This is a genomic window from Flavobacterium davisii, from assembly GCF_019565505.1.
Taxonomy (GTDB): domain Bacteria; phylum Bacteroidota; class Bacteroidia; order Flavobacteriales; family Flavobacteriaceae; genus Flavobacterium; species Flavobacterium davisii.
This window is the reverse complement of sequence record NZ_CP067378.1, coordinates 1,094,679-2,017,424: the sequence shown is the minus strand read 5'-3', so window position 1 is coordinate 2,017,424 and position 922,746 is coordinate 1,094,679. Positions and strand designations below refer to the sequence as shown.

At 31.7% G+C, this 922,746-nt stretch carries 773 protein-coding genes, 20 tRNA genes, 153 pseudogenes and 2 riboswitches (2 of these 948 running past the window's edge); of the genes and pseudogenes, 526 read left to right on the top strand and 420 right to left on the bottom strand.

Annotated elements, in window-relative coordinates; all coding sequences use genetic code 11:
* The 7 genes and pseudogenes from JJC05_RS09765 to JJC05_RS18260 form a co-directional block, all read right to left on the bottom strand.
* Positions 1 to 504 carry the start of an aminotransferase class I/II-fold pyridoxal phosphate-dependent enzyme gene (locus JJC05_RS09765; RefSeq protein WP_088391221.1) on the bottom strand. It extends 663 nt beyond the left edge of the window, so the window shows 504 of its 1,167 coding nt (coding positions 1-504); it begins with the start codon at positions 502 to 504; its stop codon lies beyond the left edge, outside the window.
* A 2-nt stretch (positions 505 to 506) separates the two neighbouring features.
* Positions 507 to 971: a hypothetical protein gene (locus tag JJC05_RS09760; protein ID WP_123901243.1), complete on the bottom strand. Its 465-nt coding sequence runs from the start codon at positions 969 to 971 to the stop codon at positions 507 to 509.
* Between the two features lie 138 nt (positions 972 to 1,109).
* Positions 1,110 to 1,391 (bottom strand): F0F1 ATP synthase subunit delta/epsilon, encoded by a 282-nt coding sequence (locus tag JJC05_RS09755; RefSeq protein ID WP_088391225.1) that lies wholly within the window; start codon positions 1,389 to 1,391, stop codon positions 1,110 to 1,112.
* Positions 1,392 to 1,437: 46 nt separating this feature from the next.
* Positions 1,438 to 2,948 (bottom strand): annotated as a pseudogene (gene atpD, locus JJC05_RS09750) (F0F1 ATP synthase subunit beta).
* 187 nt (positions 2,949 to 3,135) lie between these two features.
* Positions 3,136 to 4,740 carry an SGNH/GDSL hydrolase family protein gene (locus tag JJC05_RS09745; RefSeq protein ID WP_105195604.1) on the bottom strand — a complete coding sequence of 535 codons (1,605 nt, stop codon included), beginning with the start codon at positions 4,738 to 4,740 and terminating at the stop codon, positions 3,136 to 3,138.
* A gap of 22 nt (positions 4,741 to 4,762) precedes the next feature.
* Positions 4,763 to 6,025 (bottom strand): TonB-dependent receptor domain-containing protein, encoded by a 1,263-nt coding sequence (locus JJC05_RS18265; RefSeq protein ID WP_309597300.1) that lies wholly within the window; start codon positions 6,023 to 6,025, stop codon positions 4,763 to 4,765.
* A 33-nt stretch (positions 6,026 to 6,058) separates the two neighbouring features.
* Positions 6,059 to 7,450 (bottom strand): carboxypeptidase-like regulatory domain-containing protein, encoded by a 1,392-nt coding sequence (locus tag JJC05_RS18260; RefSeq protein ID WP_309597299.1) that lies wholly within the window; start codon positions 7,448 to 7,450, stop codon positions 6,059 to 6,061.
* Between the two features lie 430 nt (positions 7,451 to 7,880).
* Between JJC05_RS18260 and JJC05_RS18850 the strand changes: the two genes are divergently transcribed.
* The 3 genes from JJC05_RS18850 to JJC05_RS18845 are packed head-to-tail and all read left to right on the top strand — an operon-like array spanning position 7,881 to position 8,346.
* Positions 7,881 to 8,168 (top strand): regulatory protein RecX, encoded by a 288-nt coding sequence (locus JJC05_RS18850; RefSeq protein ID WP_374226285.1) that lies wholly within the window; start codon positions 7,881 to 7,883, stop codon positions 8,166 to 8,168.
* A complete protein-coding gene (locus tag JJC05_RS18255; protein ID WP_309597298.1) occupies positions 8,087 to 8,263 on the top strand; it encodes a hypothetical protein in 177 nt (58 codons plus the stop codon). The genes JJC05_RS18850 and JJC05_RS18255 overlap by 82 nt, the downstream gene beginning before the upstream one ends.
* A complete protein-coding gene (locus tag JJC05_RS18845; protein ID WP_374226359.1) occupies positions 8,260 to 8,346 on the top strand; it encodes a hypothetical protein in 87 nt (28 codons plus the stop codon). Before JJC05_RS18255 ends, JJC05_RS18845 begins: the two co-directional genes overlap by 4 nt.
* Here JJC05_RS18845 and JJC05_RS18250 read toward each other — a convergent pair.
* The 6 genes from JJC05_RS18250 to JJC05_RS09710 all read right to left on the bottom strand — a co-directional run bounded on the left by JJC05_RS18250 (position 8,332) and on the right by JJC05_RS09710 (position 12,307).
* Complete coding sequence (locus tag JJC05_RS18250) at positions 8,332 to 8,631, bottom strand: beta-ketoacyl-[acyl-carrier-protein] synthase family protein (RefSeq protein WP_309597297.1); 300 nt, start codon at positions 8,629 to 8,631, stop codon at positions 8,332 to 8,334. The two genes, JJC05_RS18845 and JJC05_RS18250, sit on opposite strands and share 15 nt — an antisense overlap.
* Positions 8,576 to 9,487 carry a beta-ketoacyl synthase N-terminal-like domain-containing protein gene (locus JJC05_RS09730; RefSeq protein WP_309597296.1) on the bottom strand — a complete coding sequence of 304 codons (912 nt, stop codon included), beginning with the start codon at positions 9,485 to 9,487 and terminating at the stop codon, positions 8,576 to 8,578. Before JJC05_RS09730 ends, JJC05_RS18250 begins: the two co-directional genes overlap by 56 nt.
* Positions 9,488 to 9,688: 201 nt before the next feature.
* A tRNA-Gly gene (locus JJC05_RS09725) sits at positions 9,689 to 9,764 on the bottom strand.
* Positions 9,765 to 10,484: 720 nt separating this feature from the next.
* Positions 10,485 to 11,054, bottom strand: a complete 570-nt coding sequence (locus JJC05_RS09720) for a PhnA domain-containing protein (protein ID WP_105195585.1) — start codon at positions 11,052 to 11,054, stop codon at positions 10,485 to 10,487.
* Positions 11,054 to 11,551: a DUF6646 family protein gene (locus tag JJC05_RS09715; RefSeq protein WP_164849089.1), complete on the bottom strand. Its 498-nt coding sequence runs from the start codon at positions 11,549 to 11,551 to the stop codon at positions 11,054 to 11,056. Before JJC05_RS09715 ends, JJC05_RS09720 begins: the two co-directional genes overlap by 1 nt.
* A gap of 33 nt (positions 11,552 to 11,584) precedes the next feature.
* Complete coding sequence (locus JJC05_RS09710) at positions 11,585 to 12,307, bottom strand: metallophosphoesterase family protein (protein WP_105195584.1); 723 nt, start codon at positions 12,305 to 12,307, stop codon at positions 11,585 to 11,587.
* A gap of 103 nt (positions 12,308 to 12,410) precedes the next feature.
* Here JJC05_RS09710 and JJC05_RS09705 point away from each other — a divergent pair, with 103 nt between their 5' ends.
* The 4 genes from JJC05_RS09705 (at position 12,411) to JJC05_RS09690 (ending at position 15,486) form a co-directional block, all read left to right on the top strand.
* Positions 12,411 to 12,614 carry a hypothetical protein gene (locus JJC05_RS09705; RefSeq protein WP_105195583.1) on the top strand — a complete coding sequence of 68 codons (204 nt, stop codon included), beginning with the start codon at positions 12,411 to 12,413 and terminating at the stop codon, positions 12,612 to 12,614.
* A 166-nt stretch (positions 12,615 to 12,780) separates the two neighbouring features.
* Positions 12,781 to 13,839: a tetratricopeptide repeat protein gene (locus tag JJC05_RS09700; protein ID WP_235877320.1), complete on the top strand. Its 1,059-nt coding sequence runs from the start codon at positions 12,781 to 12,783 to the stop codon at positions 13,837 to 13,839.
* Between the two features lie 227 nt (positions 13,840 to 14,066).
* A complete protein-coding gene (locus tag JJC05_RS09695; RefSeq protein WP_235877319.1) occupies positions 14,067 to 14,810 on the top strand; it encodes a sensor histidine kinase in 744 nt (247 codons plus the stop codon).
* Between the two features lie 22 nt (positions 14,811 to 14,832).
* Positions 14,833 to 15,486, top strand: a complete 654-nt coding sequence (locus JJC05_RS09690; RefSeq protein WP_088391236.1) for a response regulator — start codon at positions 14,833 to 14,835, stop codon at positions 15,484 to 15,486.
* Here the strand turns inward: JJC05_RS09690 and rnpA are convergent.
* The 8 genes and pseudogenes from rnpA to JJC05_RS09650 all read right to left on the bottom strand — a co-directional run bounded on the left by rnpA (position 15,479) and on the right by JJC05_RS09650 (position 22,857).
* Positions 15,479 to 15,873: pseudogene (rnpA, locus tag JJC05_RS09685) on the bottom strand (ribonuclease P protein component). The gene JJC05_RS09690 and the pseudogene rnpA overlap by 8 nt on opposite strands.
* Before the next feature lie 143 nt (positions 15,874 to 16,016).
* Positions 16,017 to 17,450 carry a LamG domain-containing protein gene (locus JJC05_RS09680; RefSeq protein ID WP_258929695.1) on the bottom strand — a complete coding sequence of 478 codons (1,434 nt, stop codon included), beginning with the start codon at positions 17,448 to 17,450 and terminating at the stop codon, positions 16,017 to 16,019.
* A gap of 367 nt (positions 17,451 to 17,817) precedes the next feature.
* Positions 17,818 to 18,873 carry a CUB domain-containing protein gene (locus tag JJC05_RS19135; RefSeq protein WP_508625130.1) on the bottom strand — a complete coding sequence of 352 codons (1,056 nt, stop codon included), beginning with the start codon at positions 18,871 to 18,873 and terminating at the stop codon, positions 17,818 to 17,820.
* Positions 18,864 to 20,567, bottom strand: coding sequence for a hypothetical protein (locus JJC05_RS09670; protein WP_235877317.1), 1,704 nt, complete (start codon positions 20,565 to 20,567; stop codon positions 18,864 to 18,866). Before JJC05_RS09670 ends, JJC05_RS19135 begins: the two co-directional genes overlap by 10 nt.
* Complete coding sequence (locus JJC05_RS09665) at positions 20,521 to 20,700, bottom strand: hypothetical protein (protein WP_235877316.1); 180 nt, start codon at positions 20,698 to 20,700, stop codon at positions 20,521 to 20,523. The genes JJC05_RS09670 and JJC05_RS09665 overlap by 47 nt, the downstream gene beginning before the upstream one ends.
* Complete coding sequence (locus JJC05_RS09660; protein ID WP_235877315.1) at positions 20,685 to 21,644, bottom strand: S8 family serine peptidase; 960 nt, start codon at positions 21,642 to 21,644, stop codon at positions 20,685 to 20,687. Before JJC05_RS09660 ends, JJC05_RS09665 begins: the two co-directional genes overlap by 16 nt.
* Before the next feature lie 58 nt (positions 21,645 to 21,702).
* Positions 21,703 to 22,362, bottom strand: a complete 660-nt coding sequence (locus tag JJC05_RS09655; protein WP_235877314.1) for a DUF8729 domain-containing protein — start codon at positions 22,360 to 22,362, stop codon at positions 21,703 to 21,705.
* Positions 22,363 to 22,521: 159 nt separating this feature from the next.
* Positions 22,522 to 22,857, bottom strand: a complete 336-nt coding sequence (locus JJC05_RS09650) for a heavy-metal-associated domain-containing protein (protein ID WP_088391244.1) — start codon at positions 22,855 to 22,857, stop codon at positions 22,522 to 22,524.
* A 94-nt stretch (positions 22,858 to 22,951) separates the two neighbouring features.
* Between JJC05_RS09650 and JJC05_RS09645 the strand changes: the two genes are divergently transcribed.
* Positions 22,952 to 23,818 (top strand): DMT family transporter, encoded by an 867-nt coding sequence (locus JJC05_RS09645; protein WP_105195579.1) that lies wholly within the window; start codon positions 22,952 to 22,954, stop codon positions 23,816 to 23,818.
* Between the two features lie 223 nt (positions 23,819 to 24,041).
* Here the strand turns inward: JJC05_RS09645 and JJC05_RS09640 are convergent, their stop codons facing one another.
* The 7 genes and pseudogenes from JJC05_RS09640 to trmB form a co-directional block, all read right to left on the bottom strand.
* Positions 24,042 to 25,100, bottom strand: a complete 1,059-nt coding sequence (locus tag JJC05_RS09640) for an NAD(P)/FAD-dependent oxidoreductase (protein ID WP_105195578.1) — start codon at positions 25,098 to 25,100, stop codon at positions 24,042 to 24,044.
* A gap of 104 nt (positions 25,101 to 25,204) precedes the next feature.
* On the bottom strand, positions 25,205 to 25,447 hold the full coding sequence (locus tag JJC05_RS09635) for a NifU family protein (RefSeq protein ID WP_088392588.1): 243 nt from the start codon (positions 25,445 to 25,447) through the stop codon (positions 25,205 to 25,207).
* Between the two features lie 52 nt (positions 25,448 to 25,499).
* Positions 25,500 to 26,626 (bottom strand): annotated as a pseudogene (locus JJC05_RS09630) (Mrp/NBP35 family ATP-binding protein).
* Positions 26,627 to 26,794: 168 nt separating this feature from the next.
* Entirely contained in the window at positions 26,795 to 27,136 is a 342-nt protein-coding gene (locus JJC05_RS09625) for an MGMT family protein (protein WP_088392592.1), read from the bottom strand.
* Positions 27,130 to 27,681 carry a lysine transporter LysE gene (locus JJC05_RS09620; RefSeq protein WP_235877313.1) on the bottom strand — a complete coding sequence of 184 codons (552 nt, stop codon included), beginning with the start codon at positions 27,679 to 27,681 and terminating at the stop codon, positions 27,130 to 27,132. The genes JJC05_RS09625 and JJC05_RS09620 overlap by 7 nt, the downstream gene beginning before the upstream one ends.
* A gap of 344 nt (positions 27,682 to 28,025) precedes the next feature.
* On the bottom strand, positions 28,026 to 28,757 hold the full coding sequence (locus JJC05_RS09615) for a hypothetical protein (RefSeq protein ID WP_105195576.1): 732 nt from the start codon (positions 28,755 to 28,757) through the stop codon (positions 28,026 to 28,028).
* Positions 28,758 to 28,977: 220 nt separating this feature from the next.
* Positions 28,978 to 29,652 (bottom strand): tRNA (guanosine(46)-N7)-methyltransferase TrmB, encoded by a 675-nt coding sequence (gene trmB, locus JJC05_RS09610; protein ID WP_088392598.1) that lies wholly within the window; start codon positions 29,650 to 29,652, stop codon positions 28,978 to 28,980.
* An 85-nt stretch (positions 29,653 to 29,737) separates the two neighbouring features.
* Between trmB and JJC05_RS09605 the strand changes: the two genes are divergently transcribed.
* Positions 29,738 to 30,805 carry a glycosyltransferase gene (locus JJC05_RS09605; RefSeq protein ID WP_235877312.1) on the top strand — a complete coding sequence of 356 codons (1,068 nt, stop codon included), beginning with the start codon at positions 29,738 to 29,740 and terminating at the stop codon, positions 30,803 to 30,805.
* A gap of 92 nt (positions 30,806 to 30,897) precedes the next feature.
* Here the strand turns inward: JJC05_RS09605 and JJC05_RS09600 are convergent, their stop codons facing one another.
* The 3 genes and pseudogenes from JJC05_RS09600 to JJC05_RS09590 all read right to left on the bottom strand — a co-directional run bounded on the left by JJC05_RS09600 (position 30,898) and on the right by JJC05_RS09590 (position 33,087).
* Entirely contained in the window at positions 30,898 to 31,215 is a 318-nt protein-coding gene (locus JJC05_RS09600; protein WP_088392602.1) for a toxin-antitoxin system YwqK family antitoxin, read from the bottom strand.
* A gap of 132 nt (positions 31,216 to 31,347) precedes the next feature.
* Positions 31,348 to 32,404 (bottom strand): annotated as a pseudogene (locus tag JJC05_RS09595) (sensor histidine kinase).
* Positions 32,404 to 33,087, bottom strand: coding sequence for a response regulator transcription factor (locus tag JJC05_RS09590; protein ID WP_235877311.1), 684 nt, complete (start codon positions 33,085 to 33,087; stop codon positions 32,404 to 32,406). Before JJC05_RS09590 ends, JJC05_RS09595 begins: the two are co-directional and overlap by 1 nt.
* Before the next feature lie 179 nt (positions 33,088 to 33,266).
* Here JJC05_RS09590 and JJC05_RS09585 point away from each other — a divergent pair, with 179 nt between their 5' ends.
* The 12 genes and pseudogenes from JJC05_RS09585 to JJC05_RS09525 all read left to right on the top strand — a co-directional run bounded on the left by JJC05_RS09585 (position 33,267) and on the right by JJC05_RS09525 (position 43,087).
* Positions 33,267 to 33,938, top strand: coding sequence for a carboxypeptidase-like regulatory domain-containing protein (locus JJC05_RS09585; protein ID WP_235877310.1), 672 nt, complete (start codon positions 33,267 to 33,269; stop codon positions 33,936 to 33,938).
* 416 nt (positions 33,939 to 34,354) lie between these two features.
* The gene (locus tag JJC05_RS09580; protein ID WP_235877309.1) at positions 34,355 to 35,602 is read left to right on the top strand and encodes a TonB-dependent receptor plug domain-containing protein; all 1,248 of its coding nucleotides are present in this window, start codon (positions 34,355 to 34,357) and stop codon (positions 35,600 to 35,602) included.
* Between the two features lie 122 nt (positions 35,603 to 35,724).
* The gene (locus tag JJC05_RS09575; RefSeq protein ID WP_235877308.1) at positions 35,725 to 35,943 is read left to right on the top strand and encodes a hypothetical protein; all 219 of its coding nucleotides are present in this window, start codon (positions 35,725 to 35,727) and stop codon (positions 35,941 to 35,943) included.
* Between the two features lie 36 nt (positions 35,944 to 35,979).
* A pseudogene (locus JJC05_RS09565) lies at positions 35,980 to 37,145 on the top strand (beta-helix domain-containing protein).
* A 94-nt stretch (positions 37,146 to 37,239) separates the two neighbouring features.
* The gene (locus JJC05_RS09560; RefSeq protein ID WP_088392613.1) at positions 37,240 to 37,581 is read left to right on the top strand and encodes a T9SS type A sorting domain-containing protein; all 342 of its coding nucleotides are present in this window, start codon (positions 37,240 to 37,242) and stop codon (positions 37,579 to 37,581) included.
* A gap of 367 nt (positions 37,582 to 37,948) precedes the next feature.
* Positions 37,949 to 38,413: a hypothetical protein gene (locus JJC05_RS09555; RefSeq protein WP_235877305.1), complete on the top strand. Its 465-nt coding sequence runs from the start codon at positions 37,949 to 37,951 to the stop codon at positions 38,411 to 38,413.
* 194 nt (positions 38,414 to 38,607) lie between these two features.
* Complete coding sequence (locus JJC05_RS09550; protein ID WP_235877304.1) at positions 38,608 to 38,913, top strand: T9SS type A sorting domain-containing protein; 306 nt, start codon at positions 38,608 to 38,610, stop codon at positions 38,911 to 38,913.
* A 93-nt stretch (positions 38,914 to 39,006) separates the two neighbouring features.
* Positions 39,007 to 39,849, top strand: a complete 843-nt coding sequence (locus tag JJC05_RS09545; protein ID WP_235877303.1) for a T9SS type A sorting domain-containing protein — start codon at positions 39,007 to 39,009, stop codon at positions 39,847 to 39,849.
* 402 nt (positions 39,850 to 40,251) lie between these two features.
* On the top strand, positions 40,252 to 40,635 hold the full coding sequence (locus JJC05_RS09540) for an IS110 family transposase (protein ID WP_235877302.1): 384 nt from the start codon (positions 40,252 to 40,254) through the stop codon (positions 40,633 to 40,635).
* A gap of 59 nt (positions 40,636 to 40,694) precedes the next feature.
* Positions 40,695 to 41,420, top strand: coding sequence for a transposase (locus tag JJC05_RS09535; protein WP_235877301.1), 726 nt, complete (start codon positions 40,695 to 40,697; stop codon positions 41,418 to 41,420).
* A gap of 17 nt (positions 41,421 to 41,437) precedes the next feature.
* A complete protein-coding gene (locus JJC05_RS09530) occupies positions 41,438 to 41,575 on the top strand; it encodes a hypothetical protein (RefSeq protein ID WP_235877300.1) in 138 nt (45 codons plus the stop codon).
* Positions 41,576 to 41,898: 323 nt separating this feature from the next.
* Positions 41,899 to 43,087: pseudogene (locus JJC05_RS09525) on the top strand (C1 family peptidase).
* 307 nt (positions 43,088 to 43,394) lie between these two features.
* Here JJC05_RS09525 and accC read toward each other — a convergent pair.
* From accC to pdxA, 6 genes and pseudogenes are all read right to left on the bottom strand, one after another.
* Positions 43,395 to 44,733: pseudogene (accC, locus tag JJC05_RS09520) on the bottom strand (acetyl-CoA carboxylase biotin carboxylase subunit).
* Positions 44,734 to 44,827: 94 nt separating this feature from the next.
* Positions 44,828 to 45,322: an acetyl-CoA carboxylase biotin carboxyl carrier protein gene (gene accB, locus JJC05_RS09515; protein WP_105195567.1), complete on the bottom strand. Its 495-nt coding sequence runs from the start codon at positions 45,320 to 45,322 to the stop codon at positions 44,828 to 44,830.
* A gap of 28 nt (positions 45,323 to 45,350) precedes the next feature.
* Positions 45,351 to 46,345, bottom strand: a pseudogene (locus tag JJC05_RS09510) (beta-ketoacyl-ACP synthase III).
* A 166-nt stretch (positions 46,346 to 46,511) separates the two neighbouring features.
* Positions 46,512 to 46,706, bottom strand: coding sequence for a 50S ribosomal protein L32 (gene rpmF, locus JJC05_RS09505; RefSeq protein ID WP_014165712.1), 195 nt, complete (start codon positions 46,704 to 46,706; stop codon positions 46,512 to 46,514).
* 9 nt (positions 46,707 to 46,715) lie between these two features.
* Positions 46,716 to 47,234 (bottom strand): YceD family protein, encoded by a 519-nt coding sequence (locus JJC05_RS09500; protein WP_088392536.1) that lies wholly within the window; start codon positions 47,232 to 47,234, stop codon positions 46,716 to 46,718.
* Between the two features lie 183 nt (positions 47,235 to 47,417).
* Positions 47,418 to 48,455 carry a 4-hydroxythreonine-4-phosphate dehydrogenase PdxA gene (pdxA, locus tag JJC05_RS09495; RefSeq protein ID WP_235877299.1) on the bottom strand — a complete coding sequence of 346 codons (1,038 nt, stop codon included), beginning with the start codon at positions 48,453 to 48,455 and terminating at the stop codon, positions 47,418 to 47,420.
* A gap of 54 nt (positions 48,456 to 48,509) precedes the next feature.
* Here pdxA and JJC05_RS09490 point away from each other — a divergent pair, with 54 nt between their 5' ends.
* Entirely contained in the window at positions 48,510 to 49,100 is a 591-nt protein-coding gene (locus JJC05_RS09490; protein WP_105195563.1) for a riboflavin synthase, read from the top strand.
* Positions 49,101 to 49,159: 59 nt separating this feature from the next.
* On the opposite strand, the pseudogene atpG reads toward JJC05_RS09490, so the two are convergent.
* The 31 genes and pseudogenes from atpG to JJC05_RS09345 all read right to left on the bottom strand — a co-directional run bounded on the left by atpG (position 49,160) and on the right by JJC05_RS09345 (position 83,612).
* Positions 49,160 to 50,019: pseudogene (gene atpG, locus JJC05_RS09485) on the bottom strand (ATP synthase F1 subunit gamma).
* A 74-nt stretch (positions 50,020 to 50,093) separates the two neighbouring features.
* Positions 50,094 to 51,671 (bottom strand): F0F1 ATP synthase subunit alpha, encoded by a 1,578-nt coding sequence (gene atpA, locus JJC05_RS09480; protein ID WP_105195561.1) that lies wholly within the window; start codon positions 51,669 to 51,671, stop codon positions 50,094 to 50,096.
* Positions 51,672 to 51,703: 32 nt separating this feature from the next.
* Entirely contained in the window at positions 51,704 to 52,237 is a 534-nt protein-coding gene (gene atpH, locus JJC05_RS09475) for an ATP synthase F1 subunit delta (protein WP_105195560.1), read from the bottom strand.
* A 10-nt stretch (positions 52,238 to 52,247) separates the two neighbouring features.
* Positions 52,248 to 52,747, bottom strand: a pseudogene (locus JJC05_RS09470) (F0F1 ATP synthase subunit B).
* A gap of 89 nt (positions 52,748 to 52,836) precedes the next feature.
* Positions 52,837 to 53,031: an ATP synthase F0 subunit C gene (locus JJC05_RS09465; protein WP_014165720.1), complete on the bottom strand. Its 195-nt coding sequence runs from the start codon at positions 53,029 to 53,031 to the stop codon at positions 52,837 to 52,839.
* Between the two features lie 61 nt (positions 53,032 to 53,092).
* Positions 53,093 to 54,296 (bottom strand): annotated as a pseudogene (gene atpB, locus JJC05_RS09460) (F0F1 ATP synthase subunit A).
* Positions 54,297 to 54,462: 166 nt separating this feature from the next.
* Positions 54,463 to 54,834, bottom strand: coding sequence for a hypothetical protein (locus JJC05_RS09455; protein WP_105195558.1), 372 nt, complete (start codon positions 54,832 to 54,834; stop codon positions 54,463 to 54,465).
* Complete coding sequence (locus JJC05_RS09450) at positions 54,834 to 55,064, bottom strand: AtpZ/AtpI family protein (RefSeq protein WP_235877298.1); 231 nt, start codon at positions 55,062 to 55,064, stop codon at positions 54,834 to 54,836. The genes JJC05_RS09455 and JJC05_RS09450 overlap by 1 nt, the downstream gene beginning before the upstream one ends.
* A complete protein-coding gene (locus tag JJC05_RS09445; protein ID WP_105195557.1) occupies positions 55,054 to 55,440 on the bottom strand; it encodes a bactofilin family protein in 387 nt (128 codons plus the stop codon). Before JJC05_RS09445 ends, JJC05_RS09450 begins: the two co-directional genes overlap by 11 nt.
* 3 nt (positions 55,441 to 55,443) lie before the next feature.
* Positions 55,444 to 56,028, bottom strand: a complete 585-nt coding sequence (locus JJC05_RS17205; RefSeq protein WP_258928401.1) for a hypothetical protein — start codon at positions 56,026 to 56,028, stop codon at positions 55,444 to 55,446.
* Positions 56,029 to 56,375: 347 nt separating this feature from the next.
* Entirely contained in the window at positions 56,376 to 57,746 is a 1,371-nt protein-coding gene (gene porW, locus JJC05_RS17200; RefSeq protein WP_445297839.1) for a type IX secretion system periplasmic lipoprotein PorW/SprE, read from the bottom strand.
* 5 nt (positions 57,747 to 57,751) lie between these two features.
* Entirely contained in the window at positions 57,752 to 58,051 is a 300-nt protein-coding gene (locus JJC05_RS17195) for a hypothetical protein (RefSeq protein WP_258928397.1), read from the bottom strand.
* Between the two features lie 204 nt (positions 58,052 to 58,255).
* Complete coding sequence (locus tag JJC05_RS09435; RefSeq protein WP_105195555.1) at positions 58,256 to 58,513, bottom strand: hypothetical protein; 258 nt, start codon at positions 58,511 to 58,513, stop codon at positions 58,256 to 58,258.
* Positions 58,514 to 58,677: 164 nt separating this feature from the next.
* On the bottom strand, positions 58,678 to 60,246 hold the full coding sequence (locus JJC05_RS09430) for a lipase family protein (protein WP_235877297.1): 1,569 nt from the start codon (positions 60,244 to 60,246) through the stop codon (positions 58,678 to 58,680).
* A 342-nt stretch (positions 60,247 to 60,588) separates the two neighbouring features.
* Positions 60,589 to 60,879 (bottom strand): annotated as a pseudogene (locus JJC05_RS18245) (thrombospondin type 3 repeat-containing protein); the annotation flags it as partial.
* A gap of 283 nt (positions 60,880 to 61,162) precedes the next feature.
* Positions 61,163 to 61,672: a hypothetical protein gene (locus JJC05_RS09420; RefSeq protein WP_127823328.1), complete on the bottom strand. Its 510-nt coding sequence runs from the start codon at positions 61,670 to 61,672 to the stop codon at positions 61,163 to 61,165.
* A 10-nt stretch (positions 61,673 to 61,682) separates the two neighbouring features.
* On the bottom strand, positions 61,683 to 62,171 hold the full coding sequence (locus JJC05_RS09415) for a polymorphic toxin type 43 domain-containing protein (protein ID WP_235877296.1): 489 nt from the start codon (positions 62,169 to 62,171) through the stop codon (positions 61,683 to 61,685).
* 38 nt (positions 62,172 to 62,209) lie between these two features.
* A complete protein-coding gene (locus JJC05_RS09410; RefSeq protein ID WP_235877295.1) occupies positions 62,210 to 64,849 on the bottom strand; it encodes an RHS repeat domain-containing protein in 2,640 nt (879 codons plus the stop codon).
* Positions 64,850 to 64,923: 74 nt separating this feature from the next.
* Entirely contained in the window at positions 64,924 to 68,076 is a 3,153-nt protein-coding gene (locus JJC05_RS09405; protein ID WP_235877294.1) for an RHS repeat domain-containing protein, read from the bottom strand.
* A complete protein-coding gene (locus JJC05_RS09400) occupies positions 68,060 to 68,974 on the bottom strand; it encodes a hypothetical protein (RefSeq protein ID WP_235877293.1) in 915 nt (304 codons plus the stop codon). Before JJC05_RS09400 ends, JJC05_RS09405 begins: the two co-directional genes overlap by 17 nt.
* Before the next feature lie 294 nt (positions 68,975 to 69,268).
* Complete coding sequence (locus JJC05_RS09395) at positions 69,269 to 70,099, bottom strand: hypothetical protein (protein ID WP_235877292.1); 831 nt, start codon at positions 70,097 to 70,099, stop codon at positions 69,269 to 69,271.
* A 41-nt stretch (positions 70,100 to 70,140) separates the two neighbouring features.
* Positions 70,141 to 73,335: a DUF6443 domain-containing protein gene (locus JJC05_RS09390; protein WP_235877291.1), complete on the bottom strand. Its 3,195-nt coding sequence runs from the start codon at positions 73,333 to 73,335 to the stop codon at positions 70,141 to 70,143.
* A gap of 6 nt (positions 73,336 to 73,341) precedes the next feature.
* Entirely contained in the window at positions 73,342 to 74,058 is a 717-nt protein-coding gene (locus JJC05_RS09385; protein WP_235877290.1) for a LolA3 family protein, read from the bottom strand.
* On the bottom strand, positions 74,055 to 75,617 hold the full coding sequence (locus JJC05_RS09380) for a hypothetical protein (protein ID WP_235877289.1): 1,563 nt from the start codon (positions 75,615 to 75,617) through the stop codon (positions 74,055 to 74,057). The genes JJC05_RS09385 and JJC05_RS09380 overlap by 4 nt, the downstream gene beginning before the upstream one ends.
* Before the next feature lie 29 nt (positions 75,618 to 75,646).
* A complete protein-coding gene (locus JJC05_RS09375) occupies positions 75,647 to 77,137 on the bottom strand; it encodes a hypothetical protein (RefSeq protein WP_235877288.1) in 1,491 nt (496 codons plus the stop codon).
* A 35-nt stretch (positions 77,138 to 77,172) separates the two neighbouring features.
* Positions 77,173 to 79,443 carry a hypothetical protein gene (locus JJC05_RS09370; RefSeq protein WP_235877287.1) on the bottom strand — a complete coding sequence of 757 codons (2,271 nt, stop codon included), beginning with the start codon at positions 79,441 to 79,443 and terminating at the stop codon, positions 77,173 to 77,175.
* A gap of 53 nt (positions 79,444 to 79,496) precedes the next feature.
* Positions 79,497 to 80,117, bottom strand: a complete 621-nt coding sequence (locus tag JJC05_RS09365) for a hypothetical protein (protein WP_235877286.1) — start codon at positions 80,115 to 80,117, stop codon at positions 79,497 to 79,499.
* Positions 80,117 to 82,525: a hypothetical protein gene (locus tag JJC05_RS09360; RefSeq protein WP_235877285.1), complete on the bottom strand. Its 2,409-nt coding sequence runs from the start codon at positions 82,523 to 82,525 to the stop codon at positions 80,117 to 80,119. Before JJC05_RS09360 ends, JJC05_RS09365 begins: the two co-directional genes overlap by 1 nt.
* A complete protein-coding gene (locus JJC05_RS09355) occupies positions 82,522 to 82,983 on the bottom strand; it encodes a hypothetical protein (RefSeq protein WP_258928386.1) in 462 nt (153 codons plus the stop codon). The genes JJC05_RS09360 and JJC05_RS09355 overlap by 4 nt, the downstream gene beginning before the upstream one ends.
* 123 nt (positions 82,984 to 83,106) lie before the next feature.
* Complete coding sequence (locus tag JJC05_RS09350) at positions 83,107 to 83,334, bottom strand: OmpH family outer membrane protein (RefSeq protein ID WP_235878858.1); 228 nt, start codon at positions 83,332 to 83,334, stop codon at positions 83,107 to 83,109.
* Positions 83,335 to 83,345: 11 nt separating this feature from the next.
* Positions 83,346 to 83,612, bottom strand: a complete 267-nt coding sequence (locus tag JJC05_RS09345) for a hypothetical protein (protein ID WP_235877284.1) — start codon at positions 83,610 to 83,612, stop codon at positions 83,346 to 83,348.
* A 139-nt stretch (positions 83,613 to 83,751) separates the two neighbouring features.
* On the opposite strand from JJC05_RS09345, the gene JJC05_RS09340 reads away from it, so the two are divergent.
* The 7 genes from JJC05_RS09340 to JJC05_RS09310 all read left to right on the top strand — a co-directional run bounded on the left by JJC05_RS09340 (position 83,752) and on the right by JJC05_RS09310 (position 90,709).
* A complete protein-coding gene (locus JJC05_RS09340) occupies positions 83,752 to 84,303 on the top strand; it encodes a toxin-antitoxin system YwqK family antitoxin (RefSeq protein ID WP_235877283.1) in 552 nt (183 codons plus the stop codon).
* Positions 84,304 to 84,389: 86 nt separating this feature from the next.
* The gene (locus tag JJC05_RS09335; RefSeq protein WP_235877282.1) at positions 84,390 to 85,604 is read left to right on the top strand and encodes a hypothetical protein; all 1,215 of its coding nucleotides are present in this window, start codon (positions 84,390 to 84,392) and stop codon (positions 85,602 to 85,604) included.
* Positions 85,579 to 85,920, top strand: coding sequence for a hypothetical protein (locus JJC05_RS09330; protein WP_105196261.1), 342 nt, complete (start codon positions 85,579 to 85,581; stop codon positions 85,918 to 85,920). The genes JJC05_RS09335 and JJC05_RS09330 overlap by 26 nt, the downstream gene beginning before the upstream one ends.
* Positions 85,907 to 86,404: a PulJ/GspJ family protein gene (locus JJC05_RS09325; RefSeq protein WP_235877281.1), complete on the top strand. Its 498-nt coding sequence runs from the start codon at positions 85,907 to 85,909 to the stop codon at positions 86,402 to 86,404. Before JJC05_RS09330 ends, JJC05_RS09325 begins: the two co-directional genes overlap by 14 nt.
* Complete coding sequence (locus JJC05_RS09320) at positions 86,394 to 87,515, top strand: type II secretion system F family protein (protein ID WP_235877280.1); 1,122 nt, start codon at positions 86,394 to 86,396, stop codon at positions 87,513 to 87,515. Before JJC05_RS09325 ends, JJC05_RS09320 begins: the two co-directional genes overlap by 11 nt.
* A 184-nt stretch (positions 87,516 to 87,699) precedes the next feature.
* A complete protein-coding gene (locus JJC05_RS09315; protein WP_164849094.1) occupies positions 87,700 to 89,322 on the top strand; it encodes a galactose-binding domain-containing protein in 1,623 nt (540 codons plus the stop codon).
* A 328-nt stretch (positions 89,323 to 89,650) separates the two neighbouring features.
* On the top strand, positions 89,651 to 90,709 hold the full coding sequence (locus tag JJC05_RS09310) for a ferredoxin--NADP reductase (RefSeq protein WP_235877279.1): 1,059 nt from the start codon (positions 89,651 to 89,653) through the stop codon (positions 90,707 to 90,709).
* 21 nt (positions 90,710 to 90,730) lie between these two features.
* Here JJC05_RS09310 and JJC05_RS09305 read toward each other — a convergent pair whose 3' ends face one another.
* Complete coding sequence (locus tag JJC05_RS09305; RefSeq protein ID WP_105196256.1) at positions 90,731 to 91,759, bottom strand: glycosyltransferase family 9 protein; 1,029 nt, start codon at positions 91,757 to 91,759, stop codon at positions 90,731 to 90,733.
* A 97-nt stretch (positions 91,760 to 91,856) separates the two neighbouring features.
* Complete coding sequence (locus JJC05_RS09300; protein WP_088391128.1) at positions 91,857 to 92,459, bottom strand: DUF4254 domain-containing protein; 603 nt, start codon at positions 92,457 to 92,459, stop codon at positions 91,857 to 91,859.
* A 30-nt stretch (positions 92,460 to 92,489) separates the two neighbouring features.
* Between JJC05_RS09300 and JJC05_RS17190 the strand changes: the two genes are divergently transcribed.
* The 3 genes from JJC05_RS17190 to upp are packed head-to-tail and all read left to right on the top strand — an operon-like array spanning position 92,490 to position 94,143.
* Positions 92,490 to 93,008, top strand: a complete 519-nt coding sequence (locus JJC05_RS17190) for a hypothetical protein (protein ID WP_258928381.1) — start codon at positions 92,490 to 92,492, stop codon at positions 93,006 to 93,008.
* Entirely contained in the window at positions 92,977 to 93,486 is a 510-nt protein-coding gene (locus JJC05_RS17185) for a glycosyltransferase (RefSeq protein ID WP_258928379.1), read from the top strand. Before JJC05_RS17190 ends, JJC05_RS17185 begins: the two co-directional genes overlap by 32 nt.
* 3 nt (positions 93,487 to 93,489) lie before the next feature.
* Positions 93,490 to 94,143, top strand: coding sequence for a uracil phosphoribosyltransferase (gene upp / locus JJC05_RS09290; protein ID WP_088391130.1), 654 nt, complete (start codon positions 93,490 to 93,492; stop codon positions 94,141 to 94,143).
* Here upp and JJC05_RS17180 read toward each other — a convergent pair.
* Positions 94,138 to 94,656, bottom strand: a complete 519-nt coding sequence (locus JJC05_RS17180; RefSeq protein ID WP_258928376.1) for a DUF6427 family protein — start codon at positions 94,654 to 94,656, stop codon at positions 94,138 to 94,140. The genes upp and JJC05_RS17180 overlap by 6 nt on opposite strands.
* Positions 94,657 to 95,116: 460 nt before the next feature.
* Between JJC05_RS17180 and JJC05_RS09280 the strand changes: the two genes are divergently transcribed.
* Entirely contained in the window at positions 95,117 to 95,347 is a 231-nt protein-coding gene (locus JJC05_RS09280) for a DUF6341 family protein (RefSeq protein ID WP_088391134.1), read from the top strand.
* A 150-nt stretch (positions 95,348 to 95,497) separates the two neighbouring features.
* Here JJC05_RS09280 and purD read toward each other — a convergent pair whose 3' ends face one another.
* Complete coding sequence (gene purD, locus JJC05_RS09275) at positions 95,498 to 96,784, bottom strand: phosphoribosylamine--glycine ligase (RefSeq protein WP_235877278.1); 1,287 nt, start codon at positions 96,782 to 96,784, stop codon at positions 95,498 to 95,500.
* 136 nt (positions 96,785 to 96,920) lie between these two features.
* On the opposite strand from purD, the pseudogene JJC05_RS09270 reads away from it, so the two are divergent.
* Positions 96,921 to 98,230: pseudogene (locus tag JJC05_RS09270) on the top strand (acyl-CoA synthetase family protein).
* On the opposite strand, the gene JJC05_RS09265 reads toward JJC05_RS09270, so the two are convergent.
* The 8 genes and pseudogenes from JJC05_RS09265 to JJC05_RS09230 form a co-directional block, all read right to left on the bottom strand.
* A complete protein-coding gene (locus JJC05_RS09265) occupies positions 98,227 to 98,979 on the bottom strand; it encodes a glycosyltransferase family 2 protein (RefSeq protein WP_105196254.1) in 753 nt (250 codons plus the stop codon). The pseudogene JJC05_RS09270 and the gene JJC05_RS09265 overlap by 4 nt on opposite strands.
* Complete coding sequence (locus tag JJC05_RS09260) at positions 98,980 to 100,311, bottom strand: exopolysaccharide biosynthesis polyprenyl glycosylphosphotransferase (RefSeq protein ID WP_105196253.1); 1,332 nt, start codon at positions 100,309 to 100,311, stop codon at positions 98,980 to 98,982.
* A gap of 3 nt (positions 100,312 to 100,314) precedes the next feature.
* A pseudogene (locus JJC05_RS09255) lies at positions 100,315 to 101,298 on the bottom strand (UDP-glucuronic acid decarboxylase family protein).
* Entirely contained in the window at positions 101,295 to 102,149 is an 855-nt protein-coding gene (rfbD, locus tag JJC05_RS09250) for a dTDP-4-dehydrorhamnose reductase (RefSeq protein WP_088391144.1), read from the bottom strand. Before rfbD ends, JJC05_RS09255 begins: the two are co-directional and overlap by 4 nt.
* Positions 102,143 to 102,694 carry a dTDP-4-dehydrorhamnose 3,5-epimerase gene (gene rfbC, locus JJC05_RS09245; RefSeq protein WP_105196251.1) on the bottom strand — a complete coding sequence of 184 codons (552 nt, stop codon included), beginning with the start codon at positions 102,692 to 102,694 and terminating at the stop codon, positions 102,143 to 102,145. The genes rfbD and rfbC overlap by 7 nt, the downstream gene beginning before the upstream one ends.
* 2 nt (positions 102,695 to 102,696) lie before the next feature.
* On the bottom strand, positions 102,697 to 104,985 hold the full coding sequence (locus JJC05_RS09240) for a polysaccharide lyase 8 family protein (RefSeq protein WP_235877277.1): 2,289 nt from the start codon (positions 104,983 to 104,985) through the stop codon (positions 102,697 to 102,699).
* 246 nt (positions 104,986 to 105,231) lie between these two features.
* A complete protein-coding gene (locus JJC05_RS09235; RefSeq protein WP_105196274.1) occupies positions 105,232 to 106,914 on the bottom strand; it encodes a DUF6909 family protein in 1,683 nt (560 codons plus the stop codon).
* A gap of 180 nt (positions 106,915 to 107,094) precedes the next feature.
* Positions 107,095 to 109,064: pseudogene (locus JJC05_RS09230) on the bottom strand (M13 family metallopeptidase); the annotation flags it as partial.
* Between the two features lie 241 nt (positions 109,065 to 109,305).
* Here JJC05_RS09230 and JJC05_RS09225 point away from each other — a divergent pair.
* The 21 genes and pseudogenes from JJC05_RS09225 to JJC05_RS09125 all read left to right on the top strand — a co-directional run bounded on the left by JJC05_RS09225 (position 109,306) and on the right by JJC05_RS09125 (position 122,219).
* Positions 109,306 to 109,976 (top strand): annotated as a pseudogene (locus JJC05_RS09225) (SCO family protein).
* 31 nt (positions 109,977 to 110,007) lie between these two features.
* On the top strand, positions 110,008 to 110,742 hold the full coding sequence (locus tag JJC05_RS09220; RefSeq protein WP_235877276.1) for a leucine-rich repeat domain-containing protein: 735 nt from the start codon (positions 110,008 to 110,010) through the stop codon (positions 110,740 to 110,742).
* Positions 110,739 to 110,948 (top strand): hypothetical protein, encoded by a 210-nt coding sequence (locus JJC05_RS09215; RefSeq protein WP_235877275.1) that lies wholly within the window; start codon positions 110,739 to 110,741, stop codon positions 110,946 to 110,948. Before JJC05_RS09220 ends, JJC05_RS09215 begins: the two co-directional genes overlap by 4 nt.
* Before the next feature lie 54 nt (positions 110,949 to 111,002).
* Positions 111,003 to 112,603 (top strand): annotated as a pseudogene (locus JJC05_RS09210) (fumarate hydratase).
* 75 nt (positions 112,604 to 112,678) lie between these two features.
* Positions 112,679 to 114,634 (top strand): M1 family aminopeptidase, encoded by a 1,956-nt coding sequence (locus JJC05_RS09205; protein ID WP_235877274.1) that lies wholly within the window; start codon positions 112,679 to 112,681, stop codon positions 114,632 to 114,634.
* Between the two features lie 75 nt (positions 114,635 to 114,709).
* On the top strand, positions 114,710 to 116,059 hold the full coding sequence (rseP, locus tag JJC05_RS09200; RefSeq protein WP_235877273.1) for an RIP metalloprotease RseP: 1,350 nt from the start codon (positions 114,710 to 114,712) through the stop codon (positions 116,057 to 116,059).
* Positions 116,060 to 116,131: 72 nt separating this feature from the next.
* Positions 116,132 to 116,205 (top strand) — tRNA-Asn (locus tag JJC05_RS09195).
* A gap of 32 nt (positions 116,206 to 116,237) precedes the next feature.
* A tRNA-Asn gene (locus JJC05_RS09190) sits at positions 116,238 to 116,311 on the top strand.
* Between the two features lie 68 nt (positions 116,312 to 116,379).
* A tRNA-Asn gene (locus tag JJC05_RS09185) sits at positions 116,380 to 116,453 on the top strand.
* A 102-nt stretch (positions 116,454 to 116,555) separates the two neighbouring features.
* Positions 116,556 to 116,756, top strand: a complete 201-nt coding sequence (locus tag JJC05_RS09180; RefSeq protein ID WP_105196232.1) for a hypothetical protein — start codon at positions 116,556 to 116,558, stop codon at positions 116,754 to 116,756.
* A 327-nt stretch (positions 116,757 to 117,083) separates the two neighbouring features.
* Positions 117,084 to 117,157, top strand: a tRNA-Asp gene (locus tag JJC05_RS09175).
* 171 nt (positions 117,158 to 117,328) lie between these two features.
* Complete coding sequence (locus tag JJC05_RS09170) at positions 117,329 to 118,525, top strand: site-specific integrase (protein WP_235877272.1); 1,197 nt, start codon at positions 117,329 to 117,331, stop codon at positions 118,523 to 118,525.
* 48 nt (positions 118,526 to 118,573) lie between these two features.
* A complete protein-coding gene (locus JJC05_RS09165; RefSeq protein ID WP_235877271.1) occupies positions 118,574 to 118,807 on the top strand; it encodes a hypothetical protein in 234 nt (77 codons plus the stop codon).
* Between the two features lie 93 nt (positions 118,808 to 118,900).
* On the top strand, positions 118,901 to 119,053 hold the full coding sequence (locus JJC05_RS09160) for a hypothetical protein (protein WP_235877270.1): 153 nt from the start codon (positions 118,901 to 118,903) through the stop codon (positions 119,051 to 119,053).
* A 14-nt stretch (positions 119,054 to 119,067) separates the two neighbouring features.
* On the top strand, positions 119,068 to 120,018 hold the full coding sequence (locus JJC05_RS09155) for a hypothetical protein (protein WP_235877269.1): 951 nt from the start codon (positions 119,068 to 119,070) through the stop codon (positions 120,016 to 120,018).
* Positions 119,966 to 120,163 (top strand): hypothetical protein, encoded by a 198-nt coding sequence (locus JJC05_RS09150; protein ID WP_235877268.1) that lies wholly within the window; start codon positions 119,966 to 119,968, stop codon positions 120,161 to 120,163. The genes JJC05_RS09155 and JJC05_RS09150 overlap by 53 nt, the downstream gene beginning before the upstream one ends.
* Entirely contained in the window at positions 120,111 to 120,545 is a 435-nt protein-coding gene (locus JJC05_RS09145; RefSeq protein ID WP_235877267.1) for a hypothetical protein, read from the top strand. The genes JJC05_RS09150 and JJC05_RS09145 overlap by 53 nt, the downstream gene beginning before the upstream one ends.
* A 93-nt stretch (positions 120,546 to 120,638) precedes the next feature.
* Positions 120,639 to 120,797, top strand: a complete 159-nt coding sequence (locus JJC05_RS09140; RefSeq protein ID WP_235877266.1) for a hypothetical protein — start codon at positions 120,639 to 120,641, stop codon at positions 120,795 to 120,797.
* Between the two features lie 9 nt (positions 120,798 to 120,806).
* On the top strand, positions 120,807 to 121,112 hold the full coding sequence (locus JJC05_RS09135; RefSeq protein WP_235877265.1) for a hypothetical protein: 306 nt from the start codon (positions 120,807 to 120,809) through the stop codon (positions 121,110 to 121,112).
* Positions 121,113 to 121,221: 109 nt separating this feature from the next.
* Positions 121,222 to 121,419 carry a hypothetical protein gene (locus JJC05_RS09130; protein ID WP_235877264.1) on the top strand — a complete coding sequence of 66 codons (198 nt, stop codon included), beginning with the start codon at positions 121,222 to 121,224 and terminating at the stop codon, positions 121,417 to 121,419.
* A 14-nt stretch (positions 121,420 to 121,433) separates the two neighbouring features.
* Complete coding sequence (locus JJC05_RS09125) at positions 121,434 to 122,219, top strand: hypothetical protein (RefSeq protein ID WP_235877263.1); 786 nt, start codon at positions 121,434 to 121,436, stop codon at positions 122,217 to 122,219.
* 610 nt (positions 122,220 to 122,829) lie between these two features.
* On the opposite strand, the gene JJC05_RS09120 is transcribed toward JJC05_RS09125, so the two are convergent.
* From JJC05_RS09120 to JJC05_RS09065, 13 genes are all read right to left on the bottom strand, one after another.
* Complete coding sequence (locus JJC05_RS09120) at positions 122,830 to 123,846, bottom strand: hypothetical protein (protein WP_235877262.1); 1,017 nt, start codon at positions 123,844 to 123,846, stop codon at positions 122,830 to 122,832.
* A complete protein-coding gene (locus JJC05_RS09115; protein ID WP_235877261.1) occupies positions 123,833 to 124,156 on the bottom strand; it encodes a helix-turn-helix domain-containing protein in 324 nt (107 codons plus the stop codon). The genes JJC05_RS09120 and JJC05_RS09115 overlap by 14 nt, the downstream gene beginning before the upstream one ends.
* Before the next feature lie 518 nt (positions 124,157 to 124,674).
* On the bottom strand, positions 124,675 to 125,640 hold the full coding sequence (locus JJC05_RS09110; protein WP_235877260.1) for a hypothetical protein: 966 nt from the start codon (positions 125,638 to 125,640) through the stop codon (positions 124,675 to 124,677).
* Positions 125,641 to 125,830: 190 nt separating this feature from the next.
* Complete coding sequence (locus JJC05_RS09105; RefSeq protein ID WP_235877259.1) at positions 125,831 to 126,034, bottom strand: hypothetical protein; 204 nt, start codon at positions 126,032 to 126,034, stop codon at positions 125,831 to 125,833.
* A 4-nt stretch (positions 126,035 to 126,038) separates the two neighbouring features.
* Positions 126,039 to 126,335 (bottom strand): helix-turn-helix domain-containing protein, encoded by a 297-nt coding sequence (locus JJC05_RS09100; RefSeq protein WP_235877258.1) that lies wholly within the window; start codon positions 126,333 to 126,335, stop codon positions 126,039 to 126,041.
* 203 nt (positions 126,336 to 126,538) lie between these two features.
* Complete coding sequence (locus tag JJC05_RS09095; RefSeq protein ID WP_235877257.1) at positions 126,539 to 126,739, bottom strand: hypothetical protein; 201 nt, start codon at positions 126,737 to 126,739, stop codon at positions 126,539 to 126,541.
* Between the two features lies 1 nt (position 126,740).
* Entirely contained in the window at positions 126,741 to 127,070 is a 330-nt protein-coding gene (locus JJC05_RS09090) for a hypothetical protein (RefSeq protein WP_235877256.1), read from the bottom strand.
* A 27-nt stretch (positions 127,071 to 127,097) separates the two neighbouring features.
* Positions 127,098 to 127,376 carry a hypothetical protein gene (locus tag JJC05_RS09085; RefSeq protein WP_235877255.1) on the bottom strand — a complete coding sequence of 93 codons (279 nt, stop codon included), beginning with the start codon at positions 127,374 to 127,376 and terminating at the stop codon, positions 127,098 to 127,100.
* A 143-nt stretch (positions 127,377 to 127,519) separates the two neighbouring features.
* The gene (locus JJC05_RS09080; protein ID WP_235877254.1) at positions 127,520 to 127,693 is read right to left on the bottom strand and encodes a hypothetical protein; all 174 of its coding nucleotides are present in this window, start codon (positions 127,691 to 127,693) and stop codon (positions 127,520 to 127,522) included.
* Positions 127,694 to 127,765: 72 nt separating this feature from the next.
* Complete coding sequence (locus JJC05_RS09075; RefSeq protein WP_258928359.1) at positions 127,766 to 128,287, bottom strand: DUF6046 domain-containing protein; 522 nt, start codon at positions 128,285 to 128,287, stop codon at positions 127,766 to 127,768.
* Positions 128,287 to 128,571, bottom strand: a complete 285-nt coding sequence (locus JJC05_RS09070; protein WP_235877253.1) for an antA/AntB antirepressor family protein — start codon at positions 128,569 to 128,571, stop codon at positions 128,287 to 128,289. Before JJC05_RS09070 ends, JJC05_RS09075 begins: the two co-directional genes overlap by 1 nt.
* Before the next feature lie 180 nt (positions 128,572 to 128,751).
* Positions 128,752 to 128,877, bottom strand: coding sequence for a hypothetical protein (locus JJC05_RS17175; protein ID WP_258928358.1), 126 nt, complete (start codon positions 128,875 to 128,877; stop codon positions 128,752 to 128,754).
* A gap of 171 nt (positions 128,878 to 129,048) precedes the next feature.
* Positions 129,049 to 129,702: a hypothetical protein gene (locus JJC05_RS09065; RefSeq protein WP_235877252.1), complete on the bottom strand. Its 654-nt coding sequence runs from the start codon at positions 129,700 to 129,702 to the stop codon at positions 129,049 to 129,051.
* Between the two features lie 598 nt (positions 129,703 to 130,300).
* On the opposite strand from JJC05_RS09065, the gene JJC05_RS09060 reads away from it, so the two are divergent.
* A complete protein-coding gene (locus JJC05_RS09060) occupies positions 130,301 to 130,789 on the top strand; it encodes a nuclear transport factor 2 family protein (RefSeq protein ID WP_105196231.1) in 489 nt (162 codons plus the stop codon).
* 12 nt (positions 130,790 to 130,801) lie between these two features.
* Here the strand turns inward: JJC05_RS09060 and JJC05_RS09055 are convergent.
* Positions 130,802 to 131,754, bottom strand: a pseudogene (locus tag JJC05_RS09055) (NAD-dependent epimerase/dehydratase family protein).
* 499 nt (positions 131,755 to 132,253) lie between these two features.
* On the opposite strand from JJC05_RS09055, the gene JJC05_RS17170 reads away from it, so the two are divergent.
* The 4 genes and pseudogenes from JJC05_RS17170 to mfd all read left to right on the top strand — a co-directional run bounded on the left by JJC05_RS17170 (position 132,254) and on the right by mfd (position 135,855).
* On the top strand, positions 132,254 to 132,499 hold the full coding sequence (locus tag JJC05_RS17170; protein WP_258928357.1) for a hypothetical protein: 246 nt from the start codon (positions 132,254 to 132,256) through the stop codon (positions 132,497 to 132,499).
* A 5-nt stretch (positions 132,500 to 132,504) separates the two neighbouring features.
* Entirely contained in the window at positions 132,505 to 133,026 is a 522-nt protein-coding gene (locus tag JJC05_RS18835; protein ID WP_374226284.1) for a hypothetical protein, read from the top strand.
* A pseudogene (locus JJC05_RS18830) lies at positions 132,938 to 133,914 on the top strand (CarD family transcriptional regulator); the annotation flags it as partial. The gene JJC05_RS18835 and the pseudogene JJC05_RS18830, both read left to right, overlap by 89 nt.
* Entirely contained in the window at positions 133,912 to 135,855 is a 1,944-nt protein-coding gene (gene mfd / locus JJC05_RS18825) for a transcription-repair coupling factor (RefSeq protein ID WP_374226358.1), read from the top strand. The pseudogene JJC05_RS18830 and the gene mfd, both read left to right, overlap by 3 nt.
* A 217-nt stretch (positions 135,856 to 136,072) precedes the next feature.
* Here mfd and JJC05_RS09040 read toward each other — a convergent pair.
* The 3 genes and pseudogenes from JJC05_RS09040 to JJC05_RS09030 form a co-directional block, all read right to left on the bottom strand.
* Positions 136,073 to 136,735 (bottom strand): annotated as a pseudogene (locus JJC05_RS09040) (aspartate kinase).
* A gap of 164 nt (positions 136,736 to 136,899) precedes the next feature.
* A complete protein-coding gene (locus JJC05_RS09035) occupies positions 136,900 to 137,259 on the bottom strand; it encodes a YraN family protein (RefSeq protein WP_088390640.1) in 360 nt (119 codons plus the stop codon).
* A gap of 64 nt (positions 137,260 to 137,323) precedes the next feature.
* A pseudogene (locus JJC05_RS09030) lies at positions 137,324 to 138,282 on the bottom strand (S66 peptidase family protein).
* A 299-nt stretch (positions 138,283 to 138,581) separates the two neighbouring features.
* On the opposite strand from JJC05_RS09030, the pseudogene metG reads away from it, so the two are divergent.
* The 13 genes and pseudogenes from metG to JJC05_RS17160 all read left to right on the top strand — a co-directional run bounded on the left by metG (position 138,582) and on the right by JJC05_RS17160 (position 151,977).
* A pseudogene (gene metG / locus JJC05_RS09025) lies at positions 138,582 to 140,656 on the top strand (methionine--tRNA ligase).
* A 476-nt stretch (positions 140,657 to 141,132) separates the two neighbouring features.
* Positions 141,133 to 141,642, top strand: coding sequence for a ferritin (locus tag JJC05_RS09020; protein ID WP_088390646.1), 510 nt, complete (start codon positions 141,133 to 141,135; stop codon positions 141,640 to 141,642).
* Positions 141,643 to 141,887: 245 nt separating this feature from the next.
* Positions 141,888 to 142,571: an HAD family hydrolase gene (locus tag JJC05_RS09015; protein WP_127823723.1), complete on the top strand. Its 684-nt coding sequence runs from the start codon at positions 141,888 to 141,890 to the stop codon at positions 142,569 to 142,571.
* Positions 142,572 to 143,167: 596 nt separating this feature from the next.
* Positions 143,168 to 143,581 carry a response regulator gene (locus JJC05_RS09010; protein WP_088390650.1) on the top strand — a complete coding sequence of 138 codons (414 nt, stop codon included), beginning with the start codon at positions 143,168 to 143,170 and terminating at the stop codon, positions 143,579 to 143,581.
* 9 nt (positions 143,582 to 143,590) lie between these two features.
* The gene (locus JJC05_RS09005; protein ID WP_088390652.1) at positions 143,591 to 144,133 is read left to right on the top strand and encodes a heme NO-binding domain-containing protein; all 543 of its coding nucleotides are present in this window, start codon (positions 143,591 to 143,593) and stop codon (positions 144,131 to 144,133) included.
* Between the two features lie 4 nt (positions 144,134 to 144,137).
* Positions 144,138 to 145,619: a PAS domain S-box protein gene (locus tag JJC05_RS09000; RefSeq protein ID WP_235877251.1), complete on the top strand. Its 1,482-nt coding sequence runs from the start codon at positions 144,138 to 144,140 to the stop codon at positions 145,617 to 145,619.
* A complete protein-coding gene (locus JJC05_RS08995) occupies positions 145,576 to 146,076 on the top strand; it encodes a sensor histidine kinase (protein ID WP_235877250.1) in 501 nt (166 codons plus the stop codon). Before JJC05_RS09000 ends, JJC05_RS08995 begins: the two co-directional genes overlap by 44 nt.
* Positions 146,073 to 147,206: an FIST signal transduction protein gene (locus JJC05_RS08990; RefSeq protein ID WP_235877249.1), complete on the top strand. Its 1,134-nt coding sequence runs from the start codon at positions 146,073 to 146,075 to the stop codon at positions 147,204 to 147,206. The genes JJC05_RS08995 and JJC05_RS08990 overlap by 4 nt, the downstream gene beginning before the upstream one ends.
* Before the next feature lie 139 nt (positions 147,207 to 147,345).
* Entirely contained in the window at positions 147,346 to 148,194 is an 849-nt protein-coding gene (locus JJC05_RS08985; RefSeq protein WP_309597294.1) for a sensor histidine kinase, read from the top strand.
* Between the two features lie 42 nt (positions 148,195 to 148,236).
* Positions 148,237 to 148,557: a histidine kinase gene (locus JJC05_RS08980; protein ID WP_105196221.1), complete on the top strand. Its 321-nt coding sequence runs from the start codon at positions 148,237 to 148,239 to the stop codon at positions 148,555 to 148,557.
* 3 nt (positions 148,558 to 148,560) lie between these two features.
* On the top strand, positions 148,561 to 149,280 hold the full coding sequence (locus JJC05_RS08975) for a LytR/AlgR family response regulator transcription factor (protein WP_105196220.1): 720 nt from the start codon (positions 148,561 to 148,563) through the stop codon (positions 149,278 to 149,280).
* A gap of 121 nt (positions 149,281 to 149,401) precedes the next feature.
* Positions 149,402 to 151,027 (top strand): DUF6923 family protein, encoded by a 1,626-nt coding sequence (locus JJC05_RS17165; RefSeq protein WP_258928355.1) that lies wholly within the window; start codon positions 149,402 to 149,404, stop codon positions 151,025 to 151,027.
* A 20-nt stretch (positions 151,028 to 151,047) separates the two neighbouring features.
* Entirely contained in the window at positions 151,048 to 151,977 is a 930-nt protein-coding gene (locus JJC05_RS17160; protein WP_258928354.1) for a T9SS type A sorting domain-containing protein, read from the top strand.
* 31 nt (positions 151,978 to 152,008) lie between these two features.
* Here JJC05_RS17160 and JJC05_RS08965 read toward each other — a convergent pair whose 3' ends face one another.
* Both JJC05_RS08965 and JJC05_RS17155 read right to left on the bottom strand, forming a co-directional pair.
* The gene (locus JJC05_RS08965; protein WP_258928353.1) at positions 152,009 to 153,373 is read right to left on the bottom strand and encodes a hypothetical protein; all 1,365 of its coding nucleotides are present in this window, start codon (positions 153,371 to 153,373) and stop codon (positions 152,009 to 152,011) included.
* A gap of 38 nt (positions 153,374 to 153,411) precedes the next feature.
* Positions 153,412 to 154,074: a tetratricopeptide repeat protein gene (locus JJC05_RS17155; protein ID WP_258928352.1), complete on the bottom strand. Its 663-nt coding sequence runs from the start codon at positions 154,072 to 154,074 to the stop codon at positions 153,412 to 153,414.
* 151 nt (positions 154,075 to 154,225) lie between these two features.
* On the opposite strand from JJC05_RS17155, the gene JJC05_RS08960 reads away from it, so the two are divergent.
* The 3 genes from JJC05_RS08960 (at position 154,226) to JJC05_RS08950 (ending at position 157,027) form a co-directional block, all read left to right on the top strand.
* Positions 154,226 to 154,528: a hypothetical protein gene (locus tag JJC05_RS08960; RefSeq protein ID WP_088390668.1), complete on the top strand. Its 303-nt coding sequence runs from the start codon at positions 154,226 to 154,228 to the stop codon at positions 154,526 to 154,528.
* On the top strand, positions 154,525 to 155,787 hold the full coding sequence (locus JJC05_RS08955) for an oligosaccharide flippase family protein (RefSeq protein ID WP_258928351.1): 1,263 nt from the start codon (positions 154,525 to 154,527) through the stop codon (positions 155,785 to 155,787). Before JJC05_RS08960 ends, JJC05_RS08955 begins: the two co-directional genes overlap by 4 nt.
* A 61-nt stretch (positions 155,788 to 155,848) precedes the next feature.
* Positions 155,849 to 157,027 carry a glycosyltransferase gene (locus JJC05_RS08950; RefSeq protein WP_235877248.1) on the top strand — a complete coding sequence of 393 codons (1,179 nt, stop codon included), beginning with the start codon at positions 155,849 to 155,851 and terminating at the stop codon, positions 157,025 to 157,027.
* Positions 157,028 to 157,429: 402 nt separating this feature from the next.
* Here JJC05_RS08950 and JJC05_RS17150 read toward each other — a convergent pair whose 3' ends face one another.
* From JJC05_RS17150 to JJC05_RS18240, 5 genes are read right to left on the bottom strand one after another with little or no spacing between them, the layout of a single operon-like run.
* On the bottom strand, positions 157,430 to 157,870 hold the full coding sequence (locus JJC05_RS17150; RefSeq protein WP_258929694.1) for a cellulase family glycosylhydrolase: 441 nt from the start codon (positions 157,868 to 157,870) through the stop codon (positions 157,430 to 157,432).
* Positions 157,867 to 158,901: a glycoside hydrolase 5 family protein gene (locus JJC05_RS08945; RefSeq protein WP_258928350.1), complete on the bottom strand. Its 1,035-nt coding sequence runs from the start codon at positions 158,899 to 158,901 to the stop codon at positions 157,867 to 157,869. The genes JJC05_RS17150 and JJC05_RS08945 overlap by 4 nt, the downstream gene beginning before the upstream one ends.
* Complete coding sequence (locus JJC05_RS08940; RefSeq protein ID WP_235877247.1) at positions 158,885 to 160,117, bottom strand: hypothetical protein; 1,233 nt, start codon at positions 160,115 to 160,117, stop codon at positions 158,885 to 158,887. The genes JJC05_RS08945 and JJC05_RS08940 overlap by 17 nt, the downstream gene beginning before the upstream one ends.
* A complete protein-coding gene (locus JJC05_RS08935; RefSeq protein WP_309597293.1) occupies positions 160,098 to 162,371 on the bottom strand; it encodes a putative glycosyltransferase family protein in 2,274 nt (757 codons plus the stop codon). Before JJC05_RS08935 ends, JJC05_RS08940 begins: the two co-directional genes overlap by 20 nt.
* Positions 162,368 to 163,186, bottom strand: a complete 819-nt coding sequence (locus JJC05_RS18240) for a putative glycosyltransferase family protein (RefSeq protein ID WP_309597292.1) — start codon at positions 163,184 to 163,186, stop codon at positions 162,368 to 162,370. Before JJC05_RS18240 ends, JJC05_RS08935 begins: the two co-directional genes overlap by 4 nt.
* A gap of 175 nt (positions 163,187 to 163,361) precedes the next feature.
* Here JJC05_RS18240 and JJC05_RS18820 point away from each other — a divergent pair.
* A pseudogene (locus tag JJC05_RS18820) lies at positions 163,362 to 164,562 on the top strand (glycosyltransferase).
* Between the two features lie 684 nt (positions 164,563 to 165,246).
* Here JJC05_RS18820 and JJC05_RS17145 read toward each other — a convergent pair.
* The 20 genes and pseudogenes from JJC05_RS17145 to JJC05_RS08835 form a co-directional block, all read right to left on the bottom strand.
* Entirely contained in the window at positions 165,247 to 165,858 is a 612-nt protein-coding gene (locus tag JJC05_RS17145; RefSeq protein ID WP_445297838.1) for a class I SAM-dependent rRNA methyltransferase, read from the bottom strand.
* 209 nt (positions 165,859 to 166,067) lie between these two features.
* Positions 166,068 to 166,412, bottom strand: a complete 345-nt coding sequence (locus JJC05_RS17140; RefSeq protein ID WP_258928348.1) for a class I SAM-dependent rRNA methyltransferase — start codon at positions 166,410 to 166,412, stop codon at positions 166,068 to 166,070.
* A 78-nt stretch (positions 166,413 to 166,490) separates the two neighbouring features.
* Positions 166,491 to 169,202 carry a M4 family metallopeptidase gene (locus JJC05_RS08920; protein WP_105196211.1) on the bottom strand — a complete coding sequence of 904 codons (2,712 nt, stop codon included), beginning with the start codon at positions 169,200 to 169,202 and terminating at the stop codon, positions 166,491 to 166,493.
* Positions 169,203 to 169,390: 188 nt separating this feature from the next.
* A pseudogene (locus tag JJC05_RS08915) lies at positions 169,391 to 170,046 on the bottom strand (CoA transferase subunit B).
* 33 nt (positions 170,047 to 170,079) lie between these two features.
* Positions 170,080 to 170,304, bottom strand: a pseudogene (locus JJC05_RS08910) (four helix bundle protein); the annotation flags it as partial.
* Between the two features lie 164 nt (positions 170,305 to 170,468).
* Positions 170,469 to 171,173 carry a CoA transferase subunit A gene (locus JJC05_RS08905; RefSeq protein WP_235877246.1) on the bottom strand — a complete coding sequence of 235 codons (705 nt, stop codon included), beginning with the start codon at positions 171,171 to 171,173 and terminating at the stop codon, positions 170,469 to 170,471.
* An 8-nt stretch (positions 171,174 to 171,181) separates the two neighbouring features.
* Positions 171,182 to 173,515, bottom strand: coding sequence for a penicillin-binding protein 1A (locus tag JJC05_RS08900; protein ID WP_105196210.1), 2,334 nt, complete (start codon positions 173,513 to 173,515; stop codon positions 171,182 to 171,184).
* A 2-nt stretch (positions 173,516 to 173,517) separates the two neighbouring features.
* Positions 173,518 to 174,021 (bottom strand): gliding motility lipoprotein GldH, encoded by a 504-nt coding sequence (locus JJC05_RS08895; RefSeq protein ID WP_088392471.1) that lies wholly within the window; start codon positions 174,019 to 174,021, stop codon positions 173,518 to 173,520.
* Positions 173,996 to 175,436: pseudogene (locus JJC05_RS08890) on the bottom strand (PSP1 domain-containing protein). The gene JJC05_RS08895 and the pseudogene JJC05_RS08890 overlap by 26 nt, the downstream one beginning before the upstream one ends.
* Before the next feature lie 172 nt (positions 175,437 to 175,608).
* Positions 175,609 to 175,839: a ferredoxin gene (locus JJC05_RS08885; protein WP_105196209.1), complete on the bottom strand. Its 231-nt coding sequence runs from the start codon at positions 175,837 to 175,839 to the stop codon at positions 175,609 to 175,611.
* A pseudogene (locus JJC05_RS08880) lies at positions 175,839 to 177,082 on the bottom strand (peptidase U32 family protein). The gene JJC05_RS08885 and the pseudogene JJC05_RS08880 overlap by 1 nt, the downstream one beginning before the upstream one ends.
* A 1-nt stretch (position 177,083) precedes the next feature.
* Complete coding sequence (gene trhO, locus JJC05_RS08875; protein ID WP_105196207.1) at positions 177,084 to 178,454, bottom strand: oxygen-dependent tRNA uridine(34) hydroxylase TrhO; 1,371 nt, start codon at positions 178,452 to 178,454, stop codon at positions 177,084 to 177,086.
* A 109-nt stretch (positions 178,455 to 178,563) separates the two neighbouring features.
* Positions 178,564 to 180,735 carry a peptidase domain-containing ABC transporter gene (locus JJC05_RS08870; RefSeq protein ID WP_235877245.1) on the bottom strand — a complete coding sequence of 724 codons (2,172 nt, stop codon included), beginning with the start codon at positions 180,733 to 180,735 and terminating at the stop codon, positions 178,564 to 178,566.
* Between the two features lie 106 nt (positions 180,736 to 180,841).
* The gene (locus tag JJC05_RS08865; RefSeq protein WP_258928339.1) at positions 180,842 to 181,978 is read right to left on the bottom strand and encodes an HlyD family secretion protein; all 1,137 of its coding nucleotides are present in this window, start codon (positions 181,976 to 181,978) and stop codon (positions 180,842 to 180,844) included.
* Positions 181,979 to 182,190: 212 nt separating this feature from the next.
* On the bottom strand, positions 182,191 to 182,340 hold the full coding sequence (locus JJC05_RS08860; RefSeq protein WP_235877244.1) for a hypothetical protein: 150 nt from the start codon (positions 182,338 to 182,340) through the stop codon (positions 182,191 to 182,193).
* Entirely contained in the window at positions 182,340 to 182,489 is a 150-nt protein-coding gene (locus JJC05_RS08855) for a class IIb bacteriocin, lactobin A/cerein 7B family (protein WP_235877243.1), read from the bottom strand. Before JJC05_RS08855 ends, JJC05_RS08860 begins: the two co-directional genes overlap by 1 nt.
* Before the next feature lie 173 nt (positions 182,490 to 182,662).
* Positions 182,663 to 182,815: a hypothetical protein gene (locus JJC05_RS08850; protein ID WP_165764900.1), complete on the bottom strand. Its 153-nt coding sequence runs from the start codon at positions 182,813 to 182,815 to the stop codon at positions 182,663 to 182,665.
* Positions 182,816 to 182,821: 6 nt separating this feature from the next.
* Positions 182,822 to 183,436 carry a CPBP family glutamic-type intramembrane protease gene (locus tag JJC05_RS08845; protein ID WP_235877242.1) on the bottom strand — a complete coding sequence of 205 codons (615 nt, stop codon included), beginning with the start codon at positions 183,434 to 183,436 and terminating at the stop codon, positions 182,822 to 182,824.
* Positions 183,437 to 183,451: 15 nt separating this feature from the next.
* Positions 183,452 to 183,637 carry a hypothetical protein gene (locus JJC05_RS08840; protein WP_088393833.1) on the bottom strand — a complete coding sequence of 62 codons (186 nt, stop codon included), beginning with the start codon at positions 183,635 to 183,637 and terminating at the stop codon, positions 183,452 to 183,454.
* A gap of 553 nt (positions 183,638 to 184,190) precedes the next feature.
* Positions 184,191 to 184,649, bottom strand: a complete 459-nt coding sequence (locus JJC05_RS08835) for a hypothetical protein (protein ID WP_235877241.1) — start codon at positions 184,647 to 184,649, stop codon at positions 184,191 to 184,193.
* 303 nt (positions 184,650 to 184,952) lie between these two features.
* Here JJC05_RS08835 and JJC05_RS08830 point away from each other — a divergent pair, with 303 nt between their 5' ends.
* From JJC05_RS08830 to JJC05_RS08815, 4 genes are all read left to right on the top strand, one after another.
* Positions 184,953 to 186,665 carry a helix-turn-helix domain-containing protein gene (locus tag JJC05_RS08830; RefSeq protein ID WP_235877240.1) on the top strand — a complete coding sequence of 571 codons (1,713 nt, stop codon included), beginning with the start codon at positions 184,953 to 184,955 and terminating at the stop codon, positions 186,663 to 186,665.
* A 105-nt stretch (positions 186,666 to 186,770) separates the two neighbouring features.
* Positions 186,771 to 186,953 carry a class I lanthipeptide gene (locus tag JJC05_RS08825; RefSeq protein WP_258928328.1) on the top strand — a complete coding sequence of 61 codons (183 nt, stop codon included), beginning with the start codon at positions 186,771 to 186,773 and terminating at the stop codon, positions 186,951 to 186,953.
* A 69-nt stretch (positions 186,954 to 187,022) separates the two neighbouring features.
* Positions 187,023 to 189,152 carry a prolyl oligopeptidase family serine peptidase gene (locus JJC05_RS08820; RefSeq protein WP_235877238.1) on the top strand — a complete coding sequence of 710 codons (2,130 nt, stop codon included), beginning with the start codon at positions 187,023 to 187,025 and terminating at the stop codon, positions 189,150 to 189,152.
* Between the two features lie 98 nt (positions 189,153 to 189,250).
* Positions 189,251 to 192,352 (top strand): lantibiotic dehydratase, encoded by a 3,102-nt coding sequence (locus tag JJC05_RS08815; RefSeq protein ID WP_235877237.1) that lies wholly within the window; start codon positions 189,251 to 189,253, stop codon positions 192,350 to 192,352.
* 339 nt (positions 192,353 to 192,691) lie between these two features.
* On the opposite strand, the gene dprA is transcribed toward JJC05_RS08815, so the two are convergent.
* On the bottom strand, positions 192,692 to 193,792 hold the full coding sequence (gene dprA, locus JJC05_RS08810; protein WP_105196834.1) for a DNA-processing protein DprA: 1,101 nt from the start codon (positions 193,790 to 193,792) through the stop codon (positions 192,692 to 192,694).
* 207 nt (positions 193,793 to 193,999) lie between these two features.
* Here dprA and JJC05_RS08805 point away from each other — a divergent pair, with 207 nt between their 5' ends.
* A complete protein-coding gene (locus JJC05_RS08805) occupies positions 194,000 to 194,959 on the top strand; it encodes an HU domain-containing protein (RefSeq protein WP_088393427.1) in 960 nt (319 codons plus the stop codon).
* Positions 194,960 to 195,174: 215 nt separating this feature from the next.
* The gene (locus JJC05_RS08800; RefSeq protein WP_105196835.1) at positions 195,175 to 195,687 is read left to right on the top strand and encodes an acyl-CoA thioesterase; all 513 of its coding nucleotides are present in this window, start codon (positions 195,175 to 195,177) and stop codon (positions 195,685 to 195,687) included.
* A 48-nt stretch (positions 195,688 to 195,735) separates the two neighbouring features.
* Here JJC05_RS08800 and JJC05_RS08795 read toward each other — a convergent pair whose 3' ends face one another.
* The 4 genes from JJC05_RS08795 to JJC05_RS08780 all read right to left on the bottom strand — a co-directional run bounded on the left by JJC05_RS08795 (position 195,736) and on the right by JJC05_RS08780 (position 199,810).
* On the bottom strand, positions 195,736 to 197,679 hold the full coding sequence (locus tag JJC05_RS08795; RefSeq protein WP_105196836.1) for a S9 family peptidase: 1,944 nt from the start codon (positions 197,677 to 197,679) through the stop codon (positions 195,736 to 195,738).
* Between the two features lie 49 nt (positions 197,680 to 197,728).
* A complete protein-coding gene (locus JJC05_RS08790) occupies positions 197,729 to 198,631 on the bottom strand; it encodes a DMT family transporter (RefSeq protein WP_105196837.1) in 903 nt (300 codons plus the stop codon).
* A 100-nt stretch (positions 198,632 to 198,731) separates the two neighbouring features.
* Positions 198,732 to 199,460: a Rossmann-fold NAD(P)-binding domain-containing protein gene (locus tag JJC05_RS08785; RefSeq protein ID WP_258928321.1), complete on the bottom strand. Its 729-nt coding sequence runs from the start codon at positions 199,458 to 199,460 to the stop codon at positions 198,732 to 198,734.
* Complete coding sequence (locus tag JJC05_RS08780; RefSeq protein WP_235877236.1) at positions 199,457 to 199,810, bottom strand: hypothetical protein; 354 nt, start codon at positions 199,808 to 199,810, stop codon at positions 199,457 to 199,459. The genes JJC05_RS08785 and JJC05_RS08780 overlap by 4 nt, the downstream gene beginning before the upstream one ends.
* Positions 199,811 to 200,253: 443 nt before the next feature.
* On the opposite strand from JJC05_RS08780, the gene JJC05_RS08775 reads away from it, so the two are divergent.
* The gene (locus tag JJC05_RS08775) at positions 200,254 to 200,586 is read left to right on the top strand and encodes a single-stranded DNA-binding protein (RefSeq protein ID WP_088393439.1); all 333 of its coding nucleotides are present in this window, start codon (positions 200,254 to 200,256) and stop codon (positions 200,584 to 200,586) included.
* Between the two features lie 147 nt (positions 200,587 to 200,733).
* Here the strand turns inward: JJC05_RS08775 and JJC05_RS08770 are convergent, their stop codons facing one another.
* On the bottom strand, positions 200,734 to 200,955 hold the full coding sequence (locus JJC05_RS08770; protein WP_235877235.1) for a hypothetical protein: 222 nt from the start codon (positions 200,953 to 200,955) through the stop codon (positions 200,734 to 200,736).
* Positions 200,956 to 200,969: 14 nt separating this feature from the next.
* Positions 200,970 to 201,593 (bottom strand): carboxypeptidase-like regulatory domain-containing protein, encoded by a 624-nt coding sequence (locus JJC05_RS08765; RefSeq protein WP_235877234.1) that lies wholly within the window; start codon positions 201,591 to 201,593, stop codon positions 200,970 to 200,972.
* A gap of 1,568 nt (positions 201,594 to 203,161) precedes the next feature.
* Here JJC05_RS08765 and JJC05_RS08760 point away from each other — a divergent pair.
* Positions 203,162 to 203,299, top strand: a complete 138-nt coding sequence (locus JJC05_RS08760; RefSeq protein ID WP_164849063.1) for a hypothetical protein — start codon at positions 203,162 to 203,164, stop codon at positions 203,297 to 203,299.
* A gap of 298 nt (positions 203,300 to 203,597) precedes the next feature.
* Here JJC05_RS08760 and JJC05_RS17135 read toward each other — a convergent pair whose 3' ends face one another.
* From JJC05_RS17135 to JJC05_RS18225, 6 genes and pseudogenes are all read right to left on the bottom strand, one after another.
* Complete coding sequence (locus tag JJC05_RS17135) at positions 203,598 to 204,629, bottom strand: hypothetical protein (protein ID WP_258928314.1); 1,032 nt, start codon at positions 204,627 to 204,629, stop codon at positions 203,598 to 203,600.
* Positions 204,533 to 205,908, bottom strand: a pseudogene (gene cas9 / locus JJC05_RS17130) (type II CRISPR RNA-guided endonuclease Cas9). Before cas9 (JJC05_RS17130) ends, JJC05_RS17135 begins: the two are co-directional and overlap by 97 nt.
* A complete protein-coding gene (locus JJC05_RS17125; protein ID WP_258928312.1) occupies positions 205,875 to 206,555 on the bottom strand; it encodes a hypothetical protein in 681 nt (226 codons plus the stop codon). Before JJC05_RS17125 ends, cas9 (JJC05_RS17130) begins: the two are co-directional and overlap by 34 nt.
* A gap of 17 nt (positions 206,556 to 206,572) precedes the next feature.
* Positions 206,573 to 207,976, bottom strand: a complete 1,404-nt coding sequence (gene cas9, locus JJC05_RS17120; RefSeq protein WP_258928310.1) for a type II CRISPR RNA-guided endonuclease Cas9 — start codon at positions 207,974 to 207,976, stop codon at positions 206,573 to 206,575.
* A gap of 167 nt (positions 207,977 to 208,143) precedes the next feature.
* Positions 208,144 to 209,625, bottom strand: a complete 1,482-nt coding sequence (locus JJC05_RS08750) for a GH3 family acyl-acid amido synthetase (RefSeq protein WP_105196841.1) — start codon at positions 209,623 to 209,625, stop codon at positions 208,144 to 208,146.
* Entirely contained in the window at positions 209,625 to 209,852 is a 228-nt protein-coding gene (locus tag JJC05_RS18225) for a hypothetical protein (RefSeq protein WP_309597290.1), read from the bottom strand. Before JJC05_RS18225 ends, JJC05_RS08750 begins: the two co-directional genes overlap by 1 nt.
* A gap of 404 nt (positions 209,853 to 210,256) precedes the next feature.
* Between JJC05_RS18225 and tatA the strand changes: the two genes are divergently transcribed.
* From tatA to JJC05_RS08725, 4 genes are all read left to right on the top strand, one after another.
* On the top strand, positions 210,257 to 210,433 hold the full coding sequence (gene tatA / locus JJC05_RS08740) for a twin-arginine translocase TatA/TatE family subunit (RefSeq protein WP_088393321.1): 177 nt from the start codon (positions 210,257 to 210,259) through the stop codon (positions 210,431 to 210,433).
* 1,649 nt (positions 210,434 to 212,082) lie between these two features.
* Positions 212,083 to 213,039, top strand: coding sequence for a CZB domain-containing protein (locus JJC05_RS08735; protein WP_105196843.1), 957 nt, complete (start codon positions 212,083 to 212,085; stop codon positions 213,037 to 213,039).
* Between the two features lie 3 nt (positions 213,040 to 213,042).
* Positions 213,043 to 213,927, top strand: coding sequence for an MATE family efflux transporter (locus tag JJC05_RS08730; protein WP_235877233.1), 885 nt, complete (start codon positions 213,043 to 213,045; stop codon positions 213,925 to 213,927).
* Positions 213,928 to 214,862: 935 nt separating this feature from the next.
* Complete coding sequence (locus JJC05_RS08725; RefSeq protein WP_235877232.1) at positions 214,863 to 217,313, top strand: T9SS type A sorting domain-containing protein; 2,451 nt, start codon at positions 214,863 to 214,865, stop codon at positions 217,311 to 217,313.
* 90 nt (positions 217,314 to 217,403) lie between these two features.
* Here the strand turns inward: JJC05_RS08725 and JJC05_RS08720 are convergent.
* Positions 217,404 to 219,529, bottom strand: a pseudogene (locus JJC05_RS08720) (Tex family protein).
* 136 nt (positions 219,530 to 219,665) lie between these two features.
* On the opposite strand from JJC05_RS08720, the gene JJC05_RS08715 reads away from it, so the two are divergent.
* Positions 219,666 to 221,021, top strand: coding sequence for a hypothetical protein (locus JJC05_RS08715; RefSeq protein WP_235877231.1), 1,356 nt, complete (start codon positions 219,666 to 219,668; stop codon positions 221,019 to 221,021).
* Positions 221,022 to 221,054: 33 nt separating this feature from the next.
* On the opposite strand, the gene JJC05_RS08710 is transcribed toward JJC05_RS08715, so the two are convergent.
* The 4 genes from JJC05_RS08710 to JJC05_RS08695 all read right to left on the bottom strand — a co-directional run bounded on the left by JJC05_RS08710 (position 221,055) and on the right by JJC05_RS08695 (position 224,116).
* Positions 221,055 to 221,513, bottom strand: coding sequence for a DUF4249 family protein (locus tag JJC05_RS08710; protein WP_258929692.1), 459 nt, complete (start codon positions 221,511 to 221,513; stop codon positions 221,055 to 221,057).
* 41 nt (positions 221,514 to 221,554) lie between these two features.
* Complete coding sequence (locus JJC05_RS08705) at positions 221,555 to 221,860, bottom strand: DUF4249 domain-containing protein (protein ID WP_235877230.1); 306 nt, start codon at positions 221,858 to 221,860, stop codon at positions 221,555 to 221,557.
* A 19-nt stretch (positions 221,861 to 221,879) separates the two neighbouring features.
* Complete coding sequence (locus JJC05_RS08700) at positions 221,880 to 223,322, bottom strand: TonB-dependent receptor (protein WP_235877229.1); 1,443 nt, start codon at positions 223,320 to 223,322, stop codon at positions 221,880 to 221,882.
* 197 nt (positions 223,323 to 223,519) lie between these two features.
* Entirely contained in the window at positions 223,520 to 224,116 is a 597-nt protein-coding gene (locus tag JJC05_RS08695; RefSeq protein ID WP_235877228.1) for a hypothetical protein, read from the bottom strand.
* A gap of 42 nt (positions 224,117 to 224,158) precedes the next feature.
* Here JJC05_RS08695 and JJC05_RS08690 point away from each other — a divergent pair, with 42 nt between their 5' ends.
* Positions 224,159 to 224,455: a DUF1294 domain-containing protein gene (locus JJC05_RS08690; RefSeq protein ID WP_258129685.1), complete on the top strand. Its 297-nt coding sequence runs from the start codon at positions 224,159 to 224,161 to the stop codon at positions 224,453 to 224,455.
* A gap of 40 nt (positions 224,456 to 224,495) precedes the next feature.
* Here JJC05_RS08690 and JJC05_RS19130 read toward each other — a convergent pair whose 3' ends face one another.
* The 3 genes and pseudogenes from JJC05_RS19130 to JJC05_RS08680 all read right to left on the bottom strand — a co-directional run bounded on the left by JJC05_RS19130 (position 224,496) and on the right by JJC05_RS08680 (position 226,804).
* A complete protein-coding gene (locus JJC05_RS19130; protein ID WP_508625129.1) occupies positions 224,496 to 224,699 on the bottom strand; it encodes a DUF4143 domain-containing protein in 204 nt (67 codons plus the stop codon).
* Positions 224,700 to 224,849: 150 nt separating this feature from the next.
* Positions 224,850 to 225,634: pseudogene (locus tag JJC05_RS17110) on the bottom strand (ATP-binding protein); the annotation flags it as partial.
* Between the two features lie 120 nt (positions 225,635 to 225,754).
* Positions 225,755 to 226,804 carry a hypothetical protein gene (locus JJC05_RS08680; RefSeq protein WP_127823394.1) on the bottom strand — a complete coding sequence of 350 codons (1,050 nt, stop codon included), beginning with the start codon at positions 226,802 to 226,804 and terminating at the stop codon, positions 225,755 to 225,757.
* A gap of 76 nt (positions 226,805 to 226,880) precedes the next feature.
* Here JJC05_RS08680 and JJC05_RS08675 point away from each other — a divergent pair, with 76 nt between their 5' ends.
* A complete protein-coding gene (locus tag JJC05_RS08675; protein ID WP_235877227.1) occupies positions 226,881 to 227,498 on the top strand; it encodes a trimeric intracellular cation channel family protein in 618 nt (205 codons plus the stop codon).
* A gap of 39 nt (positions 227,499 to 227,537) precedes the next feature.
* On the opposite strand, the pseudogene JJC05_RS08670 reads toward JJC05_RS08675, so the two are convergent.
* The 3 genes and pseudogenes from JJC05_RS08670 to rpiB form a co-directional block, all read right to left on the bottom strand.
* A pseudogene (locus tag JJC05_RS08670) lies at positions 227,538 to 230,981 on the bottom strand (pyruvate carboxylase).
* Between the two features lie 141 nt (positions 230,982 to 231,122).
* Positions 231,123 to 232,037, bottom strand: coding sequence for a cation diffusion facilitator family transporter (locus JJC05_RS08665; protein ID WP_235877226.1), 915 nt, complete (start codon positions 232,035 to 232,037; stop codon positions 231,123 to 231,125).
* A gap of 77 nt (positions 232,038 to 232,114) precedes the next feature.
* On the bottom strand, positions 232,115 to 232,546 hold the full coding sequence (gene rpiB, locus JJC05_RS08660) for a ribose 5-phosphate isomerase B (RefSeq protein WP_105195355.1): 432 nt from the start codon (positions 232,544 to 232,546) through the stop codon (positions 232,115 to 232,117).
* 842 nt (positions 232,547 to 233,388) lie between these two features.
* Between rpiB and rnr the strand changes: the two are divergent.
* Positions 233,389 to 235,567 (top strand): annotated as a pseudogene (gene rnr / locus JJC05_RS08655) (ribonuclease R).
* An 86-nt stretch (positions 235,568 to 235,653) separates the two neighbouring features.
* Here the strand turns inward: rnr and JJC05_RS08650 are convergent.
* Positions 235,654 to 235,875, bottom strand: a complete 222-nt coding sequence (locus tag JJC05_RS08650) for a hypothetical protein (RefSeq protein WP_235877225.1) — start codon at positions 235,873 to 235,875, stop codon at positions 235,654 to 235,656.
* Between the two features lie 36 nt (positions 235,876 to 235,911).
* Between JJC05_RS08650 and JJC05_RS08645 the strand changes: the two genes are divergently transcribed.
* From JJC05_RS08645 to JJC05_RS08630, 4 genes and pseudogenes are all read left to right on the top strand, one after another.
* Entirely contained in the window at positions 235,912 to 236,589 is a 678-nt protein-coding gene (locus tag JJC05_RS08645) for a head GIN domain-containing protein (protein ID WP_088392368.1), read from the top strand.
* Between the two features lie 113 nt (positions 236,590 to 236,702).
* A pseudogene (locus JJC05_RS08640) lies at positions 236,703 to 237,390 on the top strand (LysE family translocator).
* Positions 237,391 to 237,493: 103 nt separating this feature from the next.
* Complete coding sequence (locus JJC05_RS08635) at positions 237,494 to 238,159, top strand: GldM family protein (RefSeq protein WP_127823399.1); 666 nt, start codon at positions 237,494 to 237,496, stop codon at positions 238,157 to 238,159.
* Positions 238,160 to 238,305: 146 nt separating this feature from the next.
* Positions 238,306 to 238,390, top strand: a tRNA-Ser gene (locus JJC05_RS08630).
* 187 nt (positions 238,391 to 238,577) lie between these two features.
* Here the strand turns inward: JJC05_RS08630 and JJC05_RS08625 are convergent.
* Together JJC05_RS08625 and folB are read right to left on the bottom strand one after the other, a co-directional pair.
* Positions 238,578 to 238,648 (bottom strand) — tRNA-Cys (locus JJC05_RS08625).
* A 57-nt stretch (positions 238,649 to 238,705) separates the two neighbouring features.
* Complete coding sequence (gene folB, locus JJC05_RS08620; protein ID WP_088392362.1) at positions 238,706 to 239,062, bottom strand: dihydroneopterin aldolase; 357 nt, start codon at positions 239,060 to 239,062, stop codon at positions 238,706 to 238,708.
* Positions 239,063 to 239,179: 117 nt separating this feature from the next.
* Here folB and JJC05_RS08615 point away from each other — a divergent pair, with 117 nt between their 5' ends.
* Positions 239,180 to 240,868 (top strand): glutamine--tRNA ligase/YqeY domain fusion protein, encoded by a 1,689-nt coding sequence (locus JJC05_RS08615; protein WP_088392360.1) that lies wholly within the window; start codon positions 239,180 to 239,182, stop codon positions 240,866 to 240,868.
* Between the two features lie 266 nt (positions 240,869 to 241,134).
* Here JJC05_RS08615 and JJC05_RS08610 read toward each other — a convergent pair whose 3' ends face one another.
* The gene (locus JJC05_RS08610) at positions 241,135 to 242,121 is read right to left on the bottom strand and encodes an SPFH domain-containing protein (RefSeq protein ID WP_235877224.1); all 987 of its coding nucleotides are present in this window, start codon (positions 242,119 to 242,121) and stop codon (positions 241,135 to 241,137) included.
* Between the two features lie 282 nt (positions 242,122 to 242,403).
* Positions 242,404 to 243,905 (bottom strand): annotated as a pseudogene (gene gltX / locus JJC05_RS08605) (glutamate--tRNA ligase).
* A 171-nt stretch (positions 243,906 to 244,076) separates the two neighbouring features.
* On the opposite strand from gltX, the gene JJC05_RS18220 reads away from it, so the two are divergent.
* The 6 genes and pseudogenes from JJC05_RS18220 (at position 244,077) to JJC05_RS08585 (ending at position 250,779) form a co-directional block, all read left to right on the top strand.
* Positions 244,077 to 244,835 carry a hypothetical protein gene (locus tag JJC05_RS18220; RefSeq protein ID WP_309597289.1) on the top strand — a complete coding sequence of 253 codons (759 nt, stop codon included), beginning with the start codon at positions 244,077 to 244,079 and terminating at the stop codon, positions 244,833 to 244,835.
* Between the two features lie 59 nt (positions 244,836 to 244,894).
* Positions 244,895 to 245,818 carry a DUF4175 family protein gene (locus tag JJC05_RS18215; protein ID WP_309597288.1) on the top strand — a complete coding sequence of 308 codons (924 nt, stop codon included), beginning with the start codon at positions 244,895 to 244,897 and terminating at the stop codon, positions 245,816 to 245,818.
* An 80-nt stretch (positions 245,819 to 245,898) separates the two neighbouring features.
* Entirely contained in the window at positions 245,899 to 247,332 is a 1,434-nt protein-coding gene (locus JJC05_RS18210) for a hypothetical protein (RefSeq protein ID WP_309597287.1), read from the top strand.
* Positions 247,333 to 247,413: 81 nt separating this feature from the next.
* Positions 247,414 to 247,839: an rRNA maturation RNase YbeY gene (gene ybeY, locus JJC05_RS08595; protein ID WP_127823403.1), complete on the top strand. Its 426-nt coding sequence runs from the start codon at positions 247,414 to 247,416 to the stop codon at positions 247,837 to 247,839.
* Between the two features lie 125 nt (positions 247,840 to 247,964).
* Positions 247,965 to 249,837: pseudogene (gene mnmG, locus JJC05_RS08590) on the top strand (tRNA uridine-5-carboxymethylaminomethyl(34) synthesis enzyme MnmG).
* Between the two features lie 90 nt (positions 249,838 to 249,927).
* Positions 249,928 to 250,779, top strand: a complete 852-nt coding sequence (locus tag JJC05_RS08585) for a class I SAM-dependent methyltransferase (protein WP_127823405.1) — start codon at positions 249,928 to 249,930, stop codon at positions 250,777 to 250,779.
* Between the two features lie 451 nt (positions 250,780 to 251,230).
* On the opposite strand, the gene JJC05_RS08580 is transcribed toward JJC05_RS08585, so the two are convergent.
* The 3 genes from JJC05_RS08580 to JJC05_RS08570 form a co-directional block, all read right to left on the bottom strand.
* The gene (locus JJC05_RS08580) at positions 251,231 to 251,416 is read right to left on the bottom strand and encodes a hypothetical protein (RefSeq protein WP_235877223.1); all 186 of its coding nucleotides are present in this window, start codon (positions 251,414 to 251,416) and stop codon (positions 251,231 to 251,233) included.
* Positions 251,417 to 251,510: 94 nt separating this feature from the next.
* Positions 251,511 to 251,864: a hypothetical protein gene (locus tag JJC05_RS08575; RefSeq protein WP_235877222.1), complete on the bottom strand. Its 354-nt coding sequence runs from the start codon at positions 251,862 to 251,864 to the stop codon at positions 251,511 to 251,513.
* 24 nt (positions 251,865 to 251,888) lie between these two features.
* Positions 251,889 to 252,212 carry a hypothetical protein gene (locus JJC05_RS08570; RefSeq protein ID WP_235877221.1) on the bottom strand — a complete coding sequence of 108 codons (324 nt, stop codon included), beginning with the start codon at positions 252,210 to 252,212 and terminating at the stop codon, positions 251,889 to 251,891.
* Between the two features lie 1,064 nt (positions 252,213 to 253,276).
* Here JJC05_RS08570 and JJC05_RS08565 point away from each other — a divergent pair.
* Positions 253,277 to 253,858 (top strand): OmpH/Skp family outer membrane protein, encoded by a 582-nt coding sequence (locus tag JJC05_RS08565; RefSeq protein ID WP_164849109.1) that lies wholly within the window; start codon positions 253,277 to 253,279, stop codon positions 253,856 to 253,858.
* A gap of 49 nt (positions 253,859 to 253,907) precedes the next feature.
* On the opposite strand, the pseudogene JJC05_RS08560 reads toward JJC05_RS08565, so the two are convergent.
* Together JJC05_RS08560 and JJC05_RS08555 are read right to left on the bottom strand one after the other, a co-directional pair.
* A pseudogene (locus tag JJC05_RS08560) lies at positions 253,908 to 254,293 on the bottom strand (DoxX family protein).
* A gap of 4 nt (positions 254,294 to 254,297) precedes the next feature.
* The gene (locus JJC05_RS08555; RefSeq protein WP_105195124.1) at positions 254,298 to 255,446 is read right to left on the bottom strand and encodes a DNA polymerase III subunit; all 1,149 of its coding nucleotides are present in this window, start codon (positions 255,444 to 255,446) and stop codon (positions 254,298 to 254,300) included.
* Positions 255,447 to 256,028: 582 nt separating this feature from the next.
* Here JJC05_RS08555 and JJC05_RS18205 point away from each other — a divergent pair.
* The 29 genes and pseudogenes from JJC05_RS18205 to JJC05_RS08420 all read left to right on the top strand — a co-directional run bounded on the left by JJC05_RS18205 (position 256,029) and on the right by JJC05_RS08420 (position 284,382).
* Complete coding sequence (locus JJC05_RS18205; protein WP_309597286.1) at positions 256,029 to 256,265, top strand: hypothetical protein; 237 nt, start codon at positions 256,029 to 256,031, stop codon at positions 256,263 to 256,265.
* 2 nt (positions 256,266 to 256,267) lie between these two features.
* Positions 256,268 to 256,465, top strand: coding sequence for a hypothetical protein (locus JJC05_RS18200; RefSeq protein WP_309597285.1), 198 nt, complete (start codon positions 256,268 to 256,270; stop codon positions 256,463 to 256,465).
* Positions 256,466 to 256,535: 70 nt separating this feature from the next.
* Entirely contained in the window at positions 256,536 to 256,766 is a 231-nt protein-coding gene (locus JJC05_RS18195; RefSeq protein WP_309597284.1) for a hypothetical protein, read from the top strand.
* Complete coding sequence (locus tag JJC05_RS08545; RefSeq protein WP_508625128.1) at positions 256,721 to 257,818, top strand: beta-helix domain-containing protein; 1,098 nt, start codon at positions 256,721 to 256,723, stop codon at positions 257,816 to 257,818. The genes JJC05_RS18195 and JJC05_RS08545 overlap by 46 nt, the downstream gene beginning before the upstream one ends.
* A gap of 150 nt (positions 257,819 to 257,968) precedes the next feature.
* Positions 257,969 to 258,811: a hypothetical protein gene (locus JJC05_RS08540; RefSeq protein WP_235877220.1), complete on the top strand. Its 843-nt coding sequence runs from the start codon at positions 257,969 to 257,971 to the stop codon at positions 258,809 to 258,811.
* Positions 258,812 to 258,813: 2 nt separating this feature from the next.
* Positions 258,814 to 259,404, top strand: a complete 591-nt coding sequence (locus JJC05_RS18190) for a T9SS type B sorting domain-containing protein (protein ID WP_235878851.1) — start codon at positions 258,814 to 258,816, stop codon at positions 259,402 to 259,404.
* A 17-nt stretch (positions 259,405 to 259,421) separates the two neighbouring features.
* Complete coding sequence (locus tag JJC05_RS08530) at positions 259,422 to 260,462, top strand: PorP/SprF family type IX secretion system membrane protein (RefSeq protein WP_235877219.1); 1,041 nt, start codon at positions 259,422 to 259,424, stop codon at positions 260,460 to 260,462.
* A complete protein-coding gene (locus JJC05_RS08525; RefSeq protein WP_235877218.1) occupies positions 260,435 to 263,815 on the top strand; it encodes a hypothetical protein in 3,381 nt (1,126 codons plus the stop codon). Before JJC05_RS08530 ends, JJC05_RS08525 begins: the two co-directional genes overlap by 28 nt.
* 96 nt (positions 263,816 to 263,911) lie before the next feature.
* Positions 263,912 to 265,408, top strand: coding sequence for a hypothetical protein (locus tag JJC05_RS08520; protein WP_235877217.1), 1,497 nt, complete (start codon positions 263,912 to 263,914; stop codon positions 265,406 to 265,408).
* Between the two features lie 44 nt (positions 265,409 to 265,452).
* Positions 265,453 to 265,665 (top strand): hypothetical protein, encoded by a 213-nt coding sequence (locus JJC05_RS08515; protein WP_235877216.1) that lies wholly within the window; start codon positions 265,453 to 265,455, stop codon positions 265,663 to 265,665.
* A 176-nt stretch (positions 265,666 to 265,841) separates the two neighbouring features.
* Positions 265,842 to 266,258, top strand: coding sequence for a hypothetical protein (locus JJC05_RS08510; RefSeq protein WP_235877215.1), 417 nt, complete (start codon positions 265,842 to 265,844; stop codon positions 266,256 to 266,258).
* 261 nt (positions 266,259 to 266,519) lie between these two features.
* Positions 266,520 to 266,816 (top strand): SprB repeat-containing protein, encoded by a 297-nt coding sequence (locus JJC05_RS08505; RefSeq protein WP_235877214.1) that lies wholly within the window; start codon positions 266,520 to 266,522, stop codon positions 266,814 to 266,816.
* Positions 266,817 to 267,102: 286 nt separating this feature from the next.
* Positions 267,103 to 267,300, top strand: a complete 198-nt coding sequence (locus JJC05_RS08500; RefSeq protein WP_235877213.1) for a hypothetical protein — start codon at positions 267,103 to 267,105, stop codon at positions 267,298 to 267,300.
* Positions 267,297 to 267,734 (top strand): hypothetical protein, encoded by a 438-nt coding sequence (locus JJC05_RS08495; RefSeq protein WP_235877212.1) that lies wholly within the window; start codon positions 267,297 to 267,299, stop codon positions 267,732 to 267,734. Before JJC05_RS08500 ends, JJC05_RS08495 begins: the two co-directional genes overlap by 4 nt.
* A gap of 209 nt (positions 267,735 to 267,943) precedes the next feature.
* A complete protein-coding gene (locus tag JJC05_RS08490) occupies positions 267,944 to 268,384 on the top strand; it encodes a hypothetical protein (RefSeq protein WP_235877211.1) in 441 nt (146 codons plus the stop codon).
* A gap of 34 nt (positions 268,385 to 268,418) precedes the next feature.
* Positions 268,419 to 268,646: a SprB repeat-containing protein gene (locus JJC05_RS08485; protein WP_235877210.1), complete on the top strand. Its 228-nt coding sequence runs from the start codon at positions 268,419 to 268,421 to the stop codon at positions 268,644 to 268,646.
* Positions 268,606 to 268,878 (top strand): SprB repeat-containing protein, encoded by a 273-nt coding sequence (locus tag JJC05_RS08480; protein ID WP_235877209.1) that lies wholly within the window; start codon positions 268,606 to 268,608, stop codon positions 268,876 to 268,878. Before JJC05_RS08485 ends, JJC05_RS08480 begins: the two co-directional genes overlap by 41 nt.
* 50 nt (positions 268,879 to 268,928) lie before the next feature.
* Positions 268,929 to 269,048, top strand: a pseudogene (locus JJC05_RS18815) (hypothetical protein); the annotation flags it as partial.
* Positions 269,049 to 270,689 (top strand): SprB repeat-containing protein, encoded by a 1,641-nt coding sequence (locus JJC05_RS08470; protein WP_235877208.1) that lies wholly within the window; start codon positions 269,049 to 269,051, stop codon positions 270,687 to 270,689.
* Between the two features lie 83 nt (positions 270,690 to 270,772).
* Positions 270,773 to 270,922, top strand: a complete 150-nt coding sequence (locus JJC05_RS08465) for a hypothetical protein (RefSeq protein WP_235877207.1) — start codon at positions 270,773 to 270,775, stop codon at positions 270,920 to 270,922.
* A 47-nt stretch (positions 270,923 to 270,969) separates the two neighbouring features.
* On the top strand, positions 270,970 to 271,707 hold the full coding sequence (locus JJC05_RS08460) for a hypothetical protein (protein WP_235877206.1): 738 nt from the start codon (positions 270,970 to 270,972) through the stop codon (positions 271,705 to 271,707).
* Positions 271,708 to 271,729: 22 nt separating this feature from the next.
* Positions 271,730 to 272,788 (top strand): hypothetical protein, encoded by a 1,059-nt coding sequence (locus tag JJC05_RS08455; protein WP_235877205.1) that lies wholly within the window; start codon positions 271,730 to 271,732, stop codon positions 272,786 to 272,788.
* A 68-nt stretch (positions 272,789 to 272,856) separates the two neighbouring features.
* On the top strand, positions 272,857 to 275,889 hold the full coding sequence (locus JJC05_RS08450; protein ID WP_235877204.1) for a hypothetical protein: 3,033 nt from the start codon (positions 272,857 to 272,859) through the stop codon (positions 275,887 to 275,889).
* An 849-nt stretch (positions 275,890 to 276,738) separates the two neighbouring features.
* A complete protein-coding gene (locus tag JJC05_RS08445) occupies positions 276,739 to 278,103 on the top strand; it encodes a T9SS type B sorting domain-containing protein (RefSeq protein ID WP_235877203.1) in 1,365 nt (454 codons plus the stop codon).
* Between the two features lie 15 nt (positions 278,104 to 278,118).
* Positions 278,119 to 279,111 carry a PorP/SprF family type IX secretion system membrane protein gene (locus JJC05_RS08440; RefSeq protein ID WP_105195129.1) on the top strand — a complete coding sequence of 331 codons (993 nt, stop codon included), beginning with the start codon at positions 278,119 to 278,121 and terminating at the stop codon, positions 279,109 to 279,111.
* Between the two features lie 103 nt (positions 279,112 to 279,214).
* Positions 279,215 to 280,402: a phosphoglycerate kinase gene (locus tag JJC05_RS08435; RefSeq protein ID WP_088391053.1), complete on the top strand. Its 1,188-nt coding sequence runs from the start codon at positions 279,215 to 279,217 to the stop codon at positions 280,400 to 280,402.
* 107 nt (positions 280,403 to 280,509) lie between these two features.
* Positions 280,510 to 282,558 (top strand): LysM peptidoglycan-binding domain-containing protein, encoded by a 2,049-nt coding sequence (locus JJC05_RS08430; protein ID WP_105195130.1) that lies wholly within the window; start codon positions 280,510 to 280,512, stop codon positions 282,556 to 282,558.
* Positions 282,559 to 282,606: 48 nt separating this feature from the next.
* Entirely contained in the window at positions 282,607 to 283,068 is a 462-nt protein-coding gene (locus JJC05_RS08425; RefSeq protein ID WP_088391049.1) for a GNAT family N-acetyltransferase, read from the top strand.
* A gap of 616 nt (positions 283,069 to 283,684) precedes the next feature.
* Positions 283,685 to 284,382: pseudogene (locus JJC05_RS08420) on the top strand (zinc metallopeptidase).
* Between the two features lie 180 nt (positions 284,383 to 284,562).
* On the opposite strand, the gene JJC05_RS08415 reads toward JJC05_RS08420, so the two are convergent.
* The 6 genes from JJC05_RS08415 to JJC05_RS17095 form a co-directional block, all read right to left on the bottom strand.
* The gene (locus tag JJC05_RS08415; protein WP_088391045.1) at positions 284,563 to 285,033 is read right to left on the bottom strand and encodes an Lrp/AsnC family transcriptional regulator; all 471 of its coding nucleotides are present in this window, start codon (positions 285,031 to 285,033) and stop codon (positions 284,563 to 284,565) included.
* Between the two features lie 494 nt (positions 285,034 to 285,527).
* The gene (gene leuS / locus JJC05_RS08410) at positions 285,528 to 288,392 is read right to left on the bottom strand and encodes a leucine--tRNA ligase (protein ID WP_235877202.1); all 2,865 of its coding nucleotides are present in this window, start codon (positions 288,390 to 288,392) and stop codon (positions 285,528 to 285,530) included.
* Between the two features lie 57 nt (positions 288,393 to 288,449).
* Complete coding sequence (locus JJC05_RS08405) at positions 288,450 to 288,626, bottom strand: hypothetical protein (RefSeq protein WP_235877201.1); 177 nt, start codon at positions 288,624 to 288,626, stop codon at positions 288,450 to 288,452.
* Complete coding sequence (locus JJC05_RS08400; RefSeq protein WP_235877200.1) at positions 288,593 to 289,198, bottom strand: phosphatase PAP2 family protein; 606 nt, start codon at positions 289,196 to 289,198, stop codon at positions 288,593 to 288,595. The genes JJC05_RS08405 and JJC05_RS08400 overlap by 34 nt, the downstream gene beginning before the upstream one ends.
* Before the next feature lie 7 nt (positions 289,199 to 289,205).
* A complete protein-coding gene (locus tag JJC05_RS17100; protein ID WP_258928261.1) occupies positions 289,206 to 289,622 on the bottom strand; it encodes a phosphatase PAP2 family protein in 417 nt (138 codons plus the stop codon).
* Positions 289,591 to 290,139 carry a hypothetical protein gene (locus JJC05_RS17095; RefSeq protein WP_258928259.1) on the bottom strand — a complete coding sequence of 183 codons (549 nt, stop codon included), beginning with the start codon at positions 290,137 to 290,139 and terminating at the stop codon, positions 289,591 to 289,593. The genes JJC05_RS17100 and JJC05_RS17095 overlap by 32 nt, the downstream gene beginning before the upstream one ends.
* A gap of 188 nt (positions 290,140 to 290,327) precedes the next feature.
* Between JJC05_RS17095 and JJC05_RS08390 the strand changes: the two genes are divergently transcribed.
* From JJC05_RS08390 to truB, 4 genes and pseudogenes are all read left to right on the top strand, one after another.
* Entirely contained in the window at positions 290,328 to 291,203 is an 876-nt protein-coding gene (locus JJC05_RS08390; RefSeq protein WP_088391037.1) for a cell division protein FtsX, read from the top strand.
* Between the two features lie 78 nt (positions 291,204 to 291,281).
* On the top strand, positions 291,282 to 291,512 hold the full coding sequence (locus JJC05_RS08385; protein WP_088391035.1) for a DUF3098 domain-containing protein: 231 nt from the start codon (positions 291,282 to 291,284) through the stop codon (positions 291,510 to 291,512).
* A gap of 76 nt (positions 291,513 to 291,588) precedes the next feature.
* Positions 291,589 to 292,397: pseudogene (locus JJC05_RS08380) on the top strand (undecaprenyl-diphosphate phosphatase).
* Between the two features lie 7 nt (positions 292,398 to 292,404).
* Positions 292,405 to 293,109 (top strand): annotated as a pseudogene (truB, locus tag JJC05_RS08375) (tRNA pseudouridine(55) synthase TruB).
* 200 nt (positions 293,110 to 293,309) lie between these two features.
* Here truB and JJC05_RS08370 read toward each other — a convergent pair.
* Positions 293,310 to 293,936, bottom strand: a complete 627-nt coding sequence (locus JJC05_RS08370; protein ID WP_235877199.1) for a thioredoxin family protein — start codon at positions 293,934 to 293,936, stop codon at positions 293,310 to 293,312.
* Positions 293,937 to 294,083: 147 nt separating this feature from the next.
* Between JJC05_RS08370 and JJC05_RS08365 the strand changes: the two genes are divergently transcribed.
* From JJC05_RS08365 to JJC05_RS08305, 13 genes are all read left to right on the top strand, one after another.
* On the top strand, positions 294,084 to 294,641 hold the full coding sequence (locus tag JJC05_RS08365; RefSeq protein WP_088391027.1) for a DNA-3-methyladenine glycosylase I: 558 nt from the start codon (positions 294,084 to 294,086) through the stop codon (positions 294,639 to 294,641).
* Positions 294,642 to 295,123: 482 nt separating this feature from the next.
* Positions 295,124 to 295,218: riboswitch (TPP riboswitch) on the top strand.
* A gap of 109 nt (positions 295,219 to 295,327) precedes the next feature.
* Positions 295,328 to 295,480: a sulfur carrier protein ThiS gene (thiS, locus tag JJC05_RS08360; RefSeq protein WP_258928252.1), complete on the top strand. Its 153-nt coding sequence runs from the start codon at positions 295,328 to 295,330 to the stop codon at positions 295,478 to 295,480.
* A gap of 184 nt (positions 295,481 to 295,664) precedes the next feature.
* Positions 295,665 to 297,479: a phosphomethylpyrimidine synthase ThiC gene (thiC, locus tag JJC05_RS08355; RefSeq protein WP_127823413.1), complete on the top strand. Its 1,815-nt coding sequence runs from the start codon at positions 295,665 to 295,667 to the stop codon at positions 297,477 to 297,479.
* 248 nt (positions 297,480 to 297,727) lie between these two features.
* On the top strand, positions 297,728 to 298,300 hold the full coding sequence (locus JJC05_RS08350; RefSeq protein WP_235877198.1) for a thiamine phosphate synthase: 573 nt from the start codon (positions 297,728 to 297,730) through the stop codon (positions 298,298 to 298,300).
* Positions 298,267 to 299,019: a hydroxymethylpyrimidine/phosphomethylpyrimidine kinase gene (locus tag JJC05_RS08345; protein WP_235877197.1), complete on the top strand. Its 753-nt coding sequence runs from the start codon at positions 298,267 to 298,269 to the stop codon at positions 299,017 to 299,019. The genes JJC05_RS08350 and JJC05_RS08345 overlap by 34 nt, the downstream gene beginning before the upstream one ends.
* Positions 299,009 to 299,641: a thiamine phosphate synthase gene (thiE, locus tag JJC05_RS08340; protein WP_105195142.1), complete on the top strand. Its 633-nt coding sequence runs from the start codon at positions 299,009 to 299,011 to the stop codon at positions 299,639 to 299,641. The genes JJC05_RS08345 and thiE overlap by 11 nt, the downstream gene beginning before the upstream one ends.
* Positions 299,634 to 300,392 (top strand): thiazole synthase, encoded by a 759-nt coding sequence (locus JJC05_RS08335; protein WP_105195143.1) that lies wholly within the window; start codon positions 299,634 to 299,636, stop codon positions 300,390 to 300,392. The genes thiE and JJC05_RS08335 overlap by 8 nt, the downstream gene beginning before the upstream one ends.
* A gap of 10 nt (positions 300,393 to 300,402) precedes the next feature.
* The gene (thiH, locus tag JJC05_RS08330; RefSeq protein WP_088392400.1) at positions 300,403 to 301,518 is read left to right on the top strand and encodes a 2-iminoacetate synthase ThiH; all 1,116 of its coding nucleotides are present in this window, start codon (positions 300,403 to 300,405) and stop codon (positions 301,516 to 301,518) included.
* A 201-nt stretch (positions 301,519 to 301,719) separates the two neighbouring features.
* Positions 301,720 to 302,430 (top strand): HesA/MoeB/ThiF family protein, encoded by a 711-nt coding sequence (locus tag JJC05_RS08325; RefSeq protein WP_235878849.1) that lies wholly within the window; start codon positions 301,720 to 301,722, stop codon positions 302,428 to 302,430.
* 60 nt (positions 302,431 to 302,490) lie between these two features.
* On the top strand, positions 302,491 to 303,612 hold the full coding sequence (locus JJC05_RS08320; RefSeq protein WP_235877196.1) for a M48 family metallopeptidase: 1,122 nt from the start codon (positions 302,491 to 302,493) through the stop codon (positions 303,610 to 303,612).
* Between the two features lie 3 nt (positions 303,613 to 303,615).
* Complete coding sequence (locus tag JJC05_RS08315) at positions 303,616 to 304,278, top strand: TIGR00266 family protein (RefSeq protein ID WP_105195146.1); 663 nt, start codon at positions 303,616 to 303,618, stop codon at positions 304,276 to 304,278.
* A 148-nt stretch (positions 304,279 to 304,426) separates the two neighbouring features.
* Entirely contained in the window at positions 304,427 to 305,005 is a 579-nt protein-coding gene (locus tag JJC05_RS08310; RefSeq protein ID WP_258928244.1) for a TIGR00266 family protein, read from the top strand.
* Between the two features lie 5 nt (positions 305,006 to 305,010).
* A complete protein-coding gene (locus JJC05_RS08305; protein ID WP_235877194.1) occupies positions 305,011 to 305,694 on the top strand; it encodes a TIGR00266 family protein in 684 nt (227 codons plus the stop codon).
* A 46-nt stretch (positions 305,695 to 305,740) separates the two neighbouring features.
* Here the strand turns inward: JJC05_RS08305 and aat are convergent, their stop codons facing one another.
* From aat to JJC05_RS08290, 3 genes are all read right to left on the bottom strand, one after another.
* The gene (gene aat, locus JJC05_RS08300) at positions 305,741 to 306,379 is read right to left on the bottom strand and encodes a leucyl/phenylalanyl-tRNA--protein transferase (RefSeq protein WP_235877193.1); all 639 of its coding nucleotides are present in this window, start codon (positions 306,377 to 306,379) and stop codon (positions 305,741 to 305,743) included.
* Positions 306,380 to 306,501: 122 nt separating this feature from the next.
* Positions 306,502 to 306,891: a DUF3127 domain-containing protein gene (locus JJC05_RS08295; RefSeq protein WP_088392386.1), complete on the bottom strand. Its 390-nt coding sequence runs from the start codon at positions 306,889 to 306,891 to the stop codon at positions 306,502 to 306,504.
* 15 nt (positions 306,892 to 306,906) lie between these two features.
* Complete coding sequence (locus tag JJC05_RS08290) at positions 306,907 to 307,779, bottom strand: flavin reductase family protein (protein ID WP_088392384.1); 873 nt, start codon at positions 307,777 to 307,779, stop codon at positions 306,907 to 306,909.
* A gap of 95 nt (positions 307,780 to 307,874) precedes the next feature.
* Here JJC05_RS08290 and JJC05_RS18810 point away from each other — a divergent pair.
* From JJC05_RS18810 to JJC05_RS08210, 16 genes and pseudogenes are all read left to right on the top strand, one after another.
* Positions 307,875 to 309,025: pseudogene (locus JJC05_RS18810) on the top strand (ATP-binding protein).
* The gene (locus tag JJC05_RS08280; RefSeq protein WP_105195151.1) at positions 309,016 to 310,128 is read left to right on the top strand and encodes an NAD(P)/FAD-dependent oxidoreductase; all 1,113 of its coding nucleotides are present in this window, start codon (positions 309,016 to 309,018) and stop codon (positions 310,126 to 310,128) included. Before JJC05_RS18810 ends, JJC05_RS08280 begins: the two are co-directional and overlap by 10 nt.
* A complete protein-coding gene (mtgA, locus tag JJC05_RS08275) occupies positions 310,129 to 310,878 on the top strand; it encodes a monofunctional biosynthetic peptidoglycan transglycosylase (RefSeq protein ID WP_105195152.1) in 750 nt (249 codons plus the stop codon).
* A 115-nt stretch (positions 310,879 to 310,993) separates the two neighbouring features.
* Positions 310,994 to 312,631: a S41 family peptidase gene (locus tag JJC05_RS08270; RefSeq protein WP_235877192.1), complete on the top strand. Its 1,638-nt coding sequence runs from the start codon at positions 310,994 to 310,996 to the stop codon at positions 312,629 to 312,631.
* A gap of 1,610 nt (positions 312,632 to 314,241) precedes the next feature.
* Positions 314,242 to 314,628, top strand: coding sequence for a type VI secretion system tube protein TssD (gene tssD, locus JJC05_RS08265; protein WP_105195153.1), 387 nt, complete (start codon positions 314,242 to 314,244; stop codon positions 314,626 to 314,628).
* 382 nt (positions 314,629 to 315,010) lie between these two features.
* Complete coding sequence (locus JJC05_RS08260; RefSeq protein ID WP_235878769.1) at positions 315,011 to 315,493, top strand: hypothetical protein; 483 nt, start codon at positions 315,011 to 315,013, stop codon at positions 315,491 to 315,493.
* A complete protein-coding gene (locus JJC05_RS08255; RefSeq protein WP_235878768.1) occupies positions 315,484 to 315,693 on the top strand; it encodes a hypothetical protein in 210 nt (69 codons plus the stop codon). Before JJC05_RS08260 ends, JJC05_RS08255 begins: the two co-directional genes overlap by 10 nt.
* The gene (locus JJC05_RS08250) at positions 315,665 to 316,399 is read left to right on the top strand and encodes a hypothetical protein (RefSeq protein ID WP_235878767.1); all 735 of its coding nucleotides are present in this window, start codon (positions 315,665 to 315,667) and stop codon (positions 316,397 to 316,399) included. Before JJC05_RS08255 ends, JJC05_RS08250 begins: the two co-directional genes overlap by 29 nt.
* Positions 316,400 to 316,411: 12 nt before the next feature.
* The gene (tssD, locus tag JJC05_RS08245; RefSeq protein WP_088393305.1) at positions 316,412 to 316,798 is read left to right on the top strand and encodes a type VI secretion system tube protein TssD; all 387 of its coding nucleotides are present in this window, start codon (positions 316,412 to 316,414) and stop codon (positions 316,796 to 316,798) included.
* A 50-nt stretch (positions 316,799 to 316,848) separates the two neighbouring features.
* The gene (locus JJC05_RS08240; protein ID WP_105195156.1) at positions 316,849 to 318,954 is read left to right on the top strand and encodes a type VI secretion system Vgr family protein; all 2,106 of its coding nucleotides are present in this window, start codon (positions 316,849 to 316,851) and stop codon (positions 318,952 to 318,954) included.
* Between the two features lie 195 nt (positions 318,955 to 319,149).
* A complete protein-coding gene (locus JJC05_RS08235; protein WP_235878766.1) occupies positions 319,150 to 319,725 on the top strand; it encodes a hypothetical protein in 576 nt (191 codons plus the stop codon).
* A complete protein-coding gene (locus tag JJC05_RS08230) occupies positions 319,713 to 320,300 on the top strand; it encodes a hypothetical protein (RefSeq protein ID WP_235878764.1) in 588 nt (195 codons plus the stop codon). The genes JJC05_RS08235 and JJC05_RS08230 overlap by 13 nt, the downstream gene beginning before the upstream one ends.
* Positions 320,301 to 320,317: 17 nt before the next feature.
* Positions 320,318 to 321,028 carry a hypothetical protein gene (locus JJC05_RS08225; RefSeq protein ID WP_235878763.1) on the top strand — a complete coding sequence of 237 codons (711 nt, stop codon included), beginning with the start codon at positions 320,318 to 320,320 and terminating at the stop codon, positions 321,026 to 321,028.
* Positions 321,025 to 321,114: pseudogene (locus JJC05_RS17090) on the top strand (DUF6531 domain-containing protein); the annotation flags it as partial. The gene JJC05_RS08225 and the pseudogene JJC05_RS17090, both read left to right, overlap by 4 nt.
* A gap of 270 nt (positions 321,115 to 321,384) precedes the next feature.
* The gene (locus JJC05_RS08215) at positions 321,385 to 324,711 is read left to right on the top strand and encodes a DNA/RNA non-specific endonuclease (RefSeq protein ID WP_235878761.1); all 3,327 of its coding nucleotides are present in this window, start codon (positions 321,385 to 321,387) and stop codon (positions 324,709 to 324,711) included.
* 4 nt (positions 324,712 to 324,715) lie between these two features.
* On the top strand, positions 324,716 to 325,273 hold the full coding sequence (locus tag JJC05_RS08210) for an SMI1/KNR4 family protein (RefSeq protein ID WP_235878751.1): 558 nt from the start codon (positions 324,716 to 324,718) through the stop codon (positions 325,271 to 325,273).
* Between the two features lie 352 nt (positions 325,274 to 325,625).
* Here JJC05_RS08210 and JJC05_RS08205 read toward each other — a convergent pair whose 3' ends face one another.
* Positions 325,626 to 325,964, bottom strand: coding sequence for a helix-turn-helix domain-containing protein (locus JJC05_RS08205; protein WP_235878759.1), 339 nt, complete (start codon positions 325,962 to 325,964; stop codon positions 325,626 to 325,628).
* A gap of 153 nt (positions 325,965 to 326,117) precedes the next feature.
* On the opposite strand from JJC05_RS08205, the gene JJC05_RS08200 reads away from it, so the two are divergent.
* The 9 genes and pseudogenes from JJC05_RS08200 to JJC05_RS08165 all read left to right on the top strand — a co-directional run bounded on the left by JJC05_RS08200 (position 326,118) and on the right by JJC05_RS08165 (position 333,110).
* Complete coding sequence (locus JJC05_RS08200) at positions 326,118 to 327,050, top strand: CHC2 zinc finger domain-containing protein (protein ID WP_235878747.1); 933 nt, start codon at positions 326,118 to 326,120, stop codon at positions 327,048 to 327,050.
* Positions 326,981 to 327,142: pseudogene (locus tag JJC05_RS18805) on the top strand (toprim domain-containing protein); the annotation flags it as partial. The gene JJC05_RS08200 and the pseudogene JJC05_RS18805, both read left to right, overlap by 70 nt.
* 144 nt (positions 327,143 to 327,286) lie before the next feature.
* On the top strand, positions 327,287 to 328,513 hold the full coding sequence (locus tag JJC05_RS08195; protein ID WP_258929639.1) for an MTBMA_p00010-related P-loop-containing protein: 1,227 nt from the start codon (positions 327,287 to 327,289) through the stop codon (positions 328,511 to 328,513).
* A gap of 117 nt (positions 328,514 to 328,630) precedes the next feature.
* Entirely contained in the window at positions 328,631 to 329,038 is a 408-nt protein-coding gene (locus JJC05_RS08190) for a phage integrase N-terminal SAM-like domain-containing protein (RefSeq protein ID WP_235878745.1), read from the top strand.
* A 10-nt stretch (positions 329,039 to 329,048) separates the two neighbouring features.
* The gene (locus JJC05_RS08185) at positions 329,049 to 329,462 is read left to right on the top strand and encodes a tyrosine-type recombinase/integrase (RefSeq protein WP_235878755.1); all 414 of its coding nucleotides are present in this window, start codon (positions 329,049 to 329,051) and stop codon (positions 329,460 to 329,462) included.
* A 39-nt stretch (positions 329,463 to 329,501) separates the two neighbouring features.
* On the top strand, positions 329,502 to 329,744 hold the full coding sequence (locus JJC05_RS08180; RefSeq protein ID WP_107317467.1) for a hypothetical protein: 243 nt from the start codon (positions 329,502 to 329,504) through the stop codon (positions 329,742 to 329,744).
* Positions 329,745 to 329,799: 55 nt separating this feature from the next.
* Positions 329,800 to 330,600, top strand: coding sequence for a tyrosine-type recombinase/integrase (locus JJC05_RS08175; RefSeq protein WP_107317466.1), 801 nt, complete (start codon positions 329,800 to 329,802; stop codon positions 330,598 to 330,600).
* Between the two features lie 952 nt (positions 330,601 to 331,552).
* A complete protein-coding gene (locus JJC05_RS08170) occupies positions 331,553 to 332,548 on the top strand; it encodes an RHS repeat domain-containing protein (protein WP_235878753.1) in 996 nt (331 codons plus the stop codon).
* 4 nt (positions 332,549 to 332,552) lie between these two features.
* On the top strand, positions 332,553 to 333,110 hold the full coding sequence (locus tag JJC05_RS08165; protein ID WP_235878751.1) for an SMI1/KNR4 family protein: 558 nt from the start codon (positions 332,553 to 332,555) through the stop codon (positions 333,108 to 333,110).
* Between the two features lie 352 nt (positions 333,111 to 333,462).
* Here JJC05_RS08165 and JJC05_RS08160 read toward each other — a convergent pair whose 3' ends face one another.
* Positions 333,463 to 333,801, bottom strand: coding sequence for a helix-turn-helix domain-containing protein (locus JJC05_RS08160; protein ID WP_235878759.1), 339 nt, complete (start codon positions 333,799 to 333,801; stop codon positions 333,463 to 333,465).
* A gap of 153 nt (positions 333,802 to 333,954) precedes the next feature.
* Between JJC05_RS08160 and JJC05_RS08155 the strand changes: the two genes are divergently transcribed.
* The 9 genes and pseudogenes from JJC05_RS08155 (at position 333,955) to JJC05_RS08120 (ending at position 340,943) form a co-directional block, all read left to right on the top strand.
* Entirely contained in the window at positions 333,955 to 334,887 is a 933-nt protein-coding gene (locus JJC05_RS08155) for a CHC2 zinc finger domain-containing protein (RefSeq protein WP_235878747.1), read from the top strand.
* Positions 334,818 to 334,979, top strand: a pseudogene (locus tag JJC05_RS18800) (toprim domain-containing protein); the annotation flags it as partial. The gene JJC05_RS08155 and the pseudogene JJC05_RS18800, both read left to right, overlap by 70 nt.
* A gap of 144 nt (positions 334,980 to 335,123) precedes the next feature.
* Positions 335,124 to 336,140, top strand: coding sequence for an MTBMA_p00010-related P-loop-containing protein (locus JJC05_RS08150; protein ID WP_258929640.1), 1,017 nt, complete (start codon positions 335,124 to 335,126; stop codon positions 336,138 to 336,140).
* Between the two features lie 326 nt (positions 336,141 to 336,466).
* The gene (locus tag JJC05_RS08145; RefSeq protein ID WP_235878757.1) at positions 336,467 to 336,820 is read left to right on the top strand and encodes a phage integrase N-terminal SAM-like domain-containing protein; all 354 of its coding nucleotides are present in this window, start codon (positions 336,467 to 336,469) and stop codon (positions 336,818 to 336,820) included.
* On the top strand, positions 336,751 to 337,296 hold the full coding sequence (locus JJC05_RS08140; RefSeq protein WP_309597473.1) for a tyrosine-type recombinase/integrase: 546 nt from the start codon (positions 336,751 to 336,753) through the stop codon (positions 337,294 to 337,296). Before JJC05_RS08145 ends, JJC05_RS08140 begins: the two co-directional genes overlap by 70 nt.
* A 39-nt stretch (positions 337,297 to 337,335) precedes the next feature.
* Positions 337,336 to 337,578: a hypothetical protein gene (locus JJC05_RS08135; protein ID WP_107317467.1), complete on the top strand. Its 243-nt coding sequence runs from the start codon at positions 337,336 to 337,338 to the stop codon at positions 337,576 to 337,578.
* A 55-nt stretch (positions 337,579 to 337,633) separates the two neighbouring features.
* Positions 337,634 to 338,398 (top strand): tyrosine-type recombinase/integrase, encoded by a 765-nt coding sequence (locus JJC05_RS08130; protein WP_235878744.1) that lies wholly within the window; start codon positions 337,634 to 337,636, stop codon positions 338,396 to 338,398.
* A 987-nt stretch (positions 338,399 to 339,385) separates the two neighbouring features.
* The gene (locus JJC05_RS08125) at positions 339,386 to 340,381 is read left to right on the top strand and encodes an RHS repeat domain-containing protein (RefSeq protein WP_235878753.1); all 996 of its coding nucleotides are present in this window, start codon (positions 339,386 to 339,388) and stop codon (positions 340,379 to 340,381) included.
* Positions 340,382 to 340,385: 4 nt separating this feature from the next.
* The gene (locus JJC05_RS08120) at positions 340,386 to 340,943 is read left to right on the top strand and encodes an SMI1/KNR4 family protein (RefSeq protein ID WP_235878751.1); all 558 of its coding nucleotides are present in this window, start codon (positions 340,386 to 340,388) and stop codon (positions 340,941 to 340,943) included.
* Positions 340,944 to 341,295: 352 nt separating this feature from the next.
* On the opposite strand, the gene JJC05_RS08115 is transcribed toward JJC05_RS08120, so the two are convergent.
* Positions 341,296 to 341,634, bottom strand: coding sequence for a helix-turn-helix domain-containing protein (locus JJC05_RS08115; RefSeq protein ID WP_235878749.1), 339 nt, complete (start codon positions 341,632 to 341,634; stop codon positions 341,296 to 341,298).
* 153 nt (positions 341,635 to 341,787) lie between these two features.
* Here JJC05_RS08115 and JJC05_RS08110 point away from each other — a divergent pair, with 153 nt between their 5' ends.
* The 10 genes and pseudogenes from JJC05_RS08110 (at position 341,788) to JJC05_RS08070 (ending at position 349,521) form a co-directional block, all read left to right on the top strand.
* Positions 341,788 to 342,720 carry a CHC2 zinc finger domain-containing protein gene (locus tag JJC05_RS08110; RefSeq protein WP_235878747.1) on the top strand — a complete coding sequence of 311 codons (933 nt, stop codon included), beginning with the start codon at positions 341,788 to 341,790 and terminating at the stop codon, positions 342,718 to 342,720.
* A pseudogene (locus tag JJC05_RS18795) lies at positions 342,651 to 342,812 on the top strand (toprim domain-containing protein); the annotation flags it as partial. The gene JJC05_RS08110 and the pseudogene JJC05_RS18795, both read left to right, overlap by 70 nt.
* Before the next feature lie 144 nt (positions 342,813 to 342,956).
* Positions 342,957 to 344,183 (top strand): MTBMA_p00010-related P-loop-containing protein, encoded by a 1,227-nt coding sequence (locus JJC05_RS08105; protein ID WP_258929639.1) that lies wholly within the window; start codon positions 342,957 to 342,959, stop codon positions 344,181 to 344,183.
* A 117-nt stretch (positions 344,184 to 344,300) separates the two neighbouring features.
* Positions 344,301 to 344,708 (top strand): phage integrase N-terminal SAM-like domain-containing protein, encoded by a 408-nt coding sequence (locus tag JJC05_RS08100; RefSeq protein WP_235878745.1) that lies wholly within the window; start codon positions 344,301 to 344,303, stop codon positions 344,706 to 344,708.
* A gap of 10 nt (positions 344,709 to 344,718) precedes the next feature.
* Positions 344,719 to 345,132: a tyrosine-type recombinase/integrase gene (locus JJC05_RS08095; RefSeq protein ID WP_235878755.1), complete on the top strand. Its 414-nt coding sequence runs from the start codon at positions 344,719 to 344,721 to the stop codon at positions 345,130 to 345,132.
* A gap of 39 nt (positions 345,133 to 345,171) precedes the next feature.
* The gene (locus tag JJC05_RS08090) at positions 345,172 to 345,414 is read left to right on the top strand and encodes a hypothetical protein (protein WP_107317467.1); all 243 of its coding nucleotides are present in this window, start codon (positions 345,172 to 345,174) and stop codon (positions 345,412 to 345,414) included.
* Positions 345,415 to 345,469: 55 nt separating this feature from the next.
* A complete protein-coding gene (locus JJC05_RS08085; RefSeq protein ID WP_235878744.1) occupies positions 345,470 to 346,234 on the top strand; it encodes a tyrosine-type recombinase/integrase in 765 nt (254 codons plus the stop codon).
* A 988-nt stretch (positions 346,235 to 347,222) separates the two neighbouring features.
* Positions 347,223 to 348,173, top strand: a complete 951-nt coding sequence (locus tag JJC05_RS18175; RefSeq protein ID WP_309597456.1) for an HNH/ENDO VII family nuclease — start codon at positions 347,223 to 347,225, stop codon at positions 348,171 to 348,173.
* Between the two features lie 6 nt (positions 348,174 to 348,179).
* Positions 348,180 to 348,608 carry a hypothetical protein gene (locus JJC05_RS08075; RefSeq protein ID WP_127823432.1) on the top strand — a complete coding sequence of 143 codons (429 nt, stop codon included), beginning with the start codon at positions 348,180 to 348,182 and terminating at the stop codon, positions 348,606 to 348,608.
* A gap of 286 nt (positions 348,609 to 348,894) precedes the next feature.
* Positions 348,895 to 349,521 carry an RHS repeat domain-containing protein gene (locus JJC05_RS08070; RefSeq protein WP_309597455.1) on the top strand — a complete coding sequence of 209 codons (627 nt, stop codon included), beginning with the start codon at positions 348,895 to 348,897 and terminating at the stop codon, positions 349,519 to 349,521.
* Positions 349,522 to 349,582: 61 nt separating this feature from the next.
* Here the strand turns inward: JJC05_RS08070 and JJC05_RS08065 are convergent, their stop codons facing one another.
* Positions 349,583 to 350,893, bottom strand: a complete 1,311-nt coding sequence (locus tag JJC05_RS08065; protein ID WP_235878740.1) for a DDE-type integrase/transposase/recombinase — start codon at positions 350,891 to 350,893, stop codon at positions 349,583 to 349,585.
* A gap of 234 nt (positions 350,894 to 351,127) precedes the next feature.
* Here JJC05_RS08065 and JJC05_RS08060 point away from each other — a divergent pair, with 234 nt between their 5' ends.
* The 7 genes and pseudogenes from JJC05_RS08060 to JJC05_RS08035 all read left to right on the top strand — a co-directional run bounded on the left by JJC05_RS08060 (position 351,128) and on the right by JJC05_RS08035 (position 353,893).
* Entirely contained in the window at positions 351,128 to 351,874 is a 747-nt protein-coding gene (locus JJC05_RS08060; RefSeq protein WP_508625127.1) for an RHS repeat domain-containing protein, read from the top strand.
* Between the two features lie 4 nt (positions 351,875 to 351,878).
* Entirely contained in the window at positions 351,879 to 352,013 is a 135-nt protein-coding gene (locus tag JJC05_RS17075; protein WP_258929637.1) for a hypothetical protein, read from the top strand.
* 38 nt (positions 352,014 to 352,051) lie between these two features.
* Entirely contained in the window at positions 352,052 to 352,189 is a 138-nt protein-coding gene (locus JJC05_RS08055) for a hypothetical protein (protein WP_235878738.1), read from the top strand.
* Positions 352,182 to 352,769, top strand: coding sequence for a DUF6939 family protein (locus JJC05_RS08050; RefSeq protein WP_105195303.1), 588 nt, complete (start codon positions 352,182 to 352,184; stop codon positions 352,767 to 352,769). Before JJC05_RS08055 ends, JJC05_RS08050 begins: the two co-directional genes overlap by 8 nt.
* A 56-nt stretch (positions 352,770 to 352,825) precedes the next feature.
* Positions 352,826 to 353,011, top strand: a pseudogene (locus JJC05_RS08045) (RHS repeat-associated core domain-containing protein); the annotation flags it as partial.
* A gap of 3 nt (positions 353,012 to 353,014) precedes the next feature.
* Positions 353,015 to 353,416, top strand: coding sequence for a hypothetical protein (locus JJC05_RS08040; RefSeq protein WP_235878737.1), 402 nt, complete (start codon positions 353,015 to 353,017; stop codon positions 353,414 to 353,416).
* Between the two features lie 24 nt (positions 353,417 to 353,440).
* On the top strand, positions 353,441 to 353,893 hold the full coding sequence (locus tag JJC05_RS08035) for a hypothetical protein (RefSeq protein ID WP_235878735.1): 453 nt from the start codon (positions 353,441 to 353,443) through the stop codon (positions 353,891 to 353,893).
* Between the two features lie 108 nt (positions 353,894 to 354,001).
* On the opposite strand, the pseudogene lepA reads toward JJC05_RS08035, so the two are convergent.
* A pseudogene (gene lepA / locus JJC05_RS08030) lies at positions 354,002 to 355,797 on the bottom strand (translation elongation factor 4).
* Positions 355,798 to 356,073: 276 nt separating this feature from the next.
* Here lepA and dusB point away from each other — a divergent pair.
* Complete coding sequence (gene dusB, locus JJC05_RS08025) at positions 356,074 to 357,054, top strand: tRNA dihydrouridine synthase DusB (RefSeq protein ID WP_235878733.1); 981 nt, start codon at positions 356,074 to 356,076, stop codon at positions 357,052 to 357,054.
* A gap of 47 nt (positions 357,055 to 357,101) precedes the next feature.
* On the opposite strand, the pseudogene pckA reads toward dusB, so the two are convergent.
* Positions 357,102 to 358,726 (bottom strand): annotated as a pseudogene (pckA, locus tag JJC05_RS08020) (phosphoenolpyruvate carboxykinase (ATP)).
* 68 nt (positions 358,727 to 358,794) lie between these two features.
* Entirely contained in the window at positions 358,795 to 359,181 is a 387-nt protein-coding gene (locus JJC05_RS08015) for a DUF423 domain-containing protein (RefSeq protein ID WP_105195137.1), read from the bottom strand.
* A gap of 120 nt (positions 359,182 to 359,301) precedes the next feature.
* On the opposite strand from JJC05_RS08015, the gene JJC05_RS08010 reads away from it, so the two are divergent.
* Complete coding sequence (locus JJC05_RS08010; RefSeq protein WP_235878731.1) at positions 359,302 to 360,654, top strand: saccharopine dehydrogenase family protein; 1,353 nt, start codon at positions 359,302 to 359,304, stop codon at positions 360,652 to 360,654.
* A gap of 421 nt (positions 360,655 to 361,075) precedes the next feature.
* Here JJC05_RS08010 and JJC05_RS08005 read toward each other — a convergent pair whose 3' ends face one another.
* The 7 genes and pseudogenes from JJC05_RS08005 to uvrC all read right to left on the bottom strand — a co-directional run bounded on the left by JJC05_RS08005 (position 361,076) and on the right by uvrC (position 368,641).
* A complete protein-coding gene (locus JJC05_RS08005; RefSeq protein WP_235877300.1) occupies positions 361,076 to 361,213 on the bottom strand; it encodes a hypothetical protein in 138 nt (45 codons plus the stop codon).
* 17 nt (positions 361,214 to 361,230) lie between these two features.
* The gene (locus tag JJC05_RS08000) at positions 361,231 to 361,956 is read right to left on the bottom strand and encodes a transposase (RefSeq protein ID WP_235877301.1); all 726 of its coding nucleotides are present in this window, start codon (positions 361,954 to 361,956) and stop codon (positions 361,231 to 361,233) included.
* Between the two features lie 59 nt (positions 361,957 to 362,015).
* Entirely contained in the window at positions 362,016 to 362,399 is a 384-nt protein-coding gene (locus JJC05_RS07995; protein WP_235877302.1) for an IS110 family transposase, read from the bottom strand.
* Positions 362,400 to 363,055: 656 nt separating this feature from the next.
* A complete protein-coding gene (locus JJC05_RS07990; RefSeq protein ID WP_181142869.1) occupies positions 363,056 to 364,504 on the bottom strand; it encodes an amino acid permease in 1,449 nt (482 codons plus the stop codon).
* Positions 364,505 to 364,601: 97 nt separating this feature from the next.
* Positions 364,602 to 365,900 (bottom strand): hypothetical protein, encoded by a 1,299-nt coding sequence (locus JJC05_RS07985; protein ID WP_235878729.1) that lies wholly within the window; start codon positions 365,898 to 365,900, stop codon positions 364,602 to 364,604.
* The gene (locus tag JJC05_RS07980) at positions 365,828 to 366,847 is read right to left on the bottom strand and encodes a patatin-like phospholipase family protein (protein WP_235878727.1); all 1,020 of its coding nucleotides are present in this window, start codon (positions 366,845 to 366,847) and stop codon (positions 365,828 to 365,830) included. Before JJC05_RS07980 ends, JJC05_RS07985 begins: the two co-directional genes overlap by 73 nt.
* Positions 366,848 to 366,851: 4 nt before the next feature.
* Positions 366,852 to 368,641, bottom strand: a pseudogene (gene uvrC / locus JJC05_RS07975) (excinuclease ABC subunit UvrC).
* A 73-nt stretch (positions 368,642 to 368,714) separates the two neighbouring features.
* On the opposite strand from uvrC, the gene JJC05_RS07970 reads away from it, so the two are divergent.
* Entirely contained in the window at positions 368,715 to 369,284 is a 570-nt protein-coding gene (locus JJC05_RS07970; protein ID WP_088391828.1) for a 5-formyltetrahydrofolate cyclo-ligase, read from the top strand.
* Between the two features lie 131 nt (positions 369,285 to 369,415).
* On the opposite strand, the pseudogene JJC05_RS07965 reads toward JJC05_RS07970, so the two are convergent.
* Positions 369,416 to 370,022, bottom strand: a pseudogene (locus tag JJC05_RS07965) (superoxide dismutase).
* A gap of 176 nt (positions 370,023 to 370,198) precedes the next feature.
* On the opposite strand from JJC05_RS07965, the gene JJC05_RS07960 reads away from it, so the two are divergent.
* The 4 genes and pseudogenes from JJC05_RS07960 to JJC05_RS18790 all read left to right on the top strand — a co-directional run bounded on the left by JJC05_RS07960 (position 370,199) and on the right by JJC05_RS18790 (position 378,959).
* A complete protein-coding gene (locus JJC05_RS07960) occupies positions 370,199 to 373,360 on the top strand; it encodes a UvrD-helicase domain-containing protein (protein ID WP_105195211.1) in 3,162 nt (1,053 codons plus the stop codon).
* A 75-nt stretch (positions 373,361 to 373,435) separates the two neighbouring features.
* Positions 373,436 to 374,628: pseudogene (gene kbl, locus JJC05_RS07955) on the top strand (glycine C-acetyltransferase).
* A 105-nt stretch (positions 374,629 to 374,733) separates the two neighbouring features.
* Positions 374,734 to 376,140 (top strand): OmpA family protein, encoded by a 1,407-nt coding sequence (locus JJC05_RS07950; RefSeq protein ID WP_105195212.1) that lies wholly within the window; start codon positions 374,734 to 374,736, stop codon positions 376,138 to 376,140.
* 61 nt (positions 376,141 to 376,201) lie between these two features.
* Positions 376,202 to 378,959, top strand: a pseudogene (locus JJC05_RS18790) (PD-(D/E)XK nuclease family protein).
* Here JJC05_RS18790 and JJC05_RS07940 read toward each other — a convergent pair.
* The 4 genes and pseudogenes from JJC05_RS07940 to JJC05_RS07925 form a co-directional block, all read right to left on the bottom strand.
* A complete protein-coding gene (locus JJC05_RS07940) occupies positions 378,956 to 379,738 on the bottom strand; it encodes an alpha/beta fold hydrolase (protein ID WP_235878725.1) in 783 nt (260 codons plus the stop codon). The pseudogene JJC05_RS18790 and the gene JJC05_RS07940 overlap by 4 nt on opposite strands.
* A gap of 36 nt (positions 379,739 to 379,774) precedes the next feature.
* The gene (locus tag JJC05_RS07935) at positions 379,775 to 380,842 is read right to left on the bottom strand and encodes a DUF2891 domain-containing protein (protein WP_088391816.1); all 1,068 of its coding nucleotides are present in this window, start codon (positions 380,840 to 380,842) and stop codon (positions 379,775 to 379,777) included.
* 93 nt (positions 380,843 to 380,935) lie between these two features.
* A pseudogene (locus JJC05_RS07930) lies at positions 380,936 to 382,228 on the bottom strand (aminopeptidase P family protein).
* Positions 382,229 to 382,392: 164 nt separating this feature from the next.
* The gene (locus tag JJC05_RS07925) at positions 382,393 to 382,911 is read right to left on the bottom strand and encodes a Crp/Fnr family transcriptional regulator (protein ID WP_258929636.1); all 519 of its coding nucleotides are present in this window, start codon (positions 382,909 to 382,911) and stop codon (positions 382,393 to 382,395) included.
* Positions 382,912 to 382,959: 48 nt separating this feature from the next.
* Between JJC05_RS07925 and JJC05_RS17070 the strand changes: the two genes are divergently transcribed.
* From JJC05_RS17070 to JJC05_RS07850, 18 genes and pseudogenes are all read left to right on the top strand, one after another.
* Complete coding sequence (locus JJC05_RS17070) at positions 382,960 to 384,726, top strand: beta propeller repeat protein (RefSeq protein WP_258929635.1); 1,767 nt, start codon at positions 382,960 to 382,962, stop codon at positions 384,724 to 384,726.
* An 11-nt stretch (positions 384,727 to 384,737) separates the two neighbouring features.
* Positions 384,738 to 385,148, top strand: coding sequence for a WD40/YVTN/BNR-like repeat-containing protein (locus JJC05_RS18160; protein WP_309597472.1), 411 nt, complete (start codon positions 384,738 to 384,740; stop codon positions 385,146 to 385,148).
* Complete coding sequence (locus JJC05_RS17060) at positions 385,141 to 385,662, top strand: hypothetical protein (RefSeq protein WP_174647578.1); 522 nt, start codon at positions 385,141 to 385,143, stop codon at positions 385,660 to 385,662. Before JJC05_RS18160 ends, JJC05_RS17060 begins: the two co-directional genes overlap by 8 nt.
* Positions 385,663 to 385,815: 153 nt before the next feature.
* Entirely contained in the window at positions 385,816 to 386,646 is an 831-nt protein-coding gene (locus tag JJC05_RS07915; RefSeq protein ID WP_088393148.1) for a succinate dehydrogenase cytochrome b subunit, read from the top strand.
* Positions 386,647 to 386,666: 20 nt separating this feature from the next.
* Positions 386,667 to 388,676 (top strand): annotated as a pseudogene (locus JJC05_RS07910) (fumarate reductase/succinate dehydrogenase flavoprotein subunit).
* Positions 388,677 to 388,703: 27 nt separating this feature from the next.
* Positions 388,704 to 389,078, top strand: coding sequence for a four helix bundle protein (locus JJC05_RS07905; protein ID WP_105195218.1), 375 nt, complete (start codon positions 388,704 to 388,706; stop codon positions 389,076 to 389,078).
* 44 nt (positions 389,079 to 389,122) lie between these two features.
* Entirely contained in the window at positions 389,123 to 389,884 is a 762-nt protein-coding gene (locus JJC05_RS07900; RefSeq protein ID WP_127823448.1) for a succinate dehydrogenase/fumarate reductase iron-sulfur subunit, read from the top strand.
* An 88-nt stretch (positions 389,885 to 389,972) separates the two neighbouring features.
* The gene (locus tag JJC05_RS18785; RefSeq protein WP_374226349.1) at positions 389,973 to 390,179 is read left to right on the top strand and encodes a hypothetical protein; all 207 of its coding nucleotides are present in this window, start codon (positions 389,973 to 389,975) and stop codon (positions 390,177 to 390,179) included.
* Complete coding sequence (locus JJC05_RS18780; RefSeq protein ID WP_374226357.1) at positions 390,164 to 390,484, top strand: thioredoxin family protein; 321 nt, start codon at positions 390,164 to 390,166, stop codon at positions 390,482 to 390,484. The genes JJC05_RS18785 and JJC05_RS18780 overlap by 16 nt, the downstream gene beginning before the upstream one ends.
* A 28-nt stretch (positions 390,485 to 390,512) precedes the next feature.
* A complete protein-coding gene (locus JJC05_RS07890; RefSeq protein WP_088393161.1) occupies positions 390,513 to 391,226 on the top strand; it encodes a hypothetical protein in 714 nt (237 codons plus the stop codon).
* A gap of 21 nt (positions 391,227 to 391,247) precedes the next feature.
* The gene (locus JJC05_RS07885) at positions 391,248 to 391,952 is read left to right on the top strand and encodes a hypothetical protein (RefSeq protein ID WP_105195221.1); all 705 of its coding nucleotides are present in this window, start codon (positions 391,248 to 391,250) and stop codon (positions 391,950 to 391,952) included.
* Between the two features lie 46 nt (positions 391,953 to 391,998).
* Positions 391,999 to 393,126 carry a YfaP family protein gene (locus tag JJC05_RS07880; RefSeq protein WP_235878723.1) on the top strand — a complete coding sequence of 376 codons (1,128 nt, stop codon included), beginning with the start codon at positions 391,999 to 392,001 and terminating at the stop codon, positions 393,124 to 393,126.
* Entirely contained in the window at positions 393,089 to 394,240 is a 1,152-nt protein-coding gene (locus tag JJC05_RS07875) for a polysaccharide deacetylase family protein (protein WP_235878722.1), read from the top strand. The genes JJC05_RS07880 and JJC05_RS07875 overlap by 38 nt, the downstream gene beginning before the upstream one ends.
* Positions 394,241 to 394,249: 9 nt before the next feature.
* A complete protein-coding gene (locus tag JJC05_RS07870) occupies positions 394,250 to 395,017 on the top strand; it encodes an amidohydrolase (protein WP_235878720.1) in 768 nt (255 codons plus the stop codon).
* Positions 395,018 to 395,370: 353 nt separating this feature from the next.
* Positions 395,371 to 395,754 (top strand): IS110 family transposase, encoded by a 384-nt coding sequence (locus JJC05_RS07865; protein ID WP_235877351.1) that lies wholly within the window; start codon positions 395,371 to 395,373, stop codon positions 395,752 to 395,754.
* Between the two features lie 59 nt (positions 395,755 to 395,813).
* The gene (locus JJC05_RS07860) at positions 395,814 to 396,167 is read left to right on the top strand and encodes a hypothetical protein (protein WP_235878161.1); all 354 of its coding nucleotides are present in this window, start codon (positions 395,814 to 395,816) and stop codon (positions 396,165 to 396,167) included.
* Positions 396,148 to 396,540, top strand: a complete 393-nt coding sequence (locus JJC05_RS07855) for a transposase (RefSeq protein ID WP_235878159.1) — start codon at positions 396,148 to 396,150, stop codon at positions 396,538 to 396,540. Before JJC05_RS07860 ends, JJC05_RS07855 begins: the two co-directional genes overlap by 20 nt.
* Before the next feature lie 17 nt (positions 396,541 to 396,557).
* A complete protein-coding gene (locus JJC05_RS07850; RefSeq protein ID WP_235877300.1) occupies positions 396,558 to 396,695 on the top strand; it encodes a hypothetical protein in 138 nt (45 codons plus the stop codon).
* Between the two features lie 340 nt (positions 396,696 to 397,035).
* On the opposite strand, the gene JJC05_RS07845 is transcribed toward JJC05_RS07850, so the two are convergent.
* The gene (locus tag JJC05_RS07845) at positions 397,036 to 397,734 is read right to left on the bottom strand and encodes a S24 family peptidase (RefSeq protein ID WP_105195927.1); all 699 of its coding nucleotides are present in this window, start codon (positions 397,732 to 397,734) and stop codon (positions 397,036 to 397,038) included.
* Positions 397,735 to 398,065: 331 nt separating this feature from the next.
* On the opposite strand from JJC05_RS07845, the gene JJC05_RS07840 reads away from it, so the two are divergent.
* The 14 genes from JJC05_RS07840 (at position 398,066) to JJC05_RS07775 (ending at position 409,276) form a co-directional block, all read left to right on the top strand.
* Positions 398,066 to 399,103 carry a patatin-like phospholipase family protein gene (locus tag JJC05_RS07840; RefSeq protein ID WP_088394700.1) on the top strand — a complete coding sequence of 346 codons (1,038 nt, stop codon included), beginning with the start codon at positions 398,066 to 398,068 and terminating at the stop codon, positions 399,101 to 399,103.
* Positions 399,104 to 399,178: 75 nt separating this feature from the next.
* Entirely contained in the window at positions 399,179 to 399,922 is a 744-nt protein-coding gene (locus tag JJC05_RS07835) for a hypothetical protein (protein WP_235878719.1), read from the top strand.
* A gap of 92 nt (positions 399,923 to 400,014) precedes the next feature.
* Positions 400,015 to 400,911, top strand: coding sequence for a hypothetical protein (locus JJC05_RS07830; RefSeq protein ID WP_235878718.1), 897 nt, complete (start codon positions 400,015 to 400,017; stop codon positions 400,909 to 400,911).
* A 20-nt stretch (positions 400,912 to 400,931) separates the two neighbouring features.
* Positions 400,932 to 402,113 carry a hypothetical protein gene (locus JJC05_RS07825; protein ID WP_235878716.1) on the top strand — a complete coding sequence of 394 codons (1,182 nt, stop codon included), beginning with the start codon at positions 400,932 to 400,934 and terminating at the stop codon, positions 402,111 to 402,113.
* Positions 402,110 to 402,481, top strand: a complete 372-nt coding sequence (locus tag JJC05_RS07820) for a hypothetical protein (protein ID WP_235878714.1) — start codon at positions 402,110 to 402,112, stop codon at positions 402,479 to 402,481. The genes JJC05_RS07825 and JJC05_RS07820 overlap by 4 nt, the downstream gene beginning before the upstream one ends.
* Positions 402,478 to 402,798: a hypothetical protein gene (locus JJC05_RS07815; protein WP_235878713.1), complete on the top strand. Its 321-nt coding sequence runs from the start codon at positions 402,478 to 402,480 to the stop codon at positions 402,796 to 402,798. Before JJC05_RS07820 ends, JJC05_RS07815 begins: the two co-directional genes overlap by 4 nt.
* The gene (locus JJC05_RS07810; protein ID WP_235878712.1) at positions 402,798 to 405,404 is read left to right on the top strand and encodes a hypothetical protein; all 2,607 of its coding nucleotides are present in this window, start codon (positions 402,798 to 402,800) and stop codon (positions 405,402 to 405,404) included. Before JJC05_RS07815 ends, JJC05_RS07810 begins: the two co-directional genes overlap by 1 nt.
* A gap of 23 nt (positions 405,405 to 405,427) precedes the next feature.
* Complete coding sequence (locus JJC05_RS07805; protein WP_088394063.1) at positions 405,428 to 405,769, top strand: YrhB domain-containing protein; 342 nt, start codon at positions 405,428 to 405,430, stop codon at positions 405,767 to 405,769.
* A gap of 333 nt (positions 405,770 to 406,102) precedes the next feature.
* The gene (locus JJC05_RS07800; protein ID WP_127823457.1) at positions 406,103 to 406,540 is read left to right on the top strand and encodes a hypothetical protein; all 438 of its coding nucleotides are present in this window, start codon (positions 406,103 to 406,105) and stop codon (positions 406,538 to 406,540) included.
* Positions 406,540 to 406,983 (top strand): hypothetical protein, encoded by a 444-nt coding sequence (locus tag JJC05_RS07795; RefSeq protein ID WP_127823458.1) that lies wholly within the window; start codon positions 406,540 to 406,542, stop codon positions 406,981 to 406,983. The genes JJC05_RS07800 and JJC05_RS07795 overlap by 1 nt, the downstream gene beginning before the upstream one ends.
* A 152-nt stretch (positions 406,984 to 407,135) precedes the next feature.
* Positions 407,136 to 407,414 (top strand): hypothetical protein, encoded by a 279-nt coding sequence (locus tag JJC05_RS07790; protein WP_235878711.1) that lies wholly within the window; start codon positions 407,136 to 407,138, stop codon positions 407,412 to 407,414.
* A 183-nt stretch (positions 407,415 to 407,597) separates the two neighbouring features.
* A complete protein-coding gene (locus JJC05_RS07785) occupies positions 407,598 to 407,915 on the top strand; it encodes a hypothetical protein (RefSeq protein ID WP_235878710.1) in 318 nt (105 codons plus the stop codon).
* A gap of 22 nt (positions 407,916 to 407,937) precedes the next feature.
* Positions 407,938 to 408,273, top strand: a complete 336-nt coding sequence (locus JJC05_RS07780) for a YrhB domain-containing protein (protein WP_235878709.1) — start codon at positions 407,938 to 407,940, stop codon at positions 408,271 to 408,273.
* A 526-nt stretch (positions 408,274 to 408,799) separates the two neighbouring features.
* The gene (locus tag JJC05_RS07775) at positions 408,800 to 409,276 is read left to right on the top strand and encodes a M15 family metallopeptidase (protein WP_105195936.1); all 477 of its coding nucleotides are present in this window, start codon (positions 408,800 to 408,802) and stop codon (positions 409,274 to 409,276) included.
* Positions 409,277 to 409,616: 340 nt separating this feature from the next.
* Here JJC05_RS07775 and JJC05_RS17055 read toward each other — a convergent pair whose 3' ends face one another.
* The 3 genes from JJC05_RS17055 to JJC05_RS07765 all read right to left on the bottom strand — a co-directional run bounded on the left by JJC05_RS17055 (position 409,617) and on the right by JJC05_RS07765 (position 411,974).
* A complete protein-coding gene (locus tag JJC05_RS17055; RefSeq protein ID WP_258929632.1) occupies positions 409,617 to 409,796 on the bottom strand; it encodes a hypothetical protein in 180 nt (59 codons plus the stop codon).
* A gap of 369 nt (positions 409,797 to 410,165) precedes the next feature.
* On the bottom strand, positions 410,166 to 411,215 hold the full coding sequence (locus JJC05_RS17050; RefSeq protein WP_258929631.1) for an Ig-like domain-containing domain: 1,050 nt from the start codon (positions 411,213 to 411,215) through the stop codon (positions 410,166 to 410,168).
* A 75-nt stretch (positions 411,216 to 411,290) separates the two neighbouring features.
* On the bottom strand, positions 411,291 to 411,974 hold the full coding sequence (locus tag JJC05_RS07765) for a ComF family protein (protein ID WP_258130074.1): 684 nt from the start codon (positions 411,972 to 411,974) through the stop codon (positions 411,291 to 411,293).
* 68 nt (positions 411,975 to 412,042) lie between these two features.
* Here JJC05_RS07765 and JJC05_RS07760 point away from each other — a divergent pair, with 68 nt between their 5' ends.
* The 4 genes and pseudogenes from JJC05_RS07760 to JJC05_RS07750 all read left to right on the top strand — a co-directional run bounded on the left by JJC05_RS07760 (position 412,043) and on the right by JJC05_RS07750 (position 415,747).
* A complete protein-coding gene (locus JJC05_RS07760; RefSeq protein ID WP_235878708.1) occupies positions 412,043 to 412,345 on the top strand; it encodes a hypothetical protein in 303 nt (100 codons plus the stop codon).
* A gap of 426 nt (positions 412,346 to 412,771) precedes the next feature.
* Positions 412,772 to 414,314: pseudogene (locus JJC05_RS07755) on the top strand (glycine--tRNA ligase).
* Positions 414,315 to 414,635: 321 nt separating this feature from the next.
* Positions 414,636 to 415,013, top strand: a complete 378-nt coding sequence (locus tag JJC05_RS18775; protein ID WP_374226348.1) for an acyltransferase family protein — start codon at positions 414,636 to 414,638, stop codon at positions 415,011 to 415,013.
* A complete protein-coding gene (locus JJC05_RS07750; protein ID WP_258929629.1) occupies positions 414,974 to 415,747 on the top strand; it encodes an acyltransferase family protein in 774 nt (257 codons plus the stop codon). The genes JJC05_RS18775 and JJC05_RS07750 overlap by 40 nt, the downstream gene beginning before the upstream one ends.
* 251 nt (positions 415,748 to 415,998) lie before the next feature.
* Here the strand turns inward: JJC05_RS07750 and thiL are convergent, their stop codons facing one another.
* The 3 genes and pseudogenes from thiL to JJC05_RS07735 form a co-directional block, all read right to left on the bottom strand.
* Positions 415,999 to 417,045: a thiamine-phosphate kinase gene (thiL, locus tag JJC05_RS07745; RefSeq protein ID WP_088393642.1), complete on the bottom strand. Its 1,047-nt coding sequence runs from the start codon at positions 417,043 to 417,045 to the stop codon at positions 415,999 to 416,001.
* Positions 417,046 to 417,645: 600 nt separating this feature from the next.
* Positions 417,646 to 418,858: pseudogene (odhB, locus tag JJC05_RS07740) on the bottom strand (2-oxoglutarate dehydrogenase complex dihydrolipoyllysine-residue succinyltransferase).
* A gap of 57 nt (positions 418,859 to 418,915) precedes the next feature.
* The gene (locus JJC05_RS07735) at positions 418,916 to 421,675 is read right to left on the bottom strand and encodes a 2-oxoglutarate dehydrogenase E1 component (RefSeq protein ID WP_235878840.1); all 2,760 of its coding nucleotides are present in this window, start codon (positions 421,673 to 421,675) and stop codon (positions 418,916 to 418,918) included.
* Positions 421,676 to 421,844: 169 nt separating this feature from the next.
* Between JJC05_RS07735 and JJC05_RS07730 the strand changes: the two genes are divergently transcribed.
* The gene (locus JJC05_RS07730) at positions 421,845 to 422,333 is read left to right on the top strand and encodes a hypothetical protein (RefSeq protein ID WP_258929627.1); all 489 of its coding nucleotides are present in this window, start codon (positions 421,845 to 421,847) and stop codon (positions 422,331 to 422,333) included.
* Positions 422,334 to 423,014: 681 nt separating this feature from the next.
* Here JJC05_RS07730 and JJC05_RS07725 read toward each other — a convergent pair.
* Genes JJC05_RS07725 through JJC05_RS17045 form a run of 3 tightly spaced genes read right to left on the bottom strand, consistent with a single transcriptional unit; the run spans position 423,015 to position 425,148 of the window.
* Positions 423,015 to 423,911, bottom strand: a complete 897-nt coding sequence (locus JJC05_RS07725) for a DUF8428 domain-containing protein (RefSeq protein ID WP_235878707.1) — start codon at positions 423,909 to 423,911, stop codon at positions 423,015 to 423,017.
* Positions 423,908 to 424,987, bottom strand: a complete 1,080-nt coding sequence (locus JJC05_RS07720; protein ID WP_258929626.1) for an MFS transporter — start codon at positions 424,985 to 424,987, stop codon at positions 423,908 to 423,910. The genes JJC05_RS07725 and JJC05_RS07720 overlap by 4 nt, the downstream gene beginning before the upstream one ends.
* Positions 424,951 to 425,148 (bottom strand): hypothetical protein, encoded by a 198-nt coding sequence (locus JJC05_RS17045; RefSeq protein ID WP_258929625.1) that lies wholly within the window; start codon positions 425,146 to 425,148, stop codon positions 424,951 to 424,953. Before JJC05_RS17045 ends, JJC05_RS07720 begins: the two co-directional genes overlap by 37 nt.
* Before the next feature lie 308 nt (positions 425,149 to 425,456).
* On the opposite strand from JJC05_RS17045, the gene JJC05_RS07715 reads away from it, so the two are divergent.
* Positions 425,457 to 425,690: a DUF7800 domain-containing protein gene (locus tag JJC05_RS07715; protein ID WP_235878706.1), complete on the top strand. Its 234-nt coding sequence runs from the start codon at positions 425,457 to 425,459 to the stop codon at positions 425,688 to 425,690.
* 162 nt (positions 425,691 to 425,852) lie between these two features.
* A pseudogene (locus tag JJC05_RS07710) lies at positions 425,853 to 426,713 on the top strand (alkaline phosphatase D family protein); the annotation flags it as partial.
* Positions 426,714 to 426,717: 4 nt separating this feature from the next.
* Here the strand turns inward: JJC05_RS07710 and JJC05_RS07705 are convergent.
* Positions 426,718 to 427,074: a hypothetical protein gene (locus JJC05_RS07705; protein WP_235878704.1), complete on the bottom strand. Its 357-nt coding sequence runs from the start codon at positions 427,072 to 427,074 to the stop codon at positions 426,718 to 426,720.
* A gap of 221 nt (positions 427,075 to 427,295) precedes the next feature.
* Positions 427,296 to 428,270: a polyprenyl synthetase family protein gene (locus JJC05_RS07700; protein ID WP_105195945.1), complete on the bottom strand. Its 975-nt coding sequence runs from the start codon at positions 428,268 to 428,270 to the stop codon at positions 427,296 to 427,298.
* A gap of 188 nt (positions 428,271 to 428,458) precedes the next feature.
* Here JJC05_RS07700 and JJC05_RS07695 point away from each other — a divergent pair, with 188 nt between their 5' ends.
* The 7 genes from JJC05_RS07695 to JJC05_RS07665 all read left to right on the top strand — a co-directional run bounded on the left by JJC05_RS07695 (position 428,459) and on the right by JJC05_RS07665 (position 438,390).
* Positions 428,459 to 429,238, top strand: a complete 780-nt coding sequence (locus tag JJC05_RS07695) for an SDR family NAD(P)-dependent oxidoreductase (RefSeq protein WP_105195946.1) — start codon at positions 428,459 to 428,461, stop codon at positions 429,236 to 429,238.
* Between the two features lie 97 nt (positions 429,239 to 429,335).
* A complete protein-coding gene (locus JJC05_RS07690) occupies positions 429,336 to 429,932 on the top strand; it encodes a TetR/AcrR family transcriptional regulator (RefSeq protein ID WP_088392991.1) in 597 nt (198 codons plus the stop codon).
* Positions 429,933 to 429,998: 66 nt separating this feature from the next.
* Positions 429,999 to 431,255 carry a TolC family protein gene (locus JJC05_RS07685; RefSeq protein WP_258929624.1) on the top strand — a complete coding sequence of 419 codons (1,257 nt, stop codon included), beginning with the start codon at positions 429,999 to 430,001 and terminating at the stop codon, positions 431,253 to 431,255.
* 18 nt (positions 431,256 to 431,273) lie between these two features.
* The gene (locus JJC05_RS07680) at positions 431,274 to 432,413 is read left to right on the top strand and encodes an efflux RND transporter periplasmic adaptor subunit (protein WP_088392995.1); all 1,140 of its coding nucleotides are present in this window, start codon (positions 431,274 to 431,276) and stop codon (positions 432,411 to 432,413) included.
* Positions 432,414 to 432,510: 97 nt separating this feature from the next.
* Positions 432,511 to 435,972 (top strand): efflux RND transporter permease subunit, encoded by a 3,462-nt coding sequence (locus JJC05_RS07675; RefSeq protein WP_105195948.1) that lies wholly within the window; start codon positions 432,511 to 432,513, stop codon positions 435,970 to 435,972.
* A 405-nt stretch (positions 435,973 to 436,377) separates the two neighbouring features.
* Positions 436,378 to 437,592 carry a TCR/Tet family MFS transporter gene (locus tag JJC05_RS07670; protein ID WP_235878701.1) on the top strand — a complete coding sequence of 405 codons (1,215 nt, stop codon included), beginning with the start codon at positions 436,378 to 436,380 and terminating at the stop codon, positions 437,590 to 437,592.
* A gap of 27 nt (positions 437,593 to 437,619) precedes the next feature.
* Positions 437,620 to 438,390 (top strand): UDP-2,3-diacylglucosamine diphosphatase, encoded by a 771-nt coding sequence (locus JJC05_RS07665; protein WP_127823464.1) that lies wholly within the window; start codon positions 437,620 to 437,622, stop codon positions 438,388 to 438,390.
* A 225-nt stretch (positions 438,391 to 438,615) separates the two neighbouring features.
* Here the strand turns inward: JJC05_RS07665 and JJC05_RS07660 are convergent, their stop codons facing one another.
* Positions 438,616 to 439,611 carry a PI-PLC domain-containing protein gene (locus JJC05_RS07660; protein WP_235878699.1) on the bottom strand — a complete coding sequence of 332 codons (996 nt, stop codon included), beginning with the start codon at positions 439,609 to 439,611 and terminating at the stop codon, positions 438,616 to 438,618.
* 318 nt (positions 439,612 to 439,929) lie between these two features.
* On the opposite strand from JJC05_RS07660, the gene JJC05_RS07655 reads away from it, so the two are divergent.
* Positions 439,930 to 442,209: a TonB-dependent receptor gene (locus tag JJC05_RS07655; protein ID WP_235878697.1), complete on the top strand. Its 2,280-nt coding sequence runs from the start codon at positions 439,930 to 439,932 to the stop codon at positions 442,207 to 442,209.
* Between the two features lie 220 nt (positions 442,210 to 442,429).
* Here JJC05_RS07655 and JJC05_RS07650 read toward each other — a convergent pair.
* The 24 genes and pseudogenes from JJC05_RS07650 to hemA form a co-directional block, all read right to left on the bottom strand.
* Positions 442,430 to 443,395: pseudogene (locus JJC05_RS07650) on the bottom strand (2-hydroxyacid dehydrogenase).
* A gap of 30 nt (positions 443,396 to 443,425) precedes the next feature.
* Positions 443,426 to 444,777 (bottom strand): annotated as a pseudogene (mgtE, locus tag JJC05_RS07645) (magnesium transporter).
* The gene (rsmA, locus tag JJC05_RS07640; protein ID WP_088393893.1) at positions 444,767 to 445,546 is read right to left on the bottom strand and encodes a 16S rRNA (adenine(1518)-N(6)/adenine(1519)-N(6))-dimethyltransferase RsmA; all 780 of its coding nucleotides are present in this window, start codon (positions 445,544 to 445,546) and stop codon (positions 444,767 to 444,769) included. Before rsmA ends, mgtE begins: the two are co-directional and overlap by 11 nt.
* 371 nt (positions 445,547 to 445,917) lie before the next feature.
* Entirely contained in the window at positions 445,918 to 446,229 is a 312-nt protein-coding gene (locus JJC05_RS07635) for a DUF4286 family protein (protein ID WP_127823466.1), read from the bottom strand.
* 90 nt (positions 446,230 to 446,319) lie between these two features.
* The gene (locus tag JJC05_RS18155) at positions 446,320 to 446,769 is read right to left on the bottom strand and encodes a tetratricopeptide repeat protein (RefSeq protein ID WP_309597452.1); all 450 of its coding nucleotides are present in this window, start codon (positions 446,767 to 446,769) and stop codon (positions 446,320 to 446,322) included.
* Positions 446,735 to 446,971 (bottom strand): outer membrane protein assembly factor BamD, encoded by a 237-nt coding sequence (locus JJC05_RS18150; RefSeq protein ID WP_309597451.1) that lies wholly within the window; start codon positions 446,969 to 446,971, stop codon positions 446,735 to 446,737. Before JJC05_RS18150 ends, JJC05_RS18155 begins: the two co-directional genes overlap by 35 nt.
* A gap of 185 nt (positions 446,972 to 447,156) precedes the next feature.
* Positions 447,157 to 447,417: a hypothetical protein gene (locus tag JJC05_RS18145; RefSeq protein ID WP_309597450.1), complete on the bottom strand. Its 261-nt coding sequence runs from the start codon at positions 447,415 to 447,417 to the stop codon at positions 447,157 to 447,159.
* Positions 447,414 to 448,130 (bottom strand): tetratricopeptide repeat protein, encoded by a 717-nt coding sequence (locus tag JJC05_RS18140; RefSeq protein WP_309597449.1) that lies wholly within the window; start codon positions 448,128 to 448,130, stop codon positions 447,414 to 447,416. The genes JJC05_RS18145 and JJC05_RS18140 overlap by 4 nt, the downstream gene beginning before the upstream one ends.
* 105 nt (positions 448,131 to 448,235) lie before the next feature.
* Positions 448,236 to 449,506: pseudogene (gene serS / locus JJC05_RS07625) on the bottom strand (serine--tRNA ligase).
* A gap of 497 nt (positions 449,507 to 450,003) precedes the next feature.
* Positions 450,004 to 451,493: pseudogene (locus JJC05_RS07620) on the bottom strand (spore maturation protein).
* A gap of 55 nt (positions 451,494 to 451,548) precedes the next feature.
* Entirely contained in the window at positions 451,549 to 452,157 is a 609-nt protein-coding gene (locus JJC05_RS07615) for a hypothetical protein (protein ID WP_105195957.1), read from the bottom strand.
* Positions 452,158 to 452,174: 17 nt separating this feature from the next.
* A complete protein-coding gene (locus JJC05_RS07610) occupies positions 452,175 to 452,888 on the bottom strand; it encodes a 3'-5' exonuclease (protein ID WP_105195958.1) in 714 nt (237 codons plus the stop codon).
* Between the two features lie 65 nt (positions 452,889 to 452,953).
* Positions 452,954 to 453,424 carry a methylated-DNA--[protein]-cysteine S-methyltransferase gene (locus JJC05_RS07605; protein ID WP_088392319.1) on the bottom strand — a complete coding sequence of 157 codons (471 nt, stop codon included), beginning with the start codon at positions 453,422 to 453,424 and terminating at the stop codon, positions 452,954 to 452,956.
* Between the two features lie 165 nt (positions 453,425 to 453,589).
* Positions 453,590 to 453,961 (bottom strand): c-type cytochrome, encoded by a 372-nt coding sequence (locus tag JJC05_RS07600; RefSeq protein ID WP_088392344.1) that lies wholly within the window; start codon positions 453,959 to 453,961, stop codon positions 453,590 to 453,592.
* Between the two features lie 95 nt (positions 453,962 to 454,056).
* Positions 454,057 to 455,051: pseudogene (gene hemB / locus JJC05_RS07595) on the bottom strand (porphobilinogen synthase).
* A 16-nt stretch (positions 455,052 to 455,067) separates the two neighbouring features.
* Entirely contained in the window at positions 455,068 to 455,331 is a 264-nt protein-coding gene (locus JJC05_RS19125) for a DUF4421 family protein (protein ID WP_235878695.1), read from the bottom strand.
* Positions 455,328 to 456,101, bottom strand: a complete 774-nt coding sequence (locus JJC05_RS19120) for a DUF4421 family protein (protein WP_235878693.1) — start codon at positions 456,099 to 456,101, stop codon at positions 455,328 to 455,330. Before JJC05_RS19120 ends, JJC05_RS19125 begins: the two co-directional genes overlap by 4 nt.
* A 2-nt stretch (positions 456,102 to 456,103) precedes the next feature.
* On the bottom strand, positions 456,104 to 457,009 hold the full coding sequence (hemF, locus tag JJC05_RS07580) for an oxygen-dependent coproporphyrinogen oxidase (RefSeq protein WP_105195961.1): 906 nt from the start codon (positions 457,007 to 457,009) through the stop codon (positions 456,104 to 456,106).
* Positions 457,010 to 457,075: 66 nt separating this feature from the next.
* Positions 457,076 to 457,591 carry a DUF3575 domain-containing protein gene (locus JJC05_RS07575; RefSeq protein WP_309597471.1) on the bottom strand — a complete coding sequence of 172 codons (516 nt, stop codon included), beginning with the start codon at positions 457,589 to 457,591 and terminating at the stop codon, positions 457,076 to 457,078.
* Between the two features lie 352 nt (positions 457,592 to 457,943).
* Positions 457,944 to 459,005 carry a uroporphyrinogen decarboxylase gene (gene hemE / locus JJC05_RS07570; protein ID WP_105195963.1) on the bottom strand — a complete coding sequence of 354 codons (1,062 nt, stop codon included), beginning with the start codon at positions 459,003 to 459,005 and terminating at the stop codon, positions 457,944 to 457,946.
* A gap of 42 nt (positions 459,006 to 459,047) precedes the next feature.
* Entirely contained in the window at positions 459,048 to 459,338 is a 291-nt protein-coding gene (locus JJC05_RS18135; RefSeq protein WP_309597470.1) for a uroporphyrinogen-III synthase, read from the bottom strand.
* A gap of 41 nt (positions 459,339 to 459,379) precedes the next feature.
* Positions 459,380 to 459,745, bottom strand: a complete 366-nt coding sequence (locus tag JJC05_RS18130; RefSeq protein ID WP_309597448.1) for a uroporphyrinogen-III synthase — start codon at positions 459,743 to 459,745, stop codon at positions 459,380 to 459,382.
* Between the two features lie 87 nt (positions 459,746 to 459,832).
* The gene (gene hemC, locus JJC05_RS07560; protein ID WP_105195965.1) at positions 459,833 to 460,798 is read right to left on the bottom strand and encodes a hydroxymethylbilane synthase; all 966 of its coding nucleotides are present in this window, start codon (positions 460,796 to 460,798) and stop codon (positions 459,833 to 459,835) included.
* 31 nt (positions 460,799 to 460,829) lie between these two features.
* On the bottom strand, positions 460,830 to 462,140 hold the full coding sequence (gene hemA / locus JJC05_RS07555) for a glutamyl-tRNA reductase (protein WP_088392334.1): 1,311 nt from the start codon (positions 462,138 to 462,140) through the stop codon (positions 460,830 to 460,832).
* Between the two features lie 231 nt (positions 462,141 to 462,371).
* Here hemA and JJC05_RS07550 point away from each other — a divergent pair.
* The 5 genes and pseudogenes from JJC05_RS07550 (at position 462,372) to JJC05_RS18765 (ending at position 467,147) form a co-directional block, all read left to right on the top strand.
* Positions 462,372 to 463,237: pseudogene (locus tag JJC05_RS07550) on the top strand (helix-turn-helix transcriptional regulator).
* Positions 463,238 to 463,326: 89 nt separating this feature from the next.
* Positions 463,327 to 464,337: a ferrochelatase gene (gene hemH / locus JJC05_RS07545; protein WP_105195967.1), complete on the top strand. Its 1,011-nt coding sequence runs from the start codon at positions 463,327 to 463,329 to the stop codon at positions 464,335 to 464,337.
* Positions 464,337 to 464,885, top strand: coding sequence for a CopD family protein (locus JJC05_RS07540; RefSeq protein ID WP_235878834.1), 549 nt, complete (start codon positions 464,337 to 464,339; stop codon positions 464,883 to 464,885). Before hemH ends, JJC05_RS07540 begins: the two co-directional genes overlap by 1 nt.
* Positions 464,885 to 466,362, top strand: a pseudogene (locus tag JJC05_RS07535) (sensor histidine kinase). The gene JJC05_RS07540 and the pseudogene JJC05_RS07535 overlap by 1 nt, the downstream one beginning before the upstream one ends.
* Before the next feature lie 4 nt (positions 466,363 to 466,366).
* Positions 466,367 to 467,147 (top strand): annotated as a pseudogene (locus tag JJC05_RS18765) (enoyl-CoA hydratase/isomerase family protein).
* A gap of 424 nt (positions 467,148 to 467,571) precedes the next feature.
* Here the strand turns inward: JJC05_RS18765 and JJC05_RS07525 are convergent.
* The 14 genes and pseudogenes from JJC05_RS07525 to JJC05_RS07470 all read right to left on the bottom strand — a co-directional run bounded on the left by JJC05_RS07525 (position 467,572) and on the right by JJC05_RS07470 (position 478,214).
* A complete protein-coding gene (locus JJC05_RS07525) occupies positions 467,572 to 468,216 on the bottom strand; it encodes an HD domain-containing protein (RefSeq protein WP_105195969.1) in 645 nt (214 codons plus the stop codon).
* A 143-nt stretch (positions 468,217 to 468,359) separates the two neighbouring features.
* Positions 468,360 to 469,361 (bottom strand): acyl-ACP desaturase, encoded by a 1,002-nt coding sequence (locus tag JJC05_RS07520; RefSeq protein ID WP_088392809.1) that lies wholly within the window; start codon positions 469,359 to 469,361, stop codon positions 468,360 to 468,362.
* A gap of 13 nt (positions 469,362 to 469,374) precedes the next feature.
* A pseudogene (locus tag JJC05_RS07515) lies at positions 469,375 to 470,104 on the bottom strand (lysophospholipid acyltransferase family protein).
* A 94-nt stretch (positions 470,105 to 470,198) separates the two neighbouring features.
* Positions 470,199 to 470,609, bottom strand: a complete 411-nt coding sequence (locus JJC05_RS07510) for a BrxA/BrxB family bacilliredoxin (RefSeq protein WP_235878692.1) — start codon at positions 470,607 to 470,609, stop codon at positions 470,199 to 470,201.
* An 86-nt stretch (positions 470,610 to 470,695) separates the two neighbouring features.
* Complete coding sequence (locus JJC05_RS18125; protein WP_309597447.1) at positions 470,696 to 471,301, bottom strand: murein hydrolase activator EnvC family protein; 606 nt, start codon at positions 471,299 to 471,301, stop codon at positions 470,696 to 470,698.
* Between the two features lie 58 nt (positions 471,302 to 471,359).
* A complete protein-coding gene (locus JJC05_RS18120) occupies positions 471,360 to 471,734 on the bottom strand; it encodes a hypothetical protein (protein ID WP_309597446.1) in 375 nt (124 codons plus the stop codon).
* Positions 471,694 to 471,909, bottom strand: a complete 216-nt coding sequence (locus JJC05_RS18115) for a hypothetical protein (protein ID WP_309597445.1) — start codon at positions 471,907 to 471,909, stop codon at positions 471,694 to 471,696. The genes JJC05_RS18120 and JJC05_RS18115 overlap by 41 nt, the downstream gene beginning before the upstream one ends.
* A gap of 15 nt (positions 471,910 to 471,924) precedes the next feature.
* Positions 471,925 to 472,710 (bottom strand): lipoprotein insertase outer membrane protein LolB1, encoded by a 786-nt coding sequence (gene lolB1, locus JJC05_RS07500; RefSeq protein ID WP_105195971.1) that lies wholly within the window; start codon positions 472,708 to 472,710, stop codon positions 471,925 to 471,927.
* Positions 472,707 to 474,053 carry a tetratricopeptide repeat protein gene (locus JJC05_RS07495; RefSeq protein ID WP_105195972.1) on the bottom strand — a complete coding sequence of 449 codons (1,347 nt, stop codon included), beginning with the start codon at positions 474,051 to 474,053 and terminating at the stop codon, positions 472,707 to 472,709. The genes lolB1 and JJC05_RS07495 overlap by 4 nt, the downstream gene beginning before the upstream one ends.
* A gap of 199 nt (positions 474,054 to 474,252) precedes the next feature.
* Positions 474,253 to 475,263, bottom strand: coding sequence for a sugar phosphate nucleotidyltransferase (locus tag JJC05_RS07490; RefSeq protein ID WP_105195973.1), 1,011 nt, complete (start codon positions 475,261 to 475,263; stop codon positions 474,253 to 474,255).
* A 109-nt stretch (positions 475,264 to 475,372) separates the two neighbouring features.
* Positions 475,373 to 475,806, bottom strand: a pseudogene (dut, locus tag JJC05_RS07485) (dUTP diphosphatase).
* Positions 475,807 to 475,856: 50 nt separating this feature from the next.
* A pseudogene (locus JJC05_RS07480) lies at positions 475,857 to 477,298 on the bottom strand (lipopolysaccharide biosynthesis protein).
* Between the two features lie 32 nt (positions 477,299 to 477,330).
* Complete coding sequence (locus JJC05_RS07475) at positions 477,331 to 477,804, bottom strand: hypothetical protein (RefSeq protein ID WP_105195975.1); 474 nt, start codon at positions 477,802 to 477,804, stop codon at positions 477,331 to 477,333.
* 328 nt (positions 477,805 to 478,132) lie between these two features.
* Positions 478,133 to 478,214 (bottom strand) — tRNA-Leu (locus JJC05_RS07470).
* 188 nt (positions 478,215 to 478,402) lie between these two features.
* Here JJC05_RS07470 and JJC05_RS07465 point away from each other — a divergent pair.
* A pseudogene (locus tag JJC05_RS07465) lies at positions 478,403 to 479,791 on the top strand (dipeptidase).
* A gap of 599 nt (positions 479,792 to 480,390) precedes the next feature.
* Here the strand turns inward: JJC05_RS07465 and JJC05_RS17025 are convergent.
* Complete coding sequence (locus JJC05_RS17025) at positions 480,391 to 482,325, bottom strand: TonB-dependent receptor plug domain-containing protein (protein WP_309597469.1); 1,935 nt, start codon at positions 482,323 to 482,325, stop codon at positions 480,391 to 480,393.
* A gap of 11 nt (positions 482,326 to 482,336) precedes the next feature.
* Complete coding sequence (locus tag JJC05_RS17010) at positions 482,337 to 482,651, bottom strand: carboxypeptidase-like regulatory domain-containing protein (RefSeq protein ID WP_258929618.1); 315 nt, start codon at positions 482,649 to 482,651, stop codon at positions 482,337 to 482,339.
* A 93-nt stretch (positions 482,652 to 482,744) separates the two neighbouring features.
* Between JJC05_RS17010 and JJC05_RS07455 the strand changes: the two genes are divergently transcribed.
* From JJC05_RS07455 to JJC05_RS07445, 3 genes and pseudogenes are all read left to right on the top strand, one after another.
* Complete coding sequence (locus JJC05_RS07455; protein ID WP_105195977.1) at positions 482,745 to 483,398, top strand: metal-dependent transcriptional regulator; 654 nt, start codon at positions 482,745 to 482,747, stop codon at positions 483,396 to 483,398.
* Positions 483,399 to 483,400: 2 nt separating this feature from the next.
* A pseudogene (locus JJC05_RS07450) lies at positions 483,401 to 485,274 on the top strand (Nramp family divalent metal transporter).
* A gap of 15 nt (positions 485,275 to 485,289) precedes the next feature.
* Positions 485,290 to 485,685 (top strand): hypothetical protein, encoded by a 396-nt coding sequence (locus JJC05_RS07445; RefSeq protein ID WP_235878690.1) that lies wholly within the window; start codon positions 485,290 to 485,292, stop codon positions 485,683 to 485,685.
* Between the two features lie 334 nt (positions 485,686 to 486,019).
* Here JJC05_RS07445 and feoB read toward each other — a convergent pair.
* The 7 genes and pseudogenes from feoB to ruvC all read right to left on the bottom strand — a co-directional run bounded on the left by feoB (position 486,020) and on the right by ruvC (position 492,407).
* A pseudogene (gene feoB, locus JJC05_RS07440) lies at positions 486,020 to 488,114 on the bottom strand (ferrous iron transport protein B).
* Complete coding sequence (locus tag JJC05_RS07435; protein ID WP_088390714.1) at positions 488,114 to 488,350, bottom strand: FeoA family protein; 237 nt, start codon at positions 488,348 to 488,350, stop codon at positions 488,114 to 488,116. The pseudogene feoB and the gene JJC05_RS07435 overlap by 1 nt, the downstream one beginning before the upstream one ends.
* Positions 488,351 to 488,897: 547 nt before the next feature.
* A pseudogene (locus JJC05_RS07430) lies at positions 488,898 to 489,270 on the bottom strand (MmcQ/YjbR family DNA-binding protein).
* A gap of 10 nt (positions 489,271 to 489,280) precedes the next feature.
* Positions 489,281 to 489,685, bottom strand: a complete 405-nt coding sequence (locus tag JJC05_RS07425) for a GNAT family N-acetyltransferase (RefSeq protein ID WP_105195982.1) — start codon at positions 489,683 to 489,685, stop codon at positions 489,281 to 489,283.
* Between the two features lies 1 nt (position 489,686).
* Positions 489,687 to 490,479, bottom strand: a pseudogene (locus JJC05_RS07420) (cyclase family protein).
* A 153-nt stretch (positions 490,480 to 490,632) separates the two neighbouring features.
* Positions 490,633 to 491,789 (bottom strand): annotated as a pseudogene (gene hemW, locus JJC05_RS07415) (radical SAM family heme chaperone HemW).
* Between the two features lie 59 nt (positions 491,790 to 491,848).
* A pseudogene (gene ruvC / locus JJC05_RS07410) lies at positions 491,849 to 492,407 on the bottom strand (crossover junction endodeoxyribonuclease RuvC).
* A 54-nt stretch (positions 492,408 to 492,461) separates the two neighbouring features.
* Here ruvC and JJC05_RS07405 point away from each other — a divergent pair.
* From JJC05_RS07405 to JJC05_RS16995, 3 genes are read left to right on the top strand one after another with little or no spacing between them, the layout of a single operon-like run.
* On the top strand, positions 492,462 to 493,418 hold the full coding sequence (locus JJC05_RS07405; protein WP_105195985.1) for a lysylphosphatidylglycerol synthase transmembrane domain-containing protein: 957 nt from the start codon (positions 492,462 to 492,464) through the stop codon (positions 493,416 to 493,418).
* Positions 493,418 to 493,771 carry a glycosyltransferase gene (locus JJC05_RS17000; RefSeq protein WP_258929617.1) on the top strand — a complete coding sequence of 118 codons (354 nt, stop codon included), beginning with the start codon at positions 493,418 to 493,420 and terminating at the stop codon, positions 493,769 to 493,771. The genes JJC05_RS07405 and JJC05_RS17000 overlap by 1 nt, the downstream gene beginning before the upstream one ends.
* Positions 493,750 to 494,118, top strand: coding sequence for a glycosyltransferase (locus tag JJC05_RS16995; protein WP_309597468.1), 369 nt, complete (start codon positions 493,750 to 493,752; stop codon positions 494,116 to 494,118). The genes JJC05_RS17000 and JJC05_RS16995 overlap by 22 nt, the downstream gene beginning before the upstream one ends.
* Positions 494,119 to 494,529: 411 nt before the next feature.
* Here JJC05_RS16995 and JJC05_RS07395 read toward each other — a convergent pair whose 3' ends face one another.
* The gene (locus JJC05_RS07395) at positions 494,530 to 495,006 is read right to left on the bottom strand and encodes a hypothetical protein (protein ID WP_088390698.1); all 477 of its coding nucleotides are present in this window, start codon (positions 495,004 to 495,006) and stop codon (positions 494,530 to 494,532) included.
* 56 nt (positions 495,007 to 495,062) lie between these two features.
* Between JJC05_RS07395 and JJC05_RS07390 the strand changes: the two genes are divergently transcribed.
* The gene (locus JJC05_RS07390) at positions 495,063 to 495,560 is read left to right on the top strand and encodes a DUF456 domain-containing protein (RefSeq protein ID WP_105195986.1); all 498 of its coding nucleotides are present in this window, start codon (positions 495,063 to 495,065) and stop codon (positions 495,558 to 495,560) included.
* Between the two features lie 292 nt (positions 495,561 to 495,852).
* Here JJC05_RS07390 and JJC05_RS07385 read toward each other — a convergent pair whose 3' ends face one another.
* The 5 genes and pseudogenes from JJC05_RS07385 to trpS form a co-directional block, all read right to left on the bottom strand.
* Positions 495,853 to 498,600, bottom strand: a complete 2,748-nt coding sequence (locus JJC05_RS07385) for a TonB-dependent receptor (protein WP_105195987.1) — start codon at positions 498,598 to 498,600, stop codon at positions 495,853 to 495,855.
* Between the two features lie 173 nt (positions 498,601 to 498,773).
* Positions 498,774 to 500,412 (bottom strand): annotated as a pseudogene (gene pgi, locus JJC05_RS07380) (glucose-6-phosphate isomerase).
* Positions 500,413 to 500,481: 69 nt separating this feature from the next.
* Entirely contained in the window at positions 500,482 to 501,405 is a 924-nt protein-coding gene (locus JJC05_RS07375; protein ID WP_088390690.1) for a tryptophan 2,3-dioxygenase family protein, read from the bottom strand.
* 4 nt (positions 501,406 to 501,409) lie between these two features.
* The gene (locus JJC05_RS07370) at positions 501,410 to 502,192 is read right to left on the bottom strand and encodes a DUF3108 domain-containing protein (protein ID WP_445297835.1); all 783 of its coding nucleotides are present in this window, start codon (positions 502,190 to 502,192) and stop codon (positions 501,410 to 501,412) included.
* Between the two features lie 314 nt (positions 502,193 to 502,506).
* Positions 502,507 to 503,479: pseudogene (trpS, locus tag JJC05_RS07365) on the bottom strand (tryptophan--tRNA ligase).
* A gap of 71 nt (positions 503,480 to 503,550) precedes the next feature.
* Between trpS and JJC05_RS07360 the strand changes: the two are divergent.
* The 4 genes and pseudogenes from JJC05_RS07360 to JJC05_RS18110 all read left to right on the top strand — a co-directional run bounded on the left by JJC05_RS07360 (position 503,551) and on the right by JJC05_RS18110 (position 508,674).
* Positions 503,551 to 504,308: pseudogene (locus JJC05_RS07360) on the top strand (lysophospholipid acyltransferase family protein).
* Between the two features lie 571 nt (positions 504,309 to 504,879).
* Positions 504,880 to 505,017 carry a hypothetical protein gene (locus JJC05_RS07355; RefSeq protein ID WP_181142858.1) on the top strand — a complete coding sequence of 46 codons (138 nt, stop codon included), beginning with the start codon at positions 504,880 to 504,882 and terminating at the stop codon, positions 505,015 to 505,017.
* Positions 505,018 to 505,350: 333 nt separating this feature from the next.
* Complete coding sequence (locus JJC05_RS07350; protein WP_235878688.1) at positions 505,351 to 505,740, top strand: hypothetical protein; 390 nt, start codon at positions 505,351 to 505,353, stop codon at positions 505,738 to 505,740.
* Between the two features lie 45 nt (positions 505,741 to 505,785).
* Complete coding sequence (locus JJC05_RS18110) at positions 505,786 to 508,674, top strand: PA domain-containing protein (protein ID WP_235878686.1); 2,889 nt, start codon at positions 505,786 to 505,788, stop codon at positions 508,672 to 508,674.
* Positions 508,675 to 509,270: 596 nt separating this feature from the next.
* Here the strand turns inward: JJC05_RS18110 and JJC05_RS07340 are convergent.
* The 19 genes and pseudogenes from JJC05_RS07340 to JJC05_RS07250 all read right to left on the bottom strand — a co-directional run bounded on the left by JJC05_RS07340 (position 509,271) and on the right by JJC05_RS07250 (position 527,328).
* Complete coding sequence (locus JJC05_RS07340) at positions 509,271 to 510,260, bottom strand: hypothetical protein (RefSeq protein ID WP_235878684.1); 990 nt, start codon at positions 510,258 to 510,260, stop codon at positions 509,271 to 509,273.
* Positions 510,261 to 510,271: 11 nt separating this feature from the next.
* Positions 510,272 to 510,643, bottom strand: coding sequence for a hypothetical protein (locus tag JJC05_RS07335; RefSeq protein ID WP_235819722.1), 372 nt, complete (start codon positions 510,641 to 510,643; stop codon positions 510,272 to 510,274).
* A 180-nt stretch (positions 510,644 to 510,823) separates the two neighbouring features.
* Positions 510,824 to 511,816: a hypothetical protein gene (locus JJC05_RS07330; RefSeq protein ID WP_235878683.1), complete on the bottom strand. Its 993-nt coding sequence runs from the start codon at positions 511,814 to 511,816 to the stop codon at positions 510,824 to 510,826.
* 2 nt (positions 511,817 to 511,818) lie between these two features.
* Positions 511,819 to 513,087, bottom strand: a complete 1,269-nt coding sequence (locus tag JJC05_RS07325) for a hypothetical protein (RefSeq protein ID WP_235878681.1) — start codon at positions 513,085 to 513,087, stop codon at positions 511,819 to 511,821.
* 68 nt (positions 513,088 to 513,155) lie between these two features.
* Positions 513,156 to 513,575: pseudogene (locus JJC05_RS19115) on the bottom strand (OmpA family protein); the annotation flags it as partial.
* A gap of 227 nt (positions 513,576 to 513,802) precedes the next feature.
* Positions 513,803 to 514,453 carry a hypothetical protein gene (locus JJC05_RS07315; protein ID WP_235878677.1) on the bottom strand — a complete coding sequence of 217 codons (651 nt, stop codon included), beginning with the start codon at positions 514,451 to 514,453 and terminating at the stop codon, positions 513,803 to 513,805.
* A gap of 225 nt (positions 514,454 to 514,678) precedes the next feature.
* Positions 514,679 to 515,185: a DUF4280 domain-containing protein gene (locus JJC05_RS07310; RefSeq protein WP_235878675.1), complete on the bottom strand. Its 507-nt coding sequence runs from the start codon at positions 515,183 to 515,185 to the stop codon at positions 514,679 to 514,681.
* A 207-nt stretch (positions 515,186 to 515,392) separates the two neighbouring features.
* Positions 515,393 to 516,370, bottom strand: coding sequence for a LysM peptidoglycan-binding domain-containing protein (locus JJC05_RS07305; RefSeq protein WP_235878674.1), 978 nt, complete (start codon positions 516,368 to 516,370; stop codon positions 515,393 to 515,395).
* Between the two features lie 144 nt (positions 516,371 to 516,514).
* Entirely contained in the window at positions 516,515 to 517,288 is a 774-nt protein-coding gene (locus JJC05_RS07300) for a hypothetical protein (RefSeq protein ID WP_235878672.1), read from the bottom strand.
* 545 nt (positions 517,289 to 517,833) lie between these two features.
* The gene (locus JJC05_RS07295) at positions 517,834 to 518,205 is read right to left on the bottom strand and encodes a type VI secretion system baseplate subunit TssF (RefSeq protein ID WP_235878670.1); all 372 of its coding nucleotides are present in this window, start codon (positions 518,203 to 518,205) and stop codon (positions 517,834 to 517,836) included.
* 29 nt (positions 518,206 to 518,234) lie between these two features.
* Positions 518,235 to 518,666 carry a GPW/gp25 family protein gene (locus JJC05_RS07290; RefSeq protein ID WP_105195999.1) on the bottom strand — a complete coding sequence of 144 codons (432 nt, stop codon included), beginning with the start codon at positions 518,664 to 518,666 and terminating at the stop codon, positions 518,235 to 518,237.
* A gap of 2 nt (positions 518,667 to 518,668) precedes the next feature.
* Entirely contained in the window at positions 518,669 to 519,361 is a 693-nt protein-coding gene (locus JJC05_RS07285; protein WP_105196000.1) for a hypothetical protein, read from the bottom strand.
* On the bottom strand, positions 519,361 to 519,882 hold the full coding sequence (locus tag JJC05_RS07280; RefSeq protein ID WP_123901252.1) for a hypothetical protein: 522 nt from the start codon (positions 519,880 to 519,882) through the stop codon (positions 519,361 to 519,363). The genes JJC05_RS07285 and JJC05_RS07280 overlap by 1 nt, the downstream gene beginning before the upstream one ends.
* An 18-nt stretch (positions 519,883 to 519,900) precedes the next feature.
* The gene (gene tssO, locus JJC05_RS07275) at positions 519,901 to 520,416 is read right to left on the bottom strand and encodes a type VI secretion system TssO (RefSeq protein ID WP_235878669.1); all 516 of its coding nucleotides are present in this window, start codon (positions 520,414 to 520,416) and stop codon (positions 519,901 to 519,903) included.
* A 3-nt stretch (positions 520,417 to 520,419) separates the two neighbouring features.
* Positions 520,420 to 521,577, bottom strand: a complete 1,158-nt coding sequence (locus JJC05_RS07270) for a hypothetical protein (protein WP_088391499.1) — start codon at positions 521,575 to 521,577, stop codon at positions 520,420 to 520,422.
* A 332-nt stretch (positions 521,578 to 521,909) separates the two neighbouring features.
* Positions 521,910 to 523,274, bottom strand: a complete 1,365-nt coding sequence (locus JJC05_RS07265) for a DUF5458 family protein (protein WP_235878667.1) — start codon at positions 523,272 to 523,274, stop codon at positions 521,910 to 521,912.
* 11 nt (positions 523,275 to 523,285) lie between these two features.
* The gene (locus JJC05_RS07260; protein WP_088391473.1) at positions 523,286 to 523,735 is read right to left on the bottom strand and encodes a hypothetical protein; all 450 of its coding nucleotides are present in this window, start codon (positions 523,733 to 523,735) and stop codon (positions 523,286 to 523,288) included.
* Between the two features lie 13 nt (positions 523,736 to 523,748).
* Entirely contained in the window at positions 523,749 to 526,217 is a 2,469-nt protein-coding gene (locus JJC05_RS07255; RefSeq protein WP_235878665.1) for an AAA family ATPase, read from the bottom strand.
* Positions 526,218 to 526,257: 40 nt separating this feature from the next.
* Positions 526,258 to 527,328 (bottom strand): PKD domain-containing protein, encoded by a 1,071-nt coding sequence (locus JJC05_RS07250; RefSeq protein ID WP_105196009.1) that lies wholly within the window; start codon positions 527,326 to 527,328, stop codon positions 526,258 to 526,260.
* Positions 527,329 to 527,752: 424 nt separating this feature from the next.
* Here JJC05_RS07250 and JJC05_RS16980 point away from each other — a divergent pair, with 424 nt between their 5' ends.
* The 15 genes and pseudogenes from JJC05_RS16980 (at position 527,753) to JJC05_RS07180 (ending at position 538,254) form a co-directional block, all read left to right on the top strand.
* Entirely contained in the window at positions 527,753 to 528,055 is a 303-nt protein-coding gene (locus tag JJC05_RS16980) for an NlpC/P60 family protein (protein WP_258929609.1), read from the top strand.
* A 5-nt stretch (positions 528,056 to 528,060) separates the two neighbouring features.
* Positions 528,061 to 528,498, top strand: coding sequence for a hypothetical protein (locus JJC05_RS07240; protein ID WP_235878663.1), 438 nt, complete (start codon positions 528,061 to 528,063; stop codon positions 528,496 to 528,498).
* Positions 528,499 to 528,719: 221 nt separating this feature from the next.
* The gene (locus tag JJC05_RS07235; RefSeq protein WP_235878660.1) at positions 528,720 to 528,992 is read left to right on the top strand and encodes a hypothetical protein; all 273 of its coding nucleotides are present in this window, start codon (positions 528,720 to 528,722) and stop codon (positions 528,990 to 528,992) included.
* 3 nt (positions 528,993 to 528,995) lie between these two features.
* Positions 528,996 to 529,798, top strand: a pseudogene (locus JJC05_RS07230) (TssN family type VI secretion system protein); the annotation flags it as partial.
* Between the two features lie 18 nt (positions 529,799 to 529,816).
* Positions 529,817 to 529,999, top strand: a complete 183-nt coding sequence (locus tag JJC05_RS16975; protein WP_258929607.1) for a hypothetical protein — start codon at positions 529,817 to 529,819, stop codon at positions 529,997 to 529,999.
* A 4-nt stretch (positions 530,000 to 530,003) separates the two neighbouring features.
* Entirely contained in the window at positions 530,004 to 530,201 is a 198-nt protein-coding gene (locus JJC05_RS07225; protein WP_235878658.1) for a hypothetical protein, read from the top strand.
* A 67-nt stretch (positions 530,202 to 530,268) separates the two neighbouring features.
* Positions 530,269 to 530,991, top strand: a complete 723-nt coding sequence (locus JJC05_RS07220) for a hypothetical protein (protein WP_235878657.1) — start codon at positions 530,269 to 530,271, stop codon at positions 530,989 to 530,991.
* A 10-nt stretch (positions 530,992 to 531,001) separates the two neighbouring features.
* Complete coding sequence (locus JJC05_RS07215; protein WP_088391459.1) at positions 531,002 to 531,484, top strand: DUF4280 domain-containing protein; 483 nt, start codon at positions 531,002 to 531,004, stop codon at positions 531,482 to 531,484.
* Positions 531,485 to 531,495: 11 nt separating this feature from the next.
* Positions 531,496 to 531,834, top strand: a complete 339-nt coding sequence (locus JJC05_RS07210) for a hypothetical protein (RefSeq protein WP_235878655.1) — start codon at positions 531,496 to 531,498, stop codon at positions 531,832 to 531,834.
* Positions 531,791 to 533,131, top strand: a complete 1,341-nt coding sequence (locus JJC05_RS07205) for a phospholipase effector Tle1 domain-containing protein (protein WP_235878654.1) — start codon at positions 531,791 to 531,793, stop codon at positions 533,129 to 533,131. Before JJC05_RS07210 ends, JJC05_RS07205 begins: the two co-directional genes overlap by 44 nt.
* Positions 533,112 to 533,840: a hypothetical protein gene (locus JJC05_RS07200; RefSeq protein WP_235878652.1), complete on the top strand. Its 729-nt coding sequence runs from the start codon at positions 533,112 to 533,114 to the stop codon at positions 533,838 to 533,840. The genes JJC05_RS07205 and JJC05_RS07200 overlap by 20 nt, the downstream gene beginning before the upstream one ends.
* Positions 533,830 to 534,879: a DUF2931 family protein gene (locus JJC05_RS07195; RefSeq protein WP_235878650.1), complete on the top strand. Its 1,050-nt coding sequence runs from the start codon at positions 533,830 to 533,832 to the stop codon at positions 534,877 to 534,879. Before JJC05_RS07200 ends, JJC05_RS07195 begins: the two co-directional genes overlap by 11 nt.
* Positions 534,880 to 534,947: 68 nt before the next feature.
* Positions 534,948 to 535,994 carry a DUF2931 family protein gene (locus JJC05_RS07190; protein WP_235878649.1) on the top strand — a complete coding sequence of 349 codons (1,047 nt, stop codon included), beginning with the start codon at positions 534,948 to 534,950 and terminating at the stop codon, positions 535,992 to 535,994.
* Positions 535,995 to 536,062: 68 nt separating this feature from the next.
* A complete protein-coding gene (locus tag JJC05_RS07185; RefSeq protein ID WP_235878647.1) occupies positions 536,063 to 537,136 on the top strand; it encodes a DUF2931 family protein in 1,074 nt (357 codons plus the stop codon).
* 68 nt (positions 537,137 to 537,204) lie between these two features.
* Positions 537,205 to 538,254, top strand: coding sequence for a DUF2931 family protein (locus tag JJC05_RS07180; protein WP_235878645.1), 1,050 nt, complete (start codon positions 537,205 to 537,207; stop codon positions 538,252 to 538,254).
* A 497-nt stretch (positions 538,255 to 538,751) separates the two neighbouring features.
* On the opposite strand, the gene JJC05_RS07175 is transcribed toward JJC05_RS07180, so the two are convergent.
* The 7 genes and pseudogenes from JJC05_RS07175 to JJC05_RS07140 all read right to left on the bottom strand — a co-directional run bounded on the left by JJC05_RS07175 (position 538,752) and on the right by JJC05_RS07140 (position 543,612).
* Positions 538,752 to 539,300 (bottom strand): transposase, encoded by a 549-nt coding sequence (locus tag JJC05_RS07175; protein ID WP_235878643.1) that lies wholly within the window; start codon positions 539,298 to 539,300, stop codon positions 538,752 to 538,754.
* Positions 539,281 to 539,634 carry a hypothetical protein gene (locus tag JJC05_RS07170; protein WP_235878161.1) on the bottom strand — a complete coding sequence of 118 codons (354 nt, stop codon included), beginning with the start codon at positions 539,632 to 539,634 and terminating at the stop codon, positions 539,281 to 539,283. Before JJC05_RS07170 ends, JJC05_RS07175 begins: the two co-directional genes overlap by 20 nt.
* 59 nt (positions 539,635 to 539,693) lie before the next feature.
* Positions 539,694 to 540,077, bottom strand: a complete 384-nt coding sequence (locus tag JJC05_RS07165) for an IS110 family transposase (RefSeq protein WP_235877302.1) — start codon at positions 540,075 to 540,077, stop codon at positions 539,694 to 539,696.
* A gap of 952 nt (positions 540,078 to 541,029) precedes the next feature.
* Positions 541,030 to 541,659, bottom strand: a complete 630-nt coding sequence (locus JJC05_RS07160; protein WP_235878641.1) for a 4'-phosphopantetheinyl transferase family protein — start codon at positions 541,657 to 541,659, stop codon at positions 541,030 to 541,032.
* Between the two features lie 17 nt (positions 541,660 to 541,676).
* Positions 541,677 to 542,404: pseudogene (locus JJC05_RS16970) on the bottom strand (thioesterase II family protein).
* An 87-nt stretch (positions 542,405 to 542,491) separates the two neighbouring features.
* Entirely contained in the window at positions 542,492 to 543,343 is an 852-nt protein-coding gene (locus JJC05_RS07145) for a GNAT family N-acetyltransferase (protein ID WP_235878635.1), read from the bottom strand.
* A gap of 20 nt (positions 543,344 to 543,363) precedes the next feature.
* Entirely contained in the window at positions 543,364 to 543,612 is a 249-nt protein-coding gene (locus JJC05_RS07140; RefSeq protein WP_127823501.1) for an outer membrane beta-barrel protein, read from the bottom strand.
* A gap of 215 nt (positions 543,613 to 543,827) precedes the next feature.
* On the opposite strand from JJC05_RS07140, the pseudogene JJC05_RS07135 reads away from it, so the two are divergent.
* Both JJC05_RS07135 and JJC05_RS07130 read left to right on the top strand, forming a co-directional pair.
* A pseudogene (locus JJC05_RS07135) lies at positions 543,828 to 544,608 on the top strand (IS982 family transposase); the annotation flags it as partial.
* 93 nt (positions 544,609 to 544,701) lie between these two features.
* Positions 544,702 to 544,839 (top strand): annotated as a pseudogene (locus JJC05_RS07130) (transposase); the annotation flags it as partial.
* 110 nt (positions 544,840 to 544,949) lie between these two features.
* On the opposite strand, the gene JJC05_RS07125 reads toward JJC05_RS07130, so the two are convergent.
* Positions 544,950 to 545,029: transfer RNA gene (locus JJC05_RS07125), tRNA-Leu, on the bottom strand.
* Between the two features lie 191 nt (positions 545,030 to 545,220).
* Here JJC05_RS07125 and JJC05_RS07120 point away from each other — a divergent pair.
* From JJC05_RS07120 to JJC05_RS07100, 5 genes are all read left to right on the top strand, one after another.
* Positions 545,221 to 546,162 carry a ribose-phosphate pyrophosphokinase gene (locus JJC05_RS07120; protein ID WP_105195548.1) on the top strand — a complete coding sequence of 314 codons (942 nt, stop codon included), beginning with the start codon at positions 545,221 to 545,223 and terminating at the stop codon, positions 546,160 to 546,162.
* Between the two features lie 30 nt (positions 546,163 to 546,192).
* Positions 546,193 to 546,801: a 50S ribosomal protein L25/general stress protein Ctc gene (locus JJC05_RS07115; protein WP_088390075.1), complete on the top strand. Its 609-nt coding sequence runs from the start codon at positions 546,193 to 546,195 to the stop codon at positions 546,799 to 546,801.
* Positions 546,802 to 546,895: 94 nt separating this feature from the next.
* Positions 546,896 to 547,462, top strand: coding sequence for an aminoacyl-tRNA hydrolase (pth, locus tag JJC05_RS07110; protein ID WP_235878634.1), 567 nt, complete (start codon positions 546,896 to 546,898; stop codon positions 547,460 to 547,462).
* A 799-nt stretch (positions 547,463 to 548,261) separates the two neighbouring features.
* Positions 548,262 to 549,194, top strand: a complete 933-nt coding sequence (locus JJC05_RS07105; protein ID WP_235878633.1) for a hypothetical protein — start codon at positions 548,262 to 548,264, stop codon at positions 549,192 to 549,194.
* 34 nt (positions 549,195 to 549,228) lie between these two features.
* Positions 549,229 to 549,600: a hypothetical protein gene (locus tag JJC05_RS07100; protein WP_235878632.1), complete on the top strand. Its 372-nt coding sequence runs from the start codon at positions 549,229 to 549,231 to the stop codon at positions 549,598 to 549,600.
* Positions 549,601 to 550,089: 489 nt separating this feature from the next.
* Here the strand turns inward: JJC05_RS07100 and JJC05_RS19060 are convergent.
* Positions 550,090 to 550,380 (bottom strand): annotated as a pseudogene (locus JJC05_RS19060) (hypothetical protein); the annotation flags it as partial.
* 1,495 nt (positions 550,381 to 551,875) lie between these two features.
* Here JJC05_RS19060 and JJC05_RS07090 point away from each other — a divergent pair.
* The 9 genes from JJC05_RS07090 to JJC05_RS07065 all read left to right on the top strand — a co-directional run bounded on the left by JJC05_RS07090 (position 551,876) and on the right by JJC05_RS07065 (position 558,762).
* Positions 551,876 to 552,301: a type IV pilin protein gene (locus tag JJC05_RS07090; protein WP_258929602.1), complete on the top strand. Its 426-nt coding sequence runs from the start codon at positions 551,876 to 551,878 to the stop codon at positions 552,299 to 552,301.
* 491 nt (positions 552,302 to 552,792) lie between these two features.
* Positions 552,793 to 553,419, top strand: coding sequence for an ATPase, T2SS/T4P/T4SS family (locus tag JJC05_RS18105; protein ID WP_309597444.1), 627 nt, complete (start codon positions 552,793 to 552,795; stop codon positions 553,417 to 553,419).
* Positions 553,364 to 554,200 (top strand): GspE/PulE family protein, encoded by an 837-nt coding sequence (locus JJC05_RS18100; RefSeq protein WP_309597443.1) that lies wholly within the window; start codon positions 553,364 to 553,366, stop codon positions 554,198 to 554,200. The genes JJC05_RS18105 and JJC05_RS18100 overlap by 56 nt, the downstream gene beginning before the upstream one ends.
* A 2-nt stretch (positions 554,201 to 554,202) precedes the next feature.
* Positions 554,203 to 554,931 carry a hypothetical protein gene (locus JJC05_RS16960; RefSeq protein ID WP_258929601.1) on the top strand — a complete coding sequence of 243 codons (729 nt, stop codon included), beginning with the start codon at positions 554,203 to 554,205 and terminating at the stop codon, positions 554,929 to 554,931.
* Positions 554,932 to 554,938: 7 nt separating this feature from the next.
* Positions 554,939 to 555,940 (top strand): type II secretion system protein GspD, encoded by a 1,002-nt coding sequence (locus JJC05_RS16955; RefSeq protein ID WP_258929600.1) that lies wholly within the window; start codon positions 554,939 to 554,941, stop codon positions 555,938 to 555,940.
* A 20-nt stretch (positions 555,941 to 555,960) separates the two neighbouring features.
* Entirely contained in the window at positions 555,961 to 556,125 is a 165-nt protein-coding gene (locus tag JJC05_RS16950) for a secretin GspD/PilQ domain-containing protein (protein WP_258929599.1), read from the top strand.
* Positions 556,126 to 556,213: 88 nt separating this feature from the next.
* A complete protein-coding gene (locus JJC05_RS07075) occupies positions 556,214 to 557,299 on the top strand; it encodes a PilN family protein (RefSeq protein WP_235878631.1) in 1,086 nt (361 codons plus the stop codon).
* Complete coding sequence (locus JJC05_RS07070) at positions 557,292 to 557,813, top strand: hypothetical protein (protein WP_088390089.1); 522 nt, start codon at positions 557,292 to 557,294, stop codon at positions 557,811 to 557,813. The genes JJC05_RS07075 and JJC05_RS07070 overlap by 8 nt, the downstream gene beginning before the upstream one ends.
* Entirely contained in the window at positions 557,800 to 558,762 is a 963-nt protein-coding gene (locus JJC05_RS07065) for a fibronectin type III domain-containing protein (RefSeq protein WP_235878630.1), read from the top strand. Before JJC05_RS07070 ends, JJC05_RS07065 begins: the two co-directional genes overlap by 14 nt.
* Positions 558,763 to 560,054: 1,292 nt before the next feature.
* Here JJC05_RS07065 and JJC05_RS18095 read toward each other — a convergent pair.
* Together JJC05_RS18095 and JJC05_RS07055 are read right to left on the bottom strand one after the other, a co-directional pair.
* A complete protein-coding gene (locus tag JJC05_RS18095; RefSeq protein ID WP_309597442.1) occupies positions 560,055 to 560,429 on the bottom strand; it encodes a DUF3078 domain-containing protein in 375 nt (124 codons plus the stop codon).
* A gap of 66 nt (positions 560,430 to 560,495) precedes the next feature.
* Positions 560,496 to 560,569 (bottom strand) — tRNA-Ala (locus JJC05_RS07055).
* 59 nt (positions 560,570 to 560,628) lie between these two features.
* On the opposite strand from JJC05_RS07055, the gene JJC05_RS07050 reads away from it, so the two are divergent.
* Positions 560,629 to 560,964: a 2Fe-2S iron-sulfur cluster-binding family protein gene (locus JJC05_RS07050; RefSeq protein ID WP_088390097.1), complete on the top strand. Its 336-nt coding sequence runs from the start codon at positions 560,629 to 560,631 to the stop codon at positions 560,962 to 560,964.
* Positions 560,965 to 561,044: 80 nt separating this feature from the next.
* Here JJC05_RS07050 and JJC05_RS07045 read toward each other — a convergent pair whose 3' ends face one another.
* From JJC05_RS07045 to rbfA, 4 genes and pseudogenes are all read right to left on the bottom strand, one after another.
* The gene (locus JJC05_RS07045) at positions 561,045 to 561,815 is read right to left on the bottom strand and encodes a DUF3050 domain-containing protein (RefSeq protein ID WP_088390099.1); all 771 of its coding nucleotides are present in this window, start codon (positions 561,813 to 561,815) and stop codon (positions 561,045 to 561,047) included.
* Positions 561,816 to 561,895: 80 nt separating this feature from the next.
* Positions 561,896 to 563,075, bottom strand: a pseudogene (locus JJC05_RS07040) (acyl-CoA dehydrogenase family protein).
* 532 nt (positions 563,076 to 563,607) lie between these two features.
* The gene (locus tag JJC05_RS07035; protein WP_105195541.1) at positions 563,608 to 564,816 is read right to left on the bottom strand and encodes an ABC transporter permease; all 1,209 of its coding nucleotides are present in this window, start codon (positions 564,814 to 564,816) and stop codon (positions 563,608 to 563,610) included.
* 4 nt (positions 564,817 to 564,820) lie between these two features.
* Complete coding sequence (gene rbfA, locus JJC05_RS07030) at positions 564,821 to 565,213, bottom strand: 30S ribosome-binding factor RbfA (RefSeq protein WP_088390105.1); 393 nt, start codon at positions 565,211 to 565,213, stop codon at positions 564,821 to 564,823.
* Between the two features lie 84 nt (positions 565,214 to 565,297).
* Here rbfA and mce point away from each other — a divergent pair, with 84 nt between their 5' ends.
* The 11 genes and pseudogenes from mce (at position 565,298) to bioB (ending at position 577,115) form a co-directional block, all read left to right on the top strand.
* Positions 565,298 to 565,702, top strand: a complete 405-nt coding sequence (gene mce / locus JJC05_RS07025; RefSeq protein WP_088390107.1) for a methylmalonyl-CoA epimerase — start codon at positions 565,298 to 565,300, stop codon at positions 565,700 to 565,702.
* 85 nt (positions 565,703 to 565,787) lie between these two features.
* A tRNA-Ile gene (locus tag JJC05_RS07020) sits at positions 565,788 to 565,862 on the top strand.
* Positions 565,863 to 566,190: 328 nt separating this feature from the next.
* Positions 566,191 to 568,227 (top strand): DNA polymerase III subunit alpha, encoded by a 2,037-nt coding sequence (locus tag JJC05_RS16945; protein ID WP_258929595.1) that lies wholly within the window; start codon positions 566,191 to 566,193, stop codon positions 568,225 to 568,227.
* A complete protein-coding gene (locus JJC05_RS16940; protein ID WP_445297834.1) occupies positions 568,151 to 569,104 on the top strand; it encodes a DNA polymerase III subunit alpha in 954 nt (317 codons plus the stop codon). The genes JJC05_RS16945 and JJC05_RS16940 overlap by 77 nt, the downstream gene beginning before the upstream one ends.
* A pseudogene (locus JJC05_RS16930) lies at positions 569,101 to 569,250 on the top strand (hypothetical protein); the annotation flags it as partial. The gene JJC05_RS16940 and the pseudogene JJC05_RS16930, both read left to right, overlap by 4 nt.
* Positions 569,251 to 569,271: 21 nt before the next feature.
* On the top strand, positions 569,272 to 570,729 hold the full coding sequence (locus JJC05_RS16925; RefSeq protein ID WP_258929594.1) for a helix-hairpin-helix domain-containing protein: 1,458 nt from the start codon (positions 569,272 to 569,274) through the stop codon (positions 570,727 to 570,729).
* A gap of 47 nt (positions 570,730 to 570,776) precedes the next feature.
* On the top strand, positions 570,777 to 572,729 hold the full coding sequence (locus JJC05_RS07010) for a M43 family zinc metalloprotease (protein ID WP_235878629.1): 1,953 nt from the start codon (positions 570,777 to 570,779) through the stop codon (positions 572,727 to 572,729).
* Positions 572,730 to 572,788: 59 nt separating this feature from the next.
* Positions 572,789 to 573,709, top strand: a complete 921-nt coding sequence (locus tag JJC05_RS07005) for a bifunctional riboflavin kinase/FAD synthetase (protein WP_105195538.1) — start codon at positions 572,789 to 572,791, stop codon at positions 573,707 to 573,709.
* 247 nt (positions 573,710 to 573,956) lie between these two features.
* Positions 573,957 to 574,623: pseudogene (aqpZ, locus tag JJC05_RS07000) on the top strand (aquaporin Z).
* A gap of 323 nt (positions 574,624 to 574,946) precedes the next feature.
* The gene (locus JJC05_RS06995) at positions 574,947 to 575,927 is read left to right on the top strand and encodes a porin (protein WP_258129803.1); all 981 of its coding nucleotides are present in this window, start codon (positions 574,947 to 574,949) and stop codon (positions 575,925 to 575,927) included.
* Between the two features lie 105 nt (positions 575,928 to 576,032).
* Positions 576,033 to 577,115 carry a biotin synthase BioB gene (gene bioB, locus JJC05_RS06990; RefSeq protein WP_088390155.1) on the top strand — a complete coding sequence of 361 codons (1,083 nt, stop codon included), beginning with the start codon at positions 576,033 to 576,035 and terminating at the stop codon, positions 577,113 to 577,115.
* A gap of 9 nt (positions 577,116 to 577,124) precedes the next feature.
* On the opposite strand, the gene JJC05_RS19110 is transcribed toward bioB, so the two are convergent.
* The 4 genes and pseudogenes from JJC05_RS19110 to greA form a co-directional block, all read right to left on the bottom strand.
* The gene (locus tag JJC05_RS19110) at positions 577,125 to 577,343 is read right to left on the bottom strand and encodes an Fjoh_0651 family PID-CTERM protein (protein WP_105195536.1); all 219 of its coding nucleotides are present in this window, start codon (positions 577,341 to 577,343) and stop codon (positions 577,125 to 577,127) included.
* A 60-nt stretch (positions 577,344 to 577,403) separates the two neighbouring features.
* A complete protein-coding gene (recA, locus tag JJC05_RS06985; RefSeq protein ID WP_014166107.1) occupies positions 577,404 to 578,408 on the bottom strand; it encodes a recombinase RecA in 1,005 nt (334 codons plus the stop codon).
* A 25-nt stretch (positions 578,409 to 578,433) separates the two neighbouring features.
* Positions 578,434 to 578,822: pseudogene (locus tag JJC05_RS06980) on the bottom strand (HIT family protein).
* A gap of 11 nt (positions 578,823 to 578,833) precedes the next feature.
* Positions 578,834 to 579,310, bottom strand: a complete 477-nt coding sequence (gene greA, locus JJC05_RS06975) for a transcription elongation factor GreA (protein WP_088391296.1) — start codon at positions 579,308 to 579,310, stop codon at positions 578,834 to 578,836.
* Between the two features lie 155 nt (positions 579,311 to 579,465).
* Between greA and JJC05_RS06970 the strand changes: the two genes are divergently transcribed.
* The 3 genes and pseudogenes from JJC05_RS06970 (at position 579,466) to hppD (ending at position 582,511) form a co-directional block, all read left to right on the top strand.
* Positions 579,466 to 579,891 carry a Rieske (2Fe-2S) protein gene (locus tag JJC05_RS06970; protein WP_105195534.1) on the top strand — a complete coding sequence of 142 codons (426 nt, stop codon included), beginning with the start codon at positions 579,466 to 579,468 and terminating at the stop codon, positions 579,889 to 579,891.
* A gap of 192 nt (positions 579,892 to 580,083) precedes the next feature.
* A pseudogene (locus tag JJC05_RS06965) lies at positions 580,084 to 581,242 on the top strand (homogentisate 1,2-dioxygenase).
* Between the two features lie 105 nt (positions 581,243 to 581,347).
* Complete coding sequence (gene hppD / locus JJC05_RS06960; RefSeq protein ID WP_105195532.1) at positions 581,348 to 582,511, top strand: 4-hydroxyphenylpyruvate dioxygenase; 1,164 nt, start codon at positions 581,348 to 581,350, stop codon at positions 582,509 to 582,511.
* A 65-nt stretch (positions 582,512 to 582,576) separates the two neighbouring features.
* On the opposite strand, the gene JJC05_RS06955 is transcribed toward hppD, so the two are convergent.
* The 3 genes from JJC05_RS06955 to JJC05_RS06945 all read right to left on the bottom strand — a co-directional run bounded on the left by JJC05_RS06955 (position 582,577) and on the right by JJC05_RS06945 (position 584,421).
* Complete coding sequence (locus tag JJC05_RS06955; RefSeq protein WP_235878628.1) at positions 582,577 to 583,281, bottom strand: tRNA1(Val) (adenine(37)-N6)-methyltransferase; 705 nt, start codon at positions 583,279 to 583,281, stop codon at positions 582,577 to 582,579.
* A gap of 70 nt (positions 583,282 to 583,351) precedes the next feature.
* Positions 583,352 to 583,885 carry a ribosome maturation factor RimM gene (gene rimM / locus JJC05_RS06950; RefSeq protein ID WP_088391256.1) on the bottom strand — a complete coding sequence of 178 codons (534 nt, stop codon included), beginning with the start codon at positions 583,883 to 583,885 and terminating at the stop codon, positions 583,352 to 583,354.
* A gap of 17 nt (positions 583,886 to 583,902) precedes the next feature.
* Positions 583,903 to 584,421: a 30S ribosomal protein S16 gene (locus JJC05_RS06945; protein WP_105195530.1), complete on the bottom strand. Its 519-nt coding sequence runs from the start codon at positions 584,419 to 584,421 to the stop codon at positions 583,903 to 583,905.
* Between the two features lie 166 nt (positions 584,422 to 584,587).
* On the opposite strand from JJC05_RS06945, the gene JJC05_RS06940 reads away from it, so the two are divergent.
* The 11 genes and pseudogenes from JJC05_RS06940 to JJC05_RS06895 all read left to right on the top strand — a co-directional run bounded on the left by JJC05_RS06940 (position 584,588) and on the right by JJC05_RS06895 (position 592,329).
* Positions 584,588 to 585,274, top strand: a complete 687-nt coding sequence (locus JJC05_RS06940; RefSeq protein WP_235878626.1) for a DUF6252 domain-containing protein — start codon at positions 584,588 to 584,590, stop codon at positions 585,272 to 585,274.
* A gap of 242 nt (positions 585,275 to 585,516) precedes the next feature.
* Positions 585,517 to 585,729 carry a hypothetical protein gene (locus JJC05_RS16920; protein WP_258929591.1) on the top strand — a complete coding sequence of 71 codons (213 nt, stop codon included), beginning with the start codon at positions 585,517 to 585,519 and terminating at the stop codon, positions 585,727 to 585,729.
* A gap of 204 nt (positions 585,730 to 585,933) precedes the next feature.
* Entirely contained in the window at positions 585,934 to 586,464 is a 531-nt protein-coding gene (locus JJC05_RS16915) for a hypothetical protein (RefSeq protein WP_258929590.1), read from the top strand.
* Positions 586,465 to 586,621: 157 nt separating this feature from the next.
* The gene (trxA, locus tag JJC05_RS06930; protein ID WP_014166118.1) at positions 586,622 to 586,939 is read left to right on the top strand and encodes a thioredoxin; all 318 of its coding nucleotides are present in this window, start codon (positions 586,622 to 586,624) and stop codon (positions 586,937 to 586,939) included.
* 75 nt (positions 586,940 to 587,014) lie between these two features.
* Positions 587,015 to 587,941, top strand: a complete 927-nt coding sequence (locus JJC05_RS06925) for a DUF58 domain-containing protein (RefSeq protein WP_088391264.1) — start codon at positions 587,015 to 587,017, stop codon at positions 587,939 to 587,941.
* 86 nt (positions 587,942 to 588,027) lie between these two features.
* Positions 588,028 to 588,101, top strand: a tRNA-Asp gene (locus tag JJC05_RS06920).
* Positions 588,102 to 588,549: 448 nt separating this feature from the next.
* A pseudogene (aspS, locus tag JJC05_RS06915) lies at positions 588,550 to 590,306 on the top strand (aspartate--tRNA ligase).
* Positions 590,307 to 590,380: 74 nt separating this feature from the next.
* Complete coding sequence (locus JJC05_RS06910; RefSeq protein WP_105195527.1) at positions 590,381 to 590,923, top strand: hypothetical protein; 543 nt, start codon at positions 590,381 to 590,383, stop codon at positions 590,921 to 590,923.
* A 3-nt stretch (positions 590,924 to 590,926) separates the two neighbouring features.
* Positions 590,927 to 591,478 carry a Crp/Fnr family transcriptional regulator gene (locus JJC05_RS06905; RefSeq protein ID WP_105195526.1) on the top strand — a complete coding sequence of 184 codons (552 nt, stop codon included), beginning with the start codon at positions 590,927 to 590,929 and terminating at the stop codon, positions 591,476 to 591,478.
* Between the two features lie 34 nt (positions 591,479 to 591,512).
* Positions 591,513 to 592,055, top strand: a complete 543-nt coding sequence (locus JJC05_RS06900; protein ID WP_105195525.1) for a DinB family protein — start codon at positions 591,513 to 591,515, stop codon at positions 592,053 to 592,055.
* Positions 592,056 to 592,131: 76 nt separating this feature from the next.
* Positions 592,132 to 592,329 carry a cold-shock protein gene (locus JJC05_RS06895; protein ID WP_014166123.1) on the top strand — a complete coding sequence of 66 codons (198 nt, stop codon included), beginning with the start codon at positions 592,132 to 592,134 and terminating at the stop codon, positions 592,327 to 592,329.
* A gap of 478 nt (positions 592,330 to 592,807) precedes the next feature.
* Here the strand turns inward: JJC05_RS06895 and JJC05_RS06890 are convergent, their stop codons facing one another.
* Entirely contained in the window at positions 592,808 to 593,266 is a 459-nt protein-coding gene (locus JJC05_RS06890) for a nucleoside deaminase (protein ID WP_088390546.1), read from the bottom strand.
* A gap of 456 nt (positions 593,267 to 593,722) precedes the next feature.
* Here JJC05_RS06890 and JJC05_RS06885 point away from each other — a divergent pair.
* Positions 593,723 to 595,508 (top strand): annotated as a pseudogene (locus JJC05_RS06885) (1-deoxy-D-xylulose-5-phosphate synthase).
* Between the two features lie 105 nt (positions 595,509 to 595,613).
* Here the strand turns inward: JJC05_RS06885 and JJC05_RS06880 are convergent.
* From JJC05_RS06880 to JJC05_RS06855, 7 genes and pseudogenes are all read right to left on the bottom strand, one after another.
* Positions 595,614 to 597,614 (bottom strand): M36 family metallopeptidase, encoded by a 2,001-nt coding sequence (locus JJC05_RS06880; RefSeq protein WP_258929676.1) that lies wholly within the window; start codon positions 597,612 to 597,614, stop codon positions 595,614 to 595,616.
* On the bottom strand, positions 597,557 to 598,222 hold the full coding sequence (locus JJC05_RS16910; RefSeq protein WP_258929584.1) for a PepSY domain-containing protein: 666 nt from the start codon (positions 598,220 to 598,222) through the stop codon (positions 597,557 to 597,559). The genes JJC05_RS06880 and JJC05_RS16910 overlap by 58 nt, the downstream gene beginning before the upstream one ends.
* A 169-nt stretch (positions 598,223 to 598,391) precedes the next feature.
* Positions 598,392 to 599,732: a deoxyguanosinetriphosphate triphosphohydrolase gene (locus JJC05_RS06875; RefSeq protein WP_088390534.1), complete on the bottom strand. Its 1,341-nt coding sequence runs from the start codon at positions 599,730 to 599,732 to the stop codon at positions 598,392 to 598,394.
* A 434-nt stretch (positions 599,733 to 600,166) separates the two neighbouring features.
* Positions 600,167 to 600,457, bottom strand: a pseudogene (locus JJC05_RS06870) (GNAT family N-acetyltransferase); the annotation flags it as partial.
* A 304-nt stretch (positions 600,458 to 600,761) separates the two neighbouring features.
* Positions 600,762 to 603,172, bottom strand: a pseudogene (locus tag JJC05_RS06865) (ribonucleoside-diphosphate reductase subunit alpha).
* A 136-nt stretch (positions 603,173 to 603,308) separates the two neighbouring features.
* On the bottom strand, positions 603,309 to 604,286 hold the full coding sequence (locus JJC05_RS06860) for a ribonucleotide-diphosphate reductase subunit beta (protein ID WP_088390528.1): 978 nt from the start codon (positions 604,284 to 604,286) through the stop codon (positions 603,309 to 603,311).
* A gap of 419 nt (positions 604,287 to 604,705) precedes the next feature.
* Positions 604,706 to 605,272, bottom strand: a complete 567-nt coding sequence (locus JJC05_RS06855) for a DUF3109 family protein (protein WP_105195520.1) — start codon at positions 605,270 to 605,272, stop codon at positions 604,706 to 604,708.
* Positions 605,273 to 605,387: 115 nt separating this feature from the next.
* Between JJC05_RS06855 and JJC05_RS06850 the strand changes: the two genes are divergently transcribed.
* From JJC05_RS06850 to JJC05_RS06840, 3 genes are read left to right on the top strand one after another with little or no spacing between them, the layout of a single operon-like run.
* Positions 605,388 to 605,963, top strand: coding sequence for a MarC family protein (locus JJC05_RS06850; RefSeq protein WP_105195519.1), 576 nt, complete (start codon positions 605,388 to 605,390; stop codon positions 605,961 to 605,963).
* Positions 605,964 to 606,001: 38 nt separating this feature from the next.
* Entirely contained in the window at positions 606,002 to 606,205 is a 204-nt protein-coding gene (locus JJC05_RS06845; protein ID WP_105195518.1) for a hypothetical protein, read from the top strand.
* Positions 606,205 to 606,816, top strand: coding sequence for an FAD-dependent oxidoreductase (locus JJC05_RS06840; protein ID WP_235878625.1), 612 nt, complete (start codon positions 606,205 to 606,207; stop codon positions 606,814 to 606,816). The genes JJC05_RS06845 and JJC05_RS06840 overlap by 1 nt, the downstream gene beginning before the upstream one ends.
* Positions 606,817 to 606,855: 39 nt before the next feature.
* Here the strand turns inward: JJC05_RS06840 and JJC05_RS06835 are convergent, their stop codons facing one another.
* The 3 genes and pseudogenes from JJC05_RS06835 to JJC05_RS06825 form a co-directional block, all read right to left on the bottom strand.
* Positions 606,856 to 607,293 (bottom strand): deoxycytidylate deaminase, encoded by a 438-nt coding sequence (locus JJC05_RS06835; protein ID WP_088390518.1) that lies wholly within the window; start codon positions 607,291 to 607,293, stop codon positions 606,856 to 606,858.
* A 1-nt stretch (position 607,294) separates the two neighbouring features.
* A pseudogene (locus tag JJC05_RS06830) lies at positions 607,295 to 607,887 on the bottom strand (HupE/UreJ family protein).
* Between the two features lie 551 nt (positions 607,888 to 608,438).
* Positions 608,439 to 609,262: pseudogene (locus tag JJC05_RS06825) on the bottom strand (universal stress protein).
* Between the two features lie 174 nt (positions 609,263 to 609,436).
* Here JJC05_RS06825 and rimP point away from each other — a divergent pair.
* The 3 genes and pseudogenes from rimP (at position 609,437) to infB (ending at position 614,131) form a co-directional block, all read left to right on the top strand.
* Positions 609,437 to 609,902 (top strand): annotated as a pseudogene (gene rimP / locus JJC05_RS06820) (ribosome assembly cofactor RimP).
* Positions 609,903 to 609,921: 19 nt separating this feature from the next.
* Positions 609,922 to 611,165: pseudogene (gene nusA / locus JJC05_RS06815) on the top strand (transcription termination factor NusA).
* Between the two features lie 47 nt (positions 611,166 to 611,212).
* Entirely contained in the window at positions 611,213 to 614,131 is a 2,919-nt protein-coding gene (gene infB / locus JJC05_RS06810) for a translation initiation factor IF-2 (protein ID WP_235878624.1), read from the top strand.
* 190 nt (positions 614,132 to 614,321) lie between these two features.
* On the opposite strand, the gene JJC05_RS06805 is transcribed toward infB, so the two are convergent.
* Positions 614,322 to 615,731, bottom strand: a complete 1,410-nt coding sequence (locus JJC05_RS06805; RefSeq protein WP_127823517.1) for an APC family permease — start codon at positions 615,729 to 615,731, stop codon at positions 614,322 to 614,324.
* An 88-nt stretch (positions 615,732 to 615,819) separates the two neighbouring features.
* On the opposite strand from JJC05_RS06805, the pseudogene ruvB reads away from it, so the two are divergent.
* The 14 genes and pseudogenes from ruvB (at position 615,820) to JJC05_RS06740 (ending at position 633,538) form a co-directional block, all read left to right on the top strand.
* A pseudogene (gene ruvB / locus JJC05_RS06800) lies at positions 615,820 to 616,841 on the top strand (Holliday junction branch migration DNA helicase RuvB).
* A gap of 23 nt (positions 616,842 to 616,864) precedes the next feature.
* Positions 616,865 to 617,791, top strand: a complete 927-nt coding sequence (gene queG, locus JJC05_RS06795) for a tRNA epoxyqueuosine(34) reductase QueG (RefSeq protein WP_105195512.1) — start codon at positions 616,865 to 616,867, stop codon at positions 617,789 to 617,791.
* 101 nt (positions 617,792 to 617,892) lie between these two features.
* Positions 617,893 to 620,149 (top strand): annotated as a pseudogene (locus tag JJC05_RS06790) (NADP-dependent malic enzyme).
* 83 nt (positions 620,150 to 620,232) lie between these two features.
* Positions 620,233 to 620,814 (top strand): Holliday junction branch migration protein RuvA, encoded by a 582-nt coding sequence (ruvA, locus tag JJC05_RS06785; RefSeq protein WP_088390498.1) that lies wholly within the window; start codon positions 620,233 to 620,235, stop codon positions 620,812 to 620,814.
* 3 nt (positions 620,815 to 620,817) lie between these two features.
* A pseudogene (gene sov / locus JJC05_RS19055) lies at positions 620,818 to 627,999 on the top strand (T9SS outer membrane translocon Sov/SprA).
* Positions 628,000 to 628,067: 68 nt separating this feature from the next.
* Positions 628,068 to 628,448: a glycine cleavage system protein GcvH gene (gcvH, locus tag JJC05_RS06775; protein WP_088390494.1), complete on the top strand. Its 381-nt coding sequence runs from the start codon at positions 628,068 to 628,070 to the stop codon at positions 628,446 to 628,448.
* Entirely contained in the window at positions 628,438 to 628,800 is a 363-nt protein-coding gene (locus JJC05_RS06770; RefSeq protein ID WP_165764827.1) for a VanZ family protein, read from the top strand. Before gcvH ends, JJC05_RS06770 begins: the two co-directional genes overlap by 11 nt.
* Positions 628,801 to 628,862: 62 nt before the next feature.
* Positions 628,863 to 629,606, top strand: a complete 744-nt coding sequence (gene deoC / locus JJC05_RS06765) for a deoxyribose-phosphate aldolase (RefSeq protein WP_088390490.1) — start codon at positions 628,863 to 628,865, stop codon at positions 629,604 to 629,606.
* Positions 629,607 to 629,618: 12 nt separating this feature from the next.
* Complete coding sequence (locus JJC05_RS18075) at positions 629,619 to 630,671, top strand: hypothetical protein (RefSeq protein ID WP_309597438.1); 1,053 nt, start codon at positions 629,619 to 629,621, stop codon at positions 630,669 to 630,671.
* 50 nt (positions 630,672 to 630,721) lie between these two features.
* The gene (locus JJC05_RS18070) at positions 630,722 to 631,447 is read left to right on the top strand and encodes a hypothetical protein (RefSeq protein ID WP_309597437.1); all 726 of its coding nucleotides are present in this window, start codon (positions 630,722 to 630,724) and stop codon (positions 631,445 to 631,447) included.
* A gap of 766 nt (positions 631,448 to 632,213) precedes the next feature.
* A complete protein-coding gene (locus tag JJC05_RS06755) occupies positions 632,214 to 632,597 on the top strand; it encodes an IS110 family transposase (protein ID WP_235877351.1) in 384 nt (127 codons plus the stop codon).
* A gap of 59 nt (positions 632,598 to 632,656) precedes the next feature.
* Positions 632,657 to 633,010, top strand: a complete 354-nt coding sequence (locus JJC05_RS06750; RefSeq protein ID WP_235878161.1) for a hypothetical protein — start codon at positions 632,657 to 632,659, stop codon at positions 633,008 to 633,010.
* Entirely contained in the window at positions 632,991 to 633,383 is a 393-nt protein-coding gene (locus JJC05_RS06745; protein ID WP_235878159.1) for a transposase, read from the top strand. The genes JJC05_RS06750 and JJC05_RS06745 overlap by 20 nt, the downstream gene beginning before the upstream one ends.
* A gap of 17 nt (positions 633,384 to 633,400) precedes the next feature.
* Entirely contained in the window at positions 633,401 to 633,538 is a 138-nt protein-coding gene (locus tag JJC05_RS06740; protein WP_235877300.1) for a hypothetical protein, read from the top strand.
* 338 nt (positions 633,539 to 633,876) lie between these two features.
* On the opposite strand, the gene tsaB is transcribed toward JJC05_RS06740, so the two are convergent.
* From tsaB to JJC05_RS06725, 3 genes and pseudogenes are all read right to left on the bottom strand, one after another.
* Positions 633,877 to 634,539 (bottom strand): tRNA (adenosine(37)-N6)-threonylcarbamoyltransferase complex dimerization subunit type 1 TsaB, encoded by a 663-nt coding sequence (gene tsaB, locus JJC05_RS06735; protein WP_105195171.1) that lies wholly within the window; start codon positions 634,537 to 634,539, stop codon positions 633,877 to 633,879.
* 117 nt (positions 634,540 to 634,656) lie between these two features.
* Positions 634,657 to 635,967: pseudogene (locus JJC05_RS06730) on the bottom strand (efflux RND transporter periplasmic adaptor subunit).
* 90 nt (positions 635,968 to 636,057) lie between these two features.
* Positions 636,058 to 637,485 carry a TolC family protein gene (locus tag JJC05_RS06725; RefSeq protein ID WP_105195169.1) on the bottom strand — a complete coding sequence of 476 codons (1,428 nt, stop codon included), beginning with the start codon at positions 637,483 to 637,485 and terminating at the stop codon, positions 636,058 to 636,060.
* A gap of 109 nt (positions 637,486 to 637,594) precedes the next feature.
* On the opposite strand from JJC05_RS06725, the gene JJC05_RS06720 reads away from it, so the two are divergent.
* Positions 637,595 to 638,992: a DUF4403 family protein gene (locus tag JJC05_RS06720; protein WP_235878623.1), complete on the top strand. Its 1,398-nt coding sequence runs from the start codon at positions 637,595 to 637,597 to the stop codon at positions 638,990 to 638,992.
* A gap of 3 nt (positions 638,993 to 638,995) precedes the next feature.
* Here JJC05_RS06720 and JJC05_RS06715 read toward each other — a convergent pair whose 3' ends face one another.
* The 8 genes and pseudogenes from JJC05_RS06715 to cyoE all read right to left on the bottom strand — a co-directional run bounded on the left by JJC05_RS06715 (position 638,996) and on the right by cyoE (position 644,161).
* Positions 638,996 to 639,283, bottom strand: coding sequence for a CAMCR motif-containing small membrane protein (locus tag JJC05_RS06715; RefSeq protein ID WP_235878622.1), 288 nt, complete (start codon positions 639,281 to 639,283; stop codon positions 638,996 to 638,998).
* Positions 639,273 to 639,811, bottom strand: a pseudogene (locus JJC05_RS06710) (DUF420 domain-containing protein). The gene JJC05_RS06715 and the pseudogene JJC05_RS06710 overlap by 11 nt, the downstream one beginning before the upstream one ends.
* 26 nt (positions 639,812 to 639,837) lie before the next feature.
* Positions 639,838 to 640,520 (bottom strand): annotated as a pseudogene (locus tag JJC05_RS06705) (SCO family protein).
* Complete coding sequence (locus tag JJC05_RS06700) at positions 640,510 to 641,214, bottom strand: hypothetical protein (RefSeq protein ID WP_235878621.1); 705 nt, start codon at positions 641,212 to 641,214, stop codon at positions 640,510 to 640,512. Before JJC05_RS06700 ends, JJC05_RS06705 begins: the two are co-directional and overlap by 11 nt.
* A gap of 76 nt (positions 641,215 to 641,290) precedes the next feature.
* Entirely contained in the window at positions 641,291 to 641,641 is a 351-nt protein-coding gene (locus tag JJC05_RS06695) for a cytochrome C oxidase subunit IV family protein (protein ID WP_127823526.1), read from the bottom strand.
* A gap of 16 nt (positions 641,642 to 641,657) precedes the next feature.
* Positions 641,658 to 642,635: a cytochrome c oxidase subunit 3 gene (locus tag JJC05_RS06690; protein WP_105195172.1), complete on the bottom strand. Its 978-nt coding sequence runs from the start codon at positions 642,633 to 642,635 to the stop codon at positions 641,658 to 641,660.
* A 43-nt stretch (positions 642,636 to 642,678) separates the two neighbouring features.
* Positions 642,679 to 643,256: pseudogene (locus tag JJC05_RS06685) on the bottom strand (cytochrome c oxidase subunit 3).
* Positions 643,256 to 644,161, bottom strand: a pseudogene (gene cyoE, locus JJC05_RS06680) (heme o synthase). The pseudogenes JJC05_RS06685 and cyoE overlap by 1 nt, the downstream one beginning before the upstream one ends.
* Positions 644,162 to 644,372: 211 nt before the next feature.
* Here cyoE and JJC05_RS06675 point away from each other — a divergent pair.
* Positions 644,373 to 645,902, top strand: a complete 1,530-nt coding sequence (locus JJC05_RS06675; protein ID WP_235878620.1) for a CshA/CshB family fibrillar adhesin-related protein — start codon at positions 644,373 to 644,375, stop codon at positions 645,900 to 645,902.
* On the opposite strand, the gene JJC05_RS06670 is transcribed toward JJC05_RS06675, so the two are convergent.
* On the bottom strand, positions 645,859 to 646,095 hold the full coding sequence (locus tag JJC05_RS06670) for a hypothetical protein (RefSeq protein ID WP_235878619.1): 237 nt from the start codon (positions 646,093 to 646,095) through the stop codon (positions 645,859 to 645,861). The genes JJC05_RS06675 and JJC05_RS06670 overlap by 44 nt on opposite strands.
* Positions 646,096 to 646,150: 55 nt before the next feature.
* Between JJC05_RS06670 and JJC05_RS06665 the strand changes: the two genes are divergently transcribed.
* From JJC05_RS06665 to tssD (JJC05_RS06630), 8 genes are all read left to right on the top strand, one after another.
* Complete coding sequence (locus JJC05_RS06665; RefSeq protein ID WP_235878618.1) at positions 646,151 to 653,134, top strand: hypothetical protein; 6,984 nt, start codon at positions 646,151 to 646,153, stop codon at positions 653,132 to 653,134.
* A gap of 107 nt (positions 653,135 to 653,241) precedes the next feature.
* Complete coding sequence (locus JJC05_RS06660) at positions 653,242 to 653,883, top strand: hypothetical protein (RefSeq protein WP_235878617.1); 642 nt, start codon at positions 653,242 to 653,244, stop codon at positions 653,881 to 653,883.
* A gap of 169 nt (positions 653,884 to 654,052) precedes the next feature.
* Entirely contained in the window at positions 654,053 to 654,496 is a 444-nt protein-coding gene (locus JJC05_RS06655) for a hypothetical protein (RefSeq protein ID WP_235878616.1), read from the top strand.
* 169 nt (positions 654,497 to 654,665) lie between these two features.
* The gene (locus tag JJC05_RS06650; protein ID WP_235878616.1) at positions 654,666 to 655,109 is read left to right on the top strand and encodes a hypothetical protein; all 444 of its coding nucleotides are present in this window, start codon (positions 654,666 to 654,668) and stop codon (positions 655,107 to 655,109) included.
* 169 nt (positions 655,110 to 655,278) lie between these two features.
* Positions 655,279 to 655,416, top strand: a complete 138-nt coding sequence (locus tag JJC05_RS06645; protein WP_235878614.1) for a hypothetical protein — start codon at positions 655,279 to 655,281, stop codon at positions 655,414 to 655,416.
* A gap of 169 nt (positions 655,417 to 655,585) precedes the next feature.
* Entirely contained in the window at positions 655,586 to 656,641 is a 1,056-nt protein-coding gene (locus JJC05_RS06640; RefSeq protein WP_235878612.1) for a hypothetical protein, read from the top strand.
* 169 nt (positions 656,642 to 656,810) lie between these two features.
* Positions 656,811 to 657,446, top strand: coding sequence for a T9SS type B sorting domain-containing protein (locus tag JJC05_RS06635; RefSeq protein ID WP_235878611.1), 636 nt, complete (start codon positions 656,811 to 656,813; stop codon positions 657,444 to 657,446).
* A gap of 626 nt (positions 657,447 to 658,072) precedes the next feature.
* On the top strand, positions 658,073 to 658,459 hold the full coding sequence (gene tssD / locus JJC05_RS06630) for a type VI secretion system tube protein TssD (RefSeq protein WP_105195469.1): 387 nt from the start codon (positions 658,073 to 658,075) through the stop codon (positions 658,457 to 658,459).
* Between the two features lie 757 nt (positions 658,460 to 659,216).
* Here tssD (JJC05_RS06630) and JJC05_RS06625 read toward each other — a convergent pair.
* Both JJC05_RS06625 and JJC05_RS06620 read right to left on the bottom strand, forming a co-directional pair.
* A complete protein-coding gene (locus JJC05_RS06625; protein WP_105195776.1) occupies positions 659,217 to 659,966 on the bottom strand; it encodes a mechanosensitive ion channel family protein in 750 nt (249 codons plus the stop codon).
* Between the two features lie 614 nt (positions 659,967 to 660,580).
* Positions 660,581 to 661,474 carry a NifU family protein gene (locus JJC05_RS06620; RefSeq protein WP_088392085.1) on the bottom strand — a complete coding sequence of 298 codons (894 nt, stop codon included), beginning with the start codon at positions 661,472 to 661,474 and terminating at the stop codon, positions 660,581 to 660,583.
* A 190-nt stretch (positions 661,475 to 661,664) separates the two neighbouring features.
* Between JJC05_RS06620 and JJC05_RS06615 the strand changes: the two genes are divergently transcribed.
* On the top strand, positions 661,665 to 662,651 hold the full coding sequence (locus tag JJC05_RS06615) for a PorP/SprF family type IX secretion system membrane protein (RefSeq protein ID WP_235878609.1): 987 nt from the start codon (positions 661,665 to 661,667) through the stop codon (positions 662,649 to 662,651).
* A gap of 191 nt (positions 662,652 to 662,842) precedes the next feature.
* Positions 662,843 to 663,355: a gamma carbonic anhydrase family protein gene (locus JJC05_RS06610; protein WP_105195778.1), complete on the top strand. Its 513-nt coding sequence runs from the start codon at positions 662,843 to 662,845 to the stop codon at positions 663,353 to 663,355.
* 150 nt (positions 663,356 to 663,505) lie between these two features.
* Here the strand turns inward: JJC05_RS06610 and murI are convergent, their stop codons facing one another.
* The 9 genes and pseudogenes from murI to JJC05_RS06570 form a co-directional block, all read right to left on the bottom strand.
* Entirely contained in the window at positions 663,506 to 664,285 is a 780-nt protein-coding gene (murI, locus tag JJC05_RS06605; protein WP_105195779.1) for a glutamate racemase, read from the bottom strand.
* An 83-nt stretch (positions 664,286 to 664,368) separates the two neighbouring features.
* Positions 664,369 to 664,857, bottom strand: a complete 489-nt coding sequence (locus JJC05_RS06600) for an OmpH/Skp family outer membrane protein (RefSeq protein WP_235878829.1) — start codon at positions 664,855 to 664,857, stop codon at positions 664,369 to 664,371.
* 104 nt (positions 664,858 to 664,961) lie between these two features.
* Positions 664,962 to 665,447: a hypothetical protein gene (locus tag JJC05_RS18065; RefSeq protein WP_309597507.1), complete on the bottom strand. Its 486-nt coding sequence runs from the start codon at positions 665,445 to 665,447 to the stop codon at positions 664,962 to 664,964.
* A gap of 12 nt (positions 665,448 to 665,459) precedes the next feature.
* A pseudogene (locus JJC05_RS18060) lies at positions 665,460 to 665,815 on the bottom strand (OmpH/Skp family outer membrane protein); the annotation flags it as partial.
* A gap of 164 nt (positions 665,816 to 665,979) precedes the next feature.
* Positions 665,980 to 668,623, bottom strand: a pseudogene (bamA, locus tag JJC05_RS18745) (outer membrane protein assembly factor BamA).
* 22 nt (positions 668,624 to 668,645) lie between these two features.
* Positions 668,646 to 669,386, bottom strand: a pseudogene (gene uppS, locus JJC05_RS18040) (undecaprenyl pyrophosphate synthase).
* Positions 669,386 to 670,066, bottom strand: a complete 681-nt coding sequence (gene porG / locus JJC05_RS06580; RefSeq protein ID WP_127823530.1) for a type IX secretion system protein PorG — start codon at positions 670,064 to 670,066, stop codon at positions 669,386 to 669,388. The pseudogene uppS and the gene porG overlap by 1 nt, the downstream one beginning before the upstream one ends.
* A gap of 323 nt (positions 670,067 to 670,389) precedes the next feature.
* Entirely contained in the window at positions 670,390 to 671,274 is an 885-nt protein-coding gene (locus JJC05_RS06575; protein WP_088392103.1) for an NAD kinase, read from the bottom strand.
* 64 nt (positions 671,275 to 671,338) lie between these two features.
* Complete coding sequence (locus JJC05_RS06570) at positions 671,339 to 671,998, bottom strand: CBS domain-containing protein (RefSeq protein ID WP_105195784.1); 660 nt, start codon at positions 671,996 to 671,998, stop codon at positions 671,339 to 671,341.
* 124 nt (positions 671,999 to 672,122) lie between these two features.
* On the opposite strand from JJC05_RS06570, the gene JJC05_RS06565 reads away from it, so the two are divergent.
* From JJC05_RS06565 to clpX, 7 genes and pseudogenes are all read left to right on the top strand, one after another.
* Complete coding sequence (locus tag JJC05_RS06565) at positions 672,123 to 672,848, top strand: pyridoxine 5'-phosphate synthase (protein ID WP_105195785.1); 726 nt, start codon at positions 672,123 to 672,125, stop codon at positions 672,846 to 672,848.
* Between the two features lie 92 nt (positions 672,849 to 672,940).
* On the top strand, positions 672,941 to 673,543 hold the full coding sequence (locus JJC05_RS06560) for a GNAT family N-acetyltransferase (protein ID WP_088392109.1): 603 nt from the start codon (positions 672,941 to 672,943) through the stop codon (positions 673,541 to 673,543).
* Positions 673,544 to 673,556: 13 nt separating this feature from the next.
* Positions 673,557 to 674,362: pseudogene (locus JJC05_RS06555) on the top strand (alpha/beta fold hydrolase).
* A gap of 73 nt (positions 674,363 to 674,435) precedes the next feature.
* Positions 674,436 to 674,774 carry a phage holin family protein gene (locus JJC05_RS06550; RefSeq protein WP_105195786.1) on the top strand — a complete coding sequence of 113 codons (339 nt, stop codon included), beginning with the start codon at positions 674,436 to 674,438 and terminating at the stop codon, positions 674,772 to 674,774.
* A 95-nt stretch (positions 674,775 to 674,869) separates the two neighbouring features.
* Positions 674,870 to 676,198, top strand: a complete 1,329-nt coding sequence (gene tig / locus JJC05_RS06545) for a trigger factor (protein WP_088392115.1) — start codon at positions 674,870 to 674,872, stop codon at positions 676,196 to 676,198.
* 259 nt (positions 676,199 to 676,457) lie between these two features.
* Positions 676,458 to 677,113, top strand: a pseudogene (clpP, locus tag JJC05_RS06540) (ATP-dependent Clp endopeptidase proteolytic subunit ClpP).
* A 64-nt stretch (positions 677,114 to 677,177) separates the two neighbouring features.
* Positions 677,178 to 678,407, top strand: a complete 1,230-nt coding sequence (clpX, locus tag JJC05_RS06535; protein WP_235878608.1) for an ATP-dependent Clp protease ATP-binding subunit ClpX — start codon at positions 677,178 to 677,180, stop codon at positions 678,405 to 678,407.
* Between the two features lie 174 nt (positions 678,408 to 678,581).
* On the opposite strand, the gene JJC05_RS06530 is transcribed toward clpX, so the two are convergent.
* Complete coding sequence (locus JJC05_RS06530; RefSeq protein ID WP_105195788.1) at positions 678,582 to 680,093, bottom strand: GH3 auxin-responsive promoter family protein; 1,512 nt, start codon at positions 680,091 to 680,093, stop codon at positions 678,582 to 678,584.
* A 96-nt stretch (positions 680,094 to 680,189) separates the two neighbouring features.
* Between JJC05_RS06530 and JJC05_RS06525 the strand changes: the two genes are divergently transcribed.
* Complete coding sequence (locus tag JJC05_RS06525; RefSeq protein ID WP_127823534.1) at positions 680,190 to 680,984, top strand: DUF2797 domain-containing protein; 795 nt, start codon at positions 680,190 to 680,192, stop codon at positions 680,982 to 680,984.
* Positions 680,985 to 681,190: 206 nt separating this feature from the next.
* On the opposite strand, the gene JJC05_RS06520 is transcribed toward JJC05_RS06525, so the two are convergent.
* From JJC05_RS06520 to sppA, 3 genes and pseudogenes are all read right to left on the bottom strand, one after another.
* Positions 681,191 to 683,476 (bottom strand): AsmA family protein, encoded by a 2,286-nt coding sequence (locus tag JJC05_RS06520; protein ID WP_309597432.1) that lies wholly within the window; start codon positions 683,474 to 683,476, stop codon positions 681,191 to 681,193.
* Positions 683,467 to 683,790 (bottom strand): AsmA family protein, encoded by a 324-nt coding sequence (locus JJC05_RS18035; RefSeq protein WP_309597431.1) that lies wholly within the window; start codon positions 683,788 to 683,790, stop codon positions 683,467 to 683,469. Before JJC05_RS18035 ends, JJC05_RS06520 begins: the two co-directional genes overlap by 10 nt.
* 104 nt (positions 683,791 to 683,894) lie before the next feature.
* Positions 683,895 to 685,663: pseudogene (gene sppA / locus JJC05_RS06515) on the bottom strand (signal peptide peptidase SppA).
* Positions 685,664 to 685,783: 120 nt separating this feature from the next.
* Here sppA and folK point away from each other — a divergent pair.
* On the top strand, positions 685,784 to 686,920 hold the full coding sequence (folK, locus tag JJC05_RS06510; RefSeq protein WP_105195791.1) for a 2-amino-4-hydroxy-6-hydroxymethyldihydropteridine diphosphokinase: 1,137 nt from the start codon (positions 685,784 to 685,786) through the stop codon (positions 686,918 to 686,920).
* 138 nt (positions 686,921 to 687,058) lie between these two features.
* Here folK and JJC05_RS06505 read toward each other — a convergent pair whose 3' ends face one another.
* On the bottom strand, positions 687,059 to 687,589 hold the full coding sequence (locus JJC05_RS06505) for an RNA methyltransferase (protein WP_235878606.1): 531 nt from the start codon (positions 687,587 to 687,589) through the stop codon (positions 687,059 to 687,061).
* A gap of 858 nt (positions 687,590 to 688,447) precedes the next feature.
* Positions 688,448 to 688,966: a DUF1573 domain-containing protein gene (locus JJC05_RS06500; protein WP_088394039.1), complete on the bottom strand. Its 519-nt coding sequence runs from the start codon at positions 688,964 to 688,966 to the stop codon at positions 688,448 to 688,450.
* Between the two features lie 100 nt (positions 688,967 to 689,066).
* Here JJC05_RS06500 and mutS point away from each other — a divergent pair.
* The 6 genes and pseudogenes from mutS (at position 689,067) to JJC05_RS06470 (ending at position 692,394) form a co-directional block, all read left to right on the top strand.
* A pseudogene (gene mutS, locus JJC05_RS06495) lies at positions 689,067 to 691,687 on the top strand (DNA mismatch repair protein MutS).
* Between the two features lie 133 nt (positions 691,688 to 691,820).
* Positions 691,821 to 691,893: transfer RNA gene (locus tag JJC05_RS06490), tRNA-Gly, on the top strand.
* 19 nt (positions 691,894 to 691,912) lie between these two features.
* Positions 691,913 to 691,996, top strand: a tRNA-Leu gene (locus JJC05_RS06485).
* 81 nt (positions 691,997 to 692,077) lie between these two features.
* A tRNA-Leu gene (locus tag JJC05_RS06480) sits at positions 692,078 to 692,161 on the top strand.
* A 57-nt stretch (positions 692,162 to 692,218) separates the two neighbouring features.
* Positions 692,219 to 692,291 (top strand) — tRNA-Gly (locus JJC05_RS06475).
* A gap of 19 nt (positions 692,292 to 692,310) precedes the next feature.
* Positions 692,311 to 692,394 (top strand) — tRNA-Leu (locus tag JJC05_RS06470).
* A 538-nt stretch (positions 692,395 to 692,932) separates the two neighbouring features.
* On the opposite strand, the gene JJC05_RS06465 is transcribed toward JJC05_RS06470, so the two are convergent.
* The 11 genes and pseudogenes from JJC05_RS06465 to JJC05_RS16890 all read right to left on the bottom strand — a co-directional run bounded on the left by JJC05_RS06465 (position 692,933) and on the right by JJC05_RS16890 (position 704,009).
* A complete protein-coding gene (locus tag JJC05_RS06465; protein WP_235878604.1) occupies positions 692,933 to 695,143 on the bottom strand; it encodes an AsmA-like C-terminal region-containing protein in 2,211 nt (736 codons plus the stop codon).
* Positions 695,144 to 695,199: 56 nt separating this feature from the next.
* Positions 695,200 to 695,649 (bottom strand): AsmA family protein, encoded by a 450-nt coding sequence (locus JJC05_RS06460; protein WP_235878602.1) that lies wholly within the window; start codon positions 695,647 to 695,649, stop codon positions 695,200 to 695,202.
* Positions 695,650 to 695,685: 36 nt separating this feature from the next.
* A pseudogene (locus JJC05_RS06455) lies at positions 695,686 to 696,551 on the bottom strand (pseudouridine synthase).
* Positions 696,552 to 696,618: 67 nt separating this feature from the next.
* A pseudogene (locus JJC05_RS06450) lies at positions 696,619 to 697,514 on the bottom strand (geranylgeranylglycerol-phosphate geranylgeranyltransferase).
* Positions 697,515 to 697,598: 84 nt separating this feature from the next.
* Positions 697,599 to 698,510, bottom strand: coding sequence for a mevalonate kinase family protein (locus JJC05_RS06445; RefSeq protein ID WP_235878827.1), 912 nt, complete (start codon positions 698,508 to 698,510; stop codon positions 697,599 to 697,601).
* A 370-nt stretch (positions 698,511 to 698,880) separates the two neighbouring features.
* A pseudogene (locus JJC05_RS06440) lies at positions 698,881 to 699,959 on the bottom strand (diphosphomevalonate decarboxylase).
* A gap of 42 nt (positions 699,960 to 700,001) precedes the next feature.
* Positions 700,002 to 701,215 (bottom strand): annotated as a pseudogene (locus JJC05_RS06435) (BaiN/RdsA family NAD(P)/FAD-dependent oxidoreductase).
* Positions 701,212 to 701,373, bottom strand: coding sequence for a glycerophosphodiester phosphodiesterase (locus JJC05_RS06430; RefSeq protein WP_374226355.1), 162 nt, complete (start codon positions 701,371 to 701,373; stop codon positions 701,212 to 701,214). Before JJC05_RS06430 ends, JJC05_RS06435 begins: the two are co-directional and overlap by 4 nt.
* A gap of 11 nt (positions 701,374 to 701,384) precedes the next feature.
* Positions 701,385 to 701,873: a glycerophosphodiester phosphodiesterase gene (locus JJC05_RS06425; RefSeq protein WP_235878599.1), complete on the bottom strand. Its 489-nt coding sequence runs from the start codon at positions 701,871 to 701,873 to the stop codon at positions 701,385 to 701,387.
* Between the two features lie 30 nt (positions 701,874 to 701,903).
* Entirely contained in the window at positions 701,904 to 703,310 is a 1,407-nt protein-coding gene (locus JJC05_RS06420) for an alpha-amylase family glycosyl hydrolase (RefSeq protein ID WP_127823539.1), read from the bottom strand.
* A gap of 459 nt (positions 703,311 to 703,769) precedes the next feature.
* A complete protein-coding gene (locus tag JJC05_RS16890; protein ID WP_258929576.1) occupies positions 703,770 to 704,009 on the bottom strand; it encodes a hypothetical protein in 240 nt (79 codons plus the stop codon).
* Positions 704,010 to 704,158: 149 nt separating this feature from the next.
* On the opposite strand from JJC05_RS16890, the gene JJC05_RS06410 reads away from it, so the two are divergent.
* Together JJC05_RS06410 and JJC05_RS06405 are read left to right on the top strand one after the other, a co-directional pair.
* Positions 704,159 to 706,711: a beta propeller repeat protein gene (locus JJC05_RS06410; protein ID WP_235878597.1), complete on the top strand. Its 2,553-nt coding sequence runs from the start codon at positions 704,159 to 704,161 to the stop codon at positions 706,709 to 706,711.
* Positions 706,674 to 708,203, top strand: a complete 1,530-nt coding sequence (locus JJC05_RS06405; protein ID WP_235878595.1) for a LamG-like jellyroll fold domain-containing protein — start codon at positions 706,674 to 706,676, stop codon at positions 708,201 to 708,203. Before JJC05_RS06410 ends, JJC05_RS06405 begins: the two co-directional genes overlap by 38 nt.
* Before the next feature lie 155 nt (positions 708,204 to 708,358).
* On the opposite strand, the gene JJC05_RS18030 is transcribed toward JJC05_RS06405, so the two are convergent.
* From JJC05_RS18030 to JJC05_RS06385, 5 genes are all read right to left on the bottom strand, one after another.
* Entirely contained in the window at positions 708,359 to 709,840 is a 1,482-nt protein-coding gene (locus JJC05_RS18030; protein ID WP_309597430.1) for a hypothetical protein, read from the bottom strand.
* Between the two features lie 98 nt (positions 709,841 to 709,938).
* Positions 709,939 to 711,765, bottom strand: a complete 1,827-nt coding sequence (locus tag JJC05_RS18025; protein ID WP_309597429.1) for a DUF8818 domain-containing protein — start codon at positions 711,763 to 711,765, stop codon at positions 709,939 to 709,941.
* Between the two features lie 232 nt (positions 711,766 to 711,997).
* Positions 711,998 to 713,254, bottom strand: coding sequence for an aspartate kinase (locus JJC05_RS06395; RefSeq protein ID WP_105196320.1), 1,257 nt, complete (start codon positions 713,252 to 713,254; stop codon positions 711,998 to 712,000).
* 53 nt (positions 713,255 to 713,307) lie between these two features.
* Positions 713,308 to 713,790, bottom strand: coding sequence for a GNAT family N-acetyltransferase (locus JJC05_RS06390; protein ID WP_088391415.1), 483 nt, complete (start codon positions 713,788 to 713,790; stop codon positions 713,308 to 713,310).
* The gene (locus JJC05_RS06385; protein ID WP_088391417.1) at positions 713,790 to 714,614 is read right to left on the bottom strand and encodes a M48 family metalloprotease; all 825 of its coding nucleotides are present in this window, start codon (positions 714,612 to 714,614) and stop codon (positions 713,790 to 713,792) included. Before JJC05_RS06385 ends, JJC05_RS06390 begins: the two co-directional genes overlap by 1 nt.
* Before the next feature lie 275 nt (positions 714,615 to 714,889).
* On the opposite strand from JJC05_RS06385, the pseudogene fbp reads away from it, so the two are divergent.
* A pseudogene (gene fbp, locus JJC05_RS06380) lies at positions 714,890 to 715,897 on the top strand (class 1 fructose-bisphosphatase).
* Between the two features lie 384 nt (positions 715,898 to 716,281).
* Here the strand turns inward: fbp and JJC05_RS06375 are convergent.
* Both JJC05_RS06375 and JJC05_RS06370 read right to left on the bottom strand, forming a co-directional pair.
* Positions 716,282 to 716,354, bottom strand: a tRNA-Phe gene (locus JJC05_RS06375).
* 36 nt (positions 716,355 to 716,390) lie between these two features.
* Positions 716,391 to 716,463 (bottom strand) — tRNA-Phe (locus JJC05_RS06370).
* Between the two features lie 225 nt (positions 716,464 to 716,688).
* Here JJC05_RS06370 and JJC05_RS06365 point away from each other — a divergent pair.
* The 7 genes from JJC05_RS06365 to JJC05_RS16870 all read left to right on the top strand — a co-directional run bounded on the left by JJC05_RS06365 (position 716,689) and on the right by JJC05_RS16870 (position 721,554).
* Positions 716,689 to 717,321 carry a type III pantothenate kinase gene (locus tag JJC05_RS06365; protein ID WP_258929575.1) on the top strand — a complete coding sequence of 211 codons (633 nt, stop codon included), beginning with the start codon at positions 716,689 to 716,691 and terminating at the stop codon, positions 717,319 to 717,321.
* The gene (gene bamG, locus JJC05_RS06360; protein WP_235878593.1) at positions 717,306 to 718,529 is read left to right on the top strand and encodes a BamG family beta-barrel-assembly machinery protein; all 1,224 of its coding nucleotides are present in this window, start codon (positions 717,306 to 717,308) and stop codon (positions 718,527 to 718,529) included. Before JJC05_RS06365 ends, bamG begins: the two co-directional genes overlap by 16 nt.
* Positions 718,530 to 718,571: 42 nt before the next feature.
* Complete coding sequence (lptC, locus tag JJC05_RS06355; protein WP_235878590.1) at positions 718,572 to 719,075, top strand: LPS export ABC transporter periplasmic protein LptC; 504 nt, start codon at positions 718,572 to 718,574, stop codon at positions 719,073 to 719,075.
* A gap of 389 nt (positions 719,076 to 719,464) precedes the next feature.
* Entirely contained in the window at positions 719,465 to 720,391 is a 927-nt protein-coding gene (locus JJC05_RS16885) for a SurA N-terminal domain-containing protein (protein ID WP_258929574.1), read from the top strand.
* On the top strand, positions 720,382 to 720,651 hold the full coding sequence (locus tag JJC05_RS16880; RefSeq protein ID WP_258929573.1) for a peptidylprolyl isomerase: 270 nt from the start codon (positions 720,382 to 720,384) through the stop codon (positions 720,649 to 720,651). The genes JJC05_RS16885 and JJC05_RS16880 overlap by 10 nt, the downstream gene beginning before the upstream one ends.
* On the top strand, positions 720,644 to 721,009 hold the full coding sequence (locus JJC05_RS16875; RefSeq protein ID WP_258929572.1) for a peptidylprolyl isomerase: 366 nt from the start codon (positions 720,644 to 720,646) through the stop codon (positions 721,007 to 721,009). Before JJC05_RS16880 ends, JJC05_RS16875 begins: the two co-directional genes overlap by 8 nt.
* A gap of 17 nt (positions 721,010 to 721,026) precedes the next feature.
* Positions 721,027 to 721,554, top strand: coding sequence for a hypothetical protein (locus JJC05_RS16870; RefSeq protein WP_258929571.1), 528 nt, complete (start codon positions 721,027 to 721,029; stop codon positions 721,552 to 721,554).
* Positions 721,555 to 722,347: 793 nt separating this feature from the next.
* Here the strand turns inward: JJC05_RS16870 and JJC05_RS06345 are convergent.
* The 3 genes and pseudogenes from JJC05_RS06345 to JJC05_RS06335 form a co-directional block, all read right to left on the bottom strand.
* The gene (locus tag JJC05_RS06345; protein ID WP_235878589.1) at positions 722,348 to 722,650 is read right to left on the bottom strand and encodes a hypothetical protein; all 303 of its coding nucleotides are present in this window, start codon (positions 722,648 to 722,650) and stop codon (positions 722,348 to 722,350) included.
* Positions 722,651 to 723,658: 1,008 nt separating this feature from the next.
* Positions 723,659 to 723,796, bottom strand: coding sequence for a hypothetical protein (locus tag JJC05_RS06340; protein ID WP_164849063.1), 138 nt, complete (start codon positions 723,794 to 723,796; stop codon positions 723,659 to 723,661).
* 565 nt (positions 723,797 to 724,361) lie between these two features.
* A pseudogene (locus tag JJC05_RS06335) lies at positions 724,362 to 726,536 on the bottom strand (carboxy terminal-processing peptidase).
* Positions 726,537 to 726,668: 132 nt separating this feature from the next.
* On the opposite strand from JJC05_RS06335, the pseudogene surE reads away from it, so the two are divergent.
* The 4 genes and pseudogenes from surE (at position 726,669) to JJC05_RS06315 (ending at position 730,950) form a co-directional block, all read left to right on the top strand.
* Positions 726,669 to 727,441, top strand: a pseudogene (surE, locus tag JJC05_RS06330) (5'/3'-nucleotidase SurE).
* The gene (locus JJC05_RS06325) at positions 727,434 to 727,706 is read left to right on the top strand and encodes a hypothetical protein (protein ID WP_088392287.1); all 273 of its coding nucleotides are present in this window, start codon (positions 727,434 to 727,436) and stop codon (positions 727,704 to 727,706) included. Before surE ends, JJC05_RS06325 begins: the two are co-directional and overlap by 8 nt.
* Positions 727,707 to 728,824, top strand: a pseudogene (gene lpxB, locus JJC05_RS06320) (lipid-A-disaccharide synthase).
* Positions 728,825 to 728,910: 86 nt separating this feature from the next.
* A complete protein-coding gene (locus tag JJC05_RS06315) occupies positions 728,911 to 730,950 on the top strand; it encodes a ComEC/Rec2 family competence protein (RefSeq protein ID WP_258929570.1) in 2,040 nt (679 codons plus the stop codon).
* 3 nt (positions 730,951 to 730,953) lie between these two features.
* Here the strand turns inward: JJC05_RS06315 and JJC05_RS06310 are convergent, their stop codons facing one another.
* The 6 genes and pseudogenes from JJC05_RS06310 to JJC05_RS06285 all read right to left on the bottom strand — a co-directional run bounded on the left by JJC05_RS06310 (position 730,954) and on the right by JJC05_RS06285 (position 739,177).
* Entirely contained in the window at positions 730,954 to 731,460 is a 507-nt protein-coding gene (locus JJC05_RS06310; protein ID WP_105195702.1) for a thioredoxin family protein, read from the bottom strand.
* 202 nt (positions 731,461 to 731,662) lie between these two features.
* Positions 731,663 to 732,121 carry a thioredoxin family protein gene (locus JJC05_RS06305; RefSeq protein WP_105195701.1) on the bottom strand — a complete coding sequence of 153 codons (459 nt, stop codon included), beginning with the start codon at positions 732,119 to 732,121 and terminating at the stop codon, positions 731,663 to 731,665.
* Between the two features lie 50 nt (positions 732,122 to 732,171).
* Positions 732,172 to 733,653, bottom strand: a pseudogene (locus tag JJC05_RS18740) (peptide MFS transporter).
* Positions 733,654 to 733,669: 16 nt separating this feature from the next.
* On the bottom strand, positions 733,670 to 735,322 hold the full coding sequence (locus tag JJC05_RS06295) for a peptide MFS transporter (RefSeq protein WP_105195699.1): 1,653 nt from the start codon (positions 735,320 to 735,322) through the stop codon (positions 733,670 to 733,672).
* Between the two features lie 69 nt (positions 735,323 to 735,391).
* On the bottom strand, positions 735,392 to 736,924 hold the full coding sequence (locus JJC05_RS06290) for a peptide MFS transporter (RefSeq protein WP_105195698.1): 1,533 nt from the start codon (positions 736,922 to 736,924) through the stop codon (positions 735,392 to 735,394).
* Positions 736,925 to 737,006: 82 nt separating this feature from the next.
* Positions 737,007 to 739,177, bottom strand: a pseudogene (locus JJC05_RS06285) (S9 family peptidase).
* Between the two features lie 494 nt (positions 739,178 to 739,671).
* On the opposite strand from JJC05_RS06285, the gene JJC05_RS06280 reads away from it, so the two are divergent.
* Together JJC05_RS06280 and JJC05_RS06275 are read left to right on the top strand one after the other, a co-directional pair.
* The gene (locus JJC05_RS06280) at positions 739,672 to 740,988 is read left to right on the top strand and encodes a hydroxymethylglutaryl-CoA reductase, degradative (RefSeq protein WP_088392305.1); all 1,317 of its coding nucleotides are present in this window, start codon (positions 739,672 to 739,674) and stop codon (positions 740,986 to 740,988) included.
* 29 nt (positions 740,989 to 741,017) lie between these two features.
* The gene (locus JJC05_RS06275; protein WP_105195696.1) at positions 741,018 to 741,929 is read left to right on the top strand and encodes a GYDIA family GHMP kinase; all 912 of its coding nucleotides are present in this window, start codon (positions 741,018 to 741,020) and stop codon (positions 741,927 to 741,929) included.
* On the opposite strand, the gene JJC05_RS06270 is transcribed toward JJC05_RS06275, so the two are convergent.
* Both JJC05_RS06270 and JJC05_RS06265 read right to left on the bottom strand, forming a co-directional pair.
* The gene (locus JJC05_RS06270) at positions 741,924 to 742,085 is read right to left on the bottom strand and encodes a hypothetical protein (RefSeq protein WP_235878585.1); all 162 of its coding nucleotides are present in this window, start codon (positions 742,083 to 742,085) and stop codon (positions 741,924 to 741,926) included. The genes JJC05_RS06275 and JJC05_RS06270 overlap by 6 nt on opposite strands.
* A gap of 39 nt (positions 742,086 to 742,124) precedes the next feature.
* Entirely contained in the window at positions 742,125 to 742,475 is a 351-nt protein-coding gene (locus JJC05_RS06265; protein WP_235878583.1) for a hypothetical protein, read from the bottom strand.
* 143 nt (positions 742,476 to 742,618) lie between these two features.
* On the opposite strand from JJC05_RS06265, the gene JJC05_RS06260 reads away from it, so the two are divergent.
* On the top strand, positions 742,619 to 743,329 hold the full coding sequence (locus tag JJC05_RS06260; protein WP_235878825.1) for a DNA/RNA non-specific endonuclease: 711 nt from the start codon (positions 742,619 to 742,621) through the stop codon (positions 743,327 to 743,329).
* Positions 743,330 to 743,335: 6 nt separating this feature from the next.
* Here the strand turns inward: JJC05_RS06260 and rodA are convergent, their stop codons facing one another.
* The 8 genes and pseudogenes from rodA to purH form a co-directional block, all read right to left on the bottom strand.
* Positions 743,336 to 744,592 carry a rod shape-determining protein RodA gene (gene rodA / locus JJC05_RS06255; RefSeq protein ID WP_105195694.1) on the bottom strand — a complete coding sequence of 419 codons (1,257 nt, stop codon included), beginning with the start codon at positions 744,590 to 744,592 and terminating at the stop codon, positions 743,336 to 743,338.
* Positions 744,592 to 746,541: pseudogene (gene mrdA / locus JJC05_RS06250) on the bottom strand (penicillin-binding protein 2). Before mrdA ends, rodA begins: the two are co-directional and overlap by 1 nt.
* A 3-nt stretch (positions 746,542 to 746,544) precedes the next feature.
* Positions 746,545 to 747,051, bottom strand: a complete 507-nt coding sequence (locus JJC05_RS06245) for a rod shape-determining protein MreD (RefSeq protein ID WP_105195692.1) — start codon at positions 747,049 to 747,051, stop codon at positions 746,545 to 746,547.
* Positions 747,044 to 747,874: a rod shape-determining protein MreC gene (mreC, locus tag JJC05_RS06240; RefSeq protein WP_235878582.1), complete on the bottom strand. Its 831-nt coding sequence runs from the start codon at positions 747,872 to 747,874 to the stop codon at positions 747,044 to 747,046. Before mreC ends, JJC05_RS06245 begins: the two co-directional genes overlap by 8 nt.
* 64 nt (positions 747,875 to 747,938) lie before the next feature.
* A pseudogene (locus JJC05_RS06235) lies at positions 747,939 to 748,966 on the bottom strand (rod shape-determining protein).
* Between the two features lie 120 nt (positions 748,967 to 749,086).
* Positions 749,087 to 749,736: pseudogene (locus tag JJC05_RS06230) on the bottom strand (peroxiredoxin).
* Between the two features lie 76 nt (positions 749,737 to 749,812).
* Positions 749,813 to 750,688, bottom strand: a complete 876-nt coding sequence (locus JJC05_RS16850) for a hypothetical protein (RefSeq protein ID WP_235819745.1) — start codon at positions 750,686 to 750,688, stop codon at positions 749,813 to 749,815.
* A 355-nt stretch (positions 750,689 to 751,043) separates the two neighbouring features.
* Positions 751,044 to 752,576, bottom strand: coding sequence for a bifunctional phosphoribosylaminoimidazolecarboxamide formyltransferase/IMP cyclohydrolase (gene purH / locus JJC05_RS06220; protein ID WP_105195689.1), 1,533 nt, complete (start codon positions 752,574 to 752,576; stop codon positions 751,044 to 751,046).
* 110 nt (positions 752,577 to 752,686) lie between these two features.
* Between purH and JJC05_RS06215 the strand changes: the two genes are divergently transcribed.
* The gene (locus tag JJC05_RS06215; protein WP_181142845.1) at positions 752,687 to 753,943 is read left to right on the top strand and encodes an ABC transporter permease; all 1,257 of its coding nucleotides are present in this window, start codon (positions 752,687 to 752,689) and stop codon (positions 753,941 to 753,943) included.
* 176 nt (positions 753,944 to 754,119) lie between these two features.
* Here the strand turns inward: JJC05_RS06215 and accD are convergent, their stop codons facing one another.
* The 4 genes from accD to JJC05_RS16840 form a co-directional block, all read right to left on the bottom strand.
* Positions 754,120 to 754,974, bottom strand: coding sequence for an acetyl-CoA carboxylase, carboxyltransferase subunit beta (accD, locus tag JJC05_RS06210; protein WP_105195688.1), 855 nt, complete (start codon positions 754,972 to 754,974; stop codon positions 754,120 to 754,122).
* A 75-nt stretch (positions 754,975 to 755,049) separates the two neighbouring features.
* Complete coding sequence (gene fbaA / locus JJC05_RS06205; protein ID WP_235878579.1) at positions 755,050 to 756,117, bottom strand: class II fructose-bisphosphate aldolase; 1,068 nt, start codon at positions 756,115 to 756,117, stop codon at positions 755,050 to 755,052.
* Between the two features lie 41 nt (positions 756,118 to 756,158).
* Positions 756,159 to 758,234 carry a translocation and assembly module lipoprotein TamL gene (gene tamL, locus JJC05_RS19050; RefSeq protein WP_445297837.1) on the bottom strand — a complete coding sequence of 692 codons (2,076 nt, stop codon included), beginning with the start codon at positions 758,232 to 758,234 and terminating at the stop codon, positions 756,159 to 756,161.
* Between the two features lie 13 nt (positions 758,235 to 758,247).
* On the bottom strand, positions 758,248 to 758,658 hold the full coding sequence (locus tag JJC05_RS16840; protein ID WP_258929565.1) for a hypothetical protein: 411 nt from the start codon (positions 758,656 to 758,658) through the stop codon (positions 758,248 to 758,250).
* Positions 758,659 to 758,756: 98 nt separating this feature from the next.
* On the opposite strand from JJC05_RS16840, the gene JJC05_RS06195 reads away from it, so the two are divergent.
* Entirely contained in the window at positions 758,757 to 759,485 is a 729-nt protein-coding gene (locus JJC05_RS06195; RefSeq protein WP_105195685.1) for a TrmH family RNA methyltransferase, read from the top strand.
* Here the strand turns inward: JJC05_RS06195 and porT are convergent.
* The 18 genes and pseudogenes from porT to JJC05_RS06105 all read right to left on the bottom strand — a co-directional run bounded on the left by porT (position 759,482) and on the right by JJC05_RS06105 (position 775,842).
* Positions 759,482 to 760,186, bottom strand: a complete 705-nt coding sequence (gene porT, locus JJC05_RS06190) for a type IX secretion/gliding motility protein PorT/SprT (RefSeq protein WP_088392255.1) — start codon at positions 760,184 to 760,186, stop codon at positions 759,482 to 759,484. The two genes, JJC05_RS06195 and porT, sit on opposite strands and share 4 nt — an antisense overlap.
* Positions 760,187 to 760,189: 3 nt before the next feature.
* Positions 760,190 to 760,920 (bottom strand): annotated as a pseudogene (gene ubiE / locus JJC05_RS06185) (bifunctional demethylmenaquinone methyltransferase/2-methoxy-6-polyprenyl-1,4-benzoquinol methylase UbiE).
* Positions 760,921 to 761,505: 585 nt separating this feature from the next.
* Positions 761,506 to 761,628: pseudogene (locus JJC05_RS06180) on the bottom strand (IS982 family transposase); the annotation flags it as partial.
* A 280-nt stretch (positions 761,629 to 761,908) separates the two neighbouring features.
* Entirely contained in the window at positions 761,909 to 762,298 is a 390-nt protein-coding gene (locus tag JJC05_RS06175) for a hypothetical protein (protein ID WP_235878577.1), read from the bottom strand.
* Entirely contained in the window at positions 762,295 to 762,579 is a 285-nt protein-coding gene (locus tag JJC05_RS06170) for a hypothetical protein (RefSeq protein WP_235878576.1), read from the bottom strand. The genes JJC05_RS06175 and JJC05_RS06170 overlap by 4 nt, the downstream gene beginning before the upstream one ends.
* Positions 762,580 to 762,776: 197 nt before the next feature.
* Positions 762,777 to 763,337, bottom strand: a complete 561-nt coding sequence (locus tag JJC05_RS06165) for a hypothetical protein (protein ID WP_235878575.1) — start codon at positions 763,335 to 763,337, stop codon at positions 762,777 to 762,779.
* Positions 763,338 to 763,627: 290 nt separating this feature from the next.
* Positions 763,628 to 764,260, bottom strand: a complete 633-nt coding sequence (locus JJC05_RS06160; protein ID WP_235878574.1) for a hypothetical protein — start codon at positions 764,258 to 764,260, stop codon at positions 763,628 to 763,630.
* A 212-nt stretch (positions 764,261 to 764,472) separates the two neighbouring features.
* Entirely contained in the window at positions 764,473 to 765,111 is a 639-nt protein-coding gene (locus JJC05_RS06155; protein ID WP_235878573.1) for a hypothetical protein, read from the bottom strand.
* Between the two features lie 108 nt (positions 765,112 to 765,219).
* Positions 765,220 to 765,861: a hypothetical protein gene (locus tag JJC05_RS06150; protein WP_235878572.1), complete on the bottom strand. Its 642-nt coding sequence runs from the start codon at positions 765,859 to 765,861 to the stop codon at positions 765,220 to 765,222.
* A 2-nt stretch (positions 765,862 to 765,863) separates the two neighbouring features.
* Positions 765,864 to 766,370 (bottom strand): zinc metalloprotease, encoded by a 507-nt coding sequence (locus JJC05_RS06145; protein ID WP_235878571.1) that lies wholly within the window; start codon positions 766,368 to 766,370, stop codon positions 765,864 to 765,866.
* Positions 766,333 to 767,226 (bottom strand): hypothetical protein, encoded by an 894-nt coding sequence (locus tag JJC05_RS06140; protein ID WP_235878570.1) that lies wholly within the window; start codon positions 767,224 to 767,226, stop codon positions 766,333 to 766,335. Before JJC05_RS06140 ends, JJC05_RS06145 begins: the two co-directional genes overlap by 38 nt.
* 2 nt (positions 767,227 to 767,228) lie before the next feature.
* A complete protein-coding gene (locus JJC05_RS06135; RefSeq protein WP_235878569.1) occupies positions 767,229 to 769,151 on the bottom strand; it encodes a type VI secretion system Vgr family protein in 1,923 nt (640 codons plus the stop codon).
* 29 nt (positions 769,152 to 769,180) lie between these two features.
* Positions 769,181 to 769,570, bottom strand: coding sequence for a type VI secretion system tube protein TssD (gene tssD / locus JJC05_RS06130; RefSeq protein ID WP_088395034.1), 390 nt, complete (start codon positions 769,568 to 769,570; stop codon positions 769,181 to 769,183).
* A gap of 409 nt (positions 769,571 to 769,979) precedes the next feature.
* Positions 769,980 to 770,366 (bottom strand): type VI secretion system tube protein TssD, encoded by a 387-nt coding sequence (gene tssD / locus JJC05_RS06125; RefSeq protein ID WP_105195469.1) that lies wholly within the window; start codon positions 770,364 to 770,366, stop codon positions 769,980 to 769,982.
* 912 nt (positions 770,367 to 771,278) lie between these two features.
* Positions 771,279 to 771,809: an inorganic diphosphatase gene (locus tag JJC05_RS06120; protein ID WP_235878568.1), complete on the bottom strand. Its 531-nt coding sequence runs from the start codon at positions 771,807 to 771,809 to the stop codon at positions 771,279 to 771,281.
* 463 nt (positions 771,810 to 772,272) lie between these two features.
* Positions 772,273 to 774,165: a DUF5686 family protein gene (locus tag JJC05_RS06115; protein ID WP_258929669.1), complete on the bottom strand. Its 1,893-nt coding sequence runs from the start codon at positions 774,163 to 774,165 to the stop codon at positions 772,273 to 772,275.
* A 32-nt stretch (positions 774,166 to 774,197) separates the two neighbouring features.
* Positions 774,198 to 774,773: a carboxypeptidase-like regulatory domain-containing protein gene (locus JJC05_RS06110; protein ID WP_235878567.1), complete on the bottom strand. Its 576-nt coding sequence runs from the start codon at positions 774,771 to 774,773 to the stop codon at positions 774,198 to 774,200.
* An 88-nt stretch (positions 774,774 to 774,861) separates the two neighbouring features.
* On the bottom strand, positions 774,862 to 775,842 hold the full coding sequence (locus JJC05_RS06105; protein WP_105195625.1) for a pyruvate dehydrogenase complex E1 component subunit beta: 981 nt from the start codon (positions 775,840 to 775,842) through the stop codon (positions 774,862 to 774,864).
* Between the two features lie 181 nt (positions 775,843 to 776,023).
* Between JJC05_RS06105 and JJC05_RS06100 the strand changes: the two genes are divergently transcribed.
* From JJC05_RS06100 to JJC05_RS06075, 6 genes are all read left to right on the top strand, one after another.
* Positions 776,024 to 776,770 (top strand): electron transfer flavoprotein subunit beta/FixA family protein, encoded by a 747-nt coding sequence (locus tag JJC05_RS06100; RefSeq protein WP_235878565.1) that lies wholly within the window; start codon positions 776,024 to 776,026, stop codon positions 776,768 to 776,770.
* 69 nt (positions 776,771 to 776,839) lie between these two features.
* Positions 776,840 to 777,808, top strand: coding sequence for an electron transfer flavoprotein subunit alpha/FixB family protein (locus tag JJC05_RS06095; RefSeq protein WP_105195627.1), 969 nt, complete (start codon positions 776,840 to 776,842; stop codon positions 777,806 to 777,808).
* Between the two features lie 105 nt (positions 777,809 to 777,913).
* Positions 777,914 to 778,531, top strand: coding sequence for a bifunctional nuclease family protein (locus JJC05_RS06090; protein WP_235878563.1), 618 nt, complete (start codon positions 777,914 to 777,916; stop codon positions 778,529 to 778,531).
* 67 nt (positions 778,532 to 778,598) lie between these two features.
* Positions 778,599 to 779,423, top strand: a complete 825-nt coding sequence (locus JJC05_RS06085) for a thymidylate synthase (RefSeq protein WP_088391201.1) — start codon at positions 778,599 to 778,601, stop codon at positions 779,421 to 779,423.
* Between the two features lie 10 nt (positions 779,424 to 779,433).
* Positions 779,434 to 779,760, top strand: coding sequence for a 2TM domain-containing protein (locus JJC05_RS06080; protein WP_088391199.1), 327 nt, complete (start codon positions 779,434 to 779,436; stop codon positions 779,758 to 779,760).
* Positions 779,753 to 780,250 carry a dihydrofolate reductase gene (locus JJC05_RS06075; RefSeq protein ID WP_105195630.1) on the top strand — a complete coding sequence of 166 codons (498 nt, stop codon included), beginning with the start codon at positions 779,753 to 779,755 and terminating at the stop codon, positions 780,248 to 780,250. The genes JJC05_RS06080 and JJC05_RS06075 overlap by 8 nt, the downstream gene beginning before the upstream one ends.
* 327 nt (positions 780,251 to 780,577) lie before the next feature.
* Here JJC05_RS06075 and JJC05_RS06070 read toward each other — a convergent pair whose 3' ends face one another.
* The 3 genes from JJC05_RS06070 to metK all read right to left on the bottom strand — a co-directional run bounded on the left by JJC05_RS06070 (position 780,578) and on the right by metK (position 783,329).
* Positions 780,578 to 781,192: a deoxynucleoside kinase gene (locus JJC05_RS06070; protein ID WP_105195631.1), complete on the bottom strand. Its 615-nt coding sequence runs from the start codon at positions 781,190 to 781,192 to the stop codon at positions 780,578 to 780,580.
* Positions 781,192 to 781,983, bottom strand: coding sequence for a hypothetical protein (locus tag JJC05_RS06065; RefSeq protein ID WP_105195632.1), 792 nt, complete (start codon positions 781,981 to 781,983; stop codon positions 781,192 to 781,194). The genes JJC05_RS06070 and JJC05_RS06065 overlap by 1 nt, the downstream gene beginning before the upstream one ends.
* 71 nt (positions 781,984 to 782,054) lie before the next feature.
* Complete coding sequence (metK, locus tag JJC05_RS06060) at positions 782,055 to 783,329, bottom strand: methionine adenosyltransferase (protein ID WP_088391191.1); 1,275 nt, start codon at positions 783,327 to 783,329, stop codon at positions 782,055 to 782,057.
* A 542-nt stretch (positions 783,330 to 783,871) separates the two neighbouring features.
* Between metK and JJC05_RS06055 the strand changes: the two are divergent.
* The 26 genes and pseudogenes from JJC05_RS06055 (at position 783,872) to JJC05_RS05935 (ending at position 810,795) form a co-directional block, all read left to right on the top strand.
* A pseudogene (locus tag JJC05_RS06055) lies at positions 783,872 to 785,019 on the top strand (trans-sulfuration enzyme family protein).
* A gap of 23 nt (positions 785,020 to 785,042) precedes the next feature.
* A complete protein-coding gene (locus JJC05_RS06045) occupies positions 785,043 to 786,287 on the top strand; it encodes a PLP-dependent transferase (protein WP_235878557.1) in 1,245 nt (414 codons plus the stop codon).
* Between the two features lie 34 nt (positions 786,288 to 786,321).
* Entirely contained in the window at positions 786,322 to 786,531 is a 210-nt protein-coding gene (locus JJC05_RS06040) for a hypothetical protein (protein WP_235878556.1), read from the top strand.
* 292 nt (positions 786,532 to 786,823) lie between these two features.
* The gene (locus tag JJC05_RS06035; RefSeq protein ID WP_127823567.1) at positions 786,824 to 787,459 is read left to right on the top strand and encodes a hypothetical protein; all 636 of its coding nucleotides are present in this window, start codon (positions 786,824 to 786,826) and stop codon (positions 787,457 to 787,459) included.
* A gap of 27 nt (positions 787,460 to 787,486) precedes the next feature.
* Positions 787,487 to 787,804, top strand: a complete 318-nt coding sequence (locus JJC05_RS06030) for a hypothetical protein (RefSeq protein ID WP_235878555.1) — start codon at positions 787,487 to 787,489, stop codon at positions 787,802 to 787,804.
* Positions 787,805 to 787,864: 60 nt separating this feature from the next.
* A complete protein-coding gene (locus JJC05_RS06025; protein ID WP_105195368.1) occupies positions 787,865 to 789,307 on the top strand; it encodes a glycosyltransferase family 2 protein in 1,443 nt (480 codons plus the stop codon).
* A gap of 14 nt (positions 789,308 to 789,321) precedes the next feature.
* Complete coding sequence (locus JJC05_RS06020) at positions 789,322 to 789,567, top strand: tetratricopeptide repeat protein (RefSeq protein ID WP_235878553.1); 246 nt, start codon at positions 789,322 to 789,324, stop codon at positions 789,565 to 789,567.
* 8 nt (positions 789,568 to 789,575) lie between these two features.
* A complete protein-coding gene (locus tag JJC05_RS06015) occupies positions 789,576 to 792,086 on the top strand; it encodes a tetratricopeptide repeat protein (RefSeq protein ID WP_235878551.1) in 2,511 nt (836 codons plus the stop codon).
* A gap of 62 nt (positions 792,087 to 792,148) precedes the next feature.
* Entirely contained in the window at positions 792,149 to 794,260 is a 2,112-nt protein-coding gene (locus JJC05_RS06010; RefSeq protein WP_235878549.1) for a DUF4838 domain-containing protein, read from the top strand.
* Entirely contained in the window at positions 794,241 to 794,792 is a 552-nt protein-coding gene (locus JJC05_RS06005; RefSeq protein WP_105195371.1) for a DUF1573 domain-containing protein, read from the top strand. Before JJC05_RS06010 ends, JJC05_RS06005 begins: the two co-directional genes overlap by 20 nt.
* 577 nt (positions 794,793 to 795,369) lie before the next feature.
* Positions 795,370 to 796,064: pseudogene (locus tag JJC05_RS06000) on the top strand (phosphoadenylyl-sulfate reductase).
* 215 nt (positions 796,065 to 796,279) lie between these two features.
* Entirely contained in the window at positions 796,280 to 797,185 is a 906-nt protein-coding gene (gene cysD, locus JJC05_RS05995; RefSeq protein ID WP_105195373.1) for a sulfate adenylyltransferase subunit CysD, read from the top strand.
* A gap of 46 nt (positions 797,186 to 797,231) precedes the next feature.
* Positions 797,232 to 798,464, top strand: a complete 1,233-nt coding sequence (locus JJC05_RS05990) for a sulfate adenylyltransferase subunit 1 (protein WP_105195374.1) — start codon at positions 797,232 to 797,234, stop codon at positions 798,462 to 798,464.
* Between the two features lies 1 nt (position 798,465).
* Positions 798,466 to 799,161 (top strand): serine O-acetyltransferase, encoded by a 696-nt coding sequence (locus JJC05_RS05985; RefSeq protein WP_374226344.1) that lies wholly within the window; start codon positions 798,466 to 798,468, stop codon positions 799,159 to 799,161.
* A 231-nt stretch (positions 799,162 to 799,392) separates the two neighbouring features.
* On the top strand, positions 799,393 to 800,301 hold the full coding sequence (gene cysK, locus JJC05_RS05980; protein WP_235878545.1) for a cysteine synthase A: 909 nt from the start codon (positions 799,393 to 799,395) through the stop codon (positions 800,299 to 800,301).
* 112 nt (positions 800,302 to 800,413) lie between these two features.
* Positions 800,414 to 801,235, top strand: coding sequence for a uroporphyrinogen-III C-methyltransferase (cobA, locus tag JJC05_RS05975; protein WP_235878543.1), 822 nt, complete (start codon positions 800,414 to 800,416; stop codon positions 801,233 to 801,235).
* Positions 801,225 to 802,889, top strand: coding sequence for a diflavin oxidoreductase (locus JJC05_RS05970; protein WP_235878541.1), 1,665 nt, complete (start codon positions 801,225 to 801,227; stop codon positions 802,887 to 802,889). Before cobA ends, JJC05_RS05970 begins: the two co-directional genes overlap by 11 nt.
* A gap of 102 nt (positions 802,890 to 802,991) precedes the next feature.
* Complete coding sequence (locus JJC05_RS05965) at positions 802,992 to 804,635, top strand: NADPH-dependent assimilatory sulfite reductase hemoprotein subunit (protein ID WP_235878540.1); 1,644 nt, start codon at positions 802,992 to 802,994, stop codon at positions 804,633 to 804,635.
* On the top strand, positions 804,635 to 805,417 hold the full coding sequence (locus tag JJC05_RS05960; protein WP_235878539.1) for a DUF2490 domain-containing protein: 783 nt from the start codon (positions 804,635 to 804,637) through the stop codon (positions 805,415 to 805,417). Before JJC05_RS05965 ends, JJC05_RS05960 begins: the two co-directional genes overlap by 1 nt.
* Before the next feature lie 5 nt (positions 805,418 to 805,422).
* Complete coding sequence (locus tag JJC05_RS16835) at positions 805,423 to 806,016, top strand: precorrin-2 dehydrogenase/sirohydrochlorin ferrochelatase family protein (protein ID WP_258929558.1); 594 nt, start codon at positions 805,423 to 805,425, stop codon at positions 806,014 to 806,016.
* 91 nt (positions 806,017 to 806,107) lie between these two features.
* Positions 806,108 to 806,718 (top strand): annotated as a pseudogene (locus tag JJC05_RS18735) (sulfite exporter TauE/SafE family protein).
* Positions 806,709 to 806,900, top strand: a complete 192-nt coding sequence (locus JJC05_RS16820; protein ID WP_258929555.1) for a hypothetical protein — start codon at positions 806,709 to 806,711, stop codon at positions 806,898 to 806,900. Before JJC05_RS18735 ends, JJC05_RS16820 begins: the two are co-directional and overlap by 10 nt.
* Before the next feature lie 91 nt (positions 806,901 to 806,991).
* A complete protein-coding gene (locus JJC05_RS05950) occupies positions 806,992 to 807,318 on the top strand; it encodes a hypothetical protein (protein ID WP_235878538.1) in 327 nt (108 codons plus the stop codon).
* Positions 807,319 to 807,333: 15 nt separating this feature from the next.
* Positions 807,334 to 808,044, top strand: a complete 711-nt coding sequence (locus tag JJC05_RS05945; RefSeq protein WP_235878537.1) for a restriction endonuclease — start codon at positions 807,334 to 807,336, stop codon at positions 808,042 to 808,044.
* Between the two features lie 680 nt (positions 808,045 to 808,724).
* On the top strand, positions 808,725 to 809,717 hold the full coding sequence (locus tag JJC05_RS05940) for an alpha/beta fold hydrolase (RefSeq protein ID WP_235878536.1): 993 nt from the start codon (positions 808,725 to 808,727) through the stop codon (positions 809,715 to 809,717).
* Complete coding sequence (locus tag JJC05_RS05935; protein WP_235878535.1) at positions 809,698 to 810,795, top strand: homoserine dehydrogenase family protein; 1,098 nt, start codon at positions 809,698 to 809,700, stop codon at positions 810,793 to 810,795. The genes JJC05_RS05940 and JJC05_RS05935 overlap by 20 nt, the downstream gene beginning before the upstream one ends.
* 289 nt (positions 810,796 to 811,084) lie before the next feature.
* Here the strand turns inward: JJC05_RS05935 and JJC05_RS05930 are convergent, their stop codons facing one another.
* Entirely contained in the window at positions 811,085 to 811,603 is a 519-nt protein-coding gene (locus JJC05_RS05930; protein WP_235878534.1) for a hypothetical protein, read from the bottom strand.
* 245 nt (positions 811,604 to 811,848) lie between these two features.
* Positions 811,849 to 812,007, bottom strand: coding sequence for a hypothetical protein (locus JJC05_RS05925; RefSeq protein WP_165764823.1), 159 nt, complete (start codon positions 812,005 to 812,007; stop codon positions 811,849 to 811,851).
* 366 nt (positions 812,008 to 812,373) lie between these two features.
* Positions 812,374 to 812,492, top strand: a riboswitch (SAM riboswitch).
* A 241-nt stretch (positions 812,493 to 812,733) separates the two neighbouring features.
* Here JJC05_RS05925 and JJC05_RS19045 point away from each other — a divergent pair.
* From JJC05_RS19045 to metF, 6 genes and pseudogenes are all read left to right on the top strand, one after another.
* A pseudogene (locus JJC05_RS19045) lies at positions 812,734 to 813,649 on the top strand (homocysteine S-methyltransferase family protein); the annotation flags it as partial.
* Between the two features lie 168 nt (positions 813,650 to 813,817).
* Entirely contained in the window at positions 813,818 to 815,533 is a 1,716-nt protein-coding gene (locus JJC05_RS18725) for a dihydropteroate synthase (protein ID WP_258929668.1), read from the top strand.
* Entirely contained in the window at positions 815,527 to 816,291 is a 765-nt protein-coding gene (locus tag JJC05_RS18720) for a vitamin B12 dependent-methionine synthase activation domain-containing protein (protein ID WP_374226354.1), read from the top strand. Before JJC05_RS18725 ends, JJC05_RS18720 begins: the two co-directional genes overlap by 7 nt.
* Positions 816,240 to 816,602: an endonuclease domain-containing protein gene (locus tag JJC05_RS18715; RefSeq protein ID WP_235878533.1), complete on the top strand. Its 363-nt coding sequence runs from the start codon at positions 816,240 to 816,242 to the stop codon at positions 816,600 to 816,602. The genes JJC05_RS18720 and JJC05_RS18715 overlap by 52 nt, the downstream gene beginning before the upstream one ends.
* A gap of 79 nt (positions 816,603 to 816,681) precedes the next feature.
* Positions 816,682 to 817,319: pseudogene (locus JJC05_RS18710) on the top strand (vitamin B12 dependent-methionine synthase activation domain-containing protein); the annotation flags it as partial.
* Positions 817,320 to 817,373: 54 nt separating this feature from the next.
* A pseudogene (gene metF, locus JJC05_RS05900) lies at positions 817,374 to 818,330 on the top strand (methylenetetrahydrofolate reductase [NAD(P)H]).
* A 61-nt stretch (positions 818,331 to 818,391) separates the two neighbouring features.
* On the opposite strand, the gene JJC05_RS05895 reads toward metF, so the two are convergent.
* The 5 genes from JJC05_RS05895 to JJC05_RS05875 all read right to left on the bottom strand — a co-directional run bounded on the left by JJC05_RS05895 (position 818,392) and on the right by JJC05_RS05875 (position 823,194).
* A complete protein-coding gene (locus tag JJC05_RS05895) occupies positions 818,392 to 819,516 on the bottom strand; it encodes a Fic family protein (RefSeq protein ID WP_235878531.1) in 1,125 nt (374 codons plus the stop codon).
* 962 nt (positions 819,517 to 820,478) lie between these two features.
* Positions 820,479 to 820,772, bottom strand: coding sequence for a HepT-like ribonuclease domain-containing protein (locus JJC05_RS05890; RefSeq protein WP_309597464.1), 294 nt, complete (start codon positions 820,770 to 820,772; stop codon positions 820,479 to 820,481).
* 37 nt (positions 820,773 to 820,809) lie between these two features.
* Positions 820,810 to 821,109 carry a nucleotidyltransferase family protein gene (locus JJC05_RS05885; RefSeq protein WP_235878530.1) on the bottom strand — a complete coding sequence of 100 codons (300 nt, stop codon included), beginning with the start codon at positions 821,107 to 821,109 and terminating at the stop codon, positions 820,810 to 820,812.
* 41 nt (positions 821,110 to 821,150) lie between these two features.
* Entirely contained in the window at positions 821,151 to 822,044 is an 894-nt protein-coding gene (gene gldA / locus JJC05_RS05880; protein ID WP_235878529.1) for a gliding motility-associated ABC transporter ATP-binding subunit GldA, read from the bottom strand.
* A 289-nt stretch (positions 822,045 to 822,333) separates the two neighbouring features.
* Positions 822,334 to 823,194 carry a hypothetical protein gene (locus JJC05_RS05875; RefSeq protein ID WP_235878528.1) on the bottom strand — a complete coding sequence of 287 codons (861 nt, stop codon included), beginning with the start codon at positions 823,192 to 823,194 and terminating at the stop codon, positions 822,334 to 822,336.
* A 114-nt stretch (positions 823,195 to 823,308) separates the two neighbouring features.
* Here JJC05_RS05875 and JJC05_RS05870 point away from each other — a divergent pair, with 114 nt between their 5' ends.
* From JJC05_RS05870 to dnaG, 3 genes are all read left to right on the top strand, one after another.
* Positions 823,309 to 824,289: a polyprenyl synthetase family protein gene (locus JJC05_RS05870; protein WP_088390355.1), complete on the top strand. Its 981-nt coding sequence runs from the start codon at positions 823,309 to 823,311 to the stop codon at positions 824,287 to 824,289.
* A gap of 153 nt (positions 824,290 to 824,442) precedes the next feature.
* Positions 824,443 to 825,681 carry a beta-helix domain-containing protein gene (locus tag JJC05_RS05865; RefSeq protein ID WP_105195388.1) on the top strand — a complete coding sequence of 413 codons (1,239 nt, stop codon included), beginning with the start codon at positions 824,443 to 824,445 and terminating at the stop codon, positions 825,679 to 825,681.
* Positions 825,682 to 826,045: 364 nt separating this feature from the next.
* Complete coding sequence (gene dnaG / locus JJC05_RS05860; RefSeq protein WP_088390359.1) at positions 826,046 to 828,025, top strand: DNA primase; 1,980 nt, start codon at positions 826,046 to 826,048, stop codon at positions 828,023 to 828,025.
* Positions 828,026 to 828,222: 197 nt separating this feature from the next.
* Here dnaG and JJC05_RS05855 read toward each other — a convergent pair whose 3' ends face one another.
* The 3 genes from JJC05_RS05855 to nadE form a co-directional block, all read right to left on the bottom strand.
* Positions 828,223 to 829,164, bottom strand: coding sequence for an NHL repeat-containing protein (locus tag JJC05_RS05855; protein WP_088390361.1), 942 nt, complete (start codon positions 829,162 to 829,164; stop codon positions 828,223 to 828,225).
* A gap of 98 nt (positions 829,165 to 829,262) precedes the next feature.
* Positions 829,263 to 829,892 carry a response regulator transcription factor gene (locus tag JJC05_RS05850; protein WP_105195391.1) on the bottom strand — a complete coding sequence of 210 codons (630 nt, stop codon included), beginning with the start codon at positions 829,890 to 829,892 and terminating at the stop codon, positions 829,263 to 829,265.
* Between the two features lie 343 nt (positions 829,893 to 830,235).
* On the bottom strand, positions 830,236 to 831,042 hold the full coding sequence (gene nadE, locus JJC05_RS05845; RefSeq protein WP_088390365.1) for an NAD(+) synthase: 807 nt from the start codon (positions 831,040 to 831,042) through the stop codon (positions 830,236 to 830,238).
* A gap of 95 nt (positions 831,043 to 831,137) precedes the next feature.
* Here nadE and gldB point away from each other — a divergent pair, with 95 nt between their 5' ends.
* The 3 genes and pseudogenes from gldB to JJC05_RS05830 all read left to right on the top strand — a co-directional run bounded on the left by gldB (position 831,138) and on the right by JJC05_RS05830 (position 833,141).
* The gene (gene gldB, locus JJC05_RS05840) at positions 831,138 to 832,103 is read left to right on the top strand and encodes a gliding motility lipoprotein GldB (protein WP_235878527.1); all 966 of its coding nucleotides are present in this window, start codon (positions 831,138 to 831,140) and stop codon (positions 832,101 to 832,103) included.
* Between the two features lie 87 nt (positions 832,104 to 832,190).
* A pseudogene (gene gldC, locus JJC05_RS05835) lies at positions 832,191 to 832,525 on the top strand (gliding motility protein GldC).
* A gap of 1 nt (position 832,526) precedes the next feature.
* Positions 832,527 to 833,141, top strand: coding sequence for a hypothetical protein (locus JJC05_RS05830; RefSeq protein ID WP_105195393.1), 615 nt, complete (start codon positions 832,527 to 832,529; stop codon positions 833,139 to 833,141).
* A 160-nt stretch (positions 833,142 to 833,301) separates the two neighbouring features.
* Here JJC05_RS05830 and yihA read toward each other — a convergent pair.
* The 4 genes and pseudogenes from yihA to JJC05_RS05810 form a co-directional block, all read right to left on the bottom strand.
* Positions 833,302 to 833,926, bottom strand: a pseudogene (gene yihA / locus JJC05_RS05825) (ribosome biogenesis GTP-binding protein YihA/YsxC).
* A 149-nt stretch (positions 833,927 to 834,075) separates the two neighbouring features.
* Positions 834,076 to 834,843 carry an alpha/beta fold hydrolase gene (locus JJC05_RS05820; RefSeq protein ID WP_088390375.1) on the bottom strand — a complete coding sequence of 256 codons (768 nt, stop codon included), beginning with the start codon at positions 834,841 to 834,843 and terminating at the stop codon, positions 834,076 to 834,078.
* Between the two features lie 282 nt (positions 834,844 to 835,125).
* Positions 835,126 to 836,398, bottom strand: a pseudogene (locus JJC05_RS05815) (adenylosuccinate synthase).
* Between the two features lie 20 nt (positions 836,399 to 836,418).
* Positions 836,419 to 836,877, bottom strand: coding sequence for a Fur family transcriptional regulator (locus tag JJC05_RS05810; protein ID WP_105195396.1), 459 nt, complete (start codon positions 836,875 to 836,877; stop codon positions 836,419 to 836,421).
* Positions 836,878 to 837,606: 729 nt separating this feature from the next.
* Between JJC05_RS05810 and JJC05_RS05805 the strand changes: the two genes are divergently transcribed.
* The 15 genes and pseudogenes from JJC05_RS05805 to JJC05_RS05735 all read left to right on the top strand — a co-directional run bounded on the left by JJC05_RS05805 (position 837,607) and on the right by JJC05_RS05735 (position 854,292).
* On the top strand, positions 837,607 to 838,080 hold the full coding sequence (locus JJC05_RS05805) for a division/cell wall cluster transcriptional repressor MraZ (RefSeq protein WP_088390381.1): 474 nt from the start codon (positions 837,607 to 837,609) through the stop codon (positions 838,078 to 838,080).
* Positions 838,055 to 838,963: a 16S rRNA (cytosine(1402)-N(4))-methyltransferase RsmH gene (rsmH, locus tag JJC05_RS05800; RefSeq protein WP_181142838.1), complete on the top strand. Its 909-nt coding sequence runs from the start codon at positions 838,055 to 838,057 to the stop codon at positions 838,961 to 838,963. Before JJC05_RS05805 ends, rsmH begins: the two co-directional genes overlap by 26 nt.
* A gap of 32 nt (positions 838,964 to 838,995) precedes the next feature.
* A complete protein-coding gene (locus JJC05_RS05795; RefSeq protein WP_088390385.1) occupies positions 838,996 to 839,337 on the top strand; it encodes an FtsL-like putative cell division protein in 342 nt (113 codons plus the stop codon).
* Positions 839,328 to 841,328, top strand: coding sequence for a PASTA domain-containing penicillin-binding protein (locus JJC05_RS05790; protein ID WP_105195398.1), 2,001 nt, complete (start codon positions 839,328 to 839,330; stop codon positions 841,326 to 841,328). The genes JJC05_RS05795 and JJC05_RS05790 overlap by 10 nt, the downstream gene beginning before the upstream one ends.
* Before the next feature lie 49 nt (positions 841,329 to 841,377).
* Positions 841,378 to 842,838, top strand: coding sequence for a UDP-N-acetylmuramoyl-L-alanyl-D-glutamate--2,6-diaminopimelate ligase (locus JJC05_RS05785; RefSeq protein ID WP_088390389.1), 1,461 nt, complete (start codon positions 841,378 to 841,380; stop codon positions 842,836 to 842,838).
* A gap of 77 nt (positions 842,839 to 842,915) precedes the next feature.
* Positions 842,916 to 844,144: pseudogene (mraY, locus tag JJC05_RS05780) on the top strand (phospho-N-acetylmuramoyl-pentapeptide-transferase).
* A gap of 2 nt (positions 844,145 to 844,146) precedes the next feature.
* Positions 844,147 to 845,477 (top strand): annotated as a pseudogene (gene murD, locus JJC05_RS05775) (UDP-N-acetylmuramoyl-L-alanine--D-glutamate ligase).
* Between the two features lie 51 nt (positions 845,478 to 845,528).
* Positions 845,529 to 846,823 (top strand): annotated as a pseudogene (locus JJC05_RS05770) (FtsW/RodA/SpoVE family cell cycle protein).
* A gap of 2 nt (positions 846,824 to 846,825) precedes the next feature.
* Positions 846,826 to 847,919, top strand: a pseudogene (gene murG, locus JJC05_RS05765) (undecaprenyldiphospho-muramoylpentapeptide beta-N-acetylglucosaminyltransferase).
* Positions 847,920 to 847,982: 63 nt separating this feature from the next.
* Positions 847,983 to 849,321 (top strand): annotated as a pseudogene (murC, locus tag JJC05_RS05760) (UDP-N-acetylmuramate--L-alanine ligase).
* A pseudogene (locus tag JJC05_RS05755) lies at positions 849,314 to 850,035 on the top strand (cell division protein FtsQ/DivIB). Before murC ends, JJC05_RS05755 begins: the two co-directional pseudogenes overlap by 8 nt.
* Before the next feature lie 6 nt (positions 850,036 to 850,041).
* A pseudogene (gene ftsA / locus JJC05_RS05750) lies at positions 850,042 to 851,415 on the top strand (cell division protein FtsA).
* Positions 851,416 to 851,462: 47 nt separating this feature from the next.
* Positions 851,463 to 853,525, top strand: a pseudogene (gene ftsZ / locus JJC05_RS05745) (cell division protein FtsZ).
* Positions 853,526 to 853,681: 156 nt separating this feature from the next.
* Complete coding sequence (locus JJC05_RS05740) at positions 853,682 to 854,131, top strand: GatB/YqeY domain-containing protein (protein WP_105195405.1); 450 nt, start codon at positions 853,682 to 853,684, stop codon at positions 854,129 to 854,131.
* 88 nt (positions 854,132 to 854,219) lie between these two features.
* Positions 854,220 to 854,292 (top strand) — tRNA-Arg (locus JJC05_RS05735).
* 607 nt (positions 854,293 to 854,899) lie between these two features.
* Here the strand turns inward: JJC05_RS05735 and JJC05_RS05730 are convergent.
* The 4 genes and pseudogenes from JJC05_RS05730 to JJC05_RS05715 form a co-directional block, all read right to left on the bottom strand.
* Complete coding sequence (locus JJC05_RS05730; RefSeq protein WP_014164868.1) at positions 854,900 to 855,763, bottom strand: sigma-70 family RNA polymerase sigma factor; 864 nt, start codon at positions 855,761 to 855,763, stop codon at positions 854,900 to 854,902.
* Between the two features lie 126 nt (positions 855,764 to 855,889).
* Positions 855,890 to 858,059: pseudogene (locus JJC05_RS05725) on the bottom strand (polyribonucleotide nucleotidyltransferase).
* Between the two features lie 154 nt (positions 858,060 to 858,213).
* Positions 858,214 to 858,483 carry a 30S ribosomal protein S15 gene (rpsO, locus tag JJC05_RS05720; protein WP_088390053.1) on the bottom strand — a complete coding sequence of 90 codons (270 nt, stop codon included), beginning with the start codon at positions 858,481 to 858,483 and terminating at the stop codon, positions 858,214 to 858,216.
* A gap of 102 nt (positions 858,484 to 858,585) precedes the next feature.
* Positions 858,586 to 859,041: an XrtF-associated fRMsr-like GAF protein gene (locus JJC05_RS05715; protein ID WP_088390052.1), complete on the bottom strand. Its 456-nt coding sequence runs from the start codon at positions 859,039 to 859,041 to the stop codon at positions 858,586 to 858,588.
* A gap of 131 nt (positions 859,042 to 859,172) precedes the next feature.
* Here JJC05_RS05715 and xrtF point away from each other — a divergent pair, with 131 nt between their 5' ends.
* The 14 genes from xrtF to JJC05_RS05650 all read left to right on the top strand — a co-directional run bounded on the left by xrtF (position 859,173) and on the right by JJC05_RS05650 (position 869,875).
* A complete protein-coding gene (gene xrtF / locus JJC05_RS05710) occupies positions 859,173 to 859,664 on the top strand; it encodes an exosortase family protein XrtF (RefSeq protein ID WP_235878526.1) in 492 nt (163 codons plus the stop codon).
* Positions 859,639 to 860,091, top strand: coding sequence for an exosortase F system-associated membrane protein (locus JJC05_RS05705; protein ID WP_105195410.1), 453 nt, complete (start codon positions 859,639 to 859,641; stop codon positions 860,089 to 860,091). The genes xrtF and JJC05_RS05705 overlap by 26 nt, the downstream gene beginning before the upstream one ends.
* 45 nt (positions 860,092 to 860,136) lie before the next feature.
* Complete coding sequence (locus JJC05_RS05700) at positions 860,137 to 860,541, top strand: HYC_CC_PP family protein (RefSeq protein WP_235878525.1); 405 nt, start codon at positions 860,137 to 860,139, stop codon at positions 860,539 to 860,541.
* 65 nt (positions 860,542 to 860,606) lie between these two features.
* Positions 860,607 to 862,604 (top strand): TonB-dependent receptor plug domain-containing protein, encoded by a 1,998-nt coding sequence (locus tag JJC05_RS05695; protein WP_235878523.1) that lies wholly within the window; start codon positions 860,607 to 860,609, stop codon positions 862,602 to 862,604.
* A gap of 56 nt (positions 862,605 to 862,660) precedes the next feature.
* Entirely contained in the window at positions 862,661 to 862,999 is a 339-nt protein-coding gene (locus JJC05_RS05690; protein ID WP_105195413.1) for a heavy-metal-associated domain-containing protein, read from the top strand.
* 702 nt (positions 863,000 to 863,701) lie between these two features.
* A complete protein-coding gene (locus JJC05_RS05685; protein ID WP_105195414.1) occupies positions 863,702 to 864,580 on the top strand; it encodes a carbonic anhydrase family protein in 879 nt (292 codons plus the stop codon).
* Positions 864,581 to 865,096: 516 nt separating this feature from the next.
* Positions 865,097 to 865,345, top strand: coding sequence for a hypothetical protein (locus JJC05_RS05680; protein WP_235878522.1), 249 nt, complete (start codon positions 865,097 to 865,099; stop codon positions 865,343 to 865,345).
* 109 nt (positions 865,346 to 865,454) lie between these two features.
* Positions 865,455 to 867,065 carry a SulP family inorganic anion transporter gene (locus tag JJC05_RS05675; RefSeq protein WP_235878821.1) on the top strand — a complete coding sequence of 537 codons (1,611 nt, stop codon included), beginning with the start codon at positions 865,455 to 865,457 and terminating at the stop codon, positions 867,063 to 867,065.
* A 6-nt stretch (positions 867,066 to 867,071) separates the two neighbouring features.
* Positions 867,072 to 867,749, top strand: coding sequence for a carbonic anhydrase family protein (locus JJC05_RS05670; protein ID WP_127823602.1), 678 nt, complete (start codon positions 867,072 to 867,074; stop codon positions 867,747 to 867,749).
* Between the two features lie 2 nt (positions 867,750 to 867,751).
* On the top strand, positions 867,752 to 868,387 hold the full coding sequence (can, locus tag JJC05_RS05665) for a carbonate dehydratase (RefSeq protein WP_235878521.1): 636 nt from the start codon (positions 867,752 to 867,754) through the stop codon (positions 868,385 to 868,387).
* A 47-nt stretch (positions 868,388 to 868,434) separates the two neighbouring features.
* The gene (locus tag JJC05_RS16810; RefSeq protein ID WP_258929549.1) at positions 868,435 to 868,653 is read left to right on the top strand and encodes a hypothetical protein; all 219 of its coding nucleotides are present in this window, start codon (positions 868,435 to 868,437) and stop codon (positions 868,651 to 868,653) included.
* A 105-nt stretch (positions 868,654 to 868,758) separates the two neighbouring features.
* Positions 868,759 to 869,154, top strand: coding sequence for a DedA family protein (locus JJC05_RS16805; protein ID WP_258929548.1), 396 nt, complete (start codon positions 868,759 to 868,761; stop codon positions 869,152 to 869,154).
* Between the two features lie 106 nt (positions 869,155 to 869,260).
* A complete protein-coding gene (locus tag JJC05_RS05655; RefSeq protein ID WP_235878520.1) occupies positions 869,261 to 869,398 on the top strand; it encodes a hypothetical protein in 138 nt (45 codons plus the stop codon).
* Between the two features lie 9 nt (positions 869,399 to 869,407).
* The gene (locus JJC05_RS05650; protein WP_235878519.1) at positions 869,408 to 869,875 is read left to right on the top strand and encodes a hypothetical protein; all 468 of its coding nucleotides are present in this window, start codon (positions 869,408 to 869,410) and stop codon (positions 869,873 to 869,875) included.
* A 31-nt stretch (positions 869,876 to 869,906) separates the two neighbouring features.
* On the opposite strand, the gene JJC05_RS05645 is transcribed toward JJC05_RS05650, so the two are convergent.
* A complete protein-coding gene (locus tag JJC05_RS05645) occupies positions 869,907 to 870,494 on the bottom strand; it encodes a tetratricopeptide repeat protein (RefSeq protein ID WP_235878518.1) in 588 nt (195 codons plus the stop codon).
* Positions 870,495 to 870,845: 351 nt separating this feature from the next.
* On the opposite strand from JJC05_RS05645, the gene JJC05_RS05640 reads away from it, so the two are divergent.
* The 19 genes and pseudogenes from JJC05_RS05640 (at position 870,846) to JJC05_RS16755 (ending at position 887,211) form a co-directional block, all read left to right on the top strand.
* Positions 870,846 to 871,271, top strand: a complete 426-nt coding sequence (locus tag JJC05_RS05640; protein ID WP_235878517.1) for a hypothetical protein — start codon at positions 870,846 to 870,848, stop codon at positions 871,269 to 871,271.
* A 92-nt stretch (positions 871,272 to 871,363) separates the two neighbouring features.
* A complete protein-coding gene (locus JJC05_RS05635; protein WP_235878516.1) occupies positions 871,364 to 871,705 on the top strand; it encodes a hypothetical protein in 342 nt (113 codons plus the stop codon).
* A gap of 359 nt (positions 871,706 to 872,064) precedes the next feature.
* Complete coding sequence (locus JJC05_RS05630; RefSeq protein WP_105195272.1) at positions 872,065 to 872,469, top strand: hypothetical protein; 405 nt, start codon at positions 872,065 to 872,067, stop codon at positions 872,467 to 872,469.
* 62 nt (positions 872,470 to 872,531) lie between these two features.
* Positions 872,532 to 875,021, top strand: a complete 2,490-nt coding sequence (locus JJC05_RS05625; RefSeq protein ID WP_258929547.1) for a YbcC family protein — start codon at positions 872,532 to 872,534, stop codon at positions 875,019 to 875,021.
* A 14-nt stretch (positions 875,022 to 875,035) separates the two neighbouring features.
* A complete protein-coding gene (locus tag JJC05_RS16800) occupies positions 875,036 to 875,290 on the top strand; it encodes a hypothetical protein (RefSeq protein ID WP_258929546.1) in 255 nt (84 codons plus the stop codon).
* A gap of 32 nt (positions 875,291 to 875,322) precedes the next feature.
* Positions 875,323 to 875,424: a hypothetical protein gene (locus JJC05_RS18705; RefSeq protein ID WP_374226353.1), complete on the top strand. Its 102-nt coding sequence runs from the start codon at positions 875,323 to 875,325 to the stop codon at positions 875,422 to 875,424.
* 5 nt (positions 875,425 to 875,429) lie between these two features.
* Positions 875,430 to 876,797, top strand: a complete 1,368-nt coding sequence (locus tag JJC05_RS05620; RefSeq protein ID WP_258929544.1) for a proton-conducting transporter transmembrane domain-containing protein — start codon at positions 875,430 to 875,432, stop codon at positions 876,795 to 876,797.
* Positions 876,798 to 876,878: 81 nt separating this feature from the next.
* Positions 876,879 to 878,536 (top strand): annotated as a pseudogene (locus tag JJC05_RS18700) (SulP family inorganic anion transporter).
* A 30-nt stretch (positions 878,537 to 878,566) separates the two neighbouring features.
* Positions 878,567 to 879,013 carry a DUF2490 domain-containing protein gene (locus JJC05_RS16780; protein WP_258929540.1) on the top strand — a complete coding sequence of 149 codons (447 nt, stop codon included), beginning with the start codon at positions 878,567 to 878,569 and terminating at the stop codon, positions 879,011 to 879,013.
* A gap of 37 nt (positions 879,014 to 879,050) precedes the next feature.
* Positions 879,051 to 879,335 (top strand): DUF2490 domain-containing protein, encoded by a 285-nt coding sequence (locus tag JJC05_RS16775; protein ID WP_258929539.1) that lies wholly within the window; start codon positions 879,051 to 879,053, stop codon positions 879,333 to 879,335.
* A 77-nt stretch (positions 879,336 to 879,412) separates the two neighbouring features.
* Positions 879,413 to 880,237 carry a TolC family protein gene (locus JJC05_RS05605; RefSeq protein WP_235878819.1) on the top strand — a complete coding sequence of 275 codons (825 nt, stop codon included), beginning with the start codon at positions 879,413 to 879,415 and terminating at the stop codon, positions 880,235 to 880,237.
* Entirely contained in the window at positions 880,158 to 880,547 is a 390-nt protein-coding gene (locus tag JJC05_RS05600; RefSeq protein ID WP_235878515.1) for a TolC family protein, read from the top strand. Before JJC05_RS05605 ends, JJC05_RS05600 begins: the two co-directional genes overlap by 80 nt.
* 112 nt (positions 880,548 to 880,659) lie before the next feature.
* Positions 880,660 to 880,821: a hypothetical protein gene (locus tag JJC05_RS18010; protein ID WP_309597426.1), complete on the top strand. Its 162-nt coding sequence runs from the start codon at positions 880,660 to 880,662 to the stop codon at positions 880,819 to 880,821.
* On the top strand, positions 880,785 to 881,750 hold the full coding sequence (locus tag JJC05_RS05595) for an efflux RND transporter periplasmic adaptor subunit (protein ID WP_309597463.1): 966 nt from the start codon (positions 880,785 to 880,787) through the stop codon (positions 881,748 to 881,750). Before JJC05_RS18010 ends, JJC05_RS05595 begins: the two co-directional genes overlap by 37 nt.
* Positions 881,750 to 882,607 (top strand): carbohydrate porin, encoded by an 858-nt coding sequence (locus tag JJC05_RS16770; RefSeq protein ID WP_258929537.1) that lies wholly within the window; start codon positions 881,750 to 881,752, stop codon positions 882,605 to 882,607. The genes JJC05_RS05595 and JJC05_RS16770 overlap by 1 nt, the downstream gene beginning before the upstream one ends.
* Positions 882,577 to 883,032 carry a carbohydrate porin gene (locus tag JJC05_RS16765; protein WP_258929535.1) on the top strand — a complete coding sequence of 152 codons (456 nt, stop codon included), beginning with the start codon at positions 882,577 to 882,579 and terminating at the stop codon, positions 883,030 to 883,032. The genes JJC05_RS16770 and JJC05_RS16765 overlap by 31 nt, the downstream gene beginning before the upstream one ends.
* Positions 883,033 to 883,100: 68 nt before the next feature.
* Positions 883,101 to 886,198 (top strand): annotated as a pseudogene (locus JJC05_RS05585) (efflux RND transporter permease subunit).
* Positions 886,199 to 886,450: 252 nt separating this feature from the next.
* A complete protein-coding gene (locus JJC05_RS16760) occupies positions 886,451 to 886,837 on the top strand; it encodes a hypothetical protein (RefSeq protein ID WP_258929534.1) in 387 nt (128 codons plus the stop codon).
* Positions 886,838 to 886,908: 71 nt separating this feature from the next.
* Positions 886,909 to 887,211: a hypothetical protein gene (locus JJC05_RS16755; protein WP_258929533.1), complete on the top strand. Its 303-nt coding sequence runs from the start codon at positions 886,909 to 886,911 to the stop codon at positions 887,209 to 887,211.
* A 34-nt stretch (positions 887,212 to 887,245) separates the two neighbouring features.
* Here JJC05_RS16755 and JJC05_RS05575 read toward each other — a convergent pair.
* Positions 887,246 to 888,500, bottom strand: a pseudogene (locus tag JJC05_RS05575) (NAD(P)/FAD-dependent oxidoreductase).
* A 113-nt stretch (positions 888,501 to 888,613) separates the two neighbouring features.
* On the opposite strand from JJC05_RS05575, the gene flxA reads away from it, so the two are divergent.
* The 36 genes and pseudogenes from flxA to JJC05_RS05415 all read left to right on the top strand — a co-directional run bounded on the left by flxA (position 888,614) and on the right by JJC05_RS05415 (position 918,115).
* The gene (gene flxA, locus JJC05_RS05570) at positions 888,614 to 890,131 is read left to right on the top strand and encodes a flexirubin biosynthesis tyrosine ammonia-lyase FlxA (RefSeq protein ID WP_105195266.1); all 1,518 of its coding nucleotides are present in this window, start codon (positions 888,614 to 888,616) and stop codon (positions 890,129 to 890,131) included.
* Positions 890,132 to 890,243: 112 nt separating this feature from the next.
* Positions 890,244 to 890,974 (top strand): annotated as a pseudogene (flxB, locus tag JJC05_RS05565) (flexirubin biosynthesis SDR family reductase FlxB).
* Positions 890,975 to 890,991: 17 nt separating this feature from the next.
* Positions 890,992 to 892,215 (top strand): beta-ketoacyl-[acyl-carrier-protein] synthase family protein, encoded by a 1,224-nt coding sequence (locus JJC05_RS05560; RefSeq protein WP_127823611.1) that lies wholly within the window; start codon positions 890,992 to 890,994, stop codon positions 892,213 to 892,215.
* Between the two features lies 1 nt (position 892,216).
* Positions 892,217 to 892,465 carry an acyl carrier protein gene (locus JJC05_RS05555; RefSeq protein WP_088390026.1) on the top strand — a complete coding sequence of 83 codons (249 nt, stop codon included), beginning with the start codon at positions 892,217 to 892,219 and terminating at the stop codon, positions 892,463 to 892,465.
* Positions 892,466 to 892,471: 6 nt separating this feature from the next.
* Positions 892,472 to 893,350, top strand: coding sequence for a lysophospholipid acyltransferase family protein (locus JJC05_RS05550; protein ID WP_088390025.1), 879 nt, complete (start codon positions 892,472 to 892,474; stop codon positions 893,348 to 893,350).
* Positions 893,351 to 893,363: 13 nt separating this feature from the next.
* Positions 893,364 to 894,261, top strand: a pseudogene (locus JJC05_RS05545) (dialkylresorcinol condensing enzyme DarA).
* A gap of 4 nt (positions 894,262 to 894,265) precedes the next feature.
* Positions 894,266 to 895,399, top strand: a complete 1,134-nt coding sequence (gene darB / locus JJC05_RS05540) for a dialkylresorcinol biosynthesis protein DarB (RefSeq protein WP_235878514.1) — start codon at positions 894,266 to 894,268, stop codon at positions 895,397 to 895,399.
* Positions 895,399 to 895,845 carry a hotdog family protein gene (locus JJC05_RS05535; protein ID WP_105195261.1) on the top strand — a complete coding sequence of 149 codons (447 nt, stop codon included), beginning with the start codon at positions 895,399 to 895,401 and terminating at the stop codon, positions 895,843 to 895,845. Before darB ends, JJC05_RS05535 begins: the two co-directional genes overlap by 1 nt.
* Entirely contained in the window at positions 895,838 to 896,299 is a 462-nt protein-coding gene (locus JJC05_RS05530; protein WP_105195260.1) for a hotdog family protein, read from the top strand. The genes JJC05_RS05535 and JJC05_RS05530 overlap by 8 nt, the downstream gene beginning before the upstream one ends.
* A 3-nt stretch (positions 896,300 to 896,302) precedes the next feature.
* Positions 896,303 to 896,707 (top strand): flexirubin biosynthesis protein DarG, encoded by a 405-nt coding sequence (gene DarG, locus JJC05_RS05525; RefSeq protein WP_105195259.1) that lies wholly within the window; start codon positions 896,303 to 896,305, stop codon positions 896,705 to 896,707.
* The gene (gene darH / locus JJC05_RS05520) at positions 896,707 to 897,714 is read left to right on the top strand and encodes a BtrH-related acyltransferase DarH (RefSeq protein WP_235878512.1); all 1,008 of its coding nucleotides are present in this window, start codon (positions 896,707 to 896,709) and stop codon (positions 897,712 to 897,714) included. The genes DarG and darH overlap by 1 nt, the downstream gene beginning before the upstream one ends.
* On the top strand, positions 897,707 to 898,462 hold the full coding sequence (locus tag JJC05_RS05515) for an ABC transporter ATP-binding protein (protein ID WP_105195257.1): 756 nt from the start codon (positions 897,707 to 897,709) through the stop codon (positions 898,460 to 898,462). The genes darH and JJC05_RS05515 overlap by 8 nt, the downstream gene beginning before the upstream one ends.
* Before the next feature lie 7 nt (positions 898,463 to 898,469).
* A complete protein-coding gene (locus JJC05_RS05510) occupies positions 898,470 to 899,735 on the top strand; it encodes an ABC transporter permease (RefSeq protein WP_258929532.1) in 1,266 nt (421 codons plus the stop codon).
* The gene (locus tag JJC05_RS05505; RefSeq protein ID WP_105195255.1) at positions 899,710 to 900,159 is read left to right on the top strand and encodes an acyl-CoA thioesterase; all 450 of its coding nucleotides are present in this window, start codon (positions 899,710 to 899,712) and stop codon (positions 900,157 to 900,159) included. Before JJC05_RS05510 ends, JJC05_RS05505 begins: the two co-directional genes overlap by 26 nt.
* Position 900,160: 1 nt before the next feature.
* On the top strand, positions 900,161 to 901,276 hold the full coding sequence (locus JJC05_RS05500; protein WP_235878509.1) for a beta-ketoacyl synthase N-terminal-like domain-containing protein: 1,116 nt from the start codon (positions 900,161 to 900,163) through the stop codon (positions 901,274 to 901,276).
* A 2-nt stretch (positions 901,277 to 901,278) separates the two neighbouring features.
* The gene (locus tag JJC05_RS05495) at positions 901,279 to 901,893 is read left to right on the top strand and encodes a 3-oxoacyl-ACP synthase (RefSeq protein ID WP_127823618.1); all 615 of its coding nucleotides are present in this window, start codon (positions 901,279 to 901,281) and stop codon (positions 901,891 to 901,893) included.
* 3 nt (positions 901,894 to 901,896) lie between these two features.
* Positions 901,897 to 902,154, top strand: a complete 258-nt coding sequence (locus JJC05_RS05490) for a phosphopantetheine-binding protein (RefSeq protein ID WP_088390013.1) — start codon at positions 901,897 to 901,899, stop codon at positions 902,152 to 902,154.
* Positions 902,155 to 902,265: 111 nt separating this feature from the next.
* Entirely contained in the window at positions 902,266 to 903,459 is a 1,194-nt protein-coding gene (locus tag JJC05_RS05485; RefSeq protein WP_235878508.1) for a beta-ketoacyl-[acyl-carrier-protein] synthase family protein, read from the top strand.
* A gap of 8 nt (positions 903,460 to 903,467) precedes the next feature.
* A complete protein-coding gene (locus JJC05_RS18005) occupies positions 903,468 to 904,052 on the top strand; it encodes a beta-ketoacyl synthase chain length factor (protein WP_309597425.1) in 585 nt (194 codons plus the stop codon).
* Complete coding sequence (locus tag JJC05_RS18000; RefSeq protein WP_309597424.1) at positions 904,049 to 904,528, top strand: hypothetical protein; 480 nt, start codon at positions 904,049 to 904,051, stop codon at positions 904,526 to 904,528. Before JJC05_RS18005 ends, JJC05_RS18000 begins: the two co-directional genes overlap by 4 nt.
* On the top strand, positions 904,522 to 905,268 hold the full coding sequence (locus JJC05_RS05475) for a polysaccharide deacetylase family protein (RefSeq protein ID WP_235878507.1): 747 nt from the start codon (positions 904,522 to 904,524) through the stop codon (positions 905,266 to 905,268). The genes JJC05_RS18000 and JJC05_RS05475 overlap by 7 nt, the downstream gene beginning before the upstream one ends.
* Positions 905,255 to 905,905: a flexirubin biosynthesis/transport protein LolA2 gene (lolA2, locus tag JJC05_RS05470; RefSeq protein WP_508625125.1), complete on the top strand. Its 651-nt coding sequence runs from the start codon at positions 905,255 to 905,257 to the stop codon at positions 905,903 to 905,905. Before JJC05_RS05475 ends, lolA2 begins: the two co-directional genes overlap by 14 nt.
* Positions 905,895 to 906,503, top strand: coding sequence for a flexirubin biosynthesis protein LolB2 (gene lolB2 / locus JJC05_RS05465; protein ID WP_235878505.1), 609 nt, complete (start codon positions 905,895 to 905,897; stop codon positions 906,501 to 906,503). Before lolA2 ends, lolB2 begins: the two co-directional genes overlap by 11 nt.
* Before the next feature lie 5 nt (positions 906,504 to 906,508).
* On the top strand, positions 906,509 to 906,952 hold the full coding sequence (locus tag JJC05_RS05460; RefSeq protein ID WP_235878504.1) for an outer membrane beta-barrel protein: 444 nt from the start codon (positions 906,509 to 906,511) through the stop codon (positions 906,950 to 906,952).
* The gene (locus JJC05_RS05455; protein WP_235878503.1) at positions 906,945 to 907,190 is read left to right on the top strand and encodes a hypothetical protein; all 246 of its coding nucleotides are present in this window, start codon (positions 906,945 to 906,947) and stop codon (positions 907,188 to 907,190) included. Before JJC05_RS05460 ends, JJC05_RS05455 begins: the two co-directional genes overlap by 8 nt.
* A 3-nt stretch (positions 907,191 to 907,193) precedes the next feature.
* Positions 907,194 to 907,564, top strand: a pseudogene (locus tag JJC05_RS05450) (ApeI family dehydratase).
* A 76-nt stretch (positions 907,565 to 907,640) separates the two neighbouring features.
* The gene (locus tag JJC05_RS05445) at positions 907,641 to 908,123 is read left to right on the top strand and encodes a hypothetical protein (protein WP_105195247.1); all 483 of its coding nucleotides are present in this window, start codon (positions 907,641 to 907,643) and stop codon (positions 908,121 to 908,123) included.
* Between the two features lies 1 nt (position 908,124).
* Positions 908,125 to 909,307 (top strand): annotated as a pseudogene (locus JJC05_RS05440) (DUF2062 domain-containing protein).
* A gap of 79 nt (positions 909,308 to 909,386) precedes the next feature.
* Positions 909,387 to 909,896: a hypothetical protein gene (locus JJC05_RS16750; protein ID WP_258929530.1), complete on the top strand. Its 510-nt coding sequence runs from the start codon at positions 909,387 to 909,389 to the stop codon at positions 909,894 to 909,896.
* On the top strand, positions 909,860 to 910,279 hold the full coding sequence (locus tag JJC05_RS16745; RefSeq protein ID WP_258929528.1) for a hypothetical protein: 420 nt from the start codon (positions 909,860 to 909,862) through the stop codon (positions 910,277 to 910,279). The genes JJC05_RS16750 and JJC05_RS16745 overlap by 37 nt, the downstream gene beginning before the upstream one ends.
* Positions 910,162 to 911,919, top strand: coding sequence for an MMPL family transporter (locus tag JJC05_RS16740; protein WP_309597462.1), 1,758 nt, complete (start codon positions 910,162 to 910,164; stop codon positions 911,917 to 911,919). Before JJC05_RS16745 ends, JJC05_RS16740 begins: the two co-directional genes overlap by 118 nt.
* 2 nt (positions 911,920 to 911,921) lie before the next feature.
* Positions 911,922 to 912,977, top strand: coding sequence for a lysophospholipid acyltransferase family protein (locus JJC05_RS16735; RefSeq protein ID WP_258929526.1), 1,056 nt, complete (start codon positions 911,922 to 911,924; stop codon positions 912,975 to 912,977).
* Positions 912,978 to 914,500: pseudogene (locus tag JJC05_RS05430) on the top strand (phytoene desaturase family protein).
* Positions 914,493 to 915,950 carry a C45 family autoproteolytic acyltransferase/hydrolase gene (locus JJC05_RS05425; protein ID WP_309597423.1) on the top strand — a complete coding sequence of 486 codons (1,458 nt, stop codon included), beginning with the start codon at positions 914,493 to 914,495 and terminating at the stop codon, positions 915,948 to 915,950. Before JJC05_RS05430 ends, JJC05_RS05425 begins: the two are co-directional and overlap by 8 nt.
* Positions 915,951 to 916,136: 186 nt before the next feature.
* Positions 916,137 to 917,426 carry a flexirubin biosynthesis putative acyl-CoA ligase FlxY gene (gene flxY, locus JJC05_RS05420; RefSeq protein WP_235878502.1) on the top strand — a complete coding sequence of 430 codons (1,290 nt, stop codon included), beginning with the start codon at positions 916,137 to 916,139 and terminating at the stop codon, positions 917,424 to 917,426.
* 2 nt (positions 917,427 to 917,428) lie between these two features.
* Entirely contained in the window at positions 917,429 to 918,115 is a 687-nt protein-coding gene (locus JJC05_RS05415) for an SDR family NAD(P)-dependent oxidoreductase (RefSeq protein WP_258929525.1), read from the top strand.
* 451 nt (positions 918,116 to 918,566) lie between these two features.
* Here JJC05_RS05415 and JJC05_RS05410 read toward each other — a convergent pair whose 3' ends face one another.
* The 3 genes from JJC05_RS05410 to JJC05_RS05400 form a co-directional block, all read right to left on the bottom strand.
* Positions 918,567 to 918,881: a ribonuclease E inhibitor RraB gene (locus JJC05_RS05410; RefSeq protein ID WP_235878501.1), complete on the bottom strand. Its 315-nt coding sequence runs from the start codon at positions 918,879 to 918,881 to the stop codon at positions 918,567 to 918,569.
* Between the two features lie 217 nt (positions 918,882 to 919,098).
* Positions 919,099 to 920,877: an NACHT domain-containing protein gene (locus JJC05_RS05405; RefSeq protein WP_235878499.1), complete on the bottom strand. Its 1,779-nt coding sequence runs from the start codon at positions 920,875 to 920,877 to the stop codon at positions 919,099 to 919,101.
* A gap of 189 nt (positions 920,878 to 921,066) precedes the next feature.
* Positions 921,067 to 922,062 (bottom strand): DUF4365 domain-containing protein, encoded by a 996-nt coding sequence (locus JJC05_RS05400; RefSeq protein WP_235878498.1) that lies wholly within the window; start codon positions 922,060 to 922,062, stop codon positions 921,067 to 921,069.
* 390 nt (positions 922,063 to 922,452) lie between these two features.
* Between JJC05_RS05400 and JJC05_RS05395 the strand changes: the two genes are divergently transcribed.
* Positions 922,453 to 922,746, top strand: partial view of a hypothetical protein gene (locus JJC05_RS05395; protein ID WP_235878497.1) — the 5' end (the start) only. It continues 441 nt past the right edge of the window; the window shows 294 of its 735 coding nt (coding positions 1-294); it begins with the start codon at positions 922,453 to 922,455; its stop codon lies off the right edge, out of view.

Sequence of the window (922,746 nt, the reverse complement as noted above, 5' to 3'; positions counted from 1 at the left end):
AACATCAATTGGTTTAATGTCTGATCCAATTTTATATTTTTGAATTAATCGTTCTAAATCTTCTATATCATTATGTCCAAATTTATATGATTTAGCATTACTTAACCGGATTCCATCTCGGATAGAAGCATGAGATAACTCATCATATAAAATCACATCTCCTCTTTGTGGAATACTTTCAAAAAAACCTACATTCGCATCATAACCTGAATTAAAAATTAAGGCGGATTCAGCCTTATGAAAATTAGCAATAAAATGTTCTACTTCTGTGTAAAGCAAATGGTTTCCTGTTAATAAACGAGACCCTGTTGCGCCATTTATTTTAATATTTTTTTGAAGTAGGAGCTCATGTGTTTTATCAAAAAGAATTTCTGATTTTGAAAAACCTAAATAATCATTTGAAGAAAAATCAATTAGAGATGATTGGGAATTAAGTGTTCGAAAAGCATTGATTTCTGCACGATGAGTTAGTTTATAACTCAATTTATCAGGAAATTTAACCATAATTAAAACTCCACTCCTAAACGCTTAACATTTTTAAGATGATCAACATCAATAAAAAGGAAACCATTACTATCCTTAATTTTAAACTTATAGTCTGCAAAATAGATTTTTTTAATTTGCTCATATTTAGTTTCTACTTCTTCAAATAAAGTACCAATGGTAATAGTATTAATCTTCCATTTTTTATTGGTAATTGTAACATTTTTAAACTGATTATCTTGCATAATCATGGTTAATCCATCATAGGTAAAATTAAACACGGGTGGTTCGTTTTTTTCTTGAATTTCTTTATCAAGAGTAATTGCTTTACCTAAAATGGCCTCTACTTTATCAGGATCTATTTTTGTACAAATATTAATTTTCTTTCCTGTTTTGACATTTGATAATTGTAAAACACAATTAGTTTGAGCAATTGCCGTGCTTATCATTAAGATTAAAAAGGGTAAAAGAAAGTATATCTTTTTCATTCGTTTTTTATAATATAAATAGATTAGAATTATAATTAATTTTGCTTACTTTTTATTTCATTTTAATTATTATGAAAAACTAAATTAATAAAAAAAGCCAAACATTACTGTTTGGCCTTCTTTTATCATATTATCATTTTAGTCTGCTAAAACAATAATTCTATTATCATTCATTTCAATAGTTCCTGAATTGATAGGTAACCAAAATGTTTGTTCATTAACCTTACTAAATTTATCTTGAAATTCTTTAGCAATTTTAACATTTGAACCTACAATTTTTACATTACCTTTTGCTAACAATGACACGATAGGCGCGTGATTATTTAGCATTTGGAACTCTCCATTAACGCCGGGAACCGCTACTGAAGTAACTTCCCCTTTGAATAATGTAGCTTCTGGTGATACAATTTCTACTATCATTTTTATTTGCTTTAGGCTTTAAGCTTTAGGCTTTAAGCAATTAAAATTACGCTTCAGCTAACATTTTTTGTCCTGCCTCAATTACATCTTCGATGGTACCTTTCAAGTTGAAAGCAGCCTCTGGCAGGTGGTCTAACTCACCATCGATAATCATATTAAATCCTTTGATAGTATCTTTAATATCTACTAATACACCGGAATACCTGTAAATTGTTCTGCTACGTGGAATGGTTGAGATAAGAAACGTTGTACACGACGAGCACGTGATACGGCTAATTTATCTTCTTCTGACAATTCTTCCATTCCTAAGATAGCAATGATATCTTGTAATTGTTTATATTTTTGTAAAATTTCTTTTACTCTCTGAGCACAATTATAGTGATCAGCACCTAATATTTCTGGCGTTAAGATACGAGAAGTAGAATCTAGTGGATCTACCGCTGGATAAATACCTAACTCAGCAATTTTACGTGATAATACAGTAGTAGCGTCTAAGTGAGCGAAAGTTGTAGCTGGTGCCGGATCTGTTAAGTCATCCGCAGGTACATAAACAGCCTGTACAGATGTAATTGACCCTTTCTTAGTAGAAGTAATACGCTCCTGCATAGCCCCCATTTCAGTTGCTAATGTTGGTTGGTAACCTACAGCAGATGGCATACGTCCTAATAATGCTGATACCTCTGAACCTGCTTGTGTAAAACGGAAGATATTATCTACGAAGAAAAGAACATCTTTACCTTGATCTGAACCTGCTCCATCACGGAAATACTCAGCAATAGATAAACCAGATAATGCAACACGTGCACGCGCTCCGGGAGGTTCATTCATCTGACCAAATACGAAAGTAGCTTTAGAATCTCTCATACCAGCTTTATCAACTTTGGTTAAATCCCATCCTCCATTTTCCATAGAGTGCATAAAATCATCACCATATTTAATAATGCCTGACTCTAACATCTCACGTAATAAGTCATTCCCTTCACGTGTTCTTTCTCCTACTCCTGCGAATACAGAAAGACCTCCGTGCCCTTTTGCAATATTGTTGATCAACTCTTGAATTAATACTGTTTTACCTACACCAGCACCACCGAATAATCCAATTTTACCTCCTTTTGCATAAGGTTCAATCAAATCAATTACTTTGATACCTGTAAATAAAACTTCAGAAGAAGTTGATAAATCTTCGAATTTAGGAGCTTGTCTGTGGATTGGTAATCCATTAGCACCTTCTTTTGGTAAATCACCTAAACCATCAATAGCATCACCTACTACGTTGAACAAACGACCGTAAATATCACCACCGATAGGCATTTGAATAGGAGCACCTGTAGCTACAACATCAACACCACGGCTTAAACCGTCAGTAGAGTCCATAGAGATAGTACGCACTGTATTTTCTCCAATGTGTGATTGTACTTCAAGTACTAACTTAGTACCATCTTGATTAGTGATTTCTAATGAATCGTAAATTTTCGGAAGTTCAACTTCTGCAGCATTGAAAACCACGTCTACTACGGGACCAATGATTTGCGCAACTTTTCCTATTACCTTAGACATACTTATGTATTTATTAAATAGCTATTTAGTTATAAAAAACGCTGTGTTTTTTCAGATTGCAAAGATAATTTTAATATTGTGATTTCCAATATAAAAATTTTCTTTTTTAAAAATATAAATTCTGCCCTCAATATAACAAAAAAACCTCCCATTTTAGCAGGAGGTTTTTTATTGAATCGTATATGAATTAGTTGATATAACTTCCAGCAGGAATATTAACTGAAAACAAAGCGGGTTTTTTCCCTAGATCTATCATTCGTAAAGTAGATTTATACTGTGTATTAATTGCTTCCATCATTTTATTGGCAATAAAAGCATACCCTCTGGGACTTGGATGTACACCATCTAATGAAAAAGCGCCTCCTTTAATAAAATCAGCTGTCAAACTATAATTTCCAAAACGTACATTTCCTTTTACTAACTGATCCATTGCTGTTTTTGCATCAAAAAACGCCAATCCTTTTACTTTGGCTGTATTTTCTATCACTTGATTATAGGCTGCTGTAGCTGTAGCTATCTTAGATGCCTCATCAATTGTTAGAACCCAAGCATCTTGTAAAGGATAAGAAACTCCTCTAATTGCAAAATCACTAGGAACATTTGGTTGTATATTATTAGGGGGAGCAATTAAACTTCCTGTAGACAACAATATATAATCTCTTCCTGTTGTATTATTTTTAGCATGACGTGCTCTCCCATAAAGATTACCTACAAAAGTGGCTGTTTGCAAACCCAAAACAGGAGTTAAATTATCTCTTATAGCCCCCGATAAATCCGCTAGGGTTTCATCAATAATTAACAATGGATTTGTTTTTTCAACTGTATTAGGGTTATTATCATCTTCTGAAATTACTTCAAATCTATTAGGAAGATTCAATGCTTTTGTAATTTGATTTACAACTCCAAATAATTGATTTAAAGAAGCGGCTTTACTTTTAGGCAAAGCTGGAACTGGATTATAGGATACCGTGGTAAAAAAAGGCAAAGTATTTACATTTGGCAAATTGGCTACTACTCCTTTTCTTCCATTTACAGTTAAACGATCAACAGCTGTATTAAATACATTAGCAAAAACAGCCGGATCTGTAATATCATTACCATTATAAGTAGCTGGATTAAGATTTCCTTTTTGATCCACCCCAATTCCTCCAGAAGTAGCATAAGTTAAAACATCATTACCACCTATCCATAACGAAAAGAAGGTAGGTTGTTGTAATAATGCGTCTGACAGCATAGTTGCGCCCGGAGAAGAGGCAAAACGTCTGAAATAAGGATTTCCTTGAGCGCTCCCGTATCCCACAAGGTCAATATGATACGATTTAGCTCCCGGTACTGATACATTATTAAATGCTCCCGTCATAATATTAGTAGCTTCTGTTGTTTGAGTTCCTTGATTGGAAACTAAATTCACAATTGGCTTACTTGCATCATTATCCAAAAAACCTCTAAACACTAAACGAGGTGAAAACTGTGTTGGATCAAGAGGAAAGGGAGCCCCTCCAAACAACAAACCTCCTGTATTATCTGCCATTAATGGTGATTTAAAGGCTCCTCCTCCAGCTGCTACAAATTGCCTAGCTATTTGTTCTGGATACGAGTTTAACTGTCCTGCAATAAACAATGCTCCATCGCTAAAACCAGCAGCATAAGAATCTCCTATTGCTACATATTTTGAAAAATTAGCATCTCCTGCTACCACAGGCACATCTGTTATTGCTTCCTCTTCAAGATTGGTTTCACATGCTACAAATACACAAGAAACCAATAAGATCCATTTTATATTTTTAATCATAATCATTCTTTTTCATTAAACATTACGGATTGATCGTCCATGAAATATAATACTGTTTTCCTATCATACCCGCTCCCGGCACTTGAATATAGTCTTTCCCAAACAGGTTAGTCCCTCCTATTTTTATGACTGATTTAAGAACAGGAATTGCGGTATTAACCTGCGCATCATAAACGTAATTTTCCGGAACATAAGCATCTATCATGGTTGATTCCCATAAATATTTAGAATTATAACGTGCATTGACATTAAACCCAAATCCTTTTAATATGTTTTCTCCTCCAAAAGATGCTTTTGCTCGATGCTTAGGAGTGTTAAAACCTGCTTCAAAATCAGGATCTAAACTGTCATCGTATTTAAAATCGGAATAATTATAGCTTGCACTCAAATTAAATTTACCAATCTTACGATTTACTCCTATCCCTACTCCTAAAGATGTTACTTGTTTTTTAGAATTTGTATAAACTTGAAATAAGCGAACATCCGCATTCTGCAAGGCAGATATTGCTGTTGGCAAATTAGTTCTAACATCTCCATACAAAGGCGTTACTACATTTGAGCTGCTTATAAAATCATTATAAATATTATAATAAGCATTCAAATCAAATGAAATTTCTTTAAAAATTGAACGATATCCCACTTCAAACGCTTGTACTCTTTCGGGTTTTACTAAAGACACATCTGCTACTTTTAAATCTGCTGGATTTAACGATTGTCTAAATACTGTAACTGAAGTAGCTGTAAAAGACCTAGTATAAGCATCACGTCCTGTTACGGTTGCAAAACCGGGATTTGCGTTTAACTTAATCGTTTCTGAATATCGGTCTAAATTATCGGGAGCTGATCCTATTAGCACTAAGGGACCTATATTTAGCCCTATATATTGGTCTTGTGTTGTTGGATTACGAAAACCTGTTTGATAAGAGGCTCTAAAATTGTGTTGTTTATCTTTACCTCCTGCATAAGATACAGATAATCGGGGAGAAATATTTCCGCTAAAATTTTGTGATTTATCATAACGGACAGAAGCTGTTACTTTTACTCTTTCATCATGGATTTTTTTCTGAATTTGTGTATAAACGCCATATTCATCATAAGTAATAGGTTCATCTAATTTATCTGTAAAAATAGAACCTGCTGAGTTCATCGTGTATCTACGAGCGGAACCTCCTACTTGAATTTCTGCAAATTTGATTACATCTTTAAAATTATAATTCAAATCTCCATGATGAATTCTAGAACGATCTACCAGTTTAGCTCCTACATTCAAATCTGAATTTGCCAATACTTTTGTTAATGCTTGATTAAAAGTAGCTGTTCACGGCACTAAACGAGGATTACCATTTGGAGTGAGAGGTATTTCAAATGGTGTATTATAATCTGCAAAAGCACGAGCTCTCTTATCTGCTTGATCTGCTGGTAAACCCAATAATGTACTGGACAACACATAAGCTGTTCCATAATCCGTAAACCAAGCTTTATCTGATTTAGCTTCTCTATTCACATTCCAAGCAGCAAAACCTAAATTATATGAATCTCCAGCATCTTCTCCTGATCTATAAATCCGAGCAAAAAAGTTATCTCCTTTTACTTCTAATTTTATTTGATCCATGAAAAAGTTTTTCAACGCATAACGATTAGCTCCTTGATATAAAGTATTTCCAATTCCTACTTTATATTGTCCTATAATCTCAATATTTTTAGCAAATTTAGAATCTCCATTTACCCAAGGACGTATATGAATTGAAGCGTCAAACTTCGCACTATTAATCTTCCCATCTGTTAACTCTTTTTCAGCATATCCTGTACGACTTACTTGTCCTACATTAGGAATAAAGGTACTTACTTCATCTCCATAAATATTCAATCCGTCATAATTTCTATTTACTTCATGTCCAATCCCTCCCGGCGTTAGACTACGTCTATCATTTGCCATCCACTCAGTTGCTTCCATATAAGAAAAATTAGCTTTGGCAGCAAAATGATCTGTAAACTTTTTAGCAGCTCTAATTCCTAAATCAAAATAGTTATTTGTACCCGCCACATCTTGAGTAGTCTGACCATATTTAAAATAAGTTGACAGACCTTCTTTAGCGAAGGGACTACGACTGTTCATAAACATAATACCATTAAATGCGTTAGCACCATAAAGGGCAGATGAAGCACTCGGCAAAACCTCTACACTTGCCACATCTAAATCAGAAATACCGAGGAGGTTTCCTACTGCAAAGTTTAACGCAGGGGATGCGTTATCCATACCGTCTACTAATTGCATAAAACGAGTATTTCCAATTGTAGCAAAACCACGTGTATTAACTGATTTAAAGTTAAAACTAGAAGTATTAAAATGCACATCTTTTAGATTTTCTAAACCTTCATAAAAAGAAGGAGCCGTTGTATTTTTCACTTCTTTTACCCCCATTCGCTCTATCGTTACAGGTGACTCAAGGATTCTCTCAGGAGCCCGTGATGCTGACACTACTATTTCATTTAAGGAAGTAGATTGTTCAACTAGAACGACCTCTACTTTTTGATCTTTTGAATTGATTTTCAAACTTCGACTAGAATAGCCCATCATCGAGACCTCTAAAGTAAAGGGAAACTGACTATTTGTTTTTAATGTGAATTTTCCATCAAATCCAGACGATGCACCTGATGCAGACCCTGCAACTTTTACATTTGCGCCTCGGTATAGGCTGATTTTTATCATCAGTCACACTTCCTGTTATTGTATTTTGCGCCAAGGTAAGTACGCTAAAAAACAATGTTAAAATAGAAAAACAGACTCTCATTCGTTGAAGATTTTGATTGGTTTATAGTTAGCAAATTACAATATATTTTTTGAAAAAATTAAACAAAACATAAAAAAAGTATAATTTTTTATTAACACTCGTAAAGAATATCTATCATTAAAAAATATTAAAATTACGAGTACTATAATTACAAAAAATATTTTTACTCATTACACTAACACCATCTATCTATATATCAATGTTTTATGTTTTTGAAAAAATAAATTATTTAATCAAACTATTTAATTGTATTAAACGATCTTACTATAATTATTTGTTTTAGCTATCTTTACGATTCTTAAAATTGCTCTTTATAAATTTTAAGAATATAACTTTTTTGAAAACAAAATGCTTTATCCTTCTATATTAAAAAAACTAGAATCATACTGTGCTTACCAAGAGAGATCACATCGAGATATTAGACTCAAATTAAAACTATTAAATGTAGCAGAGGAATCAATAGAAGAATATATTGTTTATCTAATTGAACATCATTATTTGAACGAAGAACGTTTTGCTTGTTCTTTTGCTCGAGGTAAACACAATTATAAAAAATGGGGAAAACACGGATTATTAATGAGCTTAAATTACACGGAGTATCTAATTACAATATCAAAACAGCTCTTAACGAAATAAAAGAAGTGGATTATTTAAAAAATTTTAATGATTTAGCAGAAAAAGAATGGAATAATACAAAAGAGTCTCACCCTCAAAAAAGAAACGAAAAATAGGCGATTTTCTTTTTAGAAAGGGTTATGAATCTTATTTAATTTTAACAAAAATAGAAGAATTATCTTCTTCAAACGGACAATAAAACACTTACTGCATTTCCTCCAAAACCTACTGCATTCACTAATACTTTTTTGATTGCTTTGGTTTTATTAGCAATATTTAAATACGGAATTCCTATAAAATACTGTACTTGCATCATTAAAACAGCCATTTCTACACTTAACAAACCAGAAGTCCCAAACGTATGACCTGCCTTCCATTTATTAGTTGTAAGCAAAGGCAATTGGTTATTAAAGATTTTTTGTATCGCCTTATATTCTGACCGATCGCCTTTGATTGTTCCCCGGCGCGTGCATAACAATAACATCAATAGAATCTAAAGGGGTTTCTCCTAATGCCATTTGCATTGATTTTTGAAAACAAAGTGCTTCTTCTGAAATAGATATATTATGTTGTAGTTCATCTGTTGCAAATCCTATTCCTTCAATATAAGCTAATGCGTTAGTTTTCAAATTCACATCTAAACAAATAGAGGTAGCCCCTTCTCCCAGCACCATCGTATTTTTATTTTTTTGTAAGTCTAGCGCAAGACAAGGATATTGTTGATTTTCTTTTGCATATATTTTCAGTGCATTCATTTGGGCAAGGGTAAAATCTGTCAAAGGTGCTTCACTGGCTCCTACTAAAAACTTGTCCATCATTCCTGCTTGTAACCAAGCTACCCCATTTAGTAAAGAGTGTAATCCTGTAGAACAGGTTATAGAATGGGAGATAGCTAATCCTTTATTCTTCAAATCATGTGCTACCCATGAGGAAATATTTCCTAAAGTAGTTGTTGGAGAAGCAAGTGTAGCTGTTTTTCCTGTTTGCAAAAAATCTTTATGATAGTATTCAAAAAGCTGAGTTGCTCCTCTAGAAGAGCCTATATTAATTCCAAAGTCATCTTTTTCGGTCCATCCAGCTTGCTTTATAGCATCACGAGAAGTTAAAACAGCCATTAAAACGGTCTGATCTAATGTTTTATATTTTGAATCGGATTGACGTAAAACATCTAACTCTAGATTACAATCTGCAGGCAATTTAGCTACATATTCTTTTTGATTATTAAAGTTTTCGAGAGTAATACAAGTAGAATCTGATAAATAATGATTCCAAATTTGTTCTGGTCGATTGCCCAAAGCGGACATAGAAGCTACAGAAGTGATGGCAATTTTTTGTTTCAAGACATAAATTTTACGCAAAGTTCGCAAAGTTTTTAAAAAAATACTAAAAAACTTCTTTTTTAACCCAGATTCCGCATTAGATTTCATTGTGAAACAAAATTTCCCAATAGAGTCAAGTGTTCACGGAAAATTTCAAACTTGATCTACACTTTTGAAAAACAAAAAACAACAAAAAACCCAAGTGTACACTTGGGTTTTATTTGGAGCGGAAGACGAGGCTCGAACTCGCGACAACCAGCTTGGAAGGCTGGAGCTCTACCAACTGAGCTACTTCCGCATTGCTGGTGCAAATATAAGCACATTTTCCTGATATTACCAAACTTTTAAAGCTTTTTTTTACAAAAAAACACATTACTCACACAAAAACTAATAATCAACAATATAGATTTACAAAAAAAAAAAAAAACATTTTATCTGCTATCATCTCAAAAGGCAAAATTATAGAATCAAATCTTTATTAGATCCAGTTCAAAACCTATAACTTATATAAATCATGTATATTTTTGGAAATATGGATAAAAAACAGCTCTATATATAGCTATTTCTCTTATTTTCAGAATTTATTTTTTAATGAAGAACAATCTAAGTTAGGCTTTAGAAATTCATTACCATGTTATTGTATAATCTAGAGTAAAAGAGAGAAAATAAAATAATGTTTTAGATTTGTTTGTCCTTCTAACAATAGAAGACATTACATGATCAATAAAAAGAAAGACATCACGTTATCATACCCCGTCTATACCAAATAACAAATGCGGTATTGATTGATTAAATCTGCACGTGTTTAGGTTCATCTTTTTTACCTCAACATAAAAAGGAGTTGCATTATTCAAAATACATTTGATAATGAATCTCATGCGACTCCTTTTTAGAATAACAATTACTGAATGAGTTAAAAAATAAGATCATTTATTCTGATATAAAATACGATGATCTTCTAAAAACATACTTTATTGTTTTTCAATAAAAAACGATCTTTGAACCTGTTAAACTGTTCTTATTTTGTTTTTTTAACGTATTGAGTTAAAATAACAATATACTGTCCTTCCACTCTACCTTCAATTTGTTCAGGATTATCCCAAACCAATTTAATATTATGCACAGCGGCTCCTCTTTTTGCGGTAAAATTAGCTCCTTTAACGTCAAGATCTTTAATTAAAACAACTGAATCTCCATCTTGTAGTACATTTCCATTAGAATCCTTATGTACTATTGTATCTTCTTGCACACCTTCTCCTGTTGCTTTAGCCCATTCTAACGATTCATCATCTAAATACATCATATCAACTAAATCTGTTTTATTTAATCGAGTAAGCATACGCCAAGATACTATTTGTACTGGTAAATGCTCATTCCACATAGAGTCAGATAGGCAATGCCAGTGATTTGCATCTGTTAATTCTGGGTTATTAATTTGATCTATACAGGTTTTACATGCTAATACGGAATCTTCTAAACTTTCAGTTATTTTAGGTAGTACTGTATAAACTTGTAAATCGTGTTCAGTTCCGCAAAGTTCGCATTTAGAATTACTACGATCTTTTAACTTTTTTTCAATAACACTCATTACAGATTAAAAACAGCACTTAAATTAACATAAAATTGATTATTTAAGCGATCAAATCCTACTGGATCTTTTTTGTATTTAGCAAAAGGAACTCCTGTTTCTACTTGTAATCCGAATCCTTCTGAAAAGAAATAACGAGCACCTAAATGTCCTCCAAAGTTTCTTAATCCTAAATCTAAACCGGGGTAAACATCTATTTGTTCGGGCAATGTAACTACCTTACCTATGTTTGCGTTAAATCGAGCTTTAAGATCTGCTCTATCTAAAAAATCATAGTCATCACCGTCAATTGGTTTTACACCTAACAAATAATTTGCTACAACTCCTACTGAAATATTTTCTCCTAATCCGATATCAGTTCCGACATTTAAACCTGTCCCGCCTGATTGTAAATTAGCTCCTACGTGAAACTTTGTGTCTCCTTTTCCTTTATAAGCTTCTTGAGCCTGTGAGGCAAATCCTATTAGAGAGGCTACTAAAACAAAAATTTTTTTCATAATTATTTTTTTGACAAATATATAAACTTGTAATTAATTTCTACCTTTTTCATTAGGATAGAGTGTATGAATCGGTTCGCTTTGCCAAAATTGATTGCTCTCAATATTTAAAACCGTAATACAACCGTTAAAAGCGGCTCCTGTATCTAAATTCCAAACATTGGCTTTTTTTAAAGGGACTGTAGCACCTACATTTGTAACAGGAGTATGTCCTATAAAAATTTCTTTATATGCTTTTAAGCGTTTTGGAAAAAGCGGACTTTCAGGACTTATAGCAGGATCTAAACACAATGCCATTTCCCATAATGTCCTATCCCAATAGAGCAATCTAGGATAATATTCATACGCTACTCCTTTTAAATTAGTAAATCCTGCATGTACAAAAAGCTTATTATCTTCTACATGATATTCTTTTAAATTAGATAAAAAATGAATGTGTTTATCTTTAACCTCTCTACTTATATTTTGATAAGCTTCAATAGTGGTCTTACCTCCACTGGCATGCCACATCGTATTTTCATTCTTATTTTGTAACCAATCTAAGAGCAATTCATCATGATTGCCTTTTATATATATACAATTATAATTTTTTTTTAAGTCTATTAAAAAATCTAAAACCTGAGGACTTTCGCTCCAACCATCTACATAATCACCTAAAAATATCAGTGTATCACCTGGTTTTAAAGGAGTTATTGCCATTACTTGTAATAATCCTTTATAAGCCCCATGAATATCTCCTATACTATAAATCGCCATAATTGTTAAAAAAATTAACAAAATATACGGAAAAACCGTAATTTATTCAAAAAAAAAACATCTAATTTCACACCCTAAGTAATCAACTTAAAATCAGCTAATTATGAAAAAAATTTATTTATTTTCAGGTATGTTTTTATTATTTATTTCTCCTATAACTTGTACTGAAAATGGAGATGGCTCTTATTCTATAGATCCTACTGCTAGAATGACTGATGAACAGAGCACTATCCTAAATCAATCTAATTACTCATTAGAGAACGATGCTGACGGAGAACCAATTCTTAAACCTAAAAAACCAGAATAAGATTATACCAAACTTATTCAAACAACACTAAACAACCACAAAAGGTCATTTTAATTAATTTATCGCAATTTAGTAATATATTATCATTAAAAATAACAAATCAAAAGCTTTGCCATTATTTAAAGAATATATCAACAAAGTTTTCCTTAAATTTGGTAAAAAAAACTTGAATAGACGTTTATTACTAATTTCTCTTATGTTCTTTCTCTTTTCTTGCAAAAAGGAGGTAGAAATAGGTCATGATTTAAACATTGAAGATTCTTCAGCTAATACCAATAGTCCTATTTCTTTACAAGAAGACAAGAAAAGAGATGCTATTATAATTGAAAATGAGCTACAAAAAAATACACATAATACTTCCAGCCTAAGAAAAAGTTACTTTAAACTGGCTGGAAGGTATTATAATCTAGAAGATTCCGAAAACTACCTCCGTATTTCAAGAATAGCTTTTAAGCTTGCAAAAGAAGCTCAAGATCCTGTAGACATTGCAAAGGGTTATCATTATATTGGTGATTATTTTTATTTAAATTTCAAAAATGATAGTGCTTATTATTATTTTACTAGATCTGAAAAAAACTATGAGTTATTAAAAAAAACCAAAGAATTAACTCGTGTAAAGTTTTCTAAAGCAGACATATTACTATACGAAAAGGACTTCTCGGGTGCAGAAGTTGAATTTATAAAGGTTTTAAAAATTGCAAAAGCAATTAATTATACGAGATTAATATATGATTGTTACTTAAATCTTGGAAATGTACTGGTAGGCTTAAATAGCCCTGATGAAGCTATTGCATATTATAATAAAGCGTTATCTACCATCAATTTATTAACAAAAGATCCTCAATATGAAGCTCTAAAAGCACAAGTATATATATATTTAGGAAAAGCCTATTCTAAAAAGAAAGCTTATCATGAGGCAATTGTTCAATATGATGAAGGATTGTTATTTTCAAATCCGGAAAAAATTGGGTCTTATACATACTCATCCCTTATTAGTAATAAAGCTTATGCCGAAATGCAGTTGGATAATTTAGAAATAGCAGAAGAAAAGCTTTATGAATCATTAAAAATCCGAAAAAAAGACAACAATATCCCCGGAATTGTACTTTCAAATATTTATTTAGGAGAGCTTTATTTGTATAAAAAGATGTTCCAAAGGCTATTTCTTTTCTTAGAAATGCAAAAAAAATTGCTTCTGAAAACAAAATTCTTGAAGATGAATTAAGAGCACTAAGACTTCTTTCTAAAATTGATAAAAAAAATCAGTATGACTTATACGAAGAATATATTAATTTAAGCGATAGCATACAAACGGTTGAATTTAACAAACGTAATAGTTTTGCTCGAATTGAATATGAAACGGATGAAATACTAACAGAGAAACAAATTATTCAAGAAGAAAAGGAGCAAATTTCTTCTCAAAGATGGCTCATATTATTTGGTAGTTCTGGCATGATTATTTTATTAATCTTGTTGTATAACAACAAAAGTCAAAGTAGTAAAAATAAACAACTTCAATTTGAAAGGGAACAGCAAGAAAGTAATGAGCAAATTTATAAACTAATGCTCCAACAACAGCATTTAATAAATGATACCAGACAACAAGAAAAAAAGAGAATATCGCAAGAGCTACATGATGGGGTTATGAGTAAATTAACGAGTACTCGTTTAAATTTGTTCATATTATCAAAAAGACAAGATCAGGAAACTATTGAAAAATGTTTAAAGCATATTGAAAACATTCAAAATATAGAAAAGGAATTACGTAATATCTCACATGATTTAAATCAAGAAACTTTCTTAGAAAAGGAAAGTTTTAAATTAATTATTCAAAATTTATTTGAAGATTATTGCAATGCAATTAATATAGAATATATATTAGAAATAGACACCAATATTGTTTGGGAAGCCATTGAAACTTCTGTAAAAATTGACATTTATAGAATTTTACAAGAATGTCTTCAAAACACGTATAAATACTCTCATGCAACATTGGTGATTTTATCAATAAAAAAAGTACTTGATAGATTAATTATAGATATAGAAGATAATGGGGTGGGTTTTGATATAAATAAAGTAAAGGAAGGAATAGGAATTAAGAATATTAATTCAAGAGCTAAATCAATGAATGGGGAGGTTAAATTTTATTCAACTATAAACAAGGGTACTCATATTAATCTATCATTGCCATACTAACAAAATTAACACTTAAAATAACATGGACATTAGAATACTTATTGTGGATGATCATCCTTCTATGATTGAAGGATATAAAGTAATTCTTTCATATAACGATTTTGGATACAACATCGATACTACGGCTGCTTATAATTGTGAAAGTGCTTTAAAGATAATAGAATCAAATGCTCATTTTGACGTTGCTTTTCTAGATCATAACTTACCTGCATACAAAGAAGGTCATATAGAAAACGGAATTGATCTAGCTAAAATAATTAGAAAAAAAAGACCTAATACAAAAATAATCTTTCTTACGTCTCACTCTGAATCTATTATTTTATTGGATATGATAAAACGCGTAAATCCAGATGGAATACTCGTAAAAAGTGATTTCACAGCTGATGAATTATTAATAGCTTTTGATAAAATAATAAAAGGAGAAAATTATAGAAGCGTTACAGTGGATCATAATGTAAAGGAATTATTATCCAATAAAGCATATTTAGATGAAACAAATCGTCAAATTATATCTTTACTTTCAAAGGGTATCAAAACAAAAAATATTCCGAACTATCTAAATCTTTCTATGAGTTCTATTGAAAAAAGGAAAGCAAATATAAAAAAGTTTCTAGATATTGAAATAGGGAGTGATGAAGATATAGTAAGAGCAGCAAGAAAAGCAGGAGTTATTTAACCTCCTGCTTATTTAATTGTTCATTAAATTTGATTAACAAACTTTTTATCTTATCATTAATTTCATGAAAATCTAATCGTTCTTTGGTTTGATACATGAGCATCATGATGTATTTTTTTCCGAAATCACTCCTTTCAATTCGTGTTTGTTTAAACGATATATTTCTCTTAGTACTCGTTTATAATAATTTCGATCTACAGCCTTTTTAAAGTATTTTTTAGAAACGGATACCCCTATTTGTATGTTTGTACGCGTATTTTTTAATTCCGCTACTTCAGCAAAAACTAAACGCAAAGGGTATTTTGAAACGGATTTTCCATTTGTAAACAAATAGTCTATCAGTGTTCTACTTTTTAATTTTTCATAATTAGGATAATTCTGCTTCATTGGAACAAAGATAAAAAGTATATTAAAAAGTCCATAATTTATAATAAAAAGACCGCTTAAAAGCGGTCTTTTTATAAAAACTAACACATGTTATTTAATAACAATTTTTTTGCGTATTTTATTTTTGGCATCAGTAGTTACTTCTAACAAATAAGTACCGGTTTTAAACCTGATGAATTAATTTTATTAATTTTTTCTTTAGATTCTATAACTTTTTTTCCAATTAAGTCATATAATACTACTTCGCCTTCTTTACTTAAGGATATCATTTCTCCTTCAGTTACTGGATTTGGATATACAGCCATTATTTCATTTTCAAAACTATCATTAGAAAGAGTTCTTTCTATATTTATTTCATAGTAAGTTTTTGACAATGTATTTTCTGCCACCACACAAACAATAACTGATTGTCCTTCATAGCTTAATGCAACTGTTTTATTGTTTAATTGTTTTACTCCATCTACAAAAACAGTGGCTTTTGGAGACGTTTCAAAAGTTGCAATTAAATTCGATAGATTTACATTTCCTGCTCTTCCGACTACATTTACTCCGTTAATAGCAGTTTCTAAGTTTTGACCTAAATCATTGTTATCTGTAGTTAGAAACTTGTAGCTAATTAATTTTGATTCTGTATTTAAACCTTTATTAATTTTTATCCTGTAGTTTTCAGATAATTCAGCGTTTAATCCTGTTCCTTGAATTGTTAGTACAAACTCTGTCGCAACGTTATTTTCAGTTACTCCTGAAACTTGTACAACATTATTTATCAATGCGTTAGAAAACATGTTAGTCGTAAAATCAAAAACTGCTTTAGTTAAATCAAATGTATCAGATACATGGAAAGTAAAGGACTTATCTGCTTCGTTGTAAACATTTTTTAATTGTCCCACTAAATTAAAATTGCGTAATAATTTAGGTGTCTCAAAAAAGTTTGTTCCTGTATTAATAGCTATAGCGGTATTATCTAAAGCTGATTTATCATAAGTAAAAACTTCTTCTGTTTCGGCTATTGGAAGATAGCACAATAAGCCTGCTTCATTTCCTACAAACTTAGTGTTTTGATTATTTATAATATCTGCTGCTGATCTTTCAGTATTCCAAACTCTGACTTCGTCAATGTTACCATTAAATCCTCTTGTTAGAGCTAAATTATTACCGATCAGTAAAGGAGAGGTATTATTAGCTTTTGGTGCTCCAACTGTTCCAGAAACTAATCTGGCAGGAACCTCCACTCCGTTGATATATACCTTATACTGATTGGTTTTACTTGCTGTTACTGCAATATGCATCCATTCATTTAACTTAATCGTATTTGTTTCAGTATTTAAAGCAAATGATCCAGAATCTTTTGTTACGCTTATAATTAAACTATTTTCTTTATAAAGTGAATGTCCTGCATTGTTATTGATAAATGCGACAATACTTCCTTTATCAAAGAACCTACCAAAACTAGGAGCTGGTGTTTTTTGATTAATCCAAGTTTCGAAAGTAAATCCATTCCCTAATTCAAACAACGGATTTGTTTTAGTAATTAACACATCATCATTACCATCAAAATTAGCTACTTTGTTTGGTATATTTTGTGCTACGTGCTTAATTGTTAAGACTTTCTTATCATTACTAATATTTTGATCACCTACTAATTGAGTATAGGCTTCTATTGTATATTCTTGAATAGCTCTTAAATCAGCTTCTGTTGTGAATGAAACAATAGCTTCACTAGCAGGATTAACATCTGCTGTTATTGTTTGTTTAACTTCTGCACCGTTATTTATTTTATAAGCAATATCAAAGTTTTTTAAAGCAACGGATGAATTATTTCTTAATTTAACGGTTACAACGCTTGTATTATTAAGTCTTGGACGTAAATCAAGAATTTCAACTAGTTCAACGTCTGCTGTTGGAAGTTCTTGGACATTTAAGGTGTATTCTTCAATTTCAAAATCATTTCTTGAAGTTGTTAACCCGTCTTTTGTTGGCCCCTAACACTACATTAAAAGATTCTGCTTTATCTCTAAACATGTGTATAAAACGAACGGCATGATTTCCTGTTGGCACATCAGAAGGAATAGCAACTCCTACTGTATTTTTTTCAACATTTTTAAAATAGTGGGTAGTTCTTGTAGATGCCAAACTAGCTTCGTTTGCTTCTGTATTTACCCAATATTTACCTGCATAATATTCATCACTAAAATTACCATCATTATTTAGATCTATAACCATAATTGTAAATACGCCTGTACTTAACGTTAATGATCTAGTTAAAGGTAAATCTGCTTTAGAAATAGTCACATTAGGATAATAAGTCTTTGTTTTGAATACAGGAATAGATAAATTTTTAAAATCTGAATATCCTGTTACTCCACTTGCATTAGAGAAAGTACTCCAATTTAGGTTCGTAATTGCATATCCGTCTGTATTAACGTTTTGTGGTAAACTATATCTATTGTATACTTTTTTCTCTTTCTTATTATTAGTTAAATTAGTATCCACTTCATTGATACCTGCATTAATTACATAAGCAAATTTTTCATCAGGATTAGTGCTTAAATCTACCGGAGTAGTAAACGTATATTCTTTTTCTTCGAAACCGTTAATAGAGGCTATAACTTCTTCAACTTTTGGTCCTCCATTAATCTGATAAAATACAGGTAAATTGTTTCTAGTATCAGATGAATAGTTTTTAACTGCAATTGTTATGGTGGTGTTTGCTGATTTTTTACCTAGTATTTCGGGTTTTATAATAGATGTAATTCCAGCATCTACAAAAGGTACATAATCAACACAGGTAATATTAGCTACCCAACCACTTTCTGCTACTGCATCATCAGGTACAAATTCAAATGTTAATTCTCCATTAGTAGCGGAAGAAGTTATAGAAGCAGGTATCGTATTTCCTGTATAAGATGCAATTAATGGTGATTTTTCATCTGGTCCATTGTATATTTTTAGAAAATCATAACGATCTTCTAAATTAAAACTTGTAAAATCTACTTTAATTTTTTTACCAGCAATAGCGGGTTTAAAAGTAGCTTTTTTGCAGCTGCTGGGACTGGTATACTTTTATAGTCATCAAAACGTCCTCCATCGTCTGTAAAACTTATATCACACCCAGTATGTACAAGTTTAGAAGAGCTGATTGCTATATCTGAACCATTATTAGTACGGTTAAAACTATAGGTGTTATTTGCTGGATTAGTATCACCAACCATGTTAGCTTTTACTACTATAGCATATTTTCCTAATGCACTCATATTTTGAGTTGTTGTAAAATCATAGCTAAAACGTCCCATAGGGGCAATAGGTCCTGCTATAACTTCATTAATAGGTGCTCCTCCATTTATTGTATAAGATACTGGTATATTCGAAATTTCATTAGCACTATAATTAAGCAAACTAACAGAAACCTTTACAGCTGTTGAAGTACTTGAAAGTGTTGAAATACTAGTATTAGCAAAACTAATTCCTAGATCATCTGTTGCTTCATAAAGCATTATATTGTCTAAACTAAGTGTACTTGTTTTTTTAGATGTAGTATTAACATCACTATCATCCATAGCTGTTTCAAAAACAAGGTTTATCTTACCACCAGCATAAGCGCTTAGATCATAAATAGGCGATCCTGAACCTGCCATTCCTGTAATAAATTTATATCCTTGATCACTTACTAATTCTGTTCCATTAACAAGAACTCTTAAGAAAATTTTATTTGAGGAGAAATTAGGATTTTCATAACGCACATCATATTTTAAGCGTATTTTTTTTCCTGCAAGAGCCGTAGCATCAAATTCACAAAATGTAGCTTTTTTGATATACGTTGGATTGTCTTTAAAAGCATTTGTAGTTGATGTATCACCAAATCCTAATACAGAAGACGCAACCCATGGTGTTGCTCCTGCTACTCCATTACTTGAAAATACAATTCCATTTCTACCTTTTGGCGTTGCATAAGTAATATCCGCTTTACCTGTTGGATTACTTGTTAAGGTAATATTGGAAGGACTTAATGTTTCGAAATCTTCTTTATATGGTAAACTAACAGCTGTTAATTCTTTTGAGTTTAAAGGATTTAATATTATTGCAATTGCTCTTTCAGAAACAGCATTAGTTGTTAAACTGATTGCTCTTACTGTATAAACATCTTTATTTGTAGTATTTATAGCATATTCATTTGTAGGCGTTTCTGCTATAACTTCAAAATCTTCGCCATTAGCACTTAATTTTAAAATTTCATATTTCGCATTAGGAATGACATCCCAAGTCAATTTAAAATCTGTAGTACCACAATTTGTTACTGTTTCTGATTTAAAATTTTCTGGCCTAGGCATTAACGTAAATACTTGTTTAGAAGACACTACTTTTCCTCCGCTTAAAATTCTTATTTTAAAATTAGTTCCAACTTCATTGGGTACTGTCCAAAGATAAGTTCTCGCTTCCGTAGGCAATTCAGCTATTTGTTTATAGTTATTCCCACCATCATTTGAATATTCTAAAACAAAAGGTTTTGCCTCTCCTACATAATCCCAACGAATAAATTCTTTTGTTCCCGGGATTAATTTTTCATTTCCGATAGGATATGTTAATTTAAATTCTGGTCTTATATAATCATACGCTACTGAAAATTCTTGTGAATCTAGTGGAATATTTTTACCATTGATTATGATAGTATAATCCCCCCGGTTCAGGATTATCAATTGTAACCTGCTCTATATTATTTAAATCATCAATTCCTTTAGTTGCTGGATTATTAGGCATAGAAGGATTTAACACCCAAGGTAAATAAATTTGCCCATTACGTAATACTTTTAGGTCTAAATTATTAACCAAAATAGAATTTGTACTCGTACACTCGGCAAGTCAGTATAACATAACATAACTTTTAATTGCTTTGTACCTGTTGGAACAGTAATCACTTTTTGATTATCTACTCCATTTGCAATAGATGCTGTATAAAATCTATTTTCATCAATTGCTTGGACTGCACGTAATCCATTTATTTTACCATATCCATATTTATAATCTGGTCCGACATTCCCTAACTCATCGGCTGTGTTACACACAATGGCTTTCATTAAAGATCCTAAAGGTCTTTGTCCGAACTTATTTTTGTAACGTTCATACAATAATGCTACAGTACCGGTAACTCCCGGGGTTGCCATAGAAGTACCACTCATTACTTCGTATGAATTATTATAACTCATAGAATACACATCTGAACCTATACCTGAAATTTGAGGAACTAAACGCCCATCTGCTGTAGGACCAAAACTACTATAATTACTTATACTTTCATTAGGATCATTTGCTGCCACGTGTAGCGCATTTTTAGAATTTTTAGTAGAAGTATAAAACCCTCCAGCAGCAAGATTTGCTGATTGTGCATTTCCATTTGAATACATGGTTAACAAATAATTTTTTCTAACCATTACCTCATCATCTCCTCTATCAGAAACATCATATCTAGTGGTACTGTATCCTTTATCAAGATTAACACCGTAAGAATTTTGCGTCAATTCAATTCCATCATTATTAGCGGATAACAATCGTTCTTCATAGACTTTTAATCCATTCGATTGAACGTTAAAATTCCAAGCGTATACGGTCGCTTTAGGAGCCATTCCTTTTGCAAGAGGATCTATGATTCCCGCTCCTGCCATAGTTCCAAAAACGTGACTACCATGTGTACTTGCCGACTCATATTCTCTGGTAAAGAGTCTATTGGTTGCATCTTTATGGGGCTCAACATTACCATCCCAAATACCAATTTTCACACCATTACCTGTTAATCCGTATCCTAACCCGTTTAAATTAGATGATAATACATTTACCTTATGAGAGGTTCTTCCTCGGATTATTTTCTAAAACTGCTGGTGCTGGAGCTAATTCAACATTTTGAATAATTCCTAATTCTACTAATTCTAAAATTTTTTGTTTTGATAGCTTACAAAAAACTTGATTAAAATCTTCATTTATTCTGAAATTTTTCAACCCTATATTACGAAAATCTTCATCTAAACGTTTTTTAGTACCATCTTTATGATACGTAATTACTAAATCTAGTAATTCTCCTTCCTTAGCATAAGTAGGAATATCATTTTCAACAATTTCCGATGCGATTTTGTGTTCTGGTTTGAGCACAAAAATTGTTTTAATATCAGAATTGTTAACATTCTTCTCATAAAAACCAGGTGTTAATCTAGCATAGTAAGCGTTATCCGAAAAATAGCTTAATAAATTAATTCCTTTTTGAGATAAACTTTTTTGCTCATTTTTACTCAAAGGTTTTTTAAATTGTACGATCAAAACGGGATCTTCTGTACTTTTTTTTCTTGCAGAAATCATTTTTTCTTTTGAATAAGCTGACTTTAATTTCCTGAAATCATCAGTCGAATTTATTCTATTACCGTTGATAGTTATAAAATTTCCATCTTGGGCAAAACTAAAAAATGAAAATGCAAAGAAACTAAAGCTTAGTAATTTTCTTCTCATTTTATTATTTTTTTCGCAAATCTACCAAAAAATAATAAAATAAAAAATTACAAGATAAAAAACAAATAAATTACATAAAAATAAACCCAAAAGAATAAAAAAAAGCAATCCAAAATTAGATTGCTTTTTTTCCTTTTATTAGACTATTCCTATATTATTTTACTCAACCTTATAGGTTTTTCCATCAGCAACACTTTCTATAAACCTAGCTAATGATTCTTTTGTATGTATGGTTTTATCATATTCAATTGTAGCCAATTTTGTGTTAAAATCAACTTTAGCTTTCTGAATACCGTCTAATTCGTTTAATTTATTTTCAATAGTCTTAGCACATCCAATAGCACAAGTCATTCCTTTTATTTTTAATGTTGTTTTTTCTATTTTGGCTAATTCTTTTTGAACATTTGATTCCGAATTTGAATATGTTGCTTTGTTTTCTTCTTTACAGCCAATAAGGATAACTGTAGTAGCTATCATACAAAATAGTTTATTCATAATTTCTATTTTTAAATTATCTGTAACAAAAATATACATATTTGATAGTGTAATTAAAAATTTTAGTAGATTTTTGGCTTTTAAATTTTTCATTATGCTGAACAAAAACAACAAATGGCTTCTTTTATTTTTACTATCTTTAATTTGGGGTAGTTCGTTTATTTTAATAAAAAGAGGACTGGTTGGGCTGAATCCTTTTCAATTAGGTGCTTTACGTCTTGTTTTTGCTTTTATTTTTTTAATATTTATTGGTTTCAAATCTCTTTTAAAGATTCCTTCTTACAAATGGAAATACGTAGCCTTAACTTCTTTATTTGGAAATGGTTTACCCGTATTTCTTTTTGCATACGCACAAACTGGAATGAAAAGTGGCGTAAGTGGTGTACTTAATTCTTTAACTCCTCTTTACACTTTATTAATAGGTGTTTTGGCTTTTGGCTTAAGTTTTGTGAGAAATCAGATTACAGGGATATTATGGGGACTTATGGGGTGCTTATTTTTAGTGTATTTTGGAAAAGAAACCAATGGTGAAACTCATTATTTTCATGCTTTATTAGTTGTTATTGCTACTATTTGTTATGCTTTGAATGTAAATTTAATCAAGAAGTATTTACCTGATGTTAGTCCTCTCAGTATTTCTACAGGGAATTTTACGATCATGTTAATTCCTGCTCTTTTCATTTTATTCTATAATGGGTATGGAGAAATTATCACACAACCTGAAACTATAAAATCAACTCTTTTCATATTATTGTTAGGTATGATAGGAACGGGTATTGCCAATATCTTATATTATCAACTCATACAAATATCTTCTCCTTTATTTGCTTCATCAGTTACATATTTTATTCCTATTGTAGCGTTAAGTTGGGGAATATTAGATGGTGAAAATATCAATTTCATGCAACTGATTAGTGCTGGAATTATACTAAGTGGGGTATACTTGGCTAATAAAAAATAAAAGGTATTCTAAATTAAACCCAGATTCCGCATTAGACCCGAGCGTAGCGAATAGACGAAGTAAATCTATTCCACTTTATTTTTCTTCCAATTCAAGCACGTACTCCAATTTTAATCATCAAAATAGTTCACTATTTCTTCTTCTAAAATTTTCCGTGAGCACTTGAATTTATTGAAAAAATTTGTTTCACAACGAAGTCTAATGCGGAATCTGGGATTATTTTTTATTGGATTGCTTTTACAACAGCTTTTTCGGCTTCTTTTCTGGATCCATCAAATCCATCAATACCTGAAACTGTGGTATATTTTAAGACGTATTTTTTACCAGGATTTAACTTGTTATAAACACTCTGACACATGAGGGTTGCCTCATGAAAACCACACAGTATTAATTTTAGTTTACCCGGATATATATTTACATCTCCTATAGCATAAATACCCTCTATATTGGTTTGATAGTCTAATGCGTTATTTACTTTTATTGCATTTTTTTCAATTTCAAGGCCCCAATTAGCAATCGGCCCTAATTTAGGCGTTAATCCAAAAAGAGGGATAAAGTAATCACAAATTACATTCATTCTAGCTGTACCTACTTGAATGTCTACAGACTCGATTCGTTCAGAGCCTTTAAAGCCACAAACTTCTGCTTCTGTAATCAATTTTATTTTTCCTTTTTGTTTTAGTTCTTGTACTTTTTCAACTGAATCTAAAGCCCCTCTAAATTCGTTACGACGGTGTACTAATGTTACTTCTGATGCTACATTTGATAGGAAGATAGTCCAATCAAGAGCGGAATCTCCTCCTCCAGAAATTACAATTTTTTTATTGCGGAATTTTTCAGGATCTTTTACAAAATATTCAATTCCTCTGTCTTCTTGCTCGTAAAATTCTAAATCTTTTAAGGCTGGTTTTCTTGGTTCAAAAATCCCTAGTCCTCCTGCAATAGCTACTGCTTTAGCATGATGCTCTGTTCCTTTATTAGTGGTTACTATAAAGGTTCCGTCTTCTAATTTTTGGATTTTTTCAGCTACTTCATTTAAGGTAAAACCAGGTTGAAATTGCTTGATTTGTTCCATCAGGTTATCTACTAAATCACCCGCGTTTACAGAGGGAAAACCAGGAATATCAAAAATAGGTTTTTTGGGATATAGTTCGGTAAGTTGTCCTCCTGGTTGAGGCAAACCATCTATTAAATGGCATTTTAACTTTAGCAATCCTGCTTCAAAAACGGTAAAAAGTCCTGTGGGGCCTGCACCTATAATAAGTATATCTGTTTCTATCATTTCTTTTAAATTTTAAAACGAAAATTAAGACTTTAAAGTTCTATCAAATATCTGATGTAACTCATGATATTTATCAATAAAAAGGTCTTTATTTATGGTTCTTTTTATTGATTAACGTTAATGACACTTTCAATTTGTGGAGCATATTTTTTTATTGTTGTTTCTACTCCTGCTTTTAGTGTACTGATGCTTAAATTACAATTTGTACAAGCTCCTTCTAATCGAACTTTAACTAATTTTTCGTCTTCAATGCTAATTAGCGTTATATCTCCTCCATCTGATTTAAGAAAAGGACGTATTTCATCTAAAGCTTTTATAACGTTTTGTTCTAATTCTTTATTTGTCATCTTTTTTCAATTGTTTTGTATGGTTTAAGACCATAAAATTGGTTTACTGTGACTATTTTTTAGTGGCTGAACATCCAGCCATTGTTGTTATTTTAATAGCTTCTGTAGGAGGAAGGTCTTCGTTTCTCTTAACTGTTTCTGCTACTACATTTCGGGCAATTTCTTCAAATATTTTTTCTAAAGGGGAAGCTGTTTGTAAAGCTACTGGTCTACCATAGTCACCTGCTTCTCGAATGCTTTGTACAATTGGTACTTCTCCAAGAAACGGTACTTGTAAATCCTCGGCTAGATTTTTAGCTCCTTCTTTTCCAAAAATATAATATTTATTGTTTGGTAATTCTTCTGGTGTAAAGTATGCCATATTTTCAATAATTCCTAGTACGGGTACATGAATGCTTTCTGATAAAAACATGGATACTCCTTTTTAGCATCTGCTAATGCAACCGCTTGTGGAGTACTTACCACTACGGCTCCTGTAATTGGTAAGGATTGCATGATTGATAGATGAATATCTCCTGTTCCGGGAGGTAAATCTATTAGTAAAAAGTCTAACTCTCCCCAAGCTGCATCAAAAATCATTTGGTTTAATGCTTTTGCTGCCATGGGACCTCTCCAGATTACGGCTTGACTAGGTGCTGTAAAAAATCCAATAGAGAGTAATTTTATTTCATAGCTTTCTATTGGTTTCATTTTAGATTTTCCTTCTATTTCTACTGATATTGGTTTTTCATTTTCAACATCAAACATGATAGGCATAGATGGTCCGTATACATCGGCATCTAAAACCCCCACTTTAAAGCCCATTTTACCTAAAGTAACAGCTAAATTTGCTGTAACTGTTGACTTACCGACTCCTCCTTTACCTGAAGCAACGGCAATAATATTGGATATTCCAGGAATGGTTTTTCCTTTTATTTCATTTTTTTCTGGCACTTCTACTTTGACATTTACTTTTACTGTAATTTCAGGGGAAAATGTTTGATGAATTAACCTACGAATATCGTCTTCTGTTCTTTTTTTTATGTGCATGGCGGGAGTTGCTAAAGTAACGTCTACAATAACTTCGTCTCCAAAAGTTAATACATTTGTAACAGCACCACTTTCAACCATATTTTTTCCTTCACCTGCGATGGATATACTTTCTAATGCTTTTAATATTTCTTTTCTATCTAGTTTCATTTTAATAACTATTAACAGTCTACTAAGTACTTTATCTTTATTTAAACTGATTTTAGATTGCAAAGATAATGAGAAGTTTAGGAGTTTAAAACTTTAGAGGTTTAAAAGTTTTTATGTTGTAATAAATGAAAACAATAAACTTGTAATTTTGAATAATTTTGGTGTTTATTATGACTTTATTGAGGGTTCCCAAAAATGTTTTTTAAAGTCTATAATTTGATTATTCATTACTTTTATTCCCTCATTTTCTAATAATTGTTGCATTAAACTAGATCCTTCAAAATGATGTTTGCCTGTTAACACTCCGTTTCTATTGACTACTCGATGCGCTGGAACATCATTCATATCATGGCAAGCATTCATTGCCCAACCTACCATTCTAGCGGATCTGGCAGTACCAAGAGCTCTTGCTATAGCGCCATATGATGTTACTTTTCCATAAGGAATTTGTCTTACTATTTCGTAAACTCGTTCAAAAAAATTTTGATCAAATGTTTTGGCTACTACCATTTGTATAATGTAAAAAGAGCTATTATTCCAGTAACTGTGGCTATAATAAAATTAACATTTTTTATAAAAAATGAAATTTTATTTTCCCATTTTTTAAAAAGGAAGGCGTATAAAACATACACTAAAGCACTTCCTAATGTAACACCTGAAACATAGGCTATACCTACAAGAGGGGTAAAAAAATCAGGAATAAATGCAGAAAAGTACAGACTTAAAAATGCGTAATAAGGGATAGGAAAAACATTTAATATGGATAATGTAATTCCTTGATAAAAAGGAGAAAATTTACTTTTTGTATCGCTTGTTTCTAATTTACTTGCTTGAATTACGTTTTGTATTCCTTTTCCTAGAAAAAATATAGTAAGTGCAATAAATATAATTATTCCTACTAATTTTAAGTTTTTTGTTAACTTTGGATGGTCTTGAAAAAAGGTAGCAAAATAAAATCCTAAAAAGCTTTGTACTACTACTATAATAGACACGCCTAATATAAATTCTTTAGCCCTTTTTATAGATTTTTTAATACTAATAGCAGCTACACGCATATTAAGCATGCCGGTGGTAAAACTCCCATACTTGAAAAAAAAGTGGCTAAAAAAAAGGCTAAAAGAATAGACATTTTATATTATTTAGTTTAGTTGAACTCGTTCAGGATAAAATCTATTGATTTTCTGATCGAAAATAATGATTAGGTATTTTATTTTTCTTTTAAATAAGTTTCTTATAAATCAAAAGGATATTTTTTTATAAATTAAAATAGTTTTATTGATTTGTTTAAACATGTCGTTGCTTCAAAAAGTTTCAATTTTTCGATACTGTTAATTCCAAAATCTAGACAAATTTTAGTTTCAAAAACTAATCATTTTATAAAATGGTTACGGGCAATAGTTTATTCTATTTCATCAAATTCACTGATTCCAACATGGTTGTCAACTAATATCATTTTAGGTCTACCCATAATAAGACCTAAATTAATGCTACATTTAACAAAATATTCTTTTCCTTTTTCGATATTGATTTTTATTTCTTCTTTCGTTTCTAAAGCTGCATAAAAGCTTTGGTCTCCAAAATTTTCGGTTTTATAAACAAATTTTTGTCCATTTCTTAATCTACCAATTATAGAATCATTTGCGTTTTTGATACTGTAACCTAATAATGCTCCTACTCCAAGACTTGGTCTATAAAAATGAATCAGGGCGTAATCACTATTTTCTGGTAGTCTGGATTTATTATTCTTCTCTTCTATTCCTTTTATTTTTGCGAGAAATTCCGAATCAAAATTTCTATATATCTTGGCTTTAATTCTATAACAGCTACTTACTAAAACATTTGGTTTTTTTACTTCAATTAATTGTATCATATTTCCGCCTGCATTTTTGGCTGCATTTTTGGCATCTGTAATGACTTTGTCATATCCACAGTCAGTGGTAAATCCAGTATCCCCAATTTTGACATCTCCAATAAATTCTGAATTATTTGGTAAAATATCTTCTCCTTTTAACACTATTACTTGACTATTGTCATTTAATTTTTGATAGCTTTTATTTGTTAATTTGGTAGAAATACTGGTTGAACAGCTTGATATTATAAAAACAGTTAGTAAAAATAATACCTTTTTCATTTTCTTCATTTTTAATTGTTTTTTAGGTTAATTTTCTTTCAGCATCTCTTGAATTGAAATTTTAAATTAACACTAATGATTGTTTTTGTTGAGATTTCAAAATTACGTGATCTATACTTAATAAGAGATCAGAATTTTGTAGTAATTCTTCTAAAAAAATTATTCAAAAAAGGGCAATCGACTGCCTTTATTTCAGAAAAATCGTTTTATCTCTTACTTATTATTTAATTCTAAAACGGATATAGGTAATTGCTTTATTAATTTCTAAATATTGTTGTTCGTAAAAGGTTTGTATTTCTAAAACTTCACTTGGAGCGCCTTCATTTTTGTATACGTTGTGATTAGCATATAGTACTTCGTGTCCTTCGCCATGTAGTAATCCTAAAGTATATCCGTGCATAAATTCACTATCTGTTTTTAGATTTACAATTCCTTCTGGTTTTAAAATTCTCTTATACATTTTCAAGAACTCACTATTGGTCATGCGGTGCTTTGTTCGCTTGTATTTAATTTGAGGATCAGGAAATGTAATCCAAATTTCATCTATCTCGTGTGCATCAAAAATATCTTCTATTAACTCTATTTGAGTACGAACAAAGGCTGTATTATTCATATCGTTTTCTACAGCGGTTTTAGCACCTCTCCAAAAACGGGCTCCTTTTACGTCTATTCCTATATAATTTATATTAGGATTTCTTGATGCTAAACCTATTGTATACTCGCCTTTACCACATCCTAATTCTACAATAATAGGATTATCATTTTTGAAAAATGTTGAACGCCATTTTCCTTTGTAAGGAAAAGCCCCATTAACTACCTCATCACGAGTAGGTTGAATTACATTATCAAAAGTTTCGTTTTCTTTAAAACGTTTTAATTTATTTTTACTTCCCACAATTTCTTAAAGTTTTGACAAAATTAAATAAATATGTCGTATAATAAAGTGTTTTATTGTTACCTTAATTTTATAAATATAACATTTGAAAACAAGTAAAAACATATTGGTTGCTCCTCTTAATTGGGGCTTAGGTCATGCTACACGCTGTATCCCTATCATAAAGGCTCTTTTAACACAAGGCATAAATCCTATTATAGCCTCTGATGGAGAAGCTCTTGAATTATTAAAATTTGAATTTCCTTCTTTGACTTTTATTACACTTCCTTCTTATAAAATAAAATATCCAAAAAAGGGTAAATATTTTAAATGGAAATTGTTCCTATTTAGTCATAAAATTTTAAGAGCTTATTTTTTGGAACGAATGGCTACAAAAAAAATTATTAAGGTCTATAATATACAAGGTATTATTTCGGATAATCGGCTGGGTATTTATTCAAAAAAGAAACCGAGTATTTTTATTACTCATCAACTAAATGTTTTAACAGGTAATACTACATGGATTACATCTTGGTTGCATCAACAAGTGATTAAACAATATGATGCTTGCTGGGTTCCTGATTTTTCGGGAAATCAAAACTTAACAGGTCTTTTAGGTCATCTTAAAAAGCCTTTGCCAAATGTTTTGTATTTGGGTCCTATCAGTCGTTTTAAAAAACAACTATTAAATATTCGGTATGATCTTATGGTTATATTATCAGGACCGGAACCACAAAGAAGTTTGTTGGAAGAAAAATTAATTAGAGAACTACAGAACTATAATGGTTCTATTTTATTTATAAAAGGAAAAGTTGATAAACAACAAAAAATTAATACAGAAGGTATTTTTACTTTTTATAATTTTATGAATACGCAACAACTAGAAGTAGCTTTTAACAGTAGTCAATACATTATTTGCCGTTCTGGTTATACAACTGTTATGGATTTAGCCTATCTAGGTAAAAAAGCTTTTTTCATTCCTACTCTCGGTCAATACGAACAGGAATATTTAGCACATAAACTAAGTCTTGAACAAATAATTCCATATTGCGTACAAGATGAATTTAGCCTTCAAAAACTAGAAAAAATAGTTGATTTTAAGGGCTTTATTCAATTTAATAATAAAATTAACTGGGAAAAATACTTTGGAATATTTGATTTAGAAGACAAATAGTGATTCTTGAACAGACTCTATTTGTCTTCTTTTAAGGTAAGATATTGACACATAATAGGTAAAATATATTGATCTATTTTTTTAAACAATTATCATTTTTTAAAGCTAATTAATTGATTATCATTATAATTTACTTGAGCAATAGTTCCGTTCTCTTTAAAAATCCAAGTACCTACTTTTTTTCCTAATTCGTATTGTCCTATAGCGGACTCATTTCCTTCTCTAGTATAGGAAATCCATTTTCCGTGAACTTTACCCTCTTTATAAAAACCTTCTTGTCTTATTTTACCATTGTCATAATAGTAAGTGGTTTTTATTAAATCATTTTGAATCTCATATTTAGGTTCTATTAACTGAGCAAAACTGGTTACTGTAAATAAGAAAGTAACAATTAATACAAGGTTTTTCATAATTTAAAGTTTTAAAGGTTCTACAAATAGTCTTTATCAAAATTAAAAAAAACCTATATATTTAACAATTAAAAAACATTTTATTTACAATTTAATAACATTAAGGATAAAAAAAAAGCCCGAAGGCTTAATTCATAAATTTATTTTATCAGCACTTTGCAATGTAAATAAAAATTCGGAACCTTTTTTGAAAGTACTTTTTACATATATTTTTTGATGATGAGCTTCTATAATATGCTTTACAATAGACAATCCCAAACCAGAACCTCCTTCCATACGAGATCCACTTTTATCTACTCTAAAAAAGCGTTCAAACAACCTAGGAATATATTTTCGTTCAATACCTTCGCCATTGTCCATAACACGTATCAAAACCTTGTTATTTTCTAGCTCATCTATACAAATTTCAGTTGATCCTTTTTCTTTTCCGTATTTAATAGAGTTTACGACTAAATTAATCAAAACTTGTTGAATTTTTTGCTTATCGGCCGCTACTTGAATAGGTTTAACATATTTTTCATCAAAACTTAAGGTAATTTCTTTTGTATTGGCTTTAATTTCTAATAAATCCATTACGTCTTGAGCTAATGATACGATATCAAATGATTCAATATTTAGTATTTCATCGCCTAATTCTAGTTTTGCAATCATATCTAGATCATTAACGATATAAACCAAACGCTCAACACCTTTTTCTGCTCGTTCTAAATATTTTTTTCGAAGTATTTTATCTTTATGTGCGCCATCCAATAGAGTTGAAATATAGCCTTGAACTGTATAAAAGAGGGGTTTTTAGTTCATGTGAAACATTTCCTAGAAATTCTCTTCTGTATTCTTCTCGATCTTTTAGCATTTCAATTTCTAATTTTTTATCCGTTGCAAATTTTTTAACTTGTTTAGTTAGTGTAGCCATATCAGTAGTTATGGCTTGATTTTTAAAATCTACTGCATCTAAAAAGGAAATTTCGTCATAAATTTTTTTTACTCTTTTATAAATAAATTTTTCTACTCGATATTGTAATACAAAAAATGAGAAAGACATCGTTAAAAAAGCAAAAGCAATTATGAATAACCAATTGATTGAAAAAAACAGATAGGTTAGCACAAACACCAATCCTGTAGAAAACAGGGTAATATATATTGAAGATCGAAAAGCAAATTTGTATGATTTCTTAAGCCTTAATCCCATTAGTATTCAAACTTATATCCAACACCTTTGATTGTTTTAAACAAATCTTCTCCAATCTTTTCACGTAATTTTCTAATATGAACATCTATAGTTCTTCCTCCAACGACCACTTCATTGCCCCAAACTTTATCTAGAATTTCTTCTCTTTTAAACACTTTACTCGGTTTAGATGCTAATAAATAAAAGAGTTCAAATTCTTTTCTTGGTAGTATAATTTCCTTTTTATCTTTGTATATTTTATATTCTTCGCGATTGATTTCAATACCTCCTAAATCGAGTTTTTCAGCAGGTATTTCTATTTCTTTAAATCTTCTTAACAAAGCTTTCACCTTACTAACTAATACTTTGGGTTTAATCGGCTTGGCTATATAATCATCAGCTCCTGCATCAAAGCCTGCAACTTGTGAATAATCCTCACTCCTAGCCGTCAAAAAGGCAATAATAGTATTTTGTAATTCTGGCGTATTACGAATAATTTCACAAGCCTCCATTCCATCCATTTCAGGCATCATAACATCCATTAATATCAAATGAGGCAAATGTTTTTTTGCTTTTTCTATTGCTTTTTTTCCATTTTCGGCTGTGAAAATTTGGTACCCCTCTTGAGAAAGATTGTAGCCTACAATTTCTAAAATATCTATTTCGTCGTCTACTAAAAGAATTCTAATGTCCTTCTTTTTCATTACTTTGTTTGTGTTTGTTCGAATGTAAAATTAGCTATTATTCGAAATAAAAACTTAACCTTACATAAATTTAATATATTAACGATTAGATAACCTTTACTAAACTTATTTATAATGTCTCAATAACTTCTTTTTACACAGACAAAATTACTTTGCATCGAAATTAAACACACAACAAAATGAAATTTAAATTTTCCTTATTGTTTCTTTTTTTTACGATGATAACATTCGCTCAAAAAGCAACTATTACTGGAACAATATCAGATAAAGATCTAAACAATGAAGCATTACCATTTGCTAATATTGTTTTAAAAGGTAGTGCTACAGGAACTACTACTGACTTACAAGGTAAATATAAATTAAGCGTTCCGTCAGGAATCCACATCTTGGTATTTAGCTTCTTAGGTTATGAAACTAAAGAAGTTAAAATTACGATTCATGCAGGAGAAACAAAAGAAATAAATGAAACTCTTGGTTCTGGCAGTGTAACAATGGAAGATGTAGTAGTAAAAGCCACTGTAAGTCGCGAAAAGGAAACAGCATTATTATTGGAGCAAAAGAACGCTGTAGAAATGAAACAGGTAATTGGTGCTCAGGAAATGAGTCGAAAAGGAATTAGTGATGCCCAAGCCGCTATTACTAAAATTTCGGGAATTTCTAAACAAGAAGGTGTAAAAAATGTTTTCGTAAGAGGTTTAGGAGATCGTTATAATTCAACCTCATTAAATGGTTTTCCTATTCCATCAGAAGATCCCGAATATAAAAACATTTCCTTAGACTTTTTGGCACCGATATTATTAAAAACATTTCTGTCAACAAAGTATTTAATTCTAGTAAAATCAGCGATGTAGGGGGTGCTAATATAGATATTTCATCAAAAGAACTAAACACTTCATCTGTTTTCTCTCTAGATCTTTCAACAGGTAGTAATACAAGAGTATTAGGTACTGATTTTAAACAACAAACTGGCGTAGATTACTGGGGTATTTCCAATACAATTAATCCAGGCTTAACAAATCAAAAATATAATTTTCCAAACAAGTTAACTCCTATCACAAATCAATCACCCTACAATCATTCATTTGGCCTAACAGTTGGAAAAAAAATCAGATTTGGAGAAAATAGTTTTACGGCATTTCTTGTAGGATCACATTCAACTGATTTCAATTACACCAAACAGTTTTTAAAAAACACAACTACTACAGGAGTTATATTTAGAGATCAAGTAGGAGACAAATTTAGTCGTAGTATTAATCAATTAGGGTTATTGAATTTATCATTAAAATTAAACAAATATCGTTTTGATTATAATGGTATGATTATTCATAATAACAATCAATACTATTCTAAATTTTATGGAGTAGATAATGATAAATTTCAAGGAGGAATTGATGATAAAGGATTAATGATTAGACAACAAAACAATGATAACTTATTAATTGTAAATCAGCTATTAACTCAATTTCAATTAGGTAAAAACACAAACTTTAATGCTGGTCTATCATATAATATTACTTCTGGAAAAGAACCCGATAGAAAAGTAAACAACTTAACACAAAGAACTGAAACAGATTTCGTTTTTACAGGTGGAGATGGCAGACAAACCAGAACTTTTTTGAATTTAGATGAGACTGATTTAAATACAAAATTAGAAATTTCACACAGATTAAATTCAAAAGATACAGATGATAAAAGTTCTGTCTTAAAGTTGGGTTATAACGGCAGACAAGTTGACGATAAATTTTCAGCCACCTTATACAATTTTAGAGCCATATCAGGGTTATATGACGAAAATGTTAATCTAGACATTGTTTATGGCAAACAAAACTTTATAGATGGAAAATTAACTTTTGACACTAATAGAGATCAGTACAGTGCTCAAAAAAATATACATTCTGGATATGCTGATTTAACCTACTTAATTACTCCTAAATTAACCGTAAATATGGGAGCCAGTATAGATTATGTAAATCTAGCAGTACAATACAATGTTAACGAAGGAGGTACTACTGGGAAATCAACGATTAAAAACACCTTTGTACTCCCTAATGCTAGTTTAAAATGGGATGCTTCCGAAAAAAATTCATTTCGTTTAGCAAGTAGCAAAACTTATACACTTCCTCAAGCTAAAGAAATTTCACCATATATTTACATAGATGTAAATTTCAATAGTCAAGGAAACAAGGATCTAAAATATTCAGAAAATTACAATTTAGATGCTAAATGGGATTTTTATATCAGTAAATCAGAACTCTTTACTTTAACTGGTTTTTACAAGCACATCCAAAACCCCATAGCTCGTGTAGAAGAAGGAGGCTCAGGAGGTTATCTAACATACAAAAACATCTCAAACGTAGCTAAAGTACTAGGAGCAGAAATAGAAGTAAGAAAAAACATTCTTGAAACAGAATTACATCATTATGATACTAAATTAGCATTAGGTTTTAACGCTTCTTATATCTATTCAAAATTAACATTAGATGTATTAAACACACCTAAAAAGAAACACAATTAGAAGGTTCTTCTCCATTCTTAGTCAATTTTGATTTATCGAGTACTTTTTCAAAAGAAGAGAAAAGCTTTACCAACACACTTGTATTAAACTATTTCAGCGATCGTATTTATACCATTGGTACTTTGACTTACGAAGACATCATAGAAAAAGGGGTTCTTGGGTTAGATTTTATTTCTACCTCTAAAATCAATAAACATCTTGCTATCAAAATAAAAACTAGAAACTTACTGGATCCTACCTATTCATTAAGCCGAAAAGGAATTAATGGAGGTGAAAACGTTGTACTCAAGTCATTTCAAAAAGGAATCAATTTCAGTCTAGGGCTAACTTATGATTTTTAAAACAATATAATTACTAATTAAAAACAACTAATCAAAATGAATCAATCAATTTTAAGCCTATTTGCATTACTAATAATTTCGGGAACGATAACATCATGCACAAAAACAATGGATGACGAAGCTATTGCTAATAGTACTACACCTATCGGAACAGAAAATTTATCTGGGACTATAACAAATAATACAACACTTACTGCTTCTAAAACATATTATTTAAATGGATCTTTAATTATAGACAATGGAGGAACTCTAAACATACCTGCCGGTACTATCATTAAATCAAAAAAGGATTTAGCAATTACATTTTAGTTCTACAAGGAGGCAAAATAAATGTAAATGGTACAGCTGAAAAACCTGTCATTATGCAAGCAGATATAGAAACAACAGAATCTGGCTACTGGGGAGGACTAATCATTAATGGTAAAGCAAAATTATCCGATGCAACCCCTACAGGCTCAACCGAAATCAACTCCGCTTACACCTATGGTGGTAATGATGACACCGATAACTCTGGTATAATTCGTTATTTAATACTAAACAATACAGGCGCTAAATCATCTGCCAATATTGAACATAATGGCTTAACCCTAAACGGCGTTGGAAATGGTACCATTATTGAAAACGTATTTGTAAAAAACTGTGCTGATGACGGTGTCGAATTTTTTGGAGGAACTGTGGATATAAAAAACATCTTGTGTGTTAATACAGATGACGATATGTTTGACTATACACAAGGATGGAGAGGTACTTTAGATAATGCTTACGGCATCTGGGAAAAAGGTTTTACAAGCACAGAAGCTGATCCAAGAGGTTTGGAAGGGGATGGCAATCTAGATGGTAATGCGCCTACTTGTGGCTTACAATCCGACAATAATATAAAAAATCTAACCATTGATCTTAAAATTGATCTTGTAACTGCCAATGATATCACAAAACAAATGATGGATGTCTTTATGATTCGTCGTAGCGCAAAATCTAATATAGCTAATGCTCTTGTAAAAGGAACAGGTTATGTCGTAACTTTACTTAATATGAATGATAAAAAAGGAGCTGGCAATCCTAACTCCAATATTAATGTTAATATTAAAGATTTAACGACAGCTCCCGGTAAGGAAATAAATGGAACAGGTATTTTAAACAAAAATGAAACAAATATAGGTGCTGATAAAACAGCCTTTAACTGGACAAAATATGCTTTTTAATTTTTAGCCTTATTTAACTACATAAAAGCTTCTATTTTGAGGCTTTTTTTTTATCTAAAAAAAAAATCACTAACTTTGTAGAAAGTAATATTGAATGAAGAAAAACTACTTATACAGTATTTTTATTTCCGCTTTATCTGCTTTAGCTTTACAGGCTCAAGAAAGCAAAGATTCTTCCTATAATGGAAAATTTCAAGAACAACCTCTGGATAATCTTACGATATATCCAAACCCTTCCAATACAGGTAGAATTTACATTACGTCTAGATCCGCTTCATCAAAAGAAATTGAAGTTTACGATGTACTCGGAAAATTAGTACTCCAAACATTACTAAACAGTAAAGAACTAAACATATCTAATTTAAACGAGGGCGTTTACATTATAAAAATAAAAGAAGGAGATCAAAGAATAACTAGAAAACTTATTGTAAAATAGTCTATTAAAAACAATCTATCCTTTTTAACCCAATCGCTATAAGATTTAGTAAGACTAATTCATTAAAAAAAACACCCTCATTCTTCGTGAATAGATCTACCTATAAATTATTATAGCGTAATAAAAGATAGCTTCTTTCAAAGTCATCTACAAAATCTATTATTATTCCCTATTTGGCATTTCTTATTAAGTAGAAAATCCATTAATCCTCTTATAAAATATAGATTATTCTTACAAATAAAACAGAAAAACATTATTTAAATTTAAAAATAATTAAAAAAAGACAAAAAAATAAATTTAATTTATTTTTTAATTAAATTTATACCAACAGTTTTCTAAACCAAATTACAAACAACAACAACAACAAATGAAAAAAATTTACGTATTAGGAACATTATTACTAGCAGAATTAGGCTTTTGTCAAGTCTCAATTTCAGCATTAAACACACCGTATACTCAGGATTTTAATACCATGACTAACGGAACAACACCTCCTTCTTTACCTCCAAATTGGTTCATAGCAAGACTTTCAGGTACATCAACTACAGCCCTAACATTAACAAATAATGATGGATCCGCAAATAGTGGAGGTGTTTATGCTACTGGTACTAACTCAAGCAACGAAAGATCCTTAGCAGTATTAGCCTCATCAGGCACAATTCCCGGAATTGGCTTAAACCTTATCAACAATCTAACGCAAAATATTACCCAAATAGAAATTAGTGGAAAATCCGAACAATGGAGATTAGCCACCAGTACTGTAGTTGAAAAAATAGCCTTTGCTTATAGCTATGATGCCACCTCATTATCAACAGGTACCGGACTACAGTAACCAACTGTGACCTAGTCGAACAAAACGCAACCACAAACACAAGTCCTCCTACAGTTGCCAATATAGACGGTAATGCACTTGGAAATAATAGTAATTTTACTTACACTTTCGGATTAACAGGCAATGGTTGGTCAGCCAACGGAGGCTCACTCTGGATTAGATGGTCTGACACAAACGACGTAGGAAATGATGCCATGATAGGTTTAGATGATTTTAGCATTCAAGCAAAATCTACCGATCCACAATTTTTATCTAATGAAAAATTAGACGCAATTTCTGGCTTACAGGTATATCCCAACCCAACCCATTCGGTTCTAAACATAACATCCAATAGCTTTTCTGAAAAGCAAATAGAACTGTACAACTTATTGGGCAAAATAGCTTTATCCACCAAAACAACCAATCAAATCGTTGATATTACGTCTTTAGCCAAAGGTGTTTATATCGCTAAAGTAACAGAAGAAGGTAAGGTAGCTACCCGAAAAATTGTAATTGAATAATCACAAATAAAACAAAAACAAAGCCTATCCTCTTTCGATGAACATCCAAAGAGGATTTTTTGTACTTTTGTAAACAAAAACAAAACTATTAACATGAAAAAAAAATCTTTATTTCTCCTATTCAATTTATTCGTTTTTATTACTAACATCTCCGCACAAACAACAGTAACATCTTGGAGTTTTGATGCACAAACAACAAATCCTAATTTAGGCACTGGCACATTAAGCCTTATTGGAGGTGTAAACGCTAACACTTATCAAAGTGGCAATAATGGCGGATTTGCACATAGTATAAAAAATTTCCCTGCTCAAAGCACCGCTTCTGGAACAGCTGGTTATCAATTTATGGCTAGCACTAGTGGCTATTCGGGCATCATTATAAAATTTGACCCAAGAGGACAAGACACCTCTTCTAAATGGCAGCGGTATGAATACACTTTCGATGGTGGAAATTCTTGGATATTATTAGCTAATAATAACGGCGATCTAACAAATGGCTTTACAGCTTCACCAATGAAATCTTTTTTAATCAACGATCCTAGATGTGACAACAATCCTAATTTTGGTTTTCGAATTGTTTCTATTGTAAATCCAAACAACAACACCTATGAAGCTATATTAGGTCTTTATGATCCGTCCGCTAACTGGAGAATAGACAATGTGAAAATTGAAGCTTCTGGCCTATTAAACAATGAAAAAAATAATGAAATTGAAGGCTTATCAATTCATCCAAACCCCGCCAATTCAGTTGTAAACATCACTTCACCAAATTTTGGAGAAAAACAAATAGATTTATACGACATCTTCGGCAAAAAAACTTTATCATCTAAAATAACAGATCAAAGTCTTAATATTTCTTCCTTAACCAAAGGAGTTTATTTTGCTAAAATTACAGAAGGAAGCAAAATAGCAACTAGAAAAATTATAATCGAATAATTTTTTACCTACCAGATAAAAAACAAGAGGCTATCCTAAAAGATCAGAATCTTATTATTTCAACCGAAGGGAGAAACCACATAATACAAATAATGTGACTTCTCCCTTTTAGTTCGAAATAAAACTAAGTATTGAATTTTGACTTTTTAGACACCTTCTTTTATTTGACCCAGATTTCAAGAAAGTATTGTTCTTTGACAAATGAGAGCTAACTTGCACTTGCGAGCGAAGCCTATGTATAAAATGGTGAATTTATCCCCTCCCAGATTTTGGCTGAAATGTAAAAAGGCTTCCATTTGGAAGCCCTTTGAGACAATCAATGATGAAACACCATGTTATCTCGTATAGAATAATTTAAGCAAAGATATTACATTTCCTCGCATTTTAATAAAAAAATATTTTATGAAAAGTTTCGAAAAAATGCAAATTGTAAATCCCAATGCTGCAGGAATTGATGTTGGGTCACGTTCTCATTTTGTAGCCATAGGACAGGATGAAAATCAAATTAGAGAATTTAATGTTTATCAATCAGGATTATGCGCTTTGGTAGCTTATCTTCAAGAGAACAAGATTCGTAGTGTTGCTTTGGAGTCCACAGGGAGTTATTGGCAATCTTTGTTTATGATCTTGCAGGGAAATGGTTTTGAAGTTCTTTTGGTTCAAGGGACTCAAACAAAAAACCTCAAAGCAAAGACAGATGTGAAAGATGCACAATGGATACAGAAACTTCATTCTTTAGGGCTATTACGAGGTTCTTTTTGCCCTCTGAAACCACTTTGCAGATAAGAACACTTCATAGACATCGTTCTAGTTTGATTGAACAAAGTTCAGGCTTTGTAAACAAAATGCAAAAAGCATTACGTTTAATGAACTTCAGACTCGACGTTGTGATAAGTGACATCACAGGAGTTTCTGGAATAAGAGTAATTGAGATGATACTATCAGGTGAAACTTCAGGTGAAAAATTAGCTGAATATTGCGACAAACGAGTTAAAAAAAGCAAAGAAGAAATAGCCGACGCTTTACAAGGTAAAATAAACAATGAATACCTACATGAGCTTTCCGATTGTTATGATATTTACAGACTTATTCAAGATAAAATAAAAAACACCGATACTCGTATTGATGAAGTGCTGAAAAATCAAACCAGAGAAATTGTTTTATCAGAAGATATCGAATTGGTAAAGAAACAGAATAAAGGGAAAAACCAACCCAAATTTGATGTACAGAAATATAGTTTAAAACTTTTTGGAGTAGATCTCTTTGCTATAGAATCAGTTTGCTCAGGAACCGTTACTAGTTTTTTAGCCGAAATAGGCACCGATATATATAAATTCAAGACCTCCAAGCAATTTGTGAATTGGCTCAGGTTAGCTCCAAATAATAAAATTAGTGGAGGTAAGGTTTTGAGTAGCAGAACTCCAAAAGGGAAAAATAAATTTGCATTGACATTAAGAAATGCGGCAAATACAATTGAAAGAAAAAAAGAAGGTTACCTCGTTATGTTCTTTAAAAGGATTTCTTTTAAAAAGGAAGAGGTGCTGCAATTACAGCAACAGCAAGAAAAATAGCAGTTATAATTTGGAATATGATAGTCAAAAAACAACATTATATACCAATAAATACAGACCAATATATTCAAGAAATGAAGAATAAAAAAACGATACAAATTAAAAAAATGATTAAAAAATACGGAATCGAAACTACTTCTTTATCAATTCCTTAAATTAAGTTAGATAGAATTCAGCATTAGAAATCTATTCAGCTTTATTTTTCTTCAAATTCAAGCACGTACTCCCATTTTAATCATTAGAATAGTTTCTTATTTCTCCTTCTAAAAACTTTTTATGAATACTTTGATTTATTGATTTTCTGTTTCACAATGAAATCTAATGCAGAATCTGGATTAAAATCCAAGTATATTAAATTTAAAATATAAAATAAATTAAAAAACCATAACCGAAAATCATAAAAGTTATCAAAATCAAATCTCTTTTTCATCAAGTATTACTATTTTTACCCCTCAAAATATTAAAATTTAAAAACTATATGTTTAAAATTAGAAAAAAACTCATTCTTACTGCTTCATTTATTATAACAGTCAATTCGTTTGCACAAGACAACTTAGTTAATTCATTAAAAATAAATGCCAGCGAAAAAAGTAAAGAATCTTTCAAATTTACTGATGTTATAAATATCGAAAATACTCCTATAAAAAATCAAGGTTCCTCAGGAACTTGTTGGAGTTATTCTGCAAACTCTTTTTAGAATCAGAAATGATCCGCATGGGCAAGAAACCTGTTGAGTTGTCTCAAATTTTCTCTGCACGTAATGCCTATGTTGAAAAAGGAAGAAACTATGTTCGTATGCACGGCTCATTAGCTTTGGGTGATGGTGGTGCCTTTCATGACGTAATTAACATGTATCGAAAATATGGCGCAGTTCCTCAGTCAGTTTACACTGGTTTAAACTACGGAACTGACAAAAATAAATTTGCTGAAATGAGTTCTCTAACTGAAGCTTTCTTAAAAGCTGTTGTTACCAATCCTAATGGAGAACTAACACCTAATTGGGAAAAAGCATATACTGCAATCATTGACAGCTATCTTGGACAAGTACCCAAAACATTTCAATTTGAAGGAAAAACATATACACCAGAAACTTTTGCTAAAGAAATAGTAGGAGTTAATGCTGATGATTATGTAGAAATTTCTTCTTTACAAGAATACCCATATTACTCTAAATTTGTCCTAATGGTTCCTGACAACTGGAACTTTGATTTAGTTTATAACGTAAAAATGAATGAACTAACTGAAGTTATAGATAACGCACTTAAAAATGGTTATTCAGTTGCTTGGGCTGGAGATGTTAGCGAAAAAAGTTTTTCTTGGAAAAATGGAGTAGCTTATGTTCCCGAGAAAAAAATTGAAGATATGACTGCTGATGAAAAATCAGACATGTTTAATGGCCCTAAAAAGAAATGGTTGTAACGGAAGAAATGCGTCAAAAGGCATTTGACAATTACACAACTACTGATGATCACGGTATGCACATTGTTGGTATTTCTAAAGATCAAAATGGAAAAGAATATTACATTGTAAAAAATTCTTGGGGTACAACAAATGATTACAAAGGATATTTGTATATGACTAAAGAGTTTGCAAAATACAAAGCAACTGCCATCATGCTACACAAAAAAGCGGTTCCTTCATCAATTGCCTCCAAATTAAAATTATAAATAACACAAAACAAAAGAGACTATCTAAGAGAAAATAACGTATTCATTTTGTTTCTTCTTGCAATTTGATCTCATAAAATCACAAACAAACGAAGTTCCTCTTATTATCAAAACGTTAAGTGAATATTTCTTTTAGATAGTGTCTGATTTTTACTCAATATCAGCACTTATTTTTTTACCTTCTTTACTCTTTCCCATCTATCAAAAAGACTATCTAATATGGTAAAATAAAGTTTACAATAATTCTATCAACATAAAAAAACCTTGAATACAAAAATTCAAGGTTTTTTTATTAATTTTATTTGGGTTATTTCATTTTGAAAGTTTCCATAAACTTAGTGGTATAATTTCCAGCTACATAATCTGGCTCATCCATTAATTGTCTATGAAAAGGAATTGTGGTTTTTATGCCCTCTATTACAAATTCATCTAGAGCGCGTTTCATTTTAGCAATTGCTTCTTCACGAGTTTGGGCTGTTGTGATTAATTTAGCAATCATTGAATCGTAATTAGGCGGAATTGTATATCCTGCATACACATGAGTATCTAAACGCACACCGTGACCTCCTCGGAGCATGTAAAACGGTAATTTTACCTGGCGAAGGACGGAAATCACTGTAAGGATCTTCAGCATTAATACGGCATTCGATAGAGTGTAATTGAGGTAAATAGTTTTTACCTGAGATAGGCACGCCAGCCGCTACTAAAATTTGCTCGCGAATTAAATCGTAATCAATTACTTGTTCTGTAATAGGGTGCTCTACTTGGATACGAGTATTCATTTCCATAAAGTAGAAGTTACGATGTTTATCTACTAAAAACTCCACTGTACCAGCGCCTTCATAACTGATATATTCAGCTGCTTTTACAGCCGCTTCTCCCATTTTTTGACGTAATTCATCTGTCATAAATGGCGATGGTGTTTCTTCTGTCAACTTTTGATGACGACGTTGTACAGAACAATCTCTTTCTGATAAATGGCAAGCTTTTCCAAAAGAATCTCCTACAATTTGAATTTCAATATGACGAGGTTCTTCAATAAGTTTTTCCATATACATACCATCATTACCAAATGCGGCAGCAGCTTCCATACGTGCACTTTCCCAAGCTTTATCAAGCTCTTCCTCTTTCCATATAGCACGCATCCCTTTACCTCCACCTCCAGCAGTAGCTTTCATCATAACTGGGTAACCAATTTCTTTGGCTACTTTTTTAGCTTCTTCTAGTGATTCTAAAATCCCTTCAGAACCGGGAACACATGGTACTCCTGCAGCTTTCATTGTAGCCTTAGCAGTTGCCTTATCGCCCATTTTTTCGATCATTTCTGGGGAAGCTCCAATGAATTTGATACCATGCTCTTGGCAAATCTTAGAAAATTTAGCATTTTCAGATAAGAATCCATATCCTGGATGAATAGCATCAGCATTGGTAATTTCAGCAGCAGCAATAATATTGGACATTTTTAAATAAGACTGATTGCTGGGTGCTGGCCCTATACATACTGCCTCATCAGCAAATTTTACATGCAAACTATCCGCATCAACTGTAGAATATACTGCAACTGTTTTAATTCCCATTTCACGACAAGTTCTAATTACACGAAGTGCAATTTCTCCCCTGTTAGCGATTAGTATTTTTTTAAACATCTTAATAAAATTTTAAATGTTGAATTATAAATTTTAAATTACCTGAGAATAAATGATATAAATTTATTGCTCAAAATTTAGCATTTAAAATACCTTACGATGGATCTACTAAAAATAATGGTTGATCAAACTCAACAGGAGAAGCATCATCTACTAAAATTTTAACGATTTTACCTGATACTTCACTTTCAATCTCATTAAACAACTTCATTGCCTCAATAACACATAAAGTATCACCTTTAGAAATTAAAGAACCTACTTCTACAAACATTGGTTTATCTGGAGCTGGTTTACGATAAAATGTACCAATCATTGGTGATTTTACAGTAACAAACTTAGAAGTATCTTCAGCAACTGATTCTGTTACAACTGGTGTAGCTGGAACGACAGCAACTGGTGCTGGAGCAGCAGCAACTGGCATTTGCGGGATAGCTGCCTGCATTGGCACCTGTTGTACAAACGTAGTGGTTTCAGCACCTTCAGGTGTAGTTTTGATGGTGATTTTAAAATCATCCATCTCTAGTTTTACCTCAGTAGCACCTGATTTAGCTACAAACTTAATTAGGTTTTGAATTTCTCTAATATCCATGATATTTCGATTTTGGTTTATTATGTTTTTATGAATTATATGCCCATTTTAGATAAATGGCTCCCCATGTAAAGCCTCCTCCAAATGCAGCAAAAACGATATTATCTCCTTTTTTTAATTGTTTTTCAAAGTCACACAATACAAGCGGCAAAGTAGCGGATGTAGTATTACCGTAACGATGAATATTAATTAAAACTTTAGATTCATCAAGTCCCATTCGTTCCGCCGTAGCATCTATTATACGTTTATTAGCTTGATGAGCAACTAACCAATTTACATCGTCATGTGTTAATTTATTTCGTTGCATAATTTTTTCACTCACATCAGCCATACCTGAAACGGCATACTTAAAAACTGTTTTTCCATCTTGAAAAACAGTGTGCATTCCTTTCTCTACCGTATCTTTAGAAGCTGGCAAAATAGAACCTCCTGCATCAATTTTAAGATATTCGCGACCAATTCCATCACTTCTTAAAATTTCATCTTGTAATCCTAAACCTTCTTCATTAGGTTCAAAAGAACAGCACCTCCACCATCACCAAAGATAATGCAGGTAGCTCTATCTGTATAATCTATAATCGAAGACATTTTATCTGCTCCAATCAACAATACTTTTTTATATCTTCCTGATTCTATATAGGCCGCAGCAGTGGACATCCCATATAAAAAACTAGAACAAGCAGCATGAAGATCATAAGCAAATGCGTTAACCGCACCTATTTGTGATGCAACATATACTCCAGTGGATGCAACAGGCATATCAGGAGTGGCTGTTGCCATAATGATCATATCAATATCCTTCGGATCAATTCCTGATTTTTCAATTAGGTTTTTAGCAGCTTGTATAGCCAAATAGGAAGTACCTGCTCCTTTTTCTTTTAAGATTCTTCGTTCCTTAATACCTGTACGAGTGGTAATCCATTCATCTGTGGTATCAATCATCGTTTCCAAAACTTGATTGGATAAAACAAAGTCTGGAACATAAGAACCTATAGCAGTAATTGCGGCAGTAATCTTATTCATAAAGTCTTATTTTGAACCCTTAAAAGGTCAATTCTAAAAGTTGATGAAATTACAAAATTTCTACAAAATAGATACAAAAATGGGCTATTTTTTTCAAAAATGAAGCATTTTCAACAAAAAAACTCTCACAATGTGAGAGTTATTCATGTATCTTTTTTAAAATATATTAAGCAACAGCTACTGATTTATCAATAACTACTTGACCTCTATAATACATTTTACCTTCATGCCAGTAAGCTCTGTGGTACAAATGAGCTTCACCCGTTACTGGGCAAGTTGCGATTTGAGCAACAGTTGCTTTATAATGAGTTCTTCTTTTGTCTCTTCTTGTCGACGATTGTCTTCTCTTAGGATGTGCCATTTTACAAAATTATTTATCCGTTAATAGTTTTTTTAATGCTGCCCAACGTGGGTCAATTTCTTCTTCTTTTATTTCTTGCTCTTCCGCAATTCCAATTTCTTCTAAGACTTCTTCTTGCTCTAAAGCCTCAGGACTTACTCTTTTTAAGGGTATTGAAAGAACAATCATTTCATATATATATTGTGCTATATCTATTTGATGCTCACCAAATGGAAGAATTAATAGCTCTTCATTTTCATCATTATATGCTTCACCAAAACGTACAATCAATTTTAATTTCCCTTTAATTGGAAAATCAAAAGGTTTACCCGTAACATCACACAACACATTGATAGTCCCTTTATGCTTAAAGTTTAATTCAAGCATACTACTTTGCTTTTCTAATACCAAACTTACTTTTATATCTGCCGAATCAAATTCGTCATACTGAAAGTAATCAAAGAACGCCTTACTAATTAGGTATTCAAACTGGTGCTTTCCTATCTTTAATCCAACATAAGGGATTAAATACTCATTCGTAACTTTCATCAGATAAACCTATATTTTTTAATAGATTCAGAAAAAACATCATAAAAAGCCCATTTCATCAAAAACTTGAACTCTATTATGTTTTATTCCAACAACAATTTGCTCCTTAATTAGGGTGTGCAAAGATATAAATTATTTATAAAACCAAAAGGGTTATAAACATTTTTTTGTTTATAACTCATTTTATTTTGCCTTTAATGGGTTTGCCGTTATTTCTTTATAAATATTTCTAGCTTTAAAAATATCTAAAGCAGCATAAATAGCTTCCGTAAAAGAAGTATGACTTGCAACTCCTTTTCCTGCAATATCAAATCCTGTTCCATGATCTGGGGAGGTTCGAATCTTATCTAATCCCGCAGTATAATTAACTCCTTTTCCGAAAGATAATGTCTTAAAAGGAATTAAACCTTGATCATGATAAACTGCCACTACAGCATCATATTTTTCGTATTGACCACTACCAAAAAAACCATCGGCCGAAAAAGGACCAAAGACCAACATTCCTTCTTCAAATAACTTTTTTAGGGTCGGTTTTAAGATCATTTCTTCTTCTTGACCTATTACACCATGATCTCCTGAATGTGGATTTAAACCAAGCATTGCTATTTTAGGCTTGTTAATCTGAAAATCTTGAATTAAGGATTGGTGAATTGTTTTTACTTTTTTAGAAATTAATTCTTCTGTAAGGTGAGAAACTACTTCGTTAATAGGCACATGATCTGTTAACAAACCAACTCGTAACGAATCTTGAATCATCAACATTAATGCGTCACCTTCTAATTCTTGATTCAAATAATCCGTATGTCTCGGAAAAGAAAAATCACCACTTTGAATGTTAACTTTACTAACAGGAGCTGTAACTAAAACATCAATCTTACCTTCTTTCAAAGCTTGTGTAGCTGTTACAAAAGATTTTACAGCATATTTTCCAACATTTTGATCTTCTACTCCCCACTCTAAATTAACTCCTTCTCTCCAAACGTTTAAAACATTTACCTTACCGACTACAGCTTGATCAAGCTTATCAATGCCATGTAAATTAACATTTAAATTAAGCTGTTTTTTTAAATAAGAAATAATTTTAACATTAGCAAAAATAATAGGCGTACACAATTCAAGCATACGAGTATCTTCTAATGATTTCAACACAACCTCACTACCAATACCATTTAGATCTCCTATTGAAATACCGACCATTATATTTTCAGGCTTTTTTGTCATCGCTTTAATATTTGTACTAATTTTGAATACAAATTTACTAAAATTAATCAGTTAATGTTTACAGGAATTATAGAAACTATCGGTAAGATTGTGGCTCTTGAAAAAGAAGGTGAAAACATTCACGTATCAGTACAATCTTCTATCACAAAAGAACTCAAAATAGATCAAAGTGTAGCTCATAATGGAATTTGCTTAACCGTCGTTAATCTACACGACGATATATATACTGTGACTGCAATTAAGGAAACGATTGATAAAACTAATTTAAATCAATGGAAAATAGGGGATTCTATTAATTTAGAGCGTGCTATGAAATTAGGTGACAGATTAGATGGCCATATCGTACAAGGACATGTAGATCAGACAGGGGTTTGCAAACATATAGAAGAAGTAAATGGCAGTTGGTATTTTACATTTGAATATAGCAAAGCACTCAAAAACATTACGATTGAAAAAGGTTCTATAACGATTAATGGCACCAGCCTAACAGTAGTTAATTCAAAATTAAATGAATTTAGTGTAGCGATTATCCCTTATACTTATGAAAATACTAATTTTCATACATTTGAGATAGGCACTATAATCAATCTTGAATTTGATGTAATAGGAAAATATGTTGCTAGGCTACAGTCGTTAAATTTTTAAAATAAAAAAGTCCCAAATTGTTTGGGACTTTTTTATTTTGATTTGAAGATATTATTCTACTATCCATTTAAGGCCTCTGCACCACCAACAATTTCTAATATTTCGCTAGTAATAGCAGCTTGACGTGCTTTGTTATAAGTTAACTTTAACTGATTTCTCAATTCTGTTGCATTATCTGTAGCTTTGTGCATAGCCGTCATACGTGCACCATGTTCAGCAGCAAATGAATCGCGGATAGCTTTATATAATTGTGTTTTTAATGACTTTGGAATTAAAGTCATTATAATTTCTTCTTTGGAAGGCTCAAAAATATAATCCCCTGCCGCTAATTCTTCTCCTTTAGCAATTGGTGCTAATGGCAAGAATTGTTCTGTTTTTACTACTTGTGTGGCTGCGTTCTTAAATTGATTATAAACCAATTCAATTTTATCATACTGTCCTGTAGTAAATTTTTCAGTTAAATTGGAGGCAATAGTTGCAGCATTTTCAAATGTCAAATTATCAAATATTGAACTTTCGTTAGCCACTATATCATGTGTTTTACGTAACACATCATTTCCTTTTTACCAATTGTTAAAACATCTAGAGTAGCACCTTGGTACTTATCTGTTAAGTTTTTAACTTCTTTTATAACATTAGAATTAAATGCACCACACAAACCTCTGTTTGAAGTAATTGCTACTATAAGTACTTTTTTTACTTCACGTTGTGTTGTATAATCTCCTCCTACTTCTCCTTCAAGGGTAGCTGAGAGATTTTGCAATAATTCTGTTAATTTTTCAGCGTAAGGACGCATAGCTGTGATAGCATCTTGTGCTTTTTTTAGCTTTGCTGCCGAAACCATTTTCATTGCTGATGTGATTTGCATCGTTGATGAAACGGATGTTATTCTATTACGGATTTCCTTTAAATTCGCCATTGTTTTCTTTAGTAAATAGTAATTAGCAAATAGTGATTAGCTAATTACTAATCACTACCTACCATTTACTCTAATTAGTTATACTTTGCAGATACTTCTTTTGCTACTTTCTCTAAAACGTCAGTGATGTTATCATCAAACTTACCTGCTTTAAGAGCGTCTAAAGTATCTCTATGTTTATTGTTTAAGAACTCTAAATAATCTTTTTCGAATTCTTTAACTTTAGCTACAGGTACATTTCTTAATAAGTTTTTAGTACCAGCGTAGATAATTGCAACTTGGTCTTCTACAGTAAATGGAGAGTTTAAACCTTGTTTTAAGATTTCTACGTTACGTTTACCTTTTTCAATTACGTTTAATGTAGCTGCATCTAAGTCAGAACCGAATTTAGCGAATGCTTCTAATTCACGGAACTGAGCTTGGTCTAATTTTAAAGTACCAGATACTTTTTTCATAGACTTGATTTGTGCATTACCTCCTACACGAGATACAGAGATACCTACGTTAATAGCTGGACGAACCCCTGAGTTGAATAAATCAGACTCTAAGAAAATCTGTCCGTCCGTAATCGAAATTACGTTAGTTGGGATATACGCAGAAACGTCACCCGCTTGAGTTTCGATAATAGGTAAAGCTGTTAATGAACCACCACCTTTAACGATTGGTTTTAATGACTCAGGTAAGTCATTCATATTTTTAGCGATATCGTCATCAGCGATAACTTTTGCCGCTCTTTCTAATAAACGAGAGTGTAAGTAGAATACGTCTCCGGGGTAAGCCTCACGTCCCGGTGGTCTTCTTAATAATAAAGACACCTCACGGTAAGCTACAGCTTGTTTTGATAAATCATCATAAACAATTAAAGCTGGACGACCTGTATCACGGAAATACTCACCGATAGCAGCACCTGCCATTGGAGCATACACTTGCATTGGAGCTGGGTCAGAAGCATTAGCTGCAACGATAACTGTATAAGCCATTGCCCCTTTTTCTTCTAATGTTTTAGCAATTGAAGCTACTGTAGAAGCTTTTTGACCAATTGCAACATAGATACAGAAAACTGGTTTACCTGCATCGAAGAATTCTTTTTGGTTGATAATTGTATCTAAACAAACTGTAGATTTACCCGTTTGACGGTCACCAATTACTAACTCACGCTGACCACGACCTACTGGAATCATCGCATCTACTGCTTTGATACCTGTTTGCATTGGTTCAGTTACTGGTTGACGGAAAATTACCCCCGGTGCTTTACGCTCTAAAGGCATCTCGTATAAGTCACCACCAATAGGACCTTTACCATCAATAGGCTGTCCTAAAGTGTTTACTACACGTCCTACCATTTGCTCACCAACTTTTAAAGAAGCAATACGTTGTGTTCTTTTAGCAGTAGAACCTTCTTTGATACCTGTAGATGGACCTAATAATACTACCCCTACGTTATCTTCTTCAAGGTTCAACACGATACCTTCCATACCGTTTTCAAAAACCACTAACTCACCATATTGTACATTAGAAAGCCCATAAATACGAGCAATACCGTCACCTACTTGAAGTACAGTACCTACTTCTTCTAAAGTAGCACCAGATTCAAAACCTGATAATTGTTGCTTTAATATTGCTGAAATTTCAGCTGGTTTAATTTCCGCCATTGTTTTATAATTTTTACACTTTCGTGTTATAATTAATTACTCAATTCTCTCTTTAATGTTAATAAACTATTAGCTACTGAAGCATTGTATTGCTTATCGCCAATTCTTAATACAAATCCGCCAATGATAGCTGGATCTACAATATTTTTTAAAGTAACTTTTTTAGTTGTTAAAGTAGCTGCTTTAGCTAATACTTTAGCTTCTAATTCTGGAGTGATTGCAAAAGCTGTAGTGACTGTTGCCACTTCTACTCCATTTGCTTCATCATACAATTTTGTATACTGCGTAGCTACTTTGTCTAAAAGTTCAAAACGTTTGTTTTCTAATAATAACTGGAATAATGATTTAGTTACTGCCCCTGTTTCTTTAAACACCTCTAACAAGGCATTACTCTTTACTTCGATTTTTAAAGTTGGATTAGCAATAAATGACGCTAGTTCAGCATTATTTTGGATCGTTTTAGCAATTAAATTCATATCGTTGTTTACTTCTTGAGCAAGACTCTTAGAAGTAGCAATATCTAAAATTGCTTTTGCGTATCGTATTGCAGCTCTATTACCTGACATACTTCTCGTATTAGTTTAATTTCACTTCATCCAACATTCTCTCAACTAATTTTACTTGAGAGTCATTGCTAGACAATTGGTCTTTTAATATTTTCTCTGCAATTTGCAAAGATAAAGCAGAAACTTGTGTTTTTAATTCCGCCATTGCTGCATTTTTTTCACTTTCGATAGCAGCTTTAGCTTGTTCGATTAAACGAGCACCTTGCGTTTGCGCTTCTTCTTTAGCATCAGCAATCATTTTTTCTTTAATCTCACGCGCTTCTTTTAACATTGTATCGCGTTCAGTACGTGCTTCATTTAAGATACGCTCGTTATTAGCTTGTAATTCTTGCATTTCTTTTTAGCATTTTCAGCTGCTTGTAATGCACTACGAATACCTTCTTCACGAGTTTCTATAGATTCCATGATAGGCTTCCAAGCGAATTTAGCTAATAATACAATTAAGATGGTTAAAATTACAACTAGCCAAAAGAATAGACCGTATCCAAAATCGTTAAATATTTTTTCCATTATTGATGTTTTCTGTTTAATTAATAAAAATAGGTTAAATAAAATTACACTTTGCAACCAACCGTTGCAAAGCGTAATTTAAATTCTGATTAAGCACCTAAGATTAAGGCACCGAATGCTAAACCTTCTAATAAGGCACCGATGATGATCATCGCTGTTTGGATTTTACCAGCAGCTTCAGGTTGACGAGCAATAGCATCCATTGCAGATCCACCAATTTTACCTAAACCTAAACCAGCTCCGATTACGATTAAACCAGCACCTACTAAATTTGGAATTGTCATAATAAAAGATTTATATAATAATTAAACAATTTTTTTAAAAAAATTCTACTTTTTTATTCTATTAATGATGCTCATCGTGGTGGTGATCTTGAACCGCCATACCGATAAACAATGATGATAACATAGTAAAGATGAACGCTTGTAAGAACGCTACTAACAACTCAATTACTGAGATAAATAACGTTAAAGCTAACGACACTCCTACAGCTCCACCTGCTGTTAATTGTTGTTTGAATAAGAAGATAATCGCAATTAATCCCATTACTACAGAGTGACCTGCTGTGATGTTTGCAAATAAACGAATCATTAACGAGAATGGTTTTGTAAAAATACCTAATACTTCAATTGGAGCTAAAACGATTTTCATTGGCACTGGTACACCGGCATCCAGAATATGTGTTTCCAGTAATCTGCATTAGCACTTACATTTGTAATAATTAAAGTACATAATGCTAAACATAAAGTTACCGCAATATTACCTGTTACGTTAATTCCTAATGGAGTTAAACCGATTAAGTTTAAAGTCCAGATTAAGAAGAATACCGTTAATAAATACGGCATGAATTTTTTGTATTTTTTCTCACCAATGTTTGGACGAGCAATTTCATCACGCACATAAATTACTAGAGGCTCTAACACACGACCAAAACCTGTTGGAAGTGGATTTCCTTTTTATACGTTTTAGCTAACGAAGTGAAAGCAAAGAAAATTAAGATTGCCGTAACTAATAACGAAAATACGTTTTTAGTGATCGAAAAATCCAATGGTTTTGCATTCGTTGGGTGACCGTGTTCGTTATTGGTAATTGTACCTTCAGCATCTGATTTATAAATCACACCGTGTACCATTTTGTAGAAGTTACCATCTACTTCAGCTAATTCTTTTTCGTTATGAAAAGCAGATGACATAAACACATGAAGACCATTATCAAATAAGATAACTGGCAACGGGAAACCTACATGATGTCCCGTTTCTCCATCTACATATAGATTAAAATCATGCGAATCTAATAGGTGATGTTTGATAAATGCTTGCACTTCTGGTTTCTGATCAACAGGACCTCCATGATCAGCAGTTGCATGTTCACCTTCAGCGTGTGTAGCTGTAGCTTCAGCATGAGCTGTGTCATGAACAATTGCATGTTTTTCATGAACTGATTTTTCAGTTACATGAGTAGAATCCTTCATAGGGTTAGCCATTGCTACCCAAGAGAATAAGCCTATAAAGGCCGACATTAGTAATGATACAGGTTTTCTTGTAATCATCATAGGAATGAAAAATTTCTATGTTCGTAAATTTCGGTGCAAAGGTACATTTTTTATTTATATGAAAAACGATTGCTCAAAAAAAAATATATGAATCTTTCTTCAAATTTAAATTCAATGTTTACACAAACCCTTTAAACCCCTTTAAATACATCAAATCAGTTAGTTAAAATTTAATTTGATTTAATTTTTTAGCCACTAAAAAAGTTGTTGTAGTTAAATACGCCATAAATAAAACAAAGAAGTTCCATTTAGAAAAGACGAAATTATTTTGGATTAACCATTGATTTAAAATATATGTAAATATAAAAAGATTGGTAATTACTACTAAAAAACCTACTCCTACTATATCTTTTTTATTTTCTAACAGAAATGCCATGATTGTAATTGCTAATAGGTAAAAAAACAAAAAGAAACCGTGTATTATATGTAAAGCTGGCACAATGACTTCATTTGATAAAAGTAAATAACCAATATTAAGCAAATAAAAAGCCAGCCCTATAAGGAATAGCTTTTTAGAAAATTCTTGAATAAGCATTATTTATTAATTTCATTAACTTGTTTGATAACATTATACAAAGCTATAAAGACTCCGAATAGTGTTAATATTTTATCATAATAAAAATAAGGATTAGGATACGATTGATCTAACCATGCTCCTAATTTATAAAATAGATAAATGGTTACTCCCATTTGTGAGGGAATAGCAACTAAGGAGAGCCATTTATTTCCTTTAAATTTTTCTTGTTCTTCCTTGTTATTCTCCATTTACTACATTTAATGAAGGGGCTATTGTTCTCATCACACAAGTTGCTGTAAATTTAGCTCCGGGTTCGACTGCTAACTTCCCACAACTTACATCTCCATTTATAGTAGCTGTTGCTTTTACATTTAGGATTTCTTCTACATTTATTCTACCTTCTGCTTTTCCTTCTATATCTACATTTTGGGCGTTTATATCCCCCAAAACACTTCCTGCGGGACCTACCACTAATTTAGCTTTCGAGTTAAAATTACCTATTAAGTGACCATCTAGTCTAAAATCTGCAATTGATTCAATATCCCCTTTTATTGTAGTTCCTTCCACAATACGATTCGTTTTCCCTAGTAGGTCTGTGTAATTTTTGGGTTTTTTGTCAAACATAAATTAAAGTTTTAGTTGTAGATATTCATTTAAATTTTTCTTGGTTTGAATGACTGAATAATTTTGACTTGAAATAACAGTCGCGTTTTCTTTTACTTCGTAACCTTTTGTTTTAGCCAATAATTCGATTAGAAAACGTGCATATTCACGAGAAGATATGCCATGAACTACGACAAAATTATCAATTTCATTATATATATCGTAAGATACAAAAAACTTGTAATATTGTTTCTCTTTTATATATTTTTCTAACTTTTCTATTAAGTTTTTTGTAGCTTTATCTTCTTTAGGTCCTACTTTATACAAAACTTTCCACTTAGTAGAAGCTGTATCTGCTGACAAGGTCATTTGTTCCATTTTTGGAATATCTATATGTAAAATTTCGTCTGCCTTTGTTGCTTCTTCTGTATCAGGGTAAGTTTTTAATACTTTTTGTATTCCTTCTCTATAAGCATTTAGTCCTTGTAATTTACCACAAACTAAAACTTTTAATAATTCAAATTTAGGTAATAACGGATCACCTGAAAATAATACTACGGACTTATCTATCTTGTTTAATACTGCTTTATATTCTTGTTTTTCAAACATTTCAATACAATCCTTATATACTTCAATAGGAGCTTCTGGATCTCTATTTTCGGATATTTGCCCACTAACTAATTGTGCATATCGGGTATTAGGATAATTAGCTAAAATAGCTAGTTTTAATTTTTGTGCTTTTTCTGAATCAGAAACTTCATATAACCGAAATAAATTATATTTAGCTGGAAGGATAAAACGTTCCTCGGGGTTATTTGCTAATAATTTTTCGAAACGTTCTTCTGATACTTTATTTTCAAAGAATTTTTCTTTATAAATTAATCCTAAGTTATAATAGGCATTATTTCTTTCTTTTATTAGGCTATCTATTATTATTTTTGATGTAGGTAGCTTATCTATATAAAATTTTGGAGTGTATTTTTCGTCAACAATTTCTTTATCTGATTCTTTTTAGCTGTTTCTGAATCTATAGAATTTATCTGCTCTTTTTTTTGATTTTGCGTTTGTACAATCCATCTCCAATTATCAATTAATGCGCGTTTACCCCATTTTTTTGTGAATTCAATTTTTCCGTAAGCTACAGTAGAAGGATTGTAAAAATAAAATGAATTTTTTGAATTATTTAACTGTAATGAATTAATTTCTTTTCCTCCTCCCGGAGTAGGTACTACATTGGGATCAAAAAATAAATTTTCATTTTGTTGACGGTTTTGTTCACGATTTTCTTCTATTGTCTGTTTTTTTTGATTTAGTACAACTTGTAATGAATCTGTTTTTTTTATTTTTTGTATATATTTTTGAAAGTAAGAGGTACGTTCTTCATCTGACATGGCTGTCAGTGAAATAATACTATCATTCTTTTTAGCTATATTTTCATACTTTATAACTTCATCTAAATTTTTCCTTTTCTTTTCTATTATAAAATATTCTTTATTCTTTTTAGTGAATTTAGTTAAGGTACTATCATAATACTTCCCTGCTGTTTCATATTTTGTTTGATCAAAATAAATTTTAGCTAAATTTCTATAATTAGAAGCTGTTAGGTAGCTATCACTTGAAATCGATTTTAATGATTTATTATAATATTTTTTAGCTCTTTCTTGCATTTTTAGTTGATCATAAAAGAGTGCAACCTGATGATGTAGAAGATCTAAATATGGACGATTTTCTCTGTTTTTCAACAATTTAGCATATTTCTTAACAAAAAGCAATGTATCTTTTGTATTATCTATTAAACCTGCTTGTTTAGCATGGGCTTGCATAACATATATACGAGGCGACTGCCTTTTCATATTAATAACCTCTTGAAAGGCTAAATAAGCACTATCTTTATGTTTTAGTTGTTCATATAGTTGACCTAAAATAAAGCTATAACGGGATTTTTCTTCTTTGTTAGAGGTATATTCAATTGCTTTTTTTATGGGTGTTACTGCTTTTTGTTTTTCTTCTAAATTAATGTAAGCTTGTGCTAATAGTGCATTAGCATCCGCTTTTATATGAGGCGGTAAATCATATCTTTTTAAAAGTAAGGTCAGATTTTTAATTGCTAATGCATCATTTTCTAATCGAACATTTGTTTTCTCTCTCCATACTTTAGCTTCATAAATTTTATCTGAATTAGAGTACTTATATAGGATATAGTTAAAAGCTTCTAATGCGGGAATAAATCTTTTATCATAATAACGGGATTTCCCTAGTAATAGATGTGCTTCATCCATTTGGGAATTCCGTTCACTACCTTCAATATTCATAGAATGTTTTTGAATCGCTTTTACGGCTTTATCTTCTGCACGTGTGAAATTGGCGTTTTTCCCTTTTTGTCCGGTAAGACGTTTTCTTCTTCTATTTGCATGCGTTCAACGGGTAAAATTTCCCAAAAATCATCTACATATCCTTTTCTTAACTCTTCTATTCCTGCCTGCAGGGCCACCTCTCCGTTATATACCGTATTATACTTAGAGTTTAAAGCATGCCAATTTCTGGTGATTAATGTATCTTTTTTGGTTGAACAGGCAATTATTAATGCGCACAATCCAAAAGATGCTATATATATTAAACGATAATTTTTCAAACGACTATAATTTTTTTAATATAAACTCTAAAAATATTTTTTTAGTATTCTGACTGGTAAAAGTACACTTCTTTTAAAGAGTAATAAAATAAAATTAAAAAAACCTTTTTTAGGTTACAAAAATATAGGAGAAAACACGCCCGTAAGCGTGTTTTTTAGTATTTTATAAAAGCAACCCATTTTTGAGTTGCTTTTTGCTTTTATTTATCTCTTACCACACGAAAGGATTCGGGCGGGAACGGGGGATTTCATATCAGGTAAAGATGCAATTCTTGTTTTTAAAACATCAAAACCTCTTTCTCTTAACCAATAAGTAAGTCGACCATTTCCAAGATTATGTTTTAACTCAACTTCTTTTTTGGTCATTGAACCGGTTAGATAATCATTACAAACAAATCTTTTAAATTCTTCTGAATATCTTGATTGCCACTTTGTAGAATATTTTACTGAGTATCTTTCCATATTTTTACACTTTTGTGTAAACCTATTTCAGGACAAGACATAATACAATCATAACTCCTTCATTTACAAAATAGTTTCTTGCAATAAACCTTTTATGCTAGAATTTTTTAGAAGTTGCAGCGGAAATTCTTTCCGCTATCGGGTTTGTTTTTTTGTGTTATTTCCTAATTTGGAATATTACCAATTGGTTTCCAAACATCATTATCTCTAGTAATAAAGTAATCGATTTTAAATTTTTTGAATCCGATTTCTTTGTAATTTGATAAATTACATGTATCAACTTTGATTACTTTCGTTGATTCTTTGATAAGCCCAATTTCATCAGTTGAAATATCTTCATCAAAACAAAATCCATTAATTAACAATGAGTAGTTTTTGTTTTCATCTTTATCAAGTCTAAGAGCAATTGTTCCAAACTTATTTTTTGAATCATATTTATAACCAATAGTATGTTCACATTCGGTTTTATTCATTAATGTTTTTATTTCATGTTTAGAAATACTATTATAAGATTCCTTTAAAACCAATGTGTCTAATTTCCCTTTTTCATTTTTAAAAACTAAATCACCTTTAATAGTTTTAATGTTAAGCAACGTAGAGGAAATAGGTTCAACATTACATACTTTTTTTTGAGCACAGGAAATCAAGAAAATTGAAATTATCAAAAATGATATAGGTTTCTTTTTCATATTATTATTTTTTAGATTCTTTTTTTCATCGATATAATCATATGGATTTTTTTTCTTATGCTCCTCTAATTTTTTCTGATAAGTTTCCGTTTTCTGTTTTTCCTCTTTCATTTTTTCTTCCAATTTCGGTGCCCACTCTTTAACATTACTTTTAGCAGGTCCAACGTGATTAACATCAGCACCTCCAATCTGGTCATCATAATATACACTAATATCAACATTTTCTTGTGGGGTATGATTTGGCGAACCATAATCACTTCCTAATTGTTGAATTAAATCCCCTCTTGCATTTATAGAATATAAGGTGACATCAGAATTATTTAAAGTAATATCCTCTTCACGAGGTGTATTAATTGCTACAATCTTTATTTCATTAGGTTGGATTTTATGTTTTTTAACCAAAATATTTGCTGCTTCAATTGCCACATTACCCCCATGACTATGTCCAACTAACGAAATTGGTTCTCCGGGATTTCTGTTTTTTAATACATGCTCAACAAGTTGTTCAGCAGCAGCGTGTCTCGAATCGTCTGAATTACCACCGTCCCAAACAAAATCAACATTTGAGGTTTTGTTACCTAAAACTGGAGTAATTCTATCAACAATGTATTTATTAGTTCCGTTATCATTTTTTTCAAAAGTAAAAGTTGATTCTCTACCACCAAACATTTGCAAAACTGTACCATGAATATAAAACGCTTCACGCCCTTCAAGTTCAACTGCATCCATAACCCTATTCTCACTAAATGCATAAGGTGAATTATATGGGTAATCTTTAAATAACGGGTCAATTGCAAAAAACCTTCCCATCCTCGAATCGTGCATCCTAAACGTATAATTCAACGAGTTCCCTTCCCCTTTAATTTCGTCATCTTTCTCCTGTCCTTGGAAGCCATAACGGTAGGCTGTGCTTGAGCCGTGGCGGTTTGGAATCAAGCTACCAAAAGGGTAATAGTCATTATAACTAAGAACGTCTGGCATAAAGGTAAAATTATTTGCTGAATTTCCAATAAATAATTTACGATCTGTAATAACTGAAAGCACATTTCCTAAATGATTGGTTAATTCATAGTTTTTATCTCCTACAAAACGATATGTCTCTTTTGCTGGTCTTTCTATTTCAACTATAGCTTTTCCTTGATCAATACCTTCACAAATATCCCCTATCCCGTCTTGGTCTGCATCTAACTGATTCCCATTAGCGTCTGTTTGTCCTTCTAATTTACCGTTTTTAGTATCAATACAATTATCACATCCATCTCCAAATCCGTCTTCATCTCTATCTGATTGATATTGATTGTTTATAGATAAATAGGTAGGATTCCCTTTTCTTTTAGATAAAGCTTCTTGATCTTTTGGATCTATTATTTCATAATCTATTCTAGGGTTGTACTTGTATTTACAGTTGTCACAATCGTCACCTACACCATCTCCATCGGTATCTAATTGGTAGTCTAAATTCGTTGGATTGGGGGTTGGATTGTACTTTTCACAATTGTCACATACATCGCCATAACCATCTCCATCAGTATCTTTCTGATCAGGATTAAAAGTAAAACGACAGTTATCTAAACGCTTACCGTCTTCTTTAAAGTCAAGTACTCCGTCTTTGTCTGTATCTAATACTTGAGCTCCACAATAGGTGTCTGAATAATCTTTGGGAAAATTTCCAGATATAGAATAACCACTTGCGATGGTGTTACTGAATCCAATTTATCAATACTAAATAATCTACCCAACCTTCTTAACGATTTCTGCCGATGCTTTATTAAGCCATGATATCACCACTATAAAAGATAAAGAATTGCTTAAAAAGTTTGAAGTCATACAAGATATGAATGAAGAAGACAAAGCAAGGGTTACTCGTTTTCTTGATTTGACCATTCGTGATTATAAAGCCAAGCAAGCTTACTCCTCATAAAAACCCACAAAAAAACACGCCCAAGAGCGTGTTTCTTTTTTATTTATTATCCTTCAAAATCGGGAGAATTAGAGGAGCTGGAGGTTTTAATAATTTTAAAATTTTATGTTTTACTTTTTGAGATATCCAAGATTTATTTAATAATTCATTCAAAATCTCATTAATATATTGATTTTTATAATTCATATCAATTAAAAGATTAATACATAGATTTAACCAATAATCAGATTCCATATTTAATATTAAATGCAAAACATTTTCAATAGGGAATAACTCTAAACAATTATGATTTTCAATTATTCTCTTTTGTATTTCCTCTTTTATTAATGATGTAGATATTTCAATAAATTTTAAAAAACTAATATATCTAAATTTCTCACTGTTATATTCGATTACTTCAATGCCTTCCATACTTATTATTACCCAGCCAGAGTCATAACAACCATACGTTAAGTTTAAATCAGAAAAACTAGCTATTTCTAAAAAATTATATACTTTATCCTCAATAATTAAATCCTGAAAATTCTTATTTTTTATTATTTCTTGCATTTTTATAATTTTAAAAACTAGGCTTTGAAGTATGCTTAACCTCTTCCCCTGATTGAGATTCAAGGAATTTTACAAATTTTTCTCTTATTTCTGGAGTCCAATTTTTGTGAAAATGACCTGAGGCTTCATTTGTTAAGATTTCTCCATTCGCACCTCGTTTAAACATCCCCCCAACTACATTATTACCTGCATTTATTACTCTAGCTAAATTTTGATGTGGAGACAGTCCAGATATAGGGCTTTTGACTTTTCCAACTGTAAATATTTCTGTTTCTGGATCAAACACAAATTCAATAGCATTTTTAGGTGTATATTTTTTAAATTGTGCAAGTGATTTAACATTATTACTAACCTCTATAACTCCAGCTGCTCTACCTGAACCATTTATTAAGTTATTAGTTTCTGCAACAGTGTTTGAACCAAGACTAGAACCTCTTCCATATGCTTGACCTATTTTGTGAAAAACAAATAATTGTCCTGCCAATTCATAGTTTTGCAACTTTGTTAGACCATTGCCTAAATCACTTCCTATTTGTTTTAATGATTTTTTTCAAAATAGTTTTCAACTGAATTTTGAGAGCGATTTAAATCATCATCTATATCATTTATAATATATGGATTAAACTCATATCCTCCAGTAAAAAGTTTATAAGTTCCATTTATTACATCTGAAGAAAGATTATATGCTGGAACTAAAGTAATATTAGTTAAAAAGTTACCTGTGTTTTCTATTGCATTAGATACTCTTTTTAAAACTCCTACAGAATTATTTTGTTTAAAAACGGGTTTGTCTGTAGGTAACCTTTTTTGGTATGGTGTAACCTCTAATCCTTCTAATTCAATGCCATCCATAACCCTATTCTCACTAAATGCATAAGGACTATTCCAAGGATATTTACTTTCAAGCGGGTCAACAGCAAAAAACCTCCCCACCCTTGGGTCGTGCATTCTAAACGTATAATTCAACGAGTTCCCTTCCCCTTTAATCTCATCATCTTTTTCTTGTCCTTGGAAGCCGTAACGGTAGGCTGTACTTGAGCCGTGGCGGTTAGGAATCAAGCTACCGAAAGGGTAATAGTCGCTAAAAGATATTATCTCGGCCAAATATTTAGTATTTTTACCTAAATTGCAATCTATAGGTCTATCAGAAATTACATTTAATATGTTACCTAAATGATTTGCTAATTCATAGCGTTTGTCACCCACAATTGATTTGTATTCAAATTGAGTCATTGGTACAATGGCATCGAAATATTTACGATTAGCGTCCAAATAATTAGGTATTTTATCATTATTTGTATCTTCAGTATAGGCAAGTCCCGGAGTTTGATTTGGTTTACCGGGTCCTCCTTCAACTATTTCCCAAGTTTTATAACCATCACCATCATCATCATCATCTAAATAATCAGGCATCGTGTTTGTTAATGCTTGATCATTATTTGGATGTGGATCTGCATTTGTATTCAATGCAGGCTTGCCTGTTATAGGATTATGATCGTTATCAGGATCTGCACTTTCATATTTAGTTAGTATCCCATCTCCATCATCGTCTGGATCTAAGTGGTTTAGCAAACCATCTTTATCAACATCTATTGTAATGTTTGGAACAGAATATTCATAAATATCGTACAAGCCATCTTTGTCTGAATCGGGCATACAACTACTAAGTTCTCTCACTACGTAAGGGGTTACAGTCATGGCAATATTACGTGTAATCGTTCTTGGCGGATTGTTTGTAACGGTACTACTTGTCACATCATCAAAGGTGAAACTATGCGATACACCATTGTTGTATAATGTTTTTAAATCATAATTGAAATAACAACTGCTAAAATCTAATGGTTTTAAATTATCAAATGTGCCTCCAAGTTGGAAATTATTAGTTGCTGGTGCTTCATTTACTAATGTTTCTTTACCAAAATAAGGTTGTAAAGCTGTATCAACTCCATTTACTTGAATGTATCCACTGAAATTATTAAAATTAACATTAGTTTTAACTTCTAATCCATCGGTAACGATAGTAGTAGGTGTTGAAACTGCTTCATATGATCTCCTTGTAATAGGAGAGCCAACCGTTGAAGATTTTGTTTTATAAATATCAACTTTTATCTTATGTTTGAATCCTTCACTATCTTTTATAAGCGATAATTTAGTGTTATTTGTAATTTCAAAAACATCTTTGATATCTTTAATTACAAAAAGATCGTAAATATGAAATCCTGACCACAAATACCAGAATTCATTACTAAAATTTGAAATTTTAAGTTTTAAATTCATAGGATTAGTTGTAACTGGTCTTGGTTGGCTAGCAAGTACTTTAGAGTCTGCTTTTAAAATAATTTCATTCTCTTTTAATTCTAATTCGAAATTTGTAACTGTGGGCAATTTTTGATTTATTAAATCACCTTTACTTATGATATTAAAAAGATTTCCATTAAAATCAAAACCATACTCTTTACCATCAACTTCTAAGGTAATTGCCCCCTTGTTTCTTAAGGAAACATAATTACTTATATTGAAAAATACACTTCCTGTCTCATTGGGATTAAAAACCGCTGGTTGAATTGCTAAGTATTCTCTTTCACAAGAAGGATAATTCCAAGTTGAAATACTTAATAATTTATCATGATCATAACTCGTTAAATCTGAACAATTAAAATTGTTAAAATACTTTTTTAAAACATTTAATGAGATTAATTCTTTGCTTAATTTAGTCTCATTCGTTTTGTATTGCAATTGTGTTATACCGTATTCATCATTGGCAATGTTTAGATTCATCAAGTTGTACTTAATATCAATTCCAACAGTGTTTAAATTTTGATTTGCGAATGACTGAAGTTCTCCACTTAATAAATTCCACTTAGCATTAGCTGTTTCGGTTAATTTTAATGCGTAATCAGGCTTTATCCCTAAAGAAGTAACATCTATGAAAGAAGCTGGAACAGGAGTTGAAACATTATCACTAATGTTTGAATTATTAGCTTCTTTAGAAAGAGCTAAAATAGTATCTTTATTTGCAATTTTATTAGCTTTTCTATTAAGCTCACCCGTTAAATTATGCTGATACAATAGCATATTTTTTTCTTCTATCCCCAGTCGGCTACTACCATAAATATCATGCTCTTTTAGCGTAAGTGTTGACGGTATGTCGACAACAGTATTAGGTACTGTAGCCACTTGAGCTAAGAAATTTGAACCTGATTTAATGGTAAAATTCCCAGTTAAGGTAATACTTTGAGAGGCAACAAGAGTTAAATCACTGGAACATTAACAGCAGATGTACCCTCTACTTTTATAGTATTGAAGGCTTTTTTAAGCTCTTTATTATCTAATACATAATTAGTTAATACCAATTCATTTTTAATTGGGTCAACAGGCTTGTGTTCTTCGTAACGTTGTTCATAAACTGCCAGCACATTTCCTTGGGCGTCTCTTGCATAAACCGTTTTAATTACATTTCCACCTTGGGTTACGGCTTTTGCAATTCGATTACCTAAACCATCGTATTCAAAGTCAATGGTCAATTTAGATTTGCTGTTTTCTACACGGCTCACTTTACCATCTACCCGCCATTGTATTTTAAGCCCCTCTGATTTATCTTCAATCAATTGACCTATAGCATCATAGATATAGTTATGGGTGCTGGTGTTATTAATATTGTACGTAATTCCTAATACATCACTTAAATATTTTTCCTGACTCTCTAAATCAGTGGTATAACTTGTAACAGGTACACTATCCTCAACCAATCGCAACTGATTATTCACCTTGCACGGGGTATAATCATATCTTAAATTATCCATAATAACACCGTTAGTATCAGTGGTTTTTTGAGACAGGATGTTACCATTGCGATCGTAAGTGTAATTGGCACTTACACTAGGTCGTGGAATTGGCTTTATCATGTCATCTCTATCTACGTTAATAGCAACAGAGTTCATAGCTACAATTCTATTTAATTGATCATAGGTGTAATTGTTTTTCTGTGTTGGCAATAATTTTCCGTTTAATTCACTTATTGAAGTAACCATTTGTTTAATGTTACCATTATATAAGTTGCTTCCGCCACCTAAGACACTAGTATTTCTACTATACACAAGAGGTAAGAAACCGTTATCGATAGTTGTTGAATTAGCATTTTGTAATGGATAGCTATCATTTGAGCTAATAGCTCTATAATCATTATCGTTATAACTTAATGAATATCCGAAGGCATCTTGAACATTAGATGTTTTTGGCATACTAGGAGTACCAGCAGTATAACTACCATCAGGGTACATTACTAAACCATTATTAGAAATATTCTCGCCGTTTACCATTTTTAGCCAACCTTGAAGCGTATAGGCATAATCAATCCCCTGAACTTCTTTATTTCCAAGTACAGTTCTCGATAATGGACCATGAGGATAATATTTATACTCTGCATCTTTTTCCCAAATTGCGCCATCTGGAGAGGTTTCAACACTCACAATTCTATTATCAGCATCATAATTATACCTATGGATGAACTGATCTGCCTTATTAGGCTGGAATATTACTTTGTTTACCTTACCACTGATTAAATCATAATCGTAGACTACTCTTTTTAAATGCGCTTCACAATCGTTCTTTCTTCCAGAATCTGAATCTATTACAGTTTCCTGACAATTATAATTTTTTAATGATCTGTTGTATGAAACTTGTTCTTTTACATTACCATGAATATCATAATTATAAAGGATAGCATTGTCAAAATTTAAAGTTGAAGAATCATTAATTACATTATAATAAAAAACTCCAGTAACTCTATTTCTGTTTGAAAGCGCAACATTATTTGTAGCGGTACGGAATAAATTGGAAGCTTTTAAATTAGCTTCAACTTCTGGATCTTGACTGTATATAGTTTTTGTTACCTGATGTTTAGAGTATAACGCGTCTTTAAATGTGTTTACTCTAATATTCTTCTCAATTAAACGACCATTATCATCAATTGAATAAGATATATCCGTATGAATTTCTCCAGCTTCGGTTATTCTTCCTAATACATCATATTTGGTATAACTAAAATGATTTTTAGCCAATTGTTTTTCATTTTGAGAAGCTATAATGCGCCCTAAATCATCGTAGGCAAATTTAGTAGTCCCTCCATCAGGCGTTTGTTGCCAAATTAACTGATTTAATGTATTATAACGATATTCCGTTTTGAACTTATGATTCGGTAATAGCGTAGCATTATCAAGTTTTTGATCTCTAGATTGATTTATTTGAGTATCTAAAACCGATGTAGTATCAAAACGATTTACGCCTTCCGGAGCAACAGTTTTAATTAAATTACCTGCTTGGTCATAATAATATAAGGTATATTGATATTCCTTATCCGCATAATTTACATTAAATTGCTCTACCACAGTACTCATAGCCGAAGCTATATAGTTTTTGATAAACTCATTTTTTTGTGATTGAATATATCGTTCATAAGCATCTGTTTTGTATACAGAATTAAAATAAGCGGCCAAACCATCACAATAGCTTTCTGTTTTTATATCCGGGGAAACCATAGGCATAGCTGGTGGTGGACACGGCTTATAAGTAGGAATATACTCTTTATTTACATAATCATTCCAAGTTAATCTTTTAGGGTTGGTGCTATTTTCATCACAATATTTCTTAAATAAATCAATAACATCTTTTATACCATCAAAACCATAATGCAATTCAGTTTCGCCAAATCTTACTAGGCTTAAAAAGTCTTTATCAGTAGTTTTTGTGATTTTTAAGGTGTTAATGTAATATTCATAAGAAGCATAAAGATACTGTAAGTTAGCATCGCAGAAATTTTTCTTATTTAAAAAGTACGGTGCATTAGCTCTGTTAAGACCTTTGATTTTTTGTGAATTACCTGTGCCATCAAAATTCAAGAATAGCATGTACTTGTCAAATTCTTCATCACACGCAATAGGCTGTACTGGTTTAGGGATACATTTGCAAGTGGTCTCATCAATGGTTTCATTATTTTTTTCAAAATTTAATAAATCTGTTTCAAACTTACCTTGATAATTAAAAGATATCTGAATTCCATTACAATCGATATCGGCCAATAGATTTTTAAATAGATTAGTTAATTTACCCAAAACAATTGGGTCATCTAATTCACTGACTTTGAATTTCGAGAAAATAAAAGACTCATCATGATCATTTAGATTTATCTCATCATCATAAAGCTTAGAAAAAAACCCATTAGGATCTTTAAGTTCACCATTAATTCTTATTTTATTGTCATCATCTGTTAATAAAATATAATAATATTTTATTAACGAATTATTGCTTAAATAATTTTCGAATTTTATTCTTGCTTCTTCAAATTGAGAAAAATCTTCGTTTAAATCAGATATAACAAAAATCATTTTGTCAAGTTTTTTTGTCATCTGAAATCCTCGGTTTTTTAAAATTGTTCATTAAATAATTTAATGAATTTGATAAAAAATTAGAATATTTTTCACCTTGAATTTGCAATACATTTTCAGAATTCGAATCTGTAAAAGTTATTTCGTTAGCATTACTATCCTTAATATTTTTAGAAGTTTCTCTTTGTATACTTCCCCATCTACCAATTGTAGTATTATAAAAATCATCTCCCGTTGTAAAATAAAATTTTTCAACAGTATTACTGTTTTGCTGATCATTATAAAAATTCGCAAAGGATTGGGCTACATTTTTAAATTTTCTTTTTAAATTTTCTTTACCTATAAATGGAAAATAATCATTTTCCAAATAAGGGGTTCTAAAAATAACACCTAAATGTTTACAAGTTGGTAAAACCTCTTTTTGAATACATTTATCCCCATACCCATCTCCATCAAAATCGTTTTCACCACAAGGAGAACAACAAGAAAAATAGAGTGGCATGCTTTGTGAGCGGGTATTTTTGATTACTGCTTCATAATGAGTAAAACCGAAAGTAGCATTCAATACATTAGCTGGGTTAACATTGTGTTCTGCCGCATCGTTATTCTTTTGGGTAGTTACTGATAGGTGACGTGCATTGTTTTGTGTAGCGTCATTTTGTATTTTACCTCCCACTTTTACTACTACTACAGGATCAGTATTGTTTAATACTTTATCAGTAGTTACAATTGAAAATACTGCGCTATTATTTACTGCCAAAGTGTAAGTGGCTGGTACACCTGTGTTGCCACCACTCCAAGTTACTGTGTCGGTAGTTTTTGTATTAAAATAATAAGCTAATGAAGCATAGTTTGTGTTAAAATTATTTAGGGTTACATTAGCTTGATCAATTTGCTGCTGCTTTTGTAAATCAATCATTAATTTTTTAAGCTCAAGAGCAAAAGTATCTTTTTTATCACAAGTAGCATCTTCGGCTACTATAGAGTCACCAGTCTCGGTTGGCCTTCAAATTTACATTCTCCAATACGGGCAAGAGTTTTACCAGTTAAAATGATTTCACGGGTGTTTTTAATATCTGTAGAACCAATTTGAATAACGGCAACACATCTAAAATTAAACACTGGGTTAGGAACTGTTAGATCGCTATTTGGATCTTTAATGTATACCAGTTGTTTAATCTCTTTGATCGACCAACCTGATGGGGTAAGGTAGTCACTCCATGAATAACCTGAAGGAGTAATAATTTCTAAAGGAGCAGGAGTGCTTGAAGGGAAGGTTGAGCTCGTATTTGAAAAAAATAAAACGCAAACTATTACCATTGATTTGATTAGCAAAAGTAGGGTTGTAATTTGCAGGATACGGTTGCTGAACTCCAGTAAATTCTGTATATAACTTAGCTGTTAGTCCTTGTACTATCTGGGTGAAATTATTCAGATTTGCATTTGGAGTGTTGGCTATGGTATTAAAATGATCTTTAATATATAAACTCAAGTCATCTACAAGTGGGCAATTACCTGTTTGAACGTAATTTTGATACGTATTTGAAGTACCATATTGACTGATTAAGTCATTATCGTTACTACTTGAATAAGGACTAGAAGTGAATCTGCGTATTTTGTATTTGAAAAGTTCATGATTAGGATGAAAAAAGAAATTTGTAGTAGCAAGATCAAAATGATTTGCCCAATTCCATTGATGCATTAAATGGAATTCATTTACCAAGTCCGTTAATTCATTTTGATAGTTACGTAACGGATGTACATAATTATAGAAACTAGGTCTATCCGAACCAATAGGGTAATTGTATCCCTTTAGTTTTAGTGCATGAACATGCATATATAAATCCTTAATATTTGTTTTTAAGGAGATATAGTAGTTTTTGAAAGTATTCCAAACTCTATTTTTTTGAGAATCAGACAGGGTAGAAAAACTAACGTTTGGATTACAAGTTTGAATACTATTACACAATATGGTTCTCATAGCCACTTGAAGCATATTCAGATTTGTATGATTTTTATATTGTGTGTTAATAGCCTTTTTCATTATAAGTTGACGCGCTTCAAAAGTTCCAGCAGACTCATATTCTAAAGTCCAATTTGCATAATAAGGTGTAAAAACGCCGGTACTTTTGCTGAAAAGTAAGGGTCCTTTTGGTATAGTACTTTACCATTAGCTAATAAATCGAAGCCTGCACGAGTTGCTTTGTCATAGGTATCAAGATTTTGCAAATAAGCATCAAATTCATCTGAACTTAAGTTACGATTACGTTGAATACGATTAGGATCGGAAGTTCCGTCGGGTTTAAATTGATATACATCAATAGGACTAGTTAATGTACACAACTGTTTAGCGTACTCATAATACGGGTATTCAGGATGATACTGGATTAATGAATTGGCCCAAGTAGGTTTCCAAAGACTAATAAAATCAGTAACTTTAGCTAAATCTTGAGGTAATACTGTATTTTCACTATCCAAAGCAGTAGCATTTGCAATAGCTGGTGAATAAGTTATAGCACCATTTAGGGGATCAACTATTACTTCAATTGGAATTCTAGAGATACTTCCGTCTAAGTTTTTATAGGGTTCTGTAGGTTTTTTCCAATGCATATCTCCAGTAACCAATGCACCAGGAAATGTAGGATTTGCTGTTTTTACTAGTCCATTTACAGTATTAAAAACACTTAAAGCCCAATCAGAACTTTTATCATCAACTCCTCCATATTGTCCGTTAGGAGAGACATCATCTAACAATACTTGTTCATTAATTTCACAAGAAGTAGCTAAACCTTTTCCACAGATATACTCACAAGCTTTGCTAAGTACTTCCCATTCCTTTTTAAGCGATTCTACATGTTTTTTTAATTCAACGTCAGTAATTGACATTCCATAATTCACCGTCACATCTGCAGGAAGAGCTGAGGAATTTTGAGTAACCGAAAGAGTATTAGGATTGACAATAAAATAAGTTGCGCCAGCAATTAATTTATCGGTAGGGACTTGATAAATTCCGTTTAAATTATTTAAAATAAAATTTGGAAGTGTACCTACACTAGCCTCACATTCTTCACAAGTAGTTTTACAATTAATATTAATATTAGGATTAAAATCCTCAAGTTTTACACAACTTCTAAGGTTGGCTACATAATCATCAGCGAAACCTTCTAATGTTTCTTTGTTAACTTTTAAAGTTTTGGACAACTTGTAATCGCCTACTTCTAATTGTAAATCTTTAGGTAAAATAGGAACCTCAATTGTAAGTGGTGAAGGGCCTATTTTCATTTTTTGAATTAGCGTATTACCTGTAGTAAAGATTTTATCCGTATTACATTGGTCTTTCAGTGCAATATCTAAATCATATACGAAAGGATACGATTTTGGGCATACCGCAGGAGTAAATCCACTATTATTTTCTACTTTATAGAAAAAGTTATGTTTAGCAGTTTTATCCGTAACCCCTAAAACTCTATTCACTGATAAAACATCTTTATAAGTTTTAAAATTATAAGAAGTTTCTAGTTTGTTATTATCTAAAGGAGTGTCTGTGTCTGTTTGATTTTTCTTGTTTAACAAATCAAAGCCTAAGTTCTTATGCAAATTAGGATCGCTTTCATCCTGTAAAGGCTGCAACACAGGATAAGGAACACCATTGATGACAATATTAGGACTACTACCTGATAATGCTGTAGCGATTGTTTTTCCAGCGTTATCGACATAACTTACAGATACTTGACCGTTAGGATCAACCACAGTGTTTTTCTTGTAGAAATTAGAATAACCAGCTTCGTACCCAAATAGACGATTTAATTCACTTTGCTGAGGGTCACCATAAAAATATTTCATTTCATGACCAGAATCTAATCTGTGTTCAGTACCTACCCCACTTTTTCTGAGTATTCTCCCCGTATTATCAGCAGTATATTCTGTTTGACTATATGGATAATTAAATGCGTTAGGTATAAAGTTTCTAAAAGGAGTCGTTATATCATTGTTTGGAGAATAGTATTTACTTGAACCGGAAGTATTTATCATACCACCTAAGTCACTTTTACAATAATCCCCACTTTTATCGAAATCGAAGTCAAGATTCGAGAATTGCTTGTTATTTAGATTTCTATTAAAGTCTTTAAAATAACGCAAAAATGAATTTGAAGTAGGTGAAGGTAATACTTCAATTGCAGCTCTTCCTTGTGCATCATAAATAGTTTCACCAACTATTGCATTATTTTCAGTATTTATTTTAGTAACTGTTTGTCTATTTCTTAATGACCCATCAAAAAAACTAACAACTTCTTTTTTCTTTCCTTCTTCGGCATAACTTGCTTTGAAATCCCAGTTCATAGCATCCAAGCTTGGATTTTCACTAATAGGAAAAAAGGTCCAATCCTGAACTGTATTCTTTATTAAGTTTCCTGTGCTCCAATCGCCAAAAAAATCTTTTTTAACATCTGTTTCTTCAGGTTTTCCAATAAATTTTCCTATGGCTCTAACACGGTATAGTAAATAGCCTTTAGAATAAATTAAAGGAATTTCGTATTGATCATTAGAAGTTATGACCTTGGTATTATTTAAATCAAAGTCTCTATCAGTAAAAGGAATTTGACACGGTGCTTTGTTTACTTTATTATCGGCCGAGAAGTTATCGACCCAAGTCCATTGTAATTCATATTTAACAGCACCTTTTAATTTATTCCATGCTAATTTTACAGTACTTTGCACATTGTTATTAGTTGGATCTAATATTGGAGTTGCTGTTACATTTAAAAGTTGCTGACTTAACTTATAGTAGCGTTCTGCGCAAAAATCTAACTGTAATGAAACATTTGGATTAATTGCTAAAGGGGTAGAAGAGTTTACTTTAATGATAGCACCATATCGATTAAGTAATTCAATTTGTGATAAATCAGTATACACAGGCGAATTAGACATTAGGGAGTTTTCAACAACTAACGTCTTATTAAATGGGGTGTCTTGACTTCCGTCTTGATGAAGTGGAATGATGGTTAAATTCAGAATTGTTTTCCCAGTGAAACCTTTGTAACTATCACTCTTAAGCTTAATAATAACTTTAGGATTCAAAGTGATCATTGCAGGAAAACCAGCTTCACCATCCCCTTTATATGTATAAGTAGCTGTGGTAGATTGTAAATCTACGTTATTTAATACTTTGGTGTTACCGTTGTAAAAATTCTGTTGTGCAATTCCTGTGCAACTTGCAAGTAAAAAACTACATACAAGTAACAATCTAAGGACATTAAATTTTACTACTAATGGGTGCATATTAAATTATGATTTAATAAGTTGAAAGTTTGAATATTTTTTTGATAAAATGACATTGTTGCCATTTTTGATAATATAATTCTTTTTGTTAGTTAAGTTTTGATCAACCGCATTATTTGAAACACGTTTTTTATAAGTTGTCTCAATTCTAGGGACTACTTTAATTGGCTTTTTCCTATCAGATTCGTCAATGGTTTGTGTTAAATAAGTGATTTGTTTTGTAATTAATAAATCCGATTTATTAATGTAAAAAATTACTTTACTCAACATAATCTGTGTAATATTTTTTGGTGAAAATTCACAAATATACTGGGTAGGTGTTGTCTTTAAGTTACATTTAAAATCTTTAAGAAAGACTTTTAAACTTACATCAGTGGGCAACATATCTGATTCCATTTTGCCTTCAGAATACAGCGCCATTTTTTCTTCATTACTTATTTTTAAAGAACAATCATTGAAACTTAAAAGCTCCATTCCTTTTACTTTAAAATAAATACCATTTGGCGTTTTTACAATTACACCTTCGTATACCTCTTTGGGTTTCTTATCATTATAATTTTTAAACATTGTAACATTTGTAAACAATGATAGACTTGCTTTTTTGTTATAATTTTTAGAAACCTCTTCTAACAACTCTTTTGCGTTTGTAAAATCCTGTGCAAACCCAGCAATGGACGAAAAAAATATACCGACAAAAACTAATAAATATAACTTATTCATCATTTTGTTTCTTTACTAATTGTTGACCCTTTTCTTGTTTCTTGTATCGTAAAGACTCCTTTTTCGGTTTCTTTTTTAATTCGGATTAAACCTCCTTCTAGATCGTATTCGTAAAAAGTAGAATAATTATTTTCATCTAACTCAGCCATAAGGCGTTGGGTTTTCTGATCATATACAAAACTTTTCATATTACCTTCGCTAGGAATGATACGAATGTCATCAAAGTATGAAAGTGTCCCATCTTGATTTGTTGATGCATTAGAGTCATTAACTAATTCTAAATAAAACTCAGCACTTTCTTGAGGAACAGTAAATTCTCCTATTATTCTCTGCCAGCCATCAATAATTTCACCTGATGGAAGGAACTTAATGGGATCTTGAAAAGATTCTTCATATTTATCTGTAAAAGCTATACTTATATATGATTTTTTAAAATTTAAATACTGTTTTGAGGGTTCCTTTTCACTTTCCTCACGTACCCAACCTGAAACTAAATACTTTTTATCTTTAATTAATTCAAAAGAACTACATTCGTTACAAGGTTTAGGAGGAGTCATTTTACAACCTTCTTCTGTCTTTTCAATATCCATTTTTTGAATTGGCGACAGCAAACAATTATCGTTAGTGTCAAAAGCCAAAGTAGCGAAACTATTTCTTATTGTTCCAAGTTCATTTCCAGTTGCTTTAGCATTATAAACAACTTCAATAGTTTGACCGGGTTTAAGTAGCAAGCCCTGTTTAAAATCGACCTTCATCCAATTTGAACTATCTGGGTTACAACTATTCGAAAAATTAGGTATAGAACCATTTTGTGAATAACTACATACTAAACTTTGCCTATTCATATCTACACCATTTGAGGCAAAATCTACTTGAACTTGTGTATTGTTTAGCTGATTTCCATCTAAATAAACAGTAGGGTATTTTAAACAATCATATTTTAATTCAAAAGGCACATTTGTATTTCTAGGATCTGTATTACTTTCAAAAGTATCATTAGCCAATGGTCTTAAATTAAGAATATTTTGTAATTTAATATCTTTCGTACCTGTATTGATTACTCTTAATTTTAATTTAGTATTCTCATTTCTTCGAATCATTACATAATCGTCATACCACTCTTGATTGTCCTCACACCAAACTAAAAACTGAGTTTTATATTCAGTAATGGGTATCAAATCAATTAATGTTTTATTACTCGACATGCTATTCGTTATTATTTCATTTTCTATTCCATTTTTAGGATCTGCGTAAGTCCCTGGTTTAACTTTAACTTTAAATTCAATAATTAAAAACATATATAACTCGGATGGCAAATCAAAATTTTCAAAAGTTAATTTACCTCCTCCATTAGAATCATTTATTGATGGAGTAGTAATTTTAATAGTATTTTTTGTACCGGGAAAAGTAAAACTATTCCTATAAACTAAAGGTATATTTGTTAATTTTGAATTAGAAGTATAAGCTATTTTTAATCCTCCTAAATAAATTAATCTTGGATCTAATTGATCTCTCAAAAAAGTATTTAATTGATCTTTTTCTCCTGTATTACAAACTTCCATTCTATAAATAAATACATCATTAGAAACACCTATTGATTTTGTCTGATAGGAACTCGCTTCCCCTTTAGTAATTTTTTTAAATTATTAGAAATTCTAATATTGGGTTTACAATTATTTATACTTGCTATAAGCTCTTTATACGGAATAGTGATCTGTTCATTAATTGAGGATGTAACACCAAAAGTAAATTTATCATTACTTGTGATTACAGAAGGATCAGTATAATTAAAAAATATCCCAACGGATACTTCTTTAGAAAAATCAAGGCACGCTATTTTAATAACTATATACTTAGCATTCTTTTCATTAGTAGGAATATTATTTCGATCTAAATAGTATTGTTGAATTTTATCTCTACAGTAATCTCTTCCTCCATTAAACCCTACGTAAAAAAGTTTTATTCCGTCTGGAAGGGTAATCTTATAAAGTCTTGTGGGTTGTTCAGTAGAAATAGTATTCGAAATATTTGGATCTGAAGAAGTATTAAACCGAATACTGACGTTACTTGTAGTATAATTGTATGAATTAGGACATGACAAATTATAAATAAAATGAACATCATTATTGCTATTTACTGGATTACAAGAATCATCACATTTAGGAATTATATTTGTATAAATTGAAGATCGAAGGGTCTCTATGCTTTGATCATTGCAATCTTTACCTATTGCATAAGTAGAAAGTTGAGATTTACCAATACACTCAATATTCGCACACGGATATTCAACTTCAATATCATAAGAATCATTAATAGCCATAGTATATACTGATCTAAATGGAATATCTTTTCCTATCCAAGATATTGTTTTAATGTCGCCATTAATAGTTTCTTTAAAACCACCATTGATTTTATGATAACTATTACGATCATATACTCCTCGTATTATAGCACATTTAGGTAAATCAAGACAAATAAGAGGTGAGTTAAAATCTGCTCCATCAAGATTTAAATTGTCGAAATTTGTGTGTTGTACTGAATAGCGGACTATTTTACCTAAACAGAATGCATCATTTCCATAACCATTCTGACTAGACTTCTTATCATAAGAAGTAACTTGATTTAAAGTCAGTTTAGACCTGTAACTTGAAGAAGCTATTATTTCAATTGGATTAGAAGTAACAGAAAGCTTATCACAATCAAAAAATTTACCTTGTATTACTGATTTTGAACCATTACAAGTTACACCTTCTCTAAATCTTACTCCAATTTTAAAGCTAAAATGCGAACCTATTTGAAAAGGAATATTAGTTAATGTCAGTATATTATCACTATTAACCGTAGAAAGTACGGCTTTAGCATTTCCAATCACCGTTGCGTTAGGCAAGAATTCTAGTTGTCCTAGGTTTAACTCAATTTTCTTTTCGTTACAAGATGTATTTGCATTTACATATTCAATATTAATTAAAAATGTTTTACCACTTGGCTTTGGAGTTGAAGCATCATCAATACTTACCTGCATTTGCTGAGCAATAGTACTAAAACTAATAAGAGCAAATAGATATATAAATATATTTTTCATTATAATTTCTTAAAACTAGTTATTCTTACAAGGTTCTATTTTTCTTTTATACGTTGCTCTATTTCGGGCTTAACGACTAAACTTTTTACACCACTATGTGATTTTTTATCAGTTACAAAAATGGTATTATTAATTAAACCTTGAGAAAAATTAAAATGCGGTCTATAAATAGTTGGATTTAGATCATCGTAGTAATCTTCAAAATTATCCGCACCAATTTCTTGATATTTTGTATTTGAACCTACTGCAACAGGCAATTTATAATGATAACCATATTGAGCAGCAGAATAACGATTTAGTGCATCTTTGTTTTCAACTTCAACACCATAAGGATTATATTTAGTTATGGCACTTGCAAATGTCCAATTTTGCTTATCCATTAACCATTTACCTGTAACATTGTCAATCTTATAAAAAGCATTGTAATCTTTAAAGTGTCCTTTATTTCTGCGATTACTTTCTTCTTGGTTAATTCTGCTTGAAAGATATGCGTATGATCTTATTGGTTTCCATTGTCCTTTAATATTATATAAATATGGATTTACGGGTTTACCTTGACCGTTTAATAACCCAAATTCATTAGGCAAATTATTTTCACATTGTGACTTCCAATCATCAGAGTATTCTATAGCGCTGGCATTGATGACTTTAGGTTTGTTCGTATCCGTTGGTAAATATGAAAATGGATTGATTATTTTACCACCTATTAATTTATCTAAAGGATTTATCATTGCGGTCACAGTTGCCATATTTGAACTCTGTAAATTTTTATTACCCGAATTTACAATCCTTACATTAAAATTACCTGTGATTTTAGGATCTAGATCATTTCCATCCTTGTCCATAAGTTGTATACCATCTGAAGCGACTTTTATCACCCAATATTTAGTAAAGTCATTCAATTGTAATTCGTCACCTATTTTGAATATTTGCGTAATATTTTGTTGACCAGGATTTAAAATTACAAATTTATTACTTGAAGAAGATTTTGTTAAACTACATTCAAAATCAATGTTTTCCGAAGCTAACCCCATACTGGCATAATACCAATATGCTGGATAGTTAAAACTATAATAGTTGTCTTCAAATTCATTTGAAGTTTGTGTTAAAAGTACTTCTCCAGTTTTTGCATCCCATGCCAAGTTTTTAGTAGAAACCTTTGAATTGTTATCGTATACGATTTTTTCAGACAAAAGTCCCATTCTGTGTGTAACTTTTGTGGTAGTAGCTGTACGCATTCTATTCTTCTGATATTGCATATTAGGAATAGGCATTGAAATTGTAATAGGGAAAATACCTATAATAAATATAGCCAAGTTTACATGTGTTCCAAAAGTTTTGGTAATTGATTGACTTTCATTGAAATCATTAACCAAATCTCTGGTTACTCCTATGGTGTTTGTTGAAACATTACCATTTTCATCAATTGTTGTAACATCGTTGTTTAATCCATAGTTACTATCAAGGCTGTAAATATACTCTTCTTTACTTATAAAATTTTGGTCATTTGTAACTCCTTCTGCGTATACTGATGTAGATTTAGGTTTACCATCCATATCATTGGTTTCAACAGAAAATCCTTGTGAAAATGTCAAACTATTATATGAATATATTTTTGGCAAAAAAGCTGAAAGTAGACTGTCTTCAGTGGTATCTACCCAAGGATCGATGTTTGTGAAGTCTGTTTTTGTAGGAAAATCAAGACTTGTATAAAAACATGATACTACTTGTCCTGTTGCATGCTTTTTGACTACTTTATTCGGAACTGATGAATCTTGTTTAGCTAAGTTAGCGACAGTAACACGAGAATAGGTTACCTTAGGAGACGGGAAAAAGGATTCACCAAATGGCAGTTCTACATAATTATTCTCAGCAGGTTGCGAAATCCTATCGGCATAACTTTGATCTTCATAACTATAAAATGGTTTTTTAAATGGATTTTCTTGTGATCCATTGGGTTCAAAAGTTGCAACCCCACTAGATGATGTTCCATCATTCAAACTATATGAATAATTCTGTCCATACATTTCTTTATAAATAGGATTATCTATTTCGCTATTCATCACGTCCCAATTATCACTTAATTGGATACTTTTAACTCTTAACCCCCCACCAAACTTAACTCCTGATGGATTCTCTAAACGAACCCAAGATTTAGAAGTGTCTATTTTGTTTGCTCTTCCTTTCATTTCAAGCATACCGTTAGGGCCTGAGATTATTTCAGCCATCATTGCAATACTGTTCACTAATTCTTTACAAGCAGCAATAAAAGATTTAGTTGTAGCATCACCCTCCATTTGATACATTCTACGGTTGATATTTTGTCTACCGAATCCCCATGCGGTTTTGGATATTGGATTTACATGACTAGAACCTGCAATTCCCCATCTCTCTTAACAGACCTCAAAGGTATAGCTACTATTCCATTACTATTAACTGTCATTTCATTTAGTTTGTCAGTATTAATTAAGAAATAGCCTTTTATAGGTTCATAATCTCCATTCACTAAATCAACATGAGCATTAAAGAAAATAGGCTCAGACAGATTTTCCGAAAGATATTTTTTTCTAAATTCAACTGCACTTAAATTGGCATTTGGTATTTTAACATAGATATATTTAATATGTCCTTTACCAAGCATATCATATAAAATTTGATCCTCAGTTGGTGAATTAGTGTAGCCTACTCCAGATATTTGAAACATCTGCATGGCTTTTTTATTTTGCACATATTTGTAATCATCACTTTCTGTTTCGATATTAATCTCACCTCCAGAAGGTAATTTTATTCTTTTTAACACCCAAGTGCTAGTGTTTTTGTCTGCCGTTGCTTTATCTTGAAATACATAAGGATATTCCGTATTACTTATACCACTAGGGTTTACACTTTTATCTTTAAAGTTATTCCATACATCAAATGATTTCATGTTATAAGCTTCATTGTTGGCATACTCAAAAGCATAAGGAGTATATTTACCCATTAAAGAATTTCTATAAGTAAAATAGATTTTTTTAAGGTTAATTTTCCTTTTGCTTTATTTATGTTAATGGTATTTATAATTTCATCTTCTCCACTGTTACTAGGTACATTAGGGCATAAAGAGTAATCATATTCAAAATGTGCCGTTTTGATAGGAAGTGCATTTGAACCATTTTTTAAATAATCTTCCTTGGCATATAACATGATTTTTGATATATATTTCATTCTTTGACTAGTATCTGCCCCACCATCTTCTCCAGTTACTCCTAAAGCGTCTTTTCTGTCCTTTAACTCAAATACTGCAATATGAGTTTTGGTTACAATTTTGTTTAAGTATACTAGTTCTTTACTTCCATATAAATAATGCCCTTTTTGGTCATTAGGATTAGATTTAACTCCAGCAGAATAAGAGGCTGTCTTAATTTGAGTTGGAACCCTCCAATTATATGTTTTTGGTACGCTATATTCAAATTTAGTGTAATTACCTAAATCCATATCAGATGGCCCATTATTATCAATATCCTGATAATCTGGAGATAAAACACTAGTTATTAGGTAAGAATGAGCGTATTTAGGAGTGGTGGTTTTGTTGTAAAAATGATCACTATCGCTATTTCCAGAGTTTCTAGAATCAGTATAAGTAACTAATTCTTTATCGCTATCTACTACATTTCCATTTAGACCCGAAACATCAAAACTAGCTTCAATTTTAGTATTATTATAAGCTGCTTTTCCATAAATGTAGCTAGATCCATCCGTTTTGATAATTTTTATACCTGCTGTATGATGACTCGGAGCGTTATTCTTAAAAATAAACTTGCCGTCAGCCTTGTTGTTTTGTATTTTTTGTACAACTTGATTTTTTAATTCTCTTTTTGCTCTTGAGATAGGATTGTTGTTAACACTTGTACTGTATTTGTAATAATCCAGTTTTTTCACATCGTATCTTGATTCTAGTTTTCTATTTCCCCATTCTCCAGAAATACCTAATTTCATAGGGCTAGATCCTTCAAATCCATTTATATAATTTTTATCAGTATCCACTCCAAGTTCACCCACCATTCTATAGGATACATTTTGTAGTAGACCCATTTTTCCATATTCAGTAAATCTACCAAGAGCATGATTATGCGTATACCAAGGTCCAGTTACACTTTCTGTAGGTGAATTTTGAAAATCTACACCTATATGAACCGTTTGCCCTGATCCAATTTCAATTCCAAAAGATTGGCTACTAGATTGGTCAATAGTAACATCATTAAATAAGTATCCTACTTGGGTATGATGGGGCCTAAACATACCTGATATACCTTGACCTTGAATAGAAAAAGTGTCATAGGTATAATTGGTTAACGGTAAAACAGTAGAATTTTTGTTTATGGTTGTTTCATTTTCTCTGTTAAAGTCTAAAACACCTTCTCGATTCCCTTTAAGGTGCGTATTGTCATACCCAAATCCTGAAACAGTTTTATCTTTTTCGTGAATATTCTGAAAAGAACCATACCCAGAAATTCTTAATTCACCTTCAATTCCAATAACTTCTCCTCCGATAGTTGCATTGTAGGTTTTGTTGTTGTTTATATAAGATACACGTTTTGTTGGCGTGTAATTATGAGTGTTGTTTAATGATAGGCTTGCCGTTCCATAACCATTCCTATTTAAAGTGTTTCTTGCAAACACAGCAAAGTTACCTCCTCCCTTTAGCATCATGTCGCTATTAAAACAAGAAGCACTTATATTTTGTAATCCTTGTCTACTACTCAAATTTGCAGAAATATTGGCAGTAGTTTTTTCATTTCTAGACTTGTATTTTGCGTCTAATCCTAAATTTGCTCCGCCTTCAGTAGAACCCGACAATGTAAAGCCTACACTAGAATCCATTCCCATTTTAAAACTCATACCAATTGAAGGTTTAAAGCTTAACCCTACATAATTGTTATAATCAACTCCTAATCCCATACTAAATGGGAAGTTGTTACCCAACAATGCAGGACTTACATTGAAATTTGCTCCAATGGTTTTATTTTCACGCATATCGTTCTGATAATTCATCAAATCGCCATTGAAATCGTCTGGTAAACCGCGTACTTGCCTTTCAATTTGTCCGACATTTAAATTCCAACCTAATCCAACCCATGAAGCTTCTTGATCCATAGTAACCCCTGAATTATAGGCCGGGTTAATTGGGTAGCCCCCTACATCCATAATTGGTATATTGTAGTTAAAATCTCCACTTGATAAATCTACCATATCCGAAGTGGCAATTGGAGTAAATGAAGTAAATTCAGGCTGCTTTGGGCCAGAAGTTAAAGCATAAGCAGCTGTTGGAGCTATTAGTTCTACTATAAGATTGACTAATAAATAATACGCAACAATCTTTGAAAAATGACTTTCTCTAATTTTTCTCATAGTTTTATTGGAGTGTCGGCACTGTTAAATTTAAATTTTAAAGTCCCTTTTTTGAATAATTTATCTTTGTATATTAATTGAACCTGTTCATTAGGTTGTATTCCCGAGAAATACAAAAGTATTTTTTGGTAAGGTGCTATTTTATAGGTTCTTTCGTAATTAACTCCTGCACAAGGAATTGTATCTTTTGTAGAGGTAACTACACAAAAATCTTGATCAATTCCGAAAGCTAGGTATTTTAAGCCGTCTTCATAACTAATACCTGTAAAGGAAGGATCCAGTAACTCTTTTTCTTCTTCTTCTTGGAAAATAAATTCTATGACTCTCTCTGTCTTATTCATTCTATAAATAGAGTCGATAGCAAACAGATCTTGATTTCCTTCGTTTTTTAATAAATAGTATTGTATAGGAACTTCAGTTGCTGTAAAACCTATGGCTCCTACTTTTTGAGTACGCATACGGGATTTCCATCCACGCCCTTCTAATTCAAAGAGTTGATAACGTATATCGGAATCATCTTTGGATCCTTTTTACAAGAAATTAAAGATAATAAGGCAACTACTAAATAAAGTAGAACCGACTTAATTTCCTTCATATTTTTGATTTGAAAATTGGATTAAATCAAGTGTAATATCTGCCTTGGAATTAGCATAAATAATTTGTTGCTGCTCTGTAGAACCTATCACTATTTGATAATTTTTTTGAACAGCATATTCTTGAACGTATTCTTGTAGTCTTTTCCAAATTTTAGCGGACTCTTGCATCACAAATGCTTGACTAGCTTGCTCAAATTCGTTACGTTTTAATATGAACTCCTTGTTTAAATTTTGATTGTTTTCGTTTCAGGTGTATTAATTTTAGCATATAAAGAATCTAGAACCGCTTTTTGAGTTCTAAATTCATGCTCTCCTGCTTTCTTCATTTCTTTGGTCATATTAAACCCTTCGAAAAGTTTAGCATTATCTACACATACTACATCAGGTGATTTGAACACCTGAAAAACAATCAATAACAATACAATGAATATGAAAAGAATTAACCCAAGAGGTAGTATTTTGTTATTGCATTTTTCCCAACTAAAACGCATTTTCTTAAAATTTTCCCAAAAGTACGATTTTTAAAGGCTTAAAAAAGTCTAAATCCCTATTTTTATATTTTTATGTACAAAAATTTATTTAAAGAAAAATTGGTTTAACTTGCACATTTTTAATTAATGAATCCAAACTTTGAAAACAAGTACTTTAAAATCCACTTTCTTATTTTTTACTTTTCTCCTATTATGCTCCTTTCAAGATTCTTTTCTTATAAAGAGAATTTCAGATAAAGATTTTCGCTATGAATTCTTTACTACAAACAAAAAGAAAAAACCAGACATAAAAAAAGAATATTTTTGGTTTAAAGGAGGTATGATACATCATGCGCAATATGGATCGGCAGGAGAATTATTGGATGGTAAATTTTCTAAGTTTTACCATAGTAATCAATTAGCTGAACAAGGTACTTTTAGAAAAGGATTAAGAATAAAAGAATGGAAATTTTGGCATCCAAATGGTAAAATTTCCAGTATACAACATTGGGCTTCTGGTGTAAAACATGGAGTATGGCTTTCATTTGACTCAGAGGGTAAGATGATTGAAAGCGGTTTTTATAAAAATAATTTAAAGTCGAAAACTTGGATTAATTATGAACGAAAAGATACTTTAGTTTATAAAAAGGAGAAATTGTTACACCTAAAATTAAAAAGAAATACCACAAAAAACAGAAAGCAAAGAAAGTAAAAGAAAAACAAAAACAATAGAAAAATCTTCTGATACGACTAAACCTAGTTTTTTCAAACGCTTATTTAGCAAGAAAAACAAAACTCATGATGCTCAAGGCACATAGTCTACTTTACGCTATTTACATCTGTTTGTTGGTTTCCATAATTTGTGGTGCTTTACTGTATTTCTTCAATTTATACAGTTTGTTAAATCTGCATTATAATCTGGAAGAGGAATTGTATATTCAAAATCAATCTACTTTAAATTTTGCATTGGGCAATAATTTAAAGCCTATGGATATACCTCTTGACGAGGAAAATCCTTTTTTTAATACCTATGAGGTTAAGCCGTACGGATTGTTGCATCTGGTTACAACACAATCGGTTTTTAAAAATGACACCATCACCGCTACACACTTAGTGGGGGGCTATAATCACTTGGAAACAGCACTTTATATTGCCAATTTCACCCAGAATATTGGCTATCAGGGTATGGTGAAAATCAACGGAACTACTTATTTCCCGTCTCAATATGTTTCACCAACATATCTAACTAATGAAATAAATACATTTGCACACACAGGAAAGAAAGAAATTTCAAAGCTTCAATTACCTGAAATTAATCCTAAATTTGACCGGATTTTAGAAGGTATTCCGGTTAATAAAGGGAATATAAATAATGCAGAAAAGGTTAAAGATTCGCTGTTTTTTAATTCATTTACTAAACCAACTCAAGAAATTCAAATAGCAAGTCAAGTTCGTAATGTTGTTATAAAAGGTAATTTTATATTACGTAATAATGATTCTATTCGGATAGCTAAAAATGCTATTTTGGAAGATGTAATGGTTGTTGCTCCTAAAATTTCAATTGAAGAAGGTTTTAAAGGGAATGCTCAGTTTATAGCCACCCAAAAAATTGACATTGCCCCTAAGGTGACTTTAACCTATCCTTCTGCGGTGATTCTAAAAAGTGATGCACAAGAGGAAACCGAAATCAAAATCCACAAGGAAACAAAAATACTAGGCACTGTGGTTTTATTTGGTTCTAGTTTTGAAAATTTAGCTAAAAATAGTTTACGTATTGAGGAAAAGTGTCTGGTAGTGGGTAGTATTTATTGCACGGGTAAACTCGATTTGCAAGGCACTGTATATGGTTCGGTTTTTACCAATAAAGTTTTTCGAAAAACCAATTCCTCGGTTCATGAAAACATCCTACACAATGTAACCATTGATGTTAGTAAAAAGCCAAGTTATTTTATGGATTTTCCGTTATTTGACGACCCCAAAGCACGTTATGGTATCATTAAAAAACTTAAGTAAGCTAAGAGCCAATTCTATTTTAGAGTCGGTGGTGGCCTTATGTATTATTTCCATCTGCCTTTATATTGCGATGGTTGTTTTTTCAGTTGTTTTAAGTCCAAAAGCATCGCCAAAATTTTACAATACCCAACACAAAGTCAACGAACTTTTTTATCTAGCACAGGTCAATAGCGACTCATTGCATACGCAAGCGGAAGAAATAGATATTGAAGAAGAAATGGCAACGGGACAAGTAAAACAATGGAAAGTTACTTATAAAGATAGCACGAATCAGATTTTTGAAAAGCAATTTTACCTTATCAATGAAGAAGAATAACCCTTACTTAAAAGCTTTTTCGCTATTGGAAGCTATTGTTTCTATGGCTATCGCGGCTATAATTATGGGACTCACTTTTGTTATTTTTTCAATGATTACGGAACGTATGTTGGATTACAAAAAGCAAAATCAAGCAACCCATGATGTAAACCGGCTTACGTATAGCCTACATAAAGATATTTTTGACAGTGATAAAATGGAGTTTTTAGAAAATCAACTTCATTTTTCTAACTATACGGGTTCGATTGTGCGATATTATTGGGAAGAACACTATATAATAAGGCGTAACGAAACTTTTGTAGATACTTTTGATATAGCTGTAAAGCATTTTCAAATAGATTCGTTGCATAATCGTTCAGGGAAATTGCATTTTCAAAAAATAAAAATGAAAATAAGTTCGGACAGCTTACTGATGGATTTGAATTTTTACAAACCTATTTTTGCTCAGGACTTGATACAAAAAAAATATAAAGATGAGTTTTGATTTAAACACCTATAAAAAGAATACTTCTACTACTTCGGAAAAATCTTCGGATACCTTTTCTTTTTCGTTGGGTAAAAAATTCTCTGACAAACAAAAAGAAAATTTTTATAGAGAATTAGGTCTTTTGTTAAAATCGGGCGTTGATTTCAAAAAAGCTTTAGAGATCCTGAGTCAACAATCGACACACAAAACCGAAAAGGAAATTATCGTTTCGGTAAAAGCAAAAGTGAGTCAAGGACGAACCATTTATGAATCTATAAAAGAAACCAATCAGTTTTCACCATACGAATATTATAGTATTCAAATAGGCGAAGAAACACGTAAGTTGGAAGAAATTTTATTGGAACTTCAAAAATACTTCAACCGAAAAATTCAGATGAAACGACAAATTGTTTCGGTATTAACCTATCCTGTCATTGTGTTAGTAGTTACTTTTTTGGTACTGTATTTTATGTTGAATAAAGTAGTTCCTATGTTTAGTTCGGTTTTTAAACAATTCGGAAATGAATTACCCCAAAGTACTCAACTCATTATCAGTTTATCGAATCATTCGGGTACGATATTTGGAAGCCTTTTCTTTGTAATCATTGCCGTAACGCTGTTACATTATAGTTTAAAAAACAAAGCAGGTTATCGTGCTTTCATTAGCGCTTTGCTCTTGCGCTTACCTTATTTTGGAAAACTGATTCAGAAAATATACCTGTCTCGGTTTTGTCAAGCCATGAGTTTGCTAATCACTTCGCGCACTACATTAATAAACGCTTTATCACTTACCTCAAAAATGATAGGCTTTTATCCCATTGAAAGTTCCATTGAAACCATAAAAAAAGACATTACTAAAGGAGCTTCACTGAGCGAGAGTTTGCGTAAACATACCGTTTTTGAAACAAAAATGATTTCAATGATTGAAGTTTCAGAACAAATCAATCAGTTGGACAGTATGTTTGAAAAACTTACCGAGCAATACAACGAGGAAGTCAACCATCAAACAAAAATGATAGGTGTGGTACTCGAGCCATTACTCATTATTATTATAGGCGTAATTGTAGGGGTTATTATGGTGTCTATGTATGCGCCTATGTTTGACTTGAGTAAGATTATCAAAAATTAATACTGTCTTGTCCTGAGATAGATTTACACAAAATTGTAATTTATAAAATATACTCACGTTATCATGAGGTGATTTGTATACAACATCAACTACATAAAAAATTATACTTTTAGAATAATTTTTTGAACTTTTAGAGTAATTTTTCAAAAGCACATTGTGATTAGATTCGCAAAAAAAAATGCTTATGAAAAAAATTTACACATTATTTTATGCTCTCTTACTAAGTTTAACAACAAATGCTCAAGAGACCGCTTTTTTTGTCCACGCTCATCAGGATGATGCAGTATATTTTTGTGGCGTTCCTCTTTTTAACAAAGTTAGTTCTGGTATAAAAACAGTTGCTATCGTTACTAGTGCTTCAGATCAAGGTGCTCATGACGGGGTTTATACTCCAGATGTAGGTTCTGGTATAACTACTCCTTTCTATCAAGCACGAGATTATGGTTACAAAAAAGCCTTGGAATATTGTTATACTAATTACAATACACCATTACCTTTTAAGGAAAGTACTACTGAAGTTTTAATGGCTGGAAAAAAAGTTAGAAAATGGACTTATGGAAATAATATAACTATGTACTTTCTTGATCTACCAAATGGTCAATGTTGTAGTTTAGACATGGGAGGTTATCCAGCAAATGATAATCAGTCAATTGAAGGTTTGAAAAAAGGTAAAATAAAAAGTATTACGAATGTAACTGGAACTTCAACATATACATGGGCTGAATTAAAAGCAACAATCAAAGCAATTTTTAATACTGAAAAGGGCAGTACATCCAATGTTTATTCAACTGATGTAGATATGGCAATTAATCCCGGTGATCATGCAGATCATTATATTACTTCTGTATTAGCATTGGAAGCTATGGATGGCATGACAGATTTTACGTCTAATCAACATATAGATTATCAATTATCAAATTTGGATATACCCAATTTATCTAATGCAGATGTTATAAAAAAGATATCTACTTTTGGTGCTATGATTTCGGGGATTGGAACCAAAGGATATAGAGCTTCACGTCACTTTGACTCACATTATGAAAGATGGTTTTTAACAGAAAGTATTAGGACTGTTAAAGATACTCATGATCAATTAGTTAATTTAAATTCAGATTTAGGAGGAAATCCATTTATAGTAAATACGAATATTGCTTTAAATAAACCTACAACTGTTAGTGGTTCAGATATATCAAGCACCGATGGACCTAAAGCTAATGATGGCAATTTAAATACATATTGGGGTAACACTGCTTATCCACAATGGTGGAAGGTAGACTTGGGTACCAATTACAATGTTGATGATATTACTGTTGTTAATTATTTTAAAGATACAAGATATTATAAATATACGATTTCAAGCTCTGTTGATGGGGTAACTTGGACTCAAATTGCATCTAAGTCTGATACATCTGATGCTACACAAGCAGGTAATAATTTCACTTTTAGCACTCCTGTTTTGGCTCGATATTTAAAAGTAGATATGACTTATAATTCAGTAAATCAAGGAGTGCATATTTCTGAATTTATTGCTAAAGGTTCCTTAGCTAATGTATCTTCACGAATGAGTATTAAAAACACTATTTCAGATAAAAAATATTTTAAAAACCCGATAAAGAAAGGAGAGATTTTAAATATTGTTTTTGATAATTCTACAAGCAACATTATAAGACTTTTTGATTTGAATGGTAAACAATTATTCAATGAAATTTTTAATCAAATTTCTGCTAATATTAATACAGATTTTCTTGAAAAAGGAATTTATATACTAATGATCAATGATGAAAAAACTAAATTAGTTGTTGAATAATCAAAATATATCTTTTTTATAAAATTCCAATGCTCGGAAATGACGCAAAGTCAGTCTCAACACAATCGTTCGTACAATTTTACAAATCGTGTCTACAATAGTGATAAAGACAAAAGCAACTCTTGCGAGTTGCTTTTGTCTTTTATAGTGCTAACTTCGTTTTATGAAAATCTAAAAGCTTATTTATCTTTTGTTTTTTTAATGAAAGTAGAACGTACTAAAAAGCGTGTATTTTTCAATTTAAACACTATACAAATAGCAGCAGAATTTATAATTTATAAGCTGTAAAAATTAATATTTTTTACATTTGTATTATAAAACAAAACCTATGTCATTATTTTATAAATTATCTATAAAGGAAATAAAAAGAGAAACTCCTAACTCTATTTCAGTAGCTTTTAACGTTCCATCAGAGCTTAAATCTTTTTACAAATTTACTGCGGGGCAATATGTTACCTTAAAACTAACATTAGACGGTCAAGAAATACGAAGGGCTTATTCCTTATGTTCAGCTCCATCATCTGATGAGTTCCGTATAGCTATTAAAGCCGTAAAAAATGGGAGGTTTTCAAAATTTGCAAATGAGCAATTGAAAGAAGGTCATATACTAGAAGTTGGTTTACCAGAAGGACGTTTTATTTTTGAGCCACAAACTGACCGCCAACGAAACTACATAGGATTTGTAGCTGGGAGCGGTATTACACCCGTAATGTCTATTTTACAAACCGTTTTATTACAAGAACCTAAAAGCTCATTTACACTTGTTTATGGAAATAAAACCCCTAATGAAACTATTTTTTATCATCAATTAACTGAATTGCAAAAACAGTTTTTGGGTAGACTAACCATTCATTATGTATATAGTCAAGAAGAAGTAGAAGGCCAACTAAAAGGTAGAATTAACAAATCAGTTGTTAATACCATTCATCAAAAACACATCGGGCTAAAATTTGACAACTATTTTTTATGTGGCCCAGAAGAAATGATTGATAGCGTTAATAGTGCTCTAAAAGAAAAAGGTATTGCAGAAAAAGATGTTAAATTTGAATTATTTTCTACTTCACCAACCATTGAAAATACACCAGCTAATCCTCCCCATTCTTTGGATCACGCAAGAATTAAAGTTATTTTAGATGGTGATGAAGCGTTTTTTGAAATGTCTACTAAACAAACCTTATTAGAAGCTACTTTAAAAAAAGGCATGGATGCTCCTTATTCTTGTCAAGGAGGTGTTTGCAGCAGTTGCATTGCTCGGGTTACTTCTGGAAATGCTGTTATGAAAAAAAATTCAATTTTAACGGATAAAGAAATTGCTGATGGATTAATTTTAACCTGTCAAGCACATCCTACATCAGCTGAAATCACAATAAATTTTGACGATGTATAAAAGAATAAAAGGATTTGGTTTTTATAAAGCTAAATCCTTTTTTATTTTATCAATTATTATTTGTGGCGCTATAGTACGCATTACGTCCTCATACCCTTCTACTTTCTTATTTCCGTAAACGGAAGTCGGTAATAAGGGATATTTTTCTCTATCAGCTATCAGACAATTTTCTAAAGGTTGGTTAAATGGGCTAAATCCAGAATATGGGTGTGTTGCTCCCCAAAGAGTGATTACATTTACTCCTAACATAGAAGCTATATGACCATTTCCTGAATCCATAGAAAGCATTAAATCTAAATTAGAAATCAAATCTAATTCCTCTTTAAGATTAATTTTACCTGCTACTACTTCTACATTAGAATAATCTTTCTTAAGTTGATATAGTTTTGCTGTTTCTACCTTTCCCCCACCAAATAAAAATATCTTAATTGGTTCTTTTACTAAACCTTCTATAACTTCTTGCATTAAATCTAAAGGGTATATTTTAGACTCATATTGAGCAAAAGGTGCTATTCCTATCCATTTTTTATTCTTATCTCCTGTTATTTTAAGAATTGTATCCGATAACAAAGCTTTATTAGGAAATTGTGGGTTTAACAAATCAAACGTGAAACCCAACATAAGGAGTGTATCTCTATGTCTTTCAAACATAGATTTTACAGGTGCAAAAACTTTATTATTAGCTCGAGTTAATGCCCTATTATCCTTACGCTCTTTGTCTGTAAAAGCTACTTTTTTTCCACTAACAGCAAATAATCCTCTAATAACTTTTGAACGAAGTACATTGTGAAAATCCGCAACAGCATCAATATTCATTTTTTTCAAATCATTATACAAACGTACAAGTCCAATCATCCCTTTGTGCCTATTGTTAAGATCAACTGAAAAGAAATAAACATTTTCTAAATCGTTAAAAAAAGGTTTAAAAAAGGGACGTGAAACTATTGTAATTTTCAACTCAGGATAATTTAAAGACAATGCTCTTAAAACTGGAACTGTCATCGCAACATCTCCCATAGCTGACAAACGGATAACCAATAGATGCTTCATATTACATTTTAAAAAACAAAAACCATTAATAATTTCAAATAAAATAAATACTTAAAACTTCATTTACTAATGGTTTTCTGAAATGAAATTAAAATCATTATTTATTTTGATACAAAACGGGGTTTAAAGCCTCATCATTGTACATTTTCATCTGTTTATAAACTTTCATATACTTATCTCCATTTTCAATATCTTCAATTAATTGACTGATTGAAATAAACATATCGTTTTTTTGTTCTAATAACACATTCAATTTTTCTTGGCATTTTGCTCTATGCTCTTCTGTAGCTGTTAATCGAGTAGCCTCTTCATTCATGTGATAAATCTTTAGAGCTAAAATAGATAATCTATCAATAGCCCAAGCAGGACTTTCTGTATTAATACGGGCATTGGACTTTACTTCAATAACAGCATATTTTTTAAGAAAATAACTATCTATATATTCTACCATATCAGTACGTACCTGATTTGAAGCATCTATTTTACGTTTTAAATCTAACGCTTCTACAGGATCAATATGGGGATCTCGAATGATATCCTCATAATGCCATTGAACTGTATCAACCCAATTTTTAGCATAAAGCAAATGCTCGATAGAACCTTTTTCATAAGGATTTATTATTTCTTGACAAACATCGTCTTTTATATGATACTCTTGAATACTTCTTTCAAATATAGGAAAAGCAAATTCTGCGAACATAGATCAGTTATTAAAATGTTCCACAAAATTATGTATTTTTACGAAATTAATTCATCTTATATGAACCTTAATTTTTTATTTAATAGTGGAAAAAATCCTAAATGGAAATACTATCTAAGTAATATTATGTTAAATTCTTTGCCAAATTTTATATTTAGAAGGCAATATCAAAAATTAATCACTGATTTTAATTCAAGATCTGATAAAGATTATATACTAGAAAGGGTAAATTACTACAACAAATTAGAGCAAAAAAATAGTTTACCCCTGCACGCTAAACAACTAAAAGAAAACAAAATAGAAAAAGCTGGATCTGTATATTATTATGACACGGAATTTATAACTAGATATTTTAGCCCTACTCTTAATTTTTTTACCTGCTATGGCGATATAACACATATCCCTAATGAACCTTCTATTTTAAAAAGTAGGCCTATTGTTGGAAATAATGAGAATAGCGTATTACTAAATCTTGATAAAGTAAGACACTTTATTTTTTTAAGAGATAAGAAGAAATTTGAAGAAAAAAACCAACAAAGCAATATTTAGAGGAAAAATAATAGGCAAACAACAAAGAATTAATTTTATGAATATTTTTTTTGGAAATCCTTTATTTGATATTGGAGATGTTTCAAAACATATTACAAAACCCGAATGGAAAGTTCCTAAAAAAACATTATGGCAACATTTAGATTATAAATTTATCATGGCATTAGAAGGCAATGATGTTGCAAGTAATTTAAAATGGGTTATGTCATCTAATTCTATTGCTGTAATGCCAAAACCAACGTATGAAACATGGTTTATGGAAGGAAAACTAATACCTGACTTTCACTATATTGAGGTTGATGCAGACTTTTCTAATTTAGAACAAAAATTAAATTATTATATAGAAAATCCATCAGAAGCAAACCAAATTATAAGAAACGCAAATACTTATTGCAAACAATTTTATGATTCAAAAAGAGAAAAAATAATAGGATTACTTGTAATGAAAAAATATTTTGAAAAAACCAATCAAATTTAATCTATGAAAATACACCATATAGCTGAACAAAATAGCATTTTAAATCATTTCTTAACAGAAATAAGAGATCTGGATGTACAAAAAGATCGTATGCGTTTTAGAAAAAACATAGAACGCATAGGAGAAATCATGTCCTATGAAATAAGTAAAACATTAGATTATCAAGATATTGAAGTAAAAACACCTCTTGGCATAAAACATACATCTAAATTAGCTACTCCTATTGCTTTATGCTCTATATTAAGAGCTGGACTTGCTTTACATCAAGGTTTTATCAACTATTTTGATGAAGCTGAAAATGGTTTTGTATCAGCTTATAGACATCATTATAATCATGATGACAATTTTGAGATATTAGTAGAGTACCAAGCCATTCCTTCCTTTAAAGATAAAAATCTTATACTGATAGATCCTATGTTAGCAACTGGTCAATCTATAGTTGCTGTTTTAAACAAATTACATCTAGAACATCAACCTAAAGAAATTCATATAGCTGTAGTTATTGCTGCTCCAGAAGGTATTCAATACCTAAAAAATAACTTACCTAAAAACAGCCATTTATGGATTGCTTCTATAGATGAAAAACTAAATGAAAAAAATTATATTATTCCGGGCCTTGGAGATGCAGGCGATTTAGCATACGGTGAAAAATTATAATATTTGTAACAAATAAGTAACTAAACTTGCCAATACTAATAAAAGAACAATCCCTTCTTTTAACCAGATTTTCTTGATCGTTTCTAAATAATTAGTTAACATAATAGCTACGGGTACAAAAGTATATATCAAGTAGCTATTGTGTTTTTCGGGCATTACAAAGTAAACTGCTAACGCTATTAAAAAAGCAAATATAATTTTACGATAAGAAGAAATTAAATGAGACATTTTACTTTGTAAAATAAATAACATACTTACAAAGGCAATTAAAGATACCAAAATATAAATTGCTACTGCTATATTTTGAAAGATATTAGTCAAATCTTTTACCTTAAAGTCAACATAAATCTGCTTAGGATATAAGGTCAAAAACGCTGGATATAAAGCCAAAGAAAACATTAAACCAATTACTAAAACAGTAAAGAAAGCTATAAAAGGAATAAGCCAATTACGATAATCTCTTGATACATGAAGTATAATAGATGAAAAAACAAGTAATAAAAAAGAATACACCAAAAATTAATCAAGGAAGCTAAAAAAATCCATAATGAAGCATCAAAAATTTTTTCTTTAGGCGTAATCATAGAGTGCATAGAAATCAATCTTCGTAAAGCCAATAATATAAAAGCGTTGGATAGGATTAATTTTAGATCCGATAGTGTATCTGGAAATAATATTAAAAAAATAAAAAACAATAAGAAGGTATAACTATTATCTTTACTCAAACCATTTTTCTTTGTAATAAAATTGGTAATTAACAAAGACCCTACTAATAGTAGTAACAATATGCTTTTTTGCCCAATTTCTATTCCTGTTAAATCTAGAGAACTAGTATTGAATTGGTAAAACAAAAAACAAATCACCAATAAAATTATCACTATTACATAATTTATTGGTCGAGATTTACTAAAAACACTTGTAATCATAAGTATATTTTATATTTTTGCTGTGTAAATATAATACATTCATCATGATGAAATCAATTTTTGAAGCAATTCAATGGTTATTTGAAGCTGTTTTATTTGCTCCACACGACTTAATGCGCTCCATGGAGTTAGAAAACTGGTGGGTTGCAAACCTTATTAACTGGGTATTATGGGCAATTATTTGTTATTATATTTGGTATTGGATTAAGCAATTAAAAATATTCAAAGATAATAACGAAGACCAACAAGATACTACAGCTCATTCGTTTTTAAAATAAAAAAAATGCCACGATAACTTTATCGTGGCATTTTTTTACTCTTTAACGCCGCTATGCAATGCAAAAAAGCTAAAATTTAGAATAAAAATCCTTATTATTTTGCATCCAATCAAAAGTTTAAATCACTTCAATACAAATAAAAAGAATAATCTAATATTTTTCCTTTAGATCCTTGCCTATATCTTTTCTAAAATACATTTTATCAAAAGAGATTTTGGCTATGCTATCGTATGATTTTTCTAAAGCCTCCGCAAAATTTATACCATAAGAAGAAACAGCCAACACCCTACCTCCACTCGTTACAATTGCATCATTTTCATTTTTAGTTCCTGCATGAAAAACAATTGAATCTGTTACTATATTATCAAATCCTGTAATCACTTTTCCTTTTTCATAATCTTCAGGATAGCCTCCTGAAGCTACAATTACTGTAGTAGCTGCTCTTTCATCCGTTTCTAAAATAGCTGTATATAATTCTTCTCTTGCTACAGCTTGAAATAATTTAACTAAATCTGATTTGATACGAAGCATTACTACCTCCGTCTCTGGATCGCCCATACGTACATTGTACTCAATTACCATAGGTTCTCCTTTTACATTAATCAATCCGATAAATATAAATCCCTTATAATCAATACTATCTTTTTGTAAACCTTCAATTGTTGGTTTTACTATACGTGTTTCTACTTTTTCCATAAAAACGGAATCAGCAAATGGTACTGGTGAAACAGCCCCCATACCTCCTGTATTTAGTCCTGTATCTCCTTCACCTATCCGTTTATAATCCTTAGCCGTTGGTAAAATTTTATATGATTTACCGTCTGTTAAAACAAAACAACTTAATTCGATACCATCCAAAAATTCTTCAATAACTACTTTTGAAGAGGCTTCACCAAATTTAGCATCCACTAACATATTTCGTAATTCTTGTTGTGCTTCAACTAGATCATGTAGAATTAAAACCCCTTTTCCGGCAGCTAAACCATCCGCTTTTAAAACATACGGGGACTTAAGAGTTGTTAAAAATTGACAACCTTCCTCTACTGTTTCTTTTGTAAAACTTTCATAACGAGCGGTTGGAATATTATTTTTTACTAAGAACTGCTTGGCAAATTCTTTACTCCCTTCTAATTGAGCTCCTATTTTTGAAGGCCCTATTACAGGAATATTTTGTAATTGTAAATCGTTTTTAAAATAATCATAAATACCATTTACCAATGGATCTTCTGGACCTACTACAAGCATTTCAACCTTGTTTTCTATTACAAAACTCTTTACTGCATTAAAATCTAATGGATTAATAGAAACATTTGTTGCTATTGATCCTGTTCCTGCATTTCTCGGTGCAACAAATAATTTTGTGCATTCCAAACTTTGGAGCATTTTCCAAGCTAAAGCATGTTCTCTTCCGCCTGAACCTAAAAGTAAAATTGTCATAGTGTTGTGTTGTTATATCCTAACTAGCTATTTGAGTATAATATAAGCTCGTTCTAGGATTCATTTGCGGTACAAAAATAATGGGTTTAAAATGATTATGAAAGCTTGTATTTTCTTATTTTTGGAAAAAAACAATATGTTTCGTTTTTTCGATTGGGCTTTAAAATTAAATGGTTTCCCTATGAAGGAGGCTAAAACAGAATTTAATACCATAATGGCTCTTCCCGTAGAATCCCGTACAGATTTTGTTGAGAAGAAAAAAAAGGAAATTTTAAAATATCACCTTCAAAACAATTCTTATTATAAGAACTTTATAGGAAATAAGAATATTAAAAATTGGGAAGACATTCCTATAATGACTAAAAAGATTTTCAAAAACCTTTACAAGAAAGGCTTTCAAAAGGTTTTACTGAAAAAAATATTTTTAAAAACAAAACATCAGGTTCTAGTGGTGATCCTTTTATTTTTGCAAAAGACAAGTATACTCATGCTATTACTTGGGCATCCATTATTTACCGATTTAACTGGTATAACATTGATTTTAATAAAAGCTACCAAGCTCGATTTTATGGTATTCCTTTAGATTTTTTTGGATATACTAAAGAAAGAATTAAAGATTTTTTCAGTAATCGTTATCGGTTTTCTATTTTTGATTTATCCGACAAAGTTCTAGAAAATATTTTACAAAAATTTAAAAAAAAGAAATTTGATCACATCAATGGATATACCAGTTCCATTGTACTTTTTAGTAAATTTTTACAAAAAAAAGACCTAGTCTTAAAAGATCTTTGTCCTACTCTGACGGCCTGTTTTGTTACTTCTGAAATGTTATTTGATGAAGATAAAATTTTAATTGAAAAACAATTTGGCATTCCTGTAATTAATGAATATGGTGCTTCAGAATTAGATTTAATTGCTTTTCAAAATACAAATAACGGTTGGCAGCTTAATAATGAAACATTATTCATAGAAATAGTAGATAAAAACAACCAAATATTACCTTTCGGTCAAGAAGGTCGCATTATCATTACCTCCCTTTACAACAAAGCCCATCCTTTTATACGCTATGATATAGGAGATATAGGGATTATTGATGAAAAAAGTTCCCCTACAAAACCTTTACTAAAAAAATTAGTAGGACGGACTAATGATATAGCCATTTTACCAAGTGGAAAAAAAGCCCCTGGTCTTACTTTTTATTATGTTACAAAAAGCATCATAGAAGATGACGGAAATGTAAAAGAGTTTATTATTAAACAGACTAAAATCAATACTTTCGAAATTGATTATGTTAGCGAAAAAGAATTAACTCTAGAACAAATTAATAAAATAAATGAAGCTATTAATTTATATTTAGAACCTAATCTACATTTTACTTATAATCGAAAAAACGTACTACTAAGAAGTAACAGAGGCAAATTAAAACAATTTCAAAGTCAACTTTAATTTCTATATTTCAAAAAACCTCTAAAAGTCCATTGAATCATATAATGAATAGATTCTAAAATAGATAATTTTTCAACTTGTCTATAAAATTGCCATTGATATTTGACCAATGCTTTTTTATTTCGAGATAGTGAATTTTGTCTAATTCTATAAATTGCTTGTGGTTCTTGAATACCATAAGCATAGGGTATTTCTTTTAGATATTTCAACCACAATCCCATATCCTGCCTTTTTAAAATATCAGGCATTTCCTTTACTCCTAACACTTTTACATTTAAAAAAGCTGTTAAGCAGCTAATAGAATTTGTTTTTAATATATCTGTATAAGTAACTTTTTGTGGAACTATAAAATCGGAATAAACAAACTCTAAGTTTTCATTTGATCTTTTGTATGAAGAAAAGACAAAATTAATTCCAGTTTGTTCTATTGTCTTGATACTTGTGTCAATAAAAGAAGGAAACCAAAGATCATCAGCATCTAAAAAAGTCATATAATTACCCTTTGCTAATTTTATTACTTCATTTCTTGCTTTTGATGCTCCTGAATTTTGATTTAATTTTATCAAGTAAATCCGTTTGTCATCTTTCATAAAACGTTCAATAATCCCTACCGTTTCATCCGAAGAATAATCATCTACAATCAACATTTCCCAATTTGTATATGTTTGTGATTGAACTGATTGTATTGTCTCTGCTATGTATTTTGCAGAATTATGAGCAGGTGTTATAATAGAAACTAAATCATTCATTTAATACGCTTTTTCATCTCCTAAAATGAATTTTTTAAGAGTCACTAAAATAATTTTTATATCAAGTAAAAGAGTCCAGTTTTCAATATAAAACAAATCGAATTTTAATCGGTCTTCTATGTCTTGATCCGTAAGAATTTCTCCTCGACATCCTTTAATTTGAGCGAGGCCTGTAACTCCCGGTTTGATATAATGACGCTCCATAAACTTATCAAATCGTTGTGCATAATCTTCATTAACGCTTAACATTTGAGGGCGAGGACCAACCACTGACATATCTCCTAATAAGACGTTAATAAACTGTGGCATTTCATCTATACTTGATTTTCTTAAAAATTTACCAAGTGCGGTAACACGCTCGTCATCTTTAGACGCTAATTGCCTATCTGCCAAATCATTGATTTTCATTGAACGAAACTTAAAACAATCAAAACTTTGATTATTAATTCCATGTCTTTGTTGTTTAAAAAAAATAGGACCTTTGGAATCTATTTTAATTAAAAGTGCAATCAAAGGAATAAGCCAAGAAAGCACGAAAAGGATAACTAAAAATGAAAAAAGAATATCAAACAAACGCTTTATCCAATGATTAAACCATAATTCCAAAGGTGTTTTTCTAATTGAAATCAACGGAATATATCCATAATAATCTAAAGACATATTATGAGAAAGTGCGGAATTATCTGGTATTAATTTTATGGTCTTAAAGTGGTTATGCGCATAGGCAATGACATCATCTGAATACTCTTTTGAAATACTATTCAAATCACAATAAATTTCATCTATTGACTGTTCTTTAATTATTTTTTTTAATTCTATAAAAGAAATATTCTCAGAAATCATGGAGTATAATCTATACCCCAAGTCTTTATTTTGTTTAAAAAAATCAGCTAATTCTATTGCTTTTTCTTTTTGACCTATAATAATTACTCTTCTATAGTTACCTCCTAAAAGTTGACGATATTTCCTTAAAGAATAATATATACCGAATTTAAAAAAAGTAACAAAAAGGGTTAAACAAAAAAGGTATTTAAAAACTAATTGATGAGTAACTCCTTTTTCTAAAATAAAAATAAGTGTAATAAATATGGAAGAAAATATTGATAATTGCTTCAGAGTCTTAAAAAAAATTTTAACAGGTGCTGTAAAACGATATATTTCGTAAAACTCTGTAAAATTAGATGTAATCGTCCAAACAATAAGTAAAGAGATGATTTCTTTTAGATTAAATGTAAGAACAGGAAATAACAACAGCAATAGCCAAACAATCAAAAGAAAGTCGACTAAATAAGAAATAGGTCTAATATATTTTGAATATCTACCTACTGCCATTGATTAACGGATATACTCTTTAAAATCTTTATGTTCTTCTTTTAATAATTCTTCTTTAGGAAGTGATTTAAAATATTCATACGTCAATTTCATACCTTGACTACGTGATACTTTAGCTTCCCATCCTAAAATTTCTTTTGCTTTTGTTGTATCAGGTTGACGTTGTAAAGGATCATTTTCTGGAAGCGGTTGGTATACGATTTTCTGATCTGTTCCCGTCAGCTTAATAATTTCTTCTGCAAAATCTTTGATTGTTATTTCATCCGAATTACCAATATTTACAGGGTAAGGATAATCTGACAATAACAATCTATAAATACCTTCTATTTGATCATCTACGTAGCAAAAGAACGTGTTTGACTACCATCACCAAAGATAGTCAAATCTTCGCCTCTTAAGGCTTGACCAATAAAAGCGGGAATTACACGACCATCGTTTAAACGCATTCTAGGTCCATAGGTATTAAAAATTCGTACAATACGTGTTTCTAACCCATGAAAACGATGATATGCCATCGTAATGGATTCTTGAAACCGTTTGGCTTCATCATATACACCACGGGGTCCTATAGTATTTACATTACCAAAATAATCTTCCGTTTGAGGATGAACCAACGGATCGCCATATACTTCTGAAGTTGAAGCAATTAAAATACGTGCTTTTTTTACTCGAGCTAACCCTAATAAATTATGCGTTCCTAAGGAACCTACTTTTAAAGTTTGAATAGGAATTTTTAGATAATCAATTGGTGATGCTGGAGAAGCAAAATGAAGAATATAGTCTAATTCTCGAGGGGACATGCACAAACTTTGAAACATCGTGATGGTAAAAATCAAAATTTTGAAGCTTAAATAAATGTTGGATATTTTTTAGATCACCTGTTATCAAATTATCCATACCAATAACGTGGTAACCTTCTTTGATAAAACGATCACATAAATGAGAACCTAAAAATCCTGCAGCTCCAGTTATAAGAATTCTTTTCATTGTAATTTTGTTTGCGCTAATGATTCTTTCCAATCTTTAATACTAATGCTAAAATTAGTTTTAATTTTTGTTTTATCCAACACACTATAATTAGGTCTCTTAGCTGGCGTTGGGTAATCCTTCGTTGGTATTGGATTTACTTTTATAGATATTGAATTTTGTTTAAAAATTTCTACTGCAAAATCAAACCAAGAACACACACCTTCATTACTAAAATTATAAATACCGAATGAATTATGAATTGTAGATTCTTGTTCTAAAATTTTTAAAATTGCATCTGCTAAATCCACAGCATTCGTCGGCGTTCCAATTTGATCTGCCACTACATTTAGTTCCTCACGTCCTTGAGCCAATCGAAGCATTGTTTTCATAAAATTATTTCCGAACTGAGAGTACACCCAAGAAGTTCTAATAATAAAATGTTTGGTACAATTGGCTATTACCTCTTTTTCTCCCTCTAACTTAGTTTGTCCATACACGCCTAATGGATTCGTCTGATCTGTTTCTAAATAAGGTACGTTATTCAAACCATTAAAAACGAAGTCTGTTGACACGTGAACTAATGTAGCTTTTACTTTTTCACAAGCTATAGCTAAATTTTTAGGACCAACTACATTAACTAGATATGCTTTTTCTTGATCTGATTCCGCTTTATCTACAGCTGTATAGGCAGCTGTGTTAATACAGCAATCAATTTCATTATGATCAAAAAAAGTATTTATTTGATCTTGATTTGTAATATCTAAATCTTGTGAGTTAGCAAAAATAAATTGCATCTCAGCGTACTGAGATGCAATAAATTGTAATGACTGGCCTAGTTGTCCTGAAGCTCCTGTTACTAAAACTACCATACCTTTCGAGCATTTTCTAGAGTTGGTAATATTTTATCTTTTCCGGATATAATCAACTCTGATTCAGGTATACCCCAATCAATTGCTAGAGTTGGATCGTTATAAATGAGTCCTCCTTCACTTTCTTTGTTATAAAAATTATCACATTTATAAAAAAAGGAGGCCTTATTACTCAATACAATGAATCCATGAGCAAATCCTCTTGGAATATAAAACTGTTTTTTATTTTCAGCCGTTAATAAGATACTATAAGATTGACCATACGTATCGGAGTCAGGACGTAAATCTACCGCTACATCTAGCACTTCACCTTCTAGTACACGTACTAATTTAGCTTGGGCATATTCTCCGCATTGGTAGTGTAATCCTCTCAAAACGCCTTTTGAAGAATACGATTGATTGTCTTGTACAAAATTTACTTCTTTCCCTATTCCTTTATTAAAAGTGTTTTGATTAAAACTTTCCATGAAATAACCTCGTTCATCATGAATAACATTAGGTTCTAATACAAAACAACCTCTTAGTTTGGTCTCTATAAAATTCATTATTAGAATATCTTTATTGTTTTATTTTCGTTAATTTTTAATATAAGAATTCCTTCTTTACCAGCTACATCTACAGATACTTCACGATCATTAACATTCTTTCTTGAAAAGATCATTCTACCATTAATATCATATAATTCTATATTTCGCATATTCTCTTTCGATTCTATTTTTAGTTTCCCTTCTGATTTTGTAATATTAATATTTTCTTCTGAAGATAAACTATTATTTAATCTTGCTTGAATAACACCAAGACTTGAATAAGCATATTCAAATGTTTTACCACTTTCATTTGATTTCATGATTTTAATATCATTATCAAACAAAGATCTTGAATTTTTAGTAATAGACAATTTTATATTTTGGAAACTTGCATTTTCACCATACGGATTTGAAACATAAAATTTATTAGCATTATTATTGATTATTAGCATACACGGATTATCTACTTTAACAACTAATCCGCTCGACAAATTTAAGGTATATGGTTTAAAAAAAGCAATATAATACTGAGAAGTTGTAGAATCATATACAGCATGACAAAATTCATTTTGAGATTCAATTTTTAAATTGCTTTTTGCTTTTGCTGCTTCACTTACAATAGTAGCATCCGTTACATTTGGCATTAATAAATACGCATATTTTAGTTTACTAGGATTAACACCATGATTTATATACATTTTAAAAAGATCATTTTCAGTAGAAACGGTATATCTATTACTATCAAAAGGTACATACCCAATACCAGAAGATAACACAAATGTATTAGCAGTATTTGTCATATTAACATTAGCACTTAGCTGAAAACGAGTACCATTTTGAAAATATGATAATTTAGAAGGGTCTAAATTTGTTTGGTTAAGCGTTGTATACACATCCGCAGTTCCATTCGTTTGATATATTTCTGAACCTAATGCAAGCACTAAATCTCCTATAAAAAACCATGATTTATTAGCGGTTATACCTTGTTTATCATAGATCATAGCTGATGCTCCATTTTTCCCATCAGATACTCCTCCTGCAAAATCATTATTGTTTTTACCCTCTTTTCCCCAGTTAGGTACAGGTAATGTTATTGTGTTTTGTTCAACAGTTGTTCCCGGAAATTGTCTTGAGTTAAATTTAGAAAAATATGTTCCATTGTATTCATTTCCTGTATGAATTGTGTAATTCACTCCTGCCCCAGCATAATAGTTATAATTACCTGAGTTATTACCTGCTTCAGCACCTACTGTTCTAGTTGAAGTCATTCGCACTGTAGATAAGAAATTTGATCTTTTATGTGCCATATAATCTCCTCTCCAGAACATTTTATTACCTTCTAAATCCTTTTTTTGTCCTGACATTCTATCATGGGCATCTTGTAATGCTGATTTATTAGCTGTATTTAAGGCAACCATTTTAGTAACGATATTTTTTAAATCATTCATATACTCGAAAGTATTATTGTATCTTCCTGTTGGGTTAGGATCGTAATTTCCCGCATGAAAAAGATATTGGGCATGATCAATTACCATTTTTTCTAAATTCACTAACGTTTGAACATTGTATTGTGTTCCTTTTGTAAATACGAAATAATCAAGTACTGACTTTAAATATTCTTTTCCGTATCCAAAAGTGTATATTTGCCTACCGTTACCACTGTGACTATAAAATCCATAATCTTTTTCAATACCTTCTCCTCCATCTTGAATAGATGTTAATCTCCTCATCAAATCACTAAAATCTTTTAGTAATTTTGCATCTTTTTCTACTACTGCCGCAACAAATGCCCCTATGGTTTTATCTGCTCCATTAGCGCCTTCCATGTGGTCTTGTTGTAAATAAGCCCATTCTTGATAATCAATAATTTGCTTATAAAGAGCTGCATTTTGGGTTTTAATTTCTTCAATTACAAAGACAAGTCCTTTATTCATCTCTTTAGGATATGCAATATGTCTATACCACCAGTTTGAAGGAGTCTGATTTGTGGTAATCCAGAATTCTATAGATTTAATATAATCGTTATAAACAGATTGATCATGATAATATGTATTCTTCGAATTTGAATAAGCTTGGGCTAAACGAGATATTCTACTAAGGTGAAGTCTTAAATCCTCATCCTTTAATGTATAATCAATATCGCTAAAAGAACCGTCCGTCTTTAAGAGTAATCTAATAGCATCAATGTTCTTTTTATTTGGATTTAGGGTGTATTCACTTTTAATATTATCTAGCATTTTATCAAAATCGGTACTCTGCGCATTAATTCCTAATGCAAACAGAAAAAATAGAAAAATTGTTTGTCTCATAATTTTTTGAATTATAAAAACAGCCCTATATAATAAGTGCTTGCTTTTAATTTATTAATATTTGATTTATTTGTGTACTACAATATGTACAATAAGGAATACATATTGTAGTACTTTTTATTTTTTTAAAGTCTTTTAACGGAAATCATTCATTTAAAATAAGGGGTCATTTTAAATTTTTACGAATGATTTTGATTCCATTAATTATGTCTAGTATAAAGTTTAAATAAGAGGAAATGTTATATTCTAACAGAATATTTGCTCTAAAATTTTTATTGTAATTAAATAGGTAGGTTTTACACCTGTAGTTCCTAATCCTCCTGAAGCCAGTGTACTTCCTGTTTCTAACGGATTATCTGATGCGTAATACGCATAACGTACTTTTACATCGGGGTTGATGCTTTTACGTATTTTGGAAGCTGATTGAATAGCTTTTTGATAATACGCTCCTTCCATTTCTAAACCTATAGCTGCCCAAGTAGATTCGTGGAAGAATTTAAGCAAATCTCTATTTTGTAAAGAAGTTCCTAAAACGGTTATCATAGGACCTTCGTAGACTGGGATGTCGTTTCCTTCAAATAGTTCTTTTGTTAGTTCATTTTCAAAAGGATAATTATCAGCTGTTCCTTCATTAACATGTGAATTAGGGATCATAATATCTCCTTTGCCTCCTTCAAGGATTCCTGCTTTCCCCATGATGGAAACGGATTCTACATTCAAAAACACCTTCCCTTTTTCTGTCTTATAGGGCTTTAATAATTCATCAATTGTTTCAAAAGCTTGTTCACCAAAAGCATAATCCATTACAATTAGAACAGGAGCTTGAGTCATACTATTTGTTAAAGGGAAAGCTGTTTTTTTCCAATCAAATTTAGCTGTATCAAAAATCTGAACATCAATATTGGTTCCTGATGTATCGGGTATTGAAATCATACCATTTTGTAGAGCAAAATCTTCTACTTTTTTACGCAGTTCTTTATTACCAGATGCCGATAAATCTTCATAAATTTGGTACTCTCCTTTTCCTTTGTATTTAGAGGCTAAAACATAAGGTGCAAATACTGAATTCATTACACTGTGCATATTAGCACTAATGATATGAATCGGTCTTTCTAACAAATTATTATCAGCTAATTTCTTTTTAATGTTTGTTGCCCAAATATCTCCATAAATATGGTGTCCTAAACGTTCTCTTAAAATTGGACTAAAAGTAATTGTGCGTTTATTGTTATCAACAACTTCTTCTATTGCTAATTTTCCTAACCAATAGATTACATGCAAAAAACGATCTGGTTGTGACGCGTTTCCGAAAGAATCATAAATACTGTTTACTTCAGCAAAAGTTCTTCCTAACACATTAGCAGCATGAGAAATAGCTTTTTCACGTTCTATTAATGTTAATTTTTTGGTTTGTAATGCTGCTTGTTCTAATTTTTGCCAATCACGTGATACTTTTCCTTCATCATCAATTAACACACGATCTTTAATTTTGTGTGATTCTACAAAAATAAACGTCAAGTGGGTTAAAATATCATAAATATCTGAACGTCCTCTTGTAATTTCTACATTCATTTGTTCATCATCTATTCTGTAGCAATTTCTACGACGTTTAGGAGGAACAATAGGTTGAAAATGAGAATTAGAATAGCCTTCATCAGAAGTTAGGTTGATATAACGGCATTCTTCAATTCCTACAGGTAACCGTTCAATTACATACAATAAGCCGTTTAATTCTACTTTTTCTTCTGCAATGGAACCATAAATTTCTGGACGAAGTTCTAATAAAGCTTCGCGTAAAGTATCGCCTGAAACACCCATCGGTTTATAAAACCCTCTGTTAAACAAATGTCTCATAGTAATGTACAGTCGTTCGATAGCCGCCGACGACTCTTGCGCTCTGGAGCGCGAAATGTTCTTGATTTCTATCATCATTTATATTTTTCTAACCTACAAATGTACCATTTTATTTGGGCAATTTATAATAAAAACGGATAAGAATCAAAGTACTTCACAATATTGTATTTATTTTAACACTTTAGATCTGGATAAAAAAAGCCCTTGAAGGCATGATATCTTCAAGGGCTTACAATCTTATTGAATTATTTTAGATTACCAAATTTTAATTCTATTTTCAGGTTTAACAAAGAGTTTATCTCCTTCTTTAATATTAAAAGCTTGGTAAAAAGCGTCTACGTTTGTAAGTGGTATATAGGCGCGATACATTCCTCGGAGAGTGTGGATCTGTTTTTACTTGATTTTTGATTGCTTCATCTCTCATTTTAGAACGCCATATAGTTGCCCATGAAATAAAGAAACGTTGTTCTGGCGTAAAACCATCAATTGCAGCAGGTCTACCATTTTTACTTAAGAATAATTGTAATCCGTCATAAGCGGCATTAACACCTCCTAGATCGCCAATATTTTCACCTAGAGTAAATTTTCCATCAACAAAAATACCGGCAGTGGTTGTAAAGTACTGTATTGTGATGCTAAAGCATTTCCTAACCCTGTAAATTGTTTTAAATCTTCATCTGTCCACCAGTTTTTTAAATTTCCATCAGCATCATAACGAGAACCTGAGTCGTCAAAACCATGTGAAATCTCATGTCCTATTACGGCTCCAATTCCACCGTAATTTACTGCTTCATCTGCTTTGTAGTCATAAAATGGCGGTTGTAAGATAGCGGCTGGGAATACAATTTCATTATAGGTAGGGTTAAAATAGGCATTAACCGTTTGTGGAGACATGCCCCATTCTGTTTTATCAACAGGTTTATTTAATTTTTCTATATCATCTTGATACGCCCATTTTGCAACATTTTTCATGTTTTCAAAATAATTCCCACCAGCTTCCTTGGCTACAATTTCTAGTTTAGAATAATCTTTCCACTTATCAGGGTATCCAATTTTAATAGTTGACTTGCGTAATTTTTCAATCGCTCCTTTACGTGTTTCTGGAGTCATCCAAGGAAGTTTATTTATACGATTTTCAAAAGCTAGAAATACATTTTCAATCATTGCTTTTGCTTTTGCTTTTGCTTCTGCTGGGAATTTTTTTCAACATATAATTTCCCTAATGCTTCCCCTACAGTGGCATTTACAACTTGTAAAGCTCTTTCTTCACGGGGTCTTTCTTTTAAAGCACCTTGTAAGGTTTTACTGTAAAAATCCCAGTTTGCTTTTTCTATTTCAGTAGTTAATTCGCTTGATGATTCATCTAATAAAATCCAACGTAAATAAGCTTTCCAATCCTCTATCTTATTAGCTTTAAAAATAGCTTCTAAAGCTTCCATATATTTAGGTTGTGAAACAATAACTTGGTCTATTTTACCAATTCCTATTCCTTGTAAATAAGCAGCCCAGTTTACTGATGGTGTTAATTTTTGTAAATCAGCAACAGTCATCGGGTTGTATGTATTCCTCCTATCACGACGCTGTACTCTATCTAATCTAGGTCTAGCCATTTCTATTTCTAGAGCTAAGATTTTCTCTGCGTTTTGTTTTGCTAATTCTGGTTTTTCACCTAAAAATTGCAACATACGTGTTAGGTGTAAAACATATTTTTCACGTTTTTCTTTAGAATCTTTATCATCTGAAATATAATAATCACGATCTGGCAGACCTAAACTTCCTAAACTAATGTAAACTACGTTTTTATTCGAATCTTTAGCATCGGGACCAACACCTGCATTATAAAATCCTATACCGCCTTCTGGGGTTAATTCTGTAATTAATTTATTAAGATCTTGTACATTCTTAATAGCATTAATTTTTTCTAAATAAGGTTGTAAAGGTTTGATACCTCTTTTATTTCTTACAATGGTATCCATGTAGGTTTTATAAACATTTACTGCCTTTCCTTGATCTGATTTTGCATCTAAATTTTTAGATATAGCTTCTTTAAGGATTGCTAAAGCATCTTTATCTGTGTTAAAACGCAACTCATCAAAACTTCCCCAACGTGTTTTATCTGCGGGAATTTCTGTTTTATCATACCAAGCTCCGTTTACATAGCGAAAGAAATCATCTCCCGGTTTTACCTTTTTATCCATGTAATTTAGGTTAATTCCTCGGTTTTTCTTGTGCTATAGCACTTATCGAAGTCAAGGATAATAGTGCCATGGCACTCCATACAGTTCTTCTCATATTTCTGTTTTCTTCTATATTATTTAATGACAGTTAGTATACTTTATCGCTTTTTTGTTACAATATATATTCAAAAATATTGTTTAGTCATCTTCTAAAAAACTAATTTAAGAAAGAATTAGTATTTTGCTCCTTAATTAGGTTTTATACCTTTGTATAAAGTTAAGTTATGTTATGATTGAAAGAATAAAAAAGTATCGTATTTTTCTCATTACACTAAGTGTAATTTCTGTGTTATGTATTTCTCTTTTTTATATGGTTTTAAAACCTAAGAAAACATTGCCTATTTATACCCCTTCAATGGTTAATCCTGAATTAGTAGATACTACTGTACAACATATTGCGAATAAACATTTGATTCCTGATTTTGCTTTTACTAATCAAGACGGAAAAATTGTAACTCAAAAGGATTATGAAAATACAATTTATGTTGCCGATTTCTTTTTACAAGTTGTCAAACTATTTGTCCCTTGATGACGAATAATATGTCTTGGTTACAAGATCAAATTAAAAATAATCCTAAAGTTATGCTCCTTTCCCATTCTGTAACACCCGATATAGATAGTGTTCCTGTTTTAAAAAAATACGCATTAGAAAAAGGTGCTATTAGTGGTAAATGGAATTTAGTTACAGGTAATAAAAAGGATATTTATTATATTGCTAGAAAATCCTATTTAGCTGTTAAAACAGGCAAACCTGAAGAACTTTATGATATGGTTCACACAGAAAACTTTGTACTAATAGATCAAAAGAAGCGCGTAAGAGGATTTTATGATGGCACCAAAAGAGAAGAAGTAGAAAAATTATTAAAAGATATAGAATTTTTATGTACTGACGAAAAATAAAAATAAATTAACCAGCCCCAAATTATACATTATGATCAAAACATTAAATGGAGTAAGCACTTTACTTCTGCTTTTTAGTATTTTAACAAATGCACAAAGTAATCAACGCGTTGAAAATGATTTATTTTGTGAAAACCCTGCAACTGTAAAAATATTAGACTTATCCAACAAACAAATGACCAAAATCCCTCCTGAAATTGGCTATTTCGTGAATGTAGAAAAGTTATATCTCAAAAATAATTCAATTGTTTCCTTGCCTATTGAAATAACGAATTTAACCAAATTAAAAGAAATTTATTTAACCAATAACCTTATTCAACGTTTTCCTATTGAAATATGCAAATTAGCTTGTTTAGAAAAATTGGATTTGAATAAAAATAAAATGGAATATGTTTCTCCATCAGTCGCTAAGTTAAGTAAGTTAAAAAAATTAGATATTAGCTTTAATAAAATTTCTGATTTGCCTGTAGAAATGGCAGGTATGATTAATCTTACAGAATTAAATTTTTCCAATAATACGGTTAAAACTTTTTTCCTAGGTATAGAAAACTTGAGAAATTTAAAAGTATTAAATGCTGAAAAAAATAAAATAGAAGTATGTCCCGTGGAAATAGGACTACTTATGAACCTCACAACACTCAATCTAAATCAAAACAAAATAACAGTATTACCCGAAGAAATAGGTAATTTATCCAAATTAGGTTATTTGAATTTAGAAAAGAATATGATAAAAAAATACCTACATCAATTGGTAAATGTACTATGATATCTTATCTTGATTTAGATGAAAATCAGCTACGTACTTTACCTGAGGAATTAAATCAATTATCCTTATTAAAAGAACTTTATTTAGGCACTAATCCATGGATTTCTTTTCCAGAGTCATTAAATCCTTTATTAGAAAAAATGCTTTATGGACAATCCGATGACGTAAAAAAAATAGTCACTCAAAAAAAAACCGCTGCCGACTAATCGTCGGCTTTTTTTATATAAATTAGTATATTTACCCATCAAAAACATATATAAATGGACTTTTTATACCAAGATCCGTATCCTATTTTAAAAGATGATACGCCATATAAAAAATTAACTTCTAATTATGTAAAGACAGAACAATTAGGAGATCGCGAAATCCTTAGTGTAGATCCTAAAGGATTAGAATTATTAGCCGAAGAGGCTATGAAAGATGTTTCTTTTATGCTTCGTTCTTCTCATTTAGAAAAACTTCGTAACATAATTGATGATCCAGAAGCAACGGATAACGATCGCTTTGTAGCTTATAACCTATTACAAAATGCTGTTGTTGCTGTAGATGGTGAATTACCTTCTTGCCAAGATACAGGAACTGCTATTATAATGGCTAAAAAAGGCGAAAATATATTTACAGGTACAGATGATGCTGAGTGGTTATCTAAAGGTATTTTTAATACCTACCAAAACAAAAATTTACGTTATTCGCAAATTGTCCCCATATCAATGTTTGAAGAAAAAAACTCAGGCTCTAACCTACCTGCACAAATTGATATTTACGCAAAAAAGGAAACTCATACGATTTTTTATTTTTAGCAAAAGGTGGTGGTTCTGCAAACAAAACCTTTTTATACCAAAAGACAAAATCACTCTTAAATGAAAAATCATTAGATGAGTTCGTTCGTGAGAAAATCATGGATTTAGGAACGGCTGCTTGCCCTCCTTACCATCTAGCTATTGTCATTGGAGGCACTTCTGCAGAAGCTAATTTAGCAGCTGTTAAAAAAGCATCTGCTGGTTATTACGATAATCTACCTACATCTGGTAATATGTCGGGACAAGCTTTTCGTGATTTAGATTGGGAAACTAAAATTCAAAAAATTTGCCAAGAGAGTGCTATTGGCGCTCAATTTGGCGGTAAATATCTAGCACACGATGTACGAGTAATTCGTCTACCTCGTCACGCAGCTTCTTGCCCTGTTGGTATGGGAGTTTCTTGTTCAGCAGATCGAAACATTAAAGGTAAAATAACAAAAGACGGTATATTTCTAGAACAATTAGAAACCAATCCAAAACGTTTCTTACCCGAAACAGCTCCTCACCTAGAAGAACCTGTTACAATAAATTTAAATCGACCAATGAACGAAATTTTGGCTGAACTATCTAAATACCCTATTAAAACTCGCCTAAAATTAAATGGTACTTTAATTGTGGCACGTGATATTGCACACGCCAAAATTAAGGAGTTGTTAGATGCTGGTAAACCAATGCCTGAATATTTTAAAAACCATCCAATATACTATGCTGGTCCAGCTAAAACGCCACAAGGAATGCCTTCTGGTAGTTTTGGCCCTACTACTGCAGGACGTATGGATGTATATGTTGATGAGTTTCAATCTGTAGGCGGTAGTATGGTTATGTTAGCAAAAGGCAATCGTAGCAAAGATGTAACAAACGCTTGTCATAAATACGGCGGTTTTTATCTAGGTTCAATAGGAGGTCCTGCCGCTATTTTAGCTAAGGAAAATATCCTTTCTGTAGAAGTCGTTGATTTTGAAGAATTAGGTATGGAAGCCGTTAGAAAAATTGAAATAAAAGATTTCCCTGCTTTTATTATTACAGATGATAAAGGAAACGATTTTTTTGCTGATTTATAAAAAAAATAGACTTCTTTATTTCATTTTAGCGGACTTATTTTTATGTAAATTTGTCCGCTAAACTCTTTTAAATAAATGAAAAAAGTAACCAGCCTCTTTTTACTATTATCTGTTTTGGGTTTTTCTCAAAATTTTGAGGAGCATAAAACAGAACGAATAGCTGCATCTGAAATGAAAGTTGCAGCAAAAAAAATGAATTTAAAAGTAAATCCTAGTACCCAAAATTACGATTTAACTTATGGAAAATTAGAGTTTGATGTTGACCCTAACATCTATAATATTAATGGCAAAGTAACGCTAACTTTTAAAGCTTTAGAAGACATAAACACTGTTACTTTTGAACTTTCTAAACCTTTAATAGTTTCTTCTGTAAAAAAAGGAAATACTAATTTAAATTTTGTTCACAACGCCAATGGCAACCTTATAATTAATTTACCTACTATCCTTACAACTGGTAATAATGAAACTGTAGAAATAAATTATAACGGAGCTCCTTCTTTCACAAATGACGCGTTCACCTCTTCTACACACAACAATGTCCCTATCATCTATACTCTTTCAGAACCTTACGGTTCAATAGACTGGTGGCCTTGTAAACATGATTTAAATGATAAATTAGAAAGTATTGATGTATATATTACGGCACCATTACAATACAATAGTATTTCAAATGGTCTTCAGGTATCTAGAATAATTAATGGTTCAAATGCCACTACCCATTTTCATCATAACTACCCTATTCCTGCTTATTTAGTTGCTATTGCTATAACCAACTATACTATCAAAAATACAGGTACAGCAGGAGGCAACAACAATCCTCCTACTCCTACTTTTCCAATCATAGATTATATATATCCTGAATTTGACAATTCAAATACTACCAATTCGTTAGCAAAAACCATCCCTATTATGAATTTTTTTGAAACAAAATTAGGGGCTTATCCATTCAATACCGAAAAATATGGTCATGCTCAATTTTCTTGGGGAGGAGGAATGGAACACACTACGACTTCATTCATGGGAAGTTTTGATAGAAGCTTAATAGCTCATGAAATGGCCCATCAATGGTTTGGTAATAAAGTAACCTGTGGCTCCCGGAAAGATGTATGGCTAAATGAAGGACTAACGGAATATATGTCGGGTTGCTTAATTCAGCACTTAGATGGTACAGCTAATTTTAATTCATGGAAATCTTCAAAAATCAGCAACATTACATCCGATAAAAAGGGCAATTTATATTTATATGATTCGCAATTAACAGATGTGAATAGAATATTTAGTAGTCTTATTACTTACGATAAAGGCGCTATGGTTACTCACATGCTACGTTATATAATGGGGGATACTAATTTTTTTCAAGCACTACAAAATTATTTAAACGATCCTATTTTAGCCTATAAATATGCCCTAACCCCACAATTTCAAACACATTTAGAGACTGTTCATGGTAGTAGTTTACAAGAATTTTTTAATGACTGGGTATACAAAGAAGGATATCCTATTTATACTATTGGAGCATATAATTCAGGTATAAATCAAGCAAAAATAAAAATTGATCAAATACAATCTATTACTAATAGCTCTGAAACAGGATATGTTTCTTATTTTGAAATGCCAGTACCTATAAGATTAACATTAAATAATGGAACATATTTAGATTTAAAACTAAATAACACTTTTAATGGTCAGCTCTTCACAATAGATTTACCTGCAGGAACAGCTGTTACTCAGGTAACTTTTGATCCAAATAAAGATATTATTTCAAAAGGAAGCATTGCCTCTTTATCTAATGAAAATTTCGAATTATCTGCAAGTACAAACTTATTTCCAAACCCAAGTAAAGATCAGGTAAATATCCAATTACCTGACACAGCCAAATTACAAAAGGTTAGATTTATAAACCATTTAGGTCAAGAAGTCTTAAAAACGGATCAAAAAGAAATCAATATTAATCATCTTACCAATGGTCTTTATCAAGTATTAATACAGACTACAGAGGGTAATGCTCATAAAAAATTCTTAAAAAAATAAGACTCAATTAGATATTTTTAAAAAAGTAAGACGAAAGTCTTACTTTTGCTTTTATAGAAACACTAAAAAGTAAAAATGGATACACTCATTCAAATCGCACAAATTCTATTTATTCTTTCCGTTCTCGTTATTTTACATGAGTTTGGACATTATCTACCTGCTAAATTATTCAAAATACGAGTTGAAAAATTCTATTTATTTATGGATCCTTGGTTTTCCTTGTTAAAAAAGAAAATAGGCTATACTGAATGGGGAATTGGATGGTTACCAATTGGGGGCTACGTAAAACTTGCAGGAATGATGGATGAAAGCATGGACAAAGAACAAATGGCTCAACCCGCACAACCTTGGGAATTTCATTCAAAACCAGCTTGGCAGCGTCTAATTGTTATGTTAGGAGGTGTAACCGTTAATATTATATTGGCTTGGTTTATTTATATTATGCTATTTACCACTTATGGTCAAAAATATATTGCTACAGACAAAATTCAAGAAAACGGATTGGCTTTTAGTGAAGTTGGTAAAAAAATTGGTTTTAAAAATGGCGATAAAATTATAGCTATTGATGGAGAAATAGTAAATAAAAATCTTAGAAAAGCAGGTATTGATATATTGTTTGCTAATACTGTTACTGTAAAAAGAGCTAACATTAATTTAGATTTACCTATAACAGACATACACAAAAGAGAAATCATTTCATCAGAGGGCAAAAACTTCATCTCTCCTAGATTAGAATCAGTAGTAGTAGACTCTATTATTCCCGGATTACCAGCAGAAAAAGCCAAATTACAAAAAGCAGATAAAATTATTTCTATTAATAATAATAAAATAAAATATTTTGATGAAGTAAAAGATATTTTACAAACTTATAAAAATCAAAAAATACAGCTGGGTGTATTACGAAAAGGATCACCCATTATCCTAGAAGCACAAATTAGTTCAGAAGGAAATTTGGGTTTTACAAACAAAATGCCTTCAGATGAAGAAATGAAAACAAAATACTTAGTAACAAATCAAATAAGTTTTTTACAAGCTATTCCAGAAGCAATTAAAGAATCTTATAGCCAGATTAAATATAAAATAAAAGAATTCAAATTATTATTATCACCCAAAACAGGTGCTTATAAAAAAGTAAAAAGCCCTATTGGCATTACAAAAATGTTACCTACCGTATGGGATTGGGAATTTATTTGGGGTTTTACAGCCATGTTTTCTATAGGATTAGCTTTCATGAACCTACTTCCTATCCCCGGTTTAGATGGCGGACATGCTATTTTTACCTTAGCAGAGATGATTACTGGAAAAAAATTAAATGATAAGGCCGCAGAAATTGTTCAAACCATAGGAATGGTTATATTATTGAGTTTAATGGCTTTAACATTTGGAAAAGATATTTTCGAAATAATTGCTCAAAAATTTTTTTAACTTTTTCGCTAAAAGTGTTTGTATAATTAAAAATCTATCTTATATTTGCACTCGCTAAAACGGCAATAACATTCCTCCTTAGCTCAGTTGGTTAGAGCATCTGACTGTTAATCAGAGGGTCCTTGGTTCGAGCCCAAGAGGGGGAGCAAGTTTTAGCAAACAAAAACCATGAGGTTATTCCTCCTTAGCTCAGTTGGTTAGAGCATCTGACTGTTAATCAGAGGGTCCTTGGTTCGAGCCCAAGAGGGGGAGCATTTTTTTAGCATTACACCAACAAGTAATGCTTTTTTTTATAAAAAAGCTAAGACAAATTGGATTATTCCTCCTTAGCTCAGTTGGTTAGAGCATCTGACTGTTAATCAGAGGGTCCTTGGTTCGAGCCCAAGAGGGGGAGCAAAAAAAGGTTTTACGTTTTGTAAAACCTTTCTCTTTATACGGGTACAACAATTATTATTTACCTCCACATTACTATTATTCTTTTTACTACATTTAATTTGTGGAAAATGTAAACAAAAATCCTTTAGAATATTTTCAAAGTTTATTAGAAAAAGATAAATCTAATGAGCTTAAGACAACTTATATTTCAGAAATAATTGAGCATTATGGTTCAATGATTGAAAAAGTTGATAATGAAAATGGAATTGTTACGGATCAAGAACAAAAGTTGGGGATTAAGCAAAAAGATTGGATAATCTGAATAAGAAAAAATCGATATTTCTCACCCCTCTAAACTGACTTCTAAAGAATCAAGAACAAAACTTTGAAGGTTGATTTATTGATACATTTCACCCTTAAACAACATCTTTTTAACTCCTCATAAAAAAACAACTATATTCTCACTCCCTAAACACTTCTTAGTAAAAACTAAACACTCAAAAATTCACCCATCTCCACATAAAACAAAAGACTATTAACCAAACAGTTAAGTTTGAAACGATTTTTTTAAAAAAAATCGTTTTTTTTACTTGCAGATCTAAAAAACAGTTGTATATTTGCACTCACAAAACAGAAACACTGTTAGCAAGGTTTGGTAGTTCAGTTGGTTAGAATACATGCCTGTCACGCATGGGGTCGCGGGTTCGAGTCCCGTCCAGACCGCAAAACCCCTAATTTTTAGGGGGTTTTCTTTTTAAAGTACTTATTTTACTGGGGTTTTCTCTTTTTTTGACAAATAAGAATATCAAAGAATATCAATATATTTTCTACCCATTTTCTACCCAAATTTTAAATTTTAGTTTGTAAGTTTGTAGTAAGAAACACTTACTTATTATGAATAAAACTAAATTTAATACGGTTTTCAACCGTAAGAACAAGCTTAATAAAGATGGTAAAGCTTTAATACAAATTGAGTGCTATCTTAACGGTAAGCATAAATATTTTTCTACTAACATTTATATTGAGCCGAAAGACTGGAACAACAAAACACGAACTATTAAGACTGACTACCCCAATGCTATTAAGCTCAATAAACAAATTAGTGAGACCCTCCGAGATTTAGAAAATTTTGAACTTGACAGAATCAACAACGGTAAAGCGTTTTATCTTAATATGTTAGATGATTTTTTCAAAGGCGAAGCCGTTAAAACTTTTACCGAGTTTATGGAAATTGAAATTTCTCAACTCGAAAATTGCGAAGAAACTAAAGCTAGTCAATTAGCTACTTTGAAAAAATTAAAAGAATTTAGGAAAGTGATTTATTTTGAAGATTTAACCTTTGAGTTTTTGCACGATTTTAATTTATATCTTTCAAAACAAACAGTTACTTATAAAAATTTTCCATCTAAAAAATTAGCCCAGTCCACAATTTCAAAATATTTCAAAAATATTAAGCGTTTCGTTAATCTTGCTATAAACAAAGATTTGATTAACGTGCAAAATTACCCATTTCGAAAGTTTAAAATTAAGCAAAGTGAAAGTAAAAAGGTTTTTTTAACTCCGAATGAAATTGAAAAGATTGAAAATTTAGAATTGATAGGAGAAAACAAAAAATACCAAACTGTAAAGGATTTATTTATGTTTTCTGTTTATACTGGATTGCGTTATAGTGATGTTTTTAGTTTGCAAAAAAAAGAAATTGTTTCTATTACTGGCAATGATTGGCTGATTAAAACAATGGAAAAAACAAACGAAAATATAAGAATTCCTATATATGCAATATTCAACGGTAAACCTATCGAGATACTGAACAAATACAAAAAGTTTGGCAGTGCATTTTGTTTTGAGCACTTGACAAATCAACACTGTAACAGACAATTAAAGGAAATTTGTAAGCTGGCAAAAATTGAAAATAAAAATTTGACTTTTCACGTTGCACGCCACACAACCGCAACATATTTACTATACAAAGGCGTTTCTATAACAACAGTTCAAAAGATTTTAGGACACAAGAAACTAGCTACTACGCAAATTTATGGGCATATTATGGATACAACTATTGAAAACGAATTGAAAGCCGTAAATTTTTAAATTTTAAATTTTTTATACTATACAACCGTCCATAATTGGGCGGTTTTTTTGTTTAGTTCAGTGCTAAACTCTTCCAATGCGAGCCAACGAGCTGAAGAACTGCAAGAACTGGCAACCGGTGGACTAGTGAACTGCTCCAATGCGAGCCAAAGAGCTGAAGAACTGCAAGAACTGGCAACCAATGGACTACTGAACGGATCCAATGCAGTGCTAAACTCTTCCAATGCGAGCCAACGAGCTGAAGAACTGCAAGAACTGGCAACCAATGGACTGCTGACCTGACCCAATGCAGTGCTAAACTCTTCCAATGCGAGCCAACGAGCTGAAGAACTGCAAGAACTGGCAACCAATGGACTGCTGACCTGACCCAATGCAGTGCTAAACTCTTCCAATGCGAGCCAAAGAGCTGGAGAACTGCAAGAACTGGCAACCAGTGGACTACTGAACGGATCCAATGCAGTGCTGAACTCTTCCAATGCGAGCCAACGAGCTGGAGAACTGCAAGAACTGGCAACCGGGGACTACTGAACTGCTCCAATGCAGTGCTGAACTCTTCCAATGCGAGCCAACGAGCTGGAGAACTGCAAGAACTGGCAACCAATGGACTACTGAACGGATCCAATGCAGTGCTGAACTCTTCCAATGCGAGCCAACGAGCTGAAGAACTGCAAGAACTGGCAACCAGTGGACTACTGAACGGATCCAATGCAATGCTAAACTCTTCCAATGCGAGCCAACAAGCTGGAGAACTGCAAGAACTGGCAACCAGTGGACTACTGAACGGATCCAATGCAGTGCTGAACTCTTCCAATGCGAGCCAACGAGCTGGAGAACTGCAAGAACTGGCAACCAGTGGACTACTGAACGGATCCAATGCAGTGCTAAACTCTTCCAATGCGAGCCAAAGAGCTGGAGAACTGCAAGAACTGGCAACCAGTGGACTACTGAACGGATCCAATGCAGTGCTGAACTCTTCCAATGCGAGCCAACGAGCTGGAGAACTGCAAGAACTGGCAACCGGGGGACTACTGAACTGCTCCAATGCAGTGCTGAACTCTTCCAATGCGAGCCAACGAGCTGGAGAACTGCAAGAACTGGCAACCAGTGGACTACTGAACGGATCCAATGCAGTGCTGAACTCTTCCAATGCGAGCCAACGAGCTGGAGAACTGCAAGAACTGGCAACCGGGGGACTACTGAACTGCTCCAATGCGAGCCAACAAGCTGGAGAACTGCAAGAACTGGCAACCGGGGGACTACTGAACTGCTCCAATGCAGTGCTGAACTCTTCCAATGCGAGCCAACGAGCTGGAGAACTGCAAGAACTGGCAACCGGGGGACTACTGAACTGCTCCAATGCGAGCCAACAAGCTGGAGAACTGCAAGAACTGGCAACCGGGGGACTGCTAAACTGCTCCAATGCAGTGCTGAACTCTTCCAATGCGAGCCAACGAGCTGGAGAACTGCAAGAACTGGCAACCGGGGACTACTGAACTGCTCCAATGCGAGCCAACAAGCTGGAGAACTGCAAGAACTGGCAACCGGGGACTACTGAACTGCTCCAATGCAGTGCTGAACTCTTCCAATGCGAGCCAACGAGCTGGAGAACTGCAAGAACTGGCAACCGGGGACTGCTAAACGGATCCAATGCAGTGCTGAACTCTTCCAATGCGAGCCAACGAGCTGGAGAACTGCAAGAACTGGCAACCGGGGACTACTGAACTGCTCCAATGCAGTGCTGAACTCTTCCAATGCGAGCCAACGAGCTGGAGAACTGCAAGAACTGGCAACCGGTGGACTAGTGAACTGCTCCAATGCGAGCCAACGAGCTGAAGAACTGCAAGAACTGGCAACCGGTGGACTAGTGAACTGCTCCAATGCGAGCCAAAGAGCTGAAGAACTGCAAGAACTGGCAACCAATGGACTACTGAACGGATCCAATGCAGTGCTAAACTCTTCCAATCCGAGCCAACGAGCTGAAGAACTGCAAGAACTGGCAACCAATGGACTGCTGACCTGACCCAATGCAGTGCTAAACTCTTCCAATGCGAGCCAACGAGCTGAAGAACTGCAAGAACTGGCAACCAATGGACTGCTGACCTGACCCAATGCAGTGCTAAACTCTTCCAATGCGAGCCAACGAGCTGGAGAACTGCAAGAACTGGCAACCAGTGGACTACTGAACGGATCCAATGCAGTGCTGAACTCTTCCAATGCGAGCCAACGAGCTGAAGAACTGCAAGAACTGGCAACCAATGGACTGCTGACCTGACCCAATGCAGTGCTAAACTCTTCCAATGCGAGCCAACGAGCTGAAGAACTGCAAGAACTGGCAACCAATGGACTACTGAACGGATCCAATGCAGTGCTAAACTCTTCCAATGCGAGCCAACGAGCTGAAGAACTGCAAGAACTGGCAACCGGTGGACTAGTGAACTGCTCCAATGCGAGCCAAAGAGCTGAAGAACTGCAAGAACTGGCAACCAATGGACTACTGAACGGATCCAATGCAGTGCTAAACTCTTCCAATCCGAGCCAACGAGCTGAAGAACTGCAAGAACTGGCAACCAATGGACTGCTGACCTGACCCAATGCAGTGCTAAACTCTTCCAATGCGAGCCAAAGAGCTGGAGAACTGCAAGAACTGGCAACCAATGGACTGCTGACCTGACCCAATGCAGTGCTAAACTCTTCCAATGCGAGCCAACGAGCTGGAGAACTGCAAGAACTGGCAACCGGGGACTACTGAACTGCTCCAATGCGAGCCAACAAGCTGGAGAACTGCAAGAACTGGCAACCGGGGACTACTGAACGGATCCAATGCAGTGCTGAACTCTTCCAATGCGAGCCAACGAGCTGGAGAACTGCAAGAACTGGCAACCGGGGACTGCTAAACGGATCCAATGCAGTGCTGAACTCTTCCAATGCGAGCCAAAGAGCTGGAGAACTGCAAGAACTGGCAACCGGGGGACTAGTGAACTGCTCCAATGCAGTGCTGAACTCTTCCAATGCGAGCCAACGAGCTGGAGAACTGCAAGAACTGGCAACCGGTGGACTAGTGAACTGCTCCAATGCGAGCCAACGAGCTGAAGAACTGCAAGAACTGGCAACCGGTGGACTAGTGAACTGCTCCAATGCGAGCCAAAGAGCTGAAGAACTGCAAGAACTGGCAACCAATGGACTACTGAACGGATCCAATGCAGTGCTAAACTCTTCCAATCCGAGCCAACGAGCTGAAGAACTGCAAGAACTGGCAACCAATGGACTACTGAACGGATCCAATGCAGTGCTAAACTCTTCCAATGCGAGCCAACGAGCTGAAGAACTGCAAGAACTGGCAACCGGTGGACTAGTGAACTGCTCCAATGCGAGCCAAAGAGCTGAAGAACTGCAAGAACTGGCAACCGTGGGACTACTGAACTGCTCCAATGCAGTGCTGAACTCTTCCAATGCGAGCCAACGAGCTGGAGAACTGCAAGAACTGGCAACCGGGGGACTAGTGAACTGCTCCAATGCAGTGCTGAACTCTTCCAATGCGAGCCAACGAGCTGGAGAACTGCAAGAACTGGCAACCAGTGGACTACTGAACGGATCCAATGCAGTGCTGAACTCTTCCAATGCGAGCCAACGAGCTGGAGAACTGCAAGAACTGGCAACCGGGGGACTACTGAACTGCTCCAATGCAGTGCTATAGAAATGGTATAAATGACAAAAGCCCCAAATTGGGGCTTTTATCGTTTGGGCTGGATAGGGTATTTCACCGCTCCTGCTTTTTAAATGTCTTTTAATTTATCGATTGTGACAGGGTTTTCGCCTGTACTTCCAAATCCGCAGAATCGGTGTCTATTATTTTGATCGATACGCAACCGAGAGCCAAATATATAAAAATATTTTAATCTTTATAAATTCCCTCGTGGCTAAGAATTGCGTTTACAGTTCGTGGAGATAAATAAAACTTTTGCGCAACTTCTTGAATGATGTATTCAATTTTATATTTTGGGTGCTTTTCTTGTGTCGAATAAAAACAATCCCTTACGTTTTTATTTCTTGTGTTAAGTCTTTCCTTTTTTGTTTCTTTTTTTTGTATTGTGTCCTTCATAGAACAAAAATAAAAAAATAACGTAAAATACTATCCTTAGTTATTCAATACTTTTAAAAATTAACCAAAAAAAACGGCTTTTTTTGTCCTCATTTTCTACCTACTAAAAAGCAAAAACGTTTAAAATACTTAAAATAAAATACTTAAAATGAATAATTCAAGTACTATAAGGACTATATACCCAAAAAGCACAAAAAAAACCGCCTTATTTTTGCGGTTCGTTTCTTAGTGCTTCAATTTCTGAATCTAGCGTTTTTGTGTTCTTTCTGTAATCGTTTAAAAGTTCCTTGTTGCTTTTCTTTCGTAACGGGATTTTTATGTTTAAACCATATTCATTTACTTTTTGTTGTAGCATTCTTAATTTGTCTGTTTTAGTTGGTGGTTTTGGTTTAAATGGTTTTACTTTCAAAATTCCGTTTTCAAAATCCTGCAAACATTCACATATTAATAAATTCAAATATTTGTTTATTGCGTTTTTACCGTTGGTAACTGTAAAATTGAATTTTTCAAAAGTGCTATTTTGATTTTTTGGAAAAACCAAAAAATCTGTTTTTGTGTATTCTAAAAACATATCAAAATCAATGCCCTTGTATTTTAGTTCAAATCCTCGTTTTTTTATTATTTCATACAAATAGTATTTAATCATAAGGCTTTTGCTTTTTAGTTTCTTATCGACTTCAAAATAAAATCGTATGCACTTTATTAAATCGGCTGTATTTGGTGTCGGTTCTTTCTCGGTGCTTTTGTATTCTAAATTATCAGCAGTGAAATCTTTTGTATTGCCATTTTTGAAATTTATTTGACCGCTCCTAAATGGGATTTTGCTAAATGTTTCTAAAATCAATTTTGCAAAGTTGTAGCCTTTGCCGTTTATTACTATCACCCCCTTTGCGGTTGGTGTCAAATATTGTTTACTGCCGTTGTTGTATGCTTTGCCGTATTTCGATACATACAAGCCGTTTATTTTCGTCCTTTTAAATCCTTTGCGTTGTAGTTCTCTTATTGTTTCCTGCGTTGGTTTTGGCTTTTTGTAATCTATGCGCTTTGTTTTTACCTTGTTTTGGCTACTGTGTTCAATCAATTTCTTTAAGTCGTGCAATTTGTCGTTAAATCTGATTTTACCCTTTGAATTGGGTTTTATTTCAATTTTCAAATCATTTCGCCACGCTTTGCCGTCTGCTGTTATATAAAGTCCCTTGTATAGTGTTTTAGTTAGTTTCATTTCGTGCAATTTTAATATACCGCCCTATTGTGGGTAAACTTTTATTTAAAATCTTAGCTATGTCTTTGTATGATTTTCCACTATCGTATAAATCCAATGCTTTAAGATGCACGGCTTTTGTTTCTCTTTGAGGTTTCCAATTTTCTGAAATATACCACTTTTCAACTGTACGAACTGGTGCATCTACAATTTTGCTAATTTCTGATAGTGTTAATCCTATCAAATATAATCTTAAAGCGTTCGCCTTAGTTTCTAGGGTGTAGGTTTGCCTTTGCTTTGGTGGTGTGGGTTTTTTCTTTGTTTTTTTCATTGTAAGGGGTGTTTTAATATCGGTATTCGTTTTCGAGTAAAAAACCCGTAGTAAGGTGGTAGAAAAACGAAACTAATATCTGTTATTATGCGTTTTTGGTGTGGGTTTTTGCTTTGGGTAATTTTTGATTTTATTTCTTATATGTTTTTAGTTTTATGCCCCCCTCTGAAAATTTTATCTTTTAACTGCCTTGCTATGGTTATACAAGGTGTTTTTTGCCTTTTTTGGCTCGAATTACTTGTTTTTAGGCTTGTTATCACTGTTAATCAACTACTTAAATGCTAAGCATCTATTTTTTAGGGTTGTTTTTGATTGTATTAGTAAAAAACTACCTATTTATCAAAATTTCGGGGTTTTTTATGATTTATGTGTTTTACTTTTTGGATAATGCTCTTTTTGCGCTGTGAGTGCCTTTGTTTACTGTATTGCTTCCTTTCGGAAGTTAACGACAAGCTTCCGACAAAAAAAATAACGGTACTTATAAGCTCCGCTATCGCAAATATTTTTATCAAAGAATATCAATACAAATTTATTTTTTCGTTATATATCTGTTTTTCAGTATTATACAATATTTCCCACTGGGAAAAAACAAGGCTTTTGGTCGGTGTAAAATTTTTTTTCTCGTTATCCCAGTTCTCTATGAACCTTTTTAATGTGTAATAAATCTTTATACTGATTGTGTTATTCTTGTACTTCTTTGTAATTTCATTCAAAACCTCGAACGGCTTTTTTTTATGCAATAGACTAGCTAACTCAATTTTTGATATACTTGTTTTTGGTGGTGCTATTATTTCAATTGAAAAATTAAGCTTATCCCAATTATTAAAGAAGATCTTTTGTAATCGCTTTAAATTTTCATTTGCAAAAAAATCAATCAAATAGGTTTTTTCTACCCTCTTATGTATGGTTTCAATGCGCACTATTTTAATGCCATTGGGAGGATGCTTTTTATTATCTTTCATTTCGTGTATTTTGTCGTATATCTTGTTTACTATTCTATAGTCTTTGTGGTATTCGGTTATTACTTGACTTTGGTTTTTATATTTTGGGTCTATGTAAAAAAGCTTTTCTTTGTCCATATCTCCGATGCTGTAAACGTTTTTTAATATCTCCTTTGGTTCAATATCTGTAATGATATTCAAACCTACCTCGTAAAAATTAACGGTTACGTTATCAGGTTCAAACCCTGTTCTTTCAATCAATTTCAATAGTGTTTCTTTGGCTTGACGCATCGTAAAACTATCGTAATTGTTTAGCTCCTTATTTTTTAAATACGTACAGTATTTGTGTAAGCTACCCTCTATTTTCAAACTTTTATCCGTATCAATTTTTATTAACATACCACCGTTAAAGTTCTTAGCTCGTTGGTTATGGTAATGCTTTAATCCGTCCGCATTGTATGACTGTAAACGGCTTGTATTTACTATTTTTTGTATTTCGTATTCCGATAGGTTTTTTTTTGAAAACCTTATTTTATCAATCATTCGTTTTTACTATATTTGCTCAACTTCAAAGGATTATTCTTTTGTAAGTGTTTCTTAACTCTCCTTAAGTAAGAGAGTTGAAAACCGCCCTTAAGTAAGGCGGTTTTTTTTATTCTTGTAAGTAAGTGTTTCTTAATCCTTTAAGCAAGGGAGCTGAAAACTGCCCTTAAATCGTTTTGTATTCGTATTCTTATTTTTTTCCTATGGTTCCATCTGTAAAATGACTATATCCAACCTGATAAAATATATTTTTCCAACCTTTGTTGTTTCGTAATTTTAATGCGTTTTCGTAAGTCATATTATTTTTTACAACCTTTTCGCCTTTAATGCTTATTACTTCAATAATAGTATCTTTTGGTAAAGTAAAAACATCGATTCTGCGTTTTTTTGCCATTGGCTTAGTTTTTATTTTCTGAACGGCTTAACAAAAAATAATCAACATCTGAACGCTTCACAAGTAGCTTGCTGTACTTTTTAGTGTTTATTCTCACTGGTTCTAAATATCCCTTTTCAATGTAACTCTGAAAAGTATTGCGGCTACACTTTAGCAACTCGCAAACCTCTTTAGGTGTCAGAAATTCGGGTTTGCCTATGCCTTTTAACTCTATTAAATTTTTGTTTATTGTGGTTATATTGTTCTTAATTTCATTCCATTCTGTAAGAGGGATGGTTATAACTGCTATATCTGAACTCATTTTAAATAGGTTTTAAAGTTGATTTAAACGGTAATTTAAAAACCACTTTGTTAAATAGTTTAACTCTAATTTGTAAGCTTTCACTTTGTAGGCAGTGTATTGTTTCTATTCTTAAAATCTTCATCTTTTAAAATTCTTCGTGGTTGTTAAATTCTTGTTTTTGAAATATTGAAAATGGTTGTAATTTGGCTTCTTTGATGCTGTTAAAAGTTGTTTGAATTGACTTTATTTTGATTGGGTAATTCTTCAAACTTGTATCCTTCATAGTGAAATTCTGAATTATTGAAAATTGTTATTATCTGCGTTTGTTTACCGTTTTCAAATTCTACATCTGTAACCAGTGCGTTACTAAATGGGATTTTGTTTACTGCTAATTCTTGTACTGGGTTAGTTCCTAAACTCATTTTACAAATCTGCTATTTTACTGAATACTTCTTTTGAGTTTTCTTCTTTGATTAGTAAACTATCTAAAAACAATAGTTCGTTTGTAGGTATTAACTTTTGAGCTATAGACGCTAATTCAGCACAAAGGATTAAGTTTTTGTTTTCGCCTTTATACCCAATACATTCAATAGCGTTTAAAATTATCATTAAATCAATCCCAAGACTTGTAAAATCCTCATAATGGATTGATTTTTTTACTGGTAAGTTTATGAAGTCGCCGCTATTTTTTAAATGTTCGTTAATGTTAATTAGTGTTTTTTTGTTGTATTCTGTAAATTGTTCTGTATTCATTTTGAAAGTGTTTCTATCTATTTAATTTTAATTTTTGCTACTTGATTTGTGGCTTTCTATGGGTTCATTATTCCATTTTATGGCTCTGTTCTTTGCGTTCAAAATAGCGTTTTCGTACTCGCATTCACTTTTATAGTTTTCCGCTATTATATTGCAAATTTGAAGTTCTAACCGTTCTAAATTTGCCTTTGCGTTGTTCAGTTGCAGCTGCTTTTCTTGGACTTCAAAAGTCATTGCGTTTGCCATTTTTCCCAGTCGTTTGGTGGTGTGGGTGCGTGTGTTTAGGAAATCGCTCCAGTGTTTCATATTGTTTTAATTAATGCGGTTAAATCGTCGTTTTTAGTGTCGTCAATCAAAAATTTTTCAATCCCAGTAAGAAAAATGCTTCTGTATTTTTCCGCTGTTTGTTTGGTTCTTAATACATCAACGCCCAGCTTTTCGTAATGTTTTTATGTCGCCGTTTCTACTACTTTATCCTCACCGTTATCACGTACTTTAAAGCGTGTTGGTAGCTTGATAGTTGCCGTATCACTCATTTCGTCAACCGATTTGTTGATTTCTATCTCATTAACTTGATGAAATACATAATTTCCTATTTCAACCTTACACGTTAATACAAACATTAGCTTAAAATATTTGCTTTTTGGTTATCTCTATCTTTTAAATCGGCGTAAAAATCTTGGTCGGATATCGCTTTAATGGAATAAGCTTGTTGTCTCGGGTCTGCCCATCATTTCATCAAAATTTATATCTTCAATTACGATGCGTCGAATGCCAAACAATTCAAAAAAAGGATTATCTACCACATCCAAAGCTTTATCAATATCAACCAACTCTCTCAACATTGCCACTTGTTCGGCTGGGTATTCTTCGGGGTCATCTTCATTTACACATAACCCACGAATTGTAATTGTATAATCTTCTGTTGTAATACATTCCTTAACCGTGCCTTTTCTGCGTTTGTTTACCGTTGCCGTTTTTACAATAGTTTTTGTTAAAGAAAACGAGATTAAAGGCTCGTTGGGTAATTGATATTCCGTGCTTTCATGCGACAATTTAAGTTGCAAGAAGTAGGGTTTGCCAAGCTTTAACCCATTTATCAAATGCAATCCGGGTGCATTGAATTTATGACCATTTTTCGCCCACCAAAGCGGAAATGGAGGATCCACATAATCAATAAGCGCACGTGCGGTCATTTCTTTAAAATCAAACTCCATTATATCGATTGCATTTGGTTGATACTGTTTAAAACTCGTAATACCGCTTCTTGAGTTTTCTCTTGAAATTTGTCGATGCCTTTTTCAGTATTACCCTCTCCCTGTATGGTTAGTGTTTCTACCTTGCACCAGTCCACATTTTCAAATAAAAAGGCATTTTCTTCAATATTTTGTTTTGCCCATCTTGAAAAGTGTGGTTTTGAATATCCAATTGAAATATACAATTTTCGTGCATCAATTGACTGTTTGCCCTCGTTGTCTGTTGTAATGTTCTGTAAAACCATTTTTTTAATTATATTCTGTTAAAATGCTTTTGCGACCTCTTGAAGTTTCTTTGTAGTCTTTAAAATTCTTTTTCATTCGATTTTCTTAAATTGCTTTTGCGACCTCTTGGAGTTTTTTCGTTGCTTTGTTTTTTTTGGTTTTATAATTTTCTAGATATTCAGCTGTAACTTGGATAATTTTTACATCTTCTTTTGTTTTTTTCCCTTAAAAAAACCTTGTACGGTTGCGTAATGCACACCACTCAGAACTGAAATTTCTTTAATACCGCCAGTTGGTAACTGTTCTTTAATTGCTTTAATATCCATTTTTTTTGTTGTTTTAAAAAGTTGTTATTTTTAATAAATATTATGCAAATCTAAAACTTCAATTTTGAAATACAAGTTTTTTTAATAAAAATTTCAATTTTATTATTGAAGTTTTTGGAGCGTAAAAAAGCGGTTATATAACCGCTTGAATATTAATCTTTTAAATTATTTTTACAAATCAATAAAATATCTAAAATTTTCTATACATTTTTTTAAATATTCATCATTACCTATAAAAGTATCCTCGAATACTTCGTAAATTTCTAAAAATTTATCCCCATAAAACAAGTCTATATAACAATAATCCTTATTATAAAATTCAAATAAATTAGAACGTAAATTATTTATTATCATCCATACACTGCTGATTTTATCATTCATTTGTAGTTTATCATAAGCACCTACACCTAAAAAAAACAATAAATGGTTAATTTCCGTATAACTTAAGTCTGTTAATAGTGCCGGTGCATCGCTAAACTCTTCTTTTATTAATTTTCCTAAATTTTGTTCAATAATTTTATCTAACGGCTTTGACCATTTAAAAATCTCTTTACTGGTTAATAGTTTTGTATTGTTTTGCGATATCAAACTAACGGTTCTTTCAATCCGTTTTATTTCACTTTCTAACATTTTACAAATAAAATCATTCTCTAAATCTTTTTCATCAACATACTTAAAATAATCGTCTTCCGATTTGAATTTATAAGGTTTGCTTTTGTAAATGACCTGTACATAAAGCGGATATTTTAGTTTTCCGTTTTCGCTTTGCGGTTTTAAATTTGTGTTTGGATAGTGCTTAACTGTTATTTTGCTTTGTTTACTCATTGGTTTTTGTTTTTGTTTGTAAGTGTTCCTTTTGTGCGAAAATACAAAAAACTTTCTTTTTTATCAATACATATCAAACCGCATAACGCATGATTTAATTAAACAATTCTTTTGCCTTATTTTTATCAAATATTATTTGTAATCAATATAAATTAGTGCTTTGTACTGGTTTTCTACCGTTGAGTAAATACTATTCATAAATCACTGCAAATCAATAAACTAAGAAATATAGTTCATTTACCGTCCAGACCGCAAAAGCTCTTCAGAAATGAGGAGCTTTTCTTTTTAAAATTCATTTTACATATTATTCAAATACTATAGAATATTTTGAATCCAGTTTAAAACCTATAATTTCATAAATTTACAAAACCTAACAAGAAAGAATTTTTATATTTCCTACTCCTCTAAATTTACTCCTGAAAACTTTATTTTTACATTAAACCATTCAAATGAAGTATTTGTAATTCTCTTGTCAAAATAATTTAGCACTATGTTTGGTAATTAAAAAAAAATCTACTTTAATTTATAAAATATTTTAATATATTTCAGTTAAAAATTCTCTATAGCTATTTTAAAACACAATTTAAAAACAAGTAATATGAATAAAACTCTTTTACTATCATTACTTACAAGCTCTTTTACTTTAGCTCAAACAAAAGAAAACATTGAAATTAACGCACTACTAAACAACTGGCACAAGGCTGCCTCAGAAGCAAAATATGCACCTTATTTTAAGGCTATGGCAGCGCAATCCGTTTTTATAGGTACTGATGCTACAGAAAATTGGAATAAGGAAGCCTTCATGAATTTTGCTAAGCCTTATTTTGATAAAGGAAAAGCATGGCATTTTTCAGCTTTAGAAAGGAATATCTATTTATCTTCCGATAAAAAAATGGCTTGGTTTGACGAATTACTCAAAACTCAAATGAAAATTTGTAGAGGTAGTGGTGTTCTTATTAAAGAGGGAAAGAACTGGAAAATTAAACACTATGTATTGTCTATGACAATACCAAATAACAATACAGGTGAGGTAATAAAAATTAAAGCGCCTATAGAAGACGCTTTAATTGAAAAGTTAGAAAAATAATATTAATTCAATTTATTTATAAATATTTTCTTTTAATTGCTTAAACATTTCTATTGTCATTGATTCCAAATCAAAATCATTTTGCCAATTCCAATCTTGTCTTGCAAAAGAATCGTCAATACTTGCTGGCCAACTATCAGCTATTTGCTGACGAAAATCGGGCGCATAATTAACAGTAAAATCGGGATAATGCTTTTGAATTTCTGTAGCTATTTGCGCTGGAGTAAAACTCATAGCTCCTAAATTATAAGAAGATCTAATCTTTATATTCTCAGCAGGAGCTTGCATGATACTTATAGTTGCTTTTATAGCATCATCCATATACATCATGGGTAAACCTGAATTTTCAGATAAAAACGAGGTAAATTTCCCTTCTGTAATTGCCTTATGATAAATATCTACTGCATAGTCTGTCGTTCCACCTCCGGAGGAGTACTCCATGAAATTAATCCTGGATAACGCAAACTACGCACATCAACACCATATTGTTTGTGGTAATATTCACACCATCTCTCACCTGTTTGCTTACTAATTCCATAAACTGTCGAAGGTTCCATAATAGTATACTGAGGCGTATTTTCTCGTGGCGTCGTAGGACCAAAAACAGCTATACTTGATGGCCAGTATATTTTTTTAATTTTTCCAGCCTTAGCCAAATTTAAAACATGAAAAAGCGAGTTCATATTTAAATCCCATGCAAAAGCAGGGTTCTTTTCAGCGGTTGCTGAAAGCAGAGCGGCCATTAGATAAACATCTGTAATTTTATACTTTTCAACCAAAAACTCTATTTGATTGTAATCTAGCGCATTAACAACTTCAAAAATACCATCATTTACCACATCAATATTTAATTTTCTGATGTCAGAAGCAATTACATTCTCCACACCATATAGTTGGCGTAATTTTTGTGTAAGTTCGGTGCCTATTTGTCCACAAGCTCCAATAATCAAAATTTTCGTGTCCATTCCTAAATAGTTAGGGCGCAAATATACGGAATTATGACCATGCACTTTCAAGATCTTCTATACATTTAGTTTCCGTTACACAAAAGTTGTATTTTTGTAATCTCTAATTTTTTAAAATGAAATCTTTTTTTCTCTATAATTTAGGATTGATCTTCGTTCTTTTTTCCTGTAAAAAGAAGAGCAGGATAACGCTATTGAAATTCAAAAATCAATTAAACAAAAAGAATTAGTTTTTAATTCTTTAGATAAGGCTTGGATTTTTTCTGAACAAAAATTAACTCCTGAATCTGAAATCATTGCTTTAAACTGGAATGAATGGCGTTTATTTATAAAAGAATTAAACCAAAAACCGAAGAGTTCTCTTAATGCTTTTAAACTAAAAACCAAAGATTTAGTACAAAAAGTAGATGTTTTACCTAATACGATCCCTACAAAGCTTCAAAAGCCTCAAATTAATGTACGTCTTTCTGCCATCATTACAAAGGTAAAAGCTTTGAATATGTTTTTAAATATTGATCGTATTCCTGAAAAACGAGTGGTTGAATTAGTTTCTGATCTAAATATAGAAGTAAATGCTTTTAACGATCAAATAGAAGAAATCGTCCGCCGTAGCCATATCCAAATGGAAGAAGGTGAAGAAGATATGATTAAACACATCAGTGGAAAAAAATCAGAATCCTTAATTAATCCTGATATTCAAAATCCACAAAAAGAAGAAGTTCCATCATTTGAAGAAATAAAGTAATTATTTTGAATACAGATTATATCAAACAGTTATTTTCTAACCAATCTAAGATTAATCAAATAACCGATTTACTAAATAGCGATCACAAGATTCATCTTAAAGGTTTATTAGGTTCTTCCTTATCATTTATTATAGAGACCTTATTTAGAAAAGCAGACAAAACTTTTTTATTATTAGCAAATGAAAAAGAAGAAGCTGCTTACTTATTAAATGATTTAGAGCAATTGGTTGGCGAAAAAGACGTACTATTTTACCCTAGTTCATACAGAAGACCTTACCAAATTGAAGAAACGGATAATGCTAATGTTTTGCTTCGTTCAGAAGTTTTAAACAGGATTAATTCTAGAAAAAAACCTTGCATTATTGTTTCTTATCCTGAAGCTATTTTTGAAAAAGTAGTTACTAAAAGAGAATTAGACAAAAACACGTTAAAAATTAGTGTTGGTGATAAAGTTTCCATTGATTTCATCAACGAAGTATTATTTGAATACGATTTTAAACGCGTTGATTTTATTACTGAACGGTGAATTTTCAGTGCGTGGTGGTATTTTAGATGTATTTTCTTTTTCTAATGACAACCCATATCGTATTGAATTTTTTGGTAACGAAGTGGATAGTATCAGAACTTTTGATGTAAGTACTCAATTATCCATTGAAACCAAAAACAAAATTACAATTATCCCCAATTTTGAAAATAAATTATTAGAAGAAAAACGCGAAAGCTTCTTAGAATATATTAATCCTAAGACTACTATTTTTGTTCAAAATGTAGATTCTTTATTAAATAATTTGGACAAACTTTTTGCAAAGGCAGAAGAAACTTTTCAAAAATTATCTCAGGATATTAAACATGCTTCTCCTGATGAATTGTTTGTGAACCAAGAAACTTTTATTAAACAAGCATTAAACTTTTCAGTAGTGGAAATGTCTAGCAGACCCACTTTTAGAGTTCAAAACACTTTTGAATTTAATACAAAACCACAACCTTCTTTTAATAAACAATTTGATTTATTGATGGAAGATCTAAAAAACAACCGTCAAAATGGTTTAAAAAATTACCTATTTTGCGCTAACGAACAACAAGCTAAACGTTTCCATGATATTTTTGAATCAATGGATGAGGAGCAGCATGAACATTTTGCTAAAGATTACGAAACCATTGTACTCCCTTTATATCAAGGTTTTATAGATGAAGAAAACCAAATAGCTTGTTATACAGATCATCAAATTTTTGAGCGTTATCACAAATTTTCTATTAAAAATGGATATGCTAAAAAACAGAATATTACATTAAAAGAATTAACTTCTTTAACTGTAGGTGACTATGTTACACATATTGACCATGGAATTGGAAAATTTGGAGGTTTACAAAAATTCAAGTTGAGGGCAAAACACAAGAAGCTATTAAACTTATTTATGCCGATAATGACATCGTATATGTGAGCATTCATTCACTACACAAAATATCAAAATACAACGGTAAAGATGGGGCTCCTCCTAAAATATACAAATTAGGTTCAGGAGCTTGGAAAGCTTTAAAACAAAAAACAAAAGCACGTGTTAAAAATATTGCATTTAATTTAATTCAATTATATGCTAAGCGTCGTTTAGATAGAGGCTATGCTTTTGCCCCTGATAGTTATTTACAACATGAACTAGAAAGTTCTTTCATTTATGAAGATACACCAGACCAATTAAAAGCTACTCAGGATGTAAAAGCAGATATGGAAAACGAACGACCAATGGACCGTTTAGTATGTGGTGATGTAGGATTTGGAAAAACAGAAGTTGCTATTCGTGCCGCATTTAAAGCTGTAGATAATAGCAAACAAGTTGCCGTTTTAGTTCCTACTACAATTTTAGCTTACCAGCATTTTAGAACCTTCAAGTCACGTTTAAAAGACTTACCCGTAAACATTAGTTACCTGAATCGTTTTAGAACAGCTAAACAAAAAACTGAAATTTTAAAAGATTTAGAATCTGGCAAACTGGACATTATAATAGGAACTCACCAATTGGTAAGCAAAAATGTTAAATTTAAAGATTTAGGTTTACTCATTATTGATGAAGAACAAAAATTTGGCGTAAACGTAAAAGATAAGTTAAAAACTATTGCAACTAATGTAGATACATTAACATTAACAGCCACGCCTATCCCAAGAACTTTACAATTTTCTTTAATGGCAGCAAGGGATTTATCTGTAATTAGCACTCCCCCTCCTAATCGTTACCCTATAGATACACAAATAGTTGGCTTTAATGAAGAAGTCATTCGCGATGCTATTTCATACGAAATAGAAAGAGGAGGACAAGTCTATTTCATCAACAATCGTCTCGAAAATATTAAAGAAATTGCAGGCATGATTCAACGTTTAGTTCCTAATGCCAAGGTTGGAATTGGTCATGGGCAAATGGAAGGAAAACAATTAGAAGAAATTATGCTTTCATTTATGGAAGGCGAATTTGATGTTTTAGTTGCTACTACAATCATTGAAAGTGGTTTGGATGTACCCAATGCCAATACCATTTTTATTAACAACGCTAATAATTTTGGTTTGTCTGATTTACACCAAATGCGAGGACGTGTAGGAAGAAGTAACAAGAAGGCTTTTTGTTATTTCATAACACCACCATATTCGGCAATGACAGAGGAAGCGCGTAAACGAATACAAGCATTAACTCAATTTAGCGAGTTAGGTAGCGGATTTAATATTGCAATGAAAGACTTAGAAATTCGTGGTGCTGGCGATTTATTAGGTGGTGAACAAAGTGGTTTTATTAATGAAATTGGTTTTGAAACCTATCAAAAAATCATGCAAGAAGCCATTGAAGAATTAAAAGAAAATGAGTTTAAAGACCTGTATCCTGAAGAAAGTAATCTTGAAACTAAGGAATATGTTAAAGATCTTCAAATTGATACAGATTTTGAATTACTTTTTCCTGATGAATATATTAATAGCGTAACGGAGCGTTTGAGTTTGTATAATGAATTAGCTATTATTAAAACAGACGAAAAATTACAAGAATATCAAAAACAATTAGAAGACCGTTTTGGTAAATTACCTAAATCTGGTTTGGCTTTATTAGATAGTTTACGTTTAAAATGGAAAGCTACTCACTTAGGTATTGAAAAATTGGTATTAAAACAAAACAAAATGGTATGTTATTTTATAGGTGACCAACAAAGTGACTATTATCATTCTCCTCGCTTTCATAAGGTTTTACAATTTGTACAAATGAATAGTACACTCTGTAAAATGAAAGAAAAAGAAACCAAAAATGGCCTTCGTTTGTTACTATCTTTTGACAATGTAAAATCAATTAAAAAAGCATTGGAATTAATGGAACTCATTTAGTAAGTTAGTAAACTCAAATTATGCATTAGAAATTTATTATGAATAAATTAAGGACTTTTAATCTAAAAAGGGGGGCTTTCTTTTGTCCTTAGTTAGGCTGGGTTGAAGGAATGTGTTGGAAAGATGCAATCATTAAAAACGAAAAAATCATCAGAAAAATAAATATTTTTTTGATGATTTTTTTGATACGTTTGAAATGAATTACTTAGTCGAAATTTTATTTCGTTAACTTTAAATCCTTGATTATTTTAAAAGCTTTATCTACTACATTGTCATCTACTAATACCGTAAATTCATTAGAAGTAGAAATGACTTCGTATATTACAATACCCTCCCAAGCAAGGCGTTGAAAAATAAAATAATAAATACCGGAAGTAACGGTATTTTCTTTAGGAAGTTTTACAGTTATAGAAGAAAGGTTTTCTAATTTTTGAGTTAATCTTTCCTCTTTAAAATACTTATCAATAAGCTCGCTTACTGAATCACTCACAACTATGTTTGTTTCATTAACACCTCTAGAAGAAGTAAAAAATACATCCTGACGCTTATTTAGCTCCGTTATCAATTCAGCTTGTTTTTGAAAAATACTATCAGAAACTAAGTACGTATAATCATTCAAAGAAGACCGAACTGTTATTTCACCTATTTCTCTTAAAACCTTTGTGATTTTATGATTTACTTGAAAGTTTAAATCTTCAGATAGTCTTTTCAGAGCCATAATAATAGCGCCTTGTTTCACATCTTTTCCTAATTCAACTTCGAGCTCTTCAGTGATTAATCTTGCTAATGAAGTAAGATTAATAATACCTTACGACAGCGCATTTAATAAAAATGGCTTAGACTTGATGTAGTTTTCTACTACAGAAGAAATTGTTTTCATTTCTGGGGAATTTAAATTTTAATTTTCACTCATTGTTAGTTTGTTTTTTAGAATGTATAATTTAAAATAAAAACCTCTCGGGACGCAAATATATTCATAATTCACCAAAATAAATACAAGATTTTTACTAAATATAATTTATTGTTTGTTTTTCTTGATTTTTATTAAAAATAATAAAACGCATCAACTAAGTGTTCTATTGTGTGAATTTCATTTTTTTTTATTATTGATATGATATCAAAACGAATTTCAAGATCTAAATCTGTTTCTTGAATATATTCGTCTATCGCTTTTACCAATAATTTTATTTTCTTTTTATTAACAAAATCTTCAGGATTTCCATATTCAATAGAAGTTCTTGTTTTTACCTCTATAACAATTAACCAATCCTCTTTTCGAGCAATGATATCTATTTCAGCCTTTCTAGCTTGATAGTTTTGTTCTAGAATTTGATATCCATTTTTTAACAAATATTCAACCGCTATCTTTTCACCTTGTTTTCCTATTTCATTATGTTCCGCCATACGATTTAAAATTATGGATTAACAATCTTAGATTTGTAGAAGTACAATCTTAACAATTTGCCTATTACTGTTCAAAAATCACCTTAGAACACTCTTTATTGATATCTAAAACAATCTGAGAGCCTAATATTAAAGCTCTATTGTCTCGAATATGTCCAGCTGGAAATTCAAAAACAATAGGGATATTATATTTTTTAGTTACATCATTTACAATTTGAAGAGCATCTTTACCCCATGGAATTTCATTATCTTTCATTTTTGTCATTCCTCCTACAAGAATTCCTTTAATACTTTCTAAACAACCATTTCGTTTAAGATTCATCATCATTCTATCAATATGGTACAAATATTCATCTAGATCTTCGATGAATAATATTTTATCCGTACAGTCAATAGCAGAAGGCGATCCTAATAAACTGTATAAAATAGACAAGTTCCCTCCTACTAATTCTCCTTTGGCCTGTCCGAATCGGTTCATAGGGTGAGGTTCTAAGTCATATTCTAAATATTCGTTTTCAAATAAAGTAGTTTTTAAAGATTCTTTTGCTTGTGTCGTAGCTTTTGCTACAGTTACAGGCATAATTCCATGGATAGACTTATATCCCATAGTATTTAAATGACTATGTAAAACTGTAACATCACTAAAACCAACAATCCATTTTGGATTTTCCTTAAACTTGGTAAAATCTAATAAATCAATCATTCGTACAGTACCATAACCGCCTCGTACACACCAAATCATTTTAATATTGGGATTGTCTAATTGTTCTTGAAAATCTTTTGCTCGTTGTTCATCGGTTCCTGCTAATTGATTTAAATCTAAACCAATTGTACTCCCTATCTTTACTTCTAACCCCCAGCTTTTTAGTAGTTCTATTGCTGGTTTTAAATTATCATCAATATTTTTACGAGCTGTGGCTACAATAGCCACAGTATCTCCTTTTTTAAATACGGTGGTGTGATCATGTTTTTTTGTGAGTAAGAATAACTAAAGATTAAAATAAATAAAAGATAAAATTTCATGTTTTTGAAAAATACTTATAAAATACAAAACTAAATAATAAACTGAAACAAATAAGTATGAAAAATATTGGTTATTAATAATCTTCTTTTCTTTATCTAACTAAGTATTTTCTTTTAGTCTATTTTTTTAAAAAAAATGATCATTTTAAATTTGCATTCCATTCATTATTCTTCAAGCATTAAATCATAGTTTTTTATTTTATATAATACTTTTTTTACCTGAATACAAAAATAGAATAGTATTTTTGTAGCCTTAAAATTATACTTGTTTCAAATCGTTTTTAAAAAATTGATTTACTATGATAATAAATCCAAAAAGATATACAATTACAGCAGCCTTACCTTATACTAATGGGCCTATTCATATTGGACATTTAGCAGGGGTATATGTACCATCCGATATTTACGCTCGTTATTTACGTTTGCAAGGTAAAGATGTTGCTTTTATTTGTGGAAGTGATGAACATGGTGTGGCTATTTCTATGAAAGCTAAAAAAGAAGGAATTACACCTCAAGAAGTAATTGATAAATATGACGGAATTATCCGTAAATCATTTGAAGATTTTGGAATTTCATTTGACAACTATTCTCGTACTTCTGCAAAAATACATCATGAAACAGCCTCTGCTTTCTTTAAAAAAATGTATACCGAAAATAAGTTTATAGAAGAAACTACTGACCAATTATTTGATGAACAAGCACAACAATTTTTAGCTGATCGTTTTGTTACAGGAACTTGCCCTAAATGTGCTAATGAAGAAGCTTACGGTGATCAATGCGAAAAATGCGGGACTTCTTTGAACGCTACTGATTTAATTAATCCGAAATCAACAATTACAGGATCAACTCCTATTTTAAAATCAACAAAACATTGGTTTTTACCTTTAGATCAATACGATGCTTTCTTAAAAGAATGGATCATTGAAGGTCATAAAAACGACTGGAAATCAAATGTATATGGCCAAGTGAGTTCATGGTTAAATGATGGTTTAAAACCTCGTGCTGTAACACGCGACTTAGATTGGGGAATTGATGTACCTGTAGAAGGTGCTGAAGGCAAAAAGTTATATGTTTGGTTTGATGCTCCTATAGGCTATATTTCTTCAACAAAGGAATGGGCACAAAGAGAGGGTAAAGATTGGGAACCTTATTGGAAAGATCAAGATACTAAATTAGTCCACTTTATAGGAAAAGATAATATCGTTTTTCATTGTGTAATTTTTCCTGCTATGCTAAAGGCGCATGGTGATTATATTTTACCTGACAATGTACCTGCCAATGAGTTTTTAAATTTAGAAGGGAATAAATTATCTACTTCTAAAAATTGGGCAGTATGGTTACATGAGTATTTATCTGACTTTCCAGAAAAACAAGATGTATTACGTTATGCTCTAACTGCTAATGCTCCAGAAACGAAAGATAATGATTTTACATGGAAAGATTTCCAAGCAAGAAACAATAATGAGTTGGCCGCTATTTTTGGAAATTTTATTAATCGAGTAGTTGTATTAACAAATAAATACTATAACGGGATTATCCCTACTCCAAGCACGTTTACAGAAGTTGACGAACAAACGTTAGCTGAGTTAAAAGCCTATCCAGCAGTAATTGCTTCTTCTATTGAACGCTATAGATTTAGAGAAGCTTTAGGCGAAATGATGAATGTAGCACGCTTAGGCAACAAATATTTAGCTGATGAAGAACCTTGGAAAATGGTTAAAACAGATCCAGAGCGTGTAAAAACACAAATGTATGTAGCTTTACAAATAGCAGCTGCTTTACGCGTATTAGCTGAACCATTTTTACCCTTTACAGCTAATAAATTGGCTAAAGTATTAAATCTTGAGCAGTTGAACTGGAATAAGGTAGCCCAAGTATCGGATTTATTACCCCAGGACACCTAATTTTAACTGAAAAAACAGCTGTTTTATTCGCCCAAATTGAAGATACTGAAATACAAAAACAAATTGATAAATTAGAAGCAACCAAAACGGCTAATGCTGCTGAAAAAGCTTCAACAAAAAATACTATTATGCCGCAAAAAGAAACCACCACTTTTGATGATTTTTCAAAAATTGATTTACGTGTAGGAACGATCATCGAAGCTGAAAAAATGCCAAAAGCAGATAAGTTGTTAGTGTTAAAAGTAGATACAGGAATTGATGTTCGGACTATCGTTTCTGGAATTGCAGAACATTTCACACCAGAAGAAGTAATAGGTAAACGTGTTACTGTTTTAGTAAATTTAGCTCCTCGCGCATTACGTGGAGTAGAAAGTCAAGGAATGCTTTTATTAACTCAAAATGCTGAAGGAACATTAGTTTTTGTTAACCCAGAAGCTGAAGGAGTAGAAAACGGAGCCACAATTGCTTAATAAATTTTAAAGATAAAGCGTGTTCAAAAAATCTAATTTATTTCTCTAAACAATAGAGGGAAATTATTTTAAAAAGTCTTCATTTTTCCATTTCAACCAAAAGGAGACGCAAACAAAATAAACAGGTGAAAAAATCGCATAGTGCTGATAATATAACTTCTCCTATCGAAGTGACAAACTAACCGTTGAATTAGTATTTTTTGAACCTCTTTTCTTTATATTGAAAAGAGGATACAATTACACATTTTTAGAACACCTCTTTTTATTTTTGAAGTACGTTTTAAAAAAATCTTATATATATTATATTCCAATAGAAGTAAAAACTATTGATTTAATCTTCGAATTTTATTCCTCTTTAAAAAAACGTTAGAATTTCATTTTAACAACTATCAACTCATCTAAAGGAAATAATTAAATAACTTAATAGATGAAGCCACATTTTTTTGTAAATTTGACCAGTAAACAAACCTATTTTTATGTTACAAAAGAATATTGAAGACGCGTTAAACAAACAAATTAGAATAGAAGCTGAATCATCACAGGTATATTTGTCTATGGCATGTTGGGCAGAAATACATGGTTTTGAAGGAATTGCTCGTTTTATGTATTTGCAATCAGATGAAGAGCGTATGCACATGCTTAAATTAGTTAAATACGTTAATGAGCGAGGAGGACATGCCTTGATAACCGATTTAAAAATGCCAAAAACATCGTTCAGCACTTTTCAGGAAATGTTTGAAGAGTTGTATAAACACGAATTATTTGTATCTGATTCAATTAATGAATTAGTCCACATTACTTTCGAAGGAAAAGATTATGCCACCCACAATTTCTTACAATGGTATGTAGCAGAACAAATAGAAGAGGAAGCTCAAGCTAAATCTATCTTAGACAAAATAAATATGATAGGTGATGATAAGGGCGGGTTATATTTATTTGATAGAGATATACTTCAAATAACAAATAAGAATAATGAAGTAAAATAACGCTTATTTTGAGCAAAAAGAAAAAAACAAAAGTAAAGACAGTCACGAAAAAACGCTTGAAAAATTACATAAAAAAGCGGAAAAGTGTAAGTCAAAATGCTGTGAAAAATATAAAAAGAAAGAATCAAAAAGGTGCAAACGTTGCCCTATGTTTGATTTAATCGAAAAATTTAAAACTCCCTCCAAATGAGGGATTTTTTATTTAAAATAACTTATTTTTGAAAAAATCATTAATCGAATCGAAGATGGCACTCAAAATAATAGCTTTTGATGCAGATGACACTTTATGGCATAACGAACCCTACTTTGACGAAGCACAAGAAAAATTCTGTGCTTTATTTCATAGTTATGCTTCACATCAAGAAATTCTGCAATTGATATTAAATAATCAAATCAAAAATTTACCCCTATACGGTTTTGGAATTAAGGGTTTTACTCTTTCTATGATGGAATCAGCCTTACAATTAACTCAAAATCAGATTTCTGGAAATATTATCAATAAAATTATACAAATAGGAAAAGATCTGTTACTTAAACCTGTAGAATTACTTCCAGAAGTAGAAGAAGTACTAAAACAATTAAAAGATAATTATAAATTAATTGTAGCTACAAAAGGCGATTTAAAAGATCAACATCGTAAATTACATGATTCAGGATTAGGGCATTATTTTCATCATATTGAAGTAATGACTGATAAAACCGAAATAGACTACACTAAAATGCTAGGACGATTGGATATACAAGTTCAAAATTTTATGATGATTGGAAATTCCTTAAAGTCTGATGTATTACCTGTACTAAATATAGGAGGTTATGGCGTACATATTCCCTATCATACCACTTGGGCTTATGAGCAAATTGATTTTGAAATTAAACATGATAAATTTAAAGCATTTGAATCTATTAAAGACATACTCCTCGTACTGTAAATCTTATATTTATTATATCATCGTATTTTTTAAACCAGATTGTGTCTTAAAAATTTATTACAAATAAAAGGGAGTTTAAACCTAAAGAAGCATTCTTATTTTGTCCTCAATTAGGTTATCCTAAAAGGTCTCAATCTTATCATTTCTGCAACAGGAGAAATCACATAACCTTGATAATGTGACTTCTCCCTTTGGTCAAAGTAACAAACGACATGTTAATTTACGGCTTTTGCCAGCTCGTATCTGCAAGAAAAAATTTCGTTTATTTTTTTCTTTATTTTTTCATCTTCTCCACAAAGTCTAATCTGAAATTTGTAATTAAAATATTTCAAAACAAAAACAACAAGAATCTAATAATTAAAAAGTACAATTCAACCAAAAAAAAGTTATAAAAACCTGATTTTAAAACAAATAACTATTTTTATTAAAATATATTATATTTCTAAAATAGTTATAATCTTCTCATTTTCATCGATACATTTGAGTCATTAATCCTTTTATGCCAACCAATCAACTAATAAAAATTAAGAAAATAATATCTAATTCTTATTTTTGAATCTATACTGCCATAATTTTTTATTAAATAACTTTCTGAAATGAAAAAATTACTAACTATTCTTCTTTTAGAAGATGATAAAATTGAGGTTATGAAATTTAATAGAGTGATTAGTTCTTTCAATTTGATTCATAAAGTAATTGAAGCAAATAATGGTATTGAAGCTCTAGATATTTTAAAAAACAAAGAAATTTTGCCCGACATTATCGTGTTGGATCTAAATATGCCTAAATTAAATGGGATTGAATTTCTAAAAATCTTAAAGGAAGATGAAAGGTTAAGATATATCCCCTCGATTATACTTTCAACCTCTAGTAATCACAAAGATTTATTGGAATGTTACAGGATAGGAATAGCAGGCTATATTATAAAGCCTCTAAAGTACGATGAGTATGTTGAAAAAATTCAATCTCTTTTTGAGTATTGGAGTCATAATGAGTTAATTTCACATTGATTTATTTTTATGTATGGAATTGTAAACAAAGCTATTCAAGATTTAATTATATCAAATTTTGGAGAACAAAAATGGGATGAAATCCGAGACAAAAGTGGTGTTGATCACGATTATTTTATAAGTGGACAATCTTATGACGATGATGTAACTTACAAATTAGCAAGTACAACTGCTCACGAATTAAATATTACTCTTGAGGAAGTTTTCGTGACTTTCGGAGAGTGGTGGATTTTAAAAACAACTCAAGAAAAATATCAAGGTTTAATGCAATCAGGAGGTACTTGTTTAAAAGACTTTTTAATTAATTTACCTTTATTTCATAATAGAGTTATGCTTATTTATCCTAACTTAACTCCTCCTGAATTTAAAGTATCGGATATTTCTGAAAAAAGTCTTAACTTACACTACTTCTCCGTAAGAGAAGGTTTACAGGCTTTTGTAAAAGGTTTAATTCAAGGTCTTAGTATTTTATTTAAAACTCCTGTTGAAATTAAAATAATCAAAAGCCGTGATAAAGGCGATACTCACGAGATTTTTAATATAAGTTGGTAGGACTATGCGTAATATTCAATTCAATTTTAACGTAGATGAGTTTAATTCTATTTTTCCTTTTCATATTTTAATTGATGATCAATTAAAAATTCTAAGTTTGGGAAAAACATTAAATAAGTTATTACCCGAAATTGAACTCGATACATCTTTCATAAAATCGTTTGATTTTCAAAGACCTCATTTTGAAAACATTAACGCTACTAATTTTATTCAAACATTAAATCAATTAGTTGTACTACACGCAAATAACAAAAAGGTAATTCTTAGAGGACAAATAAATCCACATGGCAAATTTTATCTTTTTACAGGCTCTCCTTGGTTTAATTCTATACAAGAAGTTGTAGAAAACAATTTAACATTTCAAGATTTTGCCTTTAATGATCCGTTAATAGATTTATTACATGTTTTAAAAAATCAAGAAATTCAAAACCAAGAATTAAATGAATTAGTTATTAAGATAAACGAACAACAAAAAATACTTGAAAAAGATAAAGAAGAGCTTCAAGTTTTATCTTCTATTGCAAAAGTTAACCTCAACGCTGTAATTATTTGTGATAAAGAAGGTAAAATAGAATGGGTTAATGAAAGTTTTGAAAAAGTAACAGGCTATAACAATCAAGAAGTTATAGGGAAAAAACACCGTTCCTTTCTACAAGGTAAAGAAACATCTAGGGAAACCGTAGCTTATCTCAAAAAACAACTAAGTACAGGTGAACCTTTCAACTGTGAAATATTAAATTATACCAAAGATAAAACAAAATACTGGGTTAGGATTCATGGTCAAGCATTAAAGAATAGCGACGGACAGATAATAAAATATTTTGCAATAGAAGAAGATATTAGCAACGAAAAATCATATCAAGAGGCTTTAAAATATGAAAAAGAAAAGTATAGCAGTATCATTGCTAATATGAATTTAGGTTTACTTGAAGTAGATAATAATGATTTCATACTGTTTTCGAATCAATCATTTCTTGATATGAGTGGTTATACCGCAAATGAAATAATCGGTAAAAATGCAACCGAATTATTAGCAAATGAAAAAAGTAAAACTTTATTAGCAGACCAAAATAAAGCAAGAAAACAAGGCATTTCTGATTCTTATGAAGTTTTAGCTAAAACTAAAAAAGGAGAGGATCGTTATTGGGTAATTAGTGGTGGCCCTAATTATGACGAAAAAGGAAATATAATTGGCTCTATTGGTATTCATTTAGACGTAACTCAACAAAAAAATCTTGAACTACAAAAAGAACGGTTATTACTCAAACTCAAAAAACAAAATCAACAACTTAATGATTATGCTCAAATAGTTTCACACGATTTAAAATCACCACTTAGAAGTATTCATTCTTTAATTTCTTGGATCAAAGAAGATAATCTAAAAGAATTTAGTGAGCAGACGCTTAGTTACTTTGAAATGATTGAAAGCAAAGTTGAAAAAAATGGATCATTTAATTCAGGGGATATTAACCTATTCCAAAATTGACACATTAGAAAATGTTTATGAAGAAGTTAATACAAATGAAATCATTCAAAATATAATCCAAATAATTCATATTCCAGAAAATGTAAAAGTTACAATAGCTAATGTTTTACCCATTATTCAAGCTGATCAGTACAGAATACAACAACTATTTCAAAACTTAATTAGTAATGCTGTTACTTATATAGATAAACCACAAGGACAAGTAATTGTGGATTATAAAGACAATAATGACAGTCATTTGTTTAGTATAAGTGATAACGGTCCCGGTATAGCTCCAGAAAACCAAGATAAGATTTTTACAATATTTCAGTCTTTTACCAAACACGAAAAATCTACAGGAATAGGACTTTCAATTGTAAAAAAAATTATTGAAAACTATAAGGGCGAGATATGGCTTAAAAGTCAAGAAAATATAGGAACCACTTTTTTTATTAAAATTCCCAAATCAATACAATGAAAATAGTACAAGCAATTCTGGAAGAAAATCTTGCATGGAAATATATAATTCCTAAACAAGAATTAAACAACCCGTTTATTTTGATTTTTGGTAATAGACAATTATTAGAACAATCTGTCGTTATACAAAAGATAAGAGAAGAATTTCCCTATGAACATTTGATTTTTGGTTCTACTTGTGGTGAAATCGTTGATAATAATGTAATCAATCATGTTGTTCATGTCACAGCAATAGAGTTTGAAAAATCTACTTTTATTATAAAAAATGGTAATATCAAAGATTATAATTTAGACGCTTATTTACTAGGAAAAAAATTATCTAGCGATATGCCTAAAGAAGGCTTAAAACATTTGATAGTAATTTCAGAAGGTAGCTTTGTTAATGGTAGCTCTTTAATCGCTGGAATTGAAGCTATACAACTTAACAATATTCCTATTTCAGGAGGAATTTGTGGTGATGATGATCGATTTCAAAAAACAATCGCTTCCTATAAAGAAAACCCTAAAACTGGGGAGGTCATTTTGGTCGGATTATACGGTAAAACATTGGAAATATCCGCTGCAAGTTACGGAGGATGGATTACATTTGGTCCCGAAAGGCTAATTACAAAATCCGAAGCTAATATTTTGTACGAAATAGACGACAAACCAGCTCTAGAGCTTTACAGAAAATATCTTGGAGACAAAGCAAATGAATTACCTAAAGCCTCTTTATTGTATCCATTACATGTGAAAGCAGAAAATAAAGAAAAAGCTGTGGTAAGAACAGTACTCAATATAGATGAAAATAATAATTCTATGACCCTTGCTGGTGACGTTCCTATAAACTCCAAAGTACAATTAATGATGGCGTCTGTAGATGGTCTTTCAGAAGGAGCTAAAAAAGCGGCTCAAGAAGCAATGGAAAATAGAATAAAAAACCCCGAATTTGCATTATTAGTCAGTTGCATAGGTAGAAAGTTAGTAATGGATCAAAGAGTAGAAGAAGAAATTGAAGAAGTAAAAAAAACAATAGGAAATCAAACTGTTATTAGTGGTTTTTATTCCTATGGCGAAATAGCTCCTTTTGGAAAAAACTCTAATTGTGAGTTACACAATCAAACAATGACTTTAACTTTAATAAGTGAATAATGAACTCTCTACTAAGTAGACAAATAGATAAATATCTAAAAAAGGAGGAACTGATTTATCACTAAATCAGGACTTTATTAATGCTATTAACGATTCATACAATAATTATGACGAACAACTAAAAATGTCCCAAAGAGCTATGAAAATAAGCTCCGACGAACTGTATGAAGCAAACGATAAATTAAGAATAGAAACCACTAATTTAAAAGAAATTAATAAAAATCTTGAAGAAATTATTAATTCTATGGCTATAAAATCTACTCTAAATGAAATCGAAAACGAAAAAGATCTTGTAGAAAAATTAAAAAAACAAACTATAGAAATTATTTCTATAAATAAACAAAGAGAAGTACTCTTAAAAGATTTAGAAGAACAAAATCAAGAATTAAATGAATATGCGCATGTCGTTTCACACGACCTAAAAGCTCCTTTACGAAATATACATACATTAGTTAGTTGGTTCATTGAAGACAACAAAGATAGAATAGGAAATGATTGCCTAAATTCTCTTAATTCCGTACTACTTAACGTAGAAAAAATGGATCTTCTAATAAAAGGTATTTTAGACTATTCTACCATAGATAAATTAGAAACCAGTGATCGTTTAGTTGATTTTAACATCTTATGCGAAGAAGTTTTAAAAACTTTTCATGTTACCCCCAATTATACTATTTCTATATCTAAAAATCTTCCAAAAATTTATGGAAATACAATTAGATTTAAGCAAATTTTTCAAAATCTAATTGATAACGCCTTAAATTCTATTGATAAAGAAAATGGTATAATAGAAATAGATTACGAAAATCGAAAAGAAGATCACTTGTTTTCTATAAAAGATAATGGAAAAGGAATTAGTCCCGAATATTTTAATAAAATTTTTAATATTTTCACAAAATTAGAAAGTGATAATAATTCATCCGGTATAGGCTTATCTATTGTGAAAAAAATTGTCCTTTTTATAACGGAAAAATCTGGGTTGAAAGCTTAGAAAACGAAGGATCAACATTTTATTTTACTTTACCTAAACAATATGGAAGAACCTAACGAAAGTTATATCAAACAATTATCAGGAGATAATGTTGAATTTAGAACCAAAATCATTTCTGTCATAAAGAAAGAATTACCCGAAGAAATTACAGCTTATAAAGACAGTATTAAAGCCCTAAAATTTCAACTTGCCGCTTCATGTGTACATAAACTTAAACATAAAATTTCTGTTTTAGGAATGGAAAAAAGTTATTATCTTGCTGAAGAGTTTGAAATAAATTTATTAAAACAATCAACCAATTTACAGGTAGAATTTGAAACTATTTTAAATACTATGTTGCAATTTGTTGATCAATTGTCCTAATTAATGAATTGTATTATTGTAGATGATGAAACTTTAGCAAGAACCATAATTTATCAAATGGCTTCTAATTATTCCGAAATTAATATAGTTGAAGAATTTTCTAATGCAATTCAAGCTATGAAATATTTAAATCAACATACTGTTGATCTTATATTTTTGGATATTCACATGCCCGATTTTACAGGTTTTGATTTTATACAAACTATTAAAAATCCACCCAAAATAATTCTAATCACATCTGACAAAAATTATGCAATAGAAGCTTTTGAATACGACTGTATTGTAGATTATATCATAAAACCTATTACCCAAGAGCGTTTTGATAAAGCAATCCAAAAATTCAAATCCTCTTTAATAAAAATAAATGATCCAGTACCAAAAATTGAAAATACAATCAAAATTCAAGATCAATCGAATGATTTTTATATAAACATTGATAGACGACTTATAAAAATTAATTTTCATTCTATCAATTTAATAGAAGCAAAAGGCGATTATATCCTTATTAAAACAGAAAGTAAAAATTATACCGTGCATTCAACACTTAAAAAAATTGAAGACAAACTTCCTCATGACTTATTTTTAAAAGTACATCGTTCTTACATAATCAACGTAAAAAAAATTATAGATATAGAAGATAATAGCGTACTTATAGGTAAGGAAGTAATTCCTGTTAGTCGATCAAATAGACCCGAATTAATGAATAGACTCAATTTACTTTAACATTATAATACTCATCTATAGATAATTACATTTTATCTATACTTTATATACAACAAACCAAAATCAAATTTAATCACTTATCTTATTTCTAACTTTACCAATAATTTAAAACAGTAAGGTCATGAAAAATAGTGTTTTATCATCAGTAAAATATGGATTAGCTGTTATTTTAAACCTTGCTAATCTATCTTCATTTAGTCAAAATCAGCCTTTTAATTGCGATTATAACGCTTATCTTTTTCAAATGAATGATTTGTATGCTATAAATTTAGCATCAGGTACAGCAACTTTAATTGCCACTGATATTACCCCCGGAACAATTAATGCGGCAGGATATAATCCGACCGATGGCTATATGTGGGGTTCATTAAGTACCCCTGCCAATACTATTGTAAGGATAGGTGCTGATTTTCAAACTACCTCATTTTACATACCTGAATTACCGCTAGGTAATAGATTTGTTGGGGATATTCGTTCAGATGGGGTTTATTTTTTAAAAATAGGAAGTTTTATTTACCAAATAGATGTTAACCCCAATTCTGCTACTTACGGACAATATATTACGTCCTATCCGCTCAGCACTTCTATAAATATTTACGACTGGGCCTTTAATGCAGCTGATGGATACTTATATACTGTGGAAAAAAGTACAAATATCTTATATAGAATTACCCCTTCAACTGGAGCTGTACAAAATTTAGGTGAGGTTCCTATTATGGCAGGATTAAATTATACTTATGGTGCTGTATATTTTGATGTAAATGGTAATTTTTATGTCTCATCAAATGACACAGGCACTATTTATATTATAAGAACCGTTCAAAATTTAACTGGTTCAAATATGATTAATTCTAACTTATTTGCTTTTGGCCCATCCAGTTCCAGTAACGATGGAGCTCGTTGTCCTACAGCTGCTGTAGCACAAGAAAATTGCTCAAACGGTATTGATGATGATGGTGACGGATTAGTTGATTGTGATGATCCTTCTTGCTCTGGAACTGGATCTTGTCCTGTTGTTGATGAAACTTCAGGTGGTAATAATGGCGGATTGGAAAGTAATAATAGATTAGGAGATATCATAAATAAACGTAATTATAATCGAGTAAAAACGAATTATAGCTTTGATCGTAACAAAGCGGCTAGAGTAGAAAAAAACGCACGGTATGCAAATAGAAATGCGAACTTTACTCTACAGTCTTTCATACCTTTACAAGTAATTAAAGAAGATGCTGTTATTGAGTCCACTCCTTTTGATTTAACACAAATTACAAATGCAACAGCTATCTATTCTGTAGATTATATCAAAAACAGTAAAACTATAGGAAGTATAATTGCAATCAAAACTAATAATAGTGTGTACGAACATACTAAATATATTTGTGATCGTTTATTAGGTGCTGAAATTTTATCTGTTTCTACCATACAGTTAAATGAACAAAATTTTATTCGCACTATCTTAAAAAATGCTGACGGAAATATTGAATATTCTATGAGTTTAGCTGCTAGATTGACCCATAATGAAAGTAATTTTTCAATAGATAGCCATTGGAATTTAGATAAATATCAAAAAAATGCAGATTATTATAATTTTCAAATTTGGACAAATTCATTAGATAATTTATATAAATTGGGTTCTGAATTACTTACACTAATAAATAACCAGAAAACAATTACAGAATATAACGTATCTAATCCACCTACTGTATTTGTTAAAAAGGTAAATATTCCAACGGAAAACTATGTTTAGATATTATTAATCCTTCTGGTTTGCAAACTGTAGATTTTGATGGTGGAAAAAGACTATCTGAAACGGCAACTTTTGAAAATTTTACGGCAAGTATTAACTTAGATAAAAAGTTTTTAGTACAACATGATTATCCTATTGGTTCTTTATTTGATATAGGCATGAGAATAGGTAAAAATACGGCTATACCAGACGACTTATTCTTATCTGATGGTCCTTGGGGATTAGATAGTTCTGCTAAAGGAACGACCATTTTAAATTATCAAATAAAACCTAATAGTTATGAAGCTTTAAGTAATGAATTTCCTATTGAACGAAACGTAAATTTAAATGCAAAAGTAACTAATTATGTAAGTGTATATCGTGCTTTAACACCTCGATTTAAAGCTGTTGATTTATCTGATTACAACTGTTTTAAATTTAAAGCTAAAGGCAATGGTCTTTTAGAAATTCGCTTTATAAAAGCCGGTATTTCAAACTGGGAAAATCAACCCTATACTACTGTAAAACTAACCTCTAACTGGCGAGAGTTCAGCTTACCTATTTCTTCATTAATTGGGCTATCTGACAAAACAAAATTGAACGATGTTAAAACAATTGTATTTATTATGGCTACAGAAAATGGCCGGGAGGTTGTAAAGGAATTAGCATTAGAAGAAGTTCGTTTTTCAACAAATATGTCTTTAGTTCATGACGAATCATCAGAAGTAGCTATTTATCCTAACCCTGTGAGCAATGACGCTACCATTGAATTTGTAGCAAATGATTCTAGTTCTATGAAAATACAAATTGTAGATTCATTAGGAAAAGTTGTTACACAATTTGATATTAATGCAAAGGCAGGATTTAACTCTATCTCTTTATCTAAAAAAGAATTACCAAAAGGCCTTTATTTTTGCAAAATTATAGACTCTAATAATACGTATAGAATAGCGAAACTAATGATTAATTAACTCTAAAAATACTTTCTTAAAAGGTTGCTCATTATTTGAGCAACCTTTCATATTTTAATGGTTTTGCAAACAACCACTTAAATCCTAAACCTATTTCAGTATATGTAAACCCAGCAGCAGTACTTGATGCAATATTACTTTTTAATCCATATAAATGTAAATTGATACGAGGATTAAATTTATAACCTATTTTACCTTGAAGTCTATAAGTAAGTTGATTTTGATTATCTTCTATAAACTGGGTTCCTCCCGCTACAATAACATGATAAAAAGTTCTTTTTGACTCAATAACTTTATCATCTTTAATTATATCAGTAAAAATTTCGTAGGCATTAAATCTTGCAGGACTAAAATAGAATAGTGGTTTTTGCTCACTAAAATTAATAAATTGATAATTAGCTCCTACTTTGATGGTAGGTTTTGATAATAATGTATAATATACTGATGTAAACAAAAGATTTCGTTTATTATCATCACTCTGTAACGTCTTAAAGTATTGAACAAAACCACCCCAGTTAAGATTGGTTCCAATATTATAATTGATATAAAAATGATTATTTACAATTTTTCTATTTAGAAGCTCTGCGTTAAAATTCTGGATTTCGCGTAAATATCCTCCTTCCACTTCTTGAAGTTTAAATGGCTTTGTTTTTAATGCAACCTGTCCTAAAAATTCCTTGTAGTCTTGCGAATACGAATTTACGGATGTTATCCCTCCTAAAATGGTTAAAGTTAATTCAGAAAGCAACGTCTGATTAATTCCTAGTATAAAATCATTTGAATAAGCTAATTGATCATTAATACTGTTTTTTGTTTTTCTATAATTGTACTTAGCTATCAAAGATGTTTTTAAATTAATAGGGTAATTTAAAATAGTTGAAGAGAAAATAGCTGAATTTTTGTTATTATCAAATGAGTAACTCCATTTTTCATCAATAGAAGGACTCCATTTTTCATTTAATTTACATAATAAATTATTTGCATCTTTTTGTCCTTCAAAAAAAGTTAATGTTTTATTTACCGCTTTATATGCTTCAATCATTTGATTATTTGCATAATAAGCGTTAGCAATTCCTAAATTTCCATCAAAGGAAACAGAATCTTTTACTAATAGATTTTTATACTCTCTAATTGCACTGGGAAAATCATTTTTATAAACATTCAACATAGCTAAAAGCCCAATACTTTGTGCATTGTTTTGTGTTTTTAATTTAAAATCATTGATTTCTATTTGGGCTTTTTTGTATTTTTTATTCCAAATTAATGCTTGAATATATCTTTCTGTACTTTGATTAATCAATAATTTATCCGATAGTTTATCTGATTTTGCTTTGGCTATTAAAGCAAGACGTAATGCTTTTTTTTCATGATTAGCTAAATGATTGGCTAATACCAATCCATTAAGAGATACTATAGAATCATTTTGTGTTTTATTTAATTTAAGATAGTTTTTTTCGCATTTGAATAATCGCCTTTTATTAATAATAAATTGGCTTTGTTTAAAAGTGTTTCTCTATCATCAGGTGTATCCTTTAAGTTATCATCTAATAGTAGTAAGGCTTCATTTACTTTATTTTTTTTAGACAATTGATCTGCGTATCCTAATCGTATATATTTTCTAGAGATAAGTGCATTGGAATTATTTTTTGACAATTCTAAAGCTTGATTTACATAAGATAGTGCATTTTCATATTCAAGTAAATTAGAAAGACAATTAGCATATCCTAAAACTGCTGGAAAACTTTTTGAATCTAGCATAATTAAGTTTTCATAGTAAGTTTTTGCTTCTCTAAATTTTTTATTCCATAATAAAGACTCTGCATAGTTTAATTTAATTTCAAAATCATTTGGATACTCATCCTGCAATTTTGCAAATAAAACAATTGCTTCCTCTGGCTTTTTGTTCAAACCTACAGCCCTTGCATAACATAGTTGAGCTGTTTTATTTTTAGGATAATCTTGAAGGATGTTTTTAAAAAAAAGTTCTGCTTTTTCAAAATTTCCTTTTTCAAGATAATCAAAACCAGACCTCATTTCTTGAGCAAAACAATTACTAGTAAAAATTAAAATACTGATATACTTTATAAAATTTAGCATAGATATAATGTATTATATGACTAAGTTAATCATAATTCGTCGTAATTTAAACTAAAGGAAACTGTTATTCGTCGAAAAATAAGTCTTCTATCTTTTTGTATTTAGAAATTTGTAAAATGAACGGAGTATAAAATTTTAAAATCATTAGGCTATGTCACTTAAAATTACTTACAATTCAGGCGTTTATGAAATAAATGGAAATATGGGGTCACAAAATGTAAACTCTGTAGTTAATTATTTCAATTCATTAATAGGAACCCATCCTAAAGAGATTCAAATTTTATTTGAAAAAAATCAAGAAATAGACAAAACATGTGTAAGAGCTCTGTATTTGTTATACAAGAAGGCCATTTCAGAACATGTGATTTTTCAAATATTTTCAAAAAGTAAAAAAATTGAAAAGATGTTTAAGGATGAAAAAATTAATCATATCTTAAAAAAGGTAAACCTGTGAAAAAATATATAATGAATGCGTTGTCATTAAATAAAACCTTTTTCTCATCATTCACATTAAGTAAAGACAGGTATTTTATGTTTGTGATGTTGATTGTAAATTTAGGAAACTATTTTTATAACTTAGGTTTAGGAAGGATCTTGGGACCTCAAATTTTTGCTGATACTGCCATTTTAATTACGTTATTATTGGTTTTATCCTTTTTGGGTATGACTTTTCAAATAGCAACAACTAAATTTACAGTTACCTTACAAGATACAGAGCGTTCCTCTCTTATTGTGTTTTTTAACAAAATTGCAATTATTTTAGGTGTTACAATTGGTTTATTATTTTTCCTTTTTTCAAAAAGTCTAAAAGAAATATTTCAAACTGAAACAGCTACAATGTTTGTACTCTTTGGTATGGCAATTCCATTTTATTTCTTAATGAGTGTTAAACGTGGAATAGAGCAAGGAAAAAGCTATTTTTATAATTTATCTAAATCTTATTTATATGAAATGTTAAGTAGACTAATAGTTACTTACGTATTGTTATTTACATTTCCCAAAATAGCTGTATCAAACATTGTGGCATTCGGTATTTTAACTTCAATAATCTGTGGTTTAATTCCGTATAAAAGAGTAGAATTACAAAAATATTTTTATACTACTAAAACTTCTAATTGGATTAAAGAAGTAAGAGTGTTTTTTTTAATTACCGCTTTTTATGAGTTTACTCAAATTATTATTAACAATAGTGATATTATTCTAGTTAAACATTATTTTCCAAATTACGAAGCGGGTTTATATTCATCCATTGCGTTAATAGGAAGAGTCATTTATTTTGTTTCTTGGATGTTTATAATGTTATTATTACCCAGAGTTATATTGCTAAAAAAGCAAGGTAAAGAAACGAGGGGGGTATTACTTAATTATATTTTTTATATAGCTATATTATCCTTATCTATAATCATTTTTACTGCCTTTTTTTCCAGTGAAATTTTATTAATCATGTTTGGAAAAGAATATTTAGTAATAGCTTCCATTTTATGGAAATATGCTTTAGCTACTACTATCTTTGTTATTGCAAATCTCTTAACTTATTACTACTTATCTATTAATAATTATATTCCTGTTTTTATCTCCGCTTTTTTTGGATTCATTCAGGTAATATTAATTGCTTTTTATCATGAATCTTTAAATCAAGTTGTCTATGTTCAAATAGTTAGTATGCTTCTTTTATTATTGTTTCAGGTCATTTATTCCCCTAGTTCATATTAGATTTAAAACCGTTAAAGCAGATAATGTATAAACAAAGCAACTACAAACTGAAGAAAAAACTATGAAACTAGCAGTTATAACATCATTTCCTCCTAGTAAGGTTACACTTAACGAATATGGATATCATTTGGTAAAAAATTTTGTTCAAAAAGAGGACGTAACAGAGCTTATCTTAATGTGTGATAAGACGTCTGAAAAAAAAACGCTGGATTTTGATAATAGCCAAAAAGTTAAAATAAATGAGTGTTGGTCTTTTAATAGTTACGGAATTATTTTTACAATTTGCAAAACCGCTTTAATAACAAAACCAGATGCCATATTATTTAATTTACAATTTGTAAAGTTTGGTGACAAAAAAATACCCGCTGCATTAGGTTTACTATTACCTTTTATATTACGATTATTAGGCTTTAAAACTATGGTATTGATGCATAATATCCTTGAGCAGGTTGATTTAAATACAGCTGGATTTACAAAAAATAAAATAATGCAATGTATTTATAATCTCATTGGAACCAGTCTAACTTATTTTATTTTAAAAGCAAATAAAATTTCTGTAACAATAAATAAGTATGTCGATATTTTAAAATCTAAATATAAGGTTAGCAATGTAGTTTTAATACCTCATGGCTCTTTTGAAACCGTTTCAAAACCTAATTTTGATTTACTTCTCGGTCCTAAAAAAGTGATGGCTTTTGGAAAATTTGGTACATATAAAAAAGTTGAAATTTTGATAGAAGCTGTACAAAAAATTAAACAACATTATACAGAACCTATTGAAATAGTCATTGCTGGCACTGATAGTCCCAATACACCGGGGTACCTTGAAAGTGTTCAAAAAAAGTACGCACATGTAAAAGGATTAGTTTTTACTGGATATGTTGAAGAAAAAGACGTAGAAAAAATCTTTACTGAAAGTACCGTCATTGTTTTTCCTTATACATCAACCACAGGTAGTTCTGGAGTATTACATCAAGCTGGAAGTTATGGTAAAGCAGTTGTAATGCCTAATCTAGGAGATTTAGCATTACTTGTAGAAGAAGAAGGATATAAAGGTGCTTTTTTTGATTCAGATTCTGTTGAATCTTTAGCTCAAGCTATTTATAAAATTTTACATGATGATGATTATAGAAGAGAATTAGCTTATACTAATTATACCGTAGCCAATGCTTTAACAATGGATAAAATAGCTGATAAATATCTGCATGAGATAAATCTTTTAATTAATAATATGTATTGATAAATTATTTTTACCACAGATTCCGTATTAGACTCCGTTATGAAATAATTTTTTTAGTCAATTAAAGGACTCACCGAAAATTGTAAAAGAAGAAATAGTCAACTCTTTTAATGGTTAAAATTAGCTTACTTGAATCGAAAAAATAAAGTGGAATAGAAGGCTTCTCCCTTTCACTTCGTTCAAGTCTAATACAGAATCTGGATTTAATCGCATACCATTTTAAAATGACAATTGACTTAATAACTCGTCTAAATCACTTCTGTTTTCAAAACGGATTATTAGAATACTGCATTATATACGGGTAATATAAAAACGCACTATATAGTTAATGTGATATGAATAAAAACGAAGGTTTCTTTTTTCCGTTCTTATCAATAAAACCAAAATTTTTCTGTTTATTTTTTATCCAAAATCTATTCCCAAAAACGCTGTCAGGTACAATTGGAAAATCATAAAGAGTCCAAGAAATAAATGAGATATCGTTATTCCTAAAATATTCTTGCATTCCTTTATGATATTGTGCCTGACTTTTTTAGAGTTTCCAAACCAGTTCCAAAAGTTTTTATTAGATGATAAACCAAATTCACCCACAATAACAGGTTTTTTTGTCTTTTTTACTACTAAATGATATGAATCTAAAAAAGTTTTGGGTTCTTCATAATAATGAAAAGAAATAAAATCTACTTTATCTTTAAGAATTTCTGCTGATTCTTTATTAGAATAACCAATTGTTAGGAGATGTTTTCTATCTATTTGTTTTATCATATCAATCATATTTTCTAGCCAAGGAATTACGTTTTGTTTTTTCCTTTTTTCAAAATCTAAATTAGGTTCGTTTTTTATATCCCGGCTAATATATTGTCTAATTCAGTACATGCTGTAACAATTTTTTCGGCATGACGATGCGTTAATGTCCAACTTTCAATAGAATAATCACTATAAAAATCAAACAATGTTACAATAACAAATAAATTATTATTCTTTGCCATTTTTATAATTTGAATTAATTTATCTAGTTTATCTTTTTTAATATCTGCTTTTCCAAAATCTTCATACGGCACAAAAATTCTGATTGTATTTAAATTAGCTTTTTTAATGATTCTAAAATCTTTATTGATAACTGTAGAATCATATTTTTTTCCATACATATCCCAAGGCGAATCTTTGGGGTAGTAATTTATTCCTTTTATTTTAAAAGGAATTCCTGACTTACAAATTTTTTGGTTTTGGATAGTAAAAATTCCTTTTTCGTTTTGTTCGCTTTTTTCGGGTTCCTTCGTCATTTTTACAATATGTCGTACTCGCCAGTAACCATCTTCTAACAATAAGATGACTTTATACAAAGAAGTGTCTTTAACAGAAGCTATAAATTTTTTATTTTTATATATATTTTGAAACTCGACAACATTTTTATCTGTTATAACAACTTGTTGTCCGTCTTCACTATAAAATTCTAGCTTTAAATGATGCTTTAAAGTAGTGTTATCTATCGTAATCTTTTGGGTTTTATTTTCTTTTACAATTTTTTTTAATTGATTGTAACTATTTTGAGTAAAATAATCTGCTAAACCTGCATTTATATTTTTATTTAAAGCATTATTTTTAACATACCAAGAAAATAGATAATGTTTTTCTATAGTTTTTAATGTTTGAGGTTCTATTTCTCTACCTTCATTTCCATCTTTTTCCCATTCAACTTTAGGTAGGTAAGTATTTATAGGTTCTTTATCTAAATGTAATATGGCAGCTCTATCTGCCCCTGAATTCATAAAGGCAATTATAGAACTTAGTCCATATAATATTAATAGGTTGAGCAAAATAAAGGAGCTTATTAAAATGAAACGATAACTATTTTTGTTATTTATTATAGCCATACAAGATCTTCTGTGTTTTTATTGTCTTTCCTAAAACTGATATTTCAAATGAATAGGCATCCGCTCGGAATTCTTCTTCTTGAAAATTAAAATAGGCAATGCCTTTTAAAGTATTTTCTTTAATTTCAGCAACAAGGTTCTTTTTTCTATATACGTTAACACTAACTGCAATACCATCCGGAACTAATTGTTCCATATAGCTTCTTATAGGTCCTACAGTTAGAGTTCTATTATTTATAAATTTGTAAGGAATTTGAACTGTAATATTTTTATAGTCAATATTTATGGTATTACTTTCTGCCATACCATTTACAAACGCTTTTACATTATATTTTTCTTTATGATCTGGATGTAAAATTTGAGTTGTGGCAATTCCTTTTATTGTATTTCCTTGTGTAGTAAGAAAAATACCTTTTGAATTTTTTATTAAAAAATTTATTTGAGTTGCATCACTTACAATATTTCCAAATTTATCTTTTATTGTACTAGTAGACAATGTGGTTATTTGATTTCCATCGGCAAAAAAATGAGGTCTTGTATAATTAATAGAAAAATCTGTTGGTATATTAGGATAGATTACAGCTTCAAATTCTTTTGTGGTTGAAGTATTAACTAAAGCGGATAAAAATATTTTACCTGATTTTGTTGGTGCAAATGTATTTTTCCAAGCAATCAAATTTTTTGTTAAAATTATATCATTCTGAATATTGTTAAAAAAATGTTCTTTATAATCGACCCTTGTATTGGTAGGCATTGGGTTATCGTAAATATCTGATGGTATAGTAACAAACATTACAAAGTGGGGAGGTCCTGCCAAAGTACTTGGAGGTCCTAAATAAGCTTCTAAAGGTTTTGATGAAATGATAGTAGGATAAATCTCTGTATTTCCTTTTAATATAATTTTTTCTTCATGTATAAGACACCACGAAATATTACCTGTTTTTTGGGTATATATAGCAGGTATTTCAAAAAAAAGAAAATTGTTTTTCCTTTTTCCATACAAAATTGTTTTTCCGTACGAATGATTAATAAAAAGCCAGCTATTATCAGGTGCTATAAATTGAAAAGAAATTTTCTTTCCTGCCTCACTTTTAAGTATTGGATTAATTAATTCATATCTTCTAGAAGTATTATAAAAGCTTGTAAACCCACAGAATAGGACAAAAATAATAAAAGTAAAAATGCTCTTTTTTGCTTCATAACCTTGGATTACCAATAAAATTATTTAAACTTATTTTGATAAATGCGAATCCTTTTCCTTCAACTTTTTGTAATTGATTTAGTTCATTTCCATTATTTTTTTCAAAAACGGATCGGGCAATTGATTCGTTTGAAATACCATTTATAAAACAATTTTTAATATTTGAATTAATTATTTTTATATTACTTAAATCTAGTAATTTATAATCAAAGAATTGTTTTCTTTGAATTCGTATTCCTTCATTTATAAAATAATGATCCACATAAATAAGTTCTTTATTATCGTTATAATAGGATATAATTAATTCTGATATTGTAACTTCTTGTGTTCCGAAATTAAAAAGGCTTCCTTTTAATCTATCTTTCTTTATTTGTAAATCATAAAAAGATACAAAATTGTACAGATCAGTCGTAACTACATTTCCTTCTCCATGTAAATTGAATCTAATAGGTTTTGATTTAAAAATTTTGGGTGAAAACTCATAGGGATTAAAAGTCTTCGGTTTTACCTCTGTATTTTTTAACCAAGCAATCTCTTCAAATTCTATCTTAAAAGGAGTTGTTTCTTTAGGATTTAATTTATGCTTTATGGTATATTTTGAATTATAAGAAGCTACCATAACATTATTATCATCATACAACTCTCCTTTTAGAATAACATCTGCGGGAACATTATCAATGTTTTGAAGGGTTCCAATAACTTCAAATCTATTATTTTGCTCTACTAGTGAAGCTGAAATAATTTCTAAATCAGGTTGTCTTAGAATATCTTCATGATATGTCTGTTGGGTTGTAATTCTTCTTCTTCCTTGTTTATAAAATACTGTTTGATTATTACTAAAAAGTTCATCGGGAGGAATATCTGTATCTTTTTTATCTGGTACTATATACCATTTTCTGTTTTTTTTATTTACAAAATGAGTAAATGTTTTATAAATCATTTTTAATGGAGTAATCCATTTTGTTTGGGCAATAACTTTTGCATTTTCAGGCCCAATAAATACCGTTTTAACAGCAATAGAATCTAGTTTTCCATAGGAATTTATAATACCATCACTTACTGAAATTTCGAGCATAAACTGTGAAAATGGATAATTTTTTTGGGGAAATGTTAAGTTATAAGCTTCTTTAAAATTTTTATGATCTAAATCATTATAAAAGGATTTAACTACATTTTCAGGTGTCAGTTGTTTATCAACATCTCTATAAAGGAAATATAAGCTGATTATAATAATTAAAGAAAGTAAAATCCCCCAGTAATGTAAAATTAAAATCATTTTTTGATTAAATACATCGTAATATAATTTATATTCTTTAAAATTGGTTAAGTTTTTGGTATTTGTTTTTAAGGCTTGCATCCAAATCATCTGTATATTGAGTACAAAAGCTATAATAATGGTGAGCATAGGTATAATCCCCCACATTAATTTTAAATAATAAGGATTTTCATCTTTTGGTAAAATTTTAGAAAGAGGTTTTACACTAATTTTTTCCCAAACCATAATACCATTTTCTAGTAAACCTATTCTGTGCCAACCGCAGAAATAAAGTATGGGATCGTAAAATTTATCATTTGAAAAAATGTATTTCAAATTATATTTTTCAGGAACTGTAAGAAACTGCTGTAAGGAACCTATCCCTTCTAATCCTCTGAATTTTGAATTTTCCAAACGTTCAACTGCTCTAGAAGTTAATTCTGGAAGACGCCTTGCAGAATGATAATTCCCATCCACTGTCATAGCCTTTGTTAAAGTGGATAAATAAGCCATTTGATCCCCAAAACCTAATGGCAAAAAACGCCATTGATCGTGTTGATCTTGATTTAAAAAATTAACAATAGGCAACATGTCAATTTTTTTAGGTTGTAACGGTCTACAATAACTTAAAGTAATTGTAAAGATGGCTAGAAATATCATCCCACCACCATACAAGCCAATAATAAATTTATGATATACACTTCCATATTTGTCTTGTATTGCTTTTTTTAAATCACCTTCAATTAATCTATAAGCAAATTCTCCAAACATAGGTAAACACATAATACTTCCCCAAAAAGTAAAACGATCTAATGTTAAAATATTAAAAGCATTAGATCCTAAAATTTTAATAGGTAACGGAGTCGTTCCTCCTGTTCCTAATAAGGTAAGAATTGCTAACGATAAACCAAAGAAAATGTAACGTTTAGAATAAAATCTGTAAAAAAAATAAGGCAATAGAAATAATAATATTCCCCAAGGAATTACAAAAAAAACCAATCCTGATGAAGTCACTTCAATAAAGTTATCTCTACTCCCATGCGGAATTGGAACTTGAGTAATGGGATTTTTTTTGAATTAATCCAATAAGGTAAAATACAAAAAACGATTAGTACAATAACACTAAAACCAAATACAATAATTCTTTTTAATAGTTGAACTAATGTTCTTAGAAAAAGTTGAATTCTAACCTCTTCAAATGAGTTAGTTGATTCACGTGCTTTATCTATAATTGTCATACCTATAAGTGGTGCTATAAAAAAAACCATTCCAAATATAGGCGTAACATGATGAGAACAAACTGTTACAGCAATTAGCGATAATGCGTTTAAGTAATGTTTGAGATGTCCTTTCCTTATAAATAAATAAATTTCAGGTAAGGAGTGCATTAATATAGAAATTCCTATTATACTGGGAAGCTGACCAAAAATATGTAGCGCTTCTACAAACGAAGAAGAAATTACTGCAATTATTGACGCGTGTCCAGCTACAAATCTATTATTAGAAATGAGTAATGAAAATCTGTAAACACCTGTAATAAATAATATGACCCCTGTAATAGCTATCAAAAACAAACTAATTTTTAAACCTACCACATAAGACAATAGCCCAATACACTGATGTACTAATGGGGGATAACTCATTACACTAAAACCTGTGTACCAACTATAATTCCAAGATTCAAACCAATTTTGAGCATAATGATTACCAAAAAAAAGATGAATTAGTGCGTCATACGTATTCTCTAAGGTAAAAAATATTGCACTACCATGAAAAACGACCCCAATTAAAAGAGCTGAAATAAGATATTTATTTGAAGGTTCTCTCACACTACTAAGAATAAAGCTTGCATTGTAAATGTAATAGCAAAAATTAATTTTCGAAAATATTGTATCGTTATAAACCAACCATTCGTCGAAACAAATATTTATATTTATCTAAAATACCAAAAATGACGTCTACTTGAGTTTAATTTAGTTCTACAATCAACTAAAAAACACAAAAATGAAAAAAATATTAACTATAGATGATCAACAGCTCGTATTATTATCTTTAGAAATGTATTTAACAGATTTAGGATTTGAGGTTTATAGTTGTAATAATGTTCATGATGCTATTCAATTATATGATCAAATTGAACCCGATTTGGTTATAGTTGATATGAATATGCCAGTATTACCCTCTTCTATTTCTAATATCTCTAAAGAAGATATTGACAATAATGCACACGGTCTTAAGATCGTTAAATATATTAAAATGGGGAGAAAAAGTAACACTCCTGTTATTGTTTTATCTGGTAATACGCAAGAAAATGTCATATTAGAGGGATTTGATTTGGGTGCTGACGACTATTTAAAAAAACCACTTAGTTTAAACGAAATAGGAGCACGTGTAAAAAAAATACTTGGAACTCCTAAGGTTGTAGAAAATATAGATCATAATAATCAATTTCTACAAAGAAAAAGTTATAGGTGTTGTCATTCCCTGTTATAATGAAGAAAAAAGGTTACTCAGTACTGAATTTAAAAGCTTTATCAAAACAAATTTGGGCTATCACCTATGCTTTGTAAATGATGGGAGTACAGATAATACCCTAAAAGTTTTAAATGAATTATGTGAAGGAAACCTTAATAATATGAGTGTTTATAATTGTTCAAAAAATGGAGGTAAAGCAGAAGCTGTTCGATTAGGAATGCTGCACTTAGCATCACTTAATCAATTTGATTTCATCGGTTTTTTAGATGCCGATTTGTCTACAGATTTTACAGATTTTCACAAATTAGTTGACACAATCAAGGGTTCTGAATACAAAATTGTGAGTGGTTCTAGAATAGATAGAATGGGGGCTGAAATTACAAAAGAATCTGCTAGAAAAATCATCTCGATGACTATAAATTTTATCATTAGAAAGACGCTAGGAATGGAATTTAAGGACACTCAATGCGGAGCCAAAGTCATGATACCAGAAATAATTGAAAAAACATTTCAAAAAAAATTCATTACAAAATGGTTGTTTGATGTAGAAATATTTATGAGAATGAAAAAAATTTATGGATCTGAAAATGCCCAAAAAATCATTTGTGAAGTTCCTTTAAAGAGATGGGTTCATGTGGATGGCTCAAAATTATCTTTTAAGGATTCTTTTAAAATAGTTTTTCAATTAGGAAAAATAGCTTTTTACTATAGATTGTTCCCCAATAATTAACAGTGAATTAATTTAAAAAAATGTTCAATTGATTTTAAATGTTTTAGAATTTTGTTTGTTTACTCGTTTTATGTAAGTTTTTGTCTTGTCCTAAAATAAGTTTATATAAAAATATAAACTTATTCGGACGAGACAAATCTTAATTTTATTCTGGGTGCCTGAAAAGTTAAACCCAGATTCCGCATTAGACTTCGTTGTGAAACAAAATTTTTTAATAAATTCAAGTGCTCACGGAAAATTTTAGAAGAAGAAATAGTGAACTATTTTGATGATTAAAATTTGAGTACGTGCTTGAATTGGAAGAAAAATAAAGTGGAATAGATTTACTTCGTCTATTCGCTACGCTCGGGTCTAATGCGTAATTCTATCTAACTTAGCTAAAATTATTATATACGAGATAACACGATGTTTGATCATTAATTGTCTCAAGGACTTCCAAATGGAAGCCTTTTTACATTTCAGCCAAAATTTAAGAGGGGATAAATTCAACATTTTTTGCATAGGCTTCGCTGACAAGTACAAGTCAGCTCTCATTTGTCAAAGAACAATACTTTCTTGAAATCTGGGTTAAAACCAACGTCTAGTCTATCTCTTCTTTTTTGGTCTAATTGATATTATCAGTATTATATGGTTTCCTTATGATCGAAAATGAACAAAATTGCAATTCTTTTATGACAGCTTCAATTATTCTACATACAAAACAAGTCCTTTTAAATAATGACCTTCAGGATGATAAATATTAGTTGGATGATCAGGTCCTTGTCCCAATTTGTGTAAAACTCGAATAATTCTACCAGATTCTATGGCTGCTGCTGCTATGGTATTATAAAATAATACATCATCAATAACTTGTGAACATGAAAAAGTAAAAAGAATTCCCTTAGGAGCTAAAGCTTTTAACCCCGCTATATTTAATCTTTTATATGCTTGAGTTGCGGTATGCTTACTCTTTATACTTTTAGCAAAAGCAGGAGGATCTAGTACAATTAAATCATATATCTGATGATTTTCTTTCATAAAATTAAATACATCATCTGCCACAGGTTGATGATTCGCATTCGAAAAATTTAATTCCATATTTTTAGCCGCTAAATCAACCGCTTTTTGCGAAATATCAACAGACGTTACTAATTCAGCACCTGACTTCATAGCATAAATTGAAAAACCTCCTGTATAACAAAAAGTATTTAATACCTTTTTTCCTTTTGAAAATTCAGCTAATAATTTTCGGTTATCCCGTTGATCTAGAAAGAAACCTGTTTTTTGTCCTTCTACCCAATTTACAGAAAAAAGGATATGATTTTCTTTAGCTATTGTTTCTTTGGTATTTCCATATAAAAAGTAATCAGTTCCTGTATTAGGGAGTGTACCACTACTTTTACAATAGATCGTTTCACAATATGTTGGAAAAGCAGATTGAATAGTTTGTGCTATTTTTTCTATCTGGTAATAAATCCCTGATGAATGAGCTTGTAAAACCCAATGATTATTGTAAAAATCAATAATTAAACCGGTATACCATCCCCTTCTCCATGAATAACACGAAAGGCATTAGTTACTTCTAAATTCAATAATTGAGTTCTTAAATTCCAAGCAGAAATCAGTTTTTGAGTCCAAAAATCATTTGTAAATTTTTCACTTCCAAAAGTAAGTAATCGTACTACAATACTGCCTTTATCACTAAAATAACCAGTCCCTAGTAATTGATTTTTAGCATCAACAACTTCTACCATTTCGCCATCTGCTATTTCTTGAGATACTCCGTAAACAGCTCCACTAAATACCCATGGATGACGACGTAAGATTGATTTTTCTTTTCCTTGTTTTAAAATTACTTTTGGAAAACTCATGATTCTTTTTTTTTGCAAATGTAACTAAAAAAAAGAGACCGAACAAATTCGGTCTCTCAATATAGTTTTAATTACGTTTTATTTTTTAGCAAATTTCTTCGTTAATGTTTTTTGACCATCATTAATCTCAATTACATACATCCCTGTAGCTAAATCAGAAACATTAATTTCTTGATTTAATTTCCCTGATTTTAAAGGTTGTCCCATTAAGTTATAAATTTGATATGAAACGGCTCTATTATCTAGTAATCGTATATTTAGCACACCATTTGATGGATTTGGATAAATTTCCATATTATAATTGTTCGCTTCATCTGAAATTTCTGTACCAGAAGTAAGACCTGCAACGGCTGTAGCACCTATATTAACTGTATAATCTTCTACTTCACCATAAGGGAATGTTTCACAAGCTGTAGAAGCAGATCCATATTTCATTTGAACTCTCATTCTTGTTTGTCCTGCTAAAGCTGTAGTAGGAACTGTAAAAGTACCCGTTAAATTTCCTGAACTAGAAGAAGAACCTGATGCTACTTTTTCTGTTGATTCAAATGTACCATTTTTGTTATAGTCAACCCATACTGACCAGTATTCAGTATATGCAATACCCGCAAAACCTGCACTAAATGTAATAGTATTAGAGCCATAAGGTAGAGGTGCTACTTTAGACGTAAAGTTGCCATATCCTGCATTAGCAGCTGTTGCATTTGTCATACCATTTAATGCTACATAATCAATCCATTCGTCTGCTTGACTAGATCCTTTAGATGCACAATAAACAAGAGTTGAACCCGCAGAAGTAGTAACTGAAACAGCATTACTTGCAGCTGATAAATTGCCTGCTGCATCTTTCGCTTTTACAGTAAAATTATATGTTGTAGATGCTGTTAATCCTGATATAGTAGCACTAGTAGTAGCTGAAGATGCTAAAAGAGTAGTTCCATTATAGATATTATATCCTGTAACTCCAACATTATCAGTAGAAGCTGTCCAAGATAAAGTAGTAGATGTAGATGTAGTAGCTGAAGCCGCTAAGTTAGTTGGAGTAGTTGGAGCAGTCGTATCTGAAGTACCTCCTGAATAAGCTGCACCTATACCTACAGCATGCCAAGCATTAGTAGTAGCGATAACTTCTGGTGATCCTGCACCGTATAAATCAGTAGCTGCTTGAATAGCTCCTGTTCTTGCACTAGCATAATTTGAATTAGATGATAAATATACACTTTCTGTACGGAAGGCTATTTTTTCTGCTTTTGCAATAGTTATTCCTGTTACGTTAAAAGCATTTCCTATGTCGTTAGTTCCTGATCCTCCAACAGATAACAAATAAAACCAGTAATTCAATACTCCTGAATTGGTATGTACACCTCCTGAATCACCAGTTCCTGAATACCAATTAGTTCCTTTGTATGTGTCAGGCTGTCCTTCTGCATTAGGATTACTCATAGATCTTAGTGCTAAATGTCCTGATCTTCTTTCGATATCTTCTCCTATTAACCAAATTTGTTTATTTGCTTGTGCATAATTTTCAATACATGCTCCCCAGATATCAGAAAATCCTTCGTTCATAGCTCCTGATTCATTTTGGTACACAAGATTTGCTGTTTTTTCACAAACAGCATGTCCGATTTCATGACCACACACGTCTAATGAGGTTAGTGCATCAAAATAAGTACCACTCCCATCTCCATAGGTCATTCTAGTTCCATCCCAATAGGCATTATCATAATTATTTCCAAAATGCACATAACTATTAATTTTTGCCCCTACATTATCATAACTATTTCTACCATGAATATTTTTCCAATAATCATAGGTTTTTTCTGCTCCCCAATGAGCATCTAAAGCTGCATTATCTTTATTAGTATTGTTATATTCTGTAGCTGTCCAATTATTATCAGCATCTGTAAAATTTACAGCTGAACTATAGGTACTCCCTTTTTTCATGTTATAAGTTTGAATACCATTTCCTCTTCCCGTTTCAGATAATATATAAGAAGATCCACTTAAAGATGTTTCTATGGTTTGTGAACCACTATAACGAGTTGCAGCATTTGCTGCTACAAAAGCCATTGTATTCGTTTTAAACATATTTACATAAGTTCCTTCTGATGATCTTTTACCGTGGCTATGTTCACCTAAATGTTTAATAGTTGCATTATACAATAATATTTGACCATTTTGAGCGTCTACATACACATCACCTCTACTCAAAGGTTTTGTAGCATAAATATCAAATTTATAAGCTAATTTAATGGTATTATTCTCAATTGGTAATAAAACTAACTCTCCTTGAGGTTTAGAATATTTATTAGCATTTGCCTCAGCAAAATCGTCCCATAAGAACTCTTGTGCTCCCAAATGAGAAATAGCTCTTTGTAAAGCGACATCTGCTTTTATAGATGGATTAATATCTATATCACCAATATTATAATATTCCCCATTCATTGAATTTACTCTACCATTTTTAGAGTGTACTGAATAGGTAGCAAATTCAACTTTTATTCCTTTATGATATAACTGATATTTGTCGTGAGAAAACCCCAAGTTATCAGAATCTGATTGCATTTTAGCTAAATCTTGGTTAGCTCTTAAACCTAGTTGCTCTTTAAATAAAGTTTTAACATCGGATGTTTTATAGATAGAGGATTCTTTAAACGAAACAAATGACGGCGTTCCGTTATCACTTTTTTCCTTTGTTCGAATATACTTATTGCTTTCCTGAGCAACGGTTGATAACGTAACTAATGACAATGCCATTATAGATGCTACGTTGTGTAATTGTTTTTTCATAACTAATAGTTTGTTTTGTTGATAAAATATTATTTAAATTATTTCACGACTAATATAATATTTTTTTTTAAAATAAAAATATATAGTTATTTTTTTATGTTTTTGCAATTAAAACATCTAAAAAAATAAAAAAATAAAAAAGGCGATAGAGAAAAATCTATCGCCTTTTTTAAAGAAATTTTTTTATACTAAAATGTCATTTCAGGTATATTTCCTTCAATGATTAATTCTGCTTCGGTAGCTTTTATAATTTCTTCAACAGATACACCGGGGCACGCTCTAACAGCTTAAATCCTTTTGTGGTAATTTCTAAAACAGCTAATTCTGTAACTACTTTCTTAACACATCCCACACCAGTTAAGGGTAAAGTACACTTTTTTAGTATTTTTGATTCACCTGCTTTATTTACATGCATCATGGCTACAATAATATTTTCCGCAGAAGCTACTAAATCCATAGCGCCTCCCATCCCTTTTACCATTTTTCCCGGAATTTTCCAATTAGCAATATCACCATTTTCAGAAACTTCCATAGCTCCTAAAATGGTTAAGTCTACTTTTTGAGCGCGTATCATACCAAAACTGAATGCTGAATCGAAGAAACTTGCTCCAGCTAGAGTGGTTATAGTTTGCTTTCCTGCGTTGATGATATCAGCATCTTCTTCACCTTCAAAAGGGAAAGGTCCCATACCTAAAACACCGTTTTCCGATTGAAATTCAACAGAAATATCTTCACGAACATAATTGGCAACTAATGTAGGAATACCGATTCCAAGATTTACATAGTAGCCGTCTTTTACTTCTTTTGCTATGCGTTGTGCTATTTGATTTTTATCTAATGCCATAATAATTTATAAATTTATAAATGTAAAAATGTACTAATTTTTTGATTTACTTGTTGGTAGAATTTTATAAATTATTAGCGAAATCTCATTTATTTGAATTTTCAAATTCTCATTGAAAGGATAAGATTTAGCTCTTTCACAAAGAATTAACCAATATTTTGTTTCTTCAACTTCTTTAGCAGCAATTTTTACTTTATGTATAAAATCTATTCTACTCTCAGCATTTTGTGCTTCATGAATATTAGCTCCAATACTCGTTCCACTTCTTAAAAGCTGATTTGCTACAACAAACTTCTTTTTATTTTCTAACTCTTCACAGAATAATTACATCTAATGCAAAATTTATGGTCTTAACTAAAATAACATTGTCATTACTCATAAATTATTACATTTTTAAATTGATGAATTATTGAATTATTGAATTATTGAATTTTAGTACGAACCGTACGTTGTTCAATTCTTTTTTCAAATTTATCTCCTTGAAAAATACGATTGATCATAATTCTCGGAATATGAATTTCATTCGGATCTAAAGTGCCTGCTGGTACCAATTCTTCTACCTCAGCAATAGTAATTTTTGCAGCGCCTGCCATAGGAGCGTTGAAATTACGAGCTGTTCCTTTGAAAATTAGGTTACCTGCTTCATCTCCTTTCCAAGCTTTTACAATCGAAAAATCAGCTTGAAACGCATGTTCTAAAATATGCATTTTACCGTTAAATTCGCGTACTTCTTTTCCCTCTGCTACTTCTGTTCCGTATCCTGCTGGGGTAAAAAACGCTGGAATACCTGCTTGGGCAGCACGGCATTTTTCAGCCAAAGTCCCTTGTGGTGTTAATTCTACTTCTAACTCACCTGAAAGCATTTGACGTTCAAATTCAGCATTTTCTCCTACATAAGAAGAAATCATTTTTTTTATTTGATGTTTTTGTAATAGTAATCCCAGACCAAAATCATCTACGCCTGCATTGTTCGAAATACAAGTTAAATTTTTTATACCTTTATTTACTAATTCTGTAATACTATTTTCAGGAATGCCACAAAGTCCGAAACCACCAAGCATAATGGTCATTCCGTCTTGAATTCCTTCTAAAGCTTCTTGTACGTTGTTAACTTTTCTTGATATCATAGTTGTGTTTATAAACCAAATTCGTCTGTGTTTTGTTCTTCTTCAGGTTTTACTCTTATGGAGTCATTAGCTGTACTATCATTTTCTCTTCTTGAATGAGAAGGTACTGAATAACAGTCTACTTTAATTTTCAAATCGCTTGGTTTTTCAAAAGCTTCTTTTGAAATATTGAGCGTTGGATCTGCATAACATTTTTTCATAAAAAGTCCCCAAATAGGCAACGCCATAGTAGCACCTTGACCTGCTGCTAACGTTTTAAAATGGGCTGATCTATCTTCATTTCCTACCCAAACACCTGTTGCTAAATTAGGTACCATCCCTATAAACCAACCGTCTGATTGATTTTGCGAAGTACCGGTTTTTCCTGCAATAGGATTTTTAAACATATAAGGATATCCCGTTACTCTATTGTATTTCCATCCACCTCCTTGTGTACGTAAACGATCTCCAGAACCTGATTCTGTAACGCCTTCTAATAATTTAATAACAGCATAGGAAACATCTTTACTTAATACGTCTTTAGATTCTAATTTAGGTTCAAAAATTACATTTCCGTTCTTGTCTTCTATTTTAGAGATGACTTGTGGTTTTAAATAAATACCTTGATTGGCAAAGGTGCTAAATGCAGCAACCATATCTCTTACGGTAATATCAACGGCACCTAAAGCAATAGAGGGTTGTGAGGGGATTTCTGTTTCTACTCCTAATTTTCTTAATAACGCAATTACAGCGTCAGGACCTGTCTTATCAATTAACTTGGCAGATACTGTATTAACAGAATTTGCTAGTGCTCTTTTTAAGGTCATCATTCCTCTATATCTTCTATCAGAATTTCGGGGTTCCCAATCTTCTGTAACATTATGCTTTCCTTTACGAATCATAAATGGGCCGTCTAAAATGGTATCACAAGGAGACATTCCTAATTGTTGTATAGCGGTTGCGTATACAAAAGGCTTGAAAGTAGATCCTACTTGACGGGCACCTAAACCTACGTGATCATATTGAAAATAACGGTAATCTATACCTCCCACCCAAGCTTTTACATGACCTGTTTGGGGTTCCATAGCCATTAAACCCGGCTGCAAGAAATGTTTATAATAACGAATGGAATCATAAGGGGTCATAAGTGTATCACGATCTCCTTTCCAAGTAAATACAGTCATTTTTGTTTTGATGTGAAAAGATTTTTTTATATCATCTTCTTCCATACCATTTTCAGATAAAATTCGCCAACGTTCAGAATTACGCATAGAACGATCCATTACTTTTTCAATTTCAGTATCCGTTATATTAACAAAAGGAGCTGTTTTATTTTTCTTTTGTTCTATAAAAAATTCTTGTTGTAAATTAGCTAAATGTTCTTTCATTGCTTCTTCTGCATACAACTGCATACGAGAATCAATAGTGGTATAAATTTTTAATCCATCTGAATAGATATTATAATCAGAACCATCTTCTTTTTTGTTTTCTTCAACCCATTTTTTCATATAATCACGAAGATATTCTCTAAAATAGGTAGCGGTTCCTTCATTATATTTTTCGGGCGAAAAGGTTAGTTTTATAGGTTTTGCCTGATAATTTTCTTTTTGTGTAGTGGTTAAAAAACCATTTTTTTCCATTTGTTTCAAGACTACATTACGACGATCCCGTACTTTTTCTTCACGTTTTAATGGGTTAAATAGAGAAGGATTTTTTAACATTCCTACTAACATAGCTGATTCGTCTATTGTAAGTTGTTTGGGTTCTTTTGCAAAATATACTTTGGCCGCAGAACGTATTCCTACTGCGGTATTTACAAAATCAACTTTATTAAGATACATTGCTATAATTTCGTTTTTGGTATATTGACGTTCTAAACGAATTGCAATAATCCATTCTTTTGCTTTTTGGATGAGTCCTATAATTTTAAATTTGGAACGTTCTCCATGAAAAAGTAACTTTGCTAATTGTTGTGTTAGGGTAGATGCCCCCCCATCTGTACCTAACTTTAAGGCTGCACTTAGCGTTCTTTTTCCATCAATTCCTGAATGTTCATAAAATCGTTCATCTTCAGTGGCTACGAGTGCTTTAACTAAATGTTTTGGTAAATCCTCATATTTTACGGGTGTTCTATTTTCATTAAAAAATTTACCAATAACCACTCCATCTGATGAAATAATTTCAGTAGCTAGATTGGATTCTGGATTTTCTAATTCTTCAAAAGATGGCATGGAACCGAATAAGCCCCAAGAAGCAAAAAGGAAAAACAAAAAAACACCTCCAAATGCGTAGAGAAAGTATTTCCAAAATTTCTTTACATAAGGGTCATAATCTGGTTTACGAGTGTTTAATTTTTGAGCCATAATTATTTATTTTCTTCTGTTGATTCTATTCTAAAACCTAATTCAGTAACACCATTTAAAACTTCAATTCCTTTTAATTTTCCATTTTCACGAACTGCTTGTTGAATGGTTACTTTGTATTTTCCTTTTTTAGGGAATATATAATTTTCTTTGTACCACAATTTACTTTCTTTTACATCAGAAAAGCCTTGTCCCATAAGACTACCATCTGGATTTGCCATTTGATATTCTAATGTATCAACATATATTTTTCCTTGTGGTTGTTCTAGTTTTACGATTAAAAATAGATTACTAAATTCATAATCATCATTATTACGTACATTAATAAATAAGTTCAATGGTTTTTTTGAAGCTTCTTGTTCAAACTCAAAACTTACTGCTTCTTTTTTTGCCCATCCGTTTTCAAAAGTCTTATACTGGTCAAATACTTGTGATTTGTCACAAGATACCAATGCGATTCCTAAAAGGAAACCGTACCAATTAGTTTTGATCATCTTTTTTATCATTTCTATTTTTTGACCTATTATTTCTGGGTCTTGGTCTATTGTTTCTAGGCCTTTGCCCTTCTGTTTGATTATTCTTATTATGATCTTCTTTAGAGTTCGCAACTTCTGGTTTAGATTTAGTGCCTCCTTCTTGTTTTAATTTACGTTCTTCTAATTTGGGTTTAATCGCTTCTGGTTTAGGTTTAGGTTTGGGTTTATGCTTATGTTCTGGCTTGGGTTTGTTTTGTTCAAAACGAGGTTTGATTATTTTTTCGGTTTTATTTTCAATAGGTTTTTCGTTAGAAATGGTTGTACTATTTGTCTTCTTTTTCTTATTTTTTTTCTTAGGTTGATCAAAACGGGTTAGACTGTCTTGCCCCATTGCATTCTGAAATGTTTTTTCTACTGTTTCCTTTTCTTCTTCGTAAACAAAATCTTCTAAAGTGGCTATTTTTTTTCCTTCTTTATTTAGATCTAAAATTTCTTTTACTTCACTCACTTTAAGCATGTGCCAAATAGCCATATTATCGGGGTAAGCAAACCACATTAATTCTTTAAATATATCAATTTTTTGGCAAGTAGCTTCTCCTCTATCCGTTAATAATTTAGTTTCCATATCTGGAAAATCTTTTAAAGCATCCATATAGGTATCCAACTCATAATTTAAACAACATTTGAGTTTTCCACACTGACCTGCTAATTTTTGAGGATTTAGTGATAATTGTTGATAACGAGCTGCTGAAGTATTAACACTTCTAAAATCGGTTAACCAAGTTGAACAACATAATTCACGTCCACAAGAACCTACCCCTCCTAAACGTGCTGCTTCTTGACGAAAACCTACTTGTTTCATTTCAATACGAATCTTGAATTCGGCTGCATAATCTTTAATTAATTGTCGAAAATCGACACGATCACTGGCGGTATAATAAAATGTTGCTTTAGATCCATCTCCTTGAAATTCAATATCAGATATTTTCATTTCAAGATTTAATGCAATAGCCAGTTCACGAGCGCGTACTTGTATTCCTTGTTCTCTATTACGTGCTTCTTGCCAAATATCTATATCTTTTTGTGATGCTTTACGATATATTTTAGGTGTTTCAGTTGTGTAATCTACTCCTTTTTTTTTCATTTGTACTTTAACTAATTCACCAGTTAAAGTAATAATTCCAACATCGTGTCCAGGGATTAGCTTCTGTTGCTACTATATCACCAATGGAAAGGCTTAGTTTTTCAGCATTTTTAAAAAATTCTTTTCTACCATTTTTAAAACGAACTTCTACACAGTCAAAAGGTTCTTGTCCTCCCGGAAGGGACATATTAGAGAGCCAATCGAAAACGGTTAATTTATTGCAGCTATCAGTGCCACAAGTTCCATTATTTTTACACCCCTTTGGAGATCCAGAAGAGGTTGAACAATTAGTACATGCCATAAAATTTGAATATATATTGGTCGTCTCATTTTGAAGTGAGACTACTACTGCCAATTTACTTTTGTGTGTAAAGATACAATTTTTAAGCACCAAAATTCAAATGACATTTTTCAAAATAAAAAAACCTGTTGTATTTATAACACAACAGGTTTAGACTTCTATTTTTTATTTTTTAAGTTTCCTTTACTGTAATTATATGCACGGGACAGGCTTTTTCTGCTAATTCGCAAGCATCAAAAATAGTATGATCATGTGATTTTAAGGTATGAAAACCTTTTGTATCAACGGATTTTATTAAGACAGATTTTCCATCTTTTTTAGACATTTGAAATTGTGCTGGTGCAAACTCTACACAGTAATTACATCCAATACATTTATCTCTTTGTAAAGTTACTATAATCATTATGCCTCTACAATTTTGTATAATTTATCGGACAAACGTATTCTGAAAGGTAATTTAAAAGTACAACTATCTCCTTTTGTTGCTTTATCAGCCACTAGATCATTTACATACATTTCTTCAATAATCATTTCCTGCGCTCCCGTGCTAGGTCCTGTTATTAAAATTTTATCTCCTTGTTTAATATCGTAAGCTTCTATTTTAAATTCACCAATACTTGCTTTAGGAAAATAATGTGTACCTTTACCTACGTATACTTTTTTTTTGTGTTGCGTGACTTCACCGGATCTTTACTCCATTCTCCTAATTTCTGTCCTAAATAATAACCACTCCAGAAACCACGATTATAAACTGTTTCTAATGTTTCCATCCAACTATTAATTTTTTCCTTAGAAAAAGTCCCATCGTAATACGCATCAATCGCATCACGGTATGTTTTGGTAACGGTTGCTACATACTCGGGAGCACGTCCGCGTCCCTCTAATTTTAGTACTTTAATTCCTGAATCTATTACTTGATCTAAAAAATCTAGGGTACATAAGTCTTTTGGAGACATCATATATTCATTATCAATTTCAATTTCAAAACCTGACTCTTGATCGATAACCGTGTATTTTTTTCGACAATTTTGTTTACATGCACCACGATTTGCCGAAGAATTGTGAGAATGTAAGCTCAAATAACATTTCCCTGATACAGCCATACATAATGCGCCATGACCGAAAATCTCTATTTCTACTAAATTACCACTAGGTCCTTTAATATTTTCTTTTTCTATTTGTTCTGTAATTTTTTTAACTTGACGCAAACTCAACTCACGGGATAAAACAATAGTATCTGCAAACAAGGCATAAAACTTTACTGTTTCAATATTTGTTACGTTTAATTGAGTAGAAATATGTACTTCCATACCTGCTGTCCTTGCTGTCATAATTACAGCTTGGTCTGATGCAATTACGGCTGTAATGCCTGCTTCTTTTGCTTTTGTAACTAATGTTTTAACTATTGACAAATCATGATCATAAATAATCGTATTTAATGTAAGATAAGTTCTTACCTTTTTTTCTTGGCAACGGCGAGCAATTTCAGGTAAATCATCTAGAACAAAATTTACGGTTGCACGTGCACGCATATTTAATTGCTCAACACCAAAATAAATAGAATCACAACCGTTATCTAAAGCAGCTTGTAGGGACTCAAAATTTCCAGCAGGAGCCATTAACTCAATCTTTCCTGTAGTGGTCATATTATTTTGTAAATTTAAACAATTTATCCGAAGCTCTAATTTTAAAAGGAACGGCAAAAGTCACTTTATCACCCGCTATAGCAGTAGTTCCTTCTTCTCCATTTACAAAAAGTTGTTCCACAATTAGTTGTTTCTCACCCGTAGTAGGCCCTTGAATTAACACCTTATCACCTACTTTTAATTCGTGATTGGTTAATGTAAATTGACCAACTTGTGCTTTTGAATAATAGTGTTCTCCTTTTCCAATCATAACTTTTTTAACCGCAATGCGTTGGCGTAATGTTTTTGGTTTTGCTTCTTCTTCTGTAGCTTTAGCAAGTGTAATCCCTTCTAAAACACCTGATTTTTTAAACTTTAAAGCTGCTGATTTTCCTTTACGGAAAATTTTATTACCCACTTGGATTCCTTTACGCAATTTTACCTGTTCTTCTAAAGGAAGATGCGTTGTTTCTAAGCATTCGTTTGAACAACAATGCTCCATTTTCTCTGCACATGCATCACATTGGATAAATAACAAATGACAACCATCGTTAGCACAATTGGTATGATTATCGCAAGGTTTTCCACATTGGTGGCATTGTGCAATAATATCATCCGTGATTCTTTCCCCTAAACGGTGGTCAAATACAAAATTTTTACCAATAAATTTGCTCTCCAAACCTTGTTCTTTGATTTGACGCGCATAGTTGATGATACCTCCTTCTAATTGGTATACATTTTTAAAACCTTGATGCTTGAAGTAAGCCGATGCTTTTTCGCAACGAATACCACCTGTACAATACATCACTAGGTTTTTATCTTCTTTAAACTCTTTTAATTGCTCGTTAATAATGGGTAACGACTCACGGAATGTTTCCACATCGGGAGTAATTGCCCCTCTGAAATGTCCTACTTCGCTTTCATAGTGATTTCTAAAATCTACAACTATAGTGTTAGGGTCGTCTAAAATAGCATTGAAAGCTTTTGCTTCTAAATGCACACCTTTATTAGTTACATCAAAAGTTTCGTCGTTTAATCCATCTGCAACGATTTTGTGACGCACTTTTACGGTCAGTTTTAAGAAAGAATGGTCATCGTGTTCCACTGCTACATTAATACGAAGCCCTTTCATAAAATCGTAAGCTTCTAGTGTTTCACGGAACGCTTCAAAATGCTCGGCAGGTACACTCATTTGCGCATTAATACCTTCTGTAGCCACATATACTCGACCTAAGGCTTCAAGCTTGTCCCAAGCGACATATAAATTATTACGGAATTCTTGCGGGTTTTCGATGTGCGCGTATTGGTAGAAAGAAATTGTAAGGCGTTGTTTCCCCGCTTGGTCAATCAACTCGGCTCTTTCTTCTGCGCTTAAGGTGTTATACAGTTGCATGCTATACACTTAAGTTTGAGATTATACAAAATGTTTGGAATTCTAATTGGAAGAATTCGGTTGCAAATTTATTGATTTTTAGATGATTTCAAATAAAAATTTCAACGTATTAAACCAAACTTTGTTTACTCCATAAAGCAGCATATTTCCCGTCTTTTTCAATAAGTTCAAAATGATTTCCTTTCTCTACAACTTTCCCTTCATGCATTACTAAAATAGTATCAGCATTCGCAATAGTACTCAATCTATGTGCTATTACTATAACGGTTTTCCCTTGGGATTTAAAATCTTGTATGGCTTTTTGCACTAATTGTTCCGATTGTGTATCCAAAGCAGAAGTTGCCTCATCCATTAATAAAATTTCTGGGTTTTTATATAATGCTCTAGCAATAGCAATACGTTGTTTTTGACCACCTGATAACATGGCACCGTTTTCTCCGACTTGTGTATTAAATCCATTAGGCATCTTCTCTACAAACTCTGTAATTCCTAACTGACCACATAAATCGATAACCCTTTGTATATTAGGAAAAGTATCGCCCAATGCAATATTTTCAATAATATTTCCTGAAAAAAGATTCAATTGCTGAGGAATAACACCAACCATATTGCGCAAGCTGGCATAATGAATATATTGCAAATCATAATTTCCAATATAAATTTTTCCGCTCTGTATTGGATATAGACTTTGAAGCAGTGAAATCAATGTTGTTTTTCCACTTCCACTTTCTCCTACTATAGCAGTGGTCTCATTTCTTCTAAACACTGCGCTAAAATCAGTAAAAACTTCCTGACGAGAACCATATCTAAAACAAACTTGCTCAAAACGAATATCGCCTAAATTGTCTTTATCTAATTCCATTTTATTTTCAGTAGCTTCACGTTCCAAGTCCATAATCTCAAATAAACGATCCGCAGCTATCAAGGCATTTTGCATTGTTTTATTCATACCAATTAACGAAGCAACAGGTGAAGTAAAATAACCAATAAGTGCATAGAAAGAAAATAATTCACCCGGGGTAATTGCACGATCCATGACATAACCAGCGCCAATCCACATTAAAACAACAGTAAAAATAGAAGCTAAGAATTGAGTAGATGTTCCAGCGAATAAAGTATTTGCTCCAGACTTATAGACGGAAAAAAGTAATTTCACAAATCGATTTTCAGTTTTAATATTTGAAAAATCCTCTATCCCAAATTCTTTAACCGTACGTATATGCGTAATACTTTCCGTTAACTGTGTTTGTAGTTCAGCTCCATTTTCCATAATATCACGTTCTACTTTTTTATTAAACTTGTTTAATAAAAAATAAACCAACCCATAGAAAGGAATAACTAATAAAATAATCAAGGCTAACTTCCAATAGTACGTAAACATTAATACAAATGAAAAAATAACAATAAAAACATTTACGATTAATTCTATGGCTACATCATTTATAAAAGAACGAATCTTAACCGCATCATTTATACGTGAGGTAATTTCACCGATTTGCATGGTATCAAAAAAACGCTGTGGCAATCGCAACAAATGCTTATAGTAACCTAAAATTAACTTAGCATCAATTAACTGACCTGTTTTCATGACCAAGATACTCTTTTTTGAACCAATGTATGCCTGAAGTAAGATGATCCCAATCATTGTTACACTCAATAGATTCAAAAGTTTACGATTGCCTTCAACGAGTACATAATCCGTAATCTTTTGAACATAAATAGACATGGCAAGTCCTAAAATTGTGAAAACAATAGCGCCTACTAAGGCTTGTATTAAGATAATTTTATGTGGCTGAATTAAATCCCAAAATCTTTTTAATGGGCTAATTTTTTCGCTATAGGTTTTGAAATGATCCGCTGGTGCAAAAAGAATGAGTACTCCAGACCATATTTTCTTAAAATCTTCATAGGTATAATGCTCCATAGTACCTGTACCAGGATCCATTACGGTTACAGTTCCCCCTCCTTTGGAAGGGTTAGGGGAGGCTTCTACTTTATAAATCACAACATAATGATGTAACTGCTCTTTTATTATTACGTGTGCAACAGCGGGTAAAGGTATTTTATCTAATGCATCCAAATCACCTTTTACACCTTTAGCTGTAAAACCCATTTTTTCGGCAGCTTCAATCATCCCTAATACATTGGTACCTCTTTTATCAGTACTAGCTAATTGTCTGATACGGGCTATAGGAAGATTAACCTTGTAATGATTCCCGATTGATGCCAAACAAGCAGCGCCACAATCGCGAATATCATGTTGTTTTATTTTTATAGACATTTTCTTATTATTATTTTTACCATAAATGGTTCAAGGAGAGTACAACAGTAACTACTTCAACAAATCCCTGATTACTGAACATTGATTACTGAATACTAAAAAGCAATTACTGAACACTAACTAATTTTGGATTTAACCAATCGTCCATCTTATCAAATAGTAAATCAAAAAGACTTCTACGTGTTAGAGTATATCGAGCAGTAAGTGTCATCCCGTTAGTAGCACGGGTCGTATATCCTGATTTAAGTTGTAAAATGGGAGAGTTTAAAGCACAACGTACTTTAAAAAAAGCTTGATTTTCTTGTAACGTAATATTTTTATCAATATCGATTACTCTTCCTGTTAATAAGCCCCATTGGTTATAATTAAAAGCATCCATTTGAAACTTTACTTCTTGATTCTTATGTATCAAACCTATATCATTTGGGCTAACCGTACATTCTACTAACTGTTGATCGATTGGAGTAATAACGGCAATGGGTTGCGACGGGGTGAAAAAAGAACCTACTTGCACACCCGAAAATTCGGTAATTACACCTGAAACTGGTGCAGTAACATAATAGTTTTTGGATTCGGTGGCTATTTTTTGTATCGTCCCGGTTAGATTTTTAGATTGAACCGACAGTTCCCGGTGACGATTTTGCCACTGTGCCTTTTGACTTTTTTCTAAAACAGCTACAGCTTGTTGAGCTGTTTTGGCAGCATGAAGGAATTTTTCGAATTCACTTGCGGAGATAACCCCTTTATCAAACAGTTTTTTCTGACGATCATGCTCTTGCTGGGCAAAATGATATTTTTCAAGTAACTCATTCCGACGACTGGTATAACTGTACCATTCTTGCACCATAACAGCTGTACGCAACTGCTCACCTTGTCCTGCTACAGCTTGTTGCAAATCGTTCAATAAAATTTGATTATCGTTAACAGTGGCTTGGGTACTGGCTTTTTCTGTTTGTAAATTATCTTGCGCTATTTTTACTAAGGTATCCCCTTTTTTTACCAGTTTGTTATTTTTTAGTAAGCAACTTATAATCTTGCCACTCACTACTGTTTGCAAAGGTACTTTATCCTGCTGACTACGAATAATACCACGGCTCTGGCTGCTTATGTCTACATAAATAAATGGCAATGCTCCTAATACAGCTAGTACTACAGCTACCATTAGTATATATAAAGACTTACTACGTGTCGTATTTCGCGAAATAAGGGTTTCTTTGGTGTGAATAGGGTCTAGACTTAACATTATTGTGTAATTACTTAATAAAAATTTATGAAGCTGCATAATATATACACAGCTTCAAATAAAATATCTGATAAAAGCAATATTAATAATGCAATGATTTCCCGTATTTATATCCTAAATAAAAAGCAAATAAACATATATATACAAATTTTATAAGAGCATTATGATTAATCTTTAGATCTATCTTTTTCATTTTATCAGAAATTTATAAATTAATTATGAGAACGTTCTTTTGCATCCTTTCCTATTTCGTAACCAATTGCAAACAATGCCGCACATAACCCTAAAAATTCTATAAGACCTCCTTCTGTTTTAACAAGTTCTTCTCTTGATAATTCTTTTAAATTTTCCATTTTAATCATTAATTATTTTTATATCCAACATAAACACCTACTAAAAGGGAATCCATAAGAATCATTGCGCCCCATCCAGCTAAAATAAGTGGAGCAATCCCTCCCTCAACGTTTTTCAATTCCTGAGCATTCAGCTCCACAACATTTAAATTTTTCATAAATTTGTTTTTTATATTATTCGCAGTCTTAGTTGTCGTCCAAAACAAATGCTAAGGCTGCTTTTTTTATAGTCTGTTTGTTCACTTCCTTTTTGGTAACAGACTTTTAAACCCAAAAAGTGTTTTTTTGTTATTATTGCAGATTTCTAAAACATTTTTAAAGATGTTTTTTTCTAACCCGCACTGTGCATTTGACCAAAATCATTATTTTCTAAATAAGCAGCAATACTATTAAAAATTAAATGTGCTCTTGCTCCTAAATCACGAAAAAAACCACCACCTGTTATTTTATACAACTCTTCTGTTGTCAATTCTTTAATTTCCATACTTTTTTATTTATTAAATATTAATGCCATAATAACAATAGCTAAATTATATAATGAATGTAATTGTAAACTAATTGCAAAGTTCCTTTCTAATCTTACTTTTGTAAAAATGAGACCAATAATTAATTGAGGTAAAAAGAGAAATATATTTTCAATCATTGTCAACTTCTGTAATTCATCTATTCTATAATTATCTATGTGGATTAAGGTAAAAGATAATACTGACAATACAATCAAAAGTCGTTTTATTAATTCAATTTTCAGCTTTACAATTTGAAAAACTAATAAAAAAAACATGAATGAAATACTTATCAATTTCGTGAAAATAAGTTTAGAAGTTACCGTGAAAATTGCTAAAAAAAATAAACTTATCAAATAATACCTACTCTTTTTCAGAGGTAGTCGAAATGCTATTTCCTCGAGTATTGGGCTCAATATTAATGCACCTAAAATAAAAAGAAAGGGGTTGTTGAAAAATTGATTTTCAACAGCATGTTCATCTGGTTCCTTAAGATGAAATACATTTTTAAAAATTTCAATAATAATTACAGATGCTATACACAAAGAAAACTTACAGAAAAGATATTTTACACTTCTAGTTTTCTGGTCAATTCCATTCAAATTTACCATTTTTAATTACCAACTACCTCCAGATCCAGATCCATAGCTATGAACTGAATTCCATCCGCTTTTAAAATCATCGATAGCATCATAAATACCTGCTGCTTCCATTATAAAATTAAAAGCTTTTACATACTTATTTCCCCCCTCAACGTTTTTCAATTCCTGAGCATTCAGCTCCACAACATTTAAATTTTTCATAAATTTGCTTTTTTATTATTGGCAGTCTTAGTTGTCGTCCAAAACAAATGCTAAGGCTGCTTTTTTTATAGTCTGTTTGTTCACTTCCTTTTTGGTAACAGACTTTTAAATCCAAAAAGTGTTTTTGTTTTTCGTTTACTTAGGAGAAAAACCATCCAAGAGTAGTAGCTACTTACTGTTTTTATTTACTTGAAATTCTTTGAATGTGCAAAATTCAATGGCAATTTCAATAAAAATACAATACTAATTTCAGTCACTTACTTGATGCAATACTCCAAAATTAAATTGACGATATATTGAATCAATGCTATTAAAAATGCTAACATTTGTCTTTTTTTATTTATTAATTGTAAAATATACTATTTTAATCCTAAAAGCTATTACGTACAAGCTAAAGGCAATTTTCATAAACCTAAAAGGTATTCATTTGAAGCTAAAAGCTATTATTTAATACCTTTTAGGCATTATTTAGAAGGAAAAAGCTACGCTATAGGAACTCAAAGCTATTAGGAATAGGCTTTTTGCTTATTATAGTAAGTTATAAGCTCGTATTTCATCTACGTCTTTTACTAAAACGTTGGCTTAAATCTTCATAAATTGGTTTGGCAGTTGGTATTCCTTTAGTATGCGCCTCTTTTACCTGACCGTAATATAATAAAGCACTATATATAGCTTCGCTACCCGCCAACATTACCGTGTCATTAAGATCACGTGTAAGTTGTTCTGCTATATTGGCTAATGGAGACAGTTGGGTTACTACCGCTTCGTCTTTTAAAAATTCCGTTTTGTCCATATAAGTGGGAGCAAATTCAGGATTAGTTTCTAAATACGACTTTACCTTTTGAGCAGTTGCCACTGTTTTATCCCCCATCTTAAAAATTTCCATGCGCTCCGTAGGAGTAAGCCCTTGCAAAAAAGGAGCTAATAACCTTTTGCATTCTTTCAGTTTAGTTTGCACTTCGTCTAAAACACTTTGTGGTATTTCAAGACTGATTTGATTTTTTATCCCCATAGTTTATGTTTGTTTTTTGATTGCCTAGTTAGTTTAATTGTTTGAATATCTCCACCCAATCGACAAACAATCCTGAAAAAAGTTTAATAGACTTTCTTGCTTTTGTATCTTTGTTGCAGAATTGCGATGCAAAGTAATGGGAGGAGATTGGGTTGTGCAAATCAACATACTCGAAATTCAGGAATTCTAGGTCGAAATTCAGGAAAAACAAATTTACACGACAAACATATCGCTGAAAAACAAGAATTTAACCTCTTAATTAAATTATCAAATTCTTTTTTGAATTTTGGCAAAATATATAAAATGAAGCATTTATACTCAATTATTTTCCTTGTTATACTATCAAATTATAATATAACAAAGGCACAAAGTAAAGAAACCAATTTAGCCAAACTAAATTTTAATAAATTAAACGATCTTTATTATGATAATGCTAGCAATGAAAAATTGCGTTCTAAAATATTAAAGATTTATTATAATAAGGCTGTAAAAAGTGATAGTTCAATTTATGTGGCACAATATTATTATATGTTGTTATATAATAAACCTGCTTCAGTATCCATCAAATATTTTGATAGTGTAATTAAATATACTAAAGGTTCGAAAAGTAAATTTTTTCCATTTACAGGATATCGAGAAAAAGCCTTTAAATTGATACAATTAGGCAGGTATAATGAAGCTATGGAAAATTTTAATCTGGCTGTAAAAGAAGTAAAAAATAAAGACCTTGATTTATATTATAGAAGTCGTTTAGATATAGCAACTTTTATTTCAGAACATTATGGTGATGTAATGGAAGCTTTGCCTATTTATAAGGAATGTTATAATTACAGTAAAAATCAGAAATATGAGGGAAATAATTTTTCATACTTGCATACTAATGTTTTATTTTGCCTAGCTGACGCTTATAGAAGTCTTAAAAAGACTGATTCTTGTTCATATTACAATAGAATAGGTTACAAATTAGCTCTAAAGACAAATGATGAATATTATAAATACCTTTTTGTATTAAATGAAGGTTCAAATCAGATAAACAAAAAGAAATACAAAATTGCTTTAGACAGTATAAATAAATCATTGCCTAAGTTTATCGAATTTAAAGACAGTACAAATGTTATTGCTGGCTATTATTATAGAGGTAAAGCTTACGAAAAATTAGGGCTGAAAAATCTAGCAGTAAAAAACTTTCAACTGGTAGATTCTGTATATAGAAAAACTAAATCTATTTTTCCTGAATTTACAGATGGTTACACCTACCTAGTTGATTACTATAAAAAGACTGGTGATAAAGAAAACCATTTGAAATATTTAACTCAATTAACCTCTATTGATAGTCTAATCAATAAGAAAAATCATTTATTAAATAAGGTTATCATCAAGAAATATCAAATACCTAATTTAATTGAGAAAAAAGACACCACCATTCAAAGTTTAAAAAGTAACTATATTATAGCAATCATAATTACTATTTTATCTATTTGTTTCGCATTAATTCTTTTTCTGAATAATAAAAAACAAAAAAGACTGTATAAGCAGCGTTTTCAAGAATTATTAAAGGAATTAGATAAAAAAGCAATTATGGCTGAACCAGTTGCTCAGAATAAAAAAATTATAATTGAAGAAAATGAAAAAGAAATTGGTATAAATGAAGAAAAGCTAAACGATATTTTAGAAAAACTGACTGCCTTCGAAAACGAGAAAGGGTTTTTAAGAATTAATTTGACCATTCAGAATGTAGCAGATGAATTTCAAACAAATACAAAATATGTTTCGAAAATCATTAATGAGTACAAACAAAAAACATTTATACAATATATAAATGATTTGAGAATAGACTATGCTTTAACAATTTTACAAAAAGATACCAAAATAAGAAGATATACTATACTAGCTCTTGCTAATGAATTTGGCTTTAACACGGCAGAATCTTTTTCCAATGCTTTTTCTAAAAAAACTGGAATAAAACCAAGCTATTTTATCAAAGAATTTAATAGCTCTCAAACATCAGTAAATTAATGAAATAAAAATGAGTTAAACTCGGAATTCAGGAATTTCGAGTTTAACTCATTTAATTTAAAATTAACAATAGATATTTTTGCACGAAATATTATTTAAGATTCTATGAAAAAAAAATCAAATTCAATTTCAAAACTTATGTTAAACAAAGTTACTGTTGTGGAATTAAACAGTAAATCATTATTAGAAATAAATGGAGGTGATCGTGATAATACAGGTCAAACAAGTGGTAATGACGGTCAATCTACGAGAGCATGTAAAACTATTTACGAGATACCATTTAATTAATGATCCAAATTTAAAAGTTATTTTTCAAGCTATTTAATTTGAAAAATAACTTTTATAAATTATGAAATAATGAAAAAAATATATTTGGCGTTTTTATTTAATATCAGTTTAGTATTTTCACAAAATTGTACTATTCAAAAAAATTCAATACAAGAACAATACTTCAACATTAAAATAACAGATGAATACAGAAGTTTAGAAAAATTGGATGATAGTACTACAAATTGGTTAAAATGTCAAAACGAAAATTCTAAAAACGTTTTATCGCAAATAAAATCAAAAGATAGTCTTTCTAAGACTTTTTATGAACGAGTAAAAGCAAGAAAAGATCAAACTTTTTATTTAACTTTTAAGAATAATGATCATTACTTTTTTTGTAAAAAACGAGTAGGTGAAAATTATGCAAAGTTGTTTTTAAAAAATCAACAAAAGGAAGAAATACTTATTTATGACCCTAAGAATTACAAACCAGAATTAGGCAAACAATTTGTAATCAGTTTTTATCAGCCTAACAATAAAGGTGATAAAATAGCCATTGCCTTGACAGAAGGAGGCAAGGAGGTGTCAGATATGATTATATACGATTTAGCTACTCACACTTTGTTGTCCGATGTCATAGAAAATAGTTGGCCATCAGAAATGGGGGGTATAAGCTGGTTGCCTGATGATAGCGGTTTTATTTATACAAAAATGGCAAGTAACAATAACAATGACCCTGATTTTTTATTAAATTCTAAATCTTGTTTACATTTACTAAATTCACAAGGAAAAGACAAAGTTATTTTTTCTAGAATTTCAAATCCCGAAATTAACATTCAAAAGGAAGATTTCCCTATTGTTCAAATTAAAGAAGATTATTTGATAGGTTTCCTAGGTGGTCCTACAGAATACAAAGATTGTTATTATACATCATTAGAAAAATTAAATGAGAAAAAATTAGACTGGAAACCTTTGTTTAAAAAAGAAGAAAAAGTGACACCTAATTATTTTGTCAAAGGGATGAATATTTTTTTCATGGTTAATAACAAAGAAATATTGATTCAATCATTAAATGATAATGAAAATTCAAAGAAAAAACTTGTTGTAACTACGAAAAAAGAGGAATATCTAAACAGTATTCTTCCCACAAAAGAAGGGTTTTACTATTCGACGCTAAAAAATGGCATAGAAGCAAAATTATATTTTTACAATGGTAAAAAAAGTAAGGAAATAATTTTGCCTTTCAAAGCTGGTGATATTTCATTAGAGAATATAGATGCGACTAAATCTGAATTATGGGTTTATTGTTCTGGATGGACTCAAAGAACAAAGATTTTTAAATATGATTTAAAAACTAATACGTTCACAGAAGAAAAAATCAATGAGGAGAACACCAAATATAATGACTTAGTGGTAGAAGAGATTGAAATAAAGACGCATGATGGTTTGTTAATGCCTATTTCAATAATAAGACAGAAAAATATCAAGAAAGACAAGAAAACAAGAACCATTATTGATTCTTATGGTGCTTATGGTTCAATAGGAGCACCCACTTATTCTGAAAACATGCTTGAATGGGTGTATAATGGTGGGATGTATGTTTATGCTCATGTGCGAGGCGGTGGCGAAAAAGGAGATGATTGGCACAAGGGAGGTTATAAACAAACAAAACCTAATAGCTGGAAGGACTTGATTAGTTGTGCTGAATATTTAATAGAAAAAAAATACACTTCTCCAAAGCATTTAGGCGTTTTAGGAGTTAGCGCTGGTGGTATAACTGTAGGAAGAGGAATTACAGAACGCCCTGATTTATTTAAAGCTGCTGTTATAAAAGTTGGAATATTAAACCCTTTACGTTTAGAGACTACTCCCAACGGAGCTAATAATGTAAAAGAATTTGGAACCACGAAAATTGAAGAAGAATTTAAAGCATTATATGAAATGGATCCTTATTTACATTTGCAACCAAATACAAATTATCCTGCTACTTTACTCACAGCAGGTATGAATGACGCAAGAGTTCTATACTGGCAACCTGCTAAATTTGTAGCAAAAATGCAAGTTTGTCAAAAAAATAATAATCCTGTATTGTTTAGAGTTAATATGGATGGTGGTCATGGAAGTGGTGTTACAGTAAATAAATCACTGGAAGAAAATATTGATGTTTACACTTTCTTTTACTGGCAACTAGGACACCCTGATTTTCAGGTTAAAAAGTAAAATTCTATAAACACAACCACCCTAAAAAGAGGCTGTCAAAAAGACAACCTCTTTTTAGTAGCAACATTTCAGAGACAAGTATCAACTATTTTAGCCTAATGAAAAACTACAGTTTCATAAACACCGTAACTGTTCGTAATCCTATACAAGACAAACAGCTTGATTTGAGTTGGGAAAAAATAGTAGCCCTTTTTTCAGAAAAAGCTCATAGAGAAGCGCTGTTTTTAGGATCGCCAGCGGTTTATGATACTTTAGTAGCTTGGGAAAAAGGAGCAAATACTTTAGAAACTATTGCTATAGAAAAATTAAAAATTACCCTCTATAAGTATGCCTCTAGATTAGCGAATCGAGCTACCCCATTCGGGATGTTTGCCACAGTGGCAGCTGCAACTATCAGCGCAAACAGCGCTTTAGCCGTCCAAAATAGTACATTAGGAAGGCATACAAAACTAGATATGTTTTTTTTAGGCAGTTTGTTGCCTATCATTACAAAAAACGAGGATATCCGAAGTGTCTTACAATACTACCCTAACAACTCTCTGTATGAAGTGGTAGATAAATACAGGTATGTAGAGTATTATTTTAAAGACAATGTACGGTTTCATAAAATTTCTGAAGTAGAAAAAACGGAGTACCTAGAAGCAGTTTTGACTATTTCTAGAAATGGGACTTCCATAAAGGCGTTAATCGAATTGCTTGTAGATGAAGAGGTGACAGTAGAAGAGGCAAAAGAATTTATTGATACGCTAATTGAAAATCAGTTTATTGTAAGTGAACTAGAATTTACCGTAACTGGGAAAGACTATCTCGAAAAACTAATTGACACCTTCCGCGAAGAGCGTTTTGCTTTTTATGAAGCAACAGTTATCAGCAAGCTAATTACTACCCTCAAAGAAAAAATAACAGCACTGGATACAAACGGCACAAATACTAGTGATGTCTATCTCGAAATTTACAACCTCCTTCGTAATCAAATAGGTAACGAAGTAGATATTGCTAAACTTTTCCAAGTAGATAGTTACAGAAAAATGACTGGTAGTATAAGCTTTAAAACACTAAAAAGTCTAAGAAGTGCTATTACTGCCTTAAATAAATTACAGTCTAGTCCAGAAAATGGCACTTTAAAAGAATTCAAAAAACGATTTTTAGAGCGGTATGAAGAATACGAACAACCACTGGCTGCAGTTTTAGATCCAGATATTGGTCTTGGATATGCAAAACAAACGGGTGCCAAAACACCTTTATTAGACAACCTAGCCGTTATCCCTCATAAACAAGAAGAAAAGCAACTCCTTTTTGACAACAAAAAAACATTTCTGTTAAAAAAATTATGGGTTGCATTGCAAAACAATGCTACAGTTATTGAAATTACAGATGAAGAACTGAAGGATTTTCAAGAAAATGAATTGCTATATCCAGATACCTTTTCGGTTTTTACCAACATCTTTACCGAAGCGGGCAACGAAAAAATCAATTTAAAATCGGTTTCAGGTACGTCTGCTAATGCGTTAATAGGACGATTTACCCATCTGGATGCTAACATTTTAGCCTTAGCCAACGAAATTTCGAGTCTAGAATCGCAATTAAATCCCGATAAAATCATTGCCGAAATTGTGCATTTACCTCAGGCGCGTACAGGAAATATTTTGTACCGAAATTTCCAACGCGACTATGAAATTCCGTACTTAGGAAATGCTTCGGTCCATCAAGAACATCAAATACAAATAGACGATTTGTATGTTTCGGTCAGAAATAACAAAGTGGTGCTTCGATCAAAACGGCTGAATAAAGAAATTATTCCGCGTTTGAGTAATGCGCACAATTATAGTGCTAATGCGTTGCCTATCTATCATTTTTTATGCGATATTCAAAACCAAGATACTTTTGGACTGAAATTTAGTTGGGGACCTTTACAAGCAGAATTTGATTTCTTACCTCGAGTACAGTACAAAGATGTACTTTTTGCACGTGCTACCCGGAATATTAAAAAACAAGATATAGAGACGATTCTCACTACCGAAGAATCAAAAATCGTAGAAGTCGTAAGAGCCTATCAAAAGAAAAGAAATATTCCTAATCTAATTTATAGTACACAAGGAGATAATGAAGTATTAATAAACTTCAACAACGCGTTAAGCTGCAAGGTTTTTTATAGTATGCTAAAAGGGAAAAACTTTTTGCAACTTAAGGAGTTCCTTTTTGAAGAAGATTGCATTACGGAGAAGTATTGCAACGAAATTATTTTAAGTGCTCATCGCAATGTTCCTACTACAATAGCTACAAGTATTGCTGATTTTACGTCAGAAGAAATTCCAGATGTAAAAGAGTCTTTCTCTATAGGTGACGACTGGTTGTATTACAAGTTTTATTGTGGCGAAAGAGCTGGAGAAGAAGTACTTACTAGAATAATCAATCCGCTGGTAAGTGAATTATACCATAAAAATCTTATTACAAAATGGTTTTTTATTAGATACAACGACACATTAGGTCATCATATCCGATTCAGAATTTTACTCAACGATTTGAATAACTTTACAGACTGTATCCAATTAGTCAAAAAACATACAACCGAATTTGAAAACTCGAAGGTAATCTGGAAAGTACAAACAGATAGCTATTTGCGAGAATTACAGCGTTATGGCCATTATGCTATTGAGGCGACAGAATCCTTATTTCATTATGATAGTTTTTGTACGTTACAATTTACAGCTATGATAGAAGGAGATTCGGGTGAAAAAATAAGGTGGTTGTTTGCTATGCTTTCTATCGATCATTTGATGAATGATTTCAGCATTTCGCTCGAAGACTGTGTAAAATTATTCAATGTAGCTAAAACCTCATTTGGAAAAGAATTCAACAGATCAGGTAAACTAAACAAAGACATCAATACATTATTTGCCGATAATGAACTCGAAATAGAACGCTTCTTGGATAAGAATAACATTGAAGAAATGTACGAACCTTTATTGCAAATTTTAGCAGTACGATCACAAAACAATATTCCAGTGATTGAAGTACTTCAAAAGTTTGATGCTCAAAACAAATTACCACGTCCGTTACACGAAGTTTTATTGAGTTATGTGCACATGATCTGCAATCGTATTTTTCTTTCTCAACATAGAAGACATGAAATGGTGGTTTATGATTTTATGTATAAATATTATAAAAAAAGAAGCTATTTAACCCCTATTACGTGTTAGAAATTTATTAGAAAAAAAAAGGATTTTGAAACTAAAAAAGATATTTTTTGTCCTCAAATTAAGTTCTTTTAAAAGTTTGCAATCTGGTCATTTGTAGAACAGGAAAATCACATACTCTAAATAATCTGACTTCTCCCTTGGGTCGAAGTGACAAAAGAGGTGTTACATTATGGCTTTTGCTCCCATATCTGCACAATTTTTTTTTCGTGCCTTTATATTTTATTTGTCTTTTCATCTTCACAACCAAGTCTAATACAGAATTTGGCTTTAAATCAATAAAGTATATTAAATAGCTAAATAATATTACTATCATCTTACCATTTATTTTTTCAACCACATCTAAATTACTTCAAAATATTTTCCGGGTAAAGGTCGTACTACTCCCTTTAGTTCCATATTAAGTAATAAAGAGGATAATCTAAAGACTGTTAATTGAGAATTTGCCGCAATATTGTCTAAATGTTCTTTTTCTTTTCCTTTTAAATAATCAAAAACAGATTGTTCTTCATCTGTTAGGGAAACAAAAAGTTGTTTTTGGATTGATCTTATTGATTTTTTTAAATCCCAATTTAAATGATAAACTAAATCTGTGGCATTGGTTATTAGTTGTGCGTTATTTGTCTTAATTAAATTATTACATCCTTTACTATACTTATCCGTTATTCTTCCGGGAACAGCAAAAACATCTCGATGATAATTATTAGCCATTTGAGCTGTTAATAAAGATCCTCCTTTTTCCGCACTTTCAATAACCAAAGTAGCCTCTGAAATACCTGCTACTATTCGATTGCGTTTTACAAAGTTTTCTTTATCAGGATTAGTTGTACTCCAAAACTCAGTTATAAAACCTCCATTTTCCTCCATTTTTTGCATATATTTTTTATGACATTTAGGATAAATTTGGTTTAAACCATGTGCTAAAACACCTATTGTTTGTAACCCGTATTCTATAGCATATTGATGTGCTACTATATCTACCCCATAAGCAAATCCGCTTACAATAATGGGATTTAGTGGAACTAGATCTTGAATAAAGTTTTTACAAAAATCAATCCCTTGAGGTGTTACTTGGCGTGTACCAACTATACTGATAATTTTTGGATTATCTAATCGTATATTTCCTGTAGTAAATAACAAAACAGGAGCATCATAACATTCTTTTAGTCTTGTTGGATATAAAGAATCCTGAAAATACCACACATTAATAGATTCTTTTAATAGAAATTTTTGCTCTTTTTCGGCTTTAATAAAAGAGCTTGACTTTTTTAAATTTTGTATTAATGTAGTTCCAATTCCTTCTATTTTGGCTAAATGGGTTGGTTTCGCTTTAAAGACTTCTTCTGCAGATCCACAATTTAATATCAATCTTTTAGCTATTATATCTCCTACTCCTTCTGTATTTAAAAGGGCTAAGGCATAAAATAAATCAGTATGTAACATGGCGTATAAATAATAATACTACAAGTTACACATTTTTTAAATTGTTGATAACATTTGTTAATAAAATTTTTATTTCGGCTTGTAATTTTTAATTTTGTTCCCAATAAAATGAAGGTAGTTTACGTTTATTTAATTCAAACAACTTGGTTTTTAAAAAAGAACCCTAGTTTTCACTCGAATTACCTCTAATAATATCATTTAAAATAGATGAATATCGAACAATATATATCCGAATTACTCTATCGTTATCAATGTGTAATTGTACCCAATTTGGGTGCTTTTCTAACTGAAACTATAACGACTACGGTACAAGAAAACACCACTACTTTTTTTCCTCCTAAAAAAATCGTTTCGTTTAATAGTTATATAAAAAATAATGATGGTTTACTAGCTAATCACATAGCCTTACAAGAAGGAATAAGTTATGTGGTAGCTGTAGCAAAATTGGATTCTTTAGTAAAAGAATGGGAGCAAAAATTGCAGAGACGTGAATTTATTGTTTTAAAAAATATTGGTATCTTAAAGTACAATATTGAAAATCATATTGTATTTGAAGCTTTTGAGCACACTAATTATTTAACCTCATCGTTTGGATTTACTTCATTGGTATCCCCTACTATTAAGCGGGAGGTACTAAAAACAATAGTTCCTCAGGAAACTATTACAATACTGGAGGAGGAAGAGAAAACGGAAACTACATTGACGTTGGTTCCTCAAAGGAAAAATCCTTTTAAAAATTTTCTAAAATATACAGCAGTCCTAACCGTAAGTATAGGAGCTGGAACTTTTGGATATTTAGGTTATCTAGAACAACAAGAACAATCTAAGTCGTTAATGGTACAAAAGGAAGTTCAAAAAGAAGTAGAAACTAAATTACAAGAAGCTACTTTTTTTATAGAAAATCCTGTTCCTCTTCATGCTGAAGAAAAAACATTAGCATTTCATTTAGTAGCTGGTTCTTTTAGAAGTTTATCAAATGCTGAGCGTACGGTGAATGAATTAAAAACTAAAGGGTTTTCTGAAGCTAAGATTATGCCACAAAATGAACAAGGTTTATTTCCTGTTTTTTATGGCAGTTATGCTACTTATACGGATGCACAACATCAACTAACTACAATTCAGGAAAAAGACAATCCCGAAGCTTGGTTATTAATAAAAAATTTATAATGCACAAAAAGGGATCTAAAAAGTTGCCATTTTATCATTTTCGACGAAATAGAGATTCGAACAAAGTGAATAGGTGGAGCAAATCACATAATTGTGACAATGTTACTTCTCTTGTCGTAGAAATAACAAACGAAATGTCTAGTTACTACTTTTTAGACACTCTCTTTTAATTTTTACACAACAAAAACATTGTATCTTTGCAAAAATTTTAAATTATGCAACCTAAATCCCCTTCAGAATCTCTAACTGTTATTACTGACTTAGTATTACCAGGTGAAACTAATCCATTAAATAATTTATTTGGTGGCGAACTTTTAGCAAGAATGGATCGTGCTGCAAGTATAGCTGCTAGAAGACATTCAAGAAGAATTACAGTGACTGCCTCTGTAAATCATGTTGCTTTTAATCGTTCAATTCCTCTGGGAAGTGTGGTAACTATTGAAGCCAAAGTTTCTAGAGCTTTTAACTCTTCTATGGAGATATTTTTGGATGTATGGATCGAAGATCGTGAATCAGGTAATCGAACGAAAGCGAACGAAGCTATTTATACATTTGTAGCGGTAGACGAAACAGGGAGACCTGTTGAAGTGCCTCAGATAATTCCTCAAACAGAAGAAGAAAAATTGCGATATGATGCTGCTTTAAGAAGAAAACAATTAAGTCTTGTATTAGCTGGAAAAATGAAACCAGATGAAGCTACAGAATTAAAAGCTTTATTTATTCAATAATAAATGCCCCAAAAAGTTACATTCTTTTTGGGGCATTTATCAAAATTTTTATTTTAATAAATATTCTTCCATATATCTTATTACTGCTAAACGCTGAAAGTCAACATTTGATTTTTTACGAAATCCATGTCCTTCATCCTTTGCTTCTAAATACCAAACGACATTACCTTGACTTTTTAACTTATCTCGCATTTGGGTAGCTTCGGTTACAGGTACACGTGGATCATTCGTACCTTGAATGATAAACATTGGTTTCTTAATTTTATTTGTATTATTTAAAGGTGCTATTTTATCTAAGAAATCATACATTTTAGGATCTCGTTCATCACCATATTCTACACGACGTAAGTCACGACGATAATCTTCTGTATTTTTTAAAAATGTATTAAAATTAGAGATTCCTACTACATCTACACTGCAACGAATTTTATCAGCATAGTGAAAAGCTGTCGCTAAAGTCATATATCCTCCATAACTTCCTCCCATAATCATAATACGATCTTTATCTAATTCTGGTTGTTGTGCTATCCAATCTAATAAAGCTCCAATATCCTGTACAGAGTCTTCTCTTAAAAAACCATTGTCTTTAGCTAAATAAGTTTTTCCAAATCCTGATGAACCTCTAACATTAGGATAAATTAGTACTATACCCATTTCATTTGTATAATAATTACTTGCTCCTAAAAACGATGCTAAAGATTGCCCTTCGGGTCCTCCATGAATATTAATCATTACGGGTCTTTTTCCAGTAAATTTTTTTGAAGCAGGGTAATAAAAGCCCGAAATTTTCATTCCATCAAAACTTTTCCATTCAATCAATTTAGGAATTGCCATATCTGCTTTTTGCATTTCACCTAACTCACTCTCTGTCCAACGTATTATTTTATTAGTTTTTAAATTTAGTTTATACACATCAGAAGAAGAGTCTGCTGTAGATTGTGAAAAGAAAATACTCTGACCATCTTTAGTAAATCGGACACTTCCTGTTAATCCTATTGGAAGATTAGGGATAATCTTAATTTGCTTAGTTGCCGTATCCATTAAATACAACTTATGTACCCCTCCTTCATTGGTCATAAAAACTAATTTTGTTTTATCTTCATTCAAATCATAACTTTCTACATCCCAAGGAATAGAAGACGTAAAATATGTAATTTTTTTATTTTCAAGATTAAATGTTGCTAAACGACGAAATTCATTATCACGATCTGTTGTAAACCAAATTTCGTTAGTAATTTTTGAAAAATTTGCATTTGTTTGTACCACTCCCTTATCTTCTCTATTCGTAACTTGTGTCAGTTTACCTGTTGATATATCTAACATCCAAATATGTGATTCATTAGCTGAAATACCTTCTATTACTAATAGCTTTTTTCCGTCTTCTGAAATATCTGCAATATTCCACCCTCCTCCTTTTACTTCCAAAATTAATTTGGTTGATGAAGGATCATTAGGATTCATATAATAAATATCACGATCGCCTCCATTGCGTTTTGTTGAAGAAAAATAAAATCCAACTCCTTCTTTTTCCCATATTATATTTCCATTTTGAGAACGTCCTCCATCTGTCAACAAATTTGATTGTCCTGTCTTTAGGTCTAACTTATATAATTGTCCAAACTCATTTCCTCCTGTATCACGACTATAAACCAAATACTCTCCTTTGGTTGGCTCATAAGATGCTGCAACAATAGGTTCTTCAAAAAAAGTAATTTGTTTACGAGCGCCTAAAGGTTGTATTACTTTATGTAATTGATTTGTTGAACCAAATCGAGTAGATATAATTACTTCTTCTTTTATAGGATGTATTGCTGATAAACTGGCTCCTCGTGTTTCTGTATATTTTTTAACCTTTTGAACTAATTCTTTGGATATGGGGGCAATGTTTTCTGTAATTAAATTTTCATTCGGTACAACTACATTTTTTTTGTCTTGTGCTATTGTATGAATCGCTAGGGAAAGCACGAACAACTGTAATGATGTTTTCTTCATATTTAAATATTGATTGATTTTTAAGTTAGGGAATATATATTATGTTGTATTATGATCCTTTTTTAATACCTCTATTAATAAGATAAATTCCAAGAATAACAACAACAACACCTATTAATAAAGTAATAGTAAAGGGTTCATTAAAAATAATTGCTCCTAAAATTACAGCAACAATAGGATTTACATAAGCATAAATACTACTTACTTCTGTAGGTAAGTGTTGCAATATATATATTAAAGCTATAAAAGTAGTAATAGAACCAAACACAACTAAATAAGCAATAGACCACCACGCTTGGGATGGAATTTGAAATAGGCTTATGGACGTTCCTGTAGCACCTGTATATGCAAAAAGTAAGATACTAGAAATAAGCATTTGGAGTCCTATACTGAAATAAGGATTAAAATTTTTTGCTTTCTTTTTAGTATACATACTACCTATAGCCCAAGTAATTGTAGCTAAAACGGAAAGAAAAATACCCAATTGAAAATCAGGTTTAATAAAATCCGTTAAATAATCAAAAAACACGATACATACACCACTAAAACTCACTAATAAGCCAACTACAGCTAATTTTGATAATCTTTCTCCATTAAAAAAACTAATAATTACGATCCATAATGGAAAAATAGCACCTATTACAGCTCCTAATCCACTGGAAATATATTTTACCCCCCAAGTACTCAGTCCGTTGCTCAGTACAAAGTTTAAAATACTCAAAATAAAAATAGTTCTCCATTGCTTGGCTTTAGGCCATGGAACTTTTTTAAACCAAAAATAACTTATATAAAAAAAGGCCGCTATAAACTGTCGGATAGCAGCTAATTGTAAAGCAGGCATTACTTTTACTCCTTGTTTTGAAGCCAACCAAGTTGTTCCAAAAAAAAAGCAAACCCATATAAGAGCTAAAATAGGTAATCCTAGGGATTGTATTTTTTGAATTAGTTTCATTAATAGAGATCTAAATTAAATTTGTATGATAATTCATTTATTAAAAAGATTGAATTTATTATTTTCCCTTGTGCTTTTGAGTTGACAAACTTGGGTATTTCTAATTTTTTTCTATTGCTTTTTTTGTATAATATTCTCTTCGTGTAGGATGAAATGGAGCGACAGCATTTAACGTCATTCCCCATATTTTATCTGAATTATTACGATTTACTATTTTTTCAATAATGGATAGAGCTTCTTTTTGATGGATTAAGTTAACTGGAGCTTCTGGATTTTCTAAGTTTTCTTTCCCTGCTAAATATTTTATAGGGTGCCTATCGCATCCTATCAAACCTCCAAAACGTATAACAGTTGTTTTAAAATTTTGATTTTTTTGTAATATTTGTTCTACTTCTAGTAATTGTTTACCTCCTTCTGTAGAAGGAATAGCAACATTATTTTCAGTTATGGTAACCAATTCAGACGTATCTCCATATACAGAAGTAGAACTTACAAAAAGGACTTTTGATATACCCGCCGCTTCTATATGAGGTATAAGGTGTTTTATTTTAATAACGAAATTTTCATGGTTGACCTTTCGCAAATTAAGAGGTATAGTAATAATTAAAATATCTGATTCTTCTAAAAATTCTGAAATAGTTCCTGTAATTTTATCTTCGGATAGTTGAATTAAGTAGGGTTTAACATTTAATTTATCTAAAATCTCTAATTTATCTAAAGATGTTGTGGATCCTTTTATTGAGAATCCTTTAAGGTTTAAACTTTCTGCTAAGGGTAATCCCAACCAACCACAACCTAAAATAGAAATTGTTTTATTTGTATTAATCATTTTTCAAGATTCTTTTTAACTAAAATGTAAAAATCATTTTCGATCGCTCTATATCCTTGATCATATAAGAAATAATAAATGTTACCCGTTTTAGTGGTATATATTGAAGTGAAATACTCAAAATCAAATCCTTTACTTATTAACTTCGTGCGGTTTATTTTAGTCTTACCGTCTGAATTAAGTTCAGTTAATACACGATAATTTTTACGAAGTTTATTGTTAATATTACGCATTAGATTGGTACAATCTTTATTCATGCGATTGTTATAAGCATTACGACATGCGTCAGTACAAAACTTTTTATCTTCTCGACCCATAAAGTTTTCATGGCATTCCAAACATTGTTTCATATCTATTGCTATTTTGTGATTATCTATTCAATCCAACTCTAATATTTTTTTAATTTGCTATTTCTTCAAACTTAAGGATATTAAATATATTCTTTTGCATCTGAAAAGCTTTTGGATAACTTCTTATACACAATTTACATCATAACTCACATATTACCTTCAAAAAAGATAAAAGAATTACATCTTTAAATTAATAAGCACAAAATATTTTTGTAATCTAAATAAAAAAACAAACAAATCACTATTATTCAAATAGTTATTGCTTTAAAATTAAAAATATAAAGATACTAAAAAATTATTTGTAAACGACAACAAATAATTACAACCGATAATAAATGATGAGAGACCGAATCATTATAAAAAAATGCTACAAATTTGCAATGTTGAATAAACGAAAGAATAAATGATTTTTAGATTAATACTAACATTAAATTTTAAACGCCATGAATGCATTAAGAAACAAAGTACAATTAATTGGTCATGTAGGACAAGAACCCGAAATTAAAATCCTTGAGGGAGGAAGAAAATTAGCTAAACTAACATTGGCAACAAACGAGGTATATTATAACGAAAATAAAGAAAAGGTAACGGATACACAGTGGCATCATATTACAGCTTGGGGGAAAACTGCTGAAATTATTGAAAATTTTGTCAATAAAGGCAAAGAAATAATGGTAGAAGGTAAACTAACTTATAAAAATTGGGAAGATAAAAATGGAGAAAAACGCAACTCAACAGAAATAGTTATAAATGAATTATTACTAATGAATAAATAAAAACTAGAGAGATTATAATTTAAATTGATATAGACACTATCCCACAAATTGTACTCATTTAAATTATAATCTCTAAATCTATTCCTAATATTTATCCGTTTTCTTAAGATCATTAGAATTACTGAAATACAAAATTAAAAGATGTTTTTAATTGGTTAATACTAGGCTAATTGCGGGTTCAAAAACTCGATTTTTTGTGGTAAAATCTGTTGTCTTTTTAAATTCTTTATACCAATTACCTCCATAGTATGTATAAATAAAATCTTTTTCTACAAAATTATAAAAAAGTAAAGGATAGTAAACCGTTTGTGTTTTTAGTGTACCATCAATGGCCATACTATTTTTAATCCATTTATTTTTTTCTATCAATAAACGTTCTACTGCTACAAATAGTCCTTCTTTTGGAAAAACAAGATTATAATCCGATAAATCAAAATAGGATTTTCGACTTCCTTTTTGACCTGAACAATCAAATCTTTTGTTAATAGCTCTTCACCCGGTAATTCACTAGAAGTTACCTTATAAAAATGTATTTTAACAGTAGCTGTTTCGATATTACTTTCTGTAAATAATCCAATTTTTTTTAAATACCTGTTTTTCTTAATTTTCGATTCATAAGGAAAATAAACAGCTTCTATTTTTGGTCCATTTTCAAATGCCTGAGCAATTCCTTTATTGAATGATAACTCAAATGTCTTTGTTTCCTTTTTATTCATAACAACCACTTCATTTAGTTCATAAGTAGTTGAAACAAGTTGTACTGTTTGAATAGCTGAAGATGATATTATTTTTTTTTCATAACCTAATGCTGAAAATACAATCATTTTTTCTTGTTTTATAGGCAAATAAAAACTCCCATCTTCATCTGATGTAGTACCTATAGTTTCATTTTGCACTCCAATATTTACATAAGGAATCGGTTGATTATCAAGATTAACCACCTTTCCTTTTACTTGAGCAGTAGCCATTGTTGTTGTTACTAAAAGGAATATTAATATTTTTTTCATAATTTAATTTAAAAGACTTTTTAAAATGATAAAAGTACAATTATCTTATGAATACTATTTCATATCACTTCCGTTTAAAAGGCTAAAAAACCAATATATCTTAAACTCAAATTCCATATTAGAAATCTAGTTTATTTCTTTTCTAATTTAACTTGGATTCTGCGTTAGAATTCAGTACAAATAAAAAATACTTTGAATTTAAAAAAACACTCATCTTTTGTCTTTAATTAGGTTGTCCTAAAAGGTCGGAATCTTTTCAATCATTCAAAGGAAAACTCGAAGTGAATAGATGAAGTCAAATCATATTACATAGTACTGATAGTACAACTTTTTCTTTGATTGAATTAAAAAATAATACATTAAGTTATTACTTTTTAATCTCAAAATGTGTAAGAAAAAATTTCTGTGTATTTTTATTTTCTTTCCTTCTTTATCTTCATTACAAAATTTATCGAAAAATCTGATTTTAAAAAATGGCCAGTGTTTTCACGTGGAACTAACGCTCTATTAGAATAAACAGAAATAATTTATTTAAGTTATAATTATTTACTTTTTATTTCATTCTAAACTTGTAACATATCAGACAGTTATAGTCTAAATCAGGCATATAATCCATTATTTTTAAGAATATTTTATTAACATTTTGTTTTATTTTTTAAAACACACATTTGTTTATTCAACTTATTTTTTTATTTTTGTAAGAAATTACATCTTACGTTATGATTTTTTTAACAGATATTACAGTTGTAAATTGCTTTCAAATTTTTGTATCTTTGTGACATGTCACAGCTTAAAACCCTTTTAATCAGTTTTTTTATTTGTTGTGAATTGCTTTCAAATCTTGATATTTTCATAATGAGTTAGTCTCTATTAAAAGAAAATTGACAATCAGATGCTTTAATATTTATTCTAAATAAATTAAAAGTTGTAAGAGTTATTGGTTGATGAAGTTTTTTATCTTATTATTAATAAAAAACTTCTATAACTCGTTTTTTTGGTAATAAAAATGCTTGTTTTAACTTATTTTTGCACTCTTTCTCCTTTCTTAAAACCGATCATCTGTTAATCTTTGTAATGAAGCAGAAAAGTAGAATGTACAGGATTTTTATGTCTATTTGGTTTTACTAGATTGAAGAGACAAACAGTAGTACTTTTTAAAAATTTAATAGTAAATAAAAACGAAATTAATAGACCGATTCACGAGTAAATACTTAAGTCTTTTCTACACTTTAATAAGAATAATTTCCAAACTAATTTTTGAAATATTGAAGGTGAAACTATAATTTATTTTTTTAGATTTTTACTTCTTGAAATGGCATCCTTCAATATATTTAACCCAGATTTCAAGAAAGTATTATTCTTTGACAAATGAGAGCTAACTTGCACTTGCGAGCAAAGCCTATGTAAAAAATGATGAATTTATCCCCTCCAAATTTTGGCTGAAATGTAAAAAGGCTTCCAAATGGAAGCCCTTTGAGACAATCAATGATCAAACATCATGTTATCTCGTATAGAATAATTTTAGCTAAGATATTACATTTCCTCGCATTTTAATAAAAAGAAAATTTATGAAAAGTTTCGAAAAAATGCGAATTGTAAATCCCAATGTGGCAGCAATTAATGTCGGATCACGTTCTCATTTTGTAGCCATAGGACAAGATAAAATCAAATTAGAGATTTTAATTTTTATCAATTACTTAAAATAAGTTAGATAGAATTACGCGTTAAACTCAAAGTGAATTAGATTACGGTTTCTGCCCCTTAGATCTACAAGAAAAAATTCCGTATATTTTTTTCTTCCCTTTTCATCTTCATCACGAAATCTAATACGGGATCTGGGTTTAAAAAATATAAAACCCGTTTTTAAGAGTAAACTCTTAAAACGGGATTAAAATTAAAAATAAGGAGGTCTTGAATCTTAATTTTATTGATACATTTTACCAAAGAAAAATATAAAGATTCTTTTATTCAAAATCCTTTTTATCTATCATTAAATAATATATATTATTTAGTTACTCTTGTAATCGTTCCTAATCTATCTAATTTGAGCTTCCAACATGTAGATTTAATTTGAGTTCCTTCAATAGCGTTTTCCATTTTATTAGAGCTAGTAAACTCCATTTTATTTACAATAGATGATGCTATTTCCGCTTTAATAAAAAAACATTGTTTTCCGGAGGAACTCACCATTTTATAAATTCTACTTGTTTGTTCTTTTGTCAAATTTTTGAAATCTACAATATCTGGATTTTCTATTTCATCTGGTGTAGGTACAAATACTAAATCTTGAGGAGATAATGCAAAAACTAAATGATTCCCTTCTTGATTTCTTTGAGGAACAGCAGGTAGTCCTTGCTTTAGCATTTCTAAAACGTCATTAAAAGGGATTGTTTCAAAATAACGATCATTTTCTTCATTTTTATAAATAGCAAAAAATAAATTAGTTCCTTTTTCAGCTTCTACGTATTTATTTTTTTTATTTCCTTTAATTCCTAGAGGGAATTTTACTCCTTCTTCATAAATACGTACTTTATAAATAGGTTTATGATCAAAACCATCATTATATTGTGCTATATTAGTATTCAATTCTTCTATTCCTTCAGGTGAAAAGGCTAATTCTGAACTTCCTTTGTATTCTAAATACTTTTTAAGTATTTTTTGAATTCCTGTATCTGTTATTTTTTCAATGGATTTAAAATCTATACTAGAATCTAGGAATTTACGAGTTGCTGTTAAAATTTTACCTTTTGTTGGTGTTTTGTAAGACAAATATACTTTTCCTGAAACCGTTTCTTTATGTAATGGTTTACGAATGGCCCAATTATCTCCTTTTGTTTGCCTTACTTTTACTTTTTTTCCGTTTTCATTATATTTTTCGTAATAGTTTACCGTTTTGTTTATAATTCTCAAATTTTGTTTAAAAGATGGGATCATAAACTCTAGAATATCTTTAGTTTCTTGGCTAAAATCCGTCCAAGGTTTTGTAAAGACCCAATTGTATTTTGTTTGATCTTGTTTATTATATTTTTTTCGCATAATTGTGCTCTTAAATCCAATCTTGTTTTTTGAAATATTTCACGATAGTTTTCTTTATCTATTTTTATATTTTTAAATTTTTCCCCTTGTACATTTTGGTTATTCATATAGTTAATATGATGACGAGTTATACAAGCTATGACAATAGCATCTAGAGCATGATGACGATGATCCAATCTTTTTTACGAAATCCCTTTATGTATTGATCAGGTACTATAGGAGTCATTTTTTCTTTTTGTTCGTTATAGGTCGTAAATAAATTTGTTTTTGTGATAGTATTTAATCTTTCAAAACGATATAATAGTAAATCATTCCAAACATCGTTAAGATCCCAATCATTTTTAAGTGCTCTAGTCATTTTTCCTGAAACGGATAAGATATTTATTGAGTTTGTTCCGTTATCTGTTCCATCTTCTTTTCTAACTATTTTAGACAATAATTGCATGACATATTTACTTACGTAACGTGTGTCATTTAACTGTCTTTCAACCATTTCTATAGGAAGTTCTTCCAATAAAAGGTTTTTTCTTTTTATTTTATTTTTTGCATAATGTGTATTAACAAACTCTAAATATTGCTTTGGGCTTAATAATCTTATTGTTTTACCATCTTCTAAAGTTATCTCTCTTACTTCATGAGTACTAATAAACTCGTATCCTAATTGATTATTTTTTAATCTATTAATTTCCGTTTCACATATTACTTTATTAAACAAGCTATCATCATAATATTTGCTTCTAGGTATAATATGTTCTATTTCATAATTAGGTGTAAATAGCTTACTCAAAGGTATAATCTGACCTGTGTAGGGCGATTTATATTGTTGTTCTAACCAAATTCTATATTGTTGCAATTGCTTTTGGGTTGGCTGCGCAATCTGACTGATCTTTATAATTTCTTCTTCTATTTCAATTCCTGAATTTAAAATTCCTTCTTCAAATATTTTCAAAAGTTCTTGATGTTTGGTTGAGTTTGGTTTTACGTGTTCAACGCCTTCATTAAGTAACTCTGTAAGGAGTGCCTTTATTCTGATATTTGTGGATTCATGTTTGGAATTAGTACTGGATATTTTTCTACGTTTATCAACCGGATTTTTTAGATCTTTTCCTAATTCTATATGTATTTCGTTAAAAAAATCTTTTTTACCTTCTCCCTTCTTAATCCATATATCTCTTACCACGCGAAGCGTTTCTGTTACGACTTGTTCTACAATCGGATTTCTTAAGGCATGTCTTTTAAATTTTTTTAAAAAATATCGATATCTTGAGGCGATTTCCATTTTTCAATTTCAGTACTTTCATTATGACTATTATATATTATATGTCCTGCTAATCCAATTGGTAAATTTTTAAAATTATCTTCTTTAGAAAAATTACTTGTTTTTTCTCTTACTAAGGTAGAAATGGTGTCATCTACTTCTCCATTAATAATAGATTGAATTTTTTGCTTTGTAATTGTATCAATATTGTCATAACTCCAATACTTACCCAATCGCATTAGGGGTAATAATTTGTTTATTGCTTTTAAAGAGTAAATGGCATAATCATTTTTAAAAGGAGGTATTCTCTTGAAAGTATTAACAAAAAGTTTTACATCAAGTTTATTCTTGATAGCAAATTTTGTTAAGGCTTTTTCGTATTGTTTTTTATCTGTTACGGAATAAATTATATGCCAAAGATGATAAAGTCTTTTTTGAGTTAAAAAATCATTTTGAATGTTATTGATTTTATCTAATCTGTTTTTTATTAAAAAATAGGTTTCACCACAGGGATAGTTTTTGGATTCATCTTTTTCATGATCGTACACATAATTCCAACGATATTCTTTTATTTTATTTTTAATTTGCTTGGTTTTTAAATCTGGGAATTTCGTTTTTATTAAATATTCTAAGAGCCCTTTATGGTCAATTTCTTTTTTATTCCACAAGAAATCAAAAAGATTTTCTAGATCTTGCTCATCTTTGAGGAAAAAATTAGTGTAATTATCATTGGATAATTTTTCATATATCTTGAGATTTTTGATCCATTGCCATAACCGAAATTCTTGAAATAATGGATGTGATTTAACAACTGCTGGGATAAATTCTGTAATTTTTTACCTTCTTTTTTAAATGTACGACTTTCATAGGTACATTTTCCAATATTATATTTTGGAGCTTTTAAAGGACGTTGATAATATAAAATATCGTTAATAAAAAGGTACGCAATATCTTTGTTTTTTAATACATTTTTATATATTTCATTCTTAGGATATAATTCTTCTAAACAAGCTTTATAGAGTTTAGTGTTATTTAATTCGGGATGGTACTCTTTTTGTTTCGTAATAATTTGTAAAAGTTCTTCTTTATAAATACTTCTATCAATAGTTCTTACAAAAGCGCCTTTAATTTTAAGATCTGGATTATTAAGTAATGCGTCATAAATATAAGTTCCTAGAGTTTTTCCTGATTCTAGAATTTCTTTTTCTGTTTTCTTTTTAAGCAAAGTCCAATCACCTTCACTAGGAGATCTAAAGCTTCTTTTTTCTTTTCCGTCTTTATCTTCTTTGATTGAACCATCTTGATTCAGATCAGTAGTTACAATAAAATCTTTTATTTTTCCTTTCCAATTAAATAATGGAATTTTACTTTCTCTTCTATAAATCCATCCATTTTCTAGGTTAATACTATACCATATTTTTTCATTTCCTCCTTTAACTTCATCTGCTACAACCTCTATAACTTGTAAGGAGTAAAATTCGACTAATTTATTAGGGCTATTTTCTTCATCTTCATCTCTTAATTGATTATAGCCTCTTTTTTGATTAAACTGAAGTAATAACCAAGCTAATTCTTCTTTTTCTATTTTCTGATGAAGTGCTTTTTTTCGCAGATAATAAATAGTCCAATCGTAAGGAATTTTCTTATTATTTAAAAAAAGATCTGGATATTTTTCATAAAATTCTTTTAGCATTTCATGAAAAGAATTTTCAAAAATAAATTGATTTTGTTTGTATGCTAATTTAGGTTCTGTATTTGGTAAGAATTTTCCTAAATGTTTTTCAAAATCAATATTTTCAGCATAATGCTTAGGTAAAAAATGAAGTACATTTAAAACTCTATGCAAACGTTCTCTTCTTAATAAAAATCGTTGTATTAGTTTTCGTTTACTACGATAATCTGTTCGTAAAGCTGTTTGTGTTTCGGTAATAGTTCCTGAACCAAATTTATCCAAAACATCTTGTGTCATAGGTATAATCCTACTACCTGCTCCTAGTATTTTACCTCTTTTATTTTCATAGTCTTCATTTATCAGAGCCCAACCTATAGAATTGGTTCCTATATCTAATCCTAAGTTAAATTTATTCATTAGTTTATTTATTTATAACAATATTATTATAAAAAGAAACTAAAACTATTTTTTTAAATCAAAAAAATGTATATTCGTATAACAAAATTTGAAAGCAATTCACAATAAGGATTATTCCGTTGTGAAAACATTTAGGTTGCCTCTTGCCTATAACTAGGAGGCTATTTTTATTTAAAGAAAGTGGCTATTTTACGATCATTGCTTAAACGTGGTAGTTTGTTTTGTCCGCCCAATCTTCCGATTGATTTCATATATTCTTGAAAGCCATCTTTTCTTACCTCAGTAATTAGAAGAGTTCTTAATACGTGACCAGCAATTAAATCATCATAATATACATTTTGTTTACGCATGGCAGCGTCTATCTTTAAGGCAAAGGCATTTAAATCTTGAGGTTTATTTTCAAATTCAATCAACCATTCATGATAAGGTAACCCTTCTGTGGGATTAATTTGAGGCGCTACTGTAAATTCATTTACTCGCACTGTTGTACCTTCCATAGCTTCTTGCAAAGCATTTTCTACTTCTTTGCCTATAACGTGTTCTCCAAAAGCTGAAATATAATGTTTGATACGTCCTGAAACTATTACTCTATACGGACTTAAGGAAGTAAATTGTACTGTATCTCCTATATTGTAGGCCCAAAGTCCCGCATTGGTAGATATAATTAGTACATAGTTTATCCCAAGCTCTACTTCTCCAATGGTATATCTTTTAGGTTTTTCAGTAAAAAATTCCTCCGCTTTTATAAACTCATAAAAAATTCCAGAATTCAATAATAAAAGCATTCCTTTTTCTTTTTGAGAATCTTGGTATGCAAAAAAACCTTCGGATGCTGGAAACAATTCAATAGCATCGACTTTACGGCCTATTAAGTTTTCAAATTTTGCTCGGTACGGTTCGTAATTCACTCCGCCATAAATAAATAAATTGAAGTTTTTAAAAACCTCTCCAACTGGTTTTTTAGCTTTTTCTGAAAGTTTTTCAAAATACATTTGTACCCAAGATGGAATTCCAGAAATAATAGCCATATCTTCTTGAAAAGTTTCTTCAACTATAGCATTTACTTTAGTTTCCCAATCTTCTATACAATTGGTTTTCCAAGAAGGCATTCTATTTTTTTGCAAATATTTAGGCACATAATGCGCCACAATTCCTGAAAGTCTTCCTAATTTAATTCCATTTTTTTCTTCTAGAATTGGACTCCCTTGTAAAAAAATCATTTTTTTATTAACAAAATCCGCTTTTCCTGTTTCGTATACATACTCCAAAATTGCATTCCGTGCTGCCTCTATATGATACGGCATCGATTCTTTTGTTAACGGAATATATTTTGCTCCAGAAGTTGTTCCAGAAGTCTTGGCAAAGTAAATGGGTTTACCGATCCAAAGAATATCTTCTTGTCCCTTGACTACAAGGTCTATATAGGGACGTAATTCTTCATAATCCCGAACAGGAACTTTTTGAACATAATCATCAAATGATTGTATTTGTTCAAATTGGTGATCTTTACCAAACTGTGTGTGTTTTGCTTTTTGGATAAGTTGATCAAAAACTTTTTGTTGGGTTTCTATTGGTTTATTTACCCATTTTTGGGTCTTATGATGAATGAAGGAAGCAAATAATTTTGCTCCAATACTTTTTATAGACATTATTTACTATCTTTTTTTGCTGCTGCTTCTACTTGTTTTCGCAATTCTTTTTCTTCTTCAGATACTTGCATGTCATATTCTGATGGATCAACATAATCAGAAGCTAAAATAGAATCTTTGTTTACTTTGGCATATTCTAGATCACCTGTTAATACTTTTTTAACTGATTCTATATAAGCATTATTCTTTTTTATCTCAAAATCTAATGAATCTGATTTTAACCCCAATAACAGTGCTTTTTCTTTTAATTCGGTTGAGGAATAACTCTGGAATATATTCTCTCAAAGTTGTAAAGGCAATAATATAGGTAGTTATCGAAATCAAAAAAATTGCTCCAATAGATAGTAATAAAAAAACATTCAAAATAGTCAATCGAAGTGAAAACTGCTCTTCAAAAGTATCTTCATTTAAGATAATTAAACGTCTTTTTGTAATAATTTTATCAAAAAAATCTTTGCGGTTAAATTTTTTAAGTATCGACATAAACCCAATTTATACGTATCACAAATATAGGAAAATAGAATTGCTGTTGGGTATATGAATAATAATTCGTTAAAAATTACATTTGAGTTTTTTCTTTATTATCTTTGCATCTTAATTTAAATGCAACTTTTGCGAAATTTTTAAGAATATGGGAAGATTAGGTCCAACTGAAATTATACTAATAATTGCAGCTTTGTTATTATTATTTGGCGGTAAAAAAATTCCTGAATTAATGAAAGGTTTAGGAAGTGGTTTGAACGAATTCAAAAAAGCTTCTAAAGGAGAAGATACTGCAACAAAGAAAGAAGAAGAAACTAAAGAGTAAGTAATATTGTACAGCCAGATTGTACCCTTTCAGTAAAATATGGTGGGGCTATGATAGGGCTTTCTTATACTCCAAATCTATAAAAGAATTAAACATCATCAAGAATCAGGAGTTATCAAGAAAAGTACTGTTATTCTGAATCCTTCAAAAATGGGTATATAGTTTTTTACATATTGTAATATAACTCTTAAAAAACAATCCTTAGAAAATTTAAAAAATTTCAAGGAGGAATGAATGAAAATACATGAAATACTAGAAGTAATCAGTATTTCATGTATTTGTGGTTATATGTTAAAAATTGCAGTTACAGATATTGAAACTTGCAATAATTTGTGGTAACAAGTTAACCAATACTTCAAATGATGGCGATATAGCAGTAATATTGTGATAAACACGGTCAAAAACAAAACCTCTTATTATTTAACTGAGATTTATTAATGTTTTTTTGATTCTGGTAAATTCTTCGATTTATCTTATTATTTTGTAAATCATCTTTTATTACCTCCGCATTTGAATAAGATATTTGTATTGTATACCAACTATTTTTATTTCAGTTGTTTTGAAACGATTTCATACACTTCTCTAAAATCCGAAATTCTAACTCATATACGTACCTATTGAAAATATTGTGAGAGTAGCAACAATACCATAGCGGTTACTTTTCCCTTTTACCCCCCTCATCATCTGCACATACAAAACATTGTAACTCATCTATTCAAAATTGAGTAGCAAGGTTATGAAAGATCTATTTAAAAAAAAAGAACTATACCTAACTCCAGAACTAATGGAAACATATTTTCTTCTTTTATATTACTATTATCCCTAATTTCGAATTGAGTTCATTACCACTAAACTTGTAATTAATCCAAAATTCTTGATTTTGATTGTTACGGCTAATCTTCTTTAACGTAATTCTCATGACATAATCAAATCCGAACTGAGCACATATTAGGTATTTTTCTAGATTTCGATATAATCAAAACTTTTCATTCTTTATCTTCTCTTAAATTAATCTCCTCTTTTCTTCTTGATTTTTTTCAATAATTTATTCAGTTGATTGTTTTTAAATACCAGTTACTCCTACTTTCACAGACGTTTTCATATTATTTTATATTGTCTGAGCTAAGTGAATATAGTTCTTATTTCTATATTTAAATACCAAACACAAATTGAATTTTTATAAGATATAGAAATAAAAAAGATGATATACTATAAAAAGTCCTTTTTAAAATATAAATTTATAATGTATTTAGCTTAAAATAAGAAGGAGAGTAGGATACAGTCTACTGGAATAAAAGTACTTTTATATTAAATTAAGGACTCATCTATATCAATCAACAATAAAAAACAAGACATAACAATTAACGTAAAAATATTTTTATTTTTAACTTTTTTAAAAAAGTTTTATTATTTTGAATAAAATTTTAATAAATTACATTTTAAGATAATCTTTAATATCTAAATAAACTATAAATCTGAAATATTACTAAAATATCATTAATTTATATAATTGATTTTTTCAAGGATTTTTTGATTATATTAATAACAAATAACTTGTTTAATGAATTTATAATAAAACTAACTGAAAGATTTTAAGACAATATTTATAATTATTATTTTTGTACTAAAAAACTAAATAATTACTTGATATGGAAATGAAAATTAGCTTTGAACAAGCACGTTTAGATCATTTGGGTTGGATGCACAAAATGAGGGACTTGTTAGATGACAAAATAGAATTAGCTGAAAGTGAAATTGTATCACACTTACAATGTCGTTTAGGAAAATGGTTTGAGTCAGAAGGTCGCGACGAGTTTGGGGAATTAGAAGAAATCCAAAGATTTGATGTAAAACATGTTAAACTTCATAAACTTGCTAAAGAAATTTATGTTGAACATAAATTAGGCAATAAAGCAATTGCAGAAGAATTATATTTAGATCTGTCTAGTACTTCTCAAGAAATTGTAACACTTTTAGATGAAGCTGAGAATAAACTAAATATTGGTTTAACAAAAGTAGTAGAAAGAGAGATTCCTGTTAAATTATTAGATGATGCCGCTCCTTGGGATAAAAGCAACACGCTTGTAATAAAAATCTTACCAAATAATGAAATTGAATATGTAAATGCGTATTTTACTGAAGTTTCAAGTTTTGAAAATAAAGATTTGATTGGTAAAAATTTTAATTCTATACTTCATCCTGATATTCCAAAATCTATTGAAAAAATAATAATTGAAGATAATAAAATAACAGAAAGAAATACTAAAATTTTAAAGTTTGTTACTTATAACGGTAAATTCATTTGGGCTATTGCTGACTTTATACCTGCTATAGTTGATGACGAAATAGTTGATATTACCGTAAAATTATCAGGCGTTAACAATGCTATTTTAGCTAAATTCATCATTCCTTTGTACGAAGAAGTTAAAATAATAGAAGCCAAAAAAGGAGAATCGAGTGGTATTTCTTTCTTAAATAACTTTTTAGAAGAACGTAATCGTACTATGGATGAATATATTCAAAACCTTATCATAACAGGACGCGATTCTATTAAAAGTGCTGAAAAAAGAACTTGGTTAGGTAAACTATTTAATATTAGTTTGTAAATCATGCGTTTTTTAGCCCCAAAAATCCTTAACAACAGTAGAAAAATAAAACTCTACTGGTATTCTACTGCAAATTATTTAGGCTTATTCCTAAGTATAATCGCTGGTTTTTTCTTATTTCCTAAATCTCTAAGTGTATTAGGTGAAATTAAATACGTAGAAACTATCGGTTATTTTGTTTTTCCATTTTTTCTTTTTGGATTAGCACAAAGTTTAGTAAAATTTACACCTTATTTTGAGAAGTTTCATGTTCCTAAATTACATGGAACTTCCTTATTAATATCAATTGGAATTTTTTTCATTTTTTTCATAGGTTTTATTATAACAAATAAACTGAAACCTTTTAATAATGCCGTCTATTATGAATTTGGTCTTATACTGGGTTTAATTTTAGCCCTGATAGATTTAACCAAAAGTGTATCTATCATATATAATCGGGTAAGTTTTGTTATAATTTTAGAAAAAGTTGCCCCTCGGTTATTTTTACCTGTCTTATTTTATTTAAATTATATAAAGGTAATTCCAAATAATGAACTTCTTTTATTTTATGTTATTTGTTATGCTGTATTAACGTTCATTATGCACTTTTATGTAACCAAAGAAAGTAATACTAATTTTTCTCTCAAATACTATTTCTTATTTGAGAAGGTGAGTATAAGAGAATTTTTTGAATATTGTTTTTTTAGCTTTTTAGGTTCTTTTGCGTTGCTATTGATAAACAGAATTGATAGTATTATAGTTCCCAGCTACTTATCGATGAGTGAAAATGGTTTATATTCTATTTTAACAACATTAACCTCCATCATTTTTATGCATACTACAGGTATAAATGCTATTTATGGTGTTGCCATTTCGAAATTACTTTTAAAAAGAAAATTTATTTACTAAGTAAATTATATAAAAGTTCTACTTATCATGCTTCCTTCTATTCTTTAATATTTATAGGTGTTATTCTTATAAGTTTACCTTATATAAAAAATACCTTAGATCCACAAAATCAGTTTTTAAATATAGAAACTATTGTTTGGATTTTATGCTTAGGCGCTTTTAGTAATGTAGCTACAGGTTTTAATAGCGAAATTATTGCTTATTCTAAATACTTTAAATTTAATTTATTTATTGTAGCTATTTTGTTATTACTAAATTTAACTATGGTTATTTACTTTTTAAAATTTACACAATTAGGTCTGTTAGGTGTTGCTATCAGTTCTACTACTTCTATTGTTTTATATAATATTTTTAAAACATACTATGTATATACAAAATATAATATACTACCTTTTAGTAAAAGTTATTTACAAGTTATTTTTTTAAACATAGTACTTTTTGTAGGAATTTTAAATATGCCTTATCAAGAACAAAATATATTGATAACATTCTCTATACTATTCGTCTACCTAGCCTTAAATATTATTTTCTATAAAATATTTAGAAGAAATTACTTAAAAAAATCAGAAATTTAAATAAATAAAAAAATCGTTCTTAGGAGCGATTTTTTTATTTACACGAAATTATTTGTCATACAAAAAAGCATTCTTTTTTAGTACTGTGTCTCTTTATTAAATAAAGCCAAAACTGAAGAACCAATTTCTTTATATTTTGTATTCTTTATTCCTTTTATCCTCATCCAAAAGTCTCATCCAAAATCAGAAATAAAGATTTTATATTCATCAATTAAAACGCTTAATTTTTATATTATTTACCTTATTTACAGATATTTATATTTTACTTGTTTTTATAGGCTTATTTATCTAATTTAGAAATTTAAATACAACTTATGAAAACATATTTATATCTTTTAATGTTCTTTACACTTATTGGTAATGCGCAAAATCCTCGGACAAATTGCACAAAAATTTGGTTCAACAAATGGATTTGATGGTACAGTAAGTACTATTACTGTACAACCTGATGGAAAAATACTTGTAGCGGGTACTTTTCATAAATATGCTGGACAACCAGTCAAAAAAATAGTACGATTAAATGGTAATGGTACGATAGACAAGTCTTTTTCTACAACAATACTTCTTAACGATGATATAACTTGTATTGCTGTACAACCTGATCGAAAAATACTTATAGGCGGACATTTTACCACTTATAATGGAGCAAGCCAAAATAAAATTATACGACTAAATAGTAATGGAACTAAAGATAATAGTTTTATAATTGGAACTGGATTTGATGCTAGTGTAACTAAAGTACTTGTACAACCCAATGGAAAAATTATTGTTGGAGGCAATTTTAACACTTATAATGGATCCATTCAAAATAAAATAGCTAGGTTAAATGGTAATGGTTCTAGCGATACTTCATTTATAACAGATACGGGATTTAATAATTTAGTGACTGATATGGCACTTCAAGCTGATGGAAAAATTTTAGTTACAGGTTTATTTTCAACATACAAAGGTCAGAACGTAAATAATTTTATACGTATCAATACAAATGGTACAAAAGATAATAGTTTTCATAATGGTAGTGGTTTTGATAGTACAATTAACTCTATTGCTATACAAACCGATGGGAAAATTATTGTTGGAGGCAATTTTAAAAATTTTAATGGTGTTTCTCAAAAATATTTAATTCGATTAACTAATGATGGATCAAAAGATGCGACTTTTAATACAGATGTAGTGTTTGATGGTGCTATACGATCATTAGCAATTCAAAATGATGGAAAAATTGTAATAGCTGTAATAGGAAAACCTTATGTACATGTTGGCCCCATAGAAACAAATATAATTCGTTTAAATCCTGATGGGAAAAAAGACAACAATTTTAGCACGGGGAGTTGTAAAAGAAGCCTTATTTGTCTTTCACTTCTTCCATGTGGAAAAATTATAGCTGGAGGATATTTCTCTATTTATAATCAAGGATATTCAGCTAATAATATAGTTTCAATAAATACAAATGGAACATTTGATTTAAACTTTAACCCTAATATAGGTTTTGACAAGACCGTACTAGCCGCAGTAGAACAAAAGGATCGAAAAATAGTTTTGGGTGGTCATTTTACACGTTATAAAAACAATTTATCAAACTATATTATCCGTCTAAATCCTAATGGATCTAAAGACACATCTTTCAATATAGGAAATGGATTTGATAAAAATGTATCAGTAATTGTAGTTCAACCAGATGGAAAATTAATTGTTGCAGGCTCTTTTAGTACTTACAAAGGAGTTACAGAAAATCATATTATTCGTTTAAACTCTAATGGAACTAAGGATATAACGTTTAATACAGGAACTGGATTTGATGGAAATATTAATACTATTCTTTTACAACCTGATGGAAAAATATTTGTAGGAGGTGAATTTACACAATATAATGAAGTTACTGCTAACCGAATTATTAAACTAAATTCCAATGGTAGTATTGATACTACATTTAACACAGGTACTGGTTTTGATACAGATGTATTAACAATGGCTTTAGAAACGAATGGAAATTTAATTGTTGGAGGTGAATTTAATTCATATAATGGTGAAACTGAAAAAAATATAATTCGATTAAAAGCAGATGGGGTTAAAGATACGTTATTTAATACTGGTACTGGCTTTGATGCTGCTGTAAACAATATTACTTTACAAGCTGATGATAAAATTTTAATTAGTGGTTACTTCTCCAATTTTAACAATTCCTCTGCAAATTATTTCGTGAGATTAAATACAAATGGTACTCGAGACACAACATTTAACATTGGAACTGGTTTTAACAGTTCACCTTCTACTATGCTAATACAAACAGATGGAAAAATTATTGTTGGAGGGTCTTTTACGAGTTTTAACGAAAATCAAGAAAATTATATTATCCGTTTAAATCCTAATGGAACTAAAGACAGTACATTCATTACAGAAAATGGTTTTAATAATTCTGTCTTATCTATTACCCCTCTTCGCAACGGAAAAATTTTAGTCTCAGGCCATTTCAATAACTATAACAACTCTACGGATACCGCTTACTTAATAAGTTTATATAATAACTCTAGTTTACCTAAAATTACTGTTGCCAAAGAAGCCGAAAATAATACTTTTGAAATAAGTCGTACCCATGCTTCTATTTTTCCAAATCCAACTAATGATATTTTAAACATTAGTTTAGATAATAACTATTTTATCTCTTCTATCCAAATACTAAATTTAGAAGGTAAGATCATACATGAAGATATAAATACAACTATAAATGTTCATGAATTACCAGCAGGATTGTATATAATTAAAATCAAAACGGATAAAGAAGAAATAACTAAAAAGTTTATTAAACAATAAACTTTAAAAATCCTAATAATTAAAATCCCAAATTCCAAGACACTTCGACAAGCTCAGTATGACTATGGAATTTGGGATTTTTTTAATGTTTTACAAAATCATCGTTAACTGGATTCTTTTCCTAGCTTCATCCACCTCAACGACTTTTACTTGTACGTGTTGATGTAATTTTACTACTTCGTTTACATCACTTACATAGCCTTCTTTGAGTTGGGAAATATGTACGAGTCCGCTTTCTTTAATTCCAATGTCAACAAAGCAACCAAATGCCGTGATGTTATTCACTATACCGGGCAGAATCATTCCGCTGCGAACATCGGCGATGGTTTTTACATTCGGGTCAAATTCAAAAACTTTTGCCACTTTGCGTGGGTCTAGTCCTCGGGTTTTACTAATTCCTTTAAAATATCTTTGATACCTAAAATACCAACGCTTTCAGAGATATAATTTTCTGGTTTTATTTTGTCTATCTTTTCTTTGTTTCCAATTAATTCGGCTACTTTGATTCCTAAATCTTTGGCCATTTTTTCAACCATTTTATACGATTCTGGGTGTACCGCCGAATTATCTAATGGGTTTTTCCCGTCTTTAATTCGGATAAAAGCGGCTGCTTGTTGGAACGCTTTATCTCCTAAACGAGGGACTTTCTTGAGTTGGCTTCGTTCTTCAAACGCACCATTTTCTGAACGGTAATTGACAATGTTTTCTGCCATTTTTTCACCAATTCCAGAAACATAACTCAACAACGATTTACTTGCTGTGTTGATGTTAATCCCCACCGAATTTACGCAACGTACTACCGTGGTGTCCAATTCCTCTTTTAACTTGGTTTGGTCTACATCGTGTTGGTACTGCCCTACTCCTATGGATTTTGGATCAATTTTCACCAATTCGGCTAAAGGGTCAGACAAACGGCGTCCTATAGAAACGGCACCACGAACGGTAACATCGTAGTTTGCAAATTCTTCTCTTGCAATTTTTGATGCTGAATATACGGAAGCTCCTGCTTCTGAAACGACAAATACTTGAACAGGCTTGTCAAAGGCAATTTTTTTAATGAAAAATTCGGTTTCACGACTCGCGGTACCGTTGCCTATCGAAATGGCTTCGATATTATAGGCATTGACCATTGATTTTATTTTTTTCATCGCCATCGTGGTTTCATTTTGAGGTGCGTGCGGAAAAATAGTTTCATTATACAGTAAATCTCCTTTTTCGTCCAAACAAACCACTTTACAACCCGTTCTAAATCCGGGGTCGATGGCTAAAATTCGTTTTTCTCCTAATGGTGGTGCTAATAACAACTGACTTAAATTCCCTGCGAAAACATCAATTGCTTTAATATCGGCTTTTTCTTTAGCTTCTTGTAAGGTTTCGTTAGAAATAGCAGGTTCTAATAATCGTTTGTACGAGTCTTTGATAGCTAATTCAATATGTGAAGTCGTGCTATTATTTCCTTTAATGATGTTGTCTTCAATAAAATTGATGGCTTCTTCTTTTTCTATTTCGACATTCAATTTTACAAAACCTTCGGCTTCTGCACGAAGCATCGCTAATAATCTATGCGACGGAGCTTTGCTTATAGGTTCTGCCCATTCAAAGTACTGATTGTACTTTTGCGCTTCTTCCTCGTCTTTTTTTGCTTTCACTACCTTAGTTGTAATTTCAGCTTTTCGCTGAAACATACGGCGTAGATTTTTACGAATAAAAATATTTTCGTTAATCCATTCGGCTATAATATCACGAGCTCCTTGAAGGGCTTCTTCCTCATTGACTACTTGATCATTTAAATATTTACTAGCTAGAAAATCGACATCATCATTACGTTGTGACATAATTATTTTAGCGAAAGGTTCCAATCCCTTTTCGCGAGCCACATCAGCTTTCGTTTTCTTTTTCTTCTTATAAGGCAGATATAAATCTTCTATTTCCTGAAGATCATAACTGGCTTCCATTTTATTTTTTAATTCGGGAGTTAATGCGTTTTGTTCTGTAATCGAATTTAAAACACTTTCTTTACGCTTTACAATTTCATCGTATTGCTTGTTTAATTTGGCTATTTGTTCAATCACCACCTCATCCAGATTACCAGTAGTATCTTTTCGATAACGAGCAATAAAAGGAATCGTACAATCTTGTGAAAGTAGTTCGAGTGTATTTTGAATATTTTTTGCGGCCGTTTGTACTCTCTGTAGTATAAAGTCAATGTTTGTCATTTCATAAAAAAATAAGAGTGCTAAAATACCATATAAATTAAAAAATGTAAAATTTTAAATCAGGATATTATTTTTTATTTAAGATGTAATATTCTGTATTTTCTTACTGTTTTTTTATTTAAAAATTTATTTTTGCATGATCAAACAAACATTATATGAAAAAAATTTTTTAGGTTTAATAACCTTACAGTTTCTGTTCAGTTGTTCAAAAAATGAAGAAGCAATTGAAGAAACTCCTGTGTCAACAATTAATTTACTGAACGCTCCTTATTCTTCTTTGTCACCTGAGCAGCAAAAATTAAAACTAGAAAGTGAAGCAAAATCAGTGATTACTGAATTTGATAAAACTAAAACATCTTCAGCTATAGAAGCCATTCAAAATTTAGATAATTTATTAGAAATTAATAGAATTGATATCGTAGGTGGTAAAAATAATAATGGCTTAAGTGATATTTTTAATGTATCTGATGTTTTTGGTATATATACTTGGAATAATGCTATTAAAAAATGGGAAAAAACAGTTTCAAATAATAACTTAACTTTTAGATATCCTTCTAAAATTTCAGGAACTATCAACGACGCTGAAGTAGTTTTAAACGCAACAGCTTCACCTATTAAAGTTGACATAATTGATACTCCTAAGCGTTATCAATGGGTATATGATGCAAATGTAGGATATGCGGTTCCTGTTTTAGTATCGAATGAAGTATTAGATAAAATTCATTTGCCTTTAACTGTTGATGCTACAATTAAAATAAAAGGTATTGATTCTGGAAATATTAGTGTTGTAAATACATACAATAACAACAATCATATTCCCACAATATCTAATTTAAAATTAACATTAAACGATGGTTATGCTTTAGAAATCAAAAACAATAGAAATAGTTCTCCATCCGTTGCTAGTGCTTTATTAACATATAATGGTAAATCTATTTTAGGCTATAATTTTGATTCAAGTGGTAACATTGATCAGTTATTAAATAATCATAATTCTTCATCAACAGATTATGGTAAGGCTAACACTTTGATAACTATTCTAGATAATTTTGCTATTTTAGGATCAGGTGATATTGAATCTATTACAACAGAACTTGAAAAAACTGAAAGCAGTATTCCTCAACCTAATTATTTTTCATCTGATTATTATATAAAATTTAATGACAGAAGCAAAAAAATAAGCGATTTAAAAGCTGAACTTTATAATAAATATAGCAAATTGGTTTTAGTTTCTAAAAAGGATAAAAATAAAATTGCTGATATTGTAGCAAAATCTGAACTCGTATCTTCAACTAATATACCTTTTGTTTGGAGAAATGGAACATGGGAATTTAGTATGGGAACCGTTTTTCAAAAAATTGAACGATACGATGTTAAGTATTATCTAAAATTTAATGATAATTCAGTAGTTGCAATGAATGTGTATTTTTCTACTGGTTTTGATTCTTTAAAAAATCAAATAGAAGATTTTATAACTTTTTTTAATAAATAAATAAAAAAGCTGTCTTTGACAGCTTTTTTTATACTATTTCATTTTGATTACCTTTGTATCAGCACCATAACCAGCCCAAATTCCTAAGCCTCCTTTTATATTCGATTTTAGATTAAAAGTGGCTGGAAACAATGGATTTTGGCCATTTAAAATATCATTTTGCCAGCTGTTCCAAAATTCATAACTCTTTTTTTCTAATGTTCTTAATTTTACTTCTACAATTTTACCTGATGGAAAATAGGTTTCGGTATTTTCTACTGGATAAAATTGAATGCCTTTTAGTAAATTCAACTTTACATTTTTTGTAGTAAATGTTTCGTCATCAATTGTACCATATAGAGTCGGGATAAATAATGAGTCTTTTCCCACTATTTTAGTTGCTATTTGATAATAATTTTTGCTATCAGGATCTATAAACGCTATTCCTATTTTTCTTTTAAAATCATCTATTTTTTCAATAGCTAATTCTTTTATCGATACAGATTCAGGAATAGTTGTTTCAGCTCTTAATTCTTTTCCATTAAATTCTATCGTTAAAGTATAAGTAAATCCTTTTTACCTATTATATTTTCTCCTGTATAAATAAAAGGAGGAATATAACCATTTACCATTTTTAGATGCAATATTTCAGCATTTATCCCATCTGAAACAGTCACTTTAGCTGCTCTTATAAAATATTTATCAATATTATTTTGGTTAAAATTAGTGTTAGTGGGTATACTTTTTGATAAAATTACATTTGCCACACCATTTTCTTCAATCCAACCTTCAACGATTAATTTGGACTCTGAAACTTTTGTACTATTTGTGTCTTCTTGGCAAGAATAAAAAGAAAACATAATTACAGTAACTTTTAAACTAAAATTTAAAATACCAATTAATCGAGGGGATAATTTTATAAAATACTTTATCTGTTTTAGTAATAGATAATTGTTCTTCATTTTTTTCAAAATTGATAGATTGATAAACTGGATTTTTGACATTAAATAAGTTATAAATACTAAAGGTAATCTTACTTTCTTTTTGTACATTTTTAATAATCCAGAAATTAAAAGAAAGATCTGTCCTATTATAAAAAGGAAGTTGAGCTTTATTGTATTGATTATATTCTTTTACAGGTACATTGTTTATGAAATAAATCTGATCTGAAGAAGTAAATCGGTTTCCCGAACTTACTATTTGTGTCAATCCTACTATAATTTTTGGAGTAAAACTATATGTTAAAGTTGTAGACAAATTATGTCTCCTATCATATTTAGCATAAAAACTACTTCCTCCATCTATATCAGGAAAATTTCGTAATGATTTACTCCAAGTATAACTCATCCATCCTTTAAATTTGCCATTTTCTTTCTTCAATAAAAGCTCCAAACCATAAGCTTTACCATTACCTATAAAAATATCTTTTTCTATAGAAGAGGCTTCATTAAATTGAGAAAGTGCTAATGGATAAATTAATACATTCTTCATTTCATTATAAAAAAAATCAAAATTTAAAATAACATTCTTATTAAAATGATGGTTTATACTAAAAGAGACCTCTTTTGATTTTTGAAAAGGTATATTATTGGTAGATGCAATCCAAAAATCAGTTGGAATTCCTATACTAGAAGTAGTAACTAAACTCAAATGTTGGTTTTTTTGAGCTAAAGTAATATAATAATTTGTACTGCCTTTTTCATTAAAATAAATACCTAGTTTGGGTTCAAAAGAATATTTATTTATATTAGAATGATTAAAATAATTGAAACGAACTCCTGATTTAATATGTATATTATCTACTATAAAAAAATTGAAATCTTGAAAAATTGAAAATAAGTTAGAATTAGTATCCGCATATTTTGTTTTGGGTATAAATCCAAAATTACTCAAATTTAAATTATATGGAGAAATAGAATAATTATTATAACTTAGTCCTGCTTCAGATTTTATTTTATAAATATTATAATTAATCGTGTTTTTTAGGCCAAAATCAACAATGGAAGCATTTATGTTTATAGATAAATCATGCTGAAATATATTCATTATAGATAAACTCTTAGAAAAATATGCGTTTGTAAAAAATTTAAGCTTCTCGTTTTTTTTATAATTAAACTGAGTAGTCCCAATATAGTTTTTCCAAGTTAAATTAATATCAGCAAATAACTCTTGACTATTATATTTCAAGTTATCCTTACTTGTCATAAAATCAAAAATAACACTAGATTTATTATTTATTTTATGTGAAGAAGAAAAATTAACATCCTGAAAATCATAGTTTACATCATTTTTAATATCCAATAATTTAAAGAACTCATCCATATAAGTTTTTCGATATGATAAAGAGAACATCGACTTTTTAAATGGTAATTTTATATTAAACTGTGAAGCTAGTAAACCTAAATTCGCTTGAAAACTAAATTTATCATTAGTTAAAATATTACTCTTAGTGTTTACATAAGCCCCTAAAGTATTACCATTGGCAGAATTTAAGTTTGATTTATCATAAATTAATTCACTTAAATGAAACGAATTATAATAGGGAAATATTCCAAAAAGATGAGTAGAACCATAAACCGGTACATCATTATATTTAAAAATAGAGTGTCCTGCATCGCCTCCTCTAATGTATAAATAGCCATTAACATCACCTGAATTTTGAACACCGGGGTTAGTTGTAACATTTTTGAAACATCAAGAGTACCTGTTAAAGAAGGTAACTCGTTCAATTGAGGTATATTCAGTTTTAAAATACTCTTTTCGTTTTTAAATAATGTTTTTCTTCTATCTTCATTAATTATAATTTCATTAATTTTTGGATTTTGTTTTAAAATAATATTTATATATATATCCTTAGTAATTTTAAAATCAGATTCATAATTTGTATAACCTTCTGCTTCTACTTTAAGATATAGTTTATCTCCCGTTATTTTAAAATTGAAATTACCCAAACTATCTGTTGCAATAGTTTCACTAAAATCTTTAACAGTAAAAGTAACTAATCCCGAAATTGCTCTCTTATTTATATCCTTTATACCACCTTTTATTTGAAAAGTATTTTGAGTCCAAGCAAATGTATTTAAAAATAGTGTAGAGTATAAAAAAATGGCTTTCAACGGTTTTAATATTTTAAAATTTAATTAACAAATATAACTATTATGACTACTTTTGAAATCTTTAAAATCATTGATTTAATGAAAATATTTCTACCTTATCTACTAGCAGTAAATATCATTTCGTTATTCTTATTCGGTATTGACAAGTTCTTAGCAATTAAAGACAAAAGACGCATACCCGAAAAAGATTTGTTAGGCATGTCATTAATAGGTGGAGCTTTTGGTGGTTTATTAGGCATGTTTGTATTCAAACACAAAACGTCGAAAATGAGTTTTATTTGGCGATTTGTAGTTATCTTTATCGTTAATGTAGTTGGGATTTATTTTTTGTTGCGATAAAAAAGCCCTTTCAAATTCTTTATTCAAAAGGGCAATTGTTTTACAGTATAAAATCTAAATAGTTTTTCCTATTCACCACTTCAAAAGTCGCATCGGGATAGGCTTTAGCAAAAGCAGTTGGAATCTTAGCTTTCTTACTTTCATTCCATTTGAATTCAAAACCTGCCAAGTCATCAGCGTTTTCTTCTAACCAGTCCAATTCTTGTTGGTCGTAGGTACGCCAGAAATAATTGTTTCTATGCATTTTATGATAATGCTGTTTCTTCATACGTTCAGAAACTAAATAGTTTTCCCATAAGTCACCTATATCAGTGCGGTTTTGAAAACTATTAAAATTTTGAATAATAGCATTTCTAATTCCATTATCATAAAAATACCAACGACTGCTCTTGGTTACCTCCTTACGCAAATTTTTTGAAAAACCTTCTACTTTGAAAAGTATGAATACTTTGGTTAATAAATCGAGGTACCGTTCTACTGTATTTTTGACATCTGTAGTTGATTACCCAGTTCTTGTAGCGAAACTTCTTTACCAATTTGAAAAGCTATCAAACGCAACAAATCATAAATTTTATTAGAATTCTTAATACCATCAAAAGTCAATATGTCTTTCAATAAATATGAATTTACCATTTCACGTAAATACTTCTGCTTATCGTAAGTAATATCCAAATGTTCTAATTCAGGATAGGCACCGTAAACCAAACGTAATTCTAATTTTTCAGTGGTTTGTTTGTAGTTTTCATAATTAGCTAATTCCAGTTGTGCAAATGGATATAAATACAACGTATTTTTTCTCCCCACCAAAGGTTCACCCAACTGATTACTCAAGTCAAACATACTTGAACCAGTAGCTAAAACCTTAATTCCGTCAATGGAATCGACAATTAACTTTAATATGAAACCAATATCAGGCACGTTTTGTGCTTCATCTATGACTAACAAACTGGTATTTTGTAGCAATCTTTGATAATTCGCTACACTTCTATCTTCTAACAAACGAGCATCAACACTATCTTCTCCATTCAAATGTAAAAACTTGTCTTTGGTTGTTTTTAGATATTGATTAATTAGTTGGGTCTTGCCCACACGTCTTGCTCCTAATAAAATAAGTACTTTATTAGGTTGCAATAACAAATCAATATCGTCAAAAACGGCTCTTTTATAATAATGTGCCATAGCTTTTTATTCTATACTACAACACAAAGGTACTAAAAAAATGTAAATTCAGTCAATAAACTGACGCAATTTATATAAATTCAGTCAATAAACTGACGCAATTTATATAAATTCAGTCAATCACGAAGTCTTATTACGGTAATTTCGCTTCATAAAATGTAGTGCTGAAGCGATAACATCACCCATGGAATGGGCTTTTTTGAAATTTACGTCACGGGTAAATTGGTAAATTTCTTGTTTAAGTTGCTGAAGTTTTTCATTTGATGACAACTCCATTGATTGCATGGCTTTCAATAAATCGTTTAAACGCTCTTCTGAACCAACCATTCTTTTAACCATAACCGAGCGTTCTTCATTTTGATATTGTTCTATTGAATTCGCTTCTAATTTATCACTTACCAATTGACTGAATAAAAAATTCTCTTTGAATAAATGGGGTTTATACAATTTGAAATCGCCTTCATAACATTGTTGGTCAAAATCGATAGCGCGAATTTTAAAAACCAAATGGTCGTAATCATAAATAGGAATCACCACAAAATTATACGAACGCATATCACCCAACAACCCTATCATACAACGTTCATTGAATTTTACAAACTCTTTGGCTATCTGTGCTTTTTCGGATTCCGTACAATTTTTAAGATGATGTTGCAAAAACATATCACCCGGAATACCAACAATATGCTCTTCAATAAGTGTGTCTTTAAAAACCAAATAATTGATGCGATTAGGCGATAATATATCTTCTAGTTCTAAACCGAAGATACGCGAAGCGTCGGCTTTTTTGACATAAAAATGGGTGTAATTATCGTTAAGAATGTTACGAACTTTAACACGGAAAGGCTTTGAATTCCCGAAAGTACAGAAATCTATATGGTCAACATTCAAAAACTGAATCTTACTCTCATCACCATCAGCATGCAATAAAGTATAAATCTTCTTTAAATTATAATCCATTTCAGCCTTTTCATGTTCGTTATAATACACACGAACCCAAAGAGAATCATTTCCTTTGGCATCATATACCACAATCGAACCTTGAAAGCGGAGCAAGTCGTCGTAAAACACATTCGTTTTAGTCAAACGACGGTATTTTTCTAAATAAGTATACAATTCCTCATTGATGGGGTAATACTGTTTTTTAAATAAAGGTTTATCAGAAGACATAATTAAAATATAACATTTTTTTCTACATTGTTATAAGTAAATATACTATTATTTATTACAGAATTCGTCTATATCTTTGCAGAAAAAAGTTATGGATACCCTACAAATTTTTAGTTACACAGGCGTTTTTGTATTTGCTGTTACAGGTGTTTTAAAAGCAAGAACCAAACGTTTTGATATTTTTGGAGCATCAGTACTTGCTTTTTGTATGGCGTATGGTGGTGGTACACTACGCGATTTGCTAATTGGCGTACGACCTGTTAATTGGGTACACGATAACGTAGCAATTTTCATTGTATTGGGGTCAACAATTATCACTTTTTTCTTCAAATTGAATTCAAGTCTTATCAAAAAATTAATCTTTTGGATAGATGCTTTTGGTATTGGACTATTCACGGTAGTCGGAATACAAGTAACTTTACGAAATGGCATTTCTGATGGTTATGCTTTAATTATGGGAATTATTACGGCAACTTTTGGTGGTTTGTTAAGTGATGTATTATGTAATAAAGTTCCTGCCTTGTTAAAACTCGGTCAATTATATGCTACCGCATGTATTATTGGAGGCGGTTTTTATTTAATTATGGTAAATTATAAAATTCAATCAGAAACCAATATGATTTTAAGTGTCCTAATTACCGCTTCGATTCGTATTTATGCGATTAGAAGAAAATTACAATTGCCGATAATTTAATAAAAGGGCTATTCAAATAAAAATAGCCCTTGAAAAAAATTACTTCATTTGAAGTACACAATCATCTTGCTCTACCATAGAATTTTCTTTCAGTATAACTTTTTGGACTATTCCTTTTTGTGGAGCACAAATTGTGGTTTCCATTTTCATTGCTTCAATAATAAATAACGGTGTATCTTTTTGGACTTCTTCATTTTCGCTAACTAAAATTTTTACTAGTTTGCCTTGTAAAGGTGCTCCAATATCATGGCTTCCAGCTATTTTTACATTTGAAACTTTAGTTGATTGTATTGCATTATCTTTTACAAGTATATTTCTAGTTTGCCCATTAATTTTAAAGAACACTTCTCTAAAACCTTCTTCATTAGGTTCACCCATATAACTGAACTTAATTAGAAGATTTTTTCCTAAGTCTAAATTTACTAAAACTTCTTCATTAGATTGAAGCGGATAATAAAATTGTGGTGTAGGTAATGTTTCTACCAAACCAAAATATTGTCGGAATTTATAAAAATCTTCAAAAACTTTAGGGAACATTATATATGACAATAAATCTTCGGTTGTAAGTGTATCGTCAAATTTTTCTCTAAGTTTTTTTAATTCTATTTCAAAATCAATTGGTTGCAAATGCGCATTTGGTTTATTAGTAAATGGCACTTCATTTTTTAAAATCAATTTCTGAAGTTCTTTAGGAAAACCACCAAACGGTTGACCTAATTCTCCCCTAAATAATTGCTTTACAGATTCAGGAAAAGCTAAGGTTTCTCCTTTTTCCATAACATCTTTTGCTGTTAAATTATTAGATGTCATAAACAAAGCCATATCACCTACTACTTTAGAAGAAGGGGTTACTTTTACAATATCGCCAAATAATTCATTTACGACCACATAATTATTTTTTATAGTTTCGAATTTTTCTTCTAATCCTAAACCACGCGCTTGAGGTAATAAATTAGAATACTGTCCGCCAGAATTTCGTGATCATAAACCTCAGCAGTACCCGCCTTTAACTCGCTTTCAAAAGGATAATAATATTCTCTAACCACTTCAAAATAATTAGAATACTCATTTAATTTTTTTAAATCGATAGGACATTCTCGTTCCGTTCCTTGAAGCATAGCTACTATCGAATTAAAGTTAGGTTGCGAAGTTAGTCCGCTCATAGAAGCTAATGCCACATCAACCACATCGACTCCTGCTTCAATAGCTTTTAAGTACGTTGTTGATTGTATAGAAGAGGTGTCGTGCGTATGTAAATGAATAGGAATGGAAATATGTTTCTTTAATTCCTTTATCAAAACCTCAGCCGCATAAGGCTTTAATAAACCTGCCATATCTTTAATAGCCAACATATGTGCACCTGCTTTTTCTAAAGCAATAGCAAGATCAACATAATATTGCAGATTAAATTTAGATCGTTTTGGATTTAAAATATCACCTGTATAACAAATACAAGCTTCTGCAAGTGCATTCGTTTTTTCACGAACCACTTTTATACTATGAGTCATGCCTTCAATCCAGTTTAATGAATCGAAAATTCGGAATACGTCAATTCCATTTTCGGCACTTTTTATAATAAATTGCTCAATTACATTATCAGGGTAAGCAGCATAACCTACGGCATTACTTCCTCTAAAAAGCATTTGGAGTAAAACATTTGGCACTGCTTTGCGAATCATACGTAAACGTTCCCAAGGATCTTCGTGAAGAAAACGCATCGTAACATCAAAGGTAGCTCCTCCCCAAACTTCAAGCGAAAACAATTCAGGGAAATTTTTACCTATACCTTCCGCAACTTTCATAATATCATTATTACGCAAACGCGTGGCTAATAAAGATTGATGCGCATCACGCAATGTAGTATCAGTATAAAATATTTGCTTTTCGTTTTTGATAAATTCAATGAATTTATCTCTCCCTAATTCTGTTAATATATCTTTGGTTCCTTTAGGATATTCAACAGAATCAACTTTTGGTACAATGGGTTTTCTAAAAACTTTCGTTTTATCAACATATTTCACATCAGGGTGGCCATTTACTCTTAATTCTGCTAAATATTTTAAAAGCTTTGTTCCTCTATCTTTTGAATAACCGTATCTAGGGAATCAATAAACTAGGATTATCCTGAATAAAGTTTACCGTAGTTTCTCCGTTTCTAAACGTTTCATTAGACATTACATTTATAAGAAACGGAATATTTGTTTTTACACCCCTTATTCTAAACTCTTCTAAAGTACGACGTAATCTATCTGAAGCGCCTTTTAAAGTTCTTCCACTTGAAGATACTTTGACTAACATTGAATCGAAAAAAGGCGAAACTTTTACTCCGGGATAACAACTTCCTTCATCTAAACGAATTCCATATCCTCCTGCATTACGATAAGCAATAATAGTTCCGTAATCTGGTTTAAAATCATTTTCTGGATCTTCGGTAGTAATTCGGCATTGTATTGCCCAACCATTACATTTTATATCTTCTTGTTTGTGGATAAAAATTTGACTATGGGTTAAAGGGTGTCCAGCCGCTATAATAATTTGAGAACGTACTATATCTATACCTGTAATTTCTTCTGTAATAGTATGTTCTACTTGAATTCTAGGGTTAACTTCAATAAAATAAATATTTTCTTCTTTATCAACCAAAAACTCAACAGTCCCTGCATTGCTGTAATTTACGTGTTTAGCAATTCTAGTAGCATAATCAAATAATTTCTCTTTTGTTTCAGGTTTTAAAATAGAAGGGGCAACTTCTATAACTTTTTGAAATCGTCTTTGTACGGAACAATCCCTTTCATACAAATGCACTATATTTCCATAATTGTCACCTAAAATTTGAACTTCGATATGTTTAGGGTTTTCAACAAATTTTTCAATAAACATCGTATCATCGCCAAAAGCTTTTTTTGCTTCACTTTTAGCATTAACAAATGCCATTTGCATTTTCTCTGCATCGTGAACCACACGCATTCCTCTTCCACCACCACCTGCAGCCGCTTTTAGCATTACTGGATAACCTATAGCTTGTGCTTCGTGTAATGCATCTTCAATAGTTACTAAATCTTTTTTAGAATCCTGAATTAAAGGTACTCCTATTTCTCTCGCAACTTTTTTTGCCGCTACCTTATCACCTAATTGCAGCATTGCTTCTACCCTTGGCCCTACAAAAATGATTCCTTCTTCTTGACAACGTCTAGCAAAATCTACATTTTCAGATAAAAAGCCATAACCGGGATGTATTGCATCTACTTGATTTTCTTTGGCAACTTTGATAATTTCTTCAATGTCTAAGTAAGGTTTTAAAGGCTCTGATTCGTCGCCTATTTGAAAACTTTGGTCGGCTTTGTAGCGGTGTAATGAATAACGGTCTTCAAAAGTATAAACGGCTACGGTGCTAATTTTTAATTCGGTTGCTGCTCTAAATACACGAATAGCAATTTCTCCACGATTAGCTACTAGTAGCTTCGTAATAGTTGTAATTTTCATTTTGTTATATTGTTGTAGTTAAAACGTAAATATATAATTTTTTATTATGCACGCATAATAAAAAATATTAAAATAACATTTCTTCTAACCAATCAATATACTCATAACAAATAAATTATATGGTAGTAATACAATATCTAATTAATCTTGTACAATAAACTCCTTAGGGTCTTCTTTTTTATATTCGGGTTGGATATTAATGTGATTTATCCCAAATTTTTGAAAAAGTACACTTTCTATTTGGTGAAGTAAATCGTTAAATTCACTCATTCTAATATCTTCTGCACAATCTAAATGAGCTTCTAAATGCAATTCTTCTTCATTCAAATACCATACATGTATATGATGTAACTTACCTACACACGGAATTTTATGTACTTCTCTTACTATTGTTTTAATATCTATTTCTTCTGGTGTAAAGAGCATCAACATTTTAGTAGAAGATTTTAATAAATCGATACCCACATAAATCAAATAGATAGATATTAACAAAGTCATTACACTATCTACCCAAAACCATCCATAGAATTTCATCAGTAAGCCACCAACCAAAACCGCAACCGACGCCATCATATCGGTCAACAAATGCAGATAAGCCGATTTCATATTCAAATTATGTTCTGCATCTTTTTGTAATAAAAGTACCGAAAGTCCATTCGCAACAATACCTAAAAGTGCTAACCAAATTACCAAATTAGATTGAATGGGCTCAGGATGAAAAAATCGTTTGATAGCTTCAAAGCCTAAGATAACGGCAACAATTAACAAAGTCATCGCATTGACAAAAGCCGAAATTAGCTCGGCACGTTTGTAACCAAAAGTTTGGTCTATCGATGCTTTTCTTCTGGATAATTTATGCGCCACCAAACTAAAAACAAGTGACAATACATCCGAAAAATTATGCAACGCATCTGATATTAATGCTAAACTTCCTGATAACAAGCCTCCAATTGCTTGAGCAATAGTAATTAACATATTTAAGAAAATAGAAAAAACTAAATTCTTACCTTTTACTTCGTGTTTATGAATGTGGACATCACGGTGGGAGTTCGACATAAATTACAATTTTATTGACAAAAAAAGTCACTTCTCCATTTAGAAGAAATGACATTAAAAGAATTATTATTAAAAAATTACTTACAAGCTATCTTCTTTACTCTATTAGCGTGTCTTCCTCCTTCAAATGGTGTATCTAAAAAAGCTTCCACCATAGCAACTGCTTGAGGAATTGAAGTGTAACGTGCTGGAATACTAATCACATTCGCATCGTTATGTTGACGCGCCAATTCTGCAATTTCTACAGTCCAACATAAAGCACAACGAATATCTTGGTGTTTATTAGCCGTCATAGCAATTCCGTTACCACTTCCACAAATTACAATACCAAAATCAGCTTTTTTACTTTCCACATCATAAGCAACTGGATGTCCAAAATCAGGATAATCCACACTATCAAAAGCGTCTGTGCCATGATTGATTACCGTATGGCCGTTGTTTTCTAAATATTGTACAATAGCATTTTTATAATCAGGACCTGCGTGGTCGTTTCCAATTGAAATAATCATAATAATTAAACGTTGTTTTGTATACTACAAAAATAAATAATAATACATTATTTATACATTACTCTTTAGCTATTTTAGTAAAAGGTAACTATATTACATTTTGTAATTCTTGATATAAATAAGGTTTTTATACACATATCTTGTATCATTACAATAATCTTCTAATAATCAAATACTTACATAGTTATTAACAAAGTAGTTAATAACGTAAAATCTTATTTTTCAATGATTTATAAATTTAAAAAGACAGCGTTTTTTAGGTTGTTAACAAACCAAAAAACAGTCTTGATTTTCAAGGGTTTGTCGTCTAATAAAAATTGTTAATAAGTATTAAGAGAAAAATAAAACTTTTTTTGGAGGATATTGTTTTTTTTACAATTGAAAATTGTTTCTGATTACGCAAGAAAAGTTTTAGCAACTTTTAGAAAAAATATCCAATGCTTTTTTATAGTTATTAACAACAATTAACAATCTAAGTTTTTAAAAAAAAGAACCAAAACACAAAAACAAACAATTGTTAATAACCTACACCAAATAACTAAAAAACAATACATTAATCATTTAATAAACTGTTAATATCGTTGTATAACTTCATAAAACTCAATTATCAAAATATAAATTAAAAAGTTTTAAGCCTTATTAACATCCTATCATAATCATCAAATTTTATTTTTTTAAAAATCTTCTTTTTTATTTTTTTAGTTATTGTTAAAAACTTTAATTTTTTGAAAAAGATAAATAGATGTATTTTTTTCAAATGTTAGTTTTATATTAAAACTTGTAACTTATAACTTGTAACTTATAACTATTTTGTACTTTTCAGCGATATTTAAAAATTAAAGATGAGTAAAAAGCCTAGAAGATTTAGTAAAGGAGTAAAAGACTTTTCGGGAAAAATTTTGAAAATACTTTCTAAAGAACCTAATAAGCCGTTTAATTACAAGCAAATTGCAGCTCGTTTAGATGTAGATGATACTAAAAGTAGAAATGAAATTATAAAAGATTTAAAAATTTTAGCTTCTAAAAAACAAATTCTTGAAATAGAACCCGGTAAATATATTGTAAAAGCACAGAGTCAGGATTACTATGAAGGGATTATTGATATGACTACCCGTAAAACGGCTTATTTGTTATGTGAAGATTTTGAGGAAGATGTGTTTATTCCTTTTGCCAATTTGAATCATGCTTTACATGGGGATAAGGTAAAAGTGTATGTGTACAACCGTCGTAGTGGAAAACGTCCAGAAGCTGAAGTGATTGAAGTAGTGGAACGTGAACGCATGGAATTTGTTGGTGTTATTGATGTTCAAAAGAACTTCGCATTTGTAACTACTGCCAATCCAAAGATGTACACCGATATTTTTATTCCAAAAGAAAAAATGGGAGAAGCTAAAAACGGTGATGTTGTTTTAGTAAAAATTGAAGATTGGCCTAAAAAAGCCGATTCTCCTTTTGGAACGGTGGTAAAAGTATTGGGGCGTCCTCGGTGAACATGATACCGAAATTCACGCCATTCTTGCAGAATATGGTTTGCCTTATGATTTCCCAGTAGAAGTGGAAGCCTATGCTAAAAAGTTGGATACTTCCATTCAACCCGATGAAATTGCGAAGCGTCGTGATATGCGTAACGTATTGACTTTCACGATTGACCCGAAGGATGCCAAAGATTTTGACGATGCGCTTTCTTTCCAAGTTTTAGAAAATGGAAATTATGAAATTGGCGTGCACATTGCCGATGTATCGCATTATGTGCAGGAAGGAACTATCCTTGATGATGAAGCTTTCAAACGCGCTACTTCAGTATATTTGGTTGACCGTGTAGTACCTATGTTGCCAGAAGTCTTGAGTAACTTCGCATGTTCGTTACGTCCGCATGAAGAAAAATATACGTTTTCAGCTGTATTTGAAATCAATGCAAAAGCACAAGTGGTAAACCAATGGTTTGGTCGTACGGTTATTTATTCTGACCAACGTTTTGCTTATGAAGAAGCACAACATATCATTGAGACCAAAGGAAATAGCATTCCAGCTGAAATTTCATTGTCTGGAGAGGAGTATATTGTTAAAAATGAAATTGTTGAAGCTACTTTAAAATTAGATGAATTGGCTAAAATTTTAAGAAGAAACCGTATGAATAATGGTGCGATTTCTTTTGATAAAGTGGAAGTTAAATTCAAATTAGATGAAAATGATGAACCTGTTGGTGTATATTTTAAAATAGCTAAAGATGCTAATCATCTGATTGAAGAATTCATGTTGTTAGCTAACAGAAAAGTGGCTGAATTCATTGGGAAACAAAAGAAAACTTTTGTGTATCGTATTCACGATGAACCAGATGAAAACAAGTTAATGAACTTACAAGGTGTCATTTCTAAGTTTGGTTATTCGTTAAATTTCAAATCAAAAGATACGATTTCTAAATCCTTGAATAGTTTATTAGAAAATGTTGTAGGGAAAAAAGAGCAAAATATGGTGGATACTTTAGCTATCCGAACCATGAGTAAAGCCAAATATTCTACCGACAATATTGGACATTACGGATTAGCTTTCGATTATTATTCGCATTTTACTTCGCCTATTCGTCGTTATCCTGATGTTATGGTACACCGTTTGCTACAACAGTATTTGGATGGCGCTAAAAGTGCCGATGAAGAAGCCTATGAAGAAAAATGTGTGCATTCATCCAATATGGAAAATAGTGCTTCAAATGCCGAACGCGATTCTATCAAATACATGCAAGTGAAATACATGCAAGACCACAAAGATCAAGAGTTTTTAGGTGTTATTTCTGGAGTAACTGAATGGGGGATTTATGTAGAAATTGTTGAAAACAAATGTGAAGGTATGATTCGCATTCGTGAAATAAAAGAAGACTATTATACGTTTGATGAAAAGCAATATGCTTTGGTTGGTCAAATAACTAAAGATTTATTGCAGTTAGGTGATGAAGTTTGGGTAAAAGTGAAGAATGCTGACTTAGTGAAAAAACAATTGGATTATCATTTTATTAGAAGAAATTAATAGCTTATTCAGTGTTCAGTAGCAGTTTTGAATTGAAGAATGAAGTTAATTTTCAAATAGTACAAAATTTTAAATGTTAATGAATTTTATAAAAAGAATATTTCTGTTTTTAACTTATTAGCATTTCTATTTTTTCTGTTTATAATTTTTATAAATCCAGAAGGAAAAGTAGGTGGATGTGGTAAAGGATTTATTTTTTTAGGAAAAATAATTTTTGGTTTTCTTGCCTTGGGTTTGATTGCTTTTGACTTAGTCTTAAAAGCAATCATTAAATCAAGAAGTAAATTAAATGTTGTTGAGTTAATCATTTTTCTATTGTTTACCTTATTGATTTTTATATAATTATGAAAGAACATGTAATAGCCTTTTCCTTATTTGCTGTAAGTTTGATGAGCGCACAAACCAGCAAATCATTAGGAACCATTTCTAAAGTAACTGGATTTGACCAAATTGAAATTCATTTGGTTCCTTCCAATGAAAATAAAATTGAATTAACAGGAACAAATTCCGAAGCCGTGGAATTGGTTAATAAAGACGGCGAATTGAAAGTTCGTATGCCTTTTGGACAAATGCTAAAAGGGAATGATATTAAGGCCACTATTTATTTTAAAGACCTAAAAGCAGTAGAAGCTAATGAAGGAAGTTTTATAAGTAGTGAAGTTAATTTAAAAACATCCATCTTTGATATTATAGCTAAAGAAGGAGGTAAAGTAGATTTAATACTAGAAACTTCTAAAATCAACATTAAAACCTCTAGTGGGGCTGTCGTTAAATTAGCTGGAAAAACACAAAATATAGATGCCGTTTCTACAGCAGGTGGAATTTTAAATGCTATTAATTGCGAAACACAACAAGCTACAGTAACAGTAAATGCTGGTGGTCAAATAGATATAAAAGCTTATGATATAGTGGATGCTAAGGCACGAGCTGGTGGGAGCATTATGATATATGGAAAACCTAAACAAGTAAATCAAAAAACTATTTTCGGAGGAAATATTATAATACGTAAAGACAAAAATTAATGTAAGTATATTGATTAATAGATCTTTTAAAATAAAATATTCTTAAAATCACTAAAAATTAGATTTTTTGAGAATATAGAATTAAATTGCCAATTCATTCTAGCAGTTAATTTATGTTGCAATATATTTTAAGCAATGGAATTCCTTTAGGTATTTTCTTGAGCTTTATGATAGGACCTGTTTTTTTTTGTACTATTAGAAACCAGTATAACAAAAGGCTTTAGAGCTGCTTTGTTTTTTGATTTAGGGGTCGTTCTTGGAGATATTTTCTTTATAGGTTTAGCTTATCTAGGCAGTTATCGTTTAATTCAAAGTTTAAAAGATGATCCAGCCTTATTCATATTTGGAGGTATTGTTATGTTGGCTTATGGTATCATTTCCTATGCCAAATTATATAAAGCTAGTAAAAGCATCGAAGAAGATGAAGAAGTAGTTGATTTAATTAAAAAAAATTACTTTAGCTTATTTATCAAAGGTTTTCTTTTAAACTTTATTAATATTGGCGTATTAGGATTTTGGTTATTAATTATCATTACTTTTGGTCCTCGTTTGCAAATGGATAGTTCAAATGTTTTTTGGTTTTTTACTACTGTTATAGTTTCCTATTTAAGTACTGATATTTGTAAAATATTAGCAGCAAAACAATTGCGTTCTAAACTTACTCCAATTAATATCATAAAAATAAAAAAAGTGAGTGCTATATTGTTAATCATTTTTGGAGCCATATTATTAGCCCAAGGTTGGTTTCCTTCTGATAAACAGTTTGTAAAAGATACGATAGAAAAAATAGAAAAAGAGTAATGGTAACATTACTCTTTTTTTGTATAATCAATATTCAAAATACTTATTATATTTTTGGTAATTTCATGCCAAATAAATAACCCCTTAATCTAAATAAACTAATATGAAAAAATTTTTACTTCTAATTCTTTTACCCTTTGTTCTTTATGGTCAAAATGATTCTATTACTACTTCTAAACCCAATTTTTCTTTAATAGGTTTAAATAAATTGAATATTGTGTATAAAGGTATTCCTAATCCAATTTCTATTCAGGTAAAAGATTCAAAACCTTTTAAGATTAAAGGAGAGGCATTATTTCAATCTGTTGATGGTAACTATACCCTTCAACCAAAAAATGGCAAGGAAACCAAAGTATTTGTGGAAATAAACACTTCTGATAGTACAAAAGTAATTGAAGAACATATTTTACGAGTAAAAGATTTGCCTTTAGCCGCTTTATTAGTTAATCAAAAGGGATGTATTAATAGTGATTGTGTTTTAGAAATTCCTACTAAAGAATTATTAAATGCTGAAATTACCTTTAAATTGATTGACTTTTTATTGGATTATAACATTACTGTTACAGGATTTCGCTTGCATTTGACTAATATAGCAGGTGAATTTTTAGACAGTTTTGAAGTTAAAGGGAATAAAATACCAGCAGAAGTTTATGAAGCGATATTAAATAAGGATAAAGGGACATTAATTCAAATTCATAAAATTACCTTTTTATCAGATTTAAATTTAGCTATTTCTAAGACTCCTATGATAAAAATTAAAAAAGTTTAATTTTTTGTATGCTTATAACGTTCTATTATTTAGGTATTTATATTATAATATATATTTTTTTAGAACAAGAGACTAAAAGTAGTTTGCAAATATAAAAAACTGTCTTATATTTGCACTCGCAATACGGAAGTAATGCGAGATATACTGGAGAAATGGCAGAGTGGTCGAATGCGGCAGTCTTGAAAACTGTTGACTGTAACAGGTCCGGGGGTTCGAATCCCTCTTTCTCCGCAAGCTAAATAGGTTAAAAGGTCTGATTTTTCAGACCTTTTTTATGCTCAAAATGTATTGATTAATACCACGAATACACGAATATTAGTTTATAAATTATTCGTGTATTCGTGGTTTTTTATTTACAATAGGGTTGACTTTAGATTTGAAGTATAAAAAAAACCTCCCAATTTCTTGGAAGGTTTTGAGGCATCGCCCGGATTCGAACCGGGGTAGACGGTTTTGCAGACCGGTGCCTAGCCGCTCGGCCACGACGCCATTGCGATTGCAAATATAGTGAAAAGTTTAAATTTTAAAAGGATTCAAACCAAAAGTTTATCTTTTTTTTGTCAATAAAATAGTAACTTCTTGAACATCACCGCCTATAGGAGGGTTAATTTTTGCTACTTCCACCGTAACTTTTTCCACTAATTCTAGTTCATTTAACGTTCTGTCGATAATTCTTTGAGCTACATGCTCCAATAATTCCGATCGAATAGCCATTTCTTCTACTACAATCTTGTTTAAATGAACATAATCTACCGTATCTCCTAGCCTATCGGTTTGTGCTGATAAAGTCAAATCAGCTTCAATTTCTAAATCCACTCGGTATTGACTCCCTATTTTACTCTCTTCAATTAAACAACCATGATTCGAAAATGTACGGATGTTCTTTAATTTTATGATTCCCATTACTTTTTTTAAGTTTAGGAGTTTATATTTAAACGATAACATCAGTCTACTAAACCTACTAAACATCTAAACTTATAAACTCTTTTTTCTATCTTTGTCAAAAGTATAAAAATTAAGATGTCAAATACTGAAAAATCACTGAATTTTATAGAACAAATCATTGAAGAAGACTTGAAAAATGGTTTGTCTAACGATAAATTACGTTTTCGTTTTCCACCGGAACCCAATGGCTATTTACATGTAGGCCATGCTAGTGCTATCTGTTTAAATTTTGGTTTAGGATTAGATTATAAGGCACCAGTTAATCTTCGTTTTGACGATACAAATCCTTCTAAAGAAGAGCAAGAATATGTAGATGCTATTAAGCGTGATGTAGAGTGGCTTGGTTTTCAATGGAATAAGGAATGTTATGCTTCGGATTATTTTCAACAATTATATGATTGGGCTGTCGTTTTAATTAAAAATGGTAAGGCTTATGTTGATAACTTGTCATCTGAAGAAATGGCAAAGCAAAAAGGTACACCAACACAGCCAGGTGTAAATAGTCCTAATCGAGATCGTTCCGTAGCAGAAAATTTAGATTTATTCAACCGTATGAAAAACGGTGAATTCCCTAATGGTTCTTATGTTTTGCGTGCTAAAATTGACATGGCATCACCTAATATGTTGATGCGTGATCCTTTGATGTATCGTATTATGCACGAGCATCATCATCGTACTGGTAATCAATGGTGTATCTATCCTATGTATGACTGGGCACATGGTGAAAGTGACTATATGGAACAAATTTCACACTCGTTCTGTACCTTAGAATTCTTGCCTCATAGAGAATTATATGATTGGTTTTTAGATAACATTTATGATAGTTCAAAAACACGTCCAAAACAACGTGAATTTGCTCGCAGAAACTTGTCACATACGGTAGTTTCTAAACGTAAATTATTGCAACTAGTTCAAGAAGGGCATGTTACAGGTTGGGATGACCCACGTATGAGTACCATTTCAGGTATGCGTCGTCGTGGTTATACACCAGCTTCAATCCGTAATTTTGCTAAGACTATCGGTATTGCTAAACGTACCAATTTAATTGATGTTTCTTTATTAGAATTCTGTGTTCGTGAGGATTTGAATAAGACAGCTCCTCGTGTTATGGCGGTTTTAGATCCTGTTAAATTGGTCATTACCAACTATCCAGAAGGACAAGAAGAGTGGTTAGAAGCTGAAAATAATCCAGAAGAAGAAGTAATGACTTTCAGAAAAGTACCTTTTTCTAAAGTATTATATATTGAAAGAGAAGACTTTAAAGAAGAAGCAGATAAGAAATTTTTCCGTTTAAAATTAGATGGTGAAGTACGTTTAAAGAATGCTTATATTATTAAAGCTGAATCAGTTGTAAAAGATGAAGCGGGTAATATCATAGAAATTCATGCTACTTATGATGAAGATTCACGCTCAGGTAGTGGTACTGAAGCTTCTAAGCGTAAAGTAAAGGGTACGATTCATTGGGTTTCTGCTAATCATGCTATTGAGGCAGAAGTTCGTATTTATGACCGTTTATTTACGCATGAAAATCCTGATGGAAACAAAGAGGTTGATTTTAAAGAATTTATCAATCCTAATTCACTTTCGATTATTAAAGGTTATTTAGAACCAAGTTTAGCAACTGTTAAAGACTTAGAACATTTCCAATTTCAACGTTTAGGTTATTTTTGTGTTGACAAGGAATCCACTTCTGATAAATTAGTTTTCAACAAAACAGTTGGACTGAGAGATACTTGGGCTAAAGTTGAAAGTAAAGATGAATAATTTTTGGAATACCTAAAATAATAAAAGCATCTCTAAAGGATGCTTTTATTATTATTACTTATTATTAAAAAGGATATTAATAAGTAATGTTTATTATAATTTTTATTTATTAATTATTGTTAAATAATAGATTTTAATTAAAAAAATAACTTCCATATTTTTATTTTAAGCTATTTTTAAAATATAGTAAGGTGATTTTATTAGTTGATATAAAAAAGTTTCTTAAAACGCTTTAAAATAAAAAAGTAGTCTTTTGACCACTTTTTTTATTTTTTAGATATTTTTGGAGTATCATTGTCTCCAAAATTTTCTTCTGGGAATTTTTTAAGATTTTCTTTTTGTTTTCTTCCCGTATTTTTCATTGATTCTGCAATTTGATTTGAAGCCGTAAAACTTGCCACCATATTATTTAACATGTCTGTAGCTGCTTGTGGAGAATTAGGTAATAAAATTAAATTTGAATTTGCATCAGCACCAATTGCTTGTAAGGTATCATAATGTTGGGTAATTACAATTAAAGCTGAGGCTTCTTGTGAATTGATGCCCACTTCATTCAATTGGTTGACTGATTCTACTAAACCTCTAGCAATTTCTCTTCGTTGATCTGCTATACCTTGCCCTTGTAGTTTTTTACTTTCTGCCTCTGCTTGTGCTTTTGCTACAATTCTAATACGCTGTGCTTCACTTTCAAATTGTGCTGCTGTTTTCTCTCTTTCGGCTGCATTAATTCGATTCATAGCATTTTTTACTTGAATATCGGGATCAATATCAGTTACTAAAGTGTTGATAATATCGTATCCATAAGCAATCATCGCTTCATTCAATTCTCTTTTTACCGCAATGGCAATATCATCTTTACGTACAAAAACGTCATCTAAAATTAATTTAGGAACTTCGGCGCGCACTACGTCAAAAACGTATGCTGTAATTTGATCATGTGGATATTCTAATTTATAAAAAGCTTCATATACATGCTCTTGAATTACTTTAAATTGTACTGAAACTTTCATTTTAACGAATACGTTATCTTTCGTTTGTGTTTCAATAATTACATCTAATTGTTGGATTCGTAAGTTAACTTTACCCGCAATTCGGTCAATTAATGGAACCTTGATTTGTAAACCGGAGTTTCTAATACTTTGAAATTTACCAAAACGTTCAATTATTACAGCCGTTTGTTGTTTGACTGTAAAAAATGAAGATAAAAATAAAGTAATACTAAAAATGATAAAAGCAAAAAATAGTAAGCTCATAATAAAAATAATTAGTTTGTTAAATATTTATTTATACGTAGTAAATACGTTTTTGTTACATTTAACCAAGATTCAACATTAGATTTCGTTGTGAAACAAAATTTTAGAAGAAATAATAAGACTATTTGGATGATTAATGGGTACTTACTTGAATTTGAGGAAAAATAAAGTAGAATGGATTTGCTTGACGAATTCACTTCGTTCGAGTTTAATAAGATATTTGGATTTAATTTTAAATGAAACATATAAAAAAGCCAGCATTTTTATTGCTGGCTTTTTCACTTATATAGTAGTTATAGCTGTTTCTAAACGTTTGATAGTTTCTTCTTTTCCAAGAATCTCTACGATATCAAACAAATGAGGTCCCATCATTTTTCCTACTAAACTTAATCGAAAGGGTTGCATAACTTTACCCATTCCAATTTCATTAGTGGTCAACCATTCTTTTACTAATTTTTCAATATTTATACTTGTAAAATCAGTAATATCTTCTAAAACTACAATTAATTGTTTTAATAATTGAGGGGTTTCTTCTTTCCAATTCTTTAAAGCTTTTTCATCATAGGATGTTGGCTTAACAAAGAAGTAATCGGTTAAATCCCATAAATCAGTAACAAAATTTGCTCTTTCTTTATTTAATGAAACAATTCTTTCTAAGTCTAATGAAGTCGAAATACCTCTTTTATCCAATTCTTTAGTAAAACTATTAGCTAATGCTTTATCACTTTTGTTTACTAGATACTGATGATTGAACCATTTGTTTTTTTCTGGGTCAAATTTTGCACCTGATTTATTTACTCGAGCTAAATCAAATTTAGTAATTAATTCTTCTAAAGAAAAAATTTCTTGTTCTGTACCATCATTCCAACCTAATAAAGCAAGGAAATTTACTACAGCTTCTGGGAAGAAACCATTTTCACGATATCCCATTGATGTACTTTCTTCTGTTTTCCACTCTAATGGAAATACTGGGAATCCCATTTTATCGCCATCACGTTTTGATAATTTACCGTTACCTATCGGTTTTAAAATCAATGGTAAGTGTGCAAACTCAGGCGCATCCCATCCAAATGCTTTGTATAATAATACGTGTAATGGTAAGGATGGTAACCATTCTTCTCCACGAATTACATGCGATGTTTCCATCAAATGGTCATCTACTATATTTGCTAAGTGGTAAGTAGGCATACCATCGCTTTTAAACAATACTTTATCGTCTAACAAATTAGTGTCAAATTTAATAGCACCACGAATGATATCTTTTAATTCTAAAATTTCATTAACAGGTGTTTTAAAACGTACTACGTAAGCTTCCTCATTGTTAATACGTTTTTGAACTTCTTCATCAGAAATAGTTAACGAGTTTTGTAAGGTTTCACGTATAGTATGATTATAAATAAATGTTCTTCCTTCAGCTTCAGCAGCTTTTCTTAAAGCATCTAATTCTTCAGCAGTATCAAACGCATAATACGCCCAACCTTTTTCAATTAATTCGTCAGCATATTGTTTATACATTGCCTTACGTTCACTTTGACGGTAAGGTCCAAATTTTTCATTTTTACCTACAGTTTCATCAGGAGCAATGCCCAACCATTCTAATGCTTCAAAAATGTAAGCTTCGGCACTGGTACAAAACGGGTTTGGTCTGTATCTTCTATTCGTAAATAGAAAGTACCGTTATGTTTTTTAGCAAATAAATAATTAAATAAGGCTGTTCTTACACCGCCTATATGTAAAGGTCCTGTTGGACTGGGTGCAAAACGCACTCTAACTGGCTTTGACATTTGTTCTTGATTTTTGTTATTTATTACATAAAGCATCGTTTTACTAAAATTAATGTGCAGTATGTTAATGCAAAGATACATTATACTGTTTACATATTTGTTTGATTTAGAGTATTGCTATTGTATTTGATATTTTATTAACTTTATAGGTTATAATTAAAGTATTGAATTTTGGAATCAAAACAACTCATATTTGCTAAATTAGAAAGTTTTATTAAAAAGTATTACACGAATGAATTGCTTCGTGGTAGTTTATTTTTTATAGGATTAGGTTTATTTTATTTTTTATTTACAAGTTTTATTGAATATTTTCTATGGTTACAACCTACAGGAAGAAGTATTTTATTTTGGTTATTTATTATCGTAGAATTTTTTTTATTGATTCGATTTATTGCAATTCCACTATTTAAATTATTTAGACTTCAAAAGGGTTTAAGTTATGAAGAAGCTTCTTTTATAATTGGTAAACATTTTAATGAAGTAAATGATAAATTGGTTAATTTCTTGCAGTTGACTAATGATATTAATCAATCAGAATTATTGTTAGCTTCTATAGATCAAAAGGCAAAAGGTTTACAACCTATTCCTTTTTCAAATGCAATAGATTTAAATAAAAATAAAAAATACATCCCGTTAGCTTTAATTCCCTTCTTGATCATTTTATTTTTTATGATTTCAGGTAAAGAAGAATATTTAGCTCAAGGAATACATCGTGTGATTAATTATAACAAACACTTCTCCCCTCCTGCTCCATTTGAATTGTATATTAAAGATTCTTTAGTTACACAGCAAAATAAAGATTTTACTTTGACTGTTTTTTCTAAAGGAAAAATAAATCCCGATAAAGCAGTTATTGTCATAGGGAATGAACAATATTTTATGGAAAATACAGCTCCGGTATTTTTCAATACACTTTTGAAAATCCACTAGCTAATACTCAATTTTATATACAATCAAATGAAGTAATTAGTAAGAATTATAATTTAAAAGTGGAAGCAGTTCCAGCTATTACTCATTTTGAAATGTTGTTGAACTATCCCGATTATTTAGGTAAAAAAAATGAATTAATAAGAGGTACAGGTAATGCGGTTATACCAGAAGGTACTACTATAACTTGGGGAATTAGAGCTCAATCAACAGAATCAATTCTTATGAATATGAATAAGTCTTTAAATAGCTTTAATTTACGCAATAACAACTTTGTTTTGACTAAAAAAATTAATCAAAATTCAGAATATCAAATAGTTACTTCCAATAAAGCAATAAAAAACTTTGAAAAGCTTACATATTCTTTAAATATCATTAAAGATCAATATCCAACGATTAAAATAGAAAGTACTCCCGATAGTTTACGTATTTCAAAGCCTTATTTAATAGGCCAAATAGCGGATGATTATGGATTTCATAATTTAAGTATTGTTTATTTTCCTAAAGATAAAACACATCAGGCAAAACGGGGAACACTGTCTTTTAAACAAGGAGTTTATGATAAATTTATATTTAGTTTTCCAGGCTCACTCCCTATTCAAACAGGAATTGAATATGACTATTATTTTGAAATTTCTGACAACGATGTTTTACATGGATTTAAAACTGCTAGAACTTCTGTTTTTTCTCATCGTGAATCAACAGAGCAAGAAAAACAAGAAGAGTTTTTACAAAAACAAAATGATAATATCAATAGCCTATCTAAAACTTTAAAATCACAAGATAAACAACAAACTGAATTGGAAAAACTACAACAAGTAGGTAAAGAAAAAAAAGAACTTAATTATAAAGAGCAACAAAAAATCAATGATTTCATTAAGCGTCAAAAACAAGAAGAAGAATTATTAAAAAAGTACGCTGAAAAAATAAAAGAGAATTTAGATCAGTTTAAACCAACCTCTAAGGATCCTAAAAAGAAGAATTAGAAAAACGGTTAGATAATGTACAACAAGATTTAGAAAAAAATAAGAAATTATTAGATGAGTTAAAAGAATTAAATGAAAAGATGCAGCATGAAGATTTATTTGATAAGATAGAAAAATTCCAACAAAAATCTAAGAATCAATCTAAAAGTTTAGAGCAGTTAGTAGAATTGACAAAGCGCTATTATATTGAGCAGAAAGCAAAACAATTAGTTGATAAATTAGCTAAACTAGCAGATAAACAAGAAGATTTATCTAATAGTAAAGAGAATAATGAAAAGGAACAAAATGAATTAAATACATCTTTTGATCGTATACAAAATGAATTAAATAGTTTAGAGAAAGAAAATAAGGAATTAAAAAAACCTCTTTCAATACCTTCTGATGAAGAAAAACAAAAAAGTATTGATAGTGATATGAAGAATGCAAGTAATGAATTAAAAAATAAAAATAATTCTAAAGCTATTGCAAAACAAAAAAGTGCAACACGTAAAATGCGTCAGATGGCACAATCTATGGAAAAAGATATGCAAGGAGGTGATAAAGAACAAATAAATGAAGATATTAAAATGCTTCGTCAAATTGTAGATAACTTGTTAGAATTTTCCTTTTCAGAAGAAAGGCTTATGAATAATTTTAAGAGTATGAATGGTTCATCATCATCATTTTCTAAGCATATTAAAACACAACAAGATTTAAAAAATCAGTTTAAACATGTAGATGATAGCTTATTTGCAATGTCATTGCGTAATCCTAAAATAGGAGAAAAAGTAACAAAAGAAGTGGGTAATATTTATTATAATATAGACAAATCAATTGATTATTTTACAGATAATCAAGTTGCTAGAGGTATATCTAGTCAACAATATACATTTGCTAGTGCTAATACTTTAGCTAATCTATTAGCGGATGTTTTAAATAATATGCAAATGTCTATGTCAGCATCTGGATCAGGTCAAGGGAGTCCTAGTCCGGGTAAAGGGAAAGGTTCAGGCATGCAATTGCCAGATATTATTATGAGACAAGAAGAATTAGCAAAAAAAATGAGTAAAGGTAATTCGCAAAAGCCTAGTTCTTCAGGGACATCAGGTAGTGGTGAAGGAAAAGAATCAGGAGGTAATAAATCAAATAATCAAGGAGGTTCCGATTCTAAAGATGGTAAAGGGAAACAAAATACGACAGGAGAAAATGGAGAAGGTAACGCACAAAGTATTATAGATATATTAAAGCAACAACAACAATTACGCGATGCTTTAGAAAAAGAATTAAACAAACAAGGCTTAGGTACACAAGGTCAGAATGTTTTAGACCAGATGAAGCAATTAGAAAAGCAATTAGTAACGAAAGGATTTAATCAACAGTTAGTACAGAAAGCATTGAATTTAAAGTATGAATTACTTAAATTACAAGAAGCAGCACAGCAACAAAATCAAGACAGTAAAAGAGAAGGTACGACGAATAAAAAGAATTTCAAAACACCTCTTCTAGCCTACCGCAAAACTTACAAGAATATTTGAATAGTATAGAAATATTAAACAGACAAAGCTTACCTTTGCGCTCGCAATTTAACAAACGTATTCAAGAATATTTTAAACAAAATGATAAATTATAATTACGAAGTTGATTTCTTATTAGATAATGAAGTTGATTATACAAAATGGATTGAAGCAGTTATTAAATCTGAAAACAAGGAATTGAACGAAATTAATTACATTTTTTGCAATGATGATTACCTATTAGAGATTAATAAACAATATTTAGAACATGATTATTACACAGATATTATCAGTTTTGATTACACTGAAGGGGATGTAGTATCAGGTGATATTTTTATTTCTATAGAACGTGTAAAAGAAAATGCTATTGATTTGAATACGCCTTTTGATGAAGAATTAAAAAGAGTTATTATTCATGGAGTATTGCATTATTGTGGATATAAAGATAAGAGCGCAAAAGAAGAAGAAATGATGCGTTTAAAAGAAGATGAAAAAATAAAAATGTTTCACGTGAAACATGATATCTAATTTTAGTTCCACGTGAAACAAATGAAATTTGTTTCACGTGGAACTTTTCTTTTCTTTATAGTGTTTCACGTGAAACACTATAAAGAAAAGATTTTTTATAAAGTAATTTATTTTAAAAATATATAATGTTTGTAGATAAATATGATGTAATTGTGGTTGGCGCAGGTCATGCTGGATGTGAGGCCGCTGCTGCTGCTGCTAATTTAGGTTCTAAGACTTTGTTGATTACAATGAGTCTTCAGAATATTGCTCAAATGTCCTGCAATCCAGCTATGGGAGGAATTGCAAAAGGACAAATTGTTCGTGAAATTGATGCTCTTGGAGGTTATTCAGGTATAGTGTCTGATAAAACAGCTATACAGTTTAAAATGTTAAATCAGTCTAAAGGACCTGCAATGTGGTCACCTCGTTGTCAGAGTGATCGTATGCGATTTTCAGAAGAATGGCGTTTAATGTTAGAGCAAACGCCTAATCTTGATTTTTATCAAGAAATGATTGTTGGGTTAATTACAGAAGGAGAACGTGTGATAGGTGTTAAAACAGCTATTGGTATATCTATTTTTGCAAAGACTGTTGTTTTAACTAATGGTACTTTTTTAAATGGTTTAATTCATATTGGTGAAAAACAATTTGGTGGCGGAAGAGCTGGTGAAAGTGCTTCTTATGGGATAACAGAAGATTTAGTTCGTTTAGGTTTTCAAGCTGGTCGTATGAAAACGGGTACGCCACCTCGTGTAGATGGTCGTTCTTTAGATTATTCTAAAATGCGTGTAGAGCCGGGAGATTTAAATCCGGCTAAATTTTCTTTTTCAGATATTACAAAACCTTTAACAAAGCAACGAGATTGTTATATGACTTACACTTCTTCTTTGGTGCATGATTTGTTACGAGAAGGTTTTGATCGTTCTCCGATGTTTAATGGTAGGATTAAATCTTTAGGACCTCGTTATTGTCCTTCGATAGAAGATAAAATTAATCGTTTTGCAGATAAAGATCGCCATCAACTTTTTGTAGAGCCAGAAGGATGGAATACAGTAGAGGTTTATGTAAATGGTTTTTCTACTTCGCTTCCAGAAGATATTCAATTTAGAGCATTGCGTTCTGTAGAAGGTTTTGAAAAGGTTAAATTTTTTTAGAGCAGGTTATGCAATAGAATACGATTACTTCCCTCCTACTCAATTAAAGCATACTCTTGAAACAAAAGTGATTTCAGGTTTGTATTTTGCAGGACAAATTAATGGAACTACAGGATATGAAGAAGCAGCTTCTCAGGGGTTAATAGCAGGTATAAATGCCGCTTTAAAAGCACAAGAAAGAGAGGAGTTTGTTTTAAAAAGAGATGAAGCTTATATAGGTGTTTTGATTGATGATTTAATAACTAAAGGAACAGAAGAGCCTTATCGTATGTTTACTTCTCGTGCAGAGTATAGAACTTTACTTAGACAGGATAATGCAGATTACCGTTTAACACCTAAATCAAATGCAATTGGTTTAGCTAGTGTAGAACGATTGAAGAGAATGGAATATAAGTTTGATCAGGCTGAAAAAATGGTTGCTTTTTTTAGAGAAACATCGGTTTCTGTAAAAGAAGCAAATCCAGTTTTAGAATCTAAATTGAGCTCACCTATTACGCAAGGTGATAAAATGTTTAAGATTTTTTCTCGCCCTCAAATCCAAATGGAAGATATGATGAAGTTTGAAAAAGTTCAAGATTATGTTACTTCTAATGATTTAGATGAAGAAATAATAGAACAATCCGAAATTCAAGTTAAATATTCCGGTTATATAGAAAAGGAACGAGCAAATGCCGAAAAGTTACATCGCTTGGAAAATATTCGTATACCTGAAAATTTCGATTATGATCAGTTAAAGTCTTTATCTTATGAAGCACGTGAAAAATTAAAAAAAATTCGACCTGTTACCATATCGCAAGCATCACGTATTAGTGGAGTATCACCGAATGATATTTCAGTTATGCTGGTTTATATGGGAAGATAGTTTTTTGTGAAATCAATCTAAAAAATATTTTGTTTCACGTGGAACTATTTAGTGGCTCAATATTTTTTTAATTAAAGTTTTATTATACAAATGAATTTTTTAGAACAAAATAGTTATATAGAAGTACAAGATCATTCTGTTTCTAATGAAAAATTTAAATTATTATTAGATTCCGAAACAGAATTATTAAAAACCTATCCTCAACCTTCTTTAGAAAAATTAGGATCTTATTATGAAAGTGAAGATTATATATCACATACAGATGGCAAACGTTCTTTCTTTGAGCGTTTATATCATTTAATAAAATCTTATGCTTTAATTAAAAAAGTAGCTTTGGTTAGTAGTATTCATAAATCAAAAGGAATTATTCTTGATATAGGAGCAGGAACGGGTGATTTTTTAGTTACAGCCAAAAATGCAGGTTGGATAACTAAAGGATTTGAACCTAATACAAATGCTCGTAATTTGGCCTTATTAAAAGGTATTGAATTAGTTGATACCACAGAGTTAATAGAAAATAATACAATTGATGTTATTACAATGTGGCATGTTTTAGAGCATGTGCCTAATTTAGAAGAACAGATTAAAGAATTAAAGCGTTTACTGAAACCTAACGGAACCTTAGTTATAGCTGTACCTAATTATAAATCTTATGATGCTCAATATTATGGCGAATTTTGGGCTGCTTACGATGTACCTAGACATTTATGGCATTTTTCTAAAAAAAGTATAGAGAAATTATTCGGAGAAAATAAAATGAAAATTATTCAAATTCATCCAATGATATTTGATAGTTTTTATGTTTCCCTGTTATCAGAAAAGTATAAAACAGGTAAAATGAATTTTTTAAAAGCATTTTGGATTGGATTAAAATCAAATATTAAAGCTGGAGATAAAAAAGAATTTTCTTCTCATATATACATTATAGAAAATAATGATTAATTCATTACATACTAAAAAAGCGAATCGTTAGATTCGCTTTTTTAGTATACTTTAATAAATCAAAAAATCAAGTTATTTCCTACCTCTTCCCTTTTGACTCTTCCCTTTTGACTTTTCCCTTTTGACTTTTCCCTTTTGACTTTTCCCTTTTGACTTTTCACTTTTGACTCTTCCCTTTTGACTTTTCACTTTTGACTTTTCACTTTTGACTCTTCCCTTTTGACTCTTCCCTTTTGACTCTTCCCTTTTGACTCTTCCCTTTTGACTCTTCCCTTTTGACTCTTCCCTCTTCCCTCTTCCCTCTTCCCTCTTCACTCTTCACTTTTCCCTTTTGACTTTTCCCTCTTGTCTTTTCCCTCTTGTCTTTTCCCTCTTGTCTTTTCACTCTTGTCTTTTCCCTCTTGTCTTTTCACTCTTGTCTTTTCACTCTTGTCTTTTCACTCTTGTCTTTTCACTCTTGTCTTTTCACTCTTGTCTTTTCACTCTTGTCTTTTCCCTCTTGTCTTTTCCCTCTTGTCTTTTCCCTCTTGTCTTTTCCCTCTTGTCTTTTCCCTCTTGTCTTTTCCCTCTTGTCTTTTCCCTCTTGTCTTTTCACTCTTGTCTTTTCCCTCTTGTCTTTTCCCTCTTGTCTTTTCACTCTTGTCTTTTCACTCTTGTCTTTTCACTCTTGTCTTTTCACTCTTGTCTTTTCACTCTTGTCTTTTCACTCTTGTCTTTTCACTCTTGTCTTTTCACTCTTGTCTTTTCACTCTTGTCTTTTCACTCTTGTCTTTTCCCTCTTCCCTCTTCCCTCTTGTCTTTTCCCTCTTGTCTTTTCCCTCTTGTCTTTTCCCTCTTGTCTTTTCCCTCTTGTCTTTTCCCTCTTGTCTTTTCACTCTTGTCTTTTCCCTCTTGTCTTTTCCCTCTTGTCTTTTCCCTCTTGTCTTTTCCCTCTTGTCTTTTCCCTCTTGTCTTTTCCCTCTTGTCTTTTCCCTCTTGTCTTTTCCCTCTTGTCTTTTCCCTCTTGTCTTTTCCCTCTTGTCTTTTCCCTCTTGTCTTTTCCCTCTTGTCTTTTCCCTCTTGTCTTTTCCCTCTTGTCTTTTCACTCTTGTCTTTTCACTCTTGTCTTTTCACTCTTGTCTTTTCACTCTTGTCTTTTCACTCTTGTCTTTTCCCTCTTGTCTTTTCCCTCTTGTCTTTTCCCTCTTGTCTTTTCCCTCTTGTCTTTTCCCTCTTGTCTTTTCCCTCTTGTCTTTTCCCTCTTGTCTTTTCCCTCTTGTCTTTTCCCTCTTGTCTTTTCCCTCTTGTCTTTTCCCTCTTGTCTTTTCCCTCTTGTCTTTTCCCTCTTGTCTTTTCCCTCTTGTCTTTTCCCTCTTGTCTTTTCCCTCTTGTCTTTTCCCTCTTGTCTTTTCCCTCTTCCCTCTTCCCTCTTTTATTATACTATTTTCGTTCAAAAATGATTTTTTTTGAATAAAAACTTCATTTTTTATTTTAAAATTGAATTTTTTCATGAAAATGTTCCACGTGAAAATTTTAGAGAGATAATCTCTCTTTCATAATTTCATCAAGCTATTTGTTCCACGTGAAATATGAAGATTAGAAAATAGACAAAATTTTTATAAACTTTATTTATTCAATTTTAGAAAATATTATTTACTAGTATAATTATCCTATATAAGGAATAATTAATTAGATAATGAATATTATAAATTATTTTGTTTCACGTGAAATATATAGTATTAATTCAAATGAAACGATAAACTTTATAAAAGGAAGATAAATGATATAAAGTTTTAGTTTGGCTACAATTTTACTACATACAAGAGTATAAGAAAATATTTTATAGAAGATAAGTTTTCATCTATTATGAATTTACTTCACTTTTGTTACTTATTTTTTATAAGTTATTTCAAAAGCTTTTAAGACACTTTATAGATTGATTAGGTACTTTGTATGATTTATTTTTAAAAGTCTTTTAAAAGAGATTTATTGTGCTAATTTTTTAATTCTGAAATATTGCTTAACATTGCTATACTTCATTTATTGAACTAGATTTAAAAAATGTTTCACGTGAAAAAGAGATTAAAAATTTAATATTTCTTAAAAAGCGCAACAATTATTATTATTTATTAATATATATATTGTTATCATTTTTATTTATTTTAAAAATAAAATCACTTTATCTATTAAAAAAATAAGCGCTATCTCCCTCTTTATATATAAACTCCTTATAATTCTTTATATTTTACTCTAAAAACGATTTTAAATAGATTTAAAAGGTTTTTGCATCTCTAAGTGTAATTATAGGTCTCTAATTTGTAAAAGCTTCTAAAAACGCATTTATTAAAGCGTATTTTTATCAGAAAATATTATTATTATCATTAGATAAATAGTTTTTTATTATGTTTATTTTAAGGTCTATTTTTTCTTACTTTTTTGTTATAAACTCATTTATTTTTTGTATTGAGTATTTTAGAATAAAAGTTTACTTTTACAAAAAATTAAAATCATAAATAGAATGAAAAAGCTTGTAATGATGGCGGTTGTTTTATCTGCCGCAGTAGCGTGTAATAAGACACCTGAAGCTAAAGAGGTAAAAACAGCTTATATTGATACTGTAAAACTCATGGAAGATTATACTGAAGCCAAAGAATTACAGGATAAATTTAAAACCAAGGGAGAAGTTAAAGGACGTGAATTAGAAGTTGAAGCTAGAAAATTAGAAGCTGAAAAAGCTAATTTTCAACAAAACGCAATGGCTAAAGGACAAGCTTGGGCACAACAAAAATACGCTGAATTACAACAACGTTCACAACAGTTAGCTTACGCTGAACAAGCAGTAGCACAACAATTACAGGCTGAAGGAGGATCTAAGAGGGATTCAATTGTTGAAAAAGTGCGAGTTTTTATTAAAGATTACGGTAAGAAAAATGGTTATGATTACATATATGGAACAGGTGATGCAGCGAGTGTTTTATATGCAAAAGACAGCTATGATATAACAAAAGAAATAGTAAAAGCTCTAAACGAAAAATATGCTTCTGAAGATAAAAAAATAGAATCCAAAAAAGAAACGGATGCTAAAGAAGTTAAGAAATAAAAAGAGGGGTTCCAGAAAGTAGGAACCCCTCTTCTCTTTTCAAAAAAGATTATTGTAATATATATACAACTAATACAGCTGGTATAAAATAAATAACGATAGTTCTTGCCCCATCATAATCTTTAGCAATTCTTTGGCCAAATAACAGCATTAATAATGTTACACATGAAACAACGGCTCCATACTTACCAAATGTAGTACCTCCGTTTACTAATAATTCTATTCCTCCTACTACACAAAGAATACCAGCTATAATCTCAAATGCTAATAAAATATTTAGTGAAAGAGATACTTTGCCCTCAAAAAAGTATTTTTAAAATGCTCTTTTAACCAACTTATATTACCTTGATAATCAATGAATTTATCATATCCTGATTGTAGAAAAGTAATAGCTAAAAAGGCCAAAATAAGTAAACTAGCTAGATGATTGTTCATAATGTTAATTTTTATGGATTAAACGTGTTAGTTTTATAGATAAATCAGTTAATATAATTTTAGAATTTCCATTACGTTCTATATGATAAATAGCATCATTCAATTCTTTGTATATTTCCTGTATATTCCGTCCTGTTATGAAAGGGGCAAATTTTTTCAAATCAAATCCTTGTATGCTTGATTCATAGTAAATTAATTCATCAGCCTGATAATTTAATAAAAGAGCTTGACGAAATAAATCGATGCAATAACTCAAAAACTTCTTTTGATTTTCCCTTCCTAGTTTAGCAATTTCTTCACTCCAATTGATTAAATCGTGTATGGCACTTGCATTACCCTTTGCTCTAAAAGCAGCTCTTACCCAATTAACAAACCATTGTTCAAATGAAGTATCTTCATTTTCATGATGGCTTAATTGTAAAGCTTTATTATAGTTACCTTGTGATTTATGCGCTATTTTTATAGCTTCTTTTTCATCAATTCCTTCATATTCAATTAAATGCTGAGAAATAGCAGATTCACTTAGTTTTCCAAAATTTATTACTTGGCATCTTGATCGTATTGTTTGCAATAAATCCTCTTCGTCCTCTGTTATTAAGATAAAAAGAGTCTTATCAGTAGGTTCCTCAAGTAATTTTAATAATTTATTAGATGCGGCAATATTCATCTTATCAGCCATCCAAATAATCAAAACTTTATACCCTCCTTCGTATGATTTAAGAGCCAGTGATTTTAAAATTTCTGAAGCATCTTCTACCCTAATTTCACCTTGTTTGTTTCCTACCCCCAATTTATCATACCAATCAAATAGACCTCCATAAGGTTTTTCCTTTAAAAAATCTCGCCAAAGAGGTAAAAAATCTAAACTTTTAGGCTTTGATTTTACGTCTTCTGTCGTAACTGTCGGATAAACAAAATGTAAATCAGGATGCGAAAAATGATCAAATTTTATATTACAACTATCTATACCTCCTTGATTTTCAAATCCTTTATTTAGACATAATATATACTGAGCATAAGCAATAGCAATTCTTAATACGCCACAACCTTCTGGACCAACAAATAATTGTGCATGAGGAATTCTTCCGTGGCTTGCACTTGTTAATAAATGGTTTTTTACATGTTGATGTCCTACTATTTCTTTAAATAACATAAAAGCAAAAATAACGACTTAAACCATAAAGTTTTATAAAATAAATAAAATTTATAATCAGAAAAACTTTAATTAACGACAATTTATTTGATATATATTAAGTCCTAAATCATTTTAATAGAAAATATTAGTTAAAAAATCCTAATCATACCTCTTTAAATACTTACCTTACTAATATTTTTTAAAAAAAATAAAATCCCAAAATATTAAAAATAAGAGAAAAAAATCAGTACTTTTTTTTAAAAACTCAAAATTCAAACCCTGTAAAAGTTTTATATCCGTTAATAAAATATTTTTTTTAACTATATTTTATAAAAATGTGAAATATAACAATAAATGATTATATTTGTACTGATGTAATTTATGTTTCTATTGGCGAAATTATATGAGTTAAAGAATATATTTTTTTATGTTGAAATGAATTTTTGGCACGCTTTTGGTATTATAGTTTAAAAATTAATGCATTTATTTTTAGATTACTTTTTTATTTATTAACAAATTCAAATAAACAATTGTTAATTCAATTTAAAAGTATATTTTTGAACAATTAGAACTTTAATAACTGAAATTAGAAGAATAACCATGAAGAAAATTATCTTTTTAAGCTTATTTATGCTTTTTGCAGTAGGAAATATAAACGCTCAAGCAAAAAAGCCAAAAAGTATCATCAGTACTAGTGGTGCGGCAATTAAAAAGTTCCATGAGAAAAGTGAATTAGATGGTATGCCTAAGGGACAGCTTTTGGAATTGTATAAAGAACGAATCAGAGTTCTTGTTAACATATTACCTTACCTTGCATTAACGAACAAACCGGTATGACTATGCAAGATGTAGGTATTCCAGACACTTCCGATAACAATAGTGCTTTGGATAAACAACAAGAAAATATCGTTGCCTTTGTTAATTCAACAATTGCTTTTCAATCAACGATGGTACCCTATGCTGATAAAGGAAATTTGGTAGCCTCTATTCTCTATTATGAAAATATGTTACGAGAATTAAATCAATTGTACGAATAAAATTCAAAAAAAAATAGGATTAATAAAAAAAAGAACTATATTAGCTTAAGTTTCTAATAAAAATCACCCCATGAAGAAATTGCTTAACTTAAAATGGATCGCTTTGTTTGCAGTTATGACTGCAAGTGCACAGCAAGAAAAAGGTATAATAGGATCTTCTAACTGGTTAAATAACTGGACAGATTTTAAACCTTCAAAAACAGAATATAACGAGGCTACTGAAATTTTGTACGGAAAAATCACAGCCAATAAAACATTACAAAAAGAAATACGTACCTGTTACAGGGACCTGTATACGTAACAGCAGGTGTAACCCTTACTATTGAACCAGGTACAATTATAAAAGGTGATTCAGAAACCAGTGGATCCCTAATCATATCTAAAGGGGCTAGATTAGAAGCTAATGGAACAGAAACGGATCCTATCGTGTTTACTTCTAATAAACCTGTAAAAAAAGCAGGTGATTGGGGAGGAATTGTAATCTTAAATGATGCACCAATTAATAAATTTGGAGGAGTTTCGTCTATAAATTATGATTTAGATCCAGCTCAAACAATTTACGGTGGAACCAATTCTATGGCTAATTCAGGAGTGTTACGCTTTTTAAGAATAGAATTTGCAGGAAAAAAAATAAAAGGATTTAAAAATTACAATGCTTTAACTTTAGGTGGGGTTGGTAATAAAACAGTAATAGAACATGTAATGACCAGCTTTTCTGCTGGAAATGGTGTAGAAATTTTAGGAGGTGATACAAGTCTTAAAAATATGGTTACTTTACGTGTTTCTGGGGATGATTTTAAATTTAATCAAGGAGCTCAAGTTAAATTAGATAACTCTTTAGTAATTAGACATTCCTTATACTCAGGAGCTTCTAGAACTCGCTGTATTAATGTTGTAGGCTATGATAAAAAAGAAGAAGCAGATTTTTCTAAACCATCAACTAATGTTGTGGCTACCAATTGTACGCTAGTTAATAATTCTGAAAGTTTTGATCTAGATTTAGCTAGTGGATTAGTAAAAGAAGGCGTATTTGTAGGAGCTAATACTTCATTAAGTCTAAAAAGAAGTTTGATCTCAGGATTTGCTCCTGCAACCATTTTAGATAGTGAAATTAATCCAGAAGCTGGTGGACTAAAAAAAATAGGTTTCTCTGAGGTATTCTTTAATAATTGTAAAGGAAATATATTTCTAGCTAATTCTTCTAGTAATGACGATTTAGAAGATTATTATGGTAATCCTCAGTTTTTAAACTTATATGAAAAAACACCTAATACTGAGTTATTTATTAACCCAGTAGAATCTAAGTCTCCAGACTTTAGATTAAAAGTAGGTAAATTTACTGCTGGCAAATAATTTATCTCTAGATTATAATTATATTATTATAACATTAAATCCATTGGCAGTAAATCTACCAGTGGATTTATTTAGTTTAAGATCATATTTAATTTAGATTAGAAGTTTATGAATCATACATTATTTTGTAATTTTTTTAACAAATATTTTTTGATAGTTTTTTTATTTTCTTTTATCTCAGAAAATAAAGCGCAAACTTTTGTAAATGCTCCTACTAAAAACTTTGGGAATATTTGTGCTTCTTCTAACTTTAATAGTTATTCAATTAATTTTGATTTTAATGGATTTAATGCAGGAAACATTTTTACATTAGAAATGTCTGATCCTGAAGGAGATTTTGCTAAATTAACACCTATTACAATTCTTTCTTCACAAGTTAGTACTAGTCCAGGAAAAATCACCTTTAAAGTACCTGAAAGTGTTAATACTGCAGGGAAATTTTATAGACTTAGGATAAAAACCAGTTCTCCAAGCATGACTAGTTCTCCTACCCTCCCCTTTCATGCTTATTTTTGGATTTATAACGATAAAATTAATATTTTAGACGACGGAAATGGTAGCTTAAGTATTTGTGGAGCAAATGGAATATTAGCTATAAGCGAAAAATCACCATCACCACTACAATATAAAACATTACAATATATATGGAAAAAAGATGGAATTGTAATACCCAATGAAACAGGAGCCAAATTAAGCGTTACCCAATCGGGTAAATATAGCGTGCAGATAGATTATGGAAATTGTAATAGTACAGTTGGATTTATAGCTTACTCACAAGATGTTAATGTATCGTTTACAAACAACACAATTCCTTATTCCATATCATCTAGTTTGGGTACAACTATTTGCCCTAGTAATCCAACCACTTTAAGTACAACAGCTGGACAAGCTTATCAATGGTATCGCGATAGCGAAGGAAATGGAAACTTTGTAAAAATTGAGGGAGCCACTTCTTATAGTTTTAAAACAGCTGATCCGGTACTTATAAAGTAGTAATTAGTCCTGGTACCGTTTGTGAATCTACTTCTACTAACACAATTACACTTCAAGCGACCAATTTTAACCTAGGTATAGATGCTAAATCAGTAAATTATTTAAAGAAAACAGAAAGAATTGCTATAAATGCTACTACTACGGCGTTAAACCCATCTTATGAATGGTTTTTACCGGGAGGAACTGCACCTATAAATACTACTTCCAATTTTACAGTAACTAATGATACCAATTTTAAAGAAGGTATCTATAAATTAATAGTTAAACAAAATGATCCGACTTGTGTCTATACAAAAACGATACAATTTAAAATAATAGAAGGAGTAGAATCGATCAATATTCCGAATGTAATAACCCCTAATGACAGCAATAATGAAAATGATACTTGGATTATACCTACAGAATATAAAAATGATTCTGTCGAAGTGCTTATTTTAGATAGCTATGGAAAAGAAATTTTCAGAATGAAAAACTATGATGATTCTTGGCCTAAATCAGTTATAGAATTTAAAGACGTTAATCCTATTTATTATTATATTATTTCCAAAAATGGTAGTCCTTTAAAAAAAGGTTCTATAACCATTCTTAAATAAATTACATATTAAAAACTATGAAGTTAAAGAATTTTAGCCTTTTCATTATCAGTTTAGTTACAGTAGAACTAAGTGGTCAAACACCTACAAATGGAGTTAGACCATTTGATGTTTTAGCTAAGAATTCTTTAAAATTTAATAAATTTATTATCAACCCTACCTTTAGTCATGTTCGAGAAGACGAGTCTTTTATTAGTTTCTATAATAAAAGAAAATGGATTGGTTTTGATAATTCAAGAACAGATTATTTTTTTAGTTTATCCAGTAAATTTCAAGATTTGAATGCTTATGGAATAGGTTTATTTCAAAATAATGAAAGTATTTATTCTACATTCGGAATAGTAGCAAATTTTGCTAGAAATGCAGAAATTCTTCAGGACTCTAATCTTACTTTTGGCCTAAATTTAGCTTATGTTAATAGCGGGATTAATTCAGGAAAAATAATAACAAATGTTCAGGAATCTAATCTTAGTAATTTGCCCAAGTATTCTTTGATTTCAATTAATCCAGGAATTAATTTCGGGACTGGTTTTTTTGATATGGGTATAGTAGCTAATAATTTGTTTTATTACAACTTTAATCCATCTGGTTTAGTTCAGGGAAATCCCGCTAAAAATTTTGGATTACATGCCATGTATACAGGCTATATAGACCGTGATGGAATTTTAGAAAAAGCAAAATTTTCCGCATTAGGTAGAGCAGAAATTGGAATAGGATATACTGGATTTGGCGCATCATTACTTTTTAATGCTCCTAAAGCAGGTTGGATTCAAGCAGGTTATGATAGTTTAAATGGTATAAATGCAAGTATTGGATTTATATTGGCTAAAAGAATTTCTATTGGATATGGAGTTGAAAAACCTTTAGGAAATATTGCTAATTTTGGTTTATCCCATGAATTCACATTGGCATATAAATTAAAAGGTTATGGCGATTATGAAGATGAACAACCAATTGTAAAATCAAGTAATAAAACAAATCCAAAAGCTAACGACAAAGCTGTGGCTGTCAAAAAAAGAACCCACAGGAATTGGCTAAAGAAAGAGCTGCTGAGTTAGCATTAAAACAGCAACAAGAAAAAGCACGTCTAGAAGCAGAACGTTTAAGAAAAGAGAAAGAATTAGCAGAAGCAAAAGCAAAAGAAGAACAAGAAGCACGATTAAGAGCAGAAAAAGACCGTTTAGCGGCTCTAAAAGCAAAAGAAGAAGCAGAAGCAAGAGCTAAAGCAGAAATGGAGGCTCGATTAAGAGCTGAAAAAGATAAAAATAAAGCTTTATCAGAAGCAGAACGTCAACGACAAGAACGTTTAGCTAATGAAGCGAGATTAAAAGCAGAAGCGGCTGCTAAATTAAAAGCAGAGCAAGAACGTTTAGCAAAAGAAAAAGCAGATGCACTGGCACGTGAGAAGATAGAATCCGAACGCATAGCAAAAGAAAAGGCAGATGCAGTACGTTTGGCTAAAGAAAAAGCGGAAACAACACGTCTAGAAAAAGAAAAAGTAAATGATGAAATAAAGAAGAAGACAGAATCTTTAGTACGAGAAAAAGCAGAAGCAGCACGTTTAGCTAAAGAAAAAGCAGAAGCGGAATCAAAAGCGAAGGCAGAGTCTTTAGCACGTGAGAAAGCGGAATCGGAACGTTTAGCCAAAGAAAAAGCAGAAGCAGCACGTTTAGCTAAAGAGAAAGCAGAAGCGGAATCAAAAGCCAAGGCAGAGTCTTTAGCACGTGAGAAAGCGGAATCGGAACGTCTAGCAAAAGAGAAAGCAGAAGCAGCACGTTTAGCTAAGGAGAAAGCAGAAGCGGAATCAAAAGCGAAGGCAGAGTCTTTAGCACGTGAGAAAGCAGAGGCAGAACGTCTAGCTAAAGAAAAAGAAGAAGCAGCACGTCTAGCTAAAGAAAAAGCAGAAGCGGAATCAAAAGCGAAGACAGAGTCTTTAGCACGTGAGAAAGCAGAGGCAGAACGTCTAGCTAAAGAAAAAGCAGAAGCGGAATCAAAAGCTAAGGCAGAGTCTTTAGCACGTGAGAAAGCAGAGGCAGAACGTTTAGCCAAAGAAAAAGCAGAAGCAGCACGTTTAGCTAAAGAGAAAGCAGAAGCGGAATCAAAAGCGAAGGCAGATTCTTTAGCACGTGAGAAAGCAGAAGCAGCACGTCTAGCTAAAGAGAAAGCAGAATCGGAATCAAAAGCCAAGGCAGAGTCTTTAGCACGTGAGAAAGCAGAGGCAGAACGTCTAGCTAAAGAAAAAGCAGAAGCGGAATCAAAAGCTAAGGCAGAGTCTTTAGCACGTGAGAAAGCAGAGGCAGAACGTTTAGCCAAAGAAAAAGCAGAAGCAGCACGTTTAGCTAAAGAGAAAGCAGAAGCGGAATCAAAAGCGAAGGCAGATTCTTTAGCACGTGAGAAAGCAGAAGCAGCACGTCTAGCTAAAGAGAAAGCAGAATCGGAATCAAAAGCCAAGGCAGAGTCTTTAGCACGTGAGAAAGCAGAGGCAGAACGTCTAGCTAAAGAAAAAGCAGAAGCGGAATCAAAAGCTAAGGCAGAGTCTTTAGCACGTGAGAAAGCGGAATCGGAACGTTTAGCTAAAGAAAAAGCAGAAGCAGCACGTTTAGCTAAAGAAAAAGCAGAAGCGGAATCAAAAGCGAAGGCAGATTCTTTAGCACGTGAGAAAGCAGAGGCAGAACGTCTAGCTAAAGAAAAAGCAGAAGCGGAATCAAAAGCGAAGGCAGAGTCTTTAGCACGTGAGAAAGCGGAATCGGAACGTTTAGCCAAAGAAAAAGCAGAGGCAGAACGTCTAGCTAAAGAAAAAGCAGAAGCGGAATCAAAAGCGAAGGCAGAGTCTTTAGCACGTGAGAAAGCGGAATCGGAACGTTTAGCCAAAGAAAAAGCAGAAGCAGCACGTTTAGCTAAAGAAAAAGCAGAAGCGGAATCAAAAGCGAAGGCAGAGTCTTTAGCACGTGAGAAAGCAGAGGCAGAACGTCTAGCTAAAGAAAAAGCAGAAGCAGAACGTTTAGCTAAAGAGAAAGCAGAAGCGGAATCAAAAGCGAAGGCAGAGTCTTTAGCACGTGAGAAAGCGGAATCGGAACGTCTAGCCAAAGAAAAAGCAGAAGCAGCACGTTTAGCTAAAGAGAAAGCAGAAGCGGAATCAAAAGCCAAGGCAGAGTCTTTAGCACGTGAGAAAGCAGAAGCAGAACGTCTAGCTAAAGAAAAAGCAGAAGCGGAATCAAAAGCGAAGGCAGAGTCTTTAGCACGTGAGAAAGCAGAAGCAGCACGTCTAGCTAAAGAGAAAGCAGAAGCGGAATCAAAAGCTAAGGCAGAGTCTTTAGCACGTGAGAAAGCGGAATCGGAACGTCTAGCCAAAGAAAAAGCAGAAGCAGAACGTCTAGCTAAAGAAAAAGCAGAAGCGGAATCAAAAGCTAAGGCAGAGTCTTTAGCACGTGAGAAAGCGGAATCGGAACGTCTAGCCAAAGAAAAAGCAGAAGCAGCACGTTTAGCTAAAGAAAAAGCAGAGGCTGAAGAATTAGCGCGTAGAGAGGCTTTAAAAACAGCAGAAGATAAAGAAATAGATAATTTATCAGGTGTTATAGAAGATTCTCAAAAATTACAATCGGAATCAATTAAAAAATTCCAAAGTATAGTAGCAGAAAAAGAAAAAGAATTAATAGCTATGCGTAAAGCAAATGATGATTCTGAAAAAGGAATTGTAGCTCCCGTTCAAGAAGTAGAGTTTAAAAGCATGAGTCAAGCTAACAAAGCCATTGAATCATTAAGAAACGATATAGCATTAAATATAAAACAACAAGATCAGTTTATTACTGAGTATCAAAATTTAGCAGCAGAAAGGTTGAAAAAAATACCAAATAAAAATGATGCGATTAATCAATCTTATACTAAAACAATAGAAAAATTAAAGCAAGATAAAGCTAGATCAGAGGAAGAAAGTCGACAGTTAATCACTAAATTAGAAGAGATCAAGACTCAAACTGAAATAGAAAAAAGACGTCGTATTAAACGAGCTAACTTTGAAGATGCTTCAACTAAGTATCAAAAAGATCGTGCTACCTTGAGTCAAATTAAGGCAAGTACAAAATCAACAGGTCAAATTTATAAACCAACTGAATTTGATTATGGCGATAGTGACCAGATCAATATGCAAATTGTGAAAAATGTAACGAATGAAAAACCTGGTTTTTATATGGTATTAGCTACTCACAAAGATGAAGCAAGACGGGATGCTTTTGTGAAAAAGGCAATTTTAGCAGGAGAGACTAATATTGATTTCTTTTATGATGTGAGTACAGGTACTTATTTTATTTATAGTAACCATTATGAAGAAATAAATGAAGCAGATGAAGCTATGAAAAATAAAGGAGATAAACCTTATAATGGTAAAATGGTAATTATTAAGATAGAAAAATAATTATTTTATGTGATATATGATTTGTTACTAAAAACAATTTCATGAAAAGATAAAATTATATAACTTTATGAGTTTTAAATAATAAACGAACGCCCTATGAGATCGAGTTATTACTTATGTATTTTATTGTTTTGGAGCTTGGGATTTCATCAATCCTTTGCACAAGAATTCAAACCTTTTTCTGTAGTTAATCAGACAAATGGTCTTAATGCCGATATTTTATTAATAGGAAATAATAATTTATCACAAGACGCTTATTTACCATATGATGATACGGAACCTAATGATAGGATTAGTATGGTATATGTTAATGTGGATACTGCTAATCGAACTATTTACAATTCCAGTAGGGCTAAATTAACAATACCTACAGCTTATCAAGCCTGTTATAAGATAAAATATGCAGCATTATATTGGGCTGGAATTTATAATAAAACAACTTTAGATATTACAAAAGTTAAATTGAAACTTCCGGGATCTGCTATTTATGAAGATATAGCAGGGACTCTTATCTATAATGAAGATCTCGAGACAAATAAGCCGTATGCAGCTTATGCTGATGTTACTAATTTGTTGAATAAAGGAGGAGATGTTCAGGGTGATTATACTGTGGCTAATATTGTTTGTTCACAAGGTAAGGTTCAAGGAGGTTATTCAGCAGGATGGCATTTGTACGTTATATATGAAAACCCTAATTTACCAGCTAAAAATATTACTTCTTTCAATGGTTTTACTAAATTGAATAATACTAATGAATTAGATGTAAATGTTAGTGGATTTAAGACCATACCTACTGGAAACGTAGGGGCTTGGGTGGCATTTGGAGCATTAGAAGGAGATCAGCAGATATCAGGTGATTTTTTTAAAATTAATAATGTGTTAATGCAACCTCCTTTTAGAAAAATTAATGATTTTGTTAATGATAGGAAACAGAATTTCTTTAATAGTACTTTCACTAATCCTTCAGGACTTTTACCAGATAGAGAGCCTAATAGTAGGAATACTTTAGGGTATGATGCTGGTATTTTTAAAGTAGATAATCCCAGTAATTCTGTAATTAAAAACAATGATACATCAGCTTCTATTAACCTAGGGACAAGTGGTGATCAATACTTTGTTTTTTTTACAGCTTTTGCTGTAGATGTTATTGGACCTAGAATTATATTAAGAAAAAATGTGACAAATAATGCGGGTGTAGATATTTCAAATCAGACAGTAGATATATGTGATGAAATTAATTATAATATATTCTTTGATAATATAGGGAATGATGATGCACAAGGTTTAGCATCTCATAAATATGGTAGTAACTATGTATTACTAAAAGATATTTTACCTCAAAATGTACTTTTACAAAGTGTAATATCTACCAATACAGCACTTAATACTTCAATGAAATACGAAGTAAACCCTGCCAATCCTAGAGAGTTGTTTATTTATATACCTAAAGCCTATCTAAAAAAAGATGCACCAGAATATTCTATTATAATTAAAGTAAAAGTAGCTTGTTCTTGTGATCAGTTTACAACAGCTTGTTCAAATGAAATTAAAAATCAAGCTTTTGTTGAATATAGGGGGTTATTAATAATGTAGAAAATCACAATGATCCGAGTTATTCACAAATAGATACTAATTGTTTGGTAGGTTCTACAAATTCGACAAACTTTATTGTTGGTTTAGATAAAAAGTGTAACTTCAATACAGAAGTTTATTATTGTGGAACTACAACTACTCTGAAGGCTGGAAATGATTATGATGATTATCTTTGGACGGGTCCTGCTGGAGCAACTTTTACACCTAATAAGACAAGTCAAGAAGTAACCGTAAATTTACCGGTATTTATACGGTAACAGGTAAGGATGCTATTTGTAGATCTATTGTTCAAACATTTAATGTTAAACTGTATGGATCGGATCTTCAAAATCCTTTAATTAAGTATGATCAAAGTATCACGCCTGTTAATTGTACTGATTCAGGAGAAAGAATTCCTAGTATTTATCTATGTGGTAAGGATGATAATAAGTTATTGCAACCGAATATTACGGGAACCATAAAAGTAGAATGGCAATTGTATGATGAAACAAAAACAGGCTGTGGTCCTTATAATCCTATAACTAATTGTCCTGTTACAGCGGATTCATGTTGGAATAAAATAGTTGAATCAAATGAATATACGGTTTTAAATGAAGGGAAATATAGACTCATTTATACTTTTTTAGGAGGATGTACAAGAACTTTTTACTTTAATGTATATAAAAATTTAACAGAAACAGAAGTTAAAGTATTACCTATTGTATGTGGTGCCCTCGGTTCTATAACAGTTATAAAACCTATTAATAGTACTGGTAGATTTCAGTTTCAATTAGTACAACCAAATGGAACATTGGGAGTATGGACTGTTAATCCTGTATTTCAAGTATTAGTCCCGGTAATTATACGATAAATGTAAAAGATAATTCAGTACTGGCTCATGTCAAATTCCTATTAAAAATATTGGAGTAGTAGCTAATAACATAACCGTTTTAGCAACGGTTACACAGCCTAAATGTAATGGCGATTTAGGATCTGTTAATTTAGGTGTTTCAGGAGTAGATGGTCCTTATACTTATACTTTATATCAAGGAACAAATGCTTCTGGGTTAATTGTAGGTAATTCTGTTACGACTACAGAAGCGTACAATGTTTTTGATAAACTAACGCCGGTTTGCCTTATTATTGGATAGTTACGACTCCAAGTTGTACAAAAGATGGAACATTTGTTTTAGCTAATCCTGCTAAATTAGTATTAAATGCTTCTCTAACAAAAGCTTTAACGACTTGTGCAGACGGTGAAATTACAATATCAGCAACAGGAGGAACTCCTCCATACTTTTTCTATTTGAATAGTGCCCCACCAGCTCCATTCTTAACAACTAATGTTATTCCAGTTACAAGTCCGGTATTAATACTATTACAGTATACGATTCTAATAACTGTACTCAAACAACACAAATTAACGTAGTAAAAATACCAGCTCCTGAATATACAGTAAGTTATACCGATGTAAAATGTTATAACGATAATTCAGGTACCATTACATTCAATGTTACGAATGCAAATGGAAATACATTGGGATACAGTATTACTGGTGGTGCGCCTTTTACTAATAACCCATTATTTACAAATTTAGCCCCGGCGTTTATACTCCAGTAATTCAGTACACAATAGGTACCGCTGTTTGTACAAAAACAGAACCCAATATTACAATTTCTCAACCAGCAACACCATTAACCGCTTCTGGTGGTGTAATGGCGTTAGCATGTAATACTACAGGCGGAACAGGTATTATACGCATTACTAATGTAGAAGGAGGAAAGCCTTTTACGGGACCTTTTCCTTATCAATATAATTTTGGTAAAGGTTGGACTAACGTAAATCAGGCATCAGTACCTCCGGTACTTATACTGTTCAGGTTAAAGATGCCGTTGATTGTATATTTTCAATGACCGTTACTTTAGATCCTATTCCACCAGATCCTACAATTAGTGTTTCAGCACCTGCATTTAATTGTAATGGTTCTGCTACTAGTACCGTTACAGTAAATAATGGTTCTACTGCGTATACGTATACGTATTCTATTTCACCTGCTTTAAATCCGCCTCATGATCCTAATTCTAATATTTTTAAGAATGTTCAATGTGGAAATTCAACTATAACAGTAAATTATAATTTAACGAATCCTCCTACTTTTAGTAATTTATTAAAAGAAGATTTCGGATCGGGTCCAGATGTATCTTCACTGGTATTAATCCTGCATTCTGTTGGGAGCGTCAAGTTGAAGCAACAAAATGTCATGGTAATAAACTTTTTGGCAACGGTGAATATACAGTTACACAGTTTTTACTTAATAATCCTTATTCTGGTTGGTCTATTCCTTTAGATCATACTACAGGCACAAGACACGGTAGATATTTAGCAGTAGATGCAGGAAATGCTATACCTAATAATGCTGTTTTATATAGAAAAACAATAAAAGATATTATTCCGAATCAACCAATTCAAGTTCGTTTTTATGCTAGAAATTTACTTAGAATTGGAAATACACAACCTGATGCTTCTTTAACCGTTGAGTTACAAAATAGTGCAGGTGTGGCTTTATCTTCTAGTTCTACAGGTCCTATTCCTAAAACGGAAAAATGGGAAGTATATAACAAAACTATAAACCCAGGAAATAATACAACACTTGATTTTGTTTTAAGATTAGAAGTTGCACAAGAAAATGGTATTGATTTTGCTGTAGATGATATAGAAGCTTATCAATTACCTATAGCTTGTATAGCAACTAAAACTATTCCTGTAAACATTCCATGTGGACAAGCTTTTACCGCTCAAATTACAGGACATAAAGATGTAAGTTGCGCAGGATTAAATGATGCTACAGTTACAATAGCAGCACAAAATTTCAATACGGTTTCTGGTTATCAAGTTTCGATGAATAATGGAGCTACTTGGACATCTTATAATACATCTCCTGCTACAGTGCCTGTTCCTTCGGTAGGATATCCGAGGATTTGTATTAGTAAAATATGACTTAACTGCTGCTAATGCAGGTTGTAGTTTTAACTTGCCACAAGCCATAATTGTACCAGCTCAATTACAAGTGCTGACCAACATAACCCCTGCTACTTGTACTACTGGAGCTATTGTATCAGTTACTGCTACTGGAGGTACTCCTGCTTATCAGTATCAATTAGAAACTACTACAGGTGTTCCTATTATAAGTTATCAACCAAATAATAAATTCAATAACGTTGCACTCCGGTACTTATGTAGTTGCTGTAAAAGATGCTAATGGATGTATAAAAACAGAAACAATTACTATTGGGGTTGCACCTAAACCAACTATACAAGTACTAGCAACATCTGATTTTTGTTATGATGGAACTAATGCTGCTAGTATAGCAGTAAGTGCGTCAGGTGGTACGCCCGGTTATCAATATCAATTAGAAAATAATGCAGGAACTATTTTAATTCCTTTCCAAAATAACGCTACTTTTTCAAACTTAACACCGGAAGTTATGTAGTAACAGTAAGAGATACTTTCGGCTGTACAGCAGTTACATCAGTACAACAGATTAATGCGCAATTAGTAGCAACAGCTGCTTTAACAAAAGATGCTGATTGTAATCCATTAAATCCAAATGCAGAAATTACACTTACTATTTCAAATGGTTATCCCGGTTATTCTTATCAAGTGAGTACCGATGGAGGTGTAAATTACACGCCAGCCATACCTACTCCTATAGCTAGTTTGCCATTTAAATATTCAATACCTCCAGTTTCAGCTAATACAACATATCAGTTTTTAGTGAAAGACAGTAAAGATTGTCAAGTAGTTACCAACACTGTAACAGTTAAAAAATTAGAACCTATAGTAGCTAATCATTCTACTGTAGCTGTAACTTGTAATGGCGGAGCGAATGGAAGTGTAACCTTTGCTCCTACTGGCGGAGCAGGTGGTTATCAAATTAATTTTAATAACGCTGGTTTTTCTAATCAAACGACCTATGCTGGTTTGACACAAGGAACGTATAATTATACTATTAGAGATCTTAAACTATGTACTATTACAGGTACTATTACAATTACTCAACCTAATATTTTAAAAGCTACAGCTGTATTAAATCCAAATTATACTTGTAAGAATGATGCTAGTATTACGGTTACAGTATTACCAAGTGAAAATGGTGCAGGTGGAGTTGAGTATAGTAATAATAATGGTAATACATGGCAGTCATCTAATATTTTTAATAATTTAAAAGCAGGGACTTATACTATAGTAGTACGAGATAAAAACGGTTGTACTTTTACAATCAATCCTCCATTCGTAGTTGTTCCATTAACTCCTCCAACGGATTTAACGGTTACTCCTACTTCTTCTATGACTTGTCCTGCTAAAACAATTAACGTACAAGTGACCGTTACAGGAGGTAGCTTGCCTCTAAAAGAGTATGCCATAACAGATCCAGTAGCTTCGGCCGTAACAAATACTACAGGTGCTTTTACTAATCTATCTGCAGGTACCTATACCTTTGTAGTTACTGATGCAAAAGATTGTACATATACTGAAAAATATACTATTAATCCATTACCAGATATGTCAATATCTAATAGAGTTCTATCAGATATTAAATGTTTAAATGGAACTGAAGGATCTGCTGAAATATCAGTATCAAATTTTGGAACAGGCTATTCATACGTAGTAACAGGTCCTACTCCTTCCGTAGGTGCGAAGACTGCATCACCTTTTGTATTAAATAATCTATTAGCAGGAAATTATACAGTTGAAGTAACTAATACTACAACAAAATGTAAGATAACTTCTTTATTTGAGATAAAAACACCTACAGTTGCTTTAGATGCAACATTAGATAAAGATCCTATTACTTGTACAAAACAAGGAAGCATTATTGTTAATGCTACTGGTGGATGGGGAGGTTATACCTATACAATTAGTCCAGTTGCAGGTACTTTAACAGGTAATGTATTTAGTAATTTGCCAGCCAACAACTATACTGTTACTATTAAGGATGCAGGAGGATGTCAAGTTATTAAAACAATTAATTTAACGAACCCAAATAATCCTACGCTTGCTTTAGGAGCTTCTGATTTTTGTTATGACGATACAAATAAAGCATCTTTAGTTGTATCTGCTTCAGGAGGTGTTGCACCTTATAGTTTCAGTTTGAATGGAGGGGCTTTTGTACCAAGTAATACACCTACTGATAGCCATACTTTTAATGGGCTAATTCCGGTACTTATACAATTTCCGTACGAGATGCTTATGGATGTACAAATCCGGCAGTATTTCAACAAACTATTAATAACCAATTAAACGCAACCATTGTTTTAAACAAAGGCTACGATTGTACAGTTACACCAAATGCTGTTATTAGTGGTACAATTTCAAATGGTTATTTGCCGTATGGTACGTATGAAGTAAGTTATAATGGTGCTGCTTTTACAGGAGTCGGTACTATTACAGGTTCTACCTTTACATATCCCGTTTTATTAGCAAACCCGGTACTTATAAATTCCGTATTACAGATGCTAAAGGCTGCCAAATAGAGACTAATACATTAGATATAAAACCACGTTCATTACCTAATTTATCATTGACTGTTACTAGTCCAACTGTAAAATGTCATGGTGATGCTACAGGTGCATTTACTTGGAGTGTTATAGACGGTACACCTAATTATACTATATCAGTTCTAAATACGACAACAGGTACTAATTATGGTACACAAACAGCTGGTTTACCTGCTGGTAATTATTCTGTTACTGTTACAGATGCAAAATCTTGTACTGATACTAAAACTTTCAGTATTACAGAACCAGCCTTACTAAATTATACAGTTAAAATAAATCCTCTTACTTGTAATATTGGAACGAAAGATTATATAAAAGGATCTATTTGTATAAATACAGATTTAACAGGAGGAACATTACCAATTACCTTTACATTAACGAATGCATTAGGTGTACAAGTAGGGGCTCCGATTGTTGTTAATTCCTTACCATTAGCAGCTACAGTTTGTTTCCCTAATATTGATTATGGTGTTTATACTGTAAAGGCAGTTGATGCTAATGGTTGTTCAAAAGTAGTTCCAAATCAAATTGTATCTAGTCCACCTTCAGGTTTAACATTTGCTTTTACAGGTGTAGCTACTTGTGCAACAGGTGCAAGCTTAAAAGTAGATATTTCAGGAGGAGTTATAGGTCCCGGTACTTATCAGTTTGGTATTGTTGATTTACCAGCTGCTCCATGGTCAACTACTCTTGTTAATTCTAATAATGGAGCAGCTTCTCATATTTTTAATGGTTTAATTCCGGTGCTATTTATAGTATAGTAGTATATGATACAACAACAGGATGTTATCACTTCCAAACAGCCCCAGGACACCTTCGTCTATTAATCCTACTTTATCTACGATTATTAATAATGTAACGTGTAGAGGTGCTGCTGATGGATCTATTAAATTTACTTTAAGTAATTTAAGTGCAGGTGTTACTCAGTTTTCATATCAATTAGTTAATGCGGCTACCAATGTAAACATCGGAGCTCCTGTAATAGTTAATTCGCCTTTTGTTTATCCATATTCAATTAATCCTTTGGCACCGGGTTCGTATAATATCTTAATACGTGAAATCAATGGAGCAAATGCAGGATGTGGAAAGACATTCGGTCCTTATGAAATAAAAGAGTCTGCAACAGATTTAACCCTTAATTTGACAAGTACAAATGATAATTGTAAACCAAATGCAGGTATTATTACAGCAGCAGCAGCAGGTGGTACAGGTCCTTACTTATATCAAGTATTTGTTGATTCTGGTGCAACTGGGGTAATAGATGGTGCTGATCCTGTAACGACAAATGCTGCATTTATTGGTTCTTTTGATCCATTAACCCATAAACCTAATGTGTTTAATTTAGAAGGAGGAAAATATATAGTATATGTAAAAGATGCTAATGGTTGTATTAAATTTAATTTTATAACCGTTACTGTAGACTCAGAACCAGTTATTTCTGCAACGGTTAATAATTTATGTGCTGCTGAGGGTAATTTTGCTATTGATGTAGCACTTACGACTTCTGGTATTGCACCTCATGTGTACAGTGTAGACGGTGGTGCTTTTCAAGCACAAACAGCGCCATTTACTATTTCTAATCTTTCTTCAGGAGTGCATACTGTGGAGGTAAAAGATAAAAATGATTGTGGTAACAAGGTAACAGTTACAATTTTGAAACCTTTAAAAGCAATTGGTGATTTTACTTTAGTTCCTACTTGTAATACAGCTACAGGTACGATTACTATTAAGGCAAATGATGGAAGTGGTAACTACAGTTACAGTCAAACAGTTCCTGTTGGAGCAACTAATTTAAATGGTATCTTTAATTCTTTAGCTCCGGTAACTATACTTTTGAAGTAACAGATCTTACAACGAATTGTAAAGTAACCGTTCCTGTAAATTTAGCACCTGCTAAAGATGTTCTTTTTGTGGCAGCAACAGTTACTAATACTAAGTGTATTGGTAGTAATGATGGTAGTATTACTGTAAATCTAGATGCTACGAATACAGATAAACCATACAAATATAGTATAGCTCCTGATCCAAACGGTGTAGGACTACAGGATACGAACCTTTTTACAGGTTTACCTTTAGGTAATTATGTTATCACAGTAACTTCTGCAAGAGGTTGTTCGGCTACTCAAAACGTAAGAGTAGATGAGCCAACACCTATTAATATAACGGCCGTAGCTACTCAGTTTACATGTAATGTTACGAATGCTTATAATCCCGCACAAATAAATGTTACAAATGTTACAGGAGGTACAGGAAAATATACAACCTATGAATTTGAACTGGGTGGTGTTGTCTTACAATCAGGCGCTAGTACTGTATTTAATACACTAAATACAGCTGGTGGTTCTTACACAGTAAGAGTGTTTGATTCTAACAGATGTATCGGAACTACAAAAGTTGATATTAATGCTATAACACCATTAGGAGCAACCATAGTTAAAAATCAAGCTATTGATTGTACTCAAAATGAAATTATTAGTATTAATGCTACAGGAGGATCGGGTAATTATACTTACCAAGTAATTCCTTTTGGAACAACCAATGTGGTTGCTGGACCAAATGCTAATCAATTTACAATTAGTGCAGCAGGTTCTTATACTTTCCAAGTAACAGATGCAACTACTGGATGTTTTATTCAAATAGGACATCAAATAAATGTATTTAAAACATTAACCGCTACTTTAGCACCTGATGCAAGTGTAAAATGTTTTGGTGACACTACTGGTGGAAGTTTATTATTAAGTGTTCAAGGTTATTCAGGACCTTATACTTATACTTTATACGATAATACGAATACAGTAGTTGCTGGACATAATGGTATTATAGTTGATAATACAGTAACTAATCCTTTTACTATATCAGGTCTACCAGCAGGTACTTATACAGTTAAAATTAAGGAAAATAACTTTCCTAAGTGTGATATTACAACAGCTTCTGCTACTGTAGGTACTCCTACACAGTTAGCAATAACAGCTACTGTAGATAAAAATGATAATTGTAATCCACTAGCAGGTATTATTAAAGTTTTAGGTAATAATGGTACTCCTACCTATTCATATATTGTTGCGTTAGCTACTGATCCTGCCCCTACAGCTGCTTCTGTAGGATGGACAACTTCTACCGTATTTAATCGTGATGGAGGTAATTATATAGCTTATGTAAAAGATGCCAATAATTGTATCGCACAGGTGCCAGTTATTCTGCCTACTGATACGAATCCTGTACTAACACTTCCAGTTTTTGCTGCTAATCAATGTACTTCTGATGGTACTGATTATGTAATAACAGCAACTAGTGTTGTAGATGGAATAGCTCCTTATACTTATAGTATTACAAATGCTAATGGAACTAGCTCATTTGTAAATGTAATTGCACCTTATACCTTTAATGGATTAATTATAGGAAATAACACGATTACTATAAAAGATGCTAATGGATGTACTGATAGTAAATCAATTACAGTGTATCCTCCATTAAATATTAATCCTACTATTGTTGCACAACCTACTTGTAATACTAATGATGGTAAAGTAACACTTATTGCTGTTGGTGGATCAGGTAATTATGAATATACGTATGGAGCTACAGTGAATAGCACAGGTATATTTACAGGTTTACCATTTGGAGATTCTGTTTTTACTGTTAGAGATTTAACTACTGCTTGTACTAAAAATATTACAGTTAAATTAGAAAAACCAGAAGATATATTGGTAGATTCTATTGTACCAACTTCTACTGTTTGTAATGGAGATAGTAACGGAACGATTACAGTAAATTTGAAACCAGCTCCTTCCAATGGAAACCCTATTTATACTTATGCTTTAGTTTTCCCTTCTCAACAATTGAGACCAGCACAAACTAATAATGTATTTACAGGATTACCAGCGGGTAATTATACTGTTGAAATTACTTCAGGTAGAAATTGTAAAGAAACAAAATCAGTCACAATTTCTCAGCCTAATGTGATGACAGTACCACCTCCAGTTGTTAATCAGTTTGCATGTACACTAAATACGAATTCTGTTAATGCAGCTTCAATTACTGTTAATGGCGTAACAGGTGGTTCTGGTAATTATGTAAACTATGAGTTTATTTTAAACGGAAAACAAGTTTATTTTGGTCCAGAAAAGACTTATTCAACAACGGATATAGCAGGTGGAAAATATACCATAAACGTATATGATGATAAAGGATGTAAAGGGACTGTTACAACTGATGTGATTCCTTTTGTTAGTATTTCAGGACCTAATATTTTCGTAAATAATGATATTACTTGTACAAAAGGTGAGGATATTACGGTAACTGTTACGACTAACGGAGCACCAGTTCCTGTTTATAACTACAATGTAACGAATATTCTAACAGGTATATCTCTTACTAATACTACAGGTATTTTTACTAACTTGGGAATTGGTAATTATATGGTTACAGTTACAAATCCTGTGACAAATTGTAGTGTTCAACGAATACATTATATAGCAGATCCGAATACATTTAATATACAAATAACAAATATTAAAGATGTAACTTGTAAGGGTAGCTTTACAGGTAGTGCAGAAGTTTCTGTAGTTGATACAATATTAAGCAATGGAAACCAAGCAGGAGAGTTCAATTATAGTATCACAAATAATAATACAGGATTCAATTTGGTAGGAAATAGTATTAATGCAGGTCCACTACCTATTAATGGACTTTCTGCTGGTACTTATACTCTAAATGTAACCTTAGTTAAAAAGCCTAATTGTACTTTTTCTTCTAACTTTATAATTAATGAACCAATTAACGCGCTTACTATTACTACTACTAAAGGATTATTGACTTGTACACCGGTAATGATGGTTCTATTAACGCAGTTGCAGCAAATGGTTGGGGTAATTATACTTATACTATATCGCCAGTTGAAGGACAACAATTATCTCCGGTATCTTTACAGGATTATCAGGTAATTCTGCTTATACCATAACGGTTAAGGATGCTAATGGTTGTTCTGTAAGTGAGATAGTTAATCTATCAAAACCAGCTATTATTGATGCGTCTACTATTGCACCAGTACAGTTACGTTGTTTTGGTGTAAATGATGGAGTAGTACAAGTAGTTGGCGTAACAGGTGGTTATAATGTTCCTAACGGATATAATTATACCTTACATTATGTAAATCCTGTAGGAGTTGCTTCTGGACCTCAAGCATCTAATACATTTACTAATTTAGGACCCGGACGTTATTATATTATTGTAAATGACGCTTCTAATTGTCCTTCTAAGCAGTTATTCTTCGATGTATTACCTGCTAAAGAAATTAAAACGTCTTTATCATTAGTTGCTAATTCACAAATTTGTGATACAAGCCAAGCTAGTTTAATACTTACTGCTAGTGGAGGTACAGGTGTATTTGAATACAGTAATTCTCAATCAGGACCATGGACTCCATTTGTTTCTCCATTAAGATTAAATAATCTAGCTGCTGGTATAACTTATAAATATTATGTTCGTGACACAAATAGTTGTGCAGGAGTTGAAACCAATGGATATACAATTAATAGTTTATCACCATTTACTATCGATCCTATTGCACCTATCCGGTAAGTTGTTCGTATGATACAGCTAGAGTTGTTGCACATGCAAGCGGTGGTCAAGGAAATTATACATACGTATTATTACCTTCAAATATTTCTAATACAACGGGTATATTTACGAATGTTCCAGTAGGAAATCATACTATACAAGTTAGAAGCGGTAATTGTACTTCTATAAGTACTCCTGTTTCAATTAAGTCACCAGCTGAATTAAAATTTGATTTGAAAGCAGTTCAAACAACTTGTTCATACAACAGAGATGGAAAAATTGTGGTAACCTTAACAGGTATTGATAATCGTAAATTACAATATTCTATTAGTTCAGCAGATGGTGCTTATACACATCAACAAGTTTATACAGTTAGTGATAATGATTTAGCTGCGGGTACTTTTACAATTAGTAATCTGAAACCAGATACTTATGAAGTAAATGTGTTTACAGTTGCTACTTCATGTCATCCACCAGTACAATCTGTACGTATTACAGCACCAGCAGAACTGAAAGGAACTGTTACAGGTATTGATGAAATATGTGCTAGTGAAAATAGAGGAGAAATTCATATCACGAATATTCAAGGTGGTACAGGACCTTATTTTGTAACAAAAGAATATAAAACAAGTTTTGATAATTCAACCCCACCAGTTGAAGTCGATGATTCAATTTACGAACCAATTAATAATTTAGATGGTGTAAATTCTCATGTATTTAATGGATTAGATGGTAAAAAGTATTCTATTGCTATTAAAGATTCTAATGCTACAAATTGTAAAGCACTTTATTTTATTACAATAGGTTCTGGTGATAGTTTTGAGCCTGTAATTAATGTTACTTATCCTTGTAATCCAGTAACTAATAAACCAATGGTTAAAATAGTGGTAACAAATAAGTTAGATCCAAAAGGTGCTTTTGTTGGTAATTATAAATTTAGTTTAGATAATTTACCTGCACAAACTAGCAATATATTCTTGTCTACAGATCCAAAATATACTAAACAGTTTTTAGCACCAGCTTACCATACTGTGTTTGTAGAAGGACCAAATGGATGTCCAAATAATAATGTACTTCCAACACCGTTTATGGTAACTCCTTTAAACGAATTAGATGTTACATTAAGTATTTCAGGTCTTAATACAGCAATGGCAGTTGCTACAGGAGGTTCAGGTAATTATAAATATACATTCTTTGCAGATGGAGAACAAATGCAATCAGGATCTAATAATACCTTTATTTATTACCAACAATATGAACAAATACGAGTAATCGTTACAGATGATAGCGAATGTAGTGATGTAGATGCTAAACGTTTAACTTATATACCTATTTGTGTTCCTGATGTGATGACACCAGATGGAAATGGAGAAAATGATGATTGGGGACCCGGTTGTGTTGACCCTACAGTTTATCCAAGATTAGTAAGCCATGTTTATGATCGTTACGGTCGTCTGATTGCTACATTACCAGTAGGAGCAAGATGGAATGGAAAATATAATGGAAAAGAATTGCCTTCTGGTGATTACTGGTATGTTATAAAAGTAGATAATAATGATGGTAAAGAGTTTGTTGGTCATTTCACTCTTTATAGATAATTTAACTTTTGAGTTATGATGGTTAGTACACTATGTAGTCAAACAAAAAAAGCTTTTACAATTTTAGCTTTTTCTATAATATCCTCAAGTATTGCTCAGGAGTTACATTTGCCTGCAGCTACTCAATACTTAGCAGATAATCCATTTGTTTTATCACCTACCTATGCTGGGATAGGTGATAATGCAAGGATTCGGGTTAATGGTTTCTTCCAATGGGTAGGAATTAAAGATGCACCCAATAACCAAGCTGCCTATTTTGATATGCGTATATTAGATCAATCAGGTATTGGTTTTCATGTTTATAATGATAAAAATGGAAACAGTCGTCAGATGGGAGCCAAACTTTCATTTGCACACCACATTATTTTGGATTATCCAAGCAAACAATATTTTTCTTTTGGTATGTCTTATAACTATAATAATTTTAGACATGAAATTGAAAATTTTCAAACCGCTGATGGTAGTGTAAATAATGATCGTTTTATTAATAATAGTAATTTTGATGTCGGTTTCTTGTATAGAAAAAGTAAATTCTATATTAATTTGAATTTTAGTAATTTATTACCAAAAGATCTTAAAAAATTTCCTGTTTCACCAGAACCTAATCAGTTGCGCAACTATCAACTCTATACAGGTTACCTTTTTAAAGGGAATAAAGATTCAAGAACTGAAATAGAACCTTCCGCTTATTTTCAATATTTTGAAAGTGATGGACGTTCTTCAACAGATATTAATCTTAAATATCGTTATATAGATTATCAACGTACAGGTTATTTCTGGTTGGGAGCAACTTATCGTTTCCTAAATGATCAACCCATGAAGCCATTATCAGTAGGTCCTATGATTGGTCTAAAAAAAGGAGGTTTTTATGCCGGATATGCTTATCAAGTTACAACCAATGAATTGGTAAAATATAATTCAGGAACACACATGATTACTTTAGGATGGGATTTCTTTCAAGGAATTAGTAATTGTCCTTGTACTCAAAACTCTTTGTCAGAAGACTAAGCGTTTAACTTAAAAATTTTTAGGCTAAAAAAATAGCTAGATTATATGATTTAGCATTTTTTTAGCCTTTTTGTTTTATTTTTGTATAAAAAATTGCAACACAATGAAAACTATTTCTGATATTAATTTTAAAGATAAAAAAGCACTTATTAGAGTTGATTTTAATGTCCCTCTAGATCAAAATTTTAATGTTACAGATGCAACTCGAATTGAAGCAGCTAAGCCTACTATTGAAAAAATAATAAATGAAGGAGGAGCAGTTATCTTATTATCACATTTAGGAAGACCAAAAGGAAAACAAGAAGAATTTTCTTTAAAACATATAGTATCTAAAATAGCTGAAATTTTGGGGAGACCTGTAATTTTTGCATCAGATTGTATCGGACCTATTGCTCAAAATGCTGCTGCAAATATCAAGGCAGGCGATATTCTATTATTAGAAAATTTACGTTTCTATAAAGAAGAAGAAGAAGGAAATATTGAATTTTCTAAAAAATTAGCATCCTTAGGAGATGTTTATGTAAATGATGCTTTTGGAACAGCACACAGAGCACATGCCTCTACAACTATAATAGCACAGTTTTTCCCTAATGAAAAATGTTTTGGAACTCTTTTAGCTAAAGAAATAGAAAGTTTAAATAAAGTTTTAAATAACAGTGTAAAACCTGTAACAGCAGTATTAGGCGGAAGTAAAGTATCTTCAAAAATTACAGTTATTGAAAATATTTTAGACAAAGTTGACCACATGATTATTGGTGGAGGTATGACTTTTACCTTTATTAAAGCATTAGGTGGTCAGATTGGTAATTCATTATGTGAAGATGATAAGTTAGATTTAGCTCTTGAAATTCTTGAAAAAGCAAAATCAAAAGGTGTTCAAATTCATTTACCTATAGACGTGTTAGCAGCCAATTCTTTTTCTAATACAGCAGATACACAATTAGTTAATGTTAATTCTATACCAGATGGATGGCTAGGTATGGATGTAGGACCAAAATCCTTAGAAACAATAAAAGAAGTTATCCTAAATTCTAAAACCATTTTATGGAATGGTCCTTTAGGCGTTTTTGAAATGGATCATTTCGCAAATGGTACAATTCAGTTAGGAAATTATATAGCCGAATCAACTCAAAATGACGCTTTTTCATTAGTTGGAGGTGGCGATAGTGTTGCGGCTGTTAAACAGTTTGGTTTCGAACCTAAAATGAGTTATGTTTCTACAGGTGGTGGTGCTATGTTAGAAATGTTAGAAGGTAAAATATTACCCGGAATTTCTGCTATTTTAAATTAATTAAGTGAATTTTAACATTTTTTATTATTGTAAATCAAAATTAGGTTTTATGTTTGTAAATCTAATATAAATAGCTGAAAATAAGCTATTTAAATAAATTAAAGCTGATGATTAGAAAAAAACTTGCCCTCAATCTATTTTTACTGGTATCTGCTTTTGGAACTTATGCACAAGATAAGATTCCACAAGATTCTATTTTAAAACCTACAAACAAACATTCCTATTTAGATTCTATTAAAGGCACCTTTGTAGTTAATGAAATATTAGATCGTATTGAAAATCAACATATAAAAGAATTATCTAATACACAAGATATTTTTGATGGAATCGTTTCAGATATAAAAAATCTTGATTTAAATGTTAAAGTCGATTTTGATTTACCAACAGATCTATTCAAAGAAAGATTACGATTATTAGACGAGAAATCACCTTTTAATATTGAATATAATCCACAATTAGAAAACTTGGTTAAAAATTTTCTAAAAAATCGTAAACGCTCTTATGAACGTTTAATGGGATTATCACAATTTTATTTCCCTCTATTTGAAGAGGCAATGGCTCGTTACGATGTCCCATTAGAAATAAAATACCTCTCAATAGTAGAATCAGCATTAAGATCTAGCGCTGTATCTAGAGTAGGCGCAACAGGTTTGTGGCAATTTATGTATGAAACAGGGAAACAATATGGATTAAAAATAGATTCCTACGTAGATGAACGTAAAGACACCTTTAAAGCTACTGATGCAGCTGCGCGTTATATGCAGAGTATGTACAAAATATTTGGTGACTGGGAACTAGTTTTGGCTTCTTATAATTCAGGTGCAGGAAATGTAAGTAAAGCTATACGCCGTTCAGGAGGACTTCAAAATTTTTGGAATATTAAACATAAACTGCCTCGCGAAACCCAAGGTTATGTACCTGCATTCTTAGCAACTATGTATATTTTTGAATATCATAAAGAACATGGATTAGTACCTTATAAACCCGTTGCAAAACATTTTGAAACTGATACAATTGCTCTAAAAAGAAAAGTAAGTTTCAAACAATTAGCTAATTTGTTAGACATGCCAGAGTCTGATATTGAATTTTTAAACCCTTCTTATAAAATGAAGGTTATTCCTTATGTTACAGGTAAAAGCAATTTTATTTGTTTACCCAAAAAGAAATTAGCCATTTTAGCATCCAATGAAGACAAAGTATATGCTTATATTGATTACCAAGAAAGTAAGAGAGAAAAACCTTTCATAAGACAGTTCAAACCTCGAGTTATTAAAGAAATATTAGGTGCTGAAAAAGAAGTAGAAGAAAACATCGCATCGTCTAATAAAATAGAACCTAAAAAGCCCTTACTACAAAAATTACACATAGTAAGAAAAGGAGAAGACGCAAAAAAATTAGCTGAAAAATATAATGTAGCAATTGCTGATATAAAAAGATGGAATAGATTAAGAGGAATACACCTTTTAAAAGGTTCTAAAATTCGTATCAAATACGATGAAAACAACAGCATTGCAGCAAATGCAGTTCAAGAACCAGAAAATCATAATCCAGTTGCATTAAATACAATAGCAAATTCAAATATTTCAAAAAATAAAATAGTAGATGCAGCCACTAAAGAGACTAAAGATAAAAATGAATTAACAGTTAGTACTGATACACCTGTTTATGAACACCTTGTTTTACAAGGAGAAACACTTTATAGCATAGCCAAAAAACATCATTTACTTGTATCCGATTTAAAAAAATGGAATCAAGTTGAAAGCGGTGTTGTAAATGAAGGCGATATTATAAAATTAGTAGAACCTAAAAAAGAAATTATAGTTCAAACAGATTCATACACAGTTAAAAAAGGAGATAATTTTAGTAAAATTGCTAAAGTACACGGTGTAACCGTTGAAGAACTAATGCAATGGAATGATAAGACATCAAAAGATGTTAAAGTAGGGGAACAACTAAAAATTGAAAAATCTATTGTTGCTAAAGTTGAATTACCAAAAAAGAAACTACCATTTGATGAACAAAAATTATATATAGTTCAAAAAGGAGATTCTTTATTCAAAATCTCTAGAAAGTATAATACAACAGTTGCAGAATTAAGAAAAAAGAACAACATAAAAGAAAATGATCTACAACCGGGAATGAAAATAAAAATATAATATTTCAAGGACGCTTAAGCGTCCTTAATTTTTAATAAACTATATATTATGCAAAAATTCAAAATAAAGCATTTTAACGAACTTTCTATAGATGAACTATATGAAATATTGTATTTACGATCAGAAGTCTTTGTAGTAGAACAAAATTGTCCTTATTTAGATGTTGATAAAAAGGATTCAAAAGCAATTCATGTTTTAGGCTATATAGATGATGAATTAGCTAGTTATTGTCGTTTGTTTAATCCAGGTGATTATTTTCAAGAATCTTCCTCAATAGGTAGGGTAGTAGTTTCCCCTAAACATCGGAGTCTTAAGTTAGGACACGAACTTATGAAAGTAGCTATTGATATTCTTGAAACAAATTATTATCAGAAAGACATTACAATATCAGCACAAGAATACCTAGTAAAATTTTACCAAAGCCATGGTTTTGTAATAACTTCAGAAACATATTTAGAAGACGCTATACCTCATGTTGAGATGAAAAGAAAGAAAACACAACAAATATAACGCCTCTTTATTTCATTAGTAAGAACCTTTTAAACCTAAATTTAGCATTCGAATTCATGATGAAGATAAAAAAGCAAAGAAAATAAAAATACGTAGAAATTTTTTCTTGGAGATCTGGGGGACAAAGGCGTAATTTAACACCTCATTTGTTACTCAGACAAAAGGAGGACTCCTATAATCCAAGTCAAAGTCCCAGTTTGTCACTCCAAAAAATCACCATCGCGTTTATCAAGTCAAATTTTGTCAGGGTTCATAGTACAACAGTTGATCCTTCTATTTTTTGATTTACTAAAAAAAATCTTTTACAATTGAGTCAGATTGGAACTCTAAAGGTAAAAAAGTATATCAAACTTCTCAAAGAAATGAGACTAAAATGAGTCAATATATTCTTCCTAATGACAAAATTGATTACTATCTCTACAAGAAACTCAAATAGTATTGAAATAGATAAAAGAGAAAATAAAAAGTATCAAAATACTATAGAGTAACAAAATAAATGTTTATCTATTACGAAAAATTAGAGTTAATAACATTTATTACTATATGTAAATAAATGTCAAATTGACATTTATGTAAAATGGCTTAAAATTTGTAGTTTTATCAAAAAAATGAAATTATGATAGGATATTATATTTTACTTGGAGGTATTGCGCTAGTAAGCTGGTTGGTAAGTAATCGTTTACAAAATAAATTTGATCATTATTCAAAAGTACATTTACGAAATGGATTAAGTGGTGCCGAAATTGCAGAAAAAATGCTGCATGACCATGGTATTTACGATGTAAAAGTAATTTCAACGCCGGTCGATTAACAGATCATTATAATCCCGCAGATAAAACGGTAAATTTATCAGAAGCGGTGTATAATCAAAGAAATGCAGCTGCGGCAGCTGTAGCAGCGCATGAATGTGGTCATGCTGTACAACATGCTACGGCATATAGTTGGCTAACAATGCGCTCTAAAATGGTACCTATGGTAAACGTTTCATCTTCGTTATCACAATGGTTAATTATGGGAGGGTTAATTTTAGGAGTTGCCTCAAAAGGGTTGTCTATAGGATATATTGTAGCTCTAATAGGTTTAGCCCTAATGACCATAGCAACTGCTTTTTCACTGATTACATTACCTGTAGAATATGATGCAAGTAATCGAGCATTAGCATGGCTAAAAAATAAAAATATGGTAAGTCAGCAAGAATATGCAGGAGCAGAAGATTCTTTAAAATGGGCAGCTCGTACATATTTAGTTGCTGCTATTGGTGCGGTTGCTTCTATGCTTTATTGGGCAATGCAAGTTTTTGGCAGAAGAGATTAATCTTTATAACTGAACTAACAAATAGCCTTAAAGAGAGATTCATAAAGGAAAGATCGAATATTTAGTTTGTCAATCCGATAATAGGAAAATTATGATCAATATATGATTTTTCCTTGTGGCGAGGATAACAAAATCACGGACTTTTTGAATCCCTTTTTAAGGTTTTCTTTTAAAAATAAATTATAATTGTATTTGTCTTTCTATTTGTTGATCTAATGATATAAAAGTTTCGGTTCTAGAAACCCCTTCTATAGATTGAATTTTACTATTTAGTAATTGCATTAAATGTTCATTATCACGACAAATCATTTTTATTAAAATACTCCAATTACCTGTAGTATAATGACATTCTAATACCTCGGGTATTTTACTTAATTCTTTAACCGCTTCTGAATTTCGAGCAGCACGATCTAAATAGATCCCTACAAATGCCATAGTACTATATCCTAAAACTTTTGTATTAACAATGAATTTTGAACCAGAAATAACCTTGGCCTCTTCTAATTTTCTTAACCTCTGATGAATAGCAGCTCCCGAAATTCCTATTTTATTCGCAATTTGTAAAATAGGTTTACGAGCATCTTCCATTAAAAAACGTAAGATTTCTTTGTCTATACCGTCAATTTCAATTTGTAAATGATTTACTCGCATTAGTTTAAAAATGAAATCGAAAGTTAACTTTTGTTTCTAAATAAAACAAAAAAAAGAATATTATTCTCTTGTTGAAAAATTAAGAGGAAAGATGATTGATAAGACTGGGTTGAAACGAAAGTAATAAAAAATAGGTGAGCCTTTTTACACACTATATAATCTATTACATAATCTGAATTAAATTCAGATTCCGTATTAGACTTCGTTTTGAAACAAAAAAATCAACAAATTCAAGTACTCACAGGAAATTTTAGAAGAAGAAAGAGGAAACCTGTTGATACTTAAAATGGGAGTACGTGCTTGAATTGAAAGAAAAATAAAGAGGAATAGATTGGCTTCCTCCAATTCACTTCGTTCGAGTCATGATGGAATTTGGATTTAATAAAAACCCCGTTTTAACTCTTTTTGAGCTTTTCGGGGTTCTATTTTTTGATATAAACTTTTATTTAATTATAAACCTAAGTAGCATTTTATTTTAAAATAGCTTTTAGAAGCTATCCCACTAAATTAATAATTTTACCAGGAACGATAATTACCTTATTAGGAGTTTTACCTTGTAATTGATTTTGTGTACGCTCATCTGCCATTACAATTTCTTCGATTTGCTCCTTGGTTAAATCTAAAGGTAACTTAATCGTGAAACGCATTTTCCCATTGAAAGATACTGGATATTCTTTCTCGCTTTCTACTAAATACTTTTCTTCAAATTGAGGAAAAGCAACGGTAGCAATTGACCCTTCGTGTCCTAATGCACTCCATAATTCCTCTGCAATATGTGGCGCATAAGGCGAAACCAACACCGCTAAAGGCTCAAGAATGGCACGGTGATTGCATTTTTGCTGTGACAATTCGTTCACACAAATCATAAACTGTGACACCGAAGTATTGAAAGAGAAATTCTCAATATCTTCCGTTACTTTTTTAATGGTTTTATGTAACGATTTAAAAGCCTCCCCCGAGCCCTCCGAAGGAGGGGCGTCAGAAACGTAAAAACTATCGTCTGGACCTGTATGGTATAATTTCCATAATTTTTTCAAGAAACCGTAAACACCTGTAATACCAGCTGTATTCCAAGGTTTTGCTTGCTCTAATGGCCCTAAGAACATTTCATATAAACGTAGTGTATCTGCTCCGTATTCGTTACAAATATCATCTGGATTGACTACGTTGTATTTCGATTTCGACATTTTTTCGACTTCGCGTCCTACAATGTATTTACCGTCTTCTAAAATGAATTCTGCATTTACATAATCCGAATATAAAGGATGTGCTTTGAATTTTTCTATATCTAATTCATTGGTAATATCATTGATGCAAGATAAATCAACGTGAATAGGATATATATTTTTGTTTTTAATCAATCCTTTTGAATAGAATGTTTTTGAATCCTCACTTCTATATACAAAGGCACTCATCCCTAAAATCATTCCCTGATTAATCAATTTTTTGAACGGTTCTTCCGTTGGAGCGAAACCTCTATCTTTTAAGAATTTGTTCCAAAAACGAGCATACAATAAGTGACCTGTAGCGTGTTCGCTTCCACCGATGTATAAATCGACATTTTCCCAATATTGTAAAGCTTCTTGACTTGCAAATTCATTTTCGTTAGCAGCATCCATATAACGCATCCAGTACCAAGACGAACCTGCCCAACCCGGCATGGTATTTAGTTCTAAAGGATAAGCCTCCCCTGACCCCTCCTTCGGAGGGGAAACCACTTTACCTAAAGTTGGGTTCCAATACCATTCTTTAGCATTACCAAGTGGTGGTTGTCCGTCCTCTGTTGGTAAGTATTTTTCTACTTCTGGCAATACAATTGGTAAATGTTTTGAATCAATCATTTGAGGCATGCCATTCACATAATATACTGGAAATGGTTCTCCCCAATAACGTTGACGTGAGAATACCGCATCGCGTAAACGGTAATTTACTTTGGCTTTTCCTGCTCCTATTTTTTCTAATTCTTCGATTACTTTTTTCGTTCCGTTTTTGTAATCCAATCCGTTTAAGAAATCAGAATCAACCAATTCGAAACCACCTTTTTCGCCGTAAGCTGCTTCAGAAATATCTTGATTGAAAATATTTTTAATAGCTGGCATTCCATTCGCTCCTTTGAAGAAATTTGCAAACGCATAATCACGTTCATCCCCACAAGGAACCGCCATAACCGCTCCCGTTCCATATCCAGCCAATACATAATCGCCAATCCAAATTGGAATTGGTTCTTTAGTAAATGGATGTTCTGCATAGGCACCCGTAAATACCCCAGAAATAGTTTTCACATCCGCCATACGTTCTCTTTCTGAACGTTTTGCTGTTGCTTCGATATACGCATCTACGGCAGCTTTTTGCTTTGGAGTGGTAATTTTTGCTACCAATTCGTGCTCTGGTGCCAATGTCATAAACGTCACCCCGAAAATCGTATCAGGGCGAGTAGTGAATACTTCAATTGTAGCTGGGAGTTGGAAGTTGGAAGTTGGAAGAACTTTGAACGAGACAGAAGCACCAACTGATTTTCCAATCCAGTTACGTTGTGATTCTTTCAACGATTCTGTCCAATCGATGGTATCCAAACCTTGCAATAATCGTTCTGCATACGCCGAAATTCGCATCGACCATTGGGTCATTTTTTTACGAATTACTGGGTGACCACCACGTTCTGAAACACCATTTACAATTTCGTCATTGGCTAATACTGTTCCTAAAGCAGGACACCAGTTTACCTCAGTTTCGGCTAAATAGGTTAATCTATATTGTAATAAGATTTTTTGTTGTTCTTCTAATGTATAAGATTTCCATTCATTAGCCGTAAACACAGTAATGTTATCATCGCAAACTGCATTTATCTTATTATTTCCTTCTTTTTCAAAAACAGAAACTAAAGTTGAAATAGCTTCCGCCTTATCTGTATTCTTATTATACCACGAATTGAATAATTGAATAAAAATCCATTGGGTGTGTTTATAGTAATCTGGATTAGAAGTACGTACTTCACGCTCCCAATCAAATGAAAAACCAATTTTATCTAATTGTTCACGATAACGAGTAATATTTTCAAGTGTTGTTTTTTCAGGATGTTGACCTGTTTGAATGGCATATTGTTCTGCTGGTAAACCAAAAGAATCATATCCTTGTGGGTGTAATACATTGTATCCCTGATGACGTTTATAACGTGCGACAATATCTGAAGCAATATAGCCCAACGGATGTCCTACATGTAATCCAGCTCCTGATGGATATGGAAACATATCGAGTACGTAGTATTTAGGTTTGTCTGAATTATTTGATGCAGCAAATGTTTTATGGTCTGCCCAGTACTTTTGCCATTTGGCTTCAATTTCGTTGTGAAAATATTTCATCTTTATTTTTATTTATTTGGAGTGATACCTAATGATTTTTTTAAAATAATACAAGCTTTAATTAAGCTTTCCAATAAAACCTAAACCATACGCTTTTTCATTTAAAATAGGATAAGCAATATAGCTCATTCTTTTATCTTTTTTTGCTTGATCCCATCTAAAAGGACTCCAATAATGTACTACAATGGCAGATGCCATTCCTATTCCTGCGCCCGCAGCAACATCGCCTGCCAATGACGCGTATTAGCAACTCTTAAGACTCCTGTAGCCGTTGCAAATAAAAAACCAGAAGCAGCATACCATTTGTTAGAATCTTTATATTCTAAATATTGAATCATAGCATTAGTGAAAGCAGTTGCTGCATGCCCTGAAGGAAATGAATTATTGGCAGAACCATCAGGACGCAAATCTTTAACAGAATTTTTTAGTCCGTGTACAACAGCAGCACTAATAGCATTCGAAATAATTTGATTGGTAATCATTTGTTTATATCCGTGCTTACTTTCAATACCTATGCTTTTACCTCCTAAGGTTTGAATAATAGGAATATACTGTATATAATCGTCTACTTTCGTACTAAAAGAAGCTCCAAATAATTGGTTTTTAAAATCTAATAATTGATTACGCCAAGCAGGTGTACGTAAGATAATACCTGATGTTATTAATGTAGCTGGAATAATCATTTTTTTTACACTCAAAATATCCTTTTGGTTTTTTTCATGTATTGTATCTGTTATTTGTGCAAAACCAGAAAAGGCACAGATATAACTAACTAATAATAAATAAATCAATTTTTGTTTTTTCATAATCTATCTAAAAAGTAATGGATAATCCTAATGTTTTAAAATGGGGTGTATTAGAACCTATTATATTCATTTCATATTTAGGTTTATTAAGTTGTAGTCCTATATTATTGTTAACATCTTTAAATCTTCTTTTAGCAATATTTTTACCTGAAAAATATCCGATCAGTAACGCTAAAGGATAATCAGAAATCCAATGTACTTCACTTTGAACCATTTGAAAACACATACCTGCTATTAGCGTATATCCAACAGGTTTAATCCATTTATAGTCTGGATAATTAGTTGTAATTACAGTTAAGGCCGACATAATTGTGGTGAGATGTCCTGAAGGCATAGCATCATAATGTGGTGTAGATTTTGCATAAGCTGAAAAACTAGGAAAAGGATTCCAATCACCACCGGGGGTTGCCATTTTCGCGCGCAATAAATGGGCTTTCTCGTCCTGTAACGCGTTTTAAAAATTGAACATATACACCTGATAAGGCTAAACTTTCAATCAATCCACTAGCTGTTGACAAAGCTCTATAATCATTACTCAGTAAACCAAAAGTTGTAAATCCAGCAGTTAATAAAATAACAGTGGTACCATTCCCAATTAAATAAAGACCTGCTCCTAAATTCTTAGGAATATTTTGTAAGGGACCAAACTTACCGTATGTATTGTTAGAACTTAATCCTATACGATCAGAAAATTCACGCGATGAATTGGTAATAGATTGATCAAAAGGAACTAAAACAGCAGTACCTGCAACCGCTCCACCTAAATACCAAGCATGATCTTTAGCTACAAAGTCTTTACTCGTCGTGATAAAATCTTTTGGTAAAAAGGTAATAGCGTCTAAAATTCGAGGCTTATTATAAATTCGACTAGTGTTAAAATCAATTGGATAGGATTGTGTTTTGTCTTTTGTTTCAAGTTTATCGGTTTTGATTGCTATCAAGGTATCATTTGTTTGACTAAATAAACCCCAATTTAATAGCAAACAACAGTAAAAAGCTATTTTTTTCAACTCTTTTTATTTAAGATTTGTGCAAATTTACATTTATTATAAGAAAGTGGAAACTTTGCGCATTATTAACTTTACATAAAGAAAATCTTTGTTATTTTTACCCCAAATAAATATACTGTATGAGTTCATCTTTTGATAAGTTTCAAAAACGCCGATTAATTACATCGTATTTTTCAGTGATATTAAGTGTAGGTTTAGTACTTTTTATGTTAGGATTGTTAGCATTATTCATCGTTAATGCCAAAAAATTGTCTAATGATTTCAAAGAAGGAATTACAATGACTGTTTTTTTCAAAGATGATGCTAAGGATACCACTTTAACAAAATATGGCGAAATGCTTAAGGAAGCTAAGTTTGCTAAAGATTATGTTTTTATATCAAAAGAGCAAGCTGCTAAAGAACACGAAAAAACATTAGGCGAAAATTTTACGGAATTCTTAGGCATGAATCCTCTAAAAAATTCTTTTGATATTCATTTACGTGCCGACTATGTTGAAAATGATAGCGTAGCAAAAATTGAACGTAAACTAAGAGAAAATCCTTTAGTAGCAGATATTTTTTATGATAAACAATTAGTGAAAATGGTGAATGAAAATGTTAAAAAAGCCAGTATGTGGATTCTTATAATAAGTGGTTTTTTAACGGTAGTGGCTGTTTTATTAATTAATAGTTCTTTACGCTTGTCTATCTATGCTAACCGATTTATTATCAAAACAATGCAAATGGTTGGAGCAACTAAAGCTTTTATAAGAAAACCTTTTATAATGAGAAGTGTAAAATTAGGCATGATAGGAGCTGGTGTGGCCATCATAGCACTATTGGGTGTGTTATTTTACATAGATAATATTTGGCCAACTTTAGGTGTATTTAATGATATGGTTTCCATAATTTTCATACTATTAAGTGTATTTGGAATTGGTGTTTTAATTACTTGGTTAAGTACTTATTTTGCCACACAACGTTTTTTAAATTTAAGAACAGACGATTTATATTAATCTTTTTAGATGATAGATTGTAGGATTTATACGTAAACTGTTCATCCTGAAATCTAAAATTTGAATGCTATTATTTTTATGGAAAATAAAAAACACGAATTTCTTTTTGATAAAGTAAATTATAAATTTTTACTTATAGGTATTGCCGTTATTGTTTTAGGTTTTATACTAATGGCCGGCGGAGGTAGTGATGACCCTGCAGTTTTTAATCCTGAAATTTTCAGTTTTAGAAGAATCAGATTAGCACCAACTGTTATTTTAGCAGGCTTTGGTGTGGTTATCTATTCCATTTTTAAACAAGACAAATAAAACAAAGCAGTAATTTATGAAGGGGCTCTAATCGAACTAATTAAGCCTTCATACTTTACCAATCCTCAATGTAAATATGGATTTACTTAAAGCAATTATTATAGCTATAATAGAAGGTTTGACAGAGTACTTACCTGTTTCCTCTACCGCTCACATGATTTTTACAAGCTCTTTTTTTGGGATTCAAGAAGATGATTTTGTAAAACTCTTTCAAGTTTCAATACAATTTGGTGCTATTCTAGCAGTCGTCTTTTTGTATTGGAAAAAATTTTTGATTTTACTAAATGGAATTTCTATATCAAATTAACAGCGGCAGTTATTCCCGCCCTGATATTGGGTAAGCTTTTTGATGACAAAATAGAGGCTGTTTTAGAAAAACCAGTTCCAATTGCTTTTGTACTCATTCTAGGAGGTATTATTTTATTATTTATTGATCGTTTTTTTCAAAATCCTCAAATTACTTCAGAAGAAGATCTTTCTATTAAAAAAGCCGTAACCATCGGTTTTTGGCAGTGTTTGGCTATGATGCCCGGTACTAGCAGAAGCGCTGCTTCTATAATTGGAGGTATGCAACAAGGACTTACGCGTCATGTAGCCGCTGAATTTTCTTTCTTTTTAGCCGTTCCTACTATGTTAGCTGTAACCTGTTACACTGTATTTTTAAAAACGTATGAACATAGTCAGATGAAAGGATTTGAATTAATTTTACAGTCAAAAGAGACCATCACAATGTTCGTAGTAGGAAATATTGTAGCCTTTTTAGTAGCTGTATTAGCTATTAAACTTTTTATAGGTATTATTAAAAAATACGGTTTTAAACCTTGGGGATGGTATCGTATTATTGCAGGCACATTATTATTAATCTATTTTTCTTTTAATAAATAATAACATTTTGTACACAAAAGAAGATATACTAAACGGACAAATTTTACTGATAGACAAACCTTTAACTTGGAGTTCCTTTCAGGCTGTTAATAAACTGAAGTACGTATTGAAAAATCGTTTGGATTTACCTAAAAAATTCAAAATTGGTCATGCAGGAACGTTAGATCCGTTAGCTACAGGATTACTAATTGTTTGTACAGGAAAATATACTAAAAGGATTCCTGAACTAATGGGACAGATTAAAGAATATACTGGAACTATACAATTAGGAGCCACAACACCTTCTTACGATTTAGAGACTCCCATAAATGCTACTTTTCCTATTGATCATATTACACCACTACTTATAACAGAAACAGTTAAACAATTTATAGGCGAAATAAATCAAAAACCTCCTGTTTTTTCTGCCTTAAAAAGGATGGAAAACGCTTATATGAACACGCTCGAGCTGGTCAAGAAATAGAAATTGAAGCACGTAAGACTACCATTTACGAATTTGAAATTACTCGAATAGAATTACCAGAAATTGATTTTAGAGTTAGCTGTAGTAAAGGTACTTACATTCGTTCTTTAGCTTATGATTTAGGTCAGGCCTTACAATCTGGAGGACATCTGTCTGCTTTTACGACGTACAAAAAGTGGCTCTTTTTCAGTAGAAAAAGCATTAACACCTGATTTTTTTTCAGAATTAATTCCTAACAACCAATTTTAGGTTTACTAATCAATGCAAAGAAATCCCAGTAAAAAATGTTGGATTTACTTTTAAAAAATAATTTCGTTACATTAATCACTCCTATAAAAATTAGAATAAGATTTATCAAAATAAGATGACATAACGCAGTTTGTCACTTTTATTATAATGAAAGTGACAAACATTTACGTTATTTTTTCGGATGACTATTTTTTAAAATTTTAATTATAGATTTTATTTACGGATTCTTCTATACGCATCATGATGGATATCAGCTCCTCCATTGTGCTTTTTCCTTTATCATGTAGATACCAAAGTTGTAACTCTTTTTTTGCGGTTTGATCTACTACTCCATATTGTGCCTTATAACTTTTTATAAGATTAGTAGCTCCTTCAGGTCGAGGTCCCCGGGTTGCTTTTAATTCATAATCTTCATTATCTAGAATAATGAGTTTAGGTATGGCACGCGCATCATTAGTTAAAAAACAATTCATTAAAGGATCATTTGCATCTCTAAATACAAAACGTAAATTAATTTTATCCGTTACGGAACTTATTTTAGACAAAATAGGCGCTATCTGAGCAACATCACCACACCATCCTTCTGCTAATACTAACCAAGTATATTCTTTTTTTATTTTATTTATATTATTAAAAACATCCTCTGGAATCTGTAAAGTTTTATCTAAACGATTCATACGAGTTTGATTCAATTGACTATAATATAAATGATCTTCCGACTGATCATTACCTGAAGACTTCCCTTGAACTAATAAGTCAGCTACTGATTTTCTATACTCTGAATAGGTATAACTATTCAATAGGCCTTGGATAATTTCTGCTTTCATAATAGTTAATAGTTTGTGTGTTTTTTAGGTTTTACGAAATTATTATTTTATAATAAAAATATTAAGTTATAGTACAATAGATATACATCATTAATACGTAAATTTATATATAAAAAATTACTTTTTTTGTAATAAAAATTACATAATATGAAAAAAAAACGTTGTAGCTGGTGTGAAAAAGATAATTTATATCGTAACTACCATGATAATGAATGGGGTAACCCAATTTATGATGATGAAACAATTTTTGAATTTTTAGTATTAGAAACTTTTCAAGCAGGTTTAAGTTGGTATACCATTCTTAGCAAAAGAGAAAATTTTAGAAAAGCCTTTAATAATTTTGATTTTGAAAAGATAGCACAATATAGTCCAAAAAAATTAGAATTGTTAGCAGAAGATTCTGGTATTGTTAGAAATAAGCTTAAAATAAAAGCAACAGTAACAAATGCGCAAGCTTTTATTAAAATCAGAGAAGAATTTGGAACTTTTTCAAAATACATCTGGGGTTTCGTTGATGGTAAACCTATAGACAATAACCCCAAAACATTAAATGATGTTCCTGCTACGACTGAAATATCTGACAAATTAAGTAAAGATCTAAAAAAACGTGGATTCAAGTTTGTGGGCTCAACCGTTGTGTATGCACACATGCAGGCAACAGGAATGGTAAATGACCACGTGGAAGATTGTTGGAAGAGGGAATAGTTTTTAGTAATCAGTATTTTAGTGCGCAGAATTACGTTTTTAAAGTTCTTAGAAACAAATTTTATTCTAAAATTACGGATCGTATTTAAAAAACAACCACAGATGCACAGATTAAAATAACCTATAAAAAATAATCTTTTAATATTTATTTCCGCAAAGCGGAATTATAGAATCTGTGTATCTGTGGTTATTTCTTCCATTTTTTTAAATGTTTTAAACCCAGATTACGCATTAGACTTCGTTGTGAAACAAAATTTTTCAATAAATTCAAGTGCTCACGGAAAATTTTAGAAGAAGAAATAGTGAACTATTTTGATGATTAAAATTTGAGTACGTGCTTGAATTGGAAGAAAAATAAAGTGGAATAGATTTACTTCGTCTATTCGCTACGCTCGGGTCTAATGCGTAATTTGGGTTAAAAGCGAATGCCCTGATAAAAATTTAATTTTTTTATCCCTAAAACAATTTTATTCTATCTTTGCTACACACTTTAGGGGTGTCTGCATAGCAGGCTGAGATTTTACCCTTTGAACCTGATCTAGTTCATACTAGCGTAGGGAAAAGTAAATGACTTCTTGTATAGTATTATTAGCTGTACGTGTAGCCATTCCTAAAGTTTTAAAACAATATGGAATGGAACTTATAATTAATCAAGAAAAAAAATATTTGAGAATGATGCGCTAACCGTGCAGCAACTCCTCGATATCGAATTACCTAATAAACAAAAAGGTATTGCGATCGCTATTGACCAACAAGTTATCCCTAGATCGCAATGGGAAAACACTACTGTACACTCTAATCAAAAAATAATCATCATTAAAGCTACGCAAGGGGGGTAATTTTTGTTTCAGGTTTCAAGTTTTTTTAGTTTATAAACTGTAGTCTAATAAATCTACTCGTTAATAAAGTTTTCAACTAAACTTTCTGTAAACTTACTTTATGAGACCTCAGCCTCAAACCTGAAACTTGAAACCTGAAACTTTATCACGAAGCTTCGGGACTGAAACTTTAAACTAAAAATATATGGAAAATACAATCACAAGAGCACCTTTTCCTAATTCGAAAAAGGTGTACATTCAAGGAGAAATGCACGACATTCAGGTCGCTATGCGTGAAATAACATTATCAGATACCAAACTGACAAACGGACAAGTAGAACAAAATCCGCCCGTAACGGTTTATGATACTTCTGGTGCTTATACAGATCCTGCTATCGAAATTGATGTCCGCAAAGGATTACCTCGTTTGCGTGAGCAATGGATTTTAGATAGAAATGATGTCGAAATTTTAGATGAATTAAGTTCAGATTATGGAAAACAACGTTTAGCCGATGAAAAATTAGATCATTTGCGTTTTGAATATCTGCACCAACCTATGCGTGCCAAAGAAGGTGCTAATGTAACCCAACTATACTACGCAAAACAAGGTATCATCACGCCTGAAATGGAATACATTGCTATCCGTGAAAACCAACGTATAGAACAATTAGAAACGGCACAAAAAGCAATGTGTCATCAGCACGCTGGGGAAAGTTTTGGTGCAAGAACTCCCAAAAGCAAAATTACAGCCGAATTTGTTCGTAGTGAAGTTGCTGCTGGGAGAGCGGTAATTCCAAATAATATCAATCATCCAGAAAGTGAACCTATGATTATAGGGCGTAATTTTCTAGTAAAAATCAATGCTAATATTGGTAATAGTGCGGTGACTTCTAGTATTGAAGAAGAAGTTGAAAAAGCCGTTTGGGCTTGTCGCTGGGGAGCGGATACCATTATGGATTTATCAACTGGTAAAAACATACACGAAACCCGCGAATGGATCATTAGAAATTCACCTGTGCCTATAGGGACTGTGCCTATTTACCAAGCCTTAGAAAAAGTAAAAGGGGTGGCTGAAGACTTGACTTGGGAAATTTTCCGTGATACTTTAATAGAACAATGTGAACAAGGAGTTTCCTATTTTACCATACACGCTGGGGTTTTATTGCGTTATATTCATTTAACAGCAAATAGGGTAACTGGTATTGTTTCTCGTGGTGGTTCTATTATGGCAAAATGGTGTTTATTTCATCACAAAGAAAATTTCTTATACACACATTTTGAAGACATTTGCCAAATATTAAAACAGTATGACGTAGCCTTTTCTTTGGGTGACGGCTTACGTCCCGGTTCAATTGCTGATGCCAATGATGCGGCACAATTTGCCGAATTAGAAACCTTGGGTGAATTGACAAAAATTGCTTGGAAACACGATGTGCAAGTATTTATTGAAGGTCCCGGTCACGTACCTATGCATTTGATTAAGGAAAATATGGAAAAACAATTAGAATGTTGTTCCGAGGCTCCTTTTTATACATTAGGACCATTAACTACAGATATTGCACCGGGTTACGACCATATCACATCGGGGATTGGTGCGGCAATGATTGGTTGGTTTGGCTGTGCAATGCTATGTTATGTTACACCAAAAGAACATTTGGGTTTACCAAATAAAAAAGATGTAAAAGATGGCGTAATCACGTATAAAATTGCTGCACACGCTGCCGATTTAGCAAAAGGTCACCCAGGAGCGCAATACCGTGATAATGCGTTAAGCAAAGCCCGATTTGAATTCCGTTGGGAAGATCAATTCAACCTTTCTTTAGATCCTGATACAGCACGTGAATTCCACGACGAAACACTTCCTGCAGATGCGGCTAAAGTAGCACACTTCTGCTCGATGTGTGGTCCTAAATTCTGTTCAATGAAAATTTCACAAGAAATTAGAGATACTGCTGTCGAAGAAGGACTTAAAGCTAAATCGGAAGAATTTATTGAAAACGGTAAAGAGATTTATGTCTAATTTTTATTTGTGAACCTAACCGCAAAGTACGCAAAGGTTTACGCAAAGCTCGCAAAAAAATTGAGAAACTTTGTGAAGCTAATCGCAAAAGGCGCAAAAAAAGCTTTGTGAGACGTAGTGAAAAACTTTGTGAGACTTAGTGAACCTAACCGTTAAGCTCGCAAAAACTTTGTGTGACTCTGTGCAAAAACTTTGTGAAACTTAGTGAACCTAACCGCTAAGCTCGCAAAAACTTAGTGAACCAAAAAATGATGCTACTATCAACAGAACATACTATAGAAAATGAAATCCAAACCCTGCATCAACTATTTGAGGCAGGGCTTACTCATTTTCACATCAGAAAACCGAACTATACTTTGCAAGAAACAAAAGCATATCTAGATAAAATTAACTCCGCTTTTCATCCTTTTTGTGTCGTTTACTATCCTGAATTAGTAAATGAATACGGGTTGAAAGGAATCCATCAAACTAGTCATAACAGAAGTTTTCTTGTTCCAACTACAAAAAGTTTATCCACCTCGACGCATAGTATTTCAGAATTTAATGAACTTGATTCAGCATATCATTATGCCTTTTTGAGTCCGGTCTTTCCTAGCCTTTCAAAAGCTAATTATCACCATCCTGAGATTCTTCATCAAATTGCTCAACGTACAAATTTTAACACCCAACTAATAGCTTTGGGTGGTATTACAGAAAAAAATATAAGTCAACTGCTTCCGCATTTTGATAGTGTTGCCTTGTTAGGTGCCATTTGGTTACATCCTAATCCTATAGAACAATGGAAAAAATGTCAAAACATCGTCCTTTCGTACTCAGCCTAGCGGGCTTTGATCCTTCAGCTGGAGCGGGTGTTCTTGCTGATGTTAAAACATTTGAAATGCATCAGGTATATGGCTTAGCTGTGATGACTGGCAATACGATTCAAACGGAAGACACCTTTCTCAAAATGGAGTGGATAGATGCTTCTTGGGTAATTGATAGTCTTAACCATCTTGCGGAACAATATGAAGTACAAGCAGTGAAAATTGGAATTATTCCAAGCTTAGAAACATTGGATACTTATCTAAAAACCATAAAACTTTTGTGGCCAAAAGCTAAAATTGTTTGGGATCCTGTTTTGAAAGCTACGGCAAACTATGAATTTACTTCACTTATTGATGATTATTTACCAACTATTTTGAAACAAGTTGACCTCATCACTCCTAATCATAATGAATTAGATATCCTAGTGCCCCAAGCTATTACTCCACAAGAAAAAGCTAAACTATTGGCACAACATAGTACGGTTTTATGGAAAGGCGGACACAATATATCCCAACTAGGAACAGATTATTTGATTATAAATGATGAAATGCATATTTTGAGACCTTCTACTAACAAAATATATCCCAAACACGGTTCGGGTTGTATTTTATCCTCTGCCATCACGGCACAATTGGCTTTAGGGGAATCACTTCTAGATAGTTGTAAAAAAGCCAAACAATTTATAGAACAAACATTAAACACCAACACCCATTTATTAGCCTACTATGTTACCTAAAATTCAATTTATTTCGCAAGGAACTTCAAATGAAGCCCAATTATATTCTATTCAAAAAGCGCTTGATGCTGGAATAGAATGGGTGCAATTACGCTATAAAAATGTGCCCGAAATAGAAGTATTTCGATTGGCAGAAAAAATAAAAAAAGAAACAGATCAATACAATGCTTTATTGACTATTAATGATTACCAAACCATTGCTAAAGCCATAGATGCACACGGTTTACATTTAGGACTTACTGACGGGAGTATTGAAGAAGCTAGAAATTTATTAGGCAATGCTAAAGTAATAGGTGGTACTGCAAATACTCTTGAAGATGTACAGCAACGCATTTCCGAAAAATGTGATTATATAGGTTTAGGACCTCTAAGATATACTAGCACCAAAGAAAAATTAAGTCCCATTTTAGGATTTGAAGGATACCAATCGATAATTGACAAAATTCCTAAAGTCAACCTATCAAAGCCTCTTTTTGCGATAGGAGGGATTGAAGAAAATGACCTTCCTAGACTAATAGAAATTGGAGTGTATGGCATAGCCGTTTCTGGTTTAATTTGTAATGCTACACAACCAAGTCAAATTGTAAAACAACTCAACGAAACACTTTATACGTATGCTTAACATAGGAAATACCACTTTTAACTCCCGATTATTTGTTGGCACTGGAAAATTTGGTTCTAGCCAAATAATGGAAGAAGCAATTTTAGCCTCTGGTTCAGAATTAGTAACGGTAGCCTTAAAAAGAGTCGATTTTGAAACCGAAACTGATGCGATTCTTTCGCACCTCAACCATTCCCATATTCAATTATTACCCAATACTTCAGGAGCTAGAAATGCAAAAGAAGCTGTTTTCGCAGCCCAATTAGCTCGCGAAGCGATGGAAACGAATCTTGTAAAACTCGAAATTCATCCTGATCCAAAATATTTACTTCCTGACCCCATCGAAACCTTAAAAGCTACGGAAGAACTTGCTAAACTAGGATTTGAAGTCTATCCTTACATTCACGCCGACCCCGTTTTATGTAAATTACTGGAAGAAGTGGGTACCGCTGCCGTGATGCCTTTAGGCTCTCCCATAGGAAGTAACAAAGGACTACGAACTATCGATTTTTTAGAAATTATCATCGAACAAAGTAAAGTACCTGTAATTATTGATGCAGGTATAGGTGCTCCGTCTGATGCTGCTAAAGCAATGGAACTAGGTGCCGATGCTGTGTTAGTTAATACCGCAATTGCCGTAGCTGGAAATCCAGTGGCTATGGCACAAGCATTTAAAGAAGCCGTTATTGCAGGGCGTAGAGCTTTTGAGGCCCAGTTAGCCAATCCGCTAGCACAAGCCGAAGCGTCTAGTCCGTTAACGTCGTTTTTATAAGTCCGAAAAAATTATGACCTTTAAAACTGTATTTGAAAACTATTCTTGGGAAGCCGTTGCTAGCCGAATTGCCTCGGTAACGCATCGTGATATACAAAACGTTTTGCGTAAACCTAAACGAAGCATCGAGGATTTTCTGGTGCTTCTATCTCCCCTAGCCCAAGAGTATTTAGAATCTATGGCGCAACTGGCTCATCAACTCACGCAAAAACGCTTTGGTAAAACCATTCAGCTATATGCACCTATGTATTTGAGTAACGAGTGCCAAAATATTTGTACCTACTGCGGATTTAGCCTTGACAATAAAATCAAAAGAAAAACACTTTCAGATAGTGAAATTCGGCAGGAAGTAGAAGCACTAAAAGCTATGGGCTATGATCACGTTTTGTTGGTAACGGGTGAAGCTAATTATACCGTTCACATTGGTTATTTCCTAAATGCTATTGAAGTCATTAAAAACGATTTTGCGAATATTTCTGTTGAAGTACAACCACTTTCACAAGAAGAATACGAACAATTGCATCAAGCAGGTGTGTATTCTGTATTAGTATATCAGGAAACCTATCATAAAGAAGTGTATAAACAATACCATCCTAAAGGAAAAAAATCCAACTTCGATTTTAGATTAGAAACGCCTGACCGTGTAGGGAAAGCAGGTATTCATAAAATAGGATTAGGAGTTTTATTAGGACTTGAAGATTGGCGCGTAGATAGCTTTTTCAATGCCTTACATATTGATTATTTGCAAAAGACCTATTGGAAAAGTAAATATTCGGTTTCTTTTCCTCGCCTCCGACCAGCTGAAGGTATTATCGAACCTAATTTTATAATGGAGGATAAAGACCTGCTCCAACTTATTTGTGCGTACCGTATTTGGAATGAAGATCTTGAAATCTCAATTTCTACGCGTGAAAATGAACATTTTCGGAATCATATTATTCCTATTGGTGTTACCACAATGAGTGCAGGGTCTAAGACCAATCCAGGAGGTTATGTTGTCGATCCACAAACTTTGGAACAATTTGAAATTAGTGATGAACGACCTGTGGCTGAAATTGCGCAGTTGATTAGTGCAAAGGGTTATCAACCTGTTTGGAAGGACTGGGATAGAGCATTTAGAAGTTGAGTTGGAAGTTGGAAGATGGAAGTTAGAAATGGTCTCTGTGAAACTTTGTGCTTTACTTTGTGAACCTCTGTGTAACAAAAAAATAGAATTTAGAAGTGAAAAAGATGGAAGATGCAAGTTGGAAGTTGGGTAAAGCTGAACTTTGAACTTGAAACAAATAAACCTGTAACCAATTTAAAAAAAAGGAGCGAAATATTATTTATGCTTACGATACCAGATTATTTACGTTATTCTAAACATCTTCTTGTTCCTGAAATAGGGGAAGAAGGTCAGTTAAAAATCAAAAATGCTAAAGTGCTCGTGATTGGTGCGGGTGGCTTAGGATGTCCCATTTTGCAATACCTCACTTCGGCTGGTGTAGGTACGCTGGGTGTAATTGATTTTGATACGGTGGCATTGCATAATTTGCATCGCCAAATCCTATATACCGAGATAGATATTGATTTACCAAAGGTTAACCAAGCAAAAATGGCGCTTGAAAAACTAAACCCACTAATAGAGATTCAGGTATTCAACCAAAAACTAACCCTTGAAAATGCTCCTTCCCTATTTGAAAACTTTGATATTATTGTAGATGGTTGCGATAATTTTACTACTCGGTACCTAGTAAACGATATTTGTGTACAATTAGGAAAGCCGCTGGTTTATGGAAGTATTTTTAAGTTTGAAGGGCAATTAGCAGTATTCAATCATAACGGAAGCAAACAACTACGTGATCTATTTCCAGATTCACCCAACCCTGAAGATGTTCCTGATTGTTCATTAAATGGTGTAATTAGTTCGTTACCCGGTATTATAGGTACAATGATGGCACAAGAAACGTTGAAAATGATTATAGGTTTACCTGTGTTAACCAACGAATTGATTGTTTTTTCAACATTTAACTGGGAGTTTCAAAAGTTTGCGTTTTAATTATCTTTTAAAAATGTATACTATATATTCTTTTTTTATTTTTGCTAAAAACACAAAAAATTGAATACATACGAAGCAATATTAATACATCCAGATGTTACAGGCGGAAGAGTGTCTGGAAACTTACAGATTAAAACGAATGGGATTTTCTTTGAATCAGGTGTTATAAAGTATCATATTGGTTTTACTTCACTTTCCATTACTGTGGGAGGTGCAGCAAATAGATTTATCTTTTTTTTAGATACAAGTATTAATTCTATTTCTATTTACACTGCTGATAAATCCATTTTAAAAGACAGCATCTTAGTATCAAATAATAAATTCAAACAAGAAATCAAAAAATCAAAAAGCGCTTTAAATGGACCATTTAGAGGAATAATAATAGCTTTAATTATAATTGGATTCTTCATCGGTTCTCTTTATGTTTTAAAAGACAAAATGGTAGAAGGTATTGCCAGTCAACTCCCTATTTCTTGGGAACAAAAAGCGGGTGATAAACTATTTAATACCTTATCATTACAATATCATTTTATAAAAAATGATACCTTAAAAAATGAATTTATAAAAGTTGCTAAACCTTTATTTAACCAAATAGAAAAAGAAGGTTATGAAGTAGATTTATATTTCGTTAAAGACCCCACTATAAACGCATTTGCCCTTCCCGGTGGCAAAGTAATTATTCAAACAGGATTGATAGAGAATGCTAAATCTTGGGAAGAAGTTATGGGCGTACTTAGTCACGAACTTTCACACGTTACTAGACGTCATCACCTACGAGGAATCATCAATAATTTAGGGATATTTGCCATTTTATCAGCTACTCTTGGCGATGTAAGTGCCATAGCAGGCACATTTATCAATATGGGCGGCGAATTAGCCTCCTTGTCTAACAGTAGAGATTTTGAAATAGAAGCAGATGAAACAGGAAGGCAATATCTAGTAAATGCTAAAATTAATCCAGCTGGATTACTATCATTCTTCAAAACTTTAGAAAAAGAAGAAAAAACAATTTTAGATTCGACTGCGGTTAAAGATATAGATTTATCTTTCCTATCAACGCATCCTGATACAAAAACCCGTATTAAAAAATTAAAAGAAAAACAAAAAGAAGATAAAACCCCATATCCCGTATTACCTAACACTTTTAATGATTTTAAAGCCAAACTTTTAAAAATAAAATAAACGATGAAAATTAAAACAGAAGGAAAACCTGCTTTTGCTTATGTGATGGTCGAACTCGAACCGGGAGAAACCATTATTGCAGAATCAGATGCAATGTCTAGTATGTCGGCAGAACTAGATTTAGATGCTAAGTTCAATGGGGGATTTTTGGTAGCATTAATGAGAAAATTCTTAGGAGGTGAAAGTCTTTTCATTAATCATTTTAGGAATAATACCAGTAAAACACTTTCGCTACATTTAACTCAAACGACACCAGGAGATATAGAAATTAAAGAATTAGACGGTACCCAAAGTTACTGCATACAAAGAGGTGCTTATATTGCTTCTGAAAAAGGAGTTAAACTAAGCGTAAAATGGGCTGGTTTAGGTTCATTAATTGGTGGCGAAGGTTTATTTAAACTAGTAGTATCTGGAACTGGAAGAGTAATTTTTGGTGCTTATGGCGGAATTCTTGAAAAAGAAATTGATGGCGAATATATCGTAGATACAGGACATCTTGTGGCCTATGAGCCAGGAATGAAACTTAAACCCCAATTATCAGGCGGTATTTTTAGTAGCTTCTTTGGCGGTGAAGGCTTTGTTACGAGAGTAGAAGGAAAAGGAAAAATATATATCCAAACAAGAAATATATCTGGTTTAGTTTCTTGGATTAATAGACAATTATAATTGAACGTATGGATACACAATATACAGAAATACTGGGAAAATCGACGACTTTAGATGTTGATTTACAAATGAGACCAAGTTCTACCGCTGCGGTAATCAAACTAAAACCGGAGAAGAGTTTACTGCCGAAGGAGGATCCATGATTGCTATGAGTCCAAGTATCACTATGACTACCTCAACACAACAAAAAAAATCAGGTGGTTTTTTAAAAGGTCTTAAAAGAATGTTATCTGGCGAAAGCTTTTTCTTAAATCATTACAAAGCAGGAAATGAAGGCGGCACCGTTTTTTTAAGTACAACACTAGCTGGAGATATGATGGTCAAAGAACTTCGTGGCGAAGGTATCATTGTACAAGGAGGATCTTATGTAGCGAGTTCACCAGACATTACAATCGATATGAGTTTTCAAGGATTCAAAAATTTGATTTCTAAAGAAGGACTTTTTTGGTTAGCAGTAAAAGGACAAGGAACCGTAGTTGTCAATTCTTTTGGCGCTATTTACCCTATTCAAATTGATGGTGAATATATAGTAGATACAGGGCATATTGTAGCTTTTGAAGAACACCTAAATTTTACACTTACAAAAGCGGGTAAAAGCTGGATAAATTCAATTTTAGGAGGAGAAGGATTGGTATGTAAATTTAAAGGTCAAGGAACCGTATGGGTACAATCTCATAATACGTCAACATTTGGAGCAATACTAGGGCCTAAACTTAAACCAAGATAATATTTATGGAAACGCAAAATAAAGGATTCAAATTCAAAATGGATTGCAAACCAGATTTTGGTTTTGTAACCATCAATATACCTGCTGGAGAAAAATTAAAGGTGGAAGCAAGCGCAATGGCCACTATGGATACTAATCTTGAAATGAAAACGACACTCAAAGGTGGTTTTTCAAGATTTTTGACAGGAGAGTCATTATTCATCAATGAATTTACGGCAAAAAATGGATCAGGAGATATTCAATTAGCACCTGCTTGTCCAGGTGACGTAGAGCATATTTATCTAAACAACGAAACGATCTATATTCAGAATAGTGCTTTTTTAGCTTCCTCAGAAAATATTACCGTTGAATCAAAATTTCAAGGCTTGATAAAAGGTTTCTTTTCAGGCGAAAATTTATTCTTAATCAAATGTTCTGGCGATGGCGATCTTTGGTTTAATTCCTATGGCGGAATCATTCCTATCGATGTGGAAGATGGCTATGTAATAGATACAGGTCATATTGTAGCCTTTACCGAAGGGCTAACGTATGATGTAACCAGAGTAGGTGGTTACAAATCACTTTTCTTTTCGGGTGAAGGATTGGTATGTAGATTTGAGGGAAAAGGAAGAATCTGGATTCAAACTAGAAAAATAAATCCGTTCTTGAGCTGGACATTCCCTTTCAGACCACAGAAAAAGAAAGACTAAAAGTTTTAAAAAGAGGTTGTCCTAAACCCTTTTGGATAACCTCTTTTCACTTGCTTTTCAAGATTTCAATAAAAGCCTCTCTTGGTATTTCCTGACACCCCAATGATGCCAAATGATCATTATAGATTTGGCAATCCAATAGTTTATATTTATTTTTCTTCAAATGAGCAACTAATGCAATAAAAGCTATTTTAGACGCATTACTTACATGTGAAAACATGCTTTCTCCACAAAAAACAGTATCCATATCAACACCATACAATCCTCCCACTAACTGCTCATCCAACCAAACCTCTACTGACATTGCTTTTCCTATTTCGTGTAAATGCGTATAGGAATCTATCATTTCATCTGTAATCCAAGTACCATACTGACTCGGACGATAAATTTGTTGGCAATTGATCATTACCTCTCGAAAAGATTGATTAAAAGTCACCTTAAAGATACCTTTATTCATTATGTTTCGCATACTTTTAGAAGGCTTAAACGCATCTGGAAACAAAACCATGCGTAAGGGAGGGCACCACCACAAAATAGGATCGTTATCATCAAACCAAGGAAAAATACCATTTTTATAAGCCAATAATAATCTTTCTGGTGACAAATCGCCTCCCACGGCTAATACGCCTTCTTTTGAAGTTTGTTCAACGGGAGGAAAATATAATTCTTTGGTTATAAAATACATATTCAAATTTAATATTTATGTCAATAAAAAAAGTCATTCAAAACGAGGAATATCAATAAAGATTTTTCACTTCGTTCCGAATGACATTCTTATATCTGAGTTCTAAAAATTACATTCTGAAATTAGAAAGGTAAGTCATCATGTTCTTCTTCATTAAAACTGGGTGCTGGCTCAAAAGCTTGTGCAGCAGGCATTGGAGGCATTTGTTGAGACATGGCTGGTTGAGCTGTTTGCATAGGTTGTACTCTTTCAATTCTCCAGCCTTGAATGGTATTAAAATATTTAGCTTCTCCTTGTGGGTTAATCCACTCACGACCACGTAAGTTAATGGATACTTTTACTTGTTCTCCCACTTGAAAGTTATTTAAATCATCTACTTTTGCTTGAGTAAACTCAATCATGATGTGTTGTGGATATTGCTCCTCCGTTGTAACTACTAACTCTCTCTTCTTAAAAGATGCACTAACCTCTTGTGTTGGGTTAATCATTTTAATTCTTCCTGTAACTTCCATGATAACGTGTATTAATTATTTTGCTAACAAGACTTTCCATGCAGAAAGTATGTCTTGATTTTTTAAATATTCTTTTGCTAACTGTTTGATTTTTAAAGTGTCTTTAGTAATTAAAGCTTCTTGTAATGAACTATTTTGCTGTGCAAAGATAATGATTTCTTCTTCTTTTGGCAATGCTTCTATATTTCCTAGCATACCTAAATCATTTCCAGTAAAGAAAGCATCCTCTTTTATATAACTAGGAATAGCATCTACTCCAATGCCTAAAGTGATCAAAGGTTTTGGTACTTCAAAAAGACCTCTATTAGAACGCGAATACCAATTTCCACCCAAACGAGCTACTAAATCAATTTTGTGTTGATCAATTATACCATTTTCATCTAAAATAGCTTCCTCTATATGAATCTTAACAACTTCACAAATGATAAGATTACCTGCGCCTCCTTCTTTTCCTAATGCAATTACCTCGTTAACTTTGCACTCAAATTGTACAGGAGATTCTGCAACCCGAAATGGTTTGACAAGGTCAGAGGGTAGGGCAGTAAGACCTGCTTTTTCAAATTCATTTACGCCTTCTGCATATTCAGTACTAGCAAGTGACATTTGTTGCACAATATCGTAATTCACGACATTTATTACAACCTCTTTCATTTCTAATGCGTTTTCTAAAGTATGTTTGGTCGTATTTCCTCTGACTCTTCTGGCTGGAGAAAAAACTAAAATAGGCGGATTGGCACTAAAAACATTAAAAAAACTGAAAGGTGATAAATTAGGCCTTCCTTTTGCATCTATCGTACTAGCAAAGGCAATAGGTCTTGGTGCAATAGCACCTTGTAAATAGGACTGAACTTGTGGTGTAGATAATTCAGCAGGAATGAAACTTTTCATTTATAAATTGGTTTTTAAACAAAAATAAGAAAAGAAGCTATAAAATAAAGTAAAGGAAATAGACTTTTATTATATTTAGGCTCTTAACTATAAATATGAATTTTACCAATAAAAGCAATTCTATTCGTTGGCTGTTAGTAGGTTTTTCCTTTCTAATTATAAGTCTCATTTTATGGAATACTTATACTTTAATGCAGATTTTTAGAAAAGAAGAACGCCATAAAATGGAACTTTGGGCAACCGCTCAAAAAACCTTACAAAATGCAACAGATGAAACAGAGGTAGACTTACCTTTACAAATACTAACTAATAATGAAACGATTCCGACCATATTATTAGACGGAAAAGATAGTATATTGAGCTTTACAAATTTTGATGAATCCTTGTTAAAGAATCCTAAAAAAAGAAAAATCTTATTTTACAATTCAAACAAGCTAACAATAAAATTAATATTGAATATGACAAAGGAAAACGTCGTTATTTGTATTATATGGATTCCGCTTTATTGAGCCAACTAAAATATTACCCTATGGCACTCATTACGATTATTTTGTTATTTGGTGCTTTAGTTTATAATTATTACCGAACGAATAAGATTTCAACGCAAAACAAACTCTGGGCCGGTATGGCTAAAGAAACAGCGCATCAAATAGGGACCCCTCTTTCATCTTTAATGGGGTGGATAGAAATTATGAAAGCCGATCAAATAGATGAAAATATCGTTTCTGAAATTGAAAAAGACCTTCTTAGACTTCAAAATATAACAGAACGTTTTTCCAAAATAGGCTCCGAACCAAAATTAGAAAATAGAAATATTGTAGAAGAAACCAAATTAGTATACGACTACTTAGCGTCTCGATTTGAAGGACAAGTAAAATTTCAGTTTTTTTCAACAGAAACCGTATCATTTGCTAAAATAAACCCTACGTTACACAGTTGGACTATAGAAAATTTAGTAAAGAATGCTATAGATGCCATGCGCGGCAGAGGAGATATAGATATTATCATTGAAGAACAAGAGGAGTATATCAAAATTAAAATAGCAGATACAGGTAAAGGGATTCCGCGAAGTCAATTCAAAAAAATATTCGAACCCGGTTTTACCACTAAAAAAAGAGGGTGGGGGCTTGGATTATCCTTAACCAAACGAATAGTAGAAGAATATCATAAAGGTAAAATAAGAGTTTTGCATTCTGAAATTAATAAAGGAACGACCTTTCAAATTAGTTATAAAAAATGTATTTAAGTTATTGGGAAATAAAAAATTGGTTTACAGCAATTGATTTTACCATAGTAGGAAGTGGTATAGTAGGCTTACACACAGCTCTACGCTTACGTGAACGATTTCCTAAAAGTAAAATTCTTATAGTAGAAAAAGGAATGTTGCCAGAAGGTGCCAGCACAAAAAATGCAGGATTTGCTTGCTTTGGTTCACTATCAGAAATTTTAGATGATCTAAAAAATCATACAGAAGAAGAAGTAATACAATTAGTTCAAAAACGTTGGAATGGATTGCAATTATTACGTAAAAACCTCGGAGATGCAACTATTAATCTAAAACCCTATGGAGGCTATGAATTATTTTTATCAGAAGAGGATACTAGTTATCAAGAATGTTTAGATAAGCTCCCTTTTATAAATGATCTTCTTCATCCCTTATTTAAAACAACTGTTTTTAAAAAACAAACAGATCATTTTGATTTTAAAAATATAAAAGAATATACTGTTTTTAATCCATTTGAAGCCCAAATTGATACAGGCAATATGATGCAAGCATTACTAAAAAAAGCGCACACAAACAATATCTTGATCTTAAATAATCAAATGGTTAAAAATTATATAGAGCTAGGAAATGCAGTAGAAGTAATTTTGTCTGATTATACATTCAAAACCAAAAAACTACTCTTTGCTACCAATGGATTTGCAGGACACCTAACAAAGGATGAGGTAAAACCAGCTAGAGCACAAGTACTGATAACAGAACCTATATACAATTTAGCAATTCAAGGTACTTTTCATTTAGATAAAGGATATTATTATTTTAGAAATATAGACAATCGGATTTTATTAGGAGGCGGACGAAATTTAGATTTTGAAGGTGAAACAACCACTTCATTAAACCCAACAGGTTTAATACAAAACAAATTGGAAGAATTATTAAAAACTGTAATTTTGCCGCAAACAAAAGTGGCTATTGCGCATCGTTGGAGTGGTATTATGGGAGTAGGTACTCATAAAAAACCAATCGTACAATTTCTTTCAACAAATGTTTGTTGTGGTGTACGAATGGGAGGCATGGGAGTTGCAATAGGAAGTTTAATAGGACAAGAATTAGCAGATTTAATATAAATGACAACAAAAAAAAATACGAATACCAAAACAAATACCAAAACAAAGTCTAAAAACCAATCATCTCATTTCATGACGAAGGTGAAATTATTTTTATGGAAATGTTTCCTGTATTTTAATATAGTTTCAATAGCATTTGTCTTTTTATTTAAATATGTTCCCGTTCCTTTTACCCCTTTAATGATCATACGAGCCATAGAAAATAAAGCAGCTGGTAAAGACGTTATCTTTTCACATGATTGGGTACCCATTGATGATCTATCCCTTAATTTACAAAAAGCCGTAATATCTAGTGAAGACGGTCTTTTTCTTCAACATAATGGATTTGATTTTTCTGCTATGAATAAAGCATTCAAAGGAAACCTAAAAGGAAAAAAATTAAAAGGAGGAAGTACCATTTCACAGCAAACAGCTAAAAATGTTTTCTTATGGCAAGGGCGTAGTTATTTACGTAAAGCATTAGAGGCTTATTACACCGTTCTAATTGAATTAATTTGGGGTAAAAAACGAATTATGGAAGTTTATTTAAATAGTATCGAAATGGGTAATGGCATTTATGGTGCAGAAGCCGCTTGTCAATATTGGTTCCATAAAAGCTCTAAAAGTCTTACCAAATACGAAGCCGCTTCAATAGCCGCTATACTTCCTAGTCCAAGAAAATACAAAGCCGTTGGATCTTCTAACTATGTTGAAAAAAGGAAAAATAAAACCATCCGAGTAATGCGTCATATAGGAAATTTAGAATACTAATTCAGAATCTTAAAATTTAAATTAAAAATATTATATTACAGAGTTTATTTTATAGTTTTATAAAAAAGCTATAATTTTTTCATCCCTTATAAAGTATTTTAGTAAACAGTATACTATGAATCTATTTATAAAAAAAAGATATATTATACCTGCAATTGCAGGAGGTTTTTTATTTCTAGGAGCCAGTTTTAAAGAAGATTTTTTTGAAATAGCTAAGCAAATTGAAATCTTTACAACTTTATTTAAAACGGTTAACATGAACTATGTTGACCAAACCAATCCAGCCGAATTAATGGATAGATCTATAAAGAGCATGTTAGCCGAATTAGATCCTTATACAGTCTATTTTAATGAAGCAGATGTAGTTCGTTTCAAAATAAACAATACAGGCGAATATACAGGCATAGGAGCTATGATAACTCGAAAAGAAGGTAAAACATATATACGCGAACCTTATAAAGGATATCCTGCTGATAAAGCAGGTTTAAAGGCAGGCGATGAAATTATCAAAATTAATGATGTCCTTTTAGCTGATTTTAAAGAAGATGTATCCCAACTTCTTAAGGGGAGTAAGAATACTAAAATTTCGATACATTATAAAAGAAATGACGAATTAAAAACAACTTCATTAATTTTAGATGAAATAGATGTAAAAGCAGTTCCTTACTATGGTATGGCTGACTCCAAAACAGGTTATATAGTACTGTCACAATTTAATGCAAAAGCTTCCAGCGAAACACGTGAAGCATTAGAAAACTTAAAAGATCAAGGAGCAACCCAAATTATATTAGATCTTAGAGGGAATCCGGGAGGTCTTTTACACGAAGCGGTTAATATATGTAATTTATTTGTCCCTGCCGGTGAAATAATTGTAACGACAAAATCCAAAGTAGAAAAACACAATAACGTGTATAGAACATCTAAACAACCTGTAGATCTCGAAATTCCGCTGGCTATAATTGTTGATGGCAAAAGTGCCTCCGCTAGTGAAATCGTTTCGGGTGCACTTCAAGATTTAGATAGAGCCGTTATAATAGGTTCTAGAAGTTTTGGTAAAGGATTGGTACAGCGCCCTATTGATCTAACGTACGGAACACAATTAAAGGTAACTATTTCTAGGTACTATACACCATCAGGGCGTTGTATACAAGCGCTAGACTATTCAAAAAAAGACGCGAATGGTAAAGCCATACGGACAGATGCAAAAAATTATAATGCTTTTAAAACACGAAAAGGCAGAACAGTATATGACGGTGGTGGCATCCTGCCTGATATTGAATTAGAAGAAAGTAAAACAAGTACTATAGCCGATGCCTTGCTAAGAGCAGATGCTATATTTAGTTATGCCAATCAATATTATTATAAAAACCCCAATTTAGGCAATACAATTCCTAATTTAGGAGATACTGATTTTATCCATTTTAAAAATTACTTAAAAACACAAAAATTTTCTTTTGATACAAACACAGATCGAGCACTCAAAGCCGTATTAGAACAAGCTAAAAAGAAAAAAATGGATGTGCAAATTAAATCAGAATACGAAGCTTTACAACAAGCTTTGCAAAAAGCAGATGAGGTAGCGTTAGATAAAAATAAAGTTGAAATTATAAATTTATTAAAAGACGAGCTTATTAAACGATATCAATACAAAGAAGGACTTTATCAATATTACGCAAAAAACAATAGTATTATAAAAACAGCAACGGATCTGTTGAACAATACAGCAGAGTATAAAAAAATTTTAGTAAAATAACGTGAGTTCGACTTAATAAAACTTTTAACATGCTAATAAACAGTTATTTCGTATTTATTTGAGGAACTTTGTGCAATTCTTTGTGTAATAGCTATACGACGAAAAACACAAAGAAAGCACTAACGGAAGCACAAAGATTCTATGGAATATACTAAAAATCAATGTTTTTTATATAGAACTCACGTTATTTAGCGTATGTGATTTCGATCCTATTTTATAAATGACAAGAGCGCCGAACAATTTTTTATAGTAAATAAATCACCATTCTGTTTGTCACTCTTCACTATTGCCTATTGGCTCTTGCCTATTGCCTTTTGCCTCTCCACTCTTGCCTCTTTTGAGCGTGTTATGTTGTTTACTTTATGTGATACCTCCTTGGGTCGGGATGAACTGTCCAAGTTCAAAAGCAGAGAGAGAAAGGAACTAGCATCGCGAACAGTCTTTTGACCCATGACAAAATTTAGCTTTTATCTTTCTCTTTCTTCTGTTGAAATAAATTTATAAATATTCAAAGAACTTACCTATACAAACATAGAATGACAAGAGCGCCGAACAATTTTTTATAGTAAATAAATCACCATTCTGTTTGTCACTCTTCACTCTTCACTATTGGCTCTTGCCTATTACCTATTGGCTTTTGGCTCTCCACTCTTGCCTCTTTTGAGCGTGTTATGTTGTTTACTTTATGTGATCCCTCCTTGGGTCGGGATGAACTGTCCAAGTTCAAAAGCAGAGAGAGAAAGGAACTAGCATCGCGAACAGTCTTTTGACCCATGACAAAATTTAGCTTTTATCTTTCTCTTTCTTCTGTTGAAATAAATTTATAAATATTCAAAGAACTTACCTATACAAACATAGGATGACAAGAGCGCCGAATAATTTTTTATAGTAAATAAATCACCATTCTGTTTGTCACTCTTCACTCTTCACTCTTCACTATTGTCTATTGCCTATTGCCTATTGCCTATTGGCTCTTGCCTATTACCTCTCCACTTTAGATTTGTGTGAAAATCGTTGCGCTATTTTTGCTAATTCTAGTTCTTGTTTTATATAGCACTAATAATCAATAAAATATGTTTTTTAAAAAATTTCTAAGACCTAATTTGAGTTTAACGCAGATTCCGCATTAGATTTCATGCGCGAGATGAAAGACAAAAAAGGACTTTAGAAGATATTAAGTTCAAGTCCTTTTGCCAAATATAAAAGCATACTTTCTCAATTTTCATTAGCTCTAACAACTTGTAATTTTTTCTAAAAACCAATAAAGAATGTTTTAAAAATAAAACATTCTCTTTTTTAATACCTAGTAAACAATGTAAATTCATGAAAAATCCTGCATTTTTACTTCAAACAAAACAAATCAACATCTAAAATTAAATATAAATAATTTTGTTTTTTTAAATAAATTTTGTTAAATTTGAGTCATATATGTTTCCATAAGTGGTTTTTATTGTTAAAAATAAATATATGAATGATACTTCAAGCACAAAATAATCTTTTCGCAATAGTTTTATACAAACTAGCGCTTATTCTCAAAATCATCTTTTGTAGTATTTCCTATGTCTATTTAAGACATACAATATCTTTTGTAATCTTTAAACTTTTATAACATGTCATTTAAAACTAAACTATCAGTAGCAGGAAAAGAGTACAACGTATTAAACGTAAATTACGGATTATTTCAAGAAACAGACGCAACAGGCAGACCTTCTACTGTTACCAGAGGAGGCAAAATCGAATTAACCATTGAAGGAACAGCAGACACTTCGTTCTTTGAATGGATGACCAACTCTTTTGAAAGAAAAGACGGAAGTGTAAAATTCTTAAAAAGAGATAGCGATGCTGTTTTAAAAGAATTAAAATTCTCAGAAGCTTATGTTGTAAAATTCAGAGAAAACTTCGACTCAACTGGTGTAAACCCATTAACCGAAACCTTTACTATTTCAGCTAGAAAAATTGAATTAGGATCAGGCGCTTACGAAAACGAATGGGTTTAATATATTAAAAAAGGGTGTCATAAAGACTATAATCATTTTTTTACTTTGTTAGTCCTCTCTTCTATTCCATTATGAAATCCCTATTAACAATAGGTTTATTACAAACAATTGAAAAATCATCGAACAGGAATGAAAAACAAATTCAAGACCAGATAAACACCGATGATTAAAAAGAGGAGATCATAAAGTACCAATAGCGAGATAAAAAATTAGAAAAGTAAATTATGTAATTATAAATCATTTGATTTTTCAGCTCATGAAAACAATAAATTCAGTATTAAATGATCGCTTTCTGACACCCTTTTTTTAAATAGCAGTTTACATCTACAGCCCGTTACAAGCAAAACTAAAATTAGAATCTCATTAAAAACATCTAATAAATATGAGTGAAAAAGTAGCTAGAGAGGCAGAAAAGATAGCCAATGACTCTGTTATAATGAACAGTTATAAAGATTTTTACGAAAACAAAGGCTATTTTTTAACAAAAAATGGAGAATTGGCTAATGCCAAAAGAAAACCTCTTCATTTTCCATCAACCCCTAATGGATTCAGTAAAAAATGGATGGATAGTTCTCGGTTTGTACTAACTCAAAGAAAATATTTACTCTTATTAGCTCAATTTGATAAAGACAGAAAAGTAACCGACGCCGATTATTACGCTTTAAAAAGAGCTTATGATAATTGGAAATCAGGATATTATGTTGTTTTTTACGGAGAAGATGCGAAATGGTCCTGTAATCTTTTTGTAGGGGAATCTTTATTTATGGCAGGTTACACCATCTTATCTAATGGCAAGTACTTATCTGCCAGACAAATATGGAATGGAGAAAAACTTAAACCCGTAAAAAAGAAAACGTGCAAATAGGCGATATAGCCGCTTTTGGAGGAACACATGTAGAAATTGTAACACAAGTTAGGAGAGGACAACTATTCGAAGACGACGAATTTTGCTCCAGAGGAGCAGGAAGAGGAGCCTCTGGTAATGGAACCGAAAAATGCGATGCCAGCAGCTGGGCCTCAAGTAGAGAAATAAACAATGATAACATTAAATTTTTTAGACCTTGAAATCCTATACATTATTATATCTCTTATTCTTTTTAGCCTAACAACTTGTAAACAAGAAAAAGCCTTGTATAAAGCAGTAGTTTATACAGATGTCGCCTTTTTGCAAAAAAAAGATTCTCTATTAGTTGATAGTATACAACAAGTAAAACAAAATGGTTTTATTAGAATATTTGAACAGGATTCAAAATCTTTTGAACAAGGCCTTCTTCTGAATGGAATGAAAGTAGGAAAATGGCAAAAATACTTCGATCCAATCAACCAAAATAATAAAAGCCAAGAATACCTTTACTCCAACAAAGGCAAGCTAATAAAAGCGAGAACATTTGACTCCAAAACGCAAAAAATAATAGAAGAACGAAATTATTTAAATGATAATTTAGTTGGTATTCAACAAGATTTTTACCCCATAGGATCGTTGCATATAAAATTTGAAACAGACCTAAACGGACATTTCATCAATCATTACATCGTTTTATCACAAGAAGGAAAAAAAATATACCAAACCTCTTTAGGACAAGAAGGAACAGGTTATATAAAATACTATGATCAAACAAACCACCTAATTTGGGAAGGACCATTTAAAAACAAAAAGAAAGAAGGTTGGCACTACCAATATCTAATAGATCATGAAGGAAAAACAACAGAAAAACAATCCGATTACTACAAAGAAGACAGCTTAATACAAACAAAAACAGAAATTTTTTAAAAACGTAACACTATGTCATTTTTAGCTAAATTAGAATTAGACGGCAATATGTACAACATTTTAGAATGCAAGTACAATTTTACCCAATCTATAGATAACACAGGTAAACCACAAGGAATGCCACAAGGAGGCGAAATATTTATTCGACTTGAAAGCACAGGCAATCCTGACTTTTTAGACTGGATGTTGGATCATAACAAAGCCAAAAACGGTAAAATAATATTTTATCGCCGAGATGCTATGAGCAAACTACAAGAATTACAATTTGAAAAAGGTTATTGTATTTTCTTTGAAGAACACTTTACTTCAGAAAGCACAGAACCATTACAAATAAGCATCCGAATTATTGCCAAAAATTTTGATGTAAATGGTGTATCACACGACAAAAAGTGGCGATAACTGATTTTTAAAAATCCTAAATAACATTTTAAACGCTAAAAACTAAGGATATGTCAATTAAAGATACGCATTCAAAAAATCCAATAAAAGAAGAATTAGACGGAGTTAAAACACAACTTGTTGAACAAATTAAACAAGAATCTACAGAAGTCATTACATCAGAAATAACACAAAAAACCACGGAATCATTATCTAATCCTGCACTCAATAAATTAGTTGAAAACAAAGACACCATAAAAAGCGCAGGACAGTATATAACCCGTCAAAAAACAAATGAAATGGAAGATCTTGATAATCAAAATAATAATGACGGTATCATAGGTCGTCTAAATCATCCTGATGATATAAAAAAATATTTTTCAAAAAAAACATTCCATGATTTTTTGAACGACAAAGACAGTCCCTTAGTTTATTGTACCCTAAATATAGAAGGAAAAGATTTTTTGGCCAAAAATAGTTATGTTGTAGAATTAAGACAAATGACCAATGATCATGACAGCTTTACAATCATAACACCCGATGATTCTTTAGATAGTTTTGAAGGATACGTAATGGAAAATTCCAAAAACATACTGGGAAAAAAATTAAGCATCCACTTTCATCGTTTTGGAAGTATTACCCAAACCTTTACAGGAATAATAGCCAACATTCGAAACAAAAAAGACGAAGGAGGAGGATATGGGAAACTCTATATTACAGGTTATTCTCCTAGTATCCTATTAGAAAACGGGAAAGACTGCCAAAGTTATGAAAACAAAAAACTAGATGAAATCATCAAACAAGCCCTAGCAGAATATAATGGCGAAGTAGCAATATCGACTAAAAACCTAAATACAGATTACATCATTCCTTATTGCGTACAATACAAAGAATCCGATTACCAATTCATTAAAAGATTGGCCCATAGATACGGTGAATATTTTTATTATGATGGTCAGCATTTGGTTTTTGGAAATGAAATAAAAGACACTGTAGAAATTGCTGAAAACATAGACCTAATAGATATAGAATTTGAAATGATGATTAAACCTCAACTATTCAAATACCTAGCATACGACAGTATTTCCGCCGAAGTAAAAGAAAGAGACGCAGACTCCTTGAAAAGCGATGTACAAAGAAAAGTAAACCCTTTTCAACAAGCAGCCATAGAAGCTTCTGAAAAAGTATTCAGAAAAAAATCCGAAATGCTTTTTAACGCCACTTCCCAACAAACCGTAGAAAAAGATTTAAGAGAAATGGCCCGTCGTCAGAAAGAAAGTAGAGAACACACCATGCAAGTAAGAGGCCGAAGTCGTGATCCCAAATTAAGAATGGGAGGCAAAGCCAAAATATCAGATATTAATGCAAAAGCCATGGAAACCTACCGTATTATCGAAATCTGCCATTATCATGACGGCAACGAATACTACAATGAATTTGTGGGCATACCCGATATCTTTATTTCCCCATTCTTTGATGAAGACGCTTTTCCTATTTGCGAAGAACAATCAGCCATCGTTATGCAAAACGACAACCCCCAAGGTATGATTAAAGTGCAATTTCCTTGGCAAAAGAAAAAAGGCTTAACAACCCCTTGGTTAAGAGTCGTAACCCCTTATGCAGGAAAAGGCAAAGGAATGCACATCATTCCCGAAGTTGGTGAAGAAGTGATTATAGGTTTTGACAATGGCAATGCCGAAAGACCCTTTGTATTAGGTGCTATGTTTAACGGAAAAGCCAGTGCTGGCAAAGGCGGTTCTGGCAATTATATTAAAGGTTTGCAAACAGCCAGCGGCAACAAACTCCACATGGATGATAATGCCGGCAGTGTACACCTTACCGACAAAGGCAGTGTTGAACTAAAATTTGATGGCGCTGGAAACGCCACCGTCAACGCAAACGAAAGCATTACATTTACCTGCGGAGGAACTGAAATTAAAATGACAAAAGACGGTACCATTGTAATTAGCGGCGATATAAAAGTAAAAATAGAGACAAAAGAAGCCGAGATAACCGGAACCACATCCGTTAAAACAAACAGCGAATCACTTATTGAAGAAAAAGCCCCTAAAATAGGAATTAATGGCGAAACAGAAGTAGCAATAGAGTCTACAACAGTTAACGTAAATGGTTCTGGGATGACCAATGTAAAAGGAGGAACCGTAAATCTGAACTAAGAAGATGCAAAGTAACGAACACAACCCCATTGCCGTTGGGATAAGCAAAATAGCCAAAATATGGGATAATACGCGAAAAAAAATCCCCAAGCAAGGCTATTTCAATTCCTATGCCATCAAGAAGATTTTATCTTAATTAACGGATTCATCCAAATAGAAGCATCTGCACACGGCAAAAGCCCCGATTCATTCCTTTTGTTTTCTATTCCATTTGAAAATGAAAACCAGTTTTTATATGACCTTCTAAAGGAGTGGATAACCGCGTTTGATAACGACCTAAAAAAATACCCTCAATGGAAATGGGAAGACTTTGAAGAACTAAAAAATCAATTTCATACCCTATCCCATAAAAACTCAAATGAACTAAAAAATCTTTTCATTCGACTACTTATAAGTTTTAAAAAATTCGAATCCAAAAAAGACAACCTCATCCTCCTAGGTCTGGTACCTAAAAAAGTATCCGATTATGATGATTTTAATCTTTTTATAAAAAGTCTAATGACCCCCATACTCCAAGATTATGGCATACTACTAATTGACTTTAAAGGAAAAGAAAAACATACAAAAACGGTAGAAAATCTCCAATCCCGAGCTGTCACTATGGATATTCCAGATCAAAATATGACACGTTCTTACAAAGAATTAGCCACCCAAGGAAACCCCAACGATCCACAGGTTAAATTCAGGAAATACCTTTTTGAATTAGGCGAAAGCGCCGCTAAAAAGACAAAGAACAAATACATTACTGGGGAAAACAAATGCTTTCTTTAACAAAATCTACAGCAGACCACTCCTTTTGGGCATCTGCTCACCTGATTTATGCGGGATTTTTATTTCAGTTTAAAGAAGAACCCCATATCCTCAGACTCTTAGACAAAGGCATTCTAATTGCTGAAAAAGAATACCCAAACCAACCAATATTAGCCGGCACACTCATACAACTCTATTCTTATAAAGCATCCTATTATAGCATGATAGGGAATACCGAAAAAGCCGTAGATAATTTTGTTAAACAAGCTCAAATAGCCGAAAAAGCACAGCTGATAGAACAAATGATTTTGGCCCATATTTACGCCCTACTACTCCTTAAAAATGATCGTAGCGCTGTATACCAAAAAATCATACAAAACAGTTTCGAAAAAGGATACCCTCTATCAGATGAATTATTAAAAGGGATCAATTTTGCATTTATTACAGAAAAATACCTTGCACTAAACAGTGCCAACATAACACCATCTGAAAAAAATCAGATTGAAGAAAGAATGCAATCCATTTACGGTCAAGAGTGGCGAGAATATGCCAAAAAAATAACCTCCTCTACTCAACCCATCTATGAAAACACATAAAAAAACACGTTTCGAGTATGTTATTAGCAGATAATCACTTTACCCCCATAATAGGTATAGACATCCATTTTACAACGATGCCGCCTTTCAATCCCTTTCATCCCTATATTGGAATAGTCATAGATCCGGCCGATTATATTCCTTTTATAGGAGCTACGGTACATGTTAATGGAATTAAAAGAGGCGTTTCAGACACCAGCGGTATCATTATTCCTTTAGTGCACATCCCTCTCTTTACCCCACCTTGGTTGATGACCCCGATCATTGGACACGAAAGCATGAACTTTTACGCCTCACAAAACGTATATGCAGACGGAACCCGACTAAGCCCCAAAGGATATGCCGTAATGACCTGTAATGATATAGGCATGCCCCTTTCTCTTAGTTTAGGAAAAACCAAAATAGGCAAAAAAATGCTTCCTTTTGCCCCCACTTTATTTGCCCCTACCTCTTTTTCTATCCCCATTCCTACAGGCCTCCCTGTTCTAGTGGGCGGACCTTATGTACCTGATTGGGGCGGTGCGTTAGCAGGCCTATTATCCAGCATTGGCTTTAGTACCTTAATGAAATACGGAAAAAAAGCATTCAACCATTTACTACAAAACGCTATAGGCCCCAACTGGCTTAGCAAACAACTTTGTAAAGCAGGTTTTGAACCCGTAAACCTTATTAACGGAGCCGTAATTTATGAAGGCACCGATTTTGAAATCAATCGCCAAACCCCATAAAATGGGAAAGAAAATGGTATTCTGACTCCGCCTTTAATGGCTGGTTAGGACACGGTGTACATTGTAATTACGACCGTTGTATAACGTTATTTCCAGAAGAAGAGGCTCTAGGTCTAAGACTAGAAGACGGCCGAATAGTCGCTTTTCCTTTATTAGAAGAGGGAGACGATTTTTATCTACGACAAGAAAAAATAACCCTAACCCGTTTTGAAAACCATTTCCAAGCTTTCGATCACACCTCCTTTACCACCTATATCTTTGATCATTACAACGGCTATAATGAATACCGTTTAACTCAAATTATAGACAGAGCAGGACTGACAACCCGATTGTACCTAAAAGGCAACCATCTTTTTATGATAGAAGACTGTGCGGGTAGAAAAATAAAAGCCTATACCGATTATTCAGGCCTAATTACACAACTTACACTCCTTCACGAAAAAGGAGAAGATACCTTAATAAGCTATTCTTACGATCAAGATCAAAACATGGTCAGCATTACAGATGCTTTACAAAAAAGCACCCAGATTAAATACGACCATCACCTTATGATCGAAAAAACCGATCGAAACGGACAGACCTTTTATTGGGAATACGACGGCAATAAAACAGGTGCAAAATGCACCCACACTTGGGGCGATGGCGGTTGGCAAGAAGGATGGATAGAATATTTTCCTGAAAAAGGATACAACCTCGTTACCGATGCTAACGGTGCCGTAACCACCTATTACTATGAACCCAACCAACTGGTAACCCAAGTTACCGATCCGCTCGGAAATAGCCATTTTACCGAATATACCGAGTATATGGAAGTCTATCGTGAAATAGACCCAGAAGGACACATGACCGGTTATACCTATGATGATTTTGGAAACAAAACCGCTGTTGTATACCCTGATACCAGCGTAGCACACTATATTTACGACAAAGAACAACGCCTGTCTATTGCCATAGATCCCCAAGGCAATCAAACAACCTATACCTACAAAAAAAAGCAAAAATACCTCCTTAACAGTATTATAGAACCCGATAACGGTATTACCCAGTTTGACTACAATGCCCAAGGACTCATTAGCGAAATATCAAAAGAAGGAAACCGATCTGTTTTAGAATATGATGCACAACACAATTTAATTTGTTTTATAGATCAAGAAAAAAATAAGACCCAATGGCGCTATAATCACCGTGGAGAAGTCCTTAGTGTTCAAAGTCCCGGTAAAAACCCACAAACATTTATATATGATGTACTAGGTCGAATAACCTCTATAAAAGGAGCAGACAACAACGTTACAACACTCCTTTACAACGGATATGATGAAATCATTGAAGCCAACGACCAACACCATAGTATAAAATTTGATTATACCCCTATGGGAAGTCTTAAAATGCGCGAAGAAAACAAAACCAAAGTATTTTTTGACTACGATAAAATGGAACAGTTGGTCAGCATTACCAACGAACACAACGAAAAATACCGTTTTACAAGAGACAAAGCAGGAAACATTACCCAAGAAGAAGGTTTTGATTTTTTAACCAGACGATACCAACGCAACGCAAACGGATGGGTAATACGTACCCAAAGACCCCATAACAACTGGACCGAATACCAATACGATGCGCTAGGACGCATTATACGAGCGCATCATAATGACGGAACTTGGGAAAGCTTTGCTTACAACAAACTAGGGCAACTCCTACAAGCCAAAAACCAAGATGTGAGCATTCTTTTAGAGCGTGATAAAATGGGACGGGTGATAAAGGAAACCCAAACCAGCGATTTTAAAGACGACCAAGGCTTTACGATCATTTCTGAATACGACCGAAACGGGAACCGTATCAAAATGACCTCTTCTTTAGGTGCCGATTTACAAAACACCTACAACAAAAAAGGACTTTTAGAAAAAATAACAGCCCAAACAAATACTCTAAAAGAAGCGCAAAAACAAGCTCAGGAAGCCCAACTAAAATACAATGCACTAGGGCAAGAAATAGAACGCAGTATAACAGGAGGCATAACCATAAGTAACCAGTATGATGCAGCAGGAAGACCCATTGCCCAAAAAGTACATCGGGGTCATAAAGACACCTACCACCGCCAATACATCTGGAATGCCAACCACCGATTACAACAAACCATTAATGCCCTTACAGGAGGACAAATACAGTACGTATACGACAGTTTTGGTAACCTTGCCTCTGCCCAATACGAAGACGGAAGTTATGACTACAAACTACCCGATGAAGTAGGCAACCTTTATAAGACCAAAGAACAAAAAGATCGGGTATACGGCAAAGGCGGCAAACTCCTAAAAGACCTCAACTGGTATTATGTATACGATGGAGAAGGAAACCTACGTTTAAAAAGCAAACGCAATGTAGCACACACACAAATACAAAAACGCCAAGAGGAAAAACAAAAACCCACTAAATTTTCTTTCTTTATAGAAGAAATTACAGAAGACAAGCCCAAACGAGGAGAGCTGGCCTATTATTTGCAAACAGACCGTATTTATACAGAAAAAGAAAAACAAGAATACACCCAACTAAAAGAAAAACAAGAACAACAAGAAATTGCCTACCAACAATGGCAACAAGGCGATTGGGAGTACAATTGGTATGGCAACGGGATGCTAAAAAGCGTTAAAAAACCCGATGGTACCGTCATTGGTATGGAATACGATGCTTTGGGTAGAAGAATAAAAAAGATTATTGGTAATGAAAAAACAAATCGTTACCTTTGGGATGGAAACGTTCTTTTGCATCAGTGGACCTACCAAAAAGGACAAGAAGCTCAAAGCTCTGTTAACGATCTAGGAGAAGTTTACCTTAGCCAAAAAGAAACCGTAGAGGATTTAGTTACTTGGATTTACCAAGAAAATAGCTTTGTTCCCTGTGCTAAAATACAAGCAGAAGAACAATTTAGTATTATTTCGGACTACCTAGGTAGACCCCTACAATCATATGACCAACAAGGTCGATTAGTTTGGCAAACTGACTACGATATTTATGGAAAACTTCGTAATTTTAACTCCCACATTGGACTAACTCCAGATTTTATCCCTTTTAGACAACTCGGGCAATACGAAGACCCCGAATTAGAAGGGCTTTACTATAATCGATTTCGATATTATGATGCGAGTACGGGACTGTATTTGAGTCAAGACCCGATTGGATTGGCGGGAAATAATCCGACGATGTATGGGTATGTGAAGGATTCTAATAAACTAGTTGATCCATTCGGGCTTAGTCCTGAGTACTTTCCCTTAGATAATTTAGGAAGACCTACAGGTGGATTTGCAGAAGTTACTCAATCAACATTAGGTACTGGTACATCTGCCTCTTCTTCAGTTAGTCCGCCGGGATGGTTAGGAGGAGAACATCCACACCATCAACAAAGAGGACATTTAATTTCTAATAATCACGGAGGTAGTGGGACTGATAAAAGAAATTTAGTAACAATAACTGATGGTACTAATCATCCAGGAATGACTAAATATGAAAATAAAATTACCAAACACGTGAAAGCAGGCAATACTGTTTTAGTTGAAGTTAAACCTCTTTATAATGGTGATGAATTAATACCACACAAAATAACTATTTTTGGTATAGATCAAAATGGGAAAGTAATAGTTGATGGAGAAGTAACTAACGGATTAAGACAAAAAACAGTATGCTGTTCATAAAATTATGCTAGAAAATAAATTTACTTTAAGCGTAACAAATGATTTGCCTAAAGAATTAGGTGATGCCAAAAAATTAGAATCCTTTCGTTTCATTAATGGGAAAGGTTTTCCCTCATCTTATAAAGATTTTGTTCTAAATTATGGATATGGTTTGACATTGGAGGAATTTCATATTTATATTCCTATGGGGGATTATGGAGATTCTATTTTTGTAAGATCAGAAGAGATAAAAGACACATATATAGAAGATGTATTAAATGATGATATTTGGTTTGATATTGAACCAGATGCTTCTATAGAAATTTTAAAAAATTTATATCCTTTTGCTTCAAGTGATAATGGATTATATCTATTTTGGGATATAAGCAACTTTAGTCAAAATGAAAATGAGTTTGATATTTATATAACTGATTTTAGAGGTATAGGTTTTAGAAAAGTTGGAAATAATTTATACGAGTGTTTTGAAAACCTAACCAGTAAAGATAAATTTAAAATGTATATTCCCTTTTCTTTGGAATCATTAAATAATACATTTAAAATATTGAATAAAATTGTAATTTAAAATCGTCCCGCTCCTCAAAGTCTCCTGACTTTGAGTATAAACAAAAATAAACCCTGCAATTGCGGGGTTTATTTTTGTATTAAGTAAAATGAAACATTATTTAGGGTCTGCTGAAAAATTCAAATCCTCTAAAAATCAGCAATTCGGAAGTTGAATTTTATTATTAGATGCAAGGTTTTTACACTATCCCCTTCAAAAACCTTGCATCTAACAATTTGTTTTTTGTGTTCTATCTTTTTTAAACTCCAATTTACAAGCTCTAAAAGAATTAATACTTATCAAAAATTAGTAAAATTGATTATTTTTAGTGAAAATGATACCAATTTGTGTTTGGTTAGTTTTTCAGCAGACCCTATTTAGAATAAGCTTGTCTTGTTTTAACATCTCTTAAAAAGGCATCTAAAATGGCAAAAATATGACTTTTGTTTTCTTCATCAAGAGTCTGTATATCATTAATTCGATTAACTGTTTGTTTATCAAAAGTCATTGTAGCATTTTCATCAATCAAGTAATCTAAAGTAACTTCAAAAACATCTGCTATCTTCTTTGCTGTCTCTACAGATGGCGAAGCCTCATTTCTTTCGTATTTTCCTATTGCTTCTCTAGAAGCACTTATTTGTTTAGCTAAATCAGTTTGAGAAAGACCTTTAACTTTCCTCAAAAGCGCTATTCTATCACCAATTTTTACCATAATTATATATCAAAGTGTACTATAATACAACAAAAAGCAAATATACTGGTATTTTGGTACGTAAAAAAATATAATAATTGTTTGCTATTAATGGATGATTGTATATATTTGTGTCTGATTATACACAATTAAAACTTTTCAACAATTTTCACAATGCAAATCTCTGACATAAAATCCCGCTTAAGTTTAAGCCAAGTATTAAGCTATTACAATTTACAGCCCAATAAAAATAAAATGTTGTGTTGTCCTTTCCATCAGGATAAAACCGCTTCTTTACAAGTCAATTTGCAAAAAGACTTTTACAAATGCCACGCTTGCGGGGCAAAAGGCGACCCAATCCAGTTTGTACAAGACTTTGAAAAACTATCCAAACACGATGCCTTAAAAAAATGCACCCAGTTAGCACAAGTCGCAGCACCACAAATTATACAACAAAGTAAAGTTATTAAAACAATGAGTCAAGAAAACCATATTCCCCCTTTGGGGGCTAGGGGGCTGTTCCTAGAAAAGTTATACGAAACCTTTGTAAAATCGGTATATATGAGTCAACCCGCCAAAGAGTATTTACATAGCCGTAATTTATCCAGCGTTTTAGAAACTAGAGGTTCAGTAGGTTTTAACTCGGGGCAGTTCCATCACGCTGGACGATTTGAAAATGAAGTAAATCCTGTTCTAGCAAAACAAGAAATGATACAAAATGCTTTAGAGGTAGGAATGTTAAGCCCTTTAAATAGAATAAACAATCAAACAGGCGAAGCCGTTACGTATCAAGTTTTTGGTAATAAATGTTTAGTCTTTCCACTGCGTAATGAAAAAGGAGAAATAGTCTCTTTTTATTTTCGCTCCATAGTTCCTTTGGGGGCGGAGGGGGCTAAACACTTTTATTTAAAAGGTAGAAACGGATTATACCCACATTATCCAAAACCCCAAACTAAAAAACTCATATTAACCGAAGCTCCTATCGATGCTTTAAGTATATTACAAATCATCAACGACCCTAACTCCCCCTTTGGGGGCTGGGGGCTCTTTCTTGTTACGGTACAAACGGACTTGCTCCAGAACATTTACAAGCCATCCAAAATTTAAAACACTTAGAAGAAGTAATTTTTTTCTTTGACGGAGACAAAGCAGGTCGCACGGCGACAGCGAAATATACTGAAGCTTTACAGGAATTAAACCCAAAACTCAAAATAACAAAAGTTGAAACCCCTGAAGGCGAAGACATCAACAGCCTTTTAGTAGCCTATGAAAAGGAAATCTTTACCGAGTTATTACAAACCAGAAAACCAATAGGCAGTAATGATAAGACATTAGTTGAAAAAATGAAGCAAGAAATAAAACCAACGTTGAACCTTAAACCTTTAAATATTGAACAAAAAATAAAACCCCTCGACTTTTTAAAAGAAGAAAACCTACTCCACAACATCAATGAATTACTAGGAAAAATAGGCATTGTAGGCGAACAAAACAACAGGCTTTTACAGTATGTAACGGCAACCACTTACAAGATGAATTACAACCTACACATCCTCTATCAAGGAAGTTCGGGAAGTGGCAAAACCCACACCATCAAACAAATTGCATCGCTCATACCTCCTGAAGATGTCATTTACTTAACTAGGGTTACAGAAAGCAGTTTGTACAATTATAAAAACGGAGAGTTTATGTATAAACTCGTCGTTTTTGAGGATATGGACGGATTAAAAGAAGAAGCCCTTATGGCGGTGCGTGAAATGATCTCTAATAAAAAATTATCCTCTTCGACTTCTATCAAAGACAAAAAAGGCAATGCAGACGGTAAAATAAAAGAGGTAGAAGTATCTTTTGCCAGTTTATCAGCCACCACTAAAGGCGAACTCTACGAGGATAATATGAGTAGAATTATAGTACTTTCTGTAGATGAATCAAAGGAGCAAACCAAACGAATCATTGAGTATAAAAACAAAGTCTATCAGGGCCAAATCAACAAACAGGAACAGGAACAAACTCGGTTTTTTTTAAGAGAATGTATAAAATTATTACAAGTCTATGAAGTCATAAACCCTTATGCAAACCTTGTGGAACTGCCCGAGAACGTACACAAACCCACTCGAATGCACGATATCGTTATGGGAGTCATTAATCAAATTGTACTGCTCAATCAATACCAACGAAACAAAACCCCACAAGGGCAATTAATCGCAGAAAAAGAGGATGTTATAAACGGTTTATTATTAATGAAAGACAGTATTATTTTAAAAATGGATGAACTCGAGGGGAAAGTAAGAACCTTTTACGAATCCTTAAAAAAGTTTGTTGAAAAAAAGGCTAAAAAGGAAGATAAGAAAAGAGAAGATGTAAAATTTACACGTTTTGACATTAAAGATCATTATACATTAAGCAAAGCACAAATAAACAGGTATTTAACCGATTTAGTTTCTTGCGAATATTTATCAAAATTAGGTAAAATGGGCAAAGGCAATCAATACAAAATAGCCCATTGGGACAACTTCAAAACCCTAACAGAAGAACAATTACAAATAATGTTAGATAAGTTAAAAGAAGAATAAAATGAGTCTAAAGTGAGCCTAGAATACACCTATAATGAGCCGATAAAAAAACGTAAAACATTGTAAAACAGCCAATAAAAGCATTCGGCGCATAATTTTCAAAAACAGTGTAGGACAATGGAACATAAAGCATCATACAAAGTAGAATTACTAACATTAGGATACAGTTCTTTAGCCATTGATAATCGTCTAAGATGTATTACTAATTTCTTAAATCTCTTAAAAAAACCAGCAGGTTTAGTTAAAACAAAAGACATTGATTATTATATAAAATATACAATTGATAAAAAGTTACATAGTAATTCTATACACAACTATTTTACCATTATCGATCAATATTTTGTCTTTTTAGAACAAAGAGGGGTAATCAAAAAAAATCCTTTTAATGCCTATAGCTTACAAATCAAAAAGGATCCCAAAAACATACGAGAGATACTATCCCAACAAGAAATTAAAGAACTCTATAAACTAGCCAATACAAAAGAAAAAAATTATTTTACATCTTTGTTATGCTTGTGGACTTAGAGCCTTTGAAATGGAAAAAATAACCCCCAAGGATATTAATCTAATTCAAAAAAATATTATTGTTACTAACGGCAAAAACAACAAACGTAGAGTCATTCCTTTAAGCAATACTACTTACCAAGATTTAAAACAGTATCTAATCAATACCTCTTGCTCTAACAATAAACCTTTTTTATCTAACTCTGCTGGCACTCCATTAAAGCGATACACCGCATTAAAAATGATCCAAAAACTAGGTAAAAAAGCACGTATCACTAAAAAAATAACATTACACGGATTAAGGCATTCTATTGCAACTCATTTAATAGAAAATGGACTCTCTTTAGAACAGGTACAACTCTTCTTAGGTCATCAACAAATCGAGACTACCACGCTTTATACCCGAATAAAACAACAACAACTAAAACAGATTATTTCTTTATAATCTTTTATAAACTCTTTTATAAACTAAAACTGTTAAATTATGAAAAACAACTCGAAATTAGAACTTTGCATCATCAAAAACCTCACCTACTATGAGCTAAAAACCATGGAAATAGAACTAAAAATAATACGTCTCAAACTAAAAGAAAGAGGAATGAATCCTAAAGGAATTAATCAAAAAATAACCTTTTTACAAAATAAGATCAGCTCATTACATCACCAAAACTATGAACTTTTCCAACTGCTTTATAATCTTAAAAAAACAGCTCAATCAAAGAATTAGCCATTATTGATAAAAAATACTATTCTATAAAGAAAACACTCTAATTTCTAATCTTATGACCTTAGAAGACTATTTAAAAAAAAATTATGGTTCTTATAATTATCTTAGTATATTATATCGGATAACCCAATATCAAAAACACATTATAGAACATAAAAAGGCAGACTTAAAACACGTTTTAAAATTTATTAAAATACTACGTGATCTAAACAAAACCCCAAGTAATATTGCTACTTATCTATATGCCATTAAAATCTATTACAATTACTTACAACTAATTAATATAAGAAAAGATCATCCTTGTAAAAGTTTAAAACTAAAAGATAAAATAGATAAAAAGGTAAAAATAGATCAATTATACACTCAACAAGAATTAGAAAATTTTTTAGAGAAAACACCTGATCAAAAAAAGTTAATGGTTAGTCTTTTTATTTATCAAGCCATAACTGTAGCTGAACTTATTGATTTAAAACCCTCTCAAATTAATATACAAAAAGCGGAAATACATTTAAACAACAGAGTTTTACCTCTACTGGCTCAACAAATTTATCTATACCTAGAACACATTCAAAATAAAAAAATTAAAGAACACGATTTGCTTTTCACCAACCTAAGAGGAAAACCACTCAAAATCTCTAAAGTCAATCTATACATTAATCAAAACAGACCAAAAGAGCAGTGTATAACTCCAACTAAATTAAGGCAGAGTTTAATTAAAAATCTTTTACTAAAAAATGATCTTAGAGTTGTACAGGTATTTGCGGGGCATAAAAAAAGTATCACTACCCAACAATATAGAACTTCTGATTTTGAAGAATTAAAAAATAAAATCAATCTTTTACACCCTTTTCAATAACTACATTTAAAGGCAAACAACGATCATTTTAGTTCGTTGTTTTTCTATTACATATTACCATTACCTATAAAGTCTAATACAAGCAATCAATCAAGCGGTCTCCCTCCGGTCGTTCTCTTTGTTGCGCTGGGCTGTTCCAGTCGGCTGAAAAAGCCTCCGTTCCACAGACCACTCGCAAACATAAAAAGAGCAGCCAAGAAAAAAGGCAGCTCTTTTTTTGTTGGCTTCGTTCCCAGTCTTCACACGTTCACTTCCATCGCTTGTCGGGGCTACTACATCTGCAAGAGAGCAAAAACTCCGCAGGCTACGTTTTGCACTCTTTGCATCTGTCGCCCCTTGCTTTTTGGCGGTTGCTTTCTCTACTCTCAGTACGCCCTGCAAGGTGTAGCAAAGCTACTAGTTAATAGATTTGCTACACAGAGTTCCGCTAACAGGGCTATGCTTTCAGCACACTGCGCCACATTGCTCCTTGTCGTGCCTCCTTGTCCGCATCCCCTGTCGCAGGCTTCGGTACATTGCCGCAACACCGCCACTTCGCTCCTCGGGAAGTAAAACGGCTTTTTATACCACTAAGTGCCTAACGCCTTTTTTACTTCCCTGCGGTGCTTGGGGGTGTTAATCTAGAAGCCTAGTACTACTGCGCAAGCTCCGTAGTGCTTCTTTTTTAAAACGATTGCTTTTATAAAATCAATCGTTCCAAATGAAAGTTAATCCTCTAGCAATCGTTTAAAAAAATAAGCTTCACATCACTAAAGTAACAACTCACTAAGGGCAAACACTCAAAGTTTGTTTCCTACTTGCCTTTCTTCATTGATAAAAAAGAATCAAAATTTTTTTCACATGAAATAAAAATTAGATTATTTTTGAAACTATGAAACTGCTAAAACTACTGATACTGGTATTGTTGATCTCTTGGAACTCGTACCCAAAAGGGCAAAAGGCGTGTCTGTCGATGGCTCAAAAGGGTGTTGTAGAGGGGCAAAAAGTGGTACAGAGTTATCTTTGGGATGGAAACGTTCTTTTGCATCAGTGGACCTACCAAAAAGGACAAGAAGCTCAAAGCTCTGTTAACGATCTAGGAGAAGTTTACCTTAGCCAAAAAGAAACCGTAGAGGATTTAGTTACTTGGATTTACCAAGAAAATAGCTTTGTTCCCTGTGCTAAAATACAAGCAGAAGAACAATTTAGTATTATTTCGGACTACCTAGGTAGACCCCTACAATCATATGACCAACAAGGTCGATTAGTTTGGCAAACTGACTACGATATTTATGGAAAACTTCGTAATTTTAACTCCCACATTGGACTAACTCCAGATTTTATCCCTTTTAGACAACTCGGGCAATACGAAGACCCCGAATTAGAAGGGCTTTACTATAATCGATTTCGATATTATGATGCGAGTACGGGACTGTATTTGAGTCAAGACCCGATTGGATTGGCGGGAAATAATCCGACGATGTATGGGTATGTGAAGGATTCTAATAAACTAGTTGATCCATTCGGGCTTAGTCCTGAGTACTTTCCCTTAGATAATTTAGGAAGACCTACAGGTGGATTTGCAGAAGTTACTCAATCAACATTAGGTACTGGTACATCTGCCTCTTCTTCAGTTAGTCCGCCGGGATGGTTAGGAGGAGAACATCCACACCATCAACAAAGAGGACATTTAATTTCTAATAATCACGGAGGTAGTGGGACTGATAAAAGAAATTTAGTAACAATAACTGATGGTACTAATCATCCAGGAATGACTAAATATGAAAATAAAATTACCAAACACGTGAAAGCAGGCAATACTGTTTTAGTTGAAGTTAAACCTCTTTATAATGGTGATGAATTAATACCACACAAAATAACTATTTTTGGTATAGATCAAAATGGGAAAGTAATAGTTGATGGAGAAGTAACTAACGGATTAAGACAAAAAACAGTATGCTGTTCATAAAATTATGCTAGAAAATAAATTTACTTTAAGCGTAACAAATGATTTGCCTAAAGAATTAGGTGATGCCAAAAAATTAGAATCCTTTCGTTTCATTAATGGGAAAGGTTTTCCCTCATCTTATAAAGATTTTGTTCTAAATTATGGATATGGTTTGACATTGGAGGAATTTCATATTTATATTCCTATGGGGGATTATGGAGATTCTATTTTTGTAAGATCAGAAGAGATAAAAGACACATATATAGAAGATGTATTAAATGATGATATTTGGTTTGATATTGAACCAGATGCTTCTATAGAAATTTTAAAAAATTTATATCCTTTTGCTTCAAGTGATAATGGATTATATCTATTTTGGGATATAAGCAACTTTAGTCAAAATGAAAATGAGTTTGATATTTATATAACTGATTTTAGAGGTATAGGTTTTAGAAAAGTTGGAAATAATTTATACGAGTGTTTTGAAAACCTAACCAGTAAAGATAAATTTAAAATGTATATTCCCTTTTCTTTGGAATCATTAAATAATACATTTAAAATATTGAATAAAATTGTAATTTAAAATCGTCCCGCTCCTCAAAGTCTCCTGACTTTGAGTATAAACAAAAATAAACCCTGCAATTGCGGGGTTTATTTTTGTATTAAGTAAAATGAAACATTATTTAGGGTCTGCTGAAAAATTCAAATCCTCTAAAAATCAGCAATTCGGAAGTTGAATTTTATTATTAGATGCAAGGTTTTTACACTATCCCCTTCAAAAACCTTGCATCTAACAATTTGTTTTTTGTGTTCTATCTTTTTTAAACTCCAATTTACAAGCTCTAAAAGAATTAATACTTATCAAAAATTAGTAAAATTGATTATTTTTAGTGAAAATGATACCAATTTGTGTTTGGTTAGTTTTTCAGCAGACCCTATTTAGAATAAGCTTGTCTTGTTTTAACATCTCTTAAAAAGGCATCTAAAATGGCAAAAATATGACTTTTGTTTTCTTCATCAAGAGTCTGTATATCATTAATTCGATTAACTGTTTGTTTATCAAAAGTCATTGTAGCATTTTCATCAATCAAGTAATCTAAAGTAACTTCAAAAACATCTGCTATCTTCTTTGCTGTCTCTACAGATGGCGAAGCCTCATTTCTTTCGTATTTTCCTATTGCTTCTCTAGAAGCACTTATTTGTTTAGCTAAATCAGTTTGAGAAAGACCTTTAACTTTCCTCAAAAGCGCTATTCTATCACCAATTTTTACCATAATTATATATCAAAGTGTACTATAATACAACAAAAAGCAAATATACTGGTATTTTGGTACGTAAAAAAATATAATAATTGTTTGCTATTAATGGATGATTGTATATATTTGTGTCTGATTATACACAATTAAAACTTTTCAACAATTTTCACAATGCAAATCTCTGACATAAAATCCCGCTTAAGTTTAAGCCAAGTATTAAGCTATTACAATTTACAGCCCAATAAAAATAAAATGTTGTGTTGTCCTTTCCATCAGGATAAAACCGCTTCTTTACAAGTCAATTTGCAAAAAGACTTTTACAAATGCCACGCTTGCGGGGCAAAAGGCGACCCAATCCAGTTTGTACAAGACTTTGAAAAACTATCCAAACACGATGCCTTAAAAAAATGCACCCAGTTAGCACAAGTCGCAGCACCACAAATTATACAACAAAGTAAAGTTATTAAAACAATGAGTCAAGAAAACCATATTCCCCCTTTGGGGGCTAGGGGGCTGTTCCTAGAAAAGTTATACGAAACCTTTGTAAAATCGGTATATATGAGTCAACCCGCCAAAGAGTATTTACATAGCCGTAATTTATCCAGCGTTTTAGAAACTAGAGGTTCAGTAGGTTTTAACTCGGGGCAGTTCCATCACGCTGGACGATTTGAAAATGAAGTAAATCCTGTTCTAGCAAAACAAGAAATGATACAAAATGCTTTAGAGGTAGGAATGTTAAGCCCTTTAAATAGAATAAACAATCAAACAGGCGAAGCCGTTACGTATCAAGTTTTTGGTAATAAATGTTTAGTCTTTCCACTGCGTAATGAAAAAGGAGAAATAGTCTCTTTTTATTTTCGCTCCATAGTTCCTTTGGGGGCGGAGGGGGCTAAACACTTTTATTTAAAAGGTAGAAACGGATTATACCCACATTATCCAAAACCCCAAACTAAAAAACTCATATTAACCGAAGCTCCTATCGATGCTTTAAGTATATTACAAATCATCAACGACCCTAACTCCCCCTTTGGGGGCTGGGGGCTCTTTCTTGTTACGGTACAAACGGACTTGCTCCAGAACATTTACAAGCCATCCAAAATTTAAAACACTTAGAAGAAGTAATTTTTTTCTTTGACGGAGACAAAGCAGGTCGCACGGCGACAGCGAAATATACTGAAGCTTTACAGGAATTAAACCCAAAACTCAAAATAACAAAAGTTGAAACCCCTGAAGGCGAAGACATCAACAGCCTTTTAGTAGCCTATGAAAAGGAAATCTTTACCGAGTTATTACAAACCAGAAAACCAATAGGCAGTAATGATAAGACATTAGTTGAAAAAATGAAGCAAGAAATAAAACCAACGTTGAACCTTAAACCTTTAAATATTGAACAAAAAATAAAACCCCTCGACTTTTTAAAAGAAGAAAACCTACTCCACAACATCAATGAATTACTAGGAAAAATAGGCATTGTAGGCGAACAAAACAACAGGCTTTTACAGTATGTAACGGCAACCACTTACAAGATGAATTACAACCTACACATCCTCTATCAAGGAAGTTCGGGAAGTGGCAAAACCCACACCATCAAACAAATTGCATCGCTCATACCTCCTGAAGATGTCATTTACTTAACTAGGGTTACAGAAAGCAGTTTGTACAATTATAAAAACGGAGAGTTTATGTATAAACTCGTCGTTTTTGAGGATATGGACGGATTAAAAGAAGAAGCCCTTATGGCGGTGCGTGAAATGATCTCTAATAAAAAATTATCCTCTTCGACTTCTATCAAAGACAAAAAAGGCAATGCAGACGGTAAAATAAAAGAGGTAGAAGTATCTTTTGCCAGTTTATCAGCCACCACTAAAGGCGAACTCTACGAGGATAATATGAGTAGAATTATAGTACTTTCTGTAGATGAATCAAAGGAGCAAACCAAACGAATCATTGAGTATAAAAACAAAGTCTATCAGGGCCAAATCAACAAACAGGAACAGGAACAAACTCGGTTTTTTTTAAGAGAATGTATAAAATTATTACAAGTCTATGAAGTCATAAACCCTTATGCAAACCTTGTGGAACTGCCCGAGAACGTACACAAACCCACTCGAATGCACGATATCGTTATGGGAGTCATTAATCAAATTGTACTGCTCAATCAATACCAACGAAACAAAACCCCACAAGGGCAATTAATCGCAGAAAAAGAGGATGTTATAAACGGTTTATTATTAATGAAAGACAGTATTATTTTAAAAATGGATGAACTCGAGGGGAAAGTAAGAACCTTTTACGAATCCTTAAAAAGTTTGTTGAAAAAAAGGCTAAAAAGGAAGATAAGAAAAGAGAAGATGTAAAATTTACACGTTTTGACATTAAAGATCATTATACATTAAGCAAAGCACAAATAAACAGGTATTTAACCGATTTAGTTTCTTGCGAATATTTATCAAAATTAGGTAAAATGGGCAAAGGCAATCAATACAAAATAGCCCATTGGGACAACTTCAAAACCCTAACAGAAGAACAATTACAAATAATGTTAGATAAGTTAAAAGAAGAATAAAATGAGTCTAAAGTGAGCCTAGAATACACCTATAATGAGCCGATAAAAAAACGTAAAACATTGTAAAACAGCCAATAAAAGCATTCGGCGCATAATTTTCAAAAACAGTGTAGGACAATGGAACATAAAGCATCATACAAAGTAGAATTACTAACATTAGGATACAGTTCTTTAGCCATTGATAATCGTCTAAGATGTATTACTAATTTCTTAAATCTCTTAAAAAAACCAGCAGGTTTAGTTAAAACAAAAGACATTGATTATTATATAAAATATACAATTGATAAAAAGTTACATAGTAATTCTATACACAACTATTTTACCATTATCGATCAATATTTTGTCTTTTTAGAACAAAGAGGGGTAATCAAAAAAATCCTTTTAATGCCTATAGCTTACAAATCAAAAAGGATCCCAAAAACATACGAGAGATACTATCCCAACAAGAAATTAAAGAACTCTATAAACTAGCCAATACAAAAGAAAAAATTATTTTACATCTTTGTTATGCTTGTGGACTTAGAGCCTTTGAAATGGAAAAAATAACCCCCAAGGATATTAATCTAATTCAAAAAAATATTATTGTTACTAACGGCAAAAACAACAAACGTAGAGTCATTCCTTTAAGCAATACTACTTACCAAGATTTAAAACAGTATCTAATCAATACCTCTTGCTCTAACAATAAACCTTTTTTATCTAACTCTGCTGGCACTCCATTAAAGCGATACACCGCATTAAAAATGATCCAAAAACTAGGTAAAAAAGCACGTATCACTAAAAAAATAACATTACACGGATTAAGGCATTCTATTGCAACTCATTTAATAGAAAATGGACTCTCTTTAGAACAGGTACAACTCTTCTTAGGTCATCAACAAATCGAGACTACCACGCTTTATACCCGAATAAAACAACAACAACTAAAACAGATTATTTCTTTATAATCTTTTATAAACTCTTTTATAAACTAAAACTGTTAAATTATGAAAAACAACTCGAAATTAGAACTTTGCATCATCAAAAACCTCACCTACTATGAGCTAAAAACCATGGAAATAGAACTAAAAATAATACGTCTCAAACTAAAAGAAAGAGGAATGAATCCTAAAGGAATTAATCAAAAAATAACCTTTTTACAAAATAAGATCAGCTCATTACATCACCAAAACTATGAACTTTTCCAACTGCTTTATAATCTTAAAAAAACAGCTCAATCAAAGAATTAGCCATTATTGATAAAAAATACTATTCTATAAAGAAAACACTCTAATTTCTAATCTTATGACCTTAGAAGACTATTTAAAAAAAAATTATGGTTCTTATAATTATCTTAGTATATTATATCGGATAACCCAATATCAAAAACACATTATAGAACATAAAAAGGCAGACTTAAAACACGTTTTAAAATTTATTAAAATACTACGTGATCTAAACAAAACCCCAAGTAATATTGCTACTTATCTATATGCCATTAAAATCTATTACAATTACTTACAACTAATTAATATAAGAAAAGATCATCCTTGTAAAAGTTTAAAACTAAAAGATAAAATAGATAAAAAGGTAAAAATAGATCAATTATACACTCAACAAGAATTAGAAAATTTTTTAGAGAAAACACCTGATCAAAAAAAGTTAATGGTTAGTCTTTTTATTTATCAAGCCATAACTGTAGCTGAACTTATTGATTTAAAACCCTCTCAAATTAATATACAAAAAGCGGAAATACATTTAAACAACAGAGTTTTACCTCTACTGGCTCAACAAATTTATCTATACCTAGAACACATTCAAAATAAAAAAATTAAAGAACACGATTTGCTTTTCACCAACCTAAGAGGAAAACCACTCAAAATCTCTAAAGTCAATCTATACATTAATCAAAACAGACCAAAAGAGCAGTGTATAACTCCAACTAAATTAAGGCAGAGTTTAATTAAAAATCTTTTACTAAAAAATGATCTTAGAGTTGTACAGGTATTTGCGGGGCATAAAAAAGTATCACTACCCAACAATATAGAACTTCTGATTTTGAAGAATTAAAAAATAAAATCAATCTTTTACACCCTTTTCAATAACTACATTTAAAGGCAAACAACGATCATTTTAGTTCGTTGTTTTTCTATTACATATTACCATTACCTATAAAGTCTAATACAAGCAATCAATCAAGCGGTCTCCCTCCGGTCGTTCTCTTTGTTGCGCTGGGCTGTTCCAGTCGGCTGAAAAAGCCTCCGTTCCACAGACCACTCGCAAACATAAAAAGAGCAGCCAAGAAAAAAGGCAGCTCTTTTTTTGTTGGCTTCGTTCCCAGTCTTCACACGTTCACTTCCATCGCTTGTCGGGGCTACTACATCTGCAAGAGAGCAAAAACTCCGCAGGCTACGTTTTGCACTCTTTGCATCTGTCGCCCCTTGCTTTTTGGCGGTTGCTTTCTCTACTCTCAGTACGCCCTGCAAGGTGTAGCAAAGCTACTAGTTAATAGATTTGCTACACAGAGTTCCGCTAACAGGGCTATGCTTTCAGCACACTGCGCCACATTGCTCCTTGTCGTGCCTCCTTGTCCGCATCCCCTGTCGCAGGCTTCGGTACATTGCCGCAACACCGCCACTTCGCTCCTCGGGAAGTAAAACGGCTTTTTATACCACTAAGTGCCTAACGCCTTTTTTACTTCCCTGCGGTGCTTGGGGGTGTTAATCTAGAAGCCTAGTACTACTGCGCAAGCTCCGTAGTGCTTCTTTTTTAAAACGATTGCTTTTATAAAATCAATCGTTCCAAATGAAAGTTAATCCTCTAGCAATCGTTTAAAAAAATAAGCTTCACATCACTAAAGTAACAACTCACTAAGGGCAAACACTCAAAGTTTGTTTCCTACTTGCCTTTCTTCATTGATAAAAAAGAATCAAAATTTTTTTCACATGAAATAAAAATTAGATTATTTTTGAAACTATGAAACTGCTAAAACTACTGATACTGGTATTGTTGATCTCTTGGAACTCGTACCCAAAAGGGCAAAAGGCGTGTCTGTCGATGGCTCAAAAGGGTGTTGTAGAGGGGCAAAAAGTGGTACAGAGTTATCTTTGGGATGGAAACGTTCTTTTGCATCAGTGGACCTACCAAAAAGGACAAGAAGCTCAAAGCTCTGTTAACGATCTAGGAGAAGTTTACCTTAGCCAAAAAGAAACCGTAGAGGATTTAGTTACTTGGATTTACCAAGAAAATAGCTTTGTTCCCTGTGCTAAAATACAAGCAGAAGAACAATTTAGTATTATTTCGGACTACCTAGGTAGACCCCTACAATCATATGACCAACAAGGTCGATTAGTTTGGCAAACTGACTACGATATTTATGGAAAACTTCGTAATTTTAACTCCCACATTGGACTAACTCCAGATTTTATCCCTTTTAGACAACTCGGGCAATACGAAGACCCCGAATTAGAAGGGCTTTACTATAATCGATTTCGATATTATGATGCGAGTACGGGACTGTATTTGAGTCAAGACCCGATTGGATTGGCGGGAAATAATCCGACGATGTATGGGTATGTGAAGGATTCTAATAAACTAGTTGATCCATTCGGGCTTAGTCCTGAGTACTTTCCCTTAGATAATTTAGGAAGACCTACAGGTGGATTTGCAGAAGTTACTCAATCAACATTAGGTACTGGTACATCTGCCTCTTCTTCAGTTAGTCCGCCGGGATGGTTAGGAGGAGAACATCCACACCATCAACAAAGAGGACATTTAATTTCTAATAATCACGGAGGTAGTGGGACTGATAAAAGAAATTTAGTAACAATAACTGATGGTACTAATCATCCAGGAATGACTAAATATGAAAATAAAATTACCAAACACGTGAAAGCAGGCAATACTGTTTTAGTTGAAGTTAAACCTCTTTATAATGGTGATGAATTAATACCACACAAAATAACTATTTTTGGTATAGATCAAAATGGGAAAGTAATAGTTGATGGAGAAGTAACTAACGGATTAAGACAAAAAACAGTATGCTGTTCATAAAATTATGCTAGAAAATAAATTTACTTTAAGCGTAACAAATGATTTGCCTAAAGAATTAGGTGATGCCAAAAAATTAGAATCCTTTCGTTTCATTAATGGGAAAGGTTTTCCCTCATCTTATAAAGATTTTGTTCTAAATTATGGATATGGTTTGACATTGGAGGAATTTCATATTTATATTCCTATGGGGGATTATGGAGATTCTATTTTTGTAAGATCAGAAGAGATAAAAGACACATATATAGAAGATGTATTAAATGATGATATTTGGTTTGATATTGAACCAGATGCTTCTATAGAAATTTTAAAAAATTTATATCCTTTTGCTTCAAGTGATAATGGATTATATCTATTTTGGGATATAAGCAACTTTAGTCAAAATGAAAATGAGTTTGATATTTATATAACTGATTTTAGAGGTATAGGTTTTAGAAAAGTTGGAAATAATTTATACGAGTGTTTTGAAAACCTAACCAGTAAAGATAAATTTAAAATGTATATTCCCTTTTCTTTGGAATCATTAAATAATACATTTAAAATATTGAATAAAATTGTAATTTAAAATCGTCCCGCTCCTCAAAGTCTCCTGACTTTGAGTATAAACAAAAATAAACCCTGCAATTGCGGGGTTTATTTTTGTATTAAGTAAAATGAAACATTATTTAGGGTCTGCTGAAAAATTCAAATCCTCTAAAAATCAGCAATTCGGAAGTTGAATTTTATTATTAGATGCAAGGTTTTTACACTATCCCCTTCAAAAACCTTGCATCTAACAATTTGTTTTTTGTGTTCTATCTTTTTTAAACTCCAATTTACAAGCTCTAAAAGAATTAATACTTATCAAAAATTAGTAAAATTGATTATTTTTAGTGAAAATGATACCAATTTGTGTTTGGTTAGTTTTTCAGCAGACCCTATTTAGAATAAGCTTGTCTTGTTTTAACATCTCTTAAAAAGGCATCTAAAATGGCAAAAATATGACTTTTGTTTTCTTCATCAAGAGTCTGTATATCATTAATTCGATTAACTGTTTGTTTATCAAAAGTCATTGTAGCATTTTCATCAATCAAGTAATCTAAAGTAACTTCAAAAACATCTGCTATCTTCTTTGCTGTCTCTACAGATGGCGAAGCCTCATTCTTTCTGTATTTTCCTATTGCTTCTCTAGAAGCACTTATTTGTTTAGCTAAATCAGTTTGAGAAAGACCTTTAACTTTCCTCAAAAGCGCTATTCTATCACCAATTTTTACCATAATTATATATCAAAGTGTACTATAATACAACAAAAAGCAAATATACTGGTATTTTGGTACGTAAAAAAATATAATAATTGTTTGCTATTAATGGATGATTGTATATATTTGTGTCTGATTATACACAATTAAAACTTTTCAACAATTTTCACAATGCAAATCTCTGACATAAAATCCCGCTTAAGTTTAAGCCAAGTATTAAGCTATTACAATTTACAGCCCAATAAAAATAAAATGTTGTGTTGTCCTTTCCATCAGGATAAAACCGCTTCTTTACAAGTCAATTTGCAAAAAGACTTTTACAAATGCCACGCTTGCGGGGCAAAAGGCGACCCAATCCAGTTTGTACAAGACTTTGAAAAACTATCCAAACACGATGCCTTAAAAAAATGCACCCAGTTAGCACAAGTCGCAGCACCACAAATTATACAACAAAGTAAAGTTATTAAAACAATGAGTCAAGAAAACCATATTCCCCCTTTGGGGGCTAGGGGGCTGTTCCTAGAAAAGTTATACGAAACCTTTGTAAAATCGGTATATATGAGTCAACCCGCCAAAGAGTATTTACATAGCCGTAATTTATCCAGCGTTTTAGAAACTAGAGGTTCAGTAGGTTTTAACTCGGGGCAGTTCCATCACGCTGGACGATTTGAAAATGAAGTAAATCCTGTTCTAGCAAAACAAGAAATGATACAAAATGCTTTAGAGGTAGGAATGTTAAGCCCTTTAAATAGAATAAACAATCAAACAGGCGAAGCCGTTACGTATCAAGTTTTTGGTAATAAATGTTTAGTCTTTCCACTGCGTAATGAAAAAGGAGAAATAGTCTCTTTTTATTTTCGCTCCATAGTTCCTTTGGGGGCGGAGGGGGCTAAACACTTTTATTTAAAAGGTAGAAACGGATTATACCCACATTATCCAAAACCCCAAACTAAAAAACTCATATTAACCGAAGCTCCTATCGATGCTTTAAGTATATTACAAATCATCAACGACCCTAACTCCCCCTTTGGGGGCTGGGGGCTCTTTCTTGTTACGGTACAAACGGACTTGCTCCAGAACATTTACAAGCCATCCAAAATTTAAAACACTTAGAAGAAGTAATTTTTTTCTTTGACGGAGACAAAGCAGGTCGCACGGCGACAGCGAAATATACTGAAGCTTTACAGGAATTAAACCCAAAACTCAAAATAACAAAAGTTGAAACCCCTGAAGGCGAAGACATCAACAGCCTTTTAGTAGCCTATGAAAAGGAAATCTTTACCGAGTTATTACAAACCAGAAAACCAATAGGCAGTAATGATAAGACATTAGTTGAAAAAATGAAGCAAGAAATAAAACCAACGTTGAACCTTAAACCTTTAAATATTGAACAAAAAATAAAACCCCTCGACTTTTTAAAAGAAGAAAACCTACTCCACAACATCAATGAATTACTAGGAAAAATAGGCATTGTAGGCGAACAAAACAACAGGCTTTTACAGTATGTAACGGCAACCACTTACAAGATGAATTACAACCTACACATCCTCTATCAAGGAAGTTCGGGAAGTGGCAAAACCCACACCATCAAACAAATTGCATCGCTCATACCTCCTGAAGATGTCATTTACTTAACTAGGGTTACAGAAAGCAGTTTGTACAATTATAAAAACGGAGAGTTTATGTATAAACTCGTCGTTTTTGAGGATATGGACGGATTAAAAGAAGAAGCCCTTATGGCGGTGCGTGAAATGATCTCTAATAAAAAATTATCCTCTTCGACTTCTATCAAAGACAAAAAAGGCAATGCAGACGGTAAAATAAAAGAGGTAGAAGTATCTTTTGCCAGTTTATCAGCCACCACTAAAGGCGAACTCTACGAGGATAATATGAGTAGAATTATAGTACTTTCTGTAGATGAATCAAAGGAGCAAACCAAACGAATCATTGAGTATAAAAACAAAGTCTATCAGGGCCAAATCAACAAACAGGAACAGGAACAAACTCGGTTTTTTTTAAGAGAATGTATAAAATTATTACAAGTCTATGAAGTCATAAACCCTTATGCAAACCTTGTGGAACTGCCCGAGAACGTACACAAACCCACTCGAATGCACGATATCGTTATGGGAGTCATTAATCAAATTGTACTGCTCAATCAATACCAACGAAACAAAACCCCACAAGGGCAATTAATCGCAGAAAAAGAGGATGTTATAAACGGTTTATTATTAATGAAAGACAGTATTATTTTAAAAATGGATGAACTCGAGGGGAAAGTAAGAACCTTTTACGAATCCTTAAAAAAGTTTGTTGAAAAAAAGGCTAAAAAGGAAGATAAGAAAAGAGAAGATGTAAAATTTACACGTTTTGACATTAAAGATCATTATACATTAAGCAAAGCACAAATAAACAGGTATTTAACCGATTTAGTTTCTTGCGAATATTTATCAAAATTAGGTAAAATGGGCAAAGGCAATCAATACAAAATAGCCCATTGGGACAACTTCAAAACCCTAACAGAAGAACAATTACAAATAATGTTAGATAAGTTAAAAGAAGAATAAAATGAGTCTAAAGTGAGCCTAGAATACACCTATAATGAGCCGATAAAAAAACGTAAAACATTGTAAAACAGCCAATAAAAGCATTCGGCGCATAATTTTCAAAAACAGTGTAGGACAATGGAACATAAAGCATCATACAAAGTAGAATTACTAACATTAGGATACAGTTCTTTAGCCATTGATAATCGTCTAAGATGTATTACTAATTTCTTAAATCTCTTAAAAAAACCAGCAGGTTTAGTTAAAACAAAAGACATTGATTATTATATAAAATATACAATTGATAAAAAGTTACATAGTAATTCTATACACAACTATTTTACCATTATCGATCAATATTTTGTCTTTTTAGAACAAAGAGGGGTAATCAAAAAAAATCCTTTTAATGCCTATAGCTTACAAATCAAAAAGGATCCCAAAAACATACGAGAGATACTATCCCAACAAGAAATTAAAGAACTCTATAAACTAGCCAATACAAAAGAAAAAAATTATTTTACATCTTTGTTATGCTTGTGGACTTAGAGCCTTTGAAATGGAAAAAATAACCCCCAAGGATATTAATCTAATTCAAAAAAATATTATTGTTACTAACGGCAAAAACAACAAACGTAGAGTCATTCCTTTAAGCAATACTACTTACCAAGATTTAAAACAGTATCTAATCAATACCTCTTGCTCTAACAATAAACCTTTTTTATCTAACTCTGCTGGCACTCCATTAAAGCGATACACCGCATTAAAAATGATCCAAAAACTAGGTAAAAAAGCACGTATCACTAAAAAAATAACATTACACGGATTAAGGCATTCTATTGCAACTCATTTAATAGAAAATGGACTCTCTTTAGAACAGGTACAACTCTTCTTAGGTCATCAACAAATCGAGACTACCACGCTTTATACCCGAATAAAACAACAACAACTAAAACAGATTATTTCTTTATAATCTTTTATAAACTCTTTTATAAACTAAAACTGTTAAATTATGAAAAACAACTCGAAATTAGAACTTTGCATCATCAAAAACCTCACCTACTATGAGCTAAAAACCATGGAAATAGAACTAAAAATAATACGTCTCAAACTAAAAGAAAGAGGAATGAATCCTAAAGGAATTAATCAAAAAATAACCTTTTTACAAAATAAGATCAGCTCATTACATCACCAAAACTATGAACTTTTCCAACTGCTTTATAATCTTAAAAAAACAGCTCAATCAAAGAATTAGCCATTATTGATAAAAAATACTATTCTATAAAGAAAACACTCTAATTTCTAATCTTATGACCTTAGAAGACTATTTAAAAAAAAATTATGGTTCTTATAATTATCTTAGTATATTATATCGGATAACCCAATATCAAAAACACATTATAGAACATAAAAAGGCAGACTTAAAACACGTTTTAAAATTTATTAAAATACTACGTGATCTAAACAAAACCCCAAGTAATATTGCTACTTATCTATATGCCATTAAAATCTATTACAATTACTTACAACTAATTAATATAAGAAAAGATCATCCTTGTAAAAGTTTAAAACTAAAAGATAAAATAGATAAAAAGGTAAAAATAGATCAATTATACACTCAACAAGAATTAGAAAATTTTTTAGAGAAAACACCTGATCAAAAAAAGTTAATGGTTAGTCTTTTTATTTATCAAGCCATAACTGTAGCTGAACTTATTGATTTAAAACCCTCTCAAATTAATATACAAAAAGCGGAAATACATTTAAACAACAGAGTTTTACCTCTACTGGCTCAACAAATTTATCTATACCTAGAACACATTCAAAATAAAAAAATTAAAGAACACGATTTGCTTTTCACCAACCTAAGAGGAAAACCACTCAAAATCTCTAAAGTCAATCTATACATTAATCAAAACAGACCAAAAGAGCAGTGTATAACTCCAACTAAATTAAGGCAGAGTTTAATTAAAAATCTTTTACTAAAAAATGATCTTAGAGTTGTACAGGTATTTGCGGGGCATAAAAAAGTATCACTACCCAACAATATAGAACTTCTGATTTTGAAGAATTAAAAAATAAAATCAATCTTTTACACCCTTTTCAATAACTACATTTAAAGGCAAACAACGATCATTTTAGTTCGTTGTTTTTCTATTACATATTACCATTACCTATAAAGTCTAATACAAGCAATCAATCAAGCGGTCTCCCTCCGGTCGTTCTCTTTGTTGCGCTGGGCTGTTCCAGTCGGCTGAAAAAGCCTCCGTTCCACAGACCACTCGCAAACATAAAAAGAGCAGCCAAGAAAAAAGGCAGCTCTTTTTTTGTTGGCTTCGTTCCCAGTCTTCACACGTTCACTTCCATCGCTTGTCGGGGCTACTACATCTGCAAGAGAGCAAAAACTCCGCAGGCTACGTTTTGCACTCTTTGCATCTGTCGCCCCTTGCTTTTTGGCGGTTGCTTTCTCTACTCTCAGTACGCCCTGCAAGGTGTAGCAAAGCTACTAGTTAATAGATTTGCTACACAGAGTTCCGCTAACAGGGCTATGCTTTCAGCACACTGCGCCACATTGCTCCTTGTCGTGCCTCCTTGTCCGCATCCCCTGTCGCAGGCTTCGGTACATTGCCGCAACACCGCCACTTCGCTCCTCGGGAAGTAAAACGGCTTTTTATACCACTAAGTGCCTAACGCCTTTTTTACTTCCCTGCGGTGCTTGGGGGTGTTAATCTAGAAGCCTAGTACTACTGCGCAAGCTCCGTAGTGCTTCTTTTTTAAAACGATTGCTTTTATAAAATCAATCGTTCCAAATGAAAGTTAATCCTCTAGCAATCGTTTAAAAAAATAAGCTTCACATCACTAAAGTAACAACTCACTAAGGGCAAACACTCAAAGTTTGTTTCCTACTTGCCTTTCTTCATTGATAAAAAAGAATCAAAATTTTTTTTCACATGAAATAAAAATTAGATTATTTTTGAAACTATGAAACTGCTAAAACTACTGATACTGGTATTGTTGATCTCTTGGAACTCGTACCCAAAAGGGCAAAAGGCGTGTCTGTCGATGGCTCAAAAGGGTGTTGTAGAGGGGCAAAAAGTGGTACAGAGTTATCTTTGGGATGGGAACGTTCTTTTGCATGAGTGGACATACTCAAAAGGGCAGGAGGCAGAAACTTCTGTTAATGAATTAGGAGAAGTTTATTTAAGTCAAAAAGAGGCAATTAATGATCTGGTAACTTGGGTGTATCAGGAAAATAGCTTTGTTCCTAGTGCTAAAATACAAGGAGAGGCGCAATTTAGTATAATTTCCGATTATATAGGCAGACCCATACAATGTTATAGCGAAAACGGTTCTTTAGTTTGGAGCACAGATTATGATATTTACGGAGGTTTACGTGAATTAAAAGGAGAAAAATCCTTTATTCCTTTTAGACAACTCGGACAGTATGAGGATCTGGAATTAGAAGGGCTGTACTATAATAGGTTTAGGTATTATGATTGTACTATTGGGAATTATATTTCTCAAGACCCTATTGGACTGGCAGGAAATAACCCAACGTTTTATGGGTATGTACACGATTCGAATAGTTGGATTGACCCGTTTGGGTTAAATACCTTTAATCCTATTCAGTGGACTGCTCCATCTTCAGGAACAGGAAATACTTATACAGTTTATCAGCAAAATATTGATTGGGATAAAGTCGACCCTAAAACAGGTAAAACAAATCTCGAATTAGCTTCTAAAGGTCGTGCTCCACTTGGAAATGATGGTAAATCTATTAATCTGCATCATTCTAAACAAAAAGCTCACGGTCCTTTATTTGAAGTAACAGCAAGTACGCATACTAAATATGGTCATAGTAATGCTTTACATCCTTATAGAGTAACACCTGTAAATGGTAGTAAACTTAATCCATTTGACCCTGTCAACAGAGAATTATTTGACAAAGATAGAGGAGAGTACTGGAAGCATAGAGCAGAGATGGAAAAACAAAGAAGGTTAAAATGTAAATAAAAAAATATGATAGATAGTAAAATAGTTTCTTACTTAAAAGAAAACGATGAATTCGAATTGTTACCAGAATATAAAGAGAAATTTTTAGCAATTCTTTTAGATGCTGGGATCAACAAAAGTTCGGCTTTAATTGATTTAATGGCGAATTATTCAGGCGAATTTAATGGTAATGAAGGATTTATTATTAATGTAGCTGATGATTTGTCAGATTATGAAAACAGTGTAATAAAAATCCTAAGAGAAGAAGAAGGAGTACCTAATTTTTATTTATCATTATTCAATTTTGAATTTGATGATTATTTGCTATACAATATTGAAAATGACAATGTTGTTTTGATAGAAGGTGGTAATATTGAAAAATTGAAAAATAACGACTTTACAAAAAAGTGGAATAATTTTAATGATTTTCTTTTGGACTTTTTTGAATTGAACTAAAAAAAAGAGCTGCTATTTCTACCATCTTTTTAGAAAAAAGTGTCCCTTATAAGGTAAGTGGTTAGAAATAAAAATGTTACAAATAAGTGATTTTTAAACCATAGAAATTATAAATGAAAATCAACTTCAATTTACTTTCGATTGAGGTTGGTTTTCTTTCTTTGTTACTTCCTGCACTTTATCCTTTCTTGAAGATTCATTTAAATAGGTTGCTTTAGCAAGGAGAATAAAAAAGATTATTGGTAATGAAAAAACAAATCGTTACCTTTGGGATGGAAACGTTCTTTTGCATGAGTGGACATACTCAAAAGGGCAGGAGGCAGAAACTTCTGTTAATGAATTAGGAGAAGTTTATTTAAGTCAAAAAGAGGCAATTAATGATCTGGTAACTTGGGTGTATCAGGAAAATAGCTTTGTTCCTAGTGCTAAAATACAAGGAGAGGAACAATTTAGTATAATTTCCGATTATATAGGCAGACCCGTACAATGTTATAGCGAAAACGGTTCTTTAGTTTGGAGCACAGATTATGATATTTACGGAGGTTTACGTGAATTAAAAGGAGAAAAATCCTTTATTCCTTTTAGACAACTCGGACAGTATGAAGATCTGGAATTAGAAGGGCTGTACTATAATAGGTTTAGGTATTATGATTGTACTATTGGGAATTATATTTCTCAGGATCCTTTAAAATATTGGGGAGGTTTAAATTTATATTCCTATGTTCAAGATAGTAATAGAGAAGTCGATATATTTGGCTGGGAGGATATATGGTTTAGAGCTTTAAATTCTAATGATATGAGTAGTTTAAATTCTGGTGGAAACATTATTCCTAAAGACCCAACAGCAACCAGAAGCGCTGCTATTTCTACCATCTTTTTAGAAAAAAGTGTCCCTTATAAGGTAAGTGGTTAGAAATAAAAATGTTACAAATAAGTGATTTTTAAACCATAGAAATTATAAATGAAAATCAACTTCAATTTACTTTCGATTGAGGTTGGTTTTCTTTTTTGTTAATTCCTACATTTTTGCAACTGCTTTTCGTGTTCTGCTCTTTTCTAAATTGTTTTTGAGCTTCAAAATGGGAATTATAGTGTGAAATGGACATAGTTTTTCCGTTGTAAGTTTCAAAAGGAGTATTTCCTTTCAATGAATGTTGAGGACGAATGTAAATGTAATTCCTTATAAATTCTAGTAATGCTTTATCAAGTTGCGCTGTGTTTTCGATATGTGACTGATAGAGATATTGATACTTTAGGGTTTTATTGACAGCTTCAATCATAGAGTTAGAACTAGGAATATCCTTTTGAGCAATGTTATGAATAATATTGGGTTCAATACTTTTAATGTATTCTTCGACTGTTGTGTTCACATTTTCTATTCCGCCATCGGTTAGAAACTCTATTCTAGTAGGTTTGGGGAGTTCTTCTAAAGCATTTTCCAACAATTCTTTAATGGCTTTTGGGCTTGGCTTTAAATCGATATGCCAACCCAAAATCATTCTAGAGTAATGGTCTATAAGTAAGTGGATGTAATGTTTTACGCCATTGGCTGTTTTAAAAACTGTGATGTCAGCACACCAAGTTTGATTAGGTTTTATACTTTGTAATGGTGAATATTCAGGTTTGTTTTGCAAATGTCTGCCATTATTAATTCCAAGCAAATTGCTGTACTTATAAAATGTGGCTAAACAAAAATTGAAATCTTTGTTGCGTAATCCCATATAGTAGATAGAAGACTTTGACCAAAATTTATAATCAATGTTGTTAAAATATTCTTTTATCTTAAGAACTTCTTGATTTAATAGTTGTTGCGGGTAACGTTTTACACACCAAAAAATATACGAAGCCTCACATTTGTTTAATACTTGCGTTTTATAGTTTTGATAAGTCGCACGTGAAATCCTAAAAAGTTGAATAGCTTCTGGAACAGGAATCCAATTTTTGATACTCTCAATAGTATTTACAATTATATCTTTGTTTTTTTTGACGACTCTATTAAAATCTTTGATTTGGTCAAAAATGGTATAAGCTCCTTTGAGTAGTTGTATATAAGCTCTGGAAAGTTTTTTACTACTAGGAAACTCGTTTTGATTTTGAAACAACTCAATATCTTCATCAATTAAATCATTTAAAGTATAATCGATATATTTATTTTCAGGTTCCTTCAACCATCTCGATAAATTACTGGAAGGGATTAACTTTAACAGTTCTTTTGATAACAATCCTTTACGAGCAAAAATTTTGGTGTTGGTATGATAGGAGTTTCTATGTTTAATAATTTGCATTTTGAAAAAGGCGCGAATGTAAAAAAATATAATTATTTTCTTTATCCAAACTTTTCATTAGAGAAAAAAATTACATTATTTTTGAAACAATGAAGTGAAACAAGAGCTGTCATTGTTATTAGTGATAGCTTTTTAATCGTTCTTTAAAATTTTGTTTATTAGGTTTGGGATGGAAATAAGCCATTACACGAGTGGAAAACTTTTGAGGGTAAGGATGCGCTAACCAATGAGGCTATAACTTGGGTATTTAACGAGTATGATTTTTCGCCAATTGCGAAACTCAAAAACGATAAAAACTACACCATCTTATCCGACCACTTGGGAACTCCCAAAATAATGTACGACCAGCAAGGCGAGGAAGTTTGGAGCGGTGCTTTAGATATTTACGGACGTACCAAAAATGAAACGGGAACACAAGGCTTTTGTCCGTTCCGTTATCAAGGGCAGTGTTTTGATGAAGAAATAAATTTGTGTTACAACAGGTTTAGATACTTTGAGCCTGAGAGTGGGAATTTTATATCTCAAGACCCCATTGGACTACTTGGAAATAACCCAACGCTGTATGGGTATGTGAAGGATAGTAATAGCTATGTTGATATTTTTGGATTAATAGAAGTCTTTAGATTATTAAGACCTGACGAAGATCCTTCAAAAGGCTTAAGTGCCAAAAAACCTGGTAGAGGAATGACAACCCATGGTCATGTTTCTACTGGTTCTAGAAATAAAGGTTCTCAATTTATATCGACAAGTACAGATCCAGCAGCATTAGAAAAATGGAGAGAACCAGGTCAAAGAATGGTTTCTTTTGATACCGATGATGTAGTTCCTGATGTTAAAGGGAATAAAAACATAATTGATATATCAACAGTTGAAAAAGCAAAAGCTAATGGTGTAGGCTCCGTTTCTGCAAAAATGTCTGCATCATCTAAAGAAGTATTAGTTGAAGGACATGTTCCTGCAGATAAAATAAAATGTCATTAAAATTATGAATCAAGAAGAAGCTATAAAAAATGTATATAACGCTTTATTAAGTGAGACTTCTATCCCTGTATCTATTAGAAATATGGAAGGAGTTGATAAAGTTCAATATGAAGAATTAAAAAGAATATTATCTTTCTAATAGATTATTACAAAGATAGAGATAATGTACCTAAAAAATTGGCTTTGGCTTTTGTTGATATTAGCAATTACTTTTTTGTTCCTAATCTAAATTATTCTGAAGAAGATTCTGAACGGTTTGAAGATTATGGTATAGAATTATCTGAATTAGCCAATAAATTATTTGACGATGAATAATAAAATTATTGTTGAAAGTAAGAGAAAAAAAATAGAAACACTAATTACAAAATATCCAAACTTTGAAATTATTGATTTAACCTCAAAGAGTCAAAACCCTTGGGTAAAATTTAGTCCATTTTATCCATTAGGAAATATCCCTATTCCTTTTAGTGAAAATTTATTTTCAAAAAGTGTTGAGGGAATTTGGCAAGGTTTAAAAGTTTTTGAAAAATTTGATATTGATCCTACTAAATTTAACATAGAAAATATGAAAAATATTAAGCGAACTGTTAGAAAGTATGGAAAAATAAAGGGGCATAGGAAAGGAATCAATGCAAAAGATATTTTGAATTATTCAGATTCAAAAAAAATGATTTATCTACCTTCATATAAATGGGTATTAGATAATAAGTTAAGAAATGAGATTACAGAAATCAAAAAAATTTTAACAGATAAATCGATATTATTATTAGATTATGAAACAAGTGAAGATATTTTTTCTTCAAAACCAATTTCACATGCTTTTTTAGTTAAATTATATTTAGAAGATAAATATCCAGCTCCACCGCTCCCGCACGAATCCTTTCGTGTGGTTTAGAGTAAAAACAAAAAAGCTGTCATTTACGACAGCTTTTACACGTTCTTTTAAATACAATCTTAAATTTCCCTTTTAGACAACTCGGACAGTATGAGGATCTGGAATTAGAAGGGCTGTACTATAATAGGTTTAGGTATTATGATTGTAGTATAGGTAACTATATCAGTCAAGACCCCATTGGATTACACGGTAATAACCCGACATTGTATGGGTATGTAAAGGATTCAAATACTAAAGTCGATGTTTTGGGATTAACAGAAATGATAAACCCAAATTTATTGAATTTTTCACAAGGGTATGTTAATGGACAAACAGAAACATATGAAAAAGCTATGAAAGATGGTAGTTGGGATTGGCAGAAATACCCTGACACTCATCAAACTCCAAGTGCAATTAGAGTAGTTGAAGTAGATGGAGAACTCGTTTCTCTTGATAATAGGAGATTGTTGGCGGCACAAAATGCAGGACTGACAGAAGTGCCTATTATTAGAGTTAAACCCGAAGATCCTATGCCTAGCGGAGGAACATATGGCAAGAATTTAGCTAAAAAATTAAATTCTAGACCTAAGAACAGACCAGATTTACCTAAGATAGAATTACCTAAAACTGGATCTAAAACAAAACCTATTGTAATAGCTTGTGATTAAACTGTATAAATCAAATAAAACTAGATGAATGAACATTGGATGAATGAACAATTAATTGGTATTAATTGTCTTCAAAAGAACGATGGAACGATTATTATTTTTAATTGTTTTTCCTATTCAACTGAAAATAAAAAACAACATTTTTGTGTACCTGTATGTGATACAACTGTAGAGAGTATTGAAAAATACAACGATGACATTTGGACATATTTTGAAAAATTTTCTAACGAGATAATTATTGACAATAAATTCAAAATCTATGGCGGTGAAGGTTCAATGGGTAACGAAGGGTTTATAGCTTGTGTTGATTTATCCGATAATCTTCTATGGGCAATTTTTTTAACAGATTCCAATCCATTTTATAAAATTGAATTTGAAAATAATCAAATTTTAGCTTACTCTTCAAATAATTTACTGTACAAAATAAATTTTTCGCATCCCGAAAGAATAGATATTGAGTACAAAGAATGGAGTTAATTTTACCCCGCTCCCGCCCGAATCCTTTCATGTGGTTTAGAGTAAAAACAAAGAGGCTATCCAAAACTTTTTGGATAGCCTCTCTCTTTTTATTTATAATAGAGCGTATTAATCATTTAGTTTCAATACCGCCATAAATGCCTCTTGAGGAATTTCAACGTTACCTACTTGACGCATACGTTTTTTACCCGCCTTTTGTTTTTCAAGTAGTTTACGCTTTCTCGAAATATCACCACCATAACATTTTGCTGTAACGTCTTTTCTAAGTGCTTTAATCGTTTCTCTAGCAATAATCTTAGCACCAATAGAAGCTTGAATTGGAATTTCAAACTGCTGACGTGGGATTAATTCTCGTAATTTTTCACACATTTTTTTACCAATATTATAAGCGTTATCCGCATGTATCAAGGCAGAAAGTGCGTCTAATTGGTTTGCATTTAGTAAAATATCCATTTTTACTAACTTGGATTCTCTCATTCCAATTGGATGATAGTCAAACGAAGCATATCCTTTAGAAACCGTTTTTAATCTATCATAAAAGTCAAATACAATCTCAGCCAATGGCATATCAAAATTCAACTCCACACGTTCTGTAGTTAAATATGTTTGATTGGTGATTTGTCCTCTTTTTTCAATACACAAACTCATTACATTACCCACGAAATCCGCTTTGGTAATAATAGTTGCTTTGATATAAGGTTCTTCTACGCGGTCTAATTTAGTCGCATCAGGTAAATCACTTGGATTGTTTACAATAATAGGTGTTGTAGGCTCTTTTTTAGTATAAGCTAGATACGACACGTTGGGAACAGTAGTAATAACGGTCATGTTAAACTCACGCTCCAAACGCTCTTGAATAATTTCCATGTGTAACATTCCTAAGAAACCACAACGGAAACCAAATCCTAAAGCAGCCGAACTCTCAGGAGCGAAAACCAATGAAGCATCATTTAATTGCAATTTCTCCATAGAAGCACGTAACTCTTCATAATCCTCTGTATCTACAGGATAAATACCTGCGAATACCATTGGTTTTACATCTTCGAAACCTGTAATCATATTCGTAGTAGGCGTTTTAGCATCCGTAATGGTATCACCTACTTTAACTTCTTTAGCTTCTTTAATACCTGAAATTAGGTAGCCTACATCACCAGTAGAAACGGTTTGTTTAGGTACTTGATTTAATTTTAAAGTACCAATTTCATCAGCAAAATATTCCTTGCCCGTAGCCATGAATTTTACTTTCTGTCCTTTTTTAATTTCCCCGTTAACCACACGGAAAATTACTTCGATACCACGAAACGGATTGTAATGCGAATCGAAAATCAAAGCTTGTAAAGGTTCTTCAGGATTTCCTTCTGGTGCAGGAATACGCTCCACGATAGCTTCCAAAATTTTATCAACCCCAAAACCTGTTTTACCAGAAGCATGAATAATATCTTCTATATCACAACCTAATAAGTCTACGATATCATCACTCACCTCTTCAGGATTCGCACTTGGTAGGTCTACTTTATTTAAAACGGGAATAATTTCCAAGTTGTTTTCTAAAGCTAGGTATAAGTTAGAAATCGTTTGCGCTTGGATACTCTGCGCTGCATCTACAATCAACAACGCCCCTTCACAAGCAGCAATAGAACGCGAAACTTCGTAAGAGAAATCCACGTGTCCGGAGTATCAATTAAGTTTAAAATATATTGCTCTCCTTTGTAGGTATATTCCATCTGAATCGCGTGACTCTTAATGGTAATACCACGCTCGCGCTCCAAATCCATGTTATCCAACAACTGCGCTTGCGCTTCACGAGCCGTTACGGTTTGTGTCGCATCCAATAAACGGTCAGCCAAGGTACTCTTACCATGGTCGATATGTGCAATAATGCAAAAATTTCTAATTTTCTTCATCGTTCTAAATATCATTTTGTCACAACTGACGTATCAGTTTTTTGGGCGTTTCCTGTCGGCTTCGTGCCTCGCTACGACAGGTCAGGCTTTCCGCTTTATCTTCAAGAGGCATTTGGTTTCACCATGCTTCTTGAAGGATGCCGCTTCAATCCTTAACGCAACTAATATGCAAATATAGTTTAAAATCGTCATTTTCAAAGCACTGATAAGCCGAAACTAGGAATATGCTTTTGCTATTGCGTTAATTATCGTAATTTTGCGCCAAAATGTAGTCAGATGGTTAAGATAGGCAATATAGAATTACCCGATTTCCCTTTATTATTAGCTCCCATGGAAGATGTAAGCGATCCACCTTTTCGTCGTTTATGTAAAATGCACGGAGCCGATTTAATGTACTCCGAATTTATTTCGAGTGAAGGTTTGATTCGGGATGCCATCAAAAGCCGTCAGAAATTAGACATTTTTGATTACGAGCGCCCCGTAGGTATCCAAATTTTTGGTGGTGACGAGGAAGCTATGGCCCTGAGCGCTAAAATTGTTGAAACTGTACAACCTGATTTATTAGATATCAATTTTGGTTGCCCCGTAAAGAAAGTAGTTTGTAAGGGTGCGGGTGCAGGGGTTTTAAAAGACATCGATTTAATGGTACGTTTAACCAAAGCAGTTGTGAATAGCACCCATTTGCCTGTAACTGTAAAAACTCGTTTGGGTTGGGATGACGCTTCTATCAATATAGACGAAGTAGCCGAAAGATTGCAAGATGTAGGGATTAAAGCATTGACAATTCACGGGCGTACACGTGCGCAGATGTATAAAGGACATTCTGATTGGTCACATATAGCACGTGTTAAAAACAACCCAAGAATTCATATTCCTATTTTTGGAAATGGAGATATCGATTCTCCTGAAAAAGCATTGGAATATAAAAATACGTACGGATTAGATGGTATCATGATTGGTCGTGCTGCCATTGGTTATCCTTGGATTTTTAATGAAATTAAACACTATTTTGCCACGGGTGAATTATTAAACGCTCCAACTATTAGGGATCGAGTAGAAGCAGCTAAAAACCATTTAACTTGGTCGATAGACTGGAAAGGTGAACGTGTTGGAATTGTAGAAATGCGCCGTCATTATACCAATTATTTTAAAGGCATTCCTCATTTTAAAGAGTATCGTAACAAATTAGTTACATTTGATAATTTTCAAGATTTGTTGGTTGTTTTTGAGGATATTATTCAGGCGTATGCAAAGTGATAAAATAAAAATAGGCTCTTCAAACGAAGAGCCTATTTTATTATTATTTATAACTGAGGGCCTGCTTTTACTAAACCTTCTCCTTCTTCATTATCCGTGTATTGAATAAAGTTTTTAATGAATCTTCCTGCTAAATCTTCTGCTTTAGCTTGCCATTCTGAAGCATCAACATAAGTATTACGAGGATCTAAAATTTCAGAATTAACATCATGTAATGCGGTAGGAACTTCAAAATTAAATACTGGTACAACAGTTGTTTCAGCATTTTCAATAGAACCGTCTAAAATAGCATCAATGATAGCTCGTGTATCTTTAATAGAAATACGTTTTCCTGTTCCATTCCAACCTGTATTTACCATATAAGCTTTGGCATTATGTTCTTCCATTTTTTTACTAACTCCTCACCATACTTTGTAGGATGTAAAGATAAGAAAGCCTTGCCAAAACACGCTGAAAAAGTAGGTTCAGGTTGTGTTACGCCTCTTTCAGTACCGGCTAATTTAGCTGTAAATCCTGATAAGAAATAGTATTTTGTTTGTTCAGGAGTTAATTTAGAAACGGGAGGCATTACACCAAAAGCATCTGCTGTTAAGAAAATTACTTTAGTAGCATGTCCTGCTTTAGATACAGGTGTTACTATATTGTTAATGTGGTAAATAGGGTATGAAACACGTGTATTTTGTGTTACAGAACCATCTTTGAAATCAATTTTACCATCAACATCAACCGTTACATTTTCTAATAAGGCATCCCGTTTAATTGCTCCAAAAATATCGGGTTCATTTTCTTTGCTTAGATCAATTGTTTTTGCATAACAACCTCCTTCAAAGTTAAAAACGCCATCGTTGTCCCACCCGTGCTCATCGTCTCCAATTAATTCACGTTTAGGATCTGTAGATAAAGTTGTTTTTCCTGTTCCTGATAAACCAAAAAATACGGCTACATCACCATCTTTTCCTTTATTTGCAGAGCAGTGCATAGAGGCCATTCCTTGAAGAGGTAAATAATAGTTCATCATTGAAAATAAACCTTTTTTCATTTCTCCTCCATACCAAGTACCTCCAATTAATTGTACTTTTTCTGTTAAGTTAAAGGCAATATATACTTCAGAATTTAAACCATGTGCTTTATAATCTGCAAAACCGCGTTTTGAAGCGTTCATTACCACAAAATCAGGTTCCCCATAGTTTGCTAACTCTTCTTCGGTTGGACGAATAAACATATTTTTTACAAAGTGTGCCTGCCATGCTACTTCTACGATAAAGCGAACTTTTAATCGTGTATTTTCATTAGCGCCACAAAAAGTATCAACTACAAAAAGTCTCTTTCCTGATAATTGCTCAACTGTATTTTGTTTTAGAGCAGCCCAAGTATCAGTACTGATAGGTTTATTATCGTTTACAGCTTTTTCAGAAGTCCACCAAATCGTGTTTTCTGTTACGGCATCTTTAACAATATATTTATCTTTAGGAGAACGACCTGTAAACTCACCTGTCATTACATTAACTGCCCCCAATTCAGTTAACTGCCCTCTTTCGTAACCTTCTAATTCAGGGCTTAATTCTTCCTGATACAACAATTCGTATGTAGGATTATATACAATTTCTTTAACGCCACTAATTCCGTATTGATCTAACGAAATCGTTTTCGTAGGTGGTGTGTATGCTTCCATAAAATTTATGATGTGTGTGTTCAATTTTAACGACAAAAGTATAAATATTATTTAAATAGACTCATAGTTTACATTTTTTTTGTAAAAATGTAATAAAATGCGATAACCCAAGCAGATATTAACAATACTCCTCCTACAGGCGTTATAGGGCCTAAAAATTTGAAGTTTAAACCTGTAATAGATTGTGTCGAAAGCAAAAAAATAGATACGGAAAAAAATAGGACTCCTCCTACTACTAAATTAAAAATCACATTTTTTTGTTCAGGTAAGATTATGCTTGTGGTGCCTAAAAACAATAAAAAGAAGGCGTGATACATCATATAACGTACTCCAACCTCAAAAGAAACTAATTGATCTGAATTTAAAATTTTTTTAAGAGCATGTGCTCCAAAGGCTCCTAAAATAATTGAAACTGCTCCAAAAAGTAAAGCGGTTAATAGAATTTTTTTATCCATTTATGTGTATTTTTTTTCAAATTTAATGTAGTAATGGTAAAAAATCATATTATTTTATAAATTTCGCTTTTAAAAAAATATCATTTCATTAAATTTGTGTGATCTTTTATCAAACCCAAAATGAGAAATGTACTAATTATAGGAGCAGGTCGTTCTGCTTCCTCTTTAATAAAATATCTTTTAGAAAAATCTGAAAGCGAAGATTTACATCTTACCATTGGTGATTTATCATTGGAATTAGCACAACGTAAAACATTAGGCCATAAAAATGCCACTCCTATTGCCTTAGATATTCATAATACAAATCAGCGACAAACCGAAATTCAAAAAGCAGATATAGTAATTTCAATGCTTCCCGCTCACATGCACGCGGAAGTAGCGAAAGATTGTATCCTATACAAAAAACACATGGTTACAGCTTCATACATTAGTGATGCTATGCAAGCTTTAGATGAACAAGCAAAAGAAAATGGTTTAGTATTCATGAATGAAGTAGGGCTAGATCCCGGCATAGATCACATGAGTGCTATGAAAGTGTTAGATGAAATTCGTGATCAAGGAGGTAAAATAATTCTTTTTGAATCATTTTGTGGAGGTTTGGTAGCTCCCGAAAGTGATAATAACCTTTGGAACTACAAATTTACTTGGGCACCAAGAAATGTTGTATTAGCAGGTCAAGGTGGAGCAGCTAAATTTATACAAGAAGGAACTTATAAATATATACCGTATAATAAACTATTTCGTAGAACCGAGTTTTTAGAAATTGATGGATTTGGTCGTTTTGAAGGCTATGCGAATCGCGATTCATTAAAATATAGAAGTGTTTATAATTTAGATGATGCTTTAACTCTTTATAGAGGAACTATTCGCCGCGTAGGTTATTCTAAAGCTTGGGATATGTTTGTTCAATTAGGTATGACAGACGATACTTATATGATTGATGATTCTGAAAAAATGAGCTACCGTGAGTTTGTGAACTTATTTTTACCTTATCATTCAACTGATTCTGTTGAAATAAAATTACGCCATCAACTAAAAATAGATCAAGACGATGTTATGTGGGACAAATTAGTGGAGTTGGATTTATTCAGTAATCAAAAAATACTGGGTATTAAAAATGCTACACCAGCACAAGCATTAGAAAAAATTTTAACAGATTCTTGGACATTACAATCAAATGATAAGGATATGATTGTAATGTATCATAAATTTGGATATGAATTAAACGGAGAACGCAAACAAATAGATGCTACTATGGTTTGTTTGGGGGATGACCAAACCTATACTGCTATGGCTAAGACAGTAGGACTACCTGTAGCAATGGCAACGTTGCAAATTTTAAATGGTAATATTACAACACTAGGTGTACAATTACCTATTAAAAAAGAAGTTTATACACCTATATTAAAAGAATTAGAAGAATATGGTGTTGTTTTTATAGAAAAAGAGGTTCCATACAAAGGTTATAATTAATCTGCCTACCTACTTATTTGTAGAAGGTGTCCTAAAAAAATAAAGGCATGATCAACGAAGCGCTGATTCTTTATTTTTTGGACGCCTTCTTTTTATTTATTTTTTCGGATTTATTTACTAAAATAAAAGAAATTTCAAGTTAGATTATGCGATAGGCTTTCTAATGCTGAATTTGGGATTATGTGGCAAAAAAATAATACCATTTAAACTTTAACCCAGATTACGCATTAGACCCGAGCGTAGCGAATAGACGAAGTAAATCTATTGCACTTTATTTTTCTTCCAATTCAAGCAGGTACTCAAATTTTAATCATCAAAATAGTTCACTATTTCTTCTTCTAAAATTTTCCGTGAGCACTTGAATTTATTGAAAAATTTTGTTTCACAACGAAGTCTAATGCGTAATTCTATCTAACTTAATTTAAGGAATTGATAAAGAAGTAGTTTCGATTCCGTATTTTTTAATCATTTTTTTAATTTGTATCGTTTTTTTATTCTTCATTTCTTGAATATATTGGTCTGTATTTATTGGTATATAATGTTGTTTTTTGACTATCATATTCCAAATTATAACTGCTATTTTTCTTGCTGTTGCTGTAATTGCAGCACCTCTTCCTTTTTAAAAGAAATCCTTTTAAAGAACATAACGAGGTAACCTTCTTTTTTTCTTTCAATTGTATTTGCCGCATTTCTTAATGTCAATGCAAATTTATTTTTCCCTTTTGGAGTTCTGCTACTCAAAACCTTACCTCCACTAATTTTATTATTTGGAGCTAACCTGAGCCAATTCACAAATTGCTTGGAGGTCTTGAATTTATATATATCGGTGCCTATTTCGGCTAAAAAACTAGTAACGGTTCCTGAGCAAACTGATTCTATAGCAAAGAGATCTACTCCAAAAAGTTTTAAACTATATTTCTGTACATCAAATTTGGGTTGGTTTTTCCCTTTATTCTGTTTCTTTACCAATTCGATATCTTCTGATAAAACAATTTCTCTGGTTTGATTTTTCAGCACTTCATCAATACGAGTATCGGTGTTTTTTATTTTATCTTGAATAAGTCTGTAAATATCATAACAATCGGAAAGCTCATGTAGGTATTCATTGTTTATTTTACCTTGTAAAGCGTCGGCTATTTCTTCTTTGCTTTTTTTAACTCGTTTGTCGCAATATTCAGCTAATTTTTCACCTGAAGTTTCACCTGATAGTATCATCTCAATTACTCTTATTCCAGAAACTCCTGTGATGTCACTTATCACAACGTCGAGTCTGAAGTTCATTAAACGTAATGCTTTTTGCATTTTGTTTACAAAGCCTGAACTTTGTTCAATCAAACTAGAACGATGTCTATGAAGTGTTCTTATCTGCAAAGTGGTTTCAGAGGGCAAAAAGAACCTCGTAATAGCCCTAAAGAATGAAGTTTCTGTATCCATTGTGCATCTTTCACATCTGTCTTTGCTTTGAGGTTTTTTGTTTGAGTCCCTTGAACCAAAAGAACTTCAAAACCATTTCCCTGCAAGATCATAAACAAAGATTGCCAATAACTCCCTGTGGACTCCAAAGCAACACTACGAATCTTGTTCTCTTGAAGATAAGCTACCAAAGCGCATAATCCTGATTGATAAACATTAAATTCTCTAATTTGATTTTCATCCTGTCCTATGGCTACAAAATGAGAACGTGACCCAACATCAATTCCTGCAGCATTGGGATTTACAATTTGCATTTTTTCGAAACTTTTCATAAAATATTTTTTTATTAAAATGCGAGGAAATGTAATATCTTTGCTTAAATTATTCTATACGAGATAACATGGTGTTTCATCATTGATTGTCTCAAAGGGCTTCCAAATGGAAGCCTTTTTACATTTCAGCCAAAATCTGGGAGGGGATAAATTCACCATTTTATACATAGGCTTCGCTCGCAAGTGCAAGTTAGCTCTCATTTGTCAAAGAACAATACTTTCTTGAAATCTGGGTTTAAAAATACTGTAAAAAAGTATTTGAGTAAAACGGATAACCCGTTATAGACTTAATTGTTTTATTATCCGATATTTTTGATTAATTCTTCCATTTTTGGTTTAAGTCGGCTAGAGTATCATCAATTTTCATTGCAATTTTATCTTTCATCCATTGCCAGACTTTCTCGTAAGGATTAAGTTATGGGCAATAAGGAGGGATTGGCAAGAGAAAAATAGTATCCCATTTTTGTTTTGAAATTATCTAAACCCAAACTCACTACAGAATACACGAATCAAGAGGTATTACACGTTGTTATTATAGTAAATTTGCACCTTAGATGGTATGATTATTTTTTTAGATGATACTTCTCTATAAAATAAAGCCTTCTAGTTAAAGTTTGCTCTTTAAATAGAAGGCTTTTATTTAAAATAAATAGTTGTTATTCTTTATTGTTGAGTTTGCTATTTTTTTTGCCGTATATAAAATATATAATAATACCTAGTGCCATCCAAATAATTAAACGCATCCAGCTTTCAAGTGGTAGTGAATACATTAAGTAAAGACAAACTAGGATGCCTGCTATTGGAACAAAAGGGACTAATGGTGTTTTAAAGGCTCTCGGGATTTCAGGCATTTTTTGACGCATTACTAAGACTCCTATACAAACTAATACGAATGCTAATAAGGTGCCAATACTTACCATGTGACCTAAATCAGATACAGGAACAAAACCTGCAAAAATGCTAACAAATACTAGGAAAAAAATGTTTGTTTTCCAAGGTGTTCTGTATTTAGGGTGGATAGTGCCAAAAAATTTAGGTAATAAACCATCATTACTCATGGTGTAAAATACACGACTTTGCCCCATTAGCATAACGAGCATAACAGAAGTATAACCTGCTAGTACCGCAACTATTAAGCCAGTTTGTAAGAAAGTGTAAGGTGTTTTTGCAAATGCAGTTGCAGCAGGTTTTGCATCTCCAGCAAATTCATAATAAGGAACTAAACCTGTCATAACATGAGCAAAAAGGACATATAATATTGTGCATACAATTAATGAACCTAATATGCCTATTGGCATACCTTTTTGAGGGTTTTTTGCTTCCTGTGCTGCTGTAGATACAGCGTCAAAACCTATAAAAGCAAAAAAGACAGTTGCAGCACCTGCGGCTATACCTGACCATCCAAAATGACCTTTAACTCCAGTGTTTTCTGGAATGTATGGGCTATAATTAGAAGGATTAATATAATTCCAACCCAATATAATAAAAAGTATAACAACAGTAACTTTTAGGATTACTAAAAAATTATTTAGATTGGCAGATTCTTTGGTGCCTCTAATTAACAATAGGGAAAGTAATGAAACGATAAGAACAGCGGGTAGATTAATAATTCCTCCTTCTATTGTTGTACCATCGCTTAGTTTTAGTGTTTCCCAAGGTGAACATATCAAACTATGGGGTAGGTGAATACCAAATTTATTTAATAATTCTAAAAAATATCGCGACCAGCTTACTCCTACTGTAGCGGCACCCAATGCGTATTCTAAAACCAAATCCCATCCAATGATCCAAGCCATAAATTCGCCCATAGTAGCATAAGAATAAGTATATGCACTTCCTGCAACAGGAATCATTGAAGCAAATTCTGCATAACATAGTCCAGCAAAAGCACAACCAATTGCAGCTAAAACAAAGGATAGAGTTACTGCAGGACCTGCATTTTCAGCAGCAGCAATACCTGTTAATGAAAATAGGCCTGCTCCTATAATGGCTCCAATTCCTAAGGCAACTAATGCACCCGAAGACAACGTTCTTTTTAGACCTTTTTCTGAATCAGAAGCTTCAGCTAATAAAAGATCAATAGATTTTCTTTTCCAAATAGACATAAAATTTAAAAGTTTGGTTTATATCGTTCCAAAAATAGCTTTTTTAAGAATAATAAACCAATAAAAATAAATTTTATAGAAATCTTTAACATAAAAATTAAAAATAAAATCCTACGCTAAAAAAAGTATAATGTTTAGTGGTTTCAGGAGACCAAGAATGTTTAATTTCAATTGGGCCAATAAGCGTTTCTAATCCGTATCCTATACCATATCCAGTATAGTCGGGCTTTGTAATCCATTCGCCATCATTAAATATCTTTTTTCCTATATTTGAAAAATTAGCGGTAAAATTAAGATGGTGCTTTTTGTAAAATATATAATCGCAACTTAAACTTCCTTTTACATAACTGTCTCCGCTTTTTGATGAAAAATCATATCCTAAAAAAGGTCTGAAATTTCCAAAATGATGAAATCCATAACCACCTAATATAAATTCATTAATATTATTAAGTTTTTTGCCAATGGTAAAACCTCCTTCGGATTGTATTTTTATTGAAAAGTGATTCCAAAAAGTTTTTACGTATGCCATATCTGCCATAAATAATGAAGCCTTTTCAAAATCACCAGAGTAATTTGACGAATGAAAAATACTGTTAATATCACCAAAAAAATACCAACCTGATTTAGGGAAATATTTGTTATCAAATGAGTCAAATCTCATAAATCCTATGGCACTTAAATAGTGGCTTTTATCTAATTGAGAAGGAAGATTACCTGTTGAGTTAGAAGTTATATTTATGTATTTATGTTCTATTCCTGCTCCGATTAAAAATTTTTGTGCGAAAATTGTTTGTAGGTACGTTTTGTTAGATAGTGATTTATAACTAATTTCGACTGAATTTTTTTGAATATGATTTATTAATTTATTTCCCTTAAAATCTACTTCGCTATTTCTATTAAACTGGTCGTAGTTACTTTTAAATCCAAAACTCCAACGATACCCATTGTCAATATAATAATCTAAATTAAATCGTGTATTATCTCCTAGTATTAGATCTAAGGAGCCCACATCATTTTTGAAAATTAAATTTTTATGGGTTATATTAAATAGGACTCCGGATTTAAAAACATCATCATAATGTAATCCTAATTTGAGATATGTTTTAATAGGGTTATCAACCACATTAATAATTAAATCGTCTTTATTGTTGTTACGTATAAATTCATACGTAATAGATGTGAAATTTTGTGTGGCATTTAGATTGTTTAGTCCTGAATGCAATTGATTGTATGTAATTTTGTTTTCAGGAAGAAAGCGTAATTTTCCCAAAAAGTAACTTCTTGTATAGTTTTTAGAACCTTCAATGCCTATACCATTTATATTTAGTATACTTTCTTTTTCTTTTTTAAAATAGATGGGATATGAATTATACCTAGTGATTTTAATTTTTCCCAATGTGGTTGACAGGCATCTACGCCTGTTTGTATGATGTCTTTACCTTCTTCGAATGAAATAACGGAGTAGGGATTAATATTTGGTTTGATGTAAATATCAATTAATTGTTTTTTCTTTTCAATATTTTGTAATGTGCTAAAGTTTGATATTTGAGATAATATACCCGTAGCCCCACTAATATTATCAATGTCTTTTAGGTTATCCTGTACATCTATAGCTATGATTATATCAGCTCCCATTTTTTTGACTTCTTCAACAGGAAAGTTGTTTGTTACTCCGCCATCTATATAGAAACGATTTTCTATTTGTACAGGAGAATATAATGAAGGAAAAGCACCACTTGCAGATAAACTTAATGGTAGGTTTCCTTTTTTTAGAACTATTTCTTGACCTGTTTCTAGATCTGTAGTAATACATAAGAAGGGGATCTTTAATAAGCTAAAATCTGTAATATGGCGATAAGGATGGGTTAATTTGCTGATTAAGTTAAAATTATAAAGACCTTTTGAGATTCCTTTAGGAACTGATATTTTAAATTTCTGGAAAGGAAGTGTTACGGCATATACTTCATTGTTGTATTTTTCGTAAAAAGTTTGATTGTCTCTAGGTATTCTGTCGCGTAAGATAGAATCAGGATCTGTTTCGCTAAAAATAGAATCAAGTTCATGTGCTGTATATCCACAAGCATATAATCCACCTATAATAGCTCCCATGCTGGTACCGCCTATATAATCTATTTTAATTCCTGCTCTTTCTATTTCTTTTAATGCGCCAATATGAGCCAAGCCTTTAGCGCCACCTCCACTTAAAACAAGACCAATTTTTGGTTTTTTACTAAGGTCTTGTGCGAAAATGGGGACGTTAAAGATAATAGTGCATATAAGGAACCATAAAAAGCTACTCGAAAGTAGAATTACTAAGTAATTAGTAGATTTTTTATTAAGCATATAGCTATTTTTTAGTATAAAATTCGTGAATTTTTTTGGCTTTTGAAAGTCCTATAATATCAGAGATTTCTTTTTCTGTAGCTTCCTTAATTCTTTTTACGCTTTTGAAATGTTTTAGTAAAATTTCCCTTGTTTTTTCACCAATTCCGGGAATCGTTTCTAATTCTGATTGTATAGCATTTTTACTTCGTTTATCTCGGTGAAAAGTAATACCAAATCGGTGGGCTTCATTCCGTAAATATTGTATCGTTTTAAGTGTTTCTGATCTTTTGTCAAGGTACAAAGGAATAGAATCGCCCTGGATAAAAAATTTCTTCTAATTTTTTAGCAATACCTATTATGGCAATTTTGCCTCTTAAACCTAAATCATCTAAGCTTTTTAAAGCAGAAGAGAGTTGGCCTTTTCCTCCATCAATTATGATGAGTTGTGGTAAGGGCTCTTCTTCTTCTAATAAACGTTTATATCTTCTGTATACCACTTCCTCCATAGAAGCAAAATCATTAGGTCCTTCTACTGTTTTAATGTTAAAATGGCGATAATCCTTTTTGCTAGGTTTTCCATTCTTAAATACAACGCAAGCAGAAACAGGATTAGTACCTTGTATGTTAGAATTATCAAAACATTCTATATGACGAGGTTCTACGGCTAAACGTAAATCTTTTTGCATTTGAGCCATTAGTCTATTTGTGTGTCTTTCAGGATCTACTATTTTAATTTGTTTTAATTGATCTAAACGATAATATTTTGCATTGCGTTCGGAAAGATCTAAAATTTGTTTTTTATCACCTAATTTAGGAATTGTAATGGTTATTTTATCACCTAAATTTACTTCAAAAGGAACGATAATTTCTTTAGCGTTTAAATGAAAACGTTCGCGTAATTCAATAATGCCTAGCTCTAAAAGTTCCAAATCCGTTTCTTCCAATTTCTTTTTAATGTCCATTGTGTGAGATCGAATAATGGCACCATGTGATATTTGTAAAAAATTGATGTAAGCCATTGTTTCATCGGAAATAATCGAAAAAACATCAAGATTAGTTATTTTAGGATTTAAAATAGTAGATTTCGCTTGGTAATTTTCTAAAACTTCTATCTTTTCTTTTATTTTTTGAGCTTCTTCAAATCGCAAGTCCATCGCTAATTCCTGCATCATTTTCTTAAAGTCCCGTAATGAATCTTTAAAATTACCTTTTAAAATTTCTCTGATAGCATTTACTTGCTGATGATAATGAGCCTGTGTTTCGTAACCTTCACAAGGGCCTTTGCAATTACCTATATGATATTCAAGGCAAACTTTAAATTTTTCAGATCGAATATTAGACTGACTTAAGTCATAACTGCAAGTACGCAAAGGATAAAGTTCTTTGATGAGTTCTAAAATAGTATTTACCGTTTTAAAACTAGTGTAAGGGCCAAAATATTCTGATCCGTCTTTAATCATTCTTCTAGTAGGAAATATTCTAGGAAAAGCTTCGTTTTTAATACAGATCCAAGGATATGTTTTGTCATCCTTTAAATTAATATTATAACGAGGTTGTAGTTTTTTAATTAGATTATTCTCTAATAGTAAAGCGTCTGTTTCAGTTGGAACCACTATATGTTTAATTTCTACTATTTTTTTTACCAAAACATTAATTCGGGCTGTATCATGTGTTTTGGTAAAATAGGAAGAAACTCGCTTTTTTAGGTTTTTTGCTTTTCCAACATATAAAATCTTTCCTTCTTTGTCAAAATATTGATAGACACCGTTGATCGGGTAATGTTTGAATTTGAAGTTCAAGTGAAGAGCTCATGTAAGATAATATAGGTCTGGTTTAGTACGTGAAAAACAAACAAATTTAATTTATTTTCTTTTACATTTGTCTTATGAATAAAAAAGACCTTAGAGAAAAATATAAAACATTGCGTAAAGCACTTACTTTTGATGAAATTATGAATGATAGCTTGAATATAGCGAATCATTGTTTGGATTTGCCTATTTGGGACAAGACGTATTTTCATCTTTTTTTGCCTATAGAAAAACAAAAAGAAATTAATACTGAATTTATTCTTCAAATTTTATCCGGTAGAGATAAAGAAGTAATCGTTTCTAAATCTAATTTTAACACGAGAGAAATGATACATTATCTCTTAACCGATAATACACACTTTCAAATTAATAGTTATGGTATTCCAGAACCAATAGAGGGTATAGAGGTTCCTGTTTCTAAAATAAATGTAGTTTTTGTCCCTTTATTAGCGTATGATAAAAAAGGCAACCGTGTAGGTTATGGGAAAGGATTTTATGATCAATTTTTATCAGGTTGTAAGCCTGACACGATAAAAATAGGACTTTCTTATTTTGATCCTGAAGAGGAGTTGGTATCGGATATTAGTGCTTCTGATATTGTTTTAGATTATTGCATAACTCCTTTTGGTATTATACAATTCAAATAGTACTATTTAAATTGTAATACATACGTTAGTGATTATTTTGTTAATTCGACCAAGAGGAAATACTTATTATCAGAATAATTTTTCCCTTTGGTCGAAAATGATAGGATTAGCGTCTTTCTAGACAGCCTCTTTTATTTTGCTTCGTTATAACGTCTAGTTACTTCTTCCCAATTAATAACATTAAAGAAAGCCTCCATATAATCTGGACGACGGTTTTGGTAGTTTAGGTAATAAGCATGTTCCCAAACATCCATTCCTAAAATAGGTGTGCCACCACAACCTATACCGGGGCATTAGCGTGTTATCTTGATTAGCTGTTGCGCAAACCTCTAATTGTCCCTCTTTTACACACAACCAAGCCCATCCAGAACCAAACTGTGTAGCACCTGCTTTTGTAAAAGCTTCTTTAAAAGCGGCAAAATTTCCAAAAGCTGAATTAATGGCCTCAGCCAATTCACCTGTAGGCTCTCCACCACCATTTGGAGACATCACAGTCCAGAATAAGTTGTGATTATAAAAACCACCTCCATTATTACGGATAGCAGCTTTTGTCATATCTAAATTTTCTAGTATTTCTTCTATTGGCTTACCTTCTAATTCAGTACCTGCAACAGCGGCATTTAAATTAGTTGTGTAAGCATTATGGTGTTTTGTATGGTGGATTTCCATAGTTCTCGCATCAATATGAGGTTCTAACGCATCATACGCGTAAGGTAATTGCGGTAATTCAAATGCCATAATATTATTGTTTTAGTAATTAATAAATTTGATTTCAAAATTAATCAATTAACTTTGGATAAAGAAATAGTTATAATTTATTTCTCTATAAAGATTAATGAACCCCTTGTTTTTTATTACTTTATATACTTGTAAAATTTTAAAATAGATAAAATATTCTTCTAATTTTTTTTTTAATGACTAAACAAAATTCCGCTTTCACCATTTATAACGCATCAGCAGGAGCAGGTAAAACGTATACTCTAGTTAAAGAATATTTGAAAATTATTTTATTATCCTCAAAAGAGGATGCGTATCGAAATATTCTAGCTATAACATTTACCAATAAAGCGGTTCATGAAATGAAAAGCAGAATTGTAAGCAGTCTTTTTGACTTTACAAGTGATAATCCAGCAGCTAAGACACTTGATTTAATGCAAGACATAGCGGTTGACACAGGATTAAGTCTGAACCAAATTACAACAAAAGCGCAGTCAATTATTAAAAATCTAATTCATAACTATGCTGCTTTTGATATTTCAACTATTGATAAATTTACCCATAAAGTTATTCGCTCCTTTGCAATTGATTTGAACTTGCCTATAACTTTTGAGGTGTCTCTAGATACGGATAATTTACTTCAAGAGGCAGTAGATGCTATTGTAGCACAAGCAGGTAATGATCCTGAGTTAACCAAGCTATTGGTTGATTTTACAATGGAAAAGACAGATGATGATAAATCTTGGGACGTATCCAATGAAATTTTTAATACAGGAAAATTAATTACGAATGAAAATAATCGTGAAGAAATAGCATTACTAAAAGATAAATCTATTCAAGATTTTGTGTTATTACGAAACCGTTTGTTAGAGCAATGTGAATTAATACTTCAAGAAACAAAGAATGAAGCGGTTTTATTGTTAGAGTGGATGGAAAGTAAAGGAATTGATTTGAAATCATTTTCAGCAGGACATTTTCCAAAACATATACAAGGCATTGCAGAAGGCAATTTTAATCCAAATAATAAAACATATCATGAATTGGATGATGTAAGAATTAATAAATCAGCCAAAGATAAAACACTTATAGAATCTTGTGTTCCAGAACTATTGAGTGTTTTAGAAGGGATTTATAATCAACTTCAAAAAAAAGATTTGTATGATGCTTTTCTGAAAAATATTACACCTTTATCATTGCTAAATACGGTTAGTAATCAATTAAAAAATATACAAGAAGATCAACAAATTTTATCTATTGCAGAGTTTAATAAATTAATTAACGAACAAATTCAAAATCAACCAGCACCCTTTATATACGAACGTTTAGGCGAAAAATACAAGCATTTTTTTATAGATGAATTTCAAGATACATCAGAAATGCAGTGGCAAAATTTAATTCCCTTAATAGATAATGCACTTTCAAGCGAAGATTTGCAAGGAGTACGAGGATCATTGCTCTTAGTGGGCGATCCTAAACAGTCTATTTATCGTTGGAGAGGTGGAAAAGCAGAGCAATTTATTCGCTTAGCTAATCAAGCCAATCCTTTTAGTAATAAAGATAAAAAAGTAATAGACCTAGATACTAATTATAGAAGTTGCGAAAACATCATTCATTTTAATAATGCCTTTTTTAAACAGCTGTCATCTAAGTTTGAAGAAGCATCTTATAAAGATTTGTATGAAAATAAAAGTTTTCAGAAAGTAAAGAATAAAAAAGGAGGTTTTGTTAATATTCATTTTTTGCCAAAAGGAAGCAATGTAAACTTAGATAATGATGAAGATGAAATCTCACAGGATGATTTATATCTAAAAAAAACAAGGCAGAGTATTTTAGAAATTCAACAAAAAGGATATTCATACAATGAAATGGTTATTTTAGTTAGAAGTAATAGTAAAGGAGTCTTATTAGCTAACTATTTAACGCAGCAAGATATACCTGTTATATCTTCCGAAAGTTTGTTGTTAGAAACCGCCTCTGAAGTCCAGTTTTTGCTAAATATGATGCGTTATCTGACTAATACAAAAGATCGAGAAGCATTAGCATCCGCATTGTACTATTTAGCAATAGAATTTAATACCGTACTGCCCATTCATGATTTTATAGCAGAAGGGATAAACAAGTTAAATGAAGAAACATTACAAAAATGGTTAATGGATTTTCAAATAACAATTGATTTTCAAAATATACGTCGTAAATCATTATACGAACTTGTAGAACATTTGATTTTAAATGGTATTCCTGTGGAAAAAAATAATGCCTATGTGCAATATTTTTTAGATGTTATATTAGAAAAAGATGTAAAAAATCAATTTTCAATACCTGATTTTCTTGATTATTGGGAAAAGAATGGTCATAAATTAAGTGTACCTACGTCAGAAGGAGCTAATGCAATTCGTATTATGACGATACATAAATCAAAAGGTCTCGAATTTCCTGTTGTCATTTTTCCTTTTGCAGATGAAAACTATAGTAGGAACAAACGCGAAAAAATGTGGTTAGATGCACCCGAAGAAACAAAAGAAATTGAGAAATTTCTAATAGATAAATCTAGTAAAGTCACAAACTATGGTTCGGAAGCTTCTGAGGTGTATCAAGAAAAAATGCAAGAAGATTTGTTAGATAATATCAACGTTCTTTATGTTGCTTTAACTAGACCAGAAGAACAATTATATATTATCTCTTCGTGGAAAGAACGGAACAAACAAGGCCATTTACCCAATACTTTAGCTTCTTTTTTTATTGAATATGTAGAGAATCAGAAAGAATTCAATGTAGAAGAGAAGACATACTATTTTGGTAATTCAGAAAGAATATCCATTCCACACATTATAACAAATCCAGTAGAAGTCATCCCTCCTGTAACCACTACAATTGCTACAGAAGCCATTAAGATTGCACAGCGAGAAGCCATGATGTGGGGAAGTAAACAATTAGAGGCTATTGAATTTGGTAATACGCTACATGAAATATTATCCTATATAAAAACAAAAAATGATATAGAACTAGCCCTAATTAAAGCAATTGAAAATGGCTTGATTGTTAAATCACAAGAAAATGAAATAAAAATAACACTAACAGAAATAATAGAACATCCTGATTTATCTGATTTTTTTGCTGAAAATGGTGTAGTGTATAATGAAAAAGTAATCCTGAAAAAAGGCGAGTCCAATCATGTGCCAGATAGAATAGTTATAAAAGATAATAAGGCTTTTTTATTGGATTACAAAACAGGAACACCACAACCAAAATATATACAACAACTCCTAGACTATGAAAAAGCTTTAATCGAAATGGGGTATCAAATTGAAAAAAAAGCATTGGTTTATGTTGGTGAAAAGGTGGAAGTGGTAAATTTGTAAACCAAAAATAAAAGAAATTTTTTTGTAATACTAACAGATTACAATATTGTATTTAAAACTTTGAATTTAAAAAATATGTACGGAAAGATTAAAGATTTTTTAAAAGAAGAATTAGCAACCATCGAAGCTAATGGATTGTATAAAAAAGAAAGAATTATTACTTCGCCACAAGGAGCCGAAATAAAGGTTAACGGTAAAACAGTGCTTAACTTTTGTGCTAATAATTATTTAGGGTTATCATCACATCCTGAAGTTGTACAAGCCGCGAAAGACGCATTAGACACACATGGTTTTGGTATGTCGTCTGTTCGTTTTATTTGCGGAACACAAGATATACACAAAGATTTAGAAGCTGCTATTGCTAAATTTTATGGAACAGAAGATACTATTTTATATGCAGCTGCTTTTGATGCAAATGGAGGTGTTTTTGAACCACTATTAGGTGAACAAGATTGTATTATATCAGATAGTTTAAATCACGCTTCTATTATTGATGGAGTGCGTTTGTGTAAAGCGGCCCGTTATCGTTATGAAAATAACAATATGATAGAGCTAGAAGAACAATTAAAAAAAGCCAGCCAAGCAGGACATAGATTTAAGCTAATTGTAACAGATGGTGTTTTCTCTATGGATGGGCTAGTAGCACCTTTAGATAAAATTTGTGATTTAGCAGAACAATATGACGCAATGGTTATGGTAGATGAATGCCATGCTGCAGGTTTTATAGGACAAACAGGTAAAGGTACTTTAGAAGCTAAAGGTGTAATGGGAAGAGTAGATATTATTACAGGTACTTTAGGAAAAGCTTTAGGAGGTGCTATGGGAGGTTATACAACTGCTAAAAAGAAATTATAGAGATTTTACGTCAACGTTCAAGACCTTATTTATTTTCAAATTCATTATCTCCAGCAATTGTAGGAGCCTCTTTAAAAGTTTTTCAATTATTAGAGAAAGATACTTCTTTGCGTGATCAATTAGAATGGAATACGCATTATTTTAAAGAAGGAATGAAAAAAGCAGGTTTTGATATTATAGATGGAGATTCAGCAATAGTACCCGTTATGTTATACGATGCTAAGTTGTCACAAACGATGGCAGATAAATTGTTAGAAGAAGGTATTTATGTAATAGGTTTCTTTTATCCAGTAGTACCAAAAGACAAGGCGCGTATCCGAGTACAGTTATCAGCAGGACATACTAAAGAACACTTAGATATGGCCATAAATGCTTTTGTTAAAGTAGGTAAAGAATTGAAAATAATACTGTAGAAAAATTACTAAAGAATGCAATTTTTTTAAAATAGATTTTGTAATTAAGTACCTATCTATTACATTTGCTGACAATAACGTATTGTAATCAAATAAAAATTTAGTATGAAACATGTTAACAAACTTTTTGTTTCTATGATGATGATTGCTGGTCTAGGTGCTAACGCACAGAGCAGTGATAATCCATGGGCAATATCATTCGGTGTGAATTCTGTAGACACTAGAACGAGTGCTGGACCAGAGGGAGCTTTTGATTCTAAGGAAGGATTCTTAGATAAATTTGCTGGTTTTAGACATTTTGACAGAGACCAAAATATTATTCCATCTGTTTCTTATTTATCTGTTACTAGAAACGTAGGAGGAAACTGGTCATTTGGAGTAATCGGATCTGTTAACAAAATCACAAAATATGACTATGTTGATAGAAACCAATCTATACAAATTGCGAATCCAGATGTAATGTACTATGGAGTTGATGGTAAAATTGGTTATAGCTTTAAAAACCTAATCGGAGTAAAATGGTTTGATCCATCTTTACACTTAGGTGGTGGATACACTTTCTTCGGAAAATCATCTGGAGGAAATGCAAATGCTGGAGCAGGATTAACTTTTTGGTTAACAGAACAAGTAGGTCTTTCTTTCAGTACTACATACAAAAAATCTTTTGCTGATAGAGTTAATGTTCCTTCAGTATTCCAAAATATGGCAGGTTTAACTTTCCAATTCGGAGGTAAAGATACAGATAATGACGGTATCTATGATAAATACGATGCTTGTCCAGATGTAGCTGGTTTAAAAGAATTTAACGGTTGTCCTGATACAGATAAAGACGGTATCCAAGATAAAGAAGATGCTTGTCCAGATGTAGCTGGTTTAAAAGAATTAAATGGTTGTCCAGATGCTGATGGAGATGGTATTGCTGATAAAGATGATGCTTGTCCAGAGGTAAAAGGTTTAGCTAGCTTACAAGGTTGTCCAGATGCTGATGGAGACGGTGTAGCGGATAACAAAGATAAATGTCCTAACCAAGCAGGTCCTAGAGATAATGCAGGTTGTCCTTGGCCAGATACAGATGGTGACTCCGTTTTAGATAAAGACGATAAATGTCCATCAGTTAAAGGTACTGTAGCTAATAATGGTTGTCCAGAAGTAAGCGAAGAAGTAGTTAAAAAATTAAATGACTACGCTAAAACAATCTTATTTGATACAGGTAAAGCAAGTTTCCAACAACAAACATACCCAGTTTTAGAAGCTATGTCAGCTATCTTAAACGAGTACCCAAGTTCTAAATTCTCTATCGAAGGTCATACAGATAACGTAGGTAAAAAAGATAAAAACTTACAATTATCTAAAGAAAGAGCTGCAGCTGTTAAATCTTTCTTAGAGTCTAAAGGTATTGCTGCTGATCGTTTAACTTCAGAAGGTTATGGTGATACTAAACCAGTAGCTCCTAACACTACTAAAGCTAATAAAGCTTTAAACAGAAGAGTTGAAGTGAAATTAGTAAAATAATTTCTTTATAATATTATTTAAAAACGCCTCAATTTTCGAGGCGTTTTTTTATTTTTAACCCATGATTACTTTTCTTGATAAGCTGACTCTTTTTCTTTTTAATACACATTCAAGCGATTTAGAAAATATTGTAATAGTTTTACCCAATAAAAGAGCAAGCGTTTTTTTATTAGATAAAATAAAGCAACATTTTTCCCAATATGCTTTTGTACCCATCATTATAAGTATTGAAGAATTTGTACAAGATTTAGCTGGTATTCGTCCTTTAGATAATATTGAACTTCTATTTGCCTTTTATGATACCTATCTCGAAATAACTTCAATAGACGAACGACAAGATTTTGAACAATTTTCTAATTGGGCTAAAATTCTTCTGCAAGATTTTAATGAGATTGATCGCTATTTGATCAAACCTCATTACGTCTTTTCTTATCTAAAAGAAATAGAAGTACTCAAACGTTGGAATTTAGAACCTCATCAAAAAACAGAATTAATACATAAGCAAATTTTGTTCTGGGAAAAAGTACCCCATTATTATGAAATGTATTATGAATCACTCCTCTCAAAAGGAGTTGGATATCAAGGACTCATTTACAAAGAAGCAGTTCAAAATCTAGAATTTTTTGCACAGCAACTAAAAGCAAAAAAATCATTTTTGCAGGTTTTAATGCGCTCAATCAAGCAGAAGAAAAAATAATTCAACATTTAGTTGCCATTGATAAAGCAGAAATCCTTTGGGATATAGACCGAGTTTTCTTAAACGATCCACAGCATGATGCAGGTCTCTTTATTCGTAGATTTAAAAATCAATGGGGACATTATAAAAGCAATCCTTTAGATTGGATAGTAGATGAATTTTCTCAGAAAAAAAAGATAGAAATCATCGGTTCTTCAAAATCAATCGGGCAATCTAAAATTGTATCTAATATAATTCAAAATATACTAAATGAAGATCCTAATTCACTTAACAAAGTAGCCTTAGTTCTAGGAGATGAAAATTTATTAATTCCCACCTTGCATTCATTGCCAGAAGGTGTTTCAAGTTTAAATATCACAATGGGATATTCCGCTCGTAATAATCCCATACAAATTTTATTAAACAAACTTTTTAGAATGCATACAAATGCCATTCAAAGAAATCCTAATAGTTATGTGTTTTATTATAAAGATATATTAGATGTTTTATCCAACCCCATTATTGAGAGCTTTGTAAAAGCAAAAGATTTAATTCAAATTATAAAAAGAATAATCTTACCTTTATTACGCAGGAACGTTTGCTCGTACTTCATACTAATCCGTCCGATTTATTTAATTTATTGTTTGAAAGATGGGACGAAAAAGCATTGGTTATTGCGCAACGATTAGGAGGTATATTATTACACATAAAACAATGTCTTTCTGATAATACAGCAGAAGATAAAATAACCAAAACATTTTTATATGCTATCTATAAAGTAATTAATAAACTAATTTCCTATTGTGAAAAAAATGATTTTGTACAGTCACCAGCGGCATTATACTCCATTTATAAACAAATAATTGATTTAGCAGAAGTTTCTTTTGAAGGCGAACCTTTGTCAGGTTTACAAATAATGGGAGTATTAGAAAGTCGTGTGTTAGATTTTGAAACGGTTATTATTACTTCTATGAATGAAGGAAAATTTCCTGCTGGAAAAGCTACTAATAGTTTTATACCATACGATGTAAAAAGAGAAATTGGATTACCTACATTTAAAGAAAAAGATGCTATTTATACCTATCACTTTTATCATTTACTTTTACGTGCTAAAAATATCTTTTTGATTTATAATACAGAAAATGATGGTTTAGATGGAGGTGAAAAAAGTCGATTTATAACACAATTACAAGTAGAAAAACAATCTAAACATCAGTTGGTTTTTAAAACCATGCAACCCGAAATCCCTACGATTGCCTACCAACCTATCAGAATTGATAAATCAGAAGTGGTAATGCAGCGATTATATGAAATTGCTTCCGTTAAAGGTTTTTCTCCATCTGCTCTAACAGCTTACATACGAAATCCTATACAATTCTATTTTCAACGCGTTTTATCAATAAAAGAAAGTGAAGAAGTAGAAGAAAACATAGCGTTAAATACCTTAGGAACTATTATTCATCAAACCTTAGAAGAACTGTATAAGCCTTATTTGAATGAATATTTAACAGAAAAGACCATACAAAAAATGGCATCTCTTGTAGATGATGAGGTTTATAAACAATTTAAATTAGTTTATAAAGAAGGAGAAGTTCAAAAAGGGAAAAATTTATTAGCTTATGAAGTGGCTAAACGTAATGTTTCAAACTTCCTTAAACAAGAAAAATCAAGTGTGCAACAAGGTGATGCAATTAAAGTTTTAAAATTAGAAACTACTTTGTCGGTTGAAATTAAAGATCCCCGTCTGCCTTATATACTAAAACTGTCTGGAAATGTAGATAGAATAGAGATTCGAAATAATGTGGTGAGGATTGTTGATTATAAAACAGGAAAAGTAGAAGCAAATAGCCTTAAAATAACTTCTTGGGAGGGTTTGACAACTGATTTGAAAAATGAAAAAATTATTCAATTACTTTGTTACGCCCTGATGTATCAACAAGAATTGAAAGAACTACCTATGGAAGTCGGAATTATATCATTTAAAAACATGAAAGCAGGGTTTATGCCTTTTGGTTTTAAAGTAGAAAAAGAATTAAAAACGCATATTACTTCTGAAATTTTAGAAAATTTTAAAACGGAATTAATTCAATTAATTTTAGAAATCTTAAACCCAGAATTAGCTTTTGAAGAAATACTCGTTTAACATTTACTAAAAAAATCCATCAAAATATTACCTAAAACATCTTTATTTTCGATATGACTCATGTGGCCATCAGGTAAAGTAATTAATTCAGTTGAAGTACCCTCTAATTGCTTAATACTTTCATTGTAGTTAAGAATGCCATCTTTTTTGCCTAAAATAAGTAATGTAGGATATGATGCGGTTTGTAAAATTTTGACACGATCTTTTCTGACCTTCATCCCTTCCTGACAGGCTATATAACCTTGTAAAGGTGTTTTAAGCGCTTCGGATTTTACTTGGTTAATTTCATCAATAAGTTGTTCTCTATTTTCTGAACTAAATAAATTTGCTACAGAAATTTGTACCAATGAAGCGTATTCTCGTTGTGCCATTTTAATAGCTCTATTGCGATTTATTTTGCGTTCGTGATCATCAGCGTAAGCAGTAGAATTTAATAAAACGATACCACTCATCATGTTAGGGTATTTTTCAGCAAAAGCTAAAGAAACATATCCTCCCATTGAATGCCCTATAAAAGTAGCTTTGTCAATACTTAATTGAGACAAAATAGCCCATACAGCTTCGGCCATATCCTCCATTGTATGAATATAGCCTATACAATCAGATTGCCCATGGCCTAACAAATCAATACAAATAACACGATATTCTTTAGAAAAAACATCTTTGTAAAAATGCCACATACTTGAATTTTCTAAAAAACCGTGAAGTAAAACTATAGTAGAACCATGGCCGTCACAAGAATAAGCAATTTTGGTGTTTTTGTAAATAATATCATTCATGTTGCAAAAGTAGCAAAGTACTCCTTATAATTTAACCTATTCTAAAGAAAGAGCATAAATTGCAAAAGAGGCTAACCAATGTTCTCCACCATATCCACCATCAAAAATAACTTTTAAGGATTTATAAATGAATTGATTGGCAATTTTGTTAAACCTCAACTTAAGCTTGTTATGATTAGGTAGTTTTTTGGCAATTTTTTTCATATTCCATGCGCGACTAAAGGATAGACCATCAAGATGTACTATTTGGTAATCATTTCGATCACTCACCGTTGGTGTTTGACAAAGTCTTTCAATACCTTCTTTCGTTAAATATTTTTTCAACCAAACTTCATATTCTTTTACAGAAAGTATTCTAGTCATCAAGTCAGCAGCTTGTAGACTTGGTGAAAAGAAATCAGAACCATCTGGTTCTAAATGTGATGGAATTTGAGTGTTTTTTAAATAAAAATCCTTACTTTTTTTGATGATTAAATTTAAAAAATCTGTTTCCTTGTTATGATGGGCCCAATCATAAGCAAAACATAGTCCAAAAGCAGTATTAGGATGAACGCCTGTTCGGTTTGGATAAGTTTGTTTGGGTAAGTATTCTTTCCAGAGTGTTACTACTTTTTGAGTCAGAGGTTGTAATTCTTGATGCCATTTTTGACCTAAATCATTGTGCCAAGTACTTAATTCCAGATCTAATTTTAAGAGCCAAGCCCAACCATACGTTCTTTCAAATCCTTTTGAAGCAGTATATTTTCCAAAATATTCAGACTCTATTTGAATTTTATCTTTTTGAAATGAATTGTTTAATATTTTAATAATTTCATCTCTGTTCTCAATTGTTGGAAAATCTTTTAAAAGTTTAATTAGCATCCAATGTCCGTGTACACTGCTATGCCAGTCTAAGCAACCATAAAAGGAAGGGTGTAATGCTTTAGGTAATAGAATGGCATCTTTTTCAGAATCAGAAAGATGATTTGTTTTATTAGGAAATTCAGTGTTAATACAATGTAAAGGCATTTTACTTAACTTTAAAGCTAAATCTTGCGTTAATTTTTCTTGAGCGTTCAAGGAAAAGAGTATTAAATGCAGCAGTATAGTTCCGATTTTTTTCATTTCTATTACTTTTTTGTTTTACTAAATATATAAAAGCCCCAAAAAAGTGAAGACTATTTGGGGCCTCTTTATCAAGAGTTTATTTATTAAAGACTAAGCATTCATTAAGCTTTCAATTTCATCTACTTCAATAGGAATATTTTTCATCAAATTGAATGGTTCACCTGATGATTGAATAACCACATCATCTTCTAGACGAATACCAAAACCTTCCGCTGGAATATAAATTCCGGGTTCAACGGTAAATACCATATTTGCTTGCATTGGTTCGTGTAATAAACCATAATCATGTGTATCTAATCCCATGTGATGCGAAGTGCCGTGCATAAAATACTTTTTATAGGCAGGCCAATCTGGATTTTCATTTTGTATGTCTGCTTTATCTAGTAAGCCTAAGCCTAATAGTTCAGAAGTCATTATTTTACCCACTTCTATATGATATTCTTTCCATAAAGCACCGGTACTAATAATTTAGTTGCTTCATTTTTTACTTTTAAAACAGCATTGTACACCGCTTTTTGTCTTTCAGTAAAACGGCCATTTACAGGAATTGTACGAGATAAGTCTGAAGAATAGTTAGCGTATTCCGCACCAACATCTAATAATAATAAATCACCATCTTTACAAACTTGATTGTTTTCTATATAATGCAATACATTTGCATTAGTTCCCGAAGCAATAATTGGTGTGTAAGCAAAACCTTTAGAACGGTTTCGTAAAAACTCGTGAGCAAACTCTGCTTCAATTTCATATTCCGTTACGCCCTGGTTTTACAAATCCTAATACACGACGGAATCCTTTTTCTGTAATATTACAAGCAGTTTGAATTAATTCTAATTCAATAGAATCTTTTAGAGAACGCAATCTTTGTAAAATAGGATTTGATTTCTCAACCTTATGTGCTGGATATTCATTTTTCCACCATTTGATAAAACGATCTTCACGTGTTTCTGTTTCAACACTTGCACGATAATGTTCGTTTGTATTGATATACATGGTATCGGCATACATCATAGCTTCTTTTAAAACCTTATGGAAATCTTGTAGCCAATACACGGATTTAATACCTGAAATTTCAAAAGCACGTTCTTTTGTTAATTTTTCTCCTTCCCAAATAGCAATATGCTCATTCGTTTCTCTTAAAAACAAAACTTCCTTTAAGTGTTCATAAGGGGCATCTGGAAATAATAACAAGATACTTTCTTCTTGATCCACACCCGATAAGAAAAGTATATCACGATGTTGAGCAAATGGTAAAGTACTATCAGCACTTACAGGGTAAATATCATTTGAATTAAAAATAGCTACTCCGTTTGGCTTCATTTGAGCCATAAAGTTTTTACGGTTTTTGATGTATAGCTCTCGGTTTATTGGTAAGTATTTCATTGGAATATTTTTTTAGATAGCCAAAAGTACTTAAACCGTTTTTATTTATAAGTAGCCAAATGGCGTAATTTTTAAATTCAATATGAATTGTAAAATTAGAATATTGTACTATTGTGATTGTAAACTGTTTTTTCTTATTCTACTCATGTGTCTATTTGAGATTCCTAAAAAGAAGCTAGATAATGTAAAGGAACTTCATTTAATAATTTAGGTTCATTTTCTAAAAGTTTTTTATATCGTTCTTCAGGAGTTAAAGCCAATAAATCAATCCGATAATCATCAATCAAACAACTTTGTCGTTCGATTAAATCGTAATAAAATTGATTAAAATCTGGATTTTCATGTTTTAATCTTATAAAATCCTCTAAGGATAAGACCAACAGTTCCGTATTTACAAGAGCTTTAATGTGTTTTCGAGAACGTGTTTGTGTTAAAAAACTTTTTAATGAGGCAGTAAAAGTGTTTTTTAGTGATAAATAAGTTGTTTTTTCTTCATTATTTATTGCTATAGCATGTTGTAAAATACCTGAATTAATGTAACAAAAATATTGACATACTTCGTTTTGTTTTACAAAAAACGAATTTTTTTTTAAATACAATGGTTTAAAATGACTTCGGAATTGTTGTATGACATCTGAAAAATCAATATTATTTGTGCTCAGTAGTTTATTAGTTTTAACCATAGACTATAAAAGTTAAACTTCTTAAAGTTGTAAATTTATAAAGGTTTATTGTATTATTTTTATACAAACTTTCAATCAATCAAAAAAAATGAAATTTTATACTCCCTTTTTGTATTTATATCAGCTTGTATTTATGCGCAAACTAATGATAGTGAAGTTCAAAAAGCATTACAGGAAAAAGAAAAATTAGAAAAGACATCGTGGTTTAAATCACTAATTTTTCAAAATATTGGACCAACAATAATGAGCGGTCGTGTTGTAGATATTGCCGTTAATCCCCAAAAACCAACAGAATTTTATGTAGCCTACGCCTCAGGAGGGCTTTGGTATACAAATAATAATGGAAACTCATTTGAACCCGTTTCCGATTCAGCTCCTACACAAAATTGCGGATCACTAGCAGTTGATTGGAATTCAGGAACCATCTGGTTAGGTACAGGAGAGGTTAATTCATCTCGTTCTTCTTATGCAGGTATAGGCTTATTGAAATCTACTGATAGAGGTAAAACTTGGCAAAACATAGGATTAAAAGATTCACATCACATTAGTAAAATTATTGTAAATCCCAATAATTTAGATGAAATTATAGTAGGTGTTCTAGGACATTTGTATACCCAAAATCAAGAAAGAGGTGTTTTTAAAACAATAGATGGAGGAAAAACATGGAAACAAACTTTATTTGTAAATGAAGAATCAGGTGCTATTGATCTGACTTATACACCAAATAATTTTTCTATTCAATATGCTTCTGTTTGGCAACGTGATAGAAAAGCATGGCATTTTTTAGGAAATGGTATTTCTTCAGGAATTTACAAAAGTACAGATGGAGGTGCTACTTGGAATTGTGTGACTAATAATGATAGTGGTTTTCCTCATAATGAAGGAATAGGACGTATAGGATTAGCATCTTACAATGAAAATATTGTATACGCCATTTTAGACAATCAAAACAAACGACCTAATATTGCAAAATTAAAAACTAAAGATCCTAATGAAACACCACTTGAAGTAGATGTAATAGGAGCTGAAGTATATAAAACAGAAGATGGAGGGAAGTTATGGGTAAAAACAAACCAAAAATATATAGATGATTTATTTTATACTTACGGTTACTATTTTGCAAATATTGCAGTAGATAAAAATAACCAAAACAAAATTTTTATAGGAGGTGTACCTTTAGTAACATCAGAAGACGGAGGAAAGACATTTAAATCCATACAAGGAGAGAATACGCACGCAGATCATCATGTAGTTTGGATAAATCCACACAATCCTAATCATATTATAAACGGGAATGATGGAGGAATAAACATTTCATACGATGCAGGCAAAAATTGGGTTAAATGTAATAATCAAGCAGTAGGTCAATTTTACTCTGTAAATGTAGATGAACAAGAACCTTATAATGTATACGGAGGACTACAAGATAACGGCGTTTGGGTAGGGCCCAGTAATTATACACATTCTTTGGATTGGCAACAAGAAGGACAATACCCTTATCAGTTCCTATCTGGAGGTGATGGAATGCAAGTCCAGATTGATAACCGAAACCCCCACATTGTCATTACAGGTTCCCAATTCGGATATTACCAAAGAATTGATAGAGCCAAGAACAAATCAGTTACTATAACTCCTAAATCTAAGAAAGAAGAAATAGCATACCGTTTTAATTGGCAAACCCCAATTTTATTGTCTTCTCATAATCAAGATATAGCATATATAGGTTCCAATTTCTTACATCGTTCAATGAATCAAGGTGATACATGGGAAATTATTTCACCCGATTTAACAAAAGGAACTAAAAAGGAAATGTAACTTTTGGAACTATTACCACTTTATCAGAAAGTAAACTACAATTTGGATTACTTTACACAGGTAGTGATGATGGTTTAATACATATATCAAAAGATGGAGGAGCTAATTGGAATAAAATATCCGATTCCTTACCACAAGATTTTTGGGTATCAAGAATAATAGCTTCAGTTCATAAAAAAGAAAGGGTATATGTAGCCTTAAATGGATATAGAAACGATATTTTTACCACTATGATTTACATTTCAGATGATTATGGACAAACATGGCAATCTATTGCTTCTAATATACCTAATAGTCCAGTAAATGTCATTATAGAAGATCATAAAAATGAAAATATACTATATGTGGGTACAGACAATGGTTTATATGTTTCTTTAGATAAAGGATTAACCCTGGCAAGATTTTACATCAGGTATGCCTAAAGTAGCCGTGCATGATTTAGTTTTACAAAAAAAAGCCAATGATTTAATTGTAGGAACACATGGACGTTCACTTTACAAAGTAAATGTGGAAAAAGTACAACAAATAAATACAGAAATGCTAAAAAAAGATATTGTACTTTATACAATAAAGCCCATTATAAAAAATGAATATTGGGGAAATGCTTGGAGTATTTGGGCAAAATCCTTTGAACCTAAAACAGAATTTTGGTTTTACTCAAACAAAACGAGGAAGATTAGATTAAAATTAAAAAACAGCTCCAATCAAACTGTTTTTTTACAAGAAATGGAAGCGGTAACAGGATTAAACAAAGTAGATTATAATTTCGAATTATCAGAATCTATAGTTGAAAATTGGAGGAAAAAAGAGCCGAAAATAAAAATAGAAAAAGCAAAAAACAATCGTTTTTATTTACCCATTTCCAAATATCAATTAGTATTAGAGTCAGAGGGAATAAAAGAAGAAACGATCATGGAAATTGTAACTTCCAAGTAAATGAATGGTTTAGAATACGTAGCTCTAAATACCTTTTTTTTAAAAAGTTCCTTTTTATATTCATTATAAATAACATTTACTAGGTTGTAATTACCCCTAATTTCCTTTATTTTTGCTTGATTTTTTATAAAACTATACAATCAATCTAATACTATGGCAAAATCTGCACTTCTAAAGTCATCTATTGCAAAAAAATACTGGATGGCTCTTACAGGTTTATTTTTATGCTTGTTTTTGGCTGGTCATTTAGCGGGTAACTTACAGTTAATCTTTGGCGATGCGTTACAGTTTAATCAGTATGCGTTATTCATGACTACCAATCCAGCAGTAAAATTACTTTCGTACGTAACTTACATTTCAATCTTATTCCACGCTGTGGATGGGATTATGTTAACAATCCAAAACAAAAAAGCGCGTCCAGTAGCTTATGCTATGAGTAGTCCTCAAAATAGCAGCTCTTTAGCTTCAAGAAACATGGCGGTTTTAGGAACTTTGATTTTAGTTTTCATTATTACACACATGGTTAATTTTTGGGCTAAAATGCACTTTTCACAAATGCCATTACAAACCATTACAGTGGAGCAAATGGGGCAAAAAGCAGATTACATTATCGGTACGCAACCAGGACAATTCTTCCCTGCTGACAAAATGATGTTAGAACAACAAGGGATGGAAATTAAGAATGGTAAAGATATTTACAATAAAATGGCCAATATCAAAGTAGGGGAAGGGTATAAAGATTTACACAAAATCACGATTGAGTTCTTTAAAAATCCATCTTTTGGCTTAATCGCAACTATTTTATACGTATTAGCTATGGGTGTATTAGCATTTCACTTGTTACATGGTTTCCAAAGTGCATTTCAATCATTAGGAATCAATAACGGATTTACGCCAGCTATCAAAACTTTTGGGAAATTATTTGCAATCATCGTTCCTTTATTGTTTGCGATCATCCCAGTTTATATTCACTTTGTTAAATAATCAGCTTACTATATAAAGATATGAAGTTAGATTCTAAAATACCTGAAGGTCACATTTCTCAGAAATGGACGAATCATAAAAATAATTTAAAATTAGTGGCTCCAAACAACCGTCCAAAAATCGATGTTATCGTAGTTGGTACAGGTTTAGCAGGTGCTTCGGCTGCTGCTTCATTAGGAGAAATGGGATATAATGTAAAAGCATTTTGTTTCCAAGATTCACCACGTCGTGCGCACTCTATCGCAGCACAAGGAGGGGTGAATGCAGCTAAGAACTATCAAAATGACGGTGACTCAGTTTACCGTTTATTCTATGATACTATCAAAGGTGGTGACTACCGTGCTCGTGAGGCTAACGTACACCGTTTAGCTGAGGTTTCAGGTAACATCATCGACCAATGTGTGGCACAAGGTGTACCATTTGCTCGCGAATACGGCGGTATGTTAGATAACCGTTCATTCGGTGGTACGCAAGTACAACGTACATTCTACGCAGCAGGTCAAACAGGTCAGCAATTATTACTAGGTGCTTATTCTGCTTTATCTCGTCAAATCGGTTTAGGACGTGTAAAAATGTACAACCGTCACGAGATGTTAGAATTAGTTAAAGTGGATGGTAAAGCTCGCGGTATCATTGCTCGTAACTTAATTACGGGTGAAATTGAAAGACATTCTGCTCACGCAGTAATCATTGCTTCAGGTGGATATGGTAACGTATATTTCTTATCAACCAATGCGATGGGAAGTAACGTAACGGCTGCTTGGAAAATCCACAAGCAAGGAGCGCATTTTGCAAATCCTTGTTATGTACAAATTCACCCTACTTGTATCCCAGTACACGGAACAAACCAATCGAAATTAACGTTAATGTCTGAGTCATTACGTAACTCAGGTCGTATTTGGGTTCCTAAAAAGATAGAAGATGCAGTAGCTATCCGTGAAGGTAAATTGAAACCAGTTCAAATTGCTGAAGAAGACAGAGATTATTTCTTAGAAAGAAGATACCCAGCTTTCGGTAACTTAGTACCTCGTGACGTAGCTTCTCGTGCAGCGAAAGAGCGTTGTGATGCTGGTTTTGGTATCGAATCTAATGATACTAACGAAGGGGTTTACTTAGATTTCGCATCTGAAGTAATTGCTAAAGGTAAGCAAGCTGCTTATGCTAAAGGTAATCACAATCCTTCTCAAGAAGAAATTGTTACTTTAGGTAAAGCTTGGTTAGAAGAAAAATATGGTAACTTATTTACCATGTACCAAAAAATTACAGACGAAAACCCTTATGAAACACCAATGAAAATTTACCCAGCAGTTCACTATACAATGGGTGGTGTATGGGTTGATTATAACTTACAATCATCAATTCCTCGGATGTTTCGTAGCAGGTGAAGCGAACTTCTCTGACCACGGAGCTAACCGTTTAGGAGCTTCTGCTTTAATGCAAGGTTTAGCCGATGGTTATTTCGTATTACCTTATACCGTTTCTAACTACTTAGCTGATGAAATTCGTACAGGTAAAATTTCTACTGATTTACCAGAATTCGTACAAGCTGAGAAAAACGTTAGAGACCAAATTAATGCTTTCTTAAACAACAATGGTTCTAAATCAGTTGACCATTTCCACAAACGTTTAGGAAACATCATGTGGAACAAAGTAGGTATGGGACGTAATGAAAAAGGATTAACTGAGGCTATTGCTGAAATTGATGCTTTACGTAAAGAGTTCTATGCTGATGTATATGTTCCAGTGCTGCTGATGAAATGAATACGGAATTAGAAAAAGTATTACGTGTTGCTGACTTCATGGAGTTAGGTCAATTGATGGCTATGGATGCTTTACAACGTAAAGAGTCATGTGGTGGTCACTTCCGTGAAGAATACCAAGATGCTGAAGGTGAAACCTTACGTGATGACGAAAACTTCGCATTCGTAGGAGCTTGGGAATACCAAGGTGAAGACATCAACAAATCGGTATTACACAAAGAAGAGTTGAAATACGAATATATTAAGATTGCAGCTCGTAATTATAAGTAAAAAGACAATAGCCATTAGGCATTAGTTATGGGGGATATCAGGTCTTATAAAGATTTATTAATTTGGCAAAAGGGTATTGATATAGTAGTTAGTATCTATGAGCTGGTTGAAGATTTTCCTAAAGAAGAAATGTATGCTCTAACTAGTCAGTTAAAAAGAGCTTCAGTTTCTATCCCATCAAATATTGCTGAAGGATATGGTAGAAGTTCAACGCAGAGTTATATACATTTTGTAAATATTGCACGTGGTTCCCTTTTTGAAATCGAAACAGAATTGATAATAGCCAATCGTCTAAATTTTATAAAAAAGAATGATTGTTTTAATCAGTTAATGTTGCAAATAGAAGAAGAATCTAAAATGATTAATTCATTTATTAATAAGTTAGAATCCACTAAAAACTAATGCCTTTTGCCTATTTGGCTAATGGCTTAAAAAAAAATAAGATTATGGCATCAAAGAAAACCATCAATATAAAATTAAAAGTTTGGCGTCAGAAAAAAGCTTCTGACAAAGGACAAATGGTAGATTATTCATTAAACAATGTATCTACTGACAGTTCATTCTTAGAAATGATGGACCAATTGAATGAACAATTGATTGCAGAAAAGAAAGAACCTGTAGCATTTGACCACGATTGTCGTGAAGGTATTTGTGGTATGTGTTCTATGTTTATCAACGGTCGTGCTCATGGACCAGATACAGGAATTACTACGTGTCAGTTACACATGCGTATGTTCAACGATGGTGATACGATTTATGTAGAACCATGGAGAAGTAAAGCTTTCCCTGTAATTAAAGACTTAGTGGTTGATAGAACATCTTTTGACCGTATTCAACAAGCGGGTGGTTTCGTATCTGTAAACACTTCTGGTAATACAATTGATGCAAACGCAATTCCAGTTCCTAAAGTTGACGCAGACAAATCATTCGAAGCAGCAGCGTGTATTGGATGTGGTGCGTGTGTGGCTACTTGTAAAAACGGTTCTGCTATGTTATTCGTAGGAGCAAAAGTTTCACAATATGCTTTATTACCACAAGGTAAAGTGGAAGCTACGCAACGTGTATTAAACATGGTACGTCAAATGGATGAAGAAGGATTCGGTAACTGTACAAACACAGGTGCATGTGAAATCGAATGTCCAAAAGGTATTTCATTAGAAAATATCGCTCGTATGAACAGTGAATACTTAAAAGCAAGTTTAAAATAATAGCTTTAACATAAGTTTATAACCCTTTCAGTCTAACTTGGCTGAAAGGGTTTTCTTTTTTAGTATATTCACCTAAAATTTTTTGATAATGAAAAAGTTAGTACTTTGCTTACTCTTAATTGCTCAAGCGAATTTCGCTCAAACTGCTGACGAAAAAGCTGAAGCTAAAAAGAAAGTAGAACAAGAAAAAGCTGTTTTAGCAAAACCCTATCATGAAGAAGAAGATGCCTCTATAAAAGTCGCTGAACTTTTAAAAACGGCAAAAACGGAGCATAAAAAATCCTCATTCAAGTAGGAGGGAACTGGTGTATTTGGTGCTTACGTCTGAATGATTTTATTAATAAAAATGAAACATTAAAACAATTGGTCGATACGAATTATATCTATTATCATTTGAATTGGTCAACCAAAAATAAGAATGAAAAGTTCTTTAGTCAATACGGTAGTAATCCGGGCGAAAAACACGGTTATCCTGTTTTTATGATTTTAAATGCCGATGGTAAATTGGTTCATATTCAAGAAACGGGCTCTTTGGAAGAAGGGAAAGGTTATAGTGTTGATAAAGTAAAAGCTTTTTTAGAAACCAATATTTCAAAATAAATCCAGCTTAAAACTAAACTAAATATAAATGCGATTTCTAAAACTCACACTCAGTATTGTACTGGGTATCTCCCTTTGGAGTTGTAAGGATAAAACAACTTCTAAAAATACAATTTCCCCTACTAAAACATTGGCCAACAACAATACTTCAAAAACGAAACTGTTTTCAGATGTTTTTGAATTTGTTAATTACAATGATGATGGCGACTATAGGCTGATTAATCTCCGAAAAAATAATGAGTCGTTTTCTTTTATTAACGATAAAAATGATGATAGGAGTTTGGTACGTGGTGATAAAGTTGCTATTGAATGGAAAATGGATACTATTCATATAGCTGGTGATGGTGAAACACCTGAATTAGCAGAATGGTTGGTTTCTTTTAAGAAAATAAAAGAGGGGAAATTGGCTCGTTTTCGCAAAACTTATAAACTCGATTTCAAGTATCATTGGTATAATGAAAATGAATATTCCGACGGTTATTTTAAACATCTTTATGAACTAGTCGAGTATTATGTAGCTAATTCAAAAAATGAATTATTAAAATTACATATTGCAGATAATTCTCCTTTAGAATATTCTATAGAGCAACAAGAGCGCGATGGAAAAACATACACGGTTTTAGGGTTAGGTACTTCTTTTGAAGGGCGTATGACTAAAATTCAATGGTTGTATTATGATGCTGAAAAAGACGATTTATATGAATACGACTTGCCTAATGATAAATTAGTTCTATTTCCATAAATCTTGATAATATTTAAACAAATGAAACAAACTATTTTTATTGTTTTAATACTTTATCTTTTGTTTGTTAGCTGTAAAAATGATAAACCTATTGCAGATAAACCCACTTCTAAGCCTAAGTTAGAGAAAACGAATCCGAGTCCAGAGAAAACACCCAGTGTAATTCAAGAGTATATTCCTGAGGGTTTCGAGATTCAATACGAATGTGATGGCGATTTGAATCAAGATGGAATAAAAGATTATGCCTATGTTCTTAAAAATAGTGATGATGATACAGCTCCAAGACGCACTTTAGTCTTTTTGGGAAATAAACAGAAAGGGTTGGATTTGTTTATGCAATCCGATACGATTTTTCCAAATTCAAATTCAGAAGATGTTATGACAAATTTTGAATATGAAGACATTACTATTTCAAAAAATGAATTGCAAATCAATTTTAGTGGTCTAGGACCTTCTGGGAACTACGATTTTATTTTTCAGTTTGAAAATGGTGAATTGTTTTTGAAATCTATGGAGAGTTTTCACGCAGGTGCAGGCGGACAAACCGTGGGATATTATGAAGTGTTAACAGGTAAAATAGAAATGACCCAAGTGAATACAATGAAAGAGGACATGCCTTCTGAGACTGAAGTGAAGGAATTTGAACCGCTTAAACTAGCCTTTGATAAAGTAAATCCTTTTGAACTTTTTGACCAACAATTGTCTAACTTTGAATCCAAAAATTAATTAAACTAAACATGAAAAAACTTCTAAGCTTTGCGCTTCTTTTTTAGTGCAAACTATATTGGCTCAAAACACAAATGAAATTCTTGTTTTAAGTGCCGTAATAAAAGACAAAGTTATACCTAATGCACAGGTTATCTTCCAAAAAAATGGAGAAACTTCATTGACTCGTACGACGAACGCTTCTGGAAAAGTAATGATTCCTGAAGAATTTCGTAATACCAACGATTTAACCATTATTATTAAAAAAGAAGGCTATTCTACTCTGGTTTCTAAATGTCCATGTGGTGGTCTGACCTATGCCATTAGCCCTTTTATGACCGAGTTAGACGGGATGCGTATCGTATTGAGTTGGGGGCAAAGACCTCTAGATATCGATTCGCATTTGTCCTATCAAGGTGGTTACGTATGTTATTACCAAATGGATGCTGTAAATGCTAAATTAGATGTAGATGATACGGATAGTTATGGTCCTGAAACCATAACGATTACTAAGAAGTTACAGGGGAAAAAGTATGTGTATGCAGTGCATAATTTTTCTGATAAAGATAAAACAGCTAATAGCAACTTGGCTACTATCAGTAGAGCAAAAGTGTATGTGTATATTGGTAATACTTTAATCAAAACCTATACACCGCAGGCGGGTAAAATGGGTACGGTTTGGATTCCTTTTATGATTGATGAAAATGGAAATCTAGCGGATATTAACGACTACAGAGAAGCTTCTTCTTGGGAAGGAGTGCGTACAATTTTACGTGAATATCGTCCATCGGAACAACAATCGGTTGTTACCTCTGCAGATGCTTTGACTGCCAAACAAATCAATAAAAAAGGCGAACAAGAGTACCATGCGGGTAATTACGAAAGTGCTATTAACTTTTATCAAGATGCTATTGAGTTAAACCCAAATGAAGGGTTGTTTTATGGTAATTTAGGATTGGTATTTCAAAAATCAGGCAAAGAAGCAGAAGCTTTATGGGCAAATCGTAAAGCAATTTCTTTAGCCAGCGGAACTACTGCAAATACTGTAAAAGCGGGTTCGTACTATAATATTGCGCGTATTTATGAAGCAAAAAACCATTTTCAAGAGGCTTTAGAAAATTATAAATTAGCCAAACAGCATAAAGAAAATCCAGTATATGACAAAGCGATTAGCAGAGTACAACAACGTTTATAATTTTAAAATATCCTTAGTTATTGGCTTCCTGTTTGCAATGCAATTTTGCTTTGCAAGTAATGGACCTGATAAAATTGCAAAAATAGATAGGGCTTTATGGCCCTATCCTATTAATAGTGCACATAATTTTGATGTCGCATCTAAGTGTGAAATGATTGCCTTTTCCAAAGCCTTCAAAGCTTACGAAGGACTTAATGAAACAGAGTTGCAACAAAAACTCGATTTAAAAAAGGTATCGGTGTCTTCGGTTCGAGAGTGGGAAACAAAAACAAAGCAAATTATTCTTTCTAATTTTAAATCATTGACTAAAGCTTCGCTTCAAGATTTGATTGGAATTAATGAAATTAATAAATGGGAAGATGTTGCCAAGATTAATCCTGAACCAAAAATGCCTTCCGCGTTGAAAGCTTGGTATCATGCCAGTTTGGATTTTTATGATAAATACCTTTATGAGCAATGTCGTTTGGCATCGTTATACCCAAGGATTACAAGTGAAATAGGCTTGCTTTCTAAAAACGAAATCAATGGTTTTAATTTGTCAGAAAAACAATTTTTATTAACGTTTGATGATGGTCCAACGATAAAAAATGGAAATACCGATAAGATGATCAAAGTGCTAAATGAGCAACATCAGAAAGGTGTTTTCTTTGTTCTTGGCGATGCGCTACAAAAAAGGATGCAGACTGATAAACAAATTCAAAATCTGTATCAAGGTCATTTGTTAGCCTCGCATGGGAAAACCCATGTATCTCATCAAAAACTCGTTGATTGGAAGACTTCGCTTAATTTTACGAGCGGTTTAATTCAACAACTGACGGACTCGGATAAACCCGTGTATTTTCGTCCTCCTTATGGACAAAGAACAGAAGAATTAGCCAAAAGTTTAGGCGCAAGTCAGTCTAAAGTTGTTTTGTGGAATATCGATTCTCAAGATTGGAATGCGCACATTACAGCTAGGGAAGTAGCCGATAGACAAATTAGTTTAATGCTGTTATGGCGTAGAGGAATTCTACTTTTTCACGATGTACATGAAAAAGCACAAATTGCTGTGCCACATATTTTGAATTATTTTAAAGGAACAGGAATCCAATGGGTTCAACCTAATGAATTATAAGTTTTGGAAATGAAAATTGCTATCATACAAGCCGATTTGGTTTGGGAAAACCCACAAGCTAATCGCACACATTTTGAAAACGAAATCAACGCCATTTCAGAGCCCGTTGATTTGATTGTGTTACCCGAAATGTTTACCACTGGTTTTACAATGAATCCGTCCGCTGTAGCGGAAACTATGGAAGGGGCAACTGTACAATGGTTGCAAAAACTAGCCATTCAAAAATCTTGTGCTATTACAGGTAGTGTAGTCATTGAAGAAGCTGGGAATTATTACAATCGTATGCTATTTGTGTATCCGGATGGTTCTTTAACGTATTACAATAAACGCCATTTATTTACTTTGGCAAAAGAAGAAGCTGTTTTTACAGGCGGTAAAGAAAAGGTGATAGTGGACTACAAAAAATGGAAAATTTGTCTTCAGATTTGTTACGATTTGCGTTTCCCTGTTTTTGCTAGAAACGTCGAAAATTACGACCTGCTTATTTATGTAGCAAGTTGGCCCAAACCACGTATTCAAGCGTGGGATATATTGTTACCAGCTCGTGCCGTTGAAAATTTATCCTATGTTATCGGCGTAAATCGTGTAGGTACCGATGGCAGTCAGTTAGAATACGTAGGGCATTCGCAAGTAGTAGATTATCTAGGGAACTACTTAGTAACGCCTAATGAAACTGCTTCAGTTCAATTGGTTACCCTTGATAAAGAAGCGCTGTTGGAAATGCGTACTCGGTTGAATTTTTTGAATGATAAAGATTCTTTTAACATTATTTGCTAATCAGAAGACAGTATTTAATACTTTTTAGATACTACTATTTCAAGAAGTAAAAATCAAAAAAGAACCATATAATTTTACTTTTCTTTGAATGTTTATTTTGAAAATTATATTTCTTTAAACCCAGATTTCAAGAAAGTATTGTTCTTTGACAAATGAGAGCTAACTTGTACTTAGCAGCGAAGCCTATGTATAAAATGGTGAATTTATCCCCTCCCAGATTTTGGCTGAAATGTAAAAAGGCTTCCATTTGGAAGCCCTTTGAGACAATCAATGATGAAACACCATGTTATCTCGTATAGAATAATTTAAGCAAAGATATTACATTTCCTCGCATTTTAATAAAAAAATATTTTATGAAAAGTTTCGAAAAAATGCAAATTGTAAATCCCAATGCTGCAGGAATTGATGTTGGGTCACGTTCTCATTTTGTAGCCATAGGACAGGATGAAAATCAAATTAGAGAATTTAATGTTTATCAATCAGGATTATGCGCTTTGGTAGCTTATCTTCAAGAGAACAAGATTCGTAGTGTTGCTTTGGAGTCCACAGGGAGTTATTGGCAATCTTTGTTTATGATCTTGCAGGGAAATGGTTTTGAAGTTCTTTTGGTTCAAGGGACTCAAACAAAAAACCTCAAAGCAAAGACAGATGTGAAAGATGCACAATGGATACAGAAACTTCATTCTTTAGGGCTATTACGAGGTTCTTTTTGCCCTCTGAAAGCACTTTGCAGATAAGAACACTTCATAGACATCGTTCTAGTTTGATTGAACAAAGTTCAAGCTTTGTAAACAAAATGCAAAAAGCATTACGTTTAATGAACTTCAGACTCGACGTTGTGATAAGTGACATCACAGGAGTTTCTGGAATAAGAGTAATTGAGATGATACTATCAGGTGAAACTTCAGGTGAAAAATTAGCTGAATATTGCGACAAACGAGTTAAAAAAAGCAAAGAAGAAATAGCCGACGCTTTGCAAGGTAAAATAAACAATGAATACCTACATGAGCTTTCCGATTGTTATGATATTTACAGACTTATTCAAGATAAAATAAAAAACACCGATACTCGTATTGATCAAGTGCTGAAAAAATCAAACCAGAGAAATTGTTTTATCAGAAGATATCGAATTGGTAAAGAAACAGAATAAAGGGAAAAACCAACCCAAATTTGATGTACAGAAATATAGTTTAAAACTTTTTGGAGTAGATCTCTTTGCTATAGAATCAGTTTGCTCAGGAACCGTTACTAGTTTTTTAGCCGAAATAGGCACCGATATATATAAATTCAAGACCTCCAAGCAATTTGTGAATTGGCTCAGGTTAGCTCCAAATAATAAAATTAGTGGAGGTAAGGTTTTGAGTAGCAGAACTCCAAAAGGGAAAAATAAATTTGCATTGACATTAAGAAATGCGGCAAATACAATTGAAAGAAAAAAAGAAGGTTACCTCGTTATGTTCTTTAAAAGGATTTCTTTTAAAAAGGAAGAGGTGCTGCAATTACAGCAACAGCAAGAAAAATAGCAGTTATAATTTGGAATATGATAGTCAAAAAACAACATTATATACCAATAAATACAGACCAATATATTCAAGAAATGAAGAATAAAAAAACGATACAAATTAAAAAAATGATTAAAAAATACGGAATCGAAACTACTTCTTTATCAATTCCTTAAATTAAGTTAGATAGAATTCCGCATTAGACTTCGTTGTGAAATAAAAATTTTCAATAAATTCAAGTGCTCACGGAAAATTTTAGAAGAAGAAATAGTGAACTATTTTGATGATTAAAATTTGAGTACGTGCTTGAATTTGAATAAAAATAAAGGGCAATAGATTTACTTCGTTTATTCGCTACGTTCGGGTCTAATGCGTAATCTGGGTTAAAACCAAATTACGCATTAGAATCTGTCATAAACAGAAATAAAGTGGCATTGATTAGGCTTTGCAATTCTCTTTCGGCTCGAGTCTGGTGCGAAATATGGGTTAAAGATATATTGCTCCTATTCTGTCAGATTAATTCATAGAATTAATTCGTATACTTGCTTTAATTAATGCGAGAGCTCTTATTTTACTTATTTCTACTTCTTTGTCTTGGTGATGTTTGTTTTGACTCACTAATTTTACAAAATTTATATTTTCTGATTTTTGAATGTATTTAACCATTACAAATTCTTCACCACTCATTTCAATACTCAATAAATACATTTCTCCCCAAAAAATTTCATTTTGAATATCATTTATTTCCTTATACAATACAATGTCGCCACTTTTTAATAAAGGATACATACTATCTCCTGTTACATAAATAGCACCATCACATTTAGGTAAATTAGGAATAGAAATATAATCTAAAGGAACATTATTTGAAGATTCAGAAAATAAAGGAACTAGGCCAGCTGTGGCTTCAATATCGTACAAAGGGATTTGCTGATAATGAAGAGCATTATCTGTTTTTAAAGGAAAAGCTTGAATGGATTTATTTAAAATAAAGTCTTCCTCTTCTTTTAACATATTTCCTTCTCCAGTTAATAACCAAGTAGGATTTAAGTCACTATATAATGAAAGAATATTTTCTAGCATACTAGAGCCGATGCTCTTTCCTTCTTTTACCGCCTTAGAAATACTTCCTCTGCCAGCACTTAGACTATTTTCAAAAGCATAAAAACTAATGCCTTTTCTATCCAAATATTGTCCTAATCGTTCTGAAACCATATAATAAATGTAAAATTCGGTGTAAAAATATGAAAATTTTCAATAATTAGTAGTTTAAAATCTTATAAAATATCTTAAAAGGGATTTATTTCTTATTTAAAAAGAAAAAAATCTAATAATTATTTGTTAGTTAGAAAATAATCTTGTATATTTGTATTGTTGAATGATTATAGTCAATGTGTTGTGAATATTTTCATCTAAAATAGATTGTAGGATTATTTTTTTAAACAATATGAAGCAAATAAAATACAAGGATAGTTCTTGAAATTGGTATTATTTCAATAGAAATTCTTGTGATCATTTTTGAAACTAAAAGACAAACGATAGAAAAATGGCTAATAAAATAAGAGTTTTAAGCTTAGATGGAGGTGGGATAAGAGGTATAATTACTTGTGTTATTCTTAAATATATAGAAGAACAATTACAAAAAGAAGATAACCCTAATGCGAAAATCGGAGATTATTTTGATTTAATAGCAGGTAGTAGTACAGGTGGATTATTAGCTTGTTTCCTTTTGCATCCAGATAATAGTAACCAAGCATTATTTTCTGTAAATAAAGCAATGGATTTATATCAAAAAAAAGGTGAAAAAATATTTAACACCTCATTTTGGGAAGAGATTTTTAATCCCTTTGGTTTATTTAATGAAAAGATATCTCAAAAAAATATTGAAAAACAACTAGATATTATTTTTGGAAATATAGAATTAAAAAAGCTGATAAAACCATGTCTTATTACATCTTACGATATTAATAGGAGAAAAGCCAAGTTTTTTTGTAGTCATGAAGCGCATACACCTTTAGAAAATTTTTATGTAAAAGATGTTTGCAGAGCAACAAGCGCAGCTCCCACCTATTTTGAACCAGCTAAAATAAAATCATTATATGGTCAGGAATTTACATTAATTGATGGAGGCGTTTATGCTAATAATCCTGCTTTGTGCGCTTTTGCCGAAGCTAGTAAAATTCCTTTTTCAAAAATTCTTAGTAATCCAAATAAAGTAGATTATCCAGAGGTTAAAGATTTGATAATCATTTCTATTGGAACAGGAGAGGTGTTAAAACCCTATGCTTTTGAAAAGTTTCAAGATGCAGGCAAAATAAAATGGATTGGACCATTAATTGATATTTTATTATCGTCAAATGCTGAAACGGTTAATTATCATTTAACCAAAATGTATGAAGTGTTAGGTACGCGTAACTGTAAAAATTATTATCGCTTAGCCCCTTTACTACGAAATGCTTCTCCCGAAATGGATAATACCACGGAAAAAAACATTTACGAACTCATACAAGCAGGAATGTACTATGTAGACGAAAATAGAGAAAAACTAGATGAAATCGTAAGAAAATTAATAAAAAACAAATGATATAGTGTGCCTATACCCGATTTATTAATCAAAAACAAAAAATAATAACCAAATAGTAATTTTAAATAATAAAGAATGAGTACAACAGACAATGCGTCGCAAACGCTTTTTAGAATGGTGAGTTTAAGAAACCCACAATTAACCGAAACTAAACCTAACAATTTAAGCTTTATACAAAGACCTAAAGTAGCAAAAGGAATCTTTGATGAAGTGATAATGAATTGTCCACCAAACACCTCAAAAATTAAAGCAATAGAAGACTTTATTGAAAAAAGAGAATTTAAATTCACTCTTTTTAATTCCGAAAAAGAATTTGAAGATGAAAATTATAAGTATTTGTTATCTATCGGTAGAAAAATTACAAAAAGAGAAGAAATTACAGATCAAGATTGGGAAAGAACCAATTATTATTACACACAAATGATGGATTCTAATAAAGGATTAACGAGAGAAGCCATTAGTACATTAACAAGACTTTGGGATAATTTAATTTATCAAATTATAACCCAAAAAAACTTTTATGTAAAAGAAGCTATTTGCGATATACTAAAAGCTATCCACACAGGCTATGCACAAAATATAGAAGTTAACGAAGAATTTATAAAAATAAACGGTGAAGATCCTGTAAAAAATAGTTTGAATGGAAAAATTGTAATTCCAAAAGAATTGTTTTTAAATGAAGAAACAGCTAAAGAAACAAATGGAGGAACGAATGATCCTAGGTTATCAAGAGTTGATCAAGCACAATTACGACTAAATGCACAAAACAATTTAACAATTCAAACCGCTATTCATAAAAAGAGGAACTTAAAAAATTAGATTTAGAACTCAAATCCATTCAACAAGACTATTTTAAAGAAAGGGAAGAAGCGTATAAAAAATCATATAATAATTACGCAGAGCAAAATAAATTGAAATTTCAAGAACAAAGTTTAGTATCGTTTGAAATTAATAAATTAATTGAGGCAAAAGCTTCAGATGAGGAATTACAGCCCCTATACGATAAATTAAAAATAATAGAAATTATTCCTCATGAATTTGAGTATAAAAAGGAAATCGATTTAATAGTATTTAACTCTAAATTATCTTCGGAATCATTTGATACTTTAATAGGATCTTTTACAAATTCAGAACCTTCTGTTTTTTTAAATCAAAAGACTGTGTTAAAGCCAGAAAATGTATTGAGTAGAGAAATACAATTAGCAGAAAATATATATCAATTAGATGACTCACTAAAAACTATAGAAGATATATTAGTGAAAATTCAAGATAAAATAGTAAATATTGAGCAAATTATCTTAGACAATACACCATTAGTTCAAGAGCAATATATAAATCTAGAAGGAGCAACAATCCCACTGCGTAACAGTAATAAAAGTATGCCTTTGGCATATTCAGCAACAGTTGGTTTAGGAGATTCTGGTTCTTTTGTAAGCTTTTTATTTGATACTGATGAATTTGATTCAATCATTGTAAAAGCTAAAATTATTGCAGACACTGATTTAGGACATTTTGAGGAAATTTATACCAATATTCAAGGGAAAGAACAAAGAATGGTATTTCCGCCCATTTTAGTTAGGAAATTTAGATCTATAGCTAATTTTAGAGTAGAACTTATTTTTTCAGATAGTAAAGAATATTATGCTCAAATAGACAAGCTTACATCGGATGACGAAAAAGTAGGCATGTTAACTCCTCTTTATAAAGAAAGTATTTCCTCTAAAAGAAATAATTTCGGTATAAAAAGAGTTGGTATTGCAGATTACCTAAAAGTAGTTCAAAGCGTTCATGCCTATGTGCGGGATTAGTTTCAAACATTGAAAACGTCATGGCTAGTGAGTTACGACATAAATCATCCGTTGCTAGAGATTACGCTGAAATTACAGATACAACCTCAAAATATCAGGAATCGGAAAAATTATCAGATACCTCTAAAACATCAAGAGCTGATATGCAAACTGAAATTGCAAAAGAAATTAAGAAAGAACAAAATATAACCTCAAATACACGATTTAGTTATAATTCAGGCGCTTATAATTTTGAAATGACAGGCGGTTATGCTAACAATTCAGCTCAGCAAGACAGTGTTCGTCAAGCGGTTATGAAGTCCCGTGAAATCACCGAAAAAGCAATGGAAAAAGTCGTGAGCAGAGTTTCAGAAGAACGTGTTCAAAAAATTATCAAAGAATATACAGAAACAAACGTACATGAATTTGATAATAGAGGAAAAGTAACAGAAACTAACAACCCAGAAATGGCTAAACCCAAACACATTTCAGGTATATACAGATGGATCGATATTAAATATAAAAATCAAATTTATAATTATGGTAAAAGGACCATGTTTGAATTTATGGTACCAGAACCAGCAAGACTGCATCGTTTAGCATTTATGGTTTCTAAAGGACAAATACTTACAACACCTGTAGATCCTAGAAGTGCAAGGGGAGAACTAAAAATGGAAAGTGGAAAAGAAGCAACAAGAAAATTATTAGAATATTGGGCTAAAATATATAAAGTAGAGCTAACCCCTTTAAAAGAATCAGATGTACAACATTATCCTTTTGTAGAAAGTTTTTATAATGAAGGTAATTGTCCTGTAGTTCAAAGAAATGTAAAAATAAACGATGGATATGTAGCTAAATCAGTGAAAATTGATTTTAGTTATTGGAGAAAAGGATCAGGATCTTCCAGTAGAATTAATTTAGATTTTAGTAATGGTATTAACAAAGAATTTTGGTTTGAAGAAATATCAGGAACAATAACAATTGATAACCTTCATCTGTCTGATACTTTTAGCTTAAAAAATTCAGGTTATAACTTAGGACAAATTGAATACAATATGTATTTTAATTTAAAAATAAATCCTAACAAATTAGAAGCTTGGCAAACCGAAAATTTCAATGCAATTATCAAAGCATATGAAGAAGCTTATAAAAAATTTCAAGAAGAACAAATCAAATTAGACGAAGAACAAAAGAAAAAGAAAAAGAAGCGAAAGAAAAAATGAGTAATTTTTATCGCTTTATGGAACAGGATGTACTAAAACACAACTGTATAGCTTATTTATTACAAGATTATTTGGACACTTTAGGAGTCCCTTTTACTACAGGCGATAGAATGGAAAACTTTCAAGTACTTTTAGATAAAGATCTTGACAAATATACCGCATTGGCAAAATTCATGGAACAGGCGTTTGAATGGCAAATTATGGATTATACTTTTTATCCTTACTATTGGGGAAAAAGAGAACAATGGCAAGAAATGTATGTTTCTAATTCAGTCGATCCTTTATTTAGAAGTTTTTTACAAGCAGGATTAGCCAGAATCATCGTAACCGTAAAACCGGTTTTGAAGATGCCGTACAATTTTTTATGACCACAGGAAAAATTTGGAACGGTGGCGAAGTACCCGTAATTGGTGATCCACTATACATGAGTATTGTAGATGAAATGCGTGCCCCAGTAGGAAAGCCACAAGGAAAATACTGGATTACGAAATTACCTACTACATTGACCATTTTACAAGATAAGTCAACTGGCTTAGCAGTAGAGCAACCTTTACCAATTTTCCCAGAAACTGACCCAGCTAATTGTGAAAATCCTAGCGAGTTGGAAAGTAAATCGAGTTTTGTAAGTCGAGATATTTCGCTAGCAATTAAAATAGGAAAAGAGAGTACATTGCCTAAAAATTAATGATATTCAAGAATTCTAGTGATGCGCAAAGCATCGCTAGAATTTCATTTAACAAAATCCACAAAAGAAAAATGAATCAGCCTAAAGCAACAAAACCCACAGCCTTACGTTTGCCTAAAAACACCATCGGCACCGTAAATCCAAGGTCTTCAAACGAAGGATATAGCGCTGAATTTTATGGAAATAAATCCAATGAAGGAGTTGATTTTTCCTCATTAATAAGGTTTATTAAAAAAGTAAGCACAAATCCTCAATGTATTTTTAATTGGAAAGATTTTGAAAGAGCACCAACAGTACAAACATACTCCACAAGAGATGGAGAAGGCGGCACTATCCAAAGAATGAAAATCATTAATAACAACATTCCTTTTACTTATAAAGATGAGTACGGAAAAACAAATACCTCCTTTTTGCAAGCCCGTTTAAACAAACGAATCGATGCTATTGATTATGATTGGGGTTTTTCTATTCAAATCGATGCCAAATCAAAATTGATTTTTGCGCAATTATCATTATACTATGTTAATACAGCTAAATTTAGAAATAAAGTAACAGCAACTCCAAACCCAAACGATTTTACCGTGAATGACCAATATCGTGGTATTGTATTTCAGTCTGAAAATTTAACCGATTTTGCCTATTTAGTAAATGCCATAGACCCTAGCCAATTTGAATTTATCAAGAATAAAATCAAAACCAAGTTCGTTGATGCCATACAAAAAGCCAAAAACGAAGACGAAATTGTATTTCTTTTTGAAAATGCGCCCTATTGGATAGCCGAAAATTTTAAAAGTGATAAGTTAATTAACTATTTAAAAACTATTTTAAGTTATGATATTGAGGGATGGTTTAGCGGATATATAGACGGAAGCTGTGCTTTTATTAATGTATTACGCGGATTCAACACACTCGACAAATGGGTAGATTTGTATCACTTTTTTAAAGAAAACCCTGAATTTGTCAAGAAAGCCTATCATGGTTTAGACAGTACTTCTATTTGGGAAGGTGTAAAACAAACAAATAAAACCATTTTTGCTTCCTTTTTAACCAGTCTGTGTTATGCCGTTATGGATTCTGAAAAAGTGGCTATTGAACCACCAACCAAAACGTTTTATTTAGGTGATGGATATACTATAAATACGTCTGCTTTAGGAGCCTTAGATTTTAATGATACGCAATACTTTTTAAAACAAGAAAGAACTAAGTTAGTAGGTATGATTCCTATAGCAAACTCTTGGTTCTATCCTGTCACCTACGACGAAGATTTAGAAAAAGGCGCGTATTACGACCCAATGCAAATGGTACAAGTTTACAATGTAGCTCAAAAAACAGTCATGGTAGTACCTGCTATATTCTTACACGATACGGCTTCACGGGATGAATTAGCGCATATTATGAAAGCAGTTCGTATAGGCGTAAATGTATTTACGATAGCAGTTTCTATAGCCTCATTAGGCTCTGCATCGCCACTCATCGCTTTAGCAGCCGCCGCAGATATTACACTTGCCACTGCCGATACTATTTTTGCCTTAGCCGAAGACCAACTTTCTAAAGAATTTGTCGAAACTTGGAGTAAAATCTACCTAGTAGGTGGAGCCACTACAGCAGGACCTGTATTACTAAATAGCGTTTTTAAAGGAGGAATGAAAATCCTAAATGGCACCGCAAAAGCCGAATTTAAACATTTTGTACGCGCTTTTATTTTTAAAGTGGTAATAGAAAAAAATATTGCTAATTTTACAAAAAACACCTTACGCTTTGTTACAGAAAATGTAGAGCTTGTTTCCATAAGTAATGGTTTGCTCAATACAGGTAAGTTACAAGAACTTAATCAATACGGTGCAATACTTGTAGCTGGTGAAGTTAAAAATGCTGACAAAATAGTTACAGAATATGCGCTTGTTTATAAAGACGAAGTAATTATTATAGGCGAAAAAACTACTTTTGCTAAAAGAGTAAAGAGGTTCTTTGAAAAAGCAAAAAATAAAGGAGTTGAAGAATATTTAGAGCATTTAGGTGGTAACGCATCTATTCCATCTAAAATAGCCACATCTGATCCTGTAAAAGTACAAGAATTTATAGATGCATTGGCTAGATTAAAAAGTATAAAAATAGTTGACACATATGATTATGTTGAAGATGTAATAGCTTTTATTAATCATAAAGTAGTTGACAATAGAATATTACAAATTGGGACTGAAAATTGTGGATTAACTACAGAACTTCTAGTTAAATTTATTAAAACAGGAAAAATTGAAAGCGCAATAGAAACTCTTATGTGGGGAACAGAAAAAATGGCTTCAAAATTTGGCGGGGGTACTTTTCAACCTGCATCAATTACTAGAATGGAGCAGTTGATCAAGGATGGGCAAATTATTATAATACGAGGTGTTTATGGTAAAACTACATTCAAAGGTACGTCTGAATATAAATCTTGGGGTCATTTTTTTGTAGGTTTCAAAAGAGGAGAAAAATTACATTTATGTGATGGTCAAACAGCAGAAATGGTTATTTTAGGGCAATCATCAAGAGCTAGACTCGAAAATTTTATTAGAAATAGATATCATCAACATGATGGTTGGTTTGAATATTTATTGGTTAGATAGAAATTAATTTTAAAATAGTATATATGTTAACAGATGAACAAATGCTGCAAATAGCAGAACGTTATTTACAAAGATTAGAGAGAGATAATGATATAGAAATGCTAATTTATCCTGATGAAATAATTAAAAAACCGTATGGGAATATTTATTTATTTGATGCTAAAGAATACCTTCTTACAGCAAATCCAAATAAACAATTGGTTGGAAATGGTCCGTTTTTAGTTGAAAAAAAGTCAGGGAGGGTTGTTAGATTTGGGACTTTAGGAACTATTGAAAATCAGCTTAAATCTTATGAGAATGGGACGATAACACCAGCTTTAACACGCTATTGGTATCCTGATGAAGATAGGTTTGATTATAAGTAATTTAGATATTTTTAAAAACTGCAATATAAAAATTGCAGTTTTTTTATTTAAAGAATCTAAATCACTCGTTTACAACAAGCCAATGCCACATTTATAAAAGGAATTGGTTTTGATGGAAAAATAAAAGGTAATGCTGTAATTTATAAAGGAGAAGAAATTGCGAGTGGAACAGCTAAGGAAGTTCGAGAAACTTTAAGGGATGTTTGGAATGCTAGTGGGAGTAAATTAGTAGAAGCTCTAGATGATTTATGGAAACTAAAACCTAAGCTAACTACAGATTTAAAACATTGGACAGCATTTAATTTAGCAAATACAGAGTTAAGGTGGTCAAGAGTGATAGAAAAAGATATTGAAAAAGCTATTCAAGCTGGGCTAAAAAGTACAGGAGGAAAACTATGGGAAGCAGAAGTCGCAAGAGAATTAAGTAATTTTGATAAGGTTACAGATTTTGGTAATATCTATAAAATAATTAAAAACGGCAAAAAATTTAAAGATGCAGGAGATATTGATGTAGGAACTTCAAAATATATCATAGAATGTAAAGAGAGTGTTTCTAAGAATATTAAATCAAAAGATTATTTTGACCAATTTGATAAATATTTGAATCCAAAAAATGAAAAATATATAAATCTTAATGGCAGAAAATGTGTTTTGGCAATAAAATCATTTAAAGATAATGCAATTGATATTACACATCCTGTTTTTAAAGCTCTGCAAAGAAAGGGTGTGATTATTATAACAGATTTACAACAGATTAAAAATTTAAGATAATGGGAAATACAATTCATATCATAAGTAAAGAATATTTAAAAACGACAGAATTAATTAGCATAATTGAAAAAATTGCAAAGAAGTTAGTTTATCAAGTTGGAAAATCGTACTCAGAAGAATATGATATTACTGATATTGGTTTGTTTAAGGAAAATTCAAGTGATTATTTAAGCGTTAGAATTAGCTGTAAATCTGACTACAACGATACATTTAACAATCTTTATGGCATTAATAATTATGGTATTATGATAAGTATTGAGTATAGTTATGAAGATAAAATACTCATTGCTTTTCTAAAGGAAATAATGTCTGAAGTACCAAATATTTTAATATACAATGAAGAAACTCCTAATGGAATAGATAGTATTATATTTAATAAATCTCAAGTTTTGAATTTTCCTCAGAAAGATGCTTATAAACTTCTAAATACACCCTCAATTTAAGTTATCTATTTTAGAAGTAAGACTTGTTACTATTCTAATATTGATATTTTTAAAAACTGCAATATAAAAGTTGCAGTTTTTTTATTTAAGATTGTAAATACCTTTTACACTTTGTTTCAGAAAATGTAGAGCTTGTTTCCATAAGTAATGGTTTGCTCAACACAGCTAAGTTACAAGAGCTTAACCAATACGGTGCAATACTTGTAGCAGGTGAAGTTAAAAACGCTGACAGAATAGTTACAGAATATGCGCTTGTTTATAAAGGGGAATTAGTAATAAAAGGGGAAAGAACTAGTTTTGTAAAAAGAGTAGAAAGGTTCTTTGAAGGAGTTAAAAGTAAAGGCCTTAAAGATTTCTTAGAGGAATTTGTAGGAGGAAATAATTTTGGAAAATCGATTGTTGAAACCAAAAACCCTGTTAAAGTCCAATAGTTTGTAGAAGGATTTGAAAATTTATCAAAAATAAAAATTGTTAATCCTCTTGAACATATAAAAGAAGCCATCGCTTATTTCAATCATAAAGCGATTGGTGATGAAATTATTCAAATTGGTAAGCTTAATTATGGAAATACAATAGAATCTGTTATAGTATTTCTCAAAACAGGAAAAATAAAATTGGCAGAACCTTCTTTGATGCAAGGTTTTGATGAAGTTGCTGCGAAATTTGGAGGGGGTAGTTTTATGCCATCAACAATTCCTAGAATGAAAGAATTAATGAAAGAGGGAGAAATGACTGTTATTTATGGTGTTAAAGAAAAAAATAAAATAACAGGAAGTACAGTGGGACATTATTTTGAAGGAATGAAAAAGGGAGGTGAATTACATTTGTTTGATGGACAAACAGGAGAATATGTAATATCTACACAAAGAACTGCTTATACAAATTTTATTAAAAGAGGTTATAAAGAATTTAGATATTTAAAAGTAAGATAATAAACCAATAAAAAATAATAATATGTTAACAGATCAAGAAATGTTAAAGGTAGCAGAACGATATTTAGAAAAAAGAAAAGGGACCAAGACTATTGATGTAATTATAGAAGGAATTTATAAGAAACCTTATGGTAATATATACTCTTATCAATCTAAAGATTATATAGATACGGGTAATTTTAATAAATCGTTAGTGGGTAACGCACCTTTTTTAGTCGAAAAAGAAACTGGTAGAGTTGTTAATTTCAGCACTTCAACCATATTAGAAGAAGAAATTAAAGCCTATGAGAACGGAACAATTGGTAAAAGTTTGGATCTCTACTGGTATCCAGATGAAGATAGGTTTGATTATAAGTAATTTAGATATTTAAAAAACTGCAATTTTAAGATTGTAGTTTTTTATTTAAAGAATCTAAATCAAGGGCAGAAATTTTTTAAAGGAAAACAAAATAAAGAGCCCCATTATATTCTTAGATGATATGGCTTTTGAAAAGAATCATCACTCTATAATTATCTTTAAAGACCTGATTTATTCAATTTTACTAGAGAAACAAATAAATTAAAATAATACGGATTCAATATTAGATGTCGTTATGAAATAAAAAAACAATAAATTCAAATACTCACAGAAAATTTTAGAATAAGAAATAAAAACTATTTTGAAACCTATAATTGGAGTAGATACTTAAATGGGAAGAAACATAAAGGAATATGTTTAGACTTCGCCAATTTACTTCGTTTGAGTCTAATGTGGGATTTGAGTTAAAATAAAATATTAATTGTTTGATTTGATTTTTTTCTAATAATTGTTGATTTTTTTCTTTTAAAATTTGTATTTAAGATTATTTTCTTTTATATTTAAACTTTAATTACAAATGTAAAAAATGGACAAAATAACCAAAGAAAGAATCCAAAAACTTCATCCCTCAGTACGCGATGAGGTTTCAATAATTATAGAGGAATGTAATCAATCATTAACAGGAAGAGCGCAAGTCAGAATTACACAAGGTTTGCGAACATTTAAAGAACAAGATGAATTATACGCCTTAGGTAGAACAAAACCCGGTAGAAAGGTAACGAATGCAAAAGGAGGACAATCCATTCATAATTATGGATTTGCTGTTGATATTTGTTTGATTATCGATGGAAAAGTAGCATCATGGGATACCGTAAAAGATTGGGATAATGATGGTGTTGCAGATTGGTATGAATGTGTGAAAATTTTTGCCAAACACGGTTGGAATTGGGGAGGTAATTGGAAAACATTTAAAGATTTACCTCATTTTGAAAAACGAGGTTTTTCAGATTGGGAGCAATTAAAGAAAATTCCCTTAGATAATCAAGGCTATGTGAAGATATAGTTGAAAAACAAAGACTAAAGCTCAAATTATTTGAATGGGATAAAAATCTAGACTAGAAATAATAATGTATAGTAATTTTTATAATAGATGAAGAGTTATTGTACAAGATATAATAATAGCGTATTTCGTGAAAAAAAATAATCACCCGTTTTACTCAAGTATAGAAAGGTATTTATAATCAATATTATTATAATTTGCCCCATTTTTTCACTTTGATTTAAATCTTCTTTTTACGATAAAAATAAGCTAAACAAAAGTGAAAAGATTAATAGCCTTCAGACATTTTGCTTTATTAAAAATGTAAGATTATCTGAAATTATTATAAATCAAAACATCCAGATTATTTTCTTAAATCAATTTCTTGATTTACATCCCAGTTTGCTCGAACATCAAGTACAGTTGGAAATTGGAAAACCTCTTCTGGTTGTCTGTTCTCTAAAAAAGAACCTGCATCCCATTGTCCGTTGTTATTAAGATCATAAATAATACGGACATAATACTTTTCAGGTTCTATTAACAAAAAATCAACTTCTTTAGAAGAATTAGTAATAGATTTTGTATAAAAAACTTTTCCCTTCTCATTGGTGAGTTCTACTATGAGAGGAGTATTGTTTTTGTTTTTAAGTTTTATTTTTAAATTTCCATAATCAGTAATCCCTTTTGTTGAAAAATTAAATTTAATAGTATCTTTACTTTTATTGCCTATATAATCCTCTATTGCCCTGTAATAATTTTAAATCATACTTTTCGTTTTCTCCCTTTTCAAAATCCAATTCAAAATGTTGCGTATAATCTTCGTATACTACTTTAAATGGAACTTTTGTTTTATCCCCTTTTGTTAATAAGATCTTGTTAATATCCCATTTTTCAATAGGAGTTGATGATTTAATTATAAAGTTCTTTTTAAATGTAAATAAGTAATTTTAGAGTCAAAATGTAATGTGTCCTTTTTATAAGGCTTAAATTTGACTGTATAACGTTCTTGATGTTTGTCTTTTAATAATTCTAACTCAATAGAATCATTTTTAATATAAGGAGTCCAAATTTGTAAGGAATCCTTATCCTGAAATTTTGAAATGCGTACTGGTATTTTGTTTCCTTTCTGCTGTGCCTTAATTTGTATATTTTCCGGTTTTCCTTCATAACCTAATAAAATACGATTACCAGATGCTTGTGTTGGTCTTTTAGATTTAAATTTTGGCTGCTCTTGATATAACTCTAATTCAAATATTGAATTGTCAGGAACATTAATAACTTGATTATAAAAACCTATCTTATCTTTTTTAGGATCGTATTTATAATTAGAAATATTCTCTTTTAGAGCTATTAATTTATATTGACCCGCTTTAATATTTTCAATTTTAAATGTGGTTGTACTATCTAAAGTATTAGTGATATAACGAGGTGTTTGTTTGTAAATCGTTGAGTCGTTATATTTTTCATTTACTTCATATAGCATTACATTTACAAATTTTGGTACGGCTTTTTCGTAAGCATCTTTTAATATACCTTGTATAGATAATGAATCTAAATCTTTTCCTGTTGAAAAAACATATTTGAAATTTTTTAACTTATTACCTTCATTATTATCTACAATGCTTTCGCCAAAATTAAGGCTGTATGTTGTGTTTGGAATTAATTCTTCATTGAATTTTATTGTTAATTGTTTGCTTACCCCTCCTTGTGGTTGAATGTTGGGTTGATTCTTTAAAGGAGGTGATATGATGAGGTTTTTTTGTAAATCGTTAATTTTTATATATTCATTAAAAGTAACTCGAATACTTTTTTCATTAAAATTAGTTGAAAAATTTTTAGGATAGCTACTAATCATTTTAGGAGGTGTTACATCCTTATCTCCTCCTGTTATAGAGCCTCTTTTAGCACAACTAATTAGATTTAAAGTAAAGAATAATAATAAAATAAATGACTTATTTTTCATTAGGATTAATTTTATGCTCGTTTAGATAACGGCTAACGATTAAATTTATTAGGACTACAAAATAACAACATTTATTTAAGAATGTGAAAAAGCCATAGTGACTATGCTAATTTTTATTTTATCCGATTGTTGTAAAGCTTTAGCACAGGCTTCTAGTGTGGCTCCTGTAGTTAAAACATCATCAACTAAAAGAAAATGTACGGGTTGTTCAAGATGTTCGAATTTACTAATAAAGTGATTTTTTTCTACTTTATTTCGTTCCATTAATTTTTTTTTAGACTGACTTATACTGTATTCTTCTCGGAATAATAGATTTTTATTGATAGGGATTTCTAATGTTTCAGATAAACTTTTGCAATAGGTATCAACTTGGTTATATCCTCGTTCTTTTAATTTTTTAGAATGCAGAGGTACAGGAACTATGTAATCTATTGTCCTAAAAACAGCAAGATGCTGTAAGTATTCAGCATGCCATTTGCCTAATAAAGATCCTATTTCAGTATGTCCTTTGTACTTTAAATTATGAATGAGTTGTTGACCTATTCCCGTTTTGTGATAATAAAACATAGAGGAAACATGTTCTAAATTTATTCTTCCATAAAATTTAGTAAACGCATCATTATTGATCTTGTTCCAATGATAAGTTAAAGGTAACTCATGTCGACATTCAATACAAATGACTTGTTCATTATTACCTAATAAATTTTGGCATCCCAAACACAAATCAGGGAAAAATATATTAATCAGTTTTTTAAGCATTTCGTCGATTTTTTTTTCTGTAATAAAATTATTAAAATACATTTGATTAGTAACAAAGTGAAATTAAAATGTTGTTAAGGGATTCGTTAACAGCCTATAAAATGGTTTCTGTGGGACTGCTTTCTGTAGCAGTTTCATTGAGCGTTAAATGCTATCAAGTTGTAGAAGAGAATTTAAAACTTCAAGAAGAAAAAGTTTTAGATCGAACAACTTATACTAATGATTTGAGTGAGATATTATTTCGATTTGATGCAGAAGTAAGAAAAAATAAAGAATTAGTTGATAAGCAAACAGAGCTTCAAAATGAACTGGTGAAAATAAAAAGAAATCATCTTCATTTTAATAGTTCTAATTGTAAATCAATTATTTGATTGTATTTAAAGATGATTTTGTTCTAAAAAATCAGATGAAAGTGAGATTCGATTGTAATTGGGCTGAAAATGCGAAATTATTGACACAACTTCTTAGGAAAAGATATACATAAAAAATAATGATGAGATAAAAATTGTCTAGTAGAAAATTTGTAAGTTAAAGAAAAAGAAGGGTAAGTCTTTTTTTACTTTTTAAAAGCAAAAATGATTAAAAATATTTAGTTAGATAACTAAGTTAGATAGCAAAGGTTAGATAAGTTTATATCTCTAGTAGAACCGAGATAAATATTAATAATAGAATATTTCTTAAGATATTGATCTGATAGGGGATATAGGATTTATACTTAAATAACTTTTTTAAAATTGTTGATTATATAAGGGAAGAAAACGGATTTTTTAAATCCGTTTTTTTATTTTTGCAATACTATGGCAAAACAAGACGATTTATTTAAGAATGTTATTTCGCACGCAAAAGAATACGGATTTATATTTCCGTCAAGCGAAATTTATGATGGTTTGAGCGCTGTATACGATTATGCTCAAAACGGGGTAGAGTTAAAAAGAATATTCGTGACTATTGGTGGAAATCAATGGTGCAAATGCACGAGAATATTGTAGGGATAGATGCGGCTATTTTTATGCATCCTACTACTTGGAAAGCTTCAGGTCACGTAGATGCTTTTAATGATCCATTAATAGATAATAAAGATTCTAAAAAAGATATCGTGCAGATGTTTTAATTGAAGATTATTGTGAGAAATTAAATCAAAAAGCACAAAAAGAAATTGAAAAAGCCAAATCCCGTTTTGGAGAAACGTTTGATGAAGCCCAGTTTGTTGCTACTAACTCTAGAGTAATTGAATATTTGTCTAAGAAAAAAGAAATCTTAGAACGTATGGCTCGTGGTTTGGATACAGGTGATTTGGCAGATGTTAAAGCCTTGATAGAAGAATTAGGTATTGCATGTCCAGAGTCAGGCTCAAAGAATTGGACAGAAGTACGCCAGTTTAACTTGATGTTTGGTACTAAATTAGGAGCCTCTGCTGATACCGCTATGGATTTGTATTTACGTCCAGAAACAGCACAAGGTATATTTGTAAACTTTTTAAACGTTCAGAAAACAGGACGAATGAAAGTCCCTTTTGGTATTGCTCAAACAGGTAAAGCATTTCGTAATGAAATTGTAGCGCGCCAGTTTATTTTCCGTATGCGTGAATTTGAACAAATGGAAATGCAGTTTTTTGTAAAACCAGGTGAAGAAATGAAATGGTATGAATATTGGAAAGAAACCCGTTTAAGATGGCATAAATCACTTGGTTTAGGAGCCGAAAATTACCGTTTTCATGACCATGAAAAATTAGCACATTATGCTAATGCTGCTGCAGATATCGAATTTAATTTCCCGTTTGGATTTAAAGAGTTAGAAGGTATTCATTCTCGTACTGATTTTGATTTAAAAGCACACGAACAACATTCAGGAAAAAAATTACAGTATTTTGATAATGAAGAAAATGCAAGTTATGTACCTTATGTAGTAGAAACTTCTGTAGGTTTAGATAGAATGTTTTTAGCGGTCTTCTCAAAATCATTACAAGAAGAAACATTAGAGGATGGTTCTACTCGTACAGTTTTGCGTTTGCCAAGTGTTTTAGCACCTACAAAAGCTGCGGTGTTACCATTAGTTAAAAAAGATGGTTTACCCGAGTTAGCAAAAGAAATTATTGAAGACTTAAAATGGGATTTCAATGTAGCCTATGATGAAAAAGATGCTGTAGGTCGCCGTTATCGTCGTCAAGACGCATTAGGTACACCGTTTTGTATCACAGTAGATCATCAGACATTAGAAGATAAAACAGTTACAATACGTCATCGAGATTCTATGCAACAAGATCGTGTAGCTATTGCTGATTTAAGAAGTATTATTAGCCATGAAGTTTCAATGCGTAATTGGTTATTAAAAATGAAATAAATTTATTTTCAATAAATATTGGAATACCCTCAAAAGTTACATACTATGAGGGTATTTTGTTTTATAAGATTAATTTAATCGGATTACTCGTTAGACTTTACGATGAAGATAAAATGAGAAGAAACCTTTTTATAGAAGTAGTTTTACTAGCTTTATAGTAAAAAATAATCTATTATTTAGATTCAGATCATCTATCCGTAATGAATTTGTATTGTCTATTGACTTCGGATATAATCACTATTTAAGAGAAATGGAATAGTTAGTAATAAAGTTTATTCAACCAAAGTGTTAACAACCACCATATATTAAAACAACGAGAAATTGGGCAAAAATATTCAACCAAAATTATACGGACTAGACCATTTAAGAACTTTTGCTATTTTATTTGTTTTTCTTTTTCATTATTTCATATTAAGTGATGAGCAGCCCGAATGGTTATCTAGATTTGTAAAATTTGGTTGGACAGGAGTAGATTTGTTTTTTGTCTTGAGTGGCTTTTTGATTTCCTCTCAACTTTTTGCTCAAATTAAACAAGAACAAAATATTTTATTTAAACAGTTTTTTCTAAAGCGATTTTTTAGAACTATTCCTGCTTTTTTAGTCACTGTTGGACTTTATTTTTGCTTTCCCTTTTTCGTGAAAAAGAAAGGTTGCCTCCATTGTGGAAATTTCTCACTTTTACTCAAAATTTTGGATTAAACTTAAATGATTTTGGAACATTTTCGCATGCTTGGTCGCTTTGTGTGGAAGAACATTTTTATTTATTATTACCATTCGTCTTAATTTTACTACAAATTACCAATCTTATAAAGAAATCATATTGGTTGCTCATTATCTTTTTTCTATTGGGTTTTGCAATCAGAACATACAGTTTTAATCAACTATATCTTCCGAAAATTGAAGACGAAATAAATTTTATGTATTGGTACAAATATATTTACTACCCAACTTATAATCGTTTAGACGGATTTTTAATTGGTGTTTCAATAGCTGGAATTTATCAGTTTCTGACAATTTTTTGGAACAAAATATCAATATATGGAAATCTATTCGTCGGTTTAAGTTTGATTGTTTTGACAAGTGCTTATTTTTTGTGTGAAGACCAAATGACTTTTAATGCTTCAGTTTTCGGTTTTCCACTAATTGCAATTGGTTATGGATTGATGGTCATTGGAGCATTAAGTCCGACAAGTTTTTTATACAAATGGAAGTCAAAAATAACAACATTTATTGCAACACTTTCTTATGCAATATATTTGACACACAAAGGCGTAATTGTTATGACACATAAGGTTTTTGAGGGCTTTAATATTGATAGAAATTGGATGCTTTTAATCTCTACGGTAGCGTGTATAAGTTTTGCTTATTTACTATATTTGATAATAGAAAAACCATTTATGAAATTACGAAACCGAATACTTGGACAGAAATAAAACCTATCGCTAAAAAGAGTTTTACTTCAGATGGGCTGAGGAGCTAAATTAACTAAAATTTTTTGAATTAAATTTTAGTATAAATTGGACTTCTATGCTTCTATTTTCCACCTGAAAGCAAAGTCCCGAAGCGATAGATCTAGAACTATTAATGCAATCAGAATCTTCCTATTTTAGATAGTAAAAAGTACGCTGGATTAATTTTAAAAACATTAAAAAAGCAAAGGAATTTGTGTTTAAGCATTAAGGAATCATTCTGATAAGGCATTCCATCCTCTTGCTTTTAATTCAATTTTTGTATTAGCACGAGTAACTAAATGAATACCTTCTTCTGGAGGAGCTATATGTCCTATAACGGTAAAGTTCGGATTTCCTTTTAGTTTGTCATAATCATCCATTTTTATTGTAAACAATAATTCATAGTCTTCTCCTCCATTTAGTGCTATTGTGGTACTATCTAAATTAAATTCTTCACATACGTTAATAAATTGAGGATCTAATGGAAGTTTTTCTTCATATACATTACAGCCAACTTGAGATTGTTTGCATAAATGTAAAATTTCAGAAGATAGGCCATCAGAAATATCAATCATAGAAGAAGGTTTTATGTTTAATGCTTTTAAGATTTCAGGTATATCTTTTCTAGCTTCTGGTTTTAGCTGACGTTCAATCAAATAAGAATATACATCTAAATCAGGTTGGTTATTAGGGTTAACTAAAAAAACTTGTTTTTCTCTTTCTAATACTTGTAATCCCATATAAGCGGCTCCTAAGTCACCTGATACGACAAGTAAGTCATTTGGTTTTGCACCATTCCTGTATGTAATCTCTTTTTCTTCTGCTTCACCTAAGGCTGTGATAGATATAATCATGCCTTTTTGAGAGGAAGTAGTATCGCCGCCTATTACATCTACTCCATATTGTTTAGCGGCTAAAGAAATGCCTGCATATAATGCTTCTAATGCTTCTAAACTGAAACGATTGGATACTGCAATAGATACCGTAATTTGAGTTGCCTTTGCATTCATAGCGTAGATGTCGGATAAATTAACTACTACGGATTTGTAGCCAAGATGTTTTAAAGGCATGTAGGCTAAGTCAAAATGGACACCCTCAATTAATAAATCAGTTGAAACTACTGTTTGTTTAGAACCAAAATCTAATACAGCAGCATCATCTCCGATTCCTTTTAGGGTAGACGCATTGGTAATGTTGAAATGTTTAGTTAAATGTTCTATTAAACCAAATTCTCCCAATTGACTAATGTTTGTCTTTTGAGACATTTTATCTTCAATCATAACTTTTTAATTTACGAAGCAAAGGTACAAACTAAAAGGGAATTCATAGGTAATAGATTGGAAGTAAAAAAAGTATTGTTTTTTTGATTGATTTTTTTTGCTATAAAAAGGGATTAGAGTGTTGTTTTTTTGTGAGAAGGTTCTAATAAAAGAAAGTAATATTTTAACTTCTTCAGTTGTCTTGTTTATGTGAAAAAAAGAAGAGTTTGAAGCAAGTAGATAGAATCAGAAAATTTGTAGTATTGATTATGAAACTCTGTTTACTATGGAAGTAAGAAAAGGGTTGTTTCTTTGTTTTTACAAGGTTTTAACCCAGATTACGCATTAGAAATCTATTCCACTTTATTTTTCTTCAAATTCAAGCACGTACTCAAATTTTAATTATCAAAATAGTTCACTATTTCTTCTTCTAAAATTTTCTGTGAGCACTTGAATTTATTGAAAAATTTTGTTTCACAACGAAGTCTAATGCGTAATCTGGGTTTAAGGTTTCTTGGTAGTACTTATGATTTGTGAGTTTTCTGTGTAATCAATCAAAAAATCCCAAACTATTTTGAAGTTTGGGACTTGTATTTAAGATTGCTTTTTTTCAATCAATAATTATAATTCCAATGCTTTTCTTGGATTGCCTCCCATTAAAATTTCTGCTGGGTTTTCTAAAGCTTCTTTAACAGCACATAAGAAACCTACAGACTCACGTCCGTCGATGATACGGTGGTCGTAAGATAAAGCAACGAACATTACAGGAGCAATAACGATTTGTCCGTTTTTAACAATTGCTCTGTCTACTACATTGTGCATTCCTAAGATTCCTGATTGTGGAGGGTTGATGATAGGTGTAGACAACATAGAACCAAATACACCGCCATTAGAGATAGTAAATGTTCCTCCTGTCATTTCATCAACAGTGATTTGTCCATCACGTGCACGAATAGCTAAACGCTTGATTTCAGCTTCAACACCACGGAAAGTTAAGTTTTCAGCGTTACGAACTACAGGAACCATTAAACCTTTTGGTCCTGAAACGGCTACTGAAATATCACAAAAATCGAAAGACACTTTTTCTTGTCCGTCAATCATTGAGTTTACATCAGGGAATAGTTGTAATGCGCGAGTAACGGCTTTGGTAAAGAAAGACATAAAGCCTAATCCCATTTGGTGTTTTGCTTTGAATTCTTCCTTGTACTCATCGCGTAAGGCGTATATAGCACTCATATCTACTTCGTTGAAAGTAGTTAGCATAGCGGTTTCATTTTTGGCTGAAACCAAACGCTCTGCTACTTTACGACGTAACATAGATAATTTTGTTCTTTGAGAACCACGAGAGCCACCTGTAGGTGTACCCATAGAAGCTTTTGCGTTTAAAGCATCTTCGGTAGTTATACGACCTGCTTTACCAGTACCTGTAACTGTTGTAGGGTCAATATCTTTTTCTGCTAATATTTTTTTAGCTGCTGGCGAAGCTGAACCTGTTGCATACGTTGTTGTAGGTGCTGGAGCTGACTTTGGCGCTTCTGTTTTTGGCGCTTCTGCCTTTTTCTCAGCTATTGGAGCTGCACCACCTTCTGGTTTAGCTGCACTCGTATCAATTAAACATACTACTGCACCTACAGCTACTGTGTCACCTTCTTCAGCTTTAAGCGTGATGATTCCGCTCATTTCAGCCGGTAATTCTAATGTTGCCTTATCTGAATCAACCTCAGCAATCGCCCTGGTCTTTTTCTACATAATCTCCGTCTTGTACTAACCAAGTAGCAATTTCCACTTCCTTGATTGATTCCCCTGGCGAAGGGACTTTCATTTCTAAAATCATCTTTTATAATTTTATAAAGTGTTGTTATCTATCTATTTATCAAAAATATATTTTTTATTATATTAAGGTTTTGTCGAAAACCATTGCTATAGCATCAGCATGACGTTTTTTAGAACGTGTATAACTTCCTGATGCAGGTGCACTGTACGCTTTAGGTGATGCTACACGGAATTTCACTTCGTTGAAATTCATTAACATAAATCCATAAGCTCCCATATTTCTTGGCTCTTCTTGTGCCCAAACATAATCCGTTGCATTAGGATACGAAGCAATAATCGCTTTTAACTGTTCCACTGGTAATGGGAATAATTGTTCGATTCTTATTAAAGCTACATCGTTTCTTCCTTGTGCTTCTCTTGCTGTTTTTAAGTCATAATAGAATTTACCCGTACAGAAAACTAATGTTTTTACATCAGCTGGATTTACATGTGTATCATTGATAACTTCTTGGAATGAACCTGTAGCGAATTCTTCAATTGAAGAAACTGCTTCAGGATGACGTAATAAGCTCTTAGGAGTAAAAACCATTAAGGGTTTACGGAAATCTGCCAACATTTGTCTTCTTAATAAGTGGAAGAAATTAGCTGGGGTAGTACAGTCGGCCACATACATATTTTGTTCTGAACAAAGTTGTAAGTAGCGTTCCATTCGTCCTGAAGAGTGTTCTGCTCCTTGGTTTTCATATCCGTGAGGCATTAAGATAACCAACCCGTTTTGGTTGTTCCATTTGTCCTCTGCAGCAGAGATATATTGGTCAATCATAATTTGAGCTCCGTTAGAGAAATCTCCAAATTGTGCTTCCCAAATAGTTAATGTTTTTGGCGATGCCATAGCATAACCATAATCAAAACCAACTACACCGTATTCAGATAATAAGGAATTGTAAGCATTAAAATACCCTTTTTTGTTAGGTACGTCGTTTAATAAGATTACTTCTTCCTCCGTATCTTCTGTTTTTACCACAGCGTGACGGTGAGAAAAGGTGCCTCGCTCAACATCCTGACCGGAAATACGAACGTTGTAGCCTTCTGTTAATAATGAACCATAGGCTAACATTTCACCCATAGCCCAGTCTAATTGGTTTTTTTCAAAATACATCGCTTTTCTGTCGTTGATAAGCTTTTGTATTTTGCTGATATATTTTTTACCTTCTGGTAATTCGGTTACAATTTTTGCAATACCATCTAAAGTGTCTTTTGCTACAGCTGTGTCCACTTTTTCTAGCATTTTAGCTTGATTTGCTTTAGAGAAACCAACCCACTCGTCTTGCATAAACGGTTCGATTACAGTTAAGGTTTCTTCGCGAGATGCAGTTAAATTTTCGTCTAATCTAGCTTTGTAGGCATCTTCAATTTCTTTTATATAAGAAGCTGAAATAACACCTTGTTCAACCAATTTAGCACCATATAAATCTCTTACATTTTTATGTTTTGAAAGGGATTTATATAAAACAGGTTGTGTAAAACGAGGTTCATCACCTTCATTATGTCCGTATTTTCTGTAACCTAAAATATCGACATACACATCAGAGCCAAATTCCATACGATACTCTAGGGCAAAAAGCATTGCTTTTACTACCGCTTCTGCATCATCCGCATTTACGTGGATAACAGGAGATGAGGTTAATTTGGCAATGTCAGTACAGTAAGTAGTTGAGCGAGAATCGGTGTAGTTAGTGGTAAAGCCTACTTGGTTGTTGATAACCACATGAATAGTACCTTCGGTTTTGTAACCATCTAAGTGTACCATTTGGGCAACTTCATATACGATACCTTGACCTGAAACTGCGGCATCACCGTGTACAATGATAGGTAATACTTTACTAGGTTGTGTTGGGAAGAAACGGTCTTGTTTAGAACGTGTAATTCCTTCTACGACAGCCGCAACAGTTTCTAAGTGCGATGGGTTAGGTACTAAGTTGATGTTGATGCCTTTTCCTTTACGAGTTGTTTTGGGTGTAGTAATACCTAAGTGGTATTTTACGTCACCATCAAAATGATCTGCATCGGCATAATCTTTACCGTCAAATTCGCTAAAAATCTTTTTAGGCTCTTTGTCAAAAACATTCGTTAATACATTTAGACGACCACGATGTGCCATTCCTAAAACTAATTGTTCTACACCTAGTTCAGCTGCTTCTTCAATTAAGATGTCAAAAGCAGGAACAACGGCTTCGTTACCTTCTAAAGAGAAACGTTTTTGTCCCACATATTTAGTATGTAAGAAACTTTCAAAAGAAACGGCTTCGTTTAATTTTTCAATGATAATTTTTTTCTTATCTGTTGTTACATCGTTTGCCATAGCATTGATTTTTTGCTCAATCCATGCTTGTGTTTTTGGGTCACGAATGTATTTGTATTCGAATGCCATTGACTGGCAATATAATTTCTTCAATAAAGCGATTAAGTCCGCTAAGGTAGTGGGATTACCTGTTACGAAACTTGTGGCTTGAAAAACAGTTTGTAAATCAGAAGCGGATAAACCATAGTTTTCAATTTCTAGACTAGGACTGTGTACTCTTCTATCTCTTACAGGGTTTGTACTGGCAAATAGATGTCCATTTGTACGATAAGCTTCTATAAGCTGAAGTACTTTTATTTCTTTTTGAATTTTTTCAGTTAACTGAGCGTTGTTTATAGCTCCTTCTGAAATAGAAGCTTGACCTTCAAATCCATTTGGAAATTCATTGGCAAAATCAAATCCTTGAAAGAAAGCCCTCCAAGAAGGTTCAATACTGTCAGGATTTACTAAATATTGATCATATAAATCGGCAAAAAAAGCCGTATGTGCTGCGTTTAAAAAGGAAAACCTATCCATAATGCTGTCTAATGACAATTTTTGGTTAAAAAATTATTGCAAAAGTAAAAACTTTTAGACTAATATAGCCAATAAAACTGTATATTTATATGATTAATTTTTAATTCTTTAAAATATATATCCAAAATTAGAGTCTAATGATAAAAAATGTATTTTTTTCAGTTTTTTTTTGTTTTCATCTATTAATCAAGCTCAAAATTTAGAAACAAATTCTTCTGTAAACCGCTTTTGGGATCGTGTTCGTTTTGGAGGAGGATTAGGTCTTTCTATAGGGAATAATTATACTAATGTTTCAGTTTCGCCTGTTATGTATTATAATTTTGATGATAAGACTGGTGTCGGAGTTGGACTGACTAGTAGTTATGTTAAAAATTCTGGAAATTTTACCTCCTTTATTTACGGAATAACAGGTAGTGTTTTGTATAGTCCAGCTGAATATCTGCAATTATCAGCCGATATAGAACAATTACGTGTGAATTTAGATTATACGACTGCTTTAAATCGTCGTTCAAATGATTTTTGGAATACGGCTTTGTTTTTAGGAGGAGGTTATAGGATGAATCATGTTACGATGGGTTTGCGTTATAATCTTCTTTTTAAAAATTCAAACGATCTGTATACATCCGCTTGGATGCCTTTTGTTAGAGTTGTATTTTAGACCAAGTTGTGGGATAAATTTATTTCAGATAAAATAGATTTAGCATCTAAAACAGTATTTTTGGCCTCAATTAAATTGTTCTAAAAGGATGTAATCTTAATTTATTCAAAGGAAGACTTGAATGAAATGAATAAACGAAATGAATTGCATAATCTTGCTAATGCGACTACTTTGGTTTGTTTGAACAAAGTTTTCGGAGCTCCTTCCGAATTGAGGAACTATATGTTAAGTTATTTTTTTAGATATCCTTAATTTGAAGGCAAGATTTCGGTGTATTTTTATCTTCTTTGTTCTTTATTGTTTTCATTATAAAGTTTTTTGTGTAGTTGGTTCTAATGAAGGAAAAATGCGAAATTAATTGCATGGTCTTTTTCGGATATTTATGTGAAAAACATTAATACATAAATAATGAAATCCAAATTTAGGATTAGACTCGAAGTGAATTGGCAAAGCTTAAATTTATTTTGCCTTGTTCTTCTTCCAATTTGAGTATGTACTCCAAATTTTAATTATGAAAATAGTTGGCTATTTCTTCTTTTAAAATTTTCGTGAGTACTTGAATGTATTGAAAAATTTTGTTTCACAACGAAGGCTAGTCCGGAATTTGAGTTAAAAGCATATAGTGTATTAATGTTTTTTGAGTATTTACGGAGTAATTAGAAAATATTGTTGAGATTCTTTTTAGTTGATTTCAAAGCTATTACTTAATATAAGATTAGCAGCATCATAAATTTTTAATTGATAGACACACGGAATAGGGTTTTTTAAGGGAATTCCTTTTTCTATTTTCATGGCCTTATTTTGGTAATGAACGAATGACATAGTTGTGTAATCTTCTATTCTTTCTCCAGTTGTAGTCATTTCGTTATGTGTTATTAGTTCATTGTTGGGGTCAAATAGCTGAAAATAAAAAGTTTTGTTCTGAGGATTTACGAGTTCGTTTTCACTAATTAAGAAGCTAATTTTAATTAAGTTTGTTTTGTTGGCTTTATCTGTCTGAATGAGTTCTCCTGATGATTTTATTCTAAAAGCGGCTATTTCTAGATTAGAAAAACTAAGCTTAGAGGCTTTACTTAGTTTTTCATCTACTATTTGTAGTTTTTTATTTAGATTTAAGTTGTTTGTATTTAAATCTTCATTTGTTTTTTTAATGCTTTTCAGTTCTGTATTAGAAGCAATCAGTTCACTTTCCGTACTATCTATTCTTTTTTTGTATCGTTCTATTTGATTCATAAGATAGCCTATTCTCAATTCTAAATTTTTTGATTCAATTTGATATTTAGCCATTTGAGATGGAGTATAGTTTTCATTTTTGATTTTTGCTAAAAGGTCAGTCACTTTTTTTCTTTCCTCTAATAATTCTTTACTTAAGTGTCCTTCTTTAGTAAGGGTGTTTTCTAGTGCTAATTTTACTTTTTCTAAATCATTAGTTAGTTCTGCTTTTTCGCTTCGTAATGATATGATAATACCTTTAGAATGAGCAGACATCTTATAGATGTAAACCAAACTACTCAGTAATAATAAGGATAATAAGGTAATAATAATTTTAAAACTTTTATTGTTTATAGAGGTTGTCATGATACTACAGTTTGGTTAAAAGGAGGAGTTTGATTTAAATTTTTGTCTAGTTTGAAATAAATATAAATTCCTAAAATACCAATAAGAACCATAAAAATCCAATTAGCATTAAAACTATAGTTTTCAATGATGCTGAAACTGAGTTTTGAGCTTAAGATTTGAGCAAAACTAAAACTCATAGAATATAGTGCCATGTATTTTCCTTCTTGACCGGGAGTGGCTTTGTTGAAAGCAAAAGAGTTAGCAAATGAAAATATTAGAATTTGTCCTAAGGTGATGAATGCAATACTCAGCATGAGTAAAAAAATCCAATTGGCAAAAATTAAAAAGAAAAATCCGAGAGTCATAAATAGACTTCCTATTTGAAAAATTTTTGTGTTTTTGATTTTGATTTTTTCAAGATATCCAATGATTGGCATTTCAAAAAGAAATATTAATAATCCATTTAACGATAATAATAATCCTATTTGCATTTCACTAAAATTAAACTTTGAAGAATTATATACGGGCAATGTGGTGAAAAGCTGAAAGAACAATAAAGCAGTAATAAAAGAACCCAAAAGAAAAATGACAAAATTAGAATCACTAAATATAGAGTTTTTTGTATTTGTACTTTCTTTTAGTTGTTCTACTCTTTTGGCATAAATGTCTATTTTTGTTTCATCTATTAAATACAAAAATAGTATTACTGCTATAATACAACTTATACCATCTATCCAAAATAAAGGATCATAGTTGTTGTTAGCAATGAGTACACCTCCAATAATAGGGCCTGTAAACATACCCAAGTTAGTTGCTAATCTTATGAGGGTAAGCGAACGGGTTCTGTTAGAAAAATTGCTAAAACATCCAATGGCCACATAAACAGCTGGTTTGTACATATCGGCTATCGCTGTTAAAATAAATAGTCCAATGCTGATTTCTATAAAGTCATATAAAAACATTAATGAAATGAAACCAAAACCAACCAATAATAGACTAGAAAGAATAACGGTGTAAAAGCCTATTTTATCAGTTAATTTGCCTCCTATCCAGTTTCCTAAAAAGAGCCTATGCCTATAGAACTCATAAGCCATCCCACTTCTTGAAGTGTAAAAGAAAATCCTTTGTGTAAATAGTTGCTAAGAAAAGGCATAACCATGGCGCCTGCCCTATTAATGTAGGTGATGAATGTAAGAATCCAAATTTCTTTGGAAAAACCTTTGAAGTTATCCAAATAGGTAGTTGTTTTTTTCATATAATGTAGATTTAGGGGAAATCTTGGGCTAAGTTAATTAAACCTATTTTTTTGGGTATTTTTTTCTTTTGTTTTAACAAAATATACGGTAAAACCGTAATGAATTGTGTTGTATTTCTATAGTCAAATAATATTTGTTATTTTTGTAATAAACAATCTTCAATAGGCAAAATTTGATTTAATATTATTTTTCAAATTAAAAGAAATATTAATTAATAAATTGCCTTGTAGTTAAATTTATTTTAGATGAAAAAAATTTTTCTTTTTTCTTTTTGATTCAAGTCTTTTCATTATTTGCTCAAAGAGAAATGTTACAATCAGGTCCTATGGTGGGCTATTGTGAAATGACAGAAGCTGTAATTTGGTTGCAAACAACAACTAGTGCGAATGTGAAATTAGAATATTTTGAATTAGCAAATCCTGCAAAAAAAATGTTTTCAGAAGTTTATAGTACAAAGAAAGAATCAGGATATACTTGTCACGTTCTTCTAGAAAAATTAGAACCAGGAAAAAAAATATGGGTATCAAGTATATCTAGATAATAAGCTTATAAAATTACCATATCCAACTACCTTTGAATCTAAGAAATTATGGCAATGGCGTGAGAAAGCACCTGATTTTACAGTTGCTTTTGGTAGTTGTGTTTATATTAATCAACCAGAGGTTGATAGACCAGAAAGCCTTATGGGAGTAATTATAATGTTTTTACGAGTATAGCTGCTAAAAAACCAGATATTATGCTGTGGGGAGGAGATAATATTTATTTAAGAGAAGTTGATGAAAGTTTATCAGGTCTTTATCTTCGTTATACGCATACTCGAAGTGTTAAAGAAATTCAGCCACTATTAGCGAGTACCCAAAATTATGCTATTTGGGATGATCATGATTTCGGTCCTAATGATGGAGATAGAAGTTTTAATTATAAAATACATACTCAAAAGGCATTCAAAGATTTTTGGGCTAATAAATCTTATGGTTTAGATGTTGCTCAAACACAAGGCATTTACTCTACCTTTAATTGGGGCGATGCACAGTTTTTTTTATTGGATAACCGCTTTTTTAAATCACCCAATGATCGCAAAACAGGAGAAAGAACTCTGCTGGGTAAAGAACAATTAGAATGGTTAATAGATGCGTTGTCTTCTTCTAAAGCTACTTTTAAAATTTTAGTTGTGGGAGGTCAAGTGCTGAATTCAGCTTCAAAATTTGAAAATTATGCAACCTATCCTCAAGAAAGAGAATATTTACTTAATGAAATTGCTAAGAATGAAATTAAAGGAGTTTTATTTTTAACAGGAGATCGTCATTTTGCAGAATTATCTATGTTAAAGAGAGGAAGTAATTATGCGCTGTATGATTGGACTGTTTCTCCACTAACTTCAAATCCTTCTAATTCAGGATTAAAAGAAGATAATAAAAATCGTGTGGAAGGTAGTGTATTTGTACAACATAATTTTGGATTGTTATCTTTTTCAGGTGATAAAGATGATAGACAAGTTAAGCTATCTTTGTTTGATCATGAAGGGAAAGAGTTGTGGAATAGGGTAATTACTAAAAAGAATTAGGGTATTAGTATCGATTTCTATACCATACTTTTTGCCATTCTCTTTTCAGAATAAGATAACTTACTTGCTCGGCGAGTTCAGTTAGATTGAAACCGTCGAGTTTTTTTATCTCATCTTCTTTTACATCAATAATATATAAAAGGTTTAAATACTCGTTGAACTTATTTTGTACTAGTAGGTAAACCTTTTTATGTAACTGTATTTTTAACTCAATGGGAGTAATGGAATCTGCTATATCTAAATTTTCATTAGCTAATAAAAAATCTTTACGGAGTTGTTCAATAAGTTTATGGTATAATTCTTCTTTTTGAGCTTCTGAAATTATTAAATCAGTATTCTGAGGAGCGATAAACTTGTTCAATTTTAATCAGTATTACTTAAGCTAAGAGTTTATGTTAAAAAATGTTTTCACAAATATCTAAGATTTTTAATGGCAATTTTGGGTGTGAAATAAAATAAAAGTATTTATGATTTTTTCGTTTCAATCAAAAAACAAACCATTTCAATAAGAAATAAAGCAATATTAAAATGGTCTTAGATAAAAGCATTTTACTTGTTTATTGGATTAAAGATAGTTATTGGTTAAACATTTCTATTCATTAAGTTTTCTCCAAATGTTTTTAGAATAACTTTTTTTTCTTCGCTAATGTTTATTTTTTCCAGTGTGGCAAAAGATTTGAGTGTATATTCTTTGATGGCTTCTAGTGTGGCTGTACTAGCACCTGTAGAATTAAATATTTTTTTGATCGTTTCAATTTTATCTGTATTATTTTCAGATTGTATAGAATACAACTGTTGTAATTGATTTTTTTCTTCTTTAGAAGCAAACTCTAACGCCTTTATATAAAGATATGTTTTTTTGTTTTCTATAATGTCACCTCCTATTTGTTTTCCAAAGGTTAAAGGATCCCCAAAAGCATCTAAATAGTCATCTTGAAGTTGAAAAGCAATTCCTAAGTTTAAACCAAATTCATAAATTAAGTGGGCATTTACAGAAGAAGTTTGGGCTACTATAGCACCCATTTTTAGAGCAGCTCCTACTAGTACAGCTGTTTTGTACTCAATCATTTTAAGATATTCTGTAACACTTACATTTTTTCTAGTTTCAAAATCTACATCATATTGTTGTCCTTCGCAGACTTCAAGTGCTGTTTTACTAAATAATTGAGCTAATTCTTTAAAGATGATAGGTTCATAATCTTCAAAGTATTGATAGGCTAATATAAGCATAGCATCACCAGAAAGTATTCCTGTATTAATATTCCACTTTTCATGAACTGTTTCGTGTCCTCTTCTTAAGGGAGCGTTATCCATTATATCGTCATGAACCAAAGAAAAATTATGAAAAACTTCTACCGCTGTAGCTGCGGAAAGTGCTTTTTTATAAGAACAATCGAAAATTTCAGTAGCCATTAGTGTCAATACAGGGCGTATTCTTTTTCCTCCTAGAGATAAGATGTATTGGATTGGATCGTATAAGTTTAAAGGGTCTTTTTTGATGGATAAGTCCTCAAAATGTTTTGTAATGATATCTTGGTAGGTAGTAATTGCCTGCATTTTATTTTTTTTGCTAAAATAATTTAAAAGTTGAGAACTGCCTGTTTAATTAAATGTTAAAAAAATAAAAAATAAAGAAACTTTTTAAGTGTTTAAAGTTTCCTGTGTATATTTGCCTGACTTTTAAAAGTATAGATTTAATAATAAAATAGGATGATGATTTTTAGATTATTTGAAAAATAGAGGAGATGAAAAAAACGGTTTTAATTACAGGAGCTTCAAGTGGTATTGGATTAGAATTAGCTAAAATTCATGCCGAAAAAGGGAATGATTTAGTACTTGTAGCTAGAAATGGACAGAGATTAGATGATTTGAAGATAGAATTAAAAGCTAAAAATAACATTCGGGTTTACACTATTTCTGAAGACTTAGCAAAGAGAGGTGCTGCTTTAAATATTTATAATGAGGTTAAAAAATACGGTTTAACCATAGATTATTTGATTAATAATGCTGGTTTTGGAGATTTTGGTTTGTTTACAAAATCAGATTGGAATAAAATAGATCAAATGATTCAATTAAACATAACTGCTCTAACACAGTTTACACATATATTTTTAAAAGATATGGTCAAACGTAAGAGTGGTAAGATTATGAATGTGGCATCTACGGCAGCCTTCCAACCGGGTCCTTTAATGGCGGTATATTATGCAACAAAATCATACGTTTTACATTTTACAGAAGCTATAGCTAATGAGGTAGAAGGAACAGGTGTAACGATAACAGCGTTATGCCCCGGTGCAACAGAAAGTGGATTTCAGTCAATGGCAGATATGGAAGATAGTAAATTAGTCAAAAATAAAAAATTGCCTACATCACGAGAAGTTGCTTGCTATGGGTACAAAGCCATGTTAAGAGGAGATACCGTAGCAATACATGGAATAAAAAATACACTATTAGCAAATACCGTTCGGTTTACCCCTAGGAAATGGGTTACCAAAATTACACGATTTATTCAAGAAACAGCATAGTATAAGATTACTATTAACAGTGGGTTATTATAAATAAACACCCATTGATTAAAAAAGCGATACTATTTGTTACCGCTGAAAAATAAATTTTAAGTATATGAAAGATAAAATTATTTCTAAGGCAGCTGATATGTTTTTGAAATTAGGTTTCAAAAGTGTTACTATGGATGATATTGCCTCTGAAATGTGTATTTCTAAGAAAACAATTTATAAATTTTTTAGTAATAAAGAAACCTTAATAAGAGCATCTACTTTTGTTATTCATGAAAAAGTACACAGGGTGATAGATGAAATTGTAGCAAAAAACTATAATGCCATAGAAGAAAATTTTGAAATACGTAAGATCTTTAAAGAAATGTTCCAATCGTATGATAATTCACCTCTATATCAATTAAAAAAGCATTATCCTGAAATTTATAATCAATTAATTGAGACAGAAATAGAAGATTGTAATGAAATGTTTGGGCAAAATATTCAGAAAGGAATTAAAGAAGGACTCTACAGAAAAGAGGTTCATATACCTACATATATACAATTTTATTATACACTTATATTTAGTATCAATGGAAATACACAGTTTGAAAGTGATACATTAAAATTAGAATTAGAAGCCTTAGAATATCATACTAGAGCACTTGCTACATCTAAAGGCGTAAAAGAGTTAGAAAAACAATTACTGAAATATAATAATTAGATGAAAAATTGGCATAAACTTTTATTAACGGTGTTTTTTTTAGGGCAAACTTTTGCACAAGAAAAAATGAACTATTCATTTAGTTTAAATCAAGCTGTAGATCACGCGACAAAAAATAACTATAGCACGATCAATGCAGCTAGGGATATAGAAATAGCTCAAAAGAAGAAATGGGAAACAACAGCCATAGGGTTACCTCATGTTAGTGCTAATGTGGGATATCAAAATAGTTTTAAAATTGCTACCAGTGTAATTAATATCAATGGAATGCCTACTGCATTACAATTTGGTCAATATAATTCTATGGATGCGAAGTTGACATTGAGTCAATTAATTTTTGACGGCTCTTATTTAGTGGGTCTAGAGTCAGCTAAAACATACCTAAAAATTTCTCAATACGCTAAAATTAAGACAGAACAAGAAATAAGGGAAATAACCACTAAAGCTTATGGAGATGTTTTGTTAGCACAAGAAAGTATCATGATTGTAGAACGTAATAGACAGGTACTTGAAAAAACATTAAACGATACAAAACAGATATATAAAAATGGATTTGTTGAAGAGGAATCCGTAGAACGATTACAAATTACATTATCAGAAATTAATAGTGCATTAGATTATGCAAAACGAATGGAAGTAATAGCAACTAATATGCTTAAACTTTTGATGGGAATAGAAATTGATCAAACAATTCAACTGACAGAAAAATTAGATGTACTAGCATCACAAAATGTAGATTTAGCTGTTCTATCACAAAACTTTGATACTAAAAATACAGTAGATTATCAAATTAATAATAATTTAGTAGAAACGAATCGACTACTATTAAAATTAGAAAGAAGTAAAGCATTACCCTCTTTAGGTGCTCAAATAAATTTTGGAGCGAATACTTTTGATAGTCGTTTTACTATGTTTAATGCAAATCAAAAATGGTATGACTACTCTACGCTTTCGATTGGTTTAAATATCCCATTATTTACCTCTTTTGGAAGACAAGCAAAAACAGATCAGACAAAAATTACATTTGAACAAGCAAAAACCAAATTAATTGAAACAGAGCAAAAGTTAAAGCTTCAATATCAGAAAGCAAAAAGTGATTTTGAATACAGTGTGGCACAATATGGTAATGCAAAAAATACCTTACGTTTATCGGAAAGAATTGAAAATAAACAAAATGTTAAGTTTAAAGAAGGTTTATCTACCAGTTTTGAATTTACAGAAGCGCAACGTCAATTATACGCCTCACAACAAGCTTATTTACAATCTATGGTAGAAGTTATTACCAAAAGAGCTGCTTTAGAAAAATTATTATTAAAGAACTAAAATTATATACTATCACAAATGAAAAAAATATTTATACTTACCCTGAATACCTTACTTTTAGTTTCTTGTGGAAGTAAAGAAAAATCTATCACAATTGATGCGTTAATAGAAAGTAAAAATTTAATAGAAATAAAAAATAAAAGAGCTAGTCTTCAGTCTGATTTAGCAAAATTAGATGAAGCTTTGGCAACTTTAGAAAAGAAAGAAGACGAAGCTTTAGTACAAACCATTACGGTAAAGGACACCGTTTTTAATCATTATGTTGAAATTCAAGGTAATGTAGATACACAAAAAAATGTACTAATCCAGCCTGAAATGCCGGGGACTTTAGTCAATCTAAACATAAAAGCAGGTCAGTCAGTTGCTAAAGGACAAATTTTGGGAAGAGTAGATGATGCTGGTATGAGTCAACAATTAGCAAATGTTCAAACACAATATGAGTTAGCGAAAACAACTTATGAACGTCAAAAACGTTTATGGGATCAAAAAATTGGTTCTGAAATACAATACTTACAAGCACAAACTCAAATGATAAGTTTATCAAAATCTATTAATCAAATAAAGGCACAAATTGCAAAAACCATTATCCGTGCACCTTTTAATGGTGTAATAGATGAGGTATTTGTAGAAAGAGGACAAGTAGTATCAGCTACACCACAAGGATTAATGCGTATTGTAAATTTGAGTCAAATGTATGTTAGAACAGAAGTACCAGAAATGTATTTGCCAAGAGTAAAAAAAGGAACTTCTGTAATTGTAAATATAGCCTCAATTAATAAGAATAGCGTAGGGAAAGTATGTCAAGTTGCAAAAACAATAAATCCCGCTAATAGAAGCTTTACAGTAAAAATAGATGTGTCTAATCCAGATGAATTATTAAGACCCAATCAAGTGGCTAAATTAAAAATTATGGATTATTCGAATCCTTCCGTAATATCAATACCAACAAACATAATCCAAAAAGATGGAAAAGGAAATAATTATGTTTATAAAGTTATAAATGGAAAAAAAGGAGAGAAAGTTGCTGAAAAAATTATTGTTAAAATAGGACAAACAGCTAATAATTACACCGAAATCCTTTCAGGTCTAAATCAAAAGGATGTAGTGGTTTCAGAAGGAGCAAATATGATTTCAGAAGGAATGAAACTAACTTTTTAATTCTTAAAATGAATTATATATAAAACAATTTAATATTAACTAATTTTCCTATTGACCCCTAATAGGAATTCCCCTTTTTTGGGGTTAGGGGGCTGATATGTCACACAAGCAAAAAGAATTCAGTATATCGAGTTGGGCAGTAGACAATCGAGTGACTGTTTATATATTTACCTTAATAATTGTCATGACGGGGATATATGCCTATATAACGATGCCTCGTGAAGATTTTCCAGAAGTTATAGAAAATAAGATTTATATATCTTCTATTTTTCCAGGAAATTCTGCAAAAGACGTTGAAAAATTGGTAATAAAACCATTAGAAGATGAAATAAAAAATATTAGTGGAGTTAATAAAGTAACTTCTGATTCGTATCAAGATTATGGTATCATTGTTGTTGAATTTGATGATAATATTACAACCGATCAAGGAAAAGCTTTAATTAAAGATAAAGTAGATGTTTCTAAAGCAAATATAAATTGGCCCGTATTAGATAATGGAGGGAAAGTAGAACCAAGTGTATTTAGTCTAAATATATCAGAAGAAATTCCTATTTTAAATATTAATCTTCGAGGAAATTATACAACCCAGCAATTAAAAAAATATGGGAAATATCTAGAAGAAGAAATAAAAAGAATTCCTGAAATAAAAAAAGTAGATATACTAGGCGTTGATACCAAAGAAGTGGAAATTGCAATAGATGTTTATAAAATGAATGCGGCTCAAGTAAGTTTTGATGATATAGCAAATGCCGTTCGATATGAAAATATGTCACTTTCAGGAGGAAATCTTGTTTCACAAGGCATCCGTAATAACATTCGAATTACAGGAGAAATAACCAACCCGTTAGAATTAGAAAATATTATTGTAAAAACACTAGGAGGATCGGTTTACCTAAAAGATATTGCTACTATTACTTTTAAAGAAAAAGAAAAAACCACTTTTGCACGAGAAAGAAGAGAAGAAGTTGTAATGCTGAATGTGAAGAAACGTTCTGGACAAAATATGATTTCTGCTATAGAAAAAGTAAAAGAAGTTATTAATAAAGCAAAAGAAACCGTTTTGCCTAAAGATCTAGAAATTAGCCTAACAAATGATCAGTCCTCTAAAGTAGAACATAAAGTAGAAGAACTTTCTAATCATATTATTTTTGGGATAATATTGGTTATGGTTGTTTTAATGTTTACAATGGGTTTACGCAACTCATTATTTGTAGGTGCCGCTATCCCTTTGTCAATATTTATAGCCTTTACCATTCTTCAAGGAGTAGGAGTTACGATGAATACAATGGTTTTATTTGGTCTTGTAATGGGATTAGGAATGCTAGTTGATGATGGGATAGTAGTAGTAGATAACGTATTTGCCAATATGCAAAAAGGAATGCCAAGAGTACAAGCTTCTAAAATTGGTATTGGTGAAATTGCGTGGCCTGTTATTTCATCAACAGCTACTACATTAATGGCATTTTTACCCTTTGCCTTATGGCCGGGAACTATGGGGAAATTTATGATGTATTTTCCATTGACTTTGTCAGTAACATTAGGGGCATCATTATTTGTAGCTATGGTCACAAATGCAGCCATGACAGGTGGATCTATGGATATTGTAGATCGAAACATTTCTGTTCAATCACTAAAAAATAATACCAAATTATTTTTAATCCTAGGGATTGTTTTTGTAGTTATAGGGTATTGTTTTGATGTTAAAATAGCGCGAGCAATAGGTCATATTTCTTTAATTGCAATTGCATTAATGTGGTTGTATTTTAAAAAGTTATACCAATGGACTCAAGATTTTCAACATAACTTCTTTCCTCGTATGGAAGAGAAATACAAAGAAATGTTGGCAAAAATTTTAACTGGTAAAAAAGCATGGAGAGCATTCGGAATTATTGTAATAATGTTGTTTTTCTCTTTTATATTAGTAGGTATTTTTCCAAGAAAAGTTTTATTCTTTCCTAATAATATTCCAAACCAAGTAATAGCTTATATAGAATACCCACAAGGAACCTCTATAGATAAAACAAATAAAGCCACAGATTATGTTGAAAAACAAATAATATCTGTTTTAGATAAATACGTAGATCCTAGTACTAAAGAAAATTTTCTAGCTAATTCCATTATAGCTCAAGTAGGAGTAGGAGCCATTAATCCTCAAATAGATTTAGGAGTACAATCCGAAACACCTCATAAAGGAAAAGTAACAATTAATTTCTCTGAGTTTAAATTTAGAAGAGGTATTAATACTGCTGATATAATGGAAGAAATCAGATTAAAAATCAGAACAATTCCAGGAGCTTCTGTAACCGTTGAAAAAGATGCAGCAGGACCACCCGCAGGCTATCCTATTAGTATTGAATTAACAGGAACAGATTATGATTTGATGCTAAAAGAAGCAGACAAAATGATTGATTTTTTAAATACAAAAAATATACCCGGTGTTGAAAAATTAAAAGTAGATATAAACAAAGAAAGTCCAGAGTTATCTGTAAAAATAGATAGAGTAAATGCAGGTAGCTTAGGTGCTTCTACAGGAATGACAGGTTTTACATTACGTCGTGCCGTGTATGGACAAGAAATTTCTACATACAAAGAAGGAGATGATAAATATGATATTGTAATGCGCTTGCAGAATGAACAACGTAAAAATGAAAGCACGTTATTTAATCAACCCTTAACATATAGAAACTCGAATACAGGGCAGATAATGCAAGTGCCAATTGCTGCCATATCAAATGTTGAAAAAACAAAAACATATAACCAAATAAAACGTAAAAATTATAGACGAATTATGACCGTTTACTCCAATATCCTAACGGGTTACAACGGGAATGAAATTACTAAAATTATAGCCAATGAGTTAAAAAACTATAAATTACCAAGTGATATTACTTATGGGTTTTCAGGAGTACAAGAAGAACAAGGAAAAAATCAAAGTTTTCTATTCTTTGCCTTATTCCTAGCATTAGCAGGTATTACAACTATTATTGTTTTACAATTTAATTCTATTTCCAAAACTTTAGTAATCATGTTTACCGTATTATTAAGTTTTAGCGGTGTTTTTTATGGTTATGTGATAGCTGGAATGGATTTTGTTGTTCTAATGACTATGATGGGAATTATTTCATTAGCAGGTATTGTGGTTAAAAATGGTATCGTTTTAATGGACTTTTTTGTTTTGCTTATGGATAAAAAAGTAACAGATAACGGATTACAAAGTCATGATGACTTAACATTGGAACAAATAAAAGAAGTGATTATTGAATCAGGAAAATCTCGTTTACGACCTGTATTACTAACCGCATTAACTGCCGTATTAGGATTAATTCCATTAGCAATTGGATTAAATTTTGATTTCTTTGGATTGATTACAGATCTTAACCCACATTTGTATATGGGAGGGGATAATGTTATTTTTTGGGGACCTTTAGCTTGGACTATTATTTTTGGTCTAACCTATGCAACTGTTTTAACATTGGTTATGGTACCCGTAATGTTTTATTTAGTTAAACGCATTAAATATCGTTTAAGAGATAGAAAATTAAGAAAGGAATTAAATTAATGAATTAAGACTGTCCGAAAGTAATTGTGTAATACTAATTTTATGATTTCAATAAATAAAGCAAGTTATGTAATATGTTATTTCCATTTTAACTATTTACTCCTTTTGCTTTTTTGGGTAAACTCAAATGAAATAATAAAACAAAGCAAATACAATTTACTTTTGAACAGTCTCTTTTTTTATTCGTATAACTAATAGATAATTGTAGAGAAAGGATTAATAAAATGAAACTCTAAGATAAAAGAGAAGTGGTAAATTTTCCATTTTTTGAGTAATAAAAACATGTTCTTTTAAATGACAAGAAAAGAAATTCTACATTTATTTTGCATTATATCAATTAATTTATAATGATAAGGACAATTTCGAATATAAAAAGAATTTGAGAAAATTTTGTTAATTTGTCCTATGAAAGAAAACAAAAAACAAGCAGCTATTAGTTTTATTTTTATTACACTATTAATAGATGTAATAGGATTAGGTATTATAATTCCTGTAGTTCCAAAATTAATTCAAGAACTCATTAAAGGATCGGTTAGCGAAGCTGCAAAGTATGGCGGATGGTTAACCTTTTCTTATGCTTTAACACAGTTTTTATTTGCCCCATTAATAGGCGGGTTAAGTGATAAATATGGAAGAAGACCCGTTTTGCTCCTTTCATTACTAGCTTTTTCATTGGATTATTTATTATTAGCTTTTGCACCAAGTATTACCCGGTTATTCATAGGAAGAATAATCGCTGGTATTACAGGAGCAAGCATAACCACCGCATCAGCTTATATAGCAGACATAAGTACTATTGAAAACCGTGCTAAAAATTTTGGAATGATAGGAGCTGCTTTTGGATTAGGTTTTATTATTGGTCCTGTTATTGGAGGAATGCTAGGATATTATGGGGCTCGAATCCCTTTTTATGCAGCAGCTATACTTTGTTTAATTAATTTTTTGTACGGTTATTTTATTTTACCCGAATCATTAGAAAAATCGAATAGAAGAGCATTTGAATTAAAAAGAGCCAATCCTATAGGTATTTTTCTAAATTTAAAAAAGTATCCAAAACTTATTGGACTTATACTTGCTGTTTTTTTATTGCATACAGCTTCACATGCTATACAAAGTAATTGGAGCTATTTTGCTATGTACCAGTTAAATTGGAATGAGAAAATGGTAGGGATTTCATTGGGCGTAATTGGATTACTTGTAGCACTTGTGCAAGGAGGATTAATTCGTTGGGTAAATCCTAAATTAGGCAATGAAAAAAGTATTTATGTAGGGATGGCATTATATACATTTGGAATGTTTTTATTTGCTTTTGCCACAGAAACATGGATGATGTTTGCTTTTTTAATTCCCTATTGTTTAGGAGGTATTGCAGGTCCCGCTTTACAAGCCATTATATCAGAACAAGTACCAGCATCTGAACAAGGTGAAATTCAAGGAACTCTAACAAGTTTAATAAGTGCCTCATCTATTATAGGACCTCCCATTATGTCTAGTGTTTTTTACTATTTCACCCAACAGCAAGCTCCCTTTATTTTTGCTGGAGCACCATTTGTTTTAGGAGGTATAGGGATGCTATTAAGTACAGTTATAGCTTATTTTTCTATAAAAAAGTATCATTAAGTACTATTTTTACACAAAATTAAAATCATGTTTATTCATAAATCTAACAAAAAAATATATTTTGCCAGCGATCAGCACCTTGGAGCACCCACACCTGAAATGAGTTTTCCTCGTGAACAAAAATTTGTACAATGGTTGGATATAATCAAACAAGATGCAGCAGCTATTTTCCTATTGGGTGATTTATTTGATTTTTGGTTTGAATATAAAACCGTTGTCCCTAAGGGGTTTGTACGTGTTTTGGGTAAATTAGCAGAAATTCGAGATAGTGGTATTCCTATTTATTTTTTTGTAGGGAATCATGACTTGTGGATGAATGACTATTTTGAAAAAGAGTTAAATATTCCAGTATACCACACAACTAAAGAGTTTACTTTCAATAATAAAATTTTTTTGATAGGACATGGAGATGGTTTAGGTCCCGGTGATAAAGGATACAAACGCATGAAAAAAGTGTTTACCAATCCATTTTCAAAATGGCTGTTTCGTTGGTTGCATCCTGATATAGGAGTAAAATTAGCACAGTATCTATCCGTAAAAAATAAAATGATTTCAGGAGCGGAAGATGTGAAGTTTTTAGGAGAAGATAAGGAATGGTTAATTCAGTATGCTAAGCGAAAATTAACAGCTAAACACTATGATTACTTTGTTTTTGGTCATCGTCATTTACCAATGGAAATTGCTTTAGGTAATAACTCTCAATATATTAATTTAGGAGATTGGATCGGGTATTTTACTTATGGAGTCTTTGACGGAACTAATTTTGAATTAAAAAAATATGAACTGTCTGAAAAGTAACAAATGAAGATCTAGTTTGTTACTTCGACGATAGGAGAACTCACATGATCAGTATTATGTGATTTCTCCTACTGGTCGAAATGATAGGATTGCGTCTTCTTTAGACACTCTCTTTTTTATTCCTAAATTCCGGATTAGAGTTCGTTGAAGAATGAAGTAAAATAGATTTAGCTTCGATAATTCACCTCAAGTCTAATGCGAAAATGAGGTTTTATTCACACCTTATTAATTAGAAAAGTTGTTTATAGAAACGCCTATACAATTTTCAGATAATCTATTCCCTTTTTCTGAATTAATAAAATCCATTAAAATCCATCCACATGATTTTAACTTATTACCTTTGATATAATCCGCTACTTTGGGATTAATTCGATCGGCTACAGCTACTGGATAAGCAAAAGCACTAGCTCCAGAACAATAAGTTAAGTACGTATTGATAGAATTAGAATCAGAATTTGAACGATTGATATTATCAACAATACGATCGTATTTGTAATTAATCGACGCTGGTAATATTGTATTAACCGTATAAAAATCAGAAATTTTAAAAGGATTGTAATGATCGTCGCTTATTAGAGTTCCGTTAGAAAAATTAGGATCTCCAGACCAACCTTGTACAAAAGTTGAATTTGTATACGTTTCTCTGGATAGAGGTAAAACTTTACCTCTACAATCTCCTAATAAAGTATTTGTATTCCAATTTTTCTTTACTAAGCCTTTGGATTCATATTCACTCATTTTAGTATTAAAATAATTAACCCAAATAGATTTGTCACCCCCATTCTCTTTTTTAAAAATAGTAATAATTACTTCCTTAGGATGTACTTTTAGAAAATCATTAAAATGAGACATTATTTGATCTAATGTTATATTAAGTTTTATGATTCCGTGATATCCCATAAATTGACCGTTTTCATAATTAAAACGTAAATCAAAAATCCCGGCGCCAGCCTCTAATTGATCTTTAATACTTCCGTATTGATTACTGCTAAATGCCCAATTGTTGATAGACATTGAATCATGTGTTCCAGGAATAGATAATTTAGATAAAGGAATGTTAGATCTAATGGCTGACATCCAATTATCTTTAGTTACATTAGTAGACACCCTGTCTTTTGAAAATGTTCTTTCTGTACTTTCATTAAGCGTTGGAGTTAAAGAATCTGAAGTACAAGATTGTAAAATGGCTAACAAAGCCATACCAAGTATTGTTTTTTTCATAAATAAGTTAAATTTTTTACTAATATAATGTTATATATAACAACAGGTTGTTGTTTTTTAGTTAAAGTTATTCTAAGGCTTTATAAACCTTAGATTTGCCCTCTTTGAATTTTTTAAATATTCAAGTATCTTTACACAGTCTCAAAAAGGGGTGCTTTGTTTTAAAAAAATGAACAAGGCTGAGATTATACCCAATGAACCTAGACAGGTAATGCTGTCAAGGGAAGGTCAAAAATCAACTTGTATTTTATTATAAGTTGGATTATTTATAAATACTAATGAATAATGGCCCCTTTTATTCGTAACAATTTGTAACGAATGAAAAATTCCAATCACAAGCAATTTCAACAACTGCTTTCCAATGCTGTTCTAATTACATTTACTCTAATAAGTATTACGGCATCAGGACAAGAAAAAAAAGTAGCCGATTCTACTAGGATGAATACCTTAGAAGAAGTTAAAGTTGCTTCTACTCGTTTAACTAAAAAATCACCATTTGCATTTACAGATGTTAAAAAGGAAACATTAGAACGAAATAATTTAGGGCAAGATCTTCCTATTTTATTAGATCAAATGCCTTCTGTAGTAACCACTTCAGATGCAGGAGCAGGCGTAGGCTATACGGGATTAAGAATCAGAGGTAGTGATGCTACTCGTATAAATGTAACGATTAACGGAATTCCTTATAATGATGCTGAAAGTCAAGGTACCTTTTGGGTTAATATGCCTGATTTTACAACTTCTGTAGAAAATATTCAATTACAAAGAGGAGTGGGGACTTCTACTAATGGAGCAGGAGCATTTGGAGCTAGTTTAAATTTACGTACACTCACACCTTCTATAAAGGGATATGCTACCACTTCACATAGTATTGGATCGTTTAATACTCGAAAACATAATATTACTTTTGGTTCTGGGATCAAAAATGGTTTTTATGCTGAAGGACGTCTTTCTAAAATAGCGAGTAATGGTTACATAGATCGTGCATCGTCTGATTTAAAATCTTTTTACGCAGAAGCTGGGTTTGTTGATAAACAAACGGCCATAAAAGCTTTAGTATTTGGAGGAAAAGAAATTACTTACCAATCTTGGTTTGGCACTCCAGAAGCAGTAGTTAATGGTGATATAACGGCCCTACAAGCTTATATTAATCGTAATTATCCAAGCCCACAAGAAGTAGATAATTTGTTAAATTCAGGAAGAACATATAATTATTATACATACGAAAATCAAACAGATAATTATGAGCAAATTCATTATCAACTACATTTAACACATCAATTTACAGATCGTTTATCAGGTTCTTTATCTGGAAATTATACAAAAGGAAAAGGATATTATGAAGAATTTAAAGCAGATCAAAAGCTTAAAAAATATTTTCCGGATTATCCTAACGGAAGTTCTAAATCCGATGTAGTACGTAGAAAATGGTTAGATAATGACTCTTATACACTTATTTATACATTAAATTACAACGCGAAAAATTTTAATACTAGTTTAGGTGGCGGATATAATCTATATGATGGAAGTCATTTTGGAGAATTGACTAAGCATAAGTACCTAAATCTTCCAGTTGCAAATATGAATTATTATAAGTCATTAAGTAAAAAAGAGGATTATTCTGTATACGCTAAAGCAGATTATACTTTTTTTTATAAACTACAATTGTTTTTTGATATTCAAGCGCGTCGTGTAGATTACACAACAAATGGGGTAAGCAGTGATTTAAAATGGTTAAATGTAAAGAAAACCTATGATTTTTTTAATCCCAAAGCCGGTGTGAATTTTGTTATTCACAAAAATCATACTATATATGGATCTTTTGCTCTAGCGAATAAAGAACCCAATCGTAACGATTTAACCAAAAACCCTATTGAGCCTCAGCCAGAACAATTATTAGATTACGAAGTAGGTTATCGATTTAAAAATAAAATAGCACAAGTTAATTTAAATGGATATTATATGCACTACAATAATCAATTAGTACTCACAGGAGCGTTAGATGAGGTGGGAGATCCAATTCGTGAAAATGTGAATAAAAGTCGCCGCATAGGAATTGAGGTAGAAACGAGTATTCAGCCTACTAAGTTCTTTAAATTAGATTTTAATATAACAAAAAGTGTAAACAAAATCAAGTCATTTGATTATTTAGTTGCTGTAACAGAATACGATGTAAATGGTAATGAAAGTTATTCAACAAATAGTACAAGATATGATGATACAGATATATCTTTTTCACCTAATTTAATAGGAGGAGCAACCGCCACTTTTTATCCTATTAAAAATTTAAGTATTGCTTATATCCAAAAATACGTGGGAAAACAATACTTAGATAATACCTCTTCAGAAGATAAAAAAATAAATAGCTACCACCATGGTAATTTAAGTATTCAATATCTTTTAAAACCTAAAAATTTTGCCGAAATTAACCTTCATTTGTTGATTAATAATGTATACAACAAACTATATGAATCAAACGGTTATACGTATAGTTACTATAATCGCCCCCTAGGTTCTAATCATTCTGCGATAACTGAAAATTTTTATTATCCACAAGCTGGAAGAAATTTTTTAACAGGAATAACACTCAAATTTTAAACCTATATTCCGCATCTGCGAGAGAAAATTTCCGTTTATTTTATTTCTCTATCTTTCATCTTCATCACGAAGTTTAATGTGAAATTTGGGCTAAAGTAAAATCCTATTTGTTAGATTTTTCACCTAACAAATAGGATTTATTCATGATAATCAGCTTAAGCAGAAATTATGAATCAAAACGGTATACTAAATGCCTTATAAAATAAGAAAAATAGCTATATTATTCCAGTTTATTAATTTGATATAATGTTTTAATCTTATTGACAATAGTTTGTGCCAGTTTTTCTTTACTTTCAAAAGTCCAACCTGCAATATGAGGAGTTAGTAAAACATTAGAGGCATTCAGTAAGTATTCAAATGCAGGTGATCTTTGTTCTTCAAAGAGCGTTTCGAAAGAGAGTTTTTCATATTCTAATACATCCAATCCTGCTCCCAAAATTTTCTTTTCTTTAAGAGCATCAACTAAATCTGTAGTTACAACACTTTTACCTCTAGCGGTATTAATTAGCCAAAAAGGTTTTCTAAACCCATTAATAAAAGAGGCGTTAACCATTTTATCTGTTTCAGGAGTCCAAGGCGTATGTAAACTTAATACGTCGGCTTTGTTTTGAAGTTCTTGTAGATTAACTTGCCTTGCATTTTCATTACCTACATTAGGAAGAATATCATAACAAATTACTTCTACATCAAAACCACTTAGTTTTTTTTGCAAAAGATTTTCCCATATTACCATAACCTATGATTCCAACGATTTTACCATCTAGTTCATGTCCGCGATTGGCTTCTCGGTTCCATAATCCAGATTTAACTTCTGTATCAGCTTTATTTAAATTATTAAAAAGAGAAAGGAGCATTCCTAAAGCTTGTTCTCCCACTGCATTTTGATTTCCTTCGGGAGCAGCTATTAAGTGAATACCTTTAGTTTGTGCGTAATTACAATCTATACTTTCAAGTCCAGCTCCTACACGTGCAATAAATTGTAATTGAGATGCTTTATCTAGAAATGTTTTGTCAATTTTAAATCGACTACGAATTATAATACCGTGGTATTCATGAATTTTTTTTCAATCTCTTCTTTTGAAGAAGTAAAATCATCCTGATTTTGAAAACCAGCTATTTCTAGTTGTTTTTTTAATAGAGGGTGATTACTATCTATATGTAGTATTTTAATATTATGAGGTTCCAATGTTATAAGTTTTCTTCAAATATAAGAAGTTTAAAAACCTAAAATAAGTCGAGCAATAGTAAAATAGATTAAAATGCCTAAAATATCATTACTTGTTGTGATAAATGGGCCTGTAGCAAGGGCTGGATCAATACCATTTTTATTTAAAATAATAGGAATGAAAGTTCCTATTAATGAAGCAATTACAATAACGGATAATAAAGCTGTAGTAACCGTTAATCCGATATGAATTTCAAAACCTAATAAATAGTAACTTCCTAATAATAAGATGATAGAAAGTATTAAACCATTTAATAAACTTAGGGATAGTTCTTTTAATAAACGTTGTAAAACAGTTCCACTAATAGAATTGTTAGCTAAACCTTGTACAATGATAGCAGACGATTGTACCCCTACATTACCTCCCATAGCAGCAATTAAAGGAGTAAAAAGAATAATTGAGGGTGTTCTTTCATAGCAGGTTCAAATAAGCCTAAAACACGAACACTTACAAAACCTCCTAAAAGTGCTAAAACTAACCAAGGTAAACGAGCTCTTGTAAGCTCTAAAATACTATCATCTGCCTCAACATCTTGTGAAATACCTGCCGCCATCTGATAATCTTTATCAGCCTCTTCTTTAATTACGTCTACTATATCATCAATAGTAATACGTCCTACTAAACGCCCCATTTCATCTACAACGGGTATAGCCTCTAAATCATATTTTTGCATGATACGTGCTACTTCAGTATCCATTGTATCTACTTTTACATAATCTACTTTTTTGATATATACTTCGCTAATAGGTGTTTTGGTAGATGTGGTTAGTAAGTCTTTTAGAGAAAGTCTCCCTTTTAAACGATCTTCATCATCTACAACATAAATGGAGTGTACTCGTGTAACATGTTCTGCTTGCATACGCATTTCTTTTACACAAGTTAGTACATTCCAATTTTCATTTACCTTTACTAATTCTTTACCCATTAAACCACCTGCGGTGTCTTCGTCGTAACGGAGTAATTCTACTATATCTTTAGCGTGTTCAACATCTTCTAATTTTAAAATTACCTCTTCTTTTTTAGACTGTGGTAATTCGGCAATGATATCAGCAGCATCATCTGTATCTAATTCGTCTATTTCTTCCGCAATTTCTTTAGCAGAAAGATTTTTAAGAATTTTTATACGTACTTCGTCATCTAGCTCTAAAAGAGCATCCGCTGTTTTTTCAGAATCTAATATTTTAAAAACATAATTAGCCCCATATTCATCTAATTCATCTAAAATTTCAGCAATATCTGCAAAGTGGATATCCTGCAACAAGTTTTCTAATTCCTGTGCACGGTTTTCATTTACTAAATGCTCTATTTGAGCGATGAATTCTGGGGTAATTTTAAACTCCATCTGCTTCAATTTTTTGAGTGAGTTCTATGAATTGCTCTACTGATATTTGTTCTGGGCGAAGGTCAAAGATACTATCTTCTCTTAAATTATCCGAAAGATTAAAGCTTTTTAAACTATTTCGTAATGTTTTTCTTCTTTGATTAAAAGCTGTCTTTACCACATTAAAGAATAATTTTTCATTACAAGGTAACGGAGCATTTTCTTTACGGCGCATACGCATAACACCTGACTTTACTTTAGGAGGAGGTGTAAAAACAAATTCTGAAACAGTAAATAGGTATTCTGTTTCATAAAAGGCTTGTGTTAATACAGAAAGAATACCGTAAGCTTTACTTCCTTTTTTTTCACAAATACGTTCTGCTACTTCCTTTTGAAACATGCCCGCAAATTCAGGTATTTGATTGCGCATTTCTAATACCTTAAAAACAATTTGGGAAGAAATATTATAAGGGAAATTACCAATCACAGCAAAAGAATCATTCCCGAAAATTTTGGTTAAATCAAACTTTAAGAAATCTTCTGAAAGAATTCTATTAGATAGTTTTAAATAATGTGTTTGAAGATATTCTACTGATTCTGTATCTATTTCGATTACATAAGTATCAATGGGTTTTTCTAGAAGATACTTGGTTAAAACTCCCATTCCCGGGCCTATTTCTAATACTTTATTATAGCCCTGTAAGCGGAGTGCATCAGCTATTTTTCCAGCAATATTTTCATCATTTAAAAAATGCTGACCTAGGTGTTTTTTTGCTCTTACTTTATCCATTGTTTTTTATTTCAAGTTTTACGTTTTTTAACACGTAAAACATTTCAGATTGAGATTAGACTTGTTAATTTACCATTCTTAAATTTTGCTTTGTATTTAATCCAAAATCAACTGCTGAATGTCTTCTAAAAGTTTAAAGCTCTTCTTATCATTAGCTTTCTTGCTCTATAGTTATTACTATTGAGTTGAGCGAATTATAAAATTTTCGTATTTCAATTTTCTATCATTTTCAGTTTTATATTTTACAAGAAATATATTTACCTGTTTTTGATATTTGATATGCACAAAGACGTATTTAATTCTTGATTGTTTTAAAAACGTTTTGCATAGTTATTTGTTCTTTTTTTATTAGTAAAAAAATATAGCAACTTTTAATGTTCTGAAATGATTTCTAATTCAGTCCTAAATGCTAACATTTTATCGCCAAAAAGCTGTAATCCTTCTTCACGTAAACGAGGTGCATCTTCATCATAGTAACGTTGTAAAGTTTCTTTACTGTCTGTAAAATATTGAACGGCGTATGTTATTCCGCCCATTTCTTCTTCTACTAAAACTTTTACCATTTTAGCGGATGTAAATTTACCCGTTCCAATTACTTCTGCAATATGTTTCGTTTGCATCCAATTTAACCATTGGTCATGAATACTTTCATGAATATTTACAGTAACATTATATATGATCATTTTAAAAAAAATTATGAGGTTATATGTTTAGAAATCTAGAAGTTTACTTATGCAAAGATAATCAAAACGGATGAAGGCTTATACACTCTTTTATAAATTACTATCACCTCTTAGTTTCCTATAATTTAGTTGCGCTTCTACAAAGTAGATGCTATCGGGATGGTTTAGAATAATTTTTTCATATAATTCTTTGGCTTTATCGGGTTGTTGGAGGTGTTTTCTAAAAATTTCGGCACTAAAAAACAACGCTTCATCTATATAAATTTCTTCTGAATGCTTTTCAATAATTTGTTGATAGTTGTTTAATGCTTCAGTATATTCTTGCCTGTTGGTGTACAATGCTCCTATTTTTAATAACACATCATCTTCAATACTTTCTCCTTTATGTTCTATTAAAATCTTTTTAAAAGCTTCCAAAGCTTCGGTTTGTTTGTTTTGGTAAGTTAAATAATCAGCTCTTGAAAATTTTTTTAAAGCTATTTGGGTTGAGTCTTCTACCGTGTTATCAGATATAAGTAAAAAAAAGTTGCATAGCATCATTTGCAATAAGTTGAGAAGTAGATGATTTTAATACTTCAAATTGCTTTTTAGCCCATTCAAAGTCGCCTTTATAGTAACTTGCTTTTGCCATTTTTAAAAGGGCATCATGTGCTATTTCATTATTTTCCAATTCAGTTTCAACTTGTGCATAATAAATAATAGCTTGATTAAATTTTTCATCTAGAAGTAATATATCGGCCAATTCTAATTTAACGTCGGCTAAAGCATATTGATTTAAAGGTAACTGTAGCGATTTGAATAATAAAGTTTTAGCGTTTTCGAATTGTTTTAAGTAAAAAGCTTCAAAATGTGCTTTTAAAATTTGAATTTTAACGGTATTAGAACCTGTTCCAAAGTCAACTAAAAGTTTATTGAGTTTGTCTAAAATTAAAGGATATTCTTCTTTTTAGCACGATCAATATCTATTTTTAATAAGTTGTAATTAACCTCTAGTTGAATATCGGGTTGAGTAGTGTATTCGAGTATAAAATTTAAGATTTCGCGTTCCGTATCTGTTTCTTTTTCTTGTGAAGCTAATCGTGCTAGATGAAATAGATTGTTAAAGCTTTCAGGATTACGACGATAAATTGCTTTTTCTTGTATAAAGGCTTTGTTGTATTCTTTTTGGTTGATAAAAAACCAACTCATGAACTCATTCCAAAATAGATCTTGATTTTTTGAGTACGTAACAATAATGATTTTCGTAAAGTGTCTGCAAAGGTTTTGCTATGATCCTCTGTTAAAAAACGATTAAGCTGATTTTGTACTAATACGAGATTGTTAGGAAATTTGTAGGCATAATCTATTAATGATTCAATCATGGAGTCAATATTGCCTAATTGTCCCTGTAATAGGGCTATTTGATAATTAAAATTAGCTTCGGGATTTAGTTTTTGCGCTAATGTATAGGCTTCTACAGCTTGTGTAAGCAGTACTTTTTGTTCTAGCTCCCGTGCAATGCTGTATACATTGTTAGGGTTTTCATTTATTTTACCGATTGCTATTTTGTAATTTTTTTCGGCTAAATCTTGTTGTTTCTGGAGTTGATAATTGTATCCTAACTCTACATATAAATTGGGGTATTTTGTTCTTTTTAGTTTTTCTTGTATTAACACATTTGATTTTTCAAATTGTTTTAATTGTTGATAGCACGCAACTAATTTTTGAAAAAAAGGATAATTATTAGGTTGTTTTTTGAGTAATTCTTCATAAATAAGAACCGCTTTATCAAACTCGCCACGGTCAAAATAATTTTGAGCCAAGTATTCATTGGGATTATTATTTTGAGGTACATTGACTTGCGGCGTTCCTCCGGTGGTGGTGTTACCGTGTATACTTGGCCTACAACTAATAAAGGCCAAAATAATAGTATTTGGATTATTTTCTTCATTTAATCTAAAAAAACAATGTACTAAAGTTACAATAATTTAGTCACTTTAGTACATTATAATAAATTACTATATAGTTTAGTCTATAATATCAAAACCAGTATATTTTCTTAATACTTCTGGAATTATGATTCCTTCTGGTGTTTGATAGTTTTCTAAAATTCCAGCTAATACACGAGGTAGAGCTAATGAGCTACCATTTAGAGTATGGGCTAATTGCGTTTTTCCATCTTTCCCTTTAAAGCGTAATTTTAAGCGGTTCGATTGAAAGGTTTCAAAGTTAGATACTGAAGATATTTCTAACCAACGGTCTTGTGCTGTTGAAAATACTTCAAAATCATAGGTTAATGCTGAGGCAAAACTCATATCACCTCCACACAAACGTAAAATACGATATGGTAATTTTAACTCTCGTAAAATTTCTTTTACGTGTTCCACCATTCCATCTAAAGCTTGGTAAGAATTATCGGGATGTTCAATACGAACAATTTCTACTTTATCAAATTGGTGCAAACGATTTAAGCCGCGAACATGTGCGCCATAAGAACCAGCTTCGCGACGGAAACAAGGTGTATATCCTGTTACCATTACAGGCATTTCGGTTTCTTGTAAAATAACATCGCGGTATAAGTTGGTTACAGGAACTTCCGCAGTTGGAATTAAATATAAATCATCAATTCCTACATGGTACATTTGTCCTTCTTTATCAGGTAACTGTCCTGTTCCGTAGCCTGATGCTTCATTAATTAGATGAGGTACTTGTACTTCGTTATATCCGGCTTCTGTATTTTTATCAATGAAGTAATTGATTAAAGCACGTTGTAACTTAGCTCCTTTTCCTTTATAAACAGGAAAACCAGCACCTGTGATTTTAGTCCCTAACTCAAAATCAATAATATCATATTTTTTAGCTAATTCCCAATGCGGTAAAGCGCCTTCATGTAAGCTAGGAATTTCACCTTCTTGAAAAACATTTAAGTTATCGTCTGCTGTTTTTCCTTCAGGAACAATTTCAGCGGGAGTATTAGGTAACAGATATAGCTGTTGGGTTAGCTCTTCCGTAATACTATTTAACGTTTCTGTTAGTTCTTTACTTTCATCACGTAATTGAGTCGTTTTTTCCTTAATGATTTCTGCTTTGGCTTTTTCACCTGCTTTCATCATAGCTCCGATCTCTTTGGACAATTTATTAGATTCCGCCAATACATTATCTAACTCTACTTGAGTAGCACGACGTTTTTCGTCAAGAGCTACCACATTTTCTATCAGGGCTGCGGCATCTATTTTTTTTTTGCCAAAGCGTTGATTACGGCTGCTTGGTTTTCTCTAATAACTGCTATTTGTAACATACTAATAAATTTTAACAATCGCAAATTTAAAAATTCTATTATAGCTTTCCTTAATCTAAAACATTTATTTTTTAGAAATTAATATAGAATAAAAAATATCTTAGGTTTTTTTTAAATCCAAATCATACCTTTAGAAATTTATTTCAAATAAACATGCTTTGATTCTAAAAAGCCCTTTTTTGCCTTAATGTATTAAATCCAGATTACGCATTATAAAAAATAAATTTTATAACTTACTGAAATAGAAGGTTTATTTGTTTGATAATTCTAGTTCGTAATTTTATATAGTACTAATAATCAGTAAAATATGTTTTTTTAAAATCTCTAAGGCGTAATCAGGGTTAAAATTAGTATTATACTAAAAAACCATGTATTTTGTCTTCATCATAAAGCTTATCCTGTAATCTGGGTGTAAAAAAGAGATAAGATAAAGAAAGTGTGGTAAAATAGAAGGAAAATGTAAAATGGTTAAAAATAGACGAAACCATGAGGCTATCCTAAAAAAAATAAATAGCCTCATGGTTTGTTTTAGTAACTTTATAGTAGATTAAAAAAACCAAGGTTGCAACAATAATAGCTGCTAGTACGCAGATAAAATCAACTAAAAGCATTGTTCCTAAAGTATAGCGTGTATTTTTAATATTAACAGAACCAAAATATACGGCTATTACATAAAATGTGGTTTCGGCACTACATTGAAAAATACAAACTAATCGCCCTGTAAAAGAATCTACGCCTGAGTTTCGCATGGCATCTATCATAAAACCACGTGAACCTCCAGAGCTAAATGGTCGTAATAGAGCAACGGGAAGTCCGTCTGTAATTTCTTTACTGACTCCTATTTGACCAAATAAAAATCGAATGCCATTACTTACTATTTCAAATAATCCACTATTTCTAAAAAAAGATATGGCAACTAGCATTCCCATAACATAAGGAAATATTTTTACTCCCGTATTTAATCCGTTACGTGCGCCATCAACAAAAGTGTCAAAAATGGTCGTATTAGCCAAAGTAAATTTCTTTTCATGAATAAAAGAAAATATGAGGGTAAATCCTATAATGATTATGAGCATTAATCCAGATAAATTACCAGTAAAAGCGTTTTTTTCTATTAAATCCAGTGTATTGATGTAAAATAATAACCCTATAATGGCTCCTATGGTTCCCATTAAAGCGGCTAGTAAACTTATACTTTTAAAATTGATGCGTTGACGAATACCAACTATCAGTAAAGCAGCTATTGTACCAATGAATGATGTAATGATACAAGGAAGCATGACATCTGCGGCATTTGCTGCATTTTCGGCTGCTCTGTATCCAATAATGGAAGTAGGAATAAGGGTAAGACCTGCTGCATGTAGACACATAAACATAATTTGGGCATCACTGGCCTTATCTTTATTAGGATTTAGTGTTTGTAAACTTTCCATTGCTTTAAGACCAAAAGGAGTAGCAGCGGAATCTAAACCTAAAAAATTAGCAGCAAAATTTAGTGTCATATATGATATAGATTCATGATTTTTGGGAACTGAAGGGAATACTTGTGCAAAAAAAGGACTTAGTTTTTGAGCTAATTTTTCAGAAGCACCAGAAATAATTAATAATTCCATTAATCCACAAAAGAAGGCTAGGTAGGCAATTAACGGAATAATGAGATCTAGTAAACTATTTTTGCAAGTGGGAAGTAATCCGTCTGCTTTTTGGATGCCGCTATATAACTTAACGGTTTTGTTTTTATAAATGTAAGTAGTGTCTGAGTCAAGAGTGTCTCTGTTGATAACGACTGTTTTTTCAGGATTTTTTTAATACTATCTGCTATAAATTTAGGGATTTGCTCTAAATATTTTTCAGATAGTAAGATAGGATCGTCTTTTTTTCCATTTAAAATATAATCTGTACTATAACTACCTCCATTAAAAAGATTTATAACGATAAAAAATATAGACGATATAAAAATTGCTAACCAAAATCTGCTTAAAACCATAGCTCTTTTTTAAAAATAAGTAAAATAACTTTATGAAGGGTGTAAAAGTAATAAATCAAAAAATATTTTCGGGATAAAGTATTATTTTTCCAATATAAATGGGAGCGTCAAAAGTGGTCTTTAAAGCAGCTTTTGAGTTTAAAATATTTCGATATCCGATACCAGCTCCTAATCCTATCCATTTTAAAATTTTATAATTTGCTTGTCCAGAAATTTCATTTACGTATAAAGAAATATTAGTATTCCGAACAATATCATCGTTTATTTCTCGAACAAAACTAGGTTTTCCAAAACCTATTTGTTCTGTTAGAAAACATTCCCATTTGGGATTTTTGTAAAATATCCAATCAGTAAACAGGCTTCCATACCAAAGACTTACTTTATTGTCATTAATTAGTTGGGTTCTTTTATTAATGTAAGTGATTTTTACGGGGGATAAAATAAAGGATGTGCCTACTCCAAATCGAAATTTGTTTTTATATTGAAAACCTATTTTTGCGCCTAAAATAGAAATTTGGTTGTCTCTTAAGCTAGAAAGACGATTATCCATCTGAAAAATAAATCGGTATTTTTTATCAGAGTTAGGGATGATGGGATCCTGTGCATTACAATAATGACTCAGGAAAGAAAGGAATATTATAAATAGGATTCTTTTGTAAAGCATATAGAATTATGAGGGTATTATACAACAAAAATTTCGTCATCTATTAGTAAATCCTCTCCTCGTAATCGAAGGATGATTTGAGCAACTGCTATTACATCTTTTTCGCAATAGGATATAATTCTGTCTATATCTTGATCTTGGTAATATACTTTAGCAACATCACTACCTTCTATATCTCCTTTTGGGGAAGGAATGCCTAAGACGGTGGTTAATAATTTTAGTGATGTATAATGCTTGTAATCACCAAACTTCCATAATTCTAAAGTGTCCAAATGAGGGACTTCCCAAGGTTTTTTGCCAAAAAGATTTAATTTTTGAGGAATAGGAACTTTATTAATAATCATTCGTCTTGCTATATAAGGAAAATCAAACTCTTTTGCATTATGTCCACAAAGTAAATGTTGTGTGTGGCTATAATGATTATTTAATAAATTTGAAAAATCATTTAAAATGCTTATCTCATCACCCCAAAAACTGGTGACTCTAAATTGACGTATATCTTTCTTTAAAGAAAAATAGCCGACTGAAATACATATAATCTTACCAAATTCAGCCCAAATGCCTGCTCGATCGTAAAATTCTTCTACGGTAAAATCATCTTTTCGTTGATATTGTGTTTTAAGAGCATATAATTCTTGGCGTGCGGGGTCTAAAGAAGAAAAGTTTTCATGTTCAGGTACCGTTTCTATATCCAAAAATAAAATATTCTCAATTTGAAGTTTGTCTAGCATATTAAACCATTTTGACCGTATATACGAAAGTAAAGATTTACGATTAAAAAGAAAAAAAATGAGGATTAAAATAATGTTTGTTGCTTTAAAGAATTTTCATGATCTAACAACCATTTTTTACGCCATAATCCACCTGCGTAGCCTGTAAGAGAACCATCGGTACCGATTACTCGATGGCAAGGAACCACGATCCAAATAGGATTTTTAGCATTGGCTGATGCAACAGCTCGAATAGCCTTGACATTACCTAGCTTTTTGGCTAAATCTAGATAAGAAATAGTTTTACCAAAAGGAATTTGACGTAATTCATGCCATACTTTTTTTTGAAAATCAGTGCCTTTTAGATTTAAGGTAAATGAAAAACTTGTTCTATTTCCTTTAAAATATTCCTGTAGTTGATTCACGGCTTCTAGAAGTTCTTCGGGGATTTGTTCAGACAAATAAGTTTCTGTTATTATTGAAATACCAACAATACCCTCTTGGTCTCCTGTTATTTTAGTAATTCCTAACGGTGAGTGAATAAATGCTGTTTTCATACGATCAAAAATTTATCTTTCAGCAATATAGAGTAACCTCTTTTTGTTAAGGATGTTTGTTTTTGTGTCTTATGTGGCGATAAAATAACTTTTGGTTGTTTTAAACAAAGTGAAGGAGTCGGATGTTAGTGGCTTCTTCACTTTGATTATGAGACGGTTATTTTATTAAAAACTTAAAATGTAAGCTTCTATTGCTTTTAACTCTTCCTCAGGAAGATTTTTGGTAATAGCAAAATTAGCTTTCATAGTATTATATTGACTTGGATCTACAATGGGTTGGTTTTTTTCTTGAAGAAAGGCAACTATGTTTCCGTTTTTTTCCTTGTATAACTTGGCGATTTCTTTTAAAGAGGGACCAACTGTTTTTATATCGGGTTTATGACAGGTATAACAAACGCCTTTGCCTTCAAAAATTTCTTTACCTAAATCAACAGGTTTTTGTGTAACCATTTGGGATGTTGATGTGCCAAAATTTTCTTGATTTTCTTTTTTACACGAAAGGAAAATTATAATAAATGGTACTAATAGTTTTTTCATATTTCGTTTTAGATTTGTCATGTTAAATTAAGTAAAAGTAGGCTAAAAAAATAAGAGATACGATTTCTTAATTCATTTGGAAGCAGCAAATTAGATTATTTGTTTAATAGTATGGCTGCTTCTTTAGCAAAATAAGTAGAAATTAAAGTAGCACCAGCACGTTTGATACACATTAATTGTTCCATCATGATTTTATCATGATCTAGCCATCCTTTTTCAGATGCCGCTTTTATCATGGCATATTCTCCTGAAACATGAAATACTGAAACGGGTACATTGACAGCATTTTTTACTTCGCGAACAATATCTAAATAAGCAATACCGGTTTTACCATAACCATATCAGCTCCTTCTTCTACATCCCACAAAGCTTCTTTTACTGCTTCTATACGATTTGCATAGTCCATTTGGTAGGTTTTTTTATCTTTTGGGACCACTATATCGGCTTCTTTAGGTGCGCTATCTAATGCGTCACGAAAAGGACCATAAAAAGCAGACGCGTATTTAGCAGAATAGCTCATAATACCTACATTGTGATAACCAGCGGAATCTAAACCTTGACGTAAACGTAATACACGTCCGTCCATCATATCGCTTGGAGCAACAAAGTCAGCGCCTGCTTCTGCATGTGAAATAGCCATTTTAACTAAAGCATCGTTGGTTGCATCGTTTGTTACATCTCCTTTTTCTATAATCCCGTCATGTCCATAGATAGAATAAGGATCTAATGCCACATCAGGCATTACAATCATTTCAGGACATGTTTTTTTAATGGCACGAATAGCATTTTGCATTAAGCCATTAGGATTCCAAGCTTCTTTACCTGTATTGTCTTTTAAATTATCATTTACTTTTACATAAATATTTAAGGCTCTAATTCCTAATGCGTATAATTCTTTTACCTCTTCTAGCGTTAAATCTAGTGTGCGACGGTAAATGCCCGGCATAGAAGGAATTTCTGTTTTAGTGTTTTCTCCTTCCATTATAAACATAGGGAACATGAAATCAGCAGGGCTTAAGCTGGTTTCTCTTACGATATTTCGTATGGCTTCGTTTACTCTTAATCTTCTACCTCTGTGTATAGGAAACATATTTTCTATTTTTTTATTATATACCTAATTTATTTTCTATTTTTTCAAATACTCTTTTAACTTTTTTGACTTCATTAAAGCGATAACCAATAAAAAAAACAGCATTTATTTTTGAATTCATTATATCAGCAGCCTCTTTACTGTCATATTGATAGTTTTTGTAATTAACTCGAATGCCTGAAAAAAAATTTTCTTGATTATAACCTAATGAAAAATTTAAATCTAAATTGTAGTTCCATTTGATTTTGTTATCAATAATAATGGATTCGTTATTATTCATATAATAGTTTTTAGAATCATGAATCCCAATACCGGATGTAATCCTCCAGTAGCAAACCAAGTTTTATTAATTACATAATTATACATATAACCTAATTGGAGGATAAAATCGACTGATTTTATTCGCTCTAAGTTTTGTTCAAAAGAATTGGGGTTATTAGTGTATAAATTATTTATGAAATAGGTGAGTGAGGGGATAAAACTTCCTGCACTTTTTATTTGTCTTTCTGTTTGAGATTCGTAAGCTCTGTATGAAAAATTATTATTGGTTATGTAAAAGGTTTTTCCTCCTATAGTATTGATTTCTAGGTCGTCAAAAACCTCAATTGGATTTTGATTATCGGGATTTCGTAAAGTGAATCCTTTTACTTTTTTGTATATTACTTCTTGTCTTAAACGATCAGAATAAAAAAATTTAAAACTTAAATCTAGCGTTTTTGTATTGGCTCTTTGATTGTTTAATTCAGGAATAAAATCAGGTGAAAAAGAATAACTAATTCCTAAAAATTTATAATCAAAAGAAAAACGAAGTTTTAGTTTTTCGTCGGGAGAAAAAATGCTTTTTTTGTTATTCGTATAGTTTAATTTAGGAATGTAGAAGTTGTCTACATCGGAATTAATATCTACTTTTAGAATCATTTTATCAAAATAATTCAAGCGGTAGTCTCGATTATATTTATGCCATAGGGCATGCTCAATTTCTCCTTTTTTTTCTTGAGCAAGAGAAACAGGATAGTATATTAATATTAAGAATTTTAACCAATTACGCATATTTATTTTAACCAATCTAGTGGTTTTGACAAAATTTTTATCAATTTTTCTTCTGGGCTATTTTCTTTTGGATGGTGATCGTATATCCATTGTACTTGAGGAGGTAAACTCATTAATATACTTTCAATTCTACCATTTGTTTTTAGTCCAAATAAAGTGCCTTTATCATGAACAAGATTAAACTCTACATAGCGTCCTCTACGAATTTCTTGCCAAGTACGGTTAGCTTCTGTATAAGGTAAATCTTTTCTTTTTTGTACAATTGGTAAATACGCATCTAAAAAACTGTTGCCTACTTCTGTAACAAAGTTGTACCAGTTTTCCATAGACATAGTGTCAGTTGTTTTTAAATAATCAAAAAACAAACCACCTATACCACGCGCCTCATTTCTGTGGCTATTCCAGAAATATTCGTCGCATTTCTTTTTATAATGAGCGTAAAATTCTGAATTGTGTTTATCACAAGCTGCTTTGCATGTTTTATGAAAATGAATTGCATCTTCTTCAAACAAATAATATGGTGTTAAGTCTTGTCCTCCACCAAACCATTGATTGATAATATTTCCGTTTTCATCATACATTTCAAAATAGCGCCAGTTTGCATGAACAGTTGGAACCATTGGGTTTTTAGGATGAATTACTAGACTTAGTCCACAGGCAAAAAAATCAGCTTCTCCAACGCCAAACATTTTTTGCATAGTATCGGGTAATGTTCCATGAACGGCGGAAATATTTACTCCTCCTTTTTCAAAAACAGCTCCGTTTTCAATTACACGAGTGCGTCCCCCACCTCCTTCGGGTCTATCCCATAAATCTTGACGAAATTTGGCTTTTCCGTCTATATCCTCTAAACCTTTGCAAATATGATCTTGCAGGTTTTGTATATAAGTATAGAATTTATTTTTCATTAATTTTTTTATTTTAAGATATATGATTTAGGTGTCTTGTATTCTATTTAGGATTAGGGGTTAGGATTAATTTTTACCCAATTTATAACAAATCATAACGCCTCCTCTATAAGGTAGCCATTCGCCACTTTTGTTGAAATTACTGGCTGTTTCGTAACGTTCTCCAGTTTCTAAAAAATAGCCTTTATAAAATCCTTGTTGAGAGCCACCGCCCATAAAAATATCTATTGAAAAAGCATTGTTTACAGGTACTTTAAAACCAACAGTCATCCCAAATAATAAGCTATATCCTTCTTGGTATCTGCCTGAATTAAGGTAGTTCCACTTTTGCATTTTATAGCTAGAACCGCCAATGTGTCCTCCTAAATAAAATCCTTTTTCAAGAGTATTAAAGTGGTATCTTACTTCTGGTATTACGATTACAAATTTCTGAGGAGCATTATTAACGGATTCCCATAATGAAGCCATTACATCTGCTTGAAAGGTTAACTTGTTGCCTATTTTTGTTTCTATTCCTATTTGAGGTAATCCTAAAATTGTTGTGATATTTCCTTTAACAGAAGTTTGAGAATAGCTATTTATGACAAAAAGAATGTAAGGTATTTTATGAATATATTAAATCTGTTATTTAATTGAAATCGTGTTTGCATATTTTTAAATGGGTCTTGTAAAATATTTTAGGAAGTATTTTATAATTAATATTTAGGAAAAGATTCTAATGGGTTTGTAAATAATTTTCAAAAATAAACTAATAATACGGAATTATTAATAAAAGCAATAAAGCTAAAATAATTCTAAATAATTTAAAAGCTTAATTCTTTTTGTTTTGCTACCATTATCCTCTCTTTTATGTGATAATAGTGTGGGAAAATAAAAATTAAAACAATGTGTAAATTATTTGTATTATGCTAGCTTTATTTATAACCTTGTATTATTATTTTTGATATTCTTTTACGGCATCTATAAATGCTTTAGCATGATCTACAGGGATATTAGGTAAAATACCATGTCCTAAATTTACAATATATTTGTCCTTTCCAAATTCGTTAATCATTTCATGTACCATCTTTTTGATAGTGGGTATTGGTGATAATAGACGAGAAGGATCAAAATTTCCTTGTAATGTAATGTTTCCTCCTGTTAAGTAACGTGCATGTGTAGGAGAACAAGTCCAATCTACACCTAGAGCTGATGCTTTAGATTTTGCCATTTGGTTTAATGCAAACCAACAGCCTTTTCCAAAAACAATTACTTCTGTTATAGGGGCTAATGCTTCTACAATTTGATTGATATATTGCCAAGAAAATTCTTGATAATCTGTTGGTGATAGCATTCCTCCCCAAGAATCAAAAATTTGGATTGCATTACAACCATTTGCGACCTTTTCTTTTAAATATAAAATAGTGGTATCTGTTATTTTTTGTAATAATGCGTGTGCCGCTTCAGGTTGTGAGAAACAAAATCCTTTAGCAGTATCATAACTTTTGGAACCTTTCCCTTCTACGGCATAACAAAAAATAGTCCAAGGAGAACCAGCAAAACCAATTAATGGAACTTCATTATTTAGCATTTCTTTGGTTAATTTGATTGCCTCCATTACATAGCCTAAGGAATCTTTTATTTCTGGAATGTATACTTGATTTACTTGTTCTATCGAGCGAATAGGATTGGGTATAATAGGCCCTATATTGTCTTTTAGTTCGACCTCTATCCCCATAGCTCTTGGAACAACTAAAATGTCTGAGAACAAAATGGCAGCATCAGGTTTTACTATGCGAATAGGTTGTACTGTTATTTCAGCGGCTAATTCAGGTGTTTCGCAACGAGTAAAAAAATCATACTTATCTCGTAAGGCTCGGAATTCTGGTAAATATCTTCCTGCTTGACGCATCATCCATACAGGTGGACGTTCAACTGTTTCTCCTTTTAATGCTCTTAAGAATAGATCATTTTTAAGTCCCTTAGCCCCCAAAGGAGTAATATTTGAATCGCTCATTTTATATCTTTTTTAAAATAATTAATTTTTATATACTAAACATTATGTAATTTCATTGCTTTCTTGTGTGGAGCAAGTCAATTTATAATAATTTAAACACTGAATAATTACATTTTCAATAGATGGTTGATTTGTAACTATAATATTTTTTGTTATGTTTTTTAGTGCCTTTGCGGTGGTAGTACCAATACAAAAGCATATTTCATCTGTAATCTTATTGTTTTTTAAATAACTTTTAACTCCTGATGGGCTATAAAATAAGATACCATCAAGTTTAGTGCTAATTTTTTGAGGTGCCAAAATAGTTTCATATATTTCTATTTCGTTGAAAATAATCCCAAAATCTTTTAATTTTTTAGGCAGTATATCTTGTCTTAAATTACCACTAAAAAGGTATAATTCAAATAGGGGTAGTTTAACGAGATGATGTCTGCTAATTCTTCTGCATAATTAGTGTGAATTTCAACAACAAAATGGTTTTCTTCTAATAGTTTTTTTGTTTTTATTCCCACACAAAAAATCTTTTTGTTTCTTAGATCTTTTATATTTTCAGAATTTAAAATGGCAAGAACAGCATTTTGACTTGTAAAAATAAGAGCCTCTCCTAATTCTTTTATCGGAACCTTTTTTGTTTTAATTTCAATAAAATCAGCTTCAATGATAGAAAAATTTGAGCTTAACAAAAGATGCTTCTGATTAGGAGGTAATTTTTTAGTAGATAAGAGCTGTATTATTTTCATTTTTATACTAAAAAGGGTCTATATAAAATACAAAAAGCATTTGTTGAGTTACTATATTTTTATCATATAAATTTAAAGGTAGAAGACTTATTTTTTTAATTGTTTTTTTATGGTATACATTAATTCGCTACCTCCATTCTCTAAGATTTCTTTGGCGCAATTCAGCCCTAATTTTTTCCATTCTGAAATATCAAAAGAGCGTTTGATAGCTATTTTTTCTTGACCATCAATTGAAAATAGACCACCATTGAAATCTATTTGATCTGTTTTTTCGTTATAAGTTGCTAAAGCACCAATAGGAGCTGTACAACCGCCTTCTAAAGTGCGCAAAAATTGACGTTCTATATAGGTACAAATTTCTGTTTCGATATGATTTAATTCAGATAGGGCTTCTATTGCAAAGGTGTCTTCAGCCATTGCTACTACCATCATAGCTCCTTGTGCAGGTGCTGGAATCATCCAGTCTAGAGAAATGGTTGTTTCGGGTTTTAGATTTAAACGTTCTAAGCCAGCAGATGCAAAAATAGCACCTCCCCAATCATTATCTTTTAATTTTTGAAGACGAGTGTTTACATTTCCTCTTAAATCAACGGTTTTGTGTTGTGGATATTTATGTAGCCATTGCGCTTGACGGCGTAGACTTCCTGTGGCAATTAAGGTGTCAGTATTGAAAAAATCAGTATTCCCTTTGTGTACTAAAATATCAACAGTATTGGCTCTTTCTAAAACGGCAGCCTGTACGATACCTTGTGGTAAAGCAGTAGGTACATCTTTCATAGAATGTACAGCAATATCTACTTGACCAGATAGCATGGCAACGTCTAGTGTTTTAGTAAAAATTCCTGTAATTCCCAATTCGTATAAAGGTTTGTCTAGTATAATATCACCTTGTGATTTTACAGCTATAATTTCGGTTTTGTAGCCTAAATCATTTAGTTGTTTTTCTACAGTGTGTGCTTGCCAAAGAGCTAATTCACTATCACGAGTTCCGATTTTTATTACCCTATCTTTATCCTCCGAAGAGGGGATTTTTTTGTCTTTGTTTTTTTTCATGAAGAATTTTAATTTTGAGCCATCTAGGTGTTTATAAAGATTGTAAATCCTCTGTATGAACAGTTTCTGTTTTAGAAATATTTCCTTTTGGGATTGGTGGGCTCAATTGAAAAACGCGTTGTATCCAATCAACACTTTCATCAACCAAAGTGTTTTCATCTTTTAAATGATTAGCAAAATGATTGGTTATTTTTTGTATAATTCGATTGCTTATAATTTCTGCTTGTTCTTCATCAAAATTAGACATTTTTTTGCGTTGATATGCCATTTCTAATTCTTTGATAGATTGTAGTTTAGCTTTTAAGGCATGTATAGTGGGGGCATATTTGCGACCTTTTGTCCACGTAATAAATTCATCTTGAATTTCTTCAATGATGGCTTCTGCTTGTGGGATGAATTTTTTGCGGTTCTCTAATGTTTCATCTGTAATTTGAGACAAATGATCCATGTGAATTAGAGTCACCTCTGGGATATCCTGAACGTTTTCGTTTACGTTTTTAGGAATAGATAGGTCTAAAATTAATAATGGTTTTTTTAGATTTAAGATGGTTTTATCAACTGTTGGATTTTGTGCTCCTGTGGCAACAACTAAAACGTCTGCTTTGTGAATTTCTTCTTGTAAGTCAGCGTAATCTTTTACGATTAGATCTAATTTTTTAGCTAATTTTTCTGCTTTGTCTTTTGTGCGGTTAATTAATGTAATATGGTCATGTTTGCTGTGCTTTACCAAGTTTTCGCAAGTATTACGACCAATTTTACCTGTGCCAAAAAGTAAAATATTTTTATCAGAAATGTCGGGAACGGTTTTAAAAATATATTGAACGGATGCAAAAGAAACAGAAGTTGCACCTGATGATATTTCGGTTTCGTTTTTTACACGTTTACTTGCTTGAATAACAGAATTTACTAAACGCTCCATATAAGCATTAGCCATTTCGTGTTCTTTTGATAAAACAAAAGCATTTTTAATTTGTGAAATAATTTCAAAATCACCCAAAATTTGACTGTCTAATCCAGTTCCTACCCGAAACAAATGATTTATAGCCTCTTTGTTCTTATAAACGTAAGCTACTTTTTGGAAGTCCTCAACAGTACCTTGGCTATTTTCACAAAGTAATCTAATTAATTGAAAGGGGTGTTGTGCAAACCCATATATCTCTGTTCGGTTACAAGTAGAAGTAACGATTAAACTTTCTAAGCCATCTCCTTTGGCTTGTTGAATTAATTTGGATTTAGCTTGTTCATCCAAACTAAACTTTCCTCGCATTTCAGCATCCGCTTTCAGATAGCTTAAACCAATTGCGTAAAAAGTGGCAGATTTTGAGGGAATATTCTGTGTCATTAAAATCCTAATCAAATTTTCTACAAACAAAAGTATTTAGTTTTGTTTTTCCAAAATAACGCTATAAGTACTTTTTGTATCGCTATAAGTTATTTTGATAGTTGATTGGAGTTTTTAGCGATATTTATGCTACTTTTGTTGTAAAATAGGCTATTTAGAAGTTTGTTATATAGAATAATTCTAAATAATAAAACGGGTTTAAGAAAATTTCCTGTGTAAAAAAATGTCGCTATGGGTGCTACTGAAGAGATAAAAATGGATGATGAATTTGTTTTGTTAAGATTTCAAAATGACACAGAGGAAGTTGTTAAGTATGAACGTCCAGTAAAGACTGGATTAATTCAATTTCATTTTGGTTTAAAAGGAAAAGGCAAATTTATTTTTAATAATGGAAGTTATACTATAGGGTTAGAAGGTGAAAAATCACTTCTATTTTATAATCCAGAAAAAGAATTACCACTGCATATAGATATTGCACCCAAAACATGGATCATATCGATATTAATTTCTATTAAAAAATTTCATGGTTTGTTTACTAATGATGCTGATCATATTCCTTTTTAAGTGAAGAAAATCGCGACAGAAAGTATTATGGAGAAGAAAATATTACACCTTCTATGGCTATTGTTTTAAATCAAATGTTTCATTATAATTTAAATCCAACTATTAAAAATTTATATTATAAAGGAAAAGGTTATGAATTATTAAGTTTATTTTTTAATAAAAACGAAGATCCAGATATTGAACAATGTCCGTTTTTGATAGATGAAGAAAATGTAAAAAAACTTAAAAAAGCAAAGGAAATTATTATTGCCAACATGTCAGAGCCACCGGGTCTAGAAGAATTGGCAGATCAAGTAGGTTTAAACTTAAAAAAGCTAAAGACAGGTTTCAAGCAAATTTATGGAGAAACAGTTTATGGTTTCTTATTTGATTATAAAATGGAATATGCCCGAAATTTATTAGACAGTGGGTCGTATAATGTAAATGAAGTAGGATTAAAAATTGGTTATAGTACTGCTAGTCATTTTATTGCAGCATTTAAAAAAAAATTTGGCACTACGCCTAAAAAATATTTATTAGAAAAAGTAAATTAAAAATAGATCAAAAGATTAAACATAATAAGATATAAATGGTTTTAAGTTTTATCTAATTTTCAATTTGAAGTCTCAAAATAAAAACAAAAATGAAAGGAGTATTATTAGTTAATTTAGGTTCACCCGACAGTACCGAAGTAAAAGATGTCAAGAAGTATTTAGATCAATTTTTAATGGACGAAAGAGTAATTGATCTCCCTTATTTATTAAGAGCTTTTTTAGTAAAAGGGATCATATTAAATACACGACCTAAAAAATCAGCAGCAGCTTATAAAAAAATTTGGTGGGAAGAGGGTTCCCCTTTAATTGTTTTAACTCAGCGTTTGCAAAAAAAAGTACAAGAATTAGTTGATTATCCAGTAGAAATAGCTATGCGTTATGGAAATCCTAGTATAGAATTTGGGTTGCAACAATTGCAGGACAAAGGAGTAACAGAAGTGCTACTTTTACCTTTATATCCTCAATTTGCTATGGCAACAACAGAAACTATTTTAGTTTTAGCAGAAGAAATTCGCGAAAGGAAATACCCTTCAATGACTTTTAAAACGATACCTGCTTTTTATAAAAGAGAAAGCTATATTGCTAATTTAGGAACTTCTATTCAAGAAGCTTTAACAGGTTTTGAGACAAATCATATTTTGTTTTCTTATCATGGGGTACCAGAGCGACATATAAAAAAATCAGATGTGACAAAATCACATTGTGCAATTGATGGAAAATGTTGTGTTACCCCTTCGGCTGCACATGAATTTTGTTACCGCCATCAATGTTATGAAACAACCAGACAAGTAGCGGAATTATTACAGTTAGAAGAAGGAAGTTACAGTACCTCTTTTCAATCTCGTTTAGGACGAGATCCTTGGTTACAACCTTATACAGACGCTACAATTGACGGATTGGCTCAAAAAGGGATTAAAAATTTAGCCGTTGTAACACCTGCTTTTGTTTCGGATTGTTTAGAAACTTTAGAAGAAATAGGGATGGAGGCTGCTCATAGTTTTAAAGAAAATGGTGGGGAAAATTTTTTAACAGTGGCTTGTTTAAATGATCGTGATGATTGGGCACAAACTGTAGCAAGTTGGATAAAGAACTGGAATTAATGGAATTGTATAACTACATAAAATCATTGCACCTTATTTTTGTAATTACGTGGTTTGCGGGATTATTTTATATTGTGCGACTTTTTGTATATCATGCCGAGGCTAAGGAAAAACCAGAGCCAGAACAAAGTATTTTAATTAAGCAATATCAATTAATGGAATATCGCTTATGGTATATCATTACCCGGCCAAGTGCTATATTAGCTAGTATTTTTGCCTTTTGGATGTTGCTTTTTACACAGGCTGGTAATGTATGGCTTACCCAAGCATGGATGCATGTTAAATTAACTTTTGTTTTTATTTTGTATGTATACCATTTAAAATGCCATCAGATTTTTACTCAATTACAAAAAAATAAAATAAAGAAAAGTGCTACCTTTTTTAGATTGTGGAATGAAGGAGCAACTATTATTTTATTTGCAGTCGTTTTTTTAGTAATTTTAAAAAATGCTATAAATTGGATATTTGGCGTGGTAGGTATCATCCTTTTTTCTATACTTTTAATGTTAGGTTATAAGTTTTATAAAAATATACGAGAAAAAAAATAATGATGAATGTATTCCTTCGGGGTAAAAATCTTTCCTTAAGAGCCAGAATTTTTCTTGCTTTGATATTTATAACATTAATATCTTCAGTACTGATTGCATTAGTATCAATACTTCATTTTCAATATGAAAGTCAGGAATACCATAAAGAACGTTTACTAAGAAAAGAAGAACAGATTAAGCAACATATAGAATACGTTTTAGAAACAACTCCTCATCCTTTAATAACAGCCAATTTAGCTTCTATTTTTAAAGAAAAAATATTTGAAATAGCAGATATTCATAATTTAGAAATTGATATTTATGATTTACAAGGACGTATGCTTATTAATTCAAGAGCTCCCATGATAGAAGGACAGATTACAATTAATATTTCAGATAATTTGTTGGATAAAATTAAGCATGCTGACAAAAATAGATTTATAGGAGAAGGAGAGGCAAGAGGAGATGTGTATAACTTTTCTTATAGCTATTTGATGGATCATATAGAAAAGAAACCTATTGGCATTATACGACTCCCCTACAAACAAGATGATAGTTATTATAAACAAGAAATAGAAAATTTTTTAGCCATATTTGGAAGCGTATATTTAGGAATGTTTTCATTAGCCATTTGGTTGGCTTTTTACCTATCGAGATATATTACCAAATCGTTAGAAACTATTTCGCGTAGACTTACAGAAACTAGCCTTACAGAAAAGAACAAAAAAATAGATTTAGTAACACATAGTTCCGAAATAGATAAACTTATTAAATCGTATAATAAAATGATTGATGAGTTGGAGGAAAGTGCTAATAAATTGGCACAAAGTGAACGAGAAGGTGCATGGAGAGAAATGGCTAAACAGGTAGCACATGAAATAAAAAATCCTTTAACTCCTATGCGATTAACAGTTCAGAGTTTTGAAATGCGGTTTAATCCTCAAGATCCGAATATTAAACAAAAAGTAGTTGATTTTTCTAAAACACTTATCCAACAAATTGATACTATGAGCGCTGTTGCTAATGCTTTTTCAAATTTTGCATCTATGCCAGCACAACAAAACGAAACACTAAATGTAGTCGATGTAGTAAGTATGGCATTGGATATTTTTAATGAAGATTACATAGAATATAATCCTTGTACAAAAGAAATTATTACCAAAATAGATAGAACCCAACTTATCCGTATTATTACCAATTTAGTAAAAAATGCCATACAAGCTATACCAGAAGGGCAAATAAATAAAAAAGTTTCAGTATCCGTAAAAAAGAACAAAATAATACGATTATTAGTGTGTGTGATAATGGAAAGGGAATAGCGGTTGAAGATTTTGAACGAATATTTGAACCTAAATTTACAACAAAAACAAGTGGTATGGGATTAGGCTTAGCTATAATTAAAAATATAATTGAAAATTACCAAGGAAAGATTACTTTTGAGTCAGAATTAAATAAAGGAACTACTTTTAAAGTAACATTACCTATCATAAACAAATAAAAAGATGCAATTAAAAAATATTTTAGTAGAACACGAGAAATTTACAGCTACAGTAACAATTAATCGACCAGAAAAATTAAACGCATTAAATTCTGAAACGATTAAAGAACTTCACTATTGGTTAAAAGAATTAGAAGCAAATGAAAATATAAGAACAATTATCCTGACAGGGAGTGGCGAAAAAGCATTTGTAGCAGGTGCAGATATATCTGAGTTTGCTCATTTTTCTGAGGCAGAAGGAGCTGAATTGGCTAAAAAGGACAAGAGATACTTTTCGATTTTATTCAAAATATGAAAACTCCAGTAATTGCTGCTATTAATGGATTTGCTTTAGGAGGTGGTTTAGAACTTGCAATGTCTTGCCATTTCCGAATTGCTTCTGAAAATGCTAAAATGGGATTACCTGAAACCTCATTAGGTGTGATTCCGGTTATGGAGGAACCCAACGTTTGGCACAGTTAGTTGGTAAAGGACGTGCTATGGAAATGATCATGACAGCAGGTATGATAGATGCTAAAACAGCCCAAGTGTTTGGCTTAGTAAATCATGTAGTGCCTCAAGAGGAGTTGTTTGCTACTTACATGGCAATAGTTGATAAAATTCAACGTAATTCTCCTGTTGCTATAGGTAAAGCCATTGAGGCGGTAAATGCAAATTATAATGAAGCGGTAAATGGTTTTGAAGTTGAAATTAAGAAGTTTGGAGAATGTTTTGCTACTGCTGATTTTAAAGAAGGAACTACTGCATTTTTAGAAAAACGTAAACCTGCTTTTGAAGGGAAATAATAAGTATAATGGAAGGTTTTAAAACAGTTTGTTTTAACCTAAATCAACATTAGAAATCTATTCCACTTTATTTTTCTTCAAATTCAAGCACGTATTCCAATTTTATTCATCGAAATAGTTGACTATTTTGTCTTCTAAAATTCTCCGTGAACACTTGAATTTATTGAAAAATTTTGTTTTACGACGAAATCTGGGATTAAGAAATCTACTTCATAAATAAAAATTTTAATATTTTGATTTAACCCCGTTTTTTAATAAAAACTTTAAAAAACGGGGGTTTTAAGGTGTGTTTGTATATTTAAAGTCCTTATTTATCCGTAATAAATTTCTAAACCCTAATGAAGAATAAGATAGGTTGTGAATGATAATTTTTAAAACGAATGATTTTTCCTTGATTTTTAAATAGTCACAAAAGGAGGTATTTTTATTTCATTCCTTTCCATTCATCGTAAAACTGTTCTAAAAATTGCTCCATGAACAAATGGCGTTGTGAGGCAATTCTTTTTCCCGTTGTAGTATTCATTTTATCCTTTAAAAGAAGTAATTTTTCATAAAAATGATTAATAGTAGGTGATGTTGTATTTTTATATTCTTCCTTACTCATGGTTAAATTAGGTCTAATATTAGGATCGTATAGCTTCCTGTTTTTAAATCCACCATAATTAAATGTTCGAGCAATTCCGATGGCACCAATAGCATCTAAACGATCGGCATCTTGAACAATAGCAAGCTCCTTAGAATGAAAGGGAGAGGTGAAATTTCCTCCTTTAAAAGAAATATTTTCTATGATTTTTACCACATGGTCAATAATATCCTGATCGACATTTTGTGATCTAAGAAAATCACCAGCTATTTTAGGACCAATGGTTTCATTACCGTTATGAAATTTACTATCGGCTATATCGTGTAATAAAGCGGCTAGATAAACAACAGTTTCATTACATTCTTCTTCTTTTGTTATTAACTTGGTGTTTTTATATACGCGTTCTATATGAAACCAATCGTGTCCGCCTTCTGCTTCTGCTAATTGCTGTTTTACAAAATCAATTGTTTTTTCTATAATTTCCATGGAATATATATTAAAAAAGGCCGTCTTAAAAGTTGTTTGATTTATGATCTAACATTATTTGGCCTTTTATTTAGATTTGACAAAAAGGAGATTTAAATTTTGATTTTTACTTTTAAGAACCTCTCCTGTTCATGATTGATGTTTTAAACTATTAAAGATGGTTGAACCCATTTAAATAATTTTTCTTCTGTAGGAGTAACCATTCTTTCCGCTAGTCGAGTCATTCTTGCAGGCAGTTTCATCAGATAATCACGTGCTTTTTCTGCCTCATCTGTAAGATGCGTGATTTTGTCTATTTCCCACTTTTGAATTAATTTTTCCATAATTTCGATATAATCAGTGGCAGTATAAACTCCAATACGTTGAGCGGATTCAGAAAATTTTTCGAATGCGGTGCCTATAGCTTCTCCAGATTCGCGAATAAGATTTGCAGGCATTGTAATTTTTTGTTTCATCATATACTGGAATGCCAGCATCATTTCGCTAGGATCTACTTGGAAAATTCGGTTGACAAAATCACTATATGCTAAATGATGACGCATTTCATCACCTGCAATTAAATTACATAATTTGGCTAATTTTTTGTCTCCAAAATTTTTAGCTAGTTTAGAGACTCTCATGTGGGAAATATAGGTGGCCAATTCTTGAAAACTTGTAAACACAAAGTTTTTATAGGGATCACGATCAGTACCGGGATCAAATCCATCATTTATTAGATGCTGTGTAGTAATTTCTACTTCTCGCATATTTACCCGCCCAGACAGATACAAATATTTATTAAGTGCATCACCATGACGATTTTCTTCGCCAGTCCATTGACGAATCCATTTGGCCCAACCGTTATCTCCTGTAGGTCCTTTTTGTTGTATTCCTTCAACATCTAATAACCATGATTCATAAGTTGGTAAAGCTTCCTCTGTAATGGTATCGCCCACTAAAACTACCCAAAAATCATAAGGCAAATCTTTTGCTATTTCTCTAAGTTCTGTAACTTCTTCTATGAAATTTTCGCCTTCAGAATTGGGTAATAAATCACTTGGTTGCCATATCTTTTCTACAGGTAGTAAGTAGTTTTCTACGAAAGAATCTAAGCTCTTTTCTAGATACTGCATGACTTCCAAGCGGATATTGTTTAATTTTTCCATAAGATGAGTATAATTATTTTATATGTTCTTTGATTATAGTTTCTGTTTTTTGAAATAAATCTTCAAAACTATAATCGGATATTTTTAAAGGAGGATGAATGATATGCTCGATATTACTGCCTAAACCTAATGGAAATTGGCCATAGCGTGTCATTTTCCATGAGTTATTTATAGTTACAGGTAAAAAGTAGGCATCGGGAGCAAATTTATAAAGCATTTTTAAACCATTAATAGAAAAAGGTTTAGGTATTCCTGTTTTACTTCTTGTGCCTTCAGGAAATATCACGACGGAATAATTATGTTTGTTAATATATTCTGCTATGCGTTTTATTTCGGGTAAAGCTTGTTTTGAGTCTTTTCTGTCAATTAAGGCAGAACCGCCATGACGTAAGTTAAATGAAACACTAGGAATACCTTTGCCTAACTCTTTTTACTTATAAATTTAGGATGGCATTTTCGTAAGAACCAGATAAAGGGAGGAATATCGTATAAACTTTGATGATTAGCAACAATGATTAACGGTTTGTTTTTAGGTATATTTTCCATTCCTTTTATTTTATAAGTAGTTCCTAATATTTGAGTGGTTCTTACTAAAAAAGCATTAAGAACGGCTACGCTTACTCTGTGTGCGTTGTACCCAAATAGTTTTAAACAAATCCATTGTATAGGATGAAAAATAAGTAACCAAAGAAAAAAAGAACTCCAAATAAGAGCGATAATGGGTAAGAAATAAGTTTTAGCATGTGCTCATTTAATTTGTAATAGCCAAAAATAATAAATGTCATCTAGATATCTTATTTCTAGATGACATTTATAAAAAATAAAAAAGGGATGATTTTAACAAAATTCGCTATAAGCATCTTTTAAGTTTTCAGCAATAATTTCCGCTGGTCTTCCCTCTATATGATGACGTTCTAACATGTGTACTAACTCTCCATCTTTAAATAATGCCATTGCTGGTGAAGAGGGCGGGAACGGAAACATTTGTTCACGAGCAGCGTCTACGGCCTCTTTGTCGACACCTGCAAAAACAGTAATTAAATGGGTTGGTTTTTTTTCACCTGATAAACTCATTATAGCTCTCGGACGGGCATTACGAGCAGCACAACCACAAACTGAGTTTACAACTACCAGTGTAGTACCTGTTGCTGTAATGGCGTTTTTTACGTCATCTGCTGTATATAAATTTTGAAAACCGTTGCTTGTTAACTCTTCGCGCATTGGTTTAACCATTTCTTCTGGATACATATTCTTTATATGTTAAAAGTTATTGTTTTACAAAGTTACAAACTTTTCTATTGTAACCTTTTTATTTAATATGATTTTAGTATTTTCTATAAACCTTTAATCCACGATTGAGGGTTTAGTTTTGTTGTATTTTGATAGATGTAGAATTTTAAAACTGCTTTGCCTGTGAAGCTATTGTAATGAATACTTCCTAAGGTTTGTTTAGTGCTTACTTTTTGACCTTTACTCACGTTTACACTGCTAAGATTAGAGTAGGAAGTAATGTAATCACCATGTCTAATGACAACTGTTGCAGTGCCGTTAGCGGCCATTTGTACATCACTCACCTCTCCTCCAAAAACAGCACGAGCTTGCGCTCCTCTTTCAGAAGAAATTTCAATTCCACTACTTTCAATCATAATTGACGGTTCTAAAGGGTGAGGCTGACGACCAAAACGTTTAGTTAAAGCGCCCTTTTCTACAGGCCACGGTAATCGACCTCGATTTGAACGAAAATCGTTTGCTAACTCTTTTGCTTCGGGTGTTAATACAAAAGTAGTGGTATTAGTCGTATTGCCTGCTTTTTTGTTAGCTGCAGCAATTGCTTCTCGTATTAAACGATCTATTTGTCTTTCAATAGCGCGGGATTCTTTTTGTTTTTTATGAATTTCAGCAATAATTTTCTTTTTATCTTTTTTAATGCTATTTAACAATCGTTCTTGTTCTTGACGTTCTACTTCAAGATCTTTTTTTCTTTTTCGCTTATAGCGATTAATTTTTCTTTTTGTTTTTTTGTACTCCTAATTTGGTATTGTAATTTTCTAGATCTTTTGTTTTACTTTTTATTTCTTCACCTTGCATTTTTCGGAAGCTAGAATATTGCTTCATATACTGTCCTCTTTTATAAGCTTGTAAAAAGTTGTCGGCTGATAGAATAAACATAGCCCTGCTTTGTTCTGAACGACTTTTGTATGATTTTTCAATCATTTCAGCATAATCTTCTTTAAGAATTTGTAAATCTTTTTTTAATTGATTTACTTTTATCTGATTAATATACATGCTGTTTCCTAAAACTTTCTTTTGTTTTTCTGTTGTACGGATTAGCTTAAGTTGCAGGCTTATTTTTTTCTTTTTGTTGTGCAACAATTTTGGTTACATCTTTTTCTTTTCTTTTTTGTTCTCCTAATAAACGTTCTTTTTGGCGAATTTCTTCTTGAATTCTGGCTTTTTGTTCTTCTAATTTGCGTTGTCTATCTTCTTCCTGAGACCAGAACATGGTAGTACTAAGAATAAAAACAAGGGATAAGATATGTTTTAGCATAATTTATTAATTCTTTTAATTAATTTTTATGGGTTTATAACCTTCTGGTATACTATATGAAAACGTTAGTTCTTCATTGTAGTTAACGGATTCATTTTCTATTGTAATTTGCGTGGTTTTATTACCCTGAATTGCAAAAATAACAAGTTTCATTGGCAAAATAGCTTCTGGAGCTGAATTATAGTTTGCATATTGAACCATCATTTTTTGATCGGGTTCTATTTGTTTTATTTCTTGACTGTTTAACCAAAAATAGTGGGGATCAAATGAATAGGATTTTATGAAATTAGGTGTTGTTGTTTCTATTAAGTTTATATTGTTCTCTTCTTGTTTCATAGTATATTGACCTGAGGAAAGATCATCTATAGATTTTCCTAAAAGTAAGTTTTGAACTTTTTGAAAATTTAATTCTGTACCTAACCAGTTGCTTAATATCGTATAGTTTCCATCAAAAAATTTTTGCCCTATTTTTTGGTAATATTTGACAGAAGTAGGAGTTAATAGTGCTTTGGCTACAGTAAAACCTAGTATTTTGACTGTTACAAGAATCATTTCATCTTTTTTGATGCGAATATCCGCGGATATGTTAGACGATTGTTGTTCATCTTTGTAGTCTATGTTTGATTTTATATAAGCGGTTTTAAAATTTCTTTTGAGAGTTTCATGATTTTTGATGACATTTTTCAGTGTTTCTGTAACAACTGGTATTTTGTTTTCTTGATGAATAACAAGATTTTGTTTCGTTTTACAGGAAACGACTATTAGTGCTATGCTTAGTGTACTTATAATCTTTTTGATCATTTTGTTTTATTTTTAATGCTCATTGCTTTTTTTTGCCATTCTTCTGCTTTTTTAGGTTCACCTAAAGCCATGGTAACTTCCGCTATTAAATTAAGAAAGTTGATTTCTAAAATAGGATTTTCTACTATATAATCTAGACCGATTTGTAACAATTCGTTGGCTTTTTTATAATTTTTTATTTGAAAATTTGCTTTTCCTGCAAAGTAATAAAATTCGGGTTGATTAGGGAACAGATCTAAATAATCTGTTGCTATTTTTAACATAATTGGATAGTCCTTTTTTTCTTCCTGACAAATAAGAAGGGATAGGGCTATTTCTATATCATTTTTTTGAAGGGTATTTGATTTTTCAAAATTTTGGATAGCTAAATCCCATTGCTTTTTTTTGAAGTAAAATTTACCTACTTCTTTGTATACATTAAATTCTGGATCGCCTTCAAAATAAGAAGTAACTTTTGATAATTGGTTTTCAAAAGCGGGGTTTTTAGAAGTAAAAATTAAAAATTCATTGAACATTTTGATTTTAATTTTTTTGTCTATTTTTTTATTTTTTAGGACAGTTTCAAGATTATTAAAAGCTTCTGTGCCTTTTCCGTCATTTATATGATACTTAAATAGGAATACAGCAGCCCACTCAGAGTTAGGGATGTTTTTTTGTAGCTTTTGGATTACTTCTTTTACTTTTTCTTCTTGGTTAGTTTCGGAGTATTGGGTGATCAAAGAAAGATAGTTTTCTTCGTTTAAAGGATTGTTGTCTATTGCTTTTTCTAGATCGGCTTTATGACCTGCATTATTATTGGTTTGCTTATTAATTTCGGCTCTATATTGATTCCTTCTTTCGGATTTTCCTTCAGATTCATCTAACTCGTTAATCAATAACAAAGCTTTGTCAAATTGACGAGTATACATATATAAAGCCAGTAAGTCTTCTTTGTATTTCTTATCCAAAGGAATGATTTTTTGAAGGGTTAATATTCCTTGGTTATAATTTTTAGTTTGATAATATACCTCATATAAATCAATCCAGTTCCATTTGTTTTTTGGCTCTATTTCAGTTGCCTTTTTATAGGCTTCTTCAGCGAGAATGTAATCTTTTTTTAAATAATAATTCTTGCCTAATTCATGATAAATAAAGGCATTATGAGGTTGGAGTTGCAAACATTTTTCTAGCTCAATAATGGCTTTGTCATAATTTTCAATTCCTTTTTGTTTTAATGATTCATAAAATGCTTCTTGAAAAGTGTCATTTTCTGAGATTATTTCTTCAGGGTTTACTTGGGCTAAAAGAGTATGTGTACTGGTTGCTAATATAAAACAGGTTAATTGGTATATTATCTTATGCATATATTGAGACTTTCTTTTTAGCGGTAAAATAGGTATTGCTTTTAATTATACCGGATTGTATTTACTATAAAAACGGATTGTTAAGATAGTATATTTTTGTTTTTAAAAGTAGAGGTTGTCCAAAAAGTAAAAAAATAACATTTTGTTTGTTGTTTTTGTTGGTCAGATTGCCAGCTTTTTGGACATCCTCTTTATGTTTTTATTCTAGTGTAGAATAGTCGCCTATACTGATGCTTTTGAAGTTTCCATCAAAAGTGGCATGATTACCAATCATGGCATTATCTAGATCAGCATTGCGTAAATGTGCATGTGTTTGAACTAAACTATTTTTGATGGTAACGTTTGTTAGATGAGTTGATTTTCCTAATGATACATTTGGTCCGATAGTAGAATTTTTTAAGACTACATCTTCTCCGATAAAGCAAGGAGGAATGATAGTAGAATTTTCAATAAGAGCAGAAGAAGCTACCATGTTTTCGTTATCTGCGTGTAAGAAATTGAGCATTCTACTATTGGTTTCTACTGTTACGTTTTTATTTCCGCAATCCATCCATTCTTCTACTTTTCCAGGAACAAATTTCATTCCTTTATCCATCATTTGTTTTATACCATCATTTATTTGGTATTCGCCACCGTGAATGATATTATTGTCTAAAACGGCTTGCAATTCATTTTTTAGGATGGCTATATCTTTAAAATAGTAAATTCCAATAACGGCTAGATCAGAAACAAAAGTAGACGATTTTTCTACTAGTTCAATGATTTCATTGGATTCGTTTAGATTAATTACGCCAAAGGCTTCTGGGTTTTCTACTTGTTTTACCCAAATAACGCTATCAGCAGCTGTGTCTAAAGTGAAATCTGCTTTAAAAAGAGTGTCCGCATAAGCAATAACGGTAGGTCCTGAAAGAGATTCTTTTGCACACATGATAGCATGTCCTGTACCCAATGCTTCGTTTTGATAGTAGATGGTTCCTTTTGCTCCTAGATTTTGAGCTATAGTGATTAATTCGTCTTCTACTTTTTTACCAAAACTTTCGTGAATTATAAAAGCGATTTCTTCAATATCTTGATTGATTACTTTGGCAATATCTTCTACTAATCGGTGTACGATGGGTTTTCCTGCAATAGGAATTAATGGTTTAGGAACGGTTAGAGTATGAGGTCGTAAACGTGAGCCACGACCTGCCATAGGTACAATAATTTTCATAAGATTAGTCCCTTGCCCTCAGAAGAGGATTACTACAGGGAGAGTAGTTTTTAAAATTTATTTACTATTTTTAATATTCGATTTTTTAATTATTTTATTGGGTATCACTTTATTTTACTCCTGTACTGCCAAAACCTCCTTGACCTCGGTCTGTGTCGGAAAGTATTTCAACAGGAGTCCAAAAAATACGTTCATGTTTAGCAATTACTAGCTGAGCAATGCGTTCACCATCTTCAATGTCAAAAAAATCATTAGATAAATTAACTAGTATAATACCTATTTCACCACGATAATCAGCATCTATGGTACCGGTGAATTTAAAACAGTGATTCCTTTTTTGAGCGCTAAACCGCTTCTAGGTCTTATTTGTGCTTCGTATCCTTGTGGTAATTCTATAAACAAACCGGTTTTAATTAATACTCTTCCAAGTGGGGGTATTGTAACAGACTCTTCCAAATTAGCTCTTAAATCCATTCCTGCTGATAAATCAGTTTCATAATGAGGAAGTGTATGTTTTGACTTATTTACAATTTTTATTTCCATGTTATTTATATACTATTTTAATAATGGGAGATTTGTTAAAAGTATCGAATTTATTTGTTGATTATCTTTAAAAAAATTTCTTTTTCATTTTTGTAAATATAATATCCAAATAAAATTAAGGTAAATATTCCAAAAATATAACTTTGGCGTAAAAATGGGACATAAAATGATAGGGCGGATAATGTAATAGCGATTGTTATGTAGCTTGCAATTTTATTCATTTCATACGGAATAGGGTATCTTTTTTGTCCTAGGTAATAGGAAATGAACATCATACTTGCGTATGCTACAATGGTTGCAATAGCTGAACCGTAATAACTCATAATAGGGATTAGCCAGTAGTTGAAGAGTAAAGTTAGAAGGGCTCCTATAAGAGAAATTATAGTGCCTATATAGGTCTTATCGGTTAGTTTATACCATACAGATAAATTGGTGTAAATTCCTAAGCAAAAATTAGCTAAAACAATTAATGGTACAACTTTTATTGCATCCCAATAAGCGGCATTGGGTACTAAAGGTTGTTTAAGTAGATCTATAAAAACAATTACAAAGAGTAGAATAAAAGAACCTGATATTACAAAATATTTAGTTATCGTAGCGTAGGTTTTAGGCGCATCTTGGTTTTTAGCATGACTAAAAAGAAGGGCTCTATCCCTAGAGTATACGCTGTACGAAATAGAACCATAAACATTCCTAGTTTATAGCAAGCAGAATAGGCTCCAATATCTGATTTAGAAACGTGCAATTTTTCTAATAGAATCTTATCAAAGTGCTCGTTAATTGCAAATCCAATTCCTGAAAAAGAATAGGTAAACCATATTGGATCATTTTAAGCCATAATTTTTTATCAAAAATACCTTCTCGTTTTATATAATGATTGGATAGCATTCCTAGAGTAAATAAGCTAGCTAGAACATTTGAAATAAAAATATAGCCTACTTGAAAATGATCAAAATATAATGTGCTGATTGGGTTTTCTTTCGAGATGCGTGGTAATATTAGTAAGAAAAATATATTTAAACTGAAGTTAATGATAACATTCAAAATTTTGATGACGGCATATTGCATTGATTTTTTTCAGCACGTAATTTTGAAAAAGGAATAACAACCAGTGCATCTAAAACTAATATCCAAATGGTGTATGTAATATATTCTTTTTTTACATTGATAAAATGGGCTATGCTTTCTCGAAAGATTAATGAAAATGCCAGAAAAGATATAGAAGACCAAAAAAGTGACACTAATGATGTTTTAAAAACGTTTTTTTTGTTTTCTTCTTGATTATAAAATCTAAAAAGGCCGTTTCCATTCCGTAGGAAAGGACTACGTTAAAAAAGATGAGATAAGCAAAAATGATGGATACATCAGCAAATTCTGACTTAGGTAATTTTTTTACGTATAGGGGGTTCAATAAAAAGCTAATCATACGGGGTAATACCGTAGCTAAACCGTAGATTAGTGTCTGCTTAAATAAACTTTTATAAATGCCCAAAATGGTTGTGTTATTTTAAATGTACAAAAGTATTAATTTTTATCATTTTCATCTGTTCTAGCAGATGGATAAGCGAGTATTTCTTTTGCTTTTACTTTTTTAATTTTAAAAATAGCTTTGTTTCCTTTATAATAATATTCTAAAATAGCTTGCTTAGAAGTAATTTTTAAAGGGTTTTGTGTTGTGGTAGAAGGGCTATTTTTTTTGTCTTCTGTATTTTCTTCATTAGGGTGTCTATTAGCTTCTTCTTTAAAACTGAATAGATATTCTGTTGGGTTTATTTTTTGGGGAATAGCTGTTTTATTTTGAAAATAAATTTTACTTAATTCTAAGTCTTTTGGTAACTCATTTTGAAATAGAATATGAAAATCGGTACCTGAACCTCCACCTTTTATACCAGCTATCCAAGATTGATAGTAACATTCCTGAATAATAAAAGGTGCTTTTTTTTGTGAATATGCTATAAAAGATAGGAAGGAGAGTATGAAGAGATAAGTTGTTTTCATATTACTTAAACGATTAAAATGTTGAAAAAAAGTTTGTCATTTGTTGTGGGGTTGTAATTTTTAACAAATATCTAAAACTCGTCAAAATTATCAAAAAATATACCAAACAAGTTAAAGGGTTGAATAATGGTTGTTTTTTATAAGATTTTGAATGCTAATTGAATCTAGATTCTGTATGGGACTTAGCTGTGTTAAAAAAAACAATAAATTTAGGTATTTGTGGGGAACTTTTGTTCTTGATCCCAAAAAAGAGGGTATTTTAAGGGTAAAAACAAAAAAAAAAAAGACCTAAACTCTTGATATACAAGTTGTTTAAGTCTTAATTTTGTGCGGGTGATAGGACTCGAACCTACACGTCTTGCGACACCAGATCCTAAGTCTGGCACGTCTACCAATTTCGCCACACCCGCGAATTTTGGAATCTTTAACCGTTTTGTTTGGTTGCTGATTGCGAGTGCAAATATAGGCATATTTTTTAATTAACAAATAATTTATTTACTTTTTTTGTGATTTTTTTTAAAAACTAAATTTTAAAAACATCATTAGATTGTTTTGATCAAGCAATTTGTATATTTGACTTTTACTATATGGACTAAAAATGGAAAATATTAAACAATACGTTCAAAATAATAAAGAACGTTTTATTAACGAATTAATTGAATTATTAAAAATACCTTCAGTAAGTGCTGATAGCGCATACGCACAGGATGTAATGGATACGGCGGATGCGGTAAAAAGAGTTTGGAAGAAGCAGGATGCGATTTTGTTGAACTTTGTGAAACACCGGGCTATCCAATTGTATATGGTGAAAAAATTATAGACAAAAATTTACCTACGGTTTTAGTATACGGTCATTATGATGTACAACCTGCGGATCCTATTGAACTATGGGATTCTCCTCCTTTTGAGCCTGTAATCAAGAAAACAGCACTACATCCTGAAGGCGCCATCTTTGCTCGCGGTGCTTGCGATGATAAAGGGCAAATGTATATGCACGTGAAAGCTTTTGAATATATGATTCAAAATAACTGTTTGCCTTGTAATGTAAAGTTTATGATAGAAGGTGAAGAGGAGGTAGGTTCTAAAAGTTTGGGTTGGTTTGTCGAAAGAAACCAAGATAAATTAGCTAATGATGTAATTTTGATTTCAGATACAGGTATGATTTCTAATGAACAACCTTCTATTACAACAGGATTGAGGAGGGTTGAGTTATGTAGAAGTAGAAGTAACTGGACCAAACCGCGATTTGCATTCTGGTTTATATGGGGGAGCAGTTGCTAATCCTATTAATGTTTTAACCAAAATGATTGCCTCTTTGCATGATGAAAACAATCATATTACAATACCCGGTTTTTACGATAAAGTGGAAGAACTTTCAAATGAAGAAAGAACCCAAATGGCAAAACGTCCTTTTAGTCAACAAGCTTATAATAAAGCTTTAGATATTGCGGAAGAATATGGTGAATTAGGATATACGACTAACGAACGTAATTCGATTCGTCCTACTTTGGATGTAAATGGTATTTGGGGTGGTTATACAGGCGAAGGTGCTAAAACCGTTATCGCAAGTAAAGCCTATGCAAAAATTTCTATGCGTTTAGTGCCTAATCAAGATTGGGAAGAAATAACACAATTATTCCAAACACATTTTGAAAGTATTGCTCCAAAAGCGGTAAAAGTTAAAGTTACGCCACATCATGGTGGACAAGGTTATGTAACGCCAATTGATAGTATAGGTTATCAAGCAGCTGCTAAAGCTTACAATGATTCATTTGGAGTTGAACCTATTCCTGTTCGATCGGGAGGTAGTATTCCTATTGTAGCCTTATTTGAAAAAGAATTAAAATCTAAAACTATAATGATGGGATTTGGGTTAGATAGCGATGCTATTCATTCACCTAACGAACATTATGGTATTTTTAATTATTTAAAAGGTATTGAAACGATTCCTTTATTTTATAAATATTTCACAGAATTAAATAAATAAAGTCGTTGCAACTTTTTTGATTGAAACCCAATTCTAGATTTTAGTTTTTTTGGACTGCATAATAAGACTGTGGATCAAAAACAAATGGAATGTAGAGCAAAAGACTATTTTACAGTTTGTTAAAAAAGTTTTAAACTATTTAAATAGCTGAAATTCTCCTAGTGCTTTGTAAAGTGAATAATGCAGGATAGTCTCTTTGGTATTGAAAAAGATATATAAAAGATTAGATTGTAACTATTTTAAAATCTAGATTCTTTAAATTTAAAGTCCGTTTTTGAAGTAATTTTATTCAAAAACGGACTTTTTTAGATAATAATTTTTTAAATTGAGAAATAGATTATATTGATTTAATTTAGATTAAACTTTGAAATTTTGTTATAAATAAAAAGGATTTCAATTAAAAAATATGTGTTTTTAAAAAATTGGATTAACCTAAAAGATTGTTATTTTAGTGAAAGGGAAAAGTAATAGAGGTGCATTAAGCTATTGTTATTTAAATGTATACATCTAGTACGAAAAAAACGTTTATTTTATTTTTTTTTATTCTTTTTATCTTCATCACAAAATCTATTGCGTAATCTAGGTTTAAGATTTTTTCCTTAATTCATGAAATATCGGATTCCTATAAAGCTTCTAATTCCTTGATTAGGACCATATACATAAGTAGGGTCAAATGTAAGTGCGTATGGGTTGTCAGGAGTTGCTATTATATTGCCTCCTTTGTCGTATTGTACATTTTTGTCAAAAGGATCATCTGAACGTGCAATAATAAAAGGATTCCCTTTGTTAGGAGTCCAATTTAAGAAGTTTTTAATTCCTAAATAAATTTCACTATTTTTAAATTTATTAATCGTGCATTGAATATTTTGAATGCTATATGTTGATGAATATGGTTTTCTTGGATCAGCATTGCCTAATAGAGGCAATTTCATAGGGCCATATAGATTTCCTGTATAATCAAATGATAAAGACCATTTTGGAATGGTATATGATAAAGACCATGTTCCTGAAAAACGTTCTGTTAATAATGGTTTTGTTTGTATTCCATCTGTATTTTTAGATACATCCATAAAAGTAGCACCTATACTAGCTTTTAATCCATTGCCTAAAATTAGATCAAAGTTGGAGCTTATTCCTTTTGATTCGGCAAAACCATTTAAATTTTTATAAATAATAGCATTTGTATTGGTTTCGTAATCAGGTAAAATGGTATTAGTGAAATAGGTGTACCAAATGGTATTTTCCCAGCTGATGAAGCTTCCATTTGTTAAATACCATTTATGTAAAACATTAATATTGGCGTTGTATGATTGTTCAGGTTTTAGGTTGCCTACGATGATTATTTCTCTTGCGCCTGTTAGAGCAGAATGTTCTTCGGCAAATAAATTTACAACTCTAAAACCAGTTCCCATATTAAGCCTTGTTATGGTATTATTGTTTATTTTCCATTTGTATGCCGCTCTAGGTGTAAAGATATTTCCATGATTTTTGTTAAAATCATATCGTATGCCTAATAATATATTATGTTGCTTATTAAGTTTTATTTCATCTTGTAAAAAAGTACTTAAAATCCAGTTTTTATCTGCTAGATGGGTTACAACTGTATTGTCATCGTAAAATTGATAGCGTGTAGCAAATCCGAAAAGGAAATCGTGTTTTTTAATGTTTTTATCCCATGTAAATTGTCCGAATCCAATGTTTTGTTGAGCTAAATAGATTGTGGTACCATAAGCTGCGTTTTGATTGTGATTAGTATAGGAAAAATTTATTTTCATTTTTTCATTTATAGGGAGTTCGTATAGCCCTAATATTTCATAACGTTTTGTGTAAATACTTTCGCCGTATACTTGATTGCCTCCTCTAAAAGATTTGTTCCATTGCATTTGTCCGCCCCATCGATCTTCATAAAAATAACGTCCAGCAATAGAAAAAACTTTTTTTGACGTTCTATTGAAATTCCATTTTTGAAAGACTGATATGCGATCTTGTAAGGTAACATCTGTAAAGTTATCTTTATTGTTGTCTATTGGATTAGAATAATTAAAATAATTGATTCCTGTTAATACAGCCGTGTTTTTAAAATTAAATTTAAAACCTAAGTCTAAATTGGCTTCACCCCAACTAGTAGAAAATCCATCGAAAGATAATTTGGAAACATTTTTTGGGTTTTTAGTAATGATATTAATTAATCCTCCTATGGCTTCGCTACCATATAAAGAAGAAGCAGGACCTTTTATAATTTCTATGCGTTCAGTTAATGAATTAGGTATACCAGAAAGTCCGTATACGGTTGAAAGTCCGCTGACAATAGGCATCCCGTCTATCAATACCAATGTGTAAGGTCCTTCTAATCCATTGATGTGGATGTCTCCAGTATTACAAACGTTACAGTTTAGTTGAGGACGAACACCATTTATGTTCTGTAATCCTTCAAAAATATTAGAAACAGGATTTTTTTTAAAAAAAGTAGGCTTAAATACTTCAACAGGAACTGCGCTTTCTAATCGACTTACGGGTTTTAAAGTGCCTGTTATAACAATTTCGTCTAAATCATTGTGTTTTTCTTTTTAGAGATTAAATAAATGGTTAATTGAGTAGGGTTGTTGTCTTTTAAATAAATTTTCTTGTTAAATTTTTGAAAGCCTTTTTCTGTAATTTCTATTTCATAGAGACCTTTTTCTAATAAAGGAGATTTAAAATAGCCAAGAGAATCTGTTTTTATTAATCCCGCTTTATTTATTAGTATTTCCATATAAGGCAATGGAATATTGTCTTCCGTTCGAACAATTCCTTCTATATGAATTTGAGAAAGAGAGGTTATAGAATGAGAGAGAAAAATTAACACATATATAAATCTCATTTTATTTTTATTTAAAATTATTTTTAGACAAATCTAAAAATTTTATTATTTTAAAACAAAACTTATACTTATATTTGTGTAAAAGAAATACAAATGACTCATTCTGAAGAGAATTATCTAAAAGTAATATATCATTTAAACGGAGCTTCGCATAAAGGAGTTAATACGAATGCTATAGCCTTTATGATGGAAACCAAAGCTTCTTCTGTAACGGATATGTTAAAAAAATTAGCGGAAAAAGAATTAGTAGATTATCAGAAATACCAAGGAGTTACTCTAACTGATAAAGGTTTATATACAGCTAAGATGATTATTAGAAAACACCGATTGTGGGAGGTTTTTTTGGTAAATAAATTAGGTTTTGCATGGGATGAAGTTCATGAATTAGCAGAGGAATTAGAACATATAAAATCTGAAAAACTAACGGATAAATTGGATGAATTTTTAGATTTTCCAACCTTTGATCCACATGGAGATCCTATACCTAATAAAAATGGAGAGATAAAATGGATTCCTAAATTACTTCTTAGCGAAGCAGAATTAATGATTGATTATCTTTTTGTAGGGGTTAAAAATTCATCAACTGAATTTTTACAATATTTGGATAAGCAAAATATATCATTAGGTTCTACAATTAGTATAATAAGTAAAGAGGAATTTGATGCCTCCCTTTATATTAAAATAGATAATCGAGATTTAATGATTTCCAATAAAATTGCAGAAAATTTATTTATTAAATTAAAATAATCATGAGTAAATCATTAGAAGAAGTACATGAAAGCGTGTCAACACAAAACAAGACATCCTGGTTTAGACGTACTTTAGCTTTTTTAGGTCCTGCCTATTTAATTAGTGTTGGATATATGGATCCGGTAATTGGGCTACGGATTTAGCAGGAGGAAGCCAATTTGGGTATAGTTTATTATGGGTCTTACTTATGAGTAACATAATGGCTTTGTTATTACAAAGTCTTAGTGCTAGATTAGGTATTGTAACGCAGCGTGATTTAGCACAGGCTTCTCGTGAAACGTACTCGCCTCTTGTAAACTTGTTTTTATATATATTAGCTGAAATAGCCATTGCAGCTTGCGATTTAGCAGAAGTTTTAGGAATGGCCATAGGTATTAATTTGCTATTCGGAATGCCTTTGCTGCAAGGTGTAATGATTACTGTTTTAGATACCTTCTTATTACTTTTTTTAATTAATAAAGGAATTAGAAAAATGGAAGCTTTTGTTATAACATTAGTTGCCATTATTGGAGCTTGTTTTGTTTTTGAAATGATGTTTGCTGAACCCGAAATGACTAAAGTTGTTAGTGGACTCATTCCGTCCATTTCAAATCAAACAGCTTTGTACATAGCAATAGGAATAATAGGAGCTACAGTTATGCCTCATAATTTATATCTTCATTCTTCTTTAGTACAAACACGTAAATTTGAACGAACTAAAGCGGGTATTAAACAAGCTATTAGGTATAATATTATAGATTCTACTATTGCGCTAAATTTAGCTTTTTTTGTTAATGCAGCTATCTTAATTCTAGCAGCAGCTACATTTTATAAGAATGGACTTTATGAAGTAGCGGAAATACAAGATGCACACCAATTGTTAGCACCGATGTTAGGTACAAAATGGGCTGCTTCATTATTTGCTATCGCTCTAATAGCAGCGGGGCAAAGTTCAACTATTACGGGTACATTAGCGGGACAAATTGTAATGGAAGGCTATCTAAATTTACGTATTCAACCATGGGTAAGGCGTATTTTAACTCGATTAATAGCTATAGTACCTGCTGTTATTATCATTACCATGTTTGGTGAAGATGTAACAGGAAAGATGCTTATTTTTAGTCAAGTCATTCTGAGTATGCAATTAGGTTTTGCAATCATTCCTTTAATTCATTTTGTGAGTGATCCAGCTAAAATGAATGGTTTTGAAATAAATAAGTTTACACAAGTTGTGGCATGGATTATTGCTTTAATTATCGTAAGTTTAAATGTGAAATTGGTTTTTGGAGAAATACAAAATGTACTTGAAATGTACAATAATGCAATTAGCCTATGGTTAACTGTGGTGCCTATTAGTATAGGTTTTGGTGTACTGCTTTTATATATCATATTTAAACCTTTTTTTAAACCTACGTTTAATGAGTATAAACATACGACTCATCAGAATAGTGTTCTTAAACTTAATACAACAAATGCCATTAGTAGAAAAAATATTGCCATTGCATTAGATTTTTCAAATGCAGATGAGCTAGCTGTAAAGCACGCTATTGAGTTAGGAGGAAAGGAAGCTAATTATACCTTGATACATATTGTAGAAAGTGTAGGCGCTATTTTTTATGGGCAGTACATAAAAGATCAGGAAACAAAAATGGATAAGAAATTATTAAATAAGTATCAAGATCATTTGATAGAGTTGGGATATATGGTAGAATGGCAACTCGGATTTGGTAAACCTACAAAAGCCATAGCTAACATTATTAATACAAATAAATTTGATATTTTAGTAATGGGAACGCATGGGCATACGGGATATAAGGATATGCTTTTTGGCACAACAGTTGATAAGTTAAGACATGCGATATCAATCCCTTTGTATATTGTTAAAAAGGAATAAATGAATATAATTCTTATGAAAAAGACTTTTAACCTATTACTGTTTACAATTCTTTTTGTTAGTTGCGGAAGCAATCGTTCTATTTCTCAAATAGATCAAAAAATTGAGGGTACAAAAGGAAAAAAAATTGTGTTACAAAAGGTTTTTAATGATTCTAGATGTCCAGAGGGAGTAAAATGTATTTGGGAAGGAGAAGTAACAATACAACTTGCGTATTGTGAAGATGGGCAAATAAAAGAAGAAAAACAATTTATTGTAAGAGCAAACGAACAAGAAGAAATTTTAGAATGGTTTCGTTCCCATTTGCCTAAATCTGAGAAGATTTTACAAACCATAAGTGTTTTACCAGCTAAAAAAGGAGATGGCAAACAAATTCGTTCAACGGATTATACTATAGTATTAGGGTATTAGTGGCAATTACAATTAGTATCACATGAATTCTTTGGTTTTTTTTTGCCAAAGAATTTTTTGTATAAGTAACTTACAGCTAAAATAAGTAGCAAAAAAGCAATTATTTCTTGTATCATAATTCTGGGTTTAAAACATGTTTTACTGATTTACTCAATTCAGTATTAGAAATCTATTTGTTTTTTCTATTAAAGAGTGTATTCATATTTTACCCATCAAAATAGGATAGTATTATTTTGATGAGTAAAATTTCCTTGTATTTTTATCTTCTTTACTTTTTTAATCGTCATGGTATTCTATCCTGTAACCTGAGTTGAATAAAAAGTTATATGATCTGCTATTTTAAAACTTGATATGCAATAAAGGCAACTAAATAGGCAAATCCAGACATGAAGAGTAATTGTATTATAGGCCATGTCCAACTATTTGTCTCTTTTTTTGTAATAGCCAGTGTGCTTATACATTGCATAGCAAAGGCATAAAACAATAACAAAGAAACGCCAGTAGCGGTATTAAATAATTTTTCTCCTGTATGAGGATTTATTTCTTTAGCTAAACGGTTTTTAACGGTAGCTTCCTGATCTTCGGAGTCTTCAATGCTATAAATGGTAGCAAGAGTGCCTACAAAGACTTCACGCGCTGCAAACGAAGAAACAATGGCAATTCCTATTTTCCAGTCATAACCTAATGGTTTAATTATGGGTTCTATTCCTTTACCTATTTTACCAATGTATGAATTTTCAAGTTTATAGGAAGCTATCCGATTTCCTAAATCCTTAGTTGATTTAGATTGTTCTGTTATGATTTTTTCAGCATTCTTAAAGTTTTCTCCAGGACCATAGGAAGCTAAAAACCACAAAATAATAGATAATGCCAAAATAATTTTACCAGCACCCAAAACAAAAGATTTTGTTTTTTCAATTACATTAATTCCCACATTTTTAAACATAGGTAATTTGTAATTGGGCATTTCAATAACAAAATAAGAATTAGAACGGATGTGTAATGATTTATGCAAAATCCAAGCAGAAATGAGAGCCATTAAAAAACCAATTAGATACATAGCCATTAGAGCCAATCCTTGCATGTTAAAAATATACAAAATGCGCTGATTAGGGACTATTATGGAAATAATGATAGCATATACAGGTAGCCTTGCTGAGCAGGTTGTAAAAGGTGTTACTAATATAGATATTAAACGTTCTTTCCAATTTTCAATATTTCGTGTAGCCATGATAGCAGGAATTGCACAAGCAGTACCAGAAATCAAAGGAACTACACTTTTGCCAGAAAGTCCAAATCGACGCATTAATTTGTCCATTATAAACACGACTCGACTCATATAGCCACTTTCTTCTAAAATAGAGATAAACATGAATAGAAAGGCGATTTGTGGAATAAAAATAATAATACCTCCTATTCCCGGTATAATGCCTTGTGTAATTAAATCTGTTAAAATACCTGCTGGTATTTTAGTTGCTACCCAACCAGCCAAAGAAGTAAAACTATTATCTATAAAATCCATAGGAATACTTGCCCAATCAAAAATAGATTGAAAAATGAGCATTAGGATAAAAAAGAAAATAAAATATCCCCAAACTTTATGCATTAAAATACGATCTAGATGGCTACGTAAATCTTTGGCTTGATTAATATCAATCTTTTGTCCTATTTTGAGCGTTTGATTAATGAATTGATAACGTTTAATCGTTTCTTTGTGTTGAAGACGTTTTAATTGATCTTTTGATTTAGTAAATGAAGGATCGGGCAGTTCTTTACGATCTAAGTTAATAAAGTTTATATCTTGTGTAATTACTAACCATAGTTTGTATAATAATTGATTCGGAAAGGCCTTTTGTAGATCGTTAAAATACTCTAAATCAATTTCAGAAGCGTTTAAACAAGGCTCAATTGGTAGGTTTTTATAATTAATAATTAAATTTTTCAGCGTGTCTATTCCTTCTCCTTTTCGTGAACTTACCAAAGCAATTTTGGTTTTGAGTGTTTTTTCTAGATAAGGAATATCTAATGAAATCCCTTTGTATGACATTCTATCTGCCATATTGATGACCAAAATAGTTGGAATTTCTAAATCTTTTATTTGGGTAAAAAGTAGTAAATTTCGTTTTAAATTTTCGACATCTGTTACTACTATTGCTACATCAGGATAGTCTTTGTCATTTTTGTTTAAAAGTAATTCAATTACCACATTTTCGTCTAATGAACTTGCATTTAAACTATAGGTTCCGTGTAAATCGAGTATTGTAGCTTTTAGATTAGAGGCTAATTTAGATATGCCTACTTTTTTTTCAACAGTAATTCCCCGGGTAATTTCCAACTTGTTGATTTAATCCTGTAAGTTGATTAAAAACAGAAGTTTTTCCCACATTGGGATTACCAATTAATGCAATGTTAATATTACCAACTTTCATTAATCAATATCAAAAAGGGTTACTTGAATAGCATCAGCTGTTTCTTTTCGGATAGCTAAATGAGAATCATTAACTAATAGATATAATGGATCACCCAGAGGAGCTACTTGTAATAATTGAACTTCATTACCGGGAAGACATCCCATTTCTAATAATTTTAAAGGTATACTGTCAATATCAAAATCGTCGATTTTTGCCTTTTGACCTTCCGTTAATTGGGATAAGTTAATCTTCACTTGTTTATTTAGATTGAATTAAGATTACAAAAATAGGAAAATATATTGATGAATAGACTATAAATTGATTGGATGATTGTAATTTAAATCCCAATTCTCTATTAGACTCGAACGAGGTGAATTGGCGAAGCAAATTTATTTTACTTTTTTTAAAAAAATCAAGTAGGTATGCCCTTTTAATCATCAAAATAGTTCTTTATTTCTTCTTCTAAAATTTTCTGTGAGTACTTGAACATATCCTAAATTCTGCATTTGACTTCGAGGTAAAGATGAAAGGTGAAGTAAATGAATATACACAAAAATTTTTTCTAGCAGATGGGGGGATAACTGCCGTAATTTGATGTTTGTTTTATCACAAAGTTTGAAGCACGAAATGAAATGAATCCTTTTTTATACTGATGCCAATTGAATCAAGTTTATCTTTTATAAGTACGAAATAGGTAAAATGTCATATTTTAAAAAAGTTAGGATTAACTGGTTCAAAATTATGATCCTGATATCCAATTCAGATTCCCGAATATATTTTGAATAGCTTATTTGATATAAATTAAGATTTTATATTAGATATTTCTAATTGTATTTTTTGAGTTAAGCTTTTAAATACTAAATCATAGGAATGATTAATTAATTCTACTATCATCTTATCAGAAACATCGTCTTTATATTTAATGGTATTCCAGTGTTTTTTATTCATGTGATAACCTTGGTCGTATAGCATTATATTCTACGCGTAATTGTTGTGCTTTTTCAGGATCACATTTTAGATTTAGAGAAGGGCTTCCTTTTTCCCACTCGTTTAAAGAAGTTAAACAAAATATTTTGCCTCCTACTTTAAAAACTAAAATATCTTGGTCAAAGGGGAAATGCTCAGTAACGCCTTTTTTGGATAAGCAAAAATCATAAAGTTGTTCTATATTCATTTTGTATCATTTATTGAATTATTTTTTCCATCATTCGTTCAGGATAAGCAAGTTTTTTAAAACCAAATTTTTCATATAAAAAGTGCGCATCTCGGGTTGCTAAACGCCAAATTTTAACTTCTTGTAAACGGGGATCTTCTAACATTCTTTTTATTAATATTGAAGAGTATCCGTTTCCTCGATAATCTTCGTTTATAAAAACATCCATTACATAAGCAAAAATCACATAATCTGTGATTACTCTAGCAAAACCAATTTGTTCTTCTTTGCGATACAAACCAAAACATAAGGAAGAGTCTATTGCTTTTTGTACTTCTTCTATCGTTCGAGGTGCAGACCAATAAATGTCTTTTAAGAAATGGTGAATAAAAGAGATGTCTAATCTGGATTTATCGGTTGAAACTTCTACTAACATTTTAGCGTGTTTTGGGATGGTTTTTAGCATACAAAATGGGCTTACTAGGGCTTGCATCATTTTCAAAAGAAGCTATTTGTAAATTTAGCAAGTAGGTACCATCGGTAATTATATTATCAACAAAAATCATTTCGGTAATTGTACAATCCATACGAGCATCAGGATTTAATTGATTTATATTTTTTACATTCCAAAATGCTTTATGAGCTAATAACTTGCCTTCATCATTTTCTCTATCTATACTAGGTAAATCAATTAACAGGTGTTTAATGCCTATTTCTCGTAAATAAACCGCCGTTTCTTCCGTTAGATAAGGAGGATTTGTGTTTGAGTACTTTTTTGATTTTTTATCTTTATTATTAGGGATAGTACGTATTATTAGTGCTTGAAAAGGATGAAAAGCTTTTTCTTTTTCACTTAAAGTTATGAGTTTGTCTTCTACTCTTTTTTTTGTAATAATAAAATCTTCATCCATTGGTTCAGGCTGTATTGTAATTACTTTGGCTATAAAGAAAAATTCTTTTAAACAGTCATTAATACTGTAAAAATTTCTTGTGATATGTCCTAAGCATTCCGTATGAGTACCATGTCCGTGGGGGGTTGAAAAGGATGGAATTAAAATTAACTGAACTGCCCTCGGAGACTTTACCAACCCACTCATCAAAGCGAACGGGTTCTATTATTGGTTTTTCTATGTACCAAGCAATTGGATTTTTCTCGGTATTACTTAATGGGATCGAAATATCAAAGGGTTTTGATAAGTCGAAAATAAGATGGTCTACTTTTAAAATCATTTTAGTATAAAACGCACAAAAATTACACAAAAGCTATTGAAAAAGATCTTAATTTTGTCATTTCAATCAAGGGGAAAAATGGCATAGTCCTAAATAATACAATCCTTCCTGAAGTAAGGTAACAAATTAATTAGTACTACTTTTCTTATAATTTCATTTTAGATGTCCCTCGTGGTTATTCAAATTTAAAAAAAATAAATCACTTGCTATGCCATCACAAAAGAATTTTCCTTTGCGTGTGGTTTTTAAGATATTGTCTTTTAATATCAATTGTTCATTATTTAGGAATGGTTGTACATTTTTTATTAGATATTCAAAATAGTTATTTCCAAATTCTTTTCTAATTCGTTCTAAAGAAACGCCCCAAACAGTTCGTAATCCTGTCATTACATACTCATTGTAACGATCTGTTAACGTAAGAGTTTCTATTTCCGTTGGTAATTTGTTTTCTTGTAACGATTTTATGTATAGTGAATTATTGGTTATATTCCAACTTCGATTAATTCCGTTATAGCTATGAGCAGAAGGGCCTATGCCCGGGTATTTTTTCCTAACCAATAGGCTGAATTATTTCTAGAAAAATAATTTTCTTTTCCAAAATTGGATAATTCATAATGTATAAAACCTTTTTTTTCTAAAGTGTCAACAAGTAACAAAAACTGTTCGTGAGCAATTTCTTCGTCTGGAGATGAAATTTTACCAGCTTGGATAAATTTTTGTAAAGCGGTTTTGGATTCAACAGTTAAAGCATAACTGGAAATATGAGGAATATTTAGATCTAATAAGACTTGAATATTGTCTAACCACATTTTATTTGTTAACCCCGGAATTCCATATATTAGATCGACTGAAATATTATCAAAATATTGGGTGGCCAATTTTAAACTTTTTTTTGCTTGATGTGCGTTATGTGCACGATTCATTAGTTGTAAATCTGCTTCATGAAAGGACTGTATACCAATAGAAAGACGGTTGATCCCAACGGATTTTAAATCCTGAAATAAATGACTTCTTTCTAAATCATCAGGATTAGCTTCTAAGGTGATTTCTGGATTATTAGCAACTTTATAATTTTTGTAAACTTCATTAATCAAAAGCTGTATATCCTTAATTGCTAATACAGAAGGAGTTCCACCTCCAAAATAAATGGTTTCCACTACCTCATTTCTAAATTCTATTTTTCGCATGACGATTTCCTTTACTAATGCTTCAATCATTTCGTCCTTTTTTTTAAATGAAGTTGAAAAATGAAAATCACAATAATGACATGCTTGTTTGCAGAATGGTATATGAATGTAAATTCCGGACATATTTTTAATTGTAGGAAAACTTTAATTAACAGTTAATTAGTTTGAAAAACGATCTAAAATTATTTATTTTTTATTCTTTCTTCATTTTGCTTTACAAATGCTTCCCAACCAGAATAACTTTTGCCCAATTCAATTTTTCCAGAGTTAAAAAAATGGCATACTGCGGCGGCTAAACCATCTGTAGAATCTAAATTTTTAGGAAGTTCTTTTAATTTTAAAAGCTGTTGAAGCATTTTAGCTACTTGTTCTTTACTGGCATTACCATTTCCTGTAATTGCCATTTTTATTTTTTTAGGTTCATATTCCGTTATAGGTATCTGGCGTGATAAGCCCGCTGCCATAGCGACTCCTTGTGCACGTCCTAATTTTAGCATTGATTGTACATTTTTGCCAAAAAAAGGGGCTTCAATGGCAATTTCATCAGGATGATACGTGTCTATTAATTCTATAGTCCGTTCAAAAATTTTTTGGAGTTTTAAATAATGATTATCATACTTGTTTAATAGTAATTCATTTAATTGAATAAATTCCATTTTTTTATTTACGACTTTAATTAATCCAAATCCCATAATAGTAGTTCCTCGGATCAATACCTAAAATTATTCTTTCGTTTGTCAAATTTTTTATTTCAAGTTTTAAGTTTCAAGTTCAAAGTTTTGTTACTTTGCTCCAATGCAAAAAATACCCAACAAATCTAAACAATTCTTGACACTTCTTCTTAAACTAATTGTTGTAGGAGGAGCTTTTTATTTTATATATGAAAAGTTGTCGACTCAATCCGCTGTAGATTTTAATCGTTTTAAAAATCAAATTTTATCAAAACAACCTTGGTATACGATTGTTTTTATCTTATTTTTATCTGTTTTAAACCGGTTTATCGAAATTTTAAAATGGCAAAATTTAGTTCAAGAGATAAAGACTATTTCATTAGTTGAATCTACAAAACAGGTTTTAGGGGCCTTAACTTTAGCTTTGTTTACACCTAACGGAATAGGAGAATATGCAGGTAAAGCTTTGTTTTTTCAGAAGAGTCAAACTTCCAAGGTTATTTTTTTAAATCTTATTTGTAATGGTGTTCAGTTAATCTTAACCGTATTTTTTGGCATACTGGGATTGTTGTATTTTAATGCGCATTTTGAAGTCATAAGTTCTAAAATGATTTTTGCTATTTTAGGTTTTTCTATCTTTTTAATACTAACAATTATATTCTTAAAAAAGATTAAAATAGGAAAATATTCTATAGAAGGACTGGTGTATAAAATCAATACAATTCCTAAAAAGATACATCAAAAAAATGTGTTTTTGGGTTTTTTGCGCTATTTAACATTTTCTCATCAATATTATTTTTTGTTTTTATTTTTTGGGGTTGATTTACCTTACTTACTTCTGATGAGTGTAATTACATCGGTATATTTTTTAGCATCATCATTGCCTTCCTTTCAATTTTTGGATTTTGCGATAAAGGGAAGTGTAGCTGTTTTTTTCTTTGGGTTATTAAAAGTGAATGAATGGATTGTTCTTTTTATTAGTAGTTTAATGTGGATTTTAAATACTGTTTTACCTGTAGTTATAGGAAGTTATTTTGTGCTAAATTTTAAATTGATAAAATCAAATAAACAAGAACAATAATGGATGTTTTTATATTGATAATTTATTTAATTTTAGTTGGCTATAGCATCAATATTTTTTGGTTATGCGTTGGTTTTACTAAGGTTAAAAAATTTTCATATAAGCAAGTCGATCCTAAAACTACATTTTCAATAATTGTTCCTTTTCGAAATGAGAATGAAAACTTACCCAATTTGCTAGCTTCCTTTAAAAAAATAAATTATCCGAGTTATTTATTTGAAGTTATTTTGGTAGACGATGATTCAGATGTTAAATTTGAGGTGTTAGATTATAATTATAAAATAGTTTTGATAGATACTATTCGAAAATCTGATGCTCCTAAAAAGACGCTATTAATACAGCTATTGCTATAGCTCAAAATGATTGGATTATCACCACGGATGCAGATTGTATAGTGAATAAGGAATGGTTAACTATTTATGATGCTTTTATTCAGGAAAATAAACCTAAAATGGTAGCATCAGGTGTCTTATTTAATCCTATTAAAAATTTTTTACAAAATTTTCAGTATCTAGATTTGTTAAGTTTACAAGGTACTACTATAGGTAGTTTTGGGAATAGTCAAGCTTTTATGTGTAATGGGGCTAATTTTTGTTATCTAAAATCTTTTTTTGAGGATTTAAAAGGTTTTGAAGGAAATGAAAAAATTGCTAGTGGCGACGATGTTTTTTTACTTCAGAAAGCAATAAAAAAGATTTAAAAAGAGTTTATTTTCTTAAAAATAAAAAAGCCACCGTTTATACAAAAACGGAACCTACCTTTAAAAGATTATTTTATCAACGGGTCAGATGGGCAAGTAAGACAGGAAATTATCAATCTATTTATAGTAAACAATTAGGACTTTCTGTTTTTTTGATGAATTTTGTTCTTATATTACTCGTTTGTAGTTCTCTTTTTTTTGGTTTTGGAGGTAAACTCTTAATTATGGTTTTAGCCATTAAGTCTTTAGTTGATTATGTTTTATTTAGAATATCTTCTCAATATTTTGAAAAACCATTAAGGTTTTTAATTCTTTCTATTTTTCTTTACGCTTTTTTTAGTTCATTCGTTGTAATTTATTCCTTATTTGGTCAATATAGTTGGAAAGGAAGAACCTTTATGAAGTAAAAAACTATTTTAATTTAATTGGGATGAAAAATTCTGATTTTACTTTCATTCCTCTTTTTATAGCAGGTTCAATTACAGGAAAATGAACCAATTTAGAGCGTAAAATACTATCTGTGTATTCAGGATCCACCGCACTAGATGGTAATATTGTCGAAAAATCTACTTTTGAATTAGGATAAATTACAACCCGTATTTTTAAAGAATCTAGTCTGGGTAATAATGTTTTAACAGTATCGGTTGTTATTTTTTCATAAATATTTTTGGTTAATGTTTGAAAAAAGCATTCTTTTCTTAATTCTTTATCTGCTATAGATTCACATTCCATTATAGAAGGATATTCATCTACTGTATACCAATTTATTTTACTCAATTCTTTTTTTAAAAGATCTTCTTTGTTTGGTTCTTTTTTTTCAAAATATTGACAGCTCACTACAGAAAATGAAGCGATCAATACTAATAAATTATTTTTTATAAGGTTCATTATGTCAAATTCTTTTTAGTTTTTACATTTATAGGACAAAAATAATAAAATATTTTATGGATTTAGCATTGGTAATTATTGGTTTTTTATGTGTTTTAATAGGGGTTATAGGAAGCGTTTTGCCTGCGTTACCCGGGCCAAGTTTGAGCTGGGTTGGATTGTTATTTTTGTATCTTACCAAAGCTATTCCTTTTAATTATTGGATTTTAGGAATAAGTCTGTTAGTCACTATAATTGTTATCATTTTTGATTATTTAATTCCAGCACAAGGAACAAAACGTTTTGGCGGATCTAAATATGGTGTTTTGGGAACAAATATTGGGCTAATCGTTGGTCTTTTTATTCCTCCTATTGGTTTTTTAGTAGGGCCTTTTGTAGGAGCTTACTTGGGTGAATTGTTTTTTGATTCTCAAAATCATAAAAGAGCATTTAAAGCTGCATTAGGTGCATTTATTGGTTTTGTTACTTCTACACTAATTAAACTATTTGTTTGTATTGCTTATTTAGGTTTATTTGTTTATATCTTTTGGGGTTATAAAGACCAATTAATATAGCAGAACGTAAAGGATGTTTAGATATAGAAATTATTTCACCTAGAGTATTTACCAAATATAGAATGGATCTGTGCTATGAATGTATATTACAACCGAGGATTTAACCTATTTTTCATGAACACTTGAACTTATTGGTATATTTTGTTTTATAACGAAGTCTATATGAAATCTGGGTTTGATGCTAAAGTTATAAGTGAAATATAATACTAATAATAAAAAAACCGCCTTTCTTATTTATTGTTCTCAATAATTAAGAAAGGCGGGGGCTTATTTTTATAAGATATATAGTGTATTAGAAGTTATAGGAAAACGTAAAGTTCCACGTTCTACCAAAACCAAAGAATACTTGATTGGCATTAGCTATTCCTTTGTACAAACGGTTTGAATTTGCATAAGTTGTACCAGCTGGAGCATTAGCTACTTGATCATCTGCAAAAATATTAGTTCTAGATTCAGAAATATAAACAGTATTTAAGACATTATTTATATTCACTCTAAAGTTAAAATAGTCGTTACTATCTTTTACTCTATATGTTTTAAACGAAAAACCAGCATCTAATAAACCATAACTAGGTAATTGTAATGCGCCTTTATTGTTAGCAGATGTGAAATTTTGAGTGTTTATAGCAGCATATAGTTTGTCTGTGTATAAATAGGTAGCATCAACTTTTAGTCCTTTTAGAATTTCATAAGTTGCACCTGCACTAGCTGTAGTTTGAGCTACATCACCTACTTTCAGGTTGTCTAAATACAACGTTTCTGGTTTTCCTCCTGTAATTTGATTATTGTTAGCATCAAAACGATCACTTGTAGCATTGTTTTTATATCTCCAATCACCGATAGAACCCATTAGGTTAATTGTTAAATTGTCAATCGGTTTTATGCTTGTCTCTAACTCAATACCTTTGTGTACTTGTTGAATACCGCTGAAGTTATAGTAGCCTCCTACATTTGCAACATCAAAATCTAATTGTCTTTGGAAGCGATCTTTCCAACTAGTATAGTATACATTTAAATTAGCATTAAAAATAGAAGATTTAAAACCATATCCACCTTCTAATCCTAGTATTTTTTCATTTGTAAGATTTCCTGCTACTATAGAAAGGTTGTTAGGGTAAACAGCGTTGTAAAAAGGTTGTTTTGAGTAATAACCTCCATTAACGAAAATATTCATTTTTTCGTTAATATTATAATTTAGTCCTCCTTTTATATTTCCGCCTATTATATTTTTGTAATCTGTTGAATATAAAGGATCTGATACTTTGTATGTAAATGTATCTACGCGTTTAAATCCTTGTTGTGATACTGCTCCTTGAAAAAAAGCTGTTAACTTATCTGTTGAATATTCTAATTGTGTAAATGCACCATACCATCTAACATGTCCATCATTATTATATTCAATTCTTTCTTGGTCTTTTACATTGCTCCAAGGGTTAAATGAAGGCTTTGCTGAGTATGTCTGATATAAAACTCTATTAGGATTGTTTATATCTCTATTATCTTTAAAACCATCTGCTCCTAATAAATCAACCAAATTTCTGAAATGGTAGCCTATATAAGTTCTTGCATCTATACCAAAATCTAAAGTTAATGTTTTACTTAACTTAGTATTTAAGTTTATAATAGCACCATACCAGTCGTGTGAATTTATATTAGCTCTTTTAGTAAAGCCTGTGGCTCTATCTGTTAGATATAAACCATTTGAATTGGGTGAAATTTGGGGTCCTGTTATTGGAGTTACAGATTCTCCTTTAGATGCTACATACTCTCCTCTATTGAAAGCTACGAAGTCATTAAACGGAACTAATCCACTAGCGGTCTTAAATGTTGTAGGTGTTTTGCCTGTAAAGCCTGAACCTGCCCCACGTCCCCAAGAACCGTAAAAAACAGAAGATAATTTTACTTTATCGCTAAATTTAATATCATAATTAAGGGAAGCTACAGGTTTGTGATAGTAGTTAGTAACCCAAGAATATTCTTGTCCATTCAAATAACCCCAATCTGAATTGTATTTTATATTAGGTTCTCCATTTGAACCATATTTAATATAATCAGCAATAGTATTTGCAAAACTTCTTTGGTTATGCCATTGTGGAGCACCTGTGAATGTAAATTGTAAATTGTGTTTTTCATTAATATCATATCCCAAACCAATGAAATAACTTTGCCCAAAATACTTAGTCCCATTAGCATATCCATTTCCTTGTGTACTACTTAATAAGAAAGAAGCAGATAGCCCGTTTTCGAGTTTACCTGTTGAATATGATGCCAATGTTTTTATATGGTCATTATTTGCAATGGTTGCTGATAAACTACCTCCTTTTTTAGCGTCTGCTGTTCGAGTAACAACATTAATTGTTCCTCCTACAGAAGATATTGCTAATTTTGAAGATCCTAATCCTCTTTGTACTTGCATAGCAGTTGTTACATCTGATAAACCAGCCCAGTTACTCCAGAAAACTAAACCATTCTCCATATCGTTTACTGGTACACCATTTATCATAACGGCAATATTTTTTTGATCAAAACCACGAATGTTAACACGCGAATCACCAAATCCCCCTCCCGACTTTGTTGCGTATACAGATGGAGTAGTTGCTAATATTTCAGGAAATTCCTTTGTTCCTAATTTTTCTCTGATTTCAGATGCTTTAATTGTTGAAACGGCTACAGGAGTTTTACGATCTTTTGCAATATCTACTACAGTAGATTTAATGACAACTTCTCCTAATACATTTCCTTTATCTTTTAATACTATAATGCCTAGATCTGCTTTTCCATTAGAAACGGTAAAAGCGACTCTTTTGGGTTCAAAACCTAAATAAGTAATTAATAAATTTCCTTTTGTGTTTTTAGTTTCTATTAAAAACCCACCATCAAAAGCTGATGATACATTTTGCCTCGTTCCTTCAAGAGCCACATTTGCACCGGGTAGTGCACCTGTTTCATCTTGGATCGTTCCCATGATCTTATTTTGTGCAAAAAAGGAAGCACAAGCTAACATCATAGTTGCCAAAAACCAATTTTTCATGTTCTTCATTTGTTGTGTTTTTAGATTTAAAAGTGATGGTACAAAATTCAAACATATTTAATGAGGCAATGTTAAGGCAATGTTAATTTTTAAAAAAACTTTAACACAACTATAGGTTGAATGTGATTTTTTTGTTTATAAAATCACATTCAACTCTGTTTTTTGTCTTTTTTTACAAAAACTTATTCCTTTATAAATTTATTTAACAGGAATAGGGTGGAAGAATCGTGTGATTCAAAATGGGGGTGTTAAATTCTTCTAAAATTTTATGGGCTAGTTCTTTACCTAATTCTACTCCCCATTGATCATAACTAAAAATGTTCCAGATGACTCCTTGTACATATATTTTGTGTTCATATAATGCAATTAAACTTCCTAATGTTTCGGGTGTAAGTTGGTTTATTAAAAGAGTATTAGTTGGTTTGTTTCCTTCAAATATTTTATATGGTAATAATTCTTGTTGTTTGACTTTATCTAGATTTCGTTTTTCAAGTTCACTTATTACTTGTTTTTCATTCTTTCCATTTAATAATGCTTCCGTTTGAGCAAAAAAATTAGCCATGAGTTTTTGATGATGCGCTACATTACCATGTAATGATTTTTTAAATCCTATAAAGTCGGTAGGGATTAATTTAGTGCCTTGGTGTATAAGTTGGAAGAAAGCGTGTTGAGAATTTGTTCTCGGTTCTCCCCAAATAATAGTACCTGTTTGATAATCTACAGGAACACCTAAACGACTTACTTTTTTTCCATTACTTTCCATAATACCTTGTTGAAGGTAAGGAGCAAATTTTTGTAAATATTGCGTATAGGGAATAATAGCTTCTGTTTCTGCATTAAAGAAATTGTTGTACCAAATACTTAAAAGTCCCATAATAACGGGAATGTTTTTATTTAATGGGGTATCTTTAAAATGCTGATCCATTTTGTAAGCTCCAGACAATAATTGTTCGTATTGTTCGTATCCTATAGATAAGGCAATAGAAAGACCGACAGCTCCCCATAATGAAAAACGACCTCCTACCCAATCCCAAATGGGAAAAATATTATTAGTATCTATTCCAAATTCTACTGTCTTTTTTATTTCCGTTGAAACTGCTACAAAATGATTCTTTATAAATTGTTCATCAGTATGTGCTAATAACCATTTTTTAGCAATAAAAGCATTGGCAAGAGTTTCTTGTGTTGTAAATGTCTTTGAAACAACGATAAATAAAGTGGTTTCAGGATTTAAGTTTTTTAAGATTTCAAAGGAATGGTCTCCATCAATATTAGAAATAAAATGAATTTTAAGATGATTTTGGTAATAGGATAGGGCTTCCGTTACCATAGCAGGTCCCAAATCAGAACCTCCAATGCCTATATTTACGATGTCTGTAAAAGGCTTACCGCTATATCCTTTTCTTTTTCCAAGAATAATTTCCTCAGAAAATTGTTTTATCTTTTCTTTTACCTCCCATATATCTTGAATGATATTTGTATTATCTAAATGTAGTTCGGCTGTTTTAGGTGCTCTTAGAGCAGTATGTAATACTGCTCGGTTTTCAGTTTTGTTTATTTTACTTCCAGAAAATTGTAAGGTTATCGCTTCTTTTAATAAGCATTCTTCTGCTAATTCTATTAATAATGATAATGTCGTTTCGTTAATTCTGTTTTTTGAATAATCTAAGAGAAAATGATTCCATTCAACATGGAATTTTTCTGCTCTTTTGTGTCATTTCTAAACATTTCTTGCATAGAAATGTCTTGTATTTCGGTAAAATGTTTTTTTAATTTATTCCAAGCAGTTGTTTTAGTAGGGTTTACGGAAGGGAAATTCATATTGAAGAGTTAAATTATATTCAGAGATTGTAAATATTGAGTTTAGTGTAGGTTTTTTGAACGTATTTACTATACGTGTTCTCCCCAGTTTTTTAGTTCTTCTTCAGACCATAATTCGGGGAAAAATATACGGCGTTGGTAGCGTGGGTGCATATATTTTTTCCAATCGCTTCCTCCTGTTGCTTCGCCATTGCCTTTGCCGTTATCTATGTATTTTTGAGCCGCACGATAATGCCCCATTACCCAAGTAATGTTTACGGTATAATCGTAATGGCGCATGGCTTGAATTAGTTTCGTGTTTTCTTGGTCTTCAGTGGGTAATTGTTTGAACTTACGCCATAAATTTATAGTGTTATATTCCTCCATGATTTGAAGGAATTCTTTTTTATATTTTTCTTCAAACTGTTCTAAGAAATAGGATTTTTTACCTGTTTCATAGTTTTTGCCAGCAGCTTGCCAATACAAATGTTCAAAAGCATGAGTATAAGAAGTATTTCTGTCAATAGTTGATCTATAGCGGTAATCAATGAGATTAATTAAATCAGTCGAGCAAAACTCAATCATACGATATTGAGCGCTTTGAAAACCGCTTGCAGGGGTAAGCGTATGGCGAAATTTCATGTATTGTTCTACCTCCATGCCTTCTCCCATTATAGTAAAAGAGGTAGTTAGCATGTCAAAATAACGACTAATACGCATAAGTCTATCTGTAAAAAAATGAGTTGTTAGTTTTTCTGCATACGAAACCTGTTTTATTTCCCATAAGATCATTTTAAACAAAAGTTCGTTTACTTGATGATACATGATAAATACATTTTCATCTGGAAATACAGTTCTCTGATTTTGAAGACTTAAAAGCGTGTCTGTTTGTATGTAATCCCAGTATGTAATGGGTTTAGACCAAAGAAGCCCTTCTAAATAGGCTTCTGTTTTTTGATCTAAAGATTGGTATTTTTGATCAATTTTATCTACTAAGTTAGAATAATCATTCATTTTATTAATTTTTTACAATTAAAAAAGGGTTTTTAAGTCCTTTAAAATTATCTAAATCTGCTTTTAAAGAGCCTACTGCTAAACTAGCTTTGATTCGTAGTGGTATTTTGTTTTCGTCATCGCTTACCCATACGGTTAGGCTTTCTTCTTCCTTGAAAACTCTACCGTGTTGAACAAGTGGTCTGAATATTAATGTTTTAACTTCTCCGAATTTTGTGCTAATAGTTTCTCGACCTAGAAAACGCATTTTAAATTTGTAAATTTCATCATCAAAAAACATATCAATAATGATTGATTCACCTACTGCTAGTCCACTCGCTTTAGGATGATTTCTTAAATAATAAAATGATGAAACGATATCTTGTACATTTTCTGTAACGGATAAACTTTTTTTCTGTTTTATTTTTATAATCTTTAACCAAAATCGAATTTTTAGCTTGATTAAAAAATCCCTCTTGATCTTTAGTGTATCCTCCTTCATCAATTTTTCGAAGATATTGATAAGGTTTGTTTGTTTCTTGGTCGAAAATGCTTTGATAATGGTCTTCAACTTTAAAAAGAAACGGGACATTCCTGTTGTATATCCATGTCCTACAGCGTAAAAGCATTTTCGATTATTTCTAATCGCATCTTTTAATTCTAACGTTGCGTAGCCCGCATTTACTATACCGTAGTGAATTCTGTATTTTAACCATTCACCTACTCCGAAAGCTTCATTTTTTTGTTCTGCAATCTGAAATGATGATAAACCTAAAACGGCTATGAATAGTAGAAGTTTTCTTTTCATTTTTATATATTGATAGTTTGGATATCAAACATTACAATTTTTATTCCAAAAGTAATAAAAAACAAAAAAACCCAATCAGAAAATGACTGAGTTTTTATGTTATTAACCAACCAAAAAACTATAAATCATGAAAATTTATAAAGTTCAGAGGGAACCACCCCTCAAAAGCATAGTACAAAGATAGGTTAATCATTTATAAAAAGTGCAACAGAAAATTGATTTTAACAAATTTTTATCAAAATTAAGACTTTTTTAAGGTTTGTTTTTAAATTTTATTCATCAAAAAAAGCTTTTGAGTAATAATTTTTTATAAATTATTCAAAACCTAGTTTTGTCCGAACTCTTTTTATGACGTTATTTGCTATTGCAGAAGCTTTTTCAGCACCAATTTGTAATACGCTATCTAACTCGGTTAAATTATTCATGTAATAATTATAACGTTCTCTTTCAAAGGCAAAACGCTCAATGATTAAATCATATAGTGCTTGTTTAGCATGTCCAAATCCAAAATTACCTGCTAAATATTTATCTCTTAGGAGAGTTGTTTGTTCTTCGGTTGCTAATAATTTATATAAGGCAAAAACATTACACGTTTCAGGATTCTTAGGGTCTTCAAGTGGTGTACTGTCTGTTTGAATTGCCTTAATTTGTTTTAATAAGGCTTTGTCGTCTAAAAAAATATTAATTGTATTATTTCGTGACTTGCTCATTTTTTTCACCATCCGTACCGGGGAATAAGCATTGTATCTTCTTCTGTTTTTGCTTGGGGTAAAACGAAAGTTTCTCCCATTTGATGATTAAAACGTGAGGCCACATCACGTGTAATTTCTACATGTTGTAATTGGTCTTTTCCTACGGGAACAATTTCTGCATCATAAGCCAAAATATCGGCAGCCATCAGCATCGGATAAGTAAATAGACCTGCGTTTACATCTTCTAGTCTATCTGCCTTGTCTTTAAATGAGTGTGCTAGAGTTAATCTTTGAAAAGGGAAAAAACAACTTAGGTACCAAGTTAGTTCTGTAACTTGCGGAACGTCACTTTGGCGATAAAAAGTTACTTTGTTAATATCTAACCCACAAGCTAACCAAGCGGCAGCTGTGCTATAAGTATTGTTTTTTAAAAGAGTTCCATCCTTTATTTGCGTTACAGAATGTAAATCTGCTATAAATAAAAAGATTCGTTTTCAGGCTGGTTAGCCATTTTTATGGCAGGTATAATTGCGCCTAAAAGGTTTCCTAAATGAGGAGTTCCTGTACTTTGTACTCCAGTTAATATTTTTGCCATTATAATTTTAAAAATGATATTTTCGCAAAGGTAATTTTTTTAACTCATATTTAAAGTAAATAATCATTGTTATGCAAATGTTAAAAATTCTTTTTTGGAGTATCTGGCGTTTATGGTTTTATGTATTAGTTTTAATACCCATCCTTATTATGTCTCCTTTTTTAACTCTATCTCTTTCTAGAGACTCGTGGTATCCTTATTTTTTTAAGATGGCACGTTTGTGGGCTAAAACGGTTCTTTATGGTATGGGTTTTTATTATAAAATAAAAGAAGATGAAGAAGTTTTATCAGGACATAGTTATATGTTTATAGCAAATCATACTTCAATGACAGATATTATGTTGATGTTGGCTGTTGTGAAAAATCCTTTTGTTTTTGTGGGAAAAAAAGAATTAGTTAAAATACCTATATTTGGTTTTTTTTACAAGAGAGCTGCTATTATGGTAGATCGAGAAAGTATGAGAAGTCGATCAGAAGTATATGAAAGAGCGAAAGCACGAATAGAACAAGGATTGAGTATTTGTATATTTCCTGAAGGTAAGGTGCCTGATGATGAAAGTGTTGTTTTAGATGAGTTTAAAAGCGGAGCCTTTAATATTGCAATAGATCACCAATTAACCATTGTACCTATGGTTTTTTATGATAATAAAAATCTCTTTTCTTATACTTTTTTAGTGGTAAACCGGGTTGTTTGAGAGTTAAGTTTTTATCTTTTGTGAGAACAAAAGGAATGGGGCACGATGATAAAAAAACAATTAAAGAGAAAGCAAGAGGACTTATTATGAAAGAATTAATGAGTGATTCTATTTATATGAAATGCTCTAATTAAATATCTTGAATATAAATATTCATCAATAAGTTTGCTTTATATGAATATTGAAGAATCCATCCTGTTTTTGAGAAAAAAATCTTAAAAACGGGATTTTTATTTTAACCTACATTACGCATAGACTTTGTTGAAATTAGAGGTATTTGGCGAGGCGTTTGTCACTTCGATCCAAGGGAGAAGTTCTATTGCCAATAGTATGTCATTTTTCCTGTTGTATAAATGACAAAATTATCAATTTTTAGGATAGATTAATTATCCTAAAAAAAGAAGTGTTTTTTAGATTTAAAATCTTTTTTATTAGCACAATAACAATGCCTCTGTTTGCATATCCTTTTAACCCAGATTTCAAGAAAGTATTGTTCTTTGACAAATGAGAGCTAACTTGTACTTACGAGCGAAGCTTATGTATAAAATGGTGAATTTATCCCCTCCCAGATTTTGGCTGAAATGTAAAAAGGCTTCCATTTGGAAGCCCTTTGAGACAATCAATGATGAAACACCATGTTATCTCGTATAGAATAATTTAAGCAAAGATATTACATTTCCTCGCATTTTAATAAAAAAATATTTTATGAAAAGTTTCGAAAAAATGCAAATTGTAAATCCCAATGCTGCAGGAATTGATGTTGGGTCACGTTCTCATTTTGTAGCCATAGGACAAGATAAAATCAAATTAGAGATTTTAATTTTTATCAATTACTTAAAATAAGTTAGATAGAATTACGCATTAGACCCGAGCGTAGCGAATAGACGAAGTAAATCTATTCCACTTTATTTTTCTTCCAATTCAAGCACGTACTCAAATTTTAATCATCAAAATAGTTCACTATTTCTTCTTCTAAAATTTTCCGTGAGCACTTGAATTTATTGAAAAATTTTGTTTCGCAACGAAGTCTAATGCGTAATCTGGGTTTAATAAGTTGAAAAATCTTACATTGTAATTTGGTGTTTTTATTAAAAATGTGTTTTTTTATAGTATTATGTATTTTTTAAATCAAATAATTATATATTTGGCAAGTATTAACCCAAAAAACAACTAAATATGAAAAAAAGAATACTGCCCAGTTTCTTTCTTTTGTTTGGAGTGGCTCTAGGCTATTCTCAACATCTTGGAGATGTAAGTATATCAAAAGAAAAACAACCTGATAAAAAGCTTTCTAAAAAAGAAGCTAAAATCCTCAGAAAAAAGCATGAGCAATTTTTAGCCCATAACAAAATTAATAGAGCCTTTTATCTATCGAAACAACAAAGAAAAGAAGAAGGTATTCCGCCTAATAAATATAATGAACAAGAATGGCTACTGACTATGAATCCTAGTTTAGGTAGACCGACTAATGAAAATATTGAAGTAATTCGAAAAGATTTAGAAAAAGCACGTCAACAAGCTTTAGCTCAACGTATACCGGAGATGCTACAACAAATAATTGGATAGAACGTGGACCAAACAATGTGGGAGGACGTACAAGAGCCATGATTTTTGATCCGGGGAGATGCTACAGGAAATACTGTCGTAGCAGGAGGTGTTAGTGGTGGATTATGGAGAAATAATAACATTGCTAGTTCTACTTCATCATGGACAAAAATTGATACTTTTCCTGAACATGTAAACGTTCAAAACATAGCGATAGATCCTAACAACTCCAATGTTTGGTATGTAGGTACAGGAGAGTCGTATGTTTTTGGAGATGTAAATGGAAATGGAATTTGGAAAACAACGGATAGAGGCGTTACATGGACCAGAGTTTATGGAGGTGGAGCGGTATCATCAACCGTGAAGAATTTACAAAATCTAGAAATTGTTGCGCCTTCTGCTGCTGCTACAATAAGAACATATTCTACTGGTTCTGCTACATGGCCAGGTGGAGCTATAAAAAATGTGTTTACAGCACCAATCGTTTTAATGGATGATGGAGTAGCTCCTACAGATGATGCGTGTAGTGCAACCACTCAGAATTACGCAGGTAAAATAGTTCTAATAAGAAGAGGAACTTGTTCTTTTGAATCAAAGGCAGTAATAGCTCAAAATGCTGGTGCAGTTGGAGTTATTATAATGAATAATGCTGCTGGAGGTGCTGTTTTTAATATGTCAGAAGATGCAGCTATTGTAGGAACAATTCCTAGTATTATGATTTCTAAAGAAGATGGCGATTTGCTTATTGCTAACTTAGCAAATTTAACAGGTACTATAAAACCTTCTGGACCTCTTGAGTTTTCTGGTTTAGAAGTTTCGGGTGTTCAGTTTGTAAATGATCTAGTTATCAAAAATAATGGAGGGACTTCTGAAATTTATGCTGCTATGGGAGACGGACAATATTCAGAATCTCGAAATGGTACCTTATTTAACGCATCTAATTTTGGTTTATATAAATCTACCAATGGAGGTAGTACTTGGACTAAATTAAATTTACCTACTTCAGTAGCGGGACATCCAACATGTCCTAATGATATTGAATTAGGGGCAGATGGTGATATTTGGGTTTCTTCTACTGATAGTTGGACTTATGGCGATGGTGGCGGTCGAGTATTTCAATCAACAGATAATGGAAATACTTTTAATTTACGTCATACAATTGTCGCTGAAGGAGGAGGAAAGCGTGTGGAAATTGAAGCATCTAATACCACTCCAGATAAAATTTATGTATTATCACAATTAAAAGATGATCCTAATACGGCAACACAAGTAGAGATACAATTGGCTCTAACAACGAATGGGTTTAACACGTCTCCTACAATTCTCTCATTACCTGCTGGAAATGAATCACGTGAGACTACTTATGGATTTACAGGACAACAGGCTTTTTATGATATGATGATTGAGTCAGATCCTGTAGATGATAAGATCTTATATGTAGGCGGTATAGATCTTTATAGAACAGCTAATGCTACGGGACCTGCTGTAACATGGAGTACTATTTCTAATTGGACTACCAATGTTCATTCTGATCAGCATGCTATGGTGTTTAAACCCGGTAATAGCAACGTAGCTCTTTTTGGAAATGATGGAGGAGTATATTACACAAGTAATGCTGCTAGTACCACAACTCCTGCTACAGCTAGAAATACAGGTTTTAACGTTACTCAATTTGTAGGAGTGGCCGTAATGCCAAATGGTATTACAGGTGTAGCTGGCGATTTTTTTGTAGCAGGTGCTCAAGATAATGGCTCTCAATATTATTCGGGATCTTCTACTGCAGCTAATTCTACTTTAGGAGCTGCTGCTGGAGTTAATAATACTTTTAGAGTCCAAGGTGGTGATGGGGGAAAACCATTATTTGATCAAGGATCTGATAAATATTACATTACAAACTATGTATATAATGATAGCATGATCCTTAGAAATGTAGGAAGTACTACAACTAAAACTTTAAATGATAGTACTTCTGGTGCAGGTTTATTTTACCCTGCTATGACTCTAGATTCTACAAATGATATTTTATATGCTGATTTTACTTTAAATGGAACTTATCAAGTAAGAAGATATTCTAATATCAAAGGAAACACACAAGTATCTCGAACTAATTTATCAAATGCTTTATTAACGGGTTATGCAACCGCATTAGCTACCGGAAAAGGAACACCTACTACCTTATATATAGGTACTATGAATGGTAAATTACTAAAAGTTACTGGAGCCAATGGATCTGCTCCTGTATGGTCTAACATAAGTGCTCCGAACTTTGTTGGGAGTGTGTCCGATATAGAATTTGGAGTTAATGATAATCAAATCTTCTTAACAATGCACAACTATGGTGTAAACAATATTTGGTACACGTCAAATGGAGGTACTAATTGGTATCAGTTAGATGGTAATTTACCAGATTTACCTGTAAAAGCTATTTTGCAAAATCCTCTTAATACAGCTGAAGTTATGATTGGAACTGACTTAGGGGTTTGGTATGTTAGCAATTTTAATAGTGCGGCAACTAGTGATCAAGCATTAAATTGGAAGCAAGCTTATAACGGCATGAGAAATGTAAAAGTTACAGATTTAGATCTTCAAGCAAATTCACCAACAGCTCCTAATGCTTATAAAGTATATGCTGCTACTTATGGGAGAGGTGTTTTTTCAGGAAGTTTAACCGCCGCTTTGGGAGCAAAAACAGCTGAATTATTAGTAGAAAAAATAAATACAATTAAAGTTTATCCTACGGTTTCAGAAGGAAATGTAAAATTAACTTCTTCTAATAATTATGGTAAAACAAAAATTGAAGTGTTTGATATTACCGGTAAACGAATTTTAGAAAATTCGATTATAGTTGATGGTAATACAAATGAGTTGGATTTATCAAGTTTAACTCCCGGGAATTATATATTAAAGATGTCGGGTGACCATTTTGAAGAAACCGAAAAGATTGTAATTCAATAAAAAGAACTAAAAATTCGTCTAAATAAATTGAATTAAAATTTTAGCTAAATTTATAACTGATTTTGATAGAAATGAGCCCAATATTCGGGCTCATTTTTTTATCCCAAATTTTGGCTGAAATGTAAAAAGGCTTCCATTTGGAAGTCCTTTGAGACAATCAATGATCAAATACCATATTGTCTCATATAGAATAATTTTAGCAAAGATATTGCATTTCCTCGCATTTTAATAAAAAGAAAATTTATGAAGGTCTTGAAAAAATGCAAATTGTAAATTCCAATGTGACAGGAATTGATGTCGGAACCAGTAAAGATATAACGCATTGTATTTTAATAAGTTATGAAATTTATTTTTTCTAATGCCGAATCTGGGTTTATACTAACATTTGCAAAAAACCTAATCTGCTCTTTGAACAATACTTCATTCTTATTTACAAAACCATTTTTTAAATGATCTATAATAGTTAATTCTTTTGTAAGCGGATTTACAATAACATTATGCTCAAAACCAATTTCGCCTGTTACGACTATTTCACCTGTAACTTTTAAACCTGCTGCGTTAAGGTATTTTTTGATTTTGGAGTTATTAGGCGCGTTTTAATACACTTTAAACTCTGTTTCGCCCTCTGGAATGTAGAAATAACGATTACAAAATAATGGGCGCATACCTCCATCGTGATTTACTCTAGCCCATAATGCCGTATTACCTCTATATCTATAATCCTCTGTATTTTGCATTAAAGCCACTAGTTTACCATCTGAAAAAAAAACTAGTCTGTAATCCTTGATAGGTTGCATTTGAAAAGTATCATTCTTATATGCACTTAGCAATGTTTCCCACATATTTTTAATAGATTTTTCGTCTTGATATTTTGTAATAAATTGGTCTTTTAAATTTTCATAGGATAATTTGGCAATATTATCATACTCTTTATCTTGATAGATATTCCATACTTTTTGGTAAGCACTTAATAATTTAGCCTCAAGTTCTTTTTTATCCATTTTTCGCAAATCCTTTCCTTTTTCAAAGGCAGGATGTATTTCATAAGGCACTTTTACCTCTATCTCAAAACTACCTTCATAATAGGTTTTACCAGCTCCTACAAATTTTTCTTGACTATACTTCTCGCTGATTTTGACTTTGTCCATTGGAGTTTTATAATGATTATATTTAATGTCTGATGCATTTTCATTTTTTAAATCATAAGAGGCAAGAGTAATATCTAAATAAGATTCGTCTATTAATGTGTTATAAATATCATTATCAACTTTTCCAACTGGATACATTTTAAATTTAACAATTGCTTTTCCTGACTTAAAAATTTTTGGATTAATTACAAAAGCAGAACTGGAAGAAAAATATTTAAATTCTTTTCCAACTGGTATATCATTAACAAAAATTTCAAAAAAACTATAATTTGATTTATAATCTAATGTATAGATTTTTTCTGATGGGTAATGTTTTATGTTTTTAATGATTTCAGTTACTAGTGTATTTTCGTTAATTTCAGTATTTTGCATAGCCTGTTCTTTTTTACAATTTATTCCCAAACTAATTAAAGTCATTATTAAAATTATTTTTTTCATACTTATTTATTTTAATGGTTATTAAAGAGTTGTATAGTCATTAAGTCCAGTTCAAATGGTTCTAAAAGTGTAAAAGGAGTTGGTTTTCCATTATTAGTCTCACCATCGATTTCTCCAAAAATATCACTTTCCATTCCATAATTTCCATAATAAACACCTTTCATTCCTGAAAAAAACAATGTTTGTTTAAAAAATACACCTTTAGGTTTATAATTCGGATTACTTACATCAAAATCAACTCCATAAGAAATTTTTAATCCTAAAGTTCCATTAATTTCAATCTTTAAATTTGCTTCTATTTTATTTTGAAGATTAAAAACTTTAAATTCATTTTTATATTTCCCTGTAATCTTTGCATCAAATTTAATCTGCTCTTTGAACAATACTTCATTCTTATTTACAAAACCATTTTTTAAATGATCTATAATAGTTAATTCTTTTGTAAGCGGATTTACAATAACATTATGCTCAAAACCAATTTCGCCTGTTACGACTATTTCACCTGTAACTTTTAAACCTGCTGCGTTAAGGTATTTTTTGATTTTGGAGTTATTAGGCGCGTTTTAATACACTTTAAACTCTGTTTCGCCCTCTGGAATGTAGAAATAACGATTTAAAAATAACGGTCTAGTACCAATACCATCTTTTACTTTAGCCCATAATGCTGTATTACCTCTGTAGTTATTATCTTTAGTAGTGAGCATCAAAGCAACTAGTTTACCATCTGCAAAAAAATCTAGTTTGTAATCCTTAATAGGTTGCATTTGAAAAGTATCACTTTTATATGATGTTAATAATGTATTCCAATAAAATTCAACATCTTCTTTAGATGCGTATTTACTTACTAATTCGTCTTTCATACTATCAAACGAAATTCTAGCAATATTATCATATTCTTTATTTTGAAATATATTCCATACTTTTTGGTAGGTACTCAATAATTTAGTTTCAAGCTCTTTTTTATCCATTTTTCGCAAATCCTTAGCTTTTTCAAATGCTGGATGAATCTCGTAGGGTACTTGTACATCTACATCAAAACTACCTTCATAATACGTTTTACCAGCACCTACAAATTTTTCCTCGCTGTATTTTTCGCTAATTTGTACTTTATTCATTGGGGTTTTGTAATGAGAATAAATTACGTCTGATGCTCTTTCATTCTTTAAATCATAAGATGCTAATTTAATTTCTAAATAACTATTATCTCTCAATACATTGTAAATATCATTATACACTTTTCCAACTGGATACATTTTGTATTTTACTTTATATTTTCCGCTCTTATATATCAATGGATTAATTTCAAAAGCAGAACTAGAAGAAAAATCATCAAAATCATTATCAAGAGGATAGTCATTAATAAAAACTTCAAAAAAACTATAACTTGACGTATAATCTAATGTATAGATTTTTTCCTCATCGTAATGTTTTATAGTTTTACATATTTCATTTACAATATTGTTTGCATTTACTTCTGAATATACCATTTTTGTTTCTTTTTTTACACAACTTACATTTGTTGATAATAATATTGAAATTAAAATTACTTTTTTCATTATTATTCTTTTTTGTTATGATTAAACATTTGAATTGTTATTAAATCGAGTTCAAAAGGTTCTAAAAGCGTAAAAGGTGTCGGGTTACCATTATTTGTTTGATATTCGTATTTACCATATTTACTATTTTGAGCTTTAAATTGCCCTTTATATGTTCCTTTCAAACCTGAAAAATATAATTTTTGATTTAAAAAAAGGCCTTGTTCATTTTCATATCCATATTTAATTTTTAACCCTATGGCCCCTTTCATATCAACTTCTAAATTACCCTCTATTTTATTTTGAAGATTAAAAACTTTAAATTCATTTTTATATTTCCCTGTAATCTTTGCATCAAATTTAATCTGCTCTTTGAACAATACTCCATTCTTATTTACAAAACCATTTTTTAAATGATCTATAATAGTTAATTCTTTTGTAAGCGGATTTACAATAACATTATGCTCAAAACCAATTTCGCCTGTTACGACTATTTCGCCTGTAACTTTTAAACCTGCTGCGTTAAGGTATTTTTTGATTTTGGAGTTATTAGGCGCGTTTTGCTTTAATTGTTCTTGTACTTGTGGATCGTTAGGCGTTTTGGCGTTGGCTATATCGATTCCTTTGTCCATCAAATCGAGCAAATCAAATTCTTTTTTTATCTCAACGGCTACTATTGGGTCTGCTTTTACATTGACTTCATAGAACATTGCCATATTGCGGTTGGCTAATTGTTTGTAGTACATCCCTGCATTTATGGCAATACTTGGCGGGATAATTTCTATATCTACACCGCCTTTCCGTTCTGCTATTTTTTCAAGGGCTTTTATTTTGCGTAAAACCTTTTGAATTTTCTCTGCTTTTCCTGTTAGGTTTCTACCTCTAGTTAAGTAAGTGATAATGATTTCTATAACTATCGTAAGTAATACCATGGCATATATAGCATAAGCAGCGGCATACCTAGTATATTTTGTTTGAGTAATTAAATTTACTTCTGTGCCTTTTAATACTAATACTTCGCCCGCTTTTTCTATATCACGGTCGTGTATAACGTGTGCACCATATTTGTATATTTCTGCTTCTTTCTCTATGTAATTAAATAATAAGTCTTGCGCAAATCTTGTGGGTAAGTATTTTAGTATTTTACCCATTAAAGAATTTCTAAATTCGTCTAAAACTGTTTTTATACCCTGCTCTAATTCTAGTTTTTTATCGTGAAAAAAGTAATCGCCTTTTTCTTTAAAATTATATTGCAAGTTCGCTATCCAAACCAAGTCAGGGTAGATAAGCATTTGTAAACTAGGGTAGGTTTTATCGGCAAAATAAGCGCAGGTGTGAAAGTTGATATAATATGAATAATTTAGGGTAGCACCGGGGTTAAGTACTGTATTAGGTATGATAAATAAGTAGCAGTAAAATGTGGAGGTACAGAACTTTTTATACTCATATTTACCCGGCTACCTTTTACTAGAACTTTTTCTTCATTAACTTGTATTTGTATCTCTTTTTGATGGGGATCGTGATTACGCATACATTTTACCGTGTCATGGTCTATTAGAGTTAGCGTTATGTTTTTGGGTTTTAATGCGCTCCCTGCTAGGGTTTGATAAACTATCGCATTGCTATCGTATTCGTTATAATTAAATTCTATAATGGTACGACGATTTTTAGCGTGTTGGATTTCGGTAGTGGCTTTTATAGCGTTGCGTGCTTCGCCAAATCCGCGTGTTTTTATTCGCTCGTCTTTTAATCCTTTTTCAAGTAAATAGTTTTTTACGCTATGGGCTCTTTTTCAGATAGGGTTTGGTTGTAATCTAGGCTTCCTCTGTCGTCTGCATGACCTTCTAGGATCATATTTAAAAAGGATTATAAAGTAAAAAGTCTAGGAGTAGGTCTAGTGTTTTTCTGGCATCATTTCGTAAATGATACTCATCGTAATCAAAGTATACACTTTGAGATACTCTTTTTAGGGTGGTGCGTTGTTTTTTTAATAAGGTTTCGCCTTCTTCAAAAATATATAAAAGGGTTTCCTGCTTCTGTAAGTTGTACTTTGCTTAATTTACAGGGATGGTAATTTTTTAGATTGGTTTTATTGTTACCTACTTTTAGAGCTGTAGTATTTTTGGGAGGCTCAGGCATTTGAAAAACTTGTTGGGGTTTTATACGTAGATATCGGGCGTGTATAATATCGCCGTTATGATCTTTTATGTACCGGCCGTTTGGTAATTTTACTTTTACATAAAATTCCATTACTTCTTTAGGAAATAAATGTTTACCATACCAAATAAGGGTATTGTTTATCTCAAGATTTATTTCGCCATCTGTTACATCAACTCCTACAATGGTTCTGGTAAGCGGATCAGGTGCTAGTGTTTTATGAGCATATATTTCTATGGTCAGGTTTTTATAACCGTTTATACCTTCTGTATCTAAGTTTAGGTATACTCGTTCGCCATAAGCAAATTGTTTTTGTTGGGCTGCGGGAGTACCGTCACTACTTACAGCCCATTTACTAGCAGTTATGCGTGGTGGGCAGTATCCGCTAATGTGTAGGCCTTTATGATTTGTTTTGGAGTTGTTTCTATTGCCAGACAAACTAGCTTCAATAAAATAGGTAAATCCGCATAGTTTTTTGGGTATTTTGATACCATAAAGCATTGCACTATTGAGAACTGTTTTTTTAAAACGGTTTTTCTATTGCCTTCTTGCCATATCCAAACGACATTTCTTTGTTTTTCTTTTTCTGGGGTTGTTTCTATCCACTCTATAGAAAACCAAACGAATTCATCGGGTGCAATGACCAGTATTTGGTTGGGAATTGATTTTTCTTTAAAAATAAGGCCTTTGGCGTAATGTATTTTTTTTTATTCCTCCTATCATAATTTAGTTATTGTTAGGGGATTGGTGTGCTGTTTCTATTTCTCGGTGTAGAGCACTTTTTTTGTACATTTTTAAGGGATTTACCAAGGGATTAATTTGTTTAAGGATGTCCTTATTGGCATTTTTAAAATTTTGTGGACTGGCATTGGTGCGTTGCCCATGATCTATAATTTCAATACACGGAGTGCCAGCTATAGCGCATACGGCTTTGCTGTTTTCTAAAATTAGGTTTCCACCGTTGCTAAGAGTTACTTTTTTATAAAAGTTTTTCCATTCTGTTATAACGGGTTTACAAGGAGGGGCGGGATTACCCATTTTAGGACAGTTTCCAAAGGTGTTTTTTTCTAAGGTGGCACTGCCTATTTCTTTTGTTGTTACAATGAGTTTTTGACTACCTTTAGGATCATTGGCGTATTCTTTTTTGTGTGAAAGAACTTTTATTTTATCAGGCATTTGCCCATATTGGCACTGGCACTTGGCTCCTTGTACCACTACATGTTTTTCTGACATTGATTTGTTTTTTAGTTTGTTTAAAAAGATTTCCCCAAAAACCTTTTTTTCTTGTTGTTTGTTGTATTTTCGTCTACTAATAAGTTAGAACTTTTGTGAACATAAGGTATTTCTTTATTTGAAATATCAGATATAAGAACGGTTATTTTTTTGGTTTTGTTTAACGATATACTGCATTCTAAATAAATGGAATCGGGTACCGCCGTATTAGGATCTAAAAAAGCTTTGAGAAAAAAAGTGTCCAGAGGCTTTTTCTTCTTCTTCGTTTTGTATAAATGAGTAATGTTGTTCATTTATAAATTCATTTTTTGTGCGTGGATCATGTAGTATTCCTTCATAGGTGATATGAATAAAATTAGATTCATTTAGATAAGGATTTATGGCAGCTTGTACTTTATAAGAAGGTTCTGTGTAATTGTTTAGAATAGGGAATGTTATTTTCTTTTCTGTTTGAAATTCTTTTCCGTATTCAAAGCAATAGCCAAGGAAGAGTGTTCGTAAAAAATAATCGTCTAGCATATAGGTATTAATCCTTTCTGGATTTTCTAGAATATTTTCAATTTCCTGAAAATATTCTGCTACCATGTTCCCTTCAAAGTTTTGGAGTATGTTGTTTTTTATGATTTTCCAACGTTTGGGATAAACGGTACATTTTGCGACTTGTTCCCAATTTCCTTTTTCGTCTACCATAAGGTGCATAGGATAGAGTACCTTGGCAGTTTCGTAGGCAAGGGTATCAGCTATGTTATTTATTTCTTCTTGGTTTACAAATGGTTTTCCGACAGGATTTATTTCAAAAATGTGACAGTTTTCGAATTTTTGAACCCATTTTACAGTGGTTTCATATTTTATTTCATTTTCTTCTTCTTCTTCTTTTATTGTAATCATAATGCCATACTTACAGAAGGTATTGATAGGATTATAAAATAATCCATTGTTAGATGAAAAGTTTACATTTTTTTGTTTTTGTAGAGTATTGGAATTTATACTTGTTTGCTCTTTTTCAGTATCGTTGGGTATTATAAGTTCTTTTTGGTGTGTAATATCATGATTTAATAAGTTTTCATAAGTACAATAGTTGTTATGATGCCATTTTAAGGTTTCTACACGAATACCTAATTCTTTTGCTACTGATTCTAAAGTGTCACCTTTTTTAACGCTATATGTAGGCCAAGTAAAACGCATACGTTGATTTAAATGGTATTGAGGGTATAAGGATACACATTAGAAGAGATTTTTTTAAATTAATTAAGAAGCTATCGCATAGATAATGCCATTCTGATTCTTTCATTATATCGGTTATCTCTGTATTTTTATGTAGATATATATCTATTGTTCTGGCAAAACCTTCTTTTGTAGAACTTTCTTTTTGGTTCCTTTTTTTATTTCAATTTTTGTAATAGTATTTTTAAAATGATTTAAGGCGTATGCCTTAATATCGGCTATTGTTACTATTCGTCCGCGGGTTAATAAGGAGTTTCTATATTCTAGTATTTTATCTTTGGTAGATAATCCTTTTCTCCCTCCAACGGTAGGGGTTACTAACATTATATTTTTTTCTAGTAGCATTATACCCCCTTCTTCTAGTGACAAAACGGAGCCCATTTTTATATCGTTTGCCTCATCTCCTAGGGTTGTCCAAAAGGCTATATTACAAAAGAAACCAGATTCATCTTTAGCGGTGGCATTAACGGTTAAGTAAGGATTATTGGGTCTTTCAAAATGTTTTTCTTTGGATAGCTGATACAAAGCGGCAACATTTTGATTAATCTGTTTTAGTGTTTCTCTTGTAGCATCGTTTCCTATACTCATAAAAGAAGCTGTTTCATCTTTGATAAGTTCTAGTAGCTGTTGTAAAAGATCGGAGGCTCTTCTTTGATCAAAACGAGAAACGCCACCGTGTCTGAGTGTAATGGATCCAGATTTGCTATCATCATAATTTTTTAAATCGTAACGATATCCTTCATCATTAGAAACATGATCTAAGTCTAAGAAAAATTCATCGGAATCTATGGGAACTATGTTTAAGGCACCTGTAACTCGATGGGAGGCTTTAGAAATTTTTTTGTTTACGACAGGTAGACAGTTGAGTGTTATTGACACGTTTTCTAGCACGTCATTTCCTATTATTTCGGTTAATTCAACTCGTAGCCATATAATAGATTGTTCTTCTTCTAATTTGTGATTTGGAAAATAGTTTTGGAATAGCGCATCTGAATTGTTTTTTTCTGCTTGATTGATGGTTCCGCTTAGGGTGAAAAAAATGAGGTAGATAAAAATTATTTATCCTGTTGTTTATTTGGTCTAGATTAGAGTAATTTTTATGAACAATATTTTCAAAATTAAAAGCTTCTTCAGTGGCATTATAACCTTCGTTAAAGGTAAATTCTTGATTTCCAAAGTGTATTTTAGCTTGTCGTAAATAGTAAAAAAAGAGATCTTTTTGGTAACTGTTATTGATGTTAACGTAAAATGTTGGGTTTATAATATTTTCAGTATCGGAACATTTTAGACCAATCCATAATTCACCTTTAGGAATAAAATTATTAGAGGAGGTGCTAATAATATCATTAAAAAGAAATTATCTATTTTTTTTAAGGAATTTCCATAGGCTAAATATGCTACTTTAGCGGTAGTTAGTGTGGTTTCTATTGTGGGACCAAAAAGACTTCTTTTTGTAAAACTTCGGTTGGATTATAAATATTGGTAATTTTTTTAGTTCCTTTAAACCGATTGTATTTTGATATTTTTACATTATTTTCTGTTGGGAATAATTGTACTATAGCACTGGAAGGCGTAACACCTGATACTTCTTCAGGAAACATTAGGTCGAGTACTCTTTCAATTATTCTTGACCTAGAATCTTCTAGGTCAGTGTTTAGTTTTTCTAATTCAGAAGCACAAGCTGTGAGTAATAATCCAACAATAGGATCAAATGATGATTCTGTTTGTAATTCATTAAAGCCCCATAGTCTAGATGCTTTTCTTAAAATACGATCTTTTATGCGTTCTTGATTCATAGGATTTTGTTTTAGATTGCGGAAGAAAATTAATAGGATAAGGGACCAACAAAAAATGAACTTTGGAAAAGGAAGGCTCTATTGGTTTCAAAAACTTGTCCTTTAACACTAAAAGAGACGCATTTTTTAATTCTTTTTTTACCTATGCTACCAATATTTATATCGGATATAACAACATCAACATCTTCTAGAGAGAGTCTCTTTTCATAAGTTGAAATTGCATTTTTTAATGTGTTTGTAATCGTTTCTTTTAGGATGTTGTCCGTTTTTAAAATATCAAAATCCATTTCCCATATTTCGGTTCCATAGCTGTCATTAAATTTGCATTCGCCAAAAGAGGTAGTGGCTATTAAAAAAATGTGTTGCGCTATTGATGTATCAATACTAATGTTAATAGCATCTTGTTTTCTTATGATTGCGTCAAAATCAATCGGTATTTTAAAATATGAACCTCTAATCATGCTTATAGATAAATTAATTTTTGAATACTTCCATTTTCATTTACTTCCATTTCTTTTGGAATTTTATTTCTTTTAATTATTTTTAGTTCGACTTTAGGTGTTAGTTTGAGGAATTTTTCTCTATAAAGAATATCACCAATAAAGCTTTTACCGTCGTTATTATCTACAATGATAAAATAGGGGTTATTTTCAGGGATTGTGATTTGATTAATATTACCCGAAAATAGATATACTTTTTCTGGATTATTAAACTGATATATTAAGCTATCATGCGAAATATTTCGATATTTTGATAGGTTTAGTATTTCGATTTCATCGTTAGGTTCATACGGAATGTTTTCATATAAGGATGAGGTTTTGTCAAAATTCTTAAATCCAAAAAAAGACAAAAGCCCTTTTTTGGTGTTTTTTTTAACGAAACTAAAAATATCTCTTGTTACTTGATAAACGGTAGTTTCGTTTGTTTTATCATCACTAACAATCATCTTGTAAGTTGGAATTTCTACATTTTGGTTGTTAATGGTTAGAGAAATTTTACCTACTTCTAAATCCGAAATGGTTAAAGAAATTTTATGTGTTCGAAGTTCTGAGTCTGTTTTTGAAACTTGTCCCATTTCTCCTTTTCCTCCATAAAAAGGGGATCCTGGGTTGTCGGTCATTCCTAAGGATAAATTAAGTTGAGGTATTGGACTCATTATTTTTTTATTTTATAAGTTTTTAAGCAAATTAAATCCTTTACTATTTCTTGGTTTTGAGATTTGTTTAATAAAATTTCATAATTTTTATGAACAGTAAAAACTTTTATACTATTTAATTCTAGGCTTGTGAGTCTTTTAAAAGTTCTTCTACTTAATTGATGAATAAAAATACCATCACAATTTATGGGGAAATGATTTTCTAAGTGTATCACATCCCCATTTTTAAAGTTGAAATCGAAAATCTTTTTTTCTTCAATGCAAACACTATTATCATGTACTTTGAAATACATGAATATTTTACGTTTACGTTTTCCAAATTGTAATGTAGTAAAAATACCATTACTATTATTTACTATTAAAAGTATAGGATTGGGACTGGCAAAAAAACGGCCATCTAATTTTTGTCTAGTTTGCGTAATGTGACAACTATCTATTACTGTGTTTTTTACATTTTTTTGAGCAACACAATAAAAACTTATCATGTAAAAACATAGAAATAATTTTTTTAAAATATTCATTGTTATGCTTTTAGGTGTTTATTCTGCTTGTTGATAGATTTGTCTACAAACTTCCAAATCACGCTTCATTTTGTCGTATTCATCTTTTAGCGTTTTGTTTATAGTACTCAAACTATCCATTAATTTATGGTTAGTTGCTAATTGTTTGACTTGCTTTTTTGCGTCAATCAGATCTTTAAATGCCATAATTGTGTTATTATACATTATTTTATTTTTTAATGTATCTTTAGGTAGTTGATTATACATTTCTGCTAATAACGAAAGGGCGAGCTTTTCATTAAAGAAATCATTTTGACTCGGTGCATTTATAGAGTCTACTGTTGTTTTAACTTTTTCTAATTGAAAAGAAAATTTGTTTTGAATTTCGATTTCCTTTTTTAGTTTAAAATTTTCTGTTTTTAATAACTCATTTTCTCTGAACGGGAAATAAGTGTTAAACAGTAGTGCTGACATAAAAACAGTTACGCTTATTACAAAAAATAGTACAAAAGATACGAACGCTTTAGAACGTTCTTTTTTATTAAGTATTTCCATGGGTTAATCTGCTAAAAAACTTTTACTTCTTTTTCCATACAATAGACTGTCTCTTTCTTCTGTAACCTCCGATACGAAGATATTACCATCTCGTTTCTTGCCTATATAATCTAATCGGCTTAGAGAAGATAATAGATTTTCAAATACATCTATAAATTTGTAAACTTTGGATACACTAACGTCTATTTGATTATGATTATAATTGTTATTTATTAGTTCTAAGAAAATATTTTCGAAAGATCCTTGATTAATATTACACCAATCTGCAAAATAGTTTAATAATTCTTCTTTTCCAGCTCCAGACTTTGAGTCAAAGAGGTTTTTAAGTATTCTAGCTAAACCAATAACTGATAACAACATTTCAGATGGTGATTTATGTTTTCCTAGCCATCTTGTTTTATTAATTTCTACACCTAAATAGTCTAATATTTTATCTGTTACTAATAACATCATTAGCGCTAATTCATTGGCTTGTTTTTTTGAATTAATTTTTTGAGCAATTTGTATAGAAAAAGCTTCTATCTGTCCGTAAAAACGGCTGATTTCGTTATATAATTCTTCTAATAGTTTATGACTTCCTACATATACAGATGGAGGGATATAAGTGTTGTCTATTTTTGATTCGTATGAATTTATTAAAACTTTTCCTATTATTAAAAAGTTTCCTCCTAAGCCTGTTTCATTCATTAATCCATTTTCAGGAATAAGGCTTAATAAGTATTCGGGTTTTGTAAAAGGATATCTAGGAGGGTTTTCTTCTGGGTCAGAATCTCCAAAAGGTACTCTCTTAAAGTAATTAACGGAAATGCAAACCCATAATTTTAATGTTTCATCTCCTTTAATTTCGTAAGAAGCTTCTAAATAGGCAGCGTTTGTATTTACTGTTTCGCTTCTGTCGTCTATTTCAATTCTAGATCCATTAGGTGTTATGGCATGACATTCTTGAACTTGTACTCTTAATGATTTATGACTATCTACCATCAAATTTAATTTGATTGGATTATCAGAAGGTAATAAGCCATAAGATATTAACGATGTGTGCAACCCCACTGCATCCTTTATCGAATCATTAATAAAGTTTTGAACAGAATTAAAGTGATTTTTATTTATTTTCATTCCGTCAATCCAATTGACAGGGAAATAATTTAGTTTTTCTATCATTCTTTTAGTTTTTTTGATTTTTTTAAATGAAAAACTTTTTTGTGTTAATTCAAAAAATGCCAATCAATGCTAATAAAAATACCGCTTAAATTTTAGTTTATTATACCCAAACTATATTAAAATTTAGGCTGTATTTTATTAACTTATAATAAGCTGTCTCAAAAGTCGATAGCTTGTCATTTTAACTTTTTCTGATTTCATCCTAGTCGACGAAATGAAGACTTAAGAGTGTTAACAGATAAGGTCAATCGCACGGTGTTATAATGAGATTCCTTTGGGTTAGGAAGACAAACTAAATGGTTTTTTTACTTTTGAGACAGGCTTATTAATTCTTATTTTTGTTCATATTCAGTATCCCATTCGTTTCCATCATCTCCTTTATGTCCATCCATTTTTATAAGGAAGTTTTTTGCAGGGAAATAAGGCTTCATGTGAATGTCTAAATGAATTCTATCTTTTTGTATAGGATCTTGTTCAAATCTTTTTACTTCAAAGTTTTCAATTAGTTTTCTCGGACCACTGATTGAATCTAAGAAACGAACAATTTGTCCCATAATTTCTTTGCGAGTTACGGCTGTAAAGTTTTCAAAGGCTCTTCTATTTAAGAAATCCATTAATACTTTTGTTACGTAATCAAAAACTCTAACAACAGAATAGGTTTGTAAACCTAAATTATCGCCATTAAAAAGTGTTTTGGCAGAAAATGCCATTACTTTTCCGTACTCATTTACCATAGGAATTAATCCAAGGCTTTCTAGATTTGCAATTTCACTTTTTTTCAAGTCAAATTTTACGCCATCTACTTCATTAATTCCCCCGTATTTTTTACCTGCTGTTACTTGTGACATTAATGTTTTGTACACTTTTCCTGCTAGGGCTGCTGAAGGGGCAACGTATAAATCTTCTGTTTCTTGAATTTCTTCAAATCGACCTCTACCAACAAGCCAATTACAAGTCATTAAAACATTTGAACGGTAAACTTCTCCTCCTGTTAAATAGGCCTGATCAAACATTTCCATAACATCATCTGGTTCGTCTAAGTGTTCAAAATCTGTAACCAGCATAACTTTATTTTCATGTGCAATTTTAGCCCATTTTTCTACTACTTTATTAGAACCTAAATAGCCCGGAATTACTAAGATACCGTAATTGTTTTTTAAATCTAGGCGATCATAGTTATTTACTAATTCTGCATGAATTGTATCAATGAATCGAGTATTATCTAAATCTTTTAATTGTTCTAAATCAGAATTAATAACGGTAACATTTTTTACCTTATCCGTTTCTGTGTTTTTATAAAACAGAGCTATTGTACGGTAGTTGGTTTCTAATTCTTTGGTAACTTCTACTGCTCTTGATAAATTTTTCTTTAACAAATTTTCAGCTTCTTTTCTTTTGTCTTCGCAATTAGAAACGATATCCGTTATACTGGTTGCTTCTGAAAGGACATCAGACCAAAGTTTTAGTGTTTTCTTTAAAGATTCTCTTTCTTTTTCTTTATCCTTTTCAGTAAGAAAAATCTTTCTTCTTGCTTTTCTGTCAGGATTTAAATTTTGTGCTCCTTCAATGGTTGTTTCTAATAGATCAAAACCACCAAATTTTGCTAACTTTTCTAAGCTACTTTCTAAATTAGCTTGTCCCTTCTTTTGTTCTAAAACTGTACTGTCAACGTGTTGACTTTCTTTATTTTGTGCCATTAGTAGTTTGTTTATTTGTTTTCTTCTAGTTCTTTAATCAGTGATTGTAATGAATCCAATAATGATTTTTTTGCCTCAGGGTCTTCTAATGCTCCTTTTAAAATTTTGTTGCTCTTGAGTTGTTTGATAATTTTTTGATACTGGTCTTTTTCTGTTTCTAAACCAGTTAAGAAATTACTTTGTTGTGTAATTCCTTTTACTCCAAAATCGCCAAGATTTTTAAAATTTAAATTTTCCATTTTGGTAGAGCCATCTAAGTTTTCAAAATCAACTTTTATTTCAGGTTTAAAATGATCAAAAACCTTTTCAATAGTTGTTAATCCTTCTACTAGTTCTGGCTTTACAGGACTTTCTGCTGTTAATTTTTGTGCAATAATCGTTCTGTTTTGAGGGATTTCGCTTATTGCTTCGTTTGCGTCTAATGGTACTTCATTACCACCAATTCCATGATTTGATAACATAACACTTAATTTATTAGTTTAACTCTATATTTAATTTGATTTTTTCCCACAACAATGCTCCATTTTTTAAAGAAATTTTTACGGTGTCGCCTTCATTATATTCCATTGCAACTATTTTTTTAGCTAAAGGTCTTCTTAGTTTGCCTCTTATAATTCCTTTTAATGGACGAGCTCCGTATTTTGCATCATATCCTTGTTCTGCCAAAAATTCTTTCACTTCTTGACTTACGATTAAATTAATATGGATATTTTTTGCTAAATCTATTAGTTCCTTTTTTAAATGAATTTCAAATATTTTTAATGCGTTTTCTTTACTAATAGGTCTAAAAGGAATAGATTCTGTTAATCGACCTAAAAATTCGGGTCTAAAGTACCTGCTCATGATTTCAAGTAATTTTGCATGAGTAGGTATTTCATCTTTTTGAAAAGATTCGATAATAAAATCGGATCCAATATTGGACGTAAATAATATAATAGCATTAGAAAAATCGCCTTCTTTCCCTAATCTATCATGTAGTTTTCCTTCGTCCATTAATTGAAGGAAGACATCAAAGACAGAACTATGGGCTTTTTCTATTTCATCAAACAAGACAATAGAATATGGCTTTTGCCTAATTTTGTTGACTAATAATCCGCCTTCTTCATATCCTACATAACCCGGAGGGGCACCATACAATAAAGCAGCAGAATGTTCTTCTTTAAATTCGGACATATCAAACCGAATAATAGCATTTTCGTCTTGAAAAAGGAATTCTGCTAATGATTTAGCTAATTCTGTTTTTCCTGTTCCTGTTGGACCTAAGAAAAAGAACGAACCAATGGGTTGTCCTGCTTTACTTAGTCCTGAACGAGATTCTAATATGGCTTCTGAAACAATACTAATGGCATGATCTTGTCCAACTACTCTTTTGGCAAGAATTTTTTCCATGTCATTTAGTTTTTGTTTTTCTTCATCTTTTAATTTTCCTATTGGAATATTTGTTTTTTGTGAAATAATTAAAGCGAGATCAAGTTCTGTAATATGTGTTCTTTTTTCAGTCGCTATTTTTTCTAGTGTTTCGATATATTTTCGACAAAAATTTAGGATTTCAGAAATTCCTTCGAAGTGTAAATCTTGAATCGAAATGTCATGACTTGAGGTGGTGTAAAGAAAGCTTGTTTTGCTTAATAGATCGTTTAAAAACCATTCTGATTTTAACATTAATTCAGCTTCATCTATTTCACCAATATTATTCTCAATATTTTCAATTTGGTTAAGTAAATGTTCTCTTTCATTTATAAAAGTATCCCCTGTAGTTTTAATTACGGACATGGTATGATCTATCAAGTCAATTGCGGAAGCAGGCAGACTTTTTTCTTTCATATGTCGTTTTGAAAAACGAATGGCTTCTTTTATAGTAGCATCATCTATTGTAATTCCGTGGTGTTTTTGATAATCTTGTAATGTTTGTTTTAACATTCTAAAGTGTGTTTCATCCTCTTTTTCCTCTAATTTGATGAGTTCAAACATACCTGATAGGGCTTGTTCTTTTTCAATTTTTTTAGTGTATTCTTCTATTGTTGAGGTTGCTAGGATCGTGAGTCCTTTTGATAATTCACTTTTTAACAAGTTTACTATGTTTGCATCAGAACCATTTCCTCCAAAAAGAGAGTGAAACTCTTCTATTATCAAAATAGATTTTGGAATGTATTTAAGCTCTTGTGCAATATTTTTTATTCTGTCTTCTATTTCACCTTTATATGATGCACCTGCAACTAAGGCTCCCATATCGAGTTCAAAAATTTCTATTTTAGATAGTAAATCAGGCACTTGATTTAATAATACTTTTTGTACAAAACCTTCTATTAAGGTGGTTTTCCCGATACCAGAATCGCCTAGTAGAATTACATTTTGTTTGCTGTATCTACAAAGTATTTCGGTAATATTATTAATTTCTAAATCTCTACCTATTAATAATTCTTTTTTGTTTTTTAATCGAACTTCTTGATTTTTGTCAATACAATATTTTTGCAAAAAGCCATTTTTATTGAAAGTAGAAGGGGCTTTTGACGTGTTTTTAACATCATCTTTAAGTAAATCATTTCTTGTTATAGGAAATGATTTCATTTTTTCAAAACTAAATGCAACACCGGGCGTAGAAATAGCAGCCATTACATGTAGTAATGTTATTTCTTCTTCTTGTAATTCTTCTCGTATAGAGTCTGCTTCTGCAAAAATTTCATCTATAATTTCGTCTGGTTCGCAATAATATTGATGGGTGGATTTTGGAGATTCTTCAATTTTAACTTCGGCCCATTCTTCAATATAATAGACATCCATTCCTAATGATTCTAATTTTTTTAGTAATGATAAATCTCTATTCAGAATAGCTTTTAGTAGATGCGCTCCATTGAAGTAAGAATTTAAATTGTCTCGCCCTATTTTTTGTGCAATATCTATTGCTTTATTGACTTCTGTATTATATGTAATTTCTTGATTCATTCTTAGTTTGTCTATTTGTCTATTTAAAAAATAAATTATTTTACTCTTTTACCCAAATCATCCATTTTTTGGTTTTATATTTAATATTGATATTTTGAATACAGTTATTGCTTTCATTTCTGTTTAGTTGTAGGAATGTTATTTTAATTTGTTTTCCTGAAATAGATTTACACAATTCTGAAAAAGACATTACATTATCATCATTTACAACAACTGGAATTTCAAAATTTCCACACAAATACTCTTTAAAATCATCTTTTGTTTTTACTTGTGCAGCTACTTGTTTTAGTAATAGTTGAAATTGTTCATTTGAAATTTCGGTTGTCTTTACTTTTTCTGCTAATTCTTTATGACTATCATGCTTTGGAGAAACAGGAATATAGCCTAACATATCTTCTAGAGGATCTTTTTTAGCCAGCCCTCTCGGAAGAGAAAAAGTAGAATGGGGCTTTTCGTATTCATACGTTTCCATATCTATTTTTTGTTTGGCAACAATAACTTTAGGTGCAACATAAATTATTTTAGTGGCAATATGTTCTAAGTCTCCATTAACGATTAAGGTTATTTTCTTTTCTCCTGTTGTTTTAAATTTGTAGGATACATTTTGTCCCACAGCATCTAAAGATGTAGTTTCCCCAAAACTCCATTCCCAAGATTCTCCCCCGTTTTTTTGGGCACTAAAACGAACAACTTCCCCTAAGAAAGCTACGTTTGGAGCTTTTATTAAGGGTAAATAGCCTGTTTGTTGTCCAACGTTTGTTATTCTGACTAGTCTTTCGTAATAACAACTACCATTTACGATTAGTTTAACGACATAATCACCTTCTTTTTTGTATTTGTGAAATGTTCTTTGTCGGTTATCAACCGCTGTACTATCTCCAAAATTCCATTCCCAGCTTGAAGCTCCTTTCGTATTGTCAAAAAACTCTACTACCTCATCAGGTTTAAACTCATCAGCTGTAATTAAAAAATTACCATTATTACAATCTATATGTCGAGAATATTTAAATAAAAATATTCCAAAACCTAAAAGAATTAAAAATGCAAAACCTAAAAAGATTCTTATATCTATTTTGGTTAAATAATTAAATTTGTTAAAAAATCGTTTCACTCTAATTGGGAATAAATATTTGTTTGAACAACCTGTTACAAATATAGTTTTTTTATTTAAAAATTTTTATTTTTGTGAAAAAGATCTGATGAAAATAATTGCAAATATCAAAAAGATACTGATTGCCTGCCTTTTGTGCTCCTGCTCGTCAAAGCAGTACTTAAAATACATCCCTTATCAATATTCATTTCAAGAAGTTATAAAACAAAAAAAAAAGTGAATTAAGTAAGCTAACAAATGAAGTAATTATAGATGATAATGAAGATCATCTAAAAGATGAAGATTTAAAACTAAAAGAAAAATATTCTATAATTTTAGGCGTAATGCCTAAAGAAATAAAAAATTATGAATTGTATTCGCATGTAGATAAATGGGTGGGGACTCCCTACCAAAAAGGAGTTTTAGATTTTAAAAAAGGGGCTGATTGTTCTTTTTTGCACAAACTCTTTATAGCGAGGTTTATGATGAAGTACTGCCTAAAGATCCGGCAGGTATGTTTAGGTCTAAACTCATACAACTTTTTACAGGGAGAACCTATTTACAAGAAGGAGATTTAATATTTTTTAGATATGATAAAGATCACCCTATTTCAGATGTAGGTATTTATCTAAAAAATGATAGAATCATAGCTTGTACAGCTGATGGACTTGATATTTATAATTTTAACGATAAATATTTTCAGTTACGATTCGTTTCTGCAGGAAGATTAATTAAATCAAAAAAATAAGCGGTATGAATCATTTAAGTGAAATCTTGGATTTAGTTAAAAGCATTAAATCAGATATACGAGCCGAAGTAATAGTAAATGATCTATTAAATAATAACATCATTTCAGATAATCAATTCATCGTTCAAAAAGAAAGTCAGTTTTCTAGAACTTATAGACGTGATATATTAGAAGTTGATATTAAAGATTTTAATTTAGATAAAACAGAGTATTTAAATTTTACCCTATCACGCGATGGTCTTTATGACTTACTTCCAGAAGGTATATTTCATCAGTCTAAAAACGAATACCCTGATAAAGGGGTTAGTAAAATGATTAGTGAATATCAAACGCAAAAAAAGAACAAAAAAGGGCTCGAACTTTTTTTCAACCATTTGAAAATGAGTTTTTTGCACACGGTGTTTCACTTGAAAATTTTGAATCACTCTTTCTTTCCGAGTTAAATAATCCTTCCGTTTCCGACTTATTTTATGAATTTTGGGGTATTGATAAAGAAATACCAGAGCATCTAGCTTCTAAGTTAATACATTTTTTACCCTATACTTATCAAATAGTTGGTAATATAAATTTAGCTACCAAATTATTATCTTTCTTCCTTGATGAAAAAGTTTCTATAATTAATAAAGGATCCCAGCAATATTCAGATAAAAAATTAGCTATATCATTGGGAGAGGCGCAATTAGGTATAGATTTTATATCAGGGATAGAATACGATGATTATTCTCTACACCTAGAAGTACAAATAGGCCCTCTTAAAAATTCTTCTTTCCTAGACTACATATTAGAAGGTAAAATAAAGAAATTTTTAGACCTCTATTATGAATATTTCTTTCCTATGGAAACAGATCTTCAAACAAATATATTAATCCCTAAGGACCAACAAAATTTTGAATTTACAAACCAAAACACAATTCTTGGATACAACACAATTATTTAACAAATGAGAAAATATTTTATCAATCTTATCGAACTAAAATTATTGTCAGCAATTATTATTGCAATAGCTGTTTGTACAATACTAACCATGATTTTTATTCAAAAGACACCTGGTTTTAAAGAAAAATATAAAACCAAATTTATAATTTATGAGTTATCGGTTGCCCTAATTTATGTTATCATTCCCTTTTTAGGATTTAACAACCTATTAAGTAATAATGCTATGAATTGCTTTATTTTCTATCAAGTATCTTCATTATTTCTAGGCATACTACAAGTATATTTATATAAAAATTATTTTAATAGATTTGAAAAAAGTGAAGTTTGGTTTGTGTATTTCTTTACCCTTATAACCGTTACATATTCATTTTTTAGCTTTGCTATAACCCATACATTCTTAAATGGTCCTGATTTATTATATCTAATGGCTACCCATTTTATTTTATTTTTTATTCCCCAACTAATTTATGATACTTTTAATCTTGGTATGATTATACCTGCCAAAGTTTATAGAACTTGGCAATTTCCTGTTAACTATATAGAAATAGCAGGGGTAAGTGATTCTGAAATGAAAGACTTAGTTGTTATTACCTTTTTGATTAAAAGAGATAACGGTGATGAAAAATATAAACAATACAGAGCTAAAGGACCTACTAGACTTGATTTTGGTCGTTTGTTTTACAACTTTGTTCTAGATTATAATACAAAACATGAACAAGAACCTATTGCTATTCAAGACAAAAAGGATTATACAGTTGGGTCTTCTTTTTTCAAACGAAATGGTATGAATCCGCTAGATATATAGATCCTACGCGAACTCTTTATATGAATGCCATTACAGAAAACGCCGTTATAGTATGTATGAGAACAGATGAAATTATACTAGATGCCGATGAAAAAAAGGACGAAACCCATGATGTGGCCTATCAGTACGATAGAGATCAAGATGATAAAAGAATTGGTGGAAAAGACAAAAAAGAAGCCGATCAATTGGAAACTATAAGCTAATAAAATGAATCAAAAATTTCAGATTTATAAGATAAAACCTAACAGTATACAACTAACACAATTAGCTAATAAGCTTAATTTAGTACCTGAAGCACTTAGATGGTTTCACAATCTATATTGTCCATTAGAAGATCTAATAGAATCCGAAATACAACCCCATGTAGTCAATATTTATATCCCTATTTTCAGGAGTTCCTATTGATTTTTATGCTCAAAAACAAAAGAGCAAACCTTTTTATAACAAAATCAACACGCTGTATGTACCCCCGATGTTTAACAAAAAATATGGAATCATACAGCGTATCACAACAAATGATGAAGAAATAAGTACAATTCATTATCAAATAAAGCTTCAGAAAACAGCACTCGATACTATCATTATTGACAGACATCCTGTTTATATTAATTACCGAAGACCAGAACTGATGTTAGAACAAATAGTAGATGAAATAGGTCGTATTTTTTACCCTTTAGAACTCGAACTGTATGATAATGCTAAACTTAAAGTAATAGCTAATTTTTCGGATATACAAAAAAGATGGAAAGCTAAAAAAATACTATTAGAAAATTATTACAAAGGAAAAGTGATCGAAAATTTATTTAAAAAAATAAACGATCGATTACAATACCGAGGACAAACACAGCGCGGTATTCTTGATAGTTGGTTTTTTGTTCTGTATTTTTTTCACTATACGAAACCTTTAATGATCAAAAAACCAAAAGTTTTGTATGAAATAACACTTCAGATAGAAGAAACCATTTCCGAAACCAATAAATTTAGAATTTATGCAAAAGGACACAGTATAGCTACTGAAATGCAAAAAGATAATACCATTCATAGTACAGAATTTACAGAAGAAAAAGGAAATCTAGAATTTGTTTATACACTAAATGCTCAAGATAATAGCATTTTTTCTATTTGCGGAAAAGTTGATTTAAAACACCATAATACCATCCGTCAAATTAATTTTGAATGTTACGAACAATATTAAACCCATTTTTATGAGCGAAAAACATCTTGTTTGCCAAGGAGCTACATGCCAATGTAATTTTGGAACAGCACCCGATAAATTAAAAGTATTGACCCAAAATAAACATTATATTAACGATCATAAAGGGACTCAAAAACTTATGGCAACCCATAAAGACATTGGTAAAACTTTTGAAAAAAACACCTTTGGCTCTTGCTCAAAGATGAATAATAATCCTTGTCAAGCTGTAGTAACAGAATGGAGTGGTTATTACAAAAAAATAACATTAGATATTAATAAAGGACATGCTTTGTTAGAAGACAATAAAGCGACTTGCCCTATAGGAGGAAAAGACTGTATAACCATTACAAACCACGGACAAACTGCTGAAGTATCTCAACAAAATATAAAAAATGTAAAACCCGAAGTAATAGTAGAACTATGTCCTTTTGTCGATTTTTTAGATGAAGATACTGATCCTGAACAAGAGGACGATACTTATGTAACACTATAGAAAATAAACAAATGAAAATAATAGGCGATATACGACCATATACTAACAAAAACTACACCTATACAGTACTTGATAACGATGGAGGACTAATGTTTGTAATTCTTTGGCAAGTATACCATCAAACTAAATTGATTACCGAAAATGGGACAGGGATTCTTAAATTCGGAATTAATACAGCAGGAAATACCTTTAAGCTAATTGCCAAAGTAAGAAATCCTGAAACCAATAAAATAGAAGATGTAACCACCGAAATACACCCCTTAGCAGGAATGCCTAAAATAGTCGATTTTTATTGGAGAGATGTAAATGGTGAAAAAAATAGCAGAACGAGAAATAGCTTACTTAGATAAAGTTTCTTTAGTCATAAAAACTGAAAATATTCCAGAAGGAGACCTTCTGGAAGTAACGATTTTTGAAGATGAATACCTAGACGGTCATGGTGATAGCTCTCGGAATATGGGAAAATACTATACGAAAGGCGTTACAAAGAACGGTTACGCTTACTTAGAGCTTGTCAATATGAGCCTCTATCAAAAAAAACTCAATAATAGTGACTATATAAATGATAAGGTACATTTGTTTTATGCACAAATACGCTATTATAACAAGTTAAACCAAATAAAGGATAAAATACAACTAAAGGTTAAAAATGAACTAAGACAAATGGTACAACCCTATATGGGGAATAATCCAGCCAAAGTAGGACAAGTTGAAAGCAAAGAGAAGCAAAGGAAAAAAGCAGTTCATTTTACTTTTGGTGTTTTTTTAGATGGTACTCTAAACAATATGTATGATACAGAACTAAGACAGTATGCAGAAGGAAAAAAAGTAGTCAATACCAGTGGTTTAGGAGTAAGCCAATCTCAAGCTGTAGATATTTATCAAGACCATGGCGATCCTAATGGAATGCAAAGTAGCTACGAAAACGACCTATCCAATCCCGCCATATTGTATAAGAATTATGAACCTAATGAAATAGAAAAAAGATATCCAATTTATATAAGCGGTATAGGTACCAATACAGCGCCTAAGAGCCAAGGGAAAACCTTGTTGCCAGAGGATTATAAAGACAACGACTTTATAGAAGGGCCTGCTTTTGGTATGGGCAGTTCAGGTATTATGGATAATGTAAAAAAAGCCATTCTAGACGTTGTAAAAGAATTAAAAAACATAAAATCGGATCAAAAAATAGGTACAATAACCTTTGATGTATTTGGTTTTAGCCGTGGTGCCGCTGCCGCACGGCATTTTGTACATGTAGTAACGCACCCTCCCTACAATCCGACTGTTTACCATAGAAAAAAGCGAGATACATTGGTATTAGACCTACAAAACAATAAATTACCTCTTTCTTATGAATATAAAACCATGCCCCATTTTGGGCTCCTAGGGCAACTACTTCAAGAAAACGGGATTTTAGATGCACAAACACAAGTTAAGGTTCGTTTTGTAGGAATTTATGACACTGTTCCACATCATGGGCTATTTCAGGATAATGATATAAAAGACCTAGGATTGGACAATGTAAACAAAGCCAATTATGTTGTACACATGGTAGCAGCAGATGAGCATCGTGCCAACTTTAGTTTGACAGATATTTCATCCGTTACTAAAACCCATCCTGAAAGTGGTAAAAAGGAGGAATAGAGCTCATCTACCCGGGAGTACATTGCGATGTGGGGGGGCTTATGAAGAAGGTAGACCCGATAATCCTAAAAGAATTGATGCAAAAAATGATCCTTTTTCTTTACTAGAATTAAAACAAGAACTCATCAGACAAGGCTGGTTTCAAGAAGATGAACTTTTTGTTAAGTCTGAGCTGATAGATGTTTTAAATTTGACTCAAAATAAATATTATTTAGAGGGCAACAGAAAGAGGCTTAGCAATCAGTACAGCTATATCCCTCTGCATATTATGGCAAAAATTTGTGGTATAAAAAACGTCCCGATTCAACTAGACAAGTTATTAATTTTTAAAAGATTTTATGAAAACACCTATAATAATCCGAAAGCACATACTTTAGGAAATCATATAGTTGGAAATATAGCTTTTTTAGAACGGATCAAAAAAAAGCTAGAAGACTATACGTTTAATGGGGGGATGCCTTTTGGCTTTATAGAATACAAAGAACCTCCTATAGTGTATGAAACAAACGACCCCAAAGCAGCTTTGTATAATAGCGCACGCGAAGAACGTGAAAAACAAAAACAAGAAGAAATAAACAAGGATATTAAATTCTTACGTAACCACTATTTGCACTGGAACGCTACTTATGGTAGTGCAGGTGTAGATGTTTTGGTACAAAAAGATTACCCAAATATAGTAAATGGTAAAAGAAAAAGAAATGTATACTAAACTAAAAAAACTCTTTATCCTTTTGTTTGTCCTAGTATTAGCAGGATGCAAACACACAAATAAAAAACACGATAAAATGACACAAGAAAATTTTTCTTACGGAGTAGGGGTTACTTCACCTACAGAATATCCCACGGAAGTACATATAGGGTATTTGTTAGATCAAAACAAAAAACTCGTTTGCGGAATGCCTCGATCAGGAACCAATGGAGGTGGTTGGACTTATAAAGGAAAACAAGGCGGTATGGGGGGAAGTTCTATCCCGTATTATTTAAACCTTACCTATGTGGCTTATGCCGAAAAAAAGTTTTATACGGTAGAAGCAGTCCTACCTGCTGATAAAATTTTGGCAGAATTTAAAAAAGGCTATGATCGTATGACGCATAAGGGAGCTATTGTTCATGAAACGTATGATGTTCTAACGGTAGGAGCAGCTCCGGGCGGTTGTATCGTGGTTTGGTTATCAGGAAGTAATAATCGTGTCGAAATTTGTCGTTTGCAAGCAAAAGAAACCGTTGTAGATAAAAATGATTTTTTAGGTTTTGTAGATAAAACAGAAAGTCAACAAGAATTTTTTGATACTTTGTATAAAGTAACCGTTCCCGATAGTATCAAAACGGAAATAAAACAAAAAGGCATCCCGTATGGTTTGTGGGATCAGTACAGAGAAAAATACAAGTACCGTTTTGTACTTAAATCCTATGATGAAAAAGATAAATTTACCCATAATTATTATTTGTATTACAATGCAGAAGCAGATGAGGTATTACAAAAAATATTAGATAAACAAGAGTATATGATAAAAGGGATTCCTTATACATGCAATTTTATATTTACCAAATACAGCACCGAAATCGTTTTTAATGATCGAGAGATGTTGCAAGTGTTTGGGAAATTAAAGGCAAAATATCCCGAAAAGCCCCTAGAGGTCGTAATAAAACCAACCTTTATGTACGACGATATGAAAATTTTGGTAAAATGTGCAACAGAAGAAATACCCCTTACAAAATACAAAGTAGTAGGTGTTTGGGGCGGATAAGAAATAATCAAATGTTTGGAGTTTTGTGATGTAAAAAAGATATGATAACAAGTTAAACGGTAAAAGAAATGTATACTAAACTAAAAAAACTCTTTATCCTTTTGTTTGTCCTAGTATTAGCAGGATGCAAACACACAAATGAAAAACATGATAAAATGACACAAGAGAATTTTTCTTACGCGGTAACAGTATGTTCGCCTGAAGAATATCCTACGGAAGTACACATAGGTTGTCTGTTAGACCAAAACAAAAAACTCATTTGCGGAATGCCTCGATCTGGTATGGAACAAGGAGGATGGCATGGAGATGGATCAAAAGGCGGTATGGGAGGAAGTTCTATCCCGTATTATTTAAACCTTACCTATGTGGCTTATGCCGAAAAAAAGTTTTATACGGTAGAAGCAGCCCTACCTGCTGATAAAATTTTGGCAGAATTTAAAAAAGGCTATGATCGTATGACGCATAAGGGAGCTATTGTTCATCAAACGTATGATGTTCTAACGGTAGGAGCAGCTCCGGGCGGTTGTATCGTAGTTTGGTTATCAGGAAGTAATAATCGTGTCGAAATTTGTCGTTTGCAAGCAAAAGAAGTCTATGTAGATCGAAACGATTTTTATGATAATCCTCATCAAAGAACTCAACAAGGTTTTTTTGATACCATGTATGATATAGCCGTTCCCGATAGTATCAAAACGGAAATAAAACAAAAAGGCATACCGTATGGTTTGTGGGATCAGTACAGAGAAAAATACAAGTACCGTTTTGTACTTAAATCCTATGATGAAAAAGATAAATTTACCCATAATTATTATTTGTATTACAATGCAGAAGCAGATGAGGTATTACAAAAAATATTAGATAAACAAGAGTATATGATAAAAGGGATTCCTTATACATGCAATTTTATATTTACCAAATACAGCACCGAAATCGTTTTTAATGATCGAGAGATGTTGCAAGTGTTTGGAAAATTAAAGGCAAAATATCCCGAAAAGCCCCTAGAGGTCGTAATAAAACCAACCTTTATGTACGACGATATGAAAATTCTGGTAAAATGTGCAACAGAAGAAATACCCCTTACAAAATACAAAGTAGTAGGTGTTTGGGGCGGATAAGAAATAACCAAATGTTTGGAGTTTTGTGATGTAAAAAAGATATGATAACAAGTTAAACGGTAAAAGAAATGTATACTAAACTAAAAAAACTCTTTATCCTTTTGTTTGTCCTAGTATTAGCAGGATGCAAACACACAAATGAAAAACATGATAAAATGACACAAGAGAATTTTTCTTACGGAGTAGGGGTTACTTCACCTAAAGAATATCCTACGGAAGTGCATATAGGGTATTTGTTAGACCAAAACAAAAAACTCATTTGCGGAATACCTCGATCAGGAACCAATGAAGGAGGTTGGGAAGGAGAAGGAAAACAAGGCGGTATGGGGGGAAGTTCTATCCCGTATTATTTAAACCTTACCTATGTGGCTTATGCCGAAAAAAAGTTTTATACGGTAGAAGCAGCCCTACCTGCTGATAAAATTTTGGCAGAATTTAAAAAAGGTTTTTTAATAGAAAGCAATCAAAAAGAAATTATAGATGGTCAAGAACATTATAAAATGGAACCTAGTACGTATGATGTTCTAACGGTAGGAGCAGCTCCGGGCGGTTGTATCGTGGTTTGGTTATCAGGTAATCATCATCGTACTGAAATTTGTCGTTTGCAAGCAAAAGAAGTCTTTGTAGATCGAAACGATTTTTATGATAATCCTCATCAAAGAACTCAACAAGGTTTTTTTGATACCATGTATGATATAGCCGTTCCCGATAGTATCAAAACGGAAATAAAACAAAAAGGCATACCGTATGGTTTGTGGGATCAGTACAGAGAAAAATACAAGTACCGTTTTGTACTTAAATCTTATGATGAAAAAGATTATCTTACAGGTTATTATATAATTAATTATAATGGAGAGTCTAATTTTATTGCTTATAATCCCCAAGAAGCAGCACAATATGAAAAATCTTCTATTCCATATAATGCAAATCTTTATTTTAAAAAATATTTTACGGAAATCATTTTTAATGATCGAGAGATGTTGCAAGTGTTTGGGAAATTAAAGGCAAAATATCCCGAAAAGCCCCTAGAGGTCGTAATAAAACCAACCTTTATGTACGACGATATGAAAATTCTGGTAAAATGCGCAACAGAAGAAATACCCCTTACAAAATACAAAGTAGTAGGTGTTTGGGGCGGATAAGAAATAACCAAATGTTTGGAGTTTTGTGATGTAAAAAAGATATGATAACAAGTTAAACGGTAAAAGAAATGTATACTAAACTAAAAAAACTCTTTATCCTTTTGTTTGTCCTAGTATTAGCAGGATGCAAACACACAAATGAAAAACATGATAAAATGACACAAGAGAATTTTTCTTACGCAGTAACAGTATGTTCGCCTGAAGAATATCCTACGGAAGTACACATAGGTTGTCTGTTAGATCAAAACAAAAAACTCATTTGCGGAATGCCTCGATCAGGAACCAATGAAGGAGGTTGGGAAGGAGAAGGAAAACAAGGCGGTATGGGAGGAAACGCTATCCCGTATTATTTAAACCTTACCTATGTGGCTTATGCCGAAAAAAAGTTTTATACGGTAGAAGCAGCCCTACCTGCTGATAAAATTTTGGCAGAATTTAAAAAAGGCTATGATCGTATGACGCATAAGGGAGCTATTGTTCATCAAACGTATGATGTTCTAACGGTAGGAGCAGCTCCGGGCGGTTGTATCGTGGTTTGGTTATCAGGAAGTAATAATCGTGTCGAAATTTGTCGTTTGCAAGCAAAAGAAACCGTTGTAGATAAAAATGATTTTTTAGGTTTTGTAGATAAAACAGAAAGTCAACAAGAATTTTTTGATACTTTGTATAAAGTAACCGTTCCCGATAGTATCAAAACGGAAATAAAACAAAAAGGCATCCCGTATGGTTTGTGGGATCAGTACAGAGAAAAATACAAGTACCGTTTTGTACTTAAATCCTATGATGAAAAAGATAAATTTACCCATAATTATTATTTGTATTACAATGCAGAAGCAGATGAGGTATTACAAAAAATATTAGATAAACAAGAGTATATGATAAAAGGGATTCCTTATACATGCAATTTTATATTTACCAAATACAGCACCGAAATCGTTTTTAATGATCGAGAGATGTTGCAAGTGTTTGGGAAATTAAAGGCAAAATATCCCGAAAAGCCCCTAGAGGTCGTAATAAAACCAACCTTTATGTACGACGATATGAAAATTCTGGTAAAATGCGCAACAGAAGAAATACCCCTTACAAAATACAAAGTAGTAGGTGTTTGGGGCGGATAAGAAATAATCAAATGTTGGGAGTTTTGTGATGTAAAAAGATAGGATAACAAGTTAAACCCCAATTCAATAAAAAAGTACGCTTTTTAGGGGTATTAATGGTGTTTCATGTGCAATGATTTTTGCAACCCTTTTGTTGTACGATTTTTCATTTTGGTATACGAAAAAGCTTAATAAGTTTATTTTAACGCGTAATGGTAAATTTCTTTCGCTTATCTCATTATTGCCCATTGTACACAACTACTACCTAATAAAAGCACAACTTCTTCTGGAGTTAGCCCTCCTAATGATTTTATATTATTTTTTGGTTCGATTTTTAATTATGGAGCAAAAAAAATAATACCATTTTAGTTTTAAAATTACCTAAACCAAAACTCACTACAGAATATACGAATCAAGAGATATTACACGATATTATTACAGTAAATTTGAACCTTAAATGATATTACTTCGTCTATTCGCTACGCTCGGGTCTAATGCGTAATTCTATCTAACTTAATTTAAGGAATTGATAAAGAAGTAGTTTCGATTCCGTATTTTTTAATCATTTTTTTAATTTGTATCGTTTTTTTATTCTTCATTTCTTGAATATATTCGTTTGTATTTATTGGTATATAATGTTGTTTTTTGACTATCATATTCCAAATTATAACTGCTATTTTTCTTGCTGTTGCTGTAATTGCAGCACCTCTTCCTTTTTTAAAAGAAATCCTTTTAAAGAACATAACGAGGTAACCTTCTTTTTTTCTTTCAATTGTATTTGCCGCATTTCTTAATGTCAATGCAAATTTATTTTTCCCTTTTGGAGTTCTGCTACTCAAAACCTTACCTCCACTAATTTTATTATTTGGAGCTAACCTGAGCCAATTCACAAATTGCTTGGAGGTCTTGAATTTATATATATCGGTGCCTATTTCGGCTAAAAAACTAGTAACGGTTCCTGAGCAAACTGATTCTATAGCAAAGAGATCTACTCCAAAAAGTTTTAAACTATATTTCTGTACATCAAATTTGGGTTGGTTTTTCCCTTTATTCTGTTTCTTTACCAATTCGATATCTTCTGATAAAACAATTTCTCTGGTTTGATTTTTTCAGCACTTGATCAATACGAGTGTCGGTGTTTTTTATTTTATCTTGAATAAGTCTGTAAATATCATAACAATCGGAAAGCTCATGTAGGTATTCATTGTTTATTTTACCTTGTAAAGCGTCGGCTATTTCTTCTTTGCTTTTTTTAACTCGTTTGTCGCAATATTCAGCTAATTTTTCACCTGAAGTTTCACCTGATAGTATCATCTCAATTACTCTTATTCCAGAAACTCCTGTGATGTCACTTATCACAACGTCGAGTCTGAAGTTCATTAAACGTAATGCTTTTTGCATTTTGTTTACAAAGCCTGAACTTTGTTCAATCAAACTAGAACGATGTCTATGAAGTGTTCTTATCTGCAAAGTGGTTTCAGAGGGCAAAAAGAACCTCGTAATAGCCCTAAAGAATGAAGTTTCTGTATCCATTGTGCATCTTTCACATCTGTCTTTGCTTTGAGGTTTTTTGTTTGAGTCCCTTGAACCAAAAGAACTTCAAAACCATTTCCCTGCAAGATCATAAACAAAGATTGCCAATAACTCCCTGTGGACTCCAAAGCAACACTACGAATCTTGTTCTCTTGAAGATAAGCTACCAAAGCGCATAATCCTGATTGATAAACATTAAATTCTCTAATTTGATTTTCATCCTGTCCTATGGCTACAAAATGAGAACGTGACCCAACATCAATTCCTGCAGCATTGGGATTTACAATTTGCATTTTTTCGAAACTTTTCATAAAATATTTTTTTATTAAAATGCGAGGAAATGTAATATCTTTGCTTAAATTATTCTATACGAGATAACATGGTGTTTCATCATTGATTGTCTCAAAGGGCTTCCAAATGGAAGCCTTTTTACATTTCAGCCAAAATCTGGGAGGGGATAAATTCACCATTTTATACATAGGCTTCGCTCGCAAGTACAAGTTAGCTCTCATTTGTCAAAGAACAATACTTTCTTGAAATCTGGGTTTAAAAATAGTACCTCTACAAAAACAACAAAAATGAGTGTTCGTTCTCGATGCGCTTCGCACTCAATGTCATTAAGTTAAGCCTCTCGTTTCATCCCGACGGAAGGAGGGATCACATAAAGTAAACAACACAGCACGCTCAAAAAATGAATTAGATTAAGCGACTCCTCCTTGCGTCGGAGTGACAAACAGAACGGTGATTTATTCAAGAAAATTTTTATAATCTTGTCATTTCGACATAAGGAGAAATCACATAAAGTAAACAACACAGCAGGCTCAAAAATTGAATTAGATTAAGCGACTCCTCCTTGCGTCGGAGTGACAAACAGAAGGGTGATTTATTCAAGAAAATTTTCATAATCTTGTCATTTCGACATAAGGAGAAATCACATAATCTTTTTAAAATCATCAATATAACAAAGTGATTTTTGAATTAAATTTCCTTAACTTAATGACATTGGCTTCGCGCTCAAACTAATGATCATTTCAATTATAGACTCAACCGTCTGTTCGAGTTCTTTTTAAAATAAAAAAAAACGTATCGAGAACTTCCTTTTTAATCCAGTATATTTTAAGTCTAAATGGTATAATTTCTTCTTGTTCTGGAAAAAAAGTTGTAGTTTTTTCCAGTTTTACCGCACTATTTTGTGAAAACAGAGGTATAATAAATAGATTTAATAGTAAAAAAAGTTTAATTATTTTTTTCATTTTATATTGTTTACTTTTTAATAATTGAAGTGTTGCTAAACTGTTTTGTAGAAATAAAGCACTTGTATTCCTCGTCTATTTTCAGCTCTTTTAAGTGATATATTTCCTCATTTATTATTGTTTTATTATCTAAAATCTCAAAGGATTGTAAAGGAATCGTTAAACCATAACCGTGTGCTTTTATAACTGCTTCTTTTTGTGCCCAAAATTCAAAAAAAGTTTCTTCTCGTGCATTAGAATTTATAATCTTCGCCCATTCATTTGTAGTAAATTGTTTTTCAAAATCTACTATTTCGATATTGGATATCTTTTCAATATCAATACCTACTTCATTCTCTTTAGCGATAGCACAAATCACTATATCACCTGAATGTGAAATATTGAAGTGAATGGAATCGTTAAGAAAATAAGGCTTATTGAATTTTGTATAACAAACCTCTTTATCTGAATAATCCAAATTATAAACCTCTTGAATCCCTTGAAGCAATAATACTCTACCAGAAAGTGATAATTGAGCATCTTGCCATTTTCTGTATTCCTTAATTTTTTCTTGAAAAACTGTTGGGAATTTTACCAACTCATTTTTTAAGAAATTTTCATGATATTCTTCAGATATGTAAGCATAATAAATATGAGTCAAAACATATTTTTTAAAAATTAAAATCTAATGATGCACTCATTTCCTCTTCTTACTCCATTTAATTCTAAATCCAAAGATGCATGATATGCTTTTTCTATAAAGTCTGTCAATTTTTCTGAATGCTGATTAATAAAAAAATGATTCCCGCAGAATTGCTGATGCTCAAAATTGGAATGGGTATAGTTTTTCCAATTAGAGATATTAGATGCATTTTTTTCTTCTGATCCCATTACACAAAAAATAGGGCAATTAATTTTTCCTTCTGAAATGCTTTCGTATTCCTGTTCAACTATCTCAAAATCTGCCCTCAAAATTGGCTCAAAGAAGTCAAACAATTCTTCCGACTCATAAACTTCGTCAGGAATTCCTCCCAATTCTTTCAGAGCCATAATAAATTTATCTTTGGGCAAATTATAGCGAAATTCTCCTTCAAAAATCCCGGGACCAGTACAACCCGTAACAATCAAACAAGAAACCTTACTATTTTGTTTCTCAATTTTTTTACTAATTCAAATCCCAAAAGAGCACCCATACTATGCCCATAAATTGCAACTGGGGTATTTAGTCTTCGGAATTTATTAAATTGCCTCAATTGGTCCTCTACAGCTTCATCTCGGTTTTTAATTAATTCTTCTTCCATTCTGTCGCCTCTTCCGGGTAATTCAAGACTAATTATGTCAAAAAAATATTCCAATTTTTTCTTTAGAAAATTTAAAGAATAGGAGCTTCCTCCTGCATAGTGCATTAAAAATAATTGTGGCAGTTGTTCCTTATTCATGTTCAATCTTTTTTCGGTAATAAATGAATTCATTATTCGTTTGGTGATATTTTATCATCCTATACATTCTTTTTCATAATAATTTACGACTCTAGTTTCTTTAAAACCTACTTTTTTGTATAAGTTATATGCCTTCTCATTCAAGCTATCCACTTCTAATTCCAATTCATAATTCTTATTCTTCAGCAGATTAAAAACTGAATTGATAAGATCATGCCCATGCCCTTTCCCCTGATAAACTTCACTGATACCTAATCCATATATAATCACCTTATTATCGGAATAAAACAATGTACAAATCCCGATAATTGTATTATCAATCTCTGCCATATACTGTTTTCTCTCATTTGATTGCAAGCAAGACATTATCATTTTTTCTGATTCTTCATGAGTTTCATGAAAAAGTTCTGAATTGATCCTTATAAAATCATCTACATCATTGAAATTAGCATCACGAAACTGAATTGATGAGTTGTATTTTTCTTTAAATTGTTCATATTTCATCAGGTACTCAATATGATCGCATTTTAAATTCAACTTTTCAGCAATTCCCATACCCGCTTTTGAATCATTATCAACAACAAACAAAACCGATTTTATATTATAGACGCTCAATTCATTATAGGAGGAAACAATTAATTCATTGAATTTCCCTTTATTCCTTTTATTAGGTTTAACACAACCTGATATTTCGGCAATTTCTGATAGCGGATTGAATATAGATATCATACCTATCAGTTCTTCTTCCTCAAAGTAGAGGAACCAGGAATTCATTTCTGAAAAATAGTTCAAACTATGATCAAATTGAACAGGAATAACTGAATTGTCATACTCTTCACACTCCTTTATTAAGCTTTTTACACTACTTTCTTGTTCGCTATCTAAGTTTATATATCTCTTTATCATAATTCGTCTTTTTTACTTTATTACTTGTTGAGTCGTTTTTTTTCTTCTTCGTTGCCAGTTGTTTTTCTTTCAGTAACTTTAATTTTTCCAAAGTTATAGTTAATACTTACAACTAAACGGCGGGTATCATCCTTAGCATTATAGTTCCAATTTTGATTTTCAAAATCAACTTTTGTCCTGCGTCGATTTGAATAAAATAAGTCGTTTACACCGGCACTGCAATCTAACTTTCCGTCAAAAAATGCTTTTTTAACAGCGGAAGAAAGCATTCAGCAAGATTTTATTTGTAGAAAACCATCATTCTTTGGGCTATTGTAAAATGCTATAACTTCTACTTTAACCCGTAGTGCATTATAAAAATAAGTTGCTCAAAATACTAAAAAATATTAAATTGTAATGATTACCAGTCGATTACAATCATGAGTAACTTACAGGCAACTTACGAAAATTAAAGAAAACTGAGAATTTCTATTTCAAACCCATAAAACCAAAATTATCTGATATTGAGGTGATTATTTTAATAGTTTTGGCTGAATTTAAATCTATAGATTCTGAACATCAGCTTTTTAGAGAAATTCAAGGGCTTGAGATTGGTTTAAAAATCGAGCGAAGTCTATACAATAGAAGAAAACGACAGTTGTTTCCTTATATCGAAAAAATCAGAATAAAAATGGTTGAAAAGTTTAATGAATTTGAAAATTATTTTGTGGTTGATAGTATGCCCTTGGAAGTTTGTAAAATAGCCCGTTCTTCAAGAAGTAAAATATGCAAAGAAGAAGATTATGCACGACCAAATAAAGGGTTTTGTGCTTCTCAAAAATTACATTATTACGGCTACAAATTACATGCAGTTTGTTCTATTGAAGGTGTTTTTTAGAGTTTCGATTTAACACCTGCTTCTGTTCATGATATTCATTATCTAAAAGATATAAAATCTCAACTATTAGACTGTGTATTACTTGGCGAAGAGGCTATCTCTCTCAAACCATTCAGCTTGATTTGTTTAACGAGGTTAATATACAATTAGATACACCAAAAAGAATAAACCTCAGTTTTATCAGTTCAAAAAATTCAGAAAACGAATAGAAACTTTATTCTCTCAATTATGCGACCAATTCATGATAAAAAGAAATTACGCTAAGTCTTTCCAAGGATTTAAAACAAGAATTCTTTCGAAAATAACAACACTAACAACTATACAATATTTAAACAGATTCGTATTCAATAGAAATATCAATAATTTAAAAATTAATCTAATTCAATAATGCACTACGGGGTATAATAATATCGTGTAATATCTCTTGATTCGCGTATTTTCTAGTGAGTTTTGGTTTAGGTAATTTCAAAACTAAAATGGTATAAACTATTTTGATAATAGAAGTACTAATGCAGCTGCTGAATCTTTTAATGCAAAAATAAAAGCCTTTAGAAGTCAGTCTAGAGGGGTAAGAAATATCGATTTTTTCTTATTCAGATTGTCCAATCTTTTTGCTTAATCCCCAACTTTATTTTCTTGATCCTGTTTTACAATACAAAAATCATTCAAGTTGTCAAACAAAAAATCCTTAACTTTCTAAGATTATAGATTGTTAAGGATTTTAATTCGTACCCGGAGTGGGAATCGAACCCACACACCTAAGTACACGAGTTTGAGTCGTGCGCGTCTACCAATTCCGCCATCCGGGCATCTGATGATTGTGAGTGCAAATGTAAACAAAAAAATGAATAATCATAAAAAAATATCGAAAATTATGTTTTCAAGTTGATTTTAATTTCTAAATTTGCAACGCATTAAAAGCAACACAACACATAACTAACTACAATTAACTAAATTAATTTTAAAAAATTAGTTTAGCTAATATAAAAAAAGTAACCTAATGCCACATTTAGAACCAGAAGCAAAAATTTTTGCTTGTTCACAAAGTGTATACCTAGCTGAAAAAATTGCCGAAAAATACGGCGTAAAACTAGGGAAAGTAACATTTTCCCATTATAGTGATGGTGAATTTCAGCCTTCTTTTGAGGAATCAATAAGAGGATTAAGAGTCTTTATTGTGTGTTCAACATTTCCAAGTTCTGATAATTTAATGGAACTTTTGCTAATGATTGACGCTGCTAAAAGAGCTTCAGCAAGACACATAACGGCAGTAATACCTTATTTTGGTTGGGCTCGACAAGATAGAAAAGACAAACCAAGAGTTCCTATAGGAGCAAAGTTGGTCGCTAAGTTACTCGAAAGTGCAGGAGCTACTCGAATCATGACCATGGATTTGCATGCAGATCAGATTCAGGGCTTTTTTGAGAAACCAGTTGATCACTTGTTTGCTTCAACGATCTTCTTGCCTTATGTTCAATCATTAGGTTTAGAAAATTTAACAATTGCTTCTCCTGATATGGGAGGATCAAAGAGAGCCTATGCTTATTCTAAGTTTCTAAGCTCAGATGTGGTAATTTGTTATAAACAAAGAAAAGCAGCCAATATTATTGAATCAATGGAGTTAATTGGTGAAGTAAAAGGGCGAAATGTTATCCTTGTTGATGACATGATAGATACAGGAGGTACATTAGCTAAAGCAGCTGATTTAATGTTAGAAAAAGGGGCGTTGAGTGTACGTGCTATTTGCACTCATGCTATTTTATCTGGTAATGCAATAGAAAGAATAGAAAATTCTAGTCTAACAGAATTAATCGTAACGGATTCAATACCATTAAAGAAAGAATCAGCAAAAATAAAAGTGGTAAGTTGTACTGAATTATTTGCAGATGTAATGCGAATGGTACACTCCAATAATTCAATAAGTAGCAAATTTATTATGTAAATTATATTATTAATTTTTATATTTTTTTAAATGAAATCAATTACAATTAAAGGATCAGAAAGAGAAAGCGTGGGTAAAGTATCTACTAAAGCCTTACGTAATGCTGGAATGATTCCTTGCGTGTTATACGGAGGAGATCAACCAGTACACTTCGCTGCTGAAGAAAAAGCGTTTAAAAACTTGGTTTACACTCCTAATGCACACACTGTTGTGGTTGAATTAGAAAACGGTAAAACTTTTAATGCTGTATTACAAGACATTCAGTTTCACCCAGTGTCAGATAAAATCTTACATATTGACTTCTATCAGTTGTTTGAAAACAAAGAGGTTACAATGGAAATTCCAGTGAAAGTTGTAGGTAATTCTAAAGGAGTTATGGCAGGTGGTGTATTACGTCTTAACCAACGTAAATTGAAAGTGAAAGCTTTACCAGCTAACTTACCAGATTTTATCGAAACAGATATTTCTGAATTAGAAATGGGTAATAAATTATATATTACTAAATTACACACAGATGCGTACAAGTTTTTACACCCAGATAATACGGTAGTATGTCAAGTAAGAATTTCACGTGCTGCTATGAAAGCTGCTCAAGAAGCTGCAAAAGCAGAAAAAGGGGCAAAAGGAAAGAAAAAATAATTTCCTTAAAATATTTTGCAAAAGTGCTCACAACTGTGAGCACTTTTTTATTCGTTATACTCTCTTTATAGATAAATATTTTGATATCATTTAGATGAAAAAATTTTTAATAGTAGGTTTAGGAAATATTGGTGCCGAGTATGTTAATACACGTCATAACATAGGTTTTAAAGTGCTTGATTTTTTAGCCAAAAAGCATAAGGTAGAATTTAATACCGTAAAACTGGGTACAATGGCTGAAATAAAACTAAAAGGGAAAACCTTATTTTTATTAAAACCTAATACCTATATGAATTTAAGCGGAAAAGCAGTTCAATACTGGATGGATAAAGAAAATATTGATAAAGAAAATATTCTTATCATTACGGATGATTTAAACCTATCTTTTGGTACTTTACGTATAAAGCCAAAAGGAAGCGATGGAGGACATAACGGATTAAAAAATATACAATTATTACTTAACTCAACTGATTACCCACGATTCCGTTTTGGGATAAGTGATGATTTCAAAAAGGGAAAACAAGTCGATTATGTATTAGGTGAATGGGATGAACAGGAAAAAGAAAAATTAGATGAGCGTTTAGAACAGTCTGCCGCAGCAGTTGAATCCTTTGCGTTAGCAGGTATCGGAAACACGATGAGCGTATTTAATGGCAAATAAAGAATTTCTTTTTGTTCCTCGTATAGAGTACTATTTTTTATATTAGATTGCTGTTTTCTCTGTAATGAGGATGTAAAGTGCTAGGGTTAATTGATTCGCTTAGCTCTTTTGGTGATTCTAATAATTTAACAGATGATGTCATCATTTTTTTTGAATGGAGTAGTTTTTATTTAACAAACCTATTCATTTCCTTCAAACTTTTTTAGTATCATTTCCAACATATCTAAATAAATAATATCTTATAAATAGCACTTTTGTAAATAATGTTATGTTTAAGTCTTTGTAATTTTTTTGATTCTCCCTAGTTCTCCTTTACAGTATTATTATAAACCCCGATTCTGTGTTGGGAATTTATTAGAAATAAAAAGGAAGTTTAAACGGTATTATTAAAAATATTAACTGAATTTCGAAATGAACAGAAATTATTCTGGTCAAAGAGATAAATGATAGGCTATATGTTACGTTTTTTGTTTTTAAGGTTTAATATTTGGAAAAAAGTTTTATTTACTTTTTTATATCTGTCATAAAACCTATCACGTAATCTGGGTTTAAAAAATAAAACAGGCGTATCTTGATGAACCAATAGATTTCGTCATAAAACCAAACTTATATGTACAGTTATTTAAAATTCGTGACAGAAGAAATATTTTTACTTAATACAAAGTGGTTGGAATTATTGGGAGTTTAAAATGAAATTCCTTGCTTTTGTATTCTATAGTTAATGCAATGTGATTATAATTTAAATTCTGTGGTCAATAAATTATTTATAGTATTTTTGCAAAAAATAAAAAATTAAAGAATGAAAAACAAAAAACATGTATGTATACTTATAGTCATAATGTCTTTTTTTTATACACAAGCACAGGTTTATAATAACAACAATAAAACTTTACAAACAAAATCAAATGCCTCAAAAATGGTATCAAAAAATGATGGGGGTAATACTGAAGTTTTTGTTCAAAAACCTTTATCTGAAGTAAAAGATGTCCCAACTTTAGGGATAACGAGTCCAAAAGCAAAATTAGAAGTAGATAGTGAAATAGATGGGGTTTCAGGGCTTAAGTTTACACAGTTAAAAAGTACAAGTTCAATGGAACAACCCAATGGTAAAGCTTTAACAGTAGACAGTCAAGGAAATGTAATATTAACTCCAATAGCTGGTTCAGGAGCTACCTATTCGGATATTTATGGTAGTGATGGTAAAATTCAAGGGGATAGAACAGTAAATATGGATGGTAAAAAACTAAACTTTATAAGTTCTTCAAATGGTTCTTCTATGCTAAATATTGATGCAAAATCTGGAAATATCGGAATAGGAACAGCTATTTCATATTCAAAACTAGAGGTTGCAGGAAGTTTTCCAGATGGTCAAACGTTTACTGATATAAATGATAGAAATAATAAATGTAGAATTATAAATGCGGGCTACCCAGTAAGTACTTCAGGAGCTGATAGGACACTTCAATTATTTGATTTTCCTAAATCTAATATAAATCCAAATGAATCTTCCTTTTGGTTTAGTTTAACTGATAGAGCTGATGCTAGTCGTTTTATTGTTCAGGCAAGACAAGGAGGGTATGGGTATTTTAAATTTACCGATGCTACGCAAAAGATTGTTTTGCGGTTTCTAATAATGGTGCTGATTTTGTATTTCTGGAAATGCCTAAAAAGATACTCACGTAATATTAGGAGGGACACAAGCTTGGCCTATTGCACATACTTTTTGGGTTAAAACAGGTTCTTCTAAATTTGATAGTGATGTTTTTGTGGATACACATATTGGTATAGGAACAGATAAATTTGTAGATCCTGTTGATGGCAATAAAGAATATAAACTTTCCGTTAAAGGACGTATAAGAGCAGAAGAAGTTAAAGTATACAATACTTGGGCTGATTATGTTTTTACTAAAGATTATAAATTACGTAGTTTGAATGAAGTAGAGACGTTTATAAATAAAAATAAACATTTACCTAACGTACCGTCTGCTCAAGAAATTACAGAAAAAGGTTTAGAATTAGGTGAAATAACTAAAATACAACAAGAAAAAATAGAAGAACTTACGTTGTATTTAATTCAACAAAATAAAGAAATTCAAGAACTAAAAAAACAATTGCAAACAATATTAAATAAAAAATAAAAATCTCTATTTTTAAAGTTTTTGCTCTAAAATGGAGGTGAATTCAGAAGTAAAGGGTTTTGAATCTTAAATTTATTTCCGAATCAGTCATACAGATGATATAAATCAGTTGATTTTTTATGCAAAAATACATTCAGAAGTAAAACCACATCAGCTTAAAAATGGATAAAAAAGACCGAAATTGATTTTCAATTTCGGTCTTTTTATTTTTTACGTCTATTTGGTTCGGAAATAGGGTTGAAAGCATCATGATAAGACACGTTTTCCTTGTAAAAACTATCGAAATCATCAAGAAGTGGTATTTCGTGTTGAAAGTTGTTTAAACGTGTTGTTTTATATGAGTTTTTAAATGAAAAACCCCAGTTTTGAATGTGCCTACAAAAGTTTAGGTTTAAAAATCCAAGCTTCCATTTTTAACTTGTAAACTTATTAGTGGAATTAGAGTCTGACTTCTCATCTTACACGTTTCATAATAAATAGTATATTATGTTAATTGCTTTTTAACCGAGTTTCGAGTTCTTTTATTTTCTTATTTTGTTCAATCACATAAAGTGTTAGCTCTTCTATTTTTTGCAATAATTTAATTTGAAATTCTCCCACATTAACCCCTTCTTTTTCCATTTCTTTTGCGGAGGCAATTTCAGGTAAATGTTTTTTTTCTTTTAGGTGTTTTTCAACCTCTTCTAGTTTTGGTAAATTATAATTCTCAGCAAATACAAAGTCTGCTGTTGGTGTTGTAGTTATTTTTAATTCTTTAGCTTCTAATTTCCCTTGAAGAGAAGCATCGCCTTTTCCTGATATTTTGAATCTTTCGGCGATATCTTTACCATTATATGTAAAGAATTTAACCGAACCAGAAATGTCGGTTCGAGGACTAATAATTAAATCACCTGCTTGTCCTAAATTTCCTGACTCTGCCCATGCAATTTGAGCTGGAATTTGAGATACTACACTTCCAATCTTATTATTTAAAATGATGCCAGATGTTGTATCATCGCCTACATGGAATTTACCTAGAGGGTTAGAAAGACCAATCCCTACATTCCCACTAAGGACAGTATTCCCTTCTACATTTAAATTTCCATTACCTTCCCATGATTTAGATATTATTACACCTCCTTTATTCAAAAGGTATAAGCTTTCACCACCAGTAATATGCATTCTTTTATCAGTTCTTAAAATACTTCCAAATTTTATATCTCCACGAACATCTAATTTTTCAGTAGGCGATTCCGTTCCTAAACCCATACTACCGTTATCTATGAATGTAATTAGTTTTGCGTTATCATTTCTTCTGCGAATATGGAATTTCCAACCGGTACCATTTCCAAAGTCTATTGCTCCTGCATCAGGACTTCCAAATGGAGCTCTAAAAATTGGCGAAGCACCATGTTGATAATTTAAAGAGATATCTCCAAAGACATCAAGTTTTGATAATGGATTATCAGTACCTATACCCACATTCCCGTTTTCTGATACAGCTAATTTTGCGTTTTGAAAATCTCCTTTAGAAACAATCCATTTATCAGCATGTAAGTTTCCAAAAAACCAATTGGGAATTCCGTTTTTTAACTGTGTTTGAATTCCTTGTATGTATCCTCCTTGATCAGTAGATCTTTTTAATTTTAATAAAGGAGAATAATCGGTTATGGTATGTTCTTTAGAGAATGATTCTCCAATACCACTACTGAATGCCGGTAGTGTACTACATGCAATCCACCATTCTGAGCCTGTATTTTTATATAAATCAAATTCTTCTTGACTTGTAACTACAGAGCTGTAGTTTGTAAAATTACTTCCATCAAATACTTGGTCAAAAAAATTTCCTTTAATGGCACATTGAGCATGCCATGATGAATTAATTTGAATATTGGCATTTTCTTCTAAAGTTTTTTGCTTATCCCAAGGGATTACGAGTACAGAAAAACGGACATTTGGATTTTTTGAAGCTATAATAGCATAACCTGTAGCTCTTGCATTTTGCTTTTGAATTTCACGAAAATCCTGCGAAAAAATATTCAAAGTAAATAAAAAAGAATGCTGCTAATATTTCTTTAAGAAAGGAATTGATTGTCATTGAAGATCTTTTTAAAATAAAAATTTAACTGATTTAGTATTGATTAAGCGTGTAAAAGTAGCTAAATTTTATATTTTTTTCTAAGTAGTATACACCTTCTAAATATTTTTATAGAATATTACAATCACTTTAAATAGAAAAAACACTGTTTTCTCAAATACAATTCCTATTTTTGCGCCCGAAATTTCTCTTAAACCTATGAAAAATAAGTTTTTAGATTTCAATAAATACTTGATGGTCAAGGCGTACTCTTTAACAGAAATACTCATTGTACTTTGTATTATTGGAATCTTACTGCTGATGGTATTACCCAATCAGACTTCCGTTATCAGTCAAGCCAAATCTATTGAAGCACAAGCTATGTTAAATCAGATATATGGTTTAGAAAAAAGTTATTTTTATAGATATTCTAAATTTTCAAGCAGTCTGGAAGAATTAGGTTTTGAACAAGAAAAAACGGTGGATGAAGGAGGTCAAGCTATTTACCGTGTTGAAATTGTGGAATCATCAAATGAGAGTTTCTCGGCTAGAGCCACCGCGGTATCGGATATGGATGGTGATGGTGCTTTTAATACTTGGGAAATTAACAATACGAAAGTGCTAACTGAAGTTACGAAAGAATAAAAGTGGATTTGTTTTTACAGGTTGTACTCTTAAGTATACTCGGTTTTATTTTTTATCAAGATTTGAAATATAGAGCCCTACATATTTTGTTACCTATTTTAATTCTTATAGTAGGTAGCTTACTTTTGCATTTCCCGTTGAACTTAATTTTAAAAAAGCGCACTAGTTAACATTTGCTTTTTCCTTTTTATTTTTGGTGCCATGGTTCTTTATATGAGAATAAGACATAAAAATTTTGCAAATCCACTACAAGCGTATTTTGGCTTAGGAGATGTGTTATTTTTTGTATCCATTACGCCATTGTTTGAATTGAAAAAATATTTAGTATTCCTTATTACTAGTATGTTATTTGCTATAATACTTTATTTTTTATTCTTAAAGAAAAAAGAGATTAAGTCTATTCCATTAGCTGGTTTTTCGTCCATATTATTAGGATTTATATTGATTGTTAAAAATTTTCTAGAACCCTTTTTCCTATTATTATGTTAGGTATGGAAGATACTTTACTGGTAGATACCGAAAGTCTTTTAGCTATTTCAGGCGAATTGGCTAATCATTATCGTGTTATTCCAAAACAAACCAATGAGGATCTATTAGAATTATATATAGATACTAAAAATAACAATTTAAATACCCAAGAAGAGTTAGAACTTTTAACAGGTAAAAATGTCAAGCTTTTTGATTCCACAACTAATGCTATTAGCAAGGCATTGTCTATTTATTATAGAAAAGAACGTATAGATACTAAAAAGAGGAATTTTGATGTAGAAAAAAATGATTTTTTAGAATCTTTATTAGAAGAAGCAAAGGCACTAAAAAGTAGTGATATTCATTTTGAAGTATACGAAGATAATGCACGAATTCGTTTGCGAATTGACGGACAACTTATAGAAAGATACAAGATAGAAAAAGAAAACTATTTAGAACTTGTTAATAAAGTAAAAATAAAAGCAAAGCTTAATATTACAGAAAAACGATTGCCACAAGATGGGCGTATTACAAATCAAAATTTTGATATTAGAGTGTCTATTTTACCCACCCTTTTTGGTGAAAAAAATAGTAATGCGTTTATTGGGACAGGATGCTTCAAATATCGACCTATATGCGTTAGGCTTTAAAGATGATGAACTAGAAAAATATCTTCAAGCGGTAAAAAAGCCTAATGGTATAATTTTAATTAGTGGCCCTACAGGTTCTGGAAAAACGACCACTTTATACGCTACTTTAAAATTATTAAACGATACTAAACGCAATATTGTTACCGTTGAAGATCCAATAGAGTATACACTTAAAGGAATCAATCAAGTACAACTCAAAGAAGATATAGGGCTTACCTTTGCCTCAGCATTAAAGTCCTTTTTGCGCCAAGACCCAGATGTAATCATGCTGGGCGAAATTCGAGATTCTGAAACAGCCCTTATGGCTATTAGAGCTTCACTTACAGGGCATTTGGTTTTATCTACCATACATACTAATTCTGCTTTAGGTACCATGTCACGTTTGTTAGATATGGGAGTACCCGCTTATCTAATTTCGGAGACTTTAAACCTATCTGTTGCGCAACGATTAGTGCGAAAACTTTGCGAAAACTGTAAATCAGAAATTGTCGTTAACTTAGATGATTTTCCTCTAAGTTTTCAATTCCCATATCCTATTGAAAAACATTATAAAACTACAGGTTGTAACCAATGCTTTCATACAGGTTATAAAGGTAGAACTGCTATTTATGAAGTAGTAAATGTTGATAATAAATTGGCCACGGCTATAAAACATAATCAAATGGCTGAAATGTTTGATAATAATAACAAATATCAAACTTTAGCGCATAAAGCTTTTGATCTACTAGCCAAAGGTGAAACCTCTTTAGATGAAATTTATCCAATTTTAATTGCACAATAAAAATGTTTAAAAAAATTATTTACTCCCTTTTAGGTTTTGTTTTATCTCTTTCAACTTTTGCTCAACAGGATATTAATCAGTTAAGTTATAAGTTTGATGAACTAGCAAAACAAAAAAAAGGAATAAATGAAGCCTTGAAAATTAATGTTTCTGGTCTTTCTTTGCATGACTTTATAGCTTCGATTGCTGAAGAACATCAACTTAATATTGATGTAGATACTGACTTAAATCAAACGGTAGTAAATAACTTTTATGATGTAACCGTTAAAGATGTATTCTTGCATTTAGTACAAAAGTATGATTTAGAAGTTGGTTTTTTAAACAATATTGTCGTTTTTAAAAAGAGAAAAGAGATTAAAGTAGTTGAAAAAAAGCAACCTAAACTTATTGATGTAAGTTATAACAAGGAAAATGATTTTCTTTCATTGCGATTAGAAAATGACTCCTTACCTGCTGTAGCAAAAACCATTATTGATAAATCAGGTAAAAATGTAGTTTTGGCTCCCGATATTAAGAATTTAAAAGTATCTTCTTATATACTCAATAGACCTTTTGAACAAGTAATACAGATGATGTCTAAATCAAATGATTTAGTTGTTTCAAAAGATGAAAATGGTTTCTTCTTCTTAGAAAAAAACAAAGAACCTAATAATCTAAATTCTTATTCTACTAATAGTTCTAATAAAAATAGACAAGCTAAAGCCAATCGAGGGAATCCTCGGATATTATGATATAACATTGGATAAATCGGGTTTTTTAAATGTAAATGCAGATGTTGCCGATGTAAATGATATTTTAACGGAAGCAGCTGAAAAATTACATATTAATTATTTTTTATATAATAAACCTGAAAATGAGAAAGCAAGTTTATCAGCCGAACATATTAGTTTTGATGACTTATTAGAACATGTTTTTAAAGGAAAAAAATATACCTTTAAAAAACAGGATAATTTATATTTAATAGGTGAACACGCTACAGAAGGTCTTAGAGCTACAGAAATTATTCAGTTAGAAAACCGGTCTATCGAAAGCGTACAACAGTCTTTGCCCAGAGTTTTTGCAGAAAAACTAGAAATTAAAGAATTTGTAGAATTAAACAGTTTAATTCTTTCAGGTTCTAAAAAAGCTATTGATGAACTACGTCTTTATTTAAAGCAAATAGATAAAGTGGTACCGATGGTACAAATAGAAGTAATTATAGCACAATATAATAAAGGATATGATATTCAAACTGGTTTTAAAGCAGGGCTTTTAGGAAAAGGACAAACTCCTATTGGTACTTCGGGTACTTTATATCCTACTGCGGACATGTCTTTAAATAGCTCTTCAATAAATAGTTTAATTAATGCTTTTAATGGTTTTGGTTTATTCAAAATAGGAAAGGTAACAGAGAGTTTTTATGCTAATTTAAAATTGTTAGAAAACAACTCTATACTAAAAGTAGAATCAACCCCTAAAATAGCTACTATTAGTGGACATGAAGCTAAGTTAGCCATTGGCGAAACTAGCTATTATTTTGAGCAAAACAATCAAATTTTGAGTAATAATAACATAGGAAACAATATTTTGCAATCAGGCACTTGGAAACCAACGGATGCTAATTTGAGCGTATCTATTAAGCCTTTTGTTTCAACAGATGAAAACGTGACGCTAAATATTGCAGTTGAAAAAAGTTCATTCTTGGGTAGGGCTGGTGAAAATGCTCCTCCGGTAAAGCAACCCAAAAATTTGAATCTTTAGTACGAGTTAAAAATGGAGAGATGATTTTATTAGGAGGACTTGATGAATTGAAAAAAGAAAATTCAGGTACAGGAGTTCCATTAATTTCTAGAATCCCCATTCTAAAATGGTTCACTAGTAGCCGAAAAAAATCGAAAAGCGATGCTAAGCTTCATATATTCATTAAACCAACTGTTGTATACTAATGTTACAATATTTAAGTAAAATAATTAAATTCAATAAAATAAATGTCGTCGGTCTTGTCAAAAAGAACAGGCGGACATATTTTATGTATTGACAGTTCTTAAAAAAGGGAATAAACTCAATATAGTAGCTGCTAGAACGTTTGATAGTTTTGAAAAATTTTTAAAAGCAATTGATACCAAAACACCCATTGTATTGTCCATAGATGGTAAAGGAATATTAAACAAAAAAATAGATAATCAGAATGAAGCAGATGTTAATTGGTTAAAAACGGTCGATTTTAATAGTATATATCATACGACCTTTCAAAATGAAGCAGTAGGATTTATAAGTTTTTGCAGAAATGCTTTAGTTGAAGAAACTATTCATTTTTTTCATGCCAATCAATTTCAAATATTAGATGTGTATATCGGAGCTTTTCCAGTTGCTTTTTTGAAAAATCATATCAAAAATACCACGATTAAAGCAGGTGAATTAGAATTAATTTTTGAAGAAAATGAACTAGAAAGTTTTGTCAAAAATGATACAACAACTTCCATTCAAGTGGGAGAAGATAATCTGTTAAGCTCACATTTACCCCTTTATGCAAGTGCTATACACTTTTTCTTGCAACCAGAGGTGATTACTAAAACTGAAAATAAAATTAAACTAGAAGAAATAATTTATGAAAAAGCGTTTAATAAGCTAGGTCTAACTATGCTAGTATCATTTTTTATACTACTTTCCATAAGTTATACGGTTATTCAGTATTTTAACGGAAAGATTGCAGATCTTAATATGGAAGTCATTTACTCAAATCAATCATACAAACAAATTAAAAAATTAGAAAAACGAAGAGAACAACAGTTTATGATTTTAAATGAATCAGGACTAATATCCAATAAATTTATATCACATTATACTTTTGATATACTACAAACAATACCCCATGATATAAAACTCAATGAGTTAAATTATGCTCCAATAGATAAGGAAATTAGGATTGATAAAAAAATACTGATGACTCCTAATACAATTGTTATTAAGGGACAAACTTATAAAGAAGGTGTTTTTAATAACTGGTTAACCGATCTAAAAAAACTCAACTGGATGCGGAAATTTGAAATAGTTAATCTTAAAAAAGATAAAAAAAACAAGTCACAATTTGAGATTAAAATAATATTGAATCATGTTTAATCAGTATACTTTTAAGCAAAAATTTAAAGCACTACTAGTAGTGTTTTGCTTACTAGCTATTACAGCTTATAAGCGTTCATTTAGTCAACTTATAGCTTCTTATGCAGAATACAAGTCGCTAAATGAAAAATCATTAGAAATTGACTCTAAAACTTCAGGTTTAAGCAAGTTGAATGAAGAAGTTACCAAATTGGATCTCCTAATAGGTAAAAGTCAAAAAGAAAAAGAAATAGTACAACAAGAAATTATTGATTTCGTAGCAAAGAATCATCCAGAAGTAGCTATAGATGGGATAAAACCTATACATTATTTTAAAGATGAACATTTTTCAGCTATTACCAACAGCATCATATTATCAGGTAATACCAATCAGCTATTAAAAACAGTGTATGACTTTGAGAATCTATTTGAAAGTTCAAAGCTTGTTAGTCTGCATTTTTTCACTGAAAAGAAAAATGAAAAAGAAGAAAAATTACATTTAAAACTTATATTTCAAAATTATGAAGGTATTTAACAGCATATTGTTTTTATTTTTAGCAATTAGCATGATAGCATGTGAGGATATCTTAGAAAAAGATATTACGACCGATACGCTAAATGTTTTATCACCTAAAGAAGGAACATTTATAGAAAGCAATATTGTGGTTTTTCAATGGGAAGCCCTAAAAGGAGCCAATAAATACCATTTGCAAATTGAGGATAAAAAAGCGTTGATCATAAAAGATACCTTAACATCCAAAACGGCTTTAAAACTCTCACTACAACCGAGAAATTATAAGTTTAAAATTAGAGGTGAAAACGCAGGCTATCAGTCTAACTATACCGTTCCTATTTCTTTTGATGTAAAATTACCGACCAGCTTAGAAAACCAACTCGTAATTTTAAAGAGCCCTTCAAATGGATTCTTTACAAATAGAAATAATTTAACTCTAATTTGGGATCCCATTAAAATTGCCACAAGTTATACTTTAGAATTATACGACATGACAAATGGAAATTTGTTATTACTTTCTAAAGAAGGCATTACATCATCAACTTATGCTTTAGATGCCAGTATTCTTAAATCAGATGCTCTTTATGAATGGAGGATTAAAGCGATAAATACAACTTCAGCTACTGAATTTAGTAAAGCTGCATTTTCATTGGATACGACACCTCCCAATGCACCACAAAACTTATTACCCAATAATTCTGATTCACGTAAAGTAAATACAACCATAGATTTTAGTTGGAAATTAGATTCGGATGCAGGTGTTATTAAATCTCCAATTGATTCCTATATAATAGAGTTTGCAACGGATATTGATTTTACTAAAAATTTTGAAAGTCAAATTACCACTATAACAAGTTATCAAAAAAAAATGACCAGTACAGGAACTTATTTTTGGAGAGTAAAAAGTAAAGATAAAGCAGGAAATGTTGGATTAGGATATAGTAAAGCCAATAGTTTATTGATAAATTAATGATGAAAAAAAAAATAAATATTATCTTATTAATAGGAGTTCTAGGTCTATGGGGGACCGTAATATATAAATACATAAGTCATTTTTTTCAAGCTAAACAAACGGAAATTAACTATCAAAATAATATCTTAACAAAGTTGCCCGCCAAAATTGAAAAGGATACATTTTTGTTAAGTAGCCTTTCTATAGATCCTTTTTAAAATCAAGAAACGAACCTAAAATAGAAAATACGAAACCATTCGTAAACAATAGTTTACCTAAACCTAAAAAAGAAATACCAAAACCTGTTAAACCTGTTAAAATAATTGAAGAAACGCCTTTTCCAGATGTAAAATTTTATGGCTATATAAAATCACAAGGAAATGAAGAAGAACTCATTTTGGTAAGAATAAATAATCACTTGTTTAAAACCCGACTAAATGCAGATTGTAATGGGGTTTTAATTAAAAAAAATATACCGAGATTCATTAGAAGTGAAATTTGAAAAAAGAAAATTAATCGTTATAAGACAACGATAGTTTTGTAATAATTTACAAGAAAAGAATTTGAAAATAAAGAAAATGGTAAAAAATAAGGTACTTTATCTTTTACTACAAGTGTAGTTTTACTATACTATGAGCAAAAATGAGTACCTATTTCAATTTAAAGTTAATAAAAAGGTATAATCTCTTCACCTCTTGCATTATAAAGAATTTGTTATTGTAAGTTGATATGATCTAAGTTTTATTACCCCCATTTACTTAATTCTTGTAAAGATCTTTTCTAAAAAGAATAATTTAATCCAATACCAATTATTTGCTTGAATTGTATTTTGGCTCCAGAAGTAATTAATTGTCCATTTATTTCATTTTTAGTTTTTACATCGTCATCATATAATAAGTTAGCATTAATATTAGCAGAAACATATTTGTTTATAATAAAATCGAATTGTAATTGCCAGTTTATATCTATATTGCCAAAATTATTTAAGTAGTCCGTGTAAAGATTTATTTTGTTCTCTAGGTAAATGTTTTGGTATATTTCATCTCTATGAAAAGCTGTTATAAGTGCTCCAATTTCATTTCGATATTTTTTTCCTTTTTCAACACCAAAAGCGCCTTCATTTGCTAAATCAGTATTAAATACAAAAGTAGATTTTTCAGTTAAAGGTGATAAGTATATTTTAAAATTTTGTTCTTTATTGATATATTCCGTACCAAAACCTATAAATAAATAAGCAGGAGCAAAAAGACTGGAAATTGGTTTGTCAAAATTAGGATGCTTGTATCCATTTGTGAATTGAGTGTTGAAATTTAATTTAGCGGAATAATGCCAGTTGGAAATACTATCTTTTTAAAACCTAAAGTTGAGTTAATAAGAAAAACATCCTCTGTTTTTCTTATTTCATGACCATCTTGCTTGTTTATACCATAACGGAATGAGAGCTCATTATGCCATTTTATATTTTTATGTTGAAAAATTCTTTTAAAATCACCTTTAAGTAAACCCGCTATAGAATTGTTACCACCAGCATTCCAGTTAATAAAGCTTATTTGATTGACTTCTAAAGCAATTTTGTTTTGTTTTTTCCAATGTGTTATAGTGTCAGGAAGAGTTGTGATAATTTCTTGAGAGTAAGTCTTTAAAAAACAAAATAAAAGTAAAATAAGTAGTTGACTTTTTTTCATTCTATTGTGAGATAAAAAAAACGCCTCTAACGAGACGTCCTTGGTTTTTGGTTTTGGTTAATTTAGTGGAGAATACCGGATTCGAACCGGTCGCCTCTACGCTGCCAGCGTAGCGCTCTAGCCAAATGAGCTAATCCCCCAAAGTTTTGCCAAATTTAATGTTTTTCTGTAAATATCGCTATTTTTGTAATAAAAAAATATGTCTTTAGATATTGTAATAAAAATAAAGGATAGAGAAGGGGTAATTCATGAGGTACAAGCGCCAACGGATATGAATATGAATATTATGGAGTTAGTTCGTGCTTATGAATTAGCACCAGAAGGAACTATAGGGATTTGTGGTGGAATGGCCATGTGTGCTTCCTGTCAGTGTTATATCTTAAATGAGGTAGAAGAATTACCTGAAAAAAATCCAGATGAAGAGGCAATGCTATGGGAAGCCTTAAATGTAAAAGAAAATAGTCGTTTAGGATGTCAGATTTTAATAACTCCTGAAATTAATGGATTAGAAATTGAATTGGCACCAGCTGAATAATGATTATTCTGCCCGAAAAAAATAGCGTTTAATTATTTTTTACCTATATAAGATTTTTTCGGGCAGTTTTATTTCTTTTATTATATAGAGTCAATTGCTTTTTCAATTGCATCCCATAAAGCGATTCGTTTTTCTAGAGCCTCAATTGCAATTTTCTCCATTTCATTCCATTTTTCTTGATTATCATTTGCCAAATACTCGATCATCTTCATTGCCATAGGGCCATGCTCATCTGCATCAAGTTCGATATGACGTTCGAAATAATAAATTAATTTAGAGAAATCTTTTTCAGGAAATGATTCTTTAAAATTTTTTAAAATAGCAGTAAACATGCTAGGAATTAAGTCTTCTCTTCCAAAGGTAAATGCACTTGCTATTTCATGAGCTTGTCCTTTTTCAATAACTTTAAAGGTAAAGGTTAAAAAATCTTTTACGGCCTTTCCTAGTTCACTTTGATTAATACTTATAAAGATATTTTGAGTTTCATCTGTGTTTTTTAAGAAACTTTTGATTTCATTAATAGAAGCGCCGCAGTCTTGCATAGCTTCTAAATACATTTCGTAGTGACTTAAACGTTTGCCATCCAAAGCCAAGTCAGATTCTTCTGCTAAAACAATTTCATTTATTAAATAACGAGTTTCAGGATTAGGAGAAGCCTTCCAAGGAGTCTTAGTACAGGTTAATTGATTTTGTAAAGCTTTTAATAAAGACATGAAATCCCACACAGCATAAATATGGTGTTCAAGGAAAATATTAAGGGATTCTAATGTTTTAATTTTGGGATATAAAGGATGATTTAGTAGTATATCCTTTTGCGATTGGATGTTTTTATGAATAGATGTTATACTCATTGTTTTAATAAATTTTAGCAAAAATAATAAATGCCTCTCTAAAAGGAGAGGCATTTATATCATTTTTATTTATTGGCATATTATTTAAAAGCAGGAAATCCTGTTACATCCATACCTGTAATTAACAAATGGATATCATGAGTTCCTTCGTATGTTACTACCGATTCTAAATTCATCATGTGTCGCATAATCGAATATTCCCCTGTAATACCCATTCCGCCTAACATTTGGCGCGCGTCACGAGCTATAGTTAGCGCCATATCTACATTATTTCTTTTTGCCATAGAAATTTGGGCTGATGTAGCTTTGCCTTCATTGCGTAAAACCCCCAGTCTCCAAGTAAGAAGTTGAGCTTTTGTGATTTCGGTAATCATTTCCGCTAATTTCTTTTGTTGTAATTGTGTTGCGCCTATTGGTTTGTCAAACTGAATGCGTTCTTTAGAATAGCGTAAAGCGGTATCATAACAATCCATAGCGGCACCAATTGCACCCCATGCAATTCCATAACGAGCAGAATCAAGGCAACCAAGAGGAGCTCCTAAACCAGATTTTCCGGGTAATAAGTTTTCTTTAGGAACTTTTACATTGTCAAATATAAGTTCTCCTGTTGAAGAGGCTCGTAATGACCATTTATTGTGTGTTTCTGGCGTGCTAAAACCTTCCATTCCACGTTCAACAATTAATCCATGAATGCGCCCTTCTTCATTTTTTGCCCAAACTACTGCAATTTGAGCAAAAGGAGCATTAGAAATCCACATTTTGGCACCATTTAAAAGATAATGATCTCCCATATCTTTAAAATGAGTAACCATACCTCCTGGATTTGATCCGTGATCAGGTTCTGTTAAACCAAAGCATCCCATCCATTCACCTGTAGCTAATTTTGGTAAATATTTTTGTCGTTGTTCTTCGGATCCGTATTTCCAAATAGGATACATTACTAAAGAAGACTGTACGGATGAAGTAGAACGTACACCCGAATCTCCTCTCTCAATTTCCTGCATTATCAAACCGTATGAAATTTGATCTAATCCTGCACCGCCATATTCAACTGGTATATAAGGGCCAAATCCACCTATTTCACCCAATCCTTTAATGATTTGATTAGGGAAACTCCGCACGCTGTGCATATTCTTCAATTATAGGTGATATTTCCTTTTTTACCCATGTACGGGCTGCATCGCGTACTAATTTATGCTCCTCTGTTAGTAGATCGTCTAATTGATAATAATCAGGTGATTGAAATAAATCTGGTTTCATATCGTTTGTTTTTATTGTGAAAAATAAAGATGATAAAAATTTTATTAAAATCGTGTTTTTTAAAAACGAGATTCAACAAAAATATATAAAGATTTTTATCTAGCAACTGATAAATGTTATGAATAGGATAAATATTTTCTTAAATAAATTCAAACCCTGATTACGTGATAGGCTTGGTAATGAAGATGAAAGGATAGAGAATGTAAAAATATACGATTTTTTTGCCGTAGACCTTGTTTTATTAGATCGAGGATAAAAATAGTCTGCTTTCTTAGGATTTAAAGGCGTTTTTGTTTCTAATGTAGAGTTTGAGTTTAAACTCTAATTAGAGTTAAATCTAAAAGAAACTTATTTGTCATGTTTTTATTTTTAAAATTATTGGATTTTAATATTTTTTAAAGAATGATGATTATAAGTTTTAATGAGGTTTTTTTAAAAGAAAATAAGAATAAGCTTAAAAACGTATTCGGACTATTTTGAAAACGTTTATAAAATAATTCTTGAACGATTTGAAAATGTGAAAAAGATAGTATTAAAGATTGTTGTTCAATAATTTTTTAGTTACTCTACTGCCTGCTATAAGAGATGCCATAAAGCCTAAAATGGTGATTGTGCCAAAAACAATTAGTATATTCTCACTTTCTATTTTAACAGGATAAGGAAGTGATTCGGTTATCTTTATTAAACTGAATCGATCTTGAATGAAAACTAAAATAAATCCCGTAGTAATGCCTATTATTCCTCCTAAAAAGGTTATTAGAGTTCCTTGTAATAAAAATATTAATTGAATATTTTGGATAGTAGTTCCTAGGTTTAAAAGTGTTTTTAAATTACTCTTTTTCTCAAGAATCATCATGATAATAGCTCCAGCTAGAGTAAAAAGGGTCATAATGATTACCAAGGTAAAGATTAGATAAATAGCTGTATTTTCAGTATTTAACATTTTGTGTAGACTGTCATTGAGTTGCGTTCTGTTTTTTATGACGATTTGATGGTTGAATATTTTAGATAATTTACTAGTAAGAACGCCTTCATTAGCTAAGGTATCCATCTTTATTTCTATAGCAGATACTTGATTTTTTTTATATTCTAGCAGGTCTTGAGTTAATTGAAGATCTGTAAAGACGTACTTCGTGTCTAAATCATCGTTAATAGAATAAATGCCTATGGGGATGAGATTGGATTTGTTAAAAGCGGTTTCAGGATTTGTAATAGATCCTTTGCCCGGTCTAGGGGCGTATATTTGGAGCGTATTGTTTAGGTCAAAGAGACCTAATGATAATTTACTAGCAATGCCATTTCCTATAACAACTTGAGGTGTTTCAGGTATTAGCCATTGTCCTTGATAGATGGCTTTCTGGATTTTATTAACTTGATTAAACTGATTGTCTACGCCTTTAATTTCAGCCACTTGCTCTTTTCCTTTGTACACAAAAAGAACTTTTTCTTCAATTACATTACTATAGAATTTAATTTCGTTTAATTTTTTTAATTCATCGAGTTGTAAAGAACTAATTGTGATCGTCTTTCCTTTTTTTGGAAAGATCTTTAAATCAGGATCAAAATTGTTGCTGAAAGATAAACTAAATTCTTTTAATCCACTAAAAACAGACAATACGACAAATAATGACATAGAGCCAATTACGATTCCTACTGAAGCTATACGGCTAATAATGTTTATTGCATTGTTTTTGCTAGCAGTGCGTAAATATCGTTGTGCTATGTAAAAAGGGAAGTACAAATGCTTAAGATTTCTTTCTTTTATATAATAAATTAGGGTTTTCTATTGGATTGTCTTTTCCTGATAATGCGTCATCTATTTTTTCAATATAATCTAAACTATCATCTATGTAAAAGAGCAGGTTAGGGACACGGCGCAACTGTAGTTTTACACGTTGTGCTAAATCATGTTTGATAAGTGGGGTGTTTGATCTTACAGCATCTAGTATTTCTTTTGCTTTTTCTTGTGGGAAGATACTAAGAAAAACTTTAGCAATTGATAAGTCCGTTGTTACGCTTACTTTTGAAACAGATATAACAAGATTTGAAATACCGTTTTTACGAACCTCCCCCTGTAAAATATCCACCAAATCTTTTTGTAAAACGTTTCCTATTTTTTTTTGTCTATTAGTCTCCATGATGCAAACATACAATTTTTTGTAAATAGTGTTGCTATTTTCAGTTTGTCAAATGATATATTTGTCTAAATAAAAACAATAATAATGAGAAAAATAGAACACATAGGGATAGCGGTAAAGAATTTAGAAGAGTCAAATAAAGTTTTTGAATTGCTTTTTGGAAAGCCTGCTTATAAGGAAGAATTTGTAGAAAGTGAAGGTGTTAAAACGTCTTTCTTTATGAACGGACCTAATAAAATAGAACTTTTAGAAGCTACTAATTCAGAAAGTCCTATTGCTAAATTCATTGAAAAGAAGGGTGAAGGTATTCATCATATAGCTTTTGATGTGGAAAATATAGTGGAAGAAATAGAAAGATTAAAAAAAAATGGATTTATTGTTTTAAATGAAAATCCTAAGAAAGGAGCTGATAATAAGTTAGTTGCTTTCTTGCATCCTAAGAGTACCAATGGTGTTTTGATAGAATTGTGTCAAGAAATTTCAAAATAATTTTGTAGAATTAAAAAAATGTCTTAATATTGCAACCGCAAACAGAGAGCAACTCTGAGCTGCTAAAAGATTTACTAAGTAAATTGGTCCTATAGCTCAGTTGGTTAGAGCACCTGACTCATAATCAGGTGGTCCCCTGGTTCGAGCCCAGGTGGGACCACAAGTAAAATCAAGCCTTACAGAAATGTAAGGCTTTTTTATTATTACTCAATAAACAAGGTCAAGTTTAAAAGGATCAAGAATAAAAGTTGGGGATTAAGCAAAAAGATTGGACAATCTGAATAAGAAAAAATCGATATTTCTTAGGATCAAGAATAAAAGCTTTTTTCTTTTTTATTAAGTTCAATGTCATATTAATAATTCTCCTTTTGTCAAATAACTTGATTTCTTCCTTCTTAAAATGTATTTTTGGAAATTCTCTTCTCAGATTAAAATTTTGCAAAATGCTTAGAGAATATAGTCATTAAAATTTTAGAATATTTACATTTATGTATTTGATTTTTGACACCGAAACTACAGGTTTGCCACGTAGTTGGTCTGCCCCTATTACGGATACAGACAATTGGCCACGTTGTATACAAATAGCTTGGCAATTACATGATGAAATGGGGCAACTCATAGAACATCAAGATTATTTAGTAAAACCAGAAGGATTTAATATTCCGTATGATGCAGAAAGGATTCATGGGATTTCTACAGAATTAGCCATGGAACAAGGGGTTAGTTTGCAGGAAGTATTAGCAAAATTTAATATAGCTCTTTCAAAAGCAAAATATATCGTAGGTCAAAATGTAGGATTTGATGTTAATATAATGGGATGTGAGTTTTATAGAGGAGGCGTTACTTCCTCATTATCACAAATGCCTGTTTTAGATACTTGTACTGAAGCCACAGCTGAATTGCTTAAATTGCCGGGAGGACGTGGAGGTAGGTATAAGTTACCCACACTTACCGAACTACACCAATTTTTGTTTGGCGAGCCTTTTGCAGAAGCTCATAACGCTACTGCGGATGTGGAAGCTACTACACGTTGTTTTCTTGAACTTGTTAAAAGAGAAATTTTTACAGAAGAGGAGTTAGATGTACCTGAAGATTATTATATGCGTTTTCGTCAAAATAATCCTCAAGAAATTAAATTGATTGGTTTAAAGCATATTAATTTAAAATCTGCCTCAGATGAAATTCGAAAGAGATTAAGTGATATACAGCAAGAAGGAAATGTAACGGTTTCAGCAGAAGCAATTAAAAATTTAGAAAATGCTGTATACACACATTTGCATAACCATACCCAATTTTCAATACTACAATCCACAATTTCGATACCCGCGATTGTTAATGCAGCAGCTAAAAACAAAATGCCAGCAGTAGCTATGACAGATGTTGGAAATATGATGGGGGCATTTCAGTTTGTAAGTGCTGTTCTAAATCATAATAAATCAGCCAAAGCAAAAAATGAAATCAGTATAGAAAAAGGAGAAATGCCCTCTGAAGTTGAAATAAAGCCAATTGTAGGAGGAGAATTCTTTGTTTGTAATAATCACAAAGACAAATCGGTAAAAGATAACGGATATCAAGTAGTTTTTTTAGCAAAAAATAAGAAAGGCTATCATAATTTAGCTAAAATGGCTTCCATAGCCTATACAGATGGTTTTTATTATGTGCCGCGTATAGATCGAAATATCGTGGAGCAATACAAAGAAGATGTTATCGTTTTGTCAGGTAATTTATATGGGGAAATTTCCAGTAAAATACTAAATATAGGTGAAAATCAGGCAGAAGAAGCACTTTTATGGTGGAAATCGCAGTTTGGAGATGATTTTTATCTGGAAATAATGCGTCATAATCAAGAAGATGAAAATAGAGTAAATCAAACATTAATACAATTTGCACATAAGCATCAAGTAAAATTGATAGCAACTAATAATACTTATTACGTAGCCAAAGAAGACGCTAATGCTCATGACATCTTATTATGTGTAAAGGATGGTGAAAAACAAGCTACACCTATAGGGAGAGGTCGCGGTTATCGATACGGACTTCCTAATCAAGAATATTATTTTAAAACGCAAGAAGAAATGAAATATCTTTTTGCCGATTTACCTGAAGCTATTGTAAATATTCAAGAAATTATTGATAAAGTAGAAATTTATTCCTTATATCGGGATGTATTACTGCCCAAATTTGATATCCCAGAAGAATTTTTAGTTACAGAAGACAATCAAGATGGAGGTAAACGAGGAGAAAATAAATATTTACGTTATCTTACATACGAAGGAGCCAGAAAAAGATACCCTGAAATTGCAGATGAATCAATTGACCCAACAAAAACAGCGGAAATAAAAGAACGTTTGGACTTTGAGTTATTGACAATTGAAAAAACAGGATATCCTGGTTATTTCTTAATTGTTCAAGATTTTATTGCAGCTGCTAGAAATATGGGAGTTTCCGTTGGTCCTCGGTCGTGGTTCTGCAGCAGGTTCTGCCGTTGCATACTGTTTAGGAATAACGAATATAGATCCTATTAAGTACGATTTGCTTTTTGAAAGATTCTTAAATCCTGATCGTGTATCCATGCCCGATATTGATATTGATTTTGATGACGAAGGAAGGGGAGATGTAATGCAATACGTTATTGATAAATATGGAGCCAATCAAGTAGCACAAATTATTACATACGGTAAAATGGCAACAAAATCTGCCATAAGAGATACGGCAAGAGTATTAGATTTACCCTTATTTGAAGCCGATAAAATTGCCAAGCTAATACCTGCTATGATGCCTTCTAAATGGAACTTGGCTCGATTTTTAAAAGAAGAAGAAGGAGATGTAAAAAAAGCACTCAAATCCTCCGAAGAATTTGATCGAATCAAAGAATTAATTAGTATAGCAAATGAAGGTGATTTAGCAGGAGAAACTATTCAGCAAGCCAAAGTGCTCGAAGGATCTATGCGAAATACAGGTATACATGCCTGTGGTGTTATAATTACACCAGATGATATAACAAATTTCGTTCCTGTAACCACTGCTAAAGATTCTGATTTATATGTAACCCAGTTTGATAACTCAGTAGCCGAAAGTGCGGGGTTGTTAAAAATGGACTTCTTGGGTCTGAAGACCCTGACCTTAATAAAAGATACCGTTAAATTAGTAAAGTATCGTTTAGATATAGAGTTAGATCCCGATAATTTTCCTATAGACGATGTTAAAACATATGAGCTTTTTCAAAGGGGAGAAACTGTAGGTGTATTTCAATACGAATCGCCCTGGAATGCAAAAATATATGAAGGACCTAAAGCCAACTGTTTTTGCAGACTTAATCGCTATGAATGCCTTGTATCGTCCGGGTCCCTTAGAGTATATCCCTTCTTTTGTGAGAAGAAAAAAATGGAGATGAGGAAATAACCTACGATTTAGATGCTTGTGAAGAGTATTTAGCAGAAACTTATGGGATTACCGTATACCAAGAGCAAGTAATGCTTCTTTCTCAAAAGCTAGCAAATTTTTCTAAAGGTGATGCCGACGTTCTTCGTAAAGCAATGGGTAAAAAGCAAAAAGACGTCCTAGATAAAATGAAATCTAAGTTTATAGATCAAGCAATGGCTAATGGTCATGATGCTAAGAAATTAGATAAAATATGGACTGACTGGGAAGCCTTTGCAAGTTACGCATTTAATAAATCACACTCTACTTGTTATGCTTGGGTAGCTTATCAGACAGCTTATCTTAAAGCCCATTATCCAGCTGAGTATATGGCAGCCGTTCTTTCTAATAACATGAATGATATTAAACAAGTTTCTTTTTTTATGGAAGAATGCAGAAGGATGGGGCTGGAAGTTTTGGGGCCTGATGTAAATGAATCTTTTTATAAATTCACAGTAAACGAAAATTATGCCATTCGTTTTGGTATGGGAGCTATAAAAGGAGTTGGAGAAGGAGCTGTAAATACGATTATAGAAAATAGAAAAGAAGGAAAATATAAATCAATATTTGATTTAGCCAAACGAATAGATTTAAGAGCGGCAAATAAAAAAGCATTTGAAAATCTTGCCCTTTCAGGAGGATTCGATTGCTTTGAAAATACGCACAGAGCCCAATATTTTCATCATGAAGGAGATGCTATTTGGTTTTTAGAAAAAGCCATGAAGTATGGAGCCAAGATGCAAGAAAACGAAAACTCTTCTCAAGTAAGTTTATTTGGTGATACTACCGAAGTTCAAATACCAGAACCAACCGTTCCTCCTTGCGAAGAATGGCATACCATGGAAAAATTAGCAAGAGAAAAAGAGGTAGTAGGGATTTATATTTCAGGTCATCCTCTTGATGACTATAAATATGAAATGAAATATTTCTGTAATACTCGTTTAGAACACTTATCTTATTTAGAACAATTAGTAGGTAAAAATATTTCTTTAGGAGGGATGGTTAGTAATGTTCAACACAGGACAGCTAAAAATGGTAAAGGTTGGGCAACATTTAATTTAGAGGGATACGATGAAACCTATGAATTTAGGATTTTTGACGAAGAATATTTAAGATTCCGTCATTATTTAGTTCAAAATCAATTTGTTTATTTTAAGCTAAATGTTAAAGAAGGATGGACAAACCGTGAAACAGGTAAAAAATCAGATCCTAGAATCCAATTTATGGATGGAAAAATGCTGGCAGATGTTTTGCCTACTTACGCTAAAAAAATGACCATTTTGTTTTCTATATATGAAATAAAAGAAGATCTGATAAATAAATTATATAATTTATTTATTGAAAATAAAGGAGATCATCAGGTAACCTTTGAAGTAATGGAGTTGGAAAAGATTAAACGACAGCTACAAATTGAAAGTGCTCCCGCTGAAGATAATCAAGTAGAAGATCTAGAAGAAGGAGAGGTTGAGATGGAAATTCCAGAAGATAAAGAAGAAATTATTATAAAAAATATGTTATCCATGCCAAGTCGTAAAATAAAAGTAAAGATTTCTTCAGAATTATTGCGAGAAATGGAAAATATGCAAATGAATTTTAAAATTGCTTAGATAAAATATAATAAGTTCGTACTTTTATAAACAGTAGTCAGTTAATTATGAAAATAAATTATATTATAGCTTCTCTTTTTGTATTTCTTATATCTTTTGTTTCCAAAGGACAGAACAATCAAGAAGGAAAAGTAGTTCGATGTTCTACTGTAGAATATGAGAAATATTTACAAAAAAATAATCCTAAAAGAGCAAATCTAGTTCAGTTTGAAAAATGGTTAAATCCATTAATAGAGAAACAAAAGAATAATAGATCTACATTTAATGGTATTATTACTATACCAGTAGTAGTACATATTGTACATTCTGGACAAAATGTAGGTCAAGCACCCAATATTGATGATAAACAAGTTATCTCGCAAATAGAGGTGTTAAATAATGATTTTAGAAAAAAATTAAATACACCGGGGTATAATACACACCCCAACGGAGCGGATTTACAAATTCAATTTGCTTTAGCACAAGTTGATCCTTCAGGAAATCCGACCAATGGTATTGATCGTGTTTATTATAATCATGCTAAATGGACTGAAAATACGGAGAAAAAATTAGGAGACATAGATTTAATCTTAAAACCAGAAACAGTATGGGATTCTTCTTTATATTTAAATATTTGGGTAGTTGATTTTGTAAACGCTCAATTATTAGGGCAAGCACAATTTCCGAGTAATGCAAATGTTCCGGGTTCGTATGAAATGGGTACTGAAGCCACCGATGGAATAGCTGTAAATTATTTGAATTTTGGCTCTGTAGAAATTTATCCAAATGGTATATACGGTAGTTCTAGGTACGATAAAGGAAGGACAACTACACATGAAATAGGACATTGGCTAGGATTACGACATATATGGGGAGATTTAGAGTGTGGGGATGATTTTTGTGCAGATACCCCACAAGCGCATACTTCAAATACAGGTTGCCCTTTAATTTTGAGTTGTACTGGGACAGAAAATGAAATGGTGCAAAACTATATGGATTACACAGATGATAACTGTATGAATATCTTTACCCAAAATCAAAAAGACCGAATACAAACAGTATTAGCTAATTCACCAAGAAGAAAAACTATTGTAAACTCTGATAAAGAAAATCCTGTATTACTGTTAGTAAATGATGCTGAAATAAAAATTGAAAAACAATACACAGGTTTTACCAATTTATGTGTCAATGAACCTAGGAAATTTTCCATTATCAATCAAGGAATTAATGATATCAATAGTGTTTTAGTAAAATACCATTTTAATAATCAAGCTACAAAAGATATTAATTGGAAAGGAATATTAAAACCCAATCAATACGCTTTAATGTCCATTCCAGAAATAGGAAATGAAAATGATATACTAAATGTAGAAATCGTAGCAGTTAATGGAGTGAATGATACAAGAAGTACAAATAATTTTGCCAAAGTAAAAATAATAAACACAGCTCAACCAGAAGTATTCTTTTATGATGAAGTAAAATTTGATTTACAATTAGATAATAAAGGAGAAGACATTACTTGGGAATTGTTAAATAACTCAGGAAAAATAATACGTTCAGGAGGACCTTATAACAATAATGACCCCATTTCTATTCAAGAAACATGGAATTTAAATGATAAAGAATGTTATACTTTTAATATAAAAGATGAAAAAGGAGACGGACTATGCTGTGATAATGGAGAAGGGTATTATCAGATTGGTTATAAAGATAATATTATTATTAGAGAAGGAAAGTTTTCTAAATCGAGCACGAAAGGATTTAGTGTTAAATATTTAGAGAACCAAATCATCCTAGAACCAAATCCCGTTGGAGATGAATTAAACTATTTGTTTGGCAGTAAAATAGGACGAGAAGGAATAGGTAAAATTTTTGATTTAACAGGTAAATTAATAAAAGAATTTAAAGTAGAAAAAAATATTGTAAAACCTGAAGCAGTTAGTCATTTGTCATCAGGGTTGTATTTGTTTCAAATTGTAACAGAAACTAATTCAGATGCCGTAATTTTTATAAAAAAATAGAGAGAGAATAACCCCTCTCTCTATTATTTCATTAAATTTGCTCACCAAAATCACAAAAGGTGAAAGTAATTAGCGATTTATCAAATGTTCAATTCCATAAAAAGACTATCGTAACCATAGGAACTTTTGATGGAGTACATTTGGGGCATCAAAAAATCATTCGAAAACTTCAATCTAATGCTAATCAATCCAACGAAACCGTTGTTATTACCTTTTCTAACCATCCAAGAACTTTTTTAAAAACAGATTCTCCTGTTCAGCTCCTTAGTACGAATAAGGAAAAAATAGAACTATTAGAAAAATTACAGGTAGATAATTTGCTCTTTTTAGAGTTTAATCAGGCCTTGTCAGCCTTGTCTGGCGAAGAATTTGTTAAGACCATTTTAGTTGATAAATTAAATATTCAAAAAATTATTATAGGATATGATCATAAATTTGGAAAAAATCGTTCCTCCGATATCCATGATTTAATTCGATTTGGCGAAAAATATAATTTTGAGGTAGAACAAATATCCGCCGAAGAACTAAATGAAATTACGATTAGTTCTACTAAAATAAGGCAATGTATTAAAGAAGGTTCTATCGCATTAGCTAATCAATATTTGGGTAATCCATATACTTTTAGAGGGCAGGTAATTAAAGGCAATCAAATAGGAAGAACGATAGGTTTTCCAACAGCTAATATTCAAGTAGATTCTCCTTTAAAATTAATACCAAAAGAAGGAGTTTATGTTGTAGAGGTGTTTTTAAAAAAACAAATCTATAAAGGAATGATGAATATAGGAAGTCGACCTACTATTAACGGACAGTATGTTACTATAGAAGTACATTTGTTAGATTGTCATTTTGAGTTTTACGGAGAGAATGTAACCGTTATTTTACATCATTATCTTAGAAAAGAACAAAAATTTGATTCTCTTGAATCACTAAAAAAACAATTAGAAGAAGATAAAAGGCAAACTTTTCTTATAAAAAATTAAACAACAATGTCTTTTTGTTAAAATATCCCCTCATATTCTCTTAAAAATACAATTCTTCACTCAGTGTTATCTTTTGTTTGATTGATATACTAAATTATAACTACTTTTGTGCCGTTTTATTAAAACTGCAGTTATTGATATTACAACAAATTAGTTTAATTTAATTGGAGATCAGACACCAAAAAAAAACGAGGCGTAACCGAAAAGCCAAATGAGTAGGGGGTTTATATAGTATTATGAAAAAAATATAGCAGAATTTATTGGTACATTTTGGTTGGTTTTAGGAGGATGTGGAACCGCAATGTTAGCTGCAAATTTCGGAACTGTTGGAGTAGGGTTAACAGGAGTTTCTTTTGCTTTTGGGTTAACAGTCTTGACTATTGCATATTCATTTGGGCATATTTCTGGGGCTCATTTAAATCCAGCTGTAACAATTGGTCTTTGGGCTGGAGGTAGAATTAATGCAAAAGAGATTTTGCCTTATGTTGTTTCTCAAATAGCAGGTGCAATATTTGCTGCGGGAGTTTTGTATGTAATTGTAACAGGAAATGGTGGCGTTATTGGTGATTTTGCTGCCAATGGTTATGGAGAACATTCACCGAGGAAAGTACAACATGGTTGCAGCTATAGTGACAGAGTTTGTTATGACTTTTATGTTTTTGTTGATAATTTTAGGAGCTACAGATTCAAGAGCTAATTCAGGTTTTGCAGGAATAGCAATAGGTTTAGCTCTAACTTTGATTCATTTAATAAGTATACCTGTTACAAATACCTCTGTAAATCCTGCAAGAAGTATTAGTCAAGCAATATTTGTTGGTGATTGGGCTATTTCTCAACTTTGGCTTTTTGTTATAGTTCCTATAGTAGCTTCTTTATTAGCAGGTTTTGTTTACAAATATTTTAAAGCAGATTAAAATTTACGCTCTAGAAATTGTGTAAAGAAAACAATTTATCATAGATCCTTTATTCCAAGTATCTCGAAATATCTTTACCTGTTTCTTTAGTAAATTAAAATGTAATGACTAAGTGTTTAATGCCAATTTTTTATTAGTATAATTGATTTCTAAAATTTGAAATATAGAACTAATAAAAAATTATTTTAAGAAATTAATAATATATTTTGATTTTATATATGATACAAAAAATTACTAAATCAAAACTAATAAAAATATATAGTTTTCTTTTCCTTTTTTCCCCAATATCAAAGGTTTTTTCTCAAAACGATACTTTAAAAAAAATGACAGTTAGTGCTTATGGAGAATTGTATTATAGTTACGATTTTTTAAAGCCCGACAATCATGAAAAACCTAATTTCGTATACAGTCATAAAAGACATAACGAAGTTAACTTCAATTTGCTATTATTAAAACTAAATTATAAAGATCAAAACATTAGAGCTAATTTAGGATTAATGGGAGGAAATTATGCGACTTACAATTTAAGTGCTGAGCCTACTTGGGCACAGTTTGTTTATGAAGCAAATGTAGGAGCAAGACTATCTAAAAAACGTAATTTGTGGTTAGATGTTGGTGTCTTGCCTTCTCATATAGGCTTTGGAAGTGCTGTTGGAGGTGATTGTTGGACATTAACAAGAAGCTTAATTACAGAGGGATCTCCTTATTATGAAGCAGGGGTTAGAGTGTCTTATCAATCACCAAATGAAAAATTTTATTTAGCAGCTTTATATCTGAATGGTTGGCAAAGAATAAAAAGGCCAGATTTTGTTCAAAGACCGTCTTTTGGAGGGCAAATAACTTTTAAGCCTAATAAAAAAATATTTTTTAATTACAGTAATTTTATTGGTACAGATAAGCCCGATAGTATAAAAGCGATTAGAACTTTTCATAATGTGTATATGCAATACGAACCATCCGAAAAATTTGGGTTAATAGCTGGTTTTGATATTGGATCAGATAAATATAATAATACAAATTATGGCACTTGGTATGGCCCTATATTAATGGCAAAAAGTCAAATTAATAAAAAAACCATAGCAGCTTTTAGAGCAGAATATTATAGTGATAAATATCAAATTATAGTACCAACAGGAACACCAAATGGTTTTCAAGTATTGGGTTTTTCATCTAATTTAGATTATGATCTAACCGAAAAATTAAAATTCCGTTTTGAAGCCAAAACATATAATTCAAAAGATCGTATATTTAATAATGATAATAAGAATTTTTCTATAACGACAAGTTTAATATTCAGAACCTAATTGCAAATAGAGTCAAATTAATTTATTTGCATAACATAAAAGTTAATTTATTACACCCTTTATATTAAACGAATTGTGTATTTTTGACCCCTAAATAATCTATTTATGAGTATTACAAGACATAATTGGAGTAAAGAAGAAATTATCGAAATATACAATCAGCCATTGATGGACTTGCTTTATCAAGCAGCTACTATTCATAGAGAAAAGCATGATCCTAATACGGTGCAAGTTTCAACACTTCTGTCTATAAAAACAGGGGGATGTCCAGAAGATTGCGGTTATTGTCCTCAAGCAGCACGTTATCATACAGATGTTGAAGGAAATGACCTGATGACTGTTAATCAAGTAAAAGCACAAGCCTTAAGAGCAAAAGAATCAGGCTCTTCTAGGGTTTGCATGGGAGCTGCATGGAGAAACGTAAAAGACGGTCCTGAATTTGATCAAGTTTTAGAAATGGTTCGTACTATTAACAAGCTAGATATGGAGGTATGTTGTACATTAGGTATGCTTACTGAAAATCAAGCACAACGACTAGCAGAAGCAGGTTTGTATGCTTACAACCATAACTTAGATACTTCCGAAGAATATTATAAAGAAGTAATTTCAACACGAGGTTTTGAAGATCGTATCAAAACAATTGAAAATGTACGTAAAACAAATGTAACCGTTTGTAGCGGAGGTATAATAGGTATGGGAGAAAGTATAGAAGATAGAGCAGGTATGTTAGTTGCTTTGTCTACTCTAAATCCACAACCCGAATCCGTTCCAATTAATGCTTTAGTAGCAGTAGAAGGAACTCCTATGGAAAACGAAAAACCAGTTGAAATTTGGGAAATGATTAGAATGGTAGCTACAACCAGAATTGTTATGCCTGAAACGCAAGTTAGGCTTTCGGCAGGTAGAACTCAAATGTCCAGAGAGGGACAAGCAATGTGTTTCTTTGCAGGTGCAAACTCAATTTTTGCGGGAGATAAATTGTTGACTACACCCAACCCAGATGTGAATGAAGATATGAAAATGTTCGAGTTACTAGGGTTGAACCCTCAAAAACCTTTTATTAAGTTAATGCAGCCCAAAACAGTAGAAGCGTGCGACTCTGAGTTTCAATCTTTAGGAGAAAAACCTAAATGGTCTAGACCAGGACATGAGATAGAACGTAATTTAGCTGTTTCAAATAAGAAATAAAAAAAGCTCCTAATTTTTAGGAGCTTTTTTTGTACTCTTTCTGAAAAAATAAAATGATAATAATATTGCTGAAAGAATTAAAATTGGTAAATGGTCATCTATAGGAAAGGAACCAGGGGGAACCGCTCTTTTCACTGGTGGAGGAGGCGCTGGTGTAACAGCAAAAATAGACTTTGCTGTCAGTAATATGATTAATAGATGACGGTTTTGTTTGTTTCTTCTTTTCATATATAGTAAATATATATAAAAAAAAAAATAGTTGCAAAATTTAATTGCAACTATTTTGGATTAATTTTCTAAATTTTTAATTAATTCTTTAATTTTGATTTCTAGTTCTTCTGCTAATTCTGGATTATCTTTTATTAATGATTTAACAGAGTCACGACCTTGACCTAATTTTGTTTCTCCGTAACTAAACCAAGATCCTGATTTTTTAATCACTTCAAATTCAACAGCTAAGTCTAATATCTCTCCTGTTTTTGAAACTCCTTCGCCATACATAATATCAAATTCTGCTGTTTTAAAAGGAGGTGCTACCTTGTTTTTAACTATTTTGACTTTAGTGCGATTTCCTAATACATTTTCACCATCCTTAATTTGAGAAGAACGACGGATGTCTAAACGTACCGATGCGTAAAATTTAAGGGCATTACCACCAGTTGTAGTTTCGGGATTACCAAACATTACCCCTATTTTATCACGAAGCTGATTGATGAAAAAAACAGTACAATTAGTTTTGCTAATAGTGGCTGTTAATTTACGTAATGCTTGTGACATTAAACGGGCATGTAATCCCATCTTAGAATCGCCCATATCGCCTTCAATTTCGCTTTTTGGAGTAAGCGCAGCAACAGAGTCTATTACCACAATATCGACAGCTCCAGATCGAATTAAGCTTTCAGCAATTTCTAAGGCTTGTTCGCCATTATCAGGTTGTGAAATTATCAAATTGTCAATATCAATACCTAATTTTTCTGCATAAAATCGATCAAATGCGTGTTCGGCATCTATAAAAGCCGCAATTCCACCTGCTTTTTGAGCTTCTGCAATTGCATGTAGTGTAAGGGTAGTTTTTCCTGATGATTCAGGGCCAAATATTTCTATAATACGACCTTTAGGATAACCACCAACACCTAGTGCTAAATCTACTCCTAGGGATCCCGAAGAAATAACTTCTACCTCTTCTATAGCTTTATCCCCCATTTTCATTACGGTACCTTTTCCGTATGCTTTATCTAATTTATCTAAAGTAAGCTGTAAAGCCTTTAGTTTTGCCTCTTTTTCTGAACTCATTTTTTTGAATTTACAGGTGTTAAAATTATAATTGCTTTGTAATAGCTTGAGCAATTACTTGAAATTCTTCATCCGATAGTTTTACTTTGTGAGTAAAACGAGCATCATCCATCGTGTTTAATGGTATTAAGTGTACATGGGTATGAGGGACCTCTAAACCGATTACAGTCATTCCTACTCGTTTACAAGGAATTGCTTTCGCAATTGCAGTAGCCACTTTTTTTGAAAAATCCATTAAGCCTAAATAGAGCTCATTATCCATTTCAAAAATCTTATCTATTTCTTTTTAGGGATACAAAGAGTGTGTCCTTTAGCATTTGGGTTTACATCTAAAAATGCTAAATAATCTTTATCTTCTGCTATTTTATAGCAAGGAATTTCACCGTTTATAATTTTTGTAAAAATAGAAGCCATTGAATATATAATTAGTCTCTAGTAATTTCTAAAACTTCAAATTTTAAAACACCATTTGGTACTTTAATTTCGGCAATCTCGCCTACAGATTTTCCTAACAAACCTTTTCCTATAGGAGAGGTAACGGAAATTTTATTTTTCTTTAAATTCGCTTCGCTTTCAGCAACTAATTGATACGTTAATTCCATTCCATTTGCTTGGTTTTTTATTTTAACGTTAGATAAAACTAGAACTTTTGATAAGTCTAGTTGAGATTCGTCAATTAATCGGGCATTAGCATATAGCTCCTCCATTTTAGAAATTTTCATTTCTAAAAGACCTTGTGCTTCTTTAGCAGCGTCGTATTCCGCATTTTCTGACAAATCTCCTTTGTCGCGAGCTTCAGCAATGGCTTCAGATGCTTTAGGGCGTTCTACAGATTTTAAATATTCTAGTTCTTCTTTTAATTTTTTTAATCCTTCAGCTGTATAATAAGATACTTTACTCATAACATCATTGTATTGTATAAATAGAAAAAATCCCATTGTAGCGGGATTTCTCGCAAAGATACTATTTTTTATTCAGTTAGTAATTTAATTGATTGATTCAACGTTATACAAATGTAAATAATTTAAATTTGTTGCAAAAAAATCAAATAAAAAGCATGAAAAAATATTTTTTAATAATGATCTTAGTTTTGACTCTAGCTTGCGATAAAAATAATACTATTAATAATGCGAATCCTTATTTGATAAATAATAGTTTTTCAATTGATATAAATTTAGCGCTTCCTTCTTATAATAAACTTAATTATCCCGGAGATCCTTTGTTGATTATGATTCCGGGTGTAGGTATTCAGGGGGTTATTGTGATGAAAACAGGAGGAACAAATGATTATGTTGCATGGGAAGCAAGCTGTCCTATTCAATATCCGACCAGTTGTTCAAAATTAAATATCAAAGGGATTAATGCACAATGTGGCTGTGATAATAGTGAGTTTAGTTTATATACAGGAGACGGAAGAAAACAATATCCTTTAAAAAGATACAATGTTGAGAATTTAAACGGAATACTTAGGGTTTATAATTAATTTTTTTTTACCACTTTTTTTCCGAAATTTGTATAATATGAAGTCTATATTTGAAGATTTATTAATTCATTTGAAATTTCTTATCAAAAGAAGTCCTGAATGATTTTAATGTGAAGTTAGTTTTAATTATTTAAGAGATTTGATATAATTAAAAAAGTTTTTAAAAATGGTCTAATTAACACATTTTATGCAATGCCTATATATCACAAATTAGGAAAAATTCCCCACAAACGTCATATTCAATTCCGCAAAGAAAATGGCGATTTATATTATGAGCAACTTTTTGGAACTATTGGTTTTGATGGTATGTCAACCAATATGTATCATGAGTACAGGCCTACAATGGTAAAAGAAATAAAAAATCAGTATTCAGTAGCTCCTAAAATTGCTAAAACAAACAATATACAATCATATCGTTTACGCGGTTTTCAAATAATGCCGAAAGATGATTTTTTAGAAAGTAGAAAAATAATCTTAACAAATTCAGATTGTCATATTGTTTTGGCCGCTCCTAGGAAATCTACTACTGGTTATTTTTATAAAAATACCGATTCTGATGAAGTGATCTTTATTCACAAAGGGACAGGTACGTTAAGAACAATGTTGGGTAATCTCGATTTTAAGTATGGAGACTACTTAGTCATTCCGAGAGGTGTGATTTACAAAATTGATTTTGCAACAGAGGATAATAGATTGTTTATTGTAGAATCTAAAAGACCAGTATATACACCAAAAAGATATAGAAATTGGTTCGGACAATTATTAGAGCATTCTCCTTTTTGTGAACGGGATATTCGTAGACCAGAAGAGTTAGAAAGTTATAATGAAAAAGGAGATTTTTTAATTAAAATCAAGAAAAAAGATGAGATTTTTGATGTAGTTTATGCTTCACATCCATTTGATGTTGTTGGATACGATGGATATAATTATCCTTATGCCTTTTCTATTCATGATTTTGAACCTATAACAGGACGTATACACTTACCTCCTCCAATACATCAAACATTTGAAACAGATGCTTTTGTAATTTGTTCATTTGTACCAAGATTATATGATTATCATCCAGAATCAATTCCAGCACCTTACAATCATAGTAATATAGATTCGGATGAAGTCTTGTATTATGTCGATGGTGACTTTATGAGTCGCAATGATATAGAGGTAGGGCATGTATCCTTACATCCAGCAGGTATACCACATGGGCCACATCCTCGGAGCAGCCGAAAGAAGTATAGGTAAAAAAGAAACATTAGAATTGGCTGTAATGGTTGATACTTTTAAACCTTTGATGATTACAGAAGAAGCCATGCAAATTGCAGATGATAAGTATTATCAATCTTGGTTGGATTGAAAGTCTAAAAAATAAAAATAAAATAAACAAAAGAAGTATTATCATCGTTTCATAACTTATTTAATGAAAATAGCATTTTAATATTTCAATCTTAATAGAAAAATTATGTCACAAGAATTACAATCTGTAGAATACGGTTTAGAAAAAATATTTGAAGGAGCGCAAGACTTCCTTCCTCTTTTAGGGACAGATTACGTAGAGTTATATGTAGGAAATGCAAAACAGGCAGCCCATTTTTACAAGACAGCCTTCGGTTTCCAGTCGTTGGCTTATGCTGGGTTAGAAACAGGAGTAAAAGACCGTGCATCTTATGTCCTAAAACAGGATAAAATTCGTTTAGTATTAACAACAGCTTTAAATAGTGATTCGCCTATCGGGGAACATGTTAAGAAGCATGGAGATGGTGTTAAAGTAATTGCTCTTTGGGTAGAAGATGCTCGTTCTGCATTTGAAGAAACTACAAAAAGAGGAGCAAAGCCTTATTTTGATCCAATTGTTGAAAAAGATGAAAACGGAGAAGTCGTAAGAGCAGGAATTTATGGAGCTTACGGTGAAACAGTTTTTGTTTTTGTAGAAAGGAAAAATTACAACGGAGTATTTATGCCGGGATACAATGAATGGAAATCCGATTATAATCCAGAATCTGTGGGGTTAAAATATATTGATCACATGGTTGGGAATACAGGTTGGAATCGTATGAATGAAGCAGTAAAATGGTTTGAAGATGTAATGGGGTTTGTAAATTTTCTATCTTTTGATGATAAACAAATAACTACGGAATATTCGGCCTTAATGTCTAAAGTTATGTCAAATGGAAATGGTAGAATTAAGTTTCCTATTAATGAGCCTGCCAATGGTAAAAAGCGCTCCCAAATTGAAGAGTATTTAGATTTTTATGAAGGAGAAGGAGTGCAGCATATTGCGGTAGCTACTGATGATATTATTAAAACAGTTGCTGATATGCGTGCAAGAGGGGTAGAGTTTTTAACTACTCCACCACAAGCCTACTATGATGCAATTCCTGAACGTTTAAAAGATCACATGTCTAAATTTAAAGAAGATATTAATGAGTTGCAAAAATTAGGAATCATGATTGATGCAGATGAAGAAGGGTATTTGTTGCAAATATTTACTAGACCAGTTGAAGATCGTCCCACATTGTTTTTTGAAATTATTCAAAGAATGGGAGCAAAAGGATTTGGAGCAGGTAATTTCAAAGCTTTGTTTGAGTCTATCGAAAGAGAACAAATGTTGAGAGGTACTTTGTAAAAAAAATGAAAAAAGAGATTATCAAAATAAGAGATAATCTCTTTTTTATATAATGAGATTGTAAGTTACATCTTTAAGTAGAAATCTTGAGTGAGTTTAATATAGTCTTCCGTATAATTATGTCTAGAGTACTCTATTGTTAATTCATCTATTATAGGAGTTTGCGCAATTCTTGTAAAACTCATTAAGCTCCTCTTTATTTCAGATTCAGGGTTTCCTTTGACTCTTGTAATTCGTAAAGGAAATAAAGAGCGTTCATTACATAAATCTTTGATTTTATCTTCTTCAGTAAAAGGAATAATAAGAGTAAAAATACCTTGCTCTGAAAGAAAAAAGTCAACGGCTTCAATCAACTCTTCAAAAGGGAGTGAATCTTCAAAACGAGCTCTGTCGCGTGATTCTTTATTACTTTTATAATTAGTGGTGTAAAATGGAGGGTTTGATACGATTAAATCGTATACTTCATCTATTTCATCTACAAACTCATCTAATCCTGCATGATAACAATAAAGACGATCATTCCAAGGAGATTGTTCAAAGTTGTCAACACATTGTTCGTAAGCCTCATCATCTATTTCTATTGCATCTATTTGTTCAGCTTGGGATCTTTGTGCTAACATGAGAGCTATTAAACCGCTGCCGCTGCCTATATCTAAAATGGAATAGGGGTTATTTATAAGAGGAGTCCAAGCGCCTAGTAGGACACCATCCGTGCCAACTTTCATAGCACAACGGTCTTGTTGAATAGCAAATTGTTTGAACTGAAACATGATTGGATATGGTATAAAAAAAGACTGTAGCTTTGCTACAATCTTCGAATATAAAAATATTGTCGAATAGTTATTCTTGTTTTAAATAAAGGTCAACTAGTCCTTTTGGAGTGTTTAGAACAATGGTTTTATCCTCTCGATTTACTTCTACAATAAATTCGTCTATCATAGGAACTAAAATTTCAATCTCTTCTTTCTTTATTTCAAAAAGAGCTTGAGCAGCACTATCGTTAATGGCTACTATATTGCCAATATATCCTAAGCGTTGATCTAAAACTTTGTATCCTATTATTTCGTGATAGTAAAATTTATTGCCTTCTAAACGGGGTAACATAGATAGAGGAAGATAAACTTCTTTGCCTATTATTTCGTCAGCTGCTGCTTCTGAATCTATATCTTCAAATTTTACTTTTAGAAAAGAGGCTTTGTGGAGCTGTGATTTTTTAATAAAAAAAGGAACCAAGTCTTTGTTGTGAGCAACAAAGACCGATTCCAATTCTTCATACATTTCGGGTTCATCTGTATCTAAATAGATTAAGACCTCGCCCTTGAAACTAAATTTTTTAGCGATTTTACCCAAATAGAAACAATCGTCTTTACGCATAGATCGCTAAATTATAATTAAGCTTCTGTTTCTTCGTTGTTACTCTCTTCTACAACTGGTGCTTCCTCAACAGCTGCTGTTTTAGCTGCTTCAGCTTGAGCTGCCATGCGTTTTTCGTTAGCTTCTTTTTCAGCTTTAAAAGCTTCAGCTTTAGCTTCAGCTTTAGATTTAGCTAAGCCATCTTTTTTAGCATTTACTTTAGTTGCTTTTTCTTCTACCCAAGCTGTGAATTTAGCTTCTGCTTGTTCAGGAGTTAAAGCGCCTTTACGAACACCACCTTCTAAATGGTGTTTTAATAAAGCACCTTTGTAAGAAAGAATTGCTCTTGCAGTATCAGTCGGTTGAGCACCGTTGAATAACCATGTTACCGCTTTGTCAACATTTAAGTCGATAGTTGCAGGGTTAGTGTTTGGATTGTAAGTTCCTATTTTTTCTAAGAATTTACCATCTCTCTTTGAGCGTGAATCCGCCGCTACAATCCAGTAAAAAGGTTTTCCTTTTTTACCATGTCTTTGTAATCTAATTCTAACTGGCATAATTGTTTGGATTAAATTGAGGTTCCCGACCTCGGTTATTTAAGGCTGCAAATATACGGATTATTTTGTTTTTTAAAACGCTAAATGATATTTTGTTTTCTTTTTAGAATTTGAGCGGCGTATATTGAGCTAATATCTGTTATTTTTGCTTTTTATAAAATTGAAGATGAAAAATATTACGTGTCTTTTTTTGGTTTCATTGTTTGGGATTTCTTGTCAAGACGATGTTGCTTTTAATAATCCCGCATTTCAGGTTGCTATAGGAAATAGTTTGTGGAAAGCAAATAGTAAGAGTGCTAAGATAGATGCTTCGGGAGGGTTGGTTTTGGAAGGAAGTTCCTCTACCCATAATTTAAAAATTCAGACTAACAGTACTAAAGAAGGTGTTTATCCTTTAGGAACAACTAATCAAGATGGAATTGTTGTGTATAAAGGAGTAAGTCAAGGGACGGAGAGCTTTTCTACAGCACTAGTTAAAGGACCTGTTAGTCAAATGGAAATTGTAAAAAGAGGTACGGGTTATTTAGGTGCTAGAATTGTAAGTGTTTCAGGAGGATCGGGAACAGGATTAAAGGTGAATATCGAAGTTGATTCGCAAGGTATGATCTCTGAAGTTACCTTAGCAAATCCAGGTAAAGATTATAAAGGAGGGGATTTAGTAACTGTAAATGGGGGAAACAATGATGCGCAACTCAAAATTAGTCGTACAGCTAACACTGGTGGACAGATTGTTATTACTGAAAATACCGGAACAACTATTTCGGGAACCTTTATGTTTATGGCAACTTCTAGTTCAGGAACTACTATAAGTGGAAAAGAAGGGGGTTTTTATAAAATGCCTATTTCAAGATAGATGTCTGTATTGTTTTTGTTTTATGTATCGGAGATTTAATTTTGTAATCTAAATGATTGTTAGTTATTTAAAACAATTTTGTTTTTTTGTTTAGTGTTTTTTAAATAAATTGTTTTTATAAACCGTTTTTTAGAATATATTTGCTAATAAATAACATTTGTTTGTGGTTTTTTTTGTAATATCACAACGCATTTTTTTGGAAATTCCAAAATATATAATTAACTCAATTAATTGTTAAAGAAATGATTAGAAAATTTATGTTGCTAGGAGCAGTAGTTCTATCGTTGGCTACTAATGCTCAAGATTCAAAAAGAGGATTTTATTTGAAAGCAGGAGGCTCTTACTTTATTCAAACTGTTGGAACTGAATTTCCTGTGGTAAGTGGTTTAGCTGCAACAAATGAATCAACATTAGTAACTGTTAGTCCGTGGTGTTTCATCAAGTTTAGTTTCTAAAGAATCTATTACAGGGTCTTTTGGTGAAGGTTCAAGAACCAATCTTGTTGCGGGATTTCGTTTTTCAGAGCGTTTGGGAGTTGAAATGGGAGTGCATTACTATATGGGAGCTTCTAGAACTATGGCTGAAAGACATGTTCTATTAAAACCCCTGTTTCATCTATTGGTAATTTTGATGCTGTCGTAAGTGGGAAAATTAGAGCATTGGATTTATCTCCTTCAGTTGTGTTGTATTTAGGAGAAGTGGGTAATTTTGAACCTTATACTAAAGTGGGGGTTATTCTGCCTGTATTTGGTGATTTAACGATAAAATCGTCTACAAAGTCTACTATATCATCGGTTTATGCTTCAAATCCTGCTTTTTCAAAATATAAAAATTCAGAAAGAACAGACGTAGTAAAGCCTAATCCTACACTTGGTTTTATGGCTTCTGTTGGTACGTCTTATAAAATAGCTCCAAAATTATCAGCTTATGCTGAAGTTGAATACAGAAACTTTACTGTACACGGAAAAACAAAAGAAACTACAGAATATGTAGTAGAAGGAGTAAATCAATTATCTAATTTGTCTTATTCAGAATCTCATACAAATTATATCAGCCAGTTAAATGCGAGCTCTAATAATGTAGAAACAAATCCAACAGGCTTTGATTCATCAAGACCTAAAGATGAGTTAAGTTCGTATGTGGGTATCAGTGGTATTGGTTTGTCATTAGGTATGCGTTATAATTTTTAATCGTTATGTGTTAAAAAGAATCAAAGAGTCGCTTTTAAGCGACTCTTTGATTTTAGTTATTTGTTTTGCTTATAAAGCTATTTTGATTATTAATATAGAAGTGTGTTTGTAATTGAAATAAAATAGTAAATTTGTGTAACAATTTAAAAAAAAGAACATGGCATTAGCAATTACAGATGCTACATTTGATGAGGTAGTATTACAATCAGACAAACCAGTTTTAGTGGATTTTTGGGCGGCTTGGTGCGGACCTTGTCGTATGGTGGGACCCGTTATTGATGAAATTGCAACGGAATATGAAGGGAAAGCAGTAATAGGGAAGGTGGATGTAGATGCCAATCAAGAATTTGCTGCAAAGTACGGTGTTCGTAATATTCCTACTGTTTTGATTTTTCAAAATGGTGAAGTAGTGGGACGTCAGGTAGGTGTAGCTCCTAAAGATACTTATGCTAAAGCAATAGATGCTTTATTGTAATAAAAATATAAGTGAGTTGTAAAAGGTCTAACGTATGTTAGGCCTTTTTTATGTCATATTCTGTATATTTGAGTTATGAATTTAGAATCTCAAATTAAAACTATTTCTAGTTTTCAACATCTAGAACTTTTAGCTAATCAGATAGTAGAAGGCTTTATTTCAGGTATGCACAAGTCGCCTTTTCATGGTTTTTCAGCTGAATTCGCTGAACATAAAATATATAACTCGGGGGAAAGTACAAAGCATATTGATTGGAAATTGTATGCCAAAACAGATCGTCTGTATACTAAACGATATGAAGAAGAAACAAATTTACGTTGTCATTTAATTCTTGATAACTCTTCTTCTATGCACTATCCTTTGCTAACTAAAAATCAAATGTTTTATGAAAATAAAGTTGGTTTCTCAGTTTTAGCCTCTGCTGTTCTAATGAATTTATTAAAAAGACAACGAGATGCTGTAGGATTAAGTGTTTATTCAGATCATTATGAATATTATGCTCCAGAAAAAGGGAGTGAACGACATCATAGAATGCTATTGGATAAATTAGAACGACTTTTGCAAGAGGAACGCGCTTATAAGAAAACAGATACGATTACTTATTTACATCAGATAGCAGAAAAATTAAATAAACGTTCTATGGTAATCCTTTTTACAGATATGTTTCAATCAGAAGATGAGGAACGTTTGTTTAAAGCATTACAACATCTTAAGTATAATAAGCATAAAGTAGTAGTATTTCATGTGGTAGATTATAAAACAGAGTTTAACCTCAGTTTTGATAATCAACCTCGGAAGTTTATAGATTTAGAAACCAATGAAGAAGTGAATTTATTTGGAGAAGGAATAAGTGAGCAATATCAAAAAAGAATGAAGTCTTATTTTGAAAAAATAACCAATACCTGTTCAATGTATAAAATTAAGTACGTTCCCGTTTCTGTTGGGGAAAAATTTGATAAAATAATGATGTCCTATTTGGTTGAAAAACAAGGGTTTGTTTGAAAGTTTTTAAAAAGAACAAAAAAAAGTACTTTTTTTTCTTGCAAAACAAAAAAACAGTCGTATATTTGCACCGCAATAACGCACAAGGTTTGGTAGTTCAGTTGGTTAGAATACATGCCTGTCACGCATGGGGTCGCGGGTTCGAGTCCCGTCCAGACCGCGAAATTGGGAAATTTTTAGAAGCGCTCTTCGGAGCGCTTTTTTGCCCAAAATAAGATTTTAAAATTAGTTGTGTTGTTTAGTTCCGAGTAAAATCGGAATGGTTTAGTAGTTAGACCAATGAAAAGCTTTCCGTTTAGGGGAGCTTTTTTTATTTTAGTATACTTTTCTATGAGGGCAAGTTTAAAAAGGATCCGTTTCCTTAACTTCTTTTGGAACTTTTAAAGAAACGGTGAGTTTGATCAATAAGTCCTTCGTTTACCATACCGAAAGAAACGAGAGATTTCAAGACGTGGATTTTTTGTTTTTCTGATTATGTTACTCCAATGATGGGAAGAGAGATAAACAGATCTAAGATAATATTTTGCATTTTATTATCCTTTATATCTTTGTCCTCTTCATTGCAAATGAGGTTTAAAATAGTATTTTTGTATTCAAATTTTATAAAAATGTTTAGAAGTCATAATTGTGGCGAATTAAATACGTCATATATAAATACAGAAGTTACCCTTGCTGGATGGGTTCAAAAATCACGTGATAAAGGTTTTATGATATGGGTTGATTTGCGTGATCGTTACGGCATTACACAACTCATTTTTGATGAAAGTCGTACAGATAAAAAGGTGATGGAATTAGCCAGAACTTTAGGTCGTGAATTTGTCGTTCAGGTAAAAGGAACTGTAATAGAACGTGAATCTAAAAACGCTAATATAGCTACGGGTGATATCGAAATTTTAGTAAAAGAATTAATTGTTTTAAATCAAGCACAGTTACCCCCTTTTACGATTGAAGATGAAACAGATGGAGGAGAAGAATTACGTATGAAATATCGTTATCTAGATATTCGTCGTAATCCCGTAAAAAACAGTTTGCTATTTCGTCATCGCGTAACTATGGAAGTAAGAAACTATCTTTCAAACCAAGGTTTTTGTGAGGTAGAAACACCTTATTTAATTAAATCAACTCCTGAAGGGGCGCGTGACTTTGTCGTGCCTTCGCGTATGAATCCAGGACAATTTTATGCTTTACCGCAGTCTCCTCAAACTTTTAAGCAATTATTGATGGTAGGGGGAATGGATAAGTATTTTCAAATCGTAAAATGTTTTCGAGATGAAGATTTACGTGCTGATCGTCAACCTGAGTTTACTCAAATTGATTGCGAAATGGCTTTTGTTGAACAAGAAGATATTTTAAATATGTTTGAAGGTTTAACTCGTCATTTGTTAAAAAGAAGTAAAAGGAATAGAAGTAGATAAGTTTCCAAGAATTACATACGATTATGCCATGAAAACCTACGGAAATGACAAGCCAGATATCCGTTTTGGAATGGAATTTGGTGAGTTAAATGCTGTAGCACAAAATAAGGAGTTTAGTGTTTTTAATACAGCAGAGTTGGTAGTGGGTATTGCTGTGCCAGCAGGAGCTTCCTTAACACGTAAAGAAATCGACGCTTGGATAGAGTGGGTTAAACGTCCGCAAGTAGGAGCTTCTGGTATGGTATATTGTAAGTATGAAACGAATGGTTCTTTTAAATCATCAGTAGATAAATTTTATGATCAAGAAGATTTAAAAAAATGGGCTGAAGCCACAAAAGCGAATCCTCGGAGATATTATTTTTGTGTTATCAGGACCAGCTAATAAAACACGTGCGCAATTAAGTGCTTTACGTATGGAATTAGGAAATCAAATGGGATTACGTAAGCCCAACGAGTTTGCACCATTGTGGGTAGTCGATTTCCCTTTGTTGGAATGGGATGAAGAAAGTGGGCGTTACCATGCAATGCACCATCCATTTACGTCACCAAAACCAGAAGATATTCATTTGATAGGAACAGAACCAGGAAGAATTAGAGCCAATGCTTATGATATGGTGCTAAACGGGAATGAGATAGGAGGAGGTTCAATACGTATTCATGATAAAGATTTGCAAGCAAAGATGTTTGAATTACTTGGATTCTCAAAAGAAGAAGCTGAAAATCAATTCGGATTCTTAATGAATGCCTTTCAGTATGGTGCGCCACCACACGGCGGTTTAGCCTTTGGTTTAGATCGCTTGGTAGCTATTCTAGGAGGTCAAGAAACTATTCGTGATTTTATAGCGTTTCCTAAAAATAATTCAGGACGAGATGTTATGATTGATGCTCCATCAGTATTGGATAAAAAACAATTGAATGAATTATTTATTGCAACCACAACCGAATTATAAGAAATTTATTCGTAGATTTATAGGAAGGAAGAAACTAAGTTCTTCCTTTTTTAATTTGTAATATTTTTTAAAAGGTGAAAAAGAGAATAGCCTCCTTAACGATAGTTTTATTATGTACTGCAAATTCTTTTGCTCAAGATAAAAAAATAGTGACTAAAATCACTGAATTTTTACAAAAACGTGAAATTGAATTGGTGAAAAAATATGGATCAAGTCCCGAATACGAAAAAGAACAAAGAGGAAAAAGAAAGTTTGTCTTGCGTGAAATTGATTTGAATAATGATAAGAAAAAGGATTATTTTATTTTTTTTAATAATTCCTGTGGAAATGGAGGTTGCGATGCCTTGATCTTAGATTCAAATTTAAGAGTAAAAGGGAATTTTGGATTAGTTGGAACACCTGTAATAGCAAAAGCTAAAATTGTAAATGGATGGAAGGTGCTTAATATAGATTCAAAAGGAATGCGTGAAGTAATTTTTCATAAACAAAAACAAACCTATCCTGAAGCAGGTATAGCCAATCTTGAATTTATTCGATATAAAAAAGAAAAAGGAGATGAAGTAATTATTGAACAACCCAAAAGTAATTCAGGAGAAATGAAATCGCATCTGTATTAAGATATGAAAAATCTGTTAATTGCACTTTTAAAAAAACACCAGTTATTTGAAGAAACCTTACTATTGAAAAGAAATCAATACTTGGTGGTAAATGGAAGTGTAGATTCTCATCTCTATTTTATAAAAGAAGGAAGCATAAAAATTTCCGTCTTTGATATTGAAGAGCAAATTATTCGTTTTGGCTATCAAGGCGATTTTATTACCTGTTTAGATAGTTTTTTGTCTGAAAAACCAACTGTTTTTTCGATTCAAGCAATTAAAAAAACAACGGTTTTAAAGATAAATAAAAATAAGTTCAAAACGTTAATGTATACCAATACGGAAAATTTAAAGATTTGGAACGCGTTATTAGAAAATTTAGTTTTACAACAGTTAGAACGGGAAATAGATTTACTTACAGTTTCTGCTAAAAAACGATTAGAACGTGTTCAGGAACGTAATCCACTAGTATTTCAGGTAATTCCTCATAAACTTATTGCCAATTATCTTCGTATGTCTCCAGAAACTTTATCAAGATTAAAAAGTCTTGATGTGTGTCAAGAAAAAATAAAATAATAAGAGGGAAATTTGTGGTAATTATACTATTGCTATGAAAATAACAACACAATTATTGTTAAAGGAATTAAAAGAGCAAGTACAAAGCCATGTGGATTATGTAATTACACTAAAAGAAAAAGATTTAGGGTTTTTACAGTGTCGAAATTCACGCTCTTCTTGGAATGTTTTAGAATGTTTAGAACATTTGAATTTATATGGAGAATATTATTTGCCAGAAATTGAAAAAGTTATCTCTAATAGTCAATCTATTGCCAAATCTACTTATAAATCCGGTTGGTTAGGTAATTATATGGCAAATAGTATGCTGCCAAATATTAAGGTAAATAAAATGAAAACCTTCAATGATAAAAATCCTTTAGACTCTCTCTTGGATAAATCAACAATTGATAAATTTTTAGACCAACAAAAACGACTGTTGAATTTACTAGAAAAAGCCGAAAAAATAGATATTGAAAGAGAAAGAATAAGAATAAGTATTGCTCGTTGGTTGACTATGCAGTTAGGGGATGTTTTTCGTTTTCTAATAAATCATGATGAACGACATATAATACAATCTCAAAAAATAAATCCATAAACTTTTGAATATAAGACTTTGATATCTCGACAAAAAGTCTATCTTTGATAATTATTAATTTTTTATTTTTTTTAGAATGCTAACAGGCAAAGTGAAATTTTTTGTAGAGTCTAAAGGTTTTGGATTCATTACAAACGACGAAACTGGATCAGACATCTTCGTTCACATTACTGCAACAGGTGGTAAAGAGCTTAAAGAAGGACAAAAAGTTTCGTACAACGAAGAAGACGGACGTAAAGGTAAAGTGGCTACTAATGTAGTTGTTATCGAATAATATATATTATTTTAGATTACCGGAATGTTACACCGCTCCTTTTAGGGGCGGTTTTTTATTATTTTGAAAATAAAAAATAGACCAATAGACTGTGTTTTTTGAATTTTTTTTAAAAGAATAAGAAGTGAAATCTGATTCTAACCCGAAATCTATTCCACTTTATTTTTCTTCAAATTCAATCACGTCTCAAATTTTAATCATCAAAATAGTTCACTATTTCTTCTTCTAAAATTTTCCGTGAGCACTTGAATTTATTGAAAAAATTTGTTTCACAACGAAGTCTAATGCGGAATCTGGGTTTAAAACTAAATTTGAAGAAAAATAAAGTGGAATAGGTTTACTCCAACTATTCGTTTTATTCGAGTTTCATTTGGACGAAATGAAAAGATTACAACCTTTTAGGATATGCCAATTGAGGATAAAAAGTGATGTGTTTTTTTAGATTTAAAGCCCTTTTATTTCTAATAAAACTTTAAGCTTAATCCTTTGTAGATTTTGATCTTCTTTGTTTAAAAAAGTCTTTCATCAAATGCGTACACTCGTTTTGCATAATTCCAGATATTACTTTGGTTTTAGGGTGTAATTGAGCTCCCATCGCTCTATATCCTCTTTGTTCATCGGTTGCTCCGTATACAATTTTTGAAATTTGGCTCCAATATAACGCACCTGCACACATTTGACAGGGTTCTAAGGTGACGTACAAAGTACAGTCTTTTAAATACTTTCCGCCTAAAAAGTTAGCAGAAGCAGTTATTGCTTGCATTTCAGCATGTGCTGTTACATCATTCAGCATTTCTGTTAAATTGTGGCTTCGAGCAATTATTCTATTATCTATTACAATTACAGCACCTACAGGAATTTCACCTTGTTGAAATGCCGTTTCCGCTTCCTGTAAGGCTTTTTTCATGAAGTACTCATCTGTAAAAATATTTTCCATAAAACAAATGTACAATTTTTGAATGATTTTGTCTTGATATACTTCAATACTGACTGGGGGGCTTATAAGTTTAAAAATGAACATTTATTGTTTTTAAATAAAAACAGGAGAGAATAAGATGATATGATTAAGAACTTTTAAGTTTTAATGGATTTAAAAGGGTAATCAATTTGTTTTATCTTGTAACTCAAGTAAAAAAATGAACGTTTCAGATTAGAGTAAGTAATTCAAAAGTTTACATTTTTTATGCCATAATTCTTGGTGTCTTTTAATAAAAAGTTCTTCTGTAATGGTTTGTATTTATAAGAAATTTTTATTTGTTCTAAATGTTCTTTAATTTATTAAAAAAAGGATGTAAAAAGAGAACGTAAGGAGGTTATTAGAATGAAGATATATTCAGGAATGATACAGCATAAAATCGTAATAAATAAATAGTTTTGATTAATTTTGTCTTTTATGGAAAGTAAGATATTAGATTCAATAAATTCTCCCCGTGATTTAAAAAAAATAAAAATTTCGGAATTGCCTATATTAGCAAAAGAATTGCGTGATTTTATTATAACGATTATTTCTCAGAAAGAAGGGCATTTAGGAGCAAGCTTGGGAGTTATTGAACTGACAATTGCTTTGCATTATGTTTTTAAAACACCTTACGATTTGTTAGTTTGGGATGTAGGACATCAGGCCTACGGACATAAGATTTTAACGGGAAGGAGAGACGTGTTTGGTACTAATCGAGATTTAAAAGGTATTTCAGGATTTCCTAAACGTTCAGAAAGTCAATACGATGCCTTTGGTGTAGGTCATTCTTCTACTTCTATTTCTGCAATTTTGGGAATGGCAATGGCATCTAAATTAAATAATGATTTGGATAAACAACATATTGCGGTTATTGGTGATGCTTCTATAGTATCAGGAATGGCTTTTGAAGCATTGAATCATGCGGGTGATACAGATGCTAATATCTTAGTCATACTTAATGATAATGCGATAGGTATTGATCCAAGCGTGGGAGCTTTAAAGGAATATCTAACATCTTTTAAAGAAGGAAAATTACATACTGAAAATAATATTTTTAAAGCGTTAAATTTTAATTATTCAGGCCCTATTGATGGACATGATATAGAATTATTGATAACGGAATTAAATCGACTAAAAAAAATAAAAGGACCTAAATTTTTACATGTAATTACAACAAAAGGAAAAGGATTACAATTAGCAGAGGAAAACCAAGTGAAATATCATGCTCCAGGTAAATTTGATCCTGAAACAGGGAAAATATACCCAAAAGAGGAAGAAGGATTACCTTTTAAATTTCAGGACGTTTTTGGTAAAACTTTGGTTGAGTTAGCTCAAAAAAATAACAAAATTATAGGGGTAACTCCAGCAATGCCATCAGGGAGTTCCATGAAGTTTATGATGGAAGCATTTCCAGATCGTGCTTTTGATGTTGGAATTGCAGAGCAACATGCTGTAACTTTCTCTGCGGGTATGGCTACGCAAGGAATGATTGTTTTTTGTAATGTATATTCTACTTTCTTACAAAGAGCTTATGATCAGATGATTCATGATGTAGCTTTACAAAAATTGCCTGTTATTTTTTGTCTTGATAGAGCTGGTTTTGTGGGGGGAGGATGGTGCTACTCATCATGGTTTATATGATATTGCTTATTTAAGTTGTATTCCTGATTTTATAGTTACAGCACCGCTTAATGAAGTAGAACTCCGCAATATGATGTATACTTTTCAATTAAGTCTTGATAGACCCGTAAGTATTCGTTATCCAAGAGGTAGAGGTTTTATTCAAAAATGGCAATTACCATTTGAAAAAATAAAAATTGGAAAAGCAAAACGATTACGTAAAGGAAAGAAAGTGGCTATTTTTTCTACAGGAACTATTGGTAATAATGTAATAAAAGCTTTAGAAAGTGTAGAATCGGATCATTTTTCTCATTATCATTTTCCTTTTATTAAGCCTTTAGATGAGGTGCTTTTACATGAAATAGGGCAAAATTACAAAGAAATCATTACTGTTGAAGAAGGATGTCTTAAGGGAGGTTTCGGAACGCTTATAAATTCATTTTTTATAGATAATGGATATTTACTTTCTATAAAAAGATGCGGAGTTGAGGACGAATTTATAGAACAAGGGACTATTAATGAATTGCATAAGATATGTGGAATTGATGTAGAAGGATTAAGTAATTTATTTACAGTTTATTTAGATAAAAAAACTGTCTAGAAAGTTTTGGGGTTATTTTTTTAAAATAAGTAGGATTTTGGAAAATAACCCCAAAAAAATATTAGTTTTAAACTTTTTAGACAGTTTTTTTGTGATGAATTTACGTTACTCTAAAAGGATTTTTTGAGTAAAGTTTATAGTAGAACTTTTTAAACTAAGAATATAAAAACCTTTTTGTAAAGAATCTAAATTTATTGTTTGTACATCACGAGTATTGTTTGTTATTTCTTCAGTATACACGATTCGTCCATTAATATCATTGATTTTTAATGTAAAATGATTAGGAGTTCGATCAAAAGAAATATTAATCAAACCGTTTGAAGGATTTGGATAAACGTTGACTAAATTGTTGGAAATAAAATCCTCATTGCTTAATGCAATATTAGGAGGTAAGTCTGTTTGTAAAGAAGTTGGATTGTCCTTTATTCCTGCAACTCCAATATTGCTTGCGCCTGATGAAGCACTATAGCCTACTCCTCTTCTAGCGAAGACTCTCCAAATTAATTCATAATCTTGACCGCCTGTTGCTGCTTGATCTGCTGCTAAAATAGCATCCCGACCTGTTATAAAACTAGGGGAACAACCATCAATTTTGATACCATCAAGTACTATTTTCATTACTTTATTATTTCCTCCTTTTCCATTATAAATATTAGGGTCATAACCATATTTGTTGATATAAGCCCAAGTCAAGTCCCATAAAATAGTTGCCCAAACAGTTCCTATAGCATGAACGTTAATTTTTTCCGTTGCATCTGCTGGATCTAGATACCACATTTTGTTTAAATGAGCGTATGTGTAAGGATTACTATTCATATCGGTAGTATAAGGGTATTTTCTGATACCTTTGCCGTTAGTTGGTTGGTTATTAGTAAAAGTTCCTGTACTTTTTTTGTCATTTCCTTTATCTCCTTCTTTTATTTGCATCATTAACCAAAACCAATCAGACCAACCTTCTCCCATTTGTTCTGAGCTGTCCAAGCAATTACCTGAAAGTCTTGTGGAAATTCCGTGTCCGTATTCGTGCGCAATAATTCCATTGTCAAAATCGCCATCAGCATAAACGTAATTCTTATTTTCAAGAATTGTGTTAATATTGTTTTCTGTTTTTAAAGCTTGAATTAATTCATCTCCATCTGTTTTGGATAAACCAATAACGGGGATTTTAATAGCAATATCTCCTCCGCCAAGTTCTAAGGGAATGATGGAGTTATTGACCACTATTAAGGCTTTTGCTCCTGCATTTTGAGCGGCTATAGCCTTTGAAGAAAAATTACAATTACCACGTCTAACTACTGCTATCTTGTTCGTTAAGGTGTTTGTTGCGGCAGAGCATCCGTCATTCACATCAGGACTGGTAGCGTCATTAAGTAGGATAAGTTCGCCAGACATATTAGTAGGTGTTATAGGTAATTCAATATGTCCTGTATCGAAATTATTATCCATAGCATTATATGTTTTGTTTAATAATGTTCCACTTGTGATTTGTACTTTTATGGGAGCAATGTGTTGCCATAAATACATTTGCATCTTAGGATTACTTCCGTCTATAGGTGTTGAAAAGTTGGCATTATTGTAACTAGGTAGTCTACTTTGAGAATTATCTTGTGATTGAGCTAGAACAAAGTCTCCTTGTTTTCCTCCACGACCATAATTTTTGTCTTGAAAGTTTTTATTTATTTCATCAAAGCCGTATTGATACCATAGATCGTGCATGATGTTATTCATGTAAAAAAGATTGGTAGTAGCAGCATTAATTTCGTTTAGAGGTGCGTTAGATAAGCCTGAGTAAGGATAATCAAAAGTTAAATTAGGATATGTGCCGAAAGATGAATTGGTATAAGTATTAATAGAGGAGATTGATGGTTCAGAATTGTTAATGTCGGAATAAGCAAATACATTATTTCCTCTTGTGTACTGAAAATTAGTAGTATTTGTTGTACTGCCAATAGTTGAATTGTTATTGTGCCATCCATTAGGGGAAGCAGCAGCAGTAAGTGGAGCTAATGCTGTAGTTGATTCAGGGTTTGTAACCATTGTTCTACCTTCTATATTGGTAGGAAATGCTTCTCTATAATGGTTGGGGCTTTCATAGTTCCATGGTATAACATTGTAGTTTGTTGTGCCGGTGTTAATAAAGCTAATTTCGAAAAATTGTCCGGTTTAAATAAGAATAAAGGGTTGTTTGTAGTATGATTGTTTTCTTTATGAAATGAACATTTTAAGGTTTTGTTTGATTTTTTAATAATATTTCCTGTTTCAGAATCTACGAAAATATGCCATAAATTTTTTTCATCATTTCCTGAATAGTATTCAAAAAAGTAGGCAAGCTTGAGTTCATTTTTATTAGTTAAAAAATAGACTAATTGACCATTTACATCGTCTTCTTTGTTAAGAGAATTTTCTAATCTAAATTTATTGTTTTCTAGTTTGTTAAAGCGGTATTCTTGTATAATGTCATTTGTTGATGCAAAAGCATGCGCTAAAGCAGTTTTAAAATCTATTTTTTGAAATCTATTTTTTGTTTTATTTTCAAGAAGAGGGACGGATTTTAAATTACCTGAAACTCTTCCTGCTTTATCTATTAAAAAATTGGAATCAACATTATAGATAGGTATGCCATTTTGTGTTTGTTTTACGTGACAAACCGTATTATTGCTTGTTGTGATAAATTCATCGGAAATAATTAAATGATCTATTTCCGTTTGACTCATTTTTGATTTAGGAGAATTTTCCTTTAAATGTTTTTTAATTAAGTCAAGATTGTTTTGACTGAAGGAAGTTTTAGGAAATAAAAATAATAAAAAGAGGATTTTTTTACCATATATGAATGTTTTGATTAAGTAAATAGTGAGATTTTTAGATTTGATTATAATTGATAATTTAGTTTTTTGTTGAAATCATTTTGTTATAAAGTAAGGCATTACTGTCTGTAAGCATAGAAACGAAATGACAAATATGTAATAAGCGTTCATACAGACTTTCTTTTTCTATATGGTGTTTTTCGGGTAATATTTTTAATAAAAGCTTGTCAAAATTAGTTTCATTTCCCTCAAACTTATTGTTGTATGCAGTAATAAACTTGTCTAACAGGTTGTTAATAATTTGATAACCGTTTATTTCTTTTTCGATTACCTCTCTACTCTGATAAATATTTTTAATACTTAAATTAATAATATCATTCATTTGAGCTTTGTACTTTGATTTGTCAGTTAAAGAATAAGGAAATGTGCCTTGGAGTATTAATTCTTCGTTTTCAATAAATACATGAACAGCGTCGTTAATTAAGCTACCTATTGCTAACGCTCGTAAATAACTAATTCGGTCTTCTTTTGTGGTTAATGCGTTGTATTTTGAAGTATCTATTGAATCTTTTACTAGTTTAATTAAATATTCTAAAGCATAATCTTCAGAAACTAAACCTAAATTAATTCCGTCTTCAAAATCAATAATAGTATAACAAATATCATCTGCTGCTTCAACAAGATAAGCTAATGGATGGCGTTCGTATCTAATATCATGACCTGATTTGTTTGAAATTAATCCTAATTCTTCAGCGACTTCTTTAAAAAAAGATTTGTCTTGCTGGAAAAACCCATATTTTTTATCAGATATATTTGAGGTAGGTTTTTTAGGTAAACTTTCTTTAGGGTATTTCATGAAAGCACCCAAAGTAGCATAAGTCAGCCTTAAACCACCTTCTACGCCTGGTCGGGAGCTGGTTAGTACTGAAAAACCATTGGCATTTCCTTCAAAGTCTATTAAATCTTGCCATTCCTTATCTGTCAACTCATCTTTAAATTTCTGTCCATTACCAATAGAAAAATATTCTCCAATAGCTTTTTCCCCTGAATGACCAAAAGGAGGATTTCCTATATCATGTGCCAAAGCTGCGGCAGCAACAATAGCGCCAAAATCATTAGGTTGGTAGCCGTGTACTTCTTGTAAAGAAGGGTACTTTTCAAGTATTTTTTTACCAACTAATCGCCCTAGTGAGCGTCCTACAACTGATACTTCCAGACTATGTGTTAATCGTGTGTGTACGAAATCAGTTTTTGATAATGGAATAACCTGTGTTTTATCCTGTAAACTTCTAAAAGCGGCTGAAAATATTACGCGATCATAATCAACTTCAAAACCAAGTCTTGTTTCGTCTTGTTCTTTGCGTAATCGTTTGTTTGTGTCACCTTGTTTTTTTAAAGATAAAAGTTGTTCCCAGTTCATCATAGGGCTATTTTTTAGGTATTCTGTTAGGTTTAAATTTTTTAAAATTGTGAGGTATGGAAAGTTTTTGATTCCATTTTTTCAAAATATAACGATTTCCATAAGAAATATTGAAAGAAGAAGAATTTGTATTTCTTTATCTTTTTTGAAAATCTTCTGGATTTCTAAGGTCTTATTAATTTTTAACTTTTAGATAAAGTATTAAATTGTATGCAAATCCTGTATCTCTTAATACCAAAACACAATATTTTTAATGTCAAATAAAATTCTTTAAAAAATAGGATATATTTATTGAATTATAATTGATATGTTTTTATTTCTTTTCTATTGATTTTTGAAAGTGAAATTTTAATTCTGTTTTAAATTTATTAATAATAGTGATGCTTTTTTAAATATATTTTTAATAGACTGTTGATTTTCATAATGTATTGATTTTACTTTTCTTTCTTCATGCAAATACTGTTTTCTATACCTATATACTGGCCGAAGTTAGGGATTAAGTTATAACCTGATTTTTTATAAAGAGCAATTGCGTTTTCAAGTTTAGGAGAAGTTTCTAAAATGAAGTTGTGATAACCATATTCGTTTGCCCATTTTTCTATTTCGTTAAGAATAAAAGTAGCTATTCCTTTTCCGCGTTTTTCAGGATGTACAAACATTCTTTTTATTTCGGCAGTTACAGTATCATATTCTTTGAAAGCACCACAACCTACAGCTTCTTCATTCTCATAAACTACTAAGACATGTTTTAAGTATTTATTGTTATGATGTGAAAAAAATCTTTTTGATCCCCGTCAATATCTACTAAATATTCATCGAATAAACGTGTTAAGTGTTTAAAGTCAGGATTATCAGATGTCGTGTAGATTCGTTTCATGAATGCTTTTGTATATTATAATAGTATTCAAATTTTAGATTAAAAAGTATGTAAAGATACTAAAAGTAAAATTTAGTTGTATAAGGGAAGTGGGGAAATAAAAAAACAGCTATTTTTTAAAATAGCTGTTCTTTAAATGTTTTTTTGAATCATTAAGATCCACACATTTCACAATCTTCTGGTTCGGCATTACGAGAGCGTTCAATCATTGCTCTAAATTCTTCCGTAGTCATTTCTGCTTCAGAATTAGTTAGTTCTGTTTTTTCTGCAGATATGGTTAAAGATTCTGTTTTCTTTTCATTATTTAATGTAAATTTAATAGCATCTACGGCTGCTTTGGTTCGTAAATAGTACATACCAGTTTTTAAACCTGATTTCCAAGCATAGAAGTGCATAGAGGTTAGTTTAGCAAAGGTAGCGCCTTCCATAAATAGATTTAATGATTGAGATTGGTCAACGAAATAACCACGTTGTCGAGACATGTCAATAATGTCTTTCATGGATAATTCCCAAACGGTTTTGTATAAATCTTTTAACTCTTGAGGTATACGGTCAATGTTTTGTACGGAGCCATTATGGCGCATAATTTCTTGTTTTAGCTCTTCATTCCATAATCCGCATTTAACTAAATCTTCTAATAAGTGCTTATTTACCACAATAAATTCGCCAGAGAGTACACGGCGCGTATAGATATTTGAGGTATAGGGCTCAAAGGCTTCGTTATTTCCGAGAATTTGTGATGTAGAGGCTGTTGGCATTGGTGCCATTAATAAAGAGTTACGAACACCATGTTCCACTACTTCCTTTCTTAAAGAAGGCCAATCCCAACGACCCGATAATTCTTCATCTTTTATACCCCAAAGGTTGTATTGAAATTCTCCTTGTGAAATAGGAGAACCTACAAATGTTGAATACGGACCTTCTTCTTTTGCCATTTCCATAGAGGCTTCAACCGCTGCAAAATACATTGTTTCGAAGATTTCTTGATTCAATTTTTTAGCTTTATCACTTGTAAAAGGCATGCGTAATAGGATGAAAGTATCTGCTAGTCCTTGTACACCTAACCCTACTGGACGATGACGCATGTTTGAGTTTTCAGCTTCTTTTACAGGATAATAATTACGATCAATTACTTTATTTAAATTGCGAGTTACTCGTTTCGTTACTTGGTATAGTAAGGTATGGTTAAATTCTCCATTTTCTACAAACATAGGTAATGATAAAGAAGCTAAGTTGCACACTGCTATTTCATCAGCAGAGGTGTATTCCATAATTTCTGTACATAAATTAGAAGAACGGATAGTTCCTAAATTTTTTTGATTAGATTTACGATTGGCTGCATCTTTATATAACATGTATGGAGTTCCCGTTTCAATCTGTGATTCTAGAATTTTATCCCATAATTCACGAGCTTTAATTGTTTTACGACCACGATCTTCATTTTCGTATTGCGTGTATAAAGTTTCAAATTCGTCTCCATATACATCATATAAGCGGGACATTCGTTAGGACACATTAAAGTCCATTTTTCATCAGCTTCTACTCGTTTCATAAACAAATCAGAAGTCCACATAGCATAGAATAGATCACGTGCACGCATTTCTTCTTTACCATGGTTTTTCTTAAGATCTAAGAAATCCATAATATCAGCATGCCATGTTTCAATATAAACAGCAAAGCTTCCTTTGCGTTTTCCGCCGCCTTGATCTACATAACGAGCGGTATCGTTAAAAACACGTAGCATGGGTACAATTCCGTTAGAAGTGCCATTTGTACCACGTATATAGGAACCAGTTGCACGAACATTGTGGATAGATAAACCTATACCTCCAGCAGATTGTGAAATCTTGGCGGTTTGTTTGAGTGTATCATAAATGCCATCAATGCTATCATCTTGCATGGCTAAAAGAAAACAAGAAGACATTTGAGGTTTCGGTGTTCCAGAGTTAAAAAGTGTTGGAGTAGCATGTGTAAAAAACTTTTTAGACATCAATTCGTATGTTTCGATTACGGATTCTAAATCGTTTAAGTGAATTCCAACGGAAACACGCATTAACATGTGTTGTGGGCGTTCTACTATCTTGCCATTTATTTTAAGAAGATAGGAGCGTTCTAAGGTTTTGAAACCAAAATAATCATAGTTAAAATCACGATTATAGATTACATGAGAATCTAAAAAAGCGGCATTTTCCATAATTACTTTATGTACTTCGTCTGAAATAAGAGGGGCTTCTTTTCCTGTACGTGGACTTACATACTGAAACATATCGTTCATTGTTTCAGAAAACGATTTTTTTGTGTTTTTATGTAAGTTAGAAATGGCAATTCTAGCCGCTAGTTGTGCGTAATCAGGATGTGTAACGGTCATAGCAGCTGCTGTTTCAGCTGCTAAATTGTCTAATTCAGAAGTTGTTACACCATCATATAGTCCCTCAATAACTCGCATGGCAACCTTTACGGCATCTACCATATCATTTAAACCATAGCATAACTTTTTAATTCTGTCTGTAATTTTGTCAAACATTACGGGTTCTTTATGCCCATCTCTTTTTACTACGTACATAGTTTTGTTTTTTTGAAAACAAAAAATCCCTTCTTTGTTTTCTTGTTAATAATAATTTTTTTAAAACACCAGTCTCCCGACTTTTACAATGGGTGTTTTTAAGTTCGATAAAAGTTAGTTTTTTGTTAGATATATTTTAAAAATCAGCATCTAAAGAAAATTTATTAGCCTCTTCTTCATTATTCATTACACCTGCTTTTTGATATTCTGCCACACGTTTTTCGAAAAAATTGGTTTTTCCTTGTAAGGAAATCATATCCATAAAATCAAAAGGATTTGTAGCGTTAAAAACCTTTGCACAGCCTAATTCTATTAATAATCTATCTGCTACAAATTCTAAGTACTGAATCATTAAGATAGCATTCATTCCTATTAGCGAAACAGGGAGTGACTCGGTTATAAATTCACGTTCTATATTTAAAGCATCTACTATAATTTCTGTGATTCTTTCTTTGGATACTTTGTTTACTAAATGATGGTTGTGTAAATGTACTGCAAAATCACAGTGTACACCTTCGTCACGGGAGATTAATTCATTTGAAAAAGTTAATCCGGGCATTAATCCACGTTTTTTTAACCAATAGATAGAACAAAATGCACCAGAAAAAAAGATGCCTTCTACTGCTGCAAAGGCTATTAATCTCTCAGCAAAAGAATCGGATTCAATCCAGCGTAGTGCCCATTGTGCTTTTTTTCTGATAGCAGGAAAAACTTCAATAGCATGAAACAATTGATCTTTCTCCGTATCATCTTTTACATAGGTGTCAATTAATAAGGAGTATGTTTCACTATGAATATTCTCCATCATAATTTGAAAACCATAAAAGAATTTAGCCTCTGGATATTGTACTTCATTTACAAAATTTTCTGCAAGGTTTTCATTTACGATTCCATCAGATGCTGCAAAAAAAGCCAAAATATGTTTAATGAAATATTTTTCATCTTCATTTAGTTTGGTATTCCAATCTGTTAAATCTTGATGTAAGTCTATTTCTTCTGCCGTCCAGAAACTTGCTTCCATTTTTTTATACCATTCCCAAATATCATGATGTTTGATAGGGAAGATTACGAAACGGTCTTTATTTTCTTGTAAAATGGGTTCAATAGTAGCCATATCTATATCTGGAATTATAGTTTAAAATTGATTCAAATAATTATGCGTAATTGGGGACTGCAAAGATTCAAATTTAGACTCAAAAAAGAAAGAATAGTTATTCACATTTCATTGGAGTTTTTAACAAATGAGATGATTGTAAGTTATTCTTTATTAAAAAGTTAAATTATTGTAAATCAAATAATTGTATTTTTTTAAAATCTTTAAATCCTTTATTTTATAAGGGTTTTAAGAGATAGGATTAGCTTGTTTTTTTAGGGTGCTAATTCATGTATTTGTTATAAACGCATTGTTAATAACTATATTATAAAGCAAGAAAAATAAATTTCTTTTTTTGTATTTCTATAGGATGATTTTAAAACCTTTTTACTAATGATTTTTAGTTTTAAAAAAATCATTAGTAATGCTTTTAGGAGGTGTTATTTGTAGTACTCTTTTGCTACAGTTTCAAGTTCTTCATACCATTCCGTTCCGAATCTTCTTACTAAGGCTTCTTTGACAAATTTATAAATGGGTACTTTAAGCTCTTTTCCTAGAGAACAGGCATCTGAGCAAATGTCCCAACGATCATAATTAACTGCTTGGAAACTTGTAAAATCTTTTATTCTGATAGGGTAAAGATGACAAGAAACAGGTTTTTTCCAATCAACTAGTCCTTGATTATACGCTTCTTCTATTCCGCACAAAGCGTTACCTTCTTTAAAAATAACATAAGCACAATCTTTATTGTCTATTAAAGGGGTTCCTAGTTCATTATCTTTGTCTTTTACCCAAGTCCCTTGTTTCTCAATAGCTTCAAGACCTTCTGGTCTTAAAAGGTGTTTGATTTTAGGATAAATGTTTTCCAAAATGGGTAATTCGTCTTCCAGTAAAGGAGCTCCAGAATCTCCATCAATACAACATGCGCCTTTACAAGCGGTTAGGTTACATACGAATTCTTTTTCTAAAATGTCTTCTGAGACGATTGTTTTACCAATTTGAAACATGTGATTTTGTTTTGAGTGGTGCAAAATTACAAATAAGAAACAATAATTAGGTTTACCGTTTTGTTAATTGTTTGAAATTAGTATATTCGAAAATATTTGTTAAACGAAATAAGTTATGAATTTTGATTGGAAAGAAGTATTAACTGTAGGTATGGTTTTATTTGCAGTTATTGATATTATGGGGTCTATCCCGATAATTGTAGATTTACGAAACAAAATAGGACATATCCATGCTGAACGCGCTAGTTTTGTGTCGGGGTTGATTATGATTATGTTTCTTTTCGTGGGAGAAGGTATGCTGAAATTTATCGGTGTGGATGTAAAATCTTTTGCGGTTGCAGGATCTATCGTATTGTTTTTTCTAGCATTAGAAATGATATTAGGGATTAGTATTTATAAGGATGAGGAGCCCAAGACAGCTAGTATTGTTCCTTTGGCTTTTCCGTTGATTGCGGGAGCGGGTACTATGACTACGTTGTTATCTTTGCGTTCAGAATATCAATCCATAAATATCGTGGTAGCCATTCTATTTAATATAATCATTGTATATATTGTTTTGAAATTATCGGGTAAAATAGAACAATTATTGGGACCAACTGGTTTAGGAGTCGTTAGAAAGGTTTTTGGAGTTGTGTTATTAGCAATAGCTGTTAAATTATTTGCTGCTAATGTTAAAGGCTTGTTTGTTTAGGTTGAAAAATAGTAATTTTGTTTCTTAAAAAAAGATTAATGAAAGTTTTTACATATATAATTTTAGTTTTAGGGCTTGTATTAATTGGTGTTAATGTCGCAATGCTTAATCCCGAAGATTTGTTTAATGGAGATAGTTTGGTGGCTCTGATAGGAATATTAGCGGTATTGTGTGCTGTTGTTATTTTACTAATTTTTAATCTTTCAAAGTCAATTGAAAATAAGTTGAAAAGACATTCGTAATGTTTGATGTATTAATTATTGGGGGTGGTGCATCAGGTGTATCTTGTGCTATGGTTTTGGGTTCTGCTCAAAATAAAGACTTTGTTAAAGGAAAAAGAATAGGGATTCTGACTCATCAAAAAGCATCATCATTACAAGATGCTGTTTTTTATAATGCGTATGGTATTCCAGCAGGTACATTAGGTGCTGATTTATTGCTTGAATCATTAGAACGATTACGAGATACATACAAACATATTGTACAAATTGAAGATGAAAAAGTTTTGAAGGTTTTGTCTATTGAAAATGGTTTAGAAGTTGTTACAAATAAAAATATTTTCAGAGCTCAAATGGTTGTAGTAGGAGTAGGGGCATCTAATTTATTTGATATTCAAGGGTTAAACGAATATGTTGTGCCACATCAGAAATCATTACCAGAAAAGAAACGAATTCAATTAAAAAATATTGATTATAAAGTAAAAGAAGGGGTCTATGTGTGTGGAACACTTTCAGGACACAGAAGTCAATTAGCAATAGCTGCTGGAAGTGGGGCAGCAGTGGCAACAGAAATACTGGTTCTTTGGAATCAAGGTATAGAAACCCATAGTCATGATGGGATTAAGAAAAAATGAAAGAGCTTCCTGTTTTGTTGAGTTTGTAAAGGTGTTTTTTTATTCCGATTCCGAGTCTAAATTTTGAATTTGTTGCACTACAACACCTGCTTTCTCTAGAAAAACTAAACCAGAGTCATCTTTGTATTTCTCATGGTAAACAACTCTTTTTATACCTGCTTGATGAATTAATTTAGAACATTCTTTGCAAGGAGAAAGCGTGATATAAAGGGTTGCTTGATTACAAGATTGAGTCGAGTTGGCAACCTTTAGTATTGCGTTTGCCTCTGCATGAAGAACATACCAGTGTGTTAGGTTGTATTCGTCCTCGCAACAATTGTCGAAGCCAGAAGGAGTTCCATTATATCCGTCCGATATAATCATTCGATCTCTTACTATTATGGCTCCTACCTGTTTTCTTTTACAATAAGAAAGTTTGCTCCATTCTCTTGCTAAACGTAAGTAAGCAGTGTCATATTTATTCAATTTATTTTCCATTTTATCTGTGCCAAATAGGGCTTTGTATGATTAGTGGGGTTACAACTCCTATTATGAAGGATGACATAACTAAAGTCCAATCTCTTTTTGAAAAACGAAAAACGGATTGGATTATAAATGAAATTATTAAAACAACAAAAACAACTATTATTTGTGCACTCTCAATTCCTAAAGCAAATTCCGCAAGGGGTAATATTTTGTCAGATTTACTGCCCGGTAACAATGTTTTAAAATAGTTAGAAAAGCCTAAGCCATGTATTATACCGAACAGTAGTGTTACAATAGCAACTAATGTTATGCTTTCTTTTTTGAGCTTTTACCAGCTGTAAATAAATTAAAAAGAGCTACAATTAATATTGTGATAGGGATTAAAAATTCAACTAAATTTTCTTTTATATAAATAATGCCAAATACAGAAAGTATAAGAGAAATAGAATGGCCTAGGGTGAATAAACTAACTAAGGTTAACCATTTTTTCCAATCATTAAATGAGTAAGGAATGGTCATTCCAATTAGGAATAATATATGGTCATAAGCCTTGATGTTTAATACATGTTTTAGACCGATTTCAAAGTATAACCAAAATTCTTGCATATAATAGTAGGATTAAAGAGTTTCAAACTTACAAATTTTTTATTAATGATTTTATTTTATTATTCAGTTTTATGATGATGTTGCTTTAGTGTAAAGAAGATATTTTGTTGATTTTTAGTGTGTTAAAAAAAATAAAAGTTCTGGGTTTTATATGATTAAAAAGATAAATTGGAGTTAAATATACGAAATTGTTTTGCGATGTAGAAAAAAGGAAGTAATAGAATAGATGAATTTAGGGGGTAAGTTTATTTTGTAGTTTTTTCAAGAGTTATATAGGATTGATTTGAACTCAGATTGTCTCTTATAGATTTTGTGAGAATAAATTAACTCTTTTATTTCAATTGTTTGTGTGAAATTTTAGAATTAAGAAAAAGGAGGCTATTTTGATGATTAAACCCAGATTAATATTATGCGTTAGGAATTTATTGCAAATAAAAAGGAGGATGAAGAGGGGGAATGGAAGGAATTTTTTGTTTTTACAATGAGGCTGTTCAAAAAGTTTAGGACAGCCTCATTATAAAAGATTGTGTTTTGTGTAAATTATCTTTTTATTATATTTTAAAAGTTATTACGGGTTTTTTTGCGTGATTTACTAGGCTTTCACTTATACTGCCATTAAAAAAATGAGCTAATCCTTTTCTTCCATGTGTACACATACCTATTAAATCAGCATTTAGATCATTAGCTATGTTTAAGATGCCTGCTTCCACATTAACATCGTTGTATATATGTGTTTCATATTTGTCGATCTTAAATCCGCTAACAAAGTCGTTCATTAATTTTCTGGCATCTTGTGTAGAACGAAAATTATTAGGCGTGTTTATGTTTACAAGATGTAAAGTGGCATCGAATTCATTGGTAAGGCGAACGATACACTCAAAAGGTTTCTTGATTTCATCTAAAAAGTCTGAAGCAAATATAAAATGGTTTACTTTGAAGTCAGGATCATCTTCCTTGATGACTAGAACAGGAATGGAAGAGTTTCTAACAATTTTTTCTGTATTTGATCCTACGAACATTTCTTTAATACCATTTGCTCCATGTGATCCCATGATGATAAGGTCAAACGTATTGTTTTGTATGGTTTTCATGATGCCTTCAAAAGGCTGGTCTATTTGGATTATTTTAGAAGTTTCTATTCCGTCTAAATATTCTTCATCCATTAAATCATCCATTCTGTTTGTTATCGCATTTTTGAAAAAGACGATTTCAGGAATATCATGACCATGAGTAACTGTATCATTTCCTTGTCCGGTAGTTCTAATAAGTGAATTAGATATATTTCGGCATTATGCTTTCTTGCAAATTGTGCGGCAACTTTAAGAGCATACTCTGCATGTTGAGAAAAATCGGTAGGAACTAAAATTCGTTTCATAATGGGGTTATTGTTTAATGGTTTGTTTTTCTTAATCTCACAGATAAAGGTAAGAAAGTTTTTAATAAAAATCAATCAGTTAGTAAAATAAAAAAAAAAATGTATATTTGTGCCGTTATTTAGAAGTTAAACATTAAATAATGAGGCACGCATCGCGTGCCTCTTTTTATACCAATGACATTTAAAGAAAAAGTAGGGCAGTTATTAAATCAAACTTTGGAAGATTTTCCAGATCTTTTTTTAATTGATTTAACTATAACTGATAGTAATAAAATTATCGTAACTTTAGATGGCGATAATGGAGTGCAATTACAAGATTGCGTGAATATAAGCAGAGCTATTGAAAACAACCTTGATAGAGAGGAACAAGATTTTGCTTTAGAGGTGGCTTCCGCTGGTGTATCGGCTCCCTTAACAAGAATTCGTCAATTTAAGAAGAATGTAGGGCGTACCGTAAAGCTCAGAACGGCAGAGAAAGTGTATGAAGCGCTTTTAGTAGAAGCCGATGATGAGGTGGTTACTTTAGAGTGGACTGCACGTGAACCAAAAAAAAATAGGAAAAGGAAAAGAAACTGTTGTTCACAATGAAAAAATACAATATGGCAATATTGTGGAGGCAGTAGTTACAATTATATTTTAAAAAAAAATCAAAGAGTTGTATGGAGAATTTAGCATTAATCGAATCGTTTTCAGAATTTAAAGATAATAAATCTATCGATCGTGTTACATTAATGGCTATTTTGGAAGATGTGTTTAGAAGTGCATTGAAGAAAAAATACGGATCCGATGAAAATTTTGATATTATTATCAATCCTGACAAAGGCGATATGGAGATTTGGAGACGTCGTGTTATTGTAGCAGATGAGGATTTAGATTTCGAAAATGAGGAAATTACGCTGACAGAAGCTCGTAGAATAGAACCAGATTTTGAAATTGGAGAAGAAGTATCGGAAGAAGTAAAATTAATAGATCTAGGAAGAAGAGCCATTTTAGCTTTACGTCAGAATTTAATTTCTAAAATTCACGAACATGATAGTACCAATTTGTATAAACAATTCAAAGATTTAATCGGTGATATTTATACCGCAGAGGTACATCACGTACGCCCCAAAGCTGTAATATTAGTTGATGATGAAGGAAATGAAATTGTATTGCCAAAAGAAAAACAAATACAATCTGATTTTTTTAGAAAAGGTGATAATGTTCGCGGAGTTATAGAAAATGTTGAACTAAAGGGGAACAAACCACAAATCATCATGTCTAGAACTTCTGAAAAATTCTTAGAAAAACTATTTGAACAAGAAATTCCAGAAGTGTTTGATGGTTTAATTACAATTAAAAAAGTAGTTCGTATACCGGAGAAAAAGCAAAAGTAGCGGTAGATTCTTATGATGATAGAATCGATCCAGTAGGTGCTTGTGTAGGTATGAAAGGTTCTCGTATTCACGGAATAGTTCGTGAATTAGGAAATGAAAATATTGATGTAATTAATTATACCAACAATACACAGTTATTTATTACTAGAGCATTAAGTCCTGCAAAAGTTTCTTCAATTAAAATTGATGAAGAAAAGAAAACAGCTGAGGTATATCTAAAATTAGAAGAAGTATCAAAAGCAATTGGTCGGGGTGGTCAAAACATCAAACTAGCAGGGATGTTAACGGGTTATGAATTAGATGTAATTCGAGAAGGAAGTGCACAAGAAGATGAAGATGATGTTGAATTAACAGAGTTTGCAGACGAAATTGATGGTTGGATCATAGACGAGTTTGCAAAAGTAGGGCTAGACACAGCACGTAGTATTTTAAGTCAAGATGTAGAAGATTTAGTACGTCGTACGGATTTAGAAGAAGAAACTATTCTTGATGTAATCAAGATTTTAAAAGAAGAATTTGAAGATTAATCGCTTTTTAATCCACAAAAAAATAAAAAAAACCATAAATAAAATTTATGTCTGAAGGAACAATAAGAATAAACAAAGTATTAAGAGAATTTAATATATCTCTTGAGCGAGCTGTTGATTTTTTAAAGGATAAAGGTTTTATAATAGAATCTAATCCAAATACCAAAATCACAGAGGAGATATATGGTATTCTATCTAATCAATTTGCTGGAGATAAAGGTAACAAAGACGCATCTAAAGAAGTAGGCGAAGAAAAACGTAAAGAAAAAGAAGCGTTACGTTTAGAGCGTGAACACGAATTAGAGCAAAAACGCCTTGAAGAAGAACGTGCGCGTCAGGATGTTATCAAAGCCAAAGCAGCGGCTTTGTCAGGGCCTAAAAAAGTAGGAAAGATAGACTTAAATCCTAAGCCTGTTGCAAAACCTGAAATCGAAACACCAAAAGTAGAAGTAGAGCCCGTTGAAAAAGAAATTTCAAAACCTACAGTAGTAGAAGAAGAAAAGGTTGTGGTAAAAATTGAACCAAAACAGGAAAAACCAGTAGAAATTAAGGTTAAACCTGTGGTGGTGCCTCCTGTTGAAAAAAAGGTAGAAAAAGTGGTAGAAAAACAAATAGAAAAACCACAAGTGAAAGTAATAAAACCCGTAGTTGAGCCAAAAGTAGAAACTAAAGCTGAAAAGCCTGCAACAAGTCCTTCAGTTGAAGCAGGTCAAGTAGTAGAAGAACGCTATGAAACTCAATATCAAAAACTATCAGGTGCTACTTTTACAGGTCAAAAAATTGACCTTTCTCAATTTGAAAAACCTAAAAAGAAAAAAGAAGATTCAAGACCTAACCAAGGTGGGAATAATAACCATCAAGGAGGGAATGATGCCAATAAGAAAAAACGTAATCGAATTCCTTCTAAGCCTAACCAGTCTAATAAACAAGACGGTAATAACAATAATAACAATAATAATAACAACGGGCAGGGGAATAGAGGTAATCACGGAGGAAACCACAATGGAAACAAAGGTGGAAACAAATTCAATAAAAAAGCACCTGTTGTAAAAGTTGAACCAACAGAAGAAGAAGTAAAAAATCAGATTAAAGAAACTCTTGAAAGATTACAAGGAAAAGGAAATAAATCAAAAGCAGCTAAGTATCGCCGTGATAAACGAGATTCTCATAGAGAACGTAATGAGGCTGAGTTAGCAGCAAAAGAAGAGGGAAGCAAAGTTCTTAAGGTTACAGAATTCGTAACAGTGGGTGAAATTGCAACTATGATGGATGTCCCAATTACGAAGGTTATCGGAACATGTATGTCCTTGGGAATCATGGTAACCATGAATCAGCGTTTAGATGCTGAAACGTTAACGATTGTGGCAGATGAATTTGGATATGAAGTACAGTTTACTACTGCTGATATTGAAGAAGCAATTGAAATTGTAGAAGATAAGCCAGAAGATTTAAAACAACGTGCTCCAATTGTAACCGTAATGGGTCACGTAGATCATGGTAAAACATCACTATTAGATTATATCCGTAAAACAAATGTAATTGCAGGTGAGTCAGGAGGTATTACACAGCATATTGGTGCTTACGGAGTAGAATTAGAAAGCGGTCAAGAAATTACATTCCTTGATACGCCAGGTCACGAAGCTTTTACTGCAATGCGAGCTCGTGGTGCTCAAGTAACAGATATTGCGATTATTGTAGTGGCAGCTGATGATGATATCATGCCACAAACTAAGGAAGCAATTAGCCATGCACAAGCAGCGGGTGTGCCAATAATTTTCGCAATTAACAAAATTGATAAGCCAACAGCTAATCCTGATAAAATTAAAGAAAAATTAGCAGCCATGAACTTCCTTGTTGAAGAATGGGGAGGTAAATACCAGTCTCATGATATTTCTGCTAAGATGGGTATTGGTGTAAAAGAATTACTTGAAAAAGTATTATTAGAAGCCGAGATACTAGAATTAAAAGCAAACCCTGATAAACCAGCAGTAGGAACGGTTGTAGAAGCATTCTTAGATAAAGGACGCGGTTATGTATCTACAATTTTAGTACAAGCAGGAACTCTTAAAATTGGTGATTATGTGTTAGCTGGTAAGCACCACGGTAAAATTCGTGCTATGCAAGATGAACGTGGTCATAATGTAAAAGAAGCAGGGCCTTCAACACCAGTATCCATATTAGGTTTGGATGGAGCTCCTACAGCTGGAGATAAGTTTAATGTATTTGAAGATGAAAGAGAAGCAAAACAAATTGCCGCTAAACGTACTCAGCTATTACGTGAGCAATCTGTAAGAACACAACGCCATATTACATTAGATGAAATTGGACGTCGTATTGCATTAGGTCAATTCAAAGAATTAAATATTATTTTAAAAGGAGACGTAGATGGATCAGTGGAAGCATTATCAGATTCATTCTCTAAATTGTCAACAGAAGAAATTCAGATCAATATTATTCACAAAGGAGTGGGTGCTATTACCGAGTCAGATGTAATGTTAGCTTCTGCTTCCGATGCAATTATTATAGGGTTTAACGTACGACCACAAGGAAATGCTAAATCATTAGCAGAAAAAGAAGAGATAGATATTCGTCATTATTCTATCATCTATGCTGCAATTGATGATTTACGTGATGCAATGGAAGGTATGTTATCTCCTGAGTTTAAAGAAGAAATTACGGGTACTGCCGAAATACGTGAATTATTCAAAATTTCGAAAGTGGGTACCATTGCAGGATGTATGGTTACAGATGGTAAGATTTTTAGATCCAATAAAATCCGCCTAATCCGCGAAGGAGTTGTAATTTATACAGGTGATTTGATAGCCTTAAAACGTTTCAAAGACGATGTGAAAGAAGTTTCTAAAGGATACGATTGCGGTATGCAGATTAAAGGTTACAACGATATTCAAGAATATGACGTAATTGAAGGATTCACTACCGTAGAAGTTAAAAAGAAATTGAAATAATACAATATGTATACAATAAAAAAACCTCGATTTATCGAGGTTTTTTTATTGTATACCACTACTTCTTTTCTTGAAAAAATAGCAGAATAAAAAATCTTATGAAAATATATAGTTCGAAAATAGAACACCTTATTTATAATTTAATTTCTTGTAAAGATCTTTTGTTTATTTTATAGCCAATTATAATCTCTTATTTCTCTTTTCCTTTCGTTATATAATAAATAGGAATTCCTCCTAACATAATTAATACTCCCCATCCACAAGTACTTGTTTTATCTATTAAAAGCATGATACAAATAGCCAAAGAAACAATAATATAAAGTGCAGGTAAAATAGGGTAACCAAAAGCTTTATAGGGCCTTTTTAATTCAGGCTTTTTCTTTCTTAAGATAAAAATCCCTAGAATCGTCAAAATATAAAAAATAATAACTATAATCATTACAAAATCTAACAAATCACCATATTTGCCTGTTAAACAAAGTAAAGAGGCCCAAATACATTGAATCCATAATCCCCAGCCGGGAACAGCTGCGCTATTTAATTCAGCAGCCTTTTTAAAAAATAAACCATCTTTTGCCATCGTATAATACACCCTTGATCCCGCCATGATTAATCCATTATTACAACCAAAAGTAGAAATCATGATCATAATTGCGATAATAAAAGTCCCTGTTGTGCCAAAAATATGCTCTGATGCAACCACAGCCACTCGGTCTGAAGGAGCAAAGGCAATGGCGTTCAATGGCATAACGGCTAAATACATTACATTTGCTAATATGTAAATTATACTTACAATTAAAGTTCCTAAGAAGAGACTTAATCCTACATTTCGTTCAGGATTTTTTATTTCACCAGAAATAAAAGTTACACCATTCCAAGCATCACTTGAAAATAAAGAACCTACCATAGAAGCTGCAATAGCAGATAATAAAGTATATCCGCTCAGAATTGTCCAAGTGTTAGTTTCTTTATTAAAGGACTGAGCTGTCCAACTAGTATTCCAATTGTTATTCCAAATGTCACTTTTAGCAGCCAATATGAATCCAAATACGATGAGCCCAAATAAGGATGCAATTTTTGTAATAGTAAATATTTTTTGAATTATTTTTCCGTTTTTAACCCCTTTGCTATTGATATAAGTAAGAATTATAATGGTAATGATAGAAACAATTTGTGCAGCGCTTAGCTTGAAATTAGGGAGGTTAATAATAAAATTATTTTCGCTAAATGCTGGAATAAGATAGGCCGTAAATTTAGAAAAGGCAACGCCTACAGCTGCTATAGTTCCTGTTTGTATGACCGCAAAAAAACTCCATCCGTACAGAAATGCAATCAATTTGTTATAAGCCTCTTTTAAATAAACATATTGTCCTCCTGCTTCTGGATACATAGCGCTAAGTTCGCCATAACTAACGGCAGCTGTCATAGTTATAAGTGCAGAAATAATCCATATAGTTATTAACCATCCAGCACTGCCAATATTACGAGCAATATCAGCACTTACAATAAATATACCCGAACCAATCATAGAACCTACTACTAGTAGTGTTCCGTCTAGTAAACCTAATTCTTTTTTAAATTCTTGTGTTTGTTTTTCCATAGTTTTTGGTTTGATTTGCTAATATATGTTTTTTTATTTATTGAAGTGCTAGTGCATAATTCACGAAACAAACTTTTATCTTTGCATAATGAATGAAAATTTGAATCCTAATAAAGAACGTTTTACACCGCAAGAGATGGATGTTGAGCGTGCCTTACGCCCGTTAAGTTTTGAAGATTTTGCTGGTCAGGATCAGGTATTAGAAAATTTGAAAGTATTTGTTAAAGCAGCTAATCTTAGAGGAGATGCTTTAGATCATACTCTTTTTCATGGACCACCGGATTAGGAAAAACAACATTAGCCAACATATTGGCTAATGAACTGGGAGTTGGAATAAAAATTACCTCAGGACCTGTTTTGGATAAGCCGGGTGATCTGGCAGGATTGTTAACAAACTTAGAAGAACGTGATATATTATTTATAGATGAAATACATCGTTTAAGTCCAGTGGTAGAGGAATATTTGTATTCCGCCATGGAAGATTATAAAATAGATATCATGATCGAAAGTGGACCCAACGCGCGATCTGTGCAGATAGGTTTAAATCCTTTTACTTTAGTAGGAGCTACTACTCGTTCAGGTTTACTCACCTCTCCTATGAGAGCCCGTTTCGGAATTCAATCAAGATTACAATATTACAATACAGAATTATTAACAACCATTGTCCAACGTAGTGCTTCTATTTTAGGAACGCCTATTTCTATGGAGGCAGCTATTGAAGTAGCTGGGCGTAGTAGAGGAACACCTCGTATTGCCAATGCTTTATTAAGAAGAGTACGTGATTTTGCTCAAATTAAAGGAAATGGAACTATAGATATAGAAATAGCTCGATATTCTTTAAAAGCTTTAAACGTGGATGCACATGGTTTAGATGAAATGGATAATAAAATTCTAACCACTATTATTGATAAGTTTAAAGGAGGTCCAGTTGGAATCAGTACATTAGCAACTGCGGTATCCGATAGTGGCGAAACGATAGAAGAAGTGTATGAACCATTTTTGATTCAAGAAGGATTCATAGTTAGAACCCCGAGAGGACGTGAGGTAACAGAAAAGGCATATAAACATCTTGGTCGTACTCGTATGGGGTCACAAGGAGAGTTATTCTAGTAAATTTTTTCAAAAATATTGGCTTGATTAATAATAAAGAAAAATATACCCAGTTAATAAAATCCGAGTCGTTACGACTCGGATTTCTTTCCTGTGGGATTTCTAAAGCTGATTTTTTAAAAGAAGAAGCACCTCGTTTAGAAAAATGGTTGAAAAAAGGGATGAACGGCCAAATGGGGTATATGGAAAACCATTTTGACAAACGATTAGATCCTAGGTTATTAGTTGAAGGGGCTAAAAGTGTTATTTCTTTAGTACTTAATTATTACCCGTCTGAAATTCAAAATCAAGATTCGTACAAAATCTCTAAGTACGCCTATGGTGAAGATTATCATTTTGTAATAAAAGATAAACTAAAAGACTTACTTCGCTTTATTCAAACAGAAATAGGAGAAGTGGATGGACGTGTATTTGTAGATTCAGCCCCCGTATTAGATAAAGCGTGGGCTGCTAAAAGTGGTTTAGGATGGATAGGGAAAAATAGTAACTTGATTACAAAACAAGTAGGTTCTTTCTATTTCATTGCTGAAATTATTTTAGATTTAGAGTTAGAATATGATTTGCCAACAACAGATCATTGTGGTAAATGTACCGCCTGTATAGATGCTTGCCCTACAAAAGCTATCATACAACCCTATGTAGTCGATGGTAGTAAATGTATTTCCTACTTTACAATTGAATTAAAAGATCAAATACCACAAGAAATGAAAGGCAAATTTGATGATTGGATGTTTGGATGTGATGTATGTCAGGACGTATGCCCATGGAATCGTTTTGCAAAACCGAATGCAATAGATGCCTTTACACCTAATCCAGATTTAATACATTTTACTAAGGAAGATTGGAGAGAAATTACAGAAGATGTGTTTAAAAAAATATTTAAAAATTCAGCCGTTAAGCGAACTAAAATCAATGGATTAAAAAGGAATATTCTATTTTTAGATGATTAATTTAGTTAAAAAATTTCATTCTTTTCTTTCAACACTTATCTTTGCCAGTTCATTAAAAGGCAAAAAAATATGTCAGACGATAAAAAAGAAGAGAAGCTCTATTGTACCATGCAAAACCACAGCTCCGGTAAAATTAAAGTGGTTCCGACTAAAAAATATGCTACCCAACGTGATTTGTCTTTAGCATATTCTCCGGTGTGGGCCGAACCTTGTATTGAAATTTCTAAAGACATAGATAAAGTATATAAATATACAGCAAAAGGGAATCTAGTAGCTGTAATTTCTAATGGTACCGCTGTTTTAGGTCTTGGCGATATAGGACCAGAAGCATCCAAACCCGTTATGGAAGGGAAAGCTTTATTGTTTAAAATTTTTTCTGATATAGATGTTTTTGATATAGAAGTAGATGCTACGGATATTGACAAGTTTGTAGATACAGTAAAAGCAATAGCTCCTACTTTTGGAGGAATTAATTTAGAAGACATAAAAGCTCCTGAATCTTTTGAAATAGAAAGACGTTTAGTAGAAGAACTAAATATACCCGTGATGCACGATGATCAACACGGAACCGCTATCATTTCATCAGCAGCATTATTAAACGCGCTAGAATTAGCAAACAAAGATATTAGTAAAATTAAATTAGTAGTATCTGGGGCTGGTTCAGCTGCATTGGCTTGTGCTAATTTGTACGTGGCATTAGGAGTAAAGGTTGAAAATATCTTTATGTTTGATGTAAACGGATTATTAGTGTCAAGTAGAGAAGATATTTCTAATCTTCAAAGGAAATATGCTAAAGATATGTCTGCTCAAACCTTAGCAGAAGTTATTGTAGGAGCCGATATGTTTTTAGGATTATCAGCAGGAAATGTCCTAAAACCCGAAATGTTATTAACCATGGCTGAAAATCCAATCGTTTTTGCTATGGCTAATCCAGTACCTGAAATAGATTATAATCTAGCTATCAGTACCCGAGAAGATATTATTATGGCAACAGGACGTTCCGATTATCCAAATCAGGTTAATAACGTTTTAGGATTTCCCTATATTTTCCGTGGAGCACTAGATGTTAGAGCAACTAAAATAAACGAAGCCATGAAAATGGCAGCAGTAAAAGCATTAGCCTGTTTAGCCAAGCAACCTGTACCTGAACAAGTGAATGTTGCTTATGGAGAAACTAAATTAGTCTTTGGTCGTGATTATATTATTCCAAAACCATTTGATCCACGATTAATAGCCGAGGTTGCTCCAGCCGTAGCAAAAGCAGCAATAGATAGTGGAGTGGCACAACAACCTATAACAGATTGGGATAAATACCGAAATGAATTATTAGATAGATTAGGATCTGATAACAAAATGGTACGTATGTTAGCTAACCGTGCTAAAACAAATCCTAAAAAAGTGGTTTTTGCAGAGGCAGACCATTTAGATGTGTTAAAGGCAGCACAAATTGTATTTGAAGAAGGAATTGGGATGCCTATTTTGTTAGGGAATAAAGAAATTATCCTAGAGTTGAAAGAAGAATTAGGTTTTGATGCAGAAGTTGAAATTATTGATCCCAAAACAAAAGAAGAAGAAGAACGTAAAAATAGATTTGCTCAAAAATATTGGGAAACCCGTCGTAGAAGAGGAATTACACTTTTAGATGCTCAAAAATGGATGCGTGAACGTAACTATTTTGCCGCTATGATGATTAATGAAGGAGAGGCAGATGCCTTAGTTACGGGGTATTCAAGAAGTTATCCATCGGTAGTAAAGCCTATAATGGAGTTGATAGGGAAAGGAGCTGGTGTAAGTAGAATTGCAACCACTAATTTAATGATGACTGCAAGAGGGCCTATGTTCCTAGCAGATACAGCCATTAATCCTAATCCAACCGCAGAAGATTTAGCTAAAATTGCACTTATGACAGCTCGAACAATTAAACTGTTTGGAATGGAACCTGTAATGGCCATGGTGTCTTTTTCTAACTTTGGTTCTTCAAAAGATGAGAGTGCTTCTAAAGTACGTGAAGCAGTAGCTTATTTACACACACATCATCCCGATTTAATTGTAGATGGTGAAATTCAAACAGATTTTGCATTAAATCCTGAAATGTTGAAGAGTAAATTCCCATTCTCTAAATTAGCAGGACAAAAAGTAAATACCCTTGTGTTTCCTAATCTAGAATCAGCCAATATTACCTATAAAATGTTGAAAGAACTATATAAGGTAGAGTCAATAGGACCTATAATGTTAGGTTTAGATAAACCAGTACATATTTTTCAGTTAGGAGCTAGTGTTGAAGAGATGGTTAACATGGCAACCATAGCAGTTATAGATGCTCAAGAAAAAGAGAAAAGACACAGAGTTCAAAAATAAACCTCTGAATTTCTTAATACGCTTATCATTAAATAATTCCACTCAATAAAATTACTATATTTGGAAGGAATAATAAAAGAAGCATGATTGCACACATACAAGGAAAATTAGTAGAAAAAAACCCTACCGACGTTGTAATTGACTGTAACGGGGTAGGGTATTTAGTTCATATATCTTTACATACATACGGTTTATTGCCATCCAATGATTTTATAAAACTATATACCTACTTACAGATAAAAGAAGATAGTCATTCTTTATATGGATTTATAGAAAAATCAGAAAGAGAAATCTTTAAATTACTTATTTCTGTATCAGGTATTGGTGCTAATACAGCAAGAACGATGCTTTCTTCATTAGAACCCAAACAAATTATAAATGCCTTAGCCTCTGAAAACGTAGCAACCATCCAATCTATAAAAGGAATTGGTATTAAAACAGCTCAAAGAGCCATAATTGAATTAAAAGATAAAGTGTTAAAAATCTATGAAATAGATGAAGTTTCATTGATTCCAAACAATACAAATAAAGATGAAGCGTTATCTGCTTTAGAAGTGCTTGGTTTTGTTAGAAAATCTGCCGAAAAAGTAGTTGAAAAAATTATTGCCTCTACACCAGAAGCTACTGTAGAAAATATTATAAAACAAGCTTTAAAAAATTTATAAACATTGAAAGATAATTTTTCTCCCCCATTTAATTTATTATTTAAAAACAGTTTCTATATACTGTTTTTCTTTGTTTTAAATAGCCTCTATTCGCAAGAAGTAAAAGATACGTTAAAAGGATATCAAAAAGGAAAGATGGAATTGCCAGATCCTAAAAGTATTCTAGAAGCTTATACATACGATCCTGTAACAGATCGTTACATCTATACAAAATCTTTTGAAGGATTTACAATAGACTATCCTATTGTATTAACCCCTGATGAGTATCAAAAATTGATACAAAAAGAAGCCATTCGAAAATATTTCAAAGAAAAAGTAGATGCAGTAGCAGGACAAAAGAAAAATTCAGAAGAAAAGAAAAGAGATTTATTACCTCGATATTATATCCGTTCAGGACTCTTTGAATCTATTTTTGGAAGTAATACAATTGATATTAAACCAACAGGAAGTGTAGAAATAGATCTTGGTATGCGTTACTCTAAACAAGATAATCCTGCCTTCTCACCACGAAATAGAAGCAATTTTAATTTTGATTTTGATCAACGTATTAGCATGAGTTTAATGGGGCAAGTAGGAACTCGTCTTCGCGTTAATGTTAATTATGATACAGAATCAACTTTTGCTTTTCAAAACTTAATTAAGTTGCAATATACACCTACAGAAGATGATATTCTTCAAAAAATAGAAGTAGGAAATGTTAGTATGCCATTGAGCAATAGTTTAATCAGAGGAGCCCAGAGCTTATTTGGTTTTAAAACAGAACTAAAATTTGGTAAAACGACCTTTACAGGTGTCTTTTCTGAACAAAAATCACAAACCAGAACCGTAACGGCACAAGGAGGAGGACTCATTCAAAATTTTGATATGTTTGCGTTAGATTATGATGCCGATCGTCATTTCTTTTTATCACAATTTTTCAGAAACAATTATGATCGAGCATTAGAAACTTATCCCGTAATTAATTCAAGAATACAAATCACTCGTTTAGAAGTTTGGGTTACCAATAGACAAAATAGAATTAATACAGGAGTAGAAGGAAATAATCTTCGAAATATAGTAGCACTTGCTGATTTGGGAGAAGCTCAAAGTACTAAACTATCCAATGATGAAATAATAGGATTAAATCCAATTCCAACTGATTTTTTTAAAACCTTACCCGATACACCTGTAGATAACGCTAATAATGCCTTTAATCCTAAAAAGATAGGAGGAGTAGGGAGTTTGTTAAATGATGCTATACGAGATGTTTCAAATGTTTCAACTGGTTTCAATGGTTTAAATACAAGAGAAGGGGTTGACTATTCTAAATTAGAAAACGCACGTAAATTAAATTCCAATGAATATACATATCATCCACAACTTGGATATATTTCGTTAAATCAACGATTAACGAATGATGAAGTACTAGCTGTTGCTTACCAATATACAGAAGGAGATAAAGTTTATCAAGTTGGAGAATTTGGTAATGATGGCGTTACTTCTTCCACGGTAGGTACAAATGATATACCTGTTACCAAAGCCTTAGTTCTAAAATTATTAAAACCCAACTTAAATAATGTAGATAAACCCATTTGGAATTTAATGATGAAAAACGTTTATCAAATTCCGGGAGCCTATCAACTAGAAAAAACAGATTTTAAATTTAATATATTATATACAGACCCTTCACCTATAAATTATATTACCCTAGGTACTCCTTTACCTTTAAGAGGTGATATATCCAATCAACCCCTTCTAAAAGTATTTGATTTGGATAAATTAGATTTTTATAATGATCCTAATGGTGGAGATGGCTTTTTTGATTTTTTACGGGATTAACAATAGATACACAAAATGCCCGTATTATATTTACTAAAGTAGAACCTTTTGGGAAATCTTTATTTGAAAAATTAGTTTCTAATAATGTTACTGAAAAATATAACGATGAAAGTTCCTACAACTCGAATCAAAAAAAATATGTTTACACCAGTCTATATAGAAAAACACAAGCAGCAGCCTTACAAAACAGTGAAAAAAACAAGTTCCAATTAAAAGGTAAATTTAAATCAACAGGAGGAGATGGAATTTCTCTAGGTGCTATAAATGTACCTAGAGGATCTGTTGTCGTAACAGCAGGAGGAAGAGTTTTACAAGAAGGAGTCGATTATACCGTAAATTATCAAGCAGGGCGTGTACAAATTTTAGACCCTTCATTACAAGCTTCTGGTACTCCCATTCAAGTATCAGTTGAAAATAACTCAGTCTTTGGGCAGCAAACAAGACGTTATATGGGATTTAATATCGAGCATAAATTTTCTGATAAATTTCAAATTAATGGAACTCTAATTAATATGTCCGAACGTCCTTTTACACAAAAGACAAATTATGGACAAGAATCAGTAAATAATACAATGTTTGGTATTAATGGTAACTTTTCAACTGAAGTACCCTTTTTTACAAGATTAGTTAATAAATTACCTAACATAGATACAGATGTGCCGTCTAATTTGTCCTTTAGAGGTGAATTAGCCTATTTAATGCCGGGCACTTCCAAAATTGATCGCTTTAATGGCGAATCTACCGTTTATGTAGATGATTTCGAAGGATCCCAATCCACCATTGATATGCGTGCTCCCCAATCATGGAGTTTAGCCAGCGTTCCTGATGAATTTCAAGATAAATCAAGTGCCAATAATTTGAGCTATGGTTTTAACAGAGCTAAATTATCTTGGTATAGCATAGACCCTATATTTTATACAAATCAAAGACCAGCAGGAATTAGTGATAATGATGTTTTAGCATACGATACAAGACGTGTTTATCTAGACGAACTATATCCACAAACTAGTATTGCTATAGGTGATTCTAGAGTTGTAAATACTTTAGATTTAACTTATTATCCGAAAGAAAGAGGACCCTATAATTTTAATCCAGCAGCACTAAATAATCAAATGCCTGATCCTACAAAATCTTTTGCAGGTATTATGCGTCCCATTACCACCACTAATTTTGAACAAGCGAACGTTGAATATATTCAATTTTGGGTATTAGATCCCTATTATAAAAATATTAATGGAGTATCTCCTGCTAATACAGGAAAAATTACAATTCACTTAGGGGATGTATCGGAAGACGTTTTAAAAGATGGTAAAAAAATGTACGAAAATGGATTGCCGGATTAGGTTCTGATCAAAAAACCTTACCTTCTCAATGGGGTAAAGTTCCTGCCAATCAATCGCTTATATATACTTTTGATTCAAATAATAACAATAGAATATTACAAGACGTGGGACTTAATGGCTTAAATGATGCCGAAGAACGAATAAAATTTCCTGATTTTGCTAATCAAGAAGATCCCGCAATGGATAACTATCAGTATTATTTAAATACTTCAGGAGGAATTGTTACTCGATACAAAAAATACAATGGAACAGAAATGAATTCACCTGTTGATGTTACAGATAGCAATAGGGGAAATTCTACAATTCCGGATGTTGAGGATATTAACAGAGATAATACCATGAATACAGTAGAAGGGTATTATAAATTTGAAATTGATATAAAACCCAATGTAAAACCAGGGGATAAATATGTAGTAAGCGAGCGTATAGATGATGACCGCGATTTAGGAGGAGGACAAAAAACCAGTGTACGTTGGATACAATACAAAATTCCGATAACAGAAGGAGTGGCTATAGGAGGTATTTCAGATACCCGATCAATTCGTTTTATGCGTATGTTAGTTAACGGGTTTAGTAATCAAATTACTTTGCGTTTCGGAGCTTTAGATCTAGTTAGGGGTGATTGGAGACGCTATGCAGGGCAATTAACAAACATAACAGATCCTAATACTAATTTTGAAGTGCAAAGTATTAATATAGAGGAAAATGCACAGCGAAGTCCAATACCGTATGTTTTACCACCGAATGTAAAAAGAGAACAAATTAATAATAATAATACAATAATTAATCAAAACGAGCAATCATTAGTACTGCGCGTAGGTTCTGCAAATGATGAATCCAAAGGATTAGTAGATGGCGATGCAAAAGCGGTATTTAAAAACGTTAGCGTTGATATGCGTCAATACAAACGCTTGAAAATGTTTTTACATTCAGAATCCTTACTTAAATCGGACGATTTAAAAGATAAAGAATTAAGTGCCTTTGTTCGTTTTGGAAATGATTTTACCAATAACTTTTATGAAATTGAAGTTCCATTAAAAATAACTCCTTTTGGAAATACAGGAACAGAAACTATTTGGCCTACTGAAAATGAAATTAATTTAGCACTTTCAGCATTAGGGAAATTAAAATTAGAGAGTTTTAAAGCAGATCCTCAATTTATTGATCTTGTAGATAAATCGTATGTTAGAGAAGCTACAGTGTATGATAGTGGTGCGACTGCTGGTATCAAAATTCGTGTAAAAGGAAATCCAAATATTGGTTATGTACGTACACTAATGGTAGGACTTAAAAATCCTAAAGGAGGGGTAACTACTTCAAAAGTTAGAGGAGAAGTTTGGTTTAACGAATTGCGTTTAGCGGAAATGGATGAATCTGGAGGTATGGCAGCAGTTGCAAGCTTAGATACCAATATGGCCGATTTTTTAACATTATCCGCCACTGGACGTATGGGAACCATTGGTTTTGGATCTATAGAACAAAAACCAAATGAAAGAAGTCGAGAAGATATGTGGCAATATGATGTTGTAACAAATGTTAGTTTAGGCAAGTTATTGCCTAAAAAATGGGGTGTTAATTTACCATTTAATTATGCAATAGGGGAACAAACTATTACACCAGAATATGATCCATTATACCAAGACTTAAAGTTAAAAGACGTTTTAGCAGCAGCGCAAACAGAAGAAGAAAAAGACGCTGTAAGAAAAAGATCTGAAAATTTTACTAAGAGAAGAAGTATTAATTTCATCGGAGTAAAAAAGAACGATCACCCGAACAAAAACCCCATATTTATGATGTAGAGAACCTAACGCTATCGTATTCCTATAATGAGATGAAACATCGTGATTTTGAAGTTCAAAATGTTTTAGATCAACAAATACGCACGACAGCTGATTATGCCTATGCGTTTAAAAGCAAAACCGTTGAGCCTTTTAAACAAACAGCCTTCATGAAAAAAAGTACTTATTGGAAATGGTTGAGTGATTTTAATTTTAATTTGCTACCATCTAATATAAACTTTAGTTCATCCATTCTTCGTCAATTCAATAGACAACAATTTCGTCAAGTAGATCAAAGTATCGTAGCAGGTGTTGAACCTCTGTATCGTAAAAACTACCTATTTAATTATAATTATGGTTTTAATTTTAATTTAACACGTTCGTTTAAGATAAATTATACAGCTACAACAGGTAATATTGTTAGAACCAATTTACTTAATCAAAATGGAGATTCTCAAAAACCAGAATATACCGTTTGGGATGATTTCTGGAATGTAGGAGAACCCAATCAACATAATCAACAAATTACCGCTAATTATACTTTGCCTATAGAAAAAATCCCCGTTTTTTCTTTTATAAAATCAGATTATACTTATACAGGAAATTATTCTTGGAATAGAGGATCCGATGCTATGCGAAATTTTTATCCAGATAAATTAGCAAATCCAACATTGGTCTATGATTTAGGTAATACAATACAAAATGCTAATACACATAAACTAAATACAAGCTTTTCACTAACCAATTTTTATAAATATATTGGATTAGTTAAGTTTTCCGAAAGGAGTAAACAACCTGCTAAGCCTGTTGTGCCCATAACAGCTCCTAAACACGGAGAAAAAATTGTGGCAAAACCAAAGGAAAAAGTACTAAAACAAAACGTATTTTTAGACGGTTTAATAGGTGTTGCTACAGCTATTAAAAATGTACAAGTGAATTATTCAGAAACTAACGGAACTTTATTACCCGGGTATCTGCCTTCCATAGGATTTTTAGGTTCCTCAAGACCTTCTTTAGGTTTTGTTTTTGGAATGCAAGATGAAGTGCGTTTTGAAGCCGCTAAAAACGGTTGGTTGACTAATTATGATAAGTTTAACCAAAATTTCACAAAAGTAAATACCAAACAAATACAAGCAAACGCAAAGCTAGAACCATTTGCTGATTTAACAATTGATTTAGTAGCAGACCGTACTATTTCTAGTAATTACAGTGAACAATTTATAGTAAAAGACGGTAACTATAATTCATTATCACCTTATCAAACAGGAAATTTTTCAGTTAGTACACTAATGATAGGTACAGCGTTTGCAACAAGTGATGAAAATGGATCTAACGCTTTTGAAGCATTTAGAAATGGAAGAAAAGAAGTAGCCCAACGTTTAGCTCAACAACGCGCATCTTATGATCCTTTATATGATCCATCTCAACTTGACATAGATGGATTTCCTAAAGGATACGGTAAAAATAGTCAGCAAGTATTATTACCTGCTTTCTTAGCAGCCTATACTTCGGATTTTAGAAGTTCATCTAATGTTCCTTTAAACTTTAACAGATTGTTGCCTTTGCCAAATTGGAATCTAAAATATACAGGTTTAATGCGCTACAAATTCTTTAAAGATCGTTTTAGAAGTTTTAGTATACAACACAGCTATAAATCAGCTTATACCCTAAATTCATATCGTTCAAATTTTGAATACGATAAAAATCCAAATGGAGTTGATGTATCTGGAAATTATTACAGTTCTACTCTTATTGGAAATGTAAACCTAACAGAACAGTTTAGCCCTTTATTACGACTAGATATTCAAATGAAAAACTCGTTAAAATTTATAGCAGAAATGAAAAAAGATCGAACACTTTCTTTAAGTTTTGATAATAATTTGCTTACTGAGTTAAAAGGACAGGAATACATACTAGGTATTGGATACCGTATTAAAGATGTAACAATTCGTTCACGACTGGCAGATAACAATACAGGTGTTGTTAAAAGCGATATTAATTTACGAGGGGATATCTCTTTTAGAAACAATAAAACTATAGTGAGAAATATAGATTATAATAATAATCAATTAGGAGGAGGGCAAAATATTATAACAGCTAAACTTTCTGGAGATTATAAATTTTCTACCAATTTAACCACTTTGTTTTATTTTGATTATAATTTTAATAGAGCCGTCATATCAACTTCTTTTCCTATTACCAATATTAGAGCAGGTTTTACTTTGCGTTACACATTAGGTAATTAATTTTTTAAGAATATGATTTTGATATTATTTTAATAATTATATTTTTGTATCATAAATAATAAAAAACAATGAACATACCAACTAATTTAAAGTACACTAAAGATCACGAATGGGTGAGTATTGAAGGTGATATTGCTACAGTAGGAATCACAGATTTTGCTCAAAAAGAGCTAGGTGATATTGTATACGTAGAGGTTGATACTTTAGACCAAACACTTGCTAAAGATGAAGTTTTTGGAACAGTAGAAGCCGTAAAAACAGTTTCAGATTTATTTTTACCATTATCAGGAGAAATTATGGAGTTTAATGAAGAATTAGAGTCGAATCCTGAATTAGTAAATTCAGATCCTTATGGTGCTGCTTGGATGATTAAAGTAAAAATTTCAGAAATTGCTGAGATAGAAGGATTGTTGTCAAGTGAAGATTATAAAGATCTTATTGGAGCCTAAAAAAACAACTATTTGGTTGGCTTTGTGTTGGACTTGTTTAATCCTTTTTTTAAGTTTTAAAGCACCAGCACTAAATCCTAAATATACTTTTCCAAATGAAGACAAAGTAGTACATTTTACATTCTACTTTGTCTTTGTTTTTTTATGGGCTAGATACCTATTAAAAAATAGAGGTTTAAATCTAAAAAAAATGATGATTTTAATATTGATTGCTATACTAATTAGCGTCTTAATTGAAATAGGACAAGAGTTTTTAACAACAAATCGTTCCGCTGAAATTGAAGACATTATAGCAAATAGTTTAGGTGCTACAAGTTCCGCTGTTTTCTTCTATCGTTTTTTTAAGAAATAAAATGATTAAAAGCAGTTTGTGCTTGATCAAGATTTTTTATTTTTATCAAAAAATAAATAAATATGGATGTTAGAGAATATTTAGATTCTACTTACTTAAAAAAGGCAGAACAAGCAGGACTTACTTATGAAGACAATACAGATAAAGTTATACAAACTATAAAAGAAGCTATAAATGATCGCTTTAAATTAGTGATGATTCGTCCAGAGTATGTAAGTACAGCCAGAAAAATAATTGATGAACAAAATTCAGAAGTACTCATCGGTACAGTTATTGATTTTCCTTTTGGAGCCGCTTCAGTACATTCAAAAATAGAAGAAGCTAAAGAAGCAATTCGTGACGGAGTAGATGAATTAGATTACGTTGTAAACTATGAAGCTTTCAAAAAAGGAGAAACAGAACTTATAAAAGAAGAAATCACTTTGTGTACCCAATTAGGCCTTTCCAATAATAAAGCAGTCAAATTTATTATTGAAGTAGCCGCTTTAACAGATGAAAATATTATTCAAATTTCTAGTTTAATTCGTAATACTATCGTCGAAAAATTTGATGAATCAGACTTTCATAGAGTTTTTGTAAAGTCCTCTACCGGTTTTTATCCCACAACTGATGGAAAACCCAATGGAGCAACAGTTCATACAATCAAACTAATGTTAGAAAATTCCTCTCCACTTCCTGTAAAAGCAGCTGGAGGAGTTAGAAATATAGATGAAGCAAAAGAAATGATTGAATTAGGAGTAAAAAGAATAGGAACCTCTTCCGCTAAAGCTATAGTTGAAGGATTATCTACTACAGGTACTTATTAATCAAATTTATAGATGAGAATTTTATTAACTCTTTTGTTTATAATGAATTCATGTTTAGCTCAAGAAACAAAGCATGAAATCTTTCCCGTTTTTCCTCAATGTGTTCAGAAATCAGAATCAGAACTAGAAAAATGTTTTCATTTTCAATTAGAAGATTTTGTATATAAAAATTTTAAAATGCCTTCAGAATTAACAACAGATAATTATTCAGGAAAAATAATTACACTGTTTGAAGTAGATACCGAAGGACATTTTAAAATAATTTATGTTGATGCTTTGTATCCTGAACTAATTGCAGAAACCAAAAGAGTTTTTAATTCTTTGCCTATTATAGTTCCTGCCACTTATAATGGTATACCAACCTATTCTAAGTTTACATTTACAATGGTTTACCCTTTTTTAAAAGGAAAATCATTAGAGAAAAAGAAAGAAAAAGATATTGTAGAAAACTTTCAGGAAAATCCAACAGAATTACAAAATATAGAAGCAGAATATAAAAAATTCAATAATCCACAGTTTAAAAGCAATTTAAATATTCCGTTTTCACATAGTTATTATGCTAATTTTGATGGTTATATGAATCAAATAGGAAGTAATAGCCATACAGCATCAAAACCCTTGACATATAAAGAAGTAGCACGCTATTATGATTTCGATAAAACCAATCAAAAACTCTTAATAGATAAAAAAAATTGGTGGGGTCGCAAACTTTTTAATGAAAATCTAGTAGCCATTCAAGGTAAAGATTATTGGTTTACCATGAATCCTATTTGGGATTTACGTTTAGGTAAAACATCACCAGAAAAAGCAGGATATACTTATAATAATACACGAGCTATACAATTACAAGGCGGACTAGGAGAAAATTTAAGCTTTACTTCCTCTATTTTTGAAAGCCAAGGCTTTTTTGCTGATTATTATAATCGTTTAGCTATTTCTCAAAAACCATCAGGAGGTAATCCCGCAATAATTCGGGAACAGGAATTGCTAAGGATTTTAGAGGAAATCAATTTGATTTTCCATCTGCTGAGGCAATTATTTCCTATTCATCTTCCGATCATCTAAATATTCAATTAGGATATAGCCGTAATTTTATAGGAGATGGTTATCGCTCTTTGTTAGAAGGAGATGCAGCAAGTCCCTATCCATTTGTAAAAATCAATACAAGTTTTTGGAAAATTAAATATACCAATACTTATATGTGGTTAAAAGATGTGCGTCCAGAAGTAACAACAGAAAAAACTTATGCAACTAAATATATGGCCAATCATTATTTGAGTTGGAACGCATCGAAACGTTTAAATCTCGGTTTTTTTGAATCTGTTGTCTGGTCTAATACAAATAATAGAGGATTTGATTTAAACTTTGTAAATCCAATTATATTTTATCGTTCTGTAGAATTTACTTCTTCCTCTAAAAGCGGTAATGCAGCCATAGGTTTGACAGCTAAATATAAATGGACCAGTCGTTTTAATACCTATGGACAACTATTTATTGATGAATTTGCTGTGGGAGATGTTTTTAGAGGAGAAAATAGTTGGCGAAATAAGATGGCTTATCAGTTAGGAGCAAAATATTATAATGCTTTTGGTTTGAAAAATTTATATTTACAAACAGAAATAAATATTGTTCGACCTTATGTATATTCACATAGTGAAGTAATTACCAATTATGGTCATAATAATCAAAATATGGGACATAATTGGGGATCAAATATAAATGAAATTGTAGCAATTGCTCGTTACACAAGAGGACGATTGTTTTCCGAAGCCAAATTTAATTTTGGTTTACGAGGTTTCGATTATGATACCGTAACAGATAAAAAAAAATTATGGTTCTAATATATACAAAGATTATGATTTAGATCGTTCCGCTGATAAAGGAGTTGTTGTCGGACAAGGAAATAAAACTAAAATAATAATTGCAGACCTAAATGTTGGATATTTATTAAATCCAAGTACTAATCTAAAACTGTTTGCTAATTTTATATATCGCTCATTTAAACCAACAGTAAACACCTCTCAAGTTTTTAGTGAAAACACGACTTGGTTTTCTTTAGGTTTGCGTTCCGACGTATTCAATTGGTATTTTGATTACTAAAACATTCCTAAAATTACAATCATTTTTTATATTAGAAAATAATTGTAATAACTCTATTTGAAGTAAATTTTATATAAAAATATTTGCGTTCTCTTTTTGAATTCAAAGATTAATTGCTTAGTCAATTTTCTTTTTTTACCCAGATTCCGCATTAGACTTCATGTACGAGATGAAAGATAAAAAAGGAACAAAAAATTCTTGTAGATAGGAAGCAAAAGCGTAATCCAGTCGTAGTTTGTCACTTCGACTCAAGGGAGAAATTATATTATTTAACCCAGATTTCAAGAAAGTATTGTTCTTTGACAAATGAGAGCTAACTTGTACTTGCGAGCGAAGCCTATGTATAAAATGGTGAATTTATCCCCTCCCAGATTTTGGCTGAAATGTAAAAAGGCTTCCATTTGGAAGCCCTTTGAGACAATCAATGATGAAACACCATGTTATCTCGTATAGAATAATTTAAGCAAAGATATTACATTTCCTCGCATTTTAATAAAAAGATATTTTATGAAAAGTTTCGAAAAAATGCAAATTGTAAATCCCAATGCTGCAGGAATTGATGTTGGGTCACGTTCTCATTTTGTAGCCATAGGACAGGATGAAAATCAAATTAGAGAATTTAATGTTTATCAATCAGGATTATGCGCTTTGGTAGCTTATCTTCAAGAGAACAAGATTCGTAGTGTTGCTTTGGAGTCCACAGGGAGTTATTGGCAATCTTTGTTTATGATCTTGCAGGGAAATGGTTTTGAAGTTCTTTTGGTTCAAGGGACTCAAACAAAAAACCTCAAAGCAAAGACAGATGTGAAAGATGCACAATGGATACAGAAACTTCATTCTTTAGGGCTATTACGAGGTTCTTTTTGCCCTCTGAAAGCACTTTGCAGATAAGAACACTTCATAGACATCGTTCTAGTTTGATTGAACAAAGTTCAGGCTTTGTAAACAAAATGCAAAAAGCATTACGTTTAATGAACTTCAGACTCGACGTTGTGATAAGTGACATCACAGGAGTTTCTGGAATAAGAGTAATTGAGATGATACTATCAGGTGAAACTTCAGGTGAAAAATTAGCTGAATATTGCGACAAACGAGTTAAAAAAAGCAAAGAAGAAATAGCCGACGCTTTACAAGGTAAAATAAACAATGAATACCTACATGAGCTTTCCGATTGTTATGATATTTACAGACTTATTCAAGATAAAATAAAAAACACCGATACTCGTATTGATCAAGTGCTGAAAAAATCAAACCAGAGAAATTGTTTTATCAGAAGATATCGAATTGGTAAAGAAACAGAATAAAGGGAAAAACCAACCCAAATTTGATGTACAGAAATATAGTTTAAAACTTTTTGGAGTAGATCTCTTTGCTATAGAATCAGTTTGCTCAGGAACCGTTACTAGTTTTTTAGCCGAAATAGGCACCGATATATATAAATTCAAGACCTCCAAGCAATTTGTGAATTGGCTCAGGTTAGCTCCAAATAATAAAATTAGTGGAGGTAAGGTTTTGAGTAGCAGAACTCCAAAAGGGAAAAATAAATTTGCATTGACATTAAGAAATGCGGCAAATACAATTGAAAGAAAAAAAGAAGGTTACCTCGTTATGTTCTTTAAAAGGATTTCTTTTAAAAAGGAAGAGGTGCTGCAATTACAGCAACAGCAAGAAAAATAGCAGTTATAATTTGGAATATGATAGTCAAAAAACAACATTATATACCAATAAATACAGACCAATATATTCAAGAAATGAAGAATAAAAAAACGATACAAATTAAAAAAATGATTAAAAAATACGGAATCGAAACTACTTCTTTATCAATTCCTTAAATTAAGTTAGATAGAATTACGCATTAGACCCGAGCGTAGCGAATAGACGAAGTAAATCTATTCCACTTTATTTTTCTTCAAATTCAAGCACGTACTCAAATTTTAATCATCAAAATAGTTCACTATTTCTTCTTCTAAAATTTTCCGTGAGCACTTGAATTTATTGAAAATTTTTGTTTCACAACGAAGTCTAATGCGGAATCTGTGTTTAAAATCACCTTCATTAAAGCATAAAAAAAATGGATCTTTGCTTTTCTCAATTTGATCTTTATTATTTTACTTTAATAAGAAATGCAAATCCTTTTTAGACTGTTCTTTTTGTAATGTACGTTCTATTCTTATTTTGTATTTAGCATGAATTCCTTTAGATAAAAAGGCTCAAAATAGGCTACATCTACAAAATCTTGGTTCAAAAATTTTTGATAAGCTATTCCTACCATTTCTTTTGAAGATGGAAAAATAGCTTGCTCATGATAAATAAATTGTGCTGTATTAAGGACTTCCTTACATTTAAAAGCACCGTCTCCCAATAGATGTATTTTTTCTTGAAACACAGAAAAGACATTGGAATCAATAATTTGCGATTCCACTTTTCGTTGCAACTCATACTGATTAGAAAAAACGGCTGTATAACACTCCATACGTCTAGCATCTATCATAGGAATAATCATTCCTTCTGACACCTTTATTTGTCTTGCTAAAGTTTCCAAAGTATCTACTGCTATTAGCGGAATATTTAAAGCATAACACAAACCTTTAGCTGCGGAAACGCCTATTCTAAGACCTGTATAAGAACCGGGACCTTGACTAACAGCTATTGCTACCAAATCATTTATTTTTATTTGAGCTTTATCCAAAACCTCTTCTATAAATACATGTAACTTTTCGGCATGGGTATATCCTGATTCTGCAATTTCACGAACTGCAAGCAATTCTCCTTCTTTAGCTAAGGATACAGAACAATTACGAGTAGCGGTTTCTAAGTGTAAAATATAAGTCATAGGTAATTATATAGGATACAAAAGTACAACAATCATAAAAAAACAGGACTGATTCATCTAAAAAAATGGCTCAATCCTGTCAAACAGCAAACAATCTTTATAATATTTTATTTTTTATCAATTATTATTATCTTTTTTATTTTCAGTTATTTTTTTCACATGATCGCTTTGGGTTTAATTCTTTTGTAACGGTAGTATAGGGACCTGTTACAATCGTTTCCCCTTTTTTAATCCAGAAAGCACTTCTATATAATTATCATCTTGAATTCCTGTCTTTATAACTTTTAAATATACTTTATCTCCTCTTTTAACAAATACACATTCATGGCGTTTTTCTTCTTTAGCAGGTTTTTCTTCTTTTGCTTCAAAATCATCTTCTTCATTTTCTAGATATGACTTTCTTAAAGATGTTGTATCTGTTCGCATCACTACAGCACTTATAGGAACTGCTACAACTTTTTCTTTTCGAGTTGTAATGATATCAACTGTAGCGGTCATACCCGGACGAAAAGGAGCATAATTATTTGTTTTTCCTATCATTAATTCAGCATACGACTCTTTTAGTATTCTAACTTTTACTTTAAAATTAGTTACTTGATCTGCTGAAGTAGTTGAATTAGCGGAATTAGAAATACTTGTTACGATTCCTCTAAATATTTTTTTAAGGTAAGCATCAACTTGAACATTGGCTTCATCTCCTATTTCAATTTTTACGATATCATTTTCATTAACATCTACTTCCACTTCCATATTATCAAGATTGGCCACACGCATTAACTCAGTTCCTGTCATTTGTTGTGTTCCTAATACACGCTCTCCAAGCTCAACTCCTAGTTTAGAAACAGTACCAGACATAGGGGCATAAATAGTAGATTTACGTAAACTTTCTCGTGATTCATTAACGGTTGCTGTAGCACTTTCTACATTAAAAGAAGCTGCTTGCCTAGCTGCTTTTGCTCCTTCAAAAACAGCCAAAGACTTATCCCACTCTGCACCTGAAATAATTCCTTTTTCATATAACTTTTTGTTTCGTTCATAACTTGCTTTTGCTTCTTTATATTGTGCTTCTATTTGTGACAAATTAGCTTTAGTATTAGAAAGTCCTGCCTGTGTCCTATTTACCCCTTGTAAATATAATTGCGGATTAATTTTAGCCAGTAAATCACCTTTTTGAACCATTTGTCCTTCTTTAACAGGTAATGCTATTATTTCACCTGAAATTTCAGAGGAAATTTTAACTTCTGTTTCGGGCTGAATTTTACCTGTAGCGGACACCATTTCTACAATGGTTCGTTGTTTAACTTCTTGCCATTCTACTTCAACAACAGTAGTATTATTACCTAATACCCCTTTTTTTTTCAAACCTATTAATACTATTATTACAATTACAATCCCACTAACAAGTATATATTTAGTTTTTGTTTTCATTTGGTTTACCGTTTTGTATAAGAGAAAGAAATCTTTTTATAAATCTATCAAATCTTTTCATTTTATTTATTCCCATTCGCGTCTTAGATTTTAAAAAATGGGAATTCCGAAATAAAATTCTAAAATTTTGGTTCTAAAAATATAATCATATTTGGTTCGCAATAATTCTGATTGCGCATTAATTAACTGTGTTTGTGATTGATTGTAATCAAAAACATTCATTAAACCTACTTCATAACGTTCTTTTGCATAATCAACAGTTTTTTGTCTTGCTTCTAAAACTACTAGGGCTGCTTCATAAGCTTTCTGTGCTCCTCTAGTATCTGTATAAGCTGTATAAACGGTGCGCTCAAGATCTAACATTTGTTGTTCTAAAGCTAATTTAGATTTTTGAAAAACGATTTTAGAACGATTTATATTATTTTTTACAGCAAAACCATTAAAAATCGGAATACTCAATTGCAATCCAAAACTATGGCCTTTATTGTCATTTATTTGTTCAAGAAATGGATTGGCTTGACCTAATACGGGTACTGTATTAACAGTAGAAACCAAGTCACCTGTTGATTCTACAAAACCTATTTTTTTGGTTGGATTCTGCGAATCTATTCCAAATCCTTTAATTGTTTTAGCGTATGATACACGAGTATTTAAATTATAAAAACCCTGTAAACTTGGTTGATAAGCTCCTTTTGCTATATCAATATCTTTTTGTGCAATTTCTAAATTGGTTTGTGCCAATTTTAGTCCTACTCGGGTTTGCTTGGCTTTATTAAAAATAACATTAGGTGTTTCTGCTAAAACCGCACTTAATTTAGCTTCAACTTCTTCATCTGCAATATCAAAGACATCATACTCTTTGATTTGTAACAACTGTGCTAAACTTAATTTAGAAATGAGCAAAGCATTTTCTGCATTAACTAATCTTTGATTATGAGTTGCAATTGTAGCATTTACATCCAACAGATCTCCTTTGGGAACAACCCCTGCATTCACTAATTCTGTTGTTCTCTTTTTTTGTTCTGTATTGAGTATTAATTGTTCTCTTTGTACTTTTAAGCTTTCTTTATTAAATAAAATTTGTAAATAGGCATTAATTATATTTAAAGAAATATCTTCTTTTATTTTTGTTAATTGATATTCTGATGCTATTTTTGACAGATTTGATTTTCGTAGTTGATTTTGATTTTGTAATCCTCTATAAATATCTATCCCCATAGTTACCCCAGCTGAAGTAAATTGTGTCGTTTGATTTTCTAATATACCTGTAGTTATATTCTGATTCAAACCTATATTCCAAGAATGAGATAAATTCCCATTTATAGAGGGTAAAAATCTCGCAAATGCTATTTTTTTATTTACTGCTGCAATATCCGTATCTAAGGAAGATTGTTGTATAGCTATGTTATTTACCAATGCGTGGCTAACACATTCTTTTAAACTCCATTTGCGTTCTTGTCCTTTAACACTAAACCCTATGAATATTAAGAAGATAAGTATATTAGGTGTTTTTTTCATTATTTCAGTCTCTTCAAATCTTTACATACAATTCATTAGACTATCAAAGCAACACTTTGTTACAAACGCATTAAAAATAATTTTATTTTTGCAACAAAATCATCACTACATGAAAAAACTAACCTACTATTTTTTTACTATAATCATTAGTTTATTATTAAGCAATTGCTCCTCAACTCAAAAAATAGAATTAATGCAACCAGAACCCGATAAAGCTTTACCAGTAAATTTCCCAACTTATTCATCTTATCTGAATTTTCCCATTCAACTTACAGTAAAAGATATAGAAAATCAAACGAATAAAGCCTTAACAGGATTAATCTACGAAGACAATAATTTAGAGGATGATAAAATCATGATCAAAATTTGGAAAAACACTCCTATTACCATGAATGAAAAAGATCAAAAATTACAAACTATGGTTCCTTTAAAAATTTGGGCAAAAGTAAAATATGGAACTTCAGTTTTAGGAATGGATCTTTATGATACTCGTGAATTTAATCTAAATGCAACCGTCAGTTTACTCAGCAATGTTAATCTCATTAATTGGCAAGTAAACACCCAAACTGAATTACAAAACATTGAATGGAATGAAAGCCCCACCGTAAGTATAGCAGGTAAAGATATTAAAATTACATATTTAATAAATCCTACTTTAAAATATTTTAAAAGCAAAATAGAAAAGAGTTTAGATGATGCTATTGGTAAATCATTAGATTTTAAAAAACAAATTTATGATCTAATGCAAAAAGCAAGTGAACCTATAGAAATGAATAAAAATTACGAAACTTGGTTACGTATTAATCCGCAAGAAATTCATTCTACTCAAATTGTTTTAAATAACAATAAGATTCATCTAAACATAGGTCTAAAATGCCAAATAGAATCTTTAGTTGGACAAAAACCGCAAAATTTATTTGATAAAAACAAACTCATATTAAAGACCACTCAACAATTACCTAATAAAATAACAGCTTCATTAGTTGCATTATCTACTTATAATGATGCTTCAAGATTAATAAATAACAACTTTAAAGGAAAGGAATTCAGTTCTGGAAATCGAAAAATTAGCATCCAAAATGTTTCCATTTGGCATAAACAAGGAAAAATGATCATTGCTCTTGATCTTTTAGGTAGCTTAAATGGACGTATTTATTTGTCTGGATTTCCCAAGTACGATACAGAAAAAAAAGAATTTTATTTTGACGATTTAGATTATGCCTTAGAAACTAAAAGTAAACTGATTAAAACAGCTAATTGGCTATTTCAAAGTGCTATTATTCAAAAACTAAAAGCTAATTGTAGATACTCGATTGCCTCAAATTTAGAAGAAGGAAAGAAAAGCATAATGCAATATTTAAATAACTATTCCCCTTTACAAGGTATTTATATTAATGGTAAATTAACCCATATTGATTTTGACAAAGTACAACTTACGAATGAATCTATCCTAGGATTCTTAACCATAACAGGTAATTTAAAAGTAGAGGTAAACGGTTTACAATAATAATTAGCTTTTATCAAGTAAAAGAAAAGTTAGTGATACACCACTAACTTTTCTTTTTTTATACATTTTATAAACATAATAACTTGCTAAACCAACTAAGATGTAAGGAATTGCCATTAGATATACTATACCATCATTTACCGCTTGTGCCTGTTCTACATTTCCTGTACTTTCCAATGAGGCACGACACATGGCGCATTGTGCTTTAAACTCTATAGATAATAAGAAGCAAAGAACAAAAAACAAAACACTTATTATCTTCACATTTTTATTATTTTCTTTAGTTTGCATAATAGGGAGAAATCATTAAATACACTACAACACCTGTTACCGCTACGTATAACCATAAAGGAAATGCCCATTTAGCTATTAACTTATGACGATCAAAACTACCTAACAACGCTCTAACGTATGTTATCAAAACAAGCGGAATGATACCTATTGACAAAACAATATGTGTAATTAAAATAAAAAAATAGAGTGCTTTCATGATGCCAACACCGCCATAAGGTGTCGATTCGGCAGTCATGTGATAGGCTACATACATCCCTAAAAAAGCTACAGAACAAACTATTGCAAATTTAATTAATCGTTCATGCAATAAACGATTTCCTTTTTTATAGCAATTACCGCCCCAATCAAAAGAATAGCTGTTAAACCATTAATCGTTGCATAAATAGGAGGCAAAAAAGTTAGAGGTTTTACATTAAATCCAAAATCCTTTAATTTAACTTTAAACAAAACAGCTACCACTAAAGGAATAGTAACTGACAAAATGGTAATGATTATATTATATTTCTTTTTTAAACTATTTTCCATACTGCTTTTATGAAATTATTGATTTTTTATTCCGCTAACAATTTTGATATATCCTTCTTGATCTGTTTTATCCCATCAGCTTTTAATCCATCATAATATACTATAGGATTTCCATAATTATCTTTACTGCAACGTATATTTCCTTCTTTATCAATTAAGGCAAACATTCCAGAGTGTTCAAATCCTCCTTTTACTTTTTTATTTTGTCCGACATATAGATTAAACCCTTTTTGTGCTAAATCATATATTTCTTTTTGATTCCCCGTTAGAAAATGCCAGTTCATTCCTTTTAAATTCAAACTTTCTGCATGATCTTTTAAAACTTTTTGAGTATCTGTTTCAGGGTTAATCGTAATAGATGCAATACCAAAATTAGCATTGGAAGCAAAACTATCTTGTATTAATTTCATATTACGATTCATGATAGGACAAATGGTCGGACAAGTAGTAAAGAAAAACTCTAATACAAAAACTTTCCCTTTATAGCTTTCATTTGAAATCGTTTTCCCATTCTGATTCATTAGAGAAAATTTAGGTGCAGCTCCCACTGTAAACAAATCACTTTTACCTGCACCTTGATCTACTAGTGTACTCAAACGATCTCCCTTTACGACTTCTCCCTCCTTAATACGTTTGACAATCTTTGGAATAAAAAAATTCCAAAGATTAAAACAATAAAGCTAAGACCTATATATGATTTATTTTTCATGGTTAAAATTTCTTGTGATATTATTTTTTTCATGTAATCGAAAATTCTCTTTATTCTGATTCCTCTTAAGAGCCAAACGATATTCACGTAACAATATTTTTATATCATCTGTCATTTCATTATGTAAATCAGCAGCAGAAGTAGTATTATAACTTTCTCGGTATTCTTCTACCCCTTCCTTATTTTTACCTATACGCCCTCTGTGATTTATATCTTTATCTAAGATAAACACTTCTGAAGTAGCACAATCTTCATTTAATTTTCCCTTTAACTTAAAAGAATCGTAATATGCTTGAATTTGAGATTTAGAAGCAAAAACTACATGATAAGCAGACATATTTTCTGTAAAGCCCTTTAATTTTTCAAATAATTCTTTTACTTGATTTTGACTTCCATCAACGGCTAAAAAAACGACTTGAAAATCTTTAAACCCTACATACTTATCATAAATCTTTTGATTAAAATTAAAAGCATTCCCTTGAATACTTTTAATATCACTTCCTAAAAACCCCATAACTGTTATTTTATTTTTCAATGTTATAGATTTTTTATCTAATGATTCCCATTTGGGTAAATCCAGATTATTCTTTGAAATAATAGGTAAAAATAATTGATTATGAGTAGCCGAAGCAAAAATCAGATAAATAACAATTGGTAAAACCAACAATATTATAAGTATTACTTTTTTCTTCATACAAAATAATTTAGAGAGATTACAAAAATAAAAAAATCCCGACGTAAATCGGGATTCTTTATGAATTAATATGTTGTTAAAAATTCCACTTTATGGTTGAATTTTTGAACACCTCAAATACATAATTAGCCTCTATTAATAAGATAAAAACTATATATATGATTAAGAATACTAATGGCGCTACTATAGACCAACGAAAAGAAGAAACTTCTCCTTCAAGGTGCATAAATGACCACATAATCCCGTATGCTTTAGCTACTGTTAAGATAATGAAGATCCAATTAAGTAAATTAGTTCCTAAAATAGCTGTAAAATAAAGTGAACGAGGCTTGTAAATACCTAAAACAACTTCTATAATTGTTATAACAGAAAGTATTCCGAAAACTTTCCAAATTTTTCCCGCGTTCGATTCGTGTGCGTGTCCCATAATCTTACCTTTTTTATTATACTAAGTAGAAGAATGTAAATACAAACACCCAAACTAAATCTACAAAGTGCCAGTATAAACCTACCTTCTCAACCATTTCATAAGTACCTCTTCTTTCATAAGTACCTAAAAGTACATTAAAGAAGATAATGATATTAATAACCACACCTGAAAATACGTGGAAACCGTGAAATCCTGTAATAAAGAAAAAGAAATCAGCAAATAACTTATTTCCATATTCATTTTGCACCATGTTAGCTCCTTCAACTACCGATTTTGCTCCTTCTAATCTTTTTAAAGATTCTTCACGAGTTAAAACAATTTTTTGTTTCGTTTCTTGATTAACTTTTTCCGAACGGATTAACAAATCAGGATTTGCTTTAAATCCTTCTACTACCTCTGTAACAGAAACAGAAGTCAACGGAGACTCTCCAACAAACCATAAACCTTGATTACGCGTATGTTGTGTTCTCTCTTCTGGCAAATTGAGCGCAAACTCATGTAAAGCTACGCGTTTACCATTTTTATCAACAAATTGTAAAATTGATCCTCCTTTAGTTTCTACAGCACCATACTCACCTTTGATAAAGTTCTTCCATTCCCAAGCTTGAGAACCAACGAAGATCAAACCTCCAATAATAGTAAGGAACATATAGATTGCTACTTTATCTTTTTTCATTTGGTGACCAGCATCAACAGCCAACACCATAGTTACAGATGAAAAAATTAAGATAAAAGTCATCAATGCTACATAATACATTGGAGCCGGTACTCCATGCATGAATGGGAAGTGAGTAAACACTTCATCGGCCAAAGGCCAAGTTTCAATAAATTTAAATCTTGAAAAACCGTAAGAAGCAAGGAATCCAGAGAAAGTTAAAGCATCCGAAACGATGAAGAACCACATCATCATTTTACCATAGCTTGCTTTCATAGGCTCGTTTCCGCCGCCCCAAACTTTACCTTCAGTACTTGTAGTAACTGTCGTTGCCATAGAATTCATTTTAAAAAGTTGTCAAATTTACATTTTTTATTTTTTATACGAAATATAAAAACAGAAACAAATACACCCAAAGAAAATCTAAAAAATGCCAAAACATCGCACCAAGCTCTATTCCAGCGGTTTGAGTAGAATTATACTTTTGTTTATAATGATTATAAATTATAATTAATAACGAAATTACACCCGCAAAAAGATGAACCAAATGCAATAAAGTCAACATATACAAAAAGAAGTCGTTACAGTACTCTCACTTCCTGTAAAATAATAACCCATCCTTATAATTTGACTAAATCCAGCAAATTGAAAGAAAACAAACATCAAACCTAAAAACAAAGTTAATCCTAAATACATAGAAGTTTTAGAACGATTGTTTTTACGTATAGATAATTTAGCCAAATGAATTGTTATACTACTCATAATGATTACAATGGTACTAATTGTAAAAGCAGGAGGTAAAATCATATCGTGTACCCAATCTTTACGAGAGGCACTGACCAAATAAGCACTAGTAAGTCCTGCAAACATCATAAACATACTAAGCATACCAAACAATAAAATCAATTTGTAGGAACGAACTTGTTTTTGTTTTTCCTCTTCTATAATAATTTCCATTATCTTAAAAATTTATCTAAAACATACACTATCTGCAATAGCGAGATATACGTTACACTCACTAACATTAAACTCTTAGCCGCTTTTGCTGTTTGCTGCTGATACAACCTAATAGCATACAACAACATCCAAATCCCCATAGCTAAAACAAAAAATGCTGACAAACTAGACAAATACAGCTGTCCTGTATAACCAAAACTAGGCAAAACAGAAGCTACCACTAACCAAATCGTATACAGAATCGTCTGAATAGCTGTTGATTTATCTCGATTTCCCGTTGGCAACATAAAAAAACCCCCTTTTTATAATCATCAAATAAAAACCAACCTATAGACCAAAAATGAGGAAATTGCCAAAAAAACTGAATTAAAAACAATGTTCCAGCCTCAATACCAAACTCATTTGTAGCCGCAACCCAACCTAACATAAAAGGAATTGCCCCTCGGAAAAGCTCCCACAAAAACAGATAAAGGGGTTTTTGTCTTCATAGGTGTATAAACACTTGTATATAAAAAAATAGAAATAGCACCAAACATCGCCGATTTCTCATTAATATTATACAAAATAACAACACCTAAAATAGCTAAAAGAGTGGCTATAAAAAAAGCTTTATTCACACTCATTCTTCCTGACGGAATTGGTCTATTTTTTGTACGATCCATCAAAGCATCCAAATCCTTTTCAATAATTTGATTATAAGCATTGGACGCTCCTACCATACAATATCCTCCTATTGCTAACATAACGAGGGTAATCATCGTAGCCTGATTAATTTCCTCTACCCCAAGCATAAAACCAGCTACGGAAGAAAAAACCACACTAACAGCCAAACCTGCCTTTGTAATTTCCTTAAAATCAAACAAAAAAGTTTTTAGCAATAAAGATATTTTATGAGTAGTACTCAAAGTAAAAAAATTTAAAATCGCGACAAAGATACGTTTTAGTTCAAAAGTATAAAAATCTAATTCATTTTAATTTTAACCAAAAAAATTAACCTTTTATATAAATAAACTTAAAAAAAAAGACTTTATTTTTATTCAAAATAGCACGTAGAAGCTTTTCTATAGAAAAAAAGAAAAAAAACATCTAAATTTACCATATAAAATATAATAAAAAATGAAAACGCCTCTTTTTCAAATATTAATATCTTTTATATCACTATTTTTAAATTGCCTTTTTACCAATGTAACCTTTTCACAAGTTCCCGACGCAGGTAAAGCAACAACTGGTAGCGGTCTTTACAAGGATCGTATATTTTGGTTAAACTGGGATCTCAATAAAGACGGCACTAGTGGTGATTTAATCATTAACGGATCTACAAGAACGTTTACTTCTGCTGCTGGAGTTATTTATCAAGCCACAATATCAAACGTTACGGGTACACCAAAATCTAGTAACTCTTATGATTATTTTGGAAACAACTTCCCAAGTGGTTATGGAAATATTGGAGGAAATACTGGAGCAGGCAATATTGTAGGTATAAATAATGGATGCAATGCCTGTACTTCTACTTTCAGAATTACCATAACAGCCAATTATCCAAATGGCATATCGGGTAATGTGGCCGCCTTTGTCATAGGAGGAACAGAAACCTTAGCCAATACAAATGAATATTATCAGCTTACAGTACCATCAGGAACTGTAAGATACTTAGACAAATACATCAGAAATGATAACTGGACTAACTCATCTATCAGACTCGATGTATCAAATTCAGGAAGAACCATTAGAGTTACAAACCCCGGAAGTGGCGATAGTAGAGGAGATGCAATATTAATTGCTGAAGATGTCCCCTATATAGATGCTCAAGTTAAAGGAGGAGGAGGTCAGCATTTTGGTATCGGTTTTATAGAAGATCTTGATTATTCGGATGCGCCTAATTCATACGGTAAAGCCACTCATATAGTAAACAATTCAATACAAGGTGGAACCTTTACCTCTCCCAGTCAAAACATTTTAAGCACAACAACTAACGTACTTGACACACAACGAGGATCTTTTGTCAGTCCCAACCTAGTACTGGGAAACAACATTGATGTTGAAAGCTCTTATAATCCTGTAACAGCTGGCAATATTCCGAACACAGATGACATTACTGGAATCGATGATGAAGATGGTATACAAGACATCAATTGGTCTACATGTACAGGAACTGTATTTGTTAAAAACACTACTGCTAGCGTAGCTTATTTAAATTTATGGATAGATGCTAATTCAAATGGTATTTTTGACAATAATGAAAACACCAACGTATCAATTCCTTCAGGAACAAATGGAAACGTAAGCGTTCCTTTAAATCCAATAAGCGGACTAACTTCTGGTAATAGCTATTATGCTAGATTAAGGCTATCAACAACACCAAACCTTTCTCCTTCTGGTTTTGCTGCTGATGGAGAAGTTGAAGATCATTGGGTAAATATTACAAAAACAACATTAACTACTAACCCTCTTACTTCCTGCGTTGGTTCACCTATAATCTTCTCTTCTATTTCTGGGATGCTTAGTTATAACTGGACTGGACCAAATGGTTTTACATCAAATCAACAAAACCCAATAATTGTAAATAGTAACACTAACCATAATGGTATCTACACACTTGTCGTTACAACACCGGAGGCTGTACTATATCAGATTCAACGAATGTAATAGTCAACCCATTACCAACAGCTCCTATTATATCAAATATAACACAACCTAGTTGCAATGTTTCTACAGGAAGTGTTAGTTTTAACAATTTACCTGCATCTGGTACATGGACTGTTACAGCTTCACCCGGTGGCACTAGCATAACAGGTTCTGGAACTAATGCAATTTTTAGTGGCCTAACAGGAAATAACACCTATACTTTTACTGTCACTAATTCTAATAGCTGTACCTCTGCTGTAAGTGCGCAGGTGACTATCAATGCGCAACCTGTAACGCCTAATGCACCATTAGCGGGGGCTGTTACCCAACCTACTTGTTCTAATGCTTCGGGTAGTTTTCAAATTGTGGGCTACAATACCACTAGTCTTTATACTTTCAGTCCTGCGGTTTTGAATATCTCGCCAACGGGGATTGTTACGGCCAATGCGGGGACTTATACTTTTACGGAAACCAATGCGGTGGGCTGTACCTCTGCTGTAAGTGCGCAGGTGACTATCAATGCGCAACCTGTAACGCCTAATGCACCATTAGCGGGGGCTGTTACCCAACCTACTTGTTCTAATGCTTCGGGTAGTTTTCAAATTGTGGGTTACAATACCACTAGTCTTTATACTTTCAGTCCTGCGGTTTTGAATATCTCGCCAACGGGGATTGTTACGGCCAATGCGGGTACTTATACTTTTACGGAAACCAATGCGGTGGGCTGTACCTCTGCTGTAAGTGCGCAGGTGACTATCAATGCGCAACCTGCAACGCCTAATGCACCATTAGCGGGGGCTGTTACCCAACCTACTTGTTCTAATGCTTCGGGTAGTTTTCAAATTGTGGGCTACAATACCACTAGTCTTTATACTTTCAGTCCTGCGGTTTTGAATATCTCGCCAACGGGGATTGTTACGGCCAATGCGGGGACTTATACTTTTACGGAAACCAATGCGGTGGGCTGTACCTCTGCTGTAAGTGCGCAGGTGACTATCAATGCGCAACCTGTAACGCCTAATGCACCATTAGCGGGGGCTGTTACCCAACCTACTTGTTCTAATGCTTCGGGTAGTTTTCAAATTGTGGGTTACAATACCACTAGTCTTTATACTTTCAGTCCTGCGGTTTTGAATATCTCGCCAACGGGGATTGTTACGGCCAATGCGGGTACTTATACTTTTACGGAAACCAATGCGGTGGGCTGTACCTCTGCTGTAAGTGCGCAGGTGACTATCAATGCGCAACCTGCAACGCCTAATGCACCATTAGCGGGGGCTGTTACCCAACCTACTTGTTCTAATGCTTCGGGTAGTTTTCAAATTGTGGGTTACAATACCACTAGTCTTTATACTTTCAGTCCTGCGGTTTTGAATATCTCGCCAACGGGGATTGTTACGGCCAATGCGGGTACTTATACTTTTACGGAAACCAATGCGGTGGGCTGTACCTCTGCTGTAAGTGCGCAGGTGACTATCAATGCGCAACCTGCAACGCCTAATGCACCATTAGCGGGGGCTGTTACACAACCTACTTGTTCTAATGCTTCGGGTAGTTTTCAAATTGTGGGTTACAATACCACTAGTCTTTATACTTTCAGTCCTGCGGTTTTGAATATCTCGCCAACGGGGATTGTTACGGCCAATGCGGGGACTTATACTTTTACGGAAACCAATGCGGTGGGCTGTACCTCTGCTGTAAGTGCGCAGGTGACTATCAATGCGCAACCTGTAACGCCTAATGCGCCATTAGCGGGGGCTGTTACCCAACCTACTTGTTCTAATGCTTCGGGTAGTTTTCAAATTGTGGGTTACAATACCACTAGTCTTTATACTTTCAGTCCTGCGGTTTTGAATATCTCGCCAACGGGGATTGTTACGGCCAATGCGGGTACTTATACTTTTACGGAAACCAATGCGGTGGGCTGTACCTCTGCTGTAAGTGCGCAGGTGACTATCAATGCGCAACCTGCAACGCCTAATGCGCCATTAGCGGGGGCTGTTACACAACCTACTTGTACTAATGCTTCGGGTAGTTTTCAAATTGTGGGTTACAATACCACTAGTCTTTATACTTTCAGTCCTGCGGTTTTGAATATCTCGCCAACGGGGATTGTTACGGCCAATGCGGGGACTTATACTTTTACGGAAACCAATGCGGTGGGCTGTACCTCTGCTGTAAGTGCGCAGGTGACTATCAATGCGCAACCTGTAACGCCTAATGCACCATTAGCGGGGGCTGTTACCCAACCTACTTGTTCTAATGCTTCGGGTAGTTTTCAAATTGTGGGCTACAATACCACTAGTCTTTATACTTTCAGTCCTGCGGTTTTGAATATCTCGCCAACGGGGATTGTTACGGCCAATGCGGGGACTTATACTTTTACGGAAACCAATGCGGTGGGCTGTACCTCTGCTGTAAGTGCGCAGGTGACTATCAATGCGCAACCTGTAACGCCTAATGCACCATTAGCGGGGGCTGTTACCCAACCTACTTGTTCTAATGCTTCGGGTAGTTTTCAAATTGTGGGTTACAATACCACTAGTCTTTATACTTTCAGTCCTGCGGTTTTGAATATCTCGCCAACGGGGATTGTTACGGCCAATGCGGGTACTTATACTTTTACGGAAACCAATGCGGTGGGCTGTACCTCTGCTGTAAGTGCGCAGGTGACTATCAATGCGCAACCTGCAACGCCTAATGCACCATTAGCGGGGGCTGTTACACAACCTACTTGTTCTAATGCTTCGGGTAGTTTTCAAATTGTGGGTTACAATACCACTAGTCTTTATACTTTCAGTCCTGCGGTTTTGAATATCTCGCCAACGGGGATTGTTACGGCCAATGCGGGGACTTATACTTTTACGGAAACCAATGCGGTGGGCTGTACCTCTGCTGTAAGTGCGCAGGTGACTATCAATGCGCAACCTGTAACGCCTAATGCGCCATTAGCGGGGGCTGTTACCCAACCTACTTGTTCTAATGCTTCGGGTAGTTTTCAAATTGTGGGTTACAATACCACTAGTCTTTATACTTTCAGTCCTGCGGTTTTGAATATCTCGCCAACGGGGATTGTTACGGCCAATGCGGGTACTTATACTTTTACGGAAACCAATGCGGTGGGCTGTACCTCTGCTGTAAGTGCGCAGGTGACTATCAATGCGCAACCTGCAACGCCTAATGCGCCATTAGCGGGGGCTGTTACACAACCTACTTGTACTAATGCTTCGGGTAGTTTTCAAATTGTGGGTTACAATACCACTAGTCTTTATACTTTCAGTCCTGCGGTTTTGAATATCTCGCCAACGGGGATTGTTACGGCCAATGCGGGGACTTATACTTTTACGGAAACCAATGCGGTGGGCTGTACCTCTGCTGTAAGTGCGCAGGTGACTATCAATGCGCAACCTGTAACGCCTAATGCGCCATTAGCGGGGGCTGTTACACAACCTACTTGTTCTAATGCTTCGGGTAGTTTTCAAATTGTGGGTTACAATACCACTAGTCTTTATACTTTCAGTCCTGCGGTTTTGAATATCTCGCCAACGGGGATTGTTACGGCCAATGCGGGGACTTATACTTTTACGGAAACCAATGCGGTGGGCTGTACCTCTGCTGTAAGTGCGCAGGTGACTATCAATGCGCAACCTGTAACGCCTAATGCGCCATTAGCGGGGGCTGTTACACAACCTACTTGTTCTAATGCTTCGGGTAGTTTTCAAATTGTGGGTTACAATACCACTAGTCTTTATACTTTCAGTCCTGCGGTTTTGAATATCTCGCCAACGGGGATTGTTACGGCCAATGCGGGTACTTATACTTTTACGGAAACCAATGCGGTGGGCTGTACCTCTGCTGTAAGTGCGCAGGTGACTATCAATGCGCAACCTGTAACGCCTAATGCGCCATTAGCGGGGGCTGTTACCCAACCTACTTGTTCTAATGCTTCGGGTAGTTTTCAAATTGTGGGCTACAATACCACTAGTCTTTATACTTTCAGTCCTGCGGTTTTGAATATCTCGCCAACGGGGATTGTTACGGCTAATGCGGGGACTTATACTTTTACGGAAACCAATGCGGTGGGCTGTACCTCTGCTGTAAGTGCGCAGGTGACTATCAATGCGCAACCTGTAACGCCTAATGCGCCATTAGCGGGGGCTGTTACCCAACCTACTTGTTCTAATGCTTCGGGTAGTTTTCAAATTGTGGGCTACAATACCACTAGTCTTTATACTTTCAGTCCTGCGATTTTGAATATCTCGCCAACAGGGATTGTTACGGCCAATGCGGGGACTTATACTTTTACGGAAACCAATGCGGTGGGCTGTACCTCTGCTGTAAGTGCGCAGGTGACTATCAATGCGCAACCTGTAACGCCTAATGCACCATTAGCGGGGGCTGTTACCCAACCTACTTGTTCTAATGCTTCGGGTAGTTTTCAAATTGTGGGCTACAATACCACTAGTCTTTATACTTTCAGTCCTGCGGTTTTGAATATCTCGCCAACGGGGATTGTTACGGCCAATGCGGGTACTTATACTTTTACGGAAACCAATGCGGTGGGCTGTACCTCTGCTGTAAGTGCGCAGGTGACTATCAATGCGCAACCTGCAACGCCTAATGCGCCATTAGCGGGGGCTGTTACACAACCTACTTGTACTAATGCTTCGGGTAGTTTTCAAATTGTGGGCTACAATACCACTAGTCTTTATACTTTCAGTCCTGCGGTTTTGAATATCTCGCCAACGGGGATTGTTACGGCCAATGCGGGTACTTATACTTTTACGGAAACCAATGCGGTGGGCTGTACCTCTGCTGTAAGTGCGCAGGTGACTATCAATGCGCAACCTGCAACGCCTAATGCACCATTAGCGGGGGCTGTTACCCAACCTACTTGTACTAATGCTTCGGGTAGTTTTCAAATTGTGGGCTACAATACCACTAGTCTTTATACTTTCAGTCCTGCGGTTTTGAATATCTCGCCAACGGGGATTGTTACGGCTAATGCGGGTACTTATACTTTTACGGAAACCAATGCGGTGGGCTGTACCTCTGCTGTAAGTGCGCAGGTGACTATCAATGCGCAACCTGTAACGCCTAATGCACCATTAGCGGGGGCTGTTACCCAACCTACTTGTTCTAATGCTTCGGGTAGTTTTCAAATTGTGGGCTACAATACCACTAGTCTTTATACTTTCAGTCCTGCGGTTTTGAATATCTCGCCAACGGGGATTGTTACGGCCAATGCGGGTACTTATACTTTTACGGAAACCAATGCGGTGGGCTGTACCTCTGCTGTAAGTGCGCAGGTGACTATCAATGCGCAACCTGCAACGCCTAATGCGCCATTAGCGGGGGCTGTTACACAACCTACTTGTACTAATGCTTCGGGTAGTTTTCAAATTGTGGGCTACAATACCACTAGTCTTTATACTTTCAGTCCTGCGGTTTTGAATATCTCGCCAACGGGGATTGTTACGGCCAATGCGGGTACTTATACTTTTACGGAAACCAATGCGGTGGGCTGTACCTCTGCTGTAAGTGCGCAGGTGACTATCAATGCGCAACCTGTAACGCCTAATGCGCCATTAGCGGGGGCTGTTACACAACCTACTTGTTCTAATGCTTCGGGTAGTTTTCAAATTGTGGGTTACAATACCACTAGTCTTTATACTTTCAGTCCTGCGGTTTTGAATATCTCGCCAACGGGGATTGTTACGGCCAATGCGGGTACTTATACTTTTACGGAAACCAATGCGGTGGGCTGTACCTCTGCTGTAAGTGCGCAGGTGACTATCAATGCGCAACCTGTAACGCCTAATGCGCCATTAGCGGGGGCTGTTACACAACCTACTTGTTCTAATGCTTCGGGTAGTTTTCAAATTGTGGGTTACAATACCACTAGTCTTTATACTTTCAGTCCTGCGGTTTTGAATATCTCGCCAACGGGGATTGTTACGGCCAATGCGGGTACTTATACTTTTACGGAAACCAATGCGGTGGGCTGTACCTCTGCTGTAAGTGCGCAGGTGACTATCAATGCGCAACCTGCAACGCCTAATGCGCCATTAGCGGGGGCTGTTACACAACCTACTTGTTCTAATGCTTCGGGTAGTTTTCAAATTGTGGGCTACAATACCACTAGTCTTTATACTTTCAGTCCTGCGGTTTTGAATATCTCGCCAACGGGGATTGTTACGGCCAATGCGGGGACTTATACTTTTACGGAAACCAATGCGGTGGGCTGTACCTCTGCTGTAAGTGCGCAGGTGACTATCAATGCGCAACCTGCAACGCCTAATGCGCCATTAGCGGGGGCTGTTACACAACCTACTTGTTCTAATGCTTCGGGTAGTTTTCAAATTGTGGGCTACAATACCACTAGTCTTTATACTTTCAGTCCTGCGGTTTTGAATATCTCGCCAACGGGGATTGTTACGGCCAATGCGGGGACTTATACTTTTACGGAAACCAATGCGGTGGGCTGTACCTCTGCTGTAAGTGCGCAGGTGACTATCAATGCGCAACCTGCAACGCCTAATGCGCCATTAGCGGGGGCTGTTACACAACCTACTTGTTCTAATGCTTCGGGTAGTTTTCAAATTGTGGGCTACAATACCACTAGTCTTTATACTTTCAGTCCTGCGGTTTTGAATATCTCGCCAACGGGGATTGTTACGGCCAATGCGGGGACTTATACTTTTACGGAAACCAATGCGGTGGGCTGTACCTCTGCTGTAAGTGCGCAGGTGACTATCAATGCGCAACCTGTAACGCCTAATGCGCCATTAGCGGGGGCTGTTACCCAACCTACTTGTTCTAATGCTTCGGGTAGTTTTCAAATTGTGGGTTACAATACCACTAGTCTTTATACTTTCAGTCCTGCGGTTTTGAATATCTCGCCAACGGGGATTGTTACGGCCAATGCGGGGACTTATACTTTTACGGAAACCAATGCGGTGGGCTGTACCTCTGCTGTAAGTGCGCAGGTGACTATCAATGCGCAACCTGCAACGCCTAATGCGCCATTAGCGGGGGCTGTTACACAACCAAGCTGTATCACTTCAACAGGAAGTGTTATTTTAAATGGTTTATCAACATCAGATCCATGGACTATTATAGCATCACCAAGTGGCCTTACTTTAAATGGTACTGGAACTAGTGTAAATTTTACAGGACTAAATCCGGTAATACTTATACCTTCACAGTTACTAATTCTAATGGTTGTATTTCACCTTCATCATCTGCTATAACAGTATATAATCAAATATGTGCAGTAGATGAAACAACAACCCCTATAAACGGTCTATCTGGAGGCACAACGGCTCCTCTGACTGCCAATGATACACTTAACGGAGCATTGGTAACAGTAGGAACGGCTCCCGGTAATGTTCAAATTACGGCAAGTACAGTTCCTATAGGCTCTGGGCTAATTGTAAATCCAAACGGAACAGTATCTATACCAGCTAACACCCCTGCTGGAACATACACCGTTAACTACACCATTTGTGAAGTTAACAACCCTAAAAACTGTAGCAATGTTAATTCAGATGTAGTAGTGGGTACTCCTCAAATTATAGCGATAACAGAAACAACAACCCCTATAAACGGTCTATCAGGAGGCACAACGGCTCCTCTGACTGCCAATGATACACTTAACGGAGCATTGGTAACAGTAGGAACGGCTCTCGGTAATGTTCAAATTACGGCAAGTACAGTTCCTATAGGCTCTGGGCTAATTGTAAATCCAAACGGAACAGTATCTATACCAGCTAACACCCCTGCTGGAACATACACCGTTAACTACACCATTTGTGAAGTTAACAACCCTAAAAACTGTAGCAATGTTAATTCAGATGTAGTAGTGGGTACTCCTCAAATTATAGCGATAACAGAAACAACAACCCCTATAAACGGTCTATCAGGAGGCACAACGGCTCCTCTGACTGCCAATGATACACTTAACGGAGCATTGGTAACAGTAGGAACGGCTCCTCGGTAATGTTCAAATTACGGCAAGTACAGTTCCTATAGGCTCTGGGCTAATTGTAAATCCAAACGGAACAGTATCTATACCAGCTAACACCCCTGCTGGAACATACACCGTTAACTACACCATTTGTGAAGTTAACAACCCTAAAAACTGTAGCAATGTTAATTCAGATGTAGTAGTGGGTACTCCTCAAATTATAGCGATAACAGAAACAACAACCCCTATAAACGGTCTATCTGGAGGCACAACGGCTCCTCTGACTGCCAATGATACACTTAACGGAGCATTGGTAACAGTAGGAACGGCTCCCGGTAATGTTCAAATTACGGCAAGTACAGTTCCTATAGGCTCTGGGCTAATCGTAAATCCAAACGGAACAGTATCTATACCAGCTAACACCCCTGCTGGAACATACACCGTTAACTACACCATTTGTGAAGTTAACAACCCTAAAAACTGTAGCAATGTTAATTCAGATGTAGTAGTGGGTACTCCTCAAATTATAGCGATAACAGAAACAACAACCCCTATAAACGGTCTATCTGGAGGCACAACGGCTCCTCTGACTGCCAATGATACACTTAACGGAGCATTGGTAACAGTAGGAACGGCTCCTCGGTAATGTTCAAATTACGGCAAGTACAGTTCCTATAGGCTCTGGGCTAATCGTAAATCCAAACGGAACAGTATCTATACCAGCTAACACCCCTGCTGGAACATACACCGTTAACTACACCATTTGTGAAGTTAACAACCCTAAAAACTGTAGCAATGTTAATTCAGATGTAGTAGTGGGTACTCCTCAAATTATAGCGATAACAGAAACAACAACCCCTATAAACGGTCTATCAGGAGGCACAACGGCTCCTCTGACTGCCAATGATACACTTAACGGAGCATTGGTAACAGTAGGAACGGCTCCCGGTAATGTTCAAATTACGGCAAGTACAGTTCCTATAGGCTCTGGGCTAATTGTAAATCCAAACGGAACAGTATCTATACCAGCTAACACCCCTGCTGGAACATACACCGTTAACTACACCATTTGTGAAGTTAACAACCCTAAAAACTGTAGCAATGTTAATTCAGATGTAGTAGTGGGTACTCCTCAAATTATAGCGATAACAGAAACAACAACCCCTATAAACGGTCTATCAGGAGGCACAACGGCTCCTCTGACTGCCAATGATACACTTAACGGAGCATTGGTAACAGTAGGAACGGCTCCTCGGTAATGTTCAAATTACGGCAAGTACAGTTCCTATAGGCTCTGGGCTAATTGTAAATCCAAACGGAACAGTATCTATACCAGCTAACACCCCTGCTGGAACATACACCGTTAACTACACCATTTGTGAAGTTAACAACCCTAAAAACTGTAGCAATGTTAATTCAGATGTAGTAGTGGGTACTCCTCAAATTATAGCGATAACAGAAACAACAACCCCTATAAACGGTCTATCAGGAGGCACAACGGCTCCTCTGACTGCCAATGATACACTTAACGGAGCATTGGTAACAGTAGGAACGGCTCCTCGGTAATGTTCAAATTACGGCAAGTACAGTTCCTATAGGCTCTGGGCTAATTGTAAATCCAAACGGAACAGTATCTATACCAGCTAACACCCCTGCTGGAACATACACCGTTAACTACACCATTTGTGAAGTTAACAACCCTAAAAACTGTAGCAATGTTAATTCAGATGTAGTAGTGGGTACTCCTCAAATTATAGCGATAACAGAAACAACAACCCCTATAAACGGTCTATCAGGAGGCACAACGGCTCCTCTGACTGCCAATGATACACTTAACGGAGCATTGGTAACAGTAGGAACGGCTCCCGGTAATGTTCAAATTACGGCAAGTACAGTTCCTATAGGCTCTGGGCTAATTGTAAATCCAAACGGAACAGTATCTATACCAGCTAACACCCCTGCTGGAACATACACCGTTAACTACACCATTTGTGAAGTTAACAACCCTAAAAACTGTAGCAATGTTAATTCAGATGTAGTAGTGGGTACTCCTCAAATTATAGCGATAACAGAAACAACAACCCCTATAAACGGTCTATCAGGAGGCACAACGGCTCCTCTGACTGCCAATGATACACTTAACGGAGCATTGGTAACAGTAGGAACGGCTCCCGGTAATGTTCAAATTACGGCAAGTACAGTTCCTATAGGCTCTGGGCTAATCGTAAATCCAAACGGAACAGTATCTATACCAGCTAACACCCCTGCTGGAACATACACCGTTAACTACACCATTTGTGAAGTTAACAACCCTAAAAACTGTAGCAATGTTAATTCAGATGTAGTAGTGGGTACTCCTCAAATTATAGCGATAACAGAAACAACAACCCCTATAAACGGTCTATCAGGAGGCACAACGGCTCCTCTGACTGCCAATGATACACTTAACGGAGCATTGGTAACAGTAGGAACGGCTCTCGGTAATGTTCAAATTACGGCAAGTACAGTTCCTATAGGCTCTGGGCTAATTGTAAATCCAAACGGAACAGTATCTATACCAGCTAACACCCCTGCTGGAACATACACCGTTAACTACACCATTTGTGAAGTTAACAACCCTAAAAACTGTAGCAATGTTAATTCAGATGTAGTAGTGGGTACTCCTCAAATTATAGCGATAACAGAAACAACAACCCCTATAAACGGTCTATCAGGAGGCACAACGGCTCCTCTGACTGCCAATGATACACTTAACGGAGCATTGGTAACAGTAGGAACGGCTCCTCGGTAATGTTCAAATTACGGCAAGTACAGTTCCTATAGGCTCTGGGCTAATCGTAAATCCAAACGGAACAGTATCTATACCAGCTAACACCCCTGCTGGAACATACACCGTTAACTACACCATTTGTGAAGTTAACAACCCTAAAAACTGTAGCAATGTTAATTCAGATGTAGTAGTGGGTACTCCTACTATTAATGCCCAAAACGACATCTTTTCTTCTCAAAACGGTAGCCAAGGAGAGACATTAGGAAATATATTTACAAATAATGGAAATGGATCCGATTTAGCTGACGGAAATCAAGCTAATTTAAATAACATAACATTAACAACAACTGCTTGGACAGGTCAAAAAAATCCATACATTGATTTAAATGGTAACGTAATAGTCCCTTCTGGAACACCTTCTGGAACTTATATTATACCTTATAAAATTTGTTTGTTAACACCATTTAACACTATTTGTGATACTGCTACAGTAACGGTAAAAGTTGATCCATCGAACAATGAAGAGTTTGTTATTTACAACCACATGACTCCTAATGGAGATGGAGATAACGATGTATTCTTTATAGACGGAGTAGATAAGTTTCCTAATAATTCTGTAGAAGTTTACAACCGTTGGGGAGTATTAGTATATCAGGTAAAAAGTTATAACAATAACGATCGAGCATTCCGAGGCATATCATCGGGAAGAGTTACAATTGAAAAGTCAGAACAATTGCCAGAAGGAACATATTATTATATTTTTAAATATGAAAATAAGAGTGGTGTAACCAAAGAAAAAGCAGGTTATTTATATATCAATAGATAGTGAATTAATATTCCTCCGTTTAAGACGGAGGATATTTTAACCCAAAAATCATGTATTAGAAATAAATAAGGACTTTGAATCTAAAGAAGTGTCTTTTTTCGGCTTAATTGAGTTATTTTAAAAATTGATAATCTTGTCATTTATAAAATAGAAGCAAAATCACATACCTTAAACAATGAATTTCTCCCTTGATTCGAAGTAACAAACTACAACTGGATTACGCTTTTGTTCCCTATCTACAAGATTTTTTTGTTCCCTTTTTGTCTTTTCATCTCGCGTATGAAGTCTAATACCAAATTCTAGTTAAAAAAACACTAGTAACCACAACTCCTTTTTATTATTTACCAATACATTTTTCTTTTTTTTATTCAAAAAAACAAAGTGAAGTTATTTTTTTAACAAAACATTTGTTTTTTCTTGAAAAATACAGTATATTTGACTTAGTTGTATTTCCATAAATGGTTATTATTATTAAAAAATAAATATACGATGATACCACACAAACAAAACAATTTACCTACATACTTACAAAAACCTAACACCCCCCCAATCATTCCTTATATTATTTTTAGGTATCTACATCCCTTGTATTTTGTATTTTTTATTTTTTTTAAATCTTTATAAATATGTCATTTAAATCTAAACTAGTAGTAGCAGGAAAAGAGTACACCGTATTAAACGTAAATTACGGGTTATTTCAAGAAACAGACGCAACAGGTAGACCTTCTACCGTAACAAGAGGAGGTAAAATTGAGTTAACTATTGAAGGAACAGCAGACACTTCGTTCTTTGAGTGGATGACCAACTCTTTTGAAAGAAAAGACGGTAGTGTAAAATTCTTTAAAAGAGATAGCGATGCTGTTTTAAAAGAATTAAAATTCTCAGAAGCTTATGTTGTAAAATTCAGAGAAAACTTCGACTCAACTGGGGTAAACCCATTAACCGAAACCTTTACTATTTCAGCTAAAAAAATTGAATTAGGATCAGGCGCTTACCAAAACGAATGGGTATAACAACACCTAAGAGGCTGTCCTAAAAGGTCACAATCTTATCATTTCGATTAAAGGAAAACCAAGAGTTTTGCCCAAATAGGAGAAGCAAATCACATATTACTGTGACTTCTCCTATGGTCGAAGTGACAACTAAAGATTGATTTTTCACTTTTCAGACAGCCTCTTTTTCAACCCAGATTCCGCATTAGACTTCGTTGTGAAACAAAAATTTTCAATAAATTCAAGTGCTCACGGAAAATTTTAGAAGAAGAAATAGTGAACTATTTTGATGATTAAAATTTGAGTACGTGCTTGAATTTGAAGAAAAATAAAGTGGAATAGATTTACTTCGTCTATTCGCTACGCTCGGGTCTAATGCGTAATCTTGGTTAAATTCTCAAAGAAAAGTTATAACTTATTTTGTTATCCCGATAGAAAAAGGAGGTAGATAAAGTACGCAGCGTTATCCTTATCAAAAATGACGCATTATAGTTTGATTTAGATTATGGGATTCCTCCTTATGTCAGAGTAAAAAACTAAACGATGATTTTTTAACTCAGATTCCACATTTGACTTTGAAGAAAATAAAGTGGAATAAATTTCTAATGCGGAATCTGGGGTTAAATTTAGAATCAAGGAGGTTTTTAATCCTCGGATAGGATATATTTTATTTTTCAACTTGCCTAAAGAACTTTTATAATGAAAATTCTTCGACTTGATAGTGATAAACTAAATATTGAGTGATTTTTTAAAATATTTTTCGGATTCACTACAACAGTTAATTATAAAGTGAATTCAATAGATCTGATTTTACTGCTACACCATCACTGTTTTGTGTCCAAGCACGAATTAAAAGGCTAAATGTTTCGAGTTCTATATTTGCTATAAAAATTTCAGGTTTAGGATCTTTCAAGATTAAGGGATGATTTTGAGCTAATGTTTCTAATTTTGATTGTGTATTTTTAATATTCTGATCTATAGGGAAAATAAAAGTGAAATCATTTCTAGAGGTGTTTTTTTGAGAATGATTTTTTATTTTACCATTTGAAAGCATTCCATTGGGAATGTAAACTACTTGATTATTTCCAGTTATTAATTTAGTAGAAAAAATATGAATGTCTTCTACTTTACCTATTTCTCCTTGTACTTCTATCTTATCTCCCACCTTAAAAGGCTTAAATAAAATAATTAAAATGCCTCCTGAAAAATTAGAAAGAGATCCCTGTAAAGATAAACCTACAGCTAATCCTGCTGCTCCTAAAATGGCAACAAAAGAAGAAGTTTCGACACCTAACTTAGAAATCACGGCTATAAAAACCAATCCTCTTATAGTCCAATAAATCAAATCTTCTAAAAATTCAACAAGTGTAATTTCTATGTTACGGCTAATTAGAATTTTTTTGGTTGTTTTTGTAATAAACTTAGAAAGCCATATTCCGACAATAAATATTAAGCCAGCCGTTAATATGTTAACAGAATAAGTAATAACATATTCTTTTACCGTTTCTAAAGTATCTATATTAATCATTTTAATAAATGTTTGAAGATTAACTTATTTTGTTTGTAAAAATAGAAAAACAGAATAACTGTTTTTCGAAAAAATTCAACTCCAAATTTATAGTAGGATAAACTAAAATAAAAAATAGTTTTATTGCAGATAAAAATAATTTAGAATCTAAAAAAGAGATGTTGTTTGTTTTTTATTCCAGTATAATTATAGCTACAGTAAAAATCTCATATATTTTATCTTTATTATAAAGTATACTCCTTAAATTGGAGTTTAAGCGGTTATTTATATGTAAGAGTTTTTATATAATTTTATAAAGATATACTATCTCTATTGTGATTTTTTTATTGTAAATATTTGAAAATTACAAGACAAAAAAGGTGTCTTAAAAGGGCACAATCTTGTTATTTCGATCATAGGGGAACCCGATAGCTTTGCTCGAATAGGTGAAAAAATCACATGGTACTAATAATGCGACTTCTCCTGTCGTTCAAATGATCGATTATACGTTTAATTTTGACTTTTGAGACACCTTCTTGTTTTTCATGTTTTCCTTAGAATTAAATTTAGGGTAAAATTTTTATTTATATCAGTACTATATGCAATGTATGCCATTTTTAATAGTTTATCAGAGTTTAGCCATTAAGAGCTTCAACAGTTATTTCTGAATCATGAAGCATTTCTTTTAACATATTTTCAATGCCATTCTTTAAAGTAAAAGTAGAAGAAGGACAACCACTACAAGCTCCTTGAAGAATTACTTTTACTTTTTTGTCTCCCTCAGTATAAGAATCAAATAAAATATTTCCTCCATCAGAAGCTACCGCAGGTTTTATATATTCTTCAATAATATTGATTATTTTTTGAGAAGTAGTATCTAAATTATCAAAATCCGCTATTTGTTGTTTTTCTTGTTTCTGTGAAATTGTAATTTTAGTTTCATCTACCGCTATTTTTCCATTTTCTATAAATTCTTTTATAAAAGTTCGCAATTCGTTTGTTATGTCTTGCCATTCACTTACAGCATATTTTGTAACCGATACATAGTTTTCATCAATAAAAACTTCCTTTACATAAGGAAAACTAAACAACGCTTTAGCAAGTGGTGAAGCTATTGTTTCATCTATGTTTTTGCATTCTACGATTTGTTTAGTTAGCATTCTACTTGCAACAAATTTCATTACAGTAGGATTAGGCGTGCTTTCAGCATAAACAGTTACGGCAATCTTTTTAATTTCTTTTTCAATAATGACAGGGCCTCCCGCATTTACATAATTTTCGAGTTGTTCTGCTACATCATGCTTAACATCATCCCATTCTACTATGCTAAATTTTTCTATAGCAATAAAATTTCCTGAAATATATACCGTTTTTACAAAAGGCAAATAGAATAGTTGTTTAGCTAAAGGTGAATCGGTACATTCGTCTACATTTTTGAACTCAAAACTTTGATTAGGGCAAATAAAATAAGAAAATTCAAATTTTAAGATAGAAGGATTCGTAGTTTCTTTTATAGTAATTAATTTCATGTGTATAAAGTGTAATTTATTCTCCAACTAAGAGAAATTTTGATATGCAAATTTACTAAAGAAGTTTAGCATAATAGAAAGGGATTGCTGAAAGTTATAAGAAATTTAACGAAAATATCGATTTGTATTACATTGCCTTCTTCAATACTCTAAAATAGTTTAACTTTGAAGTTTATATTCAAAAATAAATATGAAGTACTTATTACTTGTTTTGACATTCATGAGTTTGTCTTTGTATAGTCAGGTGGATATACCTGTATATTCCGATTATTTAACGGATAACTATTATCTTATACATCCATCAATGGCTGGAGCCGCCAATTGTGCAAAAATTAGAGCTACAGGAAGACAGCAATGGTTTGGAAATGATAAAGCACCTGCTTTGCAAACTTTGAGTGTTAATGGAAGTGTGGATGAAGAAGCAAAATCAGGTGTTGGACTTATTTTGTTTAATGATCGTAATGGCAATCATTCAAATAGAGGACTGAAAGCTACTTACGCTCATCATATCCGATTTTCTAGGAATGATATAGATTTAAATCGTTTATCTTTTGGTGTGAATGTTGGGGTTAATCAGTTGCAGTTAGATGAAACGGAATTTGGGACTACTTTTGACCCTATTATTGGAGGAGGAGTACAAAGTGCAAGCTATTATAATATTGATTTTGGGGCTTCTTATAATTTTCTTGATTTTTATATACATGCAACTGTAAAAAATGCCGTTTTTAAAAGTAGAAATATTTATACTGATGTTGAATCCAGTAATTTGAGAAAATATGTTTTTAATTCAGGGTATGTATTGGGTAATCGCGATCGTATATTATACGAACCTTCCATTATGTTTCAGTTTACTGAACTGACTAAAGAAAGAATCGTAGACCTAAATATTAAAGCGTATAAAAATATGAATTTTGGTAAGCTTTGGGCAGGGCTGTCTTATAGAAATAGTTTTGATGGTACGCAGTATATAAAAAATGAAGCTGTAGAAAAACAACGTTTACAATATGTTACGCCTATTGTAGGAACTAATTATAAAAAGTTTATGTTAGCTTATACTTATAGCTATATCATAGGCGATGCGAAATTTGATAAAGGCGGTTTTCATCAGTTAACTTTAGGTTTTGATTTTGGATGTAAACGTGAAAAATTCGATTGCAATTGTCCTTCTGTAAATTAATATAGGGATGTTTTAAAAGGGAATAAAGCTATTTTTAATTTTGTTTGTTGTTTTGTTTTAGTCAATAAAAAATAAACTTAAAAGAAGAGATTTTGTAAATGATATCAAATGATGTGATTATGATATTTTTCTTTAGCGTAACAAACTAAATATCGATGTTTCCTTTTAGCCTCCCTTTTTTGTATATAAATATGTTAGTAAAAACAGTTAATGGTAAAATGCCTTTAATTCCTGAAGATTGTTATGTTGCAGAAAATGCTACGATTGTAGGTGATGTAATTTTTGGAAAAGAATGTAGTGTATGGTTTAATGCTGTAGTTAGAGGAGACGTACACTCTATTCGAATTGGAAATAAAGTAAATATTCAAGATGGAGCAGTAATACACTGTACTTATTTGAAACATCCTACAGAAATTGGAAATAATGTTTCAATTGGTCATAAAGCTATTGTGCATGGTTGTACAATAAAAGATAATGTGTTAATAGGTATGGGAGCTATTGTTATGGATGGTTGTGTTGTTGAAAGTAATTCAATTGTAGCAGCGGGTTCTGTAGTAACACAAAACACAGTTGTTGAATCAGGAACAATTTATGCAGGAATTCCTGCTAAAAAAGTAAAAGATATGAATCAGAGTGATTTTGCAGGTGAAATAGAACGCATTTCTAATAATTATGTTATGTATTCAAGTTGGTTTAAAGAATAAACCAAAAACTATATTTTACTTTGGAAATTTATAACAATAGAAGACTTCTTATTTCAACAATGTAGTAAAACGAAGTTTGTGGTAAAAAAGAGGATGTGTTTTTTATCTTCTTTTACTTTGTTCACCACAAAGTTTATTGCTTAAATGCTACTAAAAGTCTAATTCTAAAACATTTGTATTAAAACCAATAATTGATTTTAAAACACGGGCATCACTATTTGAATAGAAAATAGTGGTGCTCTTTTTGTTTTGGTTATTGATTATTTGATATTGTTCTAAAATAGATTTTGTTTGTTTGGCAACAGCTAATCCTGAATCAATAATTTTGATAGAATCGGGGATTATTTTTTTTATTTCTGGAATTAAATAAGGATAATGACTACATCCTAGTACTAAATAGTCTATTCCTGCCTCAATCATTGGGGTTAAATAAGAAGTTAGTAGTTTTTTCATTTCTTTAGATTGAATTTTACCATCTTCTATGAGTTCAACTAAGCCGTGTCCTACTTGTTCCATGATTCTAATATTGGTATAATTTTCTAATTGACGATTAAAGAGTTCACTATTTAAAGTGCCTTTTGTAGCTAAAATACCAATGGTTTTGGTTTCACTAAGGGTTGCTGCGGGTTTTATGGCAGGTTCAATGCCGATAAAAGGAATATCATATTTAGATCGCATTTCTTTTATAGCATTAGTGGTAGCGGTATTACAAGCCACTATAATTAGTTTACATTTTTTTTGTAGTAAAAAATCAACGTTCTTAAAGCAGAGGTTAATGATTTCTTCTTTTGTTTTTTTGCCATAAGGAGCATTTTTGCTATCAGCAAGATAAATGGTATTTTCATTAGGTAATAAAGAATGTACTTCTTTCCATATTGAAGTGCCACCGATTCCTGAATCAAAAAGTCCTATAGGGTTTGTATTACTCATAAAAACAAAAATAAAAAAAAACTGCCTTGAAGAAAATGACAAGACAGTTTTTTAAAAAAAAATATTTTGATAAAATTAGAATTTTAATTCTTTTTCACATCTTCAAATAAGTTTGGCCCGTCTGCTAATATTAAAGCTGAAGAATCCATTACATATTGGAAACCTTTAGCACGAGCTACTTTTATTACAGCAGCTTTTGCTTTTTCCATGATAGGCTTTACGATTTCAGTTTCTTTGTCAGAAATTTGTTTTTGAGCGTTATCGCGATACTGTTGGATTCTTTGTCCCATATCTTGCATTTCTTTAGCTCTTTTTTCGTTTTCAGCATCACCAGCAGTTTGAGCTTCGCTTTCGTATTTTTTCATTTTAGTTTGGTATTCTGTTACCATTTTTGAATACTCAGCATCTAAACTTTTACTTAAAGTTTCTAATTGTGCTTTAGCAGTCGTCATTTCGGGCATTTTTGAAAGTAATTGCTGAACGTCAATATGAGCTGTTTTTGATTGCGCATTCATTTCGCTCATTCCCAAAAACATTACAGTCGCAATTAATAAAGATTTCAATTGTTTCATCATCTAAGTATTTAGTATAGTTAAAAATTAATTAGTACTCTTTTTTTCTTCTTGAGCTTTGCGTTGCGCTTCTTTATCTTCAAGAATTTTTTTCCTTTTTTCTTCTAAAGCTTTTTTCTTTCTTCAAGCGTTTTTTTGTTTTTTTCTATTAACTCTTGTCTTGCGGCTTCACGTATAATTCGTGTAGAGTCTTGACTTGTTTTTTTGTCTTCTCTCTTGTTGAAATTAACGGATTGCGTATTTACTGTGTTATTCTGAGAACTATTGTTCTTTGATGAATCAATAGTTATGCCAGTTTTTTTGGCTTCCTGTTCTTCTAACTGTTTTTTTCTTTTTTCTTCGTAATCTCTACGTTTTTTTTCAGTTTCAGAACGTCTAGCTTCTAATATTTGTTCACGACGTGACTTTTTTTCATCGAGTATCTTTTTGCGTTCTGCTAGATTTGTGTTTTCAGCAATTTCATCTTCTTTTGCCTCTTTTTCTTCTAGTGCTTTTTGTTGCTTTTTGTTTAGTTCCTCTCTTTTTTCAGCTCGGGTTATAATTCTAACGACTAAGTCACTTATATCAAATCTTTTTGCTGAAAAAAGCATTGTTAATTGAGCAGAAGATTTATCAAAGATATAATCGTATTGTTTTTTTTCGGCTAAATCTTGAACAGCATTAAAAACTTGATCTTGTACGGGTTTTAAGATTGCTTCTTTTTGTAAAGCTAAATCACCTCTTGAACCAAAACGTTTTTGTTGGTAGTCTAGTAATTGATTTTCCTGAAATTTAATTTCTTCTTCTCTTTCTTTAATTAACTCCTTTGTTAGTAAAGCACTTTCGCTTTTTAATGTTTCCTTTAGTTTGTTAATTGCATTTTTTTAGTTTCGATATCCTGTTTCCATTTTTGAGCTTTTTCTTCTAATTGAGAAGAAGCTTCCTTATAATCAGGTGTGTTTTCTAGGATATATTCCATGTCTATATAACCAATCTTGATACCTGCTTTGTTTTGAGCTTTTATATTGGTTATGGTAATTAAGCCTAATAATAAGAAGAATCTTTTCATATTTTTTAAAGTTTTGACAAGCTATATAATCTTAATATGCTTGGCGTTATATGATCATATAACGCCAAATATAATTAAAATTGTTGTCCTATGATAAAATGTGTTTGCCATCCTGATTTAGGACCGCCTTGGATTTATGGGGTCAAAACCATGAGCAAAATCGATTCCTAAAAGTCCAAAGGCTGGCATGAAAACTCTTAGACCGACACCGGCAGAACGTTTTATAGCAAAAGGATTATACGATTTGAAACCTTCAAAAGCAGCTCCTCCCTCTACAAAAGCCATCATATATATAGACGCTGTTTGTTTTAGGGTAATAGGATAACGTAATTCTAGTGAAAACTTATTAAATGCAGTACCTCCTATTTGTTGACCTGCTCTTTCTCCTTGTGTAATAGTAGGGGTTAATGAGTTATTAGGATAACCTCTTAATTGGATTGTTTCTCTACCATCCATAGCAAAGTTAGCCAAACCATCGCCGCCTAAATAAAAACGTTCAAAAGGGACTAAGCCTCGTTTATTATTGTAAGCTCCCATGAAACCAAATTCACCCAATGTACGAAGTGTTAGTTTTTCATATACTTTAGAAAACCATTCTGCTTTTACTTTAATCTTGTAATATTCAAGCCAGTTAAATTTTTGTTGATCTACTTTAGAAGGATCAGCAGAAGCTTCTTCGATAGAATTAGCTTTGGTTAATACGCCGTTGTTGTTAATTAATGGATCTCCTGCGTTATATGTTTCAGATGAATTACTCGCATATAATTTGTTCTCAGGTAAATTTCCTAAGTTTTGATAATCTACTCCGTTAAAATAAGAATAAGGAGGAGTGAGTTTAGCTGTTATACTAAATTCAGAACCGTACGTAGGAAATATAGGATTTACCCCTTTATTATTACGAGTTAAGCCAATAGTGTAAGAAAGATTTCTAGAAGTACCATTACCGAATGTAAATAAACCTATGTTGTAATTGTTTAGGTCATAATGTTGGTAACTAACAGCTTGAGAAAGGACAAAATAATCATCTGGAAATTGTAGTCTTTTTGCAATACCTACAGTAGCTGTAAAGATGTTGAAATTTCTGGATCTATCAACTCTATTATTAACAAAATTGTTTGAAAATTGTTTACTGTATGATAATGAACCAGAAAATTGAACAGGCTTTTTACCTCCAAACCATGGTTCCGCAAATGAAAAACTATAAGTTTGAAAATATGAACTAGCTTGTAGACGTAAAGATAATTTCTGTCCATCTCCCATAGGAAGAGGTTTATAAGCACTTTTCTTAAAAATGTTGCTTATAGCAAAGTTATTAAATGATAAACCTAAAGTACCGATAAAGCCACCGCCTCCGTAACCTCCTTGTAGTTCGATTTGACTGGCTCCTTTTTCCGCAACATGGTATTTAATGTCTACAGTACCACCTGCTGGATCTACATTTTCAAAATCTGGTTTTATGGCCTCTGCATCAAAAAAGCCTAACTGACCAATTTCTCGGATAGTACGAACTAAATTTTCTTTGCTATAAACCTCTCCTCGGTTTTGTTCTTAATTCACGGTATATTACTTTGTCGTTTGTTTTGTCATTACCCACAACAGATATTTTGTTAAAATATGCTAAAGGACCTTCAACGATTCTAATGTCTAGATCTATTTGATTGTTATCTGTTTTAACTTCTACAGGATTGATGTTTGAAAATAAGTAACCATTATTTTGGTATAAATTGGTAATGTCTTCTCCGTCAGGTTGTGTTTTATCTGCAATTCTTTTGTCTAGTAGGACACTGTTGTATACATCTCCTTTACTAATTCCTAGATATTTTGATAAAACTTGATCACTGTATACGGTATTTCCTGTGAAATTAATGTTTCCGAAGTAGTATTTTTTTCCTTCTTCTAGGTTAATTTTAATTTTTACCTTATTGTTTTTAGAATCATATACAACAGTATCTGATTTTATTCGCGCATCACGATAACCGTTTTCTTTGTATTTATCAATTAATAAACTCAAGTCATTTTTGTATTTATCCTTTTTGAATTTCATGGATTTAAGCTTTAAGAAATTCATAAAGCTTAAATGACGAGTGTCTTTCATTGAACGAAGTAAAATTCCTTTTTTTAATTCATTATTACCAATTAACTCAATATCTTTTATTCTTACTTTTTTTCCTCGGTCTACATTTATTACCATATTTACGTGGTTTATAGTAGTTGTATCTTCAGGAGTACTTATGTTTACCTTTGTGTTGAAATAGCCTTCTTTTTTGTATTTATTTTCAATATAGTATTTTGTTGTTGTTAAAAGGTTTTCATTTACAATTTTTTCGCTAGTAAGACCATTGTCTTTAATTAAAGATTCTTGCGCGCTTTTTTTAACTCCAACAATTTTAACATTGTTAAGTTTAGGTAATTCGTTTAGATTTAGTTCTAGTGAAATGCTGTCACCTTCTATTTTATCTACATAAAAATTAACATTATTGTATAATCCTAACTTCCATAATTTTTTTATGGAGTTACTGATTTCCTCTCTGGTACGGTTAAGGTTTGCCCTTTTGTTAAACCTGCAAACGTAACAATTGTTTGTTCGTTGTAGGTAACTTTTCCTGTTACATTTACCTTTTTGAGTACATAAGATTTACCATTTTCAATAGTTAATCTTTCCTGTGCTTGTACGTTCATAGTAACGCTTGTAAATACAAGCAAAATTAGAAGCTTCATGCAGCTTTTAACGGGTGTAAAATTATTTAACTTGCTCACTTGTTTTTCCAAATCTACGTTCTCTTTTTGATAGCTAATGAGGGCTTCATATAAATCTTGTTCACTAAAATCAGGCCATAAAACATCAGTAAAGTAAAATTCTGCATAGGCTATTTGCCAAAGTAAAAAATTACTAATTCTATGTTCGCCACTTGTTCGTATGACTAAATCTACTTCTGGTAAATCATGTGTGTAAAGATGATTATTAAAAATTGATTCGTCAATATTTTCAATTGAAATTATATTATTTTTAACTTTATCGGATATTTTTTTAACAGCATTTAAGATTTCTTCACGAGAGCCATAACTTAAGGCTAAAGTGAGTGTCATTTGGGTATTGTTTTTGGTTTTTTCAATTACTTCTAATAATTCTTTTTGTACATTCTTAGGAAGTGAATCTAAATTACCTATACTGTTTAATTTGATGTTGTTTTTGATGAACGTATCCAATTCTTTCCTTAAAGAAGAGATTAGTATTTTCATTAAGGTTTCCACTTCTAATTTTGGACGATTCCAATTTTCAGTAGAAAAAGTGTAAAGAGTTAGGTTTTTTATTCCTAATTTAACACAAGTTTCTATTGTTACACGTACAGATTTTGTGCCATTCTCATGCCCAAAAACGCGTAACATGCCTTTTTGTTTTGCCCAACGACCGTTTCCGTCCATAATAATGGCAAGATGTTGGGGTAGATTGTCTCGGTTTATTTTTTTCTATTAAATTCATTAATTTCTACAGTAACAAGGATTTTGTCCGAAAGTATAGGTTAGAGTTGCTCCAGTAAAATTGTACCAATCATTACTGTTTGTATTCCCAAAAGAAAGATGTAAAGCATTGTCTTTTGGTGAACTACCGTCTAAATCATCTATAAAAGAGTAATTAAAACGGGTTTCTAATCCTAAGATAATTTTATTGGTTAATTTCATTTTTATACCCACTGTCATAGGAATTGAAAAAGCCCAAGAGTTTTGTTTAGAAATAGCCGTATTATTTTTAAAATACAAATTTTGATAGTTAAAATAATTTAGACCAGAATGAATATAAGGCGTAATGATAAAACCGTTCTCGTGTAGATTGAAGTCGAAAAAATTAAATTCTAAACCAGCAGATAATTCGGTTATTTTATTCTGAAAAGAGTAGTTTCGTTCTTTTCTTGCAATATTATCGGAATTAAAATCATTACCACTAATAGTACTACTCATAGCAGAAAAACGCCAAGCATGTCTTTTGCTCTTGTTCCACTTATAAATCAGTCCAAAGGCAGGGTCCTTGGGGGATATGAAGTATGTACTTCCAATATCACCAATATAGTTACTACCTCCTCCCAATACACCGATTTCGTGTAATTGAGCGTGGTTCTGACTAAAAGCCAAAAGAAATAGGAGAATGTGTGTTAACTTTTTCATTTTTATAATAGGTTGCAAATATAGTAATTATGAACACTCTACAAAGTGAATTGTCGATTTGTTAGTTTTAATTTGTAAACATGTTTATTCTTAAACGAAAAAGTTGGTTAGCTAGTATTTTATATTTTAACTTAAATTCTGTGTTAGACTTGAACGAAGTAAATTGGCGAAATCAATCTATTCTACTTTATTTTTTAAATTTAAACATTTACTTCAATCTTGATCATCAAAATAGTTGACTCTTTCTTCCTTTAAAAATTTTTCGTGAGATCGGATTTTTTTGAAAACTTTGTTTTATGAGGAAGTCAGTGCGGAATATGGGGTTAATTTCTTCTATCTTCTCCAAACAATAGTTTTTTTCGTAGTGTTTTTAAAAAAGTTTCTTCTGTGATTTCTACCATTTTAATTTTAAAAGGCGTTTTTTTTAGGGTTAATATACTTTCATTTTTAACGGAATTAATTCTTGAATCTAACGAAACTAAATAGTTTTCTTCTCTTCCTGTTACTTTTAATTTTAAGATTGTAGAGTCCGGTATGACCATTGGTCTCGCATTTAAATTGTGAGGGGCAATTGGTGTAATGACAAAGCTTTCTGTTTCAGGGGCTAAAATAGGACCTCCACAGCTTAAAGAATAACCTGTAGAACCAGTGGGAGTAGATATAATTAATCCATCAGCCCAATATGATGTTAAATATTCGTCATTAAGGTATGTTTCTATGGTTATCATAGAAGTAGTGTCTTTACGACTTACTGTAATTTCGTTCATCGCAAAATTTATATCTTCTAAAGTACTCAATTCAGGCGAACAAGTTACACTAATAAGTGTTCTTTCTGAAATAGTGTATTTTTTTTCTAGTACAAGTGTTAGGAATTTTTCAATATTTTCTTGTTGAACATTGGCTAAAAAACCTAGTCTGCCCGCATTTATTCCTAAAATAGGAATTCCAGAATCTCTAACGAATGTAGCTGCTCTAAGAAAAGTTCCGTCTCCTCCTACACTTAATACCATTTGATAAGAAGCATCTAAATCAGCATGTGTTTTAAAAGTTTTTACAGAATTTATGATAATTTGATTTTCTTGAAGAATTTTTAAAAAATTAGCTTCAATAGTAAAGGCTATCGCGTTTGCTTTTAGAAAATGGATTAACCTTTCTATTATGGGAGCAGTTGTGTTTTGGTAATATTGACCGTAGATGGCTACTTTCATGGTTTGTTACTATTGCGGTGAAATGACATTAATATTTGTATATTAGAAAATAGAGAATGAGTTTTTACATGTTTAGGTATTTGTCTAAATAGTCTGAACGTTCTTTTAGTATTTTTAAATGTTCATCTTCTTGATGTTCAGATATGATTTCGTAATCATAACGGCGGAACGTTTGAATAATTTGATTAAGGCTTCCTTCTCCTAATTTTAATGTAATTTGAATTTTTTCTGTGTCAGAATTAGAAATGAAAAGACCTAGTAATTTACCATTGTTGCCTTCTACTATTTGGGTAATTTGACTAAAGGAATAATCATTTATCCCTTTTTCTATAATTATAATGCCACCTAATTCGCGTAGGAAAGGGGTTTCGTTAAAAATGTGTATCACATCCTCTAATTCGTAATACCCTATGTATTGATTGTTTAAGTCTAGTACAGGTATGATGTTGGTCTCATTTTTAGCAAAATCATCTAATACATCTAATAATACAGAATTACTCCTAGTAAAGAAAGTTTCAAAAGTATAGCGATATTCTGCTAGACTTTTGCTAAAATCAAAACCGTTTACATCTTCTGCTGCTACATTGCCAACAAAAATACCATTTTCGGTTATAGGAAAATGTGAAAAAGGATAATCAGTAAAAAAATCTTGCGCAGTTGCAACCTCCTCATTAATATCTAACGGAGAAAAGTCTTGATTGATATAATCTATAAGTGTATTCATGAATTAAGAATATCGTTTAAACATGTTTTTGAGTTATTATTTAATTGCAAAATAATTAAAAAAATGTATAAGACCCGTGGGTAAGTTTGTATTTTTGTTTCGTTTTATTAAAATATAGTTTTAAATGATTCAAAACAACTGCAAACTGAGTGTCAATATAAACAAAATAGCTACGTTGCGTAATTCTAGAGGAGGAAATACGCCCAATGTGGTAGAAGCGGCTAAACGGATTCAGGAGTTTGGTGCGCAGGGTATAACGATACATCCACGTCCAGATGAACGACATATCCGTTATCAAGATGCACGCGATTTAAAAGAAGTCGTGTATACAGAATACAATATTGAAGGAAATCCACAACATAATTTTATTGATTTAGTTTTAGAATGCAAACCTACTCAGGTAACTTTAGTGCCTGATGCAATTGGTGCTTTGACATCGAATGCTGGTTGGAACACCGTTTTGCATCAAGCTTATTTGAAAGAAGTAGTTAAAGAATTTAAACAAAATGGTATTAGAACCTCTATTTTTGTTGATCCAATATTAGAAATGATAGAAGGTGCTAAAGAAACGGGAACCGACAGAATTGAATTGTATACAGAAAACTTTGCGCATCAGTATAGTTTAGGGAATAAAGATAGTATTTTGCCCTACGTAACATCGGCCAAGTTAGCCAATGAATTAGGATTAGGGATAAATGCGGGACATGATTTAAGTTTGGATAATATTGCATTTTTTAATCAAAATATTCCGGGATTGCTAGAAGTGTCTATTGGTCACGCTTTAATTTCTGAATCATTATATTTAGGTTTAGAAAATGTGGTAAATATGTATTTAAGAAAGCTAAAATGATCAAAATAATAATAAATTTAGTGTTTTTTAGATCTTTCAAAATAAATATTTAAAATACAGATCAAGTTTGTTTTTTGCTAAATGCTGAAAAAATGAGTATAGATTTTACAAAAAAATACATCTTAGAAAATGATTTTGTGATTCTAAGACCTTTAGAAATGTTAGATAAAACGGTTCTAAAAAAATACGCTGTCAACGAACCTGAAATTTGGAAATACAATATTAATGGAGGAAATGGAGAAGAAAACTTTGAACGCTATTTTAATAATGCAATGCAACAGTTTGAAGAAAAGAAGGATTATCCATTTATTGTCTTCGATAAAAAATCCAATCAATATGCGGGAATGACAAGATTTTATGATATTTCAAATGAATTTAAGCGTTTAGATATAGGTTTTACATGGTATGGTAAAGCATTTCAAGGTACAGGGCTAAATAAAAATTGCAAGTATCTTCTTTTAGAATTAGCCTTTGACAATTTAAGAATGATTCGTGTGGGATTTGCTGCTAATAGTAAAAACGAAAGAAGTATTAATGCAATGAAAAGTATAGGGTGTAAAGAAGAAGGGGTATTGCGAAATTATAGTAAAGATGCTGATGGAAATATTATAGATGCTATTAAACTAAGCATACTAAAAGAAGAATGGGATGAGGATGTAAAATTTAATTTGAGAAAAAAAATACAAAATCTATAGAGGTGTTAAAAAAATGAAAACGATATTACATAGCAATATAATAAAACCAACTTCAAATATAAAAGGACAATTAGTAATAATTCATGGTTTTTTGGGAATGTCAGATAACTGGAAAACTTTAGCCGTTCAATATGCAGAGCAAGGTTTTGAAATACACGCTTTAGATATGCGTAATCATGGAAAAAGTTTTCATACTACCGATTGGGGCTATGATTTTATGGTGGAGGATGTTGTAAACTATTGTAGGCAAAATAATTTATCGACTATCTCAGTAATAGGGCACTCAATGGGAGGGAAGGTTGCTATGTTGTTAGCAACAGCTTATCCAGAATTAGTAGATAAGTTAATAGTTGCTGATATAGGACCTAAATACTATGCGCCACACCATCAAGTTATTTTGCAAGCTTTAAATGCTGTTGATTTTTCAGTACAACCATCTCGCGCAAATGTAGAAACAATAATTGCTCAGTATATAGCGGATCTTGGAACGAGACAGTTTTTATTGAAAAATCTATATTGGGTAGAGCCGGGCAGTTGGGTTTCCGATTTAATTTAAAAGTATTTACAGACAAACCTTCCGTAATTGGTGAAGCACTACCATTTGAAAATCATTTTGATAAAAAAACATTATTTCTGCGAGGCGATAAGTCCGATTATGTTTTGGATGCTGATTTTGAAACTATTTACCATCATTTTCCAAATGCAGAAATACAAAACATAACCAATGCAGGACATTGGCTACATGCAGAAAATCCAAAAGATTTTTTAGAAAAAACGTTGGCTGTTTTGATAGGTTCCCCCTTGGAACTAAAATACTGATTAACTTTGTAAAAAAAATAAAACTTTAATCACGAAAAATAACCCCTGAATTAATATCTTAAAATTATATAAAATGAAATTATTACAAAGATTGTTGATCTCAACGTTAATTGTTATGGTACTTTCTTATTTGATAGAAGGAGTAGTAGTTGATAAGATTACAACGGCCGTCGTTGTAGCCGTTGTATTAGGATTATTAAATACCTTTTTAAAACCTATATTGGTTTTCTTTACCTTGCCTATTACTGTTTTTACGTTAGGAATATTCTTGTTGATTATTAATGCTGTAATGGTTCTTTTGTGTAGCATATTAGTAGATGGATTAAAAGTTAAATCATTTGCTGCAGCCTTTATTTTTAGTATCTTTATGTCTGTTTCACAATGGGTTCTTTATAAGTTTATAAAAGACTAAAAATTAGTAAGTTGATTTTAATAAAATAAAATTTGTTGGGTGGTATAAATTATGTAATTTTGCCACCCAATTTTAGTACGTAAAAAACATATATAATGAATATTACAAAAACCAATATTGATGCGTTAAACGCAGTGGTAACTGTAGAAGTTGCAAAGAATGATTATGCTGAAAAGGTAGAGAAAGTTTTGCAGAACTACCGCAAAAATGCAAACATACCGGGTTTCCGTAAAGGTCAAGTACCTATGTCTTTAGTACAAAAACAATACGGTAAAGCAGTTTTAGCTGAAGAGGTAAATAAATTAATACAAGAAAGTTTAAATAAATTTTTAGTAGAAGAAAAGTTAGATATTTTAGGTAATCCACTTCCTAAGTTTACAGAAGAGTTTAACTGGGATTCAGAAGATTTTAAATTTGAATTCGAATTGGGTTTAGCACCTGAATTTGATGTAAAATTAGAAGGATCTAAAGACTTAACATACTATAATATTATAGCTGATGACAAGTTGCTAGATGAGCAAGTTGTTAGAATTCAAAAGCAATTTGGAAAAATGTCTTCTAAGGAAGTAATAGCGCAAGAAGATGACATTCGTGGTACTTTTGTAAATGAAGAAAAAAACATCAACAAAGCAGCTCAAATTACGTTAGATATTTTTGAAAATAAAGAAGTTGCTGCATCTTTCATTGGTAAAAAAGCAGGAGATGTAGTAGCAGTTCCTACAAAAGGTTTGTTTAATGATGACCATAAACTAATGGATTACTTAGGGTTAGGTCATGATGATGTTCACGGTTTAGATATTACAGTAGACTTTAAAATTGAAGAAGTTACCACAACTGAGCCAGCTGAATTAAATCAAGAATTATTTGATAAATTATTTGGAGAAGGAAATGTAACTTCAGTTGAAGATCTAAAAACAAAAATAAAAGAAGACGCAGAAAAAACTTTTGCACAACAAGCAGATCAAAAGTTTTATAATGATGCAACAGAATACTTAATCAATAATCATCAAGTTGAATTGCCAGCGGAATTCTTAAAAAGATGGATTCAAACAGTTGGAGAAACCCCTTTAACAACTGAACAAGCAGAAGTTGAGTACGCTCGTTCTGAAAACGGATTGCGTTATCAGTTAATTGAAAGTAAAATTATTACGACTAATAATTTACAAGTAACTTTTGAAGATTTAAAAGAATATGCTAGTGATATCATCAAAAAACAAATGGCACAATTCGGACAGTTAGATCCTTCACAAGAAGATGTAGATAATATAGTAAGTCGTGTAATGACCAATCAAGATGAAGTTCGTCGTTTGTCAGAACAAGTAATGAGCGAAAGATTATTAAACGTATTTAAAGAAAAATTAAACGCATCGACTAAAGAAGTAACTTATGATGAATTCATCAAAGCTATGTATGGTGAAATCTAATACGTGAAAATTTAGATGTTTTTTCTTGAAATTTGTATTTTTAAAACAATAAAAATAAAGAATTTACTTTTGTAAACTTTTTAGATTTTCTTCAAGAAAAATCATAAAAAAATACGTAAGTTTGAGCGTCAAATATTTTATTTGACGCTTTTTTATTGACAAACTGTCATTAAAAATAAAAAGGTCTAAAAATTGCAATTCGTTTAACCTGTTTAAAGAATAATAACTTTAAACATTTAAACTTTTAAACTAATAATAAATGAATTACGGTAAAGAATTTAAAAAATATGCTACGAAGCACCATGGAGTAAATAGTATGTACTATGATAAAATAGTAGGTAGTATGACGCCTTATGTAATTGAAGAACGTCAATTAAATATTTCGCAATTAGATGTTTTTTCTCGTTTAATGATGGATCGAATCATTTTTATGGGAACAGGAGTTGACGATTACATGGCCAATATTATTCAAGCACAATTGTTGTTTTTAGAAAGTGTAGATGCTTCTAAAGATATTCAAATATATATTAACTCTCCGGTGGAAGTGTATACGCAGGTTTAGGTATTTATGATACAATGCAGTTTGTAAAGCCAGATGTAGCAACTATTTGTACAGGTATGGCAGCATCTATGGGGGCAGTCCTTTTATGTGCAGGTGCAGAAGGAAAACGTTCTGCTTTACCTCATTCAAGAGTCATGATTCATCAGCCTTCTGGAGGAGCACAAGGAGTAGCAACCGATATGGAAATAAACTTAAAAGAAATGTTGAAATTGAAAGATGAATTGTATCAAATCATTTCGCATCACTCAAAACAACCTTTTGAAAAAGTATACAAAGATTCTGAACGTGACTATTGGATGAAAGCTGATGAAGCAAAAGAATACGGAATGATTGATGAAGTATTAAGAAGATAATTTTTTCGTCTAAAGTTTAAAATCAATTTTTTAACCTTAAACTTTATGACATTTGACTTAAATAATGGCAAAAGAAATTTTAGAATGTTCCTTCTGCGGAAGGAGAAAACCCGAAACCAATTTACTAATTGCAGGTATTGACGCACATATATGTGATCATTGTATAGAGCAAGCACATGGGATTGTTTTACAAGAATTAAAAACAACTGGCTTATCAAGAGAAACGGATTTAGTTTTACAAAAACCAAAAGAAATTAGAGCCTTTTTAGATAAATATGTTATAGGGCAAGAACAAACCAAAAAAGTTATTTCCGTTGCAGTATATAACCACTACAAACGTTTAATTCAGTTAGATCATGGAGATGATGTTGAAATTGAAAAATCAAACATTATTATGGTGGGACAAACAGGTACAGGAAAAACATTAGTAGCTAAAACAATTGCAAAAATGTTGGACGTACCACTTGCAATAGTAGATGCAACAGTATTAACCGAAGCCGGTTACGTAGGAGAAGATGTTGAAAGTATTTTAACCCGTTTGTTACAGGCTGCAGACTATGATGTTGCAAAAGCAGAACGCGGTATTGTATTTATAGATGAAATTGATAAAATTGCTCGTAAGAGTGATAATCCATCTATTACACGAGATGTTTCAGGAGAAGGAGTTCAGCAAGCTATGTTGAAGTTGTTAGAAGGAACCGTGGTTAATGTTCCTCCTAAAGGAGGACGTAAGCATCCTGATCAAAAATTTGTAGAAGTTAATACTAAGGATATCCTATTTATAGCGGGAGGTGCTTTTGATGGAGTAGAACGTATTATATCAAAAAGATTAAATCGTCAAGCAATGGGATTTGGTGCATCCAAAGAAACAGATAAGATAGATGAAACCAATTTATTACAATATATAATTCCAAAAGATATTAAAGATTTTGGATTAATACCCGAAATAATTGGTCGTCTACCCGTATTGACTCACATGGATCCTTTGGATAAAGCTACTTTACGTGCGATCTTAACAGAACCTAAGAATGCTCTTATTAAGCAATATACCAAGTTATTTGCTATGGATGATATAACGTTTAATATTACAGATGAAGCACTAGATTATATCGTAGATAAAGCATTAGAATACAAGTTAGGTGCACGTGGTTTACGTTCGTTATGCGAAGCCATTCTAACAGATGCTATGTATGAAATACCTAGTTCAGATGAAAAGCAATTAAACGTAGATAAAGAGTACGTAGAAATAACTCTTAATAAGAATTTACTTAAACGTTTAGAAATAGCTTCATAAAAAAATAAGCTGTCCAAAAAATAAACTTATAGCAAGAAAAGATGTAAGTTAAGTTTTTTGGACAGCCTTTATGCAACTAATAAGTCTGTTGGATTAACAACTTTTAGATAATTTTTTTAAATGACTAGCCTTGTGAATTTTTACAAAATATCCAATGTTTTAATATTCTCGGGTTTATAACGTTTGTAAAAGACTATCTATGTATTCGCGAGAGTTTGATAAACGAGGAACTTTGTTCTGACCACCTAATTTTCCTTTTTCTTTTAGCCAATCATAAAATAGATTTTCACGTGCAATGTTTATCTTTAAAGGGTTTAGAGTCATATTGTTGTAGCGTTTAGCTTCATAATCAGAGTTTAATGATTGTATAGTTTTGTCTAAAATATGACTAAACTCCTCAATACATTTAGGTTGAGTTTTAAACTCAATAATCCATTCATGAGCTCCTTTTTCTTTTCCGTTCATAAAAATAGGAGCAACGGTATAATCTTTTACTTCACAATTGGTTAGTTGACATGTTTTGGCTAGTGCTTTATCTGTATTTTCAATCATTAATTCTTCTCCAAATACATTAATGTAATGTTTGGTTCGACCTGTAATACGAACTCTATAAGGAGATAAAGAAGTAAATCGAACAGTGTCTCCTATTAAATAACGCCATAAACCTGAATTAGTAGTAATTAAAATAGCATAGTTTTTATGAAGTTCTACATCTACTAAACGAACCGTTTTTTGATTAGGAGTGCCGTATGTATCCATTGGTATAAATTCATAAAAAATACCATAATCAAGCATTAGCAATAAATCGTTAGAATGATTAAGATCCTGAATGGCAAAAAAACCTTCAGAAGCATTGTATATTTCGTAATATTTAAAATTAGATTTTGGAAGTATTTTTTTGTACTGATCGCGATAAGGGTCAAAACTTACACCTCCGTGAAAATAAACTTCTAGGTTAGGCCAAATGTCAAATAAATTTGATTTACCCGTTTCCTCCATCAGTTTGTTAAGTAAGACCATCATCCAAGATGGAACACCAGCAAAACTAGTCACGTTTTCGCTCTTAGTTTCATTAACAATTGCTAGAAGTTTCGTTTCCCATTCACTCATTAAGGAGGTTCTGTTGGATGGTGTACTACTAAATTCAGCCCAAAAAGGCATATTGTCTATAAGAATAGCTGATAAGTCTCCAAAAAAAGTGTTATTATCCTCATATAATTGTTTACTACCTCCTAAACGAAGACTTTTTCCTTTAAAAAGCTGAGAGTCCTCATTGTTATTAAGGTACATGCAAAGTAAGTCCTTGCTGCCTTTATAATGACAATTTTCAAGAGCTTCATTACTTACAGGTATAAATTTACTTTTTGCGTTCGTTGTACCACTCGATTTTGCAAACCATTTAATAGGCTGATGCCAAAAAACATTTTGTTCTCCTTTACGTGTACGTTCAATTAAGGGTTCTAAATCCTCATAACATGAAACAGGAACTCTTTCTTGAAAAGTGTGATATGTTTTTATAGATTGGAAATCATAAGTTTTACCTATTACAGTGTTTTCTGATTGACGAATCAAATTTATCAGCAGTTCTTCTTGTACTTCATTTGGATATTTTAAAAAAAGTTCTATCTGATGAATACGTTGTTTTAAAACCCAAGAGGCAATAGAATGTATAATAGATAAAGGCATTATAATCGTGAATTTTGAATTTTGAATTTTGAATTATAACTTTACGCTAAAATAGAAAAAAAAAGATTATCTAATGTCTAAAATCAAAAATCTACTATGACTTTTCAAGGTGTTCTTACTAAAATGCAAACAGAGTTTGTTCGTCCTATTGAATATTATCTAGTTCTTGAAAACTCTTTTTTAAATCTTAATCAATTATTAGGTAAATCAATGACCTTTTTACATCTTGGTTATCAGTGTTTAGAGTGTGGGAAAGAAAAAAAAGTTTTTAGACAAGGTTTTTGTTATGATTGTTTTACGGCAAGTGCTTCAGCTGGAGATTGGATTATGAAACCTGAGTTGAGTAAAGCTCATTTAGATATAGAAGATCGAGATTTAGAATATGAAAAAAAAGTACAATTACAACCTCATATAGTCTATTTGGCTTTATCTAGTGAAGTAAAAGTAGGAGTAACAAGAAAATCACAGGTTCCTACTCGATGGATAGACCAAGGAGCTATAGAAGCTGTTCCTATTGTTGAAGTTCCTAATCGCTATTTAGCAGGAGTTACGGAAGTGGCGCTGAAAAAAATATACGCAGATAAAACAAACTGGCAACGTATGTTGAAAAACGAAGTGCCTAAAGTAGATTTAATGACTGAACGTAATAATTTACAGACCATATTGCCGCAAGAAGTACAAGAATATTATAAGCCTGTTGCAGAAGAATTATATAAATTTGAGTACCCTGTTTTAGAGTATCCTAAAAAAGTGGTGAGTTTAAATTTAGAAAAAACACCCCATTATACAGGTGTTTTAAAAGGAATTAAAGGACAATATCTGTTGTTTGAAGATAATACTGTTTTTAATGTTAGAACCTACGAAGGCTATGTAGTAAAGATTGACCTGTAATATATTTTTCAATTATATAGTATAAAAAAAGAGACTGTTGGAAAGGAATAACTCTATGATTAATATTTCTCAAATTAAGAGAAGTCAGATGGTTAAATTATATGACTTCTCTCTTGGTTTGAAAATGACAATATAGAGATCTTTTCAATAGCCTCTTTCTTTTTTTTGAAAGATAAAATATTATTTTTTTCTACCAAAAAGCCCCTCTAAAACTTGGTTAGCAGTATTTTTGATAGCTTCTTTTTAGGATCTTTAGTATTTGTAGAATCTTTCCCTTTTTTGTTACCTCCTAAAATACTGCCTAAGGCATCAACACCTTGGTTTAAATATTTATCTTTTTGTGATTTAGCAATTTGTAGGGCTAAGTTAGTACTTGCTTGTTTTAAGTCTGTAGTTACTTTTGGTGATTTGAAATTACCAGTCATCAATGCGCTAATAGGAACGCTTTCAATTTTTGAAGCTTCATTAGGACTTAGTTTGGCTAATAATTTATTAACATCACCTCCTAAATATTTTGCGGGTACATCTAACTTAATATTGTAATTCATATTTTGGTCAAAACCATGTGTACCTCCTACTTCTGCTACTATATCTTGGTATTTTATTTTAAAAGGCTTTACGACTACACGTCCTTTGTCAAATGCCAAATTAGCTTTAATGTCATTTAAATTGATTTTTTTGATATCTAAGAACTTTAATTGAGAACTCAGTGCAGTTAGCATTTGTGAATTATTAGCGTTTATTGAAGTTGAAAGTAATTGGCCTAGTAGGTCTCCTGTTAGGGTCTGAATGTTTGGTGTTAATTCAATAGGATCTAAATTACCGTTTAACTTGATAGTGGAGTTCAGTTTTCCTGTTATAGCACCAGCTATAGGAGCAATTGCCTTTAGTAAATTTAATTGAGTAAAAGATTGTCCTATATCAACCTTATCTAAATTTAAATTCATATTAAAGGTTGGAGTACTGCCTTTTGTAGATACAAGTCCGTTAAAACCTATAATACCATTAAAAAGATCTGTTCTAACGTTTTGCAAGGAAATCGCTTCGTTTTTAATCATCATCTTACCTGATACATTTTTGAGTGTCAAGTTGTCATATACGACTGTGTTTGCTTTGGCACTAATTGTACAATCAAGGAAAGCAGGTATTTTAACGGCTTCTTTTTTTGTCTTTTTAGTAGAAGAACTTTCTCCGTTACTAGAAGTGTTAGAACCCGTTTTGTTTGTTGAATTTGTTGGAGCAGGAGCCATGAAATCAGCAACATATAATTGGTTTGATCCCATATTAAAATTACCTTTTAAGGTCTGTTTTCTAAATAAAAAACCATAAAAATTTTCTAATATACCGCTTACTTTTAAATCTGAATTACCTGTCTTCATGTCCAATTGATTCAGTTTAATTTGGCTATTTGTAAAGTTTACTTCAGCTAGTTTTATTTGTACAGGTTTAGCCATTTCAGGGCCTGTATAGTTAAAACCAGTTAAATGTAGAGTACCTGCATTTTTGATTTTTTCATACTCCTTTTTTTCAACAGCTTGCATATTGAAATCTGTTGTTACATTTGCTTTCAAAATTCCAGAAAGCGGTTTGTCTATTTTTATAGGATATGCTTTTGTAAAATTGCCAAGATTAATAGTTCCTTTTAAAGCCGCGTTAACCTGTGGGGTGGTTGCTACATTTTTTATAGAAGCTTTGGCATTAAAAACGTCTTGATCTATCTGAAAAGATAATTGGTCTAGATTTACATACGTATCACTTAAAGCGCCACTATCGTTAATTATTTTAGTATCAATTATGATATTTCGTACTGATTTTGGGAGTTGAGGATACTGGAATGAAGCATTGTTAGATGCTATAGCAATATTAAAAGTAGGAATTATATTTTCTTTTAATTTTCCTTTAACTTTTCCATTTATTGTAAAATCGCCAGATGTTTTTACTGTTTCTAGATTGCCTGCATATTGTGCAGGTACAAGGCCTAAGAAATTCTTGAAAGAAGAGGTGGGGGTTTTAAAAGTTAAGTCATAAAGTTGTTCTTCAGGAAGCATTTGTATAAAACCATTGAACTCAAGAGGGAGTTCATTTATTTTAGCTTTATTTTCCTTAAAGGTATACTTATTAGCAGATAAGTCTATTCCTAAAACAGCATCTAAGGTAATAACTACATTGTTCATGTAGTTCATTTTATCCATGTCAAGAGACACTTTGGCGATAGATTGTGTTTCTAAATCTAATTTTTGAGAGCCAAAATCCCCTTTTCCATTATGATGTATACTGTCTAAAACCATTTTGATTTTAGAACGCTCATCATAGAATTTAAAACGGAAGTTTTCAACAGCATAGTTTTGGATATTCATTGAAAAAGGTTCCTTTTTTTCGTTACTAGTACTAGGCTCGTTCGTTTTTTTTGCAATATCAAAATTTCCTTTACCTTCTTTATTAAAAAGGATATTTGCTAATCCATTTTTAATGCTAATGGCTTCTAGTGACATAGGTTCTTTTTGTCCTTCCAAAGTTCCGTTACAGACATTTTAAGGTTTAATTCGTCAAAGGCAACGAGGGTGTCACCTTCAAAAGGAGCATGGTTAATTATAATGAATTTTTCTAAGGAAATAGTAGCTTTAGGGAAACTTTTGAATAAACTTATATCGGCATCTGCAAAGGCAACTTTTGCATTTAGATTTTCATTAATGGTTTCTTGAATTTTGTTTTTTATTGTATCTTTAAAAAATAATGGAATGCAGGCTAAACCCCCTATTATAATAAAGAGAGAGGCTCCAATACCTATAAAAATTTTCTTTTTCATTTTGTAATCTTTTTGAAATTTTATCTTGTAAAACTTTTTAGTTTATTTACAAAAATACATAAAAAAATCCGCTTTCATGTGAAAACGGATTTTTGTATTAGAGGCTAATTTATTTTTAATTCGTAAGGAATTATCAACTGCATTCCTTTTCGATTATTCATTCGTTTTATTTGATTTATCATTTCCAATCCTTCTTCACCAATTTGTTCTTTTAATAAAACTTCGCGTGTTTTAAAGAAACTCATAAATCCATTCTTTTCTAATTCATCAATAAAGTTTTTTTCAAATTCAGGATACGATATGGTGCTATAGTCTTTTGCTTTTGAAATAGTAGCAGCGTAGGCTATCGCATCATCTAATCCACCAATTTTATCTACTAATCCAATCTTAAGAGCATCGGTACCGCTCCAAACACGACCTTGTGCTATAGCATCTACTTGAGTAAAATTCATTTTACGTCCCTTAGCTACGCGGTTTACAAACGTTTTATAAATGGTTTCTACCCCCTCTTGTGTGAAGTTTTTAAAGTCTGCATCTATTGGTTCAAAAACACTATAGCCTGATGCGTTTTTATGTGTTTCCACTGTTTCTGTATTAATGCCATAACGATTGCTGATTTCAGATAAATTAGGTAACATTCCAAAAACACCAATAGAACCTGTTATAGTGCTTGCTTCTGCAAAAATTTTATGGGCATTACAAGCTATATAATAACCTCCTGAAGCCGCCAGATTTCCCATAGATACAACGACTGGTTTTACTTTTTTGGTTAATTCGATTTCTCTCCATATCAGATCGGATGTTAAAGCACTTCCTCCGGACTATTAATGCGTAGTACAATTGCCTTTATATCTTGATCCTCCTCGAGCCTCTTTTAATGATCTTTTCATAGAACCTTCGCCCACCGTATTTAGATCACCTTCCCCTGAGCCTATTTCGCCTTGAGCATAAATAATAGCAATCTTTTCTCCTAAGGCAAATTCTTCCTTATCAGCTAGCTCTTTTGAATAATCAAGAATGTTTACAGTATTATAGTCTTCATTTTGTGCTACTTTTAATCTCTTTTTGATGTCTTGATGGTATACATCTTCATAGGCTACTATGTCTACTAGCTTACTATTTTTGGCTAATTCAGGAGTGCGTGCTAATAAATCCGTAGCGATTAGATTTAAGTCTGTAACGGAAATACTTCTTGATTTAGATATGTCTTCGACAACAGCATTCCAAATAGAATTTAAAAAAAGACTAATTTGCTCGCGATTTTCAGGACTCATACTATTTGTTAAAAAGGGCTCAACCGCACTTTTGTATTTTCCGTGTCGGATAACTTCCATTTTAATTCCTGTTTTATCTTGAAAATCTTTAAAATACATTACCTCACTTGATAACCCTTTGAACTCTAATTCTCCAACAGGATTTAAATAAACTGTGCTCGCAACAGAGTTTAGATAATATTCTTTTTGCGAATACGTATTTCCGTATGCTAAAACAAATTTTCCTGATTTTCTAAAATTTTCTAGTTCATCTCTAAGAGCTTTAGTTTGTGCAACACCCAAATGAAGTGTGTTGTTTAAAATAGAAATACCTCTTATTCTACTATCTTCCTTAGCTTCCTTAATTGCTTTTAATATGTCTATAAGACCTTCTCCTTTTCCTTTTCGTTTAGAAAAGGCATGTCCTCATAATTAAATTTTCCGGCGTAATCATCTGTTATTTTTTCTAAATTTAAGATCAAAACGGAGTTGTCTTTGATTTCAATTTTCTCTTTTCCGCCAGCTACTAAGGAACCTAGTATAATAATGCTAAAAAAGCAAATGATACAAAATATAAAAAGGCCAATTATACTTGCCAATACATTCTTTAAAAAATTCATTGTTTTGTTTTTTATAAATTAGTGTATAAAATATTAAAAAAGTTACATGCAAAAATAAGTTATTAACACACATGCAAATATACTTCTATTCTCCAAATCTTTTTAGTTACTTTGCCAAGCATGGGAATACAAAAAAAAGTAATACTATCTTTAGGAAGTAATCAAGGAGATAAACTGAGTCATATAACGACTTGTATACAACTCATTCATGATAAAATTGGATTAGTTTTACAGGTTTCTAAGTTATATGAAACACCTGCTTGGGGGTTTGAGAGTGCTGCTTTTTATAATTGTGCCGTACTTATTCATACTTCTTTTACACCAGAACAAGTCTTAAGGAAAATTGGAGGTATAGAAAAAGATATGGGGCGTCAGAGAAAAAAAGAAATAGGATACGAACCCCGTATTATTGATATAGATATTGTGGCATTTGATGATTTGATTTTAAATGCTGATAATTTGATAATTCCACATCCTCACATGCAAAACAGACGTTTTGTGTTATATCCTATGAAAGATCTTGGAGTAGAATGGGTACATCCTGTTTTGTCTAAAAGCGTAGATCGCCTGTTGTTAGATTGTCCAGATACTAGCTCTTGTGACGTAATGGCAGAATTAACAGCTCCTATTAAACAGTTTGATGTAGATAAATTAAACTATATTGCCATAGAAGGAAATATTGGAGCAGGTAAAACTACTTTAGCTTCTAAGATAGCAGCTGATTTTAATGCTAAGTTAGTTTTAGAACGTTTTGCAGATAATCCCTTTTTGCCAAAATTTTACAAAGACCAAGGGCGCTATGCCTTTCCCTTAGAAATGTCATTTCTAGCGGATCGTTATCAACAGTTAGCAGACGATTTGTCTCAGTTTGATCTTTTTGCAGATTTTGTGGTGGCTGATTATCATATTTTTAAATCCTTAATTTTTGCAAAGGTTACTTTACAAGGAGATGAGTTTCGTTTGTATAAGACTTTATTTGATATTATTTATAAAGAAATGCCTAAACCAGATCTATACGTATATCTATATCAAAATACAGATAGATTGTTGAAAAATATTAAAAAAAGAGGACGTAGTTATGAACAAGAAATACCAGCGGAATATTTAGACAAGATTAACAAAGGGTATTTAGACTATATAAAAACCCAATTAGGATTAAATGTTTTAGTAATAGACGTCTCAGATCTTGATTTTGTAAAGAGACAGGAAGATTATGTAACGATTTTGCGAAAAATACAAGAAAAATTAAATTGCTAATACGATGGCGAGCGCTGTCCGAAAAAAACAAATTAATAGTAATATTGTTAGTTTTATGCTAGAAAAAAAAGCTATTGTCAATCACTTCATTTTTTCCTTTGTCGAAATAAATATCGGATTTTTTCGGACAGTCTTTTTTTATTGGTTTAATTTGCAAAATAAATCCCAAACAACAATACCCGTGCTTACAGAGATATTTAAAGAGTGCTTTGTGCCCAATTGAGGTATTTCAATAGCTCCGTCGCAAAGTTTTACAGCATCTTGATTTACTCCAAAAACTTCATTTCCAAAAATCAAAGCATATTTTTTAGTAGGTTCAGGTTTAAATTGATCAAGGAATATAGCATTTTCAACTTGTTCAACAGCGTATACTTCTACCTCTTCCTTTTTAAGGGTTTCAATAACCTCTAATACCTCTTTGTGATATTCCCAACAAACGGTTTCGGTTGCTCCTAAAGCGGTTTTATGAATTTCTTTATTGGGAGGTGTAGCCGTAATTCCGCATAAATAAATTTTTTCAACTAAAAAAGCATCACTAGTTCTAAATACAGAGCCAATATTATGTAGGCTTCGGATGTCATCTAATATAATAATCAGAGGTGTTTTTTGAGCTTCTTTAAACTCTTCTATTGTTTTGCGATCTAATTCGCTATTTTCTATCTTTCTCATCTGGCAAATTTACATTTCTTTCAATAATAAGTACTATCATTTTTACCCCAGATTTTGCATTAAACCCAGATTTTGCATTAGACCCGAGCGTAGCGAATAGACGAAGTAAATCTATTCCACTTTATTTTTCTTCCAATTCAAGCACGTACTCAAATTTTAATCATCAAAATAGTTCATTATTTCTTCTTCTAAAATTTTCCGTGAGCACTTGAATTTATTGAAAAATTTTGTTTCACAACGAAGTCTAATGCAAAATCTGGGTTGAAAATTTGTTGTAAATAAAAAGACTTTGAGTTTAAAAAATATTTCATTTTTTGACCTGAATTGGGTTGCTTTAAAGATTAGACCTTATTATTTCAATTAAAGAGCGCTTTCAACGAAGTAAATAGGTGAATAACATCCGGATAGTGCTGATAATATAACTTTTCCTAATTATTGAAATGATCAACCGTAATATAATATTACGTCTTTTGTATGGCATATTTTTGTGAAATAATAAAGAAGGTGTTTGTGGGAAATTTTAGAATAAAATAGAATACAAAATTTTAATCTGTAAAGTTTGAGTGTCTGCTTGAATTGGAAGAAAAATAAAGTGAAATAGATTTGTTTTGCCAATTTACTTTGTTCAAACCTAATGCGGAATTTGGATTAATATTGAATAGGAAATAAATGATTATTCTAATAGGATATTAGAAAGAGTATAAAAAAGGAGGTGTTTTAAAAGGTTACAAGGATGTCATCCCGATCATAGGGAGAAATCACATGATACTGATATGTGATTTCTCCTATGGTCGAAGTGATAGATAAGATGTTGCATTTTGATTTTTCAAACACCTTCTATGAAATCTTAAATTTTGATTATTGTGCAGTTGGACCTGTTGGTTTAGCATCTAAAGGGCTAGTTGGTGCAGGTTTAGCTGTAATATTACCTGTAATGTGTAATACTTTTATAGGATTATCTTTCATATTTGTAGTAACTGTTACTGATTTGTTGATAGCGCCTACACGGTTTGTATCATATTTAACACCAATTACAGCTTTTGCCCCTGGAGCAATCGGTTCTTTAGGGAATGAAGGAACGGTACAGCCACAAGAACCTTGAGCGTTTGAAATGATCAAAGGTTCGTTACCATTATTTACAATAACGAATTCTCTTTTTCCATCTGCACCTTGTTCAATTGTACCATAGTCTATAGTCTCTTTTTCTACATACATTCCAGGACCAGCTACTTTCGTAATTTCAAATTTTGTTTCTTCAACTTTTTTAGCTACTTCCATTTTTGCTTTTGAAGCTGCTTTTTTTGCTTTTTCTTGAGCAGTAGCTGATAAATTTCCTAAAAATACGATAGTTGCTACTGTTAGTATTGCCTTTTTCATAATTGACTTGTAATTAGTTATACACAAATGTAAAAATATTTGATCAAATATTACGCCAAAATAAGTAAATTCGTCGCGATTAATCAAAAAATTTAACGTTTTGTCAGTAAAAGCTAAAACACCTAAGGAAACCCCTCTAATGAAGCAGTATAATGAGATTAAGGCTAAATATCCAGATGCTTGTTTGTTGTTTAGAGTAGGCGATTTTTATGAAACCTTTGGAGAGGATGCTGTTCGTACCGCTCGTATTTTAGGAATTACTCTAACCAAAAGAGGAAGTGGTACAGAAAGTGAAACAGCTCTGGCAGGATTTCCACATCATTCGCTAAATACATATTTGCCAAAATTAGTAAAAGCGGGTTTACGTGTGGCTATTTGTGATCAGCTAGAAGATCCTAAAATGACCAAAACGATTGTTAAACGTGGTGTGACAGAGTTGGTAACTCCTGGGGTATCTATGAATGATGAGGTATTAGTGTCTAAATCTAATAACTTTTTAGCTTCTCTTTATTTTGGTAAGAAACAATTAGGGGTTGCTTTTTTAGATGTCTCAACAGGAGAGTTTTTAACTTCTGAGGGAAATTCTGATTATATAGATAAATTATTACAGAATTTTAATCCAAGCGAAATCTTAGTTCCTAAACAAAATAAAAAAGATTTTACAACCATTTTTGGTGAAAACTTTCATGCCTTTTATCTAGAAGATTGGGTGTATAAGCAAGATTATGCAACGGAAAGTTTGATTAATCATTTTCAAACAAATTCTTTAAAAGGATTTGGAATAGAAGAGTTAGAGCACGGCGTTATTGCTTCAGGAGCTATTTTGTATTATTTGTCCGAAACACAACATAATAAAATTCAACATATAACCTCTATTCATCGTATTGCAGAAGATGCTTATGTTTGGATGGATCGTTTTACAATTCGTAACTTAGAGCTATATCATAGCTATAATCCTAATGCCGTAACATTATTAGATGTAATAGATCGTACTCTTTCTCCTATGGGAGGACGTTTGTTAAAACGCTGGTTAGCACTTCCGTTAAAAGATGTGAATAAAATTAAAGGGCGTCATGAGGTAGTAGGTTATTTTAAAGATAATCAAGATCTATTGTGTCAAGTTCAATATCAAATAAAACAAATATCAGATTTAGAGCGTTTGATCTCTAAAGTAGCAGCAGGAAGAGTTTCTCCAAGAGAATTGATATATTTGAAATCCTCTTTAGACGCCATAGAACCTATTAAAGAACTGGCTTTGAAAAGTACACAAGAAGCCGTAAAAGTGATAGGGGATAGTTTGCATGCGTGTGAGTTATTAAGAGAAAAAATTGCAAATACACTAAATCCGGATGCACCCGTAGCAATTAATAAAGGAAATGCTATTGGGGTAGGGATAAATGCAGAATTAGATGAATTGCGAAACATTTCGAATACAGGGAAGGAGTTTTTAGAAGCGATAGAAAAAAGAGAATCCGAAAAAACAGGTATTCCTTCATTGAAGATTTCTTTTAATAATGTCTTTGGGTATTATATAGAGGTTCGAAATACACACAAAGATAAAGTGCCTTCTGAATGGATTCGTAAGCAAACATTGGTAAATGCAGAACGATATATAACAGAAGAACTAAAAGAATATGAATCTAAAATATTAGGAGCAGAAGAAAAAATTCATCAGTTAGAGGTGTCTCTGTTTGAGCAATTAGTAGCGTGGGTTGCCACTTATGTAAAACCAGTTCAGCATAACGCTAATTTAATTGCTCAATTAGATTGCTTAACTTCTTTTGCACAGCAAGCGATTGAAAATAAATATGTATGTCCAAAAATGAATGATACGTATGAATTAGATATAAAAAATGGACGCCATCCTGTTATTGAAAAGCAACTGCCTATAGGAGTACCCTATATAGCCAATGATGTGTATCTTGATCGTGATACGCAGCAAATTATTATGATTACGGGGCCTAACATGTCAGGTAAGTCTGCTATATTAAGGCAGACGGCTCTTATTGTTCTGTTAGCGCAAATGGGGAGTTTTGTGCCAGCAGAAGCTGTTACTATGGGAGTGGTAGATAAAATATTTACCAGAGTAGGGGCTAGTGATAATATATCAATGGGAGAATCAACTTTTATGGTGGAAATGAACGAAACAGCATCCATTCTAAATAATGTTTCCAATAGAAGCTTGGTGTTGTTAGATGAAATAGGGAGAGGAACTAGTACTTATGACGGAGTTTCTATTGCGTGGGCTATTGCAGAGTTTTTGCATGAAAATCCTGCGCAACCCAAAACATTATTTGCAACGCATTATCATGAATTAAATGAAATGACAGAAATGTTTACTCGAATTCAGAATTATAATGTATCTGTAAAAGAATTAAAAGATAATGTGTTGTTTATCCGTAAATTAGAAAAAGGTGGAAGTGCTCATAGTTTTGGTATTCATGTAGCAAAAATGGCAGGTATGCCTCAAACAGTGATACAAAGGGCAGGTAAAATTTTAAAAAAATTAGAAAAAAACATTCCGCGGAGGTTTTAAATGGGAAAGTGTCAAAAGAAGATTTAACTAGTCAAGAAGAAATGCAATTAAGCTTTTTTAATTTAGATAATCCTTTGTTGGAAGAAATAAAAGAAGAGATTTTGAATTTAGACATTAATACGCTCACTCCAGTAGAAGCGTTGATGAAGTTAAATGAAATTAAAAGAATGCTTAGTAAAAAATAGTTCTTTAAAGAATTGAAATTGAAATATTTGAAAAAAAGTTTTGTTTTTTTTTATTCAAGTACTTGCAAATACTGATTCTTGTTGTATATTTGCACTCGCAATACGGAAGTAAGGCAATGTTCTTTAAGGAAATGCGAAAATAGCTCAGTTGGTAGAGCGCAACCTTGCCAAGGTTGAGGTCGCGGGTTCGAACCCCGTTTTTCGCTCTATTACTAGAATGGTTACGCTCGAGTGGTGGAATTGGTAGACACGCTGGACTTAAAATCCAGTGAACATTAGTTCGTGCGGGTTCAAGTCCCGCCTTGAGTACAAAGTGCCTTATTTATTAAGGCGTTTTAAATAACAATATAAATAAATACGTTCATAACAATATAAGCTTTTAATAAATACGCTCGAGTGGTGGAATTGGTAGACACGCTGGACTTAAAATCCAGTGAACATTAGTTCGTGCGGGTTCAAGTCCCGCCTTGAGTACAAAGCTTTCAATGAAAGTTTTTTAAATGTTTATATTATATAATATTACTTAAACTTGCGAAAATAGCTCAGTTGGTAGAGCGCAACCTTGCCAAGGTTGAGGTCGCGGGTTCGAACCCCGTTTTTCGCTCTATTACTAGAATGGTTACGCTCGAGTGGTGGAATTGGTAGACACGCTGGACTTAAAATCCAGTGAACATTAGTTCGTGCGGGTTCAAGTCCCGCCTTGAGTACAAAGCTTCTTATTTAATAAGAAGCTTTTTTTTTGCTTAAAATGATTAGGCAAATTCATAATTAAACGGATCAAGTTTAAAAGTTGGGCTAGGTAAGATATTTCGTAGTTTGAATAAGACGAAGTTTGTATTGCTGACTTCTCTAAACTGGCTTCTAAAAGCGGTTGTTTTTAGCTTCAAAAGATTTTATAGCTACCTTTGTACTGAATCAAGTTTGAAAACTTATTATTTAGTTGACTTTTTGTTATCCCAATAAAAGTAAGGTATCGGATAAAGTATATAGTGTTACATTTATCAAAATAATTCATTATAACTTGATTTTAGTTGATGGGACTCTTCCTTATGTCGAAGTGACAAGCTAGACGATTATTTTTTTAAAAAATAAATAGACTGCTTTTTGTTATCCCGATAGAAGCTAGTGTTGGATAAAGTATGTAGTGTTACATTTGCCAAAATGATTCATTATAACTTGATTTAGTTGATGGGATGTAATCAGGGTTTAAAATTAGTTGTGATTGTAATAAAAAAAAAGAGGATTTTACTCCCCTTCTTCTTTATATTGTTCATTTTCTAATTGATTTACTTTGGATCCGATTCTTACTTTGGGTTTGTCTTTGGTTCCTTCTATTTTTAGGGGAATACCTATTATACCCATTGGCGGCAATCCTAAGCGCATTTTTAAAGCGAGCTTACCGTCTAAACTGGTGGTTCCTTCTATACGTGGACGAAATCCTGCTATTTTAAATTTAAAACGATCTATTTCCATTAAGTTGTTCTGGATACATGTTTTAATTTCAAAATCATTTACTTCGCCAGAATCAATACCGCTGTGTCCTGTTGAGTTACTTACCGCTTTAAGTAATTTAAACCCATTTAATTTTACCTTTTTGACTCCTACAACACCTCCTCCTTGTAGAGAAGGAAAAATAGGAAACATATCGTCATTTAAAATGCCTTTTAGTTGATATTTTAAAGAAATAATTCCTTCTGCATTGGCAGCAGCTGTTGCCATTTCTCTAAATAATTTAATTTCTTTATAAGCTTTTTTTACATCAAATTCTTCTACTGATAGATCCATTCCAAATTGCGCTCTTTTGGTGTTTTTTGCTTTATAGTTACCTGCAAATATAACGGGGCTATCAATTACTAAACAAGAACCATTTGCAATGGTAATTTCGCCATTTTTAAGCTTTGTTTTGCCTTGTAGGCATTTTATGTTTAAGTCATCAAATAAAATTCGATCTACTGACGCATCAAAATTTAAATCTAAATTTTTAGGTAGCATAACGACTCCTTTTATTGTTTCTTTGGTTGAAGTGTTACTTTTTAATTTATTGTTTACAGGCATCATCCATTCATTCACGTTTAAATAAGGGGCTTGAAGCTGAAATTGTCCTTTTAGGACTCCTTTGTCTTGGGTTAAAAAGTTTACGATATTTTGTACATATCCATTAAATTTTAAGTTACTGTGACCATATTTCGCATTAAAGTTGGTAAATTGTAATTGATCATTGTTAAAAGTAAAGATTCCTTTTGTGATATAAAATGGTAAAGGAAGATATTCTGAGGTAGTTCTTACATTACTCAAATAAAATTTTCCTTTATTTATTAATTTATTATAATGTCCTAGTTGAGCATCGCTCTGTTTTCCTTTTAAGTAAACAGCCCCTTGAGCAAAACCTTCAATAGTATGTCCTTTTGTACCAAATACTTTGTAAATTTTTCCAAAATTAATTCCTCCATTGGCACTAACTTGGTATTTAGCATTGGTCATATCGCTAATATTAGCTTTAATGGTTAAAGGTTGTCCTTCAAAAAAGAAACGTAAAGGTTTTAATATTACCTGTGTGGTTTGTAAGTTCTTTTTTATATTTAGATCAACAATAGCATTTATTTTTTCTATAGGTTTAGGATAAAAAGGCGTTTTTAAATAGCCATCTTTTAAATAGCAAAAGGCCTTTGTTAAGGGTAATTTGTTTTGTTTCGTATCAAGTACTCCTTGTATGTTTAAATGTGTTTTTAAATTTCCTTTTAGCTGATAATCAGGTAAAAATCCAATTGCTTGATTTAAATAATTCAAATCTAGATCGGTGTCTAAATTAGCTTTTATATTAGGCTTGGAAAGTCCTACTGTTTCAAGTTTTCCATTTAAATGTCCTTTTCCAATGTCAAAATGGATTACAGGGATTTTAACAGATAATAGTTCTGGATTTAGTTGAGGTAATTGAATATGTAAATCGGTATTGAATTTTTCTAAAGGAAAGGGAGCACCATCGTATTGAATGAATCCATTTTTTAGATTCAAATCAAGTTTCATATTGGGTTTTTTGTTTTGATCTGTTATGAAATCACCTTTCAGGGATAAAACGGCATCTGTTGTTCCTTTTAGGGTCGTTTTTTCCATCCAAGTAATTAGCTTAGGGGGTAAGGCTGTAAAAATGTCTTCTAAATTGCTATTTTCGGTTTTAATTAAAAAGTTCATTCTATAACCATTGGGCAAGAAGTCAAAATTACCTGTAAAATCTACGGGCAATTTATTAATCATTAAGTTATCTTGCTGAAAAACGAAAGCTAAAGATTGTGTGTTAACTTTGGTTACTAAATCGGCATCTACTTTTTTGTTTTTTAGGTATTCTTCCCCTTTAAAAGTGAAATCAAAAGCTTCGATACTGGCTTTTGTTTTAATTTCGAAAATTTTATTTTTTAGACTTCCATTGCCAAAATAATCAAAACCTAATGCGTCTACCATTACTTGTGCTGAGGCATCATTGTATTTTATATGTGCATTGTTGATAGCAATTTGTTTTAATTCAATAGAGGTGTCTTCTTCTTTTTTGTTTGATTATTTGGTTTGCTTTCGTATACATTGTAGTTTGCATGTCCTTTTTTGTCAACTAATACATTAATTTCTGCATTATCTAAAAATAATTTATTAATGTGTATTTTTCCTTTTAAAAGTTCTTGAACATCAATACCAAATGCTATTTCGTCTGATTTAATCAGATTAATTTGTTCAAATGGGGCAGCTCCTGTTAGTTGAAAATCTTCAAAAGAAAGTGTTAATGCTGGAAAATGTTCAATAATGGAAAGTTGAGCATCTGAGAAGTTGATATTTCCTTTTATGTGTTGATTAGCATACTCTTTTACTTTTTGAGTAATAAAATCGGGGAATAAGAAAGGTAAACTAATTATTGTTAAAACAATAAAGAAGCATCCTGTAATTAGCCATTTAAACTTTTTGATATACTGTAACATACATTTATTCAAAAAGCCTCTTTTAGAGGCTTTAACTTATATATTTTTTAAATTAATTATTTCTTGATTGGTTAAAAATCTCCAATTTCCACGAGGTAGATTCTTTTTGTCAAGCCTGCAAATGCAACACGGTCTACTTTTAAAACATTGTATTCTAATGATTCGAATAGAGAACGTACAATTTTTACATTGGCCGTTTTTATTTGTAATCCAACTTCTGATTTGGGTGCATTTTCGATATAAGATACCTCATCTACCATTATTTTATGTTCATTGATGTATAATCCTTTTTGGATTTTTTCTAAGTCTTCATATTTTAGATTACGGTCTAATGTAACTTGATAAATTTTAGGGGAACGCTGATTGGGTTGTGTGAATTTGCGTACCATATCGGTATCATTTGTGAATAATAGCAATCCTGTAGTAGTTTTATCCATACGTCCAACAGGTTGTAATTTGGCTTTAGTAGCGCCACGTACTAAATCCAGAACATTGTTAGCATTTAAATCTTCTTCTTTTGAAGTAGTAAATCCTTTAGGTTTGTTTAATAGTATGTATTCTTTTTTTTCTGGGGTTACGACACTTCCATCAAAATTTACGACATCGCCTGTTTTTACTTTGTATCCCATTTCTGTTACAACTTCTCCATTTACTCTTACATTACCAGATTGGATATAAATATCGGCATCACGTCGTGAACAAATTCCTGAATTAGAAATATATTTATTTAAGCGAATTTCTTCTTCTTCTAATGAAGTAACTAGTTTGGGTTTACGTTCGAATTTGGGCTTACCATTTGTTAAATTTGATTTTTTAAAATTAGGTTTAGCATTCCCTCCTTCTCGTTTACCAAAAGTAGGTTTAGTATTCGATCTTTTATTATTTCCTCTTCCTTTTATCATTGCAACTATTATTTTTTGTGCAAAGATAGTCAGTAAATTAGAAATTTAAATTGTATAATAAAAATATTTAACTGTTAAATAAAATTTTACTATGTACTATAACTAAAGGATCTATTAAAATAATGCTAAAAACACCTGTTACAATTAAAATTTTCATTATAGTATGTAAATGTATATAATCTGAATGTTTTGAAGATTTCCATAGTTGTAGGACAAAAATGATTAAAACAATCATGCTTATGTAAAAATAAATTTCCATATATCCTACATTAAATTTTTCAATTAAAATATAAATGGGGATAATAGTTAATAAGGCTAATATTGTAATGACATATTTTGATATCTTTTCACCATATCGCACGGGGATTGTTTGATAATTAGTAGCAAAATCACCTTTTATATTTTCAAGATCTTTAATTATTTCTCTAATTAAAATCAATAGTAATAAGAAAGAGGCGTGGGCAAAGATGACTGCGTAAAAATTTTTAAAATAGAGTAGGATTCCAAAAAAGGGAAGTACTGTAAGTAAAGAAGCTGTTAGATTGCCAATAATCGAATAACGTTTTAGTTTATGAGAATAAAACCAAATTAGGAATATATAGACGGCATAAAAAAAGAAGCGCGCCAAGAAATGATAAAAGCAATGGCTGTTGCTAAAAAGTTTAATCCAAAATATACTTGTAATTTTGTTTTTTGACTTACCAATCGATCTAACATGGACTTATTGGGTCTATTAATCAAATCTTTTTCTGAATCATAAAAATTATTGATTATATAGCCTGAAGCTATTACTAAAGCGGAAACAAAAACTAAAAAGAATAAACGCCAATCTAGCACAACGTCTAAGGCTCTTTTTTCGGGTGCTAGAATAAATATAGATGCAAAATATTGCGCCAGGATAATGATGGCTATATTATACCCCCGAACAACGGAAATGAGACTTACGATTTTTAATAAAAAAATTTTGTTTTACGCGTTAACATTTATTTTGTTTGAATATTGAATCGCTAAAAGTTTAGGTTTATTTACTCCTAACTTAATATTAAACTAAAATTGATAAACGATTTCTAACTTATAATCTTTTAAAGCTGATTTTGCTTTTTCTAGATCTTCTGTAAAACCAAGGATGTATCCTCCTCCTCCCGAACCACATAATTTTAAATAATAATCATTGGTTTCAATTCCTTTTTGCCAAACATTATGAAACTGTTCTGGAATCATGGGTTTAAAGTTGTTTAAAACTACTTTTGAAAGTTCTTTTGTATTGGTGAAAAGTGACTTTACATCTCCTTTTAGGAAGTTTTCAACGCAAGCATCTGTATATTTTATGAATTGAGATTTTAACATTTTACGGAAACCTTCTTCTTTTAGTTTTTCCATAAAAATACTTACCATGGGGGCTGTTTCTCCTACTATTCCTGAATCTAATAAAAAAACAGCTCCTTTTCCTGTAATACTTTGATTGGGTATGCCTGTTGCCTCTATGTTGTCTTTTGAATTAATTAATATAGGTAAGCTTAAATAGCTATTAAGAGGATCTAGGCCTGAACTTTTGCCATGAAAGAAAGACTCCATTTGTGAAAAAATGGTTTTGAGTAGTAATAATTTTTCTCGTGTTAGATTTTCTAAAACGGTTATTTTATTGTTTGCATATTTATCATAAATAGCTGCTACTAATGCGCCACTACTTCCTACTCCATATCCTTGTGGAATACTTGAATCAAAATACATTCCATTTAAAACATCTTGTTCTAATGCCGTGATGTTAAAAGTTACTAAATCAGGTTGTTCCTCTGCTAATTCTTTTAAATAGAAAGTAAATTTCTTTAAACTTTTATTGGACTGTAAGGCTTCTTCGGATGAACTCGCATCTATCTTAAGGGCACCATTATAAAAATTATAAGGAATAGCTAATCCTTTTGAGTCTTTAATAATTCCGTATTCACCGAACAATAAAATCTTTGAGTAAAAAAGGGGGTCCTTTCATATTGGCTATTTTTTTATTTATTGGGTTTGTCCTATATTAAAAATAGTGGCTATAGAATTTTATTCTATAAGTATTTATAAAATATTTTTATCGCAACTGTGCTTTTTATTGTTTGTTAACGTTTTGTTTTTAAGGATCTTGAACTAAATGTTTGATCTTTATTATAAAAAACGTTCTTTTTATTTGATATGTATCTTTTTTATAATTAGACTTCTAAAAATCTTAATCAGATTTATTTTAATAGATCTTAAAAAATGATCTGTTTTTATTGTTTTCTAAATTCATTATAATTCCCTAAACAAGGATTTATTTGTTTGTATAGAGTGTTTGTAAAGATACGAATTATATTAATACTGCACCTATACCTATTTGATCGCAAATATATTGACGATTTTGACAATATATAATTAATTCATTGTTAATAAATTCTAAAACTTGATCTTTTACGTTTATTGGGTACAGTATATGTACGTTAGCTCCTGCATCGAGTGTAAAACAAACAGGAATTTGAGTAATTATTCTAAAATTCCAAATCTTATTAATGATTTCTAATGTATTGGGTTTCATTAGAATAAAATAAGGCATAGAAGTCATCATCATAGCATGTAATGTGAGTGCTTCGCTTTCTACTATTTTTATAAAATCATCTAGATGACCTTTTGTGAGGGTTTCTTTAATGCGGGTTAGATTTTGGTGTGCTTGTGCAAAACGTTGTGTGGCAAACGGATGTCCGTGCATTAAATCATGTCCTACTGTACTGGATACTTGTTTTTCTCCTTTATCTACTAGTAATATGGTATCTTGATAGTTATGAAAAATAGGATGTAAATCTTCTAATTCTATACCGTATAAGTTTGAGCTACTGGGTGTATCAGTATGTTCTCCCCAAATTATTGTTTTACCTTTTATACTTCTACAAGCACTCCCTGATCCTAATCTTGCTAGAAAAGAGGCTTTTTGAAAAAAGTACTCATCTGGCATAGAGGGATTGATTAATTTTTCTAGGCTCATAATATTCATAGCTAATGCCGCCATTCCTGATGCAGAAGAAGCAATACCTGAGCTATGAGGAAATGTATTAGAGGTGTTTATGATAAAATGAAATTCTTTTAAATAGGGACAATAATCTAATATTCTTTCCAAAAAATTTTGAATCTTGGGTTTAAATGTTTCTTTAGGATTTCCTTCAAAAAGAAATCAAAAGAAAAGGTATCGGTATTTTGCTTTTTTACGAAGGAAAGTTTTGTGATCGTTTTACAATTATTAAGCGTAAAACTTATAGATGGATTAGCGGGTAATTGTTTCCCTATTTTCCCCCAATATTTTACTAATGCTATATTACTTGGAGCACTCCACTGACTATCTCCCTCGGTGAATGTGATGGAATAATCCGATACAACAAAATCTTTTTCAGAAAACATATTTCGATTTTTTAGGAGGCAAAGATACATTTTATATACAAACTAGAATTCTAAATTTTTAGCAATAATAAATCCGCCTGTCCAAGCATTTTGAAAATTAAATCCGCCTGTTATAGCGTCTATATTAAGAATTTCTCCAGCAAAATAAAGATTTTTAAGGTGTTTGCTTTCCATTGTTTTAAAATTTACTTCTTTCAAATCAATTCCTCCTGCGGTTACAAACTCTTCTTTAAAAGTGCTTTTACCATTTACTATAAATTCAGCTTGGGTAAGTTGTTGTACTAAGTTTGTTAATTGTTTTTTAGATAAATCAGCCCATTTGGTGTCAGGTTGGATATACGATGCCTTTAACAAACTTTCCCATAATCTTTTGGGAAGTCAAAAGGGCAAAATTTATTTATTAATCGTTTTAAATTTTGTTCTTTAATTTCTTTTAAATCTTCCAGAACGGTATCAAAATCTAAATCATTTAACCAATTTACTTGTAAAACGAAACGATAATTTAATTCGAATAAATTTCTTGCTCCCCAAGCTGAGAGTCGTAATATTCCGGGACCACTTAATCCCCAATGCGTTATTAGTAGCGGACCTGATGCTTTAAGTTTAGTTCCTTTTATTTTTACTGCGGCATGAGCTGATACTCCCATTAGATCTTTAATTCGCTCATCCTTTATATTAAAAGTAAATAAAGAAGGGACTGGATTTATAATTGTATGGCCTAACTTTTGGAGTAAGTCCCAAATTTTAGGATTACTACCTGTAGTCATAATTACTTTTGTTGTTTTGAATGCTTGCTGATTGGTGGTTATTTTCCAATAATCTTCTCCTTGAAAAATTTCTTGTACACTATGATTTGTAAATATTTCTATTTTTAATTTTTTAGTGGTTGATAAAAAACAATCAATAATAGTTTGTGAACTGTCTGTTATGGGAAACATTCTGCCATCTTCTTCTATTTTTAAAGTGACTCCATGTTTTTCAAACCATTCAATTGTATCGCCACTGCAAAACTGATTAAAAGGGCCTTTTAATTCTTTTTCACCACGAGGATAAAACTTAACTAATTCATTAGGAACAAAACAGGCATGGGTTACATTACAACGGCCTCCTCCTGAAATACGGACTTTGGATAGTACGTCTTTTCCTCTTTCTAAAATAGCTATTTTTAATTGTGGAAATTTTTCGGCTATATTAATTGCCGAAAAAAAACCAGAGGCTCCTCCTCCTATTACTACTATATCGTAATTTGCTATCATATTCTATCGGGGTAATCGGTAATAATGGCATCGACTCCCATTTTTTTGACAAAAATAATATCTTCTGAAGAATTTACAGTATAAGCATGAACCTGAATTTGATGATCGTGGGCTAATTGTATCAAATCGCTTGTTAGTAATTGAAACCATAAATTAATAGAATGAGCGCCTATTTTTTTGCAAATTCAAATGCTTGATACGCATTTGTATCTGCTAATACGCCTAAAATGATATTGGGATTTATTTTTTTTATTTGTTCTAATGCTTCCCAATAAAAAGAAGAAACGAGGACATTTTTATATTGGATTTTATCTAATCTTACCCATTCTTCTATTTTTTCTGCTATAACTTTTGTTGCCAATACTTCTTTTATTTCAATATTAAGAAACGCATTTTTTGGTAATATATGAAAGACTTCTACTAATGAGGGGATCCCCATTTTTTTACAATCTTTTGTGGTGAAATTTTTTACATATCCTGATGCGTTCTTAATGGTTCTATCTATGGTTGGATCATGTATTACCACTGCTTGACCATTAGATGAAAGATGTACATCTAATTCAATACCATCTGCTCCCAATTCAAAAGCTTTCAAAAAAGATTCGATTGTGTTTTCGGCTTTATGACCTTTTGCTCCTCTATGGCCTATTTTTAGCATACAAAAAGGGTAAATTAAATTTTGTGATTTTTATGGACTTATTAAAATTTTATATTGCCAAGGTTGAAAAGTAGATGCTGATGTATTTTTAATTTCTATTAATTTATTTTCAAAAAAATCTTTAAAACATCCTGTGATAGGCCATTTGAAATTTTGTTTTTCAGAAGATAAATTTGCTATAAAGAAAAGTTTTCTATTCTTTTTTTCTCTTTTACACATCCAAAAAACACGATCGTTATTTGTATGAATCCGAATAGAAGTAGCAGATTCTTTTCCTGTATTTAAAAAGGGGTATGCTTTTTTTAGCGTACCTAATTTTTTATAAATAGGCATCATTCTTCCTTCTGTATGCAATAATGTATCTTTCTTGTAAGGAGGGAATTGTTTGTGAGAATCATATTCTTGACCATTATAAATTAATGGAATCCCATTTAATATATAAGTTAGTACTGTCATAACTTCTACAGCTTGTCCCATTCTTTTGTATTCTGTACCATTCCAAATATTTTCATCATAATTTGTGATGAAATGCAAACGCATTTTGTCTTTTGGAAAGTTATTTTCTTCTTTTTCTAAATAACGATCAAGATCTAGGACATTCATCTTGGATTGGGCAATGCTATTTAAAATATGGTGTGCTTCCCAAGCATATTGTATGTCAAAAGCGTTTTTTAATAAACTTTCTTTTTCTGCTTCGGCTATCATTAAAATGGGTTTTATTTTTCGGAGTTCTTTTACAGCTCGTTCCCAAAAAAAGGTAGGAACTTCTGAAGCTACTTGACAACGAAAACCATCTATATCAAATTGTTGTATCCAATACTTCATTTCATTTATCATTGTAAAATGTAAATCAGAAGAAGTATAATTTAATTTTGCAACGTTTATCCAATGATAAGGAGTAAGGAGAATTTCTTTTTTATTTTTCAGATAAAAATCAGGATGTGACGTAATCCAATCATGGTTCCAAGCAGTATGATTGGCTACCCAATCTAAAACTACGTACATACCATTAGTATGCGCTGTTTTTATTATTTTTTTAAGATCCGTGTCTGAGCCATAATTAGGGTCTATTTTTTTATAATTTTTAATGACGTAGGGATTCCCTTTTAAAATTTGTTTGGTTACAGTATCCTCTATTTTTTTAGGCGTAGTGATATTTGTAATATTTCTTTTAAAATGGCCCATTTCTTGAACAGGCATTAACCAAATAATTTTAATTCCTATTGCTTTTAACTTAGGAATATCTTTAGCAAAAGCGTTAAAGCTTCCTTCCGCGGAATAATTTTTTATATTAACTTGATAGACTATTGCATTTTGAGTTATTTTAGAATCTAAGCAGGTTATAATTTTTTTAGGTACAATTACTTTTTGAGCTTTTTTATGGCAAGCTATTAATAGAAAGAGTATTATTCCTAAATAAATTACATTTCTTTTCATCTTTACAATACCCAACAATCTGAATTCATCAAGTTAAACATTGCAAAATTAAACATAGAAACTAAATAAATTTAATTTATCGAAAAAAACTATAGATCTATTTTAAAAAGAAAATGTTCAAAAGCGAATGATTTTATCATTTGACTTTGTTTAGATCCTTTAATTCAATTGATTAAAAGAAGATTTTAATAAAAAAATGACATAACTTAACAATGAAATTCCTTTTAGGTTGAAATACGGAATAACTATTAAGTGGTTGCTTTTGAACATTTTCTATTTTTTATTTTACTTGGTCATCATCTAGATAGGTTTTATTTCCATTTTTATTAATGTAATATTTACCGCCTCTAGGACCTTCATATACTGGACGATCTTTGTATTTTCCTACCATTTTATCTTTAGAACTAGAACTTACTTTTTCTATTGTTTCTCTTTCTTTTTTAGTAGGTTTAGAAACCTTTATTTCCTTTTCTTTTTTGTGCTCTTTTGTTTGGTTTCCTCTTTTGCTTTTTCTTTTACGGAGGCTTTGTTTTCTTTTTTTGTTAATTCCGTTTCATTTTTTGCTTGAATTACTTCTTTTTTTGTTTTTTCTAATTTTGTAGTCTCAGATTTGTTTGACTTTTTAGTTTTACTCTCTGTTTCCTGAGCAAATGTGTTTGATAATACAAATATCAAACATAATAACATTATTTTTTTCATAAACACCTGTTTTATATTCATAAGCAATATATAAAAAATATTTTTAACAAAAACTTAACTTTTTATTAAATTTGTATCAAAGCAAATTAAAAATATTTTTGGTTTGCAAAAAAACAAAACTTTTAACCCTTTCAAATCTACAAGTACTTATGAAACAAAAACTGTATCTTATTTTATTTTTGATTTTGGCCAACATAGGCTATTCTCAAAATTCTACTTTTTATGAACCCAAACCTAAATTTCCACATTTATTTAAATCTTTAATTCCTATACAAAAAGAGGATCCCAAATGGGTACAGCTTATGTATGGAGAAAATCCTAATCTTTATGAAATAGAAAAAGAATACAATCTTTATTATCAAAAGCATGATTTCATTAAAACAATACACACTCAAAACTATAAACATTTCATTAATTACGTTTATACTAATAACTGGATAAATGAAAAAGGAGATATTATCCCCAGAGATAATATGACTGAAAAAAATAAAAAAGAGATTCGTAATAGAATTATAAGTACTTCTAGTTGGACTCCTATAGGGCCTATAAATACGTATAATAATGGCGGTACGAAAACAGAGTCACATCAAGCCAATGTGTATTCTGTTGCGCAATCTATTTCAAATCCTAATGTCTTATTTTGTGTTACAGAAACAAGTGGTACATTTAAAAGTAACGATAAAGGAGAAAATTGGTTTTTAGTTGGCGGGGATTACTTTAATGATGATACCTCATGTGTTGAAATTGACCCTACTAATGAAAATAATGTTTTTGTAGCTTCGAGTTCCAGAATATATAAATCAGCTGACGGGGGATATTCTTGGAATTCAGTACTGAACGTTAGTGGTTTAGGAATTTATGAATTTGCCATTAGTCCACAAAACAACCAATTGGTTTTTGCTGCTGGTAATAAGGGGTTATACAAATCAACTAATGGAGGAACAACTTGGACACAAGTTTTTACAGAAAGCTGTTGGGATGTAAAATTTAAGGTTGACGATCCAAATACTGTATTTTTGTTAAAATCAAACAATACACTAAAATTAACTGAATTTTATAAATCTACTGATGCAGGTAATACTTTTTCTCTGAAAAGCCAAGGATGGTTTGTTCCTACTGCAACAAGTTCTATAGGGGGAGCTCGAATGGGACTTACAAAAGCAGATGGAAATAGAATATATGTAATTATGCTAGGTAATGTAGAAAACCAAGCAACAGACGCTAATTTTATAGGTGTATACAGAAGTGATAACACGGGAGACAGTTGGACTTTACCGTATGATCAAAACAATGATGGCGTACCTAATAATAATCTCGGAGGGCCTTATAGTGCTGATCATTGGTGTTTTTCTAGTTTTGGAACGAATGGAGGTACTTACGACCAAGGATTTTATAATTTGGCAATAGACGTGTCGGATACAGATCCTAATAAATTTTTAATTGGCATGCTTAATCTTTTTAAAAGTGAAAACGGAGGAAAAACATACACACGATGGGGAGGATACGCTTGTGATAATTGTCCTTCTTATTATCGCCATCCCGATCATCAGGATATTTTAATAAATGGCAATGATGTATTTGTAGCTACAGATGGTGGGGTTGACTTATATGATAGTAATTTAAACATCATTAAAGGATTAAATAAAGGAATTATATCCTCTGATAATTGGGGATTTGGTCAAGGATGGAATGAAGACGTAGTAACCTCGGGTCGTTATCATAATGGAAATGCAGTATATCATGCTAATTATGGCGATGGAAAATTTATTTCATTGGGAGGAGGCGAATCTTCAACCGGTTATGTTGCTTTAGGAGATAACTTAAAAGTATATCACTCTGATATTTCAGCGTATAAAATATCCAAAGATTTTGCCACTCCTGTACAATGGACCAACGGATTAAGTATGTTTCCGAATGAATCCGTTTTTCCTGACGTAAGGGGGCAAATAACGTATGATCCTAGATATTATAATCATTTATACTTAACAAAGGATAATAAATTATGGAAAAGTTTAGATGGCGGAAGCTCTTTTACATTGCTTAAAGAATTTGGAGTTAGTACAGATAAAGTATATGCGGTAGAAGTTTCTAGATTAGATCCTAATATAATTTTTGTAGTTCATAGATCAGGTTCTATAGCTAAACTATGGAAGACCTTAGATGGTGGACTTAATTGGACTCTAATAAATCTTCCTAACACAGATGGTCGATTATATTTTAGTATGAATGAAAATAATACACTTTTCATAGGATTTGGTGGTGGAACTGGAAAAGCGTTCAAATCATTAGATTTAGGAAACACTTGGATCAATCTAACAACTCCTACTATTCAAAATTTAGGTTGTTATTATATAGCTCCTCAATTAGGAACAAATGATGGGGTTTATTATGCGGTAGCTGGTACTAATAAAATTTACTATAGGAATTCTAGTATGACCGATTGGGAATTGTTTAATACAGGACTACCACTTGGTCTGCGTTTAATAGGAATAAAACCTTTTTATAAAAGTAGTGAAGTAAGAATTAGTTCTAGACGTGGTTTTTGGAAATCGCCTCTTTTTGAAAAAAGTGTACCTGTGGCACAACCGATGGTTTCTAATCAATCCATTGATTGTAGTAGAACTGTAATTCAATTTGATGATTACTCAGTTCTAAATCACACAGGTGCTAAATGGGATTGGAGTTTTCCTCGGCGCAAATAGTGTTTCCTCTACCTCTATTCGTAATCCTTTAGTAACATACGCTACACTCGGTCGTTATAATGTTACACTAACTATAACAGATGCGGATGGTCGTACCAGTACAAAAACGGTAGAAAACATGATAGAAGTTTTGCCTTCTAGTTGTGCTATAGAAAGTCCGTCAAAACAGGTCTTAGAAATGAACTCGGATACTCAATCTATTTTTTCTAACGACATGAGTTATGGATCCACAACCGATTTAACTTTTTCTGGTTGGATAAAACCAAATGGCACACAAGTTTCTTGGGCTGGAATTGCTTGTTTCGGAGATAAACAAAGAACGCTATTAAATTTTAGAAGTTCTAATAATGAAATAGGTTTTCATTTTAATGGTGGATATTACAATTATGCAACAGGATTATATGCTCCTGCTGATCAGTGGAGTTTTGTTGCTTTTAGAATTACACCTACTAAAATAACCCTCTTTGTAAATGATAAAAGCTGGTCTATAACAGGTGCTTTTGGAGCCACTATCTTAAATAAAATCATTTTAGGGAAAGACTATGGTAGAAATGATAGGACTTTTAAAGGACAGATGGAAGAATTTACTTTCTGGAATAGAGCTCTAACGGATGATGAAATTTATTTAAATAGACACTTGATTAGGCCTGCTGTAACCGATCCTAATTTAATTGCCTATTATCAATTTAATAACACTATAAATAATGGATTGGTTTATGACAAAGTAAACGCTAATAATTTAACGGTTTCTAACACAATATCCTTTCCAACATCAACGGCTCCAATAGGCGTAGGTAGTAGTCAATTATTATCAATAAATAACACGGGTATCTATAACTTTTCATCAGTTAATGCTAGTCTTAACTTTACAGGACAAGTTCCTAATGGAAAAGTTGTGGTATCTAAACTAAATGTTTCCCCTAATGAAACTCCTACGACTGAGTCAAATGGTAATGAATACTGGATTTTAGATAATTATGGAACTAATTCATCCTTTTCAGGACTTTCTTCTATAGATTTAACTCCTGTATCTAGTATTTCTGCTACTAATCTTTCCAGTCTTATTCTTTTTAAAAGAATTAGTAACGGACATTTACAATCTAGTTGGACACAAAATGGAATAGCTACCGCTTTAAATGGTCAAACCATAAGTTTTTCTGGAACCTCTATAAATCAATCTAACCAACTGTATGTAGCAGGAACTAGTGCTAGTAGTACATATTCTTCAATCCTTTTAGAAACAAATCAAACGGATTCTCAAAAAATATTAACTGTTTATCCTAATCCAACAGTAGTGGGCGAACCATTAGTAATTGATGGTATTCATACTGAATTGATATTTACTCTTTATGATAGTAATGGGAAATTAATAGTAAAAAAACTGGTTTATGACAATAAAATTAGTTTAGATAGTTCTATAAAAGCAGGTGTTTATTTTTATAGAATTGAAACAAGTGATAAAATTTATAACAATAAGCTTATTATTAATTAATCTTTTTTGAATGAGACTCTTTTAGAAGAAACAATTTACTATTTAAATTGTTACCTCATGATTAAAACGATATCTGTTTTCTTCGTCAGCTTACTTTGTTCAGTTAGAACAAAGTGGCTGAACGAAGTTAAACCTAAATTTCGCGATAAACTTTGTTAAAAGAAAGCCCGTAATTGAATATTACCTGTATGTATAGTTTGAGAAGTCTCACTTTTTCTTCCTTGATAATTTAAATTAATGTCTAAATATTGCGTAAGATTTTTTTGGAGTAGTGCACGCCAAGTTAAATTTTTATTGACTTGTAAGCCTTCTAGCATTTGAAAACCTACAGGAGAAAAAGAATTGCCTTCAAAACGATTGTTAATATAAACCAATTCTCCATTTAATATAAAGCCTTTTAGCGTTGCAACATTAAATGAAAATCCCCAACGATCTTGATATAAACTTTCAAACATTCCTATTTTATTGCTTTTTTTCTGAATTTCGTAAAACAAATTAATACTTGTATTTTTTGAAAATAAATACCCTATTTTTGTTTCAAATTGTTTTTCTATAAGTTGAAAATTCTTACTTAAATAACTGGCGGAATGTACCTTGTTTTCAGAAATACTCCCACTAATATTAAGTAACCAATATTTTTTTAATAAATGGGTATAGGATAATTGGTGACTGATATTAGTGTTTTTTATTTCATCTGCTACTAATAAACTTTTTATTTCGTTGGTTATAAAATTATATACAACAGAATGATTTTGTTTTCCTTTATTGTAAAACAAACTATTTCGTATATTAGAGGTAAGTCCTAATAACTGATCTTTTGAACTTTCAAAAGGATTGAAATCAAATCGTTCTCCTTCTTTTTTTACTTTTTTGTCTATTAAAAAACTTGTTTGGTTATAAAAGAAAGACAGAATTTTTTGAAATCCTTTTTTATCTGTCCAATAAAAAGGATTTAGTGTTATAGACTGAGAAAATTTGTTTTGATGTGTTTTGATAAAATTTTGATTGGGTAAAAATACTTTTATATACTTTGCCTGATCAGGAAATTGTGCTATTTCAAATTCTTGTAGTTCTTGAATGCCATTTTTATTATAGTCATTCCAAGCATAAACCCCTTTTGAGGGTTCTACTTCTATAAAATTAAATTCTTGTTGAGGAATACTTCCTGAGAGTGTTTCGTAACTTAATCCGTATTGAATAAAATCATTAAAAAAACGCTGATTATAAAGTAATCTTGAATTTAAAGAGGATTCATTTTTCTTATTGCCTTCAAACTTTAATGTACGATAATTAATAAAAATCGATAAATCGGTTTGGTTATTCTGAATTAGTTTAGAATTTAAATAATAGGAAGATGAACGATTTACCCGTTTTAATACGGTTGATTGTAAAGAGTCATTTAAACGATAAAGAATACCTGTTTCAGCGTATACTTTAGTTGAATCACCTCTGCCTAAAAATGCTCCCCATTCTGTAAAACGTTGACTTAGTTTGGTTAATTTCATGGTTGATTTTATAGTTTCTTGATTATCTTCTAATCGTTGACTACCACCAATCCAATTTTTGTAAAATTTATATTTTAAATACAATTGATTTCGCAAGAATTGGGATCTAAATTCCTTACTTTGGCTATTCATCAAACTTCCTTGTTCTTTTATAAACCATTTTGAGGTTTGATGAATCCCTGAAAAAAAGATGTCTTGTGCCAGTAAAGCTTTCTGAAAAAACTAAGTTTTCAAATTGGTATTTCCCTCTTGTTTTTTTTTGACCAATCTAACTGCAAAGCAGATGAAATGAATCGTTGACTACCTATTGACTCTTTTAAATTCCAATCTCTATCAAATTCAATTGCAAACAAACGCTCTATAGCTTTGTATTCTTTTTGAATAAATTGTAAATCATTTATAGAGGTAAGCCCCCAGTTTCTTTTAGAAATTATTTTTTGGCGAATATTAAATTTCCCCGCTATTCCTTTATTGTTTTGATCGTCTAAATCTGAAAACAAATTCAAATCATGATTACTGACCGCCAATTCAAAGTCTATTCCTGTTTTTTCTGAAGCTTTATAACCACCTAAAATTGTAGCTATTTGTAATTTTGAAGGGGCTATTAATCGTATAATAGGTTCATATTCTCCTTGTTTTATTCCTCCAAGAGGGGGCTTGTATTCATAAATTCGTCCATTAGCAACAGTAGCTTTTACGATATAGTCTCCTTTATTTTTTCCGACTAAAGAAAATTTTACTTGATAGAGTACTTCTTTTGGATCATTCGAAAATGTGTATATGATAGTCGTTCCTGTAGAAATTTTTTTATATAAAATTTTCTTATCTGTATAAGGTTCTATAGTAGCCGAAGGGGCATTCATTAAGATTGGATCATCCCCTGCATCTGTTAAAATTTTAATTTGATCAGAAGATAGATTTTGTTGAAGTGGTTGATTTTTAACATCATTTTCTGAATATACAAAACCGCCTAAATGCCATTTGTTTCCTTGATGGATAGCACCTCCATAAGTAACAAAACGGGTAAAACTTCTTTCTGAGAATTGATATTCCACCACAATTCGCATTTCTGAATTAATTGGAAACAAGGAAGTAAAAGTCAGTTCGCCTGCATTATAATCTATTGTATATTGATTATTTTCTCCTCTTTCTAGTAAATTTCCGTTTACATACACTCGTTCAGATCCTGATATAACGAGTACATATAACTCCCCATTGGGTCCGCGAAGTTTATAAGGCCCTTGATTCCCTTCTTGTCCTATAAAAGTACTTTTTGCATACTGTCCTCGAACAACAGCTCCTGAAAGAGCTAATTCTGTATTAATAGGAGAAACGCCCAAATTAACACGAGCAGAAACGCCCTGTACTTTTTTGTTAAAATTTAAGAAACGAGATTTCCTGTTTTCTAAAAATAAATCACCCCCACGCAAAGACCATTTATCTGAAAAGAGCTCTACAAAAATTTGATCAAACTCGTCTAATCTCTGTGAATAGCCTCCGTTTTGCAAGGGAATATTATTATCTTGTAAAGAGGCTCTTATGCTTACTTTATCTGATAACTTGCCTATTATTTGTAAATCTAAATTAGAATTAACTGTTGCATTTTGATTATTACCTATACTTAGCCCACGAGTAATACTTCCTGATGTATCTAATCCTTCAAAAGGTTTGAATGTGTTTACAAGATGACTTTCTGTTTTATAAAAAATACCTGAATCAGTAGAAGATACGAGTCTTTTGGTGTTATAAAAGGAATAACTTCGAGTAAGAAAACTTGGATATTTTAGGTAATCAATATAAATACTATCTAATTTTTTTAGAGAAGAATCTAATTGAATTGTAGCTTTTTCAAAATCTACCTTATACAAAGTAGAATCTATTTTCTTATTGTTTTTATCATACAAAATAAAATGAGAAGGATTAATGCTAGTACTATCTATAGATATTGCCTGTTTTGCTACGGGCATTTTTTTATGTTTGTACAAAGTTTCCTGTGCTTTCAACACGAGAGGAAAACACATAAAGTAGATTAGGAAACGAATTTGACTTTGCAACATATTTTATTAACTCAGATCAGTCAAAGATATTGCAATTATTGAAATACTATTGCACTAAAAGCTATAAGCGATGGACTTCAATAGATGAAGACCATCACATAGCTCGATTGTTTTTGCTTATTTCTATCTATTTAGGGAATGAGTGGAATGCGTTTGTTTTGTTGGAGAATAGTCCATTATTTTTATTGCATTCCGTTTGTTAACCCAGAAAAGAGAGAGGTTGCTAGAAAATTTATTGCGCTTTTGTAACGACTTGTAAGGTTTCACGACTCATTTGTCTCACTAAAACGGTTTTGTCTTTTTCTACTGTATGAATAGCGTTTTGATCAAAATGTCTTACAGTGTACAATGCAACGTTTTCGTTGTATGTAACTTTAAATTTTTTTGAAAGTACTTTTACTATTTCTTGAAAATGATTGTATTTATCTTCTACACAAACTGAAAAGCTAATAGCTGAATTTTGTATAAGACTTACTTTTAGTTTGTATTTATGAAGTAATGCAAAAATTTCACTGATATTTTCTTCCATGATAAAAGAAAAATCTATTGAAGATAATGAAAGTAGTATCTGCTCTTTCTTTACTATAAAGCAAGGCATCTTAGGTTCTAGGTCTTGTCCTTTTGCTACGCTGGTTCCTGCTAATAATGGATTAATAAATGATTTAACATATAAAGGAATTTCTTTTCGCTGTAAGGGTTGCAAGGTTTTAGGATGAATGACACTGGCACCATAAAAGGCTAATTCTATAGCCTCCCTGTACGAAATTTGATGAAGTAAATTAGTGTTTTCAAAATAACGAGGATCGGCATTCATAACGCCCGGAACATCTTTCCAAATGGTAACACTTTCTGCATTCAAACAATAAGCAAAAATGGCGGCTGTATAATCGGATCCTTCTCGACCTAAAGTGGTTGTAAAACCGTTTTCATCAGAACCTAAAAAACCTTGTGTAACAAATAATTGTTTCTTTTTAGCTATTTTAGAAATAGCTTTTTGTGTTTTTTCCCAATCAACATTTGCATCACGATAATTGGTGTCTGTTTTGATATAATTACGAACATCTAACCATTGAGATTGAATTCCTTTAAAATTCATATAATGCGATATAATCGCAGTAGAAATAATTTCGCCAAAACTTACAATTTGATCATAAACAAAACTATAATTTGGTGATTTATTACTTCTTAAAAAATATTCAAAATCTGCAAAATGTTCATTAATATCATAGAAGACTTCGTGATTTTCATTATCAAATAAATCTAATAAAATTTGATGATGATATTTCTTAATTTCCTGAATAGAAGCATTTAAATGAGGCGATTTTTCAAAATAATTTTTTATAACTTCTTCTAAGGCATTAGTTGTTTTACCCATAGCAGATACTACTAATAAAACTTCTTCATATCCTACTTTTTGAAGTACATCAAAAACATTTTTTACGCTCGCTGCATCCTTAACAGAGGCACCACCAAATTTGAATATTTTCATATCACTATTTTTTTCAAGATACAAGATATTTATTATTTAAATCTTGAGACTGATTATTTATTGTTTAAAAATTCTTTTAATCCCTGTTCATTCATTTGAACAACGCGCCAGTCATTTAATACTTTTGCTCCTGATTTTTCATAAAAAGCAATAGCGTTTGTATTCCAATCTAAAACATTCCATTCAATACGTCTGACTCCATCCAAATCACCTTGTTTCATAATTTCTTTATACAAGGCTATTCCGATACCTGTCCCTCGTTTATTTTGTGTAACAATTAAATCTTCTAAATGAATTGTTTTTCCTTTCCAAGTAGAATAACGATAGTAATAGAGTGCTACGCCAACTATTACTCCTTCTGATTCAGCTAAAAAAGTATGAAACAAAGGATTAGTTCCAAAACCATCTCGAATTAAATCTTCTTCTGTTATCACTACGGCTTCTGGTTCTTTTTCAAATAATGCTAGTTCTTTTATAAGAAGCAATACTTGTTTCATATCTTGTGCCGTGCCTCTACGAATGGTAAACTCTTTCATTATTTTTTCTTCTTAGTGGGTGTAGCTGTTTTTTTTAACTGACGAACATAAGGTTTGTAAAGTCCTTCTGATTCCGCTCTTTGCTTTGCTTTTTCTGCGCGATCTTTAGGGTCTGGATGTGAACTCATAATTTTTGACATAAAACCAGCATCAGCTCCTTGACTTAAACCGGCCAATACAGTAAAGGCAGATTCTACGGCATTTACATTATAGCCATGTTTTTTCATGAAGTCATACGAAAACATATCGGCCTCTGATTCTTGTTTTTGACTATGACGACTATCTATAATTGCGCTTCCTATTTTTCCTAAAGCACTTTCACTTATTGCAGCCACTCCTTTTACTTGTGATCCTACAGCATCTACTAAGGCTTCTTTTTGATAAGCAGCACGAATGGCATCTCTTGTATCATGATTAACAACGTGACCTATTTCATGTCCTATAACCGCCAATACTTCATTGTCGTCCATTGCATCTAATAAACCTTGAAAAACACGTACACTTCCATCAGCACAAGCAAAAGCGTTTACGTCTTTCACTTTATAAACTTTAAAGTTAAGTGTTACACCACTTTCTGTTTTATGTTTACCAAAAAGCTTATTTAATCGTAATGTATAAGGATCTTTAGGTCCCGCAATAGGGTTTTCTTTATCCATTTTTTCAATAGAAGCTTTGGATAATTGGACTGCATCTTCATCAGAAAATGTAAAACTTGCTACTCCTTTTTGCAAAGCACCTAGTGCTTTTTCGCCCAAATTAATTTGCGCATTCATCGCGAAAGGCATTAAAGTCAATAAACTTACTGCCAATTGTATTTTTTTCATCTTTTTTAAATTTATTTAGTTACCTTCAATACAGACACGAACAAAGATAAGAGAAGTATAATTTATTTTAAACAACTTCACAGAATAAAAATTTTCTACAATTTTTAAAACAAAAACACATCGTGATAAGTTATATTTAATGAAATATTTGAAAAGATCGAATCATGATTCTTTTAGTGCCCGCTTATTTTAATTAAACATTACACTTACATTATTTTAGTTACTTTATTTTTAAAAAATAAATGCCATCTTTGCAATACTAACTGCATAAAAATATGGAAGAACGCAACAGAACTCTTGGTGAGTTTATAATAGAAAAACAAAATGATTTTCAATATTCTTCAGGCGAGCTATCAAGGATTATCAACTCTATACGCTTAGCTGCTAAGGTTGTTAATCATAAGGTAACACAGGCTGGTCTTGTAGATATTGTAGGCGCTGCAGGCGAAACAAATATTCAAGGAGAAGATCAACAAAAGCTAGATGTATATGCAAATGAAGTCTTTATCCAAACTTTAATTAACAGAGAAATTGTTTGTGGTATTGCTAGTGAAGAAAATGATGATTTTATTACTATTTCAGGAGCTGATAATAGTCATAATGACAAATACGTCGTTTTAATGGATCCTCTAGATGGCTCCTCCAATATAGATGTAAATGTATCTGTTGGAACTATTTTTTCTGTATACAGAAGAATTACACCAGTAGGGACTCCCGTTCAATTAGAAGATTTTTTGCAACCGTGAATTAATCAAGTGGCTGCAGGATATGTTATTTATGGAACTTCTACAATGCTTGTATATACTACAGGAAATGGTGTAAATGGCTTCACATTAAATCCTGCAATAGGTACTTTTTATCTTTCGCATCCTAATATGCAATTTTCAAAAGACGGTAAGATTTATTCAATTAATGAAGGAAATTATATTCATTTTCCGCAAGGGGTAAAAGATTATTTAAAATACTGCCAAAAAGAAGAAGGCGATCGTCCTTATACTTCTCGTTATATTGGAAGTTTAGTTGCTGATTTTCATAGAAACATGATTAAAGGAGGTATTTATATGTATCCTCCTAGTTCAAAAGCACCTAAGGGGAAACTAAGGCTTTTGTATGAATGCAATCCTATGGCATTTATAACAGAACAAGCTGGCGGAAAAGCATCTGATGGTTACAATAGAATCATGGAGATTAAACCTACTGAATTACACCAAAGAGTCCCTTTCTTTTGTGGAAGTTATAATATGGTAGATAAGGCGGAAGAGTTTATGAAAGTTAATTTATAATTGAAAGGAAAGTTAAAGTTATTTTGAAGAAACATTTTTTATCCAATCTTTATTATTAGAGCAATAAAAAAGTTTCATTATCATCCCTTATGTTGTTAGGATTAACGGAGTTTGTTTAGAGATGATAATCTGTCAATAAAATCAAGGCTCAGAGCCACTTAAATTTGAATTTAATCCCTGTTTTTAAGGTTTCGCTTTAAAAACAGGGTTATCTAATATCTTTTATAGATACTATTTTGTCTTTTTCAATTTGATTTATTTTGTTTTATTTGAGGCAGGAGTCACTTTATAATGCTAAAATAAAAAGAATTTGATTTTCTTGATTCTTTATAAGGATTTGTTTTAAAATAAAAAAACCACTAATTATAATTAGTGGTTTTAATGTGGTACCTCCGGGAATCGAACCAGGGACACACGGATTTTCAGTCCGTTGCTCTACCAACTGAGCTAAGGTACCATTTCTTTTTTTGAACGTTAATCATTTATTGATTTGTGGTACCTCCAGGAATCGAACCAGGGACACACGGATTTTCAGTCCGTTGCTCTACCAACTGAGCTAAGGTACCATTTCTTGAAGCGTTATTGCTTCTCGAATGCGGATGCAAATATAGAACCTTTTTTCATTTCTCCAAAATATTTTTTTAAAAAAATCTATTTATATCTTTGCTCATTAATTAAAAATAGGATGGTTTTAACAATAGATGTCGGAAATACAAGAGTTAAAGTAGCTGTTATAGAGAAAGATATGTTTTTAGGTTTTTTTTTTTTTACTTGAAAATTTTTTACCAGAAATGGAAAAAATTTTAAATAAATATCCTTTGTGCCAGAATTTAGTTCTCTCATCGGTTGGTAAATTAGAAGAAGAACAAATAGAATGGCTCCAAAAAAAGTATAATATCTTACAGATTTCTAGAGAAACCAAGTTTCCTTTTGATAATCAATATGCAACACCTACTACACTTGGAATAGATCGTATGGTTTTGGCAGCAGGTGCCGTTTTGCAGTTTCCATCCCAAAATAGATTAATTATTGATGTAGGAACTTGTGTTACGTATGATTTTGTAGATGCGCAAAATGTTTATTATGGAGGGGCTATTTCTCCGGGTTTAAGACTTCGTTATGAATCTATGCACCATTACACAGCTAAATTACCTTTGTTGGAATTAAAAGAGCCAGCAGGATTAATAGGAAACTCAACTATTAATTCTATGCATTCTGGTGTTGTTAATGGTTTGCAATTTGAAATAGATGGCTATATTGATGCGTTAATCAGAACAAAAGGAAATTTTATCATAATTTTAACGGGAGGTGATGCTAATTTTTTGGCTAAACGATTAAAAAATACCATATTTGCCAATTCAAACTTTTTATTGGAAAGTTTGAATCGTATATACCAATACCAAATACAATGTTTAGAAAAATAATTTTAGGAATTTTTTTCCTTTTTACATTACAGAATGTTGCTCAAACGGGTTCGTCTTCATTTTATTCGTCTTATGGTCTTGGTGAGACTAAGTTTGCCAATTCAGTTGAAAATCGTTCAATGGCAGGAATGGGTAATGTTATGGATAGTATCCATATTAACTTTCAAAATCCAGCAAGTTTATCGGCTATAAAATTGACAGCATTATCTATGGGAGGGGCTTTTTCATCAGTAAAACTTAAAAATACAAGTATAGAAGAAAAAGCAAATAGAGTTACTTTTGATTATCTTACAGCTGCTTTTCCTCTAACGAATAAGTTAGGAGTAGGAGTAGGGCTATACGCTAATTCCTATGTAGGGTATAAAATAAATTCTAAAGAAGGAACAGATATGCGTAATTTGGAAGGCTTAGGAGGAATGAATAGAGCTTACGTATCATTGGGCTACAAACTTAGACCTAAGTTTAGTCTAGGTGTAGAGTTTGATTATGATTTTGGGATAATTCAAAAAAATATACTATTTGTTCATGATGTTGATGCAAATGCAACATTTGAACGATCAAAGTATGAAGTTAGAGGAGGCAATGTGAGATTAGGAGCATTTTATAAAACGAAAATTGCCCAATATGACTTTGTTACATCAGGAACAGTTGATCTACCATTAGGATTAAGAGTAGAAGAAGTGAAAAACAAAGGGCTAATTTATACTGTTACTGGGGCTGAAATTAGTTTTGGTGCAGAACAAAAAAAATCGTTTAGAAATAATCGCAGCCAGTTTACATTTGGATCTACTTTTGGAATAGACAAAAAATGGGCTATAGGTTTTGAATCTTCATTTGCTACAAAAGGAGATATAGGATTGGATGACAATAAAGCATTAACAGGAGAAGGGAAAGCAAAGATTGCTCTAGGAGGATATTATATCCCTAAGTACAATGCGTTTTCAGGTTACTTAAATCGAGTAGTGTACAGAGGAGGACTTCGTTATGAAAATATTGGTATCTTAGCTCAAGGAGAATCTATAAAGGATAAAGCTTTAACATTAGGACTAGGTTTGCCGTTAGGAGGTACTTTTTCTAATGTTAACATAGGATTTGAATACGGACAAAAAGGAACAACAGCAGCAGGTCTTGTGAAGGAAAATTATATGAATTTTTCTGTAGGGTTTTCGTTTAATGATAGATGGTTTGTAAAACGTAAATATGATTAATCTTTTTCAAAAAAAGGAATATTAAAAGTGTTGCTATCTTCAATGGCTTCACTTTTTTTTATGTCTTGTGAAAACAGTATAAATGAAGTTCGAAAAATAGGAATTACATCAATTAATCCCATAGGAGAAGTTGAAGACTTTAATCTTAAATATACTGATTCTGGACGAATTAAAGCCGTTTTAATTTCGCCTAAAATGCTGGATTATACCACGGCAGAGTTTCCATTTAATGAGTTTCCCGATGGATTAAATTTAGCTGTTTATGATGAAAAGGGAAATAAGAGTTTGGTAACCTCTCAATATGCTATAATCTACAACAAAACAAATTTAATAGAATTAAGTCAAAACGTTATTATTACAACTCATGATGGGAAACGTTTAGAAACAGAACAACTGTATTATGATCAAAAAAATGAGTGGTTTTTTACCCAAAAACCATTTAAATTTATTAATGATGGAAGTGTAATTAATGGAATAGGAATTGATTTTAGTAAAGATTTTCATTTCCTAGATACCCAAAATATACAAGGAACCTATAATTTGTGATCTTCAAAAATAGATTATAAAAAGAGAATGACATAAATAAATAACCATAGTAAACAAAAGATTAGATTTTTTTAATTATTGTAAAAAAAATATTGAATTTATGAAGTATATGAAATATACCCAATACGCTTATTTGGTAGCGGCAGCTTTTTTGTTTTATGATGCTTTTTCTAAAAAAACTCAAATAATGATACGTTTTATTTAAGTTTTTTCTTAGGATTAGGCGCTATTGCTATGTTTTTCTTTAGAAGAAATTTTGCAAAAAAATTTGAGAAGAAAGATAATAATTAGAAAAAAACAAACTTTAAGCTAAAATAAAAGCGAACTTATTTTATTATTTCATAGATAGTTGTATTTTCGCCAACTGAATTAAAAAATTAAGATATAAAATGGCAGTTTTATCAAAAATTAGACAGCGTTCTCTATTGGTAGCCGGTATTGTAGGTTTGTCATTATTTGCATTCGTAATAGGTGCCTTAATTGAAAATGGGACTTCTATATTCAATTCGAGAAATGCAGGTACTATTAACGGTGTAGATATCACTTTTGAAGATTTTAGAAATAAAGTAGATGCTTTACAAAAAAGTCAACAAGGCGTTTCTTTTACACAAGCGGGTAATAGTATTTGGGAACAAGAAATTAGAAGAGTTTTATTAGAAAATCAGTTTGAAAGAACAGGGTTAAGAATTGGCGATGACCAATTGATTAATGTGATTAAAGAGGATCCTCAATTTTCACAAAACCCACAGTTTTTAAATGCAGCTGGTAAATTTGATAAAGCAAAATTCAATGAGTTTTTAAACTCAATGAAGAAACAACCTGAATCATGGAATCAATGGTTGAATTATGAAAAATCTGTAGCGCAATTTGCTAAAGAACAAATGTATAATTCAATGATTAAAGGATCTTATTATACAACACAAGCAGAAGGTAAGTTTAACTACGAATTAGAAAATAATAAAGTTACTTTCGATTTAGTGTCTGTTCCTTATTCAACTGTAGAAGATAAAAAGGTTGAATTAACGGATGATGAAATCATCTCTTATATGAAAAAAAATAAGAAGAAGTACAAGGCAGAACCTTCTCGTGAATTAGAGTACGTCGTAATTGAGGATAAACCTTCAGTAGCTGATGAAAAAGCAGTTAAAGATAAAGTAAATGCTTTAATGAATGCCTCAGTAGTATACAATGCTAAAACAGGTAAAAATGATACTTTAGCAGGTTTCCGTAACACGTCAAACGTAATTGAGTTTGTAAATACAAATTCAGACATTAAATATGATTCTACTTATATAGCTAAAAAGATTTGCCAGTAGATCATGCAGAAGCTTTGTTTAATACAGCTCCCGGGACAACTTATGGGCCTTATATTTTTGGTGAATACTACTGTATTTCTAAATCTATGGGTAAAAAGGCAGGAGTTAACGCTAAAGCAAGTCATATCTTATTGTCTTTTAAAGGTTCAGCAGGTCCACAAGCCAATAGAACAAAAGAAGAAGCAAAAGCTAAAGCAGCAGTTTTGTTAGCGCAAGTGCAAGCTAATCCAGGGATCTTTTGCAATGTTAGCAATGACTAATTCAGATGATAACTCTAAACAACAAGGAGGTGATTTAGGATATTTCTCAAAAGGGCAAATGACTAAAAATTTTGAAAACTTTGTATTTGGAAACCCAGTAGGTAAGATTGGTATTGTAGAAACAGAATTTGGATACCATATAATTCAAGTAACAGATAAACAAGACGGAATCCGTTTAGCTACTATAGCACAAAAAATTGTGCCTTCAGAGGCTACAAGCGATGAAGCATTTACTAAAGCATCTAAATTTGAAATTTTAGCAAATGAAAAAGGTTTTGATGCAGCAGTAAAAGCAGAAAAATTAACAGTTGCTCCAGCTGCAAGAGTATTTGCTTTAGATGAAAATATTCCGGAGTAGGTTCTCAAAGAGAAATAGTGCGTTGGGCATTTTCAGGAAATAAAGATGATGTTAAGCGTTTTCAAACTCCAAATGCACATGTTATAGTAAAATTAAAATCAATTAATGATTCAGGATTAATGTCTATAGAAGAAGCAAAAAATACTTTTGGATATAAGTTGAAAAACGAGAAAAAAGCAAAAATGATTGAAGAAAAGATGAAAGGCAATACTTTAGATGCAGTAGCTAAGGCAACAGGTTCGCCAGTTAAAGAAGCAAAAGATGTATCAGCAGCAGGATCTTTTATCGAGTCAATAGGTCCAGAGCCTAAAGTGGTAGGGGCTGCTTTTTCTTTAAAAACAGGAGTAGTGTCGTCAACTATTGCAGGTAATTCTGGTGTTTTCAAAATAAAAGTAAAAAGCACTAAAAAAGCGGTTCCTTCAAAAGACTTTAAAGATGTCATAGCACGTTTAGAAGGACAGATAAAAGGTTCTTCAGCTGGCAGATTATTTTATTTGTTAAAGCGTGATGCTAAGATAGAAGATAATAGAGCACAGTTTAATTAATAAGATTTTATAATATTGAAAAAAGGATATCTGAATAGGTATCCTTTTTTTATATAAGGCTTTTATTGACTTTGAATTTTAAAAGCTTTATTTGTATTCCCAATGTAGTGATAACCTTGTCTTCAAAAGAAAAAATCTATGTATTTTTCTTTTGTTCTTTTATCTTCATCAGAAAGATTATCGCGTAATTAAGAGTTTTTATTATTTGATTTTTTAGGTATTTTATTAAGTTTATACTGATTCAAAAGGAATAGAGGATGCCCAATATCCTATTAATATTATTTTCTATTATTAGATAGAAACTCTTTTGTTTGCTTATTTTGTGAGTATTTCTTAAATCCAGATTCAGCATTAGTTTTTATGTCTAAAATTTGACTTTTGTAAAATCAATAAATTTTAGAAATTTCTATTGCTTATGGAATTGATCAAATAGAACTATATATTTAACCCAGATTACGCATTAGACCCGAGCGTAGCGAATAGACGAAGTAAATCTATTCCACTTTATTTTTCTTCAAATTCAAGCACGTACTCAAATTTTAATCATCAAAATAGTTCACTATTTCTTCTTCTAAATTTTCCGTGAGCACTTGAATTTATTGAAAAATTTTGTTTCACAACGAAGTCTAATCCGTAATCTGGGTTTAATAGACAATCTAAATAATATATAAAAAACCTCCAAGGACTTTTGTTCTTAATAATAAAGTTCTTAGAGGTTTCCTAGATGGGATTATAACTTGTTGTTTTTTAAGTTATAATTGAATAAAGTATGTTAATTTTTGAAATTAATTAACTATAACTTTGTGAATTTAATTGCGTCAGTTTCGCCCTTCAATTCAACATAAGATAAATCTTTTGCTATATCTAATCTTGCAGCTGTGCCATTACTAGCAGCTAATACCAATATATTGTTGAATTTTTTAATAAATGGAGTTCTCTCAGCAGTATTAATGAAATAAGCCTTAGATAAAAAATACGCATCAATTTTTGGACTGGCTGGAACAAATAATGCTTCAGCATCTCTAAGAAGAAAATAATCCTTACTGTCTTGAGCAGATACTAAACTTATTTTTTTAGGGTCTCTAACACTTCTCATGATTCTTAATTTTAGATCTCCTTCTTGATTATAATAAACTTTGCCAAATACTTCTTCACTTACTCTTTGTGAATTTATTTTTACTGATTCAACTGATTTTGGTTCGTTTACTTCATCTTTTGAACATGAAAATAATGAAGAAACTACTACTAATGTTAAAAAATTTTTTTCATTTTTTTTGAAATTAAATTAATAATAAGTAATTTTAAAGGAAGTTGATTTCTGTAAAGGGGCTCTCTAAAAAATAGATTTGTAAAAAAAAGATAATTTTGGAGGTAATCATCATGATTTTACTAAATTTCTTAGTTCCTCCCGTTTTTAAGTTTTAAATAACTTCCTTGTTATCTGTTTTACAAATATACAGTGTTATAGTTTTAATAAAATGTTAAGGGGTTTAAAAGCGTGAAGTTTTGATAATTTAAAACTAAAAGTGTTTAATTTTTTATTTTATATTGTTTTTTTAACAAATTTATTTTTCTATTATTTTTAGCAAAGCTAAAAATATAAATCCTTATGAAAAAGGAAACTTGTAAATGGAGTTCTATTAACAGTTTTTTTATTAATCTTTTGTTAATTTTTTGTTTTTCAATATCTTGCCTCTAGTAATATGATTCGTGTGATTTATTATTTTAGTCTTTTTTTATGAAATAAGAAGGTATTGTAGTCTGTGAAAAAACTGAAAAGAATAATTTGAGTAAAAAATGATCTTTTTTGTTTTCTAGTAGTTTTTTATTATTCCTTATTTTAACTTTTTCTAACGTATGATAGATAGTCTTTTCTTGTCTGTATTTTAGATTATTCATTTAACTCAAATTTCGGATTAGACTCTAATGAAGTGAATTGGCGAAGAAAACTTATTCTACTTTATTTTTTTCTAATTTAATTATGTACTTAAATTTTAATCATCAAAATAGTTCACTATTTCTTCTTCTAAAATTTTCCGTGAGCACTTGAATTTATTGAAAAATTTTGTTTCACAACGAAGTCTAATGCGTAATTCTATCTAACTTATTTTAAGTAATTGATAAAAATTAAAATCTCTAATTTGATTTTATCTTGTCCTATGGCTACAAAATGAGAACGTGATCCGACATTAATTGCTGCCACATTGGGATTTACAATTCGCATTTTTTCGAAACTTTTCATAAATTTTCTTTTTATTAAAATGCGAGGAAATGTAATATCTTAGCTAAAATTATTCTATACGAGATAACATGATGTTTGATCATTGATTGTCTCAAAGGGCTTCCATTTGGAAGCCTTTTTACATTTCAGCCAAAATTTGGAGGGGATAAATTCATCATTTTTTACATAGGCTTTGCTCGTAAGTGCAAGTTAGCTCTCATTTGTCAAAGAATAATACTTTCTTGAAATCTGGGTTAAATAAAAATATAGACGTATAGAAATAGAAACAATATTATATAATACGTTTTGAAGTTCTTTTTAAATGATTTCTAATCAATTTACTTATGTAACTTAAGTTTTTTTGTTGTATAAGAATTTATATTTTTAAATGTTGTAAAAATGGTTAATGCTTAAGTTAAGGAAAAGATTATGTGAATAGATAGTTTTATATATTAAGCTAAAAGGAATAAGGATATAAAGATTATTATTGAAAGAATGTGTTTTTGAAAATGTTTTAGACTGTATTTTGGATTTTTATATAAGCAAAGAGGTCGCCCTAAGGCGACCTCTTTGCTTATATGATTTTTTACGATTTTACAACTAATTTGTTTTTTTTTGTAGGAGATGTTTTGTTTGTAAATGAAGGACTTTTAATTTCACTTAAAACGTTAATCGCTTCATCTATGTAGGCATCTTTAGAAATAGCGTCAAACCAGTCTTTACGCTTTTGTGCAAAAATAGGATCTTTTTTTATTAGCTCATTTTCATCTGTTATATTATTAATACCTAAATTGTTTTTGTATTTTGTAATATCTTTAAATTTTTTGGTGGCTTCTTCTATATTTTTTTGTTCCGTAATGAATTTATCCATTTTAAGATTAACCATGCTTTCGTCTTTTCTTTCATTTATCCATTTGGCATTTTGGTCTATTAACTTAAATTGTGGATTTTCTATAACTCTTTTTTGACTGTTTGCTACAACACTAGCAAAATTGCTTATACTGTTTGTTACTTGGTAATTGGCAGGGTCTATTTTGTCCCATTGTAAAGCTTTCTTTTCGTCTCTTTCTCCTATCTTTATATAAGTATACCGATCAGGAAAAACAACATCACTTGTAACGCCTTCTAATTGAGTAGAGCCACCGTTTACTCTGTAAAACTTTTGAGTAGTGGTTTTTAAGGCTCCCATATTAAAGTTGAGATTAAATTTTGTTTTTAATTGATTTAGATCGAAAACATTTTGAACAGTTCCTTTTCCAAAAGATTGTTTACTTCCTAAAATAATCCCTCTTTTATAATCTTGGATAGCGGCTGCAAATATTTCTGATGCTGAGGCTGAAAAATTATTTTGTAGGACTACTAATGGGCCATTCCATTGAACTTTGGTATTATGATCAGATAAAACATCTTTTTTATGTCCAGACGATTTAACTTGTACTACAGGTCCTTGATCAATAAATAGACCTGTTATATCTACAACTGTTTTTAGGGAACCTCCTCCATTGTCGCGCAGATCCATAACAATGCCTTCCACTCCTGCTTTTTTAAGTTTTAGGACTTCTGCTTCTACATCTTTAGCGGCATCACGATTATCATCGTTTTCAAAATCAATATAAAATTTTGGTAAATGAATTAGTCCAAATTTTCTTCCATTTTTTTCAAGTATACTTGACTTAGCGTATGTTTCTTCTATTTCAACAATGTCACGTATTAAACGTATTACTTTTATTGTTCCATCTGTCTTTTTTACCGTTAGACGAACTTCTGTTCCTTTTGGACCTTTTATCTTTTTGACTACATCATCAAGACGCATTCCCACAACATCTACTGGTTCATTATTTCCTTGGGCTACTTTTAATACAATGTCACCTCGGTTCTAACTCTTTGTTTTTCCATGCGGGACCTCCAGAAATTAATTCTGAAATTTCAGTATTATCATTCTTTTTTGTAGTTTGGCACCAATACCTTCTAATTTGCCGCTCATGCTTATGTCGAACTTTTCTTTTTCTTCTGGAGCAAAATAGAAAGTATGTGGATCAAATTGTGTTACAATTGAATTTAAGTAAACTTCAAACCAATCTTCGCGATCTAAATCACTAACAAAATCAAAATATTCATCTAGATTTTTTATAGCAGCTTCTCTTGATTCTTTTTCTAGTTGATCAAATGTTTTGCTTGAATAGTTGGGATCTTTTGCTTTTTTTTCATCCTCTAGTTTTTGTTTATCTACAACAGATGCTAGAGTAGAAAGTTTGATTTGTAAACGCCATCTGTTTTTTAATTCATTATAATTTTTTGAAAATTCAATTTTATCTGAGTCTATGTCTATAGATTCATCTAGGTTGAAATTAAAAGGTTTGTCATTTAATGCTCTGTAAATAACTTTAGCTTCGTTCATTCTTTTTTGAAGTCTTTCGTATACGAGATTAAAAAAACTCAGGTTTCGAGCTTGTATCATGTCGTCGATTTGATACTCAAAATTTTTAAATTCTCGAATGTCTGATTCAATAAAAAAACGTTTAGAAGGATCTAAGGCATCAATGAAATTTTCGAATACATTTTTTGAAAAATTATCGTTGATAGTAGCAGGGGTGTAGTGGTAAACTTCTAAAACGCTTACAATCGCGTCTAGTAGAACTCGATCCTTTTCTGGGTCTTCAGTTTTAAATGTTGGTTTAAAACTCCATAATACAGCTGATACTGCTACTGTGAGCAGTAATAATTTGTAGTTCTTTTTCATAAATGTCCAGATTGTATCCATATCTAAATACTAAAATACATAAAAAAATATGCTAAAATAATGTTGAGGCTATAATTTTTTGTTAAAGCTACAAAATTAGTTAGAACAATTTAAATTCCTTATTTTAGCAAGACTTTTTTATGTATTATTTAAATGAAAAAACCACTTATATTAGTAACGAATGACGATGGGATTACAGCTCCGGCATACGAAATTTAGTAGAAATAGTTAAAGAGATTGGAAATGTAGTAGTTGTAGCTCCCGATAGTCCTCAAAGCGGAATGGGACATGCTATTACTGTAAATAGTACATTGTACTTAAATAAGATATCGGCTGATGATGCGGAAGTATTAGAATATACAACATCAGGAACTCCTTCAGATTGCGTTAAGATGGCAAAAAATGAGATAATAAATGAACCTATTGATCTTTGTGTATCAGGAATTAATCATGGGTCTAATTCTGCTATTAATGTTATTTATTCAGGTACGATGAGTGCCGTTATAGAAGCTGGAATTGAAGGAATCCCTTCTATTGGCTTTTCTTTGTGTGATTTTTCGTGGAATGCTGATTTTAGTGCTCTTAAGCCCTATATAACAAAAATTATTGAACAGGTTTTACAAAATGGATTACCTAAAGGGGTTGTGTTAAATGTTAATTTTCCCAAATTACCTGCTTCTGATATAAAAGGTATCAAAATAGGCCGTCAAGCAAAGGCTAAATGGGTTGAAAAGTTTGATAAAAGGCAATCGCCTTTTGGAAAAGATTATTATTGGTTAGCAGGTGAATTTATTTGTGAAGATATAGGAAAGGATACAGATGAATGGGCATTAGCTAATGGATATGTATCTATTGTACCTATTCAATTTGATTTAACAGCTTATCATGCCATTCAAGAACTTAATAATTGGAAATGGGATGAATAAGTTAGAGTTAATAAAAGGAACAATTCTTGGTTTTTTAGCCGCTTTGATAGGTGTTTTTTTATTTTTTAAACTTTTTACGAATTATAATTTTATTGATGGAATTACTCAAATGAAATCTTTAGGTTTTCTAGGTAAAATAATCACTTTAGGAGCGATGCTAAATATGGTGATTTTTTTTGGGTTATTAAAATTAAATAAAGAATTAATGGCTAGAGGTGTAGTGTTATCAACTATTATTTTAGCTATTATTACACTTTTTGTATAGATGAAATATTATATTATAGCAGGTGAAGCTTCGGGAGATTTGCACGGAGCTAATTTAATGAAGGCTCTTTATAAGGAAGATCCTAAGGCTGATATCCGTTTTTGGGGAGGCGATTTAATGCAAGAATCGGGAGGTGTTTTAGTAAAACATTATCGTGATTTGGCTTTTATGGGATTCGTAGAGGTTGTAATGAACTTGAATACAATATTTAAAAATCTTAAATTTTGTAAAGAAGATATACTGAATTTTGCACCAGATGCTATTATCTTTATTGATTATCCAGGATTTAATATGCGGATTGCTAAGTGGGCAAAAAGTTTAGGTATTGCTACACATTACTACATTTCACCACAAATATGGGCTTGGAAAGAAAATAGAATTCATGCTATAAAAAGAGATGTTGACCAAATGTATGTAATATTACCTTTTGAAAAAGAATTTTATGAAAAAAAACATAATTATAAAGTTCATTTTGTAGGACATCCGCTTTTAGATGCTATTAAAAATAAAAAACATACAAAGGCAATTTCATTGAGAGAAGAGTTTAATTTGTCCTCTAAACCAATTATTGCATTATTACCGGAAGTAGGAAACAAGAAATTACTAAAATGCTCTCTGAAATGTTAAGCATAGTTCCGTATTTTCCAGATTATCAATTTGTAATAGCGGGAGCGCCTAGTCAAGAATTTTCTTTTTATGAAAAATTCTTAGATGGTAAATCGGTTCAATTTATTTCAAATAGGACTTATGATCTGTTAAGTATTTCTCATGCTGCTTTAGTAACATCGGGAACAGCTACCTTAGAAACAGCACTGTTAAAAGTTCCAGAAGTGGTTTTGTATAAAGGAAACGCGATTTCTTATCAAATTGCAAAGCGTATTATTACGTTAAAATATATATCTTTAGTAAACTTGATTATGGATCTTCCTGTGGTGTCAGAATTAATACAAGATGAATGTAATTCAAGTAGAATTAAAGAAGAACTAGAAAAAATATTGGAAGGCAATGGTCGAGAAAAAATGTTAAGATCTTATGAAGAATTAGAAGTTGTTTTAGGAGGAAGCGGTGCTAGTGCGAATACAGCTCGACTAATTGTACAGAATATGAATGAAAGATAGCTTTTATAATTTTTTAAAAAGAAAGTTAAGTTGTCAAAAAACGAAACAGCGATTGTGTCCTAGATAAAAATTAACTATTATTTGAAATGAAACTCTATCAATTCCCACTAATAAAATCGGTTTTTTGGTTTATACTGGGAATTGTGTTGTTTCATTTTTTTACATTTTCCTTCTTTTCCATCATTTTCATCTGGGGTTTCCTAATTTCAATTGGTTTGATTTTTTCTATTACTTTTTTTAGAAAGCAAATAGGACAATTAGGAATGTCAATTCTTATTTCATTAATTTTTACTATTAGTGGAATTTTGATTTCTATGCTACATGAAGACACTTGTAGATCAAGTCATTTTACACATTATCAAAATTGGGGTAAAAAAGTTTATATAAAAGGAATAATTTATGAACGTTTAAAAAGTACTCCTAATAAAAAACGATATATAGTTTCTATTCAATCAATAAATCAAAAAAACAATTCAGGAAAAGTAATCCTAAATATAATTAAAGAAAAACAAAATGCTATAGAGTTAACGATAGGTTCTGTGTTATTGATGAAAGGAGTTATATATCCTATACAAACAGTTAATAATTTAGGACAATTTGATTATGCCTCTTATCTTAAAACAAAAAACATATACGGTCAATTATGTGTTAAAAAAGAAGATTTAAAAAGTATAAGTCCCCCTGTAAGATCTATTCGATATTACGCAGCTTTATTTCGAGATCGAATTATAAATAGACTACAAAAGAATGGGTTTCCTGAAAAAGAGCTGGCTGTTTTAACAGCATTGGTTATAGGCCAGCAACAAGAGGTAGATGAACATTTGACAAGAGTTTACCAAGATGCAGGTATTATACATATACTTTCGGTGTCAGGTCTACATGTGGGGATTCTTTATCTTATACTAGATTTCATATTGGCTGTTTTTTTGAGAGATAAAAGATATGATTTATTGAAACTGTTTTTTGTTTTATTAGGATTGTGGGGATTTGCTTTTGTTGCAGGTTTAGCTGCTTCTGTAGTACGCTCTACTGTTATGTTTAGTATGCTAGCAATTGGAGTAAGCTTTAAAAAAGAAATTAATATATATAATACGCTTGCTGCTTCTGTATTTCTGATTCTAATTGTGCAACCAGCTTTTCTTTTTGATATCGGATTTCAACTGAGTTATTTAGCGGTTCTTTCTATTGTGAGTATGCAGCCTATTGTCATTGGATTATGGAGTCCTAAAAATAAGATTGTATTATTTTTTTGGAAATTATTTGTGGTCTCTTTAGTAGCTCAAATAGGAACTTTACCCTTAAGTTTATATTACTTTCATCAAATTCCGGGTTTGTTTTTTATTGCAAATCTTTTGGTAATACCTCTTTTAGAATATATTATAATGCCTTTAGGTGTATTGGTTGTGTTATTCGCTTATTTTAATTGTGTAGTAGATGTGTTTGTTTGGATTTTGGTAAAAATAATTCAACTGATGAATTTTGTGATAAAATGGATTGCTTCTTTTGAAGAATTTATATGGAAGGGAATCCCTTTTACTTTTGAATTAATGTTAGTCAGTTATATAATAAGTATATTTCTCTTTATTTGGCTACAAAAACCGAGATTTAAGACAATAATAACTGTATGTAGTTTTTTATTACTGTTTCAAACGATCCTGATTTTAAAAAAAATAAAAGATTTGAACGAAGAAAAACTTATTGTTTTTCATGTCCCTAAACAAAGAATGATTGCGATTAGTAAGAGAGGGAAAACATTAGTGTATACCAATAATGCAATAGGTAAAGGTCGTCATTTAGAACATGTTTTGCATGATTATCAAGTTCAAGGATTTAATGAAATATTCCATATAGATAAAGAACAACATGTTTTTTGGATTTCAGGTAAAAAAGTATTGCTTGTTGATTCTAATGATTTTGTGTTAGATAAAACAAATGTTGATTTTTTGATTTTATCCAATTCTCCTAAAATAAATTTAGAGCGAATGATAAGACAATATAGACCTAAAATGATTATTTCAGATGGTTCTAATTTTAAAAGTTATGTGAAGTTTTTTAAGGCTACATGCCTAAAAAGAAAAATCCCTTTTCATAACACGTTTGAAAAGGGATCCTGTATAATTGAGTAAGAATTATTTTTTTTGTTTTTTGTTAGAGCTATAATTTTTAAGTATTTTATTGGCTCCATCTATCCATACCGCTGGACCGCCAGCTACATAACCTGTACTGCCCAATTGTTGGAAATTTATTTTTCCTTCTTTTTCTTGTGCTTGTACAAACCATACCGTAGGGTATCCTTGAACTTGAAATAATTGTTGTAATTGTGTGTTTTGAGTTTTTAATTCAGTTGCTTGTTCTGTTCTTCTTGGAAAATCTAATTCTACTAAAATTACATTTTCTTTTGCCCATTTTTCAAATTCTGGGGTTTTAAATACTTCTTTTTGTAAGCGAATACACCATCCGCACCAATCGCTACCAGTAAAAAAGAAGAACAACGGTTTGTCCTGTTTTTTTGCTAATGCTACTGCTTTTTTTACATCAGTATGCCATTCTAAATTTTTATCTTCTGTCGTTTTTAAAACAAAACTCATGATGAAGAATGATAAGAGAGTTGTTAAGAGTATTTTTGTTATTTTCATAATGTTAAAAATTTATTTTCCAGCATAAAGATAGAATTTGTTAATAGAACTTTATATCAAGTTGTCTTTTAATTATTAATATGTTTGTCTAATGAAAAGCGCGTTAACAACGATTTTGTATAGAAGCGGTTTGATTTTTTTTGATTAAAGAAAAAAAGGCTTTTTTGTACTATACAGGAGAGCTACGGCATAGATGACATTATTAACTTTTTAAAATATGTAATAATTCGGTAGGATCTTTAGCCCCTTCAATTACTTCTTTTATGTTACCGCGAGTATCTAATATATAAAGGGTTGGATAGCTCGGAACTTTTAAGTATTTAGTTAATTCATGTGTGCTATTACGTCCTTTTCTTTCGGGATCATAATTAGGGTTGTCAAAATAATTTCCTAAATAATTTACTCTAGAATTTCCTTCTGCATTAAATTTAACGGCATAAAAATTTCGGTTAATATATTCTACAACATCTGCATCTTGAAAAGTGCCCTTGTCCATCATTTTGCAAGGAGCATGCCAGTCCGTATAAACATTTAAAAAAATAGGTTTAGGCATTCTTTTTTGTTTTGCTAAAGCGTCATCAAGAGATAACCAGTTGATATCTTGAGCGTATAAACCAAAACTGCTTATGGTGAAGAGTAATATGAGTAAAGTTTTATTCATGTTTATTTTTTTAGATTCCTAATCTCAAAAATAATGCCGAATTTGTGAAATTATCTCACTTCTTGCATTAATTTTTTAATTAATGGTGAAATTACGATTAAAATTAAACCTGCTATTAAAGCGTATAAGGCTAATGTATAATATCCATCAGTATAAGACTGGAGTTTTGAAAGTAGCGTAGTTCCGGTATTAGATTGCGAAATTTCAGCACCTAACTTTCCAGCAGCTAATTGTCCAAATGCACTAGCTAAAAACCATAATCCCATCATCATACCAAATAATCTTTTGGGTGATAATTTTGTAATAATAGACATACCTATTGGTCCCAAACAGAGTTCTCCTATAGTGGTAATAAAGTACGCAAAAGTAAATACATTTAGTGAGGTAAGACCATTAGAGTGGGCAAAAAATTTTGTTGAATAGAAAAGATAAAATGAAGCTGAAAGAAATAAAAAACCAATGCCAAACTTAATTAGTGTATTGGGTTCTCGTTTTCTTTTTGCTAATCCTAACCACAACAATCCGATAAGCGGACTTAAAACAATAACAAAAAAGTATTAGAACTATTGTTTACCACATTGGGATCTATTGTAAAACCAAGTAAATTATTGTTTAAATTATCTTTAGCAAATAAAGATAAAGAACCTCCACTTTGTTCATAGATTGCGTTAAAAAGGAAATAGAAAAATATAAAGGAAAAAGCCGCAATCAATTTTTTTTTGAGAACTCGAATCCCTAAGTTTTATTAATTCATATACAAAATACGTAATAGCTACAATTCCAATGGTATACATAAAATAATCTGTATAGTCAGTATTAATTACCATACCATGAATAAAAGGGATGCTTAATAATGAGCCTACATATACAGCTATTTCTCTTATTCTTCTTTTATCTTTTGGTAATGTTGTTAGAGGAGAATCGCCAATAGGACCTAAATGTTTTTTTGTGAATAAAAAAGTAATCAAACCAACAATCATAACAATAGCAGCGGCTAAAAAGCATAAAGTCCATGAATGATATTTACCTAAATAAATACATAATGCACCACCTAAAAGACCGCCAATATTTATTCCTGCATAAAACATACCATACCCTGCATCTCTTCTAGGGTCTTTTTCATCATATAACGCGCCTACCATAGAAGAAATATTGGGCTTAAAAAAACCTGTTCCTATAATAGAAAAAGCAATACCATAATAAAACATTTGCTGTGGAGCGAAAGCAATAAGTAAATTGCCTAAAATCATGACGATACCTCCAAAGAAAAGAGATTTTTTAAAACCTAGAATTTTATCTGCAAAAATTCCTCCAATAAAGGTAAAAGCGTACACAAAAGCTTGAATAGCACCATATTGTAAATTGGCAGCATGATCTTGAAGTAATAATTGATCGACCATAAAAAAAGTAAGTACTCCTCGCATGCCGTAAAAACAAAAACGTTCCCACATTTCTACGGTGAACAAATACCATAACTGTTTAGGGTATTTACCTTTAAAATTTTGAATTTCTTCTATTGTTGTTGTTGACATAATGATAAGATTAAAATTAATTCATTCCTTTTTCTTTCATAACGCTGTTCAATCTTTTTAGGATAGATAAACCTAATGCGGTTGCAAATAATAATAATAACATGTTTACAATAAAAAAATTGGCTTTATTCTCGTAATCGTACCACATACTAGCTAATACACCAGAAAGTTTGTTTCCAATTGAAATAGATAAGAAGAAACCTCCCATCATTAAGGCTGTAAGTCTTGGTGGAGCTAATTTAGAAACAATAGATAATCCCATAGGAGATAAACAAAGCTCGCCAATTGTGATAACACCATAAGTAGCCACTAACCATAAAGGAGATACTTTAATAGAACCATTATTTCCAGCATATACAGCAGCTACCATAACTAAACAGGAAAGACCTGATATAAATAAGCCCAATACAATTTTAGAAGGAGTACTTGGTTCTCTGTTTTTACGACGTAACATAATAAAAAAGCCCACTACTACTGGAGTAAGAAGAATGATCCATCCCGGATTTACGGATTGAAATAATTCCGTATTAATAAGAGAAACTTTTTGTGTTGGATTAGTTGTTAGGTTAGCCAATTTTTCTGGCGTTTCATTTTGAAAATAGACATCTTTACCTTGTGTTTTAATAGGTTCTCCATTTTCATTTTTCTCTGCTTGAAATTGATGATCGTATTTTTGAACTTCTTTTGTGGTAAAATCTTTTTGATCTACTAGATAAATAGAAGATAGAAAATTTTCTGTAGAACCTGTAACTTGTCTATCTGTATAATAATTTGCCCAACGGGTTAAAGCCGTTCCATTTTGTTTAAATACGGCCCAAAATAACATACCAACAGCAAAAATGGCTAGTAGAGCACCTAAAGGACGTTTGTCTTCGGAATTAGCTTTTAGATATAAACGAACATAGAAGATAATAACGGGAATGCAGGCAAAGATAAAGGCATCCGTAGAATCTGATTTAAAAATATTGCCAGGAATCATCCAGCCTATAGCTCCACATATAATAGCTGGTAGAAACACTTTTCCTAAAATACTGGCTAATGATATGTCACCTTCTTGAACAGGTTTCGTAATATTAGCATCTTCTAAATGTTTTCTTCCTAAAGTAAAAATAATCAAACCTAAAAACATGCCTATACCAGCTGTTATAAAAGCAGCACTCCATCCGTATTGATTGCGCATGAAAGCAGCTATAATATTACATAAGAATGCTCCTATATTTATACCCATATAGAAAATATTATATCCTGCATCTTTATTTGCAGCATATTTTTCATCTGTATATAAGTTCCCAACAAGGGTAGAAATACTTGGTTTAAAGAAACCATTTCCAATAACAATTAAAGCCATTGAAATATAAAAAACAGTTAGGTTGTGAAAACCTAGTCCTATATATCCTAGCCCCATCAGAGAACCTCCTAGATAAACGGATTTGAAATAACCTAAATAGCGATCAGCCATATAACCTCCCAAAAAAGGGGTTAAGTAGGTTAATGCTATAAAACTACCAAATATGTCATCTGCTTGTTTGTCACTAAAAGCCAATCCTCCTGTAGTAGTAGGATCAATCATGTATAAGACAAAAATTCCAATGATAAGATAATAACCAAAACGTTCCCACATTTCAGTAAAAAACAAAAATAATAATCCTTTAGGGTGTTTATTTTTCATGTGAATTAGTATTTAAAAAGCCTGTAACATTTTTGTTACAGGCTTGAAAGATATAAAATATTTAATGAATTATCTATTTTCTACTGATAAGTCAATCTCTTCTTTGTGGTCTTCTTGCATCATTTTTTGTAACCAAGAACTTAAAATAAATAAAATACCTGCTGCTACGCCTGTCATAATGATGAATAACATAAAGAACTCATATAAATTAGTAATTTGAAATCCTAAGAATGAAGGATATACTAAAGGTGCAGTTGATCCTGCTTCAGGTGATGGTGGTATTAATGAAGATAGAGTACCTGCAAACTTATTTGCAGCAGCATTTGCTAAAAACCAAGTTCCCATTAATAAAGAAGATAATCGTAAAGGAGCCAATTTAGATACCATAGATAAACCAATAGGAGAAAGGCATAATTCGCCAATTGAATGAATAATGTATAAACCAATTAACCACCACATAGATACTTTTTCATCCATTCCAAGCCCCTTAACTGCTATAGCAATTACACCGTAACCTAAAGCCACTAGCGCAAGTCCTAATGCCATTTTTTTAGGAGAGGAAGGTTCTGCATTGCGTTTGTATAAAAAGCCCCATACTATTGACATAATGGGAGCTAATAAAATTACAGCTAAAGGATTTACAGATTGAAAATAAGAAGCAGGCATTTCCCATCCAAATAAGTTACGGTTAGTTTGTCTGTCAGCAAATAAAGTTAAAGATGCGCCAGCCTGTTCAAAAGCTCCCCAAAAAAAGATTACGAAGAAAGCTAAAATAAAGATTACTAAAATTCGATTTCTCTCGATACTAGTTAAGCTTTTGTCTGTTAAAATGATTAGCGGCATTACCACCATTGAACCATAAATGAAATATCCAATAACGTCTGTGTCCGTGCTAAATAATTGCTTGAAGTTAAGCATAAAAAATACGATACCAATAGATCCTATTATGTATAATATGTTTTTTAAATCTAGTTGTTTAACAGGTAGACCTATTTCTTTGCCTTCTTCAGAAACTAAAAATTTCTTTTGAAATAGAGCAAAGAAGATTAAACTCATAAACATTCCTATACAAGCTGCTAAGAATCCCCATTTGAAATCCATAGAACCACATACTAATGGGGAGAAAAATGCACCTAAGTTAATTCCCATATAAAATATAGTAAAAGCACTGTCAATACGACGGTCATTGGTAGGGTATAATTGACCTACCATTGTTGAAATATTTGGTTTGAAGAAACCATTTCCAATAATAATGGCAGTAAGACCTAACCACATTAATGCAACTCCTCCGTTAGCACCTGTTGTGGCACTTAAAAACATGAAAAATTGACCAATAGCCATTAATAACCCACCAATCATGATACTTCTTCTATTTCCTAGGAACTTATCACAAAGATATCCCCCTAAAAGAGGCGTTAAATAGACAAGACCAGTATAACTTCCGTAAATTTCAGATGCTTCTGCATCTTTCATTAATAAGATTTTTGTCATAAATAGAATGAAAATTGCTCTCATTCCGTAGTAACTGAATCGTTCCCACATTTCTGTAAAGAACAAGAAATACAGTCCTTTAGGATGTCCTTGTTTTGCTGTTTCGCTCATTTTAAATTTATTTAATTTTGGTTTTGGTTATTGTTTTATCTTTGCTAATCTTTTAAAAGCTGACAAGTATAATTTATTTACTCTATAATTTTTCTTTAATAAAGTTTGTCATTTTAGTATACAACTGCAAGCGTGTTTTTCCACCGTAAATACCATGATTTTTATCAGGATAAATAGCCCAGTCAAATTGTTTGTTAGCTTGTACTAAAGCTTCTATCATTTTCATAGTGTTTTGTACATGTACATTATCGTCAGCCGTTCCATGAATTAATAAAAAGTTTCCTTTTAATTTGTTTACATGAGTAATAGGTGAATTACTGTCATAACCTTCTGCATTCTCTTGAGGTGTTTGCATATAGCGTTCTGTATAAATACTATCATAAAACCTCCAAGAAGTTACAGGTGCAACTGCTATAGCTGTTTTAAAGATATCAGCTCCTTGAAAAATACAATTAGATGCCATAAAACCTCCAAATGACCAGCCAAAGATACCAATTCTCGTTTTATCTACGTAAGAATAATTACCGATTACTTTTGCGGCATCTATTTGGTCTATTACTTCATATTTTCCTAACTCTTTGTAAGTACATTTCTTAAATTCAGCTCCTTTAAAACCAGTGCCTCGTCCATCTACACAAACGACAATGTAACCTTGTTGTGTTAACATTTTAAACCAGTAATCGTCATTATTATTCCATCTGTTAGCTACTTGTTGTGAGCCCTGGTCCAGAATATTGAAACATGAATACAGGGTATTTTTTTGCAGTATCAAAATCTTTGGGTTTAATCATCCAAGCATTTAGTTTGTTTCCTTTTTCTGTTGTTAGTTCAAAAAAATCTTTTGAAGGCAAACTATAGTTGATTAGTTTTTCTTCTAGTTTTTCGTTAGAAGCGATTATTTTAATTTCTTTTCCTGTTTTGGAATCATTAAGAGTGTATTTAGGTGCATTTTTAGCACTTGAATAAGAATTAATAAAGTATTGAAAGTTTGGGCTAAAAGTGGCCGTATTTGTTCCTGTTTGGCTTGTTAAACGTTTTTTTGCATTTCCATCAATTTTTATTGCGTATACATCGCGATTGATTGAGCCATTTTCAACTGATTGGTAGTAAATTATTTCATTTTTTTCGTCATAACCATAATAATTCGTTACTTCCCATGCTCCTTTTGTTATCTGTTTTTTTAAATCCCCCTTTTGTCGTAATGATAAATATGATTATATCCATCTTTTTCGGAGGTCCAAATAAAACTATTATCTTTTAAGAAAGTTAAATTATCCGTTACATCTATATATGCCTTATCTTTTTCATTAAGGATAACTTTAGCTAATCCAGAATTTCCATCAACAAATAATAAATCTAAATTATTTTGATGACGATTTAAAATTTGGACACTTAATGTGTTCGCTTCATTAGTCCATTTTATGCGAGCAATGTAAAAATCCGTATAATGATCTAATTTTATTTTTTGAGTATTCCCTGTTTTTAAATCATAAATATGCAAAGATGCTACTGCATTCTTTTCACCTGCTTTAGGATATTTAAAGACAGATTGTAGCGGATACAAACCGTCATTGTATAAGTCCATCGAAAACTGAGGAACATCTGTTTCGTCAAAACGAATAAAACCGATTTTATCAGAACCTAAATTCCAGTCATACGCCTTTACAAATGAAAATTCTTCTTCATATACCCAATCTGTTACACCATTAATAATGCTATTTTTTTTGCCATCAGTTGTAATTTGTATATGCTTTTTTGAAGCTATATCATAAACATATAAGTTATTCTGATAGGCATAGGCTATTTTTGAGCCATCAGGAGAAAAGGTAGGCTCTTGTACTTTATAATCTGCCAATTTAGTTAATGATTTTGTAGAGGTATCATAAATAAAAAAATCAGCAACAAAAGAATGACGGAAGATCTGCTCACTATTATTTGCAATTAGTAGTTTTTTTCGTCTTTACTAAAAGTATAAGAGTCAATTCCTTCTAATTGTTTGAAATCTTTACTGTCAATTAACGTGGCTATTTTACTCAAAGTAGCAAAGTCATACAAGTTAATTTGTGAGGATTTAGAAGTACGATCAGAATCTAAAACAGTATATTGATTCGTGTTTTTCATGGCTTCTAAAGCAGTCATACTTTGAGCTCTAAAAGCTCCAGACCAAATTTCTTCTAAAGATATTTGTTTTTGAGCTATCGTTGAAAATGATACTAAAAACAGGAATAAGACGGATGTAATTTTGTTTTTCATTTTTTAGTTGATGTAAAAAATTGCCCAATTTTAGTAAAAAAAAACTAAATAATAACGTATTTTTTTGTTAAAAACTAATTTGTACTACATAAGGACTCCGATTAACTGTCGCTTTATTGTGTAAAATGTTTACTTTTGTTAATCGAAAGGAGTCATTAAAAAATGAATTTAGTATCATAGAATAATACGGAATAAGGTTTAAAAAAATATAAAACTTAGTCTTTTTTGTTTAGAGTAATATGATGAGTTTGCAATGGCTTATTTTATAAACAGTTAAAAAAGAAAATAATAAAACTAAATTTCAGAATATTGAAGAATAGGATAATTAAAATTTTATAAATAACGATTTAGAGTTTTAGAAAATGATCTTTTACAAGTGATTTAAAGTACTGTTTGTTGAAAATATTTAATTAAGCATCAAAAGAATATCAATGAAAGGTTGTTAGAATAAATAACTTCTTGATAGGATTAAAATAAAAATAGTAAAAAATAAAATGATTAAAGCAGTTAGCGGATTTTCAAAATTATCAAAGGAAGAAAAAATCAATTGGATAGTTAAAACCCATTTTTCAAATGTAGAAGAAGCAAAGAATATTATAAAACAGTATTGGAATAATGATACAAGTTTGCAAAAGTTACATGATGAGTTTATTGAAAATACCATTACCAATTTTTATTTACCTTTAGGGGTAGCACCTAATTTTATTATTAATGGAAAAAGTTATACGATTCCTTTTGCAGTAGAAGAAAGTAGTGTAGTAGCCGCTGCTAGTAAATCAGCTAAATTTTGGTCAGATCGTGGTGGGTTCAAAACGACTATTATAGATACAGAAAAGATTGGACAGGTTCATTTTATTTATAAAGGAGACAAACAAAAATTAGAAACTTTTTTTAAGACTATCAAATCAAAATTTTTTACAGAAACAGAAAGCCTTACCAAAAATATGCAAAAAAGGGGAGGAGGAATTTTAGATATCCAACTTCGTGATAAGACGTCTGATTTAGAAAATTATTTTCAGTTGCATGCTACTTTTGAAACAAAAGATTCAATGGGAGCGAATTTTATTAATTCATGTTTAGAACAATTTGCTAAAACATTAAAAATTGAGGCACAAACATTTCAGATATTTTCAGAAGAGGAAAAAGACATTGCAATTGTGATGAGTATTTTGTCTAATTACGTTCCTAATTGTTTAGTTCGAGCAGAAGTTTCTTGTAAAGTAGAAGAATTAGCTGAAAAAAACATTGAAAACCCACAAGAATTTGCAGAAAAATTTGTACAAGCAGTTCGTATAGCTGAAATAGAACCGTATCGTGCTGTTACACATAATAAAGGGATTATGAACGGAATAGATGCTGTAGTAATTGCTACAGGAAATGATTTTAGAGCAGTAGAAGCAGGAGTTCATGCTTATGCTTCAAAAGAAGGAAAGTATTCTAGTTTGTCTCATGCCAAAATAGAAAACGGAATTTTTACTTTCTGGATGGAAATTCCTTTAGCATTGGGTACAGTAGGAGGATTAACTACTCTGCACCCCTTAGTAAAAATAGCTCTAGAAATGTTAGAAAAACCATCTGCTAAAGAATTAATGCAAATAGTGGCAGTTGCTGGTTTAGCTCAAAATTTCGCTGCATTACGTAGTTTAACCACTACAGGGATTCAACAAGGACACATGAAAATGCACTTGATGAATATCTTGAATCAGTTTAATGCAAATGAGGAAGAACGTAAAAAAGTAATAAAGTACTTTGAAAAAAATACGGTTTCGCACAGTGCAGTAGTAGATTATTTAGTTGAAATTAGAAAGTAAAAATAAAATTTTACAAAGTAAGGGTAACAATGAAACAAACTTTTTATAGTAACGGGAAATTACTGATTACGGGTGAATATGTGGTTCTAGATGGTGCTCAGGCTTTAGGGTTACCGACCAAGTTTGGTCAGAATTTAATTGTTGAAGAAGGACCATCAAACACTTTTGAATGGGTTAGTTATGATCGTGATGGGAGTGTTTGGTTTGAAGCTACTTTTAGTTTTGATGATGTTGTAAATAAAAAAAAGTTCGAAGAAAATAAAATAAAATCAACATTAATTGAAATCCTCCATGAAGGATACTTATTAAATAAAGAATTTTTAAAGGGAAAATTAGGTTATAAAGTAAAAACAGTATTAAGCTTTCCAAAAGATTGGGGTTTAGGAACTTCGTCAACACTAATAAATAATATTGCACAATGGTTGGATATTGATGCTTTTACTTTGCTTAAAAATAGTTTCGGAGGTAGCGGTTATGATGTAGCTTGTGCCCAATACAATACACCTATTGTGTATCAACTGATAAATGAAGAGCCTCAGATTATTCAGGTAAATTTTGATCCTCATTTTGCTAATCAACTTTATTTTGTTTATTTAAATAAAAAGCAAAACAGTCGCGCTGCAATAGCAAATTATTATAAAAAACAAGAAAATATACAAGAGGTAATTCCTTTTATTAATGAGTTAACTCAACAAGTACTAAAGACCAATAGAATGGAAGAATTTTCTAAATCATTACAATTACATGAAAAAGAAATGAGTAAGATTTTGGATACGCAAACTGTTCAGGAAAATCTTTTTGCAGATTTTAAAGGAGTAGTTAAAAGTTTAGGTGCTTGGGGAGGTGATTTTGTATTGGTTGTTTCAAAAGAAAACCCTTTATCGTATTTTCGAGATAAAGGGTATACTGTAATACTATCTTATAAGGATATGATTTTATAGTTTTTCTAATTCACGTTCAGCTTTTTTTACTTTTTTATCTTGATTAGCTGCTTTTTCGCGCATTTTTTCTATTTTTTTATTCCATTTTTCTATATCTACAGGAGCTAATTTCCCTTTTTGGTTGAGCTTGTCAAACTTTTTTTTGTTCTTTTTCAATGTTTTGGTAAATATCTTCTTGTTTATCGCGTGCTTTTGCTAGGTCTTTTTTGCATCTTCTATCATTTTACGCTCTTTTTCAGCTTTTTGAAGCTGTTTTTCCATTTTTTTCTTATCCTTTTCTAATTGTTCTATTCGACGTCTTTCCTCTTTAACCCGATCTGCTTCTGCTTCTTTTAAAGCTTTTTCTTCTTTTAAAGCTTTTTCTTTTTCTTTTGCTACTCTTTTGGCTTCTTTTTCGGCTTCTTTTTGACTGATTTTAATTTTAGCAATAGAATCCTGTTTTTTAATTATTAATTGTTTTTCTATTTCAGATAATTTGTTTTCTTGTGCTTCTATTCCTATATAGCTAAGGATGAAAACTAATGAATAAATAAATTTTAAGTTCATAATGATTTTTTAAAAATTAGATCGTACTTTTTGTTTGGGGTTACTAAATTTACAAATATTATTTTAAAAAATATGAAGATGCCTATTTTTATTCTTTTTATATTCCTAGAATTAATTGTTTCAAGTTGTAAAAACAAAAAGAGATTAAAGAAAATAACCCTATATATTCAAAAATTGATTTTAATTTTTTATTACCTCTATCTAAAACAGGTCAGATAATACATCATAAATACTATACTCTCTCATATAGTGAAAAAGATGAACAGGCTGAATGGGTAGCGTATTGGCTAAATCGCAAGGATATTGTGTATATAAAATATAAACGACCTCATTTTGTAAATGATCCAATGGTTGAAGAGGAATCTGCTAATTGGAAAAATTATATTAGTTCAGGATATGAAAGGGGACATTTATGCCCTGCGGGAGATCGAAAATTTTCAAAGGAAGCTTTTGAGGAAACGTTTTATACTTCTAATATAGCACCCCAAAAAAGTAATTTTAATGGAGGAATTTGGAATCGATTAGAACAAAAAGCACGCTATTGGGCTAAAAAATATGATGGATTATATGTTGTTACAGGAGGTGTTTTGTCTGGTAAATTGAAACATATTGGGAGAGAAAAAGTAACCGTTCCAGATTTTTTTTATAAAGTATTATTGAATAAAAGGAATGATAGGTATCAAGCGATTGCTTTTTTAATACCTCATCAAGATTCAGATCGCCCGCTTTATGAATTTGTTGTTTCAATAGATGAAATAGAAGAATTAACAGGGATTGATTTCTTCTCTAAACTCTCCGACGCTATAGAGGATAAACTAGAAAGTAATCAAAATTATAACGAGTGGTGTTTTTAAAGAAAACTACCACTCGTTTACTTTATTAGCATCCATTTTTAGGAAAATGAACAGTAAAATAGTAAAAGCCCATAGGCTAGATCCTCCATACGAAAGAAAGGGAAGAGGAACACCAATTGTAGGGAAAATTCCAATTACCATGGCAATATTTACAAAATAATGAGTAAATAAAACAGATGCGACACCATATCCGTAAATTCGGCTAAATTTTGTGCGTTGGTTTTCTGCTAAATATAATATACGTAATAATAATCCTGCAAATAACAAGACTACGAGAGTGGAGCCTAGAAAACCCCATTCTTCTCCAACAGTTGTAAAGATATAGTCCGTATGTTGTTCAGGTACAAAATTACCTTTGGTTTGAGTGCCTTCTAACCAGCCTTTCCCTAATAAGCCACCTGATCCAATGGCTATTTCGGATTGATTGGTGTTGTAACCTATTCCGGCTAAATCAACTTCTTTTCCCAAAAGTATGTTAAAACGATCTCGATGATGTTGTTGAAATACATTTTCAAATACATAGTTGACAGAAATACTAAAACTTGTCATTAATAAAAAGACGATTGAACTGGCCACTATATTTCTTTTTACGGGCTTTGATTTGTAGAAGTGTAAGGTGACACCTATTAGTGAAATAAGGACTACATATTGTGGTTTTAGTAATAAAGACATGATAAAAAGTACAACTGCTCCAACACCAGTCCATAGATACCAAGAAGGTAAGCCTTCTCTGTTAAGTACAAAAATCATGGTGATAAATATAAGAGCACTACCTGCATCTGGTTGTAGCATGATAAGGCCTATAGGGATAAAAAGGATAGCAAGTCCTAATAACTGATGGTTGAAGTTCTTCAAATTGATTTGACTATCACTTAAAAATTTTGCTAATGCTAAAGCAGTTGTGGATTTAGCAAATTCGGAAGGTTGTAGTGTAAAAGAACCAATAGCATACCAACATCTTTGTCCAGCAATTGTTTTACCAGCAATAAATAACCCAATTAGGGATAGTAATGAAATCCCGTAGAGTACACTCGAAAACCGCTCATAAAATTTCGCTTCAATAGAAAGTACTACTATGATTACTAAAATAGTAAAAGAGATAAAAATTAATTGTTTACCATAATTTTGTTTAATGTCAAAAATGTAATTGGAATCAGGAGTTACATCAGCTGAATAGATGTTAGCCCATCCAATTAATACTAATAGGACATAAATTAATACTGTAATCCAGTCAATGTTTTTTCCAACACTTTGATTTCTCATTAATTTGTTTTTATAGCTGAGTTCGTATTTTTTTCTAATGAATCTAATTTTTGTTTGGCTCTAACCCTGTTTAAAGAGTCTTTGCGCAACCTAATTCGGTACATTGAGTCAATATATTTTCTGGTAAATTTATTATATTGATGTTGAAGACTTCTATTTATAATGTTTTCTTCTCTAAATTTATTTGTAACCTTTCCTTTTAGATATTTCTCAATCATAAGAGAAGTAATCGGGCCTGCAATAGTAGCTCCAAAACCTCCGTTTTCAACAAAAACAGCTATGGCAATTTTAGGGTTGTTTTTAGGGGCAAAAGCAACAAAAATAGAGTGGTCTTCTAACTGTACTTTTTTCCCATTTATTCGTGTGAAATTTTCTGCGGTTCCTGTTTTACCACATATTTCAATACCTTCTACGCCTAAAAAATAGGCTGTTCCTGTTTTAAACACCTCCGCTAGTCCTTCTATTACTGGAGGGAAATGTTTTTTGTTTATAGTGGTGACGTGTTTTGTTCTAAATTTAGGGTCAATTGATTGCCCTTTAATTTTTTTTTATAATATGAGGGGTATAATAATAGCCTTTATTAGCAATGGTTGCCATCATGTTAGCTAGTTGGATAGGGGTCATGAGTATCTCTCCTTGTCCAATAGAGTTAGAAACAATCATGGTTGATTTTAAGCTGCCATTGGGATAGTAACGTTCGTATGTTTTAGAAGTGGGGATATTGCCTTTTCTTCCTGTAGGTAAATCATATCCCATAAATTGACCTAATCCGAAACTTTTTATATGATCACTCCAATAGTCAACTCCTTTAGAAGCATTCGGAAACATACCTAGTGTTTTTAAATAAGCTGTTCCGAAATAGGCATTACAAGATTTAGCTATACCCATGTGTAATTTTCTGAAACCACCTCCACAATGACAACGCATAAATCTACGACCATAACTAAAACCGTGATGACAACCTACAGTTGTTTCTGTATTTATTGCGCCAGATTGAAGACCAACTAGAGCTGTTAATATTTTAAAAGGAGATCCCGGAGGGTATTCGGCGAGTAAACTTCTGTCGTATAAAGGTTTTGCTAATGAATCATTATATAGTTTAGTATAGTTTTTAGAACGTTGGCGACCTACTAATATACTAGGGTCATAAGTAGGAGCTGTAACTAAGCACAAAATTTCTCCTGTTTTAGGTTCAATTGCAATAATGCCTCCTCTTTTGTTTTTCATTAATAATTCACCGTACTCCTGTAGTTTTGAATCAATGGTTAAAGTAATGTCTTTACCTTGAATAGCAATTGTATCATATTTTCCTTCCTTATAAAGACCAATTTCACGATTAAAACGATCACGTTGAATATGTTTTACTCCTTTTTGACCTCTGAGGATTTCTTCGTACATTTCTTCTACTCCCTGTTTGCCTAATAAGTCACCGCTTTTATAATAAGGATTTTTAGAAATGGTAGCTTCGTTAGCTTGTGTAATGAATCCAAAAATATTAGCTCCATGATGAAATTGATAATCTCGTAAAGAGCGTTTTTGGATATAAAAGCCGTCAAATTTGCGTTCTTTTTCTTGAAAAGCAGCATATTCCATTTTATTCAATTGTCCCATAAAAACGGAAGGGAGAAGAGGGGAGTAAACTACTGCTTTTTCTAGACGTTTTAAAAAGTCTTGTTTGGTTATATTTAATAATTTGCAAAATTCAGTAGTATCTAGTTTTTTAACCTCTCTGGGTACAATCATAATGTCGTATGAAGGTTGGTTAGCTACTAATAAATTAGCATTACGGTCATATATATACCCTCTTTCGGGGTAATCATATTTAATCTTGATAGAGATGTTTTCTGATTTTAGTTTTAACTCATCATCTATTACTTGTAAATAAAAAAGCCTTGCTATGATTAGAATAGCAGAAACTATAATCATACCGGTAAAAGGAGCTTTCTCATTTTTTAACGTTTACTAGGCTTAAATAAATAAATAAATATGATGCTTACTATTAGTGTAAATAGCGAAGCAAAAAGCGTTCGAATAAGGGCATCTAGCATAAATACGAATTTAAAAAATTCAAGTGTAAAAAGAACTACGTGATGCGTTATTATTGAGATCAGAATAAAAGTAAATCGTTCAGGTGATAAGCGATCATTTATTCGTATTGTTTGGTATTCATAACTTAACCCAAATGCGAATTTGAAAAAACTAGGTCTCAAATAAGCTAATATCAAACAAGCTGTAGCATGAATACCTCCTGAGTTCTCAAAATAATCTACAGAAAGTCCTAAAAAAAAACTGCTTATTAATAGTCCTGCTTGATTGGTGTTAACAGGGTATAAAAGGATGAATAAGATATAAGGAAATGGGTTTATAAAACCAAACAAATTTATTTTGTTAAAAATAATTACCTGAACCGCAACTAGCAGTATAAAACGAACGATATTTGATATAAGAGTACTATTCATCTTTTTTTACTGTTTCAGTTTCCAGTTTGTTAATTTCAGCAGCATCTTTGTTTTTAATTATATACACATGATTTAGATTGGTCATGTCTGTAAATAAACGAATATCTAAGGTGTAATAATTAGTTTCTGTGTCCATGTAAATACGATCAATAATGCCTACGGGGATATTTTCTGGGAATATGGTTGAACGTCCTCCTGTTACGATAGTATCTCCTTTTTTTACACTTGCCGGGCGAGGTATTTCAACGAGTTGAGCATAACCAGCGTTTTTTGCTTTCCAAATTAAAGAGCCAAAGTGATTCGTTCTTTTAACTTTAGCATTTATTTTAGACTTTAGGTTTAGTACGCTGATTACTGTTGAATAATTAGGCGAAGTTTTTTCAATAACGCCTACTATGCCTTCATTGCTAATTACTCCCATGTCAGGTTTTATACCTTTTATTGACCCAGAATTAATGGTTAAATAGTTTTCTGTTTTATTGTATGAATTGTTAACGACTTTAGATTGTATTACTTCTAATTTGTCGTATCCTTTAACAGAGTCTTTTGGTAGAGGGAAAATACTATCTTTTTTATTGAAGAGTAGTTCTCTTAGGTAAGCATTTTCTTTTGCCAATTTGTTATTTTGATTTTGTAAGCTGAAGTAGGTTTCTATTTCATTTACTTTTTCGTATACACTTCCTGTAACTACATTGGCGGAATTAACTATTTGACTTCTGTGGTAAGAGTGAGATTGAATGGTAAGAGTTAACGAAATTGCTAAAAGCAGCAAAAACAGCAATCGTGTGCTGTTTTTTATAATGAAATTTAGAATTTGCTGCATCGTAAAAAATAGTAAAGGTTGTTATACTAGGTCGTGATTTTAATAAAATAAGATTTTTAAAATCTTATTTTATTAAAATGCTACGGAATCTATTTAAGTTTTTAAGGGTCATCCCTGTTCCTCTAACAACAGCTCTTAAAGGATCTTCTGCAATAAAAACAGGTAAATCTGTCTTTTGAGAAATACGTTTATCTAAACCTCTTAGCATAGAGCCTCCTCCTGCTAAGTAAATACCTGTATTGTATATATCCGCCGCTAATTCAGGAGGTGTTTGCGATAAGGTTTCCATAATAGCATCTTCAATACGCTGTATAGATTTGTCTAAAGCTTTTGCTATTTCACGATATGAAACCTCTACCTGCTTAGGTTTTCCTGTTAATAGATCGCGTCCTTGAACGGACATGTCATCAGGAGGTGAATCCAAGTTTTCTATAGCAGCTCCTATTTCAATTTTTATTTTCTCAGCTGTAGTTTCTCCAACGAATAAGTTATGCTGTGTACGCATATAATAGATAATGTCATTTGTAAATACATCACCAGCAATTTTAACGGATTTATCACAAACAATACCTCCTAGAGCTATTACAGCAATTTCAGTTGTACCACCTCCTATATCTACAATCATGTTTCCTTTTGGTTGCATGATGTCTAATCAATACCAATGGCAGCTGCCATTGGTTCATGTATTAGATACACTTCTTTACCATTTACACGTTCTGCGGATTCTTTTACTGCGCGCATTTCTACTTCTGTTATACCTGAAGGAATACAAATAACCATGCGTAGAGCAGGAGTGAATAATTTTTTTTGTAACGCAGGAATACTTCTGATAAGCATTTTGATCATTTGTTCAGAAGCATCAAAATCAGCAATTACACCATCTTTTAATGGACGGATTGTTTTTATATTTTCGTGAGTTTTACCTTGCATCATATTCGCTTCCTTGCCTACGGCAATGATTTTGCCAGATATGCGATCACGTGCTACTATGGAAGGGCTATCGATAACAACTTTATCGTTGTGTATTATTAACGTATTTGCGGTACCAAGGTCAATTGCAATGTCCTCAGTCATAAAATCAAAAAATCCCATATTTCCTTTAAAGGGTTACTTAGTTTTTATAGTAATATACTAAGTTGCAAAAGTATGAAAATATTTTGGTTAATATGAAAATAAAAATTGCGTTAAAAAAATTTAACGCAATTTTTGTGTTTAGTTCGAAAATTGTTTGCTTAATAGTCTTGATAAGTATTTTGCTGTACTAATTCTATCATTTTTGAAAGTTTCTTTTCCCTTTTCCCAGTTAGCAGGGCAAACTTCTCCTGTTTCTTGTATGTTTGTATAACCTTCTATTAATCTCATAAATTCTAGTACATTTCTACCTAAAGACATATTGTTTAAGCTTTGGTGAAATACAATACCATTTTCGTTAATTAGATAAGTGGCTCTGTAGCTAATATTGTCATTAATTATGATTTCATGGTCGTTTTCAGTGCTTTTTTTTCCGTCTAATATCCCTAATATATTAGAGAGATTTCTGTTAGAGTCAGAAATTAAAGGGTAAGTAATTCCTTTGATTCCCCCATCAGCAGCATCTGTTTGTAACCAAGCATCATGTGTTTCGACAGTGTCGCATGATGCGCCAAATAATAGAACATTTCTTTCTTCAAGTTCTTTTGATATTTCTTGAAAAGCAAATAATTCAGTCGGACATACGTATGTGAAGTCTTTTGGATAAAAAAACAATAATATTTTTTTATTTTCTTTTTTGCTAGTTCAAATAAATTTACTTCTGCAACGCCCTTGTTTTTTTGAATTGTTTTTACCGAAATGCTAGGAAATTCTTTGTCAATTAATATCATATGGATCTGTTTTAATATTTAAAAGTGAATATTTTTATTGTAGGATTTTATATGAGGCGTAAGAAAAAAATGAAAACTATTTGTTTTTGATAGTTATTAATTTTTCTAAGTTTGTTATTTTTTTGTTTTGTTCTTCAATTTTTTTGTTTTGTTCAATAGAATAAAGTGTTAGCTCTTCAATTTTTTGAAGAAGTTTTATTTGAAATTCTCCAATGTTTACTCCTTCTTCTTTCATTTGTTTTGCAGAGGCTATTTCGGGTAAATGTTTTTTTGTTTGAATGTGTTTTTCAACGTCTTCTAATTTTGGAAGATTGTAATTTTCTTCAAATACAAAATCTGCCGTAGGAGTAGTTGTTACCTTTATTTCCTTTGCTTCAAGTTTGCCTTGTAAGGCAGTGTCTCCATTGTTTCGTATTATTGCGTTTTGACCTATTCTTGTACCTCCTTCAAAATCACTCATGTAATTAACCCATAATTCATCATTACTTCCATGTACTAAAGCTCTTTGGTTTAATATTTTACCTTGATCTTGACCGTCACCCATTCCTAATTTTAAATCAGCTCCTCCTATAGATGTGTTTCCGTGAACTTCAAGTTTATTATTTGATGATTTGCCGCCAATTCCTACATTACCATTTTCGCCTATTAATAAAGCGTCTATGTATTTGTGTGGTATTGTTGCTTCGTTATGTACTCTAAAAAAATAACCTCCACCATAGTGTTTCTCTTTTGTATTGTCAGTAATGATATTGTCATTAGCATTATGGCCAATTTTTATATGTGTATACACAGATGATTGATTATCAAAAATAATATTTCCATTGACCTCAAATTTTTGAGAAGGGGTTAATGTACCAATACCAACATTGCCAGAAGTAGGGAAGGTGTTTTGTGCAATTATGTTGCTATAAGTTGTGAATAATAAAAAGCTAAATAAGGTTTTTTTTATCATGGTATTTTTATTTTGATAAATCCTTTTGAATTTATTTAGATAAATGTTATGTAATATTTTGTTTTTTGTGCCGTTTCCTGTTTTAATTCTTATGATTTGTTTTTATAACTATAAGATATAAAGAATTTTTTTTGATTACTGGGTAGGTAAAACGGTTACATTAGAAATAGTTTTAGACAACTTCTATTGTAAATAGTATTTTGAGGTATTTTAGGGCGATGCAAAAATAAGTTATATTGAGAAAATAACGAGTATTTATGTTTATATATATTGTTAGTGAAAAGTTAAAATTAATGATTGAATAAAAAACCCCTTGTTAAATCAATTGAACAAGGGGTCGTAAAAGTGTTTTATTTTAATGTTTAAAGTGTCTGACTCCTGTGAAAACCATAGCTATTTGGTTTTCGTTGCAGTAGTTTATGCTTAATTCATCTTTTATAGAGCCTCCCGGTTGAATTACAGATGTAATACCTGCTTTATGGGCAATTTCAACACAATCAGGAAAAGGGAAAAACGCATCACTTGCCATCACGGCACCTTGTAAGTCAAAGTTAAATGATTTTGCTTTTTCTATTGCTTGACGTAAAGCATCTACACGAGAAGTTTGTCCTGTACCTGAAGCGTATAATTGTCTGTTTTTAACTAAAACAATCGTATTTGATTTGGTATGTTTGCAGATTTTTGAGGCAAATAGTAAATCTTCTGTTTCTTGTTCTGTAGGTGATAAAGAGGTGGCTGTTTTTAAAATTTCTTTAGAATCTGTTATTAGATCTTTTTCTTGAACTAAAGTGCCATTTAAGCAAGTTCTTATAGTAGTTTTTGGTAAATCAACTGAATTTTGGACTAATATAATCCTGTTTTTCTTTTCTTTTAGTATTTCTATTGCTTCATTATCATAAGCGGGGGCTATAATGACTTCACAGAATAGTTTGTTGATTTCGTTTGCCGTTGTTAAATCAATGGTGTGGTTAGCTATTAGCACACCTCCAAAAGCAGAAGTAGGGTCGCCCGCTAAAGCATCCAAATAAGCTTCTTTCATGGTTGTACGAGTAGCTATGCCGCAAGCATTATTGTGTTTTAGGATAGCGAATGTAGGAGCTTCATTTTTAAATTCACTCATTAGATTTACTGCAGCATCAACATCTAATAAATTGTTATATGACAATTCTTTCCCATGTAACTTGTTAAACATTTTGTTTAAGTCGCCAAAGAAAAAGCCTTTTTGGTGAGGGTTTTCTCCGTAACGAAGAATTTCTCCTTTGGTTTCGCTAATTTTTAAAATAGGTTCTTCAATATTTTTGTTGAAGTAATTAAAAATCGCTGAATCATAATGTGATGAGATATTAAAGGCTTTACTAGCAAAAAGTTTGCGTTGTTCTAAAGTGGTTTTTCCGTTTTGACTTGTAATAAGATCTAATAACAAGGTATATTCGTTAACAGAAGGGATGATAACCGTGTCTTGAAAGTTTTTTGCGCCTGCTCTTATTAAAGAAATACCGCCAATATCTATTTTTTCAATTATATCGGCTTCACTTGCTCCTGAAGCAACCGTTTTTTCAAAAGGATATAGGTCTACTATTACCAAGTCAATTTGCGGTATTGCATATTCTTGCATTTGTGTTACATCATTTTCATTGTCTTGGCGATTTAAGATTCCTCCAAAAACTTTTGGATGTAAAGTTTTAACACGACCTCCTAAGATAGAAGGGTAGTCTGTAACTTCTTCCACAGGTATAACAGGAATTCCTAAATTTAAAATAAATTCTTCTGTTCCTCCTGTAGAATAAATTGTAACTTTTTGTTCGTGAAGTTTTTTTACAATAGGTTCAAGTCCTGTTTTGTCGAACACTGAAATCAATGCCGATTGAATGGTTTTAGTAGTATTCATTGTGTTGTTGTTATTAAAGGGCAAAAGTAGTTTTTTTTAAGAGCTATTCAAAATAAGATTTTAGAATTGTAACAAAAGGGAATAAGTTGGTACCAATTAAAGAAAAAGTTATGGTTATATACCTGCGATTGTTTCAAGAAAGCTTTGGCTTTGCTATGAATGCGTTACGTAATAATAAGTTGCGAACGCTGCTCTCTTTGTTAGGAGTTACTATTGGGATTTTTTCTATCATAGCTATTTTGTCTGCAGTAGACTCATTAGATCGAAAAATCAAAAGGGATGTAAGTAGTTTGGATAATAGTGCTGTGTATTTGTTTAAGTACTCTTTTTCGCCAACAGATGTTCCTGATTGGAAGATAGAACAATTTCCCAAAGTAACCTATGATGAATATCGTTTTTTAAAAGATAATACGACTAAAATTGAATCCATTTGTTATCAGTATTTTACAAATCGAGAAAGTTTAAAATTTGGAGGACGATCTATGAGTAATGTTGGAGTGCTTCCTTGTACTTATGAATACATAGAGATTAATAAATTAGATTTTTTAGAAGGGCGTTTTTTTAATGAACAAGAATCTAACTCAGGAGTTAATGGAGTGGTTATTGGAGCTGAAATTGCTCAAACGCTTTTTGAGGGTATGTCAGCTGTTGGAAAAGAAATTAGATTATATGGCCAGCGTTTTAAGGTTTTTGGTGTCTTAAAAAAAGTAGGGAATCGCATGATTAATTTTGGTGAGAATCCAGATGGTAGCGTATATGTTAATTTAAATAAAGTTCGTACTCTTTATGGTGATAATAATGCTAAGTTTATGCCTGTTATTATTATAAAGCCAGTTGAAGGTTTAAGCGAAACTGAAGTAAAAGATGAAGTTGTTCAAAAGATGCGAAATTATAGAGGTTTAAGTTATGGGGAGCCAAATAATTTCTTTTTGAATTTTTTAAAAGGCGCTACAGATATGTTGGATGGGCTAATTTCTCAGATGAATTTGATAGGTTGGATTATAGCAGGTTTTTCTTTATTAGTTGGAGGTTTTGGTATTGCCAATATTATGTTTGTATCTGTAAAAGAGCGAACAAATTTAATAGGTATACAGAAGTCATTAGGTGCTAAAAATCGTTTTATTTTGTTACAATTTTTATTTGAAGCTATTGTTTTGTGTTTAATTGGTGGTATAATAGGAATAGTATTAGTTGGTTTAGTTGCTTTAGGTTTGACTCAAATATTAGATTTTGATTTTGTTTTAAGTTTTTCAAATATTATTTGTGGTACAATTTTAGCGGTCATTATTGGTTTAGTTGCGGGGATATTGCCTGCGATTTCTGCTTCAAAATTAGATCCCGTAGAAGCCATTAGGAGCGGTATGTAGAAGATGTAAATGTGTTGTGAACTTTTTGAGATGAAGATGAAAAGGAAGTTCTTTTATTCGTAATACTTTTAATCCAAAATAGGTTCATTTGTGATCATGTTGGCTTTTAAATTATAAAACTACCCCAAAAGAGTATTTAACTTTTTTGGGGTAGTTTGAGTATTGAATAGTATTATTTATCTTACTTCTTGGTTCATAATTAAATCAATGTAAAGATTGATTTTGTTTTTAAGATCTTTTCTGTGTGAAATAAAGTCTAAGAATCCATGATCAAGAACAAATTCAGCTGTTTGAAATCCTTCAGGTAGATCTTTGCCTGTAGTGTCTCGTACTACTCGAGGCCCCGCAAAGCCTATTAGAGCTCCGGGTTCAGCTATATTAATATCTCCTAACATGGCATAAGATGCAGTAGTTCCTCCAGTTGTAGGATCCGTACATAATGAAATATAAGGTATTTTAGCATCTGCTAATTGAGCTAATTTAGCAGATGTTTTGGCTAATTGCATAAGTGAATAAGCTGCTTCCATCATACGTGCTCCTCCTGATTTTGAAATCATAACGAAAGGAACTTTATTTTTGATTGAATAATCAATACCACGTGCAATTTTTTCACCAACAACAGCTCCCATAGATCCTCCAATAAAAGCAAAGTCCATACAACAAACTACTAAGTCTTTTCCTTTTGATTTTCCTACGCCTGTACGTACTGCGTCTTTGAGTTGGGTTTTTTTAATAGTATCAACTAAACGATCCGAATATTTCTTTGAATCTACGAAATTTAAAGGGTCTTTTGCAGTCATGTTAGCATCTAACTCTGTAAATTGATTGTCATCAAATAATATTTGAAAATATTCAGCACTTCCTATGCGTACATGAAAATCGTCTTCAGGGCTTACCCATAAGTTTCTAGCTAACTCATCAGCGTCTACAATCTTTCCTGTAGGGGATTTGTACCATAAACCTTTAGGCACATCCATTTTTGCCTCAGTAGGAGTAGTAATTCCTTTTTCTTTTCGTTTAAACCAAGCCATAATTAGTTAGTTATGAATTTAAAGTTATAATTTATGAGTTTAACTTTTACTTTGTTTATAAATTATAACTCATAATTAAAGAGTATTTACGTTATTTAAATCGGCAAAAGCCTGCTCTAATCTTTTATTAAAAGTTATTTCGCCTTCGCGAACCCATTTACGAGGGTCGTAATGTTTTTTATTAGGAGCATCAGCTCCTTCTGGATTACCAATTTGAGTTCTTAAATAGTCAATTTTAGAGTTCATGTAATCACGTACTCCTTCAGTAAATGCAAATTGTAAGTCAGTATCAATATTCATTTTGATTACGCCATAAGAAATAGCTTCTCTTATTTCTTCAAGAGTAGAACCTGATCCGCCGTGAAAAACAAAATCAACTGGATTGTGTTCTGTATTAAATTTATTTTGAACGTATTCTTGTGAGTTTTTAAGAATTTTTGGCGTTAATTTTACATTTCCGGGTTTGTATACACCATGTACGTTTCCAAAGGCAGCAGCAATTGTAAAGCGAGACGATATTTTCATCAGTTCTTCATAGGCATAGGCTACCTCTTCTGGTTGTGTATAAAGTTTTGAGCTGTCTACATGTGAATTGTCTACGCCATCTTCTTCACCTCCTGTAATGCCTAATTCTATTTCAAGAGTCATTCCCATTTTGCTCATTCTAGACAAGTATTCTTTGCAAATTTCGATGTTTTCGGCTAATGGTTCTTCTGATAAGTCGATCATGTGGGAAGAAAACAAGGGTTTCCCCGTTTCGGCAAAATGTTTTTCAGAAGCATCTAATAAGCCGTCAATCCAAGGTAACAAGTTTTTAGCGCAATGATCTGTATGTAGTATAACGGTTGCTCCATAAGCTTCTGCTAAAGTGTGGATATGTTTGGCTCCAGCTACAGCTCCTAAAATAGCGGCTTTTTGACCTTCATTAGAAAGGCCTTTTCCTGCATTATAAGCAGCTCCGCCGTTAGAAAATTGAATAATTACAGGTGCCTTTAGTTTTGCTGCCGTTTCAATGGCACCATTAATAGTGCTTGATCCTACTACATTTACTGCGGGTAATGCAAATCCTTTTTGTTTTGCGTAATTGAAAATTTCTTGAACTTGATCTCCAGTTGCTACACCTGATTTTATATTGTGTGTCATTTGTTTGTTTTTTTAAAAGATGGACAAAATTACAAATTTATTTAGAAAGGATAATTAATGCCTATATTAAATTGAGATTTATTTACATTAAAATCAGTAAACCAGCGACTTCCTTTATCTAAGGTTGGCGAATATGTTTTGAATCCCCAATCTAGTCTTAATACAAAAAAGTTAAAGTCATAACGGTAACCAATTCCTGTTCCTAAGGCTAAACCTTCTAATGAGCTGAAATGATTAAAAACTTTCTTTTCATCTATTTCGTATGCTTTTCCAATATTAGCATTCCAAATATTGCCACAATCGGCAAATAAAGCGCCGTGATGTTGACCTAAAATGTTGAATCTGATTTCGCCATTAAAGGAAAGTTTCATATTAGCTTCGTTAAAATCATTTATAGTATTTGAATTTCCAGGACCTAAACTATAGGATTGCCGGGCTCTGTTGTCATTAGCACCTCCTGCAAAATAACTTCGTGTAAAAGGAATAGAATTTGAATTTCCGTAGGGGATAGCCAGTCCTCCAAAAGCTCTAAATGCTATTGATATTTCATTTTTTAAGTCCCAATGTTTGATGTATTCTAGCTCTCCCTTTATGTATTGCGAATATTCAAGACCTAGTATGTTACGATTTCCATTAGTATTTCGAGGTCTTTTAGTTATGTCCGCTATAAGAGACATAATGTTACCTGTTGATTCTAATTTAGTTCGAATACTATAAAAATCTTTGTCTGAAATATCTGTTTGAGACGTTTTGTTATAACTGATGTTACTGGATAAAATTAAATTGTTTTCAGTTAATCTTTTTTTCCTTTCGGAAATACTTTGAATAGTTCGGAAATCTTGTTCATTATTATTTAATTTTGGATAAACTCCTTCTAAAGCATTTCTTATAAATAGATCGGCACCATCTTTTTCTATTGATAAGTTATTTTGATCATCTAATAGTTCAGGATAGAGGTTGTATATTTTAGCTAGTTGGTTGAGTTGATCGTAACTCGATGTGTAAACATTAAAGTAATTATTTATATTGATGTTTTTTATATACTGTAAATTGGTTAAATCTAATTTAAAATTGGTTTTAGAAGAGGGAGTCCAACTATAATTGATAGCACCTGTAATGCTTTCCTTGTCTAAGCCTATGTTTAGTTGCTTAGAGAATCCTGCACTTATAAGTGTGCTAGGGAACATATATTTAGGGATAATGTTTTTTGTATTAAGAGGGAAAAATATTCTAGGGAATGATAACTTTAAATCAGCTCCATATTCTTGAATGTTGAAAAATAATTTTTTTGGATTAGCAAAGTCTTTAGAAGATCCTAAATTTCCTTTAATTCCTATTTCTAAAATTTCAGCGCCTCTAAATATATTGTTTATAAGGACAGAAGTGTTTCCTGTAATACCAAAATCCTGAATATTAGAATGAGTAAAATCGCCACTAACTCTAAAACTAAAACGTTCTTTTGGAATAAGTGTAATTTCAGTTGTAAGCGTTTTGTCTTTAGGATTTTCTGTAAAAGTAATATTAGGAAAGTTAAATACTCTTAAATTGCTTAAAGAACGTAATGTTTGTGTTCTGTTAAGATCACTAAAAACACTATCTTTTTGTGTAAAAATAGCGTTTGTTATTGCTTTTGCTCTATGTCTTATTTTTTCATTACTATAAAAATGATAATTTTTGTAGTTAATACTATCTTTTACCTCTTTTATAAAGAAACCTTTTTTAGGCTTATTGACTATATTAATATTTATTTTGCCTATTTTTCTTATCTCATAAGGTTTTGTTATTATTGAATCGCCTTTTTTTATTTTGCGATCTGTTATTTTTATTGTTACAGGTGTTTTGTAATTTGCTGTATCAATTTCAAATTCAATGTCTTGTTGTTGGAAATCGTATATTCCGTTGTTTTTAAAGTATTGAGTTAGTCTATTTATTTCATTACTAAAATTACTTTCTTTATATTGTTTGCCTTGTTTAATAGATGATTTTATAGCTACTTTTTTATATAAGGAATCAATTGATTTGTTTGCTATATCTGTATGAATTGTGTCTAAAATATAAGGTTTGCCCTTTTTTACAAAATATTCAATGTGGGCTTTTTTGTTTGGTAAATATTTTATTTTATAAGAAGATTTAGCACGTAAATAACCTTGGTTTTGATACCGAGGCCTCTATGTTTTTTGCATTTCTGATTGTTTTAAGAGAATCGATAAGTACTGGTGGCTCTCCTGTTTTTTTAAGAAAATTATGAATACCTGAATAAACAAAAGATTTACCAAGTCTATGAACTTGTTTTTCGGATAGCCATTTAGATAGTCTTTTGTATTTTTTTGGGTTATCTAATATATTTTTTTTGAACAAAGAGTCTGTATGTTCTTTTGCTAAATTATATAAATGCAATCTAAAATTAAAACCTAATATAGAGGTGTTAGGTTGCTGGTTTATTTGCTCAATAATTCCATCTTCATTGGTTTTGAATTTGGCGCCGTCAACTTCTAAAGTATTCTTAACTAATAAATATTTATTAGTAGGAACTTTTTTCACTGTGCTACATGCAGTATAAAGTACTGCTAATAGAATAATTATTGATATTTTTGTTGGAATTTTGCTCAAATCAAAAAAATTAATTCAAAAATACATTTATGCTTAGCAAAAACCAAATAAAACTTGTTTCTAGTTTGCATCAAAAAAAATACAGGAAAGAATATGGCTTATTTTTAGCGGAAGGAATAAAGGTCATTCAAGAACTTTTAGCATCTAAATTTGAGTTGGAGCATTTGTATATGACAGAAAATTTACTAGACGATTTACCCGCTAAGTTCAAAACAGTAGTGTCGACTGTTGAGTTGAATAAAATGAGTGCTTTAACTACAGCTAATAATTGTTTGGCATTGTTTAAAATTCCAAAAGATTGCGTATTGAAAGATGAGGGGCTTATAGTTGCATTAGAAGATATTAGAGATCCAGGGAATTTAGGAACAATCATTAGACTTTGTGATTGGTTTGGAATTTCTCAGATAGTATGTACTAAAGAAACAGTAGATTTATATAATCCTAAAGTTATACAAGCAACTATGGGCTCTATTGGAAGGGTTACGATCCATTATGTTGATTTAGAAATGTTTTTAAAGGATACAAAACAGCCTATTTATGGTACCTTTATGAATGGTAAAAACATATATGAGGAATCTCTTTCTAAGGAGGGGATCATTCTTTTTGGGAATGAAGCAAATGGTATTTCTAAAAAGATAGAAAATTTAGTTACTTCTAAAATTGCAATACCTCAATTTGGTAATTTACAAAAAACAGAAAGTTTAAATGTAGCCACGGCTACTGCAATAGTTTTAAGTGAATTTAGGAGAGGAACTTAATGAAAAGCAAAGTTTATGAAAATACCTCGAGTATTCATACTGTCAATATTACCAGTCCAAGGACTCTTGGGGTTATTATCAGGAATCATTTCGTTATTAAATCCGAAAACACCTCTTATGGAAGGAGAAAATTTGAAATACTCAAGATAAATATCAATACCGGCTCCTAGCTCGTAGTTATTGGTTTGTTTGATCATTCTAAAGCGATTAGCAGCGTTATCATCTGTAGATTCTGCATTACTAGATAAATTAATAGATCTAGAAATACCGCCTATAACGTAGGGTTTTATGTTGCCTGTACGTTTTGATGAAAATTTTAAAAGAAGGGGGAAGTGTATATAAGTTGATTTAACTTCTCTGAGCTCATCCCGTGTTTCTTTCATATTCGGAAAGTGAAGATTTCTTTGTCCATAATTTAAGCCAGGTTCAAATCGTAAATCAATATATTCATGTAATCGTAAGTTTGTTATTAGACCAACATTAAAACCTGTTTGGCTTTCTACAAGGATATCTTGACCATTGTTTTTTTTGTTGATTTTAAAATCATAATTATTGAAACCTAGAAAAAAACCAAAATGAATTCGTTGTTTGTCAAAATTAGCTAGATTTATCAATGGTTTTTTAGCAAACATGTGTTTGGTAAAGGGGGATTGACCCAAAAAGGGTAGTGTAAATAATAGTAATATTAAATATTTTTTCATTTTTTATTTTTTTGAAGCAGAATAAATTGTTGCAACGCCCATAGTTTGTGGAGCGTGCTTTACATTTATAAACCCAATTTTTTGTAAAATATTGTTTAAAGCCTCTCCGTAAGGAAAAATAGATGCTGAATCTGCTAAATAGCGATAAGCTACCTTATCTTTAGAGAAAAATTTTCCAATTAGAGGCATGATCATTTGAGTATAAAAATAATAGCCTTGTTTAAAAGGGAATTTTTCAGGTACTGAGGTTTCTAAAATCACAAAGATTCCTTTTGGTTTTAATACTCGATGAATTTCAGAAAGGCCTTTTTCTAAATTTTCAAAGTTTCGAATACCAAAACTTACCGTTATAGCGTCAAAACTATTGTCTTCAAAAGGAATATTTTCAGAATCTCCAAGTATGAGTTCAATTTGGTTAGATAATCCTTTTTTATTTATCTTTTCTCGTCCAACCTCTAACATTCCTGAAGAAATATCTAAGCCTATTATTTTTTGAGCCTGCGTATCTTTCATTAATATGGCTAAATCACCTGTTCCAGTGGCAATGTCTAATATTTTTTTAGGTTGTATAGAGCCTACTAGTTTTACAATTTTTTTTCGCCATTGCACGTCTATGCCAAATGATATCACACGGTTTAAACGGTCGTATTCATGAGAAATCGTATCAAACATTTTAGAGACTTGTTCTTTTTGCTTGAGTCGGAATTTTTATAAGGTTTTGTGCTAATGGACATAAAAAAATATTTGGAGCAAATATAAAATTTAATTTTGAATGAAGAATAAACTTGCTGGTTGATAAATAGATGTCTTTTCCTAAAATTAGATTTCAAATTTAGGATATGAGGTCGTTTATATTCTCATAAATATTATGGTAGATACGAATCTCGAAATTCTATACAGTAGGAATTTGACTAAAAATAATATTCAAGCATTTATTTACATTTACCTATAATTGTGTCTGGTTTGTAAAAGTCACCGTATTTGTCATAATATCGAATGATTCCTATTTTTTTATTGAATCATTTTTACATTTCACAAAACCAAATGTTGCAATTCCATCTTCGTCTTGATAGTTAGATATTTCTTTGCTAGAAAAACTTCTAGGGTCTTCTTTATTTTCGATAAAATAAGAAGTGCCTTTATGGAGAGGATCCCAATTTTCTGAGTACAGATAAATGTTTAATCCAGATTACGCATTAGAAAAAATAAATTTTATAACTTACTGAAATAGAAGGTTTATTTGTTTGATAATTCTAGTTCGTAATTTTATATAGTACTAACAATCAATAAAATATATTTTTTTAAAATCTCTAACGTGTAATCAGGGTTAAAATAATTTCACTATCACTAACACGTCTTCTAATGTCTTCTTTATGGTCAATTCCTTGTAAAATATCATCTATTAAACAAAAAATTGATATAATTATGTCTTTACCAAGCATCGGTTTTGTTTATTGGTTCGCAAAACAAATGGCTCACATATTTTTTTTGGGGATTAGTTTGATTTAAGCAAATACTTTTTCTCATCTTACTGTACATTTGATTTTACAATTTTCCATTGCCACTGATAGGTTGTGAATACAGGTAAGGCAATATCTGAAAATTCATAATGTTGTCTTGATCTGCCATATAGGTGAATTTTGCAGTAACAGAAAATCCATCAAATGTATACTGTGAAATATCATTAAAAAGGCTTCCAGTTATTTTTGGAAGCCTAATTATTTATTTTTCTTCTGTTACTTTTCCTGTTTCGCCATCCATTATAAAATCTAATGGTAAAGCATCTAATGGCTCTCCCAGACTAGTAGGTATCGCATTATTGGGCTTTCCTTTGATAATAGAAATTACCCAAGATTTATGCCCCTCTTCATCATTGAAATAAAATTCGAAAAGTGGTCTGCCATCTTTATCTTCTCTTCCTTTACCTGTTTTTAAATCGATGTAGCCTTTTTTCTCTAAAAAGGCTAAACAATCTGTATATTTAATTTTACCAAATTTTTCATCTTCATTTATCTTTTTATCTAAAGTACCATCTTCATCATAATATTCAGAAATGCCTATTTTAACATTTTCTCCTATGTAAGTTTCTTTACGTTTGAGATTACCATTCACATAAAATTCTTTATAAATTTTAAGAAATGATGGATTTGGGAGTTTTTCTTTTTAACATATCCTCCTTCTGTTTTACTTCCAGACAAATTATACGAAGAACCATCATTAAATTGTTTCTTAAGTTCATACGAATATTCCGTATTATTTATTGGTGTTTTTGTACCCTCTTTTTCTAATTCTTTTATATCTAATTTCTCTATCATTTTGTTTTTATTTTGTCCTTTACAAGCAAATAGGCTTGTTAGGAGAGTTAAAAGTAAAATTTTTAAGAATGCCTTCATATTATAAAATTTTGGAGTTTAATACTTTCCATTGCCAGTGATAGATTACTTTTCGATCAATGGGAGGAGTTAATTGATGACTATAATATTATCTGTTTGACCTGCCAAATAGTAAATTTTGCAGTAACAGAAGTCCGTCAAACGTAAGCTGAAATATCATTAAGAAGGCTTCCAGTTATTTTTGGAAGCCTAATTATTTATTTTTCCTCTGTTACTTTTCCAGTTTCGCCATCCATTTTAAAAACTAAAGGTAACCAGCCACTTGGTTCGCCAATACTATTGTCTGGTGGTGTTTTTATAACTTTTCCTTCAACAACTGTAATGTACCATAAATTATCAGACTCACTATAATCTAATTCAAAAACAGGACTTTGATTTTCGTTTTCTCTTCCTTTACCTGTTTTTAAATCGATATAGTCCTTTTTTTCTAAAAAAGCTAAACAATCGGTATATTTAATTTTGCCGAATTTTTCGTCTTCATTTACTTTTTTATCTAAAGTACCGTCTTCATCATAATATTCAGAAATGCCTATTTTAACATTTTCACCTATGTAGGTTTCTTTACTATTTAGATTTCCATTACCATAAAACCTTTTGTAGATTTTTTTAAAAGACGGTTTTGGTTCAAATTCTCTTTGAAAACCTTTTTTATCTTTCATAAAAGCCATTTCAATTATTTCAAACCCATCATTTTTTAAATATCTATTTTCACCATATTCTGTTTTTTTATACACTTCAAAATCAAATTTTTCACTCATAGTATTTTTAGTTTGTCCTATACAAGTTACTAAGCTTATTAGGAGAGTTAAAAGTAAAATTTTTAAAAATGTCCTCATCGTTATAAAATTTTGGAATTTAAAAGTTTCCATTGCCAATAGTAAATTATTTTCCTTCTGATATTACCAAATTGTGGCTGATGGGAATAATCCATTATATTATCTGTTTGACCAGCCATATAAGTAAATTTTGCAGTAACAGAAAGTCTATCAAATGTATGCTGTGAAATATCATTAAAAAGGCTTCCAGTTATTTTTGGAAGCCTAATTATTTATTTTTCCTCTGTTACTTTTCCAGTTTCGCCATCCATTATAAAATCTAATGGTAACCAGCCACTTGGTTCGCCAATACTATTGTCTGGTGGTGTTTTTATAACTTTTCCTTCAACAACTGTAATGTACCATAAATTATCAGACTCACTATAATCTAATTCAAAAACAGGACTTTGATTTTCGTTTTCTCTTCCTTTTCCTGTTTTTAAATCGATATAGTCCTTTTTTTCTAAAAAAGCTAAACAATCGGTATATTTAATTTTACCAAATTTTTCATCTTCATTTATCTTTTTATATAAATTACCATCTTCATCATAATATTCAGAAATGCCTATTTTAACATTTTCTCCTATATAGGTTTCTTTCTTTTTTAAATTCCCATTGACATAAAATTCTTTATATATTTTAAAAAAAGAGGGGTTTGGCAATGTTATATACATATGGCCACCTCTTTTAGGGTTGTAAACCATTTCATATATAGTATCATTTTTGTGGAAAATATGTACCGCTGATGTTCTTTTAGAATATTCATCAAAATCAAATTTTTCTACCATAGTATTTTTAGTTTGTCCTTTACAAGTTACTAAGCTTATTAGGAGAGTTAAAAGTAAAATTTTTAAGAATGTTCTCATCGTTATAAAATTTTGGAATTTAAAAGTTTCCATTGCCAATGGTAAATTATTTTCATTCTGATATTACCAAATTGTGGCTGATGGGAATAATCCATTATATTATCTGTTTGACCTGCCATATAGGTAAATTTTGCAGTAACAGAAAGTCTATCAAATGTATGCTGTGAAATATCATTAAAAAGGCTTCCAGTTATTTTTGGAAACCTAATTATTTATTTTTCTTCTGTTACTTTTCCAGTTTCGCCATCCATTTTAAAAACTAAAGGTAACCAGCCACTTGGTTCGCCAATACTATTGTCTGGTGGTGTTTTTATAACTTTTCCTTCAACAACTGTAATGTACCATAAATTATCAGACTCACTATAATCTAATTCAAAAACAGGACTTTGATTTTCGTTTTCTCTTCCTTTTCCTGTTTTTAAATCGATATAGTCCTTTTTTTCTAAAAAAGCTAAACAATCGGTATATTTAATTTTGCCGAATTTTTCGTCTTCATTTACTTTTTTATCTAAAGTACCGTCTTCATCATAATATTCAGAAATGCCTATTTTAACATTTTCACCTATGTAGGTTTCTTTCTTTTTTAAATTGCTATTAGCGTAAAATTCTTTGTAAACAACATAAAAATAAGGTTTTGGAGCTCTCTCTCTTAATGACCCACCTTTTTCTTTATCAAAACCAATATCAAAAACTTCAAACCCATTTGGTTTTTCGTAATTTTTCCATCCAAATTCTGTTTTTTTATACACTTCAAAATCAAATTTTTCTACCATAGTATTTTTAGTTTGTCCTTTACAAGTTACTAAGCTTATTAGGAGAGTTAAAAGTAAAATTTTTAAAAATGTTCTCATCGTTATAAAATTTTGGAATTTAAAAGTTTCCATTTTTCAGCGGTAATCTGAAAAACTTATTAATTTATAATAAAGGCTTTTATCTAATTTAAGATAAAAGCCTAAACTTTACTTTTCTTCAGTCACTTTTCCTGTTTCTCCATCCATTATAAAATCTAAAGGCAAAGCATCTAGTGGTTCCCCTGGACCGGTAGGTATGGCATTATTAGGCTTTCCTTTGATAATAGAAATTACCCAAGATTTATGCCCATCTTCATCATTGAAATAAAATTCGAAAAGTGGTCTGCCATCTTTATCTTCTCTTCCTTTACCTGTTTTTAAATCGATGTAGCCTTTTTTCTCTAAAAAGGCTAAACAATCGGTATATTTAATTTTGCCGAATTTTTCGTCTTCATTTACTTTTTTATCTAAAGTACCGTCTTCATCATAATATTCAGAAATGCCTATTTTAACATTTTCACCTATGTAGGTTTCTTTACTATTTAGATTTCCATTACCATAAAACCTTTTGTAGATTTTTTTAAAAGACGGTTTTGGTTCAAATTCTCTTTGAAAACCTTTTTTATCTTTCATAAAAGCCATTTCAATTATTTCAAACCCATCATTTTTTAAATATCTATTTTCACCATATTCTGTTTTTTTATACACTTCAAAATCAAATTTTTCTACCATAGTATTTTTAGTTTGTCCTTTACAAGTTACTAAGCTTATTAGGAGAGTTAAAAGTAAAATTTTTAAAAATGTTCTCATCGTTATAAAATTTTGGAATTTAAAAGTTTCCATTGCCAGTGATAGATTATTTTTCGATCAATAGGAGGAGTTAATTGATGACTATAATCCATAATATTATCAGTAGTTCTAGCTTGGTAAGTAAATTTAGCTGAAGCTGATAACCCATCAAATGTGTGTGCTAGAGTCATAGCGTGCATTAATTCGTGGGCTAGTGTACCTCTGTTATGGCCATCAAAATAAACTCCAAATGTACTATTGAAATAGGAGAAACCATTCCAGTCTGCTTTTTCGCCTATAAAAAACACAGTATAATAGCCTTTATATTTATTGCCAAATTGATCTTTTAATTGTTGTTCTAGATAACTTTTAAGTCCACTATCTTTAGTTACTTTATACCCTTTTTTGTTTTTATTAATTTGTCCATAGGTACAAAATTTATTTCTAAAAGTATTCCATAGTAAGTTGCCTGTACAATCTAAATCTTGTGTCTCAACTACTAAATTTGGAATCACTAACGCTTGATTCAAGCATTTTTTTAAAAAAATCTTTACCTCCAGCAACTGCTTTTCCTTTAACATCAACTCCATTAATGTCTGTCCACACATTTACAAATACTACATTAATCTTCTTTTTGAATTTAGGAGTATTGGGGTGTATTTTTAAAGCGCCACAAATTTCACCATCTGCTTTTATATACAAGGTTTGTGTAGTGTCAAAAGCTTTATTGCACGTTATTTTTAAAAAATTCGATTTGGTATGTTTGCCTATACTTAGACCACCAATTTGTTGTACATTTAGTGATAAATGTTTTGAAGCTTCCTTTTCTTTAAACTCCAATGTTAATTTTTTGGGTAATTCTTCTATTTCTATTTTTAAATTGAAAGTTGCAGTTTTACCTTCTAATAATGTGATAATTGGTGTTGGGTAAATAAAAGCATTTTTTCCTTTTTTTTGTTTCCAAGGAATGTTAAAAAGGGTATAATCTCGAAGTAAACGATCATACATTCGAAGATCTTTTTTAAAATTGGTATTCCAGTGATTAGTGTCTTTAAAAATGGTTACATTATCGCTTTCATAATATTTTCCCATAATATTACCAAACCAAGTATCTCCTTTCTTTTTGGTATCGCCAGTTCGAAGCCAATCAAAACCAAACTCACCGTCATAATTATCGTGCGGTCTAAAATAGACTAAACATTTAGGTTTGATTTCTGGTTTAGGTCCTAAAGGAGGACTCTCAGGGCTGCCATATTTTATGCCCTCTTTAGCTGTTTCGGTAACTTCTTTTTGAGAATTATAAATTATATTGCCTGTGGAATATATATTATATTCACCACCAACAATTTCTGTAATTTTTCCTCCAACAATTCTAGTTCTACTCATTATTAATGTTGTTTAGATTTTTCAGCTGAATTATTTTGGATTTCTTTATCTGAATGCTTATTAATACTTCCGTTACTAGAGGTTTGCATTCCTTTTCCTGAATTTACAGAAGTTTTACCGCTTTTAGTTTCACTATGCACATCACCTTCAATAATCTCCGTCAACTTTCCTGTTACCATGGTCATCATATCCATTGCAACGGTAGTGTTTTTCATGGCCCCAATGGTTTCATTTTTATTCATTCCTGCACTTTCAGATATATTCATTCCAACGGAGGTTGTCATGTTTTTACCCACGTTAATAATCATATCTTCGCCTGCATTTACTATGAAATTCTTTGGCGCATTTACATTAATATTCCCATGACCGTCCATCGTCCAAGTGTTACCGCTAGGATCCTCTATAAAAACAGAGCCTTGGGCATCGTTTAGAATAATTTTAGTTCCACTACGGGTATGAATGGCTTTTACATCATTCCCGCTAGTATGATACCCACTGGTTGCGGCACCGTTATAATGAGTGCCTAGTACAAAAGGTTTTTCGGCGTTGCCACTTTCAAAACCAACCAGTACTTCCTCGCCTATTTCGGGGATAAAATGAAAGCCTTTGCCTGCTCCTGAGTGGGGTTGTATTAACCTAATCCAAGGGGTTTTTTGGTTTTTTCTTTCTTGCCATGGAAATTGTACCCGTACACGTCCCATGCCCATAGGGTCGTTGTTGTCTACTACCCGTGCGGTTTGTTCTTCGCAATTAGGATAAGCACTATCGTCAAAATAAGGAGGTGTCCACAAATCGGGTATGGCTACAAATTCGTTGTAGTACTGGTTACCATCATGAAAGTGTTTGATTTCTATGATCCGATAGGTTTCCATCGGTTTGTCGTTAATATCAATTAGCTTGGTTAGATCGCCTTGTTTGAGTTGGGGATCTTTACTTTTGCCTTTTACCACCATAAGGCTTTCGCGTAGCTCTTTTTGTTTTCTTACGGCATCTTGTAGTTCTTGGTCTGTTTTGCTACTAATTCCGGTTTGATTGTAGAGTTTGTTGGGTTTTTTATGAAATACGTCTTTTGAAGCTTTAAGGGCTGCGAGTTGGTAGGGGTTAAATTTACTTTGTAATTGAGCAAAGGCGCTATCTCGTTGTAGGTTGTCTCCTGATTCTGTATAGTAGGTGGTGTAGGTAAATTGTTGTGGTTTTACCGATAGTTCAAAAGATACATGTATTAGGTCTATGTTTTCTTCTAATACAATTATTTTAGGGCCTACTTTATTGCCTAATACCAAGCTTTGTCCGTCATAATACAGGTACTCGCCATAGCGTATGGCCAATTGTTTTAGGAACTGGTAATCGGTTTGGTTGTATTGTACGGTGTAAGGGATTACATGTTGGGTGTTGCCGTTTTTGGTAATTAGGTTGAAGTTGTCTTTTGGATATTCGGCGGTTATTTCTTGTATGATTTGTTCTAGGGTTTTGTTTTCAAAACTTTGGCATTCTAAGCCTTGTTCTAGCATAATGGTCGGTGCGTGTCCTGTAATGTATAACTGACTGTATCCATTTTTTTTTAAAAGGTTCAGATGGGTTATAATGCCTGTAAAGGTTTGTTTTATTTCACCAAATCGATGTAGGTGGATGTGTATGGTTTTGCCTAGATAACTTTTAGAGTTTTCCATGATGTATGCTTCTTGGTTGTCTAGGGAATCGGCACGGGTTGCAATAGTAAAGGTGTCGTGTTCGTTGGTTTTTTGGTCAAGTGTTAGATCAAAATGGGATTTTTCTAAAAAGGATTTGCCCTCTACTGTTAGGGTACAGTAAACTAAGGGGCTTGATTTATCGGCTAAAAAGTCTTTAAAAGTGCCAACGGAGGCGTATTTAGCTAGATCATCAGGATGATTGAGTCTGCCATAATCGCTGTTATAGGTTTCCATGGTCTGTGTTTTTTAGTTGTTTGGTTTTGTTAGTCTTTCCATTTTTTTTCATGGGTGGTATCGTTTAGTGTAAAACGTTTGGCTATGAGTCGCATGGCTATTTGTAAGGGTTGGTTGTTTTGGGAATCAAAGAACTCGGAAAAGGATACACAAAAGGCTTTTTCAAATTTTAGTTCTTGTAATTTGCTCATAGCGTCTCTACGAAAGAAAATAATGGTACCGTTTTTGGTTTGACTATGGTCTAGCATCCACTGTAGTAGGTTGGTTTTGCCGTTGCTTTCTATACGGATGTTGATTTCACCTCCTTGGGGCATGCCTTGTGGTTTTCCTGTTGCATCTATTTCTTGTGTGAAATTATAATCGCAGTTTAAGATATTATAGGTGTTACCGTCTAATTCTAATTTGGCTAAAAATGACATGTCTTAAATTTTTATAGTGTTTTTAAAAGAAGGAATTAAACCCAGATTACGCATTAGACCCGAGCGTAGCGAATAGACGAAGTAAATCTATTCCACTTTATTTTTCTTCAAATTCAAGCACGTACTCAAATTTTAATCATCAAAATAGTTGACTATTTCTTCTTCTAAAATTTTCCGTGAGCACTTGAATTTATTGAAAAATTTTGTTTCACAACGAAGTCTAATCCGGAATCTGGGTTAAAAAAGAGGCTGTCTGAAAAGTGAAAAATCAATCTTTAGTTGTCACTTCGACCATAGGAGAAGTCACAGTAATATGTGATTTGCTTCTCCTATTTGGGCAAAACTCTTGGTTTTTCCTTTAATTGAAATGATAAGATTGTGACCTTTTAGGACAGCCTCTTAGGTGTTGTTATACCCATTCGTTTTGGTAAGCGCCTGATCCTAATTCAATTTTTTTAGCTGAAATAGTAAAGGTTTCGGTTAATGGGTTTACGCCAGTTGAGTCGAAGTTTTCTCTGAATTTTACAACATAAGCTTCTGAGAATTTTAATTCTTTTAAAACAGCATCGCTATCTCTTTTAAAGAATTTTACACTACCGTCTTTTCTTTCAAAAGAGTTGGTCATCCACTCAAAGAACGAAGTGTCTGCTGTTCCTTCAATAGTTAACTCAATTTTACCTCCTCTTGTTACGGTAGAAGGTCTACCTGTTGCGTCTGTTTCTTGAAATAACCCGTAATTTACGTTTAATACGGTGTACTCTTTTCCTGCTACTACTAGTTTAGATTTAAATGACATATTTATAAAGATTTAAAAAAAATAAAAAATACAAGGGATGTAGATACCTAAAAATAATATAAGGAATGATTTGGGGGTGTTAGGTTTTTGTAAGTATGTAGGTAAATTGTTTTGTTTGTGTGGTATCATAGTATATTTGTTTTTTAATAATAATAACCATTTATGGAAATATAACTAAGTCAAATATATTGTATTTTTAAAGAAAAAACAAATGTTTTGTTAAAAAAATAACTTCACTTTGTTTTTTGAATAAAAAAAAGAAAAATGTATTGGTAAATAATAAAAAGGAGTTGTGGTTACTAGTGTTTTTTAACTAGAATTTGGTATTAGACTTCATACGTGAGATGGATAGACAAAAAGGAACAAAAAAATCTTGTAGATAGGGAGCAAAAGCCGTAATCCGGTTGTAGTTTGTTACTTCGAATCAAGGGAGAAATTACATTGTTTAAGGTATGTGATTTTGCTTCTATTTTATAAATGACAAGATTACGAATCATTTTTATAGTAAATAAATCACTGTTTTGTTTGTCACTCTGGGAAGGAGGAGTTGTATAATTCTATCTAACTTAGCTAAAATTATTCTATACGAGATAAGATGGTGTTTGATTATTGATTGTCTCAAAGGGCTTCTAAATGGAAGCTTTTTTATATTTCAGCCAAAATTTGGGTTTAAACTAAAAACTTAAAGGGGGCTATTTTTTTAAGATGTTTTATAGATATTATTTTAAAAGTGAAAATATATAAAGGGGGGATAATTTTACTTTTAATATTTGAAGATTTATTATAGGTGTTTATTTACAAGTTTGTCGAAAACAGTGTTTAAGGCTAATAAAAAAAGCGATATTTGAAAAATACCGCTTTTGAATTGTATAGTTAGGAACTTATTTTTCCTTTTATAAAAGGAAAGAGAAATTATTTTATGCTAAATAATCCTTCTGGTTTATTTTCTAAGGCATTAAATCGTTCAATACATTCTTTTATAAGTTTTTGAGCTTCCGTAATATCACCCCATCCTTGAACATCTACTTCTTTGTTTTCTAGGTCTTTATAAACCTCGAAAAAGTGTTCAATTTCCTTTAGTAAATGTGGATTTATGTCTGATAAATTATTTAATTTATTCCAGATAGGGTCAGAAATAGGAACACAAATAATTTTTTCATCTGATCCTTTGTCATCTGCCATGTTAAAAACCCCAATAGGTTTTACTTCTACGACACAGCTCGGGAATGTTGGTTTAGTAACCAAAACCAGAACATCTAGCGGATCTCCATCTAAAGCTAAAGTTTCAGGAATAAAACCATAATCGGCTGGATACATCATAGAAGAATATAACATGCGATCAAAACGCATTCTTTTTAAATCAAAATCATATTCATATTTGTTACGGCTTCCTCTAGGGATTTCGACTAATACGTCAAACGTAGTGATTTTATCAGTAGTCATTATTTTATATATTTAATTTTGAGGGTGCAAAGGTACGTTAAAATTTTGAATATGGAAATTGGAAAGGCTAGTTTTTAGATATATGTTGTTTATCTTGATGTTGAAAACGAGTCGGTTAGTATTAATATGTGATTTTTATTTCGTTTTTGAAAATAATAATGTGTTAGACAAAAACGATGTATGAATTTTATAAGTGGACTCGTTTTGGGTATATAAAATCATCTTTTCCGCGTTTTGTATCTAATGTTTTTTGAAATATTTAGTAAGTTTAATTTTTTTTAGGCTTCGTTATTTATAAGTAAGTTTTGCGGAATGGATAGAAAATAGTTGTTTTACTATTTAAAGGAACTATTTTTTATATTCTTTAGGGGGAGAAGAAAGGGATTAGTTAAGGGCAAACCATATTGACTTGTGATTTGCCCAAAAATAGAATCCTTTTCTTTTAAATATTTAACTTTTTTATTTAGAATTCAGGGAAGAAACCAAAACGCACACCAAAAGTAGGCGGAATATTGCTATTGATATCTGTAAATGCTGAACGCCAAATAAAATCTACACGAATAGGTTTGAAATTTCCTAGACCAATATTTTCAATACCAAAACCATATTCGGAATAGCCATTGGTTGGTGCATTGTAGTTTATTGATGAATGATTAATTGATTTGTTGCTTTGTGAAATGCTCCCCCAAATAGTTTTGTAAAATAATACTTCTCTTAATTTTAGTTTTTTTAGCAAAGGTATTCTGTTAAATAGATAACCGTTAAAATGATGTTCAAGTCGCAAAGAAAAATATTGATCTGTAACTAAATCATAATAGTCTAATAATGAAAATGAATTAGGAGAAATAGAGTAAGCTTGATTTACAACAATTGGCGTTAATAAATTTAAGGGTAATTTTTGGAAAACTTTAGCTCCTTCTAAGGTTGTTCGTAAAACGCCAAAGTTGCTTAGTTGTAAAGGTTTCTCATATAATAACTGAATTTTATCATAATTATATTGTCCATTAAATGCTCCTTTTATACCATGTGTGTATTTAAGAGCAAACGTACTGTATAGTCGACCTGTATAGGTTTGGTCTACTCCAAAACCGTAAACATCTCGTTTAGGGGTGTAAAAAAGACCGCAAGTAATGGCAAAATCAGTTAGTGTGTTCTTAATTTCTCCGTTGTAATCATAAGCTAATGAGAATCGGTTAACATTGGCAGATTTCATGAAACGATGAACGAAACTTAAATTGAATTTTAAGTTGTTGTGAGGTTGATAATCAGTGCTTAAAACGCTTTTTTCAACATTTGTTAGGCTGTAATTTTCTCCTCTTGCTATAATTACATTTGTACTGGGACCTGTGGCAATAAGTTCTGATTCTTCTAGTCCTACACTACTTAGTTGTAAATTGTCTTTTAAAAAACCTGCCCCTAACGTAATACGGGGATTGCTGTTAAATAAGTAACGGGTACTAAGTCCGAATTTTATAGCATGATCTAATGTGCCATAAGCCATGTATCCATTTACTCTAAATAAGTCATTCGGACTTGTAAATGTTCTAAAGCCCGCTTTTAGTCGAAGACCTTCGATATTATTGTTTGAAAAAGTTTGGTACAAAGAACCGTATTGTATGTTTTTAAAAACGGTAAAATAACCAGAGGTAAGTATGGTGATTAAGTTGGTAACGCGTCTTATTCTTTTGTTGTTTCCTAAGTCTGTAATGATTTTTCTTGTATTGTTTATTCCCGCTTCACGAGTGGTGAGTTGTTTCCAGTAATCATCTCCTTTTTCAAATTGATTGGCTAATGTTTGTACTTCTGTTTGATCATAAAAGTGAGGAGCTAGTTCTTGATTGAAAATATAGTCTGAATAAAGAATGTTTTTTTTCAAGTACATGCCTTTTTCTCCATCTTCTTTAGAGAAAAATGTAAAATCACCTTCATAGGTTTCGCGTTCAGGTAAGTAGATGTCATTATCCTGTATGTTATAAATTTTTTCAATAGAAAGGTTTCTTACAAAATTTAAATTTACTTTAGGATTATTACGAAGGTAGACTTCAGTAATAGCAAAGTTTTTATCGCTCACTTTAAAGGATCCTTGGAAAAGTAAATCTTGATTATTTCTAGGGAAATAAAAAATTTCATAAATTTTCTTATTACCGTCTTGAATGCTATCTTTTAAAACATATTCATATTGACTATATCCCCTTACTGATAGAGGACTCATAAAAACTTTGTTAAGTATCACTACGTCGTCGTCGTATACGTCAAAAGGTTTAATGAAATTACCTATTTTTTCCATCATGAATCCTTTGTCCGCTAGACCTGTAGTGCGTTCACCTTCTATGACCTCTTTAAATTTATTGCTTATATTATTACCGTAGACTTTTTCATTTGTTTCTTTTAAGTAAGTAGGGATAATATAATTTGTTTGATTCTTTTTTGTTCAGCAATTTTTATAACACTATCGTAATGGTTGCCTAAAACTCTTTTTAGGAAGACACTGTCTAAATTGCTTAATCCATTTGCTATTGATGTGTATCGCGTATATTGGTATGATTTGGAAGAGAGTAAACCATTTTTCTTTTTGTTTTTCCAAATTTGCTGTAAGATTTTATAAGCAGGGTTTTCTTCCTTTTTTAAATGTTTTTTAGGTTTAGCTACCACAACAACTTCTTTTAGTTGTTTAGTTGTAGACATAACAATTTTTAGATTGCTTATGCTGGCTGTTTTTAATTCCACTTCTGTATCTTCAAAACCTGCGTATTTAACAATAATTGCTTTGTAATCGTTTGGAGATTCAATGTGGAAAACACCATTTACATCCGAAGAAATACCTGTTTTGTTTCCTTTGAAGTAAATATTTGCAAACGGTAATGGTAGATTTTGATCATCATACACTATACCGCTAATTTTTGTTTGCGCATTTGTAAATAATGTAAAAAACAATATTATAAAAAAACTAACCTTTTTTTGCATATTCTTGAAAATTGGTATATACTTAAGAATAAAGCTCCATCATTTTATCAAAGATGGAGCTTTATAATAAATAGCATATATATAGTTATTATTTATACAATACTTTCCTAACGGCTTTCATCACATCCTGCGCGTTTGGTAACCATTCTTTTAATAAAGTTGGTGAGTAAGGAGCTGGTGTGTCAGCAGTAGTAATTCTTTGAATAGGAGCATCTAAGTAGTCAAATGCTCTTTCTTGAACGATATATGTAATTTCAGAAGCTACGGAAGCAAAAGGCCAAGCTTCTTCTAAAACTACTAATCTATTTGTTTTTTTAATAGAGTTTAAAATAGTGTCATAATCCATAGGGCGAACTGTGCGTAAATCAATAATTTCAGCAGAAATTCCTTCTTTAGCTAGTTCATCCGCAGCAATATAGGCTTCTTTAATAATTTTACCAAATGATACAATAGTAACATCTTTACCTTCGCGTTTAATATCTGCCACTCCAATAGGAATAGTGTATTCTCCTTCTGGTACTTCTCCTTTATCACCGTACATTTGTTCTGATTCCATGAAAATAACAGGGTCATTGTCACGGATAGCTGATTTTAAAAGTCCTTTTGCATCATAAGGGGTAGAAGGAACAATAACTTTTAATCCAGGGCAATTGGCAAACCAATTTTCAAAAGCTTGTGAGTGGGTAGCCGCTAACTGTCCAGCTGAAGCAGAAGGTCCTCGGAAAACCATTGGCATTGGAAATTGTCCAGCACTCATTTGTCTCATTTTGGCAGCATTATTAATAACCTGATCAATACCCCCAACAAGGCAGAAATTAAATGTCATGTATTCTACAATTGGACGACAACCGTTCATTGCGCTACCTACTGCTATGCCTGAAAATCCCATCTCGGCAATTGGTGTGTCTATAACGCGTCTAGATCCAAATTCGTCCAACATTCCTTTTGAAGCTTTATAAGCTCCGTTATATTCAGCCACTTCTTCTCCCATTAAATACACCGACTCATCGCGACGCATTTCCTCACTCATCGCTTCACAAATGGCTTCTCTAAACTGTATCGTTCTCATAAAATGTTCTTAGATTCTATAAAATGAATCGCAAAAATATAAAATTTTAAAGCATCATCCACTAAATTAAAAGAGAAACTAATTAAAAAATGATAAAAAATTATTATGCACGCATAATAATTGTATCTATATTTTAATTATATTTGTAATTCTATAATTTTTTAAACCAATTTGATTAGCAATGAAAATATTAGTTTGCATCAGTCACGTACCTGATACTACTTCAAAAATCAATTTTACCAATGGTGATTCAGAATTTGATACCAATGGTGTGCAATATGTAATTAATCCAAATGATGAATTTGGATTGACTAGGGCTGTGATGTTTCAAGAGCAACAAGGTGCTACAGTTACTGTAGTAAATGTTGGAGAAGCTGATACAGAACCTACTTTAAGAAAAGCGTTAGCTATTGGAGCAAATGATGCAATTCGTGTAAATGCAAACCCTACAGATGGTTTGTTTGTAGCGAAACAATTAGCAGAAGTAATTAAAAAGGGTGGTTTTGATTTAATAATCGCGGGAAAAGAATCATTGGATTATAATGGCGGAATGGTTCTCGGTATGACTGCTGGCTTATTGGGTTATAATTTCATTAATTCATGTATAGATTTGAAAGTGGAAGGAAATACCGTAACAGCAGCTCGCGAAATTGATGGAGGAAAAGAAGTTGTTACAACAACATTGCCTCTTATTGTAGGAGGTCAAAAAGGATTAGTAGAAGAAAAAGATTTACGTATTCCTAATATGCGTGGAATTATGACTGCTAGAACAAAACCTCTTAATGTAGTTGAACCACTAGGAGCAGATGTTGCAACAAAAGCAGTGAAATTTGAAAAACCAGCACCAAAACAAGAAGTAAAATTAGTGAGTCCTGATAATTTGGATGAACTTATTAACTTATTACACAACGAAGCTAAAGTTATCTAATTTTAAATTTTAAATGAGATTATACATCATTTAAAATATATAATTCAATGTAAAAAAATAATAAAAATTATGTCAATCTTAATATACGCAGAATCAGCGGAAGGTAAATTCAAAAAAGTAGCATTTGAATTAGCTTCATACGCAAAGAAAATAGCAGACTCTACAGGTACTACCGTAACAGCCCTAACAATTAATGCAGGAGATGTTTCGGAATTAGGAAAATACGGTGTTGATAAAGTATTAACGGTATCTAATGATAAATTAAATAATTTTAACGCTAAAGTTTATGCAGATGTTATCAAACAAGCTGCAGAAAAAGAAAGTTCTAAAGTTGTAGTGTTATCTTCTACTACAGATTCATTATATTTAGCTCCACTTGTAGCAGTAAATCTAAATGCGGGATATGCTTCTAACGTAGTGGCTTTGCCAGTAAGTACTTCTCCATTTCAAGTAAAAAGAAATGCTTTTTCAAACAAAGCATTTAATATTACACAAATTGATACTGATGTAAAAGTATTAGCTATAGCAAAAAATAGTTTTGGATTGCTAGAAATAGCTAGCGCTGCTAACGCTGAAGATTTTACTCCAGCTATTTCGGATGCCGATTTTGGTGTACAAACACAGTCCGTAGAAAAAGGATCAGGAAAAGTGACTATTGCAGATGCAGATGTAGTCGTTTCAGGTGGTCGTGGTTTAAAAGGACCAGAAAATTGGGGGATGATTGAAGAGTTAGCAAGTGTTTTAGGTGCTGCAACTGCATGTTCGAAACCTGTTTCTGATTTAGGATGGAGACCTCATAGCGAACACGTTGGGCAAACTGGAAAACCAGTTGCAACTAATTTATATATTGCTGTTGGTATTTCAGGCGCAATTCAGCACATTGCAGGAGTTAACTCCTCTAAAGTAAAAGTTGCAATTAATTCTGATCCAGAAGCACCTTTCTTTAAAGTTGCAGATTATGGTGTTGTGGGAGATGCTTTTCAAGTGGTTCCTACTTTAATTGAAAAATTAAAAGCATTTAAAGCTCAAAATTCATAATTTTTTCCCTTAAAATATTTTTAAAAGAGCCATATTATGGCTCTTTTTTTATTAACAGTACAAAGTTTTTTGTTACTTTGCAAGATATATTCACAGCCAAAAAAAATGAGTTTAGTCAGACTATCTATAAAAGGGATTTCATATAGCCAAACACAAAATGGAGCGTATGCCTTGATTTTAAATGAAGTAGAAGGAGATCGGAAATTACCTATTGTCATAGGGGCTTTTGAAGCACAATCAATTGCAATAGCTTTAGAAAAAGAAATCCGTCCTCCAAGACCTCTTACCCATGATTTGTTTAAAAATTTTGCAGATCGATTTGATATAATTGTTAAACAAGTAATTATACACAAATTAGTAGATGGTGTTTTTTACTCAAGTATGATCTGTGAGCGCGATAAAATTGAGGAAATTATTGATGCTAGAACTTCTGATGCTATAGCATTGGCGTTGCGATTTGATGCTCCAATTTTTACGTATAAGAATATTTTAGATAAAGCAGGTATTTATTTAAATACCTCTTCAGATGAAAATATAGTAGCTGATGAAGATGTACTTTCGGCAACTGAAGCTCATCAAGTCCCAGAACAAGAGGAGAATACTTCGACTTATTCCAAGTTAAGCTTAGCGGAATTAAATGATCTTATGGAAGAAGCGGTTCAAGATGAAGATTATGAAAAAGCGGCTAAAATTCGAGATGAGATCAATAAGAGAGAATTGTAAAAAAGACTTCTTTATTAGCTTGTTAGTCGATATGGGTTAAGATAATAAAAGTTCAATAAATTCAAAGATGAAACAATATTTAGATTTAGTTAAACACGTTTTAGATAACGGAAATCAAAAAGGAGATAGAACAGGAACAGGAACTAAAAGTGTTTTTGGTTATCAAATGCGTTTTGATTTAAATGAAGGATTTCCTATCGTAACCACAAAAAAACTACATCTGAAATCTATAATTTATGAACTTCTTTGGTTTTTAAAAGGCGATACCAATATTCAATACCTTAAACAAAATGGAGTGCGGATATGGGATGAATGGGCAGATCAAAAAGGTGATTTAGGGCCTGTATATGGCCATCAATGGCGTAATTGGAATAATGAAGAAATAGATCAAATAACAGAGTTAATAGAAACATTAAAGCATAATCCAAATAGTAGGAGAATGTTAGTTTCTGCATGGAATCCCTCCGCTTTGCCTGATGATAAAAAAACATTTACTGAAAATGTTGCTAACGGAAAAGCCGCCTTACCTCCTTGTCACGCCTTTTTTCAGTTTTATGTAGCAGACGGTAAGTTGTCTTGTCAGCTATACCAAAGAAGTGCCGATGTCTTTTTAGGAGTTCCCTTTAATATTGCATCATACGCTTTGTTAACCATGATGATTGCGCAAGTATGCAATTTACAAGTGGGCGATTTTATTCATACTTTTGGAGATGTACATATTTATAATAATCATATAGAACAATTACAACTACAATTAACTCGAGAGCCTCGTGTATTACCTAAAATGATCTTAAACCCTAATGTTAAAAATATTTTTGATTTTAAATGGGAAGATTTTACTTTAGAAGATTACGATCCACATCCGCATATTAAAGGTCAAGTTGCAATTTAAAAAAAGATAAATGGATATTAATCAACATGAATTATATGAATATGCCCGCCTGCGAATTAAACAAAAAAAACGCTTGTATGTTCATTTTATGATATGGTTTACAGCTAGTTTGTTTTTATTATTTGCCCATTATATATTAAATACCTTTCCTGATTCTAATTGGTCTCTTTGGATTGTGATGATTTGGTTCTTTTTCTTTGTTTTGCACTTTATTCGGGTTTTTATAACGGAACGATTTATGAATAAAAAATGGGAACGAGAACAAATTGAAAAATTAGTTTTCAAACAACAACGCAAACTGGAACAACTTCAAAAAGATATTCAAAAAAATGCCTAAAAAAATTATATTAATTGCTGCTGCTGGGCAAAAAAATGAACTAGGTAAAGATAATAGCTTACTTTGGCATTTGCCAGATGATTTTAAGCATTTTAAATCGTTAACAACTGGACATTATATTATTATGGGGCGAAAAACTTTTGAGAGTTTTCCGAAGCCTCTTCCTAACAGAACCCATGTTATTATAACTAGATCAAAAACATATTTTGTTCCAAAAGAATGTATTTTGGTTAATTCCGTTAAAGAAGCACTGAAAACCTGTCCTGTAGATCAAAATGTATACATCATTGGAGGAGGAGAGGTTTATAAACAGTTTATTGATTTAGCAGATGAAATTGAATTAACACGAGTACATGCGTGTTTTTTGGAGGCGGATACCTATTTTCCTTATATTGAGCAAAATAAATGGGAGTTAAAAGAGTCTACTTTTCATCCTCAAGATGAAAAACATCCGCATTCCTTTACCATTGAAAAGTATATTCGGATTTGATTTTTTAATCGTTCCTTAATTATTTTTGTTAGCAGAGTCATAAGAACAAGTTTAATAGCTGGTACTATTGTGTGCTGACAATTGTTTTTCAATTAAAATAACGGCGTATTGAAGAAAATAAGTTGTTTTTTGTATTGTTATTTTAGTGTAAACCTAAATTCAAGATTACAAATTTACTGCGTATTATTGCAACGATAATCTAATGTGTAATCTAGGGTAAAAAAGAATGATAATAAATAGAAAAACCAGAATGAAATTCAGATTTTTCATTCTGGTTTTTGTTGTTTTTAAAAGGACTATTTTTATTTTGAAAGAGAATGTATTCCGTTAAAATAAGCCATTAATTTCTGCGTCAATTTTGTTGATAATCATTCCTAAGTCTTCGGGGTTATCAACGAAATTAATGTTGTCAACATCAATTATTAACAAATTTCCCTTTTTGTAAGTTTGTATCCATGCTTCATAGCGCTCATTTAGCCTACTTAAATAATCAATAGAAATGGAATTTTCGTAATCACGTCCGCGTTTGTGAATTTGACCTACAAGGTTCGGGATTGAACTTCTTAGGTAAATTAATAAGTCGGGTGGTCCTACTAGGTTTTCCATTAATTCAAATAAAGATGTATAGTTTTCAAAATCGCGATTACTCATTAATCCCATAGCATGTAAATTAGGAGCAAAGATATGAGCATCTTCGTAGATAGTTCGATCTTGAATGATCTTCTTACCGCTTTCCCTAATTTTCAAAATTTGACGAAAACGGCTATTTAAAAAGTAAATCTGAAGATTAAAACTCCATCTGTCCATAGAATGGTAAAAATCATCTAAATAAGGATTTTCATCTACATCTTCAAAATGAGGTTCCCACTTGAAATGTTTAGATAGAAGTCTGGTTAAAGTGGTTTTTCCAGCTCCTATATTTCCAGCAACTGCTATATGCATTAGGGTAAAATAATTTTATAATTGGTAATTTCTTGAGCTGTAAAAATAGCTAAATTTTGGTTTTTGTAGTGAAAACTTATGATTGAATTTTTAATATTTTCAATAAGATAGGTTTTTTGTGTTTGAATAGCATAAAGAAAAAGAGTTCCATTTTTTTGATATATTATGTTCTTTTCACTGTCTAGGGCAATTTTGTCATATTCAGGAATTTGGGTTATGAATGTTCTCTTTCCAAAAAAGTTGCATTGATAAAGATGGTTTGTTGTGTCTATCCATAAAAATTCGTTGTAAGAACAAAAGTAATCCTTAATTGGTTTTTCAAAAGTTACGCCAATTGGCTGTGTTGTGTTTTTTGTGTAATTATAGCGTAATAGTTGTTGATTATTTTGATTAAAAATCCAATAGTTGTTTAAGGCAGATGTTCCAGCGGCACTTAAAGTAATGGTGTTGTCTATGTTATTAAAATCTAATTTTTGTACCTCATTTAATTGGTTATCTAATGCAATAACGATGTTGAAGTTTTCAAAAAAAAGCAAGATTCGTAAAGGGTTTTGTAAGTCAACTCTGGTAATTTTGCCTAATGAAATGTTTTTGTATTGGTATTTTTCAGCGTTTTTTGTTTTGAAGAGGGTATTGTTTTTGATAAAATATAAGAAACCTGTGTTATCTTCGCCAATATACTCATCAGCTTCAATTGATTTAGAGCTTGCTAGGGAAGGGATAATGTTATAAGTTTGAGCAGATGTAAAAAGGGTAAGCAGTAGTAATAAAGTATATAGCAGTTTTTTCATATTAGAAAGATATGAAAATAAAAACAGCCTTGCAATTAAAATGACAAGGCCGTTTTTGTTTTTATGTGCTATTATAAGTTAAAAGTCGTTTTAATTTTATCTACAAAGTCTAATTTTTCCCAAGTAAATAATTCAACTTCCACCTCTTTGGTTTCGCCAGAAGGAGAAATAAAACGTTTTTTTACCGTTTCATTTTTGCGTCCCATGTGTCCATAAGCAGCCGTTTCGCTATATATAGGTGTTCTTAATTTTAAGTGTTGTTCAATGGCATAAGGTCTTAAGTCAAATAATTCATTTACTTTTTCAGAAATTTGAACATCTGTTAAGCCATTTTTAGCTGTTCCATAAGTGTTTATATATACATTACAAGGTTTAGCTACTCCAATAGCGTAAGAAACTTGTACTAAAACTTCATCTGCTACCCCTGCAGCTACTAAGTTTTTAGCTATATGACGTGTAGCGTACGCAGCAGAACGGTCTACCTTTGAAGGGTCCTTTCCAGAGAATGCACCACCACCGTGAGCTCCTTTACCACCATAAGTATCTACGATAATTTTTCTACCTGTTAAACCTGTATCTCCGTGAGGACCTCCAATTACGAATTTTCCTGTTGGGTTGATATGGTATTCAATTGAATCGTTGAATAAATGGGCATATTGTGGGTATTTAGCAATGATTCTTGGAACCAAAATTTCAATGATGTCTTTTTTGATTTTAGCTAACATTTCAGCTTCTTCAGCAAAATCATCATGTTGTGTAGAAATTACGATAGCGTCAATACGAGCAGGTTTGTTATTATCATCGTATTCTAAAGTAACTTGTGACTTTGCATCTGGACGTAAGTATGTAATGGCTGAATTTTCTCTACGTAAATCGGCTAATTCTTGTAATAATTTGTGCGACAAGTCTAAGGCTAAAGGCATATAGTCTTCCGTTTCGTTAGTTGCATAACCAAACATGATGCCTTGATCACCAGCACCTTGCGCATTTGCTTTTGTTTCAAAATCAGCCTCAGCTGTAATTCTGTCTACACCACGATTAATGTCATCTGATTGTTCGTGGATAGCGGATAAAACGCCACAAGAATTGGCTTCAAACATGTATTCGCTTTTGGTATAACCAATTTTTTTGATTACTTCGCGAGCAATACTTTGAACATCTAAATAAGTTTTTGATTTTACTTCTCCAGCTAAAATTACTTGTCCTGTAGTAACCAATGTTTCACAAGCGACTTTGGAAGAAGGGTCAAAAGCTAAAAAGTTATCAATCAATGCGTCGCTGATTTGATCAGCTATTTTATCAGGGTGTCCTTCACTCACTGATTCTGACGTAAATAAATATGCCATATATTAGTTTTTATTTTGTGAAATTAGTGAGGAAATAGTTTGCAGCGATTGCCTAAAGAGTAGTGTTACTGCTTTAGCATTTTTTATCCTGAAGAAGTTAAGCGTCTTTTGATACCCAAACTTTTTCAGAAAGAGGTTGCAATCAGTTCAAATTTTTCCTCTTATAAACGTATGCAAATGTATGAAAGGAATTTGAATTCTAAATAATTATTAACTTTTTTTTGGATAAATTGTTGATTTGAAATTTTATTGTTTTCTAGTTTTTAGTTTTATTTCAATCTTTTTGTTTAGATTTTATTTTGTTTAAAATGTGTTTTTGTAATAAAATTTAGAAAAATAAACTGTTTATTTTACTTTTAAAGAATATTGATCTAGTTTTGCCTTGTTTTGATTTTTAGATGAAAAAGTACTTGCCTAAATATAAGATGTGTATGATGAGAACCAGTTTCTCCAGAGTTACTATTGTCTAAAATTTAAGAAACGCAACGGTGCCTCTGCAAAAAGCAGAGGTTTTTTTTGAATTAATTTTTATAAAATAAAAAATGAAAATAGAAACTTTATTGGCTAATCTTACACAATATAGCGGAATTAAGGATGCTTATGGTGCTACTCATTTGCCTATTTATAATACAGCCACATTTGATTATAAACGCCAGCAGAATTCTGATTTTTTGTATGATTATTCCCGAACAGATAATCCTACACGCAATGCTTTAGAAACCATCTTTGCTAAAGCAGAAAACGGTTTTGGTTGTATTTGTACCAATACCGGAATTAGTGCGCTTGCGTTGTTGTTTGAAACGGTCCTTCGGTCAGGTGATGTGGTTTTAGTAGAAAGAGATTGCTATGGAGGTACGTATCGTTTGTTGCATATTCTTCTTGAAAAAAGTAATATTAAGGTGGAGTTTGCTGATTTTACGAATCAAGAAGAAGTAGAGTCTATACTGGCATCAAAAGCCATAAAATTGATGTTATGTGAATCCCCTACCAATCCAGGACTTAAAATTATAGATATTCAAAAAATAGGATGGCTATCTAAAAAATACAGTTGTGTTTTTGCGGTGGATAATAGTATGGCAACTTTTGCTTCACAACAACCTTTGTGTCTTGGTGCTGATTTTTCAGTTTTTTCGGCAACCAAGTATGTTTCGGGGCATGGTAGCGTGGTGGCGGGAGCCATTGTAGCTAAGTCAGAAGACTGGTTTGAAAGATTGCATTATTTTGCTAATGCTCAAGGAAGAGCACAATCGCCTTTTGATGTTTTTTTGGTTTCCTTAGGATTACCCTCTTTAGTATATCGAATGAAAGCGCAAGAAAAAAGCGCTTTGCAATTAGCAAATCAATTACAGGAGTTTTCGGAAGTAAAATCAGTCAAATTCCCGGGGCTGTATCACATCCACAATATAAATTGGCTAGAAAACAAATGAAAATTATTCCCGCCGTTTTAACTGTGGATTTTCAAAATAAATGCATTGCTGAATCCGTAATCAAAAAAACAAAGTTATTTGGAGAAAAAGTTTCGTTTGGTACAGTCGATTCTCGTGTAGAAATTCCTGCTAAAATGAGTCATGCAACCTATTCAGAAGAGGATTTAGCCCAAATTGGTTTAACCAGTGCTACGGTGCGATTTTCTGTAGGTTTAGAAAATACAAAAGATCTAATAGAAGATATAAAGCAAGCGATTATTTAAATAACTTTAAAAATTCATTAAAAATGTATGATTATTTAAAACATATTCCTTGTGGTACATCAATACCGTTTGATAATCCTCATGCCGTTTCAGTTAGCTTACCAACTATTTGTGATGTGATTAAGTATGAAGAAGCAGATAAAGAAATACTAGAGAAAATGAAATCGGGATATCCTCGGTTTTTTAGAAATAGATTAGTTCAGCAACTAGTTGATTATATTAAAAAAGAAAAACAAATACCTGAAAATTATTTAGTTGTGCCTATTTCTTCCCTAAAAGCGTATACTATTTTGTGTGAAATGCTTAATGTGAAATTAAATTTTATTGAGTTATCAAATGGTGTTTTCTTATTGATAAAATCAGATGATAAATTATTGAAAATAATAAATGATTATATCCGAAATGCAGGTCTAATTATAAGTTCTCGGCAAGCAGAAAAAATATTATTTGATTTAGGTCTGATTAGTCAATTATATAAAGAAGAAAGAAAAAAATTATCCGAAGCCAATAAAAATATCTATAAAATTTTAACTCAAGCATATAACGTAACTCACGAACATATTGTTTTAACTAATTCAGGGGCTAATGCTGTATTTTCAGTTTGTGAAGCTATTATTCAAAAAAATATTTTAGAAGAAAAAAAAGGCATTGTGCAATTAGGTTGGTTGTATTTAGATACAATGGAAATAATTCAAAAAAGAGGAGATAATAATTATTGGCAAGTAGATGTTTATGATTTAGAAAAATTAGAACTTTGGTTAAAGAAAAATTATAAAAGTATTTCGTTGTTAGTAACAGAAGTAGTTTCCAATCCTAAGTTAGATTGTGTCGATGTACAAAAACTTTATTCTATATGTCAAAAATATAATATAAAATTATTATTAGATGTTACGCTTATTACACCATTTAATTTTAATGTATTACAATATTGTGATATTGCGGTTGAAAGTCTTTCAAAATTTGCTTGTGGAAATGGAGACCTGTTGATGGGGGCAATTGTGTCTAAAAATTTAGACTTGCTATATCAGGTTAAACAATACGTAATAAAGCCCTTTAAAGGAGAAATAGAAAGATTAGGATTTGAAATATTGCGATATAGAGAAAGAATAGAAAATATCTCTTTATCGACACAAATCTTGATTGATTTTTTTTCAAATCAACCTGAAATCAAGCAAGTCTTAAGCGTTAAAAGTGATAAATCGTATGAAAATTATAAAAAAATAGCTACTTCGGATAAAATTCCGGGGATTAATATCGATAGTATTTAATAAAAGTCTTTCCAACTTCTATGACTTTTTAGAAATGCCTAAAGGACCCAGTTTAGGAACAGAATTTACTTTAGTAATGCCTTATGTGTATTTAGCACACTATGATTTATTACAAACAGAAAAGGGAAGGAACTATTTGTTAATAAATAAGTTAGAGTCTGAGCTATTACGTGTTTCAGTTGGATTAGAACAAATTCAGGAAATACTTGTTAAATTTAAAGAAGTGTTTACAGATGTAAGTTAATAAAGAGTTAAATTAAAGTTAAATAAAGGTTGTTAAAAAATATATCCTTTTAATAAACGTTGTTCAGGTGATCCAATATAACGCTCATAGTGTTTTGTTTGATTTAAGTATAATAAAAAAGCGGTAACCCGGATTACATGGATAAAATTATTTTTGTTTTAAAAGATTGTTATTTTTCAATTTCAGAATTATCTCCTGTATTACAATTAGCTATAGTTTTAAGTATTGTTTTTATTTTTACATATACTATAACTTTTTTAAACTGATGTATTTAAGTTGAGAAAAAAAATCAGTGGCAATTCAAAAAAAGACACTGAACCTAATTTATTTACAAAAAATAAAAGAAATAGTTTATTCCCCTAAAGAATATACATTAGAAGATATTAAACTTGTTTTTGAAAATAAAAATGAATTTAAAAAATCACACAAGTTATTAATTACTGAAACTATTATTGAATTAATAGATGAGGACGAAGTGTCGGATTTACATAATTTTAATGAAATTTTATACTTTTTTGATTTAAAGTCTTTCTGGGAAGAAAGATTATTAAAAGGAGATCTTAAGACCAAATTAGAAGGTCTTTCTCAGATTATAAAATTAAGATTGACTATATCCGAATCCGTTATTATTTCATTAGTTTATGATAAAAATGAAGCATTACGTAAAAAGGCAAGAAAAGCCTATATTTATTTAAGTAAACATGATCCATTTCGTTTTTTTAATGAGGATTTTGATAGTGAATTTACAGAATGGGATAAAATTCAAATACACGAAATTCTGTTAAAAAGATCCAAAGAATTTATACCTAACTTTGCACAGTGGATTACTAGGACGGAAAATATTGACTTAAAATGTTTTTTCATATACGAAACATCTTTTTATAAACAACAAGATAATCTTCCGTTTTTACTAACACTTTTAACATAAACTACCAATTCTAAAGTTCGAAAAGCTTTGATTGAAGCCATAGGAGTCCTTCAAAATAATAATATAGAAGATGCTCTAATTGCAAACTATGATTTTGAACCGATATCAGTTCAGCACAGTATTATAAAAACAGTTACAGAAACAAAACCAGACAAAGGATTAGAGTTCCTAAAATCAGCTTTTTATAAAACATTTGATACAAGCTTAAAAATTACAATAGGACGCGCTATCTATAACTATGATAATGACGGAGTAAATCTGATTAATGAAATGGAATCTAAAATTGATGATGGTTTTGAAAATTTAATCTTTGAACACATTAAAAATCCACTAATAAAAGTGTAAACCTTTTATTCTTAAATAATAACAGTACGTCAAAAAACGACGGAAACTACAACTAATAATATGACTGATATTTTTCAAGGTATAATTTTTCTTTATGCTTCCATGCTTACAATAATATACTTTATACTCATTATTTATGGTTATAAAGAAATAAAAAAGTATAAAGAAAATCAAAGTAAAGAAATGGATGAAAATTTCTTGAAGACCCCTTTTGCCCCAGGAATTTCCATTGTGGCACCCGCATATAATGAAGAAATGACCATCATTGATAATGTACACTCCATGATGACCCTAAATTATCCAAAATTTGAAGTAGTTATCGTTAATGATGGTAGTAAAGATAGTACATTAGAATTGCTGATAGAAAACTTTGAGTTAGTTGAAACACCTTTTGCTTATGTAGAAAAAATAAAAACCAAACCTTTAAAAAGAATTTTAAAATCTACAAACCCAGCCTATTCAAAGTTAACAGTGGTAGATAAAGTAAATGGAGGAACAAAAGCGGATGCGTCTAATGCTGGTATAAATGCGTCTAGTTATCCCTATTTTTTATGCACAGATGTAGATTGTATTTTGTCTCGTGATGCACTTATCAAAATGATTAAACCTATTTTGATCAATAAAACACAAGTTATTGGAGTAGGTGCTACCCTGCGTATGGCCAATAGTTGCGTTGTTCAAAATGGAGTAGTTACCCAAGTTAAAGTACCTAATAGAATAATCCCCCTTTTTCAAGAAGTTGAATATTTAAGAAGCTATTTAATTGGAAAAATGGGCTGGTCTAGAATAAATGCAATAGGTAATATATCAGGAGGATTAGGTATGTTTGATAAATCAGTAGTTATTGCTGCTGGAGGATATGATCCGTCATCACATGCGGAAGATATGGATTTAACAACTCGTATAATAGGCTATATGTGCAATTTTAACAAAGATTATAAAATTGTTCAAATACCAGATACTTGTTGCTGGACAGAAGGACCGCCCAATATTAAAATATTGAATAGACAAAGAACGCGATGGGCTCGTGGCTTATTACAGATTTTCACAGTGCATAGAAAATACCTGTTTAATCCAAAATATAAACAACTAGGAATGATTACTCTACCCTATACTTTATTTTTTGAGTTTTCAGCACCCCTTATAGAATTAGTTGGATATCTATATACCGTATATCTATTAATAGCCAAAGGAATAAATTTTTACACAGCAAGTATTATGCTAACATTTGTTTATCTCTTTGGAATATGCCTTTCCTTAATAACGATTTATTTGGATAGATTAGTACAAGAACAATACAGAACCTTTGGTGAATATTTAAAACTTTGTTTTTTTACACTAATAGAACCTTTTATCTATCATCCACTTATCGTTTTTTATAGTTTAAAAGGATATGTAGATTTCTTATCACGTAAAAAATTTGAATGGGGGCAAATGACTCGTCAAGGTTTTGCCCAAAACAAAACAACAACTCCTGCTGTAGAAAATCAAGAAGTGGAATAAATGTATTACTAAAAATGTTATCAAAAAATTACCTCCTATTATTCGTTTTCATATTTTCAATAAGTTTTTTAAATGCACAAGATACAATGGAAGATTATTCCATTATGGCAAAAAAATATTTTAAAAAACAAGAGTGGCAAAAAGCAAAAGAAATCATTGAAGAAGGATTAAAACAAGATGAAACAGATTCCAATCTCAGAATGCTTCTGGGTAGATATTACTATGTTAAAAAGATTATCAAAACGCACGTTATCAATTAGTCAAATCTTTGCAATACGATAAAACAAATTTTGATGCAAAACACCTACTCGTAAATGTAGAAATGAACTCCAAACACTATTCAAGTGCTATATGTTATATAAATGAACTATTAGAAGTAAACCCATATTGGAAGCAATTATGGATAAAAAAAATAGAAATATACAGGCTACAAGGAAATATTACAGAAACCAGTAGAATGCTAAAACGCTTAAATCAGATATATCCAGAAGACGAAAGTGTTCAAAAAGATTACATATACAACACACAACAGGAGATAATACGCCTTAAAAAAGAAGGAAAGTTAAATGAAGCCGTTACTTTAGCCGAAGAATTAGCAAAAATAGACAATAAACAAGCCGATATTTATGTAGATATTATAAACAGTTTATTAACAGCTGGAGATAAAGAAAAAGCACTTTTGTATGCAGAAAAAGGAATTCAAAAATTTCCAGAAAACAGACTGTATATAACAAAAAAAGTAGCCATTTTATCAGAAATGAATAGAAATGCAGAAGCATTAGAGTTCCTAAAAAGAAAAATGGCCAAAAAAAATGATCCCCAACTTCAAAAAAGTTATGATGAATTAGTCATAGAGTCGGCAAGAATTCAAAGTAATCACGACCCTTATACATTATATGGTAAAATATTAGAAAAAAACGCCAAAGACGAAGAAGCATTAGCTTATCTTTTAAACAACTCTATAAGTAAAGGATATTATAATGATGCACTCGACTTTATATCAAAAGCTAAAAAAGTAAAAGGAGAGACAAAAGAAATTTTGTCAAAAGAATATTTTGTTTACAAACAACTAGGAAATGAATCAAAGTCTAATCAGTTATTACAAAAATTATACTCAAAATTCCCAAATGATTCTGATGTTAGAGATGATTTTATAGCATTTCAATATAATACAGCTAAACAATTTATGCTAGAGGGAAATCATCTTGAAGCAATCGAATTACTACAAAAAATTTCAAATCAAAAGAAACAAAATGATTATTATGAACCCGCAAAATTAGGATTGTTTCAATGTTATCTTAAAACAGGATTGTATGATAAAGCCCTTGCTATAATCAATGATTTTCTAAGAGAAAAACCAAATGATGATTCTAGAAATTTAAAAAAAATAAACGCATTAGTTGCATCAGAGGATTACACCAATGCCTTTGATATGTACTTACAACTGATAGAAAAATCAAATGAACCGAAAAAGACTATATACGCAAACGGTTTTGAAGAAGAAGGATTAGCATTTGTAAAAAAAGCACTAGAAGAACAAAATATAGAGGAAGCATATCAAGTTGTAAAGAAAATACTAGAAGTAAAACCTGCTAGCAAGCTAGGTTTACAATACGCAATCAGTCTTTCATATCAAATGAAAGATAATACAGCTATGCTAGATGCTGCAAAACAGGCAACAACACAATATCCAGACAATCTGAAGTTTAAAGTAAAATTAGCAGAATCATATACCGCCCAAAAAGAATATGATAATGCCATGACAGTAGCTTTACCTCTTTTGAAAAAATTTCCACGGAATAAACCATTGGTTAATATATATTCAGAAAATGTACATTTTAAAACAAAAGAATTACTTAAGGATAAACAACATGATGCAGCATTAGAATTAGTAAATTCAGCACTACTCTTTGATAAAGACAATAAAGAACTAAAGTATGATAAAGGGTTGTTATTAGAAACAAAAAAAGTTTTTGACTCCGCTTATTACTATCAAAAACAATACGAACCATCCTTAATGGAACTGTCAGACTTTAAAAGACATTTACAAATATTAGAAAATAAAACTTTTAAAGACGAAATAGGAATCTATCATTTAAGAAGTAGAATTCAAGGAAGTCAAGAATATTCCTCTATATCTACGATGGAATATAACCATAAAGGAAATAAAAACACCTATACTTTTCGTTTAAATTATTCGGGTAGAGAAGAAGGAACAGGAACCCAATCTATAATAGAATGGTACCATCCGTTTAATCACAAAATATACATCAGATTAAATGCAGGATATGGAACAAAATATTTTTCTAAAATCCAGACCCAATTGTCCTTGTATAAAGCATTCGGTAACGATTATGAGATCGAATTAGGATTAGGTTTTAGACAATTACCTAGTCAGATTAACATGATTCAAGGAATTTTAGGTTTGTCAAAAGATTGGTCGTCTGCTTGGTGGAATATAAAAGCAGGTGTCTTTTCTATAGATAATACAATGTTTTATAACTGTAGTACAGACGCTAGATTTTATGTCTTTAATGAAAAAAGAAGTTGTCTACAAGTAGAGGGTTCAATAGGAACAGTTTCCGATCTGCAATCACTAAATTTTAATTTATATAATACATGGAATGCTTTTAATACAATGGTAGGAGCTGGACCTAAATATATGATAAATTCAAATTTTACAGTCGGACTTTTAGGGAGTTGGAATACAATAAAAATATCCGAAAAAAACTATACAAACATGTATAATCTCTACTTTCAAACCCAAATTTCATTTTAATAACTATTTTTATATTACATGATTAAAGAAATATTTTCTTCCAATTCCACTATTGTTAAACTTTGTTTAGCAATCGTTTTCTTTTCGTGTCTTCTGGTTGTTCCTTAAAGGCGCATGCCGATTTGGAAGATGTTAAATTATACTCTGATCAATATAAGATTCTATTTGAACATCAAACCAAATTAAAAAAATTAGAAAAAGACTATTTTTATAATGAATTTAAAAAAAGAACCTCAAAACCCGAAATAATTTCTAAAAATAAAAATCTAGAAGGACTCCTGATAAAAGTAATTTTGTCTTCAGAAAACCTATTCGATTATCAAATAAAAGTACAAGAAAATAAAGAAATTCAACTCATCGCAAATTCCGAAAAAAATTTAAAATGGTTGTTTAATCAATTTCTAAAAAAATTAAGTATTCAAGATGATAGAATCATAACCCAAGACCTATTACCCGCTATTATATCAATAAAAGAAAATACGGTTCGTTTTCCATTTGAGTACAGAGAACCTCATTTTAATCCTGTCTTACAAACAGAATCCGATATACGTTATAATTGTAATAATGTTGAAAATGATTGGGGAATTTGGGGGCATAACTTAGGAAAACTATTAATTGAAGAAAATAGCTCTCAAACATTTGCTCTAGTAGAAAACAAAAGAAATAAATCACAAATATGTTTTTCTTCTGATGCAACATATAAATTTTTAAAAAATTATATAATAGATAACTTTGGACTCAATCCCCATAAAAATTACGCCTTTATGATTATTCCAAACGATAACGATTTCGTTTGTTTAGACTCCAAATGCAAAAACTTAGGGAATACCATTTCAAATGCTACTCCTTCCGTTATCTATTTAATTGAAAAATTAGCAAAAGAATTCCCCAAATATAATTTCTTTACTACATCCTATCGTACAACAGAAATTCCACCAATTAAAAAAACTTCAAAAAATGTAGGAGTAATGATTAGTACTATTGATTTTCCAAAAAATGTACACTTTGAAAAGAAACCAGAAGTGAAAAAATTTGAAGAAAAATGCCTGAAATGGAAAGAAAAAGTAAATAAAATCTATTTATGGGATTACGCATCCAATTTTGATGATTATCTAACCCCATACCCCTTTTTTTATCGCTTTAAAAAACAATTAGAGTACTTTAATGAAATAGGCATAAAAGGGGTGTTTGTTAACGGAAGTGGTTATGATTATACCAGTTTTCAAGAATTAAAAACATTTGTAGTTTCTTCATTACTTATAGACTATAATCTAAAAATAGAAGACCTAATAAAAAACTATTTTAAACAAGAGTTTCCTCAAAATCATGAATTTCTGTCAGAATATTATCTAGATTTTGAAAAACTAGCCGAGAAACAAAACCTTTCATGTTCTATTTATGACAAAGGAATTAAAAATTTAAACCCGTTACATTTTTTTCATTTTTATGAAAAACTAAACAAGCTAGCAAACGCCACTCAACAAACAAAAGAAAGAATAAAAATAAGAGAGCTACTAGTTGCTCTAAGCTTTACATATTTAAAACTCTCATTAGAAAACGGAAATACTGAAAATGGGTATTATACAATAGAAAACAATACAATGAGTATAAAACCCCAAATAATAGAAGTGTACAACAGATTAAAACAACATATAAACTACCAAGATCTTAAAAATTTTAAAGAAGAAAACGGCTCTATTCAAGCTTTTTTAAAAGAATTTGAAGAAGAAATCATAAAAAATAAATACCCTCTAAACAAATTGTTTAGTAAAAAACTTGAAGCACTCTCCAAATTAGATGAAGATTATCCCAATATAAATGTCCTAAATGATAATTCAGTTGGATTAATTTCCGATTATCATTATGGATGGCTTTTAACTAGCCAAGAAGATTTAGCCATTAGACTTCCCAGTATAGAAATTGAGAATGCCACCCTAAAAGTAAACTTTCTCAATAATCCTGATCTAAAAATCTTTCTTCCTATAAAAGTTCAAGTTTATAAAAATGGCGTTTTATGGGCTGAATTAACAGAAAGTCCCGGATCTAAACAAGAAAAAAGAAAAGGCATTTATACAACAAAAATAACCATTCTTAAGAATGACAATATAGTAATAAAAACAATAACCGATACCAAAAATAGAAAGACAGCCTGTGATGAAATACAATTATTTTAATTTTTTAATGCCCCATTTATTTCAAAAGAATTTAATAGCCATTTTACCCCTATTATTTTTTATAAGTTGCGAAAAAGAAGGACAGAGCACAACTATAGAGGTAAAAGACCCTCAAAGACATTATTTTCCAGTTGTCCAAGGAGAAAAACTACATATCGTATTTCCTGTTAAAAATACAGGGAAAAACTTATTAGAAATAAAAGAAATTCAAACTTCATGTGGATGTATCATAGCAGATGATTCCAATATAAAAAATATAGTACCACAATCTACAGGCTATTTACACTTTGAATATGATACAAACAAAAATACAGGCTATGTGCAACATCAAATTTATATATACGGAAATTTTATTCCCAATAATAAAATTGAACTAAACTTCGATACGCACGTAGTACCCAGTAGTTTACACTCAAAAGATTATGAAGAACTTTATAAAGAAATTCAAGAATCGAGTCCTGATATAGACAAATTAAATTACGGATTAGAAAGACAAAAAAACTATTATACAGGAGATAAACCAGAAGAATAGACTTTTTTTTCGTAAAATTGCCTTGTTTGTAGATAAAATATAGCTAAATATTTGTTATAGCTTTAAAGATTATGGAAATAAAAAATACTCTTTTAACTTACAAAATAACGTGTTATATTTGTCGTGCAATTGTAAAATTATTGTAAACCAGTATTTGAACATACAAATACATTCATTGAGCAATTTAGAAATTAATGTTAAATCAAAGTAACATAAAAAAATAAGTAAGAAAGAGGTAATCATTTCTCTCAATGTAAATAAAACATAAACGTATGAAAAAAAGTATTAAAAATAACAACTGTTGTATGTGCTACTCAAAATCTTGAGGAGTGTGTCGTTGTATATATACTTAATATACGATATAATAAAAACGAACTCCTCATTTTATGAGGAGTTTTTTTATAAATAAATTTTAAACAATAAAAAATGGAAAATACATACTTAAATACAATCATCATAATTACGGCTAGTTGTTGTAAATGACATAAGGAGGTATGTGTAAAAATAATTTTAATATTTATATAATGATGCAGACCTTTTGAATTTCAAGAGGTCTTCTTATTTTAAAAAAAGCATGATGACAGAACAAATAAAAAACTTTTTAAAATATTCGAATAACTTGGGGCAAAGCCTTCGTTTTTTAAGCGAAAATTTTACAGGTAAAATTATTTTTTCAACCAGTTTTGGTATAGAAGATCAAGTAATTACAAATGAAATTTTTACCAATAAATTAAAAAATATAGAAGTATTTACTTTGGATACAGGTAGATTGTTTGCAGAAACATATAACGTTTGGGATAAAGTCAATTTACAATATGGAAACCAAATAAAAGCCTATTATCCTCAAGCATCTACTTTAGAAAAATATGTAAATGAAAAAGGAATCAATGGGTTTTATATGAGCGTAGAAAACAGAAAAGAATGCTGCCACATCCGTAAAGTAGAACCGTTAAACAGAGCTTTAGAAGGAGCCAACCTTTGGATAACGGGACTACGAGCTGAGCAGTCACAAAACCGTCAAAACGTACCATTATTAGAATGGGATCAAAATTTTAAACTATATAAGTACAATCCGCTACTAAACTGGACACTAGAAGAAGTAGTTAGTTATTTAAAACAAAATGGTGTTCCTTACAACACGCTACACGACAAAGGCTATGTAAGTATAGGTTGCGCGCCGTGTACCAGAGCCATCAAAGAAGGAGAGGACTTCAGAGCTGGACGTTGGTGGTGGGAAGATCAATCAAAAAAGAATGCGGATTACATAAGTAAAATTAGAAATCAGAATTTAGAAAAAGTGGAAAGCCATTAGCCAAAAGAAAATAGATGATTGAACTTAAAAACTTAACCATTCACCTTTGCGTAAATGATTGCGCACTTTGCGGTTAAAAAACTTAGTGAGACTTCGTGTTTTATGGTTAAAATCTTTGCGTAACTTAGTGCTTAATTTTGTAAAAGTCTACGTGAAAAATTTGAGATAAATAAAAATGGAAAAAAATATAGATTACTTAGAACAATTAGAGAACGAAGCTATTTACATCCTTCGTGAAACAGCCGCTCAGTTTGAAAAACCTGCTTTGTTATTCTCTGGAGGAAAGGATTCAATTGTATTAATACACTTAGCTTTAAAAGCATTTAGACCAGGAAAATTTCCTTTTCCGTTAGTACATATCGATACAGGTCACAATTTTCCTGAAGCTATAGAGTTTAGAGATAAACTAGTAGCTCAAATTGGAGAAAAACTTATCGTAGGTAGCGTAGAAGACAGTATCAAAAAATACAATTTAAAAGAAACTGCAGGTCGTTTTCCATCACGTAATGCTTTGCAAACCTACAGTTTATTGGATACCATACAAGAAAATGAATTTGATGCCTGTATAGGTGGTGCCCGTCGTGATGAAGAAAAAGCAAGAGCTAAAGAAAGAATTTTCTCGGTTCGTGATGATTTTGGAGCTTGGGATCCTAAATTACAAAGGCCTGAACTGTGGAACATCTTAAACGGAAAAATTCAAAAAGGACATAACGTAAGAGTATTCCCTATTAGTAACTGGACCGAATTAGACGTGTGGAACTACATTAAAAAATACAATATCGAATTGCCTAATTTATATTTTGCCCACGATAGAGAATGTATCGTCCACCAAGACAAATTGGTGGCAACCTCAGCATTTATTCAGCCACAAGCTGGAGATCAAGTAGTGGTTGAGCGAGTAAGATACAGAACCGTAGGCGATATGACGTGTACCGCAGCCGTTCCATCACAAGCAGCAACCATTGATGATATTATTGATGATATTATTCAAACCAGAATCAGCGAAAGAGGACAAACTAGACTGGACGACCAACTCTCAGAAGCCGCTATGGAAGACAGAAAAAAGCAAGGATATTTTTAAGAACTAATGGCTTTTGCCTTTTGGCTAATGCCTAAAAAGAAATAAAATGAACACATTACGATTTATAACAGCAGGAAATGTAGATGATGGTAAAAGCACTTTAATAGGTAGACTTTTATACGATTCTGATAGTATACATACAGACCAATTAGGGGTTCTACAAAAACAAACCAAGCAAGAAGGAGTTGACATCGATTTGTCGTTAATCACTGACGGACTTCGTGCCGAAAGAGAGCAAGGAATTACTATTGATGTAGCCTATAAATATTTTTCCACATCAAAAAGAAAATTTATCATTGCAGATGCACCAGGACACGAGCAATACACACGAAATATGATTACGGGAGCATCAAACTCCGATTTAATTATCATTTTAGTCGATGCTCGTAAAGGAATTACAGAGCAAACGAAACGTCACGCGAGTATTGGTTCCTTAATGGGAATTAAAAAAGCCATTATCGCAATTAATAAAATTGATTTAGTAAGTTATTCTGAAGAAACATTCAATCAAATTCAAAAAGATTTTGAAAAGATAAAAAACGAATTGAATTACAATGAAATTCAATACATCCCAGTAAGTGCATTAGTGGGTGATAATGTGGTAAATACTTCTGAAAATACGCCTTGGTATAAAGGGAAATCCATTTTAGAAACGTTAGAAAGTGTAGAAATCGATTCAACGGATGATTTACCCGCTCGTTTTCAAGTGCAATGGGTGATCCGTCCTAAAGATGAAGAAAATCATGATTATAGAGGGTATGCAGGACCTGTGTTAAGTGGAACTTATAAGGTAGGCGATAAGGTTAAAATATTTCCAGCTAATATTGAAACTACGATTGTTAAAATTGAGAAAAATCAAAAAAAGATGGAGCAAGTAACAGCGGGAGATAATATAGTATTACATTTTAGTGCCAATATTGATATTAGCCGTGGAGACACCATAGTTTTAAATAATCAACTACCTAAAGAAACCAACCAAATAGATACTTGGGTATCGTGGTTGGATAACACCGACTTACAAGTGGGCAAAACCTATCTATTACAACATCGCTTTAAAACGGTTCGTGTAAAAGTACAACAAGTAAATCGCAAATGGAATATAAACGAATGGCAATTTACAGAAGGAGATACGGTTAAACTAAATGATATTGCCCAAATTAGTTTACGCACCAATCAGTACTTGTTTATCGACTCATTTACTCAAAATTCAAAAACAGGAAATGCCATTCTTATTGATGAAACCACTTACAACACCGTTGGTGCTTTAATGTTCTTATAATATGTCGTACTCAATTTATATTAAAAATCAAGAAAGAGCAAAAAATCCAATCAACAAAAATCAAGTTGAAAAATGGGTTGATGAACTCATTAATTGGTTGTTTGATATCAATCAAGAATACAATAATTATCGGTTTTTTCAAAATAAAGAAAAGTTGCTTCAAATAGAATTACAAAATATCCTAGCCAAAACAGTAGAAGATACCAATCAAATTGTGGTCTATGCTAACTTTTTTTTCGAACAAATAGAAGATTTACACTACGTTCTTTTAAATGATCTGGAAACCATTGTTAATTTTGATCCAGCAGCTAAGTCAAAAGAAGAGGTACTTGTCGCTTATCCCGGTTTTTTTGCCATAACAGTCTATCGGATTGCTAATGTATTTTGGAAATTAAATGTACCTGTAATTCCTCGAGTAATTTCAGAATATATGCACAGTCGAACAGGTATTGATATCCATCCAGGAGCAGAAATTGGCGAAAATTTCTTTATCGACCACGGAACAGGAATTGTAATAGGGGAAACTACTAAAATAGGAAAAAATGTAAAAATTTATCAAGGTGTAACGTTGGGCGCTTTATCCGTTTCAAAAGAAGCTAATTCGGTAAAAAGACATCCAACAATCGAAGATGATGTAACCATTTACGCGAATGCTACAATACTTGGTGGAAGTACAGTAGTAGGAAAAAAACGGTAATAGGAGGTAACGTTTGGTTAACCCAATCAGTGCCAGAAAATACTTTGGTGTACCATAAAAGTGAAATTAAAATTAAATTAAAAAGCGAATTCTCAGAACCGCTTAATTACGTGATTTAAGAAAAAGGCAATAGTAGAAAAGACAAAAGAGGAAAGTAATTAGTGATAAGGTAATAGGATTCGAGCCTGAAAGGAGACAGTATCGAACTCCTTAAAAAAAATACTTAGTGAAATGAAAGCAAATACTATTTTAGAAACCATAGGAAATACTCCTGTTGTTAAAATCAATAAATTATACGGTAACAAAAACGTCTTCATAAAATTAGAAAGAAACAATCCAGGGAGCAGTATCAAAGATCGTGTTGCATTAGGAATGATCGAAGATGCAGAAGCAAAAGGAGTATTAAAACCAGACAGCGTAATTATAGAACCTACTTCTGGGAATACAGGAATTGGTTTAGCATTAGTAGCAGCTGTAAAAGGATATAAAGTCATTCTCGTAATGCCAGAATCAATGAGTGTAGAACGTAGAAAATTAATGGAAATTTACGGAGCTTCATTCGATTTAACTCCTCGCGAAAAAGGAATGAAAGGCGCTATTGAGCGTGCTGCCGAATTGGTTGCTACTACGCCAAACGCTTGGTCACCTTCACAATTTAATAACCAAGCGAATGTTGAGGTACACAAGCGTACAACTGCGCAAGAAATTATGGTCGATTTTCCTGATGGATTAGATTATATCATGACAGGGGTAGGTACTGGCGGACATATAATAGGAGTTGCTTCTATGCTTAAAGAAAAATTCCCTAACCTAAAAGTAATTGCGGTAGAACCTGAATTATCTCCTGTTTTAAGCGGTGGTAGTCCATCACCACACCCATTACAAGGAATAGGAGCTGGTTTTGTACCTGAAATTTATCAAGCAGGTTTAATTGACGAAGTAATTCAAGTAAGTAAAGACGATGCTTTTGAATATGCCCGAAACATAGCAAAAAACGAAGGGATTTTGGTTGGAATTTCAACAGGCGCCTCTTTAGCCGCAGTAGCTAAAAAAGCAGCCACATTACCAGATGACGCTACCATATTAACCTTTAATTACGATACAGGCGAACGATACCTTTCGATTGAAGGATTGTTTTAATCAATAAAAATTAACGAAAAAACCTAACAGGTTTCCAAAACCTGTTAGGTCTAAAAAAACATTCTCCATCGGGTCAAAATTGGCTCGACAGGGATAACTCATGCCTAAAAAAATGGAAAGAAGTATAAAACATATAGGAAAAGTAATCTTAGCAGGAGCAGGTCCCGGTGACCCCGAGCTGATCAGTTTAAAAGCTTTGAAATACTTGCAAAAGGCAGATGTAGTCTTAACTGACCGACTCGTTTCGCCTGAACTTATTGAGGAATATGCACGTAAAGATGCCGAAATTGTGTATGTGGGCAAACAATGTTCTAAAGGGGTTTGGACACCGCAACAAGATATCAACGAATTGATCGTGCTTTTTGCCCAACAAGGAAAATTAGTACTTCGTTTAAAAGGGGGCGATTCGACCTTGTTTTCGAATATTTTGGACGAATTACAAGTATTAGTAGCTAATGAAATTCCGTATGAAATTATCCCCGGGGTTTCTGCTGCTTTTGGCGCCGCTGCTTATACAGGTATGCCTTTAACAGCTAGGGGGTATTCTCGCGGACTTCGATTCTTGACTTTGTATGAGTTAGAAAATGTGGAAAGTCAACAATGGACTGATTGGGCAACGACGAGTGATACGCTGGTGTTTTATATGAGTGGGCAAAAACTAAAGGTGTTGGCACAAAAATTAATCGAACAAAATATCGATCATGAAAAAGGAGTCGCTGTCATCCAACAAGCCACCACACCGAATCAAAAAACGAAGGTGTTTAGTTTTGAGGATATTACCACAAAACCGTTACCTGAATTTGAATATGTGCCAACGCTAATTGTGGTAGGTAAAGTGGTAGCACTGCACCAGCAATATGCTTGGTTCGCTGAAAAAAACAACACCGAATCTTATTTCGATAATCATAAAACAATCTATCAAAATGCTATCTGAAACTAAAAATAATTTATTAGAAAAATTGGTTCAAAATGCTACCAATGAAGAACTGATTTATGCTAAAGGATATCTAGCAGGATATTTAGCAAAGAATTTCGGAATTCAAGCCACGGGTGTAATTCCTCCAGTTCAAACTACTGCTATTGCCGTAAAACCACTAATTGTTTATGGTACCGAAACGGGTAATTCTAAAAAAGTAGCTACTCAAATTCAAGCGATTTTTAAAAAGAATAAAATCCAAGCAAAAAGTGTGGATGTAGCCCAATTTGATTTGGCAAAACTCCAAAAAGAAACTCACGTTTTATTTGTGGTAAGTACACAAGGCGAAGGCGAATTTCCGCAAAATGCCGTTGGTTTTTACGAAGCTATCAAAGCATTCAATGGTAAGTTAGATAAATTGTCGTTTGCGGTTTTCGGTTTGGGCGATTCTTCCTATCCTTTATTTTGTAATGCAGGTGTATTATTAGATGCCGTTTTAGCCGAAAAAGGGGCAACACGTTTACTGCCATTGGTTAAGGCTGATGTGGATTATGCGAGTTTAATTCCAATTTGGGAAACCGATTTGCAAAATGCTTTTGGAGCTAAAACAACTGCAACACCAGCGTTAGTAAAATCAGCGGTAGCAGCAACTTCGCACAAGCAGCATTTTACTGGACAAATTTCGCATAAAATCGTATTGAATGACAGAGGTTCGAATAAAGAAACCTATCATATCGAAATAACACCTAATGAAGAAGTAATTTACGAACCCGGAGATGCTTTAGGAGTAATTCCGAAAAATAACGAAGCTGAGTTACAAAACATAGCTTCTTATTTCAAAGTAACCGATGTTGCAACTCTTCAGGATAAAAATATTCGTGGTTTATCTAAAAAATCGTTAGAAAGTGTAGCGAAAATTCTTGATATCGAAATTACAGAAGAAAAAGCCGATTTAGTAGATATTATCCAAAAATACCAACCTAAAAAGGGTACTTTGGAAGAAGTGGTAGCTGTATTGCATCCTATTGCGCCTCGTTTGTATTCAATTTCTTCTGCTGCCGAAGCACACGACGGACAAGTGCATTTAACGGTGAACCTAAATAGTTTTAAAGTGGAGGATAGTGTAAAAACAGGATTGACTTCTCAGTTTTTAGCCGATTATCCTTTGGATACCGATTATGATTTCTATATCCATAAAAACAATAATTTCCGTTTACCTGCTGAGGATGCCGATATTATTTTAATTGGTCCAGGAACAGGTATTGCACCTTTTAGAAGCTTCTTAGCACAACGTGATGCTACTGGTGCCGAAGGGAAAAACTGGTTATTCTTTGGGGAGCAACATTTTGCTTTCGATTTTTATTACCAAACCGAAATTCAAGAATGGTTATCTACTGGAGTGTTAACCAAATTAAGTACAGCTTTCTCTAGAGATCAAGAGCGTAAAATTTACGTACAAGATCGCATCAAAGAAAATGCAAGCCAGTTTAACGAATGGTTAGAAAACGGCGCTTCTATTTACATCTGCGGACAAAAAGACCCAATGAGTAAAGATGTCGAAAACACAATTATTGAAGTAATCGCTTCCCAACGAAATATCTCGGTTGAAAAAGCAAAAGAAGTATTAGACCAATTAGAAGAACAAGGAAAATATCAAAAGGACGTGTATTAGAGCCTCCCCCGACCCCTCCAAAGGAGGGGAGCCTAGAAACGCAGAAAAATTATTCATAATCCTTATTCCCCCTTTGGGGGTTAGGGGGCTAATAAAAAAAAGATGAGCGACAAATTATCACCAGTAGAATATATAAAAATCAATAGCGACGGATTAAGAGGTACGCTAAAAGAAAGTATCGATATTGATAACCACACCGGAAATGTACGACCAGACGATGAAACATTGGTAAAGTTTCACGGAATGTATGTGCAAGATGATAGAGACAGACGTGCTGAAAGAGCAGCGAAAAAATTGGATAAATTATACTCCTTTATGATTCGTTTGCGTATTCCAGGCGGAATTATCAATGCCGAAAAATGGATCGCCTTACATAATATATCAGAACAGTACGGAACAGGAACCTTAAAAATTACAACTCGCCAAACGGTACAGTTACACGGATTACTAAAACACGAATTACGCCCAACGATTCAAGGATTCAATCTAGCACAACTAGATTCTATTGCAGCGTGTGGCGACGTAAACCGAAATGTAATTGCTAGTTCGCATCCGCAATTGTCTCCGTTGCACGCACAAATTCACGCGTATGCCGATAAAATTTCAACTCTTTTGTTGCCAAAAACACAAGCGTATTACGAAGTATTTATCGACGGAGAAAAAATTTATGAGCGTTCGGCAGAAGCAGATCCGTTGTATGAAAACAGATACTTACCACGTAAATTCAAAATAGCTATTGCGATTCCGCCTAGTAACGATGTCGATTTATTTACAAACGATTTGGGACTCATTGCCATTATCGAAAACAACGAATTAAAAGGATTCAATATTGTAGTGGGTGGTGGTTTAGGAACAACCCACGGGAACGCTTCAACATATCCACGTTTAGGTGATGTGTTAGGCTTTACAGATACCGAAGAAAAAACTTTAAAAGCGGTGTATGAAGTATTAACAGTACAACGTGATTTTGGAAATCGAGTAGAACGTAAATTATCTCGTTTAAAATATACTGTCGATAAAATGACGGTGGAAGGTTTCAAAGCCGAATTAGAAAAACGCATCGGATTCCAACTAGAACCAGCGCGTCCTTATACCTTCACCGAACGTAATGATCGTTACGGTTGGGAACAAAGTGCCGACAAGCAATGGTATTATACGCTATTTGTAGAGCACGGTGTAGTTAAACCAGAGCAAAAAGCCTTTTTGTATGAATTGGCACAGTTGAATATAAATAATTTCATTTTTACAGGTAATCAAAATCTACTGTTAGGCGAAATTTCAACGAAAAACAAAGCAAAAGTTGAAGCTTTATTAACTAAATACGACATAGAGAAAAACGTAAGTAACATTCGTAAAAGTTCGATGGCGTGTGTGGCAATGCCTACTTGTCCGTTAGCGCTTGCCGAAGCTCAACGTTATTTACCTGTTTTAGTAACTAAAATTGAACCACTTTTAGCAAAACACGGTTTATCAGAAGATGAACTAACCATACGTATGACAGGCTGTCCTAATGGTTGTGGTCGTCCGTATGTAGCTGAACTTGGTTTCATAGGTACAGGTCCCGAGCAATATAACTTTATGTTGGGAGGCGATCGTTATGGATTACGATTAAATAAGCTATATAAAGAAAAACAAACCGAAGCGCAAATTTTAGCAGAAATAGATGTGTTATTAGGACGCTATATTCTAGAAAAACAAGAGGGAGAAACCTTTGGGGATTACGCTAACCGAGTGATATTAAATTAATGATGACAGACCTAACAGGTTTTCAAAACCTGTTAGGTCTAAAAGATAAAAATGAAAAAAAAACTCTTTTACTCCTACTCTTATCCAGCCTCACTTTCGCACAAAAGAAAGTCGAAAGCCAGCAGTTATTGTGGTATGGATATTACAACCAATTAAAATTTAATTCCAATTGGACATTACATTCAGAGATACAAGAAAGACAATTTTACAATCCAGCGGCACAACATCAATTGGTGTTCAGGTCTAATTTAGATAGAAAGCTAATTGATAATATTAATGGTTCAGTAGGGATGGTGTTGTTTTTACAAAGCCCCAATAACCCCGAATCAAAAAGTAAATTGATAGTCCCTGAATTACGTCCTGACATCGGATTTAATTCCAAGAAAAAATACAGTTTCTTTTCTATTAATCATCGATATAAACTAGAAGCAAGATTTTTTCATCAAACGGAGAATAACGAATTAAAAGGAGGATTTATATTTTCTAATTTCCGATTTAGATACCAGTTAGGATTTGACTTTCCATTGGTTAAAAAAGAAAAGGAAGAAAAATTAATCTTCAAAATTAAAGATGAGGTAATGTTTAATGCAGGAAGCAAAATTATTAAAAATGTTTTTGACCAAAATAGAATATACACCGCATTAAATTATAAATTTGACAAGAATTTTTCAATAGAGCTGGGTTACATGAACTGGTTTCAACAAAAAACTACAGGTAACGAGTTTTATGATAGAAATATCATTCGTTTTTCTATTTTTCACAATATTGATTTAAGTAAATAACAATTATGGATAATAGCACACTTTTCCCCGTTTTTTTAAAAACCGAAAGCAAACGATTCCTTATTGTAGGTGGAGGTAATGTTGCCTTAGAAAAAACAGAAACATTGTTAAAACAAAACCCTAATATTTCTATTAAATTAGTAGGAAAAGAAATTTTTGATACGACATTATTAAAACTCAAAAACGAACCTTCTATCCAATTTGAAGAAAGAGCCTTTCAGGAATCAGATTTAGAAGATATTGATTTTGTCATTACGACTACTAACGATACAGAAGTAAATAAAAATATTAAAAAATTAGCCAATCAAAAGCAAATTTTAGTCAATGCAGCAGATCAACCCGATTTATGTGACTTTTATTTAGGTTCAATTGTGAATAAAGGCAATATGAAAATTGCGATTTCAACCAATGGGAAATCGCCTGTATTAGCTCGTAGAATGCGAGAGTTTTTTACCGATATTATTCCTGATTCGATAGACGAAAATTTAGATAGTTTAAATACCTTACGTGATTCTGTTAAAGGCGATTTTCAAGAAAAATTAGAGGTGTTAAACCAAGCCACAGAAGCACTAAGTCCTAAAAAGGAAAAAAACAAATAAAAAATACCAGCAATTAGCTTTTCAATTATCCATTGTGTTTTTTGCTGTTTTTGTAGGTTATGGTTTCTCAGGGATAGTCTCCATTGATCAAATGCTTGATTTTACGAGCCAAATACCCACTGCTTTTTATATCATGTTAGCTGTAGGTTTCGTTGCGCAATTAGTCGATGGTGCTGTAGGTTTGGGCTACGGATTAACTTGTTCTGCAAGTATGATGCTCTTTGGAATCAGTCCAAAAGCCATCAGTGGTAGTATTCATACCGCCGAAATGTTTTCCAGTGGTATCAGCGGATTTTCCCACTATAGATTTGGGAACGTAAACAAAAAACTATTATTCTGGTTAGCCATACCGGAGTAGTAGGCGCTATAGGAGGTGCTTTATTGTTAGTCTATTTAGGGGATAAGTACGAAAAAGAAACTTACTTATTACTATCGATTTACACCTTAATCATGGGGCTTAATTTATTTCGATTAGCGTTACGTAAAAAACCACTGGAACGTAAAAAAAGTGTCGCTACAGGAGTGTTAGGATTTTCTGGCGGATTTCTAGATTCTTTTGCAGGAGGAGGTTGGGGGCCTATAGTAACTTCAACGTTAATGTCATTAGGAAAGAAATCAAAATATGTAGTTGGAACAGTGAGTTTAGCCGAGTTTTTTGTTACCCTAGCCGCTGCCATTACCTTTTTGTTTCTATGGGAGTAAGTCATTGGTTTATTATTGCAGGATTAATCATAGGAGGTTCCATTGCAGCACCACTCGCAGCCAAGTTGGTTGGCAAAGTGCCCCAACGTAAAGCTTTGTTTTTAGTAGCCCTGTTAGTTACTATTTGGAGTATTAAAACAATGATTTCGAAAGCGCATGTGCTAGATTTTTTTACTAAGTAAAGAAAGGATTTTAATTTAAATAAGTGAATGGTATTGTTTGAATGTTATCTGTATCTTTGGGATTATAAAGGTTTGTTATGGTTTAATGATTATGTCAAAAATTGAACAATTTCAAATAGTAGAGTCTTTTTTAATTAATGATAAAATTGCTTTGACAGGAAGGTTGGTTTCAGATTGTACAGTTTCCCTAAAAGATGATATTCAACAGAAAAATGTTAAAATTATATTTTCTTATAAAGGAGAAATAGTTTCGAAAAAAGTTATTCATTTAGATGTTGGTTTTGGAAGAGCTAGTATTGATAGTATAGCGAGTAAAAATGACAATATTGTATTGATTGTTGAAAAAGACAATGGAGAAGATGTGTTACTGAATAATTCTGTTGAATTGCCAATTTTAGTGAACCTTGTTATTGAGTAAAATTATTTTCGTTTTATGTGGAAGGAATATGAAATACAAATATTTGATTTTCTAAAAGAAATCTATCCAGAATGTGAGATTGATTATGATGATTCTATTTACGGTATATATAGTAAAGTTGAAAGACAAATTGATTTTGCAATACGAGGTGATTTGGCAGGTAATAGGGTATTGGGAATAGTTGATTGTAAATACTATAAAAAAAATATAGATGTAAAAGTTGTTGAGAGTTTTATTGGTATGATGGAGGATGTTAAGGCTAACTTTGGTTTCATGGTAACAAATAAAGGATATTCACCGGCTGCTAAAAACAGAGTGAAAAATTCAAATTTAAGACTAGATGTGTTAAAATTAAATGAAATGAAACAAGTCGAATTGACTATAGATTATTTTTTTAACCAAAAAATCTATGGTTTACAGTTGTCGAAATCTGAATTTTTTAAAAGGAATAAGCATAATTCTGGTTATTTTGATGAGGTTAAATCAAACTATGTTAAAAGAGAAATTTATTTTAAGGAAGGTTTTGTTCGTTCTGAATATTATGCTTTCAAAAAAATACTTGAGTATTCAGTTAGAATTTTTAGAGATTTTGAACAATTAGAGAAAGTTAAATTATATGTTCCGCTTGCACAGAATAACTGTTCAGATGAAAGTTTTGTTGGGAGTTGTATTTACAAATGTGAGATATCTAGGTTTGAAATTGAATCTTTTTGCAAATTGAAATAGAGTTTTTAAGAGAAGATATTGTGAATTGGAGGAACGATTTTCTAAGTCAAATCTCTAAAGATTTAGTTTTTCGTTTTGCTGAACTTTTTGTGAAAAGAATTTAGATGAAATAAGAATTCTCGGCTTATGATTGAAAGTTATGAGTTTAATATAGAATCTTGTTGAAATTGATATATTCTACTCCAATCCCTTTTTTAGTTTTTTAAACGCTTTTGTAAAATGTTTTTAAATTTAAATTCTACTTATAATATATGTAATAATAAAATTTAGAAAAATAATCTAAAAATTTTATTTTAAAAGAAAAAGTATCTAAGTTTGTCCTGTTGAAAAAGTAAAAGAAAAATAAAATGATTACAACGATTTGCAATATGGTTTTTATGATGTGGAAGTTTCCGCAGAGGTAAGTATGGCATAATCAAATCTAAATAATTAGCTATAAACCTCTGCAAAAGCAGAGGTTTTTTGTTGAATACAATTTAAAAGAAAAAAATGTTGACAATTAGAAAAATGATGTGTTGTTATTATATGATGTGCTGTTGTGCATCACCTAGCTATTATCAGTATATAAAGACTTAAATCTTGGTTTGTTTGTGTTTGTAAGTCCTTTTGGTAATAGCTCCAAAAGGACTTTTTTTTAACAATCAATATTGAATTTTAGAAAGTATAATTTCATAAGAACAATGAGTAAACTTCAAAAAATAGACGTTTTTAATTTCAAATTAGAAAATGAAAAAAGAATCCCTTTTCTGAATTTGGCCTATCAAACTTTTGGGCAACCTTTAGGAACTGCTCCCGTTGTGGTTGTAAATCACGCTTTGACGGGGAATTCAAATGTAGCTGGCGAAAAAGGCTGGTGGAAGGCTTTGATTGGAGATGGTAAAACTATAGATACCCAGCATTTCACAATCGTTGCTTTTAATATCATAGGAAATGGATTTGAAGGAGGGAGTTTAATTGAAAATTATACGGATTTTACGACTAGAGATATTGCAAAACTTTTTTGGGAAGGACTAGAATACTTGGGGGTTAAAAACGTTTTTGCGCTTATAGGTGGAAGTCTTGGAGGAGGAATTGTATGGGAAATGGCTTTTTTGAAACCTAAAGCAATGCAATATGTGATACCTATTGCTTCTAATTATAAAGCAAATGATTGGTTGATAGCAAATGTGAAAATTCAAGATGATATTTTAAATCATTCGTGCCAACCTATTGAGGATGCTCGAAAACACGCCATGATGCTGTATCGAAGTCCGTTGTCAATCGATTTGAAATTTCAACAAGAATATGTTAATGGTGCTTACGCTGTGGAAAACTGGCTGGATTTCCACGGACAATCGTTGCAAACACGGTTTTCGCTTTCAGCTTATAAATTGATGAATCATTTGTTACGAACCATTGGTAAATCTGTAGATGAAATGGCTCTACAGCTTTTTTTTAATGAAACTACTGCAGTCATTCATCAGGTAGCTGTAGATTCGGATGGTCTATTTGTGGCGTATGAAAACGAAAATTTGCACCGTCGTTTTTGTAAACAATATAAGGCACTTTTTCTTCATACCCTAAATTCAGTGCATGGGCATGATGCTTTTTTAATAGAATACGAACAGTTAGGGCAAATTTTATGGCCAATTTTTAATTTTAAAACAACTAAAAATGTCAGTTATCAGAGTTAATGTAATTTTATTTGGGATAGGAAATGTAGGAAGTACATTAATCCAACAAATATTAGAAAGTCAGCAATTTTTTCTAAAACAACGTAATATCGATTTACGTGTGCCAGTAATCACCAATTCCACGGTGGCGTTTTATGAAAAAGAAGGCGTCCGCAATCAATGGGAAGCCGATTTTTCTAGTAATGCTGTGCCTTTTCATTTGGATAGTATTTTTGATTATGTTATAGAAAATGAATTGGAAAACTTAATTGTAGTTGATGCTACAGCGAGTTCAGATATAATAAAGCATTATATTCCATTGGTTCAAAATGGATTCCATATTGTTTCGGCAAATAAAAAAGCGAATACGATTCATTTTGATTTTTATAAAGAATTGCGTCGTCAATTGAAGAAGTTTGATAAGTTATTTTTGTATGAAACGAATGTTGGAGCGGGGTTGCCAGTAGTACAAACAATTCAAGATTTGCATTTGGCTGGAGAAAAAATCACTAAAATACGAGGTGTTTTTTCAGGTACTATCAGTTATATTTTTAATCGTTTTGGTGTTGAGGATACTTCTTTTTCGAGTATTTTAAAAGATGCCGAAACTCAAGGTTTGACGGAACCCGATTCGCGTGAAGATTTGAATGGAAATGATGTGGCGCGTAAACTTCTGATTTTGGCTCGTGAATTAGGATATGACTTTGAGTTTTCAGACATAAAAATACAATCGCTATTGACTGAAGAATTAGTTTCATTGCCTGTGAAAAGTTATCATAAATCCAAGAAGCTTTTAGATGCTCCTTTTGAGAATCAAAAATTACTACAGCAAGACGAACATGTATTGCGTTATGTGGGTGATTTTGATATAGAGCAAAAAGAACTCTCGGTCAAATTAGTTTCAGTTCCTACGAGTTCAGCTTTAGGACAATTACGCGGAGCAGATAATTTGATAGAAATTTATTCCGATTCGTATGGAGCTATACCTATAGTAATTCAAGGAGCAGGAGCAGGAAAGCAAGTTACTGCCCGCGGGGTTTTAACTGATGTGCTTAAAGTTGCTGAGCAATTGAAAGTAAGGGAATTGGTGGAGATTTAAAGTTTGAGTGATTAAAAGTTTATGAGTTTATAGGTTTAAAAGGCAGTTGACTACAAAAATATTTGTTTAAATTATCCACATTTCAGTTGTATTTTTTTCATCTGTGTTTATCTGTGACCATCTGAGTTTTCTTAGATTTTTAGTTTTAGAATTCGTTTTGTGGCTTTGCGAGGTGAGGAGCTCGAAAAGCACTGATTGTTAGTGTTTTTACTGCACTCCGCAAGTACAAAATTTACTTTAAATTGATCCGAAACTCCGTATCTAGCAAAACTACTGTTGTAGGTGGTTGTTATTTTTCAGGATTTGTTTTTCTCCCTCGTTTTGACTTTTCAAGCTCTGTTTGGGGTTTAGTGTTTTCTACTTCTTCTTTCTCTTTAAAGCCTTTAAACAATTCAGGTATGAATTTAGACACAATAATTATTTCTGATGTTGGTAGAGTCATCCCAATAACATCCTCTAACTTATTAGCTTTATTTTCTTTGAAATAATTCTCTAAAGTGTCTATGTAATCTGTTGTTATCTTAAAAACTTGGGTTTCTTTATCTCTGTAACCACTCATACTAGGTATAATTGTTATGTGTGAGTTTTTTAAAGGTTCTGAAACATTAGATAAATAACCAACATAGACTTTATTGGACTTTGTGGTTATCATCAGAAGATTATTCTCATCTCCAACAGAATCCCAAAATAGTTTTTCATAATCATCTCCCCATTTCTGAATAATCCAATATAATGCAAAATTATCTGGAAATATCCTATTTGCTATTTTTGCTATAGGGTAGGAGATTAAGAAAATATAAAAAGGCACCGTTAAACCTTCATATTTTAAAGGGATTAGGAATTTAAAAAATTTTCTAAAACACACAAAACATTCAAGCTTTAAAATCTCATTTAAGTATAAGCCAAAAATAGATATTAATAAGCCAGCAATAACAGAGTTGAATATTAATCTTTGCCTGTCAATTCTTTGATGGTAAAATTTAGTCAAGTAGAATGTTATAAGAAAAACATACCCACCGACTAAAGGTAGAAGTAGTAGGTCAAACTTTATCATTAACCTTTAACCTTATATTCCTTTACAATCTTTTTTAAAGCATCTAACTGTCTTTTTGTTTTTTCTCTGTCTGAAAAAATATCTTCCGACTTAATATAAAAACCTCCATTAGAAGTAACTTTAATTTTTGGATTTGGTTTTAATTTAAAAATATTCATATCACAAAAATTTAATATATCAAATATACTACAAATTTTATTCCAAAGGATAATTTTTCTGCTTTTAACGCTTCGGTTCTCGTACAATTACCTACAACATGTGGATTTGTGTTTGTTTAAGTTTAAGAGTTTAAAAGGCTTTTGCCTGCATAATAATTCGTGTTCTTTTTTCTTTTATAATTAGATTTAATTCATAAAACCCAGTGGTAAATAATCACTGTCAAGTTTTGGTATAAGAAAATATTTTTATGTATTTTAGTTTTTACAGAAAAAATAAAATGTAATTCAAAAATAATTAGTAAATTTCTGAAAAATTTTCAAATTTACATTTTGTGAATTATCTTTGCCCTGTTCATAAGTTTATTGTTGTTATCACGAAAGCGGGAGGGAATAGACCCAACGAACGCTTAGCAACCTCCCTTGTGGAAAGGTGCTACATTCTATCTGTATATCAATTACTTTTTAATATATAGAAAAGATAACTTTTTGAGTTTTTCGCTCCCCTTTTTGATAACGTTTTTTTGTGTAAAATTTCCAATTTTTTTGGAAGCACAATTCCTTAAACCATTTTGTAAAATAAAGTTTTCAAGCGGATAGTATTCGTTTTGAATGATAAGAAATGTAATGTCAATGAGTGATATAAATCAAAAAGGGGCAACCTCTTCAAGAGCAAGTGGGCTCATTCAAGAAATTTTAAAGCAACGTATCCTAGTACTCGATGGAGCTATGGGAACGATGTTGCAACGTTATAAGTTTGAGGAGGAAGATTTTAGAGGCGAACGCTTTAAAGATTTTCCGCACCCATTAAAAGGGAACAATGATTTATTGTCTCTGACACAACCTGAAGCGGTAAAAGAAGTGCATCGTTTGTATTTTCAAGCGGGTGCCGATATAGTGGAAACCAATACGTTTTCAGGAACTACCATCGGAATGGCGGATTATCATATGGAAGATTTGGTTTATGAACTTAATTATCAATCGGCTAAAATTGCTCGCGAAGTAGCAGATGAGTTTACTGATAAACCTAGATTTGTTGCGGGTTCCATTGGACCAACTAATAGAACAGCGTCTATGTCGCCCGATGTAAATGACCCGGAGTTATAGAGCAGTTACTTTTGATGAGTTAAAATTAGCGTATCGTCAGCAAGTAGAAGCTTTAATTGATGGTGGTGCCGATTTATTATTAGTAGAAACCATTTTTGACACACTGAATGCTAAAGCGTGCTTGTTTGCGATAGAAGAAGTAAAGGAAGAACGTAAATTAGATATACCTGTAATGGTTTCTGGTACAATTACAGATGCTTCAGGAAGAACATTGTCGGGGCAAACCGTGGAAGCTTTTTTAATTTCAATCCAACATATTCCATTGTTGAGTGTTGGTTTTAACTGTGCTTTAGGAGCCGACCAGTTAAAGCCCTATCTGAAAAGATTAGCACACAATACACAATTAAATATCTCTGCACATCCTAATGCAGGTTTGCCTAATGCATTTGGACAATACGACCAAACCGCAGAGGAAATGCAACAACTCATAAGAGAATATTTGCAAGAAAATTTAGTCAATATTATCGGTGGTTGTTGTGGAACAACTCCAGAACATATAAGATTAATTGCAGAAGCAGTTGCCCCCCTAACCCCCAAAAGGGGAGTTGTAGCACCGCCTAAAAAAGCATTGACACTCTCAGGTCTTGAACCACTTAAAGTATATCAAGGGGAGTTGAATAATAAAGTGAAGGAAACTGCGGTTAGTGTTGACGCATCAGTAAGCCCCTCCTTTGGAGGGGTTGGGGAGGCTGGTCGAGCGCTATTTATAAATGTAGGCGAACGTACTAATGTTACAGGGTCTCGTAAATTTCTTCGACTAATAAAAGAAGAAAAATATGATGAAGCACTAGATATTGCACGAGCTCAAGTTGAAGGTGGTGCGCAAATCATTGATGTGAATATGGATGAAGGGATGCTGGATGGTGTATACGCAATGACCAAATTCCTTAATTTAATTGCATCTGAACCTGATATCGCAAGAGTTCCCGTAATGATAGATAGTTCTAAATGGGAAATTATTGAAGCAGGTCTTAAGGTGATTCAAGGTAAAGGTGTTGTGAATTCTATTTCGTTAAAAGAGGGAGAAGAAACGTTTATCCATCACGCAAAATTAATCAAACGTTACGGAGCATCAGTAATTGTAATGGCTTTTGATGAGGTTGGACAGGCGGATACATATCAACGTCGTATTGAAATATGTAAGCGTTCCTATGATATTTTGGTAGAAAAAGTAGGTTTTCCTGCGGAAGATATCATTTTTGACCCCAATATCTTTCCCGTGGCTACAGGAATGGAAGAACATAGACGCAATGCAATTGATTTCTTTTTAGCTACTAAATGGATTCGCGAAAATCTTCCGTATGCAAATATTTCGGGTGGGGTGAGTAATGTTTCATTTTCATTTAGAGGAAATGACAAAGTGCGCGAAGCCATGCATTCGGCATTTTTATATCACGCCATCAATCACGGTATGACGATGGGAATAGTAAATCCTGAAATGCTCGAGATTTATGATGAAATTGACAAGGAATTGTTAGAATATGTTGAAGATGTACTTCTTGATAGACGCGATGACGCAACCGAAAGATTAATAGAGTATGCGGAACGTATTAAAGGCAACGGCTCCCCTCTCCTTCGGAGAGGGGCTGGGGGAGAGGCTGTTTGGAGAAATGGTTCAGTCCAGGAACGGTTAACACATTCTTTGGTAAAAGGATTAGATGAATTTATCGAAATAGATGTTGAAGAAGCGCGCCAACAAGTAACTCGACCAATTGAAGTGATAGAAAATCATTTGATGAATGGAATGAACGTAGTAGGGGACTTATTTGGCTCTGGAAAAATGTTTTTGCCTCAAGTCGTAAAGTCCGCTCGAGTAATGAAAAAAGCGGTGGCTTATTTAATGCCGTACATCAGCCCCCCAACCCCCGAAGGGGGAGTTGACAAACAGTCGTGGAAAACTGCAAGTCCAACACTATACGCGAAACTCAAAGAAAGTGCAAAAGCAATGCGTAATAATCCAACAGAAGCAGAAAAAATGCTTTGGAATGTACTTTCTGCTAAGGGTATTGATGAATATAAGTTTAGAAGACAACATATAATTGGCGAGTATATAGTCGATTTTGTTTGTTTAGAAAAAAGATTAGTAATTGAAGTTGACGGTTCTGTACATAATCAGCCAGAACAGATAGAACACGATAAATTAAGAACAGAATGGCTTGAAAAAAATGGTTTCAAAGTCATTCGATTTGAAAACAACCAAGTTTTAAATCATCTTTTTGACACCATCGAAATTATTCGCAACGAATTGAACGCACAGTTGGTAGCTCCCCCTTCGGGGGCAGGCAAGTCCGGCAAGATTTTAATGGCAACCGTAAAAGGCGATGTGCACGATATAGGGAAAAATATAGTTTCAGTTGTTTTAGCTTGTAATAATTTTGAAATAATTGATTTGGGGGTAATGGTGCCACCAGAAAAATTATAGAAACAGCTGTCAAAGAAAAGGTAGATATTATAGGATTAAGTGGTTTAATCACGCCTTCCTTAGATGAAATGGTATATCTAGCCAAAGAATTAGATAGATTAAATATTAAAATTCCAGTAATGATAGGTGGTGCAACCACGTCGCGTGCACATACAGCTGTGAAAATTGCACCTGAATATCAGTCGACCGTGGTACACGTCAATGATGCGTCAAGAGCGGTGACGGTTGCTTCTAATTTATTGCAGGAAGAGGTAAAGTTAGATTTTGCAAAATCATTGCGTGAAGAGTATAATACCTTGCGCGAAGGTTATTTGAATAGAAGTAGAGAAAAGAATTTTCTTTCCATTGAAGAAGCACGTAAAAATAAATTCTTAATCGATTGGGATGCTTATAAACCAGTAAAACCAAATTTTATTGGGACAAAAATAGTTGAAGTAGCGTTGTCAGAATTGGTAAGTTATATCGATTGGACACCGTTTTTTCAGTCGTGGGAATTATATGGTAAATATCCAGCCATTCTCACCGATGAAGTAGTGGGCGAACAAGCTTCTAATTTGTTTTTGGATGCCCAGAGTATGTTGGAAAAAATCATTTCTGAAAAATGGTTTATCGCCAAAGGAATTCTAGGGATTTTTCCTGCTAATACCGTGAATGATGATGATATCGAAGTGAGCCCCCTAGCCCCCAAGGGGGAACTCCAAACGTTGTGTCCAAGCAATTTTGGGAAACTGCAAATCCAGTACTTTATGAAGAATTAAAAGTTAGAGCTAAGGAAATGCGTAATCAACCAACTGATGCTGAAAATATACTTTGGAAAGTGTTGTCTAATAAAGGAATAGATGGCTTTAAGTTTAGAAGACAACATATCATTGGCCAATATATTGTAGATTTTGTTTGTTTAGAGAAGAACTTGATAGTTGAAGTGGATGGAGCAATTCATAATCTTCAAGAGCAAATAGAACACGATAAATTGAGGACTGAATGGTTGGAATCGAAAGGATTTGAAGTGATTAGATTTACGAATAAGGAAGTTCTAACCAATTTATTCGAAACTATTGAAAAAAATTAGACAACGTTTATCCGTAAAGTTGGTCGTTCCCCCTTTGCTTCGCCAGTTCGCTTCTGCTCGTGTGGGGGCTGGGGGGCTCTTTTTGACTTTACGTCAACAGAGTGTGAAAACAGCAGGTGCTCCTAACATCGCTTTAGCCGATTTTATAGCGCCAAAAGAAACAGGTAAACAAGATTATATAGGTTGTTTTTGTGTAACTACAGGTTTTGGCGTGGATGAAAAAGCAAAAGAATACGAAACAAATTTAGACGATTACAATTCGATTTTAGTAAAAGCACTAGGCGACCGTTTAGCAGAAGCTTTTGCAGAATATTTACACGAAAAAGTGCGTAAAGAAATTTGGGGTTATGCTTCAGATGAAAAATTAACCAACGAAGAATTAATAAAAGAAAGCTACAAAGGAATACGTCCCGCGCCGGATATCCAGCGTGTCCAGACCATTTAGAAAAGCCAGTTATCTGGAAATTGTTAGACGTGGAAAATCAAATAGGAGTCAAACTAACCGAAAGTATGGCAATGTGGCCAGCTTCCTCCGTTTCAGGATATTATTTTGCTAACCCACAAAGTAAATACTTCGGATTAGGAAAAATAAAACCAGACCAAGTAGCCGATTATGCGAAACGCCGTGGAATTTCAGTAGAAGAAGCAATGAAGTGGTTGGCCCCCTCCATCTCCCCTAAGGGGAGGAACCTGAAACCTATAATTGTATTAACGTAAAACTGATTACCCACTTCAGTCACCCCTCCTTTGGAGGGGACGGGGGAGGCTCTTATGAAAGTAACCGAACATATAGAAAAAGCAAACGGGAAAACGCAATTTTCCTTCGAAATATTACCGCCTTTAAAAGGGCAAAACATCCAATGTATATTTGATGGGATTGACCCATTAATGGAATTCAATCCGCCGTTTATAGACGTGACGTATCATCGTGAAGAATACGAATTTAAAGAGTTGTCAAACGGTTTGTTGCAAAAGAAAATTGTAAAAAAACGTCCAGGAACAGTGGGTATTTGTGCTGGGATTCAAAATAAATATAATGTCGATGCGATACCCCATATTTTATGTGGTGGATTTACAAAAGAAGATACAGAAAACCTTCTAATCGACTTAGATTTCCTAGGGATTGATAATGTGGTAGCTTTACGAGGCGATGCGGTAAAAAGTGAAATTTATTTCAAAGCCGAAAAAGAAGGAAATGCCTATGCCTCAGAATTGGTAACCCAAATTAGTAATTTGAATAAAGGGATTTATTTAGATGACGATTTGCAGAATACCAATGCAACTGATTTTTGTATAGGTGTTGCAGGTTATCCCGAAAAACATATGGAAGCACCAAGTATGGATAGCGACATTTATTTTATGAAGCAAAAAATAAAAAATGGCGCGGACTATATCATTACCCAGATGTTTTTTGACAATCAAAAGTTTTTTGAATACGTCGAAAAATGCAGAAATGCAGGTATCACAGTGCCTATTATCCCGTGATTAAAACCCATTGCAACCAAAAAACAACTGAATTTGATTCCGCATCGCTTTAAAGTCGATTTGCCAGACGATTTGATTATGGCTGTGGTAAAAGCCAAAGATAATGAAGCAGTAAAACAAATCGGTATTGAATGGTGTATTCAGCAAAGTAAGGAGTTAGTGAAATCAGGAGTGCCTTTTTTGCATTATTATTCTATGGGAAAGGCCGAGAATATTAAGGCGATTGCAGGGGAGGTGTTTTAGTAATTGGTTAGACGAAACTGAAGAATTAATCTCGTCTAACCGATTTAGAAGTAGTATAGGTTTATTGGAATAACTGGGTGTAATCTTTAAAGAGATATAGTTTACCTCTTTTTGAACCAGTAATTTCTTTTATTATTTGTAAATTTTCTAATTCTTCTAAAAGTTTGTAAACGGATGGTGATGAAAGACCCGTGATTTCTCTTGCTTTTTGTGCTTCAATCATTGGGTGTTGATATAAATAATTTAGAAGCGTATTTGCTTTGTTTGCTCTACTTCCTAATTTTTGAATTTTTAGGTCTACTTCTTTTTGTAATTTCAAGATACTGTCAAAGGTTGATATTCCTTTTTTTGCAGTTTCAATTATGCCAACTAGGAAAAATTTAAACCATTGAATAATGTCATTTTTGTCTCTTACCTTTGTAAGATTGTCATAATATAGTGTTCTGTTTTTTTCAAAGAAATCAGATAGATAAAGTATCGGTTTTTTTAAAATACCTTTTTCAACTAGATATAATGTTATCATTAGTCTTCCAACCCTGCCATTGCCATCAAGAAATGGATGAATAGTTTCAAATTGATAATGTATCAAAGCAATTTTCAAAAGCTCAGGAAAATAATAATCATCATTATGAGCAAATTTTTCCAAGTCACTCATGTAGTCGTTCACCAAAGTATGGTTTGGTGGTACAAATGAAGCATCGTTTATACTAGCACCTCCTATCCAATTTTGACTTGTTCTAAACTCACCCGGTAGTTTATGTTTTCCTCTAACGCCTTGTAGTAAAATTTGATGAGTTTCTTTTAGTAGACGTGATGAAAATGGAAGTTTTTCTAGTTTTGTTATGGCAGAATTTAAGGCTGAAATATAGTTTTGTACTTCTTCCCAGTCATCTCGTTTCTCTTCTCGTATGTCTTCTTTGTTTAAAAGAGCTTCCTCAATATTTGTTTCAGTTCCTTCAATTTTACTAGACTGAGTTGCTTCTTTTAAGACGTGCATACTTATAAAAAGGTCGATATTAGGGATATATTCTGAATACATATCTAGTCTTCCTAATTGTCTGTCAGCTTGACTTAATAAGTTTAGAAGTTCCATGTTTTCAATAGTCCATTCCTTGTTTATCTTTTCTGGCTGAAAACTTTTATAAGAGTTCTGCTTAATATAGATTCCAGATTTAAAATTCTTCATCAGTAAAAATTTTAATTAAAGATATGTCTTATTTAATAAAAATGCAATTTTCTTAATTAGTGCAAGTGTTAATTTAAGATTTAACGAAAATAAATTATTAAGCTCTTTCTGTGTTGAAGGTTTTAGCTAGTTTTATTATCGGTTTAGTAAAATTTTTACTGATAAGCATATTTTTACATATGTAAAAAGTTGAAACATTAATCTATTGCCTTTGGAGAAATCAAGCACAATACTTCTATAGTATATCCAGCAAAGTAAGAGTTAGTAAAATCAGGAGTACCTTTTTGCATTATTATTCTATGGGGATGGCTGAGAATATTAAGGCTATTGCAGGGGAGGTGTTTTAGTAATATTTTGAAGGTTCACATTATCTAGTGGGTATAGTTTCTTGTTTTAAATTGCATAAGTCAAAAGATAGATTTACTTCGTCAAATTTCAAAATGCATTTATTTCCAATTTTGGTGAGGTTTTCAGGGAACGTTATGTCTATGTCCTTATGAATTGTCCCAAAGAAATATTGCTCAGTTAAAGAATAGAAGCTAGGTTTTGGGCCTTCAAATGACCTTGTTATAGATTGAATTCGATACTTATCGATATACCAAGTTTGACTAATTTCATTGGCACTTGTAAGGCTAGCCAAAATAATCTCCCATAAGAAAAACAACATTGTAAAAAAAAGTACTATAATCGATAAGGAAATTTTTAGTTTTTTATTTTGAAAATTTTTGTTAATTAAAAGTATGCTTGTAATTGAGGTTGCAATTGAAATCGGTATGGCTAAATAAGTTGTCAAGTCATATTCTGAAAAATAAAAGCAAATTTCAATAAATAGGAATATAATGAAAATTGGTGTAAAGATGTTTTTATAGTTTCGTTTCATAAATTTAAAAATATCAATTCTTTCGAATTATTCCTTATAAACAGACACGCTGAATTTTTATCCATCAAATAAAATATTACATTTACTCGTTCAGCAATTCTTCAACTTCAACCTGTAAAATAGGTAAGTTTTTAATAACAATTCCCCAAATGACATCATCAGAAACTGAGTCGTAACCGTGAATAATTCGGTTTCTAACATCAACAATTTTTCTTGAGTTAGAAATAGTTATAGTTGGTTCAAGCTTCAAAATGCGATTCATTGCTTCGCCTATGATATCGATGTTACGTTCTACAGCTCTTTTGGTACGTAAGTCGTTTTGGTATACCTCAAAAAAATTAGGCGTGTCAATAAAGAAACTCTCAATTTCATTGATTGCGTTTAAGATATCGTAAAGCTAAGCCTTTATTTGGTTATCCATAAATCAATTTTTTATGCTGATTTAATGTTTTTAAAAAATAAGGGTTTTTAATAGCTTTCTCTTCTAATAAATCGACATTTCTTTTGAAGGTGTTTTCTAATGAAAACTTCAAATCATAGTAATTGTCTCCATAATCGAGTACATCTAACGGTAGGAAATCGACAACTAAATCAATATCACTTTCGGTGTTAAATTTATCAGTCAATACAGAGCCAAAAGCATACAAAGTCTTTACCTTATGCGCTTTACAAAGGTTGAGAATCTCGGTAGTATGACTTTCTAATACATTCATTTTGTGATGTTATATTCAAAAATACAAAAAGTTTTGAAGATTTATTTCGTCTTCTCCCTAAACACACGCTCCAAGTTCTTACTCTTCAAAGAAAGTTGCAGAATTTTTAAACCATTGGCTTGAGCAAAATCAAACACCTGAGTTCTGCGGTCTTCGTTAGTAGTAAAAGTCAATTCCCAAGTGTTTCCGTTGTTAGAAGATTGGGTCAAATCAGCCAATGTTTCCAGTTGTGTTGCTGTAATGGGTTGGTCAAATTCCACCTCAATTACTTGCTCGGCAACCTCAGAAATTAAGTTTTCAATATTGTTATCGGTTACTATCTTCCCTTTGTTGATGATGATGACACGGTCGCAAATCGCTTCCACTTCTTGCATAATATGCGTAGAAAGAAAAACTGTTTTGTCTTTGCCTATGTTTTTAATCAAATCACGAATTTCAACCAATTGATTTGGGTCTAAACCTGTAGTAGGTTCGTCTAAAATCAATACATCAGGATTGTGTAATAAAGCCGTAGCCAGTCCCACACGCTGACGATAACCCTTTGATAATGCGCCAATTTTCTTATGTGCTTCTGGGGTTAATCCCGTTAAAGCGATGACTTCATCAATGCGACTTTTGGCAACTTTATATACATCGGCATTAAAAGTCAAATATTCTCTTACGTACAAATCCAAATACAAAGGATTGTGTTCGGGTAAATATCCTACCGATTTTTGAACGGCAAGAGCATCCGTAGTTACATCAAATCCATTGACTTTAGCGGTGCCACCATCGGCGCTGATAAATGTGGTAAGGATTTTCATTAATGTCGATTTTCCCGCACCATTAGGACCTAGGAAACCCACAATTTCTCCTTTATTAACCGAAAATGAAATGGAATCTAATGCTTTTTGGGAACCGTAATTTTTAGATATATTTTGAACTTCTATTGACATAGCGTAACTGTAATTTGAAAACAAAACTAATGATTTTAGTGAAAAAGGGAGGTTCGTTTTTATATTATTATTCAACAAGTAAGACTGAGAATATTAAGGCGATCGCTGGGGAAGATTGGTGTTCTAGTAGTATGAAAATGCTGTGTAAGTAATTTAAATGAATAATGAAGCATGTCAATAGTACCTCTTTGAGCTGTTACTGAAAGGCGTTTTTGAATTTTAATGGATCAAAAAAGAGAGATTATTGTAATGAAAATAATCTCTCTTTTGATAGGGTTAATAAAACGAACTATTTTCCAAGGAAAATAATGTAATTTTGACCATTGACTGTCAATGTAGCCTTATCATCGCATTCTCCATTTCCGAAATCTAAAACAGCTGCTGTTTTGTCTAATTTTGTATAAGAAATAATACCTTTCGTAATATAAAAACAATTTGATTTTACGATTAAAGGAGAAGTGATTTCAGCTAATCTTACAGTTCCACTTGGGAAAACAGTTTCCCAGTTTCCTGTAATTTGATAAACATTATCTGATAACTCAGGAGTGTTTTGTCCTTGAATAATTTCTCTGGTTTTAGTTCCTGTTATTTTTAAGATCTTACCATTTTCTAAAGTAACAGTTAAGTTTAAGTCAATTTTAAATATTAAATGTTCATTAGGATTTGCTGCTGAGGTACCTCTTGTAATTGTAATGGTTCTTGTTCCTTCTACTTTTACATTGTTGTGAGAAAAATTTTCGAAAGTATAAGTAATTGTGTGAGAGGTGGCTTTAGGTTGGTAAGTAAATTTAATGATTATTTTACCTTTTAACGTATTGCCATTTGGCATAGAACAACCTGTTGAACCAAAATCAATTGTTTTGCTAATTGTTTGTCCAGAAGTATAAGGGGCTTGTGGGGTTATACTTACAACAGCACAAGAAGGAGTTTGTCTTTCTGTAGACATCATTCTGGCTGCTAAATTAAGTTCTCCTAGTTGTTCAAGGACTACTGTTGAAAGATCTTCAACAAAGGCATCTGTTTTTACAGAAGCAGACATGTCATCTTTGGTAATCTCAGGTGTGTATAAATTTTCATTTTCATCTTTATTACAACTGATCAGTAATGCAAAAGTGCTGCATAAAGCAATAATAAAATTTTTAGTTCTCATAATCAAATGGTTTTAAGGTTTATGGGTTGGACTAAAATAATAAAAAAAGGTTTAAATTGATAGCGTAAAAAAGTTTTTTTTCATATATGAAATTGTTTTACCTTTGAAACCCTGATGGATATTACTTCTCAAATAAAACAGCCAATACTTCAGGAAATGGAAATTTTTGAAAAAAAATTTCATTCCTCAATGTCTTCTAAGGTAGCGTTGTTAAATAGGATTACCTATTATATTGTTAATAGGAAAGGGAAACAAATGCGGCCTATGTTTGTTTTTCTTACAGCTAAAATGATCTCTAAAGGAACTGTTTTAGAAAGAACCTACAGAGGAGCATTGGTAATAGAACTTATTCATACGGCTACTTTAGTTCATGATGATGTAGTAGATGATAGTAATCGTCGTCGTGGTTTTTTCTCTATAAATGCTTTGTGGAAAAATAAAATTGCAGTTTTAGTAGGAGATTATTTATTGTCAAAAGGATTGTTACTTTCTATTGATAATGGTGATTTTGATTTACTCAAAATTATTTCAGTTGCAGTTCGAGAAATGAGTGAAGGAGAATTACTTCAGATTGAAAAAGCACGTCGATTAGATATAACAGAAGAAATTTACTACGAAATTATTAGGCAAAAAACAGCTACCCTCATTGCTGCCTGTTGTTCTTTGGCCGCTTGCTCTATTAAACCAGATGATGCTGAATTAATAGAAAGAATGCGTAAATTTGGAGAACTTATAGGGATGGCTTTTCAAATAAAAGACGATCTTTTTGATTATTCAGAAGAAGCTATAGGAAAACCAACAGGAATTGATATTAAAGAGCAAAAAATGACACTTCCACTCATTTATGTTCTTAATACATGTACTCCGAAAGAAAAAAAATGGTTAATTAATTCTATAAAAAATCATAATAAAGATAAAAAGCGTGTGAAAGAAGTTATAGCATTTGTTAAACAAAATAACGGTCTTCTATATGCTGAAAAAAAAATGATTGAATTTCAACAGGAAGCACTGATGTTGCTTGCTGACTTTCCTGAATCAGATTATAAAAGCGCCTTAGTCTTAATGGTAAATTATGTGATTGAAAGAAAAAAATAATTAATTGGATGTGTTTTGGTGTAATTATTGATAATATTTTATAGATAAAACATTTTTTATCATTTTTTAACAGTTATTTGTTAATAGAAGGTTGTTTATTAACAAACTAAAAAGTAGTTTTGTGCTAATTTTTATAAACCAAACCCCAAAACAATGAGAAAAAAGTTATTGACTATACTATTGTTAGTTTTTGTTTCAGGACAAGCACAAAATGTGCAAGGAATTTACGGCGACTTTAACTGGTTTAATAATTGGACTAATTTTAAGCCTAAAACGCAGGATTACGCAGCACCTAGCCGAATATTAAACGGCGAGATAGGAGTGGATACAACTCTTAAAAAAGGAACTTACCAAATAATGGGATCTGTATATGTTGTTAATGGAGCAACTCTTACTTTAGAGCCAGGGGTAGTTATGAGAGGTGATTCGGATTCTAATGGAACTTTAATCATCACTAAAGGATCTAAAATAAAAGCGGAAGGTACAGAAACAGATCCTATTGTTTTTACATCGAATAAAGGAACCTCTGATAGAAAATCAGGCGATTGGGGAGGTATTATAATTTATGGTGATGCACCTGTTAATCGTTACGGAGGGATCGTTTCTTCTATTTATGATCCAAATCCTAAATATAATCTTTTTGGAGGGAATAATGAAAACAGTGATTCAGGTATTCTAAAATATGTACGTATAGAATTTGCAGGAAAAAAATTAAATGAAAAAACAATGTTAAATGGTTTAACATTAGGAGGGGTAGGAAAAAAAACGAAGATAGAATATGTGCAAATTAGTATGGCCAAGGATGATGGATTAGAAATTGTAGGCGGTGTCTTTGATATAAATAATATTATTTCATTTCAAAATGCAGATGATGATTTTGATTTTTCTATGGGAGCAACCTGTTCTATAAGTAATTCAATAGCTATCCGTAATCCTTATATTTCAGATAATACTCGTTCGAGAGTTATGGAAATAGATACTTATGATAAATTAGAAAATTTTGACCCTACTCGTAAGAAAACGGTTGTTAAACTTAATAACGTGACAATGGTTAGTAATGAGGATAATGCGATGGGGCTAGTAAAAGAAGCTATTTCAGTAAAAACAGATTCATTTGTTGAAATTAATAAATGTGTAATTTCAGGTTTTGCTAGTGTATTTGCTATGGATGATAAATATTTGGAGAGAGAAAATTACAAACAATTAAAAATAGTAAACTCTATTATCAATAATTGTACTGAAATTATTACCAACGAAAATTTAGTTAAAGCAGAAGGACAAACGGATTGGTTTACGTCAAAAGATAAAGTAAATAGTGTTACAAAAATTAGTAATATCAATATGTTTAAAAGTAATGATGTACGAAAAAAACCCGATTTCAGGTTGAAATAAGAAGGGATTGTAAAAGCGAGTAATCATATTTTTGATCAGTAAGAGAAATCACACAATTAAAAGTTGTGTGGCTTCTCTTGTTTTTTTAGCGTAAGTTAAACCCAGATTAGATGATAGGTCTTGTGTAACAAAAAGGAAAAGAACAAAAAGTATAAAAATATATCGAAATTTTTTATCGCAGACAGAGTTTGTTAAACGGAGAATAAAAAGAAAGTTGTTTTTTTAGATTTAGTAATTTTGTTTTATAATGAAGTCTAATGTGGAATCTGGGGTAAATATTAAAAGTGCCTTTTTTTAGATCATTCCTTTTTCTATTTAAAAGGTTTTTAAAGTTTGTATATTTGAATTTTTTTAAAGATTAATTGTGATTTCTAAAAATACAATAGAAACCGTTTTTGAAACGGCTCGAGTGGAGGAGGTTATAGGTGACTTTGTTCAGCTAAAAAGAGCGGGTACAAATTTAAAAGGACTTAGTCCTTTTTCGGATGAAAAATCACCTTCTTTTATGGTCTCACCAGTAAAACAAATATGGAAAGACTTTAGTTCAGGTAAAGGAGGAAATGCTGTGACATTTCTAATGGAACATGAGCATTTTTCATATCCAGAAGCGATTCGATATTTAGCAAAAAAATATAACATAGAAATTGAAGAAACAGAGCAATCTACTGAAGAAGTAGCGGTAGCTAATGAAAAAGAAAGTATGTACTTAGTTTCTGAATTTGCTCAAAAATTTTTTCAAAATGCTCTACTTCATACAGATGAAGGTCAGGCAATAGGACTTTCGTACTTTAAAGAACGTGGATTTACTTTAGAAACTATTGAAAAATTTGGTTTAGGTTTTTCACCTGAAGCTTGGGATATTTTTACAAAAGAAGCTCTCGGAAAAGGGTATAAATTAGAATTTTTAGAAAAAACAGGGTTAACTATAGCTAAGGAAGATGGAAGGCATTTTGATCGTTTTAAAGGACGTGTTATGTTTCCTATTCAAAGTATGTCTGGACGTGTTCTTGGTTTTGGTGGACGTATTTTAACGAATGATAAGAAAGTTGCTAAATACGTTAATTCTCCAGAAAGTGAAATTTATCATAAATCTAAAGTCCTATATGGTATTTATTATGCAAAACAAGCCATAGCCAAACAAGATAATTGTTACTTATGTGAAGGATATACAGATGTTATTCAAATGCACCAAGCAGGTATAGAAAATGTAGTAGCTTCATCTGGTACTGCCTTAACTCCAGATCAAATTCGTTTGATTAATCGTTTGACAAAAAATGTCACAGTTCTTTTTGATGGAGATGCAGCAGGTTTAAGAGCTTCTATTAGAGGTATTGACTTAATTTTGGAGGAAGGTATGAATGTGAAAGTTTGTACTTTTCCAGATGGAGATGATCCAGATAGTTTTGCTAGAAAAACTTCTCATGATGATTTATTGCGTTATCTTGATCAGAATGCCATGGATTTTATTCAGTTTAAAGCATCACTTTTGATGAAAGAAGCTAAAAATGATCCGATAAAAAAAGCAGATCTAATTCGAGATATGGTGATTAGTATTGCTAAAATACCCGATCGAATTAAACGAGAAGTATATATTAAAGAATGTTCTCGTATCATGGATATTTCGGAGGAAGTATTATTTAATACATTAGCACAATTGGTTCAAAAAGACATTGCGGAATCTGGGAAGAAATTAAAACAAGAACAAAAAGCATTTACAGTTGTAAAAAATGAAGAACAATCAGCTAAAACAAAAGTAGATGTTCAATATCAATTAGAACGTAAGATTATAGAAATCCTTTTACTTTATGGGGGAGCAGAAGAAGAATTTACAGATTTTTTATACAAAGCTACTCCAGAAGGTGAATTAAAAGAAATAAAAGAAATTAATAAGTATAAAGTATACCAGCGAATTTATTTGAGTTTACAGGAAGATGAAGTAGAATTGGCAAATCCTCTTTTTAGAGCTATCTATAATGACGTAATGAATTATTATCATCAAAATGAGAAATTAGAAATTGAACATTTTTTGATGCAATTAACACCCGAATTAGCTCAAGAAGTAACTTCTATTTTGATGGAGGATGAAAAGATGAGCCTCCATAATTGGGAGGTTAAACTTATTTATGTAAAATTAAAAGATCAAACAATTGGTCAGTATGCAACAGAAACAATCTTAAGTTTGAGATGGTTTTTAGTAAATAAAATTATAGAAGAAGTTAAAGGACAATTATCACCCGATCCTCAGGCTGATAATTCTGAAATTTTATATATGGTAATGGATTATTCCAAATTGGTGGGTAATTTTTCCAGTAAGCTAGGACGTGTGATGTCTCGTTATTCTTAGTTTTTATAAAGGAATATCCGAAAAGTAAAAATTTCATCTTGTTATTTTTTTCAATAGAAATATATAATTTATTAAAACATTTGCTTAGTCTGTTTAAATAAAATGATCCAGTTTATCTTTAGAAAAGGATTCATAATATAAAATAAATGATGAAATTTTTGAGCTTTTCAGATATTTTTCATTATTTGTTGAGGAATTTAAAATTTAACAATATAAATAGCTCCTTCTCCCATTGCAGGTATGAACAAGTAGTTGTTATAACTGCTGATGTCTGCTGGACCATTCAGATATTTTTTACCTATTTTGTTAGAAAGATCTATTACTTCACTTTTTTGTGTCATTGGGTTGTATTTAAAAATAAATCCTACTTCATTCGATCCATTGTAATCTTTCCCCCAATCTGAAAGATATACTTCATTGTTAATTAGAGCGATGCCGTCTAGTCCTCCCAAAGCACTTGGACCATTTGTGACATCCGTATTATTTTTGGAGTTTAAATCTAATTTTTTTAATGATAATCCATTTTTAAAGGCGCAATTCCATAATGTATTGTCTGTTAAAAACAAGCCATTTACAAAACCATTTTCGCCTATTTTTTCCTTAGTTTTTTCTTTTAAATTAATCTTATAAATACCACCGTTATTTGTAATGCTTGCATATAACGTATTGTTGTCATTTCCTTTAACAAGATCGTTTAATCCTGTGCCTCCTTGTTGTGTTAGGTCTATTCCAAGATCTGTAAAAGAAATTCGATCAACAAGTTCTCCTGTATTGATATTTATTCCTTTTAATTCATCTATATCGTTTACCCATAATACATTGTCTATTAAAGCACTGCCTTTTGGAGCATTTAAAATAGTTTTACTGATGTTTTTTGAAATTAACTTACCGTTTAAATCTACTTTGGTTATCATTCCGTCTCCATCTTTTACGTGAGGAGCTAATTGAGCCCCAATATCTGAAATGTAGAAATATTCTTTGCCGTCAAAAAGAATGCTTTCAGGATGACCAAATTGTAAGGCTAATTTTCCTGTTGAGAATGTAATTTCATTACTAGGGATTGTCGTGTTATTATCTTTTGAACATCCTATTAATAATGCAGTTCCTATAAGAGAGGAAAATAAAAAACTCTTTTTCATAATAGTTATTTTTAATTAATAACAAATGTATGAATAAGAGTTTTTTTAGGTTTTTTGTGATCGTTCAAAAAGTTATTCTAAAAGTTCATATTTTAAAACTAAACAATTTCTAATATTTTGGCTTTATTAACAAGATCTACAAGATTCGTTACATTTAATTTTGCTAATAAACGGAGTTTATATGTGCTTATAGTTTTTTCATTTAAATTTAAAGATTCGGCAATTTCTTTATTTTTTTTACCGTTTGATAGATAACGTAATACTTCTATTTCTCTACTAGATAGTTTTCTGTATAGTTGTTCTGACTTATTTTGTTTTGAAATTAAAGCTATATTACGTTTTACCACATCACTAAATACCACAGTTCCTCTGTTGACTTTTATAATTGTTGAGGCTAAATTTTCTAGTTTTTCTGACTTTTCAACAAATGCTGAAGTTCCTGCTTTTATAGCATTAGGAGCGTATACCTGTTCATTTAAATTAGAAAATAAAATGATCTTAAGTTTCCTGTGATTTTCTAATAAATTTTTAATATCATTAATACTATTTAACCCATTTAGCTCCATATCCATGATCAAAATATCTACTTCTTTACGTTTCAACATTTCTTCAATCATTTCAAAGTTATCCACGATTCCTACTAATGTAATATCAGAATGTTCTTTGAAATATGATTTAATACCATAATGAACTACAGGATGATTATCCGCAAGACCTATCTTTATCATACATTATTTGTTTAAAATTGTGTAAGTACAAAATTACAAATAAAAAGATAAAGGCTTGATTATCAGTTGTAGAAAAAGTTTTACACTTTTGTAGAAATTATTTAGGTGCACTCAGAAATAAAATGTATCAATAAAATCAAAGTTTAAGGCTTTTTTATTTTTGAATTTAACCCCCTTTTTTTAGAGTCTTTTACTCTAAAAAAAGGGTAATATTTTTTATTAGCACTATTTCAAAAAGTAAAAAAAAAAAAAGGATAGCTTTGCTTTTTTTGGAATATTTGGAGTTATACCTTGAAATTTTTTATATCAAAGTACATGAGGGCAAAAAATATTTTCAAATTTCCTATTTAAGTTCATTAGGAATTATACATACAGGTATTGGATTCATTTTATGTTGATTAATAGTGTTTAATCGTAAATAAATTTTAAAGACTTCTTTCTCTCTCCCTTCAAAATCATTGCTGTTTTTCCCATTTTCTAATTGTTTCATGGCCCATTCTAATTCATCATAATTGGCACCTAGTTGATCTTCGTCGCTTCGATCATCGCCAAATAGTCCATCTGTAGGTTTTGCATTTAGTATAGATTCAGGTACTCCCACATAAGATGCTAAAGTACGAACATCACTTTTTAGCAAGTCTGCTATAGGACTAATGTCTACGCCTCCATCCCCGTATTTAGTAAAAAAGCCTACTCCAAAATCCTCTACCTTATTGCCAGTTCCGGCTACTAATAAGTTGTTTAAACCAGCAAGGTAGTATAAAGATACCATTCGTAAACGTGAACGAGTATTGGCGAAGGCTAAATGAAGTTTGTCCTCATTTTCTGATATAGGTACTTCGTTTTTGAAACTTTCAAAAATGGGGGTCATATTAATTTGAGTATCCAATACATTTGAAAATTTTTGTTTTAGCATATTAATATGTTCGTATGCCCTGTTTACATGGCTTTCTGCTTGATGTATAGGCATTTCTACACATAAGGTTGTAAGACCAGTTTGCGCACATAATGTAGACGTTAAAGCGGAGTCTATTCCGCCAGAAATACCAACTACAAAGCCTTTTACTCCAGCTTTTATAGCGTATTCTTTTAACCAGTTTACAATATGTTTATTTACTTTTTCTGCATTTAAAGTGCTTATTTTTTGCATAACGATGATTGTATTAAAAAGGGATGTATATTTGCAAAAATAATAAAATTACTTATAAACCGTTTTTTGGTTATCTTAATAGAATTAGTAGGAAAATGAGGAAATATATTGCGTTAGCTGTTTTAGCTCTTTCTGCTTTGTCTTGCAAAAAAAATGCAAAAGTACAAGAACAAGCGGAAGAAATGGAACTAAATGTTGTGGTAGATCGTTATGATAAAGCTTTTTTTGAAGCAAAACCATCTGATTTACCTATTTTAAAAGAAAAATACCCTTTTTTCTTTCCTCCTCAAGTTGATGAACGGTTTTTAGCTGAAAAAATGGTACATCCACAATGGAGAGCATTGTATGATGAAGTAGAAAAACGATATGATAATTTTGATGTTGAAAAGAAGAATATCGAAACACTATTTAAATATATAAAATATTATTTTCCTAAAACAAAAATACCTAAAGTATATACTGTCATTCAGGATATGGATCCCGATTATAAAGTAATTTATGCTCCAGATAAAAATGTTTTAATTATTTCTTTGGAACTGTATTTAGGTAAATCACATCGTTTTTACGAATATCCTGAGTTTTTGAAAAAGAGATTTGAAGCGGTACAAATGATGCCAGATGTGGTAGATGCGTTTGCTTTGTATAAGGTTAAACCTCCTATAGATCGCGATTTTTTATCGCAAATGATTTATGAAGGAAAAAAATTGTACTTAAAAGATGTCTTGTTGCCTACAACTCCTGATGAAGACAAAATAGCTTATACAACAGAAGAGTTAAAGTGGTGCGAAGAGAATGATGAAACTATCTGGCGATTTATGATAGAACAAAAAATGTTATATGATACAAATCCTATGCTAGTTCAAAAATTAATAGCACCGGGACCTTTTTCTAAATTTGGACTCGAAAGTGATAATCAAACACCTGCTCGTATAGGTGCGTGGATTGGATGGCAAATTGTTCGTGCTTACATGGAACAAAATGAGGTTTCTTTAGAAAAAATGCTTGTTGTAGATGCTAAAGAACTTTTTAAAAAATCTAAATATAAACCTGTAAAGAATTAATTGTTAACTCAGAGTGTGGTAAAATATTTAAAGGAAAATTCCTAGCAAAAATATAGTTCATATAAATTTTAAAACATAAAAAATAAAATGCCAATAACTAAAACATCCGATATTAATTTTAAGATTTCATTAGATGAAAATCATGTTCCAGAAAAATTACATTGGACTGCAAAAGACGGTGGAATAGAAGAACAAGAAGCCAAAGCTCTTATGTTAAATATATGGGATAGTAACGCAAAAGAAACAATGCGTATTGATTTGTGGACAAAGGATATGCCTGTAGATGAAATGAAGATATTTTTTCATCAAACTTTGGTGGCTATGGCGGATACTTTTGAACGTGCAACGGCTGATGAAAAAATGAGTGCAACAATGCGTGATTTTTGGAGTATTTTGCTGAAAAGTTAGAGTTGAAAAAATAAAATGTATAAATTTAAAATGTTAGAAATGGTAAGTAGAAAATTATCTTTTTTATGTGCATGTTTGATTTTAGTTTCTTGTAATAAAGAAGATAACAAGGATGTGATGTCTGATACTAAAGGAAGTTGTGAGTCTTCAATACCTTTTTTGAAAACGGGCAAGGAAGTAGTGTTTGATCTTTTTACATTTGGAAAGAAATCAGGAACAATGAAAATGACTTTTGGAAGTTGTAATGGAGAAGGATTTCTAGTTACAAGAAATTTTTACAATGACTTAGGTGAATTAGTGCGCTCTAGTGTTGATTTAATGAAACAAGAAGGAGATTTTCTTTTGGTTGATTCAGATAATAATAAAGATTATTTTGCAAAAAGCTATAAAAAGAATGTTCAGTTAAATGAAGAATGGAAACATGTTAGAGCTGATAAAGCGGTTGTAACACATAAAGTTATAGATTTAGATTCTGTTATTAAGGTACCCGCTGGTACATTTCATTGTAAAGTTTTTAAGTTTTCTACAACAACAGCTATTAATGACTCTTATATTTTTTGGAATGATGATATAGGGAATGTTTACGAAGATACTGGGTTTTTTAAAATGGAACTTAAATCATTTAAGTAGTACAATAAAAAGAGACTGTCTGGTAAAGGTTGTAATTCTGTTATTTCATCGGCGAGAAAAATCACATATACAGATAATGTGATTTCTCCTGTCATCATTGAAGTAATAAGTTAAAAATATTATACAATTTATTTATTACTTTTTAGATAGTCTCTTTTTGTTAGACAAAATGATCATTGTTTTTGAAAATTTCTTGATTTACATTGTCTATAAAATCTAAAATACCGTCGCGTCCAACTGCATCTAATGAGGAAGTTATAAAATGTTGAGGCATTTCTTCCCAATTGTTAGCTAGTAATGATTTTCGATAAGCTGCAACGTTTTGTTCTGCTTTGCCCTTACTTATTTTATCTGCTTTTGTGAAAATAATACAAAAAGGAACGCCCGTCTCGCCAAGATATGTAATGAATTCTAAGTCTATTTTTTGAGCTTCATGGCGAATATCTATTAAGATAAAGGCACAAACCAATTGAGCTCGTTTTTCAAAATAATCAGTAATGAATTTCTGGAAAACTTCCTTTGTTTTTTTAGAAACTCTTGCGTATCCATATCCTCGGTAAATCAACTAAAAACCAGTTATTATTAATTTTAAAATGATTAATTAGCTGGGTTTTACCCGGTCTAGAGGAAGTTTTTGCTAAGTTTTTATGATTAGTTAGCATGTTTATTAAGGAGGATTTCCCTACGTTAGATCTTCCTATGAAAGCGTATTCAGGTAAACGCTCCTGAGGACATTTGCTTACAAGAGAGTTACTTATGATAAATTCAGCTGTATTAATTTTCATAGATATAAAATATGAGAGTGTCTATTTAATATTTCGTTTTTTGTTTTGATTATGACAAACTATGTTTTTGTGTCTTATTTGTTTTGATAAGACTCTTGGGCTTTTACGTAAAAAGGGATGTCTATTTTTTTGAAAGATCCCTTTGTTAATTATTTATGTTCTGCTTTTGTTTTTAACCATTCTTCCAAAATCCTATTAAACTCATCAGGATGTTCCATCATAGCAGCATGACCACATTGGTCTATCCAATATAAAGTAGAATTGGGGAGTAATTTGTGAAATTCTTCTGCTACTTCTGGAGGCGTTACTTTGTCCTGTCTACCCCATATAATTCCTGTTGGAACGTGCATTTTTGGTAAGTCTTTGGCCATGTTGTGACGTATGGCGCTCTTGGCAATGGTAAGTGTTTTTAAAAGTTTAATACGATCGTTAACCGTAGCATATACTTCATCAACAATTTCTTTTGTAGCAACAGCAGGATTGTAAAATACGTCTTCTGACTTTTTTTTGATGTACTCATAATCTCCACGTTTAGGATAGCTTTCTCCCATCGCACTTTCATATAAACCTGAGCTACCTGTAATTACTAATCCTGATACTTTTTCGGGGAAAAGTTTTGTGAAATATAAGGCTATATGCCCTCCTAATGAGTTACCTACAAGGACAACTCTATCATAACCTTTATAATTGATGAAATTTTTAAGGTATACAGCAAATGCTTTTACATTGGTTTTTAATATATTTTGGGTATATAAAGGTAATTCAGGAATTACTACTTTGTATCCTTTGTTAGGGAAATATTGAGCAACTCCTCCAAAATTACTAAGACCTCCCATTAATCCATGTAAAATTACAATTGGAGTCCCTTCTCCTGCTTCGAAATATTTGTATTTACCGTCTTCTATTAAGTGCTCCACTTTATTAATTCGTTTTTATATGACAAATATAGTGGTTAAAAATGAAAAAATTATTTTTATTATTTTTTTATGGATAAAGTAATCGGAGATCTTAAAAGGATAGGTGAAAGAAAGAAGTTGAGGCTGTTTTCTAATCTAAATCTATTGAAATTTGGAATGAAAATAGTTTAACAGGTTTTAATTTGAACGCGTAATTGTATTTGATTTTCTTTTTATAAAAATGCCCCAAATAGTGTTTAGCTTTTTTGGGGCGGTATCTTATTGTATAAATTGATTTCTATATTATGATTTGATAATTGTTTGTTTTCTGTCAGGTCCAACAGATATAATCATAATAGGAACTTCTAGCTCTTTTTCAATGAAATGAATATAGTCTTTTAGCTCAATAGGGAGTTCTTCAAAAGAACTCATGTCTGTTAGATCAGCCTTCCAACCTTTAAATTCGGTATAAACAGGGGTTAGATTTTCTTCTTCAATAGAAAAAGGGAGATGTTTTATAGTTTCACCTTTATAGTTATAAGCGGTGCAAACTTTCAGTGTTTCAAAACCAGAAAGGACATCGCCCTTCATCATCATCAATTGAGTTACACCATTTATTTGAATAGCATATTTTAAAGCTACTAAATCCAGCCATCCACAGCGTCTAGCGCGTCCTGTTACAGAGCCAAATTCATTGCCTACTTTAGCCATTGTTTCGCCATCTGTTCCAAAATCCTCTGTAGGGAATGGTCCAGATCCAACACGAGTGGTATAGGCTTTGAAAATACCAAATACCTCTTTTATTTTGTTAGGGGCAATGCCTAAGCCTGTACAAGCTCCGGCAGCAGTAGTGTTAGATGAAGTTACGAAAGGATAAGTTCCAAAGTCAACATCTAATAAGGAGCCTTGTGCCCCCTCGCAAAGAATAGACTTACCTTCTTTTTGAGCTTTTGCTAAAAATTCTTCGCTATCAATAAAAGTTAATTTTTTTAAGCCCTCTATGGCTTCAAAAAATTCTTTTTCCATTTCGGGAAGGTTGTATTGAATATTTACATCGTAAAACTTAATCATTTCCTCATGCTTATTTGCCAAAGAACGATATTTTTCAATGAAATCAGACATTTCAATGTCTCCAACCCTTAGGCCGTTACGTCCTGTTTTGTCCATATAAGTTGGTCCAATACCCTTTAGAGTTGAGCCAATTTTAGCTTTTCCTTTAGCTGTTTCAGAAGCAGCATCTAATAAGCGATGGGTTGGTAAAATAAGATGTGCTTTTCTTGAAATCAATAATTTTGACTCAATGTTCATATTGAACTTTTCAAGTCCTTCTATTTCTTTTTGAAAGACAACAGGGTCTATAACAACACCATTACCAATGATATTTATTGCGTTTTTATGAAAAATACCAGATGGGATTGTACGTAAAACGTGTTTTATTCCGTCAAACTCAAGTGTGTCCTGCATTAGGACCTCCTTGAAATCGCGCTATTATATCGTATTTAGAGGTTAGTACATCGACAATTTTTCCTTTGCCTTCATCGCCCCATTGTAATCCTAGTAGTAAGTCTACAGTCATTGTGTTGTTGTTTGTAATTTTTAAGAATTTTTCTTTTTAGTAGCGTAGAAATATAGAGAATGATTTTGGATCTCAATTCCAAATAAATCTTCCATAGTTTGTTTGATGGTTTGTATTCTTGGGTCGCAAAATTCAATTACTTCGCCTGTATCAGTCATAATAATATGATCATGTTGTTTGTCAAAGTAAGATTTTTCATAATGCGCTTGATTTTGACCAAATTGGTGTTTGCGAACTAAACCGCAATCTAATAACAATTCAATGGTGTTATAAAGTGTAGCTCGTGATACGCGATAATTTTTGTTTTTCATTTTAATATAAAGATTTTCTATATCAAAATGTTCTGAACTGTCGTATATCTCCTGAAGAATTGCATATCGTTCAGGTGTCTTTCGATGCCCATTTTTTTCTAAGTAACTAGTAAAAACATTTTTTACTGTTTCTTGATGGCTATTATTGTCAGATGTAATTTGCGTCATAAGGTTACAAAGATAAAATTTTTATTTAGATTGTAAATAATAATGGTTTTACTTTTATGAGTGCTAATTTGTTAAGAAAGAACGAAGGTGTAATTGAATGGAAATACTGGGGGTGTTCATCTGTTTCTAAATTGAAAATAAATAAGTTTTGTGTATAAAAGTCTTTTAAAAAGTGATTTATGAAGGCGTTAATTGATCTGAATCTAGATTTTATATTAGGCTTCGTTTAGAAAGAAAATAAGTTAAATATTTTTCTAATCTGGAAATTGGGTTAAATAAAGGAAAGTGTTTTGCCTGATTTTATATTCAACTGCTGAAGTGCTTTTGCAATGAGTACAAAAAAAGAAAATAGGAGAGATTTTGGGTGTAATCATAATTAGTCATTTAAGTTGAGTGTTTATTTATAATGAAAAAAATGATTTACTTAATACTGTATATATAAGGTATGAAGATGTTTTGAAAATGTGTATTAATAATAAAAAAAGTGGGTTTGGGGTTAAAAAACTTTAAAATGGCGGTTCAAAATAAAATAAAGAGAATTTGATTTTTAAACAGATTAAGGTCGTCTTCTTTGAGAGTTAAAGGTAGGAAAAGAAGAAAGAGGAGGTTCTTGGGGTTTTGTGGTGTATTTCTTATAAAATCAAAACTTATCAACAAAGTGGTATTTTGTGGTAAAATGTGGTAAAAATATTCCTATCTTTGTATTTGTACAGTACAAAGTGTAACTCCTTGAATACCATTGTTGGAACATATGAATGTAAAGCAGATGCGAAAGGCAGGTTGATGTTACCGGTTGCCTTGAAAGGGCAATTGGCGACTTCTTTGCAGGAAGGGTTTGTGTTAAAACGTTCTGTTTTTCAACAATGTTTAGAGTTGTATCCGATGAGTGAATGGAATGTTATGATGCAAAAAATCAATAAGTTGAATCGTTTTGTAAAAAAGAACAATGATTTTATTCGTCGATTTACAGCAGGAGTTAAAGTAGTGGAGATTGATGCTACAGGACGTTTGTTAATTCCTAAAGATTTAGCGGTTTTTGCAAATATTACGAATAACGTTGTTTTGTCTTCGGCAGTGACTATATTAGAAATTTGGGATAAAGAGTTATATGAAAAAGCTATTGATGATTCAGTGATGGATTTTGCGGATTTAGCTGAAGAAGTAATGGGAGATTTAAATTTTGATGACGATGGAATATCATAATCCGGTTTTATTAAGGGAGACAGTTGATGGTTTGAATATCAAACCGGATGGAGTGTATGTAGATGTAACTTTTGGAGGAGGAGGTCATTCAAGGGAAATATTATCTCGGTTGGGGCCTAATGGGAAATTGTTTGCTTTTGATCAAGACGAAGATGCTTGGGCTAATGCAATACCAGATCCAAGATTTGTTTTAATTAAAGAAAATTTTAGGTATATCAGAAATTTTTTACGTTTTCAGAATATTCGAAAGGTAGATGGGATTTTAGCTGATTTAGGAGTTTCCTCTCACCAATTTGATGTGCCTGAACGCGGTTTTTCTACTCGTTTTGATGGCGCTCTCGATATGAGAATGAATCAAAAAAATGAATTGAGCGCCTACACTGTAGTGAACGAATACGATGATGCGAATTTACGTCGTATTTTTTTAGAGTATGGAGAACTTAAAAATGCTCCAGCTTTAGCTAGGACGATTATAGAAGCGAGAGATACAGAAAGAATTGTTAATACAGAAGATTTAAAGCAAGTTTTAGGAAAACACTTACCAAGTCATAAAGCGAATAAAATTCTAGCTCAAATTTATCAAGCCATACGTATTGAAGTAAATCAAGAAATGGATGTCTTAAAAGAGTTTTTAGAGCAATCGTTAGATGTCTTAAATGTAGGAGGAAGATTAAGTGTTATTTCTTACCATTCTTTAGAAGATCGTCTAGTGAAACGATTTGTTAAAAATGGAATGTTTGAAGGAGAGCCAGAACGAGATATGTTTGGAAGATTTGAAGTACCTATGAAAGCTATTGGTAAACTCATTGTTCCGACGAATGAAGAAATAAAAATAAACAACAGAGCTCGAAGTGCAAAACTTCGTATTGCCGAAAAATTATAAGAATCAATGTTGCCTTAGCATCATGATGAAATATGAAAAACAAAATTTTTAATATATTAAAAGCTCGGTATCTTTTAAATGAAGATGCTGCTAAGAATTGGATTTTTATACTCTTTTTATTAGTGTTAGCCATTATAATGATTGCCAATACACATAGTTATGAGAAGAAAGTTTTTCGTATAGCAGAATTAAATAATGAAGTAAAAGAGCTACGATCTGAATTTGTAGACAGAAGATCCGAATTAATGAAAATAAAAATGGAATCCAATGTGGCAGCTCAAATGGCGATATTAAACATCGTACCATCATCGGTTCCTCCTAAAAAAATAAAAGTAGCAAAAGAAAAAACAGCTTGGGAAAAGCTATGGCAGTAATAAATAGAAATATATTAAATCGTATTTATGGGGTGGCATTACTTATATTGGTAATATCATCCGCTGTTGCTGTAAAACTAAGCAATATTCAATGGGTTGAAGGGACTTATTATAGACAATTAGCCAAAGAACGTACTATCAAAAACTTTGTAATTCCAGCTAATAGAGGAAATGTTTATTCATCAGATGGTAGCCTTTTAGCAACTTCTATTCCTGAGTATACAATTCGTTTTGATGCGTTGGCTCCTTCTCAAGAAAATTTTAATAAACATGTTAAGCCACTTGCTGATTCTTTAGCACCAATGCTAAAAAAATCAAGTAGTTCTTTATTAAACGATTTTAGAAAAGCAAGAGCCAATAAAAACCGCTATATGTTGGTTGCTCGTAAATTAAGTTATACAGAACATGCAAAAATTAAAAAATTTCCTTTGTTAAACTTAGGAGCTTATAAAGGAGGAATTATCATAGAACAACAAACCGTAAGAGAACATCCAATAGGTAAAATTGCTGAAAGAACAATAGGCTATGAACGTTTTAATGACGGGGGAAGTCTGACTCGTGTAGGGATTGAAGGTGCTTTCGGTAAATATTTAAAAGGAAAAGATGGTCAGGTTCTAAAACAAAAAATAGCCAAAGGACAATGGAAACCTATTCGAGATAATAATGAAGTAGAACCTATAGATGGTTATGATATAGTATCTACTATTGATGTATATATACAAGATATTGCACATCACGCATTACTCAAACAACTAGAACTATATGAAGCAGAGCACGGTTGTGCTGTGGTTATGGAAACCAAAACGGGAGATGTTAAAGCTATTTCAAATTTAGGAAGAGCTAAAGATGGATCATATTACGAAACGATTAACTATGCTGTTGCAGAATCACATGAGCCAGGTTCCACCTTTAAGTTACTTGATGTTTTAGCATTATTAGAAGATAAAAAAATTGATACCAGTAAAATTTATAACACCTACGGTGGAGTAGTAGTATACAGAGGTAGAAAAGTAAAAGACTCTCATGAAGGAGGATATGGGAAAATTTCATTTGCTAGAGGTTTTGAACTCTCTTCTAATACTGTTTTAGTTCAGGCCGTTTATGAAAATTATAAAGATAATCCACAACAATTTGTAGATCATATTAATTATTTAGGATTAAATACGTCTTTAGGTTTGCCTTTTAAAGGCGAAGGAAAACCCAGAATCCCACAACCGGGAAAAGGAAATTGGAGTGGTATTTCTCTTCCTTGGATGGCTTTTGGATATGGTGTTTCGGTAACCCCTTTACAAACACTTACATTGTATAATGCGGTAGCTAATAATGGAGTCATGGTTAAACCTAAATTCGTTCAAGAAGTAAAAGAGTGGAATAAGGTTGTGAAAAAGTTTGATACAGAAGTGATTAATGCTAAGATTTGTTCAAATACCACGCTTTCAAAAGTAAAAGCTATGTTGAAAAATGTTGTTAAACGAGGAACAGCATCTAAGCTATATTCTAAAGACTTTTCTATGGCAGGAAAAACAGGAACAGCTCAAATAGATTACCACAAAGGCGATACACAAATGTATTATGCTTCTTCTTTTGCCGGTTATTTTCCAGCAGAAGATCCACAATATTCGTGTATAGTCGTTATTCATAAACCTAATACGTCTAGTAATAATTATTATGGTGCTGATGTAGCAGGTCCTGTTTTTAAAAGAATTGCGCAAAAAGTTTTTACAGATGTTCCTTCTACAGATGAAATAAAATCATTAAAGAAAAAAGTTAATAAACAAGAAAAAAGTTATTTAGCTTACAATGAAAAACTAAACAAAAAACCTTTATACGTACCCAATACAAAAGGAATGCCGGGAATGGACGCAGTAGCTTTGTTAGAAAATTTAGGTATGAAAGTAAGGATAAGTGGATTTGGCAAAGTAAAAAAACAGTCCATTCAAGCAGGAGAATTTATTAGAAAAAATGCAATTATAGTTTTAGAATTGTCGTAAACAAAACATATAACATTTTGTCTTCCAATTAAAAGATAATAGGAAAAAAATGAATTTAAAAGATTTATTATACAAAGTAACTATAGAGACAGTTTTGGGATCTACTTCCATAACTGTAAATCAAATTCAGTTCGATTCTCGTAAAATCGGAACAGATGATGTTTTTGTAGCAATACGAGGAACATTGTCTGATGGGCATCAGTATATTGACAAAGCAATTAGTTTAGGAGCTAGTGTAATAATTTGTGAAGAATTGCCTCAAACTTGTTTGCAAAATATAACCTATGTAAAAGTAATAGATACAAATAGTGCTTTAGCCCAATTAGCAAATAATTATTATGGAACACCATCACATAAGTTAACTTTAGTTGGCGTTACAGGCACAAATGGTAAAACCACAATAGCATCCCTCTTATATCAAATGTTTAAAAAAGCAGGATATAAAGTAGGATTGCTATCAACCGTTAAAATTATGGTTGATACAATAGAATATAAAGCAACCCATACAACACCCGATTCATTAACTATTAATTATTTTTTAAATGAAATGATCCAAGAAGGATGTGAATATTGCTTTATGGAAGTAAGTTCTCATGGAGTACATCAAAAACGAACCGAAGGTTTACTTTTTGCAGGAGGTGTTTTTACCAATTTGTCCCATGATCACCTAGATTATCATCCTACATTTGCGGAATACCGAGACGTTAAAAAAACCTTTTTCGACCATTTACCCAAAACTGCTTTTGCATTAACTAATATTGATGACAAAAACGGAACTGTAATGTTACAAAATACACAAGCAAGGAAAAAAACCTATGCTTTAAAAACCTATGCAGATTATAAGGCCGTTATATTAGAAAATCAATTGTCTGGACTTCAATTAAAAGTTAATGAACACGATGTTTGGACTCGCTTGATAGGTACTTTTAATGCTTACAACTTACTTGCTATCTATGGCGTAGCCGTAGAGCTCGGAATAGATAAAATAGAAGCCTTACGGTTATTATCCGAATTAGAAAGCGTTTCTGGTAGATTTCAGTTTATTGTTTCCAAAGAAAAAATTACAGCCATAGTAGATTATGCACATACACCAGATGCTCTAGAAAACGTATTGAATACCATTAATGATATTCGTACAAAAAATGAACAACTAATTACTATTGTAGGTTGTGGAGGTGATAGAGATAGAACAAAACGTCCTATCATGGCACGAATTGCCACAGAAATGAGTTCAAAAGCAATTTTAACTTCCGATAACCCTCGTACCGAAAGTCCCGAGGTTATTATAGAAGAAATGGAAGCTGGAATTAGTGCAGAAAATTTTAAAAAATATTTAGCCATAAAAGATCGTAAACAAGCTATAAAAACAGCTTGTCAAATGGCTGAAAAAGGCGATATAATTTTAATAGCCGGCAAAGGACATGAAACATATCAAGAAATCAATGGAATACGTCATGATTTTGATGATATGAAAATAGTAAAAGAATTATTAGAACAATTAAATAAATAATAATTGATTTAGAAAGCTGATTGGTGATTTAAAAAGAAATCCAAAATCAAAATCCAAAATCCAAAACCTTATAAAGTATGTTATACTACTTATTTGAATATTTAGATAAAGTTCAAGATGTGCCCGGAACAGGTGTTTTTCAATACATTACTTTTCGATCAGCATTGGCAATTATTATGTCACTGTTATTGTCAACTATTTATGGGAAAAAAGTAATAAGCTACCTGAGACGTTTGCAAATTGGTGAAACCGTTCGCGAATTAGGTTTAGAAGGCCAAACTCAAAAAGCAGGAACACCAACAATGGGGGGATTATTATTATATTCTCTACCCTAATTCCTGTTTTACTATTTGCAAGATTAGATAATATTTATGTTATATTGTTAATCATCTCTATGCTATGGATGGGATTGATAGGTTTTTTAGATGATTATATCAAGGTATTCAAAAAAGATAAAGAAGGATTAAAGGGAATTTTTAAAGTTATAGGTCAAGTAGGGCTAGGATTGTTTGTAGGATCCGTTTTGTATTTTCACCCACAAGTAACCATTCGTAAAGAAATGGCACATACCAAAATAGAAATTGACGCTTCTCAGAATACGATCAAACCCATGATGGTAGAAGAAAAATCAACAGCTACTACAATCCCTTTTTTTAAAAATAATGAGTTTGATTATGCAGAAGTTTTATCCTTTATGGGAGAAGGTTATGAAAACTATGCTTGGTTAATTTTTATACCAGTGGTTATCTTTATTATTACAGCTGTTTCAAATGGAGCTAATCTTACGGATGGTATTGACGGATTAGCTGCTGGTACTTCCGCTATATCAGTAATAGCATTAGGGGTATTTACATTTGTTTCAGGTAATATTATTTTTTCTAAATACCTAAATATAATGTTTATCCCTCATTCCGGAGAAATGACCGTTTTTATAGCTGCCTTTATAGGATCATTAGTAGGCTTTTTATGGTATAATAGTTTTCCAGCTGCCGTTTTTATGGGAGATACAGGAAGTTTAACCATAGGAGGAGTAATAGCTGTATTAGCAATAGCCGTTCGTAAAGAAATGTTAATCCCCGTTATTTGTGGAATATTTTTAGCAGAAAATCTATCAGTAGTATTACAAGTAACTTATTTTAAATACACCAAAAGAAAATATGGCGAAGGACGTCGTATTTTCTTAATGTCTCCTTTGCATCATCATTATCAAAAAAAAGGATACCATGAAAGCAAAATAGTAACCCGTTTTTGGATTGTAGGAATTTTATTAACTATTGTTTCTATTGTAACTTTAAAATTAAGATAATCATGAGACTAGTTGTTTTAGGAGGAGGAGAAAGTGGTGTAGGTACCGCAATTCTCGGGAAGAAAAAAGGATACGAAGTATTTGTTTCTGATTTTGGAAAAATGAAAGATACTTATAAAGAAATACTATTACTTCATAAAATTAAGTTTGAAGACGAAAGGCACACAGAAGAACTCATCTTAAATGCAGATGTGGTAATGAAAAGCCCCGGTATTCCAGACAAAGCTCCTATTGTAAAAAAAATAATAGAAAAAAAATACCCGTACTTTCTGAAATTGAGTTTACAAATCAGTTTACCAATCTTCTAACAGTAGGAATAACAGGTAGTAATGGTAAAACAACTACAACCATGTTAACTTATCACCTTCTAAAACAAGGCGGAATAAATGTAGGTCTTGCTGGTAATATAGGAAAAAGTTTTGCTTGGCAAGTAGCCGATGATAAATTTGATACCTATGTTTTAGAACTAAGTAGTTTTCAGCTAGATGGCGTTGAAACATACAAACCACATATAGCAATCATAACAAACATAAGTCCAGATCATTTAGATCGATATGAGTATAAATACGAAAATTATATCGCTTCAAAGTTTAGAATCACAATGAATCAAACAGAAGAAGATTATTTGATTTATGATGCAGATGACGAAGCTATAAATAATTGGTTACTTCAAAATACAACCAAAGCAAAATTAATACCCTTCTCCATTTCTAAAAAGTTAGACTTTGGAGCCTATTTAGAAAATGATACGATAAAATTCAATATAACAAACGAAATATTTGATATGCCAATCAACGAAATATCTTTAGAAGGAAAACATAATGTAAAAAACGCTATGGCAGCAGCAACAGTTGCACAGTTATTAAAAATTAGAAAATCAACTATACGAGAAAGTTTGTCAGACTTTCAAGCAGTTGAACATCGTTTAGAAAAAGTATTAAAAATTAATAATGTACAATATATAAATGATTCTAAAGCAACCAATGTAAATGCTACATTTTTTGCGCTAGATAGCATGTCTACACCAACCGTATGGATCGTTGGAGGGGTTGATAAAGGAAATGATTATACAGAACTTTTGCCATTAGTAAACGAAAAAGTAAAAGCAATTATTTGTTTAGGAGTAGATAATAAAAAAATAATGGAGTCGTTTGGAAGTATTGTAGATGAAATGATAGAAACAGATTCAATGGCAGAAGCAGTAAAACAAGCTTACCGTTTAGCAGAAAAAGGGGACACCGTTTTATTATCACCTGCTTGTGCAAGTTTTGATTTGTTTGAAAATTATGAAGATAGAGGACGCCAATTTAAGCAAGCCGTTCAAAATTTATAAGATTTAGGTTTTAGAGTATAAAACCTAGTCTTTTAAACCTAAATACAAAATATGAAAAAATTACTACATAATCTAAAAGGAGATAAAGTCATTTGGGCATTTGTTGCACTATTGGCCTTATTTTCCTTTATGCCCGTATATAGCGCAAGTAGTAATTTAGCTTATCTGGGTAGAGGTACAGGAAATACCTTAGGCTATCTACTCAAACATTTTATGCACCTAGGATTAGGTTTTGCTATTATGTACGGTTCTCATAAAGTACCCTATCACTATTTTAGAAATCTATCATTGGTTTTATTACCTTTTGTATGGCTAATGTTACTTTATACCTTATTCAAAGGAACTGTAATTGATGGGGCTAATGCAAGTAGATGGATACAACTACCCGGAGGTATCTCATTTCAGCCATCTGCTTTAGCAGCTATGGTCTTGTATATGTATGTAGCGCGCTATTTGTCTAAAACAGATATCGAAGAAATGACCTTCCAAAAATCATTCATTTCTTTGTGGATTCCTGTATTTGTAACTGTAGGCTTAATATTTCCAGCCAACTTTTCTACAGCAGCACTTATTTTTTCTATGGTCTTAATGATTACCTTCGTAGGACAATATCCCATAAAAAATAGTGCCATAATTATAGGTATGGGAATTGCTGCCGCACTTTTTTTTATTATTTTAGTTAAAGCCTTTCCAGATGCTTTTCCAAATCGTGTAGATACTTGGATGAGTCGCATTGAAAACTTTATATCAGACAAATCAGATCCAGATGAAGATTATCAAATTGAAAAAGCCAAAACAGCTATAGCAACGGGAGGGATCTACGGGTTAGGTCCGGTAAAAGCGTACAACGTAACTTTCTTCCACAATCATCTTCAGATTTTATCTTTGCGATCATTATTGAAGAATTCGGATTAATAGGTGGTTTTGCTATTATTTTCTTATATCTTATGCTGTTTGTTCGTTTTGTAATAGCATCCTATAAAGCCCCCACACTATTTGGTAAACTCATAGTAGCAGGATTAGGTTTTCCAATTATCTTTCAAGCCTTTATCAATATGGGAGTGGCAGTTGAATTATTACCTACTACAGGACAAACCTTACCACTCATCAGTAGTGGTGGTACTTCAATATGGATGACATGTGCAGCCATTGGGATTATATTGAATGTAACCAAAAAAGAAGAAGAAATAGAACAAGAAAAAGAAGAAAAAGAAGAAAGAGAAGCCGCTTTACAACGAATCATAGATAGAGAAATTAAAGAACAAAATAAAATAGATACCGAAATAAACGAAGATTTTTCTATTGAAGATAAAAACAATCCCATGAATCCCATTTTAAATAAATAAGAATGAAGCAAAATCCAAAATTCATAATCAGCGGAGGAGGAACAGGAGGACATATTTATCCTGCTATAGCTATTGCGAACGAAATTAAATCACGTTATCCACAAGCTGCTATTTTATTTGTAGGAGCTCATGATAAAATGGAAATGCAAAAAGTACCTCAAGCAGGTTATTCAATAAAAGGATTGTGGATTGCAGGAATCCAAAGAAAACTAACGTTGCAAAATGCCCTGTTTCCATTAAAATTAGTATCAAGTTTGATCAAATCATTTGGAATTATAAGAAATTTTAAGCCAGATGTAGTTATCGGTACAGGAGGTTTTGCTAGTGGAGCTGTACTAAAAGTGGCTTCTATGCTAGGAATTCCAACAATAATTCAAGAACAAAATTCATATCCGGGAATTACGAATAAATTATTAAGTAAAAAAGCCCAAAAAATTTGTGTGGCTTATGAAAATTTGGAACGATTTTTTCCAAAACAAAATATATTGCTTACAGGAAATCCAGTTCGTCAAGATTTAATCTCTGTTGATAGTAAAAAGAAGAAGCTTTAGCTTATTTTAACTTAGATCCTTCTAAAAAAAACTTAATAATCTTAGGAGGTAGTTTAGGTGCCAGAAGGATTAATCAATTAATAGCAAAAGAAATAGATTGGTTATTAGAAAAAGATATTCAAATAATATGGCAATGTGGTAAATTGTATTTTGAAGAATACAAACACTTTGGTGATAAAAAAGGAGTGAAGATACTCTCCTATATTGATAGAATGGATTTGGTATATGCCGCCGCCGATTTCGTAATTTCTCGTTCAGGAGCTTCATCTGTTTCTGAATTATGTTTGATAGGTAAACCCGTAATATTTATTCCGTCACCTAATGTAGCAGAAGATCATCAAACTAAAAACGCACAAGCCATCGTTGAAAAACAAGGAGCTATTGTGTTAAAAGAAAGTGAATTAGAAAATCAGTTTAAAGCAGTTTTTCAATCACTTTTTAATGATAACGAAAAACAAGAAAAATTAAGTAAAAATATAAAAGCTTTAGCATTGCCCAACGCAACAAAACAAATTGTAGATGAAATAATAAAGTGGGTTAAATAAAAAAAGAATTACAAGCAACAATGATCAAAGATCAACAGTAATAAAAAGAGATTGAAATTAAAGATGAATCTAAATCAAATACATAACGTTTATTTTATAGGAGTAGGAGGTATTGGAATGAGTGCCTTAGCTCGTTACTTTAAGAATATAGGAAAAGAAGTAATGGGGTATGATAAAACACCTACCATACTAACAAATGATTTAATGACAAGCGGTATTACTATTCATTTTGACGATAATATTGCTCATATTCCAGATTTTTGTACGCCTGAAAACACACTAGTAGTTTATACACCTGCTATTAAACAACTTTCAGAATGGGATTACTTTAAAGAAAAAGGATTTACTATAAAAAAACGAGCAGAAGTTTTAGGTATTATTACAAAGGATACTTTTTGTTTTGCCGTAGCAGGGACTCATGGAAAAACCACTACCTCAAGTATTTTAGGTCACATACTTTACGAAAGCGGATTAGACATAACAGCCTTTTTAGGAGGTATAGTAGAAAACTATAATTCCAATTTAATTGGTTCAGGAAAAACAATTACTGTCGTTGAAGCAGATGAATTTGATAGATCTTTTTTACATTTGCACCCAAATATAGCTTGCGTAACATCAATGGACGCAGATCATTTAGATATTTATGGAGATGATGCCTCTATAAAAGCTTCATTTAATGAATTTGCCGAAAAAGTAGAAGATAAGTCTAATTTATTTGTAATCAATGGTTTATCTTTAAAAGGGGTAACGGTAGGAGCAAATGATGACTCTCAGTTTGTAGCGCATAATGTAAAGATCATTGACGGATGGTATGTTTTTGATGTAAAAACACCAACTGAAGAAATTAAAGATGTGAAATTTGGATTACCGGAAAGCATAATTTAACAAACGCTTTATTAGCTTTAGCTATGGCTCGTACTTATGGCACACCTGTAGAATCTATTGTTAAGGCATTAGCTACATTTAAAGGAGTAAAACGTCGTTTTTCATTCCAAATCAGGAAACCTGATTTTGTGTATATAGACGATTATGCACATCATCCGACCGAAATCAATGCGGTACATCAGGCGGTACGAGAATTATATCCAAACAAAAAAGTGTTGGCTGTATTTCAGCCACATTTATTTAGTAGGACTAAAGATTTTGCAGACGATTTTGCTAAAAGCTTAGGACAATTTGATGAACTGCTCTTAATGGAAATTTATCCAGCGAGAGAACTACCCATGCCGGTATTACCTCGCAATGGTTGTTAGATAAAATTGAAAATAAAAATAAAAGATTAGTACAAAAAGAAGAACTAATAGGTCTTTTAGAAGCATCAGATGCCCCAATAATAGTTACTATAGGGGCAGGAGATGTAGGCGAAATGGTTCCTCTGATAAAAAAAGCATTAGATGCGTAAAAATTGGTTGACAAATATTCAATTAATAGTCATTTTTGGGATTGTAATTTTTCTGTATTCTTTTGCTCTAAAAAGAAATGAATCCAGAAAAATCACCAAACCACAAGTGGAAATTGTGGATAAAAATAACCCTTTTTTAACGCCTGAAATCGTTAATAACTTGTTGATAGAAAATTTTGGAGGCTCTTTTTCAGTGGCAAAAGAAGAATTAGATTTGAATGCTATAGAAGCTTCTATAAACAAACATAAACTGGTTGAGAAAGCCGAAGTTTATGTAAGTGTAGATGGAAAGCTTAAAACTGTAGTTACTCAAAAAACCCCAATCGCTCGAGTTTTTAATAATAACGACTCTTATTATATTGATTATAAAGGAGGTAAAATGCCCTTGTCAGGTAATTTTAGTGCACGTGTGCCATTAGTTTATGGTGCCACGCAGAATTCCTGTAGTAAGGATTTTGTAACGTTACTAAAGATGATTCATGATGATGAATTTTTGAAAAAAACATCATAGGAATGCAAATAAAATCAGATGGGAGCATAATAATGAAAAATAGAAACTATGGTTATGACGTGATTTTTGGAAGAACCATTTACATGGAACGAAAATTTAATAACTATAAAGCTTTTTTTCAAAAAGCAGTGCAGGATACAATTTTAGGTTCGTATAAAACGATCAATCTAAAATTTATCAAACAAGTAGTATGCACAAAATAAAAGAGTATGGAAAGAGATAATATAGCAGTAGGACTTGATATAGGTACAACTAAAATTGTAGCTATGTTAGGTAAGAAAAATGAATATGGTAAGCTTGAAATTTTAGGTGTAGGGAAGTCTAAAAGTCTCGGTGTGGCTCGTGGGGTAGTAAATAATATTACTCAAACCATCCAGTCTATACAAGAAGCTGTTTCCCTAGCAGAAAAAGATTCAGGTTACAAAATAAAAGATGTAGTGGTGGGTATTGCAGGACAACATATCCGTAGTATTCAGCATAGTGACTATATATCAAGACCTAATGCCGAAGAAGTAATTAGTGAAAAAGATATTAATTTACTTATCGGACAAGTTCAAAAATTACCAATGTTGCCGGTGAAGAAATTATTCACGTATTGCCTCAAGAATTTAAAATTGATGGACAAGAAGGGATAAAAGAACCCATAGGAATGTACGGAGGTCGTTTAGAAGCTAGTTTTCATGTTGTATTAGGACAAGCATCTTCCATCCGAAATGTAGGCCGTTGTATAAAAAGTGCAGGTCTAGATTTGTCGGGGTTAACATTAGAACCGTTAGCTTCGGCCGATGCTGTTTTAAGTCAAGAAGAAAAAGAAGCTGGCGTAGCTCTAATAGATATTGGAGGAGGTACAACAGATTTAGCTATTTTTAAAGATGGAATTATTCGTCATACAGCAGTTGTTCCATTTGGAGGTAATGTTATAACAGAAGATATAAAAGAAGGTTGCTCAATCATTGAAAAACAAGCCGAACTGTTAAAAACAAAATTTGGTTCCGCTTGGCCGGGAGAAAATAAAGACAATGAAATCGTATCTATACCGGATTGAGAGGACGCGAACCAAAAGAAATTTCATTGAAAAATCTTTCTAAAATAATCCACGCTCGTGTCGTGGAAATTGTAGAGCAAATTTATAGTGAAATTAGATCATACGGTCATGATGATCCAAGAAAAAAATTAATTGCAGGAATTGTATTAACAGGAGGCGGATCTCAGTTAAAACATATTAAACAATTAGTCGAGTATATAACAGGTATGGATACTCGGATAGGTTATCCAAACGAACATCTAGCAGGTAGTTCAGGTGAAGAGATTTCAAGTCCATTGTATGCCACAGCGGTAGGTTTAGTCATGAATAGTATTCGTAATAATACCATGAGTGCTATTCTTAAAGAAGATTATATACCAGAGCCTATTTTGGTTCAAAAACCAACAGAAGAAGAACAAAAAAAGATAGAAGAGGAGTTGAAAAAGGAAATTGAGGAAGCCCAAATCCCTGAATCAAAGTCAACTGAAAAAACGATTCGTCGTTCCTTTTTGATAAATACATAGATAAAATTAAAGATTTTTTAGATAATGCCGAGTAATCGTTTATTGTCAATCGTAACACAAGAAAAAATAAATACCAAATAGTATGGAAAGCAACTCAGGATTTGGAAGTATATCATTTGATTTGCCTAAAACGCAAACCAATGTGATAAAAGTAATTGGTGTTGGTGGTGGTGGTAGTAATGCTATTAATCACATGTATAAACAAGGAATCAAAGGTGTTGATTTCATTGTGTGTAATACAGATTCTCAAGCTTTGCAAAATAGTAATGTGCCACATCGTATTCAGTTAGGTGCTAACCTAACTGAAGGATTAGGTGCTGGAGCAAACCCTGAAGTAGGGCATCAAGCAGCTTTAGAAAGTATAGAGGATATTGAGAAAATGTTAGACACAAATACTAAGATGGTCTTTATAACAGCAGGTATGGGAGGGGGTACTGGTACAGGTGCTGCGCCAGTAATTGCTCAATTAGCTAAAGAAAAAGACATCTTAACTGTTGGTATCGTAACAATTCCTTTTCAGTTTGAAGGCAAAGTTCGTTCAGAACAAGCTTTATTAGGTGTTGAAAAATTAAGAAAACAAGTAGATTCGTTGATTGTTATTAACAATAACAAACTTCGTGAAGTATACGGTAATTTAGGTTTTAAAGCTGGATTTTCTAAAGCTGATGAAGTTTTAGCTACAGCGTCAAGAGGTATTGCAGAGGTAATTACCCATCACTATACTCAAAATATTGACTTAAAAGATGCTAAAACAGTTTTGTCTAATAGTGGCACAGCTATTATGGGATCTGCTACAGCAGAAGGAGAACACAGAGCAAAAGAAGCTATTGTAGCCGCTTTAGATTCGCCATTGTTAAATGATAATAAAATTACAGGTGCTAAAAACGTTTTGTTGCTTATCGTTTCAGGTGCTAATGAAATTACTATTGATGAAATAGGAGAAATCAATGACTATATTCAAGAAGAAGCAGGTTATAATGCTAATATAATCATGGGAGTTGGAGAAGATGAAGAACTTGGAGATAAAATTTCAGTAACCGTTATTGCAACAGGGTTTTGTATAGAACAACAGGCAGGTTTTGTAAATACAGAGCCTAGGAAAATAATTCATGCTTTAGAAGACGAACAAAAATTAGTGCAAAATTTAACCCAAAAATTTGAAGCACAAGGTTTTGATTTTAATACGGTTATTACACCTTCTGAGCCCGTTATACCTGTAACTCCAGTTATTCCTACACCGCCTGTAGATTCAAGAGTAGTGTATAATTTAGAGGATGAAACATCTGATGGTCTAATATCTCCTGTTTCTGCGCCAACTGATTTTCATCAACCAGTGGTGCAGCAGTCTGTGACACAACAATCAGTTGTGAATCAATCAGTAATTTCAAATTTAGATTTAGTTCCAACTTCTGAATTTATTAAAAATTTAAACGTTACTTTTGAAATAGTTCCGCCTAAACAAGTTGTAGCAAATGAATTTTTTATCACAAGTCCAGAGGCTAAAGCTATGGAAGTAGTAGCACCCGAAGTAATTTCTGCTCAAGAACCTATGGCATTTACTTTCGATTTACCAGTAGCTAGAAAAGAGATGGTAACACCTCCTTCTGCAACTACTGAAAAAAATGTTTTTGAATTAACAGATGAAATAAAAGACATAAAAGTAAATCAGGCTGTTCAATTTGTGTCCATGACAGAAGTGTCACAAGACGGAATTATTCGCCACTCTTTGGAAGAATATATGGAAAATGAAAACCCATTTTTTCAAACCAAAAAAGCAGAACCTGTAATAGAAAAGATTCCAGAAGAACTAAATATTACAATGAAGCAAACAGAGGAACCGATAATAGAACAAAATCTAGCTTCAGTTTCTAATGAAATTTCTCCAGTAGAAATGTCTATTGAAGAATCATTGCGATTAAGAGCAGAAGAACGTCGTCGCAAAATGAAAGAATTTAATTACAAATTTCATAACAACGCATCTCGTGTAGAAGAATATGAAAAAGTACCAGCTTATAAAAGAATGGGGTTGGATGTAACAAACAACCCAATTCAAAATAATCAGTCAAGAATGTCTTTAGGTTTAGATAATAATGACGAAATACAATTGCGTTCTAATAATTCTTTTTACATGATAATGTAGATTAATTAAAATAAAAAAAGTATACTATCTTACCCGAAAAATGTAATGATTTTTCGGGTAATTTTTTTAATTTCGCATCTCGTAAAAATTTACTTTTTTGTTTTCAAAGTGAAATAAAATGTTTAAACTAATTATAAAAAAATATCTAATATAAAATCCTTATGAGTTTATCAGCAAAAATTATGGACGAAATGAAAAATGCTATGAAGGCTAAAGATTCAGTAGCATTAGAGGCTTTAAGAGCGATTAAGTCAGCTATTCTATTAGCGCAGACAGAAAGTGGAGCTAAGGAAGAGATTTCAGCTGATGATGAAATAAAGTTATTACAACGTTTAGTTAAGCAGCGTAAAGATTCAGCGGCTATTTATATAGAACAAAATCGTTCAGATTTAGCTGAACCCGAATTAGCACAAGTAGCTGTTATCGAAAAGTTTTTACCTGCTCAATTGTCAGAAGAAGAAGTAGAAACTGCAGTTGCTGAAATTATTGCAGAAGGAGGTTTTTCAGGAATGGCAGCTATGGGGCAAGTAATGGGGCAGGCTTCTAAGGTATTAGCAGGACAAGCAGATGGAAAAACGATTTCTAATATTGTAAAAAAGCTCCTAGCTTAAAACGAGAAAAATGATTAAGGATTTTTACTAGATCTCTATTATTAGATATATAGATAAAAATCCTTAATTTAATATTAGTGATTATATTGGCTTTATAGTTCAATTGGATAGAATATCAGATTCCGGTTCTGACGATTTGGGTTCGAATCCCAATAAGGCCACTACAATAAAATAATTAAATTTTTTTTTAAAGAGAGGTAAGTCCTTCTAAGTCCTTTTATTGGGTATTAATAGTCTTTTTTTTGCCTTTTTTAGCTCAGCTTTCTTTTTTTATTCCCTTTCTTTATAATGTTGTAAATCTTGCATTATAAGTTATACACATTAAAGACAATTTGTAATATAATTATGTTTAGGAAATATATTTATTGATGATTTGAATCTTTGTAAGATTGTTTTTATATTATCGAATAGACATGGAATAAAGGTGAAAGAATGTATAAGGATCTCATTTGTTTGTTACTCCTACGGAAGGAGAAGTTTCATAATCCGGATCAAGTACAATAGTTTTTTTGAAAAAGTATCCCTATTTTTTCTAAGATTTTCCGTGAGCATTTGAATTATTATTGTTTTTTGTTTCACAACAAAGTCTAATACGGAATATGGGGTAAAAATGAGCGAAAGTGAGGAGAAAATAAAACTCCGGTAATCAGCCGGAGTTTCAATCATCAATCAAAAAACGAACAGTCTTAGACTGTTGTTACGGTAATATAAATGTTTAATTATAAACTTAAAAAGTGTAAAGTTAACATTTTTTTATAAAAAAATAGCTTATCCGAGATATGTTTTTAGGATTTTACTTCTAGAAGTATGCTTTAATCTTCTAATGGCTTTTTCCTTAATTTGACGAACACGTTCGCGAGTTAAATCAAAAGTTTCGCCAATTTCTTCTAAAGTCATAGGGTGTTGATCGCCTAATCCGAAGTATAAACGAACGACATCGGCTTCACGAGGAGTTAATGTTTCTAATGAGCGTTCGATTTCGGTTCGTAATGATTCATGAATCAGTTCTCTATCTGGATTAGGTGATTCTCCGGAGCGTAGTACGTCATATAAATTAGAATCTTCACCTTCTACTAAAGGAGCATCCATAGATAGATGGCGACCTGAGTTTTTCATTGATTCTTTTACGTCGTTTACGGTCATATCCAATTCAGCTGCTATTTCTTCAGCGGATGGAGCGCGCTCGTTAGATTGCTCTAATAAAGCGTACATTTTATTGATTTTATTGATAGAACCAATTTTGTTTAGAGGCAAACGTACAATACGCGATTGTTCTGCTAAAGCTTGTAGGATAGATTGGCGAATCCACCATACAGCGTATGAAATAAATTTAAAACCACGTGTTTCGTCAAAGCGCTGGGCTGCTTTAATTAAACCTAAATTTCCCTCGTTAATTAAATCGGGTAGGGTTAATCCTTGATTTTGATATTGTTTTGCTACGGATACTACGAAACGTAAGTTCGCTTTTGTTAATTTTTCTAAGGCTCTTTGATCGCCAGCCTTGATGCGTTGAGCTAATTCTACTTCTTCATCTGCAGTAATTAAATCTACTTTGCCAATTTCTTGTAGGTATTTGTCTAGGGAAGCAGTTTCACGGTTAGTTACCTGCTTAGTAATTTTGAGCTGTCTCATTTAAAAATCTCCTTGCTTTTTAAAAGTTCTAATGGTTATACGTAAAGAAGGGGTGAAAAGTTACAGAAAAAATAAAAAACCTCGAAAAAAAATCGAGGTTTCATCTATTTGAATTAATAAAATTAATTAACCTTGTGGGTTTGTTTTTTTATCTTCTTTTTTTTCTTCGCGAGGAGGGCGAGGAAGTAATTGTTTTCTTGAAACTTTTTCTTTTTGTTTTTAGGGTCAATACCTAAATATTTAATCATAAATACATCGCCTAAATTTATTACATCGCTAGGTTTTTCGGTGCGTTCCCAAGCTAATTCTGATACATGGAGTAAAACTTCGTTTCCGGGGGCTTTAGTGTATTCTACAACAGCACCAAAATCTAACATTTTGGTTACTTTTACCTCATAAGCTTCGCCTAATTGTGGTTTGAATACCATAGCTTCAATTTTAGCTAACACAGCCTCTATTCCTTTTTGATTAGTGCCTAGAATTTCAACAATGCCTTTATCTCCTTCTTCTGTTAGTACAATGGTGGTTTCGGTGACTTTTTGTAGTTCTTGAATGTTTTTACCGCCTCGGACCAATAAATGCTCCAATCATACTAGCAGGTATTGAGCTCATGATGATTTTAGGAGCTTTAGGTTTAACGCTAGTTCTTGGTTCTGATATTGTTTCAATGATTTTGTTTAAGATGTGCATACGGCCATCACGGGCTTGTGCTAATGCTTGTTCCATAATGTCATAGCGTAATCCTTCTATTTTAATGTCCATTTGGCAAGCTGTAATACCGTCGGCTGTACCTGTTACTTTAAAATCCATGTCGCCTAAGTGATCTTCATCACCTAAAATGTCTGATAGGACAGCAAATTTTTCTCCATCTGTAATTAATCCCATAGCAATGCCAGAAACGGGTTTTACCATTTGTACACCAGCGTCCATTAGTGCTAATGTTCCTGAGCATACGGTTGCCATAGAGGAAGAACCATTTGATTCTAAGACTTCTGATACAACACGGATCGTGTAAGGGCAATCAGAAGGGATCATGTTTTTAAGGGCGCGTTGAGCTAGGTTTCCGTGTCCTATTTCACGACGTGAAGTGCCTCTTAAAGGTTTGGCTTCGCCGGTTGAGAAAGGAGGGAAGTTATAGTGTAAGTAAAAACGTTCTTCTCCTTGTTCTGAAGGTAAGTCGATAATGTTTGCTTCTCTAGAGGTGCCTAATGTTACGGTAGCTAGAGCTTGTGTTTCTCCTCGTGTAAAAATAGCAGAACCATGAGCAGATGGTAAATAATCGATTTCGGACCAAATAGGACGGATTTCGGTTGTCTTACGGCCGTCTAAACGGATTCCTTGTTCAAGGATTACATTACGAACGGCTGCCTTTTGTGTTTTGTATATGTATCGGCTTACTAACTCTTTTAAATCTTCATTTTCGGCATACTCTTCATCAGAGTATAAAGCTTTTATTTCTTCTGCAATAGCGGCAAATTTTTCACCTCTTTCTTGTTTGGCAGATGCTTCTTGGGCTACTGCGTAAAATTGGTTGTAAGAAGCTTCTTTTACTTTGTTGTATACGGCTTCGTCATTTTTTTCAGGTTCGTATTCACGATATGTTAAGGTGCCAATAGCTGCACGTAACTTTTCTTGTGCTTCAATTTGAACTTTTATAGCTTCGTGAGCAAATTTTATAGCTTCTATCATTTCAGCTTCTGAAATTTCTTTCATTTCGCCTTCTACCATACAAACAGAGTCTTTGGAAGCACCAATCATCATATCGATATCGGAACTTTCAAGTTGTGTCTTGTTAGGATTGATAATTAGTTTACCATCTATTCGTCCTACACGTACTTCTGAAATAAAGTTATAAAAAGGGATATCTGAAACAGCTAATGATGCTGAAGCGGCTAAACCTGTTAAGGCATCTGGCATAACATTTTCATCATGAGACATTAATTGAATCATGATTTGAGTTTCAGCATGATAATCGTCAGGGAATAAAGGACGTAAAACACGATCAACTAAGCGCATTGTTAATACTTCACTATCACTAGGGCGTGCTTCTCTCTTGAAGAAACCTCCCGGGAAACGGCCTGCTGCTGCAAATTTTTCACGATAATCTACTGTTAGCGGTAAAAAGTCTACACCCGGGGTTAGCTGTTCTAGCAGAAACAGCCGTTGCTAAAAGCATAGCATCGCCCATTCGCACAACTACAGACCCATCGGCTTGTTTGGCTAATTTCCCTGTTTCGATTGTGATGGTTCTTCCATCTCCTAAATCGATAACTTCTTGAAATACTTTTGGGATCATAAAATCTTTTTTTGTAAAATTAAACAATGGGTTCTAGTTGTGTTGTTGTTGTTGTGTTGTTGTGTAGTTGTTTGAAACCCAATGAAAAACCAAACTTTTGTTGTAAAATATTTAAAAATAAAAAGAGGCGCGCGAGCACCTCTTTTTATCTGGATTATTTTCTGATGTTCAATTCTTTGATAATCGCACGATATCTGTTGATATCCTTGTTTTTTAGATAGTCAAGAAGAGATCTTCTTTTTCCTACTAACTTTACTAACGAGCGCTCAGTGTTGTAATCATGACGATTTCTTTTTAAGTGCTCTGTTAAGTGATTAATTCTGAAAGTAAATAAAGCTACTTGTCCTTCTGCTGAACCTGTGTTTTCAGCTTTTCCTCCGTGTTGAGTGAAGATTTCAACTTTTTTTTCTTTTGATAAATACATGCTAATATTATTTAAATGATTATTATGTAGATTGAGATTTTCCCAATACGGGCACAAAGGTAAAAATAATTATGAATTATAAATTATGAATTATAAATTATTTTAAAAAAGTTTCGCAACTTCTGAATTAACAAACTCTAAAAAATGCTCATCTGCTTCCGTAAAAGGATCTAGGACATGACTATCAATATCTATTTGTCCAATATTTACACCGTTTACAAATAAAGGAACTACAATTTCAGATTTTACAGTAAAGCTACAAGCTATATAATTGTCCTGTGCTTGTACATCTGGAACTACAAAATTAGTATTTGATTCTGCCACTTGTCCGCAGATGCCTTTTCCAAAGGGAATAACAGTATGGTCCGTTTCTGCACCTACATACGGGCCTAAATGTAAAGTACGTGTTTCATGATTGGCAAAATAAAAGCCAACCCAATTATAATAGGAAATAGTGTCTTGTAATAACTGACAAATACGGGTTAATTTTTTATCTCTAGAGGATGAACTGTCATTTATAATAGATATAATTTGAGGTTTTAGATTTTCGAATTGCATGATCTTTTAGATTTTTTTACAAATGTAAAATACTTGTTTTTTTTAAATTATATAAATTTGTTAAAAAATAATTTTTTGAAGACACTTTTAAAACACTACCGCCCCTTTTTCCTTTTTTTAGGAAAGTTTTTTTGTCTTATTTAGTACTTACAGTACTTTACAGATTGTATTTGTCTGGTTTTGTGAATCAAGTCGATGGATTTACTGAAAATGTATCGTATGCAACGGAAAAAATTCTGGTTTATTTAGGTCTAAAGGTTAATCTTGTAGAAGATGCTCTGAATGAACAATATCAGTTGTATGTAAACAAGCAATACCTAGCTCGTATAATTGAAGGCTGTAATTCAATAAGTATTATTATTCTATTTAATGCTTTTGTAATAGCCTTTTCAACTAATTTTAATCAAACATTCGGTTTTGCGCTGTTAGGAAGTTTGTTTATATATGTTTTGAATATTTTACGAATTGTATTACTTGTTGTTTTATATAATCTTTATCCGCAATACGGACATTTTTTACATGGGATTTTATTTCCTGTCATTATTTATGGTATAGTGTTCGTACTTTGGTTATATTGGGTGAAAAAATATTCGGAATATGTTTCAAAAATTACTAAAAAATAAAGATAGGTTTGTAATAGGTGTTTTATCTATTACAGGTTTAATACTTGTAAGGAATTATGAATCTGATTGGTTTTATGATCCATTTATTGAATATTTTAAAGGAGAATTTCAACAGCAGCTATATCCAGATTATAACTTGGTTAAGTTGTTGTTTAATTGGTTGTTACGTTATTTTTTGAATACATTCTTAAGTCTAATCTTTTTATTTGTATTATTTAGAGAAATTGGAATGATTAAAATAGCTATTATTCTTTATTTGTTCTTTTTGTTTTTTTTAATTCTTTTTATTTTTTTTGTTTTACAGTTTTTTGATGAAAGTTATAGGATGACGTTGTTTTATATTCGTCGATTTTTAATTCAACCTTTATTTTTAATTTTATTTATCCCCGCTTTTTATTGCCAAAAAGAAAATACAAAATTCAATTGATTCTTTAGGATTGAACTCGAAAAAAAATAAATTATCTTTGTAAAGATGAAATTTCGCAATTTTATACATATTACTTTGGCATTGCTTGTGTTGGTTTCGAATACAGGATTGGCAATTAATGTACACTATTGTGGAGAGGTAATAGCCGCTATTTCTGTTGAGAGCCTTAAAAAAAATAATTCTTCGGGCTGTTGTGGAGATAAAAAAGAAGTAGAAGATTCTTGTTGTAAAGACAAAAAAGTAGAAATTAAGGAGAGTACTTCTGAAAAAATTTTAATAAAATCAATTCAGTTTGAATCACCTGTTTTTATAACAAAAGAAGGATTTGAGCTCGTATTTAATGAACGTATAGTGAATGGGGTTATGGTAAATAATTTACCTGCTTATCACTGTAATACTCATGCACCACCATTTTACAAATTATATTCTCGATTGTTATTTTACGCTTAAATTAATTAGTCACATTTGGTTTAGAGGGTTTTTCCTAAAAGAATGTTTTACTAATTAATTAAAAAATGAAAACTACTTATACGTATATATTAATGCTCATTAGCGCTTTGCTATTTGGGCAAAAGGTGGATAGTTTAAAAACGATAACAGTCCAATCTAAGCGTGATAAATTAGAAAAATCGTTGTTAAAGACAACTAATACAACTGTTTTATCTAGTAAAGAATTGCTAAAAGCAGCTTGTTGTAATCTGGCTGAAAGTTTTGAAACAAATCCTACTATTGATGTTTATTATTCAGATGCGTTAACGGGTACTAAACAAATAAAAATGTTAGGTTTGACATCTCCATATTTGATAATCACCGAAGAAAATATACCATCAGTTCGAGGCGCTTCACAAGTGTATGGAATGTCTTTTACGCCGAGGACTTGGATAGAAAGTATTCAAATTACGAAAGGAGCCGGAAGTGTGGTTAATGGTTACGAAAGTATTTCAGGTCAGATAAATACGGAATTGTTAAAACCTATAAAAGAAATACCGTTTTATTTGAATTTGTATGGTGCTACTGATTCTCGTTTTGAATTTAATGCGCATCTTACAGAAAAAAAAGGGACTAAATGGGCTACGACTTTATTAATGCACGGTAATATGCGTGTGTCCAAAATGGATATGAACAATGATGGTTTTTTAGATAATCCGTTGGGGAATCAAGTAAATATAATGAATCGTTGGCAATATGCTAATCCCGAAACAGGTTGGGTGAGTTTTTTGAATTTTCGTTATATGAAAGATGAAAAACAATCTGGACAATTAATTTTTAACCCCATAAAAGACAGATTAACAGAAAATGCTTGGGGGACTGAAATTAAAACAGATCGTATCGATTTTTCGTCTAAAATAGGATACGTTTGGAAAGAAGCTCCTTACCAGAGTGTTGGTTTCCAGAGCGCATTGACTATACATAATCAAAATTCATATTTTGGATTACGGACTTATGATATTAAGCAAAAGAGTTTTTATTCTAATCTAATCTTTAATTCGATTATTCATAATACTAAGAATAAGTTTGCTACAGGGTTAAATTTTACTTTAGATGATTATAATGAATTTGTTTTAAAACAAGATCTAAGCAGAAAGGATAATTCTATAGGAGCATTTTTTGAATATACTTACGATAATATGGATGATTTTAGTATTATCATAGGAGGACGTGCAGATCATCATAATCGTTTAGGTTTTTTTGTAACTCCTCGTATTCATACTCGTTATAATCCCCGGAAAAATGCAGTTCTTAGAGCTTCCGTAGGAAAAGGGAAACGTGTTGCAAATATTTTTGCAGAAAATCAAGTTCTTTTTGCTAGTAATAGGAAAATTAATATTTTGAATAATTCAGGTAATGTTTATGGTTTAGATCCAGAAATAGCTTGGAATTATGGTATCGGTTTTTTGCAAAAATTTAAACTTTTAGGAATGGATGCGGATGCTTCAATAGATTTTTATCGGACTGATTTCAAAAATCAAGTAGTGGTAGACGTTTTAGAATCGTATCAAGATGTTAATTTTTATAACCTAAAAGGAAACTCATTTGCTAACAGTTTTCAATTAGAGTTTACTATTGAAATTCTTAAAAGCCTGAATTTGCGTTCCGCTTATAAGTTTTATGATATTAAAACGGAATATTATACAGGGCAATACCAACGACCTTTGCAAGCAAGACATCGTTTCTTTTCTAATATAGAATATACAATCAATAGAAAAGAAAGAGGCAAACAATGGCGTTTTGATTTTACTTTAAATTGGACTGGTAAACAACAATTACCCAATACAAATTTACAATTACCGCTATTTTCGCCTGATTTTGTTGTGATGAATACACAGGTAACACATGTTTTTTCTACGCTATTCGAAGTGTATACAGGGATTGAAAATTTAGGAAATTATAAACAAAAAAAAGCTATCGTAGGTTCTGAAAATCCGTTTGGGATAAATTTTGACACATCTGTAGTATATGCTCCAGTTTTTGGGCAAATGGCTTATGCTGGTTTGCGTTTTAAAGTGAAATAATAATCAAATAAAAGTAGCTTGGGTTAGATAATAAGATCTAAAATAAATAGAAAGATATGAAAAAGATAATTTTAATTTTAACATTATTGATTGGATTTTTAACTTTTGGTCAAGACAAAAAAAATAAAAATGCAAAGTACAATATAGAAGTAAATGGTAATTGTGAAATGTGTAAAAAACGAATTGAAAAAGCCGCTTTTTCAGTTTCCGGAGTCAAAATGGCGCAATATAACATTGAAGAAAAAATGTTGCATTTAGTTATAAATGAAGAAAAAACGACTTTGCTAGATATAGAAAGAGCCATAGGGAAAATAGGGCATGATACTAAAAATGTAAAAGCAAATAAAGAAGATTATGAGAAACTTCATGGTTGTTGCCAGTATGAACGTAATTAAATAATATTGTTAACTACTAAATAGAAAATGTCTTTAAAAACTATTGGAATATAATTTTTTTCTGAAATAATAATGCGTTACAAAGGTCATTTTTGGGATAAGAAAGGATTAGTAGTGTATAATCTTGTTTATTAAGTTTAGAATGTTGTTTCATTAGACAGGATAAGATAATTATAAATATAGTCAGAAAAATAAGGTGTTTAATAAAAGCGGTGCTTATTTAATTTTAAAAAATAAAAATCATTAATTAAGCGAAGATAAATTTTAAACTGTATTGGTTGCTTTTGTATAATTAAGTTTACTGTTGTGTATTTATTTTTAATTTTTTTGTTAAAATTTGTTTAAAAAAATATAAAATATCTTTTTTATTTGCAAATAGTTTTATTTTTACGTTTTTGTTTTAATGAAAATTAAATTCGTTTCTGTTTCTAATAAATAGTTAAAGCGTAATTTGGGTAAAAAGTTACGCTCTTGTTTTGCAGGTAATTAGTAAAGCTAAAAAATGATTTTAAATTTTGGATTAAAAGTGAAATAAAGATATTTGATAGTACGATATGTACTATAAAGCAAATAGCCTTAAGTCTAAATGCTATTTGAAATCATTAGCTAAGAAAGAATAAAGATTAAGGGCTCGTGTTAAAAATATTAAAGTACTAAAATGAATAGATTAAACAACTACATAAAAACTAAAATTATATTAAAATGAAAACAAAAAAGTTTTATTTATCACATTTTGAAAAGTCTGTTCGAAAATTAAGTATGTCATCTATTATGGCTATTTCTTTATCAGCACTATTCATTTCATGTAGTGTTGATAAAGATGATCATATTATTGATTCAGGTAAAGAAGGAGGTACTTCAACCAGTTTAACTCGATTTCCTTCGGATTTGATTAGCACACCCATTTTTACTTCTAATTTCCCTCCATTTGTAATAGCTGCTCAAACACCTATTGATATTCCAACTTCAAATTTAACTTCAGTTAATAAAAATGATTTGGAGATTCATTATGGAAAAATGCTCTTAAGTAATGTTACAAATAATGGTAATGAAGAGTTAAAAATTAATCTGAACAATACAGATACAGATAATAATTATATTACAATTAGTAAGAAAAAATACAATTTAGTAAATATCCACTTTCATTACAATAGTGAACATAAGATTGATGGAGTATATAGTAAAATGGAAATTCACCTTGTAAACAAATCAGTAGATAACTCTTATGCTGTTTTAGGTGTTTTAGTTGAATTAGGATCTGCCAATTCAACCATTCAAAAATTATTTGAAAACTCTCCTAAAGAAGCAGGTCAAGTAAATATGCCTAATATTACACTGTCTATTGCTGAAATACTACCAGAAGACATGAGTAAAATATATTCCTATACAGGATCTCTTACAACACCAAATTTTGGAACAAATTCCAATATGACAAATGGAGGACCCGTTACTTGGTTTGTATTCAAATCCAAACAAGAAATCTCTTCTACTCAATTTAATTTTTACAAATCCATTTATAAACACCCTAACTTTAGAAATATTCAGCCATTAAATAATAGAAGAGTGTATATTGTAAAATAAAAAAGTTAAACGATCTACAAAGGAGATGTTCCTAGTGTAGAGTATACTTAATAAGATCTAAAAAATATTTAAAACAGATATTGAGTTAAATACTTGATATCTGTTTTTTGTTTTATTCCTACATCTATAAAACGAATAGAATAGCACCTTTTAAGCTCAGATTATACAGTAGAAATTTATTACAAATAAAAGAACTTTGAATATAAAAAGTACACTTTTTACCCTCAATCAAATTATCTTAAAAGGTTCCAATTTTATCATTTATACTAAAGGAGAGATCGTAGAATATTGATAATGCAACTTTTTCCTTTGGCGAAGTAACAAAGGCTTCTTCGAATTATGGCTTTTGCCCTACATCAGCAAAAAAATCTGTGTATTTTTATTTTAGTAACTTTTCCTCTTCACCACGAAATCTAATGCTGAATCTGAGTTTAAAGGAAATCAATGGAATGGATGATGTGTTAAAAAAAACACATCATTATTTGTAATCAAATATTAAAAGCTTAACTTCGTTCGATGAAGTTTTTAACAAGCATATTATTATTGTCTTTTCTTTCTTTTCAATTCATGCCAAGTATCATAGTTTTGATAAATGATGAAAAAGAGAGCAAAGTTTCGTGGTTACTGCTTGAAGAAGATACAGAAGATTCTAAGGAAACAAAAGATTTTAAAGAATACAAGGCAGAATTTATTTTTGATTTTCCTATTAACGAATTAATATTTCTACCCAAAAAGAAAATAGAAACAATCATATTTATGTGCTAAAAGATTATTTAGTACACTTATTACTTCGTGATATGCCTCCTAAAATAGTTTAAAACATATAAAGTAAGCAAGCACAAACGAGGCTTGTATTTTTATGGATTTAAATTAAATATGGGATGACAAAAAAGTAAATATTTTTGGAAACCTTGGTTCTGATTTACCCGCAGGACTAGTGGTTTTCTTAGTGGCTTTACCTTTGTGTTTAGGTATTATTGCATTGGCTTCAGGAGCTCCTCTTTTTGCAGGAATTATTTCAGGAGTAGTAGGAGGTATAGTAGTAGGATACCTTAGTAAGTCACATTTGTCCGTTTCTGGACCTGCGGCTGGACTCACCGCAATTGTTTTAACTGCAATTTCAGATTTAGGAGGCTTTAATGTTTTTTTATTAGCTGTTTTTATAGCAGGCATTATTCAAATAATTTTAGGATTTCTAAAAGCAGGAGCTATATCTAATTATTTTCCTAATAATGTAATTGAAGGAATGTTAGCCGGTATAGGAGTTATTATATTTTTAAAACAATTACCTCATGCCTTTGGTTATGATAAGGATTACGAAGGCGATTTAGCTTTTTTGCAACCCGATGGAGAAAATACCTTTTCAGAACTGTTTTCGGTTGTAGGAAATATACATTTGGGAGCTACTCTAATTACCATTATATCTTTATCTATTTTAGTTTTATGGCCTAAGATACCTATTTTGAAAGATTTGAAACTAGTTCCGTCAGCCTTAGTTGCCGTGGTAATAGGTATTATCCTAAATCAAGTTTTTGTAGGACTGGGTTCTTCTCTAGCTGTTTTAGATGGTCATTTAGTAAAATTACCTGTTCCAAAATCATTTGTAGCGTTTCAAGAGAGTTTTACAATGCCTGATTTTTCACAAATTTCAAATCAAAAAGTCTGGATTGTGGGTGTTACAATCGCGGTGGTTGCTTCTATAGAGACTTTATTATGTATTGAGGCAGCAGATAGAATGGATAAACATAAAAGATATACAGATACTAACAATGAATTAAAAGCGCAAGGAATTGGTAATTTAGTAAGTGCTCTTTTGGGAGGTTTGCCTATGACATCTGTTGTAGTTCGTACTACAGCGAATGCTAATGCAGGTAGTGAAACGAAAATGGCTGCTATTTTTCATGGTGTTTTGTTAATTTTTTGTGCAGTAGCTATACCTTCTATCTTGAATAAAATACCATTAGCTACTTTAGCGGCCGTTTTACTATTAGTAGGATATAAATTGGCTAATCCTAAAATAATCAAACATTTTTACGAACGAGGCAAATATCAGTTCATTCCTTTTATTGCAACTATGATTGGAGTGGTATTTACGGATTTACTAAAAGGAGTAGCATTGGGTTTAATAATAAGCGTGATTTTTATCTTAAAAGGAAATATGCAACGTGCTTATAATTTTAGAAAAGAAAATTATAAAGAAGGAGATTGTATTCATATAGACTTAGCTCAGGAAGTTTCTTTTTTAAATAAAGCCGCTATTAAATTAACATTGTCCTCTATTCCCGGAAACTCATCTGTCGTTATTAATGCGTCAGATACAGTGTATATAGCACATGATGTTCTGGATTTAATAAAAGAATTTAAAAAAATTAGAGCCAAAGAAGAAAATATTAATGTAAAACTAATAGGCTTTAAAGAAGCGTATGAGTTAGAAAATACAGGAGAAGAAGAAAAACATATTTATGTAGAACACACAACTAAATGAAACATAATGAGAACTCTAAATAAAGAATTACAGTCACAAATAAGTCCAAAGAATGCTCTGGAAATATTGAAAGAAGGAAACGAACGATTTGTAAATAACCTGAAAATTCATAGAGATTTGTTAGAACAGGTTAATGATACACGAGACGGACAATGGCCTTTTGCAACCATTTTGAGTTGTATAGATAGTCGTACTTCGGCAGAATTAATTTTTGATCAAGGATTAGGCGATGTTTTTTCAGTAAGAATTGCAGGTAATGTAATCAATACAGATATTTTAGGAAGTATGGAATTTGCTTGTAAAGTAGCAGGTTCTAAACTAATAGTAGTACTAGGACATACTAAATGTGGCGCCGTAAAAGGAGCTTGTGATCATATAGAAATGGGAAATCTAACAGAATTACTCTCGAAATTACAACCAGCAGTATATGAAGAACAAATGACAAAAGACAATAGAACCTCTAGTAATAGCCACTTTGTAGAAAATGTAGCACAAATTAATGTAAAGAGAACGGTAAAATCAATCTTACAAAGAAGTTATATTTTAGAACAGATGGTTGAAAATGGAATGATAGGAATTGTAGGGGGAATGTACAATATAGAAACAGGGTTAGTTGAATTTTATGAAGATTGTACATTTATAAAATCAGATATTAACTTTAATCTAAAAGAATTAATTAAGTAAAAATGGGAGATTTCTATAAAAAACTACTCGACAATAATAAAAAATGGGTCGAGGAAAAATTGAACCAAGACCCTAACTTTTTTAAAGATTTGGCGCAAGGTCAAAATCCACCTTTGTTGTGGATAGGCTGTTCCGATAGTCGTGTGCCAGCTAATGAAATTACAGGGACTAAAGCTGGAGAAGTATTTGTGCATCGAAATATTGCCAATATGGTGGTGCATACTGATATGAATATGTTAAGTGTGTTAGATTATGCAGTGAATGTGCTGAAAGTAAAACACATCATTGTTTGTGGTCATTACGGCTGTGGTGGCGTAAAAGCCGCGATGGGTAATGGCTCCTATGGGGTTATCGACAATTGGATTCGTCATATTAAAGATATTTACCGTTTTAATAAAGAACGATTGAATACGATAACCAATGAAGAAGAGCGATTGAATACGTTTGTCGAACTGAATGTAAAAGAACAAGTGTTAAACTTAGCCAAGACCTCTATCGTGCAATCGGCTTGGAAAAACGGACAAGAATTGTTTTTACACGGTTGGGTATATGGTTTAAACTCTGGTTATGTAACTGATTTAAAAGTAAATTTCTCTTGTAATTCTGATTTACATGAAATGTATCAATTGGATATTTAAATTTTAAGAATAAATTAAATTAATTTATAAAAGGCGATTGTACCAAAATGAGTACCTTCGCCTTTTTGTTAAAAATAAAATCAGTATTGATGAAAGATTTTAATTGGTTGCAATTATTAAACCCAGAGTTTTATATCTTATTAGAATTCGGAGGAATCAAAATTGGATTAATTGTAGTATTGTTTATCGTTTTTGCCGAAACTGGTTTATTAGCAGGCTTTTTCTTGCACCGGAGACAGTTTGTTGTTTTTGGCAGGTATTTATAGCGAAACCTTGATGAGTCAAATTTCGTTAGGAAATGATTTTTTAAACGTAACCGTTTTTGCCGCCTTAGTTGGAATGATGGGCGTTTTAGGCAATATGACAGGCTATTGGTTTGGTGCCAAAAGCGGGAATTACCTTTACAATCAAAAAGACACTTTCTTTTTAAGAAAAAATATTTGTACCAAGCCAAAGAGTTTTTCGACAAATACGGAAATCGCGCCATTGTATTTGCGCGTTTTCTACCTATCGTACGTACGTTTGCACCCGTAGTAGCGGGTATTGTAGAAATGGATAAAAAGAAATTCATGTTTTACAATATAGTAGGTTCGTTCCTATGGGCATTTTCCATGATTTTTGCAGGGCATTATTTACACGCGCTGTTCTTAGATAGCTTCGGAATCGACCTGAAACATTACATCGAGTTTATCGTAATTGGTATTGTTGGTTTTACCACAGTGCCTGTGTTATGGAAAATTTTGAAGAAAAAGGCGCATATTGAGTAGTTGTGTGAGATTATATCCTAACTAATCGATAAATAGTAATCAAAGAGTTTTGGAACAAAATTTGTTGTATATTCAAAAACAATAATTACTTTTGTATCAGTTAATTATGAAAGCACAAACACTACATATAGAAACTCCAACTAAAGAAGTACTTGAATTCTTTAGAAAGCTTCGTGCTACAAAAGAAGAAAACAAAGCAAAATTAATTGCAAAAAAAGACACATATTTCCCTAAATCTAAATAATTTTTCATTTTGGAGTTGGAGAAAGAAATTCCTTTTGTCACAGAAGAAGGTTATGAATATCTTGTAAGTTTTATCGAATTTTCTGCTAATGGAATCGAATATGATATCCCAATTGTAGATGTTTCAATTACTTTAATGAGTAATGATGTTGAAAATAACTCAATTAAAACTTTAAACAAGTTTGCAGATATAATTGATGATTATTTAAAAGAGCATAATGTTGTTTTGTATTATTACTGTGATACTGCTCCAATTAAAATGAGAGCTAATAGAAAAGAAACAATGTTGCCTCAAGAATTTAGAAGTAAATTATTCTCTTCGATGTTTAATCAAAGAAACTTCGAAAATTATGTCCTTAAAGAAATAAAAATATCTGATTCTGAAAGAGGAGATCACTTTACTTCTTTAATTTCGAACCTAAATAATATCGATAAAATTCAACTTATAGAAACTGACTTACAGAAATTCAACAAATAGTCAAACTGTATGTCACCTGCTGGCGTTTTCATCAGTCGCAAGTTATAAATTCTTTTTTTTCTGCAATACTTGATGTCAATTTTATTGCCTTTTTGTAATTTAAACAAGCATTGTCAATTTGTCCAAGTTTCCATTGAGCCTTTGCTTTGCACAATAAAACGTAATCAATATTTCCAATGGACTTTATAGCTACGTCATAGTCCATTATGGCCTTTTCGTATAATCCTTTTTCATAAAAAGATTCTCCTCGCATTACGTTTAAGTCAGGGTTTTCTTTAGATTTTGCAATCTTAAGTGCTTCATTTAGTTGTCCGATAGCTATATCATATTTTTTCAAATAAATCATCAGTCTTGCATAATTTCGTCTTGCTTGCCAATATTTAGGTTTGAGTTTTATAGCCATTAAGTAGTAGTCTGACGCTTTAGTAACTGTAGTGCTGTCAAGAGAAAACATTTTTGCTTTTGTAGAATTGTTTGCACGTTCAAAGTATTCTTCGGCTGTTTCTAATTTCTCAAACTTTGAGTTTTTTGTAGAGCCTTTAGATATATTGTTTTGAGCTATAATATCGTTACACATTATCAAAACTAATAAATCAACAAATATTATTGTTTTTTTCATTGTCAGTTGTCTTTTTATACTGTCAGCTACGCTTGCAGGTAACTTATTAATAGCCAGTCTCAATCCCAAGTTTGTTTATTGATTTCATCGAAACAATACAAAAGCGTATTTCGCTAACTAAAATTGTTTCTAATTCCAAAAATAGAAAATCTGAATATATTATGTATCTAACGGACTGATGATTTTTCGCAAACTTTTGGAAGTTTTAAAAAAGTAAAAAGTGGTTATTATTGATACTTTGAATTTAAAGAAATTATGCTGTTATGCGAAGTTATAAGAGTGTTAATTATGGCCTAAATTATTGAAAAGTCTTTTTTTTAATTTATATTTGTTATTAAATAATTTTTAATCATGATAACACTAGACCACAATAATTTGAGCGAAAATGTTAAGCATGCTTATAATTTGAGTGAAAAATTCAATAAAGAATCTAGAAGTAAAATTACTCTTGGTTCAGATGAACATTTAGATGTTATTTCTCAAAATACTGAGGTTTTTAATCAATTGATAGGAATATTATCTCTTGTAAATAATCTTGTAGAAAAAAAATTTCCTTCAGACAAGCAGGAAGCAGAAGAGTTAAAGTTGGCTTTGCATTCTCTACATAGTTCACTAGACTTGTTTGTTAATAAAATAAAAGTGTCCGATAGTTCTTATAGTGAATCAGTAATACAGTTAGAAGCTGAAACTGCACAAATAGTAGAGTATATAAATGATATTAATGATTTTATACTTTCTGATGAAGAATTTATTTCTGATGATTTTTTTGCGGAATAATAATTTTTTATATGCTGAAATTTCAATCTATTTCCGTCTTTCAAGAATCGTTTAAAAAGCTTTCCAATAGTTATAATACAATAAAGTTTGATTTGACAGATGAATTTTCTGGCTTGTCTTTTGAAGATATTTTTGCTAAAAAATACGTTTTGAAAGATTCTGGAATTGCTAAAATCTTAAAAATTAGGATAGTAAATTCAGAGCAAAATAAAGGTAAAAGTTCTGGTTTTAGAATACTTCTTATAGCTGATAGTAGAACTTCTGAAGTAATATTTTTAAATATTTTTGCAAAAACAGGTACTGACGGAAAAGATAATATAGGTAGAGAAGAATTAAAAGAATGTTTATCAATATATAAGTCTGAAAAAAAAGCAAATACTTTGGTTGAATTAGACCCAAAAGATTCATTCAATATTAAAGTCTCAATTTCTTAGATTTTACAAATAATTTAACACACCTCATAAATAGCCAGTCTAACCACAAGTTTGTTTATTGATTTGATTGAAACAATACAAAAGCGTATTTAGCTAACTAAAATTGTTTCTATTTCCAAAAATAGAAAATCTGAGCATATTATGTATCTAACGGACTGATGATTTTTCGCAAACTTTTTTCGGTTTTATATCTCGACTATGAACTTTTTAAAAGTGTGAATCATGATATCGATAGCTTGTAAAAAAATGGCTTCGAAACCTAACAGGTCTTTAAGACCTGTTAGGTTTACTTAAATTCCCCATATAATTTTCTCAAAAAAATAAATTATTAAAAAGACTTTTGTAAATTTGCTCCCTATATGACTAGAAAAGAATTAAATACTAAAAATACCACTGGAAGCAAAGGATTCTACTCTTTGCTTTTAGCTTTTTTATTGTTTTTTTCTTTAAGTGCCAATAGTATTTCTTTTGCTCAAGCCTTATCTACTCATACTTTTAAGATTGAAAAAACCAAAGTAAAGCAAGGGAAGGCTTTAACTGTGCAACAAACCGCAGATGAAGACGAAGAACTGGCTGAACTTGATATAGATGATGAAGATGACTTAGAAGACGGACATCTACTTGCTGTATTTCAATATTTTCAAGACCTACTTGCGCCACTTACTTCTGAGAAAGTAGTTGCTAAGTCAGCTGTATCTTTAGGCGTTTCCTATAAAAAACCACTGTATATTTTATACTGCAATTGGAAATTCCATTTGTCTTAATTAATGTCCTTTAAGATGTTTTTACATCCCTAAATTGGGTATTAATTAAATATTTCCTAAAAATGAATCTAACAAATTCGCGATTTGTGGAGCATGATGTGCTTCACGAGCTATCACATTATTTACCTGCACAAAATCCATTAAAAGACTTTGTGCACCATAATACGCTACATGCTTTTCAAAAACAATCCTTTTTTGATGCGCTGCATCAAGCATCTGTAGTATTTGGATATAAGACCTATCTACCATTAACAGAGTTCAGAACTAAATATACTAACGGTGAAATTCCAAAAGAAATTCTGAAAAAAGTAATATATGACCGTAAACTGGAATACTCGTATGAATTATGGCAGCACAAAGTGTTACATGAAAAATATGATGAATCTTTATCTTCTAGAATAGGTCGTATCCGTTCTTTGTGGAAAGAGCGTTATGCAATGAATTTAGACAAGGCAACACATGGTATTTTATTTAGAGTACTCTGTAGTTATTTAGATCAAGGAATTTCAGTGTGGTCTTTTCCAGTACATAACAAAGGTTTTTTAACTTCTATAAAAGAGCTAGATAAAAACGGTATTACAGGCTTTTTCAAGACATCAAGAGCAAAAAAATTGTTGCAAGAAGATGTAAGTATAGAAGAATTGCTACATCTCGTTGTAGGTAATGAAGCTTATTATACACACTATTTGTTTGATCAACAGTTTTCGCATCCTGGTTGGAGTGGAATGGTAGCAACATTAGAGCAAAATCCAACTTCATTACTAGCCAAGAAAAATATTACATTACAAGAACTTATAAAGTTTGAATTGTTATTAGAAATTGATCTTTTAGATCAAAAATTTGGAGAAAAATGGAAACCAATTGCTTACGATCTACAACAAGTACCAGAAGAAATCTTTTCCATTCCGCAATATTCCGAATATTTTGAAGTATTGTCTATATGGCAAGAAGCTTTTGAATGGAGTTTTTATAATCAAGCATTATTAGGAATCCAACAAACCAATACAGAAACACAACCTAAAAAACAAATTAGTTTTCAGGCCATGTTTTGTATGGATGATAGAGAATGTTCTCTTAGACGATACATAGAAGAAGAAGATCCCAATGCTCAAACTTTTGGTACAGCAGCATTTTTTAATTTTGAATTTTTCTACCAGCCTATAGAAGGAAAATTCTTTACCAAACTATGCCCGGCTCCAATAACACCAAAATATTTGGTAAAAGAATTACCAAGAAAGAAAAAACATGCTACAGATCTTCATTATCATAAAGGTACGCATTCTTTGTTATTCGGATGGCTAATAAGTCAGTCGTTAGGTTTTACATCTGCGTTTAAATTATTTGTAAATATTTTTAAGCCTACCATTACACCCGCAACATCAGCTTCATTTAAACACCTAAATAAGAAGTCACAATTAGTCATTGAAAATGAAAATGGTTTACAAGAAGGAAATCTACAAGTAGGATTTACAATAGAAGAAATGGCTACTCGTGTAGAAGGGTTATGCAGATCTATAGGATTAGTAAAAGATTTTGCTTCTATAGTATACGTAGTAGGACATGGTGCTACCAGTGTAAATAATACTCATTTTGCAGGTTATGACTGTGGTGCTTGTAGTGGAAGACCCAGTTCTGTAAATGCTAAAGTATTATGTTTTGCAGCTAATCATCCCGAAGTGCGAACTCTTTTATCAAAAAAAGGAATTAATATACCAGATACAACTCAATTTTTACCAGCATTACATGATACAACTCGTGACGAAATTGAATTTTATGATGAAAAGGTATTAAGTCAAATTAATTTAAATATTCACCTCAATAACAAGAAAACCTTTGAAATAGCTTTAGACAAAAATGCTGTCGAGCGTTCTCGTCGCTTCGAAATTATAACCAAATCAGATAATTTAAAAAAAGTACATGAATCCGTAAAACTTCGATCAGTTTCTTTGTTTGAACCAAGACCAGAACTAAATCATGCCACTAATGCCTTGTGTATAGTAGGAAGAAGGACAGTATCCGAACAGTTATTTTTAGATAGACGTTCTTTTCTTAACTCTTTTGATTATCAGGTAGATCCTAAAGGAGATTATTTAGCAGGAATATTAAATGCCGTAGCTCCAGTAGGAGGAGGAATCAACTTAGAATATTATTTCTCTAGAGTAGATAATCATAAGTTGGGAGCAGGATCAAAATTACCTCATAATGTTATGGGATTAATAGGTGTTGCTAACGGAATTGATGGCGATTTACGACTCGGATTACCTAATCAAATGATAGAAGTACATGATCCAGTTAGATTACTAGTAATAGTAGAACATTTTCCAGAAGTAGTAAAGTATGCCATTACCAAAAATATGGCCACTTATGAATGGTTTTATAATGAATGGGTTAATCTAGTCGTATTTCATCCAGAAACCAAGCAACTTTTCCGATTTGTTAAAGGAAACTTTGAGTTGTATAAACCCATAAAGGTTACGCTGGAGAATATTGATAACACACTTCAGTATACACAAACCAGTATGGATAATTTAAAAGTAGGTATTATTAAATAATAAGAAGTAAGGATATGTGGAATGAAATTTTAATAGCATTTGTGTTAATTCCTTTTGCTGGTTTCTTTATTAGTTTTTGGTTGCCAGAAAAAAAGGAATCATGGTTGTCTTGGACCGTATTAAGTACCGTTATAATTCAATTATTTACATTGACTGTATTTTTGTTTTATTGGGTGATAAAAGGAGCAAAACCCTTTAATCTTTTTGAAGTTAGTTTAGTAAAAACAAATCATTATGAGTTTTTTATTGATTTCTTTTTGATAAAGTAACAGCCGTTTACCTATTTGTAGGAGCTTTATTAATTTCAATGGTTACAATCTATAGTCGTTATTATCTACATCGAGAAAAAGGATATAAGCGTTTCTTTATGACCGTTTTATTTTTCTTTTTGGTTATAATCTAGCTGTATTGTCAGGAAATTTTGAAACCTTATTTATAGGTTGGGAAATTATAGGTATTTCATCCTTCTTATTAATAGCATTTTACAGAGAGCGTTATTTACCCGTAAAAAATGCGTTTAAGGTATTTTCTATCTATCGTATTGGAGACGTTGGTTTATTATTGGCTATGTGGGCAAGTCATCATTTATTTCATGAAAATATTACTTTCATGAAAATGCATAATTATGAGTTAATAAGTGAACATCTTCAAACCCATTCCTTTATTGGCGTTTTTATAGGATTGTGTTTAGTATGTGCGGCAGCTGTTAAATCAGCTCAAGTCCCTTTTTCTTCCCGGTTGCCTCGCGCCATGGAAGGACCAACGCCTTCAAGTGCTATTTTTTATGGCTCTTTATCAGTGCATTTAGGAGTATTTCTGATGTTACGTACTCATCCTTTCTGGGAACACCAAACATCGTTACGAATAGCAATTGGTTTAATGGGGGTATTAACAAGTTTCCTAGCTACTTTCATGGCACGTGTGCAATCCTCTGTAAAAAGTCAAATTGCTTATAGCTCTATTTCTCAAATAGGATTGATTTTTTTAGAAATAGCACTTGGTTTTGAAACTTTGGCTCTACTTCATTTTGCTGGTAATGCCTTTTTAAGAACTTATCAGCTTTTAGTATCGCCTTCTGTTGTAAGTTACTTAATAAGAGAACAATTTTATCATTATGAACCAATAGAACATACATTTGAAGATTCTTTGCCTAAACGATTGGAATATGCTCTTTATATTTTAAGTGTAAAAGAATTTAATTTAGAAAAAATAGTAAACTTTTTTCTTTGGAAACCTCTCAAATCTATTGGAAAACTATTGAATTTTTTGAATCTAAAAAGAACTTTTATTCTTTTTGTACCAATTTATATAGGAGGAATTTTGTTACTAAATAGACAAACCAATTTACCAGAACAAATAAATAACAGACTACCCGATTTTTTTGCCTTTATAGGTTTAATATCCGTCTTTAAATCATTTTCTGAACGGAAAAGCCCTTTCGTAGCTTGGGTATTAATCATATTTAATCATTTTTGGATAGTATTAGCTATTTTATTTAATGAAAAAGTAGATTTTTACGAAGTTTCGTTATATCTCACAGGAATAATAATTGCCGGAATACTCGGCTATATAGCACTCGTTAAATTAAGTAAAATAGAAAATGAAACGTCATTAAATCAATATTTAGGACATGTATATGAACATCCTAAGTTTGCTTTGTTTTTCTTAGTTGCTGCTCTTGGCGTAACAGGCTTTCCTATTACAACTACTTTTATAGGTGAAGACCTTTTATTTAGTCACATAGAAAGTAACCAGGTTGTATTGGCCTTTTTATAGCGAGTAGTTTTGTGGTTTCTGGAATTGCCAGTATTCGTATTTATACGCGCTTGTTTTTAGGACCACATATTAAAACCTATCATGAATTACCTTATAAATCTTCTTAGAAAAAAAAATAACATCATTATGAGCAAAAATAAATTAAATATTCCAGCTGATGGATTAGCAGGATTAAAAGAAAACTTTTCTTCTGATGCCTTGTCAGGATTTTTAGTGTTTTTATTAGCATTACCATTAAGTATGGGAATTGCTCAAGCATCTGATTTTCAGCCTATATATGGTCTTGTGACCGCTATGGTTGGAGGTCTTTTTGTATCCTTAATAGCAGGCTCTAAATTAACTATTAAAGGACCAGCTGCAGGATTGATCGTTATTGTGGCGGGTGCAGTAGCAGAATTTGGCGGAGGGGAACAAGGATGGAAATACGCTTTAGGGGCAATTGTAATAGCAGGTGTATTACAAGTTTTGTTTGGTGTTTTGAAATTCGGTAAACTGAGTGATTTCTTTCCTCTGTCAGCAGTCCACGGGATGTTAGCTGCTATTGGATTGATAATTATTAGTAAACAAATACATGTTTTGTTAGGACAAAACCCATTAACAGAAGAAGGGAAACCTATGGTTGAACCATTGGAATTATTAAGTGCCATCCCACATACTATAACAAATCCTAATATGACAGCTATGCTGGTAGGTGTAGTAAGTTTATTAATCGTTTTTGGATGGCCAATGATAAAACAACCATTACTAAAAAAATACCAGCTGCTTTAGTTGTATTAGTCGTAGCAATACCACTTTCATTTGTACTAGGTTTACAAAATATTTTAGATGATAAAGGAGCTCCTAAGTATTTAGTACATTTTGGTAAAGGATTATTAGATACTTTAGCTGTGAACGTTAGTTTTGGAGGCTTATCACAAATAGGAGTTTTTATAAAATATGTTGTAATGTTTGCTCTCGTAGGAAGTTTAGAAGCTTTACTTACAGTGAAAGCTATTGATATGATGGATCCTTTTAAGCGTAAATCAGATTATAATAAAGATTTAATAGCAGTTGGCGTAGGTAATATAATAGCCGGAATATTAGGAGGATTACCAATGATTTCTGAAGTAGCTCGTTCTTCTGCCAATGTAAATAATGGAGGGAAAACACGTTGGGCTAACTTTTTTCATGGATTTTTTATTTTAATTTTTTTACTTTTGGCAGTTAAATTTAGTGATTTGATCCCTAAGCCCGCTTTAGCAGCTATGTTGATAGGTGTAGGATATAAATTAGCGCATCCAAAAGAATTTATTCACACCTTTGAAATAGGAAAAGAACAATTAGCAATTTTTTTAACAACTATCGTATTTACTCTGGCTACAGATTTGTTGGTAGGTATAGGTGTGGGTATGTTATTAAAAATGATAATACATATAATTAACGGAACGCCTTTGTCGTCCTTCTTTAAAGCGCCTACAGAAGTTTCTTTTCAAGGAGATAACTATTATGTAAAAATTAGTAAAGCAGCTATTTTTACTAACTTCCTTGGCATTAAAAGGAAATTAGAAGAAATACCAACAGGTTTTACCATAACAATTGATTTAAAAGACACAAAATTAGTAGATCACTCCGTTATGGAAAGCTTGGAGCACTTTAAACATGATTATGAAACACATGATAATAGTAAGGTAATCATTAAAGGACTAGAAAATCATAAGGCACTGTCTAGTCATAGATTAGCAGGACAAATAGCTAAGTAATTTTAAAATAATTTAAAATTTAAAAATATAATGAAATTTAATATTAAAAGAATAGGAGTATTATTAATGCTCCTATTCCTAATCATAGAAACTACTACGCAAGCTCAAGTAATAAATCACAATAATGATATTTGGTTTCATTATTTGGGTAAAAATAAGTTAAACAAAAAAGTATCCTTTACCTTAGAAGCCACTATGCGCTATGCTAACGGATTTGATGAAAAACAACAATATTTTATTCGACCATCCCTTGATTATCAGTTTAATAAAAGCTTTGTGGGAAGTATTGGTTATTCACATTACAATACCTATGTATATGGAGAATATTCTATAAACAAAACAAATATTCCAGAAGATCATATCTGGATACAGGTTACCCATACAGCAAATAGTGGTGATTTTAAATTTACAAATCGTTTACGTGATGAATACCGTTTAGTAGGAATTCCTTTAAAAAAAAACAGATGGAGATTATGAAATAGATCATTATGATTATAGAAATCGCTTACGTTATATGTTCATTCTTAATCATCCTTTAATAAAAGATGCTGACGGTAAGTCTAAAATGTTTTTAAATATAGGGAATGAGGTGTTTATAAATATAGGCGTAAAAGAAGCAAAAACGTTAGTGCAACAAAATAGAGTAATAGCAGGATTTGGTTATAACCTAAATGAACACCATCAAATACAATTAAATTATATCCATCAAAATAATTGGAATTTAGGAAATACTATTCAAGAAAATAACCCTACGCTTAGAATTTCCTACCTTACAAATTTTGATTGGTACAATAAATAAGATATATTTAAGTTATTTATTGCTATAAATCAAGTAACTTACATTTTGAAAAAATAAAAAAAAATGTTTAAAAAAGTATTAAAAGGCTTTTTTTATGCCTTATTGTAAATCCTATTTATTCACAAAAAGCACTCAATCTAAAAGAATGCGAAATAGCTTTAAAAAAAAATAATTTACAGCTAATTGCTCAACAATATAATCTTGAAGCATCCAAGGCACAAATTATACAAGCAAAAGTTTGGCAACAGCCCATAGTGTCAGGTGAATTAAATTTTTATAACCCAGAAAAAGGTATCTTTTTTGACGCAGGTACAACAGGTCAGAAAGGATTTGCTATTCAGCAATTAATCTATATGGGAGGTAAAAAGCAAAATGAAATAGCTTTTGCAAAATCAAACTCTCAGCTTGCGGAGTTACAATTTGAACAGGTATTGTTAAGTTTAAAATATCAATTAGCTCAAAACTTTTCAAGTGTTTACTTCGATAGCCAAAAAATAAAAGTACTTAATGAACAAATTGAAAAATTAGAATCTTTATTAGGAGCTTATAATGAACAAGCAAAAAAAGGAAACGTTTCCTTAAAAGATGTGGTACGTTTACAAACACTTGTTTTAGGACTAAAAAATGAGAAGGTTTCCATTACAAAAGATATTATTTCAAATCAACAAACGTTATCATTAATAACAGGAATTACTGAAATAATCGAACCCGTAGTAAATGAAAAAGAGTTGTTAGATACTTATGCTACAACCTTGCTTTCTAAAGAAGAAATGAAGAAAAAACTAATCGAAAATAATCCTGACTATTTATGGACAAAAAAAAATGATGGAAAGCCAAGAATTATATGTAAAATGGCAAAGGTCTTTAAACACACCAGATATTACTTTAGGAGGTTCTTATGATCAAGCAGGAGGAGCATTTAAAAATCAAGTAAATTTAACGTTTGCGCTTCCTTTACCTCTTTGGAGACAAAATAAAGGAAACGTAGCGGTAGCTAAAGCACAATTGGAGCAAAGTAAGACCAACTTAGCATACAAGAAACAAGAACTTGAAAATAGTTTAGATGTAGCCTACTTGATATGGCAACAACAAATGCAACAATACAAAGGGATTACTTCAGATATGAAACAAGATTTAGAAAAAGTTTACGAAGGTATCTTATCTAATTTTCAAAAAGAAATATTAACCTTCTTGAATTTACGGACTTTTTAGAAAGTTATAATGAAGCCGTAATTCAACAAAACGAGATTAAAAAACAATGGGTAATTTCAGGTCTAGAAATTAATTATATAACAAATAGCCAAATTTTTAAACAATAAGAGATATGAAATTTTGCAATGTATTTACTGCAATGATAACCAGTATTTTTTTTATGACGCTCGGCTCATGTAAAGAAGAGAAAAAAGAAGAAGTAAAAGAATCTTTTTCTCTTACAGATAAAATGCTAACATCTACAAAAACAATAGATGTAAAAAAGAACAATTAAAAAACGAAATCCAGTTTTTTGGAAAAATAACGGCCGATAACAATAAATATATCGAAGTATATCCAGTGGTAGGAGGAAACGTAACAAAAGTATATGTACAACTAGGAGATTACGTTCAAAAAGGACAGCTATTAGCAACAATCAAAAGTACCTCAGTAGCAGGTTTTCAAAAAGATTACGACGATGCTAAAAATGAAGTAGTTGTGGCAAAAAGTAATCTAAAAGCCGCACAAGAAATGTATGAAGGCAAACTAAATACAGAACGAGATGTCTTAGAAGCAAAGAGTGCTTACAATAAAGCATTAGCACAGTTAAAAAGAGCACAAGAAACCAACGCAATTTATCAAGTACATGCTGGATCCATTTTTGAAGTTCGTGCCCCTATAACAGGATTTATAACCCAAAAATCCATCAATGAAAATACCTTGTTACGCGATGACAAAACAGATAATATATTTGATATAGCACAAATTAGTAAAGTATGGGCCATTGCCAATATTAATGAGAGTGATATAGAATTGGTAAAAGTAGGAGAAAAAGCAGAGGTTACTACCTTAAGCTATCCAGATAAAAAATTTTATGGAAAAGTAGATAAAATTTTTAATATCATTAATCCAGATACTAAAGCCATGAGTGCTCAAATTGTTTTAGATAATCCTAAATTTTTATTAAAACCAGAAATGCGTGCCAATATAATCCTGTCTTACAAAGAAAATGATTATATGTTAGCAGTACCTTCTAATGCCGTTATATTTGATAAAAGTAAAAATTTTGTGATGATTTTTAAATCCCGTTCTAATATTGAAACACGTCAAGTTGAGGTATTTAGACAAGTAGGCGATGTAACCTTTATTTCAGGAGGATTAAATGAAGGAGAAAAGGTTATTACCAATAACCAATTATTAATTTATGATGCTTTAAACGACTAATGAAAAAAATAATTTACATTACAGTATTTCTATCTGCCCTAAAAAGTCTTTCACAAGTTAACGACACGATAAATCATAGAAAAGGATTTACCATTCATGCACAAACAACAGTTATTAATCAGACAAAGGCTGGTTTTAATGCTCCTTATTCAGGAGATAATAGTTTAACCCTAACTAATGAAAGCAAAACCTCTATGACAGGTACCCTTTATTTAGGTGCAAAATTATGGAAAGGAGCAAGTATTTACCTTAACCCTGAAATAGCAGGAGGTTCTGGGCTTAGTGAAGCTTTAGGTTTAGGAGGGGCTACAAATGGCGAAACCTTTAGAATAGGTAATCCCGAACCAAAAATTTATGTAGCGAGAATGTTTTTCAAACAAATATTCGATTTGAACAGAGGTGAACACAAAAAAGATATTCAAAATTATTTTCATAATCACAGTGATTTTAACCAGTTAGATGAATATATACCCAACAATTATCTAGCCTTTACAATTGGAAAGGTAAGTCTTGCCGACTTTTTTGATGATAACCGCTATAGCCATGATGCGCGTACGCAGTTTATGAACTGGGGATTAATGGCTAATGGCGCTTGGGATTATGCCGCCAACACACGGGGTTATACACCTGCGATTGTATTAGAATATGTAACACCTAAACATGAATTACGATACGGTACAGCCTTATTGCCTTTAGCAGCTAACGGTAATGATATGAATTGGAATTATCCAAAATCATCATCCCACAATTTAGAATATACCTATAAATTTAAATTAAATAATAGGCTCGGAGCTATAAGAGCACTTACCTTTTTAATGCTACTTATATGGGTGATTATCAAAAAAGTATTGCACTAAATCCCTTTAGTCCAGATACAAAAAATGTACGGACTTATGGCGGTACCAAGTTTGGTTTTGGTTTGAATGCTGAACAAGAATTAGCCGATGATTTTGGTGTTTTTGCTCGTTTAAGTTGGAATGATGGAAAATATGAAACTTGGGCATTTACAGAAATTGATAAAAGTTTTAGTTTAGGAGGAGTCTTAAACGGAAATCGTTGGAATCGCAAAAACGATGTATTCGGACTGGCTTATTTAATTAACGGATTGTCCAAACCTCATCAAAATTATCTAAAAGCGGGAGGAAAAGGATTTATGTTAGGAGATGGTTATTTAAATTATACTCCAGAACATATTGTAGAAACCTATTATGCAGCAGAGCTAGTAAAAAATCAAATGTATCTAACAGGAACTTATCAATTTATATTAAATCCTCGGTTATAATGCAGATAGACAAGGACCTATAAATGTTTTTTCAATTAGAGTACATTGTCGAATTTAAAAAATAAATTATGAACAAATTCATAAAAAATATAATAGCTTTTTCTCTAAAGAATAAGTCATTTACTTTTTTTTGGGTAACAGTGCTTGTCATTTCAGGTTTTGTTGCCTTTAAAAATATGCCTATAGAAGCCTTCCCAGACGTTACTAATACACAAATTATTATAGTAACAGAATGGAATGGTCGTAGTGCAGAAGAAATTGAACGTTTTGTAACAACCCCTATCGAAATTTCCATGAATTCGGTACAAAAGAAAACAAGCGTTCGTAGTATTACCATGTTTGGTTTGTCCGTAATTAAAATTATTTTTGAAGATGATGTAGACGATTTTTTTGCAAGACAACAAGTTAATAATCAGCTGCGAAATGTTTCTTTACCCGAAGGAGTATCACCAGATGTACAACCCCCGTATGGTCCTACAGGCGAAATTTTTAGATATACACTTCAAAGTAAAAATCGCGATAGTAAAGAATTATTAACACTACAAAATTGGGTAATTGATAGGCAATTAAGAGCCGTTCTCGGCGTAGCTGATTTAGTAGCTTTTGGAGGACAAGAAAAAACATACGAAATAAGTGTAGACCCTAACAGATTAGCCAAATATGGCGTAACCCCTCTGCAAGTGTATGAAGCCGTAACCGAAAGTAATATTAATGTAGGAGGAGATGTTATTGAAAAAAATAGCCAAGCCTATGTGGTTCGAGGTGTAGGGCTATTAGGAAGTATTCAAGATATAGAAAATATTATAGTAGACGATGCGGGAGGTAATCCTATTTTAGTTAAAAATCTTGCTGATGTTCATGAAAGTGCCATGCCTCGTGTAGGTCAAGTAGGCTTAAATAATAACGATGATGCGGTAGAAGGAATTATCGTGATGCGTAAAGGTGAAAACCCAAAAGAAGTCCTAGAGCGCGTAAAAGCTAAAATAGAAGAATTAAATACGTCTATTTTACCTAAAGATGTAAAGATGATAACATTCTACGACAGAGATAATCTAATGAATTTTACAACCGAAACCGTCATGCACAACATGTTTGAAGGAATCATCTTTGTAACCGTTATAGTATTTCTTTTTATGGCCGACTGGCGAACGACCCTTACTGTTTCAATTATTATTCCATTATCTCTTTTATTTGCGTTTTTATGTTTGAAATTAAAAGGGATGAGTGCTAATTTACTCTCTCTTGGAGCCGTCGATTTCGGAATTATTATTGATGGAGCCGTCGTTATGGTCGAAGGAATTTTTGTTACCCTAGACCACCTTGCTCATAAAAAGGAATGGACAAATTTAATAAGTTTGCCAAAGGAAAAATTATTAAACAAACAGGGACCACATTAGGAAAAGCTATTTTCTTCTCAAAACTTATTATTATAACGGCCTTACTTCCCATTTTTGCTTTTCAAAAGGTGGAAGGGAAAATGTTTTCTCCTTTAGCCTATACACTAGGTTTTGCGTTATTAGGAGCTCTAATTTTTACTCTGACACTAGTACCTGTATTATGTCATATCTTTTTGAATAAAAATGTGAAAGAAAAACACAATCCTTTTGTTAATTTTTGGGATAATTTGGTTCAAAAAGGTTTTAATTGGACCTTCGCTCATAAACGAATTACCTTAATAACATCGGGAACACTAATAGCAATTGTGCTTTTTTCTGCTCAATTTATGGGGACAGAATTTTTACCACAACTTAATGAAGGAGCATTGTGGGTAGAAGCTAAATTTCCAATGAGTCAAAGTCTAACAGAAACAGTTAAAAAAACGGCAGTATTACGCAAAGAATTACAAAAATTCCCTGAAGTAAATGGGGTTTTAAGTCAAGTAGGACGTAGTAATGATGGTACAGATCCAAGTGGATTTTATTACGTACAAATGCAAGTAAACCTAAAGCCAAAAGAGGATTGGAAGCGAGAAATTTCAATGGATGATTTGGTTCGAGAAATGGATAAAAAGTTATCACAATATCAAGGGATAGGATTTAATTATTCACAACCAATTATTGATAACGTAGCAGAAAGTGTAGCAGGAATTAACGCCTCTAATGCCGTTAAAATATATGGTGAAAATTTAGAAGAATTAGATAAACTAGCAAATCAAGTAATAACCAATATTAAGAATGTAAAAGGAATAAAAGATGTAGGTATTTTACGTAATGTAGGACAGCCAGAAGTAAGCGTGATTTTAGATCGCGATAAAATGGCAGCTTATGGCGTGAAAATTTCGGATGCTCAAGCAGTATTAGAAATGGCTTTTGGAGGAAAAACAGCAACAGAAAAATATGAAGGAGAAAGAAAATTTGATGTGCGAGTTCGCTACCTAAAAGAATACCGTAAAGATGAAAAAGATATGAGTAATCTACTTGTTCCAACAATTAATGGTAGTAAAATCCCAATTAAAGAATTTGCTACAATTAGAAAAATTACAGGCCCAGCATTCATCTATAGAGACAATACAAAACGTTTTATTGGAGTTAAATTTTCAGTAAGAGATCGTGATCTAGGAAGTACAATTGCCGAAGCACAACAAAATGTGTCAAAGTTAAAACTGCCTACAGGATATAGTATAGGATGGACAGGAGAATTTGAAAATCAAGTAAGAGCTACAACTCGTCTGGGTCAAATGGTACCTATAAGTTTAATAGGAATATTTGTTTTGTTATTTATCATGTTTGGAAATATAAAAGATTCCTTACTAGTCTTAGCAAATGTACCTTTTGCAATTATCGGAGGAATTTTAGCACTGCATATTACAGGGATGAATTTTGGAATTTCAGGAGGTGTCGGTTTTATAGCTTTATTTGGAATTTGTATTCAAAATGGCGTAATATTAATAGCTGAATTTCATCAAAATATAAGAGAGAGAATGACCATTGAAGAAGCTATTTTACAAGGTGTGAAAATGCGTACAAGACCTGTCGTTATGACTGCCTTAATGGCATCTATAGGGTTATTGCCCGCAGCTATAAGCACAGGTATAGGATCCGAAAGTCAAAAACCTTTAGCAATTGTAATTATTGGAGGTTTGATTACTGCAACTGTACTTACCTTACTCGTCTTTCCTATTATATTTTGGATTTTTAACAGAGTTAAACAAAGTACAATCGTATAATTATTATGCCCCATGTAAACTAAAACGGATTCTTTTAATCATAATAATAAGGCTTTTCAATTTTGTACTGCCCCCAAATAGTATTTAACTTTTTGGGGGCAGTGCATTTTAAAATATATCTGTTTGCAACAAATCGTATAGTAAAAACAGCAGAAAAGGCTTTTATGCTTGAAGTGTGTAAAAAACTTAAAGAAGATATTATGATTAAAGTTGGTTTAAATTAGTATATTTACCTCCTGAATTTAAATAATTATGAAAAAAATAATGGGATTGTCCTTGTTATTTATAACAAATGTTATAATTGGACAAACAATCAAATACGAAAAAGAAAAAATCAAAGAAATGGAAACTGTTCTTTTTGAAGAAACTTTTGTTTCCGTTAATAATAAAAAGACTTCAACGATCATTTTAAAAGATGGTCGTTCAATCATTGGTTATTTTGAAGATATTAATAGAAAAAAAGGCCAAATAAAGGAAGTTGAAGTTAAAGACAGTGTTACTGGAAAAGTAGAGACTTTTGATGCTTCAAAAATTTCGGAGTTATATTTGTCTCCGAGCGGTACAGAAAAGTTTCGAAAAGCTATGAAAAATTTTACAAATATTCGCAGTTTGAGTAGAAAAGATCATAAAAAGTTATAGACAAAGAAACCGTTTTTTATAAAAATCAATTAGTTTCTTTAAAAAATAAGAAAGAACAAAAAGAATATTTAATGCAACTAATAAATCCTACTTTTAATAGCTCTATAGAAGTTTATGGAGATCCTAATGCTAGTGAAACCCAGGCAGTAGCTATAGGTGGTATGAGAATGGGAGGAGGAGTAATTAAATCATATTATATCAAAAAAGGAGAAAAAATGATTTGGTTACATAAAGATGAATTTAAAGAAACGTATAATGATTTATTCGGGGATAATGCGGAGTTTATGAAGAGTTATCCATTAGACTCAGTGAAATGGGATTATTTAAGTTTCTTAATTTATGAATATACAAGAATGAATAAAGAAACTAAATAAAAATTTAAATTTGTTTCAAAAAGAAACCCAAGTTTTAAACTTGGGTTTCTTTTTGCTCTTGCTCCATTTTTAATAAATGCGCCATATTTTTAATCACACTATCGTGTTTTTTAACAAAAGGATTGGTTTCATCCCAAACATACCCAGCTAAAACAGCACAGATTTTCTTCTTAACTTCTGGATTTTCAGGTTGGTGGAAAAACAAAGTTTGTAAATTACCTGTATACCACTCCTTAACATACGTTGTAAACACCCCAATTCCTGAACGCATATATTGCGTAAATTCTACTTCCCAATCAATTTTTTCACCGTTTAACTGACGATGAACCAATTTAGCAGATAGCATGCCCGATTCTGTAGCAAAAGCAACACCAGACGAGAAAACAGGGTCTAAGAATTCAGAGCTATTTCCTGTTAAAGCAAAACCTTCGCCATACATACTTTTTACAGAACGCGAATAATTTTCTAATTTAACGGGTTCAAACAAGAAATCCACACCACCAAAACGTTTGATGTAATAGTCTGATTTTTGAATGGCATTTTTCAATGCTTCAGCAGTATCGTTATTTTCAGAAAGTGCATTAATAAAAGAGGTAGGGCCTACAACACCTAAGCTGGTATTTCCATTTGAAAACGGAATAACCCATAGCCATACTTCAGTTTCTAAAATGTCGAAAGAGATCATGGTACCTTCTACTCCTTCTGGTCTATTAACATCTTTTACATGGGTAAAAATAGAGGAATGTGGGTCTAATTTAGAAGGCGTATCCAAATCTAGTAAACGAGGAAGTACGCGCCCATAACCACTAGAATCAATGATAAATTTCGCATGAATTTCCTTCATTTCCCCATTCTTATCTTTAACAGTCGTAATCGAGTCGGAACCATTAAATTTTACAGCTAAAACTTCCGTCTCAAATTCTAAATCAATTCCTTTTTAATAACTTCTTGAGCTAACGTATTATCAAAATCAGCACGAGGTACTTGCCATGTCCAATCCCATCCTTCGCCATGTTTGATGCTAAAATCAAAAACACAAATTTCTTCTCCCCTAATAAAACGAGCCCCTAATTTTTTTCAAAATTCATAGCGTCTAAAGCAGGAAATAACCCCGCTTCGTAAAAATGATCCATTACTCTAGGAATTAAACTTTCGCCTACGACCAGTCTTGGAAACTTTGTTTTTTCAACCACTTTTACACGAGTACCATTGTTATGCAAATATGATGCCGATACACAGCCAGAAGGGCCTGCTCCAATTACCAATACATCAACAAATTCTTGTTTCATGTTTTTCTTTTTCCTTTTTTCTTTTTCAGAATATATTAACTTTGTGGCTTCAAAAGTAAAGACATAATATCAAATAAAAAAAGATATTCAATCAATCATATAAAAATATTGAAATGGCAGTGATACACGAATATTTAAAACTAGAAGAATTTATTTCTATAGTGTTTAAAAAACAAAAAGTAGAAATTAGTAACGAAGTTTTAAATAGAGTAGAAGAGAGTTTTGATTTCTTAAAAGAATTTTCAGGAAATAAAGTTATATACGGAGTAAATACAGGTTTCGGACCCATGGCGCAATACCGCATAAAGGATGAAGACCGTTTACAATTACAATATAACTTAATTAGAAGTCACGCTTCAGGTACGGGTAAGCCTTTAAGTCCTGTAAATGTAAAGTCTGCTATTTTGGCTAGATTGAATACGCTTTCTCTAGGGAATTCAGGGGTGCATCCCTCTGTAATTGCCTTGATGAAAGAATTTATTAATAAGGATATTACACCTCTAATTTTTGAACACGGTGGAGTAGGAGCAAGCGGTGATTTAGTACAATTAGCTCATTTAGCACTTACATTGATTGGTGAAGGTGAAGTTTTTTATAAAGGAGAAAGAAGAGCGACTAAAGAGGTTTTAGAAATAGAAGGCTTGCAGCCTATTAAAGTTGAGTTACGTGAAGGCTTGGCATTGATGAACGGAACTTCTGTAATGACAGGAATCGGTATCGTTAATGTGTATAATGCACAAAAAGCGTTGGATTGGTCGGTAAGAATATCAAGTGCGATTAATGAAATCGTTCAAGCGTATGACGACCATCTATCAGCCGAATTGAATAATACAAAGCACCACTTCGGACAACAAGAAATCGCTAAAATGATGCGCGAGCATTTAAGTGATAGTACCTTAGTACGTAAACGTGATGAGCATTTGTATAGCGGTGAAAATACTGAGGAAGTTTTCAAAGAAAAAGTTCAAGAGTATTATTCATTGCGTTGCGTGCCTCAAATTTTAGGTCCCGTTTTAGATACCATCAACAACACAGCGAAAGTGTTAGAAGATGAAATAAATTCAGCAAACGATAATCCGATTATCGATGTAAAAAACAAACACGTATATCACGGAGGTAATTTCCATGGCGATTATATTTCATTGGAAATGGATAAGTTGAAAATTGTGGTAGCTAAAATGACGATGTTAGCAGAAAGACAGTTGAACTATTTATTGAATTCAAAAATTAACGAATTGTTGCCACCATTTGTTAATCTTGGTACTTTAGGTTTCAACTTTGGAATGCAAGGAGTTCAGTTTACAGCGGTTTCAACTACTGCTGAATCTCAAACGTTATCAAACCCTATGTATGTACATAGTATTCCCAATAATAACGATAACCAAGACATCGTTTCTATGGGGACGAATGCAGCAGTTATGGCAGGAAAAGTCATAGAAAATGCTTTTGAAGTTTTGGCTATCGAAATGATTACTATTGTTCAAGCAATAGATGCTTTAGGATACGCAGGGCAGATTTCTACGGAAACGCGTAAGTTTTATGACGAAGTGCGTGCTATAGTGCCTGCTTTTAAAGATGATATGGTAATGTATCCTTATGTGCAGCAAGTGAAAGATTATTTAATGCAATAAAAGGAAGACTCGCATAAAATTAACGATTGGATAAAGTCATTTTCTAAAATAATAAAAAGTTAATATATTTAACTAAAACCATATAATAAGGATATTTTTTAAATAAAAAGGCATGAAGTGTGCATTAATTACGGGAGGATCAAGAGGCATTGGAAGTGCGATTTGTAAAAAATTAGCATCAGAAAAGAACTATCATATTTTAATTAATTATCAAGGCAACCAAGAAGCAGCTTTAGCAACTTTACAAGAAGTAGAAGCCTTAGGAGCTACAGGCGAAATTATAAAATTCAATGTAGGGAACCACGCTGAAGTTACTTCGGTATTAACGCAATGGCAAGAGGCTAATCCGAATGCAATTGTGGAAGTAATTGTAAACAATGCGGGTATTACTCGTGATGGATTGTTTATGTGGATGACTCCAGAAGATTGGAACAATGTGATTAATACCAGTTTAAATGGTTTTTATAATGTAACTAATTTCTTTATTCAAAAAATGTTGCGAAACAAATATGGACGTATCGTTAATATGGTTTCTGTATCTGGGGTAAAAGGAACACTGGGCAAACCAACTATTCTGCTGCTAAAGGAGCTGTAGTTGCTGCTACTAAAGCATTAGCACAAGAAGTAGCGAAACGAAATATTACGGTAAATGCCGTAGCGCCCGGTTTTATTCGTACCGATATGACAGGTGATTTAGATGAAAAAGAATTGGTAAAAATGATTCCTGCCAATCGTTTTGGGGAAGCAGAAGAAGTCGCAGCATTGGTTAGCTTTTTAACTTCTAAAAATGCTGGGTATATCACGGGAGAAGTGGTAAATATAAATGGTGGAATCTATTCATAATAAGTACTTGTAATAAGATGGGAAGAAGGGTGGTAATTACTGGTATGGGGATTTATTCTTGTTTGGGTACTTCTTTAGAAGAAGTTAAGGAATCTTTGTATCAAGGTAAATCAGGAATTGTTTTTGATGAGGAAAGAAAAGAATTTGGTTTCCAATCTGCATTAACAGGTATGGTGCCAAATCCAGAGTTGAAAGCACTTCTAAACAGACGTCAACGCATTAGTATTGGGCAAGAAACGGAGTATGCGTATATGGCTACTATCGAAGCGCTGAAACAAGCTAAAATTGATGATGCTTTTTTTGATAACAATGAAGTAGGAATCCTTTATGGTAACGATAGTGTATCGAAAGCCGTAATTGATGCAACGGATATTGTAAGAGAAAAGAAAGATACGGCTTTAATTGGTTCAGGCGCTATTTTTAAATCGATGAATTCAACCGTAACCATGAATCTTGCTACCATATTCAGATTGAGAGGTGTAAATATGACAATTAGCGCAGCTTGTGCTAGTGGTTCGCACTCTGTAGGTCTTGGATTTCATTTGATAAAAAGTGGGTTACAAGATATTATTATTTGTGGGGGAGCTCAAGAAATAAATAAATACGGGATGGCTAGCTTTGACGGATTAGGCGTTTTCTCTCCTAGAGAAAATGACCCAACTAAAGCGTCTCGCCCTTTTGATAAAAATCGTGATGGACTTGTGCCAAGCGGAGGTGGCGCAACCTTGATTTTGGAAAGTTATGAGTCAGCTGTAAAACGAGGTGCTCCTATTATTGCAGAAGTAGTAGGGTACGGCTTTTCATCAAATGGAGGACATATTTCTACGCCTAATGTAGATGGGCCTTCTACAGCCATGCGCAGAGCATTAGAACAAGCTGGAGTTTCACCTGATGAAATTACTTACATTAATGCCCATGCGACTTCTACACCTTTAGGTGATGCAAATGAAGCAAAAGCTATTTATGAAGTGTTTGGAAGTAAACCTTATGTGAGTTCTACAAAATCGATGACAGGGCACGAATGTTGGATGGCAGGGGCAAGTGAATTGATATATTCAACCCTAATGATGCAAAATGATTTTATCGCGCCGAATATTAATTTTGATGAACCAGATGAGGATTCCGCTAAGTTAAATATCGTCAAAGAAACAGTTAATCAAAAATTTGACCTATATTTGTCAAATTCTTTTGGATTCGGTGGAACAAATTCTGCCGTAATAGTTAAGAAATTTAAAGAGTAAAATGGAAGCAGCAGTTATTTTAGAAAAAATTAATGAAATTCTTGTAGATGAATTTGAGGTAGATGGAGATGCCATTACAGCCGATGCTAATTTAAAAGAAACATTAGGATTAGATAGTTTAGATTATGTAGATTTAGTAGTTTCGATTGAATCAAGTTTTGGTGTGAAATTAGTGGAAGCTGATTTTGCAGGCATCGTAACTTTCCAAGATTTTTACAATTTAATTGAAACAAAAATAGCACAAAAATAAAGTACAATGAGTCAATGGGATGGTAAATCCAAAGGCACTCTATTAGGATACAAAATTTTTGTTTTTTGTATTAAAAAGCTAGGAATCAGAATGGCATACAGCGTTCTCGTTTTCGTAGCTTTTTATTATTTTCTAACACAGTTTAAGACTAATAGAGCCATATTTTATTATTTGCACCAGCGTCAAAAGCAAAACCGACTAAAAGCATTTTTTAATATCTATGTTAGTTATTTCGTTTTTGGGCAAACGCTCATTGATAAAACGGCTATTTCAGCTGGATTAAGAAATAAGTTTACCTACGAGTTTGACGGTATCGAAAATCTTAAAAAATTATTAGCAGAAAAGAAAGGGGGCGTTTTAATTAGTGCCCATGTAGGTAATTTTGAAATCGCTGAGCATTTTTTTGGTGAAATTGATTTCGATTGTCAAATCAACTTGGTCACGACCGATTTGGAACATTCTGTAATCAAACAATATTTGGAAACAGTAACCAAAAAACCATCTATTAAGTTTATTATCGTTCGCGAAGATTTATCTCATATTTTTGAAATTAATCAAGCTTTGTCTAATAACGAATTGATTTGTTTTACAGGTGACCGCTATTTTGAAGGGAATAAATGTTTTGAAGAAGCATTATTAGGTGAAAAAGCACTTTTCCCTGCAGGTCCTTTTTTAATTGCCTCACGTTTACAAGCACCCGTTGTTTTTGTATATGTGATGAAAGAAGCCAATTTACATTATCATTTGTATGCGCGCGTGGCGGATGTGAAACGTAGAGATGAAAAAGGGTTACTAAAAGCCTATACGCAAAGTGTAGAAAGTATTTTAGAAAAATACCCTTTGCAATGGTTTAATTATTTCGATTTCTGGAAAAAACTGCAGTAGTTAAAAAAAACAAATGAAAAAAGTTTTAGTAGTACAATTTAGTCAATCCGGTCAGTTAACTCAAATTACCCAAAATATAGCTGCACCACTTGTAGGTGAAAGTGATATTGAGGTAAGTTATTATACTATTTCTATTGACAAGAGTTTTCCTTTTCCATGGGATAAAGCTGCATTTTTTGACGCTTTCCCGGAGTCTTTTTGCAAATTCCTTCCGAATTAAAAGACCCTCAAAACGAAGTGCTACATCAAAAATATGATTTGATAATTTTAGGTTATCAAGTTTGGTATTTGAGTCCTTCCATTCCAATGAATTCTTTTTTGAAGAGTGCCATAGCAAAACAACTTTTTAAAGACACCGAAGTGGTTACCGTAATTGGTGCCAGAAATATGTGGGCATTAGCACAAGAAAAAGTGAAAAAGCAATTACAGGAATTGGGTGCAAAACTTACAGGGAATATTGTACTGGTAGATCGAAATATCAACCACATTAGTGTAATTACAATTGTTCAGTGGATGTTCACAGGGAAGAAAGAAAAATATTTAGGTATTTTTCCAAAACCAGTGTATCAGAATCTGAAATAAAGGAAGCTACAAAATTTGGAAAGGTGATTATAAATTATCTAAAAGATAAAAGTATACCGCTTCAGAATGAATTAGTAGCACATAATGCAGTAGAAGTGCGTCCATTTTTAATCGAAATGGATACAAAAGCAAATAAAATGTTTAAGATTTGGGCTAATCTTATCATCAAGAAAACGAAATCAAGACCTTTTTGGTTAAAGGTATTTAACTATTATCTGTTTGTTGCAATTTGGTGTATCTCACCTTTGGTGTATTTGATATATCTTTTAAAACGCCCATTTATCAATAATAAAATTAAAAAACTAAAAGCCTATTATCAAGGAGTATAAATATATGTTTGACGTTTACATTACTCGTTCTGGAAAATTTTTACCAAATAATCCCATTGCCAATGAGGAGATGGAATCTTATTTGGGATTAATTGACAATAAAACCTCTAAAGCAAGACGCATTATTTTGCGTAATAACGGAATTACTTCACGTTATTATGCAATAGATAATAATGGTGTGCCAACACATTCCAATGCAGATTTAACTCAAAAAGCGATCGAATCGTTGTTTGATGCGGATTTTGATGCGCAAAATATCGAATTGTTATCTTGTGGTACTTCTACCCCTGACCATTTGTTACCATCGCATGCAGCTATGGTACATGGATTGTTACAAAACAAACCTGTTGAATTGAATTCTTCGTCAGGAGTTTGTAATGCCGGTATGATTGCAATGAAGTTTGCCTATATGTCTGTAAAATCAGGAAATACTGCTAATGCAATTGCAACAGGTTCTGAGCGTGTATCAACTTGGATGTTAGCTGACCGTTTTGAGAATGAAGTTGTAAACTTAAAATCTTTAGAAGAGCAACCTATCATTGCTTTCAAAAAAGATTTCTTACGTTGGATGTTGTCTGATGGAGCAGGTGCATTTCTTTTAGAAAATCAACCAAGAGGCGAACGTTCGTTGAAGGTAGAATGGATGGAATCGTATTCGTATGCCCATGAATTGGAAGCTTGTATGTATGCGGGTGGTGATAAAAGAGAAGATGGCTCGATTAAGCCTTGGAGTGACTATTCTGCCAATGAATGGTTGAAACAGTCCGTTTTTTCAATCAAACAAGATGTGAAATTATTAGACGCGCAAATCTTAATTAAAGGTGCTGAGAGTATGAAAAATGCTCTTGATAAAAATAAAGTAAGTGCTACAGAAATTGATTATTTCTTGCCACATGTATCTTCACATTATTTTGTGAAAGGTCTGGCCGCAGAATTAGAAAAAGTAGGTGTAGGTGTACCAATGGAAAATTGGTTTATGAATTTGAGTAACGTTGGAAATGTAGGTTCAGCATCTATCTATTTAATGTTAGAAGAATTAATGAATTCAGACCGTTTGAAAAAAGGGGACAAAATATTATTGTCGGTGCCTGAAAGTGGTAGGTTTTCATACTCGTATGCTTATTTAACAGTTTGCTAATGACACAACAAGTATTTCCAATAGTAGATAAAACTTTCGTGGAACAATTAATTCCACAAAAGTTCCCTTTTGTCATGGTCGATACATTAGTGTCGTTTGAAGAAGGAAGCGTAGTAGCAGGATTAACTGTGGTTGCTGAAAATATTTTTACTTCAGAAGGTATATTTCAAGAATCAGGCTTGATTGAACACATGGCACAATCCGTTGCTATTTATACCGGATACCAATACTATTTGAAAAATGAACCAGCTCCTACAGGATACATAGGTTCTATTAATGGTATTCAAATCAATAGATTGCCTAAACTAGGTGAATTTATTACAACGCAAGTTGCTATTTTGCAGGAATTTATGGGCGTGACGCTGGTTGAAATGACCGCTACTATTGAAGGAGAAATTATTGCTACAGGAAAAATGAAAACGGTAATTGCTGGAGCAAATGAATAATACAGAAGAACTTATTGAAATTCAAAATTTTTTGCCTCATCGAGCACCTATGCTTATGGTGGACTATATTTTGAATTTGTCCGAAACGACTGTTAAAACGATCTTTGAGATAAAAGCAGACAATATTTTTGTTACGGATGGTTTTTTTGCAGAAGCAGGTATGGTTGAAAATGCGGCGCAAACCTGTTCATCTATTGTAGGGCAAACTTTTTTTGTAGACGAAAATCAGCAAATTAAAGAAGATGTTAAGGTAATCGGTTTCATTAGTGGAATTAAAAAAGTGTCACTTTTTGGATTGCCTAAAGTGGGTGAAACTATAATTACAGAATCCGTATTGAAATCACGTTTTGATAGCGATAATTATTGTATTTGTACTATGGAATGTAAAACATTTATAGCGGATAAATTAGTGTTAGAAGCAGAATTGAATTTGTTTATTCAAGAAACGAATTAAAAAATGAAAAAAGAAGAAGTGCCTCAAGACCAAAGTAATCTTTCCAAAAATAATATGAAAGAGCTTTGTTATGCAGTTGATAAAGATGGTCAATATACTACCGCTTTAAGCAGTGGTTGGGAACCTAAAACGATTGCATTGGAGCATTCTATGCAAGATATAAAAGAGCGTGTGCAATGGGCTAATGAACAAGTTAAAAATGGTTTAGTGAGCCCTATTGTATATTTTATGGAAGTTCACAAAATGGATTGGGTAACCTTAGCAGGTTATGTTTCTATGTGGACTTGGCGTGTAAAGCGTCATGGAAAACCAAACGTTTTTAAAAAACTGACGGAAAAACAATTACAGCGTTATGCCGATGCATTTGAAATAACGATAGATGAATTGAAAAATTTTAGAGGGATATAATGGAGATTAATTTTACACACCATCAGTCTGCACATTGTGAAAACGGTGTCGCATCAAACTTATTAAAGTTTAACGGAATCAATTTAAGTGAACCTATGGTTTTCGGTATTGGTTCAGGTTTGTTTTTCTTCTATTTTCCTTTATTGAAGGTGAATCACGCGCCAGCTATCAGCTACCGCCCAATGCCCGGAAGTATTTTCAATAAAGCAGCAAAACGTTTAGGAATTACAGTAAAGAGACAACGTTTTGCATCTGCTGAAAAAGCGCAACTAGCTTTAGATGCTAATTTAAAAAATAATATGCCTACAGGACTACAAGTAGGTGTTTATAATCTTACTTATTTCCCTGATGAATACCGTTTTCATTTCAACGCCCATAATCTTGTGGTATATGGAAAAGAAAATGGAACTTATTTAATCAGTGACCCTGTAATGCAAACCGTAACAACTTTGACCGAAAAGGAATTAGAAAAAGTACGTTTTGCTAAAGGAGCTTTAGCTCCAAAAGGGCACATGTATTTTCCAGTGAATATTCCTAGTCAATTGCAATTAGAAAAAGCAATTGTAAAAGGCATAAAGAATACCTGTAAAGATATGTTAGCGCCGCTACCTTTAATTGGTGTTGCGGGAATGAGACGTTTAGCGAAACATATTCGCATTTGGCCATCAAAACGTGGCGTAAAAGTAGCGAACCATTATTTAGCTCAAATGGTGCGTATGCAAGAAGAGATAGGAACGGGTGGTGGTGGTTTCCGTTTTATATATGCGGCTTTCTTGCAAGAAGCTTCTGTGATATTAAAAAATGAGTCATTGTTAGAATTGTCTAAAGAAATGACTGAAATTGGAGACCGCTGGAGAGACTTTGCTGTTATGGCGGCTCGTGTGTACAAAAACAGAAGTAACCAAAATGATGTGTATAATACTTTGGCTACAGAGCTAGAACAGTTAGCACAATTGGAAGAGCATTTTTTCAAAAAACTAAAAAAAAGCAGTGTAATTCATGGATAATCATATTATACATATTACCAAGCTTTATAAGCAATATAAAGGAGCTGATTTCTTTTCAGTAAACGATTTGAATTTAGCTATAGCCCAAAATGATATCTTCGGATTGTTAGGTCCTAATGGAGCTGGAAAAACTACTTTAATTTCGATGCTTTGTGGTTTAGTCAAACCTACCTCTGGGACTTTTAGTATCGATGGTTTAACCTATGCTACAGATGCTAATTTAATTAAGCAACGTATAGGAGTAGTACCTCAAGAGTATGCTTTATATCCTACCTTGACAGCTCGTGAAAATCTGTTGTATTTTGGTAGTATGTTAGGTTTGAAAGGGAAAGAATTACGCACCAAAGTAGATGAATTATTAGATTATTTAGGTTTGTTAAAGTTTGCTCATAAACCTGTTGAAACTTTTTCAGGAGGAATGAAACGTAGAGTGAACCTGATTGCAGGAATTTTGCATAATCCTAAAGTCTTGTTTTTAGATGAACCCACTGTAGGTGTTGATGTACAATCAAAAAATGTAATAATAGACTTTTTGAAAGAGTTAAATGCACAAGGAACTACTATAGTTTATACCTCACATCATTTAACAGAAGCACAGGATTTCTGTAACAAAATAGCGATTATTGATAGAGGTACTATTTTTGCCGAAGGAACTCCTACAGAATTGATTCAAAACACGCCGAATGCACATAATTTGGAAGATGTTTTTATTGCTTTAACTGGAAAAGAATTAAGAGACAATGCATAAACTTTGGATGTCCATATATAAAGAAGTATTATTGCTTAAACGTGATTTGGGTGGTTTAGTCATTCTATTTGTAATGCCTTTGGTACTAATCATCACGATAACTTTAATTCAAGATGGCGCATTTAAATCCGTATCCGATGCAAAAATTCCTGTTTTATTAGTAGACCAAGACAATGGGGATATTTCTAAAACTATTATTGAAAATCTGAATAAAAGCGGTTCTTTAGAAGTAATTACAACGTCTAATGGTAAAAAATTAACTGAAAATGTTGCTAAAGATTTAGTTTTTTCGGGTAAATACCAATTAGCCATAGTAGTTCCAGAAAAATTAAGTACCGATTTACAAGCCAAAGTAAATCAGAATGTTGAAAAAATCATGAGTAGCTTTGGGGTAGCAGCAGAAGAAAGTATACCTTCAGCCCAAACTATTGCTTCAAAGGAAATCAAATTATATTTTGACCCAGCATCTCAATTAAGTTTTAAAAATGGTATCAAAAACGCTATCGATAAAATGGTAGCTACGATTGAAAATAAAACTATTTATGCTTCTTTTCAAGAGCAAATGGGAGAAACAGATGGGGAACTTTTTGAACAAAAAAGTTTTATAAATTATAAAGAAATTGTTCCGAAAATTGATAACAAAGAAGTAATACCAAATTCGGTACAGCATAATGTACCCGCGTGGACTTTGTTTGCCATCTTTTTTATCGTTGTCCCTTTGTCTATTAATATTGTGAAAGAAAAGAGCCAAGGAACATTTATCCGTTTAATAACAAATCCTGTTTCTTACAGTACCGTTATCTTAGGGAAAACCATTACTTACTTATTAATATGTATTATCCAGTTTTGGTTAATGATGTTAGTAGGATTGTATGTCTTTCCTTATTTAGGATTACCTCAATTGGATATTAGCGGACGATTCCTTTTAATGAATTTAGTGGCTATAGGAGCAGGACTAGCAGCTATTGGTTTTGGAATTCTTCTAGGAACAGTGGCTACAACACAAGAACAATCCGCCCCTTTTGGAGCAACTTCGGTGGTTATATTGGCTGCTGTGGGTGGTGTTTGGGTTCCTGTTTTTGCTATGCCAAAAATCATGCAGTATATAGCACATATTTCACCAATGAATTGGGGATTAAATGCCTTTTACGATGTTTTATTACGTAATGCGGGTATTGTCACAATTTTGCCCAACTTGATTTTATTGGTGCTATTTTTTGTTTTAACTATCACGATTGCAATTACCTATGATAAAAAGAAAAGAGCTGTGTAAAGAAATACCAGAATTAATGGTAGCGCACGATATTCGTGTTCGATTTAATGAAACGGACCCTTTGGGTATCGTATGGCATGGCTATTATATTACCTATTTTGAAGATGGTAGAGAAGCCTTTGGACGTCAACATGGGATTTCATATCTCGATGTTCAAGCTAATGGGTATACAACACCAATAGTAAAATCGTCTTGTGAGCATAAATTGTCTTTACGTTATGGCGATGTAGCTAGAATTGAAACTACTTTTGTAGATACTCCCGCTGCTAAAATGATTTTTAGATACAAAATATTTGATAATGATAATCAAGTAGTCTGTACGGGTGAAACTGTACAAGTTTTTTTAGATAGCAATGGGGATTTATCGTTAAGTCTTCCACCTTTTTTTGAGGCATGGAAACGTAAATGTGGATTAATTGAATAAGATGAAACGCTGTTATATTACAAAATCCAATTGTATTACACCACTTGGCAATTCAGTAAGTCAAAACTGGAATGCGATTCAAGAAGGTGCATCAGGTATTGCAAAACATAGTCGTATGGGAATGTTAGAAGATTTTTATGCTTCTATTATACCTAATGATATGATTTTATCTAATGCCGAGGGTTGGTCAAAAATGGAAAAATTATTGGTTCAAGTTTTAGAGCCAATTATTGATACCTCAAAAATTAATGAACGTACGGCATTTATTTTTTCAACTACCAAAGGCGATATTATTCAATTAGAAAATAAATCAGCAACTATAGAGCAAGCACAATTAGCAACGTTGGCAAAAAAAGTAGCGCATCACTTTGGATTTTCTACTGAGCCTATTGTGGTATCAAATGCTTGTGTTTCTGGAATTTTAGCAGTTTCGGTTGCAAAACGTTTAATTCAAGGTGATTTGTATGATAATGCTTATGTAATTGCTGGCGATGAAGTAACAGAATTCGTGCTTTCTGGATTTAATTCTTTTCAAGCTATGAGCGATGCACCTTGTAAACCTTATGATGCTAATCGAACAGGGGTTACTTTAGGTGAAGCCGTTGCAGCTGTTTATGTAACTTCTTTTGAAGAGGAAATTAAATCAAATGATTTTGAAATATTGGGTGAAGGTGCTGTAAATGATGCCAATCATATTTCAGGTCCTTCAAGAACAGGAGAAGGTTTGTACAGAAGTATTCAATCGGCTTTGAAAGAGGCAGGAGTAGAAGCAAATCATATCGATACCATTTCAGCACATGGAACGGCTACGCCTTATAATGATGAAATGGAAGCTATAGCTTTTAATCGTTTGGGATTGCAGGATAAGCCAGTAAATAGTATGAAAGGATATTACGGTCATACATTAGGGGCTTCGGGTTTATTAGAAACGGTGATGGTTTTAGAAAGTGCCAGACAAAACCAATTGATAGTATCTAAAGGTTATGAAACGTGTGGCGTTAGTCAACCCATTCGAGTGATTACGCATGCCGATAAAGTAGAAATTAATACGCTATTAAAAACAGCTTCTGGTTTTGGTGGATGTAATACGGCAGTAGTTTTTAAAAAAATACAGTAATTTTGGAAGCAAAATACAACATACAAAAAGTTTGCACCCTCAGTAATGAAGGTTTGTATATGGATGGTCAAAAAGTAATGGCGTGCGAAGAGGAATCATTTGCTGATTTTTCAAAACGTATTTACAAACAGTTTGAAGTAAGTTATCCTAAATTTTTTAAAATGGATAATTTGAGTAAACTTGCTTTTTTAGCCTCTGAGATGGTATTGAAAGATACCGTTAAAAACGAGCAAGAAAATAATATAGCGGTTATATTTGCCAACCAATCCGCAAGTTTGGATACCGATGTGAAACATCAAGATTCGATTGCGGATAAAGAAAATTATTTTCCAAGCCCTGCCGTTTTTGTGTATACCTTGGCAAATATTTGTATTGGTGAAGTAAGTATTAAGCATAAATTAAACTCAGAAAACGCATTCTTTGTGTTCGATGCGTATAATGCACCTTTTATGCACACATATACAGAACAATTACTCAAAACGGATAAAGCAGATAAAGTTTTATGTGGCTGGGTCGAGTTGTTTCAAGATAACTACAAAGCAGTAGTGTATTTAGTAGATAAACAAAAAATAGGTGTAGCACACCATATTGAGAATATAAATCAAATTTTTAATTAAGTTATGGAAGCATTAAAACAAGAACTAAAAGCGAAGATTATTGAAGTATTAAATTTGGAAGATGTAACTGTAGAAGATATCCAAGATACTGATGCTCTTTTTGGAGATGGTTTAGGATTGGATTCAATCGACGCTTTAGAATTAATTGTTTTATTAGATAAAGAATACGGTATCAAATTAACAGATCCTAAAGAAGGTAAAACGATCTTCGCTTCAGTTGAAACTATGGCTGACTTTATTGCTAAAAATAGAACAAAATAAAAGGCAATTCTAAAAAAATGAACCAATAAAAAAAGGCTGTTTTTAAACTGGTTTTTGAAACAGCCTTTTTAAGTGCTACCACAAGGAATACTAATATAAACTTTCATCTAGATGAAAATTGCTATAACAGGTATGGGGATTATTTCTGCGATAGGTAAAACTGTAGCAGAAAATTATGAGTCATTAATTAATAAACAAACGGGAGTTTCCGAAATTGAAAATTTTGAGACGACTCATAAAGATGTTATTAAAGTAGGGGAAATTAAATTGAGTAACCAAGAATTGGTTAACTTGTTAGGTTTACCTGAATCTAATAATTTTTCACGTACCGCTTTATTAGGTGCTTATGCAGCTCAAAAAGCTGTAGAAGATGCTCAAATTAAAGATATAAACGCGTATCGCACAGGTTTGATTTCGGCTACTAGTGTAGGAGGAATGGATATGACGGAACGTTATTATTATGAATATTTCGAAAATCCAGAAATTCAAAAATATATTAGTGCGCATGACGCAGGTGATTCATCACACAAGATTGCCGACTATATTGGATTAAAAGGGTTTGTGTCAACAGTGAGTACAGCCTGTTCTTCTGCTGCAAATGCTATAATGTTAGGCGCCAGAATGATTGCTTCTGGACAGTTGGATAGAGTGATTGTGGGCGGTACAGATGCGATGTCTAAGTTTACAATAAACGGTTTTAAAACCTTAATGATACTTTCAGACACATTTAATACGCCTTTTGATGACAATCGTAAAGGGTTGAATCTTGGGGAAGCAGCCGCCTTTATCGTGTTAGAGTCTGATAAGCTTGTAGCTCAAGAGGGAAAAAAAGTATTAGCTTATTTAAAAGGTTTTGGAAATGCGAATGATGCTTACCATCAAACGGCATCTTCTGAAAATGGAGAAGGCGCTTTCTTGGCGATGCAAAAAGCTTTTAAAATGGCAGATATAACGCCTGATGCGATTGATTATATCAATGCGCATGGAACAGCTACACCAAATAACGATTTATCGGAAGGAAGAGCGATTATCCGTGCTTTCGAAGGGTATGCGATTCCTGAGTTTAGTTCAACTAAAGCATTTACAGGACATACTTTAGCTGCAGCAGCTGCTATTGAAGCAGTCTACAGTGTTTTGGCTATGCAAAACGGAAAAGTGTTCCCGAATTTAAATTTCAAAACACCAATGCAAGAGTTTGATTTAATCCCACAGACAGAGGTTCAAGATAAAGAAATAGACTATGTATTGTCTAATTCATTTGGATTTGGAGGAAATTGTTCAACCTTGATTTTTTCAAAAAACTAAAAAACAACATGAAAGCTTGTTATATAAACGGTGTGGGTTCGGTTTCATCTCAAAAAACTTTTGAAGGTGATTTTCTTTCCGAAATAGCTATTGATGAAACTCAAAATGTGCGTTTTGCCCAACAACCTTCGTATAAAGAAATGATTCCTCCAGCCATGATTCGTCGTATGGCAAAAGGGGTTAAAATGGGAATTTTTGCTTCCAATAAAGCATTAGCGGAGGCGGAATTAACTTACCCAGAAGCTATTATTACGGGGACAGGAATGGGTTGTGTGGAAGATTCAGAAAAGTTCTTGAAAGCAATTATTGATAACCAAGAGCAATTTCTTACACCAACTTCTTTTATTCAATCGACTCACAATACAGTAGCCGGACAAATTGCATTGGGATTACAATGTAAGAGTTACAATTTTACCTATGTAAATGGAGCGGTTTCTTTTGAAACTGCCTTGTTGGACGGTAAAATGCAAGTGGAAACAGGTGAGGCATCATCGGTTTTAATTGGTGGGGTTGATGAAACTTCTGCTCATACATTGGAATTGTTCAAATTAGTAGATGTAATCAAAAAGAAAATGAGCAACCTTTTCAAGTGAAAAATGCTACTACAGCGGGTGTTGTTTTTAGTGAAGGGGCCACTTTTTTTGCTTTAGATAATGTAGCTAAAGACACTACTTATGCTAAGTTGGATGCTATAAGTATGAAAAATGTTTTGGATAAAGCGGAAGTTCAAGATTTTGTAACTTCTTTTTTAGCAGAACAACAAATGGATAGTTCGGAAATTGATGCTATAATTTTAGGGTATAATGGTGATGTGAATTTTGATGGGTACTATGATGAAGTAACCTCATTATTCGCTAATACAGCACAATTGTATTACAAACATATTTCTGGTGAATATAACACAGCATCAGCATTTGGATTATGGGTGGCATCGCATGTAGTGAAAAATCAAAATGTTCCTGAAATTTTACAATGGAATGCTATCAAGCCTACTGCATTGAAAAAAGTGTTATTGTATAACCAATATCAAGGAAGAGACCATAGTTTGGTTGTATTGTCGCAATGTTAAGACATAAATACATAAGTTTAATTACGCTACTTCTTTTGCCTTTGTTTTTATATTGGCAAATGCCGTGGTGGGCTTATGTATTGCTGTTTTTGATACATACGGGTTTTACCGCTTGGGGTGCATTTGATATTAGAATGAATTATTTTTTACCTGCCTTTTCGAGTTTTAAAACCAATGAAAATGCAATTGCGTTAACTTTTGACGATGGACCAACCGAGTTTACACCTTTGGTATTGGACTTGTTAGCGAAATATGACGCTAAAGCGACTTTTTTTTGCATTGGAAAACAAATAGCTCTTTATCCAGAAATTGCTAAAAGGATTGTAGATGAAGGACATCAAATTGCCAATCATACCTATTCACATTCTAATCAAATGGGATTTTTTAGCAAAAAACGTTTGTTGGATGAATTTGAACAGACAGATGCTTTACTTGAGAAAATAACGGGGAAAAGTAATCGTTATTTTCGTCCGCCTTTTGGAGTAACAAATCCACACATTGCTAAGGCAGTAAAAGAAAAAAACTATAAAGTTATAGGATGGAATATCCGATCGTTGGATACGGTTATTTCAGATGAAAATTTAATTTTTGAGAGGATCACTTCCAATTTAAAAAAAGGAAAAATTATATTACTTCACGATATTTCTCAAAAAACGGTAAATGTTTTGGCACGATTATTGTTATTATTGCGAAAAAATAAATACAAAACAATTACGGTAGAGGAATTTGAAAAAAAATAATTATAGAAAATATAATGATAAAAAAAATACACTCACACTATTGGCTTGTTTGTTTTTTGTTTCCTTTTGGGCGCAAGAACAAAAAATGACAGATTCTGAAATTACAAAATTTAAGAACCTAGTAGAAAAAGAAAATAAAAATATTAAAACAATTAAAACGGACTTTGTACAATACAAACACTTGGATTTCTTATCAAAAGATATTGAAAGTTCAGGGAAAATGTATTTCAAATTGCCTAATTTGTTAAACTGGCAATACAACAAACCGTATCAATACAGTATCGTTTTTAAAAACAATAAAGTTTTTATTAACGACCAAGGGAAGAAAAGTACTGTAGATGGGAAACTTTTTGAGAAAATCAATAAGATGATTATTGGTAGCGTGAGCGGGAATATGTTTGATGATAAAGAATTTGCTATTACTTATTTTAAAACGAACGATAATTACATTGTTAAGTTGTTGTCCAAAGCCAATCAAGTGAAGAAATACATCAAACAAATTGAGTTAACGTTTCCAAAAGATGATCCAAGCGTTTCTCAAGTAAAATTAATAGAACCATCAGATGACTTTACAAAAATAGTATTTAAAAGTAAACAAATAAATGCAAAGTTTAACGACGAGGTTTTTGATAACTAGTATATTAGGCGTATTTTTGCAAGGTTGTAAAATATATGAACCTTTAGAAAATTCAGTATTAGAGCATAAAGAACAAATAATTCTAAATCCATACTTTGCAAATCCTGAATTAGATTATATATACAAAGCTCAGATAGAAGCGTATGGAAATACTTTAAGTGGTTTATTCATAATAAAGAAAATAAACCAAAATTCCCACAGAGTAGTGATGACTACTGATTTTGGAAATAAATTATTAGATTTTACTATCGGAGAACAAGAAGTAAAAACAAACTATGTAATAGAGGATTTAAACAAAAAAATCATATTAAAAATATTAGCAAACGATCTTAAATTATTAGTTCAAGAAAAGTATCTAGCAAAAACAGAAAGGGAAAAAGATGAAATACGAGTGTTAGAAACAAAACAAAATGCAATACATAACTATTTTTACTTTAAAAAGGACAGTAATCAACTAATAAAAATAGTTCAATCCACAAAAAGAAAAGCAAGATTGTCAATAATTTTTGATACAAAAAACGCTGATTTTTCGGATCAAATTTTTTTAGAACATTATAACTTTAATATAAAAATAAATTTAAAACAAATAATAAAATGAAGAATATGAAAAGAGTATTTGTAGCATTAGCTTTATTTATTGCAGGGGTAAGCGGAGTTCAAGCCCAAGTAACTTTTAATCCTATAGTTCGTGGAGGATTAAATGTTTCGCGTTTTACAAATGGCGATACAGGTTATCAATATTCGTATGGTTACGATGCAAATACAGGACGATTTATTAAAAGTGAAAGTGATAATCTTTTTTCAACAAAAGCTAATTTTTATTTAGGTTTTGGAGTAGCGTTAAAGTTTAATAAACTTTATACATTACAACCAGAACTTAATTATTCAGCTCAAGGAGCTAGTGCGAAAGTAGTTTATAATTCAAAAACGAACACAATGGAGTATGGAGACTTGAATGTTTCTTACTTTGGAGCACAAGTTATAAATAAGTTTAATTTCAGAAAATTTAACCTACATGTAGGACCAGGGATTAGACTTTATGACTAGTAAAAATTTTAAAGTTGAAAATGATGTAGATTTAACCCTTTCTATGGGAGCGGGTTATGATATTACTAAAAACTTTGGTGTAGAAGCTAGATTCAAAGTAGGGGTGGTACCTGTTGTTCAAACAACACATTACTCATATACTACAACTTCTACTACAACTTCAAGTTATTCAAGAACAGAAAATCACTCAAATGCACTTTTCTCTTTTGGGGCATATTATAAATTTGATATAAAATAATCAATGCTTTTAAACGATTTTTATAACGTTAACGAGCTAGATCAGTTAGCAGAAAATAAATATCTGGCAAAAGTAATTTTAAATCCAGCTCATCAAATCTTTAAGGGGCATTTTCCAGAAATCCTGTGACCCCGGGAGTTTGTATGATGCAAATTATTAAGGAAATTACTCAGGAAATTTTAGGCGTATCTTTACAAATGACAGCGTCAAGTAATGTTAAGTTTATGGCAATCATTAATCCTGAAACTAATCCCGAATTAACGCTAGAGTTAGATTTGTCAGGCAATATAGCATCGGATGTTAAAGTTAAAAATACGACCAAATTTGGTGATACGGTTGCTTTAAAATTAACCAACACCTATCGTAAAGCTTAAAAAATAATTTCAAACGACTTAATTTTAGTTTGTATTTTTGCAAACTAAATTAAGTCGTTTTTTTAAATTATACATTATGAAAACTTTTTTAGCACTTTGTTTATGTAGCGTATTGCTTTCTTTTCAGCATTTTTCAGATTTACGTAACCAATATGAATATGCCTCCAAATCAAAAAATAATACTGAAAAGTTTTATGAATTAACGCAAAAAACAACTGGAGATAGCCCTGTTTTAATCGCTTATAAAGGAGCCGCTACTTTATTAAAATCACGTTTTGCTACCAATAAAGAAGAAAGGAAAGAACAATTCATGTTAGGAGTAAAGGCAGTAGAACAAGCAATAACTAAAGAAGGAAACAATGTCGAAATCCGTTTAATTAGACTCAGTATTCAAGAACATACACCTAAATTTTTAAAATATAAAGAGAATATTGAAGAAGATAAGAAAATAATAGTACAGAATTTTAACAAACAAAATACAGCTTTAAAAGAGTATATACAGCGTTATATAACCCAATCTAAAGTATTTACAGACACTGAAAAATCTAAACTAAATTAAAATGGTTACTAATTTATCTTGGTCTGAACGTATTAATAATGTAAAATGCTGTGTTGTTATTCCAACTTATAATAATCACAAAACTTTAAAGCGTGTATTGGATGGTGTTTTGGCTATTACTTCAAAAGTAATTGTAGTTAATGATGGTGCTACAGATACCACGCCTGAAATTTTAGCAACTTATGCTGATAAAACGATACAAGTACATTTGCCCGTAAATAAAGGGAAAGGAAATGCCTTACAAGTAGGTTTTAAGAAAGCTTTGGAATTAGGATTTGACCATGCTATCACTATTGATTCTGATGGGCAACATTTTCCAGAAGATATGAAAGTTTTTGTAAAGGCTTTAGAAGAATCGGATGAAGATGTTTTGTTAATTGGTAGCCGAAATATGGAACATGATTCGGTGCCTAAAAAAAGTAGCTTTGGTAATCGTTTTTCTAGTTTTTGGTTTTGGTTTGAAACAGGAATTAAGTTAAATGACACCCAGTCTGGCTATCGTTTATATCCTTTGCATGCGATTCCTAAAAAGTTTTTTACCAATAAATTTGAATTTGAAATCGAAATCATTGTACGTACAGCATGGAATGGCGTAGCGGTCAAAAATATCCCTATTCAAGTGCTTTATGACCCAGCTGAAAGGGTGTCACATTTTAGACCATTTAAAGATTTTACCCGCATCAGTATTTTAAATACCGTTCTGGTAATATTACTTTTCTTATACATTAAACCTCGAGATTTCATTAGAAACTTTAAAAAAAAAAAGTTTTAAAACATTTCTAAGAGAAGATTTGTTTGCTACTCAAGATTCAGCTTTAACCAAATCGCAATCGATTGCATTAGGTGTTTTTTGTGGAATTGCCCCTTTTTGGGGTTTCCAAACCGCAATCGTTATTACCACAGCCGTTTTATTGCGATTGAATAAGCCACTTGCCTTTGCGTTTTCCAATGTGAGTATTCCGCCTATGATTCCTTTAGTAGTCTATGGTTCACTAAAAGTGGGCAGTTTATTTGTAGAAAAAGAAGCACCTTTTACCTTAGCAGATACTTTCGATTTTTCTCAAATTAAAGAACATCTTTTTCAATATCTTGTGGGGAGTTTTATCCTTGCAATCAGTATGGCAATTATTTTCGGGGTTGGAAGTTATTTAGTACTTTCGCATCGGGAAAATAATAGGGTGTAAATAAATGTATTTTTTTTTTATTAAAATTCATGAATTCGTTCAGAGGAATCGGATTCTGGCTTTCTTGTTGCCAATAGTATTGTTGGTTATATTAACATTCTTTGCCTGTCAAATCAAATTTGAAGAAGATATTACACGGGTTTTACCAAAGAATGATAAAGCCGATGTTACTTCAAAAATTATCAAACAATTAAAATTTGCAGATAAAATTACGGTTATCATTGAACGTACCCCTAAAGGCACAGAAGATGATTTGACGGAAACAGCAAGCGTATTTATGGATAGCCTGCAAGCCGTGCAACCTTATGTGAAAGGAGTTCAGGGAGCTGTTGCCCAAGAAAATATAAAAGGGATTTTTGATTTTGTGTATCAAAATTTACCCTTGTTTCTAGATGAAAAAGACTATCAAGCTATTGGACAAAAAATCCAAACGGTAGTAATCAAAAATAGAGTTGAAGGAAACTATAAATCGCTCATAAGTCCTTCGGGTATGATTACACGTGATTTTATTATCAACGACCCATTAGGAATCAGCTTTATTGGATTAAAAAAATGCAACAACTCTCTATTGGTGATGAGTTTATCATGAAAGACGGTTATTTGTTAACGAGCGACCGTTCTAAGTTGTTGTTGTTCATTAATCCGAAGTACGGCGGTAGTGAAACCGAAAAAAACACCCAATTTGTAGCGCAACTTAAAGCTATTCAATCAGCTATTAATGCAGGTTTTAAAAATAAAACAACCTTGTCTTATTTTGGTTCGCCTGTTATTGCTGTAGCCAATGCCAATCAAATCAAATCGGATATTATTACGACGGTTTTATTATCTATGGGGACTTTAATGTTCATTCTAATATTCTTTTTAGAAAAGTTACCATTCCCATCATTATTTTTATTCCTACCGTTTTTGGAGTCTTATTTGCTGTGGCAAGTTTGTACTTTATTCGCGAAACTATTTCGGCTATTTCATTGAGTGTTGGTGCCGTTTTACTAGGTGTAACCATAGATTATGCTTTGCATATCATGACACATTATCGACATAATGCCGATGTAAAGCAACTGTATAAAGATACCGCCAAGCCACTCATCATGAGTAGTTCGACTACGGCGGTTGCATTTCTTTGTCTGTTGTTTGTAAAGTCAGATGCACTTAAAGATTTAGGGATATTTGCCTCCATCAGCGTGATGGTTTCTGCCTTGTTTTCATTGATAATTATTCCTCATTTATACAAACCTAAAAAGGATGGTTTAGCACATGCAGGTATTTTGGATAAACTTTCTAAAATTCCTTTTGAGCGTAATAAATTCTTGGTTATTGGCACTTTCGTAGTCTTGATTATAAGTTGTTTTACATTTAATAAAGTCACTTTTAATAACAACTTAGGCGATTTAAATTTCATTCCATCGGATATTAAAGAAGCAGAGGCCAAGTTAGAAGCTTCAACCAGTTTAACTTCAAAAGCCATTTATGTTGTGGCGTATGGTAATTCTGAAAAAGAAGCTGTTGAAGCTAATGCTAAATTAAATGCTTTTTTAATCCAACAAAAGCAAGCTAAGAAAATCAATAATTATAGTTCTCTTGCCGGTTTATTACCTTCTGAGGCGGAACAAAATCAAAAAATAGCACAATGGAAATCATTTTGGACAGCAGGAAAATGTCAAAATGTGCAAAACCAGCTTGTTCAACAAGGAAAAGCTTTCGGATTTAAACCGGAAACACATCAAGCCTTTTATGATTTGATTCGTTCAGATATACAACCTTTACAGTTGCAGAATTTAAAACAAGCCATTCCCGATTTGTCCGACGAATACGTGTCAAATACGAAGAATTGGTATACAATCGCCAGTATTGTTAAGCTGGATGAAAATCGAAAAGTTGATTTTGTAAAAGCGATAGATAGTTTTGCAAATGTGGTGGCTATTGACCGTCAGCAGTTGAATGAAACATTTTTAGGTAAGCTAAGAGATGATTTTCAAAACCTAGTCAATTATTCGTTCATTGCTGTTATCCTAATCCTTTTTGTATTTTTCAAACGTATCGAATTGGTATTGGCCAGTTTGTTGCCTATCACAGCAACAGGTTTAGTTACGGCGGGATTAATGGCACTATTCGGCATTCAATTGAATATTTTTAGTACCATAGTTTGTACGCTTATTTTTGGGCATGGTGTTGATTTTACCCTATTCATGACCAGTGCACTTCAAAAAGAATATACCACAGGAAAAGATGAAATGCCAGCTTATCGTATTTCTATCATACTGGCTGCATTAACTACTATTTTAGCCATTGGTGCTTTAATTTTTGCGAAGCATCCCGCATTGGTTTCCATTTCTTCAGTGTCTTTGTTAGGCGTTATTAGTGCTTTGCTAATTACCTTTGTTTTTTATCCTATAGTTTTCAAATGGTTGTTTTTTAAACGTCAACAAAAAGGCAATATTCCAGTTCGACTTTTTACCGTAATTATATCCATTATTGCATTAACCTATTATGCTTTAGGTGGGATTGTATTTTCTATAATAGGTAGGTTTTTAATAGGAATTACACCGGAAATAAAGAAGCAAAAACACTTTTATTTAGAAAAGGAATGGCTTGTTTTTTTAGATCCGTTCTAAAAATGAATCCAATTGTTAAGAAAAAAGTAATTAATTCACACAAAATAGATTTTAGCAAACAAGCCATTGTAATAGCAAACCATGTTTCTGTATTAGATACGCTAGTATTCGGAATGTTAACGCATAAAATTGTTTATTTAGTAAACGATTGGGTGTATAATTCGCTAATTTTCGGAAGAGCCGTTAGAGCCATGGGCTATTATCCCGTATCGCAAGGTATTGAAGGAGGCGTAGACCATTTGCGTAAAAAAATGGAAGAAGGGTATTCGTTAATGATTTTTCCCGAAGGAACACGTTCTGATGACAATGTGGTAAAACGTTTTCATAAAGGCGCTTTTTTCTTAGCGGAAGAATTCAAATTAGATATTCTACCCGTATATATACATGGTAGTGCCGAAACCTCTCCTAAAGGTGATTTTATGATTCACAATGAGAGTTTGACGGTAGTAGTGGGCGATTATATTTCGTATGAAGACCGTAGTTTTGGAGCGGATTATTCCGCAAGAACTAAAAAGATAAATAAGTTTTTTAGAAATGAATTTTTCAAAGTACGTCAAGAATTGGAAGATGCGAATTTCTTTCAAAGAAAAGTGGTTGATGGTTACTTATATAAAGAAGAAGAGATTTATTCCGCTGTAAAATCGGATTTTGAAAAGTATAAAAATGATTATTTTGAGTTTTTTACCTTGATAAAAGACGATGCTAAAATCTTGCATTTGGCAGATGACTATGGTCAATTGAATGCTGTGTTGACTTTGCAACATCCCAAGCGAAAAGTTCAAGCGCTATATTCAAATGAAGAAAAACGTGCGATAGCATCAACGCATTATCTTACTGCCAAACGTCATATTAAATGTTTGGTTAATGAAGATGAAATTAAACCTTATGAAGTGCTCTTAGTTGCTACAGAAATTTTTGAAAATGATAAAATAGTTGCTTTCGCTAGTCAAGTGGATGAAGTAGTTTTATTTCAAGCTTCAAAATATGTTTCAGTGTTAGAAAATCAAGGTTTTATTAGTGCATATCAAAAAGCGAATCTTATAGTTTTAAAACGATAAATGGAAAGGAAGTATGATGTAGTCATAGTAGGAAGTGGACTAGGTGGATTGGTTTCTGCCATCATTCTTGCTAAAGAAGGAAAAAAAGTATGCGTATTGGAAAAAAACAACCAATACGGAGGGAATTTACAAACTTTTGTGCGTGATAAAACTATTTTCGATACGGGGATTCATTATATAGGCGGTTTGGCAGAAGGTCAAAATTTGCATAGCTATTTTAAATATATTGAAATCATTGACCAACTCAAGCTGAAATTGATGAACCCTGATGGGTACGATTTAATTACTTTTGATGGCGATTCTAATGAATATCCGCATGCACAAGGCTACGCTAATTTTACGAAGCAATTACTACCTTTTTCCCTACTCAAAAAGAAGCTTTAGAAAAATATTGCAAGCAACTGCAATATACTTGCGACTCGTTTCCATTGTATAATTTGAAAATGGGCGAAGGATACCAACAAGAGATTTTAGCTATCAATGCGCAAAATTATTTTGATCAATTAACGCAAGATGAGAAACTAAAAGCAGTATTAGCGGGTTCCAATTTCTTATATGCAGGTGTACCAGATAAAACGCCTTTTTATGTGCATGCCTTATCCGTAAACTCCTATATGCAAAGTGCTTGGCGTTGTATTAACGGAGGAAGTCAGATAACCAAACAACTGATAAAAGTTATCCGTAAATATGGAGGCGATGTTTTCAAACATAGAGAAGTTAATGGATTTACCCTTTCAGAAGGAAAATTAGCTTCTGCTTTAACAAAAAATGGAGAAGAATATTTTGGAGCTGTTTTTATCTCCAACATTGAACCCAAGACGACTTTAAAATTAATAGGCGAACAACATTTTCGTAAATCCTATTTTAAGCGTATACAAGAATTAGAAGTACAAATTGCGCCTTTTAGTATTTATGTTGTGTTTAAACCTGAGACATTTTCCTACATCAATCATAATTATTATCATTTCAAAGAGGCAAGTCGTATTTGGCAAGCTGGGGAATATACGCAAGAATCATGGCCAGAAAGTTATATGTTGTCTATGAATGTGTCATCAGCTGACCAACTATGGGCCGAAAGCTTAACAGCCATTACTTATATGCGTTTTGAAGAAGTGGCTCAGTGGGCTGATACACACAATACCGTTTCGGAAGAAGAATCTAGAGGGGAAGCTTATGAAACTTTCAAAAAGGAGAAAATAGAAGTTTTTCTAAAAGAAATAGAGAAGAAATTCCCCAATATCCGTTCATGTATTAGGTCCATTCATGCCTCTACACCTTTATCTTATCGTGATTATATTGGGGGACATAACGGTAATTTATACGGTTATGTAAAAGATTCTAATAACCCCATGTTGACCTTTATTTCTCCAAAAACTAAAATTGAAAACTTGTTTTTAACAGGACAAAGCATCAATATGCACGGTGTTTTAGGAGTTACCATTGGTGCTGTGGCTACTTGTTCCGAAATTGTAGGCGGAGCTTATTTGATTAATAAAATTAATCAAGAAATAGCAAATGGATAAAATAGGGAAGTATATAGGTGTCTTATCAATGTTGATTTTGAATGCCTGTGGGATTTCAAAATCGATTCATCATCTGCCTTTGGAAATTCCAATGCAACAACCTGTAGTGTCTAAAATTTCAGATACTTTGGTTACACATGCCAATGGCTTTTTAGTTAAAAATGATAAAAAAATATGGGAACTCCATGTGTCGGGTTCAGCCTCAGAAAGAGGAATGTTAACCGGCGCTTTGGCAGAACCTTTAGTAAAAAAACAAGAACGAATCTTTTTTTCTAAAGTAGCCGAAATGGTTCCTTCTAAAACCAAACAATGGTTGTTACGAAATATATTAAAGTGGTACAATCGTAAGTTATATCTTAATGTTACTGAGGAGTTCAAAACCGAAATCTACGGTTTGTCCCTGTATACCGACGCAAAATACAATTACATTGCACCGCCCTTTTTAAGAAGTTTGTATTTACACGGTGCGCATGATATCGGGCATGTTATGCAAGATTTAGCCTTAGTGGGGTGTACTTCTTTAGCCGTTTGGGGTGATAAAAGTGCCGATGGCGAATTGCTGATTGGAAGAAATTTAGATTTTTATGCAGGTGATGATTTTGCTCAAGACAAATTAATCACTTTTGTTAAGCCTGATAAAGGAATTCCGTATGCTTCCGTGGCATGGGCTGGAATGATAGGCGTTTTATCAGGAATGAATAAAGAAGGTTTAACGGTTACCATCAATGCAAGTAAATCCAAAATGCCATTGCTAGCTAAAACACCTATTTCATTATTAACCAGAGAAATTTTGCAATACGCTTCTACCATTGAGGAAGCTATAGCTATCGCTAAAAAACGCCCTGTGTTTGTATCGGAATCCATTATGATAGGGAGTGCAAAAGATAAAAAAGGGGTTATTATTGAAGTATCACCCAAGAATTTTGGCGTGTATGAAGTAGCGAATACCAACCAATTGTTGTGTACGAATCATTTTCAGAGTAAATCGTATTTTTCTGACAAACGCAATCAGGCACACATTCGTGAGAGCCATTCGCAATATCGCATGGAGCGTATGCAAGAGTTGTTGCTACAACAAGATAAGTTGAATCCAGAAAAAATGACTGGAATTCTTCGAAACAAAGAAGGATTGAAAGAAGCTAAAATTGGTTACGGTAATGAAAAAGCCATCAATCAGCTATTAGCACATCATGCGGTCATTTTTAAACCAGAAAGTCGCCTGATGTGGGTTTCCTCTAATCCGTATCAACTAGGGGCTTTTGTAGCGTATGATTTGAATACCGTTTTTGATGCAAAAGAACCCAAACTTTCAGAAGTTACGACATTAAAAATGGAAGCGGACGATTTTATACAATCAGAAGCCTTTAAAAATTATGAAATTTTTAGGAAATTAGACCGCGACATGGATAACGCCTTAGAAAAAAAGAAAACCTTTCGGTCGATTTTATAACGCAATACAGTCAAACCAATCCGAACTTATGGAGTGTACATTTCAAATTAGGGAAGTATTGGTATACTATAAAAAAATACAAAGAAGCAGCAGAAGCTTTTCAAAAGGCAATGCAGTTAGAAATTACTACCTTGCCCGATCGTAAGGAAGTAGAAAAATATTGGCATAAAACAAAAAGAAATTACCATGATACCCGAAATAGAAAAAGCATCCGCACATGAAATCAAAGTATTTCAAGAGCAAAAATTACGTGAGTTACTGGTATATCTCCAAGCCCATTCGCCGTATTATCAGCGTATGTTTTTGGAGCAAAACATAAATATTGACAGCATTCAAACTTTGGAAGATTTACAGCAATTGCCTGTTACTTCCAAAACCGATTTGCAACAAAATAATGACGATTTCTTTTGTGTGCCCAAACATCAAATTATTGATTATGCGACCACTTCTGGGACTTTAGGAAGTCCTGTGACTTTTGGTTTGACCGATGCCGATTTGGAACGTTTGGCTTATAACGAAGCGATTTCTTTTGCTTGTGCGGGTGTGCAGGAAGGCGATGTAGTGCAATTAATGACTACTATGGACCGTCGTTTTATGGCTGGATTAGCTTATTTTCTAGGATTGCGAAAATTGAAAGCGGGTATCATCCGAGTAGGTGCTGGTATTCCGGAATTGCAATGGGATTCTATTTTAAAATACCAACCTAAGTTTCTAATTGCCGTACCTTCTTTCTTATTAAAAATGATTGAATATGCCGAAAAACACGGTATTGATTATAAAAATTCAAGTATAAAAGGGGTGATTTGTATAGGAGAATCCTTGCGTAATCAAGACTTTTCTCCCAGTTTACTGACTCAAAAAATACAAGAACAATGGCCTATTGCCTTGTATTCTACCTATGCGTCTACCGAAATGAGCACCGCATTTACCGAATGTAGTCAACAACAAGGAGGACATCACCATCCAGAGTTGATTATTACCGAAGTTTTAGATGCCAATAATCAGCCTGTAGCTTCTGGCAAAGCGGGCGAATTAGTGATTACTACTTTGGGAGTAGAAGGAATGCCGTTGTTGCGTTTTAAAACAGGCGATGTGGTACAGTTGCATACCTCTGCGTGTGCTTGCGGACGCCAAACCTATCGTGTTGGACCTGTTGTAGGTAGAAAGGAGCACATGATAAAATACAAAGGAACTACCTTGTATCCACCCGCAATGCATGATTTGATGACTTGTTTTGAGCCTATTCAAGCCCACGTATTTGAAATTTCTACCAACGAGCTAGGAACGGATGAAATTGTGATTAAAATTGCTTCAAAAGACACCAGCGACAGATTTCTAACCGAGGTGAAAGACCATTTTAGAGCCAAACTACGCGTAGCGCCTAAGTTGGAAGTATTGCCTATGGAAGTAATACAAAAAATCATTTTTCCACCCATGAGTCGTAAACCCATAACTTTTATTGATAAACGAAACTAAAATTGAAAACCATATTAATTACAGGTGCTTCTAGCGGTATTGGCGCTAGTACGGCACGTTATTTTTCTGAAAATGGCTGGCATGTTATAGCTACTATGACTTGTTTTGACCAGGGCAAAGAAACAGTGCAATTACCCAATGTAAGCAGTTATATTTTAGATGTGACCTCATCCGAAAGTATCGCTACAGCGAAAGAAGCTATTTTAAAAAACCATGCGGTTATTGATGTCATACTGAATAATGCTGGAGTTGGCTACCGTTCTTTTGTTGAGTTCTCTAAAGATGAAGAAATTGACAAAATCGTGGATATCAATTGGCTGGGATGTGTAAAAGTATGCCGTGCATTCATACCCGTGTTCAGACAACAAGGCTTTGGACATTTTATCAATGTGACTTCTATAGCTGGATTGGTTAATTTGCCATTAGGAAGTTTTTACCATTCCACTAAAAGTGCTGTAGAAAGTTTCTCCGAATGTATGTCGTATGAGTTGATGAATTTTGGAATAGGCGTGAGCACCGTACAATTTGGGAATGCCCCCACAGCATTTCAAAAAAACGTGGTGAAAAGTGAAAACACAGGCGTTGCAGTTTATGACGCCATGATGGATAAAATTTCGGGCTTATTGCTAAAAAAACAATCGAAAAACACCAATTTAATAAACGACATCGTAGAAACCTTTTTTCCATAGCCAATAAACCCCGCGTAAAATTCACACGTTATACCGTAGGCTTTGATGCCAATGCTATGAGTACCTTACGTTCGGTATTGGGGTATCGTATTTTTAATAAAATTATAAGAAAACAGGTGTTGTAAAACAGCTGTTTTTTTAGAAATAGATACTGTCCTAAAAAAGTGTGTTAAGCAAAAAACTGTGATTGCAGTTGTTGAGTGGTGGATTACTCTAGAGCTTGGGAAGGATTTAATTTCCCGTATTGATAGCGCTTTTCGACCTAAATAAAGGCAAGCCGAAACTTGATTAATAAAACAACCCCGATCGTAAGGTCGGGGTTTTTATTTGAAATTTTATTTTGATAGGCTAATTAGGAATCAGCGAAATCGGAGTTTGTAGAGTGGTAGGGGAGGGTTTAAGTGATGTTTTATTTTGGGGCTTTGTACTTAAAGTTTAGGTGAGAATATGTTTAATTTTTTTCGATACTTGTTTCCCATCCATCATACTCTCCATTATATTTTTCAGCTATTTTTAATAAGTACAAACTATACTTATTTACACTTTTAATATCAATTTTATCTATTCTTTTGATTTCTATTTGAATTGGAAAATTATCAGCAACCTTTCTTTTGGAAACAAAAACAAAATCTTTACTTTCTGTTTCTTTGACAAAGTGTTTTGCTTCTAATTCTGTTTTAAAGTATATCCAATGAAAGACCTCTCGAGGTTTAACTAATTTATCTCCATTTTTCTTTAAATATTCAACGACGAGTTTGTCTTCCAAAATTCGAGTCTTTTCACTTCTGTTACAAGCGATCAAATTAATTAAAACGATTAATTGTAAACAAAGTTTTCTCATAGTTGAATTTTACGTTTTGTGGTGTAGTTGCGGACTTCGGAGCCGATAATTTTCTGCTTAATATGAAATTTATTGCGAAATGTAAATGTGAATTTACTACAAAATTCGCAATCTTGCCAAACACCTGTTAGTGGCTGTTTTTTTATATTATTGAAACTATATCATTATCACTATTATTTTCATTAATTAAATATTCTTCAAGATTATTTTTTATTATTTCAAGTTTAGTTTTATATTCAACTAGAAATGGCTTTATATCGTTATAAGCTAGCTTTTCCAGTCTCTCATTAAATTTTTTCTCAAGTAATTTTTCGTCTTTTATATTTTCTTTATTTATTTCTTCTCCATAGATGTTGAATTTTTCGTTGAAAAGCTCATTCGCATTTTTAAAATCATCACACTTTAATACATACTCAAAGGAATCAAATATCTGGTTTAAATTTAGAAATGTGTCAATAATAGTTTTGTGTTTGTACTTATTGATGTTCTTTGTTTTTATAAAATTTTCAAAATAAGGAATTAGAGCATATTTGATAACATTTATTTGGTCTAATTCGGATAAAAGAAGATAAAAGTTATCCTTTGATGAATGTAAAAATCTATTTTTATGTGTTAATGAATTAATTATTTTATTATAAACAATTTTTTTATTTGTATCGTTTAGTGAAAAAATATAAATGGCTGTGAAATATTCTTGAAGCGACCTGTGAGGAAAAGTATAATCAGTACCTTCTTTATTTAGGATATTTATTGCTACTTGTAGATCATTAATAAGTTTTGTATTTTCAAAGTTTAGATTTTTCTTTTTTTCCTTAATGAAATTAAATTTTTCGTTAAGATATATACCGCTAAAAATAAATTTTTCATCGAAATAAGAGATAAATGAAAATAACTTTAACACTTCAATTATTTGTTCTTTTGATAAACCACTTTGCTTTTCTCTTACGAAAGCAAGTTTAGACATGCTATCATGCACTGAAAAAAGAGCATCAAAAACTTGACTATAAAATTCACTCCTTTTTTGAGGTATGCTAGAATAAGATTGAAAAGTTAATATAAACATAGAAAGCAATAGGGGATTGCTTAAAAAACTTTTATATGATAGGTTATCTTGGCTATTTACAGCTTCAATAATCTTGTCGCATAACTCTTTTTCAGATTTTGGGATTTGTTTTTTAATGAACTGATTAATATCCTCATCAGACAATTCGCAAACCTCATAGTTGTGGAATAATGGCAATAATTCAATTTCAGTATAAGGTCTTGAAGTCAATAAATAATAATTTTTATTATATACTTTAACTAAGTCGTCTATTTCTTTAGTAATTTTTTCTTTTTTAGTTGAAGAAATTTCATCATAACCATCTAAAAAGAAAACAAAATCCCCAGAATTCATCATTCTTTCTACAATTCTGTCATTTGTTGCTAGTCGATTTAGTTTTAAAATTTTTTCTTTAATAAACTCAATAATATTACCATTGTAATCGTTTAAATATCTTAATTCAACTTTTATAGGTATTTTAAAATCTAAGTCAATTGAATTTAAAAATAAATACTTGATTATTGTGCTCTTTCCACTTCCAGCGTTTCCTATTAGAGTGATACATTGTTGTTTGGAAAATAAATTTTTAATTGAATCTGTAGCAATTCTATTTTCTTTGTCCTGATTACGCCTAAATTTGTATTCTCTGTCACAAGATTTTATAAATAGAGGTTGATAAAACTCAGTCAATTTCTTTGGTTCAACCCTGTGTAATAATGTTTTGGTACAATAATTTCTATTATATTCTTCAACCTGATACTCTAGAATATTATTATTTATTACTTGTTTTACTTCTTCTCCAAATTCTTTAGCTAAACTTTCAAATAGAGGTTTAAACTTATCACCTATAAAGGTTCCAATTAATGTTAAAACTGGCATATATAAATGTAATTATTGTTTGTTATATGATTGTGTGTTAAAATAGCCACTAACGTCCTGCCAGCTTGGCGATGTGGCGGAACAAGTAAGCGTTTAGTTTTCTTAAAGATAATAGTTTACAAGTATAAAACAAACATTAAATAAGCCTTTAACCGCCATATTGCCAAACTGCTTGTTGTGCGTTCGCTTTTATTCTTCATTTATTATCTCTGGCATTGTCGGATAGGATGTCATTAGGCTGATAATTTTTGGAAGGAACCATTCTCGACAAATATCCTCATATATATTTCCTAAGTTTGTTAATTGATGCCATAAAACAATTACCTTATCTTTTACAGTTCCCCAATCTACTTCATTTTCTTTTAATAGATTTTTAACTGTTTCTAAGTCCATTTTAGATAGTGGTAATACCTGCCACTCATTATGTCGCCAAATATCCAAGTCTTCTATTTGAGAAATGAAATATAGAAGTTGCGTTTTTATCTCACCCTGTTCATATTGTTTCCATTTTTCTTTTTCGTCTCGATATGTCAAAACAGGATAATCTTTGTAACCAAAAATGTGTTTGATTTCATTTTTTTGAAAAGAAAATTTTGAAAAAGCAGCAAGAAGTTTTACTCTTTTTCCGTAGAATTTAAGCGCGTTGATGGATATGTCAACGTTCGATAGTTTGTTAAAAGCTGGTATATTAAATGTTAACGAACCTTGTTCTGTATATTTTGGATTCTGCGGTAAAATGATTTTGTCAATGTAGTCGTTTACGCAAACAAAATAAGTCTCTCTGTTTTTGATATCCACAACAAATAAAAGCACTGGAACACTACCTCCAAGAGATTGAATGGTAAAAATAGATGTTGTGTCAAAAGGATATTTTACTACATCAAGTTTAGTATGAGATTTTCTGTTCTCTATCCACATCCCTTTTGCAACATTGCTAACTTCATAAATAGTCTCTTTTTTAAATTCTAATTCTTTAACTGATTTTACTTGAACATAAATGAACTCACCAAGTGTCTCAGCAATATTGTTGTCCACTATTTCAAAAAGTTCAATTACTAAATCAATACCATAATCTGGTCTGTTAAATTCTCTTACAACCCAATGTTTAGGAATTTGACTTTTAATAATTTCATAGGATTCGTCCTCCATTATGTGTTGAGGAACTCTTTGTTTCTTTCTAATCATTTGGATTTGTTCTAAAGTGACGCACAACTCATAAATAGGCGAACCCTATCACAAGTCTGTTTATTGATTTCATCGAAACAATACAAAAGCGCATTTCGCTAATTAAAATTGTTTCGTATTCCAAAAATAGAAAATCTAAACTGATAATGTATCTAATCAATTGATGATTTTTTGCAAACTTTGGTCTGTTTTATATCTGGGCTACCAACGATTTATAAAGTAGTGTTTAAAGTTAAACACCTAGGTGCTAACTTAATTTACTTGCTTCGCTAAAACGAATACATCGCACACAACACTAGCTTACTTTCACCCCTCATCCATCACCCAAAACTATTTTTTCCTCTTTCAAAAAAAATCACTAATTATGTAGTAATTCTTAAACAAATTATCATGACAACAACAAACAAAAACTCAACTTCCGAAACGGGACACGCTAAGAACATCGCAAATTTTGGCGCTGCCATTCAAATTCTTCAAGAAATGGGTGCACTCTATAATCCTTCTAATCCGCAATTGGGGATTGATAAGCTTTTAGAAATAAAACAAGAGGTAGAAGCGACTATACTAGGACTAAATACCAAAATTCCAGCCTACAAAAACGCAGTAGCAGCACGTGAAATAGCCATGGAACCTGTAAGTAAATTAACCACTCGAATTAATAATTTTGTCAAATCTATTGCCATT

Excerpts from the sequence above, each read along its gene's own strand:
- dprA (WP_105196834.1), bottom strand. The coding sequence starts at position 193,792 with ATGTTACATACTGATTTATTTTATGCCTTAGCCCTTTTAAATACAGAA.
- JJC05_RS16890 (WP_258929576.1), bottom strand. The coding sequence starts at position 704,009 with ATGAAAAAAATAATGTTATTATGTTTGATATTTGTATTATCAAACACA.
- tatA (WP_088393321.1), top strand. The coding sequence starts at position 210,257 with ATGGGAAGATTAGGTCCAACTGAAATTATACTAATAATTGCAGCTTTG.
- JJC05_RS08130 (WP_235878744.1), top strand. The coding sequence starts at position 337,634 with ATGACCTTAGAAGACTATTTAAAAAAAAATTATGGTTCTTATAATTAT.
- tssD (WP_088393305.1), top strand. The coding sequence starts at position 316,412 with ATGTCATTTTTAGCTAAATTAGAATTAGACGGCAATATGTACAACATT.
- JJC05_RS09315 (WP_164849094.1), top strand. The coding sequence starts at position 87,700 with ATGAAAAAAATTTACACATTATTTTATGCTCTCTTACTAAGTTTAACA.
- JJC05_RS09695 (WP_235877319.1), top strand. The coding sequence starts at position 14,067 with ATGATTATTTTATTAATCTTGTTGTATAACAACAAAAGTCAAAGTAGT.
- JJC05_RS16780 (WP_258929540.1), top strand. The coding sequence starts at position 878,567 with ATGAAATTTAATATTAAAAGAATAGGAGTATTATTAATGCTCCTATTC.
- JJC05_RS09110 (WP_235877260.1), bottom strand. The coding sequence starts at position 125,640 with ATGATTGATAAAATAAGGTTTTCAAAAAAAAACCTATCGGAATACGAA.
- clpX (WP_235878608.1), top strand. The coding sequence starts at position 677,178 with ATGGCAAAAGAAATTTTAGAATGTTCCTTCTGCGGAAGGAGAAAACCC.
- JJC05_RS17155 (WP_258928352.1), bottom strand. The coding sequence starts at position 154,074 with ATGCTAAATTTTATAAAGTATATCAGTATTTTAATTTTTACTAGTAAT.
- JJC05_RS07685 (WP_258929624.1), top strand. The coding sequence starts at position 429,999 with ATGAACTATTCATTTAGTTTAAATCAAGCTGTAGATCACGCGACAAAA.
- JJC05_RS09080 (WP_235877254.1), bottom strand. The coding sequence starts at position 127,693 with ATGTTTGTATTAACGTGTAAGGTTGAAATAGGAAATTATGTATTTCAT.
- JJC05_RS08280 (WP_105195151.1), top strand. The coding sequence starts at position 309,016 with ATGTATTTAAGTTATTGGGAAATAAAAAATTGGTTTACAGCAATTGAT.
- JJC05_RS07775 (WP_105195936.1), top strand. The coding sequence starts at position 408,800 with ATGGACAAAATAACCAAAGAAAGAATCCAAAAACTTCATCCCTCAGTA.
- JJC05_RS08995 (WP_235877250.1), top strand. The coding sequence starts at position 145,576 with ATGGATCATTTAATTCAGGGGATATTAACCTATTCCAAAATTGACACA.
- JJC05_RS09755 (WP_088391225.1), bottom strand. The coding sequence starts at position 1,391 with ATGATAGTAGAAATTGTATCACCAGAAGCTACATTATTCAAAGGGGAA.
- JJC05_RS07605 (WP_088392319.1), bottom strand. The coding sequence starts at position 453,424 with ATGAAAACAGCATTTATTCACTCACCGTTAGGAATTACTAAAATAACA.
- JJC05_RS06045 (WP_235878557.1), top strand. The coding sequence starts at position 785,043 with ATGTATGATTATTTAAAACATATTCCTTGTGGTACATCAATACCGTTT.
- JJC05_RS09075 (WP_258928359.1), bottom strand. The coding sequence starts at position 128,287 with ATGGAGTTTGATTTTAAAGAAATGACCGCACGTGCGCTTATTGATTAT.
- JJC05_RS06085 (WP_088391201.1), top strand. The coding sequence starts at position 778,599 with ATGAAACAATATTTAGATTTAGTTAAACACGTTTTAGATAACGGAAAT.
- recA (WP_014166107.1), bottom strand. The coding sequence starts at position 578,408 with ATGAGTTCAGAAAAAGAGGCAAAACTAAAGGCTTTACAGCTTACTTTA.
- JJC05_RS06100 (WP_235878565.1), top strand. The coding sequence starts at position 776,024 with ATGAAAATATTAGTTTGCATCAGTCACGTACCTGATACTACTTCAAAA.
- JJC05_RS06860 (WP_088390528.1), bottom strand. The coding sequence starts at position 604,286 with ATGGCTACTATTGAACCCATTTTACAAGAAAATAAAGACCGTTTCGTA.
- JJC05_RS06610 (WP_105195778.1), top strand. The coding sequence starts at position 662,843 with ATGTTAGTAAAAACAGTTAATGGTAAAATGCCTTTAATTCCTGAAGAT.
- JJC05_RS08175 (WP_107317466.1), top strand. The coding sequence starts at position 329,800 with ATGACCTTAGAAGACTATTTAAAAAAAAATTATGGTTCTTATAATTAT.
- cysD (WP_105195373.1), top strand. The coding sequence starts at position 796,280 with ATGGAAAAAAATATAGATTACTTAGAACAATTAGAGAACGAAGCTATT.
- JJC05_RS07835 (WP_235878719.1), top strand. The coding sequence starts at position 399,179 with ATGAGTACAACAGACAATGCGTCGCAAACGCTTTTTAGAATGGTGAGT.
- folB (WP_088392362.1), bottom strand. The coding sequence starts at position 239,062 with ATGGGAATCATAAAATTAAAGAACATCCGTACATTTTCGAATCATGGT.
- JJC05_RS06215 (WP_181142845.1), top strand. The coding sequence starts at position 752,687 with ATGGTTATATACCTGCGATTGTTTCAAGAAAGCTTTGGCTTTGCTATG.
- JJC05_RS18075 (WP_309597438.1), top strand. The coding sequence starts at position 629,619 with ATGAGAATTTTATTAACTCTTTTGTTTATAATGAATTCATGTTTAGCT.
- JJC05_RS09760 (WP_123901243.1), bottom strand. The coding sequence starts at position 971 with ATGAAAAAGATATACTTTCTTTTACCCTTTTTAATCTTAATGATAAGC.
- JJC05_RS18100 (WP_309597443.1), top strand. The coding sequence starts at position 553,364 with ATGCGTTTATTGGGACAGGATGCTTCAAATATCGACCTATATGCGTTA.
- JJC05_RS08645 (WP_088392368.1), top strand. The coding sequence starts at position 235,912 with ATGAAAGAACATGTAATAGCCTTTTCCTTATTTGCTGTAAGTTTGATG.
- thiC (WP_127823413.1), top strand. The coding sequence starts at position 295,665 with ATGGAAAATACAATCACAAGAGCACCTTTTCCTAATTCGAAAAAGGTG.
- ruvA (WP_088390498.1), top strand. The coding sequence starts at position 620,233 with ATGATTGCACACATACAAGGAAAATTAGTAGAAAAAAACCCTACCGAC.
- JJC05_RS06110 (WP_235878567.1), bottom strand. The coding sequence starts at position 774,773 with ATGCAAAAAAAGGTTAGTTTTTTTATAATATTGTTTTTTACATTATTT.
- JJC05_RS07225 (WP_235878658.1), top strand. The coding sequence starts at position 530,004 with ATGAATCAAAAATTTCAGATTTATAAGATAAAACCTAACAGTATACAA.
- JJC05_RS09345 (WP_235877284.1), bottom strand. The coding sequence starts at position 83,612 with ATGCGTTTTAGTTGGGAAAAATGCAATAACAAAATACTACCTCTTGGG.
- JJC05_RS09280 (WP_088391134.1), top strand. The coding sequence starts at position 95,117 with ATGAAATCAATTTTTGAAGCAATTCAATGGTTATTTGAAGCTGTTTTA.
- JJC05_RS09370 (WP_235877287.1), bottom strand. The coding sequence starts at position 79,443 with ATGTATCAAATGGAGGGTGATGCTACAACTAAATCTTTTATTGCTGCT.
- flxY (WP_235878502.1), top strand. The coding sequence starts at position 916,137 with ATGATACCCGAAATAGAAAAAGCATCCGCACATGAAATCAAAGTATTT.
- JJC05_RS18250 (WP_309597297.1), bottom strand. The coding sequence starts at position 8,631 with ATGTTATTGTTATGCACGCGCCGGGGAACAATCAAAGGCGATCGGTCA.
- JJC05_RS09450 (WP_235877298.1), bottom strand. The coding sequence starts at position 55,064 with ATGGAGAATAACAAGGAAGAACAAGAAAAATTTAAAGGAAATAAATGG.
- deoC (WP_088390490.1), top strand. The coding sequence starts at position 628,863 with ATGGATGTTAGAGAATATTTAGATTCTACTTACTTAAAAAAGGCAGAA.
- JJC05_RS06080 (WP_088391199.1), top strand. The coding sequence starts at position 779,434 with ATGGATATTAATCAACATGAATTATATGAATATGCCCGCCTGCGAATT.
- JJC05_RS06755 (WP_235877351.1), top strand. The coding sequence starts at position 632,214 with ATGAAAAGTTTCGAAAAAATGCAAATTGTAAATCCCAATGCTGCAGGA.
- JJC05_RS05500 (WP_235878509.1), top strand. The coding sequence starts at position 900,161 with ATGAAACGCTGTTATATTACAAAATCCAATTGTATTACACCACTTGGC.
- JJC05_RS09615 (WP_105195576.1), bottom strand. The coding sequence starts at position 28,757 with ATGAAAAAGGTATTATTTTTACTAACTGTTTTTATAATATCAAGCTGT.
- JJC05_RS08065 (WP_235878740.1), bottom strand. The coding sequence starts at position 350,893 with ATGCAAATTATTAAACATAGAAACTCCTATCATACCAACACCAAAATT.
- infB (WP_235878624.1), top strand. The coding sequence starts at position 611,213 with ATGTCTGAAGGAACAATAAGAATAAACAAAGTATTAAGAGAATTTAAT.
- darB (WP_235878514.1), top strand. The coding sequence starts at position 894,266 with ATGTTTGACGTTTACATTACTCGTTCTGGAAAATTTTTACCAAATAAT.
- JJC05_RS07810 (WP_235878712.1), top strand. The coding sequence starts at position 402,798 with ATGATATTCAAGAATTCTAGTGATGCGCAAAGCATCGCTAGAATTTCA.
- JJC05_RS06465 (WP_235878604.1), bottom strand. The coding sequence starts at position 695,143 with ATGGTAGACGCATTAGGTTTTGATTATTTTGGCAATGGAAGTCTAAAA.
- JJC05_RS09635 (WP_088392588.1), bottom strand. The coding sequence starts at position 25,447 with ATGACAAATAAAGAATTAGAACAAAACGTTATAAAAGCTTTAGATGAA.
- JJC05_RS09600 (WP_088392602.1), bottom strand. The coding sequence starts at position 31,215 with ATGAAAAACCTTGTATTAATTGTTACTTTCTTATTTACAGTAACCAGT.
- JJC05_RS07600 (WP_088392344.1), bottom strand. The coding sequence starts at position 453,961 with ATGAAAAAACTATTAGTACCATTTATTATAATTTTCCTTTCGTGTAAA.
- JJC05_RS07370 (WP_445297835.1), bottom strand. The coding sequence starts at position 502,192 with ATGAAAAGAAAACTTCTACTATTCATAGCCGTTTTAGGTTTATCATCA.
- JJC05_RS18205 (WP_309597286.1), top strand. The coding sequence starts at position 256,029 with ATGAAGAAAATTATCTTTTTAAGCTTATTTATGCTTTTTGCAGTAGGA.
- JJC05_RS07815 (WP_235878713.1), top strand. The coding sequence starts at position 402,478 with ATGACCACAGGAAAAATTTGGAACGGTGGCGAAGTACCCGTAATTGGT.
- JJC05_RS07700 (WP_105195945.1), bottom strand. The coding sequence starts at position 428,270 with ATGCAGGCAATTACTACCTACCAAGATATCATTACAAAACATTTTGAG.
- JJC05_RS08780 (WP_235877236.1), bottom strand. The coding sequence starts at position 199,810 with ATGAAACAATGTTTGGAATGCCATGAAAACTTTATGGGTCGAGAAGAT.
- JJC05_RS06805 (WP_127823517.1), bottom strand. The coding sequence starts at position 615,731 with ATGGAAAAACAAACACAAGAATTTAAAAAAGAATTAGGTTTACTAGAC.
- JJC05_RS08455 (WP_235877205.1), top strand. The coding sequence starts at position 271,730 with ATGTTATCACTTCCAAACAGCCCCAGGACACCTTCGTCTATTAATCCT.
- JJC05_RS08005 (WP_235877300.1), bottom strand. The coding sequence starts at position 361,213 with ATGATAGTCAAAAAACAACATTATATACCAATAAATACAGACCAATAT.
- atpH (WP_105195560.1), bottom strand. The coding sequence starts at position 52,237 with ATGTCAGGTAATAGAGCTGCAATACGATACGCAAAAGCAATTTTAGAT.
- JJC05_RS09265 (WP_105196254.1), bottom strand. The coding sequence starts at position 98,979 with ATGAATGATTTAGTTTCTATTATAACACCTGCTCATAATTCTGCAAAA.
- JJC05_RS05425 (WP_309597423.1), top strand. The coding sequence starts at position 914,493 with ATGGATAAAATAGGGAAGTATATAGGTGTCTTATCAATGTTGATTTTG.
- JJC05_RS09115 (WP_235877261.1), bottom strand. The coding sequence starts at position 124,156 with ATGAAAAAAACAAAGAAAAAACCCACACCACCAAAGCAAAGGCAAACC.
- JJC05_RS08105 (WP_258929639.1), top strand. The coding sequence starts at position 342,957 with ATGAAGCAAGAAATAAAACCAACGTTGAACCTTAAACCTTTAAATATT.
- JJC05_RS09335 (WP_235877282.1), top strand. The coding sequence starts at position 84,390 with ATGATGCTCAAGGCACATAGTCTACTTTACGCTATTTACATCTGTTTG.
- JJC05_RS07870 (WP_235878720.1), top strand. The coding sequence starts at position 394,250 with ATGAAAATTGCTATCATACAAGCCGATTTGGTTTGGGAAAACCCACAA.
- JJC05_RS19110 (WP_105195536.1), bottom strand. The coding sequence starts at position 577,343 with ATGAAAAGAAGAAACAAACAAAACCGTCATCTATTAATCATATTACTG.
- JJC05_RS07255 (WP_235878665.1), bottom strand. The coding sequence starts at position 526,217 with ATGAATCAAGAAATTACATATAATACAGAAGTCAATAAAGCAATAGAT.
- JJC05_RS18115 (WP_309597445.1), bottom strand. The coding sequence starts at position 471,909 with ATGCTAAAACATATCTTATCCCTTGTTTTTATTCTTAGTACTACCATG.
- JJC05_RS08350 (WP_235877198.1), top strand. The coding sequence starts at position 297,728 with ATGATGCTACTATCAACAGAACATACTATAGAAAATGAAATCCAAACC.
- JJC05_RS06140 (WP_235878570.1), bottom strand. The coding sequence starts at position 767,226 with ATGAGTAGAACTAGAATTGTTGGAGGAAAAATTACAGAAATTGTTGGT.
- JJC05_RS05400 (WP_235878498.1), bottom strand. The coding sequence starts at position 922,062 with ATGATTAGAAAGAAACAAAGAGTTCCTCAACACATAATGGAGGACGAA.
- JJC05_RS09500 (WP_088392536.1), bottom strand. The coding sequence starts at position 47,234 with ATGAAAGTTACGAATGAGTATTTAATCCCTTATGTTGGATTAAAGATA.
- JJC05_RS06850 (WP_105195519.1), top strand. The coding sequence starts at position 605,388 with ATGAATTTTGATTGGAAAGAAGTATTAACTGTAGGTATGGTTTTATTT.
- JJC05_RS07205 (WP_235878654.1), top strand. The coding sequence starts at position 531,791 with ATGGTGAAAAAAATAGCAGAACGAGAAATAGCTTACTTAGATAAAGTT.
- JJC05_RS05870 (WP_088390355.1), top strand. The coding sequence starts at position 823,309 with ATGGATATTACTTCTCAAATAAAACAGCCAATACTTCAGGAAATGGAA.
- JJC05_RS06600 (WP_235878829.1), bottom strand. The coding sequence starts at position 664,857 with ATGAAACAATTGAAATCTTTATTAATTGCGACTGTAATGTTTTTGGGA.
- JJC05_RS09550 (WP_235877304.1), top strand. The coding sequence starts at position 38,608 with ATGATAGGTTTAGATGATTTTAGCATTCAAGCAAAATCTACCGATCCA.
- JJC05_RS16950 (WP_258929599.1), top strand. The coding sequence starts at position 555,961 with ATGATTTTATTAGGAGGACTTGATGAATTGAAAAAAGAAAATTCAGGT.
- JJC05_RS08980 (WP_105196221.1), top strand. The coding sequence starts at position 148,237 with ATGGAAGAACCTAACGAAAGTTATATCAAACAATTATCAGGAGATAAT.
- pdxA (WP_235877299.1), bottom strand. The coding sequence starts at position 48,455 with ATGACAAAAAAGCCTGAAAATATAATGGTCGGTATTTCAATAGGAGAT.
- JJC05_RS07355 (WP_181142858.1), top strand. The coding sequence starts at position 504,880 with ATGAAAAGTTTCGAAAAAATGCAAATTGTAAATCCCAATGCTGCAGGA.
- JJC05_RS08270 (WP_235877192.1), top strand. The coding sequence starts at position 310,994 with ATGAATCTATTTATAAAAAAAAGATATATTATACCTGCAATTGCAGGA.
- JJC05_RS08155 (WP_235878747.1), top strand. The coding sequence starts at position 333,955 with ATGCAAATCTCTGACATAAAATCCCGCTTAAGTTTAAGCCAAGTATTA.
- JJC05_RS05935 (WP_235878535.1), top strand. The coding sequence starts at position 809,698 with ATGTCAGTTATCAGAGTTAATGTAATTTTATTTGGGATAGGAAATGTA.
- JJC05_RS08335 (WP_105195143.1), top strand. The coding sequence starts at position 299,634 with ATGCTTAACATAGGAAATACCACTTTTAACTCCCGATTATTTGTTGGC.
- JJC05_RS07070 (WP_088390089.1), top strand. The coding sequence starts at position 557,292 with ATGTTTAATCAGTATACTTTTAAGCAAAAATTTAAAGCACTACTAGTA.
- JJC05_RS17175 (WP_258928358.1), bottom strand. The coding sequence starts at position 128,877 with ATGGATATTAAAGCAATTAAAGAACAGTTACCAACTGGCGGTATTAAA.
- JJC05_RS08750 (WP_105196841.1), bottom strand. The coding sequence starts at position 209,625 with ATGTCTATAAAAAGTATTGGAGCAAAATTATTTGCTTCCTTCATTCAT.
- JJC05_RS08530 (WP_235877219.1), top strand. The coding sequence starts at position 259,422 with ATGAAGTTAAAGAATTTTAGCCTTTTCATTATCAGTTTAGTTACAGTA.
- JJC05_RS06410 (WP_235878597.1), top strand. The coding sequence starts at position 704,159 with ATGAAACAAAAACTGTATCTTATTTTATTTTTGATTTTGGCCAACATA.
- JJC05_RS08185 (WP_235878755.1), top strand. The coding sequence starts at position 329,049 with ATGGAAAAAATAACCCCCAAGGATATTAATCTAATTCAAAAAAATATT.
- ybeY (WP_127823403.1), top strand. The coding sequence starts at position 247,414 with ATGATAAATTATAATTACGAAGTTGATTTCTTATTAGATAATGAAGTT.
- JJC05_RS08115 (WP_235878749.1), bottom strand. The coding sequence starts at position 341,634 with ATGGTAAAAATTGGTGATAGAATAGCGCTTTTGAGGAAAGTTAAAGGT.
- rbfA (WP_088390105.1), bottom strand. The coding sequence starts at position 565,213 with ATGGAGACTAATAGACAAAAAAAAATAGGAAACGTTTTACAAAAAGAT.
- JJC05_RS08865 (WP_258928339.1), bottom strand. The coding sequence starts at position 181,978 with ATGTTAAGTCTAGACCCTATTCACACCAAAGAAACCCTTATTTCGCGA.
- JJC05_RS07610 (WP_105195958.1), bottom strand. The coding sequence starts at position 452,888 with ATGCTAGACAAACTTCAAATTGAGAATATTTTATTTTTGGATATAGAA.
- JJC05_RS07145 (WP_235878635.1), bottom strand. The coding sequence starts at position 543,343 with ATGATAAAGAGATATATAAACTTAGATAGCGAACAAGAAAGTAGTGTA.
- JJC05_RS06195 (WP_105195685.1), top strand. The coding sequence starts at position 758,757 with ATGCTTAGCAAAAACCAAATAAAACTTGTTTCTAGTTTGCATCAAAAA.
- JJC05_RS09620 (WP_235877313.1), bottom strand. The coding sequence starts at position 27,681 with ATGCGTGTAGCTGCTATTAGTATTAAAAAATCTATAAAAAGGGCTAAA.
- JJC05_RS08180 (WP_107317467.1), top strand. The coding sequence starts at position 329,502 with ATGAAAAACAACTCGAAATTAGAACTTTGCATCATCAAAAACCTCACC.
- JJC05_RS06135 (WP_235878569.1), bottom strand. The coding sequence starts at position 769,151 with ATGGAAACCTATAACAGCGATTATGGCAGACTCAATCATCCTGATGAT.
- JJC05_RS08240 (WP_105195156.1), top strand. The coding sequence starts at position 316,849 with ATGTCAATTAAAGATACGCATTCAAAAAATCCAATAAAAGAAGAATTA.
- JJC05_RS08210 (WP_235878751.1), top strand. The coding sequence starts at position 324,716 with ATGCTAGAAAATAAATTTACTTTAAGCGTAACAAATGATTTGCCTAAA.
- JJC05_RS09465 (WP_014165720.1), bottom strand. The coding sequence starts at position 53,031 with ATGACAATTCCAAATTTAGTAGGTGCTGGTTTAATCGTAATCGGAGCT.
- JJC05_RS07795 (WP_127823458.1), top strand. The coding sequence starts at position 406,540 with ATGGGAAATACAATTCATATCATAAGTAAAGAATATTTAAAAACGACA.
- JJC05_RS08165 (WP_235878751.1), top strand. The coding sequence starts at position 332,553 with ATGCTAGAAAATAAATTTACTTTAAGCGTAACAAATGATTTGCCTAAA.
- JJC05_RS08305 (WP_235877194.1), top strand. The coding sequence starts at position 305,011 with ATGGAAACGCAAAATAAAGGATTCAAATTCAAAATGGATTGCAAACCA.
- JJC05_RS05950 (WP_235878538.1), top strand. The coding sequence starts at position 806,992 with ATGTCAAAAATTGAACAATTTCAAATAGTAGAGTCTTTTTTAATTAAT.
- JJC05_RS08905 (WP_235877246.1), bottom strand. The coding sequence starts at position 171,173 with ATGATATCAAGAAAAGTTAACAACGTACAAGAAGCTTTAGAAGGAATT.
- JJC05_RS07960 (WP_105195211.1), top strand. The coding sequence starts at position 370,199 with ATGACTAAACAAAATTCCGCTTTCACCATTTATAACGCATCAGCAGGA.
- JJC05_RS07390 (WP_105195986.1), top strand. The coding sequence starts at position 495,063 with ATGGATTTAGCATTGGTAATTATTGGTTTTTTATGTGTTTTAATAGGG.
- JJC05_RS08135 (WP_107317467.1), top strand. The coding sequence starts at position 337,336 with ATGAAAAACAACTCGAAATTAGAACTTTGCATCATCAAAAACCTCACC.
- JJC05_RS08415 (WP_088391045.1), bottom strand. The coding sequence starts at position 285,033 with ATGCGAGTAAATCATTTACAAATTGAAATTGACGGTATAGACAAAGAA.
- JJC05_RS09325 (WP_235877281.1), top strand. The coding sequence starts at position 85,907 with ATGAAGAAGAATAACCCTTACTTAAAAGCTTTTTCGCTATTGGAAGCT.
- JJC05_RS07315 (WP_235878677.1), bottom strand. The coding sequence starts at position 514,453 with ATGCTTTATGGTATCAAAATACCCAAAAAACTATGCGGATTTACCTAT.
- JJC05_RS06970 (WP_105195534.1), top strand. The coding sequence starts at position 579,466 with ATGAAAAAATATTTTTTAATAATGATCTTAGTTTTGACTCTAGCTTGC.
- JJC05_RS07220 (WP_235878657.1), top strand. The coding sequence starts at position 530,269 with ATGTTTAACAAAAAATATGGAATCATACAGCGTATCACAACAAATGAT.
- JJC05_RS06740 (WP_235877300.1), top strand. The coding sequence starts at position 633,401 with ATGATAGTCAAAAAACAACATTATATACCAATAAATACAGACCAATAT.
- JJC05_RS05985 (WP_374226344.1), top strand. The coding sequence starts at position 798,466 with ATGTCGTACTCAATTTATATTAAAAATCAAGAAAGAGCAAAAAATCCA.
- JJC05_RS08095 (WP_235878755.1), top strand. The coding sequence starts at position 344,719 with ATGGAAAAAATAACCCCCAAGGATATTAATCTAATTCAAAAAAATATT.
- JJC05_RS16960 (WP_258929601.1), top strand. The coding sequence starts at position 554,203 with ATGTTTAAAAAAATTATTTACTCCCTTTTAGGTTTTGTTTTATCTCTT.
- JJC05_RS06530 (WP_105195788.1), bottom strand. The coding sequence starts at position 680,093 with ATGCCTTTATCTATTATACATTCTATTGCCTCTTGGGTTTTAAAACAA.
- hemH (WP_105195967.1), top strand. The coding sequence starts at position 463,327 with ATGAAAGGAGTATTATTAGTTAATTTAGGTTCACCCGACAGTACCGAA.
- JJC05_RS09220 (WP_235877276.1), top strand. The coding sequence starts at position 110,008 with ATGATCAAAACATTAAATGGAGTAAGCACTTTACTTCTGCTTTTTAGT.
- JJC05_RS06310 (WP_105195702.1), bottom strand. The coding sequence starts at position 731,460 with ATGAAAATAACAAAAATACTCTTAACAACTCTCTTATCATTCTTCATC.
- JJC05_RS06425 (WP_235878599.1), bottom strand. The coding sequence starts at position 701,873 with ATGCTAAAAATAGGCCATAGAGGAGCAAAAGGTCATAAAGCCGAAAAC.
- JJC05_RS07635 (WP_127823466.1), bottom strand. The coding sequence starts at position 446,229 with ATGATCATATATAATGTTACTGTAAATATTCATGAAAGTATTCATGAC.
- rpiB (WP_105195355.1), bottom strand. The coding sequence starts at position 232,546 with ATGATTATTTCAATTGGAAACGACCACGCAGGTCCTGATTATAAAAAT.
- gldA (WP_235878529.1), bottom strand. The coding sequence starts at position 822,044 with ATGTCAATAGAAGTTCAAAATATATCTAAAAATTACGGTTCCCAAAAA.
- can (WP_235878521.1), top strand. The coding sequence starts at position 867,752 with ATGGGAGATTTCTATAAAAAACTACTCGACAATAATAAAAAATGGGTC.
- JJC05_RS09705 (WP_105195583.1), top strand. The coding sequence starts at position 12,411 with ATGAAAAAAATTTATTTATTTTCAGGTATGTTTTTATTATTTATTTCT.
- flxA (WP_105195266.1), top strand. The coding sequence starts at position 888,614 with ATGGCAGTGATACACGAATATTTAAAACTAGAAGAATTTATTTCTATA.
- JJC05_RS06075 (WP_105195630.1), top strand. The coding sequence starts at position 779,753 with ATGCCTAAAAAAATTATATTAATTGCTGCTGCTGGGCAAAAAAATGAA.
- JJC05_RS09355 (WP_258928386.1), bottom strand. The coding sequence starts at position 82,983 with ATGCGTACTCAAAAAGTAGGAGCCATAGGTTTTACAGCAACTGAAGTT.
- tsaB (WP_105195171.1), bottom strand. The coding sequence starts at position 634,539 with ATGACTTATATTTTACACTTAGAAACCGCTACTCGTAATTGTTCTGTA.
- JJC05_RS09585 (WP_235877310.1), top strand. The coding sequence starts at position 33,267 with ATGAAATTTAAATTTTCCTTATTGTTTCTTTTTTTTACGATGATAACA.
- JJC05_RS08760 (WP_164849063.1), top strand. The coding sequence starts at position 203,162 with ATGAAAAGTTTCGAAAAAATGCGAATTGTAAATCCCAATGTGGCAGCA.
- JJC05_RS07425 (WP_105195982.1), bottom strand. The coding sequence starts at position 489,685 with ATGTTAGTAGAAGTTTCAACCGATAAATCCAGATTAGACATCTCTTTT.
- JJC05_RS08495 (WP_235877212.1), top strand. The coding sequence starts at position 267,297 with ATGACCGTTACTTTAGATCCTATTCCACCAGATCCTACAATTAGTGTT.
- JJC05_RS08870 (WP_235877245.1), bottom strand. The coding sequence starts at position 180,735 with ATGTCTATAAAAATAAAACAACATGATATTCGCGATTGTGGCGCTGCT.
- JJC05_RS07295 (WP_235878670.1), bottom strand. The coding sequence starts at position 518,205 with ATGAATCAAGAACGCATAAAAGATCGTATTTTAAGAAAAGCATCTAGA.
- JJC05_RS06105 (WP_105195625.1), bottom strand. The coding sequence starts at position 775,842 with ATGAGAACGATACAGTTTAGAGAAGCCATTTGTGAAGCGATGAGTGAG.
- JJC05_RS08900 (WP_105196210.1), bottom strand. The coding sequence starts at position 173,515 with ATGGCTCAAAAATTAAACACTCGTAAACCAGATTATGACCCTTATGTA.
- JJC05_RS05510 (WP_258929532.1), top strand. The coding sequence starts at position 898,470 with ATGTCCATATATAAAGAAGTATTATTGCTTAAACGTGATTTGGGTGGT.
- JJC05_RS08035 (WP_235878735.1), top strand. The coding sequence starts at position 353,441 with ATGAATGAACATTGGATGAATGAACAATTAATTGGTATTAATTGTCTT.
- upp (WP_088391130.1), top strand. The coding sequence starts at position 93,490 with ATGAAAATACACCATATAGCTGAACAAAATAGCATTTTAAATCATTTC.
- JJC05_RS16735 (WP_258929526.1), top strand. The coding sequence starts at position 911,922 with ATGAATCCAATTGTTAAGAAAAAAGTAATTAATTCACACAAAATAGAT.
- JJC05_RS05645 (WP_235878518.1), bottom strand. The coding sequence starts at position 870,494 with ATGAAAAAAACAATAATATTTGTTGATTTATTAGTTTTGATAATGTGT.
- JJC05_RS05940 (WP_235878536.1), top strand. The coding sequence starts at position 808,725 with ATGAGTAAACTTCAAAAAATAGACGTTTTTAATTTCAAATTAGAAAAT.
- JJC05_RS05965 (WP_235878540.1), top strand. The coding sequence starts at position 802,992 with ATGAGCGACAAATTATCACCAGTAGAATATATAAAAATCAATAGCGAC.
- JJC05_RS06385 (WP_088391417.1), bottom strand. The coding sequence starts at position 714,614 with ATGAAAAAAATACAATTGGCAGTAAGTTTATTGACTTTAATGCCTTTC.
- JJC05_RS17190 (WP_258928381.1), top strand. The coding sequence starts at position 92,490 with ATGTATTTTTACGAAATTAATTCATCTTATATGAACCTTAATTTTTTA.
- JJC05_RS09085 (WP_235877255.1), bottom strand. The coding sequence starts at position 127,376 with ATGAAACACTGGAGCGATTTCCTAAACACACGCACCCACACCACCAAA.
- JJC05_RS08110 (WP_235878747.1), top strand. The coding sequence starts at position 341,788 with ATGCAAATCTCTGACATAAAATCCCGCTTAAGTTTAAGCCAAGTATTA.
- JJC05_RS16920 (WP_258929591.1), top strand. The coding sequence starts at position 585,517 with ATGATTAGAAAATTTATGTTGCTAGGAGCAGTAGTTCTATCGTTGGCT.
- JJC05_RS06025 (WP_105195368.1), top strand. The coding sequence starts at position 787,865 with ATGACTGATATTTTTCAAGGTATAATTTTTCTTTATGCTTCCATGCTT.
- JJC05_RS09005 (WP_088390652.1), top strand. The coding sequence starts at position 143,591 with ATGTATGGAATTGTAAACAAAGCTATTCAAGATTTAATTATATCAAAT.
- JJC05_RS06090 (WP_235878563.1), top strand. The coding sequence starts at position 777,914 with ATGAGTTTAGTCAGACTATCTATAAAAGGGATTTCATATAGCCAAACA.
- JJC05_RS07885 (WP_105195221.1), top strand. The coding sequence starts at position 391,248 with ATGAAACAAACTATTTTTATTGTTTTAATACTTTATCTTTTGTTTGTT.
- rfbC (WP_105196251.1), bottom strand. The coding sequence starts at position 102,694 with ATGAATTTTATAGAGACCAAACTAAGAGGTTGTTTTGTATTAGAACCT.
- rfbD (WP_088391144.1), bottom strand. The coding sequence starts at position 102,149 with ATGGTAGTTTTAGTAACAGGAGCTTCAGGACAACTAGGCCAGTCATTA.
- JJC05_RS05785 (WP_088390389.1), top strand. The coding sequence starts at position 841,378 with ATGAATTTAAAAGATTTATTATACAAAGTAACTATAGAGACAGTTTTG.
- hemA (WP_088392334.1), bottom strand. The coding sequence starts at position 462,140 with ATGACACAGAATATTCCCTCAAAATCTGCCACTTTTTACGCAATTGGT.
- JJC05_RS07340 (WP_235878684.1), bottom strand. The coding sequence starts at position 510,260 with ATGAAAAAAATAATTTTAATAATGACTTTAATTAGTTTGGGAATAAAT.
- JJC05_RS09000 (WP_235877251.1), top strand. The coding sequence starts at position 144,138 with ATGCGTAATATTCAATTCAATTTTAACGTAGATGAGTTTAATTCTATT.
- lptC (WP_235878590.1), top strand. The coding sequence starts at position 718,572 with ATGGCTTCACTTTTTTTTATGTCTTGTGAAAACAGTATAAATGAAGTT.
- JJC05_RS08700 (WP_235877229.1), bottom strand. The coding sequence starts at position 223,322 with ATGGATGAGTTCTTTAAATTATTGGATATTAAAAATGATGTAAACTAT.
- JJC05_RS06065 (WP_105195632.1), bottom strand. The coding sequence starts at position 781,983 with ATGAAAAAACTGCTATATACTTTATTACTACTGCTTACCCTTTTTACA.
- rpmF (WP_014165712.1), bottom strand. The coding sequence starts at position 46,706 with ATGGCACATCCTAAGAGAAGACAATCGTCGACAAGAAGAGACAAAAGA.
- JJC05_RS05530 (WP_105195260.1), top strand. The coding sequence starts at position 895,838 with ATGAATAATACAGAAGAACTTATTGAAATTCAAAATTTTTTGCCTCAT.
- pth (WP_235878634.1), top strand. The coding sequence starts at position 546,896 with ATGAAAAAATTTTTAATAGTAGGTTTAGGAAATATTGGTGCCGAGTAT.
- JJC05_RS05945 (WP_235878537.1), top strand. The coding sequence starts at position 807,334 with ATGTGGAAGGAATATGAAATACAAATATTTGATTTTCTAAAAGAAATC.
- JJC05_RS08225 (WP_235878763.1), top strand. The coding sequence starts at position 320,318 with ATGTTATTAGCAGATAATCACTTTACCCCCATAATAGGTATAGACATC.
- JJC05_RS07510 (WP_235878692.1), bottom strand. The coding sequence starts at position 470,609 with ATGTATCCAGAAGAAATGGTTAAACCAATGCGCGAAGAGTTAACAAGC.
- JJC05_RS08680 (WP_127823394.1), bottom strand. The coding sequence starts at position 226,804 with ATGTCTTCTGATAAACCTTTATTTAAAAAACAGTATTACCCCATCAAT.
- JJC05_RS05655 (WP_235878520.1), top strand. The coding sequence starts at position 869,261 with ATGAAAGCACAAACACTACATATAGAAACTCCAACTAAAGAAGTACTT.
- porT (WP_088392255.1), bottom strand. The coding sequence starts at position 760,186 with ATGAAAAAATATTTAATATTACTATTATTTACACTACCCTTTTTGGGT.
- JJC05_RS08325 (WP_235878849.1), top strand. The coding sequence starts at position 301,720 with ATGCTTACGATACCAGATTATTTACGTTATTCTAAACATCTTCTTGTT.
- JJC05_RS07310 (WP_235878675.1), bottom strand. The coding sequence starts at position 515,185 with ATGTCAGAAAAACATGTAGTGGTACAAGGAGCCAAGTGCCAGTGCCAA.
- JJC05_RS16945 (WP_258929595.1), top strand. The coding sequence starts at position 566,191 with ATGTATTTGATTTTTGACACCGAAACTACAGGTTTGCCACGTAGTTGG.
- JJC05_RS06525 (WP_127823534.1), top strand. The coding sequence starts at position 680,190 with ATGACTTTTCAAGGTGTTCTTACTAAAATGCAAACAGAGTTTGTTCGT.
- JJC05_RS06275 (WP_105195696.1), top strand. The coding sequence starts at position 741,018 with ATGAAACAAACTTTTTATAGTAACGGGAAATTACTGATTACGGGTGAA.
- aat (WP_235877193.1), bottom strand. The coding sequence starts at position 306,379 with ATGTATTTTATAACCAAAGAATTATATTTTCCTCCCGTTGAACAAACT.
- JJC05_RS08805 (WP_088393427.1), top strand. The coding sequence starts at position 194,000 with ATGAATATCGAACAATATATATCCGAATTACTCTATCGTTATCAATGT.
- JJC05_RS05810 (WP_105195396.1), bottom strand. The coding sequence starts at position 836,877 with ATGACGCAAATTACATCTGACAATAATAGCCATCAAGAAACAGTAAAA.
- JJC05_RS08015 (WP_105195137.1), bottom strand. The coding sequence starts at position 359,181 with ATGGATAAAAAAATTCTATTAACCGCTTTACTTTTTGGAGCAGTTTCA.
- thiL (WP_088393642.1), bottom strand. The coding sequence starts at position 417,045 with ATGATTGAAGATAAAATGTCTCAAAAGACAAACATTAGTCAATTGGGA.
- JJC05_RS08385 (WP_088391035.1), top strand. The coding sequence starts at position 291,282 with ATGGAAAATAAAAAACACGAATTTCTTTTTGATAAAGTAAATTATAAA.
- JJC05_RS06500 (WP_088394039.1), bottom strand. The coding sequence starts at position 688,966 with ATGAAAAAGGCAATACTAACAGTAGCAACTATCGTATTTTTAGGAAAT.
- JJC05_RS08775 (WP_088393439.1), top strand. The coding sequence starts at position 200,254 with ATGAATGCATTAAGAAACAAAGTACAATTAATTGGTCATGTAGGACAA.
- JJC05_RS05695 (WP_235878523.1), top strand. The coding sequence starts at position 860,607 with ATGAAAACTACTTATACGTATATATTAATGCTCATTAGCGCTTTGCTA.
- JJC05_RS07820 (WP_235878714.1), top strand. The coding sequence starts at position 402,110 with ATGAGTAATTTTTATCGCTTTATGGAACAGGATGTACTAAAACACAAC.
- JJC05_RS17075 (WP_258929637.1), top strand. The coding sequence starts at position 351,879 with ATGAATCAAGAAGAAGCTATAAAAAATGTATATAACGCTTTATTAAGT.
- trxA (WP_014166118.1), top strand. The coding sequence starts at position 586,622 with ATGGCATTAGCAATTACAGATGCTACATTTGATGAGGTAGTATTACAA.
- JJC05_RS07905 (WP_105195218.1), top strand. The coding sequence starts at position 388,704 with ATGGGGGATATCAGGTCTTATAAAGATTTATTAATTTGGCAAAAGGGT.
- JJC05_RS05550 (WP_088390025.1), top strand. The coding sequence starts at position 892,472 with ATGAGTCAATGGGATGGTAAATCCAAAGGCACTCTATTAGGATACAAA.
- JJC05_RS06520 (WP_309597432.1), bottom strand. The coding sequence starts at position 683,476 with ATGTCACTAGAAGCCATTAGCATTAAAAATGGATTAGCAAATATCCTT.
- JJC05_RS05855 (WP_088390361.1), bottom strand. The coding sequence starts at position 829,164 with ATGAAAAAGAGTTTTTTATTTTCCTCTCTTATAGGAACTGCATTATTA.
- JJC05_RS17045 (WP_258929625.1), bottom strand. The coding sequence starts at position 425,148 with ATGAAAAAAACAACTACCTATTTGGATAACTTCAAAGGTTTTTCCAAA.
- mreC (WP_235878582.1), bottom strand. The coding sequence starts at position 747,874 with ATGCAGCAAATTCTAAATTTCATTATAAAAAACAGCACACGATTGCTG.
- JJC05_RS08650 (WP_235877225.1), bottom strand. The coding sequence starts at position 235,875 with ATGATTAACTCAACAACATTTAATTTACTTCTTGATTTAATGATTGCT.
- JJC05_RS07305 (WP_235878674.1), bottom strand. The coding sequence starts at position 516,370 with ATGCGTTTTACTTGGCCTACATATAGCGTTAAAAAAGGTGACACTTTA.
- JJC05_RS09645 (WP_105195579.1), top strand. The coding sequence starts at position 22,952 with ATGCTGAACAAAAACAACAAATGGCTTCTTTTATTTTTACTATCTTTA.
- JJC05_RS05970 (WP_235878541.1), top strand. The coding sequence starts at position 801,225 with ATGCTATCTGAAACTAAAAATAATTTATTAGAAAAATTGGTTCAAAAT.
- JJC05_RS09490 (WP_105195563.1), top strand. The coding sequence starts at position 48,510 with ATGTTTACAGGAATTATAGAAACTATCGGTAAGATTGTGGCTCTTGAA.
- JJC05_RS06695 (WP_127823526.1), bottom strand. The coding sequence starts at position 641,641 with ATGGGACACGCACACGAATCGAACGCGGGAAAAATTTGGAAAGTTTTC.
- JJC05_RS16885 (WP_258929574.1), top strand. The coding sequence starts at position 719,465 with ATGGCAGTTTTATCAAAAATTAGACAGCGTTCTCTATTGGTAGCCGGT.
- JJC05_RS08785 (WP_258928321.1), bottom strand. The coding sequence starts at position 199,460 with ATGATTAATACAAATAAAACAATTTCTATTTTAGGTTGTGGTTGGTTG.
- JJC05_RS07760 (WP_235878708.1), top strand. The coding sequence starts at position 412,043 with ATGTTGTTAAGGGATTCGTTAACAGCCTATAAAATGGTTTCTGTGGGA.
- JJC05_RS18850 (WP_374226285.1), top strand. The coding sequence starts at position 7,881 with ATGCTTTATCCTTCTATATTAAAAAAACTAGAATCATACTGTGCTTAC.
- JJC05_RS06325 (WP_088392287.1), top strand. The coding sequence starts at position 727,434 with ATGAATAAGTTAGAGTTAATAAAAGGAACAATTCTTGGTTTTTTAGCC.
- JJC05_RS07290 (WP_105195999.1), bottom strand. The coding sequence starts at position 518,666 with ATGATTAGAGGTTCATATTTTAAAATACCGATTGATTTTGACGCAATC.
- JJC05_RS06565 (WP_105195785.1), top strand. The coding sequence starts at position 672,123 with ATGATTCAAAACAACTGCAAACTGAGTGTCAATATAAACAAAATAGCT.
- rpsO (WP_088390053.1), bottom strand. The coding sequence starts at position 858,483 with ATGTATTTATCAAAAGAAAAAAAAGTTGAAATCTTCACTCAACACGGA.
- JJC05_RS07540 (WP_235878834.1), top strand. The coding sequence starts at position 464,337 with ATGGAATTGTATAACTACATAAAATCATTGCACCTTATTTTTGTAATT.
- JJC05_RS07525 (WP_105195969.1), bottom strand. The coding sequence starts at position 468,216 with ATGGAAATTATAGAAAAAACAATTGATTTTGTAAAACAGCAATTAGCA.
- JJC05_RS09590 (WP_235877311.1), bottom strand. The coding sequence starts at position 33,087 with ATGAAAAAGAAGGACATTAGAATTCTTTTAGTAGACGACGAAATAGAT.
- JJC05_RS07865 (WP_235877351.1), top strand. The coding sequence starts at position 395,371 with ATGAAAAGTTTCGAAAAAATGCAAATTGTAAATCCCAATGCTGCAGGA.
- JJC05_RS08920 (WP_105196211.1), bottom strand. The coding sequence starts at position 169,202 with ATGAAAAAACAATTACACAACGTAGCATCTATAATGGCATTGTCATTA.
- JJC05_RS08120 (WP_235878751.1), top strand. The coding sequence starts at position 340,386 with ATGCTAGAAAATAAATTTACTTTAAGCGTAACAAATGATTTGCCTAAA.
- JJC05_RS09090 (WP_235877256.1), bottom strand. The coding sequence starts at position 127,070 with ATGAATACAGAACAATTTACAGAATACAACAAAAAAACACTAATTAAC.
- rodA (WP_105195694.1), bottom strand. The coding sequence starts at position 744,592 with ATGAGAAATCAAAGTGTTGGAAAAAACATTGACTGGATTACAGTATTA.
- JJC05_RS18030 (WP_309597430.1), bottom strand. The coding sequence starts at position 709,840 with ATGAATAGCCAAAGTAAGGAATTTAGATCCCAATTCTTGCGAAATCAA.
- JJC05_RS16850 (WP_235819745.1), bottom strand. The coding sequence starts at position 750,688 with ATGATAAAAAAAACCTTATTTAGCTTTTTATTATTCACAACTTATAGC.
- DarG (WP_105195259.1), top strand. The coding sequence starts at position 896,303 with ATGAAAAAAGAAGAAGTGCCTCAAGACCAAAGTAATCTTTCCAAAAAT.
- JJC05_RS07050 (WP_088390097.1), top strand. The coding sequence starts at position 560,629 with ATGTCTTTAGATATTGTAATAAAAATAAAGGATAGAGAAGGGGTAATT.
- JJC05_RS18155 (WP_309597452.1), bottom strand. The coding sequence starts at position 446,769 with ATGATGCTATGCAACTTTTTTTTACTTATATCTGATAACACGGTAGAA.
- JJC05_RS06505 (WP_235878606.1), bottom strand. The coding sequence starts at position 687,589 with ATGAGAAAGATAGAAAATAGCGAATTAGATCGCAAAACAATAGAAGAG.
- JJC05_RS05455 (WP_235878503.1), top strand. The coding sequence starts at position 906,945 with ATGACTAGTAAAAATTTTAAAGTTGAAAATGATGTAGATTTAACCCTT.
- JJC05_RS06995 (WP_258129803.1), top strand. The coding sequence starts at position 574,947 with ATGACAGTTAGTGCTTATGGAGAATTGTATTATAGTTACGATTTTTTA.
- JJC05_RS08835 (WP_235877241.1), bottom strand. The coding sequence starts at position 184,649 with ATGGGGATAAAAAATCAAATCAGTCTTGAAATACCACAAAGTGTTTTA.
- JJC05_RS16800 (WP_258929546.1), top strand. The coding sequence starts at position 875,036 with ATGTGGAATGAAATTTTAATAGCATTTGTGTTAATTCCTTTTGCTGGT.
- JJC05_RS08075 (WP_127823432.1), top strand. The coding sequence starts at position 348,180 with ATGATAGATAGTAAAATAGTTTCTTACTTAAAAGAAAACGATGAATTC.
- JJC05_RS06905 (WP_105195526.1), top strand. The coding sequence starts at position 590,927 with ATGAAAAATCTGTTAATTGCACTTTTAAAAAAACACCAGTTATTTGAA.
- JJC05_RS08230 (WP_235878764.1), top strand. The coding sequence starts at position 319,713 with ATGCTTTCTTTAACAAAATCTACAGCAGACCACTCCTTTTGGGCATCT.
- JJC05_RS05625 (WP_258929547.1), top strand. The coding sequence starts at position 872,532 with ATGAATCTAACAAATTCGCGATTTGTGGAGCATGATGTGCTTCACGAG.
- JJC05_RS09150 (WP_235877268.1), top strand. The coding sequence starts at position 119,966 with ATGCGAGCCAACGAGCTGGAGAACTGCAAGAACTGGCAACCGGGGACT.
- JJC05_RS16770 (WP_258929537.1), top strand. The coding sequence starts at position 881,750 with ATGAAAAAAATAATTTACATTACAGTATTTCTATCTGCCCTAAAAAGT.
- JJC05_RS07655 (WP_235878697.1), top strand. The coding sequence starts at position 439,930 with ATGAAAAATTCCAATCACAAGCAATTTCAACAACTGCTTTCCAATGCT.
- JJC05_RS09405 (WP_235877294.1), bottom strand. The coding sequence starts at position 68,076 with ATGACAAAAAAACTTGACAAAATGATTTTTGTTATATCTGATTTAAAC.
- JJC05_RS08205 (WP_235878759.1), bottom strand. The coding sequence starts at position 325,964 with ATGGTAAAAATTGGTGATAGAATAGCGCTTTTGAGGAAAGTTAAAGGT.
- JJC05_RS06890 (WP_088390546.1), bottom strand. The coding sequence starts at position 593,266 with ATGGAAAATATTTTTACAGATGAGTACTTCATGAAAAAAGCCTTACAG.
- JJC05_RS07405 (WP_105195985.1), top strand. The coding sequence starts at position 492,462 with ATGCAAAAAATACCCAACAAATCTAAACAATTCTTGACACTTCTTCTT.
- JJC05_RS09540 (WP_235877302.1), top strand. The coding sequence starts at position 40,252 with ATGAAAAGTTTCGAAAAAATGCAAATTGTAAATCCCAATGCTGCAGGA.
- cobA (WP_235878543.1), top strand. The coding sequence starts at position 800,414 with ATGGAAAGAAGTATAAAACATATAGGAAAAGTAATCTTAGCAGGAGCA.
- JJC05_RS07395 (WP_088390698.1), bottom strand. The coding sequence starts at position 495,006 with ATGAACCTTATAAAAAATAATTTATTAGTATTGATCGCTTCATTTTCT.
- darH (WP_235878512.1), top strand. The coding sequence starts at position 896,707 with ATGGAGATTAATTTTACACACCATCAGTCTGCACATTGTGAAAACGGT.
- JJC05_RS05630 (WP_105195272.1), top strand. The coding sequence starts at position 872,065 with ATGACTAGAAAAGAATTAAATACTAAAAATACCACTGGAAGCAAAGGA.
- JJC05_RS06895 (WP_014166123.1), top strand. The coding sequence starts at position 592,132 with ATGCTAACAGGCAAAGTGAAATTTTTTGTAGAGTCTAAAGGTTTTGGA.
- JJC05_RS09715 (WP_164849089.1), bottom strand. The coding sequence starts at position 11,551 with ATGAAAAAAATTTTTGTTTTAGTAGCCTCTCTAATAGGATTTGCCTCA.
- JJC05_RS16760 (WP_258929534.1), top strand. The coding sequence starts at position 886,451 with ATGAAAAAAATAATGGGATTGTCCTTGTTATTTATAACAAATGTTATA.
- JJC05_RS07330 (WP_235878683.1), bottom strand. The coding sequence starts at position 511,816 with ATGAAAAAAGTAATTTTAATTTCAATATTATTATCAACAAATGTAAGT.
- JJC05_RS05690 (WP_105195413.1), top strand. The coding sequence starts at position 862,661 with ATGAAAAAGATAATTTTAATTTTAACATTATTGATTGGATTTTTAACT.
- JJC05_RS05925 (WP_165764823.1), bottom strand. The coding sequence starts at position 812,007 with ATGAATATTTTTAAATTAAAACCAAATCCAAAAATTAAAGTTACTTCT.
- JJC05_RS07900 (WP_127823448.1), top strand. The coding sequence starts at position 389,123 with ATGGCATCAAAGAAAACCATCAATATAAAATTAAAAGTTTGGCGTCAG.
- JJC05_RS07180 (WP_235878645.1), top strand. The coding sequence starts at position 537,205 with ATGTATACTAAACTAAAAAAACTCTTTATCCTTTTGTTTGTCCTAGTA.
- JJC05_RS16875 (WP_258929572.1), top strand. The coding sequence starts at position 720,644 with ATGACTAATTCAGATGATAACTCTAAACAACAAGGAGGTGATTTAGGA.
- JJC05_RS07915 (WP_088393148.1), top strand. The coding sequence starts at position 385,816 with ATGGCAAAATCTGCACTTCTAAAGTCATCTATTGCAAAAAAATACTGG.
- JJC05_RS09640 (WP_105195578.1), bottom strand. The coding sequence starts at position 25,100 with ATGATAGAAACAGATATACTTATTATAGGTGCAGGCCCCACAGGACTT.
- JJC05_RS08500 (WP_235877213.1), top strand. The coding sequence starts at position 267,103 with ATGGCGTTAGCATGTAATACTACAGGCGGAACAGGTATTATACGCATT.
- JJC05_RS16755 (WP_258929533.1), top strand. The coding sequence starts at position 886,909 with ATGCAACTAATAAATCCTACTTTTAATAGCTCTATAGAAGTTTATGGA.
- JJC05_RS09310 (WP_235877279.1), top strand. The coding sequence starts at position 89,651 with ATGTCATTATTTTATAAATTATCTATAAAGGAAATAAAAAGAGAAACT.
- JJC05_RS09010 (WP_088390650.1), top strand. The coding sequence starts at position 143,168 with ATGAAAAAATTACTAACTATTCTTCTTTTAGAAGATGATAAAATTGAG.
- JJC05_RS08200 (WP_235878747.1), top strand. The coding sequence starts at position 326,118 with ATGCAAATCTCTGACATAAAATCCCGCTTAAGTTTAAGCCAAGTATTA.
- JJC05_RS19130 (WP_508625129.1), bottom strand. The coding sequence starts at position 224,699 with ATGCATAGAAACAATTATTTCTGGCGTACCTACGACCAACAAGAATTG.
- JJC05_RS07165 (WP_235877302.1), bottom strand. The coding sequence starts at position 540,077 with ATGAAAAGTTTCGAAAAAATGCAAATTGTAAATCCCAATGCTGCAGGA.
- JJC05_RS07780 (WP_235878709.1), top strand. The coding sequence starts at position 407,938 with ATGTTAACAGATCAAGAAATGTTAAAGGTAGCAGAACGATATTTAGAA.
- JJC05_RS07385 (WP_105195987.1), bottom strand. The coding sequence starts at position 498,600 with ATGAAGAACATGAAAAATTGGTTTTTGGCAACTATGATGTTAGCTTGT.
- JJC05_RS08555 (WP_105195124.1), bottom strand. The coding sequence starts at position 255,446 with ATGTTATTTAAAGAAATAGTAGGACATCAACATGTAAAAAACCATTTA.
- JJC05_RS08815 (WP_235877237.1), top strand. The coding sequence starts at position 189,251 with ATGAAAAACTACAGTTTCATAAACACCGTAACTGTTCGTAATCCTATA.
- JJC05_RS06315 (WP_258929570.1), top strand. The coding sequence starts at position 728,911 with ATGAAACTCTATCAATTCCCACTAATAAAATCGGTTTTTTGGTTTATA.
- JJC05_RS06855 (WP_105195520.1), bottom strand. The coding sequence starts at position 605,272 with ATGTTTCAAATTGGTAAAACAATCGTCTCAGAAGACATTTTAGAAAAA.
- JJC05_RS08310 (WP_258928244.1), top strand. The coding sequence starts at position 304,427 with ATGAGTCCAAGTATCACTATGACTACCTCAACACAACAAAAAAAATCA.
- JJC05_RS06845 (WP_105195518.1), top strand. The coding sequence starts at position 606,002 with ATGAAAGTTTTTACATATATAATTTTAGTTTTAGGGCTTGTATTAATT.
- JJC05_RS05830 (WP_105195393.1), top strand. The coding sequence starts at position 832,527 with ATGTATAAATTTAAAATGTTAGAAATGGTAAGTAGAAAATTATCTTTT.
- JJC05_RS06095 (WP_105195627.1), top strand. The coding sequence starts at position 776,840 with ATGTCAATCTTAATATACGCAGAATCAGCGGAAGGTAAATTCAAAAAA.
- JJC05_RS09530 (WP_235877300.1), top strand. The coding sequence starts at position 41,438 with ATGATAGTCAAAAAACAACATTATATACCAATAAATACAGACCAATAT.
- hemF (WP_105195961.1), bottom strand. The coding sequence starts at position 457,009 with ATGAAAAATAAATTCTATACTTATATACAAAACCTGCAAGATCATATT.
- JJC05_RS09320 (WP_235877280.1), top strand. The coding sequence starts at position 86,394 with ATGAGTTTTGATTTAAACACCTATAAAAAGAATACTTCTACTACTTCG.
- JJC05_RS06165 (WP_235878575.1), bottom strand. The coding sequence starts at position 763,337 with ATGAGTGAAAAATTTGATTTTGAAGTGTATAAAAAAACAGAATATGGT.
- JJC05_RS06420 (WP_127823539.1), bottom strand. The coding sequence starts at position 703,310 with ATGAAAAGAAATGTAATTTATTTAGGAATAATACTCTTTCTATTAATA.
- JJC05_RS05960 (WP_235878539.1), top strand. The coding sequence starts at position 804,635 with ATGATGACAGACCTAACAGGTTTTCAAAACCTGTTAGGTCTAAAAGAT.
- JJC05_RS06150 (WP_235878572.1), bottom strand. The coding sequence starts at position 765,861 with ATGAGAACATTTTTAAAAATTTTACTTTTAACTCTCCTAATAAGCTTA.
- JJC05_RS07660 (WP_235878699.1), bottom strand. The coding sequence starts at position 439,611 with ATGAAAAAAACAATACTTGGTATGGCTTTGTTAGCCATTTTACAATCT.
- JJC05_RS05535 (WP_105195261.1), top strand. The coding sequence starts at position 895,399 with ATGACACAACAAGTATTTCCAATAGTAGATAAAACTTTCGTGGAACAA.
- JJC05_RS08765 (WP_235877234.1), bottom strand. The coding sequence starts at position 201,593 with ATGAAAAAAATATTAATATTCCTTTTAGTAACAACAACAATGGCTACT.
- JJC05_RS05680 (WP_235878522.1), top strand. The coding sequence starts at position 865,097 with ATGAAGTTTTTAACAAGCATATTATTATTGTCTTTTCTTTCTTTTCAA.
- JJC05_RS06365 (WP_258929575.1), top strand. The coding sequence starts at position 716,689 with ATGGAAAAAATTTTAAATAAATATCCTTTGTGCCAGAATTTAGTTCTC.
- JJC05_RS09060 (WP_105196231.1), top strand. The coding sequence starts at position 130,301 with ATGAATAAAACTCTTTTACTATCATTACTTACAAGCTCTTTTACTTTA.
- tig (WP_088392115.1), top strand. The coding sequence starts at position 674,870 with ATGAATATTACAAAAACCAATATTGATGCGTTAAACGCAGTGGTAACT.
- JJC05_RS18260 (WP_309597299.1), bottom strand. The coding sequence starts at position 7,450 with ATGATAAAAATCAGCCTATACCGAGGCGCAAATGTAAAAGTTGCAGGG.
- JJC05_RS05445 (WP_105195247.1), top strand. The coding sequence starts at position 907,641 with ATGAAAACTTTTTTAGCACTTTGTTTATGTAGCGTATTGCTTTCTTTT.
- JJC05_RS09375 (WP_235877288.1), bottom strand. The coding sequence starts at position 77,137 with ATGAAAAATATATTTATATATCTATTTGCTCTTATTAGTTTTAGTACT.
- JJC05_RS08215 (WP_235878761.1), top strand. The coding sequence starts at position 321,385 with ATGATAGAAGACTGTGCGGGTAGAAAAATAAAAGCCTATACCGATTAT.
- JJC05_RS06155 (WP_235878573.1), bottom strand. The coding sequence starts at position 765,111 with ATGAGAACATTTTTAAAAATTTTACTTTTAACTCTCCTAATAAGCTTA.
- thiE (WP_105195142.1), top strand. The coding sequence starts at position 299,009 with ATGTTACCTAAAATTCAATTTATTTCGCAAGGAACTTCAAATGAAGCC.
- JJC05_RS08370 (WP_235877199.1), bottom strand. The coding sequence starts at position 293,936 with ATGAAAGCAGAAATTATCCAAGGCCTATTGAATAGTTATACCTATTCA.
- JJC05_RS07890 (WP_088393161.1), top strand. The coding sequence starts at position 390,513 with ATGCGATTTCTAAAACTCACACTCAGTATTGTACTGGGTATCTCCCTT.
- JJC05_RS06715 (WP_235878622.1), bottom strand. The coding sequence starts at position 639,283 with ATGCAAACTAAAGAAAATAATAAAAATGTGAAGATAATAAGTGTTTTG.
- JJC05_RS18005 (WP_309597425.1), top strand. The coding sequence starts at position 903,468 with ATGAAAGCTTGTTATATAAACGGTGTGGGTTCGGTTTCATCTCAAAAA.
- JJC05_RS07695 (WP_105195946.1), top strand. The coding sequence starts at position 428,459 with ATGAAAAAAACGGTTTTAATTACAGGAGCTTCAAGTGGTATTGGATTA.
- JJC05_RS05640 (WP_235878517.1), top strand. The coding sequence starts at position 870,846 with ATGATAACACTAGACCACAATAATTTGAGCGAAAATGTTAAGCATGCT.
- JJC05_RS07735 (WP_235878840.1), bottom strand. The coding sequence starts at position 421,675 with ATGGATAGGTTTTCCTTTTTAAACGCAGCACATACGGCTTTTTTTGCC.
- JJC05_RS08840 (WP_088393833.1), bottom strand. The coding sequence starts at position 183,637 with ATGAAAAATTTAAATGTTGTGGAGCTGAATGCTCAGGAATTGAAAAAC.
- JJC05_RS06900 (WP_105195525.1), top strand. The coding sequence starts at position 591,513 with ATGAAAATAACAACACAATTATTGTTAAAGGAATTAAAAGAGCAAGTA.
- JJC05_RS05600 (WP_235878515.1), top strand. The coding sequence starts at position 880,158 with ATGATGGAAAGCCAAGAATTATATGTAAAATGGCAAAGGTCTTTAAAC.
- JJC05_RS08400 (WP_235877200.1), bottom strand. The coding sequence starts at position 289,198 with ATGAAAAAACAAAAATTGATTTATTTATTATTAGTTAGTTATATCTGT.
- JJC05_RS09300 (WP_088391128.1), bottom strand. The coding sequence starts at position 92,459 with ATGTTCGCAGAATTTGCTTTTCCTATATTTGAAAGAAGTATTCAAGAG.
- JJC05_RS05560 (WP_127823611.1), top strand. The coding sequence starts at position 890,992 with ATGGGAAGAAGGGTGGTAATTACTGGTATGGGGATTTATTCTTGTTTG.
- JJC05_RS09390 (WP_235877291.1), bottom strand. The coding sequence starts at position 73,335 with ATGCACCCATTAGTAGTAAAATTTAATGTCCTTAGATTGTTACTTGTA.
- JJC05_RS17135 (WP_258928314.1), bottom strand. The coding sequence starts at position 204,629 with ATGCGAAAAAAATATAATAAACAAGATCAAACAAAATACAATTGGGTC.
- JJC05_RS07990 (WP_181142869.1), bottom strand. The coding sequence starts at position 364,504 with ATGTCTATTTGGAAAAGAAAATCTATTGATCTTTTATTAGCTGAAGCT.
- JJC05_RS18175 (WP_309597456.1), top strand. The coding sequence starts at position 347,223 with ATGGCTCAAAAGGGTGTTGTAGAGGGGCAAAAAGTGGTACAGAGTTAT.
- atpA (WP_105195561.1), bottom strand. The coding sequence starts at position 51,671 with ATGGCGGAAATTAAACCAGCTGAAATTTCAGCAATATTAAAGCAACAA.
- JJC05_RS07860 (WP_235878161.1), top strand. The coding sequence starts at position 395,814 with ATGCAAAAAGCATTACGTTTAATGAACTTCAGACTCGACGTTGTGATA.
- JJC05_RS07665 (WP_127823464.1), top strand. The coding sequence starts at position 437,620 with ATGTTTATTCATAAATCTAACAAAAAAATATATTTTGCCAGCGATCAG.
- JJC05_RS17010 (WP_258929618.1), bottom strand. The coding sequence starts at position 482,651 with ATGAGATTTATATATGTGTTAATTTTTCTCTCTCATTCTATAACCTCT.
- hemC (WP_105195965.1), bottom strand. The coding sequence starts at position 460,798 with ATGAAAAAAAACAAAGACAAAAAAATCCCCTCTTCGGAGGATAAAGAT.
- JJC05_RS06020 (WP_235878553.1), top strand. The coding sequence starts at position 789,322 with ATGTTATCAAAAAATTACCTCCTATTATTCGTTTTCATATTTTCAATA.
- JJC05_RS18095 (WP_309597442.1), bottom strand. The coding sequence starts at position 560,429 with ATGAAAAAAAGTCAACTACTTATTTTACTTTTATTTTGTTTTTTAAAG.
- JJC05_RS08960 (WP_088390668.1), top strand. The coding sequence starts at position 154,226 with ATGTCACTTAAAATTACTTACAATTCAGGCGTTTATGAAATAAATGGA.
- JJC05_RS05795 (WP_088390385.1), top strand. The coding sequence starts at position 838,996 with ATGAAAAACAAAATTTTTAATATATTAAAAGCTCGGTATCTTTTAAAT.
- JJC05_RS09305 (WP_105196256.1), bottom strand. The coding sequence starts at position 91,759 with ATGAAGCATCTATTGGTTATCCGTTTGTCAGCTATGGGAGATGTTGCG.
- JJC05_RS08690 (WP_258129685.1), top strand. The coding sequence starts at position 224,159 with ATGACTACTTTTGAAATCTTTAAAATCATTGATTTAATGAAAATATTT.
- JJC05_RS06575 (WP_088392103.1), bottom strand. The coding sequence starts at position 671,274 with ATGAAAGTAGCCATCTACGGTCAATATTACCAAAACACAACTGCTCCC.
- JJC05_RS05740 (WP_105195405.1), top strand. The coding sequence starts at position 853,682 with ATGAGTTTATCAGCAAAAATTATGGACGAAATGAAAAATGCTATGAAG.
- JJC05_RS17050 (WP_258929631.1), bottom strand. The coding sequence starts at position 411,215 with ATGAAAAATAAGTCATTTATTTTATTATTATTCTTTACTTTAAATCTA.
- leuS (WP_235877202.1), bottom strand. The coding sequence starts at position 288,392 with ATGAAATATTTTCACAACGAAATTGAAGCCAAATGGCAAAAGTACTGG.
- purH (WP_105195689.1), bottom strand. The coding sequence starts at position 752,576 with ATGAATACTACTAAAACCATTCAATCGGCATTGATTTCAGTGTTCGAC.
- JJC05_RS09745 (WP_105195604.1), bottom strand. The coding sequence starts at position 4,740 with ATGATTAAAAATATAAAATGGATCTTATTGGTTTCTTGTGTATTTGTA.
- JJC05_RS08610 (WP_235877224.1), bottom strand. The coding sequence starts at position 242,121 with ATGAGCTTACTATTTTTTGCTTTTATCATTTTTAGTATTACTTTATTT.
- JJC05_RS06550 (WP_105195786.1), top strand. The coding sequence starts at position 674,436 with ATGAAATTATTACAAAGATTGTTGATCTCAACGTTAATTGTTATGGTA.
- JJC05_RS06625 (WP_105195776.1), bottom strand. The coding sequence starts at position 659,966 with ATGATTAATATAGATACTTTAGAAACGGTAAAAGAATATGTTATTACT.
- cas9 (WP_258928310.1), bottom strand. The coding sequence starts at position 207,976 with ATGAATAAATTTAACTTAGGATTAGATATAGGAACCAATTCTATAGGT.
- JJC05_RS08715 (WP_235877231.1), top strand. The coding sequence starts at position 219,666 with ATGATCAAACAAACATTATATGAAAAAAATTTTTTAGGTTTAATAACC.
- JJC05_RS06560 (WP_088392109.1), top strand. The coding sequence starts at position 672,941 with ATGAGTATAGATTTTACAAAAAAATACATCTTAGAAAATGATTTTGTG.
- JJC05_RS09205 (WP_235877274.1), top strand. The coding sequence starts at position 112,679 with ATGAAAAAAGTAACCAGCCTCTTTTTACTATTATCTGTTTTGGGTTTT.
- JJC05_RS09560 (WP_088392613.1), top strand. The coding sequence starts at position 37,240 with ATGAAGAAAAACTACTTATACAGTATTTTTATTTCCGCTTTATCTGCT.
- JJC05_RS06305 (WP_105195701.1), bottom strand. The coding sequence starts at position 732,121 with ATGAATAAAACTTTACTCATATTACTCTTCACCATAAGCAGTTTTGGT.
- JJC05_RS06070 (WP_105195631.1), bottom strand. The coding sequence starts at position 781,192 with ATGCATATAGCAGTTGCTGGAAATATAGGAGCTGGAAAAACCACTTTA.
- JJC05_RS06720 (WP_235878623.1), top strand. The coding sequence starts at position 637,595 with ATGAAAAAACTAACCTACTATTTTTTTACTATAATCATTAGTTTATTA.
- JJC05_RS05505 (WP_105195255.1), top strand. The coding sequence starts at position 899,710 with ATGATAAAAAGAAAAGAGCTGTGTAAAGAAATACCAGAATTAATGGTA.
- JJC05_RS09035 (WP_088390640.1), bottom strand. The coding sequence starts at position 137,259 with ATGGCGGAACATAATGAAATAGGAAAACAAGGTGAAAAGATAGCGGTT.
- JJC05_RS08585 (WP_127823405.1), top strand. The coding sequence starts at position 249,928 with ATGAATTTTTTAGAACAAAATAGTTATATAGAAGTACAAGATCATTCT.
- JJC05_RS19125 (WP_235878695.1), bottom strand. The coding sequence starts at position 455,331 with ATGAATAATAACGAATCCATTATTATTGATAACAAAATCAAATGGAAC.
- gldB (WP_235878527.1), top strand. The coding sequence starts at position 831,138 with ATGAGGAAATATATTGCGTTAGCTGTTTTAGCTCTTTCTGCTTTGTCT.
- JJC05_RS06750 (WP_235878161.1), top strand. The coding sequence starts at position 632,657 with ATGCAAAAAGCATTACGTTTAATGAACTTCAGACTCGACGTTGTGATA.
- JJC05_RS07215 (WP_088391459.1), top strand. The coding sequence starts at position 531,002 with ATGAGCGAAAAACATCTTGTTTGCCAAGGAGCTACATGCCAATGTAAT.
- JJC05_RS09235 (WP_105196274.1), bottom strand. The coding sequence starts at position 106,914 with ATGATAGAAATCAAGAACATTTCGCGCTCCAGAGCGCAAGAGTCGTCG.
- murI (WP_105195779.1), bottom strand. The coding sequence starts at position 664,285 with ATGAGTAATACAAACCCTATAGGACTTTTTGATTCAGGAATCGGTGGC.
- JJC05_RS06875 (WP_088390534.1), bottom strand. The coding sequence starts at position 599,732 with ATGAACTGGGAACAACTTTTATCTTTAAAAAAACAAGGTGACACAAAC.
- dusB (WP_235878733.1), top strand. The coding sequence starts at position 356,074 with ATGGTTAAGATAGGCAATATAGAATTACCCGATTTCCCTTTATTATTA.
- JJC05_RS07995 (WP_235877302.1), bottom strand. The coding sequence starts at position 362,399 with ATGAAAAGTTTCGAAAAAATGCAAATTGTAAATCCCAATGCTGCAGGA.
- JJC05_RS05875 (WP_235878528.1), bottom strand. The coding sequence starts at position 823,194 with ATGAGAACTAAAAATTTTATTATTGCTTTATGCAGCACTTTTGCATTA.
- JJC05_RS08440 (WP_105195129.1), top strand. The coding sequence starts at position 278,119 with ATGATGGTTAGTACACTATGTAGTCAAACAAAAAAAGCTTTTACAATT.
- JJC05_RS06955 (WP_235878628.1), bottom strand. The coding sequence starts at position 583,281 with ATGTTTCAGTTCAAACAATTTGCTATTCAACAAGACCGTTGTGCTATG.
- JJC05_RS07375 (WP_088390690.1), bottom strand. The coding sequence starts at position 501,405 with ATGAATGATTATTCTAACTTAGTAGATAAAATTGATCAAAAATACCAA.
- JJC05_RS09545 (WP_235877303.1), top strand. The coding sequence starts at position 39,007 with ATGAAAAAAAAATCTTTATTTCTCCTATTCAATTTATTCGTTTTTATT.
- hemE (WP_105195963.1), bottom strand. The coding sequence starts at position 459,005 with ATGAGCGATTCAAATATTACTCCTTTGGGGGCTAAGGGACTTAAAAAT.
- JJC05_RS06390 (WP_088391415.1), bottom strand. The coding sequence starts at position 713,790 with ATGAAAGAGTTTACCATTCGTAGAGGCACGGCACAAGATATGAAACAA.
- JJC05_RS08390 (WP_088391037.1), top strand. The coding sequence starts at position 290,328 with ATGAGTTCATCTTTTGATAAGTTTCAAAAACGCCGATTAATTACATCG.
- JJC05_RS05885 (WP_235878530.1), bottom strand. The coding sequence starts at position 821,109 with ATGAATGTATTAGAAAGTCATACTACCGAGATTCTCAACCTTTGTAAA.
- JJC05_RS07840 (WP_088394700.1), top strand. The coding sequence starts at position 398,066 with ATGGCTAATAAAATAAGAGTTTTAAGCTTAGATGGAGGTGGGATAAGA.
- JJC05_RS08290 (WP_088392384.1), bottom strand. The coding sequence starts at position 307,779 with ATGAAAAGTTTCATTCCTGCTGAATTATCTACACCACAAGTTCAGTCC.
- JJC05_RS06945 (WP_105195530.1), bottom strand. The coding sequence starts at position 584,421 with ATGCCAGTTAGAATTAGATTACAAAGACATGGTAAAAAAGGAAAACCT.
- JJC05_RS06615 (WP_235878609.1), top strand. The coding sequence starts at position 661,665 with ATGAAGTACTTATTACTTGTTTTGACATTCATGAGTTTGTCTTTGTAT.
- gcvH (WP_088390494.1), top strand. The coding sequence starts at position 628,068 with ATGAACATACCAACTAATTTAAAGTACACTAAAGATCACGAATGGGTG.
- bioB (WP_088390155.1), top strand. The coding sequence starts at position 576,033 with ATGAGTATTACAAGACATAATTGGAGTAAAGAAGAAATTATCGAAATA.
- JJC05_RS05705 (WP_105195410.1), top strand. The coding sequence starts at position 859,639 with ATGTTTCAAAAATTACTAAAAAATAAAGATAGGTTTGTAATAGGTGTT.
- JJC05_RS07950 (WP_105195212.1), top strand. The coding sequence starts at position 374,734 with ATGAAACATGTTAACAAACTTTTTGTTTCTATGATGATGATTGCTGGT.
- tssD (WP_088395034.1), bottom strand. The coding sequence starts at position 769,570 with ATGTCATTTTTAGCCAAATTAGAATTAGACGGTAACACCTATAATATC.
- JJC05_RS05490 (WP_088390013.1), top strand. The coding sequence starts at position 901,897 with ATGGAAGCATTAAAACAAGAACTAAAAGCGAAGATTATTGAAGTATTA.
- JJC05_RS06340 (WP_164849063.1), bottom strand. The coding sequence starts at position 723,796 with ATGAAAAGTTTCGAAAAAATGCGAATTGTAAATCCCAATGTGGCAGCA.
- JJC05_RS07185 (WP_235878647.1), top strand. The coding sequence starts at position 536,063 with ATGTATACTAAACTAAAAAAACTCTTTATCCTTTTGTTTGTCCTAGTA.
- JJC05_RS05865 (WP_105195388.1), top strand. The coding sequence starts at position 824,443 with ATGAGAAAAAAGTTATTGACTATACTATTGTTAGTTTTTGTTTCAGGA.
- JJC05_RS06690 (WP_105195172.1), bottom strand. The coding sequence starts at position 642,635 with ATGGCAACGACAGTTACTACAAGTACTGAAGGTAAAGTTTGGGGCGGC.
- JJC05_RS09130 (WP_235877264.1), top strand. The coding sequence starts at position 121,222 with ATGCGAGCCAACGAGCTGGAGAACTGCAAGAACTGGCAACCGGGGACT.
- nadE (WP_088390365.1), bottom strand. The coding sequence starts at position 831,042 with ATGCAAAAAATAAGCACTTTAAATGCAGAAAAAGTAAATAAACATATT.
- JJC05_RS17060 (WP_174647578.1), top strand. The coding sequence starts at position 385,141 with ATGCCTAAAGTAGCCGTGCATGATTTAGTTTTACAAAAAAAAGCCAAT.
- JJC05_RS05730 (WP_014164868.1), bottom strand. The coding sequence starts at position 855,763 with ATGAGACAGCTCAAAATTACTAAGCAGGTAACTAACCGTGAAACTGCT.
- JJC05_RS08705 (WP_235877230.1), bottom strand. The coding sequence starts at position 221,860 with ATGTTTTCTTTTTATTCTTGCCAAGAAGACACAAATAGTACAAAAGTT.
- JJC05_RS09655 (WP_235877314.1), bottom strand. The coding sequence starts at position 22,362 with ATGAGAAGAAAATTACTAAGCTTTAGTTTCTTTGCATTTTCATTTTTT.
- JJC05_RS09105 (WP_235877259.1), bottom strand. The coding sequence starts at position 126,034 with ATGGCAAAAAAACGCAGAATCGATGTTTTTACTTTACCAAAAGATACT.
- JJC05_RS07690 (WP_088392991.1), top strand. The coding sequence starts at position 429,336 with ATGAAAGATAAAATTATTTCTAAGGCAGCTGATATGTTTTTGAAATTA.
- JJC05_RS06570 (WP_105195784.1), bottom strand. The coding sequence starts at position 671,998 with ATGAATACACTTATAGATTATATCAATCAAGACTTTTCTCCGTTAGAT.
- JJC05_RS09240 (WP_235877277.1), bottom strand. The coding sequence starts at position 104,985 with ATGAGACAAACAATTTTTCTATTTTTTCTGTTTGCATTAGGAATTAAT.
- fbaA (WP_235878579.1), bottom strand. The coding sequence starts at position 756,117 with ATGACACACAATATAAAATCAGGTGTAGCAACTGGAGATCAAGTTCAA.
- JJC05_RS09435 (WP_105195555.1), bottom strand. The coding sequence starts at position 58,513 with ATGGAAAGATACTCAGTAAAATATTCTACAAAGTGGCAATCAAGATAT.
- JJC05_RS07825 (WP_235878716.1), top strand. The coding sequence starts at position 400,932 with ATGGCTAGTGAGTTACGACATAAATCATCCGTTGCTAGAGATTACGCT.
- mce (WP_088390107.1), top strand. The coding sequence starts at position 565,298 with ATGAGAAAAATAGAACACATAGGGATAGCGGTAAAGAATTTAGAAGAG.
- JJC05_RS09720 (WP_105195585.1), bottom strand. The coding sequence starts at position 11,054 with ATGAGTGTTATTGAAAAAAAGTTAAAAGATCGTAGTAATTCTAAATGC.
- JJC05_RS07680 (WP_088392995.1), top strand. The coding sequence starts at position 431,274 with ATGAAAAAAATATTTATACTTACCCTGAATACCTTACTTTTAGTTTCT.
- JJC05_RS07520 (WP_088392809.1), bottom strand. The coding sequence starts at position 469,361 with ATGGAAAAATTAAACAATATCCGCTTGGAAGTCATGCAGTATCTAGAA.
- JJC05_RS08250 (WP_235878767.1), top strand. The coding sequence starts at position 315,665 with ATGATAACATTAAATTTTTTAGACCTTGAAATCCTATACATTATTATA.
- JJC05_RS09065 (WP_235877252.1), bottom strand. The coding sequence starts at position 129,702 with ATGAGTAAACAAAGCAAAATAACAGTTAAGCACTATCCAAACACAAAT.
- JJC05_RS05475 (WP_235878507.1), top strand. The coding sequence starts at position 904,522 with ATGTTAAGACATAAATACATAAGTTTAATTACGCTACTTCTTTTGCCT.
- JJC05_RS07065 (WP_235878630.1), top strand. The coding sequence starts at position 557,800 with ATGAAGGTATTTAACAGCATATTGTTTTTATTTTTAGCAATTAGCATG.
- JJC05_RS09400 (WP_235877293.1), bottom strand. The coding sequence starts at position 68,974 with ATGATTGATTTACAAAAGCAGCAGCAAATTGATCAAGCTAATGTAACC.
- JJC05_RS09020 (WP_088390646.1), top strand. The coding sequence starts at position 141,133 with ATGTTACAAAAGAATATTGAAGACGCGTTAAACAAACAAATTAGAATA.
- JJC05_RS07090 (WP_258929602.1), top strand. The coding sequence starts at position 551,876 with ATGAAAAATAAGTTTTTAGATTTCAATAAATACTTGATGGTCAAGGCG.
- JJC05_RS18035 (WP_309597431.1), bottom strand. The coding sequence starts at position 683,790 with ATGAAAAAGAAAATTTTTATAGGTATTGGAGCCTCTCTCTTTATTATA.
- JJC05_RS06120 (WP_235878568.1), bottom strand. The coding sequence starts at position 771,809 with ATGACTACTGATAAAATCACTACGTTTGACGTATTAGTCGAAATCCCT.
- JJC05_RS08825 (WP_258928328.1), top strand. The coding sequence starts at position 186,771 with ATGAAAAAAAAATCAAATTCAATTTCAAAACTTATGTTAAACAAAGTT.
- JJC05_RS07875 (WP_235878722.1), top strand. The coding sequence starts at position 393,089 with ATGACAAAGCGATTAGCAGAGTACAACAACGTTTATAATTTTAAAATA.
- JJC05_RS06940 (WP_235878626.1), top strand. The coding sequence starts at position 584,588 with ATGAAAAATATTACGTGTCTTTTTTTGGTTTCATTGTTTGGGATTTCT.
- JJC05_RS06700 (WP_235878621.1), bottom strand. The coding sequence starts at position 641,214 with ATGAAGAAAAAAGTAATACTTATAATATTGTTGGTTTTACCAATTGTT.
- tssD (WP_105195153.1), top strand. The coding sequence starts at position 314,242 with ATGTCATTTAAAACTAAACTATCAGTAGCAGGAAAAGAGTACAACGTA.
- JJC05_RS08085 (WP_235878744.1), top strand. The coding sequence starts at position 345,470 with ATGACCTTAGAAGACTATTTAAAAAAAAATTATGGTTCTTATAATTAT.
- JJC05_RS08345 (WP_235877197.1), top strand. The coding sequence starts at position 298,267 with ATGTCAAAACATCGTCCTTTCGTACTCAGCCTAGCGGGCTTTGATCCT.
- JJC05_RS08615 (WP_088392360.1), top strand. The coding sequence starts at position 239,180 with ATGTCAAATACTGAAAAATCACTGAATTTTATAGAACAAATCATTGAA.
- JJC05_RS09555 (WP_235877305.1), top strand. The coding sequence starts at position 37,949 with ATGAAAAAAATTTACGTATTAGGAACATTATTACTAGCAGAATTAGGC.
- JJC05_RS09070 (WP_235877253.1), bottom strand. The coding sequence starts at position 128,571 with ATGGTTTTACAGAACATTACAACAGACAACGAGGGCAAACAGTCAATT.
- JJC05_RS08990 (WP_235877249.1), top strand. The coding sequence starts at position 146,073 with ATGAAAATAGTACAAGCAATTCTGGAAGAAAATCTTGCATGGAAATAT.
- JJC05_RS09170 (WP_235877272.1), top strand. The coding sequence starts at position 117,329 with ATGAATAAAACTAAATTTAATACGGTTTTCAACCGTAAGAACAAGCTT.
- JJC05_RS09650 (WP_088391244.1), bottom strand. The coding sequence starts at position 22,857 with ATGAATAAACTATTTTGTATGATAGCTACTACAGTTATCCTTATTGGC.
- JJC05_RS17165 (WP_258928355.1), top strand. The coding sequence starts at position 149,402 with ATGAAAAATAGTGTTTTATCATCAGTAAAATATGGATTAGCTGTTATT.
- JJC05_RS08190 (WP_235878745.1), top strand. The coding sequence starts at position 328,631 with ATGGAACATAAAGCATCATACAAAGTAGAATTACTAACATTAGGATAC.
- JJC05_RS08860 (WP_235877244.1), bottom strand. The coding sequence starts at position 182,340 with ATGATTAAAATGGAAAATTTAAAAGAATTATCAAGAGAAGAACTTGTT.
- JJC05_RS09690 (WP_088391236.1), top strand. The coding sequence starts at position 14,833 with ATGGACATTAGAATACTTATTGTGGATGATCATCCTTCTATGATTGAA.
- JJC05_RS09215 (WP_235877275.1), top strand. The coding sequence starts at position 110,739 with ATGATATCTTATCTTGATTTAGATGAAAATCAGCTACGTACTTTACCT.
- JJC05_RS07850 (WP_235877300.1), top strand. The coding sequence starts at position 396,558 with ATGATAGTCAAAAAACAACATTATATACCAATAAATACAGACCAATAT.
- JJC05_RS05990 (WP_105195374.1), top strand. The coding sequence starts at position 797,232 with ATGAACACATTACGATTTATAACAGCAGGAAATGTAGATGATGGTAAA.
- greA (WP_088391296.1), bottom strand. The coding sequence starts at position 579,310 with ATGAGTAAAGTATCTTATTATACAGCTGAAGGATTAAAAAAATTAAAA.
- JJC05_RS07805 (WP_088394063.1), top strand. The coding sequence starts at position 405,428 with ATGTTAACAGATGAACAAATGCTGCAAATAGCAGAACGTTATTTACAA.
- JJC05_RS07105 (WP_235878633.1), top strand. The coding sequence starts at position 548,262 with ATGAAAAACAAAAAACATGTATGTATACTTATAGTCATAATGTCTTTT.
- JJC05_RS18785 (WP_374226349.1), top strand. The coding sequence starts at position 389,973 with ATGAAAAAGTTAGTACTTTGCTTACTCTTAATTGCTCAAGCGAATTTC.
- JJC05_RS08985 (WP_309597294.1), top strand. The coding sequence starts at position 147,346 with ATGAAAATAAGCTCCGACGAACTGTATGAAGCAAACGATAAATTAAGA.
- JJC05_RS17170 (WP_258928357.1), top strand. The coding sequence starts at position 132,254 with ATGTTTTTAAATATTGATCGTATTCCTGAAAAACGAGTGGTTGAATTA.
- JJC05_RS06040 (WP_235878556.1), top strand. The coding sequence starts at position 786,322 with ATGCCTAAAGGACCCAGTTTAGGAACAGAATTTACTTTAGTAATGCCT.
- JJC05_RS07190 (WP_235878649.1), top strand. The coding sequence starts at position 534,948 with ATGTATACTAAACTAAAAAAACTCTTTATCCTTTTGTTTGTCCTAGTA.
- JJC05_RS07490 (WP_105195973.1), bottom strand. The coding sequence starts at position 475,263 with ATGAAAATTATTGTACCTATGGCAGGTCGTGGCTCACGTTTACGACCT.
- JJC05_RS16835 (WP_258929558.1), top strand. The coding sequence starts at position 805,423 with ATGGATAATAGCACACTTTTCCCCGTTTTTTTAAAAACCGAAAGCAAA.
- JJC05_RS07115 (WP_088390075.1), top strand. The coding sequence starts at position 546,193 with ATGAAATCAATTACAATTAAAGGATCAGAAAGAGAAAGCGTGGGTAAA.
- JJC05_RS08315 (WP_105195146.1), top strand. The coding sequence starts at position 303,616 with ATGAAAATTAAAACAGAAGGAAAACCTGCTTTTGCTTATGTGATGGTC.
- JJC05_RS09330 (WP_105196261.1), top strand. The coding sequence starts at position 85,579 with ATGGTATCATTAAAAAACTTAAGTAAGCTAAGAGCCAATTCTATTTTA.
- JJC05_RS16925 (WP_258929594.1), top strand. The coding sequence starts at position 569,272 with ATGAAATCTAAGTTTATAGATCAAGCAATGGCTAATGGTCATGATGCT.
- JJC05_RS08945 (WP_258928350.1), bottom strand. The coding sequence starts at position 158,901 with ATGGCTATAATAAATAACAAAAATAGTTATCGTTTCATTTTAATAAGC.
- JJC05_RS06265 (WP_235878583.1), bottom strand. The coding sequence starts at position 742,475 with ATGAACTTAAAATTTATTTATTCATTAGTTTTCATCCTTAGCTATATA.
- JJC05_RS08520 (WP_235877217.1), top strand. The coding sequence starts at position 263,912 with ATGAGATCGAGTTATTACTTATGTATTTTATTGTTTTGGAGCTTGGGA.
- JJC05_RS09380 (WP_235877289.1), bottom strand. The coding sequence starts at position 75,617 with ATGGAAGTTTGTAATACAGGAGAAAAAGATCAATTAAATACTTTTTTG.
- mtgA (WP_105195152.1), top strand. The coding sequence starts at position 310,129 with ATGACAACAAAAAAAAATACGAATACCAAAACAAATACCAAAACAAAG.
- JJC05_RS09535 (WP_235877301.1), top strand. The coding sequence starts at position 40,695 with ATGCAAAAAGCATTACGTTTAATGAACTTCAGACTCGACGTTGTGATA.
- JJC05_RS18210 (WP_309597287.1), top strand. The coding sequence starts at position 245,899 with ATGCAGCATGAAGATTTATTTGATAAGATAGAAAAATTCCAACAAAAA.
- JJC05_RS18105 (WP_309597444.1), top strand. The coding sequence starts at position 552,793 with ATGGAAGATACTTTACTGGTAGATACCGAAAGTCTTTTAGCTATTTCA.
- JJC05_RS07980 (WP_235878727.1), bottom strand. The coding sequence starts at position 366,847 with ATGCTTAATAAAAAATCTACTAATTACTTAGTAATTCTACTTTCGAGT.
- JJC05_RS08050 (WP_105195303.1), top strand. The coding sequence starts at position 352,182 with ATGAATAATAAAATTATTGTTGAAAGTAAGAGAAAAAAAATAGAAACA.
- JJC05_RS08170 (WP_235878753.1), top strand. The coding sequence starts at position 331,553 with ATGGCTCAAAAGGGTGTTGTAGAGGGGCAAAAAGTGGTACAGAGTTAT.
- JJC05_RS05700 (WP_235878525.1), top strand. The coding sequence starts at position 860,137 with ATGAAATTTCGCAATTTTATACATATTACTTTGGCATTGCTTGTGTTG.
- JJC05_RS09015 (WP_127823723.1), top strand. The coding sequence starts at position 141,888 with ATGGCACTCAAAATAATAGCTTTTGATGCAGATGACACTTTATGGCAT.
- JJC05_RS08635 (WP_127823399.1), top strand. The coding sequence starts at position 237,494 with ATGAAAAAATTTTTACTTCTAATTCTTTTACCCTTTGTTCTTTATGGT.
- tssO (WP_235878669.1), bottom strand. The coding sequence starts at position 520,416 with ATGGAAATACTTAATAAAAAAGAACGTTCTAAAGCGTTCGTATCTTTT.
- JJC05_RS08950 (WP_235877248.1), top strand. The coding sequence starts at position 155,849 with ATGAAACTAGCAGTTATAACATCATTTCCTCCTAGTAAGGTTACACTT.
- JJC05_RS16765 (WP_258929535.1), top strand. The coding sequence starts at position 882,577 with ATGGGTGATTATCAAAAAAGTATTGCACTAAATCCCTTTAGTCCAGAT.
- JJC05_RS07725 (WP_235878707.1), bottom strand. The coding sequence starts at position 423,911 with ATGACAACCTCTATAAACAATAAAAGTTTTAAAATTATTATTACCTTA.
- JJC05_RS09095 (WP_235877257.1), bottom strand. The coding sequence starts at position 126,739 with ATGAGTTTAGGAACTAACCCAGTACAAGAATTAGCAGTAAACAAAATC.
- JJC05_RS05670 (WP_127823602.1), top strand. The coding sequence starts at position 867,072 with ATGAGAACTCTAAATAAAGAATTACAGTCACAAATAAGTCCAAAGAAT.
- bamG (WP_235878593.1), top strand. The coding sequence starts at position 717,306 with ATGTTTAGAAAAATAATTTTAGGAATTTTTTTCCTTTTTACATTACAG.
- JJC05_RS06295 (WP_105195699.1), bottom strand. The coding sequence starts at position 735,322 with ATGAAAAATAAACACCCTAAAGGATTATTATTTTTGTTTTTTACTGAA.
- JJC05_RS08790 (WP_105196837.1), bottom strand. The coding sequence starts at position 198,631 with ATGAAACTAATTCAAAAAATACAATCCCTAGGATTACCTATTTTAGCT.
- JJC05_RS05555 (WP_088390026.1), top strand. The coding sequence starts at position 892,217 with ATGGAAGCAGCAGTTATTTTAGAAAAAATTAATGAAATTCTTGTAGAT.
- JJC05_RS16775 (WP_258929539.1), top strand. The coding sequence starts at position 879,051 with ATGTTCATTCTTAATCATCCTTTAATAAAAGATGCTGACGGTAAGTCT.
- JJC05_RS07940 (WP_235878725.1), bottom strand. The coding sequence starts at position 379,738 with ATGAATGATATTATTTACAAAAACACCAAAATTGCTTATTCTTGTGAC.
- JJC05_RS07260 (WP_088391473.1), bottom strand. The coding sequence starts at position 523,735 with ATGTTATCAAATCATGGAATTGGTGGTAATGAAGTACCATTAGACGCA.
- rimM (WP_088391256.1), bottom strand. The coding sequence starts at position 583,885 with ATGCGTAAAGACGATTGTTTCTATTTGGGTAAAATCGCTAAAAAATTT.
- cysK (WP_235878545.1), top strand. The coding sequence starts at position 799,393 with ATGAAAGCAAATACTATTTTAGAAACCATAGGAAATACTCCTGTTGTT.
- JJC05_RS07445 (WP_235878690.1), top strand. The coding sequence starts at position 485,290 with ATGAAAAAGACTTTTAACCTATTACTGTTTACAATTCTTTTTGTTAGT.
- JJC05_RS08010 (WP_235878731.1), top strand. The coding sequence starts at position 359,302 with ATGAGAAATGTACTAATTATAGGAGCAGGTCGTTCTGCTTCCTCTTTA.
- JJC05_RS08855 (WP_235877243.1), bottom strand. The coding sequence starts at position 182,489 with ATGAAAAATTTAAATGTTGTGGAGCTGAATGCTCAGGAATTGAAAAAC.
- JJC05_RS07615 (WP_105195957.1), bottom strand. The coding sequence starts at position 452,157 with ATGCTTTACAAAAGAATCCTATTTATAATATTCCTTTCTTTCCTGAGT.
- rsmA (WP_088393893.1), bottom strand. The coding sequence starts at position 445,546 with ATGGATAAAGTAAGAGCAAAAAAACACCTAGGTCAGCATTTTTTAAAT.
- JJC05_RS06005 (WP_105195371.1), top strand. The coding sequence starts at position 794,241 with ATGAAATACAATTATTTTAATTTTTTAATGCCCCATTTATTTCAAAAG.
- JJC05_RS07170 (WP_235878161.1), bottom strand. The coding sequence starts at position 539,634 with ATGCAAAAAGCATTACGTTTAATGAACTTCAGACTCGACGTTGTGATA.
- JJC05_RS16810 (WP_258929549.1), top strand. The coding sequence starts at position 868,435 with ATGAGTACCTTCGCCTTTTTGTTAAAAATAAAATCAGTATTGATGAAA.
- JJC05_RS07265 (WP_235878667.1), bottom strand. The coding sequence starts at position 523,274 with ATGGCACAAAATAAAGAAAGTCAACACGTTGACAGTACAGTTTTAGAA.
- JJC05_RS05850 (WP_105195391.1), bottom strand. The coding sequence starts at position 829,892 with ATGATAAAGATAGGTCTTGCGGATAATCATCCTGTAGTTCATTATGGT.
- JJC05_RS07670 (WP_235878701.1), top strand. The coding sequence starts at position 436,378 with ATGAAAGAAAACAAAAAACAAGCAGCTATTAGTTTTATTTTTATTACA.
- JJC05_RS09385 (WP_235877290.1), bottom strand. The coding sequence starts at position 74,058 with ATGATGAATAAGTTATATTTATTAGTTTTTGTCGGTATATTTTTTTCG.
- JJC05_RS08820 (WP_235877238.1), top strand. The coding sequence starts at position 187,023 with ATGAAAAAAATATATTTGGCGTTTTTATTTAATATCAGTTTAGTATTT.
- JJC05_RS18130 (WP_309597448.1), bottom strand. The coding sequence starts at position 459,745 with ATGAAAATAATACAGCTCTTATCTACTAAAAAATTACCTCCTAATCAG.
- JJC05_RS06840 (WP_235878625.1), top strand. The coding sequence starts at position 606,205 with ATGTTTGATGTATTAATTATTGGGGGTGGTGCATCAGGTGTATCTTGT.
- JJC05_RS09625 (WP_088392592.1), bottom strand. The coding sequence starts at position 27,136 with ATGGTAGTAGCCAAAACATTTGATCAAAATTTTTTTGAACGAGTTTAC.
- accB (WP_105195567.1), bottom strand. The coding sequence starts at position 45,322 with ATGGATATTAGAGAAATTCAAAACCTAATTAAGTTTGTAGCTAAATCA.
- JJC05_RS07765 (WP_258130074.1), bottom strand. The coding sequence starts at position 411,974 with ATGCTTAAAAAACTGATTAATATATTTTTCCCTGATTTGTGTTTGGGA.
- JJC05_RS07495 (WP_105195972.1), bottom strand. The coding sequence starts at position 474,053 with ATGCATAAGATAATATACCAATTAACCTGTTTTATATTAGCAACCAGT.
- JJC05_RS09365 (WP_235877286.1), bottom strand. The coding sequence starts at position 80,117 with ATGGGTAAATATACTCCTTATGCTTTTGAGTATGCCAACAATGAAGCT.
- JJC05_RS07325 (WP_235878681.1), bottom strand. The coding sequence starts at position 513,087 with ATGCTTATCTACCCTGACTTGGTTTGGATAGCGAACTTGCAATATAAT.
- tssD (WP_105195469.1), top strand. The coding sequence starts at position 658,073 with ATGTCATTTAAATCTAAACTAGTAGTAGCAGGAAAAGAGTACACCGTA.
- JJC05_RS08145 (WP_235878757.1), top strand. The coding sequence starts at position 336,467 with ATGGAACATAAAGCATCATACAAAGTAGAATTACTAACATTAGGATAC.
- rseP (WP_235877273.1), top strand. The coding sequence starts at position 114,710 with ATGGATACACTCATTCAAATCGCACAAATTCTATTTATTCTTTCCGTT.
- lolB1 (WP_105195971.1), bottom strand. The coding sequence starts at position 472,710 with ATGATCAAAAAGATTATAAGTACACTAAGCATAGCACTAATAGTCGTT.
- JJC05_RS18010 (WP_309597426.1), top strand. The coding sequence starts at position 880,660 with ATGAAATTTTGCAATGTATTTACTGCAATGATAACCAGTATTTTTTTT.
- JJC05_RS06675 (WP_235878620.1), top strand. The coding sequence starts at position 644,373 with ATGAAAACGCCTCTTTTTCAAATATTAATATCTTTTATATCACTATTT.
- JJC05_RS06245 (WP_105195692.1), bottom strand. The coding sequence starts at position 747,051 with ATGAATAGTACTCTTATATCAAATATCGTTCGTTTTATACTGCTAGTT.
- JJC05_RS07715 (WP_235878706.1), top strand. The coding sequence starts at position 425,457 with ATGTTACAATCAGGTCCTATGGTGGGCTATTGTGAAATGACAGAAGCT.
- JJC05_RS09420 (WP_127823328.1), bottom strand. The coding sequence starts at position 61,672 with ATGCAAGAAATAATAAAAAATAAGAATTTTCAGGATTTAATTATTGAG.
- JJC05_RS06725 (WP_105195169.1), bottom strand. The coding sequence starts at position 637,485 with ATGAAAAAAACACCTAATATACTTATCTTCTTAATATTCATAGGGTTT.
- JJC05_RS18255 (WP_309597298.1), top strand. The coding sequence starts at position 8,087 with ATGGGGAAAACACGGATTATTAATGAGCTTAAATTACACGGAGTATCT.
- JJC05_RS16975 (WP_258929607.1), top strand. The coding sequence starts at position 529,817 with ATGAATGCCATTACAGAAAACGCCGTTATAGTATGTATGAGAACAGAT.
- JJC05_RS08850 (WP_165764900.1), bottom strand. The coding sequence starts at position 182,815 with ATGGAAATTAAAGAATTGACAACAGAAGAGTTGTATAAAATAACAGGT.
- folK (WP_105195791.1), top strand. The coding sequence starts at position 685,784 with ATGGGAATACAAAAAAAAGTAATACTATCTTTAGGAAGTAATCAAGGA.
- JJC05_RS06460 (WP_235878602.1), bottom strand. The coding sequence starts at position 695,649 with ATGTTACAGTATATCAAAAAGTTTAAATGGCTAATTACAGGATGCTTC.
- JJC05_RS18025 (WP_309597429.1), bottom strand. The coding sequence starts at position 711,765 with ATGTTGCAAAGTCAAATTCGTTTCCTAATCTACTTTATGTGTTTTCCT.
- JJC05_RS07720 (WP_258929626.1), bottom strand. The coding sequence starts at position 424,987 with ATGGCTTATGAGTTCTATAGGCATAGGCTCTTTTTAGGAAACTGGATA.
- metK (WP_088391191.1), bottom strand. The coding sequence starts at position 783,329 with ATGGCATATTTATTTACGTCAGAATCAGTGAGTGAAGGACACCCTGAT.
- JJC05_RS08260 (WP_235878769.1), top strand. The coding sequence starts at position 315,011 with ATGAGTGAAAAAGTAGCTAGAGAGGCAGAAAAGATAGCCAATGACTCT.
- JJC05_RS07285 (WP_105196000.1), bottom strand. The coding sequence starts at position 519,361 with ATGAGTCCAATACCTCAACTTAATTTATCCTTAGGAATGACCGACAAC.
- JJC05_RS08090 (WP_107317467.1), top strand. The coding sequence starts at position 345,172 with ATGAAAAACAACTCGAAATTAGAACTTTGCATCATCAAAAACCTCACC.
- JJC05_RS07970 (WP_088391828.1), top strand. The coding sequence starts at position 368,715 with ATGAATAAAAAAGACCTTAGAGAAAAATATAAAACATTGCGTAAAGCA.
- JJC05_RS19120 (WP_235878693.1), bottom strand. The coding sequence starts at position 456,101 with ATGCGTAATTGGTTAAAATTCTTAATATTAATATACTATCCTGTTTCT.
- JJC05_RS08895 (WP_088392471.1), bottom strand. The coding sequence starts at position 174,021 with ATGATAAAAAAGATGATCAAAACTAATTGGTACGGTTTCCTTTTAGGA.
- JJC05_RS05895 (WP_235878531.1), bottom strand. The coding sequence starts at position 819,516 with ATGAAGAATTTTAAATCTGGAATCTATATTAAGCAGAACTCTTATAAA.
- JJC05_RS08150 (WP_258929640.1), top strand. The coding sequence starts at position 335,124 with ATGAAGCAAGAAATAAAACCAACGTTGAACCTTAAACCTTTAAATATT.
- JJC05_RS07455 (WP_105195977.1), top strand. The coding sequence starts at position 482,745 with ATGACTCATTCTGAAGAGAATTATCTAAAAGTAATATATCATTTAAAC.
- JJC05_RS17000 (WP_258929617.1), top strand. The coding sequence starts at position 493,418 with ATGGATGTTTTTATATTGATAATTTATTTAATTTTAGTTGGCTATAGC.
- JJC05_RS06280 (WP_088392305.1), top strand. The coding sequence starts at position 739,672 with ATGATTAAAGCAGTTAGCGGATTTTCAAAATTATCAAAGGAAGAAAAA.
- JJC05_RS07350 (WP_235878688.1), top strand. The coding sequence starts at position 505,351 with ATGAAAAAAAGAATACTGCCCAGTTTCTTTCTTTTGTTTGGAGTGGCT.
- JJC05_RS05460 (WP_235878504.1), top strand. The coding sequence starts at position 906,509 with ATGAAAAGAGTATTTGTAGCATTAGCTTTATTTATTGCAGGGGTAAGC.
- JJC05_RS07240 (WP_235878663.1), top strand. The coding sequence starts at position 528,061 with ATGAATCATTTAAGTGAAATCTTGGATTTAGTTAAAAGCATTAAATCA.
- JJC05_RS17140 (WP_258928348.1), bottom strand. The coding sequence starts at position 166,412 with ATGAGTTTTCCAAAAGTAATTTTAAAACAAGGAAAAGAAAAATCAATC.
- JJC05_RS07475 (WP_105195975.1), bottom strand. The coding sequence starts at position 477,804 with ATGAAAACAACTTATCTCTTCATACTCTCCTTCCTATCTTTTATAGCA.
- JJC05_RS09710 (WP_105195584.1), bottom strand. The coding sequence starts at position 12,307 with ATGGCGATTTATAGTATAGGAGATATTCATGGGGCTTATAAAGGATTA.
- JJC05_RS08735 (WP_105196843.1), top strand. The coding sequence starts at position 212,083 with ATGGAAATGAAAATTAGCTTTGAACAAGCACGTTTAGATCATTTGGGT.
- JJC05_RS06925 (WP_088391264.1), top strand. The coding sequence starts at position 587,015 with ATGAATTTAGAATCTCAAATTAAAACTATTTCTAGTTTTCAACATCTA.
- JJC05_RS18065 (WP_309597507.1), bottom strand. The coding sequence starts at position 665,447 with ATGCTTTTTTCAGCAAAAAGATTTGATATAAGTGACTTAGTCGTTAGA.
- JJC05_RS08000 (WP_235877301.1), bottom strand. The coding sequence starts at position 361,956 with ATGCAAAAAGCATTACGTTTAATGAACTTCAGACTCGACGTTGTGATA.
- JJC05_RS05485 (WP_235878508.1), top strand. The coding sequence starts at position 902,266 with ATGAAAATTGCTATAACAGGTATGGGGATTATTTCTGCGATAGGTAAA.
- JJC05_RS05515 (WP_105195257.1), top strand. The coding sequence starts at position 897,707 with ATGGATAATCATATTATACATATTACCAAGCTTTATAAGCAATATAAA.
- JJC05_RS07935 (WP_088391816.1), bottom strand. The coding sequence starts at position 380,842 with ATGAAAAAAATCGGAACTATACTGCTGCATTTAATACTCTTTTCCTTG.
- JJC05_RS08425 (WP_088391049.1), top strand. The coding sequence starts at position 282,607 with ATGCAAAAATTCAAAATAAAGCATTTTAACGAACTTTCTATAGATGAA.
- JJC05_RS08365 (WP_088391027.1), top strand. The coding sequence starts at position 294,084 with ATGAAAAAAAAACGTTGTAGCTGGTGTGAAAAAGATAATTTATATCGT.
- JJC05_RS07010 (WP_235878629.1), top strand. The coding sequence starts at position 570,777 with ATGAAAATAAATTATATTATAGCTTCTCTTTTTGTATTTCTTATATCT.
- JJC05_RS08295 (WP_088392386.1), bottom strand. The coding sequence starts at position 306,891 with ATGGAAGTTACAGGAAGAATTAAAATGATTAACCCAACACAAGAGGTT.
- JJC05_RS08730 (WP_235877233.1), top strand. The coding sequence starts at position 213,043 with ATGCGTTTTTTAGCCCCAAAAATCCTTAACAACAGTAGAAAAATAAAA.
- JJC05_RS18195 (WP_309597284.1), top strand. The coding sequence starts at position 256,536 with ATGAAGAAATTGCTTAACTTAAAATGGATCGCTTTGTTTGCAGTTATG.
- JJC05_RS08435 (WP_088391053.1), top strand. The coding sequence starts at position 279,215 with ATGAAAACTATTTCTGATATTAATTTTAAAGATAAAAAAGCACTTATT.
- JJC05_RS06835 (WP_088390518.1), bottom strand. The coding sequence starts at position 607,293 with ATGGAAAATAAATTGAATAAATATGACACTGCTTACTTACGTTTAGCA.
- trhO (WP_105196207.1), bottom strand. The coding sequence starts at position 178,454 with ATGCAACTGTATAACACCTTAAGCGCAGAAGAAAGAGCCGAGTTGATT.
- JJC05_RS07270 (WP_088391499.1), bottom strand. The coding sequence starts at position 521,577 with ATGATAGAAAAACTAAATTATTTCCCTGTCAATTGGATTGACGGAATG.
- porG (WP_127823530.1), bottom strand. The coding sequence starts at position 670,066 with ATGAAAAAGTTAACACACATTCTCCTATTTCTTTTGGCTTTTAGTCAG.
- JJC05_RS07280 (WP_123901252.1), bottom strand. The coding sequence starts at position 519,882 with ATGAATATTTTAAAAAAATTATTTCTATGTTTTTACATGATAAGTTTT.
- JJC05_RS08195 (WP_258929639.1), top strand. The coding sequence starts at position 327,287 with ATGAAGCAAGAAATAAAACCAACGTTGAACCTTAAACCTTTAAATATT.
- JJC05_RS09120 (WP_235877262.1), bottom strand. The coding sequence starts at position 123,846 with ATGAAACTAACTAAAACACTATACAAGGGACTTTATATAACAGCAGAC.
- JJC05_RS17205 (WP_258928401.1), bottom strand. The coding sequence starts at position 56,028 with ATGTTTGAAAAACAAGAATATAAAGCAGTATTAAACAAGATAGATAAG.
- JJC05_RS08430 (WP_105195130.1), top strand. The coding sequence starts at position 280,510 with ATGATTAGAAAAAAACTTGCCCTCAATCTATTTTTACTGGTATCTGCT.
- JJC05_RS18145 (WP_309597450.1), bottom strand. The coding sequence starts at position 447,417 with ATGAGTTGGTTTTTTATCAACCAAAAAGAATACAACAAAGCCTTTATA.
- tssD (WP_105195469.1), bottom strand. The coding sequence starts at position 770,366 with ATGTCATTTAAATCTAAACTAGTAGTAGCAGGAAAAGAGTACACCGTA.
- JJC05_RS08565 (WP_164849109.1), top strand. The coding sequence starts at position 253,277 with ATGAAAAAGCTTGTAATGATGGCGGTTGTTTTATCTGCCGCAGTAGCG.
- JJC05_RS07675 (WP_105195948.1), top strand. The coding sequence starts at position 432,511 with ATGTCACACAAGCAAAAAGAATTCAGTATATCGAGTTGGGCAGTAGAC.
- JJC05_RS08125 (WP_235878753.1), top strand. The coding sequence starts at position 339,386 with ATGGCTCAAAAGGGTGTTGTAGAGGGGCAAAAAGTGGTACAGAGTTAT.
- accD (WP_105195688.1), bottom strand. The coding sequence starts at position 754,974 with ATGGCTTGGTTTAAACGAAAAGAAAAAGGAATTACTACTCCTACTGAG.
- JJC05_RS16745 (WP_258929528.1), top strand. The coding sequence starts at position 909,860 with ATGCAACAACTCTCTATTGGTGATGAGTTTATCATGAAAGACGGTTAT.
- JJC05_RS08665 (WP_235877226.1), bottom strand. The coding sequence starts at position 232,037 with ATGTCGAACTCCCACCGTGATGTCCACATTCATAAACACGAAGTAAAA.
- JJC05_RS08800 (WP_105196835.1), top strand. The coding sequence starts at position 195,175 with ATGCAACCTAAATCCCCTTCAGAATCTCTAACTGTTATTACTGACTTA.
- JJC05_RS08885 (WP_105196209.1), bottom strand. The coding sequence starts at position 175,839 with ATGATTATAGTAACTTTACAAAGAGATAAATGTATTGGATGTAATTAC.
- JJC05_RS09395 (WP_235877292.1), bottom strand. The coding sequence starts at position 70,099 with ATGAAAAAGGCTATTAACACACAATATAAAAATCATACAAATCTGAAT.
- JJC05_RS09100 (WP_235877258.1), bottom strand. The coding sequence starts at position 126,335 with ATGAGTTCAGATATAGCAGTTATAACCATCCCTCTTACAGAATGGAAT.
- JJC05_RS07045 (WP_088390099.1), bottom strand. The coding sequence starts at position 561,815 with ATGAGTATAACATCTATTCATAAAAACATCCAATCGCAAAAGGATATA.
- JJC05_RS07195 (WP_235878650.1), top strand. The coding sequence starts at position 533,830 with ATGTATACTAAACTAAAAAAACTCTTTATCCTTTTGTTTGTCCTAGTA.
- JJC05_RS07120 (WP_105195548.1), top strand. The coding sequence starts at position 545,221 with ATGCCACATTTAGAACCAGAAGCAAAAATTTTTGCTTGTTCACAAAGT.
- JJC05_RS09145 (WP_235877267.1), top strand. The coding sequence starts at position 120,111 with ATGCGAGCCAACGAGCTGGAGAACTGCAAGAACTGGCAACCGGGGACT.
- JJC05_RS08160 (WP_235878759.1), bottom strand. The coding sequence starts at position 333,801 with ATGGTAAAAATTGGTGATAGAATAGCGCTTTTGAGGAAAGTTAAAGGT.
- JJC05_RS07210 (WP_235878655.1), top strand. The coding sequence starts at position 531,496 with ATGAAAATAATAGGCGATATACGACCATATACTAACAAAAACTACACC.
- JJC05_RS08830 (WP_235877240.1), top strand. The coding sequence starts at position 184,953 with ATGAAGCATTTATACTCAATTATTTTCCTTGTTATACTATCAAATTAT.
- JJC05_RS18200 (WP_309597285.1), top strand. The coding sequence starts at position 256,268 with ATGCAAGATGTAGGTATTCCAGACACTTCCGATAACAATAGTGCTTTG.
- JJC05_RS08725 (WP_235877232.1), top strand. The coding sequence starts at position 214,863 with ATGCGCAAAATCCTCGGACAAATTGCACAAAAATTTGGTTCAACAAAT.
- JJC05_RS06160 (WP_235878574.1), bottom strand. The coding sequence starts at position 764,260 with ATGAGAACATTCTTAAAAATTTTACTTTTAACTCTCCTAATAAGCTTA.
- JJC05_RS07140 (WP_127823501.1), bottom strand. The coding sequence starts at position 543,612 with ATGCTTTCTTCCGCTGTTAAAAAAGCATTTTTTGACGGAAAGTTAGAT.
- JJC05_RS05685 (WP_105195414.1), top strand. The coding sequence starts at position 863,702 with ATGAAAACAAAAAAGTTTTATTTATCACATTTTGAAAAGTCTGTTCGA.
- JJC05_RS16910 (WP_258929584.1), bottom strand. The coding sequence starts at position 598,222 with ATGAGTCAAACGGAAATAGATCATTTAATTATTTCCGATGAATTTATC.
- JJC05_RS06170 (WP_235878576.1), bottom strand. The coding sequence starts at position 762,579 with ATGAAGGCATTCTTAAAAATTTTACTTTTAACTCTCCTAACAAGCCTA.
- purD (WP_235877278.1), bottom strand. The coding sequence starts at position 96,784 with ATGACAATTTTACTTTTAGGTTCAGGCGGAAGAGAACATGCTTTAGCT.
- JJC05_RS06290 (WP_105195698.1), bottom strand. The coding sequence starts at position 736,924 with ATGAGCGAAACAGCAAAACAAGGACATCCTAAAGGACTGTATTTCTTG.
- JJC05_RS05405 (WP_235878499.1), bottom strand. The coding sequence starts at position 920,877 with ATGCCAGTTTTAACATTAATTGGAACCTTTATAGGTGATAAGTTTAAA.
- hppD (WP_105195532.1), top strand. The coding sequence starts at position 581,348 with ATGTCACAAGAATTACAATCTGTAGAATACGGTTTAGAAAAAATATTT.
- JJC05_RS09260 (WP_105196253.1), bottom strand. The coding sequence starts at position 100,311 with ATGGCAGTAGGTAGATATTCAAAATATATTAGACCTATTTCTTATTTA.
- JJC05_RS09360 (WP_235877285.1), bottom strand. The coding sequence starts at position 82,525 with ATGAGAAAAATTAGAGAAAGTCATTTTTCAAAGATTGTTGCGTATTAT.
- JJC05_RS08795 (WP_105196836.1), bottom strand. The coding sequence starts at position 197,679 with ATGAAGAAAACATCATTACAGTTGTTCGTGCTTTCCCTAGCGATTCAT.
- JJC05_RS06620 (WP_088392085.1), bottom strand. The coding sequence starts at position 661,474 with ATGAAATTAATTACTATAAAAGAAACTACGAATCCTTCTATCTTAAAA.
- JJC05_RS05715 (WP_088390052.1), bottom strand. The coding sequence starts at position 859,041 with ATGCAATTCGAAAATCTAAAACCTCAAATTATATCTATTATAAATGAC.
- JJC05_RS08975 (WP_105196220.1), top strand. The coding sequence starts at position 148,561 with ATGAATTGTATTATTGTAGATGATGAAACTTTAGCAAGAACCATAATT.
- JJC05_RS06395 (WP_105196320.1), bottom strand. The coding sequence starts at position 713,254 with ATGAAAATATTCAAATTTGGTGGTGCCTCTGTTAAGGATGCAGCGAGC.
- JJC05_RS07925 (WP_258929636.1), bottom strand. The coding sequence starts at position 382,911 with ATGGTTAAAACTAATAAACTACTGAGCACAAATAATATTGATTTTTCA.
- JJC05_RS06345 (WP_235878589.1), bottom strand. The coding sequence starts at position 722,650 with ATGAGAAGTGTTAGAGACCCTAAAAAAATAAGTTTAGTATCTGCTCAA.
- JJC05_RS09445 (WP_105195557.1), bottom strand. The coding sequence starts at position 55,440 with ATGTTTGACAAAAAACCCAAAAATTACACAGACCTACTAGGGAAAACG.
- JJC05_RS09455 (WP_105195558.1), bottom strand. The coding sequence starts at position 54,834 with ATGCTTATTCAAGAATTTTCTAAAAAGCTATTCCTTATAGGGCTGGCT.
- JJC05_RS16820 (WP_258929555.1), top strand. The coding sequence starts at position 806,709 with ATGGGAGTAAGTCATTGGTTTATTATTGCAGGATTAATCATAGGAGGT.
- JJC05_RS08100 (WP_235878745.1), top strand. The coding sequence starts at position 344,301 with ATGGAACATAAAGCATCATACAAAGTAGAATTACTAACATTAGGATAC.
- JJC05_RS05790 (WP_105195398.1), top strand. The coding sequence starts at position 839,328 with ATGGCAGTAATAAATAGAAATATATTAAATCGTATTTATGGGGTGGCA.
- JJC05_RS07845 (WP_105195927.1), bottom strand. The coding sequence starts at position 397,734 with ATGGTTTCAGAACGATTAGGACAATATTTGGATAGAAAAGGCATTAGT.